The 911,735-nt window shown below is 66.6% G+C and carries 762 protein-coding genes, 7 tRNA genes, 16 pseudogenes and 1 riboswitch (2 of these 786 running past the window's edge); of the genes and pseudogenes, 374 read left to right on the top strand and 411 right to left on the bottom strand.

What is annotated here, in order from left to right:
* The 3 genes from ACFJI2_RS11905 to ACFJI2_RS11895 form a co-directional block, all read right to left on the bottom strand.
* Positions 1-2,299: the 5' portion of a putative Ig domain-containing protein gene (locus ACFJI2_RS11905; protein WP_377705197.1), read on the bottom strand. Its footprint begins 716 nt before the window's first position; the window shows 2,299 of its 3,015 coding nt (coding positions 1-2,299); it begins with the start codon at positions 2,297-2,299; its stop codon lies beyond the left edge, outside the window.
* A gap of 188 nt (positions 2,300-2,487) precedes the next feature.
* On the bottom strand, positions 2,488-3,711 hold the full coding sequence (locus ACFJI2_RS11900; protein ID WP_377705196.1) for a YbfB/YjiJ family MFS transporter: 1,224 nt from the start codon (positions 3,709-3,711) through the stop codon (positions 2,488-2,490).
* A 31-nt stretch (positions 3,712-3,742) separates the two neighbouring features.
* Positions 3,743-4,150, bottom strand: coding sequence for a universal stress protein (locus ACFJI2_RS11895; RefSeq protein WP_377705195.1), 408 nt, complete (start codon positions 4,148-4,150; stop codon positions 3,743-3,745).
* A gap of 288 nt (positions 4,151-4,438) precedes the next feature.
* Here ACFJI2_RS11895 and ACFJI2_RS11890 point away from each other — a divergent pair, with 288 nt between their 5' ends.
* On the top strand, positions 4,439-7,009 hold the full coding sequence (locus tag ACFJI2_RS11890) for a glycoside hydrolase family 2 TIM barrel-domain containing protein (protein ID WP_377705193.1): 2,571 nt from the start codon (positions 4,439-4,441) through the stop codon (positions 7,007-7,009).
* 11 nt (positions 7,010-7,020) lie between these two features.
* Positions 7,021-7,566, top strand: a complete 546-nt coding sequence (locus tag ACFJI2_RS11885; protein ID WP_377705192.1) for a hypothetical protein — start codon at positions 7,021-7,023, stop codon at positions 7,564-7,566.
* A 6-nt stretch (positions 7,567-7,572) separates the two neighbouring features.
* On the opposite strand, the gene ACFJI2_RS11880 is transcribed toward ACFJI2_RS11885, so the two are convergent.
* Together ACFJI2_RS11880 and ACFJI2_RS11875 are read right to left on the bottom strand one after the other, a co-directional pair.
* Complete coding sequence (locus ACFJI2_RS11880) at positions 7,573-7,989, bottom strand: ester cyclase (protein ID WP_377705190.1); 417 nt, start codon at positions 7,987-7,989, stop codon at positions 7,573-7,575.
* Positions 7,986-9,296 carry an MFS transporter gene (locus ACFJI2_RS11875; RefSeq protein WP_377705189.1) on the bottom strand — a complete coding sequence of 437 codons (1,311 nt, stop codon included), beginning with the start codon at positions 9,294-9,296 and terminating at the stop codon, positions 7,986-7,988. The genes ACFJI2_RS11880 and ACFJI2_RS11875 overlap by 4 nt, the downstream gene beginning before the upstream one ends.
* A gap of 95 nt (positions 9,297-9,391) precedes the next feature.
* On the opposite strand from ACFJI2_RS11875, the gene ACFJI2_RS11870 reads away from it, so the two are divergent.
* Complete coding sequence (locus ACFJI2_RS11870; protein ID WP_377705188.1) at positions 9,392-10,249, top strand: LysR family transcriptional regulator; 858 nt, start codon at positions 9,392-9,394, stop codon at positions 10,247-10,249.
* A 9-nt stretch (positions 10,250-10,258) separates the two neighbouring features.
* Here the strand turns inward: ACFJI2_RS11870 and ACFJI2_RS11865 are convergent, their stop codons facing one another.
* The 10 genes from ACFJI2_RS11865 to ACFJI2_RS11820 are packed head-to-tail and all read right to left on the bottom strand — an operon-like array spanning position 10,259 to position 22,046.
* On the bottom strand, positions 10,259-10,981 hold the full coding sequence (locus tag ACFJI2_RS11865) for a ribonuclease activity regulator RraA (RefSeq protein WP_377705825.1): 723 nt from the start codon (positions 10,979-10,981) through the stop codon (positions 10,259-10,261).
* 9 nt (positions 10,982-10,990) lie between these two features.
* On the bottom strand, positions 10,991-11,743 hold the full coding sequence (locus ACFJI2_RS11860; RefSeq protein ID WP_377705187.1) for a polysaccharide lyase family 7 protein: 753 nt from the start codon (positions 11,741-11,743) through the stop codon (positions 10,991-10,993).
* Between the two features lie 59 nt (positions 11,744-11,802).
* The gene (locus ACFJI2_RS11855) at positions 11,803-12,639 is read right to left on the bottom strand and encodes a fumarylacetoacetate hydrolase family protein (protein WP_377705185.1); all 837 of its coding nucleotides are present in this window, start codon (positions 12,637-12,639) and stop codon (positions 11,803-11,805) included.
* A 19-nt stretch (positions 12,640-12,658) separates the two neighbouring features.
* Positions 12,659-13,474 carry a GDSL-type esterase/lipase family protein gene (locus ACFJI2_RS11850; protein WP_377705183.1) on the bottom strand — a complete coding sequence of 272 codons (816 nt, stop codon included), beginning with the start codon at positions 13,472-13,474 and terminating at the stop codon, positions 12,659-12,661.
* Complete coding sequence (locus ACFJI2_RS11845) at positions 13,471-14,748, bottom strand: MFS transporter (protein WP_377705181.1); 1,278 nt, start codon at positions 14,746-14,748, stop codon at positions 13,471-13,473. The genes ACFJI2_RS11850 and ACFJI2_RS11845 overlap by 4 nt, the downstream gene beginning before the upstream one ends.
* 39 nt (positions 14,749-14,787) lie before the next feature.
* Entirely contained in the window at positions 14,788-15,732 is a 945-nt protein-coding gene (locus tag ACFJI2_RS11840; protein WP_377705179.1) for a sugar kinase, read from the bottom strand.
* Positions 15,733-15,742: 10 nt separating this feature from the next.
* Positions 15,743-17,752 carry a DUF4962 domain-containing protein gene (locus ACFJI2_RS11835; protein ID WP_377705178.1) on the bottom strand — a complete coding sequence of 670 codons (2,010 nt, stop codon included), beginning with the start codon at positions 17,750-17,752 and terminating at the stop codon, positions 15,743-15,745.
* Between the two features lie 17 nt (positions 17,753-17,769).
* On the bottom strand, positions 17,770-18,540 hold the full coding sequence (locus ACFJI2_RS11830) for an SDR family NAD(P)-dependent oxidoreductase (RefSeq protein WP_377705177.1): 771 nt from the start codon (positions 18,538-18,540) through the stop codon (positions 17,770-17,772).
* Positions 18,541-18,564: 24 nt separating this feature from the next.
* Complete coding sequence (locus tag ACFJI2_RS11825) at positions 18,565-19,599, bottom strand: LacI family DNA-binding transcriptional regulator (RefSeq protein WP_377705176.1); 1,035 nt, start codon at positions 19,597-19,599, stop codon at positions 18,565-18,567.
* A 17-nt stretch (positions 19,600-19,616) separates the two neighbouring features.
* Entirely contained in the window at positions 19,617-22,046 is a 2,430-nt protein-coding gene (locus ACFJI2_RS11820) for a TonB-dependent receptor (protein WP_377705175.1), read from the bottom strand.
* 313 nt (positions 22,047-22,359) lie between these two features.
* Between ACFJI2_RS11820 and ACFJI2_RS11815 the strand changes: the two genes are divergently transcribed.
* The 11 genes from ACFJI2_RS11815 to ACFJI2_RS11765 all read left to right on the top strand — a co-directional run bounded on the left by ACFJI2_RS11815 (position 22,360) and on the right by ACFJI2_RS11765 (position 37,883).
* A complete protein-coding gene (locus ACFJI2_RS11815) occupies positions 22,360-23,397 on the top strand; it encodes a LacI family DNA-binding transcriptional regulator (RefSeq protein WP_377705174.1) in 1,038 nt (345 codons plus the stop codon).
* A complete protein-coding gene (locus ACFJI2_RS11810; protein ID WP_377705173.1) occupies positions 23,394-24,767 on the top strand; it encodes an extracellular solute-binding protein in 1,374 nt (457 codons plus the stop codon). Before ACFJI2_RS11815 ends, ACFJI2_RS11810 begins: the two co-directional genes overlap by 4 nt.
* Positions 24,764-25,816, top strand: coding sequence for a carbohydrate ABC transporter permease (locus ACFJI2_RS11805; RefSeq protein WP_377705172.1), 1,053 nt, complete (start codon positions 24,764-24,766; stop codon positions 25,814-25,816). Before ACFJI2_RS11810 ends, ACFJI2_RS11805 begins: the two co-directional genes overlap by 4 nt.
* Positions 25,813-26,709 (top strand): carbohydrate ABC transporter permease, encoded by an 897-nt coding sequence (locus ACFJI2_RS11800; protein WP_377705171.1) that lies wholly within the window; start codon positions 25,813-25,815, stop codon positions 26,707-26,709. Before ACFJI2_RS11805 ends, ACFJI2_RS11800 begins: the two co-directional genes overlap by 4 nt.
* Positions 26,710-26,722: 13 nt before the next feature.
* Positions 26,723-27,700 carry a family 43 glycosylhydrolase gene (locus tag ACFJI2_RS11795; RefSeq protein ID WP_377705170.1) on the top strand — a complete coding sequence of 326 codons (978 nt, stop codon included), beginning with the start codon at positions 26,723-26,725 and terminating at the stop codon, positions 27,698-27,700.
* A 45-nt stretch (positions 27,701-27,745) separates the two neighbouring features.
* The gene (locus tag ACFJI2_RS11790; protein ID WP_377705169.1) at positions 27,746-30,076 is read left to right on the top strand and encodes a GH32 C-terminal domain-containing protein; all 2,331 of its coding nucleotides are present in this window, start codon (positions 27,746-27,748) and stop codon (positions 30,074-30,076) included.
* A 1-nt stretch (position 30,077) separates the two neighbouring features.
* Positions 30,078-31,250 carry an ABC transporter ATP-binding protein gene (locus tag ACFJI2_RS11785; RefSeq protein WP_377705168.1) on the top strand — a complete coding sequence of 391 codons (1,173 nt, stop codon included), beginning with the start codon at positions 30,078-30,080 and terminating at the stop codon, positions 31,248-31,250.
* Positions 31,247-32,185, top strand: coding sequence for a carbohydrate kinase (locus ACFJI2_RS11780; protein ID WP_377705167.1), 939 nt, complete (start codon positions 31,247-31,249; stop codon positions 32,183-32,185). Before ACFJI2_RS11785 ends, ACFJI2_RS11780 begins: the two co-directional genes overlap by 4 nt.
* An 89-nt stretch (positions 32,186-32,274) precedes the next feature.
* Positions 32,275-35,145 carry a TonB-dependent receptor gene (locus tag ACFJI2_RS11775; protein ID WP_377705166.1) on the top strand — a complete coding sequence of 957 codons (2,871 nt, stop codon included), beginning with the start codon at positions 32,275-32,277 and terminating at the stop codon, positions 35,143-35,145.
* A 129-nt stretch (positions 35,146-35,274) separates the two neighbouring features.
* A complete protein-coding gene (locus tag ACFJI2_RS11770; RefSeq protein WP_377705165.1) occupies positions 35,275-37,068 on the top strand; it encodes a DUF885 domain-containing protein in 1,794 nt (597 codons plus the stop codon).
* A 107-nt stretch (positions 37,069-37,175) separates the two neighbouring features.
* Positions 37,176-37,883, top strand: coding sequence for a TylF/MycF/NovP-related O-methyltransferase (locus tag ACFJI2_RS11765; RefSeq protein ID WP_377705164.1), 708 nt, complete (start codon positions 37,176-37,178; stop codon positions 37,881-37,883).
* Between the two features lie 12 nt (positions 37,884-37,895).
* On the opposite strand, the gene ACFJI2_RS11760 is transcribed toward ACFJI2_RS11765, so the two are convergent.
* Complete coding sequence (locus ACFJI2_RS11760) at positions 37,896-38,078, bottom strand: DUF3606 domain-containing protein (RefSeq protein ID WP_377705163.1); 183 nt, start codon at positions 38,076-38,078, stop codon at positions 37,896-37,898.
* 130 nt (positions 38,079-38,208) lie between these two features.
* Between ACFJI2_RS11760 and ACFJI2_RS11755 the strand changes: the two genes are divergently transcribed.
* Entirely contained in the window at positions 38,209-38,544 is a 336-nt protein-coding gene (locus ACFJI2_RS11755) for a hypothetical protein (protein ID WP_377705162.1), read from the top strand.
* Between the two features lie 78 nt (positions 38,545-38,622).
* Entirely contained in the window at positions 38,623-40,608 is a 1,986-nt protein-coding gene (locus ACFJI2_RS11750; protein WP_377705161.1) for a TonB-dependent receptor, read from the top strand.
* Between the two features lie 67 nt (positions 40,609-40,675).
* On the opposite strand, the gene ACFJI2_RS11745 is transcribed toward ACFJI2_RS11750, so the two are convergent.
* Positions 40,676-42,331 carry a glycoside hydrolase family 43 protein gene (locus ACFJI2_RS11745; protein ID WP_377705160.1) on the bottom strand — a complete coding sequence of 552 codons (1,656 nt, stop codon included), beginning with the start codon at positions 42,329-42,331 and terminating at the stop codon, positions 40,676-40,678.
* Between the two features lie 115 nt (positions 42,332-42,446).
* Here ACFJI2_RS11745 and ACFJI2_RS11740 point away from each other — a divergent pair, with 115 nt between their 5' ends.
* Positions 42,447-44,039, top strand: a complete 1,593-nt coding sequence (locus ACFJI2_RS11740) for a glycoside hydrolase 43 family protein (RefSeq protein WP_377705159.1) — start codon at positions 42,447-42,449, stop codon at positions 44,037-44,039.
* A 150-nt stretch (positions 44,040-44,189) separates the two neighbouring features.
* Here the strand turns inward: ACFJI2_RS11740 and ACFJI2_RS11735 are convergent, their stop codons facing one another.
* Positions 44,190-45,302, bottom strand: coding sequence for an endo-1,4-beta-xylanase (locus tag ACFJI2_RS11735; RefSeq protein ID WP_377705158.1), 1,113 nt, complete (start codon positions 45,300-45,302; stop codon positions 44,190-44,192).
* Between the two features lie 110 nt (positions 45,303-45,412).
* On the opposite strand from ACFJI2_RS11735, the gene ACFJI2_RS11730 reads away from it, so the two are divergent.
* The 4 genes from ACFJI2_RS11730 to ACFJI2_RS11715 all read left to right on the top strand — a co-directional run bounded on the left by ACFJI2_RS11730 (position 45,413) and on the right by ACFJI2_RS11715 (position 53,780).
* A complete protein-coding gene (locus tag ACFJI2_RS11730; RefSeq protein WP_377705157.1) occupies positions 45,413-46,471 on the top strand; it encodes a LacI family DNA-binding transcriptional regulator in 1,059 nt (352 codons plus the stop codon).
* Positions 46,472-46,635: 164 nt separating this feature from the next.
* Complete coding sequence (gene galB, locus ACFJI2_RS11725; RefSeq protein WP_377705156.1) at positions 46,636-49,335, top strand: beta-galactosidase GalB; 2,700 nt, start codon at positions 46,636-46,638, stop codon at positions 49,333-49,335.
* A gap of 255 nt (positions 49,336-49,590) precedes the next feature.
* Positions 49,591-52,752 carry a TonB-dependent receptor gene (locus ACFJI2_RS11720; RefSeq protein WP_377705155.1) on the top strand — a complete coding sequence of 1,054 codons (3,162 nt, stop codon included), beginning with the start codon at positions 49,591-49,593 and terminating at the stop codon, positions 52,750-52,752.
* 251 nt (positions 52,753-53,003) lie between these two features.
* Positions 53,004-53,780, top strand: coding sequence for a transposase (locus ACFJI2_RS11715; protein WP_377705154.1), 777 nt, complete (start codon positions 53,004-53,006; stop codon positions 53,778-53,780).
* Positions 53,781-53,890: 110 nt separating this feature from the next.
* Here ACFJI2_RS11715 and ACFJI2_RS11710 read toward each other — a convergent pair whose 3' ends face one another.
* Complete coding sequence (locus ACFJI2_RS11710; protein ID WP_377705153.1) at positions 53,891-56,428, bottom strand: MFS transporter; 2,538 nt, start codon at positions 56,426-56,428, stop codon at positions 53,891-53,893.
* 154 nt (positions 56,429-56,582) lie between these two features.
* On the bottom strand, positions 56,583-56,741 hold the full coding sequence (locus tag ACFJI2_RS11705) for a hypothetical protein (protein ID WP_165930348.1): 159 nt from the start codon (positions 56,739-56,741) through the stop codon (positions 56,583-56,585).
* Between the two features lie 220 nt (positions 56,742-56,961).
* On the opposite strand from ACFJI2_RS11705, the gene ACFJI2_RS11700 reads away from it, so the two are divergent.
* The 7 genes from ACFJI2_RS11700 to ACFJI2_RS11670 all read left to right on the top strand — a co-directional run bounded on the left by ACFJI2_RS11700 (position 56,962) and on the right by ACFJI2_RS11670 (position 65,160).
* Positions 56,962-58,635, top strand: a complete 1,674-nt coding sequence (locus tag ACFJI2_RS11700; protein ID WP_377705152.1) for a hypothetical protein — start codon at positions 56,962-56,964, stop codon at positions 58,633-58,635.
* A 38-nt stretch (positions 58,636-58,673) separates the two neighbouring features.
* A riboswitch (cobalamin riboswitch) is annotated at positions 58,674-58,891 on the top strand.
* An 89-nt stretch (positions 58,892-58,980) separates the two neighbouring features.
* A complete protein-coding gene (locus tag ACFJI2_RS11695; RefSeq protein WP_377705151.1) occupies positions 58,981-60,978 on the top strand; it encodes a TonB-dependent receptor in 1,998 nt (665 codons plus the stop codon).
* Positions 60,979-61,088: 110 nt separating this feature from the next.
* Positions 61,089-61,268 carry a hypothetical protein gene (locus ACFJI2_RS11690; protein ID WP_377705150.1) on the top strand — a complete coding sequence of 60 codons (180 nt, stop codon included), beginning with the start codon at positions 61,089-61,091 and terminating at the stop codon, positions 61,266-61,268.
* 76 nt (positions 61,269-61,344) lie between these two features.
* Positions 61,345-61,941: a LysE family translocator gene (locus ACFJI2_RS11685; protein ID WP_377705149.1), complete on the top strand. Its 597-nt coding sequence runs from the start codon at positions 61,345-61,347 to the stop codon at positions 61,939-61,941.
* 85 nt (positions 61,942-62,026) lie between these two features.
* Positions 62,027-62,437: a carboxypeptidase regulatory-like domain-containing protein gene (locus ACFJI2_RS11680; protein ID WP_377705148.1), complete on the top strand. Its 411-nt coding sequence runs from the start codon at positions 62,027-62,029 to the stop codon at positions 62,435-62,437.
* Between the two features lie 102 nt (positions 62,438-62,539).
* Positions 62,540-62,998 carry a (2Fe-2S)-binding protein gene (locus tag ACFJI2_RS11675; protein WP_377705147.1) on the top strand — a complete coding sequence of 153 codons (459 nt, stop codon included), beginning with the start codon at positions 62,540-62,542 and terminating at the stop codon, positions 62,996-62,998.
* A gap of 5 nt (positions 62,999-63,003) precedes the next feature.
* Positions 63,004-65,160 (top strand): molybdopterin cofactor-binding domain-containing protein, encoded by a 2,157-nt coding sequence (locus ACFJI2_RS11670; RefSeq protein ID WP_377705146.1) that lies wholly within the window; start codon positions 63,004-63,006, stop codon positions 65,158-65,160.
* Between the two features lie 4 nt (positions 65,161-65,164).
* Here the strand turns inward: ACFJI2_RS11670 and ACFJI2_RS11665 are convergent, their stop codons facing one another.
* The 3 genes from ACFJI2_RS11665 to ACFJI2_RS11655 form a co-directional block, all read right to left on the bottom strand.
* Complete coding sequence (locus ACFJI2_RS11665) at positions 65,165-65,572, bottom strand: hypothetical protein (protein ID WP_132132275.1); 408 nt, start codon at positions 65,570-65,572, stop codon at positions 65,165-65,167.
* Positions 65,573-65,637: 65 nt separating this feature from the next.
* Entirely contained in the window at positions 65,638-67,056 is a 1,419-nt protein-coding gene (locus ACFJI2_RS11660) for an amino acid permease (protein ID WP_377705145.1), read from the bottom strand.
* 145 nt (positions 67,057-67,201) lie between these two features.
* A complete protein-coding gene (locus ACFJI2_RS11655) occupies positions 67,202-67,417 on the bottom strand; it encodes a hypothetical protein (RefSeq protein ID WP_377705144.1) in 216 nt (71 codons plus the stop codon).
* A gap of 219 nt (positions 67,418-67,636) precedes the next feature.
* On the opposite strand from ACFJI2_RS11655, the gene ACFJI2_RS11650 reads away from it, so the two are divergent.
* From ACFJI2_RS11650 to ACFJI2_RS11640, 3 genes are all read left to right on the top strand, one after another.
* On the top strand, positions 67,637-68,167 hold the full coding sequence (locus tag ACFJI2_RS11650; protein WP_377705143.1) for a Crp/Fnr family transcriptional regulator: 531 nt from the start codon (positions 67,637-67,639) through the stop codon (positions 68,165-68,167).
* Positions 68,124-68,426, top strand: a complete 303-nt coding sequence (locus ACFJI2_RS11645; RefSeq protein WP_377705142.1) for a Crp/Fnr family transcriptional regulator — start codon at positions 68,124-68,126, stop codon at positions 68,424-68,426. Before ACFJI2_RS11650 ends, ACFJI2_RS11645 begins: the two co-directional genes overlap by 44 nt.
* An 88-nt stretch (positions 68,427-68,514) precedes the next feature.
* A complete protein-coding gene (locus tag ACFJI2_RS11640) occupies positions 68,515-70,656 on the top strand; it encodes an ATP-binding protein (protein ID WP_377705141.1) in 2,142 nt (713 codons plus the stop codon).
* A 31-nt stretch (positions 70,657-70,687) separates the two neighbouring features.
* On the opposite strand, the gene ACFJI2_RS11635 is transcribed toward ACFJI2_RS11640, so the two are convergent.
* The 7 genes and pseudogenes from ACFJI2_RS11635 to ACFJI2_RS11605 form a co-directional block, all read right to left on the bottom strand.
* A complete protein-coding gene (locus ACFJI2_RS11635) occupies positions 70,688-71,833 on the bottom strand; it encodes an NAD(P)/FAD-dependent oxidoreductase (protein ID WP_377705140.1) in 1,146 nt (381 codons plus the stop codon).
* Positions 71,830-73,207: pseudogene (locus ACFJI2_RS11630) on the bottom strand (NAD(P)/FAD-dependent oxidoreductase). The gene ACFJI2_RS11635 and the pseudogene ACFJI2_RS11630 overlap by 4 nt, the downstream one beginning before the upstream one ends.
* The gene (locus ACFJI2_RS11625; RefSeq protein ID WP_107868849.1) at positions 73,189-73,497 is read right to left on the bottom strand and encodes a (2Fe-2S)-binding protein; all 309 of its coding nucleotides are present in this window, start codon (positions 73,495-73,497) and stop codon (positions 73,189-73,191) included. Before ACFJI2_RS11625 ends, ACFJI2_RS11630 begins: the two are co-directional and overlap by 19 nt.
* The gene (locus ACFJI2_RS11620) at positions 73,494-75,359 is read right to left on the bottom strand and encodes an ABC transporter ATP-binding protein (RefSeq protein WP_377705139.1); all 1,866 of its coding nucleotides are present in this window, start codon (positions 75,357-75,359) and stop codon (positions 73,494-73,496) included. The genes ACFJI2_RS11625 and ACFJI2_RS11620 overlap by 4 nt, the downstream gene beginning before the upstream one ends.
* Positions 75,356-76,228, bottom strand: a complete 873-nt coding sequence (locus ACFJI2_RS11615; RefSeq protein WP_377705138.1) for an ABC transporter permease — start codon at positions 76,226-76,228, stop codon at positions 75,356-75,358. Before ACFJI2_RS11615 ends, ACFJI2_RS11620 begins: the two co-directional genes overlap by 4 nt.
* Positions 76,225-77,181 (bottom strand): ABC transporter permease, encoded by a 957-nt coding sequence (locus tag ACFJI2_RS11610; RefSeq protein ID WP_107979363.1) that lies wholly within the window; start codon positions 77,179-77,181, stop codon positions 76,225-76,227. Before ACFJI2_RS11610 ends, ACFJI2_RS11615 begins: the two co-directional genes overlap by 4 nt.
* Before the next feature lie 9 nt (positions 77,182-77,190).
* Positions 77,191-78,466: pseudogene (locus ACFJI2_RS11605) on the bottom strand (NAD(P)/FAD-dependent oxidoreductase).
* Positions 78,467-78,783: 317 nt separating this feature from the next.
* On the opposite strand from ACFJI2_RS11605, the gene ACFJI2_RS11600 reads away from it, so the two are divergent.
* The 4 genes from ACFJI2_RS11600 (at position 78,784) to ACFJI2_RS11585 (ending at position 83,800) form a co-directional block, all read left to right on the top strand.
* Complete coding sequence (locus ACFJI2_RS11600) at positions 78,784-80,259, top strand: aldehyde dehydrogenase family protein (RefSeq protein ID WP_377705137.1); 1,476 nt, start codon at positions 78,784-78,786, stop codon at positions 80,257-80,259.
* Positions 80,260-80,481: 222 nt separating this feature from the next.
* A complete protein-coding gene (locus ACFJI2_RS11595) occupies positions 80,482-82,629 on the top strand; it encodes a TonB-dependent siderophore receptor (protein ID WP_377705136.1) in 2,148 nt (715 codons plus the stop codon).
* An 11-nt stretch (positions 82,630-82,640) separates the two neighbouring features.
* Positions 82,641-83,390, top strand: coding sequence for a DUF4198 domain-containing protein (locus tag ACFJI2_RS11590; RefSeq protein WP_377705135.1), 750 nt, complete (start codon positions 82,641-82,643; stop codon positions 83,388-83,390).
* Positions 83,391-83,404: 14 nt separating this feature from the next.
* Entirely contained in the window at positions 83,405-83,800 is a 396-nt protein-coding gene (locus ACFJI2_RS11585) for a hypothetical protein (RefSeq protein ID WP_377705134.1), read from the top strand.
* Between the two features lie 16 nt (positions 83,801-83,816).
* On the opposite strand, the gene ACFJI2_RS11580 is transcribed toward ACFJI2_RS11585, so the two are convergent.
* Positions 83,817-85,079, bottom strand: coding sequence for a hypothetical protein (locus ACFJI2_RS11580; RefSeq protein ID WP_377705133.1), 1,263 nt, complete (start codon positions 85,077-85,079; stop codon positions 83,817-83,819).
* A gap of 344 nt (positions 85,080-85,423) precedes the next feature.
* Here ACFJI2_RS11580 and ACFJI2_RS11575 point away from each other — a divergent pair, with 344 nt between their 5' ends.
* A complete protein-coding gene (locus ACFJI2_RS11575) occupies positions 85,424-86,095 on the top strand; it encodes a haloacid dehalogenase type II (RefSeq protein ID WP_377705132.1) in 672 nt (223 codons plus the stop codon).
* 55 nt (positions 86,096-86,150) lie between these two features.
* On the opposite strand, the gene ACFJI2_RS11570 is transcribed toward ACFJI2_RS11575, so the two are convergent.
* The 4 genes from ACFJI2_RS11570 to ACFJI2_RS11555 form a co-directional block, all read right to left on the bottom strand.
* Positions 86,151-88,244, bottom strand: a complete 2,094-nt coding sequence (locus tag ACFJI2_RS11570) for a PepSY domain-containing protein (RefSeq protein ID WP_377705131.1) — start codon at positions 88,242-88,244, stop codon at positions 86,151-86,153.
* A 10-nt stretch (positions 88,245-88,254) separates the two neighbouring features.
* On the bottom strand, positions 88,255-88,860 hold the full coding sequence (locus tag ACFJI2_RS11565) for a transmembrane anchor protein (RefSeq protein ID WP_377705130.1): 606 nt from the start codon (positions 88,858-88,860) through the stop codon (positions 88,255-88,257).
* Positions 88,861-88,875: 15 nt separating this feature from the next.
* Positions 88,876-89,544: a HupE/UreJ family protein gene (locus tag ACFJI2_RS11560; protein WP_377705824.1), complete on the bottom strand. Its 669-nt coding sequence runs from the start codon at positions 89,542-89,544 to the stop codon at positions 88,876-88,878.
* Positions 89,545-89,624: 80 nt separating this feature from the next.
* Positions 89,625-91,151: an ABC transporter substrate-binding protein gene (locus tag ACFJI2_RS11555; RefSeq protein ID WP_377705129.1), complete on the bottom strand. Its 1,527-nt coding sequence runs from the start codon at positions 91,149-91,151 to the stop codon at positions 89,625-89,627.
* Positions 91,152-91,452: 301 nt separating this feature from the next.
* Between ACFJI2_RS11555 and ACFJI2_RS11550 the strand changes: the two genes are divergently transcribed.
* Positions 91,453-92,673 carry a DUF1624 domain-containing protein gene (locus ACFJI2_RS11550; RefSeq protein WP_377705128.1) on the top strand — a complete coding sequence of 407 codons (1,221 nt, stop codon included), beginning with the start codon at positions 91,453-91,455 and terminating at the stop codon, positions 92,671-92,673.
* Positions 92,655-93,413 carry a hypothetical protein gene (locus ACFJI2_RS11545; RefSeq protein ID WP_377705127.1) on the top strand — a complete coding sequence of 253 codons (759 nt, stop codon included), beginning with the start codon at positions 92,655-92,657 and terminating at the stop codon, positions 93,411-93,413. Before ACFJI2_RS11550 ends, ACFJI2_RS11545 begins: the two co-directional genes overlap by 19 nt.
* On the opposite strand, the gene ACFJI2_RS11540 is transcribed toward ACFJI2_RS11545, so the two are convergent.
* The 7 genes from ACFJI2_RS11540 to ACFJI2_RS11510 all read right to left on the bottom strand — a co-directional run bounded on the left by ACFJI2_RS11540 (position 93,408) and on the right by ACFJI2_RS11510 (position 100,336).
* Entirely contained in the window at positions 93,408-93,788 is a 381-nt protein-coding gene (locus ACFJI2_RS11540) for a cupin domain-containing protein (protein WP_377705126.1), read from the bottom strand. The two genes, ACFJI2_RS11545 and ACFJI2_RS11540, sit on opposite strands and share 6 nt — an antisense overlap.
* Before the next feature lie 22 nt (positions 93,789-93,810).
* Positions 93,811-94,770: a M14 family metallopeptidase gene (locus ACFJI2_RS11535; protein WP_377705125.1), complete on the bottom strand. Its 960-nt coding sequence runs from the start codon at positions 94,768-94,770 to the stop codon at positions 93,811-93,813.
* A gap of 2 nt (positions 94,771-94,772) precedes the next feature.
* Positions 94,773-96,257, bottom strand: coding sequence for an NAD-dependent succinate-semialdehyde dehydrogenase (locus tag ACFJI2_RS11530; protein WP_377705124.1), 1,485 nt, complete (start codon positions 96,255-96,257; stop codon positions 94,773-94,775).
* Between the two features lie 175 nt (positions 96,258-96,432).
* Positions 96,433-96,930 (bottom strand): winged helix-turn-helix transcriptional regulator, encoded by a 498-nt coding sequence (locus ACFJI2_RS11525; RefSeq protein ID WP_107868869.1) that lies wholly within the window; start codon positions 96,928-96,930, stop codon positions 96,433-96,435.
* Positions 96,931-97,007: 77 nt separating this feature from the next.
* Positions 97,008-98,387 carry an aspartate aminotransferase family protein gene (locus ACFJI2_RS11520; protein WP_377705123.1) on the bottom strand — a complete coding sequence of 460 codons (1,380 nt, stop codon included), beginning with the start codon at positions 98,385-98,387 and terminating at the stop codon, positions 97,008-97,010.
* A 135-nt stretch (positions 98,388-98,522) separates the two neighbouring features.
* Positions 98,523-99,473, bottom strand: a complete 951-nt coding sequence (locus ACFJI2_RS11515) for a 2-hydroxyacid dehydrogenase (RefSeq protein ID WP_377705122.1) — start codon at positions 99,471-99,473, stop codon at positions 98,523-98,525.
* Positions 99,474-99,475: 2 nt separating this feature from the next.
* Entirely contained in the window at positions 99,476-100,336 is an 861-nt protein-coding gene (locus ACFJI2_RS11510) for a GNAT family N-acetyltransferase (RefSeq protein ID WP_377705121.1), read from the bottom strand.
* Positions 100,337-100,589: 253 nt separating this feature from the next.
* Here ACFJI2_RS11510 and ACFJI2_RS11505 point away from each other — a divergent pair, with 253 nt between their 5' ends.
* Both ACFJI2_RS11505 and ACFJI2_RS11500 read left to right on the top strand, forming a co-directional pair.
* Entirely contained in the window at positions 100,590-100,979 is a 390-nt protein-coding gene (locus tag ACFJI2_RS11505) for a copper resistance protein CopC (RefSeq protein ID WP_377705120.1), read from the top strand.
* Positions 100,980-101,912: a CopD family protein gene (locus tag ACFJI2_RS11500; RefSeq protein ID WP_377705119.1), complete on the top strand. Its 933-nt coding sequence runs from the start codon at positions 100,980-100,982 to the stop codon at positions 101,910-101,912.
* A gap of 58 nt (positions 101,913-101,970) precedes the next feature.
* On the opposite strand, the gene ACFJI2_RS11495 is transcribed toward ACFJI2_RS11500, so the two are convergent.
* From ACFJI2_RS11495 to ACFJI2_RS11485, 3 genes are all read right to left on the bottom strand, one after another.
* Complete coding sequence (locus ACFJI2_RS11495) at positions 101,971-102,744, bottom strand: ferredoxin--NADP reductase (protein ID WP_107868873.1); 774 nt, start codon at positions 102,742-102,744, stop codon at positions 101,971-101,973.
* A gap of 196 nt (positions 102,745-102,940) precedes the next feature.
* Positions 102,941-104,305, bottom strand: coding sequence for an amino acid permease (locus ACFJI2_RS11490; protein WP_377705118.1), 1,365 nt, complete (start codon positions 104,303-104,305; stop codon positions 102,941-102,943).
* A gap of 72 nt (positions 104,306-104,377) precedes the next feature.
* Positions 104,378-105,313, bottom strand: coding sequence for a LysR family transcriptional regulator (locus ACFJI2_RS11485; protein ID WP_377705117.1), 936 nt, complete (start codon positions 105,311-105,313; stop codon positions 104,378-104,380).
* A gap of 102 nt (positions 105,314-105,415) precedes the next feature.
* Between ACFJI2_RS11485 and ACFJI2_RS11480 the strand changes: the two genes are divergently transcribed.
* Positions 105,416-106,282, top strand: coding sequence for a type 1 glutamine amidotransferase domain-containing protein (locus ACFJI2_RS11480; protein ID WP_377705116.1), 867 nt, complete (start codon positions 105,416-105,418; stop codon positions 106,280-106,282).
* Positions 106,283-106,675: 393 nt separating this feature from the next.
* On the opposite strand, the gene ACFJI2_RS11475 is transcribed toward ACFJI2_RS11480, so the two are convergent.
* Complete coding sequence (locus ACFJI2_RS11475) at positions 106,676-107,458, bottom strand: SDR family oxidoreductase (protein ID WP_377705115.1); 783 nt, start codon at positions 107,456-107,458, stop codon at positions 106,676-106,678.
* Positions 107,455-107,784 carry a nuclear transport factor 2 family protein gene (locus ACFJI2_RS11470; RefSeq protein ID WP_377705114.1) on the bottom strand — a complete coding sequence of 110 codons (330 nt, stop codon included), beginning with the start codon at positions 107,782-107,784 and terminating at the stop codon, positions 107,455-107,457. The genes ACFJI2_RS11475 and ACFJI2_RS11470 overlap by 4 nt, the downstream gene beginning before the upstream one ends.
* Positions 107,785-107,881: 97 nt before the next feature.
* Here ACFJI2_RS11470 and ACFJI2_RS11465 point away from each other — a divergent pair, with 97 nt between their 5' ends.
* Positions 107,882-108,793: a LysR family transcriptional regulator gene (locus tag ACFJI2_RS11465; protein ID WP_377705113.1), complete on the top strand. Its 912-nt coding sequence runs from the start codon at positions 107,882-107,884 to the stop codon at positions 108,791-108,793.
* Between the two features lie 170 nt (positions 108,794-108,963).
* Here the strand turns inward: ACFJI2_RS11465 and ACFJI2_RS11460 are convergent, their stop codons facing one another.
* Complete coding sequence (locus ACFJI2_RS11460) at positions 108,964-110,313, bottom strand: MFS transporter (RefSeq protein ID WP_377705112.1); 1,350 nt, start codon at positions 110,311-110,313, stop codon at positions 108,964-108,966.
* A 128-nt stretch (positions 110,314-110,441) separates the two neighbouring features.
* On the opposite strand from ACFJI2_RS11460, the gene cyoA reads away from it, so the two are divergent.
* The 10 genes from cyoA to ACFJI2_RS11410 all read left to right on the top strand — a co-directional run bounded on the left by cyoA (position 110,442) and on the right by ACFJI2_RS11410 (position 119,855).
* Positions 110,442-111,443 carry a ubiquinol oxidase subunit II gene (gene cyoA / locus ACFJI2_RS11455; RefSeq protein ID WP_377705111.1) on the top strand — a complete coding sequence of 334 codons (1,002 nt, stop codon included), beginning with the start codon at positions 110,442-110,444 and terminating at the stop codon, positions 111,441-111,443.
* The gene (cyoB, locus tag ACFJI2_RS11450) at positions 111,427-113,421 is read left to right on the top strand and encodes a cytochrome o ubiquinol oxidase subunit I (RefSeq protein ID WP_377705110.1); all 1,995 of its coding nucleotides are present in this window, start codon (positions 111,427-111,429) and stop codon (positions 113,419-113,421) included. The genes cyoA and cyoB overlap by 17 nt, the downstream gene beginning before the upstream one ends.
* Positions 113,414-114,025: a cytochrome (ubi)quinol oxidase subunit III gene (gene cyoC / locus ACFJI2_RS11445; protein ID WP_377705109.1), complete on the top strand. Its 612-nt coding sequence runs from the start codon at positions 113,414-113,416 to the stop codon at positions 114,023-114,025. Before cyoB ends, cyoC begins: the two co-directional genes overlap by 8 nt.
* Positions 114,022-114,432, top strand: coding sequence for a cytochrome o ubiquinol oxidase subunit IV (cyoD, locus tag ACFJI2_RS11440; RefSeq protein ID WP_377705108.1), 411 nt, complete (start codon positions 114,022-114,024; stop codon positions 114,430-114,432). The genes cyoC and cyoD overlap by 4 nt, the downstream gene beginning before the upstream one ends.
* Positions 114,429-115,259 carry an SURF1 family protein gene (locus ACFJI2_RS11435; protein WP_377705107.1) on the top strand — a complete coding sequence of 277 codons (831 nt, stop codon included), beginning with the start codon at positions 114,429-114,431 and terminating at the stop codon, positions 115,257-115,259. The genes cyoD and ACFJI2_RS11435 overlap by 4 nt, the downstream gene beginning before the upstream one ends.
* Positions 115,260-115,303: 44 nt before the next feature.
* Positions 115,304-116,623: an ATP-binding protein gene (locus ACFJI2_RS11430; protein WP_377705106.1), complete on the top strand. Its 1,320-nt coding sequence runs from the start codon at positions 115,304-115,306 to the stop codon at positions 116,621-116,623.
* 2 nt (positions 116,624-116,625) lie between these two features.
* Positions 116,626-117,168 (top strand): response regulator transcription factor, encoded by a 543-nt coding sequence (locus ACFJI2_RS11425; protein ID WP_132132359.1) that lies wholly within the window; start codon positions 116,626-116,628, stop codon positions 117,166-117,168.
* A 90-nt stretch (positions 117,169-117,258) separates the two neighbouring features.
* Positions 117,259-118,584 (top strand): TonB family protein, encoded by a 1,326-nt coding sequence (locus ACFJI2_RS11420; protein ID WP_377705105.1) that lies wholly within the window; start codon positions 117,259-117,261, stop codon positions 118,582-118,584.
* A 44-nt stretch (positions 118,585-118,628) separates the two neighbouring features.
* On the top strand, positions 118,629-118,976 hold the full coding sequence (locus tag ACFJI2_RS11415; RefSeq protein WP_377705104.1) for a glutaredoxin family protein: 348 nt from the start codon (positions 118,629-118,631) through the stop codon (positions 118,974-118,976).
* Positions 118,977-119,024: 48 nt separating this feature from the next.
* The gene (locus tag ACFJI2_RS11410; RefSeq protein ID WP_377705103.1) at positions 119,025-119,855 is read left to right on the top strand and encodes an arylamine N-acetyltransferase; all 831 of its coding nucleotides are present in this window, start codon (positions 119,025-119,027) and stop codon (positions 119,853-119,855) included.
* Positions 119,856-119,873: 18 nt separating this feature from the next.
* On the opposite strand, the gene ACFJI2_RS11405 is transcribed toward ACFJI2_RS11410, so the two are convergent.
* The 21 genes from ACFJI2_RS11405 to ACFJI2_RS11305 form a co-directional block, all read right to left on the bottom strand.
* Complete coding sequence (locus ACFJI2_RS11405; protein WP_377705102.1) at positions 119,874-120,641, bottom strand: trypsin-like serine peptidase; 768 nt, start codon at positions 120,639-120,641, stop codon at positions 119,874-119,876.
* Between the two features lie 30 nt (positions 120,642-120,671).
* A complete protein-coding gene (locus ACFJI2_RS11400; protein ID WP_377705101.1) occupies positions 120,672-121,025 on the bottom strand; it encodes a hypothetical protein in 354 nt (117 codons plus the stop codon).
* A gap of 107 nt (positions 121,026-121,132) precedes the next feature.
* A complete protein-coding gene (locus tag ACFJI2_RS11395) occupies positions 121,133-122,692 on the bottom strand; it encodes a response regulator (protein ID WP_377705100.1) in 1,560 nt (519 codons plus the stop codon).
* Positions 122,689-124,494 (bottom strand): ATP-binding protein, encoded by a 1,806-nt coding sequence (locus tag ACFJI2_RS11390; protein WP_377705099.1) that lies wholly within the window; start codon positions 124,492-124,494, stop codon positions 122,689-122,691. The genes ACFJI2_RS11395 and ACFJI2_RS11390 overlap by 4 nt, the downstream gene beginning before the upstream one ends.
* On the bottom strand, positions 124,491-125,543 hold the full coding sequence (locus ACFJI2_RS11385) for an ATP-binding protein (RefSeq protein ID WP_377705098.1): 1,053 nt from the start codon (positions 125,541-125,543) through the stop codon (positions 124,491-124,493). The genes ACFJI2_RS11390 and ACFJI2_RS11385 overlap by 4 nt, the downstream gene beginning before the upstream one ends.
* Positions 125,528-125,944, bottom strand: a complete 417-nt coding sequence (locus tag ACFJI2_RS11380; RefSeq protein ID WP_377705097.1) for an anti-sigma regulatory factor — start codon at positions 125,942-125,944, stop codon at positions 125,528-125,530. The genes ACFJI2_RS11385 and ACFJI2_RS11380 overlap by 16 nt, the downstream gene beginning before the upstream one ends.
* Complete coding sequence (locus tag ACFJI2_RS11375) at positions 125,941-126,297, bottom strand: STAS domain-containing protein (protein WP_377705096.1); 357 nt, start codon at positions 126,295-126,297, stop codon at positions 125,941-125,943. Before ACFJI2_RS11375 ends, ACFJI2_RS11380 begins: the two co-directional genes overlap by 4 nt.
* Before the next feature lie 7 nt (positions 126,298-126,304).
* Positions 126,305-127,168, bottom strand: coding sequence for an STAS domain-containing protein (locus ACFJI2_RS11370; protein ID WP_377705095.1), 864 nt, complete (start codon positions 127,166-127,168; stop codon positions 126,305-126,307).
* Between the two features lie 149 nt (positions 127,169-127,317).
* Entirely contained in the window at positions 127,318-129,438 is a 2,121-nt protein-coding gene (locus tag ACFJI2_RS11365) for a TonB-dependent receptor plug domain-containing protein (RefSeq protein WP_377705094.1), read from the bottom strand.
* A gap of 106 nt (positions 129,439-129,544) precedes the next feature.
* Positions 129,545-130,390, bottom strand: coding sequence for a hypothetical protein (locus tag ACFJI2_RS11360; RefSeq protein ID WP_377705093.1), 846 nt, complete (start codon positions 130,388-130,390; stop codon positions 129,545-129,547).
* Positions 130,387-131,232 (bottom strand): citryl-CoA lyase, encoded by an 846-nt coding sequence (locus ACFJI2_RS11355; protein WP_377705092.1) that lies wholly within the window; start codon positions 131,230-131,232, stop codon positions 130,387-130,389. Before ACFJI2_RS11355 ends, ACFJI2_RS11360 begins: the two co-directional genes overlap by 4 nt.
* 9 nt (positions 131,233-131,241) lie before the next feature.
* Complete coding sequence (locus ACFJI2_RS11350) at positions 131,242-133,107, bottom strand: thiamine pyrophosphate-binding protein (RefSeq protein WP_377705091.1); 1,866 nt, start codon at positions 133,105-133,107, stop codon at positions 131,242-131,244.
* 196 nt (positions 133,108-133,303) lie between these two features.
* The gene (locus tag ACFJI2_RS11345) at positions 133,304-135,439 is read right to left on the bottom strand and encodes a TonB-dependent receptor plug domain-containing protein (protein WP_377705090.1); all 2,136 of its coding nucleotides are present in this window, start codon (positions 135,437-135,439) and stop codon (positions 133,304-133,306) included.
* Positions 135,440-135,459: 20 nt separating this feature from the next.
* The gene (locus ACFJI2_RS11340) at positions 135,460-139,935 is read right to left on the bottom strand and encodes an EAL domain-containing protein (protein WP_377705089.1); all 4,476 of its coding nucleotides are present in this window, start codon (positions 139,933-139,935) and stop codon (positions 135,460-135,462) included.
* A 33-nt stretch (positions 139,936-139,968) separates the two neighbouring features.
* Positions 139,969-141,159 (bottom strand): ABC transporter substrate-binding protein, encoded by a 1,191-nt coding sequence (locus ACFJI2_RS11335; protein ID WP_377705088.1) that lies wholly within the window; start codon positions 141,157-141,159, stop codon positions 139,969-139,971.
* A 180-nt stretch (positions 141,160-141,339) separates the two neighbouring features.
* Complete coding sequence (locus tag ACFJI2_RS11330; RefSeq protein WP_377705087.1) at positions 141,340-142,290, bottom strand: ABC transporter substrate-binding protein; 951 nt, start codon at positions 142,288-142,290, stop codon at positions 141,340-141,342.
* Positions 142,291-142,403: 113 nt separating this feature from the next.
* The gene (locus tag ACFJI2_RS11325) at positions 142,404-143,102 is read right to left on the bottom strand and encodes a hypothetical protein (protein WP_377705086.1); all 699 of its coding nucleotides are present in this window, start codon (positions 143,100-143,102) and stop codon (positions 142,404-142,406) included.
* A 40-nt stretch (positions 143,103-143,142) separates the two neighbouring features.
* Complete coding sequence (locus ACFJI2_RS11320) at positions 143,143-144,003, bottom strand: DMT family transporter (RefSeq protein ID WP_377705085.1); 861 nt, start codon at positions 144,001-144,003, stop codon at positions 143,143-143,145.
* Positions 144,004-144,072: 69 nt separating this feature from the next.
* Positions 144,073-145,584, bottom strand: coding sequence for a PA domain-containing protein (locus tag ACFJI2_RS11315; protein WP_377705084.1), 1,512 nt, complete (start codon positions 145,582-145,584; stop codon positions 144,073-144,075).
* Positions 145,571-146,680, bottom strand: a complete 1,110-nt coding sequence (locus ACFJI2_RS11310) for a choice-of-anchor J domain-containing protein (protein WP_377705083.1) — start codon at positions 146,678-146,680, stop codon at positions 145,571-145,573. The genes ACFJI2_RS11315 and ACFJI2_RS11310 overlap by 14 nt, the downstream gene beginning before the upstream one ends.
* Before the next feature lie 111 nt (positions 146,681-146,791).
* Entirely contained in the window at positions 146,792-147,604 is an 813-nt protein-coding gene (locus ACFJI2_RS11305) for a crotonase/enoyl-CoA hydratase family protein (RefSeq protein WP_377705082.1), read from the bottom strand.
* An 87-nt stretch (positions 147,605-147,691) separates the two neighbouring features.
* Here ACFJI2_RS11305 and msbA point away from each other — a divergent pair, with 87 nt between their 5' ends.
* Positions 147,692-149,536: a lipid A export permease/ATP-binding protein MsbA gene (msbA, locus tag ACFJI2_RS11300; protein WP_377705081.1), complete on the top strand. Its 1,845-nt coding sequence runs from the start codon at positions 147,692-147,694 to the stop codon at positions 149,534-149,536.
* On the opposite strand, the gene ACFJI2_RS11295 is transcribed toward msbA, so the two are convergent.
* The gene (locus ACFJI2_RS11295) at positions 149,533-150,627 is read right to left on the bottom strand and encodes an AI-2E family transporter (RefSeq protein WP_377705080.1); all 1,095 of its coding nucleotides are present in this window, start codon (positions 150,625-150,627) and stop codon (positions 149,533-149,535) included. The genes msbA and ACFJI2_RS11295 overlap by 4 nt on opposite strands.
* 45 nt (positions 150,628-150,672) lie before the next feature.
* Positions 150,673-151,617, bottom strand: a complete 945-nt coding sequence (locus ACFJI2_RS11290; RefSeq protein WP_377705079.1) for a c-type cytochrome — start codon at positions 151,615-151,617, stop codon at positions 150,673-150,675.
* 119 nt (positions 151,618-151,736) lie between these two features.
* Between ACFJI2_RS11290 and ACFJI2_RS11285 the strand changes: the two genes are divergently transcribed.
* The 3 genes from ACFJI2_RS11285 to ACFJI2_RS11275 are packed head-to-tail and all read left to right on the top strand — an operon-like array spanning position 151,737 to position 155,673.
* Entirely contained in the window at positions 151,737-152,078 is a 342-nt protein-coding gene (locus ACFJI2_RS11285) for a c-type cytochrome (RefSeq protein ID WP_377705078.1), read from the top strand.
* Positions 152,079-152,080: 2 nt separating this feature from the next.
* Positions 152,081-153,115, top strand: a complete 1,035-nt coding sequence (locus ACFJI2_RS11280; protein ID WP_377705077.1) for a c-type cytochrome — start codon at positions 152,081-152,083, stop codon at positions 153,113-153,115.
* Entirely contained in the window at positions 153,112-155,673 is a 2,562-nt protein-coding gene (locus ACFJI2_RS11275) for a cbb3-type cytochrome c oxidase subunit I (RefSeq protein WP_377705076.1), read from the top strand. Before ACFJI2_RS11280 ends, ACFJI2_RS11275 begins: the two co-directional genes overlap by 4 nt.
* On the opposite strand, the gene ACFJI2_RS11270 is transcribed toward ACFJI2_RS11275, so the two are convergent.
* The 3 genes from ACFJI2_RS11270 to ACFJI2_RS11260 all read right to left on the bottom strand — a co-directional run bounded on the left by ACFJI2_RS11270 (position 155,670) and on the right by ACFJI2_RS11260 (position 157,746).
* The gene (locus tag ACFJI2_RS11270; protein ID WP_107868908.1) at positions 155,670-156,413 is read right to left on the bottom strand and encodes a DUF481 domain-containing protein; all 744 of its coding nucleotides are present in this window, start codon (positions 156,411-156,413) and stop codon (positions 155,670-155,672) included. The genes ACFJI2_RS11275 and ACFJI2_RS11270 overlap by 4 nt on opposite strands.
* 142 nt (positions 156,414-156,555) lie before the next feature.
* Positions 156,556-156,876, bottom strand: a complete 321-nt coding sequence (locus ACFJI2_RS11265) for a hypothetical protein (protein ID WP_377705075.1) — start codon at positions 156,874-156,876, stop codon at positions 156,556-156,558.
* Positions 156,877-156,987: 111 nt separating this feature from the next.
* Entirely contained in the window at positions 156,988-157,746 is a 759-nt protein-coding gene (locus ACFJI2_RS11260) for an SDR family oxidoreductase (protein ID WP_377705074.1), read from the bottom strand.
* Between the two features lie 109 nt (positions 157,747-157,855).
* Here ACFJI2_RS11260 and ACFJI2_RS11255 point away from each other — a divergent pair, with 109 nt between their 5' ends.
* A complete protein-coding gene (locus ACFJI2_RS11255; protein ID WP_377705073.1) occupies positions 157,856-158,788 on the top strand; it encodes a LysR family transcriptional regulator in 933 nt (310 codons plus the stop codon).
* Here the strand turns inward: ACFJI2_RS11255 and ACFJI2_RS11250 are convergent.
* From ACFJI2_RS11250 to ACFJI2_RS11230, 5 genes are all read right to left on the bottom strand, one after another.
* Positions 158,785-159,255, bottom strand: coding sequence for an Lrp/AsnC family transcriptional regulator (locus ACFJI2_RS11250; protein ID WP_377705072.1), 471 nt, complete (start codon positions 159,253-159,255; stop codon positions 158,785-158,787). The genes ACFJI2_RS11255 and ACFJI2_RS11250 overlap by 4 nt on opposite strands.
* Before the next feature lie 375 nt (positions 159,256-159,630).
* The gene (locus ACFJI2_RS11245; protein ID WP_377705071.1) at positions 159,631-160,929 is read right to left on the bottom strand and encodes an NCS2 family permease; all 1,299 of its coding nucleotides are present in this window, start codon (positions 160,927-160,929) and stop codon (positions 159,631-159,633) included.
* Between the two features lie 33 nt (positions 160,930-160,962).
* Positions 160,963-162,660, bottom strand: coding sequence for an ABC-F family ATP-binding cassette domain-containing protein (locus tag ACFJI2_RS11240; RefSeq protein ID WP_377705070.1), 1,698 nt, complete (start codon positions 162,658-162,660; stop codon positions 160,963-160,965).
* A 137-nt stretch (positions 162,661-162,797) separates the two neighbouring features.
* Positions 162,798-164,780 (bottom strand): phytase, encoded by a 1,983-nt coding sequence (locus tag ACFJI2_RS11235; protein WP_377705069.1) that lies wholly within the window; start codon positions 164,778-164,780, stop codon positions 162,798-162,800.
* Positions 164,780-167,326 carry a TonB-dependent receptor gene (locus tag ACFJI2_RS11230; protein WP_377705068.1) on the bottom strand — a complete coding sequence of 849 codons (2,547 nt, stop codon included), beginning with the start codon at positions 167,324-167,326 and terminating at the stop codon, positions 164,780-164,782. The genes ACFJI2_RS11235 and ACFJI2_RS11230 overlap by 1 nt, the downstream gene beginning before the upstream one ends.
* Before the next feature lie 163 nt (positions 167,327-167,489).
* On the opposite strand from ACFJI2_RS11230, the gene ACFJI2_RS11225 reads away from it, so the two are divergent.
* The 3 genes from ACFJI2_RS11225 to ACFJI2_RS11215 are packed head-to-tail and all read left to right on the top strand — an operon-like array spanning position 167,490 to position 171,374.
* The gene (locus tag ACFJI2_RS11225; protein ID WP_377705067.1) at positions 167,490-168,467 is read left to right on the top strand and encodes a GGDEF domain-containing protein; all 978 of its coding nucleotides are present in this window, start codon (positions 167,490-167,492) and stop codon (positions 168,465-168,467) included.
* Positions 168,464-169,504 carry an AraC family transcriptional regulator ligand-binding domain-containing protein gene (locus ACFJI2_RS11220; protein ID WP_377705066.1) on the top strand — a complete coding sequence of 347 codons (1,041 nt, stop codon included), beginning with the start codon at positions 168,464-168,466 and terminating at the stop codon, positions 169,502-169,504. Before ACFJI2_RS11225 ends, ACFJI2_RS11220 begins: the two co-directional genes overlap by 4 nt.
* Before the next feature lie 49 nt (positions 169,505-169,553).
* Positions 169,554-171,374, top strand: a complete 1,821-nt coding sequence (locus ACFJI2_RS11215; RefSeq protein WP_377705065.1) for an ATP-binding protein — start codon at positions 169,554-169,556, stop codon at positions 171,372-171,374.
* Here ACFJI2_RS11215 and ACFJI2_RS11210 read toward each other — a convergent pair.
* Complete coding sequence (locus tag ACFJI2_RS11210) at positions 171,371-172,753, bottom strand: hypothetical protein (RefSeq protein WP_377705064.1); 1,383 nt, start codon at positions 172,751-172,753, stop codon at positions 171,371-171,373. The two genes, ACFJI2_RS11215 and ACFJI2_RS11210, sit on opposite strands and share 4 nt — an antisense overlap.
* 193 nt (positions 172,754-172,946) lie before the next feature.
* On the opposite strand from ACFJI2_RS11210, the gene ACFJI2_RS11205 reads away from it, so the two are divergent.
* Positions 172,947-174,593, top strand: a complete 1,647-nt coding sequence (locus ACFJI2_RS11205) for an alkaline phosphatase family protein (RefSeq protein WP_377705063.1) — start codon at positions 172,947-172,949, stop codon at positions 174,591-174,593.
* 10 nt (positions 174,594-174,603) lie between these two features.
* Here ACFJI2_RS11205 and ACFJI2_RS11200 read toward each other — a convergent pair whose 3' ends face one another.
* Entirely contained in the window at positions 174,604-176,088 is a 1,485-nt protein-coding gene (locus ACFJI2_RS11200; RefSeq protein ID WP_377705062.1) for a methyl-accepting chemotaxis protein, read from the bottom strand.
* A gap of 95 nt (positions 176,089-176,183) precedes the next feature.
* Positions 176,184-178,901 (bottom strand): diguanylate cyclase domain-containing protein, encoded by a 2,718-nt coding sequence (locus ACFJI2_RS11195; protein ID WP_377705061.1) that lies wholly within the window; start codon positions 178,899-178,901, stop codon positions 176,184-176,186.
* Positions 178,902-179,077: 176 nt separating this feature from the next.
* On the opposite strand from ACFJI2_RS11195, the gene ACFJI2_RS11190 reads away from it, so the two are divergent.
* From ACFJI2_RS11190 to ACFJI2_RS11180, 3 genes are read left to right on the top strand one after another with little or no spacing between them, the layout of a single operon-like run.
* Positions 179,078-181,762 (top strand): polysaccharide deacetylase family protein, encoded by a 2,685-nt coding sequence (locus ACFJI2_RS11190; protein ID WP_377705060.1) that lies wholly within the window; start codon positions 179,078-179,080, stop codon positions 181,760-181,762.
* A complete protein-coding gene (locus ACFJI2_RS11185; protein ID WP_377705059.1) occupies positions 181,759-182,529 on the top strand; it encodes an HAD family hydrolase in 771 nt (256 codons plus the stop codon). The genes ACFJI2_RS11190 and ACFJI2_RS11185 overlap by 4 nt, the downstream gene beginning before the upstream one ends.
* A gap of 3 nt (positions 182,530-182,532) precedes the next feature.
* Positions 182,533-183,801 carry a glycosyltransferase gene (locus tag ACFJI2_RS11180; RefSeq protein WP_377705058.1) on the top strand — a complete coding sequence of 423 codons (1,269 nt, stop codon included), beginning with the start codon at positions 182,533-182,535 and terminating at the stop codon, positions 183,799-183,801.
* On the opposite strand, the gene ACFJI2_RS11175 is transcribed toward ACFJI2_RS11180, so the two are convergent.
* The 3 genes from ACFJI2_RS11175 to ACFJI2_RS11165 all read right to left on the bottom strand — a co-directional run bounded on the left by ACFJI2_RS11175 (position 183,795) and on the right by ACFJI2_RS11165 (position 187,676).
* Positions 183,795-184,736, bottom strand: a complete 942-nt coding sequence (locus ACFJI2_RS11175; protein ID WP_377705057.1) for a hypothetical protein — start codon at positions 184,734-184,736, stop codon at positions 183,795-183,797. The genes ACFJI2_RS11180 and ACFJI2_RS11175 overlap by 7 nt on opposite strands.
* 77 nt (positions 184,737-184,813) lie before the next feature.
* Positions 184,814-185,884, bottom strand: coding sequence for a flavodoxin family protein (locus tag ACFJI2_RS11170; protein WP_377705056.1), 1,071 nt, complete (start codon positions 185,882-185,884; stop codon positions 184,814-184,816).
* A 67-nt stretch (positions 185,885-185,951) separates the two neighbouring features.
* A complete protein-coding gene (locus ACFJI2_RS11165; RefSeq protein WP_377705055.1) occupies positions 185,952-187,676 on the bottom strand; it encodes a methyl-accepting chemotaxis protein in 1,725 nt (574 codons plus the stop codon).
* Between the two features lie 233 nt (positions 187,677-187,909).
* Here ACFJI2_RS11165 and ACFJI2_RS11160 point away from each other — a divergent pair, with 233 nt between their 5' ends.
* The 6 genes from ACFJI2_RS11160 (at position 187,910) to ACFJI2_RS11135 (ending at position 193,900) form a co-directional block, all read left to right on the top strand.
* The gene (locus ACFJI2_RS11160; RefSeq protein ID WP_377705054.1) at positions 187,910-189,313 is read left to right on the top strand and encodes a class I SAM-dependent methyltransferase; all 1,404 of its coding nucleotides are present in this window, start codon (positions 187,910-187,912) and stop codon (positions 189,311-189,313) included.
* Positions 189,310-190,653: a sensor histidine kinase gene (locus ACFJI2_RS11155; RefSeq protein WP_377705053.1), complete on the top strand. Its 1,344-nt coding sequence runs from the start codon at positions 189,310-189,312 to the stop codon at positions 190,651-190,653. Before ACFJI2_RS11160 ends, ACFJI2_RS11155 begins: the two co-directional genes overlap by 4 nt.
* Before the next feature lie 28 nt (positions 190,654-190,681).
* Positions 190,682-191,680, top strand: coding sequence for a response regulator (locus tag ACFJI2_RS11150; protein WP_377705052.1), 999 nt, complete (start codon positions 190,682-190,684; stop codon positions 191,678-191,680).
* A gap of 78 nt (positions 191,681-191,758) precedes the next feature.
* Positions 191,759-193,147, top strand: coding sequence for an ATP-binding protein (locus ACFJI2_RS11145; protein ID WP_377705051.1), 1,389 nt, complete (start codon positions 191,759-191,761; stop codon positions 193,145-193,147).
* A gap of 34 nt (positions 193,148-193,181) precedes the next feature.
* Complete coding sequence (locus ACFJI2_RS11140) at positions 193,182-193,514, top strand: hypothetical protein (RefSeq protein ID WP_377705050.1); 333 nt, start codon at positions 193,182-193,184, stop codon at positions 193,512-193,514.
* 38 nt (positions 193,515-193,552) lie between these two features.
* Positions 193,553-193,900 (top strand): GFA family protein, encoded by a 348-nt coding sequence (locus ACFJI2_RS11135; RefSeq protein WP_377705049.1) that lies wholly within the window; start codon positions 193,553-193,555, stop codon positions 193,898-193,900.
* Positions 193,901-193,903: 3 nt separating this feature from the next.
* On the opposite strand, the gene ACFJI2_RS11130 is transcribed toward ACFJI2_RS11135, so the two are convergent.
* Positions 193,904-194,596, bottom strand: coding sequence for a LysE family translocator (locus ACFJI2_RS11130; RefSeq protein ID WP_377705048.1), 693 nt, complete (start codon positions 194,594-194,596; stop codon positions 193,904-193,906).
* A gap of 102 nt (positions 194,597-194,698) precedes the next feature.
* On the opposite strand from ACFJI2_RS11130, the gene ACFJI2_RS11125 reads away from it, so the two are divergent.
* From ACFJI2_RS11125 to ACFJI2_RS11080, 10 genes and pseudogenes are all read left to right on the top strand, one after another.
* Positions 194,699-195,652, top strand: coding sequence for a helix-turn-helix transcriptional regulator (locus ACFJI2_RS11125; protein WP_377705047.1), 954 nt, complete (start codon positions 194,699-194,701; stop codon positions 195,650-195,652).
* 97 nt (positions 195,653-195,749) lie between these two features.
* Positions 195,750-196,511: a DNA/RNA non-specific endonuclease gene (locus ACFJI2_RS11120; protein ID WP_377705046.1), complete on the top strand. Its 762-nt coding sequence runs from the start codon at positions 195,750-195,752 to the stop codon at positions 196,509-196,511.
* Positions 196,512-196,522: 11 nt separating this feature from the next.
* Complete coding sequence (locus ACFJI2_RS11115; RefSeq protein WP_377705045.1) at positions 196,523-196,774, top strand: hypothetical protein; 252 nt, start codon at positions 196,523-196,525, stop codon at positions 196,772-196,774.
* Between the two features lie 55 nt (positions 196,775-196,829).
* Positions 196,830-197,300 (top strand): Lrp/AsnC family transcriptional regulator, encoded by a 471-nt coding sequence (locus tag ACFJI2_RS11110; RefSeq protein ID WP_377705044.1) that lies wholly within the window; start codon positions 196,830-196,832, stop codon positions 197,298-197,300.
* Positions 197,297-197,977: a LysE family translocator gene (locus ACFJI2_RS11105; RefSeq protein ID WP_377705043.1), complete on the top strand. Its 681-nt coding sequence runs from the start codon at positions 197,297-197,299 to the stop codon at positions 197,975-197,977. The genes ACFJI2_RS11110 and ACFJI2_RS11105 overlap by 4 nt, the downstream gene beginning before the upstream one ends.
* Positions 197,974-198,420 (top strand): hypothetical protein, encoded by a 447-nt coding sequence (locus tag ACFJI2_RS11100; protein WP_377705042.1) that lies wholly within the window; start codon positions 197,974-197,976, stop codon positions 198,418-198,420. Before ACFJI2_RS11105 ends, ACFJI2_RS11100 begins: the two co-directional genes overlap by 4 nt.
* Before the next feature lie 36 nt (positions 198,421-198,456).
* Positions 198,457-199,209 (top strand): YoaK family protein, encoded by a 753-nt coding sequence (locus tag ACFJI2_RS11095; RefSeq protein ID WP_377705041.1) that lies wholly within the window; start codon positions 198,457-198,459, stop codon positions 199,207-199,209.
* A 46-nt stretch (positions 199,210-199,255) separates the two neighbouring features.
* The gene (locus ACFJI2_RS11090; RefSeq protein WP_377705040.1) at positions 199,256-199,828 is read left to right on the top strand and encodes a helix-turn-helix domain-containing protein; all 573 of its coding nucleotides are present in this window, start codon (positions 199,256-199,258) and stop codon (positions 199,826-199,828) included.
* 1 nt (position 199,829) lies between these two features.
* A pseudogene (locus ACFJI2_RS11085) lies at positions 199,830-200,342 on the top strand (GNAT family N-acetyltransferase); the annotation flags it as partial.
* 63 nt (positions 200,343-200,405) lie between these two features.
* A complete protein-coding gene (locus ACFJI2_RS11080; protein WP_377705823.1) occupies positions 200,406-201,038 on the top strand; it encodes a GNAT family N-acetyltransferase in 633 nt (210 codons plus the stop codon).
* Here ACFJI2_RS11080 and ACFJI2_RS11075 read toward each other — a convergent pair.
* On the bottom strand, positions 201,035-203,857 hold the full coding sequence (locus tag ACFJI2_RS11075) for a M16 family metallopeptidase (protein WP_377705039.1): 2,823 nt from the start codon (positions 203,855-203,857) through the stop codon (positions 201,035-201,037). The genes ACFJI2_RS11080 and ACFJI2_RS11075 overlap by 4 nt on opposite strands.
* Positions 203,858-204,000: 143 nt before the next feature.
* Here ACFJI2_RS11075 and ACFJI2_RS11070 point away from each other — a divergent pair, with 143 nt between their 5' ends.
* Positions 204,001-205,707 carry a DUF4214 domain-containing protein gene (locus ACFJI2_RS11070; protein WP_377705038.1) on the top strand — a complete coding sequence of 569 codons (1,707 nt, stop codon included), beginning with the start codon at positions 204,001-204,003 and terminating at the stop codon, positions 205,705-205,707.
* Here the strand turns inward: ACFJI2_RS11070 and ACFJI2_RS11065 are convergent.
* Together ACFJI2_RS11065 and ACFJI2_RS11060 are read right to left on the bottom strand one after the other, a co-directional pair.
* Positions 205,704-206,687 carry a diguanylate cyclase gene (locus tag ACFJI2_RS11065; RefSeq protein WP_377705037.1) on the bottom strand — a complete coding sequence of 328 codons (984 nt, stop codon included), beginning with the start codon at positions 206,685-206,687 and terminating at the stop codon, positions 205,704-205,706. The genes ACFJI2_RS11070 and ACFJI2_RS11065 overlap by 4 nt on opposite strands.
* A 45-nt stretch (positions 206,688-206,732) precedes the next feature.
* Positions 206,733-207,509, bottom strand: a complete 777-nt coding sequence (locus tag ACFJI2_RS11060; RefSeq protein ID WP_377705036.1) for a sensor histidine kinase — start codon at positions 207,507-207,509, stop codon at positions 206,733-206,735.
* Between the two features lie 171 nt (positions 207,510-207,680).
* Between ACFJI2_RS11060 and queE the strand changes: the two genes are divergently transcribed.
* The 8 genes from queE to ACFJI2_RS11020 all read left to right on the top strand — a co-directional run bounded on the left by queE (position 207,681) and on the right by ACFJI2_RS11020 (position 213,744).
* Positions 207,681-208,316, top strand: coding sequence for a 7-carboxy-7-deazaguanine synthase (gene queE, locus ACFJI2_RS11055; protein WP_377705035.1), 636 nt, complete (start codon positions 207,681-207,683; stop codon positions 208,314-208,316).
* Positions 208,317-208,331: 15 nt separating this feature from the next.
* A complete protein-coding gene (gene queD, locus ACFJI2_RS11050; protein WP_056390122.1) occupies positions 208,332-208,778 on the top strand; it encodes a 6-carboxytetrahydropterin synthase QueD in 447 nt (148 codons plus the stop codon).
* Positions 208,771-209,277, top strand: coding sequence for a tRNA adenosine(34) deaminase TadA (tadA, locus tag ACFJI2_RS11045; protein ID WP_377705034.1), 507 nt, complete (start codon positions 208,771-208,773; stop codon positions 209,275-209,277). Before queD ends, tadA begins: the two co-directional genes overlap by 8 nt.
* 105 nt (positions 209,278-209,382) lie before the next feature.
* On the top strand, positions 209,383-210,195 hold the full coding sequence (locus ACFJI2_RS11040) for an alpha/beta fold hydrolase (RefSeq protein ID WP_377705033.1): 813 nt from the start codon (positions 209,383-209,385) through the stop codon (positions 210,193-210,195).
* A 2-nt stretch (positions 210,196-210,197) separates the two neighbouring features.
* The gene (locus ACFJI2_RS11035) at positions 210,198-211,109 is read left to right on the top strand and encodes an alpha/beta fold hydrolase (RefSeq protein ID WP_377705032.1); all 912 of its coding nucleotides are present in this window, start codon (positions 210,198-210,200) and stop codon (positions 211,107-211,109) included.
* 32 nt (positions 211,110-211,141) lie between these two features.
* Entirely contained in the window at positions 211,142-212,062 is a 921-nt protein-coding gene (gene ldcA / locus ACFJI2_RS11030) for a muramoyltetrapeptide carboxypeptidase (protein WP_377705031.1), read from the top strand.
* The gene (locus ACFJI2_RS11025; RefSeq protein ID WP_377705030.1) at positions 212,055-213,368 is read left to right on the top strand and encodes an NAD(P)/FAD-dependent oxidoreductase; all 1,314 of its coding nucleotides are present in this window, start codon (positions 212,055-212,057) and stop codon (positions 213,366-213,368) included. The genes ldcA and ACFJI2_RS11025 overlap by 8 nt, the downstream gene beginning before the upstream one ends.
* A gap of 175 nt (positions 213,369-213,543) precedes the next feature.
* Positions 213,544-213,744, top strand: a complete 201-nt coding sequence (locus ACFJI2_RS11020) for a hypothetical protein (protein WP_377705029.1) — start codon at positions 213,544-213,546, stop codon at positions 213,742-213,744.
* A gap of 44 nt (positions 213,745-213,788) precedes the next feature.
* Here ACFJI2_RS11020 and ACFJI2_RS11015 read toward each other — a convergent pair whose 3' ends face one another.
* Positions 213,789-214,979 (bottom strand): AraC family transcriptional regulator, encoded by a 1,191-nt coding sequence (locus ACFJI2_RS11015; RefSeq protein WP_377705028.1) that lies wholly within the window; start codon positions 214,977-214,979, stop codon positions 213,789-213,791.
* A 216-nt stretch (positions 214,980-215,195) separates the two neighbouring features.
* Here ACFJI2_RS11015 and ACFJI2_RS11010 point away from each other — a divergent pair, with 216 nt between their 5' ends.
* From ACFJI2_RS11010 to ACFJI2_RS10985, 6 genes are all read left to right on the top strand, one after another.
* Entirely contained in the window at positions 215,196-216,809 is a 1,614-nt protein-coding gene (locus ACFJI2_RS11010) for a methyl-accepting chemotaxis protein (RefSeq protein ID WP_377705027.1), read from the top strand.
* A 165-nt stretch (positions 216,810-216,974) separates the two neighbouring features.
* Entirely contained in the window at positions 216,975-218,576 is a 1,602-nt protein-coding gene (locus tag ACFJI2_RS11005; RefSeq protein WP_132132485.1) for an ABC-F family ATPase, read from the top strand.
* 11 nt (positions 218,577-218,587) lie between these two features.
* A complete protein-coding gene (nadA, locus tag ACFJI2_RS11000) occupies positions 218,588-219,724 on the top strand; it encodes a quinolinate synthase NadA (RefSeq protein WP_107868952.1) in 1,137 nt (378 codons plus the stop codon).
* Complete coding sequence (nadC, locus tag ACFJI2_RS10995) at positions 219,721-220,593, top strand: carboxylating nicotinate-nucleotide diphosphorylase (protein WP_377705026.1); 873 nt, start codon at positions 219,721-219,723, stop codon at positions 220,591-220,593. Before nadA ends, nadC begins: the two co-directional genes overlap by 4 nt.
* A gap of 102 nt (positions 220,594-220,695) precedes the next feature.
* A complete protein-coding gene (locus ACFJI2_RS10990) occupies positions 220,696-223,755 on the top strand; it encodes an EAL domain-containing protein (protein WP_377705025.1) in 3,060 nt (1,019 codons plus the stop codon).
* 132 nt (positions 223,756-223,887) lie between these two features.
* Positions 223,888-227,016 (top strand): EAL domain-containing protein, encoded by a 3,129-nt coding sequence (locus ACFJI2_RS10985; RefSeq protein ID WP_377705024.1) that lies wholly within the window; start codon positions 223,888-223,890, stop codon positions 227,014-227,016.
* Between the two features lie 110 nt (positions 227,017-227,126).
* Here the strand turns inward: ACFJI2_RS10985 and ACFJI2_RS10980 are convergent, their stop codons facing one another.
* Entirely contained in the window at positions 227,127-228,827 is a 1,701-nt protein-coding gene (locus ACFJI2_RS10980; RefSeq protein ID WP_377705023.1) for an MFS transporter, read from the bottom strand.
* A gap of 219 nt (positions 228,828-229,046) precedes the next feature.
* Between ACFJI2_RS10980 and ACFJI2_RS10975 the strand changes: the two genes are divergently transcribed.
* The 6 genes from ACFJI2_RS10975 (at position 229,047) to ACFJI2_RS10950 (ending at position 235,378) form a co-directional block, all read left to right on the top strand.
* Positions 229,047-230,225 carry an acetyl-CoA C-acyltransferase gene (locus ACFJI2_RS10975; RefSeq protein ID WP_377705022.1) on the top strand — a complete coding sequence of 393 codons (1,179 nt, stop codon included), beginning with the start codon at positions 229,047-229,049 and terminating at the stop codon, positions 230,223-230,225.
* Between the two features lie 61 nt (positions 230,226-230,286).
* On the top strand, positions 230,287-232,167 hold the full coding sequence (locus ACFJI2_RS10970; RefSeq protein WP_377705021.1) for an acyl-CoA dehydrogenase: 1,881 nt from the start codon (positions 230,287-230,289) through the stop codon (positions 232,165-232,167).
* Positions 232,168-232,213: 46 nt separating this feature from the next.
* Entirely contained in the window at positions 232,214-232,996 is a 783-nt protein-coding gene (locus ACFJI2_RS10965; protein WP_377705020.1) for an SDR family oxidoreductase, read from the top strand.
* Between the two features lie 20 nt (positions 232,997-233,016).
* Complete coding sequence (locus ACFJI2_RS10960; RefSeq protein ID WP_377705019.1) at positions 233,017-234,012, top strand: NADP-dependent oxidoreductase; 996 nt, start codon at positions 233,017-233,019, stop codon at positions 234,010-234,012.
* Positions 234,012-234,926 (top strand): SDR family oxidoreductase, encoded by a 915-nt coding sequence (locus ACFJI2_RS10955; protein WP_377705018.1) that lies wholly within the window; start codon positions 234,012-234,014, stop codon positions 234,924-234,926. Before ACFJI2_RS10960 ends, ACFJI2_RS10955 begins: the two co-directional genes overlap by 1 nt.
* Before the next feature lie 23 nt (positions 234,927-234,949).
* The gene (locus tag ACFJI2_RS10950) at positions 234,950-235,378 is read left to right on the top strand and encodes a GNAT family N-acetyltransferase (RefSeq protein WP_377705017.1); all 429 of its coding nucleotides are present in this window, start codon (positions 234,950-234,952) and stop codon (positions 235,376-235,378) included.
* 13 nt (positions 235,379-235,391) lie between these two features.
* Here the strand turns inward: ACFJI2_RS10950 and ACFJI2_RS10945 are convergent, their stop codons facing one another.
* On the bottom strand, positions 235,392-236,477 hold the full coding sequence (locus ACFJI2_RS10945; RefSeq protein ID WP_377705016.1) for an alginate export family protein: 1,086 nt from the start codon (positions 236,475-236,477) through the stop codon (positions 235,392-235,394).
* A 203-nt stretch (positions 236,478-236,680) separates the two neighbouring features.
* Positions 236,681-238,099: an MFS transporter gene (locus tag ACFJI2_RS10940; RefSeq protein ID WP_377705015.1), complete on the bottom strand. Its 1,419-nt coding sequence runs from the start codon at positions 238,097-238,099 to the stop codon at positions 236,681-236,683.
* Positions 238,100-238,226: 127 nt separating this feature from the next.
* Here ACFJI2_RS10940 and ACFJI2_RS10935 point away from each other — a divergent pair, with 127 nt between their 5' ends.
* The gene (locus tag ACFJI2_RS10935; protein WP_377705014.1) at positions 238,227-239,117 is read left to right on the top strand and encodes a LysR family transcriptional regulator; all 891 of its coding nucleotides are present in this window, start codon (positions 238,227-238,229) and stop codon (positions 239,115-239,117) included.
* A 9-nt stretch (positions 239,118-239,126) separates the two neighbouring features.
* On the opposite strand, the gene ACFJI2_RS10930 is transcribed toward ACFJI2_RS10935, so the two are convergent.
* From ACFJI2_RS10930 to ACFJI2_RS10920, 3 genes are read right to left on the bottom strand one after another with little or no spacing between them, the layout of a single operon-like run.
* Positions 239,127-239,870, bottom strand: coding sequence for an NRDE family protein (locus ACFJI2_RS10930; protein ID WP_377705013.1), 744 nt, complete (start codon positions 239,868-239,870; stop codon positions 239,127-239,129).
* Positions 239,861-240,151 (bottom strand): DUF4936 family protein, encoded by a 291-nt coding sequence (locus ACFJI2_RS10925; protein WP_377705012.1) that lies wholly within the window; start codon positions 240,149-240,151, stop codon positions 239,861-239,863. The genes ACFJI2_RS10930 and ACFJI2_RS10925 overlap by 10 nt, the downstream gene beginning before the upstream one ends.
* A gap of 1 nt (position 240,152) precedes the next feature.
* Positions 240,153-241,181: a YgfZ/GcvT domain-containing protein gene (locus ACFJI2_RS10920; RefSeq protein WP_377705011.1), complete on the bottom strand. Its 1,029-nt coding sequence runs from the start codon at positions 241,179-241,181 to the stop codon at positions 240,153-240,155.
* Positions 241,182-241,311: 130 nt separating this feature from the next.
* On the opposite strand from ACFJI2_RS10920, the gene mltG reads away from it, so the two are divergent.
* From mltG to ACFJI2_RS10865, 11 genes and pseudogenes are all read left to right on the top strand, one after another.
* Positions 241,312-242,298: an endolytic transglycosylase MltG gene (gene mltG / locus ACFJI2_RS10915; protein WP_377705010.1), complete on the top strand. Its 987-nt coding sequence runs from the start codon at positions 241,312-241,314 to the stop codon at positions 242,296-242,298.
* Positions 242,299-242,312: 14 nt separating this feature from the next.
* A complete protein-coding gene (tmk, locus tag ACFJI2_RS10910; protein WP_377705009.1) occupies positions 242,313-242,930 on the top strand; it encodes a dTMP kinase in 618 nt (205 codons plus the stop codon).
* A gap of 148 nt (positions 242,931-243,078) precedes the next feature.
* On the top strand, positions 243,079-244,104 hold the full coding sequence (locus ACFJI2_RS10905; RefSeq protein ID WP_377705008.1) for a DNA polymerase III subunit delta': 1,026 nt from the start codon (positions 243,079-243,081) through the stop codon (positions 244,102-244,104).
* An 11-nt stretch (positions 244,105-244,115) separates the two neighbouring features.
* Positions 244,116-244,493 carry a PilZ domain-containing protein gene (locus ACFJI2_RS10900; RefSeq protein WP_049817606.1) on the top strand — a complete coding sequence of 126 codons (378 nt, stop codon included), beginning with the start codon at positions 244,116-244,118 and terminating at the stop codon, positions 244,491-244,493.
* Positions 244,494-244,521: 28 nt separating this feature from the next.
* Positions 244,522-245,052: a GNAT family N-acetyltransferase gene (locus ACFJI2_RS10895; RefSeq protein WP_377705007.1), complete on the top strand. Its 531-nt coding sequence runs from the start codon at positions 244,522-244,524 to the stop codon at positions 245,050-245,052.
* A 13-nt stretch (positions 245,053-245,065) separates the two neighbouring features.
* A complete protein-coding gene (locus ACFJI2_RS10890; protein WP_377705006.1) occupies positions 245,066-246,259 on the top strand; it encodes a hypothetical protein in 1,194 nt (397 codons plus the stop codon).
* 45 nt (positions 246,260-246,304) lie between these two features.
* Positions 246,305-247,090: a YchF/TatD family DNA exonuclease gene (locus tag ACFJI2_RS10885; RefSeq protein WP_028833818.1), complete on the top strand. Its 786-nt coding sequence runs from the start codon at positions 246,305-246,307 to the stop codon at positions 247,088-247,090.
* Entirely contained in the window at positions 247,087-247,221 is a 135-nt protein-coding gene (locus tag ACFJI2_RS10880; RefSeq protein ID WP_377705005.1) for a hypothetical protein, read from the top strand. Before ACFJI2_RS10885 ends, ACFJI2_RS10880 begins: the two co-directional genes overlap by 4 nt.
* Positions 247,218-247,748, top strand: a complete 531-nt coding sequence (locus ACFJI2_RS10875) for an ankyrin repeat domain-containing protein (RefSeq protein ID WP_377705004.1) — start codon at positions 247,218-247,220, stop codon at positions 247,746-247,748. Before ACFJI2_RS10880 ends, ACFJI2_RS10875 begins: the two co-directional genes overlap by 4 nt.
* 82 nt (positions 247,749-247,830) lie before the next feature.
* Positions 247,831-248,753, top strand: a pseudogene (locus ACFJI2_RS10870) (methyltransferase domain-containing protein).
* Positions 248,754-248,860: 107 nt separating this feature from the next.
* Positions 248,861-249,106 carry a hypothetical protein gene (locus ACFJI2_RS10865; RefSeq protein WP_377705003.1) on the top strand — a complete coding sequence of 82 codons (246 nt, stop codon included), beginning with the start codon at positions 248,861-248,863 and terminating at the stop codon, positions 249,104-249,106.
* 7 nt (positions 249,107-249,113) lie between these two features.
* Here the strand turns inward: ACFJI2_RS10865 and ACFJI2_RS10860 are convergent, their stop codons facing one another.
* The gene (locus ACFJI2_RS10860; protein ID WP_377705002.1) at positions 249,114-250,097 is read right to left on the bottom strand and encodes an NAD(P)H-dependent flavin oxidoreductase; all 984 of its coding nucleotides are present in this window, start codon (positions 250,095-250,097) and stop codon (positions 249,114-249,116) included.
* 82 nt (positions 250,098-250,179) lie between these two features.
* Between ACFJI2_RS10860 and ACFJI2_RS10855 the strand changes: the two genes are divergently transcribed.
* Positions 250,180-250,815 carry a TetR/AcrR family transcriptional regulator gene (locus ACFJI2_RS10855; RefSeq protein WP_377705001.1) on the top strand — a complete coding sequence of 212 codons (636 nt, stop codon included), beginning with the start codon at positions 250,180-250,182 and terminating at the stop codon, positions 250,813-250,815.
* Between the two features lie 124 nt (positions 250,816-250,939).
* Positions 250,940-251,140 (top strand): hypothetical protein, encoded by a 201-nt coding sequence (locus tag ACFJI2_RS10850; RefSeq protein ID WP_028833649.1) that lies wholly within the window; start codon positions 250,940-250,942, stop codon positions 251,138-251,140.
* Here the strand turns inward: ACFJI2_RS10850 and ACFJI2_RS10845 are convergent.
* Positions 251,137-252,261 carry a phospholipase A gene (locus tag ACFJI2_RS10845; RefSeq protein ID WP_377705000.1) on the bottom strand — a complete coding sequence of 375 codons (1,125 nt, stop codon included), beginning with the start codon at positions 252,259-252,261 and terminating at the stop codon, positions 251,137-251,139. The genes ACFJI2_RS10850 and ACFJI2_RS10845 overlap by 4 nt on opposite strands.
* A 169-nt stretch (positions 252,262-252,430) precedes the next feature.
* Here ACFJI2_RS10845 and fusA point away from each other — a divergent pair, with 169 nt between their 5' ends.
* Positions 252,431-254,545: an elongation factor G gene (fusA, locus tag ACFJI2_RS10840; protein WP_377704999.1), complete on the top strand. Its 2,115-nt coding sequence runs from the start codon at positions 252,431-252,433 to the stop codon at positions 254,543-254,545.
* An 83-nt stretch (positions 254,546-254,628) separates the two neighbouring features.
* Here the strand turns inward: fusA and ACFJI2_RS10835 are convergent, their stop codons facing one another.
* On the bottom strand, positions 254,629-256,578 hold the full coding sequence (locus ACFJI2_RS10835; RefSeq protein WP_377704998.1) for a putative bifunctional diguanylate cyclase/phosphodiesterase: 1,950 nt from the start codon (positions 256,576-256,578) through the stop codon (positions 254,629-254,631).
* 5 nt (positions 256,579-256,583) lie between these two features.
* A complete protein-coding gene (locus ACFJI2_RS10830; RefSeq protein WP_377704997.1) occupies positions 256,584-257,033 on the bottom strand; it encodes a hypothetical protein in 450 nt (149 codons plus the stop codon).
* A gap of 198 nt (positions 257,034-257,231) precedes the next feature.
* On the opposite strand from ACFJI2_RS10830, the gene ACFJI2_RS10825 reads away from it, so the two are divergent.
* The 4 genes from ACFJI2_RS10825 (at position 257,232) to ACFJI2_RS10810 (ending at position 265,004) form a co-directional block, all read left to right on the top strand.
* A complete protein-coding gene (locus ACFJI2_RS10825; protein WP_377704996.1) occupies positions 257,232-258,971 on the top strand; it encodes a methyl-accepting chemotaxis protein in 1,740 nt (579 codons plus the stop codon).
* A gap of 247 nt (positions 258,972-259,218) precedes the next feature.
* The gene (locus tag ACFJI2_RS10820) at positions 259,219-262,371 is read left to right on the top strand and encodes a TonB-dependent receptor (RefSeq protein WP_377704995.1); all 3,153 of its coding nucleotides are present in this window, start codon (positions 259,219-259,221) and stop codon (positions 262,369-262,371) included.
* Positions 262,371-264,371 carry a family 43 glycosylhydrolase gene (locus ACFJI2_RS10815; protein WP_377704994.1) on the top strand — a complete coding sequence of 667 codons (2,001 nt, stop codon included), beginning with the start codon at positions 262,371-262,373 and terminating at the stop codon, positions 264,369-264,371. Before ACFJI2_RS10820 ends, ACFJI2_RS10815 begins: the two co-directional genes overlap by 1 nt.
* A 156-nt stretch (positions 264,372-264,527) precedes the next feature.
* Positions 264,528-265,004, top strand: coding sequence for a VOC family protein (locus ACFJI2_RS10810; RefSeq protein WP_377704993.1), 477 nt, complete (start codon positions 264,528-264,530; stop codon positions 265,002-265,004).
* A 2-nt stretch (positions 265,005-265,006) separates the two neighbouring features.
* Here the strand turns inward: ACFJI2_RS10810 and ACFJI2_RS10805 are convergent, their stop codons facing one another.
* From ACFJI2_RS10805 to ACFJI2_RS10780, 6 genes are read right to left on the bottom strand one after another with little or no spacing between them, the layout of a single operon-like run.
* Complete coding sequence (locus tag ACFJI2_RS10805; RefSeq protein WP_377704992.1) at positions 265,007-266,401, bottom strand: FGGY-family carbohydrate kinase; 1,395 nt, start codon at positions 266,399-266,401, stop codon at positions 265,007-265,009.
* Complete coding sequence (locus ACFJI2_RS10800) at positions 266,398-267,420, bottom strand: ABC transporter permease (protein WP_377704991.1); 1,023 nt, start codon at positions 267,418-267,420, stop codon at positions 266,398-266,400. The genes ACFJI2_RS10805 and ACFJI2_RS10800 overlap by 4 nt, the downstream gene beginning before the upstream one ends.
* A complete protein-coding gene (locus ACFJI2_RS10795) occupies positions 267,417-268,424 on the bottom strand; it encodes an ABC transporter permease (RefSeq protein WP_377705822.1) in 1,008 nt (335 codons plus the stop codon). The genes ACFJI2_RS10800 and ACFJI2_RS10795 overlap by 4 nt, the downstream gene beginning before the upstream one ends.
* Before the next feature lie 5 nt (positions 268,425-268,429).
* Positions 268,430-270,076: a sugar ABC transporter ATP-binding protein gene (locus ACFJI2_RS10790; protein WP_377704990.1), complete on the bottom strand. Its 1,647-nt coding sequence runs from the start codon at positions 270,074-270,076 to the stop codon at positions 268,430-268,432.
* Between the two features lie 12 nt (positions 270,077-270,088).
* Positions 270,089-271,093: a rhamnose ABC transporter substrate-binding protein gene (rhaS, locus tag ACFJI2_RS10785; protein ID WP_377704989.1), complete on the bottom strand. Its 1,005-nt coding sequence runs from the start codon at positions 271,091-271,093 to the stop codon at positions 270,089-270,091.
* The gene (locus ACFJI2_RS10780; protein WP_377704988.1) at positions 271,090-271,893 is read right to left on the bottom strand and encodes a DeoR/GlpR family DNA-binding transcription regulator; all 804 of its coding nucleotides are present in this window, start codon (positions 271,891-271,893) and stop codon (positions 271,090-271,092) included. The genes rhaS and ACFJI2_RS10780 overlap by 4 nt, the downstream gene beginning before the upstream one ends.
* 378 nt (positions 271,894-272,271) lie before the next feature.
* On the opposite strand from ACFJI2_RS10780, the gene ACFJI2_RS10775 reads away from it, so the two are divergent.
* The 6 genes from ACFJI2_RS10775 (at position 272,272) to ACFJI2_RS10750 (ending at position 281,604) form a co-directional block, all read left to right on the top strand.
* Positions 272,272-274,371, top strand: coding sequence for a bifunctional rhamnulose-1-phosphate aldolase/short-chain dehydrogenase (locus ACFJI2_RS10775; protein WP_132132551.1), 2,100 nt, complete (start codon positions 272,272-272,274; stop codon positions 274,369-274,371).
* A 91-nt stretch (positions 274,372-274,462) separates the two neighbouring features.
* Positions 274,463-275,758 carry an L-rhamnose catabolism isomerase gene (gene rhaI, locus ACFJI2_RS10770; RefSeq protein ID WP_107868986.1) on the top strand — a complete coding sequence of 432 codons (1,296 nt, stop codon included), beginning with the start codon at positions 274,463-274,465 and terminating at the stop codon, positions 275,756-275,758.
* A 20-nt stretch (positions 275,759-275,778) separates the two neighbouring features.
* Positions 275,779-278,649 carry a glycosyl hydrolase gene (locus tag ACFJI2_RS10765; protein ID WP_377704987.1) on the top strand — a complete coding sequence of 957 codons (2,871 nt, stop codon included), beginning with the start codon at positions 275,779-275,781 and terminating at the stop codon, positions 278,647-278,649.
* A complete protein-coding gene (locus ACFJI2_RS10760; RefSeq protein ID WP_377704986.1) occupies positions 278,646-280,106 on the top strand; it encodes a glycoside hydrolase family 28 protein in 1,461 nt (486 codons plus the stop codon). Before ACFJI2_RS10765 ends, ACFJI2_RS10760 begins: the two co-directional genes overlap by 4 nt.
* A complete protein-coding gene (locus ACFJI2_RS10755; RefSeq protein ID WP_377704985.1) occupies positions 280,106-281,293 on the top strand; it encodes a glycoside hydrolase family 105 protein in 1,188 nt (395 codons plus the stop codon). The genes ACFJI2_RS10760 and ACFJI2_RS10755 overlap by 1 nt, the downstream gene beginning before the upstream one ends.
* Positions 281,290-281,604 (top strand): L-rhamnose mutarotase, encoded by a 315-nt coding sequence (locus tag ACFJI2_RS10750; RefSeq protein ID WP_377704984.1) that lies wholly within the window; start codon positions 281,290-281,292, stop codon positions 281,602-281,604. Before ACFJI2_RS10755 ends, ACFJI2_RS10750 begins: the two co-directional genes overlap by 4 nt.
* 97 nt (positions 281,605-281,701) lie before the next feature.
* Here ACFJI2_RS10750 and ACFJI2_RS10745 read toward each other — a convergent pair whose 3' ends face one another.
* The gene (locus ACFJI2_RS10745; RefSeq protein WP_377704983.1) at positions 281,702-282,682 is read right to left on the bottom strand and encodes an alpha/beta hydrolase; all 981 of its coding nucleotides are present in this window, start codon (positions 282,680-282,682) and stop codon (positions 281,702-281,704) included.
* On the opposite strand from ACFJI2_RS10745, the gene ACFJI2_RS10740 reads away from it, so the two are divergent.
* Complete coding sequence (locus ACFJI2_RS10740) at positions 282,681-283,280, top strand: DUF1080 domain-containing protein (protein WP_377704982.1); 600 nt, start codon at positions 282,681-282,683, stop codon at positions 283,278-283,280. The two genes, ACFJI2_RS10745 and ACFJI2_RS10740, sit on opposite strands and share 2 nt — an antisense overlap.
* 18 nt (positions 283,281-283,298) lie before the next feature.
* Here ACFJI2_RS10740 and ACFJI2_RS10735 read toward each other — a convergent pair whose 3' ends face one another.
* On the bottom strand, positions 283,299-284,648 hold the full coding sequence (locus ACFJI2_RS10735; RefSeq protein WP_377704981.1) for a hypothetical protein: 1,350 nt from the start codon (positions 284,646-284,648) through the stop codon (positions 283,299-283,301).
* 124 nt (positions 284,649-284,772) lie between these two features.
* Between ACFJI2_RS10735 and ACFJI2_RS10730 the strand changes: the two genes are divergently transcribed.
* From ACFJI2_RS10730 to ACFJI2_RS10720, 3 genes are read left to right on the top strand one after another with little or no spacing between them, the layout of a single operon-like run.
* A complete protein-coding gene (locus ACFJI2_RS10730; protein ID WP_377704980.1) occupies positions 284,773-286,557 on the top strand; it encodes a rhamnogalacturonan acetylesterase in 1,785 nt (594 codons plus the stop codon).
* Positions 286,554-287,258 carry a DUF6250 domain-containing protein gene (locus ACFJI2_RS10725; protein ID WP_377704979.1) on the top strand — a complete coding sequence of 235 codons (705 nt, stop codon included), beginning with the start codon at positions 286,554-286,556 and terminating at the stop codon, positions 287,256-287,258. The genes ACFJI2_RS10730 and ACFJI2_RS10725 overlap by 4 nt, the downstream gene beginning before the upstream one ends.
* A 4-nt stretch (positions 287,259-287,262) precedes the next feature.
* Positions 287,263-287,757, top strand: coding sequence for a nuclear transport factor 2 family protein (locus ACFJI2_RS10720; protein ID WP_377704978.1), 495 nt, complete (start codon positions 287,263-287,265; stop codon positions 287,755-287,757).
* 3 nt (positions 287,758-287,760) lie between these two features.
* Here the strand turns inward: ACFJI2_RS10720 and ACFJI2_RS10715 are convergent, their stop codons facing one another.
* The 7 genes and pseudogenes from ACFJI2_RS10715 to ACFJI2_RS10685 form a co-directional block, all read right to left on the bottom strand.
* The gene (locus ACFJI2_RS10715; RefSeq protein ID WP_377704977.1) at positions 287,761-289,998 is read right to left on the bottom strand and encodes a TonB-dependent receptor domain-containing protein; all 2,238 of its coding nucleotides are present in this window, start codon (positions 289,996-289,998) and stop codon (positions 287,761-287,763) included.
* 121 nt (positions 289,999-290,119) lie between these two features.
* Positions 290,120-290,821 carry a GDSL-type esterase/lipase family protein gene (locus tag ACFJI2_RS10710; RefSeq protein WP_377704976.1) on the bottom strand — a complete coding sequence of 234 codons (702 nt, stop codon included), beginning with the start codon at positions 290,819-290,821 and terminating at the stop codon, positions 290,120-290,122.
* A gap of 21 nt (positions 290,822-290,842) precedes the next feature.
* A pseudogene (locus tag ACFJI2_RS10705) lies at positions 290,843-291,724 on the bottom strand (glycoside hydrolase family 43 protein); the annotation flags it as partial.
* A 306-nt stretch (positions 291,725-292,030) separates the two neighbouring features.
* A pseudogene (locus tag ACFJI2_RS10700) lies at positions 292,031-292,726 on the bottom strand (rhamnogalacturonan acetylesterase); the annotation flags it as partial.
* A 334-nt stretch (positions 292,727-293,060) separates the two neighbouring features.
* Complete coding sequence (locus tag ACFJI2_RS10695; protein ID WP_377704975.1) at positions 293,061-294,458, bottom strand: hypothetical protein; 1,398 nt, start codon at positions 294,456-294,458, stop codon at positions 293,061-293,063.
* Positions 294,459-294,567: 109 nt separating this feature from the next.
* Positions 294,568-295,830 (bottom strand): annotated as a pseudogene (locus ACFJI2_RS10690) (Tat pathway signal sequence domain protein); the annotation flags it as partial.
* 65 nt (positions 295,831-295,895) lie between these two features.
* Positions 295,896-298,883, bottom strand: coding sequence for a rhamnogalacturonan lyase (locus ACFJI2_RS10685; protein WP_377704974.1), 2,988 nt, complete (start codon positions 298,881-298,883; stop codon positions 295,896-295,898).
* Positions 298,884-299,058: 175 nt separating this feature from the next.
* On the opposite strand from ACFJI2_RS10685, the gene ACFJI2_RS10680 reads away from it, so the two are divergent.
* Positions 299,059-300,591, top strand: a complete 1,533-nt coding sequence (locus ACFJI2_RS10680; RefSeq protein WP_377704973.1) for an alpha-L-fucosidase — start codon at positions 299,059-299,061, stop codon at positions 300,589-300,591.
* Between the two features lie 99 nt (positions 300,592-300,690).
* Here the strand turns inward: ACFJI2_RS10680 and ACFJI2_RS10675 are convergent, their stop codons facing one another.
* Positions 300,691-301,182, bottom strand: a complete 492-nt coding sequence (locus ACFJI2_RS10675) for a pyridoxamine 5'-phosphate oxidase family protein (RefSeq protein WP_377704972.1) — start codon at positions 301,180-301,182, stop codon at positions 300,691-300,693.
* A gap of 27 nt (positions 301,183-301,209) precedes the next feature.
* Positions 301,210-303,804 (bottom strand): cation-translocating P-type ATPase, encoded by a 2,595-nt coding sequence (locus ACFJI2_RS10670; protein ID WP_377704971.1) that lies wholly within the window; start codon positions 303,802-303,804, stop codon positions 301,210-301,212.
* A 194-nt stretch (positions 303,805-303,998) separates the two neighbouring features.
* Here ACFJI2_RS10670 and fnr point away from each other — a divergent pair, with 194 nt between their 5' ends.
* On the top strand, positions 303,999-304,760 hold the full coding sequence (gene fnr / locus ACFJI2_RS10665) for a fumarate/nitrate reduction transcriptional regulator Fnr (RefSeq protein ID WP_377704970.1): 762 nt from the start codon (positions 303,999-304,001) through the stop codon (positions 304,758-304,760).
* A gap of 34 nt (positions 304,761-304,794) precedes the next feature.
* On the opposite strand, the gene ACFJI2_RS10660 is transcribed toward fnr, so the two are convergent.
* Together ACFJI2_RS10660 and ACFJI2_RS10655 are read right to left on the bottom strand one after the other, a co-directional pair.
* Positions 304,795-305,631 carry a universal stress protein gene (locus ACFJI2_RS10660; protein WP_377704969.1) on the bottom strand — a complete coding sequence of 279 codons (837 nt, stop codon included), beginning with the start codon at positions 305,629-305,631 and terminating at the stop codon, positions 304,795-304,797.
* Between the two features lie 33 nt (positions 305,632-305,664).
* Positions 305,665-306,039, bottom strand: coding sequence for a TraR/DksA family transcriptional regulator (locus ACFJI2_RS10655; protein WP_377704968.1), 375 nt, complete (start codon positions 306,037-306,039; stop codon positions 305,665-305,667).
* Positions 306,040-306,221: 182 nt separating this feature from the next.
* On the opposite strand from ACFJI2_RS10655, the gene ACFJI2_RS10650 reads away from it, so the two are divergent.
* From ACFJI2_RS10650 to ACFJI2_RS10635, 4 genes are read left to right on the top strand one after another with little or no spacing between them, the layout of a single operon-like run.
* On the top strand, positions 306,222-307,703 hold the full coding sequence (locus tag ACFJI2_RS10650; protein ID WP_377704967.1) for a PAS domain S-box protein: 1,482 nt from the start codon (positions 306,222-306,224) through the stop codon (positions 307,701-307,703).
* A complete protein-coding gene (locus ACFJI2_RS10645; protein WP_377704966.1) occupies positions 307,700-308,113 on the top strand; it encodes a response regulator in 414 nt (137 codons plus the stop codon). The genes ACFJI2_RS10650 and ACFJI2_RS10645 overlap by 4 nt, the downstream gene beginning before the upstream one ends.
* Entirely contained in the window at positions 308,110-309,621 is a 1,512-nt protein-coding gene (locus ACFJI2_RS10640) for a response regulator (RefSeq protein WP_377704965.1), read from the top strand. Before ACFJI2_RS10645 ends, ACFJI2_RS10640 begins: the two co-directional genes overlap by 4 nt.
* Positions 309,614-310,249, top strand: coding sequence for a response regulator (locus tag ACFJI2_RS10635; RefSeq protein WP_377704964.1), 636 nt, complete (start codon positions 309,614-309,616; stop codon positions 310,247-310,249). The genes ACFJI2_RS10640 and ACFJI2_RS10635 overlap by 8 nt, the downstream gene beginning before the upstream one ends.
* Positions 310,250-310,258: 9 nt before the next feature.
* Here the strand turns inward: ACFJI2_RS10635 and ACFJI2_RS10630 are convergent, their stop codons facing one another.
* On the bottom strand, positions 310,259-310,702 hold the full coding sequence (locus ACFJI2_RS10630) for a universal stress protein (RefSeq protein WP_377704963.1): 444 nt from the start codon (positions 310,700-310,702) through the stop codon (positions 310,259-310,261).
* 145 nt (positions 310,703-310,847) lie between these two features.
* On the opposite strand from ACFJI2_RS10630, the gene ACFJI2_RS10625 reads away from it, so the two are divergent.
* The gene (locus ACFJI2_RS10625; RefSeq protein WP_377704962.1) at positions 310,848-312,812 is read left to right on the top strand and encodes a diguanylate cyclase domain-containing protein; all 1,965 of its coding nucleotides are present in this window, start codon (positions 310,848-310,850) and stop codon (positions 312,810-312,812) included.
* 9 nt (positions 312,813-312,821) lie between these two features.
* On the opposite strand, the gene ACFJI2_RS10620 is transcribed toward ACFJI2_RS10625, so the two are convergent.
* The gene (locus ACFJI2_RS10620) at positions 312,822-313,559 is read right to left on the bottom strand and encodes a helix-turn-helix domain-containing protein (RefSeq protein WP_377704961.1); all 738 of its coding nucleotides are present in this window, start codon (positions 313,557-313,559) and stop codon (positions 312,822-312,824) included.
* Positions 313,560-313,731: 172 nt separating this feature from the next.
* On the opposite strand from ACFJI2_RS10620, the gene ACFJI2_RS10615 reads away from it, so the two are divergent.
* Complete coding sequence (locus ACFJI2_RS10615) at positions 313,732-315,813, top strand: putative bifunctional diguanylate cyclase/phosphodiesterase (protein WP_377704960.1); 2,082 nt, start codon at positions 313,732-313,734, stop codon at positions 315,811-315,813.
* Here ACFJI2_RS10615 and ACFJI2_RS10610 read toward each other — a convergent pair.
* On the bottom strand, positions 315,800-316,561 hold the full coding sequence (locus ACFJI2_RS10610; RefSeq protein ID WP_377704959.1) for an OBAP family protein: 762 nt from the start codon (positions 316,559-316,561) through the stop codon (positions 315,800-315,802). The genes ACFJI2_RS10615 and ACFJI2_RS10610 overlap by 14 nt on opposite strands.
* Before the next feature lie 207 nt (positions 316,562-316,768).
* Here ACFJI2_RS10610 and ACFJI2_RS10605 point away from each other — a divergent pair, with 207 nt between their 5' ends.
* Genes ACFJI2_RS10605 through ACFJI2_RS10595 form a run of 3 tightly spaced genes read left to right on the top strand, consistent with a single transcriptional unit; the run spans position 316,769 to position 320,824 of the window.
* Entirely contained in the window at positions 316,769-317,311 is a 543-nt protein-coding gene (locus ACFJI2_RS10605) for a TRAP transporter small permease subunit (RefSeq protein WP_377704958.1), read from the top strand.
* Complete coding sequence (locus tag ACFJI2_RS10600) at positions 317,308-319,077, top strand: TRAP transporter large permease subunit (RefSeq protein WP_377704957.1); 1,770 nt, start codon at positions 317,308-317,310, stop codon at positions 319,075-319,077. Before ACFJI2_RS10605 ends, ACFJI2_RS10600 begins: the two co-directional genes overlap by 4 nt.
* Positions 319,078-319,117: 40 nt before the next feature.
* Complete coding sequence (locus ACFJI2_RS10595; RefSeq protein ID WP_377704956.1) at positions 319,118-320,824, top strand: FAD-dependent oxidoreductase; 1,707 nt, start codon at positions 319,118-319,120, stop codon at positions 320,822-320,824.
* Here the strand turns inward: ACFJI2_RS10595 and ACFJI2_RS10590 are convergent.
* Both ACFJI2_RS10590 and ACFJI2_RS10585 read right to left on the bottom strand, forming a co-directional pair.
* Positions 320,821-321,573 (bottom strand): SDR family NAD(P)-dependent oxidoreductase, encoded by a 753-nt coding sequence (locus ACFJI2_RS10590; protein ID WP_377704955.1) that lies wholly within the window; start codon positions 321,571-321,573, stop codon positions 320,821-320,823. The two genes, ACFJI2_RS10595 and ACFJI2_RS10590, sit on opposite strands and share 4 nt — an antisense overlap.
* An 18-nt stretch (positions 321,574-321,591) precedes the next feature.
* Entirely contained in the window at positions 321,592-321,954 is a 363-nt protein-coding gene (locus ACFJI2_RS10585; RefSeq protein WP_377704954.1) for a MerR family transcriptional regulator, read from the bottom strand.
* Positions 321,955-322,230: 276 nt separating this feature from the next.
* Here ACFJI2_RS10585 and ACFJI2_RS10580 point away from each other — a divergent pair, with 276 nt between their 5' ends.
* From ACFJI2_RS10580 to ACFJI2_RS10570, 3 genes are all read left to right on the top strand, one after another.
* Positions 322,231-322,788 carry a hypothetical protein gene (locus tag ACFJI2_RS10580; RefSeq protein ID WP_377704953.1) on the top strand — a complete coding sequence of 186 codons (558 nt, stop codon included), beginning with the start codon at positions 322,231-322,233 and terminating at the stop codon, positions 322,786-322,788.
* Entirely contained in the window at positions 322,785-323,291 is a 507-nt protein-coding gene (locus tag ACFJI2_RS10575) for a DUF4123 domain-containing protein (RefSeq protein ID WP_377704952.1), read from the top strand. Before ACFJI2_RS10580 ends, ACFJI2_RS10575 begins: the two co-directional genes overlap by 4 nt.
* A 63-nt stretch (positions 323,292-323,354) precedes the next feature.
* Complete coding sequence (locus ACFJI2_RS10570; protein ID WP_377704951.1) at positions 323,355-324,143, top strand: DNA-binding protein; 789 nt, start codon at positions 323,355-323,357, stop codon at positions 324,141-324,143.
* Here the strand turns inward: ACFJI2_RS10570 and ACFJI2_RS10565 are convergent.
* Together ACFJI2_RS10565 and ACFJI2_RS10560 are read right to left on the bottom strand one after the other, a co-directional pair.
* Entirely contained in the window at positions 324,097-324,789 is a 693-nt protein-coding gene (locus tag ACFJI2_RS10565) for a DUF6901 family protein (RefSeq protein ID WP_377704950.1), read from the bottom strand. The two genes, ACFJI2_RS10570 and ACFJI2_RS10565, sit on opposite strands and share 47 nt — an antisense overlap.
* A gap of 81 nt (positions 324,790-324,870) precedes the next feature.
* Positions 324,871-328,080: a di-heme oxidoredictase family protein gene (locus ACFJI2_RS10560; RefSeq protein WP_377704949.1), complete on the bottom strand. Its 3,210-nt coding sequence runs from the start codon at positions 328,078-328,080 to the stop codon at positions 324,871-324,873.
* A 300-nt stretch (positions 328,081-328,380) separates the two neighbouring features.
* Between ACFJI2_RS10560 and ACFJI2_RS10555 the strand changes: the two genes are divergently transcribed.
* From ACFJI2_RS10555 to cysC, 4 genes and pseudogenes are all read left to right on the top strand, one after another.
* The gene (locus ACFJI2_RS10555; protein ID WP_377705821.1) at positions 328,381-328,707 is read left to right on the top strand and encodes an ArsR/SmtB family transcription factor; all 327 of its coding nucleotides are present in this window, start codon (positions 328,381-328,383) and stop codon (positions 328,705-328,707) included.
* A pseudogene (locus ACFJI2_RS10550) lies at positions 328,664-329,116 on the top strand (SRPBCC domain-containing protein); the annotation flags it as partial. The gene ACFJI2_RS10555 and the pseudogene ACFJI2_RS10550, both read left to right, overlap by 44 nt.
* A 39-nt stretch (positions 329,117-329,155) precedes the next feature.
* Entirely contained in the window at positions 329,156-329,812 is a 657-nt protein-coding gene (locus tag ACFJI2_RS10545) for a glutathione S-transferase family protein (RefSeq protein WP_377705820.1), read from the top strand.
* A 9-nt stretch (positions 329,813-329,821) separates the two neighbouring features.
* Positions 329,822-330,460, top strand: coding sequence for an adenylyl-sulfate kinase (gene cysC / locus ACFJI2_RS10540; protein WP_377704948.1), 639 nt, complete (start codon positions 329,822-329,824; stop codon positions 330,458-330,460).
* Here the strand turns inward: cysC and ACFJI2_RS10535 are convergent.
* From ACFJI2_RS10535 to ACFJI2_RS10515, 5 genes are all read right to left on the bottom strand, one after another.
* Positions 330,447-331,298, bottom strand: coding sequence for an arginase family protein (locus ACFJI2_RS10535; RefSeq protein WP_377704947.1), 852 nt, complete (start codon positions 331,296-331,298; stop codon positions 330,447-330,449). The two genes, cysC and ACFJI2_RS10535, sit on opposite strands and share 14 nt — an antisense overlap.
* Positions 331,295-332,542, bottom strand: a complete 1,248-nt coding sequence (locus tag ACFJI2_RS10530; protein WP_377705937.1) for a hypothetical protein — start codon at positions 332,540-332,542, stop codon at positions 331,295-331,297. The genes ACFJI2_RS10535 and ACFJI2_RS10530 overlap by 4 nt, the downstream gene beginning before the upstream one ends.
* A 5-nt stretch (positions 332,543-332,547) precedes the next feature.
* A complete protein-coding gene (locus ACFJI2_RS10525) occupies positions 332,548-333,240 on the bottom strand; it encodes a methyltransferase (RefSeq protein ID WP_377704946.1) in 693 nt (230 codons plus the stop codon).
* A 117-nt stretch (positions 333,241-333,357) separates the two neighbouring features.
* A complete protein-coding gene (locus ACFJI2_RS10520; RefSeq protein WP_377704945.1) occupies positions 333,358-333,819 on the bottom strand; it encodes a hypothetical protein in 462 nt (153 codons plus the stop codon).
* The gene (locus ACFJI2_RS10515; protein ID WP_377704944.1) at positions 333,819-334,433 is read right to left on the bottom strand and encodes a DUF2182 domain-containing protein; all 615 of its coding nucleotides are present in this window, start codon (positions 334,431-334,433) and stop codon (positions 333,819-333,821) included. The genes ACFJI2_RS10520 and ACFJI2_RS10515 overlap by 1 nt, the downstream gene beginning before the upstream one ends.
* Between ACFJI2_RS10515 and ACFJI2_RS10510 the strand changes: the two genes are divergently transcribed.
* A complete protein-coding gene (locus ACFJI2_RS10510) occupies positions 334,420-334,617 on the top strand; it encodes a hypothetical protein (protein WP_377704943.1) in 198 nt (65 codons plus the stop codon). The two genes, ACFJI2_RS10515 and ACFJI2_RS10510, sit on opposite strands and share 14 nt — an antisense overlap.
* A 17-nt stretch (positions 334,618-334,634) precedes the next feature.
* Here ACFJI2_RS10510 and ACFJI2_RS10505 read toward each other — a convergent pair whose 3' ends face one another.
* The 4 genes and pseudogenes from ACFJI2_RS10505 to ACFJI2_RS10490 form a co-directional block, all read right to left on the bottom strand.
* Positions 334,635-336,266, bottom strand: a complete 1,632-nt coding sequence (locus ACFJI2_RS10505) for a tyrosinase family protein (protein ID WP_377704942.1) — start codon at positions 336,264-336,266, stop codon at positions 334,635-334,637.
* 99 nt (positions 336,267-336,365) lie between these two features.
* Entirely contained in the window at positions 336,366-336,800 is a 435-nt protein-coding gene (locus ACFJI2_RS10500) for a hypothetical protein (protein ID WP_377704941.1), read from the bottom strand.
* Between the two features lie 202 nt (positions 336,801-337,002).
* A pseudogene (locus ACFJI2_RS10495) lies at positions 337,003-337,095 on the bottom strand (SAM-dependent methyltransferase); the annotation flags it as partial.
* Positions 337,096-337,127: 32 nt separating this feature from the next.
* A pseudogene (locus tag ACFJI2_RS10490) lies at positions 337,128-337,370 on the bottom strand (NAD(P)/FAD-dependent oxidoreductase); the annotation flags it as partial.
* A 155-nt stretch (positions 337,371-337,525) separates the two neighbouring features.
* On the opposite strand from ACFJI2_RS10490, the gene ACFJI2_RS10485 reads away from it, so the two are divergent.
* The gene (locus tag ACFJI2_RS10485) at positions 337,526-337,978 is read left to right on the top strand and encodes a hypothetical protein (protein ID WP_377704940.1); all 453 of its coding nucleotides are present in this window, start codon (positions 337,526-337,528) and stop codon (positions 337,976-337,978) included.
* Positions 337,979-338,040: 62 nt separating this feature from the next.
* Here the strand turns inward: ACFJI2_RS10485 and ACFJI2_RS10480 are convergent, their stop codons facing one another.
* The 20 genes from ACFJI2_RS10480 to ACFJI2_RS10385 form a co-directional block, all read right to left on the bottom strand.
* Positions 338,041-338,205: a hypothetical protein gene (locus ACFJI2_RS10480; protein WP_377704939.1), complete on the bottom strand. Its 165-nt coding sequence runs from the start codon at positions 338,203-338,205 to the stop codon at positions 338,041-338,043.
* Between the two features lie 23 nt (positions 338,206-338,228).
* Entirely contained in the window at positions 338,229-338,639 is a 411-nt protein-coding gene (locus tag ACFJI2_RS10475; RefSeq protein ID WP_377704938.1) for a hypothetical protein, read from the bottom strand.
* Positions 338,639-338,980: a hypothetical protein gene (locus ACFJI2_RS10470; protein ID WP_377704937.1), complete on the bottom strand. Its 342-nt coding sequence runs from the start codon at positions 338,978-338,980 to the stop codon at positions 338,639-338,641. The genes ACFJI2_RS10475 and ACFJI2_RS10470 overlap by 1 nt, the downstream gene beginning before the upstream one ends.
* Positions 338,977-339,534, bottom strand: coding sequence for a transglycosylase SLT domain-containing protein (locus tag ACFJI2_RS10465; RefSeq protein ID WP_377704936.1), 558 nt, complete (start codon positions 339,532-339,534; stop codon positions 338,977-338,979). The genes ACFJI2_RS10470 and ACFJI2_RS10465 overlap by 4 nt, the downstream gene beginning before the upstream one ends.
* Positions 339,534-340,322 (bottom strand): hypothetical protein, encoded by a 789-nt coding sequence (locus tag ACFJI2_RS10460; RefSeq protein WP_377704935.1) that lies wholly within the window; start codon positions 340,320-340,322, stop codon positions 339,534-339,536. The genes ACFJI2_RS10465 and ACFJI2_RS10460 overlap by 1 nt, the downstream gene beginning before the upstream one ends.
* A 2-nt stretch (positions 340,323-340,324) precedes the next feature.
* Positions 340,325-341,038: a hypothetical protein gene (locus tag ACFJI2_RS10455; protein WP_377704934.1), complete on the bottom strand. Its 714-nt coding sequence runs from the start codon at positions 341,036-341,038 to the stop codon at positions 340,325-340,327.
* The gene (locus ACFJI2_RS10450; protein WP_377704933.1) at positions 341,035-341,415 is read right to left on the bottom strand and encodes a hypothetical protein; all 381 of its coding nucleotides are present in this window, start codon (positions 341,413-341,415) and stop codon (positions 341,035-341,037) included. Before ACFJI2_RS10450 ends, ACFJI2_RS10455 begins: the two co-directional genes overlap by 4 nt.
* Positions 341,391-341,657: a hypothetical protein gene (locus ACFJI2_RS10445; RefSeq protein ID WP_377704932.1), complete on the bottom strand. Its 267-nt coding sequence runs from the start codon at positions 341,655-341,657 to the stop codon at positions 341,391-341,393. The genes ACFJI2_RS10450 and ACFJI2_RS10445 overlap by 25 nt, the downstream gene beginning before the upstream one ends.
* Complete coding sequence (locus tag ACFJI2_RS10440) at positions 341,657-341,956, bottom strand: hypothetical protein (RefSeq protein WP_377704931.1); 300 nt, start codon at positions 341,954-341,956, stop codon at positions 341,657-341,659. Before ACFJI2_RS10440 ends, ACFJI2_RS10445 begins: the two co-directional genes overlap by 1 nt.
* Before the next feature lie 12 nt (positions 341,957-341,968).
* Entirely contained in the window at positions 341,969-342,820 is an 852-nt protein-coding gene (locus ACFJI2_RS10435; protein WP_377704930.1) for a major capsid protein P2, read from the bottom strand.
* Between the two features lie 253 nt (positions 342,821-343,073).
* Positions 343,074-343,208 carry a hypothetical protein gene (locus ACFJI2_RS10430; protein ID WP_377704929.1) on the bottom strand — a complete coding sequence of 45 codons (135 nt, stop codon included), beginning with the start codon at positions 343,206-343,208 and terminating at the stop codon, positions 343,074-343,076.
* 80 nt (positions 343,209-343,288) lie between these two features.
* Positions 343,289-343,999: a hypothetical protein gene (locus ACFJI2_RS10425; RefSeq protein ID WP_377704928.1), complete on the bottom strand. Its 711-nt coding sequence runs from the start codon at positions 343,997-343,999 to the stop codon at positions 343,289-343,291.
* Positions 343,989-344,432, bottom strand: coding sequence for a hypothetical protein (locus ACFJI2_RS10420; RefSeq protein ID WP_377704927.1), 444 nt, complete (start codon positions 344,430-344,432; stop codon positions 343,989-343,991). The genes ACFJI2_RS10425 and ACFJI2_RS10420 overlap by 11 nt, the downstream gene beginning before the upstream one ends.
* 401 nt (positions 344,433-344,833) lie before the next feature.
* Positions 344,834-345,175, bottom strand: a complete 342-nt coding sequence (locus ACFJI2_RS10415) for a hypothetical protein (RefSeq protein WP_377704926.1) — start codon at positions 345,173-345,175, stop codon at positions 344,834-344,836.
* Positions 345,172-345,312, bottom strand: a complete 141-nt coding sequence (locus tag ACFJI2_RS10410) for a hypothetical protein (protein ID WP_377704925.1) — start codon at positions 345,310-345,312, stop codon at positions 345,172-345,174. The genes ACFJI2_RS10415 and ACFJI2_RS10410 overlap by 4 nt, the downstream gene beginning before the upstream one ends.
* Positions 345,305-347,062, bottom strand: coding sequence for a replication endonuclease (locus tag ACFJI2_RS10405; protein ID WP_377704924.1), 1,758 nt, complete (start codon positions 347,060-347,062; stop codon positions 345,305-345,307). The genes ACFJI2_RS10410 and ACFJI2_RS10405 overlap by 8 nt, the downstream gene beginning before the upstream one ends.
* Entirely contained in the window at positions 347,062-347,349 is a 288-nt protein-coding gene (locus ACFJI2_RS10400; protein WP_377704923.1) for a hypothetical protein, read from the bottom strand. Before ACFJI2_RS10400 ends, ACFJI2_RS10405 begins: the two co-directional genes overlap by 1 nt.
* Entirely contained in the window at positions 347,346-347,591 is a 246-nt protein-coding gene (locus tag ACFJI2_RS10395) for a hypothetical protein (RefSeq protein ID WP_377704922.1), read from the bottom strand. Before ACFJI2_RS10395 ends, ACFJI2_RS10400 begins: the two co-directional genes overlap by 4 nt.
* Positions 347,588-347,770, bottom strand: a complete 183-nt coding sequence (locus ACFJI2_RS10390) for a hypothetical protein (protein WP_377704921.1) — start codon at positions 347,768-347,770, stop codon at positions 347,588-347,590. The genes ACFJI2_RS10395 and ACFJI2_RS10390 overlap by 4 nt, the downstream gene beginning before the upstream one ends.
* Positions 347,767-347,955 (bottom strand): hypothetical protein, encoded by a 189-nt coding sequence (locus tag ACFJI2_RS10385; protein ID WP_377704920.1) that lies wholly within the window; start codon positions 347,953-347,955, stop codon positions 347,767-347,769. Before ACFJI2_RS10385 ends, ACFJI2_RS10390 begins: the two co-directional genes overlap by 4 nt.
* Before the next feature lie 237 nt (positions 347,956-348,192).
* Between ACFJI2_RS10385 and ACFJI2_RS10380 the strand changes: the two genes are divergently transcribed.
* Positions 348,193-348,522, top strand: a complete 330-nt coding sequence (locus ACFJI2_RS10380) for a DUF3693 domain-containing protein (RefSeq protein ID WP_377704919.1) — start codon at positions 348,193-348,195, stop codon at positions 348,520-348,522.
* Between the two features lie 248 nt (positions 348,523-348,770).
* Positions 348,771-349,598: a nidogen-like domain-containing protein gene (locus ACFJI2_RS10375; protein WP_377704918.1), complete on the top strand. Its 828-nt coding sequence runs from the start codon at positions 348,771-348,773 to the stop codon at positions 349,596-349,598.
* Here ACFJI2_RS10375 and ACFJI2_RS10370 read toward each other — a convergent pair.
* Complete coding sequence (locus ACFJI2_RS10370; protein WP_377704917.1) at positions 349,591-350,742, bottom strand: tyrosine-type recombinase/integrase; 1,152 nt, start codon at positions 350,740-350,742, stop codon at positions 349,591-349,593. The two genes, ACFJI2_RS10375 and ACFJI2_RS10370, sit on opposite strands and share 8 nt — an antisense overlap.
* Positions 350,743-350,885: 143 nt before the next feature.
* Between ACFJI2_RS10370 and ACFJI2_RS10365 the strand changes: the two genes are divergently transcribed.
* Entirely contained in the window at positions 350,886-351,353 is a 468-nt protein-coding gene (locus tag ACFJI2_RS10365; RefSeq protein WP_377704916.1) for a hypothetical protein, read from the top strand.
* Between the two features lie 22 nt (positions 351,354-351,375).
* Here the strand turns inward: ACFJI2_RS10365 and ACFJI2_RS10360 are convergent, their stop codons facing one another.
* The 16 genes from ACFJI2_RS10360 to ACFJI2_RS10285 all read right to left on the bottom strand — a co-directional run bounded on the left by ACFJI2_RS10360 (position 351,376) and on the right by ACFJI2_RS10285 (position 372,349).
* The gene (locus ACFJI2_RS10360; protein ID WP_377704915.1) at positions 351,376-351,792 is read right to left on the bottom strand and encodes an organic hydroperoxide resistance protein; all 417 of its coding nucleotides are present in this window, start codon (positions 351,790-351,792) and stop codon (positions 351,376-351,378) included.
* Between the two features lie 16 nt (positions 351,793-351,808).
* On the bottom strand, positions 351,809-352,744 hold the full coding sequence (locus ACFJI2_RS10355) for a nitrilase-related carbon-nitrogen hydrolase (RefSeq protein ID WP_377704914.1): 936 nt from the start codon (positions 352,742-352,744) through the stop codon (positions 351,809-351,811).
* Between the two features lie 62 nt (positions 352,745-352,806).
* Positions 352,807-353,268, bottom strand: a complete 462-nt coding sequence (locus ACFJI2_RS10350; protein WP_377704913.1) for a MarR family winged helix-turn-helix transcriptional regulator — start codon at positions 353,266-353,268, stop codon at positions 352,807-352,809.
* Between the two features lie 42 nt (positions 353,269-353,310).
* Positions 353,311-354,216, bottom strand: coding sequence for a LysR family transcriptional regulator (locus ACFJI2_RS10345; RefSeq protein ID WP_377704912.1), 906 nt, complete (start codon positions 354,214-354,216; stop codon positions 353,311-353,313).
* A gap of 1 nt (position 354,217) precedes the next feature.
* Positions 354,218-356,527, bottom strand: coding sequence for an FdhF/YdeP family oxidoreductase (locus ACFJI2_RS10340; protein WP_377704911.1), 2,310 nt, complete (start codon positions 356,525-356,527; stop codon positions 354,218-354,220).
* 83 nt (positions 356,528-356,610) lie between these two features.
* On the bottom strand, positions 356,611-356,790 hold the full coding sequence (locus ACFJI2_RS10335; protein WP_377704910.1) for a hypothetical protein: 180 nt from the start codon (positions 356,788-356,790) through the stop codon (positions 356,611-356,613).
* A 77-nt stretch (positions 356,791-356,867) separates the two neighbouring features.
* Positions 356,868-358,409, bottom strand: coding sequence for an MFS transporter (locus ACFJI2_RS10330; RefSeq protein WP_377704909.1), 1,542 nt, complete (start codon positions 358,407-358,409; stop codon positions 356,868-356,870).
* A gap of 1 nt (position 358,410) precedes the next feature.
* Complete coding sequence (locus tag ACFJI2_RS10325) at positions 358,411-359,733, bottom strand: efflux RND transporter periplasmic adaptor subunit (RefSeq protein ID WP_377704908.1); 1,323 nt, start codon at positions 359,731-359,733, stop codon at positions 358,411-358,413.
* A 5-nt stretch (positions 359,734-359,738) separates the two neighbouring features.
* Positions 359,739-361,190 carry an efflux transporter outer membrane subunit gene (locus ACFJI2_RS10320; RefSeq protein ID WP_377704907.1) on the bottom strand — a complete coding sequence of 484 codons (1,452 nt, stop codon included), beginning with the start codon at positions 361,188-361,190 and terminating at the stop codon, positions 359,739-359,741.
* 46 nt (positions 361,191-361,236) lie between these two features.
* Positions 361,237-361,689 (bottom strand): MarR family winged helix-turn-helix transcriptional regulator, encoded by a 453-nt coding sequence (locus ACFJI2_RS10315; protein WP_377704906.1) that lies wholly within the window; start codon positions 361,687-361,689, stop codon positions 361,237-361,239.
* Between the two features lie 78 nt (positions 361,690-361,767).
* The gene (gene hmpA, locus ACFJI2_RS10310; protein ID WP_377704905.1) at positions 361,768-362,949 is read right to left on the bottom strand and encodes an NO-inducible flavohemoprotein; all 1,182 of its coding nucleotides are present in this window, start codon (positions 362,947-362,949) and stop codon (positions 361,768-361,770) included.
* 41 nt (positions 362,950-362,990) lie between these two features.
* Complete coding sequence (locus ACFJI2_RS10305) at positions 362,991-363,422, bottom strand: hemerythrin domain-containing protein (protein ID WP_377704904.1); 432 nt, start codon at positions 363,420-363,422, stop codon at positions 362,991-362,993.
* 124 nt (positions 363,423-363,546) lie between these two features.
* On the bottom strand, positions 363,547-364,215 hold the full coding sequence (locus ACFJI2_RS10300) for an aquaporin (RefSeq protein ID WP_377704903.1): 669 nt from the start codon (positions 364,213-364,215) through the stop codon (positions 363,547-363,549).
* An 80-nt stretch (positions 364,216-364,295) separates the two neighbouring features.
* The gene (locus ACFJI2_RS10295) at positions 364,296-366,599 is read right to left on the bottom strand and encodes a PAS domain S-box protein (protein ID WP_377704902.1); all 2,304 of its coding nucleotides are present in this window, start codon (positions 366,597-366,599) and stop codon (positions 364,296-364,298) included.
* Positions 366,600-366,669: 70 nt separating this feature from the next.
* The gene (locus ACFJI2_RS10290) at positions 366,670-370,581 is read right to left on the bottom strand and encodes an FAD-dependent oxidoreductase (RefSeq protein ID WP_377704901.1); all 3,912 of its coding nucleotides are present in this window, start codon (positions 370,579-370,581) and stop codon (positions 366,670-366,672) included.
* Between the two features lie 7 nt (positions 370,582-370,588).
* The gene (locus tag ACFJI2_RS10285; protein WP_377704900.1) at positions 370,589-372,349 is read right to left on the bottom strand and encodes a glycoside hydrolase family 2 protein; all 1,761 of its coding nucleotides are present in this window, start codon (positions 372,347-372,349) and stop codon (positions 370,589-370,591) included.
* A gap of 255 nt (positions 372,350-372,604) precedes the next feature.
* Between ACFJI2_RS10285 and ACFJI2_RS10280 the strand changes: the two genes are divergently transcribed.
* From ACFJI2_RS10280 to ACFJI2_RS10245, 8 genes are all read left to right on the top strand, one after another.
* Positions 372,605-373,498, top strand: coding sequence for a manganese catalase family protein (locus ACFJI2_RS10280; RefSeq protein WP_377704899.1), 894 nt, complete (start codon positions 372,605-372,607; stop codon positions 373,496-373,498).
* A gap of 81 nt (positions 373,499-373,579) precedes the next feature.
* The gene (locus ACFJI2_RS10275; protein ID WP_377704898.1) at positions 373,580-374,533 is read left to right on the top strand and encodes a ZIP family metal transporter; all 954 of its coding nucleotides are present in this window, start codon (positions 373,580-373,582) and stop codon (positions 374,531-374,533) included.
* A 45-nt stretch (positions 374,534-374,578) separates the two neighbouring features.
* Positions 374,579-375,343 (top strand): YdcF family protein, encoded by a 765-nt coding sequence (locus ACFJI2_RS10270; RefSeq protein ID WP_377704897.1) that lies wholly within the window; start codon positions 374,579-374,581, stop codon positions 375,341-375,343.
* Between the two features lie 32 nt (positions 375,344-375,375).
* Positions 375,376-376,848 (top strand): right-handed parallel beta-helix repeat-containing protein, encoded by a 1,473-nt coding sequence (locus ACFJI2_RS10265; protein WP_377704896.1) that lies wholly within the window; start codon positions 375,376-375,378, stop codon positions 376,846-376,848.
* Between the two features lie 173 nt (positions 376,849-377,021).
* Entirely contained in the window at positions 377,022-378,449 is a 1,428-nt protein-coding gene (locus ACFJI2_RS10260) for a circularly permuted type 2 ATP-grasp protein (RefSeq protein WP_377704895.1), read from the top strand.
* On the top strand, positions 378,443-379,387 hold the full coding sequence (locus ACFJI2_RS10255; RefSeq protein WP_377704894.1) for an alpha-E domain-containing protein: 945 nt from the start codon (positions 378,443-378,445) through the stop codon (positions 379,385-379,387). Before ACFJI2_RS10260 ends, ACFJI2_RS10255 begins: the two co-directional genes overlap by 7 nt.
* Before the next feature lie 9 nt (positions 379,388-379,396).
* Entirely contained in the window at positions 379,397-380,200 is an 804-nt protein-coding gene (locus ACFJI2_RS10250) for a transglutaminase N-terminal domain-containing protein (RefSeq protein ID WP_377704893.1), read from the top strand.
* Positions 380,201-380,317: 117 nt separating this feature from the next.
* The gene (locus tag ACFJI2_RS10245; RefSeq protein ID WP_377704892.1) at positions 380,318-381,175 is read left to right on the top strand and encodes a peptidase; all 858 of its coding nucleotides are present in this window, start codon (positions 380,318-380,320) and stop codon (positions 381,173-381,175) included.
* A 4-nt stretch (positions 381,176-381,179) separates the two neighbouring features.
* Here the strand turns inward: ACFJI2_RS10245 and ACFJI2_RS10240 are convergent, their stop codons facing one another.
* Positions 381,180-383,579 (bottom strand): heavy metal translocating P-type ATPase, encoded by a 2,400-nt coding sequence (locus ACFJI2_RS10240; RefSeq protein WP_377704891.1) that lies wholly within the window; start codon positions 383,577-383,579, stop codon positions 381,180-381,182.
* Between the two features lie 154 nt (positions 383,580-383,733).
* On the opposite strand from ACFJI2_RS10240, the gene ACFJI2_RS10235 reads away from it, so the two are divergent.
* Complete coding sequence (locus ACFJI2_RS10235) at positions 383,734-386,271, top strand: EAL domain-containing protein (RefSeq protein ID WP_377704890.1); 2,538 nt, start codon at positions 383,734-383,736, stop codon at positions 386,269-386,271.
* Positions 386,272-386,340: 69 nt separating this feature from the next.
* Positions 386,341-388,803, top strand: coding sequence for a transporter substrate-binding domain-containing protein (locus ACFJI2_RS10230; protein ID WP_377704889.1), 2,463 nt, complete (start codon positions 386,341-386,343; stop codon positions 388,801-388,803).
* Between the two features lie 18 nt (positions 388,804-388,821).
* On the opposite strand, the gene ACFJI2_RS10225 is transcribed toward ACFJI2_RS10230, so the two are convergent.
* Positions 388,822-390,807, bottom strand: coding sequence for an ATP-binding protein (locus ACFJI2_RS10225; protein WP_377704888.1), 1,986 nt, complete (start codon positions 390,805-390,807; stop codon positions 388,822-388,824).
* Between the two features lie 396 nt (positions 390,808-391,203).
* Here ACFJI2_RS10225 and ACFJI2_RS10220 point away from each other — a divergent pair, with 396 nt between their 5' ends.
* The 10 genes and pseudogenes from ACFJI2_RS10220 (at position 391,204) to prsT (ending at position 401,995) form a co-directional block, all read left to right on the top strand.
* Positions 391,204-391,611, top strand: a complete 408-nt coding sequence (locus tag ACFJI2_RS10220) for a hypothetical protein (protein ID WP_377704887.1) — start codon at positions 391,204-391,206, stop codon at positions 391,609-391,611.
* 15 nt (positions 391,612-391,626) lie between these two features.
* Positions 391,627-392,532, top strand: coding sequence for a LysR family transcriptional regulator (locus tag ACFJI2_RS10215; RefSeq protein WP_377704886.1), 906 nt, complete (start codon positions 391,627-391,629; stop codon positions 392,530-392,532).
* Positions 392,533-392,595: 63 nt separating this feature from the next.
* Complete coding sequence (locus tag ACFJI2_RS10210) at positions 392,596-393,285, top strand: YoaK family protein (protein ID WP_377704885.1); 690 nt, start codon at positions 392,596-392,598, stop codon at positions 393,283-393,285.
* Between the two features lie 131 nt (positions 393,286-393,416).
* Positions 393,417-394,103, top strand: a complete 687-nt coding sequence (locus ACFJI2_RS10205) for a LuxR C-terminal-related transcriptional regulator (RefSeq protein WP_377704884.1) — start codon at positions 393,417-393,419, stop codon at positions 394,101-394,103.
* Between the two features lie 9 nt (positions 394,104-394,112).
* Positions 394,113-395,558 (top strand): catalase, encoded by a 1,446-nt coding sequence (locus tag ACFJI2_RS10200; protein ID WP_377704883.1) that lies wholly within the window; start codon positions 394,113-394,115, stop codon positions 395,556-395,558.
* 137 nt (positions 395,559-395,695) lie between these two features.
* Positions 395,696-397,612, top strand: a complete 1,917-nt coding sequence (locus ACFJI2_RS10195; RefSeq protein ID WP_377704882.1) for a serine protein kinase — start codon at positions 395,696-395,698, stop codon at positions 397,610-397,612.
* Positions 397,609-398,877, top strand: coding sequence for a DUF444 family protein (locus ACFJI2_RS10190; RefSeq protein WP_377704881.1), 1,269 nt, complete (start codon positions 397,609-397,611; stop codon positions 398,875-398,877). The genes ACFJI2_RS10195 and ACFJI2_RS10190 overlap by 4 nt, the downstream gene beginning before the upstream one ends.
* A pseudogene (locus ACFJI2_RS10185) lies at positions 398,874-399,305 on the top strand (SpoVR family protein); the annotation flags it as partial. The gene ACFJI2_RS10190 and the pseudogene ACFJI2_RS10185, both read left to right, overlap by 4 nt.
* A gap of 145 nt (positions 399,306-399,450) precedes the next feature.
* Entirely contained in the window at positions 399,451-400,161 is a 711-nt protein-coding gene (locus ACFJI2_RS10180; protein ID WP_377705819.1) for a SpoVR family protein, read from the top strand.
* A gap of 82 nt (positions 400,162-400,243) precedes the next feature.
* A complete protein-coding gene (gene prsT / locus ACFJI2_RS10175; protein ID WP_377704880.1) occupies positions 400,244-401,995 on the top strand; it encodes an XrtA/PEP-CTERM system TPR-repeat protein PrsT in 1,752 nt (583 codons plus the stop codon).
* Here prsT and prsK read toward each other — a convergent pair.
* A complete protein-coding gene (gene prsK, locus ACFJI2_RS10170; RefSeq protein ID WP_377704879.1) occupies positions 401,992-403,467 on the bottom strand; it encodes an XrtA/PEP-CTERM system histidine kinase PrsK in 1,476 nt (491 codons plus the stop codon). The two genes, prsT and prsK, sit on opposite strands and share 4 nt — an antisense overlap.
* Positions 403,467-404,867, bottom strand: coding sequence for a TIGR03013 family XrtA/PEP-CTERM system glycosyltransferase (locus ACFJI2_RS10165; RefSeq protein ID WP_377704878.1), 1,401 nt, complete (start codon positions 404,865-404,867; stop codon positions 403,467-403,469). Before ACFJI2_RS10165 ends, prsK begins: the two co-directional genes overlap by 1 nt.
* Positions 404,868-405,073: 206 nt before the next feature.
* Between ACFJI2_RS10165 and nadB the strand changes: the two genes are divergently transcribed.
* Positions 405,074-406,687, top strand: a complete 1,614-nt coding sequence (nadB, locus tag ACFJI2_RS10160; RefSeq protein ID WP_377704877.1) for an L-aspartate oxidase — start codon at positions 405,074-405,076, stop codon at positions 406,685-406,687.
* A gap of 78 nt (positions 406,688-406,765) precedes the next feature.
* On the opposite strand, the gene ACFJI2_RS10155 is transcribed toward nadB, so the two are convergent.
* Positions 406,766-407,527 (bottom strand): substrate-binding periplasmic protein, encoded by a 762-nt coding sequence (locus ACFJI2_RS10155; protein ID WP_377704876.1) that lies wholly within the window; start codon positions 407,525-407,527, stop codon positions 406,766-406,768.
* 70 nt (positions 407,528-407,597) lie between these two features.
* On the opposite strand from ACFJI2_RS10155, the gene ACFJI2_RS10150 reads away from it, so the two are divergent.
* A complete protein-coding gene (locus ACFJI2_RS10150; RefSeq protein WP_377704875.1) occupies positions 407,598-408,140 on the top strand; it encodes a GNAT family N-acetyltransferase in 543 nt (180 codons plus the stop codon).
* A 16-nt stretch (positions 408,141-408,156) separates the two neighbouring features.
* Here the strand turns inward: ACFJI2_RS10150 and ACFJI2_RS10145 are convergent, their stop codons facing one another.
* From ACFJI2_RS10145 to ACFJI2_RS10110, 8 genes are all read right to left on the bottom strand, one after another.
* On the bottom strand, positions 408,157-408,849 hold the full coding sequence (locus ACFJI2_RS10145) for a PEP-CTERM sorting domain-containing protein (RefSeq protein ID WP_377704874.1): 693 nt from the start codon (positions 408,847-408,849) through the stop codon (positions 408,157-408,159).
* Between the two features lie 129 nt (positions 408,850-408,978).
* Entirely contained in the window at positions 408,979-411,066 is a 2,088-nt protein-coding gene (locus ACFJI2_RS10140) for a 3-hydroxyacyl-CoA dehydrogenase NAD-binding domain-containing protein (RefSeq protein ID WP_377704873.1), read from the bottom strand.
* 167 nt (positions 411,067-411,233) lie between these two features.
* Positions 411,234-411,941, bottom strand: coding sequence for an ABC transporter ATP-binding protein (locus ACFJI2_RS10135; RefSeq protein WP_377704872.1), 708 nt, complete (start codon positions 411,939-411,941; stop codon positions 411,234-411,236).
* Between the two features lie 11 nt (positions 411,942-411,952).
* Positions 411,953-412,708, bottom strand: coding sequence for an ABC transporter ATP-binding protein (locus tag ACFJI2_RS10130; protein WP_377704871.1), 756 nt, complete (start codon positions 412,706-412,708; stop codon positions 411,953-411,955).
* Positions 412,705-413,985, bottom strand: coding sequence for a branched-chain amino acid ABC transporter permease (locus tag ACFJI2_RS10125; protein WP_377704870.1), 1,281 nt, complete (start codon positions 413,983-413,985; stop codon positions 412,705-412,707). Before ACFJI2_RS10125 ends, ACFJI2_RS10130 begins: the two co-directional genes overlap by 4 nt.
* Positions 413,982-414,869, bottom strand: a complete 888-nt coding sequence (locus tag ACFJI2_RS10120; RefSeq protein WP_377704869.1) for a branched-chain amino acid ABC transporter permease — start codon at positions 414,867-414,869, stop codon at positions 413,982-413,984. Before ACFJI2_RS10120 ends, ACFJI2_RS10125 begins: the two co-directional genes overlap by 4 nt.
* A gap of 149 nt (positions 414,870-415,018) precedes the next feature.
* Positions 415,019-416,257, bottom strand: a complete 1,239-nt coding sequence (locus ACFJI2_RS10115) for a branched-chain amino acid ABC transporter substrate-binding protein (protein ID WP_377704868.1) — start codon at positions 416,255-416,257, stop codon at positions 415,019-415,021.
* 46 nt (positions 416,258-416,303) lie between these two features.
* Positions 416,304-417,953, bottom strand: coding sequence for a 3-(methylthio)propionyl-CoA ligase (locus ACFJI2_RS10110; protein ID WP_377704867.1), 1,650 nt, complete (start codon positions 417,951-417,953; stop codon positions 416,304-416,306).
* Positions 417,954-418,178: 225 nt separating this feature from the next.
* Here ACFJI2_RS10110 and ACFJI2_RS10105 point away from each other — a divergent pair, with 225 nt between their 5' ends.
* The 11 genes from ACFJI2_RS10105 (at position 418,179) to ACFJI2_RS10055 (ending at position 426,155) form a co-directional block, all read left to right on the top strand.
* Positions 418,179-419,627 carry a YdiU family protein gene (locus ACFJI2_RS10105; protein WP_377705818.1) on the top strand — a complete coding sequence of 483 codons (1,449 nt, stop codon included), beginning with the start codon at positions 418,179-418,181 and terminating at the stop codon, positions 419,625-419,627.
* A gap of 14 nt (positions 419,628-419,641) precedes the next feature.
* Positions 419,642-420,040: a peptide-methionine (R)-S-oxide reductase MsrB gene (gene msrB, locus ACFJI2_RS10100; protein ID WP_377704866.1), complete on the top strand. Its 399-nt coding sequence runs from the start codon at positions 419,642-419,644 to the stop codon at positions 420,038-420,040.
* An 18-nt stretch (positions 420,041-420,058) separates the two neighbouring features.
* Positions 420,059-420,691, top strand: a complete 633-nt coding sequence (locus ACFJI2_RS10095) for a septation protein A (protein WP_377704865.1) — start codon at positions 420,059-420,061, stop codon at positions 420,689-420,691.
* The gene (locus tag ACFJI2_RS10090; protein ID WP_082616005.1) at positions 420,688-420,960 is read left to right on the top strand and encodes a BolA family transcriptional regulator; all 273 of its coding nucleotides are present in this window, start codon (positions 420,688-420,690) and stop codon (positions 420,958-420,960) included. Before ACFJI2_RS10095 ends, ACFJI2_RS10090 begins: the two co-directional genes overlap by 4 nt.
* Before the next feature lie 94 nt (positions 420,961-421,054).
* Positions 421,055-421,834 carry a peptidyl-prolyl cis-trans isomerase gene (locus ACFJI2_RS10085; protein ID WP_107869099.1) on the top strand — a complete coding sequence of 260 codons (780 nt, stop codon included), beginning with the start codon at positions 421,055-421,057 and terminating at the stop codon, positions 421,832-421,834.
* A 90-nt stretch (positions 421,835-421,924) separates the two neighbouring features.
* Positions 421,925-422,701 carry a peptidyl-prolyl cis-trans isomerase gene (locus ACFJI2_RS10080; RefSeq protein ID WP_377704864.1) on the top strand — a complete coding sequence of 259 codons (777 nt, stop codon included), beginning with the start codon at positions 421,925-421,927 and terminating at the stop codon, positions 422,699-422,701.
* A 113-nt stretch (positions 422,702-422,814) separates the two neighbouring features.
* Positions 422,815-424,341: a methyl-accepting chemotaxis protein gene (locus tag ACFJI2_RS10075; protein ID WP_377704863.1), complete on the top strand. Its 1,527-nt coding sequence runs from the start codon at positions 422,815-422,817 to the stop codon at positions 424,339-424,341.
* Between the two features lie 102 nt (positions 424,342-424,443).
* A complete protein-coding gene (locus tag ACFJI2_RS10070) occupies positions 424,444-424,584 on the top strand; it encodes a DNA alkylation repair protein (protein WP_377704862.1) in 141 nt (46 codons plus the stop codon).
* Positions 424,539-425,102, top strand: a complete 564-nt coding sequence (locus ACFJI2_RS10065; RefSeq protein ID WP_377705817.1) for a DNA alkylation repair protein — start codon at positions 424,539-424,541, stop codon at positions 425,100-425,102. The genes ACFJI2_RS10070 and ACFJI2_RS10065 overlap by 46 nt, the downstream gene beginning before the upstream one ends.
* A gap of 78 nt (positions 425,103-425,180) precedes the next feature.
* Complete coding sequence (locus tag ACFJI2_RS10060; protein WP_377704861.1) at positions 425,181-425,960, top strand: class II aldolase/adducin family protein; 780 nt, start codon at positions 425,181-425,183, stop codon at positions 425,958-425,960.
* 9 nt (positions 425,961-425,969) lie between these two features.
* Positions 425,970-426,155: a 4-oxalocrotonate tautomerase gene (locus tag ACFJI2_RS10055; protein ID WP_107869104.1), complete on the top strand. Its 186-nt coding sequence runs from the start codon at positions 425,970-425,972 to the stop codon at positions 426,153-426,155.
* A 114-nt stretch (positions 426,156-426,269) separates the two neighbouring features.
* On the opposite strand, the gene purL is transcribed toward ACFJI2_RS10055, so the two are convergent.
* Complete coding sequence (purL, locus tag ACFJI2_RS10050) at positions 426,270-430,328, bottom strand: phosphoribosylformylglycinamidine synthase (protein WP_377704860.1); 4,059 nt, start codon at positions 430,326-430,328, stop codon at positions 426,270-426,272.
* Positions 430,329-430,577: 249 nt separating this feature from the next.
* Between purL and ACFJI2_RS10045 the strand changes: the two genes are divergently transcribed.
* Both ACFJI2_RS10045 and ACFJI2_RS10040 read left to right on the top strand, forming a co-directional pair.
* Positions 430,578-432,272 (top strand): response regulator, encoded by a 1,695-nt coding sequence (locus ACFJI2_RS10045; RefSeq protein ID WP_377704859.1) that lies wholly within the window; start codon positions 430,578-430,580, stop codon positions 432,270-432,272.
* The gene (locus ACFJI2_RS10040; protein WP_377704858.1) at positions 432,272-433,909 is read left to right on the top strand and encodes a tetratricopeptide repeat protein; all 1,638 of its coding nucleotides are present in this window, start codon (positions 432,272-432,274) and stop codon (positions 433,907-433,909) included. Before ACFJI2_RS10045 ends, ACFJI2_RS10040 begins: the two co-directional genes overlap by 1 nt.
* A 136-nt stretch (positions 433,910-434,045) precedes the next feature.
* On the opposite strand, the gene ACFJI2_RS10035 is transcribed toward ACFJI2_RS10040, so the two are convergent.
* Positions 434,046-437,642, bottom strand: a complete 3,597-nt coding sequence (locus ACFJI2_RS10035; RefSeq protein WP_377704857.1) for a hydantoinase B/oxoprolinase family protein — start codon at positions 437,640-437,642, stop codon at positions 434,046-434,048.
* 236 nt (positions 437,643-437,878) lie between these two features.
* Here ACFJI2_RS10035 and ACFJI2_RS10030 point away from each other — a divergent pair, with 236 nt between their 5' ends.
* Entirely contained in the window at positions 437,879-439,417 is a 1,539-nt protein-coding gene (locus ACFJI2_RS10030; protein ID WP_377704856.1) for an NAD(P)H-hydrate epimerase, read from the top strand.
* On the opposite strand, the gene ACFJI2_RS10025 is transcribed toward ACFJI2_RS10030, so the two are convergent.
* On the bottom strand, positions 439,414-440,115 hold the full coding sequence (locus ACFJI2_RS10025) for an ABC transporter ATP-binding protein (RefSeq protein WP_377705816.1): 702 nt from the start codon (positions 440,113-440,115) through the stop codon (positions 439,414-439,416). The genes ACFJI2_RS10030 and ACFJI2_RS10025 overlap by 4 nt on opposite strands.
* Before the next feature lie 49 nt (positions 440,116-440,164).
* Between ACFJI2_RS10025 and ACFJI2_RS10020 the strand changes: the two genes are divergently transcribed.
* Positions 440,165-440,806: an arylesterase gene (locus ACFJI2_RS10020; protein WP_107979508.1), complete on the top strand. Its 642-nt coding sequence runs from the start codon at positions 440,165-440,167 to the stop codon at positions 440,804-440,806.
* On the top strand, positions 440,803-441,855 hold the full coding sequence (gene mnmH, locus ACFJI2_RS10015) for a tRNA 2-selenouridine(34) synthase MnmH (protein WP_377704855.1): 1,053 nt from the start codon (positions 440,803-440,805) through the stop codon (positions 441,853-441,855). Before ACFJI2_RS10020 ends, mnmH begins: the two co-directional genes overlap by 4 nt.
* Before the next feature lie 95 nt (positions 441,856-441,950).
* Here mnmH and ACFJI2_RS10010 read toward each other — a convergent pair whose 3' ends face one another.
* From ACFJI2_RS10010 to ACFJI2_RS09955, 12 genes are all read right to left on the bottom strand, one after another.
* Positions 441,951-443,870, bottom strand: coding sequence for a SurA N-terminal domain-containing protein (locus tag ACFJI2_RS10010; RefSeq protein ID WP_377704854.1), 1,920 nt, complete (start codon positions 443,868-443,870; stop codon positions 441,951-441,953).
* 149 nt (positions 443,871-444,019) lie between these two features.
* A tRNA-Asp gene (locus ACFJI2_RS10005) sits at positions 444,020-444,096 on the bottom strand.
* A 26-nt stretch (positions 444,097-444,122) separates the two neighbouring features.
* Positions 444,123-444,199 (bottom strand) — tRNA-Asp (locus ACFJI2_RS10000).
* Positions 444,200-444,229: 30 nt separating this feature from the next.
* Positions 444,230-444,305: transfer RNA gene (locus ACFJI2_RS09995), tRNA-Val, on the bottom strand.
* 50 nt (positions 444,306-444,355) lie between these two features.
* On the bottom strand, positions 444,356-444,643 hold the full coding sequence (locus tag ACFJI2_RS09990; RefSeq protein ID WP_307188286.1) for an HU family DNA-binding protein: 288 nt from the start codon (positions 444,641-444,643) through the stop codon (positions 444,356-444,358).
* Between the two features lie 177 nt (positions 444,644-444,820).
* Entirely contained in the window at positions 444,821-447,232 is a 2,412-nt protein-coding gene (gene lon / locus ACFJI2_RS09985; protein ID WP_107869113.1) for an endopeptidase La, read from the bottom strand.
* Between the two features lie 283 nt (positions 447,233-447,515).
* Positions 447,516-448,784 carry an ATP-dependent Clp protease ATP-binding subunit ClpX gene (gene clpX / locus ACFJI2_RS09980; protein WP_107869114.1) on the bottom strand — a complete coding sequence of 423 codons (1,269 nt, stop codon included), beginning with the start codon at positions 448,782-448,784 and terminating at the stop codon, positions 447,516-447,518.
* 155 nt (positions 448,785-448,939) lie between these two features.
* Positions 448,940-449,557: an ATP-dependent Clp endopeptidase proteolytic subunit ClpP gene (clpP, locus tag ACFJI2_RS09975; RefSeq protein WP_107869334.1), complete on the bottom strand. Its 618-nt coding sequence runs from the start codon at positions 449,555-449,557 to the stop codon at positions 448,940-448,942.
* A 40-nt stretch (positions 449,558-449,597) separates the two neighbouring features.
* Positions 449,598-450,938: a trigger factor gene (gene tig / locus ACFJI2_RS09970; protein WP_107869115.1), complete on the bottom strand. Its 1,341-nt coding sequence runs from the start codon at positions 450,936-450,938 to the stop codon at positions 449,598-449,600.
* 33 nt (positions 450,939-450,971) lie between these two features.
* Positions 450,972-451,058: transfer RNA gene (locus tag ACFJI2_RS09965), tRNA-Leu, on the bottom strand.
* 237 nt (positions 451,059-451,295) lie between these two features.
* Complete coding sequence (locus ACFJI2_RS09960) at positions 451,296-454,382, bottom strand: efflux RND transporter permease subunit (protein WP_377704853.1); 3,087 nt, start codon at positions 454,380-454,382, stop codon at positions 451,296-451,298.
* Positions 454,379-455,527: an efflux RND transporter periplasmic adaptor subunit gene (locus ACFJI2_RS09955; protein WP_377704852.1), complete on the bottom strand. Its 1,149-nt coding sequence runs from the start codon at positions 455,525-455,527 to the stop codon at positions 454,379-454,381. The genes ACFJI2_RS09960 and ACFJI2_RS09955 overlap by 4 nt, the downstream gene beginning before the upstream one ends.
* Positions 455,528-455,689: 162 nt before the next feature.
* Here ACFJI2_RS09955 and hpnC point away from each other — a divergent pair, with 162 nt between their 5' ends.
* The 6 genes from hpnC to ACFJI2_RS09925 all read left to right on the top strand — a co-directional run bounded on the left by hpnC (position 455,690) and on the right by ACFJI2_RS09925 (position 460,873).
* On the top strand, positions 455,690-456,559 hold the full coding sequence (gene hpnC / locus ACFJI2_RS09950; protein ID WP_377704851.1) for a squalene synthase HpnC: 870 nt from the start codon (positions 455,690-455,692) through the stop codon (positions 456,557-456,559).
* Positions 456,560-456,593: 34 nt separating this feature from the next.
* Positions 456,594-457,427, top strand: a complete 834-nt coding sequence (hpnD, locus tag ACFJI2_RS09945) for a presqualene diphosphate synthase HpnD (RefSeq protein WP_377704850.1) — start codon at positions 456,594-456,596, stop codon at positions 457,425-457,427.
* An 18-nt stretch (positions 457,428-457,445) separates the two neighbouring features.
* A complete protein-coding gene (hpnE, locus tag ACFJI2_RS09940; protein ID WP_377704849.1) occupies positions 457,446-458,915 on the top strand; it encodes a hydroxysqualene dehydroxylase HpnE in 1,470 nt (489 codons plus the stop codon).
* A 149-nt stretch (positions 458,916-459,064) separates the two neighbouring features.
* Positions 459,065-459,199, top strand: a complete 135-nt coding sequence (locus ACFJI2_RS09935; protein ID WP_377704848.1) for a hypothetical protein — start codon at positions 459,065-459,067, stop codon at positions 459,197-459,199.
* Positions 459,200-459,214: 15 nt separating this feature from the next.
* Complete coding sequence (locus ACFJI2_RS09930) at positions 459,215-460,045, top strand: DUF1700 domain-containing protein (protein WP_377704847.1); 831 nt, start codon at positions 459,215-459,217, stop codon at positions 460,043-460,045.
* Positions 460,046-460,063: 18 nt separating this feature from the next.
* Positions 460,064-460,873: a head GIN domain-containing protein gene (locus ACFJI2_RS09925; protein WP_107869121.1), complete on the top strand. Its 810-nt coding sequence runs from the start codon at positions 460,064-460,066 to the stop codon at positions 460,871-460,873.
* A 52-nt stretch (positions 460,874-460,925) separates the two neighbouring features.
* Here the strand turns inward: ACFJI2_RS09925 and ACFJI2_RS09920 are convergent, their stop codons facing one another.
* Positions 460,926-462,197: a TIGR03862 family flavoprotein gene (locus ACFJI2_RS09920; RefSeq protein WP_377704846.1), complete on the bottom strand. Its 1,272-nt coding sequence runs from the start codon at positions 462,195-462,197 to the stop codon at positions 460,926-460,928.
* Between the two features lie 80 nt (positions 462,198-462,277).
* On the opposite strand from ACFJI2_RS09920, the gene ACFJI2_RS09915 reads away from it, so the two are divergent.
* Positions 462,278-462,511, top strand: a complete 234-nt coding sequence (locus tag ACFJI2_RS09915) for a hypothetical protein (protein ID WP_107869123.1) — start codon at positions 462,278-462,280, stop codon at positions 462,509-462,511.
* A 137-nt stretch (positions 462,512-462,648) separates the two neighbouring features.
* On the opposite strand, the gene moaD is transcribed toward ACFJI2_RS09915, so the two are convergent.
* Genes moaD through thrC form a run of 3 tightly spaced genes read right to left on the bottom strand, consistent with a single transcriptional unit; the run spans position 462,649 to position 465,590 of the window.
* Positions 462,649-462,906 (bottom strand): molybdopterin converting factor subunit 1, encoded by a 258-nt coding sequence (gene moaD, locus ACFJI2_RS09910; RefSeq protein ID WP_377704845.1) that lies wholly within the window; start codon positions 462,904-462,906, stop codon positions 462,649-462,651.
* The gene (gene glp / locus ACFJI2_RS09905; RefSeq protein ID WP_377704844.1) at positions 462,903-464,111 is read right to left on the bottom strand and encodes a gephyrin-like molybdotransferase Glp; all 1,209 of its coding nucleotides are present in this window, start codon (positions 464,109-464,111) and stop codon (positions 462,903-462,905) included. The genes moaD and glp overlap by 4 nt, the downstream gene beginning before the upstream one ends.
* A 3-nt stretch (positions 464,112-464,114) precedes the next feature.
* Positions 464,115-465,590, bottom strand: coding sequence for a threonine synthase (gene thrC, locus ACFJI2_RS09900; RefSeq protein WP_377704843.1), 1,476 nt, complete (start codon positions 465,588-465,590; stop codon positions 464,115-464,117).
* A gap of 323 nt (positions 465,591-465,913) precedes the next feature.
* On the opposite strand from thrC, the gene ACFJI2_RS09895 reads away from it, so the two are divergent.
* The 4 genes from ACFJI2_RS09895 to ACFJI2_RS09880 are packed head-to-tail and all read left to right on the top strand — an operon-like array spanning position 465,914 to position 471,798.
* Entirely contained in the window at positions 465,914-466,138 is a 225-nt protein-coding gene (locus ACFJI2_RS09895; RefSeq protein ID WP_377704842.1) for a hypothetical protein, read from the top strand.
* 17 nt (positions 466,139-466,155) lie between these two features.
* A complete protein-coding gene (locus tag ACFJI2_RS09890; protein ID WP_377704841.1) occupies positions 466,156-466,767 on the top strand; it encodes a tyrosine-protein phosphatase in 612 nt (203 codons plus the stop codon).
* The gene (locus tag ACFJI2_RS09885; RefSeq protein WP_377704840.1) at positions 466,764-467,351 is read left to right on the top strand and encodes a hypothetical protein; all 588 of its coding nucleotides are present in this window, start codon (positions 466,764-466,766) and stop codon (positions 467,349-467,351) included. The genes ACFJI2_RS09890 and ACFJI2_RS09885 overlap by 4 nt, the downstream gene beginning before the upstream one ends.
* A 52-nt stretch (positions 467,352-467,403) precedes the next feature.
* On the top strand, positions 467,404-471,798 hold the full coding sequence (locus ACFJI2_RS09880) for a DEAD/DEAH box helicase (protein WP_377704839.1): 4,395 nt from the start codon (positions 467,404-467,406) through the stop codon (positions 471,796-471,798).
* An 86-nt stretch (positions 471,799-471,884) separates the two neighbouring features.
* Here the strand turns inward: ACFJI2_RS09880 and ACFJI2_RS09875 are convergent, their stop codons facing one another.
* The 3 genes from ACFJI2_RS09875 to kbl are packed head-to-tail and all read right to left on the bottom strand — an operon-like array spanning position 471,885 to position 475,490.
* Positions 471,885-473,264 (bottom strand): L-serine ammonia-lyase, encoded by a 1,380-nt coding sequence (locus ACFJI2_RS09875; protein ID WP_377704838.1) that lies wholly within the window; start codon positions 473,262-473,264, stop codon positions 471,885-471,887.
* Between the two features lie 35 nt (positions 473,265-473,299).
* On the bottom strand, positions 473,300-474,262 hold the full coding sequence (locus ACFJI2_RS09870; RefSeq protein WP_377704837.1) for an NAD-dependent epimerase/dehydratase family protein: 963 nt from the start codon (positions 474,260-474,262) through the stop codon (positions 473,300-473,302).
* A gap of 22 nt (positions 474,263-474,284) precedes the next feature.
* The gene (kbl, locus tag ACFJI2_RS09865; protein ID WP_107869134.1) at positions 474,285-475,490 is read right to left on the bottom strand and encodes a glycine C-acetyltransferase; all 1,206 of its coding nucleotides are present in this window, start codon (positions 475,488-475,490) and stop codon (positions 474,285-474,287) included.
* A 165-nt stretch (positions 475,491-475,655) separates the two neighbouring features.
* On the opposite strand from kbl, the gene ACFJI2_RS09860 reads away from it, so the two are divergent.
* Positions 475,656-476,231 (top strand): XRE family transcriptional regulator, encoded by a 576-nt coding sequence (locus ACFJI2_RS09860; RefSeq protein WP_107869135.1) that lies wholly within the window; start codon positions 475,656-475,658, stop codon positions 476,229-476,231.
* Positions 476,232-476,252: 21 nt separating this feature from the next.
* Here ACFJI2_RS09860 and ACFJI2_RS09855 read toward each other — a convergent pair whose 3' ends face one another.
* Both ACFJI2_RS09855 and ACFJI2_RS09850 read right to left on the bottom strand, forming a co-directional pair.
* Entirely contained in the window at positions 476,253-476,417 is a 165-nt protein-coding gene (locus ACFJI2_RS09855; RefSeq protein ID WP_377704836.1) for a diguanylate cyclase domain-containing protein, read from the bottom strand.
* Positions 476,418-476,979: 562 nt separating this feature from the next.
* A complete protein-coding gene (locus ACFJI2_RS09850; RefSeq protein WP_377704835.1) occupies positions 476,980-478,182 on the bottom strand; it encodes an ammonium transporter in 1,203 nt (400 codons plus the stop codon).
* Between the two features lie 254 nt (positions 478,183-478,436).
* Between ACFJI2_RS09850 and ACFJI2_RS09845 the strand changes: the two genes are divergently transcribed.
* Positions 478,437-478,991: a DUF5625 family protein gene (locus ACFJI2_RS09845; protein WP_377704834.1), complete on the top strand. Its 555-nt coding sequence runs from the start codon at positions 478,437-478,439 to the stop codon at positions 478,989-478,991.
* A gap of 52 nt (positions 478,992-479,043) precedes the next feature.
* On the opposite strand, the gene ACFJI2_RS09840 is transcribed toward ACFJI2_RS09845, so the two are convergent.
* The 4 genes from ACFJI2_RS09840 to ACFJI2_RS09825 form a co-directional block, all read right to left on the bottom strand.
* Positions 479,044-481,518: a zinc-dependent metalloprotease gene (locus tag ACFJI2_RS09840; protein ID WP_377704833.1), complete on the bottom strand. Its 2,475-nt coding sequence runs from the start codon at positions 481,516-481,518 to the stop codon at positions 479,044-479,046.
* Between the two features lie 120 nt (positions 481,519-481,638).
* Positions 481,639-483,816, bottom strand: a complete 2,178-nt coding sequence (locus ACFJI2_RS09835) for a prolyl oligopeptidase family protein (protein WP_377704832.1) — start codon at positions 483,814-483,816, stop codon at positions 481,639-481,641.
* Positions 483,817-483,907: 91 nt separating this feature from the next.
* A complete protein-coding gene (locus tag ACFJI2_RS09830) occupies positions 483,908-486,334 on the bottom strand; it encodes a putative bifunctional diguanylate cyclase/phosphodiesterase (protein ID WP_377704831.1) in 2,427 nt (808 codons plus the stop codon).
* A 9-nt stretch (positions 486,335-486,343) separates the two neighbouring features.
* Positions 486,344-486,973 (bottom strand): methylamine utilization protein, encoded by a 630-nt coding sequence (locus tag ACFJI2_RS09825; RefSeq protein WP_377704830.1) that lies wholly within the window; start codon positions 486,971-486,973, stop codon positions 486,344-486,346.
* An 80-nt stretch (positions 486,974-487,053) separates the two neighbouring features.
* Between ACFJI2_RS09825 and ACFJI2_RS09820 the strand changes: the two genes are divergently transcribed.
* Entirely contained in the window at positions 487,054-488,889 is a 1,836-nt protein-coding gene (locus ACFJI2_RS09820; protein ID WP_377704829.1) for a GGDEF domain-containing protein, read from the top strand.
* A gap of 32 nt (positions 488,890-488,921) precedes the next feature.
* On the opposite strand, the gene ACFJI2_RS09815 is transcribed toward ACFJI2_RS09820, so the two are convergent.
* From ACFJI2_RS09815 to ACFJI2_RS09805, 3 genes are all read right to left on the bottom strand, one after another.
* Complete coding sequence (locus ACFJI2_RS09815; RefSeq protein WP_377704828.1) at positions 488,922-490,316, bottom strand: tetratricopeptide repeat protein; 1,395 nt, start codon at positions 490,314-490,316, stop codon at positions 488,922-488,924.
* Between the two features lie 141 nt (positions 490,317-490,457).
* Positions 490,458-491,093: a PolC-type DNA polymerase III gene (locus ACFJI2_RS09810; protein WP_377704827.1), complete on the bottom strand. Its 636-nt coding sequence runs from the start codon at positions 491,091-491,093 to the stop codon at positions 490,458-490,460.
* Positions 491,093-492,349 carry an Hsp70 family protein gene (locus ACFJI2_RS09805; RefSeq protein ID WP_377704826.1) on the bottom strand — a complete coding sequence of 419 codons (1,257 nt, stop codon included), beginning with the start codon at positions 492,347-492,349 and terminating at the stop codon, positions 491,093-491,095. The genes ACFJI2_RS09810 and ACFJI2_RS09805 overlap by 1 nt, the downstream gene beginning before the upstream one ends.
* 200 nt (positions 492,350-492,549) lie before the next feature.
* On the opposite strand from ACFJI2_RS09805, the gene ACFJI2_RS09800 reads away from it, so the two are divergent.
* A complete protein-coding gene (locus ACFJI2_RS09800) occupies positions 492,550-493,650 on the top strand; it encodes a LacI family DNA-binding transcriptional regulator (RefSeq protein ID WP_377704825.1) in 1,101 nt (366 codons plus the stop codon).
* A gap of 245 nt (positions 493,651-493,895) precedes the next feature.
* On the opposite strand, the gene ACFJI2_RS09795 is transcribed toward ACFJI2_RS09800, so the two are convergent.
* From ACFJI2_RS09795 to cphA (ACFJI2_RS09785), 3 genes are all read right to left on the bottom strand, one after another.
* The gene (locus tag ACFJI2_RS09795) at positions 493,896-494,267 is read right to left on the bottom strand and encodes an MmcQ/YjbR family DNA-binding protein (protein ID WP_377704824.1); all 372 of its coding nucleotides are present in this window, start codon (positions 494,265-494,267) and stop codon (positions 493,896-493,898) included.
* A gap of 73 nt (positions 494,268-494,340) precedes the next feature.
* Positions 494,341-496,911: a cyanophycin synthetase gene (cphA, locus tag ACFJI2_RS09790; RefSeq protein WP_377704823.1), complete on the bottom strand. Its 2,571-nt coding sequence runs from the start codon at positions 496,909-496,911 to the stop codon at positions 494,341-494,343.
* 41 nt (positions 496,912-496,952) lie between these two features.
* Positions 496,953-499,118 carry a cyanophycin synthetase gene (gene cphA / locus ACFJI2_RS09785; RefSeq protein WP_377704822.1) on the bottom strand — a complete coding sequence of 722 codons (2,166 nt, stop codon included), beginning with the start codon at positions 499,116-499,118 and terminating at the stop codon, positions 496,953-496,955.
* 211 nt (positions 499,119-499,329) lie between these two features.
* On the opposite strand from cphA (ACFJI2_RS09785), the gene ACFJI2_RS09780 reads away from it, so the two are divergent.
* The 5 genes from ACFJI2_RS09780 (at position 499,330) to ACFJI2_RS09760 (ending at position 504,356) form a co-directional block, all read left to right on the top strand.
* Complete coding sequence (locus ACFJI2_RS09780) at positions 499,330-501,612, top strand: ABC transporter ATP-binding protein (protein ID WP_377704821.1); 2,283 nt, start codon at positions 499,330-499,332, stop codon at positions 501,610-501,612.
* Positions 501,602-502,087, top strand: a complete 486-nt coding sequence (locus ACFJI2_RS09775; RefSeq protein WP_377704820.1) for a DUF1854 domain-containing protein — start codon at positions 501,602-501,604, stop codon at positions 502,085-502,087. Before ACFJI2_RS09780 ends, ACFJI2_RS09775 begins: the two co-directional genes overlap by 11 nt.
* A 10-nt stretch (positions 502,088-502,097) precedes the next feature.
* The gene (locus ACFJI2_RS09770) at positions 502,098-502,538 is read left to right on the top strand and encodes an NUDIX domain-containing protein (RefSeq protein WP_377704819.1); all 441 of its coding nucleotides are present in this window, start codon (positions 502,098-502,100) and stop codon (positions 502,536-502,538) included.
* Positions 502,539-502,678: 140 nt separating this feature from the next.
* Positions 502,679-503,227 carry a hypothetical protein gene (locus tag ACFJI2_RS09765; protein ID WP_377704818.1) on the top strand — a complete coding sequence of 183 codons (549 nt, stop codon included), beginning with the start codon at positions 502,679-502,681 and terminating at the stop codon, positions 503,225-503,227.
* A gap of 76 nt (positions 503,228-503,303) precedes the next feature.
* The gene (locus ACFJI2_RS09760) at positions 503,304-504,356 is read left to right on the top strand and encodes an alpha/beta fold hydrolase (RefSeq protein WP_377704817.1); all 1,053 of its coding nucleotides are present in this window, start codon (positions 503,304-503,306) and stop codon (positions 504,354-504,356) included.
* A 22-nt stretch (positions 504,357-504,378) separates the two neighbouring features.
* Here ACFJI2_RS09760 and ACFJI2_RS09755 read toward each other — a convergent pair whose 3' ends face one another.
* From ACFJI2_RS09755 to ACFJI2_RS09735, 5 genes are all read right to left on the bottom strand, one after another.
* On the bottom strand, positions 504,379-506,487 hold the full coding sequence (locus ACFJI2_RS09755) for a TonB-dependent receptor plug domain-containing protein (protein ID WP_377704816.1): 2,109 nt from the start codon (positions 506,485-506,487) through the stop codon (positions 504,379-504,381).
* A 70-nt stretch (positions 506,488-506,557) separates the two neighbouring features.
* Complete coding sequence (locus ACFJI2_RS09750; protein ID WP_377704815.1) at positions 506,558-507,100, bottom strand: M23 family metallopeptidase; 543 nt, start codon at positions 507,098-507,100, stop codon at positions 506,558-506,560.
* Positions 507,063-508,145 (bottom strand): M56 family metallopeptidase, encoded by a 1,083-nt coding sequence (locus ACFJI2_RS09745; protein ID WP_377704814.1) that lies wholly within the window; start codon positions 508,143-508,145, stop codon positions 507,063-507,065. Before ACFJI2_RS09745 ends, ACFJI2_RS09750 begins: the two co-directional genes overlap by 38 nt.
* 2 nt (positions 508,146-508,147) lie before the next feature.
* Positions 508,148-508,522 carry a BlaI/MecI/CopY family transcriptional regulator gene (locus ACFJI2_RS09740; protein WP_377704813.1) on the bottom strand — a complete coding sequence of 125 codons (375 nt, stop codon included), beginning with the start codon at positions 508,520-508,522 and terminating at the stop codon, positions 508,148-508,150.
* Positions 508,523-508,634: 112 nt separating this feature from the next.
* The gene (locus tag ACFJI2_RS09735; protein WP_107869157.1) at positions 508,635-508,832 is read right to left on the bottom strand and encodes a hypothetical protein; all 198 of its coding nucleotides are present in this window, start codon (positions 508,830-508,832) and stop codon (positions 508,635-508,637) included.
* Positions 508,833-509,068: 236 nt separating this feature from the next.
* On the opposite strand from ACFJI2_RS09735, the gene ACFJI2_RS09730 reads away from it, so the two are divergent.
* Positions 509,069-509,563, top strand: a complete 495-nt coding sequence (locus ACFJI2_RS09730; RefSeq protein WP_377704812.1) for a hemerythrin domain-containing protein — start codon at positions 509,069-509,071, stop codon at positions 509,561-509,563.
* A gap of 97 nt (positions 509,564-509,660) precedes the next feature.
* A complete protein-coding gene (locus tag ACFJI2_RS09725) occupies positions 509,661-509,894 on the top strand; it encodes a hypothetical protein (RefSeq protein WP_377704811.1) in 234 nt (77 codons plus the stop codon).
* On the opposite strand, the gene ACFJI2_RS09720 is transcribed toward ACFJI2_RS09725, so the two are convergent.
* The gene (locus tag ACFJI2_RS09720; RefSeq protein WP_377704810.1) at positions 509,875-510,267 is read right to left on the bottom strand and encodes a YbaN family protein; all 393 of its coding nucleotides are present in this window, start codon (positions 510,265-510,267) and stop codon (positions 509,875-509,877) included. The genes ACFJI2_RS09725 and ACFJI2_RS09720 overlap by 20 nt on opposite strands.
* Positions 510,268-510,353: 86 nt before the next feature.
* On the opposite strand from ACFJI2_RS09720, the gene ACFJI2_RS09715 reads away from it, so the two are divergent.
* From ACFJI2_RS09715 to ACFJI2_RS09705, 3 genes are all read left to right on the top strand, one after another.
* Positions 510,354-511,259: a polysaccharide deacetylase family protein gene (locus ACFJI2_RS09715; protein ID WP_377704809.1), complete on the top strand. Its 906-nt coding sequence runs from the start codon at positions 510,354-510,356 to the stop codon at positions 511,257-511,259.
* A 94-nt stretch (positions 511,260-511,353) separates the two neighbouring features.
* Positions 511,354-514,164: a glycosyl hydrolase 115 family protein gene (locus tag ACFJI2_RS09710; protein WP_377704808.1), complete on the top strand. Its 2,811-nt coding sequence runs from the start codon at positions 511,354-511,356 to the stop codon at positions 514,162-514,164.
* A 9-nt stretch (positions 514,165-514,173) separates the two neighbouring features.
* A complete protein-coding gene (locus ACFJI2_RS09705) occupies positions 514,174-517,137 on the top strand; it encodes a DUF4982 domain-containing protein (RefSeq protein WP_377704807.1) in 2,964 nt (987 codons plus the stop codon).
* A 36-nt stretch (positions 517,138-517,173) separates the two neighbouring features.
* Here ACFJI2_RS09705 and ACFJI2_RS09700 read toward each other — a convergent pair whose 3' ends face one another.
* Positions 517,174-517,878, bottom strand: coding sequence for a GntR family transcriptional regulator (locus tag ACFJI2_RS09700; protein WP_107869163.1), 705 nt, complete (start codon positions 517,876-517,878; stop codon positions 517,174-517,176).
* A gap of 53 nt (positions 517,879-517,931) precedes the next feature.
* Positions 517,932-520,235, bottom strand: coding sequence for a TonB-dependent receptor domain-containing protein (locus ACFJI2_RS09695; protein ID WP_377704806.1), 2,304 nt, complete (start codon positions 520,233-520,235; stop codon positions 517,932-517,934).
* Positions 520,236-520,351: 116 nt separating this feature from the next.
* Between ACFJI2_RS09695 and ACFJI2_RS09690 the strand changes: the two genes are divergently transcribed.
* The 7 genes from ACFJI2_RS09690 to ACFJI2_RS09660 all read left to right on the top strand — a co-directional run bounded on the left by ACFJI2_RS09690 (position 520,352) and on the right by ACFJI2_RS09660 (position 529,329).
* On the top strand, positions 520,352-521,839 hold the full coding sequence (locus ACFJI2_RS09690) for a hypothetical protein (RefSeq protein WP_377704805.1): 1,488 nt from the start codon (positions 520,352-520,354) through the stop codon (positions 521,837-521,839).
* 71 nt (positions 521,840-521,910) lie between these two features.
* Positions 521,911-523,116, top strand: a complete 1,206-nt coding sequence (locus ACFJI2_RS09685) for a D-amino acid dehydrogenase (RefSeq protein ID WP_377704804.1) — start codon at positions 521,911-521,913, stop codon at positions 523,114-523,116.
* 64 nt (positions 523,117-523,180) lie between these two features.
* On the top strand, positions 523,181-524,467 hold the full coding sequence (locus ACFJI2_RS09680; protein ID WP_377704803.1) for an ABC transporter substrate-binding protein: 1,287 nt from the start codon (positions 523,181-523,183) through the stop codon (positions 524,465-524,467).
* 84 nt (positions 524,468-524,551) lie between these two features.
* Positions 524,552-526,345: a putative bifunctional diguanylate cyclase/phosphodiesterase gene (locus ACFJI2_RS09675; RefSeq protein WP_377704802.1), complete on the top strand. Its 1,794-nt coding sequence runs from the start codon at positions 524,552-524,554 to the stop codon at positions 526,343-526,345.
* 32 nt (positions 526,346-526,377) lie between these two features.
* Positions 526,378-527,841: a glucose-6-phosphate dehydrogenase gene (zwf, locus tag ACFJI2_RS09670; protein WP_377704801.1), complete on the top strand. Its 1,464-nt coding sequence runs from the start codon at positions 526,378-526,380 to the stop codon at positions 527,839-527,841.
* 103 nt (positions 527,842-527,944) lie between these two features.
* On the top strand, positions 527,945-528,835 hold the full coding sequence (locus ACFJI2_RS09665; protein WP_377704800.1) for a hypothetical protein: 891 nt from the start codon (positions 527,945-527,947) through the stop codon (positions 528,833-528,835).
* Positions 528,836-528,846: 11 nt separating this feature from the next.
* Positions 528,847-529,329, top strand: coding sequence for a hypothetical protein (locus ACFJI2_RS09660; protein ID WP_377704799.1), 483 nt, complete (start codon positions 528,847-528,849; stop codon positions 529,327-529,329).
* A gap of 30 nt (positions 529,330-529,359) precedes the next feature.
* On the opposite strand, the gene ACFJI2_RS09655 is transcribed toward ACFJI2_RS09660, so the two are convergent.
* The 5 genes from ACFJI2_RS09655 to ACFJI2_RS09635 form a co-directional block, all read right to left on the bottom strand.
* Positions 529,360-532,095 carry a Tat pathway signal sequence domain protein gene (locus ACFJI2_RS09655; protein WP_377704798.1) on the bottom strand — a complete coding sequence of 912 codons (2,736 nt, stop codon included), beginning with the start codon at positions 532,093-532,095 and terminating at the stop codon, positions 529,360-529,362.
* A 594-nt stretch (positions 532,096-532,689) separates the two neighbouring features.
* Positions 532,690-532,764: transfer RNA gene (locus tag ACFJI2_RS09650), tRNA-Val, on the bottom strand.
* 60 nt (positions 532,765-532,824) lie between these two features.
* On the bottom strand, positions 532,825-533,538 hold the full coding sequence (dnaQ, locus tag ACFJI2_RS09645) for a DNA polymerase III subunit epsilon (RefSeq protein WP_377704797.1): 714 nt from the start codon (positions 533,536-533,538) through the stop codon (positions 532,825-532,827).
* 76 nt (positions 533,539-533,614) lie between these two features.
* Positions 533,615-534,052, bottom strand: a complete 438-nt coding sequence (gene rnhA / locus ACFJI2_RS09640) for a ribonuclease HI (protein ID WP_025595485.1) — start codon at positions 534,050-534,052, stop codon at positions 533,615-533,617.
* Positions 534,045-534,833, bottom strand: a complete 789-nt coding sequence (locus tag ACFJI2_RS09635; protein WP_025595487.1) for a class I SAM-dependent methyltransferase — start codon at positions 534,831-534,833, stop codon at positions 534,045-534,047. Before ACFJI2_RS09635 ends, rnhA begins: the two co-directional genes overlap by 8 nt.
* A 14-nt stretch (positions 534,834-534,847) precedes the next feature.
* Here ACFJI2_RS09635 and gloB point away from each other — a divergent pair, with 14 nt between their 5' ends.
* Together gloB and ACFJI2_RS09625 are read left to right on the top strand one after the other, a co-directional pair.
* The gene (gloB, locus tag ACFJI2_RS09630; protein ID WP_377704796.1) at positions 534,848-535,639 is read left to right on the top strand and encodes a hydroxyacylglutathione hydrolase; all 792 of its coding nucleotides are present in this window, start codon (positions 534,848-534,850) and stop codon (positions 535,637-535,639) included.
* 10 nt (positions 535,640-535,649) lie between these two features.
* On the top strand, positions 535,650-536,300 hold the full coding sequence (locus ACFJI2_RS09625; RefSeq protein ID WP_377704795.1) for a 2-hydroxychromene-2-carboxylate isomerase: 651 nt from the start codon (positions 535,650-535,652) through the stop codon (positions 536,298-536,300).
* A 115-nt stretch (positions 536,301-536,415) separates the two neighbouring features.
* Here ACFJI2_RS09625 and aceB read toward each other — a convergent pair whose 3' ends face one another.
* Complete coding sequence (aceB, locus tag ACFJI2_RS09620) at positions 536,416-538,014, bottom strand: malate synthase A (protein ID WP_377704794.1); 1,599 nt, start codon at positions 538,012-538,014, stop codon at positions 536,416-536,418.
* Positions 538,015-538,176: 162 nt separating this feature from the next.
* Here aceB and ACFJI2_RS09615 point away from each other — a divergent pair, with 162 nt between their 5' ends.
* Entirely contained in the window at positions 538,177-539,094 is a 918-nt protein-coding gene (locus tag ACFJI2_RS09615) for a LysR family transcriptional regulator (protein WP_107869178.1), read from the top strand.
* 135 nt (positions 539,095-539,229) lie between these two features.
* On the opposite strand, the gene ACFJI2_RS09610 is transcribed toward ACFJI2_RS09615, so the two are convergent.
* The 3 genes from ACFJI2_RS09610 to upp all read right to left on the bottom strand — a co-directional run bounded on the left by ACFJI2_RS09610 (position 539,230) and on the right by upp (position 540,748).
* Positions 539,230-539,433: a cold-shock protein gene (locus ACFJI2_RS09610; RefSeq protein ID WP_008448165.1), complete on the bottom strand. Its 204-nt coding sequence runs from the start codon at positions 539,431-539,433 to the stop codon at positions 539,230-539,232.
* A 287-nt stretch (positions 539,434-539,720) separates the two neighbouring features.
* Complete coding sequence (locus ACFJI2_RS09605) at positions 539,721-540,083, bottom strand: Hpt domain-containing protein (RefSeq protein ID WP_377704793.1); 363 nt, start codon at positions 540,081-540,083, stop codon at positions 539,721-539,723.
* A 14-nt stretch (positions 540,084-540,097) separates the two neighbouring features.
* Positions 540,098-540,748, bottom strand: coding sequence for a uracil phosphoribosyltransferase (gene upp / locus ACFJI2_RS09600; RefSeq protein ID WP_025595498.1), 651 nt, complete (start codon positions 540,746-540,748; stop codon positions 540,098-540,100).
* A 277-nt stretch (positions 540,749-541,025) separates the two neighbouring features.
* Here upp and ACFJI2_RS09595 point away from each other — a divergent pair, with 277 nt between their 5' ends.
* The gene (locus tag ACFJI2_RS09595; RefSeq protein ID WP_377704792.1) at positions 541,026-542,768 is read left to right on the top strand and encodes a putative bifunctional diguanylate cyclase/phosphodiesterase; all 1,743 of its coding nucleotides are present in this window, start codon (positions 541,026-541,028) and stop codon (positions 542,766-542,768) included.
* Positions 542,765-544,258 carry an HDOD domain-containing protein gene (locus tag ACFJI2_RS09590; protein WP_377704791.1) on the top strand — a complete coding sequence of 498 codons (1,494 nt, stop codon included), beginning with the start codon at positions 542,765-542,767 and terminating at the stop codon, positions 544,256-544,258. The genes ACFJI2_RS09595 and ACFJI2_RS09590 overlap by 4 nt, the downstream gene beginning before the upstream one ends.
* Before the next feature lie 14 nt (positions 544,259-544,272).
* Here the strand turns inward: ACFJI2_RS09590 and ACFJI2_RS09585 are convergent, their stop codons facing one another.
* Entirely contained in the window at positions 544,273-545,457 is a 1,185-nt protein-coding gene (locus tag ACFJI2_RS09585; RefSeq protein ID WP_377704790.1) for an MFS transporter, read from the bottom strand.
* Positions 545,458-545,516: 59 nt separating this feature from the next.
* Positions 545,517-546,620 carry a chorismate synthase gene (gene aroC, locus ACFJI2_RS09580; protein ID WP_377704789.1) on the bottom strand — a complete coding sequence of 368 codons (1,104 nt, stop codon included), beginning with the start codon at positions 546,618-546,620 and terminating at the stop codon, positions 545,517-545,519.
* A gap of 235 nt (positions 546,621-546,855) precedes the next feature.
* Here aroC and ACFJI2_RS09575 point away from each other — a divergent pair, with 235 nt between their 5' ends.
* On the top strand, positions 546,856-549,117 hold the full coding sequence (locus ACFJI2_RS09575) for an EAL domain-containing protein (protein WP_107869184.1): 2,262 nt from the start codon (positions 546,856-546,858) through the stop codon (positions 549,115-549,117).
* Between the two features lie 62 nt (positions 549,118-549,179).
* Here ACFJI2_RS09575 and ACFJI2_RS09570 read toward each other — a convergent pair whose 3' ends face one another.
* On the bottom strand, positions 549,180-549,635 hold the full coding sequence (locus ACFJI2_RS09570; RefSeq protein WP_025595507.1) for a CBS domain-containing protein: 456 nt from the start codon (positions 549,633-549,635) through the stop codon (positions 549,180-549,182).
* A 186-nt stretch (positions 549,636-549,821) separates the two neighbouring features.
* On the opposite strand from ACFJI2_RS09570, the gene ACFJI2_RS09565 reads away from it, so the two are divergent.
* Both ACFJI2_RS09565 and ACFJI2_RS09560 read left to right on the top strand, forming a co-directional pair.
* Positions 549,822-551,132, top strand: coding sequence for an O-acetylhomoserine aminocarboxypropyltransferase (locus ACFJI2_RS09565; protein WP_377704788.1), 1,311 nt, complete (start codon positions 549,822-549,824; stop codon positions 551,130-551,132).
* A 1-nt stretch (position 551,133) separates the two neighbouring features.
* A complete protein-coding gene (locus tag ACFJI2_RS09560; protein ID WP_377704787.1) occupies positions 551,134-551,934 on the top strand; it encodes an alpha/beta fold hydrolase in 801 nt (266 codons plus the stop codon).
* Here the strand turns inward: ACFJI2_RS09560 and ACFJI2_RS09555 are convergent.
* Together ACFJI2_RS09555 and ACFJI2_RS09550 are read right to left on the bottom strand one after the other, a co-directional pair.
* Positions 551,931-553,055 carry an alpha/beta hydrolase gene (locus tag ACFJI2_RS09555; protein WP_377704786.1) on the bottom strand — a complete coding sequence of 375 codons (1,125 nt, stop codon included), beginning with the start codon at positions 553,053-553,055 and terminating at the stop codon, positions 551,931-551,933. The genes ACFJI2_RS09560 and ACFJI2_RS09555 overlap by 4 nt on opposite strands.
* Positions 553,056-553,074: 19 nt before the next feature.
* Positions 553,075-555,126: a bifunctional 2',3'-cyclic-nucleotide 2'-phosphodiesterase/3'-nucleotidase gene (locus ACFJI2_RS09550; RefSeq protein WP_377704785.1), complete on the bottom strand. Its 2,052-nt coding sequence runs from the start codon at positions 555,124-555,126 to the stop codon at positions 553,075-553,077.
* A gap of 110 nt (positions 555,127-555,236) precedes the next feature.
* Here ACFJI2_RS09550 and ACFJI2_RS09545 point away from each other — a divergent pair, with 110 nt between their 5' ends.
* The 5 genes from ACFJI2_RS09545 to ACFJI2_RS09525 all read left to right on the top strand — a co-directional run bounded on the left by ACFJI2_RS09545 (position 555,237) and on the right by ACFJI2_RS09525 (position 560,325).
* Positions 555,237-556,196 carry a hypothetical protein gene (locus ACFJI2_RS09545; protein WP_025595515.1) on the top strand — a complete coding sequence of 320 codons (960 nt, stop codon included), beginning with the start codon at positions 555,237-555,239 and terminating at the stop codon, positions 556,194-556,196.
* Positions 556,197-556,330: 134 nt separating this feature from the next.
* A protein-coding gene (gene prfB / locus ACFJI2_RS09540) for a peptide chain release factor 2 (RefSeq protein ID WP_132375535.1) occupies positions 556,331-557,435 on the top strand; the annotation gives its coding sequence in 2 pieces (ribosomal slippage) (positions 556,331-556,411 and positions 556,413-557,435; 1,104 coding nt in all).
* On the top strand, positions 557,435-558,118 hold the full coding sequence (locus ACFJI2_RS09535) for an HAD family hydrolase (protein ID WP_377704784.1): 684 nt from the start codon (positions 557,435-557,437) through the stop codon (positions 558,116-558,118). Before prfB ends, ACFJI2_RS09535 begins: the two co-directional genes overlap by 1 nt.
* A 16-nt stretch (positions 558,119-558,134) precedes the next feature.
* On the top strand, positions 558,135-559,667 hold the full coding sequence (gene lysS / locus ACFJI2_RS09530) for a lysine--tRNA ligase (RefSeq protein WP_377704783.1): 1,533 nt from the start codon (positions 558,135-558,137) through the stop codon (positions 559,665-559,667).
* Positions 559,668-559,815: 148 nt separating this feature from the next.
* Positions 559,816-560,325 (top strand): hypothetical protein, encoded by a 510-nt coding sequence (locus ACFJI2_RS09525; RefSeq protein WP_377704782.1) that lies wholly within the window; start codon positions 559,816-559,818, stop codon positions 560,323-560,325.
* Between the two features lie 4 nt (positions 560,326-560,329).
* On the opposite strand, the gene ppnN is transcribed toward ACFJI2_RS09525, so the two are convergent.
* Entirely contained in the window at positions 560,330-561,700 is a 1,371-nt protein-coding gene (ppnN, locus tag ACFJI2_RS09520) for a nucleotide 5'-monophosphate nucleosidase PpnN (RefSeq protein WP_377704781.1), read from the bottom strand.
* Between the two features lie 299 nt (positions 561,701-561,999).
* Here ppnN and ACFJI2_RS09515 point away from each other — a divergent pair, with 299 nt between their 5' ends.
* Positions 562,000-563,505 (top strand): peptide MFS transporter, encoded by a 1,506-nt coding sequence (locus ACFJI2_RS09515; protein ID WP_377704780.1) that lies wholly within the window; start codon positions 562,000-562,002, stop codon positions 563,503-563,505.
* Positions 563,506-563,595: 90 nt separating this feature from the next.
* Here the strand turns inward: ACFJI2_RS09515 and glpD are convergent.
* A pseudogene (gene glpD / locus ACFJI2_RS09510) lies at positions 563,596-565,139 on the bottom strand (glycerol-3-phosphate dehydrogenase).
* A 67-nt stretch (positions 565,140-565,206) separates the two neighbouring features.
* A complete protein-coding gene (locus ACFJI2_RS09505; RefSeq protein ID WP_377704779.1) occupies positions 565,207-566,133 on the bottom strand; it encodes a LysR substrate-binding domain-containing protein in 927 nt (308 codons plus the stop codon).
* 105 nt (positions 566,134-566,238) lie between these two features.
* Between ACFJI2_RS09505 and ACFJI2_RS09500 the strand changes: the two genes are divergently transcribed.
* On the top strand, positions 566,239-567,249 hold the full coding sequence (locus ACFJI2_RS09500) for an NAD-dependent epimerase/dehydratase family protein (RefSeq protein WP_377704778.1): 1,011 nt from the start codon (positions 566,239-566,241) through the stop codon (positions 567,247-567,249).
* A 12-nt stretch (positions 567,250-567,261) separates the two neighbouring features.
* Here ACFJI2_RS09500 and ACFJI2_RS09495 read toward each other — a convergent pair whose 3' ends face one another.
* Positions 567,262-568,548, bottom strand: a complete 1,287-nt coding sequence (locus tag ACFJI2_RS09495) for an amidohydrolase family protein (protein ID WP_377704777.1) — start codon at positions 568,546-568,548, stop codon at positions 567,262-567,264.
* Between the two features lie 129 nt (positions 568,549-568,677).
* Between ACFJI2_RS09495 and ACFJI2_RS09490 the strand changes: the two genes are divergently transcribed.
* From ACFJI2_RS09490 to ACFJI2_RS09460, 7 genes are all read left to right on the top strand, one after another.
* A complete protein-coding gene (locus ACFJI2_RS09490; RefSeq protein WP_377704776.1) occupies positions 568,678-571,014 on the top strand; it encodes a penicillin-binding protein 1A in 2,337 nt (778 codons plus the stop codon).
* Positions 571,015-571,182: 168 nt separating this feature from the next.
* Positions 571,183-572,097: a lipase family alpha/beta hydrolase gene (locus ACFJI2_RS09485; protein ID WP_377704775.1), complete on the top strand. Its 915-nt coding sequence runs from the start codon at positions 571,183-571,185 to the stop codon at positions 572,095-572,097.
* Between the two features lie 11 nt (positions 572,098-572,108).
* Positions 572,109-573,041: a lipase secretion chaperone gene (locus tag ACFJI2_RS09480; RefSeq protein ID WP_107869198.1), complete on the top strand. Its 933-nt coding sequence runs from the start codon at positions 572,109-572,111 to the stop codon at positions 573,039-573,041.
* An 81-nt stretch (positions 573,042-573,122) separates the two neighbouring features.
* Positions 573,123-573,827 (top strand): hypothetical protein, encoded by a 705-nt coding sequence (locus tag ACFJI2_RS09475; protein WP_377704774.1) that lies wholly within the window; start codon positions 573,123-573,125, stop codon positions 573,825-573,827.
* Positions 573,824-576,028, top strand: coding sequence for an MFS transporter (locus ACFJI2_RS09470; protein ID WP_377704773.1), 2,205 nt, complete (start codon positions 573,824-573,826; stop codon positions 576,026-576,028). Before ACFJI2_RS09475 ends, ACFJI2_RS09470 begins: the two co-directional genes overlap by 4 nt.
* Positions 576,025-577,056, top strand: a complete 1,032-nt coding sequence (locus ACFJI2_RS09465) for an ABC transporter substrate-binding protein (protein ID WP_377704772.1) — start codon at positions 576,025-576,027, stop codon at positions 577,054-577,056. Before ACFJI2_RS09470 ends, ACFJI2_RS09465 begins: the two co-directional genes overlap by 4 nt.
* Positions 577,053-577,748 (top strand): hypothetical protein, encoded by a 696-nt coding sequence (locus ACFJI2_RS09460; RefSeq protein ID WP_377704771.1) that lies wholly within the window; start codon positions 577,053-577,055, stop codon positions 577,746-577,748. Before ACFJI2_RS09465 ends, ACFJI2_RS09460 begins: the two co-directional genes overlap by 4 nt.
* Here the strand turns inward: ACFJI2_RS09460 and ACFJI2_RS09455 are convergent.
* Both ACFJI2_RS09455 and ACFJI2_RS09450 read right to left on the bottom strand, forming a co-directional pair.
* On the bottom strand, positions 577,731-579,188 hold the full coding sequence (locus ACFJI2_RS09455; protein WP_377704770.1) for an FAD-binding oxidoreductase: 1,458 nt from the start codon (positions 579,186-579,188) through the stop codon (positions 577,731-577,733). The two genes, ACFJI2_RS09460 and ACFJI2_RS09455, sit on opposite strands and share 18 nt — an antisense overlap.
* Before the next feature lie 49 nt (positions 579,189-579,237).
* Positions 579,238-581,979 carry a cache domain-containing protein gene (locus ACFJI2_RS09450; RefSeq protein WP_377704769.1) on the bottom strand — a complete coding sequence of 914 codons (2,742 nt, stop codon included), beginning with the start codon at positions 581,977-581,979 and terminating at the stop codon, positions 579,238-579,240.
* A 119-nt stretch (positions 581,980-582,098) separates the two neighbouring features.
* On the opposite strand from ACFJI2_RS09450, the gene ACFJI2_RS09445 reads away from it, so the two are divergent.
* Positions 582,099-582,980, top strand: coding sequence for a protein phosphatase 2C domain-containing protein (locus tag ACFJI2_RS09445; RefSeq protein ID WP_207913675.1), 882 nt, complete (start codon positions 582,099-582,101; stop codon positions 582,978-582,980).
* A gap of 18 nt (positions 582,981-582,998) precedes the next feature.
* Here ACFJI2_RS09445 and tagF read toward each other — a convergent pair whose 3' ends face one another.
* From tagF to ACFJI2_RS09410, 7 genes are all read right to left on the bottom strand, one after another.
* A complete protein-coding gene (gene tagF / locus ACFJI2_RS09440; protein WP_377704768.1) occupies positions 582,999-583,682 on the bottom strand; it encodes a type VI secretion system-associated protein TagF in 684 nt (227 codons plus the stop codon).
* On the bottom strand, positions 583,682-587,257 hold the full coding sequence (gene tssM, locus ACFJI2_RS09435) for a type VI secretion system membrane subunit TssM (RefSeq protein WP_377704767.1): 3,576 nt from the start codon (positions 587,255-587,257) through the stop codon (positions 583,682-583,684). Before tssM ends, tagF begins: the two co-directional genes overlap by 1 nt.
* The gene (gene icmH / locus ACFJI2_RS09430) at positions 587,254-588,702 is read right to left on the bottom strand and encodes a type IVB secretion system protein IcmH/DotU (RefSeq protein WP_377704766.1); all 1,449 of its coding nucleotides are present in this window, start codon (positions 588,700-588,702) and stop codon (positions 587,254-587,256) included. The genes tssM and icmH overlap by 4 nt, the downstream gene beginning before the upstream one ends.
* Positions 588,703-588,708: 6 nt before the next feature.
* Complete coding sequence (tssK, locus tag ACFJI2_RS09425) at positions 588,709-590,040, bottom strand: type VI secretion system baseplate subunit TssK (RefSeq protein ID WP_377704765.1); 1,332 nt, start codon at positions 590,038-590,040, stop codon at positions 588,709-588,711.
* A 20-nt stretch (positions 590,041-590,060) separates the two neighbouring features.
* Positions 590,061-591,674 (bottom strand): type VI secretion system-associated FHA domain protein TagH, encoded by a 1,614-nt coding sequence (gene tagH / locus ACFJI2_RS09420; protein ID WP_377704764.1) that lies wholly within the window; start codon positions 591,672-591,674, stop codon positions 590,061-590,063.
* Between the two features lie 166 nt (positions 591,675-591,840).
* On the bottom strand, positions 591,841-593,859 hold the full coding sequence (locus ACFJI2_RS09415; RefSeq protein WP_377704763.1) for a type VI secretion system Vgr family protein: 2,019 nt from the start codon (positions 593,857-593,859) through the stop codon (positions 591,841-591,843).
* A gap of 11 nt (positions 593,860-593,870) precedes the next feature.
* On the bottom strand, positions 593,871-594,260 hold the full coding sequence (locus ACFJI2_RS09410) for a DUF4280 domain-containing protein (protein ID WP_377704762.1): 390 nt from the start codon (positions 594,258-594,260) through the stop codon (positions 593,871-593,873).
* Between the two features lie 97 nt (positions 594,261-594,357).
* Here ACFJI2_RS09410 and ACFJI2_RS09405 point away from each other — a divergent pair, with 97 nt between their 5' ends.
* Both ACFJI2_RS09405 and ACFJI2_RS09400 read left to right on the top strand, forming a co-directional pair.
* Complete coding sequence (locus ACFJI2_RS09405; RefSeq protein WP_377704761.1) at positions 594,358-595,902, top strand: type VI secretion system contractile sheath domain-containing protein; 1,545 nt, start codon at positions 594,358-594,360, stop codon at positions 595,900-595,902.
* Positions 595,890-597,242, top strand: a complete 1,353-nt coding sequence (locus ACFJI2_RS09400) for a tetratricopeptide repeat protein (protein ID WP_377705815.1) — start codon at positions 595,890-595,892, stop codon at positions 597,240-597,242. The genes ACFJI2_RS09405 and ACFJI2_RS09400 overlap by 13 nt, the downstream gene beginning before the upstream one ends.
* Before the next feature lie 97 nt (positions 597,243-597,339).
* Here the strand turns inward: ACFJI2_RS09400 and ACFJI2_RS09395 are convergent, their stop codons facing one another.
* From ACFJI2_RS09395 to ACFJI2_RS09340, 12 genes are all read right to left on the bottom strand, one after another.
* Positions 597,340-598,191, bottom strand: coding sequence for a hypothetical protein (locus ACFJI2_RS09395; RefSeq protein ID WP_377704760.1), 852 nt, complete (start codon positions 598,189-598,191; stop codon positions 597,340-597,342).
* A 2-nt stretch (positions 598,192-598,193) separates the two neighbouring features.
* Positions 598,194-599,273 (bottom strand): hypothetical protein, encoded by a 1,080-nt coding sequence (locus ACFJI2_RS09390; RefSeq protein WP_377704759.1) that lies wholly within the window; start codon positions 599,271-599,273, stop codon positions 598,194-598,196.
* Positions 599,274-599,289: 16 nt separating this feature from the next.
* Positions 599,290-602,025, bottom strand: a complete 2,736-nt coding sequence (gene tssH, locus ACFJI2_RS09385; protein ID WP_377704758.1) for a type VI secretion system ATPase TssH — start codon at positions 602,023-602,025, stop codon at positions 599,290-599,292.
* Between the two features lie 11 nt (positions 602,026-602,036).
* The gene (tssG, locus tag ACFJI2_RS09380) at positions 602,037-603,068 is read right to left on the bottom strand and encodes a type VI secretion system baseplate subunit TssG (RefSeq protein ID WP_377704757.1); all 1,032 of its coding nucleotides are present in this window, start codon (positions 603,066-603,068) and stop codon (positions 602,037-602,039) included.
* Positions 603,053-604,933, bottom strand: coding sequence for a type VI secretion system baseplate subunit TssF (gene tssF, locus ACFJI2_RS09375; protein WP_377704756.1), 1,881 nt, complete (start codon positions 604,931-604,933; stop codon positions 603,053-603,055). The genes tssG and tssF overlap by 16 nt, the downstream gene beginning before the upstream one ends.
* Positions 604,930-605,445, bottom strand: a complete 516-nt coding sequence (tssE, locus tag ACFJI2_RS09370; RefSeq protein ID WP_107869219.1) for a type VI secretion system baseplate subunit TssE — start codon at positions 605,443-605,445, stop codon at positions 604,930-604,932. Before tssE ends, tssF begins: the two co-directional genes overlap by 4 nt.
* The gene (locus ACFJI2_RS09365; RefSeq protein ID WP_377704755.1) at positions 605,438-606,232 is read right to left on the bottom strand and encodes a type VI secretion system accessory protein TagJ; all 795 of its coding nucleotides are present in this window, start codon (positions 606,230-606,232) and stop codon (positions 605,438-605,440) included. Before ACFJI2_RS09365 ends, tssE begins: the two co-directional genes overlap by 8 nt.
* A gap of 57 nt (positions 606,233-606,289) precedes the next feature.
* Complete coding sequence (locus ACFJI2_RS09360; RefSeq protein WP_107869221.1) at positions 606,290-606,781, bottom strand: type VI secretion system tube protein Hcp; 492 nt, start codon at positions 606,779-606,781, stop codon at positions 606,290-606,292.
* A gap of 65 nt (positions 606,782-606,846) precedes the next feature.
* Complete coding sequence (gene tssC, locus ACFJI2_RS09355; RefSeq protein ID WP_107869222.1) at positions 606,847-608,337, bottom strand: type VI secretion system contractile sheath large subunit; 1,491 nt, start codon at positions 608,335-608,337, stop codon at positions 606,847-606,849.
* A gap of 15 nt (positions 608,338-608,352) precedes the next feature.
* Positions 608,353-608,853, bottom strand: coding sequence for a type VI secretion system contractile sheath small subunit (tssB, locus tag ACFJI2_RS09350; protein WP_107869223.1), 501 nt, complete (start codon positions 608,851-608,853; stop codon positions 608,353-608,355).
* Positions 608,854-608,917: 64 nt separating this feature from the next.
* On the bottom strand, positions 608,918-609,988 hold the full coding sequence (tssA, locus tag ACFJI2_RS09345) for a type VI secretion system protein TssA (RefSeq protein WP_377704754.1): 1,071 nt from the start codon (positions 609,986-609,988) through the stop codon (positions 608,918-608,920).
* A 126-nt stretch (positions 609,989-610,114) separates the two neighbouring features.
* Positions 610,115-610,855: a serine/threonine-protein kinase gene (locus ACFJI2_RS09340; RefSeq protein ID WP_377704753.1), complete on the bottom strand. Its 741-nt coding sequence runs from the start codon at positions 610,853-610,855 to the stop codon at positions 610,115-610,117.
* A 96-nt stretch (positions 610,856-610,951) separates the two neighbouring features.
* Between ACFJI2_RS09340 and ACFJI2_RS09335 the strand changes: the two genes are divergently transcribed.
* The 8 genes from ACFJI2_RS09335 (at position 610,952) to serB (ending at position 622,321) form a co-directional block, all read left to right on the top strand.
* A complete protein-coding gene (locus ACFJI2_RS09335; RefSeq protein ID WP_377704752.1) occupies positions 610,952-612,058 on the top strand; it encodes a serine/threonine protein kinase in 1,107 nt (368 codons plus the stop codon).
* A gap of 11 nt (positions 612,059-612,069) precedes the next feature.
* Positions 612,070-613,359 carry a GAF domain-containing protein gene (locus ACFJI2_RS09330; protein WP_377704751.1) on the top strand — a complete coding sequence of 430 codons (1,290 nt, stop codon included), beginning with the start codon at positions 612,070-612,072 and terminating at the stop codon, positions 613,357-613,359.
* A complete protein-coding gene (locus ACFJI2_RS09325; protein ID WP_377704750.1) occupies positions 613,359-614,294 on the top strand; it encodes a 5'-nucleotidase in 936 nt (311 codons plus the stop codon). The genes ACFJI2_RS09330 and ACFJI2_RS09325 overlap by 1 nt, the downstream gene beginning before the upstream one ends.
* Before the next feature lie 117 nt (positions 614,295-614,411).
* The gene (locus ACFJI2_RS09320) at positions 614,412-615,143 is read left to right on the top strand and encodes a carbonic anhydrase (RefSeq protein ID WP_377704749.1); all 732 of its coding nucleotides are present in this window, start codon (positions 614,412-614,414) and stop codon (positions 615,141-615,143) included.
* Positions 615,144-615,217: 74 nt separating this feature from the next.
* On the top strand, positions 615,218-615,805 hold the full coding sequence (locus ACFJI2_RS09315) for a DUF4337 domain-containing protein (RefSeq protein ID WP_377704748.1): 588 nt from the start codon (positions 615,218-615,220) through the stop codon (positions 615,803-615,805).
* Positions 615,806-615,903: 98 nt separating this feature from the next.
* Positions 615,904-617,859: a phosphatase PAP2 family protein gene (locus tag ACFJI2_RS09310; RefSeq protein ID WP_377704747.1), complete on the top strand. Its 1,956-nt coding sequence runs from the start codon at positions 615,904-615,906 to the stop codon at positions 617,857-617,859.
* A gap of 127 nt (positions 617,860-617,986) precedes the next feature.
* Positions 617,987-621,454, top strand: a complete 3,468-nt coding sequence (gene mfd, locus ACFJI2_RS09305) for a transcription-repair coupling factor (protein ID WP_377704746.1) — start codon at positions 617,987-617,989, stop codon at positions 621,452-621,454.
* A 24-nt stretch (positions 621,455-621,478) separates the two neighbouring features.
* Positions 621,479-622,321, top strand: coding sequence for a phosphoserine phosphatase SerB (gene serB, locus ACFJI2_RS09300; RefSeq protein ID WP_377704745.1), 843 nt, complete (start codon positions 621,479-621,481; stop codon positions 622,319-622,321).
* Between the two features lie 9 nt (positions 622,322-622,330).
* Here serB and ACFJI2_RS09295 read toward each other — a convergent pair whose 3' ends face one another.
* The 6 genes and pseudogenes from ACFJI2_RS09295 to ACFJI2_RS09270 form a co-directional block, all read right to left on the bottom strand.
* Complete coding sequence (locus ACFJI2_RS09295) at positions 622,331-624,274, bottom strand: serine hydrolase domain-containing protein (RefSeq protein WP_377704744.1); 1,944 nt, start codon at positions 624,272-624,274, stop codon at positions 622,331-622,333.
* A gap of 64 nt (positions 624,275-624,338) precedes the next feature.
* Positions 624,339-627,452 carry a TonB-dependent receptor gene (locus ACFJI2_RS09290; RefSeq protein ID WP_377704743.1) on the bottom strand — a complete coding sequence of 1,038 codons (3,114 nt, stop codon included), beginning with the start codon at positions 627,450-627,452 and terminating at the stop codon, positions 624,339-624,341.
* 138 nt (positions 627,453-627,590) lie between these two features.
* Entirely contained in the window at positions 627,591-628,913 is a 1,323-nt protein-coding gene (locus tag ACFJI2_RS09285; RefSeq protein WP_377704742.1) for an MFS transporter, read from the bottom strand.
* Positions 628,914-628,974: 61 nt separating this feature from the next.
* Positions 628,975-629,912 (bottom strand): annotated as a pseudogene (locus ACFJI2_RS09280) (hydroxymethylglutaryl-CoA lyase).
* Positions 629,909-631,102 (bottom strand): CaiB/BaiF CoA transferase family protein, encoded by a 1,194-nt coding sequence (locus tag ACFJI2_RS09275; protein WP_377704741.1) that lies wholly within the window; start codon positions 631,100-631,102, stop codon positions 629,909-629,911. The pseudogene ACFJI2_RS09280 and the gene ACFJI2_RS09275 overlap by 4 nt, the downstream one beginning before the upstream one ends.
* Positions 631,103-631,206: 104 nt before the next feature.
* The gene (locus ACFJI2_RS09270; RefSeq protein ID WP_377704740.1) at positions 631,207-632,127 is read right to left on the bottom strand and encodes a LysR family transcriptional regulator; all 921 of its coding nucleotides are present in this window, start codon (positions 632,125-632,127) and stop codon (positions 631,207-631,209) included.
* A 77-nt stretch (positions 632,128-632,204) separates the two neighbouring features.
* Here ACFJI2_RS09270 and ACFJI2_RS09265 point away from each other — a divergent pair, with 77 nt between their 5' ends.
* The 3 genes from ACFJI2_RS09265 (at position 632,205) to ACFJI2_RS09255 (ending at position 634,312) form a co-directional block, all read left to right on the top strand.
* On the top strand, positions 632,205-632,567 hold the full coding sequence (locus ACFJI2_RS09265) for a DUF4870 family protein (protein WP_377704739.1): 363 nt from the start codon (positions 632,205-632,207) through the stop codon (positions 632,565-632,567).
* Position 632,568: 1 nt separating this feature from the next.
* Complete coding sequence (locus tag ACFJI2_RS09260; protein WP_377704738.1) at positions 632,569-633,813, top strand: DUF2252 family protein; 1,245 nt, start codon at positions 632,569-632,571, stop codon at positions 633,811-633,813.
* A gap of 79 nt (positions 633,814-633,892) precedes the next feature.
* Positions 633,893-634,312 carry an STY0301 family protein gene (locus ACFJI2_RS09255; RefSeq protein ID WP_377704737.1) on the top strand — a complete coding sequence of 140 codons (420 nt, stop codon included), beginning with the start codon at positions 633,893-633,895 and terminating at the stop codon, positions 634,310-634,312.
* 69 nt (positions 634,313-634,381) lie between these two features.
* Here the strand turns inward: ACFJI2_RS09255 and arr are convergent, their stop codons facing one another.
* The 7 genes from arr to phaC form a co-directional block, all read right to left on the bottom strand.
* The gene (gene arr, locus ACFJI2_RS09250; RefSeq protein WP_377704736.1) at positions 634,382-634,837 is read right to left on the bottom strand and encodes an NAD(+)--rifampin ADP-ribosyltransferase; all 456 of its coding nucleotides are present in this window, start codon (positions 634,835-634,837) and stop codon (positions 634,382-634,384) included.
* Between the two features lie 19 nt (positions 634,838-634,856).
* Positions 634,857-635,489 carry a GNAT family N-acetyltransferase gene (locus ACFJI2_RS09245; RefSeq protein ID WP_377704735.1) on the bottom strand — a complete coding sequence of 211 codons (633 nt, stop codon included), beginning with the start codon at positions 635,487-635,489 and terminating at the stop codon, positions 634,857-634,859.
* A 111-nt stretch (positions 635,490-635,600) separates the two neighbouring features.
* Entirely contained in the window at positions 635,601-636,368 is a 768-nt protein-coding gene (locus ACFJI2_RS09240) for an APH(3') family aminoglycoside O-phosphotransferase (protein ID WP_377704734.1), read from the bottom strand.
* Positions 636,369-636,372: 4 nt separating this feature from the next.
* Entirely contained in the window at positions 636,373-637,539 is a 1,167-nt protein-coding gene (locus ACFJI2_RS09235) for a cystathionine beta-lyase (RefSeq protein WP_377704733.1), read from the bottom strand.
* Positions 637,540-637,623: 84 nt separating this feature from the next.
* On the bottom strand, positions 637,624-639,021 hold the full coding sequence (gene rimO / locus ACFJI2_RS09230; protein ID WP_377704732.1) for a 30S ribosomal protein S12 methylthiotransferase RimO: 1,398 nt from the start codon (positions 639,019-639,021) through the stop codon (positions 637,624-637,626).
* Between the two features lie 73 nt (positions 639,022-639,094).
* On the bottom strand, positions 639,095-639,649 hold the full coding sequence (phaR, locus tag ACFJI2_RS09225) for a polyhydroxyalkanoate synthesis repressor PhaR (protein WP_056389160.1): 555 nt from the start codon (positions 639,647-639,649) through the stop codon (positions 639,095-639,097).
* 168 nt (positions 639,650-639,817) lie between these two features.
* Complete coding sequence (gene phaC / locus ACFJI2_RS09220; protein ID WP_377704731.1) at positions 639,818-641,560, bottom strand: class I poly(R)-hydroxyalkanoic acid synthase; 1,743 nt, start codon at positions 641,558-641,560, stop codon at positions 639,818-639,820.
* Between the two features lie 38 nt (positions 641,561-641,598).
* Here phaC and ACFJI2_RS09215 point away from each other — a divergent pair, with 38 nt between their 5' ends.
* Complete coding sequence (locus ACFJI2_RS09215) at positions 641,599-641,829, top strand: hypothetical protein (RefSeq protein ID WP_377704730.1); 231 nt, start codon at positions 641,599-641,601, stop codon at positions 641,827-641,829.
* A 17-nt stretch (positions 641,830-641,846) separates the two neighbouring features.
* Here ACFJI2_RS09215 and pgeF read toward each other — a convergent pair whose 3' ends face one another.
* Together pgeF and ACFJI2_RS09205 are read right to left on the bottom strand one after the other, a co-directional pair.
* Positions 641,847-642,656 (bottom strand): peptidoglycan editing factor PgeF, encoded by an 810-nt coding sequence (gene pgeF / locus ACFJI2_RS09210; RefSeq protein WP_377704729.1) that lies wholly within the window; start codon positions 642,654-642,656, stop codon positions 641,847-641,849.
* Positions 642,656-643,729, bottom strand: coding sequence for an RluA family pseudouridine synthase (locus tag ACFJI2_RS09205; RefSeq protein ID WP_377704728.1), 1,074 nt, complete (start codon positions 643,727-643,729; stop codon positions 642,656-642,658). Before ACFJI2_RS09205 ends, pgeF begins: the two co-directional genes overlap by 1 nt.
* Positions 643,730-643,793: 64 nt before the next feature.
* Here ACFJI2_RS09205 and ACFJI2_RS09200 point away from each other — a divergent pair, with 64 nt between their 5' ends.
* Positions 643,794-644,627: an outer membrane protein assembly factor BamD gene (locus tag ACFJI2_RS09200; RefSeq protein ID WP_107869248.1), complete on the top strand. Its 834-nt coding sequence runs from the start codon at positions 643,794-643,796 to the stop codon at positions 644,625-644,627.
* A gap of 104 nt (positions 644,628-644,731) precedes the next feature.
* Here the strand turns inward: ACFJI2_RS09200 and yaaA are convergent, their stop codons facing one another.
* Entirely contained in the window at positions 644,732-645,502 is a 771-nt protein-coding gene (gene yaaA, locus ACFJI2_RS09195; protein ID WP_377704727.1) for a peroxide stress protein YaaA, read from the bottom strand.
* Between the two features lie 35 nt (positions 645,503-645,537).
* Here yaaA and ACFJI2_RS09190 point away from each other — a divergent pair, with 35 nt between their 5' ends.
* The 3 genes from ACFJI2_RS09190 (at position 645,538) to ACFJI2_RS09180 (ending at position 648,264) form a co-directional block, all read left to right on the top strand.
* Positions 645,538-645,975, top strand: coding sequence for a putative toxin-antitoxin system toxin component, PIN family (locus ACFJI2_RS09190; protein ID WP_377704726.1), 438 nt, complete (start codon positions 645,538-645,540; stop codon positions 645,973-645,975).
* Between the two features lie 86 nt (positions 645,976-646,061).
* Entirely contained in the window at positions 646,062-647,240 is a 1,179-nt protein-coding gene (locus tag ACFJI2_RS09185) for a pyridoxal phosphate-dependent aminotransferase (RefSeq protein ID WP_377704725.1), read from the top strand.
* Between the two features lie 25 nt (positions 647,241-647,265).
* Entirely contained in the window at positions 647,266-648,264 is a 999-nt protein-coding gene (locus tag ACFJI2_RS09180) for an HD-GYP domain-containing protein (RefSeq protein WP_377704724.1), read from the top strand.
* Positions 648,265-648,399: 135 nt separating this feature from the next.
* Here the strand turns inward: ACFJI2_RS09180 and ACFJI2_RS09175 are convergent, their stop codons facing one another.
* From ACFJI2_RS09175 to ACFJI2_RS09145, 7 genes are read right to left on the bottom strand one after another with little or no spacing between them, the layout of a single operon-like run.
* Positions 648,400-649,743 carry a tetratricopeptide repeat protein gene (locus ACFJI2_RS09175; RefSeq protein ID WP_377704723.1) on the bottom strand — a complete coding sequence of 448 codons (1,344 nt, stop codon included), beginning with the start codon at positions 649,741-649,743 and terminating at the stop codon, positions 648,400-648,402.
* Complete coding sequence (locus tag ACFJI2_RS09170) at positions 649,740-650,630, bottom strand: ExeA family protein (RefSeq protein ID WP_377704722.1); 891 nt, start codon at positions 650,628-650,630, stop codon at positions 649,740-649,742. Before ACFJI2_RS09170 ends, ACFJI2_RS09175 begins: the two co-directional genes overlap by 4 nt.
* Positions 650,630-652,402, bottom strand: coding sequence for a pilus (MSHA type) biogenesis protein MshL (mshL, locus tag ACFJI2_RS09165; protein WP_377704721.1), 1,773 nt, complete (start codon positions 652,400-652,402; stop codon positions 650,630-650,632). The genes ACFJI2_RS09170 and mshL (ACFJI2_RS09165) overlap by 1 nt, the downstream gene beginning before the upstream one ends.
* A 35-nt stretch (positions 652,403-652,437) precedes the next feature.
* Positions 652,438-652,785 (bottom strand): MSHA biogenesis protein MshK, encoded by a 348-nt coding sequence (locus ACFJI2_RS09160; RefSeq protein ID WP_377704720.1) that lies wholly within the window; start codon positions 652,783-652,785, stop codon positions 652,438-652,440.
* A complete protein-coding gene (gene gspM / locus ACFJI2_RS09155) occupies positions 652,782-653,519 on the bottom strand; it encodes a type II secretion system protein GspM (RefSeq protein ID WP_377704719.1) in 738 nt (245 codons plus the stop codon). The genes ACFJI2_RS09160 and gspM overlap by 4 nt, the downstream gene beginning before the upstream one ends.
* Positions 653,516-654,166 (bottom strand): PilN domain-containing protein, encoded by a 651-nt coding sequence (locus tag ACFJI2_RS09150; RefSeq protein ID WP_377704718.1) that lies wholly within the window; start codon positions 654,164-654,166, stop codon positions 653,516-653,518. Before ACFJI2_RS09150 ends, gspM begins: the two co-directional genes overlap by 4 nt.
* Positions 654,163-655,107 (bottom strand): agglutinin biogenesis protein MshI, encoded by a 945-nt coding sequence (locus ACFJI2_RS09145; RefSeq protein ID WP_377704717.1) that lies wholly within the window; start codon positions 655,105-655,107, stop codon positions 654,163-654,165. The genes ACFJI2_RS09150 and ACFJI2_RS09145 overlap by 4 nt, the downstream gene beginning before the upstream one ends.
* 226 nt (positions 655,108-655,333) lie before the next feature.
* Between ACFJI2_RS09145 and ACFJI2_RS09140 the strand changes: the two genes are divergently transcribed.
* From ACFJI2_RS09140 to ACFJI2_RS09120, 5 genes are read left to right on the top strand one after another with little or no spacing between them, the layout of a single operon-like run.
* Positions 655,334-658,228: a DUF6701 domain-containing protein gene (locus ACFJI2_RS09140; RefSeq protein ID WP_377704716.1), complete on the top strand. Its 2,895-nt coding sequence runs from the start codon at positions 655,334-655,336 to the stop codon at positions 658,226-658,228.
* Positions 658,229-658,236: 8 nt separating this feature from the next.
* Positions 658,237-658,698, top strand: a complete 462-nt coding sequence (locus ACFJI2_RS09135) for a GspH/FimT family pseudopilin (RefSeq protein WP_107979962.1) — start codon at positions 658,237-658,239, stop codon at positions 658,696-658,698.
* A complete protein-coding gene (locus tag ACFJI2_RS09130; protein WP_377704715.1) occupies positions 658,688-659,173 on the top strand; it encodes a prepilin-type N-terminal cleavage/methylation domain-containing protein in 486 nt (161 codons plus the stop codon). The genes ACFJI2_RS09135 and ACFJI2_RS09130 overlap by 11 nt, the downstream gene beginning before the upstream one ends.
* Positions 659,170-660,051 (top strand): prepilin-type N-terminal cleavage/methylation domain-containing protein, encoded by an 882-nt coding sequence (locus ACFJI2_RS09125; RefSeq protein ID WP_377704714.1) that lies wholly within the window; start codon positions 659,170-659,172, stop codon positions 660,049-660,051. The genes ACFJI2_RS09130 and ACFJI2_RS09125 overlap by 4 nt, the downstream gene beginning before the upstream one ends.
* 8 nt (positions 660,052-660,059) lie before the next feature.
* Positions 660,060-660,527 carry an MSHA biogenesis protein MshP gene (locus ACFJI2_RS09120; RefSeq protein ID WP_377704713.1) on the top strand — a complete coding sequence of 156 codons (468 nt, stop codon included), beginning with the start codon at positions 660,060-660,062 and terminating at the stop codon, positions 660,525-660,527.
* A 5-nt stretch (positions 660,528-660,532) separates the two neighbouring features.
* Here the strand turns inward: ACFJI2_RS09120 and ACFJI2_RS09115 are convergent, their stop codons facing one another.
* The 4 genes from ACFJI2_RS09115 to ACFJI2_RS09100 are packed head-to-tail and all read right to left on the bottom strand — an operon-like array spanning position 660,533 to position 664,521.
* The gene (locus tag ACFJI2_RS09115) at positions 660,533-660,982 is read right to left on the bottom strand and encodes a type II secretion system protein (protein WP_377704712.1); all 450 of its coding nucleotides are present in this window, start codon (positions 660,980-660,982) and stop codon (positions 660,533-660,535) included.
* Positions 660,983-661,035: 53 nt separating this feature from the next.
* Positions 661,036-661,593: a type II secretion system protein J gene (locus ACFJI2_RS09110; RefSeq protein WP_377704711.1), complete on the bottom strand. Its 558-nt coding sequence runs from the start codon at positions 661,591-661,593 to the stop codon at positions 661,036-661,038.
* The gene (locus ACFJI2_RS09105; RefSeq protein ID WP_377704710.1) at positions 661,590-662,816 is read right to left on the bottom strand and encodes a type II secretion system F family protein; all 1,227 of its coding nucleotides are present in this window, start codon (positions 662,814-662,816) and stop codon (positions 661,590-661,592) included. The genes ACFJI2_RS09110 and ACFJI2_RS09105 overlap by 4 nt, the downstream gene beginning before the upstream one ends.
* Before the next feature lies 1 nt (position 662,817).
* The gene (locus ACFJI2_RS09100; protein WP_107872338.1) at positions 662,818-664,521 is read right to left on the bottom strand and encodes a GspE/PulE family protein; all 1,704 of its coding nucleotides are present in this window, start codon (positions 664,519-664,521) and stop codon (positions 662,818-662,820) included.
* 138 nt (positions 664,522-664,659) lie between these two features.
* On the opposite strand from ACFJI2_RS09100, the gene ACFJI2_RS09095 reads away from it, so the two are divergent.
* From ACFJI2_RS09095 to ACFJI2_RS09025, 15 genes are all read left to right on the top strand, one after another.
* Positions 664,660-666,537: an AAA family ATPase gene (locus ACFJI2_RS09095; RefSeq protein WP_377704709.1), complete on the top strand. Its 1,878-nt coding sequence runs from the start codon at positions 664,660-664,662 to the stop codon at positions 666,535-666,537.
* A 215-nt stretch (positions 666,538-666,752) separates the two neighbouring features.
* Positions 666,753-668,600, top strand: a complete 1,848-nt coding sequence (gene mshL / locus ACFJI2_RS09090; protein ID WP_377704708.1) for a pilus (MSHA type) biogenesis protein MshL — start codon at positions 666,753-666,755, stop codon at positions 668,598-668,600.
* Between the two features lie 8 nt (positions 668,601-668,608).
* Positions 668,609-670,618, top strand: coding sequence for a tetratricopeptide repeat protein (locus ACFJI2_RS09085; RefSeq protein ID WP_377704707.1), 2,010 nt, complete (start codon positions 668,609-668,611; stop codon positions 670,616-670,618).
* A 2-nt stretch (positions 670,619-670,620) separates the two neighbouring features.
* A complete protein-coding gene (locus tag ACFJI2_RS09080) occupies positions 670,621-672,333 on the top strand; it encodes a GspE/PulE family protein (protein ID WP_377704706.1) in 1,713 nt (570 codons plus the stop codon).
* Complete coding sequence (locus ACFJI2_RS09075; RefSeq protein WP_377704705.1) at positions 672,333-673,541, top strand: type II secretion system F family protein; 1,209 nt, start codon at positions 672,333-672,335, stop codon at positions 673,539-673,541. Before ACFJI2_RS09080 ends, ACFJI2_RS09075 begins: the two co-directional genes overlap by 1 nt.
* On the top strand, positions 673,538-675,151 hold the full coding sequence (locus tag ACFJI2_RS09070; protein WP_377704704.1) for a hypothetical protein: 1,614 nt from the start codon (positions 673,538-673,540) through the stop codon (positions 675,149-675,151). Before ACFJI2_RS09075 ends, ACFJI2_RS09070 begins: the two co-directional genes overlap by 4 nt.
* Positions 675,148-675,819 (top strand): hypothetical protein, encoded by a 672-nt coding sequence (locus ACFJI2_RS09065; protein WP_377704703.1) that lies wholly within the window; start codon positions 675,148-675,150, stop codon positions 675,817-675,819. Before ACFJI2_RS09070 ends, ACFJI2_RS09065 begins: the two co-directional genes overlap by 4 nt.
* Positions 675,816-676,277, top strand: a complete 462-nt coding sequence (locus ACFJI2_RS09060) for a hypothetical protein (protein WP_107979972.1) — start codon at positions 675,816-675,818, stop codon at positions 676,275-676,277. Before ACFJI2_RS09065 ends, ACFJI2_RS09060 begins: the two co-directional genes overlap by 4 nt.
* Positions 676,264-677,004: a hypothetical protein gene (locus tag ACFJI2_RS09055; RefSeq protein ID WP_377704702.1), complete on the top strand. Its 741-nt coding sequence runs from the start codon at positions 676,264-676,266 to the stop codon at positions 677,002-677,004. The genes ACFJI2_RS09060 and ACFJI2_RS09055 overlap by 14 nt, the downstream gene beginning before the upstream one ends.
* An 11-nt stretch (positions 677,005-677,015) precedes the next feature.
* Positions 677,016-677,714, top strand: coding sequence for a type II secretion system protein (locus ACFJI2_RS09050; protein ID WP_377704701.1), 699 nt, complete (start codon positions 677,016-677,018; stop codon positions 677,712-677,714).
* A gap of 25 nt (positions 677,715-677,739) precedes the next feature.
* Complete coding sequence (locus ACFJI2_RS09045; RefSeq protein ID WP_377704700.1) at positions 677,740-678,324, top strand: prepilin-type N-terminal cleavage/methylation domain-containing protein; 585 nt, start codon at positions 677,740-677,742, stop codon at positions 678,322-678,324.
* Between the two features lie 142 nt (positions 678,325-678,466).
* A complete protein-coding gene (locus ACFJI2_RS09040; protein WP_377704699.1) occupies positions 678,467-679,546 on the top strand; it encodes a phosphotransferase in 1,080 nt (359 codons plus the stop codon).
* A gap of 10 nt (positions 679,547-679,556) precedes the next feature.
* On the top strand, positions 679,557-680,816 hold the full coding sequence (locus tag ACFJI2_RS09035) for an acyl-CoA dehydrogenase family protein (RefSeq protein WP_377704698.1): 1,260 nt from the start codon (positions 679,557-679,559) through the stop codon (positions 680,814-680,816).
* A gap of 138 nt (positions 680,817-680,954) precedes the next feature.
* Positions 680,955-685,481: a PAS domain-containing protein gene (locus ACFJI2_RS09030; RefSeq protein ID WP_377704697.1), complete on the top strand. Its 4,527-nt coding sequence runs from the start codon at positions 680,955-680,957 to the stop codon at positions 685,479-685,481.
* The gene (locus ACFJI2_RS09025; protein ID WP_377704696.1) at positions 685,478-686,401 is read left to right on the top strand and encodes a diguanylate cyclase domain-containing protein; all 924 of its coding nucleotides are present in this window, start codon (positions 685,478-685,480) and stop codon (positions 686,399-686,401) included. Before ACFJI2_RS09030 ends, ACFJI2_RS09025 begins: the two co-directional genes overlap by 4 nt.
* Positions 686,402-686,420: 19 nt before the next feature.
* Here the strand turns inward: ACFJI2_RS09025 and ACFJI2_RS09020 are convergent, their stop codons facing one another.
* The 8 genes from ACFJI2_RS09020 to ACFJI2_RS08985 form a co-directional block, all read right to left on the bottom strand.
* A complete protein-coding gene (locus ACFJI2_RS09020; protein ID WP_377704695.1) occupies positions 686,421-687,800 on the bottom strand; it encodes a polysaccharide lyase family 1 protein in 1,380 nt (459 codons plus the stop codon).
* Between the two features lie 249 nt (positions 687,801-688,049).
* Positions 688,050-688,616 (bottom strand): YdcF family protein, encoded by a 567-nt coding sequence (locus tag ACFJI2_RS09015; RefSeq protein WP_377704694.1) that lies wholly within the window; start codon positions 688,614-688,616, stop codon positions 688,050-688,052.
* A gap of 10 nt (positions 688,617-688,626) precedes the next feature.
* On the bottom strand, positions 688,627-689,079 hold the full coding sequence (locus tag ACFJI2_RS09010) for a MaoC family dehydratase (RefSeq protein ID WP_377704693.1): 453 nt from the start codon (positions 689,077-689,079) through the stop codon (positions 688,627-688,629).
* Positions 689,072-689,536, bottom strand: a complete 465-nt coding sequence (locus ACFJI2_RS09005; protein WP_107872298.1) for a MaoC family dehydratase — start codon at positions 689,534-689,536, stop codon at positions 689,072-689,074. Before ACFJI2_RS09005 ends, ACFJI2_RS09010 begins: the two co-directional genes overlap by 8 nt.
* Positions 689,537-689,555: 19 nt before the next feature.
* Positions 689,556-690,695 carry an acyl-CoA dehydrogenase family protein gene (locus tag ACFJI2_RS09000; RefSeq protein ID WP_377704692.1) on the bottom strand — a complete coding sequence of 380 codons (1,140 nt, stop codon included), beginning with the start codon at positions 690,693-690,695 and terminating at the stop codon, positions 689,556-689,558.
* Positions 690,696-690,706: 11 nt separating this feature from the next.
* Positions 690,707-691,897, bottom strand: a complete 1,191-nt coding sequence (locus ACFJI2_RS08995; RefSeq protein WP_377704691.1) for an acyl-CoA dehydrogenase family protein — start codon at positions 691,895-691,897, stop codon at positions 690,707-690,709.
* An 81-nt stretch (positions 691,898-691,978) separates the two neighbouring features.
* Positions 691,979-692,791: a glycine-rich domain-containing protein gene (locus tag ACFJI2_RS08990; RefSeq protein ID WP_377704690.1), complete on the bottom strand. Its 813-nt coding sequence runs from the start codon at positions 692,789-692,791 to the stop codon at positions 691,979-691,981.
* 225 nt (positions 692,792-693,016) lie between these two features.
* The gene (locus tag ACFJI2_RS08985; protein ID WP_377704689.1) at positions 693,017-694,963 is read right to left on the bottom strand and encodes a gluconolaconase; all 1,947 of its coding nucleotides are present in this window, start codon (positions 694,961-694,963) and stop codon (positions 693,017-693,019) included.
* A 491-nt stretch (positions 694,964-695,454) separates the two neighbouring features.
* Here ACFJI2_RS08985 and ACFJI2_RS08980 point away from each other — a divergent pair, with 491 nt between their 5' ends.
* Complete coding sequence (locus tag ACFJI2_RS08980) at positions 695,455-696,561, top strand: HAF repeat-containing protein (protein ID WP_377704688.1); 1,107 nt, start codon at positions 695,455-695,457, stop codon at positions 696,559-696,561.
* A 16-nt stretch (positions 696,562-696,577) separates the two neighbouring features.
* On the opposite strand, the gene ACFJI2_RS08975 is transcribed toward ACFJI2_RS08980, so the two are convergent.
* Genes ACFJI2_RS08975 through ACFJI2_RS08965 form a run of 3 tightly spaced genes read right to left on the bottom strand, consistent with a single transcriptional unit; the run spans position 696,578 to position 698,432 of the window.
* Positions 696,578-697,339, bottom strand: coding sequence for an SDR family NAD(P)-dependent oxidoreductase (locus tag ACFJI2_RS08975; RefSeq protein ID WP_377704687.1), 762 nt, complete (start codon positions 697,337-697,339; stop codon positions 696,578-696,580).
* The gene (locus tag ACFJI2_RS08970; RefSeq protein WP_377704686.1) at positions 697,336-697,740 is read right to left on the bottom strand and encodes a hypothetical protein; all 405 of its coding nucleotides are present in this window, start codon (positions 697,738-697,740) and stop codon (positions 697,336-697,338) included. Before ACFJI2_RS08970 ends, ACFJI2_RS08975 begins: the two co-directional genes overlap by 4 nt.
* Positions 697,680-698,432: a hypothetical protein gene (locus ACFJI2_RS08965; RefSeq protein WP_377704685.1), complete on the bottom strand. Its 753-nt coding sequence runs from the start codon at positions 698,430-698,432 to the stop codon at positions 697,680-697,682. The genes ACFJI2_RS08970 and ACFJI2_RS08965 overlap by 61 nt, the downstream gene beginning before the upstream one ends.
* Positions 698,433-698,482: 50 nt before the next feature.
* Here ACFJI2_RS08965 and ACFJI2_RS08960 point away from each other — a divergent pair, with 50 nt between their 5' ends.
* Together ACFJI2_RS08960 and ACFJI2_RS08955 are read left to right on the top strand one after the other, a co-directional pair.
* Positions 698,483-699,667, top strand: coding sequence for a hypothetical protein (locus ACFJI2_RS08960; RefSeq protein ID WP_377704684.1), 1,185 nt, complete (start codon positions 698,483-698,485; stop codon positions 699,665-699,667).
* Positions 699,664-700,281, top strand: a complete 618-nt coding sequence (locus ACFJI2_RS08955; protein ID WP_377704683.1) for a CDP-alcohol phosphatidyltransferase family protein — start codon at positions 699,664-699,666, stop codon at positions 700,279-700,281. Before ACFJI2_RS08960 ends, ACFJI2_RS08955 begins: the two co-directional genes overlap by 4 nt.
* Here the strand turns inward: ACFJI2_RS08955 and ACFJI2_RS08950 are convergent.
* From ACFJI2_RS08950 to ACFJI2_RS08940, 3 genes are read right to left on the bottom strand one after another with little or no spacing between them, the layout of a single operon-like run.
* On the bottom strand, positions 700,232-702,025 hold the full coding sequence (locus ACFJI2_RS08950; RefSeq protein ID WP_377704682.1) for a bifunctional alpha/beta hydrolase/class I SAM-dependent methyltransferase: 1,794 nt from the start codon (positions 702,023-702,025) through the stop codon (positions 700,232-700,234). The genes ACFJI2_RS08955 and ACFJI2_RS08950 overlap by 50 nt on opposite strands.
* Before the next feature lies 1 nt (position 702,026).
* On the bottom strand, positions 702,027-702,929 hold the full coding sequence (locus ACFJI2_RS08945; protein ID WP_377704681.1) for a phosphatidate cytidylyltransferase: 903 nt from the start codon (positions 702,927-702,929) through the stop codon (positions 702,027-702,029).
* Positions 702,930-702,974: 45 nt separating this feature from the next.
* Complete coding sequence (locus ACFJI2_RS08940; protein WP_377704680.1) at positions 702,975-704,054, bottom strand: rhodanese-like domain-containing protein; 1,080 nt, start codon at positions 704,052-704,054, stop codon at positions 702,975-702,977.
* Between the two features lie 202 nt (positions 704,055-704,256).
* Here ACFJI2_RS08940 and ACFJI2_RS08935 point away from each other — a divergent pair, with 202 nt between their 5' ends.
* Positions 704,257-704,643: a hypothetical protein gene (locus tag ACFJI2_RS08935; protein ID WP_377704679.1), complete on the top strand. Its 387-nt coding sequence runs from the start codon at positions 704,257-704,259 to the stop codon at positions 704,641-704,643.
* A gap of 21 nt (positions 704,644-704,664) precedes the next feature.
* Here ACFJI2_RS08935 and ACFJI2_RS08930 read toward each other — a convergent pair whose 3' ends face one another.
* The gene (locus ACFJI2_RS08930; protein ID WP_377704678.1) at positions 704,665-705,891 is read right to left on the bottom strand and encodes an MFS transporter; all 1,227 of its coding nucleotides are present in this window, start codon (positions 705,889-705,891) and stop codon (positions 704,665-704,667) included.
* A gap of 87 nt (positions 705,892-705,978) precedes the next feature.
* Here ACFJI2_RS08930 and ACFJI2_RS08925 point away from each other — a divergent pair, with 87 nt between their 5' ends.
* A complete protein-coding gene (locus ACFJI2_RS08925; RefSeq protein WP_377704677.1) occupies positions 705,979-706,770 on the top strand; it encodes an AraC family transcriptional regulator in 792 nt (263 codons plus the stop codon).
* Between the two features lie 243 nt (positions 706,771-707,013).
* On the opposite strand, the gene ACFJI2_RS08920 is transcribed toward ACFJI2_RS08925, so the two are convergent.
* On the bottom strand, positions 707,014-709,266 hold the full coding sequence (locus ACFJI2_RS08920) for a carboxy terminal-processing peptidase (protein WP_377704676.1): 2,253 nt from the start codon (positions 709,264-709,266) through the stop codon (positions 707,014-707,016).
* Positions 709,267-709,520: 254 nt separating this feature from the next.
* On the opposite strand from ACFJI2_RS08920, the gene ACFJI2_RS08915 reads away from it, so the two are divergent.
* On the top strand, positions 709,521-711,455 hold the full coding sequence (locus tag ACFJI2_RS08915; protein ID WP_377704675.1) for a P-loop NTPase fold protein: 1,935 nt from the start codon (positions 709,521-709,523) through the stop codon (positions 711,453-711,455).
* Here ACFJI2_RS08915 and ACFJI2_RS08910 read toward each other — a convergent pair.
* Positions 711,405-711,917 (bottom strand): M50 family metallopeptidase, encoded by a 513-nt coding sequence (locus tag ACFJI2_RS08910; protein WP_377704674.1) that lies wholly within the window; start codon positions 711,915-711,917, stop codon positions 711,405-711,407. The two genes, ACFJI2_RS08915 and ACFJI2_RS08910, sit on opposite strands and share 51 nt — an antisense overlap.
* A 93-nt stretch (positions 711,918-712,010) precedes the next feature.
* Complete coding sequence (locus tag ACFJI2_RS08905) at positions 712,011-712,565, bottom strand: thymidine kinase (RefSeq protein WP_107872265.1); 555 nt, start codon at positions 712,563-712,565, stop codon at positions 712,011-712,013.
* A 277-nt stretch (positions 712,566-712,842) separates the two neighbouring features.
* On the opposite strand from ACFJI2_RS08905, the gene ACFJI2_RS08900 reads away from it, so the two are divergent.
* Together ACFJI2_RS08900 and ACFJI2_RS08895 are read left to right on the top strand one after the other, a co-directional pair.
* Positions 712,843-714,219 (top strand): pyridoxal-phosphate dependent enzyme, encoded by a 1,377-nt coding sequence (locus tag ACFJI2_RS08900; protein WP_377704673.1) that lies wholly within the window; start codon positions 712,843-712,845, stop codon positions 714,217-714,219.
* A complete protein-coding gene (locus tag ACFJI2_RS08895) occupies positions 714,216-715,406 on the top strand; it encodes a trans-sulfuration enzyme family protein (RefSeq protein WP_377704672.1) in 1,191 nt (396 codons plus the stop codon). The genes ACFJI2_RS08900 and ACFJI2_RS08895 overlap by 4 nt, the downstream gene beginning before the upstream one ends.
* 9 nt (positions 715,407-715,415) lie before the next feature.
* Here ACFJI2_RS08895 and ACFJI2_RS08890 read toward each other — a convergent pair whose 3' ends face one another.
* The 5 genes from ACFJI2_RS08890 to ACFJI2_RS08870 all read right to left on the bottom strand — a co-directional run bounded on the left by ACFJI2_RS08890 (position 715,416) and on the right by ACFJI2_RS08870 (position 722,291).
* A complete protein-coding gene (locus ACFJI2_RS08890) occupies positions 715,416-717,029 on the bottom strand; it encodes a hypothetical protein (RefSeq protein WP_377704671.1) in 1,614 nt (537 codons plus the stop codon).
* 79 nt (positions 717,030-717,108) lie between these two features.
* Positions 717,109-719,289: a penicillin acylase family protein gene (locus tag ACFJI2_RS08885; RefSeq protein ID WP_377704670.1), complete on the bottom strand. Its 2,181-nt coding sequence runs from the start codon at positions 719,287-719,289 to the stop codon at positions 717,109-717,111.
* An 81-nt stretch (positions 719,290-719,370) separates the two neighbouring features.
* Positions 719,371-720,204 (bottom strand): hypothetical protein, encoded by an 834-nt coding sequence (locus ACFJI2_RS08880; protein WP_107872258.1) that lies wholly within the window; start codon positions 720,202-720,204, stop codon positions 719,371-719,373.
* Between the two features lie 133 nt (positions 720,205-720,337).
* On the bottom strand, positions 720,338-721,966 hold the full coding sequence (locus ACFJI2_RS08875; protein WP_377704669.1) for a diguanylate cyclase domain-containing protein: 1,629 nt from the start codon (positions 721,964-721,966) through the stop codon (positions 720,338-720,340).
* A gap of 238 nt (positions 721,967-722,204) precedes the next feature.
* Positions 722,205-722,291: transfer RNA gene (locus tag ACFJI2_RS08870), tRNA-Leu, on the bottom strand.
* A 351-nt stretch (positions 722,292-722,642) separates the two neighbouring features.
* Between ACFJI2_RS08870 and ACFJI2_RS08865 the strand changes: the two genes are divergently transcribed.
* Positions 722,643-722,849 (top strand): hypothetical protein, encoded by a 207-nt coding sequence (locus ACFJI2_RS08865; protein ID WP_377704668.1) that lies wholly within the window; start codon positions 722,643-722,645, stop codon positions 722,847-722,849.
* A gap of 47 nt (positions 722,850-722,896) precedes the next feature.
* Here the strand turns inward: ACFJI2_RS08865 and ACFJI2_RS08860 are convergent, their stop codons facing one another.
* The 6 genes from ACFJI2_RS08860 to ACFJI2_RS08835 all read right to left on the bottom strand — a co-directional run bounded on the left by ACFJI2_RS08860 (position 722,897) and on the right by ACFJI2_RS08835 (position 729,524).
* Positions 722,897-724,111: a voltage-gated chloride channel family protein gene (locus ACFJI2_RS08860; protein WP_377704667.1), complete on the bottom strand. Its 1,215-nt coding sequence runs from the start codon at positions 724,109-724,111 to the stop codon at positions 722,897-722,899.
* 50 nt (positions 724,112-724,161) lie between these two features.
* The gene (locus ACFJI2_RS08855) at positions 724,162-725,577 is read right to left on the bottom strand and encodes a multicopper oxidase family protein (RefSeq protein ID WP_377704666.1); all 1,416 of its coding nucleotides are present in this window, start codon (positions 725,575-725,577) and stop codon (positions 724,162-724,164) included.
* The gene (locus tag ACFJI2_RS08850; RefSeq protein ID WP_377704665.1) at positions 725,574-726,989 is read right to left on the bottom strand and encodes a TolC family protein; all 1,416 of its coding nucleotides are present in this window, start codon (positions 726,987-726,989) and stop codon (positions 725,574-725,576) included. The genes ACFJI2_RS08855 and ACFJI2_RS08850 overlap by 4 nt, the downstream gene beginning before the upstream one ends.
* An 86-nt stretch (positions 726,990-727,075) precedes the next feature.
* Positions 727,076-727,570, bottom strand: coding sequence for a hypothetical protein (locus ACFJI2_RS08845; protein ID WP_377704664.1), 495 nt, complete (start codon positions 727,568-727,570; stop codon positions 727,076-727,078).
* 30 nt (positions 727,571-727,600) lie between these two features.
* Complete coding sequence (locus tag ACFJI2_RS08840) at positions 727,601-728,245, bottom strand: TonB-dependent receptor domain-containing protein (protein WP_377705814.1); 645 nt, start codon at positions 728,243-728,245, stop codon at positions 727,601-727,603.
* Positions 728,127-729,524, bottom strand: a complete 1,398-nt coding sequence (locus ACFJI2_RS08835) for a TonB-dependent receptor plug domain-containing protein (RefSeq protein WP_377704663.1) — start codon at positions 729,522-729,524, stop codon at positions 728,127-728,129. The genes ACFJI2_RS08840 and ACFJI2_RS08835 overlap by 119 nt, the downstream gene beginning before the upstream one ends.
* 122 nt (positions 729,525-729,646) lie before the next feature.
* Here ACFJI2_RS08835 and ACFJI2_RS08830 point away from each other — a divergent pair, with 122 nt between their 5' ends.
* On the top strand, positions 729,647-730,501 hold the full coding sequence (locus tag ACFJI2_RS08830; RefSeq protein ID WP_377704662.1) for an MBL fold metallo-hydrolase: 855 nt from the start codon (positions 729,647-729,649) through the stop codon (positions 730,499-730,501).
* Between the two features lie 2 nt (positions 730,502-730,503).
* Here ACFJI2_RS08830 and ACFJI2_RS08825 read toward each other — a convergent pair whose 3' ends face one another.
* Positions 730,504-731,919 (bottom strand): M20/M25/M40 family metallo-hydrolase, encoded by a 1,416-nt coding sequence (locus ACFJI2_RS08825; RefSeq protein WP_377704661.1) that lies wholly within the window; start codon positions 731,917-731,919, stop codon positions 730,504-730,506.
* Positions 731,920-732,042: 123 nt separating this feature from the next.
* Here ACFJI2_RS08825 and ACFJI2_RS08820 point away from each other — a divergent pair, with 123 nt between their 5' ends.
* From ACFJI2_RS08820 to ACFJI2_RS08785, 8 genes are all read left to right on the top strand, one after another.
* Entirely contained in the window at positions 732,043-732,579 is a 537-nt protein-coding gene (locus tag ACFJI2_RS08820) for a GNAT family N-acetyltransferase (RefSeq protein WP_377704660.1), read from the top strand.
* A gap of 103 nt (positions 732,580-732,682) precedes the next feature.
* A complete protein-coding gene (locus ACFJI2_RS08815) occupies positions 732,683-733,123 on the top strand; it encodes a hypothetical protein (RefSeq protein WP_377704659.1) in 441 nt (146 codons plus the stop codon).
* Between the two features lie 109 nt (positions 733,124-733,232).
* Positions 733,233-734,510: a serine/threonine-protein kinase gene (locus tag ACFJI2_RS08810; protein WP_377704658.1), complete on the top strand. Its 1,278-nt coding sequence runs from the start codon at positions 733,233-733,235 to the stop codon at positions 734,508-734,510.
* The gene (locus ACFJI2_RS08805) at positions 734,510-737,134 is read left to right on the top strand and encodes an FtsW/RodA/SpoVE family cell cycle protein (RefSeq protein WP_377704657.1); all 2,625 of its coding nucleotides are present in this window, start codon (positions 734,510-734,512) and stop codon (positions 737,132-737,134) included. Before ACFJI2_RS08810 ends, ACFJI2_RS08805 begins: the two co-directional genes overlap by 1 nt.
* On the top strand, positions 737,112-738,803 hold the full coding sequence (locus ACFJI2_RS08800) for a hypothetical protein (RefSeq protein WP_377704656.1): 1,692 nt from the start codon (positions 737,112-737,114) through the stop codon (positions 738,801-738,803). Before ACFJI2_RS08805 ends, ACFJI2_RS08800 begins: the two co-directional genes overlap by 23 nt.
* A gap of 8 nt (positions 738,804-738,811) precedes the next feature.
* The gene (locus tag ACFJI2_RS08795) at positions 738,812-739,432 is read left to right on the top strand and encodes an SH3 domain-containing protein (RefSeq protein ID WP_377704655.1); all 621 of its coding nucleotides are present in this window, start codon (positions 738,812-738,814) and stop codon (positions 739,430-739,432) included.
* Positions 739,433-739,434: 2 nt separating this feature from the next.
* Positions 739,435-740,448, top strand: a complete 1,014-nt coding sequence (locus ACFJI2_RS08790; RefSeq protein WP_377704654.1) for a PP2C family protein-serine/threonine phosphatase — start codon at positions 739,435-739,437, stop codon at positions 740,446-740,448.
* 245 nt (positions 740,449-740,693) lie between these two features.
* A complete protein-coding gene (locus ACFJI2_RS08785) occupies positions 740,694-742,109 on the top strand; it encodes an FHA domain-containing protein (RefSeq protein ID WP_377704653.1) in 1,416 nt (471 codons plus the stop codon).
* Between the two features lie 4 nt (positions 742,110-742,113).
* Here the strand turns inward: ACFJI2_RS08785 and ACFJI2_RS08780 are convergent, their stop codons facing one another.
* The gene (locus ACFJI2_RS08780) at positions 742,114-743,010 is read right to left on the bottom strand and encodes a pirin family protein (protein ID WP_377704652.1); all 897 of its coding nucleotides are present in this window, start codon (positions 743,008-743,010) and stop codon (positions 742,114-742,116) included.
* 4 nt (positions 743,011-743,014) lie between these two features.
* Positions 743,015-743,413 (bottom strand): OsmC family protein, encoded by a 399-nt coding sequence (locus ACFJI2_RS08775; RefSeq protein ID WP_377704651.1) that lies wholly within the window; start codon positions 743,411-743,413, stop codon positions 743,015-743,017.
* A 190-nt stretch (positions 743,414-743,603) separates the two neighbouring features.
* Here ACFJI2_RS08775 and ACFJI2_RS08770 point away from each other — a divergent pair, with 190 nt between their 5' ends.
* From ACFJI2_RS08770 to ACFJI2_RS08760, 3 genes are read left to right on the top strand one after another with little or no spacing between them, the layout of a single operon-like run.
* The gene (locus ACFJI2_RS08770) at positions 743,604-745,880 is read left to right on the top strand and encodes a hypothetical protein (RefSeq protein WP_377704650.1); all 2,277 of its coding nucleotides are present in this window, start codon (positions 743,604-743,606) and stop codon (positions 745,878-745,880) included.
* Positions 745,881-745,898: 18 nt separating this feature from the next.
* Positions 745,899-746,198 carry a hypothetical protein gene (locus ACFJI2_RS08765; protein WP_377704649.1) on the top strand — a complete coding sequence of 100 codons (300 nt, stop codon included), beginning with the start codon at positions 745,899-745,901 and terminating at the stop codon, positions 746,196-746,198.
* A gap of 1 nt (position 746,199) precedes the next feature.
* Positions 746,200-746,517, top strand: a complete 318-nt coding sequence (locus tag ACFJI2_RS08760; protein ID WP_377704648.1) for a hypothetical protein — start codon at positions 746,200-746,202, stop codon at positions 746,515-746,517.
* Positions 746,518-746,529: 12 nt separating this feature from the next.
* Here ACFJI2_RS08760 and ACFJI2_RS08755 read toward each other — a convergent pair whose 3' ends face one another.
* The 7 genes from ACFJI2_RS08755 to ACFJI2_RS08725 all read right to left on the bottom strand — a co-directional run bounded on the left by ACFJI2_RS08755 (position 746,530) and on the right by ACFJI2_RS08725 (position 759,168).
* Positions 746,530-748,830 carry an SUMF1/EgtB/PvdO family nonheme iron enzyme gene (locus tag ACFJI2_RS08755; protein ID WP_377704647.1) on the bottom strand — a complete coding sequence of 767 codons (2,301 nt, stop codon included), beginning with the start codon at positions 748,828-748,830 and terminating at the stop codon, positions 746,530-746,532.
* A gap of 7 nt (positions 748,831-748,837) precedes the next feature.
* Positions 748,838-751,144: a hypothetical protein gene (locus tag ACFJI2_RS08750; RefSeq protein ID WP_377704646.1), complete on the bottom strand. Its 2,307-nt coding sequence runs from the start codon at positions 751,142-751,144 to the stop codon at positions 748,838-748,840.
* A gap of 88 nt (positions 751,145-751,232) precedes the next feature.
* On the bottom strand, positions 751,233-752,321 hold the full coding sequence (locus ACFJI2_RS08745) for a hypothetical protein (protein ID WP_377704645.1): 1,089 nt from the start codon (positions 752,319-752,321) through the stop codon (positions 751,233-751,235).
* A complete protein-coding gene (locus ACFJI2_RS08740) occupies positions 752,318-753,748 on the bottom strand; it encodes a hypothetical protein (protein WP_377704644.1) in 1,431 nt (476 codons plus the stop codon). The genes ACFJI2_RS08745 and ACFJI2_RS08740 overlap by 4 nt, the downstream gene beginning before the upstream one ends.
* Before the next feature lie 3 nt (positions 753,749-753,751).
* Positions 753,752-754,330: a hypothetical protein gene (locus ACFJI2_RS08735; protein WP_377704643.1), complete on the bottom strand. Its 579-nt coding sequence runs from the start codon at positions 754,328-754,330 to the stop codon at positions 753,752-753,754.
* The gene (locus ACFJI2_RS08730) at positions 754,327-755,700 is read right to left on the bottom strand and encodes a hypothetical protein (protein WP_377704642.1); all 1,374 of its coding nucleotides are present in this window, start codon (positions 755,698-755,700) and stop codon (positions 754,327-754,329) included. Before ACFJI2_RS08730 ends, ACFJI2_RS08735 begins: the two co-directional genes overlap by 4 nt.
* Before the next feature lie 159 nt (positions 755,701-755,859).
* Positions 755,860-759,168 carry a penicillin-binding transpeptidase domain-containing protein gene (locus tag ACFJI2_RS08725; RefSeq protein WP_377704641.1) on the bottom strand — a complete coding sequence of 1,103 codons (3,309 nt, stop codon included), beginning with the start codon at positions 759,166-759,168 and terminating at the stop codon, positions 755,860-755,862.
* A 228-nt stretch (positions 759,169-759,396) separates the two neighbouring features.
* Between ACFJI2_RS08725 and ACFJI2_RS08720 the strand changes: the two genes are divergently transcribed.
* The 3 genes from ACFJI2_RS08720 (at position 759,397) to ACFJI2_RS08710 (ending at position 760,565) form a co-directional block, all read left to right on the top strand.
* Complete coding sequence (locus tag ACFJI2_RS08720; RefSeq protein WP_377704640.1) at positions 759,397-759,564, top strand: hypothetical protein; 168 nt, start codon at positions 759,397-759,399, stop codon at positions 759,562-759,564.
* Positions 759,561-759,818: a hypothetical protein gene (locus tag ACFJI2_RS08715; protein ID WP_132137016.1), complete on the top strand. Its 258-nt coding sequence runs from the start codon at positions 759,561-759,563 to the stop codon at positions 759,816-759,818. The genes ACFJI2_RS08720 and ACFJI2_RS08715 overlap by 4 nt, the downstream gene beginning before the upstream one ends.
* A 198-nt stretch (positions 759,819-760,016) precedes the next feature.
* Positions 760,017-760,565, top strand: a complete 549-nt coding sequence (locus ACFJI2_RS08710; protein WP_377704639.1) for a thrombospondin type 3 repeat-containing protein — start codon at positions 760,017-760,019, stop codon at positions 760,563-760,565.
* Positions 760,566-760,585: 20 nt separating this feature from the next.
* Here the strand turns inward: ACFJI2_RS08710 and ACFJI2_RS08705 are convergent, their stop codons facing one another.
* The 7 genes from ACFJI2_RS08705 to ACFJI2_RS08675 are packed head-to-tail and all read right to left on the bottom strand — an operon-like array spanning position 760,586 to position 767,181.
* A complete protein-coding gene (locus ACFJI2_RS08705; protein ID WP_377704638.1) occupies positions 760,586-761,638 on the bottom strand; it encodes an ABC transporter substrate-binding protein in 1,053 nt (350 codons plus the stop codon).
* An 18-nt stretch (positions 761,639-761,656) separates the two neighbouring features.
* Positions 761,657-762,709, bottom strand: coding sequence for an ABC transporter substrate-binding protein (locus tag ACFJI2_RS08700; protein ID WP_377704637.1), 1,053 nt, complete (start codon positions 762,707-762,709; stop codon positions 761,657-761,659).
* Between the two features lie 18 nt (positions 762,710-762,727).
* The gene (locus ACFJI2_RS08695) at positions 762,728-763,534 is read right to left on the bottom strand and encodes an ABC transporter ATP-binding protein (RefSeq protein WP_377704636.1); all 807 of its coding nucleotides are present in this window, start codon (positions 763,532-763,534) and stop codon (positions 762,728-762,730) included.
* Between the two features lie 9 nt (positions 763,535-763,543).
* A complete protein-coding gene (locus ACFJI2_RS08690) occupies positions 763,544-764,302 on the bottom strand; it encodes an ABC transporter permease (RefSeq protein ID WP_377704635.1) in 759 nt (252 codons plus the stop codon).
* Positions 764,303-764,304: 2 nt separating this feature from the next.
* Positions 764,305-765,219 (bottom strand): ABC transporter permease, encoded by a 915-nt coding sequence (locus ACFJI2_RS08685; RefSeq protein ID WP_377704634.1) that lies wholly within the window; start codon positions 765,217-765,219, stop codon positions 764,305-764,307.
* Positions 765,220-765,234: 15 nt separating this feature from the next.
* Positions 765,235-766,446 carry an ABC transporter substrate-binding protein gene (locus tag ACFJI2_RS08680; protein WP_377704633.1) on the bottom strand — a complete coding sequence of 404 codons (1,212 nt, stop codon included), beginning with the start codon at positions 766,444-766,446 and terminating at the stop codon, positions 765,235-765,237.
* 9 nt (positions 766,447-766,455) lie between these two features.
* A complete protein-coding gene (locus tag ACFJI2_RS08675) occupies positions 766,456-767,181 on the bottom strand; it encodes a class II aldolase/adducin family protein (RefSeq protein ID WP_377704632.1) in 726 nt (241 codons plus the stop codon).
* Between the two features lie 250 nt (positions 767,182-767,431).
* On the opposite strand from ACFJI2_RS08675, the gene ACFJI2_RS08670 reads away from it, so the two are divergent.
* Positions 767,432-768,490 (top strand): ABC transporter substrate-binding protein, encoded by a 1,059-nt coding sequence (locus ACFJI2_RS08670; RefSeq protein ID WP_377704631.1) that lies wholly within the window; start codon positions 767,432-767,434, stop codon positions 768,488-768,490.
* Positions 768,491-768,549: 59 nt separating this feature from the next.
* On the opposite strand, the gene ACFJI2_RS08665 is transcribed toward ACFJI2_RS08670, so the two are convergent.
* The 6 genes from ACFJI2_RS08665 to ACFJI2_RS08640 form a co-directional block, all read right to left on the bottom strand.
* Positions 768,550-771,000 (bottom strand): TonB-dependent receptor, encoded by a 2,451-nt coding sequence (locus ACFJI2_RS08665; RefSeq protein ID WP_377704630.1) that lies wholly within the window; start codon positions 770,998-771,000, stop codon positions 768,550-768,552.
* Positions 771,001-771,169: 169 nt separating this feature from the next.
* Positions 771,170-772,306 (bottom strand): LLM class flavin-dependent oxidoreductase, encoded by a 1,137-nt coding sequence (locus ACFJI2_RS08660; RefSeq protein ID WP_377704629.1) that lies wholly within the window; start codon positions 772,304-772,306, stop codon positions 771,170-771,172.
* Between the two features lie 24 nt (positions 772,307-772,330).
* On the bottom strand, positions 772,331-773,383 hold the full coding sequence (locus tag ACFJI2_RS08655; RefSeq protein WP_377704628.1) for an LLM class flavin-dependent oxidoreductase: 1,053 nt from the start codon (positions 773,381-773,383) through the stop codon (positions 772,331-772,333).
* A 139-nt stretch (positions 773,384-773,522) separates the two neighbouring features.
* Entirely contained in the window at positions 773,523-774,782 is a 1,260-nt protein-coding gene (locus ACFJI2_RS08650; RefSeq protein WP_377704627.1) for a sigma-54 interaction domain-containing protein, read from the bottom strand.
* Between the two features lie 165 nt (positions 774,783-774,947).
* On the bottom strand, positions 774,948-776,816 hold the full coding sequence (locus ACFJI2_RS08645; protein ID WP_377704626.1) for an ABC transporter ATP-binding protein: 1,869 nt from the start codon (positions 776,814-776,816) through the stop codon (positions 774,948-774,950).
* Complete coding sequence (locus ACFJI2_RS08640) at positions 776,806-778,626, bottom strand: ABC transporter ATP-binding protein (RefSeq protein ID WP_377704625.1); 1,821 nt, start codon at positions 778,624-778,626, stop codon at positions 776,806-776,808. Before ACFJI2_RS08640 ends, ACFJI2_RS08645 begins: the two co-directional genes overlap by 11 nt.
* 176 nt (positions 778,627-778,802) lie before the next feature.
* On the opposite strand from ACFJI2_RS08640, the gene ACFJI2_RS08635 reads away from it, so the two are divergent.
* Positions 778,803-779,639: a reverse transcriptase-like protein gene (locus ACFJI2_RS08635; RefSeq protein WP_377704624.1), complete on the top strand. Its 837-nt coding sequence runs from the start codon at positions 778,803-778,805 to the stop codon at positions 779,637-779,639.
* 67 nt (positions 779,640-779,706) lie between these two features.
* Here ACFJI2_RS08635 and ACFJI2_RS08630 read toward each other — a convergent pair whose 3' ends face one another.
* Both ACFJI2_RS08630 and ACFJI2_RS08625 read right to left on the bottom strand, forming a co-directional pair.
* Positions 779,707-781,323, bottom strand: a complete 1,617-nt coding sequence (locus ACFJI2_RS08630) for a methyl-accepting chemotaxis protein (RefSeq protein ID WP_377704623.1) — start codon at positions 781,321-781,323, stop codon at positions 779,707-779,709.
* Positions 781,324-781,331: 8 nt separating this feature from the next.
* Complete coding sequence (locus tag ACFJI2_RS08625) at positions 781,332-781,823, bottom strand: chemotaxis protein CheW (protein WP_107872175.1); 492 nt, start codon at positions 781,821-781,823, stop codon at positions 781,332-781,334.
* A 158-nt stretch (positions 781,824-781,981) separates the two neighbouring features.
* On the opposite strand from ACFJI2_RS08625, the gene ACFJI2_RS08620 reads away from it, so the two are divergent.
* Genes ACFJI2_RS08620 through ACFJI2_RS08605 form a run of 4 tightly spaced genes read left to right on the top strand, consistent with a single transcriptional unit; the run spans position 781,982 to position 785,659 of the window.
* Positions 781,982-782,641, top strand: a complete 660-nt coding sequence (locus ACFJI2_RS08620; protein WP_107872172.1) for an HD domain-containing protein — start codon at positions 781,982-781,984, stop codon at positions 782,639-782,641.
* 37 nt (positions 782,642-782,678) lie between these two features.
* Positions 782,679-783,947 carry a TCR/Tet family MFS transporter gene (locus tag ACFJI2_RS08615; protein ID WP_377704622.1) on the top strand — a complete coding sequence of 423 codons (1,269 nt, stop codon included), beginning with the start codon at positions 782,679-782,681 and terminating at the stop codon, positions 783,945-783,947.
* On the top strand, positions 783,944-784,759 hold the full coding sequence (locus ACFJI2_RS08610) for a substrate-binding periplasmic protein (RefSeq protein ID WP_377704621.1): 816 nt from the start codon (positions 783,944-783,946) through the stop codon (positions 784,757-784,759). The genes ACFJI2_RS08615 and ACFJI2_RS08610 overlap by 4 nt, the downstream gene beginning before the upstream one ends.
* A gap of 36 nt (positions 784,760-784,795) precedes the next feature.
* Positions 784,796-785,659 carry an EamA family transporter gene (locus ACFJI2_RS08605; protein WP_377704620.1) on the top strand — a complete coding sequence of 288 codons (864 nt, stop codon included), beginning with the start codon at positions 784,796-784,798 and terminating at the stop codon, positions 785,657-785,659.
* Here the strand turns inward: ACFJI2_RS08605 and ACFJI2_RS08600 are convergent.
* Positions 785,650-786,363 carry an SDR family oxidoreductase gene (locus ACFJI2_RS08600; protein WP_377704619.1) on the bottom strand — a complete coding sequence of 238 codons (714 nt, stop codon included), beginning with the start codon at positions 786,361-786,363 and terminating at the stop codon, positions 785,650-785,652. The genes ACFJI2_RS08605 and ACFJI2_RS08600 overlap by 10 nt on opposite strands.
* A gap of 166 nt (positions 786,364-786,529) precedes the next feature.
* Between ACFJI2_RS08600 and ACFJI2_RS08595 the strand changes: the two genes are divergently transcribed.
* Positions 786,530-787,462, top strand: a complete 933-nt coding sequence (locus tag ACFJI2_RS08595) for an AraC family transcriptional regulator (RefSeq protein ID WP_377704618.1) — start codon at positions 786,530-786,532, stop codon at positions 787,460-787,462.
* A 24-nt stretch (positions 787,463-787,486) separates the two neighbouring features.
* Here the strand turns inward: ACFJI2_RS08595 and ACFJI2_RS08590 are convergent, their stop codons facing one another.
* The 8 genes and pseudogenes from ACFJI2_RS08590 to ACFJI2_RS08555 form a co-directional block, all read right to left on the bottom strand.
* The gene (locus tag ACFJI2_RS08590; protein WP_377704617.1) at positions 787,487-789,745 is read right to left on the bottom strand and encodes a molybdopterin cofactor-binding domain-containing protein; all 2,259 of its coding nucleotides are present in this window, start codon (positions 789,743-789,745) and stop codon (positions 787,487-787,489) included.
* A 10-nt stretch (positions 789,746-789,755) separates the two neighbouring features.
* Positions 789,756-790,218 (bottom strand): annotated as a pseudogene (locus ACFJI2_RS08585) ((2Fe-2S)-binding protein).
* 140 nt (positions 790,219-790,358) lie between these two features.
* Complete coding sequence (locus tag ACFJI2_RS08580; protein ID WP_377704616.1) at positions 790,359-791,267, bottom strand: AraC family transcriptional regulator N-terminal domain-containing protein; 909 nt, start codon at positions 791,265-791,267, stop codon at positions 790,359-790,361.
* Positions 791,268-791,413: 146 nt separating this feature from the next.
* Complete coding sequence (locus tag ACFJI2_RS08575) at positions 791,414-791,845, bottom strand: GNAT family N-acetyltransferase (RefSeq protein ID WP_377705813.1); 432 nt, start codon at positions 791,843-791,845, stop codon at positions 791,414-791,416.
* 197 nt (positions 791,846-792,042) lie between these two features.
* Complete coding sequence (locus ACFJI2_RS08570) at positions 792,043-792,519, bottom strand: nuclear transport factor 2 family protein (protein ID WP_377704615.1); 477 nt, start codon at positions 792,517-792,519, stop codon at positions 792,043-792,045.
* A gap of 45 nt (positions 792,520-792,564) precedes the next feature.
* On the bottom strand, positions 792,565-793,443 hold the full coding sequence (locus ACFJI2_RS08565) for a GNAT family N-acetyltransferase (protein WP_377704614.1): 879 nt from the start codon (positions 793,441-793,443) through the stop codon (positions 792,565-792,567).
* Positions 793,444-793,527: 84 nt separating this feature from the next.
* Entirely contained in the window at positions 793,528-794,910 is a 1,383-nt protein-coding gene (locus tag ACFJI2_RS08560; protein WP_377704613.1) for a reverse transcriptase family protein, read from the bottom strand.
* Between the two features lie 245 nt (positions 794,911-795,155).
* Positions 795,156-797,087 carry a CocE/NonD family hydrolase gene (locus ACFJI2_RS08555; RefSeq protein WP_377704612.1) on the bottom strand — a complete coding sequence of 644 codons (1,932 nt, stop codon included), beginning with the start codon at positions 797,085-797,087 and terminating at the stop codon, positions 795,156-795,158.
* Positions 797,088-797,290: 203 nt separating this feature from the next.
* Here ACFJI2_RS08555 and ACFJI2_RS08550 point away from each other — a divergent pair, with 203 nt between their 5' ends.
* Positions 797,291-797,695, top strand: coding sequence for a hypothetical protein (locus ACFJI2_RS08550; RefSeq protein WP_377704611.1), 405 nt, complete (start codon positions 797,291-797,293; stop codon positions 797,693-797,695).
* 46 nt (positions 797,696-797,741) lie between these two features.
* Here ACFJI2_RS08550 and ACFJI2_RS08545 read toward each other — a convergent pair whose 3' ends face one another.
* Positions 797,742-798,452, bottom strand: a complete 711-nt coding sequence (locus ACFJI2_RS08545) for a hypothetical protein (protein ID WP_377704610.1) — start codon at positions 798,450-798,452, stop codon at positions 797,742-797,744.
* Between the two features lie 307 nt (positions 798,453-798,759).
* Between ACFJI2_RS08545 and trpS the strand changes: the two genes are divergently transcribed.
* Both trpS and ACFJI2_RS08535 read left to right on the top strand, forming a co-directional pair.
* Positions 798,760-799,782: a tryptophan--tRNA ligase gene (gene trpS, locus ACFJI2_RS08540; RefSeq protein WP_377704609.1), complete on the top strand. Its 1,023-nt coding sequence runs from the start codon at positions 798,760-798,762 to the stop codon at positions 799,780-799,782.
* Positions 799,783-799,788: 6 nt separating this feature from the next.
* Entirely contained in the window at positions 799,789-800,220 is a 432-nt protein-coding gene (locus ACFJI2_RS08535) for a DUF1294 domain-containing protein (protein WP_377704608.1), read from the top strand.
* Here the strand turns inward: ACFJI2_RS08535 and ACFJI2_RS08530 are convergent.
* Genes ACFJI2_RS08530 through ACFJI2_RS08520 form a run of 3 tightly spaced genes read right to left on the bottom strand, consistent with a single transcriptional unit; the run spans position 800,217 to position 803,624 of the window.
* Positions 800,217-801,140 (bottom strand): alpha/beta hydrolase, encoded by a 924-nt coding sequence (locus ACFJI2_RS08530; RefSeq protein ID WP_377704607.1) that lies wholly within the window; start codon positions 801,138-801,140, stop codon positions 800,217-800,219. The two genes, ACFJI2_RS08535 and ACFJI2_RS08530, sit on opposite strands and share 4 nt — an antisense overlap.
* Before the next feature lie 46 nt (positions 801,141-801,186).
* The gene (locus ACFJI2_RS08525; RefSeq protein WP_377704606.1) at positions 801,187-802,272 is read right to left on the bottom strand and encodes a chemotaxis protein CheB; all 1,086 of its coding nucleotides are present in this window, start codon (positions 802,270-802,272) and stop codon (positions 801,187-801,189) included.
* Entirely contained in the window at positions 802,269-803,624 is a 1,356-nt protein-coding gene (locus ACFJI2_RS08520) for an erythromycin esterase family protein (protein WP_377704605.1), read from the bottom strand. Before ACFJI2_RS08520 ends, ACFJI2_RS08525 begins: the two co-directional genes overlap by 4 nt.
* Before the next feature lie 138 nt (positions 803,625-803,762).
* Here ACFJI2_RS08520 and ACFJI2_RS08515 point away from each other — a divergent pair, with 138 nt between their 5' ends.
* Entirely contained in the window at positions 803,763-804,716 is a 954-nt protein-coding gene (locus ACFJI2_RS08515; RefSeq protein WP_377704604.1) for a DMT family transporter, read from the top strand.
* Positions 804,717-804,733: 17 nt separating this feature from the next.
* Here ACFJI2_RS08515 and ACFJI2_RS08510 read toward each other — a convergent pair whose 3' ends face one another.
* The 4 genes from ACFJI2_RS08510 to ACFJI2_RS08495 all read right to left on the bottom strand — a co-directional run bounded on the left by ACFJI2_RS08510 (position 804,734) and on the right by ACFJI2_RS08495 (position 807,970).
* On the bottom strand, positions 804,734-805,375 hold the full coding sequence (locus tag ACFJI2_RS08510; RefSeq protein ID WP_377704603.1) for an FMN-binding negative transcriptional regulator: 642 nt from the start codon (positions 805,373-805,375) through the stop codon (positions 804,734-804,736).
* An 86-nt stretch (positions 805,376-805,461) separates the two neighbouring features.
* Positions 805,462-806,076 carry an LON peptidase substrate-binding domain-containing protein gene (locus tag ACFJI2_RS08505; protein WP_377704602.1) on the bottom strand — a complete coding sequence of 205 codons (615 nt, stop codon included), beginning with the start codon at positions 806,074-806,076 and terminating at the stop codon, positions 805,462-805,464.
* Positions 806,077-806,240: 164 nt separating this feature from the next.
* On the bottom strand, positions 806,241-806,534 hold the full coding sequence (locus ACFJI2_RS08500) for an H-NS histone family protein (RefSeq protein ID WP_107872133.1): 294 nt from the start codon (positions 806,532-806,534) through the stop codon (positions 806,241-806,243).
* A gap of 176 nt (positions 806,535-806,710) precedes the next feature.
* On the bottom strand, positions 806,711-807,970 hold the full coding sequence (locus tag ACFJI2_RS08495; RefSeq protein WP_377704601.1) for a PepSY-associated TM helix domain-containing protein: 1,260 nt from the start codon (positions 807,968-807,970) through the stop codon (positions 806,711-806,713).
* A 19-nt stretch (positions 807,971-807,989) separates the two neighbouring features.
* Here ACFJI2_RS08495 and ACFJI2_RS08490 point away from each other — a divergent pair, with 19 nt between their 5' ends.
* From ACFJI2_RS08490 to ACFJI2_RS08480, 3 genes are all read left to right on the top strand, one after another.
* Entirely contained in the window at positions 807,990-808,838 is an 849-nt protein-coding gene (locus tag ACFJI2_RS08490) for an aldo/keto reductase (RefSeq protein WP_377704600.1), read from the top strand.
* A 97-nt stretch (positions 808,839-808,935) separates the two neighbouring features.
* Complete coding sequence (locus ACFJI2_RS08485; RefSeq protein WP_377704599.1) at positions 808,936-809,199, top strand: hypothetical protein; 264 nt, start codon at positions 808,936-808,938, stop codon at positions 809,197-809,199.
* Positions 809,196-809,396 (top strand): hypothetical protein, encoded by a 201-nt coding sequence (locus tag ACFJI2_RS08480; protein ID WP_377704598.1) that lies wholly within the window; start codon positions 809,196-809,198, stop codon positions 809,394-809,396. Before ACFJI2_RS08485 ends, ACFJI2_RS08480 begins: the two co-directional genes overlap by 4 nt.
* 3 nt (positions 809,397-809,399) lie before the next feature.
* Here the strand turns inward: ACFJI2_RS08480 and ACFJI2_RS08475 are convergent, their stop codons facing one another.
* From ACFJI2_RS08475 to ACFJI2_RS08455, 5 genes are read right to left on the bottom strand one after another with little or no spacing between them, the layout of a single operon-like run.
* The gene (locus tag ACFJI2_RS08475; RefSeq protein WP_107872123.1) at positions 809,400-810,323 is read right to left on the bottom strand and encodes a LysR family transcriptional regulator; all 924 of its coding nucleotides are present in this window, start codon (positions 810,321-810,323) and stop codon (positions 809,400-809,402) included.
* Positions 810,323-811,126: an adenylate/guanylate cyclase domain-containing protein gene (locus tag ACFJI2_RS08470; protein ID WP_377704597.1), complete on the bottom strand. Its 804-nt coding sequence runs from the start codon at positions 811,124-811,126 to the stop codon at positions 810,323-810,325. The genes ACFJI2_RS08475 and ACFJI2_RS08470 overlap by 1 nt, the downstream gene beginning before the upstream one ends.
* Complete coding sequence (locus ACFJI2_RS08465; RefSeq protein WP_377704596.1) at positions 811,021-812,667, bottom strand: GAF domain-containing protein; 1,647 nt, start codon at positions 812,665-812,667, stop codon at positions 811,021-811,023. The genes ACFJI2_RS08470 and ACFJI2_RS08465 overlap by 106 nt, the downstream gene beginning before the upstream one ends.
* On the bottom strand, positions 812,664-813,104 hold the full coding sequence (locus ACFJI2_RS08460) for a hypothetical protein (RefSeq protein WP_377704595.1): 441 nt from the start codon (positions 813,102-813,104) through the stop codon (positions 812,664-812,666). The genes ACFJI2_RS08465 and ACFJI2_RS08460 overlap by 4 nt, the downstream gene beginning before the upstream one ends.
* Positions 813,105-813,128: 24 nt before the next feature.
* Complete coding sequence (locus ACFJI2_RS08455; RefSeq protein ID WP_377704594.1) at positions 813,129-815,279, bottom strand: TonB-dependent receptor plug domain-containing protein; 2,151 nt, start codon at positions 815,277-815,279, stop codon at positions 813,129-813,131.
* 185 nt (positions 815,280-815,464) lie between these two features.
* Here ACFJI2_RS08455 and asd point away from each other — a divergent pair, with 185 nt between their 5' ends.
* The 4 genes from asd (at position 815,465) to ACFJI2_RS08435 (ending at position 818,813) form a co-directional block, all read left to right on the top strand.
* Positions 815,465-816,310 (top strand): archaetidylserine decarboxylase, encoded by an 846-nt coding sequence (gene asd / locus ACFJI2_RS08450; RefSeq protein WP_107872115.1) that lies wholly within the window; start codon positions 815,465-815,467, stop codon positions 816,308-816,310.
* A 13-nt stretch (positions 816,311-816,323) separates the two neighbouring features.
* A complete protein-coding gene (locus tag ACFJI2_RS08445) occupies positions 816,324-817,004 on the top strand; it encodes a thiol:disulfide interchange protein DsbA/DsbL (protein WP_377704593.1) in 681 nt (226 codons plus the stop codon).
* Between the two features lie 127 nt (positions 817,005-817,131).
* The gene (locus ACFJI2_RS08440; RefSeq protein WP_377704592.1) at positions 817,132-818,403 is read left to right on the top strand and encodes a S8 family serine peptidase; all 1,272 of its coding nucleotides are present in this window, start codon (positions 817,132-817,134) and stop codon (positions 818,401-818,403) included.
* A gap of 80 nt (positions 818,404-818,483) precedes the next feature.
* Entirely contained in the window at positions 818,484-818,813 is a 330-nt protein-coding gene (locus ACFJI2_RS08435; protein ID WP_377704591.1) for a hypothetical protein, read from the top strand.
* A gap of 25 nt (positions 818,814-818,838) precedes the next feature.
* Here ACFJI2_RS08435 and ACFJI2_RS08430 read toward each other — a convergent pair whose 3' ends face one another.
* Entirely contained in the window at positions 818,839-819,753 is a 915-nt protein-coding gene (locus ACFJI2_RS08430) for a LysR substrate-binding domain-containing protein (protein ID WP_377704590.1), read from the bottom strand.
* 128 nt (positions 819,754-819,881) lie between these two features.
* On the opposite strand from ACFJI2_RS08430, the gene ACFJI2_RS08425 reads away from it, so the two are divergent.
* From ACFJI2_RS08425 to ACFJI2_RS08405, 5 genes are all read left to right on the top strand, one after another.
* On the top strand, positions 819,882-820,481 hold the full coding sequence (locus ACFJI2_RS08425; RefSeq protein ID WP_377704589.1) for an FMN-dependent NADH-azoreductase: 600 nt from the start codon (positions 819,882-819,884) through the stop codon (positions 820,479-820,481).
* Positions 820,482-820,542: 61 nt separating this feature from the next.
* Positions 820,543-821,421, top strand: coding sequence for a pirin family protein (locus tag ACFJI2_RS08420; RefSeq protein WP_377704588.1), 879 nt, complete (start codon positions 820,543-820,545; stop codon positions 821,419-821,421).
* Between the two features lie 77 nt (positions 821,422-821,498).
* Positions 821,499-821,981: a hypothetical protein gene (locus ACFJI2_RS08415; protein ID WP_377704587.1), complete on the top strand. Its 483-nt coding sequence runs from the start codon at positions 821,499-821,501 to the stop codon at positions 821,979-821,981.
* 8 nt (positions 821,982-821,989) lie between these two features.
* The gene (locus ACFJI2_RS08410) at positions 821,990-823,531 is read left to right on the top strand and encodes an AAA family ATPase (protein WP_377704586.1); all 1,542 of its coding nucleotides are present in this window, start codon (positions 821,990-821,992) and stop codon (positions 823,529-823,531) included.
* Positions 823,528-824,472 carry an HNH endonuclease gene (locus tag ACFJI2_RS08405; RefSeq protein ID WP_377704585.1) on the top strand — a complete coding sequence of 315 codons (945 nt, stop codon included), beginning with the start codon at positions 823,528-823,530 and terminating at the stop codon, positions 824,470-824,472. Before ACFJI2_RS08410 ends, ACFJI2_RS08405 begins: the two co-directional genes overlap by 4 nt.
* Positions 824,473-824,482: 10 nt before the next feature.
* Here ACFJI2_RS08405 and ACFJI2_RS08400 read toward each other — a convergent pair whose 3' ends face one another.
* Positions 824,483-825,667, bottom strand: coding sequence for an acyltransferase family protein (locus ACFJI2_RS08400; RefSeq protein ID WP_377704584.1), 1,185 nt, complete (start codon positions 825,665-825,667; stop codon positions 824,483-824,485).
* 71 nt (positions 825,668-825,738) lie between these two features.
* On the opposite strand from ACFJI2_RS08400, the gene ACFJI2_RS08395 reads away from it, so the two are divergent.
* Together ACFJI2_RS08395 and ACFJI2_RS08390 are read left to right on the top strand one after the other, a co-directional pair.
* Positions 825,739-826,701, top strand: a complete 963-nt coding sequence (locus ACFJI2_RS08395; RefSeq protein ID WP_377704583.1) for a succinylglutamate desuccinylase/aspartoacylase family protein — start codon at positions 825,739-825,741, stop codon at positions 826,699-826,701.
* Positions 826,702-826,853: 152 nt separating this feature from the next.
* Positions 826,854-827,534: a substrate-binding periplasmic protein gene (locus tag ACFJI2_RS08390; protein WP_377704582.1), complete on the top strand. Its 681-nt coding sequence runs from the start codon at positions 826,854-826,856 to the stop codon at positions 827,532-827,534.
* 24 nt (positions 827,535-827,558) lie between these two features.
* On the opposite strand, the gene sugE is transcribed toward ACFJI2_RS08390, so the two are convergent.
* Entirely contained in the window at positions 827,559-827,873 is a 315-nt protein-coding gene (gene sugE / locus ACFJI2_RS08385) for a quaternary ammonium compound efflux SMR transporter SugE (protein ID WP_056395452.1), read from the bottom strand.
* 115 nt (positions 827,874-827,988) lie between these two features.
* On the opposite strand from sugE, the gene ACFJI2_RS08380 reads away from it, so the two are divergent.
* The 3 genes from ACFJI2_RS08380 to ACFJI2_RS08370 all read left to right on the top strand — a co-directional run bounded on the left by ACFJI2_RS08380 (position 827,989) and on the right by ACFJI2_RS08370 (position 829,838).
* A complete protein-coding gene (locus ACFJI2_RS08380) occupies positions 827,989-828,360 on the top strand; it encodes a DUF1304 domain-containing protein (RefSeq protein WP_377704581.1) in 372 nt (123 codons plus the stop codon).
* Between the two features lie 86 nt (positions 828,361-828,446).
* Entirely contained in the window at positions 828,447-828,749 is a 303-nt protein-coding gene (locus tag ACFJI2_RS08375) for a helix-turn-helix transcriptional regulator (protein WP_107872089.1), read from the top strand.
* A gap of 33 nt (positions 828,750-828,782) precedes the next feature.
* Positions 828,783-829,838 carry an alkene reductase gene (locus ACFJI2_RS08370; protein ID WP_377704580.1) on the top strand — a complete coding sequence of 352 codons (1,056 nt, stop codon included), beginning with the start codon at positions 828,783-828,785 and terminating at the stop codon, positions 829,836-829,838.
* A gap of 139 nt (positions 829,839-829,977) precedes the next feature.
* Here the strand turns inward: ACFJI2_RS08370 and ACFJI2_RS08365 are convergent, their stop codons facing one another.
* The 8 genes and pseudogenes from ACFJI2_RS08365 to ssuE form a co-directional block, all read right to left on the bottom strand.
* The gene (locus ACFJI2_RS08365; RefSeq protein WP_107980029.1) at positions 829,978-830,388 is read right to left on the bottom strand and encodes a DoxX family protein; all 411 of its coding nucleotides are present in this window, start codon (positions 830,386-830,388) and stop codon (positions 829,978-829,980) included.
* Positions 830,385-832,157, bottom strand: a complete 1,773-nt coding sequence (locus tag ACFJI2_RS08360; protein WP_377704579.1) for an amidohydrolase — start codon at positions 832,155-832,157, stop codon at positions 830,385-830,387. The genes ACFJI2_RS08365 and ACFJI2_RS08360 overlap by 4 nt, the downstream gene beginning before the upstream one ends.
* 96 nt (positions 832,158-832,253) lie before the next feature.
* The gene (locus tag ACFJI2_RS08355) at positions 832,254-832,820 is read right to left on the bottom strand and encodes a YceI family protein (RefSeq protein WP_107872083.1); all 567 of its coding nucleotides are present in this window, start codon (positions 832,818-832,820) and stop codon (positions 832,254-832,256) included.
* 220 nt (positions 832,821-833,040) lie between these two features.
* Positions 833,041-833,874, bottom strand: a complete 834-nt coding sequence (locus tag ACFJI2_RS08350; RefSeq protein WP_377704578.1) for an ATP-binding cassette domain-containing protein — start codon at positions 833,872-833,874, stop codon at positions 833,041-833,043.
* Positions 833,875-833,884: 10 nt separating this feature from the next.
* Entirely contained in the window at positions 833,885-834,700 is an 816-nt protein-coding gene (gene ssuC, locus ACFJI2_RS08345) for an aliphatic sulfonate ABC transporter permease SsuC (RefSeq protein ID WP_377704577.1), read from the bottom strand.
* Between the two features lies 1 nt (position 834,701).
* Entirely contained in the window at positions 834,702-835,844 is a 1,143-nt protein-coding gene (ssuD, locus tag ACFJI2_RS08340; RefSeq protein ID WP_377705812.1) for an FMNH2-dependent alkanesulfonate monooxygenase, read from the bottom strand.
* 17 nt (positions 835,845-835,861) lie between these two features.
* A complete protein-coding gene (locus tag ACFJI2_RS08335) occupies positions 835,862-836,839 on the bottom strand; it encodes a sulfonate ABC transporter substrate-binding protein (RefSeq protein WP_377704576.1) in 978 nt (325 codons plus the stop codon).
* A 204-nt stretch (positions 836,840-837,043) separates the two neighbouring features.
* A pseudogene (ssuE, locus tag ACFJI2_RS08330) lies at positions 837,044-837,571 on the bottom strand (NADPH-dependent FMN reductase); the annotation flags it as partial.
* 193 nt (positions 837,572-837,764) lie between these two features.
* Between ssuE and ACFJI2_RS08325 the strand changes: the two are divergent.
* From ACFJI2_RS08325 to ACFJI2_RS08305, 5 genes are read left to right on the top strand one after another with little or no spacing between them, the layout of a single operon-like run.
* On the top strand, positions 837,765-838,943 hold the full coding sequence (locus tag ACFJI2_RS08325; RefSeq protein ID WP_377704575.1) for an acyl-CoA dehydrogenase family protein: 1,179 nt from the start codon (positions 837,765-837,767) through the stop codon (positions 838,941-838,943).
* Positions 838,943-839,902: a methionine ABC transporter ATP-binding protein gene (locus ACFJI2_RS08320; RefSeq protein WP_377704574.1), complete on the top strand. Its 960-nt coding sequence runs from the start codon at positions 838,943-838,945 to the stop codon at positions 839,900-839,902. The genes ACFJI2_RS08325 and ACFJI2_RS08320 overlap by 1 nt, the downstream gene beginning before the upstream one ends.
* The gene (locus ACFJI2_RS08315; protein WP_377704573.1) at positions 839,895-840,557 is read left to right on the top strand and encodes a methionine ABC transporter permease; all 663 of its coding nucleotides are present in this window, start codon (positions 839,895-839,897) and stop codon (positions 840,555-840,557) included. The genes ACFJI2_RS08320 and ACFJI2_RS08315 overlap by 8 nt, the downstream gene beginning before the upstream one ends.
* A 16-nt stretch (positions 840,558-840,573) precedes the next feature.
* Positions 840,574-841,437 carry a MetQ/NlpA family ABC transporter substrate-binding protein gene (locus ACFJI2_RS08310; RefSeq protein WP_377704572.1) on the top strand — a complete coding sequence of 288 codons (864 nt, stop codon included), beginning with the start codon at positions 840,574-840,576 and terminating at the stop codon, positions 841,435-841,437.
* Positions 841,434-842,786 carry an LLM class flavin-dependent oxidoreductase gene (locus ACFJI2_RS08305; RefSeq protein WP_377704571.1) on the top strand — a complete coding sequence of 451 codons (1,353 nt, stop codon included), beginning with the start codon at positions 841,434-841,436 and terminating at the stop codon, positions 842,784-842,786. Before ACFJI2_RS08310 ends, ACFJI2_RS08305 begins: the two co-directional genes overlap by 4 nt.
* On the opposite strand, the gene epsC is transcribed toward ACFJI2_RS08305, so the two are convergent.
* Complete coding sequence (gene epsC / locus ACFJI2_RS08300) at positions 842,783-843,724, bottom strand: serine O-acetyltransferase EpsC (protein ID WP_377704570.1); 942 nt, start codon at positions 843,722-843,724, stop codon at positions 842,783-842,785. The genes ACFJI2_RS08305 and epsC overlap by 4 nt on opposite strands.
* A gap of 179 nt (positions 843,725-843,903) precedes the next feature.
* On the opposite strand from epsC, the gene ACFJI2_RS08295 reads away from it, so the two are divergent.
* Positions 843,904-845,088 (top strand): multidrug effflux MFS transporter, encoded by a 1,185-nt coding sequence (locus tag ACFJI2_RS08295; RefSeq protein WP_107872059.1) that lies wholly within the window; start codon positions 843,904-843,906, stop codon positions 845,086-845,088.
* Here ACFJI2_RS08295 and ACFJI2_RS08290 read toward each other — a convergent pair.
* From ACFJI2_RS08290 to ACFJI2_RS08230, 13 genes are all read right to left on the bottom strand, one after another.
* Positions 845,066-845,314 (bottom strand): hypothetical protein, encoded by a 249-nt coding sequence (locus ACFJI2_RS08290; RefSeq protein ID WP_132137085.1) that lies wholly within the window; start codon positions 845,312-845,314, stop codon positions 845,066-845,068. The two genes, ACFJI2_RS08295 and ACFJI2_RS08290, sit on opposite strands and share 23 nt — an antisense overlap.
* Positions 845,315-845,395: 81 nt before the next feature.
* Positions 845,396-847,123: a ShlB/FhaC/HecB family hemolysin secretion/activation protein gene (locus tag ACFJI2_RS08285; protein ID WP_377704569.1), complete on the bottom strand. Its 1,728-nt coding sequence runs from the start codon at positions 847,121-847,123 to the stop codon at positions 845,396-845,398.
* Positions 847,123-856,968: a YDG domain-containing protein gene (locus ACFJI2_RS08280; RefSeq protein ID WP_377704568.1), complete on the bottom strand. Its 9,846-nt coding sequence runs from the start codon at positions 856,966-856,968 to the stop codon at positions 847,123-847,125. The genes ACFJI2_RS08285 and ACFJI2_RS08280 overlap by 1 nt, the downstream gene beginning before the upstream one ends.
* A gap of 104 nt (positions 856,969-857,072) precedes the next feature.
* Positions 857,073-857,513 (bottom strand): DUF6916 family protein, encoded by a 441-nt coding sequence (locus tag ACFJI2_RS08275; protein ID WP_377704567.1) that lies wholly within the window; start codon positions 857,511-857,513, stop codon positions 857,073-857,075.
* Positions 857,510-858,031: a GNAT family N-acetyltransferase gene (locus ACFJI2_RS08270; RefSeq protein ID WP_377704566.1), complete on the bottom strand. Its 522-nt coding sequence runs from the start codon at positions 858,029-858,031 to the stop codon at positions 857,510-857,512. The genes ACFJI2_RS08275 and ACFJI2_RS08270 overlap by 4 nt, the downstream gene beginning before the upstream one ends.
* Positions 858,032-858,033: 2 nt before the next feature.
* Entirely contained in the window at positions 858,034-858,555 is a 522-nt protein-coding gene (locus ACFJI2_RS08265) for a phage tail protein (protein WP_377704565.1), read from the bottom strand.
* Positions 858,556-858,563: 8 nt separating this feature from the next.
* Positions 858,564-859,100, bottom strand: coding sequence for a phage tail protein (locus tag ACFJI2_RS08260; protein WP_377704564.1), 537 nt, complete (start codon positions 859,098-859,100; stop codon positions 858,564-858,566).
* Between the two features lie 19 nt (positions 859,101-859,119).
* Positions 859,120-859,629 carry a phage tail protein gene (locus ACFJI2_RS08255; RefSeq protein ID WP_377704563.1) on the bottom strand — a complete coding sequence of 170 codons (510 nt, stop codon included), beginning with the start codon at positions 859,627-859,629 and terminating at the stop codon, positions 859,120-859,122.
* 18 nt (positions 859,630-859,647) lie between these two features.
* Positions 859,648-859,917: a DUF6916 family protein gene (locus tag ACFJI2_RS08250; RefSeq protein ID WP_377704562.1), complete on the bottom strand. Its 270-nt coding sequence runs from the start codon at positions 859,915-859,917 to the stop codon at positions 859,648-859,650.
* 97 nt (positions 859,918-860,014) lie between these two features.
* Positions 860,015-860,686: a helix-turn-helix transcriptional regulator gene (locus ACFJI2_RS08245; protein ID WP_377704561.1), complete on the bottom strand. Its 672-nt coding sequence runs from the start codon at positions 860,684-860,686 to the stop codon at positions 860,015-860,017.
* The gene (locus ACFJI2_RS08240) at positions 860,683-861,945 is read right to left on the bottom strand and encodes an MFS transporter (protein WP_377704560.1); all 1,263 of its coding nucleotides are present in this window, start codon (positions 861,943-861,945) and stop codon (positions 860,683-860,685) included. The genes ACFJI2_RS08245 and ACFJI2_RS08240 overlap by 4 nt, the downstream gene beginning before the upstream one ends.
* A 76-nt stretch (positions 861,946-862,021) precedes the next feature.
* The gene (locus ACFJI2_RS08235) at positions 862,022-862,450 is read right to left on the bottom strand and encodes a cupin domain-containing protein (RefSeq protein ID WP_377704559.1); all 429 of its coding nucleotides are present in this window, start codon (positions 862,448-862,450) and stop codon (positions 862,022-862,024) included.
* Positions 862,451-862,461: 11 nt separating this feature from the next.
* A complete protein-coding gene (locus ACFJI2_RS08230) occupies positions 862,462-862,902 on the bottom strand; it encodes a carboxymuconolactone decarboxylase family protein (protein ID WP_107872033.1) in 441 nt (146 codons plus the stop codon).
* A 145-nt stretch (positions 862,903-863,047) separates the two neighbouring features.
* On the opposite strand from ACFJI2_RS08230, the gene ACFJI2_RS08225 reads away from it, so the two are divergent.
* Complete coding sequence (locus ACFJI2_RS08225; protein ID WP_377704558.1) at positions 863,048-864,481, top strand: PLP-dependent aminotransferase family protein; 1,434 nt, start codon at positions 863,048-863,050, stop codon at positions 864,479-864,481.
* 1 nt (position 864,482) lies between these two features.
* Here ACFJI2_RS08225 and fdhD read toward each other — a convergent pair whose 3' ends face one another.
* Positions 864,483-865,304 carry a formate dehydrogenase accessory sulfurtransferase FdhD gene (fdhD, locus tag ACFJI2_RS08220; RefSeq protein ID WP_377704557.1) on the bottom strand — a complete coding sequence of 274 codons (822 nt, stop codon included), beginning with the start codon at positions 865,302-865,304 and terminating at the stop codon, positions 864,483-864,485.
* A gap of 45 nt (positions 865,305-865,349) precedes the next feature.
* Positions 865,350-865,892, bottom strand: coding sequence for a protein tyrosine phosphatase family protein (locus ACFJI2_RS08215; protein WP_377704556.1), 543 nt, complete (start codon positions 865,890-865,892; stop codon positions 865,350-865,352).
* A gap of 136 nt (positions 865,893-866,028) precedes the next feature.
* Here ACFJI2_RS08215 and fdnG point away from each other — a divergent pair, with 136 nt between their 5' ends.
* From fdnG to ACFJI2_RS08180, 7 genes are all read left to right on the top strand, one after another.
* Positions 866,029-869,100: a formate dehydrogenase-N subunit alpha gene (gene fdnG / locus ACFJI2_RS08210; RefSeq protein WP_377704555.1), complete on the top strand. Its 3,072-nt coding sequence runs from the start codon at positions 866,029-866,031 to the stop codon at positions 869,098-869,100.
* A 10-nt stretch (positions 869,101-869,110) separates the two neighbouring features.
* Positions 869,111-870,034 carry a formate dehydrogenase subunit beta gene (gene fdxH / locus ACFJI2_RS08205; protein WP_377704554.1) on the top strand — a complete coding sequence of 308 codons (924 nt, stop codon included), beginning with the start codon at positions 869,111-869,113 and terminating at the stop codon, positions 870,032-870,034.
* Positions 870,021-870,665 (top strand): formate dehydrogenase subunit gamma, encoded by a 645-nt coding sequence (locus ACFJI2_RS08200; RefSeq protein ID WP_107872021.1) that lies wholly within the window; start codon positions 870,021-870,023, stop codon positions 870,663-870,665. Before fdxH ends, ACFJI2_RS08200 begins: the two co-directional genes overlap by 14 nt.
* 49 nt (positions 870,666-870,714) lie before the next feature.
* On the top strand, positions 870,715-871,770 hold the full coding sequence (locus ACFJI2_RS08195; protein ID WP_377704553.1) for a formate dehydrogenase accessory protein FdhE: 1,056 nt from the start codon (positions 870,715-870,717) through the stop codon (positions 871,768-871,770).
* Positions 871,767-873,308, top strand: a complete 1,542-nt coding sequence (gene selA, locus ACFJI2_RS08190) for an L-seryl-tRNA(Sec) selenium transferase (protein WP_377704552.1) — start codon at positions 871,767-871,769, stop codon at positions 873,306-873,308. Before ACFJI2_RS08195 ends, selA begins: the two co-directional genes overlap by 4 nt.
* The gene (gene selB / locus ACFJI2_RS08185) at positions 873,305-875,308 is read left to right on the top strand and encodes a selenocysteine-specific translation elongation factor (protein WP_377704551.1); all 2,004 of its coding nucleotides are present in this window, start codon (positions 873,305-873,307) and stop codon (positions 875,306-875,308) included. The genes selA and selB overlap by 4 nt, the downstream gene beginning before the upstream one ends.
* Positions 875,262-875,357, top strand: a tRNA-Sec gene (locus ACFJI2_RS08180). Before selB ends, ACFJI2_RS08180 begins: the two co-directional genes overlap by 47 nt.
* Positions 875,358-875,445: 88 nt before the next feature.
* Here ACFJI2_RS08180 and ACFJI2_RS08175 read toward each other — a convergent pair.
* The 4 genes and pseudogenes from ACFJI2_RS08175 to ACFJI2_RS08160 all read right to left on the bottom strand — a co-directional run.
* Positions 875,446-877,074, bottom strand: a pseudogene (locus ACFJI2_RS08175) (putative bifunctional diguanylate cyclase/phosphodiesterase); the annotation flags it as partial.
* A gap of 116 nt (positions 877,075-877,190) precedes the next feature.
* Positions 877,191-877,712: a YfiR family protein gene (locus ACFJI2_RS08170; RefSeq protein WP_377704550.1), complete on the bottom strand. Its 522-nt coding sequence runs from the start codon at positions 877,710-877,712 to the stop codon at positions 877,191-877,193.
* 2 nt (positions 877,713-877,714) lie between these two features.
* On the bottom strand, positions 877,715-879,727 hold the full coding sequence (locus ACFJI2_RS08165; RefSeq protein ID WP_377704549.1) for a TonB-dependent receptor plug domain-containing protein: 2,013 nt from the start codon (positions 879,725-879,727) through the stop codon (positions 877,715-877,717).
* A 92-nt stretch (positions 879,728-879,819) separates the two neighbouring features.
* Complete coding sequence (locus ACFJI2_RS08160) at positions 879,820-880,392, bottom strand: hypothetical protein (RefSeq protein ID WP_377704548.1); 573 nt, start codon at positions 880,390-880,392, stop codon at positions 879,820-879,822.
* 154 nt (positions 880,393-880,546) lie between these two features.
* Here ACFJI2_RS08160 and moaA point away from each other — a divergent pair, with 154 nt between their 5' ends.
* Complete coding sequence (gene moaA / locus ACFJI2_RS08155; RefSeq protein WP_377704547.1) at positions 880,547-881,587, top strand: GTP 3',8-cyclase MoaA; 1,041 nt, start codon at positions 880,547-880,549, stop codon at positions 881,585-881,587.
* A gap of 30 nt (positions 881,588-881,617) precedes the next feature.
* Here moaA and ACFJI2_RS08150 read toward each other — a convergent pair whose 3' ends face one another.
* Positions 881,618-883,036 (bottom strand): PLP-dependent aminotransferase family protein, encoded by a 1,419-nt coding sequence (locus tag ACFJI2_RS08150; RefSeq protein WP_377704546.1) that lies wholly within the window; start codon positions 883,034-883,036, stop codon positions 881,618-881,620.
* A gap of 182 nt (positions 883,037-883,218) precedes the next feature.
* Between ACFJI2_RS08150 and ACFJI2_RS08145 the strand changes: the two genes are divergently transcribed.
* From ACFJI2_RS08145 to ACFJI2_RS08130, 4 genes are read left to right on the top strand one after another with little or no spacing between them, the layout of a single operon-like run.
* Positions 883,219-885,537 carry an FdhF/YdeP family oxidoreductase gene (locus tag ACFJI2_RS08145; RefSeq protein WP_377704545.1) on the top strand — a complete coding sequence of 773 codons (2,319 nt, stop codon included), beginning with the start codon at positions 883,219-883,221 and terminating at the stop codon, positions 885,535-885,537.
* Complete coding sequence (locus ACFJI2_RS08140; RefSeq protein ID WP_377704544.1) at positions 885,530-886,888, top strand: cytochrome ubiquinol oxidase subunit I; 1,359 nt, start codon at positions 885,530-885,532, stop codon at positions 886,886-886,888. Before ACFJI2_RS08145 ends, ACFJI2_RS08140 begins: the two co-directional genes overlap by 8 nt.
* A gap of 9 nt (positions 886,889-886,897) precedes the next feature.
* Positions 886,898-887,863, top strand: a complete 966-nt coding sequence (locus ACFJI2_RS08135) for a cytochrome d ubiquinol oxidase subunit II (protein ID WP_377704543.1) — start codon at positions 886,898-886,900, stop codon at positions 887,861-887,863.
* Positions 887,864-887,885: 22 nt separating this feature from the next.
* Complete coding sequence (locus tag ACFJI2_RS08130) at positions 887,886-888,326, top strand: GNAT family N-acetyltransferase (protein ID WP_377704542.1); 441 nt, start codon at positions 887,886-887,888, stop codon at positions 888,324-888,326.
* On the opposite strand, the gene ACFJI2_RS08125 is transcribed toward ACFJI2_RS08130, so the two are convergent.
* Positions 888,310-888,777 carry a hypothetical protein gene (locus ACFJI2_RS08125; protein ID WP_377704541.1) on the bottom strand — a complete coding sequence of 156 codons (468 nt, stop codon included), beginning with the start codon at positions 888,775-888,777 and terminating at the stop codon, positions 888,310-888,312. The two genes, ACFJI2_RS08130 and ACFJI2_RS08125, sit on opposite strands and share 17 nt — an antisense overlap.
* Before the next feature lie 191 nt (positions 888,778-888,968).
* On the opposite strand from ACFJI2_RS08125, the gene ACFJI2_RS08120 reads away from it, so the two are divergent.
* Positions 888,969-889,697: a DUF6622 family protein gene (locus ACFJI2_RS08120; protein WP_377704540.1), complete on the top strand. Its 729-nt coding sequence runs from the start codon at positions 888,969-888,971 to the stop codon at positions 889,695-889,697.
* A 10-nt stretch (positions 889,698-889,707) separates the two neighbouring features.
* Here ACFJI2_RS08120 and ACFJI2_RS08115 read toward each other — a convergent pair whose 3' ends face one another.
* On the bottom strand, positions 889,708-890,370 hold the full coding sequence (locus tag ACFJI2_RS08115) for a GntR family transcriptional regulator (RefSeq protein WP_107871991.1): 663 nt from the start codon (positions 890,368-890,370) through the stop codon (positions 889,708-889,710).
* A 128-nt stretch (positions 890,371-890,498) separates the two neighbouring features.
* On the opposite strand from ACFJI2_RS08115, the gene dctP reads away from it, so the two are divergent.
* Genes dctP through ACFJI2_RS08065 form a run of 10 tightly spaced genes read left to right on the top strand, consistent with a single transcriptional unit; the run spans position 890,499 to position 899,608 of the window.
* Positions 890,499-891,542, top strand: coding sequence for a TRAP transporter substrate-binding protein DctP (gene dctP / locus ACFJI2_RS08110; RefSeq protein ID WP_377704539.1), 1,044 nt, complete (start codon positions 890,499-890,501; stop codon positions 891,540-891,542).
* On the top strand, positions 891,539-892,123 hold the full coding sequence (locus ACFJI2_RS08105; RefSeq protein WP_377704538.1) for a TRAP transporter small permease: 585 nt from the start codon (positions 891,539-891,541) through the stop codon (positions 892,121-892,123). Before dctP ends, ACFJI2_RS08105 begins: the two co-directional genes overlap by 4 nt.
* Positions 892,120-893,469 (top strand): TRAP transporter large permease, encoded by a 1,350-nt coding sequence (locus ACFJI2_RS08100; RefSeq protein WP_107871985.1) that lies wholly within the window; start codon positions 892,120-892,122, stop codon positions 893,467-893,469. The genes ACFJI2_RS08105 and ACFJI2_RS08100 overlap by 4 nt, the downstream gene beginning before the upstream one ends.
* Positions 893,469-895,133: a malonate decarboxylase subunit alpha gene (gene mdcA / locus ACFJI2_RS08095; RefSeq protein WP_377704537.1), complete on the top strand. Its 1,665-nt coding sequence runs from the start codon at positions 893,469-893,471 to the stop codon at positions 895,131-895,133. The genes ACFJI2_RS08100 and mdcA overlap by 1 nt, the downstream gene beginning before the upstream one ends.
* Positions 895,134-895,148: 15 nt before the next feature.
* Positions 895,149-895,463 carry a malonate decarboxylase acyl carrier protein gene (mdcC, locus tag ACFJI2_RS08090; RefSeq protein ID WP_377704536.1) on the top strand — a complete coding sequence of 105 codons (315 nt, stop codon included), beginning with the start codon at positions 895,149-895,151 and terminating at the stop codon, positions 895,461-895,463.
* 8 nt (positions 895,464-895,471) lie between these two features.
* Entirely contained in the window at positions 895,472-896,374 is a 903-nt protein-coding gene (locus ACFJI2_RS08085) for a biotin-independent malonate decarboxylase subunit beta (RefSeq protein ID WP_377705811.1), read from the top strand.
* Positions 896,374-897,099, top strand: coding sequence for a biotin-independent malonate decarboxylase subunit gamma (mdcE, locus tag ACFJI2_RS08080; RefSeq protein WP_377704535.1), 726 nt, complete (start codon positions 896,374-896,376; stop codon positions 897,097-897,099). Before ACFJI2_RS08085 ends, mdcE begins: the two co-directional genes overlap by 1 nt.
* Positions 897,083-897,736: a malonate decarboxylase holo-[acyl-carrier-protein] synthase gene (gene mdcG, locus ACFJI2_RS08075; protein WP_377704534.1), complete on the top strand. Its 654-nt coding sequence runs from the start codon at positions 897,083-897,085 to the stop codon at positions 897,734-897,736. Before mdcE ends, mdcG begins: the two co-directional genes overlap by 17 nt.
* On the top strand, positions 897,733-898,671 hold the full coding sequence (gene mdcB / locus ACFJI2_RS08070; protein ID WP_377704533.1) for a triphosphoribosyl-dephospho-CoA synthase MdcB: 939 nt from the start codon (positions 897,733-897,735) through the stop codon (positions 898,669-898,671). Before mdcG ends, mdcB begins: the two co-directional genes overlap by 4 nt.
* Positions 898,672-898,678: 7 nt before the next feature.
* Complete coding sequence (locus tag ACFJI2_RS08065; protein WP_377704532.1) at positions 898,679-899,608, top strand: ACP S-malonyltransferase; 930 nt, start codon at positions 898,679-898,681, stop codon at positions 899,606-899,608.
* Between the two features lies 1 nt (position 899,609).
* On the opposite strand, the gene trxC is transcribed toward ACFJI2_RS08065, so the two are convergent.
* The 3 genes from trxC to ACFJI2_RS08050 all read right to left on the bottom strand — a co-directional run bounded on the left by trxC (position 899,610) and on the right by ACFJI2_RS08050 (position 901,128).
* On the bottom strand, positions 899,610-900,080 hold the full coding sequence (gene trxC, locus ACFJI2_RS08060) for a thioredoxin TrxC (protein WP_107871969.1): 471 nt from the start codon (positions 900,078-900,080) through the stop codon (positions 899,610-899,612).
* Between the two features lie 66 nt (positions 900,081-900,146).
* The gene (locus ACFJI2_RS08055) at positions 900,147-900,422 is read right to left on the bottom strand and encodes a hypothetical protein (RefSeq protein ID WP_377704531.1); all 276 of its coding nucleotides are present in this window, start codon (positions 900,420-900,422) and stop codon (positions 900,147-900,149) included.
* An 88-nt stretch (positions 900,423-900,510) separates the two neighbouring features.
* Complete coding sequence (locus tag ACFJI2_RS08050; RefSeq protein WP_377704530.1) at positions 900,511-901,128, bottom strand: phasin family protein; 618 nt, start codon at positions 901,126-901,128, stop codon at positions 900,511-900,513.
* Between the two features lie 214 nt (positions 901,129-901,342).
* Between ACFJI2_RS08050 and ACFJI2_RS08045 the strand changes: the two genes are divergently transcribed.
* From ACFJI2_RS08045 to ACFJI2_RS08030, 4 genes are all read left to right on the top strand, one after another.
* Positions 901,343-902,005, top strand: a complete 663-nt coding sequence (locus ACFJI2_RS08045) for a hypothetical protein (protein ID WP_377704529.1) — start codon at positions 901,343-901,345, stop codon at positions 902,003-902,005.
* Between the two features lie 75 nt (positions 902,006-902,080).
* Positions 902,081-902,422: a zinc ribbon domain-containing protein YjdM gene (locus ACFJI2_RS08040; protein ID WP_377704528.1), complete on the top strand. Its 342-nt coding sequence runs from the start codon at positions 902,081-902,083 to the stop codon at positions 902,420-902,422.
* 38 nt (positions 902,423-902,460) lie between these two features.
* A complete protein-coding gene (locus ACFJI2_RS08035; RefSeq protein ID WP_377704527.1) occupies positions 902,461-903,267 on the top strand; it encodes a substrate-binding periplasmic protein in 807 nt (268 codons plus the stop codon).
* 197 nt (positions 903,268-903,464) lie between these two features.
* Positions 903,465-904,460, top strand: a complete 996-nt coding sequence (locus tag ACFJI2_RS08030) for a zinc-dependent alcohol dehydrogenase family protein (protein ID WP_377704526.1) — start codon at positions 903,465-903,467, stop codon at positions 904,458-904,460.
* Positions 904,461-904,557: 97 nt separating this feature from the next.
* Here ACFJI2_RS08030 and ACFJI2_RS08025 read toward each other — a convergent pair whose 3' ends face one another.
* Genes ACFJI2_RS08025 through ACFJI2_RS08015 form a run of 3 tightly spaced genes read right to left on the bottom strand, consistent with a single transcriptional unit; the run spans position 904,558 to position 906,141 of the window.
* On the bottom strand, positions 904,558-905,100 hold the full coding sequence (locus ACFJI2_RS08025) for a DUF2867 domain-containing protein (RefSeq protein WP_377704525.1): 543 nt from the start codon (positions 905,098-905,100) through the stop codon (positions 904,558-904,560).
* A complete protein-coding gene (locus ACFJI2_RS08020) occupies positions 905,097-905,459 on the bottom strand; it encodes a translation initiation factor Sui1 (RefSeq protein WP_377705810.1) in 363 nt (120 codons plus the stop codon). The genes ACFJI2_RS08025 and ACFJI2_RS08020 overlap by 4 nt, the downstream gene beginning before the upstream one ends.
* 10 nt (positions 905,460-905,469) lie before the next feature.
* The gene (locus ACFJI2_RS08015; protein WP_377704524.1) at positions 905,470-906,141 is read right to left on the bottom strand and encodes an SOS response-associated peptidase; all 672 of its coding nucleotides are present in this window, start codon (positions 906,139-906,141) and stop codon (positions 905,470-905,472) included.
* Positions 906,142-906,263: 122 nt separating this feature from the next.
* Here ACFJI2_RS08015 and ACFJI2_RS08010 point away from each other — a divergent pair, with 122 nt between their 5' ends.
* Positions 906,264-907,970 (top strand): S41 family peptidase, encoded by a 1,707-nt coding sequence (locus tag ACFJI2_RS08010; protein WP_377704523.1) that lies wholly within the window; start codon positions 906,264-906,266, stop codon positions 907,968-907,970.
* A 13-nt stretch (positions 907,971-907,983) separates the two neighbouring features.
* Here the strand turns inward: ACFJI2_RS08010 and ACFJI2_RS08005 are convergent, their stop codons facing one another.
* Together ACFJI2_RS08005 and ACFJI2_RS08000 are read right to left on the bottom strand one after the other, a co-directional pair.
* On the bottom strand, positions 907,984-909,048 hold the full coding sequence (locus ACFJI2_RS08005; protein WP_377704522.1) for an alpha/beta fold hydrolase: 1,065 nt from the start codon (positions 909,046-909,048) through the stop codon (positions 907,984-907,986).
* Positions 909,049-909,195: 147 nt separating this feature from the next.
* Complete coding sequence (locus ACFJI2_RS08000; RefSeq protein WP_377704521.1) at positions 909,196-910,272, bottom strand: dienelactone hydrolase family protein; 1,077 nt, start codon at positions 910,270-910,272, stop codon at positions 909,196-909,198.
* Positions 910,273-910,543: 271 nt separating this feature from the next.
* On the opposite strand from ACFJI2_RS08000, the gene ACFJI2_RS07995 reads away from it, so the two are divergent.
* The 3 genes in view from ACFJI2_RS07995 to ACFJI2_RS07985 are tightly spaced (at most 56 nt apart) and all read left to right on the top strand, a layout consistent with a single transcriptional unit that may run on beyond the window.
* Complete coding sequence (locus ACFJI2_RS07995; RefSeq protein ID WP_377704520.1) at positions 910,544-910,879, top strand: flagellar basal body protein; 336 nt, start codon at positions 910,544-910,546, stop codon at positions 910,877-910,879.
* Between the two features lie 56 nt (positions 910,880-910,935).
* Complete coding sequence (locus tag ACFJI2_RS07990; RefSeq protein ID WP_377704519.1) at positions 910,936-911,607, top strand: phosphoribosyltransferase; 672 nt, start codon at positions 910,936-910,938, stop codon at positions 911,605-911,607.
* 53 nt (positions 911,608-911,660) lie between these two features.
* On the top strand, positions 911,661-911,735 hold the 5' portion of the coding sequence (locus tag ACFJI2_RS07985; protein ID WP_377704518.1) for an IclR family transcriptional regulator. It continues 726 nt past the right edge of the window; the window shows 75 of its 801 coding nt (coding positions 1-75); its start codon is at positions 911,661-911,663; the stop codon falls past the right edge of the window.

The raw sequence follows: 911,735 nt of genomic DNA, 5'->3' as shown, positions 1-911,735 counted from the left end.
GGTTAGCGTCCAGCACGGTGGAGGTCACCATGTTCTTGCTCCAGTCCAGGCTGCCGTCCGAGGCCACGCGCGGATTGAGCAGCTCCAGCTTGACCGCCACCGCCTTGACGGAATTCAGCAGCGCGCCGAAGTCGGCGTCCGCCACGGTGTTCACGGCCGCCTGCAACGGCGCCAGTTCGGACTGGAAGCGGGCCAGCGAGGTGGTGGTGTAGACGGCGGCCGGATCGTAGCCGCCCAGCGCGGAAGCAAAGGCGGCAGCGCGGTCCGGCTGTACGCTCAGCCTGGCGGTCATGGTGCTGATGGAGACGCCGTCGGTGGCGCTCACGATGATGTCGTGCACCCCGGCTTGCGCGGCGGCCGGCGTCCAGCTGAAGGCGCCGGTGGCGCTATCCAGCGTGGCACCGGCGGGCAGGCGGATGGCCGAGTAGCTCACGCTGTCGCCTGCTTGCGCGTCGGTGGCCGCGTAGGACGCCTGGTAGGGGACGCCTTGCACGATCAGTTCCGTGACCGGGAAAGCCGGCATGGCGAAGCGCGGCGGCGTGAGCTGCGTCGGCGCGGCCATGTTGACGAAATCCACGTCCACCGTGGCGCCCTCGGCGCCGGTGAACTTGAAGTAGATGATGTTGTCGCCATAGGGCCGCCCGGCAGTGGCGGCGAAGGCGGAATCGGGCACGATGTAGCGCCACTGGCCGCCGGTGTCCGGCACCGTCATCTCGCACCACGGCGCGGCGGTGGCGGATGCGCTGGCGGCCAGCCTGGTGACGGCGTTGGTGCGCACCATCATGCCGACCGGCGCGTACTTGGCGCGGTCCGCGTAGCGCACGTCGTGGAACGCCACGGTGGCGCCGGCCGGCGTGACCCTGGCGTGGCCGTAGGTGCGTTCGGCCTCGGTCTCGCTGCTCCAGTCGCCGTCCAGGAAGACGGCCTTGCGCTCCGTTTCCAGCATGCCGGTGTTGGGCGGCAGCGGCACGCCGGTGAGCGGCAGGGGCAGGGTGAGGAAGGCTTCGGCGCCCATGTCCTTGTTGGCGGGCGCTGCCTGGCCCCAGGCGGTGACCGGGCCGTCCGCGTGCGCGGCGGCCGTGGCGAGATAGGGCGCCACCGCGTCCACGTCCACGCCTTGCTCGTATTTATACACGTTGTACAGTTCTGGAATGCCGCCCACTTCGTACAGGCGGCCGCGGTAGGCGCCGGAAATGTAGGAGGTGCCGCCGCTGGTGTCGGCCCATGGCGTGGTGTAGCCCAGCATGTACTGGGCATAGGCGTTCGCGCCCATCAGCACCCGGTTGCCGCCGAACCGGTACACGCTGACCGCGTCACCCGAGGTGGATGGCACGCCGGTGTAGGGATCGACCTTGGTGCCCTGGGCAGTAACCATGCGTAGCAGGCCGGTCAGGTTGTCCACGTTGTCGCCGCCGTGGGCCTGGTCGCGCGCCATTTCCTGGATCTGGTAGAAGGGATAGCCGACCTTGTTGAGCGGGTTGTCGGTGTCGATCAGCGGGATCAGCGGCAGGATGGCGCCGTTGATATCCTGCCGGGTGGAGCTGGCATTCACCGTCATCCATTCCACCGTTTCGTCGTAGCGGGCGCGGTTGTCGGTGAAGATGGCGCCCGCCATGCGGCCCACCAGCGAATACACGTGCTGGTTCATGAAGCGCTCCTTGCTGGCGAAGAAGGTGCGCTCCATGGGGTCGATCAGGTTGTCCTTCAGCTTCTGGGTGTCGGTATCGGTCCAGGCCAGCGGATAGGCCGTGTAGGTGGGGTCGCCCGGCGTGTAGCGCATGATCTCGGCGGCGGCCAGCATGCGGAATAGCGGCACGCCGTTGTGGATGTGCGCGTCCGGGAAGTAGGCGTAGCCGGCCGGGTTCATATTGCTCCAGGTACGCAGGATGCGCATGGCGTTGCGCCGGTACTCGTTGCGGCCGGTGACGTAGTACAGGATGGCCTGGGTGAGGGCGCCCTGCGAATCGTTGATCATGCGGGTCTGCGCCGTGCTGCCGTTGTAGTTGGGCGTGTTCGGCGTGTCCACCTTGGTGGCGTCGCGGTTGGTGGGCAGCAGGTTGATATTGGCGTAGTTGCAGCACACCATGGACAGGATGTTGTAGTACGTTTTGTACGGCTCGACGTCGGCGCGCGTTTGCAGGCGCGCGTAGTCCAGCTGTTCCAGCGTGAAGCCGAGGGCCGGGTGCTTGATGCCGGCCGCACTGACCACCGGCTGCGCCGCCGGCGTGGCCACGTAGCTGACCGCCTGCGCCGCGCCGGTCATAATCAGCAGCGCGGAGCCGGCTGATAGCGCTATCATTTTCAGTTTGACGCGGCCGTGGATTATTCCCCGCTGCCGCTCCGCATGGCATTGCTTGTGCATGATTTTGTCCTTGTAGTTGTGAATCACGTTAAGTCGCGTATCGAGTCCCGGTGTCTCCTTCCAGGTTCTTGTTATCGATACCACGCAAATATAGCATGACGTTTTTACAAATGCCGGACTTTTTGTTATCGATATCTTGATGTGTTGTATTGGCGCGATGCCGAAGCCAGTGGACGTTGCCGCGATGCAAGCGCGGCGCCGGCGAACAGCGCGGCCGCCGAGGCGATCAGCCCGCGCTCCAGGCCGGCCGGGCCGTCCGCGATCCAGCCCACGACGGTGGGGCCGACGATCTGGCCCAACGCGAACACCGTGGTGAACGCGCTGATGCCGGCCGACCAGCCTTCCTGCGGCAGGTTGTGGCGCACCAGTGCGGTGGTCGAGGCCACCACCGACAGGAACACGGCACCGAACACGATGCCGGAAGCGAAGACGACAGGCACGGCGCTGGTTAGCGCCGGCAGGATGGTGGCCACGCCCAGCACGGCGTTCAGTATCGCCAGCGACTCGCCGCCCCTGAAGCGGTCCAGCATGCCCGCCCAGATGCGCGAGGAGGCCACCACGGCCAGGCCGAGCAAGGTATAGAAGAGCGTAATCCGTCCCGCCGGCATGCCTTGTTGCTTGAGCAGGGCGATCACGAAGGTCATGTAACCGATGTAGCCCACGCCGAACATGAAATAGCCGCCCAGCCCGAAGCCGAATTCGCGCACGGTGAAGTGCTGTTTCTTGGCCTGTCCGGGCGGCGCTTCGCCTATCGCCTTCACCGGCAGCGCCATGATGGCGGTGGCGGCAAGGCAGGCAAGGCCGAGCGCCAGCCAGGGCCACTGCCAGGCATGCGCCGCCCCATGCTGTTGCGCCGTCTCCAGCGCGGCCGGCACCAGCAGCGCGGACAATGCGATGCCGAATCCGGTGCCGCCGTAATACAGGCCGATGTAGAAGCCGGCGCGCGCGCTGTGCATGGAACCGAGCCGCGCCGCCAGCACGCCGCCCGCGATGAACATGAAGGCGCTCGCCACCCCGGCGCACACACGCTGCAGGAACAGGGCTGCGGTGCCGGTCACCGCGCCCGACACCAGCATGAACAGGCTGGCCAGGATGGCGCCGGCCATCAGCAGGCGCCACACGCCGAGGCGGCGCATCAGCGCGGGCGTGGCCAGGGCGCCGAGGAAGTAGCCGAGTGCGTTGCAGGTGTTCATAGCCCCCGCCAGCAAGTAGGACCACCCGAGATCTGCGCGCATGGGCGGCAGCAGCAGGCCATACGAGAAGCGCGTCAGGCCGAGGGCGACGGCGGCGGCCAGCGAGAGCGCCAGCGCGGTGAGCAGGGGACGGGGCGGCGATGCGGTTGCAGGCATGGATGGGTTCCGGATGGAGTTCGTCCTGCATTTAACCAGATTTTTTGGCCGCGGGCGCCAGCGCCGCCGGCGCCAGGCCGAGGCCTGCTTGCTGAAGCGCGGCCACCTGCGCGCCGGTGGGCTGGTCCTTCATGGCGCCGAGGTAGACCAGGTCGCACTGGCGCTCGCGCGCGGCGGCAATGATCTCGGCGTAGGGGGAGGCGGCGGCGCGCGTGAGCGCCACGCAGGGCACGCCGATGGCCGCCGCGACTGCCGCCACCGTGCGCAGCACATCGCCGTCGCGCACCGCGCTGGCTGCGGGCGAGGACAGGTCGTCGTATGGCTGCAGGTACAGGGCGACCACCGTGGCCGACTGGGCGCGCGCCAGATGCATGCAGTGCGCGATGGCCGGCGCCGCGTCCGGATTGCCGTCCAGCGGAAGCAAAATGGAGGGGGACATGCTGTGCTCCTTGTCGGTGGCAACGGCGGGAGCCAAGTGGCTTTCTGCCTGCAAGTAGTGTTATCCAGATTGTGCGCCGCGAACAGGTACAAATGTTAAATTCTCGCCAGGCAGCGGCGGCGTGAGCAAAATCGTTGCAAAGTTGGAAATACAATCGGCGCCGCAGCAGGGGCGTCCCGATCATGCGCATGAGTTTTTTCGCGGCCGACGCCGGGACTGCGCGCAGCCGCTGCCCGCGCAACTATCATTGGCGCTGCCAATGCAGGCGTTCAAACGGAATCCCGTCCCATGCTCCAGTTTACAGTTTTACTCGCCGCCGCCCTCCTGGCGGGCAGCGCGATAGCGGTTGAGGCCTATCCGTCCGGGGAGAAGGCGTACACGCAGTCGCTGAACGGCGACTGGTCCTTCAAATACGTGCGCGGCCTGGAACCGGGCGCGGACGGCGGCTTCACCGCCCCCCGGTTCGATGCGTCGGCCTGGGCCACCATCCCGGTGCCCGCCAACTGGGAACTGAAGGGCTTTGCCGAGCCACACTATGCGGACCTGCTGAAGGACGGCCTGGGCCTGTACCGGCGCAGCTTCGCGGTGCCGGCCGGCTGGCAGGGCAGGCGAACCTTCCTGCGCTTCGAGGGCGTGGCGTTCGGCTACGAAGTGTGGGTGAACGGCCGGAAGGCAGGCGAGTCTTCCGCAAGTGCATTCAATCGGCATACTTTCGACGTGACGGACTTGCTGCTGCCGCAGCGCGGCGCTGGCAACCTGCTGGCCGTGCGCGTCACCACCAAGCCGCACGGCTTTGAATTCGATTTGAACGACGACTGGTCGCTGTCCGGCATTTACCGCGACGTGACGCTGTTCTCGCTGCCGGCGGCCCATGTGCAGGAGCTGGCGACCCGGACGCGCCTGCTGGACGGTGGCGCTGCGGAACTGTCGGTGGACGTGGCGCTGAGCCAGCCCGGCGCGCAAGTGCGGGCCAGGCTGCTGGCGCCGGACGGCACCCTGGCGGGAGAGCGCCTGCTGCCGCCGACGGCCGAGGTGCGGCGCGTGGCTGCGATCCGCGTCGCCAGGCCCCTGCTGTGGAGCGCCGAAACGCCGTCGCTGTACCGGCTGCAGTTGACCGTGTCGGCCGGCGGCAAGACCTTGCAGACAGTGGAGGAGCGCATCGGACTGCGCGAGGTGAGCATCGCCGGCGGCGTGCTGCAGCTGAACGGACGCCCGGTCAAGCTGCGCGGCGTGAACCATCACGACCTGGACCCGCAAACCGGGCGCGCAGTCACCGAAGCGCAGATGCGGCGGGATCTGGAGTTGATGAAGAAGGCGAACGTGAATTTCCTGCGCACTTCGCACTATCCGCCGCATCCGCGCCTGCTTGAGCTATGCGATGAAATGGGGCTGTACGTAATGGATGAAGTGGCCATCGGCCACGGCGAGAAGAACCTGGACAAGCCGGAATACCGCGACAGCATCCTGGCGCGCGTGCAGCCGACCATTGCGCGCGACAGAAACCGCGCCTCGGTGCTGGTCTGGAGCATAGGCAATGAGAACCCGATAACGGACGTGGAAATGGAGGCGGGGCGGCTGGCCAGGCAGATCGATCCGACGCGGCCCATCACGTATCCGAAGATAGGCAGCTACTTCGCGAAAAATTACGAGCGCATACCGGAGTTCGTCGATCTCTATTCGCCGCACTATCCGAGCAATGCCACGCTGGAAGGCTACGCGCAGAAGCTGAAGCGGCCGGTGATCCTGACCGAGTATGCGCACGCGCTGGGGCTGGCGACCGACCGCATCCAGGCGCAATGGGACATCATCCAGGCCACGCCCGGCTTTGCGGGCGGCGCGATCTGGCACTTTCACGACCAGGGCCTGCTGCGCACCAGCGCGCAGCCGCTTGAAGCGGGCAAGCCCACGCAGCTGGCATGGCTGGACAAGTTCCGGCATTACGACACGCACGGCCTGGATGGCGCGGACGGCCTGACCTACGCGGACCGCACGCCGCAAGTGGATTACTGGCAGATGCGCAAAGTGTATGCGCCGGTGCAGTTCGCCGAACGTTACGCCGCCGTGCGGCCGGGGGCGCAGCGGATTGCGCTGACCGTGGAGAACCGTTACGACTTCCGCTCGCTGCGCGGCTTCCGGCTGCTGTGGGCCTTGCAGCGCAACGGCAGGGATATCCAGCAGGGCAGCCTGGCGCCGGACGCGCCGGCGCGCGGCAGGCAAACGGTACACGTCCCGCTGTCGGTGCCAGCCGATGCGGCGACGGACGTGCTGGCGTTGCAGGTGCGCGCCGTGGACGAGCAGGGCCTGCAAGTGAACGAGCGCACGCTGAGGCTGGACCAGACGAGCGTGGCGCCAGGGGCGGCAGGGGCGGCGGGCGTGGGGAGCAGGGCAGCCTGGGCAAGCATGCTGCCGGCGCAGGGCGAGCCGGCCGTGACGGAGAGTGAAGCGGAAGTGCGCGTGGCGCTGCCGAACTGGGTGTTGACTGTGCAGCGTGCGTCTGGCGACCTGGCCATCCGCGACAGTAGCGGCAAGCTGCTGGTTGCCGGTATCTACCCGCACAGCGGCCGCAAGCCGACGATGGCCGAAGCGCTGCGCGCCAAGACATCGCCGCTATGGCTGTCGTCCACGCTGACCACGCTGGAGCAAGCCGCCGTCAAGGTAGAAGCGCGCGGTGGCGCTGTCCGCGTGGCCGTGTCGGGCTACTATCCCTGCAGGACGATCTGGCCGCGCAATCCGCAGCAATCCAGGCCGCAGCTCCTGCTGCCGGGCCGGATGATCTGCTGCCGGGTGGCACGGGGGGCACGAGCGGGACCGGCGGCGCTGGCCGCGCGCAGGGACCGGGCACCGGCAGGGGCAGTCTGAAAGGCGGCTACGTGCTGGAAATCGCCGCTAATGGCGCCATCGCTGTCAGCTACGATCTCGCGCCAGCCAACGCCGTGGGCAGCTTGTCCGAAGCCGGGCTATCCGTGCTCGCGCCCGGAGGAACAGACGAATTCCGTTGGATCGGCCAAGGACCATACGCCGGCTATCCGGGCAAGGACAGGCTCAACGAATTCGGCTTGTACCACCTGAACCGCGCCGACCTGCGCTTCCAGGGCAACCGGCGCGAGACGGAACTGGCCTTGCTCACCAGCGCCGGCGGCGCGGGCTTCGCGCTGTCCATGCCCGCCGCCGACGTGGCGGTGGAACGCAGCGCCGACGGCACGCTGCTCAGCCATAACGCACTGATCGCCAGTCCGGGCAACAAGGGCACCACGCCGGAAATCGCCATTCCGCTGGACGCGTCGCCCCGCGTCGCCGGTGCCTTCACGCTGGTGCCGGTGCCGGGCGCGTGGCCCTCGGCGCTGGCGCGCTGGTTCGGCCAGCCGGCCGCCGCGAAGGACGTCTTCAAGCCGTTCTATCACAGCTATGACCAGTAAGGCTGCTTACGTACTTGCGGCCAGCGCCTGGTAGGCTTCCCAGCTGGCCCGCTCCACCCAGTTGCGCAGCAGCTTGCCGTCCTCGCCCACCTGCCAGATGGCGGTGCCGGTGAAGCTGACCTCGCGCTGATCGGGCGGCAGGCCGAACATGCCATTGTTGCGGCCACTGACGCGCCAGCGCGACGCCACGCGGCTGCCGTCCTCATTCTGAAAGGTTTCGACAACGTCGAACTGCAAGCCGGAGATCAACTGGTTGAACTGCCTGGCCCACGCCTTGAAGCGCTCCCGTGAGACGACATCCACGCCGCCCGAAGTGATGACGAAATCCTCCGCGCAAAAGCGGTCGATGGCGTCAAAGTCCTTGCCCTGCCAAACCGCCGCCCAGAACGCCTCGACGATGTTCACTGCATCTTGCTCGCTCATGCCAGTCTCCTGAGATAGACAAATCCCGCGCCGGCCGCCGCAGCCGCCATCAGCACGAGGGAAAAGGTGGTGGCGCCTGCCGCCATGCCGGCATGGTCTATCAGGTAGCCCGCACCCACCGGCAGCAGGCCTGCGGGGATATAGGCGCCAATGTTCAGCAGGGCGTTGGCTTGCGCGCGGTGCTGGTCCGGGACGTTGGTGCCGATGGCTGTCAGGCCGCCCAGCTGTCCCTGACCCTGGCCCATGCCCGCCAGTACGGCGGCGGTCAGCAGCAAAGCCGGTTGCGCCGCATGCACGGCCCAGATCATCGTGCCCATGGCCAGCACGGTGGCGGCTGCGCCGAGCAGCAGTATCGTCCGCACCGGCAGTTGCCTGACGGCGAACTGCACGCCGGTCGCGCTCATGAACATGAGGCAGGCCATGCCGCCTGCCACGAGCGGACTGTCTACGTGCAGCAGCCTTGCCAGCAACGCGGGGCCGAGCGACAAGACGAAAGAAGTCGCCGCAAGGCCGGGCGCGAAGACTGCGACGCCCAGCGCAAGATCCCGCCGGTTACGGCGCGGCACGGACGGCAGGCGGAGGCCGGTGGCGGATGGGGCACTGGCGGGCGCGCCAGGCGTTGGGCTGGCCAGCGGCAGGGGCGAGCGCGAGGGCGAGGGCGATGGCGAGGGCACCGGCAAGGGCGATGGCGAGGGCGCCGGCAAGGGCAGCGCCATCGCCACGCCGAGCGCCGACACCAGCAGTAGGAACTCGATGCCGAAAATTGCCTGCACAGGCTGCGCCATGCCCTGCGCCAGCGCTCCGGCCAGCAGCGGCCCCAGTCCCGCGCCCAGCACCATCGCGACCGAAGCGGCCAGCGCCGCTTGCCGCTTGCGCTGCGGGCCGCCCACGTCCACCACAGCCGCCATGCCGGCGGATACGATGGCGCCCACTGCCGCGCCGCTGAGGAAGCGCGCCGCAATCAGCGCCGCAACCGATCCTGCTGTCGCAAACAGGCCGCAAGCCGCCATCGCGGCGAGAAAGGCTGGCACCAGCACCGCCTTGCGTCCCAGCCGCTCGGAGAGCTGGCCGGCGACCAGCAGCGCGGCCAGCAAGCCTGCGACGTAGGCGGCGAAAATCACCGTGGAGGTGGCCGACGAAAAGGCGAACTGCCGCTGCCAGTGCACATACAGCGGCGTGGCTGAATTGGACAGGATGAACACCGCCGTCACCATCCACGCGGCAGCGGCGATTTTCCTGCCGTCTCCCGGCGATGCCGGACGGCAGGCCATGTCCGGAATGGCGACGGCGGTTTGATGCGTAGTCATGATGTGCTCCTTGCTTGCAGATGTTTGGTATTCTGCCGGGGACGCACAAGGAGCGAAATTCCCCAATAATTCACCTGGCTTGTGAGGAAATACCCATGTTCGACTGGGAAGATCTGCGCCATTTCACCGTGTTCGCGCAGGAAAAATCGCTATCGGCCGCCGCGCGCCAGCTCAAGGTGGACCACGCCACAGTGGCGCGCCGCCTGGCGGCGCTGGAAGCTGCGCTGGGCCTGAAGCTGGTGGAGCGGCGTCCGCGTGCGTATTTCTTGACGCCCGACGGCGAGCGTATCGCCGAACTCGGGCAGCGCATGGAGCAGGAATCGCTTGCGGTGCAGCGCACGGCGTTCGCCGGCCAGGCCACCATCGCCGGGGAAGTGGCGGTCAGCGCGCCGCCCGCTTTGGCGGCGGCGCTGATCGCGCCCCGGCTGGGCGAGCTGCGCAGCCACTACCCGGACCTGCGCCTGCGGCTGGACGGCGACACGCGCAACGTGTCACTGATGCGGCGCGAAGCCGACATCGCTATACGCCTGAGCCGTCCGGCGGACCCGGAACTGGTGGTGCGCCAGCTGGGCGCGGTGGCATTCTCTCTGTACGCCACGCCTGCCTGCCTGCAAGGGGACGGTGGCCGCACCTACATCGCCTATGACGCCAGCATGGACGAGACGCCGCAATACACCTGGCTGCTCGAACAGGCCGGCGGCGCCGCTTCGGTGGTCCTGCGCAGTAACGACCTGGCCATCCAGGCGGCAGCGGCTGCGGCGGGCGTGGGCATCGCCGTGCTGCCGGACTTCCTGGGCGGGCAGGACCCGCGCCTGGTGCGCGTGCCGCACCGTGGAGCAGGCCTGAAGCGGGAGATTTGGGTGGCCGTGCACAGCGACTTGCGGCACGCGCCGCGCATCCAGGCGGTGATGGCTTTTCTGGCCGGGTGCCTGGAGCAGGGCGTGGCAGCGTAGGCTAAGCTGTCAGGGAAGTGCAGCGCGGCGCGCCAGCCAGGCTTCGTAGCGCGGCTTCGTTTCAGGCGCGGTAGGCGGATACAGGCCGATGACCGGCACGCCGCGCTGCACTTCCTCCAGCACGAACGCTTCGAAGCGCTCCATCTCCACCGCGTCGCGCGCCACTTCGTCGGCCAGGTGCAGCGGGATGCAGACCACGCCATCGTCGTCGCCCACCATGATGTCGCCGGGGTAGACCGCCACGCCGCCGCAGCCGATGGGGGCGTTGATGTCGAGCGCGTGGTGGCGTATCAGGTTGGTGGGGGCCGATGGCCCGGCGCACCAGGCGGGCATCTCCAGCGCGGCGATGCCTGCCGCGTCGCGCAGCCCGCCGTCGGTGACGATGCCGGCCGCGCCGCGCACCTGCATGCGCGCGGCCAGGATGCTGCCGGCCGACGCCGCCGAAGCGTCGCCCCGGCAGTCCATCACCAGCACCGCGCCCGGCGGGATCTCTTCGACCGCCACGCGCTGCGGGTGGCGCGGGTCGCGGAACGCCTCGATGCCGTCCAGGTCCTCGCGCGAGGGGATGTAGCGCAGCGTGTAGGCCGGGCCGGCCAGGCGCTGGCCAGGCTTGAGCGGGCGCGCGCCCTGGATGAAGACGTTGCGGAAGCCGCGCTTGAACAGCAGCGAGGTGAGGGTGGCGGTGCTGACGGTTTTCAGAGCGGCCAGCGTTGCCTGCGTGGTCGGGTGCAGGGTCATGGATTATCCTCGTTCAAAGCGGGTCATGCTGAAGCGGACCTGGCTGCTGGTGATGCCCTTCAGCTGGAAGTACTCGTCCCATTTCGCGCGGCTGGTGGTGTGGCCCCGCGTGGCGGGGTCCTGGGCTTGCAGGTAGTCGCCGAACTTGAAGTAGATGTTGCCGCTGTCGGGCTTGATCTGCGTGCGGGCCGTCTCGATGGCGCCGTGTTGCGCGGTGCTGACCGCGACCATGGCGGCGCCGCCGGTAAAGCGGATGTCCAGGCCGAAGGTCTCGCCGGAGCGCACCGTGCCCAGGGCGGTGGTGACTTCCTTGCCGTCTGCACCCTTGAGCCGGGCCAGCACGTCGAACACGCCGTTGCCGTCCTTGCCGTCGATGCCGGCCTGGTCTGCGGTGTCCTGCACGTAGACCTTCACCAGCGTGTCCAGGCCCTCGGCGTGGTACTGGGCGACGATGGTCTTGGCGCCTGCGGGCAGCGTGGGCGTGACTTGCGCGGAGAAGTGTTCGCGCGTGGCCGCCACGGCTTGCCGGTACTGCTTCAGGGTCTTCAGCTCGTGGCGGTAGCCGTGGCCGTGGCCGGAGTCGTACTTCGCTTGCAGGGCGCTGAAGGCGAGCGTGCCGGTGTAGGGCGAAGGGAAGGGCGAGCCGCCTTCCGCTTCGAATAGCGCGGCCAGGTCGTCCCTGGACGTGTAGCCGCTATCGGGGCCGGACCGTGCGCCGGGCGCATCGGGCGTTCCGGTCGCACCGGATGCCCCCAATGCTCCCAACGCACAGGTGGCCAAGGCTGCGGCAAGCAATGGCGCCAGTCCCGCGCGCATCAGATCACCAGCTGGGTTTGCGTGCCCAGCTTCTCCATGGTGAGCCGGACAACGTCGCCCTTCTTCAGGTACTGCGGCGGTTTCAGCCCCATGCCCACGCCTCCCGGCGTGCCGCTGACGATGACGTCGCCCGGCAGCAGCGTCATGAACTGGCTCAGGTAAGACACAATGTAAGCGACCGGGAAGATCATGTCCGACGTATTGCTGGCCTGCTTGCGCTCGCCGTTCACGCTCAGTTCCATGTCCAGGTCCTGCGGGTCGGGAATCTCGTCGGCGGTGGCGATCCATGGGCCGATCGGGCCGAAACTGTCGAAGCTCTTGCCCTTGAACCACTGCCCGTTGCGGTGGTTCTGCCAGTGCCGTTCCGACAAGTCGTTGGCCAGGCAGTAGCCCGCCACGTGCCGCAGCGCGTCCTCCTGCGCCACGCTGCGCGCGGTGCTGCCGATGACGATGCCCAGCTCGATCTCCCAGTCCGTGTGCTCGGAATGGGGTGGCAGCAAGATCGCGTCATTCGGCCCGCTCAGCGACGTGACGGCCTTGGTGAACACAATCGGCTCCGCCGGCAGCGCCTGCCCCGATTCCTCCGCATGCCTGCGGTAGTTCAGCGCGATGCCGATAAACTGGCGGACGCCCGCCACCGGCACGCCGATGCGCACGCCGTCCCCCACCAGCGGCAGCTTTTCCAGATCGATGGCCGCCAGCACCTGCAACTTCCCTGGCTCCAACCACTCCGGGGTCAGATCCGGCATCACGCCACTCAAGTCCCGGATGCGGCCCTGCGCATCGATGGCGGCGGGCTTTTCGGCGCCGGGCGCGCCTACGCGTAGCAGTTTCATGGATTGCGCTCCTGATTCATCACTGTTTCATCATGCTGTCGAGCAGCGGCTGCATGGCGTCGGCCCACAGCTGGTAGCCGGCCGCGCCGGGATGGAGCTGGTCCGGCATGATGGATTTGGGGATGCGTCCATCCTGGCCGAGGAAGACGGCGCCAATGTCGAGGAAGCGCACCATCTTGCCGTCGTCCAGCGCCGCCAGGTCGCGGTTGACCGCGTCGATGGTGGCCATGCGTTTTGCGGCTTCTTCCACGGCGGCCGGCGTGATGGGGCCACCCTTGGGATCGCGCGGGCCGCGCGGGAAGATGCCCAGCACGAGTATCTTCGTCTCCGGCAGGCGGGCGCGCACCATCGCCACGATCTTGCGGTCGGCGGCGGCGATTTCCTCGGCGTTGTAGTCGAGGCTATTGTTGGTGCCCATCATGAGCACTGTGACCTTGGGCGCGATGCCTTCCAGTTCGCCGTGTTCGATCTGCCAGATCAGGTTTTGCGTGCGGGCGCCGCCGATGCCGAAGTTGGCAGGCTGATACTTGCCGTAGTAGGCTTCCCAGATGTGCGGTGCGCGCTGCCAGCCTGCCGTGATGGAGTCGCCCAGGAACAGCAGTCCGACCGGGCCGCTTTTCGCGCGCGCCAGGAAACGGGCGTGCAGTTGCAGGAAGGTGCTGTCCTGCTTCTCGAAGGCTTCGGAGGCGCTGAGTTTGGGCTTGGGCTGCGCAGCTGCGGGCGCTTGCGCGGCTGCCGGGAGCGGGAGCGCCGGCGTGCCTGCCAGCGCACCCGTCAGCGCACCGGCGAGGGCGGCGGCGAGCAGCAGGCGCTTGTGGAACGCGGCGGCCATCATACCGCCTCCCCGTGCGGCTGGACCCGGGCCACGGGACCGCCCAACCAGACCGACACGAACACCAGCGGCACCAGCAGGGCGCCCAGCACGAAGAAGGGCGTGTAGTTGCCGCCTGCCGTGAGTTCGGGTACCAGCTGCATGCAGATGATCACGCCCAGCACGGCCGAGGTGCCGCTCAGGCCCGCCAGCGAGCCGACGGTTTTACCGGAGAAGAAGTCGCTCGGCATGGTCTGGATGTTGGTGATGGCGGCCTGGAAGCCGAACAGGATCACGGCAATCGACAGCACGGCCAGCAGCGGCGTGGCGGCGGCGGCGCTGAACAGCAGCGCGGGCAGCATCAGCGCCAGGCCCAGGCCGATCACCAGCTTGCGGGCGCGGTTCACGCTCCAGCCGCGCTGCAGCAGGCGTCCGCACAGCCAGCCGCCGGACAGCGCGCCGATGGCCGCGCCTACATAAGGCACCCAGGCGAAGATGCCGATCTGCTTCACGTCGAAGTGAAACTTCTCGTTCAGGTACAGCGGCAGCCAGGCCACGAACAGCCACCAGATCGGGTCGATGAAGAAGCGCGCGGCGATCACGCCCCAGCTCTGGCGGTGGCGCAGCAGCTGGCCCAGCGTGGGCACGTATTCGGCTTCGCGCGTGGCTTCGCTGCGCTGGCCGGTGAGGATGTAGCCGCGTTCTTCCTCGGTGATCCAGGGGTGCGCATTGGGGCCGGATTTGTAGATGATCAGCCACGGCACCACCCAGATGAAGCCCAGCACGGCGATCAGCAGGAAAGTGGTCTTCCAGCCGAAATAGGCGTACAGGATGGCGATCAGCGGCGGTGCGATGATGGAGCCGAGCGAGGCGCCGGCGCCGAATATGCCCTGCGCCAGTGCGCGCTCGCGGATCGGGAACCATTCCGCCACCGCCTTGGTGGCGCCCGGCCAGTTGCCTGCTTCGCCCACGCCCAGCAGCACGCGGAACAGGCCGAAGGACAGCGCGGAGCGCGCCACGAAGTGCAGGCCGATGGACACCGACCACACCAGGATGGACAGGATGAAGCCGACCCGCGTGCCCAGCGCGTCGAACAGCTTGCCGAACAGCGTTTGCCCGACGGCGTAGCCGATCAGGAAGACGGTGACGATGTTGGCATAGTCCCGTTTGTCCATGCCCAGTTCGGCCGCTATGCCCGGCCACATCACCGCCAGTGCCGAGCGGTCGATGTAGTTGATGATCGTTGCGATGGCCACCAGGGTAATGACCAGCCAGCGCAAACCTGCCATTGTTTTCATGCGCGATTCTCCAGGATGTCTCTGTCTTATGGTTGTTGTTTAGTGCGCTGCCAGCTGGGCACGCGTGGGCAGGCCTTCGCAGTCGCCCCGGAACTGCACCACGCGCGCGCCGATCGCATTGCCGCGCGCGGCGGCAGCTTGCAGCGGCAGCCCCTCCAGCAGCGCGCTGACGACGCCCACCGCGAAGCCGTCGCCGGCGCCCACGGTATCGACCACCTTCCGCACCGGCACGCCTGGCGCGATGCCGCGTCCTTCCGGGCCGGCGTAGTAGGCGCCCTGCGGACCAAGCTTCACCACCACCTGCCGCGCGCCGCGTGCCAGGTAGAAGTCGGCGATAGCTGGCGCCTCGCCGCAGCCGGTGAGCAGCTTGCCCTCGGCCAGGCCGGGCATCACCACGTCGGCCAGGCTGGCCACGGCGTTGACGGTGTCGATCATCGCCGCCTGCGTGGGCCACAAGCGCGGGCGCAGGTTGGGGTCGAAGGTGACGATGCGGCCCGCGTCGCGCGCCTGCGCCGCCATGGTCAGTATCATGTCGCGGCAGGTGTCCGACAGCGCTGGCGTGATGCCGGTCAGGTGCAGCAGGCGCGCCTGCTGCCAGGCGCCGCCCGGGATGTCGGCGCGCGACATGTGGCTGGCGGCCGAGCCGCGCCGGAAGTACTCCACTTCCGGATCGCTGCCGTCGGTCGCCATGGACTTGAACATGAAGCCCGTCGGGTAGCGCTCGTCCACGCGCACGTGGCGCAGGTCGATGCCTTCGGCGGCCATGAAGTCCAGCAGGTTGCGGCCCAGGCTGTCCTTGCCCAGGCTGCTCACGTAGCCGACGCGGAGGCCCAGCCGGCTCAGGCCGACGGCCACATTCAGCTCTGCGCCTGCAGTGGCGCGTTCGAATTCGCTCACGCCCGCCAGCGGGCCTGGCTGGCGCGCCATCAGCAAGGCCATGGCCTCGCCGACGGTGACGACATCGGGTATCAGCATTTCATCCATGGCGCGTCCCTCAGAATTTCATGCTGGTGACCAGCGTGGCCTGCTTGCCTGCCGGGAGCGACATGCGCAGCACATTGCCGCGCTGCTGCTTCGGCCCCTTGTCGACATTGCCCGGAGGCCCGGCCGAGACCACGAGGCCCGGCTCCACCACGGCCTGCATGTTCTTGCCGCGCGCCTCCACCTTCAGCGCCGACGGCCGGCCTTCCACCACGAAGCTGCGCTCGGCCAGCTGCTTGATGTCGCGGTCGCCATGCACTTGCGCGGTCAGCACCACGGGCTTGCTGGCGCGCAGGGTATCGGTGGTGGTCCAGGCGCCGCGCGCAAAGCTGAAGCGGCGCTCCAGCCTTTCCACGCCCAGCTCGGGGCGGTAGGCGCCGGTCAGGTCGGCCACGATGTCGGCGTGGTCCTTGCCCAGCGTGAGCTTGGTGATGCGGATGCTGTCCAGGCGCGCATACGGATATCCGGCGAATGCGTCATGTCCGCCGCCCTCGTTGGCCTGGCCCTGGCCGTCCACCAGCAGCGTGTTGCTGATCTTGCTGCTCGGGACACCGGCGTAGCCTTTCGGGCCGGTCAGGTAGCTACCGCCGCCGAACAGGATGAAGCTGCCCGCGTCCGGGTGCGAATGGCCCATGGACAGGTGCCAGTCCGGCATCTTGGCGATCAGCGCAGCCGCGTGGTGGCCTTCGGGCGGACCGGCGCGGAAGGCGAACGCGGTGGCTTTGCTGGTCCAGTCGCTGCGCCAGTACACAGTGCCCAGGTCGTCGAAGTGGTGATGCGGCGCGATGGCGGACATGGGCGCCGCCGCCAGCTTGTCGTCATACCATTGCAGCGACCAGAAGTCTTCCGCGCACACGTGGCCCAGCGACTGCATCCACGCCGCCACGCCCTGCGCCTCGGCATCGCCGAAGCGTTGCGCCAGGCGGTACAGCAGGTTGTAGTTCGAGTGCAGCTTGCCGTTGGGGTGCGTGCGGTCCGGCTCGTGGCCGACACGCGAGCGGGTGACAGGGCCTTCGAAGGCGTCGCCGAAGTCGAAGATATCCTGGCCGTTGGGCGTGATCGAGTGCGCCATGTACAGGTGCGCCTTGCGCAGCGCCGGCAGGTCGTACATGTCGTCGCCGGCCGCATGGGCGAAGGCGTCCAGCGCGTGGACGATCCACGGCATGGAAAAGATCCAGTACTCCACGCCTTCGTAGAAGTAGCCGTCCGGCGAGGCCACGGCCAGCACGCGGGTGAAGATGGCGCGCGACAGCGCAGCCCAGCTGGCCGCTTCCGGCACTTCGTCGAACACCGCGTACGCCGCCACCGCCAGTCCGGCGATGGGGATGAAGCAGTGGTTCTGGCTGTACGAATAGGACTTGCCCGGTTTCGGCATGAAGTGCGCCGCAAGGATGCGCGCCTGGCGCACCAGTTTTTCGCGGTAGCGGGTGCGTTCCTCGACGGTCAGCACGTCAAATAGCAAATCGTAGGCGGTGCCCATGCCGTACAGCAGGTGGCCCGCGGCCAGGTCGATGTCCGGTTTGCTGTAGGTGTAGCCCCATACCGGATAGCTGACCGCCGCATCCATATAGTGCTTGGCGCGTTCCAGGTAGCGCTGGCCGCCTTCGATCTTGTAGGCCAGTGCCGCGCCGACCATGCCGATGCCGACCGTGTTCTGCGCGCGGCGCGTCTGCGCCGGCGACGCTTCCGGCTCCGCGTGCATGGCCACCAGGCCGGCCAGCGCCTTTTCCCAGATGGCGCGGTGGCTGCCGCGCGCGCGCTGGCGCAGCTGTTCCAGGCCGGCGGCGGTGGTGAACACGCGCGGGTGCACGCCGTTCAGTTCAGCGCGCAGCGGGGCCGGATGCTGTTCCATCAGCGTTTGCAGCGGATGCACGCCGCCGAAAGTCGGCTCGCCCTGTTTGGTGCCGAGCGCCTCGCGCGAATCCTGCGCCAAGGCGGGCAGGCCGGTAATGGCGCCGCCCAGCGCGGGCAAGGCGGCGGCTGCGGTGCCGAGGAAGCGGCGCCGTGTGAAATGCTTGTTCATGGAGTCTCCCGGGCGTATCAGTAGAGGCCGAGGCCACCGTTGACCTGGATGATTTCGCCGGCCAGGAAGGCGGCGCGCCCGGATGCCAGGAACACCACCACGTTGGCCACGTCCTCCGGTTCGCCTTCGCGGCGGGCCGGGGTGCGTTCGGCGATGGCGAGGCGGTTGGCCGGGGTGTTGAAGGTGTCGTGGAAGCGGGTGGCGATCAGGCCGGGCGACACGCCGTTGACGCGGATGCCGAGCGGGCCGACTTCCTTGGCCAGTGCGCGCGTGAAGGTGGCCACCGCCGCCTTGGACGAGGCGTAATGCGCCGAGCCTGGGCCGCCGCCGTCGAAGGCGGCCAGCGAGGACATGGTGACGATCACGCCTTGCTTGCGCGGCTCCATGCGCTTGAGCGCGGCCTGGCAGATCAGGAAGGTGCTGGTGAGGTTGAGGTTCATGGCCTCGTTCCACAGCGACAGCGGCATGTCCACCACGCGGCAGCGCTGGATCAGGCCGCCGATGTTTGCGAACAGCACGTCGATGTCGCCGATGGCGCCTTCGGCCTCGGCATACACCTGCTCGGCCACGGCGGCGTCGGTCAGGTCGGCCTTGATGGCCTGGGCGCGGCGGCCCATGGCGCGGATCTGCGCCACCACATCATTGGCTTCGTCGGCGCTGCTCCAGTAGGTCAGCACCACGTCCGCGCCGGCTTGCGCCAGTGCCAGCGAAGTGGCCTTGCCGATGCCCGATGCGCCGCCCATGACCAGGGCGCGCTTGCCGTTCAATTCTTTTCCGATGGGTTCCATATGTCTCTTTCCAGTGTGGATGGTTTATTTTTTCGGCGCCGCGGTGGACGCCCTGACGATCAGTTCCGGCGCAAACAGCTCCCCGCCCGGCGCGCTGGTGGGCGCCAGGATGCGCTGCACGGCCGCATCGGCCATGGCCTGGATGGGCTGGCGCAGCGTGGTCAGCGGCGGGTCGTGTGCGGCCGAGAAGAAGATATCGTCGATGCCGATCAGCGAAAAATCTTCCGGGATGCGCTTGCCCAGCTGCTTCAGGCCGATGCCGATGCCGATGGCCATCATGTCGTTGATGGCGATGGCCGCCGTCGGCTTGCCGGGCGCGGCCAGCAGGCGCGCCGCCGCGCTGCGGCCCAGCTCGAACAGCTGCGTATCGCCGTGCGGATCGCTGGGCGCGTCGGTGGCGTCGGCGATCACCAGCTCGCCGCTGATGCCGGTCTGCGCCACCGCGTGCTGGAAGCCGCTCACGCGCTCCTGGCGGTTCAGCGTGTACGGCGGCGGCGTCACCAGCGCGATGGAGCGGTGCCCCAGTGCCACCAGGTGGGCCACCGCCATCGCCGTGGCGGCCGCGTTGTCCACCGAGATGGTGGTGATGCGGTCGTGCCGCTCGTCCGAGCGCTTGATGTCGAAGGCCACTACGGGACAGCGCGCCGTCATGGCCGCCAGGTGGTCGGTGTCGCTCAGCGCAGAACCGGTGATGATGCCCTGCACGCCGTAGGACAGCAGGTCCGCCATCACCGCGCGTTCCCGGCCCGGATCGCGGAAGGTGCTGAAGGTCATCACGTGGCAATGGTGTCTGGCAGCGGCGGCCTCCACGGCGCAGGCGAGCGAACCGAAGAACTGGTTGGCCAGCGAGGGCACCAGCAGGCCGACCATGGCCGCCACGCCGGTCTTGAGCTGGCGCGCCGCGCTGTTGGGACGGTAGCCCAGCTGCTCGATCGCCTGCTGGATCTTGCGCTGGGTGTCCGGCCGCATCTGGCCCATCCGGTTGTTCAGAAAATTCGAGATGCTGGAGGTGGACACGCCGGCGAGGCGCGCCACGTCCTGAATTTTAGGTTCGCTCATGTTTTCCTTAGCAGTTCTTAGAAAGCCGCATCCAGGCGGATGGTGGCGTAGCGGAAGGCATCGCGCGCCGGCTGCCAGCCGAGCGACTTGATGTCCGGCCCGGAGGCGCGCTTGAAGTTCAGGAAGGAACCGACGTTGCCCGACGCGTAGTGATGGTCGGCCACGTTCTTGAGGCCTATCGAGAGCTTGTACTTGCCTTTGTCGTCCGACATCGATGCTCCCAAATCAACGATACCATAGCCGGGACGGTTCAAACTCGGGTCCTGGCTGATGGCGCCCTGCACGCGCGACTGGGTGCGCCACTGCACGTTGAAGCTGGTCTTGAACGGCAGCCAGCCTTGCGGCACCCGGTAGTCCGCGCCCATGCTCAGCTTCCACTTCGGCGCGTTCGGCATGGTGCCGCCGCTGGCGTCGCGCAGGAAGGCGCCCGGCACCAGCTCGTTGGGCACGGTGCAGTCCTTGGCGCCGCTGTAGCAGGGCCCCTGGGTCCAGTTCAGGATGGTGGCGCGGGTGAAGGCCAGGCTGGCGTTGAGCTGCAGTTCGCGCGTCAGCAGCACCGTGGTGTCGGCCTCGAAGCCCTTGGTCTGCAGCGCCGGGATGCTGTACAACACGCTGGCCTGGCTGCCGTCCGAGAAACGCTCGGTGGCCGAGGTCTGGTAGTCGTGGAAGCGGGTGCGGAAGGCGGCCGCGTTGAAGGTGGCGCGGTTGTTCCACAGGTTGGCCTTGAAGCCCAGCTCGAAGCTTTCGGCCGTCTCCGCGGCCAGCGGCAGGCGCTTGAACACGTTGACGTTGTTGGCGCCGCTGGTCATGTCGTAGGCCACGCCCTTGCGGCCGGTGGCTGCCGAACCGTAGGCCATCACGTCCGGCGTGAAGTGGTAGCTGTAGGCCAGCTTGCCGGTCACGCCGGTTTCATCGTGCTGCGGCGCGCGGTAGAAGTTCTCGCCGGTGTGCACATTGTTCGGCGCGCTGGACGACAGGCTGTCGATGGTGTGGAAAGTGTAGTTGTTCGACTCGCGGTTCACGCGCAGGCCCGCCGTCAGCGTATTGCGGGGCGCGAAGTCCCAGGTGCCGTTGGTGTAGATGGCGCGGTTCAGGTTCGACGACGTGGTTTCGTAGTTGGTGAAGTTGGTCTCCTTCACGAAGGGATTGCCACGGTAGTAGCCGCGATCGAGGCTGTTGCGCGCGATCCAGATGCCGACCAGGTAGCGCAGCGCGCCTTCGTCCGGCGACGTCAGGCGGAATTCCTGGGTGGAGGTCTTGCTGTCGCTGGTGCCGTTGATTTCCGGAGGGTCCGCGATGCCGGACGGCTTGCCCTGGTGGTTCACCTGGTAGAAGGTGGAGATCAGGTCGATATTGTCGTTGTCGCGGAAGTCGTTGGACAGGTTCTTCACCACCGAGGAGATCGAGGTCAGCGCGTGGCCGCGCAGCGGCGAGCTGTCCTGGAACTGGTAGTTGATGCGCACGCCGATGCCGCGGTTGGTCGATTCCAGGCCGGTCGGCGAATCGTTGCGGATGTCGCGGTTGAAAGGACTGACGTTGATGCCGCGCAGGACTTCGGTGTTGGACAGCGCCGTGTAGTTCTTGTTGTACAGGTAGCCCACGCCCGGATCGATGGAGGTGATGGCGGCGGTGTTGCCGGTGGAGAGCGAGTGGTCGTACTGCGGCGTGATCATGACGTCCAGGTCGTTGTTCACCTTCCACATGAACTTGGTGACGAAGCTCTTGCCGCCGGAGCCGTTCTGCTTGCGGCCCGTGGTCAGGTTGTTGAGCAGGCCGGGGAAGTTGGTCTTGCTGGCGAACAGGCGCATGGCCACGTCGTCCGACAGGCGCCCGCTCAGCGCAGCGCTGGCGCGGTACTCGTCGTCGCTGGACTTGAACAGGCTTACGTTGGTCTTCATCGGGCCGGCGCCGATAGGCTTGGTGGTCATCACCACCGCGCCGGCGATGGCGCTCTTGCCGAACATGGTGCTTTGCGGGCCTTTCAGCACTTCCACGCGCGCCACGTCGGCCTGGTCCTTGAACGCCTGCTGCGGCTGGGCGTAGGGCAGGTCGTCGATGATGACGGCGATGTCGCCCTCGATGCCGAGGTTGTTCGACGTGGTGCCGATGCCGCGCATATTGATGCTGTTGGTGCCCACCTGCGTGCCGACCGAGATCGACAGGGCAGGGGACAGGTTGACGATGTCGTTAAATTCGCGCACGTTATTGCGCTGCATGTACTCCTCGCCCAGCACGGTGATGGACTGGGGCACGTCCTCCAGCTTTTCAATGCGGCGATTGGCCGACACCACCACGGTTTCCAGTTTCAGTTGTTCGCCGGCGGCCGGCGTTTGCGCCGCCTGCTGCGCCTGTCCGGGCGCGGCGATACCCAGCATCAGCAGCGCGGCGGCTGTTGCTATCGGTGTTGGGCGGTGCCGTGGGGCAGCCTGCCACTGTTTACCAGTCATCTTTGTCTCCGTTATCGGTTTTATAGGTCAGAACTGTATCGATTTACTGTAACGTTACAGTGAAACGGCAAAAAAATATAGAACTATGTGCCATTTGAGCCGGTTCTTCGTGCCGGTCGCTTGTTAAACGTTTTACTGTAACGATTTAGCGATATTAACCCAGGCAGCTTTGAAGTCAATAGAAAAATGCAAGGGGCGTATCTTTTCTGTTGACGCTGCCGCGCCGATTGCCTATCATTCCAGCAAATGACAACGTTGGACATTTTGCGGATAGCCGCAACGGCCAGCGTCAAAAACAATGCAAGGAGACGGTGTGGCAACGATTCATGATGTGGCCGACAAGGCCGGCGTGTCGATCAAGACGGTATCGCGCGTGCTCAACGGCGGTACCGAAGTATCCGAGAAGACCCGCACCCGTATCGAGCAGGCCATGCGCGCGCTCGAGTTCACGCCCTCGGCGGCGGCGCGCATGCTGCGCGGCAGGCCGACGGGGCTGGTGGCCGTGATTGCGGAAAAGCTCACCACCACGCCCGACTCGTCCGAGATCATCAAGGGCATCCAGCAGGTGTGCGAGCAGATGGGCAAGGTACTGCTGATCGGCGAGACTGGCGGCCATGCGGATGTCGCCAGCCGGCTGGTGGCCGACCTGCGTGAACGGCGCGTGGAAGCCATCCTGTTCGCCACGCCGTTTCACCGCCAGGTGGCGTTGGAGGCGCAGCTGGGCAGCACGCCCACCGCGCTGGCGAATTGCTTCGAGGCGCCCGGCCGCTACATGCAGGTCATTCCCGACGACGAAGGCGGCGGCTATGCCGCAGCGCAGATCGTGCTGCAGGCCGGGCACCGCAAGATCGCATTCCTGCAGCTGATACCCGGCATGGTGGCGACCGGACTGCGCCTGCGCGGATTTCACCAGGCCATGCGCGAACATGGCGTGACGCCCAAGCCGGAATGGCTGATCCACGGCGCCGAGGCCGGCCAGGCCGACGAGTTCTCGCACCTGTCGGACGCCGTCGAGCGGCTGTTCGCCAGCGCCGACCGTCCCACCGCCATCCTGTGCGGTAACGACAAGATGGCCATGCGGGTGATCTTCATCCTGCAGCGGCGCGGCTTGCGGGTGCCGGCCGATGTCTCCATCGTCGGCTTCGACGATTTCCGGCTCATCTCGGAGGCGCTCGATCCCGGCCTGACCACGGTGGCGCTGCCATACCGCGAGATAGGCGAGCTGTCCGGCCGTCATGTATTGGAGCAGGGCGATATGGCCGCCGGGACCGTGCGGGTGCCATGCTTGCCGGTGATGCGCGGTACGGTTGCCGCGCCTGCGGTGCCAGCCGCCGCGAAGGCCAAGCGATGATGCGCGCATCGGCCATGTCACGGCGCAAGGCGGGCGCGCCCATGGCGGCGTTGTCGGCGGCGTTCTCGGCGCCGTTGCCAGCTGCCCTGCTGGCTGCGCTGCAGGCCGCGCTGCCGGTGCAAGCGCTGGCCCAGGCCCCGGCGCAGGCTGCGCCTGCCGAAATCAAGCTGTGGCGCCACGACACGGGCGACCTCGAAATGGCGGCCGGAAAGGCTGCGGTGGAACGCTTCAACCGTTCTCAGTCGCGCTGGAAGGTCACGGTGGAGGCGATTCCGCAAGGCTCGTACACGGAATCGATCACCGCCGCCTCCATGGTGGGCCAGCTGCCATGCGTGATCGCGATGGACCAGCCCATCGTGCCCAACTTCGCCTGGGCCGGCCATGTGCGCCCGCTAGACAAGCTGCTGCCGGCCGACGCCGTGGCGCGGCTGCTGGAGGGCGGGCGCGGCACCTACAAGGGACAGCTGTACAGCGTTGGCCAGGTGGACGTGGTGCTGGTGCTGTTCGCGCGCCGTTCGCAGCTGGCCGCGCTGGGCATGCGCACCGCAACCATGGAGCAGCCTTACACGGCGGCCGAGTTCCACGACCTGCTGGCGCAAGCCAGGCGCAGCGGCCGTTTCCGCTTCCCGCTGGACCTGAACGCGCGCTTCAAGGGCGAATGGTACAGCTACGCGTTCTCGCCCTGGCTGCAGAGCGCCGGCACGGACCTGATCGACCGCGCCAGCTATGTGCGGGTGGACGGCGTGCTCAATAGCGATGCGGCGGTCAGCGTGGGCCGCTACTACGGCCGCCTGTTCAAGGACAAGCTGGCCGAACGCAACCCCGCCGACGACAAGGCATTCGAACAGGGCCGCGTGCTGTTCCACTACACCGGTTCGTGGAAGGCGCGCGAATACAGCGAGCGTTTCGGCAGCGACCTGGTGGTTATGCCGCCGCCCGATTTCGGCCACGGCCCCAAGGTAGGCGCGGCCTCCTGGCAGTGGGGCATCACGCGCAGCTGCAAGCAGCCCGAAGGCGCGGCGGCCTTTCTCGCGCACCTGATCTCGCCAGAGGAAATCGCCGCCGCCTCGCGCACCACCGGGCTGGTGCCGGTGAGCGCCGAAGGCGCGGCGCTGACGGAGCACTACCGGCCGGGCGGCGACTGGCGCATGTATTTCGAGTTCGCCCGGCGCTACGCGGTGGCGCGGCCAGCCAGCCCGGCGTACCCGGCGCTGTCGTCGGCCTTCGAGAAGGCCATGGCCGACATCCGCAGCGGCAAGGACGCCGCCGAGGCGCTGGACCAGGCGGTGGATGCGATGGAACACAATATCGCGCGCAACAACGGCTACGGCTACGGCCTGGCGGCGCGCAAATCGGGAGGCGGCTTATGAAACGTACACCAGGCCAGGACAGTCCCTTCGCGGTGGCGCTGTTCGCGTCGCCGGCGCTGCTGCTGTTCCTGCTGTTCGTCGGCTTGCCGATGCTGTTGGCGGCCGGCGCCACGCTCACCAACCACAGGCTGATGTCTCCCGAGCCCACGCAGTACGTGGGCCTGGACAACTACCGGCGCCTGCTGGCGCTGGACCTTGTGGTGGTCGAACCCCTGGGTGCCGGGGCGGATGGCGAAGTGCGCTACCCGACCTGGCGCCAGATCCGCAAGCAGCATCCGGACCTGGGCGGCTACCGCGAGGCGCTGCACGTCGACGCCGGCGGCAAGCGCATCGTGCTGGCAGCCACCGATCCGCTGTTCTACCGTTCGCTGATCAACACCTTCCTGTTCGCCGCCCTGGTGCTGCCGCTGCAATGCGGCGCCGCCCTGGGACTGGCGATACTGGTGAACCAGAAGGTGCGCGGCCGGATCTTCTTCCGCACCGTCTACTTCGCGCCGGTCGTCACCTCCATGGTGGTGGCGTCCATCGTGTGGGCCTTCATGCTCAACACGGACCGCGGCATGCTGAATGAACTGCTGCGCGGCCTGCTGAACGACCCCAACGCCGGCCCGGACTGGCTGGGCGACAGCCACTACGCCTTGCCTGCCATCGCGCTGATGTCGGCCTGGCAGGGCGCGGGCTTCCAGATGCTGGTGTTCCTGGCGGGCCTGCAGTCGATCTCGCCCGAGCTGTACGAAGCGGCCACGCTGATGGGCGCGAACGCCTGGCAGCGCTTCGTGCACGTCACCTTGCCCGGCCTGCGCAACACCATCATCTTCGTGCTGGTGTCGACCACGCTGCTGGCCTTCGGCCTGTTCACGCAGGTTGACGTGATGACCTCCGGCGGTCCGCTCGATTCGACATCGACCGTGGTGTACCACGCCGTGCGCAGCGGCTTCAAGGAACAGGACATCGGCTACGGCTCCACCATCACGCTGGTGTTCTTTGTCATCGTGCTGGCGCTGTCCGCGCTGCAACGGGTGCTGGTATCGAAAGGAGATGCGAAATGAAGGCCGCACGGGGCAACAAGGCAAACAACAAGGTCCGCGACGCCATGCTATTCCTGGCCATGAGCGCAATCGGCATGGTGTTCATTGCGCCGCTGCTGTTCATGTTCATTTCATCCTTCAAGGATGATGCCGCGATCTTCGCCAACCTGAACAGCTGGTCCGCCTATCTGCCTTCGTCCGGCTGGTCGATGCGCAACTACAGCGCCGTGTTCGAGAAGAGCGACCTGCCCAGGTTCCTGCTCAACTCCACGCTGATCGCCGGGCTGGTGGTGGTGGGCGGCATCCTGGTCAACAGCATGCTGGCCTTCTCGATTGCGCGCATGCGCTGGCGCGGCAGGCAACTGGCGCTGGCCCTGGTGGTGGCGATGGTGATCGTGCCGTTCGAAGTGATCGCCATTCCGCTGCTGTCGCTGGTGGCGCGCCTGCCGTGGCCGGGATTCGAGCACGGCCAGCTGGTGCTGCACACCGGCTGGTTCAACAGCCTGCACGTCCAGGTGATCCCCTTCCTGGCCAACGCCTTCTGCGTGTTCCTGTTCTACCAGTTCTTCCGCGACATCCCGGCCGAGCTGGACGAAGCCGCCAAGATGGACGGCGCGGGACCATGGACCATTTACAGCCGCATCATCATGCCCAACAGCGGCCCGGTGATCGCCACGGCGGCCATTGTGCTGTTCATCTCTGCATGGAACCAGTACCTGTGGCCCATCATGGTGATCCAGGGCGAGGCTTTCCGGCCGGTGCAGCCGGGCATACAGCAGTTCTTCGGACGCACCAATTCGTGGGGGCAGATCATGGCCTACGCATCGGTGATTACTCTCCCCGTGCTCGCGGTGTTCCTGGCCTTCCAGCGGCAGTTCGTCGCCTCGGTTGCCGGCGCCGGCGTCAAGGGCTAACTTTGGAAGCATCATGACACTACAAATCAGCGACAAATTCATCTGGGACTTCTGGCATTTCGAGGAGCAGGGCGAGCAGCACCTGTTCTTCCTGCAGGCCGACCGCGCCATTGGCAATCCCGACCTGCGCCACTGGAACGTCTCGGTCGGCCACGCCGTGTCGACAGACCTGCGCAGCTGGACGCCGCTGGGCACCGCCTTCGGCCCGCAGGCCGGCCCGGCGTGGGACGACTACACGACATGGACCGGTTCGGTCATCAAGGCCGAAGGACGCTACCACCTGTTCTACACCGGCACCTGCCGCGCCGAGAACGGCATGCGGCAGCGCATCGGCCATGCCGTTGCGGACAGCATCAACGGCCCCTGGCAGCGTGTCGGCAACGGCCTGGCGCTGGACCTGGACCAGCGCTACTACGAGGAATACGAGGAAGGCCGCTGGCACGACCGCGCGCTGCGCGACCCCTGGGTGCTGCCGGAGAAGATCGACGGCATGTACCACATGTTCTACACCGCGCGCCGCAACGACGGCCCGATCTACGAGCGTGGCGTGATCGGCCACGCGGTATCGGCCGACCTGGTGCACTGGGAGGCCACCGCGCCGGTATATGCGGGAGGCCACTACGGCCAGCTGGAAGTGCCGCAGGTGTTCGAGCGCGGCGGGCGCTGGTATTGCGTGTTCTGCAATGTGGCGGCGCACTGGTCGGAGCAGATGCGCGCGGCGCACAACGGCGGCGTGTCCGGCACCCACTACCTGGTGGCCGACAATCCGCTGGGACCGTGGCAGCCGGCGCCCGGCTTCCTGGACGGCGATGCCCCGTGCCGCCGCTACGCCGGCAAGATCCTGCGCGACCCCGTCACCGGCAAGGACTGCCTGATGGCCTTCGAGGACACCGGCGCGGACGGCAGCTTCTCAGGCCGCATCGGCGACCCGATTCCGCTGCGGATGGAGGCCGGGCTGTACCTGGTAGACGACCTTTTGGCCGAAAAATGACAACGATAGACATCGCCAAATAATGAGAACAAGGGAGGGGACAAGATGAGCCACAAACTCCGATTCGGAATTGCTGCGGGCGCGCTGCTGGCGGCATGCGCAGGCAGCAGCCTGGCCGCCGCGCCGCTGCTGGCGCACTGGGGCCTGGACGAGCAGGGCGGCGCGCAAGCGCTGGAGTCCGTGTCCGGACGGCGCGACCAGGTCAACTACGTATTCAACCGGGCGCGCTACAAGCCGGATTCGGCGCCGCAGTGGCGCGCGGCGGGAAGCTGCATCCGCGAGGGCTGCCTGCTGTTCGACGGCTACTCGACCGACATCGCGGCGCCTGCCTTGAGCGCAGGCCAGCTGGCGCAAGGCTTTACGCTGAGCGCCTGGGTGGCGCCGCACGCCTTCGAGTGGGGCGATGGCGGCCACTACTCGGCTTTCCTGAGCCAGTTCGACGCCGGCACGCAGAAGGGCTTCTCGTTCGGCATGCAGCGCTTCGGCACCTGGGGCGTCAAGCTTGGCTTCGGCGAGGTGATTGCCGATGTGCGCGTGAAGGACCACAAGCTGCCGCGCGACGCGTGGTCGCACGTGGCGGCCAGCTACGACGCCGTCCGGCACCGGGTGGCGCTGTTCCTCAATGGCGAACGGGTGGCCGAGGCGGCCGCGCCGGCGGACGCCGTCTTCACCCTGCCGCGCCGGCCGCTGACGATAGGGCGGTATTCGCAGCCGGAGCAGGTCGGCGGCGTATTCAAGCTCAATACCTTCCTCGGCCTGATGGATGAAGTGCGCATTGCCGCCGGGCCGTCGGACGCGGCCGCCGTGGCGCGCGGCATGCAGGCCGACCTGGCCCGGCGCGGCGGCAAGGCGCCGCAGCTGTCGCTGGCGGACATGCGGGTTCCCGCGTCCGCCTTCGACGGCGACCGCCACCGCCCGCAGTACCACCTGATGCCGGACGCCGGCTGGATGAATGAGCCGCACGCGCCGTTCTACTACGGCGGGCAGTACCACCTGTTCTTCCAGAAGAACCCCTTCGGCCCGTTCTGGCACCAGATCCACTGGGGGCATTGGGTCAGCGCCGACATGGTGCGCTGGCGCGAGCTGCCGATTGCGCTGGCGCCGGAGGACGACGGGCTGGCCACGGACGGCATCTGGTCCGGCAGCGCCGCCTACGCGGCAGACGGTACGCCGGTGCTGTTCTTCACCGCCGGGAACGACAGTGCCAAACCCAACCAGCGCACCGGAATCGCTGTGCCGCAGGACTTGCGCGATCCGGACCTGGCGCGCTGGAGCAAGTATCCGGCGCCGGTGACGCTGCAGGCCGAAGGCCAGGGACGCCACGGCGAATTCCGCGATCCCTTCGTGTTCCGCGACGGGGCGCGCCAGCGCTGGTTCCAGCTCGTGGGCTCGGCGCTGCCGGGCGGCAGCGGCACGGCCCTGGTGTATGAATCGGCCGACTTGCGCAACTGGACGCCGCGCGGCCCGCTGTTTTCGATCGACGCCAAGCGCTTCCCCGGCTTCGACGCCACCTGGGAGCTGCCGGTGCTGCTGCCGGTGGGGAAGGGCGCGGACGGGCGCGAGCGCCATGTATTCCTCAACGACGTGCGCGGCCAGGCCTACTACTGGACCGGCGTGTTCGACGCGCAGAGTGCCCGCTTCACGCCGGACGTGGAGGCGCCGCGCACCTTCGATGTCGGCCAGGGCCACTTCTCGGGACCGAGCGGATTCGTCGACCCGAAGACGGGGCGCAGTATTGTGTTCTCCATCGCACAGGGCGAGCGCACGCTGCGCGACGAATGGGATGCCGGCTGGGCGCACAACGCGGGCTTGCCGGTCACGCTGTCGCTGGGCGCCGATGGCGAGCTGCGGCTGGCGCCGATCAGCGAACTGGCCAGTCTGCGCCGGCAGCTGCTGCTCGACCTGCGCGACGCCAGTGCAGGCGACGCAGCCGCAGCGCTGGCCGCCGTGCACGGCGACGCGCTGGAGATCGAATTGGAAATCGCGCCGTCCGGGACGGCCGGCAGGCGCGGCATGCGCTTGCGGGTGGCGCCGGGACAGGCGGCGCTGACCGACCTGTACGTCGATACCGCGCGCGGCAGGCTGGAGATCGACCGCACGCGCACTTCGGACCAGCGTGCCTACGGCGTGCAGGGCGGGGCGCTCGACGTGAAAGGCGAGCCGCTGCGCATGCGGATCTTCCTCGACCGTTCGATGGTGGAGGCCTATGTCAACGAACGCAAGAGCCTGACCAGCCGCATTTACACGGAGCGCGCGGACGCCGACGGACTGGCGCTGCTGGCCGAGGCCGGCGACCGTATCGTCTCGCTCAGGATCTGGGCGATGGGCATGGCAGGCACTGCGGCCACGGCGGGCACGGCAAGTAAAGGAAATTGAGATGGCATCGATTGCACTGCAGGGCGTCGCCAAGACCTACCCTGGCAAGGAGGCGCAGTACATTCTGCGCGACGTGGGCTTCACCATCGAAGATGGCGAGTTTGTGGTTCTGGTAGGCCCGTCGGGCTGCGGCAAGTCCACGCTGCTGCGCATGATCGCCGGGTTGGAAGAGATCAGCGCGGGCGAGATCGGCATCGCCGGCGAGCGCGTCAACGAGACGCCGCCGGCCAAGCGCGGCCTGGCCATGGTGTTCCAGAGCTATGCGCTGTACGCGCACATGACGGTGTTCGACAACATTGCCTTCGGCCTGAAGCTGGCGCGGGTGCCAAAAGCCGAGATCAAGGCTTCGGTGCAGGCGGTGGCGAAGATGCTGCAGATGGAGCACCTGCTGGAACGCAGGCCTCCGCAGCTGTCGGGCGGCCAGCGGCAGCGCGTCGCCATCGGCCGCGCCATCGTGCGCAAGCCGCGCGCCTTCCTGTTCGACGAACCGCTGTCCAACCTGGACGCCGCGCTGCGTGCGGACATGCGGGTGGAGATCGCCCGCCTGCACAAGTCACTGGGCGCCACCATGGTGTACGTGACGCACGACCAGGTGGAGGCCATGACGCTGGCCGACCGCATCGTGGTGCTGGGACCGTCAGGCGTGCAGCAGATCGGCGCGCCCATGCACTTGTACCACAAGCCGGCCAACGTCTTCGTGGCGGGCTTTATCGGCAGCCCGAAAATGAACCTGATGCCGGGGCAGCTGGACGCGGCGGGCCGCTTGCGGATAGGCGCGGCGTGCCTGGACTGGCGGGCGCCGGCGCCTGCCGACGGAGGCGGCATTGGCAACGTCAACGCCAACGGCAGCGCGGGCGCCGGTGCGCCGGCGCAGCTCACCGTCGGCATCCGGCCCGAACATCTGCAAGCCGATCCGAACGGCGCCATCGAAGGCGAAGTGCTGCTGGTCGAGCGCCTGGGCGCCGAGTCCTATGTGCACCTGGCGGTGCCGGCCCTGGACAAGCCGCTGATGGTGGTGGTGCAGGAGGACCCGCCTGAGGCCGGGACGCGCTGGCGCGTCAGCCCCGTGGCGGGCCGGGTCCATGTGTTCGGACCGGACGGGTGCCGCATTGAAGCGGCGCCGCATGAAAACAATTCAGCCGGCGCTTCGTCCGGCGTAGCGGAGGTTGCATGATAGTCGTATGTGGAGAGGCGCTGTTCGATGTGTTCAACGACGGCGATACGGGCGACGGCTACGCGCTGTCGGCGCGCGTGGGCGGCTCGCCGTTCAACCTGGCGATCGGCCTGGCGCGCCTGGGGGCGCACCCCATGTTCTTCGGCGGCTTGTCGAATGACATGTTCGGCCGCAAGCTGGCCGGCACGCTGGAGCGCGAAGGTGTCGACCTGTCCTGCGCCCCAAGGCCGGCGGCGGCCACCGCGCTGGTCACGATCGACGTGGACGCGGCCGGAGTGCCGGCCTACACCCTGTACGGCACGGGAACAGCCGAACGCGCCCTGGCATTGTCCGACCTGGAGCGCGTGCCGGCCGATGCCGCCGCCGTCCACGTCGGCTCCTACTGCATGGCCGTGGAGCCGGTGGCCAGCGTCACGCGCGCGCTGGTCGCCCGCCAGCAGGGGCGCAGCCTGATCGCCTTCGATCCCAACGTGCGCCTGACGATACAGCCGGAGCGCGCGGTCTGGACGGAGGCGGTGGCCTGGATGCTGCCGCGCACGGACCTGCTGAAGATCAGCGACGAGGACTTGCACCACCTTTATCCGGACCTGTCGCCGCAGGAGTTCATCGCGATCGCGCTGCGCGCCGGCGTGGCGCTGGTGGTGGTCACGCGCGGGGGGCAGGGCGTGCTGGCGGCGACGGCCGCACTGGCACCGTTCGAGCTGGCCGCGCCCAGGGTCGACGTGGTCGACACGGTCGGCGCCGGCGACACCTTCCAGGCTGCGCTGCTGTCCCATCTGTCCCGCCACGGCCTGCTGAAGCGCAGCGCGCTCGTTGCGCTCGACGCGCCGGCGCTGCGGGCCGCGCTCGAATTCGCCGGCGCGGCGGCGGCGCTCACCTGCGAGCGGCGCGGCGCCGACATGCCGCGCCTGAAGGAGGTGCCGACGCAGGAGTGATGAGTTGCAGCTGTGATGACAACGTTAGACAACGCAAATTTCGCCCGGGCCGCCGCAGGTGGCCTGATAATCATAAAAGGAGATACAGCATGAACCAATCGATCACCCGTTACATCAGCCGCTCGGCGGCACTGGCCATCTGCCTGGCGCCGGCGCTGGTGTTTGCGCAGCAGCAGGGCAGCGCGGCACCCGGCGCCGCCGTCCCGGCCACGGTCCCGGCCACCGCCGCGCAGCCATCCGCCGACGCCGCGCCCGCCGTCGATCCATCGACGGTGGTCATCGTCACCGGCGTGACCAGGACCACCACCAAGAAGAACGCCACCTTCTCGATCAACACCCTGGGCAGCGAGGAGATCCAGCGCCTCGCCCCGATGAGCACAGCGGACCTGCTGGCCAACTTCCCCGGCATTTACTCCGAAGGCAGCAGTGCCGGCGAAGCGAGCAACAACATCACCGTGCGCGGCCTGCCGGTCACCGGCGGCTACCGCTACGCGCCGCAGCTGGTGGACGGCCTGCCGGCTTACGAAGAGCCTGAGGCGCCGTTCATGAACAACGACGTGTTCGTGCGCGACGACCTGATGACCGAGAGCGTGGAGGTGGTGAAGGGCGGTCCGGGCGGCATCCTGTACTCGAATGGCCTGGGCGCCACCGTCAACCACGTCACGCGCACCGGCGGCGACCGCCTGGCCGGCGGCTACAAGGTGGAGTATGCGGACTATGGCTTCCTGCGCCAGGACGCGTTCATATCCGGCCCGCTCGCCCGCAACCTGACCGGTGCGGTCGGCGGCTTCTACCGCCGCAGCGACGGCGTGCGCGACACCGGCTACACCGCGGACCGCGGCGGCCAGGTGCGGGGCAACCTGGTCTACACCAGCGACGACCGCAAGACCACCGCCCGCGCCGACGCGCTGCTCATCAACGACCGCACGGCCTTCTTCCAGAACCTGCCGATCTCGGTGCCGCGCTTCAGCAATCCGGGCACCCCGGCCAATCCGACCCGGATCGAGCAGGACACGATACAGCCGCTGGGCATCGACTTCGCCCACGGCACCACGGCCTCGCCCTACAACCGCCGCTTCAACATGATAGGCGAGTACGGCACCCGCACCATCGACCAGGCCGACGGCATCCACCCCAACTTCAGGATGTTCACGCTGAGCGGCTCGCACGAGCTGGCGGACGGCTGGAAGGTCTCGGCCGGGCTGCGCCACACCGAGGGCAGCAGCGGCTTCAACGCGGTCTTCACCGGCAACGACACGGCCACGGCCAGCAACTTCCTCAATGCGCGCTACCAGAACGACGTGATCTCGCCGGCGCACGGCGCGGCGCTGGCCTGCAACCTGAACAACGCCAAGCTGATCGGCTACTTCAATGTCCCGGCCAGCAATGCCTGCGCGGCGTTCGCCAATATCAGCCGCGAGGACTTCATCAGGAAATACGGCAAGGCGGCGGGCGTGGCGGGCCGCTACCTGAACGACGGCAGCCCGGTGCCGTCCAGCGCCAACCTGAACTTCCAGGTGCCGTTCATTGCCGATACCGACGCGTCCAGCACGTCGCTGGACCTGAAGACCCAGAAGTCCTTCCAGTTCCAGGGCGCGCACGACCTGACCTTCGGCGTCTACAAGAGCCGCTACAACTACGCGCCCAACTTCCAGGCCGGGCTGCTGGTGACCGACGTGGCAGCACAGTCGCGTCCCGTGGACCTGACCGTGGTCGACGCGCAGGGCCGGCAGGTCGGCCCCAGCCTGACGACGGGCAGCGCCATCCTGCCGGGCTGGTTCGGCTTCGTCAGCCAGATCCATGGCGACGGCAACGCCGCCTATTTGCTGGACCACTGGGAGACCATGGGCAACAAGCTGAAGGTGGACGCGGGCGTGCGCTGGCAGGACCTCAAGGCCGGCGTGACGCGGCGCGACCGCAACGTCAGCACCGACCTGACGCCGCCGAACGTGGTGCCCGGCTCCATCCAGGACACGGCGGCCGACAACGAGATCAGCTTGCCGGGCGACCCGCATACGCTGAGCAAGACCTTCCGCGCGGTGGGCTGGTCGCTGGGCGCCAACTACAGCTTCAGCAAGGCGTTTGCCGTGTATGGCCTGGCTTCCAGCTCGTTCCGCCTGCCCAGCCTGCAGGACCTGAACGACCTCAGTACCGCAGGCGCCACCGTGGTCAATGGCCAGACCGTCGAGATCAGCGCGGTTGAGCGCATACGCCAGTACGAGATGGGCCTGCGCTACCTGACGCGCGGCTTCGGCGCCTCGGTGGCGGCCTTCTACAACAACTTCTCGCCACGCAGTTCGGTCAACATCTACCGCGACATCACGTCCGGCACTTGCGCCACGCAAGGCGGCGTCACGCAGATCAATTCCTGCCCCGAAGTGGCGCAGCTGTACAAGCGCGGGGTGCGCAACATCGGCGCCGAGGTGGAGCTGAGCTGGCGCCCGGCCACCATCGACGGCCTGGAGTTGAAGGGCAACGTGGTGCTGCAGAACCCCAAGGTCACCGGCGCCAACTACACCGTCACACAGGAGGACAAGGATGCGCAGGGCGTGATCAGCGGCTACCACTACGTGCAGATCAGCGAGGACGGCCGCCGTCCGCGCCGCCTGCCGAAAGTGATGGTCAACCTGATGCCGTCGTTCGACCTGAAGCCGCTGACGGACGTGCCGGTCAGCGTCTATGCGCAGTACCAGTACTACGGTTCGCGCTACTCGGAGGCGACCGATACCAACGTCACCCTGTACCCGGCCTACCACATCGTCAACGCCGGCGCGCAGTACCAGGTCAGCGAGCGGTGGCGCGCGCACCTGCACGTGGCCAACCTGACCAACCAGCTGTCGTTCACCGAGGGCGACCCCTTGTTCAACGATCTGCTGTCGCCGGACGGCACGCGTAACCGCGGCGTGGCCAGGCCGCTCTTTGGCCGCACCATCCGCTTCAGCATGACGTATATGTTCTAAGCAGGGCACGCTGCGGGCGCCGCGCGGACTGCGAAGCAGTCCGGCGGCGCCTTTTTTCGTTTTCAACGCACCAATTTCGTGCGAATTTGTGCAAATATAGACGGCTCAGTAACTTTTAAACGTCTTCCTATGAAAACCACGCTTTCCAGTCTCCTGTTCAGTGTCGGCCTGCTGGCCTTTGCGCCGGGCGCCAGCCATGCAGCCAAGGCGGCTGTTCCCGCCACGCCGGAAAAAATGAACCAGATCTACGCGGAGTACTGGGAAGAGTATTCAAAGGCGAATCCGATTTCCGCCACCTTCAACGGCGACAACCGCTTCAACGACCGCTTCGGCCCCGTCACGTCGAAAGAAGCGCTGGCCGAGCGCAAGCGCCTGGCCGACAAATACCTGGCCCGCACGGCCGAATTCGATCCCGCCAGGCTGGGCGCCGAAGACCGTATCAGCTACGATCTGCTGCGCTACAAGCTGCAGCAGTCGCTGGACGACATGCGCTTCCCTTCCCAGCTGATTCCCATCAACCAGACCTTCAGCCTGCACCTGCTGTTCGCGCAGCTGGGCTCCGGCAAACTGGCGCAGCCTTTCGCCACCGTGAAGGATTACGACAACTGGCTGGCGCGCGCGGCCAGTTTCGCCCCGGCGGCCGACGCGATGATCGCGGACATGCGCGCCGGCATGGCGCGCGGCGTGGTGCAGCCCAAGATCGTCACCAAGCAGATCCTGCCGCAGCTGGAGAACCTGGGCACGTCCGACCTGTCCAAGAGTGTCTACATGGCGCCGGTGCGCCAGTTCCCGCAGGACTTCAGCGAGGCCGACAAAACCCGCCTCACCGCCGCCTATTCGAAGCTGGTGAGCGAGCAGATTGCGCCGGCCTACCAGCGCCTGCTGGCGTTCATGCGCGACAGCTACCTGCCGGCCAGCCGCGAAACGGTGGGCCTGGGCGCGCTGCCGGAAGGGAAAGCGTGGTACGACGCCAAGGTGCGCAGCTCGACCACCACTTCGCTGACGGCGGACGAGATCCACACCATCGGCCTGAATGAAGTGGCCCGTATCCGCGCGCTGTTCGAGCAGGCAAAGGAGCGCGTCGGCTTCAAGGGCACGCTGAAGGAGTTCTTCGTGCATCTGAATACGGCGCCGGAACAGCGCTTCAGCACCCGCGAGCAGATCCAGGCCGCGTATGAAAGCCTGCGCCCGCGCGTGGAAGCGAAGACGCCGCAGTTCTTCGGCAAGATCCCGAAGACGCCGTTCGAAGTGCGCCCGGTGGAATCGTTCCGCGAAGTAAGCGCCGCGCCGGCGCAGTACTATCCGGGGCTGCCGGACGGTTCGCGTCCCGGCGTCTTCTACTACAACGCCTACAAGCCCGAGACCCGCACACGCTTCACCACGGTGGCCTTCTTCCTGCATGAAGCCATTCCGGGCCACCATTTCGAGATCAGCCTGGCCAAGGAGCAGGCCGGCTTCCCGGCCTTCCGCCGCAACGAAGGCACCGGCGCGTTCAGCGAAGGCTGGGGCCTGTACAGCGAGATGCTGGGCCAGGAGATGGGCTTGTACGACGATCCATGGCAATGGTGCGGCCGCCTGTCGGCCGAGATCTGGCGCGCGGTGCGCCTGGTGGTCGATACCGGCATCCATGCCAAGGGCTGGACGCGCGAGCAGGCCATTGCCTACTTCATCGACAACGTGCCGCAGAACGAAGTGGTGGCGGTGCAGGAAGTGGAACGCTACATCGCCGCGCCGGGCCAGGCATTGAGCTACAAGATCGGCGAATTGAAACTGCGCGAACTGCGCGCGCGCGCCGAGAAGCAGCTGGGCGCGAAGTTCGACCTGCGCGCCTTCCACGACGAAGTACTGTCGCACGGCTCCGTGCCGCTCAGCGTGCTGGAAGCGGCAGTGGACCGCTGGCTGGCGGCACAGAAGGGCGGCTGAGCGGTTCAGGCAAGGTTGTTTTTTTCGGCGTTTCACTAAACGATGAAAGGTTCAACATGGAAAAGCGTGGCGTGGAGTTTACAGCGAGGACTGACGATGCCCAGTCGGTGAATGACAGGCTGCTGGCGTACCAGCTGGCCTTGTTGCCGCAATTCGGCCCCAATTGGCACCGGCACAGCATGGTGGGGATGAAGGTGGAGGCCCTGGCGCGTACGTTGTACTATGCAGAGCTGTACAGGAAGATCATCACCGTGCCCGGGGTCATCTGCGAGTTCGGCGTGCAATGGGGCGCCACGCTGGCCGAACTGATCAACCTGCGCAGCATCCATGAACCTTTCAACCACAGCCGCGTCATTTACGGCTTCGACACCTTCGAGGGCTTCACTTCGGTGAGCGAGGAGGACGGCGGCTACTCCAGGCTGGGCGACTACGCATCCACCGACAAGTATGAAGAAACGCTGGAGGCCATCCTCAGCCTGCACGAAGCGGCCGCACCCATGTCGCATATCAGGAAGTTCGAGCTGATCAAAGGCGACGCGAGCGTAACGGTGGGGCGCTGGCTGAGCGACAACGCGCACGCCATCGTGTCGATGGCGATCTTCGACATGGACCTGTACAAACCCACGCGCGACGTTCTGGCGCAGTTGATACCCCGCTTCACCAAAGGCACGCTGCTGGTGTTCGATGAGCTCAACTGCAAGCACTTTCCGGGTGAAACGGCGGCACTGGCCGAGGTGATCGGACTGAACAACCTTCGCCTGCAGCGTATGCCGAGCCAGCCATTCAGCTCCTGGGCAGTGTGGGGCGAGCCCTAGGCGCGCACGGCGCTACTGCCGTTGCTTGATCTGGCGTACCACCGCTTCCACTACCGGCCCCACCTCGTGGATGATGTCGACCAGGGTTTCCTTCGGAATGCCGAGCTTCTTGGCCCAGTATGCCACTTCCCATTCCTTATCCACGTGAATGCGCGAACGGTCCCGCTGAAACAGATCTACTAAATTTTCCGCCATGTGTGCTCCATATTTCAGGGGCATCACTATAGCGGGACCGGATGCTGGCTTCTGTGCGATAACGCACATTTCGCAAAAATGGATAATCGCGGTTAGAATACGTCGTTTTCATCTCCATAAGATTCCCACCGTGCTACGTCGCGTGCTGCCCCTGCTGATCGCCTACCTGTTGCTGATGTCGCAACAGGTCGCGCTGTCGCACGGCTATACGCACTGGGTGCCGATGCAAAAGGCGCTCAGCGGCGAGGTGCGCGCGCAGGCCGGCGCCATGCCGGAAACCACGCTGGTCGATCACATCTGCCTGCAGTGCGTGAGCGCGGCGGAACTGGCTTTCGCCGTTTCCAGCCCGCCGCTGCGCTTTGAAGCGCCAGACAGCCGGGCTGTGCTGGCTGCACAGTTGTTCGTGCAAACGCGCGAGCGCGTCGCCACGGTAGTATTCCAATCCAGGGCTCCCCCCGTCCTCTGACAAAAAAACCGATCCAGCCAGGCATGCGCGCCGGGAAGGCGCGCGTCCGCTTTACGTCTTTTTTGTTTTGAGGTTCCTATGATGTTTACCCGTACCCTGATCGCTACGGCGGTCCTGTCCGTCATTTCGTCCGCCGCTTTTGCGCAGTCCAGCGACGCGGTTGTTCCCCAAGTGCTGGTCACCGCCAGCCCGTTCAAAACCGCCGAGGGCGACCAAATCCTGACCCCCGCCAAAGTGCTGGCCGGCGACGAGCTGCGCGACAAGATGGGCAGTTCGCTGGGCGACACCTTGTCGCAGGAACTGGGCGTGTCGGCTTCGGCCTTCGGCGCCGGCGCCTCGCGCCCCATCATCCGCGGCCTGGAAGGCGCCCGCGTCAAGATGCTGGAAAACGGCATGGCGGTGTCGGACGTGTCCGGCCTGTCGAACGACCACGCGGTGGCGGCCGAGGGCGCGGTGGCGCGCCAGGTGGAGATCCTGCGCGGCCCGGCGGCGCTGCTGTACGGTTCCGGCGCCATCGGCGGCTTGGTCAACGTGGTCAACGAACGCATTCCGACCGCGCTGGAGAAAAAGCCCACCGGCCAGATCGAGGCGCGCTACAGCACCGTGGACAGCGGCAAGAACCTGTCCGGCACGGCCGACGGCGCGGTGGGCCAGTTCGCCCTGCATGTGGACGGCAACCTGCGCAACGCGGACGACTACAAGATTCCCGAGAACCGCGTGGTCAACGATCCGGATTCGGCTTCCGGCCGCCTGCCGCACTCCGCGACGCGCGAACGCAACGTCGGCCTGGGCGGCTCGTATATCGCCGACTGGGGCTTCGTGGGCGCCTCCGTATCGCACCTGGACAACCTGTACGGCATCCCGAGCGACGAAGGCTCGAAGATCGACCAGAAGCAAACCCGCTACGACATCGACAGCCTGGTGCGCAAGCCGTTCGACGGCTTCGAGAGCTTCAAGTTCAAGGCCGGCTACACCTCGTATGAACACGCGGAGCTGGACGACGAGAATGCGCCCGTCGTTATCTTCAACAACCGTTCGCTGGAAACGCGCGCCGAACTGTCGCACACCCCCATCGCCGGCATGCGCGGCACCTTCGGCGTGCAGACCGAGAACACCCACTTCTCTGCGCTCAGCCCCGAAGGCGCGGCCGACACCGTGCCGGTCACGCACTCGACGTCCCGCGCTGCCTTCCTGGTGGAAGAGGCCAAGGTGGGCGACTTCCTGCTCAGCGGCGGCGCGCGCCTGGAATCGGTGAAGCGCAAGCCGGTCACGGGCCTGGACCGCTCCTTCAACCTGAGCTCCGGATCGCTGGGCACGCTGTGGGCCTTCGCGCCCGGCTACGGCGCCGGCGCCACCTTCTCGTACGCCCAGCGCGCGCCCGCCACCGAAGAGCTATACTCCGGGGGGCCGCACGACGCCACCGTCACGTTCGATGTCGGCAACCCGGACTTCAAGAAGGAAGCCTCGCGCAACATTGAACTGAGCGTGCAGAAGACCACGGGCCTGGTGCGCTGGAAGGCCAATGTCTACCGCAACAAGGTGCGCGACTTCATCTATGGCCATATCACCGGCAATCTGCTGGACGAGGAAGGCAACCCTGGCGACGAACTGCGCGAGCGCATCTTCGAGCAGGCCAACGCCACCATCAAGGGCGCGGAGGCCGAGATCACCTACAACGCGCAGGGCGCCGGCTGGTCGGGCCGCCTGTTCGCCGATACCTCCCGGGGCACGCTGGACAACGCCGGCAGCCTGCCGCTGCAGCCGGCCACGCGCTTCGGCGCCAGCGTGGGCTACCGCGAAGGCGCATGGCGCGGCGGACTGTCGCTGGTGCACGCGGACGGCCAGGATCGCCTGGCTTCATTCGAAACCACGCCAACTGCATCCTACAACCAGCTGAACGCCAACTTCTCCTACACCCAGAAGCTGGGCAGCCAGGATGTGACGTGGTTCGTGCTGGCGAAGAACCTGCTGAACGACGACATCCGCATGTCCACGTCGGTGCTGAAGGATATTGCGCCTCTGCCGGGCCGCAATATCGTACTGGGCGTGCGCACCAAGTTCTGACCGGTTCGCAGCATGGCCGCTTGATGGCCGCTTGAAAGGGCGGCCATGCCGGAACCGTGCCGCTTGCTCAGTTATTTTTCGCCTGCCAGGTGTAGGGACCGATAATGGTGCCCACGAAACCGCCTGCCTTGCGGGTCGAGAGCAGGGTGGCGTCCACCTTGTCCGCCAGCGTCGCCGATTTCCCCGCCACCGTGTAGCTGAAGGCCATGTTGCCGCCGTCCGCCTGCATGGTCAGCGTGACAGTGTCGCCCGTCAGCGGGGCGCTGGCCACCAGCACATCTTCTTTCGATTTGGCCCGCGTGTACAGGGCCACCACGTTCTTGCCCGCGATGCGGCTGATGCCGTAGAACAGGTTGGACTCGTCGCTCTGGTAGGCGAGCAGGCCCGCGCGGTCGCCGTCGTGTTCGGGGCGGAAGCTCACTGTAGTGACCACCTTGGCGTTGTGGTGCTGCTGGCGGCGGCCGATAAACGACGGTGTGCTGGCCAGGTCGCCCAGCTGCCCGCCGGGCGCCAGCACCAGCTGGCCCTTTTCCAGTTTGTAGAACGGCACGGCGGGCGTGCGCACGCCTATCCATTGCTCCGACAAGGCGCTGCCGGTGAATTCGTCGGTGTAGCTGATGTCGCCCGAGAAGGGCAAGGCTGGCTGCGGCTGCGGCTGCGGCGGCAGGTTCGGCTTGGGGGCGGTGAAGGGAATGCGCTTGCCCGCTTCCAGCACCATGGGCCAGCCGTCCTTCCACGTCACCGGCAGCAGGAAGGTTTCGCGGCCGATGTTGTACAGGTCAGGGCCGTAGGGGCGCGTGGCCAGGAAGGTGGCCCACCAGTCGCCGTTCTGCGTCTGCACGAACTTGGCGTGGCCGGCCGAGGTGACCGGGTTGGCGCGCTGGCCGTCCAGCGAGCGCTGGCTCAGGATGGGGTTATGCTCGTGGGGCGTGAACGGGCCGCGCACGCTGGTGGAACGGAACACGACCTCGGAGTGCTGGTCGCCGGTGCCGCCTTCGGCTGCGATCAGATAGTAGTAGACGCCGCGCTTGAGCAGATGCGGGCCTTCGATCCAGATCGGCTTGGCGGCGATGTCCACGCCGCCGTTGACGAGCAGCGTGCGCTCGCCCACCATGGACAGCGTCTTCGGATCGAACTCCTGCACCCAGATGGCGCGGTGGCCGTCGTAGCGTGGCTTCTCGATCGGGTCGCCATTGTTCACCATATAGGCCTTGCCGTCCGTATCCCAGAAGATGGACGGGTCGATGCCGCCGAATTTCACGGGCTTGGGATCGGACCAGGGGCCGGCGGGGTTGGACGCGGTCATCACCACGTTGCCGCCGCAATCGACGCAGGTGGTGACGACGTAGAAGGTGCCGTTGTTGTACGAGATGTCCGGCGCGTAGATGCCGCGCGACGAGCGCAGGCCCTGGAAGTTGAATTGGCCGGGGCGGTCGATGGCGTTGCCGATCTGCTGCCAGCTCACCAGGTCGCGCGAGCGGAATATCGGCAGGCCGGGGAAGTTGGTGAACGAGGAGTTGATGAGGTAGTAGTCCTCGCCCACGCGGGTGATCGAGGGGTCCGGGTAGTAGCCGGACAGGATGGGGTTGCGGAATTCGTTTGCCGCCGGCTGCGCTTGTTCCTGCGCGCGGCCCTCGTAGCTGAAGCGTTCAAAGCGGGCGTCTCCTGCCTGCGCGGCGGTGGCGAACAGCACCGCGAGCAGTTGTACGTATTTCAGTCTCATTGTTGTCGTCTCGTTGTTGTCTCGTTGTTGATATCTACCATGTGGTGCTGCATAATGAATAGCGCTAACATTCGCATCCTGCCGCAACCACAACAATACGTCAACAGGAGACACAATGAATCGACTTCGCCTCAGCGCCGCTGCCGCATGGATGGCCGCGCTGTGCCTGGGCGCCGCCGCTGCCGACAATGGCAACGGCAGTTACACCAATCCGCCGCTGTATGCCGACTATCCCGATCCGGACATCATTCGCGTTGGCGAGGACTTTTATTTTGTCACCACCACCTTTGCCAACAGCCCGGGCCTTACGCTGCTGCAGTCCAGGGACCTGGTGAACTGGAGCTTCGTATCGCACCTGGTGCCGCGCCTGGATGGCGACGAGCGTTTCGACCTGAAGCAGGGCGGCGCCTACCGCCACGGCATGTTCGCCGCCAGCCTGCGCCATCATGCGGGCATGTTCTACGTGGCGGTGACGCCGGTGAACCAGAACACGCGCATTTACTACAGCAAGGACATCAAGGGACCGTGGGCGTATCACACGCTGGACCGCGCCGCTTTCGACCCGGCCCTGTTCTTCGAGCCGGACGGCAAGGCTTATATCGCCACCTCCGGCGGCTGGGACGGCACGGTGAACCTGCTGGCCCTCAGCGGCGATTATTCCCGGGTGGTGGACGCGCGCAAGATTCACTATTACAAGGGTGCGGAGGGCTCCAAGCTGGTCAAGCGCGGCGAGTACTACTACCTGTTCAACGCGCTGCCGGGCAAGCTGGCGCTGATCGTGTCGCGCGCAAAGAGCCTGTATGGGCCGTGGGAGTCGCGCCCGCAGATTGACGACCGCAGCGGCGGGCACCAGGGTGCGATTGTCGATCTGCCGGATGGGAACTGGTACGGCTTCGTGATGGTGGACGCAGGGCCAATAGGGCGTATGACGAATATCAGTCCGATCTTCTGGGAGGACGACTGGCCGGTGTGGGGCACGAAGGAGGCGCCGGGGCGCGTGCCGGCGTCGGCGGTCAAGCCCGTGCAGGGTAAGCCGGCGCAGGGCAAGGCGCTGGCGGCGTCGGACGATTTCGGCGCGCCGGTGCTGGGACTGCAGTGGCAGTGGAATCACAATCCGGTGGACAGCCGCTGGTCGCTGAGCGAGCGGCCTGGCTTCCTGCGGTTGAAGCCCACCGAGGCCGACGAGTTCTGGACCGCGCGCAATACGTTGACGCAGAAAGGGCAGGGACCGTGGAGCCGCGGCGTGGTGGCGCTGGACGTGAGCCATGTGAAGGAAGGCGATGTGTGCGGCTTCGGCACGCTGGGTAAGTACAACGGGCATATCGCCGTGGTCGGCGGCGCGGACGGCAAGCTGGCGCTGCGCATGCAGGTCATTGAGGACACGCTGACCGGCCGGCAGGCGGAGGTGCGGGTGCCTTCACTGCCATTGCCGTTGTCGGCGTTGGCATCGGCATCGGCCGGCAAACTGTGGCTGCGCACCGATATGGACTTCAGGACGAATATGGCGGAAGTGGCGTACAGCGTGGACGGCAAGGCGTGGCACGGGCTGGGCGGCAGCTTCAAGCTAGGCTACGACTGGCGCACTGGCACTTTCCAGGGGCAGCAGTATGCGCTGTTCTGCTACAACCCGCAGCCCGGCGCGGGCTACCTCGACGTGGACAGCTTCGAGTTTACCCGCGCCGACGCGCCGCCCGCCACGATGCCCTAACCTGCGCCGGGCAGCGCGGGCGCGCAGGCAGCCGGGCGAGCGGCGGAGCACGCAAGCGGCAAGCGGCAGTCAGCAAGCGGCGGGCGGCAGGCGGCAGGCGGCAGGCGGACGCCGGCAGTCGGCAGGCGGCGGATGGCTTGGGCTGCCTTCTCAGGCGGCGCGCTGTGGCATGGCGCGCAGGGACTGGGCGATGGCGTCGCGCAGCGGCTTGGCGCGCAGATCGCTGTCGAACGGGGCGGGGCGCTGGGCCTTGCCGTCCGGGCGCGCTGCTTCCCTCCAGGTCTGCAGCCAGTTCACATGGTCTGCCATGCCCCACAGCAGGAAGTCGCGGCAGCGCGGATAGCTCAGGGTCAGGTCCAGGTAGTCGCGCGCCAGTGCCGCCACGCCGGCATCGCGCTTGGCGAAGTCGATCGGCAGCTTGCGGTCGTTGACGTCGAACTCCGTGATTAGCAGGTCGTAGCCCATGCCGGTCACTTCGTCGAGGAACTTGCGCCACTCGCTGCTGGCGGCGGTGTCCGCAGGCGGCAGCGAGTCGCCGATGTGGCTCTGCAGGCCCAGCGCATGAATCGGCGTGCCGCGCGCGCGCAGATCGGCCAACAGCTTGAGCACGCCCGCGCGGTGCTTGGCGCTGCCCGCGCCGGGATTCATGTAATCGTTGTAGACCAGCTGCGCATGCGGCGCATGTTGGTGCGCCAGCCGGAAGGCCAGGTCGATTTCGTCCAGCGCGCCCAGGCGCTGGCTGAACACGTTCTCGATCAGCGCCCCCGTGGCCGGATCGACGGCCTCGTTCACCACGTCGTAGCTGACGATGTCCTTGCCGAAGTGCCCGCACACGGCCTTGATATGCTCGTCCAGCAGGCGTTCGGCCGCTTGTTTGGGCTGCGCGCCGAAATCGTAGGCGTTCACCCAGTCCGGCAGCCATTTCGGCGATTGCCAGACCAGCGTGTGGCCGCGTATCGCCATGCCTTGTTTTTTCGCCCAGGCGAACATCTCGTCCGGCACTTCGAAGCGGTGCGGGCCGGGACGCGGCTGCAAAGCTGGCCACTTGGTCTCATTCTCGGCTACGATCATGTTGCATTCGCGCGCCATCAGCTGGCGGTACGCGGGACCGCCTACTTTGCCGAGCGCATTCCCGAAGCGCATGCCTTTTTTCGCGGCGATGTCTTTCAGGGCTTCCGGCGCGGCGGCCAGCACCGATGGGGGCAGCAGCAGGGCGCCGGCGGCGGCTCCCAACAGGTGTAAGGTGGTACGGCGTGTGGTCATGCGTGTCTCCGTTGTTGGTTTTTAGTCGTTTGAGGTACGTAATGTTAGCGCAATCCATTTTATTTGGGCTTATTATGTTGTATCAACCATTTTTGCAGGAATCAGTCTGAATGCAGTCCGAACCCAAGCGCACTCCCAATATGATCGACGTGGCCAAGCTGGCCGGCGTGTCGCCGATGACGGTGTCGCGCGTGATGAACGGCAAAGCCGTCGTGCGGGGCAGCACGCGCAAAAAGGTGGCCGATGCGGTGGCAGCGCTGAACTACGCGCCCAACCCCGAGGCCCGCACCATTGCTGGCCTGAAGCCCGTGCGCGTCGGTTTCCTGTACAGCAAGCCGAGCGGCGCCTACCTCGCGGAGTTCCTGCTTGGCTTGCTCAACCAGGCCAGCCTGAATAATGTGCAGCTGTTCGTGGAGGCGTGCGAACAGGGCGACCGCACGCTGGCGCAGGCGCAGCGCCTGATCGACAACAACCTGGATGGCGTGATCCTGCCGCCGCCACTGAGCGACCGCGCCGACATCGTCAACCTGCTGGCCGAATCCGGCGTACCTTTGGTGCTGGTGGCAAGCGGCCAGCCGGACAGCCGCGCCAGTTCCATCGGCATCGACGAGCATGCCGCCGCCTACGAGATGACGCGCCACCTGATCGAACTGGGGCACCACCGCATCGGCTTTGTCATGGGCCACCCGGCCCAGACTTGCAGCGGCCTGCGGCTGCAGGGCTATCAGGACGCCTTGCGCGACTTCGGCGGGGAAGCAGCGCCGGAACTGGTGGTGCCCGGCCTGTTCAACTACCGCTCCGGGCTGGACGCGGCCGAACATCTGCTGGCGCTGAGCGAGCGGCCCACGGCCATCTTCGCCAGCAACGACGACATGGCGGCCGCAGTCGTGGCGGTGGCGCACCGCCTGCGCCTGGACGTGCCCGGCGACCTGACCGTGACCGGTTTCGACGATACCGCGCTGGCCATGACGATCTGGCCAGCGCTGACCACGGTGCGCCAGCCCACGTCCGCCATGGCGGAAGCCGCGGTGCGCTGCCTGGTGCGCCAGGTGCAGGCGCAGCGCAGCCAGCAGCCCAGCCCCGCGGAGCAGCTCTCCATTGCGTTCACGCTGGTGCGCCGCCAGTCCGACGCGCCACCGCGCATCCGCCCGCCAGCGCGAGCGTTTTAGTCAGCCTTCTTGACAAGCTGCCTTGCAAAGGAATACACTGAAATGGTTGCGCTATCTTTTTCCTGTTATCCCATTCATTTGGGTGGTCGCGTAACTCATAAGGTCTTTTCGCCGGTGCCATTCGTGGCCCCGGCGATTTTTTTTACTACGGACTGCCTGACAACATGAACCCTATACCGAACTACAGAACGCTCGGCCGCCTGCTGCTGTGCGCGGGCCTTGCCGCGTGCGCCATGGCGAGTGCGGGCGCCGCGCCGGCCCAGCGCGAGCGCATCCTGATCAATGCCGACTGGCGCTTCCAGATGGGCGACCCGGCCGGCACCTCGGACTCGCTGCGCTACGACGTGCGCCCCGAAGTCAAGGCCAGCGAAGACGGCAAAGCGGCGGACGCCGTGCCCGATGCCGCCGTCAAGGCCGGCGCCGCGCAGGTGCCGGTGCTGAAGCCATGGATACTCCCGACCGGCAACGCCTTCATCCGCGACCCCGCGCGCCGCCACCAGCGTCCCGCGCAGGAGCCCAAACTGGACGTGGCCTACCTGAAGGCGGGCTACGACGACAGCGCGTGGAAACGCGTGAACCTGCCGCACGACTGGGCCATCGCCGGGCCGTTCCTGGAGCAGGGACCATACGGCGGCGTGGGCCGCCTGCCCAGCTGGGGCATAGGCTGGTACCGCAAGCAGCTGGCCATCCCTGCGTCCGACAAGGGCCGCTCCATTTTCCTGGACGTGGAGGGCGCCATGTCCTATGCGTCCGTCTGGCTGAACGGCAAGCTGGTGGGCGGCTGGCCTTACGGCTACAACTCCTGGCGCGTGGACCTGACGCCCTACGTGGTGCCGGGCGGCGCCAACACGCTGGCGATCCGCCTCGACAACCCGCCCGAATCGTCGCGCTGGTATCCGGGCGGCGGTATCTACCGCAACGTGTGGCTGACCAAGACCGAGCCGGTGCATGTGGGCCAGTGGGGTACGCATGTGAAGACGGCCAAGGTCAGCAAGGCCTCGGCCGAAGTGGCGCTGGACGTGACGGTCGATAACGGCTCCGGGGCCGCCGCCAGCGTGGAAGTGGCCACCGCCATCTACAACCTGGACGACAAGGGCGCGCGCACCGGGGGCGTGGTCGCCACCATTGCACCGGCGCGCATCCAGCTCGCCGCGGGCGGCAGCGGCACCGCCAGCGGTTCGGTGGTGATTGCCAATCCGCGCCTGTGGGGGCCGCCGCCAACCCAGCGCCCGAACCGCTACCTGGCGGTGACCACCGTGAAGCGCGACGGCGCTGTCATCGACTCCTACGAAACCCGGTTTGGCGTGCGCGACGTGCGCATGGACCCCGACAAGGGCATGTTCGTCAACGGCGAGCATATTCCGTTCAAAGGCGTCAACAACCACCACGACCTGGGCGCGCTGGGCGCCGCCTTCAATGTGCGCGCCGCCGAGCGCCAGCTGGAAATCCTGATCGAGATGGGCACCAACGCGCTGCGCATGAGCCACAACCCGCCGGCGCCCGAGCTGCTGGAGCTGACCGACCGCATGGGCATCGTCGTCATCGACGAAGTGTTCGACGTCTGGGAACGCAAGAAGACCGCCCTCGACACCCACCTGATTTTCCCCGACTGGCACGAGCAGGACCTGCGTTCCATGCTGCGGCGCGACCGCAACCATCCATCGGTGGTGATCTGGAGCGTTGGTAACGAAGTAGGGGAGCAGTACTCGGGCGAGGCCGGCGCGGCCATCGGCCGCCGTCTCACCGCCATCGCGCACGAGGAAGACCCCAGCCGTCCGACCATGACAGCCATGAACTACGCGCGCGCCGACATGCCGCTGCCAACGTCGGTGGACATGATCAGCCTGAACTACCAGGGCGCCGGCATCCGCACCAATCCCGGCCGCTTCCCCGAGTTCCGCGCGCGCTTCCCGGACAAGGTGATCTTCAGCAGCGAAAGCGCGTCCGCGCTAAGCAGCCGGGGCGAGTACCAGTTCCCCGTCACCGGCGCGCTCACGTCGCCGGTGCGTCCCGACGCGGGCGGCGACTGGAGCACTCACCAGGTCAGCGCCTACGAGCTGTATGCCGCCGATTTCGGCACCTCGGCGGACCGCTCCTGGGCCGCGCAGGACCAGTATCCCTACGTGGCGGGCGAATTCGTCTGGTCCGGCTGGGACTACCTGGGCGAGCCGACGCCGTTCTATTCCGCGCGCAGTTCGTACTCCGGCATGATCGATCTCGCCGGCTTCAAGAAGGACCGCTTCTACCTGTACCAGGCGCGCTGGCGGCCCGAGCTGCCGCTGGCTCACATCCTGCCGCACTGGACCTGGCCAGGCCGCGAAGGCAAGGTGACGCCCGTGCACGTATTCACCTCCGGCGACGAGGCCGAGCTGTTCGTCAACGGCAAAAGCCAGGGCCGCAAGAAGCGCACGGAGTTCGAATACCGCCTGCGCTGGGACCTGGTGACGTACGAGCCGGGCGAGCTGAAAGTGGTGGCCTACAAGCAGGGCAAGGAGTGGGCCACGTCCACCGTGCGCACCGTGGGCGACGCCGCCAGGCTGGAGCTGGCGCCGGACCGCAAGCAGATCCGCGCCGATGGCCTGGACCTGTCCTTCGTCACGCTGCGCGTGGCCGACAAGGACGGCAACACCGTGCCCATGGCGAAGAACCAGGTCAAGTTCAGCATCGAAGGGCCGGGCGAGATCGTCGCCACCGACAACGGCGATCCCACCAGCTTCGTGCCCTTCCCATCGGCCGAGCGGCCAGCCTTCAACGGCCTGGCGCTCGCCATCATCCGCAGCAAGCCGGGCCAGGCCGGCGCCATCACCGTGCGTGCGCACGCTCCGGCGCTGCAGGGCGCGTCCGTGACGCTGCAAGCGAAATAACAAACTCCTTTCGTGTCGATGCTACAACGCATCGGCACGATGTTGTTGACGCAGCGTTGCCTAAAAGGTCAGAATGGTAGCGCTATTCATTTGAATATCTCTACCATTAAGCCATAACCAAGGAGGTCAATCACATACCATCGCGCAAGGAACGTTTGCGCAACCAGTAATCCTGCTTTTCCTGACATAAGAAGATTGCTGCGCCATATAGCGCAGACAAGCAAGGCACAAGAGGCCACAACAGAGGAGACAAGTATGACCAAGCAACTGGGGGGCGCCGTGCGGCGCCTGGGCTCGGGGGGAGAGGTGTTTGTTATGACCATCCTCGCGGGTTTGATTTCTACCGCATACGCACAGCAAACCGAGCCGGCACCGGCTCCATCCACCAACACTGAAGCCATCGCCAAATCGCCGGCCGACAAGGCCGTGGTCACCGTCAGCGGCTACCGCAGCTCGCTCGGCCTGTCCGCGCTGGAAAAGCGCGACAACATCGGCCTGAGCGACACCGTGTTCTCCGAGGACATGGGCAAATTCCCCGACCCTAACATCGCCGACGCGCTGGCCCGCGTACCCGGCGTGACCGTGCGCCGCGCCGAGATCGACGGCGAAGGCCTGAACATCTCCATCCGCGGCATGGGACCGGCCTTCACGCGCGTGCTGCTGAACGGCGCGCCGATGGCGTCGGCGTCCGCCGGCAGCTGGGGCGGCTCCATCAGCGCCAACCGCGAAGTGGACATGGACTTCCTGCCGTCCGAACTGTTCCGCAGCGCCAGCGTGTACAAGAGCCAGCAGGCCAGCCTGATCGAAGGCGGCATCGCCGGCACGGTGAACATGCGCAGCGTGCGGCCGTTCGACAAGGCTGGCTTCCGCTCCGCCTTCACCCTGAGCGGCAACTACCGCGAGCAGAACAGCAAGACCGGCCACACCGGCTCCGCGCTGGTCAGCAACACCTGGAACGACAGCCGCTTCGGCAAGATCGGCGCGCTGGCCGGCATCGCCTGGGGCAACACCGAATACAAGACCGACGGCTTCCAGACCGTGGACATGCGCAACCTGCAGCTCAAGTCCTTCCAGGCCACGGCGGCGGACAAGCCGAACAGCACCAGCGGCGGCTCGCAGTCCACGCCGGACACGGTGCCGTCCGGCCTGGCGCTGAGCGCCTTGCCCGACTACGCGCGCTCCATCCTGGTGCCGGGCAAGCAGATCGACCGCGCCATGCTGCTGGCGCTGAACCCCGGCGCCACCATCCAGCAGATCGACAACGGCCTGATGGGGCGCCTGGGCCGCCACCTGGTCTACGAGGGCGAGCGCAAGCGCGCCGGTGAAGTCATCAGCCTGCAATGGCAGCCGAACGAAAAGTGGGACATCTACCTGGACACGCTGTTCGCCCAGAAGAACAACAAGATGACCTACGAGGCCATGAACGCCGGCACGCGCGCCAACACCGTGATCCCGATCGGCATGGAATTCGACCGCACCGACTGCACCATCGGCTGCACGATCACGAAGGCCACCTTCGCCAACACCTTCTGGTCGCTGGAATACCGGCCGATGGAAGAGAAGACCAAGTTCCGCAGCTTCAACCCCGGCTTTGAATACCGTCCGGCCGACAAATGGGTGATCGACGCCCACTTCAACGCCACCAACAGCACGTTCTTCCGCGACATGCCGACCGTGCTGCTGGCCACGCAGTCGCCCAACTCGGTCATCAACTACGACAACACCGTGCCCGGCCGCGCCCCCGTCTACAGCGGCAACCTGGACTACAACGACCCGGCCAACTTCGGCTGGTACCAGGCCGGCCAGGGCCTGTCCGGCCTGCGCATGGACCTGTACGAACGCAACAACAAGACCAAGGGCTCGCGCCTGAACGTCAACTGGGGCGACAGCGACTTCAGCGTCAAAGTGGGCGGCTCGTGGGACGACATCGAACGCCGCTACCGCAGCTACTCGGTGGCCGACGCCTGGATGAACGTCGCCTGCGGCAACAACATGAGCTACCGCTTCTTCCAACCCAATACCCAGATCCGCACCCCGGGCTGCGACGGCCGCAGCACGCCGGGCGCGGTGGCCGACGTGAAGACCGCCTACCCCGGCTACGGCACCGGCTCCACGGCCGGCGCCGCGCCGCTGACCTACCTCGGCTCGGTGGTGCCCAATTCCGCCGTCACCAGCTACGCCAAGCCCTCCGGCAACGGCTTCATCACACTGGACTGGCCGAAATTCGCCGCCGCCACGGACTACCAGTACTTCCGCGACAATATCTACAAAGGCTTCCAGAACGGCAGCGGCGGCTACATCCGCGAAGTCGTCAACGCCGCCTACGTGGAAACCACCGGCCGCACCGAGCTGTTCGGCGGCACGCTGCGCTACAACGCCGGCGTGCGCTACGCCGAAACCAAGCAGACCATCGGCGCATTGAGCGTAGGCGCCGACCCGCGCAACGCCACCCTGCAGAACGGCGGGCTGTACGACAACATCGGCGTGTGGGCCTACGAGTCCACCAAGTACGGCAACGCGCTGCCATCGGCCACGCTGGCCTACAACATCACGCCCAAGCTGATTTTGCGCGCCTCCGGCTCCAAGTCCATGACCCGCGCCAGCCCGGCCGACCTGCGCCAGACCCAGCTCACGCTGGGCGACCAGGGCGCGCGCCAGGGCAGCGTCACCAATCCCAAGCTCAAGCCGTTCGAAGCGGAGAACCTGGATGTCGGGCTGGAATACTACATGACGCGCGAATCCTACGTCTCCGCCAGCGGCTTCGCCAAGGACATCATCAGCCGTCCCGGCCAGCGCGTCACCACCTACTCGCTGGCGCAGCTGGACCAGATGTTCGGCACCATAGGCCTGACCGAAGCGCAGCAGCAATCGGTGACGGCCAGTGGCGGGCGCGACAAGCACCTGGTGGAAATCACCGAGCCGTTCAACATCGACACCAAGCTCAAAGTGCGTGGCGTCGAGCTGACCTGGCAACAGCCGCTGGACATGCTGCCGGTGAAGGGATTCGGCCTGACCGCCAACTTCACCTACGCCAAGCAGACCGACTCGGCCAAGAACGCCCCGCCGGTCGCCGGCGTCCCGCCGCGCACCAACAACCTCACGCTGTACTATGAGCGTAACGGGCTGAACGTGCGGGTGGCGCGCCAGTACACGGCGGCGCACGTGGTCAACACCAGCACCGGCCTGAACGTGCCTGGCGGCGCCTACGCCTACACCACCGAGCGCGCGCAGGTGGACGCCTCGGTCGGCGTGAACCTGAAGCAGATGTTCAACTTCCGCTACAACACCGACCTGACGTTCAGCGTCTGGAACGCCAACAAGGCCATTAGCCAGACCTACACCCAGTTCAGCAACGCCATCTTCGACGAGTACAAACCCGGCGCCAGCTACACCCTGTCCCTGCGCACCTCGTTCTAAACCCTCAGCAAGCTCTCCCCGCCCGGCCTCCGCGCCGGGCTTTTTCCATCCGGGGTCAGGTCCGGCATCGCGCCGCGAGCTCATCACTCGGGGTCAGGTCCGGCATCGCGCCGCGAACTCTGCAGTATCTGCGGCAGGTCAACAAGGGCGGACCGGGATGCTGGTAGCGTAGAAGGATGACACGTCCACTTCGAGTTGAGTTTTCCGGCGCGCTGTATCACGTTACTTCGCGCGGCGATCATTGCGAGGCCATGTACCTCGACGACAAGGACCGGCTTGCCTGGCTGGCCATATTGGCGCGCGTATGCAAGCGGTTCAACTTTGTCGTGCATGCGTTTTGCCAGATGGGTCACCACTATCATTTGTTTGTGGAAACCGTGGAGGGCAACCTGTCGCGCGGGATGCGCCAGCTTAACGGCGTGTACGCGCAGCACTTCAACCGGCGGCACCAGTTGGTCGGGCATCTCTTTCAGGGGCGCTATCACGCCATCCTCGTTCAAAAGGAAGCGTACTTGCTGGAACTGGCGCGCTACCTGGTCCTGAATCCGGTGCGCGCCAACATGGTCCAGTCGCCGGCAGAGTGGCCGTGGAGCAGTTACGCCTACATGCTGGGTAACAAGGAGCCGCCGGAATGGCTGGACACGGATTCGATACTGAGCCGGTTCAGCTCGATACGGATCAAGGCGGTACAGGCTTACATTGAATTCGTAGCGGCGGGGAGCGGCCTGGGCAGCCCGCTGCTGAGCGTAAGCCATCAATTGCTGCTGGGAGACGCCGAGTTCGTCGAACGTTACCGCGAGTGGGCAACCGATGTCCCGCTAAGCGGTCTTTCCAAGACGCAGCGGAGGTTGGCGGCCCTGACGCTGGAAGAATACAAGCAACGTTATCCGGACCGAGACGAGGCGATGGCCAAGGCGCATTTCTCCACCGTCTTCACGATGGCGCAAATTGCCGAGTTCTTCAAAGTCTCTGTCAGAACGGTAAGCCGCGCGGTAGAAAAATTCGAGCGAGAACGTGATTTGGCGTGATGCCGGATCTGACCCCAAGCGGAAATGGCGTGATGCCGGATCTGACCCCCGACGAAAAAAAAAGCCCAGCGGGCGGGGGCCGGCTGGGCGGAAGCTACGTTGGTCCGGTGTTACGCGGAGGCACCGTAGGGAGAGATGGGGATGATCTTGCCGTGCTCGTCGTAGTGCAGTTCGGTGACCTTCACCGAACGCAGGTGGGTGACGCCGTCGGACAGGCTGCTGTCGTGGTAGAACAGGTACCAGCGGCCTTCGAATTCGCAGATGGAGTGGTGCGTGGTCCAGCCGATCACCGGGGTCAGGATCTGCCCCTGGTAGGTGAAGGGGCCGTAGGGGCTGTCGCCGGTGGCGTAGCACAGGAAGTGGGTGTCGCCGGTGGAGTAGGAGAAGTAGTATTTCCCTTGGTATTTGTGCATCCACGGGCCTTCGAAGTAGCGGCGGTCGTGGTCTTCGGCCCGCAGTTCGTTGCCGTGCTCGTCGAGGATGACGACCGGGCGCGGCGCTTCGGCGAACTGTTTCATGTCGCCGCTGAGGCGCGCGACGCGCGCTTGCAGGGCGGGCTGGCCGTCCGCCGGTTCTTCGTTGGCGGCGCTGTAGACGTTGTCGCGGTATTTTTGCAGCTGGCCGCCCCAGATGCCGCCGAAATACATGTAGTGCTCGCCGCCGTCTTCAAATACCGCCGGGTCGATGGAGTAGCTGCCTTCGATCGGCGCGGCTTCGGGAATGAAGGGGCCGGCCGGGTCGTCGCCCACCGCGACGCCGATCTGGAAGATGCCGTCGGCTTTCTTGGCGGGGAAGTAGAGGTAGTATTTGCCGTCCTTGAAGGCGGCGTCCGGCGCCCACATCTGGCGCTCGGCCCAGGGGACGTCCTTGACGTGCAGGGCGACGCCGTGGTCCACGGTGTCGGCGCCGGGGCGTTCCATCGACAGCACGCGGTAGTCTTCCATGGCGAAATGGTCGCCGTTGTCGTTGAAGGCGATGCCGGCTTCGATGTCGTGCGAGGGGTAGACGTAGAGGCGGCCGTTGAATACGTGGGCCGACGGGTCGGCCGTGTAGATGTGCGAGACCAGCGGCTGCGAGATGGCGCGCGCTTTGAGTTGCTGCAGTTCGTCCTGCTTCAGTTCTTGTTCTGGCATTTCTGTTACCTGATCGTTGGTGGGGATTAGCGCTGGGCGGCGGCGCGGCGCTGGCCCAGTTCTTGTTCGATGGTGCGTTCGGGTCGATTTCCTGATGTCGTAGAAGGCCAGGCTGGCCACGCCAAGCAGGAAGGGGATGGAGGCGTAGATGCTGACCGAGAGCTTGATGCCGGCCGGCACGGCTTCGGGCTGCACGGCCAGCAGTGCGTCGTAGCCGATCATGGACAGCAGCGCGGCCACCAGCGCGCCGCCGATGCTCAGGCCGGCCTTCAGGCCGAAGATCATGGCCGAGAACAGCAGCGCGGTGGCGCGGCGGTTGTTTTTCCATTCGGAGTAGTCGGCCACGTCGGCGATCATGGCCCACAGCAGCGGGATGGTGATGCCGTAGAAGAAGCCGTGCAGGGTCTGGGACAGGAACACCAGGCCGATGGAGCTGGGTGCGTAGAAGTAGAAGGCCAGCATGAACAGCGTGGATACCAGCAGCGCGGCGCCGAACACGTCGCGCTTGCCGAAGCGGTCCGCCAGCGGCTTGGAGAAGCCGATGCCGATGATCATCATCAGGATGCCGGCGGCGTTGAACAGGCTGAAGCCGGAGGTGGCGGCGTCTTCCGGCCACTGGAACTTGGTCAGGCCGACGCTGGTGAGCACGGAGTTGAGGCCGTTGATGAACCCGACGAAGCCCACGTCGCGCAGGAAGGCGGCCAGCGCGGCCTCGTCCAGGTAGGTCTTGAAGTAGAAGATGTACATGCCGCCCTTCAGGGCCAGCGTGATGAACACGAGGATGGTCAGCACCAGCATCACCACCCACGGACGGTTGCCGAGCAGGTCGTTGATGTCCTGGCGGACGCTGGAGCGCTGTTCGGCGGTGGGCACGATGCGCTCTTTGGTGGTGAAGAAGGTGACCAGGAAGCACAGCGTGCCGGCCACGGCGAAGATGATCATGGTGTTCTGGAAGCCTTGCACCTTGTCGCCGCCGCCCAGGATGAGCACCAGCGGCAGCAGCAGCACCTGGATGATGAACTGGGCCACCATCACGGCCACGAAGCGGTAGGCCGACAGGCTGTTGCGCTGTTCCATGCTGCCGGTGAGCACGCCGCTCAGCGCGGAGTAGGGCAGGTTGTTGGCGGAGTAGATCAGCATCAGCAGCACGTAGGTCAGCGTGGCGTAGATGACTTTGCCCTGGTGGCCGAGGTCGGGCACGCTGAAGGCGAGGATGGCGACCAGGCCGAAGGGCACCGAGGTCCACAGTATCCACGGGCGGAACTTGCCCCAGCGGGTGACGGTGCGGTCGGCGATCAGGCCCATGATGGGGTTGAAGCAGGCGCCTACCAGTCCGCCGATGAAGATGATGCTGGCGGCGGCGTTGGGCGCGATCCTGGCCACGTCCGTGTAGAAGAACGCGATGAAGGTCAGCAGGGTCTGGAAGATCAGGTTGGCGGCCAGGTCGCCCAGGCTGTAGCCGATTTTCTCCATCGTGCCGAGCTTGGCGGCGGAGCTGTCTGCAGTGTTTGTCATGTCGTCTCGTGTTGTATTTATCAGTGCGCAATCAAAAATGAATAGCGCTACCATTTTGCGATGGTGACTGATTTACGAGCGGACGTCAACTGTGGAAGGAGGGGAAACGAACGGGAGGGAAGGCGGACCGCCGGCAGCGGCCCGCCGGCAAGTCTTAGGCTGGGGGATAGCCGTCCATGTAGGGGCGGCCCATGTGTTCGATGATCTTGCGCAGCTTGGCTTTCAGGAAGCGGGTCCAGCGGCGCACGTCGGATGGCGATGGGCTGTTGGTGGCTTGGCTGATGCCGTACGGGGTGTAAGACGAGAAATTCATGGTGCTTCTCCTGCTGTGGATTGCGATGTAGTCATGATAGTGCAGCGCAACATATAAATCCAATTGCAAATATCGATGCCTGATATTCACTGATCGGATATCGCTCCGATACTGGCATACTGCGGCCTATGTGCTAAATTGTTCATATTGCATAAATTGCAAACTTGGCGGGCACATGAGGAACATGGGGACCAGGCGATGGGCATCGTGGCGGTGGGCGATGTGGCTGCTCGGCGCGCTGTACGCGGCGGCGGTACTGTCTGTGCTGCCGTTCGCCACCAACGACGGGCCGGTGCACATGAGCTTCGCGCGCTTGCTGGGCGGCGGACTGGACTCGGGTGTCCTGCAGGCGCAGCACTACCGGGCCAATGGCGCGCTGCATCCCAACTTGGCCGTATACGGGCTCGCCGTGCTGCTGCTGAAGGGGATGCGGCCGGAACTGGCCGAAGCGCTGGTCCAGCTTGCTTGCCTGCTGGGGCCGGTGGCCGGCATGGCACTCGTGCTGGGCCAATTTCAGCGCAGGCAGCAGTGGGTCGCGTTGTTTGCCTTTCCGCTCGCGCTGCACCAGCTGTTTTTCCTGGGGCTGTACAACTATTGCCTGTCGGTGACGGGTTTCCTGGTGAGCATTGCGGCGCTGATGTGGATGCAGAAGCGGCCCGGCGCCGCGCGCGCGGCGGCACCCATCGCCGCCCTATATTTCACATACTTCTCGCACGCGGCTGGATTTCTGGCGGCCATGGTGGCCACCGGCGTATTGACGGCGCTGAGCTTTGCCGCCGCCTGGCGTGAGCCGGGCGCGGATGCGGAGGAGGCCGTGCGGCGGCACGCCAGGCATGCTGCGGTGCTGATGTCGCCGCTGCCGCTGGCGCTGCTCGCCATGGGCGGCGCGCCGGACGCTGCCGGTACCGGGTTCGCGTTCGGCGCGCCGCTGGACCAGCGGCTCAAGAGCTTTGCCATCCTGTCGCCGCTGAATCTGCAGCACACCCCGCTCGACCGCTACCTCGTGCCCCTGCTTGCCGCCGCCATCCTGGGCAGCGTGGCGGTATTGGCCGTTCTGGCTGCGCTGGCCGCACTGGCTGCGCCGGCGGGCCGGTCCGCGCTGGCGCCGGCAAGGTTCCCCGTGAATGGGCGGGCACGCGCGGCGCTGCTGTTGTTTGCTGCCTTGCTGGCCTTGGCGCTGGCTTTTCCTGATACCGCAGGCGGCGGCTGGACTCACTACCGCCGCATGCAGATGTTCCCGTATTTTGCAGGCTTGCTTTGCATGGCTTGCCTGCGGCTGCGGCGGCGCGTGCGCAACGCGCTGGCGGCGCTGGCGATCGCGGTGTCGCTGGCGCTGCTCGCCGGCGGTACCTGGCGCCAGCAGCGCATCAAGCAGCAGCTGGCGCCCATGCTGGAAGTCGAGCGGCTGGTGGGACGGCACTGCACGGTGCTGCCGCTGCTGCTGGACGACGGCGGCGCCTGGGCGTCCGGCATGGCCCTGCCGCCCAAGTACCGCCCCTTCTTCCACGCCGCCACGCGCCTGGAGCTGCACGGCGACCGCGTGGCGCTGTTCAACTATCTGGCGCGCTTGCAGGTCTACCCGGTGCAGTTCAAGCCCGGGCAGGATACCCAGGCGCTGCTGTTCCACTGGCTGCCCCAGCAGGAGGGGACGGCCGTGGCGCGGGTGGACATCGCGGGCTACGAACGGGCCAGCGGACAGGCCGTGGACTACATACTGCAGTGGGGCGCGCTGCCATCCGCGCCCGCGCCGCTGCGCGCCGAGGTGCTGCGGGCGCTGGCCGGCTATGCGCCGGTGTACACCGCGCGCGGCGGCGCGGTGCGGCTGTACCGGCGCGCGGCCCCGGCCGCCGGCGCGGGGCCGCGTAGCCATTGCGCGCCCCCGGCGCCGGACTAGCCCCGCGCATGGCGCTGGACTGGGCAAGCTTGGCAAACGTATAATGCGCCCGCTCTGGTGCCCGCGCGCGAAATCTCGCCCGCAGTTAAACGGGAAACACAGGCTGCGCAAGCGGCCCGGTGTGCTGCCCCCGCAACGGTTAGCAAGCGCCGTCATGGACGGCAGGCTGTCTCTCTACGCCACTGTGCCCACGCATGGGAAGGCCGGACAGCCCGTCTTGCGAGCCCGGATACCGGCCAGGGCAGGTGGAGGCGTGCCGCTTGCGGCTGCGCGCTTTCTTACGCAATCGCGCCTACGGGGAAGTGGGGAGGATTGCCATTCGCAGCACCCCAGCAGGATCATTCCATGCCAGATTTTCCCATCGAAGCCCCGGTCGCGGCCGTGCAGGTACAGGGCCATTACAACAACAGCGTCGGCACCTCGGATGCCGCCAGCCAGGGCGTGGTCACCGCCGCGCTGATTGCCAACCGCCCGGCGCTGCGCCCCGGCGAGCTGCTGGAGTTCGTGCCCGGCGTGATCGTCACGCAGCACAGCGGCGACGGCAAGGCCAACCAGTACTTCCTGCGCGGCTTCAATCTCGACCACGGCACCGACTTCGCCACTTATGTGGACGGCATGCCGGTCAATATGCGCACCCATGCGCACGGCCAGGGCTATACGGACCTGAACTTCCTGATCCCCGAGCTGGTGGACCGCATCAGCTACAAGAAGGGCACCTATTATGCGGACGAGGGCGACTTCGCGTCCGCCGGCGCCGCCCACATGGCCATCGCCAACAAGCTCGATGGCGGCACGGCCACGCTGACAGCAGGCCAAGGCCAGTACCTGCGCGGCCTGGTGGCGAACTCGGCGCCGGTGGCCGGCGGCAAGCTGCTGTACGCGCTGGAACTGGCGCACAACAACGGCCCGTGGCAAGTGCCGGAAGCGTTCCGCAAGCAGGCCGGCGTGCTGCGCTACAGCGCCGGCCCGAAGGAGGACCAGGTCAGCGTCACGGCCATGGCCTACAAGGGCGCCTGGCACGCCAGCAGCCAGATCCCGCAGCGCGCCGTGGACAGCGGCGCGCTCGATCCCTACGGCACGCTGGACGCCAGCGACGGCGGCGTGACCGCCCGCTACAGCCTGTCCTTCGGCATGAACAGGCGCAGTGCGGACAGCCAGCTGCAGGCCAGCGCCTACGCGGTGCGTTCGGACCTGACGCTGTACAACAACTTCACCTATTTCCTCGACGACCCGGTCAACGGCGACCAGTCGCGCCAGACCGAACGCCGCAAGATGCTCGGCTTCGATGTGACGCAGACCTGGTTCGGCAAACTGGGCGAGCGCGACATGAGCAACCGCATCGGCCTGCAGGCGCGCCGCGACGATATCTCGCCGCTGGCGCTGTACAGCACCGCGCGGCAGCAGGTACTGCGCACCATCACCGAGTCGGCCGTGAAGGAAGGCAGCGCCGGCCTGTGGTTGGATAATACCGTCCAATGGAACGGCTGGCTGCGCACCGTGGCCGGCGCGCGCTACGACAGCTACCGTTTCGACGTGGCCAGCAACATCGCCGAGAACGCAGGCAAGGTCGATGCGCACATTGCCTCGCCCAAGCTGGCCGTGGTGCTGGGGCCGTGGAGCAGGACCGAGTTCTTCCTGAACGCGGGCACCGGCTTCCATAGCAACGATGCGCGTGGCACCACCGTGCACCTGACCCCGAAAGAACGCGAGCCGGCCGAGCCGGTCACGCCGCTGGTGCGCACGCGCGGCTCCGAGCTGGGCCTGCGCACCGAACTGGTGCCCGGCCTGCAAAGCTCGCTGGCCTTGTGGCGCTTGCGCTCCGCTTCCGAGCTGGTGTTCTCGGGCGATGCGGGCGACACCAGCGCCAGCCGCGGCAGCAAGCGCTCGGGCGTGGAGCTGAACAACCATTACATCGCCAACAGCTGGCTCCTGTTCGACCTGGACCTGGCCTATTCGCGCGCCCGCTACACGGAACGCGACGAGGCCGGCGACTACATTCCCGGCGCGGTGGGCAAGGTGGCTTCCTTCGGCGCCACGGTCACCGGCCTGGGGCCGTGGTCCGGCGCCTTCCAGATGCGCTATTTCGGCCCGCGCCCGCTGATCGAGGACAACAGCCAGCGCTCGGCCTCCAGCGCCATCGCCTACCTGCGCACCAGCTACCGCCTGGACCGGCATTGGCAACTGTCGCTGGACGTGTTCAACCTGTTCGGCCGCAAGATCAACGACATCGACTATTACTACGATTCGCGCCTGCCCGGCGAACCGGCGCCAGGCGTGGGCGACACCCATTTCCATCCTGCCGAGCCGCGCTCCTGGCGGCTTTCGCTACGGGCGGCGTTTTGATAGATATCCATTTTGATATAGCTTATTCGAAATTAGTAATTGGTAAGACATGGCCATGCCTCCTATGATGAAATCCGCAGGTTTGCGTGTTTTGCAGATGGGAGACGGAGATGGGACAGCAGCAACAGCCGAGCAAGGAACAGATTCGGCAATATATGGAAGCACGGCAGGCACAGCAGTGCCCGCCGCCGTCGATGCCGGAAATCCGGCGCCAGCTGGGCTGGGGCTTGATCGCCGCCAATGAGGAGCGGGATGCGTCTTGTACTGGCCGGGAAGCCAGCACAGTTTAGTGGGCTTTCTGGGTAAGTGTATCGGTACTGTATTGGTTAACTGGGCTAGCATGGGACTCTTGACAAGGAGAATCCCATGGAACTGCTGCTGCCGCTGGCCCCGCTGATGACGTTTGCGTTCGTGTCGTCCATCACGCCCGGTCCCGATAACATCATGCTGGCCTCGTCGGGGATCTGGTTCGGTTTCCGCCGCTCCATCCCGCATATGCTGGGCATCACTGTCGGTTTCGGTGTGTTGCTGGCGATCTGCGCGGCGGGCGTGGGCACGCTGGTGATGGCGGTGCCGGCCATGCAAACGGTGCTCAAGGTGGCTGGCTCGGCCTATCTGCTGTACCTGGCCTGGCAGATGCGCGCCATGAATTTCGACCGAGAGGCCGAACAGACGCACCATCCCCTGGGCTTCATGGGCGCGGCGGTGTTCCAGTTTGCCAATCCGAAAGCGTGGATCATGGCCATCACGGGCAGTTCGGCCTTCCTGCCGCAGGTGGCCCCGGTGTCGCTGGCGATCGCCGTCTTTTGCTTGGTGTTCTGCGCGGTGAACCTGCCCTGCATTTCCGTGTGGGCCGGCGCCGGCGCCTTGCTGCGCCGCTTCCTGGCGGACCGGTTCTGGCAAAAAGTGTTCTGCGTCACCATCGTCCTGACCGCGTATTCCGCTCTGGCAATCTGGCTGTAGTGCGGGCCAGCGTACAGAACCGTCCGGCGGGCGGCGTTAGCCTGTTGCCATCATTGTTTCCATCATTGATGGCAAGGAGAACGCGATGAAATCCACCATGTATCGAAACGCGGCGCGCGTCATGCTGGCCGGCGCGCTGGCGCTGGGCGGCGCCTGGGCAAATGCGCAGGAGCCGGAGTACATTTCCGGCGGCGTCGGTTCGGAGCAGCGCGAGGACATGCAGGCGCAGCGCGGCCACTACAACCTGCTGCTGACTTTCGCGGACCGGGACGGCGAACTGCGGGCCGGCGTGGCGCTCACCGTGCGCGACCGCAAGGGCAACACGGTGCTGGAGCTGCCGGATGCCGGTCCCATGGTCTATGCCAAGCTGCCGCCCGGCAGCTACCGCATCACGGCCAGCACCGGCGGGCGGGAACAGGTGCGCACGGCAACCGTGGGCAACAGCCCGCGCGAACTGTACTTCCACTGGGCGCCGGAAACCCTGGCGTCGCAATAAGTCCTCCGCCAAAAGTAAGAGACAGCTCGACATTGCTTTAGTTCTCCGGGGAAGCGTTTAATAATGTTGTTTGCATGCGAACAACAACCCCGGGGGATGATGATGAGCTATGTAATCAACGTAAACGGCAAGAACCGGACCGCCGATGTGGAGGGCGACACGCCGCTGCTGTGGGTGCTGCGCGACGTATGGCAGATGACGGGCACCAAGTTCGGCTGCGGCATGGCGCTGTGCGGCGCCTGCACCGTGCACCTGAACGGGCAGGCGGTGCGCTCCTGCGTCACGCCGGTCAGCAGCGTCGGCAAGGGCAAGATCGTCACGATAGAGGCGGCCGGCGCCACGCCGGCCGGCAAGCGCATCCAGGAAGCCTGGGTGGCGCACGAGGTGCCGCAGTGCGGCTACTGCCAGTCGGGCCAGATCATGTCGGCCACGGCGCTGCTGGCGTCCAATCCCAAGCCCAGCGACAGCGACATTGAACAGGCCATGTCCGGCAATGTCTGCCGCTGCGGCACCTATGGCCGCATCCGCGCCGCCATCAAAGCCGCTGCGCAGCAAGGGTGAACGCCATGGATACCCCTAATCTGCACACCGCCACGCGGCGCGCCTTCCTCATGACCGGCCTGGGAGCAGCGGGCGGGCTGGTGCTGTCGTTCTACCTGCCGTCCGCCGGCGCCGCCGCCAGGATGGCGCCGCCTCCCGCGTTCGCGCCCAACGCCTATCTGCGCATCGGCGCCGACAACACGGTGACCGTGGTCTGCCCCTTCGTGGAAATGGGACAGGGCGCCTACACCGCCATTCCCATGCTGCTGGCCGAGGAGCTGGAGGTGGACCTGGCTTCGGTGCGCGTCGAGCACGCGCCTGCCGACGAGAAACTGTACGGGCACCCGCTGTTCGGCGCCCAGCTGACAGGCGCCTCGGCCAGCGTGCGCGGCGCCTGGGAGCCGATGCGCAAGGCCGGCGCGGCGGCGCGCATCATGCTGGTGTCGGCCGCCGCGTCCACCTGGGGCGTGGACCCGGGCAGCTGCACGGCGGCGCAAGGCGCGGTGACGCACCCGGCCAGCGGCCGCAAGCTCTCCTACGGCGAACTGGCGGCCAAGGCGGCCACCATGCCGGCACCCAAGGAGGTGCCGCTTAAGCCCGCGTCGGCGTTCCGCCTGGTCGGCACGCCGGCCAGGCGGCTGGACATTCCCGCCAAGGTGAACGGCACGGCCAAGTTCGGCATCGACGCGCAGGTGCCCGGCATGAAGGTCGCTGCGGTGGCAGCCTGCCCTGTATTCGGCGGCAAGCTGGCCAGGGTTGACGACCGCAAGGCGCGCGCGGTGAAAGGCGTGCGCAAGGTGGTCAAGCTGGACGACGCGGTGGCCGTTATCGCCGACCATACCGGCGCCGCGCGCAAGGGCCTCGCCGCGCTGGCCATCACCTGGGACGAGGGGCCGAACGCGAAGTTCTCCGGCGCGGAGTGGGAGCGCCAGCTGGAAACGGCCATGCAGGGCAAGGGCCTGATGGCGCTGAACGAGGGCGGCTACGCCAAGCTGGTGGAGTCGGGCGCGCGCCAGGTGGAAGCGACCTATGTGATGCCTTTCCTGGCCCATGCCACCATGGAGCCGATGAACTGCACCGCGCACGTGCGCAAGGACGGCGTGGACATCTGGACCGGCACCCAGGCGGCGGGGCGCGCGCAGGCTTTCGTGGCCAAGGCGCTCAACGTGGACCCGGCCACGGTGCGCATCAATAACTTCCTGCTGGGCGGGGGCTTCGGACGCCGGCTGGAAGTGGACTACGTGGTGCAGGCGGCGCTGATCGCGCGCCAGGTCAGCTTCCCGGTCAAGGTGATCTGGAGCCGCGAGGAGGACATGCAGCACGACCTGTACCGGCCGCTGTACCGCGACGAGCTGGCCATGGCGCTGGACGCGCAGGGCAAGCCGGTGGGCTTCCGCCACCGCTTTGCCGGCTCGGCCATCGAGGCGCGCTACGCGCCGGTGTGGATGAAGGACGGCATCGACACGGACGCCATCGACGCCGCCGCCAGTCCTTACGACTTCGCGCACAAGGTGGTGGAATACCATCCGGTGGAGACGGCGGTGCCGACCGGCTTCTGGCGCGGCGTGGGACCGACCCACAACACCTTCGTCATCGAGAGCTTCATGGACGAGCTGGCGGCTGGCGCCAGGACCGACCCGCTGGCCTACCGGCGCGCGGTGCTGAGCAAGGAACCACGCGCGCTGGCGGTGCTGGAGATGGCGGCGCAGCGGGCCGGCTGGGGCAAGCCCATGGCACCGGGCACCGGCATGGGGCTGTCGCTGGCCGTGGCTTGGGGCAGCTACGCGGCTTGCGTGGTGGAGGCGGCGGTGGACGCGTCGGGCCAGGTGAGCCTGAAGCGCGTGGTGTCGGCCATCGATTGCGGCCATGCCGTCAATACGGACGGGGTGATCGCGCAGATCGAGAGCGGCAGCGTGTACGGGCTGACGGCGGCCCTGTACGGCAAGCTGACGCTGGAGAACGGCCGCATCACCCAGAGCAATTTCCACGACTATCCGGTGCTGCGCATGAACGAGGTGCCGCCCATCGAGGTGCATCTGATCAAGAGCGCGGAAGCGCCGGGCGGGGTGGGCGAGATCGGCTGCGCCATGGTGGCGCCGGCGCTGGCGAACGCGGTGTTCGCGGCGACAGGAAAACGCCTGCGCCGCTTGCCGCTGGAGGCGGCGCAGCTGAAGCAGGCGTAGGGGATCAGTCGCGCGGGGCTGCCGGCAGCTGCGCCAGCACCTTGCGCAGCGCGCCGTGCGCCATGGCCACCTCGGGGGAGTCGTGCAGCATGGCGTTGTAGCGCAGGCGGAAGTCCTCGTCGGTGGCGGGCAGCGGGCCGACCAGTCCTTCGACCTCGGCGCGGAAGCGGCGCTCGAGGTCGACGACGAGGGCTTCCTCGTCGTCCAGGCACTCGTCCAGCGAGCTGATGACGCCCGACAGTTTCTGCAGCCACGCGAAATGCGGGTGGCTGGTGACCAGCTGCAGGTGCTCGAGGGCGCCGCCGACGTTGCCGAAGTACTGTGTTTCCACGTCCAGCAAGGCTTTGTGCAGCGTCCTGAGCGCGCGCGACAGGTGTTGCAGGTCGCTGCGCAGGGTTTTTCCTTCTATCATGTCCGGCTCCGGCTGATGTTGACTAAAGCGCCATCATAAGCCATTGCCGGAAATGCGGCGCTCTGCTATTTGGCAGGGACGGCGGCCGGCGGCGCATTGTTGAGCACCGAGTTGTGGCGCGCATAGCCGAAATACACCACCAGGCCGATGGCCAGCCAGATCAGGAAGGCCACCCAGGTGAACCAGGCCAGGAAGCTCATCAGCGCCAGGCACATGATCACGGCCAGCGCCGGGATCACCGGCACGCCGGGGCAGCGGAAGGCGCGGTGCAGGTCCGGGCGCTTCTTGCGCAGCACGATCACGGCGATGGACACCAGGCAGAAGGCGGCCAGGGTGCCAATGTTGATCAGCTCGGTCAGCACGTTCAGCGGCACCAGCGCGGCGATGCCGCCGAAGATCAGGCCCACCATCCAGGTGGCGAAGAACGGGGTGTGGTGCTTGGGGTGCACTTCGGACAGCTTCTTCGGCAGCAGGCCGTCGCGCGACATGGCGAAGATGATGCGGGTCTGGCCGTAGGCCATCACCAGGATCACGGTGGTCATGCCGAGGATGGCACCCAGGTTGACGAAGCGCGCCACCCAGTTTTCGCCGGCGTATTCCAGCGCCAGCGTGACCGGATGGTCCACGCCCAGGAATTTCTGGTACGGCACGATGCCGGTCATGATGGCCGACACCACCACGTACAGCACGGCGCAGGCGCCCAGCGAGCCGATAATGCCGATCGGCAGGTCGCGCTCGGGGCGCTTGACTTCCTCGGCGGCCGAGGTCACGGCGTCGAAGCCGATGAAGGCGAAGAACACCAGCGCGGCGGCGCTCATGATGCCGGTGGCGCCGAACGGCGCATAGGGCTGCCAGTTGCTCGGTTCGACGTGCTTGACGCCGACGGCGATGAACAGCAGCACCACGCCGATCTTGATGGCCACCATGATATTGTTGACGCGGGCCGATTCGCGCACGCCCAGCGACAGCATGGCCGTCAGCACCAGCATGATGAGCAGCGCCGGCAGGTTGAACCAGGTGGTCACGCCCGGCACGGCGCCGGGGGCGGCGGTCAGCTCGACCGGCAGGCGGTAGCCGACGCTGGCCACCAGCGACTGCAGGTAGCCGGACCAGCCGACCGACACGGCGGAGGTGGCCAGGCCGTATTCCAGCAGCAGGTCCCAGCCTATCATCCAGGCCACCAGCTCGCCCAGCGTGGCGTAGCTGTAGGTGTAGATGGAGCCGGCGACCGGCACCGAGGAGGCGAATTCAGCGTAACAGAGGGCCGCGAAGCCGCAGGCGATGGCGGCGATCACAAAGGAGATGGTCAGGGCGGGGCCGGCGGTCAGGGCGCCGGTACCGGTCAGCACGAAGATGCCGGTGCCGACGATGGCGCCGATGCCCATGAGGATAAGGTCGAAGGGGCCGAGTACTTTGGCCAGGCCGCCCGGCTTGCGGGAAGCGGCGACCATGTCGTCCAGGTTTTTGGTTCTAAAGATGCTCACTATCTTGGTTCTCCAATGTGTCTCTGTCTTGAGATTTTTTAAGTATGGCGGCCGGGCCAGATCATGGCTGGACGCTGCCGCATACTAGCACACGGCGCCTTGTTGGCACCATGGCAAGGACAGAGAGTTGGAGTGCTATTGATACTTAGTGTAGCAGGCGGCCGGTGCGGTCCACGTAGCGGCTGGCGGCTGCCGCCGGGGCGGCCGGGGTGCGGTCCAGGCGGGCCTGGACCAGCTTCTGCCAGGCGCTCACCCAGCGCGACGCAACCACACATTCTTCGTTCGACCTGGCGCCGAGCGTGCGCTCGACAGCGAGTTTCTGGCGTTTCAGGGCGTACAGGGCTTGGGAGTAGTTGTCCATCTTGGTCGTCGAGCTGAAGTTGGGCGGTGCGCTGCCATGGGTCCCATTATGTGCGAGCCCGGATGGGCTGAATGTGCGTTACCTCGCATTACGTAGGAATAAGATGACATTTTCGCCTGCTGATGTACTACACGCGGCTATCGTCCCCTCCGATACTGCTGAGTTGCTGCAACTCTTAAAGTGGAGCCTGAAGATAACAACAACAGATCAGGTGCCCCAATGTTCATTGCTGCCCATACTACCGCCGCCACCGCCAACGCCGCCGCCGTCGCCACCGCCGCCATTCCGGGCGCGCGCCGTACCGCCGCCGCCCCCGTCATGTCCCTGGCCGGCGCCCGCCAGAACGAATTGCTGCGCGCCTTGCCCGAGCCGGACCTGGAACGCCTGCGCAGCCATATGGAACTGGTCCCGCTGAAAGCCGGCCAGTGCCTGTACGACTTCGGCGACGAGCTGGAATTCTGTTATTTCCCGACCAATGCCATCGTTTCTTTGCAATATATTAACGAAGACGGCGCCACGACGGAGATTGCCGTGGTCGGCCGCGAAGGCGTGGCCGGGATGGCCTTCTACCGTGGCGAGCGTGCCAGCAACACCGCCGTGGTGACCGGCGCCGGCTACGGCTACCGCCTGGACGCCGACGTGCTGCGCCGCAGTTTCGCCGAGGGCGGCGTGCTGGCCCAGCAACTGATGCGCTACACGAGCAGGCATGTTTACCCAGCTGGCGCAAAACGTGGTCAGCAGCCGTCATAGCAGCATCGACCAGAAGCTGTGCCGCTGGCTGCTGGAACGCCTGGACCGTTCGCTGGGCAGCGAACTGAAGGCCACCCAGGAGAATATCGCCAACCTGCTGGGCGTGCGGCGCGAGAGCATCACCGCCAGCGCCGCCAAGCTGCAAGCCGAAGGCGCCATCCAGTGCCGCCGCGGCGTGATCGAGGTGCTGGACCGTAGTATCCTGGAGGGCAACGCAGGCGCGTGCTACTTCGCGCCACGCCTGGCCATGCAGGAGTAATCTCACACGTGAAATGCTAGTCCAAGCCCGCGTTCCGGTTCGGCTGCGCCATTTACTGGTGCAGTTGACTGCGATCGGGTTCCTGCCCTTGATCCTGATTGGCGCCTGGGGCGTCAAGACCACGGCCGACCATCAGCGCCGCGAGCTGGAACGCTCGATGCTCGACTTGTCGCGCGCCCTGTCCACGGCGGTGGACGCGGAACTGGACGGCTGGGTCGGCACGCTGCGCACCATGGCGCGCACGCCCGCGCTGGGCGAAGCCAACATACCCGTCTTCTACGAGTTCGCCAGGGAACAGGTGCGCACCCAGCCCGACTGGTCCAGCGTGGTGCTCACCGACGCCAACGGCGCCGTGCTGTTCAAGACCGTGCTGCCCTATGGCTCGCAGGACGGCCGCGTGATCGATCCGGACAGCCTGCAGCGCGCCATGTCCCTGCGCCAGCCGGTGATCGGCCGCATCGCGGTCGGCCAGGCCGGGCTGGCCGCCTTTCCGGTGCGGGTACCCGTCACCGACAACGCCAACCGCCAGTATGTGCTGACGGCGGCCATCCAGCCCAGCCGCATCCTCAAACTGATACAGCGCCAGCGCAATCCCGACGGCTGGGTCATCTCCGTGCACGACAACAGCGGCCTGCGCGTGGCCCGTTCGCTGGACCACGAACGCACCGTCGGCTCGGGCCCCAGCCCGACGCTGGGGGAGCTGATGCGGACCGGACCGATGGAAGGCGTGGGCGTGACGCGCACGCTGGAAAACGTGGAGGTGGTGACGGCCTACACGCGCTTGTCGCGCTACGGCTGGACCGTGGCGGTGGGCGCGCCGACCGCCGCGCTGAGCCGCATCCTGGCGCAAAGCGTGGCCATCTACGCCGGCGCCATCATCGCCTCGCTGCTGCTGTGCAGCGGCCTGGCGCTGCTGATCGCGCGCCGCATGGTGACGGCCATGGGCTCGCTGCAGGAACAGGCGGTGCGGCTGGGGCGGGGCGAGCCGGTGCGCATCGAGCCGTCGGGCATTTATGAAGTCAACATGATGGGCCTGGCGCTGGAAGCGGCGGCCCACCAGCGCGAAGGACAGGAGCGTGAACGCGGCCATCTGCTCGCTTCGCTGGAGCAGGCCTTGAAGGCGCAGGAGGAAGCGCTGGCGCGCGCCGAAAGCGCCAGCCGCGCCAAGGACGATTTCCTCGCCGTGCTGGGGCACGAACTGCGCAACCCGCTCAGCCCCATCGTCAGCGCGCTGGACCTGATGTCGGCGCGCGAGCAGGGCGTCTACCAGCGCGAACGCGACGTGATGCGGCGCCAGGTCACGCACCTGAAGCGCCTGGTGGACGATTTGCTGGACGTGTCGCGCATCACGCGCGGCAAGCTGGAACTGGTGATGGCGCCGGTGAACCTGTGCCAGGTGGTGGCGCAGGCGGTGGACGCGGCCAACGCCGCCAAGCAGCGCGGCCCGGCCATCAGTGTGCAGATGCCCGATAGCCTGTGGGTGCTGGGCGATGAAAGCCGGCTGGTGCAGGTGATGACCAATCTGCTGTCAAACGCGGTGCGCTTCGGCTGTGACGGCGCGATTTCGGTGACGCTGGAACAGAGCGCCGGCCAGGCGCGGCTGCAGGTGCGCGACCATGGCGTGGGCATGCAGCCGGACATGCTGCAGCACATCTTCGAGCCCTTCTACCAGGCGCCGCAGCCGCTGGCGCGCGCCGCCGGCGGGCTGGGACTGGGCCTGGCGATCGCCCGCAACATCGTGGAACGGCACGGCGGGCGCATCGGCGCCATCAGTGCCGGGCAGGCCCAGGGCAGCACCTTTGAAGTGCTGCTGCCCGCCATCGCGGCGCCGGACATGGAGGCGGCCCCGGAGCCGGAACCGGAGGCCGTGGCGCGGCGCCGCATCCTGGTGGTGGACGACAACCAGGACGCGGCCCGCGGCCTGCAGGACTTGCTGGAACTGAGCGGGCATGACGTGGCGGCGGTGCACAGCGCCAGCGCGGCGCTGGACAGCTTCGCGGCGGCGCAGCCCGAAGTGGCCATTATCGACATCGGCTTGCCGGACATGAACGGCTACCAGCTGGCGGCGGCACTGCGGGCACGCAGCCGCGGCGCGCTGCGGCTGATCGCGCTCACCGGCTACGGCCAGGGCGCGGACAAGCGGCGCGCCGAGGCGGCCGGATTCGACCTGCACCTGACCAAGCCGGCCGGCATCGCCGAACTGCAGCGCGCCATCGCCGGCGCCGCGTAGCCCGCGCCCCGGTACCGGCACGCGTCCGGCTTCACGCGGCGGCGGCCGCCAGCGCGAAGCGGCCGATGGCGAAGGGCTCGATCGGCGTCGAGGTGGCGCCGGTGGCGATCAGCTCTGCCATCACGTCGCCCACGCCCGGTCCCAGCTGGAAGCCGTGGCCGGAGAAGCCGAACGCGTAGTGCAGGCCGCTGACGCGGCCGCTCGGTCCCATCACCGGCAGGTCGTCCTGCATATAGCCTTCGATGCCGCTCCACACGCGGATGATATTCAGCTTGGCCACCGCCGGCGCCAGCCGCGCCATCTGCCGGAACTGGGCCAGCGTGTGCTCGGGCAGCACGTAGGCGCGGCGCGTCAGCTGGTCCGCCGGGCCGCGCCCGCAGCCGCCGAACACGATGTTGCCGCGCTTGACCTGCCTGAAATACAAGGATTCCGTGATCGACTTGACCGCCACGCCGATGGCCGGGCCGATCACATAGGGCACCGGTTCGGTCACCCCCATTTGGGGTCCGCGCACGGCCATCGGCACCGGCTCGCCGAACTGCGCCGCCATCTTGTCGCCCCAGGCGCCGCTGGCCACCAGCAGCGATGGCGCGCGGTACTCGCGGCCGCCGGCGCAGGTGGCGCGGAAATCCAGGCCATCCTTTTCTATGGCCAGCACTTCCGTGTTCTCGATGATGTGCGCGCCGGCGCGTGCGGCGGCGCGGGCAAATGCCGGCGCGGCCAGGCGCGGGTTGGCATGGCCGTCCTGCGCCGCCAGCGAGCCGGCAATCACTTCCCGGCCCAGCAAGGGATAGCGGCGGCGGATGTCCTGCTCGCCCAGCATCTCCAGCTCCAGCCCGTAGTGGCGCGCCTCGCGCGCGTACTTCTCCAGCACTTCCACCTGTTCCGGCTGGTAGGCGCAGCGCAGGTGGCCGCTCTGCAGGTACTCGGCGTCCTCGCCGATCAGTTCGGGCAGGCGCTGCCAGATGGCGTGGGCGCGCATGGACAGCGGCAGCTGCGCCAGGAAGCGGCCCTGGCGCCGCACATTGCCGAAGTTGACGCCGCTGGCCTGCTGGCCGGTCAGCCCGCGTTCGAGCAAGATCACGGACACGCCGCGCTGGCGCAGGAAGAAGGCGGTGGAGGCGCCCATGATGCCGCCGCCGACGATGATGACGTCCGCATGTTGAATGGCGCTCATGCCGCTTCCTCCCGCGTCCGTATGGCGAGCGGCTTGACCGGCGCCTGGCCGCGCAGCCGTCCCACCTGTTCGACCGGGACGCCGCAGGCTGCCGAGATGACTTCGGCCCCGGCCTGCGCGCAGTAGCGGCCCTGGCAGCGGCCCATGCCCACGCGGCTGAAGGCTTTGGCGCGGTTGGCCTCCTGCGCGCCCATCTCGTGCACGGTACGGCGCAGTTCCCCGGCCGTGATGCATTCGCAGCGGCACACGATGGCCTGGTCCGGCAGGCGCGCGGCCTGCTCGGCGGGCCAGGGGAAGGCTTGCACCAGCCCCTGGCGGAAGCGCTCCATCTTGCGCTGCTCGCGTTTCAGCGCTTCCACGCGCTGCGTGTCCACGGCGCTGCCCATGTCCGCCAGCAGGGCCAGCGCGGCCAGCCTGCCTGCGTTCTCCGCCCCTTCGGCGCCGAGGATGCGTACGCCGTCGCCGGCCAGGTACACGCCGGACACGGAACTGCGGCCATCCTCGCTCACCTCGGGAAACCACTGGCGCGCCGCCGAGTCGAAGCGGAAGGCGCAGCGCGCCAGGTCGGCCAGCTGGGTTTCTGGGCGCAGGTGGTAGCCCATGGCCACCGCGTCGCATGCGATCTCGCGGCGCGTGCCGCCGGCGTCCAGGTAGGCCAGGCCGCGCACGCCGTCTTCCGCGTCGCCGGAGATGCCGAGCGGGGTGACGCCCGAGCGCAACTGCACGCCGGCGCGGCGCAGCGCCGCCATATACGACAGGCCAAGGCGCAGCAGCTTGGGCCGCGCCAGCAGCTTGGGCAGGGCGGCGGCCTGGTCGCGCAGGCGGGCGGTATCGAGCACGGCGGCCACGCCGGCGCCGGCTTTCATGTACTGGTAGGCCACCAGGTAGAGCAGCGGCCCGCTGCCGAGGAAGACCACGCGCCGGCCCACCGAGCAGGCCTGCGACTTGAGCGCAATCTGCGCCGCGCCCCAGGCTGAATACCCCCGCCAGTTCCCAGCCGGGCACCGGCATCAGGCGGTCCGTGGCGCCGGAGCAGATCAGCAGGGCCGAATAGGGCAGGCGCTCGCCGTGCGCGCCGCTCACGATGTGCAGGTGGCCGTCCGAGATATTCCAGGCCAGCGTCTCGCTGCGGTAGTCGATCTTGCCGCGCAGCGCGTCGAAGGCGCCGTGCAGGCTGGCCGCGCGCGCCGCTTCGCTGCCATACAGCTTGTCGTAGCTGCGGGTGAAATGCCCGGGCTGGCGGCGGTAGATCTGGCCGCCGTCGCGCCGGCCTTCGTCGATGACGACGGGGCGCAGCCCGGCCGCCGCCAGTTCCTCGGCGGCGCGCACCCCGGCAGGGCCGGCGCCGATCACAATTACGCGAGCTTCAGCCATGCCGCCTCCGTATCGCGGGTGACGATGGCCAGGCCTTCGCGCACTTCGGTGGAGCAGGCGCGCAGGCGCTCGCCGGCGGCGGTCCAGACCCAGCAATCCTGGCAGGCGCCCATCAGGCAAAAGCCCGCCCGGCGGCCTTCGCCGAATTCGGAACTGCGCAGGCTGCGCGCGGCGTTAAGCATGGCCACCAGCAGGGTGTCGCCCTCCAGGGCGGCGGCGGGTTCGCCGTCTATCGTGAAGCTGACCGGCGGCCGGGCCGTTTCGGCCAGGCGGACAAAGCGTGAGTTCATGCGACTTCCTCAAAGCGGTGTAAAGGGGACTGGCGCAGCGCCAGCGCGGCGGGGGCATGGTGGCACAGGATTTCGCCGCCGTTGGCCAGCATCTGGCGCGGCGGGGGCAGGCGGTTGCACACGCCGTCGATGCGTTCGCTGCAGCGCGGCAGGAAGGTGCACAGGGCGGCGCCGGCGGCCGGCGCCGCGGTGCCTGCTGCGCCCAGCGGCGGCAGGCGGCTGGCGCGGCGCGCGCAGACGCCGTCCAGCCAGCCCTGCTCCAGCTTGGGCACGGACGAAATGAGCAGGTGCGAGTAGGGATGGAAGGGCGCTTCGGCCAGCGCTTCGCGCGGCCGCGCCTCGACCTTGCTGCCGGCGTACAGCACCACGATCTCGTCGCAGATGGCGCGCACGGTGCTGATGTCGTGGCTGATGAACATGTAGGACACCTTCAGCTCGCGCCGCAGCTCGGCCATCAGGTCCAGGATGGCGGCCGCCACCACGGTGTCCAGCGCGGAGGTGATCTCGTCGCACAGGATCAGGTCCGGCTCGGCCGCCAGCGCGCGCGCCAGGTTGATGCGCTGCTTCTGGCCGCCGGACAGCTCGCCCGGCAGGCGGTTGGCGATGGCGGCCGGCAGGCGCACCAGGTCCAGCAGCTGCAGCACGCGTCGCCGGCGCGCGTCGCCCTTCAGGCCGTGGTAGAAGCTGAGCGGGCGGGCCAGGATGCCGCCTATGGTGTGGGCCGGGTTGAGCGAGGTGTCCGCGTTCTGGAACACGAACTGCACGCGCTGGTGCTGCTCGCGCGTGCGGCCTCCGGTGCAGGAGGGCAGCGCGCCGCCGTCCAGCAGCACTTCGCCGCGCGCGATGGGCACCATGCCGGCCACCACCCGCGCCAGCGTGGTCTTGCCGGAGCCGGACTCGCCGATCACGCCCACCGTGGCGCCGCGCGCGATGGTCAGGTTGATGTCGCCCAGGATGCGCTTGGACGGCAGGCCGTCGGCGCCGGCCGGGCCGTAACCGGCGTGCAGGCCGCGTATCTCCAGCAGCGGCGGGGCCAGCCTGGTCAGCGACGGCAGTTCGATGCTGATGTCGCGCACGGCCGGTTCGGCCGCCGCCAGCAGGCTGCGCGTGTACTCGTGGGCCGGCGCGTTGAGCACCTGCGGCGTCGCGCCGTCCTCGCGGATCTCGCCGTCGCGCAGCACCACGATGCGGTCGGCCATCTGCGCCACCACGGCCAGGTCGTGCGACACATAGACGGCCGTGGTGCCGAGCTGGCGCACCACGTCCTTGAAGGCGCGCAGCACTTCGATCTGCGTCGTGACGTCGAGCGCGGTGGTCGGCTCGTCCAGGATCACCAGCGCCGGGTCGGTGATGAAGGCCATGGCCGCCATCACGCGCTGCAGCTGGCCGCCGGACACCTGGTGCGGATAGCGCGATCCCAGGCGTTCGGGGTCCGGCAAGGCCAGCGCGCGGAACAGTTCCACTGCCTTCGCTTCCGCCTGGGCGCGCGGCATGGTGTGGTGGATGGCCGCGCTTTCGACCACCTGGTCCATCAGCGTCTTGGACGGGTTGAAGGCCGACGAGGCGCTTTGCGCGATATAGGCCACGGTGCGGCCGCGCAGCGCGGACAGGCCTCGCTCGTCCAGTTCCAGCACCTGCTGCTCGCCCACGCGCACCTGGCCGCCGGCAATGCGGCAGCCCTGGCGCGCATAGCCCATCAGCGACAGCGCGATGGTGGTCTTGCCGGAGCCCGATTCGCCGATCAGGGCCAGCACCTCGCCCTTGTCGAGCGCGAAGCTGACGCCCTTGACGATGGGGATGTCCACGCCCGCGTCGTTGCGCGCGACCACGCGCAGGTTGTTCACTTGTACCAATGGTTTCATCGTGCGTCCTTCTTCTTGCCGCGCAGGTTGTCGATCAGCAGGTTGACGCCTATGGTCAGCGTGGCGATGGCCAGCGCCGGCATTAGCACGGCCGGCGCGCCTTCTGCCAGGCCGCCGATGTTTTCGCGCACCAGCGAGCCCCAGTCCGCGTCCGGCGGCTGCACGCCGAGACTGAGGAAGGACAGGCCGCTCAGCAGCAGCACGGTGAACACGAAGCGCAGGCCGAAGTCGGCCAGCACCGGCCGTATCATATTGGGCAGGATTTCCACGCAGCCGATGTAGGCCATGCCTTCGCCGCGCGCCCGCGCCGCCTGCACGAATTCCATCGCTTGCACGTTGACGGCCAGCGCGCGCGCGATGCGGTAGGCGCCGGGCATGAAGCCCAGCGCGGCGGTGAGCACCAGCACCGGCACCGAGGAGCCGAAGGAGGCCACCATCATCAGCGCGAACATCTTGCTGGGAATGGAGATCAGGGCGTCGAGCGCGCGGCTCAGGCCCGCGTCCAGCCAGCCGCCGGCCACCGCCGCGTACAGGCCGAGCAGGGTGCCCACCCCGCTGGCCAGCAGCGTGGCGGCCAGGGCCAGCGCCACCGTGTAGCGCGCGCCGTACAGCACGCGGCTCAGCATGTCGCGCCCCAGGTAGTCTGTGCCCATGGGAAATTGCGCGCTGATGGCGCCGAACACGTCGGGGTCGACGATGTCGGCCGCGTCGTGCGGCGCGATAGCCGGGCCGGCCACGGTGGCGGCGAGCCAGAACAGCACGATGGCCAGGCCTATCAGCGCGGGCACGGGCAGGCCGGCGACGGCGCACCACGCGGCGCGCAAGCGGCCCTGCGGCTTGGACGGAACAGGGGTAGCGGTGCTGTTCATAGATTGCGTAACCTCGGGTTGGAAACAATTGCACAGATATCGGCCAGCATCACCAGCAGCAGGTAGGCGCCGCAGAAGATCATGGCGCAGGCCTGCACCAGCGGGATGTCGCGCGTGGTGACGGCGTCTATCATCAGGTTGGCGATGCCGGGATAGTTGAAGATGCTCTCGACGATCAGCACGCCGCCCAGCAGATACGACAGGCTGAGCGCGACCGCGTTGGCGATCGGGCCGATGGCGTTGGGCAGCGCATGGGCCAGCACGATGCGCACCGGCCGCGCGCCCTTGAGCCGCGCCATCTCCACGTAGGGCGCGCGCAGCTGGTCGATGACGGCGGCGCGCGTCATGCGCGCCATCTGCGCCACGATCACGCAGCACAGCGTGAATACCGGCATGGCGTAGGCCTTGAGGAACTGGCCCAGGCTGGCGATGTCCGCCGTGTGCGACAGCGCCGACAGCCAGCGCAGCTTGACGGCGAACAGCAGCACGGCCAGCGTGGCGATCAGGAATTCCGGCACCGACACCAGCGACACGGCCAGCATATTCATGCCGCGGTCGAACAGCGAGCCGCGGTACATGGCCGACAGGATGCCCAGCGCCAGTGCCAGCGGCACCGAGACGGCGGCGGTGGCGCCGGCCAGCACCAGGGAGCTGGGCAGGCGCTTGCCTATCAGTTCGCCGATGGCCTGGCCGTTCACCAGCGAGGTGCCGGCGTCGCCCTGCAGCATGTGGCCCAGCCAGCGCGCGTAGCGCACCGGGGCAGGCTGGTCCAGCCCGAACTGGGCGCGCAGCGCCGCCACCGCTTCCGGCGTGGCGGCCTGGCCCAGCGATTCCTGGGCGGCGTCGCCCGGCAGCAGGTTGGTGATGGCGAACACCACCACCGAGACGATCAGCAAGGTCAGCGCGCCCAGGCTCAGGCGCGTCAGCAGCAGCTTTCCTATGGTTCCGTTCATGGGCGGGCCTCAGTGCAGGCGGTCTTGCAGTTTGTAATAGGCGCCCACCAGCGGCAGGAACCACGCCTTGCCGTAGTAGCCCGGGATGGCCGGCCAGTCCAGGCCGCGCCAGGGATTGCTGTCGGCCTGGCCCGCCATCACCTCGGCCATCTTCTGGCCCATGTGCACCGACATCTGCACCCCGTGGCCGCTGTAGCCCAGCGAATAGAACATGCCCTCATGCTCGCCCGCGCGCGGCAGGCGGTCGGCCGTCATGTCCACCAGTCCTCCCCAGCAGTAGTCGATGGCGGTGCGCTCCAGCTGCGGGAACAGGCGCACCATGGTATCGGCCAGGATGCGGCCGCTCTTGGCGTCCGACTTGGGGTTGGACAGCGCGAAGCGCGCGCGCCCGCCGAACAGCAGGCGGTTGTCCGGGGTGAGGCGGAAGTAGTTGCCGATGTTCTTGGTGGTGACGTAGTTGCGCCGGCCCGGCAGGATGGCGTCGATCAGGTCCTCGCCCAGCGGCTCGGTGGCGATGATGAAGCTGCCCACCGACACCAGGCGGCGGCGGGAAATAGCCGAACGGCCCCAGGCTGGAATTGCCGGTCGCGAGGAAGACCTGCTGCGCGTCGATGGCGCCGCGCGCCGAGGCGATGCGGTAGCCGCCGGCAGTGCGCTCGATGTGCTGCACCGCCGCGCCCTGGTAGACCCTGGCGCCGGCGCGCACCGCCGCTTCGGCCAGGCCGACGGCGAATCTACCCATGTGCATCTGGGCGCCCTGGCGCTGCAGCAGGCCGCCGTAGAAGCCTTCGGCGTTGATCTCGGGGGCGAGGTCGGCGGCCTTGAGCAGTTCCACATTGGGATCGGCGCGCTGGCGCAGGCGCTCCCAGGCCCGTTCCAGCTTGGCGTAGTGCTCCGGCTTGGCCGCCAGTTTCAGTTTGCCGCAGCGGCGGAAATCGCAGTCGATGGCTTCCTGCGCCACCAGCTGCTCCACCGTATCCACCGCGTCGTCGTAGGCCTGGTAGCAGGCGCGCGCATGGTCTTCGCCGAGGCGGGCGGCCAGGTCGGCGTAGTCGTGCGCCAGGCCGGTGTTGCACTGGCCGCCGTTGCGGCCGGATGCTTCGCCGGCCACCCGGCCGGCTTCCAGCAGCACCACGGAGGCGCCGCGCCGGGCCAGCGCGAGCGCGGCGGACAGGCCGGTGAAGCCGCCGCCAACCACCACCACGTCGGCGCGCGGCACCACCGGACCTTGCGCCGCGCCTGCAAATGCGGGCGCGGTATCGAGCCAATACGATTCAAGCTTCATGCTGCGTCCTCGATGAGTCTATCTTAATGAATCCATTACCAAGCTGTTACATCCATTACACCATAGGCCGCTCTGCGCAAAATTCCGAATTGCCGCGCGCCGGAGACAGAAACAGCGGTTTTCGCCGCCCCGCGCAGCACACATTGCTGCGCCTTCCGCCTCAAGCATGATCTATGGCTGGCGGCAAAACTACACAAGCTTGCGCCTCCCGGGGCGCCCCCGGCGGCATTTAATGCTGCGGCTTCGCCCTTAGCATAGCCCTACGCAGTTTTCATTCCAGTTTCACGCCGGCCTTAACAAATATTCAAGGAATCCCCATGCAGAGCTTTAATCCCGACGAAATCCAGGTAAGCAGCGGCCATTACATAGGAGGGCGCCATGTGGCCGGCCAGGGGCCGGCAATGGATGTGCGCCGTCCGTCCGACAACGCGGTCTACGCCGGCCTGCCGGTGGCGGACGCGGACCTGGTGGACCAGGCGGTGCAGAATGCCTGGAGCGCCTTCAAGACCAGCACCTGGGCCACCCAGGCGCCGCGCGAGCGCGCCCGCGTGCTGCGCCGCTGGGCCGACCTGATCGAGTCCGATCCCGGCCTGGCCGCGCTGGAAGCGGTGGGCTCCACGCGGCCCATCGTCAACGCGGCCGGCTGGGACGTGCCGTTTACCGCCGAGGGCATCCGCTTCTTCGCCGAATTCGCCGACAAGATAGGCGGCGACGTGGCGGCCACCCGCAGCGATTCGCTGGGCATGACCATCGCCGAGCCGTATGGCGTGATCGGCGCCATCGCGCCGTGGAACTTCCCGCTGGTGATGGCGTCCTGGAAGATAGGCCCGGCGCTGGCGGCCGGCAACGCGGTGGTGCTCAAGCCCTCCGAACTGACTCCGTTCTCCGCCGTGCGGCTGGCCGAACTGGCGGTGCAGGCCGGCATGCCGCCCGGGATCTTCAATGTGATACAGGGCGACGGCCGCATCACTGGCGACGCGCTGGTGCGCCATCCGCGCATTTCAAAAGTGACGTTCACCGGCTCGACCCGCACCGGCAGCGCCATCATGGCCGCCTGCGCGCAGACCGGCACCAAGCCGGTCACGCTGGAGCTGGGGGGCAAAAGCCCGCAGCTGGTGTTCGCCGACGCGCCGGACCTGGACAAGGTGGCGCGCATGGTGGCCGGGGCCATCGCCGGCAACGCGGGGCAGGTGTGCGTGGCCGGCTCGCGGCTGATCGTGCAGCGCGCCGTGGCGGAGCGGCTGGTGGACGGCATCGCTTCAGCGTTCAGCGCGCTGCGTGCCGGCCACACCTGGGAAGCGGGGGCCACGCTGTCGCCCATCATCTCGCCGGCGGACGCTGCCCGCATCGACGGCATGGTGCAGCGGAGCGTGCAGGCCGGCGCCACGCTGGCCGTGGGCGGCAGACTGGCGCCGGTGGCGGGCGAGGGCGCGTTCTACCTGCCCACCATCCTCACCGGGGTGGACGCCAATATGGAAGCGGTGCGCGACGAGATCTTCGGCCCGGTGCTGACGGTGCAGGTGTTCGACGACGAGGACGAGGCCCTGGCGCTGGGCGACCATCCGTCCTACGGCCTGGCGGCCGGCGTGCATACGGCGGACGTGGGCCGCGCGCTGCGCTGCGCGCGCGGCCTGGAAGCGGGCACGGTGTGGATCAACCGCTACGGCCGGAGCGACGACTATGTGTTGCCCACCGGCGGCTTCAAGCGCTCCGGCATGGGCAAGGACCTGGGCCGCCAGGCCTACGAGGCCAACCTGCGCTTCAAGACCGTACTGGTCGATTTCGCGCGCTAAAACGGTGCGCGCGGCGCGCCTTGACGGGGCGGCGCGCGCAAGGCTGCACTGCACTTGTGCGGCTTTCAGAACGGCAGCAAGTTGTGCTGCGCAAGGCACGGAAAAAGCATATTTCCGTTTTGTGACAGGGCGATTACAGTGCAATCCGGCGGACGCGGCGTGATGTAATCGTTAGCAGTAGACGCTTTATCAAGTACATTCACACCTAACTAGGAGTTTGTCATGTATCCCACACGTCACCGCACCCTGGCCCTGTTTCTGGCCGCGACCTATCCACTAGCCGTGCTGGCCGCCGAGCCCGAACCTGCGGAGACGCCTGCAGCGGAAGCCGCCGCTGCCGGGGAACCGGCCGCCAAGCGCGAAGTGGTGGTGGTCAAGGCAACGCGCCAGAACTACCGCGCGCTGTCGGCCACCGGCGCCACCAAGACCGACACCCTGCTCAAGGACTTGCCGCAAAGCGTGCGCGTGCTGACGGCCGACCTGCTCAAGGACGTGGGCGTGACCAACCTGGCCGGCGCGCTGGACCTCACCAGCGGCATCTCCAAGCAGAGCAACCTGGGCGGCCTGTGGGACAGCTATGCCATGCGCGGCTTCACGGGCGATCCCAACTTCGGCTCCGACTACCTGGTCAACGGCTTCAGCTCCAGCCGGGGCTACAACGGCCTGCGCGATTCGGCCAGCACCAACAGCGTGGAAGTGCTGAAAGGCCCCGCGTCGGCACTGTATGGCCGGGGCGAGCCTGGCGGCACCGTCAACATCACGACCAAGAAGCCGCGCTTCGAGCCGGGCTACTCGCTGGACCTGTCGGTGGGCAGCTTCCACACCTACCGCACGGCGGTGGACCTGACCGGCCCGGTCACCGAGACCGTCGCCTACCGCCTGAACGCGGCCTATGAAAAAGGCGACAGCTTCCGCGACACCGTCGAAACCGAGCGCTCCTTCATTTCGCCGTCCTTCATCTGGCTGATCGGCGACAGCACCACGCTGTCCTACGAAATCGAGGCGAGCGAGCAGCGCGTGCCTTTCGACCGTGGCGTGGTGGCGGTGAACGGCGTGCTGGGCCTGGTGCCCAATTCGCGCTACCTGGGCGAACCGGCCGACGGCCCCACCGTGGTCAAGTCGGTGGGCCACCAGGTCTTCCTGCAGCACGAGTTCAACGAGCAGTGGAAGCTGCAGTCCGGCCTGTCCTACCGCGACAGTTCGCTGAAAGGCTTCTCGACCGAGGCCAACAACCTGCTGGCGGACGGCCGCACCCTGCGCCGCCAGCGCCGCCACCGCGATTTCGGCGCCATCGACGTGTCGGGCCGCGTGGAATTGCTGGGCAAGTTCAACACCGGCTCGCTGACGCACAATGTGCTGGTGGGCGTCGATGCCTACCGCTTCGACGACCGCCGCGTGCAGCTGCGCCGCAATCCGAGCGCCGCCAACCCCTATGCGATCGACATCTACAACCCGGTCTACGGCGGCAAGGCCGATCCGCTCACGCTGTCCATCGACACCAAGGAAGAGCAGCGCGCGCACGCCTTCTACGGCCAGGACCAGGTCGACATCACCGACCAGTGGAAGGCGCTGATCGGCGTGCGTCACGACAGCTACGACCAGACCGTGCGCAACTACCGCACCAGCGCTTCCAACAACCAGAAGCTGAGCGCCACCAGTCCGCGCGCCGGCCTGGTGTACCAGCCGCTGCGCACCGTGTCGCTGTACGCCACGGCGGCCAAGGGCTTCCGCCCGAACAGCGGCATCAGCATCGACAACAAGGCCTTCCCGGCCGAGGAAAGCCGCTCGTATGAGGTGGGCGGCAAGCTGGAGACGGCGGACGGCAAGATCACCGGCACCCTGGCGCTGTACAAGATCAAGAAGGAGAACGTGCTGACCACCAATCCGCTGAACACGGACTTCTCGATCTCGGCCGGCGAAGTGGGCAGCAAGGGCGTGGAGCTGGACGTGTCGGGCGAGATCATGCCGAATGTGCGCATGTCCGCCGCCTACGCCTACACCGACGCTACCGTCACCAAGGGGGACAACACCATCGTGACCGGCAGCCGCTTCCCGAACGTGCCGAAGCAAAGCGCCTCGCTGGTCATCACGCCCACCTTCGCGCTGGGCAGCGGCACCGCGACGCTGGGCGGCGGCCTGAATTATGTCGGCGACCGGCTGGGCGACGTGGCCGTGTCCAGCAACTTCACGCTGCCGGCCTACACCACGGCCAAGCTGATCTCGTCCTGGTCGCCGAACAAGAAGGTGCGCGTGTCGCTCAACGTGGACAATCTGTTCAACAAGCGCTACTACGCCAGTTCGTACAGCCAGGTGTGGGTGGCGCCGGGCACCGAACGCACCGTCACCCTCAACCTCAACTACAAATTCTAAGGAGCAGCCCTATGCAGAAGATACGCAAAATCGCCATCGCCGCCGCGCTGGCGGCATCCATGGCCGCAGGCCTGGCGCCCACGGCGTCCGCGCACGGCATCTGGTTCGCGCAGCGGGCCACGCAGCTGGCCTTCCTGTACGGGGTGGGCGCGGACGACCTGGACTCGCTGAAACGGCTGCCGCAGGTAACCAGCATGGCAGGCTACGACGCCGCCGGCAAGCCGGTGGCCGCCAGCCTGCAGCCGGACGGCCGGCTGGTGCTGGTGAACCTGGAGAACCAGCCGGCCGTGGTGGCGGCAGTGCTCGACAACGGCACCTGGAGCAAGACGCCGGACGGCAAGTGGCACAAGAAAGGCAAGGACGAGGTGCCGACGGCGGTAGTGGCCGAGCGCACCATCAAGTACGCGGTGCACCTGCGCGCGCCGCTGACCGCGCCGCTGGCGCCGTTGCCCGGCCAGACCCTGCAGGTGCTGCCGGTGGAGGCCGCGCTGCCGGCCATGCTGGGCCAGCCGATCAAGCTGCGCGTGCTGTATCAGGGCAAGCCGGTGGCGGGCGCCAAGGTGCTGCACGACTGGGTCAACGACCCGGACGGCGAGCCGGCGCTGAGCGGCGCCGACGGCACGGTCACGCTCAAGGTCCGCAACCAGGGGCTGAACGTGATCGTGGCCATTTTTGAATCACCGTCCGACCAGCCCACCAAGTACAACCGCATCGAGCACCTGGCATCGCTGTCCTTCGTGCTGGCGCACGCACCGGAATAAACGGGAGAACGAAGATGAAAAAGATACTGAGCATCCTGGCCGGCGCGGCCGTCCTGGCCGTGGGCGCGGCAACGCTGCCGGCAAATACCGCTTTCGCGCACGGCTCGCCCACGGCCAACCACGGCGGCGTGGTGCAGGCGGTAGGCGAGACCTGGCTGGAGCTGGTCGTCAAGGGCGACACCGTGGAGCTGTACCTGCAGGACGACGGCGACGACATGCCCAGCGCGGACCTGAGCGGCAAGCTGACCGTGATGAAGGGGGCGGCGAAAGCCGAGTTCGCGCTCAAGCCGGCCGGCGGCAACAAGCTGGAAGCGAAGGCGCCGGGCGCGGTCAAGGGAAGCAAGGTGCTGGCTTCGGTCACGCTGGCGGACAAGAAGACCAAGGTCAGCACGTCCTTCGACATCAAGTAGGCCGCCCTGTGCCCGGCTAGCGCGGGCTGTCCTCAGTCCGCGCCACCTTTTGCCCGCCTGCGGGCGCCCGCGCAAGACTCTCGGCAGCGTTGCGCTTGTGCTCCGCTATCGTATTCAGCGGGGCCTTACAGTCTGCCACCTGTTGGAAATCGATACTCTTCGGTAGCGGCATGCCGTTGATGACAGCCCAGACCACGATGTCCGAATCAAAGCCGTTCAGGCCCAGGCCGGTGATTTCATTGCGAATACGCCGGCAGAAGCCGCTGGCGGTTTCATTGGCCTTGGTCTTATCCAGGAAGGCAGGCTGCGCGGCCACATACCAATCCTGCTGCGACAAAAAGGCCCGTACCGTTCCAAGGCTGTTGCTGCCGTTGAGCAGAACGTAATTCAGGACCTCGCCGGGATCGACGCTCTCGTGGACTTTGCGTTCGGCCTGCTGGCGATTCGCAACGCAGCGAGGCAAGTCGGAGTCGCCGCAGATGCGCCAGTCCGCGAAGATGGAGGGACGCGGGAAATCGAAAGTCACCGTCCAGTTGCCTACAGGGCGCGGCGTCGAGTTCCAGTCGTCTTCATCGGACGGCACCTGGAAGCTGATTTTGGCGCCGCGCGGCCGGTCGCGGCCGACGCTCCAGGAACGCAGGTCGCGGTCGGTCCAATGTTCCTCCGCGATACCGCTGGCGAAGAGTTTGGAGATAGCGTCATCGACGGCCCGTGCTTTGTCCTTGGTGGTTTGTTCGGACAGCCTGGTCACCACATTGGCTTGGGCGCCAGTTGCCTTGGCGATGCCCAAGGCCACCTGGACAGCGGTGGCCGCGCCGCGTGAGGTATAGCTCTTCGTGCCGGCGACCCCAATTTTCACCGATGGGATGGATGCACTGCCGTCGTTCTTGACCAGAAATAGCGGAAAATCGGATTTTGAGTGGTGAATGACCCGATTCCACAACTCGCCATCGGAGTTACTCTGATGGCCTATGGTTGCCAGCGGGACGGTGGATTCATATGCTCCAACCGTGACATGCACAGTCAGATTGAGAGAGAAGTCCTTTCCAACGATGGCGCGGGTCAGATAGCCCCGTTTTTTTGTAGGCCAGGTTCTCCGCTTCGTCCCCCCGCTGGCCGCCAGGTCGCTGAAGATCATCAGCCGCGTGTAGGCGCCGGCGAAGTCGCCACCGGCCGCTGACGGGGCCGCCCACTCATCTTCATACGTACTGAGCGGAGTGATATTGACGGGCTTGGCGATCCCCTCGCCACGGCTGGAAGTGATCTGTATCGTTTCCAAGCCAGGAGTATTCCTGGGCGGCGTACTACAGGCTGAGAGCAGGGCTATCGTGCACAGCAGCATAGGCGGGACAGGAAACCGGCACATGGACTTTCTCCTTATGAATGAGATCGGTAGGAATATTCCTACAAAATACATTATTAAATTGAAAAGAAATACGTTATTTGTAACAACGAAGGCTTTTTCGGCGCCGCCGGGCGGGGGTGCCGTAGAAGATGCTGATTCAGACAGAAAAAAGCACAAATTGCGCGGCGAGCCATGCTGCAGTCGGCAGCAGTAGCGGCAGCGTACTGGTTATGATGGAACTGTTTTGATCTGCCATCAATCTCATCGAAAGGGCAACCATGAGCATCGTTTTCCGGCCGAAGTACATCAGTTTCGACTGCTACGGCACCTTGATCTTTTTCCAGATGGCGCCGATGGCGCGCAAGCTGTTCGCCGACCGCATCAGTCCGGACAATATGGACCAGTTCTGCAAGGACTTTTCGTCCTTCCGCCTGGATGAAGTGCTGGGCGACTGGAAGCCGTATTACGACGTGGTGTACAACTCGGTGCTGCGCACCGCGAACCGCTGGAAGGTGCCGTTCCGCGAGTCAGACGTGGCCGAGATCTATGCCGCCGTGCCGACCTGGGGGCCGCACCCGGACGTCACCGAAGGCCTGGCCCGCATCGCCGACAAGATTCCGCTGGTGATCCTGTCCAACGCCATGGATGCGCAGCTGGCGCACAACGTGGAGAAGCTGGGCGTGCCGTTCCACCGCGTCTACACCGCGCAGCAGGCCAAGGCCTACAAGCCGCGCATGCGTGCCTTCGAGTACATGATCGACCAGCTGGGCGCCAAGCCGGAAGACTTCCTGCACGTGTCGTCCAGCATGCGCTACGACCTGATGACGGCGCACGACATCGGCATCAAGGACAAGGCCTTCGTGAACCGCGGCCACGAGCCGGGCACGCCGTTCTACAACTATGCGGAGATTACGAACATCGGCGGTCTGGCGGGGCTGGTTGGACTGTAAGCAGATATCTGGTTGTACCTTTAATGCGCCCACCCGGCGCATTTTTTTTTCCGCTCTACAAATCGAGCACCAGCAGCGGACCGATGGCGCGCGAGCAGCAAGGCGTGAAGCGGTCGTTGCGGGCGCGCTCGGCGGCTGACAGGCATTGGTCGCGGTGGTCGGGCCGGCCTTGCAGGACGCCGGTGACGCAGGTGCCGCAGACGCCTTGGCCGCACGATGATTGGACGTGCACGCCGCTGCCGGCCATCGCGGCCAGGGCGGTGACACCTTCCGGAACACGGACGACCTGGCCGGTGCTGGCGATGCGGACATCGAAGGCGGGACCGCTGGCAAGGCGCGCGCCGGCGAGCGGATCGGCGCTGGCGCTGAAACGTTCGGCGTGCAGTTGCCCTTCCGGCCAGCCATGGCGCTGCGCGGCGCGGGCTACGGCGTCCATGAATGCGCCAGGGCCGCAGGCGTAGATGTGTACGCCGGGCGCGGGCAGCCGCAGCAGCGTGTCCAGGTCCAGCCTGCCGCCGGCGCTGTAGTGGAAATGGGTGCGTGCGGCGAATGGCGCGGCGCCTAGCTCGTCACGGAATGCGGCGTGGCGCTCGGTGCGGCAGCTGTAGTGCAGCTCGAAGCTGGCGCCGTCGGCCGCCAGCTGGCGTGCCATGCTCAGGATGGGGGTGATGCCGATGCCGCCGGCCAGCAGTACGCTGTGCTGCGCGCGGGCCGCCAGCGGAAAGTGGTTGCGGGGCGCGCTGATCTCGAGCGTGGCTCCCTCGTGCAGTTCGGCGTGCATGGAGGCGGAGCCGCCGCGCGTATCCCGGCAACGCAGCACGGCGATCCGGTATCGGTGGCGGTCGCGCAGGTCGCCGCACAGGGAGTAGTGGCGCACGTGGCCGCCGGGTGTGACGACTTCCACGTGCGCGCCGGCGGTATAGGACGGCAGCGCCGCGCCATCCGGGCTGGCCAGTTCAAATGAACAGATGCCCTCCGCCTCGGACCTCTTGCGCAGGACCACGACGCGCATCAGCGCGGGCGCGCGCGCGGCGGCCGAAGCGGTGCGGCGGCCGCGCAGGTAACTGGCCGTGCCGGTCCAGGCCAGCAGCGGGACGGCGAGGGCGCCCAGCAGCAGGATGGCCTGTCCCGCCAGGCCGCCTATCCAGCCGTAGTGCAGCGCCAGCATCCACAGGTAGGCGCGGTGGCCACGGCTGTGAGCGGCGTATGGCGTATGGCGCAGCAGCGCGCCCGATGCCGGATCAAAGTAAAAGTAGCTGAGCGCGTTGGCGTGCGGCGCGTCCCGCGCGACGGCTTCCAGCAGCCACGGTGCACCGGGCGCGGGCGGCGCGCGCAACTGCAGCTTCTGCGGCGCGGGCGACAGCGCCTGCGCCTGCCGCCACATCGCTTCCAAGCGCACGCCGGCTGTATTTCGCGGCACGCCCGCATGCGCGCGCTCGGGAGCGGGCAAGGCGGCGGGCTGGGGCGCGCCTGGCGGGCGCACGGCGGGCCGGGCCGGGAAGTCGGCCAGCGCGTCGATTGCGCTGCGCGCCCAGGAGAAGGCCTGCGGCAGCCCGGTCAGCGCGCAGGCCAGCAGCACGGGGGCGGCATAGATGGCCACGGTCTTGTGCAGATTGAGGCTGCGCGCGCGGCCCTGCAAGCCGCGTTTGATGCGCCAGCTGCTGCGCAGCATGCGCAGGCTGGCCGGCCACCACAGGCGCAAGCCCGCCGCAGCCATGGCGAGTGCCATCAGCAGCGCCAGGCTGCCGGCCAGCAGTTCGCCGAACGGCAGATAGCCGAAGATGTGCAGCCGCGCCACGGTGCCAAACGGCCCGCCGTAGACCGCTTCGCTGCCGAGCACCCGTGCGCTGCAGGGATCGACGTAGATCCATCGTTCGTCTCCGAACCGCACGCGCGCACTGGTGCGTGAATTGCCGTAGAGGCGCAGCGCCGTCAGCGGCCCGCTGTCCGGGCTGGCCGTGCGGGCTGCGGCCACCAGCGCATCGAGCGGCAGCGGGGCGGTGCAGGCGGGAACGGTGGCCAGGGCGGATGATACGAGCGGCTCCAGCTGGACGCGGAACGCCATCAGCGCGCCGGTCAGCGCCACGATGGCGAACAGCCAGCCTGCGGCGAGCCCTGTCCAGCGGTGCAGCGCGCGCAAGCCGTTCATGCCCGGCAGCTCAGGAGGGACGGTACAGCTTCTCGTGGAAGCCGCTTACCTTGACTTTGATGGTGACCGGCTGCGCCCCCTTGTTGCGCCAGAACCAGCCGTGGATGCCGTCGAAGCCCGCAGTGAACGTGCCCTGGGCGCCGGTTTGCGCCGGCTCCTTCCAGTAGGTGGTGAACTCGTTGGCCTTGGCGTGCTCCGGCTCGCCGTGCATGTCGGCCTTCACCGGCGCGCCGTCGGTAGCCCAGCTGAACACGAAATGCTCGCCCTTGCGCATCAGCGCTTTGACCTCCGCGCCTTCGCCCGGCTGCAGCGTGACGCTCATTTCGTCCGAACGCAGCACGGCGGCTGTGCGGGCGACGGGGGCGCCGGCGTGGGCTGCGGCGCTGCCGGCGGCGGCCCCCGGAATCACAGGCGTCACCACGTCCGGCGCCTTCTTCGCACCGCCATTCAGCTTGGCGATGCCCAGCATGCGGCCCGCGCCCAGCGGATCGATGCCGTATTCGGCCGGCAGCACGGCCACGGTGAGGATCAGCGCGGCGGCGGCCAGCGCCGCGCCGGTGGCTTTGCCCAACTGTTGCAAGGTGGGCAGGTTCTCGGTGGTGTAGGTGGTGACCATGTTGTTTCGTCCTTGTCAGGCAGTTGCGTAACCGGTTAATTGATAGCCCATCAGTACAAAGCCCGCCACCATCAGCATCCCGTTGGCGCCGAAGGCCTGGCGCTGGAAGGCCGCGCTGCGGCGCCAGTAGCCCATGGCGATGAGGATGGAGCTGAGCGCCAGCATCTGGCCTATCTCCACGCCGACATTGAAGGCCAGGATGTTGGGCACCAGCCCGTCCTGCGAGAGCGTGAGTTCCTGCAGCTTGGTGGCCAGTCCGAAGCCGTGGAACAGGCCGAATACCAGCACCGCCGCCTTGGTGTTCGGCTGGAAGCCGAGCACGCGCTCCAGCGCGCCCATATTGTCGAGCGCCTTGTACACCACCGAGAAGCCGATGATGGTGTCCACCAGGTAGGGATTGATGTGGGTGCCGCTCAGTACGCCCGACAGCAGCGTCACGCTGTGCCCCAGCGCGAACAGGGTGACGTAGGCGCCCACGTCCTTCAGGCGGTACAGGAAGAAGATCACGCCGACCAGGAACAGCAGATGGTCGTAGCCGGTCACCATGTGCTTGGCGCCCAGGTAGATGAAGGGCAGCAGCTGCACGCCGGTGGTCTGCTCAAAGTAGGCCTTGTCGTCTTCCGCCACGCCGTGCGCCAGGCTGTCGCCGGCGGCCATGGCCAGCAGCGCGAACACGGCGCACATGGCGCATGGCGTCCATGCCGTCGCGGAATGGCGCCGCAGCGCCTGCAGGGAAGGGAGTGTCATCGCGTGGTCCTTTGCGCTCAGGCGTCCAGCCACACATGCTCGCAGCAGGTGTAGCCCATGAAGGCGCCCAGCGGATGCGGCGCCGCGCCGCGTACCTTGGTGCTGAGCGCTTCCAGGTTGTTGATAAACAGCGGAATGCCGACGCCGCAATGCTCGTGCACCAGCACCTGCATGTCGGCGTAGAACTGCTTGCGCTTGGCGTCGTCCGTCTCCGCGCGCGCCAGCAGCAGCAACTGGTCGAACTGCTCGTTCTTCCAGCCGGACTCGTTCCACGGCGCGTCCGACTTGAAGAACTGCGTGAACAGCATGTCGGCGCTGGGACGGGCGTTGATGTTGCCGAAGCCGATGGGCGATTTCATCCAGTGGTTGGACCAGTAGCCGTCCGCCGACACCCGCTTCAACGCCAGGTTCACGCCGGCCTTCTGCGCCGACTGCTGCAGCAGCATGGCCATGTCCACCGATCCGGTGGCCGCCACCGACGCCACCACGGGCAGCGTCATGCCCAGCGCGCCGGCGCGGCGCAGGTGGAACTTGGCGCGCTCCGGGTCGTACGGCCGCTGCGGCAGGCCCGCGAAGTGGAAGCGGTTGGATGGCGGAATGGGCTGGTCGTTGGCGATGACGGCGTAGCCCCGGAAGGCCGCGCGCTTCATCTGCTCGCGGTCTATCAGGTATTTCATGCCCAGCGTGAAATCCGGGTTGCGGCCCAGGCCCACGGTCTGTCGGATGATCAGGTCCGTGTACAGGCCGGACTGGCTTTCCAGCACCTGGTAGCCCGGCTCGCCCTTGATGCGCCTGGTGCTGCGCGGATTCACCTCGTTTACCCAGTGCACGTCGCCCGACAGCAGGGCGTTGATGCGGGCCGACTCGTCCGGTATGCCGAACAGCGCCACTTCGTCCAGATAGGGCAGGCCGGGTTTCCAGTAGCGTTCATTGCGCGCGCCGTGCGTGCGCACACCGGGCGTGAATTCCTTGCATTTGAAGGGGCCGGTGCCGATGGCGGTGTTGAAGGAGGTGGTTCCCTCCTGCAGGATCACGAAATGCGATGTGGCCAGTATCACCGGCAAGTCCGCATTGGCGCCCTTCAGCGTGATCTCTACCGTCAACGGGTCCAGCGCGCGCACCGATTCGAATTGCTGCGTCACCGCGCGGACTTTGGACGCCACTGCCGGATCGTTGTGGCGGTTCAGCGAGTACACCACGTCGGCGGCGGTCAGCGCTTTCCCGTCATGGAACTGGATGCCTTTGCGCAGGCGCACGGTCCACACCAGCGCATCGTCGGTCAGCATTTCTTCGGCCAGCATCATCTGCGGCGCCAGCTTGGCATCCAGCGAGGTCAGGCCGTTGTAGAACATATGGGCACGCACATAATCGGTGGACAGCGCGCCCTTGGCCGGGTCCAGCGTGTCGGCAGTGGAGCTGGATTGCGTGGCGATCGTGAGCGTGCCGCCGCGCCGCGGCTGCGGCGCCGCCTGCAGCAATCCCCCGGCCGACAGCAGCAGGCCGCCGGCCGCCAGTTTGCGCAGCGCGTCGCGCCGCGGTTCCATGCAAAAATCCTGTTTCATCAGATATATGTGCTTTCGCTGGCAGTCGTTGAATTCAGTAGAATCATTACATCATATTCAGCGCCGCCGGATGTGGCGATTGTGGCTTCCCGCAGCGCACAAACGGCGGTTTTTCGGCACTTCGGCAGCATAGATTGCCAGCCGAATAATATGCTGCGACGCGCGTGGCATAGCCTTGGAAAACGCCGCCGGCGCGGGCCAACTAAGCAGAAAAAACCGTAGCCCGTCCGTACAATGAAGCGGTAGTCCTCATCAATCAGTCAACTTCGGTAGAAAGCGCACGATGGACCATACCAGCATACATAATCCGGCCCTGTGGGCCTTGAACAAGACAGCGCCTGCCACGCCACTGGACCAGGCGGCCCAGGCGGTGCGTTCGCGCATCGCCATTATTGATGTGATGCGCGGCCTGGTCATGCTGATCATGCTGTTCGACCATGTGCGCGAGACGCTGTACCTGCACATGCAGGTGAGCGACCCAATGACCGTTGCCAGCACCGCGCCCGAGCTGTTTTTCACCCGCATGGCGGCGCATTTCTGCGCGCCCATGTTTGTGTTCCTGACCGGACTGTCGGCCTGGCTGTACGCGCATCCGGCCGCCGGGCCGCGCAACGCGACCGGCTTCCTGGTCAAGCGCGGCCTGCTGCTGGTGGCGCTGGAGCTGGTGGTGGTGAACTTCGCCTGGGCCGGCAAGTTCCCGCCGGCGGTGCTGTATCTGCAGGTGATCTGGGTGATCGGCCTGGCCATGATCTTCCTGGCGCTGGTGCACCGTCTGCCGCTCAAGCTGCTGGGCGCCGTAGGTGCGCTGATCGTGGTGGGCCACAATGCGCTCACCTGGATGACGTTCGAGCCGGGCACCGTCGGCTACACGCTGTGGACCATCCTGCTGCACCGGGGCTTCCTGGTGGCCGAAGGCGCGGTGAAGCTGAAAGTGACGTATCCGCTGCTGCCGTGGATAGGCGTGATCCTGCTGGGCTATGCCGCCGGCCCGCTGTTCGGCCGCGCCATGGCGCCGGAACGCCGCAGGCAGCTGATGCTGATGCTGGGCGGCGGCGCCTTGCTGGCCCTGGCGCTGCTGCGGGGCTTCAATATCTACGGCGAAGAGATGCCGTGGGTACATGGCGAAACCGCCGTGCAGACCGTGATGTCCTTCTTTAACTTCACCAAATACCCGCCGTCGCTGGACTTCCTGCTGATGACCATCGGCACGGGCTTGCTGGTGATGGCGTGGCTGGAGCCGGTGGAGAACTGGTTCACCCGCGCCTGCGCCACGTTCGGCGGCGCGCCGATGTTTTACTACATGCTGCACCTGTATGTGTTGCTTGGCCTGCAGCACCTGCTGGTGGCCATCTTCGGGGCCAACCACGGCGAGCGTTTCGGCATCGACGTCCTGTGGCCGGTGTGGGTGGTATCGCTGGCGCTGATGCCGGTGCTGTACCTGCCTTGCCGCGCTTTTGCCAACTTCAAGCGGACGTCGAAACAGGCATGGGTGCGCTACTTCTAACGCAGCGCGGGGCGCTGGCGGGCCTGGCGGCAGCGTCTGCGCTTGCCGCGCAAATGCTGCCGCTGTCCGCCGGGGCCACCGAGGATACCGACACGCCGGGCGCGGGCCGCTGGGAAATCAATATCGGCGCCAGCAAGATCCACAAGGCGGGCGGCTGGGAGCGCTCGCTGCCGGACAGCGACTTCAATTACGGCCTCGGCGAACGGCTGCAGCTGATGGCGGCGCTGCCCTATGTGACGGTGCAGGAGCACGGCGAGCCGCACCACTCGGGCTGGGGCAGCGCCTCGGCGGGCGCGAAATGGCGCATGGCCGACCAGGACGCGCTGGGCGTGGACCTGGCCGTCTTCCCGCAGTTCAGCTGGAATCCATCGTCCGGCACGGCGCGGCGCGGACTCGGTTCGCCGGGTCGCAGCCTGCTGCTGCCGCTGATCGCCGGGCAGCGCTTCGGCGACACGGCCTGGTATGCCGAGCTGGGTCGCAATTTCATCGAGCGCGGCGCGCATGAATGGCAGGCCGGCCTGAAACTGGTGCACCAGTGCCTGCCGGCGCTGGAATGCCGGGTGGAGCTGGAGCACAGCCGCGTGCCGCGCGACGGCGGCCAGACCACCGCCAGCGCCGGCGCCAAGTGGCGCCTGTCCGAACAGACCATCCTGCAGGGCCGCGCTGGACGCGACATAGCCGGTAACCGCGAAGGGCGGCGCCGGCTGGTGCTCTACCTGGGGCTACAGCTGCTGCTATAGCACCCGCTCGGTCACTACCCAGAACTTGCTGGCCGCCTCCTCGATCTCGAAAATCCCCTTGAAACCCGGCGTGATCACGCCGGTGTCCCCCGCCGCGTAGCGCACCGGCTGGCTGCCGTCCGGCGCCGAGATGGTCACCCTGCCGCTGATGATGTGGAAGAACTCATGCTTGTTTTCGTCCAGCGCGATGCGGTAGGAGCCTTCGTCCGCCGACCAGGTACCGGCGCGCACGCCGTGCAGCTCGTTGGCGAAGTATTCGCGCGCGGTGCGCTCCGGGTTGCCCTTGATGCGCTTATCCTCGTCAGGATGCGCCACCGTCACGGCCGGCAGGACGTGGCTGAAGTGGATGGCGGCTTGCTTGTTTTGCTCGGTCATGGGAATGTCTTTCAAATGAAGGTCAGGCCAGCAGCTGGCCGAAGCGGACTACCGTGACGCCGGCGCGCACCTGGCGCAGCGACGGCATCACGAGTACGCAGTTGTCGTAGGGCGTGAGCACGGGCGCGGCACCGTTCCAGCCTATCAGGCTGCCCTTGTCGGGGAAGGTCTCCAGGCCGGTATAGGGGCCGGCAAAGCGGAAGTCCGTGCTGTCGGCCACCACGGGGTCCGTCACGCGCACCACGTAGCGCTGGTCGGGCAGCGGCTTGAGCCAGCTTTTCGGGATGTCGGCCAGGTCCACATTGCCGCACAGGACCAGGAAACGCGCGCAGCAGTTCATGGCCACCGTCACGGCCGACGCTTCCCAGTGCTGGCCGCACTCGATCAGCAGCGCGTTGCGGGCGCTTTCGGGCACGCCGAAGTCGCCATAATCGCGCAGGCGGCGGCCTTCGGGATGGCCCTCGTCGCTGACGATATGGGCCGGCACGCCGAGCCGCTGGGCCAGCGCGATGCCCTTGTCCAGCGGGCCGCACACGTTCAGCGGGGCGCTGCGCTCGTGCATGGAGTGCAGGTCCAGCAGGTAGTCCACCTCGTCGATCAGCGGGCGCATGGCGCGCGCGCGGCGCAATTCGCTTGAGTCCAGCGCCAGGTTGTCCAGCGTGGACGGCTGCCACACGCGGTTGAAGTCCTGGTCCACGAAGCGCGACGCGTCCGGCCTGGCCGGGTCGAAGCGCTGGTAGGCTTCCACGTTGGCGAAAGCGAAAGTGATGCGGCCGCGGCGCGGGCGCACTTTCCCGTCCAGCATGGCCTTCACGGCGATGGCGCCGCACACTTCGTTGCCGTGCGTGAGCGCGTTGATCATCGTGTGGCAGCCCGGCACGCCGCTGTCGAAGCTGTACACGTAGGGGATGCCGGTGTTGCCCTCGGCGTAGGGCGCCAGGCTGGGAAATGCCACTTCTATCGGATATGGAACCATGTCCATGCTTACAGTCCTCCCATGCAAAGGTATTTGGTGTGCATATAGTCGTCCAGCCCGTAGCGCGAGCCCTCGCGGCCGTAGCCCGAGTCCTTGATGCCGCCGAACGGCGCCGCCTCGGCCGCCAGCGCGCCTTCGTTGATGCCGACGATGCCGGTTTCAAGGCGGTCCGCCACGCGCCACACGCGGGCGATGTCGCGCGCGTAGAAGTAGGCGGCCAGGCCGAACGGGGTGTCGTTGGCCAGCGCCACCACTTCGTCCTCGCTGTGGAAGCGGAACAGCGCCACCACCGGGCCGAAGGTTTCTTCCTGCGCCAGGCGCATGCCGTGGTCGGCGTCGGTCAGCACGGTGGGCGCGTAGTAGCGTGCGCGGTCGTCGCCGGGCCGCCGCAGCGGCGCGCCGCCGCACAGCACGCCGGCGCCGCGCTCCACCGCGTCGGCCACGTGGCCGGCCACCTTGTCCAGCGCACGGCTGTTGATCAGGGGGCCGATCTGCGAGGCCGGATCGCTGGCCGGCCCCACCGCCAGCGCTGCCACGCGCTGCGCCAGCCTGGCGGCGAAGGCGGGGTAGACGCTGTCATGCACGTAGACGCGATTGGGGCTGACGCAGGTCTGGCCGCCGTTGCGGAATTTGGCCGCCATCAGGCCGTTCACGGCGGCGTCCAGGTCGGCGTCGTCGAACACGATAAAGGGCGCGTTGCCGCCCAGTTCCAGCGACAGCTTCTTCAACGTGCCGGCCGAATCGCGCGCCAGGCTTTTGCCGACGGCGGTGGAGCCGGTGAAGGTGATCTTGCGCACGCGCGGGTCCTGCAGCCAGGCATCCGCCACGCCGGGCGTGCTGGCGCGCGAGGCGGTCACCATGTTCAGCACGCCCGGCGGAATGCCCGCCTCGTGGGCCAGCTGCACCAGCGCCAGGGCGGTGAGCGGCGTGTCCTCGGCCGGCTTGGCGACCACGGTGCAGCCGGCCGCCAGCGCGGGCGCAATCTTGCGGGCGATCATGGCCAGCGGGAAGTTCCACGGCGTGATGGCGGCCACCACGCCGGCGGGCTCTTTCACCACCATCAGCTTCTTGCCGCGCGCAGGCTCCGGAATCATGTCGCCGTACGCGCGCACGGCTTCCTCGGCGAACCATTCGACGTAGGAGGCGCCGTAGGCCACTTCAGCGCGCGCTTCGGCCAGGGGCTTGCCCTGTTCGCGCGAGATCAGCCGCGCCAGGTCGTCGGTGTTGGCGACGATGAGCGCGTGCCAGCGCTTGAGCAGCCCGGCGCGGTCGCGCGCGCTGCGGGCACGCCAGCCGTCGAAGGCGGCGTAGGCGTGGTCGGCGGCGAGGCGCGCGTCGTCCGCAGCGCTGTCGGGGACGTCGGCGAAGGCGGCGCCGCTGGCCGGGTCTTCCACGGCGTAGCGCGCGCCGGAAGCGGCGGGCAGCCAGGCGCCGCCGATATAGTTGGCGCTGCACAGCAGGTCAGCGCGGGTAAGCGTCAATAGCTTGGTCATGGTGGTTCCAGTCTGGGTTGAATGGAGGCGGCGCGGCGCAAGCCGGCCTTGGAACAGCTCAGTCCATGGTAGTGCGGGAGGGGGAGGGAGTGCGGCCGTTATCGGGGGCGTGAAACGGCGGATATTGCGAATTTAAAGCGGCGGCGGCATATTCTGCCGGGCCGCCGCCGTGCCGTCAGCTGTTCTGGGTGAACAGCTTTTCGACCGGGTAGTAGCCTTTGGTGAAAGGCGATTTGATGACGATGTAGCTGAAGTATTTCTCGATGCCGATGTGCTGGTCGAGCAGGCCTTCGATGATGGTCTGGTAGTGCACCACGCCGGTGGTGACGAACTTGAGCAGGTAGTCGAAGCCGCCGCTCACCAGGTGGCATTCGACGATCTCGTCGATCTTGCGGATGCTGGCCTCGAACTTGGCGAAGTCCTCGCGGCGGTGGTCCGACAGCGTCACCTGGGTGAAGACCAGCTGCACGTTGCCGATTTTTTCCAGCTCGATGTGGGCGCCGTAGCCGGTGACGTAGCCCGCCTTCTCAAGGCGCTTGACGCGGATCAGGCAGGGACTGGGGGACAAGCCGACCGCGTCGGCCAGGTCGACGTTGGCGATACGGCCGCTTTGCTGCAGGTGGGACAGGATGCGGATGTCTATCCTGTCCAGTTTGAACGCGCCTTCTAACATAGGGTCCCTGATCGAGCAGTTACTGGAAGCTTGTCATTTGATTGTAGCACGCGGCCGTGCCGAAAACAGCCGTCGGCTCAGCTCAGCGCACGCGCTACTTCCGGCTGCGCCAGCACCTGGTCCAGCGTGGCGCGCAGGCGGCCGAACAGCAGCTCGAATTCCGCTTCCGTGTAGCACAGCGCGGGCGCAAAACCGAGGATGTTGTCGCCAAAGGCGCGGAACACCAGTTTCTGTTCATACGCCGCCTGGGCGATGCGCTCGTGCAGCCGCAGCGCCGGGTCGAACTGGCGCTTGCTGTCCTTGTCCGCCACCAGTTCCAATGCGCCAAGCAGGCCGCGGCTGCGCGCGTCGCCTACCAGCGGGTGGGCCAGCAGGTCGCGCAGGCCCTGTTCGAATTGCGGCGCGCGCGCCGCGCCGTTGGCCAGCAGGCCGCCTTCGTGGTACAGCCGCAGCACTTCCAGGCCGATGGCGGCGCTGACCGGGTGCGCGGAATAGGTCTGGCCGTGGCCCACGGCGATGTCCGGACCCGCACCCTCGGCGATGGCCTGGTAGAGCGCTTCCGACATCATCAGCGCGCCCATGGGGGCGTAGCCGGCGGTCAGGCCCTTGGCCATGGTCATCATGTCCGGTTCCACGCCTTCGTCGGCGCAGGCGAACAGGGGGCCGGTGCGGCCGAAGCCGGTGATCACCTCATCGACCACGAACAGGATGCCCAGTTCTCGGCAGGCGTCCGCCATGGCCTTGAGCCAGCCGCGCGGCGGCACGATGACGCCGCCCGACCCTTGTATCGGCTCGCAGAAGAAGGCGGCCACGCGGTCGGCGCCCAGCCCGGCCACCTTGGCGCGCAGCTCGGCCACCGAAGCCGCGATCAGCGCCTGCGGGTCGTTCCCGAGCGGATTGCGGTAGGGGTAGGGCGAGGAGATGTAGTGCTGCGTGGGCAGCGGCAGGTTGAAATGGCGCTGGAACACCGGCAGCGCGGTCAGCCCCGCTCCCACCGACGAGGAGCCGTGGTAGCCGCGCTGCAGCGAGATGTATTCGGTGCGCTGCGGCTGGCCGATGGCGTTGTAGTAGTAGGTGATGTAGCGCACCGCCGCGTCCACCGCGTCCGATCCGCCCAGGGTGAAGTAGACGTGGCGCAGCGAAGCCGGCGCCAGTTCCACCAGGCGCGCGGCCAGGCGGATGGCCGGCTCGGAGCCGTAGCTGAAGTAGCCGGTGGCGTAGGGCAGGATGCGCATCTGCTCGGCGGCCGCCTGCACGATGCTTTCCTGGCCGTAGCCGGTATTGACGCACCACAGGCCGGAAAAGGCGTCGAGCAGCTCGCGGCCGTCCGCATCGCGCAGGTAGGCGCCGTGGCCGGACTGCAGGATGGTGGCGCCGCGCTTCTCGTGTGCGCGGAAGTTGGTGACGGGGTGGATCAGGTGCTGGCGGTCCAGCTCAAGCAAGGTAGTTTGGGGCATGTTGGCATCCATTTGTCCGTGTGATGGTCTGACACCATCTTAGGGCGGGAGCCGCAGCGGGTGCTTGCAAGTGGAGCGCCCCGAATCGGTGGAAATTGCGAATTTGCGGCGGGGGCGGCAGATTGTGCTGCGGCCCTAGTAGCCGCGCTGGCGCTCCACCAGCCCTTCCAGCGGCTGGCCCGCCTGGTGGCGGCGCAGGTTGGCCAGCACGGCGCGCACGGCGCTCGCCGGCTGCGTCATGCTGGCGATGTGCGGCGTGAGCATCACGCGCGGATGGCGCCACAGCGCATGGCCGGGGGGCAGCGGCTCCGGTTCGCACACGTCCAGCACCGCTTGCGCCAGGCGGCCCTCGTCCAGCGCGGCCAGCAGGTCGTCCTGCACCAGGTGGCCGCCGCGGCCCACGTGCACCAGCGCGGCCCCTTGGGGCAGCTGGCGGAACAGCTCGCGGTTCAGGATGCCGCGCGTGTCGTCCGTCAGTGGCAGCAGGCAGACCAGGATGTCGCAGCGCGACAGGAAGCCGGGCAGCGCGGCAGCGCCGGCGTAGCAATCCACGCCGTCCACGTCGTGCTGCGAGCGGCTCCAGGCAGCGCAGGGAAACCCCAGGCTGCCCAGCTGCGCCAGAACGGCGCGCGGCAGCACGCCCAGTCCCAGCACGCCGACGCGGCGCGACGACGCGGGCCGCACGCGCAGCGCGCGCCATACTTCGGCGCGCTGCTGGGCGGCGTAGGCTTGCCATTCGCGGTGGATGGACAGCGCGGCCAGCGTCACGTATTCCACCATGCCGCCGACGATGCCCGGTTCCACCATGCGCACCAGCGGCAGGCGCGCGGGCAGCGCTTCCAGGTCGAACTGGTCGATGCCGGCGCCGACCGAGAACAGCACCTCCAGGCCGGCATAGGCGTGCAGGTCGTCCGGCGGCAGCCAGGCGGCCAGGTAGCGCACCTGCGCCGGGTCGCCGACGTCCGGCCAGATGCGGAAGTCGATCTGCGGCGCCAGTTCGGCGAACAGCTGGCGCCATTCCTCGCCGCGCACGGGATCGGCCTTGTAGACGAAGGTGCACGGCGTCAGTTCATCCGGCCCGGCCATGCTCAGCCCAGCGCCTGGTTGACGATGGCGAACATGCGCACGCCCGGGTCGGACAGGGGTGCTTCGCCGCGCGCCATGGCCACCACGCTGTCCACCTGCACCAGTCCCAGCTCGGTGAGCCAGGGACTGAGGCCGCTGCTGCCCGTGACGTCGATGCGGATGAAGGCGCCGCCATAGGTGCCGGTCCAATGGCTGATGAGCGCTTTGGCGCGGTCGATGTCCGGTGCGATCACCGGGCCGATGGCGTAGCCGTGGCCGAAACGGCGCAGCATGGCGCAGCCTATCACCTCGTCGTAGCGGTCGATCACCACGCCCTCGGCCACTTCCAGCATGGCCGCCAGCACGGTGGCGCGCGGCATGCCGGCGGCGCGCGCGCCCAGCGCGGCCAGGCGCGGGCCGTCGCGCGAACCGAGCGGGCGGATGCGCTCGCCCGGCTGCAGCGGCATCAGCGGCGACTTGAACACCGTGCCCTGGTGCTGGTGGATCTGGCCGATCGCTTCAAAGCCGAGCTTCTCGTACAGCGGCTGGCCCGCTTCGGTGGCGTGCAGCAGCACGGTGCGCTTGCCCAGTTCGGCCATCACCAGCGCCATCAGGTTGCGGCCCACTCCCTTGCCCTGCCATTCGGCGGACACGATAACCATGCCCACAGAGGCATAGTCGGGACCATGGCTCCAGCACATCACCGTGCCAACCAGTCCGGTGCTGTCTTCCGCCACGTAGCCGGCGCCCAGGCGCTGTATGAAGCGCCAGTCGTCCAGGCGATGCGGCCAGCGCACCGCAAGCGACAGCTTGTGCGCCGCTTCGATGTCGTCCTCGGTCATGCGCCGGTAGCGCAAGGCCGCTTCTGTTTTCAGCTCTGTCACGTTTCCTCCGTGGTGATGCCGCGATTCGGAAGCGGCGTGCAGCCATGCTAACCCAGGCCGTGCGGGCCGCGCCAGCGCCGAAAACAGAACGCTAGAAAGTCGCGGCGCGGCCCGCCGCCGCAGCACTTTGTGCCGAAACGGCGGGCGATTTTTCGCATCCCTGTCAAGTGTTCGGAAAGCGGCAAAAAGCGTTTGCGTGGCGTGGGGAACAGGGCTTATCGTAACGCCAGCCAAACACACAAACGGAGCAAACATGAAACGATTGCATACCCTGGCGTCGACCGCCGCCATGGCCGCCACCCTGGCCGCCTTCGTGGCCGGCGTGCTGGCCAGCCCGCTGGCGCTGGCGCACGCCGCGCTGAAAAGCTCGCAGCCTGCCGCCAACGCCGTGCTGGAACACGCGCCGCGCGACATCCAGCTGACCTTCAATGAAAAGGTGGAGCCGGCCTTCAGTTCCATCGTGCTGCAGGACGCCGGCGGCAAGGATGTCGGGGCCGGCAAGGCACAGGTGGACGCGGGCAATCCGCTGCTGATGAAGCTGGAGCTGCCGGCGCTGGCGTCGGGCGCCTACAGCGTGCGCTGGGTGGCCGTGGGGCCGGACGGCCACCGCCGCACCGGCCAGTTCGGCTTCACGGTGAAGTGAGTGGATGGCACCGCGCTGCTGCAGTGCGGCGCCGCGTTCGCGCTGAACCTGGCGCTGGCATGGATGGTGGGCGTGCTGTCGGCGCGCTGGTGGCTGCGGCGCTGCGCCCGGGCTGCCGGTGACGGCGGCGGTGGCGCAGGCGCAGGTGCAGGTGCACTGTGGGCCGCATCGGCCGCCGCGCTGCTGTGTGGTTCGCTGCGCTGGGCCGCGCCCCTATGCCTGGCCGGCACCGCTGCCGCGCTGTGGGCGGCCGCTGCCTCCATGGCTGGCGTGCCGCTGTCCGAATCTGGCGCCGCCTTGTCGATGATGCTGTCGCAAACCGCCTTCGGCCACGCCGGACTGGCAGGCCTGGCGGCCATGCTGGCGTTGAGCGCCTTGGCCTGGCTGCTGCCACGCTGGCGCGGCCTGGACTTCGCCGCGCTCATGCTGCTGCTGGCATACGCCGCCAGCCGCGTAGCCAACAGCCATGCGGCCGAACAGGGCTTGCTGAGCATGGGGATCGCGATTGAATACGCGCACCTGATGCTGGTGGCGCAATGGGTAGGCAGCGTGGCGGTGGCAGGCTGGGTGGTGCTGCCCCTAGCCGGGCCACAGCGCGCACTGGCGCGCTATCTGCGTCCACTGTCCGACACGGCGGCCGCCGCGCTGGCCGGCATTGCGGCGAGCGGCATCTACAACGCCTGGCACGCGCTCGGCACCGTGGACAACGCTTTCGGCAACCCTTACGGCACCGCTTTGCTGGTGAAACTGGTGCTGGTTGCGCTGGCCGTCGCGCTGGGCGGCTACAACAAGCTGGTGGGCTTCCCTGCGGCGCAATGCGGCAAGGGCCTGGGACGCGCCGTGGCGGTGCTGCGGATCGAATCCGTCGTGCTGGCCGGGGCGCTGCTGGCCGCCGCCGTGCTGGTAGCCCAGCAGCCGCCGATGGCCGGCTAAGCAAAAAAAGCCCCCGCACTTGGCGGGGGCGATGACGCCGGGTCCGTTTCCGGACCGGTTATTTCTCGGCGAACGCGCGCTCGATGACGAAGTCGCCCGGGGTGGACGTATTGCCTTCGTTGAAGCCGCGCGCTTCCAGCATTTCCTTCAGGTCGCGCAGCATGTCCGAGCTGCCGCAGATCATCACGCGGTCTTCGTTCGGGTTCAGTTCCGGTACGCCCAGGTCCTCGAACAGCTTGCCGCTCTCGATCAGTGCGGTGACGCGGCCCATGTTCTTGTACTCTTCACGGGTCACGGTCGGGTAGTAGCGCAGCTTGCTGGTCACCAGCTCGCCCAGGAATTCGTGGTTGGGCAAATGCTCCACCAGCATGTCGTGGTAGGCCAGTTCGTCCACCTGGCGCACGCCGTGCACCAGGATCAGCTGGTCGAACTTCTCGTAGATTTCCGGATCGCGCACGATGCTCAGGAACGGCGCCAGGCCGGTGCCGGTGGACAGCATGTACAGGCGCTTGCCCGGCAGCAGATAGTCGGACACCAGGGTGCCGGTCGGCTTGCGGCCGACGATCACGGTATCGCCCACCTGCAGGTGCTGCAGGCGCGACGTCAGCGGGCCGCCCGGAACCTTGATGCTGAAGAATTCGAGGTGGTCTTCGTAGTTGGCGCTGGCGATGCTGTAAGCGCGCAGCAGCGGCTTGCCGTCGACGCGCAGGCCGATCATGGTGAAGTGGCCGTTGGAGAAGCGCAGAGCGGGGTCACGCGTGGTCGTAAAGGAGAACAGAGTGTCCGTCCAGTGATGCACGCTTAAAACCTTCTCCTCGTTCATGTTGCTCATTGTCTGATCCCGATTGACTAAAAAGTGAAAGCACCAGGCCCCGCGCGATGGGCGTTTGCTTGGCAATCGGCTGAGCAGGGGGATGGCGCCATAGAAAATTAGTGGCGTAACCAACATTGTAACGGATCGCCCCCCATCCTGTCTCGGGGGCGCTCCGACATCCTGCTTATATGCTTATGCGCCGCAGCGCATCGAATCAGGCGCTGGCCGGCTGCGCGTTGCGCTGCTTGCTCCAGTAGCCCAGGCCCAGCACCAGCAGCCAGACCGGGATCAGGTAGACCGACAGGCGCAGGTCCGGCGTCAGGTACATCACCACCAGGATGGCGGCCAGGAAGGCCAGGCACAGGTAGTTGGTGAGCGGGTAGCCCAGGCTGCGGAAGGCGGTGACATGGCCTTCGCGCTGCTTCTGCGCGCGGAAGCGCAGGTGTATCCAGCTGATCATGCCCCAGTTGATGATGAGCGCGGACACCACGAGGCCCATCAGCATGCCGAAGGCCTGGCCCGGCAGGAAGTAGTTGACCGCCACGCAAATGCCGGTGGCCAGCGCGGACACGCCCAGTGCCGCCAGCGGCACGCCGCGCTTGTTCACCTTGAGCAGCGAGCGAGGCGCGTTGCCTTGCTTGGCCAGGCCGAACAGCATGCGGCTGTTGCAGTACACGCCGCTGTTATAGACCGACAGCGCGGCCGTCAGCACCACGATGTTGAGCGCATTGGCCACCATATTGCTGTTCAGCGCGTGGAAGATCAGCACGAAGGGGCTGCCGCTGGTGACCACCTTGGTCCACGGGTACAGCGACAGCAGCACGCCCAGCGCGCCGATGTAGAAGATCAGGATGCGGTAGATGGCCTGGTTGGTGGCCTTCGGTATGGTCTCGGACGGATTGCTCGCTTCGGCGGCGGTAATGCCCACCAGCTCCAGCCCGCCGAACGAGAACATGATGACCGCCATGGCCATCACCAGCCCGGAGATGCCGTTCGGGAAGAAGCCGCCGTGCTGCCACAGGTTGGCCACGGTGGCTTCCGGGCCGGCGTTGCCGGACACCAACAGGTAGATGCCGAAGCCTATCATGGCCACGATGGCCACCACCTTGACGATGGCGAACCAGAACTCCATCTCGCCGAACGCTTTCACGTTGGACAGGCTGATCGCATTAATAATCAGGAAGAAGGCCAGCGCGGACATCCAGGTTGGAATGGCGGGCCACCAGTACTGCACGTAGATGCCGACCGCGGTCAGCTCGGCCATGCTCACCAGCACATACAGCACCCAGTAGTTCCAGCCGGCGACGAAGCCGGCCATATTGCCGCAGTATTTGTCGGCGAAGTAGGCGAAGGAACCGGCCACCGGCTCGTCCACCACCATCTCGCCCAGCTGGCGCATGATCAGGAATGCAATAAAACCCGCCACCGCATAACCCAGCAGCACCGAGGGACCGGCCATTTGGATGGTCTGCGCGATGCCCAGGAACAGGCCGGTGCCGATGGCGCCGCCCAGTGCGATCAGCTGGATGTGGCGGCTCTTGAGGCCGCGTTTCAGTTCATTCTTCCCGTCTTCAATCATGTCTCATGGTCCCTGATCGTTTTAAAGGCGCGTTGATGTGGATATTCATGCAACTCGCGGAAGCCTGTGATTCTAAAGCATAGGGGAGGCGGTGTGGGGCGGCAAAGTGGCCGCATGCGCAGTCAGCGTGTCGATCAGCGCGCGCGATGCGGCGGAAAGGCCACGGTGCGGCGGGTAGATCAGCGAAAACGGCCGGCTGCGGCCCCAGTGCTGCGGCAGCACGGGGACCAGCTGGCCGCTGCGCAGGCGCTCGTCGGCGATGAAGCGGTAGGTCTGGCAGATGCCCAGGCCTTGCTGCGCCAGCGTGACCACGCCCAGCACGTCGTCGGCGATGCGCATGCGCGCAGCCGGCACCCAGTCGATGTCGGCGCCGCCGTCGCGCAGCTGCCAGGTGGCAGGCTTGCCGGTGCTGGGCATGGTGAAGGGCAGGCAGGCGTGGTCCGCCAGGTCGGCAATGGCGGCGGGCGTGCCGGCGCGGGCCAGGTAGGCGGGCGCGGCCACCAGGCAGAGCTGGGCGTCTTCCAGCGGGCGCGCGACCATGCCGCTGTCCGGCAGCGCGCCCTGGCGGATGGCCATGTCGTAGCCTTCCTGCACCAGGTCCACGTTGCGGTTGGAAATGCTCAGCTCCACCATCACGCGCGGGTGCTGCGCCATGAAGGATTGCAGTAGCGGCGGCAGGCGGTAGTGGCCGTAGGTGGTGGGCGCGCTCAGGCGCACGGTGCCGGACAGTTCGCCGCCCTGGTCGCGCATCGAGCGCTCGGCGTCGGCCATCAGGGCGAAAGCGGCGCGCGACTGCTCAAGGTAGGCGTTGCCCGCGTCGGTCAAGCTCAGGCGGCGTGTGGTGCGGCGCATCAGCTGCACGCCGAGGCGGGCTTCCAGCCGGGCCACGGCGCGGCTCAGCACGGATGCGGTGGTGCCCAGCGCCACGGCGGCGGCGCTGATGGTGCCCTTGTCGGCGATGGCGAGGAAGGCTTCCACGTCGCCCAGATAGTCGAATTGGCGCGGCATTCTACTCTTTCGCGAACAAATGAATTGATGTTGGAGTGGTTTATTGTCTCATGCGATGCGAATAGAGTGGCGGCTATCAACCCAGCCCACAAGGAGTACTACATGACACCATTCATTCGCACCGTTGCCGCCGCCATCTCAGCCGCCATCGGCGTGTCCGCCGCCAGCGCCCAAGCCGCCAATGTGCTGGTCGTGCTGTCGGACGCGTCCCAGCTCGAGTTGCGCGACCAGCGCGTCTACGAGACCGGTTTCTACGCCAACGAACTGATGCAGCCGGTGAAAAAGCTGCTGGATGCCGGCCATACCGTCACCTTCGCCACGCCGCAGGGCAAGGCGCCGGCAGTGGACCGCAACTCGCTGGACGCGTCGCTGTTCGGCGGCGAGGCGGCCATGCAGGAGCACCTGGCGCTGCTGGACAAGCTCAAGCTGACGTCCGTATCTACCTCGCCCGTGGTCAGCCTGGCGCGCGTGGAGCAGGGTGGCTATGCGCAATTTGACGCCGTCTACGTTCCCGGCGGCCACGCGCCCATGCAGGATCTGATCCGCAGCCCTGCCGTGGGCCGCCTGCTGAGCTATTTCCACAACGCCGCCAAGCCGACCGCGCTGGTGTGCCATGGCCCGGCCGCCCTGGTGGCTGCGCTGGACCAGCCGGAAGCCTTTGTCGCCAAGCTGGAATCGGGCGGCAAACCGGCCGGCCAGGGCTGGATTTACGCCGGCTACCGCATGACGGTGATCAGCAATGCCGAAGAAGAGGCCGGCAAGGGCTACCTGAAGGGTGGCGTGATGAAGCTGACCCCGCAGACCGCGCTGGAGCGCGCGGGTGGCAAGTACAGCAGCGGCCCGAACTGGGCGCCGCACATCGTCTCGGATCGCGAGCTGATCACCGGTCAAAATCCCGCATCGGCGGCGGGTGTGGCGGACGTGCTACTGAGCCGCCTGGCGGCAGGCGCACTTAGCCATACTAAATAGCGAATTGGTATTAACGCTGCGGCGCGGCCCGTGCTACTATTTCCAGCACTGTCCAAGACAGAAAAAGCGCCCAAGCCGCAGCGCGTCCTCCGTGCCCAGCACATGCCTACCCCAGCTCCGTAGGCAGCCCGAGGGAGTCCGTACCATGAGCTGCAAGAGAAGCAATCACGACCTAGCCAGGGTGATAGAGGAAGCCAGGCGTATCGACGCCGCCAGAGGTGCGGCGAACGCCTGGGCCTATCTGCTTGCCCATTCCGTCGATCCCCAGACCATATTGCGTGTGCTCTCGGGCAACGCCGTGCGGCGCAACAGAGACTTGCACTAGCGGCCGCGCCGAGATTTTCCACAGGTGGGGCGGCTTCCGCCCGCTTTTCAACGCGTTGCGATCGTCGGTTAGAGCGTCTTGACGCTGCCGCCGTCAATGCGGTGCTCGGACCCCGAGATCGAGGCGGCACGAGGAGACGCCAGGAAGGCGATCAAGTCGGCAACCTCTTCGGGCTTGGCCGGCCTGCCAAGCGGAATGCCGCCTAGCGAGTCCATGACCATACGTTGCCCTCCCTCATAGTCCGTGCCGGCTTGCTCGGCCAGCCGTTCTGCCAGTCTTACGGATGCCTCCGTCTCAATCCATCCTGGCGCGACGGACAGCACGCGAACACCCTTCGGCATAACTTCCCTTGAAAGAGACTTGCTGTACGTGGTCAGCGCGGCTTTGGCGGAGGCGTAGGCGGTGGTGGACTCAGGCATTGGCATCAGGCGCTGGATCGAACTTACATGTATGATAACCCCAGAGCCCTGGGCTAGCATCGAAGGCAATAGCGCGCGATCCAAACGTACTGCGGACATCAGATTCAGGTTCAGCTCCGCTAGCCAATGCTCGTCACAAATGGCGGCGAAGCCACCGCCAGGGGTGCCCGACCCACCCAGCACGTTGATCACGATATCGACTCCACCCCAGGCCTGGAGGACCGTCTGCGCGACGTGAGCCACGCCTTCCGCCGTCGTCAGGTCGGAACGGATGTATGTGACGCCATCCAATGGTGCCGCTGAAATGTTGCGCGCGGATGTTGCTACCCGAGCGCCGGCTTCCACAAGGGTTTGCACGACTGCGGCGCCAAGGCCCATCGTGCCGCCGGTGACCACTGCCCGCCGGCCGCTCAGTTGAAGGTCGAAGCTCATACAGTGATCTCCAGGCTGGCAATCAGATCGCGCTCGAGGCGAAAGCGCAATTTGAGGTCGATCGGGCTACCTGCAAAACTACCGGCCACGTGGCAGTAGCCCACGTGGATGCCGTCGATGAGTTCCACCGAAAAGGGCTCCGTGGTGTAGGTGTACAGCGTCGACGACTCACGCTTCCATGCTTTGATCGCATCGCGGCCGATATGGGACTCACCCTTATCTTTCACGACGCCCTGCAATGTGAAACAGCGGGCGAGGTCATCGGGACCTTGCGTGTCGGCCGCCAAATACGCGGCAATCGGGTCGGGGAGGGTTAAAACTGACATGGCGAACTCCTTGGTTGGAAAGTTCACAGGATGCAGTCTGGTGTCAGTTTTGGGAATGCGCTAGAATCTTGATCCGCTATGTAGAGAAGAGTGCATAATGCGTGGTTCCGACTTTGCTGAGCTAAAGGCCTTTGTTGCCGTCGTCGAGCGCAAGAGCTTTGCCCGGGCGGCTGAGCACCTGGGCCTATCGCCTTCCGCACTCAGCCAAACCATTCGCCAGCTGGAAAGCCGCATCGGCGCGCGTCTCCTGAATCGCACTACCCGCAGCGTCGCGCCGTCCGCCAGCGGCGAGCAGCTCTACAGCCGCCTGGCCCCCTTGTTTCGGGAAATGGCTGTCGCGGTCGCCGAAGCGAGCGAGGCCACGGGGCAGATGCGTGGCACGCTTCGCATCAACACGCTTGGAATTGCAGCAAGAACGATTATCGCTCCCCGGCTTGCACGCTTCCACCAAGTCCATCCGGATGTAGTGCTCGACATCGTGGTGGACGACGCCCTGGCTGATATCGTCGTCGGCCGCTTCGATGCGGGCATCCGCGTGGGCGGACAGCTTGAGAAGGACATGGTCGCCATCCGCCTCACGCCCGACCTGAACATGGTTGCAGTGGCGTCTCCGGACTACCTCGCGCGTCGAGGCATACCCAAGTCACCTGCCGATTTGCACAAGCACGCGTGCATCAACTGGCGACTTCAGATGGAGGGCAGGCATTATCGCTGGGAGTTCAAGAAGGGGGAGCAGCGGCTGGAAGTGGCGGTGGATGGCCCCGTCGTTACCAATCATGCCGACATTGGCGTTGCCGCTGCGCTTGAAGGACTCGGCATTGCCTATCACTTTGAGCGAGATGGCGCGGGTGAGCTGATAGCGCAGGGACAGCTGATACGAGTCCTCGCGGACTGGTCAATCTCGCGCCCGGGGCTGTTCCTCTACTACCCCAACAGGCAGCACCGACCAGCCCCCCTTGGTGCGTTCATCGACTGTTTGTTGGATCGAAAACCGTTCGATCGGCCCTAGTTAGCGAGATTGGTAGAGGGAAAAGCCGTCGTCCGCTTTTGATCACTTCCTGGTCGGAGTCTTGGCTGGGGTCTTGGCTGGCGACGGGCGAGCGGAGGCGCTATCCCGCAAATGGAAAGCGGGCTCGCGGCTTGCGCCGGGAGCCCGCTTGCGGCATTAGCCGGGAACGCTTAGTCGCGGATTTCCAGCGCGCGGTTCAGGCTCAGCGCGGCGAGGGAACCCACCGCGCCGGACAGCAGGTACAGGCTGACGTAGGCCAGGCCGAAGTTGGCCGACAGGCCCAGCGCCACCAGCGGTGCGAAGCCGGCGCCCACCAGCCACGCCAGGTCGGACGTCAGCGCCGCGCCGGTGTAGCGGTACTTGGTCTGGAAGTTGGCGGTCACGGCGCCGGCGGCCTGGCCGTAGGACAAGCCCAGCAGCAGGAAGCCCACCATCAGGAAGATGTTCTGGCCCGCCTCGCCGCCGTCCATCAGCATCGGCACGAAGCCGCTGAAGACGGCGATCAGCGCGGCCAGGGTGCCCAGCGTGGTGCGGCGGCCGAAGCGGTCGGCCAGCAGGCCGGAGGCGATGATGCCGCCGGCGGCCAGCACCGCGCCCAGCATCTGCAGCTGCAGGAAGTCGCTCAGCGAACGGGTCGAGTACAGATTGATCCAGGACAGCGGGAACACCGTCACCAGGTGGAACAGGGCGTAGCTGGCCAGCGCGGCCAGCGCGCCGATCAGCACGTTGCGGCCTTGCGAGCGGGCCAGCTCCATCACCGGGGTCGGGTCCAGCTCGTGCTCGTCCAGCAGCTTGGTGTATTCAGTGGTGGACACCAGGCGCAGGCGGGCAAACAGGGCCACCACGTTGATGGCGAAGGCCACGTAGAACGGATAGCGCCAGCCCCAGTCCAGGAATTCCAGCGTGTTCAGCGCCGACAGCAGGAAGGAGAACAGCCCGGCAGCGAGGATGAAGCCGACCGGCGCGCCGAGCTGGCCCAGCATGGCGTACCAGCCGCGCTTGTTCTGCGGCGCGCTCAGCGCCAGCAGCGACGGCAGGCCGTCCCACGAGCCGCCCTGGGCGATGCCCTGGCCGATGCGCAGCACCGACAGCATGATCAGCGCAGTCATGCCCCAGTCCGCGTATTCGGGCAGGAAGGCGATGCCGGCGGTGGATGTGCCTAATAAGAACAGGGCGGCGGTGAGCTTGGCTTCGCGGCCGAAATGCCGCTGTAGTGTCATAAACAACACGGAGCCGATGGGACGCGCAAGAAACGCGAACGAGAAGATGACAAAGGAGTACAGTGTGCCGTCCAGGCGGCTTTCGAAGGGGAAGAAGACCTGCGGGAAGACCAGCACCGAGGCGATGGCGTAGACGAAGAAGTCGAAGTATTCGGACGCTCGGCCTATCACGACCCCGATGGCGATTTCGCCGGGTTGGATATGCCCATCCCTGGCATTGATGTTGCGCGCCCCTTGACTGGTTTGACGCGATGGATGTTCGGCGGGAAGATCGCCGTTGAATGTTGTCGTCGTGGCCATATTCCTTGTCTCGCTTATTAGTTGTACAACGGTCCGCCCCATGGGGTAGGACAAAGTGTCCAATGTCCAAGGAGAGCCGTTGTGGTTACAGTACCATGTTATTCATTTTATGTAACGTACATTACCGCATGAAATCTCCCTTGAACCATCGTGGATTGGCTCTTTTGCCACTGTTGTTGCTCGCAGGCTGCAACACCGTGGTAATGAACCCGTCCGGCGATATCGCCGCACAGCAGGCCCGCCTCGTGGTGGTGTCCACCTTGCTGATGCTGCTGATTGTCGTCCCAGTCATCGCACTGACCCTGTTCTTTGCGTGGAAGTATCGCCAAAGCAACACTGCCGCCAAATATGAACCCGATTGGGATCATTCCACCAAGCTCGAACTCGTGATCTGGGGCGCGCCGCTGCTGATCATCATCGTGCTGGGCCTGCTGACCTGGATCAGCACCCACCAGCTGGACCCTTACCGTCCGCTGTCCCGCATTGACGACAAGCGTCCGCTGGCCGCCGGCGTCAAGCCGCTGGAAGTGCAAGTGGTGGCGCTGGACTGGAAATGGCTCTTCATCTATCCGGAGCAGGGCATCGCCACCGTCAATGAGCTGGTGACCCCGGTTGACGTGCCTGTACGTTACAAGATCACCGCCTCGACCGTGATGAATGCCTTCTACGTGCCAGCCCTGGCCGGCATGATTTACGCGATGCCGAGCATGGAGACGCAGCTGAACGCGGTCATCAACAAGCCTGGCGTGTACGACGGCTTCTCGGCCAACTTCAGCGGTGCCGGCTTCTCGCACATGCGCTTCAAGTACCACGGCGTGAGCAATGCGGACTTCGACGCCTGGGTCGCCAAGGTCAAGGCTTCCGGTGCCGCCGGCGCCGTGGCGCTGGACCGCGCCGCGTACCAGGTGCTGGAAAAGCCGAGCGAAAAGGAGCCGGTGCGCTACTACCCGGCTGTCTCTGCCGACCTGTACGACGCCATCCTGAACCGCTGCGTCGGCGACGGCTCTACCTGCATCAACAAGATGATGGCGGATGACATCGTTCGCGCGAAAACTGCGGCCGAGCTGTGCAACACGCCGACTCCCGTGCCTAATCTTTCCATGAAGAGCAACAATGCAACACGATACTGATCTCATCTTCGGACGGCTGAGCTGGGAAGCGATTCCCTTCCATGAGCCTATCCTGCTGGCGACCTTCGCCGGCGTAGTGCTGGGCGGCATAGGCCTGCTCGGCGCCATTTCCTACTTCCGCCTGTGGGGTACCCTGTGGCGCGACTGGATCACCAGCATCGACCACAAGAAGATCGGCATCATGTACATGATCCTCGGTCTGATCATGCTGCTGCGCGGCTTTGCCGACGCGCTGATGATGCGCGCCCAGCAAGCGATCTCCTTCGGCGATTCGGCCGGCTTCCTTCCGCCGCACCACTACGACCAGGTCTTCACCGCCCACGGCGTGATCATGATCTTCTTCGTGGCCATGCCCTTCGTGACCGGCCTGATGAACTACGTGGTGCCGCTGCAGATCGGCGCGCGCGACGTGGCCTTCCCGTTCCTGAATAACTTCTCCTTCTGGATGACCGCCTTCGGTGCCATCCTGGTGATGGCCTCGCTGTTCGTGGGCGAATTCGCCCGCACCGGCTGGCTGGCCTATCCGCCGCTGTCCGGCATCCTCGCGTCGCCCGACGTCGGGGTGGACTACTACATCTGGTCATTACAGGTGGCCGGGGTCGGCACACTGCTGTCCGGCGTGAACCTGGTGGTCACCATCGTGAAAATGCGCGCGCCCGGCATGGACATGATGAAGATGCCAGTGTTCACCTGGACCGCCCTGTGCACCAACGCGCTGATCGTGGCCGTGTTCCCGGTGCTGACCGCCGTGCTGGCCATGCTGTCGCTGGACCGCACCTTCGGCACCAACTTCTTCACCAACGAGCTGGGCGGCAACCCCATGCTGTACGTGAACCTGATCTGGATCTGGGGCCACCCCGAGGTGTACATCCTGGTGCTGCCGGTGTTCGGCGTGTTCTCGGAAATCGTCTCGACCTACTGCGGCAAGCGCCTGTTCGGCTACACCTCCATGGTGTACGCCACCGTCGTGATCACCATCCTGTCCTACCTGGTATGGCTGCACCACTTCTTCACCATGGGCTCCGGTGCCAGCGTGAACTCCTTCTTCGGCATCACGACGATGATCATTTCGATCCCGACCGGCGCCAAGATCTTCAACTGGCTGTTTACCATGTACCGCGGCCGCATCCGCTTTGAAGTGCCGATGCTGTGGACCATTGGTTTCATCATCACCTTCGTCATCGGCGGCATGACCGGCGTGCTGCTGGCCGTGCCTCCGGCGGACTTCGTGCTGCACAACTCGCTGTTCCTGATCGCGCACTTCCACAACGTCATCATCGGCGGCGTGGTGTTCGGCGTGTTCGCGGCCATCAACTACTGGTTCCCGAAAGCCTTCGGCTACAAGCTGAACGCGTACTGGGGCAAGTGGTCGTTCTGGCTGTGGTTCGTGGGCTTCTACTTCGCCTTCATGCCGCTGTACGTGCTGGGCCTGATGGGCGTGACCCGCCGCATGAGCCACTTCGACGATCCTTCGCTGCAGATCTGGTTCCAGATCGCCGCGCTGGGCGCGGTCATGATTGCCGGCGGTATCGGCGCCATGCTGATGCAGTTCTGGGTCTCGTTCCGCGACCGCAAGCAAAACCTGGACGTCACCGGCGACCCATGGAACGGCCGCACGCTGGAATGGTCGACCTCGTCGCCACCGCCTGACTACAACTTCGCGTTCACCCCGCGCGTGCACGACAACGACACCTGGGCCGACATGAAGAAGAACGGCTACCAGCGTCCGCTGAAGGACTACGTGGCGATCCACATGCCGAAGAACACCTGGGCCGGCTTCGTCATCGCCGCGATCAGCGGCCTGGTCGGCTTCGCGCTGATCTGGCAGATGTGGCTGCTGGCCGGCCTTGCCTTCGTCGCCATGATGACCGCCATCATTGTTCACACGTTTAATTACAAACGCGATTACTACATTCCTGCGGAAGAAGTTGTCCGCACCGAAGATGCTCGCACCCAACTGCTGAATGCCCATGTCTGACGCTACCTTGAACCCAAGCTCGCGCTACTTCGTACGCGAGCACCATCCGGAAAACGGCACCTTGCTCGGTTTCTGGATCTACCTGATGAGCGATTGCCTGATCTTCGCCGTCCTGTTCGCAACCTACGCCGTGCTGGGCCGCAACTACGCGGGCGGCCCGACCGGCGCCGAGCTGTTCGACCTGAAGCTGGTGGCATTGAACACCTCGATGCTGCTGCTGTCGTCGATCACCTACGGCTTCGCCATGCTGGAAGCGGGCCGCAAGCGCCTGGGCGCCACCATGGGCTGGCTGGTGGTCACCGGCCTGTTCGGCGCGGCCTTCATCTCGCTGGAACTGTACGAGTTCGTGCACCTGCTGCACGAAAACGCCGGTCCGCAGCGCAGCGCCTTCCTGACCTCGTTCTGGTCGCTGGTGGCCACCCACGGCCTGCACGTGACCTTCGGCATCGTGTGGCTGATCACGCTGCTGTTCCAGCTGTCCAAGCATGGCCTGACGCATGAAAACATGCGCCGCCTGACTTGCCTGTCCATGTTCTGGCACTTCCTGGACGTGGTCTGGATCGGCGTGTTCACCTTTGTTTACCTGATGGGAGTTCTGCCATGAGCGATCACAACCACGACCACCATGGCCATGACGATCACGGCCACGGCCACGGCCACCACGGCCATGACGACCACAGTCACGGCAGCCTGAAGTCCTACACCATCGGCTTCATCCTGTCGGTGATCCTGACCGCCATTCCGTTCTGGCTGGTGATGGGCAATGTGTTCGCCAACCCGGCCACCACGGCCTTCACCATCCTCGGCTTCGCGGCCGTGCAGATCGTGGTCCACATGGTCTACTTCCTGCACATGAACGCGAAAGTGGAGGGCGGCTGGTCCATGCTGGCCATGATGTTCACGCTGATCCTGGTGGTCATCGTGCTGTCGGGCTCGATCTGGGTCATGTACCACATGAACGCCAACATGATGCCGGGCATGGACGCGCACCAGATGCGCAACATGCCATGATGTCCGCACCGCGCACCACCGGCGCGCCGCGCCTGCGCTCCGCAGGCCTGCGCTACACGCTGGTGGCCTGCGCGGTGCTCGTTATTGCAGTACTGCTCGCGCTGGGCACGTGGCAAGTCCAGCGCCTGCAATGGAAACTGGCTCTGATCGAACGCGTCGACGCACGCGTGCACGCGGAGCCGGTGCCCGCTCCCGGTCCGCAGGACTGGGCCAGGGTCTCCGCAGAGACCGATGAATACCGCCACGTCTTCCTGACGGGCAGATTGCTCCCCGAATACTCGACCAAAGCGCAGGCGACCACGGAACGCGGCCCTGGCTACTGGCTGCTCACCCCGCTGTGCCAGGCGGACGGCAGCATGGTCATCATCAACCGCGGCTTCCTGCCGCTGGACGCGGCCGCCACGCTGGAAGCCAGCCTGAACGCCACCGTGCCGGCCGGCACCGACGCCTGTGCCGCCGCCGCGCTGGCAGGGCGCGCGCCGGTGCGCCTGAACGGCCTGCTGCGCATCAGCGAAGTGGGCAAGGGGCCGCTGGGCCTGCGCAGCAACGACCCGGCGCAAAACCGCTGGTATGCGCGCGACGTGCACGCCATCGCGGCCGCGCGCGGCCTGCAGACGGCGCGCGTGGCGCCATACTTCGTGGACGCCGACGCCGGCCAGTACGTGGCCGACCTGGACCAGGCCGCGCGCCCCTTCGGCGGCATGACCGTCATTTCCTTCCCGAACAATCACTTGGTTTATGCTCTCACCTGGTACGCGCTGGCTGCTATGATGGCGGCCGCGCTGGCGTGGGTGATCCGCGACGAGCGCCGCCGCGCCGGCAAATAGCGCGGCGCGGCGGCACGCAGGCTGCATAACTCAGGCGAGGGACCATGTCGGGCCAACTACTTTCAATAGCAAAATTGCCTTCCTTCCTGGCGGCGGCCAAAGCCGGACAGGCGGCGGGGCACCAGAACATGCAGCAGCTGATCCAGCTGCGCTGGATCGCTGTGGTCGGCCAGGTCACCACCATCGCCGTGGTGGCCTGGGGCTTCGGCATCAAGCTGCCGCTGGTCTACATGCTGGAAGTGCTGGCCTGCCTGATCGCCTTCAACGTGGCCAGCCAGCTGCGCTGGCATGAAAAGTGGGCCGTGTCCAACGCCGAGCTCTTCGTCGCCATGCTGGTGGACGTGGCCAGCCTCACGGCGCAGCTCTACCTGAGCGGCGGCACCTCCAATCCCTTTGTCTACCTCTACCTGCTGCAGGTCATCCTCAGCGCGGTGTTGCTGGAAGCGTGGTCCACCTGGACCATTGTCGGCATCACCAGCGCCTGCCTGGCGGGGCTGGCCGTGTGGTCCAAGCCCATCGAGCTGCCGCTGTTCCACGAGCGCGGCTACTTCAGCCTCTACATCCAGGGCATGCTGATCTGCTTCGCGCTGAACGCGGCGCTGCTGGTGGTGTTCATCACCCGCATCATGAGCAATCTGCGCGCCGGCGACGCCATGCTGGCCAGCATGCGCCAGCGCGCCGTCGAGGAAGAACATATCGTCCGCATGGGCCTGCTCGCTTCCGGCGCCGCGCATGAACTGGGCACGCCGCTGGCCACCTTATCGGTCATACTGGGGGACTGGCGGCGCATGCCCGAATTCAGCAGGAACCCCGAGCTGCTGGAAGAGATCGGCGAGATGCAGGCGCAGCTGGCGCGCTGCAAGTCCATCGTCAGCGGCATTTTGCTGTCGGCGGGCGAGGCGCGCGGCGAGTCGTCCACCCGCACCACCATCAACACCTTCCTGGACGATCTGGTGGGGGAGTGGCGCGCCAGCCGCCCGGTGGCCTCGTTCGAGTACGACAACCGCATCGCCGACCTGCCGGTGGTGTTCGATTCGGCGCTCAAGCAAATGATATGCAATGTGCTGGACAATGCGCTGGAAGCGTCGCCCGAATGGGTGCGGCTGGAAGCGACCTGCGAGGCAGACGCGCTGCAGCTGCTGGTCAGCGACAACGGCCCTGGCTTTGCGCCGGAGATCCTGGAGCAGTTCGGCAAGCCCTACAATTCCAGCAAGGGCAAGCCGGGCCGTGGGCTGGGCCTGTTCCTGACGGTGAACGTGGCGCGCACGCTGGGCGGGACGGTGACGGCCAGCAACCGGCCCGAGGGCGGCGCTGCAGTGTTGCTGACGCTGCCGCTGGCGGCCATTGCAGTGGAAGAGGAATAAGAATGACGGAAGAAGAAGTACGCCAGCTCATCATCATCGAAGACGACGCCGCCTTCGCGCGCACGCTCGGCCGTTCCTTCGAGCGGCGCGGCTACCAGGTGCTGCTGGCGGCCAGCCTGGAGGAAGCCGAGGCGCTGCTGGAGGAGCACTCGCCCGGCTACGCGGTGGTGGACCTCAAGCTCAAGAACAACACGTCCGGCCTGCTGTGCGTGCAGATGCTGCACGCGCATGACCCGGACATGCTGATCGTGGTGCTGACCGGTTTTGCCAGCATCAACACGGCGGTGGAGGCGATCAAGCTGGGCGCCTGCCAGTACCTGGCCAAGCCGTCCAACACGGACGACATCGAGGCCGCGTTCGCCCATGTGGCCGGCAGCGCGGAAGTGGAAATGACCAACCGCTCCACGTCCATCAAGACGCTGGAATGGGAGCGCATCCACGAAGTGCTGGCGGAAACCGATTTCAACATCTCCGAGGCCGCGCGCCGCCTCGGCATGCACCGCCGTACGCTGGCGCGCAAGCTGGAAAAGCAGCGCGTCAAGTAGCGCGTCAAGTAGCCTGCCTGCACACAGCAATGGACAAGTCCTTGTCCCTCCAAGTAAGATGGCATTTTTGATAACTGCGTGGAGAAGCGCGTGACGACACACCGACTGCGGTTCCCGGCCGCCGTGGCCGCCATGGTTGCCATGGCCGCCTTGCCTGGCACTGTGCGAGCCGACGCCAGGGATGGCGCCGCGCCCGCCGCCAGCACCCGCGCCGTGGCGGACTTCAGCAAATGCGCCAAGCCGGCCTGGCCTGTCGAGGCGTTGCGCCGCGAGCAGCAGGGCCGCGTCACGCTGGCGTACAGGATAGGTGCGGACGGCAGCGTCGAGGAATCGAAGGTCACCAAGTCCAGCGGCTATCCCCTGCTGGACGAGGCGGCGCGCTTCGGCCTGGCCAAGTGCACCTTCAAGCTGGCCACGGTGAACGGCAAGCCGCAGTCGGCGTGGATGCAGATGCAGTACGTGTGGACCCTGGAGCAAGGCGCCAACGATCCCGCCAGCCAGGCGGCGTTTGCGCAAACCCGCGCTGCGGCCGAAGCCGGCGACGTCGACGCGCAGCGCAAGCTGGGCGAAATGTACCAGCAGGGCAAGGGCGTGGCGCGCGACGCCGCGCAGGCGCTGGCCTGGCTAACCAAAGCGGCCGAGGCCGGCAATGCGGAAGCCCAGTTCGGGGTCGCGTCCTTCTACCTGGCCAGCGGCAGCGGGGCGGTGAGCGGCGCCGACGCGCACCAGTGGCTGCTGAAGGCGGCCGAGCAGGGGCACGCCATGGCCATGGTGGGCTTGTCCGCGCAATATTCGATGGGCAAGGGCGTCGACAAGGACCCGGTGCAAGCTTTCGCCTGGATGCGCAAGGCGGCCGACGCCGGCGTGCCGCGCGCCTTCGCCGGCCTGGGGTGGATGTATCAGACCGGCCAGGGCGTCGAACCGGACCCGGTGGAAGCGGTGCGCATGCTGCGCCGTGGCGTGGAACTGGGCGACCAGGCGGCGGTCCAGGGCCTGGCCCTGGCGCTGAACCAGTCCCACGCGCCGCGCGACCACGAGGAGGCGGTGGCACTGCTGCTGAAAGGGGCGGAGAAGGGCAACCCGGTCATGCAGACGCTGCTGGGCAAGGCCTACCGCGACGGGCGCGGCGCGACTGCCGATGCGGCTGCGGCGGCCGAATGGTTCCGCAAGGCCGCCGCGCAGAGCTATGCCGAGGCGCAGTTCGCCTATGCCGACGCGCTGGAGCAGGGCGCCGGCGTGCGCAAGGACGACGCGGAGGCGCTGCGCCTGTATGAACTGGCCGCGCGCGCCGGCTGGCCGGCGGCCTTGCAGCGCATGCTGGCAGTGGCCGAACGCGGCGAACTGGGCCGTCCGGTCGACGTGGCCGCCGCCGCCATGCTGCGCAGCAGGCTGGGCGCGGCCGGCGGCAGCCGGTAGGCAGCGTATGGGGGGCGCCATGGCTCAAGGTGCTGGCGGCTGCCGTGCTGGCCGCCATTATCGCTGCCGCCGGCGCCGGCAGGCTGCGCGGCATGCTGGAAGACGACGAGTCGCCGGCGCAGCTGGCGGCGCTGGCCGCGCAAGTGCGGCCCGGCGAGGTGGTCCTCTACACCACCAGCGATTGCCTGTACTGCAACATCGCCAAGGAATGGCTGCGGCAGCGCCATTTCGCCTATGCCGAATGCAATATGAGCGTCAGCCAGGCCTGCGTCCGTGAATACGAAGCCTATGGCGCGCGCGGCACGCCTTTCCTCGTCGTGCGCGGCGAGCAGATGCGCGAAGGCTTCCAGGCCGCCGTGTTCGTCAAAATACTGAAGCACCGGCCATCGTGAGCTGGAAGTGCTATCCTTTTCGCCATGTTGTTAAATGGAGCGAGATCGATGCAACACTTTCTGGAATCGTATTGCGCGCGGGTGGGCTATACGGGCGAGCGCGCGCCCACGCTGGGCACCCTGCGCGCCTTGCAGCAACTGCATCCAGCCACCATCCCCTTCGAGGCCATGGACCCGCTGCTGCACCAGCCGGTGGACCTGTCGCCTCAGGCGGTGGACGCCAAGCTGATCGCGGGCCGGCGCGGCGGCTACTGCTTCGAACAGAACAGCCTGTTCAAGCGGGTGCTGGAAGCGCTGGGTTTCAGCGTGGAGGGCTTGATTGCGCAGGTGCGCTGGCAGCTGGGGCCGGAGGCGACATTGCGACCGCGCACGCACATGGTGCTGCGCGTGACGATAGACGGCACGCCGTGGCTGGCCGATGTGGGCTTCGGCAGCTGCGTGCTGACCGCGCCGGTGCGCTTCGACCTGGCCGGGCCGCAGGACACCCCGCACGAGCGTTTCCGCCTGAGCCCGGCGGCCGGCAACGAGCAGTTGCTGGAAGTGGAAATCGGCGGCGACTGGCAGCCGGTGTACCAGATCTCGCCGGCCTTGCAGACCGTGGGCGACTACGAGATGGCCAATTATTTCACGGCCACGCACCCGGACTCGCACTTCCGCCACAAGCTGATCGTGGCGCGCACCACGCCGCAGGCGCGCCACGCGCTGCTGCAAAACCGGCTCACGATACGCGCGCCGGACGGCAGCGCCACGCGCAGCTATCTGGATGCGGACGGGCTGGAACAGGCCCTGCGCGACGTGTTCCTGCTGCCGGTCGCGCCGGCGTGGCGGCCGGTGCTGGCAGCGGCCGCCGCCACCGTATGGGAGGAGGCCGCGCGCTGAGCGCGGCGGCGGACGGACTCAGCAGCCTTGCGCCGTGCACAGCGCGGCGATATTGCCGCTGGTGAAGCGCGGGCCGTTGAAGGTCTGGCCGAAGGTGCCGGTGCAACTGCTGCTGTCGTAGCCGTGCACCACGGAATCGACGTGGTTGCCGCCCCGGTAGTCGCGCAGCCATGGGCCGCCGCTGGAGCCGAAGGTCATCGAGCAGCCGGTGTTGAGCACCGCGCTGCCGCCGCAGCTGCCGCTGGGGCTGAAGCTTTCGGACGCGCAGGCCTGCAGCGTGTTGCCCCCGCCCAGGTTGCCCGGATAGCCCAGCGCATGCTGGCTGAGCACGCTGCCATAATTCCAGGAGCGGCCCAGCCAGCCGGTGTAGAAGGTGACGCCGCGCCCGGCCGAGTCCGGCTGTAGCGCGATCAGGCACACGTCGGACGCCACGTCGCCGTTGTTGATCCAGCTGGTGAGGATGCGCGCCTGCGACCAGGTGAAGGTGCCGAAGGGCGCGTTGCCGCTGTTGTAGGCCGGGGCGAAGGCCCAGCCCCCTATCCAGTTGTTGGTGGCGCGGTTGTAGCAGCAATGCGCCGCCGTGACGATGATGTTGTTGCCGCTGATGACCGAAGCGGAACAGGTGCCGGCGTTGGTGAACAGCTTGCCGATCGCGCGCGGCGTGTTGTTGTTGCCGGTTTCCTGGTACTGCGTGAAGATGTCGGCCGTGGCGTGCGCCGGGCCGGAGCGGGCCAGCGCGGCCACGGCGGTCAGCGCGGCCAGCGCCATGATGGTGTGCTTGTCCATGTCAGCTCTCCCTGGGTGATTGGCGTTTGATTAGCGTTGCTGCTGCTCGGGTGCCTTCCAGTCGTCGGGGTGCAGGCGCCGCGCTTCCTCGTCGGCCTTGGGGTCGGGCGCGCCGCCTTCCGCGTGCTCGGGCTTGGCGCCGGCCAGCGCCTTCTTCTCGGCCGCGGTCTGCGCCTTGCGCCTGGGTTTGCCGGTGGTCGCGTTCCAGTCCAGCGGCTTGGCGTTCAGCCTTTGCTCGCGGGTCTGGTAGGACGGCTCGGCCAGGGTGCGCGCCGGGTCCGTGTCGCGCTTGATGCTGGTGGTGGGGTCTTGCGGCGCTGCGAGGGCGGGGCCGGCCATGCACAGGGCGGCCAGGGCAGCGAGGGATGTTGATGTCGTCGACATATACGCCTCCTTTAGGTGAAGCGGGCGGTCCGGCCCCGCTTGCTAAAGTTCAGCCTAGGCCGCTGCGGTCGATATGCAATGTTTTGTATGAAGCGGGTTGACGCAGGTCATGGCGCGTCCAGTTCATGGATGGCCGCTTGCAGCGCCTCGAAAGTGGCCGGCTTGGTCAGGTGCCGGTCGAAGCCGGCAGCCAGGGCGTTGTCGCGGTCGCGCTCCTGGCCGTAGCCGCTGAGCGCCACCAGGCGCACGCCGGCTAGCGCGGGCAGCTTGCGCATGGCGCGCGCCACTTCGGTGCCGGGCAGGTCGGGCAGGCCGATGTCGAGAAACACCAGATGCGGGCGGAACTCGAGCGCCAGGCGGATGGCCTCGGCGCCGGTGTGGGCGATGGCCACCTCATGGCCACAATAGCTGAGCAGCGAGGCCACGATGTCGGCCGAGTCGACGCTGTCGTCCACCACCAGCACGCGGCGGGCGGACGCGGCGGCAGCGGGCGCGCCGCCGGTGGCGTCTTCGCCGGCATGGCGGGGATTGTCGGCGTTGCCGGCATGGTCGGCATGGCCGGCGGCGGCCGGCGCGGCGCACAGCGGCAGGCGGATCTCGAACGCGCTGCCCTGGCCCTCGCCGGCGCTGCTGGCTGCCACGCTGCCGCCGTGCAGGTCGATCAGCGTTTTCACTAGCGACAGGCCGATGCCGAGGCCGTCCTGCACCCGGTCGCTGGTATGGCCGGCCTGCGCGAACAGCGTGAAGATGCTGTCGATCTGCCCCGGCGCGATGCCGATGCCGTTGTCGCTGATGCGTATCAGCGCCTCGCCGCCGTCGCGCACCAGGCTGGCGCGGATGGCGCCGCCCAGCGGGGTGAACTTGAAGGCGTTGTTGAGCAGGTTGCCGGTGATTTGCGCCAGCCGCACGGCGTCGCCGGACACCCACAGCGCTTCCTCCGGCAGCTGCGCCGCCAGGCTGTGCCGGCGGCGCGCGGACGCCTCGCCCACGCTGTCGAGCACCGAGCGCATCAGCTCGCCCAGCTCGACCGGCGCCACCCGCAGCGCGATCTTGCCCTGCGAGATGCGCGACACGTCCAGCAGGTCGTCCACCAGCCGCACCATGTGGTCGGTCTGGCGGATGATCATCTGGCGCGCGCTCTCCTGCGGCGGCGGCGCGTACGGGTCAAGGTTGCGCAGCAGTTCGACCGCGTTGCGTATCGGCCCCAGCGGATTGCGCAGCTCGTGCGCCAGGATGGCCAGGAATTCATCCTTCAGGCGGTTCACCTCGCGCAGCTCGCGTTCGGCCCTGGCCAGGCGCAGCAGGGCGCGCACATTGGCCACCAGTTCCTCCGGCTCGATCGGCTCGGTCAGGTAGTTGTCGGCGCCGCTGTCCAGCGCGTGCACGCGGTCCGGCGAGGCCACGTAGGAGGCCGACGTCTGCAGCACCAGCACCATGGCCGTGTCGGGATTCTGCTTGAGGCGGCGGCACACTTCGAAACCGCTCAGGTCGGGCAGCTTGGTGTCGAGCAGCACCAGCGTCGGCCTGTCGCTGGCCACCTTGGCCAGCGCTTCGCCGCCGCTGGCCGCTTCGATCACCTGGAAGCCGGCGCGCTGCAGGATGCGCGACTTGGCATAGCGCGCCGCTTCGGTATCGTCGACGTTGAGGATCAGGTCTTGCGACATCATGGGGCCTCGGGCAAATGGGGGAAGCGGGCGCCGTTGCCGGTCGGGGCCAGATACAGTGCATTGAGCTGCGCCAGCAGTTCGGCGCGCGGCACCGGCTTGACGAAATAGGCGTCCGCGCCCAGCGCGTAGGCCTTCTGGCGGTCCGCCACCTCGGAGGCGATGATCACCGGCACGTGGCGGCGCCGCTCGTCGTTCTTGGTTTGCGTCAGCCAGCGCCAGGTATCGGTGCCGTTCAGGTACAGGTCGAGGATGACGGCCGCCGGCGGCGCGGCGTTCCAGGCCTGCTCGGCCTCCCACAGGCTGCGCGCCCACACGGCGCGGTAGGGCGTGTTGCGGAAGAAGCTGCGGTACAGCAGCATGGCGGTGCGGTCGTCCTCGACCACCAGCACCGGAATGCCGCCGCCCTCGGCGGCGGCGCCGGCGCCGCCGGCCGGCAGCTCGGCCAGCAAGGGCGCCGGTTCGCGCAGCTGGCACGGCAGGGTGGCGTAGAAGGTGGAGCCGACGCCCGGCGTGCTGTTCAGCCCGACCCGGCCGCCCAGCAGCCCGGCCAGCTTGCGGCACAGCGGCAAGCCCAGGCCGGTACCCTTGGCGCTGCGCTGCAGCGCGTGCGCCACCTGGCTGAATTCCTCGAACACCATCTGCTGGTGCTCGGGCGCGATGCCGATGCCGCTGTCCTGTACGGCAAAGCGCACGCCGCTGTCGTTGGGCAGCAGCTCGGCCGACACGCGCACCTGGCCCGCCTCGGTGAACTTGAGTGCGTTGGAAATGAAGTTGCGCAGGATTTGCGACAGCTTGGCCTCGTCGCTGAACATCTGCAGCGGCGGGTCGGGCATGTCGAACAGCAGCTCCACCTGCGGGCTGACCAGCAGCGGGCGCAGCATGCCGCGCAGCGCGCTGAACATCTCGCCCACGTCGAAGGCGTCGGCGTGGACGTCGATCTTGCCGGCCTCGATCTTGGCCAGGTCGAGCAGGTCGTCCACCAGCTCGGCCAGCGAATCGGCGCTTTTCAGGATGTAGCCGACCTGCTTTTCCTGCTCGCTGCCCAGTTCGCCGTCGGTGCGGTCGAGCAGCAGCTTGGACAGCGCGCGGATCGAATTGAGCGGGGTGCGGAACTCGTGGCTCATATTGGACAGGAAGCGCGTTTTCATCTCGTCGGCGCCGCGCAGGTATTCGGCCTGCTGGTCCAGCTCCGCGTACAGGGCCACCACGCCGCGGTTGGTGTCCTCCAGTTCGCGCGTGAGCTGCAGCAGCTCGTCCTGGCGCGCGTTCAGTTCGGCCAGCGTGGCCAGCAGCTCCTTGTTCTGCTGCTGCATCTCGGACAGCGCCGCGTCCGGCGGCAGCGCGTGCAGCTGGGCGCCCAGCGCGCCCACCGCCGCCGCCGTCAGCAGCGGGGCGTCGGACGGCAGCAGTTTCTTGAGCAGGATCATGGTGCCCTTGCCGGGCGCGGTGTCGATGTCGCACTGGTCCATCAGGCGGCGCGCGCCCAGCAGGCCCAGGCCCATGCCGGTGCTGGACTGATAGCGCCCCGACAGCACCAGCTGCAGGTTGGCGATGCCCGGCCCCTGGTCTTCGATGCGGACCACCAGCAGCTGCGGCACGGTGGCGCCTTCCACGCTGAATTCGATGCGGCCGTGGCCGGCATAGTTGTAGACATTGCGCGCCAGTTCGGACACGGCGGTGGCGATGCGGGTCTGGTCCTGGGCGCCGAAGCCGCACAGCAGCGCGATCTGGCGCGCGCGCTGGCGCGAGGCCACCACGTCCACTTCGGCCACGATGGCCAGGCTGAGGATGCGCAAGCTCATGCCAGGCCTCCCTGCCGGTCGCGCAGCACCAGCACGGTCACGTCGTCGCTGCGGCGCGAGAAATCGCGGTACAGCACGGCGGCCACGACGGCCGGATGGCGCGCGGCCAGGCCGGGATAGTCGTCCAGGTTCCAGCGCGAGCCGAGGCCGTCGCTGTGCAGGATCAGCATGCTGTCGTGGCCCCACGGGGCGGGAAACTCCTGCACCTTGCGCATATTGCTGCCGACGATGCCGTTGTGCGACACCAGTTGGCGGCGCGTGCCGCCGCTCCAGGCGTGGCAGGCGATGTTGCCGATCCCGGCCAGCTGCAGCCCGCCGGCCAGCATGTCGATCCGCACCACGGCGGCGGCGGCGCCGCGCGTGGCGCGCAGGGCGCCGTGCATGTCTTCCAGCAGCACGGACGCCGGCTGTTCCGGCGCGGCCATGGCGGTGTGCACCGCCGCGCGCGAGGCGTCGGCAGCCAGCGGGCCGTGGCCCAGGCCGTCGGCCACCAGCACGGTGGCGCTGGTGGCGCCGCAGGCCAGCGCCCAGGCGTCGCCGCACACGGTCTCGCCGCGCATGGGCAGGCAGACCGCGCCCACCTCCAGCGCCATGGCGGGCGGGCCGTCGCCGGGCTGGCCGGACACGGGCTGCCGCTGCTGCCATATGGCCAGCCAGATCGCCGTGCCCTGGCCCGGCGCGCTATAGGCGTCGAAACCGCTCGACAGGCGCTGCATGGCGCCCAGGCCCACGCCGTAGCTGCCGGCCGTAGTGCGCCCGTCCTGCAGGCTGACGGCCAGGCTGGCCATGCCGGGGCCGCCGTCCAGCGCCAGCACTTCCACGCCGGCGCGGCCGTGGGCGTACAGGGGCCGCAGCAGGATTTCGCCGTGGCCGGCGTGCTTCAGGATGTTGCTGGCGGCTTCGGTGACGACGATGGCCAGTTCGCCGGCGCGCACCGGGTCCAGGCCCGCTTGCGCGGCCAGTTCCGCCGCCGCGCGGCGCGCGGCCGCCACGTGGGTGGCGTCGGATACCGGGCAGCACAGCTGCAGCGGATTTAGTAGGGTTTCCATTTGGTGATGCTAACGGTAGTGCCGGCGCCAGGCGCCGACGTGATATCGAACTCGTCCGCCAGCCGCTTGGCGCCGGACAGTCCCAGGCCCATGCCGCCGCCGCTGGTGTAGCCATCGGTGAGGGCGCGGGAAATGTCGTCGATGCCGGGGCCGTCGTCGGTGAAGACCAGCCGCAGGCCGCGCCGCATGCCATTGTCCACTTGCGCCAGATGGGCTTCGCCGCCGCCGCCGTAGCGCAGCGTATTGCGCGCCAGTTCGCTGGCGGCCGTCACCATCTTGGTCTGGTCGATCAGGCTGAAACCCTTGGCCACCAGCAGTTCGCGCACCAGCTGGCGCAGCCGTACCACGTCTTCGTCCAGCCGCAGCGGCACCACTGCGGCGCCGGGTGGCGGCGCGTTCATTCGATCTGGCGGTGAAGCAACTGCACGCCTTTTTCGACGTTGAGCGCAGTCTGCACGCCTTCCAGCTTCAGTCCCAGTTCGACCAGCGTGATGGCCACGGCCGGCTGCATGCCCACCAGCACGGTGTGCGCGTCCAGCACGCGCGCCATGGCGGCGGTGTTGCTGATCATGCGGCCGATAAAGGAATCGACGATGTCGAGCGTGGAGATGTCGATCAGCACGCCGCGCGCGCGGTCCTGCACGATGCGCGCGGTCAGGTCGTCCTGCAAGGTCATGGCCAGCCTGTCGTGCATGTCAACCTGGATGGTGACCAGCAGCAGCTGGCCCATCTTGAGTATCGGGATGCGTTCCATGCCGGCCTCAGGCGGCCTGGTGGTAGGTAACGGACGCGCCCAGCCGCTTCATGGCGGTCTGGAAAGCGTCCGCCAGCGTGGCCTTGGTGGTCACGTCCTCCAGGTTCACGCCCAGGTGCACGATGGTTTGGGCGATCTGCGGCCGGATGCCGCTGATGATGCAGTCGGCCCCCATCAGGCGCGCGGCGGCCACGGTCTTGAGCAAATGCTGGGCCACCAGGGTGTCCACGGTGGGCACGCCGGTGATGTCGATGATGGCGATCGAGGCGCCGGTGTCGATGATCTTCTGCAGCAGGTTTTCCATCACCACCTGGGTGCGGGCGCTGTCGAGCGTGCCGATCAGCGGCAGGGCCAGCACGTCGCGCCACAGCTGCACCACCGGGGTGGACAGTTCCAGCAGTTCCTGCTGCTGGCGCAGGATCACGCCTTCGCGGTTGCGCTGGTACTCCTCGACGGTGTACAGGCCCAGGCGGTCGAACAGAGCGCCGCTGTCGGCCAGCTCGCCGCCCAGCGCGGCCGCGTCGTGCGCCAGCTCGGCGCGCAGGCTGGCGAACAGCGGTTCCTTGAGCGCGAACACGAAGGTGGCCGTTTCCGTCGGGGTGTAGCCCTGGCGCACGCGGCTGGCGGAAATTTCGCTCAGCAGCTGGCGCACTTCGCTCCAGGCCGCACTGTCGATGTCGTAGTTGGCGCCGGCCGCGGTGGCCTGGATCAGCAGCGGCAGCAGGCGCGCCGCTTGCTGGCGCACGTCGTGCTCGGCGGCCTTGTCGCGCCGGACCGTGCGCGACAGCATGGTGCTGAGCCAGCCGTCCAGCAGCGCTTCCTGGTTTTTGCTCAGTATGTTGGCGAGATGGCCGGTGCTCTGCTTGCTCATGCGTACTCCACGGAAAATGGATTAGGGAGCACGGAGTCTAACAGCAAAACCCGTCAAGCTTGGTTAAATTGAAATATGGCGTGCCCGGCCGCATGCGGCGGCCGGGTAATGGGGCGGCTCCGGGCAGCCCCGGGCAGCCGGGGGCTGCTTTACAGCTTGTAGCTGGCCTGGATGGAGAAGGAACGGCCGGCCAGCGGCAGGTCGAACGGCAGCGCCAGGCCCGGCGCCAGCGACGGCTCGCGGGCATCGGCGTCGAACAGGTTGCGCACGGCGGCCGAGAAGTTCCACTGGTTCTTGCCGCGCCGCGTGGACACGGTCAGGTCCAGCGTGTGGTAGTCGGCGATCGGCGCGCGCAGGTCGCCGGCGGCACGCTTGCGGTCGGCCACCCAGTTCAGCTGCGGCGACAGCGTGTAGCTGCCGCCAAACTGCCAGTCGGCGCGGGCGAACAGGTGGTGGTGCGGCGCGTAGCCGGCGTCGGTATCGGTGGTCTTGTCGACCGAGCGCTGCCAGGCGTAATTGCCCACCAGGCGCAGGTCGCGGTTCACGCTCCAATTGCCTTCGAGCTCCATGCCGTGGCCGACCTGGCTGCCGGTGTTGGCGAAGGTCGAGCCGGTGCCCGCCACCGCGTTGGGCACCAGGCGGATGATGTTGCCCATGGCGTAGCGGTACAGCGTCAGGTTGACCTGGGCGTCCGCCTGCGCCTGCCAGGCGAAGGCGGCCTCCACGGTGCGGTCGGTTTCCGGTTTCAGGCTCGGATTGCCGCGCGAGACCGGATTGGATTCGCCGTATGCTTCAATGAAGGCCGGCGCGCGGAAGGCGCGGCCGTACAGCAGCTTGGCGGTCAGGTCGAAGCTGGCATCCCACACCAGCGCCACGCGCGGATTGGTGGTGCCGCCAAAGTCGGAATAACGGTCGTGGCGGACGCCGGCGGTCAAACTCCAGTCGGTGGCCACGCGCCATTCGTCCTGCGCATAAATATAGTCGATGCGGCGCTGGTGCGGCCGCAGGAAAGGATCGGTCTGGCTGAAGTCCACCAGGCCGGGCAGGGGAATCGGCGTGCCGTTGGGGGCGTAGCTGAAGTTGCGGATCTCGTGCGTGCGGTACATGTCCAGATCGTCGTGTCCGATGCCCAGGCGCACGTGGTGGCCTTCGAAGCCGCTGTAATCGGCGTAGGCCGTCAGGCGGGTATTGCGCTCCGAGGTCTCCGGCGCTCCTATCATGCCGTTGGGGAAGACGCCGGTCGGGAAGCGCGCGCCGGCCGGCAACAGGACATAACCCGGCAGATGCTGGATATAGGATTGCGTGTTGATGCTCACGCCCACGCCCCAGTCGCGCGTGAGCTGCGGATCGGCCCAGGCCAGGCTGGTATTGATGCGGTCGCTGCGGCCGGTGCCGACCGGGTCCAGTGCGGAAGCAATGCCCGCGCCGCTGCCCAGATCGTCGCGCAGCTTGTAGCCGAGGCGGGCGCGCCACTTGCCGTAGGTGGCCTCCAGATTCAGGTCGACGGCGTCGCCGCCGGTGTTCACGCCGCCTGGCGCCAGGCTGGCATGGGTGCCAAACAGCGTGTCGTTGCGGGTCTGGGCGTCGGCCCTGAGGGTGCTGTGCTGGCCGTCGGTGCTGCCGACGCGCAGGAAGGCGGCGATCTCGACCGGGCCGAGCTTGCCGCCGTGCTGCACCCAGGCGTCGCGCGACTGGTAGGAACCCACGCGCGCGCCGATTTCGGTACCGGCAGCTTCAGCCGGCCCCTTGGTAATGATGTTGATCACGCCGGCAAACGCGTCCGAGCCGTACAGCGCCGAACCCGGGCCGCGGATGATTTCAATGCGCGAGATGTGCTCGACCGGGAACGTGCCCCACAGATTGCCCTTGTTGCCGGTATACAGCGTGGTCACCGGCACGCCGTTTTGCAGCACCAGCACTTGCGGCGCATATTGGCTGAACACGCCGCGCATGATGTACAGCGGCGTGTAGCTGTTGGGGCTGCGCGCGATGTGCAGGCCCGCCACCGTTTCCAGTACATGATCGAGGTCGGTGGCGCCCATGGCGGCAATGTCGGCCGCCGTCACCACCGAAGCCACGGCCGGCGCGCGGCGCAGCGATTGCAGGTTGCCGGTGGCGATGCTGACGCTGTCGGCATCGCCATACACCATGGTCAGTTCGTCTTCTTCGCTGCTGGGGCCTGCTTGCGCATGAGCCTGGGATTGTGCCGCCAGGGCGGGCAGGGCCAGGGCCACTGCCAGCCAGATACGAGATGCGCGGGAAGACTTCAAGTCTTATCTCCAGATTGTGATATTTTTCCCATTGTAGCGTGGCACGATTTGCTCATGGGACAAAAAAGCAAGGTCTGTTGCAAGCTTGCAGCTTGCTAGGAAAGCACTACGCTGCCGCTTGCATGCCGCCGCGCTTCCAGGCGCGCGGCGCCGGGCCGGTATAGCTGACCGCGCTGCACGGCGTGGCGAACAGCACACCCTCCGGCTTTTCCGCCGCCTCCACCACGCACGGCGCCATCCCGGCGATGAAGATCGGCATGCGCAGCAGCTGCAGTTCGCGCACCGACATGCCCATGTCGGCGATGATGGCCGCATGCAGGCCCGAGTAGTTCATGTGCAGCTGGCCGTAGCGCGACAGCAGCACTTGCTCGACCTGCCACGCCAGCGCCAAGTGCGGGCCGTTGTGCAGGCCTAGGCGCTCGGCCAGCGCCATGATGAAGGGAATGCGCTCATCGTGGGAGTTGATCGGGCGGCCGAAGCCGTAGATCTTGCTGCGCTCGGTCTCGGCCCACACGACCTTGGCCAGGTCCGCGCCGGCCTGCACCTGGCGCAGCGCCTCCTGCAAAAAGGTCATGCACAGCATGGTGGCCTGGCCGCCGTAGGTGGTCGCTTCCGACACGGCCATGCCGGCCACCATGGCCATCGACGCGCTGCTGCGCGCGCTGCCGGCCAGCGCCGCCACGCGGTTGTTCCACAGGCGCGCGTCCGGATACGAGGTATGGGTCCACATGGCTTGCACCAGCTCGGCCTGTGCCTCGGTCAGGTGGCGCCCGGTAATGCCGTAGGCGTACAGCTGCACCCATTGCAGGCCGCACAGTTCGCGGTGCAGGTCGTGGCCGCGGAATACCGCATGGCTGCCGGGGAAGGCGGCGCCCACCTTGGTGTGCAGACGGCCGGCGTGATGCTGCAACAGCGCCGGGCCTTGCAGGACTTCGTGAAGTGGGGCGCTCATGCTGCCTCCTTTTCGGCGGCGGGCGCCGGCACCGGCGGCGTGGCGGCCGGGTCCAGCTCCAGTTTGTAGAAGGGGAACTGCTTGAAGCCGACGGCTTTCTGTTCCAGCGCGTGGGCGGCGGCGCCGGGCAGGCGCAGCAGCAGATACAGCATCTCGCCCTCGTCCGGACTGAAGCCGAGGTCGCCGAACACGCAGGCAGCCACGCCGCACATGGCCAGCGGCAGGCCGGCGGCGGCGCGCGCCTGTTCCTGGCCGGCGTGCAGCCAGGCCGTCTGCGGACCGGCGCCCATGCGCACCAGCGTCGCCAGCAGCTGGCTGATAGGTAGCGGCGTGGACACGCCATGCGGATCGAAGCCGGGGAGGTGCGCCTGCTCCGGCCACACGTCCACCGGATCGCTGGCGCGCGCGGCGTGGTGGGCGCGCCAGGCGTCCAGGTCCGCGCCGCAGCTGCGCCACATCACCATGGCGTCGTGCACCTCGCGCGCGCCGCCGGAACGGCCTGCGCCCACGGCCAGCGCGGCCATCAGCGACGAGGCGGCGGTCGACCCGCCCACGCCGCCGCACATGGCGGCGTGCACCGAGCCGTCGCGCGGCCCGGGATTGGCCAGCGCCACGGCCAGCGCCTCCAGGACGTCCAGCTCGGCGCCGGCCGGCAGCTCGCTGCGCAGCAGCAGCCACAGCATCTCGACCCAGCGCGCCTGGCCGGCCATGGCGCCGTACACGTCATAGCCGCGGCAGTAGGCGGCGCGGGTGGCAAAGGGATTGTCCGCCTCCGGCACTTCCTGCCAGATGGTGGTGTGGATCAGGTCCTTGGGCGAGGGGATGGCAGCACGGGTGGTCATCGCGGCTCCTTATTGTCCATCGTCCATCAGCACGCGCAGGCGGCTGCCCATGGGCGGCACTTCCTCCGGGTCGATGTAGACGTCCAGCAGGGTCGGGCCGGGGTAGTTGCAGATGCTCTTGATGTCCAGCTCCTGCATGTCCTTGGCCGAGCGGATGGTGTGGCCGCGCCCGCCCAGCGCGCGCGACAGGGCGGCGAAGTCGGTCTGCGGCAGCTCGTAGCCGATCTGCTCGGCCCCGCCCAGGCGCTGGCCGTGCTTGACCATGCCCAGTGCGGCGTCGTTGAGCACCACGAAGATCACGCACTGCTGTTCGGCCACGGCCACCGACAGTTCCTGGCCGCTCATCAGCATGCTGCCGTCGCCGGTGATGCACACCACGGGCGCGGAGGCGTTGCCGGCCGCCGTGCCGATGGCCGCGCCGATGGCCCAGCCCATGGGCGCGAAGTGGCTGGTCAGGCGCAGCCAGCCGCCGGTGCTGCGGCGCTTGCCCAGGTCGCGCGCGCGCGTGCCGTCGGCGCTGCGCCGCTCGCCCATGCGGCGGTCCTGCGGCTGCAGGTAGTGCGCGGCCCAAGCGATGCTGTTTCCGGCGTCGGCCAGGAAGCGGGTGTTGTGCGGGAACAGCTCGCCCAGTTCCTTCATCAGGCGCTGCGGCTTGATCGGCGTGGCGTCGCTGAAGTAGGCGTGCGGCGCTTCCAGCATATCGGAGGTGCGCCAGGCCTTGAAGGACAGTTCGCGCATGGCGCGGCGGTGCGCCGTGGCTTGCTCGTCCTGCGGGTTTTCCTGCTGGATGTGGGAGATCAGGCGGTCGAACACCAGGGCCAGGTTGCCGCGCAAGTGCATGCGCGCCATCGGCGTGCGCGCCAGGTGCTCTTCCGATTCGTCGATGTGAACCAGGCGGTTGTTGAGCAAGCTGTCGCACCAGCCGCCGGTGTTCCATTCGCCCATGCTGGTGCCGGCAGCCAGGATCAGGCCCACCGTGGGGTCGCGCAGGGCCGCTTCGGCGGTGGCGTGGCCGCCGAAGCCGAACACGCCGCGGTACAGCGGGTGCTGCGGGCTGACCAGGCCCTTGGCGTCAGGCGTGGTGACGAGGGTGGCGCCTTTCAGCGTGCAGAACTGCAATATGGAGTGGATCGATTCGCCGCAGCCGGCGCCGGCCAGCACCACCACGTTGCGGGCGCGCGCCAGCAGTTCGCGCAGGCGCTCGATGCCGGTGTCGTCGACCAGGCCGGCCGGCTGCAGCAGGCTGTTCATGTCGTAACCGGGGCCGCGCAGATTGCTGGGGGCGCGGAACACGTCGACCGGCACGCTCAGGTGCACCGGACCGGCGGGCGAGCGGCTTGCATGCTGCAATGCGGTAACCAGCTTCCATTCCAGCTGCTGCGGATGCGATACCAGGGAGTTGTAGCGGGTGCAGTGGCGGAACATGCCAAGCACGTCGATGCCGGTGCAGGCCGACTCCTGCAGCGTGTGTTTGCCGAAGGAGGGCAGGGCCGGCTGGCCGGAAATGACCAGCATGGGCACGCTGTTGGCGTAGGCGGTGGCGACGGCGGTGAGCATATTGGTGGCGCCGGGGCCGGAGGTGGCGACGCACACGCCCATCTTGCCGGTTTCGCGGGCATAGCCGTCCGCCATGAAGGCGGCGCCGGCCTCGTGGCGCGCCACAATATGGCTCAGGTTGCCGCCCCGGCGCTGGTTGCGGGCGATGGCGTCGTACAGCGGCTCGATGGCGCCGCCCGGCACGCCGAACACGTAGTCGACGCCGATCTGTTCCAGGTAGGCCACCAGCAGGTCGGCCATGTCCATGGCGTGCTGGGTGTTCTTTGCGGCGGCAGGGCGTGACTTCTCCTGTCGTTCAAACTCGACATTGTCAAACATGTAAGCTCCTCAATATGGGCGAATCGGCTTTCCGATAAGCCGATATTTACTAGCAGTTTTGCAACACAGTGTTCCGAAAGGCAATAAATGTTGCAGCGCGAGATAATAGCTTAAATTTAAGGCAATGTGTGACTTTTGGAGAGAATTAGTGAAAATAATCTATTGCCGAGACGGCACTATATGTTTCTTTGGGGATTTATAGCGTGAACGCGGCGCGCACCTGCACCGCGCGCGGCGCCATCGGCAAGTCGTTGGGGATGGCGCCGGGCGCCAGGCTGGGCTCGCGCACGTCCGCATTGAACAGGTTGCGCAGCGCCAGTGAGAATTCACAGTGGCGCAGCAGGCGGCCGGTACTGAAGGCCAGGTCCACCGTGGTGTAGTCCGGCACTTTGGGGCGCGTGTCCCCGGGCGCGCGGCGGCGGTCGGCCACGCGGTTGAACTGCGCGCTGAGCATGCCCCAGCCGGGCACGCGCCAGTCCAAGCGGCCGTTGAGGTGGTGGCGCGGGGCGTAGCCGGCGTCCTGCCCGCTGGCGTCGTCGATGGAGCGCTGCCAGGCGTAGCTGCCGGCCACCTGCACCGTGCGCGCCGCTTCCCACACCGCTTCCAGCTCCAGTCCCTTGCCGTGCTGGTTGCCGGTGTTCTGGAAAGTGGCGCCGGTGCCGGCCTGCGCGTTAGGCACGCCGCGGATGATGTCCTGCATCGCATGCCGGTACAGGTTCAGGTTCAGCTGCAGCCGCTGGCCGGCCTGCCAGGCCAGCGCCGCCTCCAGCGTGCCGATGCGCTCCGGCTGCAGGGCGGGGTTGCCGCGCTGGACAGGATTGTTGATGCCGTATTGTTCGTTGAAGGACGGGGCGCGGAAGGCGCGGCCGTACAGCAGCTTGGCGGTCAGGTCCAGCGCCGCGTCCCACACCACGGCCAGGCGCGGGTTGGTGGTGCCGCCGAAGTCCGAGTAGCGGTCGTGGCGCACGCCGGCCGTCAGCGCCCAGTCGCGCGCGAACTGCCATTCGTCCTGCGCGGTGACGTAGTTCACCGTGCGGCGCTGGGGCAGCAGGAAGGGCTGGATCTGCGAATAGTCGATCACCGGGCCGGTTGGCACGGGCACGCCGGCCGGATTGAAGACGTAGTTCTTGAACGTGGCGGTGTGGTACATGTCCAGGTCGTCATGCCCCAGGCCGAGGCGCAGCTTGTGGCCGGTCCAGCCGTGGTAGGTGGCATGGGCCGACAGCCTGAGCTGGCGCTCGGAGGTGTCCGGGTGGCCGATGAAGCCGTCCGGGAACAGGCCGGTGGGGAAGCGCGTGCCGGGCGGCGAGAGCCGCAGGTCGGTGGTGATGCGCTGCTTGTACTGCATCACGCTGGCGGCCGCGCCCGCACTCCAGTTGTCGGCGAGGGCGGCGTCGGTCCAGCCCAGGTCGGCAAGCATGCGCTCGCCGCGCTCCTTGCCGACCGGGTCCAGCGCCGAAGCGACGCCGGCGCCCGTGCCGGCGTTGTAGCGCAGCTGATAACCGGTGCGCAGCCGCAGCTGCGGCCATTGCGCCAGCGCCAGGTCAAGATGGGCGTCCACCGCGTCGTAGCCGGTGTTGACGGGGCCGGGCGCCAGCGAGGCGCGGGTGCCGAAGACTTTGTCGCGCGCGCTTTGCGCGTCGGCCGTCACCAGGGAACGCGCGCCGTCCGCGTTCCCCGCGCGCACATAAGCCGCCACGTCCAGCGGCCCCAGCTTGCCGCCGTGCTGGACCCAGGCTTCGCGCGTGTGGAAGGAGCCGCCGCCGGCGCCCAGCTGCGTGCCCGGTATGTCGGCCGGCCCCTTGGTGACGATGTTGATGACGCCGCTGAACGCGTCCGCGCCGTACAGCGCCGAGCCGGGGCCGCGGATAATCTCGATGCGGGCGATATGGTCGACCGGATAGCCGCCCCAGATGGTGCCGCGGCTGCCGGTCAGCAGCGTGGTCATCGGCACGCCGTTCTGCAGCATCAGCATTTGCGGGTTGTTGACGCTGTAGATGCCGCGCGCGATGTAGAGCGGTTCGTAGTTGATGGCCGCGCGCGCCACATGCATGCCGGGCACGGTTTCCAGCACCTGGTCCAGGCCGGTGGCGCCCATCGCGGCGATGTCTTCGGCCGTGATCACCGTGGCCACCGCCGGCGCGCGGCGCAATGGCTGCGCGCTGCCGGTGGCGATGCTGACCGAGGACTTGTCGCCGTAGACCTGGGCCAGCTCCTCTTCCTCGCTCAGGTGCGCCTGGCCGGAACCCGGCGCGGCGGCCGCCGCCGGCAAGGGCTGGGCGGCGCCCAGCAGGGCGATCAGGGTGGCGGGCAGGCAGGTGAGCAGTCGCATGGAGTCTGGTCCGGTGTCTTCTAGCGCGCCGCCGCTCCCTCCCGTTGCCGGATCAGTGCGGCGAACTGCTCGGGCGGAATGGCGGGGCTCAGGTGGTAGCCCTGCATCAGGTCGCAATTGCGGCCCTTCAGGAAGTTCAGCTGGGCTTCGGTTTCCACGCCTTCGGCCACCACTTCCAGGCGCAGGCTGTGGGCCAGCGCGATGATGGCGGTGACGATGGCCACGTCGTCGGCGTCCATCGGCACGTCGCGCACGAAGGAGCGGTCGATCTTGATGATGTCGACCGGGAAGCGCTTCAGGTAGGACAGCGAGGAGTAGCCGGTGCCGAAGTCGTCGATCGACAGGCGCACGCCCAGGCCGCGCAGGCGGTGCAGGGCTTTCAGCGTGTCCTGCGCGTTTTCCATCAGCGTGCTTTCGGTGATCTCCAGTTCCAGCAGGTGCGGCGGCAGGCCGGTGTCGGCCAGCACGGCTTCCACCGACGCCGCGAAGTCCTTCTGCAACAGCTGTCGCACCGACAGGTTGACTGCGACGCGCAGCGGCGGCAGGCCTTGCGCTATCCAGCTGCGCAACTGGGCGCAGGCGGTGCGCAGCACCCAGTCGCCCAGCGGGTTGATCAAGCCGGTTTCCTCGGCCAACGGGATGAACTCGTTGGGCGGCACCATGCCGCGCGTCGGATGGCGCCAGCGCACCAGCGCCTCCATGGCGATGATCTGGCCGTCCTCCAGGCTGGCCTGGGGCTGGTAATACACTTCCAGCTGCTCCTGCTCCAGCGCGCGCCGCAGATCGCTCTCCAGGCGCACGTGCTCGGAAATGGACTGCTCCATCGACGCCTCGTAGAACTGGAAGCCGGTATTGGTCTTCTTGGCGCGGTACATGGCGCTGTCGGCATGCTTGACCAGCGTGGCCACGTCGGTGCCGTCGTGCGGATACATGGCGATGCCGACGCTGCTGGTGACGAAGATGTCGTGGCCGTCGATCTGGAACGGCGCGGCCAGCACGCGGCAGATGTTGTGCGCGGCGGTGGCGGCGGCGGCCGGGCCATCGAGGTCGCTCAGCACCACGGTGAATTCGTCCCCGCCCAGGCGGGCCACGGTATCCACCGTGCGCACGCTGTGGCGCACCCGCTGGGCGACGGCCACCAGCAGGCGGTCGCCCACGTCGTGGCCCAGGTTGTCGTTGACGTACTTGAAGCGGTCCAGGTCCATGAACAGCACGCCGAGCAGCTTGCCGTCGTTGCCGGCCTGCTGGATGCCTTGCGCCAGCAACTCGAAGAACAGCGTGCGGTTCGGCAGCCCGGTCAGCAAGTCGTTATAGGCCAGGTGGCGGATGCGCTTCTCGGCGCGGTTGGCCTCGATGATGCGGCGCACGCGCTGCGACAGCACGGCGTAGTGGATCGGTTTCGGGATGTAGTCGCTGGCGCCGGCGGCGAAGGCTTTCTCGACCGAGGAATTGTCCTGCAGCGCGGTGATCATGAGTACGGGAATGGAGCTGCCGCCCGGCAGTTCCTGCAGGCGCGCGCAGGCGGTGAAGCCGTCCATCACGGGCATCACGGCGTCCATCAGGATCACGTCCGGGTGGAAGCGTTTCAGCATGGCCAGCGCCTGCACGCCGTCGGCCGCTTCCTCCACCTGGAAGCCGTCGCGCTGCAAGGTGTAGCGCAAGGTGCTGCGGGTGCTGCGGTCGTCGTCGACAATCAGCACCGAGGCCAGTTCTTCCTGCGGCGTGTGCGATTCCTGGCTGTCGTCGCTCATTTCGGCGGCCAGGAAGCTGGCCACGCTGCCGTATTCGGCGCGCAGCGCGGGCAGCAGCGGCGCGATCTGGGCCAGGCGGCGCTCGATGGCCAGCGCCTCGATCTGCTGCGCCAGCAGCGCCAGCGCGTTGGCGCCCAGGTTGCCCGAGGAGCCCTTCAGCGCATGGGCGCGGGCGCGCGCGGTGTCGCTGTCGCCGGTGTGCACGGCCTGTTCCAGCTCGTTCAGGTAGACCGGCGAATCTTCCAGGAAGGGCGAGACGGCGTGCGGCAGCGCGGCGCCGAGGATTTCGCGCAGCTTGTCGAATACTTCCATGTCGATCGGCGCCGCGTCGTGCGCGCTGCCGGCCAGCGTTGGCAGCGGCTGCGCGCCGGGTATGCCATTGCTGCCATTGCTGGCAGTGTTGCCATGGCCGCCGTGGGCGTCGCCGTGCGGCAGCCATTTTTGCAGCTTGTGGCGCAGCTCGACCAGCGTGATCGGCTTAGCCAGGTAGTCGTCCATGCCGGCCGCCATGCATTTCTCGGCGTCGCCGCGCTGGGTGTTGGCGGTCATCGCCACCAGGGGCGTACGCAGGCCCTGGGCTTCTTCGGCCACGCGGATGTGGGCGGTGGCTTCGTAGCCGTCCATTTCCGGCATGCTGCAATCCATCAGGATCAGGTCGAAGCGGCTGCGCTTGGCCGCCTCCACCGCCTCGCGGCCGTTGGCGGCGAATTCGCAGACGCAGTTGTTCATGGCCAGCATGCCGGCCGCCACCATCTGGTTGGTGCGGTTGTCCTCGGCCACCAGCACGCGGAACTGGCGCACCGGCGCGGCGGCGCCGGACTGGGCGTGCTGCGGTTCGGCCTGGCTGCGCCCGGCCAGCAGGTCGTGCAGGGCGTTCAGCAGGCGCGCCTGGCGCAGCGGCTTGGGCAGCACGGCGTGGCTGCTGGCGTGCGCCTCGGGCGGCGAACCGGTGCCGCCGTGGCGGTCCATCAGCAGCAGGTGCGGCGACAGGCCGGCGGCGGCAATGCGTCCGACGATGTCGCTGCCCTGGTCGTCGGTGGCGCCGATGTTCATGATGACCACGTGGTAAGGCTGGCCCGCTTCGGCGGCTTCCTTCAGTTCCACCATGGCCTCGCGGCCACAGTTGCTCAGGTAGCAGGTCATGGCCTGGCGCGTCAGCGCGTCCTTGATGAAGGCCAGCACGGTGGCGCTTTCATCGACCGCCAGCACGCGCACATTGGCCAGTGCCGGGTCGGCCTCGAACACGGGCTGGGTCTGCGCCGCCTGGCAGCGCACGGTGACGACAAAGGCGGTGCCGCTGCCCAGCGTGCTGTCGACGCGGATGTCGCCGCCCATCAGGTTGACCAGCTGCTTGCAGATGGCCAGGCCGAGGCCGGTGCCGCCGTAGCGGCGCGTGGTGGACGGGTCGGGCTGGACATAGGACTCGAACAGGTGCTGCTGCACTTCCTGCGTCATGCCGATGCCGGTGTCGCGCACTTCGAATGCCAGCAGGTGGCCGGCCGCTTCCGCGCCCAGCGACACGCGCAGCGTGACTTCGCCTTGTTCGGTGAACTTGACGGCGTTGCCCAGCAGGTTGATGAGGATCTGGCGCAGGCGCAGCGCGTCGCCGGTGATGCGCTCGGGGACGCCGGGCGCCACCACGTACGCCAGCTCCAGGCCTTTCTGCTGCGCCGGGCGGGCCACCAGTTCGATCACTTCCTCCAGCAGCTTGCGCAGCTCGAAGTCGGTTTCTTCCAGCGCCAGCTTGCCGGCATCCATCTTGGAGAAGTCCAGCACGTTGTTGATCAGGTCGATCAGCGTGCGCGACGAATTCCAGGCCACGTCCACGCACTCCTGCTGGCGCTGGGTCAGGCGCATTTCCTTCAGCATGTCCAGCATGCCGACCACGCCGTTCAGCGGGGTGCGCACCTCGTGGCTGACGGTGGCGGCAAATTGCGCCTTCATCTCGGCCATGTTGACGGCGGCGTCGCGCGACTCCTTCAATTCGGCCTCGCGCTGCTCCAGCACGTTCATCATCTTGTTGAACGCCTGCGCCATGTCGATCAGGTCGCGCGGGCCGGCCGGCGCGGCGCGCATGCCCGATTCGCCCGCTTCGGCGCGGCGCATCAGGTTGGACAGGGCGTTGAGGGGATTGATCATGTGGCGCGTCAGCACGCGCACCAGGGCCAGCAGGATGGCCGCGAACGACAGCGTCAGCGCCATATTCCCCACCAGCAGCGACCAGGTCAGGCGGTTCAGCGTGTCCTTGCCCACCTGGACGTGGACATAGCCCAGCAGCTGGGGCTTTTGCTCCTGCATGTCGAACGGCGAGGCCTCGCTCTGGCCGCCATACACGGGCGCGCCGAACAGCCAGGCTTCCGAGCTGTTGCCCACCAGGCTGGCGTTGGCCGGCGCCGCCTGGGCGGCCGTCATGCCGGACAGTTTGGCACTCAGCGGGCCTTGCGACAGCAGCGGCTTGTGCCTGGCGTCGCTGATCTGCACGCCCACCACGTCCGGGAAGGCCAGCGTGGTGCTGACCACGTCGCGCGCGTTCTCGGCCGAATGGAACAGCAGCGCCAGCGTGCTTTGGCGCGCCAGGTTGTCGGCGATGCGCTGGCCCTGCTCGGTGAAGTGATCGCGCATGCGGCCGCGCGCTTCCCAGGAATTCATCAGCGACGAGAACAGCGCCAGGCCAAGAATGGCGGCCGAGACGATCACGGTCAGCTGGCGGCGGAATCCTGTACGGCGCAAATAGTTACGAAACATAGTCCACCGGAGGTAAGCTGCGAATAAACATCGTCAAGGCTGCGGAAACACGAAGTCGAAATTGCGTTGCTGCTGGTGACCCAGGTTCAGGCCCATGTGGCTGGCGGTGCGCAGGTTGATGGCGGTCTGCAGTTCGCGCAGCGGCGTCAGGCTGCGGCGCTTGCCGTCGCCGGCGATCACGCCCAGCGCGGAACTGGCCAGCGTGCGGCCCAGCTCCACGTTGTTGGGCGCCATGGCGAACAGCGCGCCTTTTTTCACGTGCAGCATGTTCGACGAAAACACCGGCACGCCGCTGTTCCACGATTCGCGCAGCACCAGCGGCAGGATGGTGCTTTCCTCCACCGTGGTGCTGTCATGCGGCAGCCACAGCGCGTCGCGCCGGTTGTCGGCCGCGCCGATCACTTGCGGGTACAGCTGCGCGGCCTTGGCCAGGTCGGTGGCCACGTGGGCCACCAGCTCCAGGCCCTGGGCGCGGGCGGCGTCGCGCGCCAGGCGGATCAGCCAGTCGCTCTTGGCCGGGTCGTACACCACCACCACGCGGCGCAGGTCCGGCAGCAGCGCGCGCAGGCGGGCGAACAGCACGGCCGGGTCGGGCGTGAGGCTGATGCCGGCCACGTTTTCCGCGTCCGACAGCAGCAGCACGCCGCCCACCAGCACGGTGATTTCGCGGTCCAGGCCGGCCGTGGCGTTCAGGCCCTGGCGGCCCAGCGCGATCACCACCTTGGTGCCGTTGTGCTTGAGCGTGGCGTTCAGTTCGGCGATGTCCACCTTGGGATCGACCGGGTAGCTGCGCACGCGCAGCTTGGTGCGTTCCTCTATGCCCTGGATGATGCTGGTGAAGGCGGGGCGGAACTGCGCCTCCACATTGGGGTAGAGCACGGCAATGGTGCCCTTGCCGATGGAAGCCTGCACTTCGGGGCGGCGCAGCTGGTCTTCCAGCTGGGCCAGGGTGATGGGGCGGATGTAGCCGCGCGTGTAGTCGCGGCCGTAGTCCCGCTGCAGGTCCCGCTGGCTGGGAGCCGGCGTGCTGCCCGATTCGATGCGGGCCATCACTTCGCTGACGGTGCTGCGCGCGTCGGCGCCAGCGCCGGGAAGTTCGATATAGCTGTCCGCCTCGTCGAGCGCGGCGCGGGCGGCCGGTGCGGCGAAACTGGTCCCGAGCGCCAGCAGCAGCGCGGCGCTGGCGCGCAGGCGGCGGCTGGCGTTAATTGTCATTTTAATCATTATGCTATCCGGTGCGGCCAAAGCGCGGGTCTCATACAGCTAGCGCCATACAGCGGCCAAATTACTGCCGGTAGTATATTCCACTTACTTGGCTGATTAGAAAGAAATTTAATTTTCACGGGCAACAATTTACAAATCGGAAAGATTGTGTCGCGCAGCCTGCGCCTGGCGCCCGTGGTATCAGGGCTCGGGGAAAATCGAGTCGTAGGTGCGCTGTTGTCCGAGGGCAACAGAGAGCCCGAAGTGGCTGGCCGAGCGCCAGTTGAAGGCGGTGCGCACGGCGCGCAGCGGGGTCATGCCGGGGCGTGGATTGTCGCCGTTCAGCACGCCCATCGCCAGGTTGGCCAGGTCGCGCCCCAGCTCGAAATTGTTCGGATAGAGCGCGAACAGCGCGCCTTTCTTCACGTGCAGGATGCTGCTGGAGAAAATCGGCACGCTGCGGTTCCACGATTCCTTCAGCGCCAGCGGCACGATGGTCGATTCGTCCACGGTGACCGGGTCGGGCGGCAGCCACAGCGCGTCCGAGCGGCCGTCCGCCGACGAAAACGCGCTTTCATAGCGGCGCGCGGCAGCGGCCAGGTCGCCGGCTTCCAGCGCCACCAGTTCCAGCCCGTGGCTGCGCGCCGCGTCGCGCGCCAGCCGTATCATGGCCGCGCTGCTTTGCGGGTTGTAGACGACGATGACGCGGCGCACGTGCGGCATCATGCTTTTCAGGTGGCTGAACAGCAGGGCCGGGTCGGGCAGCAGGGTGATGCCGCGCAGGCGCTCGGCGTCCGGCACCGAGCTGACGCCGCCGACCACGATGCCGGTGGACCCGTCGAAGGCGGTGGCCGCCTGCAGGCCCTGGCGCCCCAGCGCGATGACCACCCTGCCGCCGTTGCGCTTGAGCGTGGCCTGCAGTTCGGCGTAGTCGGCGTTGGCGGCCACCGGGTAGCCGCGCACGCGCAGCTTGGTCTGCTCCTCGATGCCCTCGATGATTTCGGTGAAGATCTTGCGGTGGGGCTGGCCGATGTCCGGATAGATCACGGCGATCGATTCCGGGGCCGGCGCAGCCAGTACACGTTCGCAGTGCAGCGCAGCGTACAGGGCCGGCAGCAGGGCAAGCAGCGAACGTCGGTGTCTAGAATGCAAGTCGGGCAAAGGGTGGTCGTACCGGAGAGTGGGTTGTTCTGAACAAAAATGTACCACGCCTGGGGCTATTGCTCAAAAACATCTTGTCATCCCGTTGTATAGACAGCCATGCGCTACCATTTGCAGCCGGAGTCTTTCTTGTCCGTCAGGATCATGACGGGCAGGATGACCAGGGCCAGGATGCCGGTGCCGGCCGCCACGCTCTTGCAGTCCGCGCGGGCGGTGCGGCCCACCGCCGTGCCCGCCGGGGTGTCGGACGGCAGGCCGTACAGCGGCTTGTCGTAGATCTGCGCCACGGCCGGATCGTCCTTGGTGGATTTGGCGGTGGCCAGCTTCCGGGCCGATTTCATGGCGGCGTTCACGTCGAATTTGCCCGGGACAGGCGCAGGCGCGGCGGTGAACGGGTCGGCCGGCAGCCTGGGGGCGGCCGTGGCGGGGGCCGGCGACGGCCCTTCGGCGGCGGGTGGGGAGGCGGCGGCAGGGGCTGTAGTGGCTGCTGCAGCTGCGGTAATAGCGGCGCCAGCGGCCGTGCTGTCGGCGTTGGCGGTCCGCGGCGCGCGTTGCGCCGGCTCGGGCCGGGTGCGCTTGCGGATCGGCGCCATGGCGGCCGCCGCGCCCGGGGCAGGCTGCGCTGGCTCGGCCGGGACGGCCGTGGGCGGCAATGCTGGGGGCGTCAGCCAGACCAGCATGCGGCGCGTATCCGGCGCCAACTGCGGCTGCGGGCGTTTCGGCGCCGTGACCATGGCGATCAGCCCCGCATGCAGCAGCAGGGAAATTGCAATGCCGGGCAGCAGGGTGGGATTTTTGGCCATGGTCAGAGTGTGTCGTGTCGAATGTGAAATATTTTACCATTCAGACAAGCTTTTTAGGCTGGGAAGTGGACAGCAGCACGGCCCCGACCACCAATGCGCCGCCCAGCAGCACCAAGGGGCCGGGCGCGGCGCCGAACACCAGCCAGGCCAGCGCGATGGCGTACACCGGCTCCATGCAGATGACGATGGCCACGGTCTGCGCCTTGACCTGCTCCAGCGCGTGGATCAGCATGGTGTAGGCCAGTCCGGTGCAGACCGCGCCCAGGCAGGCCAGCAGCAGCCATGCGCGGCCGTCCAGCGCCAGCGCTTCGCGCCACCCGAACGGCGCCAGCACGCAGGCGGCCGCCAGGCACTGCCACCAGCACGATTGCGTGCCGCTGGCGGAGCTGGACCAGTAGCGGTTGAACACGGCGATGCAAGCGTAGACGGCGCCCGACAGGATGCCCCACAATAGGCCAGCCGTAGCAGCGTTGCGCACATCGAACGCCGGGGTGATGAGCACCAGTCCGGCCAGCACCAGCAGCAGCACGGCCACGTCCTTGCGGCGCAGGCGTTCGCCAAGCATGGCCAGCTCCAGCAGGGCCACGAACACGGGGAAGGAAGCAAAGCCCAGCGTGGCCAGCGCCACGCCGCCGCTGCGCACGGCCATGAAGAAAGTCACCCAATGCAGCGCCAGCACCACGCCCGCCGCCAGCAGCTTGCCGATCTCGCGCGGCGCCAGGCCGTGCCACGGGGCGCGCCTGCTGTAGCAGGCAAACAGGCCCAGCGCCAGTACAGCAAACGCGGTGCGGCCCAGCACGATCATGGTAGGGCTGGCGCTCATGGCGTGGCCGAACAGTGCCGTGCTGCCGAATAGCAGGGCGGCGGCGTGGAGTTTGAGCAGGGCGCTGGATCGGGTCATGGAGGCGGGGCAATCAAACCCCCATTAGACCCGATGGCGCCCGGCTTGCCTAGCTCCCCGCTGGTCTGCTTACCAGCCGATGTCCTGCAGCAGCGGCAGGGTCAGGTCGCGCGGCGGGGCCACGTCATGCGTCAGGTCGCCGTTGATGGCGGGTTCCATCACCTGGTTGGGCTTGGCCGCCGTGCTGTAGTGCGACACCGACGAACCCGGCTGCACCGGGTTGGGCGCGTACATCAGGATGCGCCGCTGCATGTCGGCGCCGGCCAGCCGCTGCGGGTCCACGCCCAGGCTGGCCGTCACGCCGGAGCGGGTGCGCGAGCGGCGCTGCAGCTGGGCGCGGATGGCGTTGCCGTCGTCCTGCGTCACCCGCACGGCCGGGATGGCGATGGCGGGATCGGCGCCGCCCAGGCCGGTCACCGCGCCGGGTACGTTGTCCACCACGATCATGGCGATGGCGCCCGCGTTCTGCACATTCAGCGCTTTCTGCACGAAGGTGCAGGCGCCCCGGTCCACCAGCGCCACGTTGCCGTTCACGGCCAGCGCGTTGAGCGGCGAGAGCGGATCGCATGCCAGGCCGCGCCCGTCGGCCTGGTCCACCACCGGCATGATCTGGCCCACCAGCGGTGGGTTGGCCAGCGGCGGGCCGAAGGAGGCGTCGCCCACCTCGTAGTCGCGCGCGGCGGGGCCGGCGGCAGGCCCGGCCACGGTCAGGCGCGACACCGGATCCAGCACCGCGGGCACCGCCGCCGTGACGACAGGCCCGTTCCACGACAGGCCATCGATGCTGAGGGCGGAGGCGGCGCGCTGGGCCGGCGTCAGTTCCACCCATTCGTGTTCCAGCCGGTTGTCGAGCAGGAAGTGGTCCCAGACCGAGGGCACGCCCGCGTAGTACTGGCCGTTGGCTTCGTCGGTGAAGGTCTGGAAGCCCAGCCCGTGACCCATTTCGTGCAGCAGCACGGTGACGAAGTCGGTGCCGTTGCCGAAATTGCCGTCCAGGCCCAGGTAGAAGCCGCCGCCTGGCAGGCAGTCCGGCGCCAGCCCGAGGCGCGAGTTGAAGGTGGCGCCGATGTGCGGGTCGCCCGGCGCGGACAGGTCGGCGCCGCGCAGTTTGTTGGCCAGCGCGGCGGGGTACCAGGTGTTGGGCTTGGGGGCGCCCGGGAAGTCGGCGAACACGTCCCAGGCGCCGGCCGAGCCCAGCACGCCGCTGTTGGCGCTGCAGGGCAAGGGGTCGAACGCGGCCAGGATACGGATCGGCACGGTGCTGGTGAGCTGGCTGCCCCACAGGTTGGCGGCGTGGGTGAAGGCAATCAGGCGCTGCTCGCCCAGCGTGGTGCCGGTGTTGCCGCCCACCGGCGCGGCGGGCGTGGGATCGTTGAAGCCTTCGCCTGGGCCGTCGCCGACGATGATGACGATGGGCACGGCAGCCCAGGCTGTGCCGAAGCCCGCGCCAAGGGCGGCGCAGGCGAGGAGGATGGCCGCTGCGGCGGCGCGCAGCGCGCGGCGGACAGCGAGGGCGGGGCGGGCGGAGTGGCCGGAGTGGCCGGAGTGGCCGGAGTGGCCGCAGTGGCTATTGGCGCGCATGGCTGTGCTCCCCGGTGTCGCTCGGCGCCTGCGCGCGGAAGCCTTCCTGGCGCAGCGCCGCTTCGGCCGCTTGCGCGCCCTGCACGCAGGTGCTGGCCAGGGTGCCGTCCGCGCCGCGCGTCGCCAGCGCGAAGATCTGGCGGTTACTCACACGTGACTGGCGCGTGCCGTCCGGACGCAGATAGATTTGCGGCGCCGCTGCCGGCGGCCGCACCTGCTGCGCGCGCAGCGCCGCGAACTCGGCTGCCGTGGGGGCGCGCAGCGCGCCGGTGTCAGGGTCGCGCACCACGATCATGCCGTCCTGCCCCGCCGCCGCGGCGCCGCTCGCGACGCCCGCGCCAGCCAGCACGGCCGCCAGCGCGAGCGGGCGCAGCGACAGCGTTGCAGGCAGCGGCGCGGCGGCGGCCCCGCTGCCGCGCGTCCGCAGCGGCGGGCTGCAGTGCATGCCCCGGGGCGGGCGGTGCCCGCGCCACAGGACCAGCAACAGGCCAGCCGCCAGCATCAGCCATACGGACGGCTCGGGCACCGCGTTCACCAGCACCGTATCGAGCCCGATGTATTCGGCGCCGGCGGCGTCGCCGGTATAGCGGAAGGCGAAGCGGACCGTGGAACCAGGGTCGGCGGACAGCGTGTACTGCTGCCAGTCCGCCGGGTAGGCGCTGCCGCCGCCCACGCTCAGCAGCAAGTGGCTGAAGTCGCCGATGGACGCGCCGCCGGTCGAATAGCGCACTTCCAGCTGGTCGCTGAAACCGGGTGTGCCGGCGCTGCGGGTGTAAAAGCTGAGGGTGGCGGCGCCCGGCAAGCTCAGCTGCGGCGTGATCAGCCAGTTGTCGATGCTGCCGCTGCCTTGGGCTGCGCTGAGGAAGTTGGCGGCGATGTAGGCGTTGCCGCCGCCGGCCTTGGCCGGGAAGACGCCGCCGTTGCCCTGGAACCAGGGCAAGCCGGCCGGCATGCTCTGGTTGACGAATAGCCAGCCGCCCAGCGCGCCGACGTCGTCAAACCCGGCGCTGAGGACGGTGACCGCCGCCTGCGCTTGCGGCGCGGCGTGCAAGGCCGCCGCCAGCAGCGCATAACAGATTCTTGCTGGAGTCTTCATGATGCACTCTCCTTTTCACTGAGAAAGTCGGCGCGGCGCAAAGTGCGCCACGCTGTTTCAGTGTATGAAGAGACAACATTAAGATATTGATATTTGTTCTATATCAAGCGATTAATTGTCGAACTTGGGTGCCTGTTTGCTCATATTGGCCATCATGGCCGCCTGCAGGTCGTTCGACATCAGCATGGCGGCGTTCCAGGTGGCAATATAGTTCAGGCCGTCCGCCACGCTGTGGTCGCGCGCGTAGCTGATCATTTCCTTAGTGCCGCGCACCGCCAGCGGGGACTTGGCGGCGATCGTGGCGGCGATCTCGCGCACGCCTGCCGCCAGCGCCTCGGGCGTGTCGAACACCCGGTTGACCAGCCGGATGTCACGGGCTTCCGCCGCGTCCACCTTGCGGGCGGTATAGGCCAGCTCGCGCGCCATGCCTTCGCCGATCAGGCGCGGCAGGCGCTGCAGGGTGCCCACGTCGGCCGTCATGCCGATATCGATCTCCTTCACGCTGAACCAGGCGTCGGCCGAGCAGTAGCGCATGTCGGCGCAGGTGATCAGGTCGATGCCGCCGCCGATGCAGGCGCCGTGGATGGCGGCCAGCACCGGCTTGCGGCAGCGCTCCAGGCTGCTCAGGCAATCCTGCAGATCGAGAATGGTGCGGCGCAGGTTCTCGCGGGTGCGGCCGTCGCAGTCGTTGCGGATGGTGGCGGCCAGGCCCATCATCATCTGCAGGTCGATGCCAGACGTGAACAGCTTGCCTTCGCCTTCCAGCACGACCGCGCGCACATCCGGCGTACTGTCGGCCCACTCGAAGGCGGTGCGGATCTCGTGCCACATGGCCAGGTTCATGGCGTTGGCCTTGTCCGGGCGATTCAGCCGGATCACGGCCACATGCGCTTCCAGGCTCACTTGCAGGGTTTCGTAGCTCATAGCGGTCTCTTTTATTAGGATGATGGGGTGCCGTGGGCATTTTATGCGATTACAATGCAGGCTTCCGTAATTAGAAACAGTGTTCTAGTGCAAAGCCGCCAACTCTATTTCCGCCTGCTCGGCGAGTTCCGTCCTTACCTCGGCGCCGGGATTGCCACCGTGTTCGCCGTCGGCGTGGCGTCGGCCACCGACGTCATGCTGATCCATCAGCTGCAAAGCGTGGTCGATTTCTTCCGGCCGGCGGCGTCCGGACCGGGGCCGCTTGGGGCCATCGAGGGCACGGCCGGCGGCATGATGGCGACGGTGCAGGGCTGGCTGAACGCGCTGTTGCCGGTCAATCCGGCCCAGGCGGGGCTGTGGAGCATTCCGCTGGTGATCATGGCGCTGGCCTTGCTGCGCATGGTGAGCACATTTTGCGGCGACTACGGCGCTGCCTGGCTGACCAGCCGCGTACAGGCGAACCTGCGCGAGAGCATGTTCGCGCGCCTGCTGCGCCTGCCAAACCGCTATTACGACAAGACCTCCACCGGCGCCACGCTGTCGCGCGTGGCGTATGATGCGGCGCAGGTGGCGCAGGCCGGCCTGAGCGTGGTCAACGTGTTCGTGCGCGACTCGGTGGCGACCGTGGGCTACCTGATCCTGCTGATCACCATCGACTGGCAGCTGGCCTGTTTCTGTTTCGGCCTGCTGCCGCTGGTGGCCATGGTGGTTACCGTGGCGGGGCGACGCATGCGCCGCCTGGCGGGCGATGCGCAAGCGGCCATGGGTGAGTTGAGCAGCGTGCTGGATGAAAGCATCGGCGGCCAGCGCGTGGTCAAGATCTTCGGCGGCGAGCAATATGAGCAGCGCCGATTTCACGACGTGGTCAAGTACAACCGCCACCTGGCGGTGAAGCACGCGGCGACGGCGGCAATGAATTCGGGCCTGATCATGATGCTGGTGGGGATCACGCTGTCGGCGGTGATCTATTTCGCGCTGCTGCGCGCCAGCGCGGGCCACCTGACGGCGGGCGACTTCGTGACTTTCATGGTGTCGCTGATGGCGATGCAGTCGCCGATCAAGAACCTGACCAAGCTGAACGAGCCGCTGCAGCGCGGCCTGGCCGCCGCCAAGTCTGTGTTCGACCTGATCGACGAGCCGGCCGAAGCCGACGACGGTACGCGCGAACTGAAGCGCGCCACCGGCAGCATTTCGGTGCAGGGCGTGGGCTTCCACTACAACGCGGCGGACCCGGACGCCGCGCCGGCGCTACGCGACGTGTCGCTCGACATCGTGGCCGGCGAGACGGTGGCGCTGGTGGGCGGCTCCGGCAGCGGCAAGACCACGCTGGCCGGCCTGCTGCCGCGCTTCTACGACGTGAGCCAGGGCCGCATCCTGCTCGACGGCCACGACCTGCGCGAATATCGCCTGGCCGAACTGCGCTCGCAGATCGCGCTGGTAAGCCAAGATGTGGTGCTGTTCAACGATACGCTGGCCTCCAACATCGCCTACGGCGATCCGGCGCCGGACCAGGCCCGCATCGAAGCGGCGGCGCGCGCGGCGTATGCGCACGACTTCATCATGAAGCAGCCGCAGGGCTACCAGACGCAGGTGGGCGAGAACGGCTCGCGCCTGTCCGGCGGCCAGCGCCAGCGCCTGGCGATTGCGCGCGCGCTGTACAAGAACGCGCCCATTCTGATCCTGGACGAAGCCACCAGCGCACTGGACACCGAGTCCGAGCGCCAGGTGCAGGCCGCGCTGGAAGTGCTGATGCGGGGCCGCACCACCGTGGTGATTGCGCACCGCCTGTCCACCATCGAGAAGGCGGACCGCATCGTGGTGATGGAGTCCGGCCGCATCGCCGAATCGGGCAGCCACGACGCGCTGCTGGCGCGCGGCGGCCATTACGCCCGCCTGTACCAGACGCAGAAGCAGGCGCCGGTGCCGGGCTAATTCTTGTCTTTGATCTGCGCGGGCGGCCGGGCGTCGTCGCCCAGCACGTCCTGCACGTACAGCATCACCACCAGCACGATCAATACCGCCGTCAGCGGCGTGGCCAGCGCCACGCCAGCCATGCCGAACACGGCGCCGAAGGTCACCTGCATGGCGATGGTGAGCGCGGGCGGCAGCGCCACCGTGTGCTGGTCGATCAGCGGTTCCATCAGGTAGCCCTGCACCAGCTGGATGCCGCCGAACAGCGGCAGCACGTACAGCGCCTGCGTGGGGCTGTCCGAGAATGCGATCAGCAGCGCCGGCACGCCCGCCATCAGCGGTCCCACGTAGGGAATGAAGTCCAGCAGTCCCGCAATAATCCCCAGCAGCAGTGCCAGCGGCACGCCGAGAAGGCTAAGGCCGACGGCGGTCATCACGCCGGCGGCCAGCATCGAGCACGCTTTCCCCACCAGCCATTTGGACAGCGTGTCGCCGATTTCGTCCAGCACGGCGCGGGCACGCGGACGGCGCTTGGGCGGCACCAGCGTAACGATGCCGTCAATGTAGAGCTGCGGTCGGATGGCGAAATAGATGCCGACCGCGAGGATGATGACGGCGTTACCCAGCGCGCCGAACACGCCGGAGAAGAACAGGCCCGCATTGGGGACCATGGCGGCCAGCTGGCGGCCCAGCTCCTTGTTGGACGGCAGTTCGTTGAGCAGGGCGCGCAACCTGGGGTAGCGTCCCAGTGCGGCCCGCACCTGGTCCAGCGAGGTGGGCACCACCTGCGCCAGGTGGCTGGCCTGCTCCGACAGTTGCGGCGCCATCAGCCAGCCGCCCACCCCGAACAGCGCGGCGAACAGGACCAGCACCAGCGCCAGCGCGGCACGGCGCGACGGCAGGTGCAAGCGGCGATGGGCGATGCGCGACAAGGCGCACAGCAGGATGGCGAACAGGATGCAGGCGAAGATGAGCAGCAGCGCGTCCGCCGCGAACCACATGGCGGCCAGCGTCAGCAGGAAGAGGGCGGCGATGCCGTCCATCAGCACAACGCGGTGCAGGAAACCGCGCTGGCCGGGATCGGCCGCCTGCGGGGTATGGTCGTCGCTCATCCTTGCATGATTGCGCATTTTGCGAATGCGTGACGCACGGCCTGCTCAGTGCAGCGTTTGCAGATAGGCGGCGATGTCCAGCGCGTCCTGTTCGGATACGCCCAGCACGGGCATGGCGGTGCGCGGTTCCACGTGGCTGGGTTCGCGCACCCAGCGCGCCAGGTTGGCGGAGGAGTTGGGCAGGCGCCCGGCGATCAGCGCGCGGCTCGCGATGCCCTTGAGCGGCGGGCCGACCCAGACCTTGGAGCCGGTCACGCCGGGGATCATGTGGCAGGCGTGGCAGGCGTATTGCGTGAGCGCGACCCGCCCGCGCGCCGGGCGGCCGGGAACCGTGCGGGTGCCGGCCGCTGCGCCGTCTCCGATGCCGGCTCCAGTGCCGCCCCCGGCTCCGGCCCCAGTGCCGTCCCCGGCTCCCGCTTGGTCCAGCGTGTCCTTGGAGACCGGCGGTGCGGCGGCGTCGGCCTGCGCCATCCAGTTGCCGTAGTCGCGCGGCGTCATCCTGGGCAGTTCGGCCAGGAAGGCCACGGTGGCCCACAGGTCTTGCTCGGCCATGTGGTATTCCCACGCAGGCATGCCGCTCATCTTGATGCCGTGCCGGATGATCCAGTACATCTCGGCCGGCTTCCAGCGCCGGGCCGCATCGACCAGCGGGCCTGGCACCGGCTGCATGCTCTGCCCGAACTTCTCCTGCGCCACACCCGGCCCGCCGTGGCACGCGACGCAATGGCTGCGGTACATGGCAGCGCCGCGCGTGATCATATCCGGCTCGTCCAGCAGCGGCGGCGAGATCCCACTGGCCCGGCGCCGCACCGAAGCGTGCATGGCCTGCTCCAGCATGGTGTGCACCGGCTGCCAGTGCTGGCGGTTGGCGGCAACGTTGTACCAGCCGCCTTCGATCACGGCATATGCTCCCAGCGCGCCGAGCGCAGCCAGCCCGGCCGCTGTGGCAGCCACGGTCTTGAGCACGAGCTTGCGCCGGTTGGAAGGCATTGTTAGCAGTCAATAGAATTTAGCCAATTTTGGCATTCTTGTATTATAGCTATTGGTCTCATCAGCACAGGAGTTCAGCGGTGCGCACCCTTCGTACAGCCAGTTGCACGGTCCTGACCTTGGCTACTGCCTTGCTGGGCGCGTGCGGCGATGACGGACCGCACGCGGTGCCCGTCCCAGGCGGGGACGCCGGTGCCGGGCGGATGCTGCTGATGCGCTACCAGTGCGCCTCCTGCCACAGCATCCCCGGCGTGGAGGGCGCGCAGGGCAAGACCGGGCCTGCGCTGGACACCTTTGGGCGGACGAGCTACATCGCCGGGCATCTGCCCAATTCGCCGGACGTGCTGGAGCGCTGGATCGCCGACCCGCCGGCGCTCAAGCCCGGCACGCCGATGCCCGCCATGGGCGTGTCGCCGGCCGACGCGCGCGACATGGCGGCCTATCTCTACACGCTGCGCTGACCATGGACGCCGTCTTCGCCCCCGCCAGCGCCGATGCAGCCATCATTTCGCAGATGGCGTGGGTGCTGATTGCCGGCGCGGCGCTGATCTTCTGCGGCGTGATGCTGCTGCTCGGCCTGGGCCTCCGCCTGCCTGGGCGGGGCGCGGCGGGCGGGCCGGCGCGCGCGGTGCGCCCGGGGCTGTGGATCATCGGCGGCGGGCTGATGTTCCCGGTTGCCGTGCTGTCCGCGCTGATGGCCTACAACGTCTGGCGCAGCGCGCAACTGGACACGCAGACGTCGCGCGGCGCGCTGGTGGTGTCGGTGACCGCCAAGATGTGGTGGTGGGAAGTGCGCTACCGCGACCCGGCAGGGGGCGGGGACGTGGTGCTGGCCAACGAACTGCATCTGCCGGCCGGGCGACCCGTCTATCTCGCCCTCACCAGTACGGACGTGATCCACGGCTTCTGGGTGCCGGCGCTGGCGGGCAAGATGGACATGCTGCCCGGCAGGATGACTGGCCTCGCGCTGCGGCCCATGAAGGCGGGGGTGTATCGGGGCCAGTGTGCCGAATACTGTGGCATCCAGCACGCGAGGATGGCGCTGCACGTGGTGGTCGAGCCGCCCGCCGCCTTCTCGGCCTGGCTGGCCCACCAGGCGCGCCCGCAACAGCTTCCGGCCAGCGGCTCGCCCGCCGCCGCAACGCTGGCGCTCGGCCGCCGGGCGTTTGAGCAGCACTGCACCGCGTGCCACGCGATCCGCACGGCACCCGCCAGCCTGACAGGACGGCAGTCTGCATCGGATGCGCGGGTGCCGGCACCGGGCGCGGGGGCGGCTGTCCCGGCGCCGCCCGAACTGTCCGGCGCCGGCCCGGACCTGACGCACGTCGCCAGCCGCCTGTACCTGGCCGCCGGCACGCTGCGCAACGAGCGCGGTGCGCTGGCGGCCTGGATCGCAGACCCGCACGCGCACAAGCCCGGCGCCCGCATGCCAGCCGCAGCCGGCATCGACCCGGACACGCTGCATGCCTTGACCGCCTACCTGGAGCAACTGAAATGACCCCGCTCCCCAACAGCCTGCCCCGTCCGCCCGGCGAACTCGAACAGCTGGAAAAGGTCTGGCGCACACCCGCCGGCTGGCGCCACTTCAGCACCGTCAACAACACCAATATCGGCCGCCTGTATCTGGCCACCGCGCTGCTGTTCTTCCTGCTGGCCGGGGTGCTCGGCCTGCTGATGCGGCTCCAGCTCGCCGTGCCGAACAACACCTTGCTGGCCGCCGCCACATACAACCAGTTCTTCACCATGCACGGCACGGTGATGATGTTCCTGTTCGCCATCCCCGTGGTGGAGGCGTTCGCAGTCTACCTGCTGCCCAATATGCTGGGCGCGCGCGACCTGCCGTTCCCCCGACTGTCCGCCTATGCCTACTGGGCCTACGCCTTCGGCGGCCTGGCGTTCTTCTGCACGCTGTTCGCCGGCCTGGCGCCGGACGGCGGCTGGTTCATGTATCCGCCGCTCACCAGCAAGGCCTGGTCGCCCGGCCTGGGCGCGGATTTCTGGCTGCTGGGCATAGGCTTCATTGAAATCTCCGCCATCGCCGGGGCCATCGAGCTGGTGGTCGGCATCCTGTTCACGCGCGCGCCGGGCATGACCTTGGCGCGGATGCCGGTCTTCGCCTGGGCCATGCTCATCGTCGGGCTGATGATCGTATTTGCCTTCCCGTCGGTGATTGCGGGCACCGCGCTGCTGGAACTGGAGCGCGCCTGGGACTGGCCGTTCTTCATTCCGGAGCGCGGCGGCGACCCGGTCCTGTGGCAGCACCTGTTCTGGTTCTTCGGCCATCCGGAGGTCTACATCATCTTCCTGCCTGCAGCGGGACTGGTATCGACCATGCTGCCCGCCATCGCCGGCACGCCGCTGGTGGGGCGCCGCGCCGTGATCTGGTCCATGGCCGCCACCGGCATCGTCAGCTTCGCCTTGTGGGCGCACCATATGTTCACCGGCGGCCTGACGCTGCTGTCGGCCAGCCTGGTGTCGGCAGCCAGCATGGTGGTGGCGGTCCCGGCCTCCGTCCAGGTGTTTGCCTGGATTGCCACCCTGTGGCGGGGCAGCGCGCGCAGGCGTGGCCGGTTGAACGCGCCCATGCTGTTCATGCTCGGCTTCCTGTGTATCTTCGCGCTGGGCGGGCTGACCGGCGTGATGGTGGCCGTGCTGCCGTTTGATTGGCAGGCGCATGACACCTACTTCGTGGTCGCCCATCTTCACTATGTGCTGATAGGCGGCATGCTGTTCCCGGTGTTTGCTGGCATCTGCTACTGGCTGCCGCTGCTGAATGGTCACACCATGTCCGAGCGCAGCGCGCGCTGGGCGTTCTGGCTGATGTTCGCCGGCTTCCACCTGGCCTTTTTCACGATGCACATCACAGGCCTGCAGGGCATGCCGCGCCGGGTCTACACCTATGCGCCGGACCTGGGCTGGAATGGGCTGAACATGGTATCCACCATCGGCGCGTTCGTGTTTGCCGGCGGCGTGCTGCTGTTTGCGGCGGACGTGGTGCGCACGCTGTGCCGCTCCGCGCGCGCCAAAGGCAACCCGTGGGAGGCTCCAACCATGGAGTGGCTGCCGGACAAGGAGTACGGCCCGCGCAGCATCCCGCAGGTGACGTCCACCGAACCGTTGTGGGAGCAGCAGGGACTGGCGGAACAGGTCGAGCAGGGCGCGCATTACCTGCCCGGCACCGCCACGGGGCGGCGCGAGACCATCGTTACCGGCTGGAAGGACGGCACGCCGCGCTACTTGCTGGTACTGGCGGGCGACAGCTGGTGGCCTCTGGTGGCGGCGCTAGGCACGGCGGGCTACTTCCTGCTGCTGACCGTGAAGTGGACTGTGTCCGCGTGGCTGTGCGGCGCGCTTGCCGTGGGCGCCGTCTTGGCGTGGGTGTGGCAGACCGACCGCGCGCCGGCCATGGCCAGCGCCCGCGTGGCACAGGGACTGGAGCTGCCTGTCGGGGAGCGCGGCTCCAAGGGCCATTCGTGGTGGGCTTGCGTCATCATGCTGGTGGTGGACGGCTGCATTTTCGCCTCCTTCGCGTTTACGCACATACACCTGTCGATGAAGCTGGAGGTATGCCCGCCGCCGGGCGCCAGCCTGCCGGCCGCATCGTGGGCCTGGCTGTCCAGCGGCTTGTGGGCGGCGGCCGCCGGGCTGGTGGCGCTGGCATGCCGGCCGCGGCAGCCGGCCCGGGCGGCGCCAGCGGGGGGGGATGGCTACGCGCGCGTGGGCGACGTGGCGGCGCAGCGCGGCCTGCGGCTGCTGGTGCTGGCGGCACTGGGCTGCACGGCGGCGGCGATGGGCTGCGACCTGGCCAGCCAGATGCTGGCGGACCTGTCGCCGAGAAGGGATGCGTGGAGTGCTTCGGTGGCGGTGCTGGCGGCGTACCAAGGGCTGCATGTGGCCTTGCTGGCGTTGGCAGCACCGTATTTGTGCGCCCGTTCGTGGAGCGGCCATATCACCGCCGCCAGCCGCGCCACGCTGAACAACGTGGCGCTGGTCTGGTACTACACGGCGGCGCAAGGCGTGCTGGCGGCATGGCTGCCGCGCATGGCGGGGGCTTAGAAGGAATACACCAGCGTCAGCGAGGTTTGCGTATCGGTGTTCTTCTTGTCTTCAGGGACGTTGCTATCGCTGCGGGCGCTGAAGGCGGCCTTCATCTGCATGGTGCCGTTGATCTTGGTGCTGAGCGCCGTCTCGGCCTGCGAATGCAAATTGGAGGTGCCGCGCTCCATGCTGACGGTCTGCGTGAACAGCGCCGAAGGGCTGACCTGCCAGCGCATCGACGCCGCGCCACGCACCGTCATGCCGTTTTCGGACTCGCCTGTGGCGCGCGTGCCGGCAAAGTAGCCCGGACCGAGTTCCACGTCCAGCGTCTTGTCGCGCGACTTGTACCAGCGCGAGCTGTGACCGACCGACAGCGAGCTGTAAGTGGTGTAGGCGCCGAACTTGTCGTCCACATGGGAGCCGAGCACGAACAGCTTCTTGTTATCGTCCAGCAGCTTGTACGCGGCCTTGGCGGACAGCGCGAAACGCTCCGCCGAGCGCTCGCGCAGCTTCTCGCCGCTCTCGGTGTGGGTTTCGTCTTCCTTGAAATAACCGCTCAGGATGTACTCGTTGCTCCAGTTGTCCAGTTCCTGGCGCGCGTCGATCTTGCCGGTGACGGAAGTGCCGACGGTGTTGCCGGTGGTGGTGATGGCGCCCAGTTCGGCCGAGGTGGACCAGGTGCGTTCGGGGATGTCCTGTGCGGCCGCGCCGCCGTGCGCGACGGCCAGCGTCAGCGCGAGTAGAGAAAACAGTTTCATGTGCGAGGTGCCGCGCCGTCCACCCGAGGGAAATCCGCGCTGGGCGGCAGGCCGGTCTGAATACGGTGAGCCAGCATTGTAACCTATTGATACCGGCCCAGCCGTTCGCGACACAATTCTTACAATTTGCACATGCCGGCAATCAGCGGGTCGCGATGATGATGATGTCGGCATCGCAGTTCCGGTAATGGATGACGATGACGATGATGCGGCGCAGCGCCGTGGCGCGCGCGGCCAGGTCCAGCATGGTGCGGTCGGCCCGGTTCTTCATGGTGACGTTGACAACCGACTCATTGCTGACCGGGATGTTCATGGCCTTGAGCGCTGCTTTGGGGTCGGCCATCAGCAATAGCGAGGTGGCCGGGTCGAGATCGGCCTGGTGGACGGATTCTACGTCGCCCATGTCCGGGTCCACGCTGGCGAAATGCTGGCGCAGCGCTTCGGTGTCGTCCTGGATTTCCATGATGTTCTCCTGGTTGGCTGCCGGCGGCGAAGGCGCCCCCGGTCAGGCCAGTGTAGGAGTCTGGCGCACGCGGTCTTAGACGCAGATCAAACCGTATGCGCGTGGCGCGCCTCAGGCTGCGAAGCCGCCGTCGATGCTCAAGTGGGCGCCGGTGACGAAGGCCGCTTCCGGGCTGGCCACGTAAGCCACCATGCCGGCGATTTCCTCGGGACGGCCATGGCGCTGGATCGCCATCAGGGCGTGCAGGGCGCCGCCAAAGTCGCCGCTTTCCGGGTTCATGTCGGTGTCCACCGGGCCTGGCTGCACGTTGTTGATGGTGATGCCGCGCGGCGCCAGGTCGCGCGACAGGCCTTGCACCAGGCCGACCAGCGCGGACTTGCTCATGGCGTAGGCCGCGCCGCCGGCGAACGGCATGCGGATGGCGTTGGTGCTGCCGATGTTGATGATGCGGCCGCCCTTGTCCATGAACGGCAGCACCGCTTGCACCGCCACGAATACGGCGCGGATGTTGACGGCCACGGTGTCGTCGAAGTCCTTCAGCGTGAACTCGCCGACGTCGCCCATGCGCAGCACGCCGGCGTTGTTGACCAGGATATCGATCTTGCCGAATTCCGCGGCGGTCTTGCCGATGGCGGCAACCACGGCGTCCGCGTCGGCGGCATCGGCCTTGATCGCCAGGGCGCGGCCGCCGGCGGAGGTGATGTTCGCCGCCAGCGCGTCGGCCGCGTCGGACGAGGACTGGTAGGTGAAGGCGACGGCCGCGCCGTCGGCGGCCAGCCGGCGCACGATGGCCGCGCCGATGCCGCGTGCGCCTCCGGTGACGAAGGCGACTTTGTTGGCGAAGGTGGTGTTGTTGGTTACGGTGCTCATTTTGTTTCTCCTTGGGGTTGGTTGATGAACCCAGTATGTCCCACGCATTAACTCTCCGGTAGCCGGTAATCAGTCCTATCAGTTTCAACTGCTGGTATAAAATGGGGCCATGGAACCGCTCAACTACCTTGAATCCTTTATCCACGCCGCCGAAACGGGCAGCTTTTCGGCGGCGGCGCGCCGGCTCGGGATCACTCCCGCCGCCGTCAGCAAAAACGTGGCGCGGCTGGAGGCCAGCCTGGGCGTGCGCCTGTTCCAGCGCAGTACGCGCAGCCTGACGCTGACCGGCGCAGGCGAGCGCTTTCTGCACCAGGTGGGCGGCGCCTTCTCCACCGTGCAGGACGCCATCGCCAATGCGGCGGCGGATGAAGGCCAGCCAGCGGGCGTGCTGAAAGTGGGCATGGCGCTGGCGTTCGGGCGCGAATACCTGCTGCCGCTGCTGGACGGCTTCCTGGAGCGCTATCCGGCCGTGCTGCCGGACTGGCATTTCGATAACCGCCAGGTGGACCTGGTTGGCGGCGGTTTCGACGCGGCCATCGGCGGCGGCATCGAATTGGCGCCGGGCGTGGTGGCGCGCGAACTGACTAAGGTGAACATGGTGGCGGTGGCGTCGCCCGGCTACATGCAAGGCCGCGAGTGGCCGCGCCATCCCTCCGACCTGGCGCAGTTCGACGGCATCGTGCGGCGCTCGGCCGGCACGGGGCGCGCCAAGGTGTGGACGCTGGCCAACGACAGCGGCGACGAGGGACTGGCCACCAGCCGTCCGCGCATCATCTTCGACGATCCGGAAGCGATGGCCCACGCGGCCATGCGCGGCCTGGGCGTGGCGCTGCTGCCGATGCCGCACGCCTCAAGATGGCTGAAAAACGGCGCACTGGTGCGGCTGCTGCCGGGCTGGCGCGCGGACGCTGGGCCGGTGTCGATCTACTACGCCAGCAAGAAGCTGTTGCCGCAGAAGACGCGCGTGTTCGTCGAATATGTGGTGGAGCACTTCCGGCGGCCGGAGGTGGCGGCCATTTTCGACAGCCGCAATTTCGACTAGGGTTCCACCGAATGCGCGCGCTTCAGGCAGCGCAGCACAAAGGTGGAGCGGCTGTGGCGCAGGCCGGGCAGCTTGTACAGTTTGCGGCGCAGGAATTCCTCGTAGCCGGCGGTGCCCGCCACTGCCACCTTGATCAGGTAGTCGTACTCGCCGGTGAGCAAGTAGGCTTCGATCACTTCCGGCAGCTCGGCCAGCGCCTGGCCGAACTTTTCGAAAATTTCGTCGTCGTGGCGGTCCAGCGTTACCTCGATGATGACCGTGTCCGGCAGGCCCAGCGCCTGCTGGTTCAGCACCGCCGTGTAACTCTCGATGACCCCGTTCTCCTCCAGCGCCCGCACGCGGTTCCAGCACGGCGTAGTGGACAGGCCCACTTGTTCCGCCAGCTTGGTGTTGCTCAGGCGGCCGTCCCGGCGCAGCGCGCGCAGGATGCGGCGGTCGGTTTCGTCGATGTTCGGTGAAAAATTCATGTTTGCGCCATGGCTGAAGAAGAATATTCTTCATTGTAGCGAAAACCGGATAATTTCAGGAAGCCTATTTTTGCGCCCCGGCCGTATAGTTCTTACATGAACACGACCACATTACCTGCCCAGAAAAGCCTGCGCTTCACGATAGAAGCAGACGCAGCCCTGTCCACGCTGGAAAGCGCGCTCGCGATTGTGCGCCGGGCCGGCATTGCGCTGGAGGGGATGCGGATTGGCCAGTGCCCGCAGGGCATGGAAGTCTGGATGCGTTTGGCGGCGCCGGAGGAGGATCTTCTGACGTTGTGCCGCATGCGGCTGCACAACGTCGTCGGCATCCTGGCGATCAAGGAGTCGACTGTTTCGCAGGTCTTGCCCAGGAAATCAGCCCGGAAGGTAAGCGTACTTGAACGTGAACACGGCGGCGATGATCCACACGATAGGCTTCACTTCGCGCGCGCGGCCGGTCAGCAGCTTGAGCACGGCGTAGGTGATGAAGCCGAAGGCGATGCCGTGCGCGATCGAGTACGTGAACGGAATCAGCATGGCCGTGATCCCGGCCGGCACGCTTTCCGTGGTGTCGTTCCAGTCTATGTCCGCCATGTCGCGCAGCATCAGGCAGGCCACGAACAGTAGGGCAGGCGCCGTCGCGTAGGCCGGCACGGCGCCGGCCAGCGGGGCGATGAACAGGCAGGCCAGGAACAGCACGGCCACCACCAGCGCGGTGAGGCCGGTGCGGCCGCCGGCCTGCACGCCTGCGGCGCTTTCCACGTAGGCGGTGGTGCTGGACGTGCCGAGCAGCGAGCCGGCCACGATGGCGGCGCTGTCGGCCAGCAGGGCCTTGTTCATGCGCTCCATTTTGCCCGGCACCAGCAGGCCGGCGCGGTTGGCCACGCCCATCAGCGTGCCGGTGGCGTCGAACAGTTCGACCAGGAAGAACACCAGCACCACGTTGACGATGCCGACCGACAGGGCGCCTTTGATGTCCAGCTTGAGCAGCGTCGGGTCCAGCGACGGCGGCGCGGAGAAGACGCCATGGAATTTGTTGTCGCCGAAGACGAAGCTGAGCAGCGTCACGGCTACGATGCCGATCAGGATGGCGCCGCGCACTTTCAGCTTGTCCAGCGCAACAATCAGCATGAAACCGAAGATGGCCATCAGCGCGGGCGGCTTGTGCAGGTCGCCGGCTGTGACCATGGTGGCGGGATTGGCAGTGACGATGCCCGCGCTCTTGAGCGCGATCAGCGCCAGGAACAGGCCCAGGCCGACCGTGATGGCGGTGCGCAGCGCATGCGGGATGCCGTTGACGATCAGCCCGCGCAGCCCGAGCAGGCTGACGACCACGAACAGGCAGCCGGAAATGAACACGGCGCCCAGCGCCGATTGCCAGGGCACGCCCATGCCGAGCACCACGGCGTAGGCGAAGTAGGCATTCAGGCCCATGCCGGGCGCCATACCGATCGGGTAGTTCGCGTACAGCGCCATGATGGCGGTGCCCAGCGCCGCCGCCAGGCAGGTGGCCACGAACACCGCTTCTTTCGGCACGCCCGCATCGCCGAGGATGGCGGGGTTGACGAAGATGATGTAGGCCATGGTGAGGAAGGTGGTGATCCCCGCCACGGTTTCGGTCCGCACGTCCGACCCGGCTTCTTTTAGTTTGAATAGTTTTTCAGCGATGGACATTGGCCCTCCCGTGATGGTGTCAGGAGGAGCATATCATTTCTCGGTCAGCTCCCAAAAGCCGTTTTGGCAGTGGAGCGTGTGGGAAAGCTCCAGGGCATCGAGGAAGCGGGCGTCGTGCGAGACCACGGCCAGCGCGCCGGTGTAACTTTGCAGTGCCTGTTCGAGTGCGCGAACCGAGGCCAGGTCGAGGTGATTGGTGGGCTCGTCCAGCAGCAGGAGCTGGGCGGGCTGCTTGCGCCAGAGAGCGCAGGCCAGTGCTGCCTTGAGCCGCTCCCCGCCGCTCAGTTTGGCCGATGGCGTTTGTACCTGGGCGGCATGCAGGCCAAGCAGCGCGAGGCGGCTGCGCAGCTCGCCCTCCGGCAGCGGGCTGTCGAGTTCACGCAGGCGTTCGAGCACAGTCAGGGCGGGCGGCAGCAGGGCGGTGGCGTGCTGGTCCAGCCAGGCGTGCGGTACGAAGGTGTGGCAGACGCCGGAAGGGGGCGCCAACAGGCCGGCCATCATTTTCAGCAGCGTGGTCTTGCCGCAGCCGTTGGGGCCTGTGATGGCAAGCCGCACGGGACCGGCCAAGGTGAAGTCCAGCGCGGCCTTGCCCGGTGGCGCGGACGCAGGCGGGCGTGGGAACGGCGGCACGGCGCGGTCGAACTGGATCACGCGCTTGCCCGCCGGGACGGCGCTGGCCGGCAGCAGCAGGGCGACGGGCGCGGGCGCGGCCGTGCGGGAGGCGGCCTCGCGCACGGCGTCGTCGTGGAGTGCGATGGTCTCGGCGCGGCGCTGGACGTCGCGGCCAGCCGTCGCCTCGGCCCGGCGTTTCAGCTTGCCGCGCAGGATGGGGGCGATATTGGCCTCCTTGCCCGCGCGGGCGTTGCGGGCGGCGCGTGCTTGCTGGTTGTCGTGCTGCTTGCGTAGCGCCCGCTGGACCGACTCGCGTTCGTTGCGGGCGTGTTCCAGCGCGCCGCGCGCGGCCTGGTCGGCGGCTGCGCGCTGCGCCTCGTAGTGGCTGTAGTTGCCGCCGTAGCTTTGCAGGCCGGCCGCATCCAGTTCCACGATGCGCTCCATGGCGTCCAGCAGTTCGCGGTCGTGGCTGACGACGATGGCGCCGCCGCGCCATGCCAGCAGGCGGCTGCGCAGCCACGCGCGGCCAGCGCGGTCCAGATGATTGGTCGGCTCGTCCAGCACCAGGCCGTCGGCTTTGGACAGGAAGGCGCCGGCCAACGCCACGCGCATCAATTCGCCGCCGCTCAGGCCCTCTGCGCTGGCGTCCGGACGCAGGCCGGGCATGCCGCAGTCGGCCAGCGCCTGGGCGAATTCGGCGGCTACGTGCCAGCGGCCTTCCAGCAGTTCGAGGTCTTCGGCGCGGACTTCGCCGGCGTTCATGCGGCGCAACGCGGCGAACAGCGGCGCGAGGCCGGCGACGGCGGCTACGGTGTCGCCGGCGGCCGGCCGCACTTCCTGCGGCACGTAGACGACGCTGCCTTCGCGCAGAACCGAACCCGAATCGGGCTCGATCAGGCCTGCCATGGCGCGCGCCAGCAGGCTTTTGCCGGCGCCGTTCGCGCCCACCAGGCCGGTGCGTTCGGCCTGGAATACCGCGTCCAGCCGGTCGAACACGGCACGGCCGGACGGCAGGGCGAGCGACAGCTGGCGCAGGGAGATCGAGAAAACGCCTGAAGGCGAAGGCGCGTTGGAAGGCGCCGTGGCCACCGTGGCGGTGGCGTTGAGAAGTACAGCCATGTCAGTAAGCTCCAGACGAGGTAACGTCGTACGCAGGCCGCGCGGCGGTCTTGCGTTCTCTTGCAGAGGGGGCTTACATGGTCATGGGCGCATACTCCTGAATGGGCGCTGCCTGAAAATCGGGCAGCGAACGCATTCTAGCGCAGCTTCAGGGCGGTGGCAATATCGGACCAGGCCACGTATTTGAAGTTTTGCGGACCGTCGGGCAGGCGCTTGTAGCCGTCCTGCACCACCAGCATGCCCTGGCTGTAGGCGCCGCCGAGGTTGGCGGACGTGACATCCAGGCCGTCGGTTTCGGAGGCGCCGTCTATGCCCGCCGCCACGTTGACGCCGATGCGGAAACTGCCGCGCACCCTGTGCGGCGCGGCCGCGTCCAGCACCACGTAGCTGTTGCTGCCCTGGCTGGAAACCACCAGATAGCTCGCTTGCGCGCCGTGGTAGAGCGACATGCCTTCCACGTCGGCGGTCAGCACGCCGCCCACCGGCAGCACCATGCTCATGGTCGAGCCTTTCTCCGCCGCGGCGGGCAAGGCCCACACGCCGCGCTTTTCCTCGCCGACGAACAGGCGGCCGGTGCGGTCGTCCGCCACGCAGCCTTCCGGTTGCGTGGCGACCTTGAAGCTGCGCAGCAGGGTGCTGGTGAAGGCGCCGTCCCTGCGGCCGATGCGGTAGTGCTGGAAGGTGCTGTCCTTGTCGTTGACGAAGGCTTCCAGGCCGCCGCCGGCCGGCTGGTAGACGCAGATGCCGTAGATCTTTTCCAGGCCGGTTGGGAAGCGCGCCGTTTCAGCCACAACGCCGTTGCCATCTATCGTGAACAGGACGATGGTGTTGTCGTCGCGCTGGGTCGCCAGGGCGAGGTCATGGCGGGCGCCGTCCAGCAGCACGTTCTGGCGCAGGTCCACGTTGTTCAGGCGGCCCGATTCGAGCAACTGGGTCTGCTTGCCTTGCATGTCGTAGACCAGCAGGCCTTGCTTCTTGTTGGTGCCCAGTACGCGCGATGCGGCCGGATCGGTCGGGTGGACCCAGATGGCGGGATCGTCGGCGGCGTCGCCGAGGCGGGCCATCGGTTCGGTCTGGGCGCGCGGCAGGACGATGGCGGGCGCGCTGCCTGCCGCACCGGTCGGCGCACGGGCTACCACGCCGGCGGGGACGGCGTGCCATTGCTTGCCATCCTCGTCGTTGAGCAGCAGCTCGGTGCCTGCGGCGCCGGTGCGGCTGGCGAGTGTACGTCCGTTGGCGGCGGCTTTCAGCGCGCGCGACGCCTGCGCTTGCCATGCGCCGTTACGCTGGCTGAACAGGCTCAAGGATTTGCCCTTGGCGTCCAGCATGGCGACGCCGCCCGGCAGGAGCGCCAGCGCCCCCGCGCCGGCGCCGGCGGCCAGCTTGCCATATGGCTGGCGCAGGGCCAGCGCGTGGCGTTCGCCGGCGCCCTCGGCGTCCGCGCTGTAGGCCCACAAGCCCATGCCGGATTCGCTGACGAACAGCGTGCCGCTGGCATCGTCCACGCGGCAGTGCCGTACGTGCGTCGGCAGCGCCAGCTTGCGCACCAGTTTGCGCTCGGCGCCGTCCAGCAGCCACTGCTCGCCCTGGCCGTCCTTGGCGATCAGGAACTGGTAGCTGAGCTGCTGCGCATCGCGGTACAGGCAGGCTGCTTCCGGGGCGAAGGACGGCGCGGGGAAGGGCGCTTGCAGGCGCAGAGTGCCGGCCGCGAGGTCGGCATCGATGGCCACAGTGCGCTCGGTGTTCGAGTCCACGAGCGTGGCCAGCACGCCGCCAGGCTGGCTGCGTGTGTCGAGCTGCTTGCCACGCACGACGTGGCGGGCGCGCTCGGCGCCGCTGGCGTCCAGCAGGCGCAGGCTGTTCTTGTCCAGCGCCAGCCAGCCGCCGTCCGGCAGCGCCGCCAGTTCGGTGGCGCCAGCTAGGCTGGCGAAGGGCGCTGGCCGCCTTGTCGCCTGCCCTGCGGCCGTTGCGAGGTCGCTGGCAGCTCCTGCGGCCGCCCCTGCGGCGCCGGTTGTGACGCCGGCCGGCAGCCCGGCCCCTGCGGCGGCGGCGGCGTTGCCCAGCGGAGCGGCCACACTTGCGGCGATGGCCGCGACCAGAATTGCATGAGTCTTCATCATCAGAACAGGTTCGCTTTCAGGGTGATCTTGTAGGTGCGGCCGTACTGCTCGTACTGCGCGTTATGGTTCTTCACGCCCTGGTAGACGTAGTATTTTTCGTTGTTCAGGTTGGACGCCTCGAATTGCAGCTGCAGCTGCTTGCTGATCTGGTAGGCGAACGAGAAGTCGAGCTGCTTCTGGCTGTCCACGATGCGGTCCTGCGCTGGGTTGAGGATGTCTCCGCCCATCTCAAGCAGGTACTCCGACTTGTAGTTGAGCGCCAGGCGCGTGCTGACCGGGCCTTGTTCGTAGCCGAGCATGACGTTCATCACGCGGTCCGACTGGCCGGGCATGGAAATGCTGCGCGACAGGACCTTGCCGGCCTTGGTGTCGAAGCGCGCCACGTTGGCCTTGGAGTCGCTCAGCGTGGCGTTCACGCCTGCCAACAGATTGCTGAACGGCGCCGGCAGCATGCGCAGCGGCTGCTGCCACGCCAGTTCGATGCCTTTCACGCTGGCCTTGTCGCCGTTGGCGTAGGACGTGGCCGTGGTGTAGTTGGCCCACTGGCCGGTGCCGGCCAGGTTGGTGGCGTAGGTGAAGTTCTTGATGTCTTTATGGAAGGCGTAGGCCGACACCGTGCCGTCCGTGCCCAGGATGCGTTCCACGCCGAGGTCCAGGTTGCGGGCCTGCAGCGGCGCCAGGTCCGGGTTGCCGATGGTGGCTTCGGTGGCGCTGGCCAGGCTCACGCCGGGCGCCAGCTGGCTGAAGTTGGCACGCACCACGGCCTTGGTAACGGCGGCGCGGATGCTGGTGTGCTCGTCGGCGTCGTAGCGCGCCTGCAGCGACGGGAGCCAGTTGGTGTAGGAGCGCTCGCGCTGCAGCGGCGAGATGACGGCGCCGTTGATCTGCGAGCCGGCCGCGTCGAAGCTGGTGTGCTCGGCGCGCACGCCGGCCAGCACGCGCCAGGCGTCCCTGGACAGCGTATCCTGCACGTAGGCGGCATCGATGTCCTCGTTCATGCGGAAGTCGTTGATGGCCGATTCGGACCCCAGGCGCGCTGCATTGCGGTCCAGGCCCGCGACGCGGGCACGCACCACCGATGGATCGATGGCGGTGCCGATACGGCCAAGCTTGTAGTCCAGCTCATTGGCCCCCACGAAGGCGCTCATGGCCGTGGCGCCTGCGCCCCAGTAGTTGCCGCTGCTGGATTTGCTGCTGTTGTAGGCCCACTGGTTGGTGTCGTTGGCCTTTTCGCGGCGGCTGGTCTTGGCGCCGAATTTCAGCGTCGAGCGCATCTCGCCCACCGGAAAGGTGTGCGACAGGTCGAAGCGCGCATGGCGTTCCTTGTCTTCCGAGTAGCGCTGCTGTAGCGTGATGGCGTTCAGGCTGTAGTTGGCGGCGTCATGGATGCCGGTCGGCGCCACCAGTTGCGGCCTGCCGCCGTCGGTGAAGCCGACGCCGGCGAAGTTGGCGTTGCCACGGAAGCGCGCATCGTTGATGGATTCCGGCGTGTCCTCGTTGGCGCGGCTGGTGCCGCCTTCCACGCTGAGCTGCCAGTCGCCGAATTTCTGTTCGGTACCCAGCACCGTGGAGCGGATCTCCTGCGTGTATTTGCGCTGGCGCAGGCGGCGTTCGGCGCGTGCGCTGGCGGTGGCGCCTTCGGCGATGCTGCCGCCGGCGATGTTGCTGATGGTGAGGCGGTCGCGCACTTCATCGTCGCTGAAGCGGCTCAGCAGATTGCGCATGAACCAGTTGCTGCCGGCCACAGGGCGGTAGTCCAGGTTGATGGCGGCGGCGCGGCGCTCGCGCACCGGCAGGTAGTCCCGGAACTCGAAGCCGCCCAGCTTGTCGCCGTCCCAGGCCCCGCCGGTTTCCACGTTGTCCGAGCCGAACTTGCGCTTTTCGCCGCTCAGGCCCACGGCTACGCCCAGGTGGCCGTCCATGAAGCGCTGCGCCCACAGCAGGCCGGCGCTGGGGCTGGTCTGTTCGGTGTTCTGGTCGCGGCTGGCCGCTGCGGTCACGGACAGCACTTTGCCCGGCAGGTCGAAGGCGGACAGCGATTTCACTTCCACGGTGGCGCCCAGCGAGTTGGCGTCCATGTCCGGCGTCAGCGTCTTGCTCACTTCCAGGGAGCGGATCAGGCCAGCGGGCAGGATGTCCAGCGCGACGGCGCGGCGGCTCGCTTCCGGCGAGGGCACCAGCGCGCCGTTGATGGTGACGGCATTCAGGTCGGGACCGAGGCCGCGCACGGTGATGTAGCGGCCTTCGCCCTGGTCGCGCTGCACCGATACGCCCGGCAGGCGGGCCAGCGCTTCGGCGGCGTTCTTGTCGGGCAGGCCGCCGATGTCGTCGCTGCTGACGACGCTGATGATGTTATCGGCCTTATCCTGCGCGGCGATGGACTTGCGCAGGCTGGCTTGCTGGCCGGTGATGACGACAACGCCGGCCATCGACGTCGATTCGGCGACTTGCGCGTGCACGGTCAGGGGGCTCAGGGACGTCAGCATGGCGAGCACGCCCAGGCTGAGGGCGGACAGGCGGAAGGTTGGCGCGGTTGGCTTGTGCATGATCTTTTTCATTGGTTGAAATGTTGAAGTAACGCCGGGCATTCTAGGAAGGGAATATGTCGCTTCTGTTACAAAGCGGGTGCGGCGAGTGAGCCGTTTGCACCTCCCTGGTGTTTGCGCTACGTGTCATGCGGCCGTCATAAAGCGCCGCTATGCTGCCGCCATGCTCAAACTGCACCGCCCCTACTTGATGCTGTCGGCCTTTGGCCTGCTGCTGTTCCCCATTCTTTACGCGGGTCTCGGCGAGGCCAAGCCGCTGGCGCACTGGAAGTGGCTGGATATCCTGTGCGAGGGCGGGACCGCCGCCATGGCGGGCATCTGGCTGCTGATCACCCTGAGCAGCAGGCCGGGCGGCCTGGTGACGCGCCTGCTGGCGCTGGGACTGGCCGCCATCATGCTGGGTTCGTGGGCGGATTGCCTGGACGAGTTCTTCCACATCGCTAAAGATCAGGTATGGGACAACTGGCTGGAAGCGCTGATGCCGCTGGGGATGCTGACGCTGACGGCCGGCATGTACTACTGGCGCCAGGAGCAGTTCAGCCTCAACGAGCATTTGCAGAAGCGCGAGCGGCTGTTCCGCGACCATCGCGCGTTCGACCGCGTGACGCAGCTGGCGGGCGCGGACTATTTGCGCGCGCAGATCCGGCTGGAGCACGAGCGGGCGCCGGGCACGCCTTGCGCGCTGGTGTTGCTGGACATAGACGGCTTCCATCGCATCAACCGGGAGCATGGGCAGCGCGAAGGCGACCGGGTGCTGCAGGCGGTGGGGCATATGCTGCTGCTGAACCTGCGTAACGAGGATTTGCTGTGCCGGTATGCGGGCGACCGCTACGCTATCCTGCTGCCTGGGATGACGCAGCAGCAAGCGCAGGAACTGGCCGGGCATCTGTGCTTCATGGTGGGCCGCATGCGTCACGCGGCACCGGCCGGGCAGGTGGCGGTGAGCCTGCGCCATGCGTGCACGCTGGCCGAGGGCAATCCGGAAGCGCTGCTGGCGGAGCTGGGCAAGGCGGTCGACATGGCACCTGCCCATGCGGCCGACGCGTGGCGGGCTTGGGCCGATTCCGGGCACGCTGGTATCTGCGCAGGCGGCGGTGGCGCAGGCAGCGGTGCTGGCCGGCGCGGCGCGGCTGCGGCGTGATCGCCTATCACGGGGCTGGCGATGCGGTGATCCCGGCGCGGCACCAGCCGTGGCAGGTGCTGGACTACGCGGCCAGCCGCGATGCGGCACTGCCGGCGCTATGGCGCGGCACCGGCCTGGATGGCCCCAGCCTGCCTCCCGCAGACCTGTATTTGACGCCACAGCAGTATCTGCAGCTGCTGCAAAATGCCGCGCGGGTTCTGGACAGCACGGACACCGCCTTCATGCTGGGCCAGCAGATGCTGCCGGGCGGCCATGGCGCAGCCAGCGCTGCGCTGCTGCGTGCCGCAAGCCTGCGCGAAGCGCTGCGGATACTCGCCGACAGCCAGTGCGCATTGTCTCCGCTGCTTTGCCCGCGCTTCCGCGAGGAGGGCGGCCTGGCGGCGCTGTACTGGACCGACAGCTACGGCGCACCGGGGCAGTTGCCATTCCTGGCGGAGATGCACATGACGGCGCTGGCGTCCATGTGCCGCTGGCTCGGCGGCGAACGCCTGCCGTGGCGCTTCTGCTTCAACCGCACCCGCCCCCGCTACACGGAACAGCATGAAGTCCACCTCGGCCCCGACCTGCGCTTCGACTGCCATCTCGACGCCATGCTGATCGACGCGGCCTGGCTGGACCGGCCATGGCCCGCCGCCAACGCGGATGCCGCTCCGGCACAGGGCTCACCAGCCGAACCAGCCGAACCATCACCGGCCGCTGGTGGGACACCGAGTCTGCTGACGGCGCTCTACGACTACCTGCTGGCCCGCGTGCGCGCCGCGCCCACGCTGGAGCAGACCGCGTCCGACTTCGGCGTCAGCCCCGCCACCCTGAAGCGCCACCTGGCGCGCCACAACACCCATTTCCAGGCCGAGTTGGACCAGGTGCGCACCCACGTCGCCCTCTATCTGTTCCAGACCCGCCGCGCCGACAACGACGCCGTCGCCCGGCACCTTGGCTTCCATGATGCTACCAATTTCCGCCGCTCCTTCAAGCGCTGGACCGGCCGGACGCCCGGCATGCTGCGCGAGTCCCTGCTCGCCGGCGCCAGCTAAACCGTACCTGCTGTTGTACAATTGGCATCCACAAGAATCACGAGCATCGATGCGATTACGTACCCACTATTGGTTGCTGGCCTTTTCCATTGTGCTGCCGGTCGCCATATTTTGCAGCATCGCGCTGGACATGCTGCTGACGGCCCAGCGCGCGTCGGCGATGCGGCACATTGAAGAGAGTGCCCGTTCGGCCACGCTCGAGATCGACGCTGAAATCCGCCGTGCGCAATCGGTGCTGCGTGTGCTGGCCAATTCGCACTCGCTGGCCTCCGGCGACACGCAGCGCTTCCATGACGAGGCCAGCGCCGCCAACGCGGGCCACGGCGGCTGGATCATCCTGTATGAACGCGGCGGGCGGCAGCTGGTCAATACGCGCCTGCCGTACGGCGCCGCGCTGCCCGTGCGGCCGGACCCCGAGGTGGTGGCGCGCCAGCTCGACAGCGGCACCGGTGTCGTGTCCGGCGTGAAGTGGGGCCTGGAGTTGAAACGTGCCTTCGTGACGGTCGAACTGCCGGTGACGACGGCGGCGGGCGACCGGCGCGTGATCGCGCAGGCCTTCACGCCCGCCTATTTTTCGCGCAGCTTCAACGCCCGCGCCATACCCCCGAGTTGGCAGATCAGCGTAGTTGACAATACCGGCGTGATCATCGCGCAACGCGGCGGCGCGGGCGATCCGGCGCGCAAGCGGATACCGGCCGAGGTGCTGGCGCGCGTGCAGGCTGCGCCTGCCGGCGCGCTGCGCCATGCCGCCGACGGCGGCACTGAGGTGTATTCCTATTTTGTGCGTTCTGCGCTGTCGGATTGGGCGGTGCTGGTGTCGGCCCCTGCTTCGGAGATCAACGCGGCGGTGCTGCGCGGGATGTCGGTGGCCATCATCGGCTTCATTATCGCCATCGGCTCGGCGCTGGGCCTGGGCGTCTACACGGGCCGCAGGCTGGTGCGCTTCGTCTCCAGCGCGTCCAGTGCGGCGCGCTCGCTGGGTGGGGCGTCCCCGGTGTCCGGGCTGCGGCACTCCAATATCGGCGAAATGGAAGCGCTGAACGACGCCATCCGCGACGCCGACACACGCCTGCGCGCCGAGATGGTGAACCGTGCCAACGTCGAGCGCGAGCGCAATGAACTGCTGGTGCGCGAGCGGGCCGCGAGGGAGGATGCCGAGCGGCAGAACGCGGCCAAGGATGAATTCCTTGCCATGCTGGGCCACGAGCTGCGCAATCCGCTGGGCGCCATCACCAGCGCGGTGGGCTTGCTGGAGCTCGGCAGCCGGGGCGGCGTGCCTGCCGAAGTGAGTGAACGGGCGCGCGAAGTGCTGCGCCGGCAGACCGCGCATCTGACTTCGCTGGTGGACGATCTGCTGGAAGTGAACCGTGCACTGATGGGCAAGCTGGCGCTCAGCAAGCAGGAGACCGATCTGGCCGGCGCGGCGCGCGGCTGCCTGGAGACCTTGCAGGCGAGCGGACGCCTGGCCCATCACAGCGTCGAGTTGCGCGCTACCCCGGCGCCGGTGCTGGCCGACGCGACAAGGCTGGCGCAGGTGATCGACAATATTCTGGACAATGCGCTCAAGTACAGCCCGGAAGGGACGGCGATCGCCATCGAGGTGACGCAGGACGGCGGCATGGCGCAGCTGACGGTGCGGGACGAAGGGATGGGGATTACGGCGGAGCTGCTGCCGCGCGTGTTCAATGTGTTCGTCCAGGGGGAGCGCACCTTGCAGCGCGCACAGGGCGGCCTGGGGATCGGCCTGACGCTGGTGCAGCGGCTGGTGGAGATGCACGGCGGGACGATCGCCATCGCCAGCGAAGGGCCGGGCAAGGGCACCTGCGTGACGGTGCGCCTGCCGGCCCTGGAAGCTTTGGAATCGGTTTAGAGATTGAACAGCTGGGTGTAGATGCGCGCGGCCATGAGTCCGGCGGGACTGTGCTGCAGCGATGGCGCCAGCAGCCTTGCCAGCGTGGCCATGGCTTCTTCCTTGCTGTCCGATGCGGCCAGGCGCGCTTCCAGCAGGCGCAGTTCGCAGCCTATCGATTCCCATGCGTGTTCGTCGGCAGGGAAGTGGTGGCGGATCACAGGGCGCTCGGTGCGCACCCGTGGCGCCTCGGCGGTCGCCAGCTGGCCGGGGGCGGCGGCATGGCCCTGAAGGCTCGCGTGCGCCGCCTGGCCCAGCTGGCTGGAGGCGCGCTGTTCGCGGCTTGCGCTGTCGATGCCGGATTGCGCGGCGGCCCCCGGCGCTGGCGGCGGATTGCCGCTGGCTCCTGCGCTGGATGCGGCGCTCGATGCGGCGCTGGTTCCGGCGCTGGTTCCGGCGCCGGCACGGCTGGCCACGGCGTCCGGCGGCAGCGCTGGCGCGGATTGTTCGGCCGTCAGCGGCGGTGCGGCGTCGGTGGCGGCGGGCAGCGGCAGGTGCGCGGCCTGCGAGTGCAGGCGGTAGCCGTCCGAAACGCGCCGGTAGAATGCGGCCGGGTCGCCCACGCGCGCCATCACGCCGCGCAGCGTGAGCAGGGCCGAGGGGCCGCTGCCGGCAGCCACGCCGGCTGCCGCGAACGCGTCGGCGTCCAGGCCCAGTTCCGCCAGCTCGTGGCGCGCCACTAGCAGTTCGGCGGAGGGCTGCTGCCGCGCCAGGTTGTAACCGATCAGCTCCGGCAGGAAGTCGTCTCCGTTGTGCGCAAGCGACAGTTCCAGCGCCGCGCTGCGATAGCTGGCCAGCGGGAGGCTGGCTGCGCCCCCGCCTGCGGCCGCGCCGCTCCCCGCGTCCGCGCCGCCTGTGCCCCCCTGGTTGCCCGGCGCGGACGCCAGCAGGTCGCGGTACAGCAGGTAGCGGTTGCGGTCCGGCACGCCGTGGCCCAGCTGTTCCAGATAGCTGGCGATCATGGGCTGGAAGTCCACGTCGTCCCAGCGCTCGACCACGCCGTACAGGGACGCGCCGTCCGCCAGTCTTGCCGGCGCCGCTTCGCGCAGGAACTGGCGCGCCTGGGCCAGCGTGGCGAAGTGCCGGCGCGGGGCGCCGAACTCCCGCGCCACCTGGTAGCGGTGATAGGCGTCGGTTGCGTGCTGGGCGTGGTGGCTGGTCCACGCGGCCAGTTCGTCGTAGCGCACGGGCAGGATGGCGGGAAGGGTGGCGGCCGCGTCGAGCTGGGTGCGCAGGTAAGCGGCGGCGTCGGCCGCTCGCAGCGCATCCCCGGCTTCAGACAGGGCGGAATAGATGCGCTTGGGCGCTTCGGGAGAGGTGGAGGCAACGTGATTCAGCATGGAAGTGTCTCGCTTCGAATAGCATTTTTTTCCAGTATGCAAAATTGTCGCGGATGTGCGTAGCGGTGATCGTCCCGCCGCTCTGTAAGACTAGACTGACAATGGCCGCTTGTCATCTACATTCGGAAAGAACATCGTCATCTTCCTGACATATCGCGGTGCTAGCATGGCGCGCTACCAACCACGAGCCATCATGATCAAGAAACTCTCCCTCTCCATTTTCGCCGCAGCCGCCATGGCATCCGCGCTCTGCCAGGCTGCCGATCAGCCCAAACTGGTCGTCGTTCTCGTGGTCGACGGCCTGCCCAATGAGCAGGTGCTGCGCTACCGCGACCAGTTCGGCCAGGGCGGCTTCCGCCGCCTGCTGGACCAAGGGGCCTGGTTCAGTAACGCGCACCAGGCGCACGGCATCACCGTCACGGCGGTGGGCCATGCGGCGGTGCTGTCCGGCGCTTATCCCTACCAGCACGGCGTGGTCGGCAACAACTGGATCGACCCGGTGACGCACGCGACCACCTACTGCACCGAGGACCCGGCCTACACCTATCTCGGCGAAGAAACCAGGCCGTCCGACGGCACTTCGCCATCGCGCCTGCGCGTGAGCACCCTGGGCGACGAGCTGCGCTACGCCAGCGGCGAGCGCGCCAAGGTGGTCACGGTGTCCGGCAAGGACAGGGGCGCCATCCTGTTGGCGGGCAAGACCGGCACCGCCTATATGTATATGGACAAGAGCGGCAACTTCGCCAGCAGCAGCTACTATATGCAGGCGCACCCGGCATGGGTGCAGCGCTTCCAGGCAGCCAGGCCGCAGGACCGCTATTACGGCAAGTCCTGGACGCCGCTGCTGCCGGCGGCGGCCTACGCGGGCGACGCGGAAGAGCCGCCCGCATCGGCCAGCGGCGGCCGCAACCGCTTCCCGTTCTCCTACTACAGCGAAAGCGGCGCGCTCGATGCGTCCTACTATGCGCGCCTGCGCGTCGGCCCCTACCTGGACGAGCTGACGCTGGAGTTCGCGCGCGCCGCCGTGGAGGGGGAGAACCTGGGCCGCAACCCGGCCGGCGTGCCGGACGTGCTGGGCGTGAGCCTGTCCAGCCACGACTACGTGAACCACGCCTTCGGCCCGGAAAGCAGGATGTCGCACGACCACCTGCAGCGCCTGGACCGCATGCTGGCCGGATTCTTCAGCTACCTGGAGCAGCGCGTGGGCATGGACAATGTGATGGTGGTGCTGACCGCCGATCACGGCTTCCCCAACGTGCCCGAGTTCGCCCACGCGCACCACCTCGACGCGGGGCGCATCAACGGCGACCAGCTGGTGTCCGCGCTGGAGCGGCATCTGGCCATGAAATTTTCCGTGCCCGGGCTGGTGCTTGGCACGGCCTCGCCCAACGTGCTGCCGAATATCTACCTGGACCATGAGCTAATGGCGAAGAGCGGCCTGAAAAGCGCCGACGTGGAACAGGCCGCGTCGCAGTTCCTGTTGCAGCAGCCGGGCGTGAACGAGGTTTACACGCGCAGCCAGTTCGAGGCCGGCGCGGCCACGCCGACGCGCATCGCCACGCTGATGCGGCGCGCCTGGAACCGCCAGGTGTCGGGCGACCTGATGGTGGTGAACAAGCCGAACTGGTTCCCCGGCAGCGGCAGCGGCACCTCGCATGGTTCGCCCTACAGCTATGACACCAATGTGCCGCTGATGATCATGGGTAAGCGCTGGATCAGGCCGGGCGCCTATGGGCAGTATGCCGAAGTGGTGGACATTGCGCCCACGCTGGCGCACCTGCTGCGCGTGCGGCCGCCGTCCGGCGCCGAAGGGCGCGTGCTGACGGAGACCTTGCGCTAAGCGGGCTGCCTCAGAACTTGGTGAACTGGTTCTCGTCCAGCGAGCCGGCCACCGGCCCCATGCCGGAGGCCGCTGCGCTGGCCGGCCGGGCCGCGCGCACCAGCGCGGGTTTTGCGGCGCGCACCTTGGCGGGGGCCGGCTGCTCGTCGCTGGCGTAGCGCTTGAACAGCGCCATCAGGTGGGCCAGGTGGCCGGCCTGCGAATTCATTTCTTCCGAGGTGGCGGCCAGTTCTTCCGAGCTGGCGGCATTGGTCTGGGTCGCCTGGCTCAGCTGCATCACGGCCGAGTTAATCTGCCCCACGCCGGCCGACTGCTCCTCGGAGGCCGCGGCGATTTCCTGCACCAGGTCGGAAGTGCGGCGGATATTGGGCACCATCGCCTCCAGCAGCACGCCGGCCTGTTCGGCCAGGTCCACGCTGTTGGCCGCCACTTCGCCGATCTCCTGCGCAGCCACCTGGCTGCGCTCGGCCAGCTTGCGCACTTCCGCCGCGACCACGGCGAAGCCCTTGCCGTGTTCGTGCGCGCGCGCCGCCTCGATGGCTGCGTTCAGGGCCAGCAGGTTGGTCTGGTAGGCGATGTCGTCGATGATGCTGACCTTTTTGGCGATCTGCCGCATTGCCGCCGCCGTGGCCTTGACCACTTCGCCGCCCTTGGCCGCTTCCTGCGCTGCCTTGGTCGCGATGCCGTCGGTGACACGGGCGTTCTCGGCGTTCTGCGTGATGGAGGCGGTCATCTGTTCGATCGATGCGCTGGTTTCCTCCACGCTGGCGGCCTGCTCGCTGGACGCTTGCGACAGCGACTGCGCCGTCGAACTGACCTCATTGGAGGCGCTGGCCATGATGCGCACCACTTGCTGGATGTCACGCACGATGGCGCCCAGGCTACGCGAGATCCACACGGCCAGCACGCAGCCCAATATCGCGATCACCACGGCGAAGGACAGGATCCAGCGTTTGGCCCGCTGGGCGATATCGGTCATTTCCGCCGACTCGGACTTGGTCTCGGCGGCATTCACTTCGCGCAGCCGGGCCGTGGCGGCGCTGATGCCTGCGTCGGCGCCCTTCACGGCCTTGTCCAGATCGGCGATGGTGGCGCCTTTTTCGCGCAACGCTTCCAACGTGGCCAGTTGGTGGCTGTATTCCTTGGTGGCCGCCAGCACCTCGTTCAGCAAGCCCTGTTCTTCGCGCGAGACTTCGCCGCCGGCCAGGTAGGCGCTGACGCCCTTGTCGATCTCCGCGACCTCGGTGCGGAACTTGGCCGCATAGTCGCCGCCGCGCAGCACGTAATTCTTGAAGCTGTGCGAGGCGCGCCCATGCGCGCCGACGATGCTCATGACGGCGTCCTTGCGCGCCAGCGTCACGGTCTCGATATTGTTCCAGCGGCCCAGCAGCGCGCTCAGGCTGGCGAAAGCGGTCAAGCCTAGCAGCATCACCAGTATCACGATACCACCCAGGCCCACATGGAGCCGGGTTTCCATTTTCATGTGTTTCAGCATGGTTTCTCCTCCTGGCGGCGCGGGCCGCTTAGGAGAACATTGTGACGGAATCGGCCCGCACAATTGTCACCAAATTCCACATTCCCGCATTTAGTTCAACTTTGTTCCGCATCCACCACATAGCAGTCCCGGCCGTTGCGCTTGGCGGCGTACAGCGCGCGGTCGGCGCGGGCGATCAGGCTGGACTGGGTGTCGTCCTCGCCCTGGTAGAGCGCCAGGCCGACGCTGGTGGTCACCAGCATGGGCATGCCCGCCACCGTGAACGGCGCGCGCACGGCGGCGACGATCTTGGCCGCCAGCTGCGCCGCTTCGCCGCCCTGGTCCACGTTCTCGAGCACGATGATGAATTCGTCGCCCGCCAGGCGCGCCACCAGGTCCACCGCGCGCACCGCCTGGATCAGGCGGCTGGCAAACTCCTTCAGCACTTCGTCGCCCGCGCCGTGGCCCATGCTGTCGTTGATGGCCTTGAAGTTGTCGATGTCCAGATAGGCCAGCGCCATCCGGCGCGCCAGGCGCTTGCTGCGCGCCATGGCCTGCTGCAGCACCTCTTCGAATTTGCGGCGGTTGGCAATGCCGGTCAGCGCGTCCACGCGGGCCAGCGCGATCAGCTGCTGCTCGACCGCCTTGATGCGGCTCATGTCCTGCGTCAGCGCGTACACGCCGGCCACGCCGCCGTCCGGCCGCTTGTCCGGCACGAACGTCGTTTCCAGCGTGCGCAGGTCGCCGTGCAGGCGGGCGCGGTGCTCGAAGCACACGTGCTGGCCCGTGAAGGCGCGCTCCAGGGCCGGCAGCGCCTTGGCGTAGGCCGGGGCGCCCATCACCTCGGCCAGCGGGCGCGCCGCCAGGCTGGCGGGTTCCAGGCCCAGCCAGCTGCGGAAGGTGGCGTTGCCGAAGCGCAGGACGTGGTCGCGGTCGATATAGGAGATCAGCGCGGGCAGATGGTCGGTAATCAGCCGCAGGCGCTTCTCGCTGGCCGCCTGGGTCAGTTCCGCGTTGCGGCGTTCGGTGATGTCCATCGCCATCAGGTAGAAGCCCAGCACCTGGCCGCCGGCGCCGATATCGGGGATCAGGTCCGTCATCAGGTGCAGCGACCGGCCCATTTCCTGGCTGTCGCGTTCGTCGTGCACGCGCTCGCCGCGCAGGGCGGCGTCGATCTGGTCCTTCCAGTGCAGGTACACCTCGGCGCCGAACACTTCGCTGATGGTCTTGCCCAGCATGCTGGCCGGTTCCACGCCCAGCAGGTGCTGATAGTGCTCGTTGGTGAAGCGGTAGCGCAGGTCGCGGTCCAGGTAGGCCACCAGGGCCGGCATGCTGTCGGCAATCATGCGGATGCGGCGCTCGCTGGCGGCGATCTGCTCTTCGTGCGCCACCCGCTCGGAAATATCGTGCAGGAAGGCGGTGGCGATCACGCCGCGGTCGTGGCGCAAGGTGCCCACCGACAGTTCAACCGGGATTTCATGGCCGTCGCGGTGCTGCGCCGCGATGCGGGTGCGCTGGTGGCTGGGCAGGCCATGCGCACCGTGCGGGGCGCTGCGGCCGCTGGCCAGGCGCATGATGCCGGCCGCGTGTGCGCTGCGCAGGCGCGGCGGCACAATCAGCTCGGCCACGTTGCGGCCCAGCGCCTCCTCGCGGCGCCAGCCGAAGGTTTGCTCGGCCTGCGCGTTCCATTCGGTGACGGTGCCGTCGGTCAGGGTGCTGACGAAGGCGTCCGGCGCGTGCTCGAGGATGTTGCGCACCAGCGATTCGCTGGCCAGCACGCGCTCCTGGGTGGCGGCGCGTTCGGCGGTCAGCTGGTAGAAGGCTTCGCCCAGTTCGCCGATCTCGTCGCGCCGCCCGGAGCGCAGCGACGCCATGTCGGCGCCGCCCCGGCGCAGCAGCGCGACCTGGCCGCGCAGCCGTTGCAACGGCGCCAGCAGGCGGTGGATGACCAGCCACGCCACCAGCCCCGCCACCGCCGCGAACAGGCTGGCGGCCAGGATGGCCTGCCGGCGCAGCTCGATCAGCGGGGCGAAGGCCTCGTCCGTGGGGAAGCGCGCGGCTACGATCCAGTTGGTGCTCTTCAAGCGCTTGTATGAATAGATGCCCTCGCTGCCGTCCTTGTTCTTGGCCTCGGTCCAGCCTTCGAAGCCGCGCAGCGCCATTTCCGTGGCGCGGTTGTAGCCCGGGCGGTCGTTGATGTGGCGCAGCAGGCGGGCCGGCGTGGGATGGTGGATCAGGATGCCGTCGGCCGTCATGATGAACATGAAGCCGGTCTTGCCGGGCTTGAGGGCGTTGATGGGACCGAAGAAGTCGGACTGCTGCAGGTCGATGCTGGCGGCCACCACGTAGGCCACGGCGCCTTTGGGGTCCAGCACCGGCTGCGTCATCAGCACGATGGGACGGCCGGACATGCGGCTCAGGAAGGGCGCCGAAACCAGGCCGGTGCGGGTCTTGACGGTGTTGTCGAAGTAGGGGCGGCCGATGGCGTCCACGGCGGCTTCCTTCAGTTCCGGCCGCAAGGTTGCCACCATCTTGCCGTTGCGGTCGAACGCCACCACGTTGAAGAACTCGGCGCCGACGGCGGGCCGGGCCAGCAGCAGCGCCTGCAGCGCCGCCGGATCGCTGTGGATGCCGGGCGGCAGGCCTTCGGGCAAGGTGGAGAGCAGGGCGCGCTTGGCTTCCAATTGCTCGTCCACGTAGGCGGCGGCGCTGGACAGCACGGCATACTGCTGCGCGCCGATGACGGCCTTCATGTCGCGTTCGGCCAGTATCAGTGCAAGGGTGGTGACGATGGTGGTGGCGGCCAGCACCAGCAGGATGACAACGGTGGTCATCCGCGATTTCAGGGTATGTGGCAGGAAACCGGCTTTGGCCATGTCTTTGAGCAAGTCGTTCGGTAGCGTGGAGTATTGCACACCCGGCCCTGGCTAGCCATGGATTTAGCGCGATGGCGTGGCAAGCTGACATGCCCTACAATTGCTGCACTGCATATAGAACAGGGTACAGCCTAGTGATTTCCAAGCCCGTCTTGCTGGCCGCCGTCGCGGCCGTCGCCCTGTCCGCCGCCGGCGCGGGCTACTACTACACGCACCGCGCGCCTGCTGCGGCAAACGCCAGCGGCCCCGGCGCCTCCGCCGGCCCGGACGCCGCCGGGACGCCGGCGCAGCAGGCCATCGCGGCCCAGCTCAAGGAAGTGCTGGCAGCCTACCGCAAGACCATCGTCCTGCTTGCAGATGAACAGTCGCTGGGAGAGGCGGAGAAGGCCCAGGCCAACCAGGTCGGCCAGGGCCTGTTCCATGACAACCAGTTGCGCATCGCCCGCACCGACGAGGCGCTGGCCGCACTGGCGGCCTCGCCGGACGCCGGCCGCTTCGCCAGCATAGGCGCGCTGCTGGACTATATCGAAGCCGACCCGGGCCTGTACGACGCCGACCGGCTGGCCTTCCGCGAGCTGCTGCAGTCGCTGCGCGGCTACGTGGCCAAGGACGGCTCGCTGCCGGCCATCAAGCTGCACAAGCGCATTTCCGAGGACATGGACGCGCTGGCCGAGATCGAGCGCAATTACGACCAGGAGATCAGGCAGATCTTCGGCCGCTTCGAGACGCGCGCCATCGAGCTGAAGCGCGAGCGCTGGGACGACTACGTGGCCCACCTGAAGAAACTGTACAGCCGCGAGCAGATCCTCAAGGAATACGGCGTGGTGATGCCGTACCCGCAGCCGCCCGCCGGCGCCGTCCCGGCCGCCGCCAGGCAGGAAGACGGCGAAATTTTCGGCAAGTCGCTACCGAAGAAAACCGTGGTGCTGACCTTCGACGACGGCCCCCACAAGCGCTACAGCGAGGAAATCGCCGCCATCCTGAAGCAATATGGCGTGCCGGCCGTGTTCTTCTCGGTCGGGCGCAACATCGGCACCGTGGATGCCGCCCACCAGGCCAGGCTGAACGGCGGTGCGGAAGTGAGCCGCAAGCTGAAAGCGGCCGGCTACACGCTGGCCAACCACAGCTACAGCCACGCCCAGCTATCCAAGGAGAGCGGCGCCAGGCTGCAGGCCGAAATCCTGGACACCGACCTGTTGTTGAAGGCGGTGGACGCCGACCGCTCGCCGCTGTTCCGCTTCCCCTACGGCGCGCGCAACAGCGAAGGCCTGGCCACGCTGCACAAGGCCAGGCTGCAATCGGTGATGTGGAATATCGACTCGCTGGACTGGGCCGATCCGGTGCCCGGCTCCATCGCGGCGCGCGTGCTGCAAAACGTAGAGAAGGAAGGGCGCGGCATCATCCTGTTCCACGACATCCATGAGCGCACCGTGAAGGCGCTGCCGGCCATCCTGGACCGGCTGGTGGCCGAAGGCTACCAGTTCGCGGGCTGGGACGGCAGCACGTTCAAGGTCGCACAGGGCGCGGCCGCGCAGGGGCAGGCGCCGCCGGCGCCGGTGTCGGCCGGTTATGGCAACTCCTGGGCCATCGTAATCGGCATCGACGACTACGCGAAGTGGCCGAAGCTGCAGTATGCCGTGCGCGACGCGCTCGGCGTGCGGCAAACCCTGATCGACAAGTTCGGCTTTACCGCCGAGCGTGTGGTCACCCTGAAAAACGCCGAGGCCACGCGCGCCGGCATCCTGGGCGCCTTCCATGACAGGCTGGCGCACGGCGGCGTGCAGAAGAACGACCGCATCTTTGTCTTCTTCGCCGGCCACGGCGCCACCCGCAAGCTCAGTTCGGGGCGCGACCTGGGCTACATCGTGCCCGCCGATGCAGACCCCGGCCAGCTGGCCACCGACGCCATCCCGATGACGGAGATCCAGAACATCGCCGAGAGCCTGAGCGCCAAGCATGTGCTGTTCGTGATGGACGCCTGCTACAGCGGCCTGGGGCTGACGCGCGGCGGGTCCTCGTCTTCCTTCCTGCGCGATAACGCCAGGCGCATCGGCCGCCAGATGCTGACGGCCGGCGGCGGTGACCAGCTGGTGGCGGACGGCGGCCCGAACGGGCACTCGGTGTTTACCTGGACCTTGCTGCAGGGCCTGGGCGGCAAGGCCGACCTGAACGGCGACGGCCTGATCACGGCGACCGAACTGGCAGCTTATGTGGCGCCGGCGGTGGCCGGCGTGTCCAGCCAGACCCCGGCGTTCGGCAGCCTGCCTGGCTCGGAGGGCGGCGATTTCATCTTCGAGCTGCCGGCCGAAACCGAGTTCCTGGGCGCGGCCACGGCGCAGCTGTCGAACGACGCCATCGCGATGAACTCCAAGCTGGACGCGGCGCCGCCGGCAGCGACGGTGAAGGACTTGCAAGGCAAGGAGCAGGCCATCACGCCGCCGCCTGCGGTGCCGGTGTCGGTGCGCCAGCAGGCGCAGCGCGCCAACGACCGTGGCCTGCAGCTGTACAAGGAGAAACAGTACGCGGCAGCCGAGGCGCAGTTCACCGAGGCGCTCAAGCTGCGCGCGGACTTCGCGCTGGCGGCCAACAACCTGGGCTTCGTGTTCTACAAGCAGGAACGCTATCCGGAAGCGGCGCGCTGGTTCGAAAACACCATCAAGATGGACCCGTCGCGCGCCATCGCCTACCTCAACCTGGGCGACGCCACCGCGCGCGCCGGCGACAGCAAGCGCGCGCAGGGCGCATACAAGACCTATCTGGAGCTGGCGCCGAACGGCAGCGGCGCGGCGTACGCGCGCCAGCAGCTGGAGAAACTGTGAAGATAGAAGGCATCCTGTGGGACAACGACGGCGTGCTGGTCGATACGGAACGGCTGTTCTACCAGTCCAACCGCGAACTGTTTCTGTCGTTCGGGGTGGACTTGTCGGAGCTGGATTTCTTCAACTGGTATCTGGCGGACAACTGCGGCGCCTGGCATTTGCTGGCGCATCTGGGCATGGGCGAGGAGCGCATTGCCGAACTGCGCGAGGGACGCAACCGGCGCTATTCGGAGCTGCTGCTGGGCGCCGCCGTCGAGCCTATCGCGGGCGTCGGCGAGCTGCTGTCGGCGCTGGCGCGACGGGTGCCGATGGGCGTGGTGACCAGTTCCATGAGCAGCCACTTTGACCTGATCCATTCCAGGCTAGACCTGCTGCGCCACTTCCGCTTCGTGCTGACGGCCGAGCACTACACTAACAGCAAGCCGTCGCCGGAACCGTACTTGATGGGACTGAAGCGGCTAGGGCTGGCGGCGGATCGATGCGTGGTAGTGGAGGATTCGCCGCGCGGCTTGCAGGCGGCAACGGGGGCGGGCATTCGCTGCATCGTGCTGCGCAACGAACTGACCCGCCATTACGATTTTCCCGGCGCGTGGCACATCTGCGACGACGTGGCCGGGCTGCACGCCTTGCTGCATGCCGAGGTATGCGTCGAGCTGCACGCTCAGGTACGTGCCGAGCTGCACGATGAGCTGCACAACGACTTGCACGCCCAGGTACGCGCCGAAGCAGGCGCTGGGCCGGCGGTGCTGGCCGGCATGGAGCGCTGAGCCATGGCGCGCTTCCATCTGTGTTGGGAGCTGGGCGGAGGCCTGGGCCACGCGGGCCGCTTGCGAGTGCTGGCTGACGCCTTGCTGGCGCGCGGCCACGAGGTCAGCATCAGCCTGCGCGACCTGGCGCAGACGCATGGCGTGTTCGACGGCATGCCCGGCGGACAGCACGTGCCGCTGCTGCAAGCGCCGGTCTGGCTGCACCGCACCGAAGGCATGCCGCCGAATCACGGCAACCACGCGGAGATCCTGCTGACCGCAGGCTATTTGCAAGCCGCACCGCTGGCGGGCATGGTGGCAGGCTGGCGCTCGATGTTCGGCTTGCTGCGGCCGGACGTGGTGGTGGCCGATTACGCCCCCACGGCCATCCTGGCCGCCCGCAGCCTGGGCTTGCGCAGCGCTTCCGTCGGCTCGGCATTCGCCATGCCGCCCGGCGGGCGGGCGCTGCCATGCCTGCGGGAATGGGAAAACATCCCGCCGCAAAGGCTGGCAGCTGCCGAGGCGCATGTGCTGGCAGCCGCCAACGCCGTCCTGGCGCACCACGGCGCGCCCCCGCTGCAATGGGCCGCAGACCTGCTGCTGGGCGACACCCCGTTGCCGACCACCTGGCCCGAGCTGGACCACTATGGAAGAGCTGCCGCGCTCCCCGCCGTGGCAGGCGGCCTGGCCGGCGCTGCCGCCAGTGGCGGCGGACCGGATGCATGGTTTGGGCCAGCGTTCCTGGCAGGCGGCGGCGAACCGCCGGTGTGGCCGCCCGGCGACGGTCCCAAGGTATTTGCCTACCTGAAGCTTGGCCACGCCGGCCACGCTGGCGTGCTGGCGGCTCTGGTGCAGCAAGGCTGCCGGGTGTTGTGCTACCTGCCGGAGGTTGCAAGCGGAAAGTCACCACCCGTGACGACGCCGAACCTGACGTATGCGCGCCGCCCGGTCGCACTGCAGGAAGCGCTGGCCGAGGCGCAGCTGTGCGTCACGCATGGCGGGGAAGCGACGCTAGCGCAGGCCATGCTTGCCGGTGTGCCGGTGCTGATGCTGCCTATGCAGCTTGAACAATTCCTCACCGCGCGCCGCATCGCTGCCGCCGGGATGGGTGTGAACACCGCCATGCTGCCCAAGCCGCCCGACTGGGGCGCCCTGGTGCGCCACATGCTGGCCACGCCAGCTTATGCCGCCGCCGCCCAGGCGTTCGCACGCCGCGCGCAAGGCTATCGAGTCGAAGACATGGCCGGCCGGGTAGCCGGCGTGCTGGAAGCGCTGGCGGCGGCGCGTCAGTAGAAGTTCAGCGCCCGGGCCAGCATGCCCAAGCCTGCCGCACCCATCGTCGCGATGATGCCGAAGAACCAGCGCAGACTATTGCGGAATTCAGCGTCTTTTGCGTCGCGCTGCTCCATCTCCTTGTCCCAGCGGGCCTCGAACTGGGCGTCTCTCGCCCGGCGCTCTTCCAAGGACTTGTCCCAGCGGGCCAGGAACTCAGCGTCCTTCGCCTTGCGCTGCTCCATGTCCTTGTCCCAGCGGGCCTCGAACTGCGCCTCCCTCGTCCGGCGCTGTTCCATGTCCTTGTCCCAGCGGGCCTCGAACTGCGCCTCTCTCGTCCGGCGCTGTTCCATGTCCTTGTCCCAGCGGGCCTGGAATTCAGCATCTTTCGCTTTGCGCTGCTCCATGTCCTTATCCCAGCGCGCCTCGAATTGGGCCTCTCTCGCCTGGCGCTGTTCCATGTCCTTGTCCCAGCGGGCCTGGAATTCGGCGTCTTTCAAATTGCGCTGTTCGATATCCTTGTCCCAGCGGGAATAATATAGCGCCTGGTTGCGTTCCCATTTCGCGTCGGCGACTTCGCAGTCGTGGCGCCAGCGGGCGTTGGCTTGTTCGCTCTCGTGGCGCCAGCGGGCTTCCCTTTGCTCGTTTTCGCGCCGCCAGCGTTCTTCGCGCTGCTCGTTCTCGCCGCGCCAGCGCTCTTCCATGCGGATAGACTCGGCTTGCCGCGCTTCCACAAAGGCGGCAAATTCCCGGCGCCATTCTTGCCGGTAGGATTCCAGCTGCTGTTGCAACTCGCGCAGACGGTCGTCCACGCGCAGGAAACCCTCGTCCATGTGCATTTGCAGCTTGTGTATCAGCGACACGACGGTTTCCATGTTGACCTCCAGCCGCACGATCCGGGCCTCATGGGTATCTTCGTTACCGGGTTTGCGGCTGTCAAGCGGGGCACTGGCCATGGCGGACTCCTCATGAAAGCGATGTCCTCACTGTCGTCCAACGCCGCGCTGCGACTTTGCGCGAACGCAAAGCCGGGTCACTTTGGGCGTGGTGGCGGAATGCCCGCGTCGGGACGCACCGGGTCGCCGGTGCGGAGGCGGGCGATGCAGGCGGCGAGCGCCTTGGCGACCACCCGCACTTCCTGCTCGAACTTGCCGGCCTCATCCAGCACCGCATGGCTGTCGGCATAGGATTCGTAGTAGCCCAGATACCGGTCCAGCTCGGCCTGGCCGCCCGCGCTGACCAGCCCCATCCAGCTCAGCCAGTCCGACAGGTTGCGGCGCAGGCTTTCCGCGCCCGCCACGTCGCCGTGCACCACCAGCCCGTAGGCGCGGCCGGCCAGGTGCTTGGGATAGCCCCAGCCCGCCAGCTCCAGCGCCTTGGCTTCGGCCGCCTTCTTGCCGTGCGTGCTGGTCGGATCGGGATTGCCGCCGTCGGCACAGACCAGGCGGTCTATCATCAGCTTGAGCGGGCTGGGCGCCTGGTACCAGTACACCGGGGTGAGGATGATCACGCCGTGCGCCGCCACCCATTTTTCATAGATCTCGGCCATCCAGTCATTGGTCTGCCGCTCTGCATGGTTGGGATAGCAGCTGCAGGGCCAGTGGCACAGCGGCATGGCGGTGGACACGCAGCCCTTGCACGGATGGATGTGCAAGTCGTAGCTGGAAGTGAGCAGGCTCAGGTCCAGCACGTCCGTTTCAATCCGCTCTGCCGCCAGCGTTTCGCGCGCCCACTGCGCCATGCGCCAGGTCTTGGACACTTCGCCGGGACAGCTGCCGTCGTTGCGCGCCGCGCCAATGATGAGCAGCGCGCGCGAGGGCGAGGAGGGGTCTTTCTGCTGATGCTCGGCGGCGCGCAGGCGCTCCCGCGTGGCCATCCATTCCGCCGACAGCTGGTACGCCGGATCGGCATAGCCTTCGCCGGCGGCCTGCGTGACAGGCGCCTTGCGGCCCGCGTGATAGTTGTTCCAGGCCACTTCTTCCACTTGGTCCAGCGCGCCGCGCACGGCGTCGAAAGCCGGATCGAGGAAGGAACGCTGGAAACGCAGGCGGAATTCCTGGCGTTCCAGCGGTTTGGGCGCCTGGCCCTTGCGTATCTCTGTCATGGCAGTCTCCGGTAGACCTGGTCAGCTTGCCACCGCGGCGCCCCGCGCTCTGTACGCTAGCGTACGGTCAGAACTCCTGCCATTCGCCGTCGCCGTCGTCCACGCGCCCCGCGCCGTTGGCAACTTTGCGCGCCTGCGGGTGCGCCGGGGCAGGCAGGCGGGCCGCCGGCGCGGATTCGGCATGGCGCTTCGGCATGGGGCTGACCGTGGCGGCGTGGCCTGCTGCGGCGGCCGTGTGGCTGGCGCCCTCGGCCAGCGTGAACACCCCCACCGCGCCGGACAGCGCCAGCGCCTGCTCGCGCATCGCCGCCGCCGCCGCCGATGCCTGCTCCACCAGCGCCGCATTGCGCTGCGTGGTCTCGTCCATCTCGCTGATCGCGGTGTTGATCTGCTCGATGCCGTCCAGCTGCTCCTGGCTGGCCGAGGCAATCTCGCCGATGATGTCCGTCACGCGCCGCACGCTGACCACGATTTCCTCCATCGTGTGCCCGGCCTGGTCCACCAGCCTGGCGCCGCCGTCCACCTTCTCCACCGAGTCATCGATCAAGGCCTTGATTTCGCGCGCCGCCGCAGCCGAGCGCTGCGCCAGGTTGCGCACTTCGCTGGCCACCACGGCGAAGCCCCGGCCCTGTTCGCCGGCCCGCGCAGCTTCCACGGCGGCGTTCAGCGCCAGGATATTGGTCTGGAAGGCGATCCCGTCGATCACGGAAATAATGTCGACTATCTTGCGGGAGGAAGCGTTGATGGCCGCCATGGTATCGACCACCTGGGCCACCACCGCACCGCCTTTGCCGGCCACGTCCGAGGCCGACAGCGCGAGCTGGTTGGCCTGGCGCGCGTTGTCCGCGTTCTGTTTGACGGTGGAGGTCAGCTGTTCCATTGAAGACGCGGTTTCCTCCAGCGAGCCCGCCTGCTGCTCGGTGCGCACCGACAAATCCGCATTGCCTGACGCGATTTCGGCCGACGCGGTAGTGATGGTATCCGTGCCTGCACGCACCTGCCTCACGATGCGCACCAGGCTGTCGTTCATGTCGCGCAGCGCCGCCGTCAGCTGCCCCGCCTCGTCGGTGGAACGCACTTGAATGTCCGCACTCAGGTCGCCGCCCGCGACCGTGCGCGCCACTTTCACCGCATGCCCCAGGGGCCGCACGATGCCGCGCGTGATGTACCAGGCCGTGACCAGGCTGAGTACGCCACCGGCCAGGCCCAGCAGCCCCATGACCAGGCGCGCGTTGCCGGCCACGTCCTGGGCTTGCTTGCCGGAAGCATGCATCAGCGCCACCTGGAAGCCGATCAGCTTGTCCACTGCGTCGAAATACGCCAGCTGCTCGCCGCGTACGCGCTGATACAGCGTCGCGATGGCGGCGTCGCGCTCGCCGGCCTTGAATTGCTGCAGCATCAGCGCGCTGCCGGCGGCATACGCGGCGCGCGCGGACTCGATACGCCCGAGCAGGGCGCGCGCCTCCGGCAGGCTGACCATGGCCTCCAGCCGGGCCAGGTCGCTCTTGGCCTTGGCGGCGCTCGATTCCGCCAGCTCCAGCTCCGCTTTCAGTTCGGTGGCGTCCTGCATCAGCAGCAGGTTGCGCAGGCTGCGCGCTTGCTGGTTGGACGCGTGCTTGATGTCGTTCAGCAGGCTGATCTTGGCGTAGCGGTCGCCGATGGTCAGCCCGATCTCCCCGCTGACGGCCTGCAGCCGGCTCACGCCGACGGCGACGATGAAGGCCATCAGCACGACAGTGAGCGAAAAGGCGATGGTGAGGCGATGTCCAATCTTGATATTTGCGATATTCATGTTTTGGCGTCGAAGGGTGAATTTAGAAAAATAGTGTAGCAGTGCTAATTTTATTTAGAAACAAATATTTCTTGATAAAAATCTATGATCTTTTTTACTACAAAGTGTGAGACTGGCAGAGTGGAAATGTTGCGATTTTCGCTAAGCGCGGTGTACACTCGACTACAAGGTTGCAGCAGCGCAAGCACTGCCATTCGTGAGGAAACCGCATAACCGGGGGAGTGTGTTCCAACGTGTATTCACAAACGCAAATCGATCCGGTCGTGAGTTTTCAGAATGCGCAGGGCGAGACGGTCAGGGCCACCATCGTTAATTTGCAGCGCCGCGCGCTGGTGATGGAGGTGTACAACCCATACTCCATCGTCCAGGCCAGTGAAGTGCTGAGCGAACTGACGATACGCATCGGCACCCGCTGCGGCTATGCGGGCAAGGCGGTGGTGGTCAGCATCGTCAACACCGGGCTGACCGCCGTGGTGTCGGTGACGCTAATCGACGAATGGCGCGAGCTGGGCGTGGCAGACGAGGCGGGCGGACCCTTGCCGCTTGCCGGTGCGGTTGGCGCCGCGGCGGCCCGATTCGTGGCCGACTGGGACGAACGCTTCCGCATCCGGCGCGATTACCAGATCGCCATCAATGAGACGCGCGCCTACCTGTCCGAAGTGGCGCGCTGGGTGGAGCAGCTGGATTTGTCGGCCGCACTGCCCAGGGAAAACGGCAGGCTGCGCGCCGATGTTTTCGCCGAACTGGCCGAGCCGCTGGTGCTGCGCACCAGGCGCTATTTTGACGACATCAACGCCGAAGCGGCTCGGGTGGAGGAAGAAAGCGCCGCCTCGCACCGCGCCTTCGCCCAGGCTGCGCTGCACCCGCTGATCCTGCGTGCGCCCTTCGTGTTCCGCACCTACACCAAGCCGTTGGGCTATGCCGGCGACTATCACATGGTGAACCAGATCCTGGACGATCCGCGCCAGGGGCCGAGCACCTACTTCCAGATCGTCAACGCAGCGTTCCTGCAGACGGCGGTGGCGGCCGCGCACCGCAACCGCATCGATATCCTGACCGCCTTCCTCAAGCGTACCGCCGATGCGGCGCGCGCGGCGGGACGGCCTTTCCGCGTGCTGAATGTGGGCTGCGGCCCTGCGGCCGAAGTGCAGCGCTTCCTGCGCGACTACGACGAGCCGCACTGGCTGTCCTTCGAGCTGGTGGACTTCAGCGGCGAAACGCTGGAGTGGACCAGCCACCGTTTGGGCGCCATCAACAAGGACCTGGTGCGCCAGGTGGCGATCCGCTTCATGCAGGACTCGGTGCAGCAGCTGCTCAAGCGCCGCCCGGATGCCGAGCCGGCCGGCGAGTTCGACGTGGTCTATTGCGCCGGGCTGTTCGATTACCTGTCCGACAAGGTGTGCGCGCGGCTGGTGTCGCATTTCACCGCGCGCATGCGCTCCGGCGGCCGGCTGCTGCTGACCAATGTCCACACCAGCAATCCGGAACGGCCGGGCATGGAACATCTGCTTGAATGGTATCTGATCCACCGCGATGAGCGAAAGATGCAGCAGCTGCTGCCGTCCGAAGCGCAGCAGCGCAGCGTGTACCTGGACGCCACCGGCATCAATGTGTTCGCGGAAGCCTGCATTCCATGACTGCGCAAGGCAGCTACGCCTCCGTGCTGCGCGCCTACCGCTTGCGCTTCAGCCGGGGCGGTGCGCTGACTGCAATTGCGCTGATCCTGCTGGGCACCGGCCTCGATTACAGCCTGTACCCGGAACATCAACTTGAATTCGCCGTGGTTCGCGTGCTGGTCGGCGCCGCGCTGTACGGTGTGGTGCTCGCCATGCGCACACCCTGGGGCGAGCGCAACGTGCAGTCGCTCACCTTCGGCTGGCTGCTGGCCCCGCAGTTGATGATCGCCTGGATGATCCAGCAAACCGAAGGCGCCAGCTCTATCTATTACGCGGGCCTGAACCTGGCCGTGTTCGCATCCGGGATCGCGCTGCCATTCAGCCTGTGGCAGAACCTGTCGCTCGGCGGCCTCACTTACCTGTGCTACTTCCTGGCCTGCTATCTGCATCCGGACGGCGTGCACGCGGACGGTCCGTTTGCCGTCAATTCCATTTTCCTGATCTTTACCGCGATTGCCAGCGCGGTGTGCACCTTCTACAACGAGCAGGCGCGTTTCATGCTCTACCGCCTGAAGGCGGAACTGGCCGACAACAACGCCCAACTCGAAGCCACCAACCGCGACCTCGCCGAAATCAAGGGCCAGATGCTGCAGCAGGAAAAGATGGCGGCGCTGGGTACGCTGGCGGCAGGGCTGCTGCACGAGGTGAACAACCCGGTCAACTACTGCATGATGGCGATCGATGTGGCCATCGAAGACCCGGCGGCCAGGGATAGTGAGCTGGTGAGCGAATGCCTGGCCGACGCCAAGCGCGGCATGCAGCGCGTGCAGCACATCGTGTCCGACCTGAAGACCTTCGCCTACCGCAAGCAGGACGCCGACCACTACAGCGCGCGCTTCATGTTCGAGCGCGCGCTCGATTCGGCGGTGCGCCTGGTGAGCCACGAAACCAAAGGCATCAAGATCCGGCGCGAACTGCGCGGCGACACCATGGTGCGCGGCGACGAAGCGGCCATTATCGGCGTGCTGATTAACCTCATCAGCAACGCCGCGCTGGCCATGCGCAAGCACGGCACCGCGGAGCCGGCCATCGACATCGTGGCCGACACCGGCGCGGCTGGCGAGCGCCTGACAGTGAGCGTGCGCGACAACGGCCCCGGCATTCTGCCCGAGCACCTGGGCCGCGTGTTCGAACCGTTTTTCACCACCCGCGAAGTGGGCCAGGGCCTCGGTCTGGGCCTGAGCATCAGCTACAGCGTGGTGCAGCGTCACGGTGGCACGCTGGTGGCCGACAGCGCTGCCGGGTTCTGGACCCAGTTCACCTTCGACCTGCCATGTGCAGCCCATCCATCGTTACCATGAAATTCCCGCGTTCAGAGAAGGAAAAAGCATGAGCGACACCAGTAAGCACGGCACGCCCGTTGCGGCCATACTCTATGTAGACGACGAGGTCACCGCCCTCAAATACTTCCAGCGCGCGCTCGGCACGCTGGCGCCCATCCTGACCGCCGCCTCGGTGGAGGAAGGCAAGCGGCTGCTGGACCAGCATGCCGATAGTATCGCCGTGCTGGTATCCGACCAGCGCATGCCCGGCGCCTACGGCAACGAGCTGCTGGTCTACGCCTGGGACAAATACCCGCATATCATCCGCATCCTCACCACCGCCTACGCGGAGCTGGATCACACGGTGGAAGCGGTGAACCAGGGCCAGATCCACCGCTACATGCAAAAGCCATGGGACATCTCGGCGCTGCGCATGGAGATGAAGCAGGCGCTGGACCTGGCCCGGCTACGCAAGGAACACGCCCAGCTGCTGCGCGAAAAGCTGCTGGTGCGCCAGCAGCAGACCGTCGCCGCGCGCATCGGCACCATCTACACGCTGAGCGCCAGCATAGCCGGCCAGGTGTCCTACCTGCCGGTGGACGCCTATCTGTCGGCCGCGCTGCTGGCGGGCATGACGCGGCCCGAACCGGACTGGCTGCTGATGGACTACGCCGACCTCACCGCATCCGAGGCGTTCCGCAGCGCGGCCTTCGGCCTGGCCGTGCGCGAGCAGCTGGCCGGGATAGCGCAGCGCTATCCGCATGCCGAACCGGTGCGGGCGCTGGAAATGATGGCTGAAGTGTTTGGCGACAGCTGCGCCACGCTGGGCGGCACCGGCGTGCTGTTCCAGCCGGGTGCCGGACTGGCCGAGTTCCTCGAAACCCCCACCGGCGACGTGCTGTCCTCGCAGCACGCGTTCTGGCTGGCGGCGCTCCTGTGGCTGGGGCGGCAGGGCTGGTCGCTCCAGGTGTGCAAGGGAGAGGGCGGCACCGTGCAGGGCAAACTGGCGCAGGCCGACAGCATGCTGACGCCGGCGCAACTGGCCGCCTGGGTGGAGCAGTTCTGAAAAGAACGGATGAAGCTTGCTAGCGGACCGGCGCCGGAGTATATTGATTTGGCAACTTTCAACGTTGGAGGACGGTCAGTGAGCTCACACGCTAGCGCAATTCCCGAGGCCTTCCTGGCCAAGTGGCAGAACACCACCAACGTCATGGCCGGTATTTTCGACGTTCCCGCCGGCTTGATCATGCGCGTGCTGCCCGAGCAGATCGAAGTGCTGGTCTCCAGCGACAGCGAGGGCAATCCCTACGAGGCCGACGAGAAGGCCCAACTGAACACCGGCTTATACTGCGAGACGGTGATGGCCACGCGCGGCCTGCTGCACGTGCCCAATGCACTCGAGGACGAGCATTGGCGCTGCAATCCGGACGTGGCGCTGAACATGATTTCCTACCTCGGCGTGCCGCTGCTGTGGCCCGACAACGAGGTGTTCGGCACCATCTGCGTATTGGATAGCAAAACGCGCAACTACCAGCACCGGTATGTCGAACTGCTGTGGGAGATCAAGAAGAGCATAGAGCGCGACTTCGTGCTGATGGAGCAGAAGGAACAGCTGGAAGCCAGCAATGCAGAACTGCGCCTGTCCATGCTCCAGCAGGAAGCCTTTTCGCTCAAGCTGGCGCAGTCCAACCAGGACTTGCACGCGGCGCTGATGCGGCTCACGTCCTTGCAGGACGAACTGCTGCGCTCCGAGAAGATGGCTGCGCTGGGCGCCGTGGTGGCCGGCATCTCGCACGAACTGAATACCCCGATCGGCAACAGCCTGCTGGCCGCCAGCACGCTGCAGTCGCGCGCGGCGGACTTTGCGCGGGAAATGGAACGCGGCCTGACGCGCAGCCGCATGCAGGAATTCGTCGGCACGGTGGAGCAGGGCGCCGGCATCCTGATGCGCAGCCTGGACCAGGCGGCCAAATTGGTGGGCAGTTTCAAGCAGGTGGCCGACGAGCAGGCGGCCGACGGCAGGCGGCGTTTCGATCTCGGCGAGATGGTGCGCAATGTGCTGCTTGAGCTGGACGAGGCGATCAGCGACAGCGGCGACCGTGTGGTGTGCAGCATCGGCCCCGGCATACAAATGGACAGCTATCCGGACCAGCTGGGACAAGTGCTGACGCAACTGATCGCCAACGCGGTGCAGCATGCCTTCCTGCCAGGCCTGGCCGGCACCGTCACCATCGCTGCCGAGCAGGATGGCAACGGCCATGTGGCCATCACGGTGCGCGACGATGGCCTTGGCATCCCGCAGGACAACCTGGCCCGCGTGTTCGATCCCTTCTTCACCACGCGCATGGGCAAGGGCGGCAGCGGGCTTGGGCTGCACATCGTGTACAAACTGGTCACCAGCACCCTGCACGGCAGCGTGGAAGTCAGCAGTGCCGAAGGGGCAGGCGCATGTTTCACCGTGACGCTGCCGATGTCGGCGCCGGTCGCGCTGCGCAAGCCCGATCGTGCGCCGTTGGCGCCGCCGATTTTGTAGTATCGGCACTATATTCACTGCCAGGAGTAGTGCCATGCCACGAGGAGCCAGCCCGAAACGGGAACGCGAGTACAACGAGCTTGAAGAGAAGTTCGAGAAGGAAGGCCGCTACAAGGGGCGCGAGGAGGAAGTGGCGGCACGCATCGTCAACAAGCAGCGCAAGGAAAGCGGCGAAACCAAGGAACAGAAGGGCAAGTCCGGCGACGAGGGACTGCCGATCAAGAACTACCAGCAGCTGACCGTGACCGAAATCCGCAGCCGCCTGGATGAGCTGACCGCTGCACAGGTGCGCAAAATCCGCAGCTTCGAAGCGGCGCACAAGAACCGCAAAGGCGTGCTGCAGGCGCTGGAAAGGCGGAGCAAATAGCGCTACACTGCCTGCACAATAATCTTGTGGAGACGACAATGCGCTATACCGGCAGCTGCCATTGCGGCAATGTGAAGTTCGAGGTGGAAGGCAACATCACGGGCGCCGTCATGTGCAACTGCTCCATATGCAGGCGCAAGGGCGTGCGCATGGCCTTTTTCCCGCGCAGCGCCCTCACGCTGCTCATGCCGGAAGACAAGCTGGCCAGCTACACTTTCAACAAGCACGTCATCCATCACCGCTTTTGCCCCACCTGCGGCATCCATACCCACGGCGACGGCGTCGACCCCAAGGGCAACGCCATGGCCGCCGTGAACATCAACTGCATCGAGAACATCGACGTCGACGCGCTGCCCGTTCAGCACTACGACGGCCGCTCGTTGTAGCATTCACCGCACCGAACGCCCGCCCACCACCAGCGTCACGTCGCTGGGCCGCCAATCGGGTGCCAGCTCGCGCAAGGCCTGGCTGGCGCTCAGCAGCGCAGTGAAGATCAGCAGCACCCCCATGGCGCGCGCCGTCACGACAGCGGCGCGCGGGTGCGCGCTGAACCAGCCGCTGGCCTGGCTGGAGGCAAAGGCCAGCGCACCGTAGACGCCCACCTGCGTCGCCGCCGTGATGGCGCCCAGCACCCCGGATTGCAGCCATAGCGGCCCCTGGTCCGTCCTCAGGAACTGCGGGAAAATGGCCAGCATGAAGATGTAGGCCTTGGGATTGAGCAAGCTGGTCATCATGGCGCGGCGGAAGATCACCGGCGGCGCCAGCACTTCGCGGCCGGTGGCGGGACGGAACACGCTGTCGCTGCGCAGGAAGCTGACGCCCATCCACGCGATATAGGCCGCCCCTGCCAGCAGGATCAAGTTGAACAGCCCCGGCCACAGCTTCAGCACCACGGCGATGCCCGCCGTCGCCATCAGCAAATGGCAGACGCCGCCCGCGACGATGCCGCCCACTGCCGCCAGCCCCGCGCGGCGCCCGCCCAGGATGGAGCTGGCCATCACATAAGCCATGTCCAGTCCCGGCAGCACGATGATGCCGAATACCACAATAAAGTACAGCCACAGATTGGTGCTTTGGTCCATTTGAGTCTCCCGTGCGTTTCCGATGCGCCGTTTGAGGCGATGAAGCAGCATAAAGTACAAATAGGGCAGATTCCGCCCTGATTCTCTGCTATCTTTCTTGCCATGTACCATCCAACCACCCGCGTTCTGGCCGTGCTGGAACTGCTGCAAACCCATGGCCGCCTGAGCGGCGCGGAGATGTCCCGTCGCCTGGAAGTGGACGGCCGCACCTTGCGGCGCTACATCGTCATGCTGGAGCAGATCGGCATCCCCATCCTGAGCGAGCGGGGACGCCACGGCGGCTACGCGCTGATGCCCGGCTTCAAACTGCCGCCCATGATGTTTACCGACGACGAAGCGCTGGCGCTGTCGCTCGGCCTGCTGGCCGCGCGCAGCCTCGGGCTGGCCGAAGCCGCGCCTGCGGTGGCCAGCGCGCAAGCCAAACTGGAACGCATCATGCCGGCCGGCTTGAAGCAGCGCGTGGGCGCCATCGACGAAACCGTGCGGCTCGACCTGGAGCGCGCCACCGCACCGCAGGACAATGCCGCGCTGGTCACGCTCAGTTCGGCCGCCCAGGCGCGCCAGCGCGTGCAGCTACGCTACAAGCCGCCCGGCGCCGCCGAAACCGAGCGCGGATTCGACCCCTACGGCCTGGCCTTCTACGACGGCTGCTGGTACGCGGTCGGCCACTGCCATCTGCGGCAGGACATGCGCACTTTCCGGCTGGACCGCATCGTATCCGCCGCGCCGCTGCCGCACGGCTTCGCGCGCCCGGACGGCTTCGACGCGCTGGCGCACCTGCGTACCTCGCTGGCCGCCATGCCGCGCGCCTACGCCGCCACGGTGCTGCTGGAGACCGACCTGCGCACCGCGCAACGCTACCTGATGGACGTGATCGGCCTGTTCGAGCAAACGGACGAAGGCGTCCTGCTGCACAACCAATCCGACGACCTGGCCTGGTTCGCGCGCGAACTGGCCAGCCTGCCGTTCGGATTCCGCATCATCTCCCCCGACTCCCTGCGCGCCGAGCTGAACACGATAGCGCAGCGCCTGTCGCAAATCGCCCGCGTCCGCTAAAATGCGCCGCCCCCTCGCCAAGCGAGCTGAGCCGCATTCGGGGTCTGACCCCGAATGCGGCTCAGTCTGCTTTCGAAACACACACATTTAGGGACTTATGATTCAGAAGTTGATTGCCGCCGGCGCGTTGGCGCTGGCGTCGGGCTGGGCGTTTGCCGGCGCTTGCCCGTCTCATTATGTCGATGGCCGCGCGCCGGAGATACGCAACGGTAAGCTGGCTTCGGCCACCAGGGAGCTGTGCTACGGCGTGTTCGGCGTCATGCATTCGGGGATCACGCGCACGCCGCTGTGGTCGGCCGAGCATCTGACCTCCGGCGCGGTGGACCAGGCCCGTGAACTGGACCGCGAGAATTCCTTCCATCCGGAGCCGCGCCTGCCGCGCAGCGAACGGGCCGAATTGTCGGACTATGCGCGCAGCGGCTTCGACCGCGGCCACATGGCGCCCAATGGCGATATGCCGGACCGCGCGGCGCAGCGCGACAGCTTTACGCTGGCAAATATGGTGCCGCAGGATTCGGACAACAACCGCCAGGTCTGGGCCGGCATCGAGCAGGCGGTGCGTAAACTGGCGCGGAAGGAGGGCGACCTGTACGTGATCACCGGCCCGGCCTTCCTTGGCGGCGATCTGCGCAAGGTGGGCAACGTGCTGGTGCCCAGCCATTTGTACAAGGTGGTGTACAGCCCGCGCCAGCGCGCCGGCGCCGCCTACTTTGTCGAGAACAAGGCGGACGTGAAGTATGTCACCATGAGCGTGGCGCAGCTGGAGGCGAAGATCGGCATTGATCTGCTGCCTTCGCTGTCGGCGCGCCAGAAGGAGACCATGCTGCGCCTGCCGACCCCGAAAATCCGTCAACGCTAAAGGACCGACCCATGGCAAAGAAATTCATCCCTTACGATAACGAGGCGGACGTGCTGCATATTGGCGGCCTGATGGTGGAGAACCGCCTGGACCGCATCACCCTCTCGGGCGACATCGACCTGACGCTGGACAAGGCGGGCCTGGCCCACGCGCGCGCGCTGCACGCCTTGCTGGGCGACGTGCTGGCCAAGCTGGAGGCGCAGGCCTTGCCGGATAAATTGCCGGCGCCCGACGTAAAAACCGTTAAAAACCCGTTCGAGTAGTATGGTGATAGCGATTTTGCTTGCGATGTGATCTAAAGGCAGGCAAAATCGCTGCATGGATACTCACGACCTGCAAATTCTCCAGCTGATCCAATCCGACAACCGGCGCTCGGCGGCCGAGATCGGGCAGGAGATCGGCTTGTCCGTCTCGGCCGTCAGCGATCGGCTGCGGCGCCTGAACGCGTCCGGCGCCGTGGTCGGCAACCGCGCGGTGGTCGATCCGGCGCGCGTCGGCATCACCGTGTGCGCCTTCATCTTTGTCGATCTGGAGCCGCGCGCGGAAGAGGCGCTGTTCGCTGCGGCCTTGCGCTCCTTCGCCGAGGTGCAGGAGGCGCACCATATCACCGGCCCCCATTCGTGGATGGTGAAGGTGCGCGTGCGCGATACCGCCGCGCTGCAGCGCTTCCTGACCGAGCGCCTGAAGCCGGTGGCCGGGGTGCTGCGCACCGAGACCATCATTGCGCTGGACACGGCCAAGGAAACCTCCGAACTGGCCTTTGCCCAGGCACCGGGAGAGGCACCATGATCGACATGGGGGCCACCTTGGCGCGCGGGGCGCTGATCGGCTTTGCCATCGCCGCGCCGGTGGGGCCGGTCGGCTTGCTGTGCATACGCCGCACCTTTGCGCACGGCGCCCGCACAGGGCTGGCGTCCGGCCTGGGCGCGGCCACGGCGGATGCCATGTACGGCCTGGTGGCGGCGCTTGGCGTCAGCGCCGTGGCCGCGCTGCTGCTGGAGCATGCCGCCTTGCTGCGCATCGTCGGCGGCCTGCTGATGGCGGGCCTGGGCGTGGCCGCTTTGGCCCGCGCCCGCGCCATGCCGCCAGCATCCGCGCCGTGCGGCTCGCAGCTGCCGGCCAGCGGCCATGCGCCCGCATCGGCGCGCGGTGCGACCGCAGGCGGCCTGCTGGGCGCCTTCGGCACGACATTCGCGCTGACCGCGTCCAGCCCCATGACCATCCTGTCCTTCGCCGGCCTGCTGGCAGCGCTGGCGCCGCCAGACGGCAGCATGCGCGGCGGCCTGGTACTGGTGGCCGGCGTCTTTGCTGGCTCGATCGCCTGGTGGGCGCTGCTGGTCGGCGGCGTCTCAGCCAGCCGCAAGGCGGTGTCGCCCCGGATGCTGCGCATCATCGAGGCGGTGTCCGGCATTGCCTTGCTGGCCTTCGCGGCATGGTCCCTTATCACGGGCATGGCAATGGCATGAGCACCTTCCAATTTTCCAGCGACGCCCAGATTGAATCCATCGGCATGCAAGTGCTGGCTTGCACGCTGCCTAAGGCCGAATGGACCCATGCGGCGCACCTGGCCGCCGCTGCCTGGATCATCGCAGTCCGCAACGACCTGCACGCAGCGCGCGACATGCCGGGCATTATCTCCGCCTACAACGAAGCCTGTGGCGTGGCAAACACGGACACCGGCGGCTACCACGAAACCATCACCCAGGCCTCTCTGCTGGCGGTCGCCGCCTTCCTCGACGCGCAGCCGCGAGGCGCCACGCTGCATGCCGCCTGCAACGCCTTGCTCGCGTCCCCCTACGGCAGCAAGGACTGGCTGCTGCGCCATTGGTCGCAGCCCGTGCTGTTCTCCGTGGCGGCGCGGCGCGGCTGGGTGGCGCCCGACCTGTTGCCGCTGCCATTTTCCGGTTGAGCTAAGGCGGAACGGTGCTAAAGTATCGGGCAGACCATGCCTATCCATTACGCCCGTAAACCCACTGGCAGCCAGCGCAGCGCCGACGGTAACCGCCACCTCGGCGTGTTGCTGTGCTTTGTCGCCGGCGCCATCAACGCTGGCGGCTTTCTCGCGGTGCGCCAGTACACCTCACACTTGACCGGTATCGTATCCGCCATGGCGGACGGCCTGGCGCTCGGCGCCTACAAGCTGGTCCTGCCCGGCTTGGGCGCCTTGCTGTCCTTCGTGGCAGGCGCGGCCTGTTCGGCCATCATGGTGAACTATGCGCGGCGCCGGAAAATGCACGGCGAGTATGCGCTGCCCCTGTTGCTGGAGGCCGTGCTGCTGCTGGGCTTCGGCGTGCTGGGTGCGCGGCTGGCGGGCGTCGCGGGGCTGTTCGTCCCGCTCACGGTGATGATGCTGTGCTTCATTATGGGGCTGCAGAATGCACTGATCACCAAGGTGTCCAAGGCCGAGATACGCACTACGCACATCACCGGCATCGTCACCGATATCGGCATTGAAGTCGGCAAGATGCTGTACTGGAATGGCGCGCCGCAGCCCGGCCGGCACGAGGTGCGCGCCAACCACGAGCGGCTGCGGCTGCTGGTGGCGCTGGTGTCCGCGTTCTTCGCAGGCGGCGTAACCGGTGCGCTGGGTTTCCAGGCCATCGGCTATTCGGCCACGGTGCCGCTGGCCTTGCTGCTGGTGGCGCTGGCGATCGTGCCTGCGATGGACGACCTGATGGCGCGCGCCTCCGCCAAGTAAAAAGCCGCTTGCATGGCTGTCCAATATGTTGGATACTTTATCCATCATGACGGATTCCTCTCTGCATTTACTCATAGCCCAGCGGGTGCGCGAACTGCGCGCTGCGCGCGGGCTGTCGCTGGAAGCGCTGGCCAGCCATTGCGGCGTAAGCCGCTCCATGTTGTCGCTCATCGAGCGCGGCGAGAGCAGTCCCACCGCTGTGGTACTGGAAAAGCTGGCGACCGGCCTGGGCGTCACGCTGGCGTCGCTGTTCGAGGCGCCTGCGGCGGCAGGCGAGCCGGTGTCGCGCCGCGCGCAGCAGCAGTCCTGGCGCGATCCGCATTCCGGCTACGTGCGGCGCAACCTGTCGCCCGCCGGCGTGGCTTCTCCCATCCAGCTGGTGGAAGTGGAGTTTCCGCCGCTGGCCCGCGTGGCGTATGAAACCGCCGCGCGCGAACCGCAGGTGCACCAGCAGATCTGGGTGCTGGAGGGGGTAATCGACATCACCTACGGCGATGAGTTGTTCCGGCTGGACGCGGGCGATTGCTTTGCGATGGTGCTGGACCGGCCCATGGCTTTCCACAATCCCACCGGCGACACCACGCGCTACGCGGTCGCCATCACCACTATCAGGAGCTGAGATGCGTGACTACGTCGTGCGCAGGCTGACGTCCGTCAGCGAGGCGCAAATTCAGGAACTGGCCGACTTGCTGATCGATTGCGTGGAGGGCGGCGCCTCGGTGAGCTTCATGCTGCCGCTGGAGCGGGACAAGGCGCTGGCCTTCTGGCGCAGCGTGGCCGATGGCGTGGCGCGCGGCGAACGCGCGCTGATGGTGGCGCAGGACGATAGCGGCATCCTGGGCACCGTGCAGCTGGTGCTGGCGCAGCCGGACAACCAGCCGCACCGGGCCGACGTATCGAAAATGCTGGTGCGCCGCAGCGCGCGCCGGCGCGGCCTGGGCGAGGCGCTGATGCGGCACGCCGAACAGGTCGCGCGCGATTGCGGCAAATGGCTGCTGGTGCTCGATACCGCCAGCCCGGATGCCGAGCGCCTGTACGAGCGCCAGGGATGGCAGCGTGTCGGCGTGGTGCCGGATTACGCATTGATGCCCGACGGCGCGCTGTGCGACACGGCCTTTTATTACCGCAAGCTGGAGCCGCTGGCACTGGATAATCCGGTCTGGAGCGCGCTTGCCGGCGGCGGGGCGCATGCCGCGATGGCCCAGCGCCATGGCCTGGCGGCCCGTTATCCGCGCGACGTGTCGCCGCTGGCTGGCCTGCGCGAACCATCGCCGCAAGCGTTCGCCGACTTGCGCACCATGGTGGATGTGGGCGAGGAAGTGTGGCTGTTGACGCCGAATCCGCTGGATTTGCCGCCGGAATGGGAAGTGGTCCGCGCACGCTATATCGACCAGATGGTGTACGCCGGTCCTCGGCCTGCCCAGCCTGTCGCCCACGCCTGGCCGCTGCTGCCGCTGGGCGCGGACGACGTGCCGGACATGATCGCGCTGGCGGCGGAGACCAAGCCCGGGCCGTTCGTGCGGAAAACCATCACCATGGGCCGCTACCTGGGCGTGCGCAATGCGGAGGGCGAGCTGGCGGCAATGTCGGGCACGCGCATGGCGCTGGACGAGTTTACGGAGATCAGCGCCGTCTGCACCAGTCCTGAAGCGCGCGGCGCCGGCCACGCGCGGGCCTTGATGCTGGCGCTGATGGCGCAGATCGAAGCGTCCGGGAAGACGCCTTTCCTGCACGTGAAAACGGAAAACGGCGCCAAGCAAGTCTATGAAAAACTAGGCTTTGCCGTGCGCCGCGAGATCTGTTTCAGCGTGATACGCCGTATAGCTTAATTGGCAAACACCTCGGCCGCAGGCGTGATCTTCACCGCCTCCGGCTTGATGTTCAGCTTCATGTTGCCGATCACCTGGTCTTCCTCCAGCACTTCCTTCGGCTTGTTGCCGTCGTATTTGATGGGCGAAGGGGCGTCGCTGACCAGCTTCTCTTTCAGGCCGGCGGCGTCCTTGGTGATGATCACCACCGACAGGTTCCTGGCCGACAGATGCTTCTTCATGGCGGCGTTTACGTCGTCCACGGTCAGCTTCGACAGGCCGTCGCGCATCAGCTTCGTGAACTCGGGCGTGTTGTACCACTGCGAATCGAGCGCATAACCCAGCTGCTGGTCCTGCGTCGAGGTCATGACGAAGACGTTCTTCATCAGGTAGCCGCGCGTGGTGTCGAACTGCTCCTGGGTCATGCCTTTGCCGAGCGCCTTGTCCAGCTCGGACAGCGCGATGCGCAGCGCGAAGTGGCCGTTTTCAGGCGCCACCGGCCGTATCCACACCTCGAACAGCTGCGCCTTGCGGCCCAGGTTAGGATTGGGGAAGAACTGGAACATTCCGCGCGGGAACGCTTCGGTGTAAGCGTAGTCGCCATAGTTCATGCCGCGCAGTTCGCGGATGCGCTGGTACAGCAGGGCGCTCGATGAACGGTGCTCGCCGAGCCAGGTCTTCACCATCCACAGGGCAGGGAAGTCGGGGTGCGAGCGCGTCACCGTCAATGGCAAGCCGAAGGAAATGGCCGTGGCGCGGGTGTTCTTCTCGATGATCTCCACTTCCAGCCCGTTCGGTATTTTGCCCACCGGCGCCGTGGTGGCTGGCAGGCCGGCGCCTTCCGGCAGCTTGGCCAGCGCCTGCTTCAGCGAGGCGGTCATGGCCTCCGTTACATCGCCGGAGATGCCGACGCGCACCGCGCCCTGGGTGTACGCCGTCTTCCAGAAGTTCTTCACGTCGTCCAGCGTGATGCTGTCCAGGCCCTTGACGGTGCCCAGCGCGGCGTGGCCGTAGCCGCTGCCCGCGAAGACGTTGGTTTGCAGGCGTTCCTTGCCCAGTTCTTCCTCGTTGTTGTCCTTCAGGTCGGTCTGCAGCGCGTTCTTCTGCGCGTCCTTCAGGCGGCGGAAGTCTTCCTGGCGGAAGCCCGGCGACAGCAGCATCGGCAGCGCGATCTCGTTGAAGGCGGTCCAGTTGTCCTTGTGGATGGAGCCGGTGAAGGTGGTCATCTCCTTGTCGGTCTGCTCGCTGAAGCTGCCGGCCATCGGGAAGAAGGCCTTGGCGATTTCGTCGATCTTGCGGTCGGTGGAGCCGGCCGAGGCCACCATGGCGGCGGTCAGCGCGGCCAGGCCTTCCTTGCCGGCCGGGTCGTGCGCCGAGCCGGCCGAGAACAGCAGCTTGTAGCGGATCTGCGGCAGTGCGGACTTTTGCACCAGCACGTCGATGTTCGCCGCGCCCGACTTTGGCTCGAAGCTGGCCAGCTTGGGCAGCGCGCCGATCTCGGATGGCAGGGTGGAGTGCGACAGCGTGGTGACGACCATGCCGTCATCGGTCAGGAACTTGCGGCCGGCGGCCAGCAGGTCGGCCGGGGTCAGCGAGTCCAGCACGCGGTAGTAGTTGTTGATGGTGCCGTAGGAACGGTTGAAATGCACGAAGGAGGCCAGCGTGCCGGCGATTTGCTCGGTGTTGTCCAGCGAACGGATCACGCCGTACTTCAGGGCGGACTTGGCTTCGGCCAGCGTCTTGTCGCTCACCGCTTCGGTGCGCGCCCTGGCGATGGTTTGCAGGATGGCGTCGCGCACGTACACTGCGTCGTCGCCGCGCTTGACGCGCGCGCCGACTATGGCCAGCGTCGGATCGACGCGGTTCGGCGTGCTGTCGAACAGCTGGTCCACCTTCTGCTCGTCCTGCACCAGGCGCTTGAACAGCGGCGACGTGCGGCCGAAGGACAGCGTCAGCAGCAAGGACAGCGCCGCCTGTTCCTTGGCTTTTTCAGAGAAGGCGGGTGCGCGGAAGGCCACCGTCACCAGCGGCAGCGTGGGCGTGGCCCACGGCACGTGCTTGTAGATGGCGCCTTTCGGTGCCGGCTCAACCGGCACGTCGGCCTTGTAGCTGCCGCGCTGCCATTTGCTCCAGTATTTTTCCACCATGGCGATCGCCTTGTCCGGTTCCACGTCGCCGGCCACGATGATGGTGGTGCGCTCGGGGCGATACCAGCGGTCGAAGAACACCTTGGAGTAGGCGTACTGGTTGGGCATGTCCTCGATGTCCTTGATGAAGCCCATCGTGGTGTGCTTGTAGGTGTGCTTGTCGTAAGCCGCGTCGCGCATCACTTCAAACAGCTTGGACATGGGATTGGCGCTGTTCTTGTTGTATTCGCCCAGAACGGCGCGCGACTCGGTCTTGAACACGTCTTCGCTGTATTCCAGGTGCTGGAAGCGGTCTGCCTCGACCTTGAGCACCGTGTCCAGGTCTTCCTTGGCGAAGGTGGTGTAGTAATTGGTCAGGTCGTCGCTGGTGTAGGCGTTCTGGCGCGCGCCGGCCTTGGTGATGATGTCCTGGTATTTTTCCGGCGGGTAGTCCCTGGTGCCGCGGAACATCATGTGCTCGAAGAAGTGGGCGAAGCCGGATTTGCCGGGTTCCACTTCGTTGCGCGAGCCGGTCTGCACCGGGATCTGCAGCGAGACGATGTTGGGGAAGCCGGTGGGGACGACGATCACTTTCAGGCCGTTGGCGAGGGTCTTCTCGGTGGCCTTGAAGGGCAGCAGGTCGGCCTTGCCCTGGTTGGCGGCCATCGCGGGTGCGGCCAGTGCCAGGGTAAGGACTGGTATCAGCTTGGACACTTCTTTCTCCTTTTTGTTATAAAAAGCCACTCATCCGTGTAGGTAGCGGCAACGCGGAAGAATAAAATATTCAGGCTCGAATGCATAGCCATTTCGGCGTGCTACCATGAAACTAAAACCGCCCACCCTTTGCGCGTCACATTATGAGCATAAGCACCGGCACCAACAGCATCGATGCCCTGGTCTACAGCAGCTGGAACAGCAGTCCGGGGACGGCGGCAGCGCTGACCTACAGTTTCCTGGCCAGCCCGCCGAGCGGCGCCAGCGCGGACGATGCCAAGGGCTTCCAGATGATGACGTTCGCGCAGCAGCAAGCGACGCGCGCGGCGCTGGGCGCCTGGTCGGCGGTGGCCAATCTGAGTTTCGTGGAGGTGGAAGGCGGCGGCCAGTTGCGCTTTGGTACCAACGACCAGAGCAAGAACAACAGCAGTGCCTATGCCTACCTGCCCGAGCCCGGCGTCGACTACGTGGCGCTGTACCTGAACAACCGTGGCTATTACAACAGCGTGTTCACGCCCGGCAGCTTCGGTCCCTCCGTGCTGCTGCACGAAATCGGCCACACGCTGGGCCTCAAGCATCCGGGCAACTACGACTCGGCCGGCACCAGCATCGACGGCCCTTTCCTGCCCGATGCCACCGACAATACCGATTATTCGGTGATGTCCTACCACCAGTCGTCGTCGTTCAATGGCCGCTACGATGTCAGCCCCATGCTGTACGACATCCAGGCCATCCAGTACCTGTACGGCGCGAACACGGGCTACCGCGCGGGCGATGACGTGTACGCCTTTGCCAGCGGCCAGGCGCCGGTTTGCATCTGGGACGTCGGCGGCAACAATACCTTCGACTTTTCTGCCTGTTTCGGCGCCACGCAGATCGACCTGCGCGCGGGCGCGTTCAGCGGCACGGCCAGCGGCTTGACCAATGTATCGATCGCCTACAACGTCACTATCAAGACGGTGCTCACCGGCAGCGGCGGCTCCACGGTCACGCTGAACGACGCCGGCGACGTGGTGAAGGGCGGGAGCGGCGCGGACGTGGTGCGCGTGGGCGCCGGCGACGACCTCATCAATACCGGCGAGGGCACGGATACGGTGGTCTTCAGCGGCCTGTTCGCCGACTATGCCATCGTTCGCACGGCCGACGAGGTGCGTGTCGCGGGGCAGGGCACGGATGTGCTGTCGGGCGTGGAGCTGCTGCAGTTTGCCGACGTGCGCGTGAGCGTGGGCGACCTGGCCCTGTCCGGCCCGGCCGGCCCCACCAGCGGCAACGACACCTTCCTGGCCATGCCGGGCAATGAGTTCATCGACGGCGGACCTGGCCTGGATACCGTGGTCTATGGCGCCGCGCGCGGCCCCTACCTGGTGCGGGCTTCGGGCAAGGGCTACACCGTCACCGACGGCGGCGGCAGCGTGGACGTGCTGACCGGCGTGGAACGCATCGTCTTCAACGACGGCGGCGTGGCGCTGGACACCGATGGTGCGGCGGGCCAGGCTTACCGCCTGTACCGGGCGGCACTGGACCGGACGCCGGACAGCGCAGGCCTGGGTTTCTGGATGGCCGCCATGGACAAGGGGCTGGACTTGGGATCGGTGGCGCGCGCCTTCATCGACAGTGCGGAGTTCAGCTCGCGCTATGCCGGCTTTGACAACACCCAGTTCGTCACGCAACTGTATACGAACGCGCTGCACCGCGCGCCGGACGCGGCGGGCCTGGCCTGGCATGTGGCCAACCTGGAACACGGCTTGTCGCGCGCCGCCGTGCTGATCGGCTTTGCCGAATCGGCCGAATGCCAGGGCGACGTGGCCAGCGTGATCGGCAACGGCATCGACTACACGCCGTTCGGCTAGGCTTCCCCCTCCTGCGTGAGGCTGATGCGGTTGCGCCCCATGTGCTTGGCGCGGTACAGCGCCGCGTCCGCCGTGGCCACCAGCTGCGAGGTTTCGTTTTCCGGCGCGGGCAGGGCGGTGGCGGCCCCGATGCTCACCGTGACGAACTGCTTGGCCGCGCCCAGGTTGGGCAGCTGCAGCTGCTCCACCCGGCAGCGGATGCGTTCGGCCACGATGGCCGCCCCTTTCAGCGACTGGTTGGGCAGGATCACCGCGAATTCCTCGCCGCCGTAGCGCGCCACCAGGTCGTTGGCGCGCATTTCGCTGGCCACCGCGGTGGCAATGCGCTGCAGGCACTCGTCGCCGCCCAGGTGGCCGTAGGCGTCATTGTACTGCTTGAAGTTGTCCACATCGACCATCAGCAGCGACAGCGGCTGCTGCTGGCGCAGCGCGCGCTGCCACTCGGCGTGCAGGGTGCTGTCGAAGCAGCGGCGGTTGGCCAGGCCGGTCAGTCCGTCGCGCGTGGCCAGCTGCTCCAGCGCGATCTGGGCCTTCTTTTCTTCGGTCAGGTCGCGCAGGGTTTCGACCACCGCCACGATGGCGCCGTCGCTGTCGCGGATAGGGCTGGCATCCACCGCCAGGTAGCGGCGCCGGCCCAGGCGCGGCATGTCGCACCAGTTTTCGGCGGTCAGGCTTTCGTCCTCGGTGCTGCGCACGTGGCGGTCATACAGGTGCGGCGCGTCGGCGCTGCGGCCTTGCACCACCAGGTCGGCCAATGTGGGGCGCGGCGCGTGGTAGAAGCAGCGCCAGTGCTCGCAGGTGCCCAGTACTTCGCCTGCTTGCACCCCGGTCAGCCGTTCGCAGGCGCGGTTCCAGATCAGCACCCTCCCGTGCAGGTCCAGCACGAAAGTCGGGATCACCAGCAGCTCCATCAGCTTGAGCGCCAAACCTTGCTGGGGGCCGGCCTGGGCCGGGTCGAACCATGACAGAACCTGAGACATACGCGTCCTCTTATGTTGTGCTGCAGTCCATTTTGCTGCTGGGTGTCAACGCCTTGCTTGATGCGGCGCAAAAAACGGTTGATTGGCCGCGCGCGCGGCGGTGGGGATGGAGATGGTGAGCGCCGTTCCCTGGCCGGGCGCGCTGGCCAGCACGAAACAGCCGCCGGCGGCCGCCACGCGGTGCTCGATGCCCAGCAGGCCGCAGCCCTGGCGCGGCGGGCCTTCCTGCATGCCTACGCCGTTGTCGCGCACCGTCATGCTCAGTTCGTGCGCATTGCGGCACAGCGCGATGGACACCTCGGTGGCGCCTGCGTGGCGCGCGATGTTGGACAGCGACTCCTGCAGCACGCGGAACACGGTGGCGTCGGCCGGGCAGGCCGCGTCGTTGCCGTATTGCGCGGATTCGAGCCGGTAGTGGATGCCGTTGATGCGCGAGAATTCGGTGAGCTGCCGTTCCACCGCGCAGCGCAGCCCATGTTCCAGGCCCACCGGGCGCAGGCCGTTGATGATGCCGCGCAGCGAGCGCACGCCGGCGTCGGTGTGGGCCAGCAGCGTGGCCAGGTGGCGCCGCGCGGAGGGCGGCAGGCCGGGGTGGTTCTGCAGCGCCGCCAGCTCGATTTTCAGTGTCAGCAGGTTTTGTCCCAGGTCGTCGTGGATGTCGCTGGCGATGCGCAGCCGTTCCTCGTGCAGCAGCGCGGCACCCTCCGCGCGCGCCGCGCCCAGTGCGCGTTGCAGTCGTCGGCATCGCCACAGCAGCGCCAGCGAAATCGACGCGAGCACCACTGCGCAAGCGGATAGAATTTCAACATGGAATGCAGTCATGGCAGGTCTCCGGCAGTCGGAACAGCACTGAACATAGCCTGAATGCAACATGTGCACTTTGTCGAATATCAAACTGTCAATCGGCTGTGCCGTATGGCTAACATTCCCGCCACATTTTATGGAAGCGCTGCTTTCGGCTATAATTGAAGGTTGACTATTGGGTTAATCATCGTGACTTACAGCATCAAAGAGATTTTCTACACCCTGCAGGGCGAAGGCGCCCATGCAGGCCGTCCCGCCGTGTTTTGCCGCTTTGCCGGCTGCAATCTGTGGACCGGCCGCGAGAGCGACCGCGCCACGGCGGTCTGCCAGTTCTGCGACACCGACTTTGTCGGCACGGACGGCGAGCGCGGCGGCAAGTTCGCCGCGCCCGAGGCGCTGGCCGAGCTGATCAACAGCCTGTGGCCGCAGACTTACCCGGCCAGCAAGTACGTGGTGTTTACCGGCGGCGAACCGCTGCTGCAGCTGGACCCGGCCCTGATCGCCGCGATGCACGCGGTGGGCTTCGAGATCGCGATTGAAACCAATGGCACGCTGCCGGTGCCGGAAGGCGTGGACTGGATCTGTGTGAGCCCGAAAATGGGTTCCACGCTGGTGGTCCGCAAAGGCAATGAAATCAAGGTGGTGATCCCGCAGAAGGACCAGGACCTGTCGGCCTACGAAGGGCTGGACTTCGACAATTTCTTCGTGCAGCCGATGGACGGCCCGCTGGCCGAATTCAACACCACGCTGGCGATCGAGACCTGCAAGCGCAATCCGAAATGGAAACTGAGCCTGCAAACCCATAAACTGCTGCAAATACCTTAATACCAAAGAATCAATATGCTGACCATCACCCGCAAGCTGGAATTCGACGCAGGCCACCGCATTCCCGACCACAAGAGCCAGTGCCGCAACCTGCACGGCCACCGCTATACCCTCGAAATCACGCTGACCGGCCAGGTGATCAATGCCGAAGGCAATTCCGACAACGGCATGATCATGGACTTCTCGGACGTGAAGACCATCGCCAAGGAACACCTGGTGGACGTGTGGGACCATGCTTTCCTGGTCTACGAGAAGGACAGCGCGGTCAAGGAATTCCTGGCCTCCCTGCCGAACCACAAGACGGTGGTGATCGACCGCATCCCGACGGTGGAAAACCTGGCGGCGGTGGCGTGGGACATCCTGAAGGCTGCCTTCAAGGACCGCTACGGCACCGGCCTGCACCTGCACAAGCTGGTGCTGCACGAAACGCCGAACTGCTGGGCCGAGATCACCGATGCCTGACGCGCAGTTGTCCTCGGCCGCCGACGAAACCTTTATGCGCGCCGCGCTGGAACAGGCGCAGCGCGCCTGGGACCAGGGCGAAGTGCCGGTGGGCGCCGTGGTCGTCAAGGACGGCGTGGTGATCGCGCGCGGCTACAACCAGCCTATCGGCCAGCACGACCCCACCGCGCACGCGGAAATCGTGGCGCTGCGCGCAGCGGCCGAAGTGCTGGGCAACTACCGCCTGCCGGGCTGCGAGCTGTACGTGACGCTGGAGCCGTGCGTGATGTGCTCGGGCGCCATGATGCATGCGCGCCTGGCGCGCATCGTCTACGGCGCGCCCGATCCCAAGACCGGCGCCTGCGGCTCGGTGGTCAACCTGTTCGAGCAGGAGCAGCTCAACCATCATGCGCAAACCGTGGGCGGCGTGTTGGCCGACGACTGCGCCGGCCTGCTGAAGAGCTTCTTCGCCGCGCGCCGCGCGGCCGCTGCCGCGGGGCGCAAGGGCGCTGTGGAGTAAACGCCACTGCCGGCCACGTGTCCGGCATTCGTGTTAGCCCTGCTCAGCGGTTGGTGCTATGCTGGTGCAAACGGCAAGAGGCATTACCCGTAAGCAGGAGATTCAATGCGGTCCCCCAAACAGATAGAAGATGAGGGCGCGCCTGGCGTGGTGCGCCTCGCCCTGGAGTTGCGCGCACCCTGGGAACTGGGCGCGGCCTTCGCGGCTTACCCCTTCGCCCGCCTGGCGCCCGCCGGCGACGGCCATTCCGTCATGGTATTTCCCGGCCTGGCAGCAGGCGACACCACGACCATTGTTTTGCGGCGCTTCCTCAGCGACCGGGGCTACGACACCTACGCCTGGGAGCAGGGCCTGAACTTCGGCCCCAAGCCCGGCGTGCTGGAAGCGTGCATTGCCCGCATCGAGGACATCCACCGGCGCACCGGACGCAAGGTCAGCCTGGTCGGCTGGAGCCTGGGCGGCGTGTATGCGCGCGAAATTGCCAAGATGCTGCCCGATAAGGTGCGCGTGGTGGTCACGCTCGGTTCGCCGTTCACCGGCCATCCCAAGGCCACCAATGCGTGGCGCGTGTACCAGCTGGTGTCGGGCGAAAAGGAGATCGACGCGGCGCGCTTTGCCGCGCTGCGCCAGCGCCCGCCGGTGCCCACCACTTCCATCTTCAGCCGCACCGACGGCGTGGTGGCCTGGCAGTGCAGCATGGAAGAGGAAACCGCCAGTTCCGAGAACATCGAAGTGCATGCCAGCCATGTCGGCATGGGCGCCAACCCCACCGCGCTGTTCGCCGTCGCCGACCGGCTGGCGCAGCCCGAGGGCCAGTGGCGCCGTTTCGACCACGTGGCGCACACGGGCATCAAGAAGCTGCTTTATCTCGATCCCCAGCGTACGCCGTTCTTCCAAAACCTGTTTGGATGGTACTGATCATGCCTACCGCCCTTGCCAACGGCATCACCATTGCATACGAAACCTCCGGCGATCCGTCCGGGCCGCCGGTGCTGCTGGTCATGGGGCTGGGTATGCAGCTGATATCCTGGCCCGAGGAGTTCGTGGCGGGGCTGGAGGAACGGGGCTGCCATGTGATCCGGTACGATAACCGCGACAGCGGCTTGTCCACCAAATTCGACGGGGCGGGCGTGCCCAATCTGCCGCTGTCCTACCTGAAGAACATCGTCGGCTGGCCGCTGCGGCCGGCCTACACCCTGGACGACATGGCGGACGACGCCTGCGGCCTGCTGGACCACCTGGACGTGCCGCAAGCGCATGTGATCGGAGTGTCCATGGGCGGCATGATAGGGCAGGTGTTCGCAGCGCGCCATGCGCGCCGCACGCTGAGCCTGACGTCCATCATGTCCAGCAGCGGCAGGCGCGGCTTGCCGGGGCCGACGCGCGCGGCGCGCAAGTCGCTGCTGACGGCGGCGCCGGCCGGCGGCACGCGCGAACAGCTGGTCGCGCACATGGTGGAGACCTTCCGCGTCATCGGCAGCCCGGACTTTCCTATGCCCGAGCCGGAACTGCGGGCGCGCATCGGCCGCACGCTGGACCGCAGCGTATGCCCGGCCGGCGTGGCGCGCCAGCTGGTGGCGATCGCCGCGAATGGCGACCGCAGCCACCTGCTCAAGCAGATCCGCAAGCCCACGCTGGTGATCCACGGCGCCAGCGACCCGCTGGTGCCGGTTGCCTGCGGCATCGATACCGCCAGCCAGATCGCGGGCGCGGCGCTGCACATCATCGACGGCATGGGGCACGACCTGCCGCCGCAGCTGATAGGGCGCCTGCTCGCCTTGATCGAACCGCATGTGCAAGGTAAGATGGCCCGGCATTCCCAGGCTGCCTGAACGCCCGGGTGCTAACCTTGGGTTGAGCGGATTTGAGTATTCCAAAAATTGGTATCGCCATCGCCGCACCGGGCGGCTATGCGCTGGACGAAGCGGCGCTGGCGCGCGGCATTGCGCGCATGGCGGCGCAGGGTCTGACGGTCCACAACTACTACCAGCCGGATCATAAGTTCCAGCGTTTCGGCGGCACCGACGAGGCGCGCCTGGCGCAGCTGAACGCGGCGGCGGCCGATCCCGGCGTGCAGGTGGTGATGGCGCTGCGCGGTTCCTATGGCATCAGCCGCATCCTGCCGCAGATCGATTTCCGCGCCATGGCCGACAGCGGCAAGCTGTTCGTCGGCTATAGCGACTTCACCGCGTTCCACATGGGCTTGATGCAAGCCACCGGCCGCATCAGCTTCGCCGGCCCGATGATCTGCGACGATTTCATCCGCGACGAGCCGGTGGACTACACGCTGAACCAGCTGTGGGACTGCCTGCGCGGTCCGACCCACACTGTGCGCGGCGCGGCCGCCGGCAATCCCGTGGTGGACGTGGACGGCAAGCTGTGGGGCGGCAACCTGGCCATGCTGGTGCACCTGCTCGGCACGCCGTACTTCGCGCAGATCGACGGCGGCATCCTGTTCATCGAGGACATCAACGAGCATCCCTACCGCGTCGAGCGCATGCTGCTGCAACTGCTGCATGCCGGTGTGCTGGACAAGCAAAAGGCGCTGGTGCTGGGCGACGTCTCCGGCTACAAGCTGGCGGCCTTCGACAATGGCTACGATTTCGACGCCATGCTGGCCTATATTCGCTCGCGCCTGCCGATCCCGGTGTTGACCGGGCTGCCGTTCGGGCATATCAGGGAGCGCTGCACCTTGCCGTTCGGCGCGCAGGCGCGGTTGGTGTCGGACCGTTCCGGCAGCTTCGAGCTGACCGCAAGCGGCTATCCCACGCTGGGGCATGGCTGAAACGCTGCCCGAACTGAGCTACTACCGCGCTACGGCCGATCATGCGGCGTGGCCCGCGCTGCAAGGCGTGGCGGAGGCCGATGTCTGCATCATCGGCGGCGGCTTCGCCGGCCTGGCCACGGCCATGTCTCTGATGGAGCGCGGCCAGCGCAGCGTGGTGCTGCTGGAGGCCGAGACCGTCGGGCATGGCGCGTCCGGGCGCAATGGCGGCTTTGTGTTCGGCGGCTACTCGCTGGGCGAGCGGGAGCTGGCCGGCGCGGCCGGTGCCGAGCAGGCGCGCAAGCTGTACCAGCTCACGCTGGACGCGGTGGCGACCATAAGGCGCCGCATCGCGCGCTATGGCATAGCCTGCGACGCCGTGAACGGAGGTATCTACCTCGCGAACTGGTTCAACAACGGACGCATACTGGACGATCACCAGCGCTTCATGGCCGATACGCTGGGCGTGGAATGGCAGCGCATCAGCCGCGCCGACTTTGCGGGACGCGCCCGCAGCGAACGCTATTTCGGCGCGCTGTACGAGGAAAACGCCCTTCATTTCCATCCGCTGAAGTACGCGCAGGGCCTGGCCCGCGCCCTCGCGGCCGGCGGCGTTGGGGTCCACGAGCAGAGCCGCGTCACCCGCATAGCCCAGGCGCCAGCCACCAGTGCTGCTAATGCTGCGGGGGCGCGCGGCGCCGGATGGCGCATCATGACGGCCGAGGGCGAGGTAAGGGCGCGCGAAGTGGTGGTGTGCTGCGGCGGCTACATCGAGCGCCTGTACCCCAGGCTGGCCGGCGCCATCTTGCCCATCGCCACCTATGTGATGGTGACCGAGCCGCTTGGCAGCCGCCTGCCCACCGCACTGGCGACCGAGGCCGCCATCTACGACACCCGCTTCGCCTTCGACTACTACCGGCCGCTGCCGGACAGCCGCCTGCTGTGGGGCGGCCGCATCGCCGTCCGCGAACGCAGCGCCGCCGATGTCGCGCGCCTGCTGCGCGGCGACATGCTGAAAGTCTACCCACAGCTGGCCGGCGCCAGGATCGACTACGCCTGGAGCGGCATGATGAGCTACGGACGCCACAAAATGCCGCAACTGGGGCGGCTGCCCGAGGGCATCTGGTACGGCATGGGTTTCGGCGGCCACGGCGTCGCGCCTACCACGCTGAGCGGCGAGGTGCTGGCCGCCGCGCTGACAGGCGACGCGGGCGACCTCAGCCGCTTCCAGCAATGGGGCCTGCCCACCACCGGCGGCCCCGCCGGCCTGCTTGCCGCCCAGCTGACCTACTGGTACTACGAACTGCGCGACTGGCTGCGTCAATAGCACCCACCCTTGCGCCAGCGCAAACAGCGCCATCCTGTATGAGTGACAATGGAAGTTCCCCATCCTCAGTCCGGAGCGATGATGAACTCCAACGACCAGCCCTCGCCGCCGGCCCCGCTTGACTTCCAGCCGCGCCGCGCCAATGATAGAGCTATGCTCTCTCGTATTGTTAAACTTGGAAAAAGAAATGGTGGCCGTGAGGACCACGGTGGAAGTTATTCGCTCGAATTATGCGACCAAGGAAGATCTGGTTCGAGCGGAGCGGGCGCTGCGTACCGAACTCCACAAGGAGTTGCAACTGATGACCTGGCGCATCATCGGCGTTGCCGGCGCACTCGTTGCTGCCGTTTACTTCGTTGCGCGATATGTTCACTGAGTTCGGCAGTCCCCGGCTGAAGTCAGCAACCTTGCACAAGCCTCTTACTTGTTGCCGAAGCGGTAGGCGGTAGGCGTCCTTCCCGTCCATCGTACGAACGCGTGGCGGAAATTTGACGGGTCGCTGTAGCCGAGAATCGAGGCGATTTCTCCGTTGGTCATTCTGGGTTTGCGCAGGAATTCGATGGCTAGCTGCATCCGGACCTCCGACAGCAGGGCGCGGTACGTTGTTCCCAAAGACGCCAGCTTGCGGCGCAAGGTGCGAGAGTCCATCAGCAACGCCTCCGCCATCCTGTCAATGGTCGGATAGTTGCAGGGCATTTTCTTGATCAACACCGTCCTTACCGCCGAGGCGATACCCTGCTGCGAGGCTGCCTCTGCCAGGAGTCGCTGGCAGTGTTCGATGGCAAGATGATGGGTGGCGTTGTCCGGGTGCCCCCGGGTCCGCTCCGCGAACGATGCATCGAACCCCAGATGGTTATGCTGCTGGTTAAAACGCACGGGACAGCCGAACAGGATGCGCATCGCCCCAGCGTGGCTTGGTTCTGCGTACGTTACTCCCACCGACGAGAACGAGAACTCGGGGCCGTACAGGTCGCGTGCCACGGACAAGTGCGCCGCATAACCGAACTCGATAATGAATCGGTGCAGGCCATCCGCCGTGGCGCCGCCCAGCACCACCTCGTAGCCATAGCGCAGGGCCTGCTCGTCGTGCATCGACGAGATCCTGACGCCGGGCGTACACATACGGTGGTAGCGAATCACAATCTCATTTCTCTCCTCGAAATTCAAGGCGCTTAGCAGCGCGTAACCGAACATGCCGTACGAGGTCAGATGCATGCGGCTGCCCGCGCGCAAGGCCAAAGTGGGGTCGGGCGAGAGCTGCAAGGCGTTCCGGAACACCGAGCATATCTGCTGACACGAGACGCGGGTTTCAGGATTACCGAGATCGTCCACCGAAATGCCGGTGCTTTCCAGGAGCTGACCGATGTCCCCGCCGTCCTCGGCAAAGGCCTCGGCTACTGCGGTGATGCGCTGAGGCGTGTAGATGGCGGCTTCTGGATTGATGGGCATCTGTTCTGCGAAATGGGATGGTTTGTTTCTTTGCCGTAATGATAAGGATGCGCAGCCGTATTTGCCAATAGCTGCGCGCAGCGCGCGTGGGCGCGGGCCGTTGTCGGAATTCACATCCGCACCGCCGGATGCCAGGCTTTGTGTTCTCGGCGGTGCCTGCATGCCGCCGAAAGGAGGCGGCAGGGGCGCCGCGGCGCCTCGCCTGAGTAGTACGACTATCGTCCAGCTCTGCGTCGGAATTCACCTGGCGAAGCGACAATATTCACCCCTTCCAATTGTAACTATTTCGTTACAATTCTCCTTGGCAATAAACCTTGATCCGCGCGGCGTTCCCGGAATCGGCACGCAGAGATACTCAACCACTACGAGGAGAACCACATGCATTTGACAATCAGCAGGCGGCTCAAGCTGGGCTTTGGCTTTGTCACCATCCTGCTCGCCGCAGTCTCGGTCCTGGCCTACGCCGGGATCGGATCGCTGGCTACGGCGATCCAGTTGACGCACGAGGACCGTTATCCCAAGACCGTGGTAGCCAACAGGATCAAGGACGGGCTCAATGCGCAGGCGCGGCATATGCGCAACCTGTTCATCCTCGAGGATGAGGGGACGCGCAAAGCCGAACTTGCCTCCATCACCGATAGTTCGCGCGAGATCGCGGCCGGGCTCGCGGAACTGGAGCGGACCATCTTGTCCGAGGAAGGCAAGAAGCTATTGGCAGGCGTCATGAGCAAGCGGTCGCAGTATCTGGCAGCCATGCCACGCTGCCTTGACGCGCTGGCGGCGGGAGACACGGCGGCAGCCAAGGCACTCCTGCTGGGCGCTGTGCGGCCGGCGCAGCTCGCTTACATGCAGGAACTCGACGGACTGCTCGCCTACCAGACAACGCTGATGGACGAGTCGGCCCAGGCGGCGGCCGATCTGGCCTCCGCCACGCGCTTGCGGATACTGGTGCTGTCTCTTGGCGCGCTGATCGGCGCAGCGGCTTTCGCTGCCTACACTATCCGTGCCATCACGGCGCCGCTCAACGCGGCCGTGGGCATTGCGGAGCGAGTGGCTGAGGGCGACCTGACGGCCGACATCGTGGTCACTTCCGATGACGAAACCGGGAAAATGATGGGCGCACTAAAGGCCATGAACTCCAGCCTGGTCCGGATCGTTGCCGAGGTGAGGCACAGCACTGAAACAATCGCGAGCGCGGCAGGCGAAGTCGCGATTGGCAATATGGACCTTTCGGGCAGGACCGAACAGCAGGCCAGCGCGCTTGAGGAAACCGCGTCTTCCATGGAGGAATTGACGGCGACTGTCAGGAGCAACGCCGACAGCTCGGCGCGCGCCGACCAGCTGGCCGAACGCACCCGCAGTATCGCGCTACGGGGTGGGCAGGCCGTTTCCGACGTGGTGGCGACGATGAGCGACATTGGTGAATCGTCCAAAAAAGTCGTCGACATCATCGGCGTAATCGATGGCATCGCATTCCAGACCAATATCCTTGCGCTCAATGCCGCCGTTGAAGCGGCCAGGGCTGGCGAGCAAGGGCGAGGATTCGCGGTGGTTGCTAGCGAAGTGCGCAACCTGGCGCAGCGTTCCGCAGCCGCCGCGAAAGAGATCAAGGAACTGATAAACGATTCCGCGACCAAGGTGACGGCTGGCGCGGAGCTTGTCGGGAACGCTGGCAGGACCATCCGGGACGTGGTCGAAAGCGTTGGCGAAGTGGCTGAGATCATCCGGGAAATCAATTCAGCCAGCGCCGAGCAAACCGCCGGCATTGAGCAGATCAACGAGGCGATTTTGCAGATGGACACGGTAACCCAGCAGAACGCGGCGCTGGTGGAGCAGGCAGCAGCGGCGGCGGCATCCATGCAGGAGCAATCGCAGAGGCTGGTGGCGACAGTGGGGGTATTCAAGTTGGGCGGCGAGGGGCGAGCCGCCGTGGCCGCGTCACGGCGGGACGCCAGCGGGGCCGCCGAGCACGAGCGGCTCAGGGCCGCATAGGACCAGATCCCGAGGAACGGGCGGGCTCCAGCGCTGGGGATCGTTGAGTATGCAGCGCTAAGTCATTGTTTTATAAGGTGCTGCACTGCGGTCCCCGGGCGCTGTTGTATAATAGCGAAATCATTCCTAACGCCCTGATTTCATAAGGCACAGTCTAAAAGAAATATGCTATCCACCGCAAATATCACCATGCAGTTCGGCGCCAAGCCGCTGTTCGAAAACATTTCCGTCAAGTTCGGCGACGGCAACCGCTATGGCTTGATCGGCGCCAACGGCTGCGGCAAGTCGACCTTCATGAAGATCCTGGGCGGCGACCTGGAGCCGTCGGCCGGCAACGTGTCGCTGGACGTGAACGAGCGCCTGGGCAAGCTGCGCCAGGACCAGTTCGCGTATGAAGACATGCGCGTGCTGGACGTGGTCATGATGGGCCACACCGAGATGTGGGACGCGATGCAGAAGCGCGACGCCATCTACGCCAACCCGGAAGCGACCGACGACGACTACATGCACGCGGCCGAACTGGAAGGCAAAGTGTCCGAATACGACGGCTACACCGCCGAAGCGCGCGCCGGCGAACTGCTGCTGGGCGCGGGCGTGGACATCGGCCTGCACCAGGGACCGATGAGCGCCGTCGCGCCGGGCTGGAAGCTGCGCGTGCTGCTGGCCCAGGCCCTGTTCTCGAACCCGGACATCCTGCTGCTCGACGAACCGACCAACAACCTGGACATCAACACCATCCGCTGGCTGGAAGACGTGCTGAACGAGCGCAATTCCACCATGATCATCATTTCCCACGATCGCCACTTCCTGAACCAGGTCTGCACCCACGTGGCCGACATGGATTACGGCACGCTGAAGATCTACCCGGGCAACTATGACGAATACATGCTGGCCTCCACCCAGGCCCGCAACCAGCAGCTGGCCAACAACGCCAAGGCCAAAGAGAAAGTAGCCGAACTGCAGGAATTCGTGCGCCGCTTCTCGGCCAACAAGTCCAAGGCCCGCCAGGCCACCTCGCGCGCCAAGATGATCGACAAGATCAAGGTCGAGGACATGAAGCCGTCCTCGCGCGCCTACCCCTTCGTGCGTTTCGAAGGCGAGAAGAAGCTGCACCGCCTGGCCGTGGAAACCGAGAACCTGTCCAAGAAATACGACCGCCAGCTGTTCAAGAACTTCAGCATCATGGTGGAAGCGGGCGAGCGCATTGCGATCATCGGCGCCAACGGTGCGGGTAAGACCACGCTGCTGCGCTGCATCGGCGGCGAAGAGATCACCGGCCTGAATTCGGACACCGGCATGGTCAAGTGGGCGGAAAACGCCAACGTCGGCTACATGCCGCAAGACCCGACCGAAGAGTTCGCCACCGACATCAGCCTGACCGACTGGATGGGCAAGTGGACCAAGGAAGGCGACGACGACCAGGCCGTGCGTTCCATCCTGGGCCGCCTGCTGTTCGGCGGCGACGAGGTGAAGAAATCGGTGCGCGTGCTGTCCGGCGGTGAAAAGGGCCGCATGATGTACGGCAAGCTGATGCTGGGCCGCCACAACGTGCTGCTGCTGGACGAACCGACCAACCACATGGACATGGAATCGATCGAGTCGCTGAACATCGCGCTGGACAAATACGCCGGCACCCTGATTTTCGTGTCGCACGACCGTGAATTCGTCTCCTCGCTGGCCAACCGCATCATCGAGATCAAGGAAAACGAGATCGTCGACTTCAGCGGCAACTATGAAGAATACCTGGAAAGCCAGGGCATCAACTAAGCCAAAGCACCATGCAACAGACTCTAGCCATCAAGCCAGTCGAGTACGAGCATCCGCAACAGGGAACCAGCTGCGTTGCGCATGCCTGGGCGCGTACCCCAGCCACTCCCAGCGCAGAGGAACGCGTTGCCCTCAAGGAGCGCATCAAGCGCCTGCTGAAAGAAAAAGAAGCAGTGCTGGTGGCGCACTATTATGTCGACGCCGACCTGCAGGACCTTGCCGAGGAAACCGGCGGCTGCGTATCGGACTCGCTGGAGATGGCGCGTTTCGGCCGTGACCACCCCGCCAAGACCCTGGTCGTGGCGGGCGTGCGCTTCATGGGCGAGACGGCCAAGATCCTCAGCCCCGAGAAGACCATCCTGATGCCGGACCTGGACGCGACCTGCTCGCTGGACCTGGGCTGCCCGGCCGACGAATTCGCCGCCTTCTGCGACCAGCATCCGGACCGCACGGTGGTGGTGTATGCCAACACCAGCGCCGCCGTGAAAGCGCGCGCCGACTGGATGGTGACTTCGTCGATCGGCCTGGACATCGTCAAGCACCTGCATGAGCAGGGCAAGAAGATCCTGTGGGCGCCGGACAAGCACCTGGGTTCCTACATCCAGAAGCAGACCGGCGCGGACATGCTGCTGTGGCAGGGTTCCTGCCTGGTGCATGACGAATTCAAGGGCGTGGAACTGGACCTGCTGAAGGCCGAATACCCGAACGCGAAAGTGCTGGTGCACCCCGAGTCGCCGGCCAACGTGGTGGCGCAGGCCGACGTGGTCGGCTCCACCTCGCAGATGATCGCCGCCGCCGTCAACCTGGATGCGGACACCTTCATCGTCGCCACCGACAACGGCATCCTGCACAAGATGCGCGCCGCCGCGCCGGGCAAGACTTTCATCGAGGCGCCCACCGCCGGCAACAGCGCAACCTGCAAGAGCTGCGCGCACTGCCCGTGGATGGCCATGAACGGCCTGCAGAACCTGGCCGACGTGCTCGAGAATATGAAAAACGAAATCCACGTGGACCCGGCGGTCGGCGTGCAAGCCAAGCGCTCCATCGACCGCATGCTGGACTTCGCGGCCGCCAAGAAAGCCAAGGTCGCGCCGGGCGCGGACCTGGCACAGGAAGCGAAACTGTTCCAGGGAATAGGACCGGCATGAGTACTCTGCGCAATCCCCACGCTCCGTTCGACGCGCCGCTGAAGGCGGCTTTCGAAGCCAACCTGCTGGCCGCGCTGCTGGAAGATGTCGGCACCGGCGACCTGACCGGCCAGCTGGTCCCGGCCGAGGGCCGCAACACTGCGCGCGTGATCGTGCGCGAGGACGCCGTGCTGTGCGGCGCGCCCTGGTTCGAAGGCGTGATGCTGGCCGTGGACGGCGGCATCAGCATCACCTGGCACTATGCCGAAGGCGACATGATGCAAGCCGGCAGCGCCGTCTGCACGCTGGAAGGCCCGTCGCGCGCGCTGCTCACCGGCGAACGCGCGGCGCTCAACTTCCTGCAGCTGCTGTCCGGCGTGGCCACCGCCACGCGCCGCTATGTGCAGGTAGTGCAGGGCACCAACGCCAAGATCCTCGACACCCGCAAGACGCTGCCAGGCATGCGCCTGGCGCAGAAGTACGCGGTGCGCGTAGGCGGCGGAGCCAACCAGCGCATGGCGCTGTACGACGGCATCCTGATCAAGGAAAACCACATCGCGGCGGCGGGCGGCATCACCGCCGCGCTGGTGGCGGCCAAGCGCGTGGCCGGCGACAGCAAGGTGTCGATACAGGTGGAAGTGGAAAGCCTGGCCGAGCTGGAAGAAGCGCTGGCGGCCGGCGCCACCTCGGTCCTGCTCGACAATTTCGACCTCGGCATGATGCGCACCGCCGTGCAGCTGAACGCCGGCCGCGCGCTGCTGGAAGGCTCGGGCGGCGTCAACCTGGAGACCGTGCGCGGCATCGCCGAGACCGGCGTGGACCGCATCTCCATCGGCAGCCTGACCAAGGACGTGCGCGCCACGGACTACTCGCTGCGCATTATCGGCTAAGCTTTCCCCGCCGCGAAAAAAGCGGTAATATCGTTCCGTAGTGCACCTACGCCACACGGAGATGCCATATGTGTAGTCGTTTGAGTATGCGGAACGATATCCTTGAAACCGGCCCCACGCGTGCCGTCCATGGCGCTGCTGGCTGACTTCCACGCCCGCCTCGCCCGCCTGAGCCTGCGCGCCAGGCTACGTACCGTCATCAGTTGTCTAGCTATCCCCATGCTAGTCGCCGCGCTGCTGGCGCTGCTGGCGCACGCCGTTGCTGCGTCGGCCTGGCGCAGCTACGCTGAGCAGGATGAGCGCGCGCTGCAACTGGCCCTGCGGGGCAGCGCCTCGCTGCCCGCGCTGGAGGTGCCGGCCACGCGGCGCGCTACGCTGAGCGGCCTGCGCTCGCAGATGCGCGACATCTCCGCCCTCAGCGACGACGCCAACGTGCGCCTGGCCGCGCAGGCCGTCACCCTGCTTACCTACGAATACGAGACCGCCCACGCGGCAGGCGCGGCGCCGCCCGCGCCGCTGGCACCACTGCTCGATGAACTGGCCTTGCAGGCGTCGGGGGCGGCCGCGCAGTCCCATGCGCGCGCGACCTGGATAGGCCGCGCCGCGCTGCTGGCCATGGTCGTGCTGCCGGCGCTGGCCGCTGCGGGCGCGGTGGCGCTGGCGAGCGGCATCACGCGCAGCATAGACGGTACGCTGCGCGACTGCATCGACTTCGCCGGCGATATCGCGGCCGGCAATTTCAGCCACGGCAGCAGCTCGGCGCTTCCGGCGGCGCGTGCGCGCCACCTTGACGCGGACCCGGACAGCGCCAGCGAATTCGACATCCTGGTGCGTTCCATGAACCGCATCGCCGACGAAACCGTCACGGCCGCCGAGCGCGAAGTGGAGCAGACCACGCGGCTGGAGCGGGTGGAGCGCTCGTGGGCCTTGCGCTCGGCCTGCAGCAAGTCGCTGGTGCACGCGCAAAGCGAGAGCGAGCTGCTGGCCGCCATCTGCGGCCACCTGGTGGAACTGGGAGGCTACCGCGTCGCCTGGGTGGGCTACGCGCGCGAGGACGAAGCGCGCAGCGTCGAAGTGGCCGCGCACGCCGGCACGGACGCCGACTACGTGCGCGACCTGCATTTGAGCTGGGGCAGCGACGTGCACAAGCAGGGCGGCTTCGGCACGGCCATCCACCAGGCGCGCACGGTGACGACCAGCCAGCTGGCCTCGGACCTGGTGTTCACGTGCTGGCGCGAGCTGACGCCGCCGCACGGCCTGGTGTCGGCGCTGGCTTTGCCGCTCAGCGAAGGCGGCAAGCCGTTCGGCGTGCTGGGTATCTACTCAGAGCACGCGCGCGCCTTCGAGGAGGAAGAACTCGACCTGCTGCACGACCTTGCGGAGGACCTGGCGTTCGGCATCGCCAGCCGGCGCCACGCAGGCCAGCGCCAGCAGGCCGAGGAACAGCTGGCCCACCACGTCAACTACGACAGCCTGACCGGCCTGGCCAGGCTGGAAACGCTGCAAGCGCAACTGGCGCCGCTGGCGGAGGAGGCGCGCGCCGGAGACCGCAAGCTGGCGGCGCTGCATGTGAACCTGGACCGGTTCAAAGACGTCAACCACACGCTGGGCCGGGCCGGCGGCGACCAGGTGCTGGTGCAAGCGGCGCAGCGCCTGGCGCAGTGCGCGGGCGAGGGCGCGCTGCTGGCGCGCTCAGGGGCGGACGAATTCATTGTGCTGCTGCCGGTGACCGCGGCGGCCGATGCCGCCCAGGCCGCAGGGCGCATGGCTGCGCGGCTGGCCGAGCCGCTGGCCGCCAGCCAGCTGCCCGACGGCGCACCGGCGATCCGTCCGCTCGGCTCCATCGGCATCAGCGTCTACCCGGACGACAGCGCCCAGCTGGGCGACCTGCTGCGCAACGCCGGCCTGGCCATGCAGGAAGCGAAGCGGCAGGGCGGCAACACCTACCGCTATTACGCGCCCGAGCTGAACGCGCGCATGGCGTCGCGCTTCACGATGGAGTCGGAGCTGAGCCGGGCGCTGGAGCGGGGCGAGCTGGCCATGCACTACCAGCCGCAATGCAATCTGCAAACCGGCGTCATCACCGGCGCCGAGGCGCTGATGCGGTGGAAGCATCCGACGCGCGGCATGGTGGCGCCCGGCGAATTCATCAGGCTGGCCGAGGAAACCGGGCTGGTGCTGCCGCTGGGGGCCTGGGCCATCGACAATGTGTGCCGCCAGCTCAAGGCCTGGCGCGATGGCGGCGTCAAGGCGCCGCCAGTGGCGGTCAACCTGTCGGCCAAGCAGTTCCAGCAGAAGGATCTGGTGCAGACCGTGCGCCGGGCGCTGGAGCGCACCGGCACGCCGGCGCGCCAGCTGGTGCTGGAACTGACCGAGAGCGCCGTCATGCACGACGTGGAGGGCGCCATCCGCACGCTGAAGGAACTGAAGGAGGTCGGCGTCGGCATCTCGCTGGACGATTTCGGCACCGGCTATTCCTCGCTGAGCCATTTGAAGCGCTTCCCGATCGATCACCTGAAGATAGACCAGTCCTTCGTGCGTGACATCACCACTTCGCCGGACGATGCCGCCATCTGCAACGCCGTGATCGGGCTGGCGCACAATCTGCGCGTGGGCGTGGTGGCCGAGGGCGTGGAAACCGACGAGCAAATGAACTACCTGCGGCGGCGCTATTGCGACACGATGCAGGGCTTTTTGTTCAGCAAGGCGGTGCCGCCCGAGGCCTTTGCCCAGTTGGTCGCCAGCGGTAAGAAGCTGGCCCTGCCCGATGCGGCCGAGGCGCCGCGCACCTTGCTGCTGCTGGACGACGAACCGAATATCATCCGCTCGCTGAACCGCGCGCTGCGCCTGGACGGCTACAAGATCCTGGCTGCCACCAGCGCCGCCGATGCGCTCAAGCTGCTGGCCATGAATCCGGTGCAAGTGGTGCTATCGGACCAGCGCATGCCGGAAATGAGCGGCATCGAATTCCTGAGCCGGGTCAAGGAGCTATACCCCGATACGGTGCGCATCATCCTGTCCGGCTATGCGGACCTGGACTCGGTGATCGACGCCATCAACCGGGGCGCGGTCTACCGCTATTTCACCAAGCCATGGGACGACGAACAGCTGCGCGAGTGCGTCCAGCAGGCCTTCCTGCACCAGCAGCTGATCACCGCCTAGACTTGCCTTTCTGGCCGCCAGCTTGACGCGGCACAAACATCTTATCTTTCCTAGTGGCAAATAAAGTACTACTATGTATGAGCGTAGTAGCAGCTTTACACCATTGCCGTTCAGGACAGGAGATCCCGCGCTATGCGTCTGCTTGCCGAGTTTGACAGCCGCCTGGCGCGGCTTAGCCTGCATGGACGGCTGTGGGCCGTGGTTGCCAGCCTGGCCATGCCGATGCTGCTGGCGGCGCTGCTGGCGGCATTTACCCACTTGTACGCAGTGCAGGCATGGCGCGCGTACAGCGCGCAGGAGCAATACGCCGTGCAACTGGCATTCAAGGCCGGCTCCGAACTGCGCCGGCTGGACGCGCCGGACAAGCGCCAGGCGGGTTTGCAGGAACTGCGCGAGCAAATGCGCACGGTTGCCGCGCTGAGCGGCGAAGCCGGCGTGCGGCGCGCCGCCCAGGCGGTGACCACGGGCAGCTACGCCTTCGGGCGTACGTCCGAGGCCGGGCTGTCTCCCTCCGCCGTCCTGGCGCCGCTGGTGGACACAGTGGGGGCGCGCGCCGCCGAGGCGGCCGAAAGGGCGCGCGCCCGGGCGGCGCAGCTGGCGCTGGGGGCGCTGATCGCCATGTTCCTGTTGCCGGCGCTGGCCACCGGCATCGGCATTGCCGTGGCGCGCCGCTTTACGCACAGCATAGACGGCACGCTGCGCGACTGCATCGCCTTCGCAAGCGCCATCGCGGCCGACAATTTCAGCCACGGCGGCGCGCACGCCCGGCCGGCGGCGCGCGCCAAGCGCCTCAGCGCGGACCCCGACAGCGCCAGCGAATTCGACATCCTGGTGCGCTCCATGAACCGCATCGCCGATGAAACCAGCATTGCCGCCAAGCGCGACGCCGAACAGAGCGCCCGGCTGCTGAGCGTGGAGCGCGCCTGGGCGCTGCTGTCCGCGTGCGCGCAATCGCAGTTGCGCGCGGCCGACGACAGGGAATTGCTGGCGGCCGTCTGCGCGCACCTGACGGAGCACGGCGGCTACCGTGCCGCGTGGGTCGGCTACGCGCTCGACGATGAAGCGCACAGCATCGAAGTGGCGGCACACGCGGGCACGGACGCTGCCTACGTGAACAAGCTGGCCCTGTCCTGGGGCGAGGAGGCGCGCGAGCAGGGCGGCTTCGGCACCGCCATCCACCAGAACCGCACCGTGGTGAGCAGCCAGCTGCCCGGCGACATGATCTTCAACGCGGCCGGCCGCCCCGGCGTGCCGCACGGCCTGATGGCCGCTGCCGCGCTGCCGCTGCGCGCCGACCCGGAAGCGGCGCCGTTCGGCGTGCTCGGCCTCTATTCCGTGGAGGCGGACGCGTTCACCGAGGAAGAGCTGGCCCTGCTGCAAGGACTGGCGGATGACCTGGTGCACGGCATCGCGCGCTGCAAGCTGCATGCGCAATGCGTGCAGCAAGCCGCAGCCGCTGCCGACCGGGTGGCACAGGCGCATCCGGTCTATTACGACAACCTGACCGGCCTGGCGACGCTGGCAACCCTGCAGCGGCAACTGGCGCCGCTGACTGAACAGGCGCACGCCGCGCGCCGCAAGCTGGCCGCGCTGTACATCAACCTGGACAGTTTCGACATGATCAACGAAAAGCTGGGCCATGCCGTGGCGGACCAGCTGCTGGTGCAGGCGGCGCTGCGGCTGGCGCAGGCCGCCGGCGAGAAGGCTGTGCTGGCGCGGCCCGGCGCGGACGAGTTCATCGTGCTGCTGCCAGGCCTGGTGTCGGCCGCCCATGCCGGCAAGATCGCCGCGCGCGTGGCCGCCGCGCTGGGCCAGGAGGTGGACGCAGGCCTGCTGCCACCCGATACGCCACAGCTCAAGCTGATGTGCTCGACCGGCATCGCCGTCTATCCCGACGACAGCGCCGGCGCAAGCGAGCTGCTGCCGCACGCGCTGCAAGCGATGCGGCAGGCCAAGCACCAGGGCGGCAACGCCCACCGCTATTATGCCGACGCGCTCAATGCCCAGGTGGCGCAGCGCAGCGCCATGGAGCTGGCCCTGGGCCGGGCGCTGGAACGCGGCGAACTGCTGTTGTACTACCAGCCGCAGAACAGCCTGGCCCACGGCGGCATCATCGGCGCGGAAGCCATGCTGCGCTGGCAGCATCCGCAGCGCGGCATGCTGGCGCCGCAGGAGTTCATCCGCCAGGCCGAGGAAACCGGCCTGGTGATGCCGGTGGGCGCCTGGGCGATAGAACGCGCTTGCGCGCAGATGAAGGAATGGGCAGGGCTAGGCGTGCCGGCGGCGCCGGTGGTGGTCAACCTGTCGCCCAGCCAGTTCCGCCTGCCCGGACTGGCCGACACCGTGCGCCGCGCGCTGGCCGGGAACGGCATACCGGGTAGTTCCTTGATAATCGAAGTGAGCGAGCAAGGCCTGCTGCAGGATGCCGACGCGGCGGCCGCCATTCTGCGCGAACTCAAGCAACTGGGCGTGGCTGTGACGCTGGACGATTTCGGCAGCGGCCAGGCGTCGCTGGCCTGCCTGCAGCAATTCCCGGTGGACTGGCTGAAGATGGACCCGGCGCTGGTGCGGGAGCTGGCCACGTCGCCCGCCGCCGCCGTGCTGTGCGGCGCCATCGTTTCACTGGCCCACACGCTGGGCATCCAGGTTGTCGCCGACGGGGTGGACAACGAAGCGCAGCTGCAAAGCCTGCGCCAGCAGCGCTGCGACGCGGTGCAGGGCGCGCTGTTCAGCAAGGCGGTGGCGCCGGACGCGTACGCCAGCCTGCTTGCCGCCGGCAAGAAGCTGACGCTGGCAGCCCGGGCCGAGACGGGGCCGGGCCAGGCCGCGCAGCGCGGACAAGCCGCTCCAGGCGCCCCGGCCGTTCAGGCAGGCCTGACGGAGAAGGCGGCCGCGCAGCGCTGCCTGCTGCTGGTGGACGAAGAAGCCGCCACGCTGCGCGCGTTGAACCGCGTGCTGAAGGGCGAGCACTTCAAGATCCTGGCCGCAGCCAGCGCCGCCGATGCGCTGGCCCTGCTGAAGGCGAACCCGGTGCACGTCATTGTGTCCGGCGAGCGCCTGCCGGACATGGGCGGCGCGGAGTTCCTGGGCCAGGTGGCGCAGCAGCTTCCGGCCACCGAGCGCATCCTGCTGACCGGCGACGCCAGCTTTGCCACCGCACTGGACGCCCTTAACAGCGGCGCTGCGCAGCGCATCTTCCCCAAACCCTGGAGCGACGCGCAGCTGCGCGAATGCGTGCACCCGCCGCTGCGCGCGGCATAACGCTGCCCATAATAGCGCGCCCCCCCTAATCGCGCCGCCCGTAAAAAAACCGCCCGAAGGCGGTTTGAAGGAACGCTGGCGGAGCGCGGAGCCCCGCCGTACAGGGGGAATCAGTCGCCGGCGTAGATGTTGTTGTCCTTGGTCTCGCTGACGAACAGCGCGCCGATGACAGCGGTGATCAGCGCGATCACGATCGGATACCACAGGCCGTAGTAGATGTCGCCCTTGAATGCCACCAGCGCGAACGAGATGGTGGGCAGCAGGCCGCCGAACCAGCCGTTACCGATATGGTATGGCAGCGACATCGAGGTGTAGCGGATGCGGGTCGGGAACATCTCCACCAGCATGGCGGCGATCGGGCCGTACACCATGGTCACGTACAGCACCAGGATGAACAGGATCAGGACCATCATCGGCTTGTTCATCTGGGCTTCGTCAGCCTTGGCCGGGTAGCCGGCTGCCTTGATGGCGCCGCCGACTTCCTTCTTCAGCGCGCCTTCGCTGTCCTTGCTGGCCTTGTCGAAGTTCAGGCCGTCGGCAGTCATGGTGGCGTTGAAGGAGGTGATTTCCTTGTCGCCGATCTTGATCTTGGCGACGCTGCCGGCTGGCGCTTCCTGCGTGGTGTAGTTCACCGACGCGCCGGACAGGATGCCGGTGGCGATGTCGCACGAGGATGGGAACTTCTTGGTGCCGGTCGGGTTGAACTGGAAGTGGCAGGATGCGGGATCGGCCACCACCACCACAGGGGAGTTCTTCAGCGCGGCTTCCAGCGCAGGATTGCCGTAGTGGGTCAGTGCGCCGAACAGCGGGAAGTAGGTCACGGCGGCAATCACGCAGCCACCCAGGATGATCCACTTGCGGCCGATCTTATCGGACAGCATGCCGAAGAAGATGAAGAACGGGGTGGCCAGCGCCAGCGACAGCGCGGTCATGATGTTGGCGTTGGGGCCGTCGATCTTCAGCACCTGGGTCATGAAGAACAGGGCGTAGAACTGGCCGGTGTACCACACCACCGCCTGGCCCATGGTCAGGCCGACCAGCGCCAGGATCACCACTTTCAGGTTGCGCCACTGGCCGAACGCTTCGCTCAGCGGTGCCTTGGAGGTCTTGCCTTCGGCCTTCATCTTGGCGAACGCCGGCGATTCATTCATCGACAGGCGAATCCACACCGACACGCCCAGCAGCAGAACCGAGACCAGGAACGGCACGCGCCAGCCCCAGGCATTGAACGCTTCTTCGCCGGTGGCGGTACGGGTGCCCAGGATCACCAGCAGCGACAGGAACAGGCCCAGGGTCGCGGTGGTCTGTATCCACGAGGTGAAGGCGCCGCGCTTGCCGTGCGGCGCATGCTCGGCCACGTAGGTAGCCGCGCCGCCGTACTCGCCGCCCAGCGCCAGGCCTTGCAGGATGCGCAGCGTGACCAGGATGATGGGGGCGGCAATGCCGATTGCCGCGTAACCCGGCAGCAGGCCCACGATGAAGGTGGAGGCACCCATGATCAGGATAGTGACCAGGAAGGTGTACTTACGGCCGATCATGTCGCCCAGGCGGCCGAACACCAGCGCGCCGAACGGACGGACGATGAAGCCGGCAGCGAAGGCCAGCAGGGCGAAAATAAAGGTGGTGGTAGGGTCGCCGATAAAGAACTGCTTGGCGATGATGGATGCGAGCGAGCCGTACAGATAGAAGTCGTACCACTCGAATACCGTGCCGAGCGAGGACGCGAAGATCACTTTCTTTTCTTCGGCCGTCATGGGCGCTGCTTTGCCCATGTTGCGGGCGCCGTTGGCGGTGCCGGATGCTGTTGCCATGATTGTCTCCATATAATTATTAAACCCGATAGCCAACGCGTGTTACTCCATTAGCATGGGTGCACTATGGACGCTTAACCTTACGTCATGCTTGCTCCAAACTTACGCAAAGCTTACAAAAAACACACGGCACGAAAATTTGCGAACGACCGTACTAAAATATGCTATTCTGAATAAATCGACTACACACCGACTACAACTTCTACCTGGAGACAGAAAATGACTGATGCCGTGATCGTTTCGACCGCCCGTACCGGCCTGGCCAAATCGTGGAAAGGCGCATTTAACATGACCCACGGCGCCACGCTGGGCGGCCACGCGCTGCAGGCGGCGATTGCGCGCGCCAACATCGAGGCGGGCGAAGTGGAGGACGTGCTGATCGGCTGCGCCAATCCCGAAGGCGCCACCGGCGGCAATATCGCGCGCCAGATCGCGCTGCGCGCCGGCTGCCCGGTAACGACCGCCGGCATGACCATCAACCGTTTCTGCTCGTCCGGCCTGCAGACCATCGCCACGGCGGCCCAGGCGATCATCGCCGGCCAGGGCGACATCTTCGCCGCCGGCGGGGTGGAGTCGATCTCCTGCGTGCAGCAGGAGATGAACCTGCACATGTACAAGGAAGTGTGGCTGTCGCAGAACAAGCCGGAAATCTACTGGAGCATGCTGCAGACGGCCGAGAACGTGGCCAAGCGCTACAGCATCGGCAAGGAACGCCAGGATGAATACGGCGTGCAAAGCCAGCAGCGCGCCGCCGCCGCGCAAGCCGCCGGCCTGTTCAACGCCGAGATCGTGCCGATGACCACCCTGATGGGCGTGGCCGACAAGGCCAGCGGCATGCTGGTGAGCCGCGAAGTGACCATTTCCGCCGACGAGGGCATCCGCGCCGACACCACGCTGGAAGGCGTGTCCAAGATCCGCACCGCCATGCCGGGCGGCGTGATCACCGCCGGCAACGCCAGCCAGTTCTCCGACGGCGCCTCGGTGGCTATCGTGATGAATTCGAAAGTGGCCGAAGCCAAGGGCTTGCAGCCGCTGGGCATCTTCCGCGGCTTTGCCGTGGCAGGCTGTGAGCCGGACGAAATGGGCATCGGCCCCGTGTTCGCCATTCCCAAGCTGCTCAAGCAGGCCGGCCTGAAAGTGGAAGACATCGGCCTGTGGGAACTGAATGAAGCGTTCGCCGTGCAGGTACTGTACTGCGCCGACAAGCTGGGCATCCCGATGGACCGCCTGAACGTTAACGGCGGCGCCATCGCCGTCGGCCATCCTTACGGCGTGTCAGGCGCGCGCCTGACCGGCCATGCGCTGATCGAAGGCAAGCGCCGCGGCGTGAAGTACGTGGTGGTCACCATGTGCATCGGCGGCGGCCAGGGCGCGGCAGGCCTGTTCGAAGTCGTATAAAGCAGCAAGCACGGGCGCTCGGAGAAGCGCCCGTTTCATAATTAGATTCCAGAGACTACCTATGCAATCCAAGCTCCTGTCGCGCCGCGACATCGATTTCCTATTGTATGAATGGCTGGACGTGGAGTCGCTGAACCAGCGCCCGCGCTTCCAGGACCACAGCCGCGAGACCTTCAACGCGGCCATCGACACGGCCGAGCAGATCGCCACCGACCTGTTCGCCCCGCACAACAAGAAGAGCGACCAGCAGGAACCGCACGCCGTGCCGGGCGAGCATTGCCTGGAGGTGAAGATCATCCCCGAAGTCAAGGCCGCGCTGGACGCCTATACGGCGGCGGGCCTGATGGCGGCGGGCCAGGACTATGAACTGGGCGGCATGCAGCTCCCAGTGACGGTGGAAAAGGTGCTGGCGGCCTACTTCACGGCGGCCAACGTCTCCACCACGTCCTATCTGTTCCTCACCATCGGCAACGCCAACACGCTGCTCAAGACCGGCACGCCCGAGCAGGTGCGCCGCTTCGTCAAGCCGATGTTCGAAGGCCGCTACTTCGGCACCATGTGCCTGTCCGAGCCGCAGGCCGGTTCCAGCCTGTCCGACATCACCACCCGCGCCGAGCCGGACCCGGTGGCCGGCCCGGAAGGCGAGCGCCAGTACCGCCTGAGCGGCAACAAGATGTGGATTTCGGCCGGCGAGCACGATTTGGCGGGCAATATCGTGCACCTGGTGCTGGCCAAGATCCCCGGACCGGACGGCAGGCTGATACCGGGCGTAAAAGGCATCTCGCTGTTCATCGTGCCCAAGTTCCTGGTCAATGAAGACGGCACGCTGGGCGAGCGCAACGACGTGGTGCTGGCGGGCTTGAACCACAAGATGGGCAACCGGGGCACCAGCAACTGCCTGCTCAACTTCGGCGAAGGCAAGTTCAAGCCGCAGGGCAAGGGCGGCGCCATCGGCTACCTGGTCGGCCAGCCGCACCAGGGCCTTGCCAATATGTTCCACATGATGAACGAGGCGCGCATCGGCGTGGGCGCCGGCGCGGCGGTGCTGGGCTACACCGGCTACCTGCACTCGCTGGACTACGCGCGCAACCGCCCACAAGGCCGCCATCCCGCCGCCAAGGACCCGGCCCAGCCGCAGCTGCCCATCATCGCCCACACCGACGTACGGCGCATGCTGCTGGCGCAGAAGGCCTACAGCGAAGGCGCGCTGGCGCTGGTGCTGTACAGTTCCCGCCTGGTGGACGAGCAGCATACCGCGCCCACGCCGGAAGCGCGCGCGCACGCGGGGCGCCTGCTGGACTTCCTCACGCCTATCACGAAGTCCTGGCCCTCGCAATGGTGCGTGGAAGCCAACAGCCTGGCGATCCAGGTACACGGCGGCTATGGCTACACCCGCGAATACAACGTGGAGCAGTTCTACCGCGACAACCGCCTGAACGCCATCCACGAAGGCACGCACGGCATCCACGGCTTGGACCTGCTGGGCCGCAAGGTCTCCATGCAGGAGGGCGCGCTGTTCAAGGCTTTCGCCGGCGAGGTGCGCAAGACCGTGGACCGCGCCGCGTCGGCCAACCCGCAGTACGCGCTGTCGGCTGAGCTGCGCACGCAGGCCGACGCGCTGGCCGCCGCGCTGCGCCGCACCAGCCACGTCACGCAAACCCTGTACGCCGCAGGCGACATGAACAAGACGCTGGCCAACGCCAGCACCTATCTGGAAGCCATGGGCCACATCGTGGTCGCGTGGATGTGGCTGGAGCAAGCCATCGTCGCCGCGCAGCGCCTGGCGGAGGGCGCCGCCGGAGACGACGCCAACTTCTACCAGGGCAAGCTGCAAGCCTGCCGCTACTTCTTCCGCTGGGAGCTGCCCAAGGTGCAGCAGCAGCTCGATTTGCTGGAAAGTATAGACACGACCACGCTGGACATGCAGGATGCGTGGTTTTGATCGGACCACGAAATTTGAACTTAAATCTCAGCAGGAGACAAACGCTATGCGCACTACCCAAGAACTATTCAGCCTGAAGGGCAAAACCGCACTGGTCACCGGCGGCTCGCGCGGCCTGGGCCTGCAGATGGCGCTGGCGCTGGGCGAGCAGGGCGCCCAAGTGGTGCTGTCCTCGCGCAAGCAGGCGGACCTCGACGAAGCCGTCGCCATCCTCGCCAAGCACGGCGTCACCGCCTACGCCATCGCGGCCGACCTGGCCAAGGAAGCGGCCGTCGGTCCGCTGGTGGACGCGGCGCTGGAAAAGCTGGGCGGCCATATCGACATCCTGGTCAACAACGCGGGCGCCACCTGGGGCGCGCCAGCCGAGGACTACCCGCTGGAAGCGTGGGACAAGGTGATGAACCTGAACATCCGCAGCATCTTCCTGGTATCGCAGGCGGTGGGCAAGCGCTCCATGATCCCGCGCAAGTACGGCCGCATCATCAATATCGCATCCATTGCCGGCCTGGCAGGCAACCCGCCGGGCATGCAGACCATCGCCTACAACACCTCCAAGGCGGCGGTGATCAACTTCACCCGTACGCTTGCGGCCGAATGGGGCGTGCACGGCATCACCGTCAATGCCATCGCGCCGGGCTTCTTCCCGTCCAAGATGACGGCAGGCCTGCTGGCCGCGCTGGGCGAAGAGCAGATGGCGGCCGAAGCGCCGCTGCGCCGCCTGGGCGACGATGAAGACCTCAAGGGACCTGTCGTGCTGCTGGCGTCCGACGCGGGCAAGCACATCACCGGCCAGACCCTGCCCGTGGACGGCGGCGTGTCGGCACTGTAAGCAGAGAATAAGGAGAGAACATGGGCACTTATCAGCGCATCGTCCTGGCTTCCCGCCCGAGCGGCGAAGTCCAGGCCAGCAACTTCCGCCTGGAGACGGCCGAGATTCCGGCCATCGCCGACGGCCAGCTCCTGGTCCGCAACCACTACCTGTCGCTGGACCCCTACATGCGCGGCCGCATGAGCGACGCCAAGAGCTACGCCGATCCGCAGCCGCTGGACGCCACCATGATAGGCGGCACCGTGGGCCAGGTGATCGAATCGAAGCATCCCAAGTTCGCGGCGGGCGATTTCGTGGCCGGCATGTTCGGCTGGTCCGAGATCGGCGTGTCCGACGGCGCGCTGCTGCGCAAGCTGGACACCACGCACATTCCGTTGTCCGCCTATCTGGGCCCGGTCGGCATGCCCGGCATGACCGCGTGGTTCGGCTTCAACCAGATCATGCAGCCGAAGGCCGGCGAGACGGTCGTGGTGTCCGCAGCCAGCGGTGCGGTGGGCAGCGTAGTGGGCCAGCTGGCCAAGCTGCGCGGCTGCCGCGCGGTCGGCATCGCCGGCGGCAAGGACAAGTGCGACTACGTGGTCAATGAACTGGGCTTCGACGCCTGCATCGACTACAAGGCCGGCAAGCTGGAGGCCGACCTGGCCGCCGCTACGCCGGACGGTGTTGACGCCATCTTCGAAAACGTGGGCGGCGCCGTGTTCGACGCCGCGCTGGCGCGCACCAACGCCTTCGCCCGCGTGGCGCTGTGCGGCATGATCGCCGGCTACAACGGCGAAGACGTCCCGATCCGCAATGCGCGCGTACTGCTGACCAACCGCCTGACAATGCGCGGCTTCATCGTCTCCGAGCACATCGAGCTGTGGCCGCAGGGCCTGGGCGAGCTGGGTGGGCTGGTCGCCACCGGCAAGCTGAAATACCGCGAATCGATTGCGGACGGCCTGGCCGCCGCACCGGAAGCATTCATGGGCCTCCTCAAAGGCAAAAACTTCGGCAAACAACTGGTAAAGCTCATCTGATGAAAAACTTCCAAGACAAAGTCGCCGTCATTACCGGCGGCGCAGCAGGCCTCGGCCGCGAATTCGCCATCAAGGCCCACAAGCTGGGCATGAAGCTGGTGCTGGCCGACGTGCAGCAGGACGCGCTGGACAAGACCGTGGCCGAACTGAAGGAGCAGGGCGCGCAGGTGATCGGCATGATCTGCGACGTGCGCAAGGGCGAACAGGTGCAGGCGCTGGCCGACGCCGCCATGAAGGAATTCGGCTCCGTGCACCTGGTGTTCAACAACGCAGGCGTCGGCTCCGGTGGCCTGATCTGGGAAAACACTGTGGCGGACTGGGAGTGGGTGCTGGGCGTGAACGTGTGGGGCGTGATCCACGGCGTGCGCATCTTCACCAAGCTGATGCTCGAATGCGCGAAGAAAGAAGAGGGCTACGAGGGCCACATCGTCAACACGTCCTCGATGGCCGGCGTGGTCAATCCGACCGCGATGGGCGTCTATAACGTTTCCAAGCACGCGGTGGTGTCGCTGTCCGAGACGCTGTACCACGACCTGAACCTGGTGGACGCGCCGATTGGCGCCTCGGTCCTGTGCCCGTTCTTCGTCCCGACCGGCATCAACCAGTCGCACCGCAACCGCCCGGACGACGTGAAGATGGACGCCAAGCCGACCCGCAGCCAGCTGGCCTCGCAGGCCATGACGGACAAGGCCGTCAGTGCCGGCAAAGTCACCGCCGAAGACGTGGCCAACATCACCTTCAAGGCAATCGAGGACGGCCAGTTCTACATCTACACGCATCCCCAGGCGCTGGGTGGCCTGAAGACGCGCATGGAAGACATGACCACCGGCCGCAACCCGACCGACCCCAACGAGGCCACGCCGCACATCCGCCAGATGCTGAAGGACATGGTCAAAGGCGGTAGCGCAGCCTGATTCCGTATGCGACAATTCGGCGCATGAATACTATGCACGAAATTCGCTTCGGCGACTGGGACACCCTGCAGCAGGACGCGAAGGCCATCCGCATGGAGGTCTTCGTGGTGGAACAGAATGTTCCCGCAGAGCTGGAAATGGACAACAACGACGCCGCGTGCCTGCACGCCGTGGCCTATGACGCGTCGGGCACGCCGATCGGCACTGGCCGCCTGCTGCCGGACGGCCATATCGGCCGCATGGCGGTGCGCAAGGCGGCGCGCGGCACAGGCATCGGCGGCGCCTTGCTGCAGGGGCTGATGGCGCAGGCCAAGCTGCGCGGCCACAAGACCGTGGTGCTGGGCGCGCAAACCCACGCCGCCCCGTTCTACGAGAAGCACGGCTTCGCCATCGTCGGCGAGGAATTCATCGAAGCCGATATTCCCCACGTCGAGATGGCGCACACCTTCTGACTGGCGGGCAAGGTCAATAGCGGATGGTGGCGCCGAGGTAGGCGTAGCTGCCCGATGGCAGTTTCGCGCGCCTGAGCACATCGCCCGCATCCATGCGCTCCACGTTCAGCGTGAAGGTCAGGTGCTCGCTTGCGGCCCAGGTGCCGACCAGGCGGAACAGGCCGCCCAGCTCGCGGCCCGGCACGTTCTGCGTGCCGGCATAGGCGCGCATGCCGCCGGCGTACGCGGCATCGTCCTCCCTCAGCCGGCGCGCAAAGCCGTATTCGACGGCCAGCGCGGTGTTGGGGGCCGGCGAGAAGGCCAGGCCGGGCGACACCATGAGCAGGTTGCTCAGGCTGAGGAACTGGCCTTCGCCCAGATAGGCCGAGCTGGCGTAGAGCTGGTTGAAGCCCCGCAGCGTGCCGCCCTGGTGACCGCCGCCGCTGGCCACGTCGATGCGTGAGGTCAGGCGCGGCTTCCAGCCGTAATCCGGCAGCGCCAGGCTTTGCACGGCGAACACACCCCAGGCGCTGACGTCCCGGTTCATATAGCGGCCGCCCTGGCGGGCCACGGTCCAGTCATACTTCAGGCGGCCGCTGCGCCCGGTGAGGCGCAATCCCAGCGTATCCCGTTCATCCGTGCCGACGCTGCGGCCGGCGCGGAAAGCCGAATTCCGGCTGTGTATCCAGAAACCCTCCAGCGCGTCTTCCGGTTTGCCGTCCGCCTTGCCGTCCCTGGAGCCGTCTGCCGGGGCGGCGGGAGTGGACAGCGTGGCGTTCAGGCCGTGCAGGCGTTCGCCGTGGTTGATGTCCTCGTCGAACGCGCCGCGTGCGAGCCGCGTGGCGTGCAGTTCGTAGGCGCTGACCCGCCAGCGCTGGCCCTTCAGCGCCATTCGTGCGCCGTTCCAGCTGCGGTGCAGGTTCGGGCCGTCGCCGGGGCTCAGCAGCTGGCGTGGGCCGTCGGCGAACTCCTGCCGGCCAAACTGCATGCCCAGCGAGGCGCCCGCGATGTCGCTGCAGCCCCTCAGGTAGAGCTGTTGCAGCGAGGCGGTGTTCTGGAAGCTGGCGCTGGCCGTGCTGCGGCGCGCGCTGACCTGGCCGGTGCCGGCCTCGCCGTACACGCCGAAGCTTGGCGTAAAACAGCAGCTTGGCGCCGAGGATGCCGCGAAACAGCCCCTGCCGGTAGTCGTCGCCCGGCGCAAGCTGGGCGTTGCCGTAGACGTCGTAGCGCAGGCGGGCCTGGGTGCTGAGCGTCAGCACGGGGTCCGCGCAAGCGGCGACTGGCGCGGCAAGGAGGCAGGCGGCGATGGCGCGCAGGGGCAGTTTAGTTCTCACGCTGGCTCCGGCTGGCGGCTGCGATGGCCAGGGCCGCGAGAATCAGCGCGGCGGCGACTGCGAACGTGAAGCGCATGCCGGCTGCGGCCGCGCCAGGGTCGCCGGATGCGGCGTTGGCAGCACCGGAACCGAGCGCGTACACCGCGCCCATGACGGATGCGCCCGTCACCAGTCCAAGGTTGCGCGACAAGTTGAGCAAGCCGGACACCACGCCGCGCTGGTCGGCGGCGATGTCGGCCATCACGGCGGTGTTGTTGGCCGCCTGGAACAGCGCGTATCCGGCCGTGATGACGGCAAGCGGCGCCACGTAGCCGGGCACGGCCCAACGGTCCGCCGTGAACGGCAGCAGCGAGGCGCCCAGCGCCATGGCGGCGAGTCCGGAAACGGTCGTGCCGTAGGGGCCGAAGCGGTCCACCAGGCGGCCGGCCGGCACGCCGGCCAGTGCCGCGACGGCCGGCCCGCAAGACATCGCCAGACCGACTTGCGCCGCGTTCAGCGCCAGGGCGCCGGACAGGTAGAAGGGACCGACCACCAGCGTGGCCATCATGACCGTGGTCACCAGCGCGCTCATGACGAAACCCGCGGTCAGGGCAGGGTTGCGGAACATGGCCAGCCGGATCAGCGGCGACGCCGCCTTCTTCTGGACGAACACAAACAGGCCGCCTGCCACGGCGGAGGCGCCCAGCAGCGCCGCGTTGACAGGGCCGAAGTGGCCGCGCCCCTGCGTCACGGCCAGGGCATAGGCCACCAGTGCGAGCGCGAGCAGCACGGTGCCCGGATGGTCGAAAGCCGGCGTCCTGGCGTTGGCTGCGCGGCAGTCCAGCGGCAGGAAGCGCTGGGCCAGGAACAGGGCCAGCAGGCCCAGCGGCGCGCAGGCCAGGAAGATGGCCGGCCAGCCGAAGGCGGCGGTCAGTGCGCCGCCCAATGTCGGTCCGAGCGCGGTGCCCACGGCGGACGTGGTGCCAAGCAAGCCCATCGCGGTGCCGGTGCGCGATTTGGGTACGGTGCCGGCGATGAAGGCCATGGTCAGCGCCATCATCACGGCAGCGCCGACGCCTTGCGCAGCGCGGGCCGCGATCAGCATCGGCAGGCCGGGCGCCGCAGCGCACAGGGCGGAGGCGGCGGTAAACAGCATGATGCCGCCCAGCAGCAAGCGGCGGCGGCCCATCAGGTCCCCCAGCCGGCCGACGCTGACGATGACGGTCGTCATGGCCAACAGGTAAGCCAGCACGACCCACTGGACGTCTTGGAAGGTGGCGCCGAATGCCTGCGTCAGCGTGGGCAGGCCGACGTTGGCGATGCTCGTGCCAAGCGATGCCAGAAGGGTAGTCAGGGACAGGCTGGCCAAGGCCCATTTTGCGGCTGGCGCGAGGGGCGGCGCGGCGGCGACTGAGGTAGTAGTGTCCATGCGGATTCCAGGTAAAGTTGTCATCAATCATGGTATCCGTCGCGGTAGCATGGCGGAAGGTGCAGCATTTGCATTTTATTAGTGCACAGAACGCCATATATAACGCGGTGCGTGTTATTGTCCCGGCATGACTGATTTCAATCTCTTGGTCACGCTGGACGTGCTGCTCTCCGAAGGCAGCGTTGCGCGCGCCGCGCGGCGTTTGCGGCTCAGTCCGTCCGCCATGAGCCGGGCGCTGGCGCGGCTGCGCGAGACGACCGGCGACCCCTTGCTGGTGCGGGCCGGGCGCGGCCTGGTGCCCACGCCGCGTGCGCTGGAGCTGCGCGAGCGCGTCAGCCAGCTGGTGCAGGATGCGGAATCGGTATTGCGTCCGGCGGAGCGGCTGGAACTGGCCGGCTTGCAGCGGACGTTCACCATCCGCGCGCGCGAAGGCTTCATCGACAATTTCGGCGCCGAGCTGGTCGCGCGGGTCGCGGCCGAGGCGCCCGGCGTGCGGCTGTGCTTCGTGGACAAGCTGGACAAGGAAAGCACCGCCTTGCGCGACGGCACGGTGGACCTGGAAACCGGGGTGGTGGGGAAGGCCACCGGCCCCGAGGTGCGCACGCGCGCGCTGTTCAGGGACCGTTTTGTCGGCGTGGTCCGTGCCGGGCACGCATTAGTCGAGGGGACCGTGACAGTGGCCCGCTACGCCGAAGGCGGCCATATTGCAGTATCGCGGCAGGGGCTGGAAAGAGGGGCGATAGACGAGGCCTTGATGCAGGCAGGCCACGAGCGCAAGGTCGCCACCGTCGTCGGCAGTTTCGCGGCAGCGCTGGCGCTGGCCCGCGCCTCCGACCTGATCGCCAGCGTCCCCGAACGCCAGACCGGCAAGCTGCGCGACGGCCTGCACACTTTTGCCTTGCCCCTGGCCGCGCCGCAGGTCACCGTCGCCATGCTCTGGCACCCCCGCATGGACGCCGATCCAGCCCACCGCTGGCTGCGCAGCCTCGTGCACGCCATTTGCGCCGTGGGCGGCTGACGCCTGACGCTACTGAATCAGCATTTCATGCAGGACCGCGGGCGCATCGGCATAGAGTTTGACCACGGTCGAACTGCGGGTGCCGTAGCCGGGGGATTCGATGCGCACCGCCGACAGCAGGCGCTCCATTTCCAGCGGCACGCCGGTTTCCGGCAGGCGCTGGTCCGGCGCGCGGGTGGTGTCGGCCAGCATTTCGAAGTAGGCGTCGTCCGGCGCGCCCAGGCACAGCAGGCTGGCGAACTGGGCCTTGGTCTTCAGCACCTTGGGCCACGGCGAATCCAGCGTGGCGTTGGACAGGCCATAGATGCCGGGCGCCAGCGGCTGGCCGTTGCGCGGGTCGCCGCCGCCCTTGTTCGAGTACCAGATCAGGGTGTTGCGGTCGCCGACGACGAGGTTGAAGCCGTTGTAGGCATGGGCACTGTCGCGGATGTGCCCGATATACTCGGCAGGCGACATCCCGCCAGCCAGGAAGTCGGACACCAGCTGGCCGCGCGAAGGCGCGTCGGCCTTGTGCTCGTGCGGCGCGCGGATGTTGGTGATGGCGGCAAAGCGCGGCGAGTCGATGCCGGCCTCGGCCTGGCTGATGCCCATCCAGCTGCCGCCGGCCTTCAGGTCGCGCCCGGCAAAGATGCGCGGCTGGTCCGGCCACGGCGCGGCCGGGGCGGCTTCGCGCGCGTAGTATTCATCGCGGTTGGCGGCGGCGATCAGCGGCACGGCCGGGACCACTTGCCAAGCGAAAACGATCAAACACATGAGTTGAAATCCGTAAAAACTTCGGTGTGGCGGGGGCCGGCCGTCAGCGGCAGCAGCCCGGACTGCTGGACGGCGGCCGGCAGCGCGGCCTCGAAACCGTCCGGCACCGCCGGATAAACTTCCATCCAGGTCTGCAAGCCATCCTTGGCCTGCGGACGGCGCTTCAGCTGCGGCGCGGCGCCGCACGCGCCGGCCAGTCCGGCCTGCATGGCCGTGACCGCACCGTGCAGGGCGGCCGCGTCGGCCTCCCGCACCTGGTAGTAAATGTACAAATCGGTCATGCTAGACGTCGAGCTTGTCCAGCACGTAGGGCATGGGCAGGAACTCCAGCGCCACGCCATCCGCCGAACCCAGGCGCACCGCACTGGCTCGTGCCGTACCCTGTTCCAGCGCTTCCAGCTTCATTTCCACCAGCGCGTCCGTACCGCCCAGGCCGTTAGGCGCGGCGTTCACCACCATGCCGCACGGCTGCGATGGATCGGACTCGGCAAAGACTTCCGCGCCGGGTGCCGCAGCGCCGGCGATGCGCACCAGCGCCGTGCGGCGCTTGAGCTTGCCCAGGTACTGGCTGCGCGCGACGATTTCCTGGCCCGGATAGCAGCCTTTCTTGAAATTCACGCCGCCCAGCAGCTCGAAATTGATCATCTGCGGCACGAACTGTTCCTGCGTGGCAGCGGTGATCTGCGGCACGCCGGCGTGGATCTCGGCCAGGCGCCAGGCCTCGTTGCCGCCCACATTCAGCTTGTCGGCCAGCACCGGCGCGACAGTAGCGGCGATGTCCGCCGAGGTCAGCCACAGGTAGCGCGGCGCGCCGAAGGCGTTCGCCAGGCGCAGCAGGGTGCCGAGCGCGTGCTCGACCTTGGTGTATGGTTTGTCGGGCAGCGGGTCGAACCAGGTCTGCAGCACGGCCTCGGCCATGCCGCCGCCCAGGCCCAGCGCCACTTGCGTGGCCGGCGCGTCGGTAGCGTCGGACAGCTTGGTCTTGGCGCGCAGCACGAACATGCTCAGGCGCTTTTGCAGCGGAGGCTGGATTTCGCGCGGCAATTGCAGGAAGATGGATTCTTCGTTGCGCCACATGAGGAAAGTGGCTTGCAGCCGGCCTTTCGGGGTGCAGTAGCCGGCCAGGCGGACGTCGTCCTGGCCCAGGTGCTCCACGTCATTGGTCAACTGATTGTGCAGAAAACCGGCAGAGTCTGCGCCGGTCAATGCGATCAGGCCCTGGTCGGTGACGGCGGCAACAAAGCCCACGGCCAGTTCGGTCGGGGTCAGCGGCTTGCCCTGCGGCGTTAGAAGTTGATTCCAGTTACTCATAAATTCCAATAATTTGACGATTAAAGCATTATCATTACGGCCTAATTATAGTGATGTAGAAGAATTCGCGCCGGACGCACCCAAAAAGTGCGTTTCCGGCCTTAAAGTGACTGGCAAGTGACTGGCAAAGATGGCATTCATAAAAAAGACGATGGTGTTGGGACTCCTGGTTGCCGTGGCAGCCGGCGGCGGATTTGCCTGGTGGGCCGGCCAGCCGATTATTACGGAAGAGCCGGCAATCGATTTCACCATCGTGCCCGGCAGCGGCGCGCACGCGGCCGGCCAGCAGATCGCCGAGGCCGGCGTACCCATCCAGCCGCTGCTGTTCAACCTGCTGGCGCGTTTCACGCAAAAGTCGTCCAAACTCAAGGCGGGCGCCTATGAGCTCAAGCCCGGCACCACGCCGCTGCGGCTAATCGACCAGCTGGTGCGCGGCGAGTTCGCGCAGGAGCAGCTGACCATCATCGAAGGCTGGACCTTCCGCCAGATGCGCCAGGCCGTGGCCGCCCACAAGGGCCTCAAGCACGACACCATTGCGCTGTCCGACACGGAGCTGATGGCGCTGGTGTCGCCGGAATTCAAGGCGCCCGAAGGCCTGTTCTTCCCGGACACCTACCTGTTCGCCAAGGGTTCGAGCGAACTGGCTATCTTCCGCCAGGCGCACGCCATGCTGATCGCCAAGCTGAGCGAGGCGTGGGAGAAGCGCGATCCCAACCTGCCGTACAAGAATCCCTACGAGGCGCTGACCATGGCCTCCATCGTGGAAAAGGAAACCGGCCAGAAGTCCGAGCGCAACATGATCGCGGGCGTGTTCGTCAACCGCCTGCGGCTGGGCATGCTGCTGCAGACTGACCCGACGGTCATCTACGGCATGGGCGCCAAATACGACGGCAAGATCCGCAAGAAGGACCTGGAGACGGACACCCCGTACAATACCTACACCCGGGCCGGCCTGCCGCCGACGCCGATCGCCTTGCCGGGCGTGCAGTCGCTGACGGCGGCGCTGGCGCCTGCCAAGACGGCGGCGCTGTATTTCGTCTCGCGCGGCAACGGCACCAGCCAGTTTTCCGATAACCTGACCGACCACAACCGGGCAGTGAATCAGTATCAACGTTAAAGAATTTGAGTTACATGAAACAATACAGCGGCAAGTTCATCAGTTTCGAAGGCATAGACGGCGCCGGCAAGTCGACGCACATCAACTTTGTGACGGAATATATCCGCGCGCGCGGCATCCAGCTGGTCAGCACCCGCGAGCCGGGCGGCACGCCGCTGGGCGAGAAGATTCGCGAGCTGTTCCTGCATGAGAAGATGCACCTGGAAACGGAAACCCTGCTGGTGTTCGCCAGCCGCCGCGAGCATCTGGCGCAGGTGATCGGACCGGCGCTGGCGCGCGGCGACTGGGTGCTGACCGACCGTTTCACCGACGCCAGCTTCGCCTACCAGGGCGCGGGACGGGGCCTGGACCGCGCCAAGCTGGAAACGCTGGCGCACTGGGTGCATGCCGACCTGGAGCCGGACCTGACCTTCCTGTTCGACGTGCCGCTGGAAGTGGCGCGCGCGCGCCTGGATTCGACCCGCGACCTGGACAAGTTCGAGCGCGAGAAGGAAGACTTCTTCCACGCCACCCGCAACGAATACCTGCGCCGCGCAGCCGAGGCGCCGCAGCGCTTCCGGGTGATCGATTCGACGCGCAGCATTGCCGAGATCCAGCTGGAGCTGGCGCGCATTTTGGACAGTGTGCTGTGAGTTCGCTGGCCTGCTCGGCGGGTTACGCTGCGCTAAGCCGCCCTACGGTTCCATTAATCCCATCGGTTTCGTGGAGTGCTGCAGGGCGGGTTAGTGCGCAGCACGTAACCCGCCAGGCGCCGCTACCATCCTGTAATATCAACAACACATGACGACCTCAATTTACCCCTGGCAGGAAGCAGCCTGGCAGCAGCTGCAGACGCTGCGCGCCCGCATGCCGCACGCCATCCTGTTCCACGGCGCGGCCGGCACCGGCAAGGCGGATTTCATCGAGCACTTTGCCCAGTCGCTGCTGTGCGAGAACGCCGGTCCGGGCGGCCATGCCTGCGGCGAATGCGTCTCCTGCGGCTGGTTCGGCCAGCAGAATCACCCCGACTTCCGCCGCGTGCGTCCCGAATCCTTTGAAGACGAAGTGACGGGCGACGGCGAGGAGGGCGAGGAAAAGAAAGCCGCCAAGTCCAAGGCGCCATCCAAAGAAATCAAGATCGAGCAGATTCGCCAGCTGGCCGACTTCATGAACATCTCCACCCACCGCCAGGGCTTGCGCGTGGTGGTGCTGTACCCGGCCGAGGCGCTCAATATGCCGGCCTCGAACGCGCTGCTGAAGACGCTGGAAGAGCCGCCGCCGGGCACGGTGTTCCTGCTGTCCTCGAACAGCCTGGACCGCCTGCTGCCGACCATCCTGTCGCGCTGCCGCAAGTTCGCGCTGCCGATGCCGGGCCACGACGAAGCGCTGGCCTGGCTCAAGGCGCAGGGCGTGGCCGACGCCGACAGCTGGCTGCGCGAGCAGGGCGGCGCGCCGCTGGCCGCGCTGGCCCAGTCCGAGTCCGGCAGCCGCGAGGAAATGGACGTGCTGCTGCAGATGCTGGGCCACCCCAGCGTGGAAGCGGCGCTGCGCGCAGCCGACAAATTGCAGAAAGTGCCGCTGTCATCGCTCGTTTCGTGGCTGCAGCGTTGGTTGTACGATATGTTTTCCTACAAATTGTCAGGCAACATCCGTTATTATCCTCGTTACCGCAAGGAGCTGGCGGGGCTGGCGGACAAGGTGCACACCGCCAAAGTAATGGCGGCCATCAAGAGCGTGAACGAACGGCGCGCGATTGCCGACCATCCCTTGTCGCCCAAGCTGTTTATTGAGGACATGCTGCTCGATTACGCGGCAAGCTGCGCTTGAAAGGAAACGAATTGACCGGCAGCACCATCGATCCCAATGCCGTACCGATAGCGCGCCCCTCCGTGCTGTCGCTGGCCATCAAGGAAAAGGCTGCGCTGTACGCGGCCTATATGCCGTTCCTGAAACACGGTGGCATCTTCGTGCCGACCCAGAAGCCCTACAAGATCGGCGACGAGATCTACCTCATCCTCGCGCTGATGGATGACGCCACCAAATACCCGATCGCAGGCAAGGTCGCCTGGATCACGCCGCCCAGCGCCGCCCACAACAAGGCGCAGGGCATCGGCCTGCATTTTCCCGACGACGAAACCGGCCAGCGCGTGCGCACCCGCATCGAGGAAATCCTCGGCGCCGCGCTGCGTTCGTCGCGCGCCACGCACACCCTTTAATCACTAAGTCATCACTAAGCCTCCGTCCATGTCTTTCCGCCACCGCAACGCCACACTCAACGACCTGCCCACCATCGTCGCCATCTACAACAGCACGATCGCCTCCCGTGAAGTCACCGCCGACACCGAACCGGTCTCGGTCGAGTCGCGCCTGGCCTGGTTTCACGACCACACGCCGGAGCGCCGCCCGCTGTGGGTGATCGAACCGGCCGCCGCTGCGGGCGCGGACGATGACGCGGCCTCGCCGGCCATCCTGGGCTGGATTTCCTACTCCAACTTCTACGGCCGCCCGGCGTACTCGGGCACGGCGGAAGTGTCCATCTACATCGCCGAGGAAGCGCGCGGCAAGGGCATCGGCCGCTACGCCTTGCAGGAGGCAATCGACTTTGCACCGACTATCAACGTGCACACGCTGCTGGGCTTCATCTTCGGCCACAACCGGCCCAGCCTGGGCCTGTTCTCGAAGTTCGGCTTCGAGACCTGGGCCAATCTGCCCAAGGTGGCCAACCTGGACGGCATCGAGCGCGACCTGATCATCCTCGGCAAGCGCGTCGCCTGAAGCGGGAACCGATATGCTGCGTAAATTAGTCCTCGCCCTGGTCCTTGGAATGTGCGCAGCGCAGCCGGCGCGCGCCGAGCTGTTCGGCAGCACGGACAGCCAGAAGCTGGTGTCCGAAGGCCACGCCCTGCAGGCTGCCGGCAAGTACAAGGAAGCGCTGGACAAGTTCGAGGCGGCGCGCAAGCTGTCGCCGGACGCCTCCAGTCCGCTCTCCGCAGCGGCATACCTGCTGCAAACCCTGGTTCCGGGCTTGCCCGACGACGCCGCCGCCAAGGCGCGCCAGCAGGCGGAGGGGCTGGCCCGGGCCGCGCTGAAACTGGCCGCCAACGATCCGCTGGCCGCCGAAGTGCTGCGCATGCAGGACGATCCGTCCGCAACGCCCGCCTACAAAGCCAACGACGCTGCCGCCAAGGCCTATGCCGAAGGCGAAGTGCTGTTCCACCAGGGCCAGTACGAGGCCGCCCGCGCCAAATATCGCGCGGCGCAGCTGGCCGATCCGAAGTTCTCCTCAGCGTTCCTGATGGAAGGGGACACCTATTTCATGGAGAAGAATTGGATCGCGGCGGAGATGCTGTTCCATAAAACCACCCAGGTCGATCCGCAGAACGCCCAGGCCTGGCGCTTCCTGGCCGACACCCAAGCCCGCCTTGGCAACCGCGCCGGCCTGGAGCAGGCGGCCTTGCAAGCCGTGGCGGTGCAGCCCAGCCAGATGCCGAGCTGGGAACGCCTGGCGGCAGTGGCCAAGATAGACGGCAAGCCGCTGACACGTTTGCAGCTGGTGCGGCTGGCGTCCGTGACGCAGGACGCCAAAACCGGCAAGGCCACCATCACCATGGCGGCTGAATTCAAGGACGCCAAGGTGGAAGCCAATAGCGACTATGCGGTATGGCTGGCCTACGCCGTGGCGCAGGCCAATGCGCTGGGCGCGGCGGCCAAGGAAAAGCGTACGCTGTCGCCGTTCGCCCTCGAGCAGGCGGGTTGGAGCACGGCGCTGAAGGTGGCGGCCGAGTTGCAGGAGAATGGAGCGCCGCCGCTGGCATCGCCGGCCTTGCTGGCGCTGCGCGGCCTGAAGAGCCCGGCCGACGTGGAAGCGGCCATCCTGCTGCTGATGTACCGCGAATCCTACCGGCCCGAATTCGAAGCCTGGAAAAAGGCGCATCCGGACGGCATCCGCGAATTCGTCACGGCGCACCGGCTGATGCCCTAAGCGGGCGGTCTGGCAGCGGCGCGGCCGCTCGCGTACAATCACGCCATGTTTATCGATTCCCACTGCCACATCAATTTCCCCGAGCTGGCTGCTCGCATGCCCGAGATTCTCGGCAAAATGGCCGAGAACAAGGTCACGCACGCGCTGTGCGTCTCGGTTGACCTGCCCGACTTCCCGCAAGTGCTTGCGCTGGCCGAGCAATATCCGCATATCTACGCCTCGGTCGGCGTGCATCCCGATTACGAAGACACGCCGGAGCCGAGCGTCGAACAGCTGGTGCAGCTGGCCGACAACCCGCGCATCATCGCGATCGGCGAAACCGGGCTGGACTACTACCGCCTGGAAGGCGACCTGGAGTGGCAGCGCGAGCGCTTCCGCACCCACATCAAAGCTTCAAGAATCACGCGCAAACCCTTGATTATCCACACAAGATCGGCCAGCGCGGACACCATCCGCATCATGCAGGAAGAAGGCGCCGGCACCGACCAGGGCGGCGTGGCGGGCGTGATGCACTGCTTCACCGAGTCGCTGGAAGTGGCGCGCGCAGCCATGGCGATGGGCTTTTACATCTCGTTTTCCGGCATCGTCACCTTCAAGAGCGCCAAGGAACTGCAGGCCGTGGCCATGGAAGTGCCGCTGGAGCAGATGCTGATCGAAACCGATTCGCCCTACCTGGCGCCGATGCCGCACCGGGGCAAGATGAACGAACCGGGCTACGTCGCCCACGTGGCCGAATACATCGCCAAGCTCAAAGGCGTGTCCGTGGAGCAGGTTGCGCAGCAGACCAGCGACAACTTCTTTAAACTGTTCAGCTTCGCCAAACAAGCATGATGCCAAAACGCCGCCTGTTGCTGTCCGCCTTCGCCCTGATGCTGGCAGCACCGGCGTTTGCAGAAACCGAAGATGACGTCGCGTTCTTCCGCGCCGCCCAGGTGGACAACACCGTGACGGTGGGGACTTGATCAAGCGCGGCCTGGACCCCAACCTGCACGAACCCGAGCGCGGCGAAACCGCCCTCATCATCGCCATGCGGCACGACGCCAACCGCGTCTTCAAGCTGCTGCTGGAGCACCCCAGGATCGACCTCGAAGCGCAGTCCGCCAACGGCAGCACCGCGCTGATGATGGCCGCCTTCAAGCACAACAAGGCCGCCGTCAAGGCCATGATCGCCAAGGGCGCGCAAGTGAACCGCAAAGGCTGGACCCCGCTGCACTTCGCGGCCGCGGCGGGCGACCTGGACATCATGAACATCCTGCTCGAACACCACGCCTACATCGACGCCGGTTCGCCGTCCGGCCTCACGCCGCTGATGCTGGCCGCGCGCGAAGGCATGGAAGACGCCGTCAAGCTGCTGCTGGAACAGGGCGCGGACGCCACGCTGAAAGACAACGCCTTCCGCATCGACGCCGCCGAGTTCGCCACCCGCGCGGAAAAGCCCTGGATCACCAAGGCCATCAGCGCCCACCTGGCTGCGAAAGCGGCAAAGTAGACGGTTTTTCCAGCCCAACTCGCCGCTTAGCTTTGCCGGGCACGCAAAGATAATGGCTACGTTGCGCTAACAAGGAAAAACCATGCTGAACGAACGTGAAATAGAGAGCTGCTACCTGGGGCAATTCATCCCTGTCCACTACCATCACAACATGCTGATGGACCAGAACCGCATGCACAGCTTCAAATCGGCCATCGACTACGCCGTCAAGCCGGGCATGAAAGTGCTGGAACTCGGGGGCGGCACCGGCGTGCTCTCCTTCTTCGCGGCAGCCAAGGCCAGCAAGGTCTACTGCGTCGAATTCAATCCCGACATGGTCAAGGAAGCGCGCAAGTTCCTCGCCATCAACCCGAACGGCGAGAAAGTGGAGGTCATCCACGCCGACGCCTTCGAATACCTGCCGCCCGAGCCGGTGGACGTGGTGATCTGCGAAATGATCCACGTCGGCATGCTGCGCGAAAAGCAGGTCGAAGTGATCGAATCGTTCAAGCGCCGCTACCTGGAGCGTTTCGGCGGCCCGCTGCCCGTGTTCATGCCGGAAGCGGTCATCATGGCGGTGCAGCCGCTGCAGCAGGAATACGACTTCGAGGGCTTCTTCGCGCCCATCGTGCAATTCCAGGAAACCCAGGTCATCTACCCGGCACGGTCGAGATGGCGCAGCCCGCCGTGTACAGCGTGCTCGACTTCACCCAGCCGAACGACATGCTAATCAGCTGGGAAGGCAAATTCGTCGTTGAGCGCAGCGGCTGCGTGAACGCCATGCGTTTCGTCACCAAGAACATCCTGTCGGTCGTCCAGGAGCGCAACAGCACCATCGACTGGCTCAACCACTACATGACACTGCCGCTGGCCAAGCCCGTGCAAGCCAAGGAAGGCGATGTGCTGGCAGTAAGCTTCCAATACCGCGCCGGCGGCTCCTTGCCCTCGCTACAAGCCTCCCTGCGCTGCGAAGTGCAGTACGAATCCGCCCTCCAGCCCCAGCACCACACCCCGGCCTTCGCCTAAAACCTTTGGGGTCAGGTCCGGCATCACGCCATTTTGGCGTGATGCCGGACCTGACCCCGGGTGGGTTATGGCGGTATACTCCGGGTTTTGATTAAAGAGTATTTGCTATGGAACAAGAAGACCGCCGCTATATCGTGCAGCAGAGGAAGATTTCTGAGGGCGACAAGCCGCCTGTGTTTGCGAAGGTGATGCGCAGCAAGGAGGGCGTGTTTGAGGGCGTGTCCTTCATCAAGTCGAAGGAAAAGGCTACCATCCTGACCGTGCCCGAGGCGGAACAGGCGATTGCCTGGGCTCTGAAGAAGAAGCCGAACGCAAAAGAGTACGAAACCAAGATCATTTGCGTCGGCCAGTAAGCCAGCTTTACGCCGCGCGCTTGTCCAGCAGGCGGGCGCGGGCGCTTTCGTATTCCGCCGCCAGGCGGCCGACCAGCTCGGCCACGGTCGGCGCGTCTTCCATCAGCCCCACGCCTTGGCCTGCACCCCAGATGTCGCGCCAGGCCTTGGCCTTGGCGGTGCTGCCGGAGCCGAAGTCCATGGCCGTCTTGTCGGCCTCGGGCAGGGCGTCCGGGTCCAGCCCTGCGGCGACGATGGATTTCTTCAGGTAGTTGCCGTGCACTCCCGTGAACAGATTGGTGTAGACGATGTCCGCCGCAGTCGACTCGATGATGGCCTGGCGGTAGCCGTCGTCCACGTTCGATTCCTGCGTCGCCAGCCAGCGCGAGCCGATGTAGGCGAAATCGGCGCCCATGGCTTGCGCAGCCAGGATGGCGTCGCCGGTGGCGATGGAGCCGGACAGGGCGATCGGACCTTTGAAGAATTTCCGTACTTCTCCCACCAGCGCGAACGGCGACAGGGTGCCGGCATGGCCGCCGGCGCCGCTGGCGACCAGGATCAGGCCATCCACGCCCGCTTCCAGCGCTTTCTGCGCGTGGCGGATCGAAATCACGTCGTGCAGCACGATGCCGCCGTAGCTGTGGATGGCGTCCAGCATTTCCTTCGGCGGCGCGCGCAGCGAGGAGATGATGATGGGCACCTGGTGCTTGACGCACATGGCAACATCATCCGCGAGGCGGGTGTTGGACTGGTGCACGATCTGGTTGACGGCAATGGGGCCGATAATGGCGTCCGGATTGGCTTCCCTGTAGGCGGCCAGTTCGGCCTTCAGGTCGGTCAGCCAGGTGTCCAGCAGCTCGGCCGGGCGTGCGTTCAGCGCAGGGAAGGAGCCGACGATGCCGGCCTTGCACTGCGCAGCCACCAGCTTCGGGCCGCTGGCGATAAAGAGGGGCGAGCCGATCACGGGCAGCGCCAGCTTACGCAATACCTCGGGGATGTGGTTTGATGTCATGATATGCTCCGTCGGGTTAGGTCTGATACGATGTTATCAGAAAAAACGATGTTTTTTCACTTGAATTTTAGAGCCCAGCTTCATGAATAAAGCCAAAGTTGTCGATTTTCGCCAGGAACAGGAAGATTTGCGGGGAGCGCTGCGCCAGGGCATGCTGGACGCCGCCAGCCGTTTGCTGGTGGAGGAGGGGCCGGCTGCGCTGACGGTGCGCAAGGTGGCCGAGGCCGTCAATTGTTCGACAACGCTGCTGTATTCCATCTTCGGCGGCAAGGATGGCCTCAGCAACGCGCTTTACCTGGAAGGCTGCGAGCGCCTGAAGCGCGATTTCGCCGCCACCGAGGCGGAACTGGCGCAGACGGACGCGCTGCAAGGCGTGTGGATCTGCGCGCGCGCCTACCTGGACTACGCGCGCCGCAACCCGGCTTACTACCAGGTCATGTTCGGCGACGCCATCGCCGGCTTCATTCCGCCGCTGGAGTCGCGCGTGTCCGCCTGGGAGACTTTCACGCCTCTGATACGCCAGTTCGAGCGCTGTATGGAGCAGGGCCTGCTGCCCAAATCCAGCCCAACGGCGGCGGCCCGCCTGCTATGGGCCGCGCTGCACGGCATCGCAAGCCTGGAGCTGAAGGGCTTCTACCTGAAGAAGGAGCATCCGGACGCGCTGTTCAAGTCCGCCGTGCGCGCGGTGCTGCTGTCGCTGCAGAATCCGGAAGCTTGATACCGTTCATTCCGGTTTTCTTGCCCTTTGTCGGCGCAGCACGCAGCTGGTCGCATGGCGCAGGAAGGGGCGGCGACTTCGGTTACATTAGCGTTGTCGAAAACGTACTGCCCTGGAGCGCATCATGCTGAGTTTTGTGTTGTGGCTGGTTCTGCTGTTTCTGTGCTGGCCGCTGGCCCTGCTGGCCTTGCTGCTGTACCCGCTGGTCTGGCTGGTGCTGCTGCCGTTCCGCCTGATCGGCATTGGCGTGGAAGCGGTGTTCGAGCTGCTGCGGGCCATCGTCATGCTGCCGGCCCGCGTGCTGCGCGGCTCGCCCGGCCGCTAGAATTCCACCAATACCCCGGCGCCGATCGACATCTGGGCGTAGTTGTAGTCGATCAGGCTCTGGCCGTAGCCCGAGCTGCCCTGCAGGTAGCCCTTCAGATTGTCGCGCAGCGGGAAGTTCCAGCCCAGCTGCAGGAAGCCGTGGTGAGTGCTCAGGTTGCGCCGCGCCAGCAGCGAATATTCATGGCCGGCGTTGCGGTAGGCCACGCGCACGTCGCCGCGCCCCATGTATTGGCTGATGTCGATGTTGTCGTTGTCCGACTTGGCGTTGTCCAGCCGCTGCCACAGGCGCACCGTGGCGCTGAAATGCTGGCCCCATTCGCCGCCCACTTCGGCATACAGCCGGTTCCAGCTGCGCGAGAGCGTGGAAGTCTGGCCGTTGGACTGGTGCACCAGGCCAAAATTCACATAGCGCAGGCGTGCGTCGCCGACGCCGAAATTGAGCGGCGCCACGGCCATCAGCTCGGGCTGGTAGTTGGTCTCGCGGAAGGGACTGGACGCGGAACGGTTGTAAGCCTGCCAGAAACTCTGCTGCGTATAGGCGAACCACAGGTCGAACGGGCTGTTGGCGATGCTCTCCATCATCTTCATCTTGAAACTGAGCTGGTAGCTCAGCTCCACGTGCTGGCTTTTCAGCCCGGCCGGCGTGAAATCCTTGAACGGGCCGTCGTTGGTGCCGTTGCTGTAGTTGGCCAGCAGCAGATAGGTGTCGCGGTGCGGGCTGAACGAGAACACGCCGCGCTTGGACGGCTGGTCCAGCTCCCAGCGCTGGACCATGCGCGACAATTCCTTTTCCGGCTCGGCGGCTTCTACCGCCGCCATGGCGGTGGGCGCCGCCTCGGCCTTGGCTGCCGCCACGGCCGGCGCGATCACCGCTGCCGCTTCGCCCACCGGCGCCGCCTGCGTGCCTGGCGCTGCGCCGGCGGCGGGCGGCGTGGAGGCCAGCGGGCCTTTCTTGGCCAGCGCGTCGTAGCAGGCCAGGCGGGCGCTGGGGTCGCCGAGCACGGAACAGCGCTGCAGCAGGATTTCAATTTCGGAGGCGTCCTGCGCCAGCGCGGCGAAGGGGGCCAGGGCCGCTGCGGCGATCAAGGCCTGAAAGGTGTGCTGCGTTCTAGTCTTCATGGGATAGCTGGTTGTCTGCATTGGGAGGCAGTCTATATTGATTTCTGGCAAATGCGGCGCACTTTACGGCAAGGCACTTGAATTTGGTTAAGCACCCCATACTTCAGTGATCCATTACTGATAGAATCAACGACGACCCGCTGCCGGGCCTCGTTTCAAGGAGATTGTGATGACCCGCAAGACACCTATCGAGCGTTACCGCAACATCGGCATCAGCGCTCACATTGATGCCGGTAAAACCACCACCACCGAGCGCATCCTGTTCTACACCGGCGTCAATCACAAAATCGGCGAGGTGCACAACGGCGCCGCCACCATGGACTGGATGGAGCAGGAGCAGGAGCGCGGCATTACCATTACGTCGGCCGCCACCACCGCCTTCTGGAAAGGCATGGCCGGCAATTTCCCCGAGCACCGCATCAACATCATCGACACGCCCGGCCACGTGGACTTCACCATCGAGGTGGAGCGTTCCATGCGCGTGCTGGACGGCGCCGTGATGGTGTACGACTCGGTGGGCGGCGTGCAGCCGCAGTCCGAGACCGTCTGGCGCCAGGCCAACAAGTACAAGGTGCCGCGCATTGCCTTCATCAACAAGATGGACCGCGTGGGCGCGGACTTTTTCCGCGTGCAGCAGCAGATCAAGGACCGCCTGAAAGGCACCGCCGTGCCGATCCAGATTCCGCTCGGCGCCGAGGATAATTTCCACGGCGTGGTGGACCTGGTGAAGATGCGCGCCATTAACTGGGACGACGCCAGCCTGGGCGTGAAGTTCACCTACGAGGAAATCCCGGCGGAGCTGAAAGAACTGGCGCAGAAGTGGCACGACAATATGGTGGAAGCGGCGGCCGAAGGCTCGCCCGAGCTGCTGGACAAGTACCTGAACGGCGAAGCCTTGAGCGAGGCCGAGATCAAGCAGGGCCTGCGCGCGCGCACCATCCGCAACGAGATCGTGCCCATGCTGGCCGGCAGCGCCTTCAAGAACCGCGGCGTGCAAGCCATGCTGGACGCGGTGATCGAGTACCTGCCTTCGCCGGTGGACGTGCCGGCCATTGCCGGCCACGACGAGCAGGACAACCCGATCGAGCGCCATCCGACGGACGATGAGCCGTTCTCCGCGCTCGCCTTCAAGATCATGACCGACCCCTTCGTGGGCCAGCTGACCTTCTTCCGCGTCTATTCCGGCGTGGTCAATTCGGGCGACACGGTGTACAACCCGACCAAGAGCCAGAGGGAGCGCCTGGGCCGCATCCTGCAGATGCACGCCAACGAGCGCAAGGAGATCAAGGAAGTCTACGCCGGCGACATCGCGGCGGCGGTGGGCCTGAAGGCCGTCACCACGGGCGACACGCTGAGCAACCCGGACCATGTGATCGTGCTGGAGAAGATGATCTTCCCCGAGCCGGTGATTTCGCAGGCGGTGGAGCCGAAGACCAAGGCCGACCAGGAGAAGATGGGCATCGCCCTGAACCGCCTGGCGCAGGAAGACCCGTCGTTCAAGGTGCATACGGACCAGGAATCGGGCCAGACCATCATGTCCGGCATGGGCGAGCTGCACCTGGAAATCCTGGTGGACCGCATGCGGCGCGAGTTCGGCGTGGAGGCGACCGTGGGCAAGCCGCAGGTGGCTTACCGCGAAACCATCACCAAGACAGCGAGCGATGTGGAAGGCAAGTTCGTCAAGCAGTCGGGCGGGCGCGGGCAGTACGGCCACGCGGTGCTGACGGTGGAGCCGGCGGCGCCGGGCAAGGGCTACGAGTTCGTGGACGCGATCAAGGGCGGCGTGATCCCGCGCGAGTTCATCCCGGCGGTGGACAAGGGCATCCAGGAGACGCTGCAGACCGGCGTGCTGGCGGGCTATCCGGTGGTGGACGTGAAGGTGACGTTGACCTTCGGTTCCTACCATGACGTGGACTCGAACGAGAACGCCTTCCGCATGGCCGGTTCGATGGCCTTCAAGGAAGGCATGCGGCGCGCGTCGCCGGTGCTGCTGGAGCCGATGATGCACGTGGAGGTGGAGACGCCGGAAGAGTTCATGGGCAACGCCATGGGCGACCTGACGGCGCGGCGCGGCATGGTGCAGGGCATGGATGAGATTCCGGGCGGCGGCGGCAAGATCATCCGCGCGCTGGTGCCGCTGGCCGAGATGTTCGGCTACTCGACCACCTTGCGTTCGCTGACGCAGGGCAGGGCGACCTACACCATGGAGTTCAAGCATTATGCCGAGGTGCCCAAGCATATCCTTGACCAGGTTGCGGTGTCGTCCAAGGGCAAGCCGCATTGATGGCGGAGCTGGCGGGTTACGCGCTCTGCGCTAACCCGCCCTACAGGCCCGCGGGCCGGTCACGTCTATAACCGTAGGGCGGGTTAGCTCGCAGAGCGTAACCCGCCGTCCGCCGGCTGCGCCAGCAGCGCCGCAAATTCCCAGGCCGGGACAGGGCGGCTGTACAGGTAGCCCTGTCCCTGCTCGCAGCGCAGGAGCCTGAGCAGCTTGGCCTCTTCCTCGGTCTCTATCCCCTCCGCCACCACCTTCAGGTCCAGGTTGTGCGCCAGCGACACGATGGTGCTCACCAGGCCCATATAGCCCGCGTCGTGCGCCATCTTCATCACAAACGAGCGGTCCACCTTGAGCACGTCCACCGGCAGCGTCACCAGGTAGGCCAGCGACGAGTAGCCGGTGCCGAAATCGTCTATCGCAATCGGCACGCCGTGGCTGCGGATGCGCGTCAGGATGTCCACCACGCGCGCGTGGTCGGCCACCAGGCTGCTCTCCGTGATCTCGATCGACAGCGGATGCAGCTCGGCGCCTGCCGTCTTCAGCACCCGTTCGATGTCCCCGATCAGCGTATCGCAGCGGAACTGCGCCGGCGCCACGTTGACGGCGATCTGCGGCGGGTTCAGGCCAGCGTCGTACCAGCTGCGCCAGTCCGCCATGGCCTGCTCCATCACCTGCCGGCCGGCCGCGATCACCAGGCCGCTGCGCTCCAGCACCGGCACGAACTCGGCCGGCGACACCATGCCGCGCGTGGGGTGGTTCCAGCGTATCAGCGCCTCGGCGCCGGACAGCTGGCCGGTCTTCATATCCGTCTTGGGCTGGTAGTAGTTGACGAACTCGCGCCGCGCGATGGCGTCGCGCAGCTCGGACTCCAGGCTCAGTTCACGCGCCAGCGCCTGGTCCGCGTGCCTGTCGTAGTAGCCGAAACGCTCTTCCTTGATGCGCGCGCCGGCCAGCGCGTCCCAGGCTTTCACCAGCAGCGCGTCGGCCGAGGTGCCGTCCTCCGGCAGCGCGGCCGCGCCCGCGTTGATGGTGCACCAGATGCGGTGCTCTTCCACGTGGTAGGAGCCTTGCAGCAGCGGCACGATGGTGTCGCGCACATAGGTCAGCGGCGAGCCCGGCTCGTCGGCCGGATAGAACAGCGCGAAGCGCCCGATGCCGATATGCGACAGCAGCATGCGCGGCGCCACTTCCATGTTCAGCCGCTGCGCGATGGCGCGCATCAGGCCGATGGCGGCGCTGTTGCCGTAGGCCGAACTGATCTCGTCGAAGCGGTTGATATTGATCAGCAGGACCGTGCCGCGCTGCTCGGCCGCCGCCAGCGCGGCGATCTGCTCCTCGAAATGGGTGCGGCTGGGCAGGCCGGTGAGCGGATTGGTGCGCGCCAGCCGGTACAGCTCCTGGGCGTTCACCAGCCGTTCCAGGCCGAAGCTCAGCTCCGAGCCGATTTCGCCTGCGCGTTCCAGGTAGAAGGCATCGAACAGGTCGTTGTGCAGCGAGTACAGCGACAGCACGCCCCAGCGCCGGTTGTTGGCAAACAGCGGAATCGCCATGCAGGAGGCGATGCAGCGCCGCTGGCAGCCGGTGTTGAGCTGGTTGGAAAAGCGCATGTCGCCGCTTTCCAGCGCGCTGGCGGCCAGTTCCGGTGCGAACCAGTCGGCGGCGGCCAGGTCGTCGCCGCTGCGCCATTCGCGTTCGGTGCCGTCGCGCTCCACCGACGTGAGCAGGCGCAGCTTGCCGGTGGCTTCGTCGCAATAGCTGACGTCCACAATCTGGATGCCGGGCTGCGAGGCGATAATGCGGCAGGCGCCCAGGCACAGGCTTTCCAGCGAGCGGGCGCGCGACACCACCGGCGTCAGGCGCGACAGCAGGACGTAGAAGCTGTCATGCCGCACCAGCTTTTCCTGCAGCGCGGCCTGCGACGCCTGCAGGCGCTCCAGCGCGGCCAGCGCCGCGCGCTGCGCGCAGGCATCCGCCAGCGGGGCGCGCTTGATGTAAGCGGCCAGCTGCGCTGCGTCGTCCTGCGGTGCGGTCAGGTCCATGTCGATCAGTCAGTCAGCTTGAACTTCAACTGTACGGATAGTGCGCCATACAGCCGGTCCTTGTAGCGCGGGATCACGGCGATGTTGGCCCCCACGCGCTGGTACTCGAAACTCATGACCGGTATGGCAGCCAGGAACCAGCCGCCGTCGCGCATTTTAGGATAGCCGTTGAAGCCGCCGACCACGGCGCCGAAGCGCAGCGGACCGATGGCGAAGGGCTGGTAATACACGCCCGCGTAGTTGGAGTACTGGCGGTCACTATTATAGAACCGTCCTGCGGTGGCCGCTGCGACGGTGGAAAAGCGGTATTCGGCGCCGATGCCGGGATTGCGGTCGTTCAGGTTCTTTTCGCGGTCGAAATGGTAAGAATAGAAACCGGGGTTGATCCACAGCTCGCTGAGCGGCTTGTCCTCAACCAGTTCGAACGGGTTGGCGTCGCCGGCGGTGGCTGGCATGGCGGTAGCCGCAAGGGCTGCAAAGGTTAAATACGCGGCTACGTGATGTGTCATCCCAACAGTCCTTGATAAATGCCGATCGGCGGTCCGGGCATTATAGCCAAGAGGCGGTACGGTAGTTACAATGGGAATGGAGTTAGTTTCCTTGTAACAAGATAGTCACAATTTTCGTATCAATCCCTACAGAGAAGAAACACCATGACGATTACCAAACGCCTGATGCTGACCTTGTCCGTGGCGTTGCTGGCGCTGCTGTTTGTCGGCGCCAATGGCGTGCTGCAGCTGCAACGCGCGCAAGCCCGCCTCGATACCGTGCAAACCGGGCTGATACCCAGCATCGCGGGCCTGAACATGGCCAAGAATGCGGTCTCGGACAGCCGCCTGGCCGGCTACCGCCTGTCCGTGTTTTCCGCCCCGGCCCCGGCCGAGTGCCCGGACCCGTGCAAAATGCCGGACAAGGCCTCGCTGGTGAAAGCCTACGACGACGCGCACGCCAAGTTCGACGAGATCCTGAACAAGTATGAAAAGGAAAACGCCACCGACGACACCGACCGCAAGATGGTGCAGGCGGACCGCGAAGCGATGGCCACCTACCGCAAGGCCCTGGTGCCATTCCTGGCCGCGTCCCACGCGGGCGACATGGACGGCGTGCGCGCCACGCTGGTGGGCGGTTCGCCGCTGGCCGTGGGCGCGGCCGGTGTGAAGAAGGCGCTGGACGACCATATCGCCTACAACAATACGCTGATCGACAAGGTGCGCGCTGAATCCATCGCCGCCTACAAGTCGGCCTTCACCTTGCTGGTGGGCGTGATGGTGGCCGCGCTGGTGGTGACCGGCTTCCTGGGCTACCAGCTATACCGCATCATCAGCGTCAGCTTGAGCAATATCCAGGGCACGCTGCAAGACGTGAGCCAGACGCTGGACCTGACCCACCAGGTGCGCGTCGAGCGCATGGATGAAGTGGGCCACACCGCCGTGGCCTTCAACAAGCTGCTGAGCGATATCGGCAACGTGGTGGGCAAGGTGCGCAACTCCACTGAAACGGTGAGCTCGGCGGCACAGCAGATCGCGGCCGGCACCGGCGACCTGTCCTCGCGCACCGCCTCGCAGGCTGCCGCGCTGGAACAGACCGCGTCCAGCATGGAAGAACTCAGCTCGACCGTGGGCCAGAACGCGGACAACGCGCGCCAGGCCAACCAGCTGGCGCTGTCGGCGTCGGACGTGGCGGTGCAGGGCGGCAGCGTGGTGGACCAGGTGACGCAGACCATGTCGTCCATTAATGAGTCCTCGCGCAAGATCGTCGATATTATCAGCGTCATCGACGGCATCGCCTTCCAGACCAACATCCTGGCGCTGAACGCGGCCGTGGAAGCGGCGCGCGCCGGTGAGCAGGGCCGCGGCTTCGCAGTGGTGGCCACCGAAGTGCGCAACCTGGCGCAGCGCTCCGCTGCTGCGGCCAAGGAGATCAAGGTGCTGATCGAAGACTCGGTGGACAAGGTCGGTTCCGGCACCAAGCTGGTTGAACAGGCAGGCGCCACGATGAACGAAGTGGTGACCAGCGTGCGCCAGGTGACGGACATCGTGGCCGCCATCAGCGCCGCAACCGATGAGCAGAATGCCGGCATCGCCCAGGTGCACCAGGCCATCACGCAGATGGACAAGGTGACGCAGGAAAACGCGTCGCTGGTGGAAGAAACCGCCGCCGCCGCGCAGCTGCTGCGCGACCAGGCCGAGGAACTGTCGCAGGCGGTGGCCGCCTTCAAGATCAGCGCCAGCCAGGCGCCGGCGCCGGCCGCCAAGCCGGCCCCGGGCCGCCCCAAGGTGGCGCCTATCGGCTCGGCGGTGGCGCGTGCGCCTGCCGCGCCCGCAGCAAAACGGGCCGCGCCGGCCAGGCTGGCAAACGCCAAGCCGGTGAGCGACGACTGGGAAGAATTCTAAGCTCGAAGGCTTCCTGAAAGGGCCGCGCCAGAGATGGCGCGGCCCTTTTTATTATCTAAATGATTTATATCGTTATGCGTTTTGTGCAGGTGCAGCATGGGTTTTTCGCATTTGATCATCATTGTGATTCTTTCGGCTTGCAAGGCGAAATCCGCTCAACGCTCACATAGAATGCAATCTGAAGGTGATCAGTAACGTAGCAAATAAGCACAGGCCAATCAAAGGCCGATTTCCGGAGGAGAGTATTGTGAGCGTATGCAATTCCCAACAAAAGCGCTTCGCGGCGCGTCCGAACAGCGTGATGATGCTGGCCATCGCGTCCCTTTTTGCAAGCAATGGCGCACTGGCCCAGGAGGCCGCGCCGGCCGCTAAGCCCGAACCGAAGGCCGAAGCAGCGGCCGCCGCGCCGCAGGACAACGTGGTCATGGTGGTCGGTACGCGCAAGTCCGTCGCCTCCGCGATCGACCGCAAGATCCGCAACAGCACCGTGTCCGACTCGCTGGTGGCGGAAGACATCAATCAATTCCCTGACAAGAACGTGGGCGAGGCGCTGTCCCGCATCACCGGCGTGCAGCTGACGCGCGATTTCGGCGAAGGCACGCAAGTGTCCATTCGCGGCGTGGAGCCCAACCTGAACCGGGTGGAAATCAACGGCCTGTCCGTCTTGAGCAGCAACGGCACGGCCGGCCGTGGCGCCGAACTGCGCGAGCTGGCCTCCGAGCTGATCTCGTCCATCGACGTCTACAAAGGCAGCACCGCCGACATGACCGAGGGCGGCGTGGGCGGCAGCGTGGTCATCAAGACGCGCAAGCCGCTGGACTTCAAGAAGCCCACCGTGGCCGCCACCATCGCCGCTGAACAGGCTTCCAGCCGTGGCGGCGTGCAGCCGCGCGTCAGTCTGCTGCTGGCCGACAAATACCTGGACGGCCGCCTGGGCCTGATGGCCAACGTGGTCTACGACAAGGTCTACACCCGCAACGACTACGCCCGCAACACTTCCTGGCGCTTCCTGCGCGACTGGGATTACTCCGCCGAGAAGACCGTCGTCAGCCGCGATCCGGCGCTGGCCGCCATCGGCACCTACGCCGGCTGCAACGCACCCACGCTCACGGCCGCGCAGAAGACCGCTTGCCAGACGCAGTGGTACGACTATTCGCCTGGCATTTCGCGCTACGGCATCTGGACCCGCGACCACGAGCGCTCGTCCGCCGAACTTACCGCGCAGTACAAGGTCAGCAACGAGCTGACCGCGTTCGCCAGCTACCAGGCCAACCTGCAGGACCAGCGCCTGAACGACCGCAACTACGGCACCGACCTCGGTTCGGCGGCGCGCCTGGCCAACGGCGGCACGGCCCCCATTTACAACCAGGCCACCGGCGTGCCCACCACCCCAGGCACCTGCGGCACCGTGCCGGGCGACCGCACGCCGGACGGCGTGGTCACCAGCAGCCACTATGTGACCCAGTACGTGGTCGGCAACTGCAACTACGTGGCCGGTGCGGGCGGGCAGGGCGCATTCAGCACTTCGGCGCGCGACTTCCAGCTGAAGATCGACTCCAAATACGCGTCGGGCGGCTTCAACTACCGTGGCGAACGGCTGGAAGTGGAAGGCCTGGTCGCCAAGACGGAGTCGAACTACAGCAGCGAGAGCAACAGCGTGGTGCTGACGCAGAACGCGCCCGGCCTGAAGGTCACGCTGGACAAGCAGGGCTTGCCGCACTTCGATTTCCCGGCCGCGTCCTCGCCGGAGAACAACAACGCCTACGTGCAGGCGCAGCTGCAATACCGCCCGTCGGAAACCAAGAACACCGAAGACCAGGTGAAGCTGGACTTCAAGTACAAGCTCGATACGCCGTTCTTCAGCAAGCTGTGGTTCGGCGCGCAGGGCCGCAAGGCAACCGCCAAGCAGTACAACGGCGGCGGCTACATGGCCAGCAACGGCTCGGACCTGGTCAGCACGGCGGACGACGTCAACGTGGTCACGGCCAATGTGAACCAGACCGTGGTCTTCGATCCGTACTACACCGGCAGCGCCCAGCGCGCGCCGGACGCGCAGTCCTTCCTGAACTCGAACTACTCCACCAAGTACGTGAACGCCGCCACCATGGCGTCCATGGTGGCCGCCATCCGCGGCCGCTCGCCGGGCACTTTCTTCAGCGGCTACGACAAGGTCAGCGGCCTGCCGAGCGACTGGCTGTCCCCGGTGTACGCCAACGCTACGCAGTACTTCGACACATCGCACTTCAACCACGACAACCTGTATTCCGCGCCTGGCAGCGACGGCAAGATCTACCCGCAGCTGCCGGCCTACGCGGTGGACGAGCGTGTGCAGTCTGGCTATGCGCGCGCCGACTGGGAGACGGAGCTGCTGGGCTATTCCATGTCCGGCAACATCGGCGCCCGCTATACCCGCACCCGCGACATCTCGACCGGCTCGTCGCGCTTGCAGGTGCGCGTGGCGAACACCCCGGGTTCGTCGACTTACACCGACCGCGTGGTGACCAACTCGATCAGCACCATCGACAACACCTACCACGACATTCTGCCTAGCGCGAACGCCATGGTGTGGCTGGTGCCGGACACCTTCCTGGTGCGCGTGGGCTGGGCCAAGGTCATGGCACGTCCTAGCATCGACCTGCTGGTGCCGAATGCCACCTGTACCGCAGGCAGCGGCCTGGCGCAGTTCGGCGGCGACGGCCAGGACGACTGCACGGCCGGCAATCCGGACCTGAAGCCTTTCCGCGCCACCAATACGGACCTGAGCTTCGAGTACTACCCGAGCGCCGACAGCCAGGTCAGCGTGGGCCTGTTCGACAAGAAGATCTCCAGCTACATCCTGGACAAGACGCTGGTGAAAGGCGTGGACCTGTTCAAGAATGGCACGCTGTTCGACGTGACGCAGCCGATCAACGGCAAGGGCGCCACCACCAAGGGCATCGAGCTGACCGCGCGCACGGCGTTCACCTTCCTGCCTGGCTGGCTGGGCGGCTTTGGCGGCGACTTCAACTACACCCGCATGAGCTACAAGTACGCGGCGGGCACGGAGCGCCTGAACATCCTGGACGGCACCGTGCTGCCATACCCTGGCCTGTCGAAGAACAGCTACAACGCGGCGCTGTGGTATGACCTGGGCAAGATCAACGCCCGCATCGCCTACAACTACCGCGACCGCTTCTACACCGGCGGCAACGACGTGTCGGGCAACCCGAACTTCCAGGAGAAGACCGGCTTCCTCGACGCCAAGTTCCAGTATCGCTACAACGACAAGGTGACGTTCTCCATCGAAGGCAAGAACCTGACGGACCAGGCGCAGATCACCGATGCGGGTGACCTGTTCCGCGTCAACGAGCTGGCCTTCTCGGGACGCCGTTACTTCCTCAGCGTGTCGATCAAGAACTGATGCTGCCGACACTGTCCCTGACCGCAGCCGCGGTGCTAGTGGCCCTGGCGGCCCCGGCTGCCTCGGTTGCCTCGGCCGCCCCTGCGGCGGCAGCGGCGGCCGCAGCGGCGGGCGAGCCCGCATTCGCCAACCCGCTGGTGCGCCAGCGGGCCGATCCCCACGTCACCCTGCACAGCGACGGCTACTACTACTTCACGGCCACCGTGCCGGAGTACGACCGCATCGAACTGCGCCGCGCGCGCACACTGGACGAGTTAGGGAGCGCGCAGGCGCAGGTGGTCTGGCGCAAGCACGCCAGCGGCCCGATGAGTTATCACATCTGGGCGCCTGAGCTGCACCGCATCGACGGCAAGTGGTACATCTACTTCACCGCCGGCCGTGCGGATGCGCACTGGGAGATCCGCCTCTACGTGCTGGAAAACAGCTCGCCCGATCCGCTGCAGGGCGAGTGGGTGGAGCGCGGCCAGCTCAAGACTGGCTGGGAAAGCTTCGCGCTGGACGCCACCACCTTCGCACTGGGCAGCAAGCGCTACCTGGCCTGGACCCAGCGCGGCGCTGAGCCGGCCTTCAAGGGCACCAATATCTACCTGGCCGAGATGGACACGCCGCTGTCCATCAAGGGACCGGCCACCATGCTGTCGCATCCCGAGTACGCATGGGAGAAGGTCAAGCACGACGTGAACGAGGCGCCATCCGCGCTGGTGCGCAACGGGCGCGTGTTCCTCACCTATTCGGCCAGCGCCACGGACGCCAACTATGCCATGGGCCTGCTGAGCGCACCCGCCAGCGCCAATCTGCTGGATGCGGCCTCGTGGCGCAAGTCCGCCGAACCGGTGTTCAAGAGCGCCAACGGCCAGTACGGCCCCGGCCACAATTCCTTCACCACCACGCCGGACGGCAAAACCGACGTGCTGGTCTACCACGCGCGCGACTACCGCGACATCAAGGGCGACCCGCTGCGCGACCCGAACCGCCACACGCGCGCGCAAGTGCTGCACTGGCGGGCCGACGGCACGCCGGACTTCGGCGAGCCCGTGGCCGACCACGGCAAAGTCGCGGCCAAGCCGCTGTTCCGCGACCCGGTGGAAGACGGTGCAGCCGACCCGGTGGTGATCTGGAACCCCGCGCGCGGCAAGTGGTGGATGTACTACACCAACCGCCGCGCCAAATCCCCCGGCCTGAGCGGCGTCACCTGGGTGCACGGCACGGGCATCGGCATCGCGGAATCGGACGATGCAGGCGCCACCTGGACCTACGCGGGGCTGGCCGATATCGAACTGCCGCCCGAGCTGGGCGGCAAGGACGCGACGCACTGGGCGCCCGAAGTGGTACAGGGCGACGATGGCGTCTACCACATGTACCTGACCGTGGTGCCGGGCGTGTTCACCGACTGGAAGCACCCGCGCCACATGGTGCACCTGACCAGCACCGATATGCGCAACTGGCGCAAGCCGGAGCTGATCAAGCTGGCCTCGGAGCGCATTATCGACGCTTGCGTGTCCCGCTTGCCGGGCGGCGGGTGGCGCATGTGGTACAACAACGAGGCGGACAAGAAGTCCATCTACTACGCCGACAGCACCGACCTCAGAACGTGGACCGACCGTGGCCGCGCCGTCGGCGACCAGGCCGGCGAGGGCCCGAAAGTATTTCAATGGCGCGGTTCGTGGTGGATGATTACCGACGTGTGGCGCGGCTTGGGTGTGTACCGTTCGACGGACGCCGTCAACTGGACGCGCCAGCCGGACAACCTGCTGCAGGGACCGGGGCAGGGCGCGGACGACCAAGTGCAGGGCGGCCACGCCGACGTGGTGGTTAGCGACGGCCGCGCCTACTTGTTCTACTTCACGCATCCGGGCCGGCGCGGCGCGGACGCCAAACTGGACGGCCCAGAGCAGCGCCGCAGCTCGATCCAGGTGGTTGAGCTGATCGAGGAGGGCGGCATACTGCGCGTAGAGCGCGACCGCCCAACGAATATCCTGTTGAAAGCTTCAGTACGCTAAGAGTCTCCTGCCCTCCACATGTTCATCGAGCGGCATTCCCCGCGACACTGGCCCAGCGCCGTGTCGCGGTTTTTTTGTCCCTTTTTTGTGTGCGGCGTGTGCTTAATATGTGAGCAAAATGCTATGCTTGCGAGTCTACACACAGTGGAGGTGACCATGAATAAGAACACGATTTGCCTGTGGTACGACGAAGATGCCGAAGAAGCAGCGAAGTTCTATGCCCGCACTTTTCCGGACAGCACAGTTGGCGCCGTGCATCGCGCGCCGGACGATTTTCCGGGAGGCCAGGCCGGGCAGGTCCTGACGGTGGAATTCACCGTCTGCGGCATTCCTTGCATGGGACTGAATGGCGGGCCGGCCTTCAAGCAGAGCGAGGCGTTTTCCTTCCAGATCGCCACGGAAGACCAGGCCGAAACAGACCGCTATTGGGACGCCATCGTCAACAACGGCGGGCAGGCGAGCGCCTGCGGCTGGTGCAAGGATAAATGGGGATTGTCGTGGCAGATTACGCCGCGCGCCCTGACCGATGCCATGGCACAGGGCGGCGACGTGGCCAAGCGCGCGTTCAAGGCCATGATGGAGATGGGCAAGATCGACGTGGCCAAGATCGAGGCGGCAGTGCGCGCCGCCTGACCTTACAGCGCCGCGAGCCAGCGCGCGCGGTACTCGGCCCAGCCGGCCAGCGCGAGCGGCTGGGCCGCCGACGGCGCGCTGCCGTCGCGCGCGGCGGCGGCACCGTCTTCACCGTGGCGCGCCGCAGCGTTGCCCCAATGGGCCAGCATCCAGGCGCCGCACGTCGTGCCGCTTGCATCGTCCGAGCAGACGACGTTTTGCGCGGGGCGCAGCGCGGCCAGCAGCGGCGCGAAGTGCGGATTGCCCGTGTAGCTGCCTTCCACCACAACCTCGCCTTCGGCCGCGCCCAGCGCCGACAAGCAGTAATCGCTCATCAGCACGCAATACAGCGTGGCCAATGCATACCGTTCCTGTGCCGTTTGCGGCGCCGGTCCGGCAATTTCGCCTGCGCGCCCGCCAAACGGCCCGCCGGCGGCCGCAAAGCAGGGCAGCGCCATGGTGCCCTGGGCGATCAGCCGCTGCAGATCGTCTGCCGTGCACAAGGCAGGCGTTGGACCGGCTAGCTCGCCGAACTCCCGGCCACCCATGAAACGCATGCAGGCCACCGGCTCGCCCAGCGCATTGCTGTTGGCCAGCATGTCGGCTTCCTCGCGCAGGCCGTCCAGCGGCATGCCGATGGCGGCGGCGATCACCCAGGTCCCCGTGGAGAGCACCGTGCGCGGTCCGCCTTGCAGGTGGCGCAGCAGCGAAGCGTTGCTGTCGTGGATGCCGCAGACCACTTTGCAGTCCGCCGGCAAACCGGTTTGCGCCACCAGCTCCGCCTTTAGCATGCCCAGTGGCGCCCACGCCGGCTGCATCGGCGGAAACAGCCCGCTCCAGCCCAGGCGCTCCACCAGCGCGGAATACTGCTGCCGCGCCGGTTGCCACAAGTCCGTATGGCAGCCCAGCGACGTCACCTCGCTGGCCGCCACGCCGCACAGCCGCCATGCCCAGTACTGCGGATACATCAGGATATGGCGCGCCCGCGCAAACTGTTCGGGCCAGGCATGCGCCTGCCAGGCCAGCTGCCGCCCCAGGTTAAGCCCAGCAGGCAGCAACGGCGAATGGCTGGACGCGTAAGCCGGCCGCAACGCGCGGTAGGCCGCGTCCTGCGACGGCGGCAGCTCGAATTCGTAGTCCAGCACCGGCAGGACCAGGCCCTCATCGTCCACCAGCGCGGCGGTGGCGCCGTGCGTCACCGGCACGATGGCGCCGACCTGCGCCATCTGCGCGAAGCCGCGCATGGCGCCCAGCATCCAGTTCCAGATTCGTTCCGTGTCGTGGTGCGGATACAAGCCCCCCGCGACAATGGCGTTGGGGCTGCGCTGCTCGGCCAGCGTGCGGCCGTCCGCATCGATCAGGGCCAGTTTGACGTTGGTCTTGCCGATGTCGAGGACGATCGTGGCGCTGCCCGTCATTTGGCCACCTTGCGGCCGCGCAGCAGGCGAGGCAGGGCGATCGTCACCAGCAGCAGCACGCCCACCACGATGGTCATGTAAATGCCAGGGATGTTGGCCAGTGACAGGCCGTACGTGACCGTCCCCAGCGTGAGCACCGCCAGCAGCACGCCGCCGATAGTGCCTGCGCCGCCGGCGATGCTGACGCCGCCCAGGATCACCATGGTGATCACTTCCAGTTCCCAGCCCATGGCGATATTGGGGCGCGTGCTGCCGATACGGCCGGTCAGCAGGTAGGCCGCCAGGCCAGCCATGGCGCCCGCCACCATGAACAGCACCAGGCGGTAGCGTTCCACCGGAATGCCGGAGAAGCGCGCTGCGATCGGGTTGTTGCCGATGGCGTAGATGCGGCGGCCCCAGGTGGTGGCGTGCAGCACCGTCGCGAACAGGGCAGCGAACACCAGCAGCACCACGAACTCGCGCGGGATGAAGTCGAAGAAATAGCCCTGGCCCCAGTCCATCATCAGCTGCGGATAGCCGGTATAAGCCTGGTCGCCCAGCACCACGCTGGCAAGGCCCCGGAACAGCGACACGGTGCCGATGGTGACCACGATGGACGGCAGCGCCCAGCGCGTCACCAGCCAGCCGTTCAGCCAGCCGCAGGCCGTGCCGGTGGCCAGCGCCACGAACAGCAGGCTTTCCGGCGGCAGGCCGATGGACTTGGCGTAACCCATCGCCACCGACGACAGCGCCAGCGTGCCGGCCACCGAAATGTCGATCTCGCGGCAGATGATGAGCAGCGCCATCGGCAGCGCGATCAGCGCCTTTTCACTGAAGTTGAAGGTGCCGTCGGCCAGGTTGTTCAGGTCCAGGAAGTTCGGCAGCAGGATGCCGCAGACGACGAAGGCCGCCAGCAGCAGCAAGGCCAGCAGGCTTTCCCAGCGGCCCAGCGCGGCGCCCAGGCGGAAGCCGGGACGGTCCTGAATGACGTAGCGCGACGTGCTCGCCGCAGGGGTAGGTGTAACAGGCGCAGGGTTCACGCGGCACTCCCGGTAGCAGGTTGGGCAGATTTGACGAGATGCAGAGGCAGGATCTGGCGGCCGGCGCTCTTGTTGCCGCGTGCGTTGATCATCACGGCGGTCAGGATCACGAGGCCGGTCAGGGCGCTTTGCCAGAACGGCGACACTTTCAGCACCGGCAGGGCATTGCCGATCACGGCCAGGAACAGCGCACCGAGCACTGCGCCGGCCACCGTGCCGGTGCCGCCCGCGATGCTGATGCCGCCGATGACGCAGGCTGCGATCACGGTGAATTCAAAGCCGTAGGCGATCTCGGTGTAGGCTACCGCGTAGCGCGCCACCCACAGGTAGCCGCACAGGCCCGCCATCAGGCCCGACAAGCCGTAGGTCCACAGCAGGCGGCGGGCAATCGGAATGCCGACATAGCGCGCCGACGCCGGCTCGTTGCCGACGGCGTACAGGTCGCGGCCGAAGCGGCTGTGGCGGGCTACGAACACGGCCGCCAGTACGGTCGCCGCAGCGATCCACACCAGGTGGCTCACGCCCAGCAGGCGCGCCAGCGGGAAGGCGATGAAGTCGGCCGGCATCTGGTGCGAGGACACCCAGGCGCCGCCGGACAGCACGAACACCAGCCCGCGATACACGCTCATGGTGCCCAGCGTGACCACGATGGGCGGCAACTGCAGGTAGCCGATCAGCCAGCCGTTGATCAGTCCGAGCAGCAGGCCGATGGCCACGGCGGCCAGCATCACCAGCACCAGCGGCAGGTCCGGGTAGCGCGAGGCCAGCAGCGCGGCCATCATGCCCGACAAGGCCAGGTTCGACGCCACCGACAAGTCCACGCCGCGCGTCACGATGACCAGCATCTGCGTCAGCGCCAGCATGATCAGCAGCGTGCTGTCGGTGAGCAGGCCGGCCAGGCTGGCGCCGCTCAGGAACACCGGCGCGCGCAGGCCCACCAGCAGGATCAGGCCCACTATCATCAGCGCCAGCAGCGCTTCCCTTTGTTTTAACACGCTTTTCATTGCGTTCATGCGCATTCCTCTACCGGCAGCGCGCAGCCCGATGCCGCCGCCACCACTTTCTCAGGCGTGGCCTCGGCCCGCTCGAATACATTGGTAATGTGCCCCTGGTGCATGACCACCACGCGGTCCGCCAGCCCCAGTACTTCCGGCAGTTCGGACGACACCAGGATCACCGACAGGCCTTTGCCTACCAGCTCGCTGACGAATTTGTGCACGGCGGCCTTGGAGCCGATGTCGATGCCCTTGGTCGGCTCGTCCAGGATGATCACGCGCGGATTGGTCGCCAGCCATTTGCCCAGCACCACCTTCTGCTGGTTGCCGCCGGAAAGCTCGGATACCAGCTGCGTCAGGTGGCTGGCTTTCAGCTCCAGCTGCTCGCTGAAATGGCGCGCGATGCTGTTCTCCTGCGCGCGGCGGCTGCGCAGCAGGAAGCCCACCTTGTCCAGGATGGGCAGGGTAATGTTCTGCAAAATGGGCAGCGACAGGTGCGCGCCCTGGTGCTGGCGGTCTTCCGGCACATAGGCAATGCCGTTGGCGATGGCGTCGGCGGGGCAGGTGATGCGCACCTGCCTGCCGCCCAGCCGTACCGCGCCGCGCACGTTGCTGCTCAGGCCGAACAGCGCCTGCATCACTTCCGAGCGGCCGGCGCCGACCAGGCCGTAGAAGCCCAGGATTTCGCCCTGGCGCAGCTTGAAGCTCACGTTCTCGAATTCGGTGGGATGGCAGAAACCGTCCACTTCCAGCAGCACCTGGCCCGGCGTCACGTCCGCCTTGGGGTAGGCCTGGTGCACGGCGCGGCCCACCATCAGCGCCACCAGCTCCGGCTCGGTGATGTCGCACAGCGCGCCTTCGGCGATGAACTGGCCGTCGCGCAGCACCGTGTAGCGGTCCGCCACGGCGAAGATCTCGTCGAACTTGTGCGAGATGAAGATGACGGCGGTGCCCGCGGCGCGCAGCTGGGCGATGATGCGGTACAGCTCCTGGATTTCGCGCTGCGACAGCGATGCGGTCGGCTCGTCCATGATGACCACGCGCGCGTCCTGCGACAGGGCGCGGGCGATTTCCACGAAGTGGCGCTGCGCCACGCTCAGGTCCTTCACCTTGGCGCGCACCGGCAGCGATACTTCCAGGCGTTCAAACAGTTTTTCCGCTTCCGCTTCGATCAGGCGCCAGTCGATGCGGCCCAGCGCGCCCTTGCAGGGCTGGCGGCCGACGTAGATGTTCTCGGCCACGGTCAGCTCGTCGAACATCACGGTTTCCTGGTGCACGGCGGTGATCCCGGCGCGCATGGCTTCCTGCGCGCTGGCGAACGTGACCGGCTTGCCGCACAGTTCCATGGTGCCTTCGTCGGGGCGGTAGATGCCGGTCAGCGTCTTGACCAGCGTGGACTTGCCCGCGCCGTTCTCGCCGATCAGCGCCATCACTTCGCCCGGGCGCACGGATAGCGCTACCTTGTTCAGAGCCACGATCCCGGCAAAGCGCTTGCTGATGCCGGACAAGGCCAGCACCGGCGCGGGCAGGGCGCCCGCAGCCGCCGCCTGGGCCGGCGCGCCGGCCGGGGCCGAAGCCGACACCGAAGCCGGCACAGCAGCTGCGCCAGGCCCGCCGGTTTGCAGCGGCACCTCGCCGCTAGCTAACAGATTGAGTTGCATGCTACGTCCGCATCAGAAGATTTTGGAGAACTTGTCGACGTTCTCCTTGTTGTAGGTGAACGGTGCGCCCATGGCCGCTTCGCCGTTCGCATCGATCGCGATGGTGCCCATGCGGCCCGCCGAAACGGAGCCGCCGGCCTTCGCGTTCGGCGCGCCCTTGACGAAGTCGTACGCCGCGTACGTCGCCGCGTAGCCCAGGTCGATCGGGTTCCAGATCGCGAATTCGCGCACCGCGCCGGTCTTCACGTGGCCGGCCATTTCGGATGGCAGGCCCAGGCCCGTTACGAATACCTTGCCCACCAGGTGCTCGTCCACGACGGCCTTGCTGGCCGCGTTGATGCCGACGGTGGTGGGCGAGATGATGGCTTTCAGGTTCGGATTGCTGCGCAGCAGGCCGATGGCTTCGCGGTAGCTCTTGTCCGACTGGTCGTCGCCGTACACGGTGGCCACCAGTTTCAGCTTGGAGAATTCCGGCTTGGCCAGCTCGCCCTTCATCACATTGATCCAGATATTCTGGTTGGTGGCCTGCGCCGAAGCGGACAGGATGGCGATTTCGCCCGCGCCGCCGATGGCGTCCGACGCCATCTGGATCTGCTTCTGGCCGATCAGCGTGGCGTTGGAAGGGTTCAGCTGCATCATGCGGCCTTCCTGCGCCAGGCCGCTGTCGAAGGAAATCACCTTGATGCCGCGGCCCATGGCCTTCTTCGCGATCGGCACCAGCGCGTCCGGGTCGTTGGCCGAAATCACGATGGCGCTGACTTTCTGGCTGATCAGCGAGTTGATGATTTCAATCTGCCCTTCGGCGCTCGGCGTGGTGGGGCCGGTGTAGATGATCTCCACGTCCTTCAACTGCGCGGCGGCCTCCTTGGCGCCGGCGTGGGCCGCGTCGAAGAAGCCGTTGCCCAGGCTTTTCACCACCATGGCGATGCGCACCTTCTCGGGCTTCTTTTCACAGCCGGTGAAGGCGACGAGCAGGCTGGCGGCCAGCGCCGCGATTGCGAGTTTCTTGAGCTTCAATGCGAGGTCTCCGATTGGTACATGGACGCGGTCTGGTAGTCGAACGCCGGGTTGTAGTTAGGGGTGTTGATCTGCGGCGGCATGGCTTCCGGCTCCACCGTCACCACGCGGATGCCGGACTGCTCCATCAGCTGCACGGCCGAATCGGAGGCGTGGGTATCGGTGATCACGGTGGCCACGCGGTTCAGGCCGCACAGGATCAGGCCGGCCTTTTTCTGGAACTTGGAGCTGTCGGCCAAAACGATCAATTCTTCGGCCTGACTGATCAAACGCTTCTCAGCCTGGATCAGCAGCGGATCGGCTTCCATCAAGCCAAGCAGCGACAGGCCGTACACGCTCATGAACATCTTGGCCGCGTAGTGGTGCTGGGTGATGTCGTTGTCGAAGGGGCTCAGGATCACGTTCTGCTCGCGATAGACCTTGCCGCCGGGGAGGATGATCTCGTTTTCGCTCGATACCAGCAGGCGCTCGGCCATGAGGAAGGAGTTGGTCAGGATCTTGAGGTGCTGGTCCACCAGGAATTCGGCCATCATGAAGGTGGTGGTGCCACCGTTGATGATGATCGTTTCGCCCTCGGTGCACATGCCGGCCGCGTAACGCGCAATGGCGCGCTTGCGTTCGGCGTAGCACTGGATATTGTTCTGGAAGGTTTCGCTGGTGAGCGGGAAACCGCGCTTTTTCTGTTGCAGATTGGTTGCGCCACCCCGGGTGCGGGTGAGCAGATTACGGCCGGCCAGCCAGCTGATGTCCCTGCGGACCGTAGCAGGCGAGGCGTTGAGCCACTCGACCAGTTGAGGCACGCTAGCCGTATTATGTTCGGCGAGCAGCTTCAACAAACGTTTACGACGCTTGTGATTTACCATTTCTGTCTCCTCTTATTTTGTGTCTACTCAAGTTCTTCCGCCGGATTTCTCCGCCGGCGGTGCCAGGTGATCACTTTATTAAGGGAGAGACTAATCATTTTGGTCAGGCCAGTCAATCATGCTTCGCTCAACTACTTGATTATTTCCGCCGCATTGCAGCATTAACTGCGCGTTTCAATCAACGATATGATTATTTCGCTCTTAGTCATCATGTTGATTGCTTCCGCATTGACACTCCATACCCCGCTGATTTCTACTGATTGCAGTTGCCCCGAAGGCAAAAAAGTACACATACCCCACAACGGAGATCAGCAAATGAAAGACCCGAAGCAGAAAGAACCGATCGCTTCCCTTTGGAATGACAGCGCAGCCGCCGCCATGAGCGAGCCGGAACTGCTGCTGTACCGTTCCAACCTGTTGGGTTCGGACCTGCGCATTACCAATTTCGGCGGCGGCAATACCTCCGCCAAGGTCATGATGGCCGACCCGCTGAGCGGCGAACAAGTGGAAGTGCTGTGGGTGAAAGGCTCCGGCGGCGATCTGGGCAGCATCAAGATCGACGGTTTCTCGACCCTGTACATGGACAAGCTGCAGGCCCTGAAGCAGCGCTACCGCGGCCTGGCGTTCGAGGACGAGATGGTGGCCTACCTGCCGCACTGCACCTTCAACCTGAACCCGCGCGCCGCCAGTATCGACACCCCGCTGCACGCCTACATCGACCGCAAGCACGTCGACCACATGCACCCCGATTCCTGCATCGCCATCGCCGCATGCAAGAACAGCAAAGAGATCACCGCCAAGGTATTCGAAGGTGAACTGGGCTGGCTGCCTTGGCAGCGTCCGGGCTACGACCTGGGCCTGAAACTGGAAGCGCTGTCGAAATCGCAGCCGCAGCTGAAAGGCATCATCCTGGAAGGCCACGGCCTGTTCACCTGGGGCGACACCGCCAAGGACTGCTACGAGACCACGCTGAACATCATCAAGCGCGCCGAAGAGTGGCTGGCCGCCAACGTGAAGCAGCCGGTGTTCGGCGGCGCCGGCACCACGCCGCTGGCCGCCGAGGAACGCTCCGCGCTGGCCGCCAAGCTGATGCCTGTCCTGCGCGGCAAGATCAGCCAGGACGAGTACAAGCTGGGCCACTTCGACGACAGCGACGCGGTGCTGGAATTCGTCTGCAGCAAGGACCTGGCGCCGCTGGCCGCGCTGGGTACGTCCTGCCCGGACCACTTCCTGCGCACCAAGATCCGTCCGTTCGTGATCGACTTCGACCCGGCCAAGCCGGACTTCGACGGCCTGGTGGCGGGCCTGGACGCGCAGCTGGAAGCCTACCGCGCCGACTACCGCGCCTACCATGAGCGCTGCAAGCATGACAACAGCCCGGCAGTGCGCGACGCGAATCCGATCATCTACCTGATTCCAGGCGTGGGCATGCTGTCCTTCGCCAAGGACAAGGCGACCGCGCGCATCGCCGGCGAGTTCTACGTCAACGCCATCAACGTGATGCGCGGCGCGAACGGGGTGGACACCTACGTCGGCCTGCCGGAACAGGAAGCGTTCGACATCGAATACTGGCTGCTGGAAGAAGCGAAGCTGCAGCGCATGCCCAAGCCGAAAAGCTTGGCCGGCCGCATTGCGCTGGTCACCGGCGGCGCCGGCGGCATCGGCCAGGCGGTAGCCCGCCAGCTCCTGCAGGAAGGCGCATGCGTCATGCTGACCGATATCGACGCCGAGGCACTGGAACAGGCGCACAAGGACCTGGCCAAGGCAGCCGGCAAGGACAGCGTGGGCAGCATCGTTGCCAACATCACCAGCGAACAGGCGGTGGAAGACGTGATCAACGCCGCGTCGCTGCGCTTCGGCGGCATCGACCTGCTGATCTCGAACGCGGGCATCGCCTCGTCGGCGCCGCTGGACGAAACCACGCTGGAAATCTGGAACCGCAACCAGGATATCCTGGTTACCGGCTACTTCCTGGCCAGCCGCGCCGCCTTCCGCATCATGAAGCAGCAGAAGCTGGGCGGCAGCATGGTATTCGTGGCGTCCAAGAACGGCCTGGTGGCATCGGCCGGTGCGTCGGCTTACTGCACCGCCAAGGCGGCCGAAATCCACCTGGCGCGCTGCATTGCGCTGGAAGGCGCGCCGCACGGCATCCGCGTCAACGTGGTCAACCCGGACGCTGTGATCCGCGGTTCCCGCATCTGGGACGGAAAATGGAAGCAGGAACGCGCCCAGTCGAATAAAATCGGCACCGACGACGTGGAAGACTTCTACCGCCAGCGCAGCATGCTGAAACTGAGCGTGCTGCCGGAAGATATCGCCGAGGCGGTGTACTTCCTGGCCAGCGACAAGGCAGGCAAGAGCACCGGCAACATCCTGAACGTGGATGCCGGCAACGCCGCAGCCTTTACTCGTTGATTGCGCGTTAATCGTGCGCTAATCGCGCGCTAAGCAAAACCGGCGGGCATGCATGGCATGCCCGCCTTCAAAAGAACAGATGGAGACTGGGATGAGCACTTTGATCGACGCCGGCCGCGTGGCCGAACACAACGCAAAACTGGAAGCAAACCTGCAGGCCGACTACGACGCACTGGCCGGCGTGCTGGCCCGCCGCGGCCAGGACATCGAAAAGCTGACTGCCGTCGCGCAGCGCTTCGCGGTGGCGCTCCCAAGCTGGGGCGTTGGCACCGGCGGCACCCGTTTCGCGCGCTTCCCGGGCAAGGGCGAGCCGCGCAACGTGTTTGAGAAAATGGAAGACTGTGGCGTGATCCACCAGCTCACGCGCGCCACGCCCAGCGTGTCGCTGCACTTCCCGTGGGATAAGACCACCGATCCGGCCGCGCTGCGCGAGCAGGCCGAAGGCTACGGCCTGGGCTTCGACGCCGTGAACTCGAACACCTTCCAGGACCAGCAGGGCCAGGAACACAGCTACAAATACGGCAGCCTGACGTCGCAGGACGCGGCCACCCGCGCGCAAGCGGTTGCGCACAATATCGAATGCATCGAACTGGGCAAGGCGCTCGGCTCGAAAGGCCTGACCGTGTGGGTGGGCGACGGCGCCAATTTCCCAGGCCAGCACAACCTGCGCGGCGCGCTGGAACGCTACCTGGACAGCGCGCGCGGCATCTACGCCGCGCTGCCGGAAGACTGGCTGATGTACATCGAGCACAAGCTGTTCGAGCCGGCGTTCTACGCCACCACCATCGCCGACTGGGGCACCAGCTTCGCCTGCGCGCAGCAACTGGGTCCGAAGGCCAAGTGCCTGGTGGACCTGGGCCACCACGCGCCGAACACCAACATCGAGATGATCGTGGCGCGCCTGGCGCAGTTCGGCAAGCTGGGCGGTTTCCACTTCAACGACAGCAAATACGGCGACGACGACCTGGATTCGGGCAGCATCAATCCGTTCCAGCTGTTCCTGGTCTTCAACGAGCTGGCCGACGCGGAACAGCGCGACGGCGCCGGCTTCAACCCGGCCTACATGCTGGACCAGTCGCACAATGTGACCGATCCGATTGAAAGCCTGATGAACAGCGCAGCCGAAGTGCAGCGCGCCGCCGTACAGGCAGCGCTGGTGGACCGCGCGGCCCTCAAGCAGTACCAGGAAGCGAACGATGCGCTGCAGTCGGCGCAGGCGCTGAAGCAGGCTTACCGCACCGACGTCAGCGCCATCCTGGCCATGGCGCGCGTGCGTTCGGGCGGCGCCATCGATCCGGTGGCATGCTACCGCGCATCCGGCTACCGCGAAAAGGCGGCAGTAGCGCGTCCGGCAAAGGCAGGCGCCAGCAGCAGCGGCATCGTTTAAACGTCCGCCGGAGCCTATCGATGAGCAAGCGCACCATGCGCAGGACGGCGGCTACGCGTAACATTCCCTCAACATGGCTCGCCGCTGCGGTGGCTGCCGCCGTCGCTGCCATGGCCGCCGGCGGGGCGCTTGCCTCGGCCGGTGCAGGTGCGGCTGGCGCCGCAGCCGCGGCCACAGCGTTCGTGCCGCCGGCACCGGTGCGCTCCGACCGCCTGGCGGACGTGGCGGCCCGCCTGGCCGTCCCGCCGGACGACGCCAAGGCCATGGTGCGCTGGTGGTGGTTCGGCCCCAACGTGGTCAAATCCCAGCTGGAACGCGAAATGCAGGCCATGAAGGCCGGCGGTTTCGGCGGCTTCGAAATCCAGCCGGTCTACCCCATGGAACTGGATGACCCCGCGCGCGGCATCCGCAACGTCCCCTATCTTTCCCCCGAATTCCTCGACGCCGTCAGCTTCGTCAACACCAAAGCCCACGAGCAGAAGCTGCGCGTGGACATGACGCTGGCCAGCGGCTGGCCCTACGGCGGCCCGAACGTGCCGGTCACTGAAGCGGCAAGCCGCATGCGGGTGGCGGCCGTCGCCATTCCTCCGAACGCGGAATCCTGGCCGCTGCCGTCCGTGATGAGCGGCGAGAAGCTGGTCGCCGCCTTCATCGGCGAGGGCAGCGAGAAGCAATACGACGCGACCAGGCTGCGCCTCATCGACGGCGCAGGCGCCAAGCCCGCCGGCACCGGCCGCGCCGCAGCCGCGCCGTCCGCGCAAGCGCGCGTGGCCGTCTACTACATCGCCACCCGCACCGGGCAGCAGGTCAAGCGCGCCGCGCTGGGCGCCGAAGGCTTTGTGCTGGACCACCTGAGCCGCACCGCCATCGATCACCACCTGAACACTGTCGCCGAACCGCTGCTGAAGGCTTTCGGGGACAAGCCGCCGTACGCCGTGTTCTCCGACAGCCTGGAAGTCTACGGCACCGACTGGACCGACGACTTCCTGGCCGAGTTCCAGCGCCGCCGCGGCTACGACCTGAAGCCGCTCCTGCCCGCCGTCTACAGCGGCCAGGGACCGGACGCCGCCGCGCTGCGCCGCGACTGGGGCCTGACCCAAACGGAGCTGGTCAACGAGCGCTACCTGACGCCGCTGAACGACTGGGCCACCGCGCACCGCACGCAGTTCCGTTCGCAGACCTACGGCGAGCCCGCCGTGTCGATGTCCAGCAACCGCCTGGTGGCGCTGCCGGAAGGCGAGGGACCGCAGTTCCGCAGCTTCTCGTTCACGCGCCTGGCCACGTCGGCCGGGCACTTGTACAACCGTCCCGTGGTCTCCGCCGAGACCTGGACCTGGCTCAATTCGCCCGCCTTCAGCGCCACACCGCTGGACATGAAGGTGGAGGCGGACCGCATGCTGCTGCAAGGCGTGAACCAGTTCGTCGGCCATGGCTGGCCGTACACGCCGCCGGGTGCGCAGGAGCCGGGCTACTCCTTCTACGCGGCCGCCGTGTTCAACGACCACCAGCCATGGTGGAACGTCATGCCGGACGTGAACGCCTACCTGCAGCGCACCAGCTATCTGCTGCGCCAGGGCCAGTCTGCCAACCAGGTGGCCGTGCTGCTGCCCAACGACGACGTGTACGCGGCGCTCACGCCGGGCAAAGTGTCGCTGTCGGCTGAAATGCACAAGCACGTCACGCCGCAGCTCACCGAGCAGATACTCGACGCCGGCCACAATCTCGATTACGTGGATGCCGAATCCATCCTCGCGCTGGGCGTCAAGCATCCGGTGCTGGTCATGCCGCACGTGAAGCGCCTGGCGCCCGAAGTGCTGGCCAAGCTGCAGGCCTATGTGCGCGGCGGCGGCAAAATCATCGCCGTCGGCGGCGCGCCGTCGCTGGCGCCGGGCTATGCGGACGCGGCACGCATCAGCGGCCAGGTGGCCGCCGCCTCCAAAGCCTTGTTCGCCTCCGGCGCGCACGTGCAGGTTGTGGCCGACGACGCGGCAGTCGGCGCGGCACTGAAAAAGGCGCTGCCGGGCGACCTGCGCCTGGCGTCCAACCAGTCCGACGTCGGCTTCATCCGCCGCAAGCTGGCCGATGGCGACATCTACTTCATTGCCAACACCAGCAACCGCGAAGTGCGCACCACCGCCACGCTGGGCGCCACGCGCCGTTCCGCCGCCTGGTGGAACCCGCAGGACGGCAAAGCCACGCCAGCCAGCGTGAAACCCGATTTCTCGTTGACGCTCGCCCCATACGAATCGCGCGTGCTCGTGCTGTCGGACTCGCCGCAGGCGGCCATGCCCGCCGCCGGCGGCGTGGCCGCTTCGGCTTCGGCCGGCTCCGCTGCGGGCGCACCTTCTGTACTGGCGGACCTCAGCCGCGACTGGCAGCTCGCCTTTGCCGGCGCGCAGCCGCAGGCCATGCCGGAACTGCGCTCCTGGACCGACGCCCCTGCCACGCGCTTCTATTCCGGTCTCGGCGTCTACACGAAGGACGTGAACCTGCCCGCCGCACCGCAAGCCGGCTCGCGCGTCATGCTGGACTTCGGCCCCGGCAAGCCGCTGGACAGCACGCCCAAGGTCCCGGCAGGCATGCGGGCCATGCTGGAAAGCCCCGTGCGCGAAGCGGCCGTCGTCTACATCAATGGCCAGCGCGCCGGCTCCGTGTGGAAGCCGCCATACCAGCTCGACGTCACCCCATGGCTGAAAGCAGGCAGCAACCGCATTGAAGTCCAGGTCGCCAATCTCGCGCTGAACGGCCTGGCTGGACAGGAGCGCCCCGACTACCGCCTGCTGTCCGCCCGCTACGGCCAGCGCTTCGTCCCGCAGGACACCCACCTGATCGAGCCCAAGCCCTCCGGCATGCTCGGCCCGGTGCGCCTGCTGTCCGAGCAAATCAAATGAGGAACACCATGCAAGCAAGATGGATACAAGCCGCACTGGCGGCCGTGCTGGCAACGGTCATGGCGCTCGCCGCGCCGATGGCCGGCGCCAAGGACTACAGCGTGGACAAATACGGCGCCAAGGGCGACGGCACCACCATGAACACCAAGGCCATCCAGGCCGCCATCGACGCAGCCGCCAAGGACGGCGGCCGCGTCGTCTTCCCGGCCGGGACCTACCTGAGCGGCTCGATCTTTGTCAAGAGCGGCGTCACGCTCAATGTGGGGAAGGGCGCCACCATCCTCGGTTCGCAGAACATCAAGGACTATCCCGTAATGCCGACCCGCATCGCGGGCATCGAGATGCGCTGGCCCGCTGCGCTGGTGAACGTGTACGAACAGAAGAACGCCGCCATTGAAGGCGAAGGCACCATCGACGGCGACGGCAAGATCTTCTGGGACAGCTATTGGACCCTGCGCAAGGAGTACGAACCGCGCGGCCTGCGCTGGGCTTCGGACTACGACGCGCAGCGTCCGCGCCTGGTCCAGGTGTTCAACTCATCCAACGTCAAGGTGGGCGGCGGCCTGCTGCTGCGCCGCTCCGGTTTCTGGACGCTGCACATCTGCTACTCCACCGACGTGACCGTGGACGGCGTGGTCATCCGCAACAACGAAGGCGGGCGCGGCCCCTCGACCGACGGCATCGACATCGACTCCTCCAGGCGCATCCTGGTGCAGAACGCCGACATCGCCGTCAACGACGACGCCCTGTGCCTGAAAGCCGGCCGCGATTCGGACGGTCAGCGCGTGGCCCGCACCACCGAAGACGTGGTGATCCGCGACTCCATCGTGCGCGACGGCGCCGCCGGCGTCACCTTCGGCAGCGAAACGGCGGGCGGCTTCCGCAATATCGAAGCGTACAACATCACCGTGGTGGGCAATGTCCCGGTCGGCATCCTGTTCAAGTCCGCCCACACGCGCGGCGGTTTCGGCGAAAACCTGCGCCTGCACGACTTCAAGATGACCGGCATCCCCGTGGTCATGCGCATCACCATGAACTGGAACCCCAGCTACAGCTACGCCACCATCCCGCCGGAGATCAAGGATTACCCGCCTTACTGGAAAGTGCTGGCCACGCCGGTGCCGAAGGAGAAGGGCCGCGCCCGGTTCCACGACGTGAGTATCTGGAATATCAAGGCCACCGGCGCTACCACCGCGTTTGAGGTGAGCGGCTACAAGGAAGTGCCGCTGGAGCGCTTCAGCCTGAAGAACATCGATATCGAGGCGAAGCAGGGCGGCTTTATCCACGACGTGAAGGATTGGCAGTTCAGCGACGTGAAGCTGGCGCTGACCGCGCCGGTGGAAATGGAAGACGCGAGCGCCGTGCGCGGCCTGCCCGCCGGCACCACCATCGTGCGCCCGGCCGCGCCGAAGGAAGACCCATCGAAAAAGAGCTTTGAAGAACAGGACAAGACTTAATGGCTAAGAAGACTGCACTTTTCATCTCCCTGGCACTGGCCTTCGGCGCCGCGCCGGCACAGCAGAACTATCCGCTCCCCACGCCTGCCCAGCAAGCCATCGTCGACAAGGACACCAGCCGCAAATTCGGCGACGCACCGGCCGACGGCGGCCCGCTCGCCACCGGCCTGTCGCCGGCGCTGCAGCCGGCCGCCATCGACAAGGCGCTGCGCAAGGTGGCGGACTGGCAGCTGGAGCGCACCATGCGCCACCTGGACAAGATCTGGACTTCGGCCGTGCTGTTCACCGGCTTCATGGCCGCGTCCGAGGCCACCGGCGACGCGAAATACCGCGACGCCATGCTGACCATGGCGAAAGGCTTCAACTGGGAGCTGCGCACGCCGTATCCGAACGCGGATGACATCAGCGTGGCCCAAACCTACCTGGAGCTCTACGCGCTGGACCCCACGCCGGAAAAGCTTGCCGCGACCCGCACCCAGCTGGACATCCTGCTGCCGCTCAAAACCCTCAAGCCCGGCGACGACCGCCTGCCCTGGTGGTGGTGCGACGCGCTGTTCATGGCGCCGCCCGTATGGCTGAAGATGTACAAGGCCACCGGCGAGCGCAAATACCTGGACTACGTGCACGAGCAGTGGCAGAAGACGTACGACGCGCTGTACGACAAACAGGAACACCTGTACGCGCGCGACGCCAGCTACATCGGCAAGACCGAACCCAACGGCAAGAAGATCTTTTGGTCGCGCGGCGAAGGCTGGGTGCTGGGCGGCCTGGCGCGCAGCATAGACTACATTCCGGCGGATGATCCGAAGCGGCCGTTCTATATCCAGCAACTGAAAGAGATGTCGGCCGCCGTGGCGAAGATCCAGGGGCCGGACGGCCTGTGGCACGCGGGCTTGCTGGACCCGGCCACCTATCCGCTGCCGGAGATTTCCGGCTCGGCGCTGTTCGTGTACGGCATGGCGTACGGCGTGAACAATGGCTACCTGGATGAAAAGACCTACCGCCCGGTGATCGAGCGCGCCTGGGCCGGCATCCTGAAGAATGTCTACGCGGACGGCCGCCTGGGCGGCATCCAGCAGACCGGCGCGGAACCGGCGTTCTACCGCCCCGCGTCTTCCTATAACTATGGCGTAGGCGGCTTCCTGCTGGCTGCGGCCGAACTGAAGAAATTGGCGGCCAAAAAATGACGACGCGCGCTTTCCGCATGAAGCTGAAACCCGGCACGGTGGAGGAATACCGCCGCCGCCACGATGAGCTGTGGCCCGACCTGGGCCGCGCGCTGGGCGACGCCGGCATCTACGACTATTCGATTTTCCTCGACGAGGAAACGCTGCACCTGTTCGCCGTGCTGAAGCTTTGGCCGGACCACAAGATCGCCGAGCTGCCCAAGCAGGAAGTGATGCAGCGTTGGTGGGACTACATGGCCGACCTGATGGAAGTCGAACCCGGCAACCGGCCGCGCGAGTGGCCCTTGCAGCAGATGTTCCACTTCGCGTGACGGAGCCGGCGGGTTACGGCGTTCCGCCTAACCCGCCCTACGTGGCGCGGCTTTAACCGTAGGGCGGGTTAGCGCAGCGTAACCCGCCAGGAGCCGCCTACCGCCGCGACAACAGCCCGCGCGCCCGCAGCCACTCCTCCGCACGGCGCGGCCAGTCCGACGCGGTGCCCAAACCATCCTTCATACCCATGCCATGGCTGCCATGCTCGAACAGATACATCTCCGCCGGCACGTGCGCTTTCGTGAGCGCCTGGTAGAACAGGATGCTGTTCTCAACCGGCACCGACTGGTCCTCCTGCGTATGAATCAACAGCGTCGGCGGCGTGCTGGCCGTAACCTGCTTCTCCAGCGACATCTGCGCCACCAGCTCCGCCGAAGGCGCTTTGCCCAGCAGCGCGTTGCGGGACCCCATATGCGCCGCCGGGGGCTCCATGGTAATGACCGGATACATCAGCATCAAAAAGTCCGGCCGCCCGCTGGTTGCATCGAGCGCAGCGCCCGTGCGGCCGGCAGGCAAGTCGAACAGTGTGCCCGCGCTGGCCGCCAGGTGCCCGCCCGCCGAGCTGCCCATGACGCCGATGCGCGCCGGGTCGATTCCGAACTCCTTGGCGCGCGAACGCACCAGGCGCACGGCGCGCAGCACGTCCTGCAGCGGCGCCGGGTGGCCGAATTCCTGCATGCGGTATTTGAGGACAAAGGTGGTCACGCCCAGGCCCGAAAGCCAGTTTGCATATTGCGCGCCTTCCCGGTCGGCGGACAGGCGCACATAACCGCCCCCAGGGCATATGATGACGGCAGTGCCGTTCGGCCGGTCCACCGCAGGTCCGACCAGGGTAAGCGTCGGTTCGCTGACGTTGGCAATGCGGCCGTCCTTGTTTTGCTCGGCGCCGATATTGGCGCGCGCGCCGGGAACGCCTTCCGGCCACAGCGGAATAATGGGATTGGCGCTGGCCAGTGCGGCCATGCAGCTGATCATTGTGGCGAGTATGAGTTTTTTCATGGTGGAGAGAATATCAGAGATGAGTAATCTGGAAACGAAGCGTAAAACGAAGTTTCGGACGCTGTGCGCAGCGGCCATGCTGGTTGCCGGCCATGCCGGCGCCGTGGACCTGTTCAACGGCAAGGACTTCACCGGCTGGGAATTGCAAACCACGCCTGCCGCGCCGCTGGAAAGCGTGTTCACCTTGCTGCCGGACGGCGTGATCGCGTCCACCGGCCAGCCGTCGGGCTTTCTGGCCACCACCGCCAGCTACCGCAACTACCGCTTGCACGTCGAGTGGCGCTGGAGCGGCAAGCCGGGCAACGGCGGCGTGCTGCTGCATATCAGCCCCGGCGCCATGGACCGCGTATGGCCGGTGAGCCTGCAGGTGCAAACGAAGAAGGGCAGCGTCGGCGACCTGCTGCCGATGTCCAGCTACAGCTTCGCCGAACCGCCCACCAGCGCGCCGGGTGCCGCGCCCGTCATCAAGGCCCACACCGCTGCGGACAGCGAACTGCCGGCCGGGGAATGGAACAGCGCGGACATCGTGAGCCGCGACGGCACGGTGGAAGTGACCATCAACGGCGTGGCGCAAAACAAGGTGACCAGGGCCACGCCAGCCTCGGGCCGCATCGGCTTCCAGCTGGAAGGGGCGCCGTACGAGCTGCGCCGCGTCACGCTGACGCAGCTCGACTAAGCGGCCCAACTGAGCAACTTACTTCCGCTTCAGCCACTCTTCCGGCACCGGCACGATGACAATGTTCATCGAGCGGTTGTCCTCGGAGAGCATGGCGGACTGGATTTCGATCTTGGTCCCGTCCGCATTGAAGGTCGGGTGCGGATGATCGGCGGCGGTGTCCTTGTGGCCGGTCGTCAGCATGATCATCTCGCGCGTTTTGCGGTCGATCAGGTAGACGCTGCGGCTGAAGTCATCGCCCACCGCCCAGCGGCCGTCGGACGAGCCGTGCACGTGCCACAGGCCGCTGCCGGACGGCGTCTGGCCTGCAATGGTCATTTCGCGCGTGCGCAGGTTGACGATGGCCAGGCCGCTCGGCTTCTCGCGCGTGCCGCTCGGTCCCCAGGCCGCATCCTGGCCGGGGTTGGCGCCGCCCACGTCGGTGCCCGGCGCCGCCACGCCGCCCGCGCCCTCGGCGATCTTGCGGTGGCCCATGATGGCCATGGCCACTTCGTCCTTCGAGATCACCGCTTCGTGCGTCACCCATTCATACGGCGCTTCCGGGTACAGCGGACGCAGGCCGCTGCCGTCGGACTTCACGGTCCAGGTGCGCTGCGGCGACTTGCCGCCGGTCTCCCAGCAGAACACGATCTCGCCTGGATTGAACAGGTTGGCCTGGATATGGCCGATCTGGAACGGCACCGACACCACATGTTTGATTTCGCCGCTCTTCAGGTTCATGCGCGCGATGCCGTTCGGCCCCGCCCCCATGCCGCGCGGGCCGAATGGCTGTTCGGGCTTCACGCCGGGCGCCAGGTGCTTGGCCGCTTCCTCTTTGCCGACCCGGAAGTAGACCCATTCTTCGTCCGCGTCCAGCGCCATATCGCCGCCGGCTTCCATGCCCAGCGGAGTCGTGCCCGCCACGCGCTGGTATTCGCTTGCCGGCTTCATGGCGCCGGCGGCGCTGTCCGCAAACAGGCGCGCCAGGTCCACTTCCACGATCTGCAGGCGGCCTTTCTCGCTGCCCTGGCGCATGAAGTACAGCTTCATGGCCTTGCGCGCCAGGTTCAGCATGCCGGTGTAGCCGCCTTCGCTCACCTGGACGATGTCGCCGGTCTTCTCGTTCACGGCCAGCGCCTCGCCGCCCGCCAGGCGCGAACGGAACACCACCCACTGGCCGTCCGAGGTCCATTGCGGATGCGTGGGATAGATTTTCGAATCCCCATGCGGTTTGCTGGTCAGGAAGGTGAGCATGGTGCCGGTTACGGGGTCTTTCACCACCTTGCGCTCGGACGGGAAGCGCTTGCCGATCTGCGCGTGGGCCGTGCCGCTGAAGGCGCATGCCATCAGCATCGCGGCGACGGCTGGCATGAGGAGTCTGGTTTTCATTGGTAACTGATTTCAGGTTGCGGGATTCCGATTGTGTGCGCATTTCTGGCCGCTGTTTGCTCATCTTCCTGATTCTTTGCAAGCCATGCGCAGAGAGGGAATGTCATCGCATAAAATTGGCGGCATGAAGACGATCCTGAAGGCGCTGGGCCGCGCCGTATCCATCCTGGCCTGCTGCACCGCAATATCGGCAAGCGCGCAGACCGCCTTGCCGGCGGCCGTCAACACAGACCCCGCGCAGGCGAGGCCGCAACTGCCGGAACCGGCCAACCCGGCCTTGCCGACGCTGCTGCTGATCGGCGACTCCACGGTGCGCAACGGCCGCGACGACGGCCAGGGCAAAGGCGAGGAAGGCCAGTGGGGTTGGGGCAATCCGATTGCCGCCTACTTCGACGCGGGCAAGATCAATGTGGTGAACCGCGCCATCGGCGGCTTGAGCAGCCGCACCTACATCAGCGGCGGCCACTGGGAACGCACGCTGCCCTTCATCAAGGCGGGCGACGTGGTGGTGATGCAGTTCGGGCATAACGATTCGAGCGCCATCAACGACACCAGCCGTGCGCGCGGCACCATCCGGGGCGTGGGCGAGGAAACCCAGGTGATCGACAACCAGCTGACCGGGAAGAACGAGACGGTGCACAGCTACGGCTGGTATCTGCGCCGCTACGTCGCCGAAATCCGCGCGAAGGGCGCAACGCCGGTCATCTGTTCGCCGATTCCGCGCAAGATGTGGGACGCGGAAGGCAAGGTCGGACGCGGCAAGGGCGATTATGCCGGCTGGGCGGCCGAGGTGGCGCGGCAGGAGCGCGTGGCGTTTATCGATTTGAACGAGATGGCGGCCCGAAAGTACGATGAGCTGGGCCGCGACGCGGTGATGAAGCTGTTCCCGCTGGTGACGCCGGACGAGCGCGTGCACACCAACTGGGCCGGTGCGGAACTCAACGCCCGCCTGGTGGTTTCCGGGCTGAAGGCGCTACGCCTGCCGGTGGTGCAGTCTGCGTTCAGCGCGAAGGCTGCCGACATTACGCCGGCCGAGGATGACCGTCCCGTGGTGGACGGCGCCAAGGTGCGCGGCGACGTGCCGCGCGATCCGGCCCTGCCCAACGTGTTCATTGTTGGCGATTCGACCGTGCGCAGCGGCGGCAATAACGGCATGTTCGGATGGGGCGAGCGCATTGCGCCTTACTTCGATACCGCCAAGGTCAATGTGGTCAACCATGCCATCGGCGGCCGCAGCAGCCGAACCTTCCTGACCGAGGGGCGCTGGGACAAGGTGGTGGCGCAGATGAAGGCGGGCGATGTGGTGCTGATCCAGTTCGGCCACAACGACGGCGGCCGCATCGGCGATCCCGCCATGAAGGGCAGGGCGTCGGGCAAGGGCATCGGCCCGGAGACTGTTGAAGACACCAAGGCAGACGGCAGCAAGGAAGAGGTGCACACCTTTGGCTGGTATATGTCCAAATACGTGGCGGACGCGAAGGCCAAGGGCGCGTCCGTGGTGTTGCTGTCCCCGGTGCCGCACAAGGATGCGTGGGAACAGGGCCGCGATTTCGCCACTTTCGCGCAGTGGGATGCGGAAGTGGCTGCGGCCGGCGGTGCGCAGTTTGCGGATTTGACCATGGTCGTCAGCGATGGCTACCGCCAGATCGGCGCCGCCGCCGTGGCAGGCCTGTTCGCCGACGCGCGCACCCATACCAACGACGCCGGCGCGCAGTTCAACGCCCGCAGCGTGATCGCGGCGCTGAACGGCTTGCCGCGCAACCCGGCAGCGGCATACCTGTCAGCGCAGGGTAAAGCCGTTCCGCCCGCGACCGCCCATGCCGAGTCCGCCGCAGCACCCGCCGCGCAAGCCGCTGCAGCAGCGCCCGGCGGGCAAGCGGCTACCCGCCCAGGCAAGGTGCAGCGATGATCGCCATCCGCGCCGCTGCCATGCTGGCCGTCGTGGGTGCGCTCGTGGCGGGAGCTGCGCAGGCGCAGGAGTGCACCGGCTGGGGTAAGCCCGGCGCGCTGCTGCATGCGGATGGCTTCGACAAGGGCCTGGCCCAGTGGGTCGCCGAGTACAAGTCCAGCCCCGGCTCCGGCGTGGCGGCAGCCCAGGGCAAACTCACCGTCGACGTGGCGGGCGATGCCACGGTCTGGTTCAAGCCCATGCTCTCCGGCGACGTCCAGATCAGCTACCGCCGCACGATGCTGATGCGTGGCGGCCCGAACGACCGCCTGTCCGACCTGAACCAGTTCTGGATGGCCAGCGACCCGCGCAACGCCAACCTGTTCACCCGCGACGGAACCTTCGCACAGTACGACGCCTTGAGCTTGTACTATATGGGCATGGGCGGCAACAGCAACACCACCACCCGATTCCGGAAATACGACGGCAAAGGCCAGCGCGTGCTGCTCGGCGACCTGGCCGACAGCGAACACCTGCTGCTGCCCAACCGCGAATACCAGATCGACATCGCGGTCTATCACGGCTGCACCCGCATCCTGGTGGATGGCGAGCCGTACTTCACCTACCGCGATCCCGAACCGCTGCGCGCTGGCCATTTCGGCTTCCGTACAACGCACTCCCGTCAGGAAGTCACCGATTTCAAGGTCTACCGGCTAGAATAGAAGCATGAAACCCAGTCTGTTTTTGCTCCTGTCCGCCGCCTTGCCGCTCGCCGCACAAGGCGCTTCCTGCCTCCCGGTCGCCGACCTGATAGCGCGCGATTCCCAATATGAGGAAGCCACGCGCGTTGGCGATGCGGCCTTCCTGGAAAACCATCTGGCAGACGATTTCGTCTGGGTCCACAACCTGGTCTCGTCCATCGACGACAAGGCGGCCGTGGTGGCGCGGGCGAAAAAGCCCGCCAGCATACCGAAGGCGCGCACCACCAGCGGCGTACAGGCGCAGGTGTTGGGCGACACCGTCGTGCTGCGCGGCCAGAGCACGGTGGATGCCTGGAACGCGGACGGCAAGACCTGGCGCAGCAACCGCTACCAGTTCATGCGCACTTACGTGAACACGCCGGCCGGCTGCAAGCTGCTGGCCGTGCAAACCATGAAAGTGTGGTCCAGCGAGGCAGAGAAAGCGGGGGCAGCCGCAGCAGCGAAGGCGGCTTCCAGGTAATCCTTAGCGTGGCCCTCCGCCGCGCTGCCCCTGGCCTTGTCCTTGCCCGCCACCTTGGCGCGCCCCTGGGCCGGGAGTGAAGCCGCCCAGGCGGTACTGCAAGCCCAGGTAAACGATGCGCCCATCCGAGCGCCGTATGCTGGTTTCCTTGAGCGTGGCCGTGTCCGTGATGGTCTCGATCCTGTTCGAATCAAACAGATCGGTCACATTCAGCACCATGGCCAGCTTCGGCGTGATCGCGTGGCGCATACTGAAATTGGCGGTGGTGTTGGGCTGCCGCACGCCCTGGCCAAACAGCGAACGGCCCTGCGTCTGCACGGCGGCCTGCAACTGGTCGTCCGCCGTGGCCTGGTAGTTGAACCGCAGGCGCCCGCTCAGCGACGACGTGGTGCGCGTGCTGACAAAACCGTACAGGTCTTCCTGCAGCTGCTCCGTGTGTCCCAGGTTGCCACTGGCATTCATCGTCAGGCCGGGCATGAGCTTGCCGTGCACCGTGAATTCCAGTCCGCTCGCGTGATTGCGGCCGCCGTTGGCCGGGGTGGTCAGCAGTACCGTGTCGCTGATGAAGTAGCGGCGGATCAGGATGGAGTCGCGGTCCCTGCGGTGGTAGGCGCGCAGATTGGTCTCCAGGCCCGCGACGCGGGTTTCGTAGCCGATTTCGAAGGAATCCGTCTTGGTCGGACTCAGATGCGGGTTACCTGCCGATACGTTCAACTCGTCGCGGTAGATCACGAAGGGATTCAGCTCGCTGGCATTGGGCCGCCTCAGCCGGTGCGCATAGCTGAAGCGCAGATTGGTGTCGTCCGACCATTTATAGGTGGCGTAGGCGCTCGGAATATAGCTGGTGTAGCTGTTGGACGCGCTCACCTGGCTGGTGAGCTGCTCCACATCCAGGTCCGTATGCTCTATCCGCATGCCGCCCAGCACACCCCATTTCTCGTTCAGGCGGACCTGGTAGGAGCCGTACACGGCCAGGTTTTTTTCATCCAGGTGGAAGCGGTTGCTGCGCTGGGTGTTCACGTAGGGCAGCTGCGACACCGGATCGACGCTGGTGTAGAGCGTATCGACATCGCTGCGGTTGTCCGCCACCTTGTAGCCCAGCTTGAGCATGGCGCGGTCGATGGGCAGCTCGTAGTCGCCGGTGAAGTCGACGATGCGGTTGGCGGTGGTGTTGTCCTGGAAGCTCCTCTGATCGAGCGCGCCAGGCGGCGCCACGGCGTACAGGTTCTGGTAGGCGCTGTTGAAGGTGTTGTCGGCCGAGGTGACGCGCAGGTCCACTTTCATGGATTCGCCGTCGATGCTGCCTTTGTGCTCCCAGCGCGCGCCCCAGCCATAGTTGCGGGCGTCACCGCTGCGCTGCGTCGTGCGGGCGTAGTCGCTGTCCACCGGGGCGGACGCGCCGCCCGCGTAGCGCAGGTAGCGGTCCCGCGAATGCTGGGCATTGTCGCGGCCCTGGTAGGAAAAGCTGGCGGCCAGCGTGTCCTTGGCGCCGGCGTTGTAGTTGACCGTGGCGTTCGCGCCCACGTTGTCGTTCAGGCCGGAGGAGCTGGCGATCTGGCTGCTGTGCACCATGGCGCCGGTGACGGGATCGATGCGGTCCCGCACCGTTTCGCCGGTGCTGGCGCGGCCGTCGTGGCGCACGTTCAGGCCGCCCTGGATGCCGAAAACGCCGGAATTGTAGGTGCCGGAGAGGGACGAGTTGTAGCGTCCGGCCGTGCCGCCGTTGGCGTTGAGGAAGCCGAAGCCGCCGGGCCGGCGCGTGCGGCGCATGACCAGGTTGATGATAGGGCCGCCGCCAGCCTCGTTGCCGAACTGCGCGCCGGGATTGTTGATGACTTCCACCGATTCGATGTCATCGGCGGGGATGGCGTTCAGCGAGGCTCCACGGTTATCGCCCTGCAGCATGGCGGATGGCTTGCCGTCGATGAGGATCTGCACGTTGGAGCTGCCGCGCAGCGTGACCGAGCCGTCGGGATCGACCGCCACCGAAGGCACGCTGTTCAGGGCATCCGCCGCCGAGCCATTGCTCGCTCCAACGTCGGACTTCACGTCGTAGACCTGGCGGTCGATGCGGTTGGTGGGGCGTTCGGCCGAGACCACTACGCTGGCCACGTCGGCGTTGTCCGCGTTGCCCGGTGTGGCGGGCGGTTCGGGCGGCTTGGCGGGCGGCGCTTTTTTGATGGTGACGGTAGGCTGCTCGGCCGGCTGCGCATGTGCGGGCGGCGCGAACGCAAATGCCACGCACGCCGCGATGACCGTAGGGCGGGTTAGCGCAGCGTAACCCGCCAATGCTTGCGCCCACGGCGGCCCCGGCGGGTTACGCCTGCGGCTAACCCGCCCTACGGTAAGTTCCATCGCCATGCTATTTCTGTACCGTGGCCAGCAGGGCTTCCAGTTCTTCGGACCAGGCGGTATAGCCGGCAGTGGTCAGGTGCAGCTTGTCGCCGCTGAGGCCTTTCCAGTTGTCGCCTTCGGGGGTGAAGCGCGCCGCCAGATTCAGGTACCAGATGGATTTCTGGTCGGCGATCGGCGCGATCAGCTTGTTGACGGCGGCCATGCGCTGGTCCGCGCGCGCGTTCGGCAGGATGCTGACCACGACCACTTTCACACCCGCGAACTTTTGCTGCGTGGCGGCGACAACGGCCTTGATGCCGGCGGCAATGTCCTCCGGCTCGTTGCCGACGTTATTGGTGCCGATCATGATGACGGCCACCTTCGGCTTCAAAAAGGACAGGTCGAAATTCTCCAGGCGCCACAGCGCGTGCTGGGTCTTGTCGGCGCCCAGGCCGAAATCGAATGCGCGGTTTTCGTACACGCGGTTCCACACGGAGGCGCCCGCGCCCCAGCGGAACTGCTCCGTGATCGAATCGCCGATGAAAATAATGTCGGACTGGCGCCCCTTGCGCAGGGCCAGGTAGTCCGCGAAGTAGGTCTGGTAGGGCACGCGCGCCAGGTAATTCTGGTCGCTGGCGGTGGTGGTGGCCGGGTCCAGCGCGGCGGCAGGCAGTGCAAAGCCCAGGTTCAGCGTGGCGGCGGTGGCAAGGGCGATCAGCAGTCGTTTCATTTTGTCTCCGGAGTCGTGTGGTTATTGTTTGCGCAGCTGCTCGACCAGCGCTGCGGGTACGGCGATGGCGGTGCCATGGCGCATGCGCACCGGCGTGCCCTCGTCGGGGAAGCCCATTTTGGCGGTGACGTCTTCCCAGTGCACCAGGTCGCGCGAGCGCATGGCGCCGTAGTGCTTGGTGCGGTAAGCGTCGTAGTAGACGATGACGTCGGGGCCGGCCTGGATGGCCGTCGGGCCTTCCACCCACATGCCTTGCGGCGTGATGGGCGCACCGAGCTTGCCGAACGGGCCAGTCAGCGTGGGAGCGTCCGCCACCTGCAGGTATTTGCGCGGCGGATTCACGGTTTCGTCCTTCACCAGCAAGTGGTTCTTGCCGTTGGCGCGCACGAACGTGGCGTCGATCACGCTGAAGCCGGGATCGTAGAACAGTTTGGTCGGCGTGAAGGTGGTGAAATCCCTGGTGGTGGTGGAGTACAGCCGGTGGTTGTACTTCTCCTCCGACGAGCCGGCCGTTTCCGTGAATTTTCCCGGTACCGTGGAAGCCCAGAAGATCAGGAATTCGCCGCGCTGCTCGTCGTACACGATTTCCGGCGCCCACGCGTTCAGCACGCCTTTTTCATGCGCCATCACGGGCAGTTCCTTCTGCTCGGACCAGTGCACCAGGTCCTTCGAGGAAGCGTAACCGATATTGTTTTCCTTCCAGCCGGAAGTCCACACCATATGGTAGGTGCCGTCCGGGCCGCGTACGATGCACGGGTCGCGCATCAGCTTCGAGATGCCGACCTTGGGCGTCAGGTAGCTGCGGCCGCCGCCCAGCTTCTCCCAGCGGTAGCCGTCCGCGCTGGCTGCGAGATGCAGGCCGTCTTCGCCGTTCTTGGTGAAGTAGGCGAAGAGGAAGGCGCTTGCTGCAGGGGCTGCGTCGGCTCCGGCGTTGGCTTCGTCGCCCAGCGGGCGCTCATTGGTGAACGTGGGGCTGGGCGGAACGGCGAATTTGGTCACCGGGTCCGGCCTGCCAGGGTCGAAGCTGCCGTAGCCGTCGGCGATGAAGGACGCGGCGGGCACGCCGGCCTGGCGCATGCCGGTCAGCACGGCCTGCGCCAGCTCGTAGGCGCCATAGTTGTTGTGGTGGGTGTTGTCGATGCGGCCGGGCTGGGGTTCCGCGAAAGCCGCCTTGGATGCCTCGGTGCCCAGCGCCTCGTACAGCGGCTTGCTCATCGCGTTCAGGTCGATGAAAGCCACGCCGAGCTCCTGCGCCGACTGGCGCGCGGCAGTGGCGTAGTCGATCAGCGACGGGACCACCTTGCCGTTGGCGTCGAAGGCCCGGCGTTCCATCGACGAAATGATGACCGGCACGCCGCCCCGGGCGCGCACGCCGTCCACGTGCTGCTTGATCTCGGCCTTGTAGGTGGTGAACGGGCCGCCTTTGCCTTCCTTGATCTGTTTCTGGTCATTGTGCCCGAACTGCATCATCACCGTGTCGCCGGGGCGCATGGCGCTCAGCACCTTGTCCAGGCGCCGGCGGGCCAGCGAATCGCGGTAGGTTTCGCCGGACTCGCCGTGGTTGGCGACCGCGACGCCGGGCTTCAGGAAGCGCGGCAGCATCTGGCCCCAGCTCGCGTACGGTTCGCCGGGCTGGTCGCAGACGGTGGAGTCGCCCAGCAGGAAGATGGTGGGCGTTTGCACGGGCGTGATCTCGATGGAGCGCACGGCGGGCGCTGCGCCGTTGAATTCCAGCGTCAGGCGGCGGTCCCAGTTCCAGGCTTCCTGCACGGTTTCGCGCGGTGCCTTGAGCTTGACCACGCCGGCAGCCAGGCCCGCGCTGGCCGGGATCTGCGGCGTGCGGATATTGACGGTGAAGGTGCGCACCTCGGTCTTGCCTGGCGCGGTGTGCACGTTTTCCAGCATCAGGCGGCGCAGCTCGGATTTGATGGTGGTGGTGGCATCCTGCGCACCGCCCAGCGTAACGGTGACGTTGTAATTGCCTTCCGGGAGGTCCACCGAAAAGAAGGAAGGCTTGCCGGCGGCGGCGCCCGGCTCGAAGCCGTAGCCCCGGCTGGCGCTGTACTCGGCCGTCACCGGCACGGCGGTGTAGCCGGCCGCAGGCTGTGCGCTGAAGTCGAATTTGCGGGCGCCGGCGGGTTGCGCGGAGGCGGAGAAACTGGCGGCCAGGAGCAGGGCCAGGGCGGTGGCGCGTGGCGCCGCAAGCAGGGAAGTCTTCATGGTCTCGATGATATTGGTCTTAGGGTATGTAGTCGCCGATCAGCGCCAGGTTCTGGATGGCGGCCAGGCCCCACTGCGCGGTGTCGTTGGTGCTGATCCAGTCTACTTCCTGCACAGGCATGAGCACGGCCGGGCCGCGCAGCTCCACCGGGCGCACCAGCGGGGCGGGGCGCTCGTTGAACTCGCGCCATGCGCGGCGCGCCAGCTCGGCGTTCCTGGTGCGCGCGGCGGCGTAGGCCGTGAGGCGAGAGTGGCCCACGCGCAGTGCGTTGGTGCCGCCGTGCGGCATGCCCAGCGCCTTCACCTGTTCTTCGCGGCTGGCGTTGTACAGCGTGCAGTACTGCACCCAGGCGCGTTCGAAATCCTTGTCGCCGGTGGCGGCGATCAGCTCCGCGAACACTTCCACGGCGCCGAACACCGCGTTCAGGTGGCTGGCCGCTACCTTGTCGCCGCCCATGTTGACCATGCGGCCGTCCTTGGCGTCGTAACCTGCGCGCTCGGCGCTGAAGAAGCCGTGCGGCATGGCGGCGATGTCGCGCATGCCGGTCAGCAGCTTGTTCTTGTACAGCGGCTTGCCGCCGCGCTCCCATTCGGTGAGCCAGTTGCCGGCCAGCGAACCCCAGTCGGTTCCGAAGCTGGCGCGCGCGGCGTGCACGCTCTTGTCCAGCGGGGCGGCGCGCTTGCGCACCGGGTCCACGTCGGCCAGCTTGGCGTCCGCATCCAGCAGCTCCTGCATGATGTCGCCGATGCGTTCGTCGGCCGTCAGGTAGTAATAGAAGCGCCGGTAGACGGCGGCGCTGATGCGCACCTGCTTGGCGCTGCAGCCCCAGTGCTGCACGTTGTGGCGCGTGCCCAGGCCGGCAAAGCGGCCCAGGTGGTAGATGTCCACCTCGCTGGTGTGGCGCACCATGGCTTCGGCCAGGCGGAAAATGTCGGCCCGGCCGCTGCGCAGGAAGGAGTACCACAGCCACAGGTCGGGCGAGAGTTCCGAATTGTCCCAGGCATAGCCGCCGACGTCGTAGCGCCACACGTGGCGGTCGGCGTCGTAGGTGTGCATCACGTCGCCGTAGTTCCAGAAGCCGTACCAGTGGCGCTGCTCCACCTGGCCACGGTAGTAGTCGAAGCGCCGGTCCAGCTCATCTTCGATCAGCGCCTTGGACGGATGCGAGCGGTCTGGCAGGCTCCACATTCCGCCGAATACGCCGCAGGCCAGGTAGTGCGCGGGCTGCGCCACCAGCTGCGGCGGGGACTGCACGGCCTGCGCCATGTTGGCCATGGCGTCGCGCGACGGCGTGGAGGCCAGCGCCCACAGCGTGATCTCGCTGCTGCGGGCCACGCCGTGCGGGCTGCCATAGCCTTTTTCGTAGTCCTCGTAGGTGATTTCGAGGCCGTCGAGTTCGTCGGCGTGGGTTTCCATGCCCATGCCGTCGTGGTAAAAGCGCATATCCATCGCGGGCGCATCGGGGGGACCACATCCACAAGGTGACTTCGGCTGCGTCGGTATGGGCGTTGCGGATGTCGAGCTGGGTGGGATGGCGCTGCCAGAAGTCGCGCAGGCCGAAGGCCACGCCGCCGGATGCGCCGCCGATGTAGCCGGCGCCCGGCGCACGGCGGCCCCAGGCCGCGTCGATCCAGCCGTAGCCGGGCTTGGTGCGTTTGCGGATCTGGAAGCCGTCGGCGGACAGCTGGGACAGCGTGTAGTCGCCCCACGCGGGTATCAGGTGCATGAGCTTGCGCACGTTGGGCGCCATGGCGTCCAGCGGCGGGCAGGCCTGGCCGGCGACCTGGGCCGAGCGGAAGGCGGCGCCGGGATCGCGGCGCAGGCCCGTGAGGCCGCGCACGGCTTCGGCCCACAGGCCGTGTTCTTCGCCGGCGAAACGCACGTGGCGGTCATGCAGCGGGTCGCGCATCGGCACGTTGAAGCGCAGGCCGATGCCGCGTACGAATTCCTTCTGCTCGTCGCCGTCGAAGACGAAGGTGTGCATGATGCGGACCGATTCGGCGCCGGCGTAGAAATACAGCCGCACGGAGAACGGCAGCCAGGCGCGTTGGCCGCTGCGGTGCATGCCGTCTATCTTGACGACGGCGCGCACCGGGCCGCGCTGCTCCACCGTCACGGCCCTGATGTCGCTTTCGAAGGCGGTGTGGTGCGTGGCGCCGCTGCTGCCGTCGGGCTGGTCGTCGCTCAGGGCGACCAGCTTGCCGTCGCGCGCAATGTCGCGGCCGGCGCGGCTGATGGAGCGGATCAGGTGGGCGCCGCGCTTGGGAACCCGGCAGGAGACCACGCCGGTATCCACCACCAATTCGTTCGGGCCGTCCTGGACGCGCACGGACGGACCGGCTGCTGCTGCTGCTGCTGTTGCTGCTGCTGATGCGGGCGCCGTGCTCGTGGGCGCGAGCTTGAGCGGGCCGGCCAGGCCGGCGTTGGCGGGCAGGGCGTGCGCGGTCCATTTGAGCGAGCCGTCCGGCCAGTAGGCCAGGGGCCAGCTTTGCACCGGGGTGCCGGCACCGCCTGCCGTCAGCGCGAAGGCCTGGCCTTTGGGAATTTTCCCCTGTGGCCACGGGATGCCGAGCGTGGCGCCCTGCGACAGGGCGGGTGCGCCGTCCAGCCAGTGCAGCGCTGCGCCGGTTTCGGGGGCGGCGGACAGGGGCTGGGGCGGCGCTGCCGGCGCGCCGTCTGGCGTATTGGACGACGGCGTGGCGCCTGCGGCGGCGGTGCTGGCGGCGAGCAGCGGGGCGGCGCTCAGGACCGAGGCTTGAAGGAAGGTGCGGCGGGTGAAGGTAGTCAAGTTGATCTTTCGGAGCGTGCGGTTTGTACCGTTTATAGCGTTTATGACGTTTATGACGTTTGCAACTAGTCCTGGGCGCTGAAGCGGAAGGCGCCGGATGGCAGCATCAATTGCGGAACGGCCTTGCCGGCTTCGACGAGCACGGTATCAACCGGCATGGCACCGGCCGGATCATCCGCGCGGTGCGCCAGGATCAGCCGGCGGCCCGATGCGGGCAGCAAGGACGGCGGGATAGGCTGAGGTTTGCGTTGCGCCAGCTGCTCCAGCCATACCGGGCGGCCATAACCGGCGCCGGTGGCGTAAGGCGGGAAGACCACCTGCATGTCGGCACGCTGTGCCATGCCTTTCAATACCAGCGGCCTGCCGTCGCCGGATTTCAGTACGATGGGTGCGGCCGGCTTGAATTTCTCGATGATAGCTTGGTAGGTCTTGCCGTTGAAGGCCGGATCGGGATGCGCATAGAATCGTTCCTGCTCAACGTGCAGGGTGTCCAGGCCAGTCATCCGCCTCAGGTGCTCGCCCATCATCACAAAGCCTCCGGTATCGCCCTTCAGCAGGTGGCTGTATCCGACGTAGACGAACACTTTCGCGTCCTTGTCCTTTACGAAGATGCGCTCGACCAGATTGGCGGCCTGTACCCGTTCCCGCTGCGCGATGCGCTCCTTCTGCGACAGATGCAGCCCCATGTCGGCAGCCTCGTAGCCCACCAGCTTCCAGTCGTCCGCCAGCGCTGAATGGACGAAGTCCACAAACATGGGGTCCCGCAGATAGTAGCCGTCGCCATTGGTCAGCACACCGCCTTTCGGACGCTGCGCGATATCGGTGCTGAAAGCTTCGCAGGCCAGATACGTATAGCCGATCTTGCGCAGTTCGACTGCCAGGCGCTTGGCGAAGGCGCGATGCATGGGGACGTGATGCGCTTCGTTCAGAAGCACGATGCGCTTGCCGCGTGCCTCGGCGACGATGGCGGCAATCGCATCCACCGCGGTGGCGTCGCTCAGTTTTTCGATGTCCGCAGGATTGTCGCTGCCCGCTTGCACACCGCGCGCGCGCTCGTCGAAGGCCGCGATGGCGCCGCTGTAGTCGCCGGCGAAGCTGCGCTTGGTGCCCAGGTTCTGCAGATCGGCCGGGCGCGCCTCCGCCTGTTTCAACTCTTCCATGTGCGTCTGCACCGGACGGGCCACGCCCTGCGGCTGCGCCATGCCCTCGCCCAGGTAGAAGGACGGATGCGGCGGCTGGTTGTAGCCCGCGTTCTGGCCGGCCACCTGCACGCGGTATTGCGCATCCTGCATCAGCGCCGGAATGCGGTGGACCGTGGGGGCGGTGGTGCTGAACAGCAGCAGGGCGTTGCTGTCCGCGCTGCGCCAGACCACTTCCTCGCGCCAGTCGCCCAGCAGGTCGGCCGACAGCACCGGCGTGGCCTTGGTGCCGTTGTTGGACGCGGCGCCGAAGTCTGCGCCGTTCAGCATCGGCTCGAACGCGGCGCTTTTCGGACTCCATTTTTCTATCCGCGTGCCGTCCAGCGACTCGCGCAACAGGTCGCCGTCCCACCAGGAGGCGAAGTTGATGCGGCGCGGATGATGGGCGGAGATCTGCTCGCCGCTGGCGCTCATCAACGCGCCCACCGAAGCCCAGCATTCCTCGCCCAGGTGCGCCGGGTCGATGTCCATGCACACGCCGCGCCCCACGTCGGCGCCCTGGCCGTCCAGGCTCCACAGGATCTTGCCGGTGGCCGCGTCGTGCATCTCGATGCCGTGCTTGCCGTAGCAGCTGGGCGTTTCGTGCACCATGAAGATCTGCAGGCCGGGGCGTCTGGGGTCCAGCTTCCCCACGTGCAGCGCGTCGCCATGGCACAGACCCGTGCTGTACAACATCTTGCCGTCGCTGTTGATGGTGGCGGCGCCGTAGATGATGTCGTCCTTGCCGTCGTTGTTCACGTCGGCCACCGACAGCCAATGCGCGCCCTGGTGGTTCACCTCGCCGCCCGCCACGTCGCTGTCGAATACCCAGCGGCTGCTCAGCTTCCCGCCGCGCCAGTCCCACGCCGCGATGACGGCGCGCGTGTAGTAGCCGCGCGAGAAGATGGCGCTGGGACGCTCGCCGTCCAGGTAAGCCACGCCGCCGAGGAAGCGGTCCACGCGGTTGCCGTAGGCGTCGCCCCATGCGGCGACATCGCCACGGCCGGGCAGATAGGGCGCGCTGGCCATGGCGGCGCCGGTTTCGCCGTTGAAGACGGTGATGAACTCGGGGCCGGACAGGACGTAGCCGCGATCGTTGCGGTAGTCAGCCCCGGCGTCGCCGATGACGCCGCCCTTGCCGTCGACGGTGCCGTCGGCCGTCTTCACCATCAGCTCGGCCTTGCCGTCGCCGTCAAAGTCGTACGCCAGGAAGGTGGTGTAATGCGCGCCGGCGCGGATGTTGCGGCCCAGGTCCACGCGCCACAGCCGCGTGCCATCCATCTTGTAGGCGTCGATATAGGTATTGCCGGTGTAGCCGGCCTGCGAATTGTCGTGCGCATTGGTGGGCTGCCACTTGATGATCAGTTCATAGCTGCCGTCGCCATCCAGGTCGGCAGCCGAGCCGTCGTTGATCTCGTAGGTGTAGCTTTTGCCGTCGGGCGTGACGCCGCCGGCCGGCTTTTGCACCGGGATGGCCTTGTATGGCTGGCTCCAGGTGGCGCCTGCGCCGGACGGCGCCTGCTCGGCGCCGCCGCCCTGGACGGCGCGCACCGCGTAGACGGATGCGGCGGTGCCGGCGGCGTCCATGTAATTGGTGGCGTTCAGGGCATCCGCGTTCACGCGCTTGCCGTCGCGGTAGAGGTTGAACTGGGTTGCACCCGGATCGGTGGCCAGCGCGCGCCAGCTGACGAACACGCCGCCGTTGGCGGCAATGGCGACCACGCCGCGATCGAGATTTTCCAGCTGCCGGCCGGCGATCCGTGCCGGCGCGGCGGCCATGGCGGCGCCGCACCACAGCGCCAGGAACAACGCTGCTGCGGCCACGGGCCGGCTGCTGTGCGGGCGCGGGGCGCCGGTCTCGATGATGGCTGCCATGGGAGCTCTTGTTGTGGTTTGATTACGAATGGCTTCCGAGTATCAATAGTCGTCATCCCAGTGTCAACGGCTGGCGCAATCTAATCATGTTTATGACTGATACAAAGGGATACGTGCGCGAAATGTGAGAGCGCGCTACGCTAACCGGAAACCAAAATAGCTCAGGGAGACCGCCATGGCGCGCACGCGACTGATCCTTTCACTGCTGATACCCGTGCTGGCCGTGGGCGGCCCGCTGCCCAGGCCGGACCGTGGCGGGGTGCCCGAATCGAAGCTGTACGATTACGGCGTGATGGGGCCGCCGGCCACCCCTGCCATCGTGGCGGCGGCCGATGCGGCGGTCGCCACGCCGCTGCCGCCCGGCCCGTTCGCGGCCGACTGGGAATCCATCCGCAAGAACTACCGCACGCCGGCCTGGTTCGAAGACGCCAAGTTCGGCATTTTCATGCACTGGGGCGTGTACGCGGTGCCGGCCTACCACAACGAGTGGTATGAAAAGCATATGTACGGCGCCGACATGGCCTGGCACACGGAGCACTTCGGTGCGCCGGACCGCTTCGGCTACAAGGATTTCATTCCCCAGTTCCGGCAGGAGAAGTTCGATCCTGCGCAGTGGGCGGCGCTGTTCCGCCGCGCCGGCGCCCGCTTCGTGATGCCGACGGCCCAGCACCACGACAATTTTGCGCTGTGGGACAGCAAGGTCACGCCGTTCAATGCCAGGCGGATGGGGCCTAAGCGCGACCTGATCGGCGAACTGGCCGCCGCCGTGCGCAAGGAAGGCATGAAGTTCGGGGTTTCCAACCACGGCGTGGAGAATTTCACCTTCATCGATCCGCCGCCGGCGCTGGAAGACAGGATGAAGGCGGCCAAATCGGACCTGTACGACCCGAAATGGGCGGCGTTCTACAACGTGGCCGACCGCAGCCCGGCCGCCATGGCGCGCTTCCTGGCCGACTGGGTGAACCGCAATCTGGAACTGATCGACCAGTATCAGCCGGACGTGCTGTGGTTCGACAACGGCGTCAACCTGCGCGTGCTGGACCCGCTCAAGCTGCGCGTGGCGGCGTATTACTACAACCGCGCCCAGGCCTGGAACAAGGACGTCTCCATCAGCACCAAGTTCGTCGCCTACGCGCCGAGCAACGACGACACGCAGCAGGTGGGCTCCATTATCGACTTCGAAAAGATCGGCGTGCGCTCGCCGGCGGACATCCGCCCCGGTCCCTGGATGGTGGACGATACCATCGGCAGCACCTGGGGCTACACCAGCGGCATGAAGGTGGCGGGCGGCGGCGCCATCGTCGGCCGCCTGGTCGATACCGTCAGCAAGGGCGGCTTCTACCTGCTCAATCTGTCGCCCAAGGCCGACGGCACCATCCCGGAAGAACAGCAGCGCACCTTGCTGGACGTGGGCGCGTGGCTGGACAACAACGGCGAGGCCATCTACGGCACCCGGCCCTGGAAGCAGTTCGGCGAGGAAAGCTGGCGCTTCACCAGCAAGGGCGGCGCGGTCTACGCCATCGGCATGCCGCGCGACGGCTCCGTGGTGCTGCGCGCGCTCGGACCGGGCGCGGGCAAGGTGCAGCGCGTTGAGCAGCTGGGCCGCGACGGCGTGCTGCCGTTCCGCCAGGCGCAGGAAGGCCTGACGGTGGAAGGCATCTCCATCGCAGCAGGCGGGCTGCCCGCTGCGCTGAAGGTGAGTTTCTGACCAGGCTGCGGCACCTTGTGCGCCCGGGCAGCTGCGCTGACTGCAGCCAGTAGCGCGGTGCGGAGGGCCGCGGTGTCTTTCCCAATATCGCCACAGAGCTCAGGTTTCGCCGACGGCGGCCGGCGGCACCGCGTACAGTTCGGTATGGCCGAAGCCCTTGCTGTAGTCGAGCAGTGAGATGATATGCGGCACGATGCGGATCACGACCAGGCTGCCCCAGCCGGTGGTCTGGCCACGTCTCCGGATGGCTTCAATCTGCGGAAACTTGCGTATCATGGCTTCTTCCACGCGTGCCAGTGCATCTCCGCCGCTGACTATGGCAGCGCTGGCGGCTGCGGAGATGCCCAGGATGTGGCCCCAATCGGTGTAGGGCAAGTTCAGGGCCAGCGACACTTTGCCGCAATGCTGGATGTTGTGGGCCTTCTGGCTGTCCAGGCCGATTCCGGCGTAAATCACCAGGCCCTGGTTGACGTAGCTCACCGAGGTAGCGTGGGGATAACCGTCCGGGCGGATCGTGGCCAGCGCCAGATCGCTGCAGCCGGCCAGGACGTGCAGCACGCGTTCGCGCGCGGCGGGATGCAGGATTTCCATGGTGCCTCCTTGTGCATGGGTGTTAACTCAGTATAGGCAGTCCACCTGCCGCGTGCGCTGGCTGGGCGCGCCGTGCCGCTCGAACGTACGCAGCAGCACATACACCAGCACGCTGCAGCCGCATGCCGCTGCCAACGCGGGAAGGGCAAGCGGCGCCATTTTGAAAGCCGTGGCCAACGGCGGCCAGTAGATGGCTGCCAGCAGCATGCCTGCCGCCGCGCCGGTGATGGCAACAGAGGCGGGATTGCGGGCTGGCCGGGCGCCGTCGGCAGTGCCAGCACCGGCGCTACTGTGTGCGCAGTTGGCGTTGCGGGGGTGGCCGACGGGGCGGCGCTTAGCCTGCAACAAGGCAAGATTGGACAGAACCAGTGCGGCAAAGCCACAGCTGCGCGCTTCCTGCTCGGGTAGCAGCGCGGCCGCCGACCCATATGCCAGCGCCAGCGTGGCCAGCACGGCGCCGCCCTGCAGCAGTGCGCGCAACAGCGCCGGGCGGTCGATGAAGGCGGCGCCGGCCGGGCGCGGCGGACGCCGCATCAGGCCGTGCTCGGCCGGTTCCTGTTCGAACACCAGTGAACAGGCCGGGTCGATGATAAGCTCAAGAAACACTATATGCATGGGAAACAGCAGCACCGGCCAGCCGAACAGCGCCGGCAGGAGCGCCATGCCGGCGATGGGTGCGTGTATGGCCAACACATACTGCATGGCCTTGCGCATATTGCTGTAGATGCGGCGCCCGCCGCAGATTGCCGCGACAATGGAGGCGAAATGGTCGTCCAGCAATGTCAGTTCGGCAGCTTCTCGCGCCACGTCGGTACCGCGCATGCCCATGGCGACGCCGACGTTGGCCGCGCGCAAGGCTGGCGCGTCGTTCACGCCGTCGCCCGTCATGGCCACCACAGCACCGCCGCGTTGCAGCGCCCGCACGATGCGCAGCTTCTGCTCGGGACGGGCGCGGGCGCACACGCTGGCCTCGCGCAAAGCCTGCTCCAGCTGGGCCTCGTCCATTGCGTCCATCTGCGGCCCGGTCAGCACCGCGCCGCCGGCAATGCCGGCCTGGCGCGCGATGGCCCCGGCGGTATCGGGATGGTCGCCGGTAATCATCAGCACCCGCACGCCAGCCGCCTGGCAATCCGCTACCGCAGCCGAAGTGCCGGCACGCAGGGGATCGGCCAGCCCCACCAGGCCGCACAGCTCGAGCCGGAAGGCCGCCGGGTCCTCCGGCCAGCTAGCTCCGGCATGGCGGCCCGTGGCCACGACCAGCACGCGCAGCCCGAGGGCAGTCATCTGCCCGAGCGCCTGCAGCGCGGCGCCGCGTTGTTCCCCGTTCAGCCCGCACAGCGGCAGCATATACTCGGGTGCTCCTTTGGCCGCCACCCGCATGCTGCCGTCCATTTCCGACCACAGCTGCACCAGCGCGGGGCGCTCCGGCGTCAGGCCGTATTCACGCACCGGCTGCATCCCTGCCGGGAACGACGGCAGGCCGGCCCGCTCGGCCAGCCGGAAAAAGGCTTGCTCCATTGGGTCGGCCGACTTCGGCCGGCTAGCCAGGATGGCGGCGCGCAACACGACGACGGACTCGGCTGGCAGGGTGCCGTCTGCCGGCGCCAGCATGCGTCCGCCAGCCCAAATGCGGCCAACGGACATGCGATTCTCGGTCAGCGTTCCGGTCTTATCCACGCACAGCACCGAGGCGGCACCTAAGGTTTCGATGGCGCCCAGGTTGCGCGCCAATACCTTGTGGCGCGCCAGGCGGTGCGCGCCGAGCGCCGGGAACACGGTCAGTATCACGGGGATTTCTTCCGGCAGCATGGACATGGCCAAGGCCAATCCGGCGAGCAGGGCGCTGATCCACGCGCCGTCGCGGCTGCCCAGCAGCAGCACCAAGGTGGCGCTCAGCGCCAGCCCCAGTGCGGCCAGGCGCCGCGCCAGCAGCGCGGTCTCGCGCTGCAGTGGCGACGGCGGCGGCGCAACCGTGGCCAGCGCCGCGCCGAGCCGGCCGATTTCGCTGGCTGCGCCGGTGGCCGCCACCTGCGCCAAGCCGTGGCCTTGGACCACCAGCGTGCCGGAATAGACCCAGGTCAGGCCGTCCCCGCCTGGCTTGGGCGCGGCCGGTCCGGGCGCACCGGCCAGCTTGCCGACCGGCTCGGATTCCCCGGTGAGCATGGATTCGTCAGTGCGCAGGCCGTTCGCGGCCAGCAGTACGGCGTCGGCCGGAACGCGGTCGCCTTCGGCCAGCGCAATCACGTCGCCGGGCACCAGCTGCGCGCTCGGCAGCGCCACCCGCGCGCCGTCGCGCAGCACCAGCGCGGTGGGCGCGCCCAACTGGCGCAGCGTCTGCAGCGCGCGCTCGGTGCGGCCCTGCTGGTATAACGTCAGGCCCATGGTCAGCACCACGGTGGCCGCCAGCACCAGCCCTTCGTGCAGCTCGCCGAGCAGCAGGTACAGCGCGGCCGCCACCGCCAGCATCAGGAACATGGGCTCGCGCGCGGCCCCGGCCAGCAGGCTGCACCAGCCGCGCCGACCCTGCTCGGGCACGCTGTTCGGGCCGTACTGCGCCAGCCGGCGCGCCGCCTCGGCACTGCTGAGGCCGGAAAGCACGGCTCCGTCCGCCAGATTCAGCATTCGTCCTCCCTGGTAAGCATGTGGGCACTGTAGTCCCAAGCGGCCAAGGCCGACTTTGATCCAGGTCAAATGCGCCGCCTTTCCAGCCTGTAGGGGATCCCCTACAGCAGGCAGCCGGGATACCCGATAGCGCCCGGGCGCGCGCAGGACGATACTGTGGCTATCGTCTTGCAGTACCGCCAACGGAGCACACCATGAACGCCACCATCCCGATCGCCTCCGCCAGCCGCGCGCCAGCCCAGCCGCGCTGCGGGCTGTGCAGCTTTAACCGCTTCTGTCTGCCGCAGGGCCTAGGGGAGGAGCAGATGCGCCGGCTGGACCAGATCATTTCGCGCCGCCGCAAGGTACAGCGCGACGAGCAGCTGTTCAGCATGGGCCAGGCGTTTGGCAGCCTGTATGCCGTTCGGCTGGGCCATTTCAAGACTGCCCAGGTCAACCAGCGCGGCGAGCAGCAGATCACCGGCTTCCATATGGCCGGCGACCTGCTGGGCATGGAAGCGATTGGCGCCGGCCAGCACAGCTGCAGCGCGGTGGCGCTGGAGGACAGCGAAGTGTGCGAAATTCCGTTCGTCCGGCTGCAGGAACTGGTGGCCGAGGTGCCCGAGCTGATGCAGCAGTTCCACCGCACCATGGCGCGCGAAATCCAGCGCGAGCAGGCCGTGGCGCTGTTTCTCGGCAATATGCGGGCGGAACAGCGCCTGGCGCTGCTGCTGACCTCGCTGGGCTCGCGCTATGCGGCGCGCGGTTTCTCGCCGTCCAGCTTCCAGCTGCGCATGTCGCGCGAGGACATCGGCGGCTATCTTGGCCTGACTATCGAGAGCATTAGCCGGCTGCTGGCGCGCTTCCGCAAGGCGGGCTGGATCAGCCTGCATAACCGCGACCTCAGCATCCTCGATTTGCCCGGCTTGCAGGATCTGGCCGCCGGCCGCCTTGAGCCCGACTGCGAGGCGGCCTGAGCGGCCTTGGCGGCCCGCACCGCTGCCGGCGCGCTCAGTGCGCCATCAGCACCGGCAGCGTCATGTCACGCAGGATGGTGGCCGTCACGCCGCCGAGCAGCGTTTCCCGCAGGCGCGCATGGCCGTACCCCCCCATCACCAGCAAGTCGGCGCCCGTGTCGGCGGCCATGGACAGCAGCGCGTTGCCGGTGTCCAGCACAGTTGGCAGCGCGCTCACTTCCACCCGCACCCCGTGCCGGCACAGATATAGCGCGAGATCGGCGCCCGGCTGCTCGCCATGCACGCCCCAGCGCGACTGCGGATTGAACACCGCCACCGTCACGCGGGCGGCCAGTTTCAGCATCGGCAGTGCAGTAGTGACAGCGCGCGTGGCCTCCATGCTGCCGTCCCACGCCACCAGCGCGTGGCTGCCGGCGTGTTCCCAGTTCCCCGCGTAAGGCACCAGCAGTACCGGGCGCACCGCGTTCAGCAGCACATATTCCGGCAGGTCGTTCCAGCTGCCCAGGGTAGCGTCATCCGGATCGGTCTGGCTCAGCACCACCACGTCCGCGTAGCGGGCCTGCAGCGCCATGCCGCCGTCAAAATCGTCCTGCACCAGGCGGCGCTCAAATGTGGGGGCGCCGGTCTGGTCGGCCAGCGCGTCGAATTGCACCAGTGCCCGCTCGGCGTTGTCACGCATCAGTTCGACCTGGTCGGCGATCATCGGACCGCCCATGGCGATGCTGCCAGGCAGCAGGAAGCGGGACACGCCCGTCATCGCCCCGCCCACCAGGTGGGCGTCGAAAGTGCGCGCGAGCGTGGCGGCGAAACGGATGCGCTGGGGCGCGTGGCGGGACAGGTCCGCATGGACCAGAATGGTACGGTAGGTCATGGCATCACTCCTTGGTGGTAAAAACGCATCGGGTCACAGCGGGCGCACCTGGTAGCGCCGCTCGCTGTCCTGCTGGCACTCCAGACACAGCGCCGCCGACGGTTGCGCCTGCAGGCGGGCAGGGGAAACGGGCTGGCCGCAGTGAACGCAACGGCCGTAGCTGCCGTCCGCCAGCCTGGCCAGCGCCAATTCCACAGCCTCCAGCTGCCGGCATTCCTGGTGCAGCATGGCCAGGTCGTGCTCGCCCAGCAGATCCGCTTGGGCCGCATCGTCCTCCGCATAGCAGTTGGCCAGCCCCACGGCGGCGTCCGGCCCCGCCGCGTGCAGGCGGGCACGCACTACCCCGGCCAGCGTGCTACGCTGTTCGTGCAGCGTACGTGCCAGCCGCGCCTTCATTGCTTCGTCCATGGTGTGCACAAGCGCCTCCGTCTATTCACTGAGATGACTGTAGGGGAATCCGCCGGCGCGGGGCAGTGGGCGATTTGATCCAGGTCAAAAAGCCCCGAAATTTGCCTCCGGGAACCGGGGCTTTACCGAGACAGGCATCGAACGTATGATGGATGTCAATTCCACAACCTTCGGAACTTTGCGTGCAGACACCTCCCATTGCCGACCAGAGCCTGGCCTGGCTGCTTGCCGCGGCGACGGACCCGGTCATCATCGTCGACCGCGCCGGCGCCATTGCGCTGGCCAACCCGGCGCTGGAAGCCCTGTTCGGTTACACGCAGCAGCAGTTGCAAGGCTTGCCGGTCGAAACGCTGATCCCGGAACGCTTCCGGCACGGCCATGAAGCGCTGCGCGAAGGCTACAGTGCCCAGCCCCGTCCGCGCGTGATGGGGGCCGGCGTGGCATTGTCCGGGCGCCACCGCGACGGGCGTGAATTTCCGGTCGAAGTGAGCTTGTCGCCGCTGCGCAGCCCCGACGGGCAGACCCTGGTGATGGCCACCATCCACGACATCAGCGCCCGCCGCGCCGCCGAGCGCGCGCTGGAAGAGAGCGAGGCGCGCATGCGCGCCGTGTTCGAGACGGCGGTGGACGCCATCATCACCATCGACGAGCATGGCGCGCTGGAACGCCTCAACCCGGCCGCCGAGCGCATGTTCGGCTACCGCGAAGCGGAGGTGGCCGGGCGCAACATCTCCATGCTGATGCCGGAACCGCATCGCAGCGCGCACGACGGCTACCTGGCGCATTACCTTGCCACCGGCGAGAAGCGCATCATCGGCAAGGGCCGGGAAGTGCAGGGCATGCGGCGCGATGGCAGCGTGTTCCCGATGGACCTGTCGGTGGCGGAAATGACGCTGGGCGGCAAGCGCATGTTCACCGGCCTGGTGCGCGATATCACGGAACGCAAGCTGGCCGAGCAAAAAACCCAGCAGCTGCTGCAGGAACTGAGCAGCGCCAACGAGGAACTGACCAATTTCGCCTACGTGGTCTCGCATGACTTGAAGGCGCCGCTGCGTGGCATCGGCTCGCTGGCAGACTGGCTGGCGACCGACTACGCGGAGCGGTTCAACGACGAAGGCAAGGAGCACATGCGGCTGCTGATCAACCGCGTGCACCGCATGGGTGCGCTGATCGACGGCATCCTGCAGTATTCGCGCGTGGGCCGCGTGCGCGAGGCCGTGTGCGCCGTGGACCTGAACCGCGTGCTGGCCGAGGTGGTCGACTTGCTGGCGCCGCCGGCCGGCATCGGCATCGACATCGCGCCCGGGCTGCCGACGGTGGCCGGCGAGCCGACCCGGCTGCAGCAGGTGTTCCATAACCTGATCTCGAACGCCATCAAATACATGGACCGCCCGGACGGCCGTGTCAGCGTGGCCTGCGCCGACGACGGCAGCCATTGGCGCTTCGCCGTGGCCGACAACGGCCCGGGCATCGAAGCGCGCCATTTCGAGCGCATCTTCCAGCTGTTCCAGACGCTGGCCCCGCGCGACCGCGTGGAAAGCACGGGCGTGGGCCTGGCGCTGGTCAAGAAAATCGTTGAAATGTACCGCGGCCGCGTCTGGGTCGAGTCCACGCCCGGCGCCGGCGCCACCTTTTACTTCACCTGGCCGAAGGAGTGCAGATGAAACATGCCAGCAAGCCGATTCTCCTGATTGAAGACGACAGCGTGGACGTGATGACCGTCAAGCGCGCCCTGAAGGAGATAGGCGTCGGCAACCCGGTGGTGGCGCTGGAGCACGGCGAGGCCGCGCTGGCCTACCTGCGTGCGCCGGACAGCGAGCGGCCCTGCATCATTCTGCTGGACCTGAACATGCCCATCATGAGCGGCATCGAGTTCCTGCGCGAGGCCAAGCACGACGCGGCGCTGCGACCCATTCCGGTGGTGGTGCTGACCACGTCCGCCGAGCAGCACGACAAGCTGAGCAGCTTTGAACTGGGCGTAGCCGGTTACATGGCCAAGCCGGTCGACTACCGCGCCTTCGTGGAAGTCATGCGCCAGATCGACCGCTATTGGACCGTCAGCGAGATGCCGTGACCGTGGAGATTCAGCCCCAGCCCCAGTCTTCAACGCCGGTGCGCGTGCTCATCGTCGAGGACGATCTGGTAGACCGCATGGCCTGCCGGCGCGCCTTCCGCGCCGCCGGCGGCTACCAGTTGCTGGAGGCAGACACCGGCCAGCAGGGCCTGGCCATGGCGTTGTCGGGCCAGGCCGACTGCGTGCTGCTCGACTACAACCTGCCGGACCTGACCGGCCTCGAATTCCTGGCCGGGCTGGCCGCCAGCCGTCCTGGCGGCGACGCGCCGCCCGTGATGATGCTGACCGGCGCCGACAGCGCCACCGTGGCTGCCGAAGCCATGCGGCGCGGCGCGCGCGACTACCTGGTCAAGGACGCGGACGGGCGCTATCTGGAGCTGCTGCCGGCTGGCATCGAGCGCATGCTGCGCGAGCAGTGCCTGCGCGCCGACAAGCAGCAGGCCGAAGCCCGCTTCCGCACGCTGGTCGAGCAGATCCAGGCGGTCAGCTATGTTGCCCGCACCGGGCCGCAATCCGGGCTGGACTACGTCAGCCCGCAGATCCGCCTGCTGGGCTATACGCCGGAGGAATGGCTGGCCGATCCCGGCCTGCTGCGCGCCTGCATGCATCCGGACGACCGCGAGCGGGCCTGGGCCGGGGTGAGCGCCAGCCGCGCCGGCGCGCTTCCGCTGCGGCTGGAATACCGCCTGCTGCCGCGCGGCGGCGGCGAACTGTGGGTGCGCGACCAGGCCGATCCAGTGCCCGGGACGGGCGGCACGGGGCCGGGCGCGGCCGTACTGCAAGGCATCCTGATCGATATCAGCGCGAGCAAGGCCGCCGAGCAGGCACTGCGCCGTTCGCAGGAGGAACTGAGGCGCCTGGCGGCGCACCAGGAGCGCATCAAGGAGGAGGAGCGCAAGCGCATCGCGCAGGAGATCCATGACGAGCTGGGCGGCTTGTTGACCGGCATCCGCGCCTACATCCTGGTGGCGCAGGAACGTGCGCTGGCGGCCGGCAGCATGCCCGAGCCGCTGCTGGCCGATACGGCGGACCTGGTGCAGACTGCCATTGAAACCGTGCGGCGCGTCATTACCGACTTGCGGCCCAGCGTGCTGGACCAGCTGGGGGTGTGGGCCGCGCTCGAATGGTACGCCGGCCAGGTGGCGCTGCGCGCCGGCCTGCACTGCACGTGCGAGATCGACCCGCGCGCCGCCGCGCTGGAGCTGGACGCCGAGCGCAGCACCATGCTGTTCCGCATCGTGCAGGAAGCGCTGACCAATGTGGTGCGGCATGCCGGAGCAAGCGCGGCGCGGGTGGAGGCGCGCCGGGAGGCGGACGCGCTGTGCGTGACAGTAAGCGACAACGGCCAGGGCATCGCTGCGGAAGGGCTGCTGCGGCGGGAATCCTGGGGCATCCTGGGCATGCACGAGCGCAGCCGCAGTTTCGGCGGAGAGCTGGCCATCAGCGGCGGCGCCGGCGGCACCGTATTGACGCTGCGCCTGCCGTTACAAGAGGACAATCATGGCTGACGATATCCGCGTGCTGCTGGTCGATGACCACGCAATCGCCCGCAACGGCGTGCGCCTGATGCTGGGCACGGCCAGCGGCATTGCCGTCACCGGCGAGGCGGCCAACGCGCCCGAGGCCATGCGGCGCGTGGCCGAGCAGGAATTCGACGTGGCGCTGGTGGACATCACCATGCCGGGCAAGAACGGGCTGGAGTTGTTGAGGGCGCTGCGCGCCGAGCGTCCCCGCATGGCAGTCCTCATGCTGAGTACCTACTCGGAGGAAATCTATGCCGTGCGCGCGCTCAAGCTGGGTGCGGCGGGCTATCTGACCAAGGACGCGCCCACCGCCACGCTGGTGGAGGCGGTCCGCAAGGCGGCTGCCGGCGGCAAGCATGTCAGCCCGGCGCTGGTGGAAAAGCTGGCCATGCTGGTGGGCGGCGGCGGCGCCGGCGACCACGAGGCGTTGTCGGACCGCGAACTGGAAGTGTTCAAGCTGATCGCCATCGGCGAGCCGCTGGTGCGCATTGGCGAGCTGCTGCACCTGAGCCCCAACACGGTGACGACCTACCGCACCCGCATCCTGGACAAAATGGGCATGGCCAGCAATGCCGAACTGACCCGCTATGCGATCGAACACGGCATGATTTGAGACGGCACGCTATTCAGCTCGGAACACCAGCACGGGGACCGGGCTGTGGACCAGCACCTTGTGGGTCTCGCTGCCCAGCAGTACGCCTTTCAAGCCCAGCTGGCCGTGGCTGGCCATCGCGATCAGGTCGCAGCCGTGCGAGCCGGCCGCGTCCAGTATCTTGCGGTGCGGGCGGTCGCCGCGCGCCAGCACGCTCTCGCATGGCACGCCGCGCTCGCGCGCCGCGTGTACCACGCCCTCAAGCAGCTTGCCAGCGTGCGCCATGCTGTCGTGCATGAATTCCTCGCGCGTATCTTCCAGCATTTCTGGTGAATAGCTGAAAACATGAAAGTCCGGCAACACGTGCAATGCGGTAATGCGCGCACCGCTTTCCGCCGCCATGTCGATCGCCGCCGCCGCAGCCGCCTGGGAGGCCGGCGAACCGTCCGTTGGTACGAGTATGTGCTTGAACATGATGGCCTCCGCTGTTGTACATGCACACAGTCTGACCAGACGCCAGGGGCCGCGCCTTGATCCAGATCAAAATTTCGATCAACTTGCAGCATAGTTCCTCACCCGTCCGCGCTGCGGACCGCGATAATGATAAGGGGAGGGCGACATGGGAGAAGACCGAAGCACATTGCAGGGAGCGGGCCACGGACGGCTGGCCGCGCTGTTTGCCATTGTGCTGCTACCCGCGCTGGCGATAGGCTGCATCTTTGCCGCCACGCTCTACCTTGAGCGCGAGCGCCAGCTGGAAAACGGCGCCCTGCAGACGGCGCGTGCGCTGGGCCAGGTGTTCGACGGCGTGCTGGCCAGCCGCCAGGCGCGGCTGGAGGTGCTGGCGCTGTCGCCCCAACTGGCGGCGGGCGATCTGGACGCCTTTCAGCGCCAGGCGCGCGGGGCCATGGGCGCCGACGTCGAGGACGGCGCGGTGGCCCTGATCCGCGCCGACGGCCAGCAACTGGTCAACACACTGGCGCCCTGGGGCACGCCGCTGCCCAAGACCGGCGCGCTGGACCTGGTTGCCCGCATAATTGCCACCTCCCAGCCTGCTGTTTCCGATATGTTCACCGGCACGGTCAAGCGCCGCCCCGTGATCGCCGTGGCCATTCCGGTCCAGCTCTCGGGCAGAGCGGCCAGCGGCAGCGTGGCAGGGCCGGGAGCGGCGGGCGTGCTGCTTTACGGGCAGCCGGTTGCCGGCCTGCAGGGTTTCCTGTCCCGGCAGCGCCTGCCGGCCGGCTACGGCGCGGTGCTGCTGGACCGCTCCGGCACGGTCATCTCGCGGGCCGGCACCGCGCCGGAAAAGGTGGGCGCGCGCGGCGAAGCGGCGGTGCGGGCGGCGCTGGCCACCAGGGCCGAAGGCAAGCTGCGCGGCGATGGCCACTTGCTGGCTTACAGCCGGTCGGCCCGCTCAGGCTGGACCGTGGCGCTGCGCATCGAACGCAGCGTGCTGCTTCAGGGCGTACGGCGCGGCATGGCAGGCGTGGCGGCGGCGGTGCTGGCGGCGCTGGCGTGCGGCGCGGCCATGGCCTGGCGCTTCAACAGCAACACCTTGCATTCCCTGCACGGATTGCGCCGGGCGGCGGCGCGCGCGGCGGAAGGGCAGCCGGGCGTCAGGGCGCCGCTGGACGGCCCGGCCGAAATCGCCACGCTGGCGCAGCAGTTCAACCACATGCTGGCGGCGCGCGAAGCGGCCGAGCGGCGCCTGCACCTGTCGGCCAGCGTGTTCAGCGCCACGGCCGAGGGCATCATGCTGGCGAACGCGGACATGCAGATCATCGACGTCAACCCGGCTTTCCTGGCCATGAGCGGCTACCAGCGCCACGAACTGCTGGGCCAGCCAACCAGCGTGCTGCAATCGGGCCGCCACGGGCCGGCCTTTTACGAGGCCATGTGGCAAGCCATCGATACCCTGGGGCACTGGCAGGGCCAGATCTGGGACCGGCGCCGGGACGGCACGCTGTTCGCCGCCTACCTCACCATCACGCGCGTGCTGGACCGGACGGGTGAGGTCAGCCATTACATTGCGCTGTTCACCGATATTACCGACCAGCGCCTGCACCAGGAAGAGATCGAGCGCGCCGCCCATATCGATCCCCTGACCGGGCTGCCCAACCGGCGCCTGCTGGGGGACAGGCTGCAGCAGGCGCTGGCCCGCGTGCGGCGCCACGGGGGCCTGCTGGCGGTGTGCGCGATCGACCTGGACGGCTTCAAAGCGGTCAACGACGAGCGCGGCCACGAGGCGGGCGACGCGGTGCTGGTGGAAGTGGCGCAGCGCTTGCAGCACGTGGTGCGCAGTGACGACACCGTGGCGCGCCTTGGCGGGGACGAATTCCTCCTGTTGCTGACGGACCTGGACCATCCCGGGCTGGCCGAGGAAATCGTGCTGCGCGCGCTGCAAGCGGTGCGCCAGCCGGTGGCGCTGGAGCAGGGCAGCGCACACGTCTCGGCCAGCATCGGGCTCGCATTCTATCCGGAACATGGGCGCGACGCCGACACGCTGCTGCGCGCCAGCGACAACGCCATGTATGTGGCCAAGCGGCGCGGCCGCGACCAGTTCAGCCGCGCCCTGGCGGCGTGACGATGCCGGCTAGGCCGCCTGCATGGCCGGTGCGGCAGGCGGCGCGGCGATGGCGCGCAGGCCGGCCGTGTCGCGCAGTGCGATGGCGCGGTTGCTCACCGCCAGCACGCCGTTCTGCCTGAACATGGACAGCAGCCGGCTCACGCTTTCCACCGTCAGCGCCAGGTAGGCGGCCAGATCCTCGCGCGACATGCACAGCTGGAAGTCGGTGGCCGAGCCGCCCCGTTCGCCGTAGCGCGCGCCCAGGTCCAGCAACAGGCGCGCCAGGCGCTGCGGCGCGCGCGCGTTGCCTAGGAAAAGCATCTGTTCCTGGCGCTGCGCCAGGCTGGCGCTCAGCAGGCTGGACAAGCGCCGCGCCAGGCCCGGCTGGCTGTCCATCAGCGCCGCCAGCGCCGGGTAAGGAATGGAACAGATCACGCCGTCGGACAGCGCAATCACTTCGCTCCCGTAGCGGCCGGTGCCGATGGCGTCCAGTCCCAGCAAGTCCCCCTGCATCGGGAAGCCCAGCACCTGCACGCCGCCGTCGGGCGCCGCGCGCTGCAGCTTGAACTGGCCGCTGAGCACAGCATGCACCTGCCTGAACGGCGCACCGGCGGCCGCCACCGTCTCGTGGCGGCGCACCCGGCGCCGCTCGGCCACGGTCCGCTCGAACTCGTCCAGCGCCGGACCGGCCAGCCCTGCCGGCAGGCACAGCGCGCGCCAGCGGCAGGTGGAACAGGTGGCATACGTGACGGGTCTATGATTCATTATGGCAAGACATCTTTCATTCATGGCTCTGGAGAATAGCAAGCGCCTTTGCTCGCGCCTTTGATCCATATCAAAGATTGCACAGTGCATGGATTTTGATTTGGATCAATTTTTTTCTTTCCCAATATCAGTATCCTTGCCTTCATTTCCCAGAAGAAATCCCTGAGGCCCTATGAAAGACATACTTACCCCGGCCTATAGCCTGGCGGCCGCCGCCTTGCTGGACGCGCTGCCGGACGAAATGGCGGTACTGGCACCGGATGGCACCGTCCTGGCGGTCAACCGCGCGTGGCGCCGTTTTGCCGGAGTACACGGCGCCTGCGGCACCGCGACTGCCAGCCTTGTGGGCGCAAACTACCTGGCCGCCTGCCACGGCGAGCGTGACGCCTGCGCGGCGCGCGACGGCATCAGCGCCGTCCTCGAGGGGCGCGTGACGCGCTTCCAGATGGACTACGCGCTGCCCGATGCCGGCGAGGAGGGCGAGCGCTGGTTCAGCATGTCCGTCACGCCGCTGGAAACGGACTGGCGCGGCGCCGTGGTGGCGCATACCGACATCACCGCCCGGCGCCAGGCGGAAGCCAGCCTGCGCATCGCCGCCATCGCCTTCGACTCGCCGGAAGGCATGATGGTGACCGATGCCGACGGCGTGATCCTGCAGGTCAACGCCTCCTTCACCCGCATCACCGGCTACAGCTGCGCCGAGGCGGTCGGCCGCACGCCCGGCATGCTCAGTTCCGGCCGCCACGACGCGGCCTATTACCGCGCCATGTGGGCCGCCATCGGCGCCAACGGCCGCTGGCAAGGCGAAATCTGGAACCGGCGCAAGAACGGCGAAGTGTATCCGGAACTGCTGAACATCGCCGCCGTGCGCGACGCCGGCGGCAAAGTCACGCATTACGTGGCCTCGCTGAACGACATTACATTGAGCAAAGCCGCCAGCGACCAGATCAAGAACCTGGCGTTCTACGATCCGCTCACGCACCTGCCAAACCGGCGCATGCTGCTGGAGCGCCTGGCCCAGGCGCTGCCCGCCGCCGGCACCAGCGGCCACGACGGCGCGCTGATGATCATCGACCTGGACAACTTCAAGACCATCAACGACACGCTGGGCCACAGCACCGGCGACCTGCTGCTGCAGCAAGTGGCGGCGCGCCTGCACGCCTGCCTGCGCCAGGGCGACACCGTGGCGCGCCTGGGCGGCGACGAGTTCGTGGTGCTGGTGGAGGGCTTGAGCGGACAGGCGCGCGAGGCGGCTGCGCAGAGCGAGGCGCTGGCCTGCAAGATCCTGGCGGCGCTGAACCGTTCGTACGTGCTGGGCGCGCACCAGTGCCACAGCACGCCCAGCATCGGCATCACGCTGTTCCACGCCGGCATGCAGGCGCAGGCAGAGGAAGTGCTGGTCCAGGCTGACATCGCCATGTACCAGGCCAAGGAAGCGGGCCGCAACGGCATGCGCTTTTTCGACCAGAGCATGCAGGACAGCATCAGCGAACGGGCGCGGCTGGAAAACGAACTGCGCCACGCCATCGATACCCAGCAGTTCGAGCTGTACTACCAGCTGCAGGTGGACTGCCTGCAGCGCCCGGTCGGCGCCGAAGCGCTGATCCGCTGGATCCAGCCGGACGGCAGCGCCGTCTCGCCGGCCCGCTTCATCCCGCTGGCCGAGGAGACTGGGCTGATACTGCCGCTGGGCGAGTGGGTGCTGGAAAGCGCGTGTGCCCAGCTGAAGGCCTGGCGCGCCGATCCCGCCTTGCGGGAATTGACCCTGGCGGTCAACGTCAGCGCGCGCCAGTTCCACCAGCGCGGCTTTTGCGAACAAGTGTGCTCGGCGGTGCAGCGCTACGGCATCGATCCGGCCCTGCTAAAACTGGAGCTGACCGAAGGCATCCTGCTGGAGAACATGGACGAGACCATCGCCAGCATGCATGCGCTGCGCGGCATCGGCGTGCGCTTCTCGCTGGACGACTTCGGCACCGGCTACTCCTCGCTGCAATACCTGAAGCGCTTGCCGCTGGACCAGCTGAAGATAGACCAGTCCTTCGTGCGCGATCTGGTCAACGACGGCAACGACCAGGCCATCGTGCTCACCATTATCGCCATGGCGCGCAGCCTGAAGCTGGACGTGATCGCCGAGGGCGTGGAAACGGACGCCCAGTGCGCCTTGCTCGGGCAGCTGGGCTGCCAATCCTATCAGGGCTATCTGTTCAGCCGCCCGCTGCCGGCGGCCGACATGGCACGCCTCATTTGTTCGTAACGCCCGGTATCTCCGTGGTGGGCCGGCCGAATCTGCCCTTCAGGTCGTCCACGCCGGACTGCGGCCGCGCCAGCGCTTTCAGGTCGGCGCGGCTGCCGCGCTTCTTCTCCGTGCTCATTTTCATGCGCTCGTCACGCGCCGCCACCAGGCCCGGCAGGGCTTCGCCGTCGCGGTTGAAGGACCAGGCCAGCATCGGCTCGCCCAGCGGCAGCGCGTCGTTCGGGTGGCCCTGGTGGCCAGTGTTCCACAGATGCCAGGTCTTGCCGTAGCTGTTCATCTTGTCCTTCATCAGCGCCTTGTCGGCCGCCTCCGGAATGCCGGGCGCCACCAGCTGCCCACTCAGGATTTCGCCGTTGTGCGGATGCCAGTACTTGCGCTCGTCCTCGGGCAGGGCGGCAAACAGCTTTTCGGAAATGATGTATTCCACGCCGTGCAGATTGGCCGCCTTCGTATTGCCGTCAAACAGCACGCACTGCGCGAAATCCTGGTTGCGCTGATGGCAATAGTGGTGCGCCTCGAATTGCTGCTCCGGATGCTCTTTCATCGGGTGGAAACTGACCAGGTAGATGTCGAATTGGGCGGCAGGCGTGTTATCTTGCAACACTTTTGCGCCGGCTTCCAGCAAGCTGGTTTTGCCGGTTTTTTCCGCACCGGGCGGTGCCACCGCGGGCGCCACCGCCTGCTGCGCCGCAGCGCCGGCGGCCACGAAGGCCGCCGCCAGTGCGCTTCTCGTGAAAATCGAGCCCATCGCCGCCTCCCGTGCGAGCCGAAACAGAGGTCCAGCGTAGCCCTGCCGGCCAGCCTCGTGCTACACCTTTCCGCTGGAAAACCGGGGGCCGGGGCGGTTACCACGGGGTGAATATTGATGTACTATCCTTGCAACAATCCTTTAATTTTCACAACGACCGTACGGGGCAGGGACCCTGCACCAAAACGGCACAGGAGACTTTAGTACATGCAAGGATTACTCCGCCTCTCGCACTGGCTCGACAAGATCGGCTACCGCTGCGGGCAACTGGCCAACCTGATGATCTTGGCGTCGTGCGTCATCAGCGCCAGCAACGCCATGATCCGCTACGGCTTCGACTGGAGCAACAACTGGCTGCTGGAACTGCAGTGGTATTTGTTCGGGGCCGCCGTCATGCTGGGCGCCAGCTATACGTTCCAGCGCAACGAGCACGTGCGCGTGGACCTGGTCTATGGCCACGTGTCCGAGCGCAAGCAGCTGTGGATCGACGTGTTCGGCATTATCGTGTTCCTGCTGCCGGCCTGCCTGCTGTTCGCCTGGCTGTCCTGGTATTCGCTGTTCATGCCCTCGTGGGACGTGCTGGAGCAGTCCAGCAATTCCGGCGGCCTGCCGCGCTACCCCATCAAGATCATCGTCCCCATCGGTTTTGCGCTGCTCGCCGTGCAAGGCGTGGCCGAACTGATTAAACGCATTGCCGCACTGGCCGGCAAAGCCCAATTGGACAGCAAGTACGAAAGGCCAGTGCAATGATTCCGCTCGAAATAATGCCGCCGCTGATGTTCGGCGGCCTGGTTGTGTTTATGCTCGTCGGTTTCCCGGTGGCGTTTTCGCTGCTGGCGGTCGGCCTGTTCTTCGGCCTGATCGCCATGTCCGAAGGCTTCTTCGGCGTGGCCTTCATGCAGGCCGTCCCGCAGCGTATCTTCGGCAGCGTGCTGGCCAACGACTTGCTGCTGGCGATTCCCTTCTTTACCTTCATGGGCGCCGTGCTCGAGAAGTGCCGCCTGGCCGAGGACATGCTGGACTCCATGGGCCAGCTGTTCGGCAAGATGCGCGGCGGCCTGGGCTACTCGGTCATTATCGTCGGCTTCATCCTGGGCGCCATCACGGGCACGGTGGCGGCGCAGGTGATCGCGATGGCCATGATCTCGCTGCCGGTGATGATGCGCTATGGCTACCACATGCGCTACGCCACCGGCGTGCTGGCCGCCTCCGGCACCATCACGCAGCTGGTGCCGCCGTCGCTGGTGCTCGTGGTGCTGGCTGACCAGCTGAAAACGCAGACCGCCAGCGCCGACGTGGGCAGCATGTACCTGGGCGCCTGGGGACCTTCGCTGGTGCAGATCGCGCTGTTCGCGCTGTACACCTTTGTGCTGTCGCGCGTGCGCCCCGAGTGGCTGCCGGCCGCGCCGCGCGACGAAAAAACGCTGGAAGGCTGGGCCTTGTGGCGCCAGTGCCTGCGCGGCATCATTCCGGCCGCCGTGCTGATCTTCATGGTGCTGGGCACCATGATGCTCGGTATCGCCACGCCGACCGAATCGGGCGCCATGGGCGCGCTGGGCGCGGTGATCCTGGCGGTGATCCGCCACCCTGAATTCACGGCGCGCGACAAGATCGTGTTCCGCGTCGGCATGGGCGCCATGGTGGTGGCGGGGCTGATCGGCGCCGTCTACTACGAGAAGCTAACCGGCCTGGCGCATCCGGCCAAGCCTTACGTGCAGGCCGCGCTGGCGGTGCTGTACGTGGCGGTGGCCTGGCTGATCGTGCGCGCCAGCCGCATCAAGCCGCTGCGCGAGCTGATCGTGCTGAGCTACCAGTCCACCATGCGCCTGACCGCGATGGTGGTGTTCATCCTGATCGGTTCCACCTGCTTCTCGGTGGTGTTCCAGGGCGTGGACGGCGGGCGCTGGGTGGAGCACCTGTTCACCGGCATCCCTGGCGGCTGGATCGGCTTCCTGCTGGTGGTGAACCTGTTTGTGTTCTTCCTGGCCTTCTTCCTCGACTTCTTCGAGATTGCCTTCATCGTGGTGCCGATGCTGGCGCCTGTGGCACAGAAAATCCTGGCGCCCGAGCTGGAGCCGATGATGGGCAGCCCGGAAGCCGCCGCCTCGGCCGCGCTGGTGTGGTTCGGCGTGATGCTGTGCGTGAACATGCAGACTTCCTTCATGCACCCGCCGTTCGGCTTCGCGCTGTTCTACCTGCGCGGCGTCGCGCCGAAAGAGGTCAAGAGCTCCGATATCTACTGGGGCGCTTTGCCGTGGGTGGGCCTACAGATGATCATGGTGCTGCTGGTGGCCGTGTTCCCGCAGACGGTGACCGCCTTCCTCGACAAGGGCGTGCCCGGCACCACCGGGGCCGGCGACCTGATTATCGAACGGCCCGCCGGCGACACCGGGCAGGGCGCGGAGCCGGACTTCCAGGTGCCGCAGTTCGAGGACAGCACGCCGGCCGAACCGGCCAAGCCTGACGCCAAACCTGAAGCCAAGCCCGGCACCGCGCCGGAAGCGGACAAGAAGTAAGCGCGCGGCGGGCATCGCAGGTATTCAACTGGAGAACCTCATGACCGCCACGCCATCTGAACAGCCGCCGCTCCCCACTCCGGAACTGGAGCGGCGGCGCCACCAGATCTTCCCGGTACTCGGCGACGCCGACATCCGTCACATACAGCGCTTCGGCACGGAAGTCCGCTACCAGTGCGGCGACGTGCTCTTCGAGGCGGGCAAGCCGACGCCCGGCATCATGTTCGTGCTGGAGGGGAGCATTGCGGTGTACCGCCACAACGGCTTCGATACCTGCGCCCGGATTGCGACGCTGTATCCGGGCCAGTTCAGCGGCGAGGTGGGCGAGCTGTCCTGCCGGCCCGCCATGGCCAACGGCATCGCGGCCGACGAGGTGCGCGTGCTGCTGTTGCCCGCCGAAGCGCTGCGCGCGCTGCTCATCGCCAGCACCGACCTGAGCGAACGCATCATCCGGGCGCTGATCCTGCGTACCGTGACGCTGCTGGAGCAGAATTCCGGCGGCCCCGTCATCATCGCGCCACGCGGCCACGGTCGTGTGCACGCGCTCGAGAGCTTCTTGACGGCCAACGCGCATCCCTACACCGTGCTGGACCCGCTCACCGATCCGCGCGCCGTGGCGCTGGTCGCGGAACACCAGCCGACGGCGGAACAATGGCCGCTGGTCGTTTGTCCCGGCGTGGGGCTGAAGAAGAATCCGTCCATCGTGGAGCTGGGCCGCTGTATCGGCATGCTGCGCCCGCTCAGCGGCGACAAGCTGTGGGACGTGATCGTGGTCGGCGCCGGGCCAGCGGGCCTGGCCACTGCGGTGTACGCGGCCTCCGAAGGCTTGTCCGTGCTGGCGCTCGAAACGCGCGCCTACGGCGGCCAGGCCGGCGCCAGTGCACGCATCGAAAACTATCTCGGCTTCCCCACGGGGATCTCCGGCGGCGCGCTGACCGGCCGCGCCTACGTGCAGGCGGAGAAGTTCGGCGTGGAGATCGCGATTCCCGCGCCGGCGGGGCGCCTCGATTGCAGCAGCTATCCCTTGCAGGTGGAGATGTGCGGCAGCCTGCAACTGCTCAAGGCGCGCGCGGTGGTGCTGTCGTGCGGCGCGCGCTACCGCCGCCCGTCGCTGGCCAACCTGAAGCAGTTCGAGGGCAAGGGCGTGTATTACTGGGCTTCGCCGGTGGAGGCGCAACTGTGCAAGTCCGAGGAGGTGGTGCTGGTCGGTGGCGGCAATTCGGCTGGCCAGGCGGCGGTGTTTTTGGCGGGGCACGCCGTCAAGGTGCACATCCTGATCCGCAAGGGCAGCCTGTCTTCCACCATGTCCAGCTACCTGATCGAACGCATCGAAGCCACGCCCAACATCGAGCTGCATACGCATGCCGAGATCATTGCGCTGGAAGGCGACGACGATGGCCTGAAGCAGGTGCGGATACGCAATTCGCGCAGCGGCGAAGAGTTCAACTGCGATACCTGCCGCGTGTTCCTGTTCATCGGCGCGGACCCCAACACCGGGTGGCTGGGCGGCTGCGGCGTGGAAGTGGACAGCCACGGCTTCATCCGCACCGGCATGAATGCCGTGCTGCCTTTGCAGACCAGCGTGCCCGGCGTATTCGCCATCGGCGACGTACGCGCAGGGTCCACCAAGCGGGTGGCCGCCGCAGTGGGCGAGGGCGCCGCCGTGGTGGCGCAGATCCACCAGTTCCTGGCCGATCCCGTGGCATCGGTGGCACAGGTTGCCCCGGCGCCGCCGCCCGCGCGCTAGGTCGCGTCCAGGCCGCCGTCCACGGTGATCACCTGTGCGGTGACCCAGGCCGCGTCCGGCGCAGCGAGCGCCACAATCCACGGCGCCACGTCCTCCGGCACGCCGCGCCGGCCCATCGGGATGCGGCCTGCCTCTTCTTTCTTCACATGCGCCACCTGCTCAGGCGACAGCTGCATGCGCTCGGTGAGGAACTCGGTCTCGGTCGGCCCTGCGGCGACCGCGTTCACGCGCACGCCGGCCGGCGCCAGTTCCAGCGCCCAGCAGCGCGTCATATGCTCCAGCGCCGCCTTGCTGGCCGCATAGTGCGACAAGCCCGCGGCCGCTTTGTGGCCGAAGGTGCTGGACACATTGACGATGGCGCCGCGCGCCGCCGTCAGGTGCGGCAGCGCCGCCGTGGCCAGCAGAGAAGGGCCGATGACGTTCACCGCAAAAATCTCGCGTACGCGCTCCGGCCCCGCTTCGGCCAGCGGCAGGATGGCCCCCGCGCCGGCGTTATTCACCAGCACATCCAGCCGCCCCCAGCGTTCGACGACGGTGCGCACGGTCTGCGCCGCGTCCTCCGCGCTGCCGGCGTCCGCCACTACGTAGCCGATGCGCGGATTTTCCTCCGCCAGCGCCTGCAGTGCGGCCTCGCGCCGGCCGGTCACCACCACGCGCGCGCCTTGCGCCGCAAACTGGCGCGCCGCCGCACGGCCTATGCCGGCGCCGCCGCCGGTGATCAGTACTACCTTGTCGGTGAATTGATGCATATTCCATATCCTTGAAAGTTAAGAAATATGGGGACCGAACATCTGCGCCATGCGGCCGGCCAGGCGCGCCCGGCGCTCCGCCAGCACGGCGATCAGCTGGTCCAGCTCGCGCAGCTTCTCGCGGTGCTGCGCCAGGCCGGCCTCGCATTGCGCCGCGTCGGCCCGTTCCTGGCCGTAGCAGTGCAGGAAGCCCTGGATCTGGCGCGTACTGAAGCCGCAATCGAGCAGCTCGCGCACCCAGCGGACGCGGTCAACCGCATCCGGCGGGTAATCGCGGTAGCCGTTGGGCAGGCGGCGCGACTGCAGCAGCCCCTGCGCCTCATAGTGCCGCAGCAGGCGCACGGTGGCGCCGGCCGCGCGCGCAAGCTGTCCTATCCGCATGGCGTGGTTCCCATGCGGGTATTGTGGCGGGTTGACACTAGTGGCATGGTCAAGCGGTCTTTGTCGGTTATAACGTGGGTCATAACTGTAAGACGCGGAAGCAGGCCGGTTTGTGACAGCCGGCGCCGGGGAGACCAGTCTAAGGCGGCAGGTTCGCGGCCCTGCCAAGACGAAGCCGCGCGCCCGGACAGCGCGAGCAGGACCGATAGATTTGGAGAGAATTGCAAGACGTGAAAGGTGAAACAATGGATACTTCCCCATCCGGTTCCGCCCGCCATGAACGTTTGCCTCTCGAACCACCCCGACCGCCTGGAACTGAGCGTCTTCCGCGCACGCGGCGCCTACGGCACCGTGATGCACGGCAGCGTCCAGGAGGTCTACCGCTACATCAAGGCGCGCACCAGCAGGATGGGCGCTGCGTCGGAGCTGCGTGAGCTGCTGGTGAAGCAGGGCGCGCGCAACCTGAATTCCGACGACGATGTGCTGCGCGAGGCGGCTTCGCAGGTGATGCTGGGGCGGCTGTTCCTGCTGCTGGGCGAGCAGGAGGGCGGCACCGGTTCCGGCCCGGCCGATCCCGAGGCGCCGCCGGCGCCGGCCGAGCGCCCGAAGCGGCCCGGCATGTCTGCACCACCGCCCCTGCCGCCGCCGCGCAAGCCTGCCGTAACAGAAGCACCCGCCCCCGAACCCGAAATTACCGCTGCCCTGGCGCAGGACGTGCAGGCGGCCGCGCTGGAGCAGGCGGCCAAGGATGGCACGCCATTCTGCGAGGTCTGCGCCAAGGCGGCTGCCGAAGCGGCTGAAGCGGCCGAGGCTTCCGCCCCGGCGCCGGCATGAGTGCGGCGATCGACGCCATCGTGGCGCAGCTTTGGCCCAAGGGCGACAGCCTGACAGCGCCGCAAGTGCACATGCTGGCCGACGGCGCACGCGACCCGGCCATCGCCGCCATGGTCCGTTTCGGCAAGCTCGATTACGACTGCCTGTTCGCCGAGCCGCTGACGCCTCGCCTGCGCGCGGCCGCGCCCTACCTGGTGCACCTGGCGGCGGCTTCCGCGCAATCCCGCGATATGCTGCAGCGCTGCGGCGGCGATCACTGGGGCATCCTGGTGTCCGCGCCGGCGCACGTTACCACCCGGCAGCTGCGGCTGCATTTCAAGAAGCTGCTATGGGTGCAGGACGAGCAGGGCCGCAAGCTCAATTTCCGCTTCTACGACCCGCGCGTGCTCAGCGTCTACCTGCCTACCTGCACGAAAGAGGAAAGGGACTACTTCTTCGGCCCGGTGGAGGCGCTGCACTGCCTGGAAGGGGAGCAATTGCGCACTTACTCCCGCCTGGCTTGATTCTCGACCAACTCGCATGTACTATGTAATTACATATTACGTAATACAGTACAGGAGCGAGCCATGGCAAGAACGGGATTAGAAAAATCGGACGTGCAGCGCGCACGCGACAGCCTGATCGCGCAGTCGCAATACCCATCGGTGGACGCGGTGCGCATTGCGCTGGGCAATACCGGCTCTAAATCGACCATACACAAGTACCTGAAGGAGCTGGAGGCCGAGGAAGGCGGCGCGGGCGGGGAGGGGCAGCCAGCCCCCGTCAGCGATGCGCTGCTGGATCTGGTCACGCGCCTGGCGGGGCGCCTCCACGAAGAGGCGGACGCGCGCATCGCCGCCAAGGCGCTTGAGTATGAGGAAAGCCGCGCGCAGATGGAAGACGAGCTGGCGCAGGCGCGCGCCGAAGCGGATGCACTGCGCAGCAGGCTGGACGCGGAGAACGCCGCGCAGGGCCAGCTCCGCGCGCAGCTGCAAAGCGAAGTGCTGGCGCGCCATAAGGCTGAACAGCAAGTGGATCACCTCATCGAGCGGCGCGAACATGTGCAGGCGGAACTGCGCAAGGCCCAGCAGGCGCTGGCGCTGAAGCAGGAGGAGCTGGCGCGCGCGCAGCAGGATGCGGCGAAAGCCGGCGCCGAGCTGGCGCACGCCAGGGTGGCGGCATACGACGCCCAGCGCCAGGCCCGCGAACAGGATGCCCGGCTGGAACAGATGCGCGAAACGGAACTGGAACTGGCGCGGGCGCGCGCGACGCTGGAGGGGCAGTCCGGCCTGGTGGCGCAGTTGCGCGACATGCTCGATGGCTCCCGGGCTACAGCGGCGGCTCCAGCGACGCAGCGGAAGCGGGGCGCAACTTAGCCTTGAGTTCATCCAGCTGCTCATCGATGGAGCAGGGCAGCACCTTGGCCAGCAGGTCCAGCAGCAGGAAGGCGTTAATGGCGCCGTCCGCCGTGATGGCGCGTTTCAGCCGCTTCGCCATGCCGGCATTGACCGTCTGCAGCGCCAGGTAGTTCGCCTTCAGGCCTTCCAGCTCCCAATCCGGTATCCCACCCTCGCGCTCGATGAAATACTGCGCCAGCAGGTATGTGGATGCGGCGCGGTAAATGGTTTCCTCTTCGGAGGCGAAGGGCAGGTGGAAATGCGCCATGGGGCGCAGGAAATCCACCCGGGGGCAGGCGCTGCTGGCGGAAAGCAAACCCATCAGCGCGCCTATGCCGCGCTGCACCGTCGTATCCTTGCTCACCGTGCGCTCCGGCGTTTCGACGCGCACTTCCACCTGATCGTACGAGCGCAGCGCTCCCACCATGGCCACCAGCGGCACGAAGCGCACCGCCATCGGGCAATGCGGCGTGGTCTCTGGGCGCAGGGGGCAGTTGGCGCATTGCTGGAACTCCAGCGCCGTCCAGGCCGGCAGCTCGGCCGCGTCCTGCGCTGGCTGCGCGTCCACCGCACAGGAAGCGGTGTGGCCGTCGGCAAAGCGGAAATGGTAGAGCACATTGTGCATGGCTGATCCTGGAGGCGCGGGCTAGCCCCCAGTGTAGCGCCCGTGCGCGGCTTTCTCAACCGCGCACGGGCAAGCGCGGTGTTACAGCGACTTCAGGAACGCCAGCAAGGCGTCGCGGTCGGTCTTGCTCAGGGCCTCAAAGCGCTGGCGCGCGGCCGTGGCTTCGCCGCCGTGCCACATCACCGCCTCGGTCAGCGTGCGGGCGCGGCCATCGTGCAGGTAGCCGGCCTTGCCGCCGCTGCCCATCACCTTGTCCGTGTAGCCGATGCCCCACAGCGGCGCGGTGCGCCACATATTGCCCTTGGCCTGGCCTTCCACCACCTTGTCCGCCAGACCCTCGCCCATGTCGTGCAGCAGCAGGTCGGTGTAGGGGCGGATGGTCTGGTTGCGCAGTTCCGCGAACAGGTGGCCGCTGCCGGTTTTCATCTCCACCGTGTGGCAGGCCGCGCAGCGCATGGTCTGGAACAGCTTGGAGCCGGTGTTGACCTGCGGCGCGTCCACGCGGTGTTCGTCCAGCGGCGCCACGCCTTTCGGGAAGCCGCTCGGCAGGCTGCGCTGCGCAGGGACGGCCACCAGCGCCAGGTAGTTCGAGATCGATTGCAGGTCGGCTTCACTGATACCGGCCTGCGCGGCGGCGGTGGCGCAGCCGGCAGGATCGGTATTGCAGGAGCGGTTGCGGTAGACCGGCGACGTCACCGCCATGTCCTGCAGCAGCGCGGCGGCGGCCTGGTGGCGCAGCGTGGCCTTGGAGGCCTTCCAGCCGAAGCGGCCCAGGCGCACGGCGCCGGTCTCGGGATCGAAGACCCAGTTCGGCACACCCCTTACACCGTCCGCGTCGGGCGTGCTGCCGGCGCGCGACAGGATGTCCACCTCGGGAACGGCTTCCAGCAGACCGGTGCCTATCATCGGCTGGGCGGCGCGCAGCGAGTACATCTCCGGCACCGCGCCTTCGAAGGCCAGCGCTGGCTTGCGCAGTTCCACCGCCGTGCCGTCCGCCAGCTTGGCGGTACGCGTTTCAAAGCCCGACACGCGCACGCTGGTGCCCCAGTTCTGCGGCGCGCCGCTGGCCGAAACGGCGTTCATCTGCACGGCCGCGCCGTACACCGGATGCGGCACTTGCTGGCCCGCCGCGTTGGTGACGGCGACGCGCACCGACATGCTGTCCAGGCGCTGGTTGGCGGCAAACGGCGCCGGGCTGCGGCCGTTGTTCACGTGGCAGCCGATACAGGCCGACTGGTTGAAGCGCTGCCCCTGCAGGCCCACTGCCGCCGCGTAGCGGTCGTTGCCAGGCTCGTTATGCTCGCCGGTGGTGAAGTTGGTGTGCACCAGGCGGCGGCCCTCGACGAAGCGCTGCATGTTCTGCATGCCGATGCCGGTGTGGTGCTGCTGGAACATGAAGGTGGCATTGTCCGTATAGTCGTACGACACCGAACCGAGACCGCCCGACAGCGTGGCTTCCGGCAGCGGGATGTTGTTCAGGCGCGGCTGTATGCCGTACCACGGGCGTATGCCCTTGCCCACCACGTAGGTGAATTCGTGCCCGTAGTAGCGCACGCCGCCGTTGTCGCCCTTGAGCGCCATCTGCTCCGGGGTGGAGAAGAACGATGGCGACACCTCGATCACGTCGCCCGCCACCAGCGGGCGCGCCGGAATGTTCTTCCCGTTCGGGAAACCGTTGGCGTCCAGGTCGTTATGGCCTGGGAACTCCTTCACCAGCAGCGTGCAGCCGCCGTTGATGCGGTTCGGGTTGGACAGCTTGCCGTTGGCAGGGTAGGGCACCAGTTCGCAGATGCGGTTGTCGTCATTGCCGCCAACCACCAGTTCGCCCGGGGCCATCCAGCCGTAGCCGGTGTCGCCCGGACGGTCGAAGGCGCGCACGAAAGCCACGCCGCCGGCCTTCTGGCCAACCTGGTGGTACTGGTTGACGATCAGCGTGGGCTTGGTGACACCGGCCACGCCGCTGTTGTCGATGATCTCCATGCCCCAGGTGCGGTTCTTGAAGTACTGCGGCACGAAGGTCAGGTAGTTGCCCGGCCCCTTGTCGACCGGCAGGCCGGTGACCGGGTCCACGGTTTCATTCGGGCCGTAGCCGATTTCGTTCCACTCCTCGCCGCGCTCGCGGCCGTGGCGGGCCAGGCCGCGCGCGCCGAAGCGGGTGACCAGGGTGCCGTCGGCCAGCTTGAACTGCAGCGTTTCCAGCGGTTCGGCCACGGCGGGCAGGGGCGCCCAGCCGGCGCCACTGGCGGGATATTTCAGCGCCGAGGTGGCGGACACCGGCAGCGTGTTGTCGCTGCCGGGCGACTTGAACTCCACTTCGAACAGCGAATAGCCGTAGTTGGTGGCGCGCGCCACCCCTTGCAAACGCACGAAGCGCGCATGGATGCCGAGGTTGAAGAACTCCTCGGTGCCGCCCTGGCCGTTGCTCACGTAGCGCGACTGCGCCCAGTTCTGGCCGTCGTCCGAGGACTGCACGGCGTACTGCTTGCCATAGGCGTTCTCCCACAGCAGCTTCATGTAGCCGATCGGCGTTTTCGCGCCAAAGTCGAACTGTATCCAGGCGCCGTTCTCGGCCTTGCTGGCCCAGCGCGTGGTCGCCTTGCCGTCGATGGCCAGCGGCGCCGCCAGCCCGCCGTTCTCGGGTTCGGACGAGGTGGCCGCAACCGGTTTGAGCACGACGCCAGGTTGAGTGGTGTCGATCGGGCCGGGGTCCGGCTGGGGCTGCGGGTCTGGCTCCGGTTGCGCCACGGCGCCGCCCGAGAAGGCCTGGATCTCGAAGATGGAATAGCCGTAGTTGGTGGAGCGCTTCACGCCCTGCATGCGCAGGTAGCGGCCCTGGCCGGCAAGGCCGGTCCAGTCTTCGGCGCCGCCGCTGCTGCCGTCCACGGTCTTGATCGTGGTCCAGCTGGCGCCGTCTTCCGAGGTTTGCAGCAGGTACTGCGTGGCGTGCGCGTTTTCCCAAGCGATGCGGACCCGATTGATGGCCACCGAGGCGCCGAAGTCCAGCGTCAGGGACTGGTCGTCGGAAAAGCCGCTGCTCCAGCGCGTGCCGGCGTTGCGGTCGATGGCGGCAGCGGCGCCGAGGTCGCCGCGCTCGGCCGACGTCGCGGCGGCGCTGACTGGCGTCAGTTCCACCTCCGGGTTGGCTACCGCCATGGCCCGAAAGGTCGGGCCGCCCTGGGCCGTGGCCACGGCAGTCGCGGAGTCGCCGCCGCCGCAAGCGGCCAGCAGCAGGGTAAGGGCGAGAGGTAGCCCTTGGATAGTGAGATTTCTTCGATACGGCATTTTTTGCATGCTACCTCCCCAAATTATTAACAGTTCGTTCCCGGTCCCGCGTCTCCATGAAACGTTTACAAGTATTAAATGACAACCATCATATTTACTTGCCAAGTAAAAGCCGCTTGCAAGGGCGGCTTTCTTATGGTCGGGCTGGTTACCTTGCGGTTGCCGCATGGCAACTTTTGGTAACTTATCTTGTGTCACGGCACATGTCAAGTGTTACATCTTGCGCATCTTGCATCTCAGCTCATTGACCTCGGGCTCCCAGCATGCTAACTTAACCTTATGGTTAAATACGAAAACCAATTGGACGCGGTGTTTGCCGCCCTGGCCCATCCGGCCCGGAGGGCCATGCTGGCGCGCCTGTGCCAGGGCACGGCCACCGTGGGCGAACTGGCCGAGCCGTTCGACATGTCGCTGCCGGCAGTCACCAAGCACCTCAAGGTGCTGGAACGGGCGGAGCTGATCAGCCGCAGCAAGAGCGCGCAGTGGCGCTTGTGCCGGCTGGAGGCCGCGCCCTTGAATACCGCGTCCGGCTGGATAGAAGAACAGCGCAAAGTGTGGGAATCGCGCCTGGACCGCCTGGAAGACTATCTGCATGTGCTGCAAAACGAGAAAGGAAAAGACGATGGCAACGAGTGAACGCGAGCTGGTGCTGCAACGGGAAATGCCCTTTAGCCGGGAATTGATCTGGAAGGCCATGACGGTGCCCGAGCATGTGAACATGTGGTGGGGACCGGATGGCTTCCGCAACGAGAACGTCACCATGGACTTCCGCGTGGGCGGCGCCTGGACGTTCGACATGGTGGGACCGGACGGCACGCGCTACCCGAACCACTCGGTGTTCAAGGAGATTACGCCGCCGTCGCGGCTGGTGTACGACCATGGGGACGGCCAGCGCGTCTGGTTCGAGGCCAGCATCGTGCTGGAGGCGACTGCCGGCGGCACGCTGATCACGCTGCGCCAGCTTTATCCGGACCAGCAATCGCGCGACCTCGTGGTGGAGAAGTACGGCGCCGTCGAAGGCGGCAAGCAGCACCTGGCCAAGCTCGAAGCCTACCTGGCGCAGCATCGCCAGGCGCTTGGCGGATTGCTCGCGCTGTACGGCCATCCGTTCTCGTCCTACACGCAGAAAGTGCTGATCGCGCTGTACGAAAACGGCACGCCTTTCGAGTTTCGCATGCTGGGGCCGGACACGCCGCAGCACGCGGCAGAATGGCAGCGCCGCTGGCCCTTGAGCAAATTCCCGCTGCTGGTGGACGGCGAGCGCGACGTGGCCGAGACCAGCATCATCATCGAGTACCTGCAGATGCGGCATCCCGGCCCGGTGCGCCTGCTGCCGGTAGACCCCATGGAAGCGCTGGACGTGCGCTTCATGGACCGCTTCTTCGACCTGCACGTGATGACGCCGGTGCAGCACGCCGTGGGCGGCGCGCTGACGGGCGATGCCACGAAGAGGGCAGAGGCGCTCGCCCACGCCACCGGCAAGCTGGAACTTGCCTACGCCTGGCTGGAGCGGCATCTCGCGGGCAAGGCGTGGACTTGCGGCGACGAGTTCACGCTGGCCGACTGCGCGGCGGCGCCCTCGCTGTTCTACGCCGACTGGACGCACCGGATTGCAGATCAATACCCGCTGCTGCGGGCATACCGCGCGCGCCTGCTGGCCCGCCCGTCCTTTGCGCGGGCTGTTGAAGAGGCGCGACAGTTCCGGCCATTGTTCCCGCTCGGCGCGCCCGATCGCGACTAGAATAAGGAGATGATGCCGACCGATCTACTCCTTGCGCAGCCGGCCACGGTAAGCCGCCTGCAACGCGAACAACGCAACGGCCACCGCGGCGCGGTGGTGTGGTTCACCGGCTTGTCCGGCGCCGGCAAGACCACGCTGGCGCATGCCGTGCAGGAGCGCCTGTTCCGGGCCGGCTGCCAAAGCTATGTGCTGGACGGCGACAATCTGCGCCAGGGCCTGTGCTGCGACCTGGGCTTTTCCGCGCACGACCGCAGCGAGAACATCCGCCGCGCGGGCGAAACGGCCGCCCTGCTGGCCGATGCCGGCATCATCGCGCTGGCTGCCTTTATCTCGCCATTCAATGCCGACCGGGAACGCGTGCGCGCGCGCCTGCCTGCGGGCGATTTCATCGAAGTGTATTGCGACTGCCCGCTGGCGGTATGCGAACAGCGCGACGTGAAAGGCCTGTACCGCCGCGCGAGGGCCGGCGAGGTGGCGCAGTTCACGGCGATCTCATCGCCCTACGAGGCGCCGCTGCGGCCCGAACTGGCCCTCGATACAGGCCGGCTGGATATCACCGGCTGCGTGGAGCGCGTGCTGGAGGCCTTGCGCGGACATGCCGTTATCGGTCCGCAGGCCGTCGTTCAGCCGCCGCTTAGCTGTTCGTGACGGGGAGCTCCGGCAGCAGCACATCCAGCAAATCCAGGCAGGCGCGCGCCGCCTTGCTGTCCGCATCGTGCTCCGCATGCCAGGACGAGACCGATACCGCGACCACGCGGTAATCCCGCAAGCGTTCAAACAGCGCCGCCATCTGTTCCAGCCGCGGCCCCTCGGGCACATGGTATTTCAGGGCGGGCATGCGCTCGGATTCGTCCAGCACGTCGGTGTCGAAGTGCACGTACAGCGTTTCCTGCGGCGACAGATGCGCCAGCACCGCATCGAAGGTGCAGCGCACGATGGCCGATGCGCGCAATGCTTCCTTCTCGCCGGGGTCCAGGTCGCGCGCATCGGACAGCACGATGCGCTCCTCCGGATAAGGCCGCGCCCCCACCGCCGCGCGCATGGCCGCGATGCTGTCGCGCTGCGCCTTGCGCCGGTCCAGGCGTCCCACCAGCATGGCCAGCGGCATGCCGCCCAGGTATTGCGTCTGCGTGGTGGCCCAGGTATGGAAATCGCCATGCGCGTCCAGCCACAGGATGCGCTGCGGCTCGCGGCCGGCCTGCTGCAAACCTGCCAGCATGCCCATGGACGACACACAGTCGCCGGCAATGCTGAGCGGGAGGTCGCCCGCTGCGGCAATCTTGCTGACCTGCTGCGCCAGCAGCGCGTAGATGCGGCCCATGCTGCGCAACTGTTCGTTCTTGTCCGGAATTCCGGTGGCCGTGGATTCGGGCGAGGTGATGACCTGCCAGGGCCGGCCATCGAGCAGCGCCGCGTTGCGCAGGCCATCGCGCACCTGGCCCATCAGGTAGGGCACCAGCAGGCGCCGTACCGCCAGCCGGCTCACAGCCAAGCCTCCGGGTCCGGGCGGTAGCCCAGTTCCCGCATGGTGCGCGCCACTTCAGGCATGCGCGCAAGCGGTTCTAGCACCGCGCGCCGCTTGCGCCAGCGGCCGGGAGCGGGTGCCTCGGTCGCCATGGTTACCGGCAGCTCCCGCAGCGACGGCAGCGGCGGCAGGTCCAGCCAGCCGCACACGCGCGCCAGCTGGCCGGCGGGGTCGGCAAGGAAGTCCTCGAACGCCAGACGGTGCAGGGCTGCGCCGCCGTCCAGGATGTGGCGGTGGCAGGACAGCCATTGATTCAGGCACACCAGTTCGAGCCGGCTGTGCGCGTAGGCGCGCCAGTTCGGCGGCAGGTCGAACTTCCACCAGCGGCGGCCGAAGTCGCACACGTCGGAGTAGCCGCCTATCGCCAGCCCGGCCCCGGCGCGCGCCATGTCGTGCGAGAAGAAGCCGGCGGGCGACAGCCAGCCATCCATCAAGCCGTTCACGCTTTGCGCGTAGCCGCGCGTGAGGTGGATATGGCACACCTGCGCGTGCGGGAACAGCTGCCGGTATAAATGGGGACGGTAGGCGTCCGACGGCGTTTTAAACAGCAGCACCTTGTCGGCGGCATCGGCCTCGGTGCAGCGGCGGCGCCGCAGGTCCGGCAACACGAAGGGCGGCTCCTCGATCTTGGCGGCTTCCGCGAAGGGGCGGCCTGCGCCGGGGCCGATCTTGCCGTCGTAGTAGTCCAGGCGCCAGTGCCCGGCACCGAACACGCCGCTTAGCACGGCCTTGGCCAAGTCCCGCTGCGCCGTGCGCGCGCCTTGCTCGCCGGCCCTGCCGAGCGAGGCGCCCAATACACGCCGCAGCGCCGCGTAGGCGTCCCGCGACGCAAACAGGGCAGGGAACTGCAGCAGCAAACGCTTGCTCCAGCGCTCCAGCAACTCGTCCAAGGGAGCCATGTGCGGCGAGGCGATGGTGAGGCCGTCGAAGATATTGTCGGCCAGCGTGTCGGGATGGTTGATGCGGGTGATGGCGTCGCTGGTGCAGGCCGGATCGCTGCCGAAGCCGTTGCCGCTCAGGGCCAGAAATGGTTCGGCCTCGCCGTCCAGCGCGGCGATGCCGGGGTGGCAGGCCAGGGCCGCCTTGAACAGCGTGGAGCCGGAACGGGAACTGGTGAGCACGACCGCCACGCGCCTGACCTTGTCGCGCCAGGGCGCCCGGGGCACGGCACGCAGCGCATTAACGTTGGCTAGCAGGCTGTCCATGGCCGCTAGGCAGCTGGCGCGCGGCGGAACAGGAAGGCGTAGAACTGGCGCTCCTCGGCTTCGCCGGGTACGCTGCTGGCCAGCAGCTCGATGCTGAAACCGGCTTCCGCCGCCAGCCGCTTCACCTCGTCCACGTCGCCGAAATTCGAGTGCGCGAAGTAGATGCGGCCGCCGGGTTTCAGGTGCTTTCCGGCCTCGCGGAAGAAGCGCGTATTGGTCTGGAAGGCGGTGTCCCATTGCGAGCGGGCCACGATATCGTGCGCAGCCTTGTTGCGGAAGGGGAGATTGGCGGTGATGACGTCGAACTGTTCGCCGCCGGCGGCGTCGAACAGGTCGGACTGGCGCACTTCCATGATGCTCTCGAAGCCGTGCTCGCGCGCGTTGTGGGTGGCGCTGCGCACCGCCGCCGGGTTGATGTCCAGCGCCAGAACCCGGCCCGCCTGCGCGTAGCAGGCGAAGATGGCAATTACGCCCGAGCCGGTGCCCACATCCAGCACGCTCTCGCCAGGCTCGACGCGGAAGTTGCGCACCAGCGGCTGGCTATCCAGGAAGGGCCAGAAAGTCTCGGGATAGACATGGAATTTCTTGCCCAGGTACGTGATGGTGCGGCCTTCGTCCGGGACTTCCTTGAAAGCCTTTTGCCGGCTGCGCTGCCAGCGGTCCACCTTGAGTTCGTTGACAGGCGCTGCGGATTCCATGGCGATCTCCGGCTGGTTGACGTGCACCATACTACGCACGCCAAATGGCCGAAGCAAGCGCGCACGCCAGACTGTGCAAGAACCCTACAACTTGCAGAATGGGAGGAAGCGCCGCACCTAAGGTGTGTTGGCCGCATCGGCTTCAACGCTGATGCGAATCCGGTCGATCGTAATCTCCACGCCGTCGGGCAGCTGCTGATGAGGAAGGATCGACAGCCGCAGCTGCGCCTGCCCCGCTAGCGCGGCTGCGATCTGCGCGGACTGCGGCGTAACGTCCAGCTGGCACTGCAAGCCCCCCGGCTGGCCATCCGCCCTGGGCACGCTCGCGCTCCGAAGCCCATATAGTGCGTGACTTCCGAGATGGACTTCACTCGGCGGACTTCCGGCGTCCGGTGCGGGCGCCTTGAGAAATACCCGCAGCACGGTGGCGTCGAAACTGCCACGGATATTCTCCATTACCAGGTAGGTGCGGCGCGCCGTGCCGACGGCGCCCTGGACTTGCAGGACGGCCTCGACGCCCGCCGACCGGACGTAGGTAAGCTCATCGCGCGCTGCGATCACTATCAGGCTTTGGCTCATTACGTTCGCTTCAAGGTAAGCCGCTTGGGCTGAGGAGTAGACCATACCTGACGCCGTAGCGCGATGGCGCGCCGCAGGCGCAGCGCCGTCATGCGAAATCCGCGCATCCTCCAGGCAGGACGCAGCGGCGGCTCCAGCCGCTCGCAGAACATGATCAAGGCGACGATTGCCATGCCTGCCAGATGCCACTGTTGCAGCGAGCCGGCAAACAGCATCAGCGCCCAGCACGAACCGAAGCACCATATGCCATGCTTCAAACCGAAGCGCAACACGCCAAGATCCGCCTGGCAGCCAAACGCTGCCAGCGGAGGATAGTCGTGGCATTGATTCAAGCACCACTGCTTGAAGGGCGACACCTGCCAGACACACGCGACAAGCGCGGCCATCCCGCTCAGCAAATACGCATCCTGGACGCCGCGCGCCGCCGACGCCCCCGATGCCCCCGACCCCATCAACGCCTCAAGCGCCTTCAGCGCAAAGCAGCCCGTCAACCAGACCGCCGCATAGGCGATCAGGAAGAGCGCGACGCTGCGCCCATGCCGGTCGCTGAACGAGCTGATCCGGATATGGCAGAGCGGCTGCAGGGTCATGGGCGCCATCATGGCGATGATCATCAGCGTGGAATCCACACCCACCGAACGTATCCAGTCCGGCGTGAATTCCCGCGCCCAGCTTGAGCCGCACATGATGGCCGCCGGCTCCGCCGACCAGAAAGGCGCCGCCACGATCAAGGCCCACGCCGCGCAGCTGCCGGCAACAATACAGGCCCAGATTTTGGCGGACTCATTTCTGCTGTAGATCATCGCGCTGGATGCTCAGTTGGGCTGGCGATAAATACTCACCCGGCCCACCTCGATATTGGCGGCCTGGGGCAGCGCGCCCGACGGCACCAGGCTGACCTGAATATCTCCTTCCGAAAGCTTGTTCTCAAGGTACAGCTTGTCCACATAGCGCGATATATCGAGGATAAAGCTGAGCCCCGAGCCGCCATGCGCCCCGTGCTTGACACTGGCGCGCCGCAGCCCGAACAAGCCCACACTGCCAACGTACTGGGCGCGCCGGGTGGCCGCGTCGGCCTGCGGCGGCAGGTCGATATAGACCCGCAACACGGTTGCATCCTGCGTGCCGCGCACGTTCTCCAGCTTGAGGTACAGCTCATCGGGAAGGGCCAGCGCAGAAGCCATTTTCAGGCTTGCGACCACGCGGTTCTGCACGTCGGGATGCAATTTGACGTCGATAGGAGTGCCGCCGCCATGCGACAGCCGGACCGGGCTGGCATTCGCGCCGAGCAGTTCGGCTGGCTTCGTCACTGCCTTCCCGCTGGGCAGGCTCATGGCCAGGCCGGCGCTGCTGATCACGCCCAGGTTGACCAGCCGGCTCGCCAGCAAGCTTTGCGCCAACTTGGGCGGCGCGGCTGCGTCCTCGTAGGCGTAATTCAGGCTGGACAGGTTTTCCACTTCGGCCGGGGTGTAGGTCCACGGTTCGCTACCGGGCATGGGCATGACGAATTGCTGGGCGGGGCCGTTCAGCCAGTTGGGGTCGGTCGGATTGGCATGGCCTGCTTCGTTCCACACCGCCCACATGCGGTCGATATTGCAATGGTGCAGATAGAAGATCGGATCGAGCGCCGCCGTGCCCGGGTCCGCCATCACGCCATAGTCCGGACTGCTTACGTTGCCGCCGACATAGACGTGCACCAGGTCGTGCGGATTCTTTTCAATATTGCCGTGCGGGCTGCTGCCGCTATGCTCGAATCCCGTCTGCGGTCCGCCGAATCCGGGCAACGGCGTTGCGGCGTCCGTGCCGGTGTACAGGTCGTTCTGCAGGCAGACATTGGTGACGTCGCCAAACTGGTGCCAGTTCGGATCGTCCGCATGTGTATCTTCCCAGACCTTGGTCGGGATATAGATGTTGCCGTTGTTGTCAGGGCCGTAGCGCATGGCCACGTAGAGCGCATTGGGAGTACCGTCCGGCAGCGTCGGGGTGGTGAATGCGGGCGGGATGGGCGCCTGGTCCGGCTGCGTGCCGCCGAAATAGTCCCAGTAAGGAAGCGCCCAGTTGTCGGGGCCGCCCAGGCTCACGATGTCGGCCCGCAGCTGCGCTTCCAGCGCCATCAGATAGCCGCGATGCCAGGGCAGGAAATACCAGCTGCCGTGCTGGCACTGGTTCCAATACTTGTCCTGGGTAGATTGGCTGGGCAGTGGCGAGGTCGGCACGGCGGGCGGCGTATTGATGTAGCCCCAGGCAGGAAAGGCGAGCGGGGAAGGGTACCAGGCGGTATTGGGATTCACGTACTCGCCGTGAATGGCCCCGAAGAACCACCAGCTGGCCGGGTCGTTGAGCTGCCGGCCCATCATCTTGCCGACACCTTTGGCATACCACAGCAGGGCGGGGTTATCGAATGTTCCGCCATCATTCCAGGCGTTTACGCGCGTGTAATTCATCATTTTTATTCTCCGAGGTCGATGAGGGGCACTACCAGAAAAAGTCGGGCTGTTCGTACCTGGCTGGTACGGCAATGCGTGCAGTGGATCCGGGCTGAGAATTTAGCCCGAGGTGTTTGGCTTTCCGGCCAACATGATGAAGCTTGCGGTCACGCCTGCTGGCTGGCCGTTGTGAGGAAGGGCTCTGATAACGGTTCCGGTGAACGCCGCAACCTGATTTACAGCAGCCGCCCAGCGGGGGCTGAGAAAGGCCTGATAGTCGTACTGCCAGCCAGCGGTGGGCGTGCCGGGCCGGCCCTTGCCCACCAGCGCCAACGCAGGCGCCGTGCCGGCCTCGGTGAACTGGCCGCTGACGTCCAGCACATAGTCGCTCGACATCACGAACTGCCCGGTGACGATATCGCCGTCCAGCGTGAGAGAGAACACGCCTTCGCCGAAGATCAAGGCCAGGGCCTTGGCGGGAGCGTCTCCGACCAGGCTGACATCGTTATGAAAGCTGCGATACACCCACGTCGAAGAAGCGAGGATCGAGTTCATGGTATTCCCGTATTTGGGTTGTGCCGCGAGTGACCAGAACTTAAATATAGGCTTGAATTTTCAGTGAATATGCTCGCTTTGTAACAGCAGTCAAAAATACAACAAACAGTTCGCGCTCTGCTGAAATCGGCTTGCCGTGTTACGTGCCGTGACGATCCACGCCGCGCCGTCGATCATCACCGAGCGCTCGCCGGCAAGGCCAGTCGCCGAACAAGAATGGGCCGGGCGCTTCGGGATCGGGCGGCGCAGCCGGCGGGACGATGCCCTTGATCGCGCCCATCGGCAGGCGCACCCACCCAGTGAGGCCGGAGAAATGGTCGATGGCGCGGAGATGCTGTCGGCGCGGGCACTGACCAGGCTGATCGCCGGATAACGCACCGGTTGCTGCGCCTCGGCCAGGATGTCCAACGGAGGCTTGTGATCGTGGCCTGGCAGGCCATGCGAGTGGCCTGCGAAGCGATGGAGCGGCAGGCCGGTATCGAGAACGGTAACCTTGCGGCAGGCACGGCCGAGCTGCAGGGCGGCGAAGAGGCCGGCAAAGCTGCCGCCGATGATGAGAACGTCATGCATGGTGACGGGGACCGCCCGTGAGAGCACGACCGCGCCGACCAGAGTCAAGAGGATAGTCATGGCCTTGCCGCTGAAACAGTCCAAGTTCGCTTCGTCGTACGGTATTGCCGCGATAGGCGAGTCCGGCGCAAACAGTATTTGACATAATATAGATTATGCGAAAAGAAAAGCGGTCTAAGCTGTTGCCACTAAGTTACTTTCAAGCAAATAGTGATACGGGCCAGATACTATATCTGGCCTTTTTTTTAGGCAGGCAGATCATGCGATATCCAAACCGCCGCTACGGCAATCCTACGGAGTTTCAGTACTACGTCGCCACCCACGGCGACGGTATCAAAGGCGTGGCGCGCACGCTCCGGCGCGATGAGCGCACCGTCCGCCGCTGGCTGAACCAAACCCAAAAGCTCCCTTGGTGGGTTCCCGAAATCCTCCGGCTGCAGCGCATGGAATCGGCCGAGATTGTCCGGCAGATGACCGGCCACTATCCCCGCGTCTTGGCAGTTGTTACAGATGAGGCCCAGCTTGAGTTGCGCCGCGCCGAGCCGACAAAAAAGCCGCTGGCCCTCACGGACTTGCGGCTTGATGACTTTGACCTGGCGGTCGGCTGACTACTTTTTTTTCCGCTTGCGGAACTGGCCATTTGCTTTGCGCGGCGGCGTGCGGCGGGCCATTACTTGGCCTCCGGGGTCACGCCAGCCAGCGTTGCCAGCGACACGGATACGCAGTCCGCAATCGCGTGATACTGCGGCGGCACAGCGCCCTTGGCAATCTGGAAAATGATGCCGATGGCGGCCCAAGTCGATGGCTCTTTCAGTCGGTTTTTCAAGAAATTCATGTCCTTCCTTTCGTGGTTAAAAATCAGTGCAGCCAGTCGTAAATCTGGCCGCCAAGCGTCCAGTTTGAATTGCCCGTGATAGCGCCGCCGATCCCGGAGACGCCGCTGTTTATGACGTTGCCGCTATCGAACGGATTGAAGTAGGTTTGCAGCGTGGTGCCAGCCGGGCAGTATGTGGCCACGCCCCATGCATCGCCTATGCGTAGCGCACGCTGGCACTCGCTATCGCTGATGCGCGGTATGCCGACAAGATCGCCTACGCCGATGGCTACGCCGCCTGCCGCGTCACCGATCACGCCCACCGCACCCGCACCCGCATCCACAATCAGGTCGGGAAAGTTTTTTTTTGCGATGATCAGTACGCCCACGGCGAGCACAGCCAGCAGGGCCAGATTGACCGGCGTGGCGAAGTCGGGGATTTTCGGCATATCCATCAGACGCCGTACTCCATGAAGTTGTCCTTCAGCTCGTCGTTGCCGTTGATCTGGTTCAGCCAGTTCGTGGGCGAGCCGCTGTAGCTGGAGCCGATGCCGTCGCTGTTGTTGCTGCCGCCGTTGTTACTGCTGCCCTTCACCATGCTGGTCAGCCAGCCGCCCAGCGCGCCGCCGATGGCTTGGCCGACGCCGGTCCCGAGGTTGCCCGGCAGCGAGTTCTGTTTGGTGCCGGTGGGCTGGCCGTTGACCGGCCCGGCGTAGGCGCGGCGGCTGTAGATCATAGCGCCGACGACCAGCACGCCAATCAGCAGCATGTCGTTGTTGTTGTTCGCAGTGCTCATGCGTATTGCCCTCCGGCCTTGGCCAAAATGGTGGTGTAGTAGTCCAGCGTTTCGGGCGGCGCGGAGGCCAGCCCCTTGCGGGTCACGTTGCCAATGCCCCAGTTGTACGCGGCCAGCGCGCCAGCCCAAGTACCCGCCGAGCGGTACAGCTTGGCGAGGTAGCGCGCCGCACCTGGGATCGCCTGATCGGGATCGAGCGCCGCCGCTTCGCTGCCCAACTCTTCGCGGGCCGTCGCGGGCATAAACTGCGCAATGCCCATGGCGCCGACACGCGAGCGCTTGGCGCCGGTGATGATCGCCATGCTGTAGCGGCTTTCCTTCCACAGCAGCCACGCCAGAATGGCAGTTGGTACGCCGTATTTGTCGGCGGCGGCGCTGATGGTTCCCTCATAAGGCCCGGAACCGTTTGGCCATTCACTTACGTAGCTCATCGCTTCATCTATCCCATCGAAAATTATGTTTGATTCCTCGTCGCCCGCCGTTACCGCCCCCTCCCCGCGCATCGCAATGTACAGCAGGAAGGCGGCGACGGCAGCTATCGCAAACCGGTTCATCACAGCACGGTGATCAGCGCGTAGAAGTTGTACGCGCCTGCGTTTGCATTCCAGATGTGCAGCCCTTTGCCGGGCGGCACGCGCTGGCGCGTGGTGTACGCATTGGCAGATGTCAGCCTGCCCAAAAAGTCGCCATCGGTAGCGGAAGTCGGCACGGTTGCCTTTGCCAGCAAATTGCCCGAACCGGCTTCTAAAAGCACTTGCTCGACAATCACGCCGTTCGTATTCGCGCCTGCCGCGATCAGCGTCCCGCCGCTAGCTGCCGCGATGTTTAGGGCGACATAGTTTGTGTAAGCCATAACAGGTGCCGATACTCCGAAAGATTGGGAAGGGTCGAGCGATACCGGAATCCGGTTGCCCACGTCATTGACGATTTCGATCTGCGCATTCATCAGCGTGACCGGCATCGCTCCCGCCACCGGCGTCAGGCCGTTGATCGCCACCGGCACGGCGTGCGCGGCGTCATTGGTAACGGTCACGGTGTTGGCGAAAGTGGCGTCCAGCTTGAACACGTTTTTCGTGTTGGCGTCATCGAAATCGCCTTCGCCGATGTTGAAGAAGCCGTCAACCGGGTCGGTGCCGTCCATGCGGATATTCCAGCGCTCCGTCGTGGTCGGCGTGCGGAAGCGCTGGCCGGGGCGCAGGATGATTTCACCGCCGTTATCCGGCTTGACGCGCACGGCAGCGGCGCCGGTAGACGTCACCGACTCGTAGACGAACAGATCGCCGCGCGCCGGGATGGTGAGCGCACTGGTGCCGACGGCGAGCTTGAACGGGTAAGTTTCCATTTTTATCCTTTGAATGCGAAAGCCAGCCCAACCACACCCACGGTGGCCACGGCGGCAATCAGTAGCGTCTTGTTGGCGCCGCCGTCCTTGGCTTCGGCGTACGCGGCGCTGGCCTGCGCGATGTTGTCCTTTGCGAAGCCCAGCACGTCCGTGTATTTCTGCGCGTCAGCGGCGCTGGACTTGCTGGCGAACTCGAACGCCTTGGACAGCACGGCGATGTTGTCCTTGCTCTGGTCCGCCAGCCCCTTGATGCTGTCCTTGACGACGACACCCGAGAAGTCCAGCGCCGCGTCCGACAGCTTGCCCATGCCCGCCAGAGCCGCCGTTACGGAACCGAAGTCCGACACGGTGTTCACGGTGGACGAACTGCTGGTGCTCACCGTGCTCTTGACGGAACTGTCGGCAAAGTTGGTGCTCTTGTTCGAACTGTCCGAAAAATTCGTGCTCTTGTTCGAACTGTCTACGAACGTGGTGCTCCTGTCGGACGAGTCGTTGAACGCGGTGTTGTTCACCACGCTCTTGTCCACGATGTTGCTGTTACCGTTCAGGCCCACGGCGTTGTCGCCGCCCATCATCGACTGGTCCGTGTTCACGGACGACGTGTTGGTGGACGTGGCCGTGGACGTGTTCGCTTGGCTGCTGCCGCCCTTGCCGCCCAAGTACAGGGGCATAGCCGGGGTGATGAACCACGCGATGATCGTTTGAATGAAGCTCATAGGGTCTTTCTCATGATGTAGGCGGAAACCTCGTAGCCGTGGTGCTCCGCTTTCTTCACCAGCCCGCGCCGAGCGGTCTGGAATCCGATGCTGCGATACTTGCCGTCAGCCTGGGCAGTCAGGTGATCTGCCATGACCGCCACCAGATCAACCGGCGAGCGGCCTGCCGCTGCCAGCACCCACAGTTCGCCGTCGTCGTCGGTGGTGACCATGGCGCCGGTAATGGCGCCGTTCTCCACAAACTTCCAGCACTGGCCCAGCGCCATCAGCGCGTCCACGCAATGCCGTCCGTGCGGGTCGGTCTTGGGCGAACTGGCGAGGCGCAGCACGTCGCGCACCTCTGCCGGCGCGGCTACCGCGACCGTAACAGCAGCCATGCGGCGGCCCCCATCAACACCCACTTCATATCGAAGCCGCTGGCCATACCGCCGTCGGCGGCCGGATTGGCGGTGGCCGCCGCGCTCTGGCTACTGCCGGTGGTGTGGTTCTGGTAGTTCTTGACCTGATTCCACGGCAGCGACACCTGTATCGGCGTGCCAACCTGCGAATTGGCGTCCACCGGCCCGGCAGCGCCACCGGCGCCGCCAGACAGTTGCAGGGGTGGCAGGGTGAACGCCATCAGTCACCACCGCCGAAGGCGAACCACGCAAGCCCGGCCAATAGCAGCAAGCCGATGCCGCCCTGCTGCGCTGCCGGGGCATACTGCACCGGCACTTGCAACTGGCCGCTGGCGTACGCGCCGCCGATGGCGTTGTAGATCGCATTGGCGGCGGCATTCTTGATGCCGTTCGCCAGCAGGTAGCCGAAGTCGTTACCGTCCGCCGCACCGGCATTCAGCATGTTGGCCGGGATCGCGCTGTAATTGTTGTCGGTGCCGAACACGCCCGCGTAGGCGCTCATGTTCACAGGGGTCTCCATGTCGGCCCCCGCTTACAGGTTCTCGGCAGCGTCCAGCACTTCCGCGATGATGGTCATGGCCGCGCCGCCCGCATCGGTGATGTAGGCGTTGAACTCGAAGGCGTCATACGCGTACTGGCCGTTGTCCAGTAGGCGGGCCGTGGTGATCTGCGCATCGTGGTTGTTGTCCACAATGAAGTCGCACACGTACAGGCCCGCCTGCGGCACTTTCTTGTAGTGCGACTGCATGAAGCGGTTGTCGGTGTCGAACTCATCGAAAAACACCATGGAGTTTTTCTTGCACTCCATCCGGGAGACGTTGCCGTTGGTGGTGCCGGTCCAGCCGGTGCCGCTGAAGAACACGTACAGGCGCTTCAGGATGGCGCCCTTGAGGGACACTGGCAGAGTGAAACGGCCACCGGCGTTGTACGCGGCGGTGAACTGGACGTATTTCAGCACGATCGGGTTGCCCTGGCCCTGTTCGTAGTAGCCCTGCACGTCGATCTTCGGCGCCACGGCGCTGGCGTTGATTTTGATTTCAACGGTCACCACGCCCAGATAGGCAAGCGTCATCAGGTCGATGCCGCCGACTTCCTTGAGTGGGAAAATGGCCTGCTCGCGCTCCACGAAGTCCAGATACAGATACTTCAGGTTGTCCGCCGAGTTCTTGTAGTTGTTGATGGCCTGCAGCTGGGCGTAGGTCAGATCCCACAGCGTGCGGGTGCCCAGCTTCACCTTGAGGCTGTCGATTTTGGTCTTGTCGAACGTGGTGCCGGACAGCGTGAATTTCAGGCCGGTCAGGGTCAGGTTCTCGGTGGCCACGGTCAGAATTGCGGTCTGGCCGGGCGCGATGTTCAGGGGTTGCGGCAGTGGCTTGTTGATCATTATTGTTGTCCGGTGAGTGCGGTGTAGACCAGACGACGAGTCGGCTGGAACTGGTTCAGAACGAAGACCACGGCCAGCACGGCGACGGCGGTCTTGATGGTCTCTTTCACGTCCATGGCGTTACTTCGGCAGGTAGGCGCCGAGCACAGGGATGGTGACGGTGTTGTTCAGCAGCTTGGCGGCGGCGTACACGGCCAGAATGAACGCGGCGTCTTTCAGGTAACCTTTCATGCTTCTTTTCCTTCGGGGTGGGTTAAATTTCGTAGTCCTTGACCAGCTTTTTCAGCGCCGGAATCCTGGCAATCAGGAAGCTGACGATGATCAGTGCGAAGCCGGTAGCAAGCACCTCTTGGCTGACTTTTGGCAGGTCTGGCAGGTATTTGTTCATGGCCGAAATTTATCCCGCCACCCCATGGCGCCGCTATAGCTGGCGCCGCACCTACGCATACGCATACGCCTAGGTAGAAATTAGGCCGCCTTCCCGCGCCCCTTTGTTACGGCTGCTGTTGCAATCTGGCCTGTGCGGTCCACCAGCGCTTGCTTGTACAGGCCGGTTGTCCTGATCGTGCCGCGCTGGATCGAGCGGGTTTTACGCTCCCATTCCAAGTAGTGCAGGTCTTGCAGATCGCGGATCACGTCCGGGCTGATGTCCATGCGCGCCGCCACCGCCTTGCGGTGCGACTCCTCGCCCAAGAATCCGACGTGAATGAGCGTGGCATTCGACAGGAAGGCTTTATCGATCTGCGCCGGGTACTGGCTCACGCCGATGACGTGGACGCCCTCATGGCGGCCCGAATTGCACATGCGCTTCCACAGCGGCGGCGCCCACGACGGCTTGGTGAAGTTGGACAGTTCTTCCGGCAGGAATACGCAGTTGCGGGCGAGGTAGGTCAGCTGGCATGACAGGTCGAAGATGCGGGCGAAGTGGTCAGCCGTGGCCGACTTGGGGAACACGTACCGGACGCGAAAGGTGCCGTTGTCACCGGCCTTTGTTACCAATCGCGCCATGTCGGAAGCGGTGCTTACCGGGCTGGCGAAGTCGCCGTATTCGTCCTGCGGGTCAAGGATCAGGATGCGGTTCGGCTTCAGCTCCTTCAGCTTTTTCTTGACCCACAGCCCCTTGCCGGTGCCCGACTGGCCCATGACGGCCCAAATCCGGGCCTCGTTGTCAGTGGCCATGCGCCGCCCCGTTCACGACAGGCTTGCCGTCCAGCGTAGCGCCCTGGCTGTCTGCTGCCTGCTGGACCGCCAGCCGGTGCTTATAGGCCATGTACGCGGGCGCCATGAACATGACCGCGCCGAAGGCAAGGGAGATTTCCGGGGTGCTGCTCGCGCCGGACCATCCGCGCTTGCGCGCCACGGCGGCCAGCCGCTCTGCCAGCATCATGTGCCGTTCCGTGGTGTAGAAGGCTTCGACTTCCGGCAGTGCCATGGTGATGACGGTGCCGAGCATTTCAGGAATGATTACCCAGTCCATGGCGCCGTTGTCGGCGCTGGCCGCTGCCACGCCCCCGGCAGTCGGCATTTGCGCCGCTGTGGCCTGTTCCTGCCCCTCTGCGGCGTCAATACCGGCAGCTTGCGCCATGATGGCTTGTGCGTCCTGTTCGGTCATGCGTGCCTCCCGAACAGGCCTCGGCGCGGGGCCGGTGCTGGCGGCGCTGGTGGCGCGGGCGCAATCTCAGGGACGGCGGGCGCCGGAACCGGAACCGGCGCCGGGTCGGCGCTCAGCGCGGCGGGCCGCGCCTTCGCCAACAGGTGCTTTGCCTGCTGTGCATTTTTGGTGTGCAGTTGGCAACCACAGCCACGGCAGTGAATGTAGGGGAAGGCTTCGGTAGCCTTGTCGGTCTTGATCTTGACGTGGGCGACTGGATCGTCGCACGAGATGGGGCAGTCGGTGCGCCCGAGGATGGAACTTGCCATTTTGTGGTCCTTTTCGCGGCGCCCGGTAAGGCGCCGCTATCGGTTGATGTAGCCCGGCTTGTGGCCGGGCCTCTCAGGGTGAACTTGTTACGCTTATTGCGGTGCTGGCGCAGGAATGCCCGCCACGATGACGCCCAACACGTCTTCCATGCCGTTCAGCTTCTCGCTGACGGCGCCCAGCGTGCCGCTCACGGCGACCAGCTTGTCGGTCAGGTCGGCCAGCACCGGCGCGTAGTCGGCTGGTGGCGGTGGCGGCGGCGGTGGTGCATCCGGCGCCGGATCGTCAGGCATGGCCAGCGCGGCGTCTGCCTGCTGTTTCAGGCTGCGGAAGTCCGCTTCCTGACTGTCCAGGCGCCCGTATACTTCGGCGGTCTTTTGGAACTGCGCCGCAATGGCGGCCAGCGCGGATGCGATGGCATTAGCTTTCGTCGTCACTTCATTTTCTCCTTCAGGTCATTCCAGTTGAGGTGGTCCGCCAGCTTCCGAAAGAACTCCTTCGCGGGCGCTGGCAGGAACAGCCCGTATTGTTTGACGAGCGCCACGGCTTGGCGCTCCAGTTCTGTACTATCCATGCGGTCTCTCTACAAAGTTGTCGGGGCTGAACTCCCCGAATTTTTCAAAACAGGCGAAATCGCAGTCAGCGAAGTACGCCGAGTCGTCAAACGGCGCGATTTCTTCCGGCCACGGCGCATCGGCCTCCCAGAACGGCGCCGCATTCCCCGTACAGTTATTTACAGGACTCCAAGGACGATCAACGGCCACCCCGACACGCTTCCACGTGTGGCGGGTGGACGTGTACACCACGTCCGGCAAGGCCTTGCAGTACACGCCCGTAGGTACAGGGCGCGGCGCCAGTCCGTAGCGTCCCTCGCGCATCTCTACGCGTTCCCCTACGCCTAGGCGGTAGTTCCGCCCCATGTTCACGCCGCCTTGCGCCCGGATATAGGCGGCGTAGTCGGCAGGCTTCGACACGATCACTTCCCCGGTGTCCGGGTCGGTGCTGGTTTCGCGCTGGCAGGCCGCCCATGCGTCCTGCACGTGCTGCGGCGCCCCGGCGATGCGCTCTTGCTCCACGCGGCGCAGTTCGCGCCACACGGTAACGGGCGGCTGGCCGATGGGCTGGAACTGGCGGATCCCCCATTGCGATGCCCACGCTTCTACGCGCTGGGCGGGGCGCACGACCTGATCGCCGACGAAATCGGCCGCCACGGTGCCGTCCTCGTCGGCGTGCTCGTCCACGTGGGCGTCGTCAATGTTCTTGCCTACGTACTTTGCGATGTAGCCTGCCGCCGTGCCTTTGTCGGCCTCGATACGGACCACCTTGAGGCGGTTCTTGCGGGCGCCCGGCTCGTCGCCGTCTTCGGCCAGCGCGTAGGCCTCCAGCGTGCGCCGCAGGCGGCGCACCTTGTGGCCCGGCACGAACATCAGAATGTGCCAGTGTGGACAACCGTCATGGTGCGGTTCAGCAATGCGGAAGCCATACGGCAGGATGCCGTCACGCGCATTCTTGGCGCGGATGCACGCCCAGACCTTCATCAAGTAGGCTTGCGCCTCCCGTGGCGTGGCGCCGTTGTAGTTCGGGTTGATGGTGCCGGAGGCGGCCAGCACGGCGTGATACTTCGACGGACAGGTAAGCGTCACAAACAAGCCTATGTGGCCATGCTCCACGGCGATGTCTTCGCAGCCCGCCATGCGCAGCATGAGTTCGCCGCGCCGGATAGCCTTGTTGCCGGTTCCCTTAGCCGCCAGATCGGCAAGGCGGTACTCTTGGCCGTCCTCGTTCGCCATGGTCACGGACTGCAACGCGGCGGCATTGCGGCGGTTCTGTGCAAGGCGGCGCGTCACGGTTTCATTGCTGGCATACGCGCCGGCACGTACCGACACGAAGCCCAGCCGGATTGCGGCATGCTCAAACGCCCGGCCATGCACGCGGCGGAGGTTCCGGCGCCACCACGCGGCATCGACACAGCGCAGCATGAACTGCCTGTCGTCTTCCACGCATGGCGCCTCAATTCCGCGGTTCACGACCATCCACGCCAGCCGGGCGCGAATCGCCTTCATATCGTGCAGCAGGGCGGCCTGCGCCGCGCATTCATCCGCGAAGCGCTGGGCGTAGACGCAAAGCTGTGCGTCCGTGGCGTCCAGCGGCAGCGGCGCGGCGGTCACATCGTCCAGCAGGGAGGACAGCGCCTTGTAGCGCTCCGGCATTGGGCCGATGGCGCCAGCCTGCGCGGCGCGCAGTTGCTCGTAGGCGCGCACGCCCCAGCGCAGGGGCAACCCTGCGACGGTGCGGCGTCCGTTCTCTTGCTGAATTACCGGCATCAGTGCAGCAGGACGGTATGGGTCGGCGCGGTGTCACGCATGCATTGCGCGGCCACGGCCAGATGGGAAGTCATCACTTCCAATGCCAGGGCGATGTGATGGCGCTCTGCGCGGGTGAAGCTGGTCAGCGGATCAGCGGCGCGGTCACGCGGCAGGCGGGCCGTCAGCATGACGACGACGCGGGCAGGCATGGGAACAAGCGCCCAGAATGCGGCGCGCTCGTTCTCGCGGTCTTCGGCGGCCACCAAGGCAGCGACAGCGGCGGGGCGGGTGACGGCGGCTTTCATCGCGGGCGCAGCAGTTGGGTTTCGATCAGCCGGGCGATGGTTTCCGACTTGTGCTTTCCCTTGGCGGCCAGCCACGCATCAAGCCGCTCCGCGAGGGCGGTAGGCAGCTGGATTGTTACCGCTTTCAGGTCTTTGCGGGCGCGGTACGCGGCCTGCTTGGCGGCGCGGTCTGCGTGCTTCGCATCGGAGCGGCGTTTGATGGGCGTGACGCCCGGCAGGGTGGCTTGTGGAGTGTCGATCATGCGCGCACCTTGGCTATGATGGTCTGAAGGGCGTCAATCTTGCGTTGCCAGTAGCCCCCCCTGCATTCGCGGTCAAAGTGCTGGTAGTCCCTGAAGGACATTACGCGCCATTCCAATGCGCTGATGATCCTGTCCGCCTCCGATGGCGTCAGCGCTACGAGTTTGGTTTCGGTGCTCATGCCAGCGCCATCCGGCCAAGTGCCATGGTGATGTCGTGCATTTCGGCGCCCATTTCGACTTCCACGAGAGAGTTGTTGCACTCGGTGTCGCGCAGGGTTTGATAGCGTTCGGTCAGGAGAGAGCGAACCAGCGCGATTTCGCGGTTCGACAGGGTGATGTTTTTGTAAACGTTTGTAACGGTCACTGCGGGCCTCCCTAGGGCTACGCTCCCTTGTTTGAATCGTCGGGCGGCCCGTACGCCTACGGGAATTCGGTGCCTAGGGAGCAATGAAGAGGTGAATTTCCGCCCGACAAGGCGTAATGTAGTCGTGCGGACCATGACCAGTCAAGTGCAACATGACTGGTTGCACGTCACTTGACTATGGACTACCCTACGGAATTACCGCCTAGGCATAGGCGGGCTAGCCCTAGGAGAGCAAAAATGAAACCCTCGGAATACCTGGACTTGGTGCGCGAAAAGCTGCAAGCCCCCTCTGACTACGCCTTGCAAAAGCCGCTGCAAAGCTCCAAGCAACAGCTGAGCCGCTATCGCAAAGACATGGACGCGTTCAGTGATGAAATGGCACTGCGGGTCGCCGAAGTGCTGGGCGTAAACGCCGGAAAAGTGTTGCTTGATATGCACATGGAGCGCTCCAAGACGCCGGAACTGCGTGCCGCTTGGGCGGGCATGCTGGACAAATTGTCCGCGTCTTTCACTGACCTCCTATTGGCTAATGGTCTGTGCAATCTGGTAGGTGTTGCACGCCGATAGGCAGTAAAAGACCGCTTTTCTTCGCGGCTCCCCGTTCGGGGAGCCCACAAAAAATCGCATAACAGAAATATAGATTATGCGAATTACAGATGCGGTACGCTAACTCAATCGTGAAATCCAATGTGTCGGAAACATTTACAGTAAAACAATCAGAAGACTCGCCAGTTGTTTAAAAACAAAGACTTATTAAAATGGCACGATCCTTGCTGTAAGGGCTGCACCCTCAACTTTCAGAATGAACCTACCGAATGAAGATTCTTCCTAAGCTTATCGCCACCGCCATCTTCGCGGCCACCAGCCTGGCTGCCAACGCTACCGTCACCAACGTCTCCCAAGCCGCGCTGAAATCCTCTACCGGTTACTACACCGACGCGATCGGCGGCGGCATCGGCTCGGTGGTCGTCACCACCGACGGCGGCAACGGCGCCAACGTCGGCCAGGCGGACGGACGCAATGACGACGGCTTCGCTGGCGCCATCGACCTGGGCTTCAACGTAAGCCTGTTCGGCAACACCTACAGCTCGCTGTACATCAACAACAACGGCAACGTGACCTTTGGCGCCGGCCTGGCCGCGTACGATCCTATCGGCCCGGTCAACACGGCCATGCCCATCATCGCGCCGTTCTTCTCGGACGTGGACACGCGCGACGCGGCCAGCGGCGTGGTGCACGTGCGGACCGACATCGCCAACCAGATCATCATCACCTGGGACAACGTGGGCTATTTCGACACCCACAGCGACTTGACCAACAGCTTCCAGCTGATCCTGCGCGGCACCAATTACCTGACGCCGGTCGGTGAAGGCTCGATCGGCTTCTATTACGGCAACATGGCCTGGGAACGCACGCCGGACAGCAGCACCGGCCCGGCCATCATCGGCTTTGGCGACGGCAATACCAACGGCGTGCTGATGGACGGTTCCGGCCAGATTGGCCTGGCTGCGCAAGTGGCGAATCACCACATCTGGTTCAACGAACGCCTGGAGCCGACCACCGTGCCGGAACCAGGTTCCGTCGCCTTGTTCGTCATGGGCATGGGTGCGCTGGCCTACACGCGCCGCCGCAGCTTCAAGTAATACTTTTGCCGTTCACCGACGCCGTGATTTCGTCGTGGCGCTGGTTGTCGGTCTTGTGCAGATAGGCGGCCGTGGTGGCGATGCTGGCATGGCCCGCCGTATCCTGCAGCGTCTTCAGTTGCACGCCGTTGTTGGCGTGGTTGGTCAGCATGCTGTGGCGCAGCCAGTGCGCGGACGCTTGCCGCAGCGTGTCGGCCATGTCGGCGTCGCCCTGGGCCGCCGCTGCGCTCGCCGCCGCCGCGAACACGGCTTTCAAGGCGTTCGACGCCGCTTCATCCGTCAGTCGCGCCGGCTCCCGGCTGCGGCTGGACAGCACCAGCGGCGTGGTGTCGGCGCGACTGGTTTGCGGCAGCAAGCCGTACGCCTGGCGGTATGCGCGGTAGGCGTCCAGCAGGTCCGGCGGCACCGGCACGCGGCGCGGCTTGTTGCCTTTCCCTAGCAGATCCAGCCACCAGCGGCCGCCGCCTTCGGTGTAGATGTCGCCCATATTGGCGCTGACGATCTCGTTCAGGCGCGCGCCGGTGTGCGTGTAGGCCAGCAGCAGGAACAGGTCGCGCGCGCGGCGCCGCAGTTCGGCGGGCAAATCGGCGGCGCGGCCGGCCACGGTGGCCAGCGCGAGATTGATCGCGTCCTGGCTCAGGTAGCGCGTGATGCGGCTGGCGCCACGGGTTTTCACGTGTTTGACCAAGGCGCCGGGGTCGCGCCGCAGGTAGCCTGTTTGTTCAGCAAATGCCATCAGTCCCTTGACGGCGATCATGGCTTGGCGGCGGCTTGGGTCCGACAGCGGTCCGCTAAACGGCCTGTAGCGCGGGTCTGTGCGCGGCCACTTGGTGGTTGAAATCCAGTCCGGCGGCGGCTCGCGCAGGAATTCCTTGTAGGCGTTTAAGTCGGCCACCTGCAGCTGGCGCAGCGATTTGCCTGCTTCTTCGCGGCACCAAGTCAGGAAGCGGAACAATTCCTTCTGCGTGTTGGTGCGCGATTTGGCGCTGAGTTCGCCGTGGCCGATGAATTCACGGGCAATTTCACTGTCCGTGCGCGCGTCGGTCAGTGCGTCTTCGGGCATTTCCCGGTAGGGATTCAAATCCGCCCGACGGGCCTGCCCGGTCAATGGCTCCAGGTCGATCAAGGTAAATTTACTGGTCATAAACACAGTATAACATACAGTAGTTTATACAGCATTTATACTCGACAATATAAACAGTAATCTCGACTTGAATTTCCTTGCGGAATAACACGGCTTTTATGTCTATACTCAAAATGATAATGGCACCGTTATCGGAGAGTTGAATGAAACCTGCCGCCGCGCCCCGCCTGTTCGCCGCCACGTCCGAGCCGCAAGTGCTGGGGTCCACCGTGCATCTCATTACGCTGCGCTTCCTGGCGTCGGCCCACCATCCCCCGCCCAGCCGCTTGCCCAAGCTGACCGTGGTCGGCGCCCCGGCCTCGGACGGCAGCTATGACGCCGTGTTCCTGAACTTCGAGGACATGGTGGACCAGGGCCTGCCCCCGGTGTTCGAGGTCTACCTGGGCGTACCGCCCTGCACCGCCCCCAGCGACGAGACTTATGCCGGCGCGCTGCCCTATTCGAGCTTGCATGCGGCGCTCGATATCACCGAGGTGTTCACCCGCCTGCGCTGCAAGCCGGAATGGGACCAGAAGCATCTGCAGATTTTGCTCAAGCCGCGCAACGCCATGCGCGCCAGTGCTGCCCTGTCGATCGGCAGGGTCAGCCTGTACACGGAGCACGGCCGCTAGCAGCTTCCCTTCCCCTGCCCGCTCAGGCCAGCGTGGTTTGCACGCCGGTACTGGCGCCCAGCGCCTTGGAATATGGGCAAGTGGCGTGGGCGCGCTCGATCATGCGCTGGGCGATTTCCTTCTCCACGCCCGGCAGGCTGACGTGCAGGCGCGCCTGCAGCTGGAAACCGTCCTCGCCCTTGGCCAGGTCCACTTCGGCGTCGATAGCCGCGTCGGCCGGCATCGCCACCTTGAATTCGGCGGCGGCCTTGCCCAGGGCGCCCAGGTAGCACGCCGACCAGCCGGCGGCCAGCAACTGCTCGGGATTGGTACCGTCGCCCTTGGACCACGGCGCGCTCAGTTTGACGTCCAGCTTGCCGTCCGAACTGCGCGAGGCGCCGTCGCGGCCGCCGGTGGTGTGGGTCTTGCCGGTGTACAGCACTTCCTGGATCTTGCTCATGGTGATACTCCTTTGGTTAAAAAGATGCTGCGGAATGGATAACGCTCTTGGGATTGCGGTCTATCGACAGGCTGAGCAGCTCGGGGCGGCTGTAGTGGCCGCGCGCGTCCATCAGGCGCTTGCGCGCGTCGATCTGTGCGAAGTCCAGGTCGGCGATCACTTCGCCTTCGCCCTCGGTAATCGGCGTGCCGATAATGCGGCCGTCCGGCGCGATGATGGCGGTGAAATTGCCGCCCGAGATGGGGCCCAGCGGGCCGCCGGTGTCTTTCATGATTTGGGCCTGCTGGCTTGCATCCAGCCAGGCAGTGGCGGATACCACGAAGGCAGCCGCTTCCAGCGCGTGCTGGCGCACATTGATTTCCATCTGCTCGGCGAACAGCTCGCCCGCAAAGGAGCCGGGATACATGGCCGAGTGAATCTGTTCGCCGTCCGCGATCAGCGCGAAGCGCGCCAGCGGCATGTTGTGTTCCCAGCAGGCCAGCTGGCCGATGCGGCCGGCGGCGCTGTCCACCGCGCGCAGGCCGGAAGCGTCGCCCTGGCCCCAGATCATGCGCTCGTGGTGGGTGGGCGTGAGCTTGCGGCGGCGCTGGATCAGCGTACCGTCGGCGTCGAACAGCAGCTGCGTGTTGTAGATGGTGCTGCCGTCGCGCTCGTTCACGCCGATCGAGACCACCATGTGCGCGTCGCGCGCCGCATCGCCGATGGCGTCCGTTTCCGGCGACGGCACCGTGACGGACTCCTCCAGCAGGCGCTGGTGTTCCTGGCCCAGCGCGTACGGCGCCATCACGAAGGCGAAATAGGGGTAGTACGGCACCAGCGTTTCGGGGAAGGTGGCGAACTGTACGCCCTGCTGGCCCAGCTCGCGGATCTTGCGGACGACTTTTTCCACGGTGCCGGCGCGGCTGTAGAGTACGGGGCTGATTTGAACGGCTGCGGCTTTGATAATGGTCATGATGCTCTCCTGAGAAATTACATGGTGTAGATACACTATATGCTGCAAAAAAAATCGAAACCTTATTCGGGCGGCAATCCGGCTGCGAGGCCGACCAGCGAAGCGACGCCCTGCTCGCCCAGCAGGCGGGTCGCCTTGACCTGCGCTGCGCGCCAGGCCGGCCCTGCGGCATTCAGCAGCTCCGTGCCGGCGGCGGAAATCTTGATGGGACGGCTGCGGCCCTTCTCCGGCATAACTTCCTCGGCCCAGCCTTCGTTCAGCACCACCTGCAGGTTGCGGGTGGACGTGGAGCGCTCCTGGTGGCTGGCCCGGGCCAGGTCCGCCCTGCTCGCTCCCTTCATGCGCACAATGCGCACCAGCAACGAAAACTGCGACGAAGTCAGCCCGTAGGGACGCAGCTCGTTGTCGTAGATGCTGGTGATCACGCGCGAAATGGTGCGCGTGCGGGTCAGCAGGCACTGCTCTGCCACGTCGTCCATCAGGCTGGCATCCGGTTGATTGGTTTGTGCGGTGTTCTTCATCATGGAATGCAGTATGGTGCATATACACCATGATGTCAAGCGCTTTTAATTCGGTGACGATTCGGCCATCAGTTCGCCTATCCAGTCGATAAACGCGCGCACCGTGGGCGACAGGTGGCGGTTCTGGGGATACATGACGGAAACCGGCACGCGCGGCGAGCTGTAGTCGGCCAGCAGCTGCACCAGCGCGCCGGACTGGACGTGCGGGCGCACCAGGTAGGCGGCGGTGCAGATCAGCCCCAGCCCCTGCAGGCCGGCCTGCACATAGGTGCTAGTGTCGTTGGACGACAGGCGGCTCTTCATCGGCACGCTGACGGTGGTGTTTCCGTCGTTGAAAACCCAGTCCATCGCCCTGCCCGTGCGGCCCAGCAGGTAGCCGACCGACACGTGGTGCTGCAAGTCCTCCAGCGTCTTCGGCGTGCCGTACTGCTCGATATAGGATGGCGCCGCCGCCACCATCCAGCCGAAGCTGGCGATCTGGCGCGCCACCAGCGAGGTGGAGTCCTCGGGCTGGCCGGCGCGGATCACGCAGTCTATGCCCTCCTGCACCAGGTCCACCGGGCGGTCGCTCACCGTTACCGCCATCTGCACGTCGGGATAGCGGTCCAGGAACTGGCGCACCGAGGGGATGACGAAGTTGCGGGCGAAGGACGGCGTCATGTCCACCCGCAGCTTGCCGCGCGGCTGGCCGGAGTTGCCGGGAAAGCTGGCCTCCACTTCGTCCAGCTCGTCGAGCAAGCGGCGGCAGTGGCCGTAATAGATGGTGCCGTCGGGCGTGAGGCTCAGGCGGCGCGTGGTCCGCTGCAGCAGGCGCACGCCGATGTGCGCCTCCAGCTCCTTCACCGCGCGCGTCACCGTCGAAGGCGGCAGCGACATGCCTTCTGCCGCCTTGTTAAAGCTGTTCACCTCCACTACCCGTACAAACATGCGCATGGCGTCGAGGCGGTCCATATCAGGCTTTCTCTATCAGGATGGGTACTTCCTTGAAGGCGGGCGTGTTCGAGCCGCGCGCCGTCAGGTCCGGCGAGGACAGCGGCGTGAGCTCGGGGAAATAGCCGAACACGTCGTCGCCCCGGATAGGATACTCAACCAGGCGGTAGCCTGTCACCACCCGATCGATGCCGTCCAGCGAGGCGGCGCGCAGGTTGGCGGTGTCGCCGTCCTTGAAGCCGAGCCGCGCCAGCGTGGCCGCGCCGACGAACAGCACCTTGCGCGTATGGTGCACGCCCCGGTAGCGGTCCACCTCGCCTTTCGGGTCGAAGTACACGGTGGTGTTGTACTGGCGGTGCGCGCGCACGGTGGCCAGGCAGACCACGCGGTCGCCGTGCACGGCGCGGGCGCGCTGCATGATGCTGTCCTGCGGCAGCGCGTGCGGCGCGAAATTGGCCTTGCCGCTGTCGGTCTTCCAGACGCGCTGCGCGGCGGTATTCGGCAAATGGAAGCCGCGCTTGCGGCGGATCTTGGCGTTGTAGCGCTCAAAGCCGGCCACCGCGCCCTGCGCCACGCGTTCGATCAGCTCGCGCGTGGCGTCGTAGTCGCGGCCCATGAGCGCCCAGTCTATCTTCGATTCCGGCAGCGTATGGCGCGCCAGTTCGGTCACGATGAACGGCTCGGAGCGCAGCTTGCCGCTGGCGGGCCGGTTGCGGCCGGTGGAGGCATGCACCATGCTGGCCGTGTCTTCCACGCTGACGAACTGCTGGGCGCCGGCCTGCTCGTCGTGCTCGGTGCGGCCCAGGCAAGGCAGCAGCAGCCCGGTTTCGCCCGGATACAGATGCGTGCGATTGAGCTTGGTGGCGATGTGCACGGTGAGCTTGCAGCGCGACAGCGCGGCCAGCACGCGCGGGCTGTCCGGACCGGCCACGGCGAAATTGCCGCCCAGGCCGGTGAACGCGTGCACCGAGCCGTCCAGCAGGCCGTTGATGGTGGCCACGGCGTCCAGCCCCGGCTCAGCGGGCGGCTGGAAACCGAACACGCGCTCCAGGCCTTGCAGCCATTCGGCGCGCGGCCGGTTGGTGATGCCCACGGTGCGGTCGCCCTGCACGTTGGAGTGGCCGCGCACCGGCATCAGCCCGGCGCCGGGCTTGCCCACGTTGCCGCGCAAGAGCATCAGGTTGGTCAGCATCTGGATGGTTTCGATGGCGTATTCGTGCTGCGTCAGGCCCATGCACCAGGTGCTGATGGTGGCATTGGATTCGGCGTAGATCCGCGCCACGTGCTCGATCTGCGCGCGCGCCAGGCCGCTGTCGCGTTCAATGTCCGCCCAGTCCTGGCTGCACACCACGGTTTGCAGCGCTTCGAAGCCCTGCGTGTGCTCGGCGATGAAGGCGCGGTCCAGCAGGCCGCCCGGCGCCGTGCTGGCGTCGTCCGCCTCCAGCAGGGCCTTGATCATGCCGGTGATGGCGGCCATGTCGCCGCCCACGCGCACCTGGCAATACTCGTCCGCGATAGCAGTGCTGGCGCCGGTCAGCATCTCGCCGGCCGCTTGCGGGTCGGTGAACTGTTGCAGGCCGCGCTCCAGCAGCGGGTTGAAGACGACGATTTTGCAGCCGCGCAGCTTGGCGTGGCGCAGGTCGCCCAGCATGCGCGGGTGGTTGGTAGCCGGGTTCTGGCCGAACACGAACACCGCTTCGGCGTGTTCGAAGTCCTCGCGCGTGACGGTGGACTTGCCCACGCCGATGGACAAGCGCAGCGCGTCGCCGGACGATTCGTGGCAGTAGTTGGACGAATCGGGCAGATTATTTGTGCCGAAGGCGCGCGCAAACAACTGGTACGGGAAGGCCGCCTCGTTGCTGCTGCGGCCGGAGGCGTAGAACACCGCACGGTTCGGGTGGTCCAGCGCGCGCAGCGCTACGCCAGCCAGGCTGAAGGCTTGCTCCCATTCGATTTCGCGGTAGGTGTCGCTGGCGCGGTCGTAAAGCATGGGAGCCGTCAGGCGGCCGATGGCTTCCAGCTGCCACTCCTCGCTGCGACGCAGCTCCGTGACCGTGTGTTTGGCAAAGTGGGCTGGCGTGGCGCGCTTGGGCGTGGCTTCGTGCGAGATGGCCCAGGCGCCCTGCTCGCAGAAATCGACTGCCTTGTCGGTCGGGGAGTCCGGATAGGCGCAGCCCGGGCAGTCGATGCCCTGCGGCTGGTTCACGCGCGGCAGCGTGTTCAGTGCGGGGAAGGCGCCGTTGCCGGTCAGCGCGCTGGCCGTGCCGCGCAGCGATCCGAAACCGCCCGCAGGCTTGTCATAGGCTTGAATGGGAATAAACTTGTCAAACAAAACCAACGCTCCAGTGACACGATAAGCCGCGCACTTTACCACAGGGCCGTGCAGGTACATGCCATCACGGCCCCCTGCCCGGTCTAGGAAGGGTTGGCCCTGGATTTGCGGCGGCGGGCGGCATAGCCGACCACGCCCAGGCCGGCAGCATGGTGTGCCCGCAAAGGTGCGGAATTGTTGATCGAGACGGCGGTACTTCCGATGCCGGGCAGGGCCAGGCGGGTGACCGTGTGCTGCACATCGGCCTGCGCCAGGGTTGGCATTGCCGCAGACAATACGAGAAGTATCGTGCGCGGCCCACGCACTTTTGCCGGCTATACTGGGTTCGCCCGGGGCCGCGTTACCGCAGCACGCGCTGGGCCGCCATCGCCACCCCGCCCAATACCGCGAACGCCGCCAGCGCGCCGAAATAGTCCAGCGCGGACAGCAGCGCCGCCTGCTGGTTCAGCTGCTGCGCCAGTGTGGCCACGGCCATCTGCGCCGCTTGCGCGCCGTGGCTGGCCGCGAATTGCTCCGTCAACTGCCCTGCCGCCGCACTGAAAGCCGCGTCGGCGCTGCCGAAGCGGCGCGCCAGGATGGCTGCATGCTCGGTGCTGCGCCATTGCAGCGCGAGCGCGGCTCCTCCGGTGCCGAGCGCCAGGCCGAACTGGGACAGCATGTTCTTCAGCTGCTGGCCGTGGGTGAAGGCCAGTTCGTCGGTTTGCAGATCGACGAAGGTCTGGATCGCGGTTGTGGCCATCACCAGGATGATGAACACGCCGTAGGCGGCAATTGCCGGCACGATGTGGGTCCATAGCCCCGCTTCGCCGTTCAGGCGCGCCAGCAGCAGGCCGCAGATGGCCAGCGAGGCAAATCCCGCGACGTAGAATTTCTTCGGTGACGGCCGCTTGCGCAGGATGGACGCCATGATCCAGAACGCGGGCAGCGCCGCGATCAGGCCTGCCGCCTGGGCTTTGCCGATCACTTCCCACGGGATGCCCAGCGCACGCTGCATCAGCACAGGCAACATGGTGTTGTTCCCGCCCAGGACGATGTAGCACAGCGTGAACAAGGCCAGGCCGGTGAGGTAGCGCGGCTTGGCAAGGCGCTTCAGCACAAGCAGCGGAGTGTCATGGTTGTACTGGTGGCGCGCGAAGTACAGCAGCGAGGCCGTGCCGAGCAGGATGGCCAGCAGCAGCGGCAGCGCGTCGGCATAGAAGTCGTAGCTGGCGCGCTGCAGCGCGTACAGGCTGAGGAAGGCGCCGCCCAGCATGGTCAGCAGCACCATGGGGTGCGCTTCGGTGCGCTGGGCGGGCGGCGCCACGTCAGTCGGCAGGCTGAAGCCGGCCAGCACCGCTGCGCCGGCCGCGAGAACGGACAGCAGCACGAAGATGCCCTGCCAGCTGTCGTGCGAGACGGCGGTGGCCGCGCACCACGGCGCCAGGGCGTTGCCGATGGCGAGCGCGCTGGCGAAGACCGCGATACCGAGGAAGCGGCGCGGGCTGGGCGGCATCAGGTTCACCATCAGGCGCGCGCTGGTCATGAAGGCGGCGCCGCCCATGCCCATGATGGCGCGGCCGAGCAGGAATTGCGGCAAGGCCTCGCTGGTGGCGCAGACCGCCGCGCCGCCCACGAACAGCGCCACGGAAACCTGGATGAACAGACGCCAGCCCATGCGCTCGACCAGCCAGCGCTGCTTGGCGATGGCGGCAATCGCCACCACCGCGTACACCGCCGTCACGATGGTGAACTCTTCCGGCGAGGCGCCGATGGCGCCCATGATGGGGCCTGCGCCGAAGGCGAGCATGCCCGCCTGCAGGAACTCGACGCCGTTCAGCAGGAAGATGGTGGCCAGCAGCGCGCGCTCGCGCGGATGGCGTGGCGGGGAGGACGCGGCTTGCATGTCAGTTCGCCCTGCCGCCTGCGGCAAGCTGCCATGCAGCCGGGGCGGCCGAGCGGACGGGGGCCGCTACAGGCAACGCCGATAAGGACGGCGATAAAGACGGCGGTAAGGACGGCGTCGGGGCGGCTGCCGACTTGGAACCCGCTTCGCCGCCGCTGTTGGCGACGATAATGCGCTGCACCAGCTGGTCCGCCTGCTCCAGCTCGCGCTCGAAGATGGCGGTCTTGTAGGCGGCGCGGCGCGTCATGGCGGTGGTGGCGACGGCGCCGCTGCGGTCTGTCGTGTCCACCGAGGCGCGCATCGACAGGCCCAGTTTCAGCGGATGCGCCGCCAGTTCCCCAGCATCGAGCGCGATACGAATCGGTACCCGCTGCACCACCTTGATCCAGTTGCCGGTGGCGTTTTGCGCCGGCAGCAGCGAAAAGGCGCTGCCTGTTCCGGCATCCTGCCCGACGACGCGGCCGCTGTAGCGCACCTCCTTGCCGTACACGTCCGCCGTGAGCGACACCGGCTGCCCGATGCGGATGTCGCGCAGCTGCGATTCCTTGAAGTTGGCGTTGACCCACATCTGTTCGGGCGGCACGATGGACATCAGCGCCGCGCCGGGCGCCACGCGCTGGCCCAGCTGCACGCTGCGCTTGGCTACCAGGCCGCTGACCGGCGCGCGCAGCGTGGTGCGGGCCGAGGCGATGTAGGCGTCGCGCAGCTGCGAGGTGGCGGCTTGCACGTCGGGATGGCTGGCGATGCTGGTCTGGTCCACCAGCGCGCTGGAGCCGGCCAGCTGCTGCTCGGCCACCGTGAGCGCGGCGCGGGCGACCTTCACCGCGTCTTCGGCGTGGTGAAGGTCTTCGCCGGAAATGGCGCCGCTGTTGGCCAGCTCGCGGCGGCGCGCCAGGTCTGCCGTGGCGCGCGACAGGTCGGCGGCGCGCAGCGTGACGTTGGCGCGGGACTGGGTCACGTTGGCGAACTGCGAGCGCACCTGGCGCACCGCCTTGGACAGCTGGGCTTCGGCACGCTCCAGCGCGAGGCGGGCATCGACCTCGTTGAGCTGCACCAGCACCTGGCCGGCCTGCACGTAGTCGGTGTTGTCGGCGCCGATCTCGGTCACGCTGCCGGACAGCTGGGGCGTCACTTGCACCACGTTGCCTTCCACGTAGGCGTCCTCCGTGACCTGGTGGCCGTCCGGGGACAGCATCAGCCAGGCGGCGCCGGCGGAACCGGCCAGCAGCGCGGCGGCGGCGATGTTGGCAAGCCTGGAGCGGCCCGCCGGCGTCTGGACAGGCGCCGTCGCTGGCGCCGTGGTTGGATGGGTTGGCTGAGTCATGTTGATCACCGCGAAGTCAAGGGAATGGAATCCTGGCGATAGCCGCCGCCGAGGGCGCGCGCCAGTTGCATGTCAAGGTCGAAGGCGCGCGTATCGAGTTCGATCTGCGCGCGCTGCTGCGCCAGCACCTGGATCTGGGCCGCTAGCACCTGCAGGTAATTGCCCACGCCGGCGCCGTAGCGCTGCACCGACAAGTCATACGCCTGCTGCGCCGTCGCCAGCGCCTCGGCCTGCAGCGCGTTGCGCTCGGCCAGCCACTGGATGGACACCAGCTGGCTCACCACGTCGCGCAGCGCGTCGGCCAGCGTCTGGTTATAGGCTTCCACAGCCACGTCATAGTCCGCATTGCGCAGCGCCAGGTTGCCGCGCAGGCGGCCGCCGTCGAAAATCGGCAGGCTCAGGCCCGCGCCGGCGCTGGCGATGCTGCTGCCGCCTTGCAGCAGGGCGCTAAAGCCCAGGCTTTGCAGGCCCACCAGCGCATTGAGGTTGATGGTCGGGTAGAACTGCGCCTTGGCCACTGCGATGTCGCTGCCCAGTGCTTCCACGCGCCAGCGCTGCGCCACCACGTCCGGGCGGCGCGCAATCAGTTCGCTTGGCAGCGTGGACGGCACGGCGGCCGGACGGCTCTTCTGCATCTGCGGGCGCGCGATGGCCAGGCCCCGGTCAGGCCCGGCGCCCAGCAACGCGGCGAGCTGCGTGCGCACCAGCGCGATGGCCTCGTCGGCAACGGCGATGTCGGTACGCGCGACCGGTATGGCCAGCTCGGCCTGTTTCAGTTCGGCCTGGGAGTCGAGCTTGGCCGCCACGCGCTGGCGCGTCAGTTCCAGTACCTGCTGGCGCTGCTTCAGCACTGCCTCGGCCAGGTCGCGCTGCGCATGGAGCTGCGACAGTTTCAGGTAAGTCTGCGTCACGCCCACCGTGAGCAGCAGGCGCGCGGCCTCGCTCTCCACTTCGGCCGCCTTCTGCCGTCCCAGCGCCGCATGGACCGCAGACTGGTTCTTGCCCCAGAAATCCAGCTCGTAAGAGAAGTTCAGCGTGGCCTCGTTGCTCCACTTCCAGGAACCGGCCAGCGGCTTGGGCACGTTGCTGTTTTCGCTGAACTGCACGCGGTTGCTGCGCCCCGCGCCGCTCACCTGCGGCGACAGCGCCGCGCCGGCGATGCCCGCCACGGCGGCGGCCTGGCGCACGCGCGCATCGGCCATGCGCATGGTCGGGCTGTTCGCCAGCGCTTCGTCCACCAGGCGGTTCAGTTGCTCGTCACCGTAGCGCTGCCACCAGTCGTAGGCGGGCCAGGCGGCCGGCGACAGCGGCGCGGCAGCCAGCGTTGCCGATGCGCTGAGCCGGCTCGCGCCGTTAAGCTTCGCCTCCGGCTTCAGGCCGCCGTCGCTGGCGCAAGCGGCCAGCAGCGCCGACACGGCGGCCAGGGCGCCCAAAGTGGGCAAGCGTAAAGTGTTCATCTGCTATACCTTTCCCTGCCTAGGCAGGTATTTCGATAAAAAAAATTCAGCGGCGGTTCGAGGCGATAATTCGCTGAAGATAGCCTTGCAGCGTCGCCACCTCGTCGGGCGTGAAGCCGTCCAGCGACCGGGCGTGCACGCGCCGCACTGCCTCCATGATGTGCGGATAGATGGCGTGGCCTTCTTCGGTCAGTTCCAGGATCTGGCTGCGGCGGTCCTCCAGGGACCGGACGCGCCGGATGATGCCCTTCTCCTCCACCCGGTCCAGCAGGCGCTTCATGGCGCCGCTGTCGTAGCCCATGAAGTCGCAGAATTCGGTCAGCGTGCGGGCGCGGTCGTGCGCAATGCCCACCACCACCATGAACTGGGCGGACGTGATGTTCAGCGGCGCCAGCTCGCGCTCCATGTCGGCCATGAAGCCGGTGCGCGCCTGCGCCAGCAGGAAGCCGAGGCCGCCGGTGAACATATTGTTCCAGACTTTGGAGGTGTCGAATTTCATCGGAGTTGCCCTTTTGGAATTACCTGCCTAGGCAAGTAATTCCATTATACGAGACTTTCCGAAAAGCGCAAGACGGGATTATTGCAGCGCCTCGGCGGGGCCGAAGAATTCGTAGTAGGTCTGCGCCTCGGGCACGCCCAGCTCGCGCAGGTGCGACTTCATGGCCTTCATGAACGGCGTCGGGCCGAGGAAGTAGGCTTCCACGTCGCGCGACTCGGGCAGCCAGTCGGCCAGGTGGGCCTTGCCGATGTAGCCGGTGGCGTGCGCCTTGGCGCCGCTGCCCTGCTCCTGTTCATAGACGTAGTAGCGCGTCAATTGCGGATGCTGCTCGGCCAGCTGGTCGATGTGCTTGCGGAAGGCATGCACGCCTGCGTGGCGGGCGGCATGGATGAAGTGCACCGGGCGGCGCGTGCGCAATGCCGCGCTCAGCATGGCCAGGGTCGGGGTGATGCCCACGCCGCCGCTGATCAGCACCAGGGGCTTGTCGCTCTCGGCCAGCGTGAAGGCGCCTGCCGGCGGGAACAGGGTGATGCTGTCGCCCTCGTTCAGCTGGTCGTGCAGGTGGTTGGACACCTTGCCGTCCGGCTCGCGCTTGACGCTGATGCGGTAGGTGGCGCCATTGCTCTCCGCCGACAGCGAGTACTGGCGGCGCATTTCCTGGCCGGCCACCGTGACCAGCACGGTGATGTACTGGCCGGGCAGGAAGGACACCACCTTGCCGCCATCCGCCGGGGCGAACACGAAGGACGTGATCTCGTCGCTTTCCACCGTCTTGGCGGCCACCTTGAATTCGCGCGCGCCGCGCCAGCCGCCTTCGGCCTGCTCGTTGGCCTGGTAGATCTGCTCTTCCGCGCCGGCCAGGATGTCGGCCAGCTGGCCGTAGGCCGAGGCCCAGGCCTCGATCACCGCGTCGGTGGCCACTTCGGCGCCCAGCACTTCGCGGATGGCGCCCAGCAGCGCGGCGCCCACTTTAGGATAGTGCTCAGGCAGGATCTGCAGCGCGGCGTGCTTGTTGATGATGGTCTTCACCAGCGGACCCAGTTCTTCCAGGCGCTCGATGTTGGACGCGTACATCAGGATGGAATTGGCCAGTGCGCGCTGCTGGGTGCCGCCGTGCTGGTGGGTCTGGTTGAAGAAGGGCTGCACTTCGGGGAAATCGTTGAACAGCTTCAGGTAAAAGTGGCGCGTCAGCGTTTCGCCGCCCTCTTTCAGGATAGGCACGGTGGCGGTGATGATGGCGCGGTGTTCCGGGGTTAACATGGTGTTCAGCCTTTTCTAGTAGTGGATCGGGTGTTCGGTAATCAAGCGGCCAGGCGTTCGGCCTCGAGCGCCTCCACGGCCGGGTAGAACTCGTGGTCTTCCTTCTTCATGCGCTCGTAGACCTTGCGCAGCACGGTGTTGGCTTCGGCGCGGAATCGCTCCGGCGCGGCCAACAGGTGGCTGGCGGCATTCCAGGTGGTGGCGAACGCCATGTAGGCGGCCACGATGCCATTCATTTCGAGCTGGTACAGATTGCTCATGCGCGCCAGGGCAGCGTCGCCGCTGCTGCGCAGTGTCGGGTAGAGCACTTTGTCCTCCACCGCCAGGTGCAGCTTGATGTTGCCGCTCATTGCGATGATGCGCGCGGCGATGCGCTCCGCATTGGCCTCGATGCCGCCATGGACCAGCTGGCGCAATGCGGCGATGTCGGCCAGGATGTCCTCGTGCTGATGCTTGAATTTGTCGATGTTCACAGCCTTCGCTCCTTCTCTACTGTCGGTTTCGCTATCAATGTGACTCAACTATATCGGGTTTTTCTTAAACATGCAAATGCTCTACATGTTTAAAGGCGCAAGCGTCCCTGCCGCCGGGCGAGCGCTACGCGGCGCGGCGGCCGGCCGGACCGTGCAGCCAGAGGAACAAGGCGGTGGCGGCGGCGGCGCCGGCCAGCTGGGACAGGATGCAGGCTGGCGCGTCAGCCAGGCGGATACCGCCGCTGCCGAACACGCGCGCCAAGGTCATGGCGGGGTTCATGAAGGCGGCCGAGGGGCTGAAGCAGCAAGCCGCCATCACGTAAGCGGCCACGGCGAATGGCGCGGCCGCGGGGCGGCTGCGGCCGCAGCCAATGAAGACCGCCAGCAGGCCGAAGGTGGCGGCGAACTCGCCCAGCCACTGCCCCGGGCCACTGCGTACCTGCGTGGACGCGACCAGCCAGGGGATGCCGAACATGGCGTGCGCAGCGGCCGCGCCGAGGAAGGCGCCGCCGATCTGGGCTGCGATGTAGGGCAAGGCTTCCTCCCGCGCAAGCTGGCCGCGCCAGGCCTGCGACAGGGTGAGCGCCGGGCTGAACAAGCCGCCCGAGACCGGGCCGAAAGCCAGTATCAGTACCGCCAGGCCGACGCTGGATGCGGCCGAGCCGAGCGTCAGCGCCAGGCCGGCCTCGCCGTTCGCCAGGCGCGCCCCGGCAAAGCCGGTTCCGCACGATATCGCCAGCAACAAAGCCGTCCCCACACATTCCGCCGCCAAGCGTTTTCCTATCCCTGCCACCGCATTCCCCTATCCAATCCGAACGACCCTCCACTGTAGGGAGCGCCGCCGGCGCGGGGATCAGCGCGCGGCTATACCTGTTATTGCGCCTGCATCTTGCCGTTGGCGCGCACCAGGGCCAGGGCGGCGTCGAGGGCATCGTTCAAGGCGGCGACGTCGATGGGCTTGGTGAGGTAGCGGAAGAAGCCGGCGTCCAGCGCGGCATCGATGTCGTTGCGCATGGCGTTGGCGGAGATGGCCAGCACCGGAATGGCTGCCAGAGCTGGCGTGTCGCGCAGGCGGCGCTGGATCTCGCGCCCGCTCAGGCCGGGCAGGTTCATGTCCAGCAGGATGATGTCCGGGCGGTGCTCGCGCGCCAGCCGCAGGCCTTCGATGCCATCGGTGGCCGTCATCAGGCTGATGTCGGTGCGGAAGCCCAATACTTCCTGCACCAGGCGCAGGTTGGTAGGATTGTCCTCCACGTACAGCAGCATGGGCTGGCAGCCGCGCGGCGGCACCGGCGCTTCCTCCTGGACGGACGCGGCGGCGGCGATGGCGGCGCGCGCATCGTCCTGGGCGGCCGTCACAGGCAGTTCAATCCAGAACACGCTGCCGGTGCCGGGCGTGCTGGCAACGCCGATGGCGCCACCCATCAGCTCCACCAGGCGCTTGGTGACCACCAGGCCGATGCCGCTGCCCTCTTCGCTGCCGCCTTCCTGGCCCAGGCGGTTAAAGGGCTGGAACAGCGCCTCGACCTGCTCCGGCTTGAGCCCCGGCCCCGTATCCTGCACCGACACGCGCACCTTGTCCGCACCGGCTGCTAGGCAGTCCACCACCACCGCGCCCTGTTCGCGGTTGTACTTGATGGCATTGGAGAGCAGGTTGAGCACCACCTGCTTGAGGCGCGTGCGGTCGGCTTGCACGTGGAGCCCGGCGATGGGCGAGACGATGACGCGGATGCCGCGTTTGGTGGCCGCCATCTCCACCATGCGGTGCGCCTCGTGCAGCAGCTCGGACAGCCCGACCGGCTCCAGCGACAAGGTGACGGTGCCCGATTCGATCTTGGCCAGGTCGAGGATCTCGTTGATCAGCGTCAGCAGGTGCTCGCCGGCCTTCAGGATGTGGCCCATGAAGGTCTTGCGCTGCAGCGCCGTGATGGGCAGCGCGTCGTTATTGAGCAGCTGCGTGAAGCCGAGGATGGCGTTGAGCGGCGTGCGCAGCTCGTGCGACATGCTGGCCAGGAACAAGTCCTTGGCCTTGCCGGCCCGCTCCAGCTCCATTTTCTGGTCATGCAGCGTGCGTTCAATGCGCTTGCGCTCGCTGATGTCGCGGATGGCGCTTGAGACCAGTACTTCGCCCTCCGTCTCGAGCGGGCTCAGGCTGATCTCGACCGGGAACTCGGTGCCGTCGCGCCGCAGGCCGTACAGTTCCAGCCCGGCGCCCATCGAGCGCGGGCGCGGCGAGTCGAAGAAGCTGGTGCGCAGGTGCGGGTGGCCGCTGGCGTAGCGCTGCGGGATCAGCACTTCCATGCGCTTGCCCAGCAGGTCGCGCCGGTCGTAGCCGAACAGCTGCTCGGTCTGCGAGTTGATCAGCACGATCTCGCCCTGCCGGTTGACGATGACGATGGCGTCCGGCGCCGACTCCAGCAGGCCGCGAAATTTCTGCTCCGCCTTGCGCCGTTCGCTGATGTCGCGGATGGCGCTCATCACCAGCGTGCCCTCCTCGGTGCTGATGGGACTCAGGCTGATCTCCACCGGGAACTCGACCATGTCCTTGCGCAGCCCGTACAGCTCCAGCCCGGCGCCCATGGTGCGCGGGCGCGGCTGCACAAAGTAATTGGACCGGTGCGCCACGTGGCCGCCCCGGTAGCGCGCCGGCAGCAGGATTTCCACCGGCAAGCCGCGCAGCTCGCCCGGCAGGTAGCCGAACAGGCGCTCGGCCTGGGAATTGGCCAGCACGATGAGGCCGGTGGAGTTGGCCATGATGATGCCGTCCGGCGTCGATTCCAGCACGTCGCGGAACTTCGCCTCCACGTGCTTGGCGTCGCGCAGCGCCTTCTGGCGCGTGATGTCCTTCTTGGTGCACAGGATGTATTCGACGCGGTCGGCGTCGACAATGACCTTGCTGGCCACGTCCACGAACAGCGGCGAACCGTCCTTGCGGCGGCGCAGGCATTCGTAGTCGTAGACGCCGCCGCTGCGGCCCAGTTCCTGCAGGAAGCTGTCCCAGCTTTGGCCAGGCATCCCGACCAAATCGAACAGCGGCCGCCCGATGGCTTCCGCCGCCGCGTAGCCGAACAGTTGCTCGGCGCCCAGCGTCCAATGCACCACCTGCCCTTTGCGGTTGGCCACCACCACCCCGCCGGGCGCCTGTTCCAGCACCAGCCGATCGAAATCCGTCGTCATCCAGTCGCCCCGCAGAATGTTGTTATTGTGCTATGCGAGTATGAACCGTTGGCGCCGGCGGCGCAAGCATTCAGGCGTCCGCCGCATGGCTATTGCCGTGCAAGGCACGGGCGCCGTGCGTGCCGGCCGCCAGCTGCGCCGCCACCTCGGCCGCCGCGCGCTTGCCGGCCATGAAGGCATGGTCCGAGTTGTAGTACTCCCACTCGCTGTAGCGCCCCGCCAGCACGATGCCCTGCGACTCCATCCACTGGCGCACGGTCGCCACGTTGGCGGCGCGCGCGTGGTCGTACACCACGTAGGCATAGGGCATGTCGACCTGGTTGGCCGCCAGCACCCGGTCGTCCGGCCGCATGATGCCGACCTTGACGCAGTCGGCGATGCAGCGCGCCACCAGCGCGTCGCCTTCCAGCGGCAGCGGCTTGGTGGGCGAGTAGGAGATTTCGCAGGTGAAGCCGAAGCCGCCCGGCGCGTTGCATTCGGGGCTGGCATTACCCTGGACGAATATGCGGTGGAAGATGCTGTCTTCGGGGTAGTAAATCCAGTGCTTGTCGGTGACGCCGGTGCGGGCGATGCCGATGTTGACGCAGCGGATGGACACATGGCGCAAGGCGCGCGCCGCCTGCCGCACCGCTTCCGGCGCCTCGGCCCCGATCAGCCGCACCAGCTCCGGCAGCGGCATGGTGCTGATCAGGCGCTGGTACTGGAAGCGGCGGCCGTCCGCCAGCGCGATGGTGCGCTCGGCCGGCAGCAGCTGCACCACGTCCGCGTTCAGCTCCAGCTTGCCCCGGATATGGGGCAGGAAGCCGTTCATCAGCGCCTGGAAGCCGCCCCGGCGCGGATAGCCGAAGCGTGCGTTCGGCCCCATCGGGCGGGCCACCGGCTGCAAGGCGCCGTCGATGATTTCGCCCAGGTCCGGCAGCGGCACGCGCCCGCCCAGCCAGGAGGTTTCCATCTCGCTCAAGGGCACCGTCCACAGCTTGCGGTTGTAGGGTATGGCGAAATGCCGCGCGATGCCGGCGCCCCAGACGTTGTGGATGAAGTCCTCGAAGTTGCGCGTTTCCTGGCGCCGCGCCACGCCGCCCGGATTGGCGGCGTTGACCACGTCGGCCGTGCCGTCCGCGCAGCAGTCCTGCACGCCGGCCGCCTCGCACATGGACGGGTCGTTGCCGGCCTTGCCGTAGCGCGCCTCGATGGCGCCCACGATGCACTCCTTGATCACGTCCGGCGGCAGGCCGTGCAGGGCGCCCTGGAAGGGATAGCGCGTGTATACCTGCTTGCTGTAGATCCAGGCTTCGCGCATCTGCCAGTGCTGGTTGTCGCCCAGCAGGATGTCATACAGCTTGAGCACGTAGGGATCGTTGGAGAACATGATGTGGCCGGCGTGGTCGAAGGTGAAGCCGTTCTGCCGGATCGAGCGGCACCAGCCGCCGACCGTGGAGTTGCGCTCCAGCAGCAAGGTGTCCGGGCCGAGGTGGTAGGCGGCCGACAGCCCGGTCGGGCCGGCGCCGACGATGATGGCGCCGAACTGCTGCACCGGCTGCTGCGCGCGCAGCGGATTGACATTGGCCGCGCCGCCCGGCGCTGGAGCCGCTGGCCCAGGACCGGGCGGCGGTGCTGCCGACTGCTGCGCTGCCGGCTGCGCCGCGGGCGGCGTGGCCGGGCGCAGGGGCGCCGATGTGCCGGCCGCCTGGCGCACGCGGCCGCCGCCGGGCGGCGTGCCGCCGATCAGTGCATGCATGGCATCGGCGGTCGCATCCCAGGATGTGCGCGAGACGATGGCGCGCATGTCCGCCGCCATGGCGGCGCGCTCCTGCTCCGTCTGCCGCAGCGCCGCTTCGCAATGGGCAATGAACTCCGCGTGATTGCGGCCGATGGCCACGGTGCCGCCGTACGGCCCGGCCACGTCGGCAATCGCCGTGCTGACGATGGGCAGCTCGGCGGCCATGTATTCCAGCACCTTGGTCGGGCTGATGTAGCGCGTGGCCTCGTTCAGCGCGAACGGCAGCAGGCACACGTCCCAGCCCGCCAGGAAGTGCGGCAAGGCCTCGTAGGGCTGCTGGCCCAGGTAGTGCACGTTCTGCCGCTGCGGCAGCGTTTCCGGCGCGATCTTCACGATGGGGCCGACCAGCACGATCTGCCATTCCGGATGCGTGTCCGCCAGCGCCGCGATCAGCTCCGCGTCCAGCCGCTCGTCCAGCACGCCATAGAAGCCTAGCCGGGGCCGCGGGATGTCCTGGTGCAACGGATGGCCGTTGTTGCGGTCCAGCGCCTGCTCGAAATGCACCACGTCCACGCTGCTGGGGAAGCAGTGCACATTGGGGTGGCGGGTGCGCTTCGCCTCATACAGGCTGGGTCCGCCGGTAAACACCACGTCCGCCAGGTTCAGCAGCGCCGTCTCGCGCTGCAGCAGCTGGCGCGGCGGATTCCTGAACGCGGACAGTTCGTCCATGCAGTCGTACACCACGCGCGACGGGTGCAGCTTGGCCAGCAGCGGCAGCGCCATCGGCGTGTAAAACCACACGATGGGCTGTTCGCCGTCCGGCACCAGCTTTTCCAGCAGCGGCTGCAGCAGCGGAATCTGGTCGTCGTGGAAGCCGGCCGCGCTGGACGGCGTGTGCGGCTGACACACGGTCACGTTGGGCGCCGGTTGACAGGTCGTCAGCCTGGCGGGACCGTCATCGTGCAGGGGTTCCTCGACAAACAGCACCTTGTAGTGCTGCGCGAGCCGCGTCAGCAACTGCTGGGGCCGCTGGTAGACGAAATCCCAGCGCAAATGGCTAAAGACGATGATGGTTTCCATGCTGTTCTCCTTGGTAGATGTTGTACAGAGCGCGCCGGTCAGGCGCATGGCCTGGCCCAGGGCGCTCGCGTAGCCGGGCACCAGCACGCGCGCCAGCGGGTCGGGGCCGTCCCGGTCCAGGTCCCATAGTCCGCTGTGGTGCCAGTGCGCCGCGTTTTCCCAGTCCGGCCGGTCGATGGCCGGATACAGGCAGATGCCGTGGAAGTCCACGCCCTGCTGCACCGCCAGCGCCGCCTCGCTGGCCATTTCCCGTATCCACGCGCCGCGTCCGCTGCCCACGTGGCTGGTTTCGGCCAGCAGCAAGGGGCGCCCGTAGCGCTGCTGGTATTCCATCAGGATGCGGTGCAGCGGCAAGCGGCGCGCTTCGCCCAGGTGCCACCACAGGCGCAGGTTGGTGCCGCTTTCCCACTGGTTGCTGTGGTAGTAGTTGCCGCCGATGATGTCCACGTAGCGCGGCGCGCCGCCCAGCTCCGGCTGCGCCAGGCCGCACAGCATGTCCAGCGCCTCGAACTGCGAGGCGCGCCAGCCGGCTGCCTGGGCCGCCCAGTCGGGCCGGTTGGCGGGCGCGATCACGTGGATCATCGGGTCGCACTGCAGGATGCGCGCGCCCGGCGTGACCTGCCAGATGGCGTCGCAGCCGGCGATGCTGGCGCGCACCAGCTGCCGCTTGCCCTCCCCGCCCGGGTCCGGGTGGTGCATATTTTTGATGCGGAACATATGGATGGACAAGCCCCAGCTGGTGAACGAGATTTCGTTGATGGGCGAATACACCGGCTGCGGCCCCGCATACGGCGCCAGGTACTCGGCGGCCGCGCGGCAAAAGCGCGCGAAGCGCGGCACGAAATCCGGCCCGAACAGGTCCACGTCGTCCGGGATGCCGTAGTGGCAAAAGGTCCAGCTCACCTGCAGGCCCAGTTCCTGCGCGGCGCGGCAGCGGCTTTCCAGCGCGGAAAAGTCGTAGCGCCCGTCGCGCTCGCACAGCCGCCAGCCGATGGACTCGCGCACGGTGCGAAAGCCGAGCCGCGCGGCCTGCTCGTAATCGCTGCGGGCGCGATCCAGGTGGCCGGTGACGGCGTTCATGTCCAGCGCGTGGCCGGCGTGGTTGATGTGGTCGGCCCCTTCGTAGCCGGCCTGCCAGAAACTGGCGAAAGGCGTTCCGTTATATCCGTTGGCTGGCGTCATCGCGGCCTCACAGCGGCAGGTTGCGGGTGGCCGCGTGGATCCGTTCGATCGGAATCTTGGGACTCCGGTCCGCGTTCAGCAGGCCGTTCGCCTCCTGGAAGGTGTCGGCAAACTGGGTGTAGCAGAAACCGCTGAACATGGGCAGCTCGCTCACCACGTTGAGCAGCGCGCGGTAGGCCTGCTCGAAGGCCTCGGCCGTGTTGGCGCGCGAATAGCCCCAGGTGTGGTGCGCCGGCGCGCTCGGGTCGAACGCAATGCCGCCGAATTCGGTGAGGATAATGGGCTGGCCGCGGTGCGGGAAGCCGTCCAGCGTGAGGATGCGGCCGCCGGGACGGCGCCGGTCGAACAAGGTGGTCACGGGATCGGTCAGCTCGTAGCGCGCGGCTATGCGCTGCGGGTCGGCGTCGTAGTCGTGGATGCCGAGCAGGTCGGTGGCGGAAGCCTCCCAGCCGTCGTTGCCGATCACCGGGCGGGTGGCGTCCAGCACGCGCGTCATGTGGTACAGCGCCTCCACCGCGTTGCGGTGCGCCTGCGTCGCCGTCAGATTGGGCACGCCCCAGGACTCGTTGAACGCCACCCACACGATGATGCAGGGATGGCTGTAATCGCGTTCGATCGCCTCGGTCCACTCGCGCACCATGCGCGTGACCGCCAGCGGGCTGAAGGCATAGCACGACGGCATCTCTTCCCACACCAGCAGGCCCAGCCTGTCGGCCCAGTACAGGTAGCGCGGGTCTTCGATCTTCTGGTGCTTGCGCACGCCGTTAAAGCCCATGGCCTTGGCCAGCTCCACGTCGCGCCGCAGCGCGTCGTCCGAGGGCGCGGTCATGATGGTATCCGGCCAGTAGCCCTGGTCCAGCACCAGGCGCAGGTGATAGGGGCGGCCGTTGAGCATGAAGCGGTCGCGGTTCACGGACACCGAGCGCAAGGCCGTGTACGAGCGCACCCGGTCCAGCTCCACGTCGCCGCAGCGCAAGGTCAGTTCGGCATCGAGCAGGATGGGCCGCTCGGGGCTCCACAGCAGCTCGTTGCGCGAGTCGTCGATGCCGGGGTCGGACAGCGCGATCTTGCGGTTGGCCTCCTGGCCCACCAGCAGGTACACGTCGTCGGCCAGCAGCTTGCTGCCGTGCGACAGCTTCACCTCCACCGTCAGGCCGGAGGTGATGTCGCCGGCGGCGAGGATTTCGCAGCCGATCTCGAAGCCCTCGAAGATCGGGGTCCAGCGCAGCGACTTGATGTAGGTCGCGCCCACCGGCTCCAGCCACACGGTCTGCCAGATGCCGGTGGTGCGCGGATACCAGATCGAGTGCGGGTCCAGCTGCCAGTCCTGCTTGCCGCGCGGCTTGGCCAGGTCGGCCGGATCGTCTTCCGCACGCACCACGATCACCTGCTCCTCGCCCGGCAGCAGCGCGGCAGTGATGTCGGCGTAGAACGGCGTATGCCCGCCCTCGTGCCGCGCCACCAGCTCGCCGTTCACCCACACGGTGGCGGCGTAATCGACAGCCCCGAAGTGCAGCAGCGTGCGCGGGCCGCGCGTGGCCAGGCTGATTACGCGCCGGTACCAGCACACGCTGTGGAAGCCGGTATCGCCTATGCCGCTGGCGACCGCCTCCGGCGGGAACGGCACCTTGATGGTGCGTTCCCATGCGATCTCATCCTTCGGCCCCCGGTAACGGCGCTGATCATCGTAGGAAAAGTCCCAGGAGCCATTCAGGCAAGTCCAGTCCGCCCTTACCAACTGCGGCCGTGGATAGGCAAAATCTTCCATCTCATCTCCAGCGTGCTTGGTTCAATCCGGTGAAAATCTTAACAACCTTCGGCGTTGCACGTTGAACCAATTCCGCTACGCAATCTGGCGCGTGAAACTGCAGAGCGCCTTTAGATACGCGATCTCTTCCGTACTGCGCTGCTCGCCGGGCGGCGGGCATGGCTCCTACAAGTCGCCGCGCCGGGTTCCTATCGCGGTCCGCCGCCGCAACGCAGAACATGGTGGTGCAACCCATACCACGACCAAGGAGGAATCATGTTTGCTCACAACAAGCGGCTACAGTACACGGTACGCGTCAGCGAATCGAATCCCGGGCTGGCCAACCTGATGCTGGAGCAGTTCGGCGGGCCGCAAGGCGAACTGGCGGCCGCGCTGCGCTACTTCACGCAAGCGCTGGCGGAAGACGATCCGGGCCGCAAGGACATGCTGCTCGACATCGCGACGGAAGAGCTAAGCCATCTGGAAGTGATCGGCAATATCGTCGCCATGCTGAACAAGGGCGCCAAGGGCCGGCTGGCCGAAGGCGTGGACCAGGAGGCCGACATCTACCGCTCCATCACCGGCGCCGGCAACGACAGCCACCTGACGCAGGTGCTGTACGGCGGCGGCACCCCGCTCACCAACTCCGCAGGCGTGCCATGGACCGCCGCCTACGTGGATACGATAGGCGAACCGACCGCCGACCTGCGCTCCAATATCGCGGCCGAGGCGCGCGCCAAGATCGTCTACGAACGCCTGATCAACCTGACGCCCGACCCGGGCGTGAAGGAAGCGCTGGGCTTCCTGATGACGCGTGAAATTGCGCACCAGATGTCGTTCGAGAAGGCGCTGTACGCCATCCAGCCCAACTTCCCTCCGGGCAAGCTGGCGGGGCGGCCGGAATTCACCAACGTCTACTACAACATGTCGCAAGGCGGTCCCGAGGTGCGCGGTCCGTGGAACGACGACAGCAAATGGGAGGTCGTCAGCGACCGCCTGCAGCAGCAAGGCGTGGACGGCGGCGACGGCAGCGCTTCGGTGCAGGTCAGCAGCGATGAAGAGGCGCTGCTGAACCAGATGGCCGCGCGCACCATGTCCGATCCGGACGCCGACCCGCTGACCGGCGCCGAGCTGGGCATGGGGCCGACGCCGAATGGCAGCGCCCACTGAGCGCGCGCCGGTCCCGGTCCAGGTCCCGGCTCAGGTCCAGGCTCAGCTCCCGGTTCGGGTCCCGGCAATTGTGCGAGGAAAATGATGCGCGGCAGGCAAGCAGCCGGACGCTGGCCGGCGCCCAAGGCGGCGCTCGGCGCGCTGGTATGCGCCGCCGGCCTGCTGCTGCTCGGGCATGACGCCTACCTCGCGCTGGCTGCGGCCCCGCCCGCCGTGCGCGGCGCACTGGCCGGGGGGATGGCGGCCGCGCTCGCCACAGCCGCCGGCACCTTGCCGGTGCTGCTGGCGCACGGCGTGTCGCAGCGCCTGTACGACGCCGCGCTCGGCCTGGGCGCCGGCATCATGCTGGCCGCCACCGCGTTCTCACTGGTGCTGCCCGCCATCGCCGCCAGCAAGGCCGGCGGCGCCACGCCGTTCGGCGCCAGCGTGACCGTGGGCGGCGGCATCGCGCTGGGCATGGCGGCCGTGCTGCTGCTGGGCCGCATCGCCGACCACGGCGCGCCGGCCCAGCCTCAGCCTCAGCCTCAGCCCAAGCCTCAGTCTCAGGCCCAGGCTCAGGCCCAGGCCCAGGCCCAGCCCGGCGCCGCGCTGCCGGTGCGCCACGCCTGGCTGTTCGTGGCGGCCGTCGCCATCCACAACCTGCCTGAAGGACTGGCGATCGGCGTCGCCTATGCCGGCGTGGACGCGCTCAAGGCGCACAGCCTGGCCACCGGCATCGCCATTCAGGACATTCCCGAAGGCCTGGTGGTGGCGATGGCGCTGCGCGCGGTCGGCTACGGCCGCGGCTTCAGCACCGCCATGGGCATGCTGTCCGGGCTGCCCGAACCTTGCGCCGCGGTGGCCGGCGCCCTGCTGATCGCGTATTCGGCCGCGCTGCTGCCCTGGGGACTGGCCGCCGCCGCCGGCGCCATGCTGTTCGTCATCTGCCACGAGGTGGTGCCCGCCGCGCACCGCCACGGCCCGCGCACCGGCGCCTCCTGCGCGCTGGTGGCCGGGTTTATCGTCATGATGGCGCTCGACACCGCCTTGGCCTGAGCAGCAATCCTTGACTTTCGGCAGCGTAATTGCTCCAATGTCAAGATGCCTGCCCCCTTCACCCTGTCCCAGCTTGCCCACATCGTCCTGCTGCCCCCCATGAGCCTGTTCCTGGCCATGCTGGCCGGCTGGCTGCTGCGCCGCCGCTGGCCGCGCGCGGGCACGGCCCTGGCGGGCGGCGCGCTGGCCTTGCTGGTGGTGCTCAGCACGGGCGCCGGCGCGCGCCTGCTGGTGCGTCCGCTGGAGAACATGACGGCGCCGCTGGCTGCCGGCGCGGAGCGCGAGGCGCAAGCCATCGTGGTGCTGGCGGCAGGGAATATGGAACAGGCGCCCGAGTACGGCGGCAATAGCCCGGACGGCATCGCGCTGGCGCGCCTGCGCTACGGCGCGCGCCTGCAGCACAGCACCGGCCTGCCGCTGCTGGTCACCGGCGGCAATGCCGAGCCGCAGCGCGGCGTGCCGCCCAAGGCCGAGGCCATGGCGCGCGCGCTGCGCGAGGATTTCCGCACCGAAGTGCGGTGGATCGAGCCGGACTCCGCCACCACGGCGGAGAACGCGGCGTTTTCGGCGCGCCTGCTGCAGCCGGCCGGCGTGCAGCGCGTGCTGCTGGTAACGGACGCCATGCACATGCCGCGCGCGCGGCGCGTGTTCGAGCGCGCCGGCCTGCAGGTGATCGCCGCGCCTACCATGTTCCGCGCCTGGGGGCCGATGTCCGCCGGCTCCTTCCTGCCGCGCGCGGATGCGCTCGAATCGTCCTACTACGCCGTCTATGAATGGATAGGCCTGGCGTGGTACCGCATCAAAGAATAAGCATCGAAGAATAATCAACATAACGGAATATCATGCCCCGCACCAGAACCAGATCGTCCCGCAAACCCTCCGGCAAGTTGCTGCCGCTCGCCCTTCTCTCCCTGTTGTGCGTGGGCGGCGGTACCGCTGCAGCCTTCTATGCCGTGAACGAAGTCGGCATGGCGCCGCGCCAGGTTGGCCCCTACGTGGCGCGCCGCGCCTCCGGCCACAACAGCATGGTCGAAGGACTGGGCCGCAAGGTCGCGTCCACCCTGGCGGGCATGGACGGCGGCGCTGCCGCCTCCCCCGCCCTGCCCGCGTGGAAGGCAGGCGCCCAGTCCGCCGCCGCGCCTGCGCCGGCCGGCAACCCGGTGCCGGTCGCCACGGCTGGCGCACTGGTGCAAGCCATGGCGAACGCCCGCGCCGGCGACGTGATCACGCTGCAGCCGGGCACGTACAGCTTCCGTGGCGTGCCCTTCGTCGCGGCCAGCGCAGCCGGCAGCAAGGAACGCCCCATCACCGTGCGCGCCGAGCGGTCCGGCACGGCCATCATCGACTTCAGCATCAATGAGGGCTTCCTGGTCAGCGGCCCGCACTGGACATTTGAGAACCTGACCATACGCGGCGCCTGTACCGACCCCGGATCATGCGAACACGCCTTCCACGTCGCCGGCCGCGCCAGCGGCTTTGTATCGCGCAACAACACCATCACCGATTTCGATTCGCACTTCAAGATCAATGCCCAGGGCGGCAACGCGCCGGACGATGGCCTCATCGAAGGCAATACGCTGAGCAATACGGCTGTGCGCCAGACCAGTCAGCCCGTCACGCCAATCGACCTCGTGGCCGGCAGCCGCTGGGCGATCCGCGGCAACCTGATCACCGACTTCATCAAGATGGGCGGCGACGGCATCAGCTACGGCGCCTACGCCAAGGGCGCTGGCTCGGGCAACCTGTTCGAGCGCAACGTGGTGCTGTGCGAGCACAAGCTGCGCGGCTATAGCGGCCAGCGGGTCGGCCTGTCGCTGGGCGGCGGCGGCACCGGCGTGCCTTACTGCCGCGACCAGCGCTGCATCACCGAGCAGGACGGCAGCACCATCCGGGCCAACCTGATCGCCTCGTGCTCGGATGAAGGCATCTACCTGAACCGTGCTGCCACCAGCAAAATCCTGCACAACACGCTGATCGATACGGCCGGCATCATGGTGCGCTACCCGGAAAGCAGCGCCCAGGTCGATGGCAACATCATCGACGGCAGGCTGCGCGCCGACCGCGGCGGCATCCTGCACGCAGGCGACAACCTGGACACCAGCCTGAACCGCTTGTTCGTGGGGTCGCACCCGCAGCGCGCCCTGTTCCGCGACGCGCTGGGACTGGACCTGGCGTGGGCCGGCGCAGCACCGCGCCGCAGCAGCGCAGCAGCAGCGCCCACCGGCGCGCCAGCCACCGACCTGTGCGGTGCGGCCCGCCCGGCGCAGCCGGCCTACGGCGCGGTGGAAGACTTTGCCATCTGCCTGAAACGCTAATCTGCCTGAAACGCTCAGTAAGCGCTGCGGATACGCCGGGCACCTCCGGCGCCTGGCAGCCTCGTGCGGTGCGCGCTTTATCCGGCGCGCCGCACTAAACTAGTGCATCTTTGTCTTGCAATGCTGGCACGCTTCTTGATACTACAAGAACATCGCAGCCACGGAACGAGCAGATGCCTACCTTCTTCAATGAAATGCATGCAGACGGCGGAACGGACGTGCGGGAACACTACCGCGAGTTCTGCCGCTGGCTGGCCCAGCAGCCACCCGAAACCCTGGAGCGCAAGCGCGCCGAGGCGGACCTGATGTTCCGCCGCGTCGGCATCACCTTCGCCGTCTACGGTGACGACGCCGGCACCGAGCGCCTGATCCCCTTCGACATCGTGCCCCGCATTATTCCGGCCGGCGAATGGAGCCAGCTGCAAACCGGCCTGGTCCAGCGCGTCAAAGCGCTGAACATGTTCATCCACGACATCTACCACGGCCAGAACATCATCAAGGCCGGCATCATTCCCGCCGAGCAGATCTACCGCAACGCCCAATACCGGCCGGAGATGCAGGGCATTGCGGTCGCCTCCGACATCTACGCCCACATTGCCGGCGTGGACATCGTGCGCGCGGGCAAGGGCGAGTTCTACGTCCTGGAAGACAACCTGCGCGTGCCGTCCGGCGTCTCCTACATGCTGGAGGATCGCAAGATGATGATGCGGCTATTCCCCGAGCTGTTCGCCCGCAACAAGATCGCGCCAGTGGACCACTACCCCGACCTGCTGCTCGACAACCTGCGCTCGGTCGCGCCCATGGGCGTGGACGACCCCACCATCGTGGTCATGACGCCCGGCATGTATAACTCCGCCTACTTCGAGCACGCCTTCCTGGCGCAGCAAATGGGCGTGGAGCTGGTGGAGGGCAAGGACCTGTTCGTGGCCGACAATTCGGTCTACATGCGCACCACGCACGGCCCCAAGCGGGTGGACGTGATCTACCGCCGCCTGGACGACGACTTCCTCGACCCGCTGGCCTTCCGGCCCGATTCCTCGCTGGGCGTGCCGGGCCTGCTGTCGGTCTACCGCGCCGGGCGGGTGACGCTGGCCAACGCCATCGGCACCGGCGTGGCCGACGACAAGTCGATCTACCCCTACGTGCCGGACATGATCCGCTTCTACCTGTCCGAAGAACCTGTGCTGAACAATGTGCCGACCTACCAGTGCCGGAAAAAGGAAGACCTGCAGTACACGCTGGCCCACCTGTCCGACCTGGTGGTAAAAGAAGTGCACGGCGCCGGCGGCTACGGCATGCTGGTCGGCCCCGCCTCCACGCGCGAACAGATCGAGGACTTCCGGCGCCGCCTGGTCGCCAGGCCGGACGGCTACATTGCCCAGCCCACGCTGGCGCTGTCGAACTGCCCTACTTTCGTCGAGAACGGCGTCGCGCCGCGCCATATCGACCTGCGGCCCTTCGTGCTGTCCGGGAAAACCATCTCCATGGTGCCCGGCGGGCTGACGCGCGTGGCCCTGCAGGAAGGCTCGCTGGTGGTGAACTCCTCGCAGGGCGGCGGCACCAAAGACACCTGGATACTGGAAAGGGACCAACCATGCTGAGCCGCACCGCCGACCATTTGTTCTGGATGGCGCGCTACACCGAGCGCGCCGAAAATACCGCCCGCATGCTGGACGTCAACGTGCAAACCTCGATGCTCCCGCAGTCCGAGCAGGACGCCGCCCAGGGCTGGCGCGCCATGCTCGGCATCTCCGAGCTGCAGCAAGCCTACGACCGCAAGTACAGCACGGTGGACGGCCGCTCGGTCATCGACTTCATGGTGCGCGACCCGTCCAATCCCTCCTCGATCGCCGCCTGCCTGAAGGAAGCTCGCGAAAACGCGCGCGCCGTGCGCGGCACGCTCACCACGGAAGTGTGGGAAATCCAGAACCAGACCTGGCTGGACATGCAAAAGCGGCTCGACAACGGCGTGCTGGAAAACGACCCCAGCCAGTTCTTCGACTGGGTGAAATACCGCTCCCACCTGTCGCGCGGCGTCACGCTGGGCACCATGCTGCGCGACGACGCGGTGCATTTCATCCGCCTCGGCACCTTCCTGGAGCGGGCCGACAACACCGCCCGCATCCTGGACGTGAAATTCCATGGCGCCCGCGACCCAGGCGAGGTGCAAGCCCAGCGCGACTTCTACTACTGGGCCGCGCTGCTGCGCTCCGTGTCAGGCTTCGAGATCTACCGCAAAGTCTACCGCGACATCATCACCCCCGCGCGCGTGGCCGAACTGCTGATGCTGCGCGCCGACATGCCGCGCTCGCTGCTGGCCTGCATGGACGAAGTGGTGCAAAACCTGGACCAGGTGCGCAACGACCTGTCCAGGGACACCGAACGGCTGGCCGGCAAGCTGCACGCCGAGCTGCAGTTCGGCCGCATCGACGACATCCTGCAAGCCGGCCTGCACGACACGCTGACCGAATTCCTGCAGCGCATCTACGAACTGGGCAATCGCGTCAGCCGCGATTTCCTGGTGCCGCTGGCGGCCTAGGAGAACCCCATGCAACTGTCCATCCGCCACGAAACCAGCTACAGCTACACCGCGCCGCAGGCGTACTCCATCCAGCAGCTGCACCTGACGCCGCGCGCCGAAGCCCACCAGCACGTGCTGAACTGGCACCTGAACACGGTGGGCCAGATCCACGGCTACACGGACGCCTACGGCAACCTGTCGCACATGCTGACGATCAACTCGCCGCATACCGGGCTGGCCATCGTCGCCCATGGGCTGGTCGAGACCAGCACGCCATCCGGCGGGCGCATTGCCAACGGCGACACGCTGTCGCCGCTGATCTACACGGTGCCGACCCGGCTCACGGCCGCCACGCCCGGCATCCTCGAACTGGCCGCGGCCTGCCTGCCGGACGGCACCGCGCAGACCCGGCACCTGGTGCGGCTGGCAGAGCACATCTTTGGTGCGGTCAAGTATCAAAGCGGTGCGACCGAAGTGACCACCACGGCCAGCGCCGCGCTGCAGCTCGGCATCGGCGTCTGCCAGGACCACGCGCACATCTTCCTGGCCTGCTGCCACGCGCACGGCATCCCGGCGCGCTACGTGTCCGGCTACATCGACCCGGGCGGCACCAGCCACGCCGCCAGCCACGCCTGGGTGGACGCCTGGGCCGAAGACCGCGACTACAGCGGCTGGGTCAGCATCGACGTGACGCACGCGCGGCTGATGACGGACGCCTACTGCCGCCTCGCCATCGGCCGCGACTACGACGCCGCCGCCCCCGTGCGCGGCGTCCGGCGCGGCGGCGGCGACGAAGCCATGGCCGTCAACGTCCAGATCGTGCCCCAGTGAAGCAGCCTCTGCCGCATTCGGGGTCAGACCCCGAATGCGGCAGAGGCTGGCTCGGGCCGGTGTTAGAATTGATTCCTTGAACCAATAAACTGTTATCAAATGACTTATTGTGTAGGGATGCGCCTGGATGCGGGCCTGGTTTTCCTGTCGGATTCGCGCACCAACGCGGGCGTGGACCAGGTGAGTACGGCGCGCAAGCTGAATGTGTTCGAGAACCCGGGCGAGCGCATGATGGTGCTGATGACGGCGGGGAATCTGTCGATTTCGCAATCGGTGCGGCAGTTGTTGTCCGAGCACGTGGGCTCGGCCGGCTATGGCATCTGGACGGCGCCGAATATGTATGAGGCGGCGCGCCTGGTGGGCGAAGTAGTTCGGCTGGTGCATGAGCGGGACGCGAAGGCGCTGGCGGAGTTCGGCATTGACTTCAACGTGAGCCTGATTTTCGGCGGCCAGATCAAGGGCGAGCGCTGCCGTTTGTTCCAGGTCTATTCGGCGGGCAATTTCATCGAGTCGCACAACGAGAACACGTATTTCCAGATCGGCGAGGCGAAGTATGGCAAGCCGATTATCGACCGGGTGGTGACGCCGTCCACGTCATTGGACGAGGCGGCCAAGTGCGCGCTCATCTCCATGGATTCGACATTGCGCTCGAATATCTCGGTGGGCTTGCCGCTCGATTTGCTGGTCTACGAGAACGATAGCCTGGCGGTCACGCGCTTTGTGACCATCGATGAGAAGAACCAGTATTTCCAGATGATACGCACAACCTGGGGCCAGCAGCTGAAGACCATCTTCGAAGGCATCGAGGCGCCGGTGTGGAACGCGGCGCCCGATACGCCGGGAACCGCGCTCTCTACCGCCGGCATGGCCAGCAAGCCGGTGCGCATGCCGCTGCCGGACAGCATCTCGCCCGCCACGCAGCCGCCCGCTCCACCGCAGTCGTTCGCGCAGCAGTTCGGCAACGAGCAACAATAGGCTTTTACGGCCGCCAGCGTTTCAGCAGCAGCGCGTTGCTGATGACGCTGACCGAGCTGAATGCCATGGCGGCGCCCGCCACCACCGGGCTGAGCAGGCCCGCCGCCGCCAGCGGGATGCCCACCAGGTTGTAGATGAAGGCCCAGAACAGGTTCTGGCGGATCTTGCCGTAGGTGCGGCGCGAGATGTCGATGGCGTCCGCCACCAGCGCGGGCTCGCCGCGCATCAGCGTGATACCTGCCGCGTGCATGGCGACGTCGGTGCCGGTGGACATGGCGATGCCGACGTCGGCCGCCGTCAGCGCGGGCGCGTCGTTGATGCCGTCGCCAACCATGGCGACCGTTTCCCCCGCCGTCCTCAGGCGCGCTACCTCTTCCGCTTTCGCTTCCGGCAGCACTTCGGCGATGACGTGACGGATGCCGAGCGCGCCGCCGACCGCCTGCGCACTGCCCTGGTTGTCGCCGGTTAGCAGCACGGTCTTGATGCCCAGCGCGTGCAGCTTGTCGACCGCCGCGCGCGCGCCAGGCTTGACTTGGTCGCCGAATGCGATCAGCCCGAGCAGACGCGCCACTCCAGCCTCCAGCACGTCCCGGCCGCCCTGCCCGTCGCGTCCGCCCTGCCCGTCTCGCGCGCCCTGCCCATCGCGGCCGTCCTGCGGGTCGCGCGCGGTCCCCGTGCCCTCGGCAATCCACGACACGGTGTTGCCGTCGGCCGCGAGTGCTGCGGCGCGCGCCTGCAGCGGGGCCAGATCCACGCCCGATTCCTGCATCAGCCGGGCGCTGCCAAGCAGCAAGGCACGGCCTTCCACCATCCCCGCCAGCCCCCGGCCCGGCAGCGCCTGCAGCCCGCTCACGGCCAGCGGTGCCACGCCGCGTTCCTGCGCCATTGCGTTGACGGCGCCCGCCAGCGGGTGCTCGCTGCCCTGTTGCAGCGATGCCGCCAGCCGCAGCAAATCCGCTTCGCCGCCTGCCACGGCAGCCAGCGCCGTCACCACCGGCTTGCCCACCGTCAGCGTGCCGGTCTTGTCGAACACCACGGTGCTGACGCGGTGCGCAATCTCCAGCGCTTCCGCGTCCTTGATCAGTATTCCATGCCGCGCGCCGACGCCCGTGCCGGCCATGATGGCGGCCGGCGTCGCCAGCCCGAGCGCGCAAGGACAGGCGATCACCAGTACCGCCACGGCATTGATGATGGCCGTCCCCGCCGCCGCGCCGGCCAGCCACCAGCCGCCAAAGGTGAGCAGCGCAATCGCCAGCACCACGGGCACGAACACGGCACTGACCTGGTCCACCAGCCGCTGCACCGGGGCCTTCTCGGCCTGCGCGCTTTCCACCAGCCTGATAATGCGCGACAGCGTGGTTTCCGCGCCGACTGCGCCGGTGCGCACCAGCAGCAGGCCTTCGGCGTTGATGGCGCCGGCCGTCACCCTGTCGCCGGCATGCTTGGCCACCGGCATGCTTTCGCCGGTCAGCATGGCCTCGTCCGCGTGGCTGGCCCCTTCCATCACCGTACCGTCGACAGCTATCCGCTCGCCGGGGCGGACCACAACGATATCGCCGACGCGGACGGCGCCGACGCGCACGTCAACATCCACGCCGTCGCGCCGCACGCGCGCCACGTCGGGCCGCAAGGCCTGCAACGCGCGGATCGCATCGGCCGTGTGGCGCTTGGCGCGCGCTTCCAGCCATTTTCCGAGCAATACCAGGGTGATGACGACCGAGGCGGCCTCGAAGTACAGGTGCGGCGTGCCGCCACGCGCGGCCAGCAGCTGGTAGACGCTCAGGCCGAAGGCGGCACTGGTGCCGATGGCCACCAGCAGGTCCATATTGCCGGCGCCGGCGCGCACCGCCTTCCAGCCGGCCACGTAGAAGCGCGCGCCCAGCCAGAACTGCACCGGCGCGGCCAATGCCAGCTGCAGCCAGCCCGGCAGCATCCAGTGCAAGCCGACCAAGTCGGCAAGCATGGGCACGATCAGCGGCAGGGACAGCAGCGCCGCGATACCGACGCGCACTCCCTGCTGGTCCAGTTTGACGTCCTTCGCGTCGCGCGCTGCTGAGCCGTGGGCGCTGCGGCCGGCGTCCACGGCAGCGCCCGTGGGGGCCTGCGTAGCGGCGGACGGGAGCGCGCCGGGATCGGCGCCGGCCGCGTCGCCTTCCGCCGCCTCGGGCGTGGCTTGGTAGCCAGCCGCTCCGATGGCGTCGACCAATTGCTGAACATCCACATCGTTGCCCGCCACCACGCGCGCGCGCTCGGTCGCGAGGTTGACGCTCCCGCTGTCTACCCCGGCCACTTTCTTGATTGCCTTTTCCACCCGCCCCACGCACGAAACGCAACTCATGCCCTCGATGCCGAGGGACAGTTCGCGCTGCGTGGCGCCGGATTCCGCTACCGCTGGATTTGTCATGATGCCATCCTTATACCTGATCTGGCTTCCAGTGTAGGCCTTCCCATGATGGGAAGGTCAAGCCCCAGCTTGCAGCTTGTGACAATGTGCGTACTTTCGCTGCATGGACATCGATAGACTAGGAGAACTCTCCTTTTCAGACGGGGCCAGCTGGATGAAGGACGAACCCTTGAAGCGCGCGGCAATTGTTTTGGTCATCGACGACGATCCATTTATCCGGCTCCTCGCACGCGACAATATGGAAAAAATCGGCCTGCAGGTAGTCGAGGCGGCCGACGCGGCTTCCGGTCTGGCGGCGATTGCCGCCTGCGCCCCCGATATTATCCTGCTCGATGTCGTGATGCCCGGCACCAGCGGGTTTGAAGCCTGCCGCCAGGCGCGCCAGCTGCCCAATATGGAATTCTGCCCTATCGTCATGCTGACCGCCCTGGAGGATACGGACGCGGTCACGCTGGCGTACGAGGCCGGGGCCACCGATTTCATCGGCAAGCCGATCAACTGGCAGCTGCTGCAGCATCGCGTGCGGTTTATCCTGAAGGCCGCCGCATCCTTCCGTTCGGTATTGAAGAGCGATATGCAAATGGCGAATGCGCAGCGCATCTCGTCGGTCGGCAGCTGGGAGTGGAGCGTAGCGGAGGACTACATCAGCTGGTCGAATGAGATGTACCGCATCTGCGACGTCAGTCCGGCGGCGTTCGGGCAGAACTATCGCAGCTTTCTCGCCCTGGTGCACCCGGCAGACCAGCCACGGGTGGAGCAGGCGGTCCGCGCCGCGCTCGAGCATGGGGCGAGCTACGACCTGGAACACCGCTTGCTACGCTCCGACGGCGCCGTGCGCATCGTCCATGGCAAGGCCGATGTCACGTTCGACGCCGCAGGCAAAGCCCAGTCGATGAACGGCACGCTGCAGGACATCACGCCGCGCAAGCTGGCCGAGGAACGCATTCATTACCTCGCCAATTATGACGAGCTGACCGACCTGCCTAACCGCAACCTACTGCAGGACCGCCTCAGCCAGGCCATCAACGCGGCCAGGCGCGACGCCCAGCGCGTCATCGTGCTGTGCCTCAACCTGGACGGCTTCAAGTTCGTCAACGACAGCGACGGGCACGCCGTCGGCGACAGCCTGCTGCAGGCGGTCGCGGCGCGTATCAAGGGCGCGGTCCGCGCATCGGATACGGTCGGGCGCTCCGGCGGCGACGAATTCGTGCTGATCTTCCCGGGATTCGCCGACAACCGGGATGTGCTGGGCTCGGTACAGCGCACGCTGGACTTGTTCGTCGAGCCGTTTCTGGTGGACGCGCGCGAGCTGCATGTCACGCCCAGTATCGGGGTCTGCCTGTATCCGGATGACGGCGAGGACGCCGAACTGGTGTTGAAGCATGCCGACGTGGCCATGCACGAGGCCAGGGAGAGCGGCCGCAACTGCTTCAAGTTCTACGCGCCCGAGATGGGGCGCCGCATCCAGCAGTATGTGGAGTTGGAGACGGCCTTGCGGCTTGCGCTCGACCAGCAGCAATTCGAGGTGTCTTACCAGCCCAAGGTCGATCTGCGCAGCGGCAAGTGCAGCGGCGTGGAAGCGCTGATCCGCTGGAACCACCCTGAAAACGGGGTGATCCAGCCGGGCAGCTTTATTCCGCTGGCCGAGAAGACGGGCTTGATCGGGCCGATCGGCGAATGGGTGTTGCACACCGCCTGCCGCCAGGCCAGGCAATGGCACGCAGCGGGCTTTGACGACATGACGCTCGCGGTCAACCTGTCGGCGCACCAATTCAGCCAGCAGAATGTTGTCCACTTGGTGGAGCGCATCCTGGCCGACACGGGGCTGCCGGCCCGCCACCTGGAACTCGAACTAACCGAGAGCATGCTGATCAACGACAGCGACGCCATGCTGGCCGCGCTGCGCGGCATCAAGAATATAGGCGTCACGCTCGCGCTCGACGACTTTGGCACCGGTTATTCAAGCCTGGCTTATCTGAAGCGTTTCCCCATCGACGTCATCAAGATAGACCGCAGCTTTATCAGCAACATCACGACCGATTCCAACGACGCGTCGCTGACCCGGACGATTGTGTTGATGGCCAAGTCGCTGAAGATGAAAACCGTGGCCGAGGGCGTGGAAACGCAGGGGCAGCTGGGGTTTCTCGACGCAATCGGTTGCGACGCCGTGCAGGGCTACTACTTCAGCAAGCCAGTGCCCGCAGACGCGCTCACCGCCCTGCTGCACGACCAGCTGGCGCGGCCCATGCTCGCGCGTGGCGCCGAGCCCGAGCGCACCATCCTGCTGCTGGACGACGAGCCGTATATGCTGAACGCGCTCAGGCGCGTTTTCCGCAAGGAAAATTACAAGATACTGCAAACTACCTCGCCGACCGAGGCCTTTGAGCTGCTGGCCATGCACCGCGTCCAGGTCATCATCAGCGATCAGCGCATGCCTAGCATGTCGGGCACGACCTTCCTGTCCAAGGTGAAGGAGCTGCATCCGGACACCACCCGCATCATCCTCTCCGGCTATACCGAGCTGGAGTCAGTGATCGACGCGATCAACCGGGGCGCCGTCTACCGCTTCTTCACCAAGCCTTGGGACGATCAGCAACTGCGGGAGCAAATCCGGGAAGTATTCGACCAGCACTGGCGCTTGCATGGCGGGGCGGACCAGCAAGCAATGCAGGCCGTGCGTCGGCAGGTTTAACAGGACAATCCAACCGGAGGGACCACGATGGCACAGTGGATAAGATCCTGGATGGCGGCGCTGCTGCTAATGCTTCCCCTGCTGCCGCTCCCGCTGCTGCCGGCGCCGGGCGTCGCGCTGGCGCAGGAGCGGCCGGCGCGGACCTTGGTGGTGGGCAGCGAGAGCGAGTTTCCGCCCTTCTCCACCGGGGCCGACAGCGCCACGGCGGGCGGCTTCACGGTCGAGCTGTGGCGGGCGGTGGCCAAGGAGCGCGGACTGCCCTATACCCTGCGCGTTGCACCGTTCAACCAGATTTTGCAGGAATTCAAGGACGGCAAGATCGATGTGCTGATCAACCTCGCGCAGTCCGACGCGCGCCGCCAGTTTTCCGATTTCACGGTGCCGCACGTCACGGTCAACGGCGCCATCTTCGTGCGCAAGGGCGATACCGGCATCCATGCCGAGAGTGATTTGGCCAGCAAATCGGTGATCGTGCTGAAGGCAGACCTGGCGCATGACTACGCAGTGTCCAAGGGATGGCAAAAGCAGCTGGTGGTGGAGGCCACCGCCGCCGAGTGTTTCAAGCTGCTGGCCTCGGGCAAATACGATGCGGTGCTGATCAGCAAACTGGTCGGCATGCAGACGCTGCTGGCTAACGATATCGGCAGCATCAAACCCCTGGATATCCGGGTGGGTTTCGCTCAAAAATTCTCGTTTGCCGTACAAAAAGGCAATGCGGATCTGCTCGCCAGCATCAATGAAGGCTTGTCGATCGTAAAGCTAAACGGCAGCTACGATCACATCTACGACAAGTGGTTCGGCATCTACGAGGAGCGCAAGGTGTCGCTGCGCGACGTGCTGCCCTACCTGGTCCCGGCGTTGATCGTGCTGCTGGTCCTGACGGGCTATCTGGCGCACCGGCGCCGGATTGAAAACACGCTGCGCCACGCCAATGAGACGCTGGAGCAGCGCGTTGCGCTGCGCACGCAGGAGCTTGAAGCGGCCAAGGATCTGGCCGAGTCGTCGAGCCGCGCCAAGGGCAACTTCCTGGCCAATATGAGCCATGAAATCCGCACGCCGATGAATGCCGTCATAGGCATGTTGTACCTGACACTGAAAACCGACCTGAAACCCAAGCAGCGCGACTACCTGGAAAAGATCGATGTGGCCAGCAAGCATCTGCTGGGCATCATCAATGACATCCTGGATTTTTCCAAGATCGACGCCGGCAAACTGGAGATCGAGGTTGTCGATTTCGACCTGAAGGGCGTACTGCAAAACGTGCACGATCAGGTTCTGTTCAGGGCGCTTGAAAAAAGCCTGCGGGTGCGGCTGGAAATCGATCCCAGGCTGCCGCGCTACCTGCGCGGCGACCCGCTGCGCCTGACCCAGGTACTGCTCAACTTCGCCAACAACGCGGTCAAGTTTTCCTCCACCGGCGAAATCCTGATCTGCGCAGCCGAGGCCGACGCGGCGGGCAGCGACAGCCTGGTGCGTTTCGAAGTGCGCGACAACGGCCCCGGCATCAGCGACGCCGAGCAGGAAAAGCTGTTCCAGCCCTTCCAGCAGGCCGACACCACCACCACGCGCCGCTACGGCGGCACCGGCCTGGGCCTCATCATCAGCAAGCAACTGGTGACGCTGATGGGCGGCACGGTAGGCCTGCACAGCCGGATCGGCCTGGGCAGCACCTTTTGGTGCGAAATACGGTTTGCGTTCGGCCGCGCGCCACTCGGCAACGACGACGGCGCCGCCCCGTCCGGCAAGGCCTGCTTGCGGGGCATGCGCATCTTGCTGACGGAAGACAATCTGCTGAACCAGCAGGTAGCGCGCGACATGCTGACCGACGCGGGCGCGCAGGTCACGGTGGCGGATCATGGCGCGGAGGCGCTGGACCAGTTGCGCCGGAATGCGTTCAATTGCGTGCTGATGGACATCCAGATGCCGGAGATGGATGGCCTGGAGGCGATCAGGCATATCCGGGCCGATCCCGCCTTGCGCGCGGTGCCGGTCATTGCGCTGACTGCCAACGCGCGCAACGAGGAACGCCAGCACTATCTGGCCTGCGGCATGAATGACGTGATCAGCAAGCCTATCGACGCGGCGCTGCTGTTCGACATCCTCCGCAAATGGAGCGGCGCGCAGGAAGCCGCCCTGCCGGCGCGGGACCCGCCCCCGCCCGCGCAGCTTGCCGACGCCGCGCCGCCGGCGGAACCGCAGGATTTCGATCCCTCGGTGCTCGCCAAGCTCTGCGCCGACAACCCGGAACGGCTGGAGCGCTATACCGAAGTGTTTATCGACTCCCTGCAGCAGACCATGACGGAGATCGATGCGGCTCTTCAGCGGCAGGATGGCGTGCTGGTCGGAACGCTGGGGCACCGGATCAAGTCCACCGCCAGCGCCGTCGGCGCGACCGGACTGGCCGATCTCGGGCGCCTGCTGGAGGCGACGCGGGCTAGCGGCGACCTGGATCTGGCACGCCAGCTTGCCGCCCGGCTGCCGGCCTGTGTGGAGGGCATCAAATTACTGATCCACGTGCATTACGCGCGCTGACGCCGCGGCGGGCCGCCGTCAGCGCCTGTCCATGCCAGCCGGCAGCGTCATCGTAAAGCGGGTGCCTTTGCCAAGCTCGCTCTTGACGTCGATCTTCCCGTCCAGCACGCCGTACACGATGTTGTAGACGATGTTGAGGCCCAGCCCCGACCCGCCCTTGCCCAGCTTGGTGGTAAAGAAAGGGTCGTAGATGCGGCCCATGTTTTCCGGCGCGATGCCGCCGCCGTTGTCGGCCACGCACACTTCCACCTTGCCGCCGTCCACCGCGCGCGAGCTCACCACCACCTCGCCTTCGCTGCGCGCCTCGAAGCCGTGGCTGAGGGCGTTGGTGATCAGGTTGATCAGCACCTGGCCGAATGGCCCCGGATAGCTGTTCATCTGGATCGGCTCCAGCACTTCCTGGCGCACTTTGATGCCGGATTTCTTAAACGTGGGCATCAGCACCAGCAGGATCTCGTCGATCAGTTCGGCCAGCACGAAGATACGGCGCTGCGAGCTGGTGCGGTCCACCGCCACTTGCTTGAAGCTGGCCACCAGGTCCACCGCGCGGTGCAGATTGCGCAGCACGATTTCGCTGCCGCCGTTGATGTCGGCGACGAAGGCCTGCAAGGTGGAGCGCTTCAGGCCTTCGGCCGACAGTTTCTCGAACGCGCGGGTCTGGTCCACCAGCGTGGTGACAGCCAGCAGGCTGTTGCCGATGGGCGTGTTCAGTTCGTGCGCCACGCCCGCCACCAGCGCGCCCAGCGCGGCGAGCTTCTCGTTGCGCACCAGCTCGTCCTGCGCCCGTTGCAGCGTTTCCAGCGAGGCCGCCAGGCCCCGGTTGGCCTCCATCATCTGCCCGGTGCGCTCGGCCACTTCCAGTTCCAGCCGGTCGCGGTATTGCAGCAGCTCGCGCTCGCCGCGCTTGCGTTCGGTGATGTCGGTCGAGACGCCACCCAGCGCCCAGATGTGGCCGTGCTCGTCGATCAGCGGGAATTTTTCGGACAGATAGGTGCGCTCCTCGCCGGTGTGATCGGGCACGGTTTCTTCGTAGGCCCTGGCGTGGCCGGTGTCCAGCACTTCGCGGTCGTTGGCGCGCAGCTGGCTGGCCGCCTTGCCGGCATAGATGTGCACGTCGCACTGGCCGATGGGCTCGGGCGCGCCGGCCGGCAAGGTCAGGCGGAAACGCTCGTTGACCAGCATGTAGCGCCCCTGCAGGTCCTTGATGTAAATAATGGCGGAGGATTTTTCGACGATGTTTTCCAGCTGGGACTGGCTGCGGCGCAGCGCGGCGTCGCGCGCGGCGATGGTGCCCAGCATGGTGTTGATGGCGTCAGCCAGCCGCCCCACCTCGTCGCGCCCGTCCACCGGCGCGCGCAAGTCGTAGCGCTGCTCCTGCGTGACCCGGTGCGCCACCGAGGACAGCGCCAGCAGCGGCCGCGTTACCAGCCGCCGGATGATCAGCGCGTGCAGCAAGCCGCCCACCGTGAGCGTCAGCAGCACCACGGCCAGCACCAGGCCGTAGTGGCGCAGGCGCTCCACCAGCGGCGGCAAGACGTACGCAACTTGCAGGTAGCCGACCGATTCGCGCTCGAAATACACCGGCACTTTCATGGTCAGCCGGCGCGCCACCAGCTGCCGGCCGGGCGCGGCGATGTTGTCCTGCCAGGCGCATGGATGGGCGCCGTCGCGCAGGTAGTGCGCAAACAGCTTGCGGCGGACGTCGAACAGGCAGGCGCTGTGGATTTCGGGCGTGCCGCGCAAGGCCGACAGCCTGCGGGTGGCGGCGGCGCTGTCGCCATATTTGAGGTCCGCGTCCAGGTTGAGCGACACCAGCTCGATGCGGCTGGCCAGGTCGGACACAAGTTTGGGACGGGCCACGGCCACGTCGTACGAGGCCAGCGCGATCAGGGCGGCCAGCAGCGCCACGCCGGCCGTCACCACGGACACCAGCAGCAGTTTGCGCTGCAGCGCGGTATCCCGCAGGCGGTTGCGCGTACCGGCTAGCACTGGACGTATCCCCATTTCCGCTCCCGTATCACTAGGCAACTTGATTGATTCTAACGCAATCACCCCAGCCACAGCGACCCATGCGATATACTTATGTATATGCCCTTCCCACATGCACACGGCTTATAATTCATTCATAAATCACTAACGATGTAGGCCTATTCCTACCGTGCGTTGACGAATCTCACAAGTAGTTACAATTGTTACCCGGTCTGGTGGGAATGTGTGCTTTTTGCGCAAAATGGCCATGCTAATATCCCCAACACTTTGCAAGGGGCTGCGTTAGGTGCATGATGTAATGCACTGCACCAAATAGCAAAAGCATAAAAAATTTGTTGTCGTTCGGAAATAAGTGGTATTATCCGCGTCCACGTCGTCCGAATAGCGACATGCATAGGGGCAAACTGAAAGATGGAATTATTCAACAAATCCGGCGTTTTGGTGGCTACGGTGCTGGTTGCCGTGGGCGTACTGATCGGCGTGCAAGCGAAGGACGACATGGTCCCGCCCGCCCCGGTAATCGAAGCGACGGCATTGCAAATGAATAAAAGCGGCAATTTTGTTGCAGAGCGGCGACTGCGCGAATGGGCGGAACAGGGTTCCGCCGTAGCGCGCCGCGAACTGGCCCGCCAGTACCAGGCCGACAGCAACCGCCGCGACGAAGCCATCAAGCTGTTTGAAGACGCCGCCCGCGCCGGCGACTCCAAGGCCGCCTTGCAGCTGTCCGAAATGCAGCGCGAGGCACGCGACGCTGAACTGAGCAATATCAAGGAAGCGGCCGCCACCCGCACCGCAGCCAACACCTGGACCCGCTACTAAGCGGCCCGGCCACGGATGGATAGACTGCGCGCACTGGAAGTGTTCGTCGAAGTCGTCCGCAAGGAGGGCTTTGCGCGCGCCGCCGAAGCCCTCGACACCTCCCCCGCCAACGTCACCCGCTACATCAGCGACCTGGAAGCGCACCTGCATACGCGCCTGCTGAACCGCAGCTCGCGCCGCATGTCGCTCACTTCCAGCGGCGAGGCGCTGTTCGAGCGCGCCAAGTCCATCCTCGACGAAGTGGCGGAAGCCGAAGCCATCGTTTCCTCCGCCACCATGCAGCCGCGCGGCCTGCTGCGCATCAACGCGCCGCTCAGCTTCGGCGTGCTGCAGCTGGCGCCGCTGTGGCCGCGCTTCATGGAACTGTACCCGGACGTGCAGCTGGAAGTGGCGCTGATCGACCGCGTGGTCGACATCGTCGAGGAAGGCTACGACATGGCCATCCGCATTTCCCGCAGCGGCTCCGCCTCCAACGTGGCGCGCAAGCTGGCCAGCTCGGCCAACATGCTGTGCGCCGCGCCGGCCTACCTGGCCAGGCATGGCATGCCCGCCACGCCGGCCGAACTGCTCAAGCACCAGTGCATCGGCTACAGCTATGCCGCCAGCGACGAATGGCAGCTGCTGGACGCCGAAGGCCGCCAGCACACCGTCAAGATCCCGTTCATGATGCGCACTAATAACGGCGACACCGCGCGCGCCGTGGCGCTGGGCGGCCAGGGCATCATCTGGCAGCCCACGTTCCTGATCGGCGCCGACCTGCGCGCCGGCCGCCTGGTGCAGGTGCTGCCGGACTACCGCATGCCGGACATCGATATCCAGGCCGTCTATCCCAGCCGGCGCCACCTGAGCGCCAAGGTGCGCGTGATGATTGATTTCCTGGTGGAGCAGTTCAAGGACACGCCGCCCTGGGATAGGGCATAAGGGAGAGCGCATTCGCGCGCGCCCTGCGTTAAAGTGCCTCCATTCATCAATGGAGAGCATTTCATGGCAGACAGCAAGACCGAAGTACAAGCATCCCGCCAGGCCGTGGCCCTCGGCTTCCTCGCCGGCTACGTGGACACCCTGGGCTTTGTGGCCCTGTTCGGCCTGTTCACGGCCCATGTGACGGGCAACTTCGTCCTGATCGGCAGCGAGCTGGCGCGCCCCAGCGGGAACAGCGTCCTGATCAAATTCCTTGCCTTCGGCGCTTTCGTTGCCGCAGTGGCGTTTACCCGGCTGTACATCCTGTGGCTGGAGCGGCGCGGCATGGCGCCGCTGCGCTCCGTTTTCGGCCTGCAACTGCTGTTGCTGACCGGCTTCATGCTGGCCGGCCTGGCCGCCGTGCCGCTGACCACATCCGACGCGCCGCTGGCCCTGCTGGCCGGCGCCATCGGCGCGGCCGCCATGGGTGTGCAGAATGCCGCCGCCAAGCTGCTGCTGTCCAATCTGACGCCCACCACCGTCATGACGGGCAACGTGACCCAGCTGGTGATCGACCTGGTGGACGTGGCGCGCGGCGGCGCCGACGAGACCATCCACCGCCGCTGCGCCAAATTCCTGTGGCCCATCCTGGCTTTCGGCGTGGGCGCCATCGGCGGCGCTTTTGCATATATTTACGCCGGTTTCTACGGCTTGCTGCCCGCCATCGCGCTGCTGGCCGCGCTGACCTGGAGCGCCCGCCCCCAATCGGCCTGACAGGCAAAGCGCTTGCAAAAAGGCTGTTAACCCGGTTTAACATCTCTTAACTTGATCTGCTTACCTTGCCCGTACATCATAAATGCATGAGAAGCAACAGCGTTCGCTGCTGCAGTACGTAGGAGATCACCATGCAGCTCAACACCACCAACATCCACATCATGCATGAAGACCCCGTCATGACGGCGGGGCTGCGCGCCATCCTCGGCGAGCACGCCGAATTCACGGTGTCCAGCCACGCCGTCTGCCCGCATGCGCTGAGCATGGCGCAGGTGATCGTGGCCGATTACCAGAGCGGCATCGCGGCCGCGCGCCAGATGCCGCAGGACCGCTACAGCCCGGCGCCGCGCGTGCTCATCGTGACCCAGTTCGACAAGGAATGGGAAGTGCGCATGGCCATGGATAGCGGCGTGCACGGCTACCTGCTGCAAGGCTGCAGCGCCGAGGAACTGGTGAAAGCGGCCCGCCTGCTGAGCCAGGGCTTGCGCTACCTGAGCGAGGCGGTGACGCGCTGCGTGGCCGACAGCCTGAGCCGCGAAAGCCTGACCGGGCGCGAGACGGACGTGCTGCGCCTGCTGGCCCAGGGCTGCTGCAATAAGTCCATTGCGCGCGAGCTGGGCATCGGCGTGGGCACGGTCAAGACCCACGTCAAGGGTTTGATGAGCAAGCTGGACGCGACCGCCCGCACCCACGCGGTGGTGGTGGCCACGCAGCGCGGCCTGATCGGCCCCAGCCAGCAGCGTGCCGCCGCACTGAAACCCAAGCCCATCATGGCCCGGCCGCAGAACAACGGCTTTCACAACGCAGCACTACAGTAAGGACACCATATGAACAAGAAGCTGACCACCGCCTTCGGTGCGCCCGTCCCGGACAACCAGAATATCCAGACCGCCGGCCCGCGCGGCCCCGCCCTGCTGCAGGACGTGTGGTTCCTTGAAAAGCTGGCCCATTTCGACCGCGAAGTGATTCCCGAGCGCCGCATGCACGCCAAGGGCGCGGGCGCCTACGGCACCTTCACCGTCACGCACGACATCACGAAGTACACCAAGGCGGCGCTGTTCTCGCAGGTCGGCAAGCAGACCGAGCTGTTCGTGCGCTTTTCCACCGTGGCCGGCGAGCGCGGCGCGGCCGACGCCGAACGCGACATCCGCGGCTTCGCCATCAAGTTCTACACCGAGCAAGGCAACTGGGACCTGGTGGGCAACAACACGCCGGTGTTCTTCCTGCGCGACCCGCTCAAGTTTCCCGACCTGAACCACGCCATCAAGCGCGACCCGCGCAGCGGCCTGCGCAGCGCCAACAGCAACTGGGACTTCTGGACCCTGCTGCCGGAAGCGCTGCACCAGGTGACGGTGGTGATGAGCGACCGCGGCATTCCGCGCAGCTACCGCCACATGCACGGCTTCGGCAGCCACACTTTCAGCTTCATCAACGCGCAGAGCGAGCGCTACTGGGTGAAATTCACGCTCAAGACGCAGCAGGGCATCGAGAATTTCAGCGACGAGGAAGCCACCGCCCGCATCGGCGCCGACCGCGAAAGCCATCTGCGCGACCTGTACGACAGCATCGAGGGCAAGGATTTCCCGAAATGGACGCTGTTCGTGCAGGTGATGCCCGAGAAGGAAGCGGCCGCCTGCCCGTACAATCCCTTCGACCTGACCAAGGTCTGGCTGCACAAGGATTACCCGCTGATCGAAGTGGGCGTGCTGGAACTGAACCGCAATCCGGACAACCATTTCGCCGAAGTGGAACAGGCTGCCTTCAATCCCGCCAACATCGTGCCGGGCATCAGCTTCTCGCCGGACAAGATGCTGCAGGGCCGCCTGTTCTCCTATGGCGACGCGCAGCGCTACCGGCTGGGCGTGAACCATGCGTCGATCCCGGTGAACGCGCCGAAATGCCCCTTCCACAGCTACCACCGCGACGGCCAGATGCGGGTGGACGGCAACCAGGGCGGCGCCACGCCGTACGAGCCGAACAGCTACCAGGAATGGGTGGAGCAGCCCGACTTCCGCGAGCCGCCGCTGGCGCTGGAGGGCGCGGCCGACCACTGGAACCACCGCACCGACGACGACTATTACTCGCAGCCGCGCCTGCTGTTCCAGTTGATGACGCCCGCCCAGCAAACGCTGCTGTTTGAAAACACGGCGCGCGCCATCCTCGGCGCCTCGCAGCAGGTGATCGACCGCCATATCGGCAACTGCACCCAGTGCGACCCGGCCTACGGCGCCGGCGTGGCGGCGGCCATTGCCCGCATCCACAACACAAGGTAAGCCAGAGCAGCTAAGCCAGAAGCCCCCCGGGCGCGCCGAACCCGGCGCGCCCGGAAAAGTTCCCCTCCTCCGCTTGACGTCCCTCACCGCGCGCCGCGCTGCCAGGCAGATACTGTAGGCAACCGGAGGAGAGCGCCGTGGCCCACCATCAGCCATTCCTGGACAGCCTGCACGCCTACACGCAGCGGCATCGCGCCGAACCGTGGCGTGGCACGTTCAGCCAGTTCATCGAGCAAGTGCTGGCCGCCACGCCCGCCGCCCCTGCCCTGCTTGCCCGCAACGCGCACCAGTACATCTGGGACATGCTGTGCTGGAGCCGCGCGGGCACGGGGACCGACCTGTTTGCGGGCGAGCTGTTCGGCCTGGACGGCGCGCTGGCCCGCGTCGGCGCCTACTTCCAGGCCGCCGCGGCCGGGTCCGAAGTCGGGCGCCGCATGTTGCTCCTGCTGGGGCCGCCATCCGGCGGCAAGTCCACGCTGGTGATCCTGCTCAAGCGCGGGCTGGAAGAATACAGCCAGAGCGAGGACGGCGCGCTGTACGCCATCGCCGGCTGCCCGGTGCACGAGTCGCCGCTGCACCTGCTGCCGCACAGCATGCGGCCGCAGTTCCGCGACAGCTACGGCGCCGTGGCCGAGGGCGAGCTGTGCCCGCATTGCCGCGCGCGCCTGGAACGCCAGCACGGCGGCGACTTCCTGCAAATGCCGGTCGAGCGCATCTTCCTGTCGGAGGCGGAGCGCCGCGGCGTGGGCACGTATGCCCCGCACGACCCGGCCACGGCCGACATGGCGGACCTGGTGGGCTCGGTGGACCTGTCCAAGGTGGCCGAGGTGGGCGACGAGGGCGATCCGCGCGCCTGGTCCTGGTCCGGCGCCGTGTACGCCGCCAGCCGCGGCGTGCTGGAAATGATAGAGATCCTGAAGGCCAAGCGCGAGTTCCTGCACCTGCTGCTGACCTTGACGCAAGAGCGCAACGTGAAGGTGGCGCGCTTCCCCCTGATCCACCTGGACGTGGCCATCGTGGCGCACACCAACCTGGCCGAGTTCCGGCGCTTTGTGCAGGAGAGCGAAAACGAGGCGCTGCTGGACCGCATGGTCATCGTGCAGGTGCCGTACACGCTGGACTACCGCGATGAGGCGCGCATCTACGCCAAGCTGATCAAGTCCGCCGCGCCGGCCTTCCGCGACGCGCACCTGGACCCGCACGCGCTGCACGCGGCCGCCGTGTTCGCCATCCTGACGCGCTTGCCCGACAGCGAAGGCAGGGAGGACGAGCTGGCGCGCAAGGTGCGCCTGCATGCGGGCGAGGACGTGGACGGTACGCGCCGCGGCGAAGGCGCGCCCACGCGCGAGGGCGCGCCGGACGAGGCGCTGGCCGGCGTGTCGCCGCGCTTCGTGGTCAATGCGCTGTCGCACGCCATCATCCATTCCGGGCGGCGCAGCCTGGGCACCATGGACGTGCTGCTGGCCCTGAAGGATGCCATCGAGAGCGACGCCCGCATCGAGCCGCGCAAGAAGCGCGCGTGGCTGGAGCACGTGGTGTTCACCCGCAAGGAGTTCTACAACGCATGGGTAAAGGAGGATGTGCACCGCGCGCTGTTCGTCTCCTTCGGGCAGGAAGCGCAGGACTTGCTGGACAAGTATCTGGACGAAGTGGAAGCCATGCTGGACAACCGCCAGGTAAGCGATCCCATCACGAATGACGAACGGCGGCCGGACGAGCGCTTCCTGCGCGCGGTGGAGGAAAAGATCCACGTCAGCGACGCGGGCAAGCAATCGTTCCGGCAGGAGGTGGTGCGCAAGGCCATGGGCGCCTACAAGCGCGGCGAACAGTTCAGCCTGGCCAGCCACGCGCCGCTGCGCGAAGCCATTCAGCAATACCTGTTCGAGCAGCGGCGCGACGTGCTGCGCCTGGTCGGCTCGGCGCGCCGGCCGGATGAAGGCGTGCGCGGCCGGGTCGCGGCCGTGGAGCAGCGGCTGGTGGACGAATACGGCTACGACAGCCACAGCGCACGCGAAGCGCTCAGCTATGTCACCACTTTGCTGGCGCAGGAATGAACGCGCAGCAGCAACGCTGGTACGAATTGTTCGCACGCGGCGAGCGCGACTGGCTGCGCCACAATGAACAGGTGCGCGCGGCGGTGCGGGCCTATATGCCGCAGCTGCTGGAAAGCCCGGACCTGATGTCCGGCCATCCCGAGCGCCAGTTGCGGGTGCCGCTGCACTTGCTGGAACATGCCCGCTTCCGCCTGGCCGAGGCGCCGGACGGCGAGCGCGGCGCCGGCCAGGGGCCGGGCAGGCCCGGCGACCTGCTGCATCCCGGGCGCGGCCGCGGCGGACCGGGCGCAGGCGATCCCACCGACCCCGCCAACCTCGCCAACATCCCCAACCCGGCCGGCGCCGCCGGCAGCACCGGCGATGGCAGCGCCGCCGGCACCAGCGACGGCGGCGCACCAGGCGCCGGCAGCGGCGCCGACGGGGACGCCCGGCTAAGCGTCCAGCTGGAATTTGCCGCCAGCGACATCATGGACTGGCTCTGGGAAGAGCTGGAACTGCCGCACCTTGCGCCCAAATCCGGTCCCGGCGGCGAGGCCGCCAACGCGCGCAGCGGCTGGAGCCGGCAAGGCGGCCCCTCGCAGCTGGACCGCCGCCGCACTGTCATGCAGGCCGTCAAGCGCGGCGCCGCCCGCATGCCGCAGGCGCAGCCCGCCTTCGTCAACGACGACCTGCGCTTCCGCCAGGCCCACCCGCGTCCGCAGTCGGCCAGCAAGGCCGTGGTGCTGTTCGCGCTGGACGTATCGGCCAGCATGACCTTGTCCGAGCGCAGGCTGGCCAAGACCTTCTTCCATTTCACCCTGCACGGCCTGCGCCATCGCTACCGCGACGTGGCGGTGCGCTTCCTGGCCCACACCACCCGGGCCTGGGAGTTCCCCGAACGCGAGTTCTTCCAGATTGCCGGCGAAGGCGGCACGCAAGCGTCCACGCTGTTCCAGCTGGCGCGGGACATCCTGCGCAACGACTACGGCGGCAACCGCTACAACGCTTACCTCTTCTATGCCTCGGACGGCGAAAACTACAGCGAAGACAGGGTTGCCGCCAGCCAGGCCCTGGCCGCGCTGGCGCCCTTGCTGAACTACCTGGGTTACGTCGAGACCGCAGTCGGCCCGCCGCGGCCGGGCAGCGCGCAGCCCAGCGAGCTGCACCGGCTGGTCGCCGCCCGCCACCATGCGGGCGACGCCGCCGCCATCTGCGTGCTGCGCCAGCCGGACGACGCCTGGAACGCCATCCGCCGCTTCTTCGGCCACCACGGGGCCGCCGCGTGAGCGCCTACGCCGCCGCCCTCGAGGCGCTGGCCGCCAGGCTGGGGCTGCAGTGCGGCCCCGTGCTGTTCGAGCGCGTACCGGAGAGCTTCATGCTGGAGGTCGCCATCTACGGCCTGCCGGTACGCATGCGGCACTGGTCCTACGGGCTGCGCTACCTGCGTCAGATGACCATGCGCCACATGGGCCAGTCGCGCATCTACGAAGTGATGTTCCCCGGCGCTCCCTGCCGCGCATTCCTGATGGACAGCAACACCGAAGCGGAAGACGCGCTGGTGACCGCCCATGTGCTGGGCCACGCCGATTTCGTGCACCGCAACGCCCTCTTCACCGGCTTCATGGAGCGGGCCGGCGGCAACATCCTGGAGCAGAGCGCGGCGCGCGCCCACCGCATCGAGCGCGCCGCGCGGCTGCACGGCCAGCCCGCCGTGGACGCCGTGCTCGACGCGGCCCTGGCGCTGGAGGCCCACGTCGACCTGCACGCCGGCCGCCGCCCTCAGCCATCGCCATCGCCACCAACATCGCCACCGCCCGGCGCCACCGCCCCCCGGGCGCGCCGGGTCCCCGGAACGCGACCTGCTCTGGTTCATCGCCCAGCGCTGCCCCGCGCTGGCGGATTGGGAGCGCGACATCCTGCTTGCCGTGCGCGAGGAAGCGCTCTATTTTTACCCGGTGTACGCCTGCCAGATCATGAACGAGGGCTGGGCCACCTACTGGCACGCGCGCCTGCTGCGCGAAGCCGGCTTCCTGCCCCCGCCGCTGTACCTGGACACCATCCGCGCCCATTCCGACATCGTGCGCCCCTGCGGCGTCGGCCACGCCGCCCTGCAGCTGAATCCCTACCACCTGGGCTACGCACTCTGGGACCGGCTTATCGCCCGCCACGGCCTGGCCGAAGCGCAGACCATCTGCCGCGACGAGGACGACTTCGGCTTCATCCGCAATCACCTGGACCAGGAGATGGCCAGCCAGCTGCAGCTATTCGTCTACGAGCAGGACAAGGACGGCGCTGCCTGGCTCGCCAGCCGCTCCCTGCCCGCACTGCACGAAGCCATCCTGGCGCCGCGCTACAACTACGGGGCGCCCACCGTGTCGGTGCAGTCGGTCGGCAACGGGCGGTTGACGCTGGTGCACGACCACGCCCGCGACGGGCGCGGGCTGGCGCAGCCGCAAGCGCTGCGCGTGCTGGGCTACATCGCCCGCATCTGGCGCCAGCCGGTGGAGCTCCTCACGATGAACGAGCGCGGCGCTGCCGTCTGCCTGCAGGCCTGTCCCGACCAGGCCTGAACCGGTTCGTTGAGGCCGATCAACAGGCCTTGCCCGCCAAGCGCCTACTCTGGAACTCTACGCCCGTCCCTCCGGAGAAATCATGCTCAACGCCACCCTGCCCCGTGCCGCCCGCGCCGCCCGTGCCGCCCTGTTCGCCAGCCTGCTCGCCGCCTGCCTGCCGGCCTGTAAGAACAAGCCCGACGCCCCGCGCCTGATCGCCGAAGCGCAGGCCTACCAGAAAAAGGGCGATACCAAGGCCGCCATCATCCAGCTCAAGAACGTGCTGCAGGCCGACCCCGAACACAGCACGGCGCGGGCGCTGCTTGGCGACGTCTACCTCGAAGGCGGCGACGTGCCGTCCGCCGAGAAGGAATACCGGCGCGCGCGCCAGGCCGGCATGGCCGAAGCGGACATCCTGCCGCGCCTGGCCCGCGTCATGCTGCTGCAGCAGCAATTCGAAGGCGTACTCGCCACCTTGCCCGCGAATCCGCCGACCGCCGACCTGATGGCCCTGCGCGCCTATGCGCTGCTGGGCCTGAACCGCCGCGCCGACGCCGGCGCGCTGCTGGACGCCGCGCTGGCCAAACAGGAGGGCAACAGCCTGGCGCTGCTGGGCCAGGCGCGCCGCGCGCTGATGGGCAACGATGCGCCGCGCGCGCTGGAGCTGGCCGGCCAGGCGCTCGCGCGCCATCCGGAGGACGTGGACGCGCTGCGCTTCCGCGCCGACCTGCTGCGCGTGCAAGGCAAGCCGGCCGATGCGCGCGCCGCATACGAGCGCATCCTCACGCTGCGCCCGGCCGACCTGCAGACCCGCATCGACATTGCCAGCCTGCTGATCCAGGATGGAAAATACGCCGACGCCAAGGCCCAGCTGGTGCAGGCGCGCGCCATCTCGCCCGCCAGCCTGCCGCTGGTATTTACGCAGGCGCTGCTGGACTTCCGCGAGCAGCGCTACACGGCCGCGCTGGAGCAGCTGCAACTGGTGCTGCGCGCGGCGCCCGAGTACATGCCCGCCGTGCTGCTGACGGGCGCGGTGCAGTATGAACTGAACAACAACACCCAGGCCGAGCAGCACCTGCGCCACTTCCTGGAAAACCTGTCCGGCCACCTGTACGCCAGCAAGCTGCTGGCCGCGACACTGCTGCGCAACGGCAAACCGGCCGAAGCCAATGCGCTGCTGGCGCCGCTGATCGAGAAAAACCCGCAGGACCCGGAACTGCTGGCCACCGCCGGCGACGCCTATATGCGCATGCAGCAGTTCGGCAAGGCGGCCGACTATTTCCAGAAGGCGGTGGAGCTGGCGCCCAACGCGTCGGCGCTGCACGCGGCGCTGGGCGCCAGCCGTCTCGGCCTGGGCGACAGCCAGCGCGCCATCACGGAACTGGAGCGCGCCAGCAGCCTGGACACCAAGACGCCGCGCGCCGGCATCATGCTGGTGGTGGTCCACTTGCGCAACAAGGATTACGCCAAGGCGCTGGCGGCGGTGGCCGCGCTGGAAAAGCAAGGCAACAATCCCGCCGTGCAAAACCTGAAAGGCGGCGTGCTGCTGGCCAGCCAGGACTTCGCCGGCGCCAGGCAAGCCTTCCAGGGCGCGCTCTCGCTGGACCCGGCCTATCAGCCCGCGCTCGACAACCTGGCCCAGCTGGACGTGCTGGACCACCAGCCCGAACGCGCGCGCCAGCGCTACGAGGCCGCGCTGGCCAAGGACAAAAAGAACGTCGCCGTGATGACCGCGCTGGCGCGCCTGGCCACGGGCCAGGGCAAGACCGCCGAAGCCACCGGCTGGCTGGAGCGGGCACAGCGCGAAAATCCCGATGCGCTGGCGCCGGCCATGCTGCTGGCGACCTACTAGCTGGCCGCCTGGCTGCCGGCGATCTTGAGCAGGTCGCGCACTTCCCAGTTCAGCTCCAGCGGGGTGCGCGGCCGGGTCAGCGCCACCAGCCCGTACAGGCGGCCGTGCAGCATCAGCGGCACCAGCAGCCACAGCTGCGGCACGCCGTGCAGCCAGAGCGGCAGCGCCAGGCCCGCGTAGCGCTCCGGCTGCGCCAGGCTCTCGGGCACGTCCAGCACCCACTGGCGCTGCTCAAGGAATTGGCAGAACGCGGCGCTCGTATCGCCGTGCTGGCGCGCCAAGTTCCAGCTGGCGGACGGCTCGCAGCGGTCGCCGGCCGCGTCCTCGCGCCGCAGCCACAGGGCGCCGGCCGGGCTTTCCACCAGCGCCGCCAGCGCCTGCACCACGCGCAGGCCCAGGTCGGGGCCTTCCGTCGACAGGCTGCGGGTGAAGCACTGCCATTCTTCGCGGTAGTCGAAGCCGGACTGGTAGAAATGCTTGCTGATGAAGACCTTGGCGCGCGCGCGCATGGCGCCTGAAAACAGCACGCCGGCCAGCACGATGGCGGCGCCGGCCAGCCAGGCAGCCTGCATCAGCGGTCCCCAGGCACCGCCGAAGGAGCGCAGATACCAGGCGCAGCCGGCCATCGCCAGCAGATAGGCGGCGCTGCCGATCAGTGCAGCCGAGCGGAACAGCATCTGGCGCGACAGGGCCAGCCCCACGCTCCAGCGCGGCTTGCGGGCCGCCGCCACCGCCAGCAGCGGCGCGCCGAACGCGCACACCAGGCCGCGCGCGGCCCACAGCTCGCCGTTGATGCGGCGGAACAGCAGCGCGTCGCTGTACAGATAGAAATCGTAGGCGAACAACAGGCCGATGCCCAGGCAGGCGAACTTGATGCTCCAGCGTTCGTGCGCCGGCGTGCCGCGATAGAACTGCTCCAGCAGCAGCAGCCCGCCCACCGCCAGCATCACCCGGCAAACGATGGGCAGCAAGGCGTCCCGGCCCGGCAGGGCCGCCTCCGCAAGCGGTGCGGCAGCCGGGCGCAGCAGCCCCGCCAGGCCGCCGTAGGCCAGCGGCAGCAGCGCCACCACCACGGCCGCTGCCAGCAGGCCCTTGCGGCTCGGCCCGCTGCGCCCCAGCAGCGAGAGCAGGAACACCAGCCAGGCCACGGTGCGCGCCGCTTCCAGCGCCTCGGCTGTCCGCATCGGCCAAGCCGCTGCATGCTCCAGTCCGGCAGCCTGCGCCGCCGCGCCGCCCCAGGGCGCGCCCCCGACGGCACCCGCAAGCGCCGCGCCGACAGCGGCGGCGGCCCACAGCGCCGTGGCCGCGCATGCCGCCATCAGCGCGCCCGAATGGCGCCCCGCGCGCCAGCCCGGCACCAGCAGCACGGCCAACACCAGAAACGCCAGCGCGGCCAAGGCATGGCTGGCCGCTGCGGCGAACGGCGCGGACATGGTCGCGGTCAACAGCGGCGACAGGAGCAGGCGCGACATCAGCGGCTCCCCTTGCCCAGCAACACAACCTGCACCGTATCGATCAGGATCAGCAGATCCAGGAACAGGCTGTTGTTTTTCACATAATACAAATCGTATTGCAGCTTGCGCACCGCGTCATCCACCGACGCCCCGTATTGGTAGCGCACCTGCGCCAGCCCGGTAATGCCGGGCTTGATGCTGTGCCGGACATTGTAATAAGGCACGTCGTTGCCCAGCCGTTCCACAAAATACGCGCGTTCGGGCCGCGGCCCGACAAAACTCATTTCCCCGCGAAACACGTTCAGCATCTGCGGCAACTCGTCGATGCGCAGCTTGCGCAGCCAAAATCCCACCCGCGTCACGCGCGGATCGTCCTGCGCGGCCCAGCGCGGCGTGCCGTCGCCTTCCGCGTCGCTGCGCATGCTGCGGAACTTCAGCACCTTGAACAGCCGCCCGTCCTTGCCCACCCGCTCCTGCTGATAGAACACCGGCCCGCCATCCTCGGCCACGATGCACAGCGCCGCCAGCAGCATCACCGGCAGCGCCGCCAGGCCGATCGCCCCGCTGGCCGCCAGATCGAAGATGCGCTTCACACTTGCACGCAAGAAACTCTGATCGAATCCGCCGCCGAAAATCAGGTAGCTCGGCTGCAAGGAATCGATGCGGATCTGGCAAGCCTCGCGTTCGAAAAAGGCGGCCGCATCCACCACCCGCACGCCGCCCAGCACGCACTCCAGCAATTGCCGCACCGGATAGGCCCCGCCACGCCGGTCCCCCAGCGACACCACCACCTCGCCCGCGTTGTGCGCGCGCGCCAGCTCCAGCAGCGACGGCCCCGCCGGCAGCAGGCAGGCCGCCGCCACCCGCCGTTCCTCGCCCGCCACCGACACGCAGCCCACGACGCGGAAGCGCTGAAAGCCGTGCTTGCTGACCGCCAGCTCCATGCATTCCTGCGCCAGCGCGCCGTCGCCCAGCACGATCAGGCGGTCAGCCATGCGTTCGGTACGCACCGTGAAAAACAGCAGCAGCCGGCTCATCAGCACGCCGAAGCCGCCCAGCAGGAAGGCAAACGCGCCCAGCTGCGCCGCGCGCAAGCCCGGCATCAGCCGGTACAGCATGCTCAGCAGGCAAAACGCCAGCAGCAGCGCCGGCACGATGCGCAGCACGGTCTGGCGCAGCGCCTCGCCCCGATGCAGGCGCAAATCGGACTGATACATGCCCAGCGTGCCCATGCTCAGCACGGTCAGCAGGGCGAACAGCACGGCGCTCCAGTACACGCTGCCCGGCCGCGCGGCGCGCTGCGCCTCCGCCAGCCAGGCCAGCGACGCCAGCCCCGCCGCCGCCAGCAACAGCAGCACCTCCATCAGCAGCAAGACGAAGGCCATGCGCGGCACATAATGGTTGAAGATACGGATCACGGTTCGCTCCCGCGCCCGTCGGATGGGCTGCAGTGGTCCAGCCATGATGCCGCGCACATTCGGCCGGCGCCTTGAGCTGCAACAAGCCCGGCGCACCGCAAACCCGCGCCAGATCAACATCTTGCGCAAAAATGACCGCGCCATGACAGGCCGGCGGCAAATCGTCTATAGTCTTGTTTCCTACTCAGCAATGTGAACCCAGAACCATGAAATTTGATGTTGCGATTGTCGGCAGCGGCCTGGCCGGCCTGTCGGTGGCTTTGCACCTGGCCGAAACACGCAAGGTTGCGATCATTTCCAAACGCGAGCTGCTGGACGGCGCCAGCAACTGGGCGCAGGGCGGCATCGCCGCCGTGCTCGACTCCGGCGACAGCCACGACCAGCACATCGCCGACACCCTGGTGGCCGGCGGCGGCCTGTGCGACGCCGACGCCACCCGCTTCATCGTGGAAAACGGCCGCACCGCCATCGAATGGCTGATCGACCAGGGCGTGCCCTTCACGCGCGACGACAGCGCCGAACTGGGCTTCCACCTGACGCGCGAAGGCGGCCACAGCCAGCGCCGCATCATCCACGCCGCCGACGCCACCGGCCACGCGGTGCAGGTCACGCTGGAACAGAAGGTGCGCGCGCACCCCAACATCAGCCTGTTCGAACACCACTGCGCGATCGACCTGATCACCTCCGACAAGCTCGACGGCAAGGAACAGCGCCGCAACCTGCAGCCCAAATGCCACGGCCTGTACGTGCAGGACGTGCGCAGCGGCGAAGTGCACACCGTGGCCGCCGAACACACCGTGATGGCCACCGGCGGCGCCGGCAAGGTCTACCTGTACACCACCAACCCGGACACGGCCAGCGGCGACGGCATCGCCATGGCCTGGCGTGCGGGCTGCCGCGTGTCGAACATGGAATTCATCCAGTTCCACCCCACCTGCTTGTACCACCCCTATGCCAAGTCCTTCCTGATCACCGAAGCGATCCGCGGCGAAGGCGGCCTGCTGAAGCTGCCGCCCGAAGCCGGCCCGGCGGCCGGCATGCGCTTCATGCTGGCGCACGACGAGCGCGCCGAACTGGCCCCGCGCGACGTGGTGGCGCGCGCCATCGACTTCGAAATCAAGAAGCGCGGCCTGGACTATGTGCACCTGGACATCAGCCACAAGCCCGCCGCCTGGCTGATCGAGCACTTCCCCACCATCTACGCGCGCTGCCTGGAACTGGGCATCGACATCACCAAAGAGCCGATTCCCATCGTGCCGGCCGCGCACTACACCTGCGGCGGCGTGGTGACCGACCTGCAAGGCCGCACCGACCTGCCGGGGCTGTACGCGGTGGGCGAGACCGCCTGCACCGGCCTGCACGGCGCCAACCGCCTGGCCTCGAACTCGCTGCTCGAATGCGTGGTGATCGGCCGCGCCTGCGCACAGGACATCGAAAGCAAGGAACGCGTCGGCACGCCCTACCTGCCCGACTGGGACGAAAGCCGCGTCACCGACGCCGACGAGGAAGTGGTGATTGCCCACAACTGGGACGAACTGCGCCGCTTCATGTGGAACTACGTCGGCATCGTGCGCACCACCAAGCGGCTGGAGCGGGCGCAGCACCGCATCGCGCTGCTGAAGGAAGAAATCGACGAGTACTACCGGAATTTCCGCATCACCAGCGACCTGCTGGAACTGCGCAACCTGGTCGACGTGGCCGGCCTGATCGTCAACAGCGCGCTGCAGCGGCGCGAAAGCCGCGGCCTGCACTTCAGCCGCGACTACCCCGAAACGCTGCCCAAGGCCCTGCCCAGCATCCTCACCCCCGCCCGCCGCTAGCCGCCCGGCCCAGCCGCCCGCGCCACCTGCCGAGCTGAGCCGCATTCGGGGTCAGACCCCGAATGCGGCTCAGCTCGCTTAGGGGATGTCGACGTCGTAGCGCTGGCTGAGGCGCTTGAGCTCGCCGTTTTCGATCAGGGCGTCGAAGGCGGCGTCGAAGCTGGCGCGGATGGGGTCGTGGCTGGGGCGCTTGGGGAAGGCGAAGTAGCCGTCTTGTACTTCGATCACGTGCGGCAGCGCCACCACCTGGCCGCCCAGCTTGAGCGCGGCCAGCACCGGCTCCGTGTTGCGGCGGTTGCTGGCGAACAGGGCCACGTGCTTGTGGGTCAGCATCAGCAGCCCGTTTTCAACGTTGTTGGCGACGCTGACGCGCAGCCGCGGCCGCGCCGCGTCGAAGCCGGGTCCGTAGGCCCAGCCGTTCATCACCACGATGGATTTGCCCTCCAGCGCCGCGTAATCGCCCTGCCAGCCGTGGCCGGCGCCGGCCGGCGCGTAGAACACCATGTCGTCGCGATAGAACGCCGAGCGCGAAAACGCCATCCGTTCCAGCCGTTCCGCCGATTTGTAGGGGCCGACCAGGATGTCGGCCAGCCCCTGCGTCACCATGGCTTGCGCGCGCGCCCAGGGATAGATCTCGAAGCGCACCGAGTCCTTGTTGCGGCGCGCCACCATGCGCACGATGTCCGGCCCCATGCCGGTGAATTCGCCGTCCGCGCGGCGCTCGTAGACCCGCTCGAAATGCGCGCCGACCACCAGCAGCTCCCGTGCGCCGGCACTCGCCGCCACCAGCGCGATGGCCAGCAGGGCCGTTGCCGCGGCAACTTTGGCTAGTCTGTGCATTAATTCTCCCTATGCACTCATGATACCCAAGAGAATGGACTAGTCAAAAGAATTGCATTACCGTATCCATATGACGACACCACACCACCTCCGCGCCGCACGCATGGACGACGTGCCGCGCATGGAAGCGCTGATCGCCCTGTCCGGGATTGAACTGAGTGCGGGTTTTTACACGCCGGAACAGGCGCAGGCGGTCACGCGCCATGTGTTCGGCGTCGATACGCAATTGATTGAGGATGGCACGTATTTCATCATCGAGCGCGGCGGCGAGGCGCTGGCCTGCGGAGGCTGGAGCAAGCGCGCCACGCTGTTTGGCGCCGACCGCACCAAGACCGGCCCGGACCGCCTGCTGGACCCGGCTACCGAGCCCGGCCGCATCCGCGCCTTCTTCGTGCACCCGTCCGCCGCCCGCCAGGGGCTGGGACGCATGCTGATGGAACATTGCCAGCGCGAAGCTGCGGCGCAGGGCTACCTGACCTTGGAACTGGCCGCCACCATGCCCGGCGTGCCGCTGTATCTGGCCAGCGGCTTCGCCGTGGTGGAGCCGTTCGACATCGCGCTGCCAGGCGGCGTCAGCGTGCCGCTGGCGCGCATGCGCAAGCACATCGCCTAGCCAGCGACTTCGGGCCTCAGCCGCGCCGGCGGCGGCGCGAGATCATGCCGATCAGGCCCAGGCCGCCCATGAACACGGCGGCCGACCCCGGCTCCGGCACTTCGAACGCAGCCGGCCGCAGGGCCAGCTGATGGCGCACGGCCGGCTCGATATAGGTGCCCAGATACTCCACCCTCAGCCCGGTGGGGTTACCGGCAGACAACCTGTAATTGGTCACGACGAATTCCAGCACATTCACGCCGTCGTTAAAGCCGCCGTCCGCGCCGAAGCTGGTCCAGCGCGAAAAATCGCTGCCCGTGGCCAGCAGGCGTCCGTTCAGGAACACTTGCGCCGCATTGTCGGCGCTGAAGCGGCCGGTGAACCAGGCGCTGTCCGCCCGGTAGCCGCTCAAGTCGAAACTGAGGCTGTAGCGATAGATTCCGTCGCTGGCCCCGTCATAGCTGGTCCATGCGTCCGACGCCGGTACTATCCATTTCGACGCGGCCGAGTTGGCCAGCCACGGCGTCTGGTCCCACAGGCCGCTTTGCGACACATAGCCGTAGCGCTCCGTCAGGCGGGTGCCGCCGCGTTCCACGGTCAGCAGGTAGTTGGTGTCGAGGACGCCGGAGGCGGCGCTGCCGGTGTTGATCAAGGCTGTAATTGGCACTGCATGGGCGCTGGCCACGGAGGCGCAGACCAGCATGGCAGCAAAGCAGGCATTCTGATTCATGTTTGAATCTCCCGCGTAAGGTGGCAAGATACTACTGTTGAGCTCGGTATAAGCTTGTCAGGAGTGTATCCCGGCCATAAAAAAAGCGGCGCTCGATAGCGCCGCCCTATTTCCCTGCGTGATAACTGCTTAGCCGTTGAAACCCTTGCCTTCGGCGGCCAGTTTCACCAGCAATGGTGCCGGTTTCCACGCTTCGCCGTGGCGTCCGCGCGACAGGCGCTCGATGGTGCCCAGCACATTCGGCAGGCCCACCGTGTCGGCGTAGAACATCGGGCCGCCGCGGTGCAGCGGGAAGCCGTAGCCGGTCAGGTAGACCATGTCGATGTCCGAGGCGCGCAGCGCAATGCCTTCTTCCAGGATTTGCGCGCCCTCGTTCACCAGCGCATACACCAGGCGCTCGACGATTTCCTGGTCGCTGATCTTGCGGCGCACCACGCCGATGTCCGCCGAATGCTTGACGATCATCGCGTTCACTTCCTCGTTCGGGTAAGCCTTGCGGTCGCCGGCCTTGTAGTCATACCAGCCCCCGCCGGTCTTCTGGCCGAAGCGGCCCATTTCGCACAGCAGGTCGGCGGTCTTCGAGTAGGTGATTTCCGGCGATTCCACGTAGCGGCGCTTGCGGATGTACCAGCCGATGTCGTTGCCGGCCAGGTCGCCCATGCGGAACGGTCCCATGGCGAAGCCGAACTTCTCCACCGCCTTGTCCACCTGCTCCGGCAGGCAGCCCTCTTCCAGCAGGAAGCCGGCCTGGCGGCTGTACTGCTCGATCATGCGGTTGCCGATGAAGCCGTCGCACACGCCGGACACCACGCCGGTCTTCTTCAGTTTCTTCGACAGCGCCAGCGTGGTGGCCAGCACGTCCTTGCCGGTTTCCTTGCCGCGCACGATTTCCAGCAGCTTCATCACGTTGGCCGGGCTGAAGAAGTGGGTGCCGATCACGTCCTGCGGACGCTTGGTGAAGGCGGCGATCTTGTCCACGTCCAGGGTGGAGGTATTGGAGGCCAGGATGGCGCCCTGCTTCATCACCTCGTCCAGCTTGCGGAACACGGTTTCCTTCACGCCCATGTCTTCGAACACGGCTTCCACCACGATGTCGGCATCGCCGATTTCCTCGTAGTTCATGGTGCCGGTGATCAGGGCCACGCGCTGGTCGAACTTCTCCTGCGTCAGCTTGCCCTTCTTCAGCGTATTCTCATAGTTCCTGCGGATGGTGGCCAGGCCTTTTTCCAGCGCCTCGGCCTTCATTTCCAGGATGGTGACCGGGATGCCGGCGTTGGCGAAGTTCATCGCGATGCCGCCGCCCATGGTGCCGGCGCCGATCACGGCCGCCTTCTTGATGGCGCGGGTGGGCGTGTCGGCCGGGACATCCGGCACTTTGCTGGCCTGGCGCTCGCTGAAGAAGGCGTGGCGCAGCGATTTCGATTCGGGCGTCTGGATCAGCTTGAGGAAGCGCTCGCGCTCGAATTTCAGGCCGTCCTCGAACTTCATGGTCACGGACGCGGCGACGCACTCCACGCATTCCAGCGGCGCCGGGAACGGGCCGGACATGGCTTTTACCGTGTTGCGCGAGAATTGCAGGAAGGCTTCGTGGTTCGGGTAGTCCACCTTGCGGTCGCGCACCTTTGGCAGCGGACGCGCGTCCGCTACTTTGCCGGCGAAGGCAATGGCCGATTCCAGCAGGTTGGCGTCGGCGGCGAATACTTCGTCGAAGATGGCGGTCTTGGCCAGCTTCTCGGACGCTACCGGCGTGCCGGAGACGATCATGTTCAGTGCCATCTCCAGCCCCAGCACGCGCGGCAGGCGCTGCGTGCCGCCGGCGCCCGGCAGCAGGCCCAGTTTCACTTCCGGCAGGGCGATCTGCGCGCCCGGCATCGCCACGCGGTAGTTGCAGCCCAGCGCCAGTTCCAGGCCGCCGCCCATGCACACGGTGTGGATCGCTGCCACCACCGGCTTGGTCGATTCTTCCACGGTGCGGATCAGCGAATGCAGGCTGGGCTCGGCCAGCGCTTTCGGGGAGTTGAATTCCTTGATATCCGCGCCGCCCGAGAACGCCTTGCCCGCGCCGGTGATGACGATGGCTTTTACCGCGTCGTCCGCCAGCGCCTGCTGCATGCCCTGCACCGCAGCGCTGCGGGTGGCATGGCCCAGGCCATTGACCGGCGGATTGTTCAGCGTAATAACGGCTACGGAGCCGTGAACTTGGTATTCGGCACTCATGTCTCTTCCTTCTTGTAAGTTGTAGCTCAGTATAGTCAAGTGTACTTAAGTGTGGATGTAAGTGAGGAGCGGGCTGCAAAACTTAACTATACCGCAGAAACGAACGGTCGTATTATTTTTTTTGTGCGGTGCGCTCGCCGGTGGGGCAAGCGCTTGCGGCGGCCATGTTACACTTCCAGCCACTCCTTGCGCACGGCGGCGTCCGCGCGCAGGGCGCCCGGCGTCCCCTCGAACACGATGGCGCCGTGGCCCATGACATAGACGCGCTGCGAAATCTCCATCGCGATGGCCAGCTTCTGCTCCACCAGCAGCACGGAAATGCCGCGCTCCTTCAGCGCCAGCAGATATTCGGCCACCAGCGCCACGATCTTCGGCGCCAGCCCTTCGGTCGGCTCGTCGATCATGATCAGGTCCGGGTCGCCCATCAAGGTGCGGCACAGCGTCAGCATCTGCTGCTCGCCGCCGGACAGCACCCCGGCCGCCACCGCGCGCCGTTCCTGCAGGCGCGGGAACATGCGATACATATCGTCCAGACTCCAGCGGCCCGCCCCGCCCTTGCCCATGCCGGCGCGCTTTTGCCCCAGCACCAGGTTTTGCTCCACCGTCAGCGTGGGGAACACGTCGCGGTTCTCCGGCACGTAGCCCAGCCCCTTATGCGCGATCTGGTAGGCCTTCAGCCCGAGAATCTCCTGCCCTTTCAGGCGCACCGCGCCGGTGGCGCTGACCTGCCCCATGGCGGCCTTGACCAGGGTCGAGCGCCCGGCGCCGTTGCGGCCCAGCAGGCTGACGATCTCGCCCGGCTTCACGTGCAGGTCCACCCCGTGCAGCACATGGCTCTTGCCGTAGTAGGCGTGCAAGTTACGGATATCCAGCATAGCTTCTCCACTCATGCGGCAGCCTCCTCGTGGCCGCCCAGGTAAGCCGCCTGCACGTCGGCGTTGCCGCGTATCCGCTCCGGCGTGTCGCAGGCGATCACCTCGCCGTACACCAGCACGGCAATCTTGTCGGCCAGGCCGAACACCACGCTCATATCGTGCTCCACCATCAGCAGCGTCTTGCCCACGGTGACTTTGCGGATCAGTTCCACCGCGGCGTCCGACTCGGAGCGGCTCATGCCGGCGGTTGGCTCATCCAGCAGGATCACGTCCGCGCCGCCCGCGATGGTGATGCCGATCTCGAGCGCACGCTGCTCGGCGTAGGTCAGCACGGCGGCCGGCACATGGCGATGGCGCTGCAGGCCGATCTCCTCCAGCACCTGCTCGGCCCGCTCATGCGCGTCGCGCAGCTTGCCGAGCCGGTGCCAGAACGAATACTTGTAGCCCAGCGACCACAGCACCGCGCAGCGCAGGTTCTCGTACACCGACAGGTTGACGAACAGATTGCTGATCTGGAAGCTGCGAGACAAGCCGAGCCGGTTGATCTGGTAAGGCTTCAAGCCGCTGATACGCTGCCCGTTCAGGCGGATTTCCCCGCTGCTGAGCGGGAAGCGCCCCGAGATCAGGTTGAACAGCGTGGACTTGCCGGCGCCGTTCGGCCCGATCACCGCGCAGCGCTCGCCCTGCTCTATACTGAGGTTTGCGCCGCGTATGATCTCCGACTTGCCGAAGCTCTTGCGCACGTCCTGTAACTCCAATGCCTTCATCGCGCGCTCCTGGTCTGGACTGCAATCGCCGCGCAGGATGCCCCCCACGCCTCGGCAAACAGCGGCTGCGCCGTGCGCCACGCCGCGATGCTGACTACCAGCAGGCCGGCCACGACCAGCCACGGCGGCGCCGCTTTCGTGTCCACCGCCATGCCGAACAGCTGCTTCACGCTGCCGTTGGCCGCCTCCAGCGTCATGTGGTACAGCATCTCCACGCCCGCAACAAAGCCGATCAGCCCCGGCAGCACGGCCAGGCACACCCAGCCCAGCGGGCCGGCGATGCGGCCGAACTGCCCGAACTTGGCGGCCCGCAGCAGCAGCATGATCAGGCTGCCGAGGCCGCCCGGCGCATAGCGCACCAGCAGCACGAAGAACAGCCCCAGGTATAGCTGCCAGGCCGGCGTGAAGTCGGACAGCAGCACCGAGAACAGGATGCCGACGATCGCCCCCAGCAACGGTCCGAAGAAGAAGCCGATGCCGCCGATGAACGTGAACAGCAAAATGCTGCCCGAGCGGATGGCGCTGACATTCTCGGCGCTGACGATCTCGAAATTGATCGCCGACAGCCCGCCCGATATCCCGGCAAAGAAGGACGACAGGATCACCACCAGGTAGCGCACCCATTGGGTGTCGTAGCCGATGAATTCCACGCGCTCCGGGTTGTCGCGCACGGCGTTGATGATGCGGCCCAGCGGCGTGTGCGTGTACGCGTAGACCGCGGCGGTGCAGACAAACAGCCAGAACGCGATCAGGTAGTACACCTGGATCTGTGGGCCGTAAGTGATGCCCAGTACCGCGCCGCCGATCACGCGGTTGGTGGTCACGCCGCCCTCGCCGCCGAAAAAGCCGGGGAACATCAGCGAACTGGCAAACACCAGCTCTACCAGGCCCAGCGTAATCATGGCGAACGTGGTGCCGGCCTTGCGCGTGGTGACGTAGCCGAACAGCACCCCGAAGCCCACGCCCGCCAGCCCGCCCACCAGCGGTATCAGGCTGGTGGGCACCGGCAGTTGCCCCGCGCCAGCCATATTCATGGCGTGGATGGCGAAAAAGGCGCCCAGCCCTGAATAGACCGCGTGGCCGAAAGACAGCATGCCGCCCTGCCCCAGCAGCATGTTGTAGGACAGACCGAAGATCATGACCGTGCCCATCTGCGACAGCAACGTGAGGCCGCCGCCCTTGCTGAACACCAGCGGCGCGGCCAGCAGGATCAGCGCATAGCCGCACCACAGCAGCCAGCGGCCCAGGTTCAGCGGGGTATAACGTAGTTCTTTCATTCGCGCGTCCCCATCAAGCCCTTAGGGCGGAAAATCAAGATCAGCACCAGCAGCAGATACGGCAGGATGGCCGCGCTCTGCGCAATGGTCACGTTCAGCAGCGCATACGCCGGCGTGGCTGGCGAAACGGCCACCCCCACTTTTCCCAGCAAATGCGCCAGCGAATAGTCCAGCGCCACGGCCGTCGTCTGCATGATGCCGATCAGCAGCGACGCCACGAAGGCGCCCGCCAGCGAGCCCATGCCGCCGACCACCACCACCACGAAGATAATGCTGCCCACGGTGGCCGCCATGGCCGGCTCGGTGACGAACGCGTTCCCGCCGATCACGCCCGCCAGCCCGGCCAGCGCGCTGCCGCCGCCGAACACCCACATGAAGATGCGCGGCACGTTGTGGCCCAGGGCCTCGGCCGCGTCCGGATGCGTCAGCGCCGCCTGGATGACAAGCCCGACGCGGGTGCGCGTGAGCACCAGCCAGATCGCGCCCAGCATGGCCAGCGCCACCAGCATCATGAAGGCGCGGTAGGCGGGGAAACTGGTCGAGAACAGCGTGAACAGCGGCCCATCGAGCTGCTTGGGTATGGCGTACTGCACCGCTGCGCGGCCCCAGATCAGCTGCACCAGCTCCACGATCAGGAAGGACAGCCCGAAGGTGAACAGCAGCTCCGGGATATGGCCGAACTTGTGCAGCGGCCGCAAGCCGTAGCGCTCAACCAGCGCGCCCAGCAAGCCCACCGCAACCGGCGCCAGCACCAGCGCCGGCCAGAAGCCGACCACGCTGCTGATCGTATAGGCAATATAAGCGCCCAGCATATAAAAACTCGCGTGCGCAAAGTTCAGCACGCCCATCATGCTGAAGATCAGCGTCAAACCGGACGACAGCATGAACAGCAGCAGTCCATAACTGATGCCGTTAAGCAGTAGTAAACAGGGTAAATTCCATTGAAGCTCCACGAGAACCCGTAGGGCGGGTTAGCGCTGCGCGCCTAACCCGCCAGGTGCCGCCGGGGCCGGCGGACGTCGGCGGCCGGCGCTCAGCCCGGCCGTTTCATCTGGCACGAGGTCGGCTGGCCGGCCACGTAGGCATCGATCTTCTTGTCCATCTTCCAGCCGTAGCCCGTGTTTTCCTGGTCGTATTTGACGTCCTTGCCGTTGACCTTGGTCCAGGTGCCGATGTACAGCGGCTGCTGCAGCTGGTGGTCCTGCTTCTGCATCATCACGCCCCCGTTGAGGGACTGCGCCTTCATGCCTTCCAGCGCGAACGCCACCTTCACCGGATCGGCCGTCCTGGACGCCTTGATAGCCTGCGCCAGCATGGTGATGATGACGTGCGTCTGCGCGGCGTAGTAGTCGTCGTTGTACTTGGCCTTGAAGGCTTCCACCACTTCCTTGCCGTTGAAGGTTTCGTTGTTGATCATCCAGTTGCCGATGATCTTGGTACGCTCGGCGCCGGCCGCGCCCATGGCGGTCGGCACGCCGGTGGTGATGCCGTAGTAGGTGTAGAAGTTGGCCTTCAGGTCCGCGTCCTTGGCGGCGCGCACCAGCAGCGCCAGGTCGGCGCCCCAGTTGCCGGTGATGACGGAGTCGGCGCCGGACGCCTTGATCTTGGCGATGTAGGGCGAAAAGTCTTTCACCTGCCCGATCGGGTGCAGGTCGTCGCCGGCGATCTTGATGTCGGGCCGCTTGCGCGCCAGGTATTCCTTGGCCGCGCGGCTGACCGCCTGCCCGAAGGCGTAGTTCTGGCCGATGATGTAGACCGACTTGATGTTCTTGTCCGGCGCCATGTAGCTGGTGAGCGCCTCCATCTTCATGTCGGAATTGGCGTCGAAACGGAAATGCCAGAAGCTGCACTTGCTGTTGGTCATGTCCGGATCGATGGCCGCGTAGTTCAGGTAAACGATTTCCTTGCCCGGGTTGCGTTCGTTGTGCTTGTTCACCGCGTCCAGCAGCGCCAGGCCCACGCCGGAGCCGTTGCCCTGGGTGATGTAGCGGTAGCCCTGGTCGATCACGGCCTTCAGCTGGGTCAGCGATTCCTGCGGGCTGCCCTTGTTGTCGAAGCCGGTCACTTCGATCTTGTTCTCGCCGGCCCACTTGCCCTTGGTGGCCATGTCGGCGATGAGCTGGAAGCTTTTGAGCTGGTTCTGCCCGACCGGCGCGAACGGGCCGGAGAGCGGGTCGATAAAGGCGATTTTCACGGTCTCGGCCAACGCGGCCGTGGACAACAGGGTCAGGCTGACAGCAACAGCGAGCGTGCGGTAGGTCATAGTCTCCATCCTTTTTTTAGTTGTGATTGCCCATCTTACAACTCCGGCTGACGGTTCATGCCGTCGGCAGCTTGTACTCCTTATATTGTTCGCGCAGCTTGTTCTTCTGCACCTTGCCGGTGCCGCCCAGCGGCAGCGCATCGGCAAAGACCACGTCGTCCGGCAGCCACCATTTGGCGATCTTGCCTTCGTAAAAGGCCAGCAGCTCCTCGCGGCTCACCTCCATGCCCGGCTTGCGCACGATCACCAGCAGCGGGCGCTCGTCCCATTTCGGGTGCGCGATGCCGATGCACGCGGCCTGCATCACGGCTGGATGCGACACGGCGATGTTTTCCAGGTCGATGGTGCCGATCCACTCGCCGCCGGACTTGATCACGTCCTTGCTGCGGTCGGTAATCTGCATGTAGCCGTCAGCGTCGATGGTGGCCACGTCGCCGGTCGGGAACCAGCCGTCCTGCAGCGGATCGCCGCCCTCGCCCTTGAAGTAGGCCGAGATCACCCAGGGCCCCTTCACCATCAGGTGGCCGTAGCTGCTGCCGTCCCACGGCAGTTCCTTGCCGTCATCGTCGACGATCTTCATGTCCACGCCGTACACCGCATGGCCCTGCTTGAGCAGGATCTTGCGCTGTTCCACCGCCGGCAGCTCCAGGTGCTTGCTCAGCAACACGCCAGCCGTGCCCAGCGGCGACATCTCCGTCATGCCCCAGGCGTGGATCACCTCCACGCCGAATTCGTCCATCAGGGTATTCATCATGGCCGGCGAGCAGGCCGAGCCGCCGATGACCGTGCGGCGGAAACTGCTGAACTTGAGTTTGTTCTGCAGCATGAAATTGATCAGGCCCAGCCAGACGGTCGGCACACCGGCCGAGAAAGTCACCTGCTCGGCCTCGAACAAGTCGTAGAGCGACTTGCCGTCCAGCGCCGCGCCCGGGAACACCATCTTGGCGCCGCTCAGCGGCACGGAGTACGGCAAGCCCCACGCGTTCACGTGGAACATGGGCACCACGGGCAGCACCACGTCGCGCGACGTGACGTTGAGCGCGTTCGGCAGCGCCGAGCCGTAGGCATGCAGCACCGTGGAGCGGTGCGAATACAGCGCGCCCTTCGGATTGCCGGTGGTTCCGGAGGTGTAGCACAGCGTGCAAGCCGAGTTTTCGTCGAACTGCGGCCAGGTGTAGACGTCCGAGTGCGAGGCGATCAGGTCCTCGTAGCACATCAGGTTGGGAATCCGGGTGTCGGCCGGCATGCGGTCGCGGTCGGCCATCAGCACGTAATGCTTCACCTGTTTGCACATCTGGGCCATGGCCTCCACGGCGGGCAGGAAGGTCAGATCGAAGAACAGCACCTGGTCTTCGGCATGGTTGATGATGTAGGCGATCTGCTCCGGGTGCAGGCGCGGGTTGATGGTGTGCAGTACGGCGCCGGAGCCGGACACGGCGTAGTAGGCTTCCAGGTGGCGGTAGCCATTCCAGGCCAGCGTGGCGACGCGGTCGCCCAGCGCGATGCCCATGCCGCCCAGCGCATTGGCCAGGCGCCGCGCGCGCTGGTGACAGTCGCGGTAGGTGTAGCGGTGGATGTCGCCTTCAACGCGGCGCGACACGATCATGCTGTCGCCGAAATGGCGGGCGGCGAATTCGATGATGCCGGATACAAGCAAGGGCTGATTCATCATCTGCCCCATCAACGGGCTCTGCGGAAGCGACATTGGATCTCCTAAGTAACTTTGTTTTTATGATATTGCTGTTGAACCCATATTCGTACGTCCGTGCTATTTTCGTCAAACTGTTTCCATGCTGCGGCGCAGCAAACACCACATTGCTAGCGTTACCAAGTGTAACGGCAATGGCAATGCCGGCGCCACCGCCTAGAATCGCCACTGTGCGTTAAAATTTGGATTTCACCCATCGCCACTGGAACCGCTATTAATAAGCTGCCCCTGGACAACTCGTTCGCGAGTCTCCCGCCCTCTTTCTACACCCGTTTGATGCCGACGCCGCTGCCCGCGCCCTACATGGTTGCGGTGAGCCCGCCGGCGGCGGCCCTGATCGGCCTGGACGCCACGGCGCTGGCCGAGCAGCAGGCCATCGACATCCTGGCCGGCAACGCCATCCCCGAGCGCGCCCAGCCGCTGTCGGCCGTGTATTCCGGCCACCAGTTCGGCGTCTGGGCCGGCCAACTGGGCGACGGGCGCGCCATCCTGCTGGGCGATGTGGCCACGGCCAACGGCCCGATGGAATTGCAGCTGAAAGGCGCCGGCCTGACGCCCTATTCCCGCATGGGCGACGGCCGCGCCGTGCTGCGCTCGTCGATCCGCGAATTCCTGTGCTCCGAAGCCATGGCCGCGCTCGGCATTCCCACTTCGCGCGCGCTGTCCGTGACCGGATCGGATCAGGGCGTCGTGCGCGAAACGGTGGAAACGTCGGCTGTTGTCCTGCGTATGGCGCCCACTTTCATCCGTTTCGGCTCCTTTGAGCACTGGTCCAGCCGCCAGAAGCCGGATGAGCTGAAAATTCTCGCCGACTACGTGATAGACCGCTTTTATCCGCAAGTGCGCGCGGAAGAGAACCCATACGCGGCATTTCTCGCCGAAGTGACGCGCCGCACGGCCGAACTGATGGCGCAGTGGCAGGCAGTTGGCTTCATGCACGGCGTAATGAATACCGACAACATGTCGATTCTGGGCGAGACGCTGGACTACGGCCCATTCGGCTTCATGGAAGCGTTCGACAGCGGCCACATCTGCAACCACACCGACCAGCAAGGCCGCTATTCCTACGGCATGCAGCCGCAGATCGGCCACTGGAACTGCTACGCGCTGGGCCAGGCCTTGCTGCCGCTGATCAACGAGATTCCCGCCGCCCAGGCCGCACTGGACGTCTATCAGCCGGCCTTCGCGGCCAAAATGGACGCCCTGCTGCACGCCAAGCTGGGCCTGGCCACCACGCAGGACGGCGACCGCGAACTGATGGACGCCATGTTCGCCCTCATGCAGGAAAACCACGCGGACTTTACGCAGTTCTTCCGCACGCTGAGCAATCTCAAGACCGACACCGACGAACCCGATCATGATCTCCGGGATGAATTCATCAACCGCGAAGCGTTCGACGCCTGGGCCAACCGCTACCGCGCCCGGCTGCGCGCCGAGCACAGCGACGATGCGGCCCGGAAAGTTGCAATGGATGCCGTCAACCCCAAATACGTGCTGCGCAATTATCTGGCGCAGATAGCAATTGAAAAGGCGCAAAATAAAGACTTTACTGAAGTAGAGCGTTTACTGTCAGTTTTGCTGCGCCCATTCGACGAACAGCCAGAGAATGAAAAATACGCGGCCCTTCCACCGGACTGGGCCAGTCATTTGGAAGTGAGCTGTTCTTCTTGAGAAAGATTTAAATCATGAGCGATAAAGTCATCAAGTCAGACGCGGAATGGCGTGCCCAGCTGGACCCGATGGAATACCAAGTCACGCGCCACGCGGCTACCGAGCGCGCCTTCACCGGCAAGTTTTGGGACCATCACGAGCACGGCATTTACACTTGCGTATGCTGCAACACGCCGCTGTTCGCGTCCGACACCAAATTCGATTCCGGCTGCGGCTGGCCGAGCTATTTCGAGCCGCTCAACCCGGCCAACGTAACCGAGGTGGTGGACCGCTCCCATGGTATGCTGCGCACTGAGATTATTTGCGCCGTCTGCGACGCCCACCTGGGTCACGTCTTCCCGGACGGCCCGCCTCCCACCGGCTTGCGCTACTGCATTAACTCCGCCTCGCTGCGCTTCGATCCACAAGATTAAAAACAATACGGCCTCGCCATGAAAATCCTGTTCGACTTCCTTCCGCTGCTGGTCTTCTTCGCCTGCTACAAACTGGGCGGCATGCACCCGGAAGCGGCGCAAGCCTTCGTCAACACGTATATGAGCGGCATCTTGTCGGGCGGCTCCGTCACGGCCGACCAGGCACCCATGGTGATCGCCACGCTGGCTGGCATCCTGGCCAATGCGGCCCAGATCGTCTACCTGAAAGTGCGCGGCCGCAAAGTGGATTTCATGCTGTGGCTGTCGCTGTTCCTGTTCGTGGTGTTCGGCGGCCTGACCATCTACTTCCACGACGAGATCTTCATCAAGTGGAAGCCGACCATGATTTACTGGTGCTTCGCGGTGGGCCTGCTGGCGGCGCGCTACTGGTTCAAGAACAACCTGATCCGCAAAGCCATGGGCTCGCAGCTGACCTTGCCGGACGAGGTGTGGGAAAAGCTGAACCTGTCCTGGACCGCCTTCTTTGCCGCGCTCGGCTTTATCAACCTGTTCGTCGCGTTCGTGCTGTTCAAGTCCGATACCGCGTCCTGGGTCAGCTTCAAAGCCTTCGGCACCACCGGTTTGACTTTCGCCTTCATTATCGTCCAGACTATTTACCTCGCTAAATACATGAAGGACGAAGAAGTATGACCGACCCGCGCATTGCCAAGATAGAAGAGCGCCTGCGCGCCGCGCTCCAGCCCGCTGAACTGGTGCTGGAAGACGAGTCCGCGCTGCACGCCGGACATGCGGGAGCAGCCTCCGGCGGAGGCCATTACCAGCTGCGTATCGTTTCCGATAAATTCGAAGGCCTTAAACTCGTCACAAGACATCGACTCGTGTATGATTCCGTGCACGATATGATGCGTGGGGAGATACACGCATTGGCCATTACCGCACTGGCACCGTCTGAAGTATGATATGCGCGGAGATTTGGAAACAATGAGAGACAATGCGATCAAACAAAATCCGGCTCTCCGCAATTAAGAACTTTACCCATTAGGATTTGAAATAATGAATTTGAAGCCAGCCCGTCTGCTGATCGCACTTATCGCTGCTGTTGCGGCCCCCGCTTTTGCCCAGAACCTGGCCGTCGTGAACGGCAAGGCTATCCCGTCGTCGCGCGTGGATGCAGTGGTCAAGCAAGTTGTTGCCCAAGGTCAGCAGCCAGATTCGCCGCAGCTGCGTGAAGCCATCAAGAAAGAAATGATCGGCCGCGAAGTGCTGATGCAGGAAGCGGAAAAGCAAGGTTACGCCAAGAACGCCGACGTCAAGGCCCAGCTGGAAAACGCGCGCCAGGCCATCTTCATCAACGCCCTGGTTGGCGAATACGTGAAGAAGAACCCGGTCAAGGACGCCGACATCAAGGCTGAGTACGACAAATTCGTTGCACAAACCGGCAACAAGGAATACCACGTGCGCCACATCCTGGTGGAAACCGAAGCCGAAGCGAACGCTGTGATCGCCAAGCTGAAAGGCGGCGCCAAGTTCGAAGAACTGGCCAAGACCTCGAAAGACACCGGCTCCGCAGCCAACGGCGGCGACCTGGACTGGGCAACCCCGTCGTCCTTCCCTAAAGTGTTCTCGGACGCCTTCGTGGCCCTGCAAAAAGGCCAGGTCACCGAGAAAGCCGTGCAGACCCCGAACGGTTTCCACGTGATCAAAGTGGACGACGTCCGCGAAGCCAAGCTGCCCACCCTGGACGAGGTGAAGCCGCAAATCGCGGACGCGCTGACCCAGAAGAAGCTGCAGGCTTACCAGGAAGAACTGGTCAAGAAAGCCAAAGTACAGTAATTAGTCAGCAGTTAGGAACGGCGCCCTTGTGGCGCCGCTATTATTTGGGCTCTGCGCACCGCGCTCCCGTGTTTTTTATAGGATGTGATAATGATTTTCAAGCCAGCCCGCCTGTTGTTAGCCCTGACCGCTGTCGTCGCCGCACCGGCATTCGCACAAAACGTTGCAACCGTGAATGGCAAAGCCATTCCAGCTTCGAAAGTTGAAGCCATCGTCAAGCAAGTCGTCGCCCAGGGCAAACAAGCCGATTCGCCGCAACTGCGCGAAGCGATCAAAAAAGACCTGATCGGCCGCGAAGTGCTGATCCAGGAAGCCGACAAGCAAGGCGTGGGTACCCGTGCCGACGTGAAAGCGGCCCTGGAAAACACCCGTCAAAGCATCATCATCAACGCCATGCTGGCGGACTACGTGAAGAAGAACCCGGTTTCCGACGCTGAAATCAAAGCCGAATACGACAAGTACAAGGCACAGGTCGGCGACAAGGAATACCACGCCCGCCACATCCTGGTGGAAACCGAACAGCAAGCCAAGGACATCATCGCCAAGCTGAAAGCCGGCGGCAAGTTCGAAGAGCTGGCCAAGCAGTCGAAAGACGGCTCCGCCAACAACGGCGGCGACCTGGACTGGGCCGCCCCATCGTCCTACGTCAAGCCATTCTCGGACGCCATGGTGGCCCTGAAGGACGGCCAGATCACCGAAACCCCGGTGAAATCGCAGTTCGGCTACCACGTCATCAAGCTGGAAGGCTCGCGCGCCGCCAAGCTGCCATCGCTGGACGAAGTCAAAGGTCAGGTTGCCGAAGCGCTGACCCAGAAAAAGGTTGCAGCCTACCGCGAAGAGCTGATCAAGAAAGCCAAGATCCAGTAATTTGCGTTTAAAAGTTGTATCCAAAATGGCACTTGCACCAAAGTGCCATTTTTTATTTGCGGAAGCCGGTTTACTATTGTCGTACGGCAATAAAATAACCAGGGGGAGCTTCCGTGAATCTGAAATCAAAAATGACGCTGTGCATGGGCTTGGTATGCCTGTTCTTCGTGTGCGCACTCGGCGTCGCCTTGCAGGGCATGCAGGCCGCAAAAAACCGCTTCCAGGGCTTCCTGGAGCAGGACCAGGCGCTGCTCATGACTGCCACCAATATGTACGCGCAAGGCCTGCAAATGGGCCAGGCGCTGCGCAACGTGGTGCTCGACCCCGCCAACAAGACCGGCCACAAGAACCTGGAAGATGCCGGCGCCGCCTTCAAGGAGCACAGCAACACCGCGCTCGCGCTGGCGAGCGGCAATCCCCCCATCCTGCCCATGTTCGAGAAAGTTGCCGAACTGCGCAACAAGCAAGCGACGCTGCAAGCCAAGGTCGCCACGCTGGCCAAGGAAGACCAGGCGGCGGCCATCGTCACCCTGAACAAGGAAGAAACGCCCGTGTGGCGCGAGATGCGCACCCCGCTGCTGGAGTTCATCAAGCAAAAGAACGCCGAGGTCAACGAGACCAAGGCGGCCGTGGTGGAATCCACCCACCGCATGCTGCTCATCAGCATTTCGCTTGGCGTCTTTGCCGTATTGATCGGCGCCGGTATCGCCATCTGGCTGGCCCGCAATGTAATGCAGCAATTGGGTGGCGAGCCGGATTACGCCGCCAAAACCGCGCACCGCATTGCCAGCGGCGATTTCTCAGTGAAAATCGACACTGCGGCTAGCGACAACAGCAGCCTGCTTTTTGAGATTAAGCGGATTCAGGATCACCTGGCGGCCATGGTGCAACAAATCCGCGTTGGCACCGATACGATAGCCCTCGCCTCGCAGGAAATCGCGTCCGGGAATCTGGATTTATCCAACCGCACCGAAGAGCAAGCCGGTTCGCTCGGCCGCACCGCTTCCTCGATGAATCAAATTACCGCCACGGTAAAACAGAATGCAGATAATGCGCGCCAGGCGAATGGCCTGGCTGCATCTGCATCCGAAGTGGCGATTAAAGGCGGTGATGTCGTGGACGAAGTCGTTAAAACCATGAGTTCCATTAACGACTCCTCACGCAAGATCGTCGATATTATCGGCGTTATTGACGGCATTGCTTTCCAGACCAATATCCTGGCCTTGAATGCGGCTGTGGAAGCCGCACGCGCAGGCGAACAAGGCCGGGGATTCGCGGTAGTCGCATCGGAAGTCCGCAATCTGGCGCAACGCTCCGCCGCCGCTGCGCGCGAAATTAAAGGACTGATAGACGACTCGGTTCAAAAAGTGGATACCGGCAGCCGCCTGGTCGACCAGGCCGGTATTACAATGCAGGAAATTGTGAATAGCGTCAAACGCGTGACGGATATTATGGCCGAGATCAGCCACGCCAGCCAGGAACAAACCGCCGGCATCGAACAGGTGAATATCGCCATAGGCCAGATGGACCAGGTAACCCAGCAGAACGCCGCGCTGGTCGAAGAAGCCGCAGCAGCGGCCGCGTCGATGCAAGACGAATCAGCCAATCTGGCGCAGGTCGTCAGCCGCTTCAAACTCTAATCCCTTGCTGCAAAGCGCGGCGCTCTGCGGAGCGCCCTTTTTTCGTCCTGGCGACACCAGAATCCAGCACGATCAAGCCAGCTTCTGGCATACTTTAAGGCTATGAAGACCGAATTCATCCAGCAAGCGCAAGCCGCCCTGCTCTCCATTGCCGATCCGGAACGCGCAAAGGCGATGCGCACGTATATGCGAGAGCAATTCGAATACCTCGGCATTCCCCCCCCCTGCGCCGCTCAGAGTTAAAAGGCCAGCTGCGCGAACTAAAAGGGGCTGGCGCTGCCAGCCTGCTCGCGCTCGCGAATGAGTTATGGGAACTTCCCGAGCGCGAATATCAATACGTCGCACTCGATCTGCTAAGCATGCATAACAAGGAATTGCAAATGCGCGATATCCCCGCCCTGCTGATGCTCGTGCAGAAAAAATCTTGGTGGGATACTGTCGACGCATTGGCAACGATAACAGGTGACGTATTGCGGGGTCACCACGATTATATGGACCAGGCATTAACTCATGAGAATTTCTGGATGCGCCGGATAGCGCTATTGCACCAGTTAGGCTGGCGCGAAAAGACCGATAGTACCCGCCTATATTCCTATTGCCTGAAGCTGGCGCACGAAAAGGAATTCTTCATCCAGAAAGCAATCGGATGGGCGTTGCGTGATTATGCGCGCCACGCCCCGGAGCAAGTCCGCCAATTCACGCAACAAAATAAAAGCACACTATCCGCGCTCAGCTACCGCGAAGCCAATAAACATCTATAAACCGATATATGCCCAGGCGCATGGCTGCCATTACGCGAGCGCGTCAACGCACCCTGAACAATATGCTAATCTGTCCGAATGGACAGACTCTCTACACCCGCCCGCGCCGCGATAGCGCCGCCCGGCATCACCAGTCCCGCCGAATGGCAGACCCGAATTAACCTCGCCGCCTGCTACCAGCTATGCGCGCAATTCGGCTGGGATGACGGCATATATACCCACATCTCCGCCGCCGTGCCCGGTGAACCCGGCCATTATTTAATCAACCCCTTCGGATTCCGCTTCGACGAAATCCGCGCATCGAACCTCGTCAAAGTCGACCATGACGGCAATATCGTCTGCCGTCCCCAGCATCCGATCAACAGGCCCGGCTTCGCCCTGCACGGCGCCGTCCATGCCGCCCGGCCCGACGCGGCCTGCGTCATGCACCTGCACAACGCCAATGCCATCGCGGTCGGCATGCAAGGCCCCGGCCTGCAGCCGCTGTCGCCCTACGCCCTGCGCTTCTACGGCGAGCTGGCCTACCACGACTACGAAGGCCTGGCCATGACGCCAGCCGAGCAAGCCCGGCTGACCGCCAACCTGGCCCAGCACCCCGCCATGCTCCTGCGCAACCACGGCAGCCTGACCATCGGCCGCACCATCGGCGAAGCCTTCGTCCTGATGCAAACGCTGGACCAGGCCTGCAAGCTGCAGCTGCTAGCCCAATCCGCCTGCATGCCGCTGCGCCAGCCCAGCGAAGCCGTCTGCATCAAGGCGCACCGCGAGCTGGTCGGCGACGGCGCGCCCGAGGGCGGCCTCGAATGGCCCGCCCTGCTGCGCCAGCTAGACGCCACCCATCCCCTTTACCGCACCTGAGGAGTTCCTATGCCGACCATCAACGTCCAACTCTTCGAAGGCCGCACGCCGGAACAAAAACGCGCCTTCGTCAAAGCCATCACGGAAGCCACCTGCGCCACGCTGGGCGCCACGCCCGAATCCGTGGACGTGCTCATCCACGAAATCAAAAAAGAACACTGGGCCACCGCCGGCCGCCTCTGGTCTGAAGAATAAAAAAAATGGGGTCAGGGTTAATTAATTTGGAAATGTTTCCAAATTAATTAACCCTGACCCCATTTTAGACCCCATTTTAGGTTGGTGGGGGCCGGGCGTGCCCGGCTTTCCGTTTTAGCCGATGAACTTGCGGGCGTTGCGGAACATGCGCATCCATGGGGAGTCTTCGCCCCACGACTCCGGGTGCCACGATTGCTGCACGCTGCGGAACACGCGCTCGGCGTGCGGCATCATCACCGTGAAGCGGCCGTCGGCCGTCGTGACCGACGTCAGGCCTTGCGGCGAGCCGTTCGGGTTGTACGGGTAGGCTTCCGTCGCGGCGCCTTTGTTGTCGATGAAGCGCAGCGCGGCGATCGCTTCGCCGATGTTGCCGGTCTGCGAGAAGTCGGCGTAGCCTTCGCCGTGGGCGATGGCGATGGCGGTTTGCGTGCCGGCCATGCCCTGGAAGAAGATCGACGGCGAGTCCAGCACTTCCACCATCGAGAAGCGTGCTTCGAATTTCTCGGATTTGTTGGTGGTGAACTTCGGCCACGCGTGCGCGCCCGGGATGATGGATTTGAGGTTGCTCATCATCTGGCAGCCGTTGCACACGCCCAGGCCGAAGGTGTCGCTGCGGCCGAAGAAGCGCGCGAACTGCTCGGCCATCCCCGGGTTGAACAGGATGGACTTGGCCCAGCCTTCGCCGGCGCCCAGCACGTCGCCGTAGGAGAAGCCGCCCACCGCGATGATGCCCTGGAAGTCGTCCAGCTTGACGCGGCCGGCAATCAGGTCGCTCATGTGCACGTCCACCGCCGCGAAACCGGCCTGGTGCATGACCCACGCGGTTTCGATGTGGGAGTTGACGCCCTGCTCGCGCAGGATGGCAACGCGCGGGCGCACGCCGGTGGCCAGGAATGGCGCGGCCACGTTTTCCGACGGGTCGAACGTCAGTTTCGGCGAGATACCCGGGTCGGCCAGGTCCAGCAGGCGGTCGTATTCGGCGTCCGCCGTGGCTGGGTTTTCGCGCATGCGCGACACGCGCCAGCTGGTTTCGCTCCACAGGCGGTGCAGTTCAAAGCGCTGCTGGCTGTAGATGGTCTTGGCGTCGCGCGTGAATTCGATCACGCCGCGGTCGTTCGGCTTGCCAATGATGTGGCTGCATGCGCCCAGGTTGAACGAGCGCAGCACGTCCATGACGAGCGATTTCTCGTCGGCACGCACCTGTACCACGGCGCCCAGTTCTTCGTTGAACAGCGCCTTGAGCGTCTGCTCATTGCGGCGCTCGCCGATCTGCGCGGCCCAGTTCTTGGCGTCGCCCTGGTCGGCGCCGTGGCCGGCGTCCAGCGTCAGGATGTCGAGGTTGATCGACAGGCCGGCGCGGCCAGCAAAGGCCATTTCGGTCAGCGTGCCGAACAGGCCGCCGTCGGAACGGTCGTGGTAGGCCAGCAGCTTGCCGTCCTGGTTCAGTTGCTGGATGGCGGCGAAGAAGCCTTTCAGGTCTTCCGCGCTGTCGACGTCCGGCGCTTCGTTGCCCAGCTGGCCGATCACCTGCGCCAGCGCGGAGGCGCCCATGCGGTTCTTGCCGCGGCCCAGGTCGATCAGGATCATGACGGTGTCGCCCGCGTCCATGCGGATCTGCGGGGTCAGCGATTTGCGCACGTCGTACACCGGCGCGAAGCCGGAGACGATCAGCGATACCGGCGACATCACGGCCTTGCTCTCGCCTTCATCTTTCCAGGTGGTGCGCATGGACAGCGAGTCCTTGCCCACCGGGATGGAGATGCCCAGCGCCGGGCACAGTTCCATGCCCACGGCCTGCACGGTATCGTACAGGGCGGCGTCCTGGCCCGGCTGGCCGCAGGCGGCCATCCAGTTGGCGGACAGCTTGATGTCTTCGATCGAGCGGATCGGCGCGGCGGCCAGGTTGGTCACCGTTTCGCCGACAGCCATGCGGCCGGAGGCCGGGGCGTCGATCACGGCCAGCGGGGTGCGCTCGCCCATCGCCATCGCTTCGCCCAGGTAGCCTTCGTAGCTCATGGCGGTCACGGCGCAGTCGGCCACCGGCACCTGCCATGGGCCGACCATCTGGTCGCGCACGGACATGCCGCCCACGGTGCGGTCGCCAATGGTGATCAGGAAGGACTTGTCGCCCACGGTAGGCAGCAGCAGCACGCGCTTGGCGGCTTCTTCCAGTTCGATGCCGGTCAGGTCGATGGCCGGGTAGTCGTTCTGCACATGGTGCACGTCGCGCTGCATCTTGGGCGGTTTGCCCAGCAGGACGTCCATCGGCATGTCGACCGGGCTGTTGCCCATTTCATCGTCGATCAGCTTGAGCTGGCGTTCTTCGGTGGCGGTGCCCACCACGGCGAACGGGCAGCGCTCGCGGTCGCACATGGCCTTGAAGGCTGGCAGGTCGTTTGGCGCGATGGCCAGCACGTAGCGTTCCTGCGACTCGTTGGACCAGATTTCTTTCGGCGCCATGCCGGATTCTTCCAGCGGAATCTTGCGCAGGTCGAACAGCGCGCCGCGCTTGGCGTCGTTGGTAATTTCCGGGAAGGCGTTGGACAGGCCGCCCGCGCCCACGTCGTGGATGGAGATGATGGGGTTCTTAGGACCCAGCTGCCAGCAGCCGTTGATCACTTCCTGTGCGCGGCGTTCCATTTCCGGGTTGCCGCGCTGGACCGAGTCGAAGTCCAGGTCGGCGGTGTTGGTGCCGGTGGCCATCGACGAGGCGGCCGAGCCGCCCATGCCGATGCGCATGCCCGGGCCGCCCAGCTGGATCAGCAGGCTGCCGACCGGGATGTCGTTCTTGTGCGTGTGCTGGCCGGAGATGTTGCCGATGCCGCCGGCGATCATGATGGGCTTGTGGTAGCCGTACACGGTGTCCGGCGTGCCGGCCGTCTGCGTGCCGACGTTCTGCTCGTAGGTGCGGAAGTAGCCGCCCAGCACGGGGCGGCCGAATTCGTTCGAGAACGCGGCGCCGCCCAGCGGGCCGTCGATCATGATCTGCAGCGGCGAGGCGATGCGGTCGGGCTTGCCGTAGGCCTTGGACGAGTTTGCGTCACTGCTGCGCTGCGCGTACGGCGCAGTCACGGAAGCGGCGTTTTCCCAGGCCTGCACGGCGCCCGGGATCATCAGGTTCGACACGGTGAAACCGCACAGGCCGGCTTTCGGCTTGGCGCCGCGGCCGGTCGCACCCTCGTCGCGGATCTCGCCGCCGGCGCCGGTGGAGGCGCCAGGGAACGGGGAAATCGCGGTCGGGTGGTTGTGGGTTTCCACCTTCATCAAAGTGTGGGTCAGCTCGGTGGTGGCGGCGTATTCCTGGCCGGCGCCCTGCGGGAAGAAGCGCGATACCACGGCGCCTTCCATGATGGACGAGTTGTCGCTGTAGGCCACGATGGTGCCCTTGGGCTGCTTCTCGTGGGTGTTCTTGATCATCTTGAACAGCGACTTGTCTTTCGCTTCGCCGTCGATGGTCCAGTCGGCGTTGAAGATCTTGTGGCGGCAGTGCTCGCTGTTCGCCTGCGCGAACATCATCAGTTCCACGTCGGTTGGATTGCGCTTGGCCTTGGTGAAGGCCTCGTGCAGGTAGTCCACTTCGTCTTCCGACATGGCCAGGCCGAGGTCGGTATTGGCTTTGTCCAGCGCCTGCTTGCCGGCGCCCAGCACGTCGATCGATTCCAGCGGCTTCGCTTCCAGCGTGCGGAACAGGCCGGCGGCTTCGTCGGCGTGGCGCAGCACGGAGTCGGTCATGCGGTCGTGCAGCAGTGCCGCCACGGCCTCGGCCTGCTCTGCGCTCATCTTGCCGGCGCCGATGCTGCTGCCCAGGAAACCGGCTTTCAGGTGGATGCGGTAGGCCACGCCGCGCTCAACGCGCTTGATGTGGGCCATGCCGCAGTTGTGCACGATGTCGGTGGCCTTGGATGCCCATGGCGAAATGGTGCCGAAACGCGGGATCACGACAAATTCTTCGACTGCGCCGCCGTCGGCCAGTTCGGCCTGGGCAGGTTCGCCATAGGTCAGCAAGCCTTGCAGGCGGCTGGTGTCTTCGCTGGAAAGCGGCGCGGCGGCGTCGATGAAGTGCAGGTGGCGCGCTTGCACAGCCGTAATGGCGGGCAGCACGGCTTGCAGTTGAGTGAGGAGGCGTTGGCTACGGAATGCAGACAGGGCGTTAGAACCCGGCAAAATCAACATGGTTGGGAGGTGGTTGAGCAGCGAGGCTGCGGATTAAAGAAGAAATCTGTGCGGCTAAAATCCTTTGCCCGGCATTATACCCTGTTAGCCCCTCCTCGGGCAGGGTCCGCTAGACAGCTTATTCCTGCCAGGATATGGCCGGGAACGGCCGAGCAGTGCCCTCGAAGCAACATTTTTATCGTTTTTCGGCAATTTTCCCGTTCCATGGAGTATGCTGGAAAGAAGTATGCCCGGCTTGAAAGAAAGAAGATGCCAGACTATAGCAACCTGTCGGTCCTGATCGTCGACCCGAACCAGGGTATGCGCGCCAGCGTCCACAATATGCTGACCCAGGTGAACATCACCAAGGTGGAACACGCCGTCAGCGCCGGCACGGCCATCCGGGCGCTGAACAAGCGGGACTTCGACGTCATCCTGTGCGAGTACGACCTGGGCAGCGCCGGCGGCAACGAGGTGGGCCAGGACGGCCAGCAGTTGCTGGAAGACTTGCGGCTGCACCGCGTCATCAGCCAGTGGGCCATCTTCATCATGCTCACCTCCGAGGGCGTGTACAGCAAGGTGGTCAGCGCCGCTGAACTGCTGCCGACCGACTACATCCTGAAACCGTTCACCGTGGACGTGCTGTCGCAGCGCATCGGCCGCGCGCTGGAGCGGCGCGCCACCTTCCTGCCGGTGTACCAGATGATAGGCCAGGGCAAGGCGCGCGAAGCCATCGCGGCCTGCCTGGCCAACGAAAGCGCGCAGCCGCGCTACGCCACCGACTACGCCCGCCTGCGCGCCGAGCTGCTGGTGAGCCTGGACCGCCTGCCGGAGGCCGAGGTGGCCTATGCCGGCATCGTCGCCAACAAGCCGCTGGGCTGGGCGCTGCTGGGGCGCGCGCGCTGCGCATTCGCGCTGAAGCGCTACCCGGACGCCCAGGCGCAGCTCGAGTCGCTGATCGCCGACAACCCCAAGCTGATGGCGGCCTACGACCTGCTGGCCCAGGTGCTGCGCGCCCAGCGCAAGGACCAGGAGGCGCAGCAGGTGCTGCAGGACGCCGTCGCCATCTCGCCGCACATGGTGTCCCGCCTGCGCAACCTGGGCGACGTGGCCTACGCCACCGGCGACATCGAAGCGGCCGAAAAGGCCTTCAAGCAGGTGGTGGCCAAGGCCAAGTACTCCGAGTTCCGCGACCCGGCCGACCATGTGAACCTGGTGCGCACGCTGGTCAAGAAAGGCGACGCCGGCGGCGCCTCCGCCGTCATCCGCGACATGGAACGCTCGCTGCGCAGCGGCCCGGACGTGGACGTGTGCCGCGCCTACTCGTCCGCCATGCTGCAGGAGCTGAACGGCAAGCCGGAAGCGGCGGCGGCCGAACTGGCCAGGGCCATGGCGCTGCTGTCCGAGACCACCGGCATGTCCAGCAACATCAAGCTCGGGCTGGCGCACAGCTGCCTGGTGAACCGCATGGACGAACAGGCCGCCGTGCTGTTCGGCGAACTGACCAGGGACCCCGACAGCGGCATCAGCGCGGCCGACGTGGTCAGCCTGTGCGCGCAAGCCGGCCGCGAAGACGTGGCGCGCAGCTATGACCAGCAGCTGGACCTGGAAGTGGACGCCATGGTGCGCGAAGCCGCCGAAAAGAGCCGCAATGCCGACTTGGCCGGCGCGGTCGACGTGCTGCAGCAGGCGCTGCGCAAGCGGCCCGACCACAAGGGCTTGTGGACCGTGGCCGCCACCGCCATGCTGCGCCAGATCATGGACCTGGGCTGGGACGCCACGCTGGCCGTGCAGTGCACCGGCCTGCTGCGCCGCATCCGCGACGACAACCCGGCCCACCCGCTGCTGCCCGGCCTGATCGCCCAGTACGCCGCCGTGCGGCAGAAATACGCGCCCGCCGTGGCCGCCTCTGCCGCGCCCCCACCCAGTCCGGCGCCTGTGCCGGCCACCGCCGAGTCCCGCTGATGCAAGACTACGCCGAACTCTCCGTCCTGCTGGTGGACCCCAATCCCGGCATGCGCGCCAGCCTGCGCAACATGCTGAACCAGTCCGGCATCACCCGCATCGACGACGCGGTCAGCTCCGGCACGGCCATCCGCCAGCTGGGCAAGAAGAATTACGACCTGGTGCTGTGCGAGTACGACCTGGGCAGCGGCAGCAGCGACAACGGCCAGGACGGCCAGCAGCTGCTGGAAGACCTGCGCCACCACAAGCTGATCGGCCCCTGGACCATCTTCATCATGCTCACCTCCGAAGGCGTGTACGGCAAAGTGGTCAGCGCCGCCGAGCTGCTGCCGTCGGACTACATACTGAAACCGTTCACGGTGGAAGTGCTGCTGCAGCGGATAGCCAAGGCCGTAGGCCGGCGCACGGCCTTCCTGCCCATCTACGAGAAGATCGGCCAGGGCGACGTACGCGGCGCCATAGCCGCCTCGTCGGCGGCCGAAGCGAACCATCCGCGCCACGCCACCGATTTCGCCCGCCTGCGCGCCGAGCTGTACTTTGGCGAAGGCCAGCTGGCCGAGGCCGAGCTGACTTATCACACCATCCTGGCCGGACGGCCGATAGGCTGGGCGCACCTGGGCCTGGCGCGCTGCCAATACGCTGCCCAGCGCTACGACGACGCCCTGCTCACGCTGGACAAGCTGCTGTCGCAAAACCCCAAGTACATGGCCGCCTACGACCTGCTGGCGCGCACGCACGAAGCGCTGGGCCAGGCGGTCCAGGCCAAGAAAGTGCTGGAGGATGCGGTGGCGATCTCGCCGCACATGGTGAGCCGCCTGCGCCACCTGGGCACCGTCGCCTACGAAACGGGCGACATCGGCGCGGCTGAAAAAGCCTTCAAGCAAGTGGTGGCCAAGGCCAAGTACTCCGAATTCCGCGACCCGGAAGACCACGTGAACCTGGTGCGCGCGCTGGTCAAGAAAGGCGACGCCAACCAGGCCAGCGGCGTGATCCGAGACCTGGAACGCTCGCTGCGCGGCAACGCCAACACCGAAGTGTGCCGCGCCATCTCGGCCGCCCTGCTGCTGGACCTGACCGGCAACGACACGGCCGCCGCGACCGAACTGAGCAACGCCGTGGCCGCCGTTTCGCAAGCCAAGGGACTATCCAGCCCGCTCAAGCTGAACCTCGTGCAAAGCTGCCTCAAGCACAAACTCGACAAGGACGCTGCCGGCGTCGTCATCGACATGATGAACGACAGTGAAAGCGGCCTGTCTATGGAGCAGGCGGTCGGCGTATTCGAGCAGGCCGGCCGGCACGACCTCGCGCGCGGCATCGGCGAGCAGATCACGCACCAGGTGCAAGAGCTGCTGGAAAGCGCCGCCGGTCATCTGGAGCAAGGCGACCACCGCGCCGCGGTCAGCTCGCTCAACATGGCCTTGCGCAAGAGCCCCGGCAACCTGCCCGTGCTATACGCCGCCACCAGCGCCATCGTGCGCCAGCTCGACGAGCTCGGCTGGGAAGCCCCGCTGGGCGAACAAGCCGGCCAACTGCTCGAGCGCCTGCGCCGCATCGACGGCGGCAACCCCGACTTCGACATCCTCCTCCAGCAATACAGCGCCACCCAGCGCAAATACGGCATCTCCACCACCGCCTGAGCCCCCTCCGGGGTCAGGTCCGGCATCGCGCCACGTGCTCAGCCGTAAAATGGTCGAGCCCGTGGCGTAATGCCGGATCTGACCCCGTTCACAGTGGCGTGATGCCGGACCTGACCCCATTATTATGCAGAGCCAGCTAGGCGCCGTAGCCGCCGCCGCCGGGGGTTTCGATGATGAAGACGTCGCCCGGCGCCATGTCGGTCTTGCCGATGTGCCCGAGCTGCTCGATGCGGCCGCCGGCGCGCTGCACGAGGTTGCGGCCGACCTGGCCCGGCTGGCCTCCGGCCATGCCGAACGGGGCGTGCAGGCGGTTGTTGGAGAGGATGGCTGCCGTCATCGCTTCCAGGAAGCGTACCTTGCGCACACCGCCATTGCCGCCGCGCCAGCGCCCTGCTCCGCCGGAGCCTTCGCGGATCTCATAGCTCTCCAAACGCACGGGGAAGCGGAACTCCAGGATTTCGGGATCGGTCAGGCGCGAGTTGGTCATGTTGGTCTGCACCACCGACGTGCCGTCAAAGCCTTCGCCCGCGCCGGAGCCGCCGCTAATCGTCTCGTAGTACTGGTAGCGCGCGTTCCCGAAGGTGAAGTTGTTCATCGTGCCTTGCGAGGCGGCCAGCACGCCCAGGGCGCCGTACAGGGCGTTGGTGATGCAAGTCGAGGTCTCGACGTTGCCCGATACGACCGACGCCGGGTAATGGGGATTGAGCATGGAGCCCGGCGGGATCAGCACGCGCAGCGGCTTCAGGCAGCCAGCGTTGAGGGGGATCTCGTCGTCCACCAGAGTGCGGAACACGTACAGCACGGCCGCCATGCACACGGCCGACGGTGCGTTGAAGTTGTTGTCCAGCTGCGCAGAGGTGCCGGTGAAGTCGATTTCGGCGCTGCGGCCAGCCCGGTCGACGTGCACGGCGACCTGGATTTGTGCGCCGTTGTCCAGCTTGAGCGTGTAGCTGCCGTCGTGCAGCGCGCCGATCACGCGGCGAACGGCTTCCTCGGCGTTGTCCTGCACGTGGCCCATGTAGGCGCGCACCACGTCCAGGCCGAAGTGCGCCACCATCTTGCGCAGTTCGTCCACGCCCTTCTGGTTGGCGGCCACCTGGGCGCGCAGGTCGGCCATGTTCTGGTCGGGATTGCGTGCCGGGTAGGGGGCGCCGGCCAGCAAGGCGCGCGTTTCTGCGTCGCGCAGCTGGCCGCCTGCCTCGCCGTCAACCAGCTTGAAGTTGTTGATCAAGACGCCCTCTTCTTCAATGCTGCGCGAGTCGGGCGGCATCGAGCCTGGCGTGGTGCCGCCGATGTCGGCGTGGTGGCCGCGCGAGCCGACGTAGAACAGGATCTCGCTGCCCTCTTCGTTGAATACCGGCGAGATGACCGTTACGTCCGGCAGGTGCGTGCCGCCGTTGTAGGGGTCGTTCAGCATGTAGACATCGCCGGTGTGCATCCTGCCGGCGTTCTCGCGCATCACGGTCTTGATACTCTCGCCCATGGAGCCGAGGTGCACCGGCATGTGGGGCGCGTTGGCGATCAGGTTGCCGTCGGCGTCGAAGATGGCGCAGCTGAAGTCGAGGCGCTCCTTGATGTTGACCGAGTAGGCGGTGTTCTGCAGCCGCAGCCCCATTTGCTCGGCGATGGACATGAAGAGGTTGTTGAATATCTCCAGCATCACGGGGTCCGCCGTGGTGCCGATGGCGCGCCGCTCGGGCAGCGCTTCCACGCGCGTGAGCACAAGGTGGTCGTGCGGGGTGACGACGGCCTGCCAGCCCGGTTCCACCACGGTGGTGGCGTTGGCTTCGGCAATGATGGCCGGCCCCGAGATGGTGTCGCCGATGCGCGTGTCTTCGCGCTTGTAGAGTGGTGTGTCGCGCCAGGCGCCTGCCGCGAACATGGGTACGAGGGCCGAGGGCTGCAGGCCGTCACGCGGGGTCTGCTCGGGCGGCTCTTCCACAGGTGCGTCTGAGGCGCCGACGGCTTCCACCGACACGGCCTCCACGATCAGCGGTTTGTGCTGCATGAGGAAGGAGAAGCGTTTCTTGTACGCGGCCTCGAACTGCGCTGTCATGCTGTCGCTGGTATCGAACAGGACGATCAGGGCGGAGTCGGTGCCTTCGTAGCGCAGGTGCACGCGGCGGATCAGCGAGATGCGTTCCGCGGCGACGCCCTGCCGCAGCAGTGCATTGCGCGCTTCTTCGCCCAATGCGTCAAGGCGCTCGGACAGCGCTTGCTCGCCGCCGTCCGCCAGTCTGGTTTCGACCGCCGCTTCGCGCATTGCGGTCTGGTCGGCCAGGCCCATGCCGTAGGCGGACAATACGCCCGCCTGCGAGTGGATGAAGACCGTCTTCATGCCCAGCGCGTCCGCCACCAGGCAGGCGTGCTGGCCGCCCGCGCCGCCGAAGCTGGTCAGTGTGTATTCAGTCACGTCGTGGCCGCGCTGGACGGAGATCTGCTTGATGGCGTTGGCCATATTGCCGACGGCGATTTCAATGAAGCCGGCCGCCACCTGCTCGGGCGTAGCCACAGTGCTGGTCGCCGCGCTGATCTCGTCCGCCATTGTGGCAAAGCGTTCGCGCACGGCGGCCGCGTCGAGGGCCTGCTTGCCATCCGCGCCGAACAATTTGGGGAAGTACTCGGGCTGGATCTTGCCCAGCATGACGTTGCAGTCCGTGACCGCCAGCGGTCCGCCGCGCCGGTAGCTGGCCGGTCCGGGATTGGCGCCCGCGCTGTCCGGGCCGACGCGGAATCGGCTGCCGTCGAAGTGCAGGATGGAGCCGCCGCCGGCTGCGACGGTGTGGATGCTCATCATCGGCGCGCGCATGCGCACGCCCGCCACCTGGGTCTCGAACACGCGCTCGAAATCGCCCGAGAAGTGCGACACGTCGGTGGATGTGCCGCCCATGTCGAAGCCGATAATGCGCTCGAAGCCCGCCAGCCGGCTGGCCCGCACCATGCCGACGATGCCGCCCGCCGGGCCGCTCAGGATGCTGTCCTTGCCCTGGAAGGCCCGCGCGTCCGTCAAGCCGCCGCTGGATTGCATAAACTGCAGGTTCACGCCCGGCAGCTCGCTGGCCACCTGGTCCACGTAGCGCCGCAGGATGGGCGACAGGTAGGCATCGACCACCGTCGTGTCGCCGCGCGCCACCAGCTTCATCATCGGGCTTACCTGGTGCGATACCGATACCTGCGTGAATCCGATCTCGCGCGCGATGGCCGCCACCGCCGCTTCATGCGCGCTGTAGCGGTAGCCGTGCATGAACACGATGGCCAGCGAGCGCAGCCCCCTGTCGTAAGCCGCCTGCAGCCCGGTGCGCGCAGCCTCGGCGTCCAGCGCCTGCACCACGTCGCCATGCGCGCCCATGCGCTCGTCGATCTCCACCACGTGGCTGTACAGCAGCTCCGGCAGCACGATGTGGCGGTCGAACAGGCGCGGACGGTTCTGGTAGGCGATGCGCAGCGCGTCGCGGAAGCCGCGCGTGATGGCCAGCGCCGTGGGTTCGCCCTTGCGCTCGAGCAGCGCGTTGGTGGCCACTGTGGTGCCCATCTTTACCGCCCCGATCTGCGCCACCGGCACTGCTTCGCTGGCCGCCACGCCCAGCAAATGGCGTATGCCGGCAATCGCCGCGTCGCGGTACTGTTCGGGATTTTCGGACAGCAGCTTGTGCGTGCGCAGCCTGCCGTCGGGCATGCGCGCCACGATGTCGGTGAATGTGCCGCCACGATCGATCCAGAACTGCCAGTCCATGCTACCTCCAGCTATGCGAGAAGCGCTTATTGTAGTGTGCATGGCAATGCTTGGGTGGCACGATTTGAGCACGCATCGGCGGCGCCGCTTCAATGCTAGAATGACATCACCCCCACTGCTATGGCTGGCCATGAATCCACTGTACACCGTCGCTGAAATCCGCCTGATCGAACACACCGCCGCGCAGCGCCTGCCGCCGGGCGCACTGATGCAGAGGGCGGGCCAGGCGGGGGCCAATGCGGCGCTGGATCTGCTGCCGTTTTCCACCAGCCGCGCGCGCGGTGCTGGTGCTGGCCGGCCCCGGCAACAACGGGGGCGACGCGCTGGAATCCGCAGCCCACCTGGCCTATGCCGGCGCCCAGGTCACGATCCTGCATTTCGACAGCGGCGCGCCTTCCTCGCAAGAGCGGCAGGACGCGCTGCAACGGGCGCGCACCAGCGCAGCCACTTTCGCGGAGATGAGCCTGGAGGCGATTGCCACCGCTGAGTGGAACCTGGTGGTGGACGGATTGTTCGGCATCGGCCTGAAGCGCCCGCTCGAGGGGCATCTGCGCGCGCTGGTGGCAACGGTAAATGGCCTGCACTGCTCCCGGCTGGCGCTGGATGTGCCGAGCGGGCTGGACGCCGACACCGGGGCCATCGTCGGGCCGCACGGCATCGCGATGCGCGCCACGCACACGGTCACTTTCATCGGCGACAAGCCGGGCCTGCATACCTGCGACGGCCGCGACCACGCCGGACTGGTGCAGATTTCGCGGCTGGACCTGGATGCGTCGCTGTTCCAGCCGTCCCGCCAGCATCTGAATGACGTGAAGTTCTTCGTGCGCCACGTGCACGCGCGGCGCCACAATACGCACAAGGGCAGCTACGGCAGCGTGGCGGTGCTGGGCGGCGCGAGCGGCATGGCGGGCGCGCCCATACTGGCCGCGCGCGCCGCGCTGCTGACCGGAGCGGGCCGCGTCTACGCCTGTTTCGCCGACAAAGCGCCGCCCTACGACAGCGCCTATCCGGAACTGATGTGCCGCCAGGCGGACGACTTCGACTTCGACAGCGCTGTGGTGGTGGCCGGCCCAGGCCTCGGCAGCGCCTCCAATGCGCAGGCGCTGCTGGCGCGCGCCATCGGCAGCCGCAGCCCGATGGTGCTGGATGCGGACGCGCTCAATCTGCTGGCGGCCTATCCGTCGCTGCAAGCTGCGCTGGCCGAGCGCTCTGGAGCGGGTGGCGGCAACGCCGGCGCGGCTAACGCCGCCAATGCCAACGCTGCGCCATGGAAGCCCGCGGCTCCCAGCGGCCCGGGTGCGGAAACCGGCGCCGATGCGGATGCGCGGGCGCGGGCCGCGATCGGCGGTGCGATCTTGACGCCGCATCCGCTGGAGGCGGCCCGCCTGCTGGGCCTCTCGGTCCAGGAGGTACAGGCAGACCGTCCCGCCGCCGCGCGCCAGTTGGCGGCACGCATGCGGGCAGTCGTCGTGCTGAAGGGATCGGGAACGGTGCTGGCCGAGCCGCACGGCCACGTGGTCATCAACACCACGGGCAACCCGTCGCTGGCCACAGCGGGCACTGGCGACGTGCTGGCGGGCCTGTGCGGCAGCCTGCTGGCCCAGGGATGGCCGGTATGGGAAACGGCGCTGGCTGCGGTCTGGCTGCACGGCATGGCGGCAGACGTGATGGTCACCGAAGGCATGGGGCCGATCGGCCTCACCGCCGGCGAACTGATACCGGCCATCCGCACGGCACTGAACCGCATGGTCCAGCACCACGGCCACACCCGTTAAACGATGCGCCCGGCCGCGATGGTGATCACGCGGCCGCAGCGGGCTGCGATGGATGGGTCGTGCGTCACTAGCACCAGCGTGGAGCCGTGCTCGCGGTTCAGCTCAAACATCAGCTGGATCACCGCTTCGCCGGTGGCCGCGTCCAGCGACCCGGTCGGCTCGTCCGCAAACAGCAGCGGCGGCTCGCCCACGAAGGCACGCGCCAGGGCAACGCGCTGCTGTTCGCCGCCAGACAGATACTTGGGATAATGCTTCAAACGGCTCGACAAACCCACGCGCCCCAGCATGGCCTCTGCCTTGGCGCGCGCATCCGCATCGCCGGCCAGCTCCAGCGGCAGCATCACGTTTTCCAGCGACGTCAGGTGCGCCAGCAGCTGGAAGGATTGGAACACGAAACCCAGCTTGGCCTTGCGCACGGCCGCGCGGCCGTCCTCGTCCAGCGCATAGATGTCGCTGCCGTCCAGATGCACGCTGCCCGTGCTGGGCGAGTCCAGGCCGGCCAGCAGGCCCAGCAAGGTGGACTTGCCCGAACCGGACGCCCCAACGATAGCAAGCGTCTCGGCCTTTTGCACGGTAAAATCCACGCTGTGCAGAATGGTCAGCTCGCCGCTGGCATCGGCCACGCGCTTGCTCAGGCCCGCCACCACGATGGCCGCCTGGCCCGGCGCGGCGGCCCGCACACTGCCGCTGTCCGCCATGGACGGCGAATCCGGAATGAAATTGCTGGACGCTTTAGGAAATTCGGGCATGGTCTTCTTGAAAAAATTACGTCAGGTTCTACTACCGGTGGTGGCGCTGTTCTTGTTCAGCGCCGCCGCAAGCGCCTATTCTGCACCAAAAACCGTGCTGGTGCTGGGTGACAGCCTGTCTGCCGAATACGGCCTGGCGCGCGGCGCCGGCTGGGTAGCGCTGCTGGAACAAAAACTGCAGGCGCAGAAAATCGACGCGCGCATCGTCAACGCCAGCGTCAGCGGCGAGACCACCAGCGGCGGCCGCACCCGCCTGCCGGCGCTGCTGAGCAAGCACAAGCCCGCCATCGTCGTCATCGAACTGGGCGCCAACGACGGCCTGCGCGGCCTGCCCGTGGCCGCCGCCGAAGCCAATCTGCGCGCCATGGTCACGCAGGCGCGCGGCGCCGGCGCGCAGGTGCTGCTGGTGGGCATGCGCATGCCGCCCAACTACGGCCGCGACTACGCCGACAAATTCTTCGCCATGTTCGGCGCGCTGAGCAAGGACGTGAAAGCGCCGCTGGCGCCCTTCATGCTCGACGGCGTGGCCGACAAGACCGAACTGTTCCAGGCCGACCGCCTGCACCCGCTGGCATCCGCCCATCCCATCATCCTCGGCAACATCTGGCCGCACCTGCAGCCGCTACTGAAAGCAAAATGAAATATCCTGAAATCCTGCGCTTCGCCGACATCGCCAGCCGCCTCGACGAATTCGACGCCATCATCGACGCGCGCAGCCCCTCCGAATACGCGCTCGACCATCTGCCCGGCGCCATCAACTGCCCGGTGCTGGACGACGATGAACGCGTCCAGGTCGGCACCACCTACAAGCAGGTGAACTCCTTCGAAGCGCGCAAGATGGGAGCCGCCATGGTGGCGCGCAACATCAGCGCCCACATCGACGCGCTGTGGCTGGACAAGCCGCGCGAATGGCGGCCGCTGGTGTACTGCTGGCGCGGTGGCAACCGCAGCGGCTCGCTGGCCCACATCATGGCCAAGATAGGCTGGCCGGTGGTGCAGCTCGACGGCGGCTACAAGGACTTCCGCCAGTTCGTCAGCAGCGCGCTGGAGAACCCGCCGGCGCTGGACTTCCGCGTCGTCTGCGGCACCACTGGCAGCGGCAAGAGCCGCCTGCTGCAAACGCTGGAATCGATAGGCGCGCAAGTGCTCGACCTCGAACAGCTGGCCGCGCACCGCGGCTCCGTGCTGGGCGGCCTGCCCAGCCAGCCGCAGCCGACCCAGAAAGCCTTCGAGACCGCCATCTGGGACCGCCTGCACCGCTTCGACCCGGCGCTGCCGGTGTTCGTCGAATCCGAGAGCAAGAAGGTGGGCGCCTTGCGCGTGCCGGGCGCGCTGATGGAGCAGATCCGCGCCGCGCGCTGCATCTCGCTACAGCTCTCGCGCGCGCACCGCGTGCAGCTGCTGATGGAAGACTACCAGCACTACACGCAGGACGCCGGCCCTCTCAACGAACAGCTGGGCTACCTGGCCTCGCTGCACGGCAACGAAAAGATCAGCAACTGGCAAAGCCTGGCCAGCGCAGGCCGAATGCCCGAGCTGGTGGAAGCGCTGCTGGCCGAGCACTACGACCCCGCCTACACCCGCTCCATCGGCCGCAACTTCCCCCGCATCGCCGACGCCCTGGTACTCGAACTCCCCGGCATCGCCCCCGGCGACCTGCTCGCCGCCGCCCGCCAGCTCCACCCCTAAGCAAAAAAATGGGGTCAGGGTTAATTATTCAGGAAATATTTCCCAAATAATTAACCCTGACCCCATTTTCTGGGCCGCCCGCAGGGCGGCTTTTTTTATTTTGCTTCTTCGGTTTTGGCCGGCGCTGCCGAGGCCAGGATCTTGGCCTTGGATTTTTGCTTCAGCGCTTCGACATAGGCCGCCATTTCCTGCTCGGCGACGATGCCGGTGATTTGCTCTTCTTCGGCTTTGCGGCGGGCGGCGTCTTGCGTGGCCGGCTGCTGCACCTTGCCGATGCGGTACACGCCGTAGCCTGCACCCGCCACTTCCACGCCGACGTAGGCCGGCAGCTTGCTGGCGTCGGCTTTCATGACTTCGGCCAGTACTTGCGGGCTCAGGCCTTTGCCTTCGGTGCGCGAGACGACCTGCGCCGGGCCGAAGCCTTCGGCGCTGCCGGTGGCCTTGGCGGCGGCCATCTTGGCTTCGCCTTCCTTGTGCGCCAGCTTGACCGCTTCTTCGGCCGTCACGCGCTGGCGAATCGCGGCTTCGACTTCGGCCAGCGGGCGCTTGGCCGCAGGCTTGAATTCGACGATGCGGCCTGCCACCAGCGTGGTCGGCGCGACTTCAACCGCTTCGGTGTTGCGCTTGTTTTTCAGCGAGTCGGCCGAGAACAGCGCGGTCAGGAACTTGGCGTTGTTGTACGGCGCCGTGCCCAGCGCAGGCGATGGGTTGCGCGTGACGTTCTCGGCGGTTTCCACTTTCAGCTTCAGCTTGTCGGCTACCGGCTTCAGGCTGTCGGACTGCTCGTACACGGTGTTGGTGAAGGCTTCCGCCATCTCCGAGTACTGCTTGCCGGCCTTTTGCTTCTTCAGGTCGGCGGCGATGGTGTCCTTCACTTCGTCCAGCGGCTTGGTGGCCGATGGCTTGAGCGAGGTGATGGTCACGACGTGGTAGCCGAACTCGGTTTCGATGGGGCCGGCGATCTCGCCCTGCTGCATGCTGAAGGCTTTGTCTTCCAGCGCTTTCGGCAGCGAGCCTTTTTCCAGTTCGCCCAGCTCGCCGCCCTGCTCTGCGGACGACGGGTCTTGCGACTTGGCCTTGGCGATCTTGGCGAAGTCGGCCGGGTTCTTCTTCACGTCGGCCAGGATGGCTTCGGCCTTGGCCTTGGCGGCTGCCTTGTCGGCGGCGCTGGCGTCCTTGCCCACGGTGACCAGGATGTGGCTGGCACGGCGCGATTCCGGGCTGGCGAAGCGGGCCTTGTTGGCTTCGTAGTAGGCGGCCACCTCGGCGTCGGTCACGCTGACCTGCTCGGCGACTGCGGCGGCGCTGAACACCACGTATTCGATCTTGGCTTGCTCAGGCGTTTCGAACAGCTTGCTGTTCTTGTCGTAGAAGGCTTTCACCATCTCGTCGGTGACTTTGACTTGCGACAGGTATTGCGCGGCCGGGAACAGCTGTTCCTGCACTTCGCGTTGCTGCGAGCCGAAATCGGAGATCTGCTTGGCGACGGCGCGCGGCACGATGCCGGTGCCCTGCACGGCGCCGGCCAGCTGCTGCAGGGCCATGTCGCGGCGCAGCTGCGCTTCGTAGCCGGCCGGGGACAGCCCTTGCGCGCCCAGCAGCGCCTTGTAGCGCTCCATGTCGAAGCTGCCGTCATCCTTGCGCAGGCCGGGGGTGTCGAGGATCTGCTTTTGCAGCACGCTGTCGGCCACGGTCAGGTGGCTGCGCACCATTTCGGCGGCAACGGCGCGCTCGGCCACCAGGCGCTCCAGCACGTTCTGCTTGAACTCGGGGGTGTCGAACAGTTTCTGGTCGAACTGGGCGCCCATGCGCTGACGGAAGCTGTCGAGCTGGTTGCGTTGCGCCGCTTCCCATTCCTGCCGGGTTACCGACTGGTCGCCGACCTTGGCCACGACGTTGGCGTCGTCGCCCGTGTTCTTGTAGCCGGCCACGCCGACGAAGATAAACGACGGCACGATCAGGATCGCCAGTAAAATCTGCATCAGCTTTTGATGCGTGCGTATAAATTCAAACATGGTCCGCCATTCTGAGGAGAGGAAATATTCCGTCGCGATTTTACAGCGCCCCGCCGCTCTATAGCAAGGCACAGTTTTGAGAAAACGGCAAGCATGCCAAAAATGAAAAAACCCCTGCAACTTCGCAGCTGCAGGGGTTTCCATATTCTTGGCGGAGCGGACGGGGCTCGAACCCGCGACCCCCGGCGTGACAGGCCGGTATTCTAACCAACTGAACTACCGCTCCTGGTCAGATGTGTTGTTTGTATTTGTTGGCGGAGCGGACGGGACTCGAACCCGCGACCCCCGGCGTGACAGGCCGGTATTCTAACCAACTGAACTACCGCTCCAGCAAATACAAGGCACAACGTCGGTTTAACTGGTGGGCGCTGAGAGGCTCGAACTCCCGACCTAAGCCTTGTAAGGGCTCCGCTCTACCAACTGAGCTAAGCGCCCGGCTAAACCGCTTGGTGAGTTGAACATGCCGCACAACTCACCGAAGTCCGTTAGTTTACAGCATCCTTCAAAGCTTTGCCAGCTTTAAATTTAGGAACTTTAGCTGCGTCGATCACGATTTCTTCTTTCGTGCGCGGATTGCGGCCGGTGCGGGCAGCGCGTTCGCTCACGGAGAAAGTGCCGAAGCCGACCAGGGTGACGCTGTCGTTCTTGGCCAGAGTAGTAGTTACGCCATCGATCACCGCATCCAGTGCGCGCGCAGCAGCCGCTTTCGAGATGTCAGCGGAAGTGGCAATATGGTCGATCAATTCAGTCTTGTTCACAAGCTTCCCCGTCACAAAGGTTTATATCGTTTATACCGTTTTTATACGGCAGAGAAAATCTCAGGCCGTATTAAACAAGCCGTTGCAACCTTGTGTCAAGGGAAACACAGTACAAAACCACAGTAAAAATTGAAACAGGCGCTTAAAAAGCGCCTGTTTATGGTCAAACGGACAATTTATGCAAGCTGCGGCTTAGTGCTTGACCACTTCGCCCTGGCCGTCCACCTTGGCCGCCGCTGCGGCCACCGCCTCCACCGGAGGGGTTTCCACGACGGCTTCCGGCTGGCGCTCCAGCGCGATTTCCAGCACCTTGTCGATCCAGCGCACCGGCACGATCTCCAGCTTGTTCTTCACATTGTCCGGAATTTCGGCCAGGTCCTTCACGTTCTGCTCGGGGATCAGCACCGTCTTGATGCCGCCGCGATGCGCCGCCAGCAGCTTCTCTTTCAGGCCGCCGATCGGCAGCACTTCGCCGCGCAGCGTGATCTCGCCCGTCATCGCCACGTCGGCGCGCACCGGAATGCCCGTGAACACGGAGACCAGCGCGGTCGTCATGGCGATACCGGCCGAAGGACCGTCTTTCGGCGTGGCGCCTTCCGGCACGTGGATGTGGATGTCGCTCTTCTCAAACACTTCGGACTTGATGCCGAGGCGGTTGGCACGGCTGCGCACCACGGTGCGTGCCGCTTCGATCGATTCCTTCATCACGTCGCCCAGGGTGCCGGTGCGGATCACGCCGCCCTTGCCCGGCATGGTCACGGCTTCGATGGTCAGCAGATCGCCGCCCACTTCGGTCCACGCCAGACCGACCACCTGGCCCACCTGGTTGTCCTTCTCGGCCACACCGAAGTCGTAGCGGCGCACGCCCAGGAACTTGTCCAGGTTTTTCGGCGTCACGGCGACTTTTTTCTCGGTCTTCTTCAGCAGCAGCATCTTCACCACCTTGCGGCAGATCTTCGACACTTCGCGTTCCAGCGAGCGCACGCCGGCTTCACGGGTGTAGTAGCGGATGATGTCGCGCAGCGCCGCTTCCGATACCGAGATCTCGTCTTCCTTCAGACCGTTGTTCTTGATCTGTTTCGGCAGCAGGTAGCGCTGCGAGATGTTGGTCTTCTCGTCTTCCGTGTAGCCCGACAGGCGGATCACTTCCATGCGGTCCAGCAGCGCCGGCGGAATATTGTACGAGTTCGAGGTGGCCACGAACATCACGTCGCTCAAGTCGAAGTCCACTTCGATGTAGTGGTCCGAGAACGTGTGGTTCTGTTCAGGGTCCAGCACCTCGAGCAGGGCCGACGACGGATCGCCGCGGAAGTCCGCGCCCATCTTGTCGATTTCGTCCAGCAGGAACAGCGGGTTGCGCACGCCGACCTTGGCCAGCGACTGCAGCACCTTGCCCGGCATGGAGCCGATGTAGGTACGGCGGTGGCCGCGGATCTCGGCTTCGTCGCGCACGCCGCCCAGCGCCATGCGCACGAACTTGCGGTTCGTGGCGCGGGCGATGGACTGGCCCAGCGACGTCTTACCGACGCCCGGAGGACCGACGAAGCACAGGATGGGCGCCTTCAGCTTGTCGACGCGCTGCTGCACCGCGAGGTATTCCAGGATGCGTTCCTTGACCTTGTCCAGGCCATAGTGGTCGCCTTCCAGCACTTTCTCGGCGTTGGCCAGGTCGTTGTTGACCTTGGACTTTTTCTTCCAAGGCAGGCCGACCAGGGTGTCGATGTAGTTGCGCACCACGGTGGCTTCGGCCGACATCGGCGACATCAGCTTGAGCTTTTTCAGTTCGGCGTTGGCCTTGTCCAGTGCCTCTTTCGGCATCTTGGCGGCGGCCACTTTCTTTTCCAGCTCGTCCAGGTCGGCGCCGTCTTCGCCCTCGCCCAGTTCCTTCTGGATGGCCTTGACCTGCTCGTTCAGGTAGTACTCGCGCTGCGACTTTTCCATCTGGCGCTTGACGCGGCCGCGGATGCGCTTTTCCACTTGCAGGATGTCGAGCTCGCCTTCCAGCTGGCCGAGCAGGTGCTCCAGGCGCTTGGCGACGTTGAAGATTTCCAGGATGACCTGCTTCTGCTCGAGCTTGAGGGGCAGATGCGCGGCCACGGTGTCGGCCAGGCGGCCGGCGTCGTCGATGCCGGACAGCGAAGCGAGGATCTCCGGCGGGATTTTCTTGTTCAGTTTGACGTACTGGTCGAACTGCTGGACGATGGCGCGGCGCATCGCTTCGATTTCCGAATCGTCGCCAATCTCGGAATCGAGCGGGGTCAGATCGGCCACGAAGTGCGTCGGCGCGTCGGTGATTTTCTTGATGCGGGCGCGCTGGGCACCCTCGACCAGCACCTTGACGGTGCCGTCCGGCAGTTTCAGCATCTGCAGGATGTTGGCCACGCAACCGATTTCATAAATGTCGGAGGCGGAAGGTTCGTCCTTGGCGGCAGCTTTCTGGGCGGCGAGCATGATGCTCTTGCCCTGCTCCATCGCGGCTTCCAGCGCCTTGATCGACTTGGGGCGACCTACAAACAGCGGTATCACCATATGCGGGAAAACTACAACATCCCGCAGCGGCAATAACGGCAGTTGAGTTTGCTCAGTTAATTTGGAAGTTGTCATGGCGTACCTTATGTGAAAGCGTGTTGCAGATATTGGCGCAAAGATGCCAAATCACAAGACCCGGCAGATAATAATTCTCGGAAATACTGACGATTGCTAAATACAGCGCCGCCGAGAGCCTGCCGTGCTATAAAAATATGCAGAATTCAAATAAAAAAGCCACGCGCGACGCAGGCATCGCGTGTGGCTTTCCGAATGAAGCCTGCATTCTCTTATTGATTTAAATTGTACCGCCTTGCCCCATGGATGCAAAACGAATTTTGCGCATGTGTGCAGTCGTTATTTAATTTTCACCAGAGGCTTTAGGCGTTTCCTGATAAATCAGCAAGGGCTTGGCGCCGCTGGTGATGGTATTTTCATCGATCACCACTTTGCTGACATTCTGCTCATTTGGCAGTTCGTACATCACGTCGAGCAGCGCGTGTTCCAGGATGGAACGCAGGCCGCGCGCGCCGGTCTTGCGGGCCAGCGCCTTCTTGGCGATGGCGTGCAAGGCGGCCGGACGGATTTCCAGTTCCGAGCCTTCCATGTCCAGCAGCTTGGAGTACTGCTTGACCAGCGCGTTCTTCGGCTCCACCAGGATCTGGATCAGCGCTTCCTCGGTCAGTTCGGCCAGCGTGGCCACCACCGGCAGGCGGCCCACCAGTTCCGGGATCAGGCCGAACTTGATCAGGTCTTCCGGCTCGGCTTCCATCAGGATCTCGGAGGCAGCGCGCTGCTCCTTGCTCTTGACGGTGGCCGAGAAGCCGATGCCGCTCTTTTCCGAACGGTTGGAGATGATCTTGGCCAGGCCGTCGAAGGCGCCGCCGCAGATGAACATGATGTTGGTGGTGTCGATCTGCACGAAGTCCTGGTTCGGGTGCTTGCGCCCGCCCTGCGGCGGCACCGAGGCCATGGTGCCCTCGATCAGTTTCAGCAGCGCCTGCTGCACACCCTCGCCGGACACGTCGCGCGTGATGGACGGGTTGTCGGACTTGCGCGAAATCTTGTCGATCTCGTCGATGTAGACGATGCCGCGCTGGGCCTTTTCCACATCGTAGTTGCAGCTTTGCAGCAGCTTCTGGATGATGTTCTCGACGTCTTCGCCTACGTAGCCCGCTTCGGTCAGCGTGGTGGCGTCGGCGATCACGAACGGCACGTTCAGCATGCGCGCCAGGGTCTGGGCCAGCAGGGTCTTGCCGGAGCCGGTAGGGCCGACCAGCAGGATGTTGCTCTTGGCCAGTTCCACGTCATCCTTCTTGCCCAGGTGCTTCAGACGCTTGTAGTGGTTGTACACAGCGACCGACAGGATGCGCTTGGCGGTCTGCTGGCCGATGACGTACTGGTCCAGCAGTTCCTTGATTTCGTGCGGGGTCGGCAGGTCCGACTTGGCGCCGGTCACCGATTCGATGCTCGACGTTTCATCACGAATGATATCGTTGCACAAGTCGATGCATTCGTCGCAGATGAAGACGGACGGACCGGCGATCAGCTTCTTGACCTCGTGCTGGCTCTTGCCGCAGAACGAGCAGTAAAGGAGTTTTTCACCGCTGGAGGATTTTTTCTCGGACATGGGACTTGTTTATGTAGTTGCAATATTGGTGCCGCATACACTGCACAGCAAGCTGTGCGGCTTGTATAAGACACATGCTACCTGAAATAAAAAGAAACGCCCGGAACGTTGTAGCGTCCGGGCGTTTTTTTCAGTTTCTCAGCGCAGGGAACGCATCAGCCGCGGGAGGTCAACACTTTGTCGATCAGGCCGTATTCCGTCGCCTCTTCGGCGGACAGGAAGCGGTCGCGGTCGGTGTCCTTGGCGATCTGCTCCACCGTCTGGCCAGTACGCTCGGCCATGATGGTGTTCAGGCGATGGCGCAGGTACAGGATTTCCTTGGCCTGGATTTCGATGTCCGACGCCATGCCTTGCGAGCCGCCCGACGGCTGGTGAATCATGATGCGCGAGTTAGGCAGCGAGAAACGCTTGCCCTTCGCGCCAGCCGCCAGCAGGAAGGCGCCCATCGACGCCGCCATGCCGGTGCACAGGGTGGACACGTCCGGCTTGATAAACTGCATCGTGTCGTAAATCGCCAGGCCGGCCGAAACCGAACCGCCAGGCGAGTTGATGTAGAGCGAAATATCCTTATCCGGATTTTCGCTCTCCAGGAACAGCAGCTGGGCCACGATCAGATTGGCCATCTGGTCGTTGACGGGACCCACCATGAAAATCACGCGTTCCTTCAACAGGCGCGAGTAAATGTCATAGGAGCGCTCGCCACGGCCGCTTTGTTCAATCACCATCGGCACCAGGCCGAGCATTTCAGTGTCGAGTGCCGGATTACGGTTCATCATGCATTGTTCCTTGTGATGCAGCTTCTCTGAAGCTGGATTACGCTTGCGCGTTGCTTCCCATCAGCTCGTCGAAGGCAACAGCTTTCGACGTGGTTTTCGACAGGCCCAGGACGAAGTTAACGACGTTTTCTTCCAATACAAGGGCTTCGACTTCAGCCAGGCGGCGACGGTCGCTGTAGTAGTACTTCAGCACTTCGCGCGGATCTTCGTAGCTTTGTGCGAAGTCTTCCACTTGCGCCTTCACCTGCTCCGGCAGCGCTTGCAGCTTGTTTTCGTTAACCAGTTGCGACAGGATCAGGCCCAGGCGCACGCGGCGCTCGGCTTTGTCTGCGAACAGTTCCGGTGGGAATGGTACATCTTTTACGTTCATGCCGCGTTGCGCCATGTCCTGACGGGTCATTTCAGCCAGGCGCTCGGTGTCTTGCGCGATCAGCGCTTGGGGCACGTCCAGGGTGGCGGTCTTGACCAGCGCATCCATCACGGCTTCCTTGTTGCGTGCTTTCACACGGCCGTTGACTTCGCGTTCCAGGTTGACCTTGATGTCTTCGCGCATTTTGGCCAGGTCGCCGTCGGCTACGCCCAGCGATTTGGCGAATTCCGCGTCCACTTCCGGCAGGTGCGCCCATTCCAGCTTCTTCAGGGTGATGGTGAACTGGGCGGTCTTGCCGGCCACGTCCTTGCCATGGTAGTCCTCTGGGAAAGCCAGGTCGAAGGTCTTGGCTTCGCCCACTTTCAGGCCCACGGTAGCGGCTTCGAACTCCGGCAGCATGCGGCCTTCGCCCAGTACGAATGCGTAGTCTTCGGCTTTGCCGCCTGGGAATTCAACGCCGTCGATCGAGCCGACGAAGTCCACGGTCACGCGGTCGCCGTTGGCGGCGATCGGCGCACCGCCGTCGCCGTGTTCACCGGCTTCGCCCTTGGTGTGGAAGTGCACGCGCTGCTTGCGCAGGATTTCAATGGTCTTGTCGATTTCCGCGTCCGACACTTCGGCTTTCACGGTTTCGATTTCAACGGTGGACAGGTCGCCGATGACGACTTCCGGATACACCTCGAAGGTGGCGTCGAAGGTCAGCTGGCCTTCTGGCGCGTCGTTCTTCGGTTCGATGCGCGGATAGCCTGCGACGCGCAGTTCGGCAGCGTTGGCGGCGTCGTTGAAGGCGCGGCCGACTTTATCGTTCAGCACTTCGGTCTCGATCTGATAACCGTATTGTGCGGCGACCATTTTCATGGGCACTTTGCCAGGACGGAAGCCTGGTGCCTTAGCCGACTTGGCTTGCACTTTCAGGCGCTTCTCAACTTCCGTGCGGACTTCGCTCAGCGGGAAGGAGATCGTGATACGACGTTCGAGTTTGCCCAGGGTTTCGACTGCAGTTGCCATGTAAAAATCGTCCAAAAAATATAAAGAATACTGTGGTGCGAGGAGGGGGACTCGAACCCCCACACCATTGCTGGCGTCAGGACCTAAACCTGGTGCGTCTACCAATTTCGCCATCCTCGCGGCGTATTTGTACAAAAGCAAAGGGCGACACGTTTTTCAATAAGGTCCATTGAAAACGGCTCGCCCTTTCCCCGCCGCAGCAGGGGCTTTCAACTTCAACGCGGTATTTTACTGTTTTTTTCAGAGTACGGAAGGGTTTTTTAACTCAAACACAACATTAAAAATGTAATGCCTTGATTCCTCTGCAATTTGCAGCTTCCGTGGCGGGTTACGCCGCTGTGCGGCTAACCCGCCGCGCTACGCCCGCGCCGGCTTCTTGACCCGGAACCAGGCCGCGTAGAGCGCCGGCAGGAACAGCAAGGTGAGCGCCGTCGCCAGGATCAGGCCGCCCATGATGGCCACCGCCATCGGCCCCCAGAACACCGAGCGCGACAACGGTATCATCGCCAGCGCCGCGGCCGCGGCCGTCAGGATGATGGGCCGGCAGCGGCGCACGGCCGATTCCACGATGGCGTCCCACGGCTCGGCCCCGCCCTTGATGTCCTGCTCGATCTGGTCCACCAGGATCACCGAATTCCGGATAATCATGCCGAACAGCGCGATGATGCCCAGGTTGGCCACAAAGCCCAGCGGGCGCCCCAGCAGCAGCAAGGCAGCGGCCGCGCCGGCCACGCCCAGCGGACCGGTGAGGAACACCAGCAGCGAACGCGAGAAGCTGTGCAGCTGCAGCATCAGCAGAGTGAAGATGATGAAGATCGCCAGCGGCAGGTTGGCCGAGATCGACGCCTCCGCCTCGCTGCTGTCGGACGCCGCGCCCTTCACGTCGATGCGGTAGCCGGCCGGCAGGTTCTTGCGCAGCTCGTCCAGCTTGGGATCGACCTGGCCGGTCACGGTCGGCCCCTGGATGCCCTCCACCACGTCCGACTGCACGGTAATGGCCCATTCGCGGCCCTCGCGCCACACCACGCCCGGCTCCCACACGAAGTGCACGCGTGCCAGCTGGCCGATGGTGACGGACTTGCCGTTGGCCGTAGGGATGTTGGTGTCGTTCAGCACCGAGATGGTGCTGCGCTCTTCCAGCGGCTGGCGCACCTGGATGTCGATCAGCTTGATGCCGTCGCGGAACTGGCCCACCGTGGTGCCGGACAGGATGGTGTTCGCGGCGCGCATCACCGTTTGCGAAGTGACGCCCAGCGCGCGCATCTTGTCCTGGTCCAGGTCCATGCGCAGCACTTTCACGGATTCATTCCAGTTGTCGTTCACGCCCAGCGTGTTCGGGTTGGCGCGCATGACGTCCTTCACCTGGTCGGCGATGGCGCGCACTTTCTCAACCTCGCCGCCGATCACGCGGAACTGCACTGGATACGGCACGGGCGGACCATTCGGCAGCAGCTTCACGCGGCCGCGCACTTCGGGGAAATCCACCTTGAAGATATTGGTGATCTTCTGGCGCAGCTCCTCGCGCGCCTTCAGGTCTTTCGGCAGCACCACGAACTGGGACACGTTCGTCTGCGGGAAGATCTGGTCCAGCGGCAGGTAGAAACGCGGACTGCCGGTGCCCACGTAGCTGGTCACGCTGACCACGCCCTCCTGCTTTTGAATAAAGGCCTCGAACTTCTTCACCTGCTTTTCATTGGCGGCGAACGACGTCCCTTCCGGCATCCAGATTTCCACCATCAGCTCGGGGCGGCTGGAATCCGGGAAGAACTGCTTCTCGATGAAGCCGAAGCCGTACACGCCGAGGAAGAAGATGGCGAGCGTGGCGGCGATGGTAGTCTTGCGCCATTCCACGCACCAGTTCACCACGGCGCGGAACTTGCGGAAGCCCGGCGTATCGAACAGTTCATGGTGGCCGTCGCCGTGCGGCTGCACCTTGAGCAGCAGGTAGCCGATGTACGGCGTGAATATCACCGCCACGAACCACGAGATGATCAGCGCCAGCGCGTTCACCGAGAACAGCGTGAACGTGTATTCGCCGGCCGCCGACTTGGCCAGGCCGATGGGCAGGAAGCCGGCCACCGTAATCAGCGTGCCGGTCAGCATGGGCAGCGCCGTGGAGGTGTAGGCGAAAGTGGCCGCGTCGAAGCGCGAGAAACCCTCCTCCATTTTGCGCACCATCATTTCCACGGCGATGATGGCGTCGTCCACCAGCAGGCCGAGGGCGATGATCAGCGCGCCCAGCGAAATCTTGTGCAGGTCGATGGACAGCATGCGCATGAACAGGAAAGTCACGGCCAGCACCAGCGGTATGGTCAGCGCCACCACCAGCCCGGGACGCGCGTCCAGGCGGAACTTGGGCTTGGTGTGCATGCCCAGCGAAACGAAGCTCACCGCCAGCACGATCAGCACCGCCTCGATCAGCGTGTGCACGAACTCGCCCACCGACGCCTTGACGGCGCTCGGCTGGTCGGACACGCGCTGCAGCTCGATACCGACCGGCAGCTTGGCCTTCATCTCGGCCACGGTCTTCTCCATGCTCTCGCCCATCTTGATGATGTTGCCGCCGCGCTCCATCGACACGCCCAGGCCGATCACTTCCTTGCCGTTGAAGCGCATCTTCTCTTGCGGCGGGTCGTCATACTGGCGCTTGATGGTGGCGAAGTCGCCCAGGCGGAAAGTGGTGCCGTTGGCGCGCAGCTCCAGTTCTTCCAGGTCCTTGACGGTCTTCAGGGCGCCGGTGACGCGCACCTGCAGGTTGTCGGTCGGCGTGACCAGCACGCCGGTCGATTCGATGTTGTTCTGCGTGGCGATCTGGTTGACGATGGCCTCGAACGGGATGCCCAGCTGGGCGAACTTCTTGTGCGAGAACTCGATGTTGATCTTCTCATCCTGCACGCCGAACAGTTCGACCTTGGACACTTGCGACACGCCCAGCAGCTGCTGGCGCGCGAAGTCCGCGTAATCCTTCATTTCGGCGTAGGTGAAGCCGTCGCCGGAAAGCGCGAAGATGGAGCCGTAGGTGTCGCCGAATTCGTCGTTGAAGAACGGGCCTTGCACGCCCTGCGGCAAGGTTCCCTTGATGTCGCCTATCTTCTTGCGCACCTGGTACCAGGCCTCGGCCGTCTCGCCCGGCGGCGCGGATTCGCGCAACTCCACCAGGATCAGCGTTTCACCGGGCTTGGAATAACTGCTGATTTCGTTGACGTGCGGCGTCTCCTGCAGCTTCTTTTCCAGCTTGTCGGTGACCTGCTCGGCCATCTGCAGCGAGGTGGCGCCAGGCCAGAAGGCGCGCACCACCATCACGCGGAAGGTGAACGGCGGGTCCTCGTCCTGTCCCAGGTTGGCGTAGCTCAGCATGCCGCCCAGCAGCAGCACGGCCATCAGGTAACGCGTCAGCGGAATGTGTTCGAGCGCCCAGCGTGAGAGATTGAAGCCGTCCTTCATTTGGCGGCTCCGGCGGGAGCGGATGCCTGGGCCGGCGCGGCAGGCTTGGCCAGTTCTTCGCCGAGTATCTTCACCTTCTGCCCCGGCTTGAGCACATTCACGCCTGCCGTCACGACGGTCTGGCCGGCTTTCACGCCCGAGCCGAGCACGATGTCGTTGCCCGCCACGCCGGCCGGCGTCACCGGCACCAGCTTCACCGCGCCGTTTTCCACCACCCATACCGAGGTGGTGGCTTTTTCATAATGCAGCGCCGTCAGCGGCACCTTGATCTGCGGCTGCGCCGTCTTGGAGGCGAATTCCACCACTGCCGTCATGCCTAGCTTCGCTTCGCGCAGGCTCTCGGGGATGGTGACCTTCACCGTATACGTACGGGTGGCCGGGTCGGCCGCCGGCGAAATCTCGCGGATCTTGCCCGGCACCGCGTGCTGCGGGTTGGCCCACAGGCGCACGCGCACGTCCGAAATGGATTTAAGCGCATCGACCTTGTCTTCCGGGATGCCGATGACGATTTCCTTGTCGCCCGACTTGGCCACGCGCACCACCGGCGTGCCGGCTTGCACCACCTGGCCGATTTCGGCGTCCACCGCCGTCACCACGCCGTCGATATCGGCCACCAGCGTCGAATAGCCGGCCTGGTTGGCCTGCGAGCGGTACAGCGCCTGCGCCGCATCCACATTGGCCTGGGCCGACTTGTAGGCCGACTCCTTGCCGTCCAAAATGGTCTGGGCGACGAAGTTCTGCGCCTTCAGGTCCTGGTAGCGCTTCAGCTCCGCCTTGGCGAAGTCGCGCGCGGTTTCCGCCGCGCGCAGCGAGGCGAGCGCCTGCGCCTGCGACAGTTTCAGGTCCTGCGGGTCCAGCTGCATCAGCTGCTGGCCCTTCTTCACCACCGAGCCCACGTCCACGCTGCGCGTGACGATCTTGCCCGGCACCCGGAAGCCCAGGCGCGACTCCACGCGCGCCCTCACCTCGCCCGAGAACTCGGCGTTCACGTCGATGTCGCTGCTTTGCAGCACGATGGCGCGCACCGGGCGAATGTCTTCGGTCTTTTCAGCTTTCTTGCCACAACCGGCCACCAACACGGCTGCGGCGCAGAGTGTCAGGATGGCGAAGGCGGGGAAAGGACGCAGTTTTTTCAGGGAGTACACATTAATTCCTTTACTATGCGGGCTGCTTTGGATTGCGGCGATAGCACTTTGCCACTATGATGGTTCCGGCCAGAAAGTAAATGACTTTCCGTTAATTAAAATTATAAGCTGTGACACAATCTTTGCAAATGACTTTGGCGTCATTTACTTGAATACCCCTATATGTCTGTAGACCATTACGAGAACTTCCCCGTTGCCTCCGTCCTCTTGCCGCGCCGCCTGGTGCCTGCGGTGGAAGCCATTTACGCCTTCGCCCGCAGTGCCGACGACCTGGCCGACGAAGGCGACGCCACGCCCGAGCAGCGCCTGGCCGCCCTCGCCGCCTACGAACAGGCGCTGGACGGCATTGCCGCCGGTGCGCGCTCCGGGCTGGACCCGATGTTCACGCGCCTGGCCGGCGTGATTGCGCAATACGATCTGCCGCTGCAGCCCTTCCGCGACCTGCTGTCGGCCTTCAAGCAGGACGTCACCGTGACGCGCTATTCCACTTACGAGGCGCTGCTGGACTACTGCGCCCGTTCGGCCAACCCGGTCGGCCTGCTGATGCTGTCGCTGTACGGCCAAGCCGACGCCGACAATGTGCGCGATTCCGATGCCATTTGTTCAGCATTGCAGATTATCAATTTTTTGCAAGACGTGGCGATCGATCTGCATAAGGAACGCATCTACCTGCCAATGGAGGATCTGGCGCGCTTTGCCGTGTCGCCGGCGGCGCTGGACCATCCGGGCGGCACGGCCAAATGGCGCAACCTGATGAAGTTCGAGGTGGCGCGCGCCCGCGCGCTGATGCTGAGCGGCGCGCCGCTGGCGCTGCGCCTGCGCGGCCGCATCGGGCTGGAGCTGCGCATGGTGGTGCAAGGCGGCCTGCGCATCCTGGAATCGATCGAGGAAGTCGATTACGACGTGTTCCGCCGCCGCCCGAAACTCACCCGCAAGGACTGGCTGAAGGTGATCTGGCGCGGTTTGAGGATGAAGGCGCGCATGAAGCGCCTCATGAAAAGCCCCCCGGCTGCGGCGCTTCCCTTAGAATAGCGGCTTCGATCGCCTCACCCTTGCTTTTTTGACTATGTCACCAGACGAATACTGCCAGCAAAAAGCCGCCGCCAGCGGGTCCAGTTTCTACTACAGCTTCCTGTTCCTGCCGCAGGAACGGCGCCGCGCCATCATGGCGCTGTACGCTTTCTGCCGCGAAGTGGACGACACCGTGGACGAATGCACCGACGAATCGGTGGCGCGCGTGAAGCTGGCCTGGTGGCGCAAGGAGATCTCCGGCATGTACGAAGGCAAACAGACGCACCCCGTCACGCAAGCCCTGCAGCCGCACCTGGCGACCTACAATCTGAAGCAGGAGCACATGCAGGCCATCATCGACGGCATGGAGATGGACCTGAACCAGACGCGCTACCTGGATTACGCGGGCATGAGCAAGTACTGCTGGCATGTGGCCAGCGTGGTGGGCATCCTGTCGGCCAGCATTTTCGGCGTGACCAATCCGCAAACGTTGCAGTTCGCCGAGAAGCTGGGGCACGCGTTCCAGCTGACGAACATCATCCGCGACGTGGGCGAGGATGCGCGCAAGGGCCGCATCTACCTGCCGGTGAACGAGCTGCAGCAGTTCAACGTCACCGCTGCGGACCTGCTGAACGCGCGCCACAGCGAGAACTTCGAGAGCCTGATGAAGTTCCAGATCGCGCGCGCGCAAAAAGCCTATGACGAGGCGTTCGCGCTGCTGCCCAAGGAAGACCGCCGCGCGCAGCGCCCGGGCCTGATGATGGCGGCCATCTACCGCACGCTGCTCACCGAGATCGAGAACGACGGCTACCATGTGCTGACCCAGCGCATTTCGCTGACGCCGATCCGCAAGCTGTGGCTTGCGTGGAAAACCTATGTTCGTGGCTGATTCTCGTGGCTAACTTTCGTGGCTAAGCAAACCCGCAGCGTTGCCGTCGTCGGCGCCGGCTGGGCGGGCTGCGCGGCGGCCGTGGAGCTGGCGCGCGCCGGCTGCCAGGTGACGCTGCTCGAATCGGCCCGCACGCTGGGCGGCCGCGCGCGGCGCGTGGAGATGGACGGGCGGCTGGTGGACAACGGCCAGCACATCATGCTGGGCGCCTATTCCGAAACCCTGCGGCTGATGAAACTGGCGGGTGTGGACGTGAAGGCAGCCATGCTGACCGTTCCGCTGCAGATGCGCTACGTGCCCGGCGCGGGCGGCATGGACTTCGTGGCGCCGCGCTTGCCCGCGCCATTGCACCTGCTGGGCGCACTGCTGCGGGCCGGCGGCCTGGCGCGCGAAGACAAGATGGCCCTGGCGCGCTTCTCCACCACCGCGCGCTGGATGGACTGGCGCCTGAACACCGATTGCAGCGTGGACGATCTGCTGGAACGCTTCGACCAGACCCCGCGCCTGATCCAGCTGATGTGGCGCCCGCTGTGCCTGGCCGCGCTCAACACGCCAACAGACCGCGCGTCCGCACAGGTGTTCCTGAGCGTGCTGCGCGACAGCCTCGGCGCGCGCCGCAAGGCGTCTGACATGCTGATTCCGCGCGCCGACCTGGGGGCGCTGTTCCCCGACGCCGCAGCCGCCTATGTCACCCGCCACGGCGGCGCCGTGCACACCGGCGCGAAAGTGACCGCCCTCGCGCCGCTGCCCGGCAAGCGCTGGCAGCTCGCCGCCACCGGCAGCGCGCTCGGCGCCGCGTGGACCGCCGACTTCGACGCAGTCATCCTCGCCCAAGGCGCCCCCGCCAGCGCCACCCTGCTGCGCAGCCTCGCCGCCAGCCAGCGCTCCCCGGACAGCGCCGCGCACAGTGACCGCCTGCCAGCGGACGGCGCCACGCACAGCGACCGCGTGGCTGCTGCCGGTGCCGACTCGCCGCTGGACGCGCTGACCGCGCTCGCCGCGCAGCTGGAGGCGTTCGCACCGGAAGCCATCACCACCTGCTATCTGCAATACGACGCCGGCGTGCGGCTCGAGATCCCGTTCTACGCGCTGATAGACAATCCGGCTGCCGGCCATTGGGGTCAGTTCGTGTTCGACCGGGGCCAGCTCGATGCGGCGCAGGCGGGCATGCTGGCGGTGGTCATCAGCGCATCCGGCGCGGCGGCCGGGCTGGGGCAGCCGGTCCTGAGCGCCGCCATCGCCGCCCAGCTAGCCGCCGTGCTGCGCCGCCCGGAGCTGGCTCAGCCTTCCTGGAGCCGCGTCATCACGGAAAAGCGCGCCACTTTTGCCTGCAGCCCGGCGCTGGCCCGGCCGGCCAACGCCACCGGCCTGCCCGGCCTGCTGCTGGCGGGCGACTACACTGCTGGCGACTATCCCGCCACCCTGGAAAGCGCCGTTCGCAGCGGCGGCGCCGCCGCCAAGGAATTACTACAGAGCAAGCATGGCTAAGCTGCAGAACGCCCCCGGCTATCCCCCTCATACGTCGTCTGCCCCGTCATTTATGCATCCTGTCGCACACCAGTGGTCTGTACAAGTTCGTTTGCGTACAGTTGCATCATCGGTAGTGAATCAATATGGAGCAGGAAATGGAGCGGGAAATGGAACAGCGTCTGACACTCGGACTTACCCTGAAAGCCCTGGCAGTACTCGCCCTGGTGGCCGCCAGCACGGTTGCCATCGTGCTGAGCGAGCACGTCGGCGCAGTAGTTTCCATGTCGCAACACGCGTTTTAACTGCAGGAGTTCTGGATGGATAAGCAGGCATACCTGGACGCGCTGCAGAAAGCCCTGGCGGGACTGCCGCCGGAAACGGTCGCCAAGACCCTGGCCTACTACGAGCAGCGCTTCGTCGACGGCGCGATGGCCGGCCGCACCGAGCAGGAGATTGCCACCGAACTGGGCGAACCGCGCAAGATCGCCATGACGCTGCGCGCCAACGTCCACATGACGGCTTTCGAGCAGAAGAAAACCCCGGTCAACGCCGCCCGCATGGCCGTGTCGCTAATCGGCCTGGCCATCTTCAACCTGTTCATGGTGGTGCCGGCCATGGTGTATGCCGCCCTGCTGGGCGCTGTGTACGTGTGCGCCTTCACCTTCTACCTGAGCGGCATCGTCATCACCGCCAGCGGCCTGTCAGGCACCAATGAGCTGGTGCTGGACGGCCCGCTGCGCGAATTCATCCACTTCGACAACCAGGACGGCGAGGGCCACCGTACCCAGACCAAGATCGCCATCGACCACGAAGGCATCCAGATCTACCAGGAGCCGCTGGACGGCTACGACGCGCCGCCGGCCGCCAGGGCCGACGGCGACGCCGCCGATGGCGCCAGCGACAGCGACGGCGACAGCGACAGCCGCTCCGGCAAGATCATCGAGAAGGCCGAACGCATGGCCAGCAGCGCGGTCCACATTTCCACCGACCTGGACGGCGAATCGCGCACCACGCAGTCGGTGCTGGGCATGACGCTGGTGATCGTCGGCATCCTGCTCAGTTTGCTCAGCCTGGTGGTGACCAAGTACACCATCATGGGCATCAAGCGCTACATCCAGATGAATTTTTCCCTGTTGCGGGGCCGCTAAGGCGGACGGGAGCACACCATGAAAGCCTTACTCAAAGTCGGAATCAGCATGCTGCTGCTGGCGTTCGCGCTGATCGCCGTCTCCTACAGCATGCTGCGCGCGCACGGCGCCACCAACCCGTCCAGCGCGCAAGGCCGGGCGCCTGCCAGCGAAACGCGCGACGTCAGCGCCGGCATCACCTCGGTGGAGCTGAGCGGCCCGATCGACCTGACCCTGCGCCAGGGCGACAAGCCTTCGCTCAAGGTACGCGGCGAACAGCGCCTGCTGGGCAACGTGGAAACCGAACAGGAAGGCAACACGCTGCACATCGGCACCAAGGGCATGCTGTTCCACCACCGCCGCCCGCTGCAGGTGGAGCTGGTGCTGCCTTCGCTGTCCGAACTGGAGATCCACGGCAGCGGCGACAGCACGGTGAATGGCTTCAGCGGCGAGAACCTGTCGGTTCAGGTGCACGGGCCGGGCAATGTGAACTTCAACGGGCGCTTCAAGAAGGTTGATGCGGGCGTGCACGGCAGCGGCGACCTGACCCTGAACACCGGCGCCAGCGACGTGGTGACGCTGGAAATGGTCGGCTCGGGCCAGATCAGGAGCAGCGGCAGCTGCAAGAGCCTGAACGCCGAACTGACCGGCTCGGGCGACCTGGATGCGCAGCACCTGGCGTCGGACCAGGTGGTGGTCAACCTCAAGGGCTCAGGCACCACCAATGTATTTGCCCGCAAGTCCGCCGAACTGACGCTGAACGGCAGCGGCGACATCCGCGTATTCGGCAACCCCGACAACCGCAACGTGAGCCGCACCGGCTCCGGCGAAGTAACCTGGGATCATTAAAACAAGGCTCACGGACCGCCGCATTGCGGTATATCGTATATCGTAGGGCGGGTTAGCCGCGCAGCGGCGTAACCCGCCGCAGCCAGCGCAACACATCCTCCCCCGCCGCCTGCCCGCTGGCCAGGCAAGCCGTCAGCAGATAGCCGCCAGTGGGCGCCTCCCAGTCCACCATCTCGCCAGCCACGAACACGCCCGGCTTCGCCGCCAGCATCGTCCCCTGCATCGCCTCAAACCGCACGCCGCCGGCAGTGCTGATCGCCTCGTCGATCGGCCGCGGCGCGCGCAGCCGCAGCGGCAGCATCTTCAACGCCTGCGCCAACCGCGCCGGGTCCGCATACTCCTCCGCGCTGGCGCACTCGCGCAACAGCCCCGCCTTCACGCCCTTGATCCCCAGCCGGCTTTGCAAATGGCTCGCCATCGAGCGCGAACCGCGCGGACGGCTGATTTCATCCAGCACGCGCTCGGCGTTCAAGTCCGGCAGCAAGTCCAGGTAGATCAGCGCGCTGCCATCAGCCGCGATCTGGTCGCGCAGCGCGGCCGACAGCGCATAAATCAGGCCGCCCTCCACGCCCGTGGCCGTCACCACGAACTGCCCCTGCTTGCGGAACGGCTTGCCATCCGCACCGGTGGACGTGATGGCCACCGTGGTCAGCGGCTCGCCCGCGTGCCTGGCGCTGAAATGCGCGCTCCAGTCCACGTCGAAACCGCAGTTGGCGGGCACCAGCGGCGCCACCTCCACGCCCTGGCGCTCCAGTACCGGCACCCAGGCGCCGTCCGAACCCAGCCGCGCCCAGCTGGCGCCGCCCAGCGCCAGGATGGTGGCGTCGGCCTGCACGGCCAGTTCGCCTTCCGGCGTGTCCAGCAGCAGCGCGCCGCCGGCGTTCCAGCCGGTCCAGCGGTGGCGCTGATGGAAATGCACACCCAGTTCGCGCAGGCGGTGCAGCCAGGCGCGCAGCAGCGGCGCGGCCTTCATCTCGGTTGGGAACACGCGGCCCGAGGTGCCGACGAAGGTTTCGATGCCCAGGCCGTGCACCCAGTCGCGCACGTGCTGCGGGCCGAAGGCGTCCAGCATGGGTTGCAGGATGGCGGCGCGCTTGCCGTAGCGGGTGACGAAGGTATCGTAAGGCTCGGCGTGGGTGATGTTCATGCCGCCGCGCCCGGCCAGCAGGAACTTGCGGCCGACGGAGGGCATGGCGTCGTAGACGTCGATCTGCAGCGGCTGGTCGGGGCCGGCGCGCTGCGCCAGGGTCTGCGCCGCCATCAGGCCGGCCGGGCCGCCGCCGATCACGGCGACGCGGTAGTTATTCTTGTTCTGAGACTGCATGGGGAAATCCGGGTGAAATATTGAGGCAATCCGGCATTCTAGGGCATACTGGCACGCATCTACCAATTTGGGAGGCAGTCATGGGTGCAGCGTTCTGGATCAAGCGGTATTTGCTGGCGGCGGTGCCGCTGTTTGCCATCCTGGCGATTGTGGAATACGTAAAGGGAACGACCACGCAGGCGGATATTCTGAGCGCTGCGGCTTGGGCGGCTATTGCGGCGGCCATTTTTGTCGGCACGCAGTACCGGCGCTATCGCAAGGGGCAGGAGTGCGCGGCGTGCGATGCAGTGGGGAAGCCGGGCAAGCGGCCCTAACGGCGCACGGCGGGTTACGCTACGCTAACCCGCCCTACGGTACCCAGGACATCCACGGAATCCACGATGCCCGCGATATCCGCGCTGCCCGTGATGCGTAGGGGGGCTTAGCGCGCAAGCGCGTAAGCCGCCGAGCGTTAGCCGCCGGTAACGGGCGGGAAGAACGCGACCTCGGCGCCCTCTTTCACCCCCGTCTCCGGCTGGCACATCACCTGATTGCAGGCCATGCGCAGGGCGCGGCCTTCGCCCAGCGCTTGCGCCCACGCTCCGCCGCGCGCGACCAGCAGTGCGCGGATCGCGGCCACCGTGTCCACGCCCGCAGGCAGCTCCAGCACCTCGGTGGACGTGCCAACGGCCTCGCGCACGCTGGCAAAGAATTTCAGCGTCACCTTCATATCAACTCACTGAATGGAATAAAGCGCACCGTATCGCCCGGCTGGATGACCTGGCCCGGCGGGTTGTCGATCAGGCCGTCGCCCCACACGGTGGAGATGAGCACGCCCGAACTCTGGTTCACGAACAAGTCCAGCCCGCCCTGCCCGTTCAGGCGCGCGCGCAGGAATTCGTTGCGCCGGTCGGCCTTGGGCCAGCTGAAATCGGCGCGCAGGGGGTAGGCCTTGGGCGCCAGCGCTCGCGGGTCGCTCACGCCCTGCAGGCGCAGGATGAAGGGCCGCACGAACAGCAGGAAGGTGACGAAGCTGGACACCGGATTGCCCGGCAGGCCGAGGAAGAACGCGTCCTTCACTTCGCCAAACGCCAGCGGCTTGCCCGGCTTGACGGCGATCTGCCACATATTGAGCTTGCCCTCGGCCTCCACCGCAGGCTTGATATGGTCTTCTTCGCCGACGGACACGCCGCCGGAGGTGATGATCAGGTCATTGCCCTGGGCCGCCTGGCGCAGCACGGAACGGGTGGCGTCCAGCGAGTCCGGCACGATGCCGAAATCGCTGATCTCGCAGCCCAGGTTTTCCAGCAGCGCACGCAGGGTGTAGCGGTTGGAGTTGTAGATGGCGCCGGGCGCCAGCGGCTCGCCCGGCATGGCCAGCTCGTCGCCGGTGAAGAACACTGCCACGCGCAGCTTGCGCCGCACCGGCAGTTCGGCCAGGCCGACCGAGGCGGCCAGACCCAGCTCCTGGCTGCGCAGGCGGGTGCCGGCCGGCAGGATGACGCTGCCGTTGGTGATGTCCTCGCCGGCGCGGCGTATCCATTCGCCGGCCTTGGGCACGTGCCTGATGGTGACCAGGTTGCCGGCCAGCTCGCACTGCTCCTGCATCACCACCGCGTCCGCGCCCTCGGGGATCATGGCGCCGGTGAAGATACGCGCGGCCGTGCCGGGCAGCAGCGGCTGGCCGACGTGGCCGGCCGGAATGCGCTGCGACACCGTCAGCGTGGCCGCGCCGCTGGCGCAATCGGCCGCACGCACGGCGTAGCCGTCCATCTGCGTGTTGTCGTGCGTCGGCACGTTCATGCCCGATGCCTGCGCCTGCGCCAGCACGCGGCCGTTGGCCGCCAGCGTGGACAGCGTTTCGATCTCCGCTACCGGGCGGGCGGCGGCCAGCATGAAGTCCAGCGCCTCGCGCACCGGCATCAGTGGTTTCATGGCTTACAGTCCCGTGTTGGTAGCGATGTAGTCCTTCATCTTGGCCACGTCGGCCGGCATGACGACGAAACGCTGCGGCAGCGCTTCGATGTTTTCGAAGCCGGCCGGACGCTCGGCGTCCTCGCCCAGCGCTTCCAGGATGGTTTCGTTGAACTTGGCGGCCAGCGCGGTCTCCAGCACGATCATCGTCACGCCCGCTTCCATGTTCTCGCGCGCGACCTTGATGCCGTCGGCGGTGTGGGTGTCGATCACGATGCCGTAGTCGTCGGCCACGTCGCGGATGGTGTCGAGGCGGTCCTTGTGGGTGGACTTGCCGGACTTGAAGCCATACTTGGCCACCTTGGTGAACTCGTCGCCGTCGCTGCCTGGGTAGCCGGACAGGTCGAAGCCGCCGTGCGTTTCCACCTTGGTGAACAGCGCGCGGGTGCGTTCGGCGTCCTGGCCCACCAGGTCATACACGAAGCGCTCGAAGTTGGACGCCTTGGAGATGTCCATCGACGGGCTGCTGGTGTGATAGGTTTCGGCGGACTTGCGCACGCGGTAGACGCCGGTGCGGAAGAACTCGTCGAGCACGTCGTTTTCGTTGGTGGCGGCCACCAGCTTGTCGATCGGCAGGCCCATCATGCGGGCGATGTGGCCGGCGCAGATGTTGCCGAAGTTACCCGACGGGACGGTGAAGGACACTTTCTGGTCGTTGCTGGTGGTGGCGGCCAGGTAGCCACGGAAGTAGTACACCACCTGCGCCACGACGCGCGCCCAGTTGATGGAGTTGACGGTGCCGATCTTTTGCTTCGCCTTGAACGGCAGATCGTTGGAGACCGCTTTGACCATGTCCTGGCAGTCGTCGAACACGCCTTCGACGGCGATGTTAAAAATGTTCGGGTCCTGCAGGCTGAACATCTGCGCGGTCTGGAAGGCGCTCATCTTCTTGTGCGGCGACAGCATGAACACGCGGATGCCCTTCTTGCCGCGCATCGCGTATTCGGCCGCGCTGCCGGTGTCGCCCGAGGTGGCGCCGAAGATGTTCAGTTCAGCGTTCTTCTTGGCCAGCGCGTACTCGAACAGGTTGCCCAGCAGCTGCATGGCCATGTCCTTGAAGGCCAGGGTCGGGCCGTTGGACAGCGCCTGCAGCACCAGCTTCTTGCCCTTCGACTCCTCCAGCACGCGCAGCGGCGTGATGTCGGCGGCCGATTCGCCCTCGCGCGCGTTGCGGTACACGTCGGCGGTATAGGTCTTCGCGGTGAGCGCCTTCAGGTCCGCTTCCGGAATGTCGGTGGCGAACTTCTTCAGGATCTCGAAGGCCAGTTCGGCGTAGGACAGCTTGCGCCAGGCATCGAGCTCGGCGCCGGTCACTTGCGGGTATTCGGTCGGGAGATACAGGCCGCCGTCCGGGGCGAGGCCGCCCAGCAGGATATCGGAGAACTGTTGCGGAGACTGCGATGCGGCCGACGCTGCGGCGCGGGTAGACACATATTGCATAGATGAGAAAGTCCGGTTGGCGTGCGAAATCGAGCGTCTATTATAGTGCGGCTCGGGTATCGGTGTTATATCGCATTGTTTTATGCATATTTCGAATATGGGCGCGGCGGACCGGTTTGCCAAAAAAGCAATCTGGTATGATTGGCATTTTCATCTTCCTGGACTTCCGATGACACCGCGCAAAATCCTGCTCCTCAGCGTGTCGGCCGGCGTCGGCCATATGCGCGCAGCCGAAGCGATCCGCGCCCACGCGGGCGACGGCGTGCAAGCGACCCACCTGGACGCTGTACCAGGCCACGCACGACGCGCCGGCGCACGGTTCCATGCAGCGGCTGCGGCGCGGCGTGGAGCGCCTGAAGCTAAAAGCCTTCGACCCGGTAACGCTGGCGTATCGCGTTCAGTTGCTGCTGCGCGATCCACAGCGGCTGGCGGAGATGGCCGCCAAGGCGCGCGCGCTGGGCAAGCCGGACGCTGCCAGCGAAGTGCTGGCCCGGGTATTGGCGCAGCCGGCGGCGGCGCAGATCTTCCAGCCGGCGCGCGCGGCATGAGGGCGGCGCTTGCATTGATGCTGGCGCCATTGCTGGCGGCGGCAACAGCGGCGACAGCGGCAGCAACGGCGGCCACGGCGGCGACTGCGGGGGCGACTGCGGCGGCAACGGCTCCGGGCGGCGCAGCGGCGCAGCGCAGCGGGGACTGGGCCACGCCTATCCACGCGCCGGGCAATCTGTACAGCGTGACGCCAACCTTCTTCCGCAGTGCCATGCTGCGACCGGACGACGTGAGGCGCCTGCAGGCGCCGGGCATCAAGACGGTGGTGAGCCTGCGCGCCTTTCACGACGACGAACAAATCCTGCGCGGCAGCGGCATCAAGCCGGTGCACGTGCCGATCAACACCTGGGACATCAGCGACCGCAAGATCATCGAGGCGCTGCGCGCCATTCGCGCCGCCGAGCAGCACGGCCCGGTGCTGCTGCACTGCCAGCACGGCGCCGACCGCACCGGCCTGGTCACGGCCATGTACCGCATCCTCTACCAGCAGCGCAGCAGGCAGGACGCGCTGCGCGAAATGAAGGAAGGCGGCTACGGCTATCATGCGGTGTGGAAGAATATTGAATCTTACCTGCTCAAGGTGGATGTGGAAGCCATCCGCGCGGGCGTAGACGAGGAGTCCCGATGAAGACAACCAGCTTGCTGGCATTGCCGGCCGCCCTGCTCTGCCTGAACGCCTGCGCGGCCGACGCCATCGATCCCGCCAGGCTGTCCGACAAGGAAGTAACGCTGCAGGAAGTGGCGTCCAAGAAGGCACAGGGCAAGGCCTTCCTGGCGGCGACCATCATCCAGGCGCCCATGGCCAAATTGTGCGGCATCGTCCAGGATTACGCCGGCTACCCGGGCTTCATGCCCAGCGTGTCGCACACGGCGCTGCCGAAGGCGGCCAACGGCAACACACTGGTGGATATGACGCTCAAATTACCACTTGGCAAGGTGAAGAAATACCGGCTGGAAATGACGCCCAGAGTCAGCGCGCAGCAGTGCCGGCTGGCGTGGGACATGGTGCCGTCCGCCGGACTGAAGCCGGAGGAAACCATCGCCGACACTGAAGGTTACTGGCAGTTGTCGCCCGTCTCCGGTGACGGTGGCAAAACCGTGGTGCAGTATTATGTCTACACCGATCCCGGTCCCGTACCACTGGGCGCTGGCTGGATCGTGGACAGCATGAGCAAAGACAGCCTGCCGAAGACGCTGGAAGCGCTGCGCTAAGCGGGCCGTCACCGCCCTTGCCATCCACGGCGGCGCCCCAACCTGACCTGCCATGAACAAGCGCGCGCCCCTGACCAGCCTTGCCGGCGACTTTCATCCCGCCGTCGCGGCGTGGTTCCACGCCACCTTCCCGGCCGCCACCGAGGCGCAGCTGCGCGCCTGGCCGCAGATCCAGTCCGGCCGCCCGACCCTGGTGGCCGCGCCGACCGGTTCCGGCAAAACCCTCACCGCCTTCCTGGCCGCCATCGACGCGCTGGTGCGGGAAAGCGGCGCGGGTCCGCTGCCGGATGCAACCCAGGTGCTGTACGTCTCGCCGCTGAAGGCGCTGTCCAACGACATCCGCCTGAACCTGGAAGCGCCGCTGGAGGGCATCGGTGCGCAGCTGGCGGCCATGGGACTGCCGCCGCACGGCATCCGTGCCGCCGTGCGCACCGGCGACACCACCACGGCCGAGCGCAACGCCATGCGCCGGCGGGCGCCGCACATCCTCGTCACCACGCCCGAGTCGCTGTACGTGCTGCTGGGTTCGGACAGCGGGCGCGCCATGCTGGCCACCGTGCGCACGGTCATCGTGGACGAAATCCACGCGGTGGCGGGCAGCAAGCGCGGCAGCCACCTGGCGCTCAGCCTGGAGCGGCTGGACGCGCTGTGCGGGCGGCGCCCGGTGCGGGTGGGCCTGTCGGCCACGCAGAAGCCCTTGTCGACCGTGGCGGACTTCCTGGTGGGTGGCGGCGGCGCGCACGAATGCGCCGTGGTGGACGTGGGCCACGTGCGCGCGCGCGACCTGGCACTGGAGCTGCCGCCGGTGCCGCTGGAAGCGGTGATGCCGAACGAGGTGTGGGAGCGGGTCTACGACCGCATGGCGGAGCTGGTGGTGCTGCACCGGACCACGCTCATTTTCGTCAACACGCGCCGCCTGTCCGAACGCATCGCGCGCCACCTGGGCGACAGGCTGGGCGCCGGGCACGTGGCGGCGCACCACGGCAGCCTGGCCAAGGAATACCGCCTGGCGGCCGAGCAGCGGCTGAAGAAGGGCGAGCTGCAGGTGCTGATTGCCACCGCGTCGCTGGAGCTGGGTATCGACATCGGCGACGTGGACCTGGTGTGCCAGGTGGGCTCGCCGCGCAACATCGCCGCGCTGCTGCAGCGCGTGGGCCGCTCGGGCCACCACGTGGGCGGCATGCCCAAGGGGCGGCTGTTCCCCACCTCGCGCGATGACCTGATCGAATGCGCCGCGCTGCTGGATTGCGTGCGGCGCGGCGAGCTGGACATGCTGCGCATCCCGCAAGCGCCGCTGGACGTGCTGGCGCAGCAGATCGTGGCCGAAGTGGCATGCCGGGAATGGGGCGAGGACGAGCTGTTCGAGCTGGTGCGCAGCGCCCAGCCGTACGAGCGGCTGGAGCGCGCGCGCTATGACGACGTGCTGCGCATGCTGGCAGAAGGCTACACCACGCGCAACGGCGTGCGCGGCTCCTACCTGCACCGCGACGCGGCCGCGCGCTCGCTGCGCGGGCGGCGCGGCGGCAAGCTGGCCGCAGTGACCTCGGGCGGCACGATACCGGACAATGCGGACTACACGGTGCTGCTGGAGCCGCAGGGCCAATCGGTCGGCACCGTCAACGAGGACTTCGCGGTCGAGAGCCTGGCAGGGGATGTTTTCCAGCTTGGGAACACGTCCTACCGCATCATCAAGGTCGAGGCGGGCAAGGTGCGGGTGGAGGACGCGCACGGCGCGGCGCCCAACATTCCGTTCTGGCTGGGCGAGGCGCCCGGACGCAGCGACGAGCTGTCCGCCGGCGTGGCGCGGCTGCGCGAGGAAATCGGGCGCCAGCTGGCCGGCCAAGGCGACGGCGCAGCAGGGCTGGAGCGTGCGGTGGCTTGGCTGGAAGAGCATCTCGGCATGAGCGACGCGGCGGCGCGCCAGATCGTCGACTATCTGGCGGTGGCGCGCGCCGCGCTGGGCGCGCTGCCGACGCAGGACACGCTGGTGATGGAGCGATTCTTCGACGAATCCGGCGGCATGCAGCTGGTAATCCATGCGCCGTTCGGCAGCCGCATCAACCGCGCCTGGGGCCTGGCGCTGCGCAAGCGCTTCTGCCGCACCTTCAACTTCGAACTGCAGGCCGCCGCCACAGAAGACGCCATCATCCTGTCGCTGTCGACCAGCCACAGCTTCCCGCTGGACGAAGTGTGGCGCTACCTGCGCGCGAACAGCGCGGAGCACATCCTGGTGCAAGCCCTGCTGGACGCGCCGCTGTTCAACGTGCGCTGGCGCTGGAATGCCACCACGGCACTGGCCCTGCCCCGTTTCACGGGCGGACGCAAGGTGGCGCCGCAACTGCAGCGCATGAAGAGCGACGATCTGCTGGCGTCGGTGTTCCCCGACCAGGCCGCGTGCCTGGAGAACATCGTCGGCGAACGCGAGCTGCCCAGCCATCCGCTGGTGGACCAGACGCTGGACGACTGCCTGCATGAAGCCATGGACAGCGAAGGCTGGCTGGCGCTGCTGCGCCGCATGGAAGCGGGCGACGTGCAGCTGATTTCGCGCGACCTGCCGGCGCCCTCGCCGCTGGCGATGGAAATCCTCAATGCGCGGCCGTACGCTTTCCTCGACGACGCGCCGCTGGAAGAGCGCCGCACGCAGGCCGTCATCAACCGCCGCTGGACCGATCCCGCCAGCGCCGGCGACCTGGGCGCGCTGGACGCGGACGCCATCGCCAGCGTGGCCGAGGAAGCCTGGCCGAATGCCCGCAACGAGGACGAGGTGCAGGAAGCGCTGGTGGCGCTGGCCTGCATCACCGACGAGGAAGCGCAGCGGCAGCCGGGCTGGCCGGAGTGGCTCGCAGCGCTGGCAAGGCAGGGCCGCGCCACTCGCCTGCGCGGCGCCGGTGCTGGTGCCGGTGCTGGTGCTGGTGCCGTCCCGCAAGGCCACGCCGACCTCTGGGTCGCGTTGGAGCGCCTGGACTGCTTGCAGGCCGCCTACCCCGACGCCTCGGCCTCGCCCGCGCTGGACATCCCCGACAGCCATCGCGGTAACGGCCCCGATGACTGGACCCGCGACGCCGCGTTGACAGAGCTGCTGCGCGCCCGCCTCACCGGCTTTGGCCCGCAGCCGTTGGCCGCCATCGCGCGGCCGCTAGCCCTGCCCGAGGGCACCGTCGCCATCGCGCTGGCGCAGCTGGAAAGCGAAGGCTACGTCATGCGCGGCCATTTCACGCCCGGCGTGGCGGTCGAAGAATGGTGCGAGCGCCACCTGCTCGCGCGTATCCACCGCTATACCATCAAGCGGCTGCGGCGCGAAATCGAACCCGTGGAGCAGCAGGATTTCATGCGCTTCCTGTTCGACTGGCAGCACCTCACCGAGGACACGCGGCTGCAAGGCCAGGAAGCGATGCCGCAGGTGCTGGCGCAGCTGGAAGGCTACGAAGCGGCAGCCGGCGCCTGGGAAAGCGACCTGCTGGCGCTGCGCATGCGCGACTATTCCATCCTCTGGCTGGACGACCTGTGCCGCGCGGGCAAGACCGTGTGGACCCGTGTCGGCGCGCCCCGTTCAGCGGCGGGCGGGCCGGTGCGCAGTACACCCATCGTGCTGCTGCCGCGCCGCCAGGCCGCGTTGTGGCACGGCTTGAGCGCGGCCGGCGAACCGCCGGAGGTCTCGTCGCGCGCGGCCAGCGTGCTGGAACTGCTGCAGCGCCACGGCGCCCTGTTCATGGACGAATTGCAGCACGACGCGCGCATGCTGCCGGTGGAACTTGAAAACGCGCTCGGGGAACTGGTCTCCGTCGGCCTGGTGAACGCCGACAGCTTCGCCGGCATGCGCGCCATGCTGCTGCCCGCATCCAAGCGCGCCAGCAACGACAAGCGGCGCCGCCGCAGCGCTGGACCGACGATGGAGGAAGCGGGCCGCTGGGCGCTGGTCAGGCGCGATACGCCCCCGTCCGCGCCTGCAACCGCGCCGGCGCCGGGCAAGCCTTCCCGCAAGCCGCGCCTGCCACCCGAGACGCTGGAATACGTCGCCATGACCCTGTTGCGGCGCTACGGCGTGATGTTCTGGCGGTTGCTGGAGCGCGAGGCGTCCTGGCTGCCGTCCTGGCGCGAGCTGCTCCCGGTGTATCACCGGCTGGAGGCGCGCGGCGAGATCCGTGGCGGGCGCTTCGTGGCAGGCTACTCCGGCGAGCAGTTCGCACTGCCCGAAGCCATCCCGCTGCTGCGTGAGGTTCGGCGACGCGAGAAGACGGACAGCCTGGTATGCATCTCCGGCGTGGACCCGCTCAACTTGTGCGGCACGCTGCTCCCCGGCGACAAAGTGCCTGCCGTGCCAGGCAACCGCATCCTGTTCCGCGAAGGCCTGCCGGTCGCCACTATCGTGGCAGGCAAGATCGAATACCTGTCGCCACCGGGCGCACAGCGGGAACTGTTGCACGCGCGGCTGATAGGTAGGGCATAGCGGGCGCGCATGCGCGGACGTCAAAACCTGCCGCTATCGCGCAGTGCGGACGCCCGCTGCCAAAATTGGGGCCACCGCCCAGCCTGTCAGCAGGCAGCGTGGTTGACGGTAACGACGTGGATCGCGAGGCCGCCCAAGGAGGTTTCCTTGTATTTGACCTGCATGTCCGCGCCGGTCTGGCGCATGGTTTCGATTACTTCGTCCAGGCTGACGAAGTGGGTGCCGTCGCCTTTCAGCGCCAGGGAGGCGGCGGTGATGGCCTTCACCGCGCCCATGCCGTTGCGCTCGATGCAGGGAATCTGCACCAGCCCGCCGATCGGGTCGCAGGTCATGCCGAGGTGGTGTTCGATGCCGATTTCAGCCGCATTCTCGATCTGCAGATTGCTGCCGCCGAGCGCCGCGACCAGCCCCGCCGCCGCCATGGCGCAGGCCACGCCGACTTCGCCCTGGCAGCCGATTTCCGCGCCGGAAATGGACGCGTTGCGCTTGCACAGCATGCCGATGGCCGCCGCCGTCAGCAGGAACTCGCGCACGCCTTTCACCGGATCGCTCGGATGGCAGTCTTCCGCGTAATAGCGCAGCACGGCCGGGATAATGCCCGCCGCGCCGTTGGTCGGCGCCGTCACCACGCGGCCGCCGGCGGCGTTCTCCTCGTTGACCGCCATGGCATACAGGCTCACCTGGTGCAGCGCGTCATGCGGCAGCGCGTTGGCCAGCTCGCCGCCCTTCGCCTGCAGCCACAGCCCGGCGGCGCGGCGCTTCACATTCAGGCCGCCCGGCAGCTGGCCCGCAGTTTCCAGGCCATGCGCAATACAGTCGCGCATCACATGCCAGATGCGGTCCACGCCCGCGTTCAGCTCATCTTCCGAGACGCGCATCAGCTCATTGGCGCGCAGCATTTGCGGGATGGTCAGGCCGGTGCGCTTGCCATGCTCCAGCAGCTGGGCCATGGTATCGAACGGATATGGCAGCTCCACGGCAGGACGGCCGTCGATGCCGCCGGTCTCGCCTTCTTCGCGGATAAAGCCGCCGCCGACCGAGTAATAGACCTTGCTCAACGTGCTGCCGTCGGCGCGCTTCAGCGTGAAGCGCATGCCGTTCGGGTGTTCGGGCAGGGTTTCGCTTTTGTGGAACAGCAGATGGGCCGCGCGGGTAAACGGCACCGCATGGGTGCCCAGCAGCTTCAGTTCCTGCTTCTGTTCGGCCGCCGCCAGCATGGCGTCCACTTGCGTGGGATCGACGTGCTGCGGCGTTTCGCCCATCAGGCCCAGGATCACCGCCTTGTCGGTGGCGTGGCCAATGCCGGTCAGCGCCAGCGAGCCATACAGGGCCGCCTCCACCGCCACCACATCATCCAGCGGACCGGCTTCGACCAGGAACCGGCGCGCCGCCACCATAGGCCCCACGGTGTGGGAACTGGATGGCCCGATGCCGATTTTAAACAGGTCGAAAACGCTCATGTCCATTGGATGTCTCTTTATAGTAGTTAGCGGGTAGCTATTCAGGCGGCCTGGCCCAGGCTGACGTCGATGTTCGCCAGCATGTCCTTGACCATCTCTTCGGTGCCGACCTTGGCTCTCCAGCCCCAGTCGGCGGTCGCGTGGCAGTCGTCCAGACTGTGTGGCCAGGTATCTGCAATCGCCTGGCGGCTGTCCGGCTTGTATTCGATCCTGAAACCCGGCACGGAGCGCGTGATGGCCTCTGCCAGTTGCGCGGGATTGAACGACACGCCCGCCACATTATAAGAGGAACGGACCTTGATTTGTGAGGCCGGCGCTTCCATCAATTCCACCGTTGCGCGGATGGCGTCGGGCATGTAGATCATCGGCAGCGTGGTCTGCGGGCCGAGGAAGCACTCGTAGGTCTCGCCGCGCAGCGCCGCGTGGAAGATCGCGATGGCGTAGTCGGTGGTGCCGCCGCCCGGAGGCGACTTGTAGCTGATGATGCCCGGGTAGCGGATGCTGCGCACGTCCACGCCGTATTTCAAGAAGTAGTACTCGCACAGGCGCTCGCCAGCCAGCTTGCTGATGCCGTAGATCGTGGTCGGGTCCATGATGGTCAGCTGCGGCGTGTCGTGCGACGGCGTGTTCGGACCGAAGGCGGCGATGGACGAAGGCCAGAACACGCGCAGCGGCTTGCCCTGTTCGCCGCGCACGCGCGCCACTTCCAGGATGTTGAGCAAGCCGTCCATGTTCAGGGTCCAGGCTTTCAGCGGCGCCGCTTCGCCGGTGGCGGACAGCATGGCCGCCAGCTGGTAAACCTGGGTGATGTTTTCGGAAGCGACCAGGGTCTCCAGTGCTTCCTTGTCCAATACGTTCAGCACCTGGTAGCGCGCTGCGTTGTAGACATTCTTGGCGCCGATGTCGGTGGCGATGACGTTTTGGGCGCCATGTTTTTGCGCCAGCGCGTCCACCAATTCACTGCCGATCTGGCCGTTGGCGCCAATAACTAAAATACGTTCCATGCTGTTCTTTCTGTTCTCTGATTTAGTTCTTCAGCAGGCCCAATTCACGGCCCGCCTGCTCGAATGCTGCCAGTACCGTGTCCAGCTGGGCGCGGGTGTGGGCGGCGGAGAGCTGCACACGGACGCGGGCCTGGCCCATCGGTACTACCGGGTAGAAGAAGCCGCTGAGCAAAACGCCCAGCTCATACATTCGTGCAGCAAACTTCTGCGCCACCGGGGCGTCGAACAGCATCACCGGCACCACCGGGTGCGTGCCCGGCTTGATGGTGAAGCCGATGCGCTCGATCTCCTTGCGGAAGTAGGCAGTGTTTTCGTGCAGGCGGTCGCGCAGCTCGGTGGAGGCGGACAGGCGCTTGAGCACTTCCAGCGACGCGCCGGCGATCGATGGCGCCAGTGTGTTGGAGAACAGGTAAGGGCGCGACTTCTGGCGCAGCGTGTCGATCACTTCCTTGCGGCCGGACGTGAACCCGCCCATGGCGCCGCCGAGCGCCTTGCCCAGGGTGCCGGTGATGATGTCGATCTTGCCCAGCACATTGTGGTGCTCGTGCGTGCCGCGGCCGGTCTTGCCCATGAAGCCGGAGGCATGGCACTCGTCTATCATCACCAGCGCGCCGTACTGCTCGGCCAGCGCCACGATCTTGTCCAGCTGGGCGATGGTGCCGTCCATCGAGAACACGCCGTCGGTGACGATGATCTTGTTGCGCTTGCCGGCCGCGTCCTGCAGCTGCTTTTCCAGGTCGGCCATGTCGTTGTGGGCGTAGCGGAAGCGCGCGGCCTTGCACAGGCGGATGCCGTCGATGATGGAGGCGTGGTTCAGCGCGTCGGAGATGATGGCGTCGTTCTCGTCGAACAGCGGCTCGAACACGCCGCCGTTGGCGTCGAAGGCGGCCGCGTACAGGATGGTGTCCTCGGTGCCCAGGAAGGCCGAGATGGCCTGCTCCAGTTCCTTGTGCACGGTCTGGGTGCCGCAGATGAAGCGCACCGACGACAGGCCGTAGCCGTATTTCTCGGTCGCATCGATGGAAGCCTGCGCCACCCACTCCTCGCCCGACAGGCCCAGGTAGTTGTTGGCGCACATATTAATCAGGGTGCGGCCGTCCTGCGCCACCACTTCGGAACCCTGGCGGGAAGCGATCACGCGCTCCGGCTTGTACAGGCCCTGTTCGCGCAGGGTGTCCAGGTTTTGCTGCAGGCCGGTGTAGAAGGCGTTTTTCGCTTGTTCGCTCATGATCTTCCTCTTGTATGGTGGTTGAGTTATGCTGTCCCTGAATTCGGAGTTTACTCCACTTTTTTCAGCGCACCCGTCGAATCCGTTATTTCGAACTCAAGTTCAATATATCGAATCGTACCGGAGGCCATTGAACTTTGCAACATATAAAAGAATGAAAAACGCATGAAAGCTGCCGCCACAAACAACGCCCCGCCGGAAGTCGGCGCCGCCCTGCAGCGCCTGCGCCTGGCGCGCGGGCTGACGCTGGAAGACCTGTCGCGCATCGCGGGGGTGTCCAAATCCATGCTGTCGCAGATCGAGCGCGAGAAGGCCAACCCCACCATCGCGATCACCTGGCGCCTGGCCAACGCCCTGGGCGTGGCCATCGGCGAGCTGCTGGACGATTCGGGAAAAAGTGTCGAAACGATAAGGGTGCTGGACGCCCACGAAACGCCCACCCTGCCCGGCGCGCACGCCGGCTACACCATGCGCATCCTGGGACCGATGGAACTGGCGGGAAAGTATGAGTGGTACGAACTGACGCTGGCGCCCGGCGGCGAGCTGGTGTCGCAGGCGCACGACCCCGGCACCACCGAGCACCTGACCGTGCTGCACGGCTCCATGGAACTGGAGGTGGGCGGCACCAAGAAAAAGGTCAAGCTGGGCGGCACCGCACGCTATCCCGGCGACCTCGATCACGCCATCCGCAACGCCGGCAAGACCGAAGCGAAGGCGCTGCTGGTGGTGATCCACCGCTAAGCCGCGCGGCCCGACACTGCGTTACCCTCCAGACACCCTGCCGGCCCCGCCTGCGCACCCGGAGACCGTCGGCTGCCGATCCTGCCCAGGGCGCGGCGTACAGCGCCGCCGCAGGTTGCCCGCGTCGTGCCCGTAGGTGTCGTTGACGCGCTTGAAGTGGCCCAAGTCCACGAGGACCAGCGCCACAGCCGTGTCCTAGCTCGGTGAGCGGGTCGATGATGGACTGGCGCTTGAGCGACAGGCGCAGCTGCATCTTGGCCAGCGCCAGCACCACCTGGCCGGCCAGGTCGAGCAGATTCACCATTTCGGCCGTGCTGGCCAGGCGCTCGTTGTTGCGCAGGGCCAGCGCCGACCGCCGGGCCTCGTCCTCGGCGGCGCGGCTCTTGCGCAGCGCGCCGTGCGGCCAGCAGCATGGTGCATAGGGCGGCGATATTGGCCACCGCCGCGCCGATGGCCAGGTTGGCCCCGCGCCGCGAGTCAGCCGTGATGGTCTCGTGCAATTCGGTGCGCCGCTCGGCGTGCTCGGTGACCTGCTCCTTGATCAGGGTGCGCAGGATTTCCATTTGCGACTTGCGCGGCCGGCATTGACGATCGCTGTCGCCCCCTCCAGGCCGCGCTCGCGCCGCACCCGTATGGTTTCCGCCATCACTCGGCGCGCTCAGCCGCACTGCCGATGCCGTCGCGCAGCAGGCCGATCAGGGCCTGGTAGGAGCGCTCGTGCCGGGCCGCCTTGCTAGCGACTGGCCCGCTACCAGTTCGACTCCCGCTCCGGCGTGGAAGTGATGCGGTGCACCGACAGGTCGGCGCCCTGGAATTCCTGCTCCGGATCGAGGCGCAAACCCATGACGGCTTTGAGCACGCCGTAGATCGCATACCCGGAGCCGGCGGCAATCGCCACGCCCAGCGCGGTGCCGGCCAGCTGCGACACGAAGGACACGCCGCCCATGCCGCCCAGCCCCTTCAGCCCGAAAATCCCGGCCGCGATGCCGCCCCAGGCGCCGCACAGGCCGTGCAGCGGCCACACGCCCAGCACGTCGTCGATCTTCCACTTGTTCTGCGCCAGCGTGAACATCCACACGAACACGGCGCCGGCAATGCCGCCGGTGACCAGCGCGCCCAGCGGATGCATCAGGTCGGAGCCCGCGCACACGGCCACCAGGCCGGCCAGCGGGCCGTTGTAGGCGAAGCCGGGGTCGTTCTTGCCCATCAGGACAGCCACCAGCGTGCCGCCCACCATGGCCATCAGCGAGTTGACTGCCACCAGGCCGTTCATCTTGTCCAGCGCCTGCGCGCTCATCACGTTGAAGCCGAACCAGCCCACGGTGAGTATCCACGCGCCCAGGGCGAGGAAGGGAATCGACGATGGCGGATGGGCGGCGATGGCGCCGTTCTTCATATAGCGGCCGCGCCGCGCGCCCAGCAGCAGCACGGCCGGCAGCGCGATCCAGCCGCCCATGGCGTGCACCACCACGGAGCCGGCAAAGTCATGGAATTCCGCACCAAAGCTGTGCAGCAGCCATTGCTGGAAACCGAAGCGCTGGTTCCACACCATGCCTTCAAAGAAGGGATAGACGAAGCCCACCAGCAGCGCCGTGGCGATCAGCTGCGGATGGAAGCGCGCCCGCTCCGCGATGCCGCCGGAAATGATGGCAGGGATGGCGGCGGCAAACGTCAGCAGGAAAAAGAACTTCACCAGTTCATAGCCATTCTTCGCCGCCAGCACCTCGGCGCTGGAGAAAAAATGCACGCCATAGGCGATGCCGTAGCCGACAAAGAAATAGGCGATGGTGGAGACCGCGAAATCGACCAGGATTTTCACCAGCGCGTTGACTTGATTCTTCTTGCGCACCGTGCCCAGCTCCAGGAATGCGAAACCCGCGTGCATCGCCAAAATCATGATGGCGCCAAGCAGGATAAACAGCGCGTCTGCACCAGAATTGTTACCAGCCATACCAGCCACTCCCCAAAAGAATGCAAAATCAAATAAAGACTGTTCCTATAAGCAAAACTCGTACCAATTTGGTGCGAAGTCAGCCGGGCTTTCTAAGCGATTGATTTCACAGGATTTCAGCCGACGGGCCGCGTGCCGCAGAACGGTGCCTGCGCACCACAACAGGGCACCACGATGGTGCGTGCGATCAGTTGGTGACGGGAGGCGGCCGACGCGGCATACTGGGCGCCAACTAGTCAACAGAACACCGCGCCATGGGTCCTATCGCATATTCGCTGTGCCAGAAGCCGCTGATCGGCTTGGGGATGTTTGTTACCGGCCTGTGCGCGTTCCCGCCGCTGATACCGGACACGCCGCTGCCATTGGCGGAATCGGCCCCGCCCGTGGCGGTGGCGTTCACGGTACGGGTGGACAAAAGCTACCAGTTCGACCTGAAGTTCACGCCGCAGGCGCCGCAGGACCTGCAGCGCATCGGCGAGGTGGCCGGCACGAACTACGATGGCGCCTACTGCGAGGGCGGCGTCGATTACCAGGACATACCGCTGGCGCGGCGCGCAGGGCTGGGCCGCCCCATTCCCATCCGCGTGCTGATACGCCACCAGCCGGACGGCGCCGTGGTGGCCGACCAGACCTTCGTCTCGCTGTGCCGCTTTGCCCACGGCGGGGCGGACCAGGCCGTGCTGCGCAAGATAGGACGCGTACACCTGGCGCCGGGCGACTACCGCGCCGAAGTCTCCGCCAGCGCAGCACTGCCGGAGCTAGCCGGCATCAAGACCTCCTTCCTGCTGGTCTCGGGCGGCAGCAAATAAGCGGCGGCGGCGACGCGGAAGCGGCTAAGCGGAAGCCGCTAAGCGCCGCCCGTCAGATCGGCGCGCCCGGCGGCACGGCCGGCAGTGCGCGCAGCTTCACGCTGCGCGGGTCCGCCAGGTAGGCGCGCACCAGCTCGGCGGCCTGCTTGCGGCTGCTGGCCGTGGCGCCCTGGCCGGGATGCTTGCCCAGCCAGGCGGCAAACTCGCCCGCCACGCCCCGCAGCTCGGCCTGCACGCCGGGGTGCAGCTTGCCGCCATCGAGCAGGTTCAGCATGGCGTCCAGCAACACCCAGTTGGCGGCCGTCTGCACCGCCTCGCCGCCTGCCACCGACGCGGGCACGGCCTCGCGCTTCCAGGTGCGCTGCAGCAGCAAGTTCACCGTTTCCGCCGCGCCGGGCTGCTGCGCGTCGCGCGCGTGCTGCCAGGCCAGGCGGTTCAGCCGCGCCGCGTCCAGCAGGAAGCCGGCGCTGTGCGCGGCCCCCGCTTCGGCTGCGGACAAGGCGTCGAACACACTGTCCATGCCGCTCTGGAAGTATTCGCGGTTGCGCTCATAGCCTTGCGCCGGCGGCGTGAGCTGATCCAGCACCGAGGCCGGCAGCGCCAGGTATTCAGCGCGCAAGGTATCGGCCAGGCGGGACAGCGCCTCGCGCTGCGTCGCCGCCGGCACGATGCGCACGCCGCCTTTGGCCAGGCCGGCTTTCACGTCGCCGCTGGTGGTGTATTCGAAGTCGCCGCCGCCCAGCAGGCGCGCCAGCGCTTCGCCCTGGTAGCGCTGCAGCAGGTAGACCGGCACCAGCCGCGCCTCCAGCTCCCCGGCCTGGCGTTCGTTGGGCAGCACGTCGAAGGAGAACTGCTCCAGCGCGCGGCGGCGCACGGCGGTCAGGCTGTCCCAGGTCTTGATCGAATCCGGGCCGAAGTCCCACAGCAGGCCCTGCGGGTGGGCCGAGCCGGGCGAACGGGCGTCGCTGTCGCTTGTGTACTCGAGGCCGGCGGCGCGCGCGTCGGCGCGCAGCTTTGCCAGGGCGGCCTGCTCGTCGCCGGGGAACTGGCCGTAGACGTGCTTGACGATGTAATCGTCCCAGGGGCCGACACCGGCGCCGTAAGCATCCTGCAGGTCGATCTCGCCCTGGGCATTGATCTTCAGGACAGGATGCGGGTAGTCCATCACCGAGCCGTTGCCGTGGCGGCTGGCGGAGAAGTTATGGGCGAAGCCCAGCGTGTGGCCCACTTCGTGCGCGGACAACTGGCGCAGCCGGGCCAGCGCCATGGCTTCGGCCAGCTTTTGCTTGTCAGCGCCGGCGTTCTTGCCGTAGGGCGCGAGCAGGCTTTCGGCGATCAGGATGTCCTGCCGCACGCGCTGCGAGCCGAGGTTGACGGCGCCCCGGATGATTTCGCCGGTGCGCGGATCTGCCAGTGCATTGCCGTAGGACCAGCCGCGCGTGGCGCGGTGGGTCCAGGTGATAACGTTGTAGCGAACGTCCATCGCGTCGGCGCCTTCGGGCAGCAGCTCGACGCGGTAGGCGTCCTTGAAGCCGGCCTTTTCGAAGGCGCTGGCCCACCAGCGTGCACCATCCAGCAAGGCGCTGCGCACCGGCTCGGGCGCGCCACGGTCCACGTAGTAGACAATGGGCTTTTTCACCGGGCTCGGCGTGCCCGCTGCCACGGCTGCCGGATCGGATTTTTCAAGGCGGTGGCGCACCTGCCAACGCACGTCCAGGCTCTTGGCCAGCGGCGTGGCGAAGTCGTAGTAGCCGGTGTCGAAGCCGCCCGAGGCGGGGTGGTAGGCGCGCGGCTGGTAGCGCGCGGCGTTGCCGCCGTTGGCGGGGCTGGTGTCCGGCAGGCGCACCAGGCTGATGTGCTGGCGCATGGACAGGCTGGCCGGATCGGCCGCGACCTGCTTGACGAAGTCGCCCTGGCCCGGCCCCTGGAAAGTCAGCAGCGCTTCCAGTTCGGTGTTGTCCGGGAAACTCTTGGCCAGCTCGGGCAGCACTGCGCTGCGCTTCGCGTCCACGCTGTAGGCGCCCTGCTTCGCGCCGGCGATGCGGCTGGCCACGCCGTGCTGGTCGGCCAGCAGGAAGCCGGAGAAGTCCACCAGGTGCTTGCCGCCGTCGCTGGCGAGGATGTCGCCCGCCCACAGCACGGCGCCCGCAAAGGACTCAGCCACGGCGGCGCGCTCGTCGGCGTCGCGCGAGTTGGCCACGAAGCGGGTGTTGTCCTGCACCAGGAACAGGCGGCTGCCGTGCTTCTGGAAGCGCACCATCTTCACTTCGCCGGGCTGGCCACGGTCCAGGCCCACATCGTTCGAGCCCAGGGCGTATGGCAGGGAGCTGACCAGCAGGAAGGGCTGGTCCAGCGTGGACACGGACAGCAGCACCCTGCCCTTGTCGGCGTCGCGCCAGAGGTCGATGAAGCCGGGCTGCGCCTGCAAGCCCCTGGTGTGGTCGGACAGCGTTTTCGGCGCGTCGGCGGCGAAGACCGGAACGGCGGTGAGCAGCAGGAGTGCGAGCAAGGAGGCGGGCTTGGTCATGGGCGTGGGCTTGTCGTTGGCTTGGCGTTGGATGGTAAAACGCGCCCCGGAGGGCGCGTGTGGAGTGGAAGCTGCGGGCCGGCACGCAAGGCGGGTTGCAACCCGCCCTACGCCAGGCTCTTATTGGCTGCCGCCAGCCATGGGGGCGGCTGCCGCCGGCAGGTCCATGTGCAGCGCGCGGCTCAGGAAGCCCCAGCGGTCGGCCACTTCCTCGATCTGCTTCGCGGTCGGCTTGCCTGCGCCGTGGCCGGCCTTGGTGTCGATGCGGATCAGGATAGGATTGGCGCCCGCTTGCGCGGCTTGCGCCGCGGCGGCGAACTTGAAGCTGTGCGCCGGCACCACGCGGTCGTCATGGTCGGCGGTCGTGACCATGGTGGCCGGGTAGCAGCTGCCCGGCTTCAGGTTGTGCAGCGGCGAGTACTTGACCAGCGCCTTGAACTCTTCCGGATTGTCCGACGAACCGTAGTCCGAGGTCCATGCCCAGCCGATGGTGAACTTCTGGAAGCGCAGCATGTCCATCACGCCCACGGCGGGAATGGCCGCCGCGAACAGGTCGGGACGCTGCGTCATCGCCGCGCCCACCAGCAGGCCGCCGTTGCTGCCGCCGCCGATCGACAGCTTGGCCGGCGACGTGACCTTGTTGGCCACCAGCCATTCGGCCGCGCCGATAAAGTCGTCGAACACGTTCTGCTTCTGCAGCTTGGTGCCGGCCTTGTGCCAGGCTTCGCCGTACTCGCCGCCGCCGCGCAGGTTGGCCATCACGTACACGCCGCCCATCTCCAGCCAGGCCAGGTTGGCCACCGAGAACGACGGCGTCATCGAGGCGTTGAAGCCGCCGTAGCCGTACAGATAGGTCGGATTGCTGCCATCGAGCTTGATGCCCTTCTTCGCCACGATGAACATCGGCACCTTGGTGCCGTCGCGGCTGGTGAAGAACTGCTGGCGCGTTTCGTACGCGGCCGGATCGAAGTCCACTTTGGGCTGGCGGTACACGCTGCTCTTGCCGCTCTTCATGTCGTAGCGGTAGATGGTGGCCGGCGTGGTGAAGCTGGTGTAGGCGTAGAAGGTTTCGGTGTCCTTGGCCTTGCCATTGAAGCCGCTGGCCGAGCCGATGCCCGGCAGCTCCAGCGTGCGCACCGGCTTGCCCTTCAGGTCGAAGATCTTCACGGCGCTGTGCGCGTCGGTCAGGTAGTTCAGCACCAGCTGCCTGTTGATGATGTTGGCCGACGTGAGCGTCTCGGCCGCCTCCGGCACCAGCTCTTTCCACTGGTCCGGCGCAGGCTTGCGGATGTCGATGGCGATGATGCGCGACTTCGGCGCGTTCTTGTCGGTGCGGAAGTAGAACACCGGGCCTTCGTTGGCGATGAAGTCGTAGGCCGCGTCGAACTGCTCCAGCAGGCCGACCACCTTGGAATCCTTCTTGCCCAGGTCTTTCACGAACACGCGGTTCTTGCGCTCGGTGCCGTGGCTGCCGTTGATGATCAGGTAGCGGCCGTCGTCGGTCACTTCGGCGCCGAAGCCCCATTCCTTCTGGTCGGGACGGTCGTACACCAGCACGTCGGCGCTCTGCGGCGTGCCGATCTTGTGGAAGTACAGCTTCTGGAAGTAGTTCACGCCGGCCAGCCTGGTCGCTTCGGTCGGCTCGTCGTAGCGGCTGTAGTAGAAGCCGGAACCGTCGTGGTTCCACGCGGTGCTGGAGAACTTCACCCACTTGATGTGGTCTTCGGTGTCCTTGCCGCTCTCGATGGTGCGCACCTTGATCTCGTTCCAGTCGGAGCCGGAAGCGGCGGTGCTGTAGGCCAGCAGCTTGCCGTCCGGGCTGACGGCGGCGCCGGCCAGCGCCACGGTGCCGTCGGTGGACAAGGTGTTCGGGTCCAGCAGCACGCGCGGCGTGTCGCCCAGCGTCTTCATGGTGTAGAGCACGGACTGGTTCTGCAGGCCGTCGTTGCGGCTGTAGAAGTAGCGGCCGCCTTCCTTGTACGGCACGCCGTAGCGCTCGAAGTTCCACAGCTTGGTCAGGCGCGCCTTGATGGCTTCGCGCGCGGGGATCTGGCCCAGGTAGCTTTGCGTCAGCTTGTTCTGCGCATCCACCCATTCCTTGGTCTCGGCGCTGTTGGCGTCTTCCAGCCAGCGGTACGGATCGGCCACCATGGTGCCGTGGTAGTTGTCCTGCTGGTCGACCTTCTTGCTGAGCGGGTAGCTGACAGCCGTACCGTTGCCGGGGCAGGTTTGCGCCAGCGCGGCGCCGCTAAACGCTGCGGCCAGCGCGAAGATCAGGGAAGCACGTCGTAATTGCATAAGGATCGGTCTCGTCCGGGTTGAAAGGGAAACCGATCATAGCTTGGAATATGACAAATTTGAAATGTTCCAGAGGCGGCTGCGGCGCTTTTTATTCGGCCAGCGCGGCCGGTGAGGCCGGTGCGGCGGGCGCGGCGGCCAGCGCGATCGGCGGGCGCCATTGCTCCAGCCAGCCGGCCAGCTGCTCGGCCGGCATGGGGCGGCTCATGAAATAGCCCTGGCCCTGGTCGCAGCCCATGCGGGCCAGCAGGCGCCACACGGCTTCGCTCTCGATGCCCTCGGCCACCACGCGCAAGCCCATGTTGTGGCCCAGGTCGATGGTGGACCGCACGATCTTGGTGTCGCCGATGTCGTTCTCCATATTGAGCACGAAGGACTTGTCGATCTTCAGTTCGTCCACCGGCAGGCGCTTCAAGTAGGCCAGCGAGGAATAGCCGGTGCCGAAATCGTCGATCGACAAGTCCATACCCATGGCGTGCAGCCGCTCCAGCGTGTTCTGCGCGCGCACCGGATCGTCCATGATGGCGCTCTCGGTGATCTCCAGGCAGAACGCACCCGGCCCCAGCCCGTGGCGCGCCAGCAGGTCGGCGAACTTGACGGGGAGGTCCTGGTCCATCAGGTCGCGCGTGGACAGGTTGACCGAGATCTTGAGCGCGATGCCCTGCCCGGCCAGCTGGCGGCACAGGATGGCCGACTGTTCCATCACCCAGCGCGTGAGCACGCGGATAAAGCCGGTCTGCTCGGCGAAGGGGATGAACTGGTCGGGGAACACGTTGCCGCGTTCCGGGTGCGCCCGACGCACCAGCGCCTCGGCGCCGACAGCCTGGCCGGTGCCCAGCATGATCTTGGGCTGCACGAACAGGCGGAATTCGTTGCGCTCGACCGCGTTGCGCAGCTCCGTCAGCAGCGACAGGCTTTGCTCGCTGCCCTTGTCGAAACTGGCGTCGTACACCACCGCGCCGTCGTTGCGCTGCTTGGCGCTGTACATGGCCACTTCGGCCATGCTGAGGATCTGCTCGGCGCCGTCGCCGTGCAGCGGATAGCCGGCGATGCCCAGGCCGGCGCCGATGTCCACCATCTGGTCGTCCAGCGACAGCGGCGTTTCCAGCGCGGCCAGGACTTCGTGCGCGATCAGCTGCGCCTGTTCCAGGCTGGTGTCCGGCAGCAGCACCACGAACTCGTCGCCGCCCAGCCGCGCCACCTGCGCCGAGGTGTTGCGGCGGTTGGCCAGTTGCAGCTGCAGGCGCCCCGCCACCTGGCGCAGCAGCGCGTCGCCGAAGCTGTGGCCCATCACGTCGTTGACGTGCTTGAAGCGGTCCAGGTCCATCATCAGCACGAACACCGAGGCGTCGCGCTTGCGCGCCTCGGCGATGGAGTCGTTCAGGTGCAGCACGAACTGCGCGCGGTTGGGCAGGCCGGTCAGCGTGTCCCAGTACGCCAGGCGGCGGATCTCCTGCTCGCGCTTGGCGATGCCGTCGCGCATGCTGTCGAAGGCCTGCGCCAGCGCGCCGATTTCGTCCTCGCGGCTCGATTCGATCTGGCCCTTGTAGTCGCCGCGCTCGAGGCGCTTGGCGGTGTCGGCCAGCAGGGTCAGCGGCTGGGCGATGCGCTTGGCGGTAAACACGCTGACGGCCGCCGAAATGATGATGCCGGCGATGGTCAGCCCGAGCAGCCAGCGTTCCAGCCGCGCATACTCCGCAATCGCCTCGTCGATGGAGCGCGCCAGCAGCACGCTGACGGCCTGGCCGGCGTCCTCGCCGACCAGCAACTGGAGCACGCTGTAGCGCGCGTCCTGCACCTCGGCCTCGAACGGCGCCTCCTGCTGGCTGGGCAGCGCTTGCATCCGGCGCAGCAGGCCGGACATGACGGGCACGCCGAAAGTGGACGCCACCGGCAGCAGCCCGCCCTGGCGGTCGCGCGTGAGGATGGAGGTGTGCAGGCCGCTCACGCTCTGCATCTCGGCGGCCAGCTGGCCGTCGATCGGGAAGGTCATCACGATGTAGCCGATCACGATGGGCGCCTTCACCGGCATCACCACCACCTGGTAGGGATAGCGGTCCACCACGGCGATGCCGTTGGCGCCATCCGAGGCCTCGGCCTGGTCCAGCATGCCCATCACCAGCTTCTCCAGGCCGGCCGACTGCGCCTCGCTGGTGGTGGCCGTGATCTTGCGTTCGGCCGACACCAGCATGGAGGCCGTGGCCTTGATGCGGCGGCCGCTGTTGGCCAGCGCCGACTCGATGGTGGCGCGGTCCGATTCGTCGTTGTTGCCGATGGCGGCCACGAAGGCGGTGTCGCGCGCCAGCAGCCGGGCGCCGAAGCGCAGGCTTTGCGCGTTCTGCTCCAGCAGGCGGCGGAACACCTTGGCGCCGTTGTTCAGTTCCACGCCGATGGCGGCGCGCGCGTTGCTGTCGATGCCGCGCTGGATCAGCAGCAGCCCCACCACCTGCACCGCGATGACGAGCACCAGGAACAGCGTGACAATGCGGCTTTCCAGGCTGCGGAAGCGGAAACGCATGCGCCGCTCCTACAGCGCGTCGCCGCTGGATGGCGGCTTCATGGCGAGGCGGAAGGCGGCGCTGGCGAACTCCTCGCCGGCCTTGACCGTCACCGGCTGCTCGGCGAGCTGGCCGCCGGCCATATTGAAGTGCCACACCTTGAGCAGGTACTTGCCGGCCGGGGCCTCCACGCGGCCGATGCCGTTGGCGCCGGTCTTGGCGAAGTACGGCGTGTCCACCACGCGCACATAGGCCACCATCTTGTCGTGGATGTTGCAGCCCAGCACCACGATGCCGGCCTTGTCGAAGATCTGCGGCGTGGCCGAGGTGCCCGAATACAGCTTCTGGTCGAATTTGTGCGCCGGCGAGAAGGAATAGATGTGGTGGCGCACCTTGTCGTTGTTGGGGAATTCGATGCGGCTGCCGGTCTGCACCACGGTCACCAGCGGCAGAAACTTCAGGCCTTTCTGCTCGATCTCGGCGGGCTTGACCGGCTTCGGCAGGGCCTGCCCCGCCTCCGGTTCCAGCCACGCCACGGCGTCGGCCAGCGGCGCGCCGCTGCTGTCGGCAACCTGGACGGCGACGCCGGAGGCGCCGGCGCCGGCCGCCATCAGGCTCAGGGTGGCGGCAGCGGCCAGGCGGAAAAGCAGTATCGTCATCGGGCGGACACAGTGCGGACAGTGGAAATCCTATTGTAGCGTTTCCTGAATTCATCATCATGTCATATTCGGTGCTTAACATGGCAGGCTTGATACATCCTTGCCTGCTTACCATGAACAATGTGGCCTATCTGCGCCCTGATCCCGACGACGACGCCTTGCTGAGAATGCAATTGAACGACATCATCGAACGGCGACAGCTGAGTGCGCTGCTGCAGCCCATCGCGCGCATGCAGGACGGGGAAATCGTCGCCTACGAAGGGCTGATCAGGGGACCGTCGGACAGCCCGCTGCACTCGCCGATGAACCTGTTCAAGGCGGCGCGCGCCTGCGGCCGCACGGTGGAAGTGGAGCATTTGTGCCGCCGCGTGGTGCTGGAGCGCTTCGCCGAATTGAAGCTGCCGGGCAAGCTGTTCCTCAACGTCAGTCCCGAATGCCTGTTGCTGCAGCCCGACGGCACGCGCGGCGAGACCTTGCAATATATTCATCAGATCGGCATCCATCCGGACCGCGTGATCATCGAACTGACCGAGAACCAGCCCACCTACGACTACGAATTGATGCGCGAGGCGGTGCTGCATTATCGCAACATGGGCTTCCAGATCGCCATCGACGACCTGGGCGAAGGCTTCTCTAGCCTGCGCCTGTGGTCCGAGCTGCGGCCCGAGTACGTCAAGATCGACATGCACTTTATCCAAGGCATCAACCACGACCCGGTGAAGCTGCAATTCGTGCGCTCGATCCAGGAGATCGCCGACAAGTCGGACACGCTGGTGATCGCCGAGGGCATCGAGACCCAGGCCGAGCTGCTGGTGCTGCGCGACATCGGCGTGGCCTACGGCCAAGGCTACCACCTGGGCCGCCCGCACAGCGCGCCCGCGCGCGCGCTGCCTGCCGAGGTGGCCAAGGCGCTCAGCCGCAACGGCGTCGCGGTTTACCCGCAGCGCGGCGGCGAAAAGCAGGCCGCCACCATCGCCAAGCTACTGCACGAGGTAGCGGCCGTGCCGCCCTCGCTGAGCAACAACGAGGTGTATGAGATATTCATGGCCGAACCCAAGCTGATGATCATCCCGGTGGTGGACGACGGTGCGCCGCTGGGCCTGATCAGCCGTTTCGACATGATCGACCATTTCGCGCGGCCCTATCAGCGCGAACTGTACGGCAAGAAGTCCTGCCGCCAGTTCATGGACGCCAGGCCGCTGATCGCCGACAAGGACACCAGCCTGCAAGACCTGTCCTACCGCATGGTGGAGTCGGCCGCGCACCATTTGTTCAACGGCTTCATCATCACCGAGCACGGTCGCTACGTCGGCATGGGCACCGGCCACGACTTGATGCGCGAGATCACGCAGATGCAGATCCACGCGGCGCGCTACGCCAATCCGCTGACCCAGCTGCCCGGCAATGTGCCGATCAACGAGCACATCGACCGCCTGCTCGAGAGCGGCACGCGGTTCTGGGTCTGCTACTGCGACCTGGACCACTTCAAGCCCTTCAACGACGTGTACGGCTACCGCCGGGGCGACGACGTGATCCAGATGACCGGCCGCATCCTGGGCGCGCACTGCGACCCGGACCGCGACTTCATCGGCCACATCGGCGGCGACGACTTCATGCTGCTGTTCCAGAGCGAGGACTGGGAAGCGCGCTGCCGCGCCATCCTGGCTGATTTCGAGGCCAGCGTGCTGGACTACTACAGCCTGGAGGACCGCGACCGGGGCGGCTACATCAGCGAAGACAGGCAGGGCAAGAAAGTGTTCTATTCCTTGATGAGCTTGTCGCTTGGCACGATACGGGTGGAGCCGCACCAGTACTACTCGCACCACCAGATCGCCACCCAGGCCTCGGACGCGAAGAAGCAGGCCAAGAAAATCCACGGCAACAGCCTGTTCGTGGACCGCCGCCAGACTGCCTGAGCGCCTGCGCGCCTGCGGCCGGCGCGGCCCGGCTACGCGCCGGCCGCCGTGCGGTCCGCCCGCCCGGCAGCGTCGGGCTGGAACAGCGCGGCCATCGCCTGCGCTTTCGCCACCTGCGCCGGCGTCAGCAGGGCCAGCATCTGTTCGCGCAGCGCGGCCGCGCTGGCGTTGCCGCTGGCGGCGGACAGCGAGATCCACATGAATGCCAGCACCGGGTCGCGCGCCACGCCGCGCCCGGCGTTGTACATGCCGCCCAGGTTGTACTGCGCCAGCGCGTGGCCCTGCTCGGCGGCGCGCCGGTAACAGGCCAAGGCGTCGGCGTCGCTGCGCGCCACGCCCTGGCCGTTGGCGTACATCACCCCCAGGTTGTTCAGGGCGCTGGCGTCGCCCTGCTCCGCCGCCGCCTGGTACCACGCCACGGCGCGCGCGTCGTCGCGTTCCACGCCCTGCCCGTTTGCGTACATGACCGCCGCGTTGAACTGCGCGTTCGCCACGCCCTGTTCGGCGGCCTGGCAATACCACTCCAGTGCGCGCGCCGGGTCCGCTTCCACGCCGCGTCCCTGCGCATACATCGCGCCCAGGTTGTATTGCGCCAGCGCGTGGCCGGACTCGGCCGCGCGGCGGTACCAGATGAAGGCTTCGGGCTCGTCGCGGTCCACGCCGAACCCGTTGGCCAGCAGCACGCCGAGGTTGAATTGCGCATCCACGTCGTCCTGGGCTGCGGCGCGCGCCAGCCAGCAATAGGCGCGGCGCTGGTCGGGCGCCACGCCGCGCCCTTCGGCGTAGGCCACGCCGACCTGGCGCTGCGCCGCAGGATGGCCTTGCGCGGCGGCCTGGCGAAACCAGGCCAGCGCGGCCGCGTCGCTGGCGGGCACGCCCTGCCCGCGCCGGTGCATCAGCCCGAGATTGAGCTGGGCGCCGGCATCCCCCTGCAGGGCGGCCTTGCGCAGCCAGGCCAGGGCCAGCGGCTCGCTGCGGCGCGTGCCCAGGCCCAGCAGGTACGCTTCGCCGGCCAGCGCCTGCGCGCTCGCCACGCCCTGCTCGGCGGCACGGCTGAACCACGCCAGCGCGGTTTCCTCGCAGCGCGGCACGCCGCGCCCCTTGCGGTACATCTGCCCCAGATTTTGCTGGGCCGACGCTTCGCCCTGTTCGGCGGCGCAGCGGAACCAGAACGCTGCCTCGGCGTCGCGGCAAGGCGTGCCGCGGCCGTTGTAATACATGGCCCCCACGTGGTTTTGCGCAAAAGCAAGGCCCTGCAAGGCGGCCAGGCGCATCCAGACGAAAGCCCTTTCCTCATCGCGCCGCACGCCCTGGCCCTTCTTGTACAGCAGCGCCAGGTTGAACTGCGCGTAGGGATTGCCGCGCGCAGCCGCATCCCGGTACCAGTTGAAGACTGAGCTGTCGGCTGTGGAGTGGCGGTGGTCCATGATGGCCCTTTGCGTCGCGTGTGCCTCAAGCTTAGTCAGTCAGGCGGACACGCGTTTGATCCCGCTCAATCGTGGTTGCGAATTGATAGCCATGTGGAAATATTAACTTTTCCCAGCCCAGCCTTCGCTGCGGGACAGCCTTCAGTTGCCGGCTGCGGCGCCCTGCTTGAGCAGGTAGGCATGCACCTTGGCCGCCGCCAGCTTGTTTACCGACAGCAGCAGCTCAGGCGCCACCTGCGCCATGCCGTAGGTGTCGCCCAGGTGGCGGGCGATATGCAGCAGCACCTGCACCGCCACTTCCGCGTCCGACTCGGCCCGGTGGGCCGCGCTCTTGAAGCGGATGCCGAGCTGGCCGGACAGCTGGCCCAGCTTATAGCTGCCCAGCGCCGGAAACACGCGGCGCGACAGCTTCAGCGAGCACACCGTGCCCTGGTGCGCCGGCGCCAGGCCCAGGCGGGCACTTTCCGCGCGCAGGAATTTTTCGTCGAAGCTGGCGTTGTGCGCGGCCAGCGCGTCGGCGCCGATGAAGTCCAGCAGCGCGGGCACCACCTCGCTCACCGGCGGCGCCGTATCGACCATCTGCTGCGTGATGCCGGTCAGCCCGGTGATGAAGGACGGGATGCGCACGCCGCAGTTAATCAGCGACACGTAGCGCTCGGTGATGCGGCCGTCCTCGATGCGCAGCGCCGCCACTTCGGTGATGCGGTCGCCCATGTCGGGCGACAGGCCGGTGGTCTCGAAGTCGATCATCACGATGGGCTTGCTGTACACCGCCATCACGCGCTCCCGAACTTGCGCACCGCGTCCAGCGCCAGGCCGGCGCCGATGCTGCCGAACAGGTCGCCCTCGACCTTGCGCGCCGCCGGCAGCACCGCGCCGATGCGCTCGCGCAACGACAGCACGCCGCTGGAGCCGCCGGTGAAGAACACCGTGTCGACCTGCTCCGGCTTGACGCCGGCGTCCGCCAGCATCTTCTGCACGGTCTGCTCGACCGAGCCGACCAGGTGGCCGATGGCGCTGTCGAAACCGCTGCGCGTCAGGTCCAGCGTGACGGCCGGCGACAGGCGGTCCAGCTCCAGCGCCACGTGCTCGGCGCCGGACAGGGCGATCTTGCCCTCTTCCACCTTCATCGCCAGCCAGTGGCCGGCGCGTTCGTCAATCAGCCGCTGCAGCCGGCCCAGCTTATCCTGCTCGCGCGCGTCGCGCACCAGCTCGGACAGCTGGCTCCACATCTTCTTGGTGTAGGCCAGGTTGATGGTGTGCCAGGTGGCCAGGTTGAAGAAGTAGCTCGACGGCACTTCGCTGTTGTTGTTCAGCTGCGTGCCGTAGCCCAGCAGCGGCATCACGGCGGACAGGCTCAGGTATTTATCGAAGTCCGTGCCGCCGATATGCACGCCGCCAGTGGCCAGGATGTCTTCGCGCCGCTCGGCCTTTTTGGCGCGCTCGGGCGACAGGCGCACCAGCGAGAAGTCGGAGGTGCCGCCGCCGATGTCGGCAATCAGCACCAGCTCTTCGCGGTCAATCTGCGACTCGTAGTCAAAGGCGGCGGCGATGGGCTCGAACTGGAAGGCGATATCCTTGAAGCCTACCGAGCGGGCAATCTCGGCCAGGGTGTCCTCGGCCAGCTGGTCGTTGGCGGCGTTGTCGTCGATGAAATAGACGGGGCGGCCGAACACGGCCGAGGTGAACTGGCGGCCGGAGGCCTGCTCGGCGCGCTTCTTGACTTCACCGATGAAGTTGGCCAGCAGCATGCGGAACGGCAGCGCGCGCCCGCCCACTTCGGTCTGGCCGTCAATCAGGCTGGTGCCCAGCAGGCTTTTCAGCGAGCGCATCAGGCGGCCTTCATAGCCGGCCAGGTACTCGCCCAGCGCGGCGCGGCCGAAAGTCACTTCCTCGTCTTCGGCGTTGTAGAACACCACCGAAGGCAAGGTAGTCTTGCCGTCCTCGAGGGCCAGCATGGTGGCATGGCCGGGACGCACCCAGCCAACCGTGGAATTGGACGTGCCAAAATCGACTCCGCAAGCAATGGCCATGTCTCTCTTCCAGTCACTCTAAAGGGGCGGTAGTCTACCAGAAACCGCAGGGTCCGGCTACGGGACCGCGCCAGCAATCACTCTGCGCTCAAATAGCGACACTTGCCGGTCAAAATATTGCAAACTATTGCCATGAAGTAAGATCGTAAGATATCCTCAAGCAAGAATTATAATCATGCGATGGTTGGCCCTAAGAGACGATGAGAACGATAAAAGACGCGCCAGCCCCTAGTCTTGCCGAGCACAAAGCGGCTATCCAGCGTGCAAACCGCCGCGTCACCTCCTATGACGTCGCGCTGGTCGCCGGCGTGTCGCAGTCGGCCGTGTCGCGCTGCTTCAAGCCAGGCGCCAGCGTATCCAAGGATACCTACGCGCGGGTGATGAAGGCGGCCGAAGGCCTGGAATACATCCCCAACGCGGCGGCGCGCAGCCTGATCACACGGCGCAGCAATATGGTGGCGGTGATCATTTCCAACGCCGCCAATCTGTATTATCCCGAGGCGCTCTCCGAACTGAGCAAGCAAGTGACCCGGCGCGGCAAGCGCGTGCTGCTGTTCACGCTGCAGCGCGAAAGCGACCTGGACGCGGTCATGAACGACGTGTGGCAATACCAGGTGGACGGCGTGATCGCGGCCGCCACGCTGAGCGACACGCAAGTGGCCGAGTTTGAACGCCGGCGCGTGCCGCTGGTGGTCTTCAACCGCAACCTGCGCGGGCAGTCCGCCAACACGGTAGCCTGCGACCAGTACGCAGCCGGGCGCGCGCTGGCCTCGCGGCTGGCCGACGCCGGGCACCGCACGTTCGGCATCATCGACGGTGCGCAGGACAATGCCGTGGCCAGCGAGCGGCGCCGCGGCGCCTGCGAGCGGCTGGCGGAACTGGGCTTGCCCGAGCCGCTGGTGGTGCGGGGCAATTTCGACTACGCCAGCGGCAAGCTGGGCCTGCGCGAAATCATCGCGCGCGGCAACGGCCGCGTGCCGGACGCCGTGATCTGCGGCACCGACGTGATGGCCATCGGCTGCCTCGATTGCGCGCGCCACGAGCTGGGGCTGGACGTGCCCTCGCAGCTCTCGGTGGCCGGATTCGACGCGGTCGAAGCCTCGAACTGGCTCAGCTACAACCTCACCACGCTGCGCCATCCCATGCAGCAGATGGCCGCAGCGGCGGCCGAGTTGCTGCAAAACCTGATCGACAGCCCCGGCGGCGCCGCCGAAAAGCGCATGTTCGCGCCCCAGTTCATCGAAGGCGCCACCGCCCGCCTCACCGCTCCCGCGCCCGCCACCGTCTCCCTCGCCGCCTGAGGCCAGCACGTGGATGAGCAGCGATCATACGAGGAAGCCATGGCCCAGCGGAAGACCCACCCGCTTGGCAAACCCAAGCCCTAGCGCCCCGGCCACATCAACTGGCTAACCGCCCGGCCGCCCGCCTTGCGCCCTGCCATTGGCACTGGCGCGTGGAAGCCGACCCGGGGCAGGACGCTTCTGCTCCTGCTGGCCATGCTGCTGGCGTGCCACGGCGTCCTCACTCATGCAGGCACTCCGGGCGGCTAGTCACGCTGCGGACGCCCCAGCGCGGCGAGGCGCTTGGGCTTGCTGAGGGCGGAGAGGGCTTTATCGTAAGACCATTGCACCAGCTCCGTCAGGTAGTCTTGCGGGAACTGCTGGACGTTGACAATGGTGACCCAGTGGAAGCGCCCCATGTACCGCGCCGGCTTGACGCCGCGGACGCCGGTCAGTTCCAGGAAACGGTCGGGCGAGGCGCGGAAGCTGAAGCGCCAGCGTTCCGGCTCGCTCGTCTTGAAATAGGCGAAGGTCTTGTCGCCGACTTTGTAGACGAGAATGTTGCTGGGCTCGCCATGCAGCGTGGCCGTGGCGCCAGGGAAGCTGGCGCAGTGGGATTTGAGCTGTTCTGTTTTCATCGTTGGGCACCATAAAACAAAACCCGCGCGAGGCGGGTTCTGTTGTGACAGCAAGGCAGCTTAGGCTTAAGGCTTAGGCTTCGGCGACGCGCTTGGCGATGTGCGCCAGCGATTCTTCCACCTGGTCCACCAGCACCAGGCACAGGTCGCCGGGCTGCAGGCGGGCCAGTGCGGTGTCGATGGCGATGAACTCGCCGTTGATCTCGTCGATGTAGCTGGTGCGCGGCGCGCCGCTCAGGCCCTCGCGCAGCAGCGCCACCACTTCGCCGTCGGCGCGGCCGCGCTGGCACTGGTCCTGGTACAGCAGCACGTCGTCGAAGGCCTTGCCGAGGATCTCGGTCTGCTGGCGGATGTCTTCGTCGCGGCGGTCGCCGGCGCCGGAGATCACCACCGAGCGGCGCTTGCCCGGCAGCGCGTCCACCGCCTGCACCAGCGCCAGCATGGCGTCCGGATTGTGGCCGTAGTCGGCGATCACGGTCGCGCCTTTGTAATTGAACATATTGAAGCGGCCGGGCGCGTTGTCGCTGTCGTTGGCGAAGGTGGCCAGGCCTTTGCGGATCGACTCCCAGTCGATGCCCGCGCCCCACGCCGCCGCCACGGCGGCCATCACGTTCTCCACCTGGAAGCCGATGGCGCCGTTGCGCGTGATCGGCACTTCGGACAGCGGCACCGCTTCGGCGTGCTTGCCTTCCGCCGCGATCAGCTGGCCGTCCTCGATGTAGACGGTGCGGCGGCCCTGCGCCAGGTGGGTGGCGATGACCGGATGCTCGCGGTCGGCGCCGAAGAAGGTCACCTTGCCTTTGCACGATGCCGCCATGCCCGCCACGATGGGGTCCATGGCGTTCAGCACGGCCACGCCGTTCTTGTCCACGTTCTGCACGATGACGCGCTTCAGCACCGCCAGGTCTTCCACGGTGGTGATGTAGTTCAGGCCCAGGTGGTCGCCCGCGCCGATATTGGTCACCACGGCCACTTTGCAGCGGTCGAAGGCCAGGCCTTCGCGCAGCACGCCGCCGCGCGCGGTTTCGAACACCGCCGCGTCCACGTCCGGGTGCTGCAGCACGTTGCGCGCGCTGCGCGGGCCGGAGCAGTCGCCGCTGTCGGTGCGGCGGCCATTGATGTACACGCCGTCGGTATTGGTCATGCCCACGCGCAGGCCGCTGGAAGCCATCAGGTGCGCGATCAGGCGCACGGTGGTGGTCTTGCCGTTGGTGCCGGTGACCGCCACCACGGGAATGCGGCCGTCGTCGCCTTCGGGGAACATGGCCGAAATGATGGCTTCGCCCACCGGACGGCCCTTGCCGTACGATGGCGTCAGGTGCATGCGCAGGCCGGGCGCGGCGTTCACTTCCACCACGCCGCCGCCTTGCGCTTCAATCGGCTGCAGCACGCTGTCGCACACCACGTCCACCCCGCAGATGTCGAGGCCGATCATCTGCGCCGCTTCGACCGCGCGCGCCGCCACTTCCGGGTGCACATCGTCGGTGACGTCGGTGGCGCTGCCGCCGGTGGACAGGTTGGCATTGTTGCGCAGCGTGACGCGCTGGCCTTTCGGCGGCACCGAGTCGGCCTCGTAGCCTTGCAGCGCCAGGCGCGCCAGCGCGATGTCGTCGAAGCGGATCTTGGTCAGCGAGGTGGCGTGGCCGGAGCCGCGGCGCGGGTCGGCGTTCACCAGGTCCACCAGTTCACGCACCGAGTGCACGCCGTCGCCCACCACGTGCGGCGGGTCGCGGCGCGCGGCGGCAACCAGCTTGTTGCCGATCACCAGCAGGCGGAAGTCGTGGCCGGGCAGGAAGCGCTCGACCAGGATGTCATCGCGGAATTCGCGCGCGGCCGTGAAGGCCTTGTAGACCTGGTCGCGGGTGGTGATGTTCACCGTCACGCCCTTGCCCTGGTTGCCGTCCTTCGGCTTGATCACCACCGGCAGGCCGACTTCATTGGCGGCCTTCCATGCGTCTTCCTCGTCCACCGCCGAGCGGCCGTGCGGCACCGGCACGCCGGCCGCGTCCAGCAGCTTCTTGGTCAGTTCCTTGTCCTGCGCGATGGTTTCGGCGATGGCGCCGGTGGAGTCCATCTCGGCGGCCTGGATGCGGCGCTGGCGCGAGCCCCAGCCGAACATCACCATGGAGCCCTTGGTCATGCGCTTGAACGGAATGTTGCGCACCACGGCGGCATGCACGATGGCGCCGGTGCTCGGACCCAGGCGCACGTCCTCGTCCAGGTCGTGCAGCTGCGCCAGCGCGCCTTGCAGGTCGAACGGCTGGTCGTCCAGCGCGGCCTTCAGCAGCTGCTCGGCCAGTTCCACCGCCAGGCGGCCCACTTCTTCTTCGGTGTATTCCACCACCATCTGGTAGATGCCGGTTTCCAGCGTGGCCGTGGTGCGGCTGAACGTGACCGGGCAGCCCGCTTCGGCCTGCAGGGCCAGCGCCGCCATCTCCAGCACGTGCGCCATCGGAATGGCGTCGTTGTGGCCGATCGGCTGCAGCGCGGCGATGCCGGGGAAACGCGCACGCAGGCGCACTTCGAAGCCGGGCAGCTTATCGATGTTCTCTTCGTCCGCCGTGCAGGAGACGATGGCTTCGATGGCCGTGTGGTGACTCCAAAGATTGGGACCGCGCAGCGCGCGGATGCGAATAACTTCCATTACCTGTGTCCTGTTTGGTGGTCTGCGTGATGCGTAATGTTTTAGTTGGCCTTGAAAGTGCGCAGCGCGGCGGCGATCAGGCCCGGTTCCAGGCCCAGCGCCCAGCCGGCGGCGATCGCTGCCAGCACGGCTTCCTCGTTGCCCTTCTGGCTGGCGGGCATGCAGGACAGCGGCAGCATGGCCACTTCATTGGCGCCGGCCGCCAGCACGAAGCCGGACGGGCGCAGGAACACGGCGCGCTCGCCGTCCTGGCGGTGCTCGACGATGGCGGGCAGCTGCTCGTCCAGGCCGTAGAAGATCACGGCGCCGTCGCACAGCTCGGCCATCTCCACCACTTGCGGCTCGGCAGCGTTCAGCACGGCGGCGCCTTCCGGCAGCACCACGTCCACCTGGGTGCGCAGCACGCCGTACATATCGTCTTCGTCGGCGATGTAGAACTCGGACAGCTCGCCATGGCCGGCGGTGTCGGTGACGATGCCGACCGCGCACTTGTCGTAGGCCAAGCCTTCGGTCAGGATCATGCGGCTGCCGTTGTGGAACACGGCCGCTTCCACGTTACGGTTGAGCAGCAGGCGCTGGCCCGATTCCCATGCCGACAGCGGGCCGCGCGGCACCTTGCGGCCGTTCAGGTAAATGCCTTCTTCGCAGCTCAGGCCCACCGACTTGCCGCTCACTTCCAGCAGCCACGCGGTCAGGTTGGCGATCAGCACGCTGTGCCGCTCTCCGGCCACGCCCACCACGGGAATGCGGCCGGTGTCTTCCGGCGCGAACAACTGGTCGACGATGGCGGCGCCCACGGGACGCGGCTGGCCGCCTTCGGCCGGCTTCAGGTGCGCCAGCAGGCCCGGGCTGGCGTTCACCTCGATAATGGCGCCGCCCTGCTCTTCCAGCGGGCGCGAAATGTCCTGCGCCACCAGGTCGATGCCGGCGATGTCCAGGCCGATCACGCGCGCGGCCAGCGTGGCCATGTCGGCGATGTCCGGGTGCACCAGGTCGGTCACGTCCACCGCCACGTTGCCGTTCGGCTGGATCAGCACCTTGTGGCCGGCGGCCGGCACGGATTCGTGCGTCATGTTCTGGCGCTTGAGCTCGAGGATGATTTCGGCCGCCTCGTGCGGCTTGATCAGGCCCAGCGGCGAGCCTTCGGTCTCGCCGCGGCGCGGATCGATATTGATGTGCAGGTCGCACAGTTCCTTGACGGTGTGCTGGCCGTCGCCGGTCACCCACAGCGACTCGCCCTTGGCGGCCGCGATCAGCTTCTTGCCCACCACCAGCAGGCGGTGCTCGTCGCCGGCAATGAAGCGCTCCACGATGACGCTCTTGCTGCCGCCCTTGCGCGCGGCCAGCTCATAGGCGGCCGTCACGTCCGCCTTGGTGGTCAGGTTCAGGGTCACGCCGCGGCCGTGGTTGCCGTCGTAGGGCTTGATCACCACCGGCAGGCCGATGTCCTCGGCCGCGTCCCACGCCTCGTCGGCGCTGCGCACCAGTTCGCCTTCCGGCACCGGCACGCCGGCCGAGGCCAGCAGGCTCTTGGTCAGGTCCTTGTCGCTGGCGATGCCTTCGGCAATCGCGCTGGTGGCGTCGGTTTCAGCGGTCCAGATGCGGCGCTGGCGCGAACCGTGGCCCAGCTGCACCAGGTTGCCGTCGGTCAGGCGGATCGATGGAATCTTGCGGTCGGTGGCGGCGTCCACGATGTTGGCCGTGCTCGGCCCCAGGCACAGCGACTCGACCATGTCGGTCAGCTCGGCCACGGTGGCGGCCAGGTCGTACGGACGGTCTTCGATGGCCGCCATCAGCAGTTCGCGGCCGGCGGCCAGCGCGGCGCGGCCGACCTGCTCCTGGCGCGTGCGGAAGGCCATCTTGTAGGTCACGCCGTGGTCCGAGGTCTGGCGCGTCTTGCCGAAGCCGGTACGCATGCCGGCCAGGTTCTGCAATTCCAGTACCACGTGCTCGAGAATGTGGCCGGCATAGGTGCCGTCGCGCAGGCGCTCGTTGAAGCCGCCGCGCTCGCCCACGCCGCAGCGGTGTTCGACCAGGTGCGGCAGCAATGCCGTCAGGCGTTCGTACAGGCCGGGGATTTTGTCAGAGGGGAAATTTTCGAGCTCGCCAATATCCAGCCAGGCCTCGATTACCGGGCGGTAGGTCCAGATATTTGGTCCGCGCAAGTGTGTTACACGGAGAAATTCAATGTCTTTCTTCTTTGTCATGTTTTTGCTCTTGTACCTCTTGCGGTATACTCCGCAAAAGCAGGCCGCACTTGGCGGTCCCCCTCTTTATTTCGTCAAATGATGAATAACTGACAGAATACCGTAAATCACTGCCTAGCTACGGCGCGCTACGAGTATCCTGGTTCGCTATTTTCCCACTGTTTCACTTTCCTTGCCACTTGGCAAAGCCCGCACTGGAGTATGTTGCACAATGATAACAAAACAGCTTTCCCCGGAAATCAGCCATACCGAATTACCGGAAGTATGGCGATCGGAGGTGCCTGCACAACTTTCCTCCGGGGAAAACGTTTCAAGTGCGCTCGAGGTTGACCTCGATGCGCGCCTTCATTTCGCCAAGGGCCTCATCCTCGTTACCGAGCGCCGCATTATGGCACGCGCGCCGGGGGAAACGGTATGGCAATCTTGGCCTTACACGCAGGATTTAACGCTGAAACTGCACGACCATGCGGGCGTCGGCCACCTGGAGTTATTCAATACACAAGGCCGTCTGGCCAACTGGCGCTTTACGCTGGGCCAGAACCTGCTGGCCATCCGCCTGTCCGAGAAGTTCGCCGCGCTGCGCGACAGCGCCGTGACGGGCCAGCCCATGGTGCAGGACGAGGAGCATATCTGCCCTTCCTGCAAGGCGCCGCTGGAGCCGGACCAGGACGAATGCCCGATCTGCACCAAGGTGGTGTACACGCCGCCGTCCACCTGGACCCTGTTCCGCCTGTGGCGCTTCGCCAAGCCTTACCAGTGGCCGCTGCTGGCCGGCTTCCTGCTGATGCTGCTGAGCACGGCCGCGCACATGATCCCGCCTTACCTGACCATGCCGCTGATGGACAATGTGCTGATTCCATACCAGAACGGCAAGCCGGTCGACAAGATGCTGGTCACCATGTACATGAGCGGCCTGCTGGGCTCGGCCGTGCTGGCCTGGATACTGGGCTGGGGCAAGACCTATGTGCTGGCCCTGGTGTCCGAGCGCATCGGCGCCGACTTGCGCACCACCACCTATGAACACCTGCTGCGCCTGTCGCTGGAATACTTCGGCGGCAAGCGCACCGGCGACCTGATGTCGCGCATCGGCAGCGAATCGGACCGCATCTGCGTGTTCCTGTCGCTGCACCTGCTGGACTTCGCCTCCGACGTACTGATGATCATCATGACCGGCGTGATCCTGGTCTCCATCGACCCGTGGCTGGCCGCCATCACGCTGCTGCCGCTGCCCTTCATCGCCTGGCTGATCCACCTGGTGCGCGACCGCCTGCGCACCGGCTTCGAAAAGATCGACCGCGTGTGGGGCGAAGTGACCAACGTGCTGGCCGACACCATCCCCGGCATCCGCGTGGTGAAAGCCTTCGCCCAGGAATCGCGCGAGGCGGGCCGCTTCCGCGTGGCCAACAAGCACAACCTGGCCGTGAACGACAAGCTGAACAAGGTGTGGTCGCTGTTCTCGCCCACCGTGTCCTTCCTGACGGAACTGGGCCTGCTCGTGATCTGGGTGTTCGGCATCTACCAGGTGTCGCAGTCCCACATCACGGTCGGCGTGCTGAGCGCCTTCGTGGCCTATTCCAGCCGCTTCTACGGCCGCCTGGATTCGATGAGCCGCATCGTCTCGGTGACGCAGAAATCGGCCTCGGCCGCCAAGCGCATCTTCGACATCCTGGACCACGTATCCTCGGTGCCGGAACCGGCCAACCCGGTCAAGCTGGGCAAGGTGCAGGGCAATATCGCGCTGCGCGAAGTGGGCTTCCGCTACGGCAACCGCGCCGTCAACCGCAACATCAACATCAACATCAAGGCCGGCGAAATGGTGGGCCTGGTGGGCCACTCCGGCTCCGGCAAGAGCACGCTGGTCAACCTGATCTGCCGCTTCTACGACGTGACCGAAGGCGCCATCCTGCTGGACGGCGTGGACATCCGCGCGCTGGGCGTGTCGGACTACCGGCGCAACATCGGCCTGGTGCTGCAGGAACCCTTCCTGTTCTTCGGCACCATTGCCGAGAACATCGCCTACGGCAAGCCGGACGCCACGCGCGAGCAGATCATCGCTGCCGCGCGCGCCGCGCACGCCCATGAATTCATCCTGCGCCTGGCGCAGGGCTACGACTCCATGGTGGGCGAACGCGGCCAGGGCTTGTCCGGCGGCGAGCGCCAGCGCATTTCGATCGCGCGCGCCCTGCTGATCGATCCGCCTATCCTGATCCTGGACGAAGCGACCGCCTCGGTGGATTCGGAGACCGAGAAGGAAATCCAGAAAGCGCTGGACAATCTGGTCACCGGCCGCACCACCATTGCCATTGCGCACCGCCTGTCCACCCTGCAGAAGGCCGACCGCCTGGTGGTGCTGGACCGCGGCCGCGTGGTCGAGGAAGGCGGCCACGACGAGCTGATGGCCGCCGAGGGCGCCTACTACCGCCTGTACATGGCACAGGCACGCAACGTCGACACCGACCTCGACGACGCACCGGGAAAACGACATGACGACTAATATCTTGAGCATCCACAACTTCACCCTGGCGCGCGACGCCTTCGGCCGCCTGAACCTGACCGACGCCGCCGGCGCGCTGCACGAGAACGTGGCGCCGGTACGCGCCTTCCCCATCCAGGCGCCCGAGCAGGGCATCTCCCTGGTGACCACGGACGGCAAGGAAATCGCGTGGATCGACAGCCTGGACGAGCTGAACCCGGCCAACGCGGCGCTGGTGCGCGAAGAGCTGCAAAGCCGCGAATTCATGCCCGAGATCGCCCGCATCCTGGCCGTGACCAGCTATGCCACGCCCTGCACCTGGACCGTGGACACCAACCGCGGCGACACCGAGTTCGTGCTGCGCGGCGAGGAAGACATCCGCCGCATCGGCAGCGACACGCTGCTGGTGTCGGACAACCACGGCATCCACTTCCTGATCCGCAACCAGTACGAGCTGGACAAGCACAGCAAGAAAATCCTGGACCGCTTCCTGTGACCCGACGCCCATGAAACAGAAATCGCTCTCGGCCGGCGCGGTGGTGCTGCATGGCAGCGGCGACGCCCGCCGCTACCTGCTGATGCGCTGTTTCCAGTACTGGGACTTCCCGAAAGGCATGGTGGAGCCGGGCGAGTCGCCTTTCCTGGCGGCGCAGCGCGAAATCTACGAGGAAGCCACGCTGAAGGACCTGTCCTTCCCCTGGGGCGAGCAGTTCACCGAAACCGCGCCCTACGGCGACGGCAAGGTGGCGCGCTACTACCTGGCCGTGAGCGCCACGCGCGACGTGGTGCTGGGCGTGAGCGAAGAGTTGGGATTTCCCGAGCACGACGAATTCCGCTGGGTGGACGTGGACGAAGCGCGCTCGCTGCTGGGCGCCCGGGTGCGGGCAGTGCTCGAATGGGCGCACCAGCTCAGCGCCACGCCGCCCGCCAGCGGCACCGGCGCTTGACGTAGCTGAAAAGCAACATCTTTTTCCCCAAGGAGGCGCGCCGGTCGCGGCTTTTTGTTTACATCAAGGGCGCCAGCGTCTAGCATGATAAGTACAGGCAACTTTAATTGCCTGATGCGAATTTCAAGCCGGAGACCGCCATGCGCCGCAGCCCAACCGTACGCCAACTATGCCTGCTGCTTGCAGCGGGCTGGCTGGCTGCGGGCGCGCCGCAGGCGTCCGCCGCAGCCATTGCACAGGTCGGGACTGCCGGCGCCGCAGCCGTACAGCCCGGCGTTTCCGCCTCGGCCAGCGCCCGCAACGCGTCTGCGCCGCTCGGCTTTGGCGACGCGGCGCATCTAGTACTGGACGAGCAGGACCAGCCGGACCCGCAGTTGCTCTCTACCGTGTCTACCGCCGGTAGTATGTCCCAGGCCTACCTGACGCCGGTCGCCTTCTCCCGCGCGCAGTCCAACGACACCAACGCCATCCGCTTGCACCTGCCGCGCCACGACCCCGACCTGGAAGCCATCGATCCCTATGCCTCCAGCCGCTATCCGTCCGGTGCCGACGACGGCATCAATCCTGCCTGGCTGTGGCTGTCCGGCTTGGGCCTGGTGACGGCGGCCATCTCCGGCATCCTGCAATACGCGCGCAACCCCATCACGCGCAAGCGCAAATACCGCAACTACGACCGCGCCCCGTCCTGAGCGAAAAACGCTGCAGAGTTTCCCGCCGCCTTGGTGCATGCGTTACATTAACGTTTCATCAATTGACGGAATGAACATGAAACTCACGTCCCTGCCCGCCGGCCTGCTCGTCGGCCTGCTCATCGGCCTGTTCCTGCTCCCATCCTGTGCACACGCCGCCTGCGCCACGGCCACGCAGGCGCTGAACGAGGAAGGCTACGTCAGGATAGGCGGCATCGAGCAGTGGGTGACGGTGAAGGGCCGCAGCTGCGCCAACCCCGTGGTGCTGATGGTGCACGGCGGCCCCGGCAACCCGATGAGTCCGTATTCCGCCAAGCTGTACGGCGCCTGGGAGCAGGACTACACGCTGGTGCAATGGGACCAGCGCGGTGCGGGCCGCACCTACGCCAGGAACCCGCCCGCCGAAGGCGAAACGCTGACAGTCGAACGCCTGGCCGGCGACGGCAATGAAGTCGCGGCCTACATCGCAGGCCACCTGGGCAAGCGCAAGCTGATCCTGATGGGCAGCTCCTGGGGCTCCATCCTCGGCGTGCACATGGTAAAGGCGCGGCCGGAACTCTATGCGGCCTACGTAGGGACCGCGCAGGTAGTGAACGGGACCGCCGACCAGGCGGGCAGCTATGCCGCCGTGATGGCGCGGGCGCGCTCGCTGAACGACCAGGACGTGATCGGCAAGCTGGCCCCGCTCGGCACGCCGCCGTGGACCAACCCGCGCAACTTCGGCATCCTGCGCCGCGCCATCCGCAAATACGAAGGCCAGCGCACCGAGCCGGCGCCCAAAACGTGGTGGCAAGCGGAGGCGCAATACGCCACGCCGCAGGCGCTGGCGGACTATGAGGCGGGCGAGGACTACTCCTTCCTGCAGTTCGTCGGCATGAAGGGCGACGGCATGGCCTCCAGGGTGGATCTGCCCGCGCTGGGCGCCGCGTTCAGCGTGCCGGTCTTCCTGGTGCAAGGCGAAGAAGACCTGCTGACGCTCCCGGCCCGCACGCGCCGCTACTACGACAGCATCACCGCCCCGCAGAAGGACTACGTCACCATCCCGCGCGCCGGCCACGATCCCAACCAGCCCATGGTGGACACGCAGTTCAAGCTGCTCCAGGAACGCGTGCGCAAGCTGGCGCAGTAAGGCTGGCCGCCGTGCGGCCGCGCTACCAGCTGCGCTCCAGGCTCGCCCGCAGCGTCGGCGACACATCGGTGCGGGTGAACAGGTGCTGCGTGCCGCCCGCCCCGTCCAAGGCCGCGCTGCTCCACTCTTGCGTGTCCCGCCGCAGCAGGTTCGCCGCGCCCAGCCGCAGTCGCGTGGCCGCGTCCAGCTGCCAGACAGCATACAGGTCCAGCTTGCGCACGCTGCCCGCCGCCGACGCTTCCACCGCCGATATCTGCGTGCGCGCCCCGCGCTGGTAGTTCAGGTCCGCGCCTGCCTTGAGCGCCGGCGCCACCTGCCAGTCCACGCCTGCGTTGGCGCTGAGCGGCGCCTGCCGGTCCAGGCGATTGTCCGGCCCAGGCACGCCCGCCACACGTGACCAGTTGCGGGCCACATTGCCCCGCACCGACCACGCCGCCGACAGGCTGGCCTTGCCCTCCAGCGCCACGCCGCGCGCATCCGCCCGCCCCTGGTTGGACGGCGTACGCACCCAGCGCGCCCCGTCCCTGAACAGCAGCGGCAACGTCACATCATCGATACGGCGCACATAGGCGCTCGCGCTGAACAAGCCGTCCTTGCCAAAGTAGTGGTCATAGCCCGCATCGAGCCCCCAGGCCAGCTCCGGCTTCAGCGCCGGATTGCCCTGCGTGTCCGGATTGGTGGCACTGTTGTTATTGTCCGTCGTATAGCGGCGCGGAATCAGGTCCGCCATGGCCGGGGCCTTGTAAGTGCGCGCCAGCCCCAGACGCGCCTGGCCCTGCGGCGACAGATTCACCATCCCCTGCAGCACGGGGCTCAGCACCGGCGCGCGCTGCACCACCGCGCCCGCGCCCCGCTGCGCCACCGACGTCTCCAGCTCCTCCCAGCGCAGGCCCGCCGACAGAGACCAGCCGCGCGCCAACTCCCACTCGTCCTGCGCAAAGAGCGCCAGCCGCGATATCACGCCACGATAGCGATCATCGTACGCCACGCCGGCGATGCGATCCTGCTCCTCGCGGCTTTGCGTGCGCCGCGAACGTCCCCCGTCCCAGCCGACCGCCAGCGCGTGCCCTCCGCCCAGCGGCAACTGGTACTTGCCGCTGAAGGTCAGGCCCGCCTCGCCGATATCCGCATGTACAACTTTCAGGTCCGCCGAACGCGCGCCGCCTGCCAGGGAGTGAAACTCGAAATCGGAACTGCGCGGATTCGCCAGCACGCCCAGCTTGACCTCCAGCCGTCCGCCCTGCTCCATCGCCCGCTGCCAGGTCAAGTCACTGCGCAACAGCACGCCGCGCAGCACCATCCGGCGGCCGTTGTCCGGAAACTCCGTCGGCGCGCCAGCCAGCACCGTTTCGTGCGCTTCCGCGTCCATGCTGCGCTCGTAGGCATTCACAAAAGTCTGCGACGCCAGCGCATCCGCACCACGGTTCCAGGTGAAGCGCGGCGCCAGGCTGGCCGCGCGCGCCACATTGACATTGCGCTGCGGGCTGATACGCGACACCACCGGCCCAGCCGCCTGCCCTCCAGCCGCTTCCACCGTTTCATAGTCCACCCGCCATTCCGGCTGCGTGACGCTGCTCGCCGTCGCCGCCACCGTGTAGCTATAGCCATCGCCCTTGTCGGACGCCTGCCACCCCATGCTCGGCGAACGCGTCCCCGCCAGCACATCCACTCCCAGCTTGCCCTCCTGCCGCGCACGCGGCGCGCTCTTGCGCAGGATGATGTTGACGGTGCCCGCAATGGACTGCGTCCCCAGCTCCACCGACGCGCTGCGCAGTATCTCCACCTTCTCGATCAGCTCCGGCGCCAGGCTCTCCACGTTGAATCCCGGCGGCACGGCCACCCCGTTCAGCAGGATCTGCGTGTAGCCGCTGCCCAGTCCCCGCATGCGGATCTCGCTGCCCTTGCCGCCGCCATCCACGACGGTGATGCCCGGCACGCGCTTCAGCGCATCGGCCAGCGTGCGGTCGCCCTGGCGCTGCAGCTCCTGCGGCCCGATGATGATGGCCGCAGCGGTCTCCTCGCGCCGCTGGTCCGGCTTCGCGCCCGTCACTTCCACCTTCTGCATGGCCTGCGCCGCGACGGCGGCAGGGAAAGCAATCAGGACTGCCAGTGCACCAATGCGTAATTTCATGGTTCTCCTTAAACGTACGGACGTGCGAAGCCCTGCCGCGCAGGCATGGACTTCGTTGAATGAAAGGGGTTTAGTTGGCCAGTGCGGCCGAGCGCGCGCGCAGCGCGGATGGGAAAGCGTTCGCGTCCAGGTTGGCGATCAGCAGCGCCGGGTCGACGTGCTCGCCGTGCCGCTGCACCTCAAGGTGCAGATGCGGCCCCGTTACGCGCCCTGTGGCGCCGGACAGCCCGATCGCCTCGCCCGCCGCGACCGCATCGCCCACGCGCACCGAGCGCCGGTCCAGGTGGGCGTACATCGAGCGCAGGCCCTCGCCATGATCGATAACGATCACCTGTCCGTACTTCGCCTGTCCGTCGTGCAGCGCGGTAGACTCCACCACCCTGCCGGCCGCGGGCGCCAGCACAGGCGTGCCGCGCTTCGCCGCAAAGTCGATCCCATGGTGGAACGCATTGGCCGAAGGCAGCGGCTTGCTGCGCGCACCGTAGAAGCTGCTCACCCGCGCAAGCTCCAGCGGTGCTCGCCAGGACGGCAGTTCGGCCGGCACAGCTGCCGAGCTCTGCGCGCGCGGCGCCACATCAACGGCGCGCCAGGCAAACGCCGGCTGCAACAGCACACTGCCGGCCAGCAGGGCCAGCGTGGCGCCACCCAGCAAAGCCTTGCCCACCACCCCCCAGTGCGCCGGCGCCGCCGTCGCGTATCAGCCTGATCCGGTCGCTCACCGCCGCCATCCCGGCGCCGCCGAACGCGGACGCCGCCCCGGCATAGCCGCCGCCCGACGCCATGGCCTGCTGCAGCTTCAGCTGCGCCACCAGCGCCGCCGCGTAACTCTGGCGCTGCTGCGCGGGACGCCCCGCCAGCACATGCTGGTCGCATGCCAGTTCCTGCGCCCAGTTCAGTTTCACGCGCATCTGGCGCACCGCTGGATTAAACCAGAACAGCGTCTGCAGCAGCAGGCTTGCGTGCAGCCACACATGATCGCGGCGGCGCCAATGCGTCAGTTCGTGCGCCACGATCAGCTGCTGTTGCTGCGCGTCGAACTGCGCCAGGTGGCTGGGCAGCAGCAAACGCGGCTCCAGCAACCCCACCAGCATCGGCGATACCGGCACAGGCGTCTCCAGCACCGGCGGTCCGCGATAAGGCGACACCTCGGCAAATCCCTGGTGCGCCTTCAGCGCGGCCCCGCTCACCCGATCCGCAGTGCGCAACAAGGCCCGCAGCGCGCGTTGCGCCCGCACCCAGCGCGCCGCCGCATGCAGCAAGCCCGCGCCATAACAAGCCATCCAGGCCAGCGACAACAGCGACAGCCAGCGCGGCATGGCCGCAGCGGGCATGCCATCCAGTTCCGCATCGCCTGCGGCGCCCTCCAGCGCATCCAGCGCCGCCAGGGAGCTACTAGCCGGCGACACCTGCGCCAGCCCGCTCCGCACGGGCGACGCAATCTCAATCGCAGGCACGACGCTCATCTGCGCGCTGCGGGGCAACAGTGCCAGCGCAAACGTCACCGCGACCGCCAGTTGCGCCAGCAGCCACACGGCACGCTGCGCCGCGATACCCGGGCACACGCGCACCGCGAGCTTCAGCAGCAGCCACGCCACCGCGCCCGCCAGCACGCAAGTGGCGCTGGCCAGCAAAAACAGGAAAGGGGAAAACACCGGCATGCTCAATCCTTCCCGGCAGGCCAGTCCTGCAGCAGTTGGTCCAGCGCGGCCAGCTCCTGCTGGTCCACCAGTTTGCTGCCCGTGAACATATTGACCGGCAGCGGCGCGTCCATTTCCATCACGCGCTTGCCGAAATCGTGTGCGAAAGCGGCCAGCGTGGCCACCTTCTCCAGCGCCGCCGTGTACACGTTCACGCCGTGCACCGACTGCTGCGCCACCATCTGCTTTTCCAGCATCCGGTCCAGCGTCTTGCGGGTGGAAGAATACGACCACCCCAGCTCATCAACGACCCGCTCGTGGATCTCGCGCGCACTCAGCGGCTGCTCCTTCCACAAACACTTCAACAAACTCAGTTCCGTTACCGACGGCGTAGACATGAATGGCCCCTCTGTGACTAGAGACGCCATCATACGACAGTTGTCGCACAGTCGAATCGCTTTATGCGACAACTGTCGCAGCCCCATTTACAGTGACTGCACGGAGCCCGCCTTAGCGGTTCTGCTTACTGCCGCCCGACGAGCTGCCGGAGCTGCCCGACTGCTTGTTGCCAGACGAGCTGGCGTTGTCGTTCTTGTGGCTTTGACGGCCGGCCTCGACGTGCTGCTCGTGCGTACCGCCTTGCGTGCCCGAGCGCGAGCCCGATTTACCGCCGGACTTCTTATCGTCCTTGGTGGATTGGTTCGGCATGATGCTTTCTCCTGTCAAGTTTAGAAATACCGGCACCACGCCGGCATGGACGCATAATGCACGGCGTGTTTACAGTGAAAAATCGGAGCGCAAGCAACAAGCGCGTAGGACTGCACTGAGTTCTCCAGGAACATAAAGGGAGAAGCCGTCTTTAGGTGAACTGGCGCACCGAAGCAACAGCCGCTGCGGGCCAAACTGGCGCTGCCTAGTTCAACCTACAGCCTGAGGAGGCAAATATGCGTACCGAGAAAAACCCATCGAAAGCCGCGTCCAAGCGCGTCCCGGCCCAGCCCGGCGACACCGACGCCATCAGCCTGCTGATCGAAGACCACGAGCACGTGAAGGACCTGTTCGAGCAGTTCGACACCATGACCGACCGCGCCGTGGTCAGCAAGAAGAAGCTGGCCGACGAGATCTGCAATGAGCTGACCAAGCACACCATCGTGGAGGAAGAGATCTTCTACCCGGCCGTGCGCGGCGCTGGCAAGGAATTCGAGGACATGATCGACGAAGCCGTGGTCGAGCACGGTTCTGCCAAGCAGCTGATCGCCGAGATCGAGGCTATGGACCCGGGCGACGACTTGTACGACGCGAAAGTGAAAGTGCTGTCCGAGATGATCGAACACCACGTGCAGGAAGAAGAAGGCGAGCTGTTCCCCAAAGTGCGCAAGTCCAAGCTGGACCTGGCGGCGCTGGGCGAACAAATGGCTGAGCGCAAGGAAGAAATTTAATCATTGCCCGGGTCCAAACGTGGCTTTGACGCCACCAAGCTCCAGTTTGGAAGGAATAGACTAGCATTCCTTTAGCCTGGTCTTGGTGGTGCGTCACATGGAACGTTTCAAGGAAGGCGACCTGGTGCAGGTGCGCGGCGGAGGCCCCGATATGCTGGTCGTCGGCGCCTACCCCGACATGCAATGCGGCGATGAAGCCATCATGGGCATCTTCTGCGTCTGGGATTGCGACCACGAGTTGCACGCGCGCGTGTTTGCCCAGGACGAACTGGACATCGTGCGCTACGAGCGCCACGCGCGGCCCGGCCCGCTCAAGATTCCGGAGAACTGACGGGCACCGCGCCCGCCGGCCGCGCAGTCGGCAGCCTGAGCAGATATACCGACACACCGCAGGCGATCAGGAACAGCAGCACCTTCAGCCCGATGAAGGGCACGCGGTACATCGAATACACCATCGACGGCCACATCAGCCCCAGCGCCAGCACTTTGCCGCGCAAGGGAATGCCGCGCCCATCCTCAAAGTCCGACAAATAACGTCCCAGCGCGCCATGATTGCGCAGCCACCGGTGCAGCCGCTCCGAGCTGCGCGCGAAACAGGCCGACGCCAGCAGCAGGAAAGGCGTGGTCGGCAGCAAGGGCAAAAACACCCCCAGCACCGCGAGCGCGAGAAAGAGGCAGCCGAGGGCGATGAGGATGAGTTTCATGGAAAGTGCAGTATAACCCGCCGCCTGCTTTCATTCGTTGCGGAACCCGGATATTCTGGCGCCAGGCCAATTCTTCCGGGAGCACAATGCAACACCTCCGCAAGTGGGCGCCATGCGTCCTGTCCCTTTTTCTGCTGTCGCCCGCAGCCGCTGCGGCCGGCAGCTTCGACATCGCCATCACCGTGGACGACCTGCCCGTTCATGGCCCGCTGCCGCGCGGGATGAGCTGGCTGGGCATCGCCGAGACGCATCTGAAGGTGTTCAAGGCCAACGGCGTGCCGGAAGCGTTCGGCTTTGTAAACGCCAGCAAAATCGCCCGCGCGCTGGACGGCGACGCGGTGCTCGATGCCTGGCGCGCCGCTGGCTACCCGCTGGGCAACCACACCTATAGCCACATGAACCTGGAGAAGGCGCCCTCGCTGGCGGCCTGGACGGCTGACGTGGTGACGGGCGAGCCAGCCGTGGCGGCACGGATGGCGGGCGCGGACTGGCGCTACCTCCGCTTTCCTTTCCTGAACGCCGGCGGCGAGCGCCAACAGGAAGCGCTGGACTACCTGCACGCGCACGGCTACAAGGTCGCCGACGTCAGCGTGGCGTTCAGCGACTGGGTCTATACGGACGCCTACGCCCGCTGCGTAGCGCAGGACGACACAGCGGCCATCCAGGCCATGAAGGCAGCGTATCTGGCTGGCGTTGATAGCGCTATCGCCAGCATGAAGGCACAGTCGCAGCAGGTATATGGGCGCGTGATCCCGCAGGTGCTGCTGACGCACATGGGCGGGTGGAGCGCTGTCACGCTGCCGGAGGTGATGGCCAAACTGAACGCTGCCGGCGCGCGCTACGTGACGCTGGCGCAAGCGCAGTCCGACCCGGCCTACACGGTACCCGGCGGCGGCGCGGTCATCACCCGCACCGCCGGCCTGAAGGGAATCAGCCTGCAGGACAGCAAGCCGGCAGCGCCGCAACTCGATGTCGGCAAGCTTTGCCGTTAATCAGATGAAATACTCATCCGCGTGAGCGGATGGGGCGATCGGCCGACTATTCTGCCATGCTAATATTTCAGTGCCTCCATTTTCCGGCTTCTCCATGCTGACATTGAAACCCAAGCTGGTCCCGCTATTGTTCAGCATGCTGCTGAGCGCGCCTTTTTCGCATGCCGCCAGTATCCGGCTGGCCGGGCCGGAAGGCGTGGCCGACGTGGTGTCGGACGACGACACCACCATGAAGCTGGCGGCCGGGCTGCTGCGCCGCGACCTGGAGGCGGTGAGCGGCAAGGCGCCCCGCTCCCTGGCCGCCGACCACCTGGCTGAGTGCACGCGCGTCTGCGTGGTGATCGGCCGCCACGACAGTCCGCTGCTGCGCCAACTGGCGCAAAGCGAGCATCTGGACTTTTCCAGCCTCAGGGGCGAATGGGAACGCTATGTCCGCGTCAGCCAGCCGTCGCGCAGCAAGCCCGGCGTGCAGCTGCTGGTCATCGCCGGCTCGGACGCGCGCGGCGCCGTATACGGCGCGGTGGACCTGGGCCGTGAACTGGGCGTGTCGGCTTGGGAGTGGTGGGCGGACGTCAGGCCGGCCGCACGCAGTGTGGCCGAGGTACGCGCGGATCGCATCGTGTCCGAGCGCCCGTCCGTGCAGTACCGTGGCGTGTTCCTGAACGATGAGGACTGGGGCCTGCAGCCATGGGCCGCCAAGACTTTCGATCCCAGCGGCGACATCGGCCCGGCCACCTATGCGCGCGTCTTCGAGCTGCTGTGGCGCCTGAAGGCCAATCTGATCTGGCCGGCCATGCACGACTCCACCAAGCCCTTCTACCAGATGCCAGGCAACGCACAGGCCGCGCGCGACTATGCCATCGTGGTCGGCACGTCGCACGCCGAGCCCATGATGCGCAACAACGTGCGCGAGTGGAAGAAGAGCGACGGCGCCTTCAATTTCTTCACCAACCGGGACGCGCTGGTGCGCTACTGGCAGCAGCGGGTGGACGAGGTGAAGGACTTCGAGAACTTCTATTCCATGGGCATCCGCGGCGTGCACGACTCGGCCATGGAAGGCGCGACCACGCTGGATGAGGCGCGGGTCGGCGTGTCCTCGGTGATCGACATCCAGCGCGGCATGCTGGCCAAGGCGCGGCCGGGTCCCGTGCCGCAGGCGCTGACCTTGTACAAGGAAGTGCTCGACATCTACAACAGCGGCCTGAAACCGCCGGACGACATCACGTTGATCTGGCCGGACGATAACTACGGCTACCTCCATCAGCTCAGCACACCTGGCGAGGCGGCGCGCAGCGGCGGCGCGGGACTGTACTATCACATCTCCTACTGGGGCCGGCCGCATGACTATCTGTGGCTGGGCACCACGCATCCTGGCCTGATCCGCGACCAGTTGCAGCGCGCCGCAGCCACGGGGACGCGCAAGGTGTGGGTGGTGAACGTGGGCGACATCAAGCCGGGTGAATACCTCACGCAGTACTTCCTCGACCTGGCCTTCGACCACCGCCTGCTGGAACGCGGCGCCAACGCGCATTTGCAGGCATGGTTCGCGGCGCAGTTCGGCGCTGCGCAGGCGCCGGCCATGGCCGCCATCATGCAGGAGTACTACAACCTGGCGTGGGAGCGCCGGCCCGAGTTCATGGGCTTCAGCCAGACGGAGCCGACCACGCCCACGCGGCAGAGCGATTACCTGCGGTCGGGCGGCGACGAGGCCGAGCAGCGGCTGGCGCGCTACCAGGCGCTGGTGCTGCGCGCGCAGGCGATAGGCGCGGCGCTGCCTGCGGCCAGCCAGGATGCCTATTTTCAGCTGGTGCTGTATCCGGTGCGGGCCAGCGCCAACCTGAATGCGCGCATCCTGAAGCTGGACCTGGCGGCGCAGTATGCACGCATGGGGCGGCCGTCGGCGCAGTTGTACGCGCGCCAGGCGCAGGCTGCGCAAGCCGCCATCGTCGCCGATACGGCGCGCTACAACGCGCTGGGCGGCGGCAAGTGGCGCGGCATGATGGACGCTGCGCCGCGCCGCCTGCCGGTGTTTGACGCGCCGGCGTTTCCCAGCTACGGCAGCGCTGGCCGCAGCGGCTGCGCGCTCGCCTACCCGACGCCGCTGTCGGCGCAAGGCGGCACGCTGGCCTTCACGCGCGGCCGTGCGGAGAGCAAGACGGTCACACTGATCCAGTATGGCGCGCAGCAGCAGGCCTGGTCCGCCACGTCTATCCCGGCGGGCATGAGCCTGTCCGCCGGCAAGGGCGCGCTCAACGAAGAGAATGGCTACGAGCAGCGCATTGAAGTGCACTACGACGGCTCCGCAGGCACCGGCGCCACGCTGCGCTTCGCCTGCGGCGCCGACCAGCTCCAGGCCAGGCTCCAGTGGACGCCCGGCGCGGCCGAGGGCGTGGCGACGGAGCACGAGCGCATCATCACGCTGCCTGCAGCGACAGGCACGGCCACCGCAGGCTGGTCCGCGATCGACCTTGGCAGCTTCGGCACCGGCATGCGCTCCGATTTCGCGCTGCCATCGCGCGATGCCGCCGCCCCAGGCGCAGCGCCGTCCCTGCTGTACCGCTTCCACAGCCACAGCAAAGGCGCAGCGCAGATCAAGCTGGTCGCCGTGCCGGTGCATCCGCTCATCTCGGCCAACAAGCTGCGCATCGCCGTCAGCCTGGACGGCGAGCCGCCCGCCACGCTGGACTACGCCACCGTCGGCCGCAGCGACGAATGGAAGAACAACGTGCTGACCAATACCGCCGTGCGCACGATCGCGCTGGCCGACCTGCCGCCAGGCCCGCACACGCTGCAAGTCTACGCACTGGACCCCGGCTTCATCCTGGACCGCATCGAAGTCTCCTTCGACGGCGCGCCCAAGTACTACGGCAAACCCGCCACCGCCGCCGCGCGGACCTTACCTTGATCGTCACCCATGAATCCTCTCCACACCCTGCCCCGCCTGCGCCTGGCTGCCGCCCTCATCGCGGCCGGCCTGATGCTGCCGGCCCACGCCGAACGCCAGACCTACAACTTCAACCCCGACTGGCGCCTCGCCGTGGCCGATCCGGCGGAAGCCGCCCAGCAAGCGTTCGACGACAGTGCCTGGAAAGCCGTCACGCTGCCGCGCGCCTGGAACGAGGATGACGCCTTCAGCAAGGACATCGTTGACCACAGCACCGGCGTGGCCTGGTACCGCAAGCACTTCACGCTGCCCGCCTCCGCCGCCGGCCAGAAAGTGTTCATCGAGTTCGAAGGCGCGCGCCAGGCGGCAGAGGTGTATGTGAACGGCAAGCGCATCGGCCTGCACGAGAACGGCATCAACGCCTTCGGCTTCGACATCACCGCCGCGCTGCAGCCGGGCGCGAACGTGGTGGCCGTCCGCACCGACAACAGCTGGGACTACCGCGAGAAGGCCACCAACCAGCGCTACCAGTGGTCCGACAAGAACTTCAACGCCAACTACGGCGGCCTGCCGAAGAACGTGCGCCTGCACGTCACCGACAAGCTGTACCAGACCTTGCCGCTGTACTCCACGCTGGGCACCACCGGCGTCTACGTCTACGCGCGCGACTTCGACATTGCCGGCCGCCGCGCCACCATCGCCGCCGAATCCGAAGTGCGCAACGAATATCCGGAAGCGCGCACCTTCACCTACGAAGTGCGCATCAGGGACCGCGACGGCAAGCAGGTGGGGCAGTTCTCGTCGCCCGCGCAGACCGTGGCGCCAGGGGCCACCGCCGTGGTCAAGGCCAGCGCCGCCGTGCAAGGCCTGAACTTCTGGAGCTGGGGCTATGGCTACCTGTACGACGTGGTCACCACGCTGAAGGTGGACGGCAAGGCCGTGGACAGCGTAACCACCCGCACCGGCTTCCGCAAGACCGAATTCGCCAACGGCATGGTGAAGCTGAACGACCGCGTGATCCAGATGAAGGGCTACGCCCAGCGCACCTCCAACGAATGGCCGGCGGTCGGCATGTCCGTGCCGGCCTGGCTGAGCGACTACAGCAACGGCCTCGCCGTGGCCAGCAACGCCAACCTGATACGCTGGATGCACATCACGCCGTGGAAGCAGGACGTGGAATCGCTGGACCGCGTCGGCATGATGCAGGCCATGCCGGCCGGCGATTCGGAAGCCGACGTGACCGGGCGCCGCTGGGAGCAGCGTATCGCCGCCATGAGCGATGCCATCGTCTACAACCGCAACAACCCGTCCATCGTGTTCTACGAGAGCGGCAACCGCGGCGTGAGCGAAGCGCACATGCAGGAGATGAAGGCGCTGCGCGACCAGTTCGACCCGCACGGCGGGCGCGCCTCCGGCAGCCGCGAAATGCTCAGCACCAGGCTGCAGCAAGTGGCGGAATACGGCGGCGAAATGCTCTACATCAACAAGAGCGCCCGCATCCCGATGTGGGCCATGGAATACTCGCGCGACGAAGGCGCCCGCATCTACTGGGACGAATACACGGCGCCCTTCCACAAGAACGGCGACGGTCCGCCGCACAAGGGCCAGCCTGCACCGGCCTACAACCACAACCAGGATTCGCACGCCATCGAGGATGTGAAGCGCTGGTTCGACTACTGGGAGCAGCGTCCGGGCACCGGCACGCGCGTCTCCAGCGGCGGCGTGAACATCATCTTCTCCGACTCCAACACACACCACCGCGGCGCCAACAACTACCGCCGCAGCGGCGAAGTGGACGCCATGCGCATCCCGAAGGACGGCTTCTACGCGCACCAGGTGATGTGGGACGGCTGGGTGGACGTGGAAAAGCCGCGCGCCCACATTATCGGCCACTGGAACTATACGCCCGGCACGGTGAAGCCGGTGACCGTGGTGTCCAGCGCCGAACGCGTGGAGCTGTTCCTGAACGGGAAAAAGCTGGGCACGGGCCGTCAAAGCGAGCGCTTCCTGTTCACTTTCGACGATGTGGCGTGGCAGCCGGGCGAGCTGAAGGCCGTCGGCTACGACGCCAAGGGCAAGGCCATCTGCGAAGCCGTGCTGGCCACGGCCGGCGCGCCGGCCAGGCTGCGCCTGACTTCCATCGCTTCGCCCAAGGGCCTGCAGGCCGACGGCGCCGACCTGGCGCTGGTGCAGGTGGAAGTGGTGGACGCCAAAGGCCGCCGCAACCCGGTGGCGCTGAACACGGTGGACTTTGAGCTGCAAGGCCCGGCGGAATGGCGCGGCGGCATTGCGCAGGGACCGAACAACCATATCCTGTCGCGTTCGCTCCCGGTGGAAGGCGGCGTGAACCGGGTGCTGCTGCGCAGTGCCACGCAGGCCGGCAAGATCACCTTGCGCGCCAAATCGTCGGGCCTGGCCGCTGCCGAGCTCACGCTGGTGTCCAAACCGGTGCAGGTGAAGGACGGCTTGTCGGCGCAGTTCCCGGCCGACGGCTTGCCGCTGAACCTGCAGCGCGGGCCGACGCCGGCCACGCCATCGTTCCAGGTGTCGCGCGTGGCGGTGCCGGTGGCGGCGGTGGAAGCGGCCAGCAACCAGGCCGATGCGGGCAACACGGTGGATGATGACGAAACCACCAAGTGGGCCAGCAAGCCGGGTGAAGGCAGCATCAGCTTCAAGCTGGCGCGCCCGGCCAAGGTGAGCGAAGTGGTGCTGAAGCTGTCCGGCTGGCGCGAGCGCAGCTATCCGCTGCGCATCGAGGTGGACGGCAAGCAGGTGTACGAAGGGATGACGCCGAAGAACCTCGGCTATGTGACCTTGCCGCTGGCCGCCACCTCCGGGCAGACCGTGCGCATTGCGCTGAACGGCGTGGCCGACGAAAGCAACGCCATCAAGCTGACCGAGGTGGCCAACCAGTCCATCGCCGACACCGGGGCCAACCAGACGCCGAAAGGCGTGCTGTCCATCGTCGAGGCGGAGTTCTACGAGCGGCCGTAGGGCGGGTTAGCGGCGCAGCCGCGTAACCCGCCAATCTCAAGGATTCGGCAGCATAAAGCTCGGATACTTGAGCCTCAGCTCCTCAATCTCGGACAAGGTGCCGGACAAGTGCTGCCGCACATACTGCTGCGCCGAGTCCGGATCGCCTGCGCCGATGGCGCGTGCGATGGCCGCGTGTTCGTCCAGGATGGACTGCGCCTTGCCGTTCAGCGGCAGGTGCAGGCGCCGCAGGCGGTCCAGGTTGCCGCTGCTGCTGCGCATCACCGTCCAAAGCTGCTCCAGCTGCGCCGCCTCATACAGCTGCTGATGGAAGGTCAGATCGATGCGGGTGAAATTCTTCAAGTCCCCCGTGGCCAGGCAGGCGCGCTGCTGCTCCACCAGCTGCAGCAAGGTCTGCGACAACGCCGGATCGGGCCGCTCGGCCAGCATCCGCACCATTTCCAGCTCCACGGACAGCCGCAGGAAATGCGCCTGCCGCGCCGACGCCAGGTCGACGCTGCGCACGCGCGTAATGTGCTGCGGGAAGATGTCCACCAAGCCTTCTTCGCCCAGCCGCGTCAATGCGTCGCGGATGGGCGTGGCAGACAGATTGAAATAACGCGTCAGTTCATTGCGCGGCAGGACGGCGCCGGGTTCAAGCGCCAGGGTGACGATAAGCTCCCGCAAATGTTCAAACACTTGCACCGTTGCGTTTCTTGACCGGTCCAGCTGAAAAGTCCCCGGAATTGGTGCAGTTTCCATAGTGCCGCGCGCGCTGATTTAAAGCTTGGATATTAACATATCAGCGCCTGATCTCAGAAGCCGGGACCGGGTCCCTGCCCGCGTGGCGGCCCGCCCGGTCCCTGGCCCGGACGCGGCCCCTGGAATTGCTCGCCGCGCGACTCGGCCCCGCTCGAAGCGCCGCCGATGCGGTAGGACAGGCCGATGTAGAACACGCGGCTGTCAAAGCGCCGTATCGTGTTTTCCTTGAGCGACGGCGTATCGATGACGGTGGCCATCCTGGTCGACGCCAGCACGTCGGTCATATTCATCACCAGGTTCAGCTGCGGCGTGAGCGCATGGCGCATGCTCAGGTTCAGCGTATGGCTGGGTTCGCGGTAGCCCTGGCCGGTCAGCGTCTTGCCCTGCATTTGCAGCATGGCTTGCAGTTGCGTGGCGCTGTCGTACTGGTAGTTCAGGCGCGCGCGGCCGCTCAGCGACGAGGCGTTGCGCGTGATGTCCACGCCGCTCAGGTCGCGCGAGGTCAGTTCGCTGCGCGCCAGGTTGCCGCTGGTGTTCAGCGTCAGCTTCGGGGTCAGCTTGCCGCTCAGTGTGAACTCCAGGCCGCTCGAATGGCTGGTGCCGCCGTTCTCGCGCGTGGTGAGCAGCACGTTCGGGCTGATGAAGGTGCTGCGCTCAACGATGGTGTCGCTCTCGTCGCGGTAGTAGGCGCGCAGGTTGCTTTCCAGGCCGGCGATCTTGGTTTCGTAGCCCACTTCGAAGGAATCGGTCTTGGCCGGCTTCAGCATCGGGTTGCCGGAGGCAACGTTGAACTCGTCGCGGTACACCACGTAGGGATTCAGGTCGTTCGCCGTCGGGCGACGGATGCGGTGCGCATAGCTGAAGCGCATATTGGCCGTCTCGCTTACCTTGTAGGTGGCGAAGAAGCTGGGTATGTAGTTGATGTAGTTGTTCTTCGCCTCGATACCGCTGGTGATCTGCTCGATGTCCATGTCGGTATGCTCGGCGCGCAGGCCGGCCAGCGCGCCCCAGTTGTCGTTCAGGCGCATCTGGTAGGAGCCGTACAGGGCCAGCGTGGTTTCGTCCAGCTTGAAGCGGTTGGTGCGCGACGGGTTGACCGTTTCCGCCAGCGTGGCCGGGTCGATGTCGGCATACAGCGTGTCGAAGGTGCTCTTGGTATTGGCGGCCTTGTAGCCCAGCTTGAGCGAGCCGCCGCCTATGTTGCGCTCGTAGTCGCCCGTGAAGTCGATGATGCGGTTGCCGGTGTCGTTGGACAGGCGGCTGCGGTCGGCCGGGGCGTTGAAGGGACGCACGGTGTAGGCGTTGCTGTAGGCGGTATCGCTGTCGTTGTCGGATTTCGATACGCGCAGGTCCGTCTTCATGCTTTCGCCGGGCGCCTCGCCCTTGTGGTCCCAGCGTCCACCCCAGCTGAAGTTCTTGCTGTCGCCGCTGCGCCGCGTGGTGCGCAGATAGTCGCTGATGGTGACGGTGGCGTTGCCGGTGGTGTAATGCTCGCTGGAGTTCTGGTCATTGCCGCGCGCCATGTAGCTGGCGCTGGCGGTGAGGGTGTCCTTGGCGCCCAGGTTGTAGCTGACGGTGCCGTTCAGGCCTACCGAATCGTTCAGCCCGCGCGCCACGGAGTCCTGCGTGCTGTGCTCGATGGCGCCGGTGATGGGATTGATGCGGTCGCGCACGGTTTCGCCGACCGAGTTGCGGCCGTCGTGGCGCACATTGATGCCGCCCTGGTAGCCCCAGGCGCCTTCGTTGTAGCTGCCGGACACCGCGCTGTTGTAGCGCCCGTCCTTGCCCGCGTTGGCGTTGATGGTGGCGAAGCCGCCCGGCTTACGGTTGCGCCGCATCACCAGGTTCAGGATGGGACCGCCGCCGCCCTCGTTGCCGAACTGCGCGCCGGGATTGTTGATGACTTCGACCGATTCGATGTCGTCCGCCGCCATGGCGCTCAGCGTGGCGCCGCGATTGTCGCCCTGCATCATGGCCGAAGGCTTGCCGTCCACCAGGATCTGCACATTGCTGCTGCCGCGCAGCGTGACAGTGCCATCCGGGTCCACCGCCACCGAGGGCACGTTGTTCAGCGCGTCCGCCGCCGTGCCGTTGGTGCTGCCGATGTCGGACTTCACGTCGTAGACCTGGCGGTCGATGCGATTGGTGGGGCGTTCGCCGGCCACGGTCACCGACGTCAGCGGTGCGCCGGTTTCGGTGATTTTTTCGGCAGGCTTGGGTTCCTTCTTCGGCGGAGCGCCCTTCACCACCACGTCGGGCGTGACGGCGGATTGCGGTTGGGATTGCGCCAGCGCGGCGCTTTCGGGGAGCAGAGCGGCGCTGCCGGCGACACAGCATGTAAAGAGAATTTTTTGCATTGGACAGGTCGAATGATGGATGTCCGCATTCTATCCGCGCGGCGCCCGTCAAACTATTGTCATTACGTAATTTTACACGGGCTAAACTTAACAGCAACATTTGCCGTTAAGGAGACATGACCTCCATTTCCACACTCTCCAACTGGCAGCCGCTCGCCCCGCGCCCGCCTGCCGCCGGCGCCCAGAAGACCGCTACCGCGGCTAACGACTGGTCCGCGCCCTCCGCCATCGTGAAGCTCAGTCCCGCCAGCCTGGCTGCCGCCAAACAAAGCGAAGCCGACCAGGCTGCCTTGCCGCCCACCACCGCCGCCCGTTTCAGGGAGCTGGGCAGCGCCATGCTGGGCCAGATCGGCGCCGGCGCCGTGCTCCCGGTGGACCAGGCCAAGCTGCCGGAAGCGGTGGACAACAAGTTCACCCTCAGCATCACCACGCGCAGCGGCGTGAAGGTGGAACTGAGCCTGGCCAGCCTGGACGACGGCATGGCGTTGCAGATGAGCGCGAGCGGCGACCTGAGCGAAGACGAGCGCAAGGCGCTGTCCAACCTGGCCGCTGGTTTCCAGAACGCCATCGACGGCATGGCGCTGGACGAGCCGCAGGTGCGCCTGGGCGCCCTCGCCCAGTTCGACAACCAACTGCTGCAATCGGTGGATTTCCACGCCGAGGTGAAACAGGACACGCTGCCGCCCAGCACCCAGTCGCTGGACTTCCACGCGGACGGCAAGCAGCGCAAGGTGAGCATAGACGGCGCATCCGGCAAGGCCGAGGTGAACATCGACACCAGCAAGCTGGAAAGCCTGGGCACCAAGGAACAGCAGACCAAGGCCATCAACAGCTATCTGAAACAGTTCGACCAGGCCACCGCGCGCGGCCATGGCGACGCCAAGCTGATGACCATGTTCAAGGACGCGTTCTCCGACATGAGCCGCACCGCCACCCGGTCGGAGGCGCGCGACACTGGCCTGTCCCTGCCGGACAACAAGTGGACGCTGGCGGCCGAAGACCACGCCGTGCTCACCGGGCTGGCCGACTTCAGCGCCTCCGTCACCCAGGCCACCAAGTGGCCCAACCCGCTGCGCCTGGGCGAAAAAGACAGTTTCGAATATGAAGTGTCGCAGAACACGCGCACGGAAGGCGAGCGGCGCGACAACCGCTCCATTTCGCAGAACCAGCAGGCCAAGCTGAGCGCGCGCTTCCATGAGCCGATCAAGAAAGGCGGCGAACTGAATCTGGACGTCACGCCGAAATCGCAGAACTACGACTACCACCTGGTCAACGACAGTGCCAGCAGCAACGTCGAACTGGGCTACAAGGATGGCAAACTGTTCAAGGCAACCCTGCAGCAAACGGCCAGCCAGTCCGAGCAGGTGCTGAAATACGTGCTGGGCAAGCAAGTATCCAACAAGACCACGCCGTCCGATTACAGCCTGGAGCGCGACTTGATGCCGGCCCTGGCGCCGTATCAGTCTGCGCGCACCACCAACAGCGACGAGGAAACGGGCGAGGCGCGCAACGAGCGCCGGCAGCAAAGCCTGTCCGCCCTGCGCGACAATATGCTCCTGCTGGCCACGCCGAGCGAACTGGCCGCCCGCGCCAGGGGTATCTGACGTCCGGACTTGCATATTGCATGAGGGCCATGTGGCGGCTGCCGGCCAGGATCGTGTAATATGGTCAACCCATGAAAACAATCGCAGTCATTGGCGGCGGGATTACCGGCGTCACCACCGCCTATGCCCTGGCCAAGCGCGGCCTGGACGTCACCTTGTATGAGCGTCACCGCTATCCGGCCATGGAGACCTCGTTCGCCAACGGCGGCCAGCTGTCGGCCTCCAACGCCGAGGCGTGGAACCACTGGTCCACCGTGGTGAAGGGGCTGAAATGGATGTGGCGTCGGGACGCGCCGCTGCTGGTGCGCCCGGCGGCCAGCTGGCACCAGCTGTCCTGGTTCGCCGAATTCGTGCGCGCCATTCCGCGCTACCGCAGCAACACCATCGAGACGGCCCGCCTGGCCGTGGCCGCCCGCCAGCACCTGTACGCCTGGGCCGCGGCCGAGAACATCGAGTTCGACCTGAAACGCCAGGGCATCCTGCACATCTACCACGACAAGCCCGGTTTCGAGCATGCGGCGCAGGTGACGCGCCTGCTGGCCCAAGGGGGACTGGAACGGCGCGCGGTCACGCCGTCCGAAATGCGGGCCATCGAACCCACCCTGGCCGGCGACTACTACGGCGGCTTCTACACCGAGAGCGACGCCAGCGGCGATATCCATAAATTCACGGTCGGCATGGCTGCCGCTTGCGAGCGGCTCGGCGTGCGCGGCGTGTACGGGCGCCCTATCGAGAGCCTGTCGCGCGGCACGCACGGCATTGCCGTGGGCGCGCAGGACGACCGCTACGATGGCGTGGTGATCTGCGCCGGCACCGGCAGCCGCCGCTTCGCTGCCATGCTGGGCGACCACGTGAACGTGTATCCGGTCAAGGGCTATTCCATCACCGTGAACCTGACCACGCCGGAAAGCCAGCTTGGCGCGCCCCACGTGAGCCTGCTCGACGACGCCACCAAACTGGTGGCCAGCCGCCTCGGCCAGGACCGCCTGCGCATCGCCGGCACGGCCGAATTCAACGGCATGAACCGCGACATCCGCGCCGACCGCATCCGTCCGCTGGTGGACTGGGTCGAGCGCTGCTTCCCCAACGTCAACACGCGCTCGGTGGTGCCCTGGGCCGGCCTGCGGCCCACCATGCCGGACATGATGCCCCGCGTGGGCCGCGGCCGCGCGCCCGGCGTGTTCTACAACACCGGCCACGGCCACCTGGGCTGGACCCTGGCCGCCGTCACCGCCGACGCCGTGGCCGACGCTGTGCTGCAGTCCCGGCGCCCCTGACGGCCCCGCGCCGTGGAGCGCTCCCGCAGTTGACAGGCCCCGCATAGGCGCACAAACTTCGCCCATGCATGCCACTCCGTCCAAGTCTGTCCCCCGTAGCGTCAGCACCCGAAAATGGCTGGCGGCGAGACTGCTGTGCGCGGCGATTTCCCTGCCTTCCGCCGGCGCCGCAGCGGAACAGCTGGTGATCGATTACGTGGTCTCCAACACGCCCCAGCGTACCGCGTGGATACGCATCATCGACCGGTTTTCCGCCGCCAATCCCGACATCCAGGTGACGCACAAGGGCTATCCCCAGGAACAATACAAGCGCGATTTCACCGCCCGGCTACACAGCGGCGACGCAGACGTGGCGTTCTGGTATGCCGGCGAGCGGCTGCGCGATGCGGCCGAGAACAAGCTGCTCGCGCCGCTCGATGCCGCCACGGTCGCGCTGCTGAAGAAGTTGAAGTTCCACGCCCCCACCATCGAAGGTACGCGCATTGACGGCGAAGTCTACGGCTTTCCGCTCTACTATTACGTCTGGGGCTTCATCTACCGCAAATCCCAGTTCCAGCGCCTGGATCTGAAGCCGCCGGCCACGTGGAGCGAATTCCTGCACACCTGCGCGCGCCTGCAAGCGGCCGGCGTCACGCCGCTGGCCGTGGGCGCCAGGAGCGGCTGGCCTGCTGCCGCCTGGTTCGACTACCTCGACCTGCGCATCAACGGCATCGAGTTTCACCGCAGGCTGCTGCGCGGGGATGCGCACTTCACAGACGCACGGGTGCGCCAGGTGTTCGACGTGTGGGGCGACCTGCTGCGCAAGGGCTACTTCCTGCAAGCCACCATGGACCAGGAGATGGACCGCGTGCTGCCCTACCTGTACCGCAACCGCGTGGGCATGGTGCTGGCGGGGAGCTTTATCGCCGCCAGGTTTCCCGACGCGCTCGCCGCCGACATCGGTTTCTTCGCCTTTCCGGCCTACTCGCCGTCCATGCCCTCCTACGAGGAAGCGCCGCTCGACGTGCTGGTGCTGCCTGCGGGCGGCAAGAATCCAGCCGCCCGCAAGCGCTTCCTCGCCTTCCTGGCCGAGAGCGGATCGGTGCGCCAGATCGCCGAGGCCGATCAAACCATGCCGGCCCAACCCAGCCCGGCAGCGCCCACCATCCAGCTGGGCGAAGCCACGCGCGCCATCCTGGCCGGTGCTGCAGGACTGACCTACTTCTTCGACCGCGACGCCAAGGCCGAGCTGGTCGCGCCGGCCTATGAGGCCATGCGCCAGTTCCTCGCCGCGCCGCACGACACGGAACGGGCCGTCCAGTACATCGAAAACGCGCGCTCCAGGGGCAGGACCGGCGACATCACGCCCTAAGCCCGCCCTAACCCATAAGGGCGAAAGCGGACATTCAGTTCCGGCTATATCATATAGGGAGAGAAACTTATATTGCATACAGCCATGAATAGACATACCGGCGGGATCATCACGCGGAATTCGGACGAGGAGCGCGTGGCCGCACTGGAACGCCTGGGCATCCTCGATAGCCAGACCAATGAATATTTCGACGGTGTGACGCGGCTGGCGATGACCGTGTTCGGCATACCGGGCGCCTACATCTCGCTGGTAGACCGCGACCGCCAGTGGCTCAAGGCCGCCGCCGGCTTCTGCACTCCCGGCGACTCGCGCGAGGACTCGTTCTGCAACCACACCATCCAGGCCACCGACGTGCTGGTGGTCGAAGACATGCATGAAGACCCTCGCTTCCGCGACAATCCCATGGTCACCGGTCCGGACCAGATCCGTTTCTACGCCGGCGCGCCGATGCTCACGCGCGACGGCTTTGCCATCGGCGCCCTGTGCATCATCGACCGGCAGCCGCGCACCCTGGACCAGGCGCAGCGCAGCAAGCTGCAAGGGCTGGCGTCGCTGGTGATGTCCCACATCGAACTGCGGCGCGCGGTCGGCCACGTGGACGCGGTGAGCGGCATCCCCAACAAGTTCCAGCTGGAGGCGGACCTGAAGGAACAATGCGCCGCCGCCGAGGGCGAAGAGCGCGTGCTGCTGTACATCGACATGCCCGACGCGGCCAAGGCCTTTGAAATCGCCAGTGTGCTCGGCATCGCCGTGTACGACGACCTGGTGCGCTCGGTGGCGCGCCGCCTGTCCACGCTGTTCCGCCAGCGCGCCACGCTGTACCACGTGACCGACACCCGCTTCGCGCTGCTGTCCCGGGACAGCGCCTCGGCCGGCTTCATCGCCTTTGTGCACAGCCTCGACGCCGCGCTGCAGGAGCCGCTGCTGGGGCTGAACGTGCCGCTCAACCTGGACAGCTTCGGCGGCATTGTACCGTTCAAGCTGTGCCCGCAGTCCTCCACGGACGCGCCGCGCAAGGCGTCGGCCGCCGTCAACCAGGCGCTGATCGCCCGCCAGCGCTGGAGCACCTACGACCCGCAATCGGACGCCAGCCAGCAGCGCGCCTTCCGGCTGCTCAACAGCGTGCACCAGAGCCTGGCCGACAACGCCTTCCACCTGGTGTACCAACCCAAGCACGACGTGCGCACCGGCACCTGCCACGCGGCCGAAGCGCTGCTGCGCTGGCAGCACCCGGAACTGGGCTTCGTGTCGCCCGCCGAATTCATCCCGCTGATTGAAAAGACCGCGCTGATCGGACCGCTCACCGACTGGGTGGTCCGCGCCGCCATCCGGCAAACGGCGGCCTGGCACCGCCAGGGCCATCCCATCAAGATCGCCATCAACCTGTCCGCCTACAATTTCAACGAACCGGACATCAGCGCACGCCTGACGGCTACCTGCCGCGAATTCGGGCTGGAAACGCGCTACGTGGAGATTGAGTGCACGGAAGGCACGTGGATGGAAAGCCCCGGCATCCTGCAAGCCATGCACGACATCCGCGCCAGCGGCATGAGCCTGGCGCTGGACGACTTCGGCACCGGATACAGCAACTTCTCCTATCTGCAGAACGTGCCCGCCTCGGTGGTCAAGGTGGACCAGTCCCTGATCCGCAACGTACACACCAGCGCGCGCGACCAGCGCATCGTGCGCTCGCTGATCGCGCTGGCGCATGAACTCGACTACCAGGTGGTGGCCGAGGGCGTGGAAACCGCCGAGTCGCTGGGCCTGATCCGCGAGTGGGGCTGCCAGGTGGCGCAAGGCTACCATTTCGCCAAGCCGCTGGCGGCGGAGGCCTTCATCGAGCACGTGGAGCATGCAAGCAGCGCAAGGCTGTTATAGTTGCAAGCAGTTCTTCCACTCACGCCATCGATATGACTTCGTCCGCTCAAACTGATACCAGCCTGCCCCTCGACATGATTATTTTCGGGGGAATGGGCGACCTCGCCATGCGCAAGCTGCTGCCTGCGCTGTACATGGCCCACCTGCACGGCAACCTGCCGCCAGCGACCCGCATCATCTCCACCGGCCGCCAGGACTTCGACCGCCAAGCCTACCTGGCCTTCGTCGAGGAGCATTCGCGCTCCTTCATCACCGGCGGCAATTTCACCGAGGAGGCCTGGGCCAGTTTCCTGCGCCTGCTGGAGTTCGTGCGCGTGGACGTGCAGCAGGACGGCCTGGAGGCACTGGCGCGCGTGTCGCGCGCCGGCGCCGAGCGCGTGTTCTACCTGGCCACCGCGCCGTCCCTGTTCACCACCATTTGCGACAAGCTGGCCGAAGCCGGCCTGGTGGACCGCAACGCCCGCGTGGTGCTGGAAAAGCCGCTCGGGCGCGACCTGGCGTCGGCGGTGGAGATCAACGAGGCGGTCGGCAAGCATTTCGCCGAGTCGCAGATCTACCGCATCGACCACTACCTGGGCAAGGAGACGGTGCAAAACCTGATGGTGCTGCGTTTCGGGAATTCCATCCTCGAACCGCTGTGGCGCGCGCCTAACATCTCCAGCGTGCAGATCACGGTAGCCGAGGAAGTAGGCGTCGGCAGCCGCGCCGGTTTCTACGACAGCGCCGGCGCCATGCGCGACATGGTGCAGAACCACCTGCTGCAGCTGCTGTGCATCATCGCCATGGAGCCGCCCGCCTCGCTGGCGCCGGACGCCGTGCGCGACGAGAAGCTCAAGGTGCTGCGCTCGCTGCGCCGCTTCAGCCTGGCCGCCATCGCGCGTGACACGGTGCGCGGCCAGTACGTGCGCGGCGCCAACGGCAGCCAGGAAGTGCAAGGCTACCTGGAGGAGCCGAACGTTCCGGCCGGCAGCAGCACCGAAACCTTCGTTGCCCTGCGCACCTACGTCGACACCTGGCGCTGGTCCAAGGTGCCGTTCTACCTGCGCACCGGCAAACGCATGCAGCGCCGCTCGTCCAAGATCGTGGTCGAATTCGCCAACCCGCCGTTCCCGCTGTTCCCTGAAAATCCGGGCGGCGTGGCCAACCGGCTGGTGATCGAGCTGCAGCCCGACGAAGCCATCAAGCTGCAAGTGATGGCCAAGCAGCCCGGCAGCGGCATGCAGATGCAGCAGGTGGCGCTGAACCTCGATTTGCAGTCCGCCTTCCCGCAGCGCCGCGCCGAAGCCTACGAGCGCCTGCTGATCGACGTGGTGCGCGGCCGCCTCACCCACTTCATGCGCCGCGACGAACTGGAAGCGGCGTGGGAATGGGTGGAGCCCATCATCAACGGCTGGGGCACGCTGGCGGAGAAGCCGTCGTCCTACGCGGCCGGCACCTGGGGACCGTCCGAATCGTTCGCGCTGCTGGCGCGGGATGGGCACGCCTGGGTCGAGTAAGCGACATACCACACGCGTTTCCGTGCACGAAGTTGTAAATTGAAGTATTCTTTTCGACAATTTCCAACTTCGCGGGCCGCCTGCCCGCATGAAAGGAACCGCCTTGCCCAACTTGCCTTCTGCGCGCCGCGCCCTGACCATCACCGGCGCGCTGTGCGCCCTGCTGCTTGCCGGCTGCGCCAACCTCGGCGCCATCCAGGAATTTGCGAAGACCTCGGCCGACAGCGCCGCCTACACCAAGCTCACCGACGAATACATCAACAGCCCGGACACCAGCAAGCGCTATACGCTGGAGAGCGAAGCCGAGAAACGCGCCGCGCTGGACGCCCTGGCGCTGCAGCGCAAGCCGCAGGCGGCCAGGCTGCTGCTGATGCACCAGGCGCTCGCCAGCTACATGACGACGCTGGGCGAACTCGCCGCCGACGACCTGCCGGAGGCCGACACGGAACTGGACGGCATGTTCGACGCCGCAGCGAAGGCCAACTACATCGATGAATCGACCGGCGCGCCGCTGCGCAGCCTCACCAAGGTGCTGGCGGAAGCGGCCCTGAACGGCTATCGCCAGCGGGAGCTGAACAAGGTGATCGCCGCCGCGAACGCGCCGCTGCAGCAGCTCATTGCGCACCAGCTGACGATCATGGAGGGTTATCGCGAATCGCTCGCCGTGGAGCGCGCAATGCAGGTATCGCACCAGCGCGTGCTGTCCGCCATGGCGCGGGAGAAAGCCAGCGAACCCGTCGCCGCCGAGCTGATCTGGGAGCGCAGCAAGCTGACCGCCGCCCAATTCGCCCAGCGGGAACAGGCCTTGCCGAAGTACGTGGACACCCTGAAGCAGATCGCCGCTGGGCACCAGGCGCTGTATGACAACCGGGACCAGCTCTCGAGCAAGGAAGTGGCGGCGCAAATCAAGCGCTACACCAAGCGTATCCGGGCCGCTTTCAAGGCCGCGCGCACGCCGGCCGATGACGCCGCCGCATCCGCCGCAAAACCATAAAGGAGCCAGCGATGACCACCATAGTCCTGACTGCACAGCACGCGCTGGAACTGGCACGCGGCTTCCGCGAAGCCTCGACCGCGCTGGGCGACTATCTGTACGCGCCGGCCAACTGGCCGTCGCTGCCGGAAGCCGAGCGCGACAGGCTGCGCTCGCTTGAAGTAACCCTGCTCAATGTGGCGACCGACCTGGTCACCCAGGCCGTCGGCAAGTCGCTCGACGACGCCCAGCAAAGCGTGGACGAGCTGCTCGCGGCCACCAAACAAGCCAGAGAAGCGATCGAACGCATCAAGGATGTCAAGCACGGCATCGCCATCGCCACCGCCCTGATCGGCCTCGCCGCCGCGATCTCGGGCGGCAGCGCCGGCGCGATTTTCGGCGCGTTCAAGCTGCTCAAGGACACCATGGCGGACAAGGCCGGGAAGCCGGCCAAGAAAAAGGATGAGGCCAAGGCGTCCGGCGACGCCAAGGCTAAAAAGGCCAAGAAGAAGTAGCCGAAGAAGCAGCTGCGTCCCGGCCCAGGCTTACTTGCCGGCCGCCGCCGGCGGCGCGGATGGCTGCGGCGCCGGCAGCGTGTCCGGCAGCGCATCGCCCAGCAGCGCCAGCGACTCGATGATGGTCAGCCCGCTCTGCGCCGCATCGTTGGTCGACACGCCCGGCGCTTCCGTGGTCGGGCTCAGCACGTCCGGGCCGGACAGTGCGCGCGGCACGGCGCCGCGCCAGCGCGCCATGTTGTCGATGGCGACCTTGGCAAACGCCGGGTTCCTGGTCTGCGCGTAGGCATACGCTGCCAGACGCGGCCCGCCCTGGGCCTTTTCGACGTATTGCGCGGCGCCGCCTTCGGTGCCGGTGGCCTTGTCCTTCAACAGCACCTCGCCGGGCGCTTCGCCCAGGCGAGCGTATTGCAGCCACGCGGTGGCAAAGTCCTTCCTGCCCAGCAGCGGCACCAACTCGAACATCACCTGCGCGCCGCCCTGGATGGTGGACAGGTTGTACAGCACCGGCACCTGCTGCTGCTCCACCGGGTCCGGGATCGGCATCAGCTTGCCGGTGGCCGGGTCGTAGCCGACGGTCATGCTGCCGCGCCCCTTCAGGCGGCCGATCTTGCCGCCGCCCAGGTCCGGATTCAGGCCGTTCAGCACGCCCGAGCGCAGCCAGTACGGCATCTGCAGGATGGAATCAACACCGGCATTGATGCGGTCGCGCCACTTGCTGTCGCCGCTGCGCTCCCACTCCGTCATCCAGTTCCCGGCCAGCACGTACCAGTCGGGGCCGATGCGGATGCGGCCCGGATATTTCGGGTCCTGCGGCAACACCGGCTGGGCCAGTCGCATGGGGTCATATTTGATCATGGCCTGGTCGGATTCGAGCTGCTCGCGCATCACATCGCCGATGCGCTCGTCCGTGGTCAGGTAGTAGAACGGGCGCCAGTGCGCCGCCTGGCTGATGCGGCCTTCCTTGGAACCATCGCCCCACTTGACCACGTTGTGGCGCGAACCCAGTCCCTTCATCGGACCCAGGTGGTAGACATTGGTCTCGCTGGTATTGCGCGCCAGCGCCTCGGCCATGCGGAACAGGTCGGGACGGCCGCTGCGCACATAGCTGGTCCACAGCCACAGCACCGTGCCCAGTTCGGTGTTGTCCCAGGCGAAGCCGCCGTGGTCGTAGTTCCAGACGTGGCGCTTGAAGTTGTAGCTGTGGATTACGTCGCCATAGGTCCAGAAGCCGTACCAGTGGCGGTCCTCCTGTTGCTGCCGGTAGAACGCCAGCACCGAGTCGAGCTTGTCTTCCATCGCGGTGCGCGCCGGCGTGGAACGGTCGACCGGACTCCACACGCCGAACACCTTGGCCGACTGCAGATAGGCCGGGCTGGCCGCCAGCAGTGCGCGCGTGCTGCCGGCCCTGGCCATCGCGGCCAGTTGCTCGCGCGCCGGTACCGAAGCGGACGGATACAGCGTAAACTCGCTGGTCCGCGCCACGCCGTAGGCTTGCGACATGCCGTCCTGCACGTCTTCATAGGTGGCGGACAGGCCGTGCGCGCGGGTGGCGTAATGGCGCATGTCCATCGCCGGCGCGTCCGGGGACCACAGCCAGGCAGTCAGTTCGGCCGCGTTGCCGGCGGCGTTGCGGACGTCGAACGCGGCCGGGTAGCTTTGCCAGAAATCCTTGACGCTCACGCCCAGGCCACCGGACACGTCGCCCGCAAAGGCCAGGCCCGAGGAGCGCGTGCCCGAGTCGGAAAACACCCAGGTGCTGTGCGCGCCGGTGCGCTTGACGATGTTGAAGCCGTTCGGCGTCGGCTGGACCAGCTTGTAGTCGCTCCAGATCGCCAGCTGTTCCTTGTCCTTCACGCCGTAGTAGCGGCCACCGTCTATCTTCTGGGCGGCTACCTGGCGCGGATCAGCGTTCAGGTCGCCCGGCTGCAGCGCTTCCATCCACAGGCCGCCGTCCTTGCCGCTGAAGGCGACGTGGCGGTTATACACTTCCTCGCGCATCGGCACGGTGAAGCGCACGCCGAGGCCGCGGATGAAGTCCTGCTGCTGGTCGCCGTCGTAGGTGAACGTATGGACCACGCGGATGGCCGCGTCGCCCGCGTAGAAGTACAGGCGCAGCGAGAACGGCAGCCACGCGCGGCCGCCCTTGGCCAGCTTGTGCTTGCCCTCGACCTTGATCACCGCCCGCACCGGGCCGGTTTGCTCGACGGTCACCTTGTCGATCGCGGAGGCGAACGGTTCACGCGCCGGCATGGCGCCCTCCTCCGGGTCCGGCCCCTGCTGCACCAGCCCGACCAGGCGGCCGCCGCGCGCCACTTCACGGCCATCGACCGTGATCGTCTGGATCAGGTCCGTACCCCGCGTCCCCACCCGCACCTTCGCCGCGCCGGTGCTGACGTCGACAAAGCCGTCGCCCTGCTGCACGCTGAGGGCGGCGGCGGGCGCGGCGCCGGATGCCGCCGAAATCACATACGGCCCGGCCGCTTTCGCCACCGTAGCAAAGCCGCTGAACTTGAGCGAGCCGTCCGGCCAGTAAGCCAGCGGCCAGGTCTGCACCAGTAAGGCCTTGCCGTCCGGCCCCTTGAGCGCGAACGCTTGGTTCTTCGTCACGGCGCCCTGCGGCCACGGCACGCCCCAGCTCACGCCGCTGGCCAGCGCCGGCGCGTCGCCGACCCAGTTGACCGTGACACTAGCGGGCGCGGCCAGGCTCGCGCCGGCAATCAGCATTGCGGCCAGGCCGAGGCCAGCCATTCCAATTTTGTTCATTCTCATGTGTATCCGATGCCCAAATGAGCACAAAGGATATGCCACAAAGAACGACTGATGCGCTCAACTTTCTGACCAAACCCGGCCCGTGCAAGGGTGCGCAAGGCCAGCGGCGGCACATCCATGGTAGAGCCAACTTGGCCGGACCACGGTCTGAAAATTTGCCAATCAACATCAATGCGGATGACTGCGCCGTCGCCTGACCAAAAAAAGTTCCTCACGAATCCCGCGATGGCGTTTCACTGTCGGTTCTTACGGCGGCAACCTCGACCGGAGCTATGCTGACTTCCCCTGGATGTAGTTCTCTATCGCCTGGAGAATAAGCGGCTCTATGGCCAACGTATTGGACCACCAGTTGCCGGTGAGCTCCCCCAGCGCTTCCAATGTCTTGAACGGGATAAAGACCGGCATTGTACGATCTGGCATGGGAGCCTCCCAAAATCGGATTTACTAAGCGGCGTCGCCGCACCGCGAAACCGCGCGGCCCCAAGGGCAGGACTGCAAGGTTGAGGTCCCCTGTTCACGTCCCGCAAATCCGGGAAGAACGGAAAAAAGGCCCGCAACGTGAGGTTGCAGGCCTTTTTTCGGAATTCTTGGTGGGAAGTGCAAGTTTCGAACTTGCGACCCCTGCAGTGTGAATGCAGTGCTCTACCCCTGAGCTAACCTCCCGTTGAGTGCGAGCATTATAGCGCACCGATCACGTTTGTAAAAGGTCAAACGCGAAAATTCTTACGCGGCGGGAACGGCCAGCGCGGCGCGCCAGATGCACGCGCCTTTCACAGCCTTGTCCAGCCCGTTCAGCGTGTCTTCGTGTGCGGCCAGTTCTTCGTCGTCGGCGCAGACCACGATGAGGTCGGCCAGCGGCACCGGCTCCAGCAGCACGCCGCCCTCCTGCACTTCTTCTTCCTCGTCCATGCCCAGGCTGTTCTGGCCGCGCGTCATGGACAGGTAGACGTCCGCCAGCAGCTCGGCATCGAGCAATGCGCCGTGCAGCTTGCGGTGCGCGTTGGAGATGCCGAAGAAGTCGCACAGCGCGTCCAGCGAGTTGCGCTTGCCCGGACGCATCTCCTTGGCCACCACCAGCGTGTCGATCACGCCGTTGATGTGGTCGTCCACCGGCGGCATGTTGAGCATGCGGAACTCGTGGTTCAGGAAGCCCATGTCGAACGGCGCGTTGTGGATGATCAGTTCGGCGCCCTGGATGTAGTCGCGGAACTTGTCGGCGATCTCGAAGAAGCGCGGCTTGTCGCGCAGGAACTCGGTGGTCAGGCCGTGGACGTTCAGCGCGCCCTCTTCCGACTCCCGCTCCGGGTTGATGTAGACGTGGAAGTTATTCCCGGTCAGCATGCGGTTGACCAGCTCGACACAGCCGATTTCAATGACGCGGTTGCCCAGTTTGGGGTTGATGCCGGTGGTTTCAGTATCGAGGACGATTTGACGCATGGATTTCTTCAGGAATGACTAGGAGCAAACCGGGCAGTATAGCAAAGCCCGGCCCGGTGGACCCGGTTTGCCGCGCTTATTTGCGGACCGAGTCCACGCCTTTGTTGGCCAGCTGGTCGGCGCGTTCATTGCCGGGGTGGCCGTTGTGGCCGCGCACCCAGCGCCAGTCCACCTTGTGCACCGACTGCGCCAGGTCCAGCGCCTGCCACAAGTCGGCGTTTTTCACCGGTTCCTTGGCCGAGGTGACCCAGCCGCGCTTTTTCCAGCCGTGTATCCATTCGCTGATGCCCTTCTGCACATACTGGCTGTCAGTGTGCAGCACCACTTCGCAGGGCCGCTTGAGCGCGTTGAGCGATTCGATCACGGCGCGCAATTCCATGCGGTTGTTGGTCGTATTCAGTTCGCCGCCAAACATTTCCTTCTCGGCGCCGTCGGCGCGCAGCCATGCTCCCCAGCCACCGGTGCCGGGGTTGCCCTTGCATGCGCCGTCGGTAAAAATCTCAACCTTATCCATCCTGCTGTTCCCGCCTTTTGTTCGTTGCCGGCACGCCCGCCGGAGCGGTGGCCGATTTTTTGGTCCATGCCGGACCGATCAGGTGCATGCCTTTGACGCGCTTGACCGCCTGCACCATGTACACCGCACCGAAATACGGCCACGAGCGCTTCCCCACCTTGTCCATGAAGGCGTAGCGCTGCAGCCATTTCTCGGTGCGGCAAGCGGGCGCGTAGCAGCCGAAATGGCTTTGCGTGGCGCCCAGATTCAATAATTTTAACCAGTCTTTCAGGCGCGGCATAGAGATGAATTCGCCGTCGCGCGGCAGGAAATGGTTGCCGGTGATGCGCGCCGTCACGTGCCGCAAGCCCCACAGGCTGGCCGGGTTGAAGCCGCAGATGATGAGCTGGCCCTCCGGGCGCAGCACGCGCTCCACTTCGCGCAGCACCTGGTGCGGCTCGGCCGCGTATTCCAGCACGTGCGGCAGCACCACCAGGTCCAGGCTTTGCGAGGCGAACGGCAGCTCGGCGTAGTCGAGCGTGACGGCCACCTGGCGCAGCTCGCTGCCGTTGGCCACGCGCAGCGGGCGCGGGCGGGTATCGGCCAGCCATTTGCGCGGCATGCGGTTGGCGGCCAGCGTGTCGATCTGCGGCAGGCCGATCTGCACGGCGTTGAAGCCGAAGATGTCGGCCGTCAGCTCGTCCAGGCGCGCCTGTTCCCAGGCGCGCACGTAGGCCCCGGGCGGCGTTTGCAGCCAGCCGTCCAGCGCTATAATGGATTTTTCGGATGCCGCGCTATCCATGCCGCTTATTTCCTATGACTTCTGCCCGCACGCTTGCCGTCCTCACTGTTCCCGCCTTTAATGACAATTACCTCTGGCTCATCCACGACGGCGTCAACGCCGCGGCGGTGGACCCGGGCGACGCCCAGCCCATCCTGGCCGCGTTGAAGGCCCATGGGCTGACCCTTACCGCCATTCTACTCACCCACCACCATGCTGACCACACGGGCGGTGTCCCAGCATTATTACAGCATTACGCGGTGCCCGTGTACGGTCCGCGCAATGACGGCATCGCCGCCGTCACCCAACCGCTGTCCGAGGACGCCACCGTGGACGTGCCGGGCCTGGATTTGCAGCTGTCCGTGCTGGAGGTGCCGGGCCATACGCTGGGCCATATCGCCTACTTCCGCGCCGGCGACGAACCGTGGCTGTTCTGTGGCGACACGCTGTTTGCTGGCGGCTGCGGCCGCCTGTTCGAAGGCTCGCCGTCGCAGATGGTGGATTCGCTGAACAAGCTGGCCGCGCTGCCGGCCGAGACCAAGGTGTTCTGCGCGCACGAATACACGCTGTCCAACCTGCGTTTCGCCAGCGCGGTCGATCCCGGCAATGCGGCGCTGCAGGCGCGCGTGGAGGCGGACACGGCCAAGCGTGCGCGCGGCGTGCCGACCGTGCCGAGCACCATCGGCATGGAACGCAATACCAATCCCTTCCTGCGGTATGCCGAGCCGCAGATCGCCGCGCAGTTGGTGGCGGCGGGCAAACTGCAAGGCGGCGAAGCGCCGGTGGCCGTGTTTGCTGCGCTCCGGCAGTGGAAAAACACTTTCTAAGCGAGGCTCAATGAAACAGGTGACATGCTATTTCGATCCGATCAGCCCGTTCGCATGGCTGGCCAGCAAGGAAATCGGCCGCATCGAGGCGGCCGGCTGCACGGTGGAGTTCGTGCCGGTGCTGTTCGCGGCCATGCTCAACGCGCACGGGCAGAAAGGGCCGGCCGAAATCCCCGCCAAGCGCGTGCATACCTTCCGCGACGTAATGCGGCTGGCGGCGGCCAAGGGATTGCGTTTCACCGGGCCTCCGGGCCATCCTTTCAATCCCCTGCCCGCTTTGCGCATGAGCACGGCGATTGCGGATGCGGCGGCGCGCAAGCGCTTCGTGGTGGCGATGTATGCGGCGTGCTGGGAGCGCGGCGCGGACGCGTCGGATATGGACGTGCTGGCCGGGCTGGCCGATGAATGCGGGCTGGACGGCAAGGCGCTGGCGCAAGCCGCCGGGACGCCGGAGGTGAAGCAGGCGCTGGCGGCGGCCACCGAGCGGGCTATTGCTGCGGGGGTGTTCGGGGTGCCGACGTTTGAGTTCGAGGGGGAGTTTTTCTGGGGTGCGGACCGCATCGATTCGCTGCTGGCGCGCCTGGAGGGGAACCGCATCGATGAGGCCGCGTTGCAGGCGTTTCTGGACCGGCCTGCGCTGGCGCAGCGCAAGCCAACGTGACGCCGGCGGGTTACGCGGGGCATGCCCCGCTAACCCGCCCTACGCCACCGCCCCACCCACCGCAATGACAGATCGTAGGGCGGGTTAGCGGCGTAGCCGCGTAACCCACCATGCATCAAATTTCCTCGTACAGCGGCAAGGTCAGGAACTCGGCGAACGCCGTGGCGGTCGACATCTCTTCGAAGATCTCGGCGGCGCGTTCATAGTTCATGCTGCTGCCGTCCGGCGCCGAGGCTTTCACCTTCGGCAGTTCCTCGGTGATCATCGCGCGCACCATCTCGGCGGTCACTTTGCGGCCGTCTTCCAGCTTGCCCTTGGACGAGCGTATCCACTGCCACACTTGCGAACGGCTGATCTCGGCAGTGGCCGCGTCTTCCATCAAGTTGTGGATAGGCACGCACCCATTGCCGCCCAGCCAGCTGCCCAGGTAGTGGATGCCAACGTTGATGTTGTAGCGCAAGCCCGCTTCCGTGATCGGCGCTTCCGGCTGGAAGTTCAGCAGGTCGGCTGCCGTCACTTCCACGTCGGGACGCTGCTTGGTGATCTGGTTCGGCGCGTCGCCCAGCACTTTGGTGAACTCGCCCATGGCCAGTTCCACCAGGCCAGGGTGAGCCACCCAGCCGCCGTCGTAGCCGTCGGTTGCATCGCGCGCCTTGTCGTTGCGCACGCCGCCCATCGCCACTTCGTTCTTTTCCGGATCGTTCTTGATCGGGATCAGCGCGGCCATGCCGCCGATGGCCGGCGCGTTGCGCTTGTGGCAGGTCTTCAGCAGCAGCAGCGCGTAGGCGCGCATGAACGGCGCGGTCATGGTCACCTTGGCGCGGTCGGCCAGGCAGAAGTCCTTGTCCAGCTTGAATTTCTTGATGCAGGAGAAGATGTAGTCCCAGCGGCCGGCGTTCAGGCCCGAGCTGTGCTCGCGCAGCTCGTACAGGATCTCGTCCATCTCGAACGCAGCCAGGATGGTTTCGATCAGCACGGTGGCCTTGATGGTGCCTTGCGGGATGCCCAGTTCGTCCTGCGTCATCACGAAGATGTCGTTCCACAGGCGCGCTTCCAGATGCGATTCCATCTTCGGCAGGTAGAAGTACGGGCCGGCGCCGCGCGCCAGCTGCTCCTTGGCGTTGTGGATCATGAACAGCGCGAAGTCGAAGATGCCGCCCGAGACACGCTTGCCGTCCACCAGCACGTGCTTCTCGTCCAGGTGCCAGCCGCGCGGACGCACCACCAGGGTGGCGGTCTTGTCGTTCAGCTTGTAGAATTTGCCGTTCTGTTCCAGCGAGATGGTTTTGCGCACTGCATCAACCATGTTGATCTGGCCGGTAATCTGGTTGTCCCAGTTGGGCGTGTTCGAGTCTTCGAAGTCGGTCATGTAGCTGTCGGCGCCCGAGTTCAGGGCGTTGATGACCATCTTGCGGTCCACCGGGCCGGTGATTTCCACGCGGCGGCATTCCAGCGCCTTCGGAATCGGCGCAATGGTCCAGTCGCCGGCGCGCACGTGCGCGGTTTCCTTCAGGAAGTCCGGACGCTCGCCTTCATCCAGGCGCTTGGCGCGCGCCACGCGGGCGGCCAGCAACTCCTGGCGGCGCGGCTCGAACGCGCGCGACAGCTTGGCCACCAGGGCCAGCGCATCCGGAGTCAGTACGGTTTCGTAGCCGGGCTTGATGGCGCCGGTAATTTCCATGCCTGCTGGCAGAGTGATGGTGGCTTGCGTCATGAGATCTCCGATGGTGGGTAGTTTTGAATCCTCAGTATAGGCGCTGGGCGTCTACATGTTTTTTGCAGTATATTCACTAAATAGTTATACAAACAAGACTAAAAATCACTTCATCTATGCGTTTTTTGCACAAGTGAAGCCAGGACAGGGACCGAAGGAGCAATGGGACAATTCAGACAGATCTCCACTTTCGTGGATGTGGTGGCCAAGGGCAGCCTGTCGGCCGCAGCCCGCGCGGAAGGCATAGCGCCCGCCGTTATTGGGCGCAGGCTGGATGCGCTGGAACAAAGACTGGGCGTAAAACTGCTGCAGCGCACCACCCGCAAGCTGGCCTTGACCAATGAAGGGGCCGCCTTCCTGGAGGACTGCCAGCGCATCCTGACCGAGCTGGAAGATGCGGAGGCGGCGGTGGCGGAACGCAGCGCGCGCGCAACAGGCCATCTGCTGGTGTCGGCGCCGGCCGGGTTCGGGCGGCAGCACGTGGCGCCGCTGTTGCCCTCTTTCCTGTCCGAGCACCGCGACGTGCGTGCCACGCTGAACCTGAACGACCGCGTGGTGGACATCATCGGCGAAGGGGTGGACGTGGCCATCCGCATCGCGTCCTTGTCGGATTCCAGCCTGGTGGGCGTGAAGCTGGCGGACAACCAGCGCGTGCTGGTGGCCACGCCGGCCTACCTGAAGCGCCACGGCACGCCGCGCACGCTGGACGAGCTGCACAAGCACAACTGCCTGGCCATCAGCAGCGACGGCTCGCAACGCGGCTGGACCTTCCGCCAGGAGGGCAAGATCGTGACGCTGAAGGTGGGCGGGAATATGGGCTGCAACGACGGCGCGGTGCTGCACGATTGGGTGCTGGCCGGCAAAGGGCTGGCGTGGCGGTCGATGTGGGAGGTGGGCGGGGACATCGAGGCGGGACGCCTGCGCACCGTGCTGGACGAGTACGCCGCGCCGGGCAACGACATCTATGCGGTGTTTGCGCAGCGTAACCACTTGCCGTTGCGGATACGGGCCTTCGTGGACTTCCTGCGCCGCACCTATGCGCAGCCGGGGTACTGGCGCAAGGAGAAGGCCGCCGCGTGAACGCCTGGCGGGTTACGTCGCTGCGCGCCTAACCCGCCCTACGAGCAGACTGCGGCGAACCGTCGTTGCGGAACGTACAGACGAAAAAAAATCCTCGGAAACCGAGGATTTCTTCATCTCGTAAGATTCAGCGTATTACAGTGGCTGAATGTTCGAAGCTTGCTTGCCCTTTGGGCCGGCGGTTACTTCAAACGAAACGCGCTGGTTCTCTTGCAGCGATTTGAAGCCAGCCGATTGGATAGCCGAGAAGTGAGCGAACAGATCTTCGCCGCCTTCGTCAGGGGTAATGAAGCCAAAACCCTTCGAATCATTGAACCATTTTACGATACCAGTTGCCATTACAATTCCTATTTCAGTTAAGTTGGGCTTGCGCCCGTGATATCGTTTGAAGCAAGTAAGAAATGACAGACAAACTGCACTACTCTTGAATCTAACGATCCCGCATTATACCGAATAAAACGAAAAAATCCCGTTTTCACGAAAATAAATGCAAGGATGTGACTTTGGTGGTGTAGCCATCTAGCCAGATCTCCCGAGCACAAATTCGCGCGGCATGTGTGTCACTATAGACAAGATCCGGAGATCGCGCTTGAGGAATATCAAACGAGCGCAAATAAACTTCGGTTTCAGGCGTCGAAAACCGCAGCTTTCGGGTCCCTTGCGGCCCAGGCCAGGTAGCGCTCCACCTGCCCCGCCAGCCCCTCCCATCCAGCCGCCTCGGCGGGACGTTTCCCCAGCAACGGCAAGAGTTCCTGCTCGATCCGGCGTGCTTCGGCGCCGTAGGCGGCGAAGCCGAAAGTGGCCGCGGAACCGGCCACGCCGTGCAGCAGACTGTGCAGTTTTTGCAGCGCTTGCGCGTCCGCGCCGGCGTTGCGGCAATGAGACAAGGCCTCGGAAATTGCTTGCAGCGTAGCGGGTATGCCGGCCGCATACTTGTCGCCCAGCGCGCCGAGGCGCGCACGGTAGTTGGGGTCGGCCAGGGTCGCCACGCTGCGCCGTCCGCTTACTTGGTGCCGAAGATGCGGTCGCCGGCGTCGCCCAGGCCCGGCACGATGTAGGCGTGCTCGTTCAGGTGGCTGTCCAGCGCGGCGCAGTAGATTTTCACGCCCGGATGGGCCTTCTGGAACACTTCTATGCCTTCCGGCGCCGCCACCAGGGCCAGGAAGATGATCTGCTCGTCGGTCACGCCGCGCTTTTTCAGCACGTCCACCGCGTGTACCGCCGAGTTGCCGGTGGCCACCATCGGATCGCACAGGATGAAAGTACGCTCCGCCAGGTCCGGCAGGCGCACCAGGTATTCCACCGGCTGGTGCGTGTCCGGGTCGCGGAACACCCCGATGTGGCCCACGCGCGCCGACGGCACCAGGCTCAGCAGGCCATCGCTCATGCCGATGCCGGCGCGCAGGATGGGGACGATGGCCAGCTTGCGGCCAGCAATGACGGGCGCGTCTATGGTCATCAGCGGGGTTTCGATCTCGCGCGTGCCCAGCGGCAGGTCGCGCGTGATCTCGTAACCCATCAACAGGGTGATTTCCTTCAACAGTTCACGGAACGTGCGGGTCGAGGTCGCCTTGTCGCGCATGTGGCTCAGCTTGTGCTGGATCAGCGGGTGGTCGGTGATGAACAGGTTGGGAAAGCGCGGGTCTTGTTTCATGAGTTACTCATATCAAATCGGTTATAGCCCGCATTATCCCAGTCATCCGGGCCAGGTGGAATGGTTTTGCTGAAATTATTGTCAGCCTGCCCAGCTGCCCGGTTCGGCGGCAATTTTGCCCAGGCGCCAGTCTATAGACGGCTGTTTCTTAACCTGCATCAACCCTTTTTTGCAAAACATGCATAGATGTTGTCATTTTTCATGTTTTTCGGGCGCCAACAATGATACATTTCGTTCTGGTTTTGCAACAATAGTTCTGAAAGAGTAGACCGACACGATGCTATCCAGTGCCCCTACCGTGCCCCTGCGCGCCAGTCACAACGAAATGGACGGCCTTCTCGAGGAGGCTGGCGACGTCGTTTTCCGGCTTGACCTGCAAGGCGCGGTACTGTTCGCCAGCCGGCACGCGATCACCTTCTCCGGCCTGCACAGCCTGCACGGCGCCAGCCTGGCCGCGCTGACCGGCGAGGAGGACCAGCCTGCGCTGAAGGCGGCGCTGGCCGAGCTGCTCCAGTCCGGCACGGCGTCCCGCGTCGAGGTGCGCCTGCGGGGCGAACAAGGCGAAACCTGGTTTGAGCTGCGCCTGTCCCTCTACGGCCGTTCCGGCCCCAACCCCGGCATCCTGGCGGTGGGCCGCGACCTGACCATCCAGCACGCCACCGAAGAGCGCCTGCGCCACATGGCCACGCACGACGCGCTGACCGAGCTGCCCAACCGCCTGCTGCTGTCCGACCGCATCCGCATGACCATTGCCCAGGCGCGCCGCTCCGGCCAGGGTTTCTCGGTTGCCACCGTGGGCATCGACGGCTTCAAGAAAGTCAACGACGGCCTCGGCCACCCGGTGGGCGACGCCGTGCTGCGCATGGCCGCCGCCCGCCTGCGCAAGACGCTGCGCGACTCGGACACGCTGGCCCGCGTCGGCGGCGACGAATTCGTGGCCGTGCTGCCCGGCACCGCCACCGAAGCGCAGATCAAGCTGGTGACCGGGCGCCTGCTGGCCACCTTGCAGGCGCCGTTCGAAATCGACACGCACACCATCTACCTGGGCGCCTCGGTCGGCGTCTCGGTGTACCCGCAGCACGCGGAGGACGAAGTGCGGCTGGTGGCCCTGGCCGACGCGGCCATGTCGCGCGCCAAGGAAACCGGCAAGGCGCGCTGCGTGGTCTACAGCCCGCGCCACAGCGGCCCGCCCGAACATGACATTTCGCTGGAGGCGGCCATGTTCCAGGCCGTGCGCGAGGGCGAATTCATGCTGTACTACCAGCCCATCGTGGACGCGCGCACGCGCGACATCGAAGGCTTCGAGACGCTGATGCGCTGGAAGCACCCTACCCTGGGCATGGTGCCGCCGGTGCGCTTTATTCCGATCGCCGAAACCAACGGCCTGATCAACCTGCTGGGCGCCTGGGCGCTGAAAGCGGCCTGCGTGCAGCTCAAGCAGTTCGAGGAAGTGGCCAAGCGGCCGCTGTATATTTCTGTTAACATTAGTCCACGGCAATTCCGTAACGACAAATTCCTTGACGTGCTGGACGACGCGATGGCGTTTTCCGGCCTCCCCGGTGAGCAATTGGTACTAGAAATTACAGAAGGCACGCTGATGATCGATCCGGCCCACGCCGAAACGATCCTGACCCGGATGGCGGAACGCAAGGCGCGCATCGCCATCGACGACTTCGGCACCGGCTATTCCTCGCTGGCCTACCTGAAACGCTTCCCGATCTCCGTGCTGAAGATAGACCGCGCCTTCATCCGCGACCTGCCCGGTTCGCAGAAGGACGGCGCCATCTGCAACGCCGTGCTGGACCTGGCCAAGCACCTGGACCTGTCGGTGGTGGCCGAAGGCGTGGAAACCGAAGAGCAGCTGGCTTACCTGCAGGAGCGCGGCTGCCAGTACATCCAGGGCTACCTCACCGGCAAGCCGATGGCGGCGCACGTGGCCATGGCGGCGCTGCGCGAGCGCACCTATGCCAACCTGGTGCCGCCGGAAGCGAGACTGGACACCAGGCAGGTGCAGGCATGAATCCGGCGCTGCGCGTGGACGGCAACAAGACGCTGGCCCAGCTCTGGGACCGCACCCGCATGCAGGGCGACATGCCCGGCTTCGCCAAGGCCATCTCGTCCATCCTGGGCGCCATGCGCGGCGAGGACGAGAGCGACTTCAACATGACGCAAACCGTGCTGTCGGACCCGGTGCTGACGCAAAAAGTGCTGCGCCTGGCCAACAGCGGCATGTACTCGGCCTTCGGCCAGCACGTAAACACCGTCAGCAAGGCGGTGCTGGTGCTCGGCACGGAGGCCATCGGCCACCTGGCGCTGGGCCTCAAGCTGATCGAGGAACTGTCGGTGGCCAACGCCGGCGCCAGCGGTTCGTCCAGCGCGCACATCGAAATGGAAAAGGCCGTGCTGGCCGGCATGGTGGCGCAGCAGGTGGCCACCAGCGCCAACAGCCGCCACGCCGAAGAAGCCGTGGTCTGCTCGCTGCTGCACACGCTGGGCCGCATGATGATCACCTTCTACATGCCGGAACGCTGGAGCGCCCTGCAGGAGGCCGCCGGCGCCGGCAAGGAAGACCAGGCCGCGCAGCAGATCCTGGGCCTGAGCATGGAAGAAGTGGGCGCCGCCGCCGCCGCGCACTGGGGCTTGCCCAAGAACCTGATCAGCGGCATGCGCAGCGTGGCGCCGGCGGAACCAGGCGCCGAAGTGAGCCACGCGGACTGGATCGCCGGCCTGTCGACCATGGCGGCCCGCTGCGCCGAATCGCTGTGGCACGACGACGAAGCCGGCGCGCTGGAAGTCAAGCGCATCACCGAGAGCTACTCCGGCATGCTGGGCGTGGCGCCCGAGCAGATGCACGAGGCGATAGAAAGAGCCAAGGAAGTGGCTGCCAACGACCTGTCGATCGCGCCGCTGTCCAAGCCGGCCGAACGCCGCGCCAAGGCGCTGGCCAAGACGCGCCAGCGCGCCGCCGGCAACAAGATCCTGCTCAGCGGCCTGGCCGACATGCGCGACCTGGTGGATTCGGCCAGCCCGGGCCAGATGGTGTCCATCGCGCTGGAAACGGTGTACCAGGGCCTGGACTTCTCGCGCGCAGTGGCGTTCGTGCGCAACCGCCGCGAAGGCCGCTATGCCGCCAAGATGTGCTTCGGCGAGGGCATGAAGGAAAAGCTGTGCGAGATGGCGTTCGACGAAGCCTATGAGCCAAACGTATTCCACGCGGCGCTCAACAGCGACCGCGTGATCTTTATCGAAAACGCGCGCGACCCGAAGTTCGCCGCCAAGCTGCCGGCGTGGTGGAAAGCCACCCTGTCCGAAGCGCGCAGCTTTGTGATCCTGCCGCTGCAATCGAACCTGCAGCCGGCCGGCTTTATCTACGGCGACTGGGACGAATCCTTCCCGCCCATCCAGCTCAGCCAGACCGAGTTCGGCCTGCTGAACGACATGCGCGCGCTGGTGGTCAAGGCCGTCGAGCGCCGCCACCAGCTGGAAGCGGTCAGCAACCGGGTCGCTTAGGTGGCTTAGGTGGCTTAGGTGGCTTTGGCAGCCTGCCCGCCCTGGTGCCGCTCGTCGTCCTGCCGCTGCCAGCGGAACGACAGCGCCGCCGCCACCGCCGCGCATGCCGCCAGCCCAGCCGCCACGTAGTACACCGACTCCGCCCCCAGCCTTTCCCAGCACTGCGACAGTCCCAGCCCGCCCAGCGTGCCGCCGACGCCATACGAAATGCTGATGTACAGCGCCTGCCCGCGCGCCTGCAGCGGCCCGGCAAACCAGCGCTGCATCGCCAGCACGGATGACGAATGGTGCAGCGCGAACGTGGCCGCGTGCAGCAGCTGCGCCAGCACCAGCAGCGCCAGCCAGTGCGCACCCGAGCCTATCATCGCGAACCGCAGCACGGCGGCGCCGAACGCCAGCATCAGCAGGCGCTGCGCGCCCCAGCGCTTGAGCAGCGGCGCCTGCGAATAGAACAGCACCACTTCCGCCACCACGCCCAGCGACCACATGGCGCCGATCACGGTCTTGCTGTAACCGGCGCGTTCCAGGTAGAGCGAATAGAAGGTGTACAGCGAGGTGTCGGCCGACACCATCAGCGCCGTGGACGCGAAGAAGGCCAGCACCTCGCGCCGCCGCAGCACAGCCAGCAGCGCAGGACGCGGACCGGCATGCTGCTGGCGCGGCACGTCGTGCATGCGGAAGGCCGCGCCGACAACGCACACCAGCAGCGCGCCGGCGGCCCACGGCAAGGCGCGCGTGCCCCAGTAGTCCAGCGCATAGGCCGTCAGCATGGTGGCCACGATGAAGCCGATCGAGCCCCATAGCCGGATGCGGCCGTAGTGCGTCAGGTCGCCGCGCATTTCGGACAGCATCAGCGCTTCGCAGATCGGTCCCTGCGCGCTGGTGAACAGGTTGAGCAGCACCATGGCCGCGAAGAAGTGGGCGAAAGTGCTGCCGATGAAGAAGCCGGAGAACGCGGTGAGCGCGGCCAGGCCGGTCATGCGCAGCACCACCACGCGGCGCTCGCTGTGGTCCGCCACCCAGCCCCACAGGTTGGGGCCGAAGATGCGCAGCACCTGGATCAGCGACATCAGCACGCCGATCTGCGCCACCGTCATGCCTTTATCGGCGAAGAACAGGCTGGCGTAGGTGGAGAACGTGCCGGCGTGCGCGTAGTAGAAAAACAGGAAGGAGCCGAAGCTGAAGAACTGTGTGGGCATAACGCTGGCCTTTCCGCGCTGCGGAAAGGCCGAAAAGAGTACAGCTTATTGAGTACAGATTACTTGCTGCGTGCGATATCCGGGGTGGACACGCTCACGTCGCCGCACTGGGCGCGGTGCATCAGCGCGTGGTCCATCAGCACCAGCGCCAGCATGGCCTCGGCGATCGGCGTGGCGCGGATGCCCACGCAAGGATCGTGGCGGCCGAAGGTTTCCACCATCACCGGATTGCCGTCCTTGTCGATGGAACGGCGCGGGGTGCGGATCGAGGAAGTGGGCTTGATGGCGATGGAAACGGTGATGTCCTGCCCCGTCGAGATGCCGCCCAACACGCCGCCGGCGTTGTTGCCTACGAAGCCTTCCGGTGTCAGTTCGTCGCCGTGCTCGGAACCCTTCTGCGCCACGGCCTTGAAGCCGGCGCCGATTTCCACGCCCTTTACGGCGTTAATGCCCATCATGGCGTAGGCGATATCGGCATCGAGCTTGTCGTAGATGGGCTGGCCCAGGCCCACGGGCACGTTCTGCGCCACCACGTCGATACGTGCGCCGATGGAGTCGCCTTCCTTGCGCAGCGCGTCCATCGCGTCTTCCATGCGCGCGATCAGCGCGGCGTCGCCGCTGGCGGCGAAGAACGGATTGTTGGGTACATGCTCCCAGCCATCGAACGGCACCGGAATGTCGCCCAGCTGGCTCATGCAGCCCTTGAAGGTGGTGCCGTACTGCTGCTGCAGCCATTTCTTGGCCACCGCCGCCGCGCCGACGATGGGCGCGGTCAGGCGGGCCGACGAACGGCCGCCGCCGCGCGGGTCGCGCACGCCATATTTATGCCAGTAGGTGTAATCTGCATGACCAGGGCGGAAGCTTTCCGAGATGTTGCCGTAATCCTTGCTGCGCTGGTCTTCGTTGCGGATCAGCAGCGCGATCGGGGTGCCGGTGGTGACGCCTTGGTACACGCCGGACAGGATCTCGACGCGGTCCGGCTCCTGGCGCTGGGTAACGTGGCGCGAGGTGCCGGGTTTGCGACGGTCCAGTTCGGGCTGGATGTCAGCCTCGCTCAGCGGCAGGCCCGGGGGGCAGCCGTCGATGACGCAACCGATCGCAATACCATGCGATTCGCCGAAAGTACTTACAGAAAACAGCTTGCCAAAGGAATTACCGGACATAGGGAGCAGAATGAGAGTGGACAGAGGGAATCTCTTAATTCTACCAGCCCCTCGGCCCGGCCGTGTCAACCATGGCAAAACAGTACGTACTAGTACTGAATCTGGCGCGGAATTAACGCGCTGGCAAGCATAAACTGTCGTTATTGGTGTTAGGAAAGCACTGAAATGGTCGTTCTGACTAACAATTCGCTATATACTTGAATTAAGAACACCGAGATATCTGGAGAAGCGACACATGCCCGCACCGATCACGCCCCTTGACCCAAACAAGGACGATCAAGACGATCTGGTATTCTTGGAAGAACATCCGGCTGAGCCGGCGGCGCACGCGTCCCGCGAAGTATGGCGGGTGATGATCATCGACGACGACGAAGACGTCCATTCGACCACCACGTTCGCGCTCGGCAACCTGGACATGCAGCAGCGTCCCCTGGAATTCGTGCACGCCTACTCGGCCAGCCAGGCCCGCGAAATGCTCAAGCACGAGCAGGATATCGCCGTCATCCTGCTGGACGTGGTGATGGAACAGGACGACGCCGGCCTGCACCTGGTGCGCTACATCCGCGAAACGCTGAAACTGGCCGACGTGCGCATCATCCTGCGCACCGGCCAGCCCGGCTATGCGCCGGAGATCGACGCCATCCGCGACTACGACATCAACGACTACAAGACCAAGTCCGAGCTGACCCGCATCAAGCTGTTTACCACCGTGACGGCGGCGATCCGCTCCTACGAGCAAATCCGCAAGATCAGCAACAGCCGGCGCGGCCTGGACCAGATCGTCCACGCCAGCACCGAGCTGATGTCGCTGCACGGCGTGCACAACTTCGCCGCCGGCGTACTGACCCAGATCGCCTCGCTGCTGCACCAGCAGACCAACGGCGTGCTGTGCGTGCAGGAGTGCCCGGACAGCGGCTGCCACGAACTGATGGCCATGGCGGCCGCCGGCAGCTACGCCCACCTGGACGGCCTGCAGCTCACCAGCCGCAACGAACCGCGCGTGACCGAAGCCATGGAACGCACGCTGGACGAGCGCCGCAACCACTACGGCAACGACTGCATCACGCTGTACTTCGGCGGCAAGGCCAGCCGCGCCTTTGTCGCCTTCATGCTGGTGGACCGGCCCGTCACCGAGATCGAGGAAAGGCTGCTGGAAGTCTTCTGCAGCAACGTGGCCGTGGGCCTGGACAATGTGGAGCTGGTGTCCCACCTGCACAACGCGGCCTTCTACGACCAGCTCTCCAAGCTGCCCAACCGCACCCGCCTGGTCGAAATCCTGGACGCCACGCTGACCGGCCCGGCCAAGCAGGACGCCAGCCTGGCGCTGGTGGACCTGGACCACTTCGCCGAAACCAACGATGCCCTCGGCCACCAGTTCGGCGACCTGCTGCTGCTGGCCGTGGCCGACCGCCTGCAGACCAACCTGGGCCAGCAACTGACGGTGGCCCGCATCGGCGGCGACATCTTCTGCGTGCTGGGCGACGCCGCGCAAGTCAATCCCGCCATGATACTGGCGCTGTTCCAGGTGCCATTCAGCATAGACGGCCAGGACGTGCAACTGTCCGCCACCCTGGGCCTGGTGCGCCTGGGCGAGCATGACGGCACCGGCGCCGACGCGCTGAAGGACGCCGACATCGCCCTCAAGCGCGCCAAGACCCAGCAGCGCGCCGGCCACTTCTACTTCTCGCGCAGCATGGGCGTGGAGATCCGCGAGCGGGTGCGCATGATGCACGCGCTGCGCACCGGCTTCGGCCAGAACCAGCTGTTCGTGGTGTACCAGCCGCAGATCGACCTGGTCACGCGCCGCCCGGTGGGCGCCGAAGCGCTGCTGCGCTGGCAGACGCCGGACGGCAAATTCATCTCGCCGGACCGCTTCATTCCGATCGCCGAGTATTCGGGCCTGATCATCGACCTGGGCGAGTGGGTAATGCGTACCGCCTGCCGCGAGCTGGTGACGCTGCGCGCGGCCGGGCACGACAACTTCACCATGTCGATCAACGTGTCGCAGGTGCAGTTCCGCCACCCCTACTTCCTCGAAATGCTGCGCCGCGCGCTGGCCGACACCGGCGCGCCGCCGGAATTCGTGGAACTGGAAATCACCGAATCGATGGCCATGGAAGAGCCGGACCTGCTGATCAAGATGCTGGGCCAGATCAAGCAGACCGGCGTCAGCATCGCGATCGACGATTTCGGCACCGGCTTCTCCTCGCTGTCCTACCTGCAGCGCCTGCAGATCGACCGCCTGAAGATAGACCGCGCCTTCGTCACCGAGATCACCGGCTCGGCGCGCGGCAGCAGCATCGCCGAGATGGTGATCCAGCTGGGCCGCAACCTGGGCCTGGCCGTGATCGCCGAAGGCGTGGAAGACGAGCGCCAGGCGCAGATCCTGCAATCGCTGGGCTGCCCGCTGGCGCAAGGCTTCCTGTTCGCCCGCCCCATGACAGCCGAAGCCCTGAATGGCTGGCTCAACAACGACGCGCTCGAAGGCGTCGCCTGAAAAAAAAATGGGGTCAGGGTTAGTTTTAAACTAACCCTGACCCCATTTTCAGCGCGCCGGATTCAGTCGGCGGGCTGCTCTTCTTCCGCAGGCCAGTCGCGGATATACGCTTTCAGCATGCGGTTCTCGAAGCTTTGCGCTTCCAGCACGGCGCGCGCCACGTCGTAGAACGAGATCACGCCCAGCAGGGTTTTGGCGTTCATCACCGGCAGGTAGCGCGCGTGCTTTTCCAGCATGATGCGGCGCACTTCGTTCACTTCCGTGTCCGGCGTGACGGTGATCGGGTGGTCTTCCATGTGCTTGCGCACCGTGCCGCCGCCGACCGAACCGTCGTTCTCGTGCAGCGCTTTCAGCACCTCGCGGAAGGTCAGCATGCCGACCAGGTCGCCGAACTCCATCACCACCAGCGAGCCGATGTCCTTCTCGGCCATGGTTTTCGCCGCTTCAGCCAAAGGCTGGTCCGGCTTGATGGTGTAGAGGATGTTGCCTTTGACTTGAAGAATTTCGGAGACTTTCATTTTGGGCCGTCCTGTCCGTGTGAATGGGGTTTTGTAGTTATTGTAAGCCTTACTGCGAATGTAGCGTATGCCCGGCAAAAAATCCAGTATTGTGCAATATCAAATATTGCGTGTTGTGCGTCCCCTGTCACACGGGGCCGAATCGCGGTAGGATCTTGCCACCTCAATAACCATCACGAGACATCCATGAGCGGTCCCCATTACCCTGGCTTCGATACGCTTGCACTGCACGCAGGCGCCGCGCCCGACCCGGCCACCGGCGCACGCGCGACACCGATCCATTTCACCTCATCGTTCGCCTTCCGCGACTCCGACCACGCCGCCGCGCTGTTCAATATGGAGCGCGCCGGCCACGTGTATTCGCGCATCTCCAATCCCACCAACGCCGTGCTGGAAGAACGCATCGCGGCGCTGGAAGGCGGCGTGGCGGGCATCGCCACCGCCAGCGGCCAGGCCGCCATGCACCTGGGCCTGGCCACCATCGCCGGTGCCGGCTCGCACATCGTGGCCTCGCGCGCGCTGTACGGCGGCTCGCATAACCTGCTGGGCTACACGCTCAAGCGCTTCGGCATCGAGACCACCTTCGTCGACCCGCGCGACATCGACGCCTGGCGCGCCGCCATCCGCCCCGAGACCAAGGTGTTGTTCGCGGAAACCCTGGGCAATCCGGGCCTGGACGTGCTGAACGTGCCGCTGGTGGCGGCGCTGGCGCATGGGCACCATTTGCCGCTGATGCTGGATTCCACCTTCACCACGCCCTACCTGCTGAAGCCCTTCGACCACGGCGCGGACCTGGTATTCCACTCGGCCACCAAGTTCCTTTGCGGGCACGGCACCGCCATCGGCGGCCTGCTGGTGGACGGCGGCACCTTCGACTGGCAGGCCGCCTACGACAAGACCGGCCGTTTCGCCGAGCTGTGCGAGCCGTACGACGGCTTCCACGGCATGGTGTTCGCGGAAGAATCCACCGTGGCTCCGTTCGCGCTGCGCGCGCGCCGCGAAGGCTTGCGCGACTTCGGCGCGGTCATGAGCCCGCACAACGCGTTCGCCGTGCTGCAGGGGATAGAGACGCTGGGCATGCGCATGGAGCGCCACGTCGCCAACACGCGCAAGGTGGTGGAATTCCTGGCGGCGCACGACGCGGTGGCGTCGGTCTCCTACCCGGAACTGGACAGCCACCCGGACTATGAGCTGGCCAAGACCTTGCTGCCCAAGGGCTGCGGCGCGGTGTTCTCCTTCACCATCAAGGGCGACCGCGCGGCGGGCCGCCGCTTTGTCGACAGCCTGAAGGTGTTCTCGCACCTGGCCAATGTGGGCGACGCCAAGTCGCTGGTGATCCATCCCGCGTCCACCACGCACTTCCGCGTGCCGGCCGAGCAGCTGGCCGCGTCCGGCATCGCCGAAGGCACCATGCGCCTGTCGGTCGGCCTGGAAGACGTGGACGACCTGATCGAAGACCTGGCGCGCGGCCTCAAACTGTCGCAGAAGGGAGCCTGAGATGCTGTTCGATATCGATGGCGCGGCAGCTTATTGCTACACCGGCGGCAAGGCGTTCGACGCCAGCCTGCCCACTGTGGTGTTCATCCACGGCGCGCAGAACGACCATTCGGTGTGGGCGCTGCAGAGCCGCTACCTGGCCCATCACGGCTACGGCGTGCTGGCGGTGGACCTGCCCGGCCACGGCCGCAGCAGGGGCGCGGCCAGGCGCAGCGTGGAGGAGATGGCGGACTGGCTGCTCGCGGTGCTGGACGCGGCGGGCGTGGCGCAAGCCGCGCTGGTGGGTCACAGCATGGGATCGCTGGTTGCACTGGAGCTGTCGCAGCGCGCGCCGGAACGGGTGAGCAAGCTGGCCATGCTGGGCACGACCTATCCGATGAAGGTGTCGGACGCGCTGCTGAACACCTCGCGCGACAACGAGCAGGCGGCGATCGACATGGTGAACATCTTCTCGCATTCGGGCATGGCGCAGAAGCCGTCCTGTCCGGGTCCAGGCTTTTCCGTGATGGGCGGCGCGCAGCGGCTGATGCAGCGCATGTCGGCGCTGAATCCGGAGCAGCTGTTCCATACCGACTTCTACGCCTGCAATGCCTACGCCAACGGCGAAGCGGCGGCACAGGCGGTGCGCTGCCCTGCCCTGTTCATCTTCGGCACCAAGGACATGATGACGCCGCCGAAATCCGCCAGGCTGCTCACCAGCGCCATCCAGCACGGGAAAGTGGTGCAGGTGGACGCGGGCCATGCGCTCATGTCCGAGCAGCCGGACGCCGTGCTGGACGCGCTGGCCGGCTTCCTGCGCTAGCGGCAAGGCCGGTGCGGCAGCGCGTGGATGAATTCCGTCACCGCGCCCGCCAGCACCGGCGCCAGCGGCAGCGCCGGGTCCAAGTAGGAGGCCATCTGCTGGCGCGGCTCGGCCGGCACCTGCTTGAGCACGTGGTTCATGCCGTCCACCAGCAGCAGCCGTGCCGCCGGATTGGCCTGCTTGAGCTGTTCGGCCTGTGTTACGTCCACCTGGATGTCCGTCGTGCCCTGCGCGATCAGCAGCGGCATGTTCAGCCGCGCGAACTCCCGCGCGGGAACGTATTTGAACCAGGACGCCATGTAGGGCTGCACGCTGGGGCGGTAGATCGCCTGCAGCTGCGGCGGTAATTTGGCGGGCCGGCGGCCGCTTTCCAGCGCGGCCAGTATCTTGTCGTTGGCTTGCGCGAGCTCGGGCGGCAGCTTGGGGTCGAGCTGGCGGCGCAGCAGCGCCGAGGCGCGTTCGGCGGGGCCGGACAGGGAAATGAAACCGTCCGCGCCGGCCGCGCGCGCGGCCACCATGCCGATCAGCGAGCCTTCGCTGTGGCCGATCACCGTTACGGACGAGTAGCGCCCCTCCAGCTTCAGTTGCCGCACCCAGGCGGCGGCGTCGCCGGTGTAGGTCTCAAAGCGCAGCTGCGACTCGTTTGCGCCGGCGCGCGCGCTGGCGGCGATGCCGCGCTTGTCGTAGCGCACGCTGGCGATGCCCGCCTCGGCCAGCGCCTGCGCCAGCATCTTCAAGCTGTTGTTCGCGCCGGGCAGCAGCTTGCTGTTGCCGTCGCGGTCCGTCGGGCCAGAGCCGGCGATGATCAGCGCGGCCGGCGTGCAGCCCAGCGGCAGCGGAACTAGCAGCGTCCCCTGCACCTCGCCGGTCGGCGTGAACAGCGTCGCCGCACGAGGCAGCGCGGTGCGGCGCCCGGGGACGGCAACTTCGCCTGCCCCGGCCGCGCGCGGCGGCGGGTACACGGTTGCCTGCAGCGCGGGCGGCGAGTGCGCTGGTGCCGGTACCGCTGGCGGCGGGTGTGTCGGCGGCGGGGCTTGCTGCGCCCGCGCGGTGCCCGCCGCCGTACTCAGCGCAGCGACACCGAGCGCGGTGCCTGCAAGCCGCCGGATTTTCTGCTTCACGCGCCGCCTCCGTTGTCGTCTATGGCCTGGACAAGTCTATGCCATACAGCGCCAGCCCTTTGCCGGCGCCGTCGTCGGCCTGCAGCTGGGTGACATTGTCCAGGCCTGCCGCACGCGCCAGATCGAGCTTGCCGGGCGCTGAATGGAATACGACCGGGCCTTGCGTCTTCACGCTTGCAAAGCGCCAGCTGCGGGCCGCACCGTTGCTGGCCCGCTTCAGCGCCTTGGTGCGCTGGATGTAGGCGATCAGCACATCACGGTTGGCGTCCGGCGACGCGAAGACGGTGCTGCTGCCGTCCACGCCGGGGAAGGCGCCGCCGCCGGAGGCGCGATAGTTATTGGTCGCCACCAGGAATTCCTGCGTGTCCTGCACCTCCTTGCCCTTGTAGCTCAAGCCCTGGATGCGGCTGCCCTGCGGCTGCGTCACGTCGATGCGGTAGCTCACGTCGGGGCTGGTCAGCATGTCGAAGTTGTAGCCTGCAAAGTTGGCGTTGACCAGCTCCTGCGGTACGGTCTTTGCCGGGTCGATGGTATTGAAGCGGCTGGCGGCTTTCTCCAGCCAGGCTTTCAGGCCCGCGCCATTCACCTTCACGCCGGACAAGGTGTTCGGGTACAGGTACAGGTCCGCCGCGTTGTTCAGCGCGATGGGGCCCAGTTTTACGTCCGTGTAATCGCCCGGACCGGCGGCACCGGATTTGAACGGCGCGGACACCGACAGTACCGGCAGCTGCGCGTACTGCGGCAGATTGGCGCGCACATAGTCCGCCAGGTAGGCGGCCTGCGCCTCGTTCACGGCCTGTACGGCGCTAACGTCGCCCACGTCGGCGAAATAGGAGGTCATGGGGAAGTCGGTAGTGCCCAGGGGCGTCTGCACATAGCGGATGGTGGACGCGTGCTCCGCAGCCACCAGCGCGGCGATACCCGGGTCGGCCTCCACGTAGCGCTTTGCGCCCGCGACACCGGCCGCTGCGGCCGCCGTGGCCACCTCGGCTGGCAGCAACGTGCTGCGCGCCTCCACCCTCGTCTGCGCCTTGTCCACCACCCAGCGCTGGCCCTCGCGCTTGAGGCGCAGGCCGATCACGCCCAGGTGTTTGCCCCACAGGCTGGCCATCACGGTGGGCACGCCGTGCACGGTGCCTTTCACCTTGTCCACGCCGGGCAGATTGAACGGTGCCGACGTGCTGGCCGCGTTTGGAAACGCTTCGTGCGCATGCCCCAGCAGCAGCGCGTCGATGCCCGGCACTTCGGCCAGGTACAGGCCGGCGTTCTCCATCTGCGGCGTGTACGGCGCCCCATCCAGGCCTCCGTGCAGGATTGCCACCACAATGTCGGCGCCCTGCGCGCGCATCTGCGGCAGGTACTTCTGCGCCGCTTCGCGCACGCCTTCCGCATACACGCGGCCCTCCAGCCAGCGCTTGTCCCAGCCCAGGATGCCCGGCGGCGTGAAGCCGATAATGCCGACCTTCAGCGTGGCCTGCAAGGGCTTGCCGTCCGCGCCCGTGGCGCTGATGCGCTTGTCCAGTATGGTGAACGGCTTGAACAGCGGCTGCTTCGTCTTCGCGCTATAGATATTGGCCAGCACCAGCGGGAACGACGCGCCGGCGCAGCGCGGCGCGGCCGGGTCCACGCCTTCCACGTCGAAGCGCGCCCCGGTCACCTGGCTCAGGTAGGGCAACCCGTAGTTGAAATCGTGGTTGCCCAGGCCGCCGCCCTCCACGCCCAGCTTGTTCATGGCCTTGTAGATCGCCAGCGTCTGGTCGCAGCGCAGCGGCGCCGCCAGCGCCTGGTAGTCGGCCAGCGCGGTGCCCTGGATGGTATCGCCGTTATCGAGCAGCAGCGTGTTCGGGAACTCCGCACGCGCCTGGCGGATCAGCGTGGCCGTGCGCTCAAGGCCCAGCGACGCGTCCGGCGCCAGCTTGTAGTAGTCATAGCTCAGCACATTGGCGTGCAGGTCCGAGGTCTCCAGCAGCGCCAGCGTGGCGCGCGCGCCGTCCGGGGCGGCGGGAGGAATGGTACTGCAGCCGGCCAAAGCCAAAGCCAAAGCCAGCCAGATCGGGGAACGCAAGCGCATAGCACGACGAATGAATTGGAAATGCGCCATCATACGCCGCCGTGCCGCAGGCGCAAGCTTGGCTTATAATAATGACAATCTCCGCGTTGTCCGCCTGAAAGGTAACAGCTATGGAAAGCATCAAGCTCTGGCTGAAACACGCCATCGTCGAGCCGATCAGCAATAATCCAGCGCTCACCCTGCTCGCGGCCGGGCTGCTGCTTTATCTGGCCGGCGTGAGCAAAAGCGCCTATTTGTCGGACGACTGGGCGCTGCGCCTCAAGGATTTGGGCCTGGCCATATTCAGCGGCGGCGTATTCAGCTGCCTGCTGAAATCGGCGCAATTCTCTGCCCTGTTTCAAAAGCAGATCCTCACTGCCTTTTACGATCCGGCCAAGATTACCGACAATAAGATCCTCTCGGAGCGCTGGCTGCTGATGACCAACTCCATCCTGCGCGGACTATTGCCTGTTAATTATGAAAAAGCGGCCGACGCCATCATGGCGCGCTTTTTCGACGACAGCCTGGACTACCATTTCTCGGATTTCGAAATCAGCTACAACATTACCGTGGACGCCAATGGCAAGGGCACCGTTTTTAATACCCTGAAAGCGGACCTCGTGATTTCACCGCGCCGCGAAAACCCGATATTCAAGCAGAATATCGAGTCGGATTCGGCCACCACGCTCATTTCGCTCATGATAGACAATACGCCCGTGAATCTGGAGCAGCCCAAGCCCGCCGCGGAGGAAGGCAAGGCGGCGCGCAAGTTTATGCTTGAATTGAATCTGCGCGAGCACGTTGCTCCCGGCAAGGGGGCGGTCCGTTTTGAACGCACATTCAAGACAATCCAGGACCTGCATGCCGAACCGTTCTTTTCCGCCACCATCAGCCGCTTCATCAAAGGGCCGGTTGCGGTGCGCACCAAGATAACCGCGCCGTATAAAATACGCTTTCTCAGCAATGGCATAGAGAAAGACGACCCCATACCCGTGCCGGACGGCGAAGGCTATCTGCGCTGGGTACTGGCCAAACCGGGCCATTTGCTTTTGCCGGGCCAGGGGTATACACTGATTGTGGTGAAAAATTAGTCAGGAGCCAGCCATGAAAAAAGGTACCAAAGAAACAATCTGAGCAGCGCGCCCGCGCTGCGTCAGCGTGCCCCGGCAAGGCCTCCTCTAGGGTATAATCCAAGGTTTGATTACACCACTAGAAGACCAAGATCATGGAAGCCGAACGCATCAACGCCCTCTCCGCCCTGCTCGCCGATCTGACGACCCGCGAAGCCGAACTTCGGAGGTATCTTTGACTTCACTGTCAAGTCAGAGAAACTCGAGCAAGTAAACGAAGAACTGGAAGACCCCACCGTCTGGAATGACCCGAAACGCGCCCAGGACCTGGGCCGCGAAAAGAAGGCATTGGAAGCTATCGTCCACACGCTGACCAAGGCCGACGCCGACCTGAAGGACATGGCCGACCTGTTCGCCATGGCCAAGGAAGAAGGCGACGACGACACGCTGGAAGCGGTGATCGCCGATACCGAAGAGATCAAGACCGTTATCGAAGGCATGGAGTTCCGCCGGATGTTCAACAATCCGATGGACCCGAACAACTGCTTCATCGACATCCAGGCCGGCGCCGGCGGCACCGAAGCCCAGGACTGGGCCTCCATGTTGCTGCGCCAGTACCTGCGCTATTGCGAGCGCAAGGGCTTCAAGGTCGAGATCATGGAACAGTCCGACGGCGAGGTGGCCGGCATCAAGACCGCCACCCTGAAGGTCGAGGGCGACCACGCCTACGGCTACCTGCGCACCGAAACCGGCGTGCACCGCCTGGTGCGCAAGTCCCCGTTCGACTCGGCCAACGGCCGCCATACCTCGTTCACGTCGCTGTTCGTGTACCCCGAAGTGGATGATTCGATCGACATCGAAATCAATCCGGCCGACCTGCGCATCGATACCTACCGCGCGTCCGGCGCCGGCGGCCAGCACATCAACAAGACCGACTCCGCAGTGCGCCTGACGCACGGCCCGTCCGGCATCGTTGTCCAGTGCCAGAACGACCGCTCGCAGCACCGCAACAAGGCCGAGGCGATGGACATGCTGAAGGCCAAGCTGTACGAGCTGGAGCTGCGCAAGCGCATGAGCGAGCAGCAGAAGCTGGAAGACTCCAAGACCGACGTGGGCTGGGGCCACCAGATCCGCTCCTACGTGCTGGATCAGTCGCGCATCAAGGATTTGCGCACCGGCTTCGAGACGGGCAACACCAAGGGCGTGCTGGACGGCGACCTGGACGAGTTCATCTCCGCATCCCTCAAGCAAGGCGTCTAATGACTCAAGCGGCACCAGCACCTCGCGCGTTCATCTTCGACATGGACGGCACTATCGTCGACAACATGGCCTTCCACACCAAGTCGTGGCTGGCCTTTTTCGAGCGGCGCGGCCATGCGCTGGACGCGGACGAGTTCTTCCGCGCCACGGCGGGCCGCCAGGGCCATGAAATCATGCGCACCTACCTGGGCGAGCACATCACCAAGGAAAGCAGCGCCGAGCTGGACGCGGAGAAGGAAGCGCTGTACCGCGAGCTGTACGGCCCGCACCTGGAAACGGTGCCCGGCTTCGACCAGCTGATCGCCAGCGCGAAGGCGGACGGCGTGGCGCTGGCCGTAGCCACCGCCGCCCCGAACGACAACATCGTCTTCACGCTGGACGGCCTGGATCTGCGCAAGCACTTCAAGGCGGTGGTGGGCGCGGCCGATGTGGCGCGCGGCAAACCGAATCCGGACGTGTTCCTGCTGGCCGCAGAGCGCTGCGGCGTGGCGCCCGAGCACTGCATCGTGTTCGAGGACGCACCGCTGGGCGTGGAAGCGGCGCGCCGCGCCGGCATGCGCGCGGTGGTGCTGACCACCACCTTGCCGGCGGAAGCCTTCGCCGAATTCGACAACGTGATCTGCGTGGCGCGCGATTTCAGCGAACTGAATATCGCCGAACTGTTTGCAGCCGAAATTAATTAATCTATCAAATAAAATCATGACTACGGATATCCAAGAACAAGCAGCGGCCCCGCAAGACGAGAACAAAATCATCGCCGAGCGCCGTGCCAAGCTGGCCGCCATCCGCGAACAGGGCGTCGCCTTCCCGAACGACTTCAAGCCACAGCACAAGGCTGCCGACCTGCACATCCAGTACGGCGAGAAGACCCGCGAAGAGCTGGAAGCCAATCCGGTGGAAGTGGTGCTGGCCGGCCGCATGATGCTCAAGCGCGAAGCCGGCAAGAAGGCCGCCTTCGCCACGCTGCAGGATGCCTCCGGCGTGAAGGCCGACGGCCGTATCCAGATCTACGCGACGCTGGACCTGACCGGCGAAGCCGCCATGGCCGCCCTGCACCACTACGACCTGGGCGACATCCTGGGCGTGACCGGCACGCTGTTCAAGACCAAGACCGACGAGCTGACCATCAAGGTCACCGAGCTGCGCCTGATCACCAAGTCGCTGCGCCCGCTGCCGGACAAGTTCCACGGCCTGGCCGACCAGGAAACCAAGTACCGCCAGCGCTACGTGGACCTGATCATGAGCGAAGAGACGCGCCGCACCTTCAAGGCCCGCACCGCCGCCATGTCCTCGATCCGCCGCTTCATGGAGAAGAACGACTTCATGGAAGTGGAAACGCCGATGCTGCACACCATTCCAGGCGGTGCGGCGGCCAAGCCCTTCATCACCCACCACAACGCGCTGGACATGCAGATGTTCCTGCGCATCGCGCCCGAGCTGTACCTGAAGCGCCTGGTGGTGGGCGGTTTCGACCGCGTGTTCGAGATCAACCGCAACTTCCGCAACGAAGGCGTGTCGATCCGTCACAACCCTGAATTCACGATGATGGAGTTCTACGCGGCCTACACCGACTACAAGTGGCTGATGGACTTCACCGAAGCGGTGATCCGCCAGGCCGCCATCGAGGCGCACGGCACCGCCACCCTGACCTACGGCGGCCGCGAGCTGGACCTGGCCAAGCCTTTCCACCGCCTGACCATCGTGGAAGCGATCAACAAGTACGCGCCGGGCTACACCGACGCGCAGCTGAACGACGCTGAATTCATCACGGCGGAACTGAAGAAGTTCGGCGTGAAGCCGCATGCGCACTCGGGCCTGGGCGCGCTGCAGCTGGCGCTGTTCGAAGAGACCGCCGAAGCGCAGCTGTGGGAGCCGACCTACATCATCGACTACCCGGTTGAAGTGTCGCCGCTGGCGCGCGCATCGGACACGCGCGAAGGCATCACCGAGCGCTTCGAGCTGTTCATGGTGGGCCGCGAGATCGCCAACGGCTTCTCGGAGCTGAACGATGCGGAAGACCAGTCGGCGCGTTTCCTGGCGCAGGTTGCGGCCAAGGAAGCGGGCGACGACGAAGCCATGTTCTACGACGCGGACTACATCCGCGCTCTGGAGTACGGCATGCCGCCGGCCGGCGGCTGCGGCATCGGCATCGACCGCCTGATGATGATCATCACCGACTCGCCGAACATCCGCGACGTGCTGCTGTTCCCGCACCTGCGCAAGGAAGACTGATCGAAGGCTGATCGAAGACTGATCTCCCGACGCACACAAGAAGCCGCCCGGCTAGCAAGCCCGGCGGCTTTTTTACGCCCGCTTGCGCTGCCTCAGCAGGTGCTCCGGTTCGCTTGACGCCCGACGCCCACCGGCGCAGCATCAAGAGATGAACGGGCCGCCCACCAGAGAAGAAGTCGATGCCAAGCTGGACAATGTTCGCATGTCCGCCGAGGTCTTCTACGCCCGCATGGACGCCCGCTGCGCCGAGGCGGATGCCCGCCAGGCCCAAGCGGAGGTGCGTTTCGCCGAGCTTCGAGCCGTCCTGGATAAGCACCTGGCGGAAATGCGGGCTGAATTCAATGCGAAATTCGCTTCCCTGTACAAGGCGATGATCATCACCGCCATCACCTCGACGCTGACCATCATTCTCGGCGTGGGTGCCATCAATGCCACTGTGTACACCGGCTTGCTGAGCGCGTTCGGCAAAGGCGAGGAACTGGGACAAATGTACACCAGCCTGGGCCAGCGCATGCTGGAGCAGGATGCGCAATTCAACCGCATGATGCTGAAGCAGCGCGAGGATTTCGCGCGCCTTGAAGCCAGCCTGGAGGCGCGCTTTACGGAGGAAAAGGCCGAGCGCGCGCGCCGGCAAAACCGGCGCGCGGCCCGGCACTAAAGGGTTACTGCACGATGCGGTAGCACGGCGTGTAGGCCTTGCCCGCCAGCTTCATGCGGCTTTGCGCCACGAAGGACGCCAGCAGCGCGTCCATCGGCCCCATGATGGACGGGTCGCCGTGGATTTCGAAGTGGCCGTATTTCTCGATCGCGCGGATGCCCTCGTCTTTCACGTTGCCCGCCACCACGCCCGAAAACGCCCGCCGCAGATTGGCCGCCAGCAGGTGCGTGGCCTGGTTCTTGTGCAGGCTCAGGTTGCGCATGTTCTCGTGCGTGGGCGCGAACGGCTTCTGGAACTCGTGGTCTATCCGCAGCGCCCAGTTGAAGTAATAGGCGTCGCTGCGCGCCTTGCGGAACTCGCGCACTTCCTTGATTCCGGCCTGCATTTCGCGCGCCACCAGTTCCGGATCGTCCACGATGATCTTGTAGCGCTTCTGCGCCTCGGGACCCAGCGTGTCGGCGATGAACTGGTTGATCTGCACGAAGTACTCGCGCGACGTTTCCGGACCGGTGAACACCAGCGGGAACGGGATGTCCGCATTTTCCGGGTGCAGCAAGATGCCGAGGATGTACAGGATCTCCTCCGCCGTACCGGCCCCGCCCGGGAACACCACGATGCCGTGGCCGGTGCGCACGAACGCCTCCAGGCGCTTCTCGATGTCCGGCATGATCACCAGGTCGTTCACGATGGGATTGGGCGACTCGGCCGCGATAATGCCCGGCTCCGAAATGCCCAGGTAGCGCCCCTGGTGGGTGCGCTGCTTGGCGTGGCCGATGGTGGCGCCCTTCATCGGCCCCTTCATCGCGCCCGGGCCGCAGCCGGTGCAGATGTCCAGGCCGCGCAAGCCCATCTGGTAGCCCACTTCCTTCGAATAATTGTATTCGGCGCGGTTGATCGAGTGGCCGCCCCAGCACACCACCATGTTCGGGTTCAGGTGCGGCTTGAGCACGTTGGCGTTGCGCAGGATGTGGAACACCGCGTCGGTGATGCCGTCCGTGCGGCTCAGGTCGAACTTGGGATTGTCCGTCACTTCATTGCTGACAAAAACGATATCGCGCAGCACCGCGAACAGGTGCTCGTGGATGCCCTTGATCATCTTGCCGTCCACGAAAGCGATGGCCGGCGCGCCCTTGATATCGAGCTTGATGCCGCGCTCGCGCTGCATGATGTTGATGTCGAACGACTTGAAGCGCTCCAACAGTTCCTTTCCATCGTCGATAGTGCTACCGCAGTTCAGCACCGCCAGGGCGCAGTTGCGGAAGATGTTGTACAGCCCGCCCTTGCCGGAGTCGAGCAACTTTATTACTTCCGCCTTGGAGAGCACCTCCAGCATGCCTTCCGGGGAAATCAGGGTATCGACAACGTCATGTTCCATGATGCGTAATTCCTTATTCAGATCCATACGACAACTCTTGAGCCTGCGACACCAATATACGACAACTCCGCCGGTTTGGGGCCGGAGTTTGATAGGGAACGGCTATCAGCCACGCCCATGTCGTTGCAATTTTATCCACAATGCTGCGGCGCAGCAAGCTAATTGCTGGACATAAGTGCGCGGTAGATTAAAATGGCGCCCTGTTGGGATACGGACCACCGGCAACCACGCTACAAGCGCGCTTGCTTAGTCCGGTCCCATATTTTTTTATCTAATCAGAAAATTTATCAGGAGAAGCCGTGAGCGGTGCAACTACGCAAAGCCCGGAAGTCAAAATCCCGGAGTTCAAACAGATCCTGGGCCACCCGGCCCCGCTGTGGATGCTATTCATGACCGAGTTCTGGGAGCGCTTTGCGTTCTACGGCATCCGTTGGGCGTTAGTGCTCTACATCGTCGCGCAGTTCTTCGGCGGCGACGCGGCTGGCCAGGCCAGCGCCAACCTCACTTACGGCTCCTACCTGGCCCTGGTGTACGCGGCGGCCCTGTTCGGCGGCTACGTGGCCGACCGCGTGCTCGGCTACCAGCGCTCCATCCTGGTGGGCGCCGTGTTCATGGCCGCCGGCCTGTTCGCCATCGCCATCCCGGACGACACCATCTTCAAGATCGGCCTGGCCACCATCATCGTTGGTAACGGCCTGTTCAAACCGAACATCTCCACCATGGTGGGCAAGCTGTACAGCGTGGCCGATCCGCGCCGCGATTCCGGCTTCACCATCTTCTACATGGGCATCAACACCGGCGCGCTGATCGCTCCCGTGCTGACCCAGGTGCTGGCCGAGCAGGTGTTCGGCGTGGACGGCATGCCGTCATACAAGGTGGTGTTCATGGCCGCCGGCGTGGGCATGATCATCAGCCTGGTGTGGTTCTTCATCGGCCGCGCGCAGCTGAAAGGCATCGGCGCGCCGGACCCTGCCGCCATGAGCATGAACCGCGTAATCTATGTGGTGCTGGGCGCGCTGGCCGTGATCCCGGTGGTCTACCTGCTGCTGGCCGTGGGCGCCAACAAGCTGCAACTGGTGCTGACCGTACTGTTCCTGATCCTGGCGGCCATGCTGCTGATCGAAGGCTTCCGCAACGGCGCCGTGGCGCGCGACAAGGTCATCGCCATGATGGTGATCTTCACCTTCAACATCATGTTCTGGATGTTCTTCGAACAGGCGGGCAGCTCCTTCACCTTCCTGGCCGATAACATCGTGCGCCGCGACTTCGGCGGCTGGACCTTCCCGACCGCCTGGTTCCAGACCGTGAACTCGATCGCCATCATCGTATGCGCGCCCATCGTGGCCACCGCGTGGGTGCTGCTGGCCAAGAAGAACGCCAACCCGTCCATCCCGCGCAAGTTCGGCCTGGGCATCCTGTTCAACGCCGCCGCCTTCGGCCTGCTGTGGTTCGCGCTGTCCTCGCTGGTCGGCGCCGACAGCAAGATCCCGTTCTGGACCCTGTTCATGGTGTACGTGATCCAGTCGGTCGGCGAGCTGTGCCTGTCGCCTATCGGCCTGTCCATGGTCACCAAGCTGGCCCCTACCCGCCTGGTCGGCCTGGGCATGGGCGGCTGGTTCCTGTCCACCGGCATCGGCAACAACCTGTCCGGCATCTTCGCCTCGCACGCGTCGGGCGAAAGCGGCATGTCGGTGACCACCGCCCTGTCGGCCTACACCCAGGGCTTCTGGATACTGATGGCAGGCGGCGTGCTGCTGTTCCTGGTGGCGCCGCTGATCCAGAAACTGATGCACGGCGTGAAGTAAGCGTCAGCGCTCCATGTAAAACGGCAGCTTAGGCTGCCGTTTTTTGTTTGCGCCGCGTGGCGGCGGGTTACGCGCTGCGCGCTAACCCGCCTATGCCTGCAGGGGATGCGCGGCCAGCCATTCGGCCAGGCGGGCGCCGGCGCCGGGCGGCACGTGCAGGCCGAGCTTGGAGCGACGCCACAGGATGTCGTCGGCCGTGGTGGCCCATTCGTAACGGCGCAGGTAGTCCACCTCGGCCGCGTACAGGCCCGGCGCCAGTTCGGCGCCCATGTCCTCCGGTTTCACGCGTCCCGCCAGCAGCGTATGGGTGCGCGTGCCGTAGGCCCGCGCGTAGCGCGCCACCAGCGCGCGCGGCAGCCAATGGTACTGCTGCAGCAGCTTGTCGCGCCATTCGTCGTAGCGCAATACGGCGCAGTTTTGCGGGGTGTCGCCATACAGGTCGCCGCCCGGCAGGCAGGCTTTTGCCGTCCATCCCGGTTTGCGGTTGCCCAGGTGCTTGCACAGCATGTCCACCGCCTCCTCGGCCAGCTTGCGGTAGGTAGTGATCTTGCCGCCGAAGACGCTGAGCAGCGGCGCCTGGCCGTCGCCGTCGTCCAGCGCCAGCCGGTAGTCGCGCGTGACGGCCTTGGCGTCCTGCGCTTCGTCCTCCACCAGCGGGCGCACGCCCGCGTAGGTCCACACCACGTCCTGCGGCCGTACCGGCTCCTTGAAATACTGGCTCACCAGTTCGCACAGATAGGACACCTCTTCCGCATCGATGGCCACCTGGTTCGGATCGCCCTTGTAATCCAGGTCGGTAGTGCCGATCAGCGTGTAGTCCTGCTCATACGGGATGGCGAACACGATGCGGCCGTCGCGGTTCTGGAAGATGTAGGCATGGTCATGCTCGAAGATGCGCTTGACCACGATGTGGCTGCCCTTGATCAGCCGCAGGTGCCCGCTGCGCCGCTGCGGCAGCGCCTGGCCCAGCAGGCTGGCCGTCCACGGCCCGGCTGCGTTGGCCACGCTGCGCGCGCGCGCACCACGGTGTCCTTGCCGTCCGCGCCGCGCAGGGTGGCATACCAGCCGTCGGCCTCGCGCCGCAAGGCGGTGCAGGCAGTGCGGGTCTTGATGGCGGCGCCGTGCATGCAGGCGTCCATGGCATTCAGAACCACCAGGCGGGCGTCGTCCACCCAGCCGTCCGAATAGATAAAGCCCTGCGTGAACCCGGGCTTGAGCGGCCGGCCCGCCACGTGGCAGCGCAGGTTCACGCCGCTGGAACCGGGCAGCAGCTCGCGCTTGGCGAGGAAGTCGTACAGCAACAGGCCGGCGCGTATCAGCAGCGCGGGCCGCTGGCCGGGCGCGTGCGGCATCACGAAGCGCAGCGGGCGCATGATGTGGGGCGCCGCGCGCAGCAGCACTTCGCGCTCGATCAGCGCCTTGCGCACCAGCGAGAATTCATAATATTCGAGGTAGCGCAGGCCGCCGTGTATCAGCTTGGTGGACGCGGACGAGGTATGCGAGGCCAGGTCGTCCTTCTCGCACAGCACCACGCACAGGCCGCGCCCGGCCGCGTCGCGCGCTATCCCGGCGCCGTTGATGCCACCTCCCACCACCAGCAGATCGCACTCGATGTCGTACCCTGCAGCCGTCATTCCCAGTCACCCGATATGTTGCCGTAGGATAAAGATACGCCATTTATGAAGAATCAGGCAACCCCTGTTACACAGCCTCGCCGCCCGCGTGCGAGCAGGCCGTCAGCGCGCGCTGCATTTCCGCCATCTCGTCCACCAGCCAGGCGCGGAAGCGCTCGATCTTCGGCAGGCGCTCCTTGTTGATGTTGACCAGGAAGCGGTAGCCCGAGTGGTAGGAAATGGACCGCCCGGCAATCATGCGCAGGTCGCCCTTGCGCAAGTCCTCGTAGACGATGCTGAACGCGGCCAGCGCCACGCCCTGCCCGGCCACGGCCGCCTGCGCCAGCACGCCCCAGTGGCTGTAGCCGCGCGAGACGTGGTAGCCGCCGCGCGGCAGGCCGTTGGCGGCCACGTAGCGGTCCCAGTGCACATTGCTGCCCTCGTCCAGCAGCGGCAGGGTGCGCAGGTCTTCCAGCGTGAAGGCGCTGCGGCCGGGCGGCAGCAGTTCCGGGCTGTACACCGCCACCAGCCGCTCGTCGAACAGGATGGTGGGGTCGCCCGCTTCGTAGCTGCCGTAGCGGATGGCCACGTCCACGCTGTCGTCCTCCAGGCTTACGTTGCGGTCGTTGGCGTTCAGGCGGATGTCGAGGTCCGGGTGCAGGCGCGTGAAGTGCGTCAGGCGCGGCGCCAGCCACTTCAGCGCGAACGAATGGGTGCTGGAGATGCGCAGCACGCACTCCTCGCCGCTCTTCTGCAGCGCCGCCGCCTTGGTGCGCAGTTCGCCCAGCACGCGCGCCACGGTGGCGGAGAAGTCGCGGCCCTTCTCGGTCAGCGCGACATGGCGCGGATGGCGCAGGAACAGCGCAAAGCCCAGCTCCTCCTCCAGGTTCTTGATCTGCTGGCTGACGGCGGCCGGGGTCTTGTGCAGCTCCTCGGCGGCGAGCTTGAAACTGCCCCAGCGGGCGGCCGATTCCAGGTCGATCAGCCCCGACAGGTTGCGCAGCGGCTTGGCCATGCATGCTCCATGAATTAGTTTAACTTGTTCTCAGACTGGCAATTTTCTCGTTTGATCACCCATCCATGAGGGACGACAATGATTCCACACTAACAGGAGATTATCATGCACAAGAATATCTTGGTGATCGGCGGTACGCGTTATTTCGGCAAACTGCTGGTCCAGAAGCTGCTGGACGCAGGCCATCGCGTCACCCTGGCCACGCGCGGCCGTACTGCGGACAGCTTCGGCAGCCGCGTGCAGCGTATCCGCGTGGACCGCCGCGACCATGCCGCCATGCGCGCCGCCTTCGGCGGCAGCGCTGGCTACGATATCGTGTATGACCAGACGTGCTACACCCCGCTGGATGCGGCCATAGCGGCCGAGGTCTTCAGCGGCAAGGCGGGCCGCTACGTGATGGCGTCCACCATCGAGGTGTACCGCAAGCAGCTGGGCCGGCAGGAGGATGCATTCGGCGAATTGGACCTGGACTTGCGCAGCGTGCGCATCGACAAGGACTGCCCGTGGAACGATCCGCTGGTGGCGGACGAGAATTACGCCGAGGGCAAGCGCCAGGCCGAAGCGCTGCTGTACCGGGATGGCAGGCTGCCCGTGGTGACGGTCCGCTTCGCCCATGTGCTGGGCGGCGACGATTTCACCGGCCGCCTCGCCTATTACGTGGCGCTGGCCCAGTCGGACCAGGCGCTGTTGTACGCCAACGCGAAGGCGGCCAGCTCCTTCATCAGCGCGGACGCGGCCAGCGCATTCCTGCTGTGGACCGGCACGCAGGACTTCCTCGGCCCGGTGAACGCGGCCGACAGCGGCGCCCTGTCGGCGCTGGACCTGCACCGCCGCGTGGGCGCCGTGCTGGGCGAGAAGGTGCGCGCGCTGCCGCTCACCACGCAGGCGGGATTGAGTCCGTTCGACTATCCCTTCCCCTTCGTGATGGACACGGCGCGTGCCGGCAGCCTGGGCTACCGCTTCGGCGCCACCGCCGACTGGCTGGACCTGGCCATCCACCAACTGCAGCCGGAACTGGTGTGCGGCGTGCAGGGCAGCCCGGCAGGCGCGCACGGCGGCGCGGTCAACGTGCGGCTTGCGCCGTCCGCCCAGCCGCAGGACGCCTGCATGGCCTGATGCGGCGCCGGGTCAGCGCTTGAAGACCACGCCGTCCTTCATCACGAACTGCACCTGCTGCAGCAGGGTAATGTCCTTCAGCGGGTCGCCGCTGACGGCCACGATGTCGGCGGCGTAGCCCGGCTCCACGGAGCCGAGTCGGCTGCCCTGGTTCAGCAGCTCGGCCGCGTTCAGCGTGGCCGAGCGGATCGCTTCCAGCGCCGGCATGCCCGCTTCCACCATGTAGGCGAACTCTTTGGCATTCTCGCCGTGCGGGAAGACGCCCGCATCGGTGCCGAAGGCGATCTTCACGCCGGCCTTGTAGGCCTTGCCGAAGGTGGCCTGGATCAGCGGGCCGATGGCCGCCGCTTTCGGGCGCACCATGGGCGAGAAGAATTCCGGGTCCTTGGCCTTCTCGGCCACGTAGCGGCCGGCGCTGATGGTGGGCACATAGAATGCGCCGTGCTTCTTGAACAGCGCAATGGCTTCGTCATCCATATAAGTGCCGTGCTCGATCGAGTCCAGCCCGGCGCGCAGCGCGCGCTTGATGCCTTCCACGCCGTGCGCATGCACCGCCACGCGGAAGCCGTAATCCCTGGCGGTGGACGCGATGGCTTTCAGTTCCTCGTCCGTGAACTGCGAGTTCTGGCCGCTGGCAGCCTGGCTCAGCACCCCGCCGGTGGCGGTGATCTTGATCAGGTCCGCGCCTTCCTTGTAGCGCGCCCGCACCGCTTCGCGCGCCTGGTCCGGGCCGTTGATCACGCCGTCGTACGGCGTCGGATGGCCGACCGCCTTGCCCAGCTCGCGCGACAAGCCGTTGGTGCCGTCGCCATGCCCGCCCGTGGTGGCGATGGCGGTGCCGGAGGTGTACATGCGCGGGCCGACGATGGCGCCGGTGGCGATGGCGCGCTTGAGCGACACGTTCAAGCCATCGCCCGCGCCCAGGTCGCGCACCGTGGTGAAACCGGCCTTCAGCGTGCGCTCGGCGTAGGCCACGGAGCGGTAGGCGTCGTCCGCCACGTCCTGGCTCAGCTTCATGCGCAGCGTTTCCACTTCCTTGTGCGATTCGCCGGTCAGGTGCACGTGCATGTCGATCAGGCCCGGCAGGCAGGACTGGCCGCTCAAGTCGATATCGCCCTTGGCCGCGCCGGTGGGCGCCACCGACTTGACCACGCCGTTGTCAATCACCACGCTGACGCGCTCGCGCCACACGCCGGCCTTCACATCCAGCAGGCGGCCGCAATCCACGGTTTGGACGGCGGCGCCGGCAACGCCGGCATTCAACAACAGCAGCAGACCCAGGGCAGACTTCGCGCGCATGACGGTATCCCATAAAGATTGGCAAGCGGCAAGAGTAGCATAAACACAATCCCTAGCGGAATGGGCTTGTAGCGCATTGGACTATAATTGCCCGCATCCGCAAAACCTGCGCAACCATGAGTATCTGTTTTGACTGCTAATTCTCCTGCTTTGCCGAAGTGGCTCAACCGCCGCAACGTGATCCGCGCCGCAGCCGTGAGCGGCATCGCCGCCGCCGTGGGCGCGGCCCTGCTGGCCGGCTACATGCTGGTGGTGATCGGCCCCAACCTGCCCGCACTGGACACCGTCACCGATTACCAGCCCAAGATCCCGCTGCGCATCTACACGGCGGACAATGCGCTGATCGGCGAATTCGGCGAGGAACACCGCGACTTCGTGGCCATCAAGGACGTGCCGGAACTGATGAAGAAAGCCATCCTCGCCATCGAGGACAAGCGCTTCTACGACCACGGCGGCATCGACTGGATACGCGCGCTGGGCGCCGTGAAGTCCAACCTGCGCGGCAGCTTCCGCCAGGGCGGCTCCACCATCACCATGCAGGTGGCGCGCAATTTCTACCTCACGCGCGACAAGACGCCAGCCCGCAAGATGACCGAGGTCATGCTGGCCTATAAGATCGAGGCCGCGCTGAGCAAGGACCAGATCCTGGAGCTGTACCTGAACCAGATCTACCTGGGCCAGCGCTCCTACGGCTTCGCCAGCGCCGCGCAGACCTATTTCAGCAAGCCGCTGAAGGAGCTGTCCATCGCCGAAATGGCCATGCTGGCCGGCTTGCCGCAGAATCCCGCGCGCCACAACCCGGTGTCCAATCCCAAGCGCGCCCGCCTGCGCCAGCACCTGGTGCTGAAGAGCATGCGCGACCTGGCCTACATCACCGAAGCGCAGTACCAGCAGGCGCTGAAGGAAAACCTGCATGTCAGCACCAAGGGCCAGGAATTCGACGTGCACGCCGAATACGTGGCCGAGCTGGCGCGCCAGGCGGTGTACGAGCAGTACAAGGAAGAGTCGTACTCGCGCGGCATCAGCGTCTACACCACCATCCTGAAGGCGGACCAGGAGGCGGCCTACGAATCGGTGCGCCGCAATGTGCTGAACTACGACCAGCGCCACGGCTACCGCGGTCCCGAAGCCTTCATCGACCTGCCGGACGATCCGGAAGACCGCGAGGACGCCATCGACGAGGCGCTGCAGAAGCGCCGCAGCAGCGACCGGCTGATCCCTGCCGTGGTGCTGTCCGCGTCGGCCAAGAGCGTCAAGGTGGAAACCATAGACGGCGAAGAACTCGACATCACCGGCGATGGCCTGAAGCTGGCGGCGCCGGGCCTGAGCGAAAACGCCAAGGCCGGCTTGAAGCTGCGCCCCGGCGCCATCATCCGCGTGTCGCAGATGGACAAGAAGCGCTGGTCCATCACGCAGGTGCCGCTGGTGGCGGCGGCCTTCGTGTCCATGGATTCGGCCACCGGCGCCTACCACGCCATGGTGGGCGGCTTCGACTTCAACCTGCACCAGTTCAACCACGTGACGCAGGCATGGCGTCAGCCGGGTTCCGCGATCAAGCCTTTCGTTTATTCGGCCGCACTGGAAAAGGGCTACTTCCCCGGCACGCTGATCAACGACGTGAAGCTGTCCGACACCGGCAGCGATACCGGCGGCTGGGACCCGCAGAACGATGACAACGTCTACGACGGCCCGATTTCCATGCACGTGTCGCTGGCCAAGTCCAAGAACGTGACCTCGGTGCGCCTGCTGCGCGCCGTCGGCGTGCCGTACGCGCACAGCTTCCTGGAGAAATTCGGCTTCACCCCGGCGAAGCATCCAACCAACCTGACCATGACATTGGGCACCGGCGCCGTCACGCCGCAGCAACTGGCGGGCGCGTATTCGGTGTTCGCCAACGGCGGCTACCAGGTGCAGCCTTACCTGGTGGCCCGCATCGTGGATGGCAACGGCAAGGTGCTGTCCGAAACCAAGCCGCAGCAGGCCGCGCAGGAAGGCAACCGCGTGCTGGACCCGCGCAACGTCTTCATCACCGACAGCATGCTGCGCGAAGTGGTGCGCAGCGGCACCGGCGCGCAGGCCGGCGCGCGGCTTGGCCGGCCCGACCTGGCGGGCAAGACCGGCACCACCAGCGACGCGGTGGATGGCTGGTTCGCCGGCTACGGCGGCGGCGTGGTGGGCGTGGCGTGGATGGGCTACGACGATCCCAAGTCGCTGGGCGGACGCGAATTCGGCGCCACGCTGGCCATGCCGATCTGGATAGACTATATGCGCGTGGCGCTGCAAAAGGCGCCGCCGCGCGAACGTCCGGTTCCCGAAGGCGTGGTGCAGGCCGAAGACGGTTCGTGGATGTACGCCGAATACGCCAACGACGCCAGCGTGCGCACCATCGACCTGGACGCGCAGCCGCCCGCCCCGGCGCAGGAACCCGGCGCCACCAACGTCCAGCCGACGCCGGTGCAACCGTAATACCGGCCGGCTGGCGCAAAAAACAACATTGCGCCAGCCGGCCAGGCCAAGCACATGGCCTGGCGAGCCAAGCGCTTCGTGCGCTCCACTGCGATGCTACATTTTGAACCGGGCCCAGGCCCGGTTTTACATTTCCGGCCTCATAAAAATCAACGAATCGGAGACAAAATGAACAAACGCTACTGGAAGTCGCTCGCCCTGTTCCTCATCGCGCTGCTGGCATTGCCCGCCCCCTCATGGGCGCAAGGTTACACGCAAACCAAATACCCCGTCGTGCTGGTGCACGGCCTGTTCGGCTTCGACAGCCTGGGGCCGGTGGACTACTTCTATGGCATCGCCTCCGGCTTGAGCAGCGGCGGCGCCAAGGTCTACGTCACGTCCGTGTCGGCCGCCAACAGCACCGAAGTGCGCGGCGAGCAGCTGCTGTTGCAGGTCAAGCAGATCCTGGCCGCCACCGGCGCCACCAAGGTCAACCTGATCGGCCATAGCCACGGCGGGCCCACGTCGCGCTACGTGGCTTCGGTGCGGCCTGACCTGGTGGCCTCCGTCACCAGCGTGGGCGGCGTGAACAAGGGTTCCAAGGTGGCCGACATCCTGATCGGCGCCGTGCCCAACGTGACCTACGACCTGGCCAACGCACTGTCCGGCCTGATCAGCCTGCTGTCCGGCAGCCCGACGCTGCCGCAAAGCTCGCGCGCCGCCGCCCAGTCGCTCAGCACCGCCGGGACGCTGGCCTTCAATGCGCGCCATCCGCAAGGCGTGCCCACCTCCGCCTGCGGCGAAGGTGCCTACCAGGTCAACGGCGTGCAGTACTTCTCGTGGAGCGGCGCGCAACCATGGACCAATGCCCTGGACGCCGCCGATCCCTTCCTGGCGGTGACCTCGCTGGCCTTCAACGGCGCCAAGAACGATGGCCTGGTCAGCAGCTGCTCCAGCCGCCTGGGCCGCGTGATCCGCGACGACTACGCGCTGAACCACCTGGACGAGGTGAACCAGCTGATCGGCATCACCAACCTGTTCGAGACCAATCCCGTCACGCTGTTCCGCCAGCAGGCCAACCGCCTGCAGGGCCTGGGCCTGTAAGGAGCGCCGCCATGAACGCGAAATTGCCACGCCTGGGCACCGTTGCGGCGGCCATCGCGGTGGTGCTGGGCGCATTGCACCTGGCCTTGCCGCACCAAGAGACGGAGGCACCGGCGGCGCCGCCGCAGCCCGAGTATTTTGCGTTCGTGCGCTCGATGGAAGGCACCAAGCCGGACGGCGCCGTCAAGGCGGACAACGCCGAACGGCTGCAGGTGGACGAGGAACTGGGCTACCTCTTCGACTACTATCTGGCCGGCCTGGGCGAAAAGAACCTGCTGGCGGTGCGCACCGAGATCGAGCGCGAACTGGACCGGCGCCTGCGGCCCGCGCCGGCGGCCGAGGCCAAGCGCCTGCTGGCCAGCTACCTGGAGTACAAGCGCGCGCTGGCGGAGGTGGAACGCCGATTGCCGAAGAACGCGGACATGGCCGGCGGCGCGCGCGCCCGCCTGGCCGCCATGCAGCAGCTGCGGCCGCAGTACTTTACCGCCCAGCAGATCGCCGGCTTGTTCGGCAGCGCCGACGCGCAGGCCGCCGATACCATCGCGCGGCTGGAACTGTCGGCCGACCGCAGCCTGAGCACGGCGGAGCGCGAGGCGCGCCTGGCCGCGCTGGACGGCCAGCTGCCGCCAGCCGTGCGCGAGCAGCGGGCCGCGCCCACGCGCGTGCTGCGGCTGGAGGAATCGGTGCAGCAGCTGCGCGCACAGGGGGCGGGCGACAACGAGATCTACCGCGTGCGCTCGGCCGCGCTGTCGCCCGAAGCCGCGTCGCGCCTGGCGGACGTGGACCGCGAGGAGGCCGACTGGCAGCGCCGCATCGCGCTGTACCAGGCCGGACGCCGCAAGCTGCCCGCCGCCGACAGCGGTGCGCCGCAGGGCAATGCGCAGGCCTTGCGGGACGCCTATTTCACGCCCGACGAACAGCGCCGCCTGGGCGCATACGAATAGCCAAAAACAGATATTGAGCCAGCTCAACAGTGCTACACTGTTGCCAACTCAATACTACTGGATGGCGGCGGGCGTACACGTATGGCGATGTCTCGACTCAGCGTTACCATCACCGCGCCCATCGTCCTGATTTCGGCGCTCGCCATCGGCCTCACGGTGTTCCTCAACGTGGGCAAACTGGACCGCACGCTGGGCGAGCTGGAAGAATCCCGGCTGCGCTTCACCGTCAACGTGCTGCGCCAGAACCTGGAAACGGGGCTGGACCTGGGCTTGCCGGTGCATGGACTGGGCAACGCGCAGGCGGCCATCGACTTCGAAGCGCGGCAGGACCCGGACATCGAATCCATCGTCGTCAAGGACGATCAGGGCCGCGCCGCCTTTAGCACCGGCCTTCCTGCGGAGCGCAACAGCGTGGCTGTCAGCACGCCGCTGTCCAACAACCTCGGCGTGACGGTGGGCGCCATCGAGCTGCGCTACTCACGGCGGGGACACGAACAATTCATCGCGGGCATATCGCGCCAGCTGCTGCAGGCGGGGCTGGTGGCTACTGCCCTTTCCACGCTGCTGGCGGTCGCCGGCACACGGCTGTGGGTGCGGCGCGTCGGGCGCACGCTGGCTACGATAGAGCATGCGCTGGACGCCAGCGCGCCGCCGGTGGCGAAGCCGGACCGGCACGCCGCAGCGCTGGCCGAGCAGGCTGCGCACAGCGCCGGCCGTGCCTTGCACGAACTCGAACAGGCGCAGCGCGCCATCACGTGCAAGGACGTGGCAGGGGAAAAGCTGTGACCCACGAAGACCGTCTCTACACGCGGCCGGTGCGGCGGCTGTTCGTGTTCGCACTGGCGCTGCTGCTGGCAGTGCAGCTGGCGCTGTCCCTGTACGCGTGGTCGCTCTCGGAGCGCGCGCTGCTGCCGGAGTTCGGCCGCAAGGCGCAAACCACCGGCATGGCGCTGTCGGCGCAGCTGGCGCGCGCGCTGGAGCATGGCATACCGCTGCAGCGGCTGGAAGGCGTGCCGGAATTTTTTGGCGACGTGCTGAAGCAGAACCGCGACCTGGCCTATCTGCGCATCACGGACAGCACGGGCGCGCCGCTGTATGGCAGCACGCAGGCCGAAAGCAGCACGCCGGAGCAGTTCCTGGATACCGCGCTGCCGCTGCTGCACCAGGGCCGCACGGTCGGGCACCTGCATGTAGGCGTGGACAGGAGCTACATCGCGGGGCGCGTGCGCGAGCTGCGCTACGACATCGGCATTGTGCTCATCACCAGCCTGCTGATTGCCTTCGAAATCCTGTGGTTCGCGGTGACGCTGACCTTCGCCGCGCCGATGCGGCAGATCCTGGCCCTGATGACCAGCATGGCGGCGGGCGACTTCCGGCAGCGCGCCGCCCCGGCCCCTGGCGCCACCATTGCCGCCCGGCTGCACGCGCTCACGGCTCGCATCAACCACAGCTTTGGCGAACTGCTGCGCAGCGCCGCCGCGCTGCGTGAGGCCAGTCCGCAAAAGGCAGCCGTCGCCGAACCGCTGCTGCAGCGCCTGCGGCAGCGCTACACCTTCGGCGACGCTCAGCTCCACGATGCCGCCGGTCCGGACGGCGGCGCGGCATTGGCGGCCGGCCCGCATGCCGGCGGCATCGATCCGGGCCGGCAGCCGCGCATCGTGCTGGTGCGGGTGCTCAGCTTCCTGTTCATGTTCGCCGAAATGCTGTCCCGGCCTTTCCTGCCGGTGTACGCCGCCTCGCTGCCGTCCGGCGCGGTGGCCGGCGCCCTGCACGCCAGCCTGCCCGTCACCGCCTTCCTGCTCGGCGTGGCGCTAACCATGCCCTTCGCCGGCCACTGGTCGGACCGGCTCGGCCGGCGCACCAGCTACATTGCCGGCGCGCTGGTCGTGACGGCCGGCCTGGCCGTCACCGGCCTGCTGCCAGACTACTACGCGCTGGTGGCCGCACGCGCCGTCACCGGCGTTGGGTACGCCATCATGTTCATGGCCTGCCAGGGCTATGTGTTCGACCATACGGACAGCAGCAATCGCGGCAAGGGCATGGCGCTGTTCGTGGGCGCCATCATGGTGGCCGAGATCTGCGCCCCCGCCGTGGGCGGCATCCTGGCCGACCGCATCGGCTACCGCATGGTCTTCCTGCTGGGCGCAGCCGTGGCCCTGCTGGCTGCCTTCATCGCTGCAGCGGTGCTGAGCAAGGGGCCGGCCGCAGCGGCCCTGCCGGCGCCCGCGCTGGCAGGCACACCGCGCCGCGCGGACGCCACGCAGCGGTCCGGCGCCGACAACGCAACGCAAGGGGGTACTCGCCGTGCGCCATTGCTCGCGCGGCTTGCACACAACAGGCGTTTCCTGGCGCTGTCCCTCCTGTCCGGCGTGCCCGCCAAATTCCTGTACTCCGGCTTCCTGATTTTCCTGGTGCCGGTCCTGCTCTCCGGCCTCGGCCTGTCCAAGTCCGAGATTGGCCGCTACACCATGCTGTACGGCCTGAGCTCCCTGGCGCTGGCGCCGCTGTTCGCCCATCTGGCGGACCGCTACAACGCCTACGCTCCGCTGGTGGCGGCGGGCGGCCTGCTGACCGGCCTTGGCCTGCTGCCCGTGGCCTCGGGCGCGAGCGCGGAGCTGGTCATGCTCGGTATCGGCGCGCTCGGCGTTGGGCAGTCGATGAGCATCTCGGCCCAGCTGGTGCTGGTGGCGCGCGTCACGCGGACGGAAGCGCGCGATGCAGGCACGGGTCCCATTGTTGGCCTGTTCCGGCTGCTGGAGCGCCTCGGCGCGGCGGCCGGTCCGGTCGTCACCGGCGCCCTGGCGGCGCGCCGCGGCGCAGCGCAAGCCATGGCCTTCCTCGGCGTGGCCGCGCTGGTTTCGTCGCTGCTGTTCGCCCTCGTGTTCGCGGCAGCCGGCTTGAAGGACGCCCGCAAGCGCAGCAGCGCGACGGGTGGCGACGCAGGCCATGACGGCCGGAGTACGAACGGGCCGGAGACGGCGGCATGAAGCGGCGCGCACTGTGCCGCGCGGTGGCCTCCCTGGCTTTGGGAGGCGCCCTGCCCTTCGCGCTGCCGCGCGTCCGCGCAGCGCAGCCCGCGCCCGGCGCCGCTCGCCCGCCGCGCATCTACATGATCCTGTTCCGTGGCGAGACTGCCGTCGAAAAAGGCTTCCGGGACTACTTCGCCGTCAACGGCATGCCGGTCGAGCTGATCGTGCGCGACGTCGCGCTGGACGTGGGCAAGGTGCCGCAACTGATCGCCGAAGCGCGCGCCATGAAGGCGGACCTGATCTATACCTGGGGCACACCGGTCACGCTGGCAGTGGTGGGCAAGGAAGGCGCCGCAGACCCGGCCCGCCACGTTACCGACATCCCCGTCGTGTTCACCATGGTGGCCTCGCCGCAAGGCTCGGGCCTGGTCAAGTCGCTGGCCTCGTCGGGCCGCAACATTACCGGCGCCTGCCACGTGGTGCCGACTTCGCAGCAGCTGAGCGCCATCCGCGCCTACCGCCGCTTCGAGCGCCTGGCCATCATCTACAACCCCGCCGAACCGAACTCGGTTCAGAACGTGAAAGACCTGCGCGCCGTGGCGGCGCGCGAACGCTTCCAGTTGCTGGAGCGCCCAGTGCCGCTGGACGCCAAGGGCCAGCCGCTGCCGGCCGAACTACCCGCCATGGTGGCGGAGCTGGCGCAGCAGAACGTGCAGCTGCTCTACATCGGCCCCGACAGCTTCCTGGCCGCCAACCGCAAGGTGCTGACCGAGGCTGCGCTGGCGGCGCGCCTGCCCGCCTTCTCGGCAACCGAGATCGCCGTGCGCGAAGGCAAGGCGCTGTTCGGCCTCGTCTCGGGCTATGAAAGCGTGGGCCGCCTTACCGCCCACAAGGCGCAGCAGATCCTGCGCCAGCACATGACGCCCTCCGCCATTCCCATCGAGACGCTGGCGCGCTTCTCCTACCTCGTCAACATGCCGGTGGCGGCGCAGCTGGACCTGTACCCGCCGCTCAAGGTACTCAACTACGCGGAGCTGTTGAAATGATCGATGAGTCACGCAGTATCAGCCAGGCCGACGCGGCCTTCAGCTGGCGCCTGATGCAGCCGCACGAGGCCGCGCTGGTGCACCAGCTGCACCGCACCGCGCTGGCCCACGTCCCTTACGGCATGGTGCGTCCCGACGGCCTTGAGCATTTCGAACGCCACGCGGCGGAACACGGCCGCATCCTGTGCTGCCACGCGGACGGCGAACTGGTTGCCTACGGCGTGCTGGGGATGGATTCGCACGCGGTGGACCACATGGCCGAACTGCTCGGCGCCAGCGCGGCCGAGCGCGCCCGCATGTGCGTGCTGGACGGCGCGGCGTCCCTGCCAGAATGGCGCGGCCGCAGGCTGCACTGCGCCGCCATCGAGGAACGCATGGCGCTGGCACGTGAACTGGGGCGGACACTGGTGGCGGCCACGGTGGCGCCGGAGAACATGCGCAGCCTGCGCGGCCTGCTGCTGGAAGGGTTCGCCGTGCGCGGCTACGCCGTCGTCTACGGCGGCCTGGCGCGGCTGCTGGTGCAGCGCGACCTGCTGCAGCCGCCCGCGCAATGGACATGTCGCCGGCGCGTGGCGCACGGCGACCATGAAGGCCACCGGCGCGCACTGGCCGACGGTTTGCAAGGCTTTCACTGCTGGCAGGACCAGCATGAATCCTGGTCCGTGGAATACGGCCTAGCGCTTGGGCGCTAGCGGAATGCTCTGCTCGAAGCGGAACAAATTGCCCGGGTCCACGCGGCGCTTCACTTCGGAAAGCTGGGCCAGGTTGCTGCCATAGTAGGCGGACGCCCAGTTCTTCAGATCGCGGTTGGGGAAGTTGACGTAGGACTCGGGCTGCAGGAAACGCTGCATATCGTCGTAATATTCCTTCAGCCAGGCGCGCTGGCGCTGCACCGTATCCGGCTTGTCGATCGGTCCCCACGAGGCTTCCATCTCGAAGATGAAATTGGAGCTGCGGTGCACATAGGCTGTGGCGTCGCTCGGCACATCCTTCACCTTGCCGCCGATGGCGAACAGGATGCCCATGTTCTCCTGCAGTAGCGAGCCGCCCGGCCAGCGCGTCATCCACTTCAGCATATTTTCCATCGCCGCCTCGCTCAATTCATCCCGCACGAAGCTGCAGCGGATATCGTACAGGCCGTTCGGATCGTCGGTCAGCAGGTAATCGCGGCCGCGCCAGTAATCGACCTCATAGATGTCGGCCGTTTGCGGCACGGCGATCGCGTACAGCGGCGCCAGCATTTCGCGCAGCTCTTTTTCGCCGCCCCAGAACTGGCCCAGGGTCTGCACGTACAGCGAGTCGCGCGGCGGGTTGGCGCCAGCCGCCATCGGCAGCGCCTTGCTGCGCGTGGAAATGGCCTGCGGATAGGTCAGCTGCAGCGTTTGCAGCGCGCGCAGCAGCTCGATCTGCTTGCCGGGCGCCCAGCTCAGGTTGAAGGTGGTGACCTTGTCCACCTTGTGCAGCTTGAAGGTAAAGCCGGTATGCACGCCGAAGTTGCCGCCGCCCCCGCCGCGCACGGCCCAGAACAGCTTCTCGTCGTTGCCGGCGTTGATACTGCGCGCCTCCGCGCTGGCCAGCACCAGTTCGGTGCCCAGCAGGCTGTCGCAGGTCAGGCCCGAGTGCGTGGCGGAAAAGCCCCAGCCGCCGCCCAGCACCAGGCCGCTGGTGCCGACGGTGGGACAGCGTCCGGAAGGGATGGCGACGCCGTAGTTGCGCAGCACCGCCGCCACGTCATTGTTGTTGGCCCCGCCCTGCACCCACGCGGTGCCGTTTTTCAGGTCCAGCGTGACGTTGTTCATGGCTTTCACGTCGATCAGCAGTCCGGGCGTGGTGGAGAAGCCCGCATAATTGTGGCCGCCGGACCGGATCGCGAACGGCATGCCGCTGTCGCCGGCCAGGCGTATGCAGCGCTGCACGTCCTGCTGGTTGGCGCACATGGCCACCGCTTGCGGCAGCACGCCGGCATAGCGCGCGTTGTTCGGCCAGGCCGCCAGCGCAAAGCCTTCCTGGCCGGGCAGGATCAAGCGCCCCTGCATATCGCGCGCCAGCGCGCGCAGGCTGTGCGGTCCCAGGTTCAGCGCCGGCCTGGCCAGCACCGCAGAAGGCGCCAGGCTCAATGCCGCCGCGCCCATTGCTCCCGCCTGCAAAAAGCGGCGTCGTCCGTTTACCATGTCGTTGCGATTACTCGTCATCCCGTTCCGTTCCTTTTGGTTGATGTCCTAATTTACCCCGCTGCTTCTCCCGCTCGCGCTGGCGCAGCACGTCTATCATCACGTTGAAAGTGCGCGCCAGCCGGCCGATCTCGTCGGTGCTGGTGACCTTGATGCTGGCGCGGTCGTAATCCCCGTCCTTGAGCGCGTTGGCGGCCTCGGTCAGCCGCACCACCGGGCGCGTAATGCTGCGCGCGAACAGCACCGCCAGAATCAGGAACACCAGACCCACGGCAGCCACGCTGTACAGCACATTGACGAACAGGCGCTGCAGCGGCTCCTCGAAGCGCGCGCGCGATTCGGTCACCCCCACCACCCAGTTGTGTCCCTGCACCGGCGCGAAGCCGGCGTGCTCGTCGCGTCCTGTGAGCGTGGAGTGGAAGCTGATATTGCCCGCCGTTTTGGCGCCGATCAGTACCTTGGCCAGTTCCGGCATGTCCACGCTCTCGATGCGGTGGCGGCGGAAGCGCTGGTCCGCCACGATGCGGCCCAGGGTGGCCTTAGGCAGCGGCGCCAGGCTGCGGTACAGCTGGTCCGGGTCCGGGTAGTGCACCAGGATGCCGTCGCCGTCTATCATGAAGGGCACGCGCTTGCCGCCCGCGCCGGCCTCGTCGAGGATGGCCGAGATGGTGCCGCCCTTGATGCGCATGACCACCACGCCGATCACTTTTTTCGCGTCGTCGAACACCGGGTTGGCGTAATAGACGCCGGGCTTGCCGGCGGTGGAGCCGATGATCACGCCGGTCATGAAGGGATGGCCCCTCATCGCTTCCTGGAAGTATTCGCGGAACTTGAAGTTCACACCCGCCACGCCAGGCTCGCTGGATACCAGCGCCGTGCCCTCGCGGTCCATCAGGAAGATCAGGTGCGCGTCCGGATTGGTCTTGATCAGGTTGGCCAGCTTGGCGCTCACCACTTCCTTCTTGGCCTCGGTGGGCGAGCGCAGGTAGTCGATGAAGGCGGAGTCGGTGGCCAGGTAGCTGGCCTGGTAGCGGCTGTCCAGGATCAGCTGCGAGATGCGGCCGGCCGTGGCTTGCGCCAGGCTTTCGAGGTTGCGCAGTTCGCTGGCAGACACCGCCGCCACCGAACCGTTCAGGTTGTAATAGGCCGTGATGGTCATCGGCAGCAGCGCGGCCAGCATCATGGCGATGGTCATCTTCACCACCAGCGGCCAGGAGGCCGGCCGCCAGATCGCCTTGCCCAGCTTGCGCACGCCTTTCGTCAGGCGGCGCTGGCCTTCCAGCTCGCCCACGCGCAGCGCTTCCTGCAAACCCAGGCTGCCGGCGTGCGACGCGAACAGGCTTTGCGAGAACTCCGCTATGCTTTGCGGGCGCTGTTTCGGGTCCACCATCAGCGCCCAGTCCACGGCCATCAGGAACTCTTCGCTGTAGCGTCCCTTGCCGGCCTGCGTGGCGGGGATGTACTCGGCCAAGCCGCTCTGGCGCTCCGGCGCTGGCGCGGGCTTGGCGCCGGTGATCATCCAGTACAGCGTGGCGCCGATGGCGTAGATATCCGTCCACGGTCCCTGTTCACCGCCCTGGTATTGTTCCAGCGGCGCGTAGCCGGGTGTGACCACGTCGGCCATGGCCTGCATGCCGCCCACGGTCTGGCGCGCGGCGCCGAAGTCGAGCAGCACCCAGCTGCCGTCTTCCTTGCGCACGTAGATGTTGTCCGGCTTGATGTCGCGGTGCAGATAGCCTGCCTCGTGCACCACTGACAGGCCGTCGAGCAGCGGCTGCACCAGCGACAGCAACTGCTGCTCGCCCATGGTCTTGTGCTTGTCCCACCACTGCTTGAGCGGCTGGCCGCGTTCATACTCCAGCACCATGTAGGCGGTGCGGTGCGCCTCGAAGAAGCGCGCCACGCGCACGATGTTGGAATGACGGAAGGTGGCCAGCGTGCGCGCCTCGATCAGGAAGCATTCAAGGCCGTTCAGGTAGAACTCGTTGTCCTCCGGCCAGCGCGGCGACACCGAGCGGTCGCTGGCACGGGTGGCGAAATCGGCGGGCAGGTACTCCTTGATGGCCACGCGCACGTTCAGGTTCACGTCCGTGGCCAGGTAGGTGATGCCGAAGCCGCCCTGGCCCAGCACCGCGTCGATGCGGTACTCGAACAGCTCGAAGCCCGGCGCCAGCGCCAGCGGCGTGGAGATGCCGGGGCCGATGGAGCGGTTGGGCGCGGCGGGCAAGGCGGGCAGCTGCGAACGCACCGGCTGCGCGCGCGGCGCGGAACGGCCCAGCGTGGGCGTGGTGGGCATCGTGTGCCCGCCCGCCTGCAGCGTCGGCGACTCCTGTGCCGGCTGCAAGGGAGGCTGCGGCTGGGAGTGCTGGGAGTGCTGGGGATGCTGGCCATGCATGGCGTCGCGGCGCGACGGTTCGCGCGTGCCGTCGGGACGGTAATGCGGCACCGGAATGGTGGCGTCGTCATCGCAGGCATGATGGGCGCCGTACGGGCGCGGCACGGTGATGTCGGCCTGGCCGTCGCGCGCGGCCAGTTGGCCGGTGGCGGCGCGCGCCGTCATCTCCTGCACGTCGCGCATGCGGCGTTCGACTGCAACCACGGCTTCCAGCGCGGCCACGCGCCGCGCCAGGATGGCTGCACGCGCCTCGGCGGCGGCGTTGCGGCCGGCGTCGTCCGCGCTTGCGGGGCCGGCCGCATCGGCCTGCCCGTCCACTGATCCGTCCCGCTGACCGCGCTCTTCGCTATCGTCCATGCATCATCCCGCCATTCATTTTTCGTTCACTCGCGCCATAGAGCGCATTGCGCATGCTAGCATGCAGTTATAGCCTTTGTGGCAAAGCCTTTACGACAAATTCAACGACAGGAGACATCTTGGGCAACTGGAAGCAATTATCACCGTCGGCGCTGCACCGCCTCGATCTGGGACTGGCTTATGGCCTGACCGACGTGGGCACTGTGCGCGAGTCCAACCAGGATAATTTCTTCATCGCCCCGGACCTCGGCCTGGTGGTCGTGGCCGACGGCATGGGCGGCCATGAGGCAGGCGAAATCGCCAGTGCCGACGCCATCAACCTGCTGCACAGCTTTATCCGCGCTTCGCACGGCGACCAGCAGGCCACGCCGAACGACGCCAGCGACGCCACCGTGCCGGCCTTTCACCCGAGCGCTTTCGACCCGACCCAGGCCGACCCGGACGCCACCTGGACCGACGCCACCATGCGCGCCATGATCACGCTGCACGACGCGGTGGAATTCGCCAACGAGCGCATGTACCAGACCAATATCGCCAACGACCAGGCCGACGGCGCCGGCATGGGCACCACGCTGACCGGCATGTGGCAGGTGGCGCAGGACGGGCCGGTGTTCATTTTCCATATCGGCGACAGCCGCTTGTACTGCTTCCGCCAGGGCCGCCTGAACCAGCTCACGCGCGACCAGACCTTGTACCAGCAGGCGCTGGAGGCCGGCATGCAGGAGCCGCTCCCGGCGCGCAACCTGCTGCTGCAGGCGCTCGGTCCCGCGCCGCTGATCAAGCCGGACCTGCAGACGCAGGCCATCGCTCCCGGCGACGTTTATCTGCTGTGCAGCGACGGCTTGTATGGCAATTCGTCGCCGGAAGCCATTGCCGCCATCCTGGCGCGCGTGCGCAACGATAACCTGGGCGAATGCTGCGCCGAGCTGGTGGCCATGGCCAAGCGCGACGGCAGCCGCGACAACATCACCGCCGTCATCGTGCGCTGCAAGGACGCGTAAGGCGGCGGGCTACGGCGCTTAGGCGCCCCAGCCTGTTTGCAGCCACGTCCCGGCCAGCATGCCTGCAAAGGCCGCCGGTGCGGGCAGGCCGCGGCACAGCAGCACGCTCGGTTCCACCTCGGCCGATCCGTCGGTCCACCAGATACTCTGCCCGCGCAGCGCCGCAGCCGCCAGCGCAGGCACCTGCGCCCCCACGGCATCCAGCGATGCAAGCGGCAAGCGGCAGCCCGCGCCGCCCATCCGCCCTGCCAGTGGCGCGTCGCTCAACGGCGGCATGGCCTGCAGCAGGCCGTCGAAGGGATCGAGCTGGAAGCGCTCGTCCAGCGACGACAAGGCCAGCCCTTCCAGCTGGTCGAACCACGGCTTGCCGTTGGCCACCCAGTCCAGCAAGCCGCCGCCGCCCGGCGCGCCGGCTGCTATCGTCAAGGGAAAATGCCGCCCCACCCGGTCCACGCTGGGCATGAGCACACCGGCCCAGGCGTTACTGTCGCAGACGCCGGGCGCCAGCGCGAAGCGCCAGATCGGGCTGGTGAGATAAGTCTGCAGCCAGCGCGGTCCCAGCGCCTCGCGGCTGCCCTGCAGGGACGCCTGCAGCCACGCATCCCACACGCCCAGCAGCGACGGCGGCAGGCGGCGCGACACGAAGTCGCCATGCGTGCTGACCTTGCCGAAGAAACCCGGCGCCAGTTCCGGCTCGTCCATCACAGCGACTCCAGGCAGCGGAACTGTTCCACGCCGTCGCGCTTGAACGGGTTGTTGACGCTGTTCGCAGTCAGCTCGTATATGATCTTGCGGCCTTCCAGGTCGAAGGTCAGCTTGTAGCGTTCACCCTGCGCCGACGGCTCCAGCATGGCCTTGTCCAGCATGCGGAACCAGGCCCACGCGCCTTCAGTGCGCAGTTCCGCCGTGGTGGCGGGCGCCACGTCGAAGCGCACCGCGTTGACACCCTTGCCGCTCGGGATCTGGAAGCTGGCCGCGGCTTGCGGCGTCTTCGGCGCGAACACCAGCTGCTGGCCGTCCACGTCCAGTACTACCCTGGTCAGCGCCGCGTCGGCCGCCAGCGGCTTCAGGTCGAAACGCACGGAAGCCTGCTTGCCGCCATTGCCGAAGAATTTGTCGCGGATCTGCGCGGCGCGCTGGAACTGGTTCAGCACTTCCTGGTCCATGCCCAGATCGCGGTTGTTCACTACGCGCCAGCGCCATTGCGCGCCGCTGGTATCCACGTAGTTGACTAGGTGCTTCTGGAAGAATTCGTCGGCCATGCCGCCGGGGCCGAAGAAGCGGCCGAAGTCGTCCGGCGTGGCTTCCTGCGCGGCCTTGCGCACCAGCGGGTAGCGGCCCGCGATGGCGGCGCGGCAGAACAGCGCCGGGCCGGTCTTCCACAGGGCGTCGAGGCGGTCGCGCTCCGTGCCCAGCGTGAGGCCGGAGCCGGCCGTGTCCACGTTGCGCACCAGGGCGCCCAGCGGTGCGGGCAGGCTGTCGGCCTCGCGTTTCAGTTTGGCCAGCGCGTCGGCCGGCGGCGGTGGCTGGCCGGCGGCGCGCGCGGCGTTGGCCGCGTCCAGGTAGACCGCGACGTCCTTCAGCTTGAGCAGCACGCCGTCCAGGCCGGACGGCCCGCCCGCCCCGCCGGCGGTGGCCGCGCCGGTCTCCACCATCTTGTGCAGCGGCGCGAAATGGATGTCCACCGGATTCACGGGCCGCACGTCGGCCGGCAGCACGTCCTGCGTTCCGTCGCTGAGGGCGGACTCCAGGCGCCGCTTGGCTGCGTCGCTGAGCTGCTTGACCGTGTCGGTGGCCGCGTCCACGCTGGACTTGGCGGTTTTCAGCTTATCGAGCCTGGTCTGCCTGGCGGCCGCCTGCAGGAATTTGCGCAGCGGAGATTCCTGGCTGGCGACGCTGTTGATCACGCGCGCCGCCTGGTCCAGCGTGGTGAACGGCACCAGTGTCACGTCCGCCAGCAAGCCGTCCCACAGGCGGATGTACTCCTCGAAGTACATCTGCTGCACCGCCGCCTTCATCTGCGCCGCGCTCTCGATGCTGTCCACCGCTTCGCGCTGGTCCAGCACCCAGCTGTCCTTGACCACGTCGGCGATAGCAACATCTATCTGCTCGGTGAATTTCTTGTAGCCCTGCAGCGTGAAGGAACCGGCAATGCCGCGCGTTAGCGGCAGGCCGCTCTGGCGCGCCAGCACCACGCCGGCATCGCGTCCGGCGGCGGCCGTCACGTCGAAATCCGGCACGCCGGCGGCGGCCAGCGAGCGCTTCAAGCGGGTGTAGACGCGCTCGCCCATCGGCATCCTGGCCAGGCTGAGGCGCACCTGCGCGATCAGCGCCTGGTTCAGCTGCGGCGGCGCTTCCGCCTGGCTGGACGGCGCCAGCATCGCCGCCACATGCTGCGACAGGTCCTGGCGCTGCAGCTCGTTCGCTTCCGGCAGGTTGCGGCTCCAGTCGTAGTCCAGCCACGCGCGCACAGCGTCCGGGTCCAGGTGCTTGCGTTCGCCCAGCATGATGTAGACGCGCAGCAGTTCGTACAGGTATTCGGGATTGTTGGCGGTGCCGCGCCGCAGCTGGGTTTCCATCTGCTCCAGGATGCGCGGCAGCAGCGCTTCGCGCAGCACGCGCTGGTACGCGCCCTGCGCGCCCTCGCCCAGCTTGCCGCCCTGGTACAGGCCCAGGCCCATCAGGAACGGCACTTCCTGGCCCTGGCTGCGGTAGCCGCCGGGGATGTCGCGCAAGGCATTCAGCAGCGGCAGCGCGGCTACCGGCGACGGGTCTTTCGGCAAGGCGCGCGCCAGCTTGTCGATTTCCTGCGTGCGCGCGGCCACGTCGTTCACATAGCTTTGATTGCGCACGTAGCTGGTGAGCAGTCCGGCCGTCACCAGCACCAGCACGGCGCCGGTGAGAGCGTAGGCGCCCCATTGCAGCCAGCGCCGGTTGCGCTCCAGGCGCAGGTTGGCGCCCGCCAGTTCGCTTTCCAGGAACACCACGTCGCGCAGCAGGCGCGTGATGAAGTAGCTGCGGCCGCCAAAGGCGTTGGCCGGCAGCACCTTGCGGTCCAGGCCGAAGCTGGCGGCCAGCGAGGACATCACGCGGTCGATCGGGCTGCCCTCCTGCGTGCCGCTGGTGAAGTAGACGCCGCGCACCAGCGCGGCTTCCTCGTAGGAAGTGGCTTCGAATACGTCGGTGAGGAAGGCTTCCAGCACGTCGCCGATGGCGGCAAACTGCTGCGGGAAGTTGTACATCAGCGCGCGGCGCTGGATATCGCGTTCCTGCTGCATGCGCTCGAACAGGCGCGCCTGCAACTGCGCCTGCAACGCGTCGAACTCGGCCGGGAAGGCTTTCAGGCCTGCATCCGCCTGCTCGGCCGACGCTACCGGGAAGGTCACGCCCCACACTTGCGTGCGCTCTTCGCGGCCCAGGTTGTCGAAGAATTCGACGAAACCTGCCAGCAGGTCGCACTTGGTGACGACGACGTAGACCGGGAAACGGATGCCCAGTTCCTCGTGCAGCTCCTTGATGCGGGCGCGGATCGCCAGCGCCTGCACGCGGCGCTGGCCTTCGCCCTGTTGCAGCAGGTCCGCCACGCTGAGCGCGACGATCACCCCGTTGATGGGACGGCGGCGGCGGTGCTTGCGCAGCAGCTGCAGGAAGCCTTTCCAGGCCGCCTGGTCCACTTCGGTGTAGCTGTCCTGCGTGGTGTAGCGGCCCGCCGTATCGAGCAGCACGGCTTCGTCGGTGAACCACCAGTCGCAATTGCGGGTGCCGCCCACGCCGCCGATGGCGCCCTTGCCGTGCGTGTCGGACAGGGGGAACTTCAGGCCGGAGTGCACCAGGGCCGTGGTCTTGCCGCTGCCGGGCGCGCCGACGAACATATACCACGGCAGCTGGTACAGGCTGCCGCCAAAGGCGCCGCCTTTCTTCGATTTGCGCAGCACGGCCATGGCGTCCTGCAGGCGCTTGGCCAGCACGGCCATCTCGGCGGCGCTCTCCTTCTGGCCCGGCACCACGGCCGGCGTGGTGGCCGGATCGCCGGCCACGCTCTTCATCAGCTTGCGCTCGGCCAGGCGGGCGCGCAGCAGTTTCAGGCCGAAATAGACGGCCCAGGCCAGGAACATCAGCCCGATGAAGAACCAGCGCACGCCGGTGGACTCGAATGGCGCCTTGCCGTCAAAGGCCAGCAGCGGCGCCTCGAACCAGAAGATCAGCGACAGCAGCAGCACGCCGAAGAAGGCCAGCACGGGCGGCTTGATGAGCCAGTTGAAGAAGCGTTTGATCATGGGGTCAACACGATAATCACCACGCGGCGGTTGCGTGCGCGGTTGGCGGCGCTGTCATTGGGCACCAGCGGTTCGGTCTCGCCGCGCCCTTCGACGCTGTAGCGCGCGGCGGGGCCGGCCTGCTTGGCCAGCAGCTCCACCACGGTGGCGGCGCGGCCCTTGGACAGCGCCCAGTTGGATGGGTAGCGCGCCGAGCCGCCGGGCACGTCGTCCGTGTGGCCGATGACGATGACCTTGCCCGGTACCGGCTTGAGCGCTTCGCCGATGCGCTGCAGCAGTCCGTCGTAGGACGGCTGCACTTCCGCGCTGCCGGACTTGAACACGCCGTCGCCGTGCAGCACGATGGTGGAGCGGTCCGGCGTTTCTGTCACGCTGACCAGGCCGCGCTCTATTTCAGGCGCCAGGAAGCGCGCCACGCGCACCGGCGGGTTGGCCATCGGCGGCGCCGGCGGCGCGGGCGCCACCAGGCGGATGCGCTGCAAGGCAGCGTACACGGGGTCGGACTGGCGGTTCAGCAGGAAGCTGAAGCCAAGGTGGACGCACAGCAGGATCAGGCCGGCGGCGGCGGCGATTACCCACACGGGGATCAGGCGCAGCAGGCCGGGGCGTTTTTCGTTCGAGCCTTTCCAGCGCAGCGACAGGTCCGGCTCGAAGGGGCCGCGCTCTTTCTGGATCAGCTGCTGGAGGCGCTCGCGCAGCAGGTCGAGCTGGGCGCGGCCGCCGTCCATCACGCGGTAGCGGCCTTCCAGGCCGAGCGCCAGGCACAGGTACATCAGTTCCAGCACGTGCAGGTTGGCGCGCGGCTGCTGGCTGAGCTTTTGCAGGATGAGGAAGAACTTCTCGCCGCCGAAGGCCTCGTTGTGGAAGGCCACCAGCAGGCTGCGGCTGGCCCATACGCCGCTGCCGCCCCACGGGGTGCTGGAGATGGTCTCGTCGAGGAAGGTGCACAGCGAGTAGCGCGCCACGGCGATGGCTTCCTGCGCGCAGCCTGCTGCCTTGGCGTCGTGCTCGAATTTCTTGATGGCGGCCACCAGTTGGCTACGCAGGCCCTCCACGCTGGGGTGCGTGGCCATGATGCGCAGCGGGACTACCAGGTCGAGCAGGGCGTTGGCGGCGCCCACCAGCGGATTCACGCCGTTCAGGTGCGCGCGCGGGCCGGCCGTCAGCGGGGCCAGCGTGGCGTCGTAGTTGGTGTGGACGGGGGCACGCTGCACACCGTCCAGACCGGCCGCGCCAGCGCCCCAAGCGTGGGAAGCACCCGACGTGCCGGAAGCACCCGACGCGCCGAATCCACCGGCGCCGAAGCCGCCGCCGTCAGGCGCGGCCGGATCGGCGCCGCCCGGCCCGCCGCCCAGTCCCGGCACGGGCGCGGGTGCGCCGCGCCGGCCGCCGGGCTTGGGGACCAGGATGGTGCGGTCCGAGTCGGGCAAATCGTCCTGGCTCATCTTGGCTTACTTCCTGATGGCCCAGAACTCCATTTGCAGGCCGGGGAACTCGCCGGCCACGTGCATGGCGAAACCGGCGGACGTCGCCAGCTGCTGCCAGTACTCGCTGCCCTTGTCGAGTTCAAAATAGGTATAGCCAGCGTGGAAAGGCAGCTGGCGCGGCGCCACCGGCAGCGGCCGCAGCGCGATGCCGGGCAGCTGCAGGTTCACCAGGTCGCGGATCTTTTCCACCGAACCGATTTTCACCTGGCGCGGGAAGCTGTTGCGCACAGTCTCCGGCGGCATGTGCGCGTTCACCATCAGCACGAAGGTGGCCGACTTGACCAGCTCCGGATCGCGCATCACCGCCACGCGGATGCCGAACTGGCGTTCCTCCAGCGGAATCGGCACGGCATGCGTATCCATCACCATGGACAGCGACTGGCGCAGGTCCTCCATCACCGGCAGGAAGGTTTCGCGCAGCTGCTCGTGGCGGTACACCGGGTACTGGATGGCGCGCTTGTTGTTCGGGCTGAAGGTGGCCAGCTCGCCGGCCAGCTGCACCGCCTCCCTGTAATACTCCTCCGGATGCAGGCCGGTCATGGTGGCCATGTGCGCGAACAGCGGCTCGGCGCGGTTTACCAGCTGCAGCAGCAGGAAGTCCGCGATCTCCGCCGCGCCGGCCGCGCCGGGCTGCGACAGGCGGTTGCCGAGCGCATCGCCGCGCTGGTGCAGCAAGCCCACCACTTCGTCCGCGAAGCCGCCGAGGCGCTGCGCCACGCGGAAGTCCAGGCACGGCGGGCAGTATTCCGGGTCGAGCACCACGCGGTTGTCCGGGCGCCGTTCGATCACGCGCGCCACGCCGATGCAGGCATAGGCATTGGCCACGTCCGATTCCAGCGCCAGCCGCAGGCGCAAGCGGCCGACCTGCATCAGCGCGCTGTTGTCGATGCCGTTGCTGTCCCAGGCTTCGTGGTCCACGGTGCCGTGGCGCGCGAAGTTGTCCGGGGCCGGGCTGTCGCCCGTTTCCGGAATCCCGGGACGGCGCAGCGGCAGCGCCAGTACGATCAGCACATTGCGCGCGTCCTCCGGAATATCCAGCGGCAGCGGCAGGTCTTCGTCGGCTGGCAGGTTGAACGGCGTACCGTCCGGCAGCACGGCGCTGCAGGACATGATGGCCAGCTTGCCCAGCGCGAGCTGCTGCTCGTCTATCTTTAGCGAGGAAAAGCCCCAGGAATATGGCCGCAGCTTGGCCACGCGGCTTTCAAGCTGGGTTTGCAGATAGCGGTCGTGCTGCTGCAGGTGCTGCGGCTGCAGCAGCATCCCTTCGGACCAGATGACTTTACGGTTCCACGCCATGTTGTCTCACTCGATAGGTATTATTTGCGGTGCAGCCGGCCGATCTGGTCTTCGTAGGCGGCAGAGAATTTTTCGCCGAACAGGTGCTGGAAGTCGTCGTCGGCTTCGCGCAGGATGTCGTCGTACAGTTCCACCATGCGTTCCCACATGCGGGCCTTGCGCGTGGTGGCCATCATCTTGTCCATCACGCCCTCGGGTTCCTTGGCCTCGATCAGCGCGGGATTGAAGCGCGCCAGCACGCCATCCAGCGCTGCGCGCATGCCAGCGATGACCGCCAGCTCGTGCGCTTTCAGGTCCTCGAAGGCGCTGCCGATGGACTTCACCGGGGGCATGTAGCCGGACATGGCGTTGGTGAGCATCTGCGACAGCGCGCTTTCCGCGTCGGGGAAGAATTTCAGCGGGTTGTTGGCTTGCGCGCCGAGCACCGTCATTTCCAGGCGGCTTTCGCGCTTGGTCATGGCGCGCGCCATCAGCACGGCCATGGTGCCGGACGTGGCTTCGCGCAGCATGGCGCCCACCAGTTCGGCCGTCTCGGCGGGGGTTTTGTTGGTGCGCAGGCCGGTCAGGCCAAGGCCACGCAACAGCGCCTGCATGACTTCGTCGCCACCCTGGGCGGCGCCAGCCGGGCCAGCATAGGCTTGCTGCTGCGGCTGCGCATAGGCGATTGGGCCGGACTGTGGCAGCGCGGCGGACGGTTGCGGCGCAGGCCATCCTGCCGGCGCGGCTTGCGTGGCATGTGCCGCATGTGCGGCATGCGCGACAGGCGGCGCAGAGGGCGCGGACGGCGCATGCACGCGCGGCGGCAGGAAATCGGCCAATGGATCATAGTCGTCCGGAATCAGCATCGCAGGCGGCGCGGACGCGGGTGCCGGCGCGACGGGCGCGGCAGGCGTGGCGCGCATCGTCAGCACCGTCGGATCGGGCGCATATGGCGATGCTTGCGCGCCGTACTCCGTTACGCCCCATGGCTGCGCCGGCATGTGCGCCTGCGGCGCGGCGGCAAAATGCGAATGCTGCGGCGGCAAGTCCGCCTGCGGCGCCGGGTACGGCGTCCCCGGCAGCACCACGCCCGGCATGGGCATCCATTGCGGCGGCGCGTGGTCCGGTTCCGAGCCACGGAACGCAACCGGCGGCGCGGCGTGCGCCGCGTTCGCGTCGTTGAGCATGTTCAGGCCGAGCGGATCGTTGGCCGAGGGAGGCGCCAGCGGGTCGTGCCCGCCGCTCACTTCCAGTATCTTCACGCCGGCCAGCGTATCGCGCATCTCGTCGAAAGACTTGCCTTCGTACGGCGAGGCAGCAACGGCGGGCTGCGCCTGGAAAGGCAAGGCATCCGAGGTCTCCGGCTGGAACACCGGAATGGCGGGGGCAGCGCCCTCGCCCACCATCACTTCCAGCACGTAGTCGCCGATCAGCAGGCGGTCGCCATCTTCCAGTGTCGCGCTCTTGCCAGCGCCTACCGGGCGGTCGTTGATCCAGCTGGGATTGGCACCCAGGTCCATCAGCGTGTATTTGCCGTCGGCGAAATCGATCTTGCTATGGTTGCGCGAGATGTACTTGCCCGGATCGGGCAGCTCAAGGTCATTGCCCGCCGCGCGGCCTATGGTGCCGCCCAATTGATCGAAGCGGCGCTCCACGGGCGCAGCCGGAGCTTGTTTTCTGTACGACTGAATCCGCAGAGTTAAGAACATCGGCTCACTATGGCTGCTAATTGATCGGTTGATTGATCTGGAATATCGAAGGGCACGGCGCGGTCATTATACGGTCGCTATTGCGTAAAGCACAATCTCACAATCGGCTGCGTCAGTTGATTTTCACCAGCGCGCCGCCTATCGTCATCACGCCGCCGGCCTTCACCGTGGCCATGCCGTCGGACTGCACCGTCACGTCCGGCGACTTGATGGTGATCTTAGCCGGTTCCATCTTGATACTGGTGCCGCCCACCTTCAGCTCGATCGACGTGGTGGCCTCGATCACGATGGTCTTGGACACGGTCACCTTCTGGTCGCCGGTGATAGCAACTGTCTGGTTGCCGCCCACGTCCAGCTTCTGGTCGACGGCGATCTTCACCGTCTGGTTGTTGTCCACTTTCAGATTCTGGTCGTTGGTGACCGTGATGATCTGGTCATGGTCCACCGTCACCGTATGGTCGTTCACCACGTGCTCCTTGTGGTCGTGCCCCACATCCAGGCTGCGGTCATTCTTGATCTGTATGGTCTGGTCGCCCTTGTCCTTCTTCTCGAAGCCCACTTTCAGCGTGTCGTTGTTTTTCACCACGCGGTTGTAGTCCTTCTCGGCCTGGACGAAAATCTCTTCCGCGTCCTTCTTGTCCTCGAAGCGGATCTCGTTGAAGCCCCCGCCGCCCTTGGACGTATTGGTCTTCACCGTGGACTTGGTCTGCTCGGCGGGCAGCGGATACGGCGGCATGGCGTCGCTGTTGTAGACGCAACCGGTCACCAGCGGCCGGTCCGGGTCGCCCTCCAGGAAGCTCACCACCACTTCCATGCCGATGCGCGGAATGAACATGCTGCCCCAGCCGGCACCGGCCCAGGTCTGCTGCACGCGCACCCAGCAGGAACTGAGCTCGTCTTCCTTGCCTTCCCGGTCCCAATGGAACTGCACCTTGATGCGGCCGTACTTGTCGGTCCAGATTTCCTCGCCCGCCTTGCCCACCACCATGGCGGTCTGCGGCCCCTGCACCACCGGCTTGACGGCCGTGCGCGGCGCGCGGTAGCTATGCTCCTTGCCGACGGCGTGGAACATGCACTGGAACTCCATCGGCTCGCCTGCGCCGCTGCCGTAGGAGCCGCCGACGATCTCGTACTGGGCGCCCGTGACCAGGAACTCGCGGTTCTGGTCCTCGCGCGGGTGGTTCTTCAATTTGAACAGGCCGCCCGGGAACAGGCCGCGCGCATTCGTGTCGGCCGCGATCTCCTCGCACTGCCCGTGCAGCCCTTCCATGCGGCCGCGCGCCAGCGCCGTGCCGGTGGCGGCCACGGTGTACAGGCCCGGATAGTCATACATCTCATATGCCTGCTGGCTGAACGCCGCCGCCACCGTGGACGTCACTTTCAGGCCGCCGGCCGTGCTGGAGGCGGCCTTCTCGAAGTCGAAGTCGTTCAGCGAATAGCTGCTGGCCTGGATGGCGCCGGCCGCAGCCCAGCCATAGACTGCCTCCTGGTCCACGATGCGGCGTCCCGCTTCGCCGGAAAATTCCACGCTCCCGTAGCCGGGCAGCGGCGCATGCGCGCCGTAGGAGTCGGCCAGCACCATGGTGTGCTTGCTGGCAGTGTGCGTGAAGTAAAAGTAGATGCCGGCATTTTCCAGCAGGCGGCAGACGAAGTTGAAGTCGGTCTCGCGGTACTGCACGCAGTACGGCAGCGCCTCGTAGGTGCCGCTCAGCGAGCCTACGTTCAGGTCGATGGCGCCACCGTAGGAGGCGTCCTGGCACACCGCCTTGACGATGTCGATGACGCTCTTGTCCTGAAAAATGCGGCAGTTGGAGGCGCGCGTGAGCAGCCACAGGCCGGGGTGCACGGTCGCCTCGTAGCGCGCCAGGCTGCCGCTCCAGCCGGTGCTGGCAAAGCGCGTGACGATGCCGTGGAAGTGGCGCTGTCCGCCCTCCGGCAAGTCCAGATGCACCCCCATGGGCTTGCCCAGCACGTCGGCGATCTTCAGGTCCGGCTTGATGCTCAGCAGCTGCACCCGGAATTCGGACAGCTGCCCGAGCCGCTCGGCGCCGCTCATGCGGTCGAACAGCAGGACATCGTCGGCCAGGGCGCTGGTGACGTTTACTTCGCGGTTGGCTTGCGTAACTGGCATAGCGGATTCGGTCAGGGGATCATGGTTTTGGTGGTGCCCGGGTTCGTGAAGGCGATCACGCCGCCCCAGTTGCACATGCATTTGGAGACGTTGTCCAGCGCCGGCATGTTCGCAATCAGCACCGTCGGCGCACCCGGCACCCAGGGCGCGGGCGTGACAGGAATGCAGGGCATGGGCGTGAGCACGCCGAGGGCGGCGGCAGTGGCGGCGGCCACCGTGGGATTGGCCAGCGAATTGCACACGCCGAACGGCATGATATTCACCATGGGTTTGTGGTCCATGATGTTGGCGGCAGGCGGTCCTTCCGCGAGCACTTTGTTCGCCGGGAGCACGACCAGCGACGACGGCGCAGCGCCGAACGTGCAAGTCATCATCGCGCCCATCGCAACCTGGTTTGGCATATCCCCTCCTCCAGCTATTATGACTGAAAAAACTGTCTTAAAGGTAAGGTTTTAGGATAAGCTGCCGGACACCACAGCATATCGACGAGGGACGCCCATGGCCACATCGCTGACATTCGAATTTGGATTTGCAGCCGCCGATCCGCAGGACCCGGCCGAGGATGGCCAGCCCATGCGGATACTGGTCCTGGGCGACTTCAGCGGCCGCGCCGCCGCAGGCGTGGTTGCAGGCATAGGCCCGGCGCGCCGGGTCGATATCGACAATCTCGAGCAGGTGCTGGCGCAGCTGGCGCCCAGCGTGCAAGTGACGCTGGACGGCGCCGAGCATACTTTCCATTTCCGTGAACTGGATGACTTTCATCCCGACCAGCTGTATCTAAAATCCGACGCATTCGCGGCGCTGCGCGGCCAGCGCCAGCGCTTGCGCAATCCCGCGACCTTTGCCGACGCTGCCGCCGCGCTGCAATCCGGCAGCGAGACGGCTGCGGCGGCAGGCGCAGCTGGCACCGCCGATGCCACTGGCGCCGCTGGTGCCGCTGTCGCCGCCGGTGCCGCGCCCGCCCCGGCCAGCGACTTCGCCAGCCTGCTCGGCGCACCCGTACGTGGCGCTGCGGCGACCGTATCCGCGCCAGTGGGCGGCGTACCGGCCATCGACCAGCTGGTCCGCCAGATTCTGGGCGCCATGCCGCCAGGCCCCGATCCGCGCCAGTCCGAATACCTGGCCGCAGTCGATGGCGTTATCGGCCACCGCATGCGCGCAGTGCTGCATGCGCCGCAGTTCCAGGCGCTGGAAGCGCTCTGGCGCGGCCTGTACCAGCTGGTGACGGGGCTAGAACTGGGCCACGAACTACAGCTGTATATCGCCGATGCAGGCAAAGCCGCCTTGCAAGCCGATATCGACACCAACGCGGACCGGCTGGAAGCGAGCGCCCTGCACAAACTGCTGGTCGACCAGCCGCGCACCGGCGCAGACGCCTCGCCCTGGTCCGTCCTTTGCGGCGCCTACACCTTCGGCCCCGGTCAGGACGACGTGGGCCTGCTGGCCGCCCTGGGCGCGCTGGCCGCCCGCGCACACGCCCCCTTCATCGCCAATGCCGCGGATGCGCTGGCAGGCGCCGCCTCGCTGGCAGCTACGCCGGATGCGTCCGATTGGCAGGAGCTGGACGCCGCAGCGGCGACCCGCTGGCAGGCGCTGCGTGCCAGCCCGCAGGCATCCTGGCTGGGCCTTGCCCTGCCGCGCGTGCTGCTGCGCCTCCCTTACGGCAAAGCCACCGACAGCATCGAGCAATTCGAATTCGAGGAAGCCGATGCCGGCCACGCGCACCAGGACTACCTGTGGGGCCACGCCTCGCTGGCCGTCGCCCTGCTGCTGGGCCGCGCCTTCCAAGACAGCGCCTGGGACATGTCGCCCGGCGACGTGCAGGACCTGGACGACCTGCCCGCCCATACGGTGCGACGCGGTGGCGAAGCGCACATGCAAGCCTGCGCCGAAGCCTACCTGTCCGAACGCGCCGGGGCCGCCCTGCTGGAGCGCGGCCTGATGCCCCTGCTCAGCTTCAAGAACCGCAACGCTGCGCGCCTGCTGCGCAGCCAGTCCATTTCCCATCCAGCGCAAGCACTGTCCGGCGCCTGGAATTCCTGACCGCGCATGAAAAGAAAAACACCCAAAAGATCTCCCTGGACGACGCGCTGCAACTGGCGGTCTCGGTCCACCGCCAGGGCAAGCCGCGCCTGGCCGCGCAGCATTACGAAGCCATCCTGCAGGTGGCGCCCTCCCATCCGGATGCGCTGCATTACATGGGCGTGGCGCAGCACCACCTGGGCAACCACGAGGGCGCGGTCAACCTGATCCAGCGCGCGCTGGCAGTGGCGCCCGATTATGTGGATGCGCGCAACAACCTGGGCAACGTGCAGAAGGAAATGGGCCGCCACGCGGACGCCGAACAGTCCTACCGCGCCGTGCTGGAAGCGCGTCCGGACTTCGCACTGGCCCACAACAACCTGGGCGTGGTGCTGCGCGCGCAGGAGCGCCTGGATGAAGCGGCGGCGGCCTACCGGCGCGCCATCGTACTGTCGCCCAAGTTCGCGCAAGGCTGGGTCAACCTGGGCAACGTGCTGAAGAAGACCGGCGACTTCAACGAGGCGCTCAGCGCCTACCGCAACGCCGTGCTGCTCTCGCCCGACAATCCGGAGGTCTACCGCAGCCTGGCGCGGGCACTGGTGTCGCAGCAGCGCCACGAGGAAGCGCTGGAAGTGTACCGCGAGTGGGAGAAAATCGAGCCGGACAATCCGGTGGTGCAGCACCACATCGCCGCCTGCCAGGGTGCGGCTGCGCCGGAACGCGCGTCGGACTCCTATGTGCAGACGGTGTTCGACCGCTTTGCGGACAGCTTCGACGACGTGCTGACCCGGCTGGGCTACTGCGCGCCGGCCATGTGCGGCGAGATGGTGGCAACGCTGCTGGGCGCCGGCGGCGACGCCAAACCGGCGCTGGACGTGCTGGACGCCGGCTGCGGCACGGGCTTGTGCGGGCCGCTGCTCAAGCCCTACGCGCGCAAGCTCGAAGGCGTGGACCTGTCGGCCGGCATGCTGGCCAAGGCGGCGAAGCGCGGCGGCTACGACAAGCTGCACGAAGCGGAGCTGACGGCGTGGCTGTCCGGGCACCCTGCCGCCTACGACCTGGTGGTATCGGCCGATACGCTGTGCTATTTCGGCGCGCTGGATGCGGTAATCAAGGCGGCCGGCGATTCGCTGCGGGCCGGCGGCACCCTGGTCTTTACGGTCGAAGAAACGGTGGACGCTGCCGCCGCGCCGCAGTTCCTGCTGCATCCGCACGGACGCTACAGCCACGCCGAGGCGTATGTGCGGGCAATGCTGGTTGAAGCGGGGCTGGAAGTGCGGGAACTGCGCCGCGTCACGCTGCGCCAGGAAGCCAGCAAGCCGGTTGCCGGCCTGCTCGTCGGCGCGCGCAAGGCGGGCTAGGACGCCGCTGGCATCCCGGCCGCCGGCCGCCGGCCGCACCGGCGCCGGCGCCGCGCCGGCGCTGTCTGTCGCACTGGCGCTGCCGGATGCACTGGCGCTACCGGGCGCCGCGCTGGCCGGGCGTGACGCTGCCGACAGTCGCCGCGCCCGGCGCGACCATCAGGTGCTTGACGGCCAGCTGCACCGCCAGCGCGCACACAAACGCCGCACCGAACGCCGCCGCCACGGAACCCTCGCGCAACATCAGCGACAGCACCAGGCAGAACGTGGCAAAGGCAAAGTAGCCGAAGACCATGCCGCGCAACAGCGCCACGGCGAACGCGCGGCCCGAACGGACGTGCGAGAAGCCGACCAGCACAGTGCTCATCACCGGGAACATGGCAAAGAATCCGCTCAGGCGCGGGCCTATCGTGGCGGCGCTGTAGCTTACGGCCAGCACCAGCAAGGCGCCGGCCAGCATGCGCCACGGCAGGTCGCTCGCCTGCGCGGAGCCGGTGGTCTTGCGCCCGGGCTCACGCACCGGCACAGTTGCATCAGTCGCATCGGTCCGCAGCGCCGGAAACAGCCTTGGCGCCAGCAGCAGCGCGCCAACCACAAGGGCGAAGCACGCCACCACCGGCAAATTCAGCGCCTGCAACCCCGCCACCGACGCCGCCCAGGCGAGCAGCGCCGCCAGCATGGACAGCGCCATGCCGGCCCGCTCCGCCCCCCATGCATAGACAACGCTAAACACCAGCACCGCCACCACCGCAAGCAGCGTGCCCTCGGCAGCGCGGGCGGCAAAGGCGGCGCCCTGCTCCAGCGTCACCGTCAGCAGGATGGGGCCGGACATGATGGGAAACGCGGACATCCATCCCGCCACGCCCGGCCCCCATTTGCGGCCCACCAGCGTCACCGCGTAAATCAGCGCTGGAACAAGAAACAGCTTGAGCAGCAATATCAACGACACTGTCAGTGGTCCGTCCGCATGAAGTTATTGATGTTCTTCACCAGGAAGGTCGGCGGAATCGTGTTCAGCTCCAGGATATGCTTGCACTTCTCCTCGTCCACGAAATCGATCATCACGAAGTTGGGCATGAACGCCTTGAGCAGCGTGCCGCTGGCGAAGCCATCGATCTTGGCGAACTTGTTCATGCGCGACGTGACCGCCGTATCCAGGCCGTTGGTCCACATATTCTTCAGGCGCGCCACATTGGGCGCCGTCCACATGCCGTTGTTGCGGTCGCGGATGCTTTCGAACACACCCGTGGTGGTCCAGTACATCATGCCTACCACGTTCGGATTGCCGTCGCCGCCGCGCGCCATCAGCTTGCTCTGCTTCTTGATGTTCTGCTCGATCTTGCCGAACGGCTTGCCGACGCTGGTGCCGCCCTTGCCGAAATACTGCAGGCCTTCGTAGCGGTCGTCATACGTGCTGCCCGCCTTGCTCAGGTTCTTGATGCCCAGGATGCCCTGCGCCGCGCTGTAGGTCGGCCGCACCAGCTGCAGCCCGTCGGACGCAAACAGCACGATCACCTTGCCTTGCAGCTGGCGCAGCGTCTTCGTATTCAGGTTGCCGCCGCCCTTGTAGATCTTGTCGCCCAGGACTTCCACGCAAGCAGCAGCGATCATCTCCCAGTTATGGCAGTGGTCGAACTTCAGCACCACGAACTCGGTGGCGTAGGTAGTCACGAAGCGCGACCCATCGGTGAGGATCTTGGTCAGCGTCAGGCCGTACTCGCCGCCCCACATGCTCTTCACCTTGGCCGTGGCCACGCCGCCGGTGCGGATGTCAACGCCGGTGGTATTGCTCTCCGGGCCTTTGCCGTGATAGGCCTTCAGCGTCACCACCTTCTCGGCGCCGCCCTTCTTCACCACCGCACCGGTGATGCGGATGTCGAACAGCCGCGCGCCCGACACAGCCTGGTCGTAAATGTCCAGGTCCTGCGTCTGGGTGTTGGCGCCGCCCATGGTCACGGCCGCGTCGTGGCTGCCGGCCATCACGACCTCATTCAGTTTCTTGTCCGGACCCAAATCGTAATAGCTGATCATGTCTCCCCTGCTCCTTTCAGTCGAAACGATACGAAAATTCGCCGTCCTTCACATCCACGTGCACGCCGCCGATGGCGTCGCCCTGCATCATGCGGTTCAGGAACTCGCGCGAGATATCAGGCAGCATGGTGTTGGTGAGGATGGCATCGATCATGCGGCCGCCGGATTCGCCCTCGGTGCAGCGCGACACCACCAGCTTGACCACGTCCTCGCTGTACTGGAACGGGATTTTGTAGCGCGCCTCGACGCGCTTCTTGATGCGGTTCAGCTGCAGCTTGACGATCTGGCCCAGCATCTGGTCCGACAGCGGATAGTACGGAATGGTCACGATGCGGCCCAGCAGCGCCGGTGGGAACACCTTCAGCATCGGTGCGCGCAGCGCCTTGGCCATGCCGTCCGGGTCGGGCATCAGGTCCGGGTCCTTGCACAGGCCGGCGATCAGGTCGGTGCCCGCGTTGGTGGTGAGGATGATCAGCGTGTTCTTGAAGTCGATGAAGCGGCCTTCGCCGTCTTCCATGAAGCCCTTGTCGAACACCTGGAAGAACATTTCGTGCACGTCCGGGTGAGCTTTCTCCACCTCGTCCAGCAGCACCACCGAATATGGCTTGCGGCGCACCGCTTCGGTCAGCACGCCGCCTTCGCCGTAGCCCACATAGCCGGGGGGCGCGCCTTTCAGCGTGGAGACGGTGTGCGCTTCCTGGTACTCGCTCATGTTGATGGTGATCAGATTCTGCTCGCCGCCATACAGCGCTTCTGCGAGGGCCAGCGCGGTTTCGGTCTTGCCCACGCCGGAAGTACCGGCCAGCATGAACACGCCGATAGGCTTGCTCGGGTTGTCCAGGCCCGCGCGCGAGGTCTGGATGCGCTTGGCGATCATCTCCATTGCGTGGTCCTGGCCGATCACGCGCTGGCTCAGCAGCGACGCGACCTTGAGGATGGTTTCCATCTCGTTCTTGGCCATGCGGCCAACCGGAATGCCGGTCCAGTCGCCCACCACCGCCGCCACCGACTGGTAGTCCACGGTAGGCAGGATCAGCGGCGTTTCGCCTTGCAGCTCGGTGAGCTTAGCCTGCACTGCGCGCAGCTGCTCCATCAGCGCGGCGCGTTCTTCCGCGCTGATGGCGGGCGCTGGCGCGGCTGCGGCTGCGGCGGTTTCGGCGCCAGCCTCCAGGCTGCTGCCCGTGCCTTCCACCGGCTGTGCGCCGTCGCGCAGCTTGGCGCGCAGTGCCAGCAGTTCATCCACCAGCGCGCGTTCCGCGTTCCAGCGCGACTCCAGTCCGGCCAGGCGCTCGCGCTCCACGGCCAGCAGGTCGTCCGCTTCGCTCTTGCGCTTGCCGATGTCGATACCGATGGCGCTCTCGCGGCCGATGATGCCCAGTTCCGTCTCCAGTGCCTCGATGCGCTTGCGGCTGTCGTCCACTTCCGCCGGGGTGGCGTGCAGGCTCACCGCCACGCGCGCGCAGGCCGTGTCGAGCAGGCTGACCGATTTATCCGGCAGCTGGCGCGCCGGGATGTAGCGGTGCGACAGCTTGACGGCCGCTTCCAGCGCCTCGTCCAGGATCTGCACCTTATGGTGCTTTTCCATGGTGGAGGCGACGCCGCGCATCATCAGGATGGCGCGTTCTTCGGTCGGTTCGTCCACCTGCACGGTCTGGAAGCGGCGGGTCAGCGCCGGGTCTTTTTCGATATGCTTCTTGTATTCGGCGAAAGTGGTGGCGCCGATCGTGCGCAGCGTGCCGCGTGCCAGCGCTGGCTTGAGCAGGTTGGCCGCGTCGCCGGTGCCGGCCGCGCCGCCAGCGCCCACCAGCGTATGCGTCTCGTCGATGAACAGGATGATGGGCTTAGGACTGCCCTGTACCTCGTCAATGACGGAGCGCAGGCGCTGTTCGAACTCGCCCTTCATGCTGGCGCCGGCCTGCAGCAAGCCCACGTCCAGCGTCAGCAGCTGCACGTCCTTGAGGCTGGGCGGCACATCGCCGCGCGCGATGCGCTGTGCGAAGCCTTCCACCACGGCCGTCTTGCCCACGCCGGCCTCGCCCACCAGGATGGGATTGTTCTGCCGGCGGCGCATCAGGATATCCACTACCTGGCGGATCTCGTCGTCGCGGCCCACGATGGGGTCCATCTTGCCGCTGCGGGCCTGTTCGGTCAGGTCCACGGTGAACTTCTTCAGCGCTTCCTGCTTGCCCATGGCCGCAGGGGCGATGGCGCCGGAGGCTTCGCCGGGCGCCGCGCCGCCGCCAGCCTGGAAGCCGTCGGTGGCCGCCATTTGCGCTTCCGGCGATTCCTTCAGCAGGCTGGCGAACTTCTCGCTCAGGTCATCGCCCTTGATCTTCTGGAACTGGGACGACATGCCGTACAGCGCGTTGCGCAGGCTGGAAGTCTTCAGCATGCCGACCACGATGTGGCCCGAACGGATCTGCGACTCGCCGAACATCAGTGTGCCGTACACCCAGGCGCGCTCCACCGCTTCCTCCAGCTGCGAGGACAGGTCGATGCCCGACGTGGAGCCACGCGGCAGCCGGTCCAGCGCCGCCGTCAGGTCGCGCGCCAGGCCAGCCGCGTCCAGCTCATAGTGCTTCACGAGGCGCAGCAGGTCCGAATCCTGCAGTTGCAGGATTTGGTGCATCCAGTGCACCAGTTCCACGTAAGGATTGCCGCGCAATTTGCAGAACACGGTGCTGCTTTCGATGGCGCGGTAGCACAGCGAGTTCAATTTACCGAACAGGGCGACGCGACTGATTTCTGCCATGATGATTTTCCTTAGCCCGCATGGGCGCTTGGGTTGATGAGCAATTGGTCCGGGTTGCGGCCGGGAGTGGCGCCGGCGGGCCAGGTACTCCAGCCCAGCCTGAGGCCGTTGCCGGCCCTGCCGCCCAGCCGCAGCGGCGGGGTTTCTTCCTTCTTCAAAATCAGGCGCACGTCCCAGTCCAGGGCCGTGCCCGCGTAGTTGCGCACCCAGGCCAGCAGGCGCTTCATGCTGTCGCCGCCTGGCAGCATGCGTTCGTAGTCATCAAAGCCCATGGGACCGATGACGATGCGAAATTTGTTCTGGCAGTCCCACACCTTGCTGCCAAGGACGGTGGACACGCCGAGCCGGTTGCCGTCTTCGGCGCGGCCGATGCGCGACTGGATCTCCACCGGCAGCCGCATCCAGTGCCCGGTGAACTGCTCCACAGCCACCGGCAGCTTGAAGTACTCGCGCAGGATGGACACCAGGCCGGATGCGGGTCGCGCATTGTTGGCCAGCAGGCCGGCGAAGTGCAGCTTGGCGAAGTCGCCGATCTCGTCGCGCTGGCGCAGCGCCGGCGCGCCGATGCCGAACAGGCTGCCGACGAATTCCGCAAAGCGGTCGCTGTCCTCGCGGTCCAGGTTGATGACCGGTTCGGCCTGCGCCCGCGCGCGGTAGAACAGCGACAGCATGCGGTGGTGGAACACGTCGAAAAAGGCCAGCAGTGTGCCGTCGCCGCCGTTGCGCAGGCGGTCGCGCGTGTACTCGGTGATGTGGGTCGGCAGCGGGCCGTTGGCGCCCAGCAGGCCGAAAAAATTCACCGCCAGCCGGGCGCGCGATTCCGGGCCGCCCGCGCCCGCGCGCAGGAACTGGCCCAGCGCCGAGGGATGGAACACCAGCGCCGGGTCCTGGCCGAAGCGCACCGCGTCGTCGCGCGGGCGCAGCGAGGCGCCGATGCGCGGCAGCCCAGGGTGCGCGTTCTCGATCAGGCGCAGCACCTGGAAAAAATCCATGCGCGCGGCCTTGCGCTCCAGTTCCAGTTCGGTTTCTACAGGATCGCGCATACGCCTCCCTTGGCCGGCCAGCGCATGATCTCGCCGCGCTGCACGGTGCGCACCACCGTCTCGGTAAAGGAATTGATGGACACGTACTGCGCAAAGAACTGCGCCAGCAGGCCGCCCAGCAGGAAGGCGCCAGTGCCTTCGAAGGCCGCCTCGTCCAGGGTCACCGTCACCTGCAGGCCGCGCCCGAAAGTGATCGGTCCCGGCGACGGCATGCGCCGTGTGATGCTGGAGGTGCTGATGGACTGCACGCCCTCGATCTGGCGCTGGCCGTTCAAGTCGCCCGGGTGGCAGTACAGCGACAGCATTTCACGCAGCGCCACGGCGCCCTGGCGCGCATCGCTGTCGGTCAGCGACAGGTAGTTCAGCGACAGGTGGTTCAGCAGGCGCCACGCCACCGCGCCTTCGGCGAACGAGGCGTGCGGCTGGCTGGGGCCGGCAATGCAGCGCACCGCCGTCACGGGCGCGCCGGAATCGAGGATGAAATCGGTCTTGCCCACGCCCAGCGGCATGGACAGCGGCAAGTCGCGGTTGGTGCACCACACGGTCAGGCCGAGCTGGCGCAAATCGCTGCGGTACGGCGCTTCGGCCGCGTCCACGATGGAGATGAAGGTTTCGCTGCCGATGTAGCTGGAGCGCGGCCCCACCTTGCGCTGGCGCTGCGAGATCACGCGCGGCTCGCGCCGCACATGGTAGAAGGCCTTGTCCTGGTGCAGGCTGCCGATGTCCTTGGCGGTGTAGAACGGCCGGAAGGTCTGGTCCGCGTTCGGACCGGTGCCGTAGCCGGTCACTTCGTCGATCTGGAATACTTCGAAGTCCATCGGCCGCGTGCGGTCCACCAGCACGTGGTACTCGAACTCGTCGCCGCTGACGTTGATGCGGTCGGCGCGGCGCTGGAACAGGTTGATGGCTGGCGTGCAGTTGAGCGCGAAGTTCGACGCGTCCAGCATCTGCTCCAGCTGCGCGTCGCCCTTGTTGAGCAGGATGACGAGGTCCACTTCCGTTTCGGCGCAGCGGCCCAGCGCCTGCTGCAGGCCGCGCAGCTCGACGAACTGGAAGCGCTGCGGGAAGGCGAAGTACTCCTGCAGCAGGCGGTAGCCCTGGAAGGTGCGGCGCCCGCTCGGCAGCAGCGCCTCTTCCTCGCTGTAGCCCAGCGGCGCCACGGCGCTTTTCGGCAGCAGCGTGCTGGCGCCGGCGGACGCCACCAGCACGCCCTCCACGCTGCCCAGGATGCGTTCGTAGATCTTCACCGGCATTTCGTCGCTGCCGCGCAGGTTCAGCGCCAGCCGGTCCATCGGCAAGGCGCGGAACGGCACGCCGCCCACGGTGCGCAGCTTGAGGCGGATGCCGGCCTTGACGCTGCCCGGCAGCCCGGCCGTACCGCTATTGCCGCCCGCGCCGGCCAGGGCGCCGCTGTGCGTGAAGAACTTGGCCTCCACCAGCTCCACCGGCCACATGGTCACGTCGTGCGCGGTGCGGTATTCGCAGGCGGTGCTGTCGCCCTTGCCCAGCACGCTGCGCATGGGCGTCCCGCGCGGCACCACGTAGCCCTGCTTGAGCGAGGGGTTGGCCAGGTCCGGCTGCAGCTGCACCACGGCCATGGACGGCGTGGGTGCCAGGAAGTGCGGGTATACCAGTTCCGACAAGTGCTGCGTAAAGCGCGGGAACTCCGCGTCGATCTTCATCTGCACGCGCGCGGCCAGGAAGCTGAAGCCTTCGAGCAGCCGCTCCACATAGGGGTCCGCGCAGTCGAAGCCTTCCAGGCCCAGGCGGCCGGCGATCTTCGGATACTCCCTGGCGAACTCGCCGCCCACTTCGCGCAGATGCTGCAGCTCCTGGCTGTAATAGCGCAACAGGCGCGGGTTCATGCCGAGGCTCCCTTGCCGGCGGTGTTTTCCGTGACGCGGATGCTGGCGCGGTCCACGTCCAGTTCCGTCTTCAGGTACAGCCGCTCAGGGTAAGGTTGCGCCCACATATCGCCTTCAATTTCAAACATGATGGTATTGCTGTCCGATTCCGCCGGTACCGCCTTCACCGTGACCGAGGCGCGTATCAAACGCGGCTCGAAGTCCCAGATGGCCTGGCGGATGCCGCGCTCCAGGTCAGTCAGGTTCATGCCGGCCACGGAGATGCCGGAAATGTCCGGCATGCCGTAGTTCAGCACCGAGTTGGCCACGTGCGGCAGCTTGGGGTAGTCGGCGACGGACAACAGATTGGTGGTATTGAGCAGCCAGGCCAGGTCGCGCAGCACGCTTTCGCGCAGTGTGCGCAGCGACAGCACGCGCCGCTCGCGCGATTCCACGCTGCTGTCCGGTTCGTCGTCGGTCAGGCGGTCCAGCAGGGAGGGCTGCAGCCGCTCTCGTGGCGCCAGTTCAGCCATTGCCTGCTTCGGCTCCGAATTCGATGGTGCGCACGTCCATCAGCGCGTAGTCGGCCGCGTCGGTGGCGAACATGCGCTGGCCCAGGCCGGCGCCGTCCTCGCTCCATTCGGTGCGGCGCGCCAGCAGCAAGGCATCGTCCGCCCCCGGCCGCACGGTGCCCGCATAGCGCGTCGGAATCAGTCCCACCGTGCTGGCGCCGTTGGTCCAGGTGAAGGTGGCCGGCATCCACACCTTGTCGCGCAGGTCGGCCGGCGCTTCGATGTCGATGCGGCTCACGTGCTGCACCGGCACCCAGATGTAGCGGCCGTTCATGATCACTTCCAGCACCGGGCCGATGCGCGCGTCGGCGTCGGCCAGCCACTCGAACGCTTCGCCGTTGATGCGGCCTGGCGTGGCCGGCGCGTCCTCGAAGGCGCGCGCCCGGGCCTGCGCGCCGGCGGCGGCATTGCCCTCGCCTTCCAGCTTGAGCGCCTCGGCCACCAGCGCGATCCACGCCACCGGCTCGCCGAACACCACGGGCAGGCGCTTGCCGGCAAAGATTTCATCGCGCAGCGCCTCGCACTGGATCGCTTCGCGGTAGGTTTGCGCCATCGGCAAGGTGGCCGCATCCAGCTCGGCGGCCACGTTCAGTTGCGTCAGTGCGCGGTTCCACTGGCCCTGCACGCAGAGCAGCTGGAATAAAAATGTTCGGTATTTCGCGTTGGACGGGTCTTTGCGGATCTGGTCTTGCAGCGCGCTGAGTGCTGCGCCAAGCTGGCCTTCAGAAATGAGCTGTTGCGCGTCCATGGGAAACCTTGATGTGAAAAAATGCCGGGGCAAGCGCCCCGGCAGGAATTGCAATGATTACTTGGCGACGTTGCCAGCGATATCCCAGTTGAAGATGCCGCCAGATGCCGTTACACCCTTCTCGTTCTGCAGGAAGTATTCCATCTTCACTTCCGCGAAGTTCAGGCTGATGTTCTCGGTCAGGCGGTCTTCACCACCGCTGCCGCCGGTCGACAGCGACGTCACCAGCACGTTGGTCATGGTGATTTCCAGGTACTTCTGCTGGCCTTCGCCGGCTTTGCGCACCAGCAGCTTGGCGGTCGGGATATGGGAACCCTTGGCCAGTGCGATCATCAGCGCAGGCGAGGACTTGTCGAGGTACTTGGTGATCGAGATGTCCTGGAAGTTCGCCTTGCCGGCGCCGCCGCCGCCGCCCATGTGGAAGGAACCCGAGTTGCTCGCGCCCCAGCTCCATGCCAGCACGTCGATATCGCCGGCGGCCTTCTGTGCGCTGTCTTTGGTTTCGCCCTTGATGTTGGCGCCCATATTGAGGAACATGTCTACTGCCATTTTTATCTCCTGGTGTGTATTACGGATTGATCGGAACTGCGAAAAATTTAGCCGCCTTAGCCGCCTTAACCGCCTTTAGCCGACGGCAGCTTGGAAACCAGCCGCAGCGACACGGTCAGGCCTTCCAGCTGGTAGTGCGGCCGCAGGAAGAACTTGGAGGTGTAGTAGCCTGGATTGCCTTCGATTTCCTCCAGCAGCACCTCGGCTGCCGCCAGCGGCTTCATGGCCTTGGTCCCTTCGCTGGAGTTGGCGGGATCGCCGTCGACGTAACGGTTGATCCAGTTGCTCAGCCAGCGTTCCATCTCATCGCGCCCTTTGAAGGAACCGATCTTGTCACGCACGATGCATTTCAGGTAATGCGCAAAACGGCAGGTGGCGAACAGGTACGGCAGGCGCGCGCCCAGGTTGGCGTTGGCGGTGGCGTCCGGATCGTCGTATTCGGCAGGCTTGTGCAGCGACTGCGCGCCGATGAAGGCAGCGAAGTCGGTGTTCTTCTTATGCACCAGCGGCATGAAGCCGTTGGCCGCCAGCTCCGCCTCGCGGCGGTCCGAGATGGCGATCTCGGTCGGGCACTGCATGGCCACGCCGCCGTCGTCGGTCGGGAAGCTGTGCACCGGCAGGCCTTCCACCGCGCCGCCGGACTCGATGCCGCGGATGCGCGAGCACCAGCCGTATTCCTTGAAGGAGCGGTTGATGTTCACTGCCATGGCGTAGGCCGCGTTGGCCCAGGTGTAGTTCTTGCTGCCGGCGGCCGAGGTGTCTTCCTCGAAGTCGAACGCTTCCACCGGATCGGTCTTGGCGCCGTATGGCTGGCGCGCCAGGAAGCGCGGCATGGCCAGGCCGACGTAGCGCGCATCCTCGGACTCGCGGAAGGAACGCCACGCGGCGTGTTCCGGGGTCTGGAAGATCTTGGTCAGGTCGCGCGGGTTCGACAGCTCCTGCCACGATTCCATCAGCATGACGGAAGGCGCGGCAGCGGCGATCAGCGGCGCATGCGCGGCGGCGGCGATCTTCGCCATGCCGGCCAGCAGCTCCACGTCCGGCGCGCTGTTGTCGAAGTAGTAGTCGGCCACGATGGAGCCGAACGGCTCGCCGCCGAACTGGCCGAATTCTTCTTCGTACATTTTCTTGAAGATCGGGCTCTGGTCCCAGGCCGTGCCCTTGTACTTCTTCAGGGTCTTGCCCAGGTCGTTCTTCGAGATGTTCATCACGCGGATCTTCAGCGTTTCATCGGTCTCGGTGTTGTTCACCAGGTGGTGCAGGCCGCGCCAGGCGCCTTCCAGCTTCTGGAACTCGTCGGTGTGCATGATCAGGTTGATCTGCTCGGTGAGCTTCTTGTCCAGCGCCGCGATCAGGCCTTCGATGGTGCCCAGCACGTCGTTCGAGATCAGGTTGGTGCCCGACAGCGCCTGCTCGGCCAGCGTCTTGACCGCGTTTTCCACCGCTTCCTTGGCCTTGTCCGATTGCGGCTTGAACTCCTTCTGCAGCAAGCTGCCGAAGTCGCTCATTTCCAGGGTGCCGGTGGCGCCTTGTTGTGCTTCAGTGATCTGTGCCATCAATTCCTCCGTCGATTATTCTTGTGGCTTCGGTGCCGAGGTCAGCGCCTGCATCAGGGCCGGCTCGTTCAGCAGCTTGCCGATCAGTTCCTCGGCGCCCGTTTTGCCGTCCATATAGGTCAGCAGGTTGGACAACTGGCCGCGCGCTTCGAGCAGCTTGTTCAGCGATTCCACCTTGCGCGCCACGGCGGCCGGGGTGAAGTCGTCCATGCTCTCGAAGGTCATGTCGACCGCCATGTTGCCCTCGCCGGTCAGCGTGTTGGGCACTTGCACCGCCACGCGCGGCTTCATCGACTTGAGGCGCTCGTCGAAATTGTCGACGTCGATCTCCAGGAACTTGCGGTCGGCCACCGGCGCCAGCGGATCGGCAGGCTGGCCGGACAAATCGGCCAGTACGCCCATCACGAAAGGCAGCTGCACGCTTTTCTCCGCGCCGTAGACTTCCACGTCGTACTCGATCTGCACGCGCGGCGCGCGGTTGCGCGCGATGAACTTCTGGCTACTTTCTTTGCCCACGATTTACTCCTCCTAGTGATAGAAACGACCCGAACGGATTGGGGGTGCTTGGGTACTCTCGAATTTAATATTCGCTTTGTTGTGCTTCTTCGCCTTCGCGCGGCCCGCTGACCACCAGCAGCTGCGCCATGCCTTCCGGCGCCAGGTCCTCCATGATCTCGAAGAAGTTCTTCGGAACCAGGCGCTTGGCGCGTTCCAGCAGCAGCGGCACGGGGCTGGAAGGCTCGTACTGCTGGTAATACTTGTTGATCTTGTCGAGCATGCGGATCACGTCGGCGCGGCTGGTCACTTCGCCGCTGATGGCGGCGGCGCGCGCGCCGCCTGCACTGCCGGCGCCGGCGCCTGCCATAGCGCCGTCCTCGCCCTCGCCGCCCTGCGCCGCGCCGTCGCCGTCAGCAGCTGCCTCGCCGCCGGCCTGCTCGCTGAAGAAATCGCGGCCGCGCCGCAGCAGGCGCACCAGCGCGTCCAGGTTCAGCGCCTGCGACGTGCCCACCTGGCGCACCAGGATCACCTCGATCTGCGTCACGCTGTCGCACGCGGCGGCCAGGCCGGCGCTGCTGGCGGCCAGGCGCTCAGGGTCGGCGTCCTGCATGGCGGCGGAGATGGTGCTCAGTTCCAGCTTGCTCTCGCCCTCGGCCGGCGGCAGCTCGCCGTTGGCCACTTCCAGCGTGCGCAGCGACAGCGGCCCCAGTCCGGGCAGCATCAGCAGCGTGGCTTCCTTCACTTCGCGCAGGAAGGCGTTGTCGGCCAGCGTGGCCAGGGAATTGATGCGCAACATGGGGTCCATGCCGTCATCGGGGTCGAGCTGCGGATGGACGCTGTCCCAGCGCTGGTCCAGCAGCCGTTCGATCAGCGCCAGGCCGTTGGCCAACCCCGGCATGCCTTCCAGCGCGAGCAGCGCGCGCGACAGGGACACGGCCAGCCGCAGGTCGCGGCTGCGCTCCAGCAGGCCCGCTGCCAGGCGCTTGACTACTTTCCATTCGGGAGGGACCGCGGGGGTGATGGTGTCGCCGTACTGGATTTCCGGCTTGCCCAGGATGGCTTGTTCAAGCTCCAGGAATTCCGGGTCATATTCGAGATTGGGGCCGCAAGGCGCATTGGCGTCCACGTCCAACAGCAAAGAATCTATATCCACTCAATACCCTCGGCAGCAGTCTGGTTTTCGACCATGACTATACTTGAAATCGAGAAAAAAATTGCAAAAAATAATTCTTTTTTGACACGCAATTGTTGCAAAGAATATATTGCAAGATGCGCCACGTTATGCTTGAAGGATTGCCAGCATGGCATCGCTGAATTCGCTCGCATGCTGATAGCGTCGGGCAGGGTTTTTGGCCAGGCCACGCGCCAGCAGCGGCTCGAAGGATGCGAGCTGCGGCGGCAGCGGCGGCGGCGCTTCCAGCAGCACCTGCTGCATCAACTGGAACGGCGTGCCTTCGAAGGGACGGCGGCCGGCCAGCATCTGGTACAGCACCACGGCGGCGGCAAACAGGTCGCTGCGGCGGTCGGCCTGGCCGCGCATCTGCTCCGGCGCCATGTAGCCGGGCGTGCCGTGCGCGCTGGCGATGCCGGGCCGGCTGGCCAGGCCGAAGTCGGCGATCTTCAGCGCGCCGTCCGCGCCGATCAGCAGGTTGGAAGGCTTGATGTCGCGGTGCACCACGCCCTGGGTGTGCGCATAGGCCAGCCCCTCGAGCAACTGTGCCATCCACGCCACGGCGCGCGCCGGCGGCAGCGGCCCGGCTTCCAGCAGCACCGGCAGCGGCGGGCCGTCCATGCATTCCATGACGATGAAGGGCACGCCGCCGGCCGTGCCGCCGTCCAGCACCGCCACGATGCGCGGATGGCGCAGCCCGGCGGGCGGGAACGGCGGCGGCGGCGCCAGTTTCAGCGCCACCGGCGCGCCGTCCGGGCCGTCGGCCAGCCACACGCCGCGCGCCAGGGCGCGCCGCAGCCGGTAGCTGCCGGCCCGGCCGCGCAACAGGCTACCGATATTTATTTGCATGGGCGCTGGATTACAAGGTTGTCATTCGCTTATCATACGACGAGAAGTATCTGCTATAAACTAAATCTATCGTCAGTTCTACCAACCTACAGCCACATGAATGAATTGAAGCAGCTGGGCCGGTATCAGTTATTGCGCGTGCTGGGGCGCGGCGCGATGGGCCTGGTCTATGAAGGCGTGGACCCCAAGCTGAACCGCCGGGTCGCCATCAAAGTCATCCACATGAGCCGGATCGACGACCCGGCCTTGCGGGCCGAGTACTCCGCGCGCTTCACGCAGGAAGCGCAGGCGGTCGCGCGCCTGAACCACCCCAACATCGTCACCGTGTACGACTTCGGCGAGGAAAACGGCGAAGCCTACCTGGTGATGGAGCTGATCGCCGGCGAGGAGCTGGGCAGCTACTTCGACGACAGCCAGGTGTTCTCGCTCGACTTCACGCTGGAAGACTCGGTGCGCATGACCTGCGAACTGCTGGACGCGGTGGACTACGCCCACCAGCAAGGCATCATCCACCGCGACATCAAGCCGGCCAACATCATGCTCAGCGGCCAGCTGCGCGTAAAGCTGACCGACTTCGGCGTGGCCCGCATGCAGGACGTGAACGCCAAGCACACCGAGGCCGGCACCATGGTCGGCACGCCCAGTTACATGTCGCCGGAACAGATCACCGGCCAGCCCGTCGGACCCCGTTCGGACATCTTCGCCGCCGGCATCGTGCTGTACCAGTTCCTCACCGGCGAAAAGCCGTTCACCGGCCAGGGCCTGTTCGCGGTGCAGCAGAAGATCGTCTACGAGCAGCCGGTGCTGCCGAGCGCCCTGAACCCGCTGATCAGCCCCATGTTCGACCGCGTCGTGTTGCGCGCGCTGGCCAAGCGCCCGGAAGACCGCTACCCGAGCGCGCGCAGCTTCAAGGAAGACCTGAAGCGCGCCCTCAACGGCGACGAGGTAGGCCTGGACGACACCATGCCGCCGCAGGCGCGCATGCCGAACTCCTTCCTGGCCGGCAGCGGCACGGCGTCGCCCTCGTACACCACCATGCCGCCGCCAGCGACCCGCACGCTGCCGCCGGTCCCGGCCGACACCGATCCCGACGCCACCCAGGTCTCGGGCGTCGGCCTGCCGCTGCCCGCTGCGCCCGGCGTGGACCAGGATGCCACCGTGGTCACCACGCCGCCGGGCGTGCGTCCTGACGGAAACCGCTGAGGAGCGCCGTCATGACTTCCGCCGAGGACCGGCTGCACTTCTTCAAGCGCCTGCAGCTGCTGACCAATAAAATCCACGCCACCCAGGATATCGACGACATCATGCTGGAGATGTCGGCCGAGCTGTGCGAGCTGTTCAACGGCGACCGGCTCACCATCTACGCGCTGTCGGACGACAAGGCCAGCATGGTGTCCAAGGTGAAGACCGGGCTGGCCTCGTTCAAGCAGCTCAAGCTGCCCATCTCGGCGCAAAGCATTGCCGGCTACGCCGCGCTGTCGAAAAAGACGCTGAACCTGCTGGACGTGTACGACGAGGCCGAACTGCGCCGCCATGACCCCGCCCTGTGCTTCCAGCAGGGCGTGGACCGGCGCACCGGCTACCGCACGCAGCAAATGCTGGTGGCGCCCATCCTGGCCGACGACGGCGCGGTGCTGGGTGTGCTCCAGCTGATCAACAACCGCCTGGGCGGCGCCTTCGAAGCGATGGTGGAAGAAGGCGTGCAGCACCTGTGCGACTCCATCGCCATCGCCTTCGCGCACCGCCACAAGGCGCCCACGCGCGAACGCAGCCGCTTCGCCGGCATGCTGTCCGAGGCGGCGCTGCCGCGCGCCCAGCTGGAGCAGGCGCAGCGCAGCGCGGCGGCCCGCAACATCGACATCGAAGACGTGCTGCTGGACGAACTGGCCATCAAGCCGGCGCTGGTGGGCCGCGCGCTGGCCGACTTCTTCGGCGTGCCCTACTTCATGTTCCAGGTGGACCGGCGCCGCCCGCAAGGCTTGCTGGACAGCTTCAACCGCGAATACGTGGTGCAGAACCAGTGGATGCCGATCGAGGAAGGCCGCCACGGCCTGTTCATCCTGGCGGTGGACCCGGACCAGCTGAAGGCCAGCGGCGCCGTGCAGCGCGTGTTCCCGCAGGCCACGCCGATTTACTGCGTGACCACGCGGCGCGAGTTCGGCTGGATGGTGAACCAGTTCTTCGGCGCCGCCGCGCCGGACAGCGCCGAGGCCGGCTCCGAAGCTGCCGCGCCGTCCGGCGCCACGCTGCCGCCGCCCACGGCCCGGCTTGCCGCCAGCGCGCCCTCCTACGCCGCCGTGTCGGACGACACCATCATCGCCATGCCGGTGCGCCCGCCCGTGCCGGCCCTGCCCGACGTGGAGCAGACGCTGATCGCCAACGCCGTCAACCCGCTGCTGCTGGCCGCCACGCAGCACGGCATCAGCGAGCTGCACATCACCACCACGCCCGGCCCGGACGGCGCGATCCGCTTCCAGGTGAGCGGCGTGCTGCGCAAAGCCTGATGTCCTACCCCATTCATAACAAGCTGGTCATCGGCATCGCTTCCAGCGCCCTGTTCGACCTGAGCGCGTCGCACAAGGTGTACGAGGAAAGCGGCGAGGAGGAATACCGCAAATACCAGGAAGCCAATATCGATACGATACTGGGCAAGGGCGTGGCCTTCCCCTTTATCCGCCGCTTCCTCAATATTAACAAGCACTTCCCCGGCCAGATGCCGGTGGAAGTGGTGCTCCTGTCGCGCAATTCGCCCGAGACCGGCCTGCGCGTGATGAAGTCCATCGCCCACTATGGCCTGGACATCTCGCGCGCCGCCTTCGTCACCGGCAAGTCGCCCTACACCTATCTGCCCGCCTTCAACACCTCGCTGTTCCTGAGCGCGAACGCGGCCGACGTGCGCAATGCGCTCGACAACCATTACCCCGCCGGGCTGGTGCTGCCCTCGCTGATCGAGGACGACGAGGACGACATGGAACTGCGCGTGGCCTTCGACTTCGACGGCGTGATCGCCGACGACGAATCCGAAACCGTCTACAAGCGCAACAACGACGTGCTGGAATTCCACGCCCACGAAACCGAGCGCGTGGCCATCCCGCACCGTCCCGGCCCGCTGGCGGACCTGTTCCGCAAGCTGCACGTGATGCAGCGCTACGAAGCCGTGCTGGCGCGGCGCGACCCGAACTACAAGCGCATCCTCAGCATCGCCATCATCACCGCGCGCAGCGCCCCGTCGCACGAACGCGTCGTGACGACGCTGAAGAACTGGGGCGTGTCCGCCAACGAGACCTTCTTCCTGGGCGGCATGGACAAGGCGCGCGTGCTGTCCATCCTCAAGCCCCACATCTTCTTCGACGACCAGCTCAGCCACCTGAAGTCCGAAGGCGGCACCATCCCCATGGTGCACGTCCCCTTCGGCGTGGCCAATCCGATACCAACATAGAAGTGTTGCGCAGATGCGGCGCATTATGGCCGCATTATGACCGCTAGTGGCTGCCAATGTACTCCGGCCGCGCCGCCGCCACTAAAATGGCTGCAGTACAACCACCACGGAGAAAACATGAAGAAACTCGCACTGACAGCCCTGCTGGCCTGCCTCGGCCAGACAGCTTTTGCGGCGGACGCCAGCCACTGGGGCTACAGCGGCGCGGAAGGCCCGGACCAATGGGCCAAACTCTCGCCGGACAACTACGCCTGCAGCGGCAAGAACCAGTCGCCGGTCGACCTGAAAGGCACCATCCACGCCGCCCTCAAGCCGCTGAAGATGGAATACCAGGCCGGCGGCAACGAAGTGCTCAACAACGGCCACACGCTGCAAGTGGGCTTCGCGCCCGGCAGCGCGCTGTGGCTGGACGGCGAACGCTTTGAGCTGAAGCAGTACCACTTCCACGCGCCCAGCGAAAACCTGATCGCCGGCGTCTCCTATCCGCTGGAAGTGCACCTGGTGCACGCCGACAAGGACGGCAACCTGGCCGTGGTCGCCGTGATGTTCAAGGAAGGCGCGGAGAACAAGGCGCTGGCGGCGCTGTGGCCGCAGTTGCCCAAGGAAGCCAACGCCAAGGCCGCGCTGGCCACGCCATTGAGCGCGGTCGCCCTGCTGCCCGCCAAGCGCGCCTACTACCGCTTCAGCGGCTCGCTCACCACCCCGCCCTGCTCCGAAGGCGTGCGCTGGCTGGTGATGAAAAATCCGGTCACGGTCTCGAAGGGCCAGGTGGTCGAGTTCTCCGAACTGATCCACCACCCGAACAACCGCCCGGTACAGGCCTTGAACGGTCGCCCCGTGCTGGACTAAGGCAGTCTTCAGCCTGCCTTAATGAGCGCTGCCTAGAATGGCGCGGTGACCCACTACCACACCGCCACCGCGCCATGGAAACGATAGACCTCCCCGAACCGCAAGGCCGCAGCGCGGCCAGCCGCAAGCTGAACGTGCTGGTGGCCGTCACGGTGGCCCTGCTGGCCACCTTCATGGGCATCTGCAAGGTCAAGGACGACAACATCTGCCAGCAGATGCAGCAATTGCAGGCCAACCGCGTCGACCACTGGAGCTACTACCAGGCCCGCAACGTGCGCGAGGAAGTGGCCAAGGCCACGCTGGTACAGCTCAAGCTGAACCAGATGGGCCGCCCCGAGGCCGAGCAGGCCGCCTACCGCGACGCCATCAAACAGTATGACGCGCTGGTGGCGGACCAGGAGAAAAAGAAGGTCGATGCCAAGGCCCAGGCCGAACAGGACCAGCGCGACTACGACGCCGCCAATTTCAAGGACGACCAGTTCGACCTGTCCGACACCCTGCTGGCGATTGCCATCGCCCTGCTGGCCATCACCTCCCTGACCGAGCAATTCGGCCTCTACCTGGTGGCGCTGGTACCGACCGCCTTCGGCGTGCTGATGGGCCTTGCCGGCCTGGCGGGATGGTCGCTCCACCCGAACGCCCTGGTGGCGCTGCTGTCTTAGCGCGGAGCGCGCGGGTCGCGCCATGTTAGCGGTCACACTGGCGTCATGATGCGTCGGTAGCATGCGGGTAGTTTTTTTAACGCTACCCGAGGAATCCCATGCACGACCTGAACCTGTTGCGCCGCCTGCCGCTGGCGCTCGCGATCAGCGCCGCCCTGGCGCTGGCCGCCTGCGGCGGCTCCGACCACAACGAACCGCAACTGCTGGCCATCCCGGCGGCGCCCGCCGACCAGGGCGCGGCCGATACGGCGCCCGCACCGGCCAACGTTCCCGCCTTCGTCGACAATATCGCCACCAACCAGCGCGGCGACGCGCGCTACGCCACTGCCGCCACCAATGCCGGCGTGCGCGTGCTGGTCGGCATGCTCGACATCTGGAAGCCGCTCACCGAAATCGTGGACGCCGGCCAGACCGCGCCGGCGGCGGCCGGCTTCCCCGCTGTCGTGGCTTCGGCCTGGACCGGCCTGCCGAACGACGGCACGCCCGGCGGCACCATCGTCAACGCCGCCGTCCACAGCGCCAATATCGACTACGTGGTTAAAGCCACCGCCAGCCGCAGCAAGGACCAGGAACTGGCCGCCTACCTGGACGACCGGCGCGGCAAGGGATACAGCCTGACCGACGGCATGGGTCCCCTGACCGAAGCCTGGCGCAGCGCCGCGCGCCAGAGCACCAGCATCACCGGCATCCCGGCCGACGCCACCACGGTGCTGTACAACGACAGCGGCAACAACACCGGCGTGGCCGGCAGCGCCAACGCGGAATTCGGCGCCGTGGTCGCCTTGGTCAACGCCATGGGCAACAACGGCTCCACCGAGCCGGCCAAGCGCTTCTACAAATACGCGCGTCCCTACCGCTGGAGCAGCAGCGTGGTGGTGCTGCCGGCGCTGGTGCCGGCCAAGAGCAGCACGCCGGCCACCGACGGCGGGTTCACCAGCGGCCACTCGGCCGAAGCGGTGCGCGGCGCGCTCGGCATGGCCTACGCGGTGCCGGAGCGCTTCCAGGAGATCATCGCGCGCGGCCTGGAACTGGGCGAGAACCGCATCCTGGCCGGCATGCACTCGCCGCTGGACGTGATCAGCGGCCGCGTGCAGGCGCAAGCCATCGCCGCCGCCAACCTGGCCGACCCGGCCAACGCCGCCGCCAAGGCCGCCGCTGTGGCGCAAGCCCATGCCACGCTGATGCTCAAGACCGGCACCACGGCCGACACCTTCTACGACTATGCCCACTCCGGCACGGCCGCCACCGACCGCTTCGCCGACTATGCCGCCACCAGGGCCGCCTACGTCCGCCGCCTGACCTTCGGCTTCGCGCCCATCGGCGCCACCAACGCCCCGGCCGTGGTGCCCAAAGGCGCCGAGGTGCTGCTGGAAACCCGCTTGCCCTACCTGAGCGAAGCGCAGCGCCGCGTGGTGCTGAAGACCACCGCGCTGCCGTCCGGCTATCCCATCCTGGACGACGCCGAGGGCTGGGGCAGGCTGAACCTGTTCGCCGCCGCCGATGGCTACGGCGCCTTCACCGGCAATGTGGTGGTGGCCATGGATGCGGCCAAGGGCGGCTTCAGCGCCGTCGACCGCTGGCGCAACGACATCTCGGGTGCGGGCAAGCTGACCAAACAAGGCACCGGCACGCTGAAACTGGGCGGCGCCAACACCTGGACCGGCGGCACCCAGCTGGAAGCCGGCCGCCTGGAAGGCAACTCCGCCAGCGCCTTCGGCAAAGGCGATGTCTACGTGAGCGGCGGCACCCTGGTCAGCAACGCCCCCGGCGCGCTGGCGCTGGCGGCCGGATATACGCAGCTGCCCGCCGGCGGCCTGGAACTGAAACTCGGTAGCGGCCAGCAAGGCCGGCTTGCGGTGGCCGGAACGATGACGCTGGCCGGCGGCAGCCTGACCATCAGCTTCCAGAACGGCTACAAGCCGGCCGCCGGCGACACGCTCAGCGTAATCTCCGCCGCCAGCCTCAAAGGCAAGTTCGACACCATCACCGTGCCGGGCTTCAAGGTCGAAGCTGTCTATACAGATACCGGCCTGCAGCTGAAGCTCAGCACCTGACAGCAAAGACCGGCGTAGGGCGGGTTAGCTGCGCAGCAGCGTAACCCGCCAAACAGTGGCATCGTCTATAATGTGCGGAGCGCGCGGAGACCTTTCCCGCGCGCTCAACAATTCATAGATGTCATCGATGTCCTTTGACTTAAAAAAAGCACTCCCCAAGCCAGGCAATCGCTTTGCGCTCCCCACCCTGCATGGTTCCGCCGACGCCTACGCGCTGGCGCAAGCCGCGCTTGAACTGAAGGCGCGCGGCCAGATGCTGGCCGTCATCGTCGCCAACGCCAGCGACGGCCAGCGCCTGCTCGACGAAATCCCCTGGTTCGCCGGCGGAGGGGCGGACGCAAAGCTGCGCTGCCACCTGCTGCCCGACTGGGAAACCCTGCCCTACGACGCCTTCTCGCCGCACCAGGACCTGGTCTCCGAGCGCCTGGCCACGCTGCACGAAATCCAGACCGGCCAGTGCGACGTAATGATCGTGCCGGCCACCACGGCGCTGGTGCGCATGGCGCCGCCGTCCTTCCTGGCCGCCTACACTTTCTTCTTCAAGAAGGGCGAGTCGCTGGACGAGGCCAGGCTCAAGTCCCAGCTCACGCTGGCCGGCTACACCCACGTGACGCAAGTGATGTCGCCCGGCGAATACTCGGTGCGCGGCGGCCTGATCGACCTGTTCCCGATGGGCTCCGCGCTGCCTTACCGCCTGGACCTGTTCGGCGACACCATTGAAACCATCCGCACCTTCGACGCCGACACGCAGCGCTCGCTGTATCCGGTGAACGAAGTGCGCCTGCTGCCCGGCCGCGAGTTCCCCATGGACGAAGCGGCCCGCACCACGTTCCGCAGCCGCTGGCGCGAGCAGTTCGAGGGCGATCCCTCCCGCTCCGTGGTCTACAAGGACATCAGCAGCGGCATCGCCTCGGCCGGCATCGAGTACTACCTGCCGCTGTTCTTCGACGAGACGGCCACGCTGTTCGACTACCTGCCCGAAGGCTCCACGCTGGCCATGGTGGGCGACATCGACGCCGCCATCAAGCGCTTCTGGCTGGACACGCAGTCGCGCTACCGCTTCCTGCGCTCGGACCGCGAGCGCCCCATTTTGGCGCCGGAAGCCATCTTCCTCGGCGACGAACAGTTCTTCACGCTGGCCAAGCCGCACGCGCGCATCAGCATTTCGCGTAACGAAGCTGCCAGCCCGTTGGGCCAGGCGTCCGAGATTTCGGCGCCGGTGCCCAACATCGCCGTCAACCGCCACCTGGACGACCCGCTCACCAACCTGCGCGCCTACCTGCTGCAATCCGGCCGCCGCGTGATGGTGTGCGCCGAGTCGAACGGCCGCCGCGAAACGCTGCAGCAGTACTTTGCCGAATTCGGCCTGGCGCTGGCGCCGGTGGAAGGCTTCGACGGCTTCCTGCAGTCGGACGCCAAACTGATGCTGGGCGTGGCCCCGCTGCACGCCGGCTTCGAATGGTCCGCCGGCAAGCAGCAACTAGTGTTCATCACCGAGACCGAGCTGTATGCCGGTTCCGGCCGCCGCGCCGGCAAGAAGAAGCAGGAAGGCGTGACCCAGGTCGAATCCATGGTGCGCGACCTTTCCGAACTGAAGATCGGCGACCCTGTGGTCCACATCAACCACGGCATCGGTCGCTACATGGGCCTGACCAGCATGGACCTGGGCGAAGGCGAAACCGAATTCCTGCACCTGGAATACGCCAAGGACACCAAGTTGTACGTGCCGGTATCGCAGCTGCACGTGATCTCGCGCTACTCCGGCGCCTCGCCGGACGACGCGCCGCTGCATTCGCTCGGCTCCGGACAGTGGGAAAAAGCCAAGCGCAAGGCGGCCGAGCAGGTGCGCGACACCGCCGCCGAGCTGCTCAACCTCTACGCCCGCCGCGCGCTGCGCCAGGGCCACGCCTTTGAGTACTCGGCGCATGACTACGAGCGCTTTGCCGACAGCTTCGGCTTCGACGAAACGCCGGACCAGGCCGCCGCCATCGGCAATGTGCTGAAGGACATGACCTCGGGCAAACCGATGGACCGCCTGGTATGCGGCGACGTCGGCTTCGGCAAGACCGAAGTGGCGCTGCGCGCCGCCTTCATCGCCGTCATGGGCGGCAAGCAGGTGGCCATCCTGGCGCCAACCACGCTGCTGGCCGAACAGCACGCGCAGACCTTCGCCGACCGCTTTGCCGACTGGCCTGTGCGCATCGCCGAAATGTCGCGCTTCCGCAGCGGCAAGGAGATCGCGCAAGCCATCAAGGGCATGTCCGACGGCACGCTGGACATCGTCATCGGCACCCACAAGCTGCTGTCGGATGACGTGAAATTCGAGCGCCTGGGCCTGGTCATCATCGACGAGGAACACCGTTTCGGCGTGCGCCAGAAGGAAGCGCTGAAGTCGCTGCGCGCCGAAGTGGACGTGCTGACGCTGACCGCCACGCCTATCCCGCGCACGCTGGGCATGGCGCTGGAAGGCCTGCGCGACTTCTCCGTGATCGCCACCGCGCCGCAAAAGCGCCTGGCCATCAAGACCTTCGTGCGCAGCGAGAACGAAGGCGTGATCCGCGAAGCCTGCCTGCGCGAGCTGAAACGCGGCGGCCAGGTCTACTTCCTGCACAACGAGGTGGAAACCATCCAGAACCGCCTGGCCGCGCTCACCGAGCTGCTGCCGGAGGCGCGCATCGCCGTGGCGCACGGCCAGATGCACGAGCGCGACCTGGAAAAAGTGATGCGCGACTTCGTGGCGCAGCGCTACAACATCCTGCTGTGCACCACGATTATCGAGACCGGTATCGACGTGCCGACCGCGAACACCATCATCATGCACCGCGCCGACAAGTTCGGCCTGGCGCAGCTGCACCAGCTGCGCGGGCGCGTGGGCCGTTCGCACCACCAGGCATATGCCTACCTGCTGGTGAACGACGTGCAAAGCCTGAGCAAGCAGGCGCAGCGCCGCCTGGACGCGATCCAGCAGATGGAAGAACTGGGCAGCGGCTTCTACCTGGCCATGCACGACCTGGAAATCCGCGGCGCCGGCGAAGTGCTGGGCGAGAGCCAGTCCGGCGAGATGCTGGAAGTGGGTTTCCAGCTCTACACCGACATGCTGAACGAGGCGGTGCGCTCGCTCAAGGCCGGCAAGGAGCCGGACCTGGCCGCGCCGCTATCGTCCACCACCGAGATCAACCTGCACGTGCCAGCGCTGCTGCCGGCCGATTTCTGCGGCGACGTGCACGAGCGGCTTTCAATCTACAAGCGCCTTGCCAACTGTTCTGCCCAGGACAAGATCGACGACTTGCAGGAAGAGATGATCGACCGTTTCGGCAAATTGCCGGAGGCCGCCAAGGCCCTGATCGAGACGCACCGCCTGCGCATCGCAGCAGCCACGGTGGGTATCATCAAGATAGACGCGCACGGCGAAGCGGCCACGCTGCAGTTCATGCCCAAGCCGCCGATCGACCCGATGCGCATCATTACGCTGATACAAAAAAACAAGCAGATCAAGCTCAACGGGCAAGATAAACTGAAGATCACCGCGAACATGCCCGACCTGTCGGCGCGCGTCACGCAAATCAAGACCGCAATTAAACAACTGGTAGCCTGATGAAGAAACGTAAACGACCACACGATGAACCTGGTGCTGCAAGGCCTGGATGGCTGCATGCCGCGCCTGGAACGCATCGCCGCGCTGACCGCGCCGCAGCGCATCGTCCGCATTTCCGACAACGCCATCCGCTGCGAAGGCATCACCTATTCCGTGGCGCTGCGCCAGACCATCGAAGTGGCCGCCCACGCGGCCCAACTGGACGCCACCTACATGATGGGCGTGCACAAGCTCGACGAATACAAGCTGGTGGCCATGGACATGGATTCCACGCTCATCACCATCGAATGCATCGATGAAATCGCCGACATGCAGGGCCTGAAGGCGCAAGTATCCGAGATCACCGAAGCGGCGATGCGCGGCGAACTCGATTTCGCCGCCAGCCTGCGCAAGCGCGTGGCGCTGCTGAAAGGCCTGGACGCATCCGCGCTGCAGCGCGTGTACGACGAGCGCCTGCAGCTGTCGCCGGGCGCCGAAAACATGCTGGCCGCCGTCAAGGCCGCCGGCCTGAAAACGCTGCTGGTATCGGGCGGCTTCACCTTCTTCACAGCGCGCCTGAAAGAGCGCCTGGGCCTGGACTACACGCTGGCCAACGAACTGGAAATCGTGGACGGCAAGCTGACCGGCGAAGTGCTGGGCGAGATCGTGGACGCGGAAGTGAAGAAGCGCACCGTCGAGCACTGCTGCGCCTCGCTGGGCATCAGCGCCAGCGAAGCCATCGTGATGGGCGACGGCGCCAACGACCTGAAGATGATGAGCGTGGCCGGCATGTCGGTCGCCTTCCGCGCCAAGCCCGTGGTGCGCGAACAGGCCAGCGTGGCCCTGAACTTCGTGGGCCTGGACGGCATCCTGAACCTGCTGGCCTGAGCCCCCCGCTTACACCCAGAGGCGGAACGGGATCAGTCCCCACGCCGCCAATACGGCCAGCAGCTGCAGCACCGCTACCAGCGCCAGCCCATCCCGCCAGTTTCGGCCGCGCCACGCGCGCCATAGTCCCCAAGCCATGGCCAGCGGCAGCGCGCCCGTGACTGCCACCAGCAGCAGGCTCGCAGCCGTGCGGTCACCGAGTTGGAGGTAGGACTGCGACAGGAACAGCGGCACCGGCAGCAGCAAGGCAAGCGTACCCACCAGCGGCGCAGCCAACCCGCCGCCAGCAAGCCGCGTGCGCTCCCCGCTGCGCCGGCTGCGCGGCAGCAAGCGCCATATCCCGCAGAGCAGAACGTACGCCAGTCCGGCCAGGCCGGCGGCAAGGCTAAGCCACAGCAGCAGCACGCGTGACGGCGCAGCCTGTTCATAGGTGTGCAGGCCGTCGCTCACCATGCGGCGGCCATCCGCCGAGTGCAGCAGGACGTGGGTGGGTTCAATCCGGCCGCTGGCCTGGAACAGTTGCCCCCCGGCCGGCTTGAGCACCCTGGCTTCGCCCTGGAACGGCATGAAGTGCAGGTCCGCGCCCTGCCAGTCCAGCCGCACGAAATTGAACACGAAATCCACCCAGGCCAGGCTGGACACGGCAAAGGACACCGGCACATACACGCCGCGCCATGCCTCCTTTGGCTCGTTTGTCTCCCTGGGCTCCCCGGGCGCCTTGGCGGCAGCCAGCCCCGCGCCGGCGCCGCCCCGCATCACGGCCCCCGCGCTTGCGGCGCCTGCCCGGGTCAGCGCCAGCCCGGCCAGCAGCCGCTGGTAAAACTGCTCGTAGTCGGCAGTCTCCACATCCGCATTGAAGGCAATGAAGAAGGCCTTGCCTTGCTGGCGATAGACGCACAGCATGGCGCGAAAGCCTATCGTCACGCCGGGATGGCATTGCCCCACCACGCCGTGGCGGTCGCGCGCCGCAAGCGCCAGCCCATGGCCAACCCGCAGTCCCGCCAGTGCGGCATCGGTGCCCGCCGGGCGATCCAGCTGATCCATCAGATCGGCCCCAACCAGCCGCGCAGCACTGGCGCCGGGCACCGTCCCGTCCCCCAACAAAAAGGCCGCGAAGCGGCCCATGTCGGCCGCCGTCGTGGTGAACTGCGAGGCCGGGCGCAAATACATGGCCAGCGCCGGCTGCGCAACGCCGCGCTCGAAATGCCCCATGGCCAGCCGCTTGTCGGCCGCCGCGCCTTCCTGCCCCACGAACTCGAAGGTGCTGTCCACCATGCCCAGCGGCGCGAGTATCTTCGTGTCCAGGTAATGCTCGTAGCGCTTGCCGCTGGCGGCCTCGATGAGCATGCCCAGCAAAGCGTAGCCCATGCTTGAATAGGCGTAGCGGCTGCCGGGACGGGCGTTCACCCGCAGCAGCGATGGATCGCCTGCGAAGGCGGCTGCCAGCGGCGTATCGGCGCGCGGCTCCATGCTGAACAGCTGCCAGAAGCGGATATTGTCCAGCCCCGAGGTGTGCGCAAGCAGGTGCCGCACCCGCACAGGATCGCTCGCGTTCCAGGGATTGTCGATGGCCAGCGCAGGCAGCAGCGGCGCCACCGGCGTATCCAGGGACAGCTTGCCCTCGGTGACGAGCCGTAGCACGCCCATCGCCAGCACCGTCTTCGCAACCGACCCGACGTGTACCTTGCTGTCCGGCGCCATGCGTTCGCCGGTGGCAGCGTTTTTCAGGCCGGCCGCGCCGATGGACGCAACCCCTCCCGCGCCGGCCGTACTCCAGACGGCGCCAGCCAGCCCCTCTTGCCGCAGCGCGCTCTCGATCGAGGGGTGGAGCTGCGGTTCAGCGGCATATGCCAGCGCCCCCGTCGCTAGCGGCGGCATCAGCAACGACAGCAACGGCAGCAGCAGCGCCAAAGCGCCCCGGCACAGGTATCTCGGTGTGGTTAAAATGATCATTGCGCCCACTCTACCAGCAGTGGGCGCAAGCTTCCACCTCTAACCGAACGCTTTGTACGCGGCCTCAGAACTTGTAGGTCGCGCCCACGAAGTAGCGCCGGCCGGACCAGGCCATCTCGTTGCGGCGCGAGGTGGAACCGGAGTTCAGGTACTGCGCTTCATCCGACAGGTTCTTGCCCTCGAACGAAATGGTCAGGTTGTCGTTCACGCGGTACTGGATCTTCGCGTCCAGGAAGCCCACCGCTTCGCCGTACACCGGCAAGGACGCGTTGGCGTCCACCGTGCCGGTGTAGTAGGCATCGCGGTAGTTGTATGCCAGGCGCGCGTTCCACTGCCCCATGTCGTACCAGATGCCCAGGTTGTAGCTATTGCGGGACATGCCCGGATACGGCAGCACCGTGTTGTCCAGCGGGTTAAGCAGCTCCTTGCCCGGCGCGTACGCGAAGGACATGCGGGTGTAGTTGGCGTCCACGCCCAGGCCGCCCAGCAGGCCGGGCAGCATGGTCAGCGCGGTGCGGCCGGCCAGTTCCCAGCCCTTGGTGACGGCCCCTTCGCTGTTGATGGAGGTCTTCAGGTCCCACAGCCGGCCGTCGCCGAACACGTCCTGGTTGGGCAGCACCACGTCGTTCTGGATATAGCTGGCGATATCCTTGCGGAAGAAGGCCAGCGACAGCTGCGAATCGCGCGACGGGTACCACTCCACGCTCAGGTCCTTGTTCGTGGCGCGGAACGGCTTCAGGTTGACGTTGCCGCCGGTGCAGTCGTCCGCGCTGCCGTCGCCGCCGAACTGCGACTGGCCGCTGTTGGCGATGCAGTTCACGGTTGGCGTCAGCCGGTCGATGAAGGGTCGCGACATGACCTTGCCCCAGCCCAGCCGCGCCACCAGCGTGTTCGGCACCAGCCAGCCGGCCAGGTTGAAGCTCGGCAGCGTGTCGCTGTACTTGTTCTTCACCGTGACGATGTCATTGGCCAGCACGGTCTCCACGCGCGCGCCGGTGGAAGGATTGAGCGAATAGGCGCGGTAGGAGCGCAAGCCGGTGGCGCTGGTTTCCGTGCCCGCGTAGCGCAAGCCGATATTGCCGTCCCAGGCCACGCCGAACAGCTCGTGCTCGAAGTCCGCCCGCACATAGAAGGCCTTGATGCGCTCCTCCACCGCAAACTGCGGCGGCATGGCGTACATCTTGCCGTCGCTGCCGATGGATTCGCGCAGCAGATCGTGGTTGTAGCGGCTCAGGTCAAAGAATTGCGCCGAGTTGGCGAAGCTGGGCGCCATCCATCCGCTCGGATAGCCGCTCAGGCCGTCGTAGCCGTTGAGGAAAGTGCCGGGCGTGTTGGTGCGGATGGCGTCCACCAGCGTGGCCATCTGCGGCGCGGTCACGTAGCGCGTGGTGTTGTTGGCGGTAAGGCCGGTGCCGGGGATGGTGGCGCCGCCGTTGCGCAGCACGCCGCTGGTGTTGAGCGGATCGAAAATGATCTCGTGTATCACCTCAGGGCTGCGCACGATAATGTCGTCGGCCGTGCTGTTCGGGTTTGCTCCCGGGCTGGCCATGTAACCAGTCCAGCGGTACTGTTCGGAAGTGGACTTGCGGCCCTGGCCGCCGAAATGCAGCGTGGTCAGGAAGGGCATGTCGGGACGGTACTTCAGGTCCAGCTTGACCTGGTCTTCCGTGTTGTCGGTGAACGAAGGCTGGTATTGCGAGCGGATGCGCGTGTAGCTGCTGCTCTTGTTCGGATCGAAACTGGCCGGGAAGACGAACTTCGGCAGCCCCTGGTCGTCGAAATTGACTTGCAGGCCAGGGATATTCGCATCCAGCACGATGTTATTGGTGTGCAGCTCGTAGAACGAATCGGTCTTCGCCACCAGGCCCTCGGCAGACCACGCGCCGCTCTTCCAGTTGAAGCCGCCGGAGCGGTAGTTGGAATCGATGTTCAGCGCGAAGTCGCGCGCCGCGGTGTTGAAGTTGTAGGATGCGCCCTCGCCCGGCACGTTGACACAGCTACCGGCAACGAAGGACGTCATCACGTGGTTGGTGAAGGCCATGCCCGGCGGCGTCACGCCCGTCGGCGGCTCGGCGCAGGAGGCGGCAGGCGTGGACAGCGGCGCGCCGTTCGCGCCGTACACGGGCGCCACGCCGGACGTGGAAAAGCGCTTCACGGCGCCGAAGTCGGTCACATAATTGCGGTCGTTGAGCTTCTGCTTCTGGTCGTTCTTGTTGTAGCGCGCCCACACGTTCAGGTTGTTGTCCACCTTGTACTGCGCCGTGAGCTCGGCGCTGGAGCGCTCGTGGTCGCGGGTCCAGATGCCATAGCGCGGCACGCCGGGCGAATAATCGAACCACTGGCTGTCGCACGCCGTCTTGTCGGCCCCGCCCAGCGCGGCGCAGCCGGCCTTCGAGCCAACGGCGGCGGCGCGCGGATTCAGGCTGGTGTTGGTCTTCTCGGGCGACTGGTCCCAGTCGCGGAAGTAGCGCCAGTTGCTGTTGCGGACGTAATCGTTCTGCGTATAGACCTTGTCGTACACCAGGTTGGCCATCAGGCCCAGGCGGCCGTCCAGGAATTTGTCGGCGAACAGCAGGCTGCCGCGCGGCTGGGCGCCGCCGCGGTTGGTGCTGTGCTCCCCTTCCAGTTTCAGCACCACCGTGCGCTTCTTGAAATCGAGCGGCATATTGGTCTTGATGCTCACCGTGCCGCCGATGCCGCCCTCGGTCTGGTCCGCCGTCACGCCCTTGAACACGTCGATGGACTTGATCAGTTCCGCCGGCAGTTCACGCAATTCCGCGCCCCGGCCGGCCGTGCCGTTGGTGCTCAGCACGGACAGCCCGTTGATTTCGATCCGGTTCAGGTTCGCCTCCACGCCCCGGATGTTGACCTGAGACCCCTCGCCGAAGTCGCGCGAGAGCTGCACGCCGGTGACGCGCGACAGCGCCTCGCCCACGTTCTTGTCCGGGAATTCCCCGATATCCTCGGCAACGATGGAATCGACCACCGTGCTGGCGTTCTTCTTGCGGTCGATGGCGCTGGCCACCGACTGGCGAGTGCCGGACACGATCACAACGCTGCCGCCGGGAGCTTCCTGCGCAAACACCGCAGGCGTGGCGAACATCGAGAGCGCGCCCGCCACAGCGGCGGCGCAGGCGGTAGGACGGATGAAGCGATGGCTATTGCTGATTGACGGCATGCGTAGGTCCCCTATTATTTTTTATGGTGAGCTTGCAAGCCGCGAGGCGCCTTGCGAAATCAATAATAGGCCGAAACAATTGACACAAATCGTCAACAATTTGACTAATTCCACGCGGCCGGCCGCCTACTCCTACTTCTACTCCCTGTTGCGCAGCGCCTGCGGCAAGCCATACATGACGATCGTTGCGCACAGCAGCGCCAGCCCGGCAATCACGTACAGCGCCGGCGTTGTGCTGCCGCTGATGTCCTTAATGCGGCCAACCATCACCGGGCTGACGATGCCGCCCAGCTGCCCCAGCGTGTTAATCAGCGCAATGCCGCCCGCCGCGCCGGCGCCCGTCACCAGCTTGGGCGGCAGCGCCCAGAATGCCGGGATGGCAGCCACCACGCCTGCGCCCATCACGCCCAGCGCCACGATCAGCATCACGGTGTTCTTGTCGAACCAGCCCGCGCTGACAAAGCCCAGCGCCGCCAGCACCAGCAAGCCGGCCACGAACTTGCGCCGTTCGCCGCTGGCGTCCGACAGCCGCCCCACGAGCACCATGGTGATGGCGCCGCACACATACGGCACCGCAGTCAGCCAGCCGATAAGGGCCGGGCTCTGGGTGCCTGCGCTGCGGATCAGGTGCGGCGCCCAGAAGTTCAGCCCGTAGGACGCCACCTGGATCAGGAAGTACACCAGGCCCAGGGTGAGGAAGCCCGGCGTCTTGATGGCACCCAGCAGCGAATGACCGCCATCCTTGGGCGCGGCCTGCGCCACGCTGCCGCGCAGCAGCGCCTGTTCCTCGCGCGTCAGCCAGTGCGCGTCGTCGATGCGGTCCTTCAGCTGGTTCAGCACCACCAGGCCGAGCGCCACGCAGGGCACGCCGCCCAGCATGAACAGCCAGTGCCAGCCGCGCAGGCCGCCCACGCCTTCCAGGTGCGCCAGGATCTGCCCGGACACCGGCGCGCCGATCAGCCCCGCGAATGCGGACGCCAGGAACAGCAGCGAGGTGACGCGGCCCCGGAAGGACGCCGGGAACCACAGCGTGAGGTAGTACAGCACGCCGGGCGCGAAGCCCGCCTCCATGGCGCCGATCAGGAAGCGCAGCGCGTAGAACTGCCACTCGCTGGTGACGAACACCATGGCGGCGGTGGCCAGTCCCCAGGAAATCATGATGCGCGCGATCCAGCGCCGCGCGCCCACTTTGTACAGGAACATATTGCTGGGCACTTCGAACAGCACGTAGCCCACCACGAACAGGCTGGCGCCCAGGCCGTAGGCGGTGTCGCTCAGCCCCAGGTCGCCCTGCAGCTGGAATTTGGCGAAGCTGATGTTGATGCGGTCGAAAAAGGCGAACAGGTAGCAGATCATAATCAGCGGCATGATGCGCCACGCTACCTTGCGCACCACGGCGTCGATACCCGGATCGATATCGGTGGCCACCGGAGCGGCGGCGATTGCGGATGGATTGGACATGCGGGTCTCCTTGCCGGCCGCCTCGCAGGGGCCGGTCATAGCTTTTAAGGGATAAAAAGGGTTAAGCGGCCTGGCGCTGCAAGGCTTCGGGCAGCGGATGCAGGTCGCAATTGCGCCCCGCCTTGGCCACCTGGCCCGGCACCTCGTGTCCCAGCAGCGCGGGCAATCCGCGCGACAGGGCGATCAGCTTCGGCAGGTCGATGCCGGTGGCGATGCCCATTTCTTCGCACATGTTCACCAGGTCTTCCGTGCAGATCTGCCGGAAGCGCCAGGCGCGAAGGGGCAGCCGCCCAGGCCGCCCAGCGCCGCGTCGAAGCGCAGCGCGCCGGCTTCGTAGGCGGCCAGCACGTTCACCAGCCCCAGGCCACGCGTGTTATGGAAATGCAGCGTGAGCGCGGACGTGGGCAGGCGCGCACGCACGCGCCGCACCAGCCGGGCCACCTGGCGCGGCTGAGCCATGCCGGTGGTGTCGGCCAGCGTAATGCCGGTGATGCCCAGCTCCAGGTACTGGTCCACCAGCGACAGCACGCGGTCCTCGCCGATGGCGCCCTCGAACGGGCAGCCGAAGGCCGTGGCCACGGTGCCGTTCAGCAGCACGCCACTGCCCCGCGTGTGGGCGCAGATCTCGGCGAAGGCAGCCAGCGACTGCTCGCAGTCCATGCGCATATTGGCGCGGTTGTGCGCCTGGCTGGCGGACATTACCAGGTTGAGCTCATCGGCGTCCGCCATGATGGCGCGCTGCGCCCCCTTCAGGTTGGGCACCAGCGCCACGTAGATCACGCTGGGCTGGCGCCGCATGCGCAGGAACACTTCGTCGCCGTCGCGCAGCGCCGGTATCGCCTTGGGCGACACGAACGACCCCGCCTCGATGCGCGAGAAGCCGGCCCCGGACAGCGCCTCGATCAGCGCCACCTTATCCCCGGTGGGCACCCACGTCGGCTCGATCTGCAGGCCGTCGCGCGGGGACACTTCCTGGATCACCATGTATTCGCCCTTCATTGCACCACTCCTTCGTTCTTCATGCGTTGAATGTCCGCCGCTGCGATGCCCAGCTCCGCCAGCACGGCCGATGTGTGTTCGCCCAGCGCCGGCCCCTGCCAGCGCACTTCGCCCGGCGTATCCGACAGCTTGGGCACGATGCCCGGCATCTTCACCTGGGTGCCGCCCGGCAGTTCAGCGTCCAGGATCATGCCGCGCGCCTGGTAGTGAGGGTCCGCCACGATGTCCGCCGCCGAATAGATGCGGCCTGCGGGCACGCCGGTTTCCTCCAGCGCGGCCAGCACGTTTTCTATGCTGTTGGCAGAAGTCCAGCCCGCGATCGCCGCATCCAGCAGCGCCGACTGCGCGGCGCGCCCGTCGTTCTGCGCGAACGCAGGATCTTCCGCCAGGTCCGGCCGGCCGATCACGTTCATCAAACGCTTGAAAATGGGGTTGCTGTTGCCGGCGATGACGACGTAGGCGCCGTCCCGCGTGGGATAGGTGTTGGAAGGCGCGATGCCCGGCAAGGCGCCGCCGCTGCGCTCGCGCACATGGCCCAGCAGGTCGTACTCGGGCACCAGGCTTTCCATCAGGTTGAACACGCTCTCCATCAGCGACACGTCCACCACCTGGCCTTCGCCTTGCCCCGTCTTCACGCGCAGCACGGACATCAGCGCGCCCATCACCGCGTGCAGCGAGGCCAGCGAATCGCCCAGGCTCACGCCCGCACGGGCCGGCACGCCGTCGGCCTCGCCGGTGGTGTAGCGGATGCCGCCCATGGCCTCGCCAATGGCGCCGAAGCCCGGCCTGTCCTTGTACGGGCCGGTCTGGCCGTAGCCCGAAATGCGCACCATGGTCAGCCCGGGATTGAGCGCATGCAGCACGTCCCAGCCCAGGCCCAGCTTCTCCAGCGCGCCCGGCTTGAGGTTCTCGATCAGCACGTCCGCGCCAGCGGCCAGGCGCTTGACGATGTCTATGCCCTCGTCCGACTTCAGGTTGATGGAAATGGATTTCTTGTTGCGCGACTGCAGATACCACCAGAGCGAGGTGCCCTCGTGCAGCTTGCGCCATTTGCGGATAGGATCGCCGTCCACCGGCGCCTCGATCTTGATCACTTCCGCGCCGAATTCGGCCATCATGCGCGCCGCGAACGGCGCTGCGATCAGGGTGCCGATCTCGATCACCTTGATGCCTGCGAGTGGTCCACTCATGTTTGTCTCCTCCTGATGAATGAACGTCAGGATAGAGAACGGCTGCGCGAGCGTCCAACCGTAAGAATTCAAGCTGCGTTCGCGAAAACGCGAACGCTCGGCCGCTAAGCCGCGCGCGCCTCCGCGTCGCGCAGATGGTCGAACAACGCCTGCGTCACCGGCGACAGCGACAGCGGGTCGCGCACGATGATCTTCAGCTCGCGCGGCGCCCATTCATCGGCCAGCTCCACCGCCACCAGCCCGAGCGGCCGGCCGATGGCCTGGAACACCTCGAACGGGATCACGCCCAGCCCCATGCCCACCTGCGCCATGCGGCACACCGCGTCGAATCCCGGCACCTGGATGCGCACCTGCAGCGCCCGCCCCGCCTCGCGCGCCGCCAGATGCATGCGCGAGTTGATGGAGCTGTTCACGTGCAGGCCCACATGGTCGCAATCGAGCGTATCGGCAAAAGCCACGCGGCCGCGCTGCGCCAGCGCGTGGTCGGCGCGCATCACCAGTACCAGCCGGTCGCGCCGGTACAGCTCCGTGTGCAGGGCGCGCGTATCCACGTCGCCCGAGCAGATGCCGATATCGGCCCAGCTATCCTCCACGCCGCGCACTACGCCCTCGCTGGGCCGCTCTTCCAGGTCCAGCTTCACCTGTTCGTGCTGCTGCAGGAAAGCGCGCAAGTCCTCGGGGAGGAACTCCACGATGGCCGACAGGTTGGCCACCATGCGCACGTAGCCGCGCACGCCCTGCGCATGCTCGGCCAGCTCCACGCCTATCTTCTCCACGCTCAGCAGCATGCGCCGCGCATGGGTCAGCAGCGTGTGGCCGGCCGGGGTCAGCTCCATGCCGCGCGCCTTGCGCGAAAACAGCGCCACGCCCACCGCCTGCTCCAGGTCCACCAGCCGCTTGCTGGCCGCCGACACGGCGATCGCCTCCCGCTCGGCCGCGCGCGTGAGCGTGCCCTCCTCCTGCACCGCCAGGAAAAGCTGCAGCGTGGTCAGGTCCAGTTTGCGCAGAAGATTATTGATAGCCATGCCGCGCACTTTAACAGGAGTGCCCAAAGCTTAAAAGATTCGCTACACTGTCATATCAACTTTGCAAGGAGTAAACAATGGCAAGCGAAATCGTTTTGGACAACCGCCTGGAATCGGCCAAGAACACGGCCTGGTGGCTCTACCTGCTGCACGGCGTGGCCTTTGTGTTCTCCATGGGCACGCTGTCGCTGCTGGTACTGATCATTAACTACGTGCAGCGCCCGTCCACCGAAGGCACTTTCGTGTACAGCCACCACAGCTGGCAGATCCGCACCTTCTGGTGGTATCTGGTGTGGTTCGTGTTCGGCATCATGTTCGCGGTCACCTTCATCGGCCTGGTCGTGGCGGTGCCGATCTGGGTCGTGGCCTGGCTGTGGTCCGCCTACCGCCTGATCCGCGGCATCAAGGACCTGAACGACAACCGCCCGATGCCGGAATGATATGGACATCGCGCAGCAGATACGGGAACACAACCGCCAGTTCCGGCAGACCAACAACACCGACCTGGTGACCAAGATCGCCCGCATGCAGGAAGACGTGTTCCCCTTCTACCGCGCGACCGCCCACCTGTTCTACCGCGACATGGCGGCGCTGCCGTCCTCGCCGTTCACCAATGCGCAAACGGCCCGCTGCTGGCTGTCCGGCGACGCCCACCTGGCCAACTTCGGCGCCATGCGCGACGCCAGCGGCGTTGAAGTATTCGCCGTCAGCGACATCGACGAAGCATGGATCGGCCACTACCTGTGGGACCTGCGGCGCCTGGCCGCGAGCCTGCTGCTGGCCAGCTACGCCAGCGACATCGCTGCGGCCGAGCGGCGCGCCGCGATCGCCGCCATGGCCACCGCCTACCTCGCCAGCATGGCCGATTTCAAGGACAGCGGCGGCGAGCTGACCTTCCGCCTGACCGCCGACAACACCAGCGGCGTGGTGCAGAAAGCCATCAAAAAAGCCGCCAAGGCCGACCGCAAGGAATTCCTGGCCAAGTTCAAAGGCCCGGACACGCGCCCCGTGGCGGACGCCATCCGCGACGCCGTGGCCGCCGCCATGCCGGACTACGTGAGCCGCATCCCCCTGCCCGCGCGCAAGCCGGTGGCCTGGTACGAAGTGCTGGGCGTGCGCCAGCGCCTCGGCGCCGGCATGGGCAGCCTGGGCAAACTGCGCTACTACGCCCTGCTGCAAGGCAGCGGCGGGGAGGACGGCCACGTCATTTTGGAACTGAAGCAAGCCATCCCCAGTGCGGTGGCCCCGGCCAGTCCCGGCGCGCTGCCGTCCGCGTTCTACGGCGGGCACGAAGGCCGGCGCATCGCCCGCGCCCAGCAAGCCATGCAGCTCGACGCCGACGTGCTGACCGGCTACGCCACCATCGGCGGCATGCCCTTCCACGTGCACGAAAAGGCGCCCACGGACAAGGATTTCAAGTATGAGGACATCACCACCGAGTCCGAACTCAACAAGGCCGCCGCCACGCTGGGCATGGCGCTCGCAGCGGCCCACGCCCGTGCCGACCGGGACTACGACGCGCAGCTGGCCAAAGTCGGCATCGCCCAGCAGATCACCGACGCCGTCACCAGCCGTGCCGGCTTCATCGCCGAGCTGACCGGCTTTGCGGACGCCTACGCCGCCAAAGTGCGCCAGGACTGGCAAGCCTTCAAAGCCGCCCTCGCGCGCGGCGAGCCGATGTACTGAACGCCAGCTTGATTTCGGTCTAAACGCGCGCGCCCGGTGCGCTCTACCATGGAAGTTCTTCGTGGAACCGGGAGGCGACATGAAACTCGCAGCCGCACTGCTCTGCGCCGCGCTGTCCGCCGGCGGCGCGCAAGCCCAACAGGAAGAAATCGTGTGCCCGCCCGCCATCCTGGCGTCCACCATCGTGACCACGGCCGAAGGCTGGGAACCGGTCGGCGGCGCCGCCGAATACAAGCTCGAGCACGCCCAGCTCTTCTCCGGCCACCCCAGCGACGAAGTGCAAGTGACGCCCGACGAAAGCGCGAAGGGCAAGAGCCTGATTGCGCAATGGCGCATCAAGCACGAGCAAGCGCCCGAATTCTGGATCGGCTGCGCCTACCGCGACACCACCGTCGTCCTCGCCCGTAAGCTCGACACCCGCCTCTCCCGCTGCGTTGCCCGCTACGACCAGACCGACGGCCCGCCGCCGGGGCATTTGCAGTCGCTGACCTGCTCCTGAGGCGGCTTGCCGTCCGCAAATAAGGAATTCTTGCTCCGCGCTTCGCTGTCGTCGCTATCAGAGCGAAACCTAATCGTCTATCGATGCCAGGCCTTGGCGCATTTTTTCTTTCAGGCCGTCCAGCATTTGCTGGAGCACTTCGGGCGGGTGCCCCGTCCAGTCTTCCACTTTACCGACGATTCTCAGTGGGTGGCGGGTCCGGTAGGACTGGGTGGGGTTGCCGGGGAAGCGCTTGTTCGTCAGGTTAGGGTCGTCCTCAAACGTTCCGGTGGGTTCAACGAGGTAGATGTAGCCACGGTGCCGGTCTCCGGACAGCGCGGTGGACAGCTCGGCGCCCCAGACTGCGGGCTCCAGCAGCGCGCTGAAATAGACGTTGTTCGCGACCCGCCCTTCCTCGAAGTTGGAGGCAAAACCGGGCACCAGCAGTTCGCCGATGTCGAGCTGGTATTTGGTGCCATGGTAGAACGGCCCTGTGACGTTGCTGCAGCTTTCATGGGTGACTGGAATCCAATCCGGGTTGCTCATCTGCGCAGTCTCCTGAAGTTCAAGTTTGTCCCGCCGCTGGCGCGGGCAACACAGCGGTCGCCCACGGCGCCAGCAGTCGCCAGCCGAGCTTTGTATAAAGCCGTCGGCCTTCTTCTGTTGCCACAAGCAGGCGTTCGCTTACGCTGGCTTGCCTGGCCAGCACGTCCAGGCTTTGCATGACGACCGTCGCCAGACCCAGGCGCCGGTGCAGTTCAGACGTGACGATCTGGTCGAAGACGGCACAGCCTCCGTCCAGGGTAATTCGGCCTGAAGCCGCTAATTCTCCGCTAGCGTGCAAGACCCGCACCAGCCTGGCGCCGTGTTCTGCGGCGTGTTCGATGGCGTAGCCGGCGGGGAGTTCTCCCCGGCTGGACATGGAGGGTGGCCCCTGCATCAGATAGCCGGGTGGCTCGACGCACCACCGTGGCGGAAGCGCAGCGCGCAGCACTTCCGGAGCGACCGGCGCCTTCAAGTGGATGTAGGGAGCGTGAATCCGGTCGGCGCATGCCTGCAATGCTGGACCGGTATCGGCGAATACATAGCGACGCAATTGCAGCGGCATGCCAGCATCCACGCGCAAGCCGCCGTTATCCCTGACGGGCAGCGGCACACCGCGCGACAAGCTCCATCCCGTCAGCCAGCGTTCCAGCAAGGGCAAATCTATCCCGCTTCTTCCCATGGTCGATTCCTCACATCTGCGTACACGCAAGCGTAGCAGTTTTTGCAATTCGACGCTGGGTCGGCCAGCACGCCTGACGGTGTGCTAGAACAGTTCATCGAGCTGCTCGAAGAATTCCCGTTTGGCCGGGGCGTCGGGCAGACCGAGGCCGTAGAGGAACTGCGCGGCTGCCTGCGCGGAGACTTCCTCCCGCAGGTTGCGGTGCGCGAAGGCGATGTCCATCCAGCGGTCGGCCAGCCCGCCACGGCCGAAGTCGATGAAGTGCAACTGCTCGTGCTTGTCGACGAAGACGTTGCTGTCACCGAGGTCGCCGTGGGCGAAGACCAGGTCTTCCTGGGGGACGGTGGCGTGCAGGCGCGCCAGCAGGTCCTGTGGCGTGGCGAGGCCGGGCCAGGGCGCGAGGTCGCAGTCTTCGTCGATCAGGCCCTTGCCGAGCAGGTAGTCCAGCTCGCGCAGGCGGAAGCGCGCGCCGGCCTCGAAGGGGCAGCCGGCGGCGGGGATGGACTGCAGCTGGCGCAGCGCAGCGGTGAACAGCTCCAGCACCGGCTGGCCGGCTTCGATGCGCGCCGACAGCGGTACGCCGGGGACGGCGCGCGTGATCATGTATTCGTGGCTGTCGCTGCTTTCGGCCAGTACCACCTCGGGCACGTTCAGCCGCCCGGACAGCCAGCGCAGGATGGCCGCTTCGCGCTGCACGCTGTAGGTGGTGGGCGCGTACACGGCAGGGGAAACCTTCAGGAAGAACAGCTCGTTGCCGCGCTTGAAGCTGTGCACCTGGCACGGCGATTCGCCGATCCGGTCGCGCCGCAGGACGGCGTTCCCGATACAACCGGCAATCGCGGGCGGGCGCACCGGCTTACAGCTTTCCGAGCGCCTGTTCGATGTCGGCGATCAGGTCGTCCGGCTCTTCCAGGCCGATATTGAAACGCACCAGGATGCCTTTGCCGTGCGTCCAGCCCTGGCGCATGGCCTGGATGCGGTACGGCACCGCGAGGCTGTTGGCGCCGCCCCAGCTGTAGCCGATGCCGAACAGTTTCAGCTCGTCGACAAAGCGGTCGGTCTGCTCTTCGGTGTAGCGCTCGTCGAACAGCACCGAGAACAGCCCGCCCGCGCCGCTGAAGTCGCGCTTCCACGTCTCGTGCCCGGGGCAGTCCTGGAACGCCGGGTGCAGTACCTTGGTGATCTCCGGACGGGCCTTCAGCCACGCCGCCACCTTGCGCGCCCCCTTGTCATGCGCTTCGAAGCGCAGCTTCATGGTGGGCAGGCCGCGCAGCACGAGGTAGGTGTCGTCCGCGCCCACGCCCATGCCGAGCCGCATATGCGCCTGCGAAATGCGGTCGTGTATCGCTCGGTCGCGCGTGATGACGGCGCCCATCAGCACGTCCGAGCCGCCGGACTGGTATTTGGTCAGCGCCTGCATCACCACGTCCACGCCGAGATCGAAGCCGCGCAGCGCCAGGCCGGCGGCCCAGGTGTTGTCCAGCGCCACCAGCGCGCCCTTCTCGTGCGCGGCCTTGCAGATGGCCGGCAGGTCCGGCACTTCCATCGACACCGAACCGGGCGCCTCGGTCCACACCAGCTTCGTGTTCGGCTGGATCAGCGCGGCGATGCCGGCGCCGATCAGCGGATCGTAGTAGCGCGCGCTCACGCCGAAGTCGGCCAGCCAGCGGCCCAGCTCGCGGTTGGGGTTGTAGACATTATCGGGCAGCAGCACATCGTCGCCGCTTTTCAGCAGCGCGAAGTCGATCATGGCGATGGCCGCCAGCCCGCTCGGCGCCAGCAGGCAGTGCAGCCCGCCCTCGATCTCGGCCAGCCGCGCTTCCAGCGTAAAGGTGGTGGGCGTGCCGTGCAGGCCGTAGGTATAGGCGTTCTTCTCTTTCCACTCGCCCGAGCGCAGCGCCGCCACGTTCTTGAACAGCACCGTCGAGGCGTGGTGAATGGCGGTCGGGAAAGCCGCGAAGCCGGACGGCGCTTCGTAGTCGGTGTGGATCAGGGCGGTCTGCTGGGATTTTGGATTCGTCATGGCTCGCAATGAAAAAAGGCGGACCGCCGATGCGCGTCCGCCTTTGGATTTTACCGCACAGGGTGACGCTGCGCAGCGTGACGCTTAGGCATCGCCCCACAAGTCGTGCGCGTCGGCGCGGGTGATTTCCACGTCGAAGAACTCGCCGACTTTCAACTTCTTGTGCGGCTCGTAAGGCTTCTTCACGTAGACCACGCCGTCGATCTCGGGCGCGTCCGCCGCGGAACGGCCGATGGCGCCGCTCGGGGTCAGCTCGTCGATCAGCACGCGCACGGTCTTGCCGACCTTGGCCTGCAGGCGCTTGCGCGAGATTTCCTCTTGCAGCAGCATCACGCGGCCGCGGCGCTCTTCGCGCACTTCTTCCGGCACCGGATTGGCGATCTCGTTGGCGGTGGCGCCTTCCACCGGCGAGTAGGCGAAGCAGCCCAGGCGGTCGATCTGCGCTTCCTTCAGGAAGTCCAGCAGGTATCCGAATTCCGCCTCGGTCTCGCCAGGGAAGCCGGCGATGAAGGTAGAGCGGATGGTCAGCTCGGGATTCATGGCGCGCCAGCCCAGGATGCGGTCCAGGTTCTTCTCGCCGCTGGCTGGACGCTTCATGCGCTTGAGCACTTCAGGGTGCGCGTGCTGCATCGGAATGTCCAGGTAGGGCAGCACGTGGCCGCCGCTCATCAGCGGGATGATCTGGTCCACGTGCGGGTACGGATACACGTAGTGCAGGCGCACCCAGGCGCCGTAGGACTTGGCCAGCTCGCCCAGCGCTTCGGTGAGCTGCGTCATGTGGGTCTTGACCGGGCGGCCGTTCCAGAAGCCGGAGCGGAACTTCACGTCCACGCCGTAGGCCGAGGTATCCTGCGAAATGACCAGCAGTTCCTTCACGCCGGACTTGAACAGGTTTTCCGCTTCCAGCATCAGTTCGGCGATCGGACGCGACACCAGGTCGCCGCGCATGGACGGGATGATGCAGAAGCTGCAGCGGTGGTTGCAGCCTTCGGATATCTTCAGGTAGGCGTAGTGCTTGGGCGTGAGCTTGATGCCCTGCGGCGGCAGCAGGTCGATGAAAGGCTCGTGCGGCTTGGGCAGGTGGTGGTGGACCGAGGCCATCACTTCGCCCAGCGCGTGCGGGCCGGTCACGGCCAGCACCTTCGGGTGGATTTGCTTGATCAGGTCGTTGCCGTCGCCGTCCTTCTTCGCGCCCAGGCAGCCGGTGACGATCACCTTGCCGTTTTCGGCCAGCGCTTCGCCGATGGCGTCCAGCGATTCCTGCACGGCGGCATCGATGAAGCCGCAGGTGTTGACGATGACCAGGTCGGCGCCGTCGTAGGACTTGGCGGTCTCGTAACCCTCGGCGCGCAGCTGGGTCAGGATCTGTTCGGAGTCAACCAGCGCTTTCGGGCAGCCGAGCGAAACGAATCCGACCTTGGGCGCGGTGCCGGTGGGTGCCGCTGCGGTTGCAGCCTTGGGAATACGGGAGATTTCTTGCATGATAGGGTGCGGTAGATGTTCAAGCCAATCGGCAATTATACCCGATAGACCGCCCTCTCCGCACCCGGGGGATTTACTTCTTGTCGGTAGGAGGCACCGGCATCACGAATGGGAACGCGCCGAACAGGTTTTTGCTCTGGTTCTGCATCTGCTCCTGCATCTGCACGAACAGGCTCTTGCTCTGGTCGATATAGTTGTTCATCATGCCCTGCATCATCGGACCTTGGACGTTCATGAACTGGGTCCACATTTCCGGGCTGAACGGCTTGCCGTCCAGCGAGGCGCTGGTGAACTTGCGCTGGATGTCGGTGAAGGCTTCCACGTTCTTTTCCAGGTAGGAACCCATCATGCCCTGCATGGCGTGGCCGTAGTAGCGGATGATTTGCGCCAGTACGCCGGTGGAGAACATCGGCACGCCGCTGGCCTCCTCTTCCAGGATGATCTGCAACAGGATGCTGCGGGTCAGGTCTTCGTTCGATTTTGCATCGACCACCGTGAATTCTTCGTTGTCCAGCACCAGTTGCTTGACGTCGGTCAGCGTGATGTAGGAGCTGGTCTGCGTGTCATACAGACGGCGATTGGGATATTTCTTGATCAAGCGTTCCGCATTTTTTTTTGCACTACTCATCACAAGTCCACGTATTGCGCCGCAGCGCGTTAATCCGAAAAAAAAGCGAACCAGGTTCGCTTTTTCACAAGCCTTATGAGCCTATTATAGAGTGAAAAAATCTCATCAGCACGTTCTGGCTTATAACTTTCGTGTTTTATTGCAACGCAACCAAGAAGCTAGTCCGGCTCAGTCCGCTTTAGCTTTCACATAGCGGCCGGGGGCGGCTTCAATCGGCTTGTACTTCGCATTGCCGTGCTGGGCCGGCGCCTTGACGTCCTTGCCGCCGTGCTCGGCCAGGAACTTGGCCCACTCCGGCCACCAGCTGCCGGGGTGCTCGCTGGCGCCGCTGAGCCAGGTGTCGGCGTCGGGGCGCTTGGCCTTGGCCGTCTTCGGCGTGGCCTCGTCGTTGACCCAGTAGCTGCGCTTTTTCTTCGACGCCGGATTGATCACGCCCGCGATATGGCCGGAAGCGCCCATCACGAAGCGGTTGGCCTTGGGCTTTTTCGGGTTCAGGATGTTCAGCGAGCTGTAGGCCGAGGTCCACGGCACGATGTGGTCTTCACGCGAGGCGTACACGAAGGCCGGCGCATCGATCGCCGACAAGTCCACCTTTTCGCCGGCCACGGTCAGCTTGCCCGGCTCTTTCAGGCTGTTTTCCAGGTAGGTGTTGCGCAGGTACCAGCAGAACATCGGGCCTGGCAGGTTGGTGCTGTCGGAATTCCAGTACAGCAGGTCGAACGGCACCGGCTCGTTGCCTTTCAGATAATTCGACTGCACATAGTTCCACACCAGGTCGTTCGGACGCAAGCTGGAGAAGGTGGTGGCCAGGTCGCGGCCCGGCATCAGGCCGCCGCTTTTCAGCGTCTGCTCGCGCAGCTGGACCTGGGTCTCGTCGACGAACACGTTGAGCACGCCGGTGTCGGCGAAGTCGAGGAAAGTGGTCAGCAGGGTCAGGCTGGCGGCGGGCTGCTGGCCGCGCGCGGCCATCACGGCCAGCGCCGTGCTGACCAGCGTGCCGCCGACGCAGAAGCCGAAGGCATTGATCTTCTCCTGCCCGCTGATCTCCTGCACGATGCCAACCGCGTTGATGACGCCACGCTCCACGTAGTCGTCCCAGCTCACCTTGGCCATGGACTGGTCCGGATTGCGCCAGGACAACAGGAACACGGTATTGCCCTGCTCTACCGCGTAGCGCACCAGCGAATTTTCCGGCTGCAGGTCGAGGATGTAGTACTTGTTGATGCACGGCGGCACCATCAGCAGCGGGCGCTCGTGCACCGTGGGCGTGGTGGGCGTGTACTGGATCAGCTGGAACAAATCGTTCTCATAGACCACCTGGCCCGGGCTCAGCGCCAGGTTGCGGCCCACTTCGAAGGCCGACTCGTCCGACAGCGAGATGTGGCCTTTCTGCATGTCGGCCAGCATGTTGGCCAGGCCCTTGGTCAGGCTTTCGCCCTTGCTTTCCACCAGCTTTTGCTGGGCTTCAGGGTTGGTGGCGAGGAAGTTCGCGGGCGACATGGCGTCCACGATTTGCTGCACGGCGAAGCGGATTTTCTGCTTCTGGTGCGGCGACGCGTCGATGGCGTCGGCCATCGCGGTCAAAAACTTGGCGTTAAGCAGGTATGATGCGGCATTGAAAGCGGTGACCGGGTTGCTTTGCCAGGCGGCCGACGAGAACCGGCGGTCGCTCAGCGACGGCGCCTTGCCGGACAGGACTTCCTGCCACAGCGCGCCGAATTGCTCGAGGTACTCGTTTTTCAGTTGCTCGACCGTATCAGGCTTGATGGTGGCGCCGGCATCGCGCAGGATGGCGCTCACCGGGTGGGACGAGGCGTCCGGCACCATGTTGAACCAGGATTGCCACTGGGCGGGGTCGCTGAACTGCGACATCCAGGTGCTGGCAAAGGCTTGAGGATCGGGCAATTTCATGTTTAGTCCATAAAAAAAGTTTTTTACCGAGACTGCTTATGCTGATTGTCGCTGTTGCTTGGATCTACGTGGTGGTGCTGATGGCCTTCACGGAACCTACCGTGGTGACCGGATTGATGACGTTTTTATTGTATTGCGTCTTGCCATTAGGAATACTATTCTATTTAACGGGTTCCGGGCGGCGCAAGCGCGCCCGGGCGGCCCGCGAGGACGCCGCGCGCCAGGCAAACGCCGCCCCTGCCGGCGGCGACCGGCCACCCGAAGCCTAAGGCCAGCGGGCAGCGCGTCATTTGATCCAGATCAAACTTGCTTGTCTTCCCGTTACGCCGTCGCGCCGGTAGGAATAGAAGCGGCCGGAATTCGACACCGTGCAGTATTCCCCACCAGCAATGCGCGTCACGCCATCGCGCCGCAAGATGCCGCGCGCCAGCGCGTACATGTCGGTCAGGTATTTGCCGGGTTTGCCGGTGATCGGTGCGATCGCGGCCCGCGCCAGCGCTTCGGCTGCGGCGGGGTCTTCGGCCTGGGCCGCCTGCTTCAGGAAAGCCTGCAGCACGTCGTTGCCGACTTCGAAGCGCACCGGGCCGATGGCCACGCCCAGCCAGGCCATGAGTTCGCCGGCCCCCGCCTCGCGCATGGCGCGCGTGGTTTCCTGCAGCACCCCGTCGGCCAGGCCGCGCCAGCCGGCATGGGCCGCGCCCACCACCGTGCCCGCAGTGTCGCAGAACAGCACCGGCAGGCAGTCGGCCGTGAGGATAGCGCAAACCGTATTGGGCGCGCGCGCGATACTGGCGTCGGCCGTCGGCACCTGGCCGGGACGCACCTTGCCGGCGTCCACCACGTCCACGCCGTGCACCTGGTTCAGCCAGACCGGCTCGTCCGGCAGCTCGGCCGCCAGCGTGGCGCGGTTTTGCGCTACGTTGTGCGGCTGGTCTCCGACATGGATACCAAGGTTGAGGCCGCCACCGCCCTGGCCGTCGTCATAGGGTGCGGGGCTGACGCCGCCGCGCCGCGTGGTGGCCAGCGCACCGATATTCGGCGGCAGGCCCGGCCAGTCGGGCACCAGCCACTGCGTGGATTGCCGGGATACCGTCATCAGTCGTCGTCGCCGTAGTCGAAGTCGTCTTCCTCGTAGTCGTCCTCGATGTCGCCGCCCACGTCGTCCAGGCCAGGATTGTGGATGCCCACCTTCTCCAGCAGCTCGGCAAAGTCGGCCGCCAGCGGCACGCGCCATTCGCACGCCTCGCCGGTGGCCGGATGATTCAGGCCCAGGCGGCGCGCCTGCAGCGCCTGGCGCGGGAAGAAGTGCGTCAGATGCGCCTTGCCGTACACGTAGTCGCCGATCAGCGGGAAGCCGAGGTGGGCCATGTGGACGCGGATCTGGTGGGTGCGGCCGGTGGACAGGCGGCACTGCACCAGGCTCACCGGACGGCCTTCCAGCACGCCCGATTCAATGCGCTCGTAGTGCGTAATGGCCGGCTTGGCGCCCAGGCCGGTGGACACGGCCATCTTCACGCGGTCCTTCTGGTGGCGGCCCATGGGCGCGTTGATGGTGCCGCCGGACTGCGGCGTGCCCCACACCAGGCACCAGTATTCGCGCTTGACGGTGCGCGCCTGCAGCTGGCGCACCAGGTCGGTTTGCGCGGCCAGCGTCTTGCCGACCACCATCAGGCCGCTGGTATCCTTGTCCAGGCGGTGCACGATGCCGGCGCGCGGCACGCCGATCAGCTGCGGGCAATGGTGCAGCAGGCCGTTCAGCAGGGTGCCGCTCCAGTTGCCATTGCCGGGGTGCACCACCATGCCGGCCGCCTTGTTGACCACGATCAGGTGCTCGTCTTCAAAGACGATGTCCAGTTCCATGGCTTCCGGCTTGTAGGCCTCGGTTTCCTGGTCCGGCTGCGGCAGGATGACGATTTTCTCGTCGCCGTACACGGTGGCCTTGGTTTTGGAGGGCTTGCCGTCCACGGTAACGAAGCCATCCTCGATCCACATCTGCAGGCGGCCGCGCGAAAACTGCGGCACCAGCTTGGAGATGACTTTGTCGAGGCGTTCGCCGCACGCTTCGGGGCTCAATTCGAGTACGATAGGGGCCAGCGCGTCGGCGGCCTCCTCTTCGCCCAGGAAGTCAGCATCAAAGTCGGCGTCTATTTCGTTATTAGTTAAAATCACAGCATTCCCATCGGCTATAATCAGCCAGTTGTACAATCTTGGTTAAACGTTCTTGCAAAACAACATGCAAAAAAAATATTCGGCTATCGCAGTAAAAGCAGCAGCAAAAGCAGCAGCAACCGCAGCAGCATTCGCACTGCTTGGCCTTTCCGGCTGCAGCCTGCTGCCGGAAAAGGCAGATGAAACCAAAGGCTGGTCCGCTACGAAATTATACTCGGAGGCCAAGGAGGAATTGGCGGGCGGACACTACGAGCGCGCAATTCAGTTGTTTGAAAAGCTGGAATCGAGCTATCCGTTCGGTACGTACGCGGTGCAAGCCCAGATGGAAATCGCCTACGCCAACTACAAGGCACAGGACCAGGCCCAGGCGCTGGCCGCCGTGGAGCGCTTCATCAAGCTGCACCCCAACCACGCCAACGTGGACTATATGTACTACCTGCGCGGCCTGATCAATTTCAATGACCAGATCGGTTTCCTGAACTTCATCTACGAACAGGACCCCACCGAGCGCGACCCGAAAGCCACGCGCGAAGCCTTCGCAGCGTTCAAGGCGCTGGTCGACAAGTTCCCGGACAGCCAGTATACGCCGGATGCGATCGACCGGATGAAGTATCTGATCAACGCCATGGCGTCGTACGAAGTGCACGTGGCGCGCTATTACTACCGCCGCGGCGCCTACCTGGCTGCGGTCAACCGCGCCATGGGCGTGATCAGCGACTACCGCGACTCGCCGTCGATCGAAGAGGCGCTGTTCATCATGATCCGCGGCTACGAGAAAATGGGCAACGTGCAGCTGCACGACGACGCCCTGCGCGTGTTCAAGAAGAACTACCCGAACAGCAAGTTCCTCGACGAAGGCGTGAAAAAAGAACGCCAGTGGTGGAAACTCTGGGGTTAATGACGGAGCTGGCGGATTACGGCCTGCGGCCCGATCCGCCCTACGCGGAACGCCGAATGCCCGCTTTGTGGGCGGGTTAGGCGGAACGCCGTAACCCGCCAAGCTCAGTCCGCGACACGGCGGCGGAACACCCAGGTGCGCTCATCCGAGTCCTTCTTGTCGAAGGCATAGCCGTCCACGTCGAAGGCTTTCAGCTTTTCCGGATTCGTAATGTTCTTCACCGCCGCGTAACGGGCCAGCAGGCCGCGTGCGCGTTTGGCGTAGAACGAAATTATCTTGTACTTGCCGTTTTTCCAGTCCTCGAACACCGGCGTAATGACCGGCATGCCCAGTTTGGCGCGCTTGACCGACTTGAAGTATTCCTCAGAGGCAAGATTCACCAGCACCTCGGCGCCCTGCTCCTGCGCCGTCCGGTTCAGCGCATCGGCGATGGTGTCGCCCCAGAAGGTGTACAAGTCCTTGCCGCGCGGCGTGCTCAGGCGCGTACCCATTTCCAGCCGGTGCGGGTGGATCAGGTCCAGCGGGCGCAGCATGCCATACAGTCCGGACAGGATGCGCACGCGCTTTTGCGTGTAGTCGAGCTGCTTCGGGGTCAGCGTGCGGGCGGCCAGGCCGTCGTACACGTCGCCGTTAAAAGTCATCACCGCCTGGCGCGCTTCGGACGTATCCTTGGTCCAGGATGCGTAGCGGGCCACGTTGAGCGTGGACAGCGCATCGGAAATATCCATCAGCTCGCCGATTTCGGCCGGCGAATAATCGCGCAGGCGGTTGATCAGCTGCTCGGAATGGTCGAGAAAATCGGGTTGGGTGTGCAGCTTGGTGGTCGGAGGGGTCTCCAGGTCGAGACTTTTTGCAGGCGAAAGCACTATCAGCATAAGATTCTAAAAATTACTTCATATCAAGAACCGACATGATACCTGTTTCACCAAAACGCATCGTGCTGGACACCAATGTCTGCCTCGACCTGTTCGTCTTCAAGGACCCGCGCTGGTCCACGCTGCTGCACGCCATCGAAAGCGGCGCCGTGGAAGCCATCACCCGCGCCGATTGCCGCGAGGAATACCTGGTGGTTCTGCACTACAAGCACCTGCCGCTGGACGACGATTCCCGCCCGCAGAGCGCCGCCCGCTTCGACCAGCTGATCAAGGTGGTGGCGCCGCCTGAATCGGGCGTGCGCCTGCCGGTCTGCACCGACCGCGACGACCAGAAATTCCTGGAACTGGCGCGCGACGCCAGCGCCGACATCCTCATCACCAAGGACAAGGCGCTGCTCAAGCTCGCGCGCCGCCTGGCCAAGGCCGGCATGTTCAAGGTGATGGTGCCGGAAGCGTGGACGCCAGAGGCCTGACTTCCACCAAAATAGTGGGCGGATGAGCAACACCTAAGACAGGCGCCTGCGCTAGAATAAGCGAACGCCTTCAACGCTTACGCTCTATGAACAGCCGCCACAATCCGCCCGCAACGCCCTCCCTGACCACCCGCTTGCCGGCCGTCGGCACCACCGTCTTTACCCGCATGTCCACGCTGGCCGCCGAACACGGCGCCGTCAACCTGGGCCAGGGCTTCCCGGACTTTGCCTGCGAGCCGAAACTGGTCGACATGGTGAGCGAGGCCATGCGCGCCGGCTTCAACCAGTATCCGATGATGACCGGTGCGCCCGTGCTGCGCCAGGCCATCGTCGCCAAGATCGCCGCGCACTACGGCCACGCATACGACGTCAACGCCGAAATCACCGTCACCGCCGGCGCCACGCAGGCGCTCACCACCGCCATCCTGTGCGCCGTCCATCCGGGCGACGAAGTGATCGTCATCGAACCCGCCTACGACAGCTACCTGCCCGCCATCGAACTGGCCGGCGGCGTAGCCGTGCGGGTGCAGATGCAGGTGGGCGCCGCCGGCTACAGCGTGCCGTGGGACACAGTGCAGGCCGCCGTCAACGGCAAGACCCGCATGATCATCATCAACACGCCGCACAACCCCACCGGCAGCGTGCTGCGCGCAGCCGACATGCGGGCCCTGGCAGACATCGTCCGCGGCAGCAATGTGCTGATCCTGTCGGACGAGGTGTACGAGCACATGGTGTACGACGGCCAGCGCCACGAATCCATCTGCCGCTACCCGGAACTGGCGGCGCGCAGCTTCGTCGTCTCCAGCTTCGGCAAGACCTACCACGTCACCGGCTGGAAGATAGGCTACGTGGCCGCACCGGCCGCGCTGATGGCGGAGTTCCGCAAGGTGCACCAGTACAACGTCTTCTCGATCAACACGCCCATGCAGCACGGCATCGCCAGCTACATGGCCGACCCGGCGCCCTATCTGGAACTGCCTGCGTTCTACCAGCGCAAGCGCGATATCTTCCGCAACGGCCTGCAAGGCAGCCGCTTCGAGTTGCTGCCGGCCGACGGCACCTATTTCCAGTGCGTGCGCTACGGCGCGGTTTCGGACATGCCCGAAGCGCAATTCGCCGAATGGCTGACCACCGAAGTGAAGGTGGCGGCGATACCGGTTTCCGCGTTTTACCAGCAAGGCAAGGAGTCCGGCATCGTGCGCTTCTGCTTTGCGAAGAAGGATGACACGCTGGCCCTGGCGCTCGAGCGCCTCGCCAGCATATAAAGAGACAGGCGGCACGGGGATCATCATGAACCAGTACAGCAGCTTGAAAGACATTGTCCTGGGCGACAACACCAACCTGGCCATGGCGCGGCCTTCGGTGCTCAATGCGCTGAACAAGTCCAACCGGCGGCTGGAAAAGCTGCTGTCGGACTTGCGCAATGAAGCGAACGCGCAAAGCGAGCTGCTGGCCATCGCGCGCGAAGTCATGGCGGCGGTGGAACTGAACCAGGACGTGGCGCTGGCCTGCATTTTCCTGAGCCAGATCGCCGGCACCTACGCGGTGCGCCATTGCATCGAGACCGCCATCGTCGCGGCGCTGGTGGCGCAGCGCATGCGCAAGTCGCGCGACGAGATGCTGGTGATCGTGGCGGCCGCGCTGACCATGAACGTGGGCATGCTGCGCCACCAGAACACTTTCAACAAGGGTTCCAGCCTGACCAGCGAAGAGATGTCCATCGTGCGGCGCCACCCGGAGGAAAGCGTGGGCCTGCTGCGCGACGCCGGCGTGGAGGACGAGGAATGGATCGCCTGCGTGCTGATGCACCACGAGAACGATGACGGCACCGGCTATCCGGAAGGCCGCACCAGCGCGGACATCACGCAGAACGCGCGCCTCATCAGCCTGGCGGACCGCTATTGCGCGCAGGTCTCGGCGCGCAACTACCGCTGCTCGGTGCTGCCGGACAAGGCGCTGCACAATCTGTTGGGCGATCCGGCGCGCGTCAGCGACCCGCTGCTGGCCGACCAGTTCATGAGCCAGATCGGCAAATACCCGCCGGGCGCGCTGGTGCGGCTGCAAAACGGTGAAGTGGGCGTGGTGATGCAGCGCGACGGCAGCGGCGAGATCCACATCCACTGCCTGCGCGACGCCAACGGCAAATCGCTGCGCGACACCAGCGGCTTGAGCCAGGCCCTGCGCCGCGCCAGCGACCCGGAATGCGCCATCGCCGAAGTGCTCAGCGAAGACCAAGCCGACGTGCGCTTCAGCATGAAGCAGATCTGGGGCGAGCAGGCGAGCCTGTGATACGCACGCGATGGCGGGTTACGCTGCGCTAACCCGCCCTACAGGTAATCCGATAATTCAGCAATTCCGGAATTCGGCGATACGCCGATATTCCGTAGGGCGGCTTAGGCGCGCAGCGCCGTAAGCCGCCGGGCGTCACCGCGCCAGCTGCTGCAGCTTGCGCTCCACGAAACTCTGCAATTCCTGCGACAGGTTGCCGCTGTTTTTCGCGCGCGTGAACGCGTCCAGCGCCTCGGCGTTGCGCTTGTCGGCCAGCAGCGAAATCCCCAGCCCCATCCACCACACGCCATTCTGCGGCTGCAGGCGCAGCGCGGCCTGATACTGCTCGGCCGCCTCGCGGTTGCGCTGCGCGCGCTGCAATGCCCCCGCCAGGAACGCCAGATAATCCGCATTGCCCGCCGCATACGGCAAGGTGCGCTGCAAGGTCTCGATCGCCGGCCCGCCCTTCTCGATCTGCAGGCGCGCCAGGATCATCGCCAACTGCGGCTGCCTGGGGTCCAGCCCCAGGCCGAACTGCAGGTGGCGGATCGCCTCGTCGTGGCGCCTGTTCTCGATCAGCAGGCCAACCAGGGTCTGGCGCGCCGCCTCGTGGCGCGGATAGAGGAACACCGCTTGCTCCATATTGGCAATCGCCTCCTGCACGCGGCCCTCCTGCAAGGCCGCCAGACCGCGCCGGTAGGCGTTCTCGCCCTGCTGCTGCGACGTGACGGTGACGCCGCCGGCGCCCGGCTGGGCGGCATCCGCATTGCGCGCAGGCCTGGCTTCCGCCTTCGCGGCGCGCGCAGCAGCGGCTTCCCGCGCGGCGGCGCTGTCCCGGCCTCCCTCCGCCGTGCGTGCGGCCGCCGCTTTGACCGGCGGGGCACCCGCTTCGGCGGCATGGCCGCGCACCGCCAGGCGCTCGGCTTCGGCTCTCGCCTCGCGTGCCTGCCTGCGGGCCGCTTTCAGCTCGGCCGCCACTTGCGCGGCATCCTTGTCTTCGGCCTGCGTATGCGCAGGACGGCGCGCGGAACCGGCCGCAGTCTCGCCCGCATCGGCAGGCGCCACCTGCTGCTGGACAGCTTCGGGCGGAACCGGCATCGGACGGGCCACTGCCAGCAGGCGTGCGGCAGGCTGCGGCGCGACGCCGGGAACGCTGCTGCCGGAGCCCGCGCCCTCGGCCGGCCCGTTCGCAGCGCCGGCAGCGCTGTCCGTCCCGGCACTGGCGCCAGCGCTGCGGCCGGCTACGCCCGGCATGCCGTTGACGGCTGCCGGCGGCGACTGGTTGACGACCTCATTCGACGGCGCGCGCTGCAAATAGCGCCAGCCCAGCCATCCGCTGGCGGCCAGCAGCACCACGGCCAACCCAACGCCCGCCGCCATCGCCGCGCGCGGCCGCTGACCGCCGGCGGCAACGGGACGCATCTGCGGCACACCGCCCTGCGCGGCCTGTGCTCCGCCGCGCGCGTCCAGGTCTTGCAGCATTTTGTTTATCAGGCTCATTTGATCAATGCCCAGGTTAATCCGCAGGCGGCCATCGCCAGGCCAGCCGCGCCGGCCAGCCACGGCCACAGCGCGCGAGGCTGCGCCGCCGTGTCCGACGCGGCCAGCGCCACATGGCGCCGTTCCACTTGCTGGCGCCCTTCGCCGTAGGCCAGCATCAGCGCCTTGTGCGACATGATGTTGACCAGGCGCGGAATGCCGCCGGTGGCCGCGTACAGCTTGCGCACCGCGCTACGGCCGAACAGCCGCCCGCCCGCGTAGCCCGCCACGCGCAGCCGGTGCGCCAGATAATAGTCCAGGTCATCCCTGGACAAGGCCCCGAGGTGGTAATGAAAAGTGATGCGCTGCGCCAGTTGCCGGATGGTCGGGCTTTCCAGGTGCGCGTTCAGTTCCGGCTGGCCGAACAGCACGATCTGCAGCAGCTTGCGCTTCTCGGTTTCCAGGTTGGTCAGCAGGCGCAGCGCCTCCAGGCTCTCCACCGGAATGGCCTGCGCCTCATCCAGGCACAGCACCACCTGCTTGCCCTGCCCCGCCAGTTCCAGCAGCCGGTAATTGATGGACTTGAGCAGCTGGTGCTGGTCCACGTCGCGCGCCAGCGTCAGTTCCAGTTCGTCGGCCAGGGCCAGCATCAGCGTGCGCGGCTCCAGGTAGGGGTTCGGAATGTAGGCGGTGACGAATTCCTCGCCCAGCGTGGACAGGAACTTCCGGCACAGCAGCGTCTTGCCGGTGCCCACCTCGCCGGTAATCTTGATAAAACCTTCGCCGCTCTTGACCGCCACCAGCAGCGTGTTCAACGCCTCCTGCGAATGCGGGCTGGTGAAGAAAAAGCTGGTGTCCGGCGTGATGCTGAAAGGCACCTCGCGCAGGCCGAAGTGAGACTCATACATCAGCGGCGCTCCGAAGGCCGGCGCGGGTCCAGCTTCTCGATGCGGCCGCTGGCGTCCTGCATGTCCTGCGTCCAGCTGGCCGCGCCGTCCACGATGGTGGGCTTGATCAGCACCACCAGCTCGCGCTTCTGCGTCTGGCGGTCGGTATTGCGGAACAGCGCGCCCACCACCGGCAGGTCGCCGGCGCCCGGCAGTTGCGAGCGGTCGTCCGTGGTCGACTGGCGCATCAGGCCGCCGATCGCCACGATCTGGCCGTCCTGGCCGCGCACCATGCTGTCCATCTCGGACGTGCTGGACGCCGCCAGCGGCAGGTTCAGCGAACCGGCGCTGCCCAGGTTCACCACCTTGTTCACCGTGGTCACCTGGCTCACCGACGGATGCACGTGCAGCATGATGTTGCCCTCGTCGTCGATCTGCGGCGTCACGTCCAGCACCACGCCGGAGAAGAACGGCTGCAGGGTCACGTTGGGGCTGGTGGTGTTGCCGGTGGCGTTGGAATTGGTGGTGGTGCTCACGCCGGTCACATAGAACTCGTCGGTGCCGATCTTCAGCACGGCCTTCTGGTTGTTCATGGTGGCGATGCGCGGGCTGGACAGCACGTGCACCGAACCCTGCGACTCCAGGAAGGAGATCATGGCGGCGAAATTGCTGGTCTGGAAAGCCAGGCCGAACAGCGAACCGGCGCTGTTGGCGGCGTTGGCCAGCGAGAAGCCGGTGCTGGCGGTCAGGCCCGCGCCGGTGGTCATGGCGGGCGGCTGGCCGCCGGCGAACGGCAGCGGCTGCAAGGCCGAACCGGGCTGCAGGAAACCGCCCGACACGCGGTTGTCATGGCCGGTCTTGAAGGACGCGAACGAGGCCCAGTTGATGCCGCTCTGGAAGCCGCTGTTGAGCTGCACTTCCAGGATTTTCGCTTCCAGGATCACCTGGCGCTCCACGGCCAGCTGCGTGGCCTTCAGATACTGGTCCACATTGCGCAGCTGCTCCGGCATGGCGCGCACCACGATGACGCCGGACTGCGGGCTGATGACCAGGCTGCGGCCGTCCGCCGTGCCGCCCATCAGCGCGGTCAGCGCCTCTTTCAGGTCGGACCAGAAATTGCTGTCGGACGTGGTGGTGACGTTGCTCGCGTCTTCATGCGTCTGCAGCATGTTCGGCTGCTGCTGCGGCACCGGCGCGTTGTTGCCGCTGCCGCTGTTGCCGGTGCTGCCGGACGTGGTCGGCCCCACGGAATTGACCGAGGTGGACGACACGCGCACATTGGAGCTGCCCTTGCGGGTCGCGGTCAGGTAGTTCACCTTGAACATGCGGGTCTGCATGGTCAGCGGACGGATGTAGATGCGCGTGCCTTCCACCTTGTAGTCGTAGCCGTACAGCTCGCGGACGGCGTCCAGCGCCTCGAACAGCGTCACGTCCTTCAGGTGCGCGGTAATGGTGCCCTTGACGTCCGGGTGGATCAGCATGTTGTAGCGCGTGCCGGCCACGATGGAATTGAAGAACTGCTGCACCGGCACCTGGTTGAAGGCCACGTTGAAGCGCTCGTCCAGCACCGCGCGCGCCTTCGGCAATTGCGACGCCAGCGCCGGCAGTTGCGGCAGCAGCGCGGCGTCCACCGCATCGGGCGCGGCGGCCTGGGCCGGCGAGCGGGCCGCGGCCTGGCGCATTTCCTTGTTGATTTCCTCATAGGTGTCGCGCTTGGCCGCCCCTTGGCCCTGGCAGGCCGCCAGGCTGGCTGCGGCGCCCACGGCGCACACGATCTGGATGAGTTTTTGCATAGGTTCTACTCGCTTATCTGCTCGCTTGATGCGCATTATGGTTTGGGGAACAGCCTCAGCGTTTCCCGGGCTTTGCCCCGGCGCAGCACGACGTCCGTTTCGCCGACCCGCTCGACGATGGCGTCGCCCACTTTCATACCTTGTTTCACCAATTCACCATTGATGACGGCGACGCGGCGTCCGCCTGCTTCGCGCGACACCAGGATGGATTGCAGCACCGGCGCGGCCGGGCCGGCCGGCTCGGCGTCACTGCCGGGCAGCGCCATCACGGCGGGTGGACGGGTGGGATCGGTCAGGCCGTGCGGCACGGCTTGCGCCACGGCGGGGGCGGCCACGGCCGCAGCCAGGGCGGCCAGCAGGCTGGTCATCACAACGGTTTTCACAGCGCTATCCATTTCGTGTCCAGGCTCAGCGTGTACAGCGTCAGCGTCAGGCGCGCGGCCGGGTAGTCTTCGGCGTCCAGCCTGGCCTTGCCCCAGAACAGCTGCGACGGCATGCGTTCCAGCGACGCCATATAGGCCACCATGTCCAGGTAGCTGCCTTGCAGGACCACCTGCACGCCATGGCGGTACAGCAGCTCTTCCTGCCGCGCCGGCGGACGCGGCGGCTGGCCCAGGGCGCCAGGCGCGGCGGGAGCGGCGCCGCCGGTCGCGTCGCCCGCCTCCGGTTCGCTGAAGCGCCCGTCGCCCATGCCCTGCGCGGGCAAGGTCTTCAGCGACACCAGCTTCAGCTTGTTCCCCTTCAGCATATGCTCCAGCAGCTGGGCCATCTTTTCCGGCGCCACCAGCCCCTTCTGCATGGTGCGCAGCGCGCTGCGCATATTGTCGTTTTCCGCCCGCACCTTGAGCAGGCGCAGGCGGGCGCCCTCGTCCGGGTCGATGCTGGCGATGGCCTTGCGCTGCGCCAGCTCCTGGTCGATCAGCGCAATCTGCTGCTTCTGCATGGCCACCTCGGCCTTCAGCGTGCGCTCGCGCGCCATGGCAGGATCGATCAGCAGCAAGTAGACCACGAACACCACCGACGCCACCGCAGCGACGCCCACCATGGCGCGCTCGCGCAGGCTGAGCGCTTCCAGCCGGGCTTCCAGCTTTTTCCATTCCTGCTTCAACGGCTTCATCGGGTCTCCTTGCGCGCGGCCGCATCGGCTGCCGGCGTCGCTTGCAGGCTGAATTCCACATAGGGCGCGGCAGCGGCCGGCTTGCCGCCTTCCGCCGCTTGAGGCTGGCCCATTTCCAGGCGGCCGAAGCTGGTGCCCTTCAGCACCGGCTCACGCGACAAACCCTGCAGATAGCCCGGCAGCAGGCTGGCCTGCAGCGCGCGGCCCTGCAGGCCGATCTCGCGGCCGGCGCCGCTGATCTGCACGCCGGTCAGCCACAAGCCGCTGACGCTGCTGCGCGCGAAGGCCTGGAAATAGGCCGAATAGCCGCGCACATTGCCGATATCGCCCTTGCCCAGCACATCGGATACATCGCGCAAGGCACGGTTCTCCTGCTCGGCCTGGGCCAGCTGCTGCTCCAGCGCGGCGCTGCGCGTGCGCGGCGCAAACTCGATGGCCGCGGCGGCCCGGCGCGCCTCGCGCGCGGCCAGGCCGGCCTTCAGTGTGGCGGTTTCGGCTTCCAGCAGCGATGCACGCTGGCTGGCCAGCACACCGGCCAGCAGCGCCGCCAGCAGCGCCACGCCCACCGCGCCGGCCAGCACGGCGGCCGAAAAGTAGTTCTTTTGCCTGCGGAAGCGCGGGTTGAACAGATTGATCTGCTGGCTCAAGAGGCGCTTCCTTCCTCGCGCAGCGCGGCGCCCAGTGTCATGAAATAGCGCGCCTGCTGGGCTGTGTCGGCCAGCTCGGGCACTTTGCCCAGGTCCAGCAGCGCGGCCAGGTCCAGCACCTCCACCGGCAGGTACAGATTGCGCGACAGATATTCATGCAGCGCGGCGCTGCCGGTCGGCGCCAGCACCAGCTTGGACACGGCCACGTAATGGAACTGGCGCTCGAAATGGTCCAGCGAGCGCTGCAGCTCAAGCGTGATGCGGTCGTGGTGTTGCTGCTGTTGCGCGGCGTCGCCGCCCAGCAGCTGGGACAGGGTAACGTCGATGCGGCGCGCCAGGTACAGCTCGCCGCCGAACGTCACGGTCAGCACGCCGCCGTCCACGTCGAAGGACAGCAAGGCCACGCCGCGCCCTTCCGGCTCCAGCATGGCCGAGATATTCCGCTGCGCCATCTCCGGAATGTCGATGGCCGACAGGTCCACCTTGTTGTCCGCGAACAGATACTGGTGCGGCTCGATGACGGTGTTGCGCGCGGCCACCGCGAACACCTGGCGGTTGTGCGCCGGACCGCTGGGCGCGGGCGGCACGTCCAGCACGTCGATGGTGGCGTCGGCCACGGGGAAGTCGATCATGTCCTTCAGGCGCCAGCCGACGGCGGTCTTCAACTCATCGGCAGGCACGTTCGGCGCTTCCAGCATCAGCAGCTGATAGGCACCGCTGGCGAGCAGGCTGGAGCATTGGTACTGGGCCGTGTGCATTTCCCGGCTGAGCCGGGCCAGCAGCGGGCCGGACTGCTGTTTCGGGCCGGGATAGAACACGGCGGCCAGCACCGCCGGCTTGTCATCAGCGCGGCGCTGCACAACCGCTGCCAGCACGCCGTCCGCGTACAGCGCAATGGCCAGCCAGCCTTCCTTTTTTTTCGCTTTTCCCAAAAAACCCATTCGTACCGTCTCAAAGGTTGAGCGTTGCATGCACAATGCTTCGCAGTGGCTTGATTATATTTAAGTTTCATAGGTTTTACCCCCTCATTTGCCTCCGGCCGTGGCGTTCCGTTCATTTTTTTTGCCTATAGGAGACAAAATGCCCGGTTTTCAAGAGGAGCGGGCGGCTTGACACCTTCCTTGCCGGCATGATCTGATGACACTATCGACTCTCCAGACCGACACTATGACCTCTACCTTGCAGATGGAACCGCGCCATCGGCGCCGCTTTCCATGTGCAACCGGCCTGCTCGCGTTTGGGCTTAGCCTGGCCTGCGCGTCCGCGCACGCAACCACCTACTCCTTGCCCACCGCGCTGACTTCCAGCCCGTTCAACTGCACCAAGGTGTCCGCCACCAGCTATACCTGCGCCGGGAGCCTCTCCCTGTCGCAAAATACGCAACTGGATCTGCAATCCGATATCACACTGGAGATCACCGGCTCGCTGGCGACAGCCCAGAGTTTCGGCACCACCAATAATGGCCACAGCATGACGCTGATCGTACGCGGCGCGCTCGACATGCAGCAGAACGTGGACGTGACGATGAATATGGTGGTCAACGGCTTCATGAACGTGGCGGGCAACGCCAGAATTAGCGGCGACATCGCAGTGGGTGACCCTTACACTGCCGCCAACCTGACAATCGGACAAAACAGCACCGTCACGGGTAACGTGTCGGCTACCAACAACATCGATTTCGCCCAGAACGCCACGCTGAACGGCTCGGCCGTGGCCAAGCAGAACATCATTTTCGGCGTGGACCCCAAGATCAATGGCAACATCACGGCGGGCAACCGGGCCGAGTTTGGACAGAACGCCGAGATCAACGGCCAGATCAAGGCAACTGACAACATCGCTTTCCGCCAGAATCCGAAAATCACCGGCAACGTCACGAGCGGCAACAACATTGACTTCGCCCAGAACACTCACGTCACAGGCAATATCAAGGCAGCCAACAACCTGGACTTCGACCAGAATACCGTCATCACCGGCGATGTCACTGCGGGCAACAACCTGACTGGCAAAAAGAATTCGACCACCGTTACCGGCAACTGCGACGCGAAGAACATCACCGACGTCGATTGCGGCAGCACCGGCACCGCGCCGCCGCCCGGCAGCCTGCACCATATCCGGCTTAGCCATAACGGCTCGGGCATCACCTGCACCCCGTCGCCGGTCACGGTGACGGCATGCAGCGGCGCCGACAGCAACGGCGCGTGCACGCCCTACACGGGCGGCGTGAGCGGTACCGTCAACGGCACCGGCACGGCCGGCAGCGCAAGCTTCTCCATCCCTTCGGGCAGCAGCAGCGCCACGGTTTCAATATCAGACACGACACCGGAAACCGTGACGCTGGGCGCCTCCGGCTTGTCCGTGACCGTTGCCAACCCCACCACCTGCTGGAACAGCGCGGCCTTGTCCGCCAGTTGCAGCCACAGCTACAGCACAGCGGCATTTTTGTTCGACGTGCCGAACCACGTCGCCGATACGACGCAAAGCTTCACCGTCAAAGCGGTACGCTCGTCCGCCGACCAGACCAATGTGTGTACGCCAGCGTTCACCTCGGCCACCAGCGTCAATGTGGCATGCGCGTACGTCAATCCTAACAGCGGCGGCAAAGTGCCGACCCTTAACGGCTCGTCGCCAGCCGCTTGCAACGGCATCGGCCAGAGTGCCACGTTGACCTTCGATGCCAATGGTGTCGCCAGCGCCACGCTGAAGTATCCGGACGCGGGCAGCATGACACTGACCATCGGCTATCCAGCGTTCAAAATGAGCAGCAGCGATGGCTTCACCACCGTGCCGGCCCGTTTTGCGTTTGGCAGCGTCCCGGCTCTGACCAAGGCCGGCGTGGCCTTTGGCGCCGGCATCGCGGTCACGGCACTCAACGCAAACAACCTGGCCACGCCGAATTTTGGCCGCGAAAGCCCTGTTGAAGCGGTCTCAATCAACTTCAGCAAATGCCTGCCCGCCGGCGGCTCGGCCGGCGCTTCCAGCGGCACGGTGGGCGCCTTCAACAACGGCATAGCGCAAGCCAGCGGCCTGAAGTGGAGCGAAGCCGGCCAAGCTTATCTCACGGCTGCGCTGGCGGACAATAACTACCTCGGCTCGGGCCTCAACGTCAGCGGTACCAGTGCTACGGGCTCAACTACCATTCCCTGCGACGGCGCCATCCGTTTCACGCCGGCCTATTTCAGCACCGCGCTGACCCCGGCCATGGTCTACAGCTACTCCGGCCAGCCCATCGCCACCGTGCGCATCACGCCTTACAACGGCGACAACGCCGTCACCGCCAACTACACCGGCGCCTTCGGCGTGGCCAGGCCCGTGACGCTGCGCCCGTTCTACACCAACGCGGCCGGCACGGTGGCCGCGGTCCCGGCCACGCAGGGAACGCTCAGTCCCAGCGCCGTGCCGGCCGCCGACTTCAAGACGGGCGCGCCGGTGGGGGCCGACGCCCTGCCAGCCTACACTTTCAGCGCGCCGGACCCGGCCACCGGCATCAAGCCCGCGCCGCTGCAGCTGATCCTGCGCGCCGACGACACGGACGGCGTCAGCTCGGCCGGCCACGCCGAGGCGAGCACGCAGATCCGCTACGGCCGCCTGCGCGTGACCAACGCCTTCGGGCGCGCCAACGGCCCACTCAAGGTCCCTGTGCAAGCACAGTACTGGACCGGCCTGTCGTGGATCATCAACAGCGACGACAGCACCACCATATTGCCGGATTCCGCCGTGGCGCTCACAGCCAGCAGCGCCAGCGGCGTCAGCGCGCGCGGCGACACAGTGCGCCCGGACGGCAGCCGCGCAACGCAAATCACCGCCGGCAAAGGCGTGCTCACGCTGGCCAAGGCCAACAACGTGGCCGGCTACGTGGACCTGGCCTACAACCTGGGCGGCACCGGCACCGACGCTTCCTGCCTGGCCAACCACCCGGCCACCACTGGCGCGGCCGTGCCCTGGCTGCGCTCGCTCAACGGCTGCGCCAACGACTACAGCCGCGACCCGTCGGCGCGCGCCACGTTCGGCGTGTTTTCCCCTGAAAGCAAAGCCACCATCCACGTGCGGGAGCTGTTCAATTGAACCGGCGCGTGCACGGATTCACGATGGTTGAGCTGATTACGGTGATGATCGTGCTCGGCATCCTGTCCGCCGTCGCCATCCCCATGCTCACCAGCGGCGGCAACGGCATGGCCGGCGCCTCCTACCGCAACGAGCTGGCCAGCGGCCTGCGTTACGCGCAGAAGACGGCCGTCAGCCACCGCCGCCTGGTGTGCGCCACGATAGCGGCCAACGGCGCGTCGATGGCGCTGACCATCGCGCAGGCGGCCAATTCCACCGCCTGCGGCACGGCGCTGGCCAGTCCGGACGGCGCCGGCTACGCCAGCCGCGATCCGGGCATCAGCGCCAGCGGCTTCACGCTGCTGTTCTTCCAGCCGAACGGCACCATCACCACCGGCGGTTCCGCCGCCTCGCCGCTGGCGGCCGGCACCCTGAACGTGACCGGCCAGCCCGGCATCCGCCTGCAAGGAGCCACCGGCTATGTGGAATAAGATCCCGCGCCAGCGCGGCTTCACGCTGGTCGAGCTGATTATCGCCATGGTCATCATCGGCATCAGCCTCGCTGCCGTGGTCGGCGTGTTCAACTTCAATACCGTGGCCAGCGCCCGCCCCATCGTGGACAAGCAGATGCGCGCCTTCGCGGAAGGCCTGATGGAGGAAATCCAGCATCAGCCTTTCGGCGCCTCGGCCAACGGCGCGCCGTCGCAGCCCTGCGCGCGCGACACCTTCAACGACATCATGGACTACAACGGCTACCAGCAGGCCAAGCTGTGCGACATCAACGGCACCGACCTCGGCCTGGCCGGCATGACCGTGCAAGTGGCCGTCGGCGCGCCGCCGCCCGCCGTGCCACTGCCCGGCGTGGCGGGCGGCGATGCCGTGCAGATCACGATCACCGTCACCCACGGCAGCGACCAGGTGGCGCTGCGGGGCTGGCGCACCAATTTCGGAAAGAATCAGCAATGAGCAGGCAACGCGGTTTCACGCTGGTTGAACTCATCGTGGTCATGGTCGTGACGGGCGTACTGGTGGGCGGCATTTCGGTGTTCTTCCTGCCTTCGGTGAACAACTACCTGGCCGTGGGCAGGCGCGCCGGCCTGACCGACATGATGGACGGCGCCACCCGCGCCATGAGCCGCGACATCCGCGCCGCCGTTCCCAATTCCATCCGCATTGCCACCAGCCAGTGCTTCGAGCTGGTTCCGACTTCGACCGGCGGGCGCTATCGCACCGCGCCCGATACCGCCTGGGATGCCACTGCCGCCGCTGCGGACCGCAGCCTGCCGCTCGACACGACCACCACCAGCAGCGGCTTCGATGTCACCAGCCCGCTGAACCCGCTGCCTGCGGCGGGCGACCTGGTGGTGATCGACAACCAGAACGGCGAGGACGTCTACACCGGCGCCAACACCCAGGCCATTGCGGCGGTGGGCGCGCCGCCGTCGACCGGCGGCAATCCGCCGCTCGGGCTGCACCGTATTACGCTGACGGCGGCCAAGCAGTTCCCGGTGGGCTACGAGGGTGGCCGCTTCGTGGTGGTGCCGGCGGCGCAGCAGGCGATATTCTACGTCTGCGCCAACGCCAACAAAGTCAACGGCACGGGGACCGGCACGCTGTACCGTTTTTCGGGTTATGGCTTGAACGCGGCGGCCCCGTCCAGCTGCCCGGTCCCCAACGCGTCCACGCCGGTGCTGGCCACCAAGGTGGAGTCGTGCCAGTTCATCTACAACCCGAACGCGGGCGCGGCGCAGGACGCCGGCTATATGCAGATGAAACTGAAACTGACGGACAAAGATGAATCGGTCCAGATCCTGTTCGGCACGCATGCCGACAACGTGCCATGAGGCCCGCCATGACTCAGCCCGGCCGCCAGCGCGGCTTCGCCTACATTGCCGCCATCCTGATTCTGGTGGCGCTGAGTACGCTCGCCATCACGGCGGTGAAGCTCAGCACCACGCAGCAGAGCACCTCGGCGCAGGATGCCATGTCGGGCTACGCGCTGCAGGCGGCGCGGGCGGGGACGGAATGGGGGCTGTATCTGGCGCTGGTGAACGGCAACTGCGCCGGCGCCAACCAGACGCTGGACCACCGCAGCGCGCACGGCTTCGCGGTGACCGTGCGCTGCACGCAGACCGACTTCAACGAAGGCGAAAGCGCGCCCGGCGTGCCGATCAAAAAGTCCACCTTCACGGTGACCGCCACCGCCTGCAACGCCGCCAGCTGCCCGGACAGCAGCCTGGTCGGCAAGCCGGACTACGTGGAAAGAAAAAGGACCGCTGTAGCTTGCGCTACGGCGGCCCCTGCTTTGGGTCCCTGCTGAATGGATTATTTACAATTCACGACTGATATAGCCGTGGTCGTTACGGCGCCGGTCGAAGCATCATAGCCAAGCACGCAATTCGCATGGTTAGAATCCGGCGTAATACCCGAGGCCGTGAGAACGTAGTCCGCAGTCAGCCCCGCAGCAGTCATAATGCCGGTTTGGCTCAGAGTTGGGTAACCTTCTGCGCTCAACGGTGTACCGTCAGTAGCATTGCCAGCGGTACTAGGCGACCCAGCAACCAGCCACTTACCGTGGTACATGCTGGCGGCTGCCGATACTGCGGCACGCGCGCCCTGCATCTTCGCCATGCGCGCATCGCCACCCATGTCGGCAAACTTCGGAAGCGCGGTTGCGGCCAGGATGCCGAGGATGACGATGACAACGATTAATTCGATCAGCGTGAAACCACCTTGAGCACCACCGCGCAGCGAACCCACTTGTTTAATTTGCATTTAACACTCCAACTTGGTCAAAAAAGAAAACGTGACTGCCAGCCACAGCGTCTTCAGTTTGGCTGGCTTGCGTCGACTTTAATCAGGGCTACGCTGCCTTCCTGGCTCTGCGTTCCTTCCGGCTTGGCGTTTATTGTGGGCAAGCGGGTGAATTTTACTCTGAAATACCAGCGTTCATATGAGTCCCCAAGAAAACTTTTTTTACTACTGAACACATAGACAAGAGTGCGCTGTTCCCGGTCGAAGTACCAGTATCCGGGCGCCAAAGATTTTGCTGTTGAATTGTCAATCTCGCCCGCGTAGTTTTCCGGCTCCCGGTTCAGCCAGCCTATCGGATTGGCCCCCGCCAAAACCGCCAAATCCGCCGGCCCGCCGCGCATGGCCGTCTCGTAGGCCCTGCTGCGTAAGGCGCTCTGCATATTTGTCACCAATAACTGCGCGCCGGCGCGCTCCGCTTCTTCCTGATAAAACGCCAGCCGCTGCAGCAGCACGCCGACCAGGACGCTGAAGACAATGGCAACAACGGCAAATTCGAACAAGGTAAAACCACCGGCGCCGCGCCGTTGCGGGAACGCTACAGCCGGCAGGCGCGGCGCGCGATTCCCCATCAATGCAGCGCTGCCTTGCCCAGGTTCCAGATCGGCAAGAAAATGCCCAACGCCAGCACCAGCACCATCGCGCCCAGGAAGGTAATCAGGATGGGCTCGATCTGCGCGGCCAGCGTTTTCAGCTCATAGTCCACTTCCCGCTCATACATGGCCGCGATTTCATCCATCAGATCGTCCAGCGCACCCGATTCCTCGCCCACGGCGATCATCTGCAGCACCACCGGCGTGAAGATGCCCGCCGCAATGGAAGTGCGCAGAATGCTGTCGCCGCGCTCCACGCTATCCCGCATCTGCTCCACGCGTGAACTCAGATAGGCGTTGTCCACCGTCTGCGACACCACCGTCAGCGCCTGCACGATAGGCACGCCGCTGCGGCTGGACAGCGCAAAACTGCGCGCAAAACGCGCCATGGTGGCTTTGTGGATGATCTTGCCCGCTATGGGGAAGCGCAGCTTGGCGCGGTCCCACGCAAAACGGCCCTTCTCGGTGCCCACCCAGGCCCGGGCGGCGAAGAAGCCGGCCACCGCCGCCACCAGCAGCGCCGGCCAGTATTCCACCGTGAAGCGCGACGTGGCGATCAGGATGCGCGTCATCAGCGGCAGCTCGGCCCGGAAGCTCTCGAACACCTTGACGAACTGCGGGATGACGAACATGTTCACGATGATCATCGCCAGCACCATGGCGATAATGACAAAGGTCGGGTAGCGGGTGGCGCTCTTGACCCGGTTGCGCATCTCGCGGTCGAACTCCAGGTGGTCAAACAGGCGCAGGAACACTTCGTCCAGCCGGCCCGTCATTTCGCCCACGCGCACCATGGACAGGTAGAAGTTGTTGAACACCGTGGGATGCTTGCGCATGGCCGCTGACAGCTCGCGGCCGCCGTCCAGCGATTCGCGCAGATCCTTGATGACGCGCCCGAACGACTTGCTGATGGCCGATTCCTGCAAGCCGGCCAGGCCGCGCATGATGGGCACGCCGGACTTGAGCAAGGTGTAGAGCTGGCGGCTGAACAGCTGTACGTCCAGCGACGTCACCTTCTTCTCAGTCAAGCGGCTCCACAAGCTTTCGCCGTCCTTGCGCGCGGCCTGGCGCGTGAGCGTGATTTCCACCGGCGTGACGCCGGTGCCGAACAGCTGGTCAGCCACGGCATTGCTGTCCGCGCCTTCCAGCACGCCTTGCAGCAGCTCGCCGCGCGCGTTGCGGCCCTTGTAGGCGAAGAACGGCACCTTATTCCTCGTACTGGTTACTGATGCGCATGGCTTCGGCGATGGTGGTGCGGCCCTGGATCACCAGGTGCACCGCGTGCCGGCGCAGGGTTTCGCCGCGCATCTGCGCGTGCGCCACCTTCATGAAGTGGCCCGAATCCGGGCTGTGCGAGGCGTCCACCACCGCCTGCGTCATCTCCAGCAGCTCGTACACGCCGGTCCGGCCGCGATAGCCCATGCCGTTGCAATGCGAACAACCCTTGCCGTGGAAGTAGCGCGCCATGTCCACCTTGTCGTTCAATTCCAGGCGCAGCCACTCGTGCTCGGTGGGCGTGGGCGTGTATTGCGTAGTGCAGCTTTCGCAGATCACGCGCACCAGGCGCTGGGCCAGCACCGCTTGCAGCGAGCTGCCCACCATGTAGCGCGGCACGCCCATGTCCATCAGGCGCAGCGGAGTGCTGGCGGCGTCGTTGGTGTGCAGCGTGGAGAGCACCAGGTGGCCCGTCATGGCGGCGCGCAGGCCGATTTGCGCGGTTTCCTGGTCGCGCATCTCGCCCACCAGCACAATGTCCGGGTCCTGGCGCAGCGCGGAACGCAGCACGCGCGCGAAATTCAGTTCGATCTTGTCGTTCACCTGCACCTGGTTGATGCCGGGCAGGCGGTATTCGACCGGGTCTTCCACCGTGATGAGCTTTTTCTCAACGGAGTTCAGCTCGGCCAGCGCGCTGTACAAGGTGGTGGTCTTGCCGGAACCGGTGGGGCCGGTCACCAGCACCAGGCCATTGGGACGCGCCACGATGGCGCGGAATTTCTCCAGTATGCCGCGCGGCATGCCGATCGCGTCCAGGCGCAGGTTGATTCCGCCCTGGTTCAGCAAACGCATCACCACCGATTCGCCGTACTGCGTGGGCATGGTGGAGATACGCACGTCGATGCGCTGGTTTTTCACGCGCACGGCGAAGCGGCCGTCCTGCGGCAGGCGCTTTTCGGAAATGTCCAGGTCCGACATCAGCTTCAAACGCAGCGCCAGCGCGGGGGCGATCTTGATGTCGGCTTCGGTCTGCAGGTGCAGCACGCCGTCGATGCGGAAGCGGATCTGCAGGCGGCTTTCCTGCGGCTCGATATGGATGTCCGAGGCGCGCACCTGGGTGGCGTCGTCGAACACCGACTGCAGCAGCTTGACGATGGGCGCTTCTTCCAGGCCGGGATTGGCGGCCAGCGCGCCGAAGTCCACCGACACGTCGCCCAGGTCTTGCTCCAGCTCGCGCGCCAGGTCGGTGATGTCGTCGGTGCGGCGGTAGATGCGGTCGATGGCGGCCAGCACCTCGGTCTCGTTGACCACGGCCAGCTCGATGTTCTGGTGCACCAGGCGGGCGATTTCATCGTAGGCGAACAGGTCGGTGGGGTCGGCGATGCCGACCAGCAGCGAGCCCTTGCGGTCTTCCAGCACCAGCGCGCGGAAGCGGCGCGCTTGTGTTTCCGGCAGCAGGCGCACCACTTCCGGGTTGATGTTGTAGAACTTGAGGTTGATGTAGGGGATGTTCATCTGGCGCGCCAGCGCCCCCGCAATCTGCTCCTCGGTGACGTAGCTGCTTTCGATGAACACGCGGCCGAGCTTGCGGCCGCTGCGCTTCTGTTCGGCCAGCGCCAGTCCGAGCTGTTCCTCCGTCAGCAGCTTTTGCTGCACCAGGATTTCACCTAAGCGGACTTTTTCGGGCCGAGCCATACACTACTCCAGACGTTGCACATTGGTCGCGGCCATTTTATGTCAGATCAGGCCGTTTCTACGAGTAATATGTGGTGCCCGCTGGCTAAACCAGTCCGATATTTGCTACAGTGCTCATCAGTACAGCATCCAATCCTTATGGCTCTCGACCACTTCCACCTGTCCCGCCCGCCTTTCAGCCCTGCCCACGATCCCGTCTTCCATTATGAAGACGCGGCCCGGCGCGAGTTGCTGGGGGCCTTGCAATATGCGCTCCGGCTGGGCGATGGCGTTGTCAAAGTGACCGGTGAGCCGGGCAGCGGCAAGACCATGCTGTGCGCGGTGCTGGCCGCGCGGCTGGCGCAGGACTCGCCGCCGGTGCAGGCGGTGGTGCTGGAGCGGGCGGTGAACGCGGCCGGCATTGCAATGTCGCCGCAGGACGCAGTGTGCTCGATAGCGCGCCAGCTGGGCCTGGCGCCGGGCGGCTTGCGCAGCGACGAGATCATGCGGCTGCTGCATGCCCACCTGGCGGCGGAGCGCGCGGCCGGCAGGCTGGCGGTGCTGCTGGTGGAGGAGTCGCAGGCGCTGCCGGCCGACACGCTGGAGACGCTGCGGCAGCTGACCAATCTGAGCGAGGGGGCGCATGCCCTGCTGCCAGTGGTGCTGCTGGGGACTTCCGAGTTGAGCAATGTGCTGCGCCAGCCGCGTTTGCGGCAACTGCGCGAGCGCATCACGCTCAGTTTTGTGCTGCCAGCGCCGTCGCCCGAGCTGGCGCCCGAGCTGCTGGCGCACCGCCTGCGCGCGGCCGGGCATGCCGACGGCGCGCTGTTCCAGCTGGACGCGGCCAGACTGATCGCCCGCAGCGGCGGCGCCGACCTGCACGCGCTCATTGCGCTGGCAGATAAGTCGCTGGCCGTCGCCGCCAACGCCAGCGCGCCCGCCGTCGCCATGTTTCACGTGCGGGACGCCATCAAGGGCGCAGCTGGCAAGACTGCGCCGGAGGCCTTGTCCGCACGGGACACAGCGCCAGCGCCCGGCGCCAGGCTGAGTACGGTGCCAGCTCCGACGGCGCCAGGGGAGCCTGCGGCTGAAACGGCCGTTGCCGCTGCGTCCGAGCCGGAAGCCGCGCCCCAGCCGAAGGTGATGGGCAAGCCAGGAGCAGTAGCCCAGCCCGAGGCAGCGGCCCCGCCGGGGGCCGTGGCCGGGCCGGAGCGAGTGGCCGAACCGGATGCACTGGTGCTGCCCGCCCCTGTGCTCGAGCCGGGGCCGCGGCCCGTTGCCGATATTGTTGTGGCGCCTGATTTGCCCACTCCGGCACTGCCACGGCCGCGCTCCGCGGCGCGCGGCGCGATGGTGGCTGGCGGCGCGATGCTGGCTGTCTCTGGCGTGGCAATTGCAGCTTTTATGCTGGGTCCCGCCTTCGCCCCTGCCGTTACCGCTCAGGCGCCGGCCACCCTGCCCGTCACGCAGGCGAGTCCGCCAGTGCAGATGGCGTTGCGCGCCACCGAGCCTGTCAAGTCCGAAACGGCAGCGGCACCCGTGGCGGCGGCAACGGCGCGCAAGGCGCTGCAGGCGGCAAGCGCCGCGCCGTCAGCCATAGCGCAGCCGGCGCACGCGGTGGCGCCACAGCCCCGTGTAGCTGTGCCACCTGCCCAGTTTGCGGCGCCGCCGTTGCCACCTGCTGGCCTGCTGAAACAATCCCTGCGCGCCAGTGAAACCTGGCTGCGCGACGAGCCGGACAGCAACTTCTGCGTCCAGATCGAAAACTTTTCCGCCACCGAAACCCAGCGCGCCGAGCAGTTCCTGGCTGACACCCGCGCCGCCATCGGCCTCAGCGAAGTCCACACCTACCCCATGCTCATCAAAGGCGAGCGCCGTATCGCCGTGGTCTACGGCAGCTTCTCCTCCGCCAAAAAGGTCCAGGAAGTGCAAGCCACGCTGGCCGAGCGCTCCGGCACGCACCACAAGATCCGCACCATCAAGGGCATCCGGGCAGCGGTCCTGCTGGCCGGGAAGGACGGCGGCAGCACGCGCTGAGCGCCTGCCCCGGCGCCGGAATCAGCCAGCCTTCCGCTCCCGCGCCGTCGGAGTCGGAGTCGGAGTCGGAGTCGGAGTCGGAGTCGGCCATTCGACGTCATCCATAATGTTTGCAAACGGAAATTGAACCGTGCGCCCCCCTTGTTGTTTTTGTTGGATGATGGTGGTTGACGTTTCAAAATTACAATATTTCGCTTGCCTGGGGCGTTCCGCACATGAAACAACTCGCCGCTCCCTTGATACCGGTTGCCTGCGTCCTTTTCGTCACCGGCTGCGCCACGCCGCAGCTGCCGGTTTCCCCTGCCCATATTTCGGACGCGCCGCGCGTGGCCGGGGCCATTCCGGAGCCGGTGCGCCAGAGCGCCCTGCCGCCCCCGCCCAAACCGTCCGCCAAGGTGGAGACGTACAGCGTTACCGTGCACAAGGTGCCGGTGCAGTCGCTGCTGTTCGCGCTGGCGCGCGACGCGGGCATGAACGTGGACATCCACCCCGCCATCGAAGGCACGGTCACGCTGAACGCGCTGGACCAGACCTTGCCGCAGCTGCTGGGCCGCATCTCGCGGCAGGTGGACATGCGCTATGAAATCGAGGGCAGCAACCTGGTGGTGCTGCCGGACGCGCCGGAATGGCGCAACTACAAGGTGGACTACGTGAACGTGGCGCGCAGCACCAGCAGCAGCGTGAACATCGCCACGCAGATCTCCACCACCGGCGGCGGCGCGGCAGGCCAGAGCAGCAACCCGGTCGGCGCCGCCACGGGTGCGCCGGCGTCCAGCGCCGGCGGGGGCAATCTCGGCAGCGGCAACAACAATTCCACGACTTCGGTAGGCAACCGTTCGGACAACAATTTCTGGTACAGCCTGGAGAAGAACATCCGCGACATGCTGCGCGCCTCCACCCTGGGCGACACCCAGCAGGACCCGCTGGCGCAGATGCAGGCGCAGAGCCAGCAGGCGGCGGCCCAGGGCGGCCAGAATCCCGGACAGGGTGCGATTGCACCCATGGCTGCGGCACCGCAGTCCTTCGGCGACAACGCCATGCCCTTCACGCAGCGCGGCCGCACGCGCAACGATCCGTCCATCGTGGTCAATGCCGAGGGCGGGCTGATCGCGGTGCGCGCGACGGCGCGGCAGCACGAGAAAATCCAGGAATTCCTGGACCTGGTGGTCAACAGCGCCAAGCGCCAGGTGCTGATCGAGGCGACCATCATCGAAGTGAAGCTGGGCGACCAGTACCAGCAAGGCATCAACTGGTCCGGCCTGAACGGCCGGCTGAGCATGAACCAGGGCCAGGTGGGCACGGCGACCTTGCCGAGCGGCGTACTGCCGGGCAGCACCCCGGGCATGTTTGTGCTGAATTATCTGAATCCGGGCAACCTCACCGCCACCATCCAGCTGCTGGAATCGTTCGGCAAGGTGAAAGTGCTGTCCAGCCCCAAGATCAGCGTGCTGAACAACCAGACGGCGATGCTGAAGGTGGTGGACAACAACGTGTTCTTCACCATCAAGGTGACGCCGGCCGTACTCAACTCCAGCGGCACGGTAACGGCGCCGGCCACGTATGAATCCACCTTGCAGACGGTGCCGGTGGGCTTCGTGATGAGCGTGACGCCGCAAATCGCCGACAGCGATGAGGTCACGCTCAACGTGCGGCCCACCATCACGCGCATCGTGGGCTACGTGCAGGACCCCAATCCGGCGCTCCAGGCAGGCAATGTGCGCAGCCAGGTGCCGGTGATCCAGGCGCGCGAGCTGGAGTCGATCATGAAGATCAGCAACGGCCAGGTGGCGGTGATGGGCGGGCTGATGCAGGATTCGGTGGACAACACCAAGGACGGCGTGCCGCTGCTGAGCCAGCTGCCGGTGGTGGGCAATCTGTTCTCCTACCGGAACGAGAACGCCAGCAAGACGGAACTGGTGATCTTCATGCGGCCGGTGGTGGTGAAGGACGCCAGCATGAGCGGGGACTACAAGGATTACCGCTATCTGCTGCCCGGCCAGGCGTCGGCGCCGGCGCCCGCCTATATGGAGCCGCCCCTGGCGGGCAAGGCAGGTGGGTTATGAGTTTGCTGATGCAGGCACTCAAGAAGGCCGAGCGCACCAAACAGAGCGCCCTCCCGGACGAAGAGGCGGACAAGCCGTCCGAGGCCTTTGACGATCTGCTGGCGCTGACGCCGCAGGACGTGCCGCCAACGTCCACGCCAGCGCGCGCAGCCGAGTTTTCGCTGGAGCCCATCGACACGCCGTTGACGCCGGCCCCGGTGCCGCGCTCAATGCCGGAACTGGAGGCCGGGCAGATCCCCGCGCTCACCCCGGCCGAGGAAGCGCCGCACGATCCCACGCCGCCGCAGGCACGCGTGGGCGGCGCCAGGCCGCGTAACGAGCTTAGCTTGCAGGACCTGCCCGACACGGTACCACGGGACGAAGCCATCAGCGCGCTCGATCCCGCGCCGCCAATACCCGCCCTCTCGCCGGCCGCAGCGCTTGCCGCCGCCGGCAAGCCCGATGCGCGCACCGGCGAGCGCCGCCAGAGCAGCGGGCAGCGCATTTCGGACCAGTTCAACACGCAGTCCGCCGGCGCAAGCGCCAACGGTACCGCCACAACCGGCGGCGGCACGGGTGCCGGTGCCGGTGCCGGGCAGCCCGGGACCGGCGCGGCCGCCAAGGCGCGCTCGGCAGCGGCGGCGCGGGCGACGGCGGCCGAGGACAAAGTCGGCTGGGACCCGGCCCGCATCCGGCTCGCCGTGCTGGGCGGCATCCTGCTGCTGATCGTGTCCGTATTCGGCTATATATACTGGCGCGCCACCACGGCGCCCGGTCCCGGCGCGAACCTGCCCATGGTGCCGATGCCGCCGCCCGACGCGGCTGGCGCCAAGCCGGGCACGATCGTCGTGCCCCCGGGCGGCGTTGCAGGCCCGGCTGGCGGCGCAAGCGGCATGGACGCAAGCGGCGCGCAATCAGGCGCCGTGAGTGCAGGCGCAGGGACAGGCGCAGGCGACCATGGTGGCGTCCCGGCGGCCCCGCCGCAGCCGGCCCAGGGCCAGGCGCCTGCCGCCGGCCCGGCAGCCGGAGCGTCCTACTCCCGCAACGCATCCAGCGGCGGCTCCATGCTGGGCTCGTCCCGCAATGCGCCGCCGGCATCCAACACCGTCATGGCCACGCCCGAGGAAATTGAACGCGCCATGCAGATGCAGGCCGGCCAGCAAGGCGGCACGCCGCCCCCGTTCGCGGCAGCAGCCCCGGCGGCGGGCCAGGGCGCAGGCACGGGCGGCGTGGGCGGGGCCGGCGGAGCACAAGGTACAGGCACATTCGGTGTGGGCGGCGCGGGTGGCACCGGTGGCACGCAGGGCGCAGGCTGGACCAGCGCCGCTGGCGCGCCTGCCCAGAGCGCGGCGGGCGGCTCAGGTGCTGCGGGCAACGCGGCCAGTGGCGCAGCCGGGGGCGCCGGAACGCGATCGGACGCCGCCTGGTCCAGCAACGACATCAAGGTCAGCCGCCACAGCAACGCGCCGCGCCTCAACCCCGCGCTGCAATACGGCTACCACGCCCTGCAGACCGGCGACCTGCCCACCGCCGCCGACCAGTACGCAACCGCGCTGCGGCAAGACCCGAACAATCGCGACGCCCTGCTCGGCAACGCCGCCGTGGCGCTGCGCCGCAACGACCCCGCGCTGGCCTCGGCCAGCTATATGCGCCTGCTGGAGCTGGACCCGAGCGACCCGGACGCCCTGGCTGGCCTGCTCAGCCTGCGGCCCGGCGACACCGGCCAGTCCGAAATGCGGCTCAAGGACATGCTGCGCAAATCGCCCGGCGCCGGCCCGCTGCTGTTCGCCCTCGGCAACCTGTACTCGCGCCAGGGGCGCTGGACCGACGCGCAGCAAGCCTACTTCCGCGCCTACACCGCCAACCCCGACAATCCCGACTACGCCTTCAACCTGGCCGTAGGCCTGGACCGCCTGAACCAGCCCAAGCTGGCCCTGAACTATTACCAGCGCGCGCTGGCGCTGTCCCAGGCCGGTCCGGCCGGCTTCGACAGCGAGGCGGTGCGCGCGCGCATGCGCCAGCTGGCGGAGCCGAACTGACCATGCCCGACACCCCGAAAATCCCCCTCGGCAAGCTGCTGATCCAGAAAGGCGTCATCAGCGAAGACCAGCTGCGCATCGCCCTCATCGAGCAAAAGCGCAGCGGCGAGCCGCTCGGCAAAATGATGATCGCGCTCGGCTTCGTCACCGAGGCCACCATGCGCGAGGCGCTCAGCGAAAACCTGCACACGCCCAGCGCAGACCTGAACAGCCTGGTGGTGGACGCCATCGCCCTCAAGCTGATTCCCAAGGAAGTTGCCAAGCGCTACCGCGTGTTCCCCATCGTCTACCAGCGCGACACCGACAACCTGGTGCTGGCCATGTCCGACACCAGCAACATCGTGGCGCTGGACCAGATCAACGCCATGCTGGTGCAGGGCATCACCATCTCGCCGATGCTGGCCAACGAGTCCGACATCCAGCGCGCCATCGACCAGTACTACGGCTTCGAGCTCTCCATCGACGGCATCCTGCACGAAATCGAGACCGGCGAAGTGAACTATGCCAGCATGGGTACCCTGAGCGACGAATACAGCCAGCCCATGGTGCGCCTGATCGACGCGCTGCTGGCGGACGCGGTGCAAAACGGCGCCTCGGACATCCACTTCGAGCCCGAGCAGAGCTTCCTGCGCATCCGCTACCGCATCGACGGCATCCTGCGCCAGATCCGCAGCCTGCACAAATCCTACTGGCCGGCCATGGCGGTGCGGCTCAAGGTGATCAGCAATATGAACATCGCCGAAACGCGCGCGCCGCAAGACGGCCGCATCTCGATCAAGTTTTCCGGCCGCCAGATCGACTTCCGCGCTTCGGCCCAGCCCACCACGCACGGCGAAAACCTGGTGCTGCGCGTGCTGGACCGCCAGAAAGGCATCGTGCCGCTGGACGGCCTGGGCCTGGACGAGCACGAACTGACCCTGCTCAAGCTGATGATCGCCCGCCCGGACGGCGTGATCCTTGTGACCGGCCCCACCGGCAGCGGCAAGACCACCACGCTGTACTCCATCCTGAACCACATCAACACCGAGAGCGTCAACATCATGACGCTGGAAGACCCGGTGGAGTACCCGATGAACATGATCCGCCAGACGTCGGTGAACGAGTCGGCCAAGATGGGCTTTGCCGACGGCATCCGCTCCATGATGCGGCAAGACCCGGACGTGATCCTGGTGGGCGAAGTGCGCGACAAGGAAACCGCCGAAATGGCCTTTGCCGCCGCCATGACGGGCCACCAGGTCTACTCCACGCTGCACACCAATTCCGCCATCGGCTCGGTCTCGCGCCTGCTCGACATCGGCATCGCGCCGGACGTGATGGCCGGGAACATCATCGGCGTGATCGCGCAGCGGCTGGTGCGCCGCCTGTGCCCGCACTGCCGCGAGCCGTTCACGGCGGACGCGGTCGAGCGCCGCCTGCTGGGCCTGGCCGAGGACGCGCGCGGCGATCATCCGGCAACACTGTACCGCGCGGTCGGCTGCGAGCGCTGCGCGCACCAGGGCTACAAGGGCCGGCTGGCCATCATGGAACTGCTGAAGATGAACGCCGAGCTGGATGAGCTGATCGGCCGCCGCGCCTCGGCGCGCGAGCTGCGCAGCGCGGCGCAGGCGGCCGGCTTCAAGACGCTGGTGGACGACGGCATGCGCCGCGTGCTGGAAGGCGTGACCACGCTGGAGGAAGTCTCGCGCGTGGTCGATCTGACCGACAGGCTGAGCTGATGCCGCACTATCTGTACACCGCCATGGACAACGCCGGCCAGGTCCTGCCGGGCAATATGGACGCGGCCAACGTGCCGGACCTGGAGCTGCGCCTGGGCCGCATGGAGCTGGACCTGATCGATTACACGGTCACGCGCGACAAGCTGCTGGTGCTGGGCCGGCGCGCCATCACGCGCGCGGACCTGATCAACTTCTGCTTCCACATGGAGCAGATGACGGGCGCCGGCGTGCCCATCCTGGACGGGCTGGACGACCTGCGCGAGAGCATGGAGCAGCACCCGCGCTTCCGCGAAGTGCTGACCGCGCTGATCGAGAGCATCGAAGGCGGCCTGCAACTGTCGGACGCGCTGGCCGCGCACCCGGAAGTGTTCGACCGCACGTTCACCAGCCTGATACACGCCGGCGAACAAAGCGGCAAGGTGGCCGAAGTATTCAAGAACCTGTCGGACAGCCTGAAATGGCAGGACGAACTGGCCGTGCGCACGCGCAAGATCCTCACCTACCCGGCCGTGGTGGCGCTGGTAGTGCTGGGCGTGACCTTCTTCCTGATGATCTACCTGGTGCCGCAGCTGACGGCCTTCATCAAAAACATGGGCAACGAGCTGCCGCTGCATACGCGCGCGCTGATCGCCGTGTCCGGCGTGTTCATCCGGTTCTGGTACGCCATCCTGCTGCTGCCGGTGCTGGCCTGGGTGGGGCTGCGCATATGGCTGGAGCGCAGCGAACGCGCGCGCTACGCCTTCGACGCGTTCAAGCTGCGCATCTGGCTGGTCGGGCCGGTGCTGCACAAGATTATCCTGGCGCGCTTTGCCACCTTCTTTGCGCTGATGTACGCGTCCGGCATCACGATACTGGAATGCCTGCGGCTGTCCGAGGGCATCGTCGGCAACCGCGTGGTGGCGGCGGGCCTGCGGCGCGCGGCGCAGCTCATATCGGAAGGCTACAGCGTCACGGCGGCCTTCCAGCACACCGGCATCTTCCCGCCGCTGGTGATCCGCATGCTGAAAGTGGGCGAAGCCACCGGCGCGCTGGACCGCGCGCTGCACAACGCCAGCTACTTCTACGACCGCGAAGTGAAGGACATGATAGAACGCGCGCAAGCGATGATAGAGCCGGCCATGACGGTGACCCTGGGCCTGTTGCTGGGCTGGATCATGCTGTCGGTGCTGGGGCCGATCTACGACACCATCAGCAGCATCCGGTTATGAGACACCTCCTCTACCTTGGCAGCGAGCGGCTGGACGCCTGGCTGTGGGAATCCGGCCGCCCGAGCGGCCCGGCCAGCTTCGTCCCCACCCGCGCAGGCGTCGATGCCTTCCTCGACTATCTGGAGCACCATCATCCCGGCACGCCCGCCCTGCTGCTGGCCGATATCGTGGAGGAGGATTTCCAGCGCCTGCTGCTGCCCCACGTGGGCGGCAAGGCAGGCCGCAACCTGCTGGAGCGGCGCCTGCTGCAGCAATACCGCGAAACGCCGTACCGCCAGGCCACCAGGCAGGGCCGCTCGGACGATGGACGGCGCGACGATATCGTGCTGGCGTCGGCGCTGACCAATCCGGCGCTGCTGCTGCCGTGGACCGAGGCGCTGGAGCTGCTGAAAACGCCGCTGGCTGGCGTGTACTCGGTACCGCTGCTGAGCGAGGAGCTGGCCGACAGGCTGGGCCTGGGCCGCGAACACGAGCACCTGCTGCTGGTGACGCAGGAGACGGCGGGCGTGCGGCAAAGCTATTTCCATCATGGCCGCCTGAAATTCAGCCGCCTGACCTTGCCGGTGGACCGCGAAGGCGCGGCGGTCAATGCCGGCACCGAAACGGCGCGCACGCAGCAGTTCCTGGTCAGCGTGCGCCTGATCGAGCGCGGCGAGCAGCTGCACGCCGTGATGGTGGCGCAGGACCAGGAGCTGGAGCGCTGGAGCGGCCAGTGCGAAAGCGGGCCGGAGACGGTCTACCACTTCATTCCGCTGGCGATAGCGGCCGGCCTGGCGGGCATTGCGCTGCGCGACGAGAACGCGCCGCTGGCCGATCCCATGTTCCTCGAACTGCTGGCGCGCACGCAGCCGGCCAGCCATTACCGTCTGGGCGAAGACGGCCGCTATTACCGGCTGTGGCGGATACGGCAGGCGCTGAAGGCGTCCAGCGCGGCGGTGGCCGCGTGCGGACTGCTATGGGCGGCGGTGAATGTGTGGAGCTACGCGGAAGCGCAGCGCGAAGGCGGCCGGCTGGTGCTGGAAGCGGCCGGATACGATGCCAGTTACAAGGTCAGCATGTCCGACATGCCGCCATCGCTCGCGCCGACAGCGAATATGAAGGCGGCCGTGACCGTGGAGCGCCTGCTGGCCACGCAGGCCCCCGCGCCCATCGAGATGATGTCCATGCTCAGCGCCGCGCTCGACAAAGTGCCACAGGTACAGATCGTGCGGCTGGACTGGCGCGTTGCCGCCGGCGGCCCGTCCGCGAGCGCGCTGCCGGCCGCTGGCGCGGGCGGCGCGGCCGGCGGCACGCGCGGCTCCGGCATGGCTGGCGCCGCCGCCGAGCCGGGGGCGATACCGCTCCCCTCGCGCGTGCTTGGCATCCCGTCCAAGCCGCCGCAGACCCTGCGCGTGGAAGCCGAAGTGGCCCTGCTGCCCAACAACGCGCGCGGCATCCTGGACAGCATGAACATCTTCGCCCAGGAACTGGCGCGCAATCCCAAGCTGACGGTGGCCATCGAACGCACGGCGTTGGATATCAGTCCTTCCGTCAAACTGAGCGGCCGCACCGGCCCCGCCGCCGGCGACAAGCCCGCCCAGTTCGTCCTTAACCTGAGTCTCGCGCCATGAGTTCCGCCTCCCGCAAAGCCAAGCCCGCGCGCAAGACCGTGCTGCCCTACTGGCTGCGCGAATTCGCGCTGATCCGGCTGCAGGTGATCGTCCTCGTGCTCACCGTCGCAGTCGCCATCACGGCCGTCTCCACCAGCCGCTGGTACTGGCACCAGGCGCGCGACTACCAGGCCTGGGCGCAGCAAAAGCGCAACGGCGCGCGCGATCGCCTGTTCAACGCCGAAACCGAGAAACGCGAAATCCGCCTGTACCAGCCCCAGTACGCGGCCTTGCGCGAGCGCGGGCTGATCGGCCAGGAAAACCGTCTCGACTGGGTGGACGCCATGCGCCAGATCCAGGAACAGCGCAAGCTCATGCCCATCACGTACGAGCTGGAGCCGCAGCAGCCTGTGCAGATGGACGGCGCGATGGAACTGGGCGGCTACCGCCTGCACGGCAGCCGCATGAACCTGCACATGGACCTGCTGCACGAAGGCGACCTGTTCGTGCTGCTGGAAGACCTGCACCAGCGCAGCTTCTACAGCCCCCAGGAGTGCAGCATCAAGCGCACCGCCAGCGGCCCGCCAGCTCCGCTCGCCCCCACGCTCAGCGCCGACTGCACCCTCAACTGGCTCACCCTCACGCCGGCGCCCGCGCCGCAAGTCGCCCAGCAATGGAGGCCGCAATGACGCGTCCCGCGACCCGGGTCCTGCCGGCGCTGCTGCCTGCGTTCCTGCTGACCTTCCTGCTGGCGGTTGCGGCCGGGCCGCTGACTGCCGGCCCGCTGGACGCGCAGGGCCAGCCCGTACCGGCGCGCCAGCGTAGTCTGGGCCGCCTGTTCACTACGCCCCAGGAACGCGCGCTGCTCGACGCGCGGCGCGACGGCAGCGCCATCGAAAGCCAGCCCACCGCCGGCCCGGCCCTGCCGCCCTCGCCGCCCGCGCCGATACAGCTCAACGGCGTGATCCAGCGCAGCAACGGCCAGACCACGGTCTGGCTCAACGACGCGCCGCTGTCCGAGCGCGACGGCAAAGTGCTGCCGGACCGCTCCGTGTCGCTGCGCCTGCCGTCGGGCAAACAGGTCACGCTGAAACCGGGCCAGAGCTATGACCAAGCCACGGGGAGCATCAGCAATGCGGGCCAGTAAGCCGCCCGTCCGCGCCGCGTCGCGCCAGGCCGGCGCCGTGCTGCTGATCCTGCTCGCCGTGCTTGCGCTGGCGGGATCGTCGCTGCTGATGTCCGCCTTCGGCGCCAACACCGTGGAACGCCGGCGCGTGCAGCGCACCCAACTGCTGCTGGCCCAGGCCACCGACGCGCTGACCGGCTTCGCCGCCGCCAACGGCCGCCTGCCGCGCCCCGCCATCTCCGCCACCGACGGCCGCGAGCAGCCGCTGCCCTGCGCCAGCGACGAGCAATGCACCGGCTACCTGCCCTGGGTGGCGCTCGGCATCGCCGGCGAAGACGCCTGGGGCAAGCGGCTGCGCTACAGCGTCACGCCCGTCTTCACCAGCTACGACTACCAGCCCGCCACGGCCGCCGCCACCCGCACCGTGCAGCAGCGCGGCGCGGACGGCGAACTGCACTACGTGGCCGGCGGCCCCGCCTGCAGCGCGCAAACCCGCTGCGCCGCGCTGGTGGTACTCTCGCACGGCAAGCACAACTTCGGCATCACGGCCGACGGCGCCGAACAAGCCAACGCCGGCGCGGCCAACGACGACGAAAGCCTGAACGCCAGCGCCACCACGCACTTCGTCACGCGCGTGGCCAGCAGCGACCCGAACGCGCCCGGCGGCGAGTTCGACGACCAGCTGGCCTGGCTCACCCTGCAACCGATCTACGCCCGCATGCGCAGCGCACGCACGCTGCCCAACTGATGAGGCGCGCCATGCACAAGCAACGCGGATTCAGCCTGGTCGAAATCGCCATCGTGCTGGTGATCGTCGGCCTCATGGTGGGCGGCCTGCTCACGCCGCTGAGCATGCAGATCGAGCAGCGCAAGGCGGCCGACACCCAGCGCGCGCTGGAAGAAGCGCGCGAAGCGCTGGTCGGCTTCGCGGTGCGCTACGGCTACCTGCCCTGCCCCGCCGTCTCCGCCAGCGACGGCCAGGAAGACCGCAGCGGCAACCGCTGCACCGAGGAGCGCCGCGAAGGCTACCTGCCCTGGGCCACGCTCGGCCTGCCCCGGCTGGACGCCTGGAACCACCTGTACCGCTACAGCGTGACCCCCGCCTTCGCCGACAGCGCCAACCGCTTCAAGCTGGTCACCGCGCGCGACATCACCATCTACACGCGCGACGCGCTGGGCAACCTGGCCGCCGCCACGGCGCCGGCCGACATCCCCGCCGTCATCCTCTCACACGGCAAGAACGGCTACGGCGCCACCAGCGACGCCGGCCTGCGCCAGAACAACGGCTCGCGCAGCAACGAGGACGAGCAGAACAACTTCAGCGCCGACACCAACTTCATGGCCCGCAACGCCAGCGACAACCGCGCCCTGCCCGGCGGCGAGTTCGACGACATGGTGGTGTGGGTATCGCCCAACATCCTGTTCAACCGCATGGTCGCGGCGCAGGTGCTGCCCTAAGATTCGCAACAGAGAAAGGACTGCCATGCCTAAGTCATACCAACGCCCAACCCAACGCGGCTTCACGCTGGTAGAAATCGCCATCGTGCTGGTCATCATCGGCCTGCTGCTGGGCGGCGTGCTCAAGGGCCAGAGCCTGATCGACAGCGCCAAGGTGAAAAACATCATCCAGCAAACCAACTCGCTCACCTCGGCCGTGAACGCCTACCAGGACAAATTCCGCGCCCTGCCCGGCGACGACCCGCTGGCCACCACCCACGTGCCCGGCGCCACCGGCAACGGCAACGGCGACGGCCAGATCAGCGAATACCAGCTGGCGCCGCAGCACCTGGCGCTGGCCGGCTTCATCACCGGCTCGTACAACGGCAGCACCGACTTCATGACCAGCGCCATGGGCGGCGCGGTCTACCTCTACAACGACGTGGTGGGCGGGCGCGGCGGCAACGGCATCCGCATCGACAACCTGCCCGACACCGTGGCCGAACAGATCGACGCCAAGCTGGACGATGGCAAGCCCAACACCGGCTCCGTGCGTGCCAACGTCGCCCCGGGCGTGACGGCCTACACCAACACCGGCGCCATCGTCACCCGCCTGGCGATCTTCTTCTGACCACCCGAACCTCAAGCGCTCTGAGCCGCATTCGGGGTCAGACCCCGAATGCGGCTCAGTTCGCTATATCGCGACACAAAAAAGTACGCGCGTTCGTTTTTATGCGATAGAATTAAACAACTATCCCAACGCAGGAGACGCGATGTTTGAGGAATTCATGGGCACCAAAGCAGTGTCCGAACGCCACCAGTTCGACGTGGCGGCGCTGGATGCTTACCTGCGCCAGCATGTGGAAGGCTATCCGGAGGGCGAGCTGGCGGTGGTGCAATTCAAGGGTGGCCAGTCCAACCCGACGTTCAAGCTGAGCAAGGGCAGCGGCGCCGCGCAGCAGCACTACGTGTTGCGTACCAAGCCGGCCCCGGCCGCCAAGCTGCTGGCCTCGGCCCACGCCATCGACCGCGAGTACCGCGTGATGGACGCGCTCAACAAGGCCGGCTTCCCCGCCGCCCGCCAGTACGCCTTGTGCACCGACGAATCGGTGATCGGGCGCGCCTTCTACGTGATGGAATTCGTGGACGGACGCGTGCTGTGGGACCAGGCCCTGCCCGGCATGACGCCGGCCGAGCGCGCCGCCATCTACGACGAGCAGAACCGCGTCATCGCGCAGCTGCACAGCATCGACTACCAGGCCATCGGCCTGGGCGACTATGGCAAGCCGGGCAACTATTTCCAGCGCCAGATCGAGCGCTGGAGCAAGCAGTACCTGGCCTCGCAGACCGAGCCCATCGAAGCGATGGACCGGCTGATCGCGTGGCTGCCCAACAACATCCCGCCCGGCGACGACACCGCCATCGTGCATGGCGACTACCGCCTGGACAATATGATCTTCCACCCCACCGAGCCGCGCATCCTGGCCGTGCTGGACTGGGAACTGTCCACGCTGGGCCACCCGTTCGCCGATTTCTCCTATCACGCCATGGGCTGGAACATCGAGCCGGGCCAGTTCCGCGGCATCGCCGGGCTGGACCTGGAGGCGCTGGGCATCCCGTCGCAGCAGGAGTACATCGCCCGCTACGCCGAGCGCACCGGCAAGACCATCCGCCTGGAAGACTTCAATTTCTACCTGGCGTTCAATATGTTCCGCCTGGCGAGCATCATGCAAGGCATCATGAAACGCTATGTGGACGGCACGGCCGCCAGCGCGCAGGCGCTGGAGTCGGGCAAGATGGCGCGCCCGATGGCGGAACTGGCCTGGGCCTATGCGTCCGGCAAACCAATCTAAGGAGACCGGCATGGATTTCGACTACTCGGACCGCTGCAAAGCGCTGCAAACCACACTGCTGGCCTTCATGGACCAGCATATCTACCCCAACGAAAAGGCCTTCCACGAGGAAGTGGACCGCAACGGCCGCGAACAGGGCAACCGCTGGATTCCCACCGAGCTGATCGAGCGGCTGAAGCCGCTGGCGCGCGAACAGGGGCTGTGGAACCTGTTCCTGCCCAAGTCCACGCGCGCGCCGGAGGGGCTGTCCAACCTGGACTATGCGCCGCTGTGCGAGATCATGGGCCGCGTGCCCTGGGCGCCGGAAGTCTTCAACTGCGCCGCGCCGGACACCGGCAATATGGAAACGCTGGAGCGCTACGCCAGCGAAGAACACAAGCAGCAATGGCTGGAGCCGCTGCTGCGCGGCGAGATCCGCTCGGCCTTCGCCATGACGGAGCCGGCCGTGGCCTCCTCGGACGCGACCAATATCGAGACCCGCATCGAGCGCGACGGCGACGAGTACGTGATCAACGGCCGCAAGTGGTGGATTTCCGGCGCCGGCGACCCGCGCTGCAAGATCTACATCACCATGGGCAAGACCGACTTCAACGCGGCGCGCCACCAGCAGCAGTCGATGATACTGGTGCCGGCCGATACCCCCGGCCTGACCGTGGTGCGGCCCCTGCCCGTGTTCGGCTACGACGACGCGCCGCACGGCCACTGCGAACTGGTGTTCGACAATGTGCGCGTGCCGGCCGCCAACATCCTGCTGGGCGAGGGACGCGGCTTCGAGATCGCCCAGGGCCGCCTCGGCCCGGGCCGCATCCACCACTGCATGCGCGCCATCGGCGTGGCCGAGCGCGCGCTGGAGCTGATGTGCCAGCGCCTGCACAGCCGCGTGGCCTTCGGCAAGCGCATTTCCGAACAGGGCGTGTGGCGCGAGCGCATCGCCGAAGCGCGCATCCAGATCGATACGGCGCGCCTGCTGACCCTGAAGGCCGCGTATATGATGGACACGGTGGGCAACAAGGGCGCGCAAGCGGAAATCGCCATGATCAAGGTGCTGGCGCCGAATGTGGCCCAGCAAGTGCTGGACTGGGCCATCCAGGCGCACGGCGCGGCCGGCGTGTCGGACGAGTTCCCGCTGGCCTACCAATGGGCCGGCAACCGCACGCTGCGCCTGGCCGACGGCCCGGACGAGGTGCACCGCAACGCCATCGCCAAGCTGGAACTGGCCAAACACCTGCCGCTCAGGGAAGACCTCAGCCTGCCGGTGACCCGCAGCTGATCCCGGCACCGCCCCGGCCGCCGTCCCGCGCTGTTGCGCCGGGGCGGCAGCTTGCCGCGGTCCTGGACAATTTGCTTGGTTGCAGCGCAGCACTCGGCTATGATCAGAGCGCTAACCACGCTCTCCGGGGGCCATGCAGTGCGACAAATTTCAGCCAAGCTGCCATCCATACGTTCGCAGATCGCCCTGCTGGTGCTGGCTTGCGCGCTGCCGTCGGTGATCGGCCTGGGCGTGCTGGTGCAGCACTTTTACCAGCGCGAGCAGTTTCAGATCCAGCGCGACACGCTGGCCACCGCGCGCACCCTGGCCGCCGCCGTGGGCCACGACATCGACGCTGCGGAAGGCGTGGCGCTAGCCCTGGCCAGTTCGCCCAGCCTGGACCTGGGCGAGCTCGACGCCTTCGCCGCGCAAGCCGCCGGCCAGCTGCGCCCCCGCTTGCCCGTGCAGCGCCTGATGCTGAGCGACACGGGCGGCCGTGTGCTGCGCCAGGCCGGCGCGGCGGCGGCAGCGCCGGAACCGGCGGACAACGCCGCCCGCCTGGCGCCCGCCGTCGCCCTGGCGCGCCCCACTCTATCCCTGATTGCGCGCAAGGACGCGCCGCACCAGCCCGAAGTGGCGGTGGACGTGCCGGTGCTGCGCAACGGTCAGGCCCGGTACGTGCTCACCGCCGTGCTCAAGCCGAGCCGCCTGGCCGACGCCGCCGCGGCCCAGCGCCTGGCGCCCGATTGGATGATTGCGCTGATCAGCGCGGACGGCATCATCGTCGACCGCACCAAGGACCCTGAGCGCTTTGTCGGCAAGCCGGTATCGGAAAAATCGCGCGCGCTGCTGCAAGGCGAAGGCGAAGGCGCGCTGCTGACCCAGTCGCGCGACGGTTACTCCGTGTTCGCCGGCCTGAGCCTGTTGCCCGGGCGCCAGTGGGCGGTGGGCGTGGGCATGCCGGAACACCAGGCCATGGCCGACGCGGCGCTGCCGTCGGTGCCGCTGATCGCGGCGGCGGTCGGCCTGCTGCTGCTGATCGGCATCGTGCTGGCCTGGCTGATGGGCGGCCAGATCGCCCGCTCCATCGCCGGCCTGATGCAGCCGGCGCGCGCGCTGGCCGGCGGCGTGCCGATGGCGCTGCCGGTCATGACGTTCCGCGAAGCGGACGAGGTGGCCCAGGCGCTGGTGCAGGTGGAAGGCGACATCCAGCGCCACCGGCTGGAGCTGGAAACCCTGGTGGCCGAGCGCACCGCCCAGCTGGCGGCGTCCAAGGCCTTGCTGGAGAACGTGTACGCCAGCGCGCCGGTGGGCCTCAGTTTCGTCGACCTGGACCTGCGCATCGTCATGATCAACGACTACCTGGCCGCCATCAACGGCCGGCCCGTCTCGGCCCACATCGGCCGCCATTTCGGCGACGTGATCCGCGACGAGCAGGTGCGGCTGGACGTGGAGCGCGACTACCGCGAGGTGATCGCCACCGGCGAGGCCATTTCCGGCATCGAGATGACCGGCACCGCGCCCGGCCGGCCGGACCAGGTGTGCCACTGGCTGTCCGGCTATTTCCCGGTGCGCGACGCGGCCGGCCGCATGATAGGCATCACCGGCCTGCTGGTGGACATCTCGCCGCAAAAGCATATCGAGGCCCAGCTGCGCCAGTCCAAGCAGCTGTTCAAGTCCGTGGTGGAGAACATGCCGGCCATGCTGTTCGTCAAGCGGGCGGCCGACTTGCGCTTTGAAATGCTGAACCGCCAGAGCGAGCTGATCCTGGGCCGGCCGCGCGCGCAATTCCTCGGCAAGAACGACTTCGACTTCTTCCCCGCCGAGCAGGCCGCCGCCTTCGCGCGCGCCGACCGCGCCGTGCTGGCCGCCGAGGACGTGGTGGAGATCGACGAGGAAGAAATCACGGCGGCCGATGGCGCGGTGCGCCTGCTCAACACGCGCAAGGTGGCGCTGCGCGACGAGCACGGCAACGTTACTCACCTGCTGGGCATGGCCATCGACATCACCGAGCGCAAGCGCGCCGACGAGGTGCTGCGCGCCACTTCGCTCAGCCTGGCGCGCAGCAACGCCTTCATCCGCACCGTCACCGACCACGTGCCGGCCATGGTCACCTACTGGGACCGCGACCTGCGCTGCCGCTTCGCCAACCGCAGCTTCATCGAATTCATGGGCCTGGGCACAGACCAGGTCATCGGCGCCCATCTGACCGAAGTCATAGGCGGCGAGCTGTACCGGCGCAACCGGCAGCGCATCGACGCCGTGCTGGCCGGCCAGCCGCAAAGCTTCTACCAGGACCGTCCGGACCGCAGCGGCGAATCCCACTTTGTGTGGGCCAACTACCTGCCCGACCTGGACGAGGACGGCAAGGCGCGCGGCTTCTTCGTGATGGTGTCCGACGTGACCGAACTGAAGCGCACCGAACTGCGCCTGCACGACCTGAACGACCAGCTGGTGCGCGCGCGCGACCGCGCCGAGGCGGCCAGCCGCGCCAAGAGCGCCTTCGTGGCCAATATGAGCCACGAGATCCGCACCCCGATGAACGCCATCATCGGCCTGGCCCGGCTGCTGGAGGAAGCGCCGCTGGCGCGCCGCGAGCGCAGCTACGTCGGCAAGATCCAGCTGGCCACGCAGTCGCTGCTGGCGGTGGTCAACGACGTGCTGGACTTCTCCAAGATCGAGGCCGGTCAGCTCAAGCTGGAGCACAGCCCCTTCAACCTCGACCATATTTTGAACAACCTCGGCGTGCTGGTCGGCCAGACCGCCTGGAACAAGGGCGTGGAACCGGTGTTCAACGTGGCGCCGGACGTGCCGCTCGAGCTGCTGGGCGACGCCATGCGGCTGCAGCAGGTGCTGCTCAACCTCACCAGCAACGCCGTCAAGTTCACCGAGCACGGCGAAGTGGTGCTGTCGGTGCGCCAGCTGGCCTGCACCGCCACCGCCACCAAGCTCGAATTCGCGGTGCGCGACACCGGCATCGGCATCAGCCCGGCGCAGCAGGCGCATTTGTTCGAGGCCTTTTCGCAGGGCGACAACAGCACCAGCCGCCAGTACGGCGGCACCGGCCTGGGCCTGGCCATCTGCCGCCGCCTGGTGGACCTGATGGACAGCAGCATCAGCGTGCACAGCGAACTGGGCAAGGGTTCCACCTTCCGCTTCACCTGCACCATGGAGCGCGCCGTGCACGGCATGCCGGCGCCGCACGCGCTGCCGCCCCCCGTCGAGGGGCTCAGCGTGCTGATCGTGGAAGACAATGCCACCGTGCTGGACATGCTCACGCGCCATTGCCAGGCGCTGGGCTGGCGCGTGTGGCGCGCCGACAGCGGCCAGGCCGGGCTGGCCCAGCTGCGCAAGCTGGCGCGCGCCAGCGGCGCGCCGCAGCTGGACTTGCTGCTGCTGGACGCCGGCCTGCCCGACCTGGACGGCATTTCGCTCTTGACCCAGGCGCACACCGACGATACCCTGCTGTTGCCGCCCACTATCATGATGGCGCCCGACCACTACACCGAGGAGTTGATCCCCATCGCCGACAGCCTGCACATCGCCACCGTCCTGGCCAAGCCCACCACGCCGTCGCGCCTGCTCTCGACCATCATCGCCGTGCGCGCCGGCACGGCCAGCCAGTCCGCCCTGCCGGCGCACACGCCGCTGTCCGGCCGCCTGGCCGGCATGCGCGTGCTGCTGGTGGAAGACAACGAGATCAACCAGGAAATGGCGCAGTACATCCTGCTGCACGCCGGCGCGCGGGTGGACATCGCCTGCAACGGCAGCGTGGCGGTGGAACTGCTGCAGCAAGACCCCACGCGCTACGACGCGGTGCTGATGGACCTGCAGATGCCGGTCATGAACGGCTACGACGCCACCGCCCGGCTGCGCGCCATGGGGCTGACCGAGCTGCCCATCATCGCCATGACCGCCAACGCGCTGGACGAGGACCGCCAGCTGGCCGTGGAGGCCGGCGTGAACGCCCACGTGCCCAAGCCGATCGACGTGGACGAGCTGCTGGCCACGCTGCTGCGCCTGGCGCCGCTGCGCCCGGGCCGCGCCGCGCCGGACGACAGCTGGCGCACGCCGCAAGCCGAGGACAGGCCGACCAGCCTGCCGGGCATCGACCTGGAGGCGGCGCTCAAGCGCCTGGCGGGCAATTACCCGGCCTTCGTGGGCCTGCTCAAGCGCTTTGAGAATTCGCAGGGCGGCACGGTGGGCGAGGTGCGCACCTTGCTGGCCGGCGGCAAGCACCACGCCGCCACCCAGCTGCTGCACCGCCTGCGCGGCGTGGCGGCCAACCTGGGCGCTGGCGACATTGCCCGCCTCAGCGCACAGGCCGAAGTGGCGCTGCACGAGGCGCGCGAAACCGACCTGGCCTTTTTGCTGACCGCGCTGGACCAGTCCATCAGCGTGGTGACCGAGGCGGCGCGCACCTTGCCGCTGCCCCTGCCCGCGGCGAACGCGGCGGCCGCCGCCGCGGCGGGCGGCGCCGACCTTCCGCAAGCATTGGAAGAGCTGCTATGCTTGCTACAGACTAGCAATATGAAAGCGCTGGCGCAGTTCCAGTCGCTGCGCCCGTCGCTGGACCAGCAACGGCACGAAGCAGTGGTGGCCCTGGCGCACGCCGTGGAAACGCTGGATTTCGCGGCCGCCGAACAATTGGTGCAAGATATGCTGAAGCGAAAGGACACTGCATGAGCTGGAGCGACCTGGCGATGAACGGACGCATCCTGATCGTCGACGACGCGATGGAGAATATCCAGATTCTGCACCACGCGCTGCGCGACGAGCACGACGTGCTGTTTGCCCTCAGCGGTGAAAAAGCGCTGCAGATCGCGCACAACCAACAGCCGGACCTGATCCTGCTGGACGCCGTCATGCCCGGCATGGACGGCTACGAGGTGTGCGGCGCGCTGCGCGCCTCGGCCGCCGTGCGCGACATTCCCGTCATCTTCGTCACCGCCCTCACCACGCCCGAGGATGAAACCCGGGCGCTGGAAGCGGGCGCGGTGGACTTCATCAGCAAGCCGTTCAACGTGGCCGTGGTGCGCGCCCGCGTGCGCACCCAGCTGACCGTGAAGCGCCAGGCCGACGCCATGCGCGAACTGACCCTGACCGACGCGCTGACCGGGGTGGCCAACCGCCGCAGCTTCAACGAGGCGATGGACAACGAATGGCGCCGCTGCGCGCGCTCCGGCGCCTCGATGGCGGTCATCATGATCGACATCGACCACTTCAAAAACTACAACGACGCCTACGGCCACCAGGCCGGCGACGTCTGCCTGCAGCAGGTGAGCGCGGCCATGCGGCGCTGCGCCGGGCGCCCGCCGGACCTGCTGGCGCGCTACGGCGGCGAGGAATTCATCATCCTGCTGCCGCAGGTGGGCGCGGACGGCGCCCAGGTGGTGGCGCAGCGTATCCTGGACGAGGTGCGGCTGCTGCAGATTCCGCACAAGGCCTCGTCGGTGAGCGAACAGGTCACCGTCAGCATGGGCGTGGCCACCGCGCTGCCGGACGAAAACGAGGACGCCAGCACGTTGATACGCGCCGCCGATTCCCTGCTCTACCGCGCCAAGGCAAGCGGGCGCAACCGCTTCTGCATGTCCGCCGCCGACTGAGCCGGCGGACACGCAGGCCTTACTGCACCGTCAGCTTGCCGGTGCCGGCGTTGCTCAGCACGGCCTGCTTCACGGCCGTGGCGGACAGCAGCTGCACCGTGTAGGGCACGCTCCATCCCACCGAGGAACTGAAGCTGCACTGCCCGGCCACGTTCAGCGCCGCGCCGTTCAGCAGCGAACCCGTATCGGTGATCGCGCCGGTCTTGCTGGCCGTGCCCGGGTTGGTCAGGATGTTGGTGCAGCTGGTGGCGCCGGCGATATCGAACGCATTGTTCTGCGAAATGATCTTGGCCAGGTAGGCCACGCCTATGCTGTAGTGGTGCGGATAGACCGCGTGCGAACGGCTGCCCTCGAAGTAGTTGTTATACACGTGCACCTTGCCGAAACGCACGCGCGGCGCCCGCTCGGACACATGCAGGAAGTGGTTGTTGTTGAAGGTGACGGTCAGGTGGCCATCGTCGCTGGTGGTGCTGTCTGAAGAACCGATCAGATTGTTCTTCGTGTGCAGCTCGAAGCGGTTGTGGGACACGGTCACGTAATCCGAACCGTTTTTCACGTCCAGCGCGCCGTCGTGGCACTGTTTCACCTTGCCGTTGCTGATCGGCAGCGTGTCGTCCGTGACGGGGGCATCGGTGAACACATTGTGGTCGATCCACACGTTTTTCGCGTTGCTGATCACCACGCCATCGAACTCCGAGTTCCAGTTGCCGGTGCTGCCGTCGTTCGGGTCCCACACCGGGTTCACGTCGCAGGGATTGACGATGGTCAGGTTGCGCACGATCACGTTCTGCACGCCGCTGATGGAAATCGAACTGTTCACCAGGCGCGTGTCGCTGCCCATGCCGATCAGCGTGCTGTTGCTGCCCACCTTGATCTGGCTGCGCGTGGACTGGTCGCTGGTGCTGGCGAACGGGCCGCCGTTGTCGGCCGCCGCCATGTCGATGGTGCCGTACAGCTTGATGATCTTGGGATTATTGCCCTGCGCCTTGAGCGCGGCCAGCAATTGCGAGGGCGAGTTTACCTTGTAGATGGCCGTGGCCGGCGCCGCCGCCCCGCCGCTGGTGCCGCCGTTGCTGCCCGCCCAGCCGCTGGCCGGCGCCGCCTCGGTGCTGGCGTCGCCGCCCGGCACCGGATCGGTCGGCGGCGGCGGATCGGTGGGCGTGGTGCCACCCACCGGGCCGACCGCGCACTTCTTGTTGATGCCGGGGTATGGGTCGGCGCCGAACGACGCCACCGTGCACGGAATATCGCCGGACAGCGACTTCACGACGAATTTGTCCTTGATGCCGAACGATACCGGACGCGCACTGCTGCCCGCCTTGCAGGTGCCTCCCTCGTCGGCGCACTTCGAATACCCGGACGGCCAGTCGGCCGCCTGCACTGCTGCGGTTGAGGACAATAACGCCACCACACTTGCAATCACAATGTGTTTCGATGCCAAGATTTGTCTCCCTTGTTGTTGTCGCCAGGGACATCAGCGCCCCCAGTCAACAGACATCATACAACCTCTTTCCGGCGGTTTAACATCAAGGAAAATGTTTCTCCAGTTGCATGCAACACTATCTTTCTGCAAGCGCGGACGCGCCTGCAATGCCGGTCTTTATCCCATTCCGACCGGCTTGGCTGTCGCGCAGCTAAAAAAATACGCTCAGCCGGTGATATCGTCCAGGTAGCCTTGGGCCAGATAGCGGGGGATCTTGTCGAACTCGCCGAGGACGCGGGCGCGGAATTCGTCGTGCTCGTGCCAGCGCTCGGCCGGCACGCCGAAATAGTTGACCGGGCAGACCGACATGCGCAAGCCCGGCCAATGGCGCTGCAAGGTCATCAGGTAGCGCCGGGTGGAACAGACTTTGCCGATGACGAGCACACTGCGGATGGCGGGGGCGTCCATGGCTTGCGCAACCCGGGCGCGGCCGAGCAGCACGTTTTCGCCGGTGTTGACGGCGGCCGTTTCCAGTATCAGGACGGACTCGGGTAGGCCCAGCTGCACCAGCCGCTCGCCGATGACTTCCGCTTCCGGGCGGGGCTGGCCGGCGGTGGCGCCGCCGGAGACCAGCAGGCGCTTGAACATGCCGCCCAGCCACAGCGCATGCGCCGCCTCGCAGAATTCGGCCACGCCGTGGCGGGTACCGAACAGGAAGCCGAGATCGGACGGCGCCGGCGGAAACGCCGGCATCACGTAGTCGGCGATGCGCTGCAAGTCTCGGGACATCATCGGCGCCGCATCAGTAGCGCCGCATCACGAACTCGGCCACGCACACCGGCTTGTCCTGCCCTTCGCGCTCGATCACCACGCCCCACTCCACCTGCGCGCCGCCTTCGATGTCGGCGATGGACTGGATGGTCATGCGCGCGCGCAGGCGGCTGCCGACCGGCACCGGGCCGGGGAAGCGCACCTTGTTGAGGCCGTAGTTCAGTCCCATCTTCATGTCCGCCATGCGCAGCGCGCTCTCCAGCATGGCAGGCACCAGCGACAAGGTCAGGAAACCGTGCGCAATGGTGCCGCCGAAGGGCGATTCGCGCTTGGCGCGCTCCACGTCCACATGTATCCACTGGTGGTCACTGGTGGCGTCGGCGAACCGGTTCACGCGCTCCTGCGTGATGTCGAACCAGTCCGACACCGCCACCTCCTGGCCCACCAGCGTCTTCATTTCCTCCAGCGTGGCGATGTCACGCATGCGCCGCTCCCGCCGGCCGGCGGCCGAACATGCCCATGCCTTCCACCGTGGCCACCAGCTCGCCGTGCTGGTTGGTGGCCTTCCACACGGACACCACCACGCCCCGGTCGGGCTTGGAGTTCGACGGCCGCACTTCCTTGGTCAGGTAGGTCACGGTCAGCGTGTCGCCCGCGTACACCGGCTTGATCCAGCGGATGCTGTCCAGGCCCGGCGAACCCATGCTGGACGAGTCGTTCAGGATGCCGTCCACCACCATGCGCATCATCATGCTGCAGGTATGCCAGCCGCTGGCGGCCAGCCTGCCGAAGATGGACCGCGCCGCCGCCTCGTGGTCGATGTGGAAGGGCTGCGGGTCGAACTGGGTGGCGAAGGCGATGATTTCCTCTTCCGTCACCAGCCGGCCGCCCAGCACAATCTCCTGGCCTTCAGTGAAATCCTCGAAATACCATTTCTTCATGCAGCCTCTCCTTGGCGATTTAAGCGGCGTGTTTGAATCCAGGCTGGGCGATGAAGCGTTCCAGGTGGTGGTCGGCGTCGCCCAGGGTCAGGTCTATCATGGTCAGGCGCTTGAAGTGGTGCGCGGCCGGCAGTTCGTCCGTCACGCCCATGCCGCCGTGCAGCTGCACCGCCTGCTGGCCGACGAATTTGCAAGCATGGCCCACGCGCACCTTGGCGGCCGACACCACGCGGCGGCGCTCCTCCACGTCGCTGGACGCTACTTTAACAGCCGCCAGCATGGCCATCGAGCGCGCCTGCTCCAGGTGGATGAACATGTCGGCCATGCGGTGCTGCAGGGCCTGGAACTTGCCGATCGGCGCGCCGAACTGCTGGCGGGTCTTCAGGTATTCCAGCGTGGCACCGAAGATGGCGTCCATGGCGCCCACCGCTTCGGCGCACAGCAAGGTGGCGCCGTAGTCGGCGGCCGCGTCCATGATGTCCCAGCCGGCGCCCACGCCGCCCAGCAAGGCGGACGCCGGCACTTCGGCGTCGCTGAACTGCACGGTGGCGGCGCGCTGGCCGTCGATGGTGCGGTAATCGGTGACCGTCACGCCCTTGGTGCCGGCCGGCACCACGAACAGCGAGATGCCGCCCTTGTCGCGCTGCTCGCCGCCGCTGCGGGCCGAGACGATGAAGGCGCCCGCCTGGCCGCCGTGGATGACAACGGTCTTCGTGCCGTTCAGCACATAGCCGTTCTCCGCGCCGCGCACGCTGCAGGCAACGTCGCTCAGGTCATGGCGCGACTGCTGCTCGCCCAGCGCGCAGGCCAGTTTCAGTTCGCCGCCCGCCACCTGCTCCAGCAAGCCCTCGTGGCCGCCGGCCAGCTTCAGGAATTGCGCGCCCAGCACAGTGGCCAGGTAGGGCTCGACCACCAGGCCGCGCCCCATTTCCTGCATCACCACCAGCATGTCCACGGCGCTGCCGTTGAAGCCGCCCTGCTCTTCCGGCACGGGCAGCGCCAGCATGCCCAGCTCGGTGAGCGTGGCCCAGGCCTGGTCCGACACGCCGGCCTGCGAATGGATGATGCGCTTGCGCGTTTCGAAGCCGTAGTCCTTGTCCACCCAGCGGCGCAGGGCATCGGCGAACTGCTGCTGTTCTTCTTTGAAAGTAAAGTCCATGCTGTCTCCCCTCACAGGCCCAGGATCATCTGGGTGATGATGTTTTTCTGTATCTCGTTCGAGCCGCCGTAGATCGACGTCTTGCGGAAATTGAAGTAGTAGGCGGCCAGCGGCGCGTTGTCGTCGTCGCCGGTGACGGCGTGTTCGGACTTGCCTTCCAGGTAGCGGGTGTCAAACGGCAGCGCGTCCGGACCCAGCGCTTCGATCATCAGCTCGGTGAGGATTTGCTGGATCTCCGAACCGCGCACCTTCAGCATGGACGCTTGCGGGCCGGGCGTCTGGTCTTCCTGGCAGATGGTGCGCAGCACCGTGGTCTCCAGCGCCATCAGCTCGATTTCCAGGTTGGCCACCTTGGCCGCGAACAGCGGATCGTCCAGCAGCGGCTTGCCGCGCTTGAGCTGCTTGAGCGCCACCTTCTTCAGGAACTGCAGTTCGCGCTTGGAGCGGCCCACGGCGGCGATGCCGGTGCGCTCGTGGCCCAGCAGGTATTTGGCGTAGGTCCAGCCCTTGTTTTCCTTGCCGATCAGGTTGGCCACCGGCACTTTCACGTTGTCGAAGAACACTTCATTCACTTCGTGGTCTTCGTCCAGCATGATGATGGGGCGCACGGTGATGCCCGGCGTCTTCATGTCGATCAGCAGGAAGGAAATGCCTTCCTGCTTGCGCACGGTGCTGTCGGTGCGCACCAGGCAGAAGATCATGTCGGCATGCTGGCCCAGCGTGGTCCAGGTCTTCTGGCCGTTGACGATGTAATGGTCGCCCACGCGCTCGGCGGTGGTTTTCAGCGAGGCCAGGTCGGAGCCGGAGCCGGGCTCCGAATAGCCCTGGCACCACCAGTCCTCGCAGCTCAGGATGCGCGGCAGGTAGTAGGCTTTTTGTTCCGCGTTGCCGAAGGCCATGATGACGGGCGCCACCATGTTGATGCCGAACGGCAGGATGGCCGGCGTGCCGGCGATGGCGCACTCTTCTTCCCAGATGTGGCGCTGGGTGGCGTTCCAGCCCGGACCGCCGTACTCGACCGGCCATGCCGGCGCGACCCAGCCTTGCTTGGCGACGATTTTGTGCCAGCGCACGTAGTCTTCGCGCGACAGGCGCAGGTGCTTGCGCACTTTCTGCTGCAGGTCGGCGGGCAGGTTGGCTGCGAGGAAGGCGCGCACCTGGTCGCGGAACGCCAGATCCTCGGACGAGTAGTTCAAATCCATGCTGTCTCCTTGTTATGAGCAATCGCAAAAAGCACGACCGTTCATTTATTGTACCGCACAAGGAGACAGCTTCAACACCTTTTAATGCACCACAGCCTCCAGTTGTACCATTTCACGGTTGAAGCCTTGCGGCGCCAGGCGCTGCTCGACCAGGGCCTTGGACACTTCCACCAGCCGTTCCTTGCGGATGGAGACGATCTCGTCGATCACGCTCAGCTCGGCCGGCATGCAGACGATCACCCAGATCGGCAGCTTGAGCAGCTTTTCCAGGTAGTCCAGCCGCGAGCCCTGCATGGCGAACATCTGGTTGCCCTGCCCGCCGATGTGTTCCACCGTGTGGCGGAAGTTCCCCACTTGCAGACTGAAGGTGTCGGCCTCGCGCGCCAGCCCGGCCGGGCTCACGCCGGACGGGAACAGGATGCCGGCCAGTTCGGCCAGGCCCTTGGGCGGGCGCGGGCCTTTGGGGCCGCCGGTGCCGCACCAGTCGTCGTCGTCCCAGCCGAAGTAGCCGCGCGCCTGGCCGCGCGTGTAGTCGGCCGCCGCCAGCAGTTCGCGCTCGTCGGCCGCGCCGCGCTTGCCGAAGAAGGGGAAGTGGTGCAGCGGCTTGCCAAACAGCGCGGCCGTCTGTGCCAGGTACAGCTCGGTATCCAGGATGTGGTTGTGCCACACGTAATCCACATAGCGCGACGGCGAAATGGCTTTGCCGTGGTTGCTGTGGGTGAGGAACAGGAAGCCCTTGTAGCGGGTGATGGCATCCGCCGTCTGCTCCAGCGACAGGCCGGGGCGGTCCTCCGGGTTCATCAGCTTGTAAGCCAGCGGCCCGAAGTCCAGGCTGTTCAGTTTTTGCAGGAAGTCCTTTTGTGTCTCGCTCAGTCGCTCCGGAATTTTGGACATGACTCTACCTCCACGTAGTGGCCGCGGTTCGGAAGGCTCCAACCACGCCGACCACCACGCGGCCGTCACCGCGGTCCCGTACGGTTTCGCCGGGACCTGTTTTGCTTGCGAATCATCTTATTTCAATACTATTTTGAGATACTCACCAATTGTCACAACGCCCCGCATATTTAACAATTGAGCGATCGTTCACCATAGCGGTATGGGGTATCAATTGTGAACTTTCTACTCCAGCGTAAATGGCAGGTCGCGGCCTTCGACGGCCTGGTTGCCGGCGTAGTCGGCGGCCAGCACGCGCAGGCGGTAATTGCCCGGCGCGAGTTCGGCCACGTTCCACATGCCGGGCGTGACCTGGCCGTGGATCATGCGGTTGGTGAGCGTGTAGGCGAAGCGCGTGGCCTTGCTGCCGTAGACGGTGATGCCGCTGTTGGGCGCGTAGGCGTATTTCACGGCGTCGCGGTTGCGCGGCAGTTCGTCATAGACCTGGGTGATGCGGGGCTGCTCGTAGCCGGCCACGGGGCTGCCGTCTTCGCGCAGCAGCTGGTAGCCCAGGGTGTACAGGCCGAGGCGGCGGCGCGCTTCGTTGCCGTCCATCTGGTCGTAGGCGTCCACCACGATGCTCAACTCGCCCGCGCTGCGCTGGACGACCAGCGGCTTGCGCTTGGCGGCCTTGATGACTTTGCCCCGGCTGTCGAACAGCGTGATGCTGTTGATGCGCGGACGCACGGTGTCGACCTGGCCTTTGAACGGCAGGCTAAGGGGGTTGAGGGCTTTGCCCTGGTCGAAGTAGTCCAGGTGGACGTGGGCCATGCCGTTGATGGTGCCCAGCGTGTCGCCTGCCGCGAAGCGTGCGCCGCGCCGCACGCGCACGCGTTCGGGCTTGCCCTTGGCGTTGCGCAGCAGCTGGAAGCGTTCGTCCAGCGCGGCGTTCTTCGGGCTGCGGCCGACGCGCATGTGGATGTAGGAGATGTTGCCAAGGGCGATGCCTTCGCTCAGGCTGCCGAAACCCCAGTTGGGCAAGGGGTCGCTGACCTTGACCGGCGCCACGGCCAGCACGGGCTGGCCGACGTCGGCCTGCACGTCCAGGCCGGCGTGGAAGTGGTCGCGGCTTTCGCCTTCGAAGTTGCCGCGCACTTCTCCCATCAGGCCGACGATCTCGTGCGGCTCGTTTTGCGGGGCGACTGGCCACAGCATCGACGCCACCGGCGCGGCCCGCCGCCGTAACGCGACCGTGCCCGTGGCCGTAGCTGGGGCCGGGGGCGTGACCAACGCCGGGGCGCCAGGGATGGCAGCTGCCGCGCTGGCGCCGTCGGCGCCGGCTTGCGCCGCGCCGATCGGCAGCGCGGCCAGGGCAACGGGCTGCCGCGGCGCTCCAGGCGCACCCGGTGCGGACGCAGTGCCGTCGCCCGCGTGGACCGGCTGCGGCGGCGCATCGCCTGGCGTGGCGGGGCTGAGGCGGTGGATGCGGAAGGTGGCGGCGTCGCTGACCACCAGGCTGCCGTTGCGCGCCAGTGCCATGCCGCGCGGCGCATACAGCTGCGCCTTGCCATCGCTGCCGTAGCCGGGCTCCACGCGCTGCGCGATGTCCGTCAGTCCGTCCAGGACGCCCTGCGGCGTGAGCTGCAGGATGCGGCCTTGCGAACCGCTGGCGATGTACAGGTGGCCGTCGTGCGTGCGCGCCAGCGCCATCGGGCGCCGCAGCAGGGCTTGCCGGTCGTTCTCCGGCGCGCGCAGCACGGTGCTCACCATGCCGTCCTTGCTCAATTTGCGGATGGCGTTGTTGCGCGTGTCGGCAATCAGCAGCGCACCGCTGTCGTCCAGCACCAGCGCGCACGGCGTGTCGAAGCCCGCCTTGAGCGCAGGGCCGTCCGCGTCGCCCGGCGCGCCGCCGCCGGCTATGGTGGTGACGGTGCCGTCGGGCGCGATGCGGCGGATGGCGTCGTTGTAGGTGTCGGCCACGTAGACCACGCCGTCGTCCCCGACCGCCACGCCCACCGGGCCGTTGAACTGCGCCTCCCTGCCCTTGCCGTCCGCCGTGCCGGCCACGCCGCTGCCGGCCAGCGTGCTCACCGTGCCGTCCGGCGCCACCTTGCGGATAGCGTTGTTGCCCGTGTCGGCCACGTACAGATTGCCCTTGCCGTCGATGGCCACGCCGGACGGCGTGTTGAACATGGCTTGCGCGCCCGGCCCGTCGGCAAAACCTTCCTTGCCGCCCGCCAGCGTGGACGTGGCGCCGCCCGGCGCGAGCTTGCGGATGCGGTTGTTGTCGCCGGCGTCGGCAATGTAGATCTGCCCGCCTCGTCCACCGCCACCCCGTACGGGTCGGCAAAGCGCGCCACGGTCAGCGGCATATTGCCCTCGGCGGCGCCGGCCACGCCGTCGCCCGCCAGGGTGGTCACGCGCGCGGCCCAGAATGCGGGCGTCAGCGCCGCCGCCTTCCCTTCCGGCGCCGTTTGCACGCCCGCCGGTTGCGGCGCGCGCGCCTGCAGGTAGAAATACACACCGGCGCCGGCCATCGCCGCCGCCACGCCTATGCCCGCCAGGGCCAAATGATTCCGCTTTGCCGCCACGTTACTGCCCATCCATGAGTGAAGAGCGAGCTTAACCGAAAAGATGACGCCAATGCTATAGTTACCTTTCGAATAACTGCGCCGGAGACCGCCATGCTGAAAGCCTCGCTGCTGCCCCTCACCCTGATCCTGGGACTGTGCAGCGCCGCCGGCGCGGCCGCCAAGGTGCAGCAGCTGCCGGGCTTCGCGGCCAACAGCAAGGAAGCCAGCATCGCGGTGGACATCAACGCCAACGGCCAGGTGGCGGCGGTGATCGAGGACGAGGACGGCAAGCAGCGCGCGGTCCTGTACGACAAGGGCCTGCTGGAGCTGGGCACCCTGGGCGGCAGCGACAGCTACACCAAGGGCATCAACGACGACGGCCTGGTGGTGGGCTCGGCGCAGGACGGCAAGGGCCACTGGCGCGCTTTCCTGGTGCGCAAAGGCGAAGCCATGCGCGACCTGGGCACGCTGGGCGGCGGCAGCAGCTACGGCACCGCGGTCAACGCGGCCGGCCAGGCGGCCGGGTTCGCGGACACGGCGGACGGCTATTTCCGCGCTTTCGTGCTGGACCTGGAAGGCCGGATGCAGGATCTGGGCACGCTGGGCGGCAATATCAGCTACGCGGCCGGCATCAACAACAGCGGCGCGGTGGTGGGAACAGCCGCGCTGCCGGACGGCTACCGGCGCGCCTTCCTGTACCGCCCGGGCCAGGGCATGACAAATCTGGGCACGCTGGGCGGGCGCTCCAGCGCGGCCACCGGCATCAATGACGCCGGCCTGGTGGTGGGCGCCTCCGAGATGCCGAACCGGCGCTGGCACGCCTTCCTGCACGACGGCAGCAGGATGGTGGACCTGGGCGCGCTGATCGGCTACGGCAACAGCTACGCCACCGGCATCAATGCGGCGGGCCACGTGGTGGGCACGATCCTGATCGGCGAGGAGCGCCGCTCCTTCGTCTACCGCGACGGCCAGATGCTGGTGCACCAGGCGGGCAAGGGCCTGTATCTGACCAACGCCATCAACGACAACGAGCTGGTGGCCGGGGCCACCTACCTGAGCAAGCGCTACGCGGCGGCCACCATGCGCTCGGACATGGTCCCGGTGGTGCCGAAGGGGCACCGGGAATTCGTGGGCATGATGTCGATGGCGATCGGCACCGCCGTGGCGCTGATGCTGCTGCGGCGGCGCTATCGCGGCATTGCGTTGCGCCGGTATTGACCGCTACTATTGACCGCTACTTTTTCCGCATGCGCTTGAGGAAGGCGGGCAGCAGGTTGAACAGCCGCACCAGCGCATGCATCTGCCAGGGGAAGACGCAGCGCGCGTCGCGCCCGGCGATGGCGGCGGCGATGCGCTGCACCGCCTCCTGCTCGGGCATGAGGTAGGGCTTGCCGCTGGCGTCGCCGTGGTTCAGTTCGCGCAGGCGCGCAGTGTCCACGTAGCCGGGCACGACGACGGTGACGGCGATGCCGAACGGCGCCAGCGCCTTGCGGTAGGCGTCGCAGATGGCGATGGCGGCGCGCTTGCTGGCGCTGTACAGGGAGCCGTTCGGGTAATCGTCCTGCAGGCCGGCGATGGAGGCCACCGCCACCAGCTGGCCCTGCTCGCGCGCCATCATGGCGTCGGCGGCGGCGCTGAAGGCGTGCTCCAGGCCGCCGACATTCACGCGCAGCACGGGCAAGGCGCTGCTGCGGTCGCGCGCGATGGCGGCGGCGTCGGTGTACTGGCCGGCGGTGACGATGAGCAGGTCCAGTCCCTCGCCGACATCGCAGGCATCGCAGGCATCGCCGGCAAACTGCGCCACGAGGCGCGCCACGGCGGCGCGGTCCGCGATATCGCAGGCGTGGACGCTGACGCGGCTGTCGCGCGCGAACGCCACCCCGTCCAGCTTTTCCGGGTGCCTGCCGCAGACGGCCACGCGCGCGCCCTGCTCCCAGTAGTGCCGCGCCAGACCCAAGCCGATGCCGCTGGTGCCGCCGATGACCATCACCCTCATGCGGGCGCCTTGTTGTGGCGCGTGGCGCGGCGCATGGGCGGACGGCGGCCCTGCGCGGCCAGTTCGTAAGCCTCGGCGGCGCGCTGGTAGCCATATTGCCATTGCGCGTCCACTTCTTCCAGGTAGCGCGCGTAGCTGGTCGGCGCCACCAGCCGCACACGGTTGCGCAGCCAGTCCACGCGCTTCTGGATGCCGTTGCCGCGCAGCGCGATGCCGACGTCGCTGGTGTCCACCCACACGTCCACCGGCTGGCCGTGCACATGCTGCATGCGGCGGTTGCCGTCGACGCCGAACACGGCGCGCAGGGCGGGAATGGCCATCAGCTGGTCGTAGGGGGGCTTCATTTCCATGGTGACGTGGCGCGCCAGGCTGCACGCCAGCTCCACGGGGAACAGGTCCACCACGCCGCCGGTGTAGTCCCGCTGGGCACAGAGTGACAGCGGAAGTAGAACATGTCCGAGATGGAGATGCGCACCGCGTCGGCCAGCGGCATGGTGGTATCGACCCGCAGCGCCGGTTCCACCGCGTCGGTCCAGCCGTTGCTGCCGATGGCGGATGGCAGGCCCTCGGCAAGCGCGGCGGTGCGGCTGCCGCAGAACAGCGTCACGCCGTACAGCCGGCGGTCCCCGCGCAGCAGGCCCACTTCGTGTTCGGAGAACAGCAGCTTGCCGCCCAGGATGGCCAGCGCGGTGCCGCCCTGCCCGGCCACGGGCGGCAGCGGCAGCACGGCGGGAATCTCGAACAGGTAGTCGTGGAACAGGTCCGGCAGGCGCGCCGCCTTGCCGGGATGCAGGCGGCGCAGCGCCACGTTGGCCAGCGCGCGCAACGGCGCGGCGCGCGGGCCGGACTGCAGGCCGCAAAAGAATTCATACATCTGCGGCGAGGCCACCCAGGCCTTGCGCGCAGCGCTGTCGGGCAGGTTGCGGATGATGGCGCCGGCCACCGCGCCGCCGCAGGTGGCCAGCAGCAGGTCCGGTTCCTGGCCTGCGTCGACGGCGGCGGCGTGCATGCCGAGGTAGTAGCCGAAGCGGAAGCCGCCGCCGGCCAGCACCATGCAGCGTTGGTAGCGTTGATCTGGTTGTGCTTGCATCATGCGTGCCATAATGCATCAATTACATAGTTTATAACAAGGACAGTTCGACCATGAAGCCGGAAGCAGTGCCCAGCATGCGCGAGCGCGTGACGCAGCTTGCGTTCAACGGCGCGCTGTTCGGGCTATGTTACCCGCTGGCGAACCATCTTGCCGCGCGCGCGGGCGTGACGCGCAGCGTGGCGCTGCCGTGGGATGCGGCGCTGCCCTTTTTGCCGTGGATGGTGCTGCCCTACATGACGTCCGGGCTGCTGTTCGTGCTGAGCTTTCTGCTGGCGGGCAGCCGCGCCGAGCTGTCTGCGCTGAGCCGCCGCGTGGCCTTTGCCACGGTGGCTGCCTGCCTGGTGTTCGCCGCCTTCCCGCTGCGCTTCTCTTTCGCGCGCCCCACCGTGGACGCCGCGCTACCCGCCTGGCTGTTCGCGCGGCTGTCCGCCATGGACCAGCCCTACAACCAGCTGCCATCGCTGCATGTGGCCTATTGCCTGATTTTCTGGCCAGCGCTGCGCGGCGCCGTCCATCGCGGCGCCGCCCTGCTCGCCGCATGGCTGCTGCTCGTCGCGGCCACCACCGTGTTCACTTACCAGCACCACCTGGCCGACGTCGCGGGCGGCGCCCTGCTTGGCCTGCTCGCCATGCGCGCAGCGGGCAGCGCCGTCGCGGCCGGGTCCAAGCCGGTAGCGTTCTGCTACGCGCTGATGTCGGGCCTGGCGCTGCTGGCGTGGTTTGCGTTGGGCGGACCGTGGTGGCTGTACCTCGGCGCCAGCCTGCTGCTGGTGGCATGGGCCTATCACCGCCGCGATGCCGCCTTCCTGCACAAGCACAACGGCCGCTACCCGCCGTGGGTGTGGCTGCTGTACGCGCCCTACCTGGGCGGCTATCTGCTGACCTGGCAGCTGGTGCGCTGGCGCGAGCGCCACCGCCCGCCCTTCGACCGGCACAGTGAACGCCTGTGGGTGGGGCGCCGCCTGAGCAACGCCGAGGCGGCGCAGCTGCCGCCCGATTGCGCCGTGATCGACCTGTCCAATGAACTGAGCGAGACGCAGGCCCTGCGCGGCCGCCCCTACCAGCACTTCCCGCTGCTGGACCTGCAGGCGCTCGACGCCCGCTCGGCCCAGCCCATCCTGGCCGCGATCGACGCCCACGCCGGCCAGGGCCGCAACATCTATCTGCACTGCGCCATGGGGTACGCGCGCAGCCGCCGCGTCGCCCAACTTTACAAGGAGTACACCCAGCAATGAGTTTCTCGATCTACCAGCTCAAGCCGAAATTCCAGCAACTGCTGCAGCCGCTGATGCGCGCGCTGGTGCGCTACCGCGTGACGCCAAACCAGATCACGCTGGCCACCATGCTGCTGTCGGTGGCCTACGGCGCCGCGCTGGCCTGGCAGCCCGACTGCACCGGCCTGTGGCTGGGCATGCCCGCCTTCCTGCTGCTGCGCATGGCGCTGAACGCCATCGACGGCATGCTGGCCAACGCCACCGGCCAGAAAACCCGCCTCGGCACGCTGCTCAACGAGATTTGCGACCAGGTGTCGGACGCGGCGCTGTACCTGCCCTTCATGCTGGCTGCCGCGCTGCACGCGCCGCTGGTGGTGCTGTGCGTGGTGGGCGCGCTGCTGGCGGAGTTCGCCGGCGTGCTGGCGCTCAGCGTGGCAGTGCCGCGCCGCTTCGACGGCCCCATGGGCAAGAGCGACCGCGCCTTCTGGTTCGGCCTGCTCGCCCTGCTGATCGCCTGCCGCGCCGCGCCGCTGCTGCTGAACGGCATCCTGATGCTGGTGATCGTGCTGTCCGTGTGGACCGTGTTCAACCGCCTGCGGCAGGCGCTGCGCGCTTCCGCGCCAGCGACACCGTAAAGATGCCTTCCAGGCCGATGCTGGTGGCGATTTTCTCGCCGCCGGCGCAGGCCACCAGCCCGTCCATTTCGGCCTGCGGCCGGGGGCGCATCTGCCACGAGGCACCGCGATGGTTGGTCAGGGTCAGCGCAATCATGTCCAGCTGCGGGTGCCACGGCTGCCCCGTGTAGATCAGGTAGCCGCCCGGCCGCAGCACGCTGAAGACACCCCTCAGCGACGCGGCCACCGGCTCGTTCTCGCTGAACAGTTCGTGCAGGCCGGAGACGATGGCGATGTCGTACTCGCCCTCATCGGCGCGGTAGCTGTCGGGGTTGAAGGCGTCGCGCAACTGGAAATCCACGCTGGCGCGCAGCTGCAATTGCGTGGCCAACGCGCGCGCCTGGTCGAGATTGTGCTGCGCATAGTCGCGCAGCGTGACCTCGATCTCCTTGTCCTGGAAGCGCTTCACGGTCTCCAGCACGTAGCGTCCGGAACCGGCGGCGATGTCGAGGATGCGCAGCGGCTTGTCGCCTTGATGCGCAGCGATAAGCTCGCCCAGCATCTGCTGCAGCTGCCGCTTGCGCAGGCGGATGCCGCGCCAGCCCACCGCGTCCAGGTAGCCCCGGTCCATGGTTTTGCCCATGATGAAGCGCCCGCCGGCCTGGTTGCGGTACACATAGTCCAGCGAGGCGCCGGAATCGAAGCCGTGCTCCAGGCCGATCTTCATGCCGTCGCTCACGCCGCCCATTGCACCCAGCATCACGCGCTGCATCCCGAACCACGCCTTGGCCAGCGCGCCGCAGCTCTGCCCCGCTTGCATGGCGGCGTAGCGGCGCGCGCTGTGGCTGTCGCGGTCCGCGTTCAGGTAGTGCGACGGCGCCAGCGGCGCGCGCGCAAAGCAGTGTTCGACGAACTGGCGGCTCTCGTGCAGCGCCACGCTGGTGTCCTGCTCGTAGAACAGCGCGTGGAAGGCGTCCGGCAGGCGCACGTAGCGCTTCAGCGGCGAGGACAGACGGTCGAAAAAGGTTTGCTGCGGGCCTTCCTTGACCACGAAGTCCTTGCCGGCGGCCAGCATCAGTATTGGCGTATCGATGGCGGCGGCGTCGTGCACGATGCGCTTGGCCGTGTCCGCGAGGCCCAGCAGCACGCAGGCGGAGATAGCCTTGGCGATCAGCGGGTCGGCGCCGTAGGCTGCGGCCTCCTGCGGCGAATGCGTCAGCATGCCGGGCCGGATATAGCTGGTGACGAACAGCTCCGGCTTGAAGCGGCGCGCGAAACGCAGCGCGGGCTTGGCCAGCGGCACGTACAGTTTGATCTCGAACGCGGCTGCCGCCATGATGACGCCGCGCACGCGCGGCGCGTAGTCGTGCAGCCAGGTGGCGGCGATGACCGCGCCCACGCTGTTGGCCACCACGAGGATGTTTTCCTCTGCAAAACCGTGCACGTTGCGGATGTGGCGGATGAAGGTGTCGAAGTCCTCCACCAGCGCCTCGAAGCTGGGCGCGTCGCCGCGTTCGCCGGGCGAGTAGCCGTGGCCGCGCGCGTCCCAGGCGAAGGCGTGGTCCTGCGTGAAGCCGAACTGCTCCACCAGCGGCTGGATGCGGCCGGAATGCTCGTGGCCCCGGTGCAGGAACACCAGCGCGCGCTGCGGGCCGTCCCGGCGCGGCGCCAACGGCTCCCAGGCACGGTAGAACAAGCGCGTGCCGTCCTTGCAGTCGAAGCCGGATTCAGTGGTGCGCCAGGCCAGTGAGCGTTCAGCTTTCATGCTAGGTTCCTTGAAGGTGGATCAAAAAATACAGCAGCGGCGCGGTGACCACCAGGCTGTCGACGCGGTCCAGGATGCCGCCGTGGCCGGGTATCAGTTGCGAAAAATCCTTCACGCCCAGCACGCGCTTGGCGGCCGAGAACATCAGGTCGCCGCAGAAGCCGCCCAGCGACAACAGCACGGCATACACGGCCAACTGGCCCGGCACCGCCAGGCGCAGATAGCTGCCCAGCGCCAGCGACAGCAGCAGCGTCGCCGCCACGCCGCCCAGCAAGCCCTGCCGGGTCTTGTTCGGGCTGATGCTGGGCGCGATGCGGTGCCGGCCAAACAGCGTGCCGGAGATGAACTGCGCCACGTCGTTCAGCGAGGTCAGTACGTACAGGTAGAACAGCCAGCCGAGGCGGTGATGCGCGTCCATCGGCAAGGCCTCGTAACGCGGCAGGAAACTCACGCTGAAGCACAGGATCAGCCACAGCAGCCAGACCAGCGCGGGCACGCTGCGTGAACGCAGGAAATATAGCAGTGTGATGAGGCTGGCAAACGCCAGCAAGGCAGTGATTGCCGCCGGTTTGATGAAGATCAAGGAAATGGTGGCGGCCAGCGCGGCGGCGGCGGGCCAGGCGAAGTGCGCGGTGCCGTCGCGCCCGGTGAACGGCGCCAGTTCGCGCAGCGCCAGTGCGCCGATGGCCAGCGCCAGCAGAGGCGCGCCATACGGATGCAGCAGCAAGCTGGCCGTGACGACAGGAAAAATCCACCACCAGGCGTTCACTTGCAGCCTGAGCTGGCTCTGCGGCCGCGCGCGCAGCTTCAGGCCGACGCCCAGCGAGGCCATGCCCAGCATCAGGTACAGCATGCCGAGCGCGGTCAGGATTTCCGTGCCCAGCAGGGAAAGCGCTAATTGCATAATCGCCTCAATTGCTTGAAATGCAATTATACGTCGAATTTTCTATTAGACAACGTCTTGCGCGACAGGCAGTGCTTCGGTCTTCCAGCGCAGCATGCCGCCGGCCAGGTTGGCGACCTGCTTGAAGCCGGCCTTGGCCAGCAGCACGCTGGCCTGGGCCGAGCGCACGCCGGAGCGGCACACCGCCACGATGGGACGCTCCCGGTCGAAGTCGTCCAGCCGGTCCTTGAGCTGGGACAGGGGCACCAGGCGGGCACCGGGCAAGTGGCCGAGCTTGTCGATGAATTCAGGGGCTTCGCGCACGTCCACGATCTGCACCTGGTCGGCATGCTCCAACAGCGCCATCGGTTCGATTTCCCACACGCCGCTGAAGCGCAGCGTGAGCGGCGCCCAAGCGGGCGTGTCGGCCGTCGATGGATCGCCTTCGGCGCCCGCCCCTTCCGGCTGGCCGCAGCGCAGGTTGGCGGGCACGGCCACCGCCATCAGCTTGGGATGCGGCAGGTTCAGGTTGTTCATGTGGCCGGCGAAATCGCCCTCGTCCACGTCGCCGCCGAGGCGCGGGTTGAAGCGGCGTTCCTCGGCCACGCTGGTGACGGTGATGCCGCGATAGTCGTGCGCCGGATAGAGCAGACAGCTGTCGGGCAGCGTGAGGATTTGCTCGCGCACGGAGGCGAACAGCTGCTGCGGGCTGCCGCCCTGGAAATCGGTGCGGCCGCAGCCGCGTATCAGCAGGCTGTCGCCGGTGAAGGCCATGCTTTCATCGTCCAGCACATAGGTCAGGCAGCCGTTGGTGTGGCCGGGCGTGGCGCGCACTGTGAGATGGCGCGTGCCGAAGGCGATGCGGTCGCCGTGGCGCAAAGGCCGGTCCGCCAGCGCCGCGCCGGCCGCTTCCGCCACCGCGATGCTGCTGCCGACGCGCTGGTGCAGCCGCCAGGCGCCGGTGACGTGATCGGCGTGGACGTGGGTGTCGAGCGAGGCCAGCAGGCGCAGGTCCAGCTCGCGCAGCAGCGCCAGGTCGCGCGGCACCTGCTCGTACACCGGATCGATCAGCACGGCCTCGCCGCTGTCACCCAGCAAATAGGTGTAGGTGGACGAGGTGGGGTCGAATAGCTGGCGGAAGATCATGATCGGAAAAGGTAGAGTCGATCATTCAATCATAGCAAAGCGACATGCCAATGCTATGCGGCCGAGCAAAAAAAAAGCCCGCTACGGGAGCGGGCTAAATCTAATCTCTTGGAGGAGAATAGAGGAGACAGGTGTAATGATGCCGCGTCGCAGCATATAAATCCACTTTATCTTTCTGATGACAGAGATAATCAAAACGTATATGACCCTAGCTTTCAGCCGCCGCCTCGCCCTGCTCTTCGGCTTCCTGCTCCCCGTGGCCGAACTGGTGCGCCGCAGCCAGCAGCTCGGCAGCATAGAAGTGCTTCCTCACCTGGTAGATGACTTCCTGATTGGAGGCTGTCTGCTCTATGCCGCCCTGCGCAGCAGACGCGAGCCGCTCAGCGGTCGCCGCTATCTGGCTGCAGCGTGGGGCGCAGCATGCGGGATGGGCTACTACAGCTTCGCAGGGCAGCTGATGACCCTGAGCCAGCCGGACCCGGCCCCCATATCCCCGGCTGGGGTGGCGATGGTTAAAGGTATCGGCCTGCTGCTGTGCATCGCCGCGTTGGCAGGCTGCTTGCGGGATGACCACAGCCCGCCCGTGTAGCACGGGTCCGGGCGCGCCCTGCTATTTCGCCGCGTCGCCTTCGATGTTCGGCAACAGCACCGTCAATATGCCCAGCAGAGGCAGGAAGGAGCACAGGTTGAACACGAAACCGATGCCCGCAACGTCGGCCAGTTTGCCCATGGCCGCAGCGCTGATGCCGCTGATGCCGAACATCAGGCCGAAGAAGATCCCCGAAATCATGCCCACATTGCCCGGCACCAGCTCCTGCGCGAACACCACGATGGCCGAGAAGGCCGACGAAATCACGAAGCCGATAATCACCGTGAGTACCGCGCACCAGAACAGGTTGGCGTATGGCAGCGCCAGCGTGAACGGCGCCGCGCCGAGGATGGAAATCCAGATTACCCGCTTGCGGCCGATGCGGTCGCCGATCGGGCCGCCGAGGAAGGTGCCCGCAGCCACTGCCGCGAGGAACAGGAACAGATAGAGCTGCGTGCTGGCCACCGGCAGGGAGAATTTCTCAATCAAGTAGAACGTGTAGTAGCTGGTCAGGCTGGACATGTAGATGTACTTGGAGAACACCAGCAGCGCGAGCACGCCCAGCGCGCCCAGCACCTGCTTGCGCGACAGCTTGGGTCCATGGCCAGCGCCCGCCTTGCGCTTGAAGGTCAGCAAATGTTCCTTGTACCAGTGCGACACGCGGTACAGCACGGCGATCGCCACGACGGCAAACAGCGAGAACCACGCGATATTGCCTTGCGCGCGGCCGACCACGATGCCGGCCGCCAGCAGCGGCCCCAGCGCGCTGCCGGTATTGCCGCCGACCTGGAACAGCGACTGCGCGAAACCGAAGCGCCCGCCGGACGCCATGCGCGCCACGCGCGACGCTTCCGGATGGAAGGCCGACGAGCCGATGCCGATCAGCGCCGACGCCACCAACAAGGCAGGGAAAGTGCTCACCACCGACAGCATCAGGATGCCAGCCAGCGTGAAGCACATGGCGGCCGGCAGCAGGAAGGGAATCGGGCGACGGTCGGTGTACAGGCCGATCCACGGCTGCAGCATGGAAGCGGTGCACTGGAAGGTCAGCGTGATCAGGCCCACTTCGGTGAAGCTGAGGCTGAACTGCTCTTTCAGCATCGGGTAGATGGACGGCAGCAGGGCCTGGACCAGGTCGTTCAGCAGGTGCACGAAGGCGACTGCGCCCAGGATACGCATCACGGCGCCCTGCGGCGTGGAATGGGAAGAGATGGCGGCGTTGGCGGAATGCGGTAAGACGGTGCTCATGATCATGCTGGCTTGATTTGCGGACTAGAAGTGTAATATGGTGATTTCGCAAGTATCTGACATTAATCGTCGCCTAACTGACAGATCATGATCACGCCAGACATCCTGACCGCCGACGCATTGCAATCCGTGCCGCGCGTGGTGGTCGCCTTGCCCAGGGAACAGGCGTTCCGCCAGCTGGTGCCGCGCCATTGCCATCAGCGCGCGCAATTCCTGTACGCCATCGAGGGCGTGATGCGCGTGACCACGGACGTCGGCGTCTGGCTGATACCGCCCCGCCGCGCCCTGCTGATCGCGCCCGGCGTGGCGCACGAGCTGACCATGCTGACCAACGTGAGCATGCGCTCGCTGTACATCGCCCCGGCCGCCCTCCCCGGCCTCGTTGCCGGCTGCAGGCTTATCGAGGTGAGCAGCCTGCTGCGCGAGCTGGTGCAGGCGCTGGTGGCGGAACCGGTGGAATACCCGATACCCGGGCGCGGCGAACATCTGGCGGCGCTGATCCTGTCCGAGCTGGGCGCTGCGGCGACGGTGCCGATCTCCATCCCCTGGCCGCGCGACCGGCGCCTGGTGCGCGTGTGCGAAGCCATCATGGACAACCCGGGCGACACCCGTTCCATCGACGAGTGGGCCTTCCACGCCGGCGCCAGCGCCCGCACGCTGATGCGCTTGTTCCCCAGAGAGACCAGTTTGCCGTTTCGACAATGGGTGCAGCAAGTGCATCTGGCCGACGCCTTCTGCCGCCTGGCGCGCGGCGACAGCGTGGGCAGCATCGCCGCCGCGCTGGGCTACGCCAGCCCCAGCGCCTTCACCGCCATGTTCCGCCGCATCCTCGGCAAAACGCCGCAAGACTACCTGGCCGAATGGCGCGTCCCGGCTTGATTCCCGGCCACGCCGCCCTGCGCGCGCAAAAAAAAGCCCGCTACGGGAGCGGACTGAATCTAATCTCCACCTGCCGCGCCGCCCTACGCGCGCAAAAAAAAGCCCGCTACAGGAGCGGGCTGAATCTAATCTCTTGGAGGAGAATAGAGGAGACAGGAGCTATGATGCCGTAAAGCATCATATATTTCTACTTTATATTAGTGATGATAGAAATAAATGATGCGTATAACTTGGCAAAAATACTTACTTTCCCACGTCGGCTGCGTATGGGAGCACGCGGGAAGCCAGTCGGGTATCGGTTTTCAGCAGGCCTACTTCGTCCGCCAGGATATGCACCGCTTCATTCAGCAGCACGTCCTTGGCGGCCTTGGCGGCCTTCTCGGCGTCCAGTTCCGCGCTCAGGCTGCGCTCGTCGCCCTGCAGGCCGTCGTCGGTGCGCAGCGCGCCCTTCACTGCCGCCACCTGGCGCGCAGCCTTGGCGTTGGCATTGGCCGGCTTGGCTGAGATCGCCTTGTTCAGCGCTTCCTTGGCGTCCGGGATCAAGACCGGGTCGTCCGGCGAGGCCACCAGGCTGAGCAGGCGGGCTTCGCGCAGCTTGGCGCGCGCCTCCTGCTGGTCGCGTTCCTTGCGGCGCACGGCCTCGTTCAGCGAAATGGTGTTGTCCTTGCGCTGCTTCTTCACCAGCGCGATGTCCTCGGCCAGGTACTGGAAGTCCTTGTCCTTGGCCACGCGCGCTTCATGCTTCTTGTCCAGCAGCGGCACGATTTCCTTCAGCTCGCCCGCCGGGATGTAGATGGCCGGCTTGATGGCCACCCACGGCAGCGCGTTGTCGTAGCTCGACTCGCCGAAGCTTTCCGGGTCCGACATGGACGGCAGGCTGATGTCCGGCGTCACGCCGCGCAGCTGCGTGGTGCCGCCGTTGATGCGGAAGAACTGCGCCACCGTCATCTTCAGTTCGCCAAAGCGCGGCTTGTCATTCTGCGAATAGCGGTCCAGGTTGACCAGGGTCTGCACGGTGCCCTTGCCGAACGACGGTTCGCCGATCACCAGGCCACGGCCGTAATCCTGGATCGCGGCGGCGAAGATTTCCGACGCCGACGCCGAGCTGCGGTTGATCAGCACGCCCACCGGGCCGTCCCACGCCAGGCCGGCGTTGGTGTCGCTTTCCACTTCAACCTTGCCTTGCGCATTGCGCTGCTGCACCACGGGACCCTTGTCGATGAACAAGCCGGTCAGTTCCACCGCCTCGGTCAGCGAGCCGCCGCCATTGTTGCGCAGGTCGATCAGCACGTTGTCGACTTTTTCCTTCTTCAGCTCGGCCAGCAGGCGCGCCACGTCGCGGGTGGCGCTCTTGTAGTCCTTGTCGCCCTTGCGGCGCGCTTCAAAGTCCAGGTAGAAGGTCGGCAGCGAAATCACGCCGACGCGGCGCTTGGCCGTGCCGTCGCGCACTTCGAGGATGGACTTCTTGGCCGACTGCTCTTCCATGCTGATCTTCTTGCGCACCAGCGACAGCTGCGCCAGCTTGCCGTCCGGACCGGCGTCGGCCGGCAGGATCTGCAGGCGCACCGTGGAATCCTTGGCGCCGCGGATCTGCTGCACCACGTCGTCGATGCGCCAGCCCACCACGTCGGTGAAGCTGCCGCTCTCGCCCTGGCCCACGCCGACGATGCGGTCGCCCACCTTCAGCTTGCCCGACAAGGCGGCCGGGCTGCCCGGCACGATTTCGCGCACCACGGTGTAGTCGTCGCGCTGCTGCAGCTGGGCGCCGATGCCTTCCAGCGACAGGCGCATGGCGATATCGAAATTCTCGGCCGCGCGCGGGCCGAGGTAGTTGGTGTGCGGCTCGATCGACATGGCGTAGGCGTTCATGAAGATCTGGAACACGTCTTCATTGTTCAGCTTGCGAGAACGGCTCATGTAGTTCTCGTAGCGCTTGTCCAGCGTCTCGCGGATGGCCTTGTCGTCCTTGCCGGCCAGTTTCAGGCGCAGCCAGTCGTTCTTGACGCGCTTGCGCCACAAGTCCTTCACTTCCGCCTCGCTCTTGGGCCACTCGGCCTTTTCGCGGTCGATCTGGTAGCTCTCGTCCTGCGTGAAATCGAATTTGGTCTTCAGCAGCTCGCGGGCATAGGTGATGCGCTCGTTGAAGCGCTGCTGGTAGAGGTTGTAGATGGCGAACGGCACCGTCAGGTTTTCCGACATGATGGCGTCGTCCATCTTGGTGCGCATGGGCGCGAACTGGTCCACGTCGGCTTGCACGAAGAACAGCTTTTCGCCGTCCAGCGACTTGAAGTAGCGGTCGAAGATCTTCTCCGACATCGCGTCGTCCAACGGGGTAGCCTTGTAGTGATAGCGCGACATGACGTGCGACGCCCACAACGCGGCCTGCGACTGCACCGCCTGCGGCCGAACGACATCCGCTGCCTTTTCGGGCGCTGCCGCGCCCACCTGTACCGAAACGGCCAGCGCAATCGCGCTCAACAGCATCTGCTTCTTCATCGGCTTACTCCGAAAACTTGATTTCATGGAAAACTGGTCCAACACCGCCTTATTCTACAGGATAGAAGACCTGCGGCGGCGGGCGGGAGGTCACAGTTTCAGCGAGGAAGCTTAAGGCATGATTAAAGGCAAGTGGGCTTTATTCATGTAACAAATCGTGACCCGCCGCAGGGGCCGCGCCATGCTTCGATTTTGTTGCGTTTGAGCAAGCAAACTGCAAGAATGGGGGCCGACCTGCAAAACCACGCCGCATCATGAGCGCCAGCACGCCCCTTACCAACGACGAACTCAAAAACTACCTGCTGCGCTACTGCACGAGGGAACTGGCGCCCCACTTCGCGGTCATGCTGCGCGGCACCTGGGGCAGCGGCAAGACCTGGTTCATCGACCGCCTGCGCGCAAGCCTGGAGGAGGTGCACGGCAAGAAGGTGATTTACGTCAGCCTGTACTCCGTCGCCAGGACGTCCGACATCACCGACCAGTTCTTCCAGCAGCTACATCCGCTGCTGGCCAGCGGCAAGGTGCAGAAACCCTGGGCACTGCTGAAAACCCTCGTCAAGGGCACGCTCAGGGTCGACCTGACCGGGGACGGCGACAAGGACAATCTCCAGCTTGGCATTCCGGATTTTCAACAATCGGCCGACCCGCGCAAGGCCATACTGGTGTTCGACGACCTGGAGCGCTGCGCCATGCCGCCCTCCGAGCTGCTTGGCTACCTGAACCAGTTCGTCGAGCATGACGAGTACCGTGTCATCGTCCTGGCGCACGAGCAGCAGATCGACGACCCGGGCTACCACCAGACCAAGGAAAAAGTCATCGGCAGGACCTTCGAAATCCAGCCCGACGCCGGCGCGGCGCTCACCAGCTTCATCGCCGAGCTCAGCGCCGACGACGCGATCGGCATCCTGCGCACGCGCAAGCAGCAGATCCTGGCCGTCATGGACGCGGCAGGCCACAAGAACCTGCGCCATCTGCGGCAAGCCGTGCTGGACTTCTCCGATATCTGGAGTTGCCTGTCCGGGCAGGACCCCGCCTTGAAAAGCCATGACGGCTTCCTGGACCGCCTGGTGCACGAGGTGTTCGCGTTCAGCATCGAGCTGCGCGCCAAGACCATCGCCGCCCGCGACATTTACCAGCTCGCCAGAACGGAATCCAAGCGTACCTCGGCGAACTATGGCATCCCCCGCGCGCTCGCAGAACCGGCCGAAGCGGACACGCGCTTCAAGCTGCACGACCTGGCCTACACGCGCAAGCTCGCCCTGCCACCGGACACCTATGCGAAATTCTTCGCCAGCGGCTATCTGTCGGACGCCGATGCGCTGGAAGGCCTGCGGGCCAGCGCGTTCTTCATGACAGAAAAAGCCCCCGCTTGGCGCCGCCTCTTACACAAGCATCTGCTGAGCGACACCGACTTCGATGACTTGAAGGCCGAAGTCTACGCCCAGCTTGCAGCGGGCCGCTTCCCCGGCAAACCCGAGCTGTTCCACAGCGCCGGCGTGCTGCTGCAGCTGTCGCAGGAAGGACTACTCGAGTACGGCGCCCCGCACTTGCTCGCCCTCGCCAAGGCAGCGGTCGACAAACTGTTCGCGCAGCGGCTGCCGGAGACGGAGCTGGCGCCGGCGGGCTACCTCAAACCCATTGGCGAGGAAATAGCCTTCGGCATGCAATACGCCGCCGTCGCCAGCGCCGAGTTTCGCGAACTGGCTGTCTACTTCAACGACGCCAAAGCGGCTGCCCGCGAAGCCGAGCTGGCCAGGCTGGCGCGCAACTGGCTCGCCGAACTGCGGACCGATGCCGTGCTGTGGGCGGAACGGATACGTAGCGGCGGCGGCGACCGGGCGCACTTCGCCTTCCAGCCGATTTTCACCCAGCTCGTCGCGGCGGACTTTGCGGCACTGCTGCTGGCGGCACAAACACCCAAGCTGCACATCATCGCCGACGCCTTGAAGTCGCGCTACGACTACATCAAGCACGACGACTGGAAACTGGAAGAGCTGCCATTCTGGACCCGCGTATCCCCCTTGCTGCACGAGCACGTCGCAGCGAAGCCGGCGGCCAGCCTGTCAGCGCACACGCTGCGCACCAGGATCCTGCCGGACATCGATCACTTTATCGCCAACATGCAAGCCATATCCGCCCTACCCGCCAGCGCTGGCCAGGCTGGCGAGCCCTGCGAGTCCCGGGATTAGTCCCGCACCGTACCACGCCAGCGCAATCAGCGGCACATAGGGCCACGAGCGCAGCGCGATCTTCCAGTCCACGGCGGACGGCCAGCAGGCCAGGAACTGGGGCGCCACGGCGAAGGCCAGCAGCAAGTCGAGCGGCTGGAACTGCCAGCCCGGATGGGTGCGCCACAGCGCCACCGCCAGCGGCACCGCCGCCACCAGGAAGGGCGCCAGCGCCACCGGCGCCGCGTTGTACCAGCGCACGCGGGTCAGGCTCACCGAGCCCAGCTGCCAGCTGCGGCCCATGCGGCGCGGCATCACGGAAAAGCCGGCCGGCCGCGCGCCCGTCAGCAGGCCGACGCAGAAATGCGCCAGCTCGTGGCAGATGGTGCCGGCCAGGGTGAATAGGAAAAACACGGGATGGAAGGACGACAGGCGCCGGATCACCAGCGCCAGCAGCAGCGACGGCGCTAGGTAAAGCAGCACGTCAAGCAGCACATCGCGGTGCTGGCAGAACCAGGCGGGGGGCGATGGCGGCGCAATCGAACATGGTTTATTCCCTGGCGCCGCGCATGGTGGCTACTCCGAGTAGAAACAGCGGCCGCAGGCCTGGCGGTAGCTCTCGTTGCCGCCGATGCTGATCTGCTCGCCTTCTTTCATGCGTTTGCCGTCCTGATCCACGCGGATGTTCATCGTGGCTTTTTTGCCGCAGGTGCAGATGTTTTTCAGTTCCTCGATGTCGTCGGCCAGCGCCAGCAGGTAGGCCGAACCGGGGAAAGGCTCGCCGCGGAAGTCGCTGCGCAGGCCGTAGGTGATGACGGGGATGCCGCGCACCTGGGCCAGCTTGTGCAGCTGCTGCACCTGCACGGTGGTGAGAAATTGCGCTTCGTCGATAAGCAGGCAGGCGATGCGCTGGTCGATCAGCTTGAGGAAATCGGTGTCGGCGTCGAACACCTCGGTTTCGCGCTGCGGCCCCAGGCGGGACGTGACCTTGCCGACGCCGTAGCGGTTGTCGATGGCGGCGGTAAACAGGCGCACGGTCTGGCCCTGCTCTTCATAGTTATGGGCGACCTGCAGCATCGCCGTCGATTTGCCGGCGTTCATGGCCGAATATCGGAAGTAAAGTTTTGCCACAACTATTGCTTGAGAAAAATGATCAGAGCCGGATTATAAGGCGTCGCGGCGGGCCATGGCAGGGATTATGCGCCCACTTCGCCGGCGTGGCACCAGGCAATCCGGCAGCAGTGCGCGGCGCCCGATTTTGGCGCATACTGTAAAAATGCAAAATTTGCATATACAAGCACAGAATGATTCCTTCCCAGCGTGTAACGTGCGGCCTAACATCCGCCCTTTTTCACGGAAGGCGCGGCCGACACGATCGGCCGGCGCCGTTTCCAAGCGAGGAGTGTTTATGAACAAACCCCACGAGGCCGCCCTGTTCGGCCTGATCGGCAATACCCCGCTGATCGAAGTCACCCGGCTGGACACCGGCCCCTGCCGCCTGTTCCTCAAGCTGGAATCGCAAAACCCCGGCGGCTCGATCAAGGACCGCATCGGCCTGTCCATCATCGAAGCGGCCGAGCGCGACGGGCGCCTGAAGCCCGGCGGCGTCATCATTGAAGCGACCGCCGGCAACACCGGCCTGGGCCTGGCGCTGGTGGGCCGCATCAAGGGCTACCGCGTGGTGCTGGTGGTGCCCGACAAGATGTCCACCGAAAAAGTGCTGCACCTGAAGGCGCTCGGCGCCGAGGTCCACATGACGCGCTCCGACGTCGGCAAAGGCCACCCCGAGTACTACCAGGATTACGCGGCGCGCCTGGCGCGCGAGCTGCCCGGCGCCTTCTACGCCGACCAGTTCAACAACCCCGCCAACCCGCTGGCGCACGAAACCACCACCGCGCCCGAGATCTGGGAACAGATGGGCCACGACGTCGACACCATCGTGGTCGGCGTCGGCTCCTCCGGCACCTTGACCGGGCTGAGCAACTTCTTCCGCAAGGTGCAGCCGGAGCTGGAATTCGTGCTGGCCGACCCCAAGGGTTCCATCCTGGCCGAATACATCGACAGCGGCAAGGTGTCCGACACCAGCGGCTCGTGGGCCGTGGAAGGCATAGGCGAGGACTTCATCCCCTCCATCGCCGACATGCGCTCGGTGCGCAAGGCCTACACCATCAGCGACCAGGAAAGCTTCGACTGCGCGCGCGCCCTGCTGGGCGCCGAAGGCGTGCTGGGCGGCTCGTCCACCGGCACCCTGCTGGCGGCCGCCCTGAAATACTGCCGCGAGCAGACCGAGCCCAAGCGCGTGGTCACCTTCGTGGCCGACACCGGCACGCGCTACCTGTCCAAGATGTACAACCACGGCTGGCTGGTGGACCAGGGCCTGGTGCAGCGCGCCAGGACCGGCGACCTGCGCGACCTGATCGGCCGCCGCTACGACGAGGGCGAAGTGGTCAGCGTGGCCCCGTCCGACACCCTGCTGGTGGCCTTCAACCGCATGCGCGCGGCCGACCTGGCCCAGCTGCCCGTGCTCGAACAGGGCAAGCTGGTGGGCATCATCGACGAGTCCGACCTGCTGCTGAAGGTGGACAACCAGGCCGAGCAGTTCAGCAGCCTGGTGGGCGCCACCATGACCGCGCGCCTGGAAACGCTGCACCCGTCCGCCAGCCTGCAGGCGCTGCGCAGCACGCTGGACCGCGGCCTGACCGCCGTGGTGGCCGACGGCAGCCAGTTCTACGGCCTGATCACCCGCTTCGACCTTCTCAACCACTTGCGCAGGACTTTATCTTGAGCTCACACACCGACCACAGCAACCGGAAAGCCCACCTGGCCACCCGCGTGATCCACGCGGGCCAGTCGCCGGACCCGTCCACCGGCGCCATCATGCCGCCGATCTACGCCACCTCCACCTTCGTGCAGGACAGCCCCGGGGTGCACAAGGGCCTGGACTACGGCCGCTCGCACAACCCCACCCGCTGGGCGTTGGAGCGCTGCGTGGCCGACCTGGAAAGCGGCGCGCAAGGCTACGCTTTCGCCTCCGGCCTGGCCGCCATCTCCACGGTGCTGGAAATCGCCGACGCCGGCTCGCACATCATTGCCGGCGACGACATGTACGGCGGCACCTACCGCCTGTTCGAGCGCGTGCGCCGCCGCAGCGCCGGCCACGATTTCACCTATGTGGACCTGACCCGGCCGGAAAACCTGCTGGCCGCGCTGCGTCCGGAAACGCGCATGGTGTGGGTGGAAACGCCCACCAACCCTATGCTCAAGCTGGCCGACCTGGAGGCGATCGCCAAGATCTGCCGCGAGCGCAACATCATCGCCGTGGCCGACAACACCTTCGCCAGCCCGCTGGTGCAGCGCCCGCTCGAGCACGGCTTCGACATCGTGGTGCACTCGGCCACCAAGTACCTGAACGGCCACTCGGACATCATCGGCGGCATCGCCGTGGTGGCGGGCGACGCGCGCCAGGCCGCGTGGCGCGAGCAGCTCGGCTTCCTGCAGAACTCGGTCGGCGCCATCGCCTCCCCGTTCGACAGCTTCCTGGCCCTGCGCGGCGTCAAGACGCTGGCCATCCGCATGGAGCGCCACTGCGCCAGCGCCTTGCAGCTGGCCGAATGGCTGGAGCGCGAACCCAAGGTGAAGAAGGTGTTCTACCCGGGACTGGCATCGCACCCGCAGCACGCGCTGGCGCGGCGCCAGATGGAAGGTTTCGGCGGCATCATCTCCATCGACCTGGACACGGACCTGGCCGGTGCGCGCCGCTTCCTGGAGCGCTGCGAAGTGTTCGCGCTGGCCGAAAGCCTGGGCGGCGTGGAAAGCCTGATCGAGCACCCGGCCCTGATGACGCACGCCAGCATCCCGGCCGCCCAGCGCGCCGCGCTTGGCATCGGCGACGGGCTGATCCGCCTGTCGGTCGGCATCGAAGACCTGGCCGATTTGCGCCAGGACTTGCAGAACGCGCTGGACGCGATCTGAGACGCCCCCTTAGCGCGGCTTGGCTGGGTCCGGCACGTTGAACACGCGCCGGACAAAGCTTTCCATCGCCTGGAACACGCCTTCCACGCCGAAGCCGGCGATGAAGGACAGCGCCGAGCCGCTCAGCGTCCACGCCCCGGCCAGCGCCGGCTCGGCCGTGCTGCCGGTGCCGCTGGCGTTGACGAACAGGCCGATGCACGCGCCTATGGTGGCGCCCAGCGCCAGCTGGCCCAGCGCCAGCGAATAGTCGCGCGGCGACAGCATGCTTTCGCGCATCTTGCGCCACAAGTCCCGCACCACCGCCGCACCCGCGCCCAGGATGCCGTAGCACAGCGGCAGCACGGCACTGCCCAGCACCAAGGTCAGGATGCGCGCGGTTTCCTCGTCGCCGCCCTGGCGCGGCGTGCGGCCGGGGCGCGGCCGTGGTTCGGGTATCGGCTCCAGGAAGTAGGTTGTGGTGCGGTACAGCGCCTTCCATGGCTGCAGCCAGGCCGCCAGGTTGCGCCGCGTGATGGCGCGTTCGCGGTCCACCCGGCTGTCCTGCGTGCAAAGATGGTATTCCTCCACGCTGCGGTAGCGCTGCGCCAGCGGCGTGGCGTCCAGCTGCGGCGCACGCGCGGGGTCGCAATAGGCCACCAGCGGCAGCGGCGGCGCCGGGACCGCGCCGGGATCGCGCGCGCCCTTGAGCTGGCGCGCCAGTTCGTCGGCCGCCAGCTTGGTCTCGGCATCCGCCAGCTTCACGTTCAGCTCGCGCTGCTGGGCGCGCAGCGAGTCCAGGTGGGTCAGGATCACATTGCCCGCCGTGACGTTCCACGACAGCAAACAAGTGCACACCAGCCAGATCACCAGCCCCACCACGATGCGCCAGATACCCCGGCTGAACTTGCCCGCCGGGCCGACCAGGCCGGGAAAGGCCGTGCGCGCCAGCGACATCCGCGTTGGCGGCCGCGTGAAGCCGCCGCCGGGCGCGATCAGGTCGCCATTGCAGTAGCCCGCGCGCCGCCCCGGCCAGCCATTGTCGCCATCCCACGGCCCGCCGTCGCCCCTGCGGCCTCCTCCCCCCGCGCCGCCATCGCCGCCGGGCGCGGCCGGGTCGGCCAGCCCGCCCGGCCCCGAAGGGCCGCCCAGGCCGAACGGAAGCGCCTGGTGGCCGGGCGACGCCGGGCCGGGCGACTCATAGCCGGGTGACGTGTAGCCGGGCGCTGTGCGGCCGGGCGCCGCCCCGCCGGGTCCCGGCCCACCCGCGCCGCCCGCGCCGTCCGCTCCACGGCGCTCCGCGCGGCGGCCCCACGCCTTGCGCCGGCGCGGGTCGTCCTCGCCCACCACCAGCAGCGTGAACGCGATGGTGGCGCCGTTGGCCGGCTTGGCGGCGGCGTTGAGCTTGTCCTTGGCCTGCAGCAGAATGGCGGCCTGGTGCGCCTGGCTGGCATGCCCGTCCTCGGGCGGCCAGCCGATTTCGCAGATTTCCTTGATGAGCGCCTGCACATCCGGCTCCAGCCCCTTGTCCCAGCGGCCGGAAATGAAGTCGAGCAGCAGATACACTTCGGCGAGCTCGCGCACGAAGATAAAGTCGCGGATCTGGACCGGGCGCGCGGGTCCGTCGCGTTTTTCCAATTCAGCCATGGCGCACCTCCATACGCCACAGCATGTGCCGCTAATGCTCAGCCGCCGTGATCTGCATCAAGCATGGCAACCGAACTCTTTACTCACCCGGGTGATACTTGCGCTCCAGGTGCTTGTCCACGTCTTCCTTGTAGAACAGCACATCCTTGAACTCCCCGCGCGCATACATTTCAGCCTGGTCCATGAAATGCGGCGACGCCGGATTGCCGCTCTGCCCGCCGGCCAGGATGCTCTTGGCCCGCACCCGCTTGCCGAACTCCACCGCCGCCACGAAGCTGTTGCCCCGCTCGCCGTAGATGCGCTTGGTCTTCGGCGCCGACGTCTGCCCGTAGGCCGCCAGCGCGCCCCAGTTGCCGGACGCATAAGGCACCGGGATGCTGGGCTTGCTGTCGTCAAACGGCTGCACCACGTCCCCGGTCAGGCGCTGGAAGCGGTTGATTTCGCCCCACGGCGTCTGCCAGGTGCCGAAATCCTCGTTCAGCCTGGCCGACGCGCGCGCCAGCGCATACAGGCGCTCCTGCGGCGCCAGCTGCGTGGCGATGTAGTCCAGCACCGGCATTTCCATCTTCTTCGCCGCCGGGCCGAAGATCTTGGCCAGGTCCTGCAGCCAGAAAATGGCCAGCGAAGTCTGCACCGACGTCAGCGAATAGCGCATGTCCCAGCGGCGCAGCACGTGCACTTGCGGCGCCAGGCTGGACTTGAGCGTGTCGCCGTCCGGCAGCTCGTCCCAGGCCGCGAACAGCTGCGGCAGCAGCGGCTCGAAGGCGGTCAGCTGGCTGTCGTAGGCCGCCGCGATCAGGCTCTCCAGCGTGAAGTCCTTCTTGTGCTCCAGCACGCGCACCGCGTGGATGCCGCGCGCGTTCTCCGGCTGCGCCGCCATATAGGCCGGGTAGTCGGCCGCTTTCGGGCTGTAGGCGCCGGCCGCCGTGAACGGCGTGCTGTTGGTGTTCTGTATCCACCCGTTTTTCGGGTTGAACAGCTGTATCGTATCCTTCACCGCGTGCAAACCCTTCCAGTCAGTGGCCGGATCGCTGCCGTCCACCGGCTTGCGGTAATTAAAGCGCGGGTCGCGCTGCGGGATGAAATTGCCGTGGAAATAGGCGATATTGCCGTCCGCGTCCGCATACACGGTGTTGTTGGACGAGTTGGTGCGCAGCTCCATTACCTTGTAGAACTCGGCGTAGTTGCGCGCCTTGGTGCGCAGCCAGGACTGCTGCAAGGCCTTCAGCGGCTCGTTCATCAGGCTCACCGACACCCAGCGGCCATCCACCGAGCGCACCACCGGGCCGTGATGCGTGAAGTAGGCGGTAACGGTCTTCTCCGCCATGCCGGCGGCCGTCTTGTACGGCAGCCGGATCGGCACGGCCCGGACCGGCCGCTCCTCGCGGCCATATTTGTAGACGAACTTGCCATCCTTGCCGCTCACGCTTTCCAGGAACTCGTCGATCACGTCGCCGCCGCCGGAGGTATGCATCCAGCCCAGGCGCTCGTTGAAGCCCTGGTAGACAAAGAACTGGCCCCAGGTCACCGCGCCGTAGGCGTTCAGCCCTTCGCCGCTGCTCACCTGCACCTCGGGACGGAAATAGAACGAGGTGTGCGGATTGATCATCAGCAGCGCGTGGCCGGACTTGGTGTTGGCCGGCGCGATGGCGAAACCGTTCGAGCCGCTCGGCTCGTGGTCCAGGTCGCTTCCGGCCAGCGCCACCGCCGGCATCGCCTGCGGCGCCTTGCCGTAGAAGCGCTCCAGCTCCTTCAGGTCCACCGATTCGATGTCCCCGCCTATGCTGCCTTCGCTGAAACTGAGCGCCATCCACGGCTCGAAGCGCGTGAGCAGCGCCGGCTTCACGTCCGGGTGCGTGAGCAGGTAGTAGTTCAGGCCGTCCGCGTACGCGTTCATCAGCTTCTTCAGCCAGGCCGGGCTGGCCGCGTACTGGGCCTTCAGGCTGTCCGGCGCAATGAACAGCTTCATGCGCAGGTCGCGGTACAGCTCGGCCTCGCCCTGCACTTCGGCCAGGCGGCCCATGGAATTGATGTAATTGAGCTCCACGCGGTGGAAGTCGTCTTCCGCCTGCGCGTACAGCAGGCCGAACACGGCGTCCGCGTCGGTCTGGCCGTACACGTGCGGGATGCCCCATTTGTCGCGCGCGATGGTGACACGCTGCGCCAGCGCCTTCAGGCGTGCAGCCTCGGCTTTCAGCGCGGGCGCGGACCGCGCCGCCCCGGCGGCCGGCTCCTGCGCGGCCTGGGCAAACAGGGGCACGGCGCAAGCTGCCGCAATCAGAAAACTTACTCTCGACATACGGCACACTCCGGTGGCATAGTTTTTATCGGGCAGCTACGCTCAGGAGGCATCCACCAGCTGGGCGATGCGTTCGCGCAGCTCGGCGTTTTCGTTGCGCAGCTTGGACACGCGGTCCTTCAGCTGGGCCACTTCGGCCCGCAGCTGCTCCACTTCGCTCAGCGGCTCGGCCGGCATGCCGTCTTCGCCCAGCTTGGGTTCCTTCGGCGGGCGCGACGCGGCGCGCTGCTCGCGGATCTCCTTGGCCGCCTGCTGCAGCAGCTTCTTGCCGCCGGCCACCGCCGCCACCTGCTCGGCTTCCGGCAGCGACGCCACCGTGGCCGCCGCGTTGATCGAAATGGTGCCGGCGCGCACCGCCTCCACCAGCTCCGGCGCGGCCGTCTTCTGGATCTTTTCAATCTGGCTGATGGTGTTGCTGCTCAGGCGGGCGGCGCGGGCGATGTCCTCGCGCGAGGTGCGCACCTTGGCCGGCGTGGGGGCGGCCTCGTCGGCCGGCTCGGGCGGGGCGATGCTCGCGTCCTCGGCGGCGGCCTTGGCGGCCAGCTCGGCGGCGCGCGCATCCATGATGTCCTTCTTGCGCAGCGCCAGCACGCCGCGCTGGAAGTCGGACACGCTGCGGCGGCCCAGGTGGTTGTCTATCATCCACAGCATCACGTCTTCCATGCTGTGGAAGGACTCGTTCTGGATCACCTTGAAGGGTATGCTGTGGCGCTGGCAGATCGAATAGCGGTTGTGGCCGTCCACCAGCACGTCGTTCCACAGCACCAGCGCGTCGCGGCAGCCCTCGGCCAGGATGCTGCGTTCAAGCGCGGCGTACTCGGCCTCGGTGAGCGGGTCGATATAGCTGCGCAGCATGTCGTTGATTTGGATTTGCATTCGGTATTCCTGGAAAAAACAGGCGCGGCCGGCGCGCCTGCGCGCACCCTGCCCGATCGCCGTCCAGCATGCTACACCAATTGCGTCTCCAACCCAAGCAGGCCGCCGCGGCCGCTGCGTCTGCCCTGCGCACTCAGGCGCCGCGCACCCGCAGCACCCGCTCCTCGCCCACAAAGTTGACAGCATAGCCATTGCGGCCGGCCGCCTTCACCCCGTACAGGGCCTGGTCGGCGGCGCGCATCACCGCGTCGGCCTCCACCGGCTGGTCGACCGTCAGCGCGATGCCCACGCTGGTGGTCACGTTTAGCAGCCGGCCGCCCGCCACGAACGGCGCACGCATGGCGTCGATGATCTTGCTGCCCAGCAGATTCATTTCCGCGCCGGTGGGCAGCTGCTCGAAGATGATCACGAACTCGTCTCCCGCCAGGCGGGCCACGGTGTCGGTGCAGCGCACGGTTTCGGTCAGGCGGCGGGCGAACTCCACCAGCACGGCGTCGCCGGCGGCGTGGCCGTGCGCGTCGTTGATGGCCTTGAAATGGTCGATGTCGAGGAAGGCCATGCCCACCTGCTGCCCGGCGCGGCGCGCGCGCGCCAGCGCCAGCGGGAAGTATTCGTCGAACATGCGGCGGTTGTGGATGCCGGTCAGCGCATCGGTGGTGGCCAGGCGCTGCAAGTCCTGCTCGGCCCGCTCGCGGCGGCGCGACAGCGAGAAGAATGCCCGGCTCAGCTGGGCAAACTCGTCGCGCCCGTGCACGTCGAACACCTGGATATTGGCGCTGCCGCTCTCGATATCGACCACGTTGCGGTGCAGGCGCAGCAGCGGGCGCAGCATCACCTTGACCAGCAGCCAGCCGAACAGGCCCGCCAGCAGCGTCACCAGGGCGGCCGCGGCCAGCGCCCGCGCGCGCACGCTGGCCATGGGCGCGAAGGCGCTCTGGATGGGGAAAGACGCGACAATGGTCCAGTCCACCTCGCGCAGGCGCCGGTGCGCCAGCAAGACGGGGACGCCGTCATCCAGCAGCTCGTCGGTCCAGCCTTCGGGGCTGCGCAGCACGGCGTCCAGCAGCGAGCCTTCGCTGCTGTCGCCCCGGCTCAGCAGCATCTCCTTGTTCGGATGGTGCACAAAAGTGCCGTCGCCGGCCACGATGAACAGATAGCCGGCCGCGCCCGAACGCAGATTGTCCAGCCGCGCCGAGAACGACGGGCGCAGCAGCTCGATGGCGCCCAGCAGCACGCCCAGCGGCTGGCCGTTGGCGTCCAGCAGCGGCTGGGTCAGCACCACCACCGGCCGGCCCGACAACACGCTGCGGAACGGCGCCGAAGTGACGCCCTCGCGGGTGCGCAGCGTGTCCTGGAAATACTGGCGCGAGGCCACGTTCAGCGTACCCTTGGCGCGGCGGTCGCGCAGGCTGGCCACCAGGTCGCCCTTCAGATTGAATACGGTGACGTTGAAAAACTCGTCGCGCAGGCTGCCGTGCGCCTCCAGCAGCGTCTGCATCTGCGCCAGCGACGGTTCGCCGCCCGGCACCTGCTCGGTGAGCGACTTGAGCAGCTGGCGCTTGGCCACGATGTCGCGGTCCACATAGGCGGCGGCGCTGGCCAGCAGCGTCAGTTCCTGCTGCGCGATCGACTGCCGCATGGCCGATTCGGCGATCAGCAGCGACACGCCGCCGACGCCCAGCCCGGCGAGCAGCACCATGGCGGTGACCAGCAGCGTGATCTTGAATTTGAAACTGAGGAAAAAGTGTAAAACTGGCCGCATGGTAGCCTCCTGCCGCGCGCGTAGCGCATATTGATACGAAGTTCCGGCAGAGGTTGGGCCAGCTCAGTTGGCGAGCGCGAAGATCAGGCGCCGGCGGACGTGGCCCGATTATAGTGGATATTTCGTTTGAGAATCTCTGTCAAAGGGCGCCGTTGCGCAGCGGCAACGGTGGTACCGCCGGGCGCCCCAGTGACAAAGGCCGCGCTAGGCGGGCTCGTCAGATTGAATGCAGCGTGCTTGGTGCCCCGGGCCGGAATCGAACCGGCACGCCCTTGCGAGCGGGAGATTTTAAGTCTCATGTGTCTACCAGTTTCACCACCGGGGCCGACACAGCCCGGCATTATGCCATGACACATACATAAGCGGCAAATTTGCAAAGCGGCAATACTCGCAGCATCGCGTTTTCCGGCATCAAAAACATCTTTGTCAAGCGTTGTCTGTTGTGTTCCCCGCGCGCCGCAACACTCACTTGTAACTAGCTCGTTACGTTTTATAGGAATTGACCTACACTGTACTGAGATTATCATTTCGAAAACTTGCGATGTAGAAATTATAACTAAATGTGTTGCGCAGACGCACCAGAAATTGTTACAGAATCATGAAATTTTTCTATCGGTGATCCGTGCAGCTCGCTGATGTGTTAGACTTTTTCTACACTGCAACGGGTAGAGTCAAAATGAAAACATTTACCATCTCAGCGATTGCGTTTTATTTCTTTTATGTCCTGAACGGCTTGATGGCGCCCACCCACGCGCAACGAGCCGCAGGCGCATGTACCGACGTTATCGCCGGCATCGATTCGGGTGCCAAAGCCAGCACCAAAAACTGCAAGCGCGACGCGCTGGTAGCGCAACAAGTAGCCACTGCCGTCCCAAGCAACTGACGCAGGCTGCAGCATCCTGCCGGCTTTCCGCCGGCCCCTCTCCTGAATTATTCCCGCCCCACGCCAGTCTTGGCGTGGCTGCGCTTTTGCGCGTGGTAGATGCCGGTGTGGCCCGAGAACAGATAGCTCACCACGCAGGCGATCGCCGCGTAAGGCGCGATTTCCGGCCCGAATAGTTCGATCGCCATCACCGTGGACGCAATGGGCGTGTTGGCCGCGCCCGCGAACACGGCCACGAAGCCTAGCCCGGCCAGCAGCGCGAACGGCAGGTGCAGCAGCGGCGCCAGCGCATTGCCCAGGGTGGCGCCGATGTAGAACAGCGGCGTGACTTCGCCGCCCTTGAAACCGCTGCCCAGCGAGGCGACGGTGAACAGGAATTTGCCCACGCTGTCCCACGGCGCCAGCGGCTGCCGGAACGCGTCCGCAATCACGGGGATGCCCAGGCCGATGTAGCGGTCGGTGCCGATGGCCCACACCGCCACTGCAATCACGGCGCCGCCCAGCAGCGGCCGCAGTGGCGCGTAGGCGATGCGGCGCTTCATGAAAGCCGCAGCGCCATGGGCCGCCTTCGCGAACAGCATGCCGGCCAGGCCGAACACGATACCGGCTGCCATCACGGCCAGCAGCGGCAGCGCGCTGACGGGCACGTGCGCGCCCACCGCGTAATGCATGTGGTGCACGCCCCAGGCCATGCCGGCCAGGTCGGCCACGATGGCGGCCAGCATGCACGGGAAGATGGCGTCGTAGCGCATGCGGCCGATGGCCAGCACTTCCAGGCCGAAGATGGCGCCCGCCAGCGGCGTGCCGAACACGGACGCGAAACCGGCGCTGATGCCCGCCATGAGCAGGATGCGGCGCTCTTCATGGCGCAGCCGGAATACATGCGTGAGCTGGTCGGCCAGAGCGCCGCCCATCTGCACGGCCGTGCCTTCGCGCCCCACCGAGGCGCCGAACAGGTGCGATACGATGGTCCCGCCCAGCACCAGTGGCGCCAGGCGCAGCGGCACTACTTGCTTGGGGTCGTGGATTTCGTCGATCAGCAGGTTGTTGCCCGCTTCAACCGAGCGGCCGAAGCGCAGATAGATCCAGCCCACGGCGAAGCCGGCCAGCGGCAGCAGCCAGATGATGGCGGGATGCGCCTCGCGCCACGCGGTGGCCGCGTCCAGCGCGTACAGGAAAAACGCCGACGCGGAACCGGCCAGCGCTGCAACGAGGCTGGCGATCAGGGTCCATTTGGCGAGATAGGCGAGAGGCTGGGTCAAAGTCGGGCCATCGTAGCAAAGGAACGATGGCCCGGCAAGGAGCGTGGAACTCAGTGCTGGTGCGATCCGCCGCGTTTGACTTCCATGACGTGGCCTTCATGGCCGGCGCCGTGGCCCTGGTGCTGCTGGGCCGGGGCTGCGGGTGCGGCCGGCGAGGCCGGCGTGTTCGGCGCGCGCGGCGCGGCCGGCAGCTCGCCGGTCCATTCGCGCGCCAGCGTGCCGGGCGGATGCTTGTACCAGCCCGGGTCCTTGTAGTCGTTGCGCCCCTGCCCTTCGCGCACCTTCACCATGGTGAACATGCCGCCCATCTCGATGCCGCCGAACGGGCCGTCGCCGGTCATCATCGGCAGCGTGTTTTCCGGCAGCGGCATCTGCATGCCGCCCATGGCGCCGCCCTTGTCGCCCATGACCATATAGTCCGGCACCAGGCGGTTGATCTTCTCGGCCACGCCGCTGTGGTCCACCCCTATCAGGTTGGGCACATTGTGGCCCATGGCGTTCATGGTGTGGTGCGATTTGTGGCAATGGAAGGCCCAGTCGCCGGGATTGTCGGCCACGAACTCGATGGCCCGCATCTGGCCCACGGCGATGTCGGTTGTCACTTCCGGCCAGCGCGCGGACGGCCTCACCCAGCCGCCGTCCGTGCCGGTCACTTCGAAAGTGTGGCCGTGCAGGTGGATCGGGTGGTTCGTCATGGTCAGGTTGCCGGCCCGGATGCGTACCCGGTCGCCCTTGCGCACGACCATGGGGTCGATGCCGGGGAAGGCGCGGCTGTTGAAGGTCCACAAGTTAAAGTCCAGCATGGTGTTGGTCTTGGGCTTGTAGCTGCCTGGCTCGATGTCGTAGGAGTTGAGCAGGAAGACGAAGTCGCGGTCCACCGCGTGCAGCGCCGGATCTTTCGGGTGCGTCACCCAGAAGCCCATCATGCCCATCGCCATCTGCACCATCTCGTCGGCGTGCGGGTGGTACATAAAGGTGCCGGCATGCCTGGCCACGAATTCATAGACGAAGGTCTTGCCGGGTTCGATGCCGGGCTGGGTCAGGCCGGTGACGCCGTCCATGCCGCAGGGGAGGATCTGGCCGTGCCAATGGATGCTGGTGTGCTCGGGCAGCTTGTTGGTCACGAAGATGCGGACACGGTCGCCCTCCACCACCTCGATGGTTGGGCCGGGACTCTGGCCGTTGTAGCCCCACAGGCGCGCCGTCATGCCGGGCGCGATTTCACGCTCCACCGGTTCGGCCACCAGGTGGAATTCCTTCACGCCGTCCTTCATGCGCCACGGCAGCGACCAGCCGTTCAGCGTCACCACCGGGTTGTAGGGGCGGCCGTTGGGCGGCAGCAGCGGCGGCGCGGTGGCGGCGCTCGATTGCAGCGGCGCTTCCGGCAGCCCGGCTGCGCCGGCCTTGGTCACCATGCCCACGCCGATCAGTGCGGCGCCAGTCAGGAAAGATCTGCGGTTGGTCATTTGTTTGCTCCCTTGCCGCCCATTGCAGCTTCCAGATTGGTTTCCGCGACCCAGAAGTCCTTGAGCGCGTCGATATAGGCGCGAACGGCGGTGGCCTGTTCGCGCGAGTCGGCCAGCAGTTCGAAGGTGCTGGCCAGCATGCCGTTGTAGCGCAGCAGCGTCTCCTGCGATACCTGGCGGCGCAGCGGAATCACGCTGTCGCGGTAATGCCTGGCCAGGTCGTAGGAGGCGCGGTAGTCGTGGTAGCTCTCGCGCGCTTCGCTTTGGGCATGGGCCGCCGTTTCCGCCAGCTTGTTCACGGATTGCATGTAGATCGCTTCGGCCCGCGCCACGCGCGCCGAGCCCCAGTCGAACAGGGGAATCTCGAGCGTGATTTCGTAGCCGCGTTCGCGCGGCTGGCCGGTGGCGCTTTCGCGCACGGCGGCCAGCTCCAGCACGTTGATGAAGCGCGTGCCGCGCGTCAGGCCGAGCGAGGATGCGGTGTGCTCGGTCTCCAGCTTGGCTGCCTGGACGTCCAGGCGGTTGCGCATGGCAGCTTGCTCGGCGTCCGCCAGCTCGCGCGGCGCGGCGGGCAGGTCCGGCAAGTGCGCCGGCAGCGTGAACGCGAGGCGGGGCGAGGCGGTCGCGGCGTGGTCCCCGCTGCCGCCGGCGGCCGGCACGGCGCCCGACAGGCCGAGCAGGCGCGCCAGCTTTTCACGGCTGGCGTTGGCCTGCTTGCCCGCCTTGACAGCTTCCGCCAGCGCATCGCTGTGGAAGGCCTGTTCGCGCGCGGCATCGAGCTTGCTCCAGTTGCCGGCCTGCTGCATGCGGCGCGCCAGCTCCGCGCCCGCCTCCGCGGCGTCGCGCACCTGTTGCGCGTATTCCAGCGCGTGCGCCGCAGCCACGGCCTCGTAGTAGCTGCGGCGCGTGTCGGCCGCCACGTTGAGCGCCTGGTCGGCCACCGCCAGTTTGGCCTGTTCAAAGCGGCGCCCCTCGATGCGGGCCGCCAGCGGCGCGGTGATCAGGCTCACCAGGTTGAAGCCCAGCGTGCGCTCGATGGCGGTGTCGCCGCCGCCCTGCGTATGCTTGTATCCGAAAGCCGGATTTTGCAGGCGCCCTGCCTGCACCAGGTCCGCCTCGGCAATGCCGAGCGACCAATAAGTGGCTTGCAGGCCACGATTATTGAGCAGTGCGATTTGCACCGCGTCGTCCGCCGTCAGCGGCTGTTTCAGTTTTTGCTGCAGCAGGCCGGCCAGCGCCTGGCGGTCTTCATCGCTGCGCAGGATCTTGCCCTGCTGGCCGATGCGGTCCTGCGTCGCCTGGGCCACGGTGCTGAAGCCGCTGTCACCGGAGAACGAGGCGCAGCCGCTCAGCAGCGCGGCGGCCAAGGCCAGCGCCAGCCGCCCCGGCATGGGGGTATGGAGTGTACTCATTGCGAGGTATTCCTTGTATTACGAATAGGAGGGGCCGCGCAGGCGCGCGCTCAGCACGCGCACAGGCGCAGCGGCAAGCTGTGGAATCAGGCTGCTTGGGGAGGACGCTCGGGCAGCGCCAGGTCGACCGCAGGAAGGCGGCCGGAATAGAAAGGAATGGATTGCGACGACACTGCCGGCGCAGGCGGTACGCCGGGCAGCGCGGGCGCCAGCGCAGCGCCGACGCAGCACGCGCCGGTGCTGCCGCACTTGGCGGGACCGTGGGAACTGTGGGCGCCGTGGCCGCCGTCGGCCGCACCGGGCTCGCCTGCCTGCGCTTGCTGCGTTTGCTGCGTTTGCGTTTCCGCGTCCGGCTGTGCCACGCCGTGGTGGGCATGGCCGGCATGGCTATCAACGCGATCGGCGTGGGCCGCAGCCAGCATCGCGGCGTGATCGTGGCCTGCCTTCATGTCAGGCGCGCGGGATGGAACCGGTCCGGGTGCGCACAGCAGCATGCCTGCCGACGCGACGCCCTGGAAGGGGATCGCCACCAGCATGAGCCACAGCAGCAGGGAACGGAACACGGCTTGCATGCTGCGCATAGTATCACAGCACGGTGCCGCCGCGCGCCTTCAGAACCACGCCGCCAGCTCGACGGCCACACTGCGGCTGGCCTGCGCGCGGTATGCCACATCGGTCGCCTCGCCATGGCCGCCGCCGAACAGGTTGTTGCCGGTGACCGACAACGCCAGCGAGGGCCGCAGCTTCCAGCCGAAGCGCATGTCCACCGCCGTGTAGCCCGGCACATCCGGGGCGGACAGCGCCGCAACCCGGCGCAGCGCCAGGTCGAATTCGCGCTCGTCCGCCAGCTGCCAGCTGGACCGCAGCGACGCGGTGTAAGACGGATCGCGCCCCTTGCGCGTCAGCGACTCGCCCAGGTCGACCACGCCCGGCTTGAGCCAGGTATCAGTGTGCTGCGCCGTGACTGCGCCGCGCAAACGCCAGGAAGGCGTAAGCTGCCAGCTAGCCCAGGCCTCCACGCCACGCGAAGCGCCCATCATGCCATTGGCGAACTTGAGCTTGGGCTGTCCCGGCACCTGCTCCTGCGTGTGCAGGTCGTCGTACAGCGCGCGGTAGAGATTGACCGAATACAGCACGTCAGCGCCTGCCTGGCTGCGGAACCCCAGCTCGAAAAAGCGCGCCACTTCCGACTGGAAATCCGGCCCGCCGACCAGCAGATAGGGCGGCACGCCCGGCACCACAGGGTCCCGGTCCAGCCGCGACGGCGCGCGCACGGTGCGCGACACGGCGCCCCACAGGCGTACTGTCCGCCCCCACCTTCCACGCCAGGCGCGCGTTTGGCAGGAACTCGTTGCCGGTATAGCCGTTACGCTCGGCGCGCAGGCCCAGCGTCAGGCGCCACGCCTCGCCCAGCGTCACCTCATCCTGCGCGAACAAGCTGGTCCAGCGCATCGTCTGCCGCGCGGGCATAAAGCCGAAATACGGGCTGTTCTCCAGGCGGTCGTTGGCCTGGCGATACTGGCCGCCGGCGGTCAGCGCGTGGCGTCCGATCGGCGCCATGGTGTACTGCGCCTGCAAGTCCACGATATCCAGCTGCTCATCGAAGAACGGCGCCACGTTGCGCTCGGTGCGGTCATAATAGGCTTGCGCCTGGATGCTGCCGCCATCTCCCAGCTGCCGCGTCCAGCGCGCCAGCAGATTGCCGCCGCCCAGTTCCAGGTTCCCGAGCGGGACGCTCAATCCGGTAATGACGATGCTGCCCGGCAGGGGATGGCCCTTGCGGGCGCGGTAGATGTCGCCCTGCGCGGTGTAGCTGTCGGCGCCCTGCTTCCAGTCCGCGCGAAAGCCTGCCTGCACCTTGTGCCAGGCGTCGTCGATCTCCTTGCCGGAGGCCGTCTCCGTATTCCGGACCGAAAAGGCCTTGGCATAAATCCGGTATGCGCCGTTCGCCCCCAGGGCCGCGCCGTAGCGCGCCGTGCCGTCCGTGCGCGCATTGCCGCCGCCAAGCGCCACGCGCCCGCCCTGCGTGGCGCTGGCCTGCTTGGTGATCACGTTGATGACGCCATTGACCGCATTGGTGCCCCACAGCGTGCCGCCAGGGCCGCTCACCACCTCGATGCGCTCGATGTCCTCCAGCGGCACGTCCTGCGCGTCCCAGAACACGCCCGCGAACAGGGGCGTGTACACCGAGCGGCCATCGACCAGCACCAGCAGCTTGTTATTGTCACCGGCGAAGCCGCGCGCGGTGACGCCATAGGTGCCCGAGTTGACTTCGAAGACTTGCAGATTGGGAGCGAGGCGGAGCGCCTCAGCGAGGCTGGAAGCACCGGAGCGGCGCAGGTCGGCGGCGGAGATGACATAGACAGCGGCGGGAGCGTCCGCCAGGCGTTCTTCACGTTTCGACACCGAGGTGATGCGGACGGCGCCCAGTTCTTCCAGCGACATGCTGGTGAAGTTGTCCTGAACAGGATAGGCATGGGCTGCATGGGTTGCCAGGCTAAGCGCCGCGCCGGTCAAGCAGCGTTTCAGGGCCATAAGCATCTCCCGCAGTGACAACACTGCAGCACATAATACGCGTTTCGCGGCAAAGTGCATACGCATCAAAAAAAGAGCAATGCAATGGCCTCGTTATGCGTCTTCTTTATATAATGCGCGCCATGAAACCGCTCATCCAAGCATTTTTCGACACCGCCACCTCCACCGTCACCTACGTCGTCTACCAGGCAGACGGCGGCGAATGCGCCATTATCGATTCGGTGCTGGACTACGATCCCAAGTCCGGCCGCACCGCCACCCGCTCGGCGGACCTGGTGCTGGACTTCGTGCGCGCGCACCAGTTGAAGGCCGTGTGGCTGCTTGAAACGCACGCCCACGCCGATCACCTGTCCGGCGCGTCCTATCTGCAGCGCCAGCTGGGCGGCCGCATCGCCATCGGCGCCGGTATCCGCGCGGTGCAGCACGCGTTCTCGCATGTGTACAACAGCGGCGGCGGCCAGGACCTGGCGCGCTTCGACCACCTGTTCGAGCCGGATGAGGAATTCATGATAGGCGGCCTCACGGCGCGCGCACTGCATGTGCCGGGCCACACGCCGGCCGACATGGCCTACCAGATCGGCGACGCGGTCTTCGTCGGCGACACCATGTTCATGCCGGACGTGGGCACGGCGCGCTGCGACTTCCCCGGCGGCTGCGCCCGCACGCTGTACCGGTCGATGCGGCGCCTGCTGGCGCTGCCGCCGGAAACGCGGCTGTTCATGTGCCACGACTATCCGCCGGCCGGCCGCGAAGCGCGCTGGGAAGTAACCGTCGCCGAACAGCGCGCCGACAATATCCACGTTCGCGACGGCCTGGGCGAGGCGGAGTTCGTCGCCATGCGCACCGCGCGCGACGCCACGCTGCAGATGCCGGTGCTGATCCTGCCTGCCATCCAGGTCAACATCAGCGCCGGGCATCTGCCGGAGCCGGAAGACAATGGCGTGCGGTACCTGAAGATACCGCTGAACGCCATCTGATCTTACTTCTCCACCACCGGCGCGCGGCCCAGCGGCTGGTCCATATTCGCCAGGAACCATGACAGCGTGGACATCACCGCCACATGGCGGCGCAGATGGTCCGGGTCCACCTTGTCCAGCGTGTCGGCCGGGGTGTGGTGGTAGTGGAAGTAGGTGGAGGTGTCCACGTGCGGCTGGAACAGCGGCACGCCGTCTTTTTCCAGCAGCGACAGGTCGGCCGCGCCCACGTGGTCGTGGCGCGTGAAGGCATTGGCGCCGATCGGCAGCAGCGCCGCCTGCAACGGTGCAAAATACTTCTCGGCCTTCGGCTCCACGCTGGCAATGACGCCGAATGGACGGCCGGCGCCGCCGTCGCTTTCCATGGCGGCGAACTGCTTCAGGATGGTGTCCTTGTTGGCCGCGTGGTAGGCGGCGCCGCCGCGCGTGCCGTTTTCCTCGTTCATCCACGCGATCATGCGGATGGTGCGGCGCGGCTTCAGGTTCAGCGCCTTCAGCGTTTGCAGCACGCCCATGGCGCCCGCCACGCCGGCGCCGTCGTCATGCGCGCCGGTGGCCAGGTCCCACGAATCCAGGTGGCCGGAGACGATCACGATCTCGTCGGCCTTGTCGGTGCCCGGCAGGTCGGCGATCACGTTGAAGCTGTCGGCTTCCGGCAGGTTCTGCGGGGTCAGCGTCAGGTGCATTTTCACCGGGCCGCGTTTCGACAGGCGAGCGATCAGCATCGCGTCTTCGGCCGTCACGGCCGCTGCGGGAATCCGGTTTGCTTCGCTCAGCGCGGTGGCGCCGGTGTGGGCGATGCGGTAGTCCGCGCCGCCGACCGAGCGCACCAGGAAGGCCGCCGCGCCCATTTCCGACGCCACTTTGGGACCCAGGGTGCGGTAGCGCGAACCCTGGCCGTAAGCCTGGCCGGCCAGGCCGCGGTCGGCCATTTCCTGGTCAAACTTCACGTCGGCCAGCACGATGGCGCCCTTTACTTCGGCGCCGCGCGCCTTCAGCTCGTCGAAATCGCGCACCACGATCACCGGCGCGGTGAGGCCGGCGGCCGGCGTGGCGCCGGAGCCGCCCAGCGCGGTCAGCACCACGCGCTGGCTCAAGCCGGCCGGACGGCCCGCATAGTCCACCAGCTCCGCCTTTTCCTCGCCGCGCACCCAGTGCGGCACTTTCACCGGCTGCAGCGTCACTTTGGCGCCCAGCTTGCGCATGGCCTCGGCCACTTGCTCCACGGCCGCCGCCGCGCCGGGGGAGCCGGACAGGCGCGGGCCGATCAGGTCCGTCATGTCGGCCAGGCGCTCGAAGGCGTAGTCACTTTTCATCGCTGCGTCGCGGATCTGTCGCAGGGTGGCGGGGTCGTTGGCTGGGGCGGCGATCGCGCCGGCGCCCAGCATGCAGCTCATCAAAACGGTCAATACAGTTTTCATGCGGTTCCTATGTGAGTTCTCGTTATGGATAGAAGCGAGGACGGAAACGATAACGTATTTAATAATGTTGCGCACGAGTTTTTGGATTTACACTAAGGCTTTCTGCCCTGACGGAAGCTGCCCATGCTTAAAGGACAACTGTGCACGGTGCGCCACCTGCTCACCGCCGACCTGAACGCCTTCATCGCGCTGGCCAACGACCTGCCATCGCGCGGCGATTATTTTTCGCAGCAGTTCAAATCGCCCGAGGTTATGCGCAGGGAGTTCATGCAGAACGGCTTCGTCACCGACGACAGCGAATTGTTCGTCGTGGAGGACCGCGCCCACCACATCGTCGGCGTCATCACCCACTTCAAGAGCCGCACGCCCACCACCCGCGAGATCGGCTACCGCCTGCTGGAACCGGCGCTGGCCGGGCACGGCTACATCAGCGAAGCGGTGCAACTGCTAGTCGATTACCTGTTTAAAGTGCATGTCTGGCATCGCCTGGAATTGCTGACCGCGCCCGAGAACGCTGGCTCGGTGCGCATCGCGCAAAAATGCGGTTTTACCGCCGAAGGCGTGCTGCGCGGGGCCTTCTTCATCAACGGGCGTTATCAGGATGTCAGCGTCTACAGCCTGCTGCGCCCCGAATGGGAGCGCCGCCGGGCGGCTTTGTAAGAATGTGTATATTCGTTCCGTGTGCGGGACGGACCCGGCTATAGTGATACTCATACGACGGCAACACGACCATTCCGGTCCTGGCCGAGCAAAGGGGAACACCATGCTGAACAAAAAATTCCTGGGTGCGGTAGCGTTGCTGGCCACCGTTGCCGTCTCGTCTTCGGCCATGGCCGCGGGCGACCGTGACTTCAACACCGCCGCCGGCGCCGTGATCGGCGCGGCCATCGGCAGCCAGAACGGCGGCTCGGGCGGCGCAGTGGTCGGCGGCCTGGTCGGCGCGGCAGTCGGCAATAGCCTGAGCGGCGGCGGACGCCACCACGGCGGCGGCTACGTCTCCACCCGCGTGTACGCGCAGCCGGCGCCGGTTTATTACGCGCCTGCGCCGCAACCGGTGTACTACGCGCCAGCGCCGCGCTACTACGAGCCTGCCGTGGTTTATGTGGAACCGGCCCGTCCGTACTACTACCGCGAATCGCGCCGCGACTACTACTATGACCGTGGCTACCATCACGGCCACGGCCGCGGTCACGGCCACCGTTAATCGCATCCCTGTAAGACCCCTTAACGGCCTCCGCCCCTCCGGCGCAGGCCGTTTTTTTGCGTCCCTCCGCTAGCTTCCCGCAACGGCATGCCGCCGTCCGGGGAGCACCATGACAGCCAGCGACACCATCATCACCCTTGAACTGGGCCACTACCGCCTGCGCGAGCGCATAGGCGGTTCGGCCTATGGTGTCATCTGGCGCGCCGAGGGGCCGCGCGGCACGCGCGACGTGGCGCTCAAGCTGATCAATGAAGCGCACATGGCGCGCGCCCTGCCCGCCCAGCGCGAACGCTGGATCGCCAGCGCCGAGAACGAAATCACCTTCCTGCAGCTGCTGGAGCCGTGGGACGAGCGCCACATCGTGCGCCTGCTCGACAGCGGCTGGCACAACGGCCTGCCGGTACTGGCGCTGGAGCTGCTGGACTGCGACCTGGCCAGGCACCTGAAAGCGCTGCGCGGCCGGGGCGAGCGCCTGCCGCTGGCGCGCCTGCTGTCCTGGATGGCGCAGCTCAACCAGGCACTGGCCAAGGTGCATCAATACGGCTGGCGCTATCTGGACCTGAAACCGGCCAATGTGCTGGTCGACGCGCACCTGGGCGCGGTCAAGCTGGCCGACTTCGGCACCAACCGGCGCCTGAGCGCGCTCGGCGAGCATTCCTACGCCGGCACCGCCAATTGGCAGGCGCCGGAGCAGTTCTTCCCGGCCGGCGGGGGTGGCTATGCCACCGGCCGCCAGAGCGACTATTTTGCGCTGGGCGCGCTGTTCTACTTCATGGCCACCGGGGGCAAGCAGCTGCGCTACTGCGGCGAGTGCGGCCAGGCCTACCGCGAGCATCACACGAACGGCGCGGATGTCCTGCTGCGCCGGCACGGCGGCCTGCCCGCCATCCTGCAGGCGGACGAGGAAGCAAGCTTCGTTCAGGCGATCAGCGACGCGGCCGATGGCGGGCAAGAGCGCCGGCCGTTCACGTCCGCCCCCGCCACGCACGCCCCCGCGTACGCCCGGCCGGACGCCACCGCGAACGCCCCCGCGAACGCCACGCACGCAACGCCCGGCGCGCACACAACGCGCGCTCCGCACACTGCCCAAGCCGCCCTGCGCCTGCTGCGCCATCTGCTCGCTGCCGCCCCGCAGGCGCGCCCCATCCACGCTATCGACATCAGCCGCCAACTCGCCGCCATCGCGCAAGCCGGAGGTAGCGAAAGTAGCGAACGAAGCAATAGCGCACCGGCACGACCCGATTTGCAGCCCGGCGGCGCGCGCGCCAGCGGCGGCAACTGGCTGCCGCCGCGCCAGGTAGGGCTGGCGCCGGCCCATGCCACGCACTGGTGGCATGCCACAGCCGGCCAAGTGCAGGCCAGCTGGCACAGCGACGCGGAGGCATGATGGCCGGACAAACAACGCACGGCCGCCTGTTCGCCGCCACCGCCGCCGCGCTCGCCGCGCTGACGGCGCTGCAAGCCTGGTCCCTGCTGCGCGCACCGGCGGCCTGGTCTCCCGCCGCCATTGACGTCCGCCTCGCGCCCGGCGAGCAAACCACGCTGGGCGCGCACGAGCTGGCAGCGCCGCAGGCCGAGCGTGCGCACCTTCAGCTAAGGCGCGACGCGCACGGCGCCTGGCTGCTGCGCAACCTGAGTGCCGCCCGCCCGGTGGTGCTGCACCGCGCCGGCGACGACCAGCGCATGGGCAGCGCGGCGCTGGCCGGGGCGAGCGGATTCCAGATAGGCGGCGCCGTGTTCAGGGTGGAGCCCGGCGGCGCGGACGGCAAGGCGGTGGCTTTCCAGTACGCTGGCAGTGGCTGGCGCTACGACGGCGCCACCCTCTACCGCGACGGCAGCGCCCAGCCTGCCTGCCCGGACGCCACAGCCGCCGCCCACCTGGCCGCGCTGTGGAACCGCGCCGCGCCGCAGGCCGTCACTGTAGCGCGGCCGCTCGTCTTCGGCGGCAACCTCCATTGCGGCAACCGCCTCGGGCTGGAGGGCATACCGCCCGGCGCCGCCACGCTGGCCCGCAACGGCGACCAGCTGCTACTGAGTGGAGGGGCCCAGGACGACGGCCGCACCGCGCTGCGCATCAGCCGCGCCGGAGTGCAAGCCAGCCTGCGCCAGGAAGAACAGCCGCTGGCCGGCATTCTCGCCTTCAGCATCGGCCGCACCCGATTCCAGCTCGCGCCGCCGGCTGCCGGCTCTCCCGGCGCCGGCACCGCAGGTTCCGGCGCCAGCCCCCGGTTCGCCTCAGCGGACAACAACGTGCTGACCTTCGCGCCCTCGCGCCACGTGGCACTGTTCACAGTCCCGGACGCGCGCCTGGCGCCCCAAGTAAGCTGGCACTGGCAGCAACGGGCGCTGTGGAACCTCGGGCAAGCTCCGCTGGTAGTTGCGCTGCTCGCCGCCGCCATCGCTGCCTTGGCGGCCTCATTCGCGATCACCCGCCGGGCCGCCACACGCAGCGCAGCGCGCCCTTCGCCGGCACCGATCCGCATCGCGCCAGGGGCGGCTTGCGTCACTGCTGCGGCGGCCGGTGCTGCGCCGGCGGCCGTCTACTTTGCGCCAGCGGCGGCCGGTTTCGCGCCGGCGGCAGCCTACTTTGCGCCAGCGGCGGCGCGCGCTGCACCGGCGGTGCGAGCGGCGGCTGCGGCGGCGTTATTTGCGGCGGGCGTGGCGGCCGTGGTGGCGCAGCGGGCCGGGCATCCTGCCAGCGCCGCGTGCTCGCTGCTGCTGGGTGCCGCCGCACTGGCGTTGTGGCTATGCACGCCCAAGCGCCTGCCCGTGCCGATGGCCGCCGCGCTGGTCCTGCTGGCCACCGGCCTGCTGGCACAGCTCGAACTCGGCCTCGGCGCCAGCGTCTCGTCCTGGCTGCGCTACTACCAGAAAAGCACGGCCCTGCTTGCGGCAGGCAGCGGCGCCGCCGTGCTATGGCAGCTATGCCAGCAGTGGCAACTGCGGAGCGCCCGCGCGCGCACCGCCATCTCCCAGCGCACCACCGAATGGCTGCTCGCCGGGCTGGCCGCCTGCTCCCTGGCCGCGCTGGCCGCGCAAGTCCTGTGGGGCGACGAAACCGGGGTATTCGACTTGCAGCCCGTGGAACTGGCCAAGCTCGCGCTCACCGCCCTCACCGCCCACTGTCTCGCCCTGCGCATGGGCTGGAACGACCCCGGCTACCGCCAGCCCGGCCACGCGATACGCTGGCTGCAGCTGGCCGCGCCCGCGCTGCTGTTCCTGGCGCTGCTGGGTTTCGCCCTGGTGCAGGTGGACGACTTCTCGCCGCTGATCCTGCTGCTCGTTTGGAGCATGGCCATGGCCTTCGCCTACGCCATGGCCGCCCGCAAGCGCGCCATGGCCGCCGCACTGGCCTGCATCGCACTGACGGCGGTAGCAGCCATCGCGCTGGTACGGGACGCGGGCGCCGACGGCGTGGCGCAATGGCCGCTGGCCGGCAGCTTCTACGCCGACCGCTTCCAGGTCTGGCTCGCCCCGGCAGCCCATCCGCACACCGGCCAGCAGCTGCTGCTCGGCGCCCGCGCCATTGCGGACGGCGGCTGGTGGGGCGCGGACAGCATGCTCGGCCTGCGCTCGCTCGGCCTGTCCGCAGGCAGCGCCGTCAACATCCCCGCCGTGCAGGACGACTTCGCGCCCGCCTTCTTCCTCAACCGCCACGGCCTGCTGGGCGCCGTGCTGCTGTGGACCGCGCAAGCCGCGCTGGTGGCCGGCCTGCTGCACGTGGCCGCGCGCGCCGGCGCCGCCGCTGCACGGTCGCGCGACTTCCGCCAGGCCTGGCGCGGCCGCTTCCGCTGTTTCGCCCTGTGCGGCGGCGCCGCATTCCTGTTCGGCCACCTGCTGCTGTCCTGGGGCACCAACCTTGCCATCTTTCCCATCATGGGCCAGCCCATGAGCTTCCTGTCCGCCGGCGGCAGCCACCTGCTGTTTTTCCTGTGCCCCCTGCTAGCCTGCTGTGCGGTCAGCGCGCAATCTTTAGAGGAGAATGAACATGCCGATCTACGTCCAACATGAAGTCCTGGGCCGGATTCCCGACGTCTTCAACGCCGAGGCCATCTGGCAAGCCCCCGGCCTGGCGCTGTTTTCGCGCCGCCCTCTGCTGCGCGACCTGCTTGAACGCTGCCCGCGCGAACATCGCGGCCGCGCCGCCACCCGTTGTTTCTCGCATGTGACGCTGATGCTGCCGCAGGACGAGGTGGACGACGACTACCATCTCACGCGCGGCACCCGCGCCCGCGAACTGGCGCAGACACTGGCCGCCCTGCACCAGAAAGACTTCGGCGACCTGCTCGGCACCGACCAGGTGCGCTACGACGTGCTGGGCAAGGAGGAGCTGGCGCCGGGCGAAGTGGAGGTGCGCTTCGGCCACGCGGTCTACCTGCCGGCGCCGGACGAGAAGGCACTGTTCAACATCAGCGTATCGCGCGACAGCGCGGTGTGGAAGCCGGTGTGCCCCGTGTATTCCAACCAGCGCCTGGCGCTGATCGGCGGCAGCGAGGCCATGGCCAGCTATGTGGCCAGCGGCTGGCCTTTCGGCGACGACGGCGCCATCCTGCTGCTCAACGACGGCCCGGATGCGCAGCCGGTGGTGCAGATGCGGCCCAAGGACGCCTTCGATTGCAGCTTCGACGCCAGCCAGGGCCACTACGTCATCAAGTCCAAACGCGGCACCGTGGATGCGCAAGGCGTGCCTGCGCGGCTGCTGCTCAAGATCAGCCGCAGCAGCTCTGCGCCGCCGCTCGCGCCGCGCGGTCCGGCCGGCGCCATGAGCGCTGCGCAGGCGGTATCCGCCCCGGCGCCGGCTGCGGCCGCCGCCGCGCCCGGCCGTGCGGCAGTCTGGCAGGCACGTCCTGCACTGCCTGCGGATGCCGGCGAACTCACCGCCGTTCCCATGCCGTCGCGCCGTTCCGCAGAGCGCAGCGGCGAGACCGATGCGACCTATGCGCCTGTGGAACAACGCCAGCGCGTCAGCCTCGTGGCGCTGGCCCTGCCGCGCCTGAGCCGCTACCGCGACACCGGCGCCAGCACGCTGGAGGTGCCCTTCAGCCAGGCGCTGGGCCTGAACGCCGACCCGGCAGCCGGCACGGCCATCAGTTTCCTTGTCAACGACCGCGACGAGCTGTATGCCTGCACCGACAGCGGCCGGCAGCGCGTCGAGGCGCCGGCCAGCTTCACGCCGGTGGACGCGCGCGCCATCCGCCTGCTGCCCGCGCCGCCTGCGATGGCGGAACGCTATTGCGCCACGCTGTGCCTGGCGCACCCCATCAGCACCCCCATCGCCATGGGCGCGCGCTTCCAGTTCGGCCGCAGCACGCCGGCGTTGGCCGCCCTGCGCGTACTGGACTCGCCGCGCTTCCTGAATACCGGCAACCGTTCAGATGACGACACGGGCAGCGGCACGCGCGGCGGAAACGACAACCGCAGCGGCGGCGGCAACGGTGGCGGCGGCGGCAGCGGCGCCAGCGCCGACCGCCTCGGCCTGTCGCGCAACGCCTTCAGCTTCGAGGCGGCGCCGCAGGGCTTCCGGATCGGCCGCCTGTCCGCCTCGCAGGCGCTGTACCACCTGGATGAACGCATGGAATTCGTCGCCAAAATAGGCGAGGCCAGCGCCGACGCGCCCTACCTGCTGCCAGCGGGTCACCACCTTGTCGCGGGCCATTACGTGCTGCGCTTTGACGCGTGAGCGGCGCCATGCGGATCGATTCCTGCTACAGCGCCGCCGCCTGGCTGGCCGGCCTGGCCGTGACGCTGGTGCTGGCCTCCTGGCTCACGCCGCGCGAATGGTGGCGCCGCCCCACGCTGCGCAACCTGTGCATCGCAGGCCTGGGCACATGGGCCTTCGGCAGCCTGATACTGCATTTCGCCAGCGCACCGCTGCCGCAACTGGCGCAGGCGGGACTGCCCACGGCATTCTCCCCCGGCGGCGCGGGGGCGGGCGCTGGCGATGCCCATACCGGCACGACAGCTGGCACGCCAGCCGGCGAGCCAACCAGCCGCCCCATCGGCACGCCCAACGGCGCGGCCGCCCGCAACAGCCGCATTGCCGCCCTGCCCGCCCTGACCGCCCACACCGGCAGCCCCGGCAGCGCCGCGCCGGCCCACCAGATCCGCCCTTTCCGCGTGCACCGCGACCTGAACCTGCGCGCCGCCGCCAGCGTGGACGCGCAGCGCCTGGCGCTGGTGCCGGCCGGCGCCAGCGTCCTGCCCACCGGCGCGCGTTCCGGCGACTGGTGGGAAGTGCGCACGCTGGCCGACGGCCAAAGCAGCACGGGCTGGGTCAGCAGCCTGTGGCTGCGGCGCACGGCGGAATGAGCATGGCGTCCCTGTTCGAAACGCTCAACTTCGGTTCCGCCCTCGACATTGCCGCCCGCAGCGCAGCCAGCGTCAGCGTCGTAGACAGCGGAAGCGGCGGCCAGGTGCTGGAGAACCAGGACAACCTGGTCCTCATCGACGCCGACGGCCGCGCCATCATCATGCACGCGCAGATCGAACGCACGCTGCAGCTGCCGCACTGGCCGCGCGGCCATGTGCGCCTGGCCGTGCTGGACGGCATGGGCGGTCACGGCTACGGGCGGCAGGCTGCCGAAGCCGTCGCCGCCGGCCTGCTGCGCATGCCCGCCTGCGCCACGCTGGACGAACTGACCACCCGCCTGGATGCGCTGCACGCCCGCCTGCAGCAGCAATTCAGCGTGCCCGGCGACGCCGGCCGGCCGCGACGCCCGGGCACCACGCTCACGCTGCTTGAACTGCCGCCGCAGCAGGCGCCGCTGCTGTACCACGTGGGCGACTCGCGCCTGTACGAAATCACGCCCGGCCAGGCGCGCCCCCTCACGATAGACCATGTGCCCGCCACCGCCTTCGCCATACAAGGCATGCTGGACGCACAGGAGTGGTGGCGCCAGGTGCACGGCGAACACCGTCCGCAGATTGCGCAGGCCTTCATCCTCGGCAACGCGTTCGCCGATCCGCAGCGCCTGGACGATGCCCTGTGCGCACTCGACGGCGCGCGCCTGCCCGATTTCCTGCAGCCCCTGGCCGACCGGCGCGCCCTCGCCGTGCGCAGCGATGCCATCTACCTGCTCGCCACGGACGGCTTCTGGGCCTGTCGCCGCCCGCAGGAATGGATCGCGCAATGGCCGCAACTGCTGGGCTGCGCCGCCTCCGCCGCCGACGCCGTCGCCGCCTTGTTCGGCAGCTACCGCAGCGCCCCGCCGGCCGGCCTGCTGCTTGATAACCTGACAGCGATCGCGCTGCGTTTCAGCACGGTGAACAACGCCGACAATGTTGACGAAACGGCACTACCATTGGCGCGCACGATGCCGTTTTGATCACGGCAATGTTGCATCCCGGCCCGGATGGTTTAGCCAGGCGCAAATATTGGCCGCAACCGTTGCCAGGGACTGCCAAAAGCGCGTAAGCTCTTGGTTATGCCGCCGGTCCTACAGCCATGAAAAAATGCAGTAACTCCGACCACCCGCACTGCACTTTCTGGGTCCTTCCCGGTGAAGAAGCTTGCGCGGGAGGACATCAGCAACCTGCAGCCGCGTCCACCAGTTACGAATTGCTGAGTGCGATGCGCAGCGCCCGTGCCGCCTCCCCGGCCGCGGCGTCCAGTCACGTCCCTGCAAACCTGCCCGCGACCGGCCTGGCCGCCGCCCCCGCCTACCAGGGCGCACGGCCGCGCCCGCAGTTGCACATCAGCGGCTTCGACCCGCGCGCGGCAGGCGGCCGCCAGACCCTGAAAATGGAGTTGCGCGGCATGCCCGACGATTGCGCGCCCCAGCTCGCTATTCAACTGCAGTCTGAACTGATACCGAACGGCGCTTCGCGCCAGCAATTCGTACGCGCGGCGGACGGCAGCTGGCGGCCCGCCTTTGTGGAATTCACGTCGAAGAACAAGGAGCACGGCCAGTACCAGATCAGCGCCGAGGTCATGAGCCAGCATGCCGGCATGGCCACGCGCCGCTGGGAATGCGTGTTTGTCATCCTGGTGCCGCGCCTGGACGCCACGCTCACCGAAATCCACCGCATCTTCCTCAGCACGCACAAGAACGTGCGCGTGATGGCCGATGACGCCTCCATCGCCCGCGTGAACGCGCAAGGCGGCGACAGCCTCGATATCGACGTCACCGCGCGCAACGCCGGCATCGCCCACGTCAACCTGGACGCGCCGCAGGGCAAGGTGGACATGGGCTTCTCCACCATCGCGTGGGATGAAGACCTGATCGAAATCGCCGTGCCGCGCGCGGAGCCGGTGCACCCGCACCCATCGACGGCGGCCAGCTTTGTCAACGCCGCGCCGGAAGCGGGTGCGCAGCGCCAGGTCCGCCTGTTCGCGCTGGACGAATGCGTGCTGGGACGTTTTGAGCTGGTCGATCCGGAAGCGGACGTGCTGCTGCAGCACTTCACCGACGGCGGCCCGGAAGCGAACGGCCTCACGCGCCGCCTGTCCGGCCGCCATGCCGTGATCCGCCGCGCCGCGCAAGGCGGCGGCTTCGAAATTGAAGACGTGTCGCGCTACGGCGTGCTGCTGGACGGCGTCTGGCCCGGCAAGAACAAGCCGGTGCGGCTGCGCCTGGGCATGCGCATTGAAATGAGCGCCAGCATCAAGGGCATCGTCGTGCTGCAGGTGTCGGCCATCATGCCGCATGGCGTGATCCTGCACCGCCTGGACCAGGGCGCGCACGCCGAGTGCCTGCTGCTGCTGGCGCCGAACTGCCACCCCGGCTATCCAATGCCGTCCTTCCCGGCCACGCCGCAAGCGGCCGCGCTGCCGCTGATATTGCACCACGACGGCGGCTTCTGGCACCTGGACCAGCTTACCGGCAAGGAAACGGCGCTGGCGCCGTCCGCCTCCATGGAAAAGCTGAGCCGCATGCCGCGCCTGACGCGTTTCGCCAGCGAACCTTATCCGGAAAGCTGGATCATTCGCACCGGGGCGCAAGACCTGCACAGCACCATCGCTGCGCAGGACGTGCACACCGCCTGAGCCATTACAGCGGTGTCGGCTCCTTGTCGGCCGGGCGCCTGGGCAGCGGAATGCGCTCGGTTTCGCCGGGCACCTGGGCGAAGCGCATCGCCTCCCAGTCCTCGCCCGCCTGCACCACGCGCTCCTTGCGCGAGGACACAAAATTCCAGAACATGTAGCGCCGTCCGTCCAGCGGTTCGCCGCCGACCACCACGAACTGCGCGGCCGACCTGGCCAGCACGCGCTGCGCGCTGCGCGTGTCCAGCAGCGCCATGGTGTGCAGCGCCAGCGGCACGCCGTCGATTTCCAGCTCCCCGCTGATGGGGTAGATGGCCGCTTCTTCCGGCAGGCCGGCCAAGCCGATCTCCTGGTCCGCCTTCAGCGCCACGTCCAGGTACAGCGTCTGGCTGTAGGTCTTGACCGGCGAAGTCTTGCCGAAGGCGGCGCCCATCAGCACGCGCACGCTGGCGCCGTCCACCTGGAAGGAGGGAATCTGCGCCGACGGCGTATGCTCGAAGCATGGTTCGCACTCCTCGAACGCTTTCGGCAGCGCTACCCACAGCTGCAGGCCGTGCGTGCGGTGCGGCTGGTCCACCAGGTCCTTGGGCGTGCGCTCGGAATGGACGATGCCCTTCCCGGAAGTCATCAGGTTGATGGCCCCTGGTTCGATGCGCTGCACCGTGCCCAGGCTGTCGCGGTGGTCCATCGCGCCCTCAAACAGATAGGTCACTGTGGCCAGGCCGATATGCGGGTGCGGGCGCACGTCGTGGTCCGCGCCGGGCGCCACGTCGATGGGACCGAAATGGTCGAAGAAGATGAACGGGCCAACCGCCTGCTTCACGGCCGAAGGCAGGTAGCGGCGCACGATGAAGCCGCCGCCAAGGTCCTTGTCGTGGCCTTTGAGGATAGTAGAGATGGTCATGGGCTTACCCCAGCACGGTGCTGATTTCAGTGGTCACCGCCGTCATCAGCTTGTGGACCGGGCATTTCTGCGCGGCCGACAGCAGTTCGGCGCGCTGCGTTTCGCTCAGGTCGCCAGTCAGGTGCACCGTCGCGGCCAGGCGGTACACGCCTTTGCGCTCTTCGCTGTCGTCGCGTTCCGTGGTCACTTCCACGTTCTCCAGCGCATAGCCCTTGCGCCTGGCGTACCACACCACGGTGAGGGCCTTGCAGGCGCTGATGGCCGCATCGTACAGGTCGTGCGGGGACGGGCCGGCGTCGTTGCCGCCTTCCTCCACCGTGCCGTCGACGGAAATGATGTGGTTGCGCACATGCGCGATGTGCCGCATCGGCAGCGACTGGTCACGGATTACTTTGATAGACATGGGCTCCTCGCATGCATAAGTCTTGGAAGCCACAATGTACACCGTTTGCGCATGATTCGCCTATCCCATACGCCCATCTACACAGAATGCACATCTCATGACCTAGCTCAAACAGGGGCCGCATATACCTGGCAATCGCCGCTTGCGCTCAATACAGTCAAAACGTGCGGGGACAACCATGGAGACCATCATGAGCGAAATCACAGGCGCCATCGATTTAAGCAAGATCCCGGAAGACGAATTCGATCCCGAGCTGGAGCTGCGCGTGGCGGTGGTGCGCGACGGCGTTGTGCTGGGCTCCAACGTGGTCCAGGCCGGCAACCGCCGCGAGCCGGTGCGCTTTGCCGTCCAGTTCGAGGCGCCGCTGCTGGCCGGCGCCACCCTGCCATGCCCGGTGCGCCTGCTGATTGGCCCCAACGTGGGAGACATGGAACTGCTGGGCATCGATACGCTGAGCCACGTGGTGGACCTGGCCGGCCAGCGCTCCGACACGGACGACGGCGGCGACGCCACGCCCGGCGCCAGCTACGAAGTCAGGGTGGACGTGGGCGTGCTGGCGGTGGACATCGCCATCTACCACTGCTGGCTGTACTGCTGCCGGACCTACACGCTGCGCGGCCGCGTGGTGTGCCGCCGCTGGCACTACAATCCCGCCACCGGCCAGTGGAGCTTCTGCGACGCGCCCGTGCCCGGCGCCACCGTCGAGGCCTACGACGTGGACCGCTTCTTTTTCTGGTACCACCGCGACCTGATCAAGTCCGCCGTCACTGACCTCAACGGCAATTTCGTCATCCGCTTCCGCTGGTGCTGCCTGCGCTGGCGGCCATGGCTGCTGCAGAGCTGGGCGCTGGACCACGAGCTGGCGAACCAGATCCAGGACCTGCTGACGCGCTACCGCATCCCCCTGCCGCCGGTGCCGGTGCCGCCCTCGCCCGACCCGCTCTACCTGCAGCAGCTGGCGGCGCATGCCACGCGGGCCGGCGCCATGCCGCTGGCCCGCATGCCGTCCGGCCAGGGCGTGGCGGACGACGCCATTTCCGCCGAGGCGCTGCTGGCGGTGCTGCCGCCCTCGCCGGAACTGGCGGCCCTGCACATCTGGCCCTGGTGGGACCGCAACGACTGCGCGCCGGACGTGGTGTTCCGCGTGACCCAGCCGTGCGGCGGCGCGGTGCGCGTGATCCGCACCGAGAGCAATACGCAAACGCGCTGGGATATCCCCACCAATCTGCATGTCACCCTGCTGGCCAACGACCAGGCCTGCTGCCTGCCGGTATGCTACGACCCGGACTGCCCCGAGTGCCTGCAGGTGACCTTCGTCGGCTGCGTCAGCACCAGCCAGATCGGCGACGACGACGTGCCCCCGTTCCCGGACCTGCGCGGCTACGCCTACACGGCGCTGCCGTCGCCGGAAGACCGGCCCTTCTACGGTTCGCTGCGCATACGCGGCGGCGTGGGCAGCGACGTGGACTACTTCAAGGTGCAGATCTCGCGCGACGGCGGCGTCTGGACCGACCTGCCGGTGCCGGCCTTTGAAGGCTTCCAGCGCAACTACTGGGACGGCAGCGGCCAGGCCGTGGAGCCGGCGCCCGCCTTCACGCCCATCGTGAAGAACGGCCAGACCGTCATGATCACGCGCCAGCACTACGAGGCGCTGCATCCGGCCATTCCGCGCTTCGGCGGACAGGTGATCTGGTACGACCCGGACACGCTGTTCTACTTCGATACAACGGCCAACCCGGCCATCACGCCAGACGCCCTGTACCAGCTGCGCTTCATCGGCTACTCGGCCGACGCGGCGGACAACCTGGTGCTGTCCAGCGCCCGCGTGCTGCCGGGCTGCGGCCAGCAGGAGGCGCAGAAGGTGTTCATCCGGGTGGACAACCAGGCCATGGTGCATCCGGCACCCACCGCCATCCATCCCTGCGGGCCGGGCACGGTGCACGACTGCACCAATGAGCCGGACTGCTACATCCGCAGCATCTGCGTCAACGAGGGCAAGCCGGGCGGGTACTGCATCAACGCCTGCGACATGGTGCGCCTGTCCGCCAACGACACGCTCACCGTGCATTTCAGCGTTACCGTGCCCTCCACGGTCCAGGACGGCCACCTCGGCGGCTACACGCTGTTCGCGGAATACGGCGTGGCGCAGACCTTCCAGATCGGCACCGGCGCGCACGGCACCTTCAGCGCCGACCCGACCTTCGAAGTGGGGCCGACCTATCTCGAGGCCCTGTCGCAGGGTGCGCCGCGTCCGCACTGGTACGGCGGCCATTACAAGGTGACGCTGCGCGGCAGCGATTTCGACCGCTGCTGCGCCTACATCCTGCGGCTGCGCGCCTGGAAGCGCACCGCCAACTGCGGCGCACCCAGCCTCACCCACCACAACGAGTTCGAGGTGGCGTTCACGATATTGCGGCCGGAGCTGTGTCCGGACATCTGCCCGGAACCGGGCGACGATAGAGGCTAGGTAAGGGCTGGAGGGAGCATGGAAGGCGCCTGGTACGAGCTGCTGCTGGCCGTCCTCGCCGTGTGGCGGGTGACGCACCTGCTGCACGCCGAGAATGGTCCGTGGGACGCCATGGCGCGCCTGCGGGCGTGGGCCGGCGACGGCTTCCTGGGGCGCATGCTGGACTGCTTCTACTGCGCCAGCCTGTGGGTGGCCCTGCCGCCCGCCGCGCTGCTGGCCACCGGCTGGCTGCACTTTGCACTGCTGTGGCCCGCGCTGTCCGCCGCAGCGATCACGCTGGAGCGCGTGCGCGGCGCGCTGCGGCAAGAGGAGGACTGACATGGGATGCTGCGGAAGCAGGCGCCAGCAAGTGGTGCAGAAAATCTACGGCGCGCAGGGCTACGGCGCCGCCGACGGCGTGCGGGCGAGCGCTGCGCAAGGCGTGCACGGCCCCGCGTCAGGCGCACCGGCAAGCGCGCCGCAATTCGCCGCGCCGCCCGGCGTGGCCTTCGTGTATGACGGTATGCGCGAACTGGTGGTGACCGGCGGCGTTACCGGCCGCCGCTACCGCTTCACCGCGCGCGGCGCCCGCCTCCTGGTCGACGCCCTGGACGCGCCGGCCATGCGGCAGACGCCCAAGCTGCGCTGCCTGGCGTAGCTGGCCGTAGCGCTACGTCAGCTTGCGCGCGACGCGGAACCCGACAATGTCGTTGGCCAGCACCGCCGAGTAACCGTTGCGCAGCGCCGATCGCAGATAGCGCGGCTGGTACAGCCACGACCCGCCGCGCAGCACGCGCCGCACCGGGTCGCCGCCCTGCTCCCAGGCGCTGCCGTCCCCCGGCGCGCCCTGGTAGTTGTCGTGCACCACGTCCTGCGTCCATTCCCACACATTGCCGTGCATGTCGAACAGCCCCCACGGATTCGGCTGGAAGGCGTTCACCTTGGTTGTGCCCTGCCGGAACTCGCCCTTGGCCCCGTTGTTGTAGGTGAAATTGCCATCGTAGTTGGCCATCTCCGTGCTGATATTGTCGCCGAAGCTGAACGCCGTATGCGTACCCGCCCGGCAGGCATACTCCCACTCCGCCTCGCTCGGCAGCCGGTACACCTGCCCCGTCTTTTCCGACAGCCACGCCAGATATTTCTGCACGTCGTGCCAGCTCACGCCCACCACCGGGTGCTCATCGCCCTGCTTGAACCCCGGCGCGGCCCAATCCGTATCCGACATCGACTCCCAGCGCGTGGCGCGCGCGAACTGGCGCCACTGGCCCACCGTCACCGGAAAACGCCCCAGCGCGAACGGATAATCGATGCCCACCCAATGCTGCGGCGTCTCCCTGTCCAGCCAGGATTTCTGTGAACCCGCCTTCATCGCGATGTTGCGCTCGTATTCCGACGAACCCATCTCGAAGCGCCCGGTCGGTATCAGCACCAGGTCCGGCCCGGTGCCGGTGCCGTCCAGGAAGCGGTCGCGCAGCACGCCGCTGGCATCGGCCACCGGACTGCCCGGCGTGGGCATCAGCGCCGCCAGTTCGGCCGCGTTGCGCGCCGCCTGCTCCTTGCGGTGGCGTTCCTGCTCCGCGCGGTAGGCCGCTTCCGCCTTCAGCTGCGCCGCCTTGCGCTGCTGTTCCTCCTGCGCCTGGCGCGCCTTCAGCGCATCGGCCTCGCGCCGCGCCAGCAGCTGCTCGCGCAAGCGCGCCTTGCGCTCCTTGGCCTGCTGCTCCGCCTCCAGCCGCTGCTGGCGTTCCAGCTCGCGCCGCTGCTGGTCCAGCTTCACCTTCTCGATGGCGGCGGCCTGCGCCTCGGCCTTGCGGCGCTCGGCCAGTTCGGCCTGGCGCTTCAATTCGTCCGCGCGAGCCTGCTCGGCGCGCGCTGCCTGCTCGCGGCGCTGTTCCTGCTCGCGTTGGCGTTCACGCTCCTGGCGCTCGGCCGCCTGCGCCGCCAGCTCCTCCTCGCTGGGGCCGGAAGCGCCCAGCAAGGCGTCCAGCAGCGCAGTCACCGACTCCGGGCGCTGCTCCTGCGCAAAGGCGAAGCCGCGCTGCAGCACCTGCCACTGCAGCTCATTCAACGCCGCCGGCGCGGACGGCAGAAACTGCGCGCTGCGGTTCTCGTCGAACGGCAGGCGGCCTTCCAGCAACTGGTAGATCATCACCGCCACCGCATACACGTCCAGCTTGGGACTGGGCTGCCGCTGGCTGGTGCCCGCTTCCGGCGCGCGGTAGCCGGTGGTGCCCGCGTTCGGCGTTTGCATCCCCAGGCTGCTGCCCGCGTTGCGCGCGCGCGAGGCGATGCCGAAGTCCAGCAGCTTGACTTCGCCCTTCTGCGTGAGGAACACATTGCCGGGCTTGATGTCGCGGTGCACCAGCTTGAACTTGTCCCAGGCGTAGTCCAGCGCATGCGCCACCGGACGCAGCATGGTGTGCACCTGCTCCAGCGTGGCGGGTCCGCTGTGCGCCAGCCAGGCGTCCAGGTCCTGCCCGTCCAGGCACTCCATGATGATGAAATAGCTGGACGTGGCCGGGTCCTGCGCCCACTCGTAGATGCGCACGATGTTCTCGTGCGCCAGGCGGCGCGCCTGCGTCGCCTCCTCGATCAGCAGCTTGGTGTGCGTAGCGCTCTGGGTCAGCTGCGGCGGCAGGATCTTCAGCGCCACCTGGTCGCTATGGCCCAATTCCTCCTGCGTGGCCAGGTCCGTGGCCTGCCACACCTGGCCCATGCCGCCCAGGCCGATCAGCCGTTCCAGCCGGTAGCGGCGGTTTTGCGGCCCGATTTCCTGGCCTGCCATCAGGCCCAGTTCCGTTCCCTGCCGCAGCTGGATAGGGGCGGCGGATGCGCCGGGCGCGGCGCTGCCTCCCAGCGGCGAATACTCGGCGTCCAGGATAGCGTTCTTGCGGCGGTCGAACTCTTGCAGACTTAACAGGCCATCGTCGTGCAAGGCACGCAGTTCACGTATCTTGTCTCTTGCTGTTTGCATCGTCAACTTATAAAGGTACGCCGCATTCGGCGCAGAATTTTGCGTTCGGACGGTCGGCCGGCACCGGATGGCCGTTCACGCAGCATTTGACGGCCGGCTGCGTGGGCGCGGGCGCATGGTGGTGGTGCACCGGCGCGCCCGCCTGGGCCACGCCCACGCCCAGCTGCATCTGCGAACTGAGGGCATTGGCGTGCGTGGCGTTCTGCAGCTTGAGCAGTTCCAGCTGATGCTGCTTGTCCTTCTGCTCCTGCGCGTCGCGGTGGGCGCGTTCTTCGGCCACGCGCTCCTGCACCATGCGCAGGGCGTCGGCCGGGCTCAGGCTGTTTTCGGCGGCCACCACGGCGGCCATGGCCTGGATCTGCTCGGCGTCCATGCCGGAGCGGACCTGTTCCTTCATCAGCTGCGCCAGCGCGGCGGCGTTCGGCGCGGCGGCCATGGCCACCTTGCCGGTGTCGCTCAGGTTGCCGATGGTGGAGATGCGTTCGATGTCGATGCGCGCCAGCTCGGCGGCGTGCGCCTGCTGCGCCAGCAGCGTGTCGTACTCGCCCTTCCAGCGCGCGAAGTTCTGTTCGCGCTCGTGCTCCATCTTCTTCAGCTCGCGCTGCCACTCCGCTTCCTGCTCGCGCTGTTTCAGCGCCAGGCGCTGCTCGTCCACCGCCAGCTGGTCCAGCGCGGCGCGCTGCACCAGGGCTTGCGACTGGCGCTGCTGCACGCCGTCCGCCTCGATGGTGCGCAGCAGCTTCTCGTACTGCGCCACGGCGTCGGCGGCGGCGCCCTCCCGGCGCAGCTGCTCGAGCTTCTGGCTCACCTCCGCCACCTGCACGCTGTTCGCCGCGTCCTTGACGGCTTCCCCGCGCAGCAATTCACGCTGGTGCGCCAGCTGCTGCTGGTCCTGCCATTCCTGCACGCGCTCCGCTTCGCGCTTGCGCGCCGCGTTGGCCAGCGCCACGCCGTGGAAACGCGCCTTGTGGTGCTCCGCTTCCAGTTCCGCTTCGCGCTGCTGCGCCTCCGCCTCGCTCTGGCGCAAGCGCACCAGCTGCGCACGGCGGTGCGCTTCGTCCTCGATGGTGAGCGCCTGCGCCACCTGGTTCTGGATCTGCTGCATGTGCAGCTGGTGCGAGAAGCGCTGCTGCGCCAGCTGGCGCTGTTCCTGCGCCGCCTGCTGCGCCACTTCCAGCTCGGTGCGCATCTTGATCTGCGCCAGCTGGCGCACATGCTCCCACTCCGCCACGTCGCCCGCGCGGCCGGCCTTCTTCTTGGCCAGTTCGTGTTCCAGCTCGATCAGCGTGGCGCCGGCGCCGCGCTCGAAGGCCTGGCGCCGCGTCCGGGATTCGATGATGCGGCCGTACAGGTCCACTTCGCGCGCGCGGATGGCTTGCACCCGCTCCGCTTCCTGCTGCGCCAGTTCGGCCTTGTCCACGGCGGCGTCCTGGCGCAGCTCGGCGCGGCGGAAGTCGCTGCGCAGCTTCTGCTCCTCGCGCCAGATGGCTTGCCACTCTTCTTCATCGTACAGCTCGTCGAGCTGCTTCACGTGTTCCAGCTGCGCGTGACGCTCGTCAGCCACCAGCCACAGCGAACCGACCCGCTCGCGGTTGTTGTCGAATTTGTCGTGGCGCAGGGACAGCGTGTCCACCTGCGCCACGGCCAGGCCGAATTCGGCCAGGCGCAGCTTCAGCGCCGCCTGCAGGCGTTCGTCCAGCTGCAGGCGCAAGTCGGCGTTGCCGCTCATGTCGCGCATGGAACGGCCGCCGATGAATTCGGCGGCAACCTGGCGCACCGAGTCGGCCAGCAGGTCATGCAGGTGCAGCGTGGTGACGGTGCCGGGTACGGTCATGAAGTGCTGGGCGAACGCCGGCACGTTTTCCACCTTGATGGCCACCTTGAAGCGCGCGGCCACCTTCAGGTGTTCGGCCGTGTGCAGGTCGCTGAAACTGAATTCCACCGGCAGCGGCGTGGTGCGCGTGATCAGGATTTCGGCGTGCTGGTCGCGCAGCAGGTGGTTCAGGCGAGTGAAAAAGCCTTCGATCTCGTATTCGCCCTGCGGCACTTCGGTGGCTTTGTCCGCTTGCAGGATGTAGGCGCGGGTGGTGGCGGGCACGCGCAGCGTCTTGTTGAAGATGCCGGACAGCTCACGCACGCCGAAGTAGACGGCCAGCTCGTCGTTGGCTGGTATCCAGCGGTTGTCGCGCAGCACCGGCTGATTGTGCGGTGCACCCAGGATCACGCCGCAGTTCGCGCAGTAGCCCGTGCCGGCGGCATTTTTATGCTCGCAGCGCGGGCATTTGACGCCGCCAAAACCAAACATTCGGAACATGTGGAACTCCTTGTTAACCTTCATCTTTCAGCCACCCCGTCCGGTCCTGATTTTAGCAGGGGCGCGGGGCTTGTACTTTGCGCACGATTCATATCATTCCGATCCGCTCTATGCAGGCCAGCGAGGCGCCGCGCGCGCGCAGCGCGCCAGCATAGGCGGCATCGATGTCATTTTGCCAATCCTTGGGCAGCAGCACGCGGTCACCCAGCACGGCTTGCATTAGTATCAACTCCATCTTGGCTGCGCGGCCTTCCACGGTGTCCACGCGGCCGGCGTGCCATGCGCTGGAACAGCCGGTGGCGATAATGCGGCCGCGCGGCACGAACTCGCGGCCGCGCGCCAGGCGGTCGGCCATGACGAGGGCCAGTTCGTAGGATGCGCCCTGGAAGCGCGGCTGGCCGAAGCGGACCACCGTGCGCCAGCGGCCCAGGCCACGGCCGTCGAAATGGCGGGCGCCGGCCAGCGCCTGACGCACGGCCAGTTGCGCGGTCAGGCCGAGGCCGGGGACGGCGATGGTGTCTTCTTCGTCCCCGCCGCCCTCTTCCAGCGGGTAGACGCTGACTTCCACCCAGCTCAGGCTGTCGTTGATGCCGCCGCTGTGCAGGGGGAACCAGGCGCGTGCGCTGGATACTGCCGCCGCAGGGTCGGTGTGGCCGGTGAGCGCGCCGAGGTGGGTGAGGGACAGCGTGCTGGCCGTGCCGGCTGCGGCGCCGGCGTCGGCTGCGGCGCCGCCGAGAACGGCCAGTGCTGGCGCTGCGGCGTGCTGTTGCAGGCGGGCAGCGGCGGGTTCCGGCTGGCCGGTAACGCTACCGCAGTGCCAGTTATCAGACCAGCCATAAGCGTAGACATGCGGACATGCGGGCTGCCAGGCGCCGCGCACCATGCGGTCGGCCAGCACGGCGGCAAGTTCCCAGCCGCGTTCGTCGTCCGCCGGGGCGATGTCCATGCTGAGCACCACCTGGTCGCGGCTGTCGAAGCGGGATTCGGTGTGGCGGGCCAGGCGCACCACTTCCTGCATGCGTTCGCTCAGCGCGGGCGCGCCGGCGACTGCGCATTTGACCTCGGCGCGGTTGGCGCGCGGGCGGCGGGTGGCGGTGACCGTGAGGACGCGGCCGTCGGCCAGCAGGCAGCGGCATTCGGCGTTGGCGGGCAGTTTGATCAAGGTTGCGCAGCTCATAGCGATGGCTCCCGGCGGCTGTCTGGCTCCGGCTGGGCCGCCACCGTAGCGTCCGCGCTGGCGATGCGGCGCTGCGACAGCTGATAGTCCAGGTTGGACACGATGCGGTCGGCGTTGTCCAGCAGCGCGGCCAGGATGGGTTCGGGGTCGGCGCTGCCGCAGGCGGAGCCGAACTGGAGCGGGTTGGCGGACAATTGCAGGCTGGCCAGCAAGGCCCAGGCCTGGTCCAGCTCCCGCACAGCGGCGATGCTGTGGCGCGTGCGGCGCTGCTGCTGGGCGGCGGGCAAAGGCTGGTTGGGGGCGGCCAGGGACAGCGCGGGCATGGTGTTGACGTCGAGGGCGATCAGCGCGATGCGCTGCAGCAGGCTGCGGTGCGCCAGGAACAGCGCCTGGCCCGGCGGCAGCGCCACTTGCCGCAGGCCGCTGGAGAGCACCGGCAGCTCCAGGAACAGGCGGCGCAGCGCGTGGGCGTCATCTGCGGCCTGCCCACCGTCCGCAAACCTGCGCGCGCCGCCGGAGACCGTCTCGCCCGTCGAGTCAGCACCTTGGCCCGCTGCGGCAGCTGCTGCCCCAGCGACGATAGCTTGGGCAGGCGCGACAGCATTAGACTGGGCCGGTGCGGCGGCGGCTTGTGCCGGCGCAGGAACGGCGGTTTGATCCGGTGCGGCGGCGGATTGGGCCGGCGCGGCGGCGGTGGACTGGGCCGAAGCGGCGGCGGTGGACTGGGCCGAAGCGGCGGGGGCTGGGTGTGGCTCTGGAGCTGCGGCGGGGCTGGCGGGGCGGGTTGCGGTGGCGTCGCGGAACGCCGGCTCGCTCACGGGCGGGGCTGCAACCGGTGTTTGTGCCCGGGCGCGGAGCTGGGCGGCGTAGTCGACTTCGTCGCCGAGATCCACCGGCAGGCAATCTTCCACGGTGATGCCGAACCGGGTGTAGAGCAGCTGATTCAGCCCCGCGCGGAAGCCGTTCCACTCGTCCAGCGACGTGCACGGCGGCAGGTCCAGCATGCCCTGCGCCAGCGCGTCCTGCACCGCCGCCTGGATGGCCGCCTGCAGGCACGCCAGGGTCAGCACGTCCGGCACTTCGCTAAACAAGTACAAGTCGAAACGCTGCTGCGCCACGCGCGGGTCCGCTGCATCGATGACGAAACGGGTACGCAGGCCAATCTCCGGCGCAGCGGCAAAAGGCACGATATCGGCGCCATACGGCCCGGGATGGAAACCATAGGCCACCTCCCCGCCCCGCGCACCGGCCGCCGGAGCGCGGCGCGGCTGGCCGCTCTCGCTGAACACCACTTGCACGCACTGTGCCGGCACCTGCTCGCCGCGCAAGCGCATGGCCACCACGCTGCGTCCCAGCTCGGCGCAAGGCGAGCCGGCGGCGGCATCCGGCGATGCGCCGCGGCGGCGGACGAAAGAGAGCAGACCCATGGCTTACCGCGCCGCCGGCTCGACGGCGAATCCGGCGCCGTACAACTGGAAGTGCGCCATCGGCTCGGTGTCGAAGGGCCAGGCGCGCTCGCACTCGCCGTCCGCGTCCAGCCGCCCTTGCAGCAGAATGGCGCCGCCCCCGTCCACCACGCGCAGCAGCGGCTGGTCCCGCAGCAAACGCGCCGCGAAAGGCGCCTCCGCATCCAGTTTCAGGATAATCTGCCAGCCGCCGCCCTGCTGGCTGGGCAGGAAATGCAGCTGCCAATGGCCGTCGTCGGTCACCAGCTCATTGAGCACGGCGGCGCTGGAAGCGGCGCGCAGCATGCCCGGACTGCCGTGCCACACCGGGTCGTTGGCCGCCTGCGGTGCCGAATCGCGCGCCGCGCGACGCTCCAGCGACAAGTGGCGGAAACGGCGCAGCGTCAGCGGCGACGCCTGCAAGGCCCGGCGCTCGTTCGGCGTGAGCGCGCGGCTGCCAGCCAGCGCGGCCAGCAGCACCGCATCCGGCAGCATCAGGCGGTCGCCCGGCACTGGCCGCGACAGCAACAGCCGCTCTAGCAATTTCTGGTCTGGCGTGGTCATGTCTGCATCCTTGTGTTCATCGCGTACAGCTTGTCGATCGCCTCGTTGCGCCGCTTGCGCAAAGTGGGCATCGAGATCCGGTCCAGCGCCGCCAGCTGCTGCAAGGTCGGCAGCGCGCCGGTGGCGGGGTCCAGCCAGGCATCGGGATAGCTTTCGTCTTCCGCGCCCAGCAGTTTCTGGTACACCGCCAGCCGGATCGGCAGCGATTCGCCGCCCAGCACTTGCAGCATCCGGCTCCCGCCATCCTGCGCGGCGGTAGCCAATTCCATAAAGCGGAGGGGCAAGGAAAGACTGGCTGCCAGGGCCTGGTCGGCGGCGGATAGCGCGGGATCGCGCGCTGGCTGCGCGATTGGCGGTGCGGCCACTCCATGGCCGGAGCCGTCCAAGCCGTCGCCGCCGCCGACCTGGTCATGGGCCTCTTCCTCGCCCGCGTCGGCCGGGATGGCGAACTCCCCGCACTCCCCGAACTCCTCATCCTCCTCTTCATCGGCGGGCGGCTGCAGGATCTGGTCCACCACGTCCGGCAACGGGGCCTCTTCCTCGGCCTCCGATTCGCCGATCACGCGCAGATAGTCGTCCATCCACGCTGCGGCTTCATCCTCGTCGCCGCGCCAGTCCTCGGCGCCGCCCATATTGGCAGACAAGGCTTCATAATCGCCGATTTCCGCCATCAGCGCGGCGATTTTCTCCGGGCTGTTCTTCAGGCTGGCGAAGCGCTTGGACTTCGTGTGCAGCGGCCCCGGCGAGCCGCCGAAGCGTTCCAGCGACTCGCTCCAGCGGATCACCCAGTCGGCCTTGCAGCCGCCTATGGTCTTCATCTGCCGCGCTTCGATCGGGATGCCGTCCGCCGCGCGCCCCAGGATAGCCGCCACCTGCTCCTGGTTCTGCTGCCAGTTCGCGAACAGCTGCTCGATATCGCGGTAGGCCGTGTCGAGCATGCGGTAGGTGTACATCTTGTTCGGGCTGCAATCACGCCCGGTGGCCACCTGGTAATTGTCCGAATCGACCTTGTCGCGCAGGCCGGCGTACATATCGTTGAACTTCTTGCGCAGCATGCCCTCGCTGCCCGCGTTCAGCCAGAACGCGCCGTGCCTGGCATGCTCGCTGGCGATGGCCGCCGCCAGCGCGCTCCAGTAGGCGGGCTGCGCCTGCAGTTCGAAGGCCAGGCTGGTGGCCAGCTCGGACACGCTCTCGCCGTAGCTGTTGCCGGCCGCCTCGCCGCGCGCGCTGCGCTGCGCCAGGCGCAGTTCGGCGGCCAGCGCGTCCGTGTAGATGTCCAGCTGCTCGGCTTCGTGCGCGCTGTCGAGCAGCAGATGCAAATCCATGCGCCGCGCGGCCAGCAGCGAGCAACGGCCCAGGAGCTTGCGCACCTGTTCCCAACCATGTTCCTGATAACGCGTTCCCGGCAGCCGCATGTGATCCCGTAATCCAAAAATTCGCGCCGCCGGACCATAGGGATCGTATGGTCTTCGACGGACACTTCAAAATCATGCCACAGCCGCAGCTCATCCATTCCCCTTGTTACAGGGCTATTTACCCTTCTGTTCCGGATTCCGGCCCGGCCAGCCCGCCAGCAGCGCCGCCACCATGGGCGCCGCGTGCTCGCCGCCGCTGGCGCCGGAGTGGCTGACGAAGGCCGCCATGGCGATCCGGTGCTGCTGCCCGGGCAGGCTGCCGGGTTCCAGCCAGCCGGTGAACCAGACGGTGGCCACGCCGTCGCTGACCGGGGCGGTGCCGGTCTTGCCGTACAGGCCACGGCGCAGCTGCGCCAGCGCGGGAGCGCCGAATGCGCCGGCGGCGGTGCCGCAATCCACCACCCCTTTCATGCCGGCGCGGATACGGTCCAGCCGGATGCCAAGCGGCTGTGGCTGGGGCGCCTGGGCTCCCTTGCCGTTCAGTTCCAGCAGCAGGCGCGGCGCAACGGTGGCGCCCTGCCCGATCGCGGCCGACACCATGGCCATTTGCAGCGGCGTGGCTTGCATGCGCAGGCCGACGGCCATTTGCCGCAGCTCGTGCCTGGTGTGGATGGGGTCCATGTGGGCGGGCGTGGCTTGCAGCGCGTCATAGGCTTGCCAGGAGAAGTCTTCGGGCAGCAGGCCGCCGTCCAGGCGCAGGCGCTGCTCGAAGCCGAGGCGGTGGGCGGCGGCGGTGATCGGGCGCACCGGATCGAGCGCGCCCGCCTCCAGCGCCTGCACGCCCGGCACGCCGCCGTCGGGACGGCCGAACAGGCTGCGGTCGCTCAGTTCGGCGGACCAGGCGAACCAGGTGTTCAGGCTGTAGGTCAGCGCTTGCGGCAGTCCCAGCTTGCCTTCCTGCGCGCGGCGGTCCAGTCCCTGTTCCTTGTAATTGGTGATGTGGGCGCCGCCCGCAGTGGCGGGGTAAGTTGGCGCGCCGGTCTGGAAGGCATAGCCGCGCTGGCGGGCCACGGCATTGATGGCGGGCAGCGGCATGCCGCCCAGCAGCGCGTCCAGCTGCGGGTCGGACTTGGCGGCCAGCTCGAGGCCGGCGGCGCTGACGACCTTGAAGGTGGAACCGGGGCTGCGGTGGGCGCCTCCGTCGTGCTGGAGGGCGGGCAGGCGCAGCGGGCTGCGGGCCGGATTGGCGCGGTCGAAGTCACGCACTTCAGGCCAGTTTTCGGCGCCGGCCGGGGCGTTGCCGGCGCCTGCCGCCGCGAGGATATCGCCCGTTTCAGCGTCCAGCAGCACCAGGCCGGCGTGGCGGCCCTGGGGAATCGGCTGCGCGCCGGTGCAGGCCTTGCCATCCCAACGGCCGTGGCGCATGCCGACGCAGTCGAGGATGCGCTGGCTCAGGGTTTGCAGCGCCAGGTCCAGCGCCAGCTTGCCGCTGGCCGGCGCGCCGGCCGCTGCGGCGCCGCTTCCGGCTGCGGCGGCACGCGCCAGTACGCCGGCGACGCTGGATGCGTGTTCGGGGCCGACGCCCAGCATGGTTGCCAGGCCGGCGTCCAGCGCGGGCGGCGTGCTGCTGCCGTCGGCCCACAGTAGCGTGCCGTTGCGGTCCCGGAGCTGAACCGAGGTCGCCAGCGACGCACGGCCGCCACCGCCAAGGCCGACGCCAATGCCAGGCCCTGTGCCCGGCATGGCGGCCTCCAGCGGCTGCCACGCGATGCGGCCGGCCGACACGCGCAAATGGCGGTAAGCCTGATCGCCGGACGCGGCCACGCTGGTCATGTCGAGCGGCTGGACTTCCACGCTGATGGCGTGCGCGCCCGGCAACGGCTCCAGCGTCAGCTGCACCGCGTCGCTCGCGGACGCGCAACCGCGCCCCGTGCACGCAGCCTGCAGCGTAGCGCGCGCACCATCGACAGCGCCCACACGCCCGGCAACCAGCAGTTGCAGCGGCACGGCGCTGCCGGGTGCGGTGGCGGACAAGGAAAGCGTCAGCCGCACGGTACGGACGGCGCTGGATTGCGGCCAGTAGGCGACGCGCGTCCAGGGCTGCCAGCCCTGCGGCAGTTCGGCGAACAGGCGGGCGGCGGCGGGCGGCATCTGCGCGGTGGAGGCGAGCGGGCTGTCGCCAGCGCTGGCTTCCCATGCCGGCCCGGACTTCACGCGCCATGCCAGCAGGCGCCGTTCGCTATTGTAGATGTCGATCTGCTGGCGCACGTAGGCGCCATCGGCCTGCTGGTAGAGACGCTTGAGCAGTTTATTGGCAGCCGCGTCGAGACGAACATCGCGCCATTCCGCCAGTCCGGTTGCACGTGCCGGCGCGGCGCTGGCCAGCCACTGCGGCAGGTCGCGCGGCGGGATCGCCACCATGCCGCCGGCATCCAGCCGCACCAGTCCTTCGGCCTGCATGGCGGCGAACAAGGCCTGGTCTTCCAGCTCGGCCGGCGCGCGCGCGGGGACCTTGTAGACGCCGGGCTGCAGATAGCCCGTCACCGCGTCGCCCGACGATGGAAACGCGGCCAGCATCACCTTATCGCTGGCGCCGAGCGCCGGGCTGCCGGCCAGGCGCCCCTTCCCCGCGCCCTGCAGTTGCCCCTGCAGCTCGCCCTGCAACTGATAAAGCTGCACCACCAGCTCGCCTGCCTGCGGGCAGCCTACACTGGCGCGGCGCTCGACCCGCAGGGCTGCGCCCTCGCCCCACGTCAGCCAGCCTTGCCGGAAGAAGCCGGCGGTGGCGCCACCGCTCTCTTCGATACGGCCGCCGCTGGCATCGCTCAGCCAGCGGGCGGCGGCGCCCGGTGCGCTGCGCCACGTCAGTTTCAAGGGCTCGCCAGCGAAGTCCGCGCGCGCCTCGCCGCTGATGCGCACTTCCGGCATGGCCGCCGTGGCGGCGGAGCCGCCGCCGACCAGCAGCACATTGCGCAAGGCGCCGGACAGTGCGCCGGCCTGGCCAGCTTGCTTGTCCATCCATCGCTGCACGTCGTCGAAGCGGTAGCCCAGCCGCAGCGACACCAGCCGCGCGCTGCCCGGCTCGCGCAACTGGCTGCACAGGTCCACGCGGACCGCACCCATGCCTTGCATGCCCGCCAGCGTGATCACGGCGCCGCCGGCAACCGGATTGAAACGCACGCCGGCCTGCCGCGCCACCGTCAGCGTGGCGCCGGGCAAAGCGGATTGATATACGGTTGCCGCATGCCGCGCGCTGGCGGCATCCGGCGTGGTGATGGTAGCGGCACCAAGCGCGCGCGCATGGCCTATGATGGCCGCCGCGCCGCCCAGCGCAGCGAGCACGCCGGCGCCGGCCAGCCACAGCGTCGCGCGCGGCGCCGTGGCTAGCTGCGCCCACAGCGTGCCGACTCCCAGCCCGAGCCTTGCCGCCGCCGGGCGCCTCGCGGCAGCGGCAGCCTGCGGCTCGGCCGCTGCGCCAGGCAAGCTGCGCCCGTCTCGTCCCGGCCCGCTTGCGCGGCCATCCGCGCGCCCCACGCCGCCTTTCGTTCCGGAAGAGACGCGCGTGCCCGCCCGCAGATTGCGCGCCCTGCGCCAGGCACGGCGGCGCTCTGCCAAGGACTGCAGAATGTGACTGAACTTGGACCGCATATGCCCCTCGCGCCGGTGGTATTCGTATGGCCGGGCTTAGCGGGGGGACGGGAAAACCATGGCATGAAAGCCAACATCTTCAGCAGCGTCTTGTCGCCGGAATTTGCATTTCGCGCCGCAAAATCCGCCGCTCGTCGCAATCCGTTGGAGCCTCGCGAAGGCATTGAGTACAGTGCAGTCATCGGAACACCAAACACCACTGACCACCAACCTGAAGGAAGAGCAAAATGAACGTCCTGAAAAACTTCGAAGCCCTGTTTGTCGTGACCCTGGGCCTGGCCTGTGCCGCCAACTATGTGCTGGACACTGACACTGTCACCGCCGTCGAAGCCCAGCCCATCGCCGCACGTGCCGCTGCCGCACCTGCCTACGCTGCCGCCAAGGACATGCAAGTGGTTGTTGTCAGCGCCAAACGCCTGAGCGCCGAACAGAAACTGCAACTGCTGAACGACGAGCGCAAAGCTACTGCCTCGGCCAAGATCTGATGCCGGCGCCGAACATTCGCCTGCACGCCCCGCGCTAGACCAGCGCCCCAGCGTGGCAGGCGAGTCCCCTTCTGTACGTTAGCGCACACTGTATTTGCATATAGCTGTGTCAGTTGTAATAAGTTGCATCTTCCTTTCTCCAAGCCACCAGCGCTTGATATAGTGAATTCAGCGTCACTCATATCAACGGAGAACAAAATGATCAAGCCTACCTTGTACGCAGCAGCCCTGTTGGCTGTGAGCTCTGCCGCGTTCGCGCCCATGCCGGCTTCGGCCCAGGTGGATGTGAATCTGGTCATCGGCACCGCGCCGCCTCCGCTGCGCTATGAAAGCCTGCCGCCGCCGCGTCACGGCTACGTGTGGGCGCCGGGCTACTGGAACTGGAACGGCCACCGCCACGTGTGGGTTTCCGGCCACTGGCTGGTCGAGCGTCCGGGCTACTACTATGTCCAGCCGCAATGGGTGCAGTCGAACGGCCACTGGATCCGCCACGAAGGCCGCTGGGACCGACGCGGCCGGGGCGATATGGACCACGACGGCATCCCGAACCGCTATGACCGCGACCGCGACGGCGACGGCATCCCGAACCGCTACGACAACCACGACAACCGCAACTACGGCCATGACCGTGGCCGCCGCCACGACAACGACCGCGACGGCGTGCCGAACCGCTATGACCGCGACCGCGACGGCGACGGTGTGCCCAACCGCTACGACAACCGTCCCGACAACCCACGCCGCAATTAAGCGGGCGGCCAGGTCAACATTCAGGCTGTCCTGACCGGGCTGGCGCGCCAGTACTGCGCCAGCCCCAGGTTTTTCAGCGCCGCGTTCACAAAGCGCGGCTCCAGCAGTTCTTCCGCCGGCAGCGCCTGCCGTATCAGCTTCTGGCTGCGCGCAAACGCCACCACCCGCCGGTAGTGCCGGTACACCACCTCGTCGTACAGCGGCGTCCACCGATCCTTCCATGGCAGGGACGGATCATCGTAGGAGCGCCGTATCACGCTCTCCGGCGTGCCGTTGCGCGTGCCGTCGCGGATCACGGTATCCCTGTTTTCTTCCTGCGCGGCCCAGTACTGCGCCTTGACCCAGGCCGTGGCGACCAGCTCCGCCAGTTCCGGGTTGGCTCGCGTGTAGTCGCACCGGCCCCACAGTTCCGCGCGCATCTTGCGGTCCGGCTGGCCCTTGCTGGTCCAGATGATCTTCCCTATTCCCTTATCCTCCAGCGGATAGCCGTTCAGCTGGAACAGGCCGTCCACCGCGCCCGTTGCCAGCGCCGAAGCGCCCGGCTTGATGTCCATGTTCACCAGCTTGAAGTCGCGCGGCGTCAGCTTGTTGTCCTCGATCAGGTGCAGCAGGCCCAGTTCCCACGGCCGCCCGCGATGGATGCTGATGCGCTTGCCCTTCAGGTCCAGCAGCGAGCGGGCGCTGGAGCCGGGCGGCACCAGCAGGAACAGGTCCGCACCGCGCCCGGCCGGCACTATCACCTGGGTGCGCACGCCGCCCGCGTTCAGGATCACAGAAGGCAAGTCGCCGTAGGCAGCGAACTGGATACGGCCGCTCGCGAACGCTTCGTTCATGGTGGCGCCAGTGTCGCCCGTTACCGGGAACCACTCCAGCTGCACGCCGCGCCTGGCCAGTTCGCGCGCCAGCCAGCCTTCCTGCTGTACGCGGTAAGGCGTGCCGCTCAGGCTGGCCTTGCCGTTCTCGGCGAACGCAGTCACCGCAATGCGCAGCACGCCCGGTTCCCCTTGGGCGCGCACCACGCCGGGCAGCAGCGCTGCGGCCGGGGCCAGCTTCAGTAGTGATCGTCTGTCCATGCTGTTTCCCGGTTGGCGTCAGGCCGCGCGCTGGTGCAGCGACAGCGCCGCCTCGAACGGACGCGGATCGATCCAGCTGCGCACGTCCACGCGGTTCGGCAGGAACTGCCAGCGGTAGAGGAAATCGCTGAAGTCCTGCAGGCCGGCGATGTTGGTTTCGGAAAGCTCGGTATCCAGGCGCAGGTGCGCGTCTTCGCCGTAGGCCACCGTCACCCAGTACTCGCTGCTGTTCGACTCGCGCGCCAGGAAGCGGCGCGTTTCGTCGGGATTGCCGCGCGCCCAGGCCTCGGCGCGCAACACCTGGTCCACGATGCGCACGGCCGAATCGAAATGGTGCTCAAGCAGGTTCTGGTCCACCGTCAGCGTGCGCGGCGTGCCGTTGTTGGCGCGGATCAGGGGGTCCGGATGGGCGCCGGTATCGATCACCGTGTGCAGGCCGAACAGGTTGGCGATGTGCGCGGCGCTGGCGCCTTTCAGGAAGATGGCGTCCACCTCGCCGCGCAGCAGGCCAAGCAGCTCGGCGCTTTGGCCGCCACTGCGGCGGCCGCTGAACACATTGCTGCCGGCCGCGCGCACCGCCGGCGCGTCGCTCTGCCCTGCTTCGATCACGAAATCGACCAGTTCAACGTCGCTTACCGCCAAGCCTTCCAGCTTGAGGGCGTTTTCCAGGCCGCGTATGGCCTGGGCGCGAGAGAAATCGATCTGGGCGGCCGTCCAGCGCGGCAAGCCGAAGCGGCGGCCCTTCAGGTCGCGCACGGTCTTGATGCCGCTGTCCGGGAGGGTCAGGATCAGCTGGGTTTCGTCCGACCAGGACAGGCCCAGCACGCGCGTGTCCCGGCCCGCCGCGCGCGCCCACAGCGCGGGGATATTGCCGCCGTGGCGCACCGAGTTTTGCAGCGTATGGTCGAAGTGCGACTCGCGCACCGCCTTGTCGTTCGATTCGCGCAGCGACTGCACATTGGTGCACTGCGCGCGGAAGGCCTCTTCCAGCCAGCCTTTTTGCAGCGCGATGCCCAGGCCGGTCGGAACCGGGCAGCGGGTGTACCACAGGGTATCGAGGGAATTGCTCATGTCAGCTCCTGGTGTGAATTAGTGAATGAAATCTGCGTGCAAACTGTCGCGGATGGCGACGAAACCGGCCTGGCCGCGCTGGCGCGGGTGCGGCAGCGCCACTTCCTGCACCCGCCGGATACGGCCGGGCCGCGCGTCCAGCACCACGATGCGGTCGGCCAGGTAGACCGCCTCGTCGATATCGTGGGTTACCATCAGCATGGTGATGCCCTCGTCCTGCCACAGGCGGCGCAGCTCCTGCTGCAGGCGCAAACGGGTGAGCGCGTCGAGCGCGCCCAGCGGCTCATCCAGCAGCAGCACGTCCGGCTTGCCGACCAGCGCGCGGGCGATGGCGGCGCGCTGCGACATGCCGCCGGAAAGCTGGTGCGGGAAGGCGCCCGCGAAACCGTCCAGCCCTACGCGGGCGATCTCCGCCGCCACGCGCTCGCGACGCTCGGCCGCAGGCACTTTGGTGTTGGTGAAGGCCAGCCCTATGTTCTGCTCCACCGTCAGCCAGGGGAACAGGCGGTGGTCCTGGAACACCAGCCCGCGATTCAGGTCGGTGCCCTGAATGTCCTTGCCGTCGTGCTGCAGGCGGCCTTCGTATTCGGTATCCAGTCCCGCCAGCAGGCGCAGCAAGGTGGACTTGCCGCAACCGGAAGCGCCCACGATGGCGACGAACTCGCCGGGTTCAACACGGAACGAGATGTCGTCCAGTACGGGAAGGCGCTCGCCTTTCAGCGCGAAGGACTTGCTGACGTTCTCGATCAGCAGGCCGCCGCTGCGGCGCTGGGGCCGCGCGGTGGGCAGTGCGTGCAGCAGTGCCTTGGAAATCGGTGCGTTCATAATGCTCCTTCAGGATTCAAATCGATGGATGCGGCGCGCCACGCGGTACAGGACGGCGTTCATGGCTTGCGCCACCAGCGCGATCACCACCACAGCCAGCAGCACCACGTCCATGCGGCCCGCCACTTCGCCGTTCAGCAGCAGCGAGCCGATGCCCGGGCCGGCCGCGAACAGCAGCTCGCCGCCCATGCAGGCCAGCCAGGAAAAGGCCAGCGCGTGGGTCAGGCCGGTGACGATGGCCGGCGTGGCGGCCGGCAGCAGCACGCGGCGGAAGGTTTGCCATTGCGTCAGCGTGAGCACCTGCCCCACTTCGCGCAGGCGCTGCTCCACGTTGCGTATGCCTTCGCAGGTGTTGAGCGTGGTGGGGTAAAAGGCGGCGATGGCCACCACCAGCAGCTTGGCGGCATCGCCGCTGCCTACCCACAGCCCGAGCAGCGGAATCAGGCCGAGCAGCGGCACCTGGCGGATGCTGTGGTACAGCGGGCCGATCAGGCGTTCGGCCACGCGCGACTGCGCCATCAGCGTTCCGGTGGCGATGCCTGCCGTGCCGCCGAGCGCAATGCCGGTCAGCGTGCGGCCCAGGCTCACTTTCAGGTGCAGCCACAGCTCGCCGGACGACAGCAGCTGCAACAGGCTGTCCCACAGCAGCGGCAGCGGCACGAAGATGTAGGCGGCGCTGGCGCCCTGCCCCGAGGCCCACTGCCAGGCGGCCAGCAGGGCCACGGGCAGCAAAGCGCCCTTGAGAATTGAGATTGCCCTGGTTTGCATGGTCAGCCTTTCTTCCAGCGGGTAAGGCGCTGTTCGATCAGGCGGAAGCTGCGGTCCAGCGCAAAGCCGATCACGCCGGTCAGCACCACGCCCACCATCACCACGTCCAGCCGGAACATCTGGCGGCCCATTTCCATCATCTGTCCCAGGCCGCTGTCCGCAGCCAGCAGCTCGGCGCCCACCAGCACCATCCAGGAGCGGGACAGCGCAATGCGCACGCCCGTCAGCACGTCGGGCACGATGGCCGGCAGCGCGATGCGGAGGATCACGTTCCAGCGCGAGAAGCGGTACACGGCGGCCACCTCGAAGTACCGCGCGGGCAGGTTGCGGATGGCGTCGTGCGCGGCCAATGCGACGATGAAGAAGGTGGCCTTGGCGACGATGAAGACCTTGAAGCTCTCGCCTATGCCCAGTACCAGGATGAACAGCGGGATCAGCGCCACGGTGGGCAACTGGCGCAGCACGTTGAAGGTAGGTTCTACATAGGCGCGCAGGGGCTTGGACAGGCCGAGCAGCACGCCGGCTGCCAGGCCGGCAGCGCCGCCCAGCGCGAAGCCGGCGAACAGGCGGTACAGGCTCACGCTCAAGTGGTCCGGCAGTTCGCCGCTTTCCACCAGTTCCACTGCGCTCAGCGCCACCTGCCAGGGCGACATCAGGATCTGCGGCGGCGCCCATTCCAGCGCGGTGGCGGCGGACCACAGCAGCAGAACCAGCAAGGGTGCTGTCCAGGCCGACCAGCGCGTGGCTAGCCAGCGCTCCGCCAGCCCGGCATGGCGCGGCGCGGCCGCGCGGGGCGCATTCCGTCCTTTCCGGAGCGGCGCGCGCGGACTCTCCAGCGAAGGCGCCACCTCCTCGGGCAACGGCGGCAACTGGTGCGGCATGGACCGCGACGGGCGATAAGCGGCGGCGATAGTCATAGACAGGCTCCTTCCTCAGCGGGTCCAATAGTCTTGCAACTGAAGCTGGACCAGGCCCTGCTTCACGAACTGCGGCGCGAACAAGGCGTCCACGGGCAGCGGCCGGGCGATCAGGCCGGCCTGCTTCGCATACTCGGCTTCGGCCGCGTAGTGGGCGCGAACGGCGGGCGTGAACAGCGGCGACCAACGGTCCTTCCACTGGGTGCCGTCGCCTTCCAGCTCGCGCCGCACCACGTCCTCGCTCTGGCCGCCCAGCGCTTCCGACTTGATGTAGCTCTCGCGCCCCGCATCCGCCGCAGCCTTGTGGTGTTCGCGCAGATAGGCCGACACCACCAGCTGCGCCACCTGCGGATAGCGCTGCAGGAAGGCGCCGTCGCCCCACAGTTCGGCGCGCATCTTCCAGTCCTCCGGTGCCTTCTTGCTGGCCCAGATGATCTTGCCGACCTTCTTATCCTCCAGCAGGAAGGCGTCGCTCAGGGTGAAGAAGGCGTCCGCCCCGCCGGTGGCAAGCGCCGCTGCGCCGGCCTGCGGATTCAGGTTCAGGATCTTCACGTCGCTCAGCTTCAAGCCATTGGCTTGCAACAGGCGCGCGAACGGGTATTCCCATGGCCGGCCGCGGTGCAGCGCGATGCGCTTGCCTTTCAGGTCGCGGATAGAACGCGCAGTGGAGTTGGGCGGCACCACCAGATAGGTGTTGTTCAAGCTCCCGCCGGGCAGCACCAGCCGCGTTTGCAGGCCGGACGCGTTGGCGATAATCGAAGGCAGGTCGCCATAGTGCGCAAAGTCGATGCTCTTGCTGGCAAAGCCTTCGTTCACCTGCGCAGCCACGGCATTGGTGGTGACAGGCACCCATTCCAAGCGCACGCCCAGCTTGCCCAGCTCCGTTTCCAGCCAGCGGTCCTGCGCCACCTGGGCCGAGGCGCCGGCGAACACGGTCTTGCCTGCAGGCGCCGAGCGCGCCACGGCGGCAATGCGCACGCTTTCCGGCAGCTTGGCTGCCACGGCTGCGGGAGCGCTTGCACGAGACGTTGCAGACCCCGTCGCGGACGCCGCCGCCGAAGCGACCTGGGAGGCACCGGCCGCCCAAGCCAGGCCGGCGTGCGCCGTGCCGGGCATGGCCACGGACGCGATGCAGACCATGCTGGCCATGCGAGCCGCAGCGGCCAGCGTGCCGGCCAATAATGCGCGCGCGCCGCGCTTGCGTTGGAGGGACAGTGCCGTTTTCATCGTGACTCCTTACAGATCGCTGGCGGGCAGCAGGGACAGTTCGCGCGCAGTCTCGATCAGATTGCTCATCTTCCATTGCTGCAGCAGCACGCCCGGTCCGAAATCGCGCGAGCCGCCGATGGCCTCGGCCTGGATCTGGATCTTGGCCCCCTCCTCCAGCAGCAGGATGAATTCGGCCAGCTTCAGCAAGCCCTGCTTGCCCCACACGGTGGCGCCGCCGTTCGCTTCCAGGATGGCGGTGGAATAACTGTTCTTGGAAATCAGGCCCAGGATGAAGTCCACTTCCGGCTGGCGGCGGTCGATGTAGATCGGAATCTCGCGTATCAGCTGGAAGCGCTGCACCGGCACGTAGCGGATCGGCAGCGTGCGGTGGGTCTGCGCCCAGGCGCCCAGCGCAGGCGAGTGCACGTGCGAGATCGACGTGACTTCCGGCCGTTCGCGGAACAGTTTCAGGTAGCGGCCGCCGCCACCGCCGGCGCCCGAGTAGACGGTGCCATCGAGGCCGACGACGGACGCCGTCAGCGGCTGGCCTTTGCGGAACGGACCTGGATCGTTCACCACCACCACCTTGTCTTCGCCCGGAATGCGCTCCACGAATCCGACGGTGCCGTTCGCCGTCAGGCTGCCGGTCTCGCGCAGCGCATTGAATGCCAGCTGCGCATCCTTGCGGACCTGCTCCACGAATTCTTGTACCTCTACGCTCAGTTGCGCTTGTGCTGCCAGTGCTTCAGTCATTGCATTACTCCCTGCGGGTTGGTCATGCCTCTACTTTCGCAAGACGCGTGCCAGCCGAAAGCGCTGCTCCAGGCGCCCGCACTGCGCGCCGCGTAGCAGCCGCTGTTGATATCGCAGCAGCGGCGCCGGCCACTGTCGCCCCGGCAGCAAGCGCACGCCGCACGGGGCGCGGCGCGGCGGGCATGCTTCCTGCAACCACTGAGGACGGCCGCCAAGCGGACCGACTCAACCCTCTACTACAAGGACCAACATGAGCACGACCAACAAACAAGCCAAGCCCGTGGAAACGGTTTGGTTCACGCGTTGCCCCGTACCGACCGCCACCGGCCTGGCATACAAACTGGGATGGCTGGACGAAGAGTTCGCGCGCGACGGCATCAAGCTGCAAACGCTGCAGGAAGTCGGCGGCGAGCTGGCGCGCCACCATTACGACCACCAGCTGGAAACGCTGGTGCGCGAGGGCGGCAACCTGCTGGCCCTGCCCGCGCGGGCACAGGGCGCGCCAACCCGGCTGATCGGGCTGACGTGGATAGACGAGTGGCAGTCCATCCTGGTCCGTCCCGGCTCCGGCATCACGAGGCCGGAGCACCTGAAGGGCAAGCGCCTGGCGCTGCCCGCCTTCCGCAACGACGACCTGCAGAACAACCGGCGCGGCCGTAGCATCGCGCGCGGCATGAGCCTGGCCGGCTACAAGGGCGCGCTGGCATCGGCCAGGTTGACGCTGGACGACGTGCAGCTGGTGGAACTGGGCCAGAACGGCCCCGCCGAGTACCGCAACCTGGGCACGAATCTGTGGGAAGGCATTTCGCCGCTGCTGCTGGGCGAGGTGGACGCCGTGTACGTGAAAGGTGCTGCGGCGGCCGACGCGGCGCGCGACGCGGGCGTGGTGGTGGGCATAGACCTGGACAAGCTGGAGCGGCGCTACAGGGTGAACAACGGCACGCCGCGTCCCATCACCGTGCACGAGGACTTCCTGCGCGACCATTTCGAGCTGGTGGTGCGCTTCCTGACGCAGACGTTGCGCGCGGCGGAATGGGCCAAGACGCATAAGGACGAGGTGCTGCAGATCCTGCAAGGCGAAACACGGGCCGGCGGCCAAGGCGTGGCGGAAGCCTACCGCGATGGCTTCCATCTGGCGCTGGCGCCGGATCTGTCGGACGAGAAGGTGGAGCTGTTCCGGCAGCAGAAGCACTTCCAGCTGGTGCACGGCTTCCTGGACCGCGATGTGGATGTCGATGCGTGGCTGGACCGCAGGCCGCTCGAAGAGGCGCAGCGGCGCGTGGCGGAGAGCTTGCGCGCGGCGGCTTGACCCGGTTCGGCGGGTTACGCTGGCTGCGCCAGCTAACCCGCCCTACAGTGCCGGATGAATCACGGGTCCGTAGGGCGGGTTAGCGCGCAGCGCGTAACCCGCCGATGCGCGCACGCTACAGCTGCGCGGTATAAGACAGCCCAAAGGTGCGGCGCGCGCCCCAGTAGACCGTGTCCCCATTCACGGTGCCGGGCACGAAGCTGGTCAGCGTATGGTTCTTGTAGATCTTGTCCCCCCACATTGTTCACATAAGCGCTAAAGGTGTGCTTCCCGCCCGGCAGCGTGTACGACAGCCGCGCATTGCCGATACCGTAGCCGCCCTGATTCAGCAATCCCCGCGCATCGGTCTGCGGATCGACGTAGTAGTACTGCTTGCTGGTATACCGCCAGTCGCCGCTGACCACCAGCTTGCCGTTGGCCACCGGCAGGCGATAATCCGCCTGCAGCAGCGCGGTGCCATGCGGCGAGCGGACGAACTCGTTGCCCGAACGGTTGCCGCCGTTATTCTGGATATTGAACTCATCGAACTCCGTGCGCAATATGCCGATATTGGCATTGATGTGCAGTTCGTCAACCGGCTGCAGCTCCAGCTCGAACTCGGCGCCGTTCACATGCGCCCTGGCCACGTTCTGCAGGTAGTTGACGCTCTGTGTCGGGTCGCCGTTGTACACGCCCGTAATGTTGACCTGCACATTCTTGTAGTTGTAGCGGAACAGGTTGGCGTTGAAATTGAGCTTGTTGTCCCACCATTCCGACTTCAGGCCCAGCTCAAGGGAATTGAGCGTTTCCGGCGCCACCGTATTCAGCGCCCGCACATCGGTTGCGCTGGTGTTGTAGCCGCCGGACTTGATGCCGTGCGCAGCCTTGAAGTAAGCGCGCGCGGTGGAACTGAGCTTGTATTCCGGCGTAAAGTCCCAGGTCAGCGCGTGCCAGGTAGTCGATGGCGTAGAGACGAAATTGTTGTTGGCGACCGACGCCGCCCCGTAGTTGGCGCCGCTGACCGTATTCCACCAATTGTCCACGCTGCCGAATTGCGGCGTGCCAGATGCGGCTTGGCGGCGGCGCAGGTCCAGGTCCTTGGTCTCGGTGGTCCAGCGCAGGCCCAGGATGGCGCGCAGCTGATCGCTGAAGGTGGCCGTGGCGCTGCCGAACACGGCGAAGCTGCGCGCCTCGTGGCTGTAGACCGTGCTGTTGTAGCCCACCGGCTGCGTGCTGCCGGCCAGCGCAGGCGCGGCGCCGTTCGGCAGGCGCGCGGATGCCGAGTCGGAGTCGATCTTCTCGTTGAAGTAGAACAGGCCCGCCACCCAGCTCACCTTGTCCTCCTGCGGCGAAGCCAGGCGCAACTCCTGCGACCACTGGCGGCTCCTGGCGGTGGCGTGACTGCGGCTGATCTCCAGCGGCGTGTTGTCGCCGTCGCCCACGCTCTCGGTGCGGTAGTTTTCAAAGCCGGTGATGGAGTTGAGCGAATATGGCCCGAGCTGGTACTCCAGCGCCAGTTGCCCACCGCCCTGCTTCACCGAGCTGTTGGCGGGCGCGTTGGCGCTCACGTCGTCCGGATTGGTGCTGGGGATGTAGCCGTTGCGGTACACGCCGTTGGCGGCGTAGCTGGCCACGGTGGTGATGGTGCCGTCGGTCTTGTAGTCGCGGTAGTGCAGGTTCAGGTTGGCGCTCAGGTCCTTGCTGATCAGCGCCTTCAGCTGGCCGCGTATGGCGCTGTCGCGCAGCGCGCCATCGTTCGCGCCGGTGAACAGGTTGTGGAAGCGGCCCTCGCCCTGGTCTTCGGTGTGGAAGGACAGGCGGCCGGCCAGCACTTCGTCCACCAGCCCGCCGCCGATAGCCCCTTCCACCAGCTTGGTATCGTAGCGGCCGTAATCGAGCTTCAGGTAGCCGCTGTTGCGAAAACTTGGCTTCTTCGAAATGACATTGATGGCGCCGCCGGTGGTGTTCTTGCCCCACAGCGTGCCTTGCGGCCCGCGCAGCACTTCCACGCGGTCCAGGTCGAACAGCGGGAAGCCGGTGGCGGACGAGTTGCTGATGTAGACGTCGTCCAGGTAGAAGCCGACCGGATTGGGGAAATCGATCTGCTGCTGGCCGGCGCCTACGCCGCGTATCCACCAGCGCGGGCGGCCGTGCTGCTGCGTGCCCGCCGAAGCGTTGGGGACGAAGTTCAGGATCTCGGATGCGGAGCGGCCTACGCCATCGTCCAGCAGCTCTTTGCCGCCAAGGACGGTGATCGAGCTGGGCACAGACTGCGCCTTCTCTTCGCGCTTCTGAGCGGTGACGGTGACGGTTTGCAGCGCGCCGAGTTCGCCCACCACGTAAGGGACGCTGCCGGCGGCGGCAACCGGCGCGGTGGCGGCGACGGTGGTGGCGGCGACGGCCGCTGCGGCTTCGGCTTGTTCTTCCGCGTGCGCGGCGCCGCCGGCAAGGGCGATGGCGAATACGGCGCTCAGCTCACGGCTGATGACGGTGCGTTTGAATCGGGTGGCTGGCGATTGCTGGGGATGCATGGAGACTTCCTTTGTAATGAGTAACGGGTAAGTTAATCATTGCAAGCGCCATGCCTGGCTGGGGCCATCAAAGCAAGCCTTGTCCTGTAAGGCTTACTTTGAAATGGAACGAACTGGTGATTTTTGAACACCCAGGCAAGGCTTGCTGCCTGGGCGACAGTGCTGCTTTTCAGCCGACAGCACGCAGCGCTTGCGGCTGCACATGGCCGCGTACCAGCGGCAGGACTTCTTCGCCCACGCGGTAGGCTTCTTCCAGGTGCGGCGTGCTGGAGAGGATGAAGGCGTCGGCGCCCAGCTGGACCAGTTCATCCAGGCGTTCGGCGACTTGCTGGTAGCTGCCGACGATGCCTTGCGTCTGTCCGCCGCGCAGCAGGTTGAAGCCTGACCAGACGTTGGGTTCGATGATCAGGTCACGGTAGCTGTTCAGCGTTGTGGGCAGGTTGGAGCGCTGGCGGGCGGCGCCGACCGAGTCCCCTTGCGGCGCCAGGAATTGCCTGAGCGTTTCGGCGTCCACCCGTTCGAAGCCTTTGCGGACTTCGTCCCAGGCTTCTTCCTCGGTGGCGCGGGCGACAATATCGACCCTCACCGCGCACTTGATTTTACGGCCCAGCAGGTCGGTCTTCTCCTTCACGCGGCTGAATTTTTCGCGCAGGGCAGCGAAAGGCTCCAGCCAGGTCAGGTAGTAGTCGGCGTGCCTGGAGGCCGATGCCAGGGCGGCGTCGGAGGACCCGGAGAAGTAAATTTCAGGGAACTCCTCTTTCGACAGCGGGTCCGGCAGGCCACCGTGTTCCAGCTGGTAGAACTTGCCCTGGTAGGAGAACGGGCCGCCTTGCCAGACGCCGCGTACGATATCGAGGAATTCGGTGGTGCGGCGATAGCGGTCGTCGTGGCTGGCCGAGTCGCCCCACCACAGCTGCGCGGGACCGCCTCCGCCGGTGATGACGTTGTACAGCGCACGCCCGCCGGTGGCGCGCTGCAGGCTGGCCGTCATGCGGGCCGCTGCGACCGGGTTGAGGAAGCCGGGCTGGAACGGGATCATGAAACGGAAGGTGTCGGTCTCGCTTGCCAGCAGCGCGGAGATGGCCCATGGTTCGTCCGTCATCGGGAAGGATGGAATCAGGCCGCCGTGGAAGCCGGAGACTTCGGCTGCGTGGGCGATCTCGGCAAGGTAGTCGATATAGGTGTAGCCGCCCGCCAGCTCAAGCTGGGCGTTGCCCGCCAGCGTGTCGCCACGGTACGGCGTGCGGCTGCGGTGCGAGCTCGGCTCGCCGTGAGTGGGAAGGCGCCAGAAGAAATCTACAGTCATGTTGTGCTCCAGGTGTGGGTGTGGTTAGGCGGCCTGACGCTCGGCGGCAGCCAGGCGTTCGCGCAAGGCGGGTAAGACGTTTTCGCCGAAGCGGTAGGCTTCTTCGAGGTGCGGCACGGCCGAGAGCAGGAAGCTGGACACGCCTGCCGCTGCGTATTCGGCCAGCCGGTCCGTCACCTGCTCGAAGCTGCCGACCAGCGTGTCGTCGGCGTCGGCGTCGGCGTCGGCGGCGTCGGCGGCGGGTGCGGCACCGGCGCCTGCTGACTGGCTGCGGTAGATGGCCGCGTCGCGCTGGGCTTCTGCCTCGGTTTCGCGCGCCAGCACGTTGATGCGCAGGCCGATGGCAACTTGGCGGCCCGCTGCGGCGGCAAGCGCCGACAGGCGCGCGGCCTGTTCGCGCAGCGCTTCCGGCGGTGCGGCGTCGAACACATGGACGTCCGCCTGGCGCGCGGAGAGCGCGAACGCCTCGTCGCTGGTGCCGGACAGGTAGACCCTGGGCACCGGGTTATTGGCCAGCGTGCCCCGGAAACCACCCTCGCCCACTTCGAAGAACTTGCCCTTGAAGTTGAACGGCGCCGTGGTCAACACGCCGCGCGCGACGGTCAGGAATTCGTCGATGCGGGGTAGCACGTCGGCGTCTTCCGCGTAGTCGGCATGGCGGCGCCGTTCTTCGGCCGCGCCGCCGGGAGCGATCTGCCAGGCCAGGCGGCCGCCCGTGAAGCGCTGGAAGCTGGCGGCGTTCTTGGCGGCGTACACCGCCGATCCCCAGGCGGCTTCGAACTCGGTCACCAGCTTGATGCGGCGCGTGCCGCGCGCCACATAGCCGGCGACAATCCACGCTTCCTCGCCCTGCAGGTCGTGGCTGATGCGTACGCCATCGAAGCCGGACAGGTCAGCGGCGCGCGCCACCTGGTGCAGGTAGTCGTAATAGTTGAAGCGCTTGCCGCGCGGGTCGGACACGCCGTCGCTGTAGGGCGAGCCTGACAGGGCGTCGCGCTCGCCGCGCCGCGTGCGGGCGGCTTCGCCGTAGCGGCCATCGCCAGCGGTGGGCAGTTGCCAGATGAATTCTATGGTCATGTTTCAGCTCCTCGTGAGTTGTGGTGTCAGCCACTTACTCAACGCAGAAACCATGCCATGCCTGAAACGCGCTATTGCTCGCCGTGCGTGCTGCGCCTTGGACAGGCTGCTGATTGCGCAGCAGCCTGTGCTTGCGAATCTACAGCACGCCTGCCTTCTTCAGGTAAGTGCGCATGATGTTGCGGCTGATGTTCAGGCGCTTGGATGCGCGCACCTGGTTGCGGTCGGTGCTCTCGAACGCGGCCAGCGCAAGCTCGTGCTGCAGCGCTTCGAATTCGATGTTCTCGCCAGATGCCAGCAGCGCGCGCCATGCGGCGTGGAAGCGAGCCGTGGCAGTGTCCAATGCGTAACCGGCGCCGGGTCCAGGCGCTGCGGCGGCGGGCCATTGGGGCGGCGCGTGCGCGGCGGCGGCGGGCCATTGGGGCGGCGCGTGCGCGGCGGCGGCGGGCCATTGGGGCGGCGCGTGCGCGGCGGCGGCAGCGGGCCACTGTGGCGGCGCGTGTGTGGCGGCGGTGGCGGTAGCGGTAGCGGTGGTTGCATGGTGCGCCCCGTACGGCGAGCGCGCCTCGTCCAGCGGATGCGCCGGGCTGTGCTGCGGCTCGCGCGCTTCGCCGAGCGGCTCGTTGCGCGCCCAGCCACGCAGGCTCAGGTCGTAGGCCGTGACGGCGCCGTCATGGCTGACCAGCAGCGCGCGGTGGATCACGTTCTCCAACTCGCGGATATTGCCGGGCCACGGGTAGTCCAGCAAGGCGCGCTCTGCGTCCGGCGTAATCGACACGTCCGTCAAATGCAGGCGGCGCGCGTAGATCTGCAGGAAATGGCGCGTGAGCGGCATGATGTCGCCGGGCCGCTCGCGCAAGGGCCGAAGCGGCAGCGAGATCACCTGCAGCCGGTAATATAAGTCCTCCCTGAAGCGCCCTGCCCGCACGGCTTCGGCCAGGTCCACATTGGTGGCGGCAATCAGACGCACGTCGATCGGTATCGCCTTGCGCGCGCCCAGCCGCACCACTTCGCGCTCCTGCAGCACGCGCAGCAGCTTGACCTGCATCGGCAGCGGCAAATCGCCTATCTCGTCCAGGAACAGCGTACCGCCGCGCGCGGTTTCGAACCAGCCGGCCTTGGCCTGGTGCGCGCCGGTGAACGCGCCGCGCTCGTAGCCGAACAGTTCGCTCTCGATGAGCGTTTCCAGGAAGGCGCCGCAGTTCACGGCCACGAAGCTGGCGTCGCGCCGGCTGCTGTTGGCGTGCACATGGCGCGCGATCAGCTCCTTGCCGGTGCCGGTTTCCCCGGTGATCAGGACCGTGGCCTCGCTCGGCGCGATGCGCTCGATCAGCTGGTGCAGCTCGCGCGAACGCGGGTCGGCGAAGACGAAGGCGGTGGCGCGCACCAGCAAGCTCATTTTCTGAGCCTCGCGGAAAGCGACGAGCGGTTCCCCGTCGCTTTCCACTCCCTTGGCAAAGTGGGCGCTGCGCGCGAATTCGGATGTGAAGTGGTTGGCTAGTAGTTCCATGAATCGACTATAGCGCGCTGCCTAAGCCTAGTGAACGAATAGTGCCACGCTTGCTTATCCGGTTTTCAGATATCCCAGCTGGTCCTCGGTGGCGATTTCCTGCTGCGCGGCGGCGTAGGCGCCATAGAGTTCGGCGTAGGCGCCGCCCTGCGCGATCAGGTTGTCGTGGGTGCCCGCCTCCGCCAGCTCGCCGTTCCAGATGACGGCAATACGGTCCGCGTCCCGTATGGTGGCCAGCCGGTGCGCGATGATGATGGCGGTGCGGCCCTGGCACAGCCGCCGCAACGCGGCCTGGATGCGGCGCTCGGTGTGCAGGTCCACGGCGGACGTGGCCTCGTCCAGCACCAGCACGGCGGGATTGGCGAGGTAGGCGCGCACCAGGCACACCAGCTGCCGCTGGCCGTGACTGAGGAAGCCGCCCAGCGGCCCCACTTCGGTGCGGTAGCCCTGCGGCAGGCGTTCCAGCACCTCGTCCGCGCCCAGTTCGCGCACGGCGGCGACCAGGGCGCCGTCGCTGGCGTCCGGCGCCGCGAGCCGCAGGTTGTCGAGCACGGTGCCGGAGAACAGCACGTTGTCCTGCAAGACCACGCCGATCACCTTGCGCAGCTCCTGCTGGCGGTAGTGGCGCACGTCCACGCCGTCCACCAGCACCGCGCCGGACTGCACTTCGTACAGGCGCGCCAGCAGCTGCACCAGCGTGCTCTTGCCGTGCCCCGTGGGGCCAACGATGGCCAACACCTGCCCGGCCGGTATGTGCAGGTCCAGCGAACGTATTACCGCACGCGCGCCGGCCGGGTCGTAGGCGAAGCCGACGTTGGCGAACTCCACTTCGCCGCGCCGCGCGGGCTGCTGCGGCAAGGCCGGATCGCTGATCTCGGGCTCGGTGTCCAGCAGCAGGAAGATGCGCTGCGCGGAGGCCGCGCCGGACGAGTAGCGCTCGAACAGGTCGTTCAGCTCCTGCAGCGGGCCGAGGAACAGGTGCACGTAGAACAGGCTTTGCGCCAGCTGGCCCACGGTCATGCTGCCGTCGGCGATGCCGAAGCCGCCCGCCACCAGCAGCAAGCCCATGCCCAGGGTGCTCAGTACCTGCGTCAACGGCAGGAACCAGCTGGAGCGGATATTGCCGCTCACCAGGGTATGGTTGAAATGGCGCAGCAGGCCGAGATAGCGGCCGGCGTTCACGTCTTCATGCACCAGCTGCTTGATAAGGCGCACGCCGGACACGGTTTCCACCAGGTGGGCCGTGAAGCGCGCGCGGGCTTCGGCCACGCGCGCCCAGTTCTGCTGCGAGATGCGCTTGAACAGCCAGGTGGCACCAGCCAGCAGCGGCACCACGGCAGCCAGCGCGGCGAACAGGCGCGGCGAGATCAGCCACAGCGCCACGCCCGCCACCAGGCAGCGCAGCAGCGCAGACAGCAGCTCGGGCGGCCCTTGGATCAGCAGCGGTTCCAGCGCGTCCACGTCACGGTCGGCGCGCGAAATGATGCGGCCGGCCTTGGTCTGGTCGAAGTAGCGCACGCTGAGCGACTGCACATGGGCGTAGACGCGTACCCGCAGCGCGTTCAGGATGTGGATGGCCGCTCCGCCTGCGAAGTACTGGGACAGGCCGGACAGCAGGAAGCGCAGTATCCAGCTGAGCGCCAGCCCGGCCGCCATCCAGGCCAGCAAACGCGTATCGAGCAGTATGCCCGCCGCGGTGCGGATGAAGCCGTGGTCGATCACTTCGCGCAGGAACCAGGGACGCAGGAAGATCACGCCTACCAGCAGCGCTTCGAGCGCGATGACGGCGCCGATGCGGCCGCGCACCTGGCGCAGCAGCGGCAGCAGGCGCCAGAACATGCTGCGGTCCAGCGCCTTGCGCGCCAGCGCCTGTTCCAGCTCGATGTCGCTCAGGGCGGCCTGCCCGCGCAGATTATTTGCCATCGCCGCCTCCCAGCAGTTCGCGGTAGCCGGCGTGCGACGCCATCAGCGCCTGGTGGGTGCCTTGCGCGGCGATCCGGCCGCCAGCCAGCATGGCCACGCGGTCGGCCAGCAGGATGGTGGACAGCTTGCTGGCCACCATCAGCACCGTCACCGGGTAATCGCCGCTGGCGTGCAGGCGGCGGATGTTGTCCAGCACGCGGCGTTCGGTGAGCGCGTCCAGCGCGCTGGTGGCGTCGTCCAGCACCAGGATGGCGGGCCGCGCCAGCAGCGCGCGCGCCAGGCAGATGCGCTGCCGCTGGCCGCCGGACAGCGTCACGCCGCGCTCGCCGAGGCGGGTTTGCAGGCCGTGCTCCATGCCCTGCACCACTTCGGAGGCCGAGGCCCAGGCCAGCGCCTGCTCCAGTTCGGCGTCGGTGGCGTCGGGCTTGGCCAGGCGCAGGTTGGCCGCCAGCGTGTCCGAGAACAGGAAGCTTTCCTGCGGCACCACGTGGACTTTGCGGCGCAGCTGGCCCAGGTCCAGGCCGCGCAGGTCGCGCCAGCCGGCCCAAGGGGAGCCGATGCGCACGGCGCCCTGGTCCGGTTCCAGCAGGCGTGGCAGCAGGCCTGCCAGCGTGCTCTTGCCGGAACCGGTGGCGCCCACCAGCGCTACCACTTCACCCGGCGCCACCTCGAAGTCGCAGCCGGACAGGATTGCCGTGCTGCCGCCGGGTGCCGCGATGTCCACGCCGGTCAGGCGCAGGCCGAGCGCGCCTTCCGGCAAAGGGGCCACAAGGCCCGCCGAGCGCGCCACGGCGCCGTCCACGATACCGGGCCGCTCGTCCAGCAGCTCCCATATGCGCCCGGCCGACGAACGCGCGTCGGCGAAGATCTGCATTACGCGCCCGACGCCTTCGATGCGGAACACCAGCGTGTTCGCCACCAGCAGCGCGGCCACGATCTCGCCCACGTTCATGCGTCCTTGCTGCACCAAGTGGGCGCCGTAAGCCAGTATCCACACATGGCCCAGCGCGACCACGGCCTGCGGCAGCGGGATGTGCGAAGCGGAGTAGGCCAATGCCTGGCGCGCCAGGCGCACGAATTCGTCCACGTGGGCGCTGAATACGGCGATGCGGCGCTGTTCCAGGCCGAAGCCCTTGATGACGCGCACGCCGTTCACACCCTCGCTCAGTTCCTGGTTCACCTTGTCGTAGGCGGCGCCGGCGGCGCGGTCCAGGTGCACCAGCTTGCCGGTCTGCGCGACGAAGATGCCGATGCCGGCCAGTGTGAGCAGCAGCGGCGGCAGGCCGAGAAAGGGGTTGTACCAGCACAGCAGGCCGATGGAGGCGATCACCACCAGCGCGGTCTCGAACACCTGGCGCCAGAAGCTGATGAGGGCGTCGCGCACCTTGTCGGCGTCGCGCGTGGTACGGGTGACCAGTTCGCCGACGCCGTGGCGCCAGTGGTAGGCCAGATCCAGCCGCTGCACTTGCTGCAGGATGCGCTGGCGCAGGATGGTGAGCAGGTCCTGGCCGATGATGAGCGACATGACGCCGCCGCTGTACTGCAGCACGGCGCGTACGCCGGCCACGGCGAGCAGTGCCAGCAGCCAGTAGCGCGCCAGAGACCAGTCCAGCGTGCCGTCGGCCTGGCGCTGGACGGCGCGGCCGCTTTCCACGTCGTGCACGGCGCGGCCCACCAGCCATTGCTGCCATGCGAGGCTGAGATTGACGATGGTGAATAGCGTGGCGGTGAGCGCGAAGCGCCACGGCATCAGGCGGTAAAGGGCGAGGCAGCGCAACAGCGGCTGCCGGACGTTGGATGGCTTGGTCACTATGCTTTTCCTGGTGCGGAGTGAAATGGAGCTTCCTTATCCGCACGATCCGTGCCAGCGGCAGAGCGGGCGATTTCTCGGCTGGGGTGCGCCGGCGTGCGCAAAAGGCAGCAGCGCTGTGCAATTTTCAGCAGTGCTTGTTGATTCGGGCGGCGTGCAGGCGGTAGCATGGCGGCATGACGATTCCTTGCCCTCCCCTGGCCGTGCTGGCCGAAGCTGCCTTCCACAACGAACGCGTGGCGGCGCGCCGCCTGGCCGCCAGCGCTGGGCTGGACGAAACGCAAGCGCTGCTGCGCATCCTGGCGCAGTCCGCGCGCAAGCCGGGTGCTGCGGACGCTGCGAGCGCAGCGCGCGCGGTGGGCGCTACGGGCGAGGCGGAAGCGGTAGGCGAGGCGGAAGCGGCGGAAACGGTGAACGCGATGAACGCGATGAACGCGGTGGGCGGCGTGGACCTCGCTGGCGTGCATTCCCTGCTGGCGGCGCGGTCAAAGCTCAAGCAGGAGGACGCGGAGCGCCGCGAGGCCAAGGCGGCGGCGCGTGCGCAGAAGCTAGCGGGCAGGCAGGCGCGCCTGGCGCCGCAGGCGGGCGTTTGGCAGGCGTGGTTCGACGGCTCGGCGCATCCGAACCCGGGCCGGCTGGGCATCGGCGCGCTATTGCTTGGGCCTGAGGGACAGCGGGTCGAGATCAGCCGGCGCGCGGGGCACGGCAACAGCGGCGAGGCGGAGTATCTGGCCCTGGAAGCGCTGCTGGAGGCGGCCGTCGCCGCGCGGCCGCCGCTGCTGGCGGTTTACGGCGACAGCCAGGTGGTGATCGGCGACGTGGCGACCGGCTCGGCGGCAAGGCCGGGCGCCGGTGCGAAGGGACTGGAAGCGCACCGAGAGCGAGTGCTCGGGCTGCTGGCGAAGCTGGGGGCAACGGGCGACGTCACCCTGCAATGGGTGCCGCGCCACCGCAACGGCGAGGCGGACCGCCTGTCGCAACAGGCGATCGCCTCATGGGCCGGCGCCGACTAGCGCAGCGCGGGCCTGGCGCTGGCCGCGCCGGACAAGCGCAGCGCGAGCGCCTTGCCGCCGGTGCCGGTCAGCGCAGCGCGAGCTTGGTGCTGGCCGGCGCGCGGGCGCCGGAGGGGCGGCCTGCTGCCGGGCCGGCCGCGCCGCCGACCTGGAACACGCTGACCACTTGCGCAAGCTGCGCCGCCTGATGCTGCATCGATTCGGCGGCGGCGGCGGATTGCTCCACCAGCGCGGCGTTCTGCTGCGTCACCTGGTCCATCTCGCCGATGGCCTTGTACACTTCGTCGATGCCGGCGCTCTGCTCTTTGCTGGCGGTAGTGATCTCGGTGATGATGGTGCTCACGCGATGCACGCTGGACACGATGTCCTCCATGGTCGAACCCGCGTCGGCCACCAGCTTGCTGCCCTGGTTCACCTTGTCCACCGAATCGCCGATCAGCTCCTTGATCTCCTTGGCGGCAGCGGCCGAGCGCTGCGCGAGGGTACGCACCTCGCTGGCCACGACGGCGAACCCGCGTCCCTGCTCGCCGGCGCGCGCCGCTTCCACGGCCGCGTTCAAGGCCAGGATATTGGTCTGGAAAGCGATACCATCGATGACGGAAATGATGTCCACGATCTTGCGCGAGGCGGCATTGATGGCCTCCATCGTGCCCACCACTTCGGCCACCACGGCGCCGCCCTTGACCGCCACGCCAGCCGCCGCGCTGGCCAGCTCGCTGGCCTGGTGCGCATTGCTGGCGTTGTTCTTCACGGTCGCGGTCAGCTCTTCCATCGACGCCGCCGTCTCCTCCAGCGAGCCGGCCTGCTGCTCGGTGCGGGACGACAGGTCCTGGTTGCCCGCCGCAATCTCGGTGGACGAGGTTTCGATCTGCGCGGTGCCGCTGCGCACCTGCAGCACGATGTTGAGCAGCGCGCTGTTCATGTCCTGCAGCGCCAGCAGCAGCTGGCCGGTTTCGTCGCTGCCGCTGACGGTAATGCGCCCGGTCAGGTCGCCCGTGGCCACGCGGCGCGCCGCCTCCAGCGCCTGCCCCAGCGGACGCGTGATGCCGGTGGTGAGCAGCCAGGAGCACACCACGCCGAAGGCCAGCACCAGCACAGTGAGCGCTATCAGCAGCGTGCGGCTGGCCTCCGCGCCGGTCTCGATCTGCACCGCAATGGCGTCGATCTTGCTGCGCTGGAGCTTGAGCAGCTCGGCCATCAGGCCCTGGTAGGCGGCGGCGCCCGGCGCGAACACGTTATTGAAATGCGCCTCGGCCTCTTCCAGCGCGCCGTCGGCCTTCAGCTTGGCCACCTTGTCGCGCGAGGACAGGTAAATCTTGCGCTGCTCGCCGATGCGGGCGAACAGCTCCTTCTCGTCGTCGCCGATCAGCGCTTCGACCTTCTTCTGCAGCTCGGCCGAGATGGCGCTGGACTTCTTCGCTTCGTCGGCGAAATAGGCCGCCAGCGAGGGGTCGCTGCTGCGGGCGATGGCCGTGGTGCGGCGAATCGCGCTGTCGATCTTGCTCGACCAGTCGCTGATCATGCGCTCTTTCGCCAGCGGCGCCTCCATCATCGCGCGCGTGGCGCTGGCCACCGCGTGCAGACGCCAGATGGAAATGCCGGTAATGGCCACCGACAGGGCCAGGATGATGGCAAAGCCCAGTGCCAGGCGCTTGCCGATGCTGATGCGGGTCAGGACGCTCACGCCGGCGCTCAGGCGGCCAGCGCCGTGTCGAGCAGGCCCATGTCGGCGCTCGTCATCAGGCGGTCGATGTCCACCAGGATCAGCATACGCTCGTCGATGGTGCCCAGGCCGACGATGTATTCGGTGTTCAGGGTGGAGGTGATCTCCGGGGCCGGCTTGACCTGTTCGGGGGTCAGTATGGTCACGTCCGACACGCTGTCGACCACCATGCCCACCACGCGGTGGCCGATGTTCAGGATGATGACGACGGTGAACTGGTTGTAGGTCGGCTCGCCCACGTTGAACTTGATGCGCATGTCCACGATCGGCACGATCAGGCCGCGCAGGTTGATCACGCCTTTGACGAATTCCGGCGCGCTGGCGATGCGGGTGGGCGCCTCGTAGCTGCGGATCTCGCTGACTTTCTGGATGTCGATGCCGTATTCTTCCTGGCCCAGGGTGAAGGCGAGGTATTCGGCGGCGGCCGCGACATTGGCGGTGGAAATGGCGTCGGTGGACATAGGTTCCTCTCAAAAAGAGCCGCAATGTTACCGTAAGTCAAGAATTCTCGCAGCAAATAAATGCATCAGAGCAATAGTCAGCAAGCAAACTGCTATGGCCTTCTTGTCAATTCAATGCCACAATCACAGGGCAACAGCAGCCCGCCCCAAGGAGAAGAATGAATACGTTGTTAAGTAGCTGGCACCCGCGCCTGGTGGCGCTGGCCACCGCTGGCGCCGCCGATGACGGCGCGCACGATACCAACCATCTGCACCGCGTGTGGCGCAACGCCACCTTGCTGATGGACGATTACCCGGAAGCGGACGCGCTGGTGGTGCTGGCGGCCTGCTATCTGCACGACCTGGTGAACCTGCCCAAGAACTCCCCGGACCGCCACCTGGCCTCGCGCCAGGCCGCCCGCCTGGCCAGCCGCCAGCTTGCCGAACTGGGCTTCCCGTCGGAGAAACTGGCCGCCACCGCGCACGCCATTGAAACCCACAGCTTCTCGGCCGGCATCCAGCCCGAAACCATCGAAGCGAAGATCGTGCAGGACGCCGACCGCCTCGACGCGCTGGGTGCGGTCGGCCTGGCGCGCATGTTCTACACGGCCGGACGCATGGGCTGCGCGCTGGCGCACGCGGACGACCCGATGGCGCTGCACCGCGAGCTGGACGACAAGGCCTATTCGCTCGACCATATCGACGTCAAGCTGGCCACCCTGCCCGGCAAGATGCAGACGGCCGCCGGGCGCCGCCTGGGCCAGAGCCGCCTGGCCGAGCTGATCGCCTTCCGCGACAGCTTCATCGCCGAATGGGCCGCCAGCCCCGCCACGCCGTAGCAAACGCTATCACTTAGTCCTGCCCTTAGTCCTGCCTATGACCAGCCAAAGCGAAACCGCCCCCCTGTCCACCACCTCCAACGGCAACCTCAAATTCGTGCTGGTGTGCGTCTTCATCGACATGCTGGGCATCGGCCTGGTGGTGCCGGTGCTGCCCATCCTGGTCGGCGAGTTTGTCCACACGCGCGACGCGCAGGCGCTGTGGTACGGCATCATGGGGGCGGTGTTCGGGCTGATGCAGTTCCTGTGCATGCCCATGCTGGGCGCGGTGTCGGACCGCGTGGGACGGCGGCCGGTGCTGCTCTATTCCATGGCCGGCATGTGCATCAACTTCCTGTCCACGGCCTGGGCGCCCAACCTGGCCTGCATGTTCATCGGCCGCGTGATCGGCGGCGCCTCCTCGGCCAGCATGTCGGTGGCCTCGGCCTACGCGTCCGACATTTCCACGCACGAGAACCGCGCCAAGAGCTTCGGCAAGATCGGCGCGGCCTTCGGCCTGGGCTTCATCGCCGGCCCCATGCTGGGCGGCCTGCTGGGCAGCATCGACCTGCACCTGCCGTTCTACGTGGCGGCGGGCCTGTCGGCGGCCAATTTCATCTACGGCTATTTCTTCGTGCCCGAATCGCTGCCCGAGGCGCGCCGCTCCAAGTTCAAGCTGACCCGCGTCAATCCGCTCGACGGCCTGTTCAAGCTGGCGCGCCGCGAGGACATCCGCGGCCTGATCATCGCCTTCGCGCTGATGACCTGCGCGCAGATGATGCTGCAGTCCACCTGGGTGCTGTACACCCACTTCCGCTTCGACTGGAGCCCCGGCCAGAACGGCGCCGCGCTGTTCTGCGTGGGCATGGCGGCGGCCGTGGTGCAGGCCGGGCTGCTGGGCGTGTTCATCAAGTGGTTCGGCGAGGTGCGGCTCACGCTGATCGGGCTGGCCTCGGGCTGCATCACCTACACGCTGTACGGCCTGGCCACGCAGGGCTGGATGATGTACCTGTTCATCTGCTGCAACCTGATGGCTTTTGCGGCCGGGCCTGCGCTGCAGGGCATCATTTCCAAGGCCACCGACGCGGGGCGCCAGGGTGAGTTGATGGGGTCTTTGCAGTCGATCAGCAGCATCGGCATCATCTTCATGCCGCTGCTGGGCAGCGCCATCCTGGGCGAAGTGAGCCACCTGCCGGCCAACGACTGGCGCATCGGCAGCAGCTTTTTCGTGTGCGCGGCCATGCAGGCGGTGGCCATCCTGGTGGCGCGGCACTACTTCCGCACGCATGACATGAAGCAGCAGAGCAGCCCTGCGGTGCAGCCATGATGCTGCGCTGGGGTTGCACGGCGGCGACGGCGGCGGCCGCGCTGATGGCTGCGGCGACAGCCCGCGCCGAGTGTTCGCGCGAGATTGCCGTGCCGGTGGCGCCCATCGGCGTGAGCATCGTCATCACGGGCGGCACGGTGTCCGGCATCTATCCGGACGTGCTGCGCGCGGCCAGCCAGAAAATCGGCTGCCAGCTGGTCTTCTCCGCGGTACCGCGCGCGCGCCAGGAAGTGCTGTTCGAGATGGGCAAGGCCGACCTGCTGCTGCCCGCCTCGCGTACGCCGGCGCGCGACCAGCTCGGCACCTTCATTCCCCTGCTCGGCCACCGCGCCACGCTCATATCCCTGGCCGGGCCGCGCCCTGCGCTCACCAGCGCGCAGGAGCTGCTGGACCGGCGCGAGCTGCGGGTAGCGGTGGTGCGCGGTTTCGACTACGGCGAGCCTTATCAGGCGCTGATCAAGGAGCTGGCCAAGCAGGGACGCCTGTTCCAGGAGGTTGATGCGGTGGCGGTGGCGCGGCTGATGCAGTCCGGGACCATCGACGTCACCATCATGGGGCCGACCACGCTGGCCGGCGCGGTGATGCGCGACGCGCGCCTGGCGGGCGTGCTGGACAAGCTGCGCGTCGAGCCGATACCGGAGCTGCCGTGGAGCGTGAGCGGCATCTACGTGTCGCGCCGCTCGCTCAAGCCGGAAGACCAGGCGGCCATGCTGGACATGATGGAGGGGGTGGCCAAGTCCAACGCCGTCATGGAGGCCTTCCAGCGCGTCCACCGCGCCGACATTCTCGCCGAAAGCGTGCGCCCGCGCTAGGCGCAGGGCTGCCCACGCCGAACGCCTGCGCCGCGCATGTCCGGGCTGGTTGTCGCCGTCATCCTGTTTGCAGCGCTGCTGCATGCGGGCTGGAACGCGCTGGTCAAGGCGGGCAAGGACGCGTTCTTCACTTCGGTGCTGGTGGTATCGGGCGCCGGCGCGATTTCGCTGGCGGCGCTGCCCTTCCTGCCGGCGCCCGCACCGGCCAGCTGGCCCATGCTCGCCGCCACCACGGCCATCCACTATTTCTATTTCGGCCTGATGGCGGCGGCCTACCGGCACGGCGATATGAGCCTGGCCTATCCGCTGATGCGCGGCAGCGCCCCGCTGCTGGTCGCCCTGGCCAGCGCGCCGCTGCTGGGCGAGCAGCTCACAGCGAAGCAATACGCAGCCGTGGCCTGCATCAGCGCCGGCATCTTCAGCATGGCCCTCGCGTACCGGAGGCCGGACGCCGCTGCGGGCGGCGCACAGCCGCGCCACGGGCGCGCGGTGGCGTACGCGCTGCTGAACGCCTGCGTCATCGCGTGCTACACGCTGGTCGATGGCGTCGGCGCGCGGCGCTCGGGGGCACCCGTGGCTTACACGATGTGGCTGTTCGTCTTCGCGGCCGCCGGCCTGCTGGCCTGGACGCTGCTGCGGCGGCGCGCCGAGTTCCGGGCCTACGCGACGGCTTACTGGCGCGCCGCGGCGCTGGGAGGCGCCGGCACGCTGGGTTCCTACGCGCTGTCGCTGTGGGCGATGACGATGGCGCCCGTGGCGGCCGTGGCGGCGCTGCGCGAAACCGCCATCCTGTTCGCCGCTGCCATCGCTGTCATCTTCCTGCGCGAGAAAATCACCCCGCAGCGCTACGCAGCCATCGCCCTCATCGCCTGCGGCGCAGCGCTGATGCGCTACGCTTGAGAGAGATCCACGTCCGCCGGCTGCTCGATGGCGAACAGTATGGCACGCGCAATCGCGTCGGGCCCGATGGCCACCTTGCGGAACTCATTCATCTCCGCCCTGCCCCGCTCGTCCGAGATACTGTCCGCCAGCTCGGACTCCGTAACGCCCGGCGATATCAGGGTCACCCGGATATCGCCGCCCACCTCCTGCCGCAAGCCCTCGGTAATGGCCGCCACCGCAAACTTGGTGGCGCAGTACACTGCCGCCGTCGGGCTCACCGCGTGCGCGCCGGCCGCCGCGATATTGATGATCTGCCCCGACCGCCGCACCTGCATCAGCGGCAGCGCCGCCGCAATGCCGTACAGGACCCCGCGCACGTTCACGTCTATCATGCGGTCCCACTCCTTCAGCTTGAGCGCGTCGAGGCGCGACAGCGGCATCACGCCCGCGTTATTGATCATCACATCCACGCGGCCATGCTGCCTGTGCGCGGCCAGCACGAAAGTCTGCACGTCGTCCGCGTCCGTCACGTCCAGTGCGTGAAAATCCGCCGAGCCGCCGGCCGCGCGGATCTGCGCCGCCAGCAGTTCCAGCCGGTCGGTGCGGCGCGCGCCCAGCACCACATGCATGCCGCGTGCCGCCAGCAGGCGCGCCGTCGCCTCGCCGATGCCGCTGCTCGCGCCGGTGATCAGCACCACTTTCTGATTGTCCTGTCGCGCCATGATGTGCCCTCCAAAGCTGTTCGTCGATAGCATGCAGTGTAGGCAAGCGGCGCTCCCGCGTGAATGCCGGAAGATACAAAGCTATTGCCTAATCCTCCAATCCTGCAGATGAACATGGCGAATGGTGGCATAATCCCTGCACGAACCTACTAGACACAAGACACCCATGCCAAGCTCGCAAGAACGCATGACGGCGCTGCTGAACCGCCTCGCGCCGTCCGAAGGCGCCACCCTGTCCGCGCTGGACGGCGTGAAATTCATGCGCGTGAACCGGCCCGTTCCGCGCACGCCGGTGCTGTACGAGCCGTGCATCGTCATCGTCTGCTCCGGGCGCAAGCGCGGCTACCTGGGCGGCGAGTCCTATGTGTACGACGCGCAGCAATTCCTGGTGATGTCCGTGCCGCTGCCCTTCGAAGGCGAGACCGAAATCGCCAGCGAGGCCGAGCCCATGCTGGCCGTGTCGCTCCGCATCGACCTGAAAATGGCGGCGGAGCTGATGCTGGCGGTGGAGCAGTCCGGCGCCGCCATCGCGGCCGAACCGAAAGGCATCATCTCGTCGCCGATGGACGCCAAGCTGTGCGATGCCGTGCTGCGCCTGCTGGAGGCACTCACGTCGCCGCTGGAGACGCAGCTGCTGGCGCCCGGCGTGATGCGCGAGATCCTGTACCGTGTGCTGACCGGCGTGCAAGGCGGCTCGCTGCGCGCCGCGCTGGCGCACCAAAGCCACTTCGGCAAGATCGGCAAGGCGCTGCGCCGCATTCATGCGGACGTGAGCAGCCAGATCGACGTGGCTACGCTGGCGGGCGAAGCCGGCATGAGCGTGGCGGCCTTCCACGCCAACTTCAAGGCCGTCACGCAAACCTCGCCCATCCAATATCTGAAAACCACCCGGCTGCACAAGGCGCGCCTGCTGATGGTGCAGGACGGCCTGAGCGCAGCCAGCGCGTCGGCGCGGGTAGGCTATGAAAGCAGCTCGCAGTTCAGCCGCGAGTTCAAACGCTTCTTCGGCCGCACGCCCACCGACGAGGCGCGCGAAATGCGCACCCTGCTCAGCCAGATGCCGGCCGAGCGCGGCGCGCCCTACATCACCGTGCAATAGACGGCGCCTCGGCCAGCCGGCGCCTCAGCCAGCCGCGCCGGACGCCGCCGGCGCTGCAGCCAGGTCGAAGGGCAGATTGCGTATCGGCTTGCCGGTCAGCCGCGCGATCGCGTTGGCGAAGGCTGGCGCCAGCGGCGGCAGGCCGGGCTCGCCGATGCCGGTGGGCGGCTCGGCGCTGGGAACGATATGCACCGCGAAGCCGGGCGTATCGGTCATGCGCGCCACGGTGAAATCGCCGAAATTGCTCTGTTCAACCACCCCGTCCTTCAGCGTGATAGCCTCGCCGGGCAGGCACATCGACAAGCCCATCACCGCCGCGCCCTGCACTTGCGCCTCGATGCTGCGCGGGTTCACGGCCAGATTGCAGTGCACGCCGGCCGTCACCTGGTGCAGCCTGGGCTGCCCGCCCTTCACCGATGCCTCCACCACGTACGCCACCACGGTGCTGAACGACTCGTGCACCGCCACGCCCCAGGCGCGGCCGGCAGGCAGGCGCCGCTTGCCGTAGCCGCTCTTGTCCACCGCCAGCTGCAGCGCGGCGCGGTGGCGCGCATGTTTATCGCCGAACAGCTTCATGCGGTAGGCTACCGGATCCTGCCGGGTAGCGCGCGCGATCTCGTCAACCAGGGTCTCCATCACGAAGGCAGTATGGTTGGAGCCCACGCTGCGCCACCACAGCACAGGCACATTCACCTTGGGATGGTGCACGGTCAGGCGCATCGGGAAGGGATAAGGATCGCGCATGCCCTCGGTGGCGGTGCCGTCGATGCCATCCTTGACCTGGAAGGCTTCGAACACCGAGCCGGTGGTGATGGACTGGCCCACCAGCGCGTGGTCCCAGGCCAGCACCTTGCCCTGCGCATCAAAGCCGATGCTGGCGCGGTGCAAATGCATGGGCCGGTAGTAGCCGCCGCGTATGTCGTCCTCGCGGCTCCACACGGTGCGCACGGGGGCGTCCACGCCGGCGGCGCGCGCGGCCTTGGCGATCTCGCAAGCCTCCACCACGAAGTCGCTGTTCGGATTGGCGCGCCGGCCGAAGCCGCCGCCCGCCATCGCAACGTGCATGGTTACCTGCTCGGGCTTGATGCCCAGCACCCGCGCCGCAGCGGCGCTGTCCACGCCGTGGAACTGCGTGCCCAGCCACAGCTGCACGCCGCCCTGTTCCAGCTTGACGGTGCAGTTCAGCGGCTCCATGGGCGCGTGCGCCAGATAGGGAAACACGAATTCGGCCTCGATCTTCATCGGCGCGCCTGTCAGCGGCGCCATGTCCGCGTCGAACTTGCGCGGCCCGGTCTGGGCCGCCAGTTCGCGGTACTGGGCCAGCTGGCGGGCGCTGTCCACCTTTTCCACGCCATCCGTGTTCCATTCCAGCTTGAGCGCGTCGCGGCCCTGCCTGGCGGCCCAGTAGCCGTCCGCCAGCACCGCCACGCCTTCGGCGCCACGGTCCAGCGGCACGCGCAGCACCGCGCGCACGCCCTTGATGGCGCGCGCCGCGCTATCGTCCAGCGACGCCACGCGCGCACCGAACACCGGTGGACGCGCCACCACGGCCGTCAACTGGCCCGGCAGGCGCGTATCGATGCCGAAGTGCTGCCTGCCGCTGCTCTTGGCGCCCGCGTCGAGCCGCCCGGTGGGCTGGCCGATGATGCGGAAGTCTTTCGCGTCTTTCAGCTTCACGCTTTGCGGCACCGGCAGCGCGGCCGCCGCCTCCGCCAGTTCGCCGTAGGCCAGCTTGCGTCCGTCCGGCGCCAGCACGGCCCCAGCGCGCGTGCTCAGGCTGGCCGCGTCCACGTTCCAGCGCTGCGCCGCCGCAGCCAGCAGCATGGCGCGGGCGCGCGCGCCCAGTTCGCGGTACTGCGTGAAGCTGTTCTTGACCGAGTTCGAGCCGCCCGTGAGGTGCATGCCGAACATGGGGTCCACGTAGGCCGGGTCGTTCGAACCGAGCTCGCTGCGCACCAGCTTCCAGTCCGCGTCCAGTTCTTCGGCCAGTATCATCGGCAGCGCGGTCTGCACGCCCTGGCCGAATTCCAGCCGGTTCACGGTGACAGTGACCACGCCGCTGGGTGCGATCTGCACAAAAGCGAGCGGTTGCTCGGTGGCCTTGAGCGCGGCGGGCGCCTGCGCGGAGGCCAGGTGCGGGAAGGCGCCCAGCGCCAGCCCGGACACGCCCAGCATTTTCAGGAAGGCGCGGCGCGGCGGCTCTGCGGCGTCGGCGCCCGCACTGCGCGCCAGCATGTTTTGCAGGGCGCGCGGCAGCTGGCTATGGTCGATTGGATGCAGCATGATGGTTCCTTCAGGCGAGAGTGCGGGCGGCGTCCGCGATGGCGGCGCGGATGCGGGCATAGGTGCCGCAGCGGCAGATATTGCCGGCCATGGCGGATTCGATTTCGGCCACGTTGGGCTGTTTGCCGCGCGGGAGCGACTTGAGGAAGGCGGTGGCGCTCATGATCTGGCCGGCCGCATTGCGCCACATCGTGCTTGACCCAGGCCGCCTGCACGGCCGCGCCGACGCGGTCGCTGCCGTCGGTGGCGGATTCGATCGTGGTGATTTTCTTGCCTTCGGCGGCGGAGATCGGCGTGATGCAGGAGCGGATGGCCTGGCCGTCCAGGTGCACGGTGCAGGCGCCGCACAGCGCCGCGCCGCAGCCGAATTTGGTGCCGGTCAGGCCCAGGGTGTCGCGCAGCGCCCAGAGGATGGGCGTGGCGGGATCGTCTTCGAGGGCGTGCTGGCGGCCGTTGACAGTAAGCGTGGTCATGGTGGGCGGAACTCCTGGTGAAATGGACCAGTGCAGTATGCCCCCGGCCACCTCGATGCCGTTTGCCGCTTCCGACCGTTATCTTGCCTGATTCAACGAGTTTTCATCGAAGCCGGCGCTCACGCGGGCTGGTTGTGAGGTTACACCGACTCCTGCAGGCGCCGGATGTCGCGCAGCGGCGGCGCGCCGAACAGGCGGGTGTACTCGCGGCTGAACTGCGATGCGCTTTCGTAGCCCACCCGCACCGCCGCGCTGCCTGCGTCGATGTCTTCGTTCAGCATCAGCTGGCGCGCGTCCTGCAAGCGCAACTGCTTGAGGTACTGCAAAGGGCTCATGCCGGTCACCGAGCGGAAGTGCAGGCGGAAAGTCGATGGACTCATATGCGCCTGGGCGGCCAGGTCGTCCATCGGGAAGTCTTCGGTGAAGTGCTGCCGCAGCCAGTTGATGACGCGCGCGACCTGCTGGCTGGCCGAGCCGGCCGCCACCAGTTGGCGCAAGGTGGCGCCGTGCTCGCCCAGCAGCAGGCGCACCATGATTTCCTGCTCGATGAGCGGCGCCACCTGTTTGATCAGCTGCGGCTCGCCGAGCAGGCGCACCAGGCGGATCAGCGCCTGTGTGAGGCCTTCGTCCAGGTCCACCACGGACAAGGCGCGCGCACTGGCCGAGGCCAGCGGCACGGACAGGTCCATGCCCGCCGCCGCTTGCGCCAGGCGGGCGCTGTCCAGCTCCAGCCACAGGCCCAGATAAGGCTCGGCGCTGCTGGCGCGCGTGACATAGGACACCACAGGCAGGTCCAGCGAGGTGACCAGCGACTGCCCCTGCCCGTAGTCGAAAATCTCGCCGCCCAGTGTCACGCGCTTGCCCCCTTGCACGGCCAGGCCCAGCCCGAGCGCATAGATGCAGGGCATAGGCTCGCTGGTGACGCTGCGCCGGTAGAATTTGAGCGAGGCGATGGCGTTGGCGTACTCGCCGTCGGTTTGGGCAATCGCGCCCACCAGGCGGGCCAGCTCCGCGCGAGCCGCGCTGCTTGGATCGTGCAATGAGTTCATGCTTGCAGCGTAGCACGCTTGCGGCGCTTTGCCATCATTCGCGGCGGCGTCTCGTCGGATCGGGCAAAAAGTGCGTCAGATCCGGCAAGCGCAAAGCACCTGGCCGCTACCGCGCGCTAAGGGCGCGCCGCGTAGGCGTCCCTGCGTTACAGCCTCTTCGACATGAAGATGCGGCTGATACCCTCCTGCTCGGAGGCGATCTCGCCAAAACGCACCCACCCGTTTTTCTCGTAAAAGCCGGGCGCCTGGAAGCTGATCGTATACAGCACGGCGGAACGGCAGCCCCGCTCGCGTGCTTCCGCCTCAAACGCGGCCAGGATAGTCGTTCCCAGGCCCGAACCGCGCAGGGATTCGGGAAGGTGGAACAGGTCCAGGAACGCCAGCCCCAGCGAGGTGCGTCCGACTATCCCGCCCAGCGTGTCGCCGCTATCGGGATCTTTCACCATCACGCACAACGGACGCCGGTCACTCACGCCCGCCATTTGCCGGTTGAAATCATCCAAGCCATTACCGAGGCTTTTCTCGAACTCAGCATCTTCCTGATCGCTGACGACTATGACATTCCGCTGCGACGCCATCAGCTCGACGCTCTGGCCGAAGCCGGCGAGCTCGTGGAATATGTCGTCCAGGTAGATCGCGATCTCGTCTTCCTCCAGCGTGGGCGGGATGACGATTTCTTCCATCGGGACGCGCTTGCCGAAGTCCAGGCGATAGACCTGCCAGGCCCCGCCTACGCGCTGCACGTCAACCTGGAAGCGGCCGTAGATGTTGAACTTCATTTTTTGCCCGGCCGGATGCCGGTGTATTGTGCGGACACGAGCTTCCACTTGCCCTCCTTCAGCTGCGCGACGTAGCTGGCGCGCATGGCGAAGGTGCGGGCCTGCGCGTCGGCGCCCATGGTGTAGTTGAGCCTTGCCAGCACCACGGCCGTGTCGCCCAGCACGCGCACCAGCGGCTCCGTGACCGTCAGCTGCGGCGCAGCGCGCTTTTGGTCCGGGGCGTAAAAGGACAGCATCTTCTCGCGGCTGTCCACCTCGCCGGCCGGCGACACTTCGACGTAGTTGTCGGCAGTGACGGCCTGCAGCGTGGCTTGGTCGAAGTCGCGCTGCGCTTCCGCGTGGCGCTGCACCAGCTCCACCAGCGCCGGGCTGCCATTGTCGGCCGCGCTGGCATTCAGCACGCACACTAAAGAAAATACGATGCCTGGCAAGAGGCGGCGTGGCTTGGCGTACTGCGCGAAGTGTTTCAGCATGATCTCGTGGCTCCAATAAGGTGAATGATGTGTCAGTTGGCCCTATCACCGGCCGCGCAGCAGCGTGAAGCGCGCCTCGCGCTCGTTGAGCGCTTGCCGCGTCCAGCCCTGGCGGGCATAAAACACGTCGGCGCGGGTGCCGGCCGTGGTGGTGAGCTGGACGCTGTCGCTGCCCTGCTCGAACAGCCAGTCCACAGCCAGCCGCAGCAGGCGCTTGGCGATGCCCTGGCCTTCGTACTGCCGCGCCATGAACAGCGCCCAGATCGAAGCGTGCTCCTTGTCCGCGTAGCAGAAGCCGGCGATGACGCCACCGCTCTCCGCCACCCAGCCGCGGCCCAGCAACGCCAGGTAATCCCGGTACATCTGCTCCGTCACGCGGGAAGGATCGGACAGCACGTTTTCGGTAACCGCCAGGCGGATCGCCGACATGGCGGGAATATCGCTCTCCGTTGCCTGCCTGAAGGTCAACGCAAGCGTTCCTGGCTTGCAGGACGCGTGCGCCATCACGAAGAACGCGTCGTCTTCTGATTCGACGGTCCAGCCTTCGCGCTCGTAGAAGCGCCGGGCCGCGCCATTCACCCGGAACACACGCAGACTGAGGCGGCGGCGCGATTGCTGGCTCATGTGGACAACGTCCGCCAGCAGGCGCGCGCCTATGCCCTGCGATTGAAAACCGGGTTGCAGCACCAGCATGCGCAGGTAAATGAGTTCGGCGCTCAGGTCAAGCTGGAAGTAGCCGGCGAACTCGCCACCCACTTCCACCACGTAGCTGGCGGCCGCCGAAAACGCCTGGTCAAAATCGGCGATCTGCCACTGCTCGTCCCAGCCCCAGATGGCCTCGATGTGCGGCCGCATCGCCGTTTGATACAAGGCCCAGATGGCGTCCCGGTCTTCGGGCTGGGCCAGTCGCGTCGCAAGCTGCATGTTGTTCCAAAGTCTAAACAGTCTTGACAGGATAGCAGCTTGCTTGCATCGAAAATGCGCGCATTCTCACACCGGGCCAAATGTTCAAGCGGTCCAGGCGATTGCCTGCAGCAGTCCTTGCAACTTGTCGGCCCGCTTCGCATTCACCATCTTCACATACGAGATTCTGCCGGCAAGATGGGCATGGAAGTCCGGATGGCCGTCGCGGTTTTGCGACGCGGCGCCGTGGCGCACGCAGTTGGTCAGCGTGGCCTTAAGCCTGTCGTATTCGTCCCGCGCGAGGTTGGGGTGGCTGTTGACGACGACGCCCGTCACTTGCTGACGCATCCCGGCCCGCATCAGGCGGGTCTTGCGCGTATTCACGCGGAAGCCTTCCTCCAGCGCGATCGCGGCGACCCGGACGTGAAAGCGGTCCGCAGCGCGCGCAAAGGCGCGGCCGCCGGAGAACGCCAGGTCGTCGGCGTAGCGGCTATATGTCCCGCCCAGCGACTGCGCCAGCGCCGACAGGCGGATGTCGAGACGGTAGGCGCACAGATTGGCCAGCGCGGGCGAGCACGGCGAGCCTTGCGGCAAGTGAGGAGACTTCAGGGCCTGGCGCTCGATCCAGGGCAGCGAAGCGCCAGCCTGCTTGTCGCGGAAAGCCCCCTGCGGCGTGCGGTTGACGCAGATGCGCGCCAGCGTGCCGGCGGTCCGGGGCGGGTAGCCCAGCTTTTCAAACAGCGCCTGGATGCGCGAGAGCTGAATGCCAGGGAAAAAATCCTTCAGGTCCATGCGGATGACGGCATGCTGCCCCGCGTGCAGCGCAGCGTGCGTCACGCACGAGTGGCCGCGCCGGAAACCATGGGCGGCCGGGTGCGGCGGCACCAGGTCCAGTATCTCGCGCAGGATTTTCTGCTGGATGCGCCGCAGCCGCGCCTTCGGTATCTCTATCAGCCGCAGGCCGCCGCTGCGCTTGGGCACCCAGCGATAATGGTAGTGCTGCAGCGGCGATAGCTCGTCGCGCGCAAGCCGCCATTGATCGGCAAACCAGTCCAGCGCGCCCACCGGTTCATTCAGCCAGCCGGCCAGCGCGGCAGCGGAGGACAACTCGGGCAGCGCCAGCGCGGCCAGCCACGCGGGCTTGGGCGGCCGCACCGGTGGCGCGATGCACCAGCGCCGCACTTCGGGCAGCGCTATCGGCTCCGGCAACGCAAAATCTTCGGCATCGGCATGGGCATTGACATCCCCCGCGCCCGCGCCGCCGCCCACATGGCCCAAGCACTCGAGCAGCAAGCCGGCCAGCTCCTGCCGGCTGTAGTAATGGAAGTCTTCACCGGTCCGTTCGATGAGCGCCGCGCAAACGGCAGGCACCCACGCCGGCTCCGCATCGAATACACGCTTACAGGCTGCGATCAGGCTTTGCAGGCTGGCGTCCGTGGCCAGCGCCATATCGGCCAGCGCCAGCGCGGTAAGTTTCTTGATATTCATGCGCAGCGAATGGGGCGGTGATCCGTCAACGAGTCTCGTGATGCGTGAGCCGCCTTGCGTGGATGCGCAACCGGGCTCATGCGGCGAAATACTGAACAATCAATTTACCACGGGGTAGCCCCGTAGAGGCTGTCCCTGCACCAGGCAAAGACAGGCCGGCTTGATGGATACCGCCCCGCCCACACAGTAGGGCAATTCTGCACACAGGTCAACATGGCGGGCTGTGCGCGCGGAACGGCGCGGGATCAGCGTAATTCAACCACCGGCAATTCAATCGCGCTGGCCGAACCCGGCGCATGGTAGATGCGCTGCGTGGCCTTGATGTAGTCCGATGGCTGCGCGTGGAAGATGTTGGGCACAAAGCGCTGCGGGTTGCGGTCGTACAGCGGGAACCAGCTGGACTGGATCTGCACCATCACGCGGTGCCCTTTCAGGAACACGTGATTCACATTCGGCAGCGCATAGCGGTAGCGCTCGACCTTGTTGGCCGGGATGGCTTCGGCGCGCTCCAGGCTGTTGCGGTAGCGGCCGCGGAAGATGTCCATCGCGATGCCCTGCTGGTAGCCGCCCAGTTCCGGCTGCGACGGCATTTCGTCCGGGTACACGTCGATCAGCTTGACGACCCAGTCGGCGTCGGTGCCGCTGGTGGCCGCGTACAGGTTCACCATCGGCTGGCCGGACAGCTGCAGCGGCGCCTGCAGCGGCTCGGTCACATAGGTCAGCACGTCCGGACGGTCGGACACGAAACGCTGGTCGCTCACCAGCCAGGGTTTCCACACGTTCTCGTCATGCATGCGCACCGGGCGCGGCACGAAGGGCACCGGCTTGGCGGGGTCGGACACGTATTCGTCGTACGCCGCGCCGGCCTTGGGCGCCTCGAAGCCGAGCTTGAAGCCGTCCTGCAGGTAGATGGCGCGCGACGCGGCCGGGCAGCCGCTGGCGCACGACTGCGGCCAGCGCTCCAGGCGCTGCCAGCGGTTGGTGCCGGTCTGGTAGCTCAGCACCGGCGGCGTGTCGGCCACCGGCGCGCCGTCCTTCAGGTACTGGTTGAAGAAGGGCTGCATCACGTTGCGGCGGAATTCCAGCGCGGTGTCGCCGGTGAACTTGATGGCGCCCAGGCTGGAGCCGTCGTAGTTCACGCCGCTGTGCCGCCATGGGCCGATGACCAGGAAATTGAGCTTGTTGGCCGTGTCCTGCGGCTCCATGGCCGCGTAGGCCGCATAGGGGCCGTAGATGTCCTCCTGGTCCCACTGCCCCACCACGTGCATGGTGGGCACGCTCAGCTTGCGCGCCCCCACCAGCTTGTCGATGGCCTGGTTCTGCCAGTAGCTGTCGTAGGCCGGATGCTCGAACACCTTCTTCGTGTACGGCAGCACGTCCAGCCCGAATTTTTTGGCGTAGTCGCCCGCCGAGCCGGCCCGCAGCACGCCTTCGTAATCATCGTAATAGCCGCTGGCCAGCGCCTCGCCGCGGCCTTTCACCGAAGTCTGGCCGCCGATGTATGGCAGGCTGGGCATGCGGAAGGCGCCGTTGTGGAACCAGTCGTCGCCGCGCCAGCCGTCCACCATGGCGCTCATCGGCACGGCCGCCTTCAGCGCCGGGTGCGGGTTCATCAGCGCCATCATCACCGTGAAGCCCTCGTAGGACGAGCCCACCATGCCGACCTTGCCGTTCGATTCAGGCACGTTCTTGGTCAGCCATTCGATGGTGTCCCAGGCGTCGGTGGCGTGGTCGATCTTGCTGCTGTTGAGCGGGCCGCTCAGCGGGCGCGTCATCACGTACTCGCCCTCCGAGCCGTATTTGCCGCGCACGTCCTGGAACACGCGGATGTAGCCCTCGTCGATAAAGGTTTCGTCGCCCTGCGGCAGGGTGGCGCGGATGCTGGGGCTCACGCTGCGCTGGGCGCGGCGCGCCGCATTGTATGGCGTGCGGGTCAGCATGATGGGCGCGTTCCTGGCGCCCTTGGGCATCACGATCACCGTATACAGCTTCACGCCGTCGCGCATCGGCACCATCACCACTTTTTTCACGTAGTCCGCGTTCTCCGCCGGGGCGGTGAAGCTGGCGGGAATGTCCACCGCCATCGGCGGCGTCTGCGCCAGCGCGGACGAGATGAACAGGGTCAGCGCTGCCAAGGCCGGCAGCTCGATGGTGGTGCGGGTACGCTTGTTGCGCATGGGGGTCTCCGTTTTTGTGCTGCGGGCCATGGTAGACAGTTGCCATTCATAGCGCAACGCAACTTTTGTAACGCACTTTTTCAATTTTGCCGGGCCGCTGTTGCATCTGCTTGCAATTTGCCTGCGGCTATGCGCGTCTACGCACAGATACTAAGGCTGAGCCAGCTTAAAGTGGCGGCACACATACAACGAGGAGTGTCATCATGAAAAAACTGCTGATTGCCGCCGCCATGGCGGCCACGCTGGGCGCCGGTGTTGCCGTGCCATCGTACGCCGAGGTCGTGGTGGTGCGCACCGCGCCGCCGCCGCCTCGCCATGAAGTGGTTCCGCACGCCCGCCCCGGCTACACCTGGGTCGCAGGGCACTGGGACTGGAACGGCCGCCGCAATGTGTGGGTGCGCGGCAAATGGGAACGCAACCGCAACGGCTATGTGTACCACCCCACGGTGTGGGAGCAGCGCGACGGGCGCTGGGTGATGGAACGCGGCGGCTGGCAGCGTGGCGACCGCGACCATGACGGCGTGCCGAACCGCGTAGACCGCGACCGCGACGGCGACGGCGTGCCGAACCGCATGGACGACCGTCCCAACAATCCGAACCGCCACTAAGCGCTAGCCGGCTCCGCCAGAGCCGGTGCGCAGCTGGTTAGGGGTGCTACAGGTAGTGCAGCACGGCCGCCAGTACCACCCACAGCCCGAACTGCAGCGCCAGCGCGCCCAGCAACGGCCCGGTCTCCGGCCGCAAGCCGGCGGCGAGGGCGCGCTCCACCATCCGGTCCATGGCCGCGCACGCCACGGCCTGCACGCTCATGCCCGTGGTTGCCACGGCCGTAATGCTGTCCGAAAACGGCACCTTGCCCGCCAGGCTGCCCAGCACCATCGGCATGGGGCGGGGCAAGTCCTGCTGCAGCTGCAGGAAACGGCGCCACTGGCCCAGCAAGGCCTGCGCGACGGGCCCGCCCGGCTGGTAATTCACCTTGCGCAGAAATTTTTCCAGAAGCGTCGCCGCCAGCGCGGCCAGCGCCGGCGCCTGCGTATCCAGCAGCCGGGCCAGGATGCCCATCAATGCCTGCCGGTACGCCATCGTACCGATAAACCCCACTGCCAGCATGAAGGGCAGCAGGATGAAGACCGAAATCAGGATGCCTGCGCCCCGGCTACCGTCGCTCAGTTCGTCGCTGGCGGCCACCGCAATCGCGGCGCCCGCCGCATTGGCCAGCACCGCCGCCACCAGCGCCAGCGCCACGCGCAGCGCGCCGGCGCCGATGCCGCGCGCGGCCGCCAACAGCAGTTGCTTGACCAGGGCTTCCCTGCCGCCGGCGGCCTGCGCCGGCACCGGCGTGTCCTTCAAAGTAGGCTGATTCATCGTTCCTCTCGGCATGGGCTGCAATCTTGACAATTTACCGCGATCAACAAAAGACCGGCCTGATGCGCCGCAAACTTGTGCAGGGACGCGCAGGCCCAGGCGGCCAGCCTTGACACGGCGGCGGCAAACTGCAACCATACGGGGATGAAATATTTCCAACCACATCGCACCTGCCTGAATTGGTGGCCCCGCTGACATAGCGCGGCCACTGCACAGTGATGTGAGTATTTAGTCAACGCCGCCTTCGCAGGGTGGCGTTTTCTTGGCGCATCGTGCGGGGCGAACTTAGTAACCCCAAGGAACCCGTATGAGCCAGCCAGCAACGCCCACCACCCCGTCCGTGATCCTGACCGGCGACCGTCCCACCGGTCCGCTGCACCTGGGCCATTACGTCGGCAGCCTGCGCAACCGCGTGGCTTACCAGCACGACTACCAGCAGTTCATCATGCTGGCCGACTCCCAGGCGCTGACCGACAATATGGAAGACACCGACAAGGTGCACCGCAATGTGGTGGAAGTGGCGCTGGACTACCTGGCCGTGGGCATCGACCCGGCCAAGTCCACCATCCTGATCCAGTCGCAGATCCCCGAGCTGGCCGAGCTGACCTTCTACTACCTGAACATGGTGACCGTGGCGCGCCTGGAGCGCAATCCGACCGTGAAGCAGGAAATCATCCTGCGCGGCTTCGAGCGCGACATCCCGGCCGGCTTCCTCACCTACCCCGCCAGCCAGGCGGCCGATATTTCGGCCTTCAAGGCATCGCTGGTGCCGGTGGGCGAGGACCAGATCCCGATGATCGAACAGACCAACGAGATCGTGCGCAAGTTCAACCGCCTGGCCAACCGCGACATCCTGGTCGAGTGCAAGGCGCTGGTGCCGGAAATCGGCCGCCTGCCTGGCATCGACGGCAAGGCCAAGATGAGCAAATCGCTGGGCAACACCATCAACCTGGGCGCCAGCGCCGACGAGATCACCGCCGCCGTGAAGAAGGTCTACACTGACCCGCTGCACCTGCGCGTGCAGGACCCCGGCCACCTGGAAGGCAACGTGGCCTTCATCTACCTGGACGCGTTCGACACCGAGAAAGCGGCGCTGGAAGAGATGAAGGCGCACTATGTGCGCGGCGGCCTGGGCGACAGCATCGTCAAGAAGCGCCTGGAAGTGGTGCTGCAGGAGATGCTGGCGCCGATCCGCGCCCGCCGCGAGGAGTTCGCCAAGGACAAGGGCCAGGTCATGCAGATCCTGAAGGAAGGCACGGCCAAGGCACGCGAAGTGGCCGCCAGGACCGCCGACGAAGTCAAGGCCGCACTGGGCCTGAGCTACTTCTAGGCCACCGTGCCAGGCGCCCGGCGCGACACGGCCAAGCCCGCCCGGGCTGGCCCCCCGGACAAGCGCACCGGTCCCGGCGCGGCGAGCGGCAGCGCAGCGGGCGCCGCGTCCTGTCTCGCCATCGGCGCGTTCGCGCTGCTCTATCTGGCCGCCATCCTGCTGTGGCGCGCGCCGGCCTGGCCCGCGCTGCTGTACGCGGGCGCCAGCGTGGTCTGTTTCATCTTCTACGCCATCGACAAGGCCGCCGCCCGCGCGGGCCGCTGGCGCACGCCGGAAAGCACCCTGCTGCTGCTCGGCCTGTGCTGCGGCTGGCCCGGCGCCATCCTGGCCCAGCAATGGCTGCGCCACAAATCCAGCAAGACGTCGTTCCAGCTCGCCTTCTGGGCCACCGTCGCCGTCAACATGGCAGCGTTCGGCTGGCTGGCGCAGCGCGCCTAGGTGCCCGCAGCGCCAGCCGGCGCAGGCGAGGCGCCGCGCAAATGCCTCGCCAGGATGGCCAGCACAATCCGCTCATACTCGGCCGTGCCATAGCCGTGCAGGTCCACGTGCGCGGCGCCCGGCACCATCCATAACTGCTTCGGTTCCGGCGCGGCCGCGTAAATGCGGCGCGTTTCAGCCGCCGTGGTGTGGAGGTCCTCGCTGCCGGAGGCGATCAGCAGCGGCGCCTTGAACGCGGCGATGCGGTCGATGGGCGCCAGCTGGGCGGGACTGAGGCCCAGCCGTATCGGCAGCTGCCACAGCAGCAGAGGCGCCGCCGCGCCACCCAAGGGTCCCAGGCGCGCGCGCAAGCGGTCGGATACGGCTTCCGTGATGGTGGGATACATCGACTCCAGCACGGCGGCGTCCGGCCGCTCGCCTGAAAACATAAGCGCGGCCGCACCCAGCGACACGCCGATGACGCCGATTTTCTCGCCCGGCAGCTCGCGCCGCAGAAAGGCCATGGCGGCCGCCACGCCGGCAGCCTCGCGCCAGCCGAACGTGATGCGCTCGCCGCTGCTGGCGCCGTGCGATGGCAAATCCAGCAGCAGCACGGCGTAGCCGGCCCGCCGCAGGAAGCGCGCCCGCGCCAGCATGGCGCTGCGGTCGCCCCGCACACCGTGCAGCAGCAGGACCGCGCCCGCCCCGGGGGCGCCGGCAATGAACCAGCCAGCCACGTGCTGGACGCCCGCGCCGCCCGCCCCCTCGCCCGAGCCCGGCGCCGCCAGCGGCAGCACGACGTCCCGCGCGTGCAGCTCGGCCGGCGCGGGGCCGATCGCGTGCGTGGCGGGCCGGCTCAGCGCCTCGCCCGCGCCGGCCAGCAGCAACAGGCCCGCAGCGCCGGCGCCCAGCAGCAGATACAGCTTCGCCCGTATAGGCATGTCACCGCCTCGATATCAAAACGGCAATGATAGCAGACCGGCTTGCTTATGGCGGATCGCGCACCAGCGCCTCGCGCAGCACGGTGGCGGCGCGCTGGGCGGACGCGGCGCGCGCTTCATAGTCGGCTGCCGCCCTGGCCAGGCCGCGCGCACCGGACTCGGCCGCCAGGCGGCGCGCCAGCTCTTCCTTCTCGTTGAGCGCGCGGATGGCCGCCCACACGGCTTCCTCCACCACCCGGTCCTGGGTCTGCTCCAGCGCCAGCGCGGTGAAGCCGTGGCCCGTGTGGCATCGGTAGCGCGTGCGCGGGGCGGGCTGCTGCACAGACTGCCGCTCGGCGGACGCCTCCGCGCCCGCCTGCCCGCCCGCCGCACCGTTCAGTTCCCACAGCGCACCGCCGCACTCGGGACAGGAGAATGTCGACGGCCGGGCAATGCGCTGCAGTTCGCGCAGGTTGCCGCCTCCGTTGGCATAGCTGTTTTCCACCCGTATCCATTCAGGCACATCGGCAGGCTTGCGTTTCATGGCAGCTTCCTCGCTAGCCGGCCGAAGCGGCGCGGCAGCCAGGTGCAGCAGCATGTCGCCGATATCGTCGAGCTTCAACACATAGTCCACCGCCACCTGCTCCAGCGCGCTGGCCGGCATGTCGGGGGCGAAGGCGTCCTGCGGGTCCTGCACCACGGCCGTGCCGCCGCAGGCCTTGATGGCCCGCAGGCCGGCAGAGCCGTCGTCCAGATAGCCGGTCAGCACCACGCCGGTCGCGCCGGCGCCGTACGCGGCGGCGGCCGAACGGAACAGCGGATCGATGGCGGGCCGCGTGTAGTTTTCCATCGGCCCGTTGGCCAGGCGCACGCAAGCCAGCGGGCCGTCGCGCACCACCGTCAGGTGGCGGTCCGGCGGCGCCACCAGTATCGTCGGCTGCGCCAGGTGTTCACCGTTGCGCGCGTGGCGCACCTGCAGCGCGCACACCTTGCGCAGCAGCGCGGGCAGGATGCTCTCGCGCGCGCCGATGTGCATCACCACCAGCACGGGCGCGGGAAAATCGGCCGGCAGCGCGCCCAGCACACGCTTCAAGGCGTCCAGCCCGCCGGCCGACGTGCCGATCACGATCAATTTGCCGGTCGCCGGCGTCATAGCCCGGACGGATAGGTTTCCGGCGCCTCGTCCGCCACCCACGAAGCCGAACGCTCCAGCGGCTGCACCGCCGTGCTGCGGTCAACATGGATCAGCGCATCGAACTGGCGCGCCGGATCGGCCCGGAAGTAATGGCTGCGGCGCTCCGTGTCGGGCCGGTACACCACGCCGATGGCGCGCTCGATCAGCGGCTCGGGCAGGTGCGACAGCGCGCTGTCGCGCCCGCGCAGCGGCAGCACGAAGGCATTGCCGCCCAGCGCCGCGCCGCTGGCGTGCAGCAGCCGCTCCAGGCTGTGCGGCAGCGACGGCTGCACCGCCTTCAGCTCGGCCGGACCGTCCCATTCGCTGGCGGCCGTCACGCTGCCGGCGTGGGTGGTGAAGCCGAGCAGGAAGGATTCGCCAGCCGGATAGTTTTCGCGCACCAGCTGGCCCAGGTTGAGCTGGCCGCCCTCGCCCATCTCGGTGGCGCGCGCGTCGCCGATGTGGGAATTGTGCGCCCACACCACGATTTTCGCCGCGCCCCGCCCCTTGCGCGCGCCCAGGTGCTGGCGCAGCGCCAGCAAGGTGTCGGCCATGTGGGTGTCGCGCACGTTCCAGGCCGAGTCGCCCGGCTGGAACATGGCGCGGTAATAGGTTTCCGCGTTGCGCGCCACGCGCGCGTTCTGCTGCGCGTAGAACAGCTGGTCCGGCACCGGGGCGCCGGGCCGGGCCATGTGGCGCGCCGCCTGCAGGCTCAGCTCGCGCAGCTGGCCCACCAGCTCGTCCTCGCAGTCGCGCGTCATGCCGAAGGTGGCCGCGTAGCCGTAGCGCTGCGGATAATCGGCCATGTGGTCGATGCAGGCGTAGCGCTCGCGGGCGCGGCGCGCGGCGGCCGGGTCTTCCTTGTCCAGGTAGGCAATTACCGCGTGCATGGATTTGCGCAGGCTGTACAGGTCCAGCCCGTAGAAGCCCACGCGCCGCGCCGGGTCGCCGGCCTGCGCATTGTGCGCGCGCAGCCATTCCACCAGCGCCACCACTTCGGTATTGCGCCACATCCATTGCGGAAAGCGCTGGAAGCCGGCCAGCGCGCCGGGCGCCGAGGTATCGCCGTCCGAGTGCTGCACATAGCGGCTCACGCGCAGCGCGTCCGGCCAGTCGCACTCGACGGCGATGGCGTCGAAGCCGCGCTCGACCACCAGGCGCTTGGTGATCTCCGTGCGCAAGCGGTAAAACTCGCCGGTGCCGTGCGTGGACTCGCCCAGCAGCACGATGGTCGATGCGCCGATCTCGTCGAGCAGGCGGTCGAAATGCGGGTCGTCCGCCAACGGGCGCAATTCCGCGCGCAGCGCCAGGGCGGTGGCAGATGCAGTCATAGGGCCTCCTAGCGATATGCTAGCCCCATCCGGCGCGGCGCGCCACACCGCACGCGGCGGCGCGCCCTCCGCACGGCCCTTCCCGCGCCGGGGCTTGCTGTGCGACACTGTCGCCCTTGTGAACTGGAAAGCGTGACGATGTGGAATGGAGTGCTGTGCGGCCTGCTGGCCGGGGCCATGTGGGGCATGGTGTTCATCGTGCCGGAACTGCTGTCGGCGTTCTCGCCGGTGGAAATGGCGGTGGGCCGCTATATCGCCTACGGCGCCATCGCGTTCGGCCTGATGCTGCCGCGCCTGGGCAAGCTGTACGCGCGGCTGGAGCGCAGCGACTACGCGGCGCTGGTGCGCCACGCGCTGTCGGGCAACATCGTCTATTACATGCTGCTGGCGCTGGGCGTGAAGCTGGCCGGCGTGGCGCCCACCTCGCTCATCATCGGCGTGCTGCCGATTTCGGTCACGCTGATGGGGCGCAAGGACCACGGCGCCCTGCCGCTGCGCCAGCTGGCGCTGCCGCTGCTGGTGGCGGCGGCCGGCATCGCCTGCATCAATGTGGACGTGTTCATGCACGCGGGCTCGTCCGGCAGCACGCCCGCGCAAACCCTGCTGGGCGTGCTGTGCGCCACCGGCGCGCTGCTGTGCTGGAGCTGGTACACGCTGGACAACGCGCGCTACCTGAAACGCAATCCGCATTTCAGCAGCGCCGAATGGTCGGCGCTGTACGGCCTGTCGAGCGGGCTGATCGCGCTGCTGATCGGCGCAGCGGCGCTGGCCATCTGGCACGGCGAGGTGCTGGGCGCGGCCGGCAAGGCCAGCGGACGCGACTGGACCATGTTCTGGATCACCAATGCGCTGCTGGCACTGGGCGCCTCGGTGATCGGCAACCACCTGTGGAATATCGCCAGCCGGCGCGTGCCGGTCACCTTGTCGGGCCAGCTGATCCTGTTTGAAACGCTGTTCGCGCTGCTGTACGGCTTCATCTACAAGCAGGAATGGCCGCGCCCGCTGGAACTGGCCGCCATCGTGCTGCTGGCGGCCGGCGTGATGTGGTCGGTGCGCGTGCACGCCATGGAGGAAGACGTCCCGCCGCCGTAAGCCTTCGCCGTAAGTCTTTATTTCAGCGTGGCGGCCACCAGCGCCGCCACCGCCTGCCCGCCGGGCTGGCTGCGCAAGCCCTGCACCACGCCCGCGCGGTCGGCCGCGTTGCGGTTCTGGCTCACTTTCCACTTGCCGGACAGCGAAGCGAGCGGAATCTCGATGCCGACGATGGCCTTCATGGTGGCCTCGATGAAGTCGCGCGGCGCGTCCGACGGCTGCCACGGCTGCGGCAACGCCGCCTCCTGCATGGCGGTCAGGTCGTTGAGCAAGCGCCACAGCCAGGCGCCGTCGTCCACCACGCGCGCCGTGCCGCGCGCCTGCACCATGGCATAGTTCCAGGTCGGCACCACCTTGTGGTGCTCGGCCTTGCCGGCGTACCAGCTTGGGCTGACATACGCTTGCGCGCCCTGGAATACCACCAGGCATTCGCCGCTGGCCAGCAAGGCTTCGTGCAGCGGATTGGCGCGCGCCACGTGGGCGCGCAGCACGCCGTGCTCGCCCTCGGCCCCGCCCTCGCCGGGATACAGGATAAAAGGGATCAGGTCGGCGCTCACGGCGCCGCCGGCGCCGGCGATCAGCATACCCAGCGGGTAATCGCGTATCAGGCCGTGCAGCAGCTCGGGTCGTTCTTCCACAAAGGCGGCGGGGCTGTACATAGGGGCTCCACAATGTCGATGGCCCCAGTGTAGCGAAGCGGGCGGCGCGCGGCCAGAGCCACGGCGGCGGCGAAATCTGGAGCCAGCTAGTCCAGCAGGCCGCTTTCGCACAGCACGTCCTGCACCAGTTCCAGGCGCAGCACGGGGTTGGACTCGGCCATCAGCAGCTGCTTGCGGCTGGGCGGCAGGCGCAGCAGCTCGCACCAGCGGTTGGCCACCCAGCCGGAGTCGTCCAGCCTGTAGGGCGGCAGCAGCGGCATCTGGGTGGTCGGCAGCTGGCGCTTTTGCAGCGAACGGATCACCGCCCCCAGTGCATCGGCCACGTCCTTCTGTTCGCTGGGCACCGGGATAGCCATGTCCGGCTCCAGCATCTCCACTTCGCCCATCCACAAGCCGTGCTTGAGCTGGGAGGCCGAATTGATGCGGAAGCGCTGCGTGCCCACGCAAGTCAGTTGCAGCAGGCCGGACAGCGGCGAGGTCCAGTCCACGATGCGCGCCATGGTGCCGACATCGGTCAGTTCCTCGTGCTGTTCCGGGCGCTGCACTTCGCTGCCCGAGGCCAGCGCCACCACGCCGAACTCCTCGGAGCGGGCGATGCACTTTTTGATCAGGTCGAGATAACGGACTTCGAATACCTGCAGCGGAAGGTGTCCGTCAGGAAACAGTACTGTATTAAGCGGAAATAAGGGTATCGATGGCATCCTGCCATGATCGCACGAATAAGGTCATGCCGCCGAGCAAATCCCCGCCGCCGGGGGCGGAATGCGGAGGCTTTGTGGCGCGGGCCACACGGTGATGCATAAAATGAAAATATCCGGCATGCCTATAAGAACATGCCGGATATTTTTTACAAGAGCCTGCTGATTTATTTAATCAGGAAGTCTTCCTTGTTTTTACCTTCCAGCCATTTTGGAGCGCGGCCGCGGCCGGTCCAGCTTTGGCCGGTTGCGGTGTCGCGGTATTTCATCGGCACCGGTGCGCGTGGCTTGCTTACTTTGGCAGGTTTGGCCGTGCCAGCCAGATCAGCCAGGGTCAGACCGTGTTCGCGCATGATGGCGGCGATTTTTTCTTTGGCCGAATTCAGCTCGTCGCGGCGGGCCGTTTCCGCCAGATTTTGCAGTTCAGCGATTTTTGCCTGGTATTCCTGATAAGTGGTCATGACTCAACTCTTCCTCTTTGGTTGATAAGCGACTCCCACAAAAACGATTAGTGACAATCTGTGAGAATTCAAGACCGCAATTTACCACAAGATTACGCGGGCATTCTAGCTAAATATGAAACACGAGGCATATTTTCCACGCCGGCGAGGAACGGGCACGGGGGCCGGCTTCTTTACTATTTCTTTTTTCGCCGCAGCAGCCAGGTAGTAATTCCAGTTATAAAGAACAGTGCCGGCAGCAAACCCGCCAGCGCCACCAGCCATTTGACCGTGGCGCCGCCCAGCTGGCCGGAATGCAGGGGGAACAAGGCGGCCAGAAAACGGTCGCCGGGTTTGCCGGATAAAGGATTGATCGCTTCCAGTACTTTACCGCTGCGCATGTCGATGTAAATACGCAGCGTGCCGGTGCGCTGCCAGTCGTCGGCGCGGTGCAGGCGCGCAATGTATATACCTTTTTCGGGCTGGCGGGAAATACCGGCCATGGTCGTACCGCCGGTCAAATACGGCGCGGAAATCGCCTGCACATCGCCCCAGCTAATAGCGGTTTCGCCTTTTTGCAGCGCGGGCCTGGCGATGGCGCGGCGTTCCGCACCCACTTCGGCTACGCTGCCCACCATGGAACTCACTACTTCGGGCAGTCCGTTGTAAAAGCCTGTCAGCGCCAGCAAAAGCAAAGGCGGCAAGGCCAGCAAGCCGATGGAACGGTGCAAGTCATAATGGCTGCGGTAGGTACTTTGATTCAATTTAATGCGCAAGGCGCGCAGCCATTGGCGTTTGGCGGGCCATGCCAGATAAAGCCCCACCGACAGCAGCACGGCAATGGCGGCGCCGATATAACCCTGCGCCAGGCGGCCGGACTTACCCTGGAACATATTCAAATGCCAGGTCTGCAGCATGGGCATCAGATATTGCGCGCCCAATCCCACGGCGGCGCGGTCGCGGCTGCCCAGCAAGGCGCCGGTACACGGGTCCAGCAAGGCTTCGCCGGTTTCGATGCCGGGCGCTTTAAATGTCACGCGGAAGCTGCCGCCTTCATGGCGCGGCAGGAACACACCGCTTACCTTGGCTTTCGGCCATTGCGCCTGCACTGCGCCGGCAGCGGCGTCCGGCGACAGCGGCACGGTGCAGCTCGATGCGGCATGGAATAAATGGGGATTAAGGGCTTCGTCAATGTCGTGCTCGAACACCAGCAAGGTGCCGCTCAAGCCCATCAGGACAAATAACAGGCCCAGCGTGAGGCCGGCCCAGCGATGCAACCACACCATGGCCGGACGGAATGAAGGGCGGCGCAAGGCAACGGCTGCGATGGACATGTTCTCTATTCGATGATTCGGTAATGCCGCATCATAGCATTCATGAGAATAGTTCTCAATTACCGCCACCGCCCGCATCCTGGCGGGTGTCGCGGGGTTGTGATAAATGCCATAATCGGACAAGACTGAAGCGGAGGTGGAAATGAAGAATGTGGTTTTATTGTCGGGCCGCCAGGTGCCGGCGCTGGGCCAGGGCACCTGGAATATGGGCGAGGACCCGACTTACCGCGCGCACGAAGTGGCCGCGCTGCAACTCGGCATGGACCTGGGCATGACGCTGATCGACACCGCCGAAATGTACGCCGACGGCGGCAGCGAGGCCGTGGTGGGCGAAGCGATCGCCGGACGGCGCGACGAAGCCTTTCTGGTCAGCAAAGTGTACCCGCACAACGCCACGCGGCGCGGCGTGGTGGCGGCCTGCGAGCGCAGCCTGAAGCGGCTGAACGTGGAGCAGATCGACCTTTACCTGCTGCACTGGCGCGGCTCGGTGCCGCTGCAAGAGACGCTGGAAGGCTTCATGGCGCTGGAGAAGGCCGGCAAGATAGGCGCCTACGGCGTCAGCAATTTCGACCTGGCCGACATGCGCGAAGCGCGCGCCCTGCCCGGCGGCGGCGCCATCGCGGTCAACCAGGTGCTGTACAACCTGGCCAAGCGCGGCATCGAATGGGATTTGCTGCCGTGGTCGCAGCAGCAGCAGGTGCCGGTGATGGCCTACTCGCCGCTGGAGTCGAACGCGCTGGAGCAGCGCGCCATGCTGGACAACCGCAGCCTGCAAACGGTGGCGCGCCGCCACGGCGCCACCCCGGCGCAGATCGCGCTGGCCTGGCTGCTGCGCCAGGACGGCGTGATCGTCATCCCCAAGGCCGCCAACCCCGACCACATCCGCCAGAACCGCGCCGCTGCCGAGATCGTCCTCAGCGAAGAAGACCTCACCGAGCTCGACCAGGGCTACCCCCTGCCCCGCCGCCACAGCCCGCTAGCCATGCGCTGAGCACGGAAAGTTCCCCTCGCAACGCTGACGCAGCGCACACGGCCAACCGCGAATTGCGCCGATACTGGCCGTGCGCGCCAGCGTCCGGGAGGAGACTTTGAAGAAAAGGACGGCATGGTGGGAACCAATGGCATTGTTTGCGAGTCATATAGGTAACGCAACCGCCATTTTGCTGCTGCTGGGCACAACAGCGAGCGGCACGGGATTGTTATTGCGGCAGCTGGAATCACTCGGGCTTCCACCGTTTGCACTCTGGCTGCTTACTATACTGGATTACACGACGCTGGCCGCTGGCGCGTTCCTCTACTTGGGCATGCTGGGTATCCACACATGGCGGCTGCTAAAGGAGCTATTCAAATGAGCCGAACATTCTGGGAAATTTTCTGCCATTCTGCGAAACAAACACCACGGTTGTATTTCGCTCCGCTGGTCGGCGCAGTCAAAGGCGCTATCGAGTACACGCGGGAACAGTACAGGCTAGCCGAGGAAGCCGACGCTATTTTCTTTGGCGAACAGGAGGAGTCCGGGACCACCAGCCTTCCTAAACAAGCCAGCTGAGGTTCAGATCGCCGGGCAGCCGCCGGCCTTGTATTTGCAGTGGCGGGCGATGACGGAGCGGATGATGCTGACCAGCTGGCAGGCCGCCGGTCCGGGGCGCTCGGCGTTGGCGATGATGAGCGACAGCGACAGCTTGCGCTTCTGCCCCACCCGCAGCCGCAGCGGCTTGAGGGTGCCTGCGGCGAGCTGGGCCTGGATCTTGTGCGTGGCCATCCACGCGAAGCCCAGGCCGGCGCACACCATCTCGGTGCGCGTGGCCGGGCTGGTGACGGTCCAGCGCTGGGCCGTGTTGAGCCAGCCGAAGTCGCGCGTGGCCGAGACGCCGCCGTCGCGCACCACGATATGCAGGTGGCGCTCCAGGTCGTCCTCGTTCAGGTCGCGGTTCAGGCCGTGCAGCGGATGGCTGGGATGGGCCACGGCGAGGAATTCAATGTCCAGCAGCGCGTCCCCCAGGAAACCGCTGGGCACGTAGTTGGCGATCACCACGTCGGCGCGCTTTTCGCGCAGCACGTCGTCCGATGCGGACAGAATGGTTTCTTCCAGGTTTACCCGCGTGTGCCGCGCCAGCGGCTCGAACTCCTGCAGGATCTGGATCAGCAGCTCGCTGGGGAACAGGCTGTCCACCGCGAAGCGCAGCTCGGATTCCCAGCCCTCGTTCAGGCTGGCGGCCAGCTCCTCCAGCTGGAAAGCGTCATCCAGCAGCTCGCGCGCCTTGCGCAGCAGGGTGGCGCCGTTCTGCGTCAGCTTGGCGCGCCGGCCGTCGATCTCCAGCAGCTCGATGCCCAGCTGCTCCTGCAGCTTGGCCACCATATAGCTGACCGAGGACTGGCTGCGGTGCAGCGCCTCCGCCGCCTGCGCATAGCCGCCGCATTCGACGATGGCCTGCAGCACCTGCCACTGCTCCAGCGTGCTCCGTGGGATCTTCATTATTTGCTTTGCATGACGTAAGTGCCGTCCCAGTCTGGCGGCGGCGGCTCGGCCGCCAGGCGCTGGCAGCGCTCGACGTACATCGCGGCCGCCTTGTCGCCGCCGTTCAGCGCCAGCACTTCCTCGAACAGCTGGCGCGCCGCCTCCCATTTGCGCTGGCGGTAATTGATCAGGCCGTTGCGGAACAGGCCCATGGCGTCGATCAGGTTGGGATAGCTGTCCTCGGTATGGTAGTCCAGCACCTCGTAGATCGCCACCGGCTTGGTCTTGCCCTGCACCACCACGATGTCCACCTCGCGCGTGCGGTAGGTGCCGCGCAGCGCGCGGTAGGTGAACTCGCTGATCAGGATGTGTGCGCCATACTGCTTGCAGGCCGACTCCAGCCGCGCCGCCAGGTTCACGCCGTCGCCGATAATGGTGTAGTCCATGCGCTTCTTGGAGCCGATATTGCCCGACACCACCTGGTCCGTGTTCAGGCCGATGCCGATGTCGACCGCAAGCTTGCCGTCCCGCACGCGCAAGGCGTTCCAGGCGCGCAGCTCGGCCATCATGGCGATGGCGGTGCGCACCGCGCGGTCGGGATCGTCCTCGTGCGCCACCGGAATGCCGAAGGCGGCCATGATGGCGTCGCCGATAAACTTGTCCAGCATGCCTTCTTCGCGCTGGATGCAGTCCACCATCATCGTGAAGTACTCGTTCAGCAGCGCCACCGTGCCCTGCGCGCCGAGCTGCTCGGTGATGGTGGTGAAACTGCGCACGTCCGAGAACAGCACCGTGGCGTTGACGTTCTTCCCGCCCAACATCTCGGCGCCGTTGGCCACCATCTGGTCCGCGATGCCGGGTCCATATAGCGCGACATGGTCGCTTTTAGCCGCTTTTCGCTGGAGATATCCTCCAGCATCAGCATCCAGCCTATGCCCTTCTTCTCCACCGACAGCAGCGGCTGCACGTTGAAATTGACCGAAATCGTGTCCTCGCCAACGATCAGCGGCGCGTCCATGAAGTGCTCGGCCACATGGTTTTCCTCCACCAGGCGCAGCTTGTCCAGCACCCAGGTATTGGGGCCGGTGAAGAAGTCGGCCGCCTGGCGGCCCAGCAGCTGCGCCGCGTCGGCGCGCAGGATGCGCAGCCCGGCCGCGTTGCAGGTGACGATTTTCTCCTGCCCGTCCAGCGTGATCACGCCGTTGGACATCGATTCCAGCATGGCCTCGTTGTAGTTCTTCATCTGCTGCACGTCGGCAAACAGCTTGGCGTTTTCCAGCGCAATCGAGATTTGCGCCGTGAAGGCGCGCAGGCGCGACTCGTCCTCCGCGCTGAACGGCCCGCCGCGCTTGTTCAGCACTTGCGTCACGCCTATGGTCTTGCCGTGCTTGTTGACGATGGGCACGCACAAGATGGAGCGCGTGAAGAAGCCGGTGCGCTTGTCGAAGGCCGGGTTGAAGCGCAGGTCGGCGTAGGCGTACGGGATGTTGATGGTCTTGCCGGAGCTGAACACGGCGCCGGCAATGCCGGCCGTGTTCGGCAGGCGGATCTGCATCGATTCCAGGCCCTGGCCCACTTCCGACCACAGCTCGCCGGTTTTCTCGTCGTTCAGGAACAAGGTGGAGCGTTCCGCGTTGAGCAGGCGCGTGGCCTCGCCCATCACGCGCTGCAGCAGCGAGCCGAGCTTGATGTCGGCCGTGACCTCGGATACCACGTCGATGAATTCCATCTCCTGGCGCCGCACTTTTTTCATGCTCTCCAGGAAGCGCGCGCTTTGCAGCGCCAGCGTGCCCTGCGTGGTGAGCGCGGCCAGCAGTTCCAGGTCCTTGCGGGTGAACTGGCCGTGCTTGCGGTTCAGCGTCTGCGACACGCCGATGATCTCGCCCTTGAAGGTGCGGATCGGCACGCACAGGATGTTGCGGGTGACGAAACCGGTCTGCTCGTCGATGGCGCGGTTGAAGCGCTCGTCGGCGTAGGCATCCGCGATCATCAGCGGCTCGCCGGTGGTGAACACGTGGCCGGCAATGCCGGACGTGTTCAGGAAGCGGATTTCGCGCTGGGTTTCGCCCTGCGCCACGCGCGAGAACAGCTCGTTGGTTTCGGGGTCGTTGAGGAACAGCGTGCCGCGCTCGGCATCCAGCTCCTCGGTGGTCACTTCCACCAGCGCGGTCAGGATCTCGTCCAGCGTGTCATAGGCGGCCATGCGGCGCGATACTTCCAGCAGCAGCTCGGCCATGCGCAGGCGCGAGGACTGGGCGCCGGCCTTGGGGCTGGCGCCGGGCCTGGCGAGCCTGTGGTCCGGGTTCTTGCCTGGCTTCTCGCCTGGCTTGTCGCCAAGCTTGTCGTTCAAGCGGTCGTTCATGCTGCCGCGCCTTCCAGTGCGCTGCGCAGCGCGCGTATGGTGTCGTGCAGCTGCTGCACCTCGGCGCGCTGCGCGCTGGCCGCCAGCTGCAGCGCGCTGTCATGCTCCGCGTGCAGGCGCTCCAGCTCGGCCCGCAGCACCGTCACCGTCTCGCGCAGCTGGGCGATCTCGGCGATGGACCCGGCCAGCGCGGCCTTGACGGCATCGTCCCGCTCGCCCTGCGCCAGCTCCAGCGCGTCGCGCAGCGACATCACGGTGGCGCGGATCTGCTGCGTTTCGTTGTGGGCGGCGGCCAGCGCGTCCTGCACCTGGCGCTGGCGGTCGTGCTGCGCCTGCTCCAGTTCGGCGCGCAGCACGACGACCGTGCGCTGCAGGTCGCGCACTTCGGACAGGGCCAGATGCAGGGCGTCCGGCTCGGCGTGGGTGGTGTTTGTCATGCAGCAATCATACCACCCGCCTCCTTACATTTTCCACTCCAGCGCCGCACGGAACTGCGCCGCCCCCGGCGCCAGCGAGTTGCGGCGCAGGCTGCCGGCGGCGTCGGTGTAGGTGTAATCATCGAGCCAGTCTTCCGCCAGCGCGCTGACAATGGACAGCCTGAGCGCATGCCTGGGCGTGAACTTGTACAGCAGGTAGACATCCAGGTCGCGCTTGGCGGTGACAAAACTGGATTGCTGGGTGTTGATGCGCATGACGCCGCCGCGCTTGAAAATGAAGCTGCCGCCGGCGCTCACCTTGGCGTCCGCCGACTTGTAGTCCAGGCCCAGCGTGGCGGTCAGCGGCAGCTGCTGGTTCAGGCGGTTGTACGGCCCCGGCACCGCGTCCACCCGCGACCAATTGCGCGCCACGCTGGCCCGCAGGTCCAGCGCCTGCGCGGTCTGCATCACCGCTTTCAGCGGGAACTTCGCTTCCATCTCCAGCCCGCGCGCCGCCGCGCGGCCGTCGTTGACCGAGGTCTGCACCCAGCGGCCGCTTTCCAGCAACAAGCCCTGGCGCGTGACATCGCTGATGCGGCGCACATAGCCGTTGGCGCTCAGCAGCGCCGATTCGCCCCAGTGGTGTTCATACGACATGTCCAGTCCCAAGGCCAGTTCCGGCTTGAGCTCGGGATTGCCGCGCAAATCGGGCGTGGTCTGGGTGTTGTTGGTGGCCAGGTAGCGGCGCGGGATCAGCAGCGACGTGGCGGGCGCCTTGTAGGTGCGCGTCAGCGCCAGGCGCACCTGGTCCTTGGTGTCCGGGATTTTCCACAAGGTCTGCAGCACCGGGCTGAGTACGCTGCTGCGGTTGCCGGCCGGATCGAAGCCGGAGCCGCGGCTCTCGGTTTCCAGGCCCTCCCAGCGCAGGCCGGCGTAGATGGACAGGCGCGGCGAATAATCCCACTCGTCCTGCGCGTACAGCGCCAGGCGGCGCACGTCGGCGCTGAAATCCTCTTCCCTGTTGGCGGCCCGCGCGCCCGGCAGCGGCACTTCGCTCTGCAGGCGGCTGTCGTCGCGGCGGCTGGCGGCGCCGTCCCAGCCCATGGACAGCGCGTGGCCCGGCACCAGCGGCGTGGAATACTTACCGCTAAAGGTGGCCCCGTGTTCCTTCGACAGCGTGTCCACCTGGCGGTCCAGGCCCGGCACGCCGCGCGCGTCGCCCATCTGGCGCGTAGCGTTGCTGTTGCGGTTCCAGTTCAGGCCCAGCTTCGTGTCCAGCTTGCCGCCGCCGTCCAGCTTGTGCACCCAGTTCAGGTCGCTACGGTAAAAATCGTTTTCGATATGGATGTCGTTGGCCGTGTAGTCGAAGTCCTGCGGCGGGCCGAAGTCGGTGGCGATGTCCATGGTGGCCACCACGCGGTAGCGGTTGGGCGACAGGTAGGACTGCCAGGTCAGCGTGTCGCCATTGGCCAGCGTCCAGTTCAGGCGCGGCGTCACATTGGACATCTCCGAGCGGCCCACCTCGTTGGACAGCGAATGGCGCAGCAGGACGGGCTGGCCCAGCGGGCCGGTGCCGGTGTCGTCGATAAACTTAATCCAGTGAAAATTCAGGCGGTTGGCCGTCAGCGCCACCGAATACGAGAAATTCCCGTCGCGGTCGGACAGGTTGTAGACCAGATTGCCCTGCGAAAAATCCTCGCCCCGCCCCGCCATCAGCTTCACTTCGCGCTGCGCGGTCCGGACCGCCTTTTTCAGCACGATGTTGATGGTGCCGGCGATGGCCTGCGTGCTGAACTCCGCGCTGGCCGCGCGCATGATCTCCACCCGTTCGATGGAGTCCGGCGACAGCTGGTCGACCGAGAAGCCGGCCGGCGCGCGCTCGCCGTTCAGCAGGATCTGCGTGTAGCCGTTGCCCAGGCCGCGCAGCCGGACATCGGTGCTGCCGCGCGTGCCGGAAACGGTGATGCCGGGCAGGCGTTTAAGCACGTCCGCGACGTTGCTGTCGCCGTAGCGCAAAATCTCCTCGCTGTTCACCACAATCCGGCTGGCCGTATCGTCGCGCCGCGCGTCGTACTCACTGCCGGAGGCCTTCACTTCCACCGTTTGTATAGACGTGTCCGCACCGCCGCCTGCCAACGGCGCGGCCCAGGCGGACACGGCGGAGGCCACTGCTGCTGCGGCAACAGACAAATTCATTGCAGTTTGAAAGCGAAGCATGGCGGGCGGTAACTTTGCAAAAAAGGCTACAGTTTCTCATAAGTGCTTGTTATTGGGAAATACTTTCAATCGTGTGCGGCTTGGGACCAACAGCCAGAAATTGTCCTCCGGGACCCGCGCGCCGTTATAATGCGTATTCGTCTATATTGATAGGTGTGATAACTGTGTCCGACCGTCTTGCTGTACTGCCCCAATACCTGCTGCCCAAGGGCGCGCTGACCAATTTCGCAGGCCGCGTGGCCGGTGCGAAGGGCGGCGCCATGACTACCCGTTTGATACGCTGGTTCGTGGGCCGCTACGACGTCAACATGGCCGAGGCAGCCAACCCGGACATCGCCAGCTACGCCTCCTTCAACGAATTCTTCACCCGCGCACTGCGCCCGGGCGCGCGTCCGCTGGCCGACGCCGACTTCATCTGCCCGGTGGACGGCCGCATCAGCCAGTTCGGCGCCATCGAGGACGACCAGATCTTCCAGGCCAAGGGCCACAAATTCAGCACTACCGCGCTGGTCGGCGGCGACCGCGAGCTGGCCGCGCAATTCCAGCACGGCAGCTTCGCCAACCTGTACCTGAGCCCGCGCGACTACCACCGCATCCACATGCCCTGCGACGGCAAGCTGACCCGCATGATCTACGTGCCGGGCGAGCTGTTCTCGGTCAACCCGACCACCGCGCGCGGCATTCCCGGCCTGTTCGCGCGCAACGAGCGCGTGGTGTGCGTGTTCGACACGGCCAGCGGCCCCTTCGTCATGACCTTAGTGGGCGCCACCATCGTCGGCAGCATGGCCACCGTGTGGCATGGCGTGGTCAACCCGCCGCGCCACAGCAGCGTTCAGGAATGGACTTACGCCGACCAGGACATCGTGCTGAAAAAAGGCGACGAGCTGGGCCGCTTCCTGCTGGGTTCCACCGTCGTCATGCTGTTCCCCAAGGACAAGCTGCACTTCAACGAGGCCTGGCAGCCTGCCGGTCCGGTGCGCCTGGGCGAGACCATGGCCAACCTGAAATAGACCTGGAATAACGATGCTGACACGTACAGTACTGGCGTTGAGCCTGGCCCTGGCGGCCGCCGTTGCCGTCCTGCCCGCCTCCGCTTCTCCCGCCGTGCCGCGCGACGGCGCCGAATACCGCACGCTGCCTTCGCCGGTGGCGCCGCAGGCCCAAGGCAAGAAGGTGGAAGTGGTCGAATTTTTCATGTACCACTGCCCGGCCTGCAATATGCTGGAACCCGGCCTGGCAGCTTGGGTCAGGAAACAGGGCGACGCCATCCAGTTCCGCCGCATCCACGTGCCGCACACCGGCGCCGCCGATCCGGAAGCGCACCTGTTCCTGACGCTGGAGGCGATGAAACTGGACGACAGCATGCACGACAAGGTGCTCCACACCTGGCACGTCGAGCGCAAGCGCCTGAAGTCGGACGAGGACAACCTTGAATGGGCCGTCAGGAACGGCCTCGACAAGGCCCAGTTCACCGCCGCCTACACCTCCTTCGGCGTGCAGACCCGCCTGCGCAACCTGGAAAAGCTGGTCGGCAGCTACCGCGTGGAAGGCACGCCTACCGTGGTCATCAATGGCCGCTACCTGACTTCGCCATCCATCGTCGCCGAAAGCAATCCCAACCTGCCGCGCCAGTCGGTCGAGGCGGCCGCCTTCCAGGTGATGGATGCGCTGGTGCTGAAAGCGCAGCAGGAGCTGGGCAGGTAAATCGTCCGCGCCAACGCGCGGACACGTGAGAAAGTGTGGTTGTGTTTTTGCCACTTTCTCGACAAAAATGATTGTCACCTTGGCATCCATGCTAACGTCGAAGCCTGCATAAAAACAGGAGGCAATCGTGAGCATCGCATCCAGTCTGAAGTCCACCGGCATTGCGGAAGTGATCGTGGTCCTGAAGCCGCCCGCTTCCGCCGCCGCCGCTGCCGCAGTCAACGTCCCGCAGAAAATTGCCCGCCATTTCAGGACCTCGCCGCTATCCCAGGATAGCGCCCTGCTGGAGCAGCTGAAGGCGGCAAAATCGCTGAAGACGCCCGGCGTCAAATCCCGCGAAACCTCGGCGCTGGCGCTGGGCACCGCCGCGAAGCCCGATTCCAAGGTCCGTTTCTACCCCAACCTGGGGATTGCGCTCGGCATCGTGGACCGGGCCGGGCTGGTCGCGTTGCGCAAGGAAGAAGCGGTTGCCAAGGTGATCGAGGCGCCGCAGCTGCGCCTGATCAAGCCGGTGGCCGCCGCTGCCGCCACGCCGGTCAACGGCTACAGCTGGGGCTTGCGCGCCCTCGGTGTCGATGCGCTGCATCAACAAGGCTATAAAGGAAAAGGCATCCTGATCGGCCACCTGGACACCGGCATCGACGCCGCGCATCCCGCGCTGTCCGGCGCGGTCAAGAAGTACGCGGAGTTCGATGCGCTGGGCAACCAGGTGGCGAACGCCAAGCCGCGTGACTCGGACGAGCACGGCACCCACACCGCCGGCACGATAGCCGGGCGCCCGATCAACGGGGTCAGCTTTGGGGTTGCTCCCGAGGCAACGCTGGCCAGCGCCATGGTGATCGAGGGCGGCAATGTGCTTGCGCGCATCCTGGGCGGCATGAACTGGGCGGTCGGCGAGAAGGTACGCGTGCTGAGCATGTCGCTGGGCTTGATCGGCACCAAGGACACTTTCCTGTTCCTGACGCGTATTTTGCGGGCGCGCAATATCCTGCCGGTGTTCGCGGTCGGCAACGAGGGCGCCGGCACCAGCCGCTATCCGGGCAACTATGCGGAAGCCTTGTCGGTCGGCGCCATGCAGGAAGACGGCATGGTGGCCGATTTCAGCGGCAGCCAGCAATTCGTGCGCAAGATCGATCCGCTCGTGCCGGACGTGGTCGGCCCGGGCGTGGACGTCATTTCCTGCGTCCCGGACGGCGGCTACAAGGAAATGTCCGGCTCGTCCATGGCCACGCCGCACATCGCCGGCCTCGCCGCGCTGCTGATGCAAGCCAGGCCGGGCAAGACCATCGCGCAGATCGAGGCGGCCATCTTCAAGTCGTGCAGCCTCAAGCCGGGCATGTTGCCCAGCCGCGCCAACCGGGGCTTGCCCGACGGTATAAAGGCGCTGTCCTTGCTTTAGCGCTGCAGCGGGAGCGGCAATGCGGGGACAAAGGGTGTATGCTTCGAGTGCAGTCTGACATCGAAGCGAGGTAACACATCATGGCCACGTCCCCCACCCGGCAGAGCAAAACGGCCCCAGCGATGGTCGAGGCCGTGGTAGTGCTGCGTCCGCTGGACAACGACAGCCTGCCCAGCCCGGCGCAAAGCAAGAAACTGGCAAGCACCGTGCTGCGCGCCGCGGCGCAGGAAACCGGGACGAAGCCGGCCTCGTCCTCGGTATTCGAGAACCTGAATTCGTTCAGCGTGCGCGCCTCCGCCGAATTCATCGACGCCCTCGCCCGCTGCAAGGAAGTGGCGCAGGTGCTGCCGAACGACGCGGAAGTGCCGGAACTCATCGCGCCGGTCGCCAAGCGTTCCGTCACGCTGTAGCACGGCCTCCCGCTTCCGGCGAGCGTCAGGCAGCGCGGGCGCCGGTCCGCTCGCCCAGCGTTTCCAGCATGTCGAGGAAGACGCGGGTCTTGGCCGGCATCAGGCGGCGCCCCGGGAAGACGGCCCAGCCGGTAACGGTGGGAAAACTCCACTCGGGCAATACCCGCACCAGCTGGCCGCTTTCCAGGAAGCTTTGGGCGAACAGCTCGGTGCTGGCGGCGATACCGATGCCGGTGCACGCCATGCGCACCAGCAGTTCCGGCGAATTGGCGATCATGCGCGCAGGCAGCTCGCGCTCCCATTCGGTTTTCCCCCGCAGCAGCTTCCAGCGCGTCATGCCGTTCAGCTTGGGCGGCAGGCTGAGCAAGTCATGCTTGAACAAGTCGTCCGGATGCTCGGGCAAGCCGCGCAGCGCGGTGTAGGCGGGCGAGGCGTACAGCGCCAGCTTGCTGACGGCCACCGCGCGCGCCGCCAGGGTGGAATCGTCCGGCAGCGTGCCCATGCGGATGGCCAGGTCGAAGCCTTCCGCCACCAGGTCCACGCGGCGCGGGGACAAGTCGATTTCCGGCGAGATGGCCGGGTATTTCTCCATGAAGCGCGCCATCAGCGCCCCCATCGTGTGGTTGGCAAAGTCGCCCGGCATGGACACGCGCAGCAGCCCGCTGGGCGCCTGCTGGCGGTGCTGCGCCAGCGCGCCGGCCGCCTCCACCTCCTCCGTCACCTTGCGCGCGTGCTCCAGCAGGCTGGCGCCGAACTCGGTCAGCACCAGGCGCCGCGTGGTCCTTTGCAGCAGGCGCTCGCCCAGCTGCGCTTCGAGTAGCGACAGCCGGCGCGACACGGTGGACTTGGGCTGCCCCACCCGCTCCGCCGCCGCGCTGAAGCTGCCGTATTCCACGATGCGCGCAAACAGCAGCAAGTCGCCGGGGTCGATATCAGCCATGATTGTTCCATTGGTGGATTAATGCTTTCCATTTTACCGGCTTTTTCTTCTGTTTTGGAACGGTTAAAGTAACTCCATCGCAGCACACAAACCAGACAACGCAGCACCCAACCTAACGGAGCGACACCATGAACATCCTGCAAATCAATTCCAGCGCCCGCAGCACCGGTTCCGAATCCACCCGCCTGGCCGACTCCATCGTCGCCAAGCTGGCCGCCGCCAATCCGGGCGCATCGGTTGAGCGCCGCGACCTGGCCGCCAACCCGCACCCGGTGATCGACGAGCCTACCCTGCAGGCCCTGTTCACCCCGGCCGACCAGCGCACCCCGGAGCAAGCCGCCCGCGTGGCGCTGGACGACGCCCTGATCGCCCAGGTGCAGGCAGCGGACGTGATCGTGATCGGCGCGCCGATGTACAACTTCGGCATCACCGTGCAGCTGAAATCGTGGTTCGACGCCATCGCCCGCGCCGGCGTGACCTTCAAGTACGGCCCGACCGGCCCGATCGGCCTGCTGGGCGGCAAGAAAGTCTACGTGGCCGTGTCGCGTGGCGGCCTGCACCGCGATGCGCCCAGCGACACCCAGCTGCCGCATGTGAAGATGTTCCTGAACTTCGTCGGCCTGACCGATGTGCAAGTGGTGTACTCGGAAGGCCTGGGCATGGGTCCGGAAGCGGTGGCCAAAGCGCAAGCCGAAGCGGACGCCCAGGTGAATGCCGTACTGGCATAAGCAGCAAGCAAGCAGGCAAGCACGCAGCAGGCAGCGCTCAACAACTCAAGGAGAAATGGCAATGACACAAGTAACCCGGGAAAACGTGCAGCAATCGCGCGGCGTGGAGCGCATCATCAACGGCCAGGCCGTGATGGACGGCGCGGGTGTGAAGATCAACCGTGTCCTGACCCAGTCCCTGCAGCGCCGCCTGGACCCGTTCCTGATGCTGGATAATTTCGGCAGCGACTCGGCCAACGACTATATCGCCGGCTTCCCCGAGCACCCGCACCGCGGCTTCGAAACGGTGACGTATATGCTCACCGGCCGCATGCGCCACAAGGACAGCGCCGGCAACGAAGGCTTGCTGACCAACGGCGGCGTGCAGTGGATGACCGCCGGCCGCGGCGTGATCCACTCCGAGATGCCGGAGCAGGAAGAAGGCCGCATGGAAGGCTTCCAGCTGTGGCTGAACCTGCCCGCCAGGGACAAGATGCGCGCGCCGTGGTACCGCGACTTCAACGCCGGCGAGGTGCCGTCATTCAGCGCCGAGGGAGCGCAGGTGCGCGTGATCGCCGGCAGCAGCCACGGCGTGGCCGGCGCGGTGCAGCGCGAAGTGACCGAGCCGATCTATATCGACGTGGAACTGAAGGCGGGCGCCAGCTTCAGCCAGCAGATTCCGGACGGGCACAACGCCTTCGTGTTCACCTATCGCGGCGGCGTGCACATCGGCGGCAAGCCCGTGGCCAATGGCCGCATGGCCATCCTGGAAAACGCGGCCGGCGCCGACGGCGTAACCGTGCAGGCAGCCGAAGACAGCCGCTTCATCCTGGTCGCGGGCAAGCCGCTGAACGAGCCGATCGCGCAATACGGCCCGTTCGTGATGAACACGCAGGCCGAACTGGTGCAAGCGGTGGAAGACTTCCGCGCCGGCAAACTGGGCGAAGAAGCCCACGCGTAATGTTGTAATGATCAAACCAGCCTCTGGGGGAAGCAAGCCCCCCCAGGGCTGTCTCCATTTTCCGCTAAAATGCCGCCATGACATCCCCACTCATCGGTTGGCTCAAGCACCTGAGCCGTATCTGCGGCTTCGACACCGCCGACTCCTTCCCGCCCGGCCACCCGCACGCGCGCACGCGCTGGAACGCCGCGTACTTCGACATCGCCTCCGACGTGAAAGCGGACGAGATGGAGCGCCGCATCTGCGAAGCCATCGGCAACACGCCGCTGGTGTTCGCCCACATCTCCGCGCCCACGCCGCGCATGCAGCGCGCGCTGCTGGGCGTGATCGAAGCGCGGCTGCGGCACAACCACGGCAAGGAAGCGGCGCAGCTGGCCGCCCTGCTGATCAAGGCCTACCAGAGCCCGCACACGGCCGAAGCCATCCCCGGCCTGCGCCAGGCCATCGACAGCACCCGCGACGACGAAGCCCCCGCCCGCGTGCGCACCCTGCTCGAATTCCTCAACAACATGCAGTCCCCGTACGACGTCATCGATATCAATCCCCGTTTCCAGTCCTGATACTGCCCATGATCGAGTCCATTGCTCTGCCCGGCCACACCATCGCCCTGCGCCGCCCCTTGCAAGCCCGGCGGACACCGCAGGAACGATACGAGCCGAACATATTCAAGGAGGTGGACTCGCTCAGCCTGCTGATCGGGAACAACGGGTCAGGCAAGACCTTCATGCTGAGCCGGGTAATCGAAGCGATGCGCGGCAAAATGCTGGCCGCGACCGAGGTGCGGATCGCCACGGCGCCGCAGCAGGAAGACCCAGACTGGATACCTGTGCCGGAGTATGGCGTGGTGTATTACACGCCCGTCCCGCACCGGCGCGCGCACCGCGCCAGGAAACGCTTCATCGATGCATCGCCCAAGGCCAACTATTCTCCCACGTATGCCGAGACTTTCGAGCTGAAGGATGTCATCGACGAACTCGGCATCAGCGCAAAGCTCGAAGGCGGGGCTGCGTTTGTGCCTGAGACCATCGTGAAACTCGTTGCGGCCGCGCTGGCGACGGATGGATTGACGCTCCCGCGGCACTGGAACCCGGAGCGGCTTGCCGGCCTGTACCGCTTGGGCGAGGAAGAGCTTGAAAAGCCACACGCAGCGTCTGGTGCAAGCAGCCGCGCCGGCGCCACGGACAAGCCCGTCCTAAATATTCCGAAGATATACGGCTCACTGCTGGATGCCCTGCTTGAGGAGCACGAGGCCGAAAAGATCTTTGCTGTTTTCGCGGCCCTCTACAGCAGCCTGGACGCCGCGCGCAAGCCCCAGCTGCTCCTCGGCATGGTGCTGCACCTGGCCTTCGGCTTCGACGTGCCTCGGCGTCTGCCCGAAGAGATAAGAAACGACAACGCCGCAGGGCGGGTCTATGGTCTGGCCGACCGCCTGCAGAATTTTTTCCGTGTCCATCCCCCGGAACTGGACCTTGCCGAGGGCGTGTGCCGCCTTGGCACGGCCGACAAGAAGATGGCAAACGACATTATGGGCATGAAACTGGGCAAAGTGGTGACGCTGCATTGGCGTGACATGAGTTCCGGCGTGTGGGCGCTCCTGACTCAAATCGCGGCCATACGGGGCGCGCTCGAGAAGCTGCGGCGCAACGGCGCCCGCCGTGCGCTGGTGCTGATCGACGAGGGAGACTCGTTCCTGCACCTGGAATGGCAGCGGCAATACATCTATAACATCTGCCGCATGCTGAGCATTTTCAAGGAGAAGTTCGACTACCAGTGCCTGCAAGTGATCGTGGCTACCCACTCCCCCTTGCTGATGACCGACGTCCCGCGTCACTACGTTACCAGGCTGAGCATGGAACACGGCGCGTCAGACCCGGCAGGCGAAGCAGTGCAGGTATCGTTCGCCGCGCCCATGCAATCGGTGCTGAACAGCTCCTTCGCGGCCGGCACCATAGGCGAGCTTGCGTCCCGGACGATACGCGACGCGGTCATGCAGCTGAAACAGGGCGCGCTCCCGGCGGACGCAGGCTATGTCGGCTCCATTATTGACGACCCCATCATCCGGCGCGAATATGAATTGCTGCTGGAGGAAGCCGGCGGAGCCTCGGCATGATCCTGGCCATCCATGACAACTGGGAAAAGGCCAAAACCAGGCACGACGCGTACTTGAAAGCGATTCTGGATACTGTGCTGGTCAGCAAAACCCACACGGTCGCGTCGCCGCGCACCCTGCCCTTCCTGGAACATATCAAGGACGACCTGCTGGACGGCAGCGTGGACCGGCTGCGCAATACCATCGCGGTCCACCAGCTGGTCGAAGCAGCCTGCGCCGACGATGCCGAGCGTGCCGAGTTCCGGCAAGACCTGGAAGACATCTTCGATTACAGCGGCTTCATCTCCAAGAGCAAGGCCGGCTGGAATGCCTACGAACTGTGCAAGCTGTCCAAGTACCGGACTTGCCCGTACTGCAATCAGGCCTACGCGTTTACGGTCGTGCAGCAGCAAGACATCGTGAAAGGCAAAACAGTCAAGAGTTTCCGCCCGACGCTGGACCATTTCCTGCCCAAGAGCCGCTTCCCCCACCTGGCAATTTCACTCAACAACCTGGTGCCGAGCTGCGGCATCTGCAACTCCAGCCTGAAGGGCTCCATCGATTTTCATGCCGAAGAGCACCTGCACCCGTTCGAGGATGCCGAGTCGATTTCGTTCTCGCTGGCCGACAGCGCCGGACAACTGGTAGACCTGCGTTCCAATATCGACAAAGACAATCACCAGCTGACGCTGCAAGTGAAGTTCAGCGACAGCTGCGTCCCCAGCAACAACTCGGTCAAGACCTTTCTGGTGCGGGAGCGCTACGAGATGCACGTGGCGGAAGCGGTTGAATTCGCCGTGGCGCGCCTCTCCCTAAGCCGGCTGCGCGCGCGCGAAATCGGCGGACTCGGGCTGGGCAACTCCGAAGTCCACCTGCTGCGCTTCGATCCCGCCAACTACCGCAACGTCATCCTTGGCAAAATGCTGCGCGATCTCCACGCCCAGCTCAATCCTAACCCCTGAGCGCGGCCTTCTACCGCCCCGCACGCGAGCGCAGCAGCAAGCGGTCTGAGCCGCATTCGGGGTCTGACCCCGAATGCGGCTCAGACCGCTTTGCGCTGGCGGCGGCGGGGAAGTAGCGGTCGCGCAGCTTCATGAAGGGGGTTTCGATGGCGGCGTAGAGCAGCCAGCCGAGCGGGACGCTCACGGCCGTCATGATGGCGATGCCGGTCCAGCTGGCGGCGCTGATGCCGTGCTGGGCCAGTTCTGGCTTGAGCAGCAGGAAGATTTGCTTGTGCGTCAGGTAGATGGCGTAGGACCACAGCGCCAGCTTGCCGAAGCCGGGGATGGGCGTCTTTTCCAGCAGCGAGCCGGGGCTGAGCGCGGCGATCAGCAGCAGGGTGACGCCCAGCGCCAGCAGCGGGTAGCCGAACACGGTCATGCCGTAGCCGTAGTGGTCTTGCGAGAACAAATACAGCGCGGTGCCGCCTACCGCCATGCCGGCCGCGAGCGCCCAGTTGCCGCGCGAGGTGAGCCGGCTCCATGCGCCGGCGTGGTGGTTTTTCAGCAGCGCCAGCGCCACGCCGGCCACCAGTTCGTCGAAGCGGCACAGCGAGGAGTAGTAAATGACGTTGTAGTAGGCGAAGCCGCCTTCGCTGTCGCCCACGTGCGCTTGCCACAGGTAGCTGCGGATGGCCATGCCGCCCAGGAAGCTGGCGGCCACCGCGACCCAGGCCCACGCCAGCGAGCGGCGCATGGCGGCGATCAGCAGCGCGATGGCGGGCAGCAGCACGTAGAACTGCTCTTCCACGCACAGCGACCAGGCGTGCGAGAACGCGGTGCCGGGCGTGAGGTCGAGATTCTGCGTGAAGGTGAGGAATTGCCACAGCGGCGGCATGGTCAGCCCGGCGCGGAACCAGGGCCAGCAGGCGTACAGCGCCAGCACGGCGTAGAACGCGGGCAAGGTGCGCAGGAAGCGGCGGATGTAGAAGGTGCGCAACGAAAAGCCGGCGTCGCTGCGCATGGCGCTGAAGATCTGGTTGCCGATCAGGTAGCCGGACAGGCCGAAGAACAGGTCCACGCCGGTCCAGCCCACCTCGCCCCAGATGCCGAACGGCGCGTGTTTGCTGACGAACAGGACGTAGTGGTTCATGAACACGAGCACAATCGCTAATGCGCGCAGCGTGTCCAGACCATGAATGCGGGTTATGGATTTCATATAGTATTTTAACGGCCAATGGCTGAATCCCCGCTAGAATAACGGCCATTCATCAGTTTCGGGGAACCAGCATGACTGTAGCAAGCAATCTGCATTTCAAATCCGTCAACTATACCGGCCAGGGCAAGGGGCCGCGCGTGATTATCACCGGCGCGGTGCACGGCAACGAGACCTGCGGCACCAAGGGCATCACGCGCGTGATGGAGGAACTCGACAGCGGCAAGCTGCGCATCCTGAACGGCATGGTGACCTTTGTTCCTATCGTCAATCCGCTGGCCTACGCCAAGGGCGAGCGCTCGGGCGACCGCAACCTGAACCGCAACCTGTTCCCCAACGAGAACCCGCAGGACTTCGAGGACCGCATCGCTAACTGGCTGTGCCCGCTGCTCAGCCAGCACGAGGTGCTGCTGGACCTGCACTCGTTCAACGCGCAGAGCCAGCCTTTCGTGATGGTCGGTCCGCGCAACAACGACGGCAAGCTGCAGCCTTTCCAGCACGAGGAGAAGGAACGCGCGCTGGCGCGCCGCCTGGGCGTGAAGCGCTTTGTCGACGGCTGGATGGCGACCTACGGCGCCGGCGTGCAGCGCCGCCTGCGCGACGATTCACAGCTGGAAACCGTGCTGCGCTACGGCGTGGGCACCACCGAATACATGCGCTCGACCGGCGGCTACGCGCTGACGCTGGAGTGCGGCCAGCACGCCGATCCGCAGGCGCCGGAAGTGGCGTACCGCGCCATCATGAACACCCTGGCCTTCCTGGGCTTGATCGACGCGCCGCAGCCGGTGCCGCTGGCGCCGGAAGAGACCGAGTACCTGAGCATGGTGGAAGTGCATGACAAGCAGGATGCGGACGACAAGTTCAGCCGCGTCTGGTCCAGCTTCGACCGCGTGGCCAAGGGCGAGGAAATCGGCCGCCGCGCGGACGGCACGCCGGTGCTGGCCGCCGAGGACGCCATTGTGTTGTTCCCCGACACCAATGCGCGCGCCAACGCCGAGTGGTATTACCTGGCCAAGGCCAACCCGGCGGGCTTCTAAGCCGCGGCGCAGCTTGTTTTCTCTGGCTTCGATATGTCCGGAAGGATACAATCGCTGGCAGGAGAACAAGAATGCGCAAGTTGCTGACGCTCAGTGCATTACTAATGAGCCTGCCCTTCGGAGCGCAGGCCGAACATTATGTAGTCCGCACAATGGGGCAAGAGAGCCTGCCCCCTAAATGGATGATACGGGACGGCCGTCCCGCGGGCCTGTGTCCCGACATCTTCACCGCCATGGAGAAGGCCGAACCGCGCCTGAAGTTCAAAGGACAGGACGATTTCCGCTCGGTGCCGCAGATCGAGCAAGGCTTGCAGTCCGGCGCGGTGGGCGCGGCCTGCGCGCTGCTCGATTCGGAGCGGCGCCGCAAGGTGGCGCATATGTCCGGCAAGCTGTACCTCGTGCGCCACCGGCTGGCGGCGGCGTCCAGCGACAAGGTGAATGTCGAATCCATCGATGAACTGGTGCGGCTCAAGCCGCTGGTCACCACCTCGCGCGGCGCGGCCTACACCGACCAGCTGCGCGTGCTGGGCCTGGAAGTGGACGACAGCACCGGGGACAACCTGATCAACATGAAGAAGATCCTGGCCGGCCACGGCCGTTTCGTCTACATGAACGAGCTCACCCTGGCCTGGCTGATCCGCGAGAACAAGCTCAGCGACAAGGTGCGCCTGTTGCCGGCCGTGCTGAAGGAGGAGCCCATCTTTTTCTGGATCAGCAGGAAGACCGATCCGGAAGCGGCGCGCCTGATGAATGCGGCGCTGATGAAACTGAAGGCGAACGGCGAGCTGGGCCGGATCTACGAGCGCTGGGCCGGCGAGCGCGCCGCGCCGTAAAGCCTCCCGGCGCGCTCAGTGCACTCAGTGCGCCAGCTTCAGGCCCAGGATGCCGCAGGTGATCATGGAGATGCACACCAGGCGCAGCACGCCGGCCGGCTCGCCCAGCACCAGGATGCCGAACAGCGCCGTGCCCACGGTGCCGATGCCGGTCCACACGGCGTAGGCCGTGCCCAGCGGCAGGTCGCGCAGCGCCAACCCCAGCAGCGCCATGCTGCCGCCCATGGACAGCAAGGTCAGCACCGACGGCACCAGCTTGCTGAAGCCTTCCGTGTATTTCAGGCCCACGGCCCAGCCGATTTCCATCAGCCCGGCAACAAACAGGAACAACCACGCCATACTTCCTCCTCCTTGGCAAGGTCGTCCCCGCCGCGCGCCCCGGGATGCGAGGTCGTCCCCGCAGGCAAGAGGCGACAGTATATCATTGCAACATTTCCATCATGAAGGAGTCTCAATGTTGCCGAATTTGCTCATCGCGGCGAAAGTGGTCACCGGCCTGGTGCTGCTGATCCACGTCTACATCGTGCTGCTGGAGACCGTGCTGTTCCGCACGCGCGGCCGCCGTGTGTTCGGCCTGAGCGCCGAAAAGGCCGACATCGTGCAGCCGGCCATGTCCAACCAGGGCTGCTATAACGGCTTCCTGGTGGCGGCGCTGGCGCTGGGCTTTTTGCACCCCGACCCGGCCACGGCGCGCGCCTTCACGCTGTTCGGCCTGTGCTGCGTGGCGGTGGCGGGCGTGTGGGGCGCGGCCACCGTGTCGCGCCGCATCCTGTTCGTGCAGACAGTGCCGGCCGTGATCGCCCTGCTGCTGCTCCAGCTGGCTTGAGCGCCGCCAGCAGGTTTTTCTTTTATATCGTAGAATGCCGATATACGCATCGGACTTTATAGATGCGAGTATCGCTAAAGCCCAATATGGACATAGACATCGACGCAATCCACAAGGCGCTGGCCAATCCGGTCCGGCGCCAGATCCTGGCCTGGCTCAAGGAGCCGGAAGCCTATTTCGCCGACCAGGCCCACCCGCTGACCTTCGGGGTTTGCGCGGGCCTGATCGACCAGCGCACCGGCCTGTCGCAATCGACCGTGTCGGCCCACCTGTCGACCTTGCAAAAGGCCGGCCTGGTGACGGTGCAGCGCGTGGGACAGTGGAATTTCTTCAAGCGCAACGATGAAGTGATCCAGGGGTTTATCGACCATATGAACCAGGGCCTGTAATCGACGAGGCCCGGCAACTGAAGGAAGACCACCATGGCAAACCTGTTTGACCCTATCAAGATCGGCGACCTGACCCTGAACAACCGCATCATCATGGCGCCGCTGACGCGCGCCCGCGCCGTGGGCGGCGACCGCGTGCCGAACGCGCTGATGGCGGAATACTATGTGCAGCGCGCTTCGGCCGGCCTGATCCTGAGCGAAGCGACCGCCGTCACCCCGCAGGGCGTGGGCTACGCCGACACCCCGGGCATCTGGTCGGACGAGCAGGTGGCGGGCTGGAAGCTGGTGACCGAGGCGGTGCACGCGGCCGGCGGCAAGATCTTCCTGCAGCTGTGGCACGTGGGCCGCATTTCGGACCCGAGCTTCCTGAACGGCGACGCGCCGGTGGCGCCCAGCGCCATCGCGGCCAAGGGCTTTGTCAGCCTGCTGCGCCCGCAGCGCCCCTACCCGGTGCCGCGCGCGCTGGAGCTGGAAGAAATTCCGGGCATCGTGGCCGCTTACCGCAAGGGGGCGGAAAACGCCAAGCTGGCCGGTTTTGACGGCGTGGAAATCCACGGCGCCAACGGCTACCTGCTGGACCAGTTCCTGCAGGACGGCACCAACAAGCGCACCGACGCCTACGGCGGCCCGATCGAGAACCGCGCCCGCCTGATGCTGGAAGTGACCGATGCGGTGATTGAAGTGTGGGGCGCCGGCCGCGTGGGCATGCACCTGGCGCCGCGCCGCGACGCGCACGACATGAGCGACTCCAACCCGGCCGAAACGTTCGGCTACGTGGCGCGCGAGCTGGGCAAGCGCGGCATCGCCTTCATCTGCGCGCGCGAAGCGGTGGGCGAGGATAGCCTGGGACCGCTGCTGAAGAAGGAATTCGGCGGCATCTATATCGCCAACGAGAAGATGGACAAGGCCACGGCCAACGCCATCCTGGCGGCGGGCACGGCCGACGCGGTCGCCTGGGGCAAGGATTTCATCGCCAATCCCGACCTGCCGGCACGCCTGCAGCAGGACGCGGCGCTGAACCCGCAGCGCCCGGAAACCTTCTACCATTCGACGGCGGAAGGGTACACGGACTACCCTGCCCTGGCATAAGCCTGCGGCGGCTCCCGGCGGATTACGCGGCCAAGCCGCTAATCCGCCCTACGCGCCATTCACGCCATGCGCCATAACGCCATCGCACAGGGGTGGGTTCGTAGGGCGGGTTAGGCGCAGCCGTAACCCGCCGGCTTCGCTACCCCGCCAGCTTCGCGTCCACCGAATACCGTCCCGCGCCGCTCAGCGCGATGGTGCCGAACACGATCACCAGCAGCCAGCCGAACTGCCCCTCGGCGATGCTCCAGTCCGGGTGCACCAGCACCATGGACACGGCCAGCAAGAACACCACCGGCAGCGCCGCCAGCCGCGTGAACAACCCCAGCGCGATCAGCACCGGACACACTACCTCGGCAAACAGCGCGCACCACAAGGTGAGCGCGCGCCCCATGCCTAGCGGGTCGTCGATATGCGCCAGCTCCTGCTGATAATGCACGATCTTCGGTATCCCGTGCACATGCAGCAGCAGCGCCGCCCCCGCGATGCGGGCGAACAGCAGCCCGCCATCCGGCGTGAACGGCCCGATCAGTTTCCGCAGCAGCGCCGTCATTTGTTCTGGTACCCGCCGTAGTGCTTGACCGGGCTCCACTCAGGCGCCACCTCGGGCAGCGGCTGCGCATACTGGGCGAAGTCCTTGCCCGCATACACCACCCTGCCGTTCACCACGGTCAGCGCGCTTTCCAGGTTCTTGATCTGCTCCACCGGCATGCTGAAGTAATCCTGCGGCAAGATCACCAGGTCCGCATATTGGCCCTTGGCCAGCGTGCCCTTCACCTTTTCCTCGCCACTCATCCAGGCGCTGCCGCTGGTCATCAGCTTGAGCGCCTCGTAGCGGCTCAGGATGTCCTTCGGCTGCCACAGGCTCAGGCCGCCGGCAGTCTTGCCCGTCACCGCCCAGTACACCGACGGCCACGGGCCGTAGCTGCTCACGCGGGTGCCGTCCGTGCCCAGGCCGACCGGCAGCTTCATCTCCAGCATCTTGCGGATGGGCGGCATCTGGCGTGTCTGCGCGCCGTACTGCTTCCAGTAGTGCTCGCCCTGGAAATGCATGCGGTCCTGCACGGCGATGCCGCCGCCCAGCGCCTTCACGCGCGCCAGCTGGGCGTCGCTGATGGTTTCAGCGTGGTCGAAGAACCAGCGCAGGCCTTTCAGCGGCATCTCCTTGTTCACCTTCTCGATCACGGCCAGGTCGCGGTCGATCGACTCGCCATAGGTGGCGTGGATGCGGAACGGCCAGCGGTTCTTCACCAGCAGGCGCAGCACGGCTTCCAGTTCGCCTTCCATCTGCTCCGGCATGTCCGGGCGCGGTTCGAGGAAGTTCTCGAAGTCGGCCGCGCTCCAGACCAGGTTCTCGCCCGCGCCCTCGGTGGTGTAGCCGTTGGCGTAGAACATGTGCTGGTTGGTGTCCGGCTTGGTCAAGGTGAGCCAGCGCTGGTAGTCTTCCAGCTCCTTGCCCGGCTTCTGCGCGAACAGGTAATACGATGTGCGCACGGTCAGCTTGCCGTCCTTGGCCAGCTCGACGGACACGCCGTAATCGTCCGGGAAGTTCTGGCCGCCGCCGCCGGCGTCGATGGCGCTGGTCACGCCCAGGCGGTTCAGTTCGCGGTAGTAGTGCAGCGTGGAGTTCAGCTGCTGATCGCGCGGCAGCACATTGGTCTTGGCCAGCGTGGTGTACAGGATCAGCGCGTTCGGCTTGGCGATCAGCTTGCCGGTCGGCTTGCCTTGCGCGTCCAACTCCACCACGCCATCCTTGAATTTGGTGTCCTTGTTGTAGCCCAGGGTCTCGATGCCCTTCTGGTTCAGGAAGCCCAGGCCGTACAGGTACAGCAGGAAGACCGGCTTGTCCGGCACGGCGGCGTTGATTTCCTCCAGCGTGGGCAGGCGCTTTTCCTCGAACTGGAATTCATTCCAGCCGCCCACCACCTTGATCCAGGCACCCTCCGGCGTGCGCGCGGCCTGCTCCTTCAGCATTTCCATCGCCTTCTTCAGCGAGGTCACGCCATCCCAGCGCAGTTCGGCGTTGTAGTTCAGGCCTTCGCGGATGACGTGCAGGTGCGAGTCGTTCAGGCCGGGGATGACGGTGCGGCCGCCGGCGTCGATCACTTGCGTGTTGGCTTGTTTCAGCTTGAGGATCTGGGCATTGCTGCCGACGGCTTCGATTTTGCCGTCCTTCATCGCCACGGCCTGGGCAAAGCTGCCCTCCTTGACCATGGTGGCCACCTTGCCGTTGGTGATGATGAGGTCGGCCGCGAGGGCCGGCGTGAGGAACGCTGCGGACAAAGCCGCAGGCAGCACCAGCCTGGTGAATACCGGATTCATGTTGTAGTCCTTGATTTTATAGGGCACATCAAAAATGGCGGCCGGCCGGCACTGCTTACTGCTCACAGCTTACTGCTTGCTGCTTACTTCAAAAACTTATTCCTTGATCGCTTCGATAGCGAAGGTCAGGGTCACTTCGTCGCCCACGTGCGGAGCATATTTGCCGGCGTTGAAATCGGAGCGCAGGATCTTGGCGACAGCGTTGGCGCCGCAAGCGTCTTTCTTCAGCATCGGATGCGGCATGCACTGGAACGAGGTCACTTTCAGCGACACAGGCTTGGTGATGCCCTTGATGGTCAGGTTGCCGTCCACCGACGCCACTTTGTCGCCGGCGAAATTCACCTTGGTCGACTTGTAGGTGATGGTTGGGAACTTGGCCGTGTCCAGGAAGTCTTCACCCTGGATATGGTTGTTAAACAGCGGGAAGCCGGTGTTGACCGACTTGGTGTCGATGGTGACGTCCACCGAACCCGTTTTCGCAGCCTTGTCGATCACGATCTTGCCTTCGGTCTTGTCGAAACGGCTCACCTGGTTGGAATAGCCGAAGTGCGAGTACTCGAAGCGCGGCGCGGTGTGGGCCTGGTCCAGCACATAGGTTTCCGGTGCAGCGGTAGCAGCCATGGACACGCCAGCGGCGATCAGCAGAGCAACGATTTTTTTCATAGTAAAACTCCAGTCAGGGGTGATTATCGGGACGGGCAGTTTGCCCGTGATCTTTGTGATTGATGCCGATTATGCGCTGGGGCAAATCGATTGTAAAACGGAAAATATACCGGTTTATTATCGAAAAAATCGATCATCGTTTCGGAGACTGAAGCAATCATGTGCGCAGTGTACAGAGGACCGCTTGCAGCGCCCATCTGCCAAAGGTAGCATTTTTAACTCAGGCTTGCGCGCGCAGCACGTGGGAGAGGATGCGCTGCTCGAGCGCGGCGAAGGCGGCGGCGCCGTGGCCTGCGCTGCGCGCGGCGGCGCGGGGACGCGGAAGACCGATGGCGAGGTCGAGCGCGATGGCGCCGTCTTCGATCAGCAGCACGCGGTCGGCTAGGGCCACGGCTTCGGCCACGTCGTGCGTCACCAGCACGGCGGTGAAGCCGCGCGCCAGCCACAGGGACTCGATCAGCTGCTGCATTTCGATGCGGGTGAGCGCGTCCAGCGCGCCCAGGGGTTCGTCCAGCAGCAGCACCTGCGGCTGGTGCACCAGGGCGCGCGCCAGCGCCACGCGCTGCTTCTGGCCGCCGGACAGGGCAGCCGGCCAGTCGTCGGCGCGCTCGCCCAGGCCCACGGTGGACAGCGCGGCGGCAGCGGCATTCAGCGCATGCGGCAAGCCGAGGGCGACGTTTTCCAGCACGGTCTTCCACGGCAGCAGGCGCGCTTCCTGGAACATGATGCGCAGGTCGGCGCCGTGCTGGCCGAAGGCGATGTCGCCGCTATCGGCCTGCTCCAGCCCGGCCAGCGCGCGCAGCAAGGTGCTCTTGCCGCAGCCGCTGCGGCCGACGATGGCAACGAATTCGCCCGCTTGCAGCTGCAGGTCCACGCCGCGCAGCACTTCGCGCGCGCCATAGGACTTGCGCAGCGCCGAGATGCCGACTGCCACGCCTTCGCGCTCCGGGCCGCCGCGCGCGGCCGGCTGCTGCGGCCTGGGCTCATCGCGCGGCGCGCCCTCCCGTGTATCGGCGAACAGGTCGGATTCAAAATAAGTAGGTGCCAGCAGCATAACGCTCCTTTCAGCGGTAAGCGGGATTCCAGCGCAGGAAGTGCTTCTCCATCGCGCGCGAAGCCAGGTCGGCCAGCTTGCCGAGCAAGGCGTACAGCAGTATGCCGACCAGCACCACGTCCGTTTGCAGGAACTCGCGCGCGTTCATGGTCATATAGCCTATGCCCTCCTGCGCCGAAATGGTTTCGGCCACGATCAGCAGCACCCACACCAGGCCGAGCGAGAAACGCACGCCAACGAGGATGGACGGCAGCGCGCCAGGCAGGATCACGTCGCGGTACAGCGGCCAGCCGGACACGCCGTAGCTGCGCGCCATCTCGATCAGCGCCGGGTCGGTGGAGCGGATGCCGTGGAAGGTGTTCAGGTAGACCGGGAAGAACACGCCCACCGCCAGCAGGAACAGCTTGGCCGTTTCATCGATGCCGAACCACAGGATCACCAGCGGAATCAGCGCCAGCGCGGGGATGTTGCGCACCATCTGCAAGGTGGTGTCGAGCAGCGTTTCGGCGCGGCGGAAGCTGCCCGTCAGCAGGCCGAGCGCCAGCCCTGCCCCGGCGCCGATGGCAAAGCCGCTGCCCGCGCGCCAAAGGCTGGTGCGCAGATGCGTCCACAACTCGCCGGATACCGCCAGCGTCCAGAAAGCTTGCGCCACCGCCCACGGTTCGGGCAGCACGCGGCTGGACAGCCAGCCCACGCGCGCCGACAGCTCCCACAGCAGCAGCAGGCCAACCGGCAGCAGCCACGGCGCGAAGCCTGCCGCCAAGCCTGGAGACGCAGAGTGGCCCGTCGGGGCGGCGCGGGAAATGGAAGCGCCGGCGCCGCCCATGTCAGGCCGCCTTCTTCGGCAGGATATTGCTGGCCATGACTTCGCCGAACGGCCCGCTCAGCGACTGCTCGGTGACGGCCTTGCCCTTGCCCAGCAGCGGGAACACCAGCTCGGCGAACCGGTACGACTCCTCCAGGTGCGGATAACCCGAGAAGATAAACGTCTCGATGCCCAGGTCCGCATACTCCTGGATGCGCGCGTGCACCGTCTCCGCGTCGCCGACCAGCGCCGTCCCCGCGCCGCCGCGCACCAGCCCCACGCCCGCCCACAGGTTGGGCGACACTTCCAGCTTGTCGCGCCGGCCGCCGTGCAGCTCGGCCATGCGGCGCTGGCCCACCGAATCCATCTTGCTGAACGCCGCCTGCGCCTTGGCGATCACCTCGTCGTCCAGATGGCTGATCAGCTCCTCGGCCGCGCGCCAAGCCGCCTCGTTCGTCTCGCGCACGATCACGTGCAGGCGGATGCCGAAGCGCACCGTGCGGCCATGCTTCGCGGCCCGCGCGCGGATGTCGGCGATCTTCTCCGCCACGGCGGCCGGCGGCTCGCCCCAGGTCAGGTACACGTCCATCTGCTGCGCCGCGAGTTCGTGCGCCGGCTCGGACGAACCGCCGAAGTACAGCGGCGGATACGGCTTCTGCACCGGCGGATACAGCGTGCGCGCACCCTTCACCTGGATATGCTTGCCTTCGAAATCGTAGCCCGCCTCGCCGCCCTCGCCCGACAGCGACGCCCGCCACACGCGGATGAACTCGTCCGAAATCTCGTAGCGTTTGGCGTGGTCCGCGAACAGGCCGTCCGCCTCCAGTTCGCCCTGGTCGCCGCCGGTGACGACGTTGATCAGCAGGCGGCCGTTCGACAGCCGGTCGAAGGTGGACGCCATGCGCACCGCCAGCCCCGGCGTGGACAGTCCCGGACGCACGGCCACCAGGAACTTCAGCTTCTTCGTCGCGTTGATCAGCGACGAGGCCACCACCCACGCGTCCTCGCAGGAGCGGCCGGTGGGCAGCAGCACGCCGTCGTAGCCCAGCGTATCGGCCGCCACTGCCACCTGCTGCAGATAGTCCGCATCGACCGCGCGCGCGCCCTTGGACGTGCCCAGGTAGCGGCTGTCGCCGTGCGTGGGAATGAACCAGAAAATATTCAACGACATGACAATTCCTTTTAAAGCTTAAACGGCAGCAGCGCGTCCTTGACCGCGATCGGCTTGGGGATCAGCTTCAGGCCCGCGAACGCGTCCGCCACCTTCTGCTGCGCTGCGATCACTTCCGGCGTCACCGGCTTCACCCCGTAGGCGTAGCGCGACGCGGCCAGCTCCACCACGCCCGTTTCCAGGCCGGTCTGCGCGGCCAGGATGGCGGCGACTTCCTTCTGGTTCTTCAGGCCCCACTCGTCCACCTTGGCCAGCTCCTCGATGACGATGCGGACGATCTCCGGGTTCTTTTCCGCGTACGGACGGGCGGCCAGGTAGAACTGGTGGTTGGCCACCAGTCCCTGCCCGTCCACCAGCACGCGCGCGCCAAGCTGCTTTTCGGCGGCGGCCAGGAACGGGTCCCAGATCGCCCAGGCATCGACGCTGCCGCGCTCGAAGGCGGCGCGCGCATCGGCCGGCGGCAGGAATACCACTTCCACGTCCTTGTAGCCCAGGCCGGCCTTCTCCAGCGCCTTCACCAGCAGGAAGTGGACGTTGGAACCCTTGTTCAGCACGATCTTCCTGCCTTTGAGGTCGGCCAGGCTGCGGGCCCTGGAATCCCTGGGCACCACGATGGCTTCGCTGGACGGCGATGGCGGCTCGTTGCCGACGTAGACCAGGTTGGCGCCCGCAGCCTGCGCGAAGATGGGCGGCGCCTCGCCCACCGTGCCGAAATCGATGCTGCCCACGTTCAGGCCTTCCAGCAGCACCGGGCCGGCGGGGAACTCGGTCCATTTCACGTCCACGCCTTTTGCGGCCAGGCGCTTCTCCAGCGTGCCGCGTCCTTTCAGCAGCGTCAGCGTGCCGTACTTCTGGTAGCCGATGCGCAGCACCGGCTTCGCCTGTGCCTGCGCGATGCCCGGCAGGCTGGCCACTGCCACGCCGGCGGCGCCCGCGAACAGCAGGCCGATGGTGCGGCGGCGCGCGGCGCGCTTGTGTTGATTGCTCATGTGTCTTCCTTATGCGGCCTGGCTGGCAGGGGTGTAGGGATGGTCTTGCAGCGAACGCACCGGGGCGCCGTTGGCGATGTGGACGCCGTGCGCGGCATGCGGGCCGCGCGCAGCGGCGCCCAGGCCGATTGCGCCCGCAGCTTCGGCCGCAGCTTCAACCGCGCGATCGGCGCCATCAAGGTCCGCAGCGGTGCGCGTCCCGGCCAGCGGCGCCAGCGCGGCGAGCAGCTCGTCCACACCCACGGCAACGCGGGTGGCGATGGGCGGCGCCAGCGTCAGCCCCTGTTCATCCTGCCAGACCAGCTGCTGGCTGGTGGCGAATATGCTGGTCAGTACCTGCTTGGCGGCCAGTGCGTGCAGCACGGGGCGCAGCGCATAGTCCAGTGCCAGCATGTGCGACTGCGTGCCGCCGGTGGCGATCGGCAGCACCACCTTGCCGGCCAGCCCGTCCTGCGGCAGCAGATCCAGGAAGGCTTTCAACACGCCGGAATACGACGCCTTGTAGACCGGCGTGGCGATCACGATCGCCTGCGCGGACGCCACCGCGGCGACGGCGCGTTGAAGGGCGGCGTCTTCCGTGTCCGCGTGCAGCAAGGCCTGCGCCGGCAGGTCCCGCACATGCAGGCGCTGCAGCTGATGACCGTGCACCGCCAGCTTGTCGCCGATGTGCAGCAGCAGCCTGCTGGAACTGGAAGGAAGCGAAGGACTGCCGCCAAGAAGTAGGATGCTCATTTTTCTCCCCGAGTTTGGATGGTTTTTTCCAGACTACGGCCGTCCGCCTGAAAGCAGAACGAATTGTTTTGCGCATCGATATCTGATTTTCACCGAATGACGTTTCTGCATAAGGAAAGCCGGATTTCTTCGTGTACGGCGCCCGAATCCCGGTGCGATACTGGCCTGCATCGACATCACCGGAATCTGTATCATGGAGGAACCCTTTTTCGCAGAAGACCCTATCGCCATTGCCTCGGCGCTCGCCGCCCGGCTGGCGGAAAGTGCCGTCGAGCGCGACCGCGCCGGCGGCCACGCGGCCACGGAACGCGAATGGATACGCGAATCCGGCCTGCTCGCGCTGTCCATTCCCGCTGAATACGGCGGCCAGGGCGCAAGCTGGAGCACGGTCTATCAGGTGATCCGCATCCTGGCCCGCGCCGACAGCGCGCTGGCCCACGTATTCGGCTTTCACCACCTGCAGCTGGCAGGCATACGCCTGTACGGCAGCGCCCAGCAGCAGCGCCGCCTGCTCACCGAGACAGTCGAACAGCGCCTGTTCTGGGGCAATGCCCTGAATCCGCTGGACAAACGCACCACCGCAGCGGACGCGCGCGGCGGCTACGAGCTGAATGGGCTGAAGAGCTTTGCATCCGGCTCGGTCGGTTCGGACTGGCTCACGCTGTCGGCCTGGCACGCCCCCACGCAGAGCGCGCTGATCGCCGTGCTGCCCACGCGGCAGGAGGGCATCCGCGTGCAGGCCGACTGGGACGCTTTCGGCCAGCGCCAGACCGACAGCGGCAACGTGTCATTCAACGGCGTGCGCCTGCCACAGGAACTGGTGCTGCAGGTCCCGGGCCAGGCGCCCACGCCGCAGGCCACGCTGCGCTCGCAGGTGGCGCAGCTGATCATGGCCAACCTCTATCTGGGCATAGGCGAAGGCGCTTTCGAGGCGGCGCGCGCGTACACCAATGAGGAAGCGCGGCCGTGGTTCCAGTCCGGCGTGGCGTCGGCCAGCGAAGACCCACTGGTACAGCACCGCTACGGCCAGCTGTGGACCTTGCTGCGGCCGGCGCAAGTGCTGGCGAACCACGCGGCGCATGAACTAGACCGCGTGTTCGCGCAAGGGGCGCAGGTGAGCGCGCGCACGCGCGGCGAGCTGGCGGTGGCCGTGGCGGAAGCCAAGGTGCTGGCGCACAAGGCGGGCGTGGAGATCAGCAGCCAGCTGTTCGAGCTGACCGGCGCGCGCTCGACCTCGGCCAAATATGGCTTCGACCGCTACTGGCGCAACGTCCGCGTGCATACCCTGCACGATCCGATCGACTACAAATACCGTGACCTGGGGCGCTTTGCGCTGCAAGGCACGCTTCCTGAACCAAGCGCTTATTCGTAATGACAAACACCACGCAAGTCCCCCGCACGCCGCTGATACAGATCCGCGGCGCCAGCAAGAGGTTCGCCCTTCCCAAGGGCGGCCATTTCCACGCCGTCAAAAACGTGTCGCTGGAAGTACGCGAGGGCGAAATTTTCGGCCTGATAGGCAAGAGCGGCGCCGGCAAGTCCACCTTGCTGCGCCTGATTAACCTGCTGGAGCAGCCGGACGGCGGCAGCGTGACGGTCGACGGCCGCGAGCTGACGGCGCTTGGCAAGCGCGCACTGCGCGAGGCGAGGCAGAACATCGGCATGATCTTCCAGCAGTTCAACCTGCTGCAGAATGCCAGTGTGTTCGACAACGTGGCCTTCCCCTTGCGCATCCATGGCGGACGCACGCGCGAGCAGATCGCGGCGCGGGTGCGGGACTGCCTGGAGTTGGTGGAACTGGGCGGCAAGGCGGACAGTTATCCGGCGCAGCTGTCGGGCGGGCAGAAGCAGCGCGTGGCCGTAGCGCGGGCGCTGGCCAGCGGGCCAGCCGTGCTGCTGTGCGACGAGCCGACGTCGGCGCTGGACGCGGAAACCACGCGCGCGCTGCTCGCCACGCTGAAGGATATCAACCAGCGGCTGGACGTGACCATTGTGATCGTCAGCCACGAGCTGTCCGTGCTGGACGCGATCTGCGACCGCGTGGCCGTGATCGAGGACGGCACCATCGCCGAGCAATTCGCGCTCACCGGCAGCGAAGCGCGCAAGACCGCCCTCGGCCGCGAACTCGCCAGCCTGCGCCCCGCCGCGCCCTCCGTCCCGCCGGCGCCCAGCCTTTCACCTGCGCCCGGCTTTTCACCTGCATCCGCCCCACACACTGCGGCCGCCACCTCGCCTTGGGCCGCCGCCCCGCCTGCGCCCGAGCCGGCCCATGCCGACCCGGCCGGCGCCGCCTCCACGGCACCAGTCTCCACGGAGGCCGCCCATGCTTGAGAAAATCATCACCCTGCTGCCCGAACTGTGGCTCGCGCTGGGCCAGACGCTGACGATGCTAGGCATCGGCCTGTCCGCTGCCGTCGTCATTGGCGGCCCGCTGGGCGTGCTGCTGTTCCTGGTGGCCGACAGCCAGTCGCTGCAGAACAAGCCCGCCTCCCTGCTGCTCGGCTGGTTCGTCAACACCGTGCGCTCCTTCCCCTTCATCATCCTGCTGGTGGCGCTGGTGCCGCTCACGCGCGTCATCGCGGGCACGTCCATCGGCCCGCTGGCAGCCGCCGTGCCGCTGTCCTTCGCCGCCATCCCCTACTTCGCCCGCATGGTCGAACAGGCACTGCGCGAAGTGCCGCGCGGCGTCATCGAAGCGGCGCACGCCATGGGCGCGTCCGAACTGCAGATCGTCCTGCGCGTGCTGCTGGTGGAGGCCCGCTCCGGCCTCGTGCTGGCGCTCACCGTGCTGTCCATCAGCTTCCTGTCCTATTCCGCCGTGGCCGGCGTGGTGGGCGGCGGCGGCATCGGCGACCTGGCCATCCGCTACGGCTACTACCGCTTCGAGACCGACATCATGATCGCCACCGTCGCCGTGCTCATCGCCATCGTGCAAACCATCCAGTTCACCGGCAACCGCATCGCCCGCCGGCTCGACAAACGCTAACCTCAAAGGAGAACCCATGACCATCTTCCACCGCGCACGCCGCCGCACCCTTGTCCTGCGCGCGCTCAGCGTCGCCGTCATCGCAGCCGCCGGCCTCGCGGCGGGCCTGGCTTCCGCACCGGCCAACGCCAAAGACCCGAAAGAGCTGGTGATCGGCACCAGCGCCGGCCCCTACGCCGACCAGATCAAGCTGGGCATCAAGCCGATCCTCGAAAAACAGGGCTACAAGGTCAAGCTGGTGGAGTTCAACGACTATGTCCAGCCCAACTTCGCGCTGGCCGAGGGTTCGCTGGACGCCAACGTGTTCCAGCACATCATCTACCTGAAGAAGTTCGCCAGCGAGCATAAGCTGGCGCTGAGCGAACTGGTGACCATCCCCACCGCGCCCATCGCCATCTACAGCAAGAAGCACAAGACGCTGAGCGACGCCAGGGAAGGCAGCACGGTCGCCCTGCCGAACGACCCGGCCAACCAGGCGCGCGCGCTGGTGCTGCTGGACCAGTTGGGCTGGATCAAGCTGCGCGCCGGCACCGATCCGATCCGCGCGTCCGAAAAGGATATCGCCTCCAACACCAAAAAGATCAAGCTGGTGCCGCTGGAAGCCGCCCAGCTGCCACGCTCCCTGCAGGACACGGACTACTCCTTCGTCAACGGCAATTACGCGCTGGCCTCGGGCCTGAAGCTGAGCGAGGCCCTGGTGACGGAGAAGATTTCGCCGAACTACATCAACCTGGTAGCGGTGCGCACGGCCGACAAGAACAAGCAGTTCGCCAAAGACCTGGAAGCCGCCTACCGCTCGCGCGAGTTCCTGGCGGTGACGAACAAGTATTTTGCGGACTACTCGAAGACCGACTACCAGCTGGCGCTCGAGGCGCAATGAGCAAGCGAATCCGCTTCAACGCGTTCCAGATGAACACGGTGGGCCACCAGTCGCCCGGCCTGTGGACGCATCCGCGCGACACCAGCCACCGCTATACGGAACCCGAACACTGGACGGAACTGGCGCGGCTGCTGGAAGCGGGCCGCTTCGACGCCGTGTTCCTGGCCGACGTGCTGGGCGTGTACGACGTCTACCAGGGCAGCGTGGACGCGGCCCTGAAGCACGCGGTGCAAGTGCCGCTGAATGATCCGCTCGCGCTGGTGCCGCTGATGGCGCAGGCCACCGAGCACCTGGGCTTCGGCGTGACCTGCGCGCTGACCTACGAGCATCCCTATACCTTTGCGCGCCGCATGTCCACGCTGGACCACCTGACACGAGGGCGCATCGGCTGGAACATCGTCACCGGCTACCTGGACAGCGCGGCGCGCAACCTGGGCCTGGAGCGCCAGCCCGGCCACGACGAGCGCTACGACCTGGCGGACGAATACCTGGCGGTGGTGCGCAAGCTGTGGGAGTACAGCTGGGAAGACGATGCGGTGGTGAACGACAGGCAGCGCGGGGTCTACATCGATCCGGCCAAGGTGCGTCCGATTGCGCACGAAGGCCGCTACTACAAGGTGCCCGGCATTCACCTGTGCGCGCCGTCGCCGCAGCGCACGCCGGTGCTGTTCCAGGCCGGCACGTCCAGGCGCGGCACGACGTTTGCGGCGCAGCACGCGGAGGTGACTTTCGTCAGCGGCCCAAGCAAGGCGGTGGTGGCGAAGTATGTGGACCACCTGCGCAGCGCGGCCGTAGCTGCCGGGCGCGCACCGGAGGACCTGCTGATCTACACGCAGGCGCTAATCGTCACCGGCGCCAGCGAGGAGGAGGCCTGGACCAAGTACGAGGAGTACCGCAGCCATATCGACATCGAAGCGGCGCTCGCGCTGCTGTCCGGCTGGACCGGCGTGGACTTCAGCCTCTATCCGCTGGATGCGACCATAGACTACATCGATTCGGAAGCGGGCCGCTCGGCGCTGGCCTCTTTCAGCCAGGCCGACCCGGGCCGCAAGTGGACGGTGCGCGAGGCGGCCGAATTCATCGGGCTGGGCGGGCGCGGCCCGGTGCTGGTGGGCGATGCGCACCAGGTGGCGAACCTGCTGGAGGGCTGGCAGGACGAGACCGGCATCGATGGCTTCAACCTGGCCTTCGCGGTGGCGCACGAGTCGATGCAGGACGTGGTGGATTACATCGTGCCCGAGCTGCAGCGGCGGGGGCGCTACCAGCGCGAGTACACGCCCGGCACGCTGCGGCAAAAGCTGCTGGGGCGGGACCGCCTCGCGGCCGCAGCGGCGCCACACCCGGACTAGCGGCAGTCGTTGCGCATCTGCGCCTGGGACACGTTGCTGTGGGCCGGCACGCTCTGCGTGAGCCACACATTGCCGCCGATGGTGGAACCGGCGCCGATGGTAATGCGGCCCAGGATGGTGGCGCCCGCGTAGATAACGACGTCGTCTTCCACGATGGGGTGGCGCGGCGTGCCCTTGATGAGCGCTCCGCTGGCATCCGCCGGGAAGCGCTTGGCGCCCAGCGTGACGTGCTGGTACAGCCGCACGCCCTGCCCAAGGATGGCGGTCTCGCCGATGACCACGCCGGTGCCGTGGTCGATGAAGAAGCTGGCGCCGATCTGCGCGGCCGGATGGATGTCCACACCGGTCTTGGAATGCGCGATGTCGCAGATCAGGCGCGCGATGAACGGCGCGCCCAGCTGGTGCAGCAAGTGCGCCAGGCGGTAGTGCAGGATGGCGATGGTGCCCGGATAGCACAGCATGATCTCGGCCACCGAGGTTGCCGCCGGGTCGCCCGCGAACGCGGCCTGCACGTCCGACACCAGCAGCGCACGGATGCCCGGCAGCCCGGCGGCGAATTCGCGCGTGATGTTGTGGGCCTGCTCGGTCAGCGCGTCCTCGCTGCTGTGCTGCGCCGGCACCTCCGTCTGCTCGGAGAACTGCAGGCCGCGCCGCACCTGCTCGGTGAGGCGGTTCAGCGTGGTGTTGAGCGTGTCGCCGACGAAGTAATCGATGCTCTCGTCGGTCAGGTTGGGCCGGCCGTAGTGCGTGGGGAACAGCACGGCCGACAGGCCGTTGACGATGGTGGTGAGCGCCTCGCGCGACGGCAACTCGCGCACCCGGCCCTGGTGGCGGATATTGTGCGTGGCTTCGCGCGAAATGCGCAGCTGCTCGATCACCGGTCCCAGATTCCAGTGCGCAGGGCGCACGCCGGTGCCGTCATAAGTGTCGATAGTCATGGGATCTCAAAAAACAGTGTTATTGGCCTAGGAGCTTAATGAGCGGCCCGCGCAAAGCGAAGGAATAAATTCGCCATTCGATATGCGAATTCCGCATATCGATATGCCCGCGCATGCGCGTCCGGCACAAGCCCCGGCGCGTGGCGTAAAATACCGCTCCAGGTAACAATAACGCATCCATGAATATTCTGCTGACACTGCTCTTGGCCGGGCTCACCATGGTCGGGCCGCTCGCCATCGACACCTATCTTCCGTCTTTCCCCGCCATCGCGCTGGCTTTCGACGCGAGCCCCATCGCCATCCAGCAGACCCTCAGCCTGTTCCTGTTCTGCTTCGCCTTCATGATGCTGTTCTACGGCACCATGTCCGACTCCTTTGGCCGCCGCCCGGTGATCCTGGTGTCGCTGGTGATCTACACGGCCGCCTCCATCGTGGCCGCGCTGGCGCCCTCCTTCGGCGTGCTGCTGGCCTGCCGCATCCTGCAAGGCCTGTCGGCCGGTGCCGGCATGGTGGTCAGCCGCGCCATCGTGCAGGACCGCTTCGAAGGCGCGGAAGCGCAGAAGATCATGTCGCACGTGATGATGGTGTTCGGCCTGGCGCCGGCGCTGGCGCCCATCCTGGGCGGCTGGCTGCAAGTGTCCTTCGGCTGGCGCTCGATTTTCTGGTTCCTGACCGGCTTCGGCATCCTGATGTATTTCGCCGTGCTGCGCCTGCTGCCGGAGAGCCTGCCCAGGGAGAACCGGCATGCCTTCCATGGCGGCGTCATCGCCGCGAATTACTGGAAAGTGCTGTGCCACCGCCAGTTCCTGCTGCTGTCGGTGAGCGTGGGCATGGCCTTCGGCGGCTTCGCGCTCTACATCGGTTCGGCCGCCTACTTCGTGATGCAGATCCTGCACCTGCCTGAAACCGCGTTCGCCTGGCTGTTCTTCCCGCTGATCAGCGGCTCCGTGGTGGGGTCGGCGCTGTCCGGCAAGCTGGCCAAACGCTACACGCAGAGCGCGCAGATCTGGGCCAGCTACGCCATCATGGGCGCGGCGGGCGCCGCCAACATGGCGTACAACCACTACTTCGCGGCGGAAGTACCGTGGGCGGTGCTGCCGCTGTTCGTGTATTCGTTCGCGCTGGCCATCGCCATGCCGCCGATGACGCTGATCGCGCTGAACCATTTCCCCAACAACAGTGGGCTGGCTTCGTCGATGCAGTCCTTCATCCAGATGATTTTGTTCGCGCTGATTTCAGGCGTGGTGGCGCCGCTGCTGTTCGACAGTGCCTACAAGCTCGCTTGCGGCGTGATGGCAGGCCTGGTGATCAGCTTCGCCGCCTGGGTGGCGGCGCACCGCTCTACGGCCACGGCGCCGGCGTAACGTCGATATACTGCGCGCCGCCCTGCTCCGGTTCCGGCTCGGCAGGCTGCGACAGGCGCGCGTCCCCCGTCAGGCCCAGCGCAAGGATCTCCTTGCGCGCCTCGACGAAATCGGAAGTGGAAAGCGGCCGGTCGCGGTCCGGCCAGTTGGCGATAGCCCAGTTCTGCACTTCCTCGAAGCGCTGCCAAACCTGGTTGATAAACTGGCGCCGCTGTTGCTCATCCATTGCTGTTCTCCAAGATAGCCTTTGGCGCCAGTATATGCCTGCCGCAGCGCGCCGGGGCGCACGGCAGACTGTCCCCCGTCTTTAGAAATAGCGCGCGATCTGCACCCAGGCCCGGGTGCGCGAGGAGGTGCCGTCCGAATCGTCGCCGTTGGCGGCGCGCGCCGGATTGCTGCCGATCTTGGTGGCGACCTGCAGCGACGCGACGGTTTTCGCCATCGGCCGCCAGCTCACGCCCACGCCGGCGCCCTGCAGGGTGTACTTGTTGGCGGCGGCGGCCGCCAGCGCGCCCGGATACGGCGAACGCACCAGCGTGACGCGGCCCGCGTCATAGAACACCGACAGGTCCAGTTTGTAGGCCGGCACGTCCCAGTGGGTTTCCACGGTGACGACGTGGCCGGCGTCGCCGCTGGCTTCTCCGGCCGGGTAGGCGCGCACGCGGCCCGCGCCGCCCAGCGACATCTTCTCGCCCGACTCCAGGTTGCCCGATGCCAGCTGGCCGCCCACGCTGGCCAGCAGCGTCACGCCAGGCACCAGCGCCTGGATGCGGCTGACCTGGTAGTTGAAGCGGGTGAACTTGCCCGCCGTGCCGGGACCGGCCGCGTCGCCGGCGGCGAAGGCCGCGTTGCGCGACAGGTCCACGTCGCCGCGCGTCGCGTCCACGCTGGCGGACAACAGGCCGCCGCCGCCCACGTCGTCCTGCATGTTCAGGCTCAGGCCCACGGTGACGTTGCGTACCAGCTTGTCGCTGATCTGCACGTCCTTGGCCGAGTTGTCGTAGCGCTTGTCGTCGTAGCCGGCGCGCAGCTGCAGGTTACGGAAGCGCGAGCGCAGCAGCGGATGCGTCACCAGCACTTGCGTGATGTTGGCGTTGCCGCTGGAATCCAGCGATTCGAATTCCTTGCCCAGCTTGTAGTGCATGCGCGAATGCGCCAGGCCGGCGCGCGTGCCCGCGCCGCCGATTGGCATGACGTAGCCCAGGCGGCCGTAGTTGAAGTCCGAGCCGGTGGTGGAGGCCAGCGCGGACAACTGCCCGCCCTGCCCGCCGATGTCGTCCACATTCAGGCCGCCGGAAATGCGGGTGCGGCCGGTGTAGCGGTTGGACGAGTTGTCCAGGCTGACGTTCCCGTTGAACATGGGGCCTTCGGACAAGCCGATATCGACCGCCGTTTCGCCGAACTGCGCGCCGGGGCTGAGTTCCGCGCGCGCGTTCACGCCCGGCAGGTCTTCCACCAGCAGCACGGCGCGCTCCAGCTCCGCTTCCTTCAGCGGCTGGCCGGGGCGCAGCGCGCCGTCCAGGTAGCGGCGCACCAGCTCCTGGCTCACGCGCACGCTGGCGTCCGGCACCAGGCGCACGGCGGACAAGCGTCCTTCCAGCACCTGGATGGTGACGATGCCCTGCGCCAGCTCCTGCGCCGGCAGCGCTGCGGACGCGATCAGGTAGCCGTGCGCGCGGTAGTACTCGGACACGGCCAACGCAGCCTGGCCCAGCTCATTGAAGCTCACCTCGCGCCCAGCGTACGGCGCCAGTACCTTGGCCAGCTCCTGTTCCGTGAAGGCGGTGTTGCCCTTGAATGCGTAGCCCTTGACGAAGACTTTCTGGTCGCCAGGCAGCGCGGCGCCGGTCTGCGGCTTCACGTCCGGCACCACCTTGGTGCCGGAGCGCAGCGGCGGGATCAGCGCAGGCAGGCGGTTCGATTCCAGCACGCCGCCGGCGTCCGGAACGGTCTGCGCGAAGACGGCGGCGGGCGCCAGCAATATGGCCAGGGCTGCGGCGCGGGCTTTTACTTCCATGTGATTCATCTTGCTCATTACTCCAGATTCCTTACGCCGCCGTTGCGGGACACGATCTTCGAATTGCCGTTCACGAAAGTGACGTCGTTTGCCGGTGCGGGCGCGCCGGCGTTATTGCCGGCATTGCCACCAGTGCCACCAGTGCCACCAGTGCCACCATTGTTGCCGCCGCCGTTGCCGGGGTTGTTGGCCTTGTTCTCTTCGCGGGCTTCCGCCAGCAGGGCTTGCGGGCTGTTTCCGCCGGACGCGGCGCCGAAGCTGCCGCTGCCGAAGCCCTGCGCCGTGGCGGCAACCGGGTTCACGCTGTTGACGATGGCCGCGACCGGGTCGAACTGGCCCGGCTGCACGCCGGCCGACGTCACCGTCAGCACGCCGTCCAGGAAGAACACGCGGTAGTCGTTCGGTGCCGCGCCGCTGGCGGTAACAGCGTACTGGCCGGCCGCCGACTGCGTGGTGGCGCTGGTATTGAAGACCAAGTTGCCCAGCACGTCGCGCGTGTCGCCGCCCACCAGGCCGCTCACGCTGGCGGTGAAGGCCGGGTTGGCGGTGCCCTGCACGCGGGACTTGTCGTCCACCACCACGCTCAGCGTGGCTTGCGAAATCGTGCCGGTGCCGGTGGCCGTGCTGCTGGCCAGCGCGTAGTTGGACGCCTTGCCGCCGGCGCCGTCGCCCAGCGAATAGCCGCTGGCGGTGACGGTCTTGCCCGTGCCGGCGCTGCGGGTATCGAACACACCGGTGGACGGGCCGTTCAGGGTCAGGCTCTCGCCCGCCACCAGGCCGGCCAGTGTGCCCCGATTGCTCAAGGTGGCGGCCGTGTTGCCGTCATAGACCTTGGTGGCGGCCTGCATGCCGGTGACCGAAACGCTGCGCGCCGTAATCGCGCCGGCGCCGGTGGCCACCGTTGGCAGCAGGTAGTTCGACAGCAGCGTGCCCGAGCCGGCGCTGAAGCTTGCGGGCGACAGCGCGGTGCTCACGGTGGTGGCGCCCGCCACGTTGGCGTCGTTGTACTGGCCGGTGCTGCCCGCTTGCAGCGTGGCGCCCTGCCCCGCCACAAAGCCCGTCAGCGTGACCGCGCCGGGATTGAGCACGGCGCTGGTAGTGCCGTCGTAGGTCTTCACCGTGGTGCCGCCTATCGTGGCTTGCAGCGCGCGCTGCGTGATGGTGCCGGTGCCGCTGGCGCTGCCGCCGGCGAAGGTGTAGTTGGCCGCGTCTGCGCCGCTCAGCGCCAGGCCGGTGATATTCACTTTCTTGCCGGTGCCGGCGTTGGCGTCGCTGAAGCTGCCCTGGCCGCTCACTTGCAGCGCGTCGCCTGCAACGCGATCGTCGCTCAGCACCACGGTGGCGCTGGTGCTGCCGTCGTATACCTTGGTCACGTTGGCGGCGCTCGCGTTCAGGGCGCGCTGCGTGATGGTGCCGGTGGCGCTGGCGGCGTTCGATGCCAGCGCATAGTTGCCGGCATCCGCGCCGGACAGCGTCAGCCCGGTCACGCTGACTGCCTTGCCGCTGCCCGCGTTCTTGTCCGCGAAGCTGGCCGCGCCGCTGACGACGGACAGGGAGTCGCCGGCGATACGGTCGTCGCCCAGCGTCACCGTGGCCGTGGTACTGCCATCGTAGACCTTGGTGCTGACCGTGGCGCTCGCGTTCAGGGTGCGCTGGGTTATGGTGCCGCTGCCGCTGGCCGTGGTGGACGTCAGCGCGTAGTTGCCCGCGTCCGCGCCGCTGACGGCAATGCCGCTCACCGAAACCGACTTGGTGCCGGCGTTCTTGTCGGCGAACGATCCGCCGCTGCTGGTGAGCGCCAGCTGGTCGCCTGCAACGCGGTTGTCGGCCAGCGAGATGGACGCGGACGTATTGCCGTCATAGACCTTGCTGCTTGCCGACGCGGTCACGCTAAGCGCACGCTGCGTGATGTTCGCAGTGGTGGCGGTCGGCGCGGTGCCCAGCACGTAGTTGCCGGCATCGGCGCCCGACAGGGTGACGCCCGTCACGCTGACGGCCTTGCCGTTGCCGGTGTTCTTGTCGGCGAACGCGCCCTGGCCGGCCAGCGCCACGGTGTCGCCGGCCAGCGCATCCGATGCAAGGCTGAGGCCTGCTGTCAGCGTACCGTCATAGACCTTGTTCTGGCCGGTGGCGGTGGCGTTCAGCGTGCGCGCCGTGATGGTGCCGGTGGTCTGCACCGCGCCGGGCGCCATCGTATAGTTGCCCGCATCGGCGCCGCTCAGCGTGATGCCGCCGACCGTGATGGTCTTGCCGGCGCCAACGTTCTTGTCCGCATAGCTGCCGCTGCCCGCCAGCGCCAGGTCGTCGCCGGTGACACGGTTGTCAGCCAGCGTCACGGCGGCCGCCAGGTTGCCGTCGTAGACCTTGGTGCTGCCGGTGGCGGTGGCCGTCAGCGCGCGCTTGGCGATGCTGCCGGTGGTGGCCAGCGAGGTGGACGCCAGCGTGTAGTTGGCCGCGTCCGCGCCGGACAGCGCAATGCCGCTGACGTTGACGGTTTTGCCCGTGCCGGCGTTCTTGTCGGTGAAAGCGGCGGTGCCGGTGATGCTCAGCACGTCGCCGGCGACCGCGTCGCCACTGAGCGAGGCCTGGCCGGTCAGCAGGCCGTCATAGACCTTGCTCACGCTGCCGCCCGCCACGTTGAGCACGCGTGCGGTGATGTCCGCGCTGGCGGTGGCGCTGCTGGAAGCGAGCGTGTAGTTGGCCGCATCCGTGCCGGAGATGGCCAAGCCGTTCACGGTGACGGTCTTGGCGCTGCCCACGTTCTTGTCGGCGAAGGCGGCGCCGGCGTTCGACAGCGTCAGCACGTCGCCCGAGACGCGGTCGTCCGACAGCGTGACGGCAGCGGCCGTCGTGCCGTTGTACACCTTGTTGCCCGCCACGGCGCTGGCGTTCAGCACGCGCTGCGTAATGTTCGCGCTGGCGGTGGCGCTGGTGTTGGCCAGCGTGTAGTTGCCGAAGTCCGTACCGGAGAACGAGATGCCGCTCACGGTGACGGTCTTGCCGGTGCCGGCGCTCTTGTCCGCAAAGGCGGCGCCGGTGCTGGCCAGGGTCAGCGAGTCGCCCGCCACGCGGTTGTCGCTCAGCGTCGCGGTGGCGGCGGCGGAGCCGTCGTACACCTTGTTGCCGGCGCTGGCGCCCACGGTCAGCTGGCGCGGCGTGATGGCGGCGCTGCTGCTGGCGGTAGCCGAGGCCAGCGTGTAGTTGAGCGCGTCTGCGCCGCTCAGCGTCATGCCGGTGATGGACACGTTTTTCGCCGCGCCCACGTTCTTGTCCGCGAAGGCGGCGGTGCCGCCGATGGTCAGTACGTCGCCGGCCACGCGATTGTCGCCGTAGTTCACGCTGGCGAGCAGACTGCCGTCGTACACCTTGTCCAGCGCGGTGGCGGTGGCGGCCAGCGTCCGTGCGGTGATGTCGGCGGTGCCGGTGGCGCTGGTCGAGGCCAGCACATAGTTGTTCATATCCGCGCCGGACAGGGACAGGCCGCCGATGGTGACGGTCTTGCCGGTGCCGGCATTCTTGTCGGCGAAGCTGGCGGCGCCGCCGGTCAGGGTCAGCACGTCGCCTGCCACGCGGTCGTCGGTCAAGGTGGCGCTGCTGGTGGTCAGGCCGTCATAGACCTTGCCCCCGCCCGTGGTGCCGGCGTGCAGCGTGCGCGCCGTGATGCTGCCGTTGTTGCTGGTGGCCGAAGTGGAGGCCAGCGTGTAGTTGGCGGCGTCCGTGCCTGACAGCGCGATGCCGCTGACGGTCACGGTCTTGCCGGTGCCGGCGTTCTTGTCGGAATAGACGGCGCTGCCGCTGGTGGTGAGCACGTCGCCGGCCACGCGGTCGTCGCTCAGTGAGATGGTGGCGGCGGCAAGGCCATCGTATACCTTGGTCACGCTGCCGGTGCTGGCGGTCAGCGTGCGCTTGGCGATGTCGGCCGTCGTCGTGGCGGTGCCGGAGGCCAGCGTGTAGTTGGCCGCGTCCGTACCGGAGACGGTAATGCCGCTCACGGTGACAGTCTTGCCGGTGCCGGCATTCTTGTCGGCGAACGCGGCGCCGCTGCTGCCCAGGGTCAGCACGTCGCCTGCGATGCGGTCATCGCCCAGCGTGGCGCTGGCGGCGGTCTGGCCGTCATACACCTTGCCGCTGGCCGTGGCGCTGGCGTTCAGCACGCGCTGCGCGATATTGGCGGTGGTGCTGGCCGTGGTGTTCGACAGCGTGTAGTTGGCCGCGTCCGTGCCGGACAGCGCAATGCCGCTGACCGAGATGGCCTTGCCGCTGCCGGCGTTCTTGTCGGCGAACGCCGCGCCGGAGCTGGTCAGCGTCAGCACGTCGTTGGTCACGCGGTCGTCGCCGAGCGTGACCGTGGCGGCGGTCTGGCCGTCATACACCTTGTCGATGCCGGTGGCGCTGGCCGTCAGCGCGCGCGGGGTAATGGCGGCGGTGGTGCTGGCCGTGGTGCCGGCCAGCGCGTAGTTGTTCGCATCGGCGCCGGAGAGCGCGAGGCCGGTGACGGTAACGGCTTTGCCGCTGCCCACGTTCTTGTTGCCGAAGGCAGCGCTGCCGCTCAGGGCCAGCACGTCGCCGCTCACGCGGTCGTCGCCAAAGGTGACGGTGGCTGCGGTGGAGCCGTCGTACACCTTGTCGATGCCGGTGGCGCTGGCAGCCAGCGTGCGCTTGGTGATGTTGGCGGTGCCGGTGGCAGTGGTGGAAGCGAGGGTGTAGTTGGCCGCATCCGTGCCGCCCAGCGTCACGCCTTCCACGGTGACGGTCTTGCCGTTGGCCGCGTTCTTGTCGGCGAAACTGGCGCTGCCGCCGGTGAGCGTGAGCGTGTCGCCTGCGACGCGGTTGTCGGCCAGCGTGGCCGTGGCCGTGGTCAGGCCGTCGTACACCTTGTTCACGCCGACGGCGCTGGCGGTCAGCGTGCGCTGCGCGATGCTGGCGGTGGTGCTTGCGGTGGTGCTGGCCAGCGTGTAGTTGGCCGCGTCGGTGCCGGAAACGGCGATGCCGCTCACCGAAATCGCCTTGCCGCTGCCGGCGTTCTTGTCGCCAAAGGCGCCGGTGCCGCTGAGGGTAAGCGCGTCGCCCGCAACGCGGTCGTCGGCCAGCGTGACGGCGGCGGCGGCCAGGCCGTCGTACACCTTGTCCACGCCGGTGGCGCTGGCGGTCAGCGTGCGCTTGGTGATGTCGCCGGTGCCGGTGGCCGTGGTGCTGGCCAGCGTGTAGTTGGCCGCGTCCGTGCCGGACAGGGAGATGCCGTTCACGGTGAGGGTCTTGCCATTGCCGGCGTTCTTGTTGGCGTAGCTGGCGCCGGTGCTGCTCAGCGTCAGCACGTCGCCGCTGACGCGGTTGTCGCCCAGCGTGGCGGTGGCGGCGGCAGAACCGTCGTAGACCTTGCTCACGCCGCTGGCGGTGGCCGTCAGCGTGCGCTGCGTGATGGCGCCGGCGCCGGTGATGGTGGCCGAGTCCAGCACGTAGTTGGCGGCATCGCCGCCGGACAGGCCCAGGCCGGTGTAGGTCACGGTCTTGCCGCTGCCTGCATTCTTGTCGTCGTAGCTGCCGCTGCCGGTCAGCGTCAGGGTGTCGCCCGCGATGCGGTCGTCGCCCAGCACGCCGGCCATGCTGGCCACGCCGGTCTGGCCGTCGTACACCTTGCTGACATTGCCGGCCGTGGCGTGCAGCGTGCGCGCGGTGATATTGCCTGTGGTGGTGGCTGTGGCATTGCCCAGCGTGTAGTTGGCCGCGTCCGCGCCCGACAGCGTGATGCCGCTGACGTTGATGGTCTTGCCGGTGCCAACGCCCTTGGAGGTAAAGGCCGCCGTGCCGTTCAGGGTCAGCGCGTCGCCGCTGACGCGGTTGTCGCCGAAGGTCACGCTGGCGCCGGTGAGCGCGTCGTACACCTTGTTGTTGCCGGTGGCGGTGGCGGTCAGCGTGCGGGCGGTGATGGTGTAATTCTTGGGCGCGACCGCAATGGTGTAGCCGAGCGAACTGGCCAGCGTGCCCAGCTGCACCGCGTACGTGCCCACGTTCTTGCCGGATGCGCCGGATGCGCCGGACAGGCTGCCGGTCAGCGCGCCGTTGGCGTCGCCGTCGATCAGGCCGGACACCGACGCGTAGCCGATATTGCCCATGGCCAGGCCGTCGTACACCTTGGTGACGCCGCTGTTGGCAGTCACCGTCAGCACCGGCGCCACCGAGTACAGGAACCAGCTGCCGCTGGCGGCGTAGGCCGGCGCAGTGCCGCTGTAGGCCTGGTTATAGTGCTTGCTGTAGCCGCTCATGCCCTCGGCGGTGTTGGTCGGGTTGTCCGAGTACACCAGGTAACGGCCGCCGGCAACGGTGCTGATGGTGCTGGCGCCCGCGCTGCTGTAGAAGGTGCCGCCGCCGGCACCCGCTGCAGCCACCAGCACCGAGGTGCCGCTGGTGTCGGTGCCGACCAGGCGGCCGGTGCTGGCGACGCGCACGTCGCTGCCGGCAGTCTTGCCGCTGTTGATCAGGCTGATCTGGCGGCCGCGCACGGTGCCGTCCACCTGGATGTCGCCGCTGGCGTCGCGGCCGGCGTGGTAGCCGGTGCCGATGGCCAGCGCGGCGGTGCCGGCACCAGTGTCGATGGTGGCGCCGCTGGCCACGGTCAGCGCGGCGCTGCCGACGTCGCGGTCGGCCGCCACCACGGCGGCATCGTTGGCATTGGCCAGCAGGCTCAGGTTGCCGCCGCCGGTGCTGATGCCGGCATTGACCGTCAGGCTGCGGCCCGCTTCCAGCGTCAGCGTGCCGCGCCCCGCGCCGGTACTGGCCAGCACGGCGCTGTTGACCAGCAGATCATTGCTGGCCCGCAGCGTGACCGAAGTGCCGTTGGCGATCTGCTGCGCCAGGCTGGACGCGTCGATGCCCACATTCAGACCGGTGGCATCGGTGTAGTTGACGCCGGTGTATACGGGGTTGGCCAGCGAATAGGCGTAGACCGCGCCGGCGCCTTCGATACTGTCGTTGGCACTGTTGGCGTAAGGCGCGCCGACCACCAGGCGGTCGCCCGCGCCGTTCAGCGCCAGCGCGTAGCCGAAGCCGGAATAGTCGGGCGTGGTGTGGAAGGAGCCGTCGCCCAGGCGCAGGCCGCGTCGCAGCACCGCTTTCAGCACGGGCGAACCGCTGCTGGTGTCGATCAGGCGCACGCTGCCCGGCCCCAGGCCCGCGTCGGCAACGCCGCCGGTGGAAGGCGAGCCGATCGCCAGGCGCGTGCCGGCCGAGTTGAACGCGAGCGAGGAGCCGAACAGCTCGTTGCTCGACAGGTTCACGTTCAGGTTGGCGCCGCTGCTGGCGGCCGTGCTGCTGTAGGTGGCGGCCAGGCTGGCCGAGGAGCCCGTGGTGCCGAACACATAAACCGCGCCCTTCAGGTCGTCCACGCCGACCGCGCCCACAGCCAGCTTGTCGCCGGCCGCGTTGAGCGCCACCGCCGAGCCGAACTGCGCATTCTGCGCCAGGCTGAAGGCACTGGCATAGCCCGAGCCAATGGTGGTGCCCAGCACGGCATTGTTGAACAGGTAGACCGCGCCGCAGCTGGTGCAGCTGTTGCCGGAGCCGCCATCGTTGACGGCGCCGACCGCCAGGCGGGTGCCGTCGCCGTTGAGCGCGACGGCGGTGCCGAACTGCTGCGCGTAGGCGCCGCCGCTAAAGCCGCCGGCGCCGGCCGTCAGCGTGGTCTGCAGCGTGGCCTTGGTGGTGCTGGCGTTCAGGTCGAACAAGCGCACCGTGCCGGCGCCGTTGTTTTCGCCGACGGCGCCCACCGCCAGCTTGGTGCCGGCCGCGTTCAGCGCCACCGAGCTGCCGAACAGCGCGCCGTCGGCCAGGGTCAGGTTGGTATCGTTGGTGCCGGTGTAGCCCGAGCCTATGGTGCTTTTCAGTGCCGCGCCGCTGAAGTTGCCGTCGGTGAAACCGAACACGCGCACCGAGCCGCGCGCGGCGCCGGTGGCGGAGGCGCCGCCATCCATGGGCGCGCCCACGGCCAGCACCGTGCTGTCGGAACTGAGCGCCACGGCCGCGCCGAAGCTGCCGCCGCTGGCCAGGCCGGACACGGAGCCGTTCTTGCCGCCTGCGTAGCCGCTGCCCAGGATGGCCTCGGCGGTCCACGTGTAGGCATAGTTGAAGTCGCCGATGACGAGGTTTTTCGGGTCCAGCAGCAAGGCGCCGCCGGTGCCGGCCTGGATGCCGTCCAGCGCCAGGTAGCGCAGGTCGCCGTGCGACGACACTTCCACTGCGCCGCCGCTGCCGTTGCTGTCCTGCGCGCCGCCGCGCGCGTCCACGCGGCCGAGCATGGTGGTCTGCTGTTCCGACCACACCACGGCGGTGCCGCCCTGTCCCGCCGCGCCGCGCGCGCTGACGTCGATGGCGCTGCTGTCGTTGATGAAGGTGCGTCCGGCCGAGGCGATGGCCGGCGTGTGGCCCCAGCGCTTGGCGAAGCGCGCGTCGGTGCCCGCGCCTTGCGCGGCGCCGCCCTGGAAGGCGCCGCCCACGCGTACCAGGCCGCCCTGCTGCTCGCCGGAGGCATCGGCCCTGGCGCTGAGCAGGCTGACCGTGCTGCCCGACAGGTCGATGCGCCCGCCGTTGCCGGCGCCGCCGCGCGCGCTGTAGCTGCCGGACGTGATCAGGCCGCCGTCCGCCTGCACGGCGATGCTGCCGCCATGCTGCGTGCCGCCGGCGTTGGCCGTGGCGCCGCTGGTTTCCGTCAGGGTGCCCCCGGCGCGGTAGCTGATGCTGCCGCCGTTGCCGTCCGTGCCCTGCGCCGACACGGCGCCGCCCGAAGCCAGCTGGCCGGCCGCCGTCACGCTGACGCTGCCGCCCTGCTTGCCGTCCGCCGCGATGGCGCCGCCCAGCGACACGCCCTTGCCGCTGATGGCGATGCTGCCGCCCTGCGCGCCCTGGCTGGACACGTCCAGCGCGCCGGCCTGCACGTCGCCGTCGGCCACCAGGCGGATGCTGCCGCCCTTGGTGCTCAAGCCGCCGGCCTGCACCAGGCCCGTGTTGTTGACGCTGGCGCGTGCCAGCGCGTCGGCCGCGCTTGCGCTCAGCAGCACCTGGCCGCCGCCGGCCTGGATCACGCCATTGTTTTCGGCCAGCGCATTCAGGGCGCCGCGGCTGGTGCGCACGGCGATCAGGCCGTCGCCGCGCAAGTCCACGCCGATCTGCTGGCCGGCAGCCAGCGCCACGCTGCCTTGCGGCGCGTTGATGCTGCCGCTGTTGGCCACGCTCGGGCCGAGCAGCGCCACGTAGCCGCCGGCCCTGGCCGCGATGCTGCCCTCGTTGCGCACAGCGCCGCCGCCCTCGCCGGCGAAGGTATAGCTGCGCGCCAGGAAGTCGCGGTCCGCCAGGTCCAGCGACGACGCCACCAGGCCGCCCACGTTCACCTGCGCGCCGGGCGCGAACAGCACGCCGTTCGGGTTGACCAGGAATACCTGGCCGTTCGCATCCAGCTTGCCGTAGATCTGCGACGGGTTGGCCGACTGCACGCGGTTCAGCGCCACGGCGCTGGCCGACGGCTGCTGGAACTTCACCGACGCCTGCGCGCCGATGTCGAAGGTGCCCCAGTTCAGGATGGCCTGCGAAGTGGCCTGGTTAATCGTCATCTGGCTGCCGCTGGTGCCGATCTGCGCCTGGCCCGCCACCACCTGGCCGCCGGTCGGCAGCGCGGTGGGCAGCGGCGGCGCCGCACTGGCGGCCCCAGCCCCCGCGGCGCCGGCCGCCGCCAGCGCAGCCAGCAGCGTGGTCTTGCGGCGGCGCGCACCGCCCTTGCCATGGCCGCGCGCCCCTTCCGCCACCGCCACCCAACAGGCGTGCACGTGGCTCCAGACGAGGCGGTAGTAGCGGTTCATGGTGGCGTGTTTGTGCATGGAAGTTCCGTAGCGTATGGTTCAGGCAAAAATGTTGTGCGGCAGTGGTGCGGCGCGGCCCGGGCGGGCCGGCGCCGCAGCCGGGCGATCAGGCGGCCGGACGGTCAGGCGGTCAGCAGGTTGAAGTCGGCGCGGAAGTTGCTCAGGCCTTTCACGCGCGGCAGCGGCACCAGGTGCAGCTGGAACACGCCGGTGCGGCTGTTCTGCAGTTCGTACGTGCCTTCGGCCACGGCCAGCAGGGCCGCGCCCTCGAACACCAGCGAGAATTGCTGCATGGCCGGGTCGGCCTGCCTGGCGGGTTGCGCCACGCGCAGCAGCTTGAGCGGCACCGCGCGCAATTCCGGGTGATTCAGCCAGAACTGCTGCCCTACCAGTGCTTTGGCTGCGGCCAGGCTCCAGGCATAGCCGGCGTCGCCCGGCGCTGCTGCCGTGGCGGCGCTGGCGGACACCGCGTCGCCGGCCACGGCTGGCGCGGCGCCGGCCATGCCCATGCCGCCGATGACGGCGGAGCCCGCGTACAGTTTCAACAAATCGCGTCGTTTCATGTTCCCTCCGGGGTATTGTTTTGTGCCGCGGCGGCGCGCCATTCCATCAGGTCGTGCATGCCGTTCTCGCTAATTTTCTGAAAGCCCAGCCGCTGGTACAACGACAGCGCCGGATTGCCGTGCTCGACGTGGATGCTCACCACGCAGGCGCCACCGGCTTCCGCCGCCTCGCGCTGCAGCGTTTGCAGCAGCTGCGTGCCGTAGCCGCGCTGGCGGAACTCGGGCAGTATCGTGATCTCCACGACGTGGATAGCACCGGGGCGGCGCCACACATACAGGCGCCCCACTGGCACGCACAGCGCGCCGGCGCCGGCCTCCGCCACGCAAAATTGCGCATCCGCATAATGCCGGCTGTAATGCTTGTGCTGAGCGTCGAACTGCATCTGCACGAAGGCCGACTTGGCAGCAGCGTCCCACGGCACGGCGGCCATTTCGGCCGCGCGCGTGCTCGCGTAGATGCGCTGCAGCAGCGGCATGTCCGCCTCGCAGATCGCGCGCAGATGCAATGCGGCTTCCATGTTCATCCGCGCGGCGGGAACACGCCTTGCAGCGCGATGCAGAAATTGAAGCCCAGCGCCGGCTGCCGGTTGTTGTGCGGCAGGCCGCTGCCGGAGGTGGCCAAGCCGCCGGCGTAGGCGTCGACCGTGGCGCCGGTGGCGGCGTAGACCTGCGTGCCGCGCGTGGCGCCCATCACCACCGACTGGCCAGGGCTGGCGTAGGCGGCATCCGTGGCGCCGCCGCCCTGGTTATGGCTGTGCGCCGGGATTTCAGTCTGCAGCAGCGTGACGGTTTCAGAACCCACGTTCTCGCCCAAAAAACGCTCGGACAGGCCGTTGCCCTGGCCAGTGCCGATGGCGTGGCAGTCCTGCAGGTTCGGCAGCGCGAAGGTCGACTTGCCATCACCGCCGTAGTAGGTGCCAACCAGCGAGAACAAGGCCGTATTCTGCGAGATCGGCAGCAATTGGCCGTCGCAGAACGCCCAACCCTTGGGCGCGAAATTAAAAGGAAAGACGCGGATTTCCGCGACAAACGGGTCAGACATGGCAGTCCTCAGGTAGGGCTCGGGAAAATCCCGAACAGGGAAATGATGTAGTTGATGACCAGCGAGGGCGCCATATTGTCGTGCGGCTGGCTGCCGCCGGTGACGCTGGTGACCGTGTTCGCATCCGAGCGCATCGGGGTCAGGCCGCCGCCAGCCAGGCCGTAGACCGGCACGCCGCCGGTATTGGCCAGCACACCGGTCTTGGCCGTGTATGCGGGGCTGGCGCGGTTGCTGGTGGCCACCGGGGGATGGCGGTGCGCAGGCATCTGGCTCGTGCTCAGGGTAACCTGTTCCACGCCGAACTTTTCGCCGATGACGTAGTTCGTGCCGCTACCCGTCCCCTGCCCCTGGTGCACTGGGACGCGGCCCTGCAGGTCAGGCAGACAGAAGGTTTGCTCGCCGTCGCCGCCATAAGTGGTGCCGATCAGCTGAAACAGCGTTTCGTTTTCCGAAATCGGCAGCGTCTGGCCGGCGCAGATCATCCAGCCCGCCGGGGCGAAACTGCCTGCAAACAGGCGGATTTCGCCTACATAAGGTTGCCCCATGACGTCGCTCCTCGTTGATTTAGTTCTGGGATGGGAAGATGCCTTGCAGCGCTATGCAGTAGCTGAGCGTCAAGGATGGTTGGCGGTTCTCGTGCGGCTGGCTGCCGCCGACGCTCGCGCCTGCGGCGGAGTTCAGCGCGGTCAGCGTATCCGGCGCGCCGAACACGTCGTGGCCCAGGCGGCCTTTGCGCCCCACCATGGCGTTGGCCGGCGTGCTGCTGTTGGCAAGCACATCACTGACCTTGGCGACGTGGGTATGCGGCGGCAGCTGCGACTCGCTCAGCGTGACGAATTCCGCCCCCAGCTGAGTGCCGAGCGAGAACGAAGCGCCTTTATGCACCGCCGCGCGGCCGCGCATGTCCGGCAAGGCGAACGTAGTCTGGCCGTTGCCGCCGTAGGTGGTGCCCAGCAGGGAAAACAGCGCCTGGTTCTGGTTAATCGGCAGCATTTGGCCGTTGCACAGCGCCCAGCCCTTCGGCGCGAATTGGAACGACATCAGCCGGATTTCGGCCAGGAACGGATCAGCCATGGATTACTCCTGCAAGATTCAATTGAAGATGGCTTCGTATTGGATGGCGCCGGCGTTGGCGCCCACGGGGACCAGGAAAATGTCGAATTCTCCCGCCGCTTCGTTGTTCAGTCGCAACATACCCTGCCCCAGATTGGGCTGGGCGGGGCCATCGAAGATCAGGGAAAAGGCTTCCGGGCGGGCGTAACCTGGCATGCCGGCGGGTTTGACCGCGGCCAGACGCAGTGCCACGCCGCCGCTATCGGCCACGACAAAGAGCGCTCCTTCATAGGAGCGAAAGAATTCCAAGGAAAGATCTTGCACGATAGACAACTAGATTGCAATTTGGTAAATAGATATTATACCCGCTGCAACCGATAGTGTCACTCGACAACTTGCTGGCCATTCACACGAGCGGCCGTATCACATACACGCAACGGCGTGCGCCGGACAGCAAATGCTCGGCGCGCTCCACCTGGCAGCCATCGCCCAGCACGCGTTGGAACACTTGCAGCTCCGAGCGGCAAAAACCCTGGCAACTGGTGGCGGCGGCGCAGATGGGGCAGTGGTTTTCAATCAGCAAGTGGCTGCCGTCGGGCTGCGCCTCGGCCTCCGCCATATAGCCTTCGGCGTCGCGCGCCTGGGCCAGCGCACGCACGCGGCCGGCCAGGGCATCGGCACGCACCGCCGCTTCGGCGCCGGGCAAGGCCTCGGCCGGCGGCGCGGCGGCGTCCAGCACCGCCCGGTAGGCAGCCTCGCTCTCCTGCTCGCGCGCGGCGATCAGCTTGTCCAGGCCCGCCTCGCCGAACAGCGCGCGCACCTGCTGGATCATCTGCAGCGTAAGGTCGGCGTGGCGGTCCGGGAAGCGCGCGTGGCCGGCCTCGGTCAGGTGCCAGCGGCGCGACGGCCGGCCCACCTTGTCGGCGACGTCCTCGAAAGCCACCAGGCCCTTTTCCTGCGCCGACTCCAGCTGCCGGCGCGCGCCCATGGAGGTCAGGTCGAGCAGCTCGGCCAGCTTCTGCGCGGTTTGCGGGCCGCGCGTCTTGAGCAGGAAAAGTACATGGTCGGCAGTGTTCATTCGGGCGATTTGGTCAGATTCATCGGGGCGGCTATCGGGGCAGCTATCGGGGCAACCATCGGGCCGGCGGCGGGCAGCCGCAGGCGCCATGCCTGCAAATGCCAGGCAGCGGCGGCGCTCAGCGCCGCGCCCAGCAGCAGCACCAGGCGGGTGTCGATCAGCGTGAGCACCGCGCCGGCAAGCGCCATCAGTATATTCGCCAGGCAGAAAGTCGTCGACAGCAGTCCCATGACGGCACCCTGCCCGTGCGCGCCGAAGCGGTCGGCTGCCCAGTTCTGCACCACCGCATTGTAGAAGGAGTTCGGCAGGCCGAACAGCACGATGCCGACCAGGCCCACCCACAGGTTGCCCAGCCCGACCAGGCCCACGGCGCAAGCGATGCCGAACGCATGCAATGCGGCGCGCTTGAGCGGCGCGGTGGCGCTGGGGCGGCCCGAGAACAAGGAGGACAGCGTCATCAGGCCGCACAGGCCGACGTTGATGGCGGCAATGCCCTGCGCGTCGTAGCGCCCGATTTCCACCAGCCACAAGGGATAGAACTCGTAAAACGCCGTCACGCCGCAGGTGACGGCCAGCTGGATCTTGAACAGCGTGCGCAGCTCGGCGTGCTTGAGCAGGTTAAGCGAATGGCGGTCGCGCGCCACCTGCCACCACGAGGTGGTAAGCGTGGACGGGGTTTCGCGCGGCAGCACCGCCATCACCACCAGCGCCACGGCCAGCAGCGCGCCGGCCGCGATCCAGAACGGCACCGTCAAGCCGTAGCCGACCGTCAGGCCGCCCAGCAGCGGGCCGGCCAGCCAGCCGAAGTGGAAGGCGCCGTTCAGCCAGCCGATGGCGCGATTGCGCAACGGGCCTTCCAGCCGCTCGGCCAGCATGGCGCGCGCCACCGCGCCATTGCCTTCCAGGAGGCCGGTGGCGAAGCGGGCCGCCAGGAACAGTGGATACGATTCCAGCAGCATGGCGCCGGCCGTCAGCGCATGGCCTGCCGCCGCGCCAAGGCCGGTAGCCAGCAGCACCGGCCGGCGGCCGTAGCGGTCCGACAGCGCGCCCAGCACGGTGGAGCCGATCAGCAGGCCAAGCGGGTTGATCATCACCGCGACGCTGAACAGCAGCTTGGGCGGCAGGCCGAGGAACTGGTTCAGGCCGGATACGGCGCCGGACGCGAACAGCGGCGGCAAGATGGGGTACGGGAGCGAGGCCCCGATGGTGGACAGCAGGGCCAGCAGGCAGGCGGCGGCAATCAGCAGCGCATTTTTCATGGTGGATCTCGGGGTTGCTAAAGTTCCGCCAATATACCGGCACGGCCCAGATAAGTAAACTAAATCGTTTATTTATCTAGGGGATAGTAGGTTGGTCTCCCTCGCCCAGCATCATGTAGACCAGCAGCCTGGCCGGCTTGGTGGCGCTGGCGTTGCGCGAGACGGCGTGTGCGATCAGCGGCGTTTCGTACCAGGAGTCGCCCTGCTTGTAGGTGACGGGCTTGCCGTCGGCCAGTTGCGAGACCACCTCGCCTTCCAGCACGTAGGCGAACACGGAGCCGGGATGGCGGTGCGGATTGGACGCCTGGCCCGGCGCATAGGTCACCGTCAGCAGTACGCCGTGCTTGCCGGGCGCATCCGGCAGCGGCAGGCGCTGCAGGATGCTGCGCGCTTCCTGGCCCGTGGCGCCATCCTGCCCCGTGTGGCCTTCGTGGGCGCCCGCGCCCGGCGGCAGGGACAATGCGGCGGCGGCAAGCGCCGCCATGGCTGATATCTTGCGTAGCATGGCGGCGCTCCTTACAGGGTGGGCATTTTGCGGAAGCCGATGGCCAGGCGGTTCCAGCTGTTGATGGTGTTGATCGCCATCGTCACGGCCACCATTTCGGCCGGCGTGAAGTGCTCGGCCAGTTCGGCGTAGGCCGCGTCCGGCGCGCGCGTGTCGGCGATGCGGGTCAGCGCTTCGGTCCAGGCGATGGCGGCGCGCTCGCGGGGCGTGAAGAATGGCGTCTCTTCCCATACCACCAGGCCGCTGATGCGGCGCTCGGTCTCGCCGGCCTTGCGCATGTCGCTGGTGTGCATGTCCACGCAAAAGGCGCAGCCGTTGATTTGCGAGGCGCGCAGCTTGATCAGTTCGACCAGCGTCGGCTCCAGGCCCAGCTTGCCGACCGCCACTTCGAGGGCGATCATGGCTTTCAGTGCGTCCGGGTTGGCGGTGTAGAAATCGATACGTGCTTTCATGTTGCTGCTCCTTCAAATGGATGGGTTAGTGCAGCCATTGTAGGAGCCAATTCGGGGCCATCAGGAGTCCAATTCCGGGCAAATTTGGCACGCCAAGAGTCCAATCCCTTGCCAAGCCCGCCGAATCCGGGCAGCCTTGCAAACCATGGAACTCCATATCGTTATCGAAGGCCGCAAGGACCTTACCGGGCAGTTATACCGCCAGTTGTCGGACGCGATCCGCAGCGGCAGGCTGGCGGCGGGCCAGCAGCTGCCCCCTACCCGCCTGCTGGCCGAGCGGCTAGGCCTGTCGCGCAAGACAGTGGCCGAGGCCTACGGCCGGCTGACGCTGGACAAGCTGGTAGTTGGCCGAGTGGGCGCGGGCAGCTTCGTGCAGGCGCCCGCTGCGCCGCGCGCGCAGCGCGTGGAGCGCAGCGGGCTGGCCAGCGCGGACATCGTGCGCAAGTGGGACAGCATGGCCACGCCGCTGCGCCACCCGCTGCCCGAAGGCCGCTCGCGCTATGAATTCATCGGCGGCTGCGCCACGCCCGGCCATTTTCCGATGGATGAATGGCGCCGCTGCCTTCTGTACGCTTTGCGCCAGGACCCGGCGCTGCGCGGCCGCTACGGCGAGGCGGAGGGCCTGCCCGTGCTGCGCGAAGCCATCGCGCGCCACATCGCCTTCGCGCGCGGCGTGGTCTGCACGCCGGCCAGCCTGGTGGTGACCAACGGCGCCCAGCAGGCGCTGGATCTGCTGGGCCGCGTGCTGCTGGAGCCGGGCTGCGTGGTGGCCGTCGAAGACCCCGGCTACCCGGCCGCGCGCGGCCTGTTCGCCAGCCAGGGGGCGCAGGTGGTGGGCGTGCCGGTGGATGGCGAAGGCATGCTGGTGGACCGCATACCGGACACCGCACGCCTGATCTACGTCACGCCCGCGCACCAGTTCCCGCTCGGGATGCCGATGAGCGTGGCGCGCCGCCGCGCCCTGCTCGCCCGTGCGCGCGACATCGGCGCCATCATCATCGAGGACGATTACGACAGCGAGTTCCGCTACGAAGGCCGGCCCACGGACTCGCTGCAATGCATGGACAGCGAAGGCATCGTGGTCTTCGTGGGCACGTTCTCGAAGGTGATGCTGCCGGAACTGCGGCTGGGCTACATGGTGCTGCCCGAGCCGCTGGTCAACGCCACGCTGACGGTCAAGCACCTCACAGACTGGCACACCAACACCATGAACCAGCACGCGCTGGCCAAGTTCATCGGCGACGGCTACCTGCAGAAGCACATCCGCCGCTGCCACGATATCTACGCCACGCGCCGCGAGCGCCTGCAAACGCTGTTCGCCGCGCTGCTGGCGCCGTGGTTTGAAGTGGTGCCGTCCGAAGCGGGCTTCCACCTGGCAGCGCTGTGCCGCAAGGAAGTCGATATCGAACTGCTGCTGCGCCTCGCGCGGCGCACCGACGTCGGCCTGTACTCGCTGGCCAACTTCTACGCCGACCAGCCGCCGCAGCAAGGGCTGTTCCTCGGCTACGGCGCCATCGACACGCTGGACATCGAACCCGCCCTCACCCGCGTGCGGGACATCCTGGTTGAAATGGGATAGGTCAGCCGAACAAGGCCACGGTGGGGTTGGCGTAGCAGACGAAATTGCCGCCGCGCGCGAAAGCGACCAGGGTCAGGCCGCAGCTCTCGGCCAGCCGCACGGCGGCGGCGGTCGGCGCCGAAATCGCCACCAGCGCGGACATGCGCGCCATCGCCGCCTTCTGCACCATCTCCACGCTGGCGCGGCTGGTGATGAGCGCAAAGCCGGTCGCCGTATCGATGCGGCGGCGCGCCATCATCCCGATCAGTTTGTCGAGCGCGTTGTGGCGCCCCACGTCTTCGAACACGGCTTGCAGACCGCCGTCCGGGCCGCACCACGCGGCGGCGTGGGCCGCGCCGGTGAGGCGCGATAAAGGCTGCGCGCCGCCCAGCGCCGCCAGCGCCGCACTGATGCCGGCTGCGGTAAGCACGCGGTCGGGCGCCAGCGCCGGCAAGGTGCGGTAGACCTGGTCCAGGCTGTCCACGCCGCACAGGCCGCAGCCGGTGCGCCCGCTCAGGCTGCGGCGCCGCTCCTTGAGCTGCGCGAACGCGCGCGCGGACACGTCCAGCTTGACCGTCACGCCGCCGCAGGCCTGCTCGATGTCGATGCCGTAGCATTCGCCCGCGTCGTCCAGGATGCCTTCGGACAGCGAGAAGCCCAGCGCGAAGTCTTCCAGGTCGGCCGGCGTGGCCATCATCACCGCGTGTGAAATGCCGTTGTACTCCAGCGCCACCGGCACTTCCTCGGCCAGGTCGTCCATCCCATCCGCCCGCTCGCCGCGCGCAAGCCGCCGCACGCTGTGGCGGGAAGAAGTCGGCAGTGCGTCGTCCGGTAGAGTATTCATCGCGCCATCATGCCACAGTCGTCAGATTGTCAGTTTGTCTGATTATCAGTACGGCTCGAACGCGATGCCTGCCTTTTGCAGTTGCGAGACCAGCAGGCGCTTCCACGGACCTTCGGGCGACCAGACCCGCGCCACCGACTGGTAAGCCTGCTCGGGCGCTTCGTGCGCCTTGATCACGCGGTACAGGAACGTCATGGTCGATGCGCGCATGTTGACCTGGCAGTGCACCAGCACTTTCTGGCCCTGCAGGCGGCTCATCGCTTCGGCAAACTGCTCGAAGTCGGCGTCGGTCGGCTGGCCGAACTGGATGGGGATGTTGATGAACTCCAGCCCTTGGCGGCGCACAATCTCCCCCTCGTCGGCCACGGCGTCGGGGACGGTCGGGGGCGCGAGGTAGATGACGGCCTTGAAGCCCTGCGCCGCCAGCCCCGCCAGCGAGCCGGCCGTCGGCTGGCCGGAGGTGACGATGGCCGGCGAGATCACCACCACGTTCGGCGCCTGGATGCTTGGCGCCTCCGCACGCGCCGGCGCCGCGACCAGCGCCGCAATCGCGATCAACAGCCCGCCCAAAAGTGTATCGATACGCATGCGACCGCCCTGCCCCGGAAAAAACCACATCATGCCACAAATGCAACAGATACATCCGAGATACAATTTCACTTGCATTTGATTCTTGTCAAGGTGCTACACTATTCAGACATTCAGGACGATGATGGAGGCAGATATGCACCAGATGTCGCGGCGCCAGTTCCTGCGGGTTACTGGCGCCACCCTGGCAACGTCGAGCATTGCAGCGCTCGGTTTTGCCCCCACCGCGGCGCTCGCCGAAGTGCGGCAATACAAGCTATTGCGCACCACCGAAACCCGTAACACCTGTCCCTACTGCTCGGTAGGCTGCGGCATCCTGATGTACGGACTGGGCGACGGCGCGAAAAACGCGGCGTCGCGCATCATCCACATCGAGGGCGACGCCGACCACCCCGTCAACCGCGGCACCCTGTGCCCAAAAGGCGCCAGCCTGATCGACTTCATCCAGAGCCCGCACCGCCTCAAGGTGCCCGAATACCGCGCGCCGGGCTCGTCGGAATGGAAGCAGCTGTCGTGGGACGATGCGCTGGACCGCATCGCCAAGCTGATGAAGGCCGACCGCGACGCCAACTTCATCGAGAAAACCGCGGACGGCAAAACGGTGAACCGGTGGCTCTCGACCGGCATGCTGGCGGCATCCGCCTCCAGCAACGAGGTCGGCTACCTGACCCACAAAACCATGCGCAGTCTCGGCATGCTGGCATTCGATAACCAGGCGCGTGTATGACATGGTCCGACGGTGGCAGGTCTTGCCCCGACGTTTGGCCGTGGAGCGATGACGAATCACTGGGTCGATATCCGCAATGCTGATGTCATCCTTGTCATGGGCGGCAACGCAGCCGAGGCCCACCCTTGCGGCTTCAAATGGGTGACCGAGGCCAAGGCGCACCGCAAGGCGCAGCTGATCGTGGTCGATCCGCGCTTTACCCGCACCGCTTCGGTAGCCGACCATTACGTGGCCACCCGCACCGGCACGGACATCGTGTTCCTGGGCGCGGTGATCAACTACCTGCTCACGACGGACAAGATCCAGCGCGAGTACGTGGTGAACTACACCGACATGCCCTTCATCGTGCGCGAGGACTTCGCGCTGAACGACGGCCTGTATTCGGGCTACGACGAGGCCACCGGCAAGTACGCCGACAAGTCCAGCTGGGACTATGAGAAGGGCGAGGATGGCTTTGCCAAAGTCGATCCCACCTTGCAGCACCCGCGCTGCGTGTACCAGCTGATGAAGACCCACTACTCGCGCTACACGCCCGAGCTGGTGGAGCGCGTGTGCGGCGTCCCCAAGGACAAGTTCCAGAAGGTGGCGGACATGCTGGCATCCACCGCCGTTCCGGGCCGCGCCGGCACCATTCTCTACGCGCTGGGCTGGACGCAGCATTCCACCGGCGCGCAGACGCTGCGCCTGGGCGCCATGATGCAGCTCCTGCTGGGGAATATCGGCATTGCGGGCGGCGGCATGAACGCGCTGCGCGGCCACTCCAACATCCAGGGCCTGACGGACCTGGGGCTGATGACCAATCTGCTGCCCGGCTACATGACGCTGCCGAACGAGCCGGAACAGGACCTGGAAGGCTACATCGACGCGCGCGCGCTGAAGCCGCTGCGGCCGAACCAGCTGAGCTACTGGAGCAATTACCGCAAATTCCACGTGAGCCTGATGAAGGCCTGGTGGGGCGCCGCGGCCACGGCCGAGAACAACTGGGCCTACGACTACCTGCCCAAGCTGGACAAGCCCTACGACCTGCTGCAGGCGTTCGACCTGATGCATCAGGGGAAAATGAACGGCTACATCTGCCAGGGCTTCAACGTGCTGGCGTCCGCGCCGGACAAGCAGAAGGTGACGGAAGCGCTGTCCAAGCTCAAGTTCCTGGTGGTGATGGACCCGCTGGCGGTGGAGACGGCCGAGTTCTGGAAGCCGCACGGCGACTTCCACAAGGTGGACCCGGCGCAGATCCAGACCGAGGTGTTCCGCCTGCCCACCACCTGCTTTGCCGAGGAGCGCGGCTCGCTGGTGAGTTCGTCGCGCGTGCTGCAATGGCACTGGCAAGGCGCCGAGCCGCCGTGGCAGACGCGCAGCGACCTGGAAATCATGTCCGGCATCTTCCTGCGCATGCGCAAGATGTACCAAGCCGACGGCGGCAAATACCCCGATCCCATCGTCAACCTGACCTGGCCGTACGCCCAGCCGTTCAGCCCCACGCCCGAAGAACTGGCGATGGAGTACAACGGCAAGGCGCTGGGCGACGTGACCGATCCCAAGGACGCCACCAAGGTGCTGGCGAAGAAGGGCGAGCAGCTGGCCGGCTTCGCGCAGCTGCGCGACGACGGTTCCACGTCCTGCGGCTGCTGGATCTTCGCCGGCTGCTGGACCCAGGCCGGCAACCAGATGGGGCGGCGCGACAATAGCGACCCGACCGGCATCGGCCAGACGCTGAACTGGGCCTGGGCATGGCCGGCCAACCGCCGCGTGCTGTACAACCGCGCCTCGGCCGACACCAAGGGCAAGCCGTTCGATCCGACCCGCAAGCTGGTGGCCTGGAACGGCAGCGCCTGGGGCGGCGCGGACGTGCCGGACTTCAAGCTGGACGAGCCGCCGGAGAACGGCATGGGGCCGTTCATCATGCTGGCAGAGGGCGTGGCGCGCTTCTTTGCGCGGGCCGGCATGGGCGAAGGCCCCTTCCCCGAGCACTACGAGCCGCTCGAGAATCCGCTCGGCTACAACCCGCTGCATCCGAAGAACCCGCGCGCCACCAGCAATCCGGCGGCACGCATGTTCAAGGGCGACCGCGAAAAGCTGGGCAAGCACGAGGACTTCCCGCACGTGGCCACCAGCTACCGGCTCACCGAGCACTTCCACTTCTGGACCAAGCACGCTCGCCTGAACGCCATCATCCAGCCGGAGCAGTTCGTGGAAATCGGCGAGGACCTGGCCAGGGAAATCGGCGTGGCCAACGGCGCGCAGGTGAAGGTGTCGTCCAAGCGCGGCGCGATTTTCGCCAAGGCGGTGGTCACCAAGCGCATCAAGGCGCTCACCATCGAGGGCAAGAAGACCCATACCGTGGGGCTGCCGCTGCACTTCGGCTTCAAGGGCCTGACCCGGCCCGGCTATCTGATCAACACGCTCACGCCGTCGGTGGGGGACGCGAACACCCAGACGCCGGAGTACAAGTCCTTCCTGGTGAAGGTCGAGAAAGCTTAGGAGAACCGGCATGGCACTGCAATCATTGGATATCAAGCGCATGTCGGCCACCACGGTGCAGCAGCCCGTGGCGCGCGCTCCCGTCACCGGGACCGTGGCCAAGCTGATCGACGTCTCGAAGTGCATAGGCTGCAAGGCTTGCCAGACCGCCTGCATGGAGTGGAACGACCTGCGCGACGACGTGGGCGACACCAACGGCGAATACGACAACCCGCGCGACCTCACGCCGCAGTCCTGGACCGTGATGCGCTTTACCGAGCACGAGGAAAAGGACGGCAACCTGGAATGGCTGATCCGCAAGGACGGCTGCATGCACTGCGAAGACCCGGGCTGCCTGAAGGCCTGCCCGGCGCCGGGCGCTATCGTGCAGTACACCAACGGCATCGTGGACTTCCACCAGGAGAACTGCATCGGCTGCGGCTACTGCGTGGCGGGCTGCCCGTTCGACGTGCCGCGCATTTCCAAGATGGACAACCGCGCCTACAAGTGCACGCTGTGCTCGGACCGGGTGGCCGTAGGCCAGGAACCGGCCTGCGTGAAGACCTGCCCCACCGGCGCCATCGTGTTCGGCACCAAGGAGGACATGAAGCTGCACGCCGAGGAACGCATCGACGACCTGAAGTCGCGCGGCTTTGCGCAGGCGGGCCTGTACAACCCGGCCGGCGTGGGCGGCACGCACGTGATGTACGTGCTGCACCATGCGGACCGGCCCGGCCTGTACCACAACCTGCCGGCCGATCCGTCCATCAGCCCCATGGTGGGACTGTGGAAGGGGCTGACCAAGCCGCTCGCGCTGGCCGGCATCGCCGTCACCGCGCTGGCCGGATGGTTCCACTACAGCCGCGTGGGTCCGAACGAAGTGAGCCGGGAAGAGGAAGCGGAGGCGCTGCACGAGGCCAACCGCATCAAGGAGAGCCCCCATGAGACGCGATAAGGACGGCAATCCGCTGATCGAACGGTATAACGCGAATGAGCGCAGCAATCACTGGATCACGGCGATCTGCTTCGTGCTGCTGGCCGTGTCCGGGCTGGCGATGTTCCACCCGGCCACCGCGTGGATGGCGGTGTTCCTGGGCGGCGGGCAGTGGACGCGCATCCTGCACCCCTTCATCGGGGTGGTGATGGCGGTGTCCTTCGGCCTGCTGGTGGCGCGCTTCTGGCACCACAACCGCTTCGAGCCGGGCGACAGGGAGTGGCTGAAGGGCGCCACGGACGTGATGACGCTGCACGAGGAGAAAGTCCCTCCGGTGGGGCGCTACAACGCGGGGCAGAAGGTACTGTTCTTCGTGCTGATCGCCTGCATGGTGGCGCTGGTGTTGTCCGGCATCGTCATCTGGCGCGAGTACTTCTCGCTCTACTTCCCCATCGGCCTGGTGCGCTTCGCAGCGCTGCTACACGCGTTCTGCGCCTTCGTTATTATTGTCTCGATCGTGATCCATGTGTATGCGGGCTTCTGGGTCAAGGGTTCCGTCGGCGCCATGGTGCGCGGCACGGTGACCTATGGCTGGGCGCGCAAGCACCACCGGCGCTGGTTCGAGGAAATGGCGCGCCGGCAGCGGGACTAGATTAGAATGGATTAAGAATGAGTTAACATAAGCAGACGAGAGGACTTACTTGGTACAACGCCTTCTGTCCCCCGGCGAGATCGAATCGCTGGACCACAACAGCATGCCGCGCCTGGTGTTGCCGCAGCCGGGCGTACTCTTCCCCGCCCGCGCCGCCCGCCTGCGCCAACTCGCGGACGGAGGCGTGCCCGGCATTCCCGCTCCCGATTCCCTGCACGGCTATCTGCACCTGATGGCTGCCGTCGCCGACGCGCAAGCGGCCGTCGCCACCGCGCGGCCCGGCTCCGGCCCCGCAATGCCGCCGCTGCCGTCCACCGACGCCATCGAAACTGCGCTGGCCCACAATATGCCGCCGCTGCCGGTATCCGGTCCGCGCCCTGCCGGATGGCGCGCCATCTACCTCGCCCTGCTGGACCAGCTGGACGCGGCAAGCGCCGGCCAGCCGCAACTGGCCGCCGTGCTGGCCAGCCTGCGCATCCTGCCCGAAGCCGAGCTGGAAGGCTGCGCGGATGCCGTGCTGGCCGAAATCGGCGAAGGCATCAACCCCTTGCACGCGCCCTTCGTCGCCGCCGCCCTGCAGGTGCTGTGGACCGCGCACGCCAGCCAGCTCGACGCCAACCGCGTCCAGCCGCCCGTTACCGGCACCCTGTGTCCCGTGTGCGGCTCGCACCCGGTGGCCAGCGTCATCCGCATCGGCGGCCAGGCGCAAGGCTACCGCTACCTGCACTGCGCCATCTGCGCCAGCGAATGGCACATGGTGCGCGTCAAGTGCAGCTGCTGCGAGAAGAATGCCCGCATTGCCTACCAGGGCCTCACGCCGTCCGGCGCCGGCGCGGACGGCAGCAGCAGCGGCAGCAGCAGCAGCAGCAGCAGCAGCAGCGACGCGCCCGCCCCCGCCAACAAGGCCCAGGACCCGTCCCGCGTGGCCCGCGCCGAAACCTGCGAGGACTGCCACAGCTACCGCAAGATCTTCAACCAGGAGCACGACTTCCTGGTCGAACCGCTGGCAGACGACCTGGCCAGCCTGGCGCTGGACCTGCTGGTGACGGAAGCCGGCTACACGCGCGGCAGCGTCAACCCCTTGCTGTGGTTCGGCTCCGAATGAGCGCCCCCGCCACCGGCAAGGCCGCCGCCCGCATGGTCCGCCTGCCTGCGGTGCACCGCGTCCTGGGCGACGCCGCCTGCCAGCCGCTGCTCGCCCGATACGGCCGCGAGCAAACGACCGCCGCCCTGCGCGCCCTGCTCGCCGAATTGCGCGCCTGCTCGCTGGGTGCATCCGATGCGGGCACCGGTGCAGGCGCTGTAGGCGCGGCAGCCGATGCCGCCGTTGCCGATGCTGCCGCCCCCGATGCCGATGCCGATGCCGCTTCCGCTGCCGATGCCGCCGCTAGTGCCACTGCCTCCGTCATCGCGCAACTGGCCGGCCGCCTGGAGCGCAGCAACCGCCCCGCCCTGCTGCCTGTTTTCAACCTTAGCGGCACCGTGCTGCATACCAATCTCGGCCGCGCCCTGCTGCCCGACAGCGCCGTGCAAGCCGTGGCCGAAGCACTGCGCTGGCCCGTCAATCTCGAATGGGACCTCGACACCGGCAAGCGCGGCGACCGCGACAACCTCGTGGAGGAACTGCTGCGCGAACTCACCGGCGCGGAAGCCGCCACGGTGGTCAACAACAACGCAGCCGCCGTGCTGCTGATGCTGAACACCTTCGCCACGGGCCGCGAAGTGATCGTCTCGCGCGGCGAGCTGGTGGAAATCGGCGGCGCCTTCCGCATTCCGGACATCATGGCCCGCGCGGGCGCGACGCTGCGCGAAGTGGGCAGCACCAACCGCACCCACCTGGCCGACTACGGCGACGCCATCGCCGCCGACACAGCCTTGCTGATGAAGGTCCACTGCAGCAATTACGCCATCACCGGCTACACCAAGGCCGTCGGCCTGCCCGAGCTGGTGCCGCTGGCGCGCAGCCACAAGGTTCCCGTGGCAGTGGACCTCGGCAGCGGCACGCTGGTGGACCTGGAACAGTACGGCCTGCCGCACGAGACCACGGTGCGTGAAACCATCGCGGCCGGCGCCGACCTGGTGACCTTCAGCGGCGACAAGCTGCTCGGCGGTCCGCAATGCGGCATCATCGCCGGCCGCGCCGACCTGGTCGCCGCCATCAAGCGCAACCCGCTCAAGCGCGCCCTGCGCGTCGGCAAACTCACGCTGGCCGCGCTGGAGCCCGTGCTGGCCTTGTACCGCGCACCCGACCTGCTGCCCGAGCGCCTGACCACCCTGCGCCTGCTTACGCGCCCCCCCGCCGCCATGCGCGCGTTGGCGCAGGTGCTCGAGCCGCAGCTCCAGCGCGCGCTGGGCGAGGCCTACACCGTGACCTCCGAACCGATGCTGAGCCAGATCGGCAGCGGCGCCCTGCCGGTGAACCAGTTGCCCAGCCACGGCCTGGCGGTGCGCCCGGTGCGCGCCAGCCGCGCGTCCGCCAAGGCTGGCGGCGATCCGCTCGGCACGCTGGAAAGGCGCCTGCGCGCGCTGCCGCGCCCCGTCGTCGGCCGCATCGCCGACGACATGCTATGGCTGGACCTGCGCTGCCTGGAAGACGAGCAGCTCGATCTTTTCGTCCATCAGTTACCGCTGCTATCGCCATGATCGTCGGCACCGCAGGCCATATCGACCATGGCAAGACCGCCCTCACGCGCGCGCTCACGGGCGTGGACACGGACCGCCTGAAGGAAGAGAAGGAACGCGGCATCTCGATCGAGCTGGGCTACGCCTACGTGCCGCTGGAAGAGGATGGTCACGGCGACATCCTCGGCATCATCGACGTGCCCGGCCACGAAAAATTCATCCGCACCATGGCCGCAGGCATCACCGGCATCGACTTCGCGCTGCTGGTCATCGCGGCCGACGACGGCATCATGCCGCAGACGCTGGAGCACCTCGCCATCCTGCGCCTGCTCGGCGTGCGGCATGGCGCGGTGGCGCTGAACAAGGCCGACCGCGTGACGCCGGAGCGCTTGCAGGAACTGCAGGCCGACATCGCCCGCCTGCTGCAAGACACCGCCCTTGCCGGCAGCCCGGTGTTCCCCACCGCCGCCACCGTGCCGGGCGACGCGGGCGTGGCGGCGCTGCGGCTCCATCTCACCGCCGCCTCCCGCGCGCTGCCGGCGCGCGACGAACAGCGCCTGTTCCGCCTGGGCGTGGACCGTGTGTTCACCCTGACCGGCCAGGGCACGGTCGTCACAGGCACGGCCCTTGCGGGCAGCGTGGCGGTAGGCGACACGCTGGTGCTGGCGCCGGGCGGGCAGCAAGTGCGCGTGCGCAGCATCCACGCGCAGAACCGCGCCGCCGGCGCAGGCCGCGCGGGCCAGCGCCTGGCGCTCAACCTGGCCGGCGCCGGGCGCGAAGACATTGCGCGCGGCAGCTGGGTGGTCGCGCCGGCGCTGGCCGCCTGTTCCACCCGTATCGACGCCGAGCTGACGCTGCTGCAGGACAGCGGCGCCGTGCTGCAAGCCTGGTCGCCGGTGCACGTCCACTTGGGCGCAGCGCACCACACCGCCAACGTGGTGCCGCTGGACAGGGAGAGCGTGCGCCCCGGCGAGAGCGCGCGCGTGCAGCTGGTGTTTGAACAGGAGCTGCACGCCGTTCCCGGCGACCGCTTCGTGGTCCGCAACGCCCAGGCCACGCACACCATAGGCGGCGGCGCCGTACTCGATCCCTTCGGCGCCGCCCGCAAGCGCCGCAGCGCCGCGCGCCTGGGCTGGCTGGCCGCGCTGGCCGCCTTCTCGGGCGTCGCGCGGGACGGCGAGCGCAACACGGGTGATGCCGCCGGCGACGCCGCCGTCGGCCGCAGCGCCGGCGCCGGCGGGGGCGACATCGCTACGCTGCTGGCCTGCAGCCCGAACGGCCTGGCCATGAGCGCGCTGGTGCGCCTGTCGCAGCTGCCGCCGGCGCGCGTCACGCTGCCGCCCGGCGTGCAGCGCATCCCGCTACACGGCGGCGACGAACTGCTGGTGACCGACTCCGCGCTGGCCGGGCTGCAGCAGCATGCCCTGGCCGCCCTGGCCGAATTCCACGCCGGTTCGCCGGACGAAACCGGTCCCGATCCGTGGCGCCTGAAGCGCATCGCCAGTCCGGACAGTGAAGACGCGCTGTGGAGCCACGCCATGGCGGCCCTGCTGGCGCAAGGCGCCGTCCTCCGCCACGGCAACGCGCTGCACCTGCCCGGCCACAGCGTGGAGCTGGGCGCCGCCGACCAGGCGCTGGCGGACCGATTGCTGCCCGAGCTGCTGGCCGGCCGCTACGATCCGCCCTGGGTGCGCAGCCTGGCCGCCACGCTGGAGGTGCCGGAAGACGAGGTGCGCCGCCTGCTGCGCAAGCTGGCGCGCGCCGGCGCCGTCAGCCAGGTGGTGCCCGACCTGTTCTACCACCCCGAGCCGCTGGCCGAGCTGGCCCGCATCGTCGCGGAACTGCAGGACGCGCAGGCGGCCACCTTCCGCGACGCGGCCGGCCTGGGACGCAAGCGCGCCGTGCAGCTGTTGGAATTTTTCGACCGCGTCGGCTATACTCGCCGCGTGCGCAACACGCATCTGGTACGCCCAAGGAAGGCATTCCCGTCCGGTGACGGGGCCGGGCTTCAAACCCGGTGAGGGGCGTCAGCCGCTCCTCTGTAAGTTCGACTCTTTCTGCCTTCCGCCATCGCCTCCAGCAGCGCCGCAGCCGGCATCGGCCTGCCCAGCAGATAGCCCTGCGCATAGGTGCAGCCCGCGCGCTGCAGCCATTCAAGCTGCTCGCGGTTCTCCACGCCCTCCGCCACCACGGTCAGGTTGAAGTCCTGCGCCAGCGAGATCACCGCGCTGACGATGGTGCTGCCCTCGCCCGGCAGCGACTGCAGGAAGCTGCGGTCGATCTTGAGCTGGTTGATGGGGAAGGACTGCAGATAGGCCAGCGACGAATAGCCGGTGCCGAAATCGTCGATCGACAGGCGCACGCCGAGCGCGCGCGCGTCGCGCATGAACTGCACGGCCGACTCCACGTCCTCCATCAGCACGCTCTCGGTCAGTTCCAGTTCCAGCAGCGCCGCCGGCAGGCCGCTGTCGCGCAACGCGCCCACCACCTCGTCCAGGAAGCCGCGCTCGCGCAGCTGGCGCGCCGACACGTTGACCGCCACGCTGACCGGCTGCCCGCCCGGCCATTGCCACGCCACCGCGTCGGCGCAGGCGCGCTCGAGCACCCAGCGTCCCAGCGCCACGATCAAGCCGCTGTCCTCGGCCACCGGGATGAACTCGGCCGGCGAAATGAAGCCATGCTCGGCGTGGTGCCAGCGCAGCAGCGCCTCGGCGCCCACCATGCGCTCGGTGGCGCAGTCGAACTGCGGCTGGTAGTGCAGCTGCAGCTCGCCGCTCTCCAGCGCACGGCGCAGGTCGCGTTCCAGCTGCGTGCGGCGCTGGGTCTGCAGCGTCATCGCGGGCACGAACTCGGCCAGCCGGTTGCGGCCAGTATGCTTGGCGTGGTACAGCGCCGTGTCGGCCCGGCTCACCAGTTCGCCCATGTTGCCGGCGTCGTCCGGGAACAGGCACAGGCCCACGCTGGCCGTGGCGAACAGCTCGCTGCCGCCGACCTGGAACGGCAGCCGCAGCGCCGCCGTCACCTTGTCGGCCAGCGCGCGCGCCGTGGCGCGGTCCGCCACCGCCGGCACCACGATGGCAAACTCGTCGCCGCCGATGCGGCCCACGGTGCCGCTGCCTTCCATCACCGCGCGCAGCACGCCGGCCACCTGGCGCAGCAGGTCGTCGCCCGCGCTGTGCCCGGCCGTATCGTTCACCACCTTGAAGTTGTCCAGGTCGATCAGCAGCAGCGCCAGGCGGCCGCCGTCCGCGCTGCGCTCCGCGATCGCTTCCTCCAGCAGGCCGTAGCTGGCGCGCCGGTTCGGCAGCGCCGTCACCTGGTCGGTATGGGCCAGGTAATCGAGTTCGCGCTCGGCCGCCACCACGCGCGCGCGCGTGCGCCGCGCCAGCAGCTGCGCCAGCAGCAGCGCCCCGAAGGAAGCCAGCACCAGCAGGCCGAGATAGTGCGCCATCGCCTCGCGGATGCCGCCGGTGCCGTGCACCAGCACCACCTTGCCCAGCGGCGCGCCGCGATACTGGACCGGCGCCGACTCCTGCGCGCTGTGCAGCCAGTCCAGGGCGCCGCGCCCGGTGACGGGAGGCAGCCCGTTCACGCTGTAATGCGCGAACAGCAGGCCGTTCTGGTCGTACACCGCCACCCAGCGGAAATACGGCGCCGAGCGCAGCGCGCGCAGCGTATCGGCGGCCGCATCGCGGTCGCGGAACATCAGCGGCGCGGCCAGATTGTCGGCCACGATGGCGGCCTGCACCCGCGTCTCGCTGTTCAGCGCCTGGTACAGCGACAGCATCTGGTACACCAGCAGCACCACGCCCGCGATCGCCAGCGCCGCCACGGCGGCCATCAGCTGGCCCGCGCCCAGCATGCTGGTCAGGGTCAGGCGGTCGGCTTTCCTGCGGCGGCGGTTTACCATACATTCCTCGCCATGCGCAGCAGGCGCGAACTGAACTTCAGGCCGAGGCGCGCGGCCTCGCGCGTGTCCACGTCGAAGCGCACATGGCGGTCCTCGTCCACCAGCGCGACGGCGCCCGCATACTTCCCGGGGCTCACGCCGTCGGCCACGAACAGCGTGCCGCTGCCGTCGGCGGGACGGGCCTGGCCCAGCTCCGCCGTGAAGACCGTGATGTCGCAACTGCGCGGGACCGTGCCGGCGCCGGCGTCGTACATGGTCCAGTTGCGGCCGTTTACCAGCTTGCCCTCGAGCTGGCGCAGGCTGTCCCACAGCGGCAGCGAGGGCCGCGCGCAGACCGCGAAAGGCCGGTCCACGGCCGCACCGGGCGGCGCCGGCGGCCAGTTGGTAAACATGGCGATGTTGTAGATATAGGCCGCCTTCAGCGCGCTGTTCTGCACTTCCTGCACGTCGGCGCGGCACTGCGGCGCCAGCGCCAACAAAGCGCACAGCAGGGCGGAGCGGCAAGCGGCGCGCATGGTCAGAACCCGTACGCCAGTTTGGCCGCCACCGTGCGGCTCTGGCGCGCCAGCGCTTCCTGCACGAACACCGGGCCGGCCGGGTCGGCATAACGCGCGTTGAATGCGTTGTACAGCGCCAGCGACAGCTCGGTGTGCGGCAGCCAGCGCGTGCTGGTGGCCAGCAGGTTGCTGACGCAATGGCCGCCTACCCTGCTGTTCTGCGTCAGGCGCGCCGAGCCGCATTGCAGTTCGGCGCCCAGGCGCGCCTTCAGCGCGGGGACCGGCAAGGCCAGGTTGAGCTTGGCCAGGCGCCGCGGGGAATTGACCAGCTGATCCTTGTTGCCGTCATCCGCATGCTGCATGGTGAAGCTGGCCCGCAGCCGCAGGCCGTGCGCGAACTGGCGCTCGTACGCCAGTTCGGCGCCGCTGGCCACCGCGCGGTCGATATTGGCGAACATCAGCAGGCCGCTGTCCGGCTGCGCTTCCTGCGAGATCAGGCCGCGCATGCGGTAATTGAACAGCGACAGGCGCGCCAGGCCGCTGGCGTCCAGGCGGCGCTCGAAGATCAGTTCGCGCGTGCTGATATGCTCGGCCGACAACGCCGGATTGGCCTGCTGCCCGCCATCGCCGGGAGAGGTGTAATACAGTTCATAGGCGTTCGGCGCGCGGTAGGCGGTGCCGTAAATGAGCTTGACGGTATCGTCCTGCGTGGCGCGGTACATCAATGCCAGGCGCGGGTTGACCTGGCCGCCGGCGTGGCTGTCCCTGTCGTAGCGCAGGCCGGCGTTGAGCAGCAGGCCGGGCATCACGCGCCATTCATCCTGCACGAACACGCCGCTGCGCCCGTCGCTGCGCTGGTCGTCCAGCAGTTGCTGGTAGGGTTCGCGGTAGTAGCTGAACTGGTCGCGCCGCGCGTTGCGCTGCAAGTCCACGCCGGCCACGATGGTGTGGCCTGCCACGCCGCTCAGCGTGAGCTGCGCGCTGGCGCCGTACCAGGCCGCATGGTCGCCGTCCACGTTCACTTGCGCCTGGCCGGATTCGCCGGGATAGAAGCCTATGCCCTGGTAGTCGGCGCGGCCCCAGTGGGCCAGCGCGGACAGGTCCACGCCGCTGGCCAGCGGCAGCGCCAGGGCCGCTTTGGCGAAGGCCTGCGTGTCGCGCGTCTGGTTGGGCATGTCGAACAGCGCGCCGAAGGAGCCGGTCGGTACGCCCTTGGTGCGCGCCACGTAGCCGGCCGACACCGTCCATGGGCCGCGCGCGGCCTTGCCGAACAAGCGGTGCGCGCGGTCGAAGTCCAGGCCACGGGCCACGCCGCCGTGCTCGGCCGCATACTCGGGGAAGTACAGGTCCTGGCCGTCGCGCCGGCTGCTGCTGGCCGCCAGCAGCCAGTCGGTGCCGTCCTGCCCGTGCCAGCCGTAGCTGGCGCGCGCGCCGCGCTCGCCGTAGCTGCCGGCCGAGACGGCCGCCTGCGGGCCGGCCATGGCGCTGCCCGATTTGGTGATCACATTGATCACGCCGAACAGCGCGTTGGAGCCGTACACCGCCGAGCCGGGGCCGGGCACGTATTCGATGCGCTGCACCAGGTCCATGTCCAGCAAGCCCTCGCTGCCGATGCTGGCCTGGTCGTACACGCTGTCGTTGGTGCGCACGCCGTCCACCAGCAGCAGGAAGCGGCTGTCGTAGTCGCCCGGGCGCAGGAAGCCGCGCGCGCCGACATAGGAATAATTGCGGTCGTTGTTGACGTACAGGCCAGGCAGCGAGGCCAGCGCGTCGGCCAGCGTGCGCCAGCCGAAGTCGCGGATGTCCTGCGCGGTGAGCACCACCACGGCGGACGGCGCGTCGGCGACCGATTGCGAAAAGCGCGAGGCGGACGTGACTTGCAATGCCACCAATTGCTCAAGCGGCAAAGCTGCCAATTCTTTACTGCCGCTGTCGAGCGACACCTGGCCGGCCCACGCGGGGAGCGTGCCGGCGGCCAGCACGAGGGCGCAGCGCCACGAGTGGCGGAACGCATGGGAAAGCGGCGGTATCATTAATTGTTTTAGTAGGTTGAAGCAGGCAAGGCAGCCGCAAGTCGATACAGATAGTACCGCTTACCGCCCCCCCAGGCCAAGCCGTTGTTGCTTTACGGCACACTCTTGTACTGGACAGACCACGGCAGGCCGGCGCCCAGGCAGAAACAGAACGCCATCAGCGCGTGCGCGCCCGCAACCGGCAGGACTGCCCGCAGCACGCCGCGCGTGTGGCCGCCCATGCTGAAGATGGCGCCGCCCAGCAGCGCCACCCCGAGCAGCGAAATGGCCAGCGAAGCAAGCAGCACCCAGGCGATGCTGCCCCGCCCGGCGCGCGCCAGGCGCAATATCACCGGCACGCCCACCAGCGCGATGCCCGCGGTGCTGAAGATCGTGACGGGGGCGAGTGCAAACAGGAACTCCTGCAGCATCGCCGTCCAGTATTTATCCGGCGGCACATGCCAGACCTGGGCCGCCTCCTGCGGCGTGACGTAGGCGTCCGCCGCGGCGCACGCCACGCAGGCAGCCACCGCGCCCAGGTAGCCGCCGAACAGGCGGACGGGCCGCATCGGCATGGCGTCCCTGTGGCGGTCGCAGGCGCAGAATGAACAGCCCAGCAGCAGCGCCAGCCACACCAGCAAGGTTAGCGGGTAGGTCAGCATGCCGAACAAGAAATCGATTCCCAAACCACGCTCCCGTGCAGACGCCATTTTTCATGGCGCCAGTGTAGCCGGTTTCGGGCGCGGAAAAATGCTGTTGTTGTTAGCCGGCCACTGTACTCCTGCGCCGGGGCGCCGACTGTACTCTACGCCGCTGCGCCGGCGCGCTATGCTGGCTCCCATGAATACGCGCCCTCCCGAACTTCTCGACACCCGTGGCCGGCCACTGAAGGACTTGCGCCTGTCGGTCATCGACCAGTGCAATTTCCGCTGCCCCTATTGCATGCCCAAGGAAAGCTACGGGCCGGAGTTCCCTTTCATGACGTCTTCCGAGCGGCTTTCATTTGACCAGCTGGCCCGCATGGCGCGCACCTTTGTGCAGCTGGGCGTGGAGAAGCTGCGCATCACCGGCGGCGAGCCGTTGCTGCGCAAGGATTTGCCGCGCCTGATAGAAACGCTGGCCGCGATGCGCACGCTGGATGGCAAACCGCTGGACATCGCCCTGACCACCAACGGCTCGCTGCTGGCGGCGCGCGCGCAGTCGCTGAAGGACGCCGGCCTGCGCCGCATCACGGTGAGCCTGGACAGCCTGGACGACGCACTGGCCGGCCGCATGAACGGCGTCGGCTTTCCAGTGGCGCGGGTGCTGGAAGGCATCGCGGCGGCGCAGCGCGTCGGGCTGGCGCCGGTGAAGGTGAACACGGTGATCGAGCGCGGCGTGAACGACAGCCAGATCCTGCCGCTGGTGCACCACTTCCGCGACAGCGGCGTGCAGCTGCGCTTTATCGAATACATGGATGTGGGCGGCGCCAGCCGCTGGAACGCGGGCCAGGTGCTGAGCGCGGACGCCATGCGCGCCATCGTGCAGCAGCACTATGCGCTGGTGCGGGACGGCGCCGCGCGCGGACACGACACGGCCGAGGTGTGGCATCACGCCGACGGCTCCGGTTCGCTGGGCTTCATCGCCAGCATGTCGCATCCCTTCTGCGGCGACTGCGTGCGCGCGCGCGTGGCGGCGGACGGCAAGCTGTATCTGTGCCTGTTCTCGCAGCAAGGCGCGGATTTGCGGCCGTGGCTGGGCGAAGGCCAGGAAGCGCAACTGGCCGAGCGCATCGGCGCGCTGTGGCGGGCGCGCACCGACCGCTATTCCGAACTGCGCGGCCCGTCGGGCGGCCGCACACATGCGCACAAGGTAGTGCGCATGTCGCTGGTGGGCGGCTGAGCGCCGCGCGCGGCCCCTACGCCAGCGGCCCTACGCCAGCTGCGCCACCAGTTTTCCCAGCATGCGCAGCGCATCTTCGATCTCCTTCGACCACGGATAGCTGTAGTTCAGGCGGATATAGTTCGGATAGCTGCCGCGCGCAGAAAACATATGCCCCGGTCCCACCGTGATCTTGCGCTCCAGCGCCAGCGCATACAGCTTCATCGCATCGACCGCCGGCGACAACTCCACCCACAGCACATAGCCGCCCTGCGGCTCGGACACGCGCGTGCCCTCCGGGAAGAAGCGCAGCACGGCGGCCGCCATCATGCGCGCGCGCTGCTCGTAGCCCTTGCGCACCTTGCGCAGGTGGCGGTCGTAGCCGTCGCGCTGCAGATAGTCGGCGATGGCCATCTGCGGCAGCGTGGGCGTGGTGAGCGTGTTGAGGAACTTGAGCTTTTCCACCTGCGCCGTGTAGCGGCCCGGCAGCGCCCAGCCGATGCGGTAATTCGCCGTCAGGCTCTTGGAGAACGACGAGCAGTGCAGCACCAGCCCCTTCCGGTCGTAGGACTTGAGCGCGGTGGGATGGCTGTCGCCGTAATACAGCTCGTTGTAGACATCGTTCTCGATGGCCGGGATATCGTGCGCCGCCAGCAGCTCCACCAGCTCGCGCTTGCGCGCGTCCGGCATCTGGAAGCCAAGCGGGTTCTGGAAGTTCGGCATCACCATCACGGCCGCCACGCGCTGCTGCGCCAGCGCCGCGCGCAGCGCTTCGATGCTGATACCCTGGCGCGGATCGGTCGGTATCTCCAGCGCGCGCATGCCCATGCGCTCGATCGCGTGCAGCATGGCGTAGAACGTGGGCGATTCGACGGCCACCGTGTCGCCCGGCCTGGCGACAGCCTGCAGGCACAGGTTGATGGCCTCGGTGGCGCCCACGGTGACGACGATTTCGGACGGATCGACCGCCAGGCCGTTCTCCAGGTGGCGGCGCGCGATCTGGCGCATCAGCTGCGGGTTCCCCGGCGGCAGGTCGTCCATCACGCTCCAGTGCTGCGCGCGGCGCGCGATGGCGTTGGCGTACTGGTTGATGCGCGGCCAGGGGAAAGGCGCGGGGTCCGGGTACGGCGAGCCTAGCGGCACGGCGCCTTCCTTGCGGATGGTGCGCAGCGTGGACAGCACCAGCCGGCTCACGTCCACTTCCGACGACAGCACCAGCGGCTGGCTGGCCGCCAGCGCCGCCGGGCGCAGCATGCCGGCTTGCCTGGCGCGCACGAAGTAGCCCGATTGCGGACGGCTTTCGATGATGCCCTTGCTCTCCAATAGCGAGTAGGCGCGCAGCACGGTGCTGATGCTCAGGCTGCGGTGCTGGCTGGCCTGGCGCACCGACGGCAGCTTTTCCCCTTCCAGCAGCACGCCGCGCGTGACCTGGCCTTCGATATCGGCAGCGAGTGTTTCGTAAAGATTCATGCTGCGCAGTATAACGCAGGGCCGTGCAGCGCAAGCGGCGCAAACGCTGCAAATGGTGTTGCGCCAGGCTGCGCCCGCGCTGTACTCTCCGGCCGCGTGCCGTTCTGTACGCCCTGCGCGCAGCGGCCTGCGGCGACACTGGAGGCTCCCAAGAAGAGGGACAATCCAAGGAGTATCGCAGCATGAGCAATCAAGACAACGCGGGCCGCGTGGCCCCCTATCCCAACCCGGCCGGCGGCTGGGGCGCGCTGAAGTACGTGGCGCTGAACCTGTACCGCGAGCGCGTCGCGGCCAGCAATCTGGGCACCCTGCTCGCGCAGAACCAGCCGGACGGTTTCGACTGCCCCGGCTGCGCCTGGCCGGACCGCAACCACGCTTCGACCTTCGAGTTCTGCGAGAACGGCGTGAAGGCCGTGGCGGCCGAAGCCACCAGCAAGCGCGTCTGGCCCGAGTTCTTCGCACAGCACACGGTGACGGAACTGCTGCGGCAGTCCGACTACGAGCTGGAGCAGCACGGCCGCCTGACCCACCCCATGGTGTACCACGCCGGCAGCGACAAATACCTGCCGATCTCGTGGCAGCATGCCTTCTCGCTGGTTTCAACCCACCTGAACGCGCTGGAAGATCCCGACCAGGCCGCGTTCTACACTTCCGGCCGAGCCAGCAACGAGGCGGCCTTCCTGTACCAGCTGTTCGCGCGCATGGTCGGCACCAACAACTTCCCGGACTGCTCGAACATGTGCCACGAGGCCACCAGCCGCGGCCTGCCGCAGACGGTAGGCATCGGCAAGGGCACGGTGACGCTGGACGACTTCGAGCTGGCCGACGCCATCCTGATCTTCGGCCAGAACCCGGCCACCAACCACCCGCGCATGATGGGCGAGCTGCACGCCTGCGCCAAGCGCGGCGCGGCCATCGTCTCGATCAACCCGCTCAAGGAGCGCGGCCTGGAGCGCTTCCAGGACCCGCAAAGCCCGGCCGAGATGCTGTTCAACTCCAGCACCCGCATCAGCTCCATGTTCGTGCAGCCGCGCCTGAGCGGCGACTTCGCGCTGATCAAGGCGGTGGCCAAGCGCGTGGTGGAGCTGGACGACGAGGCCGCAGCCGGCGGCCAGCCGCGCATCCTGGACACCGACTTCATCGCCGCCCACACCGTGGGCTTCCACGAGTTCGCGCGCGATTTGCGCGACGAAAGCTGGCATCTGCTGCTGGAGGAATCCGGCGTGGGGCGCGAGCAGGTCGAGCGCCTGACCCGCGTCTACGTCGGCAGCGAGCGCGTGATCGCCTGCTGGGGCATGGGCCTGACGCAGCACCGCAACTCGGTGGCGACGATACAGATGCTGTCCAACCTGATGATGATGCGCGGGCAGATAGGCCGTCCCGGCGCCGGCCTGTGCCCGGTGCGCGGCCACTCCAATGTGCAGGGCGACCGCACCGTGGGCATTGAGGAGCAGCCCACGCCGGCATTCCTGGACCGGCTGAAGCACGTGTTCGGCTTCGAGCCGCCGCGCCACCACGGCTACGACGTGGTGTCCACCATACAGGCCATGCTGGACGGCCGCGTCAAGGTGTTCATCGGCCTGGGCGGCAACTTCGCCATGGCCACGCCGGACACGCCGCGAACCTGGCAAGGCCTGCGCCAGTGCGAGCTGACCGTGCACGTGGCCACCAAGCTCAATCGCAGCCACCTGGTGCACGGACGCGACGCGCTGATCCTGCCCACGCTGGGACGCACCGAGATCGACCTGCAGAACGGCGTGGCGCAGGGGGTGACGGTGGAGGACTCGATGAGCATGGTGCACATCTCCTACGGCATCAACCAGCCCGCCTCGGCCGAGCTGCTGTCCGAGATCGCCATCGTGGCCGGCATGGCGCACGCCACGCTGGGCAGCGCGCAGGTGGACTGGCTGGCGCGCGCCGCCAACTACGCGCTGATCCGCGACGACATCGAAAAAGTGTTCGACGACTTTTACGACTACAACGAGCGCGTGGCCAAGCCGGGCGGCTTCCACCTGAAGGTGGCCTCGCGCGAGCGCGAATGGGCCACGCCGGGCGCGAAAGCGCACTTCCTGGTGAACGCCATCGACCGCGACACGCCGCTGCACCGCGCCCGCGCGCAGCACGGCGAGCGCCTGCTGACCATGATGACCACGCGTTCGCACGACCAGTACAACACCACCATCTACGGCCTGGACGACCGCTACCGCGGCGTGTTCGGCCTGCGCCGCGTGGTCTTCATTAACCAGGAGGACTTGCGCATGCTGGGCTTCAAGGCCGGCGACATGGTCGACATCACCAGCGTGTGGGACGACGGCGTGCAGCGCCGCGCGGACGGCTTCCGGCTGGTGGAATACGACATCCCGCGCGGCTGCGTGGGCGCCTACTACCCGGAGACCAATCCGCTGGTGCCGCTGGCCAGCGTGGCCATCGGCGCCGGCACGCCCACGTCCAAGTCCATGCCGGTGCTGCTGCACCCGGCCCAGGGAGAACGTCATGCATGAGGCAACGCTGCTGCTGTCGCGCGCCCAGTTCGCGCTGACCGCCATTTTCCACATCCTGTGGCCCATCCTGACGATCAGCCTGTCCGCCTTCATCCTGGTGATGGAAGCGCTGTGGCTCAAGCGCGGCGAAGTGATCTACTACTACCACGTGCGCTACTGGAGCAAGCTGCTGGTGCTGAACTTCGCCGTCGGCGTGGTCAGCGGCCTGCCGATGGAATTCCAGTTCGGCACCAACTGGGCGCCCTTCTCGCGCTTCACCGGCGCCTTCATCGGCAACATCCTCGGCTTCGAAGGCGCCATGGCCTTCATGCTGGAGGCGGGCTTCATCGGCGTGATGCTGTGGGGCTGGGGCCGCGTGCCACGCGGCATGCACCTGTTCGCCACCGCGATGGTGGCGCTGGGCTCGACCATCTCCTCGTTCTGGATCATGGTGGCCAACTCGTGGATGCAAAGCCCGGCCGGCATCACGGTGGTGGACGGACGGGCCGTGGTGACGGACTACGTGGCCGCCATCTTCAACCCCGGCATGGCGCACGGCGTGTCGCACATGTGGCTGGCGGCGATGGAGACCGGCTTGTGCGTGGTGGCCGGCATCTCGGCCTGGCATATGTACAAGCGGCGCAACGCGGCCTTCTTCGTGCGCTCCTTCCGGCTGGCGCTGGGCATGCTGGCGGTGGTGGCGCCGCTGCAAATCCTGGTGGGCGACGCCGCCGGCGCCGGCCTGTTCGAGCGCCAGCCGGCCAAGGGCGCGGCCATCGAGGGCCACTGGCAGACCAACGGCGCCGGCAGCGGCGCGGCCTGGTCGCTGCTGGCCTGGCCGAACAAGGACGCGCAGCGCAACGACTGGTCGGTTGAAGTGCCGAACGCCCTGAGCATGCTGGCCACCCACAGCGTGGACGGCAAGGTGACCGGCCTGCGCGACATTCCCGTGGCCGACCAGCCGCCCGCCATCCCCATGCTGTACTACGCCTTCCGTGTGATGGCGGGCATCGGCATGCTGCTGGGCGGACTGGCGCTGTGGACCGCCTGGACGCTGCGCCGCACGCGCGGCCAGCTGGCGGCCCTGCTGGCCAGGCGCAAGCTGCTGCTGGCCTGGACGCTGTGCATACCCCTGCCCTATATCGCCGTCGAATGCGGCTGGATCGTGCGCGAAGTGGGCCGCCAGCCATGGGCCGTGTACGGGCTGCTGCGCACCAGCGACGCCGCGTCGTCGGTGTCGCCCGGCGCGGTGTGGTCCAGCATGGCCATGTTCATCGGCTTCTACATCGTGCTGCTGGTGTCGTTCTTCACCTATGCCCGCAAATGGCTGCGCGCCGGGCCGGACCTGTCGGCGCACCTGCCTGCAAAATAAGGAGCTGTCATGCATCACATACTTACCAACGCCTGGTTCTGCCTCATGGGGCTGATGCTGGTGTTCTACGTTGTTACCGACGGATTCGACCTCGGCGTCGGCATCCTCAGCCTGTTCACGCCGCACGAGCAGGACCGCGACCAGATTTACGCCTCCATCGGCCACGTGTGGGACGCGAACGAAACCTGGCTGGTGGTGCTGGGCGGCGCCATGTTCGGCGCCTTCCCGCTGGCCTACGCCGCGCTGATGGAGCAGCTGTACGTGCCGGTGATGGCGCTGACCGCGTCGCTGATCTGCCGCGGCGCGGCCATCGAGTTCCGCCACGCGGCGGCGCGCAAGCGGGGCTGGGACATCGTGTTCGGGCTGGGCAGCCTGGGCGCGGCCGCCACGCAGGGCGTGGTGCTCGGCAAAGTCATCACCGGCCTGGCGCCGGGCGCGCTGGCGGCAAGCTTCACGGCCCTGTGCGCGGCGGGCGTGATCGCCGGCTACGCGCTGCTGGGCGCCACCTACCTTGTCAAGAAGGCGCACGGGGCGCTGGTAGCGGCGGCGCGTCGCCAGGCCGCGTACGCGCTGGCCGCCACCATGGCGTCGGCGCTGGCGCTCACGGCGGGCACCATGCTGTTCAGCGAGATCGGCCACGGCCGCTGGATGCAGCCCGGCGTGCTGGGCGTGCTGATACCGCTGGCCGCGCTGGCCGCGTTCAGCGGCGGCTACGTGCTGTACGCACTGCACATCCGCTCCAGCCACGGGCCGTTCCGGGGCGCCATCGCGCTGTTCCTGGCGTCCTTCACCGGGCTGGCGGTCAGCCTGTTCCCCTACCTGGTGCCGGGCAAGCTGACCATCGCCGACGCGGCCTCCGACAGCGCCACCATGGCCTTCATGCTGTGCGGGATCGCGCTGATCTTCCCGGTGATGATCGGCTACAACCTGTACCAGTACTATGTGTTCAGGGGCCGCGTAGAATTGCAGCACTAGACAACGGGACGGGCGGATGGGTATGCGGGTACGGGATTATGGCGAGCAGGACTTCGGGGCGGTGGCGGCCGTGTATGCGGACGCCAAGCTGGATGAGCTGAAGTTCGAAGCGCAGCCGTTTGCGTTGACGCCGCTGGGCGATGATCCGGTTATCCTGGCCGCTTTCAGGGAGTCCCGCGTGCTGGTGTGCGAGGACGGCGGCATCGTCGGCTTTGCCGCCAGCGTGCCGGGGCAGCTGCGCGCGCTGTTCGTGCATTCGGACGCGCGCGGGCGCGGCGTGGGAAGCGCGCTGCTGGCTGCAGTACTCGCAGACGATAGCGGGCCGCTGGTGCTGAACGTGGCCCGGTCCAATGCGCCGGCCATGGCGTTTTACCGCCGGCATGGCTTCCGCAGCATAGGCGAATCCGTGCGCGAGTATGGCGGCGTGGCTGTCGTCTACTGCCAGCTTAGCAATAGTCGGTAGTGCGGCGCTGGCGCTGGCGGCGGTCGGCATACGGTAGCACGGGACGGACTTTGCTGGCGGTGCGCCACAGTGCGGCGTGCGTCCAGCATTCGTTAACGCTGCGCCGTATCCAGATGTCGCGCCACGCGTTGCGTACAGTGCCCGTCACCATCAGGCACCAGTCGCGCGGCGTGACGATTTCGCCTGCGTACATGATCTTGTCGTTTTCGACCTTGGCGTAGTAATCGATGCCGAGGTAGCGCATCCGCAATTCCGTACCGTGCGGCAGGAACAGTTCTTTCCATTGATAGCCTCGGCTGGCGGGATTGCCGCGCCGCTCGGCGAGCCAGCTTTTTACTGCCAGCGCAATCACTTCTTCCGGCTTACGCGTGTCGCCGCTCTGCTGCAGCACGAAAGACAGGTCCAGGTAGAGGGGGCCTAGTACCCTCCAGCCGAATGCCTCGTTTTCCATATTTTTGCCTCGTTTTGTCTCGTCCAATCGCTAGTTAGACAGGCGCTAGCCCTTGAAGTTCGGTTCGAGGGAAGAAAAAACGAGACATTTCGAGGCAATGCGTGCAAAAACGAGGCGTCGAACGCCTCGTTTCTACGCGCATTGCCTCGTTTTGCCTCGTTTGAATCGCCGATTTGGGGTCCGCGCGGGGCATGGCGGCACTTCGGCCGCAAAAAAACGAGGCAAAACGAGGCAAAAATGGGAAGAACGAGGCAATGCCCCGCAGCAGCACCCGCCCGCCCCGATACCGCAACACCCTGATTCGCTCCGTCCCGGCGCGGTTTCGTCGCAAGCCGGTGGCTGCGGCGCGCGCCGACCGGCATAGTGCAGCCATCGCCACTCAGCGCTTAACACTTACCACGAGGAGCAACATCATGATCCAGCACATCCTGACCCAAACCCCAGTCTACGTCTGGGCCATCCTGGGCTTCCTGGTGTACCGCGGCGTGGCCGCCAGCCAGGCGCGCGTGGTCAGCTACCGCAGCGTATTCATCGTTCCCGCCATCATGCTGGCCCTGGGTGTGGACAGCATCGCGCGCGGCTTCGGCCTTGAAACGCCGGCCGGCGCGGCGTGGGCCGTGGGCCTGCTGGCCGGTGCGGCGCTGGCATGGCAGCTGGCCGCCCGCGCCTCGGTCGACCGCGCCGCCGGCATGGTGCGCCAGCCCGGCAGCTGGCTGCCGCTGGCGCTGATGATGGCCACCTTCTGCTGCAAATACGCCACCGGCGTCGCGCTGGCGATCCAGCCCGCGTTGCGCAGCAACCTGCACTTCGCCGTGCCGATGTGCCTGGCCGTCGGCCTGCTGAACGGCGCCTTCGCCGGCCGCCTGCTGCGCACCGTCGCCACCTGGCACAGCGTGCCAGCCGCCGTGCCGGCGGCCTGAACCGGATACCTCAGGCGGCCTGCTTGCCCAGCTGCGGCAACGACGCCATCAGGTCCGAGAAGCGCTGCCCCTGTATCATCACGTGCTCGCGCAGCAGTTCGGCGGCTTTCTCGCCGTCGCCGCCGATGATGGCTTGCACCACGCCGTCATGCTCGGCGTAGGAATTCGACAGCCGGTTGCGCACCCGCAGCTGCAAGCGGCGGTACGGCCGCAGGCGCCGGTACAGGCTGCGCGCCTGCTCGATCAGGAACTGGTTATGGCTGCCCGCGTAGATGGCTTCGTGGAAGGCCTCATTCTTGTAGTAATACGCGTCCGGCTCGTGCGCATCGAGCGCCTCCTTGCATGCCTGGTGCGCCGCCTGCAGCGCCTGCTGCTCCTCCAGCGTCATGCGGCGCGCGGCCAGCCGCCCGCAGGTCGCTTCCAGCTCCGACATCACTTCGAACATCTCCACCAGCTGCTGCGGCCCCAGTTCGGCCACGATGGCGCCGCGCCGGGGCCGGATCACCACCACGCCCATGGACGCCAGCTGGTTCAGCGCCTCGCGGATCGGCGTGCGCGACACCTCGAAGCGCGCGGCCAGCTCCGTTTCGTCCAGGTGCTGGCCCGGCATCAGAGAACCCATGGCTATCATTTCCTCGATGGCTTCGCGCAGTTCAGTCGATCGGTTCTTCATGGCAATAGAAAATCTTGTATGTAGGTCTTCATTATAGAAGCGATTTTTGACTTGACAACGTATGCAGTCAATATATTCTTGTATACACAAAAACATAGATTGCATATTTCAACCACCTTGGAGGACGTATGACTGGAATGACCCGCAGGACCGCACTAGGCACGTTGGGCAAATTGGGCACGCTGGCCACCGCCGCGAGCAGCCCCTTCTGGACCTCCAGCGCCTGGGCGCAAGCCACCACCCTGAAGATTTCCCACCAGTTCCCCGGCGGCAGCGTCACCGAAGGCGACTTTCGCGACCGCCTGACCCGCATGTTCGCCGCCGAGGTGGAAAAGCGCTCCAAGGGCGCGCTCAAATTCGCCATCTACCCCGGCTCCTCGCTGATGAAGACCAACGCCCAGTTCTCCGCCATGCGCAAGGGCGCGCTGGACCTGTCGCTGGTGCCGCTGTCCTACGCCGGCGGCGAAGTCCCGGAAGTCAACATCGGCCTGATGCCCGGCCTGGTCACCTCCTACCAGCAGGGCTACGGCTGGAAGAACGCCGAAGTGGGCAAGGAACTGTCGCGCATCCTGTACGACAAGGGCATCGTGGTGGTCAGCTGGATCTGGCAGGCCGGCGGCGTGGCCTCGCGCACCAAGCCGGTGGTGGAACCGGAAGACGCCAAGGGGATGAAGATACGCGGCGGCTCGCGCGAAATGGACTTGATCCTCAAAGCGGCCGGCGCCGCCGTGGTGTCGCTGCCGTCCAACGAAATCTACGCCGCCATGCAGACCGGCGCCATGGACGCGGCCCTGACCTCCTCCACCTCGCTGATCTCCTTCCGCCTGGAGGAAGTGTCGAAAGCGCTGACCACCGGGCGCGGCACCGCCTACTGGTTCATGTTCGAGCCGCTGATGATGTCGCGCGCCGTGTTCGACAAGCTGCCGAAGGACCAGCAAGCCACCATCCTCGCGGTGGGCGCGGACATGGAAGCGTTCGCGCTGAAAGCCGCGCAGGAGGATGACAACCAGGTCGCCGCCGTGTACCAGAAGGCCGGCGCCAAGGTGGTGGACCTGAACGCGGCCACCGTGAAACGCTGGCAGGCCATCGCCCGCACCACGGCTTGGAAGGACTACGGCGAAAAGAATGAAAACTGCGCCAAACTGCTGCAGCTTGCCGAGAAAACGCTATGAGCCACGGTTTTGAACTGAAGGCGCCGGCCGGCCCCGCAGTGCCGGACAACGCCGCCCTGGCCGGCGCCTCCGGCCTGCTGAACAAATTGAACAAGGCGCTGCTGGCCTTGTCCATGTGCGCGCTGGTGGTCACGGCGCTCATCCTCACCTACTCGGTGGTGTCGCGCTACTTCTTCGGCGCGCCGACCGACTGGCAGGACGAAGCCTCGGTGTTCATGCTGGTGGGCGCGACCTTCTTCTGCGCCGCCTACGTGCAGTCCTACCGCGGCCACATCGGCATCGAAGCGCTGGCCGAACTGCTGCCCCCGCGCGTGAACGCGGTGCGCCTGTTCTTCGTCGACCTGCTGTCCATGCTGTTCTGCGCCTTCTTCGCCTGGAAGTCCTGGACCCTGTGGCACGAAGCCTACGTGGACGGCCAGACCACCACCTCCACCTTCGCCCCGCCGCTGTGGATACCCTACGGCATGATGGCCTTCGGCATGACCTTGCTGGCGCTGCAGCTGCTGCTGCAAACGGCCGCCCGCATCAGCGACAAGCCGGCCAGATCCGCCACCCCCGCCGCCACGGAGAAAGCAGCATGAGCGAACTCACCCTGGGCGCCCTGTACGGCGCCGTCACCCTGGTGGTCATGTTCTCGGGCATGCCCATCGCCTTCGCGCTGGGCGTGGTGGCCACCGGCTTCATGTACTTCTTCATGCCCGCCTCCTCGCTCGACACCGTCACCCAGAACGTGTACGAGGAAATGGCCTCCATCACGCTGCTGTCCATCCCCCTGTTCATCATGAAGGGCGCGGCCATCGGCAAGTCCCCGGCCGGCCGCGACCTGTACGCGGCCATCCACGCCTGGCTGCACAAGGTGCCCGGCGGCCTGGGCATCGCCAACGTGTTCGCCTGCGCGCTGTTCGCCGCCATGGCCGGCTCCTCGCCCGCCACCTGCTCGGCCATCGGCTCGGCCGGCATCCCCGAAATGCGCAAGCGCGGCTACTCGCCCGGCTTCGCGGCCGGCATCATCGCCGCCGGCGGCACGCTGGGCATCCTGCTGCCGCCGTCCATCACCATGATCCTGTACGCGGTGGCCGCCGAGCAGTCGCTGGGCCGCCTGTTCCTGGCCGGCATAGGCCCGGGCGTGCTGCTGGTGCTGCTGTTCGCCGGCTACGCCGTGCACCGCGCCCGCAAGGAATACAAGATGGCGCTGGAGATCTACCAGCGAGGCGGCGAAAAATCGGCCAGCCTGCACGACGAGCACTTCACGCTGGCCGACAAGGTGGAAATGCTGCCGCGCGTGCTGCCCTTTCTGGTGCTGCTGATCGGCGTGATGGTGGCGCTGTACGGCGGCTTCGCCACGCCGTCCGAAACGGCCGGCCTGGGCGCGCTGCTGGCCATGGTGCTGATCGCCATCGTGTACCGCGTGTGGAAGCCCAGGGACCTGGCCCCCATCCTCACCTCCACCATCAAGGAATCGACCATGCTGCTGATGATCATCGGCATGTCGCTGTTCTACTCCTACGTGATGAGCTACCTGCACATCAGCCAGTCCGCCGCCAGCTGGGTGGTCGGCATGCACCTGTCCAAGTGGCTGCTGCTGGCGGTGATCCTGCTGATGGTGGTGGTGCTGGGCTTCTTCCTGCCGCCGGTGTCCATCATCCTGATGACCGCCCCCATCATCCTGCCGCCGCTGAAGGCGGCCGGCTTCGACCTGATCTGGTTCGGCATCGTCATGACGGTGGTGATGGAAATGGGCCTGATCCACCCGCCGGTGGGCCTGAACATCTTCGTCATCAAGAACATCGCGCCCGACATCCCGCTCAAGGACGTGATCTGGGGCGTGGTGCCCTTCGTGGTGCTGATGTTCGTCGCCGTGATCCTGCTGTGCATCTTCCCCGGCATCGCCACCGGCCTGCCCGACATGATGATGGGAGCCAAATAATGAACGCGCCACGCGCCTGGAACACCCTGCAGCACAACCGCGCGCAGCGCCTGCAACGGGCCGGCGCCGCCCTCGGCGCGGCGCTGGTCGGCAAGAGCCTGCCCGCCGCCCGCATCGCCGACCTGCTGCACGCCGTGCTCGAATGCGGCGACCGGGTCTGCATCGAGGGCAACAACCAGAAGCAGGCCGACTTCCTGGCCCAGGCGCTGGCCCGGCTGGACCCGGCGCGCGTGCACGGCCTGCACATGCTGCAGTCGGTGCTGACGCTGCCCGAACACCTGGACGTGTTCGAGCGCGGCGTGGCCTCGCAGCTGGACTTCTCCTTCTCCGGCCAGCAGTCCGGCCGCGTGGCCAAGCTGCTCTCGGCCGGCAAGCTCAACATCGGCGCCATCCACACCTACCTGGAGCTGTTCAGCCGCTACTTCATCGACCTGCCGCCGCGCGTGTCCATGGTGGCGGCCGAGGCGGCCGACCGGCACGGCAACCTGTACACCGGCCCGAACACCGAAGACACGCCCACCATCGTCGAGGCCACCGCCTTCAAGAACGGCATCGTCATCGTGCAGGTCAACCGCATCATGGACACGCTGCCGCGCGTCGACATCCCCGGCGACTGGGTCGACTTCGTGGTGCAGTCGCCCCGTCCCTACTACATCGAGCCGCTGTTTACGCGCGACCCGGCCCTGATCTCCGAGATCCAGGTGCTGATGGCCATGATGGCCATCAAGGGCATCTACGCCGAATACGGCGTGCAGCGCCTGAACCACGGCATCGGCTTCGACACCGCCGCCATCGAGCTGCTGCTGCCCACCTACGCCGCATCGCTCGGCCTGAAGGGCAAGATAGGCCGCCACTGGGCGCTCAACCCGCACCCCGCGCTGATCCCCGCCATCGAGGCCGGCTTCGTCCAGTCCATCCACTCCTTCGGCTCCGAACTGGGCATGGAAGCATACATCCGCGCGCGGCCCGACGTGTTCGCGGTCGGCGCCGACGGCTCCATGCGCAGCAACCGCGCGCTGTGCCAGGCCGCGGGGCATTATGCTTGCGATATGTTCATCGGTTCCACATTGCAGATCGACCTGCAGGGCAACTCGTCCACCGCCACGCTGGGCCGCATCGCCGGCTTCGGCGGCGCCTCCAACATGGGCGCCGACGCGCGCGGGCGCCGCCACGCCAGCCCCGCATGGTTGAAAGCCGGCCAGCAGGCGCGCGCCGGCCGCAACGTCATCCCGCGCGGCCAGAAACTGGTGGTGCAGATGGTGGAAACCTTCCGCGAACACATGCACCCGGCCTTCGTCGAGCGGCTGGACGCGTGGGAACTGGCCGAGCAGGCCGACATGGCCATCCCGCCGGTGATGATCTACGGCGACGACGTGACCCACATCCTCACCGAGGAAGGCATCGCCAACCTGCTGCTGTGCCGCAGCGACGAGGAACGCGAACAAGCCATCCGCGGCGTGGCCGGCTACACCCCGGTGGGCCTGGGCCGCGACCGCCGCATGGTGGAAAACCTGCGCGACCGCGGCGTGATCCAGCGCCCCGAAGACATCGGCGTCGACAAGCGGCTCGCCACGCGCGACCTGCTCGCCGCGCGCAACATGAAAGACCTGGTGCGCGCATCGGGCGGCCTGTACGACCCGCCGCAGCGCTTCCGCAACTGGTAAAGGAACGGACCTAGCATGGAAACATTAACGTATCGCTTCGAGCACGGCAGCCGCCGCCTGCCGAGCGCGCCGCAGGTGGTGGGCGTGGTCGGCTCCGGCAACCTGGAAGTGCTGATCGAATCGGCCGCGCTGGGCGGCGCCTGCGAGATCGAGATCCAGACCGCCGCCGTCGGCTTCGGCCAGATCTGGGAAGCCGTCATGCGCGACTTCCACCAGCGCTGGCCGCTGGCCGACGCGCGCATCGCCATCAACGACGTGGGCGCCACGCCCGCCGTGGTCAGCCTGCGGCTGGACCAGGCCGTCCAAACCATGCTGGGGACCACGCCATGAGCAGCGATATGCATAGCTACCAGGAAGCCAACGCCCGCGAACGCCTGCGCCAGCTGCTCGACGAAGGCAGCTTCGACGAATTCATCGGCCCCGCCGAGCGCGTGGTCAGCCCCCACCTGGGCCAGCTCAACGCCCCGGTGGCGTTCGACGACGGCGTGGCCGTGGGCCGGGCGCGCCTGGGCGGCATGCCCGTCTTCGTCGCCGCGCAGGAAGGCGGCTTCATGGGCGGCGCCGTCGGCGAAGTGCACGGCGCCAAGCTCACCGGCCTGCTGCGCCGCGCGCTGGACGAACGGCCGCACGCCGTGGTGCTGCTGATCGAATCGGGCGGCGTGCGCCTGCACGAAGCGAACGCCGGCCTGATCGCCGTGGCCGAAGTCATGCGCGCCGTGCTGGACGCGCGCGCCGCCGGCATCCCCGTCATCGCGCTGGTGGGCGGCGCCAACGGCGCCTTCGGCGGCATGGGCATCGTTGCCCGCTGCACCAACGCCGTCATCATGTCCGAAGAAGCGCGCCTGTCCATGTCCGGTCCCGAAGTGATCGAAACGGCCAACGGCGTGGAAGAATTCGACTCGCGCGACCGCGCCCTGGTCTGGCGCACCACCGGCGGCAAGCACCGCTACCTCACCGGCGACTGCCAGGCCATCGTCCCCGACGCCATCGCCGCCTTCCGCGAGGCCGCCATCGACGCCATCCGCGCCACCGCCGCCCCCGGCGCCGGCGCCGAACTGACGCTGGAGGCGCTGGAACAGGAACAAGCCATGCTCAGCGACCGCATGGCCCGCTTCGGCGCCCTGTCCGACCCCGCCGACATCTGGCGCGAACTGGGCATGCCCGACCCGGCCAACGTCGCCATGCTCGACATCGCCCCCTTCATCGCCGCAGCGGCCGGCCGCCGCGCAGGAGCCCAATAATGCACTGGCAAACACTGGCAAGCGCCCTCTTCCCGCAAGGCCACGGCATCGCCGAGCAGGACCAGTTCCTGTCCGGCACCGCCCAGGTGGACGGCGCCACCGTGGCCGTCATCGGCACCACCGAACACGCCCCGATCGGCATCGAGATCGCCCTGGCGCAAGCCAAGGCCGTCCTGGCCACCGTGCGCCAGCACCCCGGCCGGCCCATCGTCATGCTGGTCGACACCCAGGGCCAGCGCCTGCGCCACCGCGACGAAATGCTGGGCATCAACAGCTACATGGCCCACCTGGGCAAATGCGTCGACCTCGCGCGCCGGCGCGGCCACAAGATCGTCGCGCTGGTGTACGACCAGGCCCTGTCCGGCGGCTTCATCACCAGCGGCCTGATGGCCGACAGCTGCCACGCCCTGCCCGCCGCCACCATCCGCGTGATGGGCCTGCCCGCCATGGCGCGCATCACCAAGGTGCCCGAAGAAGTGCTCACCGAACTGGCGCGCAGCAACCCCGTCTTCGCCCCCGGCCCGGAAAACTACCTGCGCATGGGCGGCCTGCAATCGATCTGGGACGGCGACCTGGCCGCGCTGGGCGCACACCTCGTCCGCGCGCTGCGCGAACCGGCCGCCGGCGACGCGCGCGCCGCGCTGGGCTACGAGCGCGGCGGCCGCAAGCTCGCCCACCCCGTCATCCAAGCCATCCTCGGCGGCCATCATGTACAAGCGGCATGACCTGGTCTGGCTGACGCCCGCAGGCTGGCAAGCCGCGCTGGCCGCCGATCCAGCGCGCGACGCCGTGTTCACCTACTGGCAGCGCGAAGAATGGCCGGTGGTCGTGCGGCGCTGCGACCCCGACAGCGACCCCGCGCACGAAGTCTGCCTCGGCATCGCCCTGCCGCCCGACGCCGACGGCAGCAAGCAGCGCATCGCCCTGCGCGCCGCGCTGCAGCACATCGAGCGCACCACCGCCCCGCTCAGCCTCAAAGCCGCGCGCCCCGCGCTGCCGGCCGCATGGCGCCCCGGCTACACCGAACTGCAGCGCCTCTCGGCCGGCCTGGACCTGCGCGTCTTCGGCTCCCTGGCCTGGCAAGCGCTGACCGGCCTGCGCTGCCTCGGCCCCGGCTCCGACATCGACATCCTGTTGCGCCCCATCAGCCGGCAGCAGCTGCAAGCCGGCGTCGCGCTGCTCAGCGGCCCCGCGCACGGCCTGCCGCTGGACGGCGAAATCATGTTCCCCACCGGCGACGCCGTCTCCTGGAAAGAATGGGCCACCGCCGGCGCCGCCCGCGCCCGCGTGCTGGTCAAAGGCCCGGACGCGGTCCGCCTCGCCGACCCCGAATCCCTGCTCGCCACGCTGAGGCCAACATGAGCTCCCCCGCCCCCGCCCCCTCCACGGGGTCAGGTCCGGCATCACGCCACGGCCTCAGCAGTGCCGACATGCGCGCGGTGAGCCGGCAAGCGGCCCGGCTGGCCGTGCGCGCGCTGTACGCGGAGCTGGCCCTGTACCCCAAACCGGGCCTGGTATCGCTGGTCGACAACGGCAGCCATGAGGACATGACCGCGCTGACCTTTATGCGCAGCCTGTTCTCGCTGCGGCACTACTTCGCCGCCATCTGCCGCGCCGGCATGGAGGACGCGCCGTTCACCCGCCTGAAGCAGCTGGGCATCGCTGCCGAACGCCGCATGATGGCGGCCACCGGCGGCGTCAACACCCATCGCGGCGCCATCTTCGCCCTGGGCATGCTGTGCGCAGCCCTGGGCCGGCAGCTCGCCCGCCCGGTGACGGCATCAGCGGCGAGCCGGCGGACTGCGCCAGCCGGCTCGGCATCCCTGCGCGCCGCGCTGCTCGCAGGCTGGGGCAACGCGCTGGCAGCGCACACGCTGGCCGCGCCCGACGGCTCGCACGGCCAGCGCGCCGCACAGCTGCATGCGGCCAGCGGCGCGCGCGAGGAGGCGGCGCTGGGCTTGCCGTCGGTCTTCCTGGTCGGCCTGCCGGCGCTGGAAACGACGCTGGCACGCAGCGGGGATATGCATCTCGCCCGGGTGGACGCGCTGTTCGCGCTGATGGCGCATGTCAGCGATACCAATGTGCTGCATCGCGGCGGCAAGGCGGGAGCGGAGACGGTGCGGCACGAGGCGCGGCGCTTCCTGGCGCTGGGCGGCACCGCGCACCCGGACTGGCGCGCGCACGCCCTGGGCACGCACCGGCTGTTCGTGCACCATAAGCTTTCCCCCGGCGGCGCGGCGGACTTGCTGGCGGCGTGCTGCCTGGTGCATGCCTTCTCCGCGCAGGCGTGGGGATGACCGGGCCATGAACGCGAGGCTGCTGATACTGTGCCCCGGTCAAGGCGGCCAGCATGCGGGGATGTTCGGTCTGGCCGCTGGGGACGCGGACGGGGCGGCGCTGCTCGGCGGCTTACGCGCGCGCACGGCGCGCGCTAACCCGCCCTACGGGGATCTGGCAGCGGAGGTCTTGTTTGCCAACCGGACGGCGCAGCCGCTGATCGTCACGGCCACGCTGGCGATGTGGGAAGCGCTGCGCAAGCACGCGCCGCCGCCCGCACTGGTGGCGGGCTATAGCATCGGCGAGCTGGCCGCGTGGGGCGTGGCGGGCGCGCTGGCGCCTGAAGAATGCGTGGCACTGGCCCACGCGCGCGCCAGCCTGATGGACCGCTGCCTGGCGCAGCATCCCGGCCAGTCCCTGCTCGCCGTATCGGGCCTGGCGCCGCAGCGCGCCGCCGCGCTGGCCGCGCCACACGGATTCCATCTTGCCATCGTCACCGGCGAAGACAGCTGCATCATCGGCGGCCCGGCTAGCGGCGGGGACAGTGCAGCCACTCAACTGGCGGCTGCCGGCGCGCGCATCACGCCGCTGCCGGTCGAAATTGCCTCCCACACGCCGCTCATGGCCGGCGCCGTCGAGCCGTTCGCGCAAGCCCTGCGCGCATCCGGCCTGCGTGCGCCGGACACGCCCGTGCTGTCCGGCATCAGCGCCGCGCGCCTGGATAGCCGCGAGCAAGCCGTCGAGCACCTGTCGCGCCAGCTCAGCGAAACCATCGTCTGGGATGAATGCATGGATGCCTGCGCCGAAGCAAGCATCACCGTGGCGCTGGAACTCGGCCCCGGCGCGGCGCTGTCACGCATGCTGCAGGCGCGCCACCCGGCAATCGCCTGCCGCTCGGTGGCCGACTTCCGCAGCCTGGACGGCATCCGCGCCTGGCTACGACGCCACTGCGGTTAAATCAGCGGCGCAGATTCTGCTGCGCCCACGCCACGATATTGTTGGCATCCATGGCGCCCGGCTGGCGCGCGATCTCGCGCCCGCCCTTGAACAGCGCCAGCGTGGGGATGCTGCGGATGGCGTAGCGCGACGCCAGGTCCTGCGCCTCTTCCGTGTTCACCTTCACCACACGGAAGTCCGGCTCCAGCCGCTGCGCAGCCTGCTCGTAAAACGGCGCCATGGACCGGCACGGGCCGCACCATGGCGCCCAGAAGTCCACCAGCACCGGCAGCTCGCTGCGTTCGATATGTTTGAGGAAGCGCGCACTCGACAAGTCCACCGGCTTGCCGGTAAACAAGTCCTTCGCGCATTTGCCGCAGGTGGGCTCCTGCCCCAGCCGCGTGGCGGGCACGCGGTTGACGGCGTCGCAATGCGGGCAAACGATGTGCAGGGAATTGGTCTGGGTTGCGGGATTATCAGTTGCGGTATTCATGGCTGGCCATCCAAAATGCGTATGGCGCCAATGTAGCAGAAAAGCGGAAATCGTGAGCGCGGCTGCTCAGCTGGAATCGGCGCTGCTGGCATCGGCGCTGCTGGACTCCGCGCGGCCCTCGTTCTTCACGATGCCGCGCACATTCATCGCCGCCAGGCAAATGTTCAGCACGATCAACGCCCAGGCCTGGTCCTGCCAGCCCCACGCTATCCACAGCGCGTTGCTGGCCAAAAATACCCAGAACCCGGCCAGCCGCCGCCGCGCCGACACCGATGCAACCAGCCAGGCGGCCAACAGCGAAGCCGCCATGGCAGGCCATTCCAGCCACGCCATCCATTCCATCGATTGCCTCCCATCCGGACCAGGCTCCAGTCTAGCCGTATGCCGTTCAGACCGGAGCGCGGATGGGGGAGTCGGCGTGGCGCCAGCGTCAGCTCTCCTTGCGGCCGGGCTGCTGCTTGGCTGCAGCTTGCTGGGCGGCCTGCTGCACCTGCGCACCGGCCACGCGCTGCTCACCGCCGTGCGTTTCAGTTTCCCGGCGCTCGTGGCCGTCCGGGCGCTGGCCGTTCATCTCCTTGCTGTGGCCATTGGCAAACTGGTCGAACGTGGCAGCCATGCGGCGCATCGCATCCTGCTGGTTGCGCACGGTCTTTTCGGTCTCTTCGGTGGCCATACGGGTGACTTCCTCAGCCAGTTCCTTGGCGGTACGGCTGGTCTCGTTCACGTGTTCCTCGGCCACCTTGGCCAGGTCCACATGCGTATTGGCGGCGATGCGCGACAGGTGCTGCTGGTAGGCGCGCAGTTTGTCGGCAGTGGGCTGGGCGTGCGACAGCGTTACGTTGAGCGCGTCGGTGGCACGCTGGCTGGTCAGCAGCTCCTGCCCGGTCAGCGACGCTTCCTCGATCAGCGTCTGCGCCAGTTGAATGTTCAAGTCGCTGTACTGCTGCACAGTGCGAAACAGCGATTTCGACATGTCGTTCAGCAAGGACATTTGCGCTTCCATATGGTGCTTGGCGGCCGGGGTGACAGACTGGTTGAATGAAAACATGGGTTACCTCTGCAAGAAGTTTGGTTGTGTAAAGGAACGCGGCACCGGCAAAGCGGCTGCGCGAATCCACAAGGCTACGTGAGCGCCACGGACGGTCTATGATCTGGATCAAACGTGCGCGCTTCCACGGGCAAGCAGCGGGTTTCAAAAGCGATAGCAAATACGCATTCCTTTCTGGTAAGATTGCCCGGTCGAATCACCACAGGGTAATCTCATGCATTTTGAAGTGCCAAAAGCCGGGCTGAAGACCGTCAAGGAATTCCTGGGCGAATACTCGATGATCGTGGTCAGCATCCTGACCGCGCTGGCGCTCGAACATGCGGCGCAAAGCTGGCACCACAACCACCGCGCGCACGACGCCGAACAGCAGATCGAAGCCGAGCTGCGCGTCAACCTGGAAGAGCTGCACAGCGTCACCGAAGCCAACAGCAAGCAGCTCCAGCACCTGACCAAGCTGCGCAAGGCCCTGCGCGAAGACATCAAGGCCAAGGTCGCGGACAAGGAGGTGGCAAGCCACCTGCTGGAGGCCACCAACCGCAGCTTCGGCCTGAACCTGAAAACGCCGACCTTGCGGCGTGAAGCGTGGGAGGTGGCGGTGGCCAGCCAGGCGGCCAGCTGGATGTCGCCCGCGCTGCTGCAGCGCTACTCGGCGCTGTACGCCCAGCAGCGCGACACCATGGACTCGGTCAACACCAATACCCAGCTCACGCTGAGCGGCCCCTTCATGCTCAATACGCTGTCGGACATGGAGCTGGGCAAAGTCGATCCGGCCGCGCTGTACCACACGCTGCGCCAGATGGAGAGCACTATCGACGGGGTGCAAGGCAACCTGGTCGAACTGGAAAAGCAGATGCGCGCCGCGCTGGCGAAGGCCTGAGGCGGGCCGGCGCCGGGGGGGCTGCCTGTTATACTGCTGCCCTTTCCAGGCCCCGCCTGCATCACAAGGACCATCATGAGCACACTCCCGCCCTGCCCGCAATGCGGCTCCGAACTGACTTACAACGACGGCACGCAATGCGTCTGCCCGGAATGCGCGCATGAATGGCAGCCCGGAGGGGCCGCCGAAGCCGAAGACGGCCCGCGCGTCTACAAGGACGCCGCCGGCAACATCCTGCAGGACGGCGACACCGTCACCGTCATCAAGGACCTGAAACTCAAGGGCGGCGGCGGCACGGTCAAGATGGGCACCAAGGTCAAGAACATCCGCCTGGTGGACAGCGACCACGACATCGACTGCAAGATCGAAGGATTCGGCAACATGAGCCTGAAGACCGAATTCGTCAAGAAAGTCTGATCAAGACCATATCAAGAGAACCATATCAAGAGAACCGTATGCACGCACGCCTGCTCGCCGCCCTCGCAACCCTCTGCTGTGCCTTGCCGGGGCTGGCGGCGGCATCCTGTTCCCGCACCATCAACGTCCCCGTCGCGCCGCATGGCCAGGCGGTGGTCGTCAAGCACGGCAAGGCGGCCGGCGTCGTGCCCGAGATGCTGGACGAACTGGGCGACAAATACGGCTGCAAGTTTGTGTTCCCCGTGGTGCCGCGCGCCCGGCTCGAAATGCTGTTCCGTGCTGCCGATGCGGACCTGATCGTCCTGTCGACACGCTCGCCCGAGCGCGACCTGTCCGGCACCTTCGTCCCGGTGTTCAAGTACCGCGCCCTGCTGGTCGGCATCAAGCCGGTAGACCCGGCGGTGCAGTCGGTGGACGCCCTGCTCAGCCAGACGGACTTGCGCATCGCCGTGGTGCGCGGTTTCGACTACGGCCCCGCCTACCGCAAGCTGCTGGAGCCTGCCATGGCCGCGCGCGTGCAATACGCGAACGACCTCAATGACCTGATGCGCCGCATACAGGCCAGGATAGCCGACGTCACCATCCTCCCGTACAGCAGCGCCTACAACACCATCGTCGACGATCCGCGCCTGGCGGGCCTGGACAGCCAGCTTGTCATCACGGCGCTGGACGACGTGCCCTGGCAGGACGCCGGCTTCTACGTTTCCAAGCGCACGCTCTCCATGGCCGACCAGTCCGCGCTGATCGACATGCTGGGCAGCGAGGAAGTGGGCAAGCACATCCTGAAATCGCTGTCCAAGGTCATCCCGCCCGCCGTGTTCGGGCTCACGGCAAAGCGCCACTAGGCTGGCAAGCGGCACGGCGCCGCCGTCACCTCCTTCATCGGCGGTTTTTTCGCGCTGGAAACGGCAGCGGCGCCGGCCTAGCGCCGGCGCGAGGCCATTATCCCGAAATCCTGGAAACTGTATCCACGGCTGCGCCGTTGTGGGGCCGGGGGGCGATGCGTACACTGGATTCATCGATCACCCCACCGGAGAAGACCATGGAACAGAACATGAAAGCAGTCGTGATGCGCGCGTTTTCCAGCTCGCTGGCAGTAAGCGACACCGCCCGCCCCCAAGCCGCCGCAGGCCAGGTCCTGGTGCGCGTCAAGGCCAGCGGCGTCAATCCGCTGGACCTGAAGATCGCGTCCGGCGCCGCCGACCATGCGCAGGTCACGCTGCCCGCCATCCTCGGCATCGACCTGGCCGGCATCGTCGACAGCGTGGGCGAAGGCGTGACCGGCTTCGCGCCCGGCGACGAAGTGTGGGGCATGACCGGCGGCGTGGGCAAGCTGCAGGGATCGCTCGCCCAATACGCGGCCGTGGATGCGGATCTGCTGGCACGCAAGCCCGCCAGCATCGGCATGCGCGAAGCAGCGGCGCTGCCGCTGGTGTTCATCACGGCCTGGGAAGGGCTGGTGGACCGCGCCCGCATCCGGGCCGGCCAGAAGGTGCTGGTGCACGGCGGCGCCGGCGGCGTCGGCCATATCGCGGTGCAGATCGCGCGCGCCTTCGGCGCCCAGGCCTACGCCACCGGCAGCGCCTCGCAGCGCGCCGTCATCGAAGGCTACGGCGCAGTGTTCATCGACTACGAGAGCAGCAGCGTGGACGACTACGTGCAGCAGCACACCGGCGGCGCCGGCTTCGACATCGTGTTCGACACCGTCGGCGGCGCCACGCTCGACGCCTCCTTCCGCGCCGCCGGCCGCTACCACGGCCACGTGGTCAGCGCGCTGGGCTGGGGCACGCATTCGCTGGCGCCGCTGTCCTTCCGCGGCGCCACCTATTCCGGCATCTTCACGCTGCTGCCGCTGCTAAGCGGCGAAGGCCGCGCCAACCACGGCGCCATCATGGCCGAAGCGGCCAGGCTGGTGGACGCGGGCAAGATCAAGGTGCTGCTGGACGACCGGCATTACGGCCTCCACGGGGTGGACCAGGCGCACGCCGCCATGCGCAACCGCACCGCGCGCGGCAAAGTCGTGGTGGAGGTAGCGTGAGCCTGCCCGCCAACAACCGGGCTCGTGCGGCGAAATGCTGCCGCAGGAAGCCTGAGCATGTCACGCGGCTGCCGCGCGGATGGCGGTCCCGCCGCCGTCAGGCCGCGTCGCCCGCCCGGTAGCGGCCCAGCACGGCGGGCACGATGCGCTTGTGCACCGGCGCCACGAACAGCATGTACACGCGGCCCAGCAGGTTGTGGATGTGCACCACGGTCGATACCGCAATCGCACTGCGCGGTACGGCCAGCTTGCGCACGGAAACGCGCACTTGCAGGTGCTTGTCCTTGTCGCCGAGGAGGACCTCGTCGTCGCTCAGGTAGACGATGGAGAAGATGCCCACGCGGTCGCCCAGCTTGTAGTCGCTGGCCGGCCGCTGCGCGCTGGCGCCGTTCAGATGGCCCAGGTTCTTCAGCCCGAACAGGCCGACCACGCGGTTGCGCAGCGCCATCAGCCGGTTCACCCAGCCGGGCGTGCGGGCCACCACGTCCAGATACAATTGCAGCGCGGTGCGGCTGGTCGGCGCGACCGGCATCTCGTAGCAGTCGTGGAAATCGGAACCGGCCAGATGCGCAGCGATTTCGCTGTCGCGCGGCACCGGCACGGCCAGGATGGGCTGGCGGCCAGCCGGCGCGGCGCTCATGCACCCGCCCGCTTGGGCTGGTGGCCCAGCTTGAGCAGCGCGGCCATCACCGCGTCGCAATGGTCGCCCTGCACTTCGATCACGCCGTCCTTGACGGTGCCGCCGGAACCGCAGGCGGTGCGCAGCTGCTTGCCCAGCGCCGCCAGCGCATCGCCGTCCACCGCCAGCCCCTTCACCACGGTGACGCACTTGCCGCCCCGCCCCTTGGTCTGGCGCGACACGCGCACCACGCCGTCGCCCACCGGCGCGGCCTTCGCGGCGGCCTTGCAGGCGCAGGACGCGAGCGGCTGGCGGCAATCGGGGCACATGCGGCCGGTCTCGGTGGAATAGACCAGGCCACCCTTGGAAATGTTTTTCATCATATCGGTATCAATCGGCCAGCGGCACGATCAGGTAATCGCCTTCATTGCCGGCGCGGTTCAGGTCGGGACTGACGCGGAACCATTCGAATTCTTCCGGCCCCAGCGCCATCGAGCGCGCCAGCATTTCAGCCTGCTCCATGCTCAGGTCCGGGTCCAGCCAGGTGGCCGCGTCGGCCGCGTTCAGGCACACCGGACGGCGGTCGTGGATGTCCACCATGCCGCCCGCGGAATCGGCGGTGATCAGCACGAAGCCCGATTCCGCCTTGTGTCCCTTGTACGGCCCGAAGTTGGCCAGCGCCAGCATGAAGATAGGCTCGCGGTCCTTGCGGTGGATGTGCCAGGGCTGGCGCTGGCCCTTCGGCCCGGTCCATTCATACCAGCCGCTGGCCGGCACCAGCGCGCGGCCCGTCTTGAGCATGCGGCCCCAGTAATTATTGGCGACCTTTTCCAGCCGCGCGTTGTAGCACACCGGCAGCTTCTGCGCCGCCCAGGCGGCGCGGTAGCCCCAGTACAAATCGTCCACCTGCGGCACCCCGTCCTGCATGTGCAGCACGGGCCGGTAAGTGCCCGGCGCAGCGTTCGGCGTGGCCCCGGCCTCGCCGCGGTAAACCGCGTCGGCCCAGCCGAAAGCGCTGAGGTAGCGCTGCATGGTGTCGTTTTGATCGAATCGTCCGCACATGGCAGGATCATACCAGCATGGCCGAATTGATGATGGTGACAATGTGCGCATTTTGCCGGCGCGGCGGCATGCATAATCGTGGGTCATGTTAACTACCAGTACCAATGATGCGGACCCTGTTATTGCTGCTGCTTTTCTCCGCGCGCCTCGCCTGCGCGCAGGAACCCGCCAAGGCCTCGTTCGAAAGCGACCACGAATTCGACAATGGCTCGCCGATCACGCTGGGCAGCCTCGCGCCGGTGCAGGTCGAGAACCTGGTCACGCTGGGCAAGGTGTGGGGCTTTTTGAAGTACCACCACCCGGCCGTCACGGCAGGCAAGCGGCACTGGGACTACGAGCTGCTGCGCGTGGCGCCCGCCGTGCTGGCTGCGCCGGACCGCGCGGCGGCGGGCGCGGTACTGCACAAATGGATACTGGACCTGGGCGAGATTGCGCCCTGCAATCCCTGCGCCAGCCTGCCTGCCGCCGGCCTGCACTTGCGGCCCGCGCTGGAGTGGCTGGAGGACGGCACGCTGCCGGGCGCGGAGCTGCGGGCGGACTTGAGGAAGGTCTATGCCAACCGCTCCGCCGGCGCGTCGCAGTTCTATGTCAGCCATGCGAAAAACATCGGCAATCCGGTGTTCGAGCACGAGCCGGATTACACGAACGTGAAGTTCCCCGACGCCGGCTTTCAGCTGCTCGCGCTGTTCCGCTTCTGGAATATCATTGAATACTGGTCGCCCTACCGCGACGTGATCGGGGAGAAATGGGACGACGCCTTGCGCCAGTCGCTGCCCAGCGTGGCGCTGGCCAAAGACCGCCGAGGCTTCGACCTGGCGATGACGGCCGTTGCCGCGCGCGTCAACGACACGCACACCAGCCTGTGGACTCCGCAGCCGGTGCGGCCTCCGGTGGGCAGGTGCGGCCTGCCGGTGAGGATGCGCTTCATCGGCAACAAGGCCGTGGTCTTCGGCTACGCCGACGAAGCGGCCGGCAAGGCGACAGGCCTGCAGGCAGGCGACATCGTCGAAGCGCTGGACCAGGTTCCCGTCGCCAAACTGACGCAAAGCTGGGCGCCCTACTACGCCGCATCCAACGAGCCTACCCGCTTGCGCGACATGGCCAGCGGCATGGGCAGCGGCGCGTGCGGCGACGTCGCGCTGCGCATCCGCAGGGCCGGACTGGAACAGGATGTCGCTGTCAGGCGCGCGCCCGTCCGCACGACGCCCAGGCTGCGCACGCATGACCGCGACGGCGACACCTTCCAGATGCTGGCGGACGATATCGCCTATATCAAGCTGTCCAGCATCAAGCGGGACGACATCCCGCGCTACCTGGAGGCGGCGGCCGCGACGAAGGGACTGGTGATCGACATCCGCAACTACCCTTCCGAGTTCGTGGTCTTCGCGCTGGGCCAGCACCTGGTCGACAAGCCGACCGACTTCGTGCGCTTCACGGCCGGCGACGCGAGCAATCCCGGCGCCTTCCACTGGGGACCGACGCTGGCGCTCCAGCCGCAGCAGCCGCACTACCGGGGCAAGGTGATGATACTGGTGGACGAAGTGTCGCAAAGCCAGGCTGAATACACCACCATGGCCTTCCGCGCCGCGCCGCGCGCCAAGGTCATCGGCAGCACCACCGCGGCGGCGGACGGCAACGTCTCGCCCGTGCCCTTGCCGGGCGGCCTCAGGACCATGATCAGCGGCATCGGTGTCTTCTACCCGGACAAGCGCCCCACCCAGCGCGTGGGCATCGTGCCCGACATCGAAGTGCTGCCCACACTGCAAGGCATCGAGGCCGGCCGCGACGAGGTGCTGGAAGCGGCCATCGCAGAAATCCGGCGCGATTAACGTCGCCGGCGCCTCAGAACGCGGCCACGTCCAGCACCGCCTGCGCGAACGCCTTCGGTGCTTCCTGCGGCAGGTTGTGGCCGATGCCGCCGGTCAGGTTGCGGTGCTCGTACTTGCCGGTGAACTTGCTGCGGTAAGCGGCCGGCGGCGGGAACGGCGCGCCGTTGGCATCCCCTTCCATCGTGATGGTCGGCACCATGATGGCCGGCGCGGCGGCCAGGCGCTTTTCGAATTCGTCGTAGCGCGCTTCGCCCGGCGCGGCGCCCTGGCGCCAGCGATAGTTGTGCAGCACGATGGCCACGTGGTCGGGATTGGCGAAGGAGGCGGCGCTGCGGTCCATGGTGGCGTCGTCGAACTTCCACTGGGGCGACGCGGTCTGCCAGATGTACTTGGCGAAATCGCGCGTGTTCTTGGCGTAGCCGGCGGCGCCGCGGTCGGTGGCCAGGTAGTACTGGTACCACCAGTCATGCTCGCCTTTCGGCGACAGCGGCACTGTGCGCGTATCGATATTGGTCACCAGGTAGCCGCTCACGGACACCAGCGCCTTGCAGCGTTCCGGCCACAGCGCCGCGATGACGCAGGCCGTACGCGCGCCCCAGTCGAAGCCGCCGATCACGGCCTTGGGAATCTTCAGCGCGTCCATCAGGGCGATGATGTCGAGCGCGACAGCAGATTGCTGCGCGTTGCGGAACGTGGTGCTGGACAGGAAGCGCGTGGTGCCGTGGCCGCGCAGATGGGGAACGATCACGCGGTAGCCGGCGGCGGCCAGGATGGGCGTCACTTCGGCGAAGGCGTGGATGTCATACGGCCAGCCGTGCAGCAGCAGCACCGGCGCGCCGTTGGCGGGACCGGCTTCCACGTAGCCGACGTTCAGCAAGCCTGCGTCAATCTGCTTGAGCTGGCCGAAGGACGGTGCCACGCCGGGCTGCGGGCCGGCAGCGGCCGCCCCTGCGGCACCAGCGGCGGCCGGCGCGGCCTGGGCGGATGCGGCGCCGGCCAGCCCGAGCTGCGCCATGGCCAGCGCGGCGGCGGCGGTGCCAAAGAAGCGGCGGCGTTGCTGATTGATTGCGTTGACCATCTTTTACTCCCCCTGTCGTTGTGTGATCCGATGGGAGAATATTAGCCCGGCCATGTATTAGCCGTGTAAGGCAATGCGGACGATTGTGTAATGCACTGTGTTGGTGTATACGCCGGATACATTGGCATACAAAACCGCCGGAAACGGCTATTCGGTGCGCCCGGTGGCGCTCACGGTGCGCCACACCACGTAGTCGTCCACCGAGTAGAGCTGGCAAGGCTGCTGGCTCCTGGTCTGGCAGGCAGCCAGGGCGCTGCCGGAGGGGTCCTCGCCCTCCTCGGCCCAGCCCCAGGCGCCGGTGGGCGAAACGGCAAAGGCGCGCGGCAGTTGCCGCTGCAGGAAAGCCTTGTACTCGGCGCGCCCCTTGCCGGCCAGGTAGGGGATGGCTTCCACGTCCTCCAGCGCGGCGTAGTCGCTGGGCGCCTGGTACTGCGCTTCGCCGGCCACGGTGAACTTCTCCCCCACCGGCATGCCGATGCGCGCCAGGAAGCGCTCGGCCACCGGCAGCCAGACTTTCTCGCCCTCGCGGCTGGCCAGCATGGTGTGCGCGTCGCGCTTGAAATCGCCGTAGGCTACCAGCTGCGCCTTGCCGCCGGCCCTGGTGTAGGCCTGGTGCATGCGGTCCACCAGTTCGGGGCCGAAGTAGGAATCGTTGGCGCCGTACATCCACAGACTGGCCACCTTGCTGCGCCGGCCGTAGTCGCCGAAGGCGCGCACCAGCGCGCCCTGCCAGTCGCACGGGCCGCCATGCACGCGCAGGCCGCCGGCGAAATTCATCACGCCGCGCACGCCGGGCACGTCCTGCGTAGCCAGCGCCATGGTCGCCAGGCCGCCGTAGGACTGCCCCGCCACCACGATGCGCCGCGGGTCCACCCAGCGCTGCCCGCGCGCGTAGCGGATGGCGTCGCGCACGTCGTTGGCCTGGGTGTAGCCGTTGGCGGCCATGTCGCAGCCGTGGTCGATATAGTGCCCGGTGGAGTGGGCAAAGCCGGTGCGCATCGGCACCATCACCGCGTAGCCGCGCCGCACGAAGGCGCTGGCCATGTGGATGAAGCGGTCGCGCTGCTGCATTTTCGGGTCGCCCGGCGCCTTGCCGTGGTTGATCACCAACAGCGGGAACGGGCCGTCGCCGTCCGGCTTGAACACCGTGGTTTCCAGCGACACGTTCTGCCCGGGGCCGGCCGGTATCATCACGACCTGCTCGTTCAGTTGCGAAACTGGCAAGGAGCGCGGCGCGGCGGCATGGGAAGGCAGGATGGCGCAGCACAGGGCCAGGGCGGCGAGGCTGCGGCGGCACAAACTGAACGCTGCGGTGTCGATGATGCAACTCCAGAAAACGGACGGGACAATGTCACAATTCTGCGGGCCAACTTTTTCGAAGGCAATACCAGATCGCTAAAACTACTGCCTTTTTTTGTGGCAATAGTTATTCCTAGCCAATTGCGCGGTGCAATTGGACGCGGTACACTGGAAATCATTGTCCAAGGGAAAGAACATGACCGTATCCGCCCTCAGCGCCGGGGCTTCCGGCCTCAACGCGAACCAGCAGGCGCTGGGTGTCGCCGCGCACAATGTTGCCAACGCCAACACCCAGGGCTACCAGCCCCAGCAGGCTCAATACCAGGAAGCCAGCCCGGCCGGCAGCGGCGTCACCTTGTCCGCGCAGGGACGTGGTCTGGCAGCGGCCGAGGGGGGCAACGCCGCCAGCGGCACCGACCTGGCCACCGAGATCACCCATTCCCTGGTCTACAAGGCCAGCTTCGACCTGAACGCCAAGGTCATCCAGGAAGCCGACAAGCGCATCGGCACACTGATCGACATCAAAGCCTGACACCCCGCCCTGGCCGCGCTATGCTGTCTGAAAGGACCGACGCCTAGCGAGGCCGCATGCCCTCTTCCTACCTGTTCAAAGACCGCAAGGATGCCGCCCGCCAACTGGCGCAGCGTTTGCAGCTGTTGCGCCTGCACCATCCGCTGATCCTGGCGATACCGCGCGGCGCGATTCCCATCGGCGCCATCCTGGCCCGGCAACTGCACGGCGAGCTGGACGTGGTGCTGGTGCGCAAGCTGTCCTCCCCGTTCGACCCCGAATATGCCATCGGCGCCATCGACGAGCGCGGCAACCGCCTCATCGCCGACGACTACCCGCAGACCGACGCCAGCCGCGCCTGGCTGGAGCGCGAAGCGGCCGAGCAGCTGGCCGTGCTGCGCGAGCGCCGCGCCGACTACAGCGGCACCCGTCCGCCGGCCGATCCCTGCGGGCGCCACGTCGTCATCGTGGACGACGGGCTGGCCACCGGCGCCACCATGGCCGCCGCGCTGGGCGCGGTGCGGGCCGAGTTGCCGCTGGAGCTGATTGCCGCCGTGCCGGTGGCCGCGCCGCAGTCGCTGCAGCGCATCGCCGGGCTGGCCGACCGCATGGTCTGCCTGCACGCCCCGGCCCGCTTTGCCGCCGTGAGCCAGCACTACAAGCGCTTTCCGCAAGTGGAGCAGGATGAGGCCGTGAAACTGCTGCGCCAGTGTTTCGCTGTGCAAACCGCCGTTTCACAAAACGATTGACAGTTGGATTGCAGCTTGTCAAACTTGGCGCCTGGATCACACCGGGGCCATGCATGCACGACGAGATCGAAGTATTCAGCGACGATGACGCCAAGGACAGGCAGTTCGTCAATGCGCTGGCGCGCGGC

This window comes from Pseudoduganella sp. UC29_71, assembly GCF_042693265.1.
Lineage (GTDB): Bacteria > Pseudomonadota > Gammaproteobacteria > Burkholderiales > Burkholderiaceae_D > Rugamonas.
Note: the sequence above shows the minus strand (reverse complement) of the source record. Positions and strands in the feature narration are given on the sequence as shown.

Excerpts from the sequence above, each read along its gene's own strand:
- ACFJI2_RS09545 (WP_025595515.1), top strand. The coding sequence starts at position 555,237 with ATGGAAAGCATCAAGCTCTGGCTGAAACACGCCATCGTCGAGCCGATC.
- ACFJI2_RS11385 (WP_377705098.1), bottom strand. The coding sequence starts at position 125,543 with ATGGAAACCCTACTAAATCCGCTGCAGCTGTGCTGCCCGGTATCCGAC.
- ACFJI2_RS11375 (WP_377705096.1), bottom strand. The coding sequence starts at position 126,297 with ATGGAACGCATCCCGATACTCAAGATGGGCCAGCTGCTGCTGGTCACC.
- ACFJI2_RS09575 (WP_107869184.1), top strand. The coding sequence starts at position 546,856 with ATGCCCGCACCGATCACGCCCCTTGACCCAAACAAGGACGATCAAGAC.
- ACFJI2_RS11060 (WP_377705036.1), bottom strand. The coding sequence starts at position 207,509 with ATGACTGCATTCCATGTTGAAATTCTATCCGCTTGCGCAGTGGTGCTC.
- ACFJI2_RS11255 (WP_377705073.1), top strand. The coding sequence starts at position 157,856 with ATGGAACCGCTCAACTACCTTGAATCCTTTATCCACGCCGCCGAAACG.
- tssF (WP_377704756.1), bottom strand. The coding sequence starts at position 604,933 with ATGAACCCGCGCCTGTTGCGCTATTACAGCCAGGAGCTGCAGCATCTG.
- ACFJI2_RS10455 (WP_377704934.1), bottom strand. The coding sequence starts at position 341,038 with ATGAGCTTCATTCAAACGATCATCGCGTGGTTCATCACCCCGGCTATG.
- ACFJI2_RS08795 (WP_377704655.1), top strand. The coding sequence starts at position 738,812 with ATGCGGATCGATTCCTGCTACAGCGCCGCCGCCTGGCTGGCCGGCCTG.
- ACFJI2_RS09590 (WP_377704791.1), top strand. The coding sequence starts at position 542,765 with ATGAATCCGGCGCTGCGCGTGGACGGCAACAAGACGCTGGCCCAGCTC.
- ACFJI2_RS08370 (WP_377704580.1), top strand. The coding sequence starts at position 828,783 with ATGGCAAACCTGTTTGACCCTATCAAGATCGGCGACCTGACCCTGAAC.
- ACFJI2_RS10040 (WP_377704858.1), top strand. The coding sequence starts at position 432,272 with ATGCAAGACTACGCCGAACTCTCCGTCCTGCTGGTGGACCCCAATCCC.
- ACFJI2_RS09200 (WP_107869248.1), top strand. The coding sequence starts at position 643,794 with ATGCAAAAAAAATATTCGGCTATCGCAGTAAAAGCAGCAGCAAAAGCA.
- ACFJI2_RS11520 (WP_377705123.1), bottom strand. The coding sequence starts at position 98,387 with ATGCCCCAAACTACCTTGCTTGAGCTGGACCGCCAGCACCTGATCCAC.
- ACFJI2_RS10110 (WP_377704867.1), bottom strand. The coding sequence starts at position 417,953 with ATGTCGCTTCCGCAGAGCCCGTTGATGGGGCAGATGATGAATCAGCCC.
- ACFJI2_RS10925 (WP_377705012.1), bottom strand. The coding sequence starts at position 240,151 with ATGACCGATTTGTACATTTACTACCAGGTGCGGGAGGCCGACGCGGCC.
- hmpA (WP_377704905.1), bottom strand. The coding sequence starts at position 362,949 with ATGTTAACCCCGGAACACCGCGCCATCATCACCGCCACCGTGCCTATC.
- ACFJI2_RS08645 (WP_377704626.1), bottom strand. The coding sequence starts at position 776,816 with ATGGCAAATAATCTGCGCGGGCAGGCCGCCCTGAGCGACATCGAGCTG.
- ACFJI2_RS10055 (WP_107869104.1), top strand. The coding sequence starts at position 425,970 with ATGCCGACCATCAACGTCCAACTCTTCGAAGGCCGCACGCCGGAACAA.
- ACFJI2_RS10115 (WP_377704868.1), bottom strand. The coding sequence starts at position 416,257 with ATGGAGACTATGACCTACCGCACGCTCGCTGTTGCTGTCAGCCTGACC.
- ACFJI2_RS08265 (WP_377704565.1), bottom strand. The coding sequence starts at position 858,555 with ATGTCTGACCCGTTTGTCGCGGAAATCCGCGTCTTTCCTTTTAATTTC.
- ACFJI2_RS08530 (WP_377704607.1), bottom strand. The coding sequence starts at position 801,140 with ATGCCTATACGGGCGAAGCTGTATCTGCTGCTGGGCGCCGGCGCTGCG.
- ppnN (WP_377704781.1), bottom strand. The coding sequence starts at position 561,700 with ATGGAACATGACGTTGTCGATACCCTGATTTCCCCGGAAGGCATGCTG.
- ACFJI2_RS08975 (WP_377704687.1), bottom strand. The coding sequence starts at position 697,339 with ATGAGGGTGATGGTCATCGGCGGCACCAGCGGCATCGGCTTGGGTCTG.
- ACFJI2_RS10580 (WP_377704953.1), top strand. The coding sequence starts at position 322,231 with ATGAACGTTTGCCTCTCGAACCACCCCGACCGCCTGGAACTGAGCGTC.
- ACFJI2_RS09560 (WP_377704787.1), top strand. The coding sequence starts at position 551,134 with ATGCTGTTCGATATCGATGGCGCGGCAGCTTATTGCTACACCGGCGGC.
- ACFJI2_RS09000 (WP_377704692.1), bottom strand. The coding sequence starts at position 690,695 with ATGGACTTTACTTTCAAAGAAGAACAGCAGCAGTTCGCCGATGCCCTG.
- ACFJI2_RS11810 (WP_377705173.1), top strand. The coding sequence starts at position 23,394 with ATGATGCGCGCATCGGCCATGTCACGGCGCAAGGCGGGCGCGCCCATG.
- ACFJI2_RS11110 (WP_377705044.1), top strand. The coding sequence starts at position 196,830 with ATGGATACTCACGACCTGCAAATTCTCCAGCTGATCCAATCCGACAAC.
- ACFJI2_RS08950 (WP_377704682.1), bottom strand. The coding sequence starts at position 702,025 with ATGAAAGCTGAACGCTCACTGGCCTGGCGCACCACTGAATCCGGCTTC.
- ACFJI2_RS11120 (WP_377705046.1), top strand. The coding sequence starts at position 195,750 with ATGATTCAGAAGTTGATTGCCGCCGGCGCGTTGGCGCTGGCGTCGGGC.
- ACFJI2_RS11280 (WP_377705077.1), top strand. The coding sequence starts at position 152,081 with ATGGACGCCGTCTTCGCCCCCGCCAGCGCCGATGCAGCCATCATTTCG.
- upp (WP_025595498.1), bottom strand. The coding sequence starts at position 540,748 with ATGAAACAAGACCCGCGCTTTCCCAACCTGTTCATCACCGACCACCCG.
- ACFJI2_RS11740 (WP_377705159.1), top strand. The coding sequence starts at position 42,447 with ATGAATCGACTTCGCCTCAGCGCCGCTGCCGCATGGATGGCCGCGCTG.
- ACFJI2_RS11355 (WP_377705092.1), bottom strand. The coding sequence starts at position 131,232 with ATGACCACCCGTGCTGCCATCCCCTCGCCCAAGGACCTGATCCACACC.
- ACFJI2_RS11130 (WP_377705048.1), bottom strand. The coding sequence starts at position 194,596 with ATGGACCAAAGCACCAATCTGTGGCTGTACTTTATTGTGGTATTCGGC.
- ACFJI2_RS09065 (WP_377704703.1), top strand. The coding sequence starts at position 675,148 with ATGAGTTCCGCCTCCCGCAAAGCCAAGCCCGCGCGCAAGACCGTGCTG.
- ACFJI2_RS11010 (WP_377705027.1), top strand. The coding sequence starts at position 215,196 with ATGCATTTGACAATCAGCAGGCGGCTCAAGCTGGGCTTTGGCTTTGTC.
- ACFJI2_RS10390 (WP_377704921.1), bottom strand. The coding sequence starts at position 347,770 with ATGAGCACCGAAACCAAACTCGTAGCGCTGACGCCATCGGAGGCGGAC.
- ACFJI2_RS08350 (WP_377704578.1), bottom strand. The coding sequence starts at position 833,874 with ATGCTGCTGGCACCTACTTATTTTGAATCCGACCTGTTCGCCGATACA.
- ACFJI2_RS08050 (WP_377704530.1), bottom strand. The coding sequence starts at position 901,128 with ATGTTTTCATTCAACCAGTCTGTCACCCCGGCCGCCAAGCACCATATG.
- ACFJI2_RS11820 (WP_377705175.1), bottom strand. The coding sequence starts at position 22,046 with ATGACTGGTAAACAGTGGCAGGCTGCCCCACGGCACCGCCCAACACCG.
- ACFJI2_RS10225 (WP_377704888.1), bottom strand. The coding sequence starts at position 390,807 with ATGGGGATACGTCCAGTGCTAGCCGGTACGCGCAACCGCCTGCGGGAT.
- ACFJI2_RS11310 (WP_377705083.1), bottom strand. The coding sequence starts at position 146,680 with ATGAAGACTCCAGCAAGAATCTGTTATGCGCTGCTGGCGGCGGCCTTG.
- ACFJI2_RS11685 (WP_377705149.1), top strand. The coding sequence starts at position 61,345 with ATGGAACTGCTGCTGCCGCTGGCCCCGCTGATGACGTTTGCGTTCGTG.
- fnr (WP_377704970.1), top strand. The coding sequence starts at position 303,999 with ATGAACGCCACCATCCCGATCGCCTCCGCCAGCCGCGCGCCAGCCCAG.
- ACFJI2_RS11350 (WP_377705091.1), bottom strand. The coding sequence starts at position 133,107 with ATGTTTGACAATGTCGAGTTTGAACGACAGGAGAAGTCACGCCCTGCC.
- ACFJI2_RS11230 (WP_377705068.1), bottom strand. The coding sequence starts at position 167,326 with ATGCACAAGCCAACCGCGCCAACCTTCCGCCTGTCCGCCCTCAGCCTG.
- tmk (WP_377705009.1), top strand. The coding sequence starts at position 242,313 with ATGAAACAATACAGCGGCAAGTTCATCAGTTTCGAAGGCATAGACGGC.
- ACFJI2_RS10515 (WP_377704944.1), bottom strand. The coding sequence starts at position 334,433 with ATGATCATCGCCATGATGGCGCCCATGACCCTGCAGCCGCTCTGCCAT.
- ACFJI2_RS10760 (WP_377704986.1), top strand. The coding sequence starts at position 278,646 with ATGAGGAACACCATGCAAGCAAGATGGATACAAGCCGCACTGGCGGCC.
- ACFJI2_RS08320 (WP_377704574.1), top strand. The coding sequence starts at position 838,943 with ATGACAAACACCACGCAAGTCCCCCGCACGCCGCTGATACAGATCCGC.
- ACFJI2_RS08980 (WP_377704688.1), top strand. The coding sequence starts at position 695,455 with ATGCTGAAAGCCTCGCTGCTGCCCCTCACCCTGATCCTGGGACTGTGC.
- fusA (WP_377704999.1), top strand. The coding sequence starts at position 252,431 with ATGACCCGCAAGACACCTATCGAGCGTTACCGCAACATCGGCATCAGC.
- ACFJI2_RS11090 (WP_377705040.1), top strand. The coding sequence starts at position 199,256 with ATGACGGATTCCTCTCTGCATTTACTCATAGCCCAGCGGGTGCGCGAA.
- ACFJI2_RS08780 (WP_377704652.1), bottom strand. The coding sequence starts at position 743,010 with ATGACCATCTCTACTATCCTCAAAGGCCACGACAAGGACCTTGGCGGC.
- ACFJI2_RS08710 (WP_377704639.1), top strand. The coding sequence starts at position 760,017 with ATGATCAAGCCTACCTTGTACGCAGCAGCCCTGTTGGCTGTGAGCTCT.
- ACFJI2_RS08100 (WP_107871985.1), top strand. The coding sequence starts at position 892,120 with ATGAGCGAACTCACCCTGGGCGCCCTGTACGGCGCCGTCACCCTGGTG.
- ACFJI2_RS10295 (WP_377704902.1), bottom strand. The coding sequence starts at position 366,599 with ATGACGACGGATTTCGATCGGCTGGTGCTGGAACAGGCGCCCGGCGGG.
- ACFJI2_RS11475 (WP_377705115.1), bottom strand. The coding sequence starts at position 107,458 with ATGAGCTTCGACCTTCAACTGAGCGGCCGGCGGGCAGTGGTCACCGGC.
- ACFJI2_RS08875 (WP_377704669.1), bottom strand. The coding sequence starts at position 721,966 with ATGCGGCCAGTTTTACACTTTTTCCTCAGTTTCAAATTCAAGATCACG.
- ACFJI2_RS08325 (WP_377704575.1), top strand. The coding sequence starts at position 837,765 with ATGGAGGAACCCTTTTTCGCAGAAGACCCTATCGCCATTGCCTCGGCG.
- ACFJI2_RS11100 (WP_377705042.1), top strand. The coding sequence starts at position 197,974 with ATGAGCACCTTCCAATTTTCCAGCGACGCCCAGATTGAATCCATCGGC.
- ACFJI2_RS09025 (WP_377704696.1), top strand. The coding sequence starts at position 685,478 with ATGAGCTGGAGCGACCTGGCGATGAACGGACGCATCCTGATCGTCGAC.
- tig (WP_107869115.1), bottom strand. The coding sequence starts at position 450,938 with ATGGCAACTGCAGTCGAAACCCTGGGCAAACTCGAACGTCGTATCACG.
- ACFJI2_RS09800 (WP_377704825.1), top strand. The coding sequence starts at position 492,550 with ATGAGAACGATAAAAGACGCGCCAGCCCCTAGTCTTGCCGAGCACAAA.
- ACFJI2_RS11040 (WP_377705033.1), top strand. The coding sequence starts at position 209,383 with ATGCGGTCCCCCAAACAGATAGAAGATGAGGGCGCGCCTGGCGTGGTG.
- ACFJI2_RS08445 (WP_377704593.1), top strand. The coding sequence starts at position 816,324 with ATGCTGACACGTACAGTACTGGCGTTGAGCCTGGCCCTGGCGGCCGCC.
- tadA (WP_377705034.1), top strand. The coding sequence starts at position 208,771 with ATGCCTGACGCGCAGTTGTCCTCGGCCGCCGACGAAACCTTTATGCGC.
- ACFJI2_RS11900 (WP_377705196.1), bottom strand. The coding sequence starts at position 3,711 with ATGCCTGCAACCGCATCGCCGCCCCGTCCCCTGCTCACCGCGCTGGCG.
- ACFJI2_RS08455 (WP_377704594.1), bottom strand. The coding sequence starts at position 815,279 with ATGAATTTGTCTGTTGCCGCAGCAGCAGTGGCCTCCGCCGTGTCCGCC.
- ACFJI2_RS10685 (WP_377704974.1), bottom strand. The coding sequence starts at position 298,883 with ATGGCAGCCATCATCGAGACCGGCGCCCCGCGCCCGCACAGCAGCCGG.
- ACFJI2_RS10940 (WP_377705015.1), bottom strand. The coding sequence starts at position 238,099 with ATGGACACTACTACCTCAGTCGCCGCCGCGCCGCCCCTCGCGCCAGCC.
- ACFJI2_RS11395 (WP_377705100.1), bottom strand. The coding sequence starts at position 122,692 with ATGATGTCGCAAGACCTGATCCTCAACGTCGACGATACCGAAGCGGCG.
- ACFJI2_RS11115 (WP_377705045.1), top strand. The coding sequence starts at position 196,523 with ATGGCAAAGAAATTCATCCCTTACGATAACGAGGCGGACGTGCTGCAT.
- ACFJI2_RS08270 (WP_377704566.1), bottom strand. The coding sequence starts at position 858,031 with ATGGAAGCCGCATTGCATCTGCGCGCGATCTGCGAGGCGGACATGCCG.
- ACFJI2_RS10565 (WP_377704950.1), bottom strand. The coding sequence starts at position 324,789 with ATGCACAATGTGCTCTACCATTTCCGCTTTGCCGACGGCCACACCGCT.
- ACFJI2_RS09480 (WP_107869198.1), top strand. The coding sequence starts at position 572,109 with ATGAACGCGAAATTGCCACGCCTGGGCACCGTTGCGGCGGCCATCGCG.
- ACFJI2_RS08735 (WP_377704643.1), bottom strand. The coding sequence starts at position 754,330 with ATGACCACGCCAGACCAGAAATTGCTAGAGCGGCTGTTGCTGTCGCGG.
- ACFJI2_RS08620 (WP_107872172.1), top strand. The coding sequence starts at position 781,982 with ATGAATACGTTGTTAAGTAGCTGGCACCCGCGCCTGGTGGCGCTGGCC.
- ACFJI2_RS11245 (WP_377705071.1), bottom strand. The coding sequence starts at position 160,929 with ATGTCCATCGCTGAAAAACTATTCAAACTAAAAGAAGCCGGGTCGGAC.
- moaD (WP_377704845.1), bottom strand. The coding sequence starts at position 462,906 with ATGAAGGTGACGCTGAAATTCTTTGCCAGCGTGCGCGAGGCCGTTGGC.
- ACFJI2_RS10140 (WP_377704873.1), bottom strand. The coding sequence starts at position 411,066 with ATGAGTGCCGAATACCAAGTTCACGGCTCCGTAGCCGTTATTACGCTG.
- ACFJI2_RS10970 (WP_377705021.1), top strand. The coding sequence starts at position 230,287 with ATGCAATCCAAGCTCCTGTCGCGCCGCGACATCGATTTCCTATTGTAT.
- ACFJI2_RS10330 (WP_377704909.1), bottom strand. The coding sequence starts at position 358,409 with ATGCAAGCCGCGTCCTCCCCGCCACGCCATCCGCGCGAGCGCGCGCTG.
- ACFJI2_RS10350 (WP_377704913.1), bottom strand. The coding sequence starts at position 353,268 with ATGATGAAGAACACCGCACAAACCAATCAACCGGATGCCAGCCTGATG.
- ACFJI2_RS10655 (WP_377704968.1), bottom strand. The coding sequence starts at position 306,039 with ATGGACGAAGCAATGAAGGCGCGGCTGGCACGTACGCTGCACGAACAG.
- ACFJI2_RS08820 (WP_377704660.1), top strand. The coding sequence starts at position 732,043 with ATGCTTAAAGGACAACTGTGCACGGTGCGCCACCTGCTCACCGCCGAC.
- ACFJI2_RS08675 (WP_377704632.1), bottom strand. The coding sequence starts at position 767,181 with ATGACTGAAGCACTGGCAGCACAAGCGCAACTGAGCGTAGAGGTACAA.
- ACFJI2_RS08380 (WP_377704581.1), top strand. The coding sequence starts at position 827,989 with ATGTTGCCGAATTTGCTCATCGCGGCGAAAGTGGTCACCGGCCTGGTG.
- ACFJI2_RS11695 (WP_377705151.1), top strand. The coding sequence starts at position 58,981 with ATGCCAGATTTTCCCATCGAAGCCCCGGTCGCGGCCGTGCAGGTACAG.
- ACFJI2_RS10465 (WP_377704936.1), bottom strand. The coding sequence starts at position 339,534 with ATGAACCGGTTTGCGATAGCTGCCGTCGCCGCCTTCCTGCTGTACATT.
- ACFJI2_RS11730 (WP_377705157.1), top strand. The coding sequence starts at position 45,413 with ATGCAGTCCGAACCCAAGCGCACTCCCAATATGATCGACGTGGCCAAG.
- ACFJI2_RS10270 (WP_377704897.1), top strand. The coding sequence starts at position 374,579 with ATGCCTGCCCCCTTCACCCTGTCCCAGCTTGCCCACATCGTCCTGCTG.
- ACFJI2_RS08515 (WP_377704604.1), top strand. The coding sequence starts at position 803,763 with ATGTGGAATGGAGTGCTGTGCGGCCTGCTGGCCGGGGCCATGTGGGGC.
- cyoC (WP_377705109.1), top strand. The coding sequence starts at position 113,414 with ATGTCTGACGCTACCTTGAACCCAAGCTCGCGCTACTTCGTACGCGAG.
- rimO (WP_377704732.1), bottom strand. The coding sequence starts at position 639,021 with ATGCAAGAAATCTCCCGTATTCCCAAGGCTGCAACCGCAGCGGCACCC.
- ACFJI2_RS09085 (WP_377704707.1), top strand. The coding sequence starts at position 668,609 with ATGCAGGCACTCAAGAAGGCCGAGCGCACCAAACAGAGCGCCCTCCCG.
- ACFJI2_RS10775 (WP_132132551.1), top strand. The coding sequence starts at position 272,272 with ATGAAAGACCCGAAGCAGAAAGAACCGATCGCTTCCCTTTGGAATGAC.
- ACFJI2_RS08575 (WP_377705813.1), bottom strand. The coding sequence starts at position 791,845 with ATGGCGTCGCAGCGGAATGTCATAGTCGTCAGCGATCAGGAAGATGCT.
- selA (WP_377704552.1), top strand. The coding sequence starts at position 871,767 with ATGAGCGCCCCCGCCACCGGCAAGGCCGCCGCCCGCATGGTCCGCCTG.
- ACFJI2_RS08430 (WP_377704590.1), bottom strand. The coding sequence starts at position 819,753 with ATGGCTGATATCGACCCCGGCGACTTGCTGCTGTTTGCGCGCATCGTG.
- ACFJI2_RS08590 (WP_377704617.1), bottom strand. The coding sequence starts at position 789,745 with ATGCTGCATCCAATCGACCATAGCCAGCTGCCGCGCGCCCTGCAAAAC.
- nadB (WP_377704877.1), top strand. The coding sequence starts at position 405,074 with ATGAAATTTGATGTTGCGATTGTCGGCAGCGGCCTGGCCGGCCTGTCG.
- ACFJI2_RS10215 (WP_377704886.1), top strand. The coding sequence starts at position 391,627 with ATGGATAGACTGCGCGCACTGGAAGTGTTCGTCGAAGTCGTCCGCAAG.
- ACFJI2_RS09860 (WP_107869135.1), top strand. The coding sequence starts at position 475,656 with ATGAAAGCTGCCGCCACAAACAACGCCCCGCCGGAAGTCGGCGCCGCC.
- ACFJI2_RS09875 (WP_377704838.1), bottom strand. The coding sequence starts at position 473,264 with ATGGACATGAGCGTTTTCGACCTGTTTAAAATCGGCATCGGGCCATCC.
- ACFJI2_RS08815 (WP_377704659.1), top strand. The coding sequence starts at position 732,683 with ATGCTGAACAAAAAATTCCTGGGTGCGGTAGCGTTGCTGGCCACCGTT.
- clpX (WP_107869114.1), bottom strand. The coding sequence starts at position 448,784 with ATGTCCGAGAAAAAATCCTCCAGCGGTGAAAAACTCCTTTACTGCTCG.
- ACFJI2_RS10635 (WP_377704964.1), top strand. The coding sequence starts at position 309,614 with ATGGCTGACGATATCCGCGTGCTGCTGGTCGATGACCACGCAATCGCC.
- ACFJI2_RS09850 (WP_377704835.1), bottom strand. The coding sequence starts at position 478,182 with ATGGCTGGTAACAATTCTGGTGCAGACGCGCTGTTTATCCTGCTTGGC.
- ACFJI2_RS09260 (WP_377704738.1), top strand. The coding sequence starts at position 632,569 with ATGGACATCGCGCAGCAGATACGGGAACACAACCGCCAGTTCCGGCAG.
- ACFJI2_RS09415 (WP_377704763.1), bottom strand. The coding sequence starts at position 593,859 with ATGCCAGTTACGCAAGCCAACCGCGAAGTAAACGTCACCAGCGCCCTG.
- gspM (WP_377704719.1), bottom strand. The coding sequence starts at position 653,519 with ATGAAGCCGTTGAAGCAGGAATGGAAAAAGCTGGAAGCCCGGCTGGAA.
- tssH (WP_377704758.1), bottom strand. The coding sequence starts at position 602,025 with ATGGCAGAAATCAGTCGCGTCGCCCTGTTCGGTAAATTGAACTCGCTG.
- ACFJI2_RS08355 (WP_107872083.1), bottom strand. The coding sequence starts at position 832,820 with ATGAAAAAAATCGTTGCTCTGCTGATCGCCGCTGGCGTGTCCATGGCT.
- ACFJI2_RS11795 (WP_377705170.1), top strand. The coding sequence starts at position 26,723 with ATGACACTACAAATCAGCGACAAATTCATCTGGGACTTCTGGCATTTC.
- ACFJI2_RS11470 (WP_377705114.1), bottom strand. The coding sequence starts at position 107,784 with ATGTCAGTTTTAACCCTCCCCGACCCGATTGCCGCGTATTTGGCGGCC.
- ACFJI2_RS10450 (WP_377704933.1), bottom strand. The coding sequence starts at position 341,415 with ATGGCTGCTGTTACGGTCGCGGTAGCCGCGCCGGCAGAGGTGCGCGAC.
- ACFJI2_RS10815 (WP_377704994.1), top strand. The coding sequence starts at position 262,371 with ATGCTGCCGACACTGTCCCTGACCGCAGCCGCGGTGCTAGTGGCCCTG.
- ACFJI2_RS08880 (WP_107872258.1), bottom strand. The coding sequence starts at position 720,204 with ATGCAAATCCAAATCAACGACATGCTGCGCAGCTATATCGACCCGCTC.
- ACFJI2_RS08005 (WP_377704522.1), bottom strand. The coding sequence starts at position 909,048 with ATGGTCAACGCAATCAATCAGCAACGCCGCCGCTTCTTTGGCACCGCC.
- ACFJI2_RS10375 (WP_377704918.1), top strand. The coding sequence starts at position 348,771 with ATGAAGATTCTTCCTAAGCTTATCGCCACCGCCATCTTCGCGGCCACC.
- ACFJI2_RS09685 (WP_377704804.1), top strand. The coding sequence starts at position 521,911 with ATGAAAACAATCGCAGTCATTGGCGGCGGGATTACCGGCGTCACCACC.
- ACFJI2_RS08955 (WP_377704683.1), top strand. The coding sequence starts at position 699,664 with ATGAGTTTCTCGATCTACCAGCTCAAGCCGAAATTCCAGCAACTGCTG.
- ACFJI2_RS09465 (WP_377704772.1), top strand. The coding sequence starts at position 576,025 with ATGAAGCGGCGCGCACTGTGCCGCGCGGTGGCCTCCCTGGCTTTGGGA.
- ACFJI2_RS09710 (WP_377704808.1), top strand. The coding sequence starts at position 511,354 with ATGCTGACATTGAAACCCAAGCTGGTCCCGCTATTGTTCAGCATGCTG.
- ACFJI2_RS10585 (WP_377704954.1), bottom strand. The coding sequence starts at position 321,954 with ATGCGGATAGGACAGCTTGCGCGCGCGGCCGGCGCCACCGTGCGCCTG.
- ACFJI2_RS10035 (WP_377704857.1), bottom strand. The coding sequence starts at position 437,642 with ATGGACTGGCAGTTCTGGATCGATCGTGGCGGCACATTCACCGACATC.
- ACFJI2_RS10345 (WP_377704912.1), bottom strand. The coding sequence starts at position 354,216 with ATGGACCGCCTCGACGCCATGCGCATGTTTGTACGGGTAGTGGAGGTG.
- ACFJI2_RS11610 (WP_107979363.1), bottom strand. The coding sequence starts at position 77,181 with ATGAACGGAACCATAGGAAAGCTGCTGCTGACGCGCCTGAGCCTGGGC.
- ACFJI2_RS11065 (WP_377705037.1), bottom strand. The coding sequence starts at position 206,687 with ATGTCTCAGGTTCTGTCATGGTTCGACCCGGCCCAGGCCGGCCCCCAG.
- ACFJI2_RS08125 (WP_377704541.1), bottom strand. The coding sequence starts at position 888,777 with ATGGAAAACGAGGCATTCGGCTGGAGGGTACTAGGCCCCCTCTACCTG.
- ACFJI2_RS10980 (WP_377705023.1), bottom strand. The coding sequence starts at position 228,827 with ATGGCAACAGCATCCGGCACCGCCAACGGCGCCCGCAACATGGGCAAA.
- ACFJI2_RS08690 (WP_377704635.1), bottom strand. The coding sequence starts at position 764,302 with ATGCAAACCAGGGCAATCTCAATTCTCAAGGGCGCTTTGCTGCCCGTG.
- ACFJI2_RS11540 (WP_377705126.1), bottom strand. The coding sequence starts at position 93,788 with ATGACCGAGCAAAACAAGCAAGCCGCCATCCACTTCAGCCACGTCCTG.
- ACFJI2_RS08765 (WP_377704649.1), top strand. The coding sequence starts at position 745,899 with ATGGAAGGCGCCTGGTACGAGCTGCTGCTGGCCGTCCTCGCCGTGTGG.
- nadC (WP_377705026.1), top strand. The coding sequence starts at position 219,721 with ATGAGTACTCTGCGCAATCCCCACGCTCCGTTCGACGCGCCGCTGAAG.
- ACFJI2_RS08775 (WP_377704651.1), bottom strand. The coding sequence starts at position 743,413 with ATGTCTATCAAAGTAATCCGTGACCAGTCGCTGCCGATGCGGCACATC.
- ACFJI2_RS10360 (WP_377704915.1), bottom strand. The coding sequence starts at position 351,792 with ATGAGCAAGATCCAGGAAGTGCTGTACACCGGCAAGACCCACACCACC.
- ACFJI2_RS10060 (WP_377704861.1), top strand. The coding sequence starts at position 425,181 with ATGGACAGACTCTCTACACCCGCCCGCGCCGCGATAGCGCCGCCCGGC.
- ACFJI2_RS11780 (WP_377705167.1), top strand. The coding sequence starts at position 31,247 with ATGATAGTCGTATGTGGAGAGGCGCTGTTCGATGTGTTCAACGACGGC.
- ACFJI2_RS11890 (WP_377705193.1), top strand. The coding sequence starts at position 4,439 with ATGCTCCAGTTTACAGTTTTACTCGCCGCCGCCCTCCTGGCGGGCAGC.
- glp (WP_377704844.1), bottom strand. The coding sequence starts at position 464,111 with ATGAAACCACTGATGCCGGTGCGCGAGGCGCTGGACTTCATGCTGGCC.
- ACFJI2_RS10610 (WP_377704959.1), bottom strand. The coding sequence starts at position 316,561 with ATGGGCTCGATTTTCACGAGAAGCGCACTGGCGGCGGCCTTCGTGGCC.
- ACFJI2_RS11235 (WP_377705069.1), bottom strand. The coding sequence starts at position 164,780 with ATGATGAAGACTCATGCAATTCTGGTCGCGGCCATCGCCGCAAGTGTG.
- ACFJI2_RS08375 (WP_107872089.1), top strand. The coding sequence starts at position 828,447 with ATGGACATAGACATCGACGCAATCCACAAGGCGCTGGCCAATCCGGTC.
- ACFJI2_RS08650 (WP_377704627.1), bottom strand. The coding sequence starts at position 774,782 with ATGAGCTTGCTGGTGCGCGCCACCGCCTTCGTCTTCGCCGACCCGCGT.
- ACFJI2_RS08415 (WP_377704587.1), top strand. The coding sequence starts at position 821,499 with ATGACATCCCCACTCATCGGTTGGCTCAAGCACCTGAGCCGTATCTGC.
- rhaI (WP_107868986.1), top strand. The coding sequence starts at position 274,463 with ATGAGCACTTTGATCGACGCCGGCCGCGTGGCCGAACACAACGCAAAA.
- ACFJI2_RS10570 (WP_377704951.1), top strand. The coding sequence starts at position 323,355 with ATGGCAAGAACGGGATTAGAAAAATCGGACGTGCAGCGCGCACGCGAC.
- ACFJI2_RS10845 (WP_377705000.1), bottom strand. The coding sequence starts at position 252,261 with ATGAAGACTAGAACGCAGCACACCTTTCAGGCCTTGATCGCCGCAGCG.
- ACFJI2_RS09780 (WP_377704821.1), top strand. The coding sequence starts at position 499,330 with ATGATAACAAAACAGCTTTCCCCGGAAATCAGCCATACCGAATTACCG.
- icmH (WP_377704766.1), bottom strand. The coding sequence starts at position 588,702 with ATGAGCCAGGACGATTTGCCCGACTCGGACCGCACCATCCTGGTCCCC.
- ACFJI2_RS10315 (WP_377704906.1), bottom strand. The coding sequence starts at position 361,689 with ATGAAATTCGACACCTCCAAAGTCTGGAACAATATGTTCACCGGCGGC.
- ACFJI2_RS08845 (WP_377704664.1), bottom strand. The coding sequence starts at position 727,570 with ATGCGCAGCATGCAAGCCGTGTTCCGTTCCCTGCTGCTGTGGCTCATG.
- ACFJI2_RS11735 (WP_377705158.1), bottom strand. The coding sequence starts at position 45,302 with ATGACCACACGCCGTACCACCTTACACCTGTTGGGAGCCGCCGCCGGC.
- ACFJI2_RS09565 (WP_377704788.1), top strand. The coding sequence starts at position 549,822 with ATGAGCGGTCCCCATTACCCTGGCTTCGATACGCTTGCACTGCACGCA.
- ACFJI2_RS09320 (WP_377704749.1), top strand. The coding sequence starts at position 614,412 with ATGAAGAAACTCGCACTGACAGCCCTGCTGGCCTGCCTCGGCCAGACA.
- ACFJI2_RS11545 (WP_377705127.1), top strand. The coding sequence starts at position 92,655 with ATGGGTGCGCTACTTCTAACGCAGCGCGGGGCGCTGGCGGGCCTGGCG.
- ACFJI2_RS08890 (WP_377704671.1), bottom strand. The coding sequence starts at position 717,029 with ATGGCTGAATTGGAAAAACGCGACGGACCCGCGCGCCCGGTCCAGATC.
- ACFJI2_RS11480 (WP_377705116.1), top strand. The coding sequence starts at position 105,416 with ATGACACCATTCATTCGCACCGTTGCCGCCGCCATCTCAGCCGCCATC.
- ACFJI2_RS09825 (WP_377704830.1), bottom strand. The coding sequence starts at position 486,973 with ATGACGATACTGCTTTTCCGCCTGGCCGCTGCCGCCACCCTGAGCCTG.
- ACFJI2_RS11600 (WP_377705137.1), top strand. The coding sequence starts at position 78,784 with ATGCAGAGCTTTAATCCCGACGAAATCCAGGTAAGCAGCGGCCATTAC.
- ACFJI2_RS09290 (WP_377704743.1), bottom strand. The coding sequence starts at position 627,452 with ATGCCGTCAATCAGCAATAGCCATCGCTTCATCCGTCCTACCGCCTGC.
- ACFJI2_RS09335 (WP_377704752.1), top strand. The coding sequence starts at position 610,952 with ATGAATGAATTGAAGCAGCTGGGCCGGTATCAGTTATTGCGCGTGCTG.
- ACFJI2_RS08510 (WP_377704603.1), bottom strand. The coding sequence starts at position 805,375 with ATGTACAGCCCCGCCGCCTTTGTGGAAGAACGACCCGAGCTGCTGCAC.
- ACFJI2_RS08145 (WP_377704545.1), top strand. The coding sequence starts at position 883,219 with ATGAGCAATCAAGACAACGCGGGCCGCGTGGCCCCCTATCCCAACCCG.
- rnhA (WP_025595485.1), bottom strand. The coding sequence starts at position 534,052 with ATGGATAAGGTTGAGATTTTTACCGACGGCGCATGCAAGGGCAACCCC.
- tagF (WP_377704768.1), bottom strand. The coding sequence starts at position 583,682 with ATGGACGAGCCGGAACTGGCGCCGGGTTTCTTCGGCAAGGTCAGCACG.
- ACFJI2_RS10230 (WP_377704889.1), top strand. The coding sequence starts at position 386,341 with ATGCTTCCCCTGCTGCCGCTCCCGCTGCTGCCGGCGCCGGGCGTCGCG.
- ACFJI2_RS11790 (WP_377705169.1), top strand. The coding sequence starts at position 27,746 with ATGAGCCACAAACTCCGATTCGGAATTGCTGCGGGCGCGCTGCTGGCG.
- prsK (WP_377704879.1), bottom strand. The coding sequence starts at position 403,467 with ATGTCGCGCCTGCTCCTGTCGCCGCTGTTGACCGCGACCATGTCCGCG.
- ACFJI2_RS08760 (WP_377704648.1), top strand. The coding sequence starts at position 746,200 with ATGGGATGCTGCGGAAGCAGGCGCCAGCAAGTGGTGCAGAAAATCTAC.
- ACFJI2_RS09570 (WP_025595507.1), bottom strand. The coding sequence starts at position 549,635 with ATGAAAGTCTCCGAAATTCTTCAAGTCAAAGGCAACATCCTCTACACC.
- ACFJI2_RS11615 (WP_377705138.1), bottom strand. The coding sequence starts at position 76,228 with ATGAACAGCACCGCTACCCCTGTTCCGTCCAAGCCGCAGGGCCGCTTG.
- ACFJI2_RS09915 (WP_107869123.1), top strand. The coding sequence starts at position 462,278 with ATGGGTGCAGCGTTCTGGATCAAGCGGTATTTGCTGGCGGCGGTGCCG.
- ACFJI2_RS09835 (WP_377704832.1), bottom strand. The coding sequence starts at position 483,816 with ATGCAATTACGACGTGCTTCCCTGATCTTCGCGCTGGCCGCAGCGTTT.
- ACFJI2_RS11410 (WP_377705103.1), top strand. The coding sequence starts at position 119,025 with ATGCAACACTTTCTGGAATCGTATTGCGCGCGGGTGGGCTATACGGGC.
- ACFJI2_RS11070 (WP_377705038.1), top strand. The coding sequence starts at position 204,001 with ATGAGCATAAGCACCGGCACCAACAGCATCGATGCCCTGGTCTACAGC.
- ssuC (WP_377704577.1), bottom strand. The coding sequence starts at position 834,700 with ATGGGCGGCGCCGGCGCTTCCATTTCCCGCGCCGCCCCGACGGGCCAC.
- ACFJI2_RS08545 (WP_377704610.1), bottom strand. The coding sequence starts at position 798,452 with ATGAATCAGCCTACTTTGAAGGACACGCCGGTGCCGGCGCAGGCCGCC.
- ACFJI2_RS09680 (WP_377704803.1), top strand. The coding sequence starts at position 523,181 with ATGCATGCCACTCCGTCCAAGTCTGTCCCCCGTAGCGTCAGCACCCGA.
- ACFJI2_RS11650 (WP_377705143.1), top strand. The coding sequence starts at position 67,637 with ATGTTCATTGCTGCCCATACTACCGCCGCCACCGCCAACGCCGCCGCC.
- ACFJI2_RS11830 (WP_377705177.1), bottom strand. The coding sequence starts at position 18,540 with ATGGAACCCATCGGAAAAGAATTGAACGGCAAGCGCGCCCTGGTCATG.
- msrB (WP_377704866.1), top strand. The coding sequence starts at position 419,642 with ATGAGCGATAAAGTCATCAAGTCAGACGCGGAATGGCGTGCCCAGCTG.
- ACFJI2_RS11560 (WP_377705824.1), bottom strand. The coding sequence starts at position 89,544 with ATGTGCGCCGTGTTCGCGCTGCTGGCCATGGCCGCCGGCGACAGCCTG.
- ACFJI2_RS09715 (WP_377704809.1), top strand. The coding sequence starts at position 510,354 with ATGCAACACCTCCGCAAGTGGGCGCCATGCGTCCTGTCCCTTTTTCTG.
- ACFJI2_RS11705 (WP_165930348.1), bottom strand. The coding sequence starts at position 56,741 with ATGAATTTCTCGTCTTACACCCCGTACGGCATCAGCCAAGCCACCAAC.
- ACFJI2_RS10480 (WP_377704939.1), bottom strand. The coding sequence starts at position 338,205 with ATGAATTTCTTGAAAAACCGACTGAAAGAGCCATCGACTTGGGCCGCC.
- ACFJI2_RS08810 (WP_377704658.1), top strand. The coding sequence starts at position 733,233 with ATGACAGCCAGCGACACCATCATCACCCTTGAACTGGGCCACTACCGC.
- ACFJI2_RS09775 (WP_377704820.1), top strand. The coding sequence starts at position 501,602 with ATGACGACTAATATCTTGAGCATCCACAACTTCACCCTGGCGCGCGAC.
- ACFJI2_RS10695 (WP_377704975.1), bottom strand. The coding sequence starts at position 294,458 with ATGGAAACCCACGCCGACGAACTCGACGGCCTCGAAATCACCTACGAG.
- ACFJI2_RS08835 (WP_377704663.1), bottom strand. The coding sequence starts at position 729,524 with ATGGCCCTGAAACGCTGCTTGACCGGCGCGGCGCTTAGCCTGGCAACC.
- ACFJI2_RS08310 (WP_377704572.1), top strand. The coding sequence starts at position 840,574 with ATGACCATCTTCCACCGCGCACGCCGCCGCACCCTTGTCCTGCGCGCG.
- ACFJI2_RS10625 (WP_377704962.1), top strand. The coding sequence starts at position 310,848 with ATGGGAGAAGACCGAAGCACATTGCAGGGAGCGGGCCACGGACGGCTG.
- ACFJI2_RS11360 (WP_377705093.1), bottom strand. The coding sequence starts at position 130,390 with ATGAGCGCCCCACTTCACGAAGTCCTGCAAGGCCCGGCGCTGTTGCAG.
- ACFJI2_RS11315 (WP_377705084.1), bottom strand. The coding sequence starts at position 145,584 with ATGCGCGCCAATAGCCACTGCGGCCACTCCGGCCACTCCGGCCACTCC.
- ACFJI2_RS09145 (WP_377704717.1), bottom strand. The coding sequence starts at position 655,107 with ATGGGTTTTTTGGGAAAAGCGAAAAAAAAGGAAGGCTGGCTGGCCATT.
- ACFJI2_RS11215 (WP_377705065.1), top strand. The coding sequence starts at position 169,554 with ATGCGATTACGTACCCACTATTGGTTGCTGGCCTTTTCCATTGTGCTG.
- ACFJI2_RS09935 (WP_377704848.1), top strand. The coding sequence starts at position 459,065 with ATGGAACAGCGTCTGACACTCGGACTTACCCTGAAAGCCCTGGCAGTA.
- ACFJI2_RS11400 (WP_377705101.1), bottom strand. The coding sequence starts at position 121,025 with ATGTCGACGACATCAACATCCCTCGCTGCCCTGGCCGCCCTGTGCATG.
- queD (WP_056390122.1), top strand. The coding sequence starts at position 208,332 with ATGCTGACCATCACCCGCAAGCTGGAATTCGACGCAGGCCACCGCATT.
- ACFJI2_RS08720 (WP_377704640.1), top strand. The coding sequence starts at position 759,397 with ATGAAAGCCAACATCTTCAGCAGCGTCTTGTCGCCGGAATTTGCATTT.
- ACFJI2_RS08140 (WP_377704544.1), top strand. The coding sequence starts at position 885,530 with ATGCATGAGGCAACGCTGCTGCTGTCGCGCGCCCAGTTCGCGCTGACC.
- trxC (WP_107871969.1), bottom strand. The coding sequence starts at position 900,080 with ATGAATACCGCAACTGATAATCCCGCAACCCAGACCAATTCCCTGCAC.
- ACFJI2_RS08865 (WP_377704668.1), top strand. The coding sequence starts at position 722,643 with ATGAAAACATTTACCATCTCAGCGATTGCGTTTTATTTCTTTTATGTC.
- ACFJI2_RS11515 (WP_377705122.1), bottom strand. The coding sequence starts at position 99,473 with ATGGCCGGGCCGGATGAACTGACGCCGTGCACCTTCGTCTACAAGGCC.
- ACFJI2_RS08105 (WP_377704538.1), top strand. The coding sequence starts at position 891,539 with ATGAGCCACGGTTTTGAACTGAAGGCGCCGGCCGGCCCCGCAGTGCCG.
- ACFJI2_RS09810 (WP_377704827.1), bottom strand. The coding sequence starts at position 491,093 with ATGGCGGTGTACAGCAAGCCCATCGTGATGATCGACTTCGAGACCACC.
- ACFJI2_RS08230 (WP_107872033.1), bottom strand. The coding sequence starts at position 862,902 with ATGAAAGCACGTATCGATTTCTACACCGCCAACCCGGACGCACTGAAA.
- ACFJI2_RS10835 (WP_377704998.1), bottom strand. The coding sequence starts at position 256,578 with ATGGACCTGACCGCACCGCAGGACGACGCAGCGCAGCTGGCCGCTTAC.
- ACFJI2_RS10285 (WP_377704900.1), bottom strand. The coding sequence starts at position 372,349 with ATGGAAGATTTTGCCTATCCACGGCCGCAGTTGGTAAGGGCGGACTGG.
- ACFJI2_RS10730 (WP_377704980.1), top strand. The coding sequence starts at position 284,773 with ATGAAGACGATCCTGAAGGCGCTGGGCCGCGCCGTATCCATCCTGGCC.
- ACFJI2_RS11750 (WP_377705161.1), top strand. The coding sequence starts at position 38,623 with ATGATGTTTACCCGTACCCTGATCGCTACGGCGGTCCTGTCCGTCATT.
- ACFJI2_RS09080 (WP_377704706.1), top strand. The coding sequence starts at position 670,621 with ATGCCCGACACCCCGAAAATCCCCCTCGGCAAGCTGCTGATCCAGAAA.
- ACFJI2_RS10155 (WP_377704876.1), bottom strand. The coding sequence starts at position 407,527 with ATGCACAGACTAGCCAAAGTTGCCGCGGCAACGGCCCTGCTGGCCATC.
- ACFJI2_RS10790 (WP_377704990.1), bottom strand. The coding sequence starts at position 270,076 with ATGCAACTCAATCTGTTAGCTAGCGGCGAGGTGCCGCTGCAAACCGGC.
- mnmH (WP_377704855.1), top strand. The coding sequence starts at position 440,803 with ATGAAATATCCTGAAATCCTGCGCTTCGCCGACATCGCCAGCCGCCTC.
- ACFJI2_RS09820 (WP_377704829.1), top strand. The coding sequence starts at position 487,054 with ATGGCAGGCTTGATACATCCTTGCCTGCTTACCATGAACAATGTGGCC.
- ACFJI2_RS11665 (WP_132132275.1), bottom strand. The coding sequence starts at position 65,572 with ATGATAGAAGGAAAAACCCTGCGCAGCGACCTGCAACACCTGTCGCGC.
- ACFJI2_RS08505 (WP_377704602.1), bottom strand. The coding sequence starts at position 806,076 with ATGCCATCGATACCCTTATTTCCGCTTAATACAGTACTGTTTCCTGAC.
- ACFJI2_RS09525 (WP_377704782.1), top strand. The coding sequence starts at position 559,816 with ATGAACGGGCCGCCCACCAGAGAAGAAGTCGATGCCAAGCTGGACAAT.
- ACFJI2_RS11565 (WP_377705130.1), bottom strand. The coding sequence starts at position 88,860 with ATGGTCACCACCTACACCACCGAGAACCTGCCCACCTTGCAACAGTTG.
- ACFJI2_RS11895 (WP_377705195.1), bottom strand. The coding sequence starts at position 4,150 with ATGTCCCCCTCCATTTTGCTTCCGCTGGACGGCAATCCGGACGCGGCG.
- ACFJI2_RS09675 (WP_377704802.1), top strand. The coding sequence starts at position 524,552 with ATGAATAGACATACCGGCGGGATCATCACGCGGAATTCGGACGAGGAG.
- ACFJI2_RS10735 (WP_377704981.1), bottom strand. The coding sequence starts at position 284,648 with ATGAAAACCAGACTCCTCATGCCAGCCGTCGCCGCGATGCTGATGGCA.
- ACFJI2_RS11080 (WP_377705823.1), top strand. The coding sequence starts at position 200,406 with ATGGCCCAGCGCCATGGCCTGGCGGCCCGTTATCCGCGCGACGTGTCG.
- ACFJI2_RS09180 (WP_377704724.1), top strand. The coding sequence starts at position 647,266 with ATGAACCAGTACAGCAGCTTGAAAGACATTGTCCTGGGCGACAACACC.
- nadA (WP_107868952.1), top strand. The coding sequence starts at position 218,588 with ATGCAACAGACTCTAGCCATCAAGCCAGTCGAGTACGAGCATCCGCAA.
- ACFJI2_RS11550 (WP_377705128.1), top strand. The coding sequence starts at position 91,453 with ATGGACCATACCAGCATACATAATCCGGCCCTGTGGGCCTTGAACAAG.
- ACFJI2_RS10335 (WP_377704910.1), bottom strand. The coding sequence starts at position 356,790 with ATGCCAACCCTGGCGCAGGCCGATGTGCAGCACACGGTCACCCGCCTG.
- ACFJI2_RS09880 (WP_377704839.1), top strand. The coding sequence starts at position 467,404 with ATGAACAAGCGCGCGCCCCTGACCAGCCTTGCCGGCGACTTTCATCCC.
- ACFJI2_RS10750 (WP_377704984.1), top strand. The coding sequence starts at position 281,290 with ATGACGACGCGCGCTTTCCGCATGAAGCTGAAACCCGGCACGGTGGAG.
- ACFJI2_RS08470 (WP_377704597.1), bottom strand. The coding sequence starts at position 811,126 with ATGTTGGGCGGGAAGAACGTCAACGCCACGGTGCTGTTCTCGGACGTG.
- ACFJI2_RS10680 (WP_377704973.1), top strand. The coding sequence starts at position 299,059 with ATGGCGCGCACGCGACTGATCCTTTCACTGCTGATACCCGTGCTGGCC.
- fdhD (WP_377704557.1), bottom strand. The coding sequence starts at position 865,304 with ATGAATACTCTACCGGACGACGCACTGCCGACTTCTTCCCGCCACAGC.
- ACFJI2_RS10245 (WP_377704892.1), top strand. The coding sequence starts at position 380,318 with ATGCGCCTGGATGCGGGCCTGGTTTTCCTGTCGGATTCGCGCACCAAC.
- ACFJI2_RS09845 (WP_377704834.1), top strand. The coding sequence starts at position 478,437 with ATGGGTCCTATCGCATATTCGCTGTGCCAGAAGCCGCTGATCGGCTTG.
- ACFJI2_RS11775 (WP_377705166.1), top strand. The coding sequence starts at position 32,275 with ATGAACCAATCGATCACCCGTTACATCAGCCGCTCGGCGGCACTGGCC.
- ACFJI2_RS10830 (WP_377704997.1), bottom strand. The coding sequence starts at position 257,033 with ATGCCAGCCACCGCCGGCGACGCCAACCCGTTCGAACTGGTTGAGGAC.
- ACFJI2_RS08705 (WP_377704638.1), bottom strand. The coding sequence starts at position 761,638 with ATGGACAGACGATCACTACTGAAGCTGGCCCCGGCCGCAGCGCTGCTG.
- ACFJI2_RS09015 (WP_377704694.1), bottom strand. The coding sequence starts at position 688,616 with ATGATGTCCCGAGACTTGCAGCGCATCGCCGACTACGTGATGCCGGCG.
- phaR (WP_056389160.1), bottom strand. The coding sequence starts at position 639,649 with ATGAGTAGTGCAAAAAAAAATGCGGAACGCTTGATCAAGAAATATCCC.
- ACFJI2_RS10560 (WP_377704949.1), bottom strand. The coding sequence starts at position 328,080 with ATGCAAAAAATGCCGTATCGAAGAAATCTCACTATCCAAGGGCTACCT.
- ACFJI2_RS11435 (WP_377705107.1), top strand. The coding sequence starts at position 114,429 with ATGATGTCCGCACCGCGCACCACCGGCGCGCCGCGCCTGCGCTCCGCA.
- tssG (WP_377704757.1), bottom strand. The coding sequence starts at position 603,068 with ATGCGCGATCCTGTAGAAACCGAACTGGAACTGGAGCGCAAGGCCGCG.
- ACFJI2_RS09275 (WP_377704741.1), bottom strand. The coding sequence starts at position 631,102 with ATGAGTGGACCACTCGCAGGCATCAAGGTGATCGAGATCGGCACCCTG.
- dctP (WP_377704539.1), top strand. The coding sequence starts at position 890,499 with ATGACTGGAATGACCCGCAGGACCGCACTAGGCACGTTGGGCAAATTG.
- ACFJI2_RS10255 (WP_377704894.1), top strand. The coding sequence starts at position 378,443 with ATGCTGAGCCGCACCGCCGACCATTTGTTCTGGATGGCGCGCTACACC.
- sugE (WP_056395452.1), bottom strand. The coding sequence starts at position 827,873 with ATGGCGTGGTTGTTCCTGTTTGTTGCCGGGCTGATGGAAATCGGCTGG.
- ACFJI2_RS08960 (WP_377704684.1), top strand. The coding sequence starts at position 698,483 with ATGAAGCCGGAAGCAGTGCCCAGCATGCGCGAGCGCGTGACGCAGCTT.
- ACFJI2_RS10485 (WP_377704940.1), top strand. The coding sequence starts at position 337,526 with ATGCGAAAAGAAAAGCGGTCTAAGCTGTTGCCACTAAGTTACTTTCAA.
- ACFJI2_RS08275 (WP_377704567.1), bottom strand. The coding sequence starts at position 857,513 with ATGAAACGACGCGATTTGTTGAAACTGTACGCGGGCTCCGCCGTCATC.
- ACFJI2_RS11405 (WP_377705102.1), bottom strand. The coding sequence starts at position 120,641 with ATGGACAAGCACACCATCATGGCGCTGGCCGCGCTGACCGCCGTGGCC.
- ACFJI2_RS11265 (WP_377705075.1), bottom strand. The coding sequence starts at position 156,876 with ATGGAAATCCAGGACGACACCGAAGCGCTGCGCCAGCATTTCGCCAGC.
- hpnC (WP_377704851.1), top strand. The coding sequence starts at position 455,690 with ATGTCTGTAGACCATTACGAGAACTTCCCCGTTGCCTCCGTCCTCTTG.
- ACFJI2_RS10275 (WP_377704898.1), top strand. The coding sequence starts at position 373,580 with ATGATGCGCGGCAGGCAAGCAGCCGGACGCTGGCCGGCGCCCAAGGCG.
- ACFJI2_RS10720 (WP_377704978.1), top strand. The coding sequence starts at position 287,263 with ATGAAACCCAGTCTGTTTTTGCTCCTGTCCGCCGCCTTGCCGCTCGCC.
- thrC (WP_377704843.1), bottom strand. The coding sequence starts at position 465,590 with ATGCAATATGTGTCTACCCGCGCCGCAGCGTCGGCCGCATCGCAGTCT.
- ACFJI2_RS10135 (WP_377704872.1), bottom strand. The coding sequence starts at position 411,941 with ATGCTGGATATCCGTAACTTGCACGCCTACTACGGCAAGAGCCATGTG.
- ACFJI2_RS11140 (WP_377705050.1), top strand. The coding sequence starts at position 193,182 with ATGCCACGAGGAGCCAGCCCGAAACGGGAACGCGAGTACAACGAGCTT.
- ACFJI2_RS10205 (WP_377704884.1), top strand. The coding sequence starts at position 393,417 with ATGCAGCTCAACACCACCAACATCCACATCATGCATGAAGACCCCGTC.
- ACFJI2_RS10400 (WP_377704923.1), bottom strand. The coding sequence starts at position 347,349 with ATGAAAGCCGCCGTCACCCGCCCCGCCGCTGTCGCTGCCTTGGTGGCC.
- ACFJI2_RS11720 (WP_377705155.1), top strand. The coding sequence starts at position 49,591 with ATGACCAAGCAACTGGGGGGCGCCGTGCGGCGCCTGGGCTCGGGGGGA.
- ACFJI2_RS09730 (WP_377704812.1), top strand. The coding sequence starts at position 509,069 with ATGCGTACCGAGAAAAACCCATCGAAAGCCGCGTCCAAGCGCGTCCCG.
- ACFJI2_RS08500 (WP_107872133.1), bottom strand. The coding sequence starts at position 806,534 with ATGACCACTTATCAGGAATACCAGGCAAAAATCGCTGAACTGCAAAAT.
- ACFJI2_RS11490 (WP_377705118.1), bottom strand. The coding sequence starts at position 104,305 with ATGATTGAAGACGGGAAGAATGAACTGAAACGCGGCCTCAAGAGCCGC.
- ACFJI2_RS10985 (WP_377705024.1), top strand. The coding sequence starts at position 223,888 with ATGCGTCTGCTTGCCGAGTTTGACAGCCGCCTGGCGCGGCTTAGCCTG.
- ACFJI2_RS11855 (WP_377705185.1), bottom strand. The coding sequence starts at position 12,639 with ATGAAACTGCTACGCGTAGGCGCGCCCGGCGCCGAAAAGCCCGCCGCC.
- ACFJI2_RS10325 (WP_377704908.1), bottom strand. The coding sequence starts at position 359,733 with ATGACTCAGCCAACCCATCCAACCACGGCGCCAGCGACGGCGCCTGTC.
- ACFJI2_RS10070 (WP_377704862.1), top strand. The coding sequence starts at position 424,444 with ATGAAGACCGAATTCATCCAGCAAGCGCAAGCCGCCCTGCTCTCCATT.
- ACFJI2_RS11505 (WP_377705120.1), top strand. The coding sequence starts at position 100,590 with ATGAAACGATTGCATACCCTGGCGTCGACCGCCGCCATGGCCGCCACC.
- ACFJI2_RS11635 (WP_377705140.1), bottom strand. The coding sequence starts at position 71,833 with ATGAGCGCCATTCAACATGCGGACGTCATCATCGTCGGCGGCGGCATC.
- ACFJI2_RS09870 (WP_377704837.1), bottom strand. The coding sequence starts at position 474,262 with ATGGAACGTATTTTAGTTATTGGCGCCAACGGCCAGATCGGCAGTGAA.
- tssE (WP_107869219.1), bottom strand. The coding sequence starts at position 605,445 with ATGGCTGAACTGGCGCCACGAGAGCGGCTGCAGCCCTCCCTGCTGGAC.
- ACFJI2_RS09120 (WP_377704713.1), top strand. The coding sequence starts at position 660,060 with ATGACTCAGCCCGGCCGCCAGCGCGGCTTCGCCTACATTGCCGCCATC.
- ACFJI2_RS10435 (WP_377704930.1), bottom strand. The coding sequence starts at position 342,820 with ATGATCAACAAGCCACTGCCGCAACCCCTGAACATCGCGCCCGGCCAG.
- pgeF (WP_377704729.1), bottom strand. The coding sequence starts at position 642,656 with ATGACGGTATCCCGGCAATCCACGCAGTGGCTGGTGCCCGACTGGCCG.
- ACFJI2_RS11870 (WP_377705188.1), top strand. The coding sequence starts at position 9,392 with ATGTTCGACTGGGAAGATCTGCGCCATTTCACCGTGTTCGCGCAGGAA.
- ACFJI2_RS09720 (WP_377704810.1), bottom strand. The coding sequence starts at position 510,267 with ATGAAACTCATCCTCATCGCCCTCGGCTGCCTCTTTCTCGCGCTCGCG.
- ACFJI2_RS08420 (WP_377704588.1), top strand. The coding sequence starts at position 820,543 with ATGACACAAGTAACCCGGGAAAACGTGCAGCAATCGCGCGGCGTGGAG.
- ACFJI2_RS08940 (WP_377704680.1), bottom strand. The coding sequence starts at position 704,054 with ATGATCTTCCGCCAGCTATTCGACCCCACCTCGTCCACCTACACCTAT.
- ACFJI2_RS10960 (WP_377705019.1), top strand. The coding sequence starts at position 233,017 with ATGGGCACTTATCAGCGCATCGTCCTGGCTTCCCGCCCGAGCGGCGAA.
- ACFJI2_RS09235 (WP_377704733.1), bottom strand. The coding sequence starts at position 637,539 with ATGACGAATCCAAAATCCCAGCAGACCGCCCTGATCCACACCGACTAC.
- yaaA (WP_377704727.1), bottom strand. The coding sequence starts at position 645,502 with ATGCTGATAGTGCTTTCGCCTGCAAAAAGTCTCGACCTGGAGACCCCT.
- ACFJI2_RS10240 (WP_377704891.1), bottom strand. The coding sequence starts at position 383,579 with ATGACAAATCCAGCGGTAGCGGAATCCGGCGCCACGCAGCGCGAACTG.
- ACFJI2_RS11240 (WP_377705070.1), bottom strand. The coding sequence starts at position 162,660 with ATGGCTGTACTTCTCAACGCCACCGCCACGGTGGCCACGGCGCCTTCC.
- ACFJI2_RS08750 (WP_377704646.1), bottom strand. The coding sequence starts at position 751,144 with ATGTTCCGAATGTTTGGTTTTGGCGGCGTCAAATGCCCGCGCTGCGAG.
- ACFJI2_RS10670 (WP_377704971.1), bottom strand. The coding sequence starts at position 303,804 with ATGCTGAATCTGGCGGACGGAGCCGTGCTTTCCGGCCTCAGCAGTGCC.
- serB (WP_377704745.1), top strand. The coding sequence starts at position 621,479 with ATGAACCTGGTGCTGCAAGGCCTGGATGGCTGCATGCCGCGCCTGGAA.
- ACFJI2_RS09055 (WP_377704702.1), top strand. The coding sequence starts at position 676,264 with ATGCGGGCCAGTAAGCCGCCCGTCCGCGCCGCGTCGCGCCAGGCCGGC.
- ACFJI2_RS07990 (WP_377704519.1), top strand. The coding sequence starts at position 910,936 with ATGCCCTCTTCCTACCTGTTCAAAGACCGCAAGGATGCCGCCCGCCAA.
- ACFJI2_RS11680 (WP_377705148.1), top strand. The coding sequence starts at position 62,027 with ATGAAATCCACCATGTATCGAAACGCGGCGCGCGTCATGCTGGCCGGC.
- ACFJI2_RS09075 (WP_377704705.1), top strand. The coding sequence starts at position 672,333 with ATGCCGCACTATCTGTACACCGCCATGGACAACGCCGGCCAGGTCCTG.
- galB (WP_377705156.1), top strand. The coding sequence starts at position 46,636 with ATGAACCCTATACCGAACTACAGAACGCTCGGCCGCCTGCTGCTGTGC.
- ACFJI2_RS08985 (WP_377704689.1), bottom strand. The coding sequence starts at position 694,963 with ATGTTCAACACGCCGTCCGGCGTGGCCATCGACGGCAAGGGCAATCTG.
- ACFJI2_RS09175 (WP_377704723.1), bottom strand. The coding sequence starts at position 649,743 with ATGAGCCTGATAAACAAAATGCTGCAAGACCTGGACGCGCGCGGCGGA.
- ACFJI2_RS09695 (WP_377704806.1), bottom strand. The coding sequence starts at position 520,235 with ATGCAAAAAATTCTCTTTACATGCTGTGTCGCCGGCAGCGCCGCTCTG.
- ACFJI2_RS10850 (WP_028833649.1), top strand. The coding sequence starts at position 250,940 with ATGCTGAGTTTTGTGTTGTGGCTGGTTCTGCTGTTTCTGTGCTGGCCG.
- ACFJI2_RS09115 (WP_377704712.1), bottom strand. The coding sequence starts at position 660,982 with ATGCAAATTAAACAAGTGGGTTCGCTGCGCGGTGGTGCTCAAGGTGGT.
- ACFJI2_RS09255 (WP_377704737.1), top strand. The coding sequence starts at position 633,893 with ATGAAACTCGCAGCCGCACTGCTCTGCGCCGCGCTGTCCGCCGGCGGC.
- ACFJI2_RS08700 (WP_377704637.1), bottom strand. The coding sequence starts at position 762,709 with ATGAGCAATTCCCTCGATACCCTGTGGTACACCCGCTGCCCGGTTCCG.
- ACFJI2_RS11155 (WP_377705053.1), top strand. The coding sequence starts at position 189,310 with ATGACTGCGCAAGGCAGCTACGCCTCCGTGCTGCGCGCCTACCGCTTG.
- ACFJI2_RS10880 (WP_377705005.1), top strand. The coding sequence starts at position 247,087 with ATGATGCCAAAACGCCGCCTGTTGCTGTCCGCCTTCGCCCTGATGCTG.
- ACFJI2_RS09050 (WP_377704701.1), top strand. The coding sequence starts at position 677,016 with ATGCACAAGCAACGCGGATTCAGCCTGGTCGAAATCGCCATCGTGCTG.
- ACFJI2_RS08555 (WP_377704612.1), bottom strand. The coding sequence starts at position 797,087 with ATGCGCAACAAGCGTACCCGCACCACCATCGAGCTGCCGGCCTTGGCA.
- ACFJI2_RS08805 (WP_377704657.1), top strand. The coding sequence starts at position 734,510 with ATGGCCGGACAAACAACGCACGGCCGCCTGTTCGCCGCCACCGCCGCC.
- lysS (WP_377704783.1), top strand. The coding sequence starts at position 558,135 with ATGACTACGGATATCCAAGAACAAGCAGCGGCCCCGCAAGACGAGAAC.
- ACFJI2_RS08925 (WP_377704677.1), top strand. The coding sequence starts at position 705,979 with ATGATCACGCCAGACATCCTGACCGCCGACGCATTGCAATCCGTGCCG.
- ACFJI2_RS10210 (WP_377704885.1), top strand. The coding sequence starts at position 392,596 with ATGGCAGACAGCAAGACCGAAGTACAAGCATCCCGCCAGGCCGTGGCC.
- moaA (WP_377704547.1), top strand. The coding sequence starts at position 880,547 with ATGAATACGCGCCCTCCCGAACTTCTCGACACCCGTGGCCGGCCACTG.
- ACFJI2_RS11320 (WP_377705085.1), bottom strand. The coding sequence starts at position 144,003 with ATGACCCGATCCAGCGCCCTGCTCAAACTCCACGCCGCCGCCCTGCTA.
- ACFJI2_RS09310 (WP_377704747.1), top strand. The coding sequence starts at position 615,904 with ATGCACGACCTGAACCTGTTGCGCCGCCTGCCGCTGGCGCTCGCGATC.
- ACFJI2_RS11225 (WP_377705067.1), top strand. The coding sequence starts at position 167,490 with ATGCTCAAACTGCACCGCCCCTACTTGATGCTGTCGGCCTTTGGCCTG.
- ACFJI2_RS11845 (WP_377705181.1), bottom strand. The coding sequence starts at position 14,748 with ATGAAAACAATGGCAGGTTTGCGCTGGCTGGTCATTACCCTGGTGGCC.
- ACFJI2_RS11555 (WP_377705129.1), bottom strand. The coding sequence starts at position 91,151 with ATGGAACCGCGGCGCGACGCGCTGCGCAAACTGGCGGCCGGCGGCCTG.
- ACFJI2_RS09170 (WP_377704722.1), bottom strand. The coding sequence starts at position 650,630 with ATGTATGAGTCTCACTTCGGCCTGCGCGAGGTGCCTTTCAGCATCACG.
- ACFJI2_RS09535 (WP_377704784.1), top strand. The coding sequence starts at position 557,435 with ATGACTCAAGCGGCACCAGCACCTCGCGCGTTCATCTTCGACATGGAC.
- ACFJI2_RS08015 (WP_377704524.1), bottom strand. The coding sequence starts at position 906,141 with ATGTGCGGACGATTCGATCAAAACGACACCATGCAGCGCTACCTCAGC.
- ACFJI2_RS10130 (WP_377704871.1), bottom strand. The coding sequence starts at position 412,708 with ATGAAGGCATTGGAGTTACAGGACGTGCGCAAGAGCTTCGGCAAGTCG.
- ACFJI2_RS08850 (WP_377704665.1), bottom strand. The coding sequence starts at position 726,989 with ATGAGTACACTCCATACCCCCATGCCGGGGCGGCTGGCGCTGGCCTTG.
- trpS (WP_377704609.1), top strand. The coding sequence starts at position 798,760 with ATGAGCCAGCCAGCAACGCCCACCACCCCGTCCGTGATCCTGACCGGC.
- ACFJI2_RS11275 (WP_377705076.1), top strand. The coding sequence starts at position 153,112 with ATGACCCCGCTCCCCAACAGCCTGCCCCGTCCGCCCGGCGAACTCGAA.
- ACFJI2_RS08045 (WP_377704529.1), top strand. The coding sequence starts at position 901,343 with ATGCATTTTGAAGTGCCAAAAGCCGGGCTGAAGACCGTCAAGGAATTC.
- ACFJI2_RS10290 (WP_377704901.1), bottom strand. The coding sequence starts at position 370,581 with ATGACGCCAGCCAACGGATATAACGGAACGCCTTTCGCCAGTTTCTGG.
- ACFJI2_RS08920 (WP_377704676.1), bottom strand. The coding sequence starts at position 709,266 with ATGAAGAAGCAGATGCTGTTGAGCGCGATTGCGCTGGCCGTTTCGGTA.
- ACFJI2_RS08915 (WP_377704675.1), top strand. The coding sequence starts at position 709,521 with ATGAGCGCCAGCACGCCCCTTACCAACGACGAACTCAAAAACTACCTG.
- ACFJI2_RS08395 (WP_377704583.1), top strand. The coding sequence starts at position 825,739 with ATGACTGTAGCAAGCAATCTGCATTTCAAATCCGTCAACTATACCGGC.
- ACFJI2_RS11485 (WP_377705117.1), bottom strand. The coding sequence starts at position 105,313 with ATGCCGCGCCAATTCGACTATCTGGGCGACGTGGAAGCCTTCCTCGCC.
- ACFJI2_RS08475 (WP_107872123.1), bottom strand. The coding sequence starts at position 810,323 with ATGAAGATCCCACGGAGCACGCTGGAGCAGTGGCAGGTGCTGCAGGCC.
- purL (WP_377704860.1), bottom strand. The coding sequence starts at position 430,328 with ATGTTGATTTTGCCGGGTTCTAACGCCCTGTCTGCATTCCGTAGCCAA.
- ACFJI2_RS10930 (WP_377705013.1), bottom strand. The coding sequence starts at position 239,870 with ATGTGTTTGATCGTTTTCGCTTGGCAAGTGGTCCCGGCCGTGCCGCTG.
- ACFJI2_RS10010 (WP_377704854.1), bottom strand. The coding sequence starts at position 443,870 with ATGTTTGAATTTATACGCACGCATCAAAAGCTGATGCAGATTTTACTG.
- ACFJI2_RS11850 (WP_377705183.1), bottom strand. The coding sequence starts at position 13,474 with ATGATGGCCGCCGCGTTCCACAAGCGCCTGCTGCTCGCCGCCGCCCTC.
- ACFJI2_RS09215 (WP_377704730.1), top strand. The coding sequence starts at position 641,599 with ATGCTGATTGTCGCTGTTGCTTGGATCTACGTGGTGGTGCTGATGGCC.
- ACFJI2_RS11620 (WP_377705139.1), bottom strand. The coding sequence starts at position 75,359 with ATGAAACCATTGGTACAAGTGAACAACCTGCGCGTGGTCGCGCGCAAC.
- ACFJI2_RS09890 (WP_377704841.1), top strand. The coding sequence starts at position 466,156 with ATGCTGGCGCCATTGCTGGCGGCGGCAACAGCGGCGACAGCGGCAGCA.
- ACFJI2_RS09725 (WP_377704811.1), top strand. The coding sequence starts at position 509,661 with ATGGAACGTTTCAAGGAAGGCGACCTGGTGCAGGTGCGCGGCGGAGGC.
- ACFJI2_RS08570 (WP_377704615.1), bottom strand. The coding sequence starts at position 792,519 with ATGCTGAAACACTTCGCGCAGTACGCCAAGCCACGCCGCCTCTTGCCA.
- ACFJI2_RS10660 (WP_377704969.1), bottom strand. The coding sequence starts at position 305,631 with ATGACCTACCGTACCATTCTGGTCCATGCGGACCTGTCCCGCCACGCG.
- ACFJI2_RS10030 (WP_377704856.1), top strand. The coding sequence starts at position 437,879 with ATGCGGCGCTGGATCTGCTGCCGTTTTCCACCAGCCGCGCGCGCGGTG.
- ACFJI2_RS08935 (WP_377704679.1), top strand. The coding sequence starts at position 704,257 with ATGACCCTAGCTTTCAGCCGCCGCCTCGCCCTGCTCTTCGGCTTCCTG.
- ACFJI2_RS09095 (WP_377704709.1), top strand. The coding sequence starts at position 664,660 with ATGGCTCTCGACCACTTCCACCTGTCCCGCCCGCCTTTCAGCCCTGCC.
- ACFJI2_RS08360 (WP_377704579.1), bottom strand. The coding sequence starts at position 832,157 with ATGAATCCGGTATTCACCAGGCTGGTGCTGCCTGCGGCTTTGTCCGCA.
- ACFJI2_RS10370 (WP_377704917.1), bottom strand. The coding sequence starts at position 350,742 with ATGACCAGTAAATTTACCTTGATCGACCTGGAGCCATTGACCGGGCAG.
- ACFJI2_RS08130 (WP_377704542.1), top strand. The coding sequence starts at position 887,886 with ATGCGGGTACGGGATTATGGCGAGCAGGACTTCGGGGCGGTGGCGGCC.
- ACFJI2_RS08945 (WP_377704681.1), bottom strand. The coding sequence starts at position 702,929 with ATGCAATTAGCGCTTTCCCTGCTGGGCACGGAAATCCTGACCGCGCTC.
- ACFJI2_RS11340 (WP_377705089.1), bottom strand. The coding sequence starts at position 139,935 with ATGTTTCGTAACTATTTGCGCCGTACAGGATTCCGCCGCCAGCTGACC.
- ACFJI2_RS08030 (WP_377704526.1), top strand. The coding sequence starts at position 903,465 with ATGGAACAGAACATGAAAGCAGTCGTGATGCGCGCGTTTTCCAGCTCG.
- ACFJI2_RS09635 (WP_025595487.1), bottom strand. The coding sequence starts at position 534,833 with ATGGATAGCGCGGCATCCGAAAAATCCATTATAGCGCTGGACGGCTGG.
- ACFJI2_RS10595 (WP_377704956.1), top strand. The coding sequence starts at position 319,118 with ATGACCGCCACGCCATCTGAACAGCCGCCGCTCCCCACTCCGGAACTG.
- ACFJI2_RS10445 (WP_377704932.1), bottom strand. The coding sequence starts at position 341,657 with ATGGCGTTCACCCTGCCACCCCTGCAACTGTCTGGCGGCGCCGGTGGC.
- ACFJI2_RS11645 (WP_377705142.1), top strand. The coding sequence starts at position 68,124 with ATGTTTACCCAGCTGGCGCAAAACGTGGTCAGCAGCCGTCATAGCAGC.
- ACFJI2_RS08315 (WP_377704573.1), top strand. The coding sequence starts at position 839,895 with ATGCTTGAGAAAATCATCACCCTGCTGCCCGAACTGTGGCTCGCGCTG.
- ACFJI2_RS11700 (WP_377705152.1), top strand. The coding sequence starts at position 56,962 with ATGTGGCTGCTCGGCGCGCTGTACGCGGCGGCGGTACTGTCTGTGCTG.
- ACFJI2_RS08305 (WP_377704571.1), top strand. The coding sequence starts at position 841,434 with ATGAGCAAGCGAATCCGCTTCAACGCGTTCCAGATGAACACGGTGGGC.
- ACFJI2_RS11370 (WP_377705095.1), bottom strand. The coding sequence starts at position 127,168 with ATGAGCAAGCAGAGCACCGGCCATCTCGCCAACATACTGAGCAAAAAC.
- ACFJI2_RS11825 (WP_377705176.1), bottom strand. The coding sequence starts at position 19,599 with ATGAGCGAACCTAAAATTCAGGACGTGGCGCGCCTCGCCGGCGTGTCC.
- ACFJI2_RS08235 (WP_377704559.1), bottom strand. The coding sequence starts at position 862,450 with ATGCTACGCAAGATATCAGCCATGGCGGCGCTTGCCGCCGCCGCATTG.
- ACFJI2_RS09035 (WP_377704698.1), top strand. The coding sequence starts at position 679,557 with ATGGATTTCGACTACTCGGACCGCTGCAAAGCGCTGCAAACCACACTG.
- ACFJI2_RS11880 (WP_377705190.1), bottom strand. The coding sequence starts at position 7,989 with ATGAGCGAGCAAGATGCAGTGAACATCGTCGAGGCGTTCTGGGCGGCG.
- ACFJI2_RS09960 (WP_377704853.1), bottom strand. The coding sequence starts at position 454,382 with ATGAAGGACGGCTTCAATCTCTCACGCTGGGCGCTCGAACACATTCCG.
- ACFJI2_RS10675 (WP_377704972.1), bottom strand. The coding sequence starts at position 301,182 with ATGGAAATCCTGCATCCCGCCGCGCGCGAACGCGTGCTGCACGTCCTG.
- ACFJI2_RS10975 (WP_377705022.1), top strand. The coding sequence starts at position 229,047 with ATGACTGATGCCGTGATCGTTTCGACCGCCCGTACCGGCCTGGCCAAA.
- ACFJI2_RS10520 (WP_377704945.1), bottom strand. The coding sequence starts at position 333,819 with ATGAGCCAAAGCCTGATAGTGATCGCAGCGCGCGATGAGCTTACCTAC.
- ACFJI2_RS09060 (WP_107979972.1), top strand. The coding sequence starts at position 675,816 with ATGACGCGTCCCGCGACCCGGGTCCTGCCGGCGCTGCTGCCTGCGTTC.
- mdcA (WP_377704537.1), top strand. The coding sequence starts at position 893,469 with ATGAACGCGCCACGCGCCTGGAACACCCTGCAGCACAACCGCGCGCAG.
- ACFJI2_RS09705 (WP_377704807.1), top strand. The coding sequence starts at position 514,174 with ATGAATCCTCTCCACACCCTGCCCCGCCTGCGCCTGGCTGCCGCCCTC.
- ACFJI2_RS09185 (WP_377704725.1), top strand. The coding sequence starts at position 646,062 with ATGAACAGCCGCCACAATCCGCCCGCAACGCCCTCCCTGACCACCCGC.
- ACFJI2_RS08480 (WP_377704598.1), top strand. The coding sequence starts at position 809,196 with ATGAGCCGAACATTCTGGGAAATTTTCTGCCATTCTGCGAAACAAACA.
- ACFJI2_RS09265 (WP_377704739.1), top strand. The coding sequence starts at position 632,205 with ATGGCAAGCGAAATCGTTTTGGACAACCGCCTGGAATCGGCCAAGAAC.
- ACFJI2_RS10410 (WP_377704925.1), bottom strand. The coding sequence starts at position 345,312 with ATGGATAGTACAGAACTGGAGCGCCAAGCCGTGGCGCTCGTCAAACAA.
- ACFJI2_RS09815 (WP_377704828.1), bottom strand. The coding sequence starts at position 490,316 with ATGGACCACCGCCACTCCACAGCCGACAGCTCAGTCTTCAACTGGTAC.
- ACFJI2_RS08670 (WP_377704631.1), top strand. The coding sequence starts at position 767,432 with ATGAGCACGACCAACAAACAAGCCAAGCCCGTGGAAACGGTTTGGTTC.
- ACFJI2_RS08595 (WP_377704618.1), top strand. The coding sequence starts at position 786,530 with ATGCCAAGCTCGCAAGAACGCATGACGGCGCTGCTGAACCGCCTCGCG.
- ACFJI2_RS10020 (WP_107979508.1), top strand. The coding sequence starts at position 440,165 with ATGGTCTTCTTGAAAAAATTACGTCAGGTTCTACTACCGGTGGTGGCG.
- ACFJI2_RS10725 (WP_377704979.1), top strand. The coding sequence starts at position 286,554 with ATGATCGCCATCCGCGCCGCTGCCATGCTGGCCGTCGTGGGTGCGCTC.
- ACFJI2_RS11805 (WP_377705172.1), top strand. The coding sequence starts at position 24,764 with ATGAAACGTACACCAGGCCAGGACAGTCCCTTCGCGGTGGCGCTGTTC.
- ACFJI2_RS11305 (WP_377705082.1), bottom strand. The coding sequence starts at position 147,604 with ATGAGCTACGAAACCCTGCAAGTGAGCCTGGAAGCGCATGTGGCCGTG.
- ACFJI2_RS09830 (WP_377704831.1), bottom strand. The coding sequence starts at position 486,334 with ATGCGTTTCCGCTTCCGCAGCCTGGAAAGCCGCATTGTCACGCTGTTC.
- ACFJI2_RS11035 (WP_377705032.1), top strand. The coding sequence starts at position 210,198 with ATGCCTACCGCCCTTGCCAACGGCATCACCATTGCATACGAAACCTCC.
- ACFJI2_RS08565 (WP_377704614.1), bottom strand. The coding sequence starts at position 793,443 with ATGCAGCTTGCGACGCGACTGGCCCAGCCCGAAGACCGGGACGCCATC.
- ACFJI2_RS11575 (WP_377705132.1), top strand. The coding sequence starts at position 85,424 with ATGAGCATCGTTTTCCGGCCGAAGTACATCAGTTTCGACTGCTACGGC.
- ACFJI2_RS08225 (WP_377704558.1), top strand. The coding sequence starts at position 863,048 with ATGGAACTCCATATCGTTATCGAAGGCCGCAAGGACCTTACCGGGCAG.
- arr (WP_377704736.1), bottom strand. The coding sequence starts at position 634,837 with ATGAGCAACCCGGATTGGATTCCAGTCACCCATGAAAGCTGCAGCAAC.
- ACFJI2_RS08035 (WP_377704527.1), top strand. The coding sequence starts at position 902,461 with ATGCACGCACGCCTGCTCGCCGCCCTCGCAACCCTCTGCTGTGCCTTG.
- ACFJI2_RS11150 (WP_377705052.1), top strand. The coding sequence starts at position 190,682 with ATGAGCGACACCAGTAAGCACGGCACGCCCGTTGCGGCCATACTCTAT.
- cyoB (WP_377705110.1), top strand. The coding sequence starts at position 111,427 with ATGCAACACGATACTGATCTCATCTTCGGACGGCTGAGCTGGGAAGCG.
- ACFJI2_RS11270 (WP_107868908.1), bottom strand. The coding sequence starts at position 156,413 with ATGAAACTGTTTTCTCTACTCGCGCTGACGCTGGCCGTCGCGCACGGC.
- ACFJI2_RS08625 (WP_107872175.1), bottom strand. The coding sequence starts at position 781,823 with ATGTCCACCGACGCCATTTCCACCGCCAATGTCGCGGCCGCCGCCGAA.
- ACFJI2_RS10200 (WP_377704883.1), top strand. The coding sequence starts at position 394,113 with ATGAACAAGAAGCTGACCACCGCCTTCGGTGCGCCCGTCCCGGACAAC.
- mdcC (WP_377704536.1), top strand. The coding sequence starts at position 895,149 with ATGGAAACATTAACGTATCGCTTCGAGCACGGCAGCCGCCGCCTGCCG.
- ACFJI2_RS09805 (WP_377704826.1), bottom strand. The coding sequence starts at position 492,349 with ATGGCCATTGCTTGCGGAGTCGATTTTGGCACGTCCAATTCCACGGTT.
- ACFJI2_RS11675 (WP_377705147.1), top strand. The coding sequence starts at position 62,540 with ATGAGCTATGTAATCAACGTAAACGGCAAGAACCGGACCGCCGATGTG.
- ACFJI2_RS08335 (WP_377704576.1), bottom strand. The coding sequence starts at position 836,839 with ATGAGCAATCAACACAAGCGCGCCGCGCGCCGCCGCACCATCGGCCTG.
- ACFJI2_RS10710 (WP_377704976.1), bottom strand. The coding sequence starts at position 290,821 with ATGAAACGACTGCTGATCGCCCTTGCCACCGCCGCCACGCTGAACCTG.
- ACFJI2_RS10505 (WP_377704942.1), bottom strand. The coding sequence starts at position 336,266 with ATGATGAATTACACGCGCGTAAACGCCTGGAATGATGGCGGAACATTC.
- ACFJI2_RS11380 (WP_377705097.1), bottom strand. The coding sequence starts at position 125,944 with ATGAACGCGCCGCCACCCGGCGCCGCAGTGGTGCCGCTGCGGCTGGAC.
- ACFJI2_RS09655 (WP_377704798.1), bottom strand. The coding sequence starts at position 532,095 with ATGAACAAAATTGGAATGGCTGGCCTCGGCCTGGCCGCAATGCTGATT.
- cyoA (WP_377705111.1), top strand. The coding sequence starts at position 110,442 with ATGAAATCTCCCTTGAACCATCGTGGATTGGCTCTTTTGCCACTGTTG.
- ACFJI2_RS10755 (WP_377704985.1), top strand. The coding sequence starts at position 280,106 with ATGGCTAAGAAGACTGCACTTTTCATCTCCCTGGCACTGGCCTTCGGC.
- ACFJI2_RS11745 (WP_377705160.1), bottom strand. The coding sequence starts at position 42,331 with ATGAGACTGAAATACGTACAACTGCTCGCGGTGCTGTTCGCCACCGCC.
- hpnD (WP_377704850.1), top strand. The coding sequence starts at position 456,594 with ATGTCACCAGACGAATACTGCCAGCAAAAAGCCGCCGCCAGCGGGTCC.
- ACFJI2_RS10250 (WP_377704893.1), top strand. The coding sequence starts at position 379,397 with ATGCAACTGTCCATCCGCCACGAAACCAGCTACAGCTACACCGCGCCG.
- clpP (WP_107869334.1), bottom strand. The coding sequence starts at position 449,557 with ATGAACCGTAATCCGGCACTCGACACTGAAATGCTCGGCCTGGTGCCG.
- ACFJI2_RS10935 (WP_377705014.1), top strand. The coding sequence starts at position 238,227 with ATGACTGATTTCAATCTCTTGGTCACGCTGGACGTGCTGCTCTCCGAA.
- mshL (WP_377704708.1), top strand. The coding sequence starts at position 666,753 with ATGAAACAACTCGCCGCTCCCTTGATACCGGTTGCCTGCGTCCTTTTC.
- ACFJI2_RS11800 (WP_377705171.1), top strand. The coding sequence starts at position 25,813 with ATGAAGGCCGCACGGGGCAACAAGGCAAACAACAAGGTCCGCGACGCC.
- ACFJI2_RS10125 (WP_377704870.1), bottom strand. The coding sequence starts at position 413,985 with ATGAAAGAACTACGTTATACCCCGCTGAACCTGGGCCGCTGGCTGCTG.
- ACFJI2_RS11015 (WP_377705028.1), bottom strand. The coding sequence starts at position 214,979 with ATGCAGGCACCGCCGAGAACACAAAGCCTGGCATCCGGCGGTGCGGAT.
- ACFJI2_RS08525 (WP_377704606.1), bottom strand. The coding sequence starts at position 802,272 with ATGACGCCGGCGACCGGCAAATTGATCGTGATCGGCACGTCGGCCGGC.
- ACFJI2_RS08465 (WP_377704596.1), bottom strand. The coding sequence starts at position 812,667 with ATGAACGACCGCTTGAACGACAAGCTTGGCGACAAGCCAGGCGAGAAG.
- ACFJI2_RS11250 (WP_377705072.1), bottom strand. The coding sequence starts at position 159,255 with ATGAATTTTTCACCGAACATCGACGAAACCGACCGCCGCATCCTGCGC.
- tssM (WP_377704767.1), bottom strand. The coding sequence starts at position 587,257 with ATGATCAAACGCTTCTTCAACTGGCTCATCAAGCCGCCCGTGCTGGCC.
- ACFJI2_RS09615 (WP_107869178.1), top strand. The coding sequence starts at position 538,177 with ATGGGACAATTCAGACAGATCTCCACTTTCGTGGATGTGGTGGCCAAG.
- ACFJI2_RS09360 (WP_107869221.1), bottom strand. The coding sequence starts at position 606,781 with ATGGCAGTAGACATGTTCCTCAATATGGGCGCCAACATCAAGGGCGAA.
- ACFJI2_RS11460 (WP_377705112.1), bottom strand. The coding sequence starts at position 110,313 with ATGGCCACGACGACAACATTCAACGGCGATCTTCCCGCCGAACATCCA.
- ACFJI2_RS09485 (WP_377704775.1), top strand. The coding sequence starts at position 571,183 with ATGAACAAACGCTACTGGAAGTCGCTCGCCCTGTTCCTCATCGCGCTG.
- ACFJI2_RS10920 (WP_377705011.1), bottom strand. The coding sequence starts at position 241,181 with ATGAGTAACTGGAATCAACTTCTAACGCCGCAGGGCAAGCCGCTGACC.
- ACFJI2_RS11210 (WP_377705064.1), bottom strand. The coding sequence starts at position 172,753 with ATGCTGAATCACGTTGCCTCCACCTCTCCCGAAGCGCCCAAGCGCATC.
- ACFJI2_RS08490 (WP_377704600.1), top strand. The coding sequence starts at position 807,990 with ATGAAGAATGTGGTTTTATTGTCGGGCCGCCAGGTGCCGGCGCTGGGC.
- ACFJI2_RS10085 (WP_107869099.1), top strand. The coding sequence starts at position 421,055 with ATGAATTTGAAGCCAGCCCGTCTGCTGATCGCACTTATCGCTGCTGTT.
- ACFJI2_RS08520 (WP_377704605.1), bottom strand. The coding sequence starts at position 803,624 with ATGACTGCATCTGCCACCGCCCTGGCGCTGCGCGCGGAATTGCGCCCG.
- ACFJI2_RS10630 (WP_377704963.1), bottom strand. The coding sequence starts at position 310,702 with ATGTTCAAGCACATACTCGTACCAACGGACGGTTCGCCGGCCTCCCAG.
- ACFJI2_RS11025 (WP_377705030.1), top strand. The coding sequence starts at position 212,055 with ATGGCTGAAACGCTGCCCGAACTGAGCTACTACCGCGCTACGGCCGAT.
- ACFJI2_RS08410 (WP_377704586.1), top strand. The coding sequence starts at position 821,990 with ATGATCGAGTCCATTGCTCTGCCCGGCCACACCATCGCCCTGCGCCGC.
- ACFJI2_RS09295 (WP_377704744.1), bottom strand. The coding sequence starts at position 624,274 with ATGATCATTTTAACCACACCGAGATACCTGTGCCGGGGCGCTTTGGCG.
- ACFJI2_RS08800 (WP_377704656.1), top strand. The coding sequence starts at position 737,112 with ATGCCGATCTACGTCCAACATGAAGTCCTGGGCCGGATTCCCGACGTC.
- ACFJI2_RS09045 (WP_377704700.1), top strand. The coding sequence starts at position 677,740 with ATGCCTAAGTCATACCAACGCCCAACCCAACGCGGCTTCACGCTGGTA.
- ACFJI2_RS11590 (WP_377705135.1), top strand. The coding sequence starts at position 82,641 with ATGCAGAAGATACGCAAAATCGCCATCGCCGCCGCGCTGGCGGCATCC.
- ACFJI2_RS11290 (WP_377705079.1), bottom strand. The coding sequence starts at position 151,617 with ATGCCTTCCAACCGGCGCAAGCTCGTGCTCAAGACCGTGGCTGCCACA.
- lon (WP_107869113.1), bottom strand. The coding sequence starts at position 447,232 with ATGACAACTTCCAAATTAACTGAGCAAACTCAACTGCCGTTATTGCCG.
- ACFJI2_RS11200 (WP_377705062.1), bottom strand. The coding sequence starts at position 176,088 with ATGCTGAAACACATGAAAATGGAAACCCGGCTCCATGTGGGCCTGGGT.
- ACFJI2_RS09365 (WP_377704755.1), bottom strand. The coding sequence starts at position 606,232 with ATGGACGCGCAACAGCTCATTTCTGAAGGCCAGCTTGGCGCAGCACTC.
- ACFJI2_RS08290 (WP_132137085.1), bottom strand. The coding sequence starts at position 845,314 with ATGGATGAGCAACAGCGGCGCCAGTTTATCAACCAGGTTTGGCAGCGC.
- ACFJI2_RS07995 (WP_377704520.1), top strand. The coding sequence starts at position 910,544 with ATGACCGTATCCGCCCTCAGCGCCGGGGCTTCCGGCCTCAACGCGAAC.
- ACFJI2_RS10425 (WP_377704928.1), bottom strand. The coding sequence starts at position 343,999 with ATGGCCACTGACAACGAGGCCCGGATTTGGGCCGTCATGGGCCAGTCG.
- mdcB (WP_377704533.1), top strand. The coding sequence starts at position 897,733 with ATGAGCTCCCCCGCCCCCGCCCCCTCCACGGGGTCAGGTCCGGCATCA.
- ACFJI2_RS10470 (WP_377704937.1), bottom strand. The coding sequence starts at position 338,980 with ATGAGCACTGCGAACAACAACAACGACATGCTGCTGATTGGCGTGCTG.
- ACFJI2_RS08115 (WP_107871991.1), bottom strand. The coding sequence starts at position 890,370 with ATGAAGAACCGATCGACTGAACTGCGCGAAGCCATCGAGGAAATGATA.
- ACFJI2_RS10260 (WP_377704895.1), top strand. The coding sequence starts at position 377,022 with ATGCCTACCTTCTTCAATGAAATGCATGCAGACGGCGGAACGGACGTG.
- ACFJI2_RS09125 (WP_377704714.1), top strand. The coding sequence starts at position 659,170 with ATGAGCAGGCAACGCGGTTTCACGCTGGTTGAACTCATCGTGGTCATG.
- ACFJI2_RS08055 (WP_377704531.1), bottom strand. The coding sequence starts at position 900,422 with ATGGAATGGATGGCGTGGCTGGAATGGCCTGCCATGGCGGCTTCGCTG.
- ACFJI2_RS10405 (WP_377704924.1), bottom strand. The coding sequence starts at position 347,062 with ATGCCGGTAATTCAGCAAGAGAACGGACGCCGCACCGTCGCAGGGTTG.
- ACFJI2_RS11465 (WP_377705113.1), top strand. The coding sequence starts at position 107,882 with ATGCGTGGTTCCGACTTTGCTGAGCTAAAGGCCTTTGTTGCCGTCGTC.
- ACFJI2_RS10025 (WP_377705816.1), bottom strand. The coding sequence starts at position 440,115 with ATGGCGGACAGCGGCAGTGTGCGGGCCGCCGCGCCGGGCCAGGCGGCC.
- aceB (WP_377704794.1), bottom strand. The coding sequence starts at position 538,014 with ATGACGCAAGCCACCATCACTCTGCCAGCAGGCATGGAAATTACCGGC.
- ACFJI2_RS08790 (WP_377704654.1), top strand. The coding sequence starts at position 739,435 with ATGGCGTCCCTGTTCGAAACGCTCAACTTCGGTTCCGCCCTCGACATT.
- ACFJI2_RS08605 (WP_377704620.1), top strand. The coding sequence starts at position 784,796 with ATGTCCGGGCTGGTTGTCGCCGTCATCCTGTTTGCAGCGCTGCTGCAT.
- ACFJI2_RS09100 (WP_107872338.1), bottom strand. The coding sequence starts at position 664,521 with ATGGCTCGGCCCGAAAAAGTCCGCTTAGGTGAAATCCTGGTGCAGCAA.
- ACFJI2_RS10955 (WP_377705018.1), top strand. The coding sequence starts at position 234,012 with ATGAAAAACTTCCAAGACAAAGTCGCCGTCATTACCGGCGGCGCAGCA.
- ACFJI2_RS11005 (WP_132132485.1), top strand. The coding sequence starts at position 216,975 with ATGCTATCCACCGCAAATATCACCATGCAGTTCGGCGCCAAGCCGCTG.
- ACFJI2_RS08135 (WP_377704543.1), top strand. The coding sequence starts at position 886,898 with ATGCATCACATACTTACCAACGCCTGGTTCTGCCTCATGGGGCTGATG.
- ACFJI2_RS09745 (WP_377704814.1), bottom strand. The coding sequence starts at position 508,145 with ATGCCGGTGTTTTCCCCTTTCCTGTTTTTGCTGGCCAGCGCCACTTGC.
- ACFJI2_RS09325 (WP_377704750.1), top strand. The coding sequence starts at position 613,359 with ATGTCCTACCCCATTCATAACAAGCTGGTCATCGGCATCGCTTCCAGC.
- ACFJI2_RS10905 (WP_377705008.1), top strand. The coding sequence starts at position 243,079 with ATGACGACCTCAATTTACCCCTGGCAGGAAGCAGCCTGGCAGCAGCTG.
- ACFJI2_RS11525 (WP_107868869.1), bottom strand. The coding sequence starts at position 96,930 with ATGTTAGAAGGCGCGTTCAAACTGGACAGGATAGACATCCGCATCCTG.
- ACFJI2_RS09840 (WP_377704833.1), bottom strand. The coding sequence starts at position 481,518 with ATGACCAAGCCCGCCTCCTTGCTCGCACTCCTGCTGCTCACCGCCGTT.
- ACFJI2_RS11175 (WP_377705057.1), bottom strand. The coding sequence starts at position 184,736 with ATGGCCAGTGCCCCGCTTGACAGCCGCAAACCCGGTAACGAAGATACC.
- ACFJI2_RS11875 (WP_377705189.1), bottom strand. The coding sequence starts at position 9,296 with ATGACTACGCATCAAACCGCCGTCGCCATTCCGGACATGGCCTGCCGT.
- ACFJI2_RS09285 (WP_377704742.1), bottom strand. The coding sequence starts at position 628,913 with ATGTCCAATCCATCCGCAATCGCCGCCGCTCCGGTGGCCACCGATATC.
- ACFJI2_RS09070 (WP_377704704.1), top strand. The coding sequence starts at position 673,538 with ATGAGACACCTCCTCTACCTTGGCAGCGAGCGGCTGGACGCCTGGCTG.
- ACFJI2_RS11195 (WP_377705061.1), bottom strand. The coding sequence starts at position 178,901 with ATGACCACCGTTGTCATCCTGCTGGTGCTGGCCGCCACCACCATCGTC.
- selB (WP_377704551.1), top strand. The coding sequence starts at position 873,305 with ATGATCGTCGGCACCGCAGGCCATATCGACCATGGCAAGACCGCCCTC.
- ACFJI2_RS09190 (WP_377704726.1), top strand. The coding sequence starts at position 645,538 with ATGATACCTGTTTCACCAAAACGCATCGTGCTGGACACCAATGTCTGC.
- ACFJI2_RS08855 (WP_377704666.1), bottom strand. The coding sequence starts at position 725,577 with ATGACCAACCGCAGATCTTTCCTGACTGGCGCCGCACTGATCGGCGTG.
- ACFJI2_RS11125 (WP_377705047.1), top strand. The coding sequence starts at position 194,699 with ATGTACCATCCAACCACCCGCGTTCTGGCCGTGCTGGAACTGCTGCAA.
- ACFJI2_RS09595 (WP_377704792.1), top strand. The coding sequence starts at position 541,026 with ATGCTATCCAGTGCCCCTACCGTGCCCCTGCGCGCCAGTCACAACGAA.
- ACFJI2_RS08240 (WP_377704560.1), bottom strand. The coding sequence starts at position 861,945 with ATGAAAAATGCGCTGCTGATTGCCGCCGCCTGCCTGCTGGCCCTGCTG.
- ACFJI2_RS09495 (WP_377704777.1), bottom strand. The coding sequence starts at position 568,548 with ATGCGCGCGAAGTCTGCCCTGGGTCTGCTGCTGTTGTTGAATGCCGGC.
- ACFJI2_RS11785 (WP_377705168.1), top strand. The coding sequence starts at position 30,078 with ATGGCATCGATTGCACTGCAGGGCGTCGCCAAGACCTACCCTGGCAAG.
- ACFJI2_RS10365 (WP_377704916.1), top strand. The coding sequence starts at position 350,886 with ATGAAACCTGCCGCCGCGCCCCGCCTGTTCGCCGCCACGTCCGAGCCG.
- ACFJI2_RS08755 (WP_377704647.1), bottom strand. The coding sequence starts at position 748,830 with ATGCAAACAGCAAGAGACAAGATACGTGAACTGCGTGCCTTGCACGAC.
- ACFJI2_RS11295 (WP_377705080.1), bottom strand. The coding sequence starts at position 150,627 with ATGAGCGACGACCATACCCCGCAGGCGGCCGATCCCGGCCAGCGCGGT.
- ACFJI2_RS09755 (WP_377704816.1), bottom strand. The coding sequence starts at position 506,487 with ATGAAATTACGCATTGGTGCACTGGCAGTCCTGATTGCTTTCCCTGCC.
- ACFJI2_RS08995 (WP_377704691.1), bottom strand. The coding sequence starts at position 691,897 with ATGGATTTGAACTACTCGTCCGAGGATCTGGCGTTCCGCGACCAGGTG.
- ACFJI2_RS08770 (WP_377704650.1), top strand. The coding sequence starts at position 743,604 with ATGAGCGAAATCACAGGCGCCATCGATTTAAGCAAGATCCCGGAAGAC.
- ACFJI2_RS09930 (WP_377704847.1), top strand. The coding sequence starts at position 459,215 with ATGGATAAGCAGGCATACCTGGACGCGCTGCAGAAAGCCCTGGCGGGA.
- ACFJI2_RS08825 (WP_377704661.1), bottom strand. The coding sequence starts at position 731,919 with ATGAAAACTGTATTGACCGTTTTGATGAGCTGCATGCTGGGCGCCGGC.
- ACFJI2_RS10120 (WP_377704869.1), bottom strand. The coding sequence starts at position 414,869 with ATGCTGTCGTCCGGTTTGACGCTGATCTTCAGCATGATGGGCGTGCTG.
- ACFJI2_RS10645 (WP_377704966.1), top strand. The coding sequence starts at position 307,700 with ATGAAACATGCCAGCAAGCCGATTCTCCTGATTGAAGACGACAGCGTG.
- ACFJI2_RS08560 (WP_377704613.1), bottom strand. The coding sequence starts at position 794,910 with ATGAATATCAAGAAACTTACCGCGCTGGCGCTGGCCGATATGGCGCTG.
- ACFJI2_RS10865 (WP_377705003.1), top strand. The coding sequence starts at position 248,861 with ATGGAACAAGAAGACCGCCGCTATATCGTGCAGCAGAGGAAGATTTCT.
- ACFJI2_RS09390 (WP_377704759.1), bottom strand. The coding sequence starts at position 599,273 with ATGATCAGCTATTACGATTTGGGTCCGGACAAGAAACTGAATGAGGTC.
- ACFJI2_RS09450 (WP_377704769.1), bottom strand. The coding sequence starts at position 581,979 with ATGGACGATAGCGAAGAGCGCGGTCAGCGGGACGGATCAGTGGACGGG.
- prsT (WP_377704880.1), top strand. The coding sequence starts at position 400,244 with ATGCTCAACGCCACCCTGCCCCGTGCCGCCCGCGCCGCCCGTGCCGCC.
- ACFJI2_RS08215 (WP_377704556.1), bottom strand. The coding sequence starts at position 865,892 with ATGCGTATCGATACACTTTTGGGCGGGCTGTTGATCGCGATTGCGGCG.
- ACFJI2_RS10525 (WP_377704946.1), bottom strand. The coding sequence starts at position 333,240 with ATGGAATCCGCAGCGCCTGTCAACGAACTCAAGGTGGACCGCTGGCAG.
- ACFJI2_RS09585 (WP_377704790.1), bottom strand. The coding sequence starts at position 545,457 with ATGCCCACACAGTTCTTCAGCTTCGGCTCCTTCCTGTTTTTCTACTAC.
- ACFJI2_RS09895 (WP_377704842.1), top strand. The coding sequence starts at position 465,914 with ATGCAGCGGCTGCGGCGCGGCGTGGAGCGCCTGAAGCTAAAAGCCTTC.
- ACFJI2_RS09735 (WP_107869157.1), bottom strand. The coding sequence starts at position 508,832 with ATGCCGAACCAATCCACCAAGGACGATAAGAAGTCCGGCGGTAAATCG.
- ACFJI2_RS11425 (WP_132132359.1), top strand. The coding sequence starts at position 116,626 with ATGACGGAAGAAGAAGTACGCCAGCTCATCATCATCGAAGACGACGCC.
- ACFJI2_RS10825 (WP_377704996.1), top strand. The coding sequence starts at position 257,232 with ATGACGATTACCAAACGCCTGATGCTGACCTTGTCCGTGGCGTTGCTG.
- ACFJI2_RS09795 (WP_377704824.1), bottom strand. The coding sequence starts at position 494,267 with ATGAAAACAGAACAGCTCAAATCCCACTGCGCCAGCTTCCCTGGCGCC.
- ACFJI2_RS09770 (WP_377704819.1), top strand. The coding sequence starts at position 502,098 with ATGAAACAGAAATCGCTCTCGGCCGGCGCGGTGGTGCTGCATGGCAGC.
- ACFJI2_RS10530 (WP_377705937.1), bottom strand. The coding sequence starts at position 332,542 with ATGGACAGCCTGCTAGCCAACGTTAATGCGCTGCGTGCCGTGCCCCGG.
- ACFJI2_RS10810 (WP_377704993.1), top strand. The coding sequence starts at position 264,528 with ATGAATAAGAACACGATTTGCCTGTGGTACGACGAAGATGCCGAAGAA.
- ACFJI2_RS09040 (WP_377704699.1), top strand. The coding sequence starts at position 678,467 with ATGTTTGAGGAATTCATGGGCACCAAAGCAGTGTCCGAACGCCACCAG.
- ACFJI2_RS11335 (WP_377705088.1), bottom strand. The coding sequence starts at position 141,159 with ATGATTAAAATGACAATTAACGCCAGCCGCCGCCTGCGCGCCAGCGCC.
- ACFJI2_RS10220 (WP_377704887.1), top strand. The coding sequence starts at position 391,204 with ATGGAATTATTCAACAAATCCGGCGTTTTGGTGGCTACGGTGCTGGTT.
- aroC (WP_377704789.1), bottom strand. The coding sequence starts at position 546,620 with ATGTCCGGTAATTCCTTTGGCAAGCTGTTTTCTGTAAGTACTTTCGGC.
- ACFJI2_RS09330 (WP_377704751.1), top strand. The coding sequence starts at position 612,070 with ATGACTTCCGCCGAGGACCGGCTGCACTTCTTCAAGCGCCTGCAGCTG.
- kbl (WP_107869134.1), bottom strand. The coding sequence starts at position 475,490 with ATGAGCGAACAAGCGAAAAACGCCTTCTACACCGGCCTGCAGCAAAAC.
- ACFJI2_RS08930 (WP_377704678.1), bottom strand. The coding sequence starts at position 705,891 with ATGAGCACCGTCTTACCGCATTCCGCCAACGCCGCCATCTCTTCCCAT.
- tssC (WP_107869222.1), bottom strand. The coding sequence starts at position 608,337 with ATGGCACAGATCACTGAAGCACAACAAGGCGCCACCGGCACCCTGGAA.
- ACFJI2_RS10095 (WP_377704865.1), top strand. The coding sequence starts at position 420,059 with ATGAAAATCCTGTTCGACTTCCTTCCGCTGCTGGTCTTCTTCGCCTGC.
- ACFJI2_RS10440 (WP_377704931.1), bottom strand. The coding sequence starts at position 341,956 with ATGGAGACCCCTGTGAACATGAGCGCCTACGCGGGCGTGTTCGGCACC.
- ACFJI2_RS09765 (WP_377704818.1), top strand. The coding sequence starts at position 502,679 with ATGCGCCGCAGCCCAACCGTACGCCAACTATGCCTGCTGCTTGCAGCG.
- ACFJI2_RS10885 (WP_028833818.1), top strand. The coding sequence starts at position 246,305 with ATGTTTATCGATTCCCACTGCCACATCAATTTCCCCGAGCTGGCTGCT.
- ACFJI2_RS11570 (WP_377705131.1), bottom strand. The coding sequence starts at position 88,244 with ATGAACGGCTTGCGCGCGCTGCACCGCTGGACAGGGCTCGCCGCAGGC.
- ACFJI2_RS10235 (WP_377704890.1), top strand. The coding sequence starts at position 383,734 with ATGAAGGACGAACCCTTGAAGCGCGCGGCAATTGTTTTGGTCATCGAC.
- ACFJI2_RS08400 (WP_377704584.1), bottom strand. The coding sequence starts at position 825,667 with ATGAAATCCATAACCCGCATTCATGGTCTGGACACGCTGCGCGCATTA.
- ACFJI2_RS10575 (WP_377704952.1), top strand. The coding sequence starts at position 322,785 with ATGAGTGCGGCGATCGACGCCATCGTGGCGCAGCTTTGGCCCAAGGGC.
- ACFJI2_RS10395 (WP_377704922.1), bottom strand. The coding sequence starts at position 347,591 with ATGATCGACACTCCACAAGCCACCCTGCCGGGCGTCACGCCCATCAAA.
- phaC (WP_377704731.1), bottom strand. The coding sequence starts at position 641,560 with ATGAAATTGCCCGATCCTCAAGCCTTTGCCAGCACCTGGATGTCGCAG.
- ACFJI2_RS08425 (WP_377704589.1), top strand. The coding sequence starts at position 819,882 with ATGAACATCCTGCAAATCAATTCCAGCGCCCGCAGCACCGGTTCCGAA.
- ACFJI2_RS10380 (WP_377704919.1), top strand. The coding sequence starts at position 348,193 with ATGAAACCCTCGGAATACCTGGACTTGGTGCGCGAAAAGCTGCAAGCC.
- ACFJI2_RS10145 (WP_377704874.1), bottom strand. The coding sequence starts at position 408,849 with ATGAATCAGAATGCCTGCTTTGCTGCCATGCTGGTCTGCGCCTCCGTG.
- ACFJI2_RS11770 (WP_377705165.1), top strand. The coding sequence starts at position 35,275 with ATGAAAACCACGCTTTCCAGTCTCCTGTTCAGTGTCGGCCTGCTGGCC.
- ACFJI2_RS10795 (WP_377705822.1), bottom strand. The coding sequence starts at position 268,424 with ATGAAAAGCGTGTTAAAACAAAGGGAAGCGCTGCTGGCGCTGATGATA.
- ACFJI2_RS10355 (WP_377704914.1), bottom strand. The coding sequence starts at position 352,744 with ATGACCATTATCAAAGCCGCAGCCGTTCAAATCAGCCCCGTACTCTAC.
- ACFJI2_RS11135 (WP_377705049.1), top strand. The coding sequence starts at position 193,553 with ATGCGCTATACCGGCAGCTGCCATTGCGGCAATGTGAAGTTCGAGGTG.
- ACFJI2_RS08460 (WP_377704595.1), bottom strand. The coding sequence starts at position 813,104 with ATGACAAACACCACCCACGCCGAGCCGGACGCCCTGCATCTGGCCCTG.
- ACFJI2_RS08600 (WP_377704619.1), bottom strand. The coding sequence starts at position 786,363 with ATGGCGCGACAGGACAATCAGAAAGTGGTGCTGATCACCGGCGCGAGC.
- ACFJI2_RS10805 (WP_377704992.1), bottom strand. The coding sequence starts at position 266,401 with ATGACGGGCAGCGCCACGATCGTCCTCGACATCGGCAAGACCAACGTC.
- ACFJI2_RS10860 (WP_377705002.1), bottom strand. The coding sequence starts at position 250,097 with ATGACATCAAACCACATCCCCGAGGTATTGCGTAAGCTGGCGCTGCCC.
- ACFJI2_RS11530 (WP_377705124.1), bottom strand. The coding sequence starts at position 96,257 with ATGACCAAGCTATTGACGCTTACCCGCGCTGACCTGCTGTGCAGCGCC.
- ACFJI2_RS11095 (WP_377705041.1), top strand. The coding sequence starts at position 198,457 with ATGCCTATCCATTACGCCCGTAAACCCACTGGCAGCCAGCGCAGCGCC.
- gloB (WP_377704796.1), top strand. The coding sequence starts at position 534,848 with ATGACTTCTGCCCGCACGCTTGCCGTCCTCACTGTTCCCGCCTTTAAT.
- ACFJI2_RS08965 (WP_377704685.1), bottom strand. The coding sequence starts at position 698,432 with ATGATGCAAGCACAACCAGATCAACGCTACCAACGCTGCATGGTGCTG.
- ACFJI2_RS08150 (WP_377704546.1), bottom strand. The coding sequence starts at position 883,036 with ATGAATCTTTACGAAACACTCGCTGCCGATATCGAAGGCCAGGTCACG.
- ACFJI2_RS08660 (WP_377704629.1), bottom strand. The coding sequence starts at position 772,306 with ATGACTGTAGATTTCTTCTGGCGCCTTCCCACTCACGGCGAGCCGAGC.
- ACFJI2_RS08065 (WP_377704532.1), top strand. The coding sequence starts at position 898,679 with ATGAACGCGAGGCTGCTGATACTGTGCCCCGGTCAAGGCGGCCAGCAT.
- ACFJI2_RS08280 (WP_377704568.1), bottom strand. The coding sequence starts at position 856,968 with ATGCACAAACACGCCACCATGAACCGCTACTACCGCCTCGTCTGGAGC.
- ACFJI2_RS08365 (WP_107980029.1), bottom strand. The coding sequence starts at position 830,388 with ATGACGGCGCTGCTGCGGAAACTGATCGGGCCGTTCACGCCGGATGGC.
- ACFJI2_RS11535 (WP_377705125.1), bottom strand. The coding sequence starts at position 94,770 with ATGGACATGGTTCCATATCCGATAGAAGTGGCATTTCCCAGCCTGGCG.
- ACFJI2_RS09885 (WP_377704840.1), top strand. The coding sequence starts at position 466,764 with ATGAAGACAACCAGCTTGCTGGCATTGCCGGCCGCCCTGCTCTGCCTG.
- ACFJI2_RS10045 (WP_377704859.1), top strand. The coding sequence starts at position 430,578 with ATGCCAGACTATAGCAACCTGTCGGTCCTGATCGTCGACCCGAACCAG.
- mdcE (WP_377704535.1), top strand. The coding sequence starts at position 896,374 with ATGCACTGGCAAACACTGGCAAGCGCCCTCTTCCCGCAAGGCCACGGC.
- ACFJI2_RS10965 (WP_377705020.1), top strand. The coding sequence starts at position 232,214 with ATGCGCACTACCCAAGAACTATTCAGCCTGAAGGGCAAAACCGCACTG.
- cphA (WP_377704822.1), bottom strand. The coding sequence starts at position 499,118 with ATGACAAAGAAGAAAGACATTGAATTTCTCCGTGTAACACACTTGCGC.
- ACFJI2_RS11670 (WP_377705146.1), top strand. The coding sequence starts at position 63,004 with ATGGATACCCCTAATCTGCACACCGCCACGCGGCGCGCCTTCCTCATG.
- ACFJI2_RS11840 (WP_377705179.1), bottom strand. The coding sequence starts at position 15,732 with ATGGATGAAATGCTGATACCCGATGTCGTCACCGTCGGCGAGGCCATG.
- ACFJI2_RS10265 (WP_377704896.1), top strand. The coding sequence starts at position 375,376 with ATGCCCCGCACCAGAACCAGATCGTCCCGCAAACCCTCCGGCAAGTTG.
- ACFJI2_RS09920 (WP_377704846.1), bottom strand. The coding sequence starts at position 462,197 with ATGCAGTCTCAGAACAAGAATAACTACCGCGTCGCCGTGATCGGCGGC.
- ACFJI2_RS10745 (WP_377704983.1), bottom strand. The coding sequence starts at position 282,682 with ATGGCCGCTGCGCACAGCGTCCGAAACTTCGTTTTACGCTTCGTTTCC.
- tssK (WP_377704765.1), bottom strand. The coding sequence starts at position 590,040 with ATGGCGTGGAACCGTAAAGTCATCTGGTCCGAAGGGATGCTGCTGCAG.
- ACFJI2_RS11430 (WP_377705106.1), top strand. The coding sequence starts at position 115,304 with ATGTCGGGCCAACTACTTTCAATAGCAAAATTGCCTTCCTTCCTGGCG.
- ACFJI2_RS09500 (WP_377704778.1), top strand. The coding sequence starts at position 566,239 with ATGCACAAGAATATCTTGGTGATCGGCGGTACGCGTTATTTCGGCAAA.
- ACFJI2_RS09740 (WP_377704813.1), bottom strand. The coding sequence starts at position 508,522 with ATGTCTACGCCGTCGGTAACGGAACTGAGTTTGTTGAAGTGTTTGTGG.
- cysC (WP_377704948.1), top strand. The coding sequence starts at position 329,822 with ATGATGCCGACCGATCTACTCCTTGCGCAGCCGGCCACGGTAAGCCGC.
- ACFJI2_RS09340 (WP_377704753.1), bottom strand. The coding sequence starts at position 610,855 with ATGCAAATAAATATCGGTAGCCTGTTGCGCGGCCGGGCCGGCAGCTAC.
- ACFJI2_RS10620 (WP_377704961.1), bottom strand. The coding sequence starts at position 313,559 with ATGAATCATAGACCCGTCACGTATGCCACCTGTTCCACCTGCCGCTGG.
- ACFJI2_RS11180 (WP_377705058.1), top strand. The coding sequence starts at position 182,533 with ATGGCGCGCTTCCATCTGTGTTGGGAGCTGGGCGGAGGCCTGGGCCAC.
- ACFJI2_RS10605 (WP_377704958.1), top strand. The coding sequence starts at position 316,769 with ATGCAAGGATTACTCCGCCTCTCGCACTGGCTCGACAAGATCGGCTAC.
- ACFJI2_RS10765 (WP_377704987.1), top strand. The coding sequence starts at position 275,779 with ATGAGCAAGCGCACCATGCGCAGGACGGCGGCTACGCGTAACATTCCC.
- ACFJI2_RS11625 (WP_107868849.1), bottom strand. The coding sequence starts at position 73,497 with ATGAACTCACGCTTTGTCCGCCTGGCCGAAACGGCCCGGCCGCCGGTC.
- ACFJI2_RS09690 (WP_377704805.1), top strand. The coding sequence starts at position 520,352 with ATGACCTCCATTTCCACACTCTCCAACTGGCAGCCGCTCGCCCCGCGC.
- ACFJI2_RS09315 (WP_377704748.1), top strand. The coding sequence starts at position 615,218 with ATGGAAACGATAGACCTCCCCGAACCGCAAGGCCGCAGCGCGGCCAGC.
- ACFJI2_RS10855 (WP_377705001.1), top strand. The coding sequence starts at position 250,180 with ATGAATAAAGCCAAAGTTGTCGATTTTCGCCAGGAACAGGAAGATTTG.
- ACFJI2_RS10420 (WP_377704927.1), bottom strand. The coding sequence starts at position 344,432 with ATGACCGAACAGGACGCACAAGCCATCATGGCGCAAGCTGCCGGTATT.
- ACFJI2_RS08695 (WP_377704636.1), bottom strand. The coding sequence starts at position 763,534 with ATGAACGCACCGATTTCCAAGGCACTGCTGCACGCACTGCCCACCGCG.
- ACFJI2_RS09760 (WP_377704817.1), top strand. The coding sequence starts at position 503,304 with ATGAAACTCACGTCCCTGCCCGCCGGCCTGCTCGTCGGCCTGCTCATC.
- ACFJI2_RS11105 (WP_377705043.1), top strand. The coding sequence starts at position 197,297 with ATGATCGACATGGGGGCCACCTTGGCGCGCGGGGCGCTGATCGGCTTT.
- ACFJI2_RS11260 (WP_377705074.1), bottom strand. The coding sequence starts at position 157,746 with ATGAGCACCGTAACCAACAACACCACCTTCGCCAACAAAGTCGCCTTC.
- ACFJI2_RS09405 (WP_377704761.1), top strand. The coding sequence starts at position 594,358 with ATGGCCACATCGCTGACATTCGAATTTGGATTTGCAGCCGCCGATCCG.
- ACFJI2_RS09610 (WP_008448165.1), bottom strand. The coding sequence starts at position 539,433 with ATGGCAACTGGTATCGTAAAATGGTTCAATGATTCGAAGGGTTTTGGC.
- ACFJI2_RS08785 (WP_377704653.1), top strand. The coding sequence starts at position 740,694 with ATGCGCAGCGCCCGTGCCGCCTCCCCGGCCGCGGCGTCCAGTCACGTC.
- ACFJI2_RS09660 (WP_377704799.1), top strand. The coding sequence starts at position 528,847 with ATGACCACCATAGTCCTGACTGCACAGCACGCGCTGGAACTGGCACGC.
- ACFJI2_RS09625 (WP_377704795.1), top strand. The coding sequence starts at position 535,650 with ATGAAACAGGTGACATGCTATTTCGATCCGATCAGCCCGTTCGCATGG.
- ACFJI2_RS08715 (WP_132137016.1), top strand. The coding sequence starts at position 759,561 with ATGAACGTCCTGAAAAACTTCGAAGCCCTGTTTGTCGTGACCCTGGGC.
- ACFJI2_RS08020 (WP_377705810.1), bottom strand. The coding sequence starts at position 905,459 with ATGAAAAACATTTCCAAGGGTGGCCTGGTCTATTCCACCGAGACCGGC.
- ACFJI2_RS10430 (WP_377704929.1), bottom strand. The coding sequence starts at position 343,208 with ATGAACAAATACCTGCCAGACCTGCCAAAAGTCAGCCAAGAGGTGCTT.
- ACFJI2_RS11690 (WP_377705150.1), top strand. The coding sequence starts at position 61,089 with ATGGGACAGCAGCAACAGCCGAGCAAGGAACAGATTCGGCAATATATG.
- ACFJI2_RS11165 (WP_377705055.1), bottom strand. The coding sequence starts at position 187,676 with ATGAATATCGCAAATATCAAGATTGGACATCGCCTCACCATCGCCTTT.
- ACFJI2_RS10150 (WP_377704875.1), top strand. The coding sequence starts at position 407,598 with ATGACGACACCACACCACCTCCGCGCCGCACGCATGGACGACGTGCCG.
- ACFJI2_RS08120 (WP_377704540.1), top strand. The coding sequence starts at position 888,969 with ATGGCGGCACTTCGGCCGCAAAAAAACGAGGCAAAACGAGGCAAAAAT.
- ACFJI2_RS10615 (WP_377704960.1), top strand. The coding sequence starts at position 313,732 with ATGAAAGACATACTTACCCCGGCCTATAGCCTGGCGGCCGCCGCCTTG.
- ACFJI2_RS11595 (WP_377705136.1), top strand. The coding sequence starts at position 80,482 with ATGTATCCCACACGTCACCGCACCCTGGCCCTGTTTCTGGCCGCGACC.
- mdcG (WP_377704534.1), top strand. The coding sequence starts at position 897,083 with ATGTACAAGCGGCATGACCTGGTCTGGCTGACGCCCGCAGGCTGGCAA.
- ACFJI2_RS09505 (WP_377704779.1), bottom strand. The coding sequence starts at position 566,133 with ATGGCCAAGCCGCTGCGCAACCTGTCGGGGCTGATCGACCTGGAATCG.
- ACFJI2_RS10500 (WP_377704941.1), bottom strand. The coding sequence starts at position 336,800 with ATGAACTCGATCCTCGCTTCTTCGACGTGGGTGTATCGCAGCTTTCAT.
- ACFJI2_RS08245 (WP_377704561.1), bottom strand. The coding sequence starts at position 860,686 with ATGAACACTGCCGACCATGTACTTTTCCTGCTCAAGACGCGCGGCCCG.
- ACFJI2_RS11495 (WP_107868873.1), bottom strand. The coding sequence starts at position 102,744 with ATGAGCAACATGAACGAGGAGAAGGTTTTAAGCGTGCATCACTGGACG.
- ACFJI2_RS08255 (WP_377704563.1), bottom strand. The coding sequence starts at position 859,629 with ATGGCTGATCCGTTCCTGGCCGAAATCCGGCTGATGTCGTTCCAATTC.
- ACFJI2_RS08830 (WP_377704662.1), top strand. The coding sequence starts at position 729,647 with ATGAAACCGCTCATCCAAGCATTTTTCGACACCGCCACCTCCACCGTC.
- ACFJI2_RS10950 (WP_377705017.1), top strand. The coding sequence starts at position 234,950 with ATGAATACTATGCACGAAATTCGCTTCGGCGACTGGGACACCCTGCAG.
- ACFJI2_RS10190 (WP_377704881.1), top strand. The coding sequence starts at position 397,609 with ATGAACGCGCAGCAGCAACGCTGGTACGAATTGTTCGCACGCGGCGAG.
- ACFJI2_RS08040 (WP_377704528.1), top strand. The coding sequence starts at position 902,081 with ATGAGCACACTCCCGCCCTGCCCGCAATGCGGCTCCGAACTGACTTAC.
- ACFJI2_RS08685 (WP_377704634.1), bottom strand. The coding sequence starts at position 765,219 with ATGACTATCGCCGCCGCTTATCGCCCGTCGCGGTCCATGCCGCACCAG.
- ACFJI2_RS08990 (WP_377704690.1), bottom strand. The coding sequence starts at position 692,791 with ATGTCCAAAATTCCGGAGCGACTGAGCGAGACACAAAAGGACTTCCTG.
- ACFJI2_RS09455 (WP_377704770.1), bottom strand. The coding sequence starts at position 579,188 with ATGGGCGCGGCGGCATTGAGCCTGGCGCCTTCTGCGGTGCTGGCCAGG.
- ACFJI2_RS08405 (WP_377704585.1), top strand. The coding sequence starts at position 823,528 with ATGATCCTGGCCATCCATGACAACTGGGAAAAGGCCAAAACCAGGCAC.
- cyoD (WP_377705108.1), top strand. The coding sequence starts at position 114,022 with ATGAGCGATCACAACCACGACCACCATGGCCATGACGATCACGGCCAC.
- ACFJI2_RS09410 (WP_377704762.1), bottom strand. The coding sequence starts at position 594,260 with ATGCCAAACCAGGTTGCGATGGGCGCGATGATGACTTGCACGTTCGGC.
- ACFJI2_RS08680 (WP_377704633.1), bottom strand. The coding sequence starts at position 766,446 with ATGAAAACGGCACTGTCCCTCCAACGCAAGCGCGGCGCGCGCGCATTA.
- ACFJI2_RS09460 (WP_377704771.1), top strand. The coding sequence starts at position 577,053 with ATGATCGATGAGTCACGCAGTATCAGCCAGGCCGACGCGGCCTTCAGC.
- ACFJI2_RS11715 (WP_377705154.1), top strand. The coding sequence starts at position 53,004 with ATGTACCTCGACGACAAGGACCGGCTTGCCTGGCTGGCCATATTGGCG.
- ACFJI2_RS08655 (WP_377704628.1), bottom strand. The coding sequence starts at position 773,383 with ATGACCATAGAATTCATCTGGCAACTGCCCACCGCTGGCGATGGCCGC.
- ACFJI2_RS09130 (WP_377704715.1), top strand. The coding sequence starts at position 658,688 with ATGTGGAATAAGATCCCGCGCCAGCGCGGCTTCACGCTGGTCGAGCTG.
- ACFJI2_RS11205 (WP_377705063.1), top strand. The coding sequence starts at position 172,947 with ATGATCAAGAAACTCTCCCTCTCCATTTTCGCCGCAGCCGCCATGGCA.
- dnaQ (WP_377704797.1), bottom strand. The coding sequence starts at position 533,538 with ATGCGTCAAATCGTCCTCGATACTGAAACCACCGGCATCAACCCCAAA.
- ACFJI2_RS10590 (WP_377704955.1), bottom strand. The coding sequence starts at position 321,573 with ATGCATCAATTCACCGACAAGGTAGTACTGATCACCGGCGGCGGCGCC.
- zwf (WP_377704801.1), top strand. The coding sequence starts at position 526,378 with ATGACTTCGTCCGCTCAAACTGATACCAGCCTGCCCCTCGACATGATT.
- ACFJI2_RS11760 (WP_377705163.1), bottom strand. The coding sequence starts at position 38,078 with ATGGCGGAAAATTTAGTAGATCTGTTTCAGCGGGACCGTTCGCGCATT.
- ACFJI2_RS10090 (WP_082616005.1), top strand. The coding sequence starts at position 420,688 with ATGACCGACCCGCGCATTGCCAAGATAGAAGAGCGCCTGCGCGCCGCG.
- cphA (WP_377704823.1), bottom strand. The coding sequence starts at position 496,911 with ATGGAAGTTATTCGCATCCGCGCGCTGCGCGGTCCCAATCTTTGGAGT.
- ACFJI2_RS10280 (WP_377704899.1), top strand. The coding sequence starts at position 372,605 with ATGTTTGCTCACAACAAGCGGCTACAGTACACGGTACGCGTCAGCGAA.
- ACFJI2_RS08260 (WP_377704564.1), bottom strand. The coding sequence starts at position 859,100 with ATGGGGCAACCTTATGTAGGCGAAATCCGCCTGTTTGCAGGCAGTTTC.
- ACFJI2_RS08615 (WP_377704622.1), top strand. The coding sequence starts at position 782,679 with ATGACCAGCCAAAGCGAAACCGCCCCCCTGTCCACCACCTCCAACGGC.
- ACFJI2_RS11390 (WP_377705099.1), bottom strand. The coding sequence starts at position 124,494 with ATGAGCTTGCGCATCCTCAGCCTGGCCATCGTGGCCGAAGTGGACGTG.
- ACFJI2_RS11710 (WP_377705153.1), bottom strand. The coding sequence starts at position 56,428 with ATGACAAACACTGCAGACAGCTCCGCCGCCAAGCTCGGCACGATGGAG.
- ACFJI2_RS09010 (WP_377704693.1), bottom strand. The coding sequence starts at position 689,079 with ATGCGTGACATCGCCACGCTGGAGGAAATGAAGACGCTGGTGGGCCAG.
- ACFJI2_RS10080 (WP_377704864.1), top strand. The coding sequence starts at position 421,925 with ATGATTTTCAAGCCAGCCCGCCTGTTGTTAGCCCTGACCGCTGTCGTC.
- ACFJI2_RS08285 (WP_377704569.1), bottom strand. The coding sequence starts at position 847,123 with ATGAGCAAGATGAATCACATGGAAGTAAAAGCCCGCGCCGCAGCCCTG.
- mltG (WP_377705010.1), top strand. The coding sequence starts at position 241,312 with ATGGCATTCATAAAAAAGACGATGGTGTTGGGACTCCTGGTTGCCGTG.
- ACFJI2_RS10475 (WP_377704938.1), bottom strand. The coding sequence starts at position 338,639 with ATGGATATGCCGAAAATCCCCGACTTCGCCACGCCGGTCAATCTGGCC.
- ACFJI2_RS08025 (WP_377704525.1), bottom strand. The coding sequence starts at position 905,100 with ATGAGCGCCGCGCCGGCTGGCCGCCAGCCCATCCTGGCCGTGCCGGTG.
- mshL (WP_377704721.1), bottom strand. The coding sequence starts at position 652,402 with ATGCAAAAACTCATCCAGATCGTGTGCGCCGTGGGCGCCGCAGCCAGC.
- ACFJI2_RS10460 (WP_377704935.1), bottom strand. The coding sequence starts at position 340,322 with ATGGAAACTTACCCGTTCAAGCTCGCCGTCGGCACCAGTGCGCTCACC.
- ACFJI2_RS08580 (WP_377704616.1), bottom strand. The coding sequence starts at position 791,267 with ATGAACTCATTGCACGATCCAAGCAGCGCGGCTCGCGCGGAGCTGGCC.
- ACFJI2_RS08165 (WP_377704549.1), bottom strand. The coding sequence starts at position 879,727 with ATGATACCGCCGCTTTCCCATGCGTTCCGCCACTCGTGGCGCTGCGCC.
- ACFJI2_RS11585 (WP_377705134.1), top strand. The coding sequence starts at position 83,405 with ATGAAAAAGATACTGAGCATCCTGGCCGGCGCGGCCGTCCTGGCCGTG.
- ACFJI2_RS08435 (WP_377704591.1), top strand. The coding sequence starts at position 818,484 with ATGGCCACGTCCCCCACCCGGCAGAGCAAAACGGCCCCAGCGATGGTC.
- epsC (WP_377704570.1), bottom strand. The coding sequence starts at position 843,724 with ATGACTATCGACACTTATGACGGCACCGGCGTGCGCCCTGCGCACTGG.
- ACFJI2_RS09550 (WP_377704785.1), bottom strand. The coding sequence starts at position 555,126 with ATGCGCTTGCGTTCCCCGATCTGGCTGGCTTTGGCTTTGGCTTTGGCC.
- ACFJI2_RS09700 (WP_107869163.1), bottom strand. The coding sequence starts at position 517,878 with ATGGAAACTGCACCAATTCCGGGGACTTTTCAGCTGGACCGGTCAAGA.
- ACFJI2_RS09005 (WP_107872298.1), bottom strand. The coding sequence starts at position 689,536 with ATGAAGAAATGGTATTTCGAGGATTTCACTGAAGGCCAGGAGATTGTG.
- ACFJI2_RS10320 (WP_377704907.1), bottom strand. The coding sequence starts at position 361,190 with ATGAACACTTTACGCTTGCCCACTTTGGGCGCCCTGGCCGCCGTGTCG.
- ACFJI2_RS08200 (WP_107872021.1), top strand. The coding sequence starts at position 870,021 with ATGAGACGCGATAAGGACGGCAATCCGCTGATCGAACGGTATAACGCG.
- ACFJI2_RS08745 (WP_377704645.1), bottom strand. The coding sequence starts at position 752,321 with ATGAGCTGCGCAACCTTGATCAAACTGCCCGCCAACGCCGAATGCCGC.
- ACFJI2_RS11170 (WP_377705056.1), bottom strand. The coding sequence starts at position 185,884 with ATGACAGAGATACGCAAGGGCCAGGCGCCCAAACCGCTGGAACGCCAG.
- ACFJI2_RS08665 (WP_377704630.1), bottom strand. The coding sequence starts at position 771,000 with ATGCATCCCCAGCAATCGCCAGCCACCCGATTCAAACGCACCGTCATC.
- ACFJI2_RS10895 (WP_377705007.1), top strand. The coding sequence starts at position 244,522 with ATGTCTTTCCGCCACCGCAACGCCACACTCAACGACCTGCCCACCATC.
- ACFJI2_RS09270 (WP_377704740.1), bottom strand. The coding sequence starts at position 632,127 with ATGGCTATCAATAATCTTCTGCGCAAACTGGACCTGACCACGCTGCAG.
- ACFJI2_RS11655 (WP_377705144.1), bottom strand. The coding sequence starts at position 67,417 with ATGGACAACTACTCCCAAGCCCTGTACGCCCTGAAACGCCAGAAACTC.
- ACFJI2_RS08390 (WP_377704582.1), top strand. The coding sequence starts at position 826,854 with ATGGGGCAAGAGAGCCTGCCCCCTAAATGGATGATACGGGACGGCCGT.
- ACFJI2_RS09140 (WP_377704716.1), top strand. The coding sequence starts at position 655,334 with ATGACCTCTACCTTGCAGATGGAACCGCGCCATCGGCGCCGCTTTCCA.
- ACFJI2_RS08610 (WP_377704621.1), top strand. The coding sequence starts at position 783,944 with ATGATGCTGCGCTGGGGTTGCACGGCGGCGACGGCGGCGGCCGCGCTG.
- ACFJI2_RS10890 (WP_377705006.1), top strand. The coding sequence starts at position 245,066 with ATGCTGCGTAAATTAGTCCTCGCCCTGGTCCTTGGAATGTGCGCAGCG.
- ACFJI2_RS11835 (WP_377705178.1), bottom strand. The coding sequence starts at position 17,752 with ATGAACAAGCATTTCACACGGCGCCGCTTCCTCGGCACCGCAGCCGCC.
- ACFJI2_RS08635 (WP_377704624.1), top strand. The coding sequence starts at position 778,803 with ATGACGATTCCTTGCCCTCCCCTGGCCGTGCTGGCCGAAGCTGCCTTC.
- ACFJI2_RS11345 (WP_377705090.1), bottom strand. The coding sequence starts at position 135,439 with ATGCGACTGCTCACCTGCCTGCCCGCCACCCTGATCGCCCTGCTGGGC.
- ACFJI2_RS08295 (WP_107872059.1), top strand. The coding sequence starts at position 843,904 with ATGAATATTCTGCTGACACTGCTCTTGGCCGGGCTCACCATGGTCGGG.
- ACFJI2_RS08550 (WP_377704611.1), top strand. The coding sequence starts at position 797,291 with ATGAAAAAACTGCTGATTGCCGCCGCCATGGCGGCCACGCTGGGCGCC.
- mfd (WP_377704746.1), top strand. The coding sequence starts at position 617,987 with ATGTCCTTTGACTTAAAAAAAGCACTCCCCAAGCCAGGCAATCGCTTT.
- ACFJI2_RS08740 (WP_377704644.1), bottom strand. The coding sequence starts at position 753,748 with ATGGGTCTGCTCTCTTTCGTCCGCCGCCGCGGCGCATCGCCGGATGCC.
- ACFJI2_RS10740 (WP_377704982.1), top strand. The coding sequence starts at position 282,681 with ATGCTGGTTGCCGGCCATGCCGGCGCCGTGGACCTGTTCAACGGCAAG.
- ACFJI2_RS08085 (WP_377705811.1), top strand. The coding sequence starts at position 895,472 with ATGCATAGCTACCAGGAAGCCAACGCCCGCGAACGCCTGCGCCAGCTG.
- fdxH (WP_377704554.1), top strand. The coding sequence starts at position 869,111 with ATGGCACTGCAATCATTGGATATCAAGCGCATGTCGGCCACCACGGTG.
- ACFJI2_RS11325 (WP_377705086.1), bottom strand. The coding sequence starts at position 143,102 with ATGGCCAAAAATCCCACCCTGCTGCCCGGCATTGCAATTTCCCTGCTG.
- ACFJI2_RS08900 (WP_377704673.1), top strand. The coding sequence starts at position 712,843 with ATGAACAAACCCCACGAGGCCGCCCTGTTCGGCCTGATCGGCAATACC.
- ACFJI2_RS08170 (WP_377704550.1), bottom strand. The coding sequence starts at position 877,712 with ATGCGCGCCGCTTGCCGCTCCGCCCTGCTGTGCGCTTTGTTGGCGCTG.
- ACFJI2_RS10600 (WP_377704957.1), top strand. The coding sequence starts at position 317,308 with ATGATTCCGCTCGAAATAATGCCGCCGCTGATGTTCGGCGGCCTGGTT.
- ACFJI2_RS09475 (WP_377704774.1), top strand. The coding sequence starts at position 573,123 with ATGGCGATGTCTCGACTCAGCGTTACCATCACCGCGCCCATCGTCCTG.
- ACFJI2_RS10510 (WP_377704943.1), top strand. The coding sequence starts at position 334,420 with ATGGCGATGATCATCAGCGTGGAATCCACACCCACCGAACGTATCCAG.
- ACFJI2_RS09925 (WP_107869121.1), top strand. The coding sequence starts at position 460,064 with ATGAAAGCCTTACTCAAAGTCGGAATCAGCATGCTGCTGCTGGCGTTC.